General features: G+C 37.2%; 789 protein-coding genes, 18 tRNA genes, 1 rRNA gene, 3 other RNA genes, 13 pseudogenes, 6 riboswitches and 9 other annotated features. Of the genes and pseudogenes, 495 read left to right on the forward strand and 329 right to left on the reverse strand.

All coding sequences use genetic code 11. The features are described 5' to 3' along the window. The 14 genes from rrf to ACTQ5J_RS00070 all read left to right on the forward strand — a co-directional run. Window positions 1-105 (forward strand): 5S ribosomal RNA (gene rrf, locus ACTQ5J_RS00005); the annotation flags it as partial. 16 nt (window positions 106-121) lie between these two features. Further along, window positions 122-194, forward strand: a tRNA-Asn gene (locus ACTQ5J_RS00010). 15 nt (window positions 195-209) lie between these two features. Then, window positions 210-299, forward strand: a tRNA-Ser gene (locus tag ACTQ5J_RS00015). A 17-nt stretch (window positions 300-316) separates the two neighbouring features. Next, window positions 317-388, forward strand: a tRNA-Glu gene (locus tag ACTQ5J_RS00020). An 18-nt stretch (window positions 389-406) separates the two neighbouring features. Next, window positions 407-479: transfer RNA gene (locus ACTQ5J_RS00025), tRNA-Val, on the forward strand. A gap of 12 nt (window positions 480-491) precedes the next feature. After that, window positions 492-564, forward strand: a tRNA-Asp gene (locus tag ACTQ5J_RS00030). 3 nt (window positions 565-567) lie between these two features. Beyond that, window positions 568-640, forward strand: a tRNA-Phe gene (locus ACTQ5J_RS00035). A 3-nt stretch (window positions 641-643) separates the two neighbouring features. After that, window positions 644-724, forward strand: a tRNA-Tyr gene (locus ACTQ5J_RS00040). 43 nt (window positions 725-767) lie between these two features. Then, a tRNA-Trp gene (locus tag ACTQ5J_RS00045) sits at window positions 768-838 on the forward strand. Between the two features lie 27 nt (window positions 839-865). Further along, a tRNA-His gene (locus tag ACTQ5J_RS00050) sits at window positions 866-938 on the forward strand. Window positions 939-964: 26 nt separating this feature from the next. Beyond that, window positions 965-1,037: transfer RNA gene (locus ACTQ5J_RS00055), tRNA-Gln, on the forward strand. Between the two features lie 26 nt (window positions 1,038-1,063). After that, a tRNA-Cys gene (locus tag ACTQ5J_RS00060) sits at window positions 1,064-1,135 on the forward strand. A 24-nt stretch (window positions 1,136-1,159) separates the two neighbouring features. Continuing rightward, window positions 1,160-1,243, forward strand: a tRNA-Leu gene (locus tag ACTQ5J_RS00065). A 504-nt stretch (window positions 1,244-1,747) separates the two neighbouring features. Then, the gene (locus ACTQ5J_RS00070; RefSeq protein WP_441750746.1) at window positions 1,748-2,002 is read left to right on the forward strand and encodes an isochorismatase family protein; all 255 of its coding nucleotides are present in this window, start codon (window positions 1,748-1,750) and stop codon (window positions 2,000-2,002) included. 221 nt (window positions 2,003-2,223) lie between these two features. Here the strand turns inward: ACTQ5J_RS00070 and ACTQ5J_RS00075 are convergent, their stop codons facing one another. From ACTQ5J_RS00075 to ACTQ5J_RS00095, 5 genes are all read right to left on the reverse strand, one after another. Further along, window positions 2,224-2,481, reverse strand: coding sequence for a metal-sensitive transcriptional regulator (locus ACTQ5J_RS00075; RefSeq protein ID WP_441749915.1), 258 nt, complete (start codon window positions 2,479-2,481; stop codon window positions 2,224-2,226). Then, the gene (locus ACTQ5J_RS00080; RefSeq protein WP_441749916.1) at window positions 2,481-2,777 is read right to left on the reverse strand and encodes a rhodanese-like domain-containing protein; all 297 of its coding nucleotides are present in this window, start codon (window positions 2,775-2,777) and stop codon (window positions 2,481-2,483) included. The genes ACTQ5J_RS00075 and ACTQ5J_RS00080 overlap by 1 nt, the downstream gene beginning before the upstream one ends. Further along, on the reverse strand, window positions 2,764-4,425 hold the full coding sequence (locus ACTQ5J_RS00085; RefSeq protein ID WP_441749917.1) for an FAD-dependent oxidoreductase: 1,662 nt from the start codon (window positions 4,423-4,425) through the stop codon (window positions 2,764-2,766). The genes ACTQ5J_RS00080 and ACTQ5J_RS00085 overlap by 14 nt, the downstream gene beginning before the upstream one ends. A gap of 175 nt (window positions 4,426-4,600) precedes the next feature. Further along, a complete protein-coding gene (locus tag ACTQ5J_RS00090; protein WP_441749919.1) occupies window positions 4,601-4,981 on the reverse strand; it encodes a PH domain-containing protein in 381 nt (126 codons plus the stop codon). A gap of 73 nt (window positions 4,982-5,054) precedes the next feature. Next, a complete protein-coding gene (locus ACTQ5J_RS00095; protein ID WP_441749920.1) occupies window positions 5,055-5,552 on the reverse strand; it encodes a DUF1456 family protein in 498 nt (165 codons plus the stop codon). A gap of 100 nt (window positions 5,553-5,652) precedes the next feature. On the opposite strand from ACTQ5J_RS00095, the gene ACTQ5J_RS00100 reads away from it, so the two are divergent. From ACTQ5J_RS00100 to ACTQ5J_RS00145, 10 genes and pseudogenes are all read left to right on the forward strand, one after another. Next, window positions 5,653-6,525 (forward strand): RluA family pseudouridine synthase, encoded by an 873-nt coding sequence (locus ACTQ5J_RS00100; protein WP_441749922.1) that lies wholly within the window; start codon window positions 5,653-5,655, stop codon window positions 6,523-6,525. 278 nt (window positions 6,526-6,803) lie between these two features. After that, window positions 6,804-11,177, forward strand: a complete 4,374-nt coding sequence (locus ACTQ5J_RS00105) for an ABC transporter substrate-binding protein/permease (protein WP_441749923.1) — start codon at window positions 6,804-6,806, stop codon at window positions 11,175-11,177. 3 nt (window positions 11,178-11,180) lie between these two features. Further along, on the forward strand, window positions 11,181-11,909 hold the full coding sequence (locus tag ACTQ5J_RS00110; RefSeq protein WP_441749924.1) for an amino acid ABC transporter ATP-binding protein: 729 nt from the start codon (window positions 11,181-11,183) through the stop codon (window positions 11,907-11,909). Between the two features lie 464 nt (window positions 11,910-12,373). After that, window positions 12,374-12,637, forward strand: a pseudogene (locus ACTQ5J_RS00115) (transporter substrate-binding domain-containing protein). Next, window positions 12,634-13,641, forward strand: coding sequence for an ABC transporter substrate-binding protein/permease (locus tag ACTQ5J_RS00120; RefSeq protein ID WP_441749925.1), 1,008 nt, complete (start codon window positions 12,634-12,636; stop codon window positions 13,639-13,641). The pseudogene ACTQ5J_RS00115 and the gene ACTQ5J_RS00120 overlap by 4 nt, the downstream one beginning before the upstream one ends. Before the next feature lie 3 nt (window positions 13,642-13,644). Then, window positions 13,645-14,373: pseudogene (locus ACTQ5J_RS00125) on the forward strand (amino acid ABC transporter ATP-binding protein). A gap of 261 nt (window positions 14,374-14,634) precedes the next feature. Then, window positions 14,635-15,345: a hypothetical protein gene (locus ACTQ5J_RS00130; RefSeq protein WP_441749926.1), complete on the forward strand. Its 711-nt coding sequence runs from the start codon at window positions 14,635-14,637 to the stop codon at window positions 15,343-15,345. 73 nt (window positions 15,346-15,418) lie between these two features. Then, window positions 15,419-17,206: a serine hydrolase gene (locus ACTQ5J_RS00135; RefSeq protein WP_441749927.1), complete on the forward strand. Its 1,788-nt coding sequence runs from the start codon at window positions 15,419-15,421 to the stop codon at window positions 17,204-17,206. Window positions 17,207-17,572: 366 nt separating this feature from the next. Next, on the forward strand, window positions 17,573-18,061 hold the full coding sequence (locus ACTQ5J_RS00140) for an Lrp/AsnC family transcriptional regulator (RefSeq protein WP_441749928.1): 489 nt from the start codon (window positions 17,573-17,575) through the stop codon (window positions 18,059-18,061). Beyond that, window positions 18,058-19,245, forward strand: a complete 1,188-nt coding sequence (locus tag ACTQ5J_RS00145; protein ID WP_441749929.1) for a pyridoxal phosphate-dependent aminotransferase — start codon at window positions 18,058-18,060, stop codon at window positions 19,243-19,245. Before ACTQ5J_RS00140 ends, ACTQ5J_RS00145 begins: the two co-directional genes overlap by 4 nt. Before the next feature lie 175 nt (window positions 19,246-19,420). Here ACTQ5J_RS00145 and ACTQ5J_RS00150 read toward each other — a convergent pair whose 3' ends face one another. Continuing rightward, window positions 19,421-19,708, reverse strand: a complete 288-nt coding sequence (locus ACTQ5J_RS00150; RefSeq protein ID WP_441749930.1) for an ArsR/SmtB family transcription factor — start codon at window positions 19,706-19,708, stop codon at window positions 19,421-19,423. 288 nt (window positions 19,709-19,996) lie between these two features. Between ACTQ5J_RS00150 and pepF the strand changes: the two genes are divergently transcribed. The 10 genes from pepF (at window position 19,997) to ACTQ5J_RS00200 (ending at window position 32,448) form a co-directional block, all read left to right on the forward strand. Further along, complete coding sequence (gene pepF / locus ACTQ5J_RS00155) at window positions 19,997-21,802, forward strand: oligoendopeptidase F (RefSeq protein ID WP_441749932.1); 1,806 nt, start codon at window positions 19,997-19,999, stop codon at window positions 21,800-21,802. A gap of 245 nt (window positions 21,803-22,047) precedes the next feature. Beyond that, window positions 22,048-23,520 carry a 3D domain-containing protein gene (locus ACTQ5J_RS00160; protein ID WP_441749933.1) on the forward strand — a complete coding sequence of 491 codons (1,473 nt, stop codon included), beginning with the start codon at window positions 22,048-22,050 and terminating at the stop codon, window positions 23,518-23,520. 201 nt (window positions 23,521-23,721) lie between these two features. Then, entirely contained in the window at window positions 23,722-25,080 is a 1,359-nt protein-coding gene (locus ACTQ5J_RS00165; protein WP_441749934.1) for an MBL fold metallo-hydrolase, read from the forward strand. A gap of 16 nt (window positions 25,081-25,096) precedes the next feature. Continuing rightward, complete coding sequence (locus tag ACTQ5J_RS00170; protein WP_441749935.1) at window positions 25,097-26,653, forward strand: bifunctional metallophosphatase/5'-nucleotidase; 1,557 nt, start codon at window positions 25,097-25,099, stop codon at window positions 26,651-26,653. A 99-nt stretch (window positions 26,654-26,752) separates the two neighbouring features. Then, window positions 26,753-27,079: a DUF896 domain-containing protein gene (locus ACTQ5J_RS00175; RefSeq protein WP_441749936.1), complete on the forward strand. Its 327-nt coding sequence runs from the start codon at window positions 26,753-26,755 to the stop codon at window positions 27,077-27,079. A 226-nt stretch (window positions 27,080-27,305) separates the two neighbouring features. Continuing rightward, window positions 27,306-28,343 carry an ABC transporter ATP-binding protein gene (locus ACTQ5J_RS00180; RefSeq protein WP_441749937.1) on the forward strand — a complete coding sequence of 346 codons (1,038 nt, stop codon included), beginning with the start codon at window positions 27,306-27,308 and terminating at the stop codon, window positions 28,341-28,343. Continuing rightward, the gene (locus ACTQ5J_RS00185) at window positions 28,336-29,232 is read left to right on the forward strand and encodes a carbohydrate ABC transporter permease (RefSeq protein ID WP_441749938.1); all 897 of its coding nucleotides are present in this window, start codon (window positions 28,336-28,338) and stop codon (window positions 29,230-29,232) included. Before ACTQ5J_RS00180 ends, ACTQ5J_RS00185 begins: the two co-directional genes overlap by 8 nt. A gap of 6 nt (window positions 29,233-29,238) precedes the next feature. Further along, on the forward strand, window positions 29,239-30,060 hold the full coding sequence (locus ACTQ5J_RS00190) for a carbohydrate ABC transporter permease (protein ID WP_441749939.1): 822 nt from the start codon (window positions 29,239-29,241) through the stop codon (window positions 30,058-30,060). 43 nt (window positions 30,061-30,103) lie between these two features. Further along, a complete protein-coding gene (locus tag ACTQ5J_RS00195; RefSeq protein WP_441749940.1) occupies window positions 30,104-31,378 on the forward strand; it encodes an ABC transporter substrate-binding protein in 1,275 nt (424 codons plus the stop codon). A 650-nt stretch (window positions 31,379-32,028) separates the two neighbouring features. Beyond that, on the forward strand, window positions 32,029-32,448 hold the full coding sequence (locus ACTQ5J_RS00200; RefSeq protein ID WP_441749941.1) for a hypothetical protein: 420 nt from the start codon (window positions 32,029-32,031) through the stop codon (window positions 32,446-32,448). 95 nt (window positions 32,449-32,543) lie between these two features. On the opposite strand, the gene ACTQ5J_RS00205 is transcribed toward ACTQ5J_RS00200, so the two are convergent. The 3 genes from ACTQ5J_RS00205 to ACTQ5J_RS00215 form a co-directional block, all read right to left on the reverse strand. Beyond that, complete coding sequence (locus ACTQ5J_RS00205) at window positions 32,544-33,908, reverse strand: MFS transporter (protein WP_441749942.1); 1,365 nt, start codon at window positions 33,906-33,908, stop codon at window positions 32,544-32,546. Window positions 33,909-34,111: 203 nt separating this feature from the next. After that, entirely contained in the window at window positions 34,112-34,447 is a 336-nt protein-coding gene (locus tag ACTQ5J_RS00210; protein ID WP_441749943.1) for an iron-sulfur cluster biosynthesis family protein, read from the reverse strand. Between the two features lie 920 nt (window positions 34,448-35,367). Beyond that, a complete protein-coding gene (locus tag ACTQ5J_RS00215) occupies window positions 35,368-36,822 on the reverse strand; it encodes an NCS2 family permease (RefSeq protein WP_441749945.1) in 1,455 nt (484 codons plus the stop codon). A gap of 288 nt (window positions 36,823-37,110) precedes the next feature. Between ACTQ5J_RS00215 and ACTQ5J_RS00220 the strand changes: the two genes are divergently transcribed. The 7 genes from ACTQ5J_RS00220 to ACTQ5J_RS00250 all read left to right on the forward strand — a co-directional run bounded on the left by ACTQ5J_RS00220 (window position 37,111) and on the right by ACTQ5J_RS00250 (window position 44,992). Beyond that, window positions 37,111-37,845 (forward strand): metallophosphoesterase family protein, encoded by a 735-nt coding sequence (locus tag ACTQ5J_RS00220; RefSeq protein ID WP_441749947.1) that lies wholly within the window; start codon window positions 37,111-37,113, stop codon window positions 37,843-37,845. Between the two features lie 9 nt (window positions 37,846-37,854). Continuing rightward, the gene (locus ACTQ5J_RS00225; RefSeq protein ID WP_441749948.1) at window positions 37,855-40,041 is read left to right on the forward strand and encodes a Tex family protein; all 2,187 of its coding nucleotides are present in this window, start codon (window positions 37,855-37,857) and stop codon (window positions 40,039-40,041) included. 131 nt (window positions 40,042-40,172) lie between these two features. Next, the gene (locus ACTQ5J_RS00230) at window positions 40,173-40,547 is read left to right on the forward strand and encodes a MerR family transcriptional regulator (protein ID WP_441749949.1); all 375 of its coding nucleotides are present in this window, start codon (window positions 40,173-40,175) and stop codon (window positions 40,545-40,547) included. A gap of 45 nt (window positions 40,548-40,592) precedes the next feature. Further along, window positions 40,593-40,675: transfer RNA gene (locus ACTQ5J_RS00235), tRNA-Leu, on the forward strand. Between the two features lie 594 nt (window positions 40,676-41,269). Further along, window positions 41,270-42,865 (forward strand): hypothetical protein, encoded by a 1,596-nt coding sequence (locus ACTQ5J_RS00240; RefSeq protein ID WP_441749950.1) that lies wholly within the window; start codon window positions 41,270-41,272, stop codon window positions 42,863-42,865. Next, on the forward strand, window positions 42,858-43,559 hold the full coding sequence (locus ACTQ5J_RS00245) for a hypothetical protein (protein WP_441749951.1): 702 nt from the start codon (window positions 42,858-42,860) through the stop codon (window positions 43,557-43,559). The genes ACTQ5J_RS00240 and ACTQ5J_RS00245 overlap by 8 nt, the downstream gene beginning before the upstream one ends. A gap of 113 nt (window positions 43,560-43,672) precedes the next feature. Further along, a complete protein-coding gene (locus ACTQ5J_RS00250; RefSeq protein ID WP_441749952.1) occupies window positions 43,673-44,992 on the forward strand; it encodes a hypothetical protein in 1,320 nt (439 codons plus the stop codon). Window positions 44,993-45,539: 547 nt separating this feature from the next. Here ACTQ5J_RS00250 and ACTQ5J_RS00255 read toward each other — a convergent pair. Together ACTQ5J_RS00255 and ACTQ5J_RS00260 are read right to left on the reverse strand one after the other, a co-directional pair. Continuing rightward, window positions 45,540-45,725: a hypothetical protein gene (locus ACTQ5J_RS00255; RefSeq protein ID WP_441749953.1), complete on the reverse strand. Its 186-nt coding sequence runs from the start codon at window positions 45,723-45,725 to the stop codon at window positions 45,540-45,542. A 456-nt stretch (window positions 45,726-46,181) separates the two neighbouring features. Further along, window positions 46,182-46,751, reverse strand: coding sequence for a TetR/AcrR family transcriptional regulator (locus ACTQ5J_RS00260; protein WP_441749954.1), 570 nt, complete (start codon window positions 46,749-46,751; stop codon window positions 46,182-46,184). A 235-nt stretch (window positions 46,752-46,986) separates the two neighbouring features. Between ACTQ5J_RS00260 and ACTQ5J_RS00265 the strand changes: the two genes are divergently transcribed. The 4 genes from ACTQ5J_RS00265 to ACTQ5J_RS00280 all read left to right on the forward strand — a co-directional run bounded on the left by ACTQ5J_RS00265 (window position 46,987) and on the right by ACTQ5J_RS00280 (window position 55,356). Then, a complete protein-coding gene (locus tag ACTQ5J_RS00265) occupies window positions 46,987-48,186 on the forward strand; it encodes a class I SAM-dependent rRNA methyltransferase (RefSeq protein ID WP_441749956.1) in 1,200 nt (399 codons plus the stop codon). A 54-nt stretch (window positions 48,187-48,240) separates the two neighbouring features. After that, window positions 48,241-48,942, forward strand: coding sequence for an ABC transporter ATP-binding protein (locus ACTQ5J_RS00270; RefSeq protein ID WP_441749958.1), 702 nt, complete (start codon window positions 48,241-48,243; stop codon window positions 48,940-48,942). Window positions 48,943-48,967: 25 nt separating this feature from the next. After that, complete coding sequence (locus ACTQ5J_RS00275; protein WP_441749959.1) at window positions 48,968-53,212, forward strand: FtsX-like permease family protein; 4,245 nt, start codon at window positions 48,968-48,970, stop codon at window positions 53,210-53,212. A 212-nt stretch (window positions 53,213-53,424) separates the two neighbouring features. Continuing rightward, the gene (locus tag ACTQ5J_RS00280) at window positions 53,425-55,356 is read left to right on the forward strand and encodes a serine hydrolase (RefSeq protein WP_441749960.1); all 1,932 of its coding nucleotides are present in this window, start codon (window positions 53,425-53,427) and stop codon (window positions 55,354-55,356) included. 525 nt (window positions 55,357-55,881) lie between these two features. On the opposite strand, the gene ACTQ5J_RS00285 is transcribed toward ACTQ5J_RS00280, so the two are convergent. Further along, window positions 55,882-56,394: an FUSC family protein gene (locus ACTQ5J_RS00285; RefSeq protein ID WP_441749961.1), complete on the reverse strand. Its 513-nt coding sequence runs from the start codon at window positions 56,392-56,394 to the stop codon at window positions 55,882-55,884. Between the two features lie 239 nt (window positions 56,395-56,633). Here ACTQ5J_RS00285 and ACTQ5J_RS00290 point away from each other — a divergent pair, with 239 nt between their 5' ends. The 10 genes from ACTQ5J_RS00290 (at window position 56,634) to ACTQ5J_RS00335 (ending at window position 69,573) form a co-directional block, all read left to right on the forward strand. Continuing rightward, the gene (locus ACTQ5J_RS00290) at window positions 56,634-57,155 is read left to right on the forward strand and encodes a hypothetical protein (RefSeq protein ID WP_441749963.1); all 522 of its coding nucleotides are present in this window, start codon (window positions 56,634-56,636) and stop codon (window positions 57,153-57,155) included. Window positions 57,156-57,254: 99 nt separating this feature from the next. Next, window positions 57,255-57,974, forward strand: a complete 720-nt coding sequence (locus ACTQ5J_RS00295; protein WP_441749964.1) for a glycoside hydrolase family 73 protein — start codon at window positions 57,255-57,257, stop codon at window positions 57,972-57,974. A 130-nt stretch (window positions 57,975-58,104) separates the two neighbouring features. Next, complete coding sequence (locus ACTQ5J_RS00300; RefSeq protein ID WP_441749965.1) at window positions 58,105-59,241, forward strand: ATP-grasp domain-containing protein; 1,137 nt, start codon at window positions 58,105-58,107, stop codon at window positions 59,239-59,241. 390 nt (window positions 59,242-59,631) lie between these two features. Then, window positions 59,632-61,950 (forward strand): DNA helicase PcrA, encoded by a 2,319-nt coding sequence (gene pcrA, locus ACTQ5J_RS00305; RefSeq protein WP_441750748.1) that lies wholly within the window; start codon window positions 59,632-59,634, stop codon window positions 61,948-61,950. 142 nt (window positions 61,951-62,092) lie between these two features. Beyond that, window positions 62,093-64,129: an NAD-dependent DNA ligase LigA gene (ligA, locus tag ACTQ5J_RS00310; protein ID WP_441749966.1), complete on the forward strand. Its 2,037-nt coding sequence runs from the start codon at window positions 62,093-62,095 to the stop codon at window positions 64,127-64,129. Then, a complete protein-coding gene (locus ACTQ5J_RS00315) occupies window positions 64,126-65,361 on the forward strand; it encodes a CamS family sex pheromone protein (protein WP_441749967.1) in 1,236 nt (411 codons plus the stop codon). Before ligA ends, ACTQ5J_RS00315 begins: the two co-directional genes overlap by 4 nt. 57 nt (window positions 65,362-65,418) lie before the next feature. Next, window positions 65,419-65,718 carry an Asp-tRNA(Asn)/Glu-tRNA(Gln) amidotransferase subunit GatC gene (gene gatC, locus ACTQ5J_RS00320; protein ID WP_441749968.1) on the forward strand — a complete coding sequence of 100 codons (300 nt, stop codon included), beginning with the start codon at window positions 65,419-65,421 and terminating at the stop codon, window positions 65,716-65,718. 1 nt (window position 65,719) lies between these two features. Then, entirely contained in the window at window positions 65,720-67,183 is a 1,464-nt protein-coding gene (gatA, locus tag ACTQ5J_RS00325; protein ID WP_441749969.1) for an Asp-tRNA(Asn)/Glu-tRNA(Gln) amidotransferase subunit GatA, read from the forward strand. An 11-nt stretch (window positions 67,184-67,194) separates the two neighbouring features. Further along, the gene (gatB, locus tag ACTQ5J_RS00330; protein ID WP_441749970.1) at window positions 67,195-68,625 is read left to right on the forward strand and encodes an Asp-tRNA(Asn)/Glu-tRNA(Gln) amidotransferase subunit GatB; all 1,431 of its coding nucleotides are present in this window, start codon (window positions 67,195-67,197) and stop codon (window positions 68,623-68,625) included. Between the two features lie 321 nt (window positions 68,626-68,946). Then, a complete protein-coding gene (locus ACTQ5J_RS00335) occupies window positions 68,947-69,573 on the forward strand; it encodes a DUF1054 family protein (RefSeq protein WP_441749971.1) in 627 nt (208 codons plus the stop codon). A gap of 139 nt (window positions 69,574-69,712) precedes the next feature. Here ACTQ5J_RS00335 and uvrC read toward each other — a convergent pair whose 3' ends face one another. Both uvrC and ACTQ5J_RS00345 read right to left on the reverse strand, forming a co-directional pair. Further along, the gene (gene uvrC, locus ACTQ5J_RS00340) at window positions 69,713-71,629 is read right to left on the reverse strand and encodes an excinuclease ABC subunit UvrC (RefSeq protein WP_441749972.1); all 1,917 of its coding nucleotides are present in this window, start codon (window positions 71,627-71,629) and stop codon (window positions 69,713-69,715) included. A 65-nt stretch (window positions 71,630-71,694) separates the two neighbouring features. Further along, window positions 71,695-72,009, reverse strand: coding sequence for a hypothetical protein (locus ACTQ5J_RS00345; protein WP_441749974.1), 315 nt, complete (start codon window positions 72,007-72,009; stop codon window positions 71,695-71,697). A gap of 225 nt (window positions 72,010-72,234) precedes the next feature. Between ACTQ5J_RS00345 and ACTQ5J_RS00350 the strand changes: the two genes are divergently transcribed. The 13 genes from ACTQ5J_RS00350 (at window position 72,235) to ACTQ5J_RS00410 (ending at window position 86,354) form a co-directional block, all read left to right on the forward strand. Further along, window positions 72,235-73,941: a M3 family oligoendopeptidase gene (locus tag ACTQ5J_RS00350; RefSeq protein ID WP_441749975.1), complete on the forward strand. Its 1,707-nt coding sequence runs from the start codon at window positions 72,235-72,237 to the stop codon at window positions 73,939-73,941. A 213-nt stretch (window positions 73,942-74,154) separates the two neighbouring features. Further along, a complete protein-coding gene (locus tag ACTQ5J_RS00355; protein ID WP_441749976.1) occupies window positions 74,155-75,165 on the forward strand; it encodes a Gfo/Idh/MocA family protein in 1,011 nt (336 codons plus the stop codon). Between the two features lie 52 nt (window positions 75,166-75,217). Further along, on the forward strand, window positions 75,218-76,561 hold the full coding sequence (locus ACTQ5J_RS00360; protein WP_441749977.1) for a DEAD/DEAH box helicase: 1,344 nt from the start codon (window positions 75,218-75,220) through the stop codon (window positions 76,559-76,561). 151 nt (window positions 76,562-76,712) lie between these two features. Further along, the gene (locus ACTQ5J_RS00365; protein WP_441749978.1) at window positions 76,713-77,864 is read left to right on the forward strand and encodes a glycosyltransferase family 4 protein; all 1,152 of its coding nucleotides are present in this window, start codon (window positions 76,713-76,715) and stop codon (window positions 77,862-77,864) included. Window positions 77,865-78,005: 141 nt separating this feature from the next. Then, window positions 78,006-78,572, forward strand: coding sequence for a dihydrolipoamide dehydrogenase (locus tag ACTQ5J_RS00370; protein ID WP_441749979.1), 567 nt, complete (start codon window positions 78,006-78,008; stop codon window positions 78,570-78,572). A gap of 19 nt (window positions 78,573-78,591) precedes the next feature. Continuing rightward, a complete protein-coding gene (gene gorA / locus ACTQ5J_RS00375; RefSeq protein WP_441749980.1) occupies window positions 78,592-79,938 on the forward strand; it encodes a glutathione-disulfide reductase in 1,347 nt (448 codons plus the stop codon). 119 nt (window positions 79,939-80,057) lie between these two features. Then, on the forward strand, window positions 80,058-80,303 hold the full coding sequence (locus tag ACTQ5J_RS00380; RefSeq protein ID WP_441749981.1) for a GlsB/YeaQ/YmgE family stress response membrane protein: 246 nt from the start codon (window positions 80,058-80,060) through the stop codon (window positions 80,301-80,303). 183 nt (window positions 80,304-80,486) lie between these two features. Beyond that, window positions 80,487-81,293, forward strand: coding sequence for an acyl-[acyl-carrier-protein] thioesterase (locus ACTQ5J_RS00385; RefSeq protein WP_441749982.1), 807 nt, complete (start codon window positions 80,487-80,489; stop codon window positions 81,291-81,293). A gap of 32 nt (window positions 81,294-81,325) precedes the next feature. Continuing rightward, window positions 81,326-82,084, forward strand: a complete 759-nt coding sequence (gene map, locus ACTQ5J_RS00390) for a type I methionyl aminopeptidase (protein ID WP_441749983.1) — start codon at window positions 81,326-81,328, stop codon at window positions 82,082-82,084. A 477-nt stretch (window positions 82,085-82,561) separates the two neighbouring features. Next, a complete protein-coding gene (pyrR, locus tag ACTQ5J_RS00395) occupies window positions 82,562-83,068 on the forward strand; it encodes a bifunctional pyr operon transcriptional regulator/uracil phosphoribosyltransferase PyrR (RefSeq protein ID WP_441749984.1) in 507 nt (168 codons plus the stop codon). Window positions 83,069-83,185: 117 nt separating this feature from the next. Then, entirely contained in the window at window positions 83,186-84,097 is a 912-nt protein-coding gene (locus ACTQ5J_RS00400; RefSeq protein ID WP_441749985.1) for an aspartate carbamoyltransferase catalytic subunit, read from the forward strand. Beyond that, window positions 84,072-85,343: a dihydroorotase gene (locus ACTQ5J_RS00405; RefSeq protein ID WP_441749986.1), complete on the forward strand. Its 1,272-nt coding sequence runs from the start codon at window positions 84,072-84,074 to the stop codon at window positions 85,341-85,343. Before ACTQ5J_RS00400 ends, ACTQ5J_RS00405 begins: the two co-directional genes overlap by 26 nt. An 84-nt stretch (window positions 85,344-85,427) precedes the next feature. After that, window positions 85,428-86,354 carry a dihydroorotate dehydrogenase gene (locus ACTQ5J_RS00410; protein ID WP_441749987.1) on the forward strand — a complete coding sequence of 309 codons (927 nt, stop codon included), beginning with the start codon at window positions 85,428-85,430 and terminating at the stop codon, window positions 86,352-86,354. Between the two features lie 218 nt (window positions 86,355-86,572). Here ACTQ5J_RS00410 and galU read toward each other — a convergent pair whose 3' ends face one another. From galU to ACTQ5J_RS00435, 5 genes are read right to left on the reverse strand one after another with little or no spacing between them, the layout of a single operon-like run. Further along, window positions 86,573-87,529, reverse strand: a complete 957-nt coding sequence (gene galU / locus ACTQ5J_RS00415) for a UTP--glucose-1-phosphate uridylyltransferase GalU (RefSeq protein WP_441749988.1) — start codon at window positions 87,527-87,529, stop codon at window positions 86,573-86,575. A gap of 31 nt (window positions 87,530-87,560) precedes the next feature. Further along, window positions 87,561-88,685 carry a glycosyltransferase family 4 protein gene (locus ACTQ5J_RS00420; protein ID WP_441749989.1) on the reverse strand — a complete coding sequence of 375 codons (1,125 nt, stop codon included), beginning with the start codon at window positions 88,683-88,685 and terminating at the stop codon, window positions 87,561-87,563. A gap of 37 nt (window positions 88,686-88,722) precedes the next feature. Further along, window positions 88,723-89,001, reverse strand: coding sequence for a hypothetical protein (locus ACTQ5J_RS00425; RefSeq protein WP_441749990.1), 279 nt, complete (start codon window positions 88,999-89,001; stop codon window positions 88,723-88,725). Between the two features lie 34 nt (window positions 89,002-89,035). Next, complete coding sequence (locus ACTQ5J_RS00430; protein ID WP_441749991.1) at window positions 89,036-90,277, reverse strand: aminopeptidase; 1,242 nt, start codon at window positions 90,275-90,277, stop codon at window positions 89,036-89,038. A gap of 25 nt (window positions 90,278-90,302) precedes the next feature. Continuing rightward, window positions 90,303-90,755 (reverse strand): flavodoxin, encoded by a 453-nt coding sequence (locus tag ACTQ5J_RS00435; RefSeq protein ID WP_441749992.1) that lies wholly within the window; start codon window positions 90,753-90,755, stop codon window positions 90,303-90,305. Between the two features lie 253 nt (window positions 90,756-91,008). On the opposite strand from ACTQ5J_RS00435, the gene galE reads away from it, so the two are divergent. The 7 genes from galE to ACTQ5J_RS00470 all read left to right on the forward strand — a co-directional run bounded on the left by galE (window position 91,009) and on the right by ACTQ5J_RS00470 (window position 99,358). Next, window positions 91,009-92,028, forward strand: a complete 1,020-nt coding sequence (galE, locus tag ACTQ5J_RS00440; RefSeq protein ID WP_441749993.1) for a UDP-glucose 4-epimerase GalE — start codon at window positions 91,009-91,011, stop codon at window positions 92,026-92,028. A 21-nt stretch (window positions 92,029-92,049) separates the two neighbouring features. Next, a complete protein-coding gene (locus tag ACTQ5J_RS00445) occupies window positions 92,050-93,021 on the forward strand; it encodes an LCP family protein (RefSeq protein WP_441749994.1) in 972 nt (323 codons plus the stop codon). A 44-nt stretch (window positions 93,022-93,065) separates the two neighbouring features. Beyond that, window positions 93,066-94,484, forward strand: coding sequence for an LCP family glycopolymer transferase (locus ACTQ5J_RS00450; RefSeq protein WP_441749995.1), 1,419 nt, complete (start codon window positions 93,066-93,068; stop codon window positions 94,482-94,484). Window positions 94,485-94,710: 226 nt separating this feature from the next. After that, window positions 94,711-96,117, forward strand: a complete 1,407-nt coding sequence (locus ACTQ5J_RS00455; protein WP_441749996.1) for a lipopolysaccharide biosynthesis protein — start codon at window positions 94,711-94,713, stop codon at window positions 96,115-96,117. Window positions 96,118-96,142: 25 nt separating this feature from the next. After that, complete coding sequence (locus ACTQ5J_RS00460; protein ID WP_441749997.1) at window positions 96,143-97,492, forward strand: O-antigen ligase family protein; 1,350 nt, start codon at window positions 96,143-96,145, stop codon at window positions 97,490-97,492. Continuing rightward, window positions 97,489-98,562, forward strand: coding sequence for a hypothetical protein (locus tag ACTQ5J_RS00465; protein ID WP_441749998.1), 1,074 nt, complete (start codon window positions 97,489-97,491; stop codon window positions 98,560-98,562). Before ACTQ5J_RS00460 ends, ACTQ5J_RS00465 begins: the two co-directional genes overlap by 4 nt. A 28-nt stretch (window positions 98,563-98,590) precedes the next feature. Next, the gene (locus tag ACTQ5J_RS00470) at window positions 98,591-99,358 is read left to right on the forward strand and encodes a glycosyltransferase family 2 protein (RefSeq protein ID WP_441749999.1); all 768 of its coding nucleotides are present in this window, start codon (window positions 98,591-98,593) and stop codon (window positions 99,356-99,358) included. Window positions 99,359-99,902: 544 nt separating this feature from the next. Here the strand turns inward: ACTQ5J_RS00470 and ACTQ5J_RS00475 are convergent. Continuing rightward, window positions 99,903-101,285 carry a metallophosphoesterase gene (locus ACTQ5J_RS00475; protein ID WP_441750001.1) on the reverse strand — a complete coding sequence of 461 codons (1,383 nt, stop codon included), beginning with the start codon at window positions 101,283-101,285 and terminating at the stop codon, window positions 99,903-99,905. A gap of 168 nt (window positions 101,286-101,453) precedes the next feature. Here ACTQ5J_RS00475 and ACTQ5J_RS00480 point away from each other — a divergent pair, with 168 nt between their 5' ends. After that, on the forward strand, window positions 101,454-102,776 hold the full coding sequence (locus ACTQ5J_RS00480) for a nucleotide sugar dehydrogenase (RefSeq protein ID WP_441750003.1): 1,323 nt from the start codon (window positions 101,454-101,456) through the stop codon (window positions 102,774-102,776). A gap of 110 nt (window positions 102,777-102,886) precedes the next feature. On the opposite strand, the gene ACTQ5J_RS00485 is transcribed toward ACTQ5J_RS00480, so the two are convergent. From ACTQ5J_RS00485 to ACTQ5J_RS00500, 4 genes are read right to left on the reverse strand one after another with little or no spacing between them, the layout of a single operon-like run. Further along, on the reverse strand, window positions 102,887-103,573 hold the full coding sequence (locus ACTQ5J_RS00485) for a YjjG family noncanonical pyrimidine nucleotidase (protein WP_441750004.1): 687 nt from the start codon (window positions 103,571-103,573) through the stop codon (window positions 102,887-102,889). Window positions 103,574-103,630: 57 nt separating this feature from the next. Further along, window positions 103,631-103,870 carry a DUF1858 domain-containing protein gene (locus ACTQ5J_RS00490; RefSeq protein ID WP_441750005.1) on the reverse strand — a complete coding sequence of 80 codons (240 nt, stop codon included), beginning with the start codon at window positions 103,868-103,870 and terminating at the stop codon, window positions 103,631-103,633. 40 nt (window positions 103,871-103,910) lie between these two features. Next, window positions 103,911-104,363 (reverse strand): threonine/serine exporter family protein, encoded by a 453-nt coding sequence (locus ACTQ5J_RS00495; protein ID WP_441750006.1) that lies wholly within the window; start codon window positions 104,361-104,363, stop codon window positions 103,911-103,913. Window position 104,364: 1 nt separating this feature from the next. Continuing rightward, on the reverse strand, window positions 104,365-105,135 hold the full coding sequence (locus ACTQ5J_RS00500) for a threonine/serine ThrE exporter family protein (protein WP_441750007.1): 771 nt from the start codon (window positions 105,133-105,135) through the stop codon (window positions 104,365-104,367). 340 nt (window positions 105,136-105,475) lie between these two features. Here ACTQ5J_RS00500 and ACTQ5J_RS00505 point away from each other — a divergent pair, with 340 nt between their 5' ends. The 4 genes from ACTQ5J_RS00505 to ACTQ5J_RS00520 are packed head-to-tail and all read left to right on the forward strand — an operon-like array spanning window position 105,476 to window position 111,144. Further along, window positions 105,476-106,354: a RecX family transcriptional regulator gene (locus ACTQ5J_RS00505; protein WP_441750008.1), complete on the forward strand. Its 879-nt coding sequence runs from the start codon at window positions 105,476-105,478 to the stop codon at window positions 106,352-106,354. A gap of 28 nt (window positions 106,355-106,382) precedes the next feature. Then, window positions 106,383-107,594, forward strand: a complete 1,212-nt coding sequence (gene mutY / locus ACTQ5J_RS00510) for an A/G-specific adenine glycosylase (RefSeq protein WP_441750009.1) — start codon at window positions 106,383-106,385, stop codon at window positions 107,592-107,594. Between the two features lie 39 nt (window positions 107,595-107,633). Further along, window positions 107,634-109,391, forward strand: a complete 1,758-nt coding sequence (locus ACTQ5J_RS00515; protein WP_441750010.1) for an ABC transporter ATP-binding protein — start codon at window positions 107,634-107,636, stop codon at window positions 109,389-109,391. Window position 109,392: 1 nt separating this feature from the next. Continuing rightward, on the forward strand, window positions 109,393-111,144 hold the full coding sequence (locus tag ACTQ5J_RS00520) for an ABC transporter ATP-binding protein (protein WP_441750011.1): 1,752 nt from the start codon (window positions 109,393-109,395) through the stop codon (window positions 111,142-111,144). 79 nt (window positions 111,145-111,223) lie between these two features. Here ACTQ5J_RS00520 and ACTQ5J_RS00525 read toward each other — a convergent pair whose 3' ends face one another. Next, complete coding sequence (locus ACTQ5J_RS00525; protein ID WP_441750012.1) at window positions 111,224-111,667, reverse strand: DUF1307 domain-containing protein; 444 nt, start codon at window positions 111,665-111,667, stop codon at window positions 111,224-111,226. Between the two features lie 201 nt (window positions 111,668-111,868). On the opposite strand from ACTQ5J_RS00525, the gene ntdP reads away from it, so the two are divergent. From ntdP to glmS, 3 genes are all read left to right on the forward strand, one after another. Further along, window positions 111,869-112,423, forward strand: a complete 555-nt coding sequence (ntdP, locus tag ACTQ5J_RS00530) for a nucleoside tri-diphosphate phosphatase (RefSeq protein ID WP_441750013.1) — start codon at window positions 111,869-111,871, stop codon at window positions 112,421-112,423. A gap of 302 nt (window positions 112,424-112,725) precedes the next feature. After that, the gene (gene pulA, locus ACTQ5J_RS00535; RefSeq protein WP_441750015.1) at window positions 112,726-114,681 is read left to right on the forward strand and encodes a type I pullulanase; all 1,956 of its coding nucleotides are present in this window, start codon (window positions 112,726-112,728) and stop codon (window positions 114,679-114,681) included. A 322-nt stretch (window positions 114,682-115,003) separates the two neighbouring features. Then, complete coding sequence (gene glmS, locus ACTQ5J_RS00540) at window positions 115,004-116,812, forward strand: glutamine--fructose-6-phosphate transaminase (isomerizing) (protein WP_441750016.1); 1,809 nt, start codon at window positions 115,004-115,006, stop codon at window positions 116,810-116,812. Window positions 116,813-117,068: 256 nt separating this feature from the next. Here the strand turns inward: glmS and thiD are convergent, their stop codons facing one another. Continuing rightward, complete coding sequence (gene thiD / locus ACTQ5J_RS00545; protein WP_441750017.1) at window positions 117,069-117,884, reverse strand: bifunctional hydroxymethylpyrimidine kinase/phosphomethylpyrimidine kinase; 816 nt, start codon at window positions 117,882-117,884, stop codon at window positions 117,069-117,071. A 136-nt stretch (window positions 117,885-118,020) separates the two neighbouring features. Beyond that, window positions 118,021-120,066, reverse strand: a complete 2,046-nt coding sequence (locus ACTQ5J_RS00550; protein WP_441750018.1) for a DUF438 domain-containing protein — start codon at window positions 120,064-120,066, stop codon at window positions 118,021-118,023. Window positions 120,067-120,461: 395 nt separating this feature from the next. On the opposite strand from ACTQ5J_RS00550, the gene ACTQ5J_RS00555 reads away from it, so the two are divergent. Both ACTQ5J_RS00555 and ACTQ5J_RS00560 read left to right on the forward strand, forming a co-directional pair. Next, complete coding sequence (locus ACTQ5J_RS00555) at window positions 120,462-121,469, forward strand: bile acid:sodium symporter family protein (protein ID WP_441750019.1); 1,008 nt, start codon at window positions 120,462-120,464, stop codon at window positions 121,467-121,469. Between the two features lie 18 nt (window positions 121,470-121,487). Continuing rightward, window positions 121,488-122,555 carry an iron-containing alcohol dehydrogenase family protein gene (locus ACTQ5J_RS00560; RefSeq protein WP_441750020.1) on the forward strand — a complete coding sequence of 356 codons (1,068 nt, stop codon included), beginning with the start codon at window positions 121,488-121,490 and terminating at the stop codon, window positions 122,553-122,555. Window positions 122,556-122,640: 85 nt separating this feature from the next. On the opposite strand, the gene ACTQ5J_RS00565 is transcribed toward ACTQ5J_RS00560, so the two are convergent. Continuing rightward, the gene (locus tag ACTQ5J_RS00565; RefSeq protein WP_441750021.1) at window positions 122,641-123,576 is read right to left on the reverse strand and encodes a polysaccharide deacetylase family protein; all 936 of its coding nucleotides are present in this window, start codon (window positions 123,574-123,576) and stop codon (window positions 122,641-122,643) included. A 134-nt stretch (window positions 123,577-123,710) separates the two neighbouring features. Here ACTQ5J_RS00565 and ACTQ5J_RS00570 point away from each other — a divergent pair, with 134 nt between their 5' ends. The 3 genes from ACTQ5J_RS00570 (at window position 123,711) to ACTQ5J_RS00580 (ending at window position 124,834) form a co-directional block, all read left to right on the forward strand. Further along, on the forward strand, window positions 123,711-124,199 hold the full coding sequence (locus ACTQ5J_RS00570) for a redoxin family protein (protein WP_441750022.1): 489 nt from the start codon (window positions 123,711-123,713) through the stop codon (window positions 124,197-124,199). 84 nt (window positions 124,200-124,283) lie between these two features. Further along, entirely contained in the window at window positions 124,284-124,574 is a 291-nt protein-coding gene (locus tag ACTQ5J_RS00575; protein ID WP_441750024.1) for an ArsR/SmtB family transcription factor, read from the forward strand. Between the two features lie 56 nt (window positions 124,575-124,630). After that, on the forward strand, window positions 124,631-124,834 hold the full coding sequence (locus tag ACTQ5J_RS00580) for a hypothetical protein (protein ID WP_441750025.1): 204 nt from the start codon (window positions 124,631-124,633) through the stop codon (window positions 124,832-124,834). Between the two features lie 274 nt (window positions 124,835-125,108). Here the strand turns inward: ACTQ5J_RS00580 and ACTQ5J_RS00585 are convergent, their stop codons facing one another. Further along, window positions 125,109-125,987, reverse strand: coding sequence for a MurR/RpiR family transcriptional regulator (locus tag ACTQ5J_RS00585; RefSeq protein WP_441750027.1), 879 nt, complete (start codon window positions 125,985-125,987; stop codon window positions 125,109-125,111). Window positions 125,988-126,131: 144 nt separating this feature from the next. Here ACTQ5J_RS00585 and gnd point away from each other — a divergent pair, with 144 nt between their 5' ends. The 12 genes from gnd (at window position 126,132) to ACTQ5J_RS00645 (ending at window position 140,473) form a co-directional block, all read left to right on the forward strand. Beyond that, window positions 126,132-127,034: a phosphogluconate dehydrogenase (NAD(+)-dependent, decarboxylating) gene (gnd, locus tag ACTQ5J_RS00590; RefSeq protein ID WP_441750029.1), complete on the forward strand. Its 903-nt coding sequence runs from the start codon at window positions 126,132-126,134 to the stop codon at window positions 127,032-127,034. A 4-nt stretch (window positions 127,035-127,038) separates the two neighbouring features. Next, window positions 127,039-128,043 (forward strand): D-isomer specific 2-hydroxyacid dehydrogenase family protein, encoded by a 1,005-nt coding sequence (locus ACTQ5J_RS00595; RefSeq protein ID WP_441750030.1) that lies wholly within the window; start codon window positions 127,039-127,041, stop codon window positions 128,041-128,043. A gap of 12 nt (window positions 128,044-128,055) precedes the next feature. Continuing rightward, on the forward strand, window positions 128,056-129,168 hold the full coding sequence (locus ACTQ5J_RS00600) for an iron-containing alcohol dehydrogenase family protein (protein WP_441750031.1): 1,113 nt from the start codon (window positions 128,056-128,058) through the stop codon (window positions 129,166-129,168). Next, window positions 129,169-129,990 (forward strand): PTS mannose/fructose/sorbose/N-acetylgalactosamine transporter subunit IIC, encoded by an 822-nt coding sequence (locus ACTQ5J_RS00605; protein WP_441750032.1) that lies wholly within the window; start codon window positions 129,169-129,171, stop codon window positions 129,988-129,990. 28 nt (window positions 129,991-130,018) lie between these two features. Then, window positions 130,019-130,876 (forward strand): PTS system mannose/fructose/sorbose family transporter subunit IID, encoded by an 858-nt coding sequence (locus ACTQ5J_RS00610; protein WP_441750033.1) that lies wholly within the window; start codon window positions 130,019-130,021, stop codon window positions 130,874-130,876. 32 nt (window positions 130,877-130,908) lie between these two features. Next, window positions 130,909-131,415, forward strand: a complete 507-nt coding sequence (locus ACTQ5J_RS00615; protein WP_441750034.1) for a PTS system mannose/fructose/N-acetylgalactosamine-transporter subunit IIB — start codon at window positions 130,909-130,911, stop codon at window positions 131,413-131,415. A 20-nt stretch (window positions 131,416-131,435) separates the two neighbouring features. Next, complete coding sequence (locus ACTQ5J_RS00620; protein WP_153862227.1) at window positions 131,436-132,281, forward strand: hypothetical protein; 846 nt, start codon at window positions 131,436-131,438, stop codon at window positions 132,279-132,281. Further along, window positions 132,278-132,733: a PTS sugar transporter subunit IIA gene (locus ACTQ5J_RS00625; protein ID WP_153862228.1), complete on the forward strand. Its 456-nt coding sequence runs from the start codon at window positions 132,278-132,280 to the stop codon at window positions 132,731-132,733. Before ACTQ5J_RS00620 ends, ACTQ5J_RS00625 begins: the two co-directional genes overlap by 4 nt. A gap of 383 nt (window positions 132,734-133,116) precedes the next feature. Beyond that, on the forward strand, window positions 133,117-135,273 hold the full coding sequence (locus ACTQ5J_RS00630; protein WP_441750035.1) for an alpha-galactosidase: 2,157 nt from the start codon (window positions 133,117-133,119) through the stop codon (window positions 135,271-135,273). 25 nt (window positions 135,274-135,298) lie between these two features. After that, window positions 135,299-136,822 carry a UDP-glucose--hexose-1-phosphate uridylyltransferase gene (gene galT / locus ACTQ5J_RS00635; protein WP_441750036.1) on the forward strand — a complete coding sequence of 508 codons (1,524 nt, stop codon included), beginning with the start codon at window positions 135,299-135,301 and terminating at the stop codon, window positions 136,820-136,822. A 5-nt stretch (window positions 136,823-136,827) separates the two neighbouring features. Then, complete coding sequence (locus ACTQ5J_RS00640; protein ID WP_441750037.1) at window positions 136,828-137,406, forward strand: sugar O-acetyltransferase; 579 nt, start codon at window positions 136,828-136,830, stop codon at window positions 137,404-137,406. A gap of 58 nt (window positions 137,407-137,464) precedes the next feature. Beyond that, entirely contained in the window at window positions 137,465-140,473 is a 3,009-nt protein-coding gene (locus ACTQ5J_RS00645; RefSeq protein WP_441750038.1) for a glycoside hydrolase family 2 TIM barrel-domain containing protein, read from the forward strand. Between the two features lie 74 nt (window positions 140,474-140,547). On the opposite strand, the gene ACTQ5J_RS00650 is transcribed toward ACTQ5J_RS00645, so the two are convergent. Next, entirely contained in the window at window positions 140,548-141,387 is an 840-nt protein-coding gene (locus tag ACTQ5J_RS00650) for an AraC family transcriptional regulator (protein WP_441750039.1), read from the reverse strand. A gap of 120 nt (window positions 141,388-141,507) precedes the next feature. Here ACTQ5J_RS00650 and ACTQ5J_RS00655 point away from each other — a divergent pair, with 120 nt between their 5' ends. The 6 genes from ACTQ5J_RS00655 (at window position 141,508) to ACTQ5J_RS00680 (ending at window position 146,630) form a co-directional block, all read left to right on the forward strand. After that, window positions 141,508-142,776 (forward strand): ABC transporter substrate-binding protein, encoded by a 1,269-nt coding sequence (locus ACTQ5J_RS00655; RefSeq protein WP_441750040.1) that lies wholly within the window; start codon window positions 141,508-141,510, stop codon window positions 142,774-142,776. 117 nt (window positions 142,777-142,893) lie between these two features. Then, a complete protein-coding gene (locus ACTQ5J_RS00660) occupies window positions 142,894-143,766 on the forward strand; it encodes a carbohydrate ABC transporter permease (protein ID WP_441750749.1) in 873 nt (290 codons plus the stop codon). Next, on the forward strand, window positions 143,759-144,586 hold the full coding sequence (locus tag ACTQ5J_RS00665) for a carbohydrate ABC transporter permease (RefSeq protein ID WP_153862236.1): 828 nt from the start codon (window positions 143,759-143,761) through the stop codon (window positions 144,584-144,586). The genes ACTQ5J_RS00660 and ACTQ5J_RS00665 overlap by 8 nt, the downstream gene beginning before the upstream one ends. Window positions 144,587-144,785: 199 nt before the next feature. Next, window positions 144,786-144,959: a hypothetical protein gene (locus tag ACTQ5J_RS00670; RefSeq protein ID WP_441750041.1), complete on the forward strand. Its 174-nt coding sequence runs from the start codon at window positions 144,786-144,788 to the stop codon at window positions 144,957-144,959. Between the two features lie 553 nt (window positions 144,960-145,512). After that, on the forward strand, window positions 145,513-145,815 hold the full coding sequence (locus ACTQ5J_RS00675; RefSeq protein WP_441750750.1) for an alpha-L-fucosidase: 303 nt from the start codon (window positions 145,513-145,515) through the stop codon (window positions 145,813-145,815). Window positions 145,816-146,507: 692 nt separating this feature from the next. Further along, complete coding sequence (locus ACTQ5J_RS00680) at window positions 146,508-146,630, forward strand: hypothetical protein (protein ID WP_441750751.1); 123 nt, start codon at window positions 146,508-146,510, stop codon at window positions 146,628-146,630. 308 nt (window positions 146,631-146,938) lie between these two features. On the opposite strand, the gene ACTQ5J_RS00685 is transcribed toward ACTQ5J_RS00680, so the two are convergent. Next, on the reverse strand, window positions 146,939-147,982 hold the full coding sequence (locus tag ACTQ5J_RS00685; RefSeq protein ID WP_441750042.1) for an aldose epimerase family protein: 1,044 nt from the start codon (window positions 147,980-147,982) through the stop codon (window positions 146,939-146,941). 140 nt (window positions 147,983-148,122) lie between these two features. On the opposite strand from ACTQ5J_RS00685, the gene ACTQ5J_RS00690 reads away from it, so the two are divergent. After that, the gene (locus tag ACTQ5J_RS00690; RefSeq protein ID WP_441750043.1) at window positions 148,123-149,298 is read left to right on the forward strand and encodes a galactokinase; all 1,176 of its coding nucleotides are present in this window, start codon (window positions 148,123-148,125) and stop codon (window positions 149,296-149,298) included. Between the two features lie 74 nt (window positions 149,299-149,372). Here the strand turns inward: ACTQ5J_RS00690 and ACTQ5J_RS00695 are convergent, their stop codons facing one another. Continuing rightward, entirely contained in the window at window positions 149,373-149,816 is a 444-nt protein-coding gene (locus ACTQ5J_RS00695; RefSeq protein WP_441750044.1) for a MaoC family dehydratase, read from the reverse strand. 140 nt (window positions 149,817-149,956) lie between these two features. On the opposite strand from ACTQ5J_RS00695, the gene ACTQ5J_RS00700 reads away from it, so the two are divergent. The 16 genes and pseudogenes from ACTQ5J_RS00700 to ACTQ5J_RS00775 all read left to right on the forward strand — a co-directional run bounded on the left by ACTQ5J_RS00700 (window position 149,957) and on the right by ACTQ5J_RS00775 (window position 164,698). Then, the gene (locus ACTQ5J_RS00700) at window positions 149,957-150,508 is read left to right on the forward strand and encodes a GNAT family N-acetyltransferase (protein ID WP_441750045.1); all 552 of its coding nucleotides are present in this window, start codon (window positions 149,957-149,959) and stop codon (window positions 150,506-150,508) included. Next, window positions 150,505-151,287 carry an MBL fold metallo-hydrolase gene (locus tag ACTQ5J_RS00705; RefSeq protein ID WP_441750046.1) on the forward strand — a complete coding sequence of 261 codons (783 nt, stop codon included), beginning with the start codon at window positions 150,505-150,507 and terminating at the stop codon, window positions 151,285-151,287. Before ACTQ5J_RS00700 ends, ACTQ5J_RS00705 begins: the two co-directional genes overlap by 4 nt. A 39-nt stretch (window positions 151,288-151,326) precedes the next feature. Continuing rightward, window positions 151,327-152,292, forward strand: coding sequence for an ATP-dependent 6-phosphofructokinase (locus ACTQ5J_RS00710; protein WP_441750047.1), 966 nt, complete (start codon window positions 151,327-151,329; stop codon window positions 152,290-152,292). Window positions 152,293-152,316: 24 nt separating this feature from the next. Next, the gene (locus ACTQ5J_RS00715) at window positions 152,317-152,778 is read left to right on the forward strand and encodes a YaiI/YqxD family protein (RefSeq protein WP_441750048.1); all 462 of its coding nucleotides are present in this window, start codon (window positions 152,317-152,319) and stop codon (window positions 152,776-152,778) included. A 41-nt stretch (window positions 152,779-152,819) separates the two neighbouring features. After that, window positions 152,820-153,767 (forward strand): LacI family DNA-binding transcriptional regulator, encoded by a 948-nt coding sequence (locus ACTQ5J_RS00720; protein ID WP_441750753.1) that lies wholly within the window; start codon window positions 152,820-152,822, stop codon window positions 153,765-153,767. Between the two features lie 329 nt (window positions 153,768-154,096). Further along, window positions 154,097-155,338: an extracellular solute-binding protein gene (locus tag ACTQ5J_RS00725; protein ID WP_441750049.1), complete on the forward strand. Its 1,242-nt coding sequence runs from the start codon at window positions 154,097-154,099 to the stop codon at window positions 155,336-155,338. Between the two features lie 134 nt (window positions 155,339-155,472). Continuing rightward, on the forward strand, window positions 155,473-156,777 hold the full coding sequence (locus ACTQ5J_RS00730) for an ABC transporter permease subunit (RefSeq protein ID WP_441750050.1): 1,305 nt from the start codon (window positions 155,473-155,475) through the stop codon (window positions 156,775-156,777). Between the two features lies 1 nt (window position 156,778). Beyond that, a complete protein-coding gene (locus tag ACTQ5J_RS00735; protein ID WP_441750051.1) occupies window positions 156,779-157,630 on the forward strand; it encodes a sugar ABC transporter permease in 852 nt (283 codons plus the stop codon). Between the two features lie 107 nt (window positions 157,631-157,737). After that, window positions 157,738-158,583 (forward strand): hypothetical protein, encoded by an 846-nt coding sequence (locus ACTQ5J_RS00740; protein ID WP_441750052.1) that lies wholly within the window; start codon window positions 157,738-157,740, stop codon window positions 158,581-158,583. A gap of 167 nt (window positions 158,584-158,750) precedes the next feature. Further along, window positions 158,751-159,566, forward strand: a complete 816-nt coding sequence (locus ACTQ5J_RS00745; RefSeq protein WP_441750053.1) for a metallophosphoesterase — start codon at window positions 158,751-158,753, stop codon at window positions 159,564-159,566. 210 nt (window positions 159,567-159,776) lie between these two features. Beyond that, the gene (galT, locus tag ACTQ5J_RS00750; protein WP_441750054.1) at window positions 159,777-161,276 is read left to right on the forward strand and encodes a UDP-glucose--hexose-1-phosphate uridylyltransferase; all 1,500 of its coding nucleotides are present in this window, start codon (window positions 159,777-159,779) and stop codon (window positions 161,274-161,276) included. Between the two features lie 267 nt (window positions 161,277-161,543). Continuing rightward, a pseudogene (locus tag ACTQ5J_RS00755) lies at window positions 161,544-161,798 on the forward strand (ROK family protein); the annotation flags it as partial. Window positions 161,799-161,806: 8 nt separating this feature from the next. Continuing rightward, complete coding sequence (locus tag ACTQ5J_RS00760; protein ID WP_441750055.1) at window positions 161,807-162,076, forward strand: hypothetical protein; 270 nt, start codon at window positions 161,807-161,809, stop codon at window positions 162,074-162,076. Window positions 162,077-162,486: 410 nt separating this feature from the next. Then, window positions 162,487-163,206 carry an HAD family hydrolase gene (locus ACTQ5J_RS00765; protein ID WP_441750056.1) on the forward strand — a complete coding sequence of 240 codons (720 nt, stop codon included), beginning with the start codon at window positions 162,487-162,489 and terminating at the stop codon, window positions 163,204-163,206. A gap of 41 nt (window positions 163,207-163,247) precedes the next feature. Beyond that, window positions 163,248-164,222: a sugar-binding transcriptional regulator gene (locus ACTQ5J_RS00770; RefSeq protein WP_441750057.1), complete on the forward strand. Its 975-nt coding sequence runs from the start codon at window positions 163,248-163,250 to the stop codon at window positions 164,220-164,222. Between the two features lie 11 nt (window positions 164,223-164,233). Continuing rightward, window positions 164,234-164,698: an S-ribosylhomocysteine lyase gene (locus tag ACTQ5J_RS00775; protein ID WP_441750058.1), complete on the forward strand. Its 465-nt coding sequence runs from the start codon at window positions 164,234-164,236 to the stop codon at window positions 164,696-164,698. A 68-nt stretch (window positions 164,699-164,766) separates the two neighbouring features. Here ACTQ5J_RS00775 and ACTQ5J_RS00780 read toward each other — a convergent pair whose 3' ends face one another. Both ACTQ5J_RS00780 and malQ read right to left on the reverse strand, forming a co-directional pair. Beyond that, window positions 164,767-167,040: a glycogen/starch/alpha-glucan phosphorylase gene (locus ACTQ5J_RS00780; RefSeq protein WP_441750059.1), complete on the reverse strand. Its 2,274-nt coding sequence runs from the start codon at window positions 167,038-167,040 to the stop codon at window positions 164,767-164,769. A 116-nt stretch (window positions 167,041-167,156) separates the two neighbouring features. Next, window positions 167,157-168,719: a 4-alpha-glucanotransferase gene (gene malQ / locus ACTQ5J_RS00785; protein ID WP_441750060.1), complete on the reverse strand. Its 1,563-nt coding sequence runs from the start codon at window positions 168,717-168,719 to the stop codon at window positions 167,157-167,159. 235 nt (window positions 168,720-168,954) lie between these two features. On the opposite strand from malQ, the gene ACTQ5J_RS00790 reads away from it, so the two are divergent. Further along, complete coding sequence (locus tag ACTQ5J_RS00790; RefSeq protein ID WP_441750061.1) at window positions 168,955-169,953, forward strand: LacI family DNA-binding transcriptional regulator; 999 nt, start codon at window positions 168,955-168,957, stop codon at window positions 169,951-169,953. A 64-nt stretch (window positions 169,954-170,017) separates the two neighbouring features. Here ACTQ5J_RS00790 and ACTQ5J_RS00795 read toward each other — a convergent pair whose 3' ends face one another. Continuing rightward, complete coding sequence (locus ACTQ5J_RS00795; RefSeq protein WP_441750062.1) at window positions 170,018-170,848, reverse strand: DUF368 domain-containing protein; 831 nt, start codon at window positions 170,846-170,848, stop codon at window positions 170,018-170,020. A 264-nt stretch (window positions 170,849-171,112) separates the two neighbouring features. Here ACTQ5J_RS00795 and ACTQ5J_RS00800 point away from each other — a divergent pair, with 264 nt between their 5' ends. The 15 genes from ACTQ5J_RS00800 to ACTQ5J_RS00870 all read left to right on the forward strand — a co-directional run bounded on the left by ACTQ5J_RS00800 (window position 171,113) and on the right by ACTQ5J_RS00870 (window position 190,097). Beyond that, window positions 171,113-171,991, forward strand: a complete 879-nt coding sequence (locus ACTQ5J_RS00800; RefSeq protein WP_441750063.1) for a hypothetical protein — start codon at window positions 171,113-171,115, stop codon at window positions 171,989-171,991. Between the two features lie 108 nt (window positions 171,992-172,099). Next, window positions 172,100-173,560, forward strand: a complete 1,461-nt coding sequence (locus tag ACTQ5J_RS00805) for a hypothetical protein (protein ID WP_441750065.1) — start codon at window positions 172,100-172,102, stop codon at window positions 173,558-173,560. Between the two features lie 132 nt (window positions 173,561-173,692). After that, window positions 173,693-173,974 (forward strand): glutaredoxin, encoded by a 282-nt coding sequence (locus ACTQ5J_RS00810; RefSeq protein WP_441750066.1) that lies wholly within the window; start codon window positions 173,693-173,695, stop codon window positions 173,972-173,974. Window positions 173,975-174,004: 30 nt separating this feature from the next. Further along, window positions 174,005-174,412: a cytidine deaminase gene (gene cdd / locus ACTQ5J_RS00815; protein ID WP_441750067.1), complete on the forward strand. Its 408-nt coding sequence runs from the start codon at window positions 174,005-174,007 to the stop codon at window positions 174,410-174,412. Between the two features lie 85 nt (window positions 174,413-174,497). Further along, complete coding sequence (gene gloA, locus ACTQ5J_RS00820) at window positions 174,498-174,878, forward strand: lactoylglutathione lyase (RefSeq protein WP_441750068.1); 381 nt, start codon at window positions 174,498-174,500, stop codon at window positions 174,876-174,878. 659 nt (window positions 174,879-175,537) lie between these two features. Further along, window positions 175,538-177,445, forward strand: a complete 1,908-nt coding sequence (gene glgB / locus ACTQ5J_RS00825) for a 1,4-alpha-glucan branching protein GlgB (protein WP_441750070.1) — start codon at window positions 175,538-175,540, stop codon at window positions 177,443-177,445. A gap of 80 nt (window positions 177,446-177,525) precedes the next feature. Further along, window positions 177,526-178,677 carry a glucose-1-phosphate adenylyltransferase gene (locus tag ACTQ5J_RS00830; RefSeq protein WP_441750071.1) on the forward strand — a complete coding sequence of 384 codons (1,152 nt, stop codon included), beginning with the start codon at window positions 177,526-177,528 and terminating at the stop codon, window positions 178,675-178,677. Next, window positions 178,661-179,824, forward strand: a complete 1,164-nt coding sequence (gene glgD / locus ACTQ5J_RS00835) for a glucose-1-phosphate adenylyltransferase subunit GlgD (protein ID WP_441750072.1) — start codon at window positions 178,661-178,663, stop codon at window positions 179,822-179,824. Before ACTQ5J_RS00830 ends, glgD begins: the two co-directional genes overlap by 17 nt. Further along, on the forward strand, window positions 179,821-181,257 hold the full coding sequence (gene glgA / locus ACTQ5J_RS00840; protein WP_441750073.1) for a glycogen synthase GlgA: 1,437 nt from the start codon (window positions 179,821-179,823) through the stop codon (window positions 181,255-181,257). Before glgD ends, glgA begins: the two co-directional genes overlap by 4 nt. A gap of 218 nt (window positions 181,258-181,475) precedes the next feature. After that, window positions 181,476-183,611 (forward strand): transglycosylase domain-containing protein, encoded by a 2,136-nt coding sequence (locus ACTQ5J_RS00845; protein ID WP_441750075.1) that lies wholly within the window; start codon window positions 181,476-181,478, stop codon window positions 183,609-183,611. A 140-nt stretch (window positions 183,612-183,751) separates the two neighbouring features. Then, window positions 183,752-184,105 carry a YlbF family regulator gene (locus ACTQ5J_RS00850; protein ID WP_441750077.1) on the forward strand — a complete coding sequence of 118 codons (354 nt, stop codon included), beginning with the start codon at window positions 183,752-183,754 and terminating at the stop codon, window positions 184,103-184,105. 232 nt (window positions 184,106-184,337) lie between these two features. Next, the gene (locus tag ACTQ5J_RS00855; protein ID WP_441750079.1) at window positions 184,338-185,606 is read left to right on the forward strand and encodes a metallophosphoesterase family protein; all 1,269 of its coding nucleotides are present in this window, start codon (window positions 184,338-184,340) and stop codon (window positions 185,604-185,606) included. Then, window positions 185,596-188,487 carry an AAA family ATPase gene (locus ACTQ5J_RS00860; protein WP_441750080.1) on the forward strand — a complete coding sequence of 964 codons (2,892 nt, stop codon included), beginning with the start codon at window positions 185,596-185,598 and terminating at the stop codon, window positions 188,485-188,487. Before ACTQ5J_RS00855 ends, ACTQ5J_RS00860 begins: the two co-directional genes overlap by 11 nt. Then, window positions 188,487-189,431, forward strand: a complete 945-nt coding sequence (locus tag ACTQ5J_RS00865) for a 3'-5' exoribonuclease YhaM family protein (protein ID WP_441750082.1) — start codon at window positions 188,487-188,489, stop codon at window positions 189,429-189,431. Before ACTQ5J_RS00860 ends, ACTQ5J_RS00865 begins: the two co-directional genes overlap by 1 nt. 66 nt (window positions 189,432-189,497) lie before the next feature. Further along, complete coding sequence (locus ACTQ5J_RS00870) at window positions 189,498-190,097, forward strand: SRPBCC domain-containing protein (protein ID WP_441750084.1); 600 nt, start codon at window positions 189,498-189,500, stop codon at window positions 190,095-190,097. A gap of 143 nt (window positions 190,098-190,240) precedes the next feature. Here ACTQ5J_RS00870 and ACTQ5J_RS00875 read toward each other — a convergent pair whose 3' ends face one another. The 3 genes from ACTQ5J_RS00875 to ACTQ5J_RS00885 form a co-directional block, all read right to left on the reverse strand. Further along, window positions 190,241-191,245: a peptidylprolyl isomerase gene (locus ACTQ5J_RS00875; protein ID WP_441750085.1), complete on the reverse strand. Its 1,005-nt coding sequence runs from the start codon at window positions 191,243-191,245 to the stop codon at window positions 190,241-190,243. 125 nt (window positions 191,246-191,370) lie between these two features. Next, window positions 191,371-191,718, reverse strand: a complete 348-nt coding sequence (locus ACTQ5J_RS00880) for a YtxH domain-containing protein (protein ID WP_441750086.1) — start codon at window positions 191,716-191,718, stop codon at window positions 191,371-191,373. A gap of 22 nt (window positions 191,719-191,740) precedes the next feature. Further along, a complete protein-coding gene (locus ACTQ5J_RS00885) occupies window positions 191,741-192,166 on the reverse strand; it encodes an HIT family protein (protein ID WP_441750087.1) in 426 nt (141 codons plus the stop codon). A gap of 297 nt (window positions 192,167-192,463) precedes the next feature. On the opposite strand from ACTQ5J_RS00885, the gene ACTQ5J_RS00890 reads away from it, so the two are divergent. Continuing rightward, window positions 192,464-193,174, forward strand: coding sequence for a hypothetical protein (locus ACTQ5J_RS00890; protein ID WP_441750088.1), 711 nt, complete (start codon window positions 192,464-192,466; stop codon window positions 193,172-193,174). Window positions 193,175-193,223: 49 nt separating this feature from the next. Here the strand turns inward: ACTQ5J_RS00890 and ACTQ5J_RS00895 are convergent, their stop codons facing one another. Beyond that, window positions 193,224-193,787, reverse strand: coding sequence for a Gx transporter family protein (locus ACTQ5J_RS00895; RefSeq protein WP_441750090.1), 564 nt, complete (start codon window positions 193,785-193,787; stop codon window positions 193,224-193,226). 170 nt (window positions 193,788-193,957) lie between these two features. Beyond that, window positions 193,958-194,029: transfer RNA gene (locus ACTQ5J_RS00900), tRNA-Arg, on the reverse strand. Window positions 194,030-194,312: 283 nt separating this feature from the next. Here ACTQ5J_RS00900 and ACTQ5J_RS00905 point away from each other — a divergent pair. The 5 genes from ACTQ5J_RS00905 (at window position 194,313) to ACTQ5J_RS00925 (ending at window position 200,983) form a co-directional block, all read left to right on the forward strand. After that, complete coding sequence (locus ACTQ5J_RS00905; RefSeq protein ID WP_441750091.1) at window positions 194,313-196,193, forward strand: FAD-dependent oxidoreductase; 1,881 nt, start codon at window positions 194,313-194,315, stop codon at window positions 196,191-196,193. A 218-nt stretch (window positions 196,194-196,411) separates the two neighbouring features. Beyond that, window positions 196,412-197,389, forward strand: a complete 978-nt coding sequence (locus ACTQ5J_RS00910; protein WP_441750092.1) for a polyprenyl synthetase family protein — start codon at window positions 196,412-196,414, stop codon at window positions 197,387-197,389. Window positions 197,390-197,495: 106 nt separating this feature from the next. Then, on the forward strand, window positions 197,496-198,734 hold the full coding sequence (locus ACTQ5J_RS00915; protein ID WP_441750094.1) for an FMN-binding protein: 1,239 nt from the start codon (window positions 197,496-197,498) through the stop codon (window positions 198,732-198,734). Between the two features lie 178 nt (window positions 198,735-198,912). Beyond that, the gene (locus ACTQ5J_RS00920) at window positions 198,913-200,040 is read left to right on the forward strand and encodes an FAD:protein FMN transferase (RefSeq protein WP_441750096.1); all 1,128 of its coding nucleotides are present in this window, start codon (window positions 198,913-198,915) and stop codon (window positions 200,038-200,040) included. Continuing rightward, a complete protein-coding gene (locus ACTQ5J_RS00925; protein ID WP_441750097.1) occupies window positions 200,030-200,983 on the forward strand; it encodes a UbiA family prenyltransferase in 954 nt (317 codons plus the stop codon). Before ACTQ5J_RS00920 ends, ACTQ5J_RS00925 begins: the two co-directional genes overlap by 11 nt. On the opposite strand, the gene ACTQ5J_RS00930 is transcribed toward ACTQ5J_RS00925, so the two are convergent. Beyond that, a complete protein-coding gene (locus ACTQ5J_RS00930; RefSeq protein WP_441750098.1) occupies window positions 200,980-201,390 on the reverse strand; it encodes a NusG domain II-containing protein in 411 nt (136 codons plus the stop codon). The two genes, ACTQ5J_RS00925 and ACTQ5J_RS00930, sit on opposite strands and share 4 nt — an antisense overlap. Before the next feature lie 162 nt (window positions 201,391-201,552). Here ACTQ5J_RS00930 and ACTQ5J_RS00935 point away from each other — a divergent pair, with 162 nt between their 5' ends. The 4 genes from ACTQ5J_RS00935 to serS all read left to right on the forward strand — a co-directional run bounded on the left by ACTQ5J_RS00935 (window position 201,553) and on the right by serS (window position 205,701). Then, window positions 201,553-202,161 (forward strand): 50S ribosomal protein L25, encoded by a 609-nt coding sequence (locus tag ACTQ5J_RS00935; RefSeq protein WP_441750100.1) that lies wholly within the window; start codon window positions 201,553-201,555, stop codon window positions 202,159-202,161. Between the two features lie 225 nt (window positions 202,162-202,386). Further along, window positions 202,387-203,553, forward strand: coding sequence for a tRNA epoxyqueuosine(34) reductase QueG (queG, locus tag ACTQ5J_RS00940; RefSeq protein ID WP_441750101.1), 1,167 nt, complete (start codon window positions 202,387-202,389; stop codon window positions 203,551-203,553). Between the two features lie 29 nt (window positions 203,554-203,582). After that, window positions 203,583-204,110 carry a tRNA (cytidine(34)-2'-O)-methyltransferase gene (locus ACTQ5J_RS00945; protein ID WP_441750102.1) on the forward strand — a complete coding sequence of 176 codons (528 nt, stop codon included), beginning with the start codon at window positions 203,583-203,585 and terminating at the stop codon, window positions 204,108-204,110. A 33-nt stretch (window positions 204,111-204,143) separates the two neighbouring features. Further along, window positions 204,144-204,363 (forward strand) — a binding site (T-box leader). Between the two features lie 54 nt (window positions 204,364-204,417). Beyond that, window positions 204,418-205,701, forward strand: a complete 1,284-nt coding sequence (gene serS, locus ACTQ5J_RS00950) for a serine--tRNA ligase (RefSeq protein ID WP_441750103.1) — start codon at window positions 204,418-204,420, stop codon at window positions 205,699-205,701. A gap of 72 nt (window positions 205,702-205,773) precedes the next feature. Here the strand turns inward: serS and ACTQ5J_RS00955 are convergent, their stop codons facing one another. Continuing rightward, entirely contained in the window at window positions 205,774-206,610 is an 837-nt protein-coding gene (locus ACTQ5J_RS00955; protein ID WP_441750104.1) for an undecaprenyl-diphosphate phosphatase, read from the reverse strand. 334 nt (window positions 206,611-206,944) lie between these two features. Between ACTQ5J_RS00955 and ACTQ5J_RS00960 the strand changes: the two genes are divergently transcribed. Continuing rightward, the gene (locus tag ACTQ5J_RS00960) at window positions 206,945-207,448 is read left to right on the forward strand and encodes a PTS sugar transporter subunit IIA (protein WP_441750105.1); all 504 of its coding nucleotides are present in this window, start codon (window positions 206,945-206,947) and stop codon (window positions 207,446-207,448) included. A gap of 58 nt (window positions 207,449-207,506) precedes the next feature. Here the strand turns inward: ACTQ5J_RS00960 and ACTQ5J_RS00965 are convergent, their stop codons facing one another. Next, complete coding sequence (locus ACTQ5J_RS00965) at window positions 207,507-208,538, reverse strand: lactonase family protein (RefSeq protein WP_441750106.1); 1,032 nt, start codon at window positions 208,536-208,538, stop codon at window positions 207,507-207,509. Between the two features lie 146 nt (window positions 208,539-208,684). Here ACTQ5J_RS00965 and ACTQ5J_RS00970 point away from each other — a divergent pair, with 146 nt between their 5' ends. From ACTQ5J_RS00970 to ACTQ5J_RS00980, 3 genes are all read left to right on the forward strand, one after another. Continuing rightward, window positions 208,685-209,899 carry an AI-2E family transporter gene (locus ACTQ5J_RS00970; RefSeq protein ID WP_441750107.1) on the forward strand — a complete coding sequence of 405 codons (1,215 nt, stop codon included), beginning with the start codon at window positions 208,685-208,687 and terminating at the stop codon, window positions 209,897-209,899. A gap of 90 nt (window positions 209,900-209,989) precedes the next feature. After that, on the forward strand, window positions 209,990-211,534 hold the full coding sequence (locus ACTQ5J_RS00975) for a hypothetical protein (protein ID WP_441750108.1): 1,545 nt from the start codon (window positions 209,990-209,992) through the stop codon (window positions 211,532-211,534). A gap of 120 nt (window positions 211,535-211,654) precedes the next feature. Continuing rightward, window positions 211,655-212,332, forward strand: coding sequence for a DUF554 domain-containing protein (locus tag ACTQ5J_RS00980; RefSeq protein WP_441750109.1), 678 nt, complete (start codon window positions 211,655-211,657; stop codon window positions 212,330-212,332). Window positions 212,333-212,518: 186 nt separating this feature from the next. Here ACTQ5J_RS00980 and ACTQ5J_RS00985 read toward each other — a convergent pair whose 3' ends face one another. The 5 genes from ACTQ5J_RS00985 to ACTQ5J_RS01005 all read right to left on the reverse strand — a co-directional run bounded on the left by ACTQ5J_RS00985 (window position 212,519) and on the right by ACTQ5J_RS01005 (window position 216,105). After that, complete coding sequence (locus tag ACTQ5J_RS00985) at window positions 212,519-212,629, reverse strand: IS3 family transposase (RefSeq protein ID WP_441750110.1); 111 nt, start codon at window positions 212,627-212,629, stop codon at window positions 212,519-212,521. A gap of 38 nt (window positions 212,630-212,667) precedes the next feature. Further along, window positions 212,668-212,964: a DDE-type integrase/transposase/recombinase gene (locus ACTQ5J_RS00990; protein ID WP_441750111.1), complete on the reverse strand. Its 297-nt coding sequence runs from the start codon at window positions 212,962-212,964 to the stop codon at window positions 212,668-212,670. Between the two features lie 21 nt (window positions 212,965-212,985). Next, on the reverse strand, window positions 212,986-213,195 hold the full coding sequence (locus ACTQ5J_RS00995) for a transposase (protein ID WP_441750755.1): 210 nt from the start codon (window positions 213,193-213,195) through the stop codon (window positions 212,986-212,988). 858 nt (window positions 213,196-214,053) lie between these two features. Continuing rightward, the gene (locus ACTQ5J_RS01000) at window positions 214,054-214,710 is read right to left on the reverse strand and encodes a type 1 glutamine amidotransferase (protein WP_441750112.1); all 657 of its coding nucleotides are present in this window, start codon (window positions 214,708-214,710) and stop codon (window positions 214,054-214,056) included. A gap of 60 nt (window positions 214,711-214,770) precedes the next feature. Continuing rightward, complete coding sequence (locus ACTQ5J_RS01005) at window positions 214,771-216,105, reverse strand: MurT ligase domain-containing protein (protein ID WP_441750113.1); 1,335 nt, start codon at window positions 216,103-216,105, stop codon at window positions 214,771-214,773. 311 nt (window positions 216,106-216,416) lie between these two features. Between ACTQ5J_RS01005 and ACTQ5J_RS01010 the strand changes: the two genes are divergently transcribed. The 36 genes from ACTQ5J_RS01010 (at window position 216,417) to ileS (ending at window position 253,941) form a co-directional block, all read left to right on the forward strand. After that, the gene (locus ACTQ5J_RS01010; protein WP_441750114.1) at window positions 216,417-216,989 is read left to right on the forward strand and encodes a thymidine kinase; all 573 of its coding nucleotides are present in this window, start codon (window positions 216,417-216,419) and stop codon (window positions 216,987-216,989) included. Between the two features lie 44 nt (window positions 216,990-217,033). Further along, on the forward strand, window positions 217,034-218,113 hold the full coding sequence (gene prfA / locus ACTQ5J_RS01015; RefSeq protein ID WP_441750115.1) for a peptide chain release factor 1: 1,080 nt from the start codon (window positions 217,034-217,036) through the stop codon (window positions 218,111-218,113). Beyond that, complete coding sequence (gene prmC / locus ACTQ5J_RS01020) at window positions 218,097-218,951, forward strand: peptide chain release factor N(5)-glutamine methyltransferase (protein WP_441750116.1); 855 nt, start codon at window positions 218,097-218,099, stop codon at window positions 218,949-218,951. The genes prfA and prmC overlap by 17 nt, the downstream gene beginning before the upstream one ends. A 24-nt stretch (window positions 218,952-218,975) precedes the next feature. Continuing rightward, window positions 218,976-220,022, forward strand: a complete 1,047-nt coding sequence (locus tag ACTQ5J_RS01025; RefSeq protein WP_441750757.1) for an L-threonylcarbamoyladenylate synthase — start codon at window positions 218,976-218,978, stop codon at window positions 220,020-220,022. A 33-nt stretch (window positions 220,023-220,055) separates the two neighbouring features. Continuing rightward, window positions 220,056-221,279: a serine hydroxymethyltransferase gene (gene glyA, locus ACTQ5J_RS01030; protein WP_441750117.1), complete on the forward strand. Its 1,224-nt coding sequence runs from the start codon at window positions 220,056-220,058 to the stop codon at window positions 221,277-221,279. 37 nt (window positions 221,280-221,316) lie between these two features. Then, window positions 221,317-221,955, forward strand: coding sequence for a uracil phosphoribosyltransferase (gene upp, locus ACTQ5J_RS01035; protein WP_441750118.1), 639 nt, complete (start codon window positions 221,317-221,319; stop codon window positions 221,953-221,955). Window positions 221,956-222,095: 140 nt separating this feature from the next. Beyond that, window positions 222,096-223,391 (forward strand): hydroxymethylglutaryl-CoA reductase, degradative, encoded by a 1,296-nt coding sequence (locus tag ACTQ5J_RS01040; RefSeq protein ID WP_441750119.1) that lies wholly within the window; start codon window positions 222,096-222,098, stop codon window positions 223,389-223,391. A gap of 147 nt (window positions 223,392-223,538) precedes the next feature. Then, window positions 223,539-224,738, forward strand: a complete 1,200-nt coding sequence (locus ACTQ5J_RS01045) for a hydroxymethylglutaryl-CoA synthase (protein ID WP_441750120.1) — start codon at window positions 223,539-223,541, stop codon at window positions 224,736-224,738. Between the two features lie 459 nt (window positions 224,739-225,197). Continuing rightward, the gene (gene atpB, locus ACTQ5J_RS01050; RefSeq protein WP_441750121.1) at window positions 225,198-225,914 is read left to right on the forward strand and encodes a F0F1 ATP synthase subunit A; all 717 of its coding nucleotides are present in this window, start codon (window positions 225,198-225,200) and stop codon (window positions 225,912-225,914) included. 25 nt (window positions 225,915-225,939) lie between these two features. Further along, window positions 225,940-226,152, forward strand: coding sequence for a F0F1 ATP synthase subunit C (gene atpE / locus ACTQ5J_RS01055; RefSeq protein WP_441750123.1), 213 nt, complete (start codon window positions 225,940-225,942; stop codon window positions 226,150-226,152). 28 nt (window positions 226,153-226,180) lie between these two features. Next, window positions 226,181-226,687 carry a F0F1 ATP synthase subunit B gene (gene atpF / locus ACTQ5J_RS01060; protein ID WP_441750124.1) on the forward strand — a complete coding sequence of 169 codons (507 nt, stop codon included), beginning with the start codon at window positions 226,181-226,183 and terminating at the stop codon, window positions 226,685-226,687. Further along, window positions 226,687-227,121 carry a F0F1 ATP synthase subunit delta gene (locus ACTQ5J_RS01065; RefSeq protein ID WP_441750125.1) on the forward strand — a complete coding sequence of 145 codons (435 nt, stop codon included), beginning with the start codon at window positions 226,687-226,689 and terminating at the stop codon, window positions 227,119-227,121. Before atpF ends, ACTQ5J_RS01065 begins: the two co-directional genes overlap by 1 nt. Before the next feature lie 35 nt (window positions 227,122-227,156). Further along, on the forward strand, window positions 227,157-228,641 hold the full coding sequence (gene atpA / locus ACTQ5J_RS01070; protein WP_441750758.1) for a F0F1 ATP synthase subunit alpha: 1,485 nt from the start codon (window positions 227,157-227,159) through the stop codon (window positions 228,639-228,641). A gap of 18 nt (window positions 228,642-228,659) precedes the next feature. Continuing rightward, entirely contained in the window at window positions 228,660-229,598 is a 939-nt protein-coding gene (gene atpG / locus ACTQ5J_RS01075; RefSeq protein ID WP_441750126.1) for an ATP synthase F1 subunit gamma, read from the forward strand. 2 nt (window positions 229,599-229,600) lie between these two features. Beyond that, the gene (gene atpD / locus ACTQ5J_RS01080) at window positions 229,601-231,061 is read left to right on the forward strand and encodes a F0F1 ATP synthase subunit beta (protein ID WP_441750127.1); all 1,461 of its coding nucleotides are present in this window, start codon (window positions 229,601-229,603) and stop codon (window positions 231,059-231,061) included. Between the two features lie 13 nt (window positions 231,062-231,074). After that, the gene (atpC, locus tag ACTQ5J_RS01085; protein WP_441750128.1) at window positions 231,075-231,515 is read left to right on the forward strand and encodes an ATP synthase F1 subunit epsilon; all 441 of its coding nucleotides are present in this window, start codon (window positions 231,075-231,077) and stop codon (window positions 231,513-231,515) included. A 450-nt stretch (window positions 231,516-231,965) separates the two neighbouring features. Continuing rightward, a complete protein-coding gene (locus ACTQ5J_RS01090; RefSeq protein ID WP_441750760.1) occupies window positions 231,966-232,178 on the forward strand; it encodes a DUF1146 family protein in 213 nt (70 codons plus the stop codon). A 65-nt stretch (window positions 232,179-232,243) separates the two neighbouring features. Further along, window positions 232,244-233,551, forward strand: coding sequence for a UDP-N-acetylglucosamine 1-carboxyvinyltransferase (gene murA / locus ACTQ5J_RS01095; protein ID WP_441750129.1), 1,308 nt, complete (start codon window positions 232,244-232,246; stop codon window positions 233,549-233,551). 30 nt (window positions 233,552-233,581) lie between these two features. Beyond that, window positions 233,582-234,646, forward strand: coding sequence for a rod shape-determining protein (locus tag ACTQ5J_RS01100; RefSeq protein ID WP_441750131.1), 1,065 nt, complete (start codon window positions 233,582-233,584; stop codon window positions 234,644-234,646). A 25-nt stretch (window positions 234,647-234,671) separates the two neighbouring features. Beyond that, window positions 234,672-234,869 (forward strand): DNA-directed RNA polymerase subunit beta, encoded by a 198-nt coding sequence (locus ACTQ5J_RS01105; protein WP_441750133.1) that lies wholly within the window; start codon window positions 234,672-234,674, stop codon window positions 234,867-234,869. A gap of 108 nt (window positions 234,870-234,977) precedes the next feature. Next, window positions 234,978-235,355, forward strand: a complete 378-nt coding sequence (locus ACTQ5J_RS01110) for a hypothetical protein (RefSeq protein ID WP_441750134.1) — start codon at window positions 234,978-234,980, stop codon at window positions 235,353-235,355. A 520-nt stretch (window positions 235,356-235,875) separates the two neighbouring features. Continuing rightward, a complete protein-coding gene (mraZ, locus tag ACTQ5J_RS01115; RefSeq protein WP_441750135.1) occupies window positions 235,876-236,307 on the forward strand; it encodes a division/cell wall cluster transcriptional repressor MraZ in 432 nt (143 codons plus the stop codon). Window positions 236,308-236,324: 17 nt separating this feature from the next. Next, entirely contained in the window at window positions 236,325-237,278 is a 954-nt protein-coding gene (gene rsmH / locus ACTQ5J_RS01120) for a 16S rRNA (cytosine(1402)-N(4))-methyltransferase RsmH (RefSeq protein ID WP_441750136.1), read from the forward strand. Window positions 237,279-237,354: 76 nt separating this feature from the next. Then, entirely contained in the window at window positions 237,355-237,807 is a 453-nt protein-coding gene (locus ACTQ5J_RS01125; RefSeq protein WP_441750137.1) for a hypothetical protein, read from the forward strand. Further along, a complete protein-coding gene (locus ACTQ5J_RS01130; RefSeq protein ID WP_441750138.1) occupies window positions 237,804-239,516 on the forward strand; it encodes a peptidoglycan D,D-transpeptidase FtsI family protein in 1,713 nt (570 codons plus the stop codon). Before ACTQ5J_RS01125 ends, ACTQ5J_RS01130 begins: the two co-directional genes overlap by 4 nt. Window positions 239,517-239,530: 14 nt before the next feature. Continuing rightward, complete coding sequence (locus ACTQ5J_RS01135) at window positions 239,531-241,027, forward strand: UDP-N-acetylmuramoyl-L-alanyl-D-glutamate--2,6-diaminopimelate ligase (protein WP_441750139.1); 1,497 nt, start codon at window positions 239,531-239,533, stop codon at window positions 241,025-241,027. Window positions 241,028-241,069: 42 nt separating this feature from the next. Continuing rightward, window positions 241,070-242,029, forward strand: a complete 960-nt coding sequence (gene mraY / locus ACTQ5J_RS01140) for a phospho-N-acetylmuramoyl-pentapeptide-transferase (protein WP_441750140.1) — start codon at window positions 241,070-241,072, stop codon at window positions 242,027-242,029. An 18-nt stretch (window positions 242,030-242,047) separates the two neighbouring features. Further along, window positions 242,048-243,436, forward strand: a complete 1,389-nt coding sequence (gene murD, locus ACTQ5J_RS01145; protein WP_441750141.1) for a UDP-N-acetylmuramoyl-L-alanine--D-glutamate ligase — start codon at window positions 242,048-242,050, stop codon at window positions 243,434-243,436. Between the two features lie 18 nt (window positions 243,437-243,454). Continuing rightward, the gene (gene murG, locus ACTQ5J_RS01150; RefSeq protein WP_441750142.1) at window positions 243,455-244,576 is read left to right on the forward strand and encodes an undecaprenyldiphospho-muramoylpentapeptide beta-N-acetylglucosaminyltransferase; all 1,122 of its coding nucleotides are present in this window, start codon (window positions 243,455-243,457) and stop codon (window positions 244,574-244,576) included. Between the two features lie 44 nt (window positions 244,577-244,620). After that, window positions 244,621-245,814, forward strand: a complete 1,194-nt coding sequence (locus tag ACTQ5J_RS01155) for a cell division protein FtsQ/DivIB (protein ID WP_441750144.1) — start codon at window positions 244,621-244,623, stop codon at window positions 245,812-245,814. A gap of 147 nt (window positions 245,815-245,961) precedes the next feature. Beyond that, complete coding sequence (gene ftsA / locus ACTQ5J_RS01160; RefSeq protein ID WP_441750145.1) at window positions 245,962-247,479, forward strand: cell division protein FtsA; 1,518 nt, start codon at window positions 245,962-245,964, stop codon at window positions 247,477-247,479. Between the two features lie 35 nt (window positions 247,480-247,514). Then, complete coding sequence (ftsZ, locus tag ACTQ5J_RS01165) at window positions 247,515-248,804, forward strand: cell division protein FtsZ (protein ID WP_441750146.1); 1,290 nt, start codon at window positions 247,515-247,517, stop codon at window positions 248,802-248,804. A gap of 170 nt (window positions 248,805-248,974) precedes the next feature. Beyond that, complete coding sequence (locus ACTQ5J_RS01170) at window positions 248,975-249,241, forward strand: YggT family protein (protein WP_441750147.1); 267 nt, start codon at window positions 248,975-248,977, stop codon at window positions 249,239-249,241. 24 nt (window positions 249,242-249,265) lie between these two features. Beyond that, a complete protein-coding gene (locus ACTQ5J_RS01175; protein ID WP_441750148.1) occupies window positions 249,266-250,048 on the forward strand; it encodes an RNA-binding protein in 783 nt (260 codons plus the stop codon). Window positions 250,049-250,107: 59 nt separating this feature from the next. Beyond that, entirely contained in the window at window positions 250,108-250,869 is a 762-nt protein-coding gene (locus tag ACTQ5J_RS01180; RefSeq protein WP_441750149.1) for a DivIVA domain-containing protein, read from the forward strand. Between the two features lie 279 nt (window positions 250,870-251,148). Continuing rightward, window positions 251,149-253,941, forward strand: coding sequence for an isoleucine--tRNA ligase (gene ileS, locus ACTQ5J_RS01185; protein ID WP_441750151.1), 2,793 nt, complete (start codon window positions 251,149-251,151; stop codon window positions 253,939-253,941). A gap of 513 nt (window positions 253,942-254,454) precedes the next feature. Here the strand turns inward: ileS and ACTQ5J_RS01190 are convergent. Next, window positions 254,455-255,477, reverse strand: coding sequence for a LacI family DNA-binding transcriptional regulator (locus ACTQ5J_RS01190; RefSeq protein ID WP_441750152.1), 1,023 nt, complete (start codon window positions 255,475-255,477; stop codon window positions 254,455-254,457). Window positions 255,478-256,112: 635 nt separating this feature from the next. On the opposite strand from ACTQ5J_RS01190, the gene ACTQ5J_RS01195 reads away from it, so the two are divergent. Beyond that, on the forward strand, window positions 256,113-258,287 hold the full coding sequence (locus ACTQ5J_RS01195) for a PTS transporter subunit IIBC (protein ID WP_441750154.1): 2,175 nt from the start codon (window positions 256,113-256,115) through the stop codon (window positions 258,285-258,287). A 71-nt stretch (window positions 258,288-258,358) separates the two neighbouring features. Beyond that, a complete protein-coding gene (locus ACTQ5J_RS01200; RefSeq protein WP_441750155.1) occupies window positions 258,359-259,192 on the forward strand; it encodes an endonuclease/exonuclease/phosphatase family protein in 834 nt (277 codons plus the stop codon). 102 nt (window positions 259,193-259,294) lie between these two features. Here the strand turns inward: ACTQ5J_RS01200 and ACTQ5J_RS01205 are convergent, their stop codons facing one another. Together ACTQ5J_RS01205 and ACTQ5J_RS01210 are read right to left on the reverse strand one after the other, a co-directional pair. After that, entirely contained in the window at window positions 259,295-260,545 is a 1,251-nt protein-coding gene (locus ACTQ5J_RS01205) for a toxic anion resistance protein (protein WP_441750156.1), read from the reverse strand. A 15-nt stretch (window positions 260,546-260,560) separates the two neighbouring features. Next, complete coding sequence (locus ACTQ5J_RS01210; protein ID WP_441750157.1) at window positions 260,561-261,652, reverse strand: 5-bromo-4-chloroindolyl phosphate hydrolysis family protein; 1,092 nt, start codon at window positions 261,650-261,652, stop codon at window positions 260,561-260,563. Window positions 261,653-261,888: 236 nt separating this feature from the next. Between ACTQ5J_RS01210 and ACTQ5J_RS01215 the strand changes: the two genes are divergently transcribed. The 27 genes from ACTQ5J_RS01215 (at window position 261,889) to ACTQ5J_RS01345 (ending at window position 287,936) form a co-directional block, all read left to right on the forward strand. Then, window positions 261,889-262,461, forward strand: coding sequence for an NUDIX hydrolase (locus ACTQ5J_RS01215; protein ID WP_441750158.1), 573 nt, complete (start codon window positions 261,889-261,891; stop codon window positions 262,459-262,461). A 28-nt stretch (window positions 262,462-262,489) separates the two neighbouring features. Continuing rightward, window positions 262,490-263,023, forward strand: a complete 534-nt coding sequence (locus ACTQ5J_RS01220) for a hypothetical protein (RefSeq protein ID WP_441750159.1) — start codon at window positions 262,490-262,492, stop codon at window positions 263,021-263,023. A 22-nt stretch (window positions 263,024-263,045) separates the two neighbouring features. Next, window positions 263,046-263,762: a 5'-methylthioadenosine/adenosylhomocysteine nucleosidase gene (locus ACTQ5J_RS01225; RefSeq protein WP_441750160.1), complete on the forward strand. Its 717-nt coding sequence runs from the start codon at window positions 263,046-263,048 to the stop codon at window positions 263,760-263,762. A gap of 405 nt (window positions 263,763-264,167) precedes the next feature. Beyond that, on the forward strand, window positions 264,168-264,968 hold the full coding sequence (locus ACTQ5J_RS01230) for an amino acid ABC transporter substrate-binding protein (RefSeq protein ID WP_441750161.1): 801 nt from the start codon (window positions 264,168-264,170) through the stop codon (window positions 264,966-264,968). A gap of 36 nt (window positions 264,969-265,004) precedes the next feature. Continuing rightward, window positions 265,005-265,637 (forward strand): amino acid ABC transporter permease, encoded by a 633-nt coding sequence (locus tag ACTQ5J_RS01235; protein WP_441750162.1) that lies wholly within the window; start codon window positions 265,005-265,007, stop codon window positions 265,635-265,637. Window positions 265,638-265,651: 14 nt separating this feature from the next. Further along, complete coding sequence (locus tag ACTQ5J_RS01240; RefSeq protein WP_441750163.1) at window positions 265,652-266,317, forward strand: amino acid ABC transporter ATP-binding protein; 666 nt, start codon at window positions 265,652-265,654, stop codon at window positions 266,315-266,317. Between the two features lie 234 nt (window positions 266,318-266,551). Continuing rightward, window positions 266,552-267,160, forward strand: a complete 609-nt coding sequence (gene rpsD, locus ACTQ5J_RS01245; RefSeq protein WP_441750164.1) for a 30S ribosomal protein S4 — start codon at window positions 266,552-266,554, stop codon at window positions 267,158-267,160. 302 nt (window positions 267,161-267,462) lie between these two features. Next, entirely contained in the window at window positions 267,463-269,187 is a 1,725-nt protein-coding gene (locus ACTQ5J_RS01250; RefSeq protein WP_441750166.1) for a septation ring formation regulator EzrA, read from the forward strand. 178 nt (window positions 269,188-269,365) lie between these two features. Next, window positions 269,366-270,502, forward strand: coding sequence for a cysteine desulfurase family protein (locus ACTQ5J_RS01255; protein ID WP_441750167.1), 1,137 nt, complete (start codon window positions 269,366-269,368; stop codon window positions 270,500-270,502). Between the two features lie 14 nt (window positions 270,503-270,516). Continuing rightward, entirely contained in the window at window positions 270,517-271,731 is a 1,215-nt protein-coding gene (gene thiI, locus ACTQ5J_RS01260; protein ID WP_441750168.1) for a tRNA uracil 4-sulfurtransferase ThiI, read from the forward strand. 114 nt (window positions 271,732-271,845) lie between these two features. Then, complete coding sequence (locus tag ACTQ5J_RS01265; protein WP_441750170.1) at window positions 271,846-272,337, forward strand: thiol peroxidase; 492 nt, start codon at window positions 271,846-271,848, stop codon at window positions 272,335-272,337. Window positions 272,338-272,458: 121 nt separating this feature from the next. After that, window positions 272,459-273,190 carry an NAD-dependent protein deacylase gene (locus tag ACTQ5J_RS01270; protein ID WP_441750171.1) on the forward strand — a complete coding sequence of 244 codons (732 nt, stop codon included), beginning with the start codon at window positions 272,459-272,461 and terminating at the stop codon, window positions 273,188-273,190. 10 nt (window positions 273,191-273,200) lie between these two features. After that, window positions 273,201-273,833 carry a DNA-3-methyladenine glycosylase gene (locus ACTQ5J_RS01275; protein WP_441750172.1) on the forward strand — a complete coding sequence of 211 codons (633 nt, stop codon included), beginning with the start codon at window positions 273,201-273,203 and terminating at the stop codon, window positions 273,831-273,833. Between the two features lie 96 nt (window positions 273,834-273,929). Then, window positions 273,930-274,134, forward strand: a binding site (T-box leader). Window positions 274,135-274,229: 95 nt separating this feature from the next. Then, the gene (locus ACTQ5J_RS01280; protein ID WP_441750762.1) at window positions 274,230-276,869 is read left to right on the forward strand and encodes a valine--tRNA ligase; all 2,640 of its coding nucleotides are present in this window, start codon (window positions 274,230-274,232) and stop codon (window positions 276,867-276,869) included. Window positions 276,870-276,984: 115 nt separating this feature from the next. After that, window positions 276,985-278,349, forward strand: a complete 1,365-nt coding sequence (locus ACTQ5J_RS01285) for a bifunctional folylpolyglutamate synthase/dihydrofolate synthase (protein WP_441750173.1) — start codon at window positions 276,985-276,987, stop codon at window positions 278,347-278,349. Between the two features lie 61 nt (window positions 278,350-278,410). Continuing rightward, window positions 278,411-279,112 carry a RadC family protein gene (gene radC, locus ACTQ5J_RS01290; protein ID WP_441750175.1) on the forward strand — a complete coding sequence of 234 codons (702 nt, stop codon included), beginning with the start codon at window positions 278,411-278,413 and terminating at the stop codon, window positions 279,110-279,112. Window positions 279,113-279,424: 312 nt separating this feature from the next. After that, window positions 279,425-279,625 carry a cold-shock protein gene (locus tag ACTQ5J_RS01295; RefSeq protein ID WP_153832586.1) on the forward strand — a complete coding sequence of 67 codons (201 nt, stop codon included), beginning with the start codon at window positions 279,425-279,427 and terminating at the stop codon, window positions 279,623-279,625. Window positions 279,626-279,831: 206 nt separating this feature from the next. Then, entirely contained in the window at window positions 279,832-280,854 is a 1,023-nt protein-coding gene (locus tag ACTQ5J_RS01300; protein ID WP_441750177.1) for a rod shape-determining protein, read from the forward strand. Window positions 280,855-280,871: 17 nt separating this feature from the next. Further along, entirely contained in the window at window positions 280,872-281,723 is an 852-nt protein-coding gene (gene mreC / locus ACTQ5J_RS01305) for a rod shape-determining protein MreC (protein WP_441750178.1), read from the forward strand. After that, on the forward strand, window positions 281,713-282,255 hold the full coding sequence (gene mreD, locus ACTQ5J_RS01310; protein WP_441750179.1) for a rod shape-determining protein MreD: 543 nt from the start codon (window positions 281,713-281,715) through the stop codon (window positions 282,253-282,255). The genes mreC and mreD overlap by 11 nt, the downstream gene beginning before the upstream one ends. A 112-nt stretch (window positions 282,256-282,367) precedes the next feature. Further along, window positions 282,368-282,595, forward strand: a binding site (T-box leader). A 151-nt stretch (window positions 282,596-282,746) separates the two neighbouring features. Beyond that, window positions 282,747-283,556, forward strand: coding sequence for a transporter substrate-binding domain-containing protein (locus tag ACTQ5J_RS01315; protein WP_441750180.1), 810 nt, complete (start codon window positions 282,747-282,749; stop codon window positions 283,554-283,556). Window positions 283,557-283,577: 21 nt separating this feature from the next. Further along, on the forward strand, window positions 283,578-284,384 hold the full coding sequence (locus ACTQ5J_RS01320) for a transporter substrate-binding domain-containing protein (protein ID WP_441750181.1): 807 nt from the start codon (window positions 283,578-283,580) through the stop codon (window positions 284,382-284,384). A 91-nt stretch (window positions 284,385-284,475) separates the two neighbouring features. Next, window positions 284,476-285,351, forward strand: coding sequence for a transporter substrate-binding domain-containing protein (locus ACTQ5J_RS01325; RefSeq protein WP_441750182.1), 876 nt, complete (start codon window positions 284,476-284,478; stop codon window positions 285,349-285,351). A 151-nt stretch (window positions 285,352-285,502) separates the two neighbouring features. Then, window positions 285,503-285,578 (forward strand) — a sequence feature (ribosomal protein L21 leader region). A 38-nt stretch (window positions 285,579-285,616) separates the two neighbouring features. Further along, a complete protein-coding gene (gene rplU / locus ACTQ5J_RS01330) occupies window positions 285,617-285,925 on the forward strand; it encodes a 50S ribosomal protein L21 (protein ID WP_441750183.1) in 309 nt (102 codons plus the stop codon). A gap of 2 nt (window positions 285,926-285,927) precedes the next feature. Then, entirely contained in the window at window positions 285,928-286,269 is a 342-nt protein-coding gene (locus tag ACTQ5J_RS01335) for a ribosomal-processing cysteine protease Prp (protein ID WP_441750184.1), read from the forward strand. Between the two features lie 20 nt (window positions 286,270-286,289). Further along, window positions 286,290-286,580, forward strand: coding sequence for a 50S ribosomal protein L27 (rpmA, locus tag ACTQ5J_RS01340; protein ID WP_441750185.1), 291 nt, complete (start codon window positions 286,290-286,292; stop codon window positions 286,578-286,580). Window positions 286,581-286,811: 231 nt separating this feature from the next. Beyond that, window positions 286,812-287,936, forward strand: coding sequence for a baeRF6 domain-containing protein (locus tag ACTQ5J_RS01345; protein ID WP_441750186.1), 1,125 nt, complete (start codon window positions 286,812-286,814; stop codon window positions 287,934-287,936). Between the two features lie 206 nt (window positions 287,937-288,142). Here the strand turns inward: ACTQ5J_RS01345 and ACTQ5J_RS01350 are convergent, their stop codons facing one another. After that, complete coding sequence (locus ACTQ5J_RS01350) at window positions 288,143-288,577, reverse strand: DUF2188 domain-containing protein (RefSeq protein ID WP_441750187.1); 435 nt, start codon at window positions 288,575-288,577, stop codon at window positions 288,143-288,145. 190 nt (window positions 288,578-288,767) lie between these two features. Between ACTQ5J_RS01350 and ACTQ5J_RS01355 the strand changes: the two genes are divergently transcribed. The 4 genes from ACTQ5J_RS01355 (at window position 288,768) to pyrR (ACTQ5J_RS01370) (ending at window position 292,688) form a co-directional block, all read left to right on the forward strand. After that, window positions 288,768-289,472 carry an SDR family NAD(P)-dependent oxidoreductase gene (locus ACTQ5J_RS01355; protein ID WP_441750188.1) on the forward strand — a complete coding sequence of 235 codons (705 nt, stop codon included), beginning with the start codon at window positions 288,768-288,770 and terminating at the stop codon, window positions 289,470-289,472. Between the two features lie 164 nt (window positions 289,473-289,636). Beyond that, on the forward strand, window positions 289,637-290,827 hold the full coding sequence (locus tag ACTQ5J_RS01360) for an acetate/propionate family kinase (protein ID WP_441750189.1): 1,191 nt from the start codon (window positions 289,637-289,639) through the stop codon (window positions 290,825-290,827). A 123-nt stretch (window positions 290,828-290,950) separates the two neighbouring features. Beyond that, complete coding sequence (locus ACTQ5J_RS01365) at window positions 290,951-292,030, forward strand: chromate transporter (protein ID WP_441750190.1); 1,080 nt, start codon at window positions 290,951-290,953, stop codon at window positions 292,028-292,030. A gap of 121 nt (window positions 292,031-292,151) precedes the next feature. Beyond that, window positions 292,152-292,688 (forward strand): bifunctional pyr operon transcriptional regulator/uracil phosphoribosyltransferase PyrR, encoded by a 537-nt coding sequence (gene pyrR / locus ACTQ5J_RS01370; RefSeq protein WP_441750191.1) that lies wholly within the window; start codon window positions 292,152-292,154, stop codon window positions 292,686-292,688. 61 nt (window positions 292,689-292,749) lie between these two features. On the opposite strand, the gene ACTQ5J_RS01375 is transcribed toward pyrR (ACTQ5J_RS01370), so the two are convergent. The 3 genes from ACTQ5J_RS01375 to ACTQ5J_RS01385 all read right to left on the reverse strand — a co-directional run bounded on the left by ACTQ5J_RS01375 (window position 292,750) and on the right by ACTQ5J_RS01385 (window position 294,735). Beyond that, complete coding sequence (locus ACTQ5J_RS01375) at window positions 292,750-293,019, reverse strand: hypothetical protein (RefSeq protein WP_441750192.1); 270 nt, start codon at window positions 293,017-293,019, stop codon at window positions 292,750-292,752. Between the two features lie 144 nt (window positions 293,020-293,163). After that, window positions 293,164-293,354: non-coding RNA, 6S RNA (gene ssrS, locus ACTQ5J_RS01380), on the reverse strand. Between the two features lie 115 nt (window positions 293,355-293,469). Next, window positions 293,470-294,735: a replication-associated recombination protein A gene (locus ACTQ5J_RS01385; RefSeq protein ID WP_441750193.1), complete on the reverse strand. Its 1,266-nt coding sequence runs from the start codon at window positions 294,733-294,735 to the stop codon at window positions 293,470-293,472. Between the two features lie 347 nt (window positions 294,736-295,082). Between ACTQ5J_RS01385 and ACTQ5J_RS01390 the strand changes: the two genes are divergently transcribed. The 5 genes from ACTQ5J_RS01390 to mnmA all read left to right on the forward strand — a co-directional run bounded on the left by ACTQ5J_RS01390 (window position 295,083) and on the right by mnmA (window position 299,776). Continuing rightward, the gene (locus tag ACTQ5J_RS01390; protein WP_441750194.1) at window positions 295,083-296,264 is read left to right on the forward strand and encodes a DUF1576 domain-containing protein; all 1,182 of its coding nucleotides are present in this window, start codon (window positions 295,083-295,085) and stop codon (window positions 296,262-296,264) included. A gap of 19 nt (window positions 296,265-296,283) precedes the next feature. Continuing rightward, complete coding sequence (locus tag ACTQ5J_RS01395; RefSeq protein ID WP_441750195.1) at window positions 296,284-296,631, forward strand: hypothetical protein; 348 nt, start codon at window positions 296,284-296,286, stop codon at window positions 296,629-296,631. 422 nt (window positions 296,632-297,053) lie between these two features. After that, window positions 297,054-298,199 carry a cysteine desulfurase family protein gene (locus ACTQ5J_RS01400; protein ID WP_441750196.1) on the forward strand — a complete coding sequence of 382 codons (1,146 nt, stop codon included), beginning with the start codon at window positions 297,054-297,056 and terminating at the stop codon, window positions 298,197-298,199. Window positions 298,200-298,204: 5 nt separating this feature from the next. Further along, window positions 298,205-298,543 carry a cysteine desulfurase gene (locus ACTQ5J_RS01405; protein WP_441750197.1) on the forward strand — a complete coding sequence of 113 codons (339 nt, stop codon included), beginning with the start codon at window positions 298,205-298,207 and terminating at the stop codon, window positions 298,541-298,543. A gap of 108 nt (window positions 298,544-298,651) precedes the next feature. Further along, complete coding sequence (gene mnmA, locus ACTQ5J_RS01410; protein WP_441750198.1) at window positions 298,652-299,776, forward strand: tRNA 2-thiouridine(34) synthase MnmA; 1,125 nt, start codon at window positions 298,652-298,654, stop codon at window positions 299,774-299,776. Between the two features lie 88 nt (window positions 299,777-299,864). Here mnmA and ACTQ5J_RS01415 read toward each other — a convergent pair whose 3' ends face one another. Continuing rightward, window positions 299,865-300,245: a hypothetical protein gene (locus ACTQ5J_RS01415; RefSeq protein ID WP_441750199.1), complete on the reverse strand. Its 381-nt coding sequence runs from the start codon at window positions 300,243-300,245 to the stop codon at window positions 299,865-299,867. A 119-nt stretch (window positions 300,246-300,364) separates the two neighbouring features. On the opposite strand from ACTQ5J_RS01415, the gene recD2 reads away from it, so the two are divergent. Beyond that, window positions 300,365-302,962 (forward strand): SF1B family DNA helicase RecD2, encoded by a 2,598-nt coding sequence (gene recD2, locus ACTQ5J_RS01420; RefSeq protein ID WP_441750200.1) that lies wholly within the window; start codon window positions 300,365-300,367, stop codon window positions 302,960-302,962. 115 nt (window positions 302,963-303,077) lie between these two features. Here the strand turns inward: recD2 and ACTQ5J_RS01425 are convergent, their stop codons facing one another. Continuing rightward, window positions 303,078-304,016 (reverse strand): diacylglycerol/lipid kinase family protein, encoded by a 939-nt coding sequence (locus ACTQ5J_RS01425; protein ID WP_441750201.1) that lies wholly within the window; start codon window positions 304,014-304,016, stop codon window positions 303,078-303,080. Window positions 304,017-304,186: 170 nt separating this feature from the next. On the opposite strand from ACTQ5J_RS01425, the gene ACTQ5J_RS01430 reads away from it, so the two are divergent. Next, window positions 304,187-304,987, forward strand: coding sequence for a Cof-type HAD-IIB family hydrolase (locus ACTQ5J_RS01430; protein ID WP_441750202.1), 801 nt, complete (start codon window positions 304,187-304,189; stop codon window positions 304,985-304,987). On the opposite strand, the gene ACTQ5J_RS01435 is transcribed toward ACTQ5J_RS01430, so the two are convergent. Beyond that, window positions 304,984-305,784, reverse strand: coding sequence for a DUF92 domain-containing protein (locus ACTQ5J_RS01435; protein WP_441750203.1), 801 nt, complete (start codon window positions 305,782-305,784; stop codon window positions 304,984-304,986). The genes ACTQ5J_RS01430 and ACTQ5J_RS01435 overlap by 4 nt on opposite strands. Window positions 305,785-306,219: 435 nt before the next feature. Between ACTQ5J_RS01435 and alaS the strand changes: the two genes are divergently transcribed. The 12 genes from alaS (at window position 306,220) to ACTQ5J_RS01495 (ending at window position 316,640) form a co-directional block, all read left to right on the forward strand. After that, window positions 306,220-308,871, forward strand: coding sequence for an alanine--tRNA ligase (gene alaS / locus ACTQ5J_RS01440; protein WP_441750204.1), 2,652 nt, complete (start codon window positions 306,220-306,222; stop codon window positions 308,869-308,871). A gap of 90 nt (window positions 308,872-308,961) precedes the next feature. Beyond that, window positions 308,962-309,222: an IreB family regulatory phosphoprotein gene (locus ACTQ5J_RS01445; RefSeq protein WP_441750205.1), complete on the forward strand. Its 261-nt coding sequence runs from the start codon at window positions 308,962-308,964 to the stop codon at window positions 309,220-309,222. A 19-nt stretch (window positions 309,223-309,241) separates the two neighbouring features. Continuing rightward, entirely contained in the window at window positions 309,242-309,652 is a 411-nt protein-coding gene (gene ruvX / locus ACTQ5J_RS01450; protein WP_441750764.1) for a Holliday junction resolvase RuvX, read from the forward strand. Between the two features lie 24 nt (window positions 309,653-309,676). Further along, a complete protein-coding gene (locus tag ACTQ5J_RS01455) occupies window positions 309,677-309,970 on the forward strand; it encodes a DUF1292 domain-containing protein (RefSeq protein ID WP_441750206.1) in 294 nt (97 codons plus the stop codon). A 148-nt stretch (window positions 309,971-310,118) separates the two neighbouring features. Continuing rightward, the gene (mltG, locus tag ACTQ5J_RS01460) at window positions 310,119-311,348 is read left to right on the forward strand and encodes an endolytic transglycosylase MltG (RefSeq protein WP_441750207.1); all 1,230 of its coding nucleotides are present in this window, start codon (window positions 310,119-310,121) and stop codon (window positions 311,346-311,348) included. A 153-nt stretch (window positions 311,349-311,501) separates the two neighbouring features. Further along, window positions 311,502-312,128 carry a uridine kinase gene (udk, locus tag ACTQ5J_RS01465; RefSeq protein WP_441750208.1) on the forward strand — a complete coding sequence of 209 codons (627 nt, stop codon included), beginning with the start codon at window positions 311,502-311,504 and terminating at the stop codon, window positions 312,126-312,128. A 102-nt stretch (window positions 312,129-312,230) separates the two neighbouring features. After that, window positions 312,231-312,713 carry a transcription elongation factor GreA gene (greA, locus tag ACTQ5J_RS01470; protein ID WP_441750209.1) on the forward strand — a complete coding sequence of 161 codons (483 nt, stop codon included), beginning with the start codon at window positions 312,231-312,233 and terminating at the stop codon, window positions 312,711-312,713. A 390-nt stretch (window positions 312,714-313,103) separates the two neighbouring features. Further along, window positions 313,104-313,853, forward strand: coding sequence for a cell wall-active antibiotics response protein LiaF (gene liaF, locus ACTQ5J_RS01475; RefSeq protein ID WP_441750210.1), 750 nt, complete (start codon window positions 313,104-313,106; stop codon window positions 313,851-313,853). Beyond that, window positions 313,850-314,899: a sensor histidine kinase gene (locus ACTQ5J_RS01480; RefSeq protein WP_441750211.1), complete on the forward strand. Its 1,050-nt coding sequence runs from the start codon at window positions 313,850-313,852 to the stop codon at window positions 314,897-314,899. Before liaF ends, ACTQ5J_RS01480 begins: the two co-directional genes overlap by 4 nt. A gap of 33 nt (window positions 314,900-314,932) precedes the next feature. Continuing rightward, window positions 314,933-315,565: a response regulator gene (locus tag ACTQ5J_RS01485; protein ID WP_441750212.1), complete on the forward strand. Its 633-nt coding sequence runs from the start codon at window positions 314,933-314,935 to the stop codon at window positions 315,563-315,565. 129 nt (window positions 315,566-315,694) lie between these two features. Further along, a complete protein-coding gene (locus ACTQ5J_RS01490) occupies window positions 315,695-316,006 on the forward strand; it encodes a HesB/YadR/YfhF family protein (RefSeq protein WP_441750213.1) in 312 nt (103 codons plus the stop codon). Window positions 316,007-316,034: 28 nt separating this feature from the next. Then, window positions 316,035-316,640: an ECF transporter S component gene (locus tag ACTQ5J_RS01495; RefSeq protein ID WP_441750214.1), complete on the forward strand. Its 606-nt coding sequence runs from the start codon at window positions 316,035-316,037 to the stop codon at window positions 316,638-316,640. A 47-nt stretch (window positions 316,641-316,687) separates the two neighbouring features. Here ACTQ5J_RS01495 and ACTQ5J_RS01500 read toward each other — a convergent pair whose 3' ends face one another. Next, on the reverse strand, window positions 316,688-317,674 hold the full coding sequence (locus tag ACTQ5J_RS01500) for an aspartate-semialdehyde dehydrogenase (RefSeq protein WP_441750215.1): 987 nt from the start codon (window positions 317,672-317,674) through the stop codon (window positions 316,688-316,690). A gap of 220 nt (window positions 317,675-317,894) precedes the next feature. Further along, window positions 317,895-318,043: riboswitch (Lysine riboswitch) on the forward strand. A gap of 131 nt (window positions 318,044-318,174) precedes the next feature. Between ACTQ5J_RS01500 and lysA the strand changes: the two genes are divergently transcribed. From lysA to ssrA, 4 genes are all read left to right on the forward strand, one after another. Beyond that, on the forward strand, window positions 318,175-319,467 hold the full coding sequence (lysA, locus tag ACTQ5J_RS01505; RefSeq protein WP_441750216.1) for a diaminopimelate decarboxylase: 1,293 nt from the start codon (window positions 318,175-318,177) through the stop codon (window positions 319,465-319,467). A gap of 41 nt (window positions 319,468-319,508) precedes the next feature. Next, window positions 319,509-320,402 carry a 4-hydroxy-tetrahydrodipicolinate synthase gene (dapA, locus tag ACTQ5J_RS01510; RefSeq protein ID WP_441750217.1) on the forward strand — a complete coding sequence of 298 codons (894 nt, stop codon included), beginning with the start codon at window positions 319,509-319,511 and terminating at the stop codon, window positions 320,400-320,402. A gap of 24 nt (window positions 320,403-320,426) precedes the next feature. Next, a complete protein-coding gene (gene dapB, locus ACTQ5J_RS01515; protein WP_441750218.1) occupies window positions 320,427-321,200 on the forward strand; it encodes a 4-hydroxy-tetrahydrodipicolinate reductase in 774 nt (257 codons plus the stop codon). Between the two features lie 156 nt (window positions 321,201-321,356). After that, window positions 321,357-321,723: a transfer-messenger RNA gene (gene ssrA, locus ACTQ5J_RS01520) on the forward strand. A 225-nt stretch (window positions 321,724-321,948) separates the two neighbouring features. On the opposite strand, the gene ACTQ5J_RS01525 is transcribed toward ssrA, so the two are convergent. The 3 genes from ACTQ5J_RS01525 to ACTQ5J_RS01535 form a co-directional block, all read right to left on the reverse strand. Then, window positions 321,949-322,458, reverse strand: a complete 510-nt coding sequence (locus ACTQ5J_RS01525) for an NUDIX hydrolase (RefSeq protein WP_441750219.1) — start codon at window positions 322,456-322,458, stop codon at window positions 321,949-321,951. Between the two features lie 17 nt (window positions 322,459-322,475). After that, window positions 322,476-323,492: a tyrosine-type recombinase/integrase gene (locus ACTQ5J_RS01530; RefSeq protein ID WP_441750766.1), complete on the reverse strand. Its 1,017-nt coding sequence runs from the start codon at window positions 323,490-323,492 to the stop codon at window positions 322,476-322,478. 847 nt (window positions 323,493-324,339) lie between these two features. After that, complete coding sequence (locus tag ACTQ5J_RS01535; RefSeq protein ID WP_441750220.1) at window positions 324,340-324,723, reverse strand: MerR family transcriptional regulator; 384 nt, start codon at window positions 324,721-324,723, stop codon at window positions 324,340-324,342. Window positions 324,724-324,799: 76 nt separating this feature from the next. On the opposite strand from ACTQ5J_RS01535, the gene ACTQ5J_RS01540 reads away from it, so the two are divergent. The 3 genes from ACTQ5J_RS01540 to ACTQ5J_RS01550 all read left to right on the forward strand — a co-directional run bounded on the left by ACTQ5J_RS01540 (window position 324,800) and on the right by ACTQ5J_RS01550 (window position 326,537). Next, window positions 324,800-325,099 (forward strand): hypothetical protein, encoded by a 300-nt coding sequence (locus ACTQ5J_RS01540; RefSeq protein ID WP_441750221.1) that lies wholly within the window; start codon window positions 324,800-324,802, stop codon window positions 325,097-325,099. Between the two features lie 281 nt (window positions 325,100-325,380). Next, complete coding sequence (locus ACTQ5J_RS01545; protein ID WP_407090318.1) at window positions 325,381-325,869, forward strand: GNAT family N-acetyltransferase; 489 nt, start codon at window positions 325,381-325,383, stop codon at window positions 325,867-325,869. Window positions 325,870-325,949: 80 nt separating this feature from the next. Continuing rightward, window positions 325,950-326,537 (forward strand): 3'-5' exonuclease, encoded by a 588-nt coding sequence (locus ACTQ5J_RS01550; protein WP_441750223.1) that lies wholly within the window; start codon window positions 325,950-325,952, stop codon window positions 326,535-326,537. Between the two features lie 462 nt (window positions 326,538-326,999). Here the strand turns inward: ACTQ5J_RS01550 and ACTQ5J_RS01555 are convergent, their stop codons facing one another. Further along, window positions 327,000-327,776: a hypothetical protein gene (locus tag ACTQ5J_RS01555; RefSeq protein WP_441750225.1), complete on the reverse strand. Its 777-nt coding sequence runs from the start codon at window positions 327,774-327,776 to the stop codon at window positions 327,000-327,002. A gap of 421 nt (window positions 327,777-328,197) precedes the next feature. Here ACTQ5J_RS01555 and ACTQ5J_RS01560 point away from each other — a divergent pair, with 421 nt between their 5' ends. From ACTQ5J_RS01560 to ACTQ5J_RS01595, 8 genes are all read left to right on the forward strand, one after another. Continuing rightward, window positions 328,198-329,019: an aldo/keto reductase gene (locus tag ACTQ5J_RS01560; RefSeq protein ID WP_441750227.1), complete on the forward strand. Its 822-nt coding sequence runs from the start codon at window positions 328,198-328,200 to the stop codon at window positions 329,017-329,019. Window positions 329,020-329,152: 133 nt separating this feature from the next. Next, the gene (locus ACTQ5J_RS01565; RefSeq protein ID WP_441750229.1) at window positions 329,153-329,995 is read left to right on the forward strand and encodes an ROK family protein; all 843 of its coding nucleotides are present in this window, start codon (window positions 329,153-329,155) and stop codon (window positions 329,993-329,995) included. A gap of 505 nt (window positions 329,996-330,500) precedes the next feature. Further along, the gene (locus ACTQ5J_RS01570) at window positions 330,501-331,865 is read left to right on the forward strand and encodes a carbohydrate ABC transporter substrate-binding protein (RefSeq protein WP_441750231.1); all 1,365 of its coding nucleotides are present in this window, start codon (window positions 330,501-330,503) and stop codon (window positions 331,863-331,865) included. Between the two features lie 76 nt (window positions 331,866-331,941). Then, window positions 331,942-332,208, forward strand: a complete 267-nt coding sequence (locus tag ACTQ5J_RS01575; protein WP_253940803.1) for a hypothetical protein — start codon at window positions 331,942-331,944, stop codon at window positions 332,206-332,208. A gap of 29 nt (window positions 332,209-332,237) precedes the next feature. Further along, complete coding sequence (locus tag ACTQ5J_RS01580) at window positions 332,238-334,649, forward strand: carbohydrate binding domain-containing protein (protein WP_441750232.1); 2,412 nt, start codon at window positions 332,238-332,240, stop codon at window positions 334,647-334,649. Between the two features lie 38 nt (window positions 334,650-334,687). After that, a complete protein-coding gene (locus tag ACTQ5J_RS01585; protein ID WP_441750234.1) occupies window positions 334,688-335,011 on the forward strand; it encodes a hypothetical protein in 324 nt (107 codons plus the stop codon). Between the two features lie 721 nt (window positions 335,012-335,732). Continuing rightward, a complete protein-coding gene (locus ACTQ5J_RS01590; protein ID WP_441750235.1) occupies window positions 335,733-336,557 on the forward strand; it encodes an SMP-30/gluconolactonase/LRE family protein in 825 nt (274 codons plus the stop codon). A 764-nt stretch (window positions 336,558-337,321) separates the two neighbouring features. Beyond that, on the forward strand, window positions 337,322-337,909 hold the full coding sequence (locus tag ACTQ5J_RS01595; protein WP_441750236.1) for a 3'-5' exonuclease: 588 nt from the start codon (window positions 337,322-337,324) through the stop codon (window positions 337,907-337,909). 59 nt (window positions 337,910-337,968) lie between these two features. Here ACTQ5J_RS01595 and ACTQ5J_RS01600 read toward each other — a convergent pair whose 3' ends face one another. Further along, complete coding sequence (locus ACTQ5J_RS01600) at window positions 337,969-338,925, reverse strand: 2-hydroxyacid dehydrogenase (protein ID WP_441750237.1); 957 nt, start codon at window positions 338,923-338,925, stop codon at window positions 337,969-337,971. A gap of 185 nt (window positions 338,926-339,110) precedes the next feature. Between ACTQ5J_RS01600 and ACTQ5J_RS01605 the strand changes: the two genes are divergently transcribed. The 3 genes from ACTQ5J_RS01605 (at window position 339,111) to ACTQ5J_RS01615 (ending at window position 343,750) form a co-directional block, all read left to right on the forward strand. Continuing rightward, on the forward strand, window positions 339,111-339,929 hold the full coding sequence (locus ACTQ5J_RS01605; RefSeq protein WP_441750238.1) for an MBL fold metallo-hydrolase: 819 nt from the start codon (window positions 339,111-339,113) through the stop codon (window positions 339,927-339,929). Window positions 339,930-340,266: 337 nt separating this feature from the next. Then, the gene (locus ACTQ5J_RS01610) at window positions 340,267-342,009 is read left to right on the forward strand and encodes an ABC transporter ATP-binding protein (protein ID WP_441750239.1); all 1,743 of its coding nucleotides are present in this window, start codon (window positions 340,267-340,269) and stop codon (window positions 342,007-342,009) included. After that, on the forward strand, window positions 341,996-343,750 hold the full coding sequence (locus tag ACTQ5J_RS01615; protein WP_441750240.1) for an ABC transporter ATP-binding protein: 1,755 nt from the start codon (window positions 341,996-341,998) through the stop codon (window positions 343,748-343,750). The genes ACTQ5J_RS01610 and ACTQ5J_RS01615 overlap by 14 nt, the downstream gene beginning before the upstream one ends. 67 nt (window positions 343,751-343,817) lie before the next feature. Here the strand turns inward: ACTQ5J_RS01615 and ACTQ5J_RS01620 are convergent, their stop codons facing one another. Continuing rightward, window positions 343,818-344,513 carry a histidine phosphatase family protein gene (locus ACTQ5J_RS01620; RefSeq protein ID WP_441750241.1) on the reverse strand — a complete coding sequence of 232 codons (696 nt, stop codon included), beginning with the start codon at window positions 344,511-344,513 and terminating at the stop codon, window positions 343,818-343,820. A gap of 171 nt (window positions 344,514-344,684) precedes the next feature. Here ACTQ5J_RS01620 and ACTQ5J_RS01625 point away from each other — a divergent pair, with 171 nt between their 5' ends. The 3 genes from ACTQ5J_RS01625 (at window position 344,685) to ACTQ5J_RS01635 (ending at window position 347,410) form a co-directional block, all read left to right on the forward strand. Then, on the forward strand, window positions 344,685-345,686 hold the full coding sequence (locus ACTQ5J_RS01625; protein ID WP_441750242.1) for a YihY/virulence factor BrkB family protein: 1,002 nt from the start codon (window positions 344,685-344,687) through the stop codon (window positions 345,684-345,686). After that, the gene (locus tag ACTQ5J_RS01630) at window positions 345,687-346,895 is read left to right on the forward strand and encodes an FtsW/RodA/SpoVE family cell cycle protein (protein WP_441750243.1); all 1,209 of its coding nucleotides are present in this window, start codon (window positions 345,687-345,689) and stop codon (window positions 346,893-346,895) included. It abuts the gene before it with no gap. Window positions 346,896-347,071: 176 nt separating this feature from the next. Continuing rightward, window positions 347,072-347,410 (forward strand): glycine cleavage system protein H, encoded by a 339-nt coding sequence (locus ACTQ5J_RS01635; RefSeq protein ID WP_441750244.1) that lies wholly within the window; start codon window positions 347,072-347,074, stop codon window positions 347,408-347,410. Window positions 347,411-347,904: 494 nt separating this feature from the next. Here the strand turns inward: ACTQ5J_RS01635 and ACTQ5J_RS01640 are convergent, their stop codons facing one another. Beyond that, entirely contained in the window at window positions 347,905-348,645 is a 741-nt protein-coding gene (locus ACTQ5J_RS01640) for a gamma-glutamyl-gamma-aminobutyrate hydrolase family protein (protein ID WP_441750245.1), read from the reverse strand. A 187-nt stretch (window positions 348,646-348,832) separates the two neighbouring features. Between ACTQ5J_RS01640 and holA the strand changes: the two genes are divergently transcribed. Both holA and ACTQ5J_RS01650 read left to right on the forward strand, forming a co-directional pair. Further along, a complete protein-coding gene (gene holA, locus ACTQ5J_RS01645; protein WP_441750246.1) occupies window positions 348,833-349,852 on the forward strand; it encodes a DNA polymerase III subunit delta in 1,020 nt (339 codons plus the stop codon). 69 nt (window positions 349,853-349,921) lie between these two features. Then, entirely contained in the window at window positions 349,922-350,908 is a 987-nt protein-coding gene (locus tag ACTQ5J_RS01650; protein WP_441750247.1) for a diaminopimelate dehydrogenase, read from the forward strand. Window positions 350,909-350,968: 60 nt separating this feature from the next. On the opposite strand, the gene rpsT is transcribed toward ACTQ5J_RS01650, so the two are convergent. Then, the gene (gene rpsT / locus ACTQ5J_RS01655) at window positions 350,969-351,223 is read right to left on the reverse strand and encodes a 30S ribosomal protein S20 (protein ID WP_441750248.1); all 255 of its coding nucleotides are present in this window, start codon (window positions 351,221-351,223) and stop codon (window positions 350,969-350,971) included. 228 nt (window positions 351,224-351,451) lie between these two features. Between rpsT and uvrB the strand changes: the two genes are divergently transcribed. The 6 genes from uvrB to ACTQ5J_RS01685 all read left to right on the forward strand — a co-directional run bounded on the left by uvrB (window position 351,452) and on the right by ACTQ5J_RS01685 (window position 360,886). Further along, window positions 351,452-353,437 carry an excinuclease ABC subunit UvrB gene (gene uvrB / locus ACTQ5J_RS01660; protein WP_441750249.1) on the forward strand — a complete coding sequence of 662 codons (1,986 nt, stop codon included), beginning with the start codon at window positions 351,452-351,454 and terminating at the stop codon, window positions 353,435-353,437. A 193-nt stretch (window positions 353,438-353,630) separates the two neighbouring features. Beyond that, window positions 353,631-355,676, forward strand: coding sequence for an acyltransferase family protein (locus ACTQ5J_RS01665; protein WP_441750250.1), 2,046 nt, complete (start codon window positions 353,631-353,633; stop codon window positions 355,674-355,676). 152 nt (window positions 355,677-355,828) lie between these two features. Beyond that, on the forward strand, window positions 355,829-356,098 hold the full coding sequence (gene rpsO, locus ACTQ5J_RS01670) for a 30S ribosomal protein S15 (protein WP_441750251.1): 270 nt from the start codon (window positions 355,829-355,831) through the stop codon (window positions 356,096-356,098). 168 nt (window positions 356,099-356,266) lie between these two features. Continuing rightward, a complete protein-coding gene (gene pnp, locus ACTQ5J_RS01675) occupies window positions 356,267-358,366 on the forward strand; it encodes a polyribonucleotide nucleotidyltransferase (protein ID WP_441750252.1) in 2,100 nt (699 codons plus the stop codon). 218 nt (window positions 358,367-358,584) lie between these two features. Continuing rightward, the gene (locus tag ACTQ5J_RS01680) at window positions 358,585-360,273 is read left to right on the forward strand and encodes a ribonuclease J (RefSeq protein WP_441750253.1); all 1,689 of its coding nucleotides are present in this window, start codon (window positions 358,585-358,587) and stop codon (window positions 360,271-360,273) included. A 13-nt stretch (window positions 360,274-360,286) separates the two neighbouring features. Continuing rightward, entirely contained in the window at window positions 360,287-360,886 is a 600-nt protein-coding gene (locus tag ACTQ5J_RS01685; protein WP_441750254.1) for an energy-coupled thiamine transporter ThiT, read from the forward strand. A gap of 253 nt (window positions 360,887-361,139) precedes the next feature. Here the strand turns inward: ACTQ5J_RS01685 and ACTQ5J_RS01690 are convergent, their stop codons facing one another. Beyond that, the gene (locus ACTQ5J_RS01690; RefSeq protein WP_441750255.1) at window positions 361,140-361,499 is read right to left on the reverse strand and encodes a hypothetical protein; all 360 of its coding nucleotides are present in this window, start codon (window positions 361,497-361,499) and stop codon (window positions 361,140-361,142) included. A 359-nt stretch (window positions 361,500-361,858) separates the two neighbouring features. On the opposite strand from ACTQ5J_RS01690, the gene ACTQ5J_RS01695 reads away from it, so the two are divergent. The 21 genes from ACTQ5J_RS01695 to ACTQ5J_RS01795 all read left to right on the forward strand — a co-directional run bounded on the left by ACTQ5J_RS01695 (window position 361,859) and on the right by ACTQ5J_RS01795 (window position 383,810). Beyond that, window positions 361,859-362,182 (forward strand): hypothetical protein, encoded by a 324-nt coding sequence (locus tag ACTQ5J_RS01695; protein WP_441750256.1) that lies wholly within the window; start codon window positions 361,859-361,861, stop codon window positions 362,180-362,182. Next, window positions 362,172-364,178, forward strand: coding sequence for a V-type ATP synthase subunit I (locus ACTQ5J_RS01700; protein ID WP_441750257.1), 2,007 nt, complete (start codon window positions 362,172-362,174; stop codon window positions 364,176-364,178). Before ACTQ5J_RS01695 ends, ACTQ5J_RS01700 begins: the two co-directional genes overlap by 11 nt. A gap of 1 nt (window position 364,179) precedes the next feature. Next, a complete protein-coding gene (locus tag ACTQ5J_RS01705; protein WP_441750258.1) occupies window positions 364,180-364,656 on the forward strand; it encodes a V-type ATP synthase subunit K in 477 nt (158 codons plus the stop codon). Window positions 364,657-364,674: 18 nt separating this feature from the next. Further along, window positions 364,675-365,259, forward strand: a complete 585-nt coding sequence (locus ACTQ5J_RS01710; RefSeq protein WP_441750259.1) for a hypothetical protein — start codon at window positions 364,675-364,677, stop codon at window positions 365,257-365,259. A gap of 11 nt (window positions 365,260-365,270) precedes the next feature. Continuing rightward, on the forward strand, window positions 365,271-366,287 hold the full coding sequence (locus tag ACTQ5J_RS01715; RefSeq protein WP_441750260.1) for a V-type ATPase subunit: 1,017 nt from the start codon (window positions 365,271-365,273) through the stop codon (window positions 366,285-366,287). Beyond that, window positions 366,271-366,588, forward strand: coding sequence for a V-type ATP synthase subunit F (locus tag ACTQ5J_RS01720; RefSeq protein WP_441750262.1), 318 nt, complete (start codon window positions 366,271-366,273; stop codon window positions 366,586-366,588). The genes ACTQ5J_RS01715 and ACTQ5J_RS01720 overlap by 17 nt, the downstream gene beginning before the upstream one ends. Before the next feature lie 36 nt (window positions 366,589-366,624). Continuing rightward, window positions 366,625-368,403, forward strand: coding sequence for a V-type ATP synthase subunit A (locus ACTQ5J_RS01725; protein ID WP_441750263.1), 1,779 nt, complete (start codon window positions 366,625-366,627; stop codon window positions 368,401-368,403). Next, entirely contained in the window at window positions 368,403-369,791 is a 1,389-nt protein-coding gene (locus tag ACTQ5J_RS01730) for a V-type ATP synthase subunit B (RefSeq protein ID WP_441750264.1), read from the forward strand. Before ACTQ5J_RS01725 ends, ACTQ5J_RS01730 begins: the two co-directional genes overlap by 1 nt. 3 nt (window positions 369,792-369,794) lie before the next feature. After that, the gene (locus tag ACTQ5J_RS01735) at window positions 369,795-370,442 is read left to right on the forward strand and encodes a V-type ATP synthase subunit D (protein WP_441750265.1); all 648 of its coding nucleotides are present in this window, start codon (window positions 369,795-369,797) and stop codon (window positions 370,440-370,442) included. A gap of 258 nt (window positions 370,443-370,700) precedes the next feature. Next, window positions 370,701-371,699 (forward strand): LCP family glycopolymer transferase, encoded by a 999-nt coding sequence (locus ACTQ5J_RS01740; RefSeq protein WP_441750266.1) that lies wholly within the window; start codon window positions 370,701-370,703, stop codon window positions 371,697-371,699. 118 nt (window positions 371,700-371,817) lie between these two features. Next, complete coding sequence (gene gmk / locus ACTQ5J_RS01745; RefSeq protein ID WP_441750267.1) at window positions 371,818-372,459, forward strand: guanylate kinase; 642 nt, start codon at window positions 371,818-371,820, stop codon at window positions 372,457-372,459. Then, the gene (gene rpoZ, locus ACTQ5J_RS01750; protein ID WP_441750268.1) at window positions 372,456-372,650 is read left to right on the forward strand and encodes a DNA-directed RNA polymerase subunit omega; all 195 of its coding nucleotides are present in this window, start codon (window positions 372,456-372,458) and stop codon (window positions 372,648-372,650) included. Before gmk ends, rpoZ begins: the two co-directional genes overlap by 4 nt. A 108-nt stretch (window positions 372,651-372,758) precedes the next feature. Further along, entirely contained in the window at window positions 372,759-375,197 is a 2,439-nt protein-coding gene (gene priA / locus ACTQ5J_RS01755) for a primosomal protein N' (RefSeq protein WP_441750269.1), read from the forward strand. A 14-nt stretch (window positions 375,198-375,211) separates the two neighbouring features. Beyond that, window positions 375,212-376,177, forward strand: a complete 966-nt coding sequence (fmt, locus tag ACTQ5J_RS01760) for a methionyl-tRNA formyltransferase (protein WP_441750271.1) — start codon at window positions 375,212-375,214, stop codon at window positions 376,175-376,177. 20 nt (window positions 376,178-376,197) lie between these two features. Then, the gene (gene rsmB, locus ACTQ5J_RS01765; RefSeq protein WP_441750272.1) at window positions 376,198-377,559 is read left to right on the forward strand and encodes a 16S rRNA (cytosine(967)-C(5))-methyltransferase RsmB; all 1,362 of its coding nucleotides are present in this window, start codon (window positions 376,198-376,200) and stop codon (window positions 377,557-377,559) included. A gap of 20 nt (window positions 377,560-377,579) precedes the next feature. Further along, the gene (locus ACTQ5J_RS01770; protein ID WP_441750273.1) at window positions 377,580-378,338 is read left to right on the forward strand and encodes a Stp1/IreP family PP2C-type Ser/Thr phosphatase; all 759 of its coding nucleotides are present in this window, start codon (window positions 377,580-377,582) and stop codon (window positions 378,336-378,338) included. Further along, window positions 378,338-380,320, forward strand: coding sequence for a Stk1 family PASTA domain-containing Ser/Thr kinase (pknB, locus tag ACTQ5J_RS01775; RefSeq protein WP_441750275.1), 1,983 nt, complete (start codon window positions 378,338-378,340; stop codon window positions 380,318-380,320). Before ACTQ5J_RS01770 ends, pknB begins: the two co-directional genes overlap by 1 nt. A gap of 173 nt (window positions 380,321-380,493) precedes the next feature. Next, window positions 380,494-381,441, forward strand: a complete 948-nt coding sequence (gene rsgA / locus ACTQ5J_RS01780; RefSeq protein WP_441750277.1) for a ribosome small subunit-dependent GTPase A — start codon at window positions 380,494-380,496, stop codon at window positions 381,439-381,441. A 23-nt stretch (window positions 381,442-381,464) separates the two neighbouring features. Next, window positions 381,465-382,106: a ribulose-phosphate 3-epimerase gene (rpe, locus tag ACTQ5J_RS01785; RefSeq protein ID WP_441750278.1), complete on the forward strand. Its 642-nt coding sequence runs from the start codon at window positions 381,465-381,467 to the stop codon at window positions 382,104-382,106. 27 nt (window positions 382,107-382,133) lie between these two features. After that, window positions 382,134-382,826 (forward strand): thiamine diphosphokinase, encoded by a 693-nt coding sequence (locus ACTQ5J_RS01790; protein WP_441750280.1) that lies wholly within the window; start codon window positions 382,134-382,136, stop codon window positions 382,824-382,826. Between the two features lie 24 nt (window positions 382,827-382,850). After that, a complete protein-coding gene (locus tag ACTQ5J_RS01795) occupies window positions 382,851-383,810 on the forward strand; it encodes a phosphoglycerate dehydrogenase (protein WP_441750281.1) in 960 nt (319 codons plus the stop codon). A 158-nt stretch (window positions 383,811-383,968) separates the two neighbouring features. Here the strand turns inward: ACTQ5J_RS01795 and rpmB are convergent, their stop codons facing one another. After that, complete coding sequence (gene rpmB / locus ACTQ5J_RS01800; protein ID WP_441750282.1) at window positions 383,969-384,157, reverse strand: 50S ribosomal protein L28; 189 nt, start codon at window positions 384,155-384,157, stop codon at window positions 383,969-383,971. Between the two features lie 410 nt (window positions 384,158-384,567). Between rpmB and ACTQ5J_RS01805 the strand changes: the two genes are divergently transcribed. The 19 genes and pseudogenes from ACTQ5J_RS01805 to ACTQ5J_RS01895 all read left to right on the forward strand — a co-directional run bounded on the left by ACTQ5J_RS01805 (window position 384,568) and on the right by ACTQ5J_RS01895 (window position 406,529). Continuing rightward, complete coding sequence (locus ACTQ5J_RS01805; RefSeq protein WP_441750283.1) at window positions 384,568-384,927, forward strand: Asp23/Gls24 family envelope stress response protein; 360 nt, start codon at window positions 384,568-384,570, stop codon at window positions 384,925-384,927. Window positions 384,928-384,955: 28 nt separating this feature from the next. Then, window positions 384,956-386,635, forward strand: a complete 1,680-nt coding sequence (locus ACTQ5J_RS01810) for a DAK2 domain-containing protein (protein ID WP_441750284.1) — start codon at window positions 384,956-384,958, stop codon at window positions 386,633-386,635. Window positions 386,636-386,791: 156 nt separating this feature from the next. Continuing rightward, window positions 386,792-388,837: an ATP-dependent DNA helicase RecG gene (gene recG / locus ACTQ5J_RS01815; protein ID WP_441750285.1), complete on the forward strand. Its 2,046-nt coding sequence runs from the start codon at window positions 386,792-386,794 to the stop codon at window positions 388,835-388,837. Window positions 388,838-388,868: 31 nt separating this feature from the next. After that, window positions 388,869-389,864 carry a phosphate acyltransferase PlsX gene (plsX, locus tag ACTQ5J_RS01820; RefSeq protein WP_441750286.1) on the forward strand — a complete coding sequence of 332 codons (996 nt, stop codon included), beginning with the start codon at window positions 388,869-388,871 and terminating at the stop codon, window positions 389,862-389,864. Between the two features lie 180 nt (window positions 389,865-390,044). After that, complete coding sequence (gene acpP, locus ACTQ5J_RS01825) at window positions 390,045-390,287, forward strand: acyl carrier protein (RefSeq protein ID WP_441750288.1); 243 nt, start codon at window positions 390,045-390,047, stop codon at window positions 390,285-390,287. A gap of 79 nt (window positions 390,288-390,366) precedes the next feature. Then, on the forward strand, window positions 390,367-391,380 hold the full coding sequence (locus tag ACTQ5J_RS01830) for an ABC transporter ATP-binding protein (protein ID WP_441750290.1): 1,014 nt from the start codon (window positions 390,367-390,369) through the stop codon (window positions 391,378-391,380). Beyond that, the gene (locus ACTQ5J_RS01835; protein WP_441750291.1) at window positions 391,380-392,342 is read left to right on the forward strand and encodes an ATP-binding cassette domain-containing protein; all 963 of its coding nucleotides are present in this window, start codon (window positions 391,380-391,382) and stop codon (window positions 392,340-392,342) included. Before ACTQ5J_RS01830 ends, ACTQ5J_RS01835 begins: the two co-directional genes overlap by 1 nt. Before the next feature lie 2 nt (window positions 392,343-392,344). After that, the gene (gene opp4B, locus ACTQ5J_RS01840; protein ID WP_441750293.1) at window positions 392,345-393,307 is read left to right on the forward strand and encodes an oligopeptide ABC transporter permease; all 963 of its coding nucleotides are present in this window, start codon (window positions 392,345-392,347) and stop codon (window positions 393,305-393,307) included. A 14-nt stretch (window positions 393,308-393,321) separates the two neighbouring features. Beyond that, window positions 393,322-394,254, forward strand: coding sequence for an ABC transporter permease (locus tag ACTQ5J_RS01845; RefSeq protein ID WP_441750294.1), 933 nt, complete (start codon window positions 393,322-393,324; stop codon window positions 394,252-394,254). Between the two features lie 525 nt (window positions 394,255-394,779). After that, window positions 394,780-396,558, forward strand: a complete 1,779-nt coding sequence (locus tag ACTQ5J_RS01850) for an oligopeptide ABC transporter substrate-binding protein (protein WP_441750295.1) — start codon at window positions 394,780-394,782, stop codon at window positions 396,556-396,558. Between the two features lie 289 nt (window positions 396,559-396,847). After that, the gene (gene rnc / locus ACTQ5J_RS01855; protein ID WP_441750296.1) at window positions 396,848-397,561 is read left to right on the forward strand and encodes a ribonuclease III; all 714 of its coding nucleotides are present in this window, start codon (window positions 396,848-396,850) and stop codon (window positions 397,559-397,561) included. Further along, window positions 397,552-401,094 carry a chromosome segregation protein SMC gene (gene smc, locus ACTQ5J_RS01860; RefSeq protein WP_441750297.1) on the forward strand — a complete coding sequence of 1,181 codons (3,543 nt, stop codon included), beginning with the start codon at window positions 397,552-397,554 and terminating at the stop codon, window positions 401,092-401,094. The genes rnc and smc overlap by 10 nt, the downstream gene beginning before the upstream one ends. 106 nt (window positions 401,095-401,200) lie before the next feature. Further along, entirely contained in the window at window positions 401,201-402,010 is an 810-nt protein-coding gene (locus ACTQ5J_RS01865; protein ID WP_441750298.1) for a Cof-type HAD-IIB family hydrolase, read from the forward strand. A gap of 24 nt (window positions 402,011-402,034) precedes the next feature. Continuing rightward, a complete protein-coding gene (ftsY, locus tag ACTQ5J_RS01870; RefSeq protein WP_441750299.1) occupies window positions 402,035-403,054 on the forward strand; it encodes a signal recognition particle-docking protein FtsY in 1,020 nt (339 codons plus the stop codon). A 430-nt stretch (window positions 403,055-403,484) separates the two neighbouring features. Then, window positions 403,485-403,941, forward strand: a pseudogene (locus tag ACTQ5J_RS01875) (ABC transporter permease subunit); the annotation flags it as partial. A gap of 65 nt (window positions 403,942-404,006) precedes the next feature. After that, window positions 404,007-404,778: pseudogene (locus ACTQ5J_RS01880) on the forward strand (sugar ABC transporter permease). A 392-nt stretch (window positions 404,779-405,170) separates the two neighbouring features. Continuing rightward, on the forward strand, window positions 405,171-405,797 hold the full coding sequence (locus ACTQ5J_RS01885; RefSeq protein ID WP_441750300.1) for a phosphoribosyltransferase: 627 nt from the start codon (window positions 405,171-405,173) through the stop codon (window positions 405,795-405,797). Window positions 405,798-405,980: 183 nt separating this feature from the next. Continuing rightward, on the forward strand, window positions 405,981-406,205 hold the full coding sequence (locus ACTQ5J_RS01890) for a YdbC family protein (RefSeq protein WP_441750302.1): 225 nt from the start codon (window positions 405,981-405,983) through the stop codon (window positions 406,203-406,205). Continuing rightward, window positions 406,206-406,529, forward strand: coding sequence for a MazG nucleotide pyrophosphohydrolase domain-containing protein (locus ACTQ5J_RS01895; RefSeq protein ID WP_441750303.1), 324 nt, complete (start codon window positions 406,206-406,208; stop codon window positions 406,527-406,529). It begins immediately after the preceding gene. Window positions 406,530-406,586: 57 nt separating this feature from the next. Here the strand turns inward: ACTQ5J_RS01895 and ACTQ5J_RS01900 are convergent, their stop codons facing one another. From ACTQ5J_RS01900 to ACTQ5J_RS01920, 5 genes are all read right to left on the reverse strand, one after another. Then, window positions 406,587-406,793 carry a hypothetical protein gene (locus tag ACTQ5J_RS01900; RefSeq protein ID WP_441750305.1) on the reverse strand — a complete coding sequence of 69 codons (207 nt, stop codon included), beginning with the start codon at window positions 406,791-406,793 and terminating at the stop codon, window positions 406,587-406,589. 498 nt (window positions 406,794-407,291) lie between these two features. Beyond that, window positions 407,292-408,140, reverse strand: coding sequence for a metal ABC transporter permease (locus ACTQ5J_RS01905; protein WP_441750306.1), 849 nt, complete (start codon window positions 408,138-408,140; stop codon window positions 407,292-407,294). After that, a complete protein-coding gene (locus ACTQ5J_RS01910; protein ID WP_441750307.1) occupies window positions 408,137-409,024 on the reverse strand; it encodes a metal ABC transporter permease in 888 nt (295 codons plus the stop codon). Before ACTQ5J_RS01910 ends, ACTQ5J_RS01905 begins: the two co-directional genes overlap by 4 nt. Beyond that, window positions 409,017-409,805, reverse strand: a complete 789-nt coding sequence (locus ACTQ5J_RS01915; RefSeq protein ID WP_441750308.1) for a metal ABC transporter ATP-binding protein — start codon at window positions 409,803-409,805, stop codon at window positions 409,017-409,019. The genes ACTQ5J_RS01910 and ACTQ5J_RS01915 overlap by 8 nt, the downstream gene beginning before the upstream one ends. Before the next feature lie 25 nt (window positions 409,806-409,830). Continuing rightward, window positions 409,831-410,775, reverse strand: coding sequence for a metal ABC transporter solute-binding protein, Zn/Mn family (locus tag ACTQ5J_RS01920; protein ID WP_441750309.1), 945 nt, complete (start codon window positions 410,773-410,775; stop codon window positions 409,831-409,833). 186 nt (window positions 410,776-410,961) lie between these two features. On the opposite strand from ACTQ5J_RS01920, the gene ACTQ5J_RS01925 reads away from it, so the two are divergent. From ACTQ5J_RS01925 to ffh, 3 genes are read left to right on the forward strand one after another with little or no spacing between them, the layout of a single operon-like run. After that, window positions 410,962-411,369 (forward strand): metal-dependent transcriptional regulator, encoded by a 408-nt coding sequence (locus ACTQ5J_RS01925; protein WP_441750310.1) that lies wholly within the window; start codon window positions 410,962-410,964, stop codon window positions 411,367-411,369. Further along, window positions 411,356-411,685: a YlxM family DNA-binding protein gene (gene ylxM / locus ACTQ5J_RS01930; protein ID WP_441750311.1), complete on the forward strand. Its 330-nt coding sequence runs from the start codon at window positions 411,356-411,358 to the stop codon at window positions 411,683-411,685. The genes ACTQ5J_RS01925 and ylxM overlap by 14 nt, the downstream gene beginning before the upstream one ends. 43 nt (window positions 411,686-411,728) lie before the next feature. After that, window positions 411,729-413,213 (forward strand): signal recognition particle protein, encoded by a 1,485-nt coding sequence (ffh, locus tag ACTQ5J_RS01935; protein WP_441750312.1) that lies wholly within the window; start codon window positions 411,729-411,731, stop codon window positions 413,211-413,213. Window positions 413,214-413,797: 584 nt separating this feature from the next. On the opposite strand, the gene ACTQ5J_RS01940 is transcribed toward ffh, so the two are convergent. Then, entirely contained in the window at window positions 413,798-414,685 is an 888-nt protein-coding gene (locus ACTQ5J_RS01940) for an acetamidase/formamidase family protein (RefSeq protein WP_441750313.1), read from the reverse strand. 167 nt (window positions 414,686-414,852) lie between these two features. Here ACTQ5J_RS01940 and ACTQ5J_RS01945 point away from each other — a divergent pair, with 167 nt between their 5' ends. The 5 genes from ACTQ5J_RS01945 to ACTQ5J_RS01965 all read left to right on the forward strand — a co-directional run bounded on the left by ACTQ5J_RS01945 (window position 414,853) and on the right by ACTQ5J_RS01965 (window position 421,356). After that, window positions 414,853-415,623 (forward strand): MerR family transcriptional regulator, encoded by a 771-nt coding sequence (locus ACTQ5J_RS01945; protein ID WP_441750314.1) that lies wholly within the window; start codon window positions 414,853-414,855, stop codon window positions 415,621-415,623. 183 nt (window positions 415,624-415,806) lie between these two features. Continuing rightward, window positions 415,807-415,985, forward strand: a riboswitch (M-box (ykoK) riboswitch). 417 nt (window positions 415,986-416,402) lie between these two features. Continuing rightward, complete coding sequence (gene mgtA, locus ACTQ5J_RS01950) at window positions 416,403-419,054, forward strand: magnesium-translocating P-type ATPase (protein ID WP_441750315.1); 2,652 nt, start codon at window positions 416,403-416,405, stop codon at window positions 419,052-419,054. A gap of 207 nt (window positions 419,055-419,261) precedes the next feature. Continuing rightward, a complete protein-coding gene (gene rpsP, locus ACTQ5J_RS01955) occupies window positions 419,262-419,534 on the forward strand; it encodes a 30S ribosomal protein S16 (protein WP_441750316.1) in 273 nt (90 codons plus the stop codon). Between the two features lie 52 nt (window positions 419,535-419,586). Next, the gene (locus ACTQ5J_RS01960; RefSeq protein ID WP_441750317.1) at window positions 419,587-419,859 is read left to right on the forward strand and encodes a KH domain-containing protein; all 273 of its coding nucleotides are present in this window, start codon (window positions 419,587-419,589) and stop codon (window positions 419,857-419,859) included. Window positions 419,860-420,981: 1,122 nt separating this feature from the next. Beyond that, the gene (locus ACTQ5J_RS01965; protein WP_441750318.1) at window positions 420,982-421,356 is read left to right on the forward strand and encodes a hypothetical protein; all 375 of its coding nucleotides are present in this window, start codon (window positions 420,982-420,984) and stop codon (window positions 421,354-421,356) included. A gap of 415 nt (window positions 421,357-421,771) precedes the next feature. On the opposite strand, the gene ACTQ5J_RS01970 is transcribed toward ACTQ5J_RS01965, so the two are convergent. Then, window positions 421,772-422,425: an SDR family oxidoreductase gene (locus ACTQ5J_RS01970; protein ID WP_441750320.1), complete on the reverse strand. Its 654-nt coding sequence runs from the start codon at window positions 422,423-422,425 to the stop codon at window positions 421,772-421,774. 313 nt (window positions 422,426-422,738) lie between these two features. Between ACTQ5J_RS01970 and ACTQ5J_RS01975 the strand changes: the two genes are divergently transcribed. The 8 genes from ACTQ5J_RS01975 (at window position 422,739) to ACTQ5J_RS02010 (ending at window position 430,187) form a co-directional block, all read left to right on the forward strand. Next, window positions 422,739-423,416 (forward strand): hypothetical protein, encoded by a 678-nt coding sequence (locus ACTQ5J_RS01975; protein WP_441750321.1) that lies wholly within the window; start codon window positions 422,739-422,741, stop codon window positions 423,414-423,416. A gap of 619 nt (window positions 423,417-424,035) precedes the next feature. Beyond that, window positions 424,036-424,968: a homoserine O-succinyltransferase gene (locus tag ACTQ5J_RS01980; RefSeq protein ID WP_441750322.1), complete on the forward strand. Its 933-nt coding sequence runs from the start codon at window positions 424,036-424,038 to the stop codon at window positions 424,966-424,968. Window positions 424,969-424,978: 10 nt separating this feature from the next. Next, window positions 424,979-426,067 carry a PLP-dependent transferase gene (locus tag ACTQ5J_RS01985; RefSeq protein WP_441750323.1) on the forward strand — a complete coding sequence of 363 codons (1,089 nt, stop codon included), beginning with the start codon at window positions 424,979-424,981 and terminating at the stop codon, window positions 426,065-426,067. 91 nt (window positions 426,068-426,158) lie between these two features. Further along, a complete protein-coding gene (locus tag ACTQ5J_RS01990; protein ID WP_441750324.1) occupies window positions 426,159-427,343 on the forward strand; it encodes a MalY/PatB family protein in 1,185 nt (394 codons plus the stop codon). A 351-nt stretch (window positions 427,344-427,694) separates the two neighbouring features. Next, a complete protein-coding gene (locus ACTQ5J_RS01995) occupies window positions 427,695-429,083 on the forward strand; it encodes a L,D-transpeptidase family protein (protein WP_441750325.1) in 1,389 nt (462 codons plus the stop codon). Window positions 429,084-429,216: 133 nt separating this feature from the next. Beyond that, window positions 429,217-429,549, forward strand: a complete 333-nt coding sequence (locus ACTQ5J_RS02000; RefSeq protein ID WP_441750326.1) for a hypothetical protein — start codon at window positions 429,217-429,219, stop codon at window positions 429,547-429,549. Then, a complete protein-coding gene (locus tag ACTQ5J_RS02005) occupies window positions 429,546-429,998 on the forward strand; it encodes a 2-keto-4-pentenoate hydratase (protein WP_441750327.1) in 453 nt (150 codons plus the stop codon). The genes ACTQ5J_RS02000 and ACTQ5J_RS02005 overlap by 4 nt, the downstream gene beginning before the upstream one ends. 15 nt (window positions 429,999-430,013) lie before the next feature. Beyond that, entirely contained in the window at window positions 430,014-430,187 is a 174-nt protein-coding gene (locus tag ACTQ5J_RS02010) for a tautomerase family protein (RefSeq protein ID WP_441750328.1), read from the forward strand. A 64-nt stretch (window positions 430,188-430,251) separates the two neighbouring features. Here the strand turns inward: ACTQ5J_RS02010 and ACTQ5J_RS02015 are convergent, their stop codons facing one another. Continuing rightward, entirely contained in the window at window positions 430,252-431,295 is a 1,044-nt protein-coding gene (locus ACTQ5J_RS02015) for a superoxide dismutase family protein (protein WP_441750329.1), read from the reverse strand. A 185-nt stretch (window positions 431,296-431,480) separates the two neighbouring features. Between ACTQ5J_RS02015 and rimM the strand changes: the two genes are divergently transcribed. The 3 genes from rimM (at window position 431,481) to rplS (ending at window position 433,283) form a co-directional block, all read left to right on the forward strand. Next, window positions 431,481-432,008 carry a ribosome maturation factor RimM gene (gene rimM, locus ACTQ5J_RS02020; protein ID WP_441750330.1) on the forward strand — a complete coding sequence of 176 codons (528 nt, stop codon included), beginning with the start codon at window positions 431,481-431,483 and terminating at the stop codon, window positions 432,006-432,008. Continuing rightward, entirely contained in the window at window positions 431,998-432,738 is a 741-nt protein-coding gene (gene trmD / locus ACTQ5J_RS02025) for a tRNA (guanosine(37)-N1)-methyltransferase TrmD (RefSeq protein ID WP_441750768.1), read from the forward strand. Before rimM ends, trmD begins: the two co-directional genes overlap by 11 nt. Window positions 432,739-432,935: 197 nt before the next feature. Further along, window positions 432,936-433,283, forward strand: coding sequence for a 50S ribosomal protein L19 (rplS, locus tag ACTQ5J_RS02030; RefSeq protein WP_441750331.1), 348 nt, complete (start codon window positions 432,936-432,938; stop codon window positions 433,281-433,283). Between the two features lie 111 nt (window positions 433,284-433,394). Here rplS and ACTQ5J_RS02035 read toward each other — a convergent pair whose 3' ends face one another. The 6 genes from ACTQ5J_RS02035 to ACTQ5J_RS02060 form a co-directional block, all read right to left on the reverse strand. Continuing rightward, window positions 433,395-434,591, reverse strand: coding sequence for a tyrosine-type recombinase/integrase (locus ACTQ5J_RS02035; protein ID WP_441750332.1), 1,197 nt, complete (start codon window positions 434,589-434,591; stop codon window positions 433,395-433,397). A gap of 216 nt (window positions 434,592-434,807) precedes the next feature. Further along, window positions 434,808-435,776, reverse strand: coding sequence for a DUF3644 domain-containing protein (locus tag ACTQ5J_RS02040; RefSeq protein WP_441750333.1), 969 nt, complete (start codon window positions 435,774-435,776; stop codon window positions 434,808-434,810). A gap of 99 nt (window positions 435,777-435,875) precedes the next feature. After that, window positions 435,876-436,430 (reverse strand): hypothetical protein, encoded by a 555-nt coding sequence (locus ACTQ5J_RS02045; protein WP_441750334.1) that lies wholly within the window; start codon window positions 436,428-436,430, stop codon window positions 435,876-435,878. Window positions 436,431-436,479: 49 nt separating this feature from the next. After that, window positions 436,480-438,186 (reverse strand): GIY-YIG nuclease family protein, encoded by a 1,707-nt coding sequence (locus tag ACTQ5J_RS02050; RefSeq protein ID WP_441750335.1) that lies wholly within the window; start codon window positions 438,184-438,186, stop codon window positions 436,480-436,482. 45 nt (window positions 438,187-438,231) lie between these two features. Continuing rightward, on the reverse strand, window positions 438,232-438,663 hold the full coding sequence (locus tag ACTQ5J_RS02055) for an ImmA/IrrE family metallo-endopeptidase (protein WP_441750336.1): 432 nt from the start codon (window positions 438,661-438,663) through the stop codon (window positions 438,232-438,234). Window positions 438,664-438,671: 8 nt separating this feature from the next. Next, window positions 438,672-438,914 carry a helix-turn-helix domain-containing protein gene (locus ACTQ5J_RS02060; protein ID WP_441750337.1) on the reverse strand — a complete coding sequence of 81 codons (243 nt, stop codon included), beginning with the start codon at window positions 438,912-438,914 and terminating at the stop codon, window positions 438,672-438,674. 234 nt (window positions 438,915-439,148) lie between these two features. Here ACTQ5J_RS02060 and ACTQ5J_RS02065 point away from each other — a divergent pair, with 234 nt between their 5' ends. From ACTQ5J_RS02065 to ACTQ5J_RS02075, 3 genes are all read left to right on the forward strand, one after another. Continuing rightward, window positions 439,149-439,370 carry a helix-turn-helix transcriptional regulator gene (locus ACTQ5J_RS02065; RefSeq protein ID WP_441750338.1) on the forward strand — a complete coding sequence of 74 codons (222 nt, stop codon included), beginning with the start codon at window positions 439,149-439,151 and terminating at the stop codon, window positions 439,368-439,370. A 187-nt stretch (window positions 439,371-439,557) separates the two neighbouring features. Continuing rightward, window positions 439,558-439,845 (forward strand): RusA family crossover junction endodeoxyribonuclease, encoded by a 288-nt coding sequence (locus ACTQ5J_RS02070; RefSeq protein WP_441750340.1) that lies wholly within the window; start codon window positions 439,558-439,560, stop codon window positions 439,843-439,845. A 47-nt stretch (window positions 439,846-439,892) separates the two neighbouring features. Next, entirely contained in the window at window positions 439,893-440,105 is a 213-nt protein-coding gene (locus ACTQ5J_RS02075) for a hypothetical protein (RefSeq protein WP_441750341.1), read from the forward strand. Between the two features lie 649 nt (window positions 440,106-440,754). On the opposite strand, the gene ACTQ5J_RS02080 is transcribed toward ACTQ5J_RS02075, so the two are convergent. Continuing rightward, window positions 440,755-440,895 (reverse strand): zinc ribbon-containing protein, encoded by a 141-nt coding sequence (locus tag ACTQ5J_RS02080; RefSeq protein WP_441750342.1) that lies wholly within the window; start codon window positions 440,893-440,895, stop codon window positions 440,755-440,757. Between the two features lie 223 nt (window positions 440,896-441,118). After that, window positions 441,119-441,280 carry a YjzC family protein gene (locus tag ACTQ5J_RS02085; RefSeq protein ID WP_441750343.1) on the reverse strand — a complete coding sequence of 54 codons (162 nt, stop codon included), beginning with the start codon at window positions 441,278-441,280 and terminating at the stop codon, window positions 441,119-441,121. A gap of 1,278 nt (window positions 441,281-442,558) precedes the next feature. Here ACTQ5J_RS02085 and ACTQ5J_RS02090 point away from each other — a divergent pair. The 6 genes and pseudogenes from ACTQ5J_RS02090 to ACTQ5J_RS02115 all read left to right on the forward strand — a co-directional run bounded on the left by ACTQ5J_RS02090 (window position 442,559) and on the right by ACTQ5J_RS02115 (window position 447,369). Then, complete coding sequence (locus ACTQ5J_RS02090) at window positions 442,559-443,104, forward strand: hypothetical protein (protein WP_441750344.1); 546 nt, start codon at window positions 442,559-442,561, stop codon at window positions 443,102-443,104. Window positions 443,105-443,256: 152 nt separating this feature from the next. After that, entirely contained in the window at window positions 443,257-443,766 is a 510-nt protein-coding gene (locus ACTQ5J_RS02095; protein WP_441750345.1) for a hypothetical protein, read from the forward strand. Window positions 443,767-443,925: 159 nt separating this feature from the next. Further along, window positions 443,926-444,258: a hypothetical protein gene (locus ACTQ5J_RS02100; RefSeq protein WP_441750346.1), complete on the forward strand. Its 333-nt coding sequence runs from the start codon at window positions 443,926-443,928 to the stop codon at window positions 444,256-444,258. 57 nt (window positions 444,259-444,315) lie between these two features. Then, window positions 444,316-444,726 (forward strand): helix-turn-helix domain-containing protein, encoded by a 411-nt coding sequence (locus ACTQ5J_RS02105; protein WP_441750769.1) that lies wholly within the window; start codon window positions 444,316-444,318, stop codon window positions 444,724-444,726. A gap of 109 nt (window positions 444,727-444,835) precedes the next feature. After that, a complete protein-coding gene (terL, locus tag ACTQ5J_RS02110; RefSeq protein WP_441750347.1) occupies window positions 444,836-446,155 on the forward strand; it encodes a phage terminase large subunit in 1,320 nt (439 codons plus the stop codon). A 221-nt stretch (window positions 446,156-446,376) separates the two neighbouring features. Continuing rightward, window positions 446,377-447,369: pseudogene (locus ACTQ5J_RS02115) on the forward strand (IS30 family transposase). Between the two features lie 15 nt (window positions 447,370-447,384). Here ACTQ5J_RS02115 and ACTQ5J_RS02120 read toward each other — a convergent pair. Continuing rightward, on the reverse strand, window positions 447,385-447,921 hold the full coding sequence (locus ACTQ5J_RS02120) for a hypothetical protein (RefSeq protein WP_441750348.1): 537 nt from the start codon (window positions 447,919-447,921) through the stop codon (window positions 447,385-447,387). An 810-nt stretch (window positions 447,922-448,731) separates the two neighbouring features. Further along, a complete protein-coding gene (locus tag ACTQ5J_RS02125) occupies window positions 448,732-450,639 on the reverse strand; it encodes a fructose-1,6-bisphosphatase (protein ID WP_441750349.1) in 1,908 nt (635 codons plus the stop codon). A gap of 224 nt (window positions 450,640-450,863) precedes the next feature. On the opposite strand from ACTQ5J_RS02125, the gene ACTQ5J_RS02130 reads away from it, so the two are divergent. Both ACTQ5J_RS02130 and ACTQ5J_RS02135 read left to right on the forward strand, forming a co-directional pair. After that, on the forward strand, window positions 450,864-451,307 hold the full coding sequence (locus ACTQ5J_RS02130; RefSeq protein ID WP_441750350.1) for a hypothetical protein: 444 nt from the start codon (window positions 450,864-450,866) through the stop codon (window positions 451,305-451,307). A gap of 42 nt (window positions 451,308-451,349) precedes the next feature. Continuing rightward, window positions 451,350-452,300 (forward strand): YitT family protein, encoded by a 951-nt coding sequence (locus ACTQ5J_RS02135; protein ID WP_441750351.1) that lies wholly within the window; start codon window positions 451,350-451,352, stop codon window positions 452,298-452,300. A 62-nt stretch (window positions 452,301-452,362) separates the two neighbouring features. Here ACTQ5J_RS02135 and ACTQ5J_RS02140 read toward each other — a convergent pair whose 3' ends face one another. Further along, window positions 452,363-453,202 (reverse strand): Cof-type HAD-IIB family hydrolase, encoded by an 840-nt coding sequence (locus ACTQ5J_RS02140; RefSeq protein ID WP_441750352.1) that lies wholly within the window; start codon window positions 453,200-453,202, stop codon window positions 452,363-452,365. A gap of 131 nt (window positions 453,203-453,333) precedes the next feature. Here ACTQ5J_RS02140 and ACTQ5J_RS02145 point away from each other — a divergent pair, with 131 nt between their 5' ends. After that, entirely contained in the window at window positions 453,334-453,699 is a 366-nt protein-coding gene (locus ACTQ5J_RS02145; protein ID WP_441750354.1) for a metal-sulfur cluster assembly factor, read from the forward strand. 164 nt (window positions 453,700-453,863) lie between these two features. Further along, complete coding sequence (locus ACTQ5J_RS02150) at window positions 453,864-454,853, forward strand: nuclease-related domain-containing protein (RefSeq protein ID WP_441750355.1); 990 nt, start codon at window positions 453,864-453,866, stop codon at window positions 454,851-454,853. A 212-nt stretch (window positions 454,854-455,065) separates the two neighbouring features. Here the strand turns inward: ACTQ5J_RS02150 and recQ are convergent, their stop codons facing one another. Beyond that, window positions 455,066-456,841 carry a DNA helicase RecQ gene (recQ, locus tag ACTQ5J_RS02155; protein ID WP_441750356.1) on the reverse strand — a complete coding sequence of 592 codons (1,776 nt, stop codon included), beginning with the start codon at window positions 456,839-456,841 and terminating at the stop codon, window positions 455,066-455,068. 368 nt (window positions 456,842-457,209) lie between these two features. Between recQ and ACTQ5J_RS02160 the strand changes: the two genes are divergently transcribed. The 7 genes from ACTQ5J_RS02160 (at window position 457,210) to ACTQ5J_RS02190 (ending at window position 465,358) form a co-directional block, all read left to right on the forward strand. Then, complete coding sequence (locus ACTQ5J_RS02160; RefSeq protein WP_441750358.1) at window positions 457,210-457,632, forward strand: methylglyoxal synthase; 423 nt, start codon at window positions 457,210-457,212, stop codon at window positions 457,630-457,632. 167 nt (window positions 457,633-457,799) lie between these two features. After that, a complete protein-coding gene (gene clpB / locus ACTQ5J_RS02165; RefSeq protein ID WP_441750359.1) occupies window positions 457,800-460,421 on the forward strand; it encodes an ATP-dependent chaperone ClpB in 2,622 nt (873 codons plus the stop codon). Between the two features lie 175 nt (window positions 460,422-460,596). After that, complete coding sequence (locus ACTQ5J_RS02170) at window positions 460,597-461,724, forward strand: AI-2E family transporter (RefSeq protein ID WP_441750361.1); 1,128 nt, start codon at window positions 460,597-460,599, stop codon at window positions 461,722-461,724. 36 nt (window positions 461,725-461,760) lie between these two features. Beyond that, on the forward strand, window positions 461,761-462,966 hold the full coding sequence (locus tag ACTQ5J_RS02175) for an AI-2E family transporter (protein ID WP_441750363.1): 1,206 nt from the start codon (window positions 461,761-461,763) through the stop codon (window positions 462,964-462,966). Window positions 462,967-463,081: 115 nt separating this feature from the next. After that, the gene (locus ACTQ5J_RS02180) at window positions 463,082-463,678 is read left to right on the forward strand and encodes an NfeD family protein (RefSeq protein WP_441750364.1); all 597 of its coding nucleotides are present in this window, start codon (window positions 463,082-463,084) and stop codon (window positions 463,676-463,678) included. Window position 463,679: 1 nt separating this feature from the next. Continuing rightward, window positions 463,680-464,711, forward strand: a complete 1,032-nt coding sequence (gene floA / locus ACTQ5J_RS02185) for a flotillin-like protein FloA (RefSeq protein WP_441750365.1) — start codon at window positions 463,680-463,682, stop codon at window positions 464,709-464,711. A 2-nt stretch (window positions 464,712-464,713) separates the two neighbouring features. Further along, window positions 464,714-465,358 (forward strand): hypothetical protein, encoded by a 645-nt coding sequence (locus ACTQ5J_RS02190; RefSeq protein ID WP_441750366.1) that lies wholly within the window; start codon window positions 464,714-464,716, stop codon window positions 465,356-465,358. Window positions 465,359-465,415: 57 nt separating this feature from the next. Here the strand turns inward: ACTQ5J_RS02190 and ACTQ5J_RS02195 are convergent, their stop codons facing one another. Further along, window positions 465,416-466,690, reverse strand: a complete 1,275-nt coding sequence (locus ACTQ5J_RS02195; protein WP_441750368.1) for an Mbeg1-like protein — start codon at window positions 466,688-466,690, stop codon at window positions 465,416-465,418. 298 nt (window positions 466,691-466,988) lie between these two features. Between ACTQ5J_RS02195 and dhaK the strand changes: the two genes are divergently transcribed. From dhaK to ACTQ5J_RS02265, 14 genes are all read left to right on the forward strand, one after another. Continuing rightward, window positions 466,989-467,978: a dihydroxyacetone kinase subunit DhaK gene (dhaK, locus tag ACTQ5J_RS02200; RefSeq protein WP_441750369.1), complete on the forward strand. Its 990-nt coding sequence runs from the start codon at window positions 466,989-466,991 to the stop codon at window positions 467,976-467,978. Between the two features lie 12 nt (window positions 467,979-467,990). After that, complete coding sequence (gene dhaL, locus ACTQ5J_RS02205; protein ID WP_441750370.1) at window positions 467,991-468,569, forward strand: dihydroxyacetone kinase subunit DhaL; 579 nt, start codon at window positions 467,991-467,993, stop codon at window positions 468,567-468,569. After that, the gene (gene dhaM / locus ACTQ5J_RS02210) at window positions 468,569-468,943 is read left to right on the forward strand and encodes a dihydroxyacetone kinase phosphoryl donor subunit DhaM (protein ID WP_441750372.1); all 375 of its coding nucleotides are present in this window, start codon (window positions 468,569-468,571) and stop codon (window positions 468,941-468,943) included. Before dhaL ends, dhaM begins: the two co-directional genes overlap by 1 nt. A 151-nt stretch (window positions 468,944-469,094) precedes the next feature. Continuing rightward, window positions 469,095-469,808 (forward strand): MIP/aquaporin family protein, encoded by a 714-nt coding sequence (locus ACTQ5J_RS02215; RefSeq protein ID WP_441750374.1) that lies wholly within the window; start codon window positions 469,095-469,097, stop codon window positions 469,806-469,808. A gap of 121 nt (window positions 469,809-469,929) precedes the next feature. Then, a complete protein-coding gene (gene glpK, locus ACTQ5J_RS02220) occupies window positions 469,930-471,447 on the forward strand; it encodes a glycerol kinase GlpK (protein WP_441750376.1) in 1,518 nt (505 codons plus the stop codon). A gap of 75 nt (window positions 471,448-471,522) precedes the next feature. Continuing rightward, a complete protein-coding gene (glpO, locus tag ACTQ5J_RS02225; protein WP_441750378.1) occupies window positions 471,523-473,355 on the forward strand; it encodes a type 1 glycerol-3-phosphate oxidase in 1,833 nt (610 codons plus the stop codon). 252 nt (window positions 473,356-473,607) lie between these two features. Then, window positions 473,608-474,369 (forward strand): 30S ribosomal protein S2, encoded by a 762-nt coding sequence (gene rpsB / locus ACTQ5J_RS02230; RefSeq protein WP_441750380.1) that lies wholly within the window; start codon window positions 473,608-473,610, stop codon window positions 474,367-474,369. A 223-nt stretch (window positions 474,370-474,592) separates the two neighbouring features. After that, window positions 474,593-475,474, forward strand: coding sequence for a translation elongation factor Ts (gene tsf / locus ACTQ5J_RS02235; protein WP_441750382.1), 882 nt, complete (start codon window positions 474,593-474,595; stop codon window positions 475,472-475,474). 90 nt (window positions 475,475-475,564) lie between these two features. Then, window positions 475,565-476,290, forward strand: a complete 726-nt coding sequence (gene pyrH / locus ACTQ5J_RS02240; protein WP_441750383.1) for a UMP kinase — start codon at window positions 475,565-475,567, stop codon at window positions 476,288-476,290. Window positions 476,291-476,536: 246 nt separating this feature from the next. Continuing rightward, window positions 476,537-476,722, forward strand: coding sequence for a DUF1697 domain-containing protein (locus ACTQ5J_RS02245; protein WP_441750384.1), 186 nt, complete (start codon window positions 476,537-476,539; stop codon window positions 476,720-476,722). Between the two features lie 441 nt (window positions 476,723-477,163). Next, a complete protein-coding gene (frr, locus tag ACTQ5J_RS02250; RefSeq protein ID WP_441750385.1) occupies window positions 477,164-477,724 on the forward strand; it encodes a ribosome recycling factor in 561 nt (186 codons plus the stop codon). A gap of 164 nt (window positions 477,725-477,888) precedes the next feature. Then, window positions 477,889-478,635: an isoprenyl transferase gene (locus ACTQ5J_RS02255; RefSeq protein ID WP_441750386.1), complete on the forward strand. Its 747-nt coding sequence runs from the start codon at window positions 477,889-477,891 to the stop codon at window positions 478,633-478,635. A 114-nt stretch (window positions 478,636-478,749) separates the two neighbouring features. Next, on the forward strand, window positions 478,750-479,541 hold the full coding sequence (locus ACTQ5J_RS02260) for a phosphatidate cytidylyltransferase (RefSeq protein WP_441750387.1): 792 nt from the start codon (window positions 478,750-478,752) through the stop codon (window positions 479,539-479,541). A 162-nt stretch (window positions 479,542-479,703) separates the two neighbouring features. Next, complete coding sequence (locus ACTQ5J_RS02265) at window positions 479,704-481,221, forward strand: ATP-binding cassette domain-containing protein (RefSeq protein WP_441750388.1); 1,518 nt, start codon at window positions 479,704-479,706, stop codon at window positions 481,219-481,221. Here ACTQ5J_RS02265 and ACTQ5J_RS02270 read toward each other — a convergent pair. After that, on the reverse strand, window positions 481,136-481,735 hold the full coding sequence (locus ACTQ5J_RS02270; protein WP_441750389.1) for a LytR/AlgR family response regulator transcription factor: 600 nt from the start codon (window positions 481,733-481,735) through the stop codon (window positions 481,136-481,138). The genes ACTQ5J_RS02265 and ACTQ5J_RS02270 overlap by 86 nt on opposite strands. 254 nt (window positions 481,736-481,989) lie before the next feature. On the opposite strand from ACTQ5J_RS02270, the gene rseP reads away from it, so the two are divergent. From rseP to dnaJ, 16 genes are all read left to right on the forward strand, one after another. Next, window positions 481,990-483,255: an RIP metalloprotease RseP gene (rseP, locus tag ACTQ5J_RS02275; protein WP_441750390.1), complete on the forward strand. Its 1,266-nt coding sequence runs from the start codon at window positions 481,990-481,992 to the stop codon at window positions 483,253-483,255. A 128-nt stretch (window positions 483,256-483,383) separates the two neighbouring features. Next, complete coding sequence (locus tag ACTQ5J_RS02280; protein ID WP_441750391.1) at window positions 483,384-487,691, forward strand: PolC-type DNA polymerase III; 4,308 nt, start codon at window positions 483,384-483,386, stop codon at window positions 487,689-487,691. 340 nt (window positions 487,692-488,031) lie between these two features. Further along, window positions 488,032-488,580 carry an NADPH-dependent FMN reductase gene (locus tag ACTQ5J_RS02285; protein WP_441750392.1) on the forward strand — a complete coding sequence of 183 codons (549 nt, stop codon included), beginning with the start codon at window positions 488,032-488,034 and terminating at the stop codon, window positions 488,578-488,580. A gap of 455 nt (window positions 488,581-489,035) precedes the next feature. Continuing rightward, complete coding sequence (rimP, locus tag ACTQ5J_RS02290; RefSeq protein ID WP_441750393.1) at window positions 489,036-489,509, forward strand: ribosome maturation factor RimP; 474 nt, start codon at window positions 489,036-489,038, stop codon at window positions 489,507-489,509. A gap of 24 nt (window positions 489,510-489,533) precedes the next feature. Further along, entirely contained in the window at window positions 489,534-490,943 is a 1,410-nt protein-coding gene (gene nusA / locus ACTQ5J_RS02295; protein WP_441750394.1) for a transcription termination factor NusA, read from the forward strand. Window positions 490,944-490,970: 27 nt separating this feature from the next. Continuing rightward, a complete protein-coding gene (rnpM, locus tag ACTQ5J_RS02300; RefSeq protein ID WP_441750395.1) occupies window positions 490,971-491,270 on the forward strand; it encodes an RNase P modulator RnpM in 300 nt (99 codons plus the stop codon). Continuing rightward, window positions 491,267-491,584: a L7Ae/L30e/S12e/Gadd45 family ribosomal protein gene (locus ACTQ5J_RS02305; protein ID WP_441750396.1), complete on the forward strand. Its 318-nt coding sequence runs from the start codon at window positions 491,267-491,269 to the stop codon at window positions 491,582-491,584. The genes rnpM and ACTQ5J_RS02305 overlap by 4 nt, the downstream gene beginning before the upstream one ends. 32 nt (window positions 491,585-491,616) lie before the next feature. After that, the gene (gene infB / locus ACTQ5J_RS02310; protein ID WP_441750397.1) at window positions 491,617-493,911 is read left to right on the forward strand and encodes a translation initiation factor IF-2; all 2,295 of its coding nucleotides are present in this window, start codon (window positions 491,617-491,619) and stop codon (window positions 493,909-493,911) included. Window positions 493,912-493,938: 27 nt separating this feature from the next. Further along, entirely contained in the window at window positions 493,939-494,340 is a 402-nt protein-coding gene (gene rbfA, locus ACTQ5J_RS02315; RefSeq protein ID WP_441750398.1) for a 30S ribosome-binding factor RbfA, read from the forward strand. Between the two features lie 238 nt (window positions 494,341-494,578). Beyond that, window positions 494,579-495,493 (forward strand): tRNA pseudouridine(55) synthase TruB, encoded by a 915-nt coding sequence (truB, locus tag ACTQ5J_RS02320; RefSeq protein WP_441750399.1) that lies wholly within the window; start codon window positions 494,579-494,581, stop codon window positions 495,491-495,493. A 24-nt stretch (window positions 495,494-495,517) separates the two neighbouring features. Next, window positions 495,518-496,468: a riboflavin biosynthesis protein RibF gene (gene ribF / locus ACTQ5J_RS02325; protein WP_441750400.1), complete on the forward strand. Its 951-nt coding sequence runs from the start codon at window positions 495,518-495,520 to the stop codon at window positions 496,466-496,468. 59 nt (window positions 496,469-496,527) lie between these two features. Further along, entirely contained in the window at window positions 496,528-497,691 is a 1,164-nt protein-coding gene (hemW, locus tag ACTQ5J_RS02330) for a radical SAM family heme chaperone HemW (RefSeq protein WP_441750401.1), read from the forward strand. A gap of 180 nt (window positions 497,692-497,871) precedes the next feature. Further along, window positions 497,872-498,888 carry a heat-inducible transcriptional repressor HrcA gene (gene hrcA / locus ACTQ5J_RS02335; RefSeq protein ID WP_441750402.1) on the forward strand — a complete coding sequence of 339 codons (1,017 nt, stop codon included), beginning with the start codon at window positions 497,872-497,874 and terminating at the stop codon, window positions 498,886-498,888. Window positions 498,889-498,921: 33 nt separating this feature from the next. Next, window positions 498,922-499,515, forward strand: coding sequence for a nucleotide exchange factor GrpE (gene grpE, locus ACTQ5J_RS02340; RefSeq protein ID WP_441750403.1), 594 nt, complete (start codon window positions 498,922-498,924; stop codon window positions 499,513-499,515). Between the two features lie 41 nt (window positions 499,516-499,556). Further along, window positions 499,557-501,392 (forward strand): molecular chaperone DnaK, encoded by a 1,836-nt coding sequence (gene dnaK / locus ACTQ5J_RS02345; RefSeq protein ID WP_441750404.1) that lies wholly within the window; start codon window positions 499,557-499,559, stop codon window positions 501,390-501,392. A 119-nt stretch (window positions 501,393-501,511) separates the two neighbouring features. Next, on the forward strand, window positions 501,512-502,651 hold the full coding sequence (dnaJ, locus tag ACTQ5J_RS02350; RefSeq protein ID WP_441750405.1) for a molecular chaperone DnaJ: 1,140 nt from the start codon (window positions 501,512-501,514) through the stop codon (window positions 502,649-502,651). A gap of 377 nt (window positions 502,652-503,028) precedes the next feature. Here the strand turns inward: dnaJ and ACTQ5J_RS02355 are convergent, their stop codons facing one another. The 4 genes and pseudogenes from ACTQ5J_RS02355 to ACTQ5J_RS02370 form a co-directional block, all read right to left on the reverse strand. Next, window positions 503,029-503,352: a transposase gene (locus tag ACTQ5J_RS02355; protein ID WP_441750406.1), complete on the reverse strand. Its 324-nt coding sequence runs from the start codon at window positions 503,350-503,352 to the stop codon at window positions 503,029-503,031. Window positions 503,353-504,119: 767 nt separating this feature from the next. Next, window positions 504,120-505,283: pseudogene (locus tag ACTQ5J_RS02360) on the reverse strand (hypothetical protein); the annotation flags it as partial. A gap of 12 nt (window positions 505,284-505,295) precedes the next feature. Beyond that, window positions 505,296-505,628: an HTH domain-containing protein gene (locus ACTQ5J_RS02365; RefSeq protein WP_441750407.1), complete on the reverse strand. Its 333-nt coding sequence runs from the start codon at window positions 505,626-505,628 to the stop codon at window positions 505,296-505,298. Between the two features lie 311 nt (window positions 505,629-505,939). Further along, window positions 505,940-507,219 (reverse strand): annotated as a pseudogene (locus ACTQ5J_RS02370) (IS1380 family transposase). A gap of 862 nt (window positions 507,220-508,081) precedes the next feature. Here ACTQ5J_RS02370 and ACTQ5J_RS02375 point away from each other — a divergent pair. The 5 genes and pseudogenes from ACTQ5J_RS02375 (at window position 508,082) to ACTQ5J_RS02395 (ending at window position 512,220) form a co-directional block, all read left to right on the forward strand. Then, window positions 508,082-508,531, forward strand: coding sequence for an FAD-dependent oxidoreductase (locus ACTQ5J_RS02375; RefSeq protein ID WP_441750408.1), 450 nt, complete (start codon window positions 508,082-508,084; stop codon window positions 508,529-508,531). 232 nt (window positions 508,532-508,763) lie between these two features. Then, window positions 508,764-509,666 (forward strand): annotated as a pseudogene (locus ACTQ5J_RS02380) (FAD-dependent oxidoreductase); the annotation flags it as partial. Between the two features lie 9 nt (window positions 509,667-509,675). Continuing rightward, complete coding sequence (locus ACTQ5J_RS02385) at window positions 509,676-509,822, forward strand: hypothetical protein (protein WP_441750795.1); 147 nt, start codon at window positions 509,676-509,678, stop codon at window positions 509,820-509,822. 266 nt (window positions 509,823-510,088) lie between these two features. Further along, window positions 510,089-511,912, forward strand: a complete 1,824-nt coding sequence (gene lepA / locus ACTQ5J_RS02390) for a translation elongation factor 4 (RefSeq protein ID WP_441750409.1) — start codon at window positions 510,089-510,091, stop codon at window positions 511,910-511,912. A 77-nt stretch (window positions 511,913-511,989) separates the two neighbouring features. Beyond that, window positions 511,990-512,220 (forward strand): hypothetical protein, encoded by a 231-nt coding sequence (locus ACTQ5J_RS02395; protein WP_441750410.1) that lies wholly within the window; start codon window positions 511,990-511,992, stop codon window positions 512,218-512,220. Window positions 512,221-512,332: 112 nt separating this feature from the next. Here the strand turns inward: ACTQ5J_RS02395 and ACTQ5J_RS02400 are convergent, their stop codons facing one another. Then, window positions 512,333-513,166, reverse strand: coding sequence for a PRD domain-containing protein (locus tag ACTQ5J_RS02400; RefSeq protein WP_441750411.1), 834 nt, complete (start codon window positions 513,164-513,166; stop codon window positions 512,333-512,335). A 317-nt stretch (window positions 513,167-513,483) separates the two neighbouring features. Here ACTQ5J_RS02400 and ACTQ5J_RS02405 point away from each other — a divergent pair, with 317 nt between their 5' ends. From ACTQ5J_RS02405 to ACTQ5J_RS02440, 8 genes are all read left to right on the forward strand, one after another. Then, window positions 513,484-515,658 (forward strand): glucose PTS transporter subunit IIA, encoded by a 2,175-nt coding sequence (locus tag ACTQ5J_RS02405; RefSeq protein WP_441750412.1) that lies wholly within the window; start codon window positions 513,484-513,486, stop codon window positions 515,656-515,658. Between the two features lie 134 nt (window positions 515,659-515,792). Continuing rightward, window positions 515,793-516,446 carry an endonuclease III domain-containing protein gene (locus tag ACTQ5J_RS02410; protein ID WP_441750413.1) on the forward strand — a complete coding sequence of 218 codons (654 nt, stop codon included), beginning with the start codon at window positions 515,793-515,795 and terminating at the stop codon, window positions 516,444-516,446. 115 nt (window positions 516,447-516,561) lie between these two features. Next, window positions 516,562-516,825, forward strand: coding sequence for an ACT domain-containing protein (locus ACTQ5J_RS02415; RefSeq protein ID WP_441750414.1), 264 nt, complete (start codon window positions 516,562-516,564; stop codon window positions 516,823-516,825). Window positions 516,826-516,849: 24 nt separating this feature from the next. Then, window positions 516,850-518,205, forward strand: coding sequence for a PFL family protein (locus ACTQ5J_RS02420; RefSeq protein ID WP_441750771.1), 1,356 nt, complete (start codon window positions 516,850-516,852; stop codon window positions 518,203-518,205). 53 nt (window positions 518,206-518,258) lie between these two features. Beyond that, entirely contained in the window at window positions 518,259-519,938 is a 1,680-nt protein-coding gene (locus ACTQ5J_RS02425; RefSeq protein WP_441750415.1) for a formate--tetrahydrofolate ligase, read from the forward strand. Between the two features lie 131 nt (window positions 519,939-520,069). Continuing rightward, entirely contained in the window at window positions 520,070-521,797 is a 1,728-nt protein-coding gene (locus ACTQ5J_RS02430; protein ID WP_441750416.1) for an ABC transporter ATP-binding protein, read from the forward strand. After that, window positions 521,794-522,465 (forward strand): uracil-DNA glycosylase, encoded by a 672-nt coding sequence (locus ACTQ5J_RS02435; protein ID WP_441750417.1) that lies wholly within the window; start codon window positions 521,794-521,796, stop codon window positions 522,463-522,465. The genes ACTQ5J_RS02430 and ACTQ5J_RS02435 overlap by 4 nt, the downstream gene beginning before the upstream one ends. A 763-nt stretch (window positions 522,466-523,228) precedes the next feature. Then, the gene (locus ACTQ5J_RS02440) at window positions 523,229-524,263 is read left to right on the forward strand and encodes a nuclease-related domain-containing protein (protein ID WP_441750418.1); all 1,035 of its coding nucleotides are present in this window, start codon (window positions 523,229-523,231) and stop codon (window positions 524,261-524,263) included. Window positions 524,264-524,286: 23 nt separating this feature from the next. Here ACTQ5J_RS02440 and ACTQ5J_RS02445 read toward each other — a convergent pair whose 3' ends face one another. Beyond that, window positions 524,287-524,961, reverse strand: coding sequence for a CPBP family intramembrane glutamic endopeptidase (locus ACTQ5J_RS02445; RefSeq protein WP_441750419.1), 675 nt, complete (start codon window positions 524,959-524,961; stop codon window positions 524,287-524,289). Between the two features lie 131 nt (window positions 524,962-525,092). On the opposite strand from ACTQ5J_RS02445, the gene ACTQ5J_RS02450 reads away from it, so the two are divergent. From ACTQ5J_RS02450 to pip, 6 genes are all read left to right on the forward strand, one after another. After that, window positions 525,093-526,988 carry an ABC-F family ATP-binding cassette domain-containing protein gene (locus tag ACTQ5J_RS02450; protein WP_441750420.1) on the forward strand — a complete coding sequence of 632 codons (1,896 nt, stop codon included), beginning with the start codon at window positions 525,093-525,095 and terminating at the stop codon, window positions 526,986-526,988. Window positions 526,989-527,013: 25 nt separating this feature from the next. Beyond that, window positions 527,014-527,955 (forward strand): thymidylate synthase, encoded by a 942-nt coding sequence (locus ACTQ5J_RS02455; protein WP_441750421.1) that lies wholly within the window; start codon window positions 527,014-527,016, stop codon window positions 527,953-527,955. Window positions 527,956-527,982: 27 nt separating this feature from the next. Continuing rightward, on the forward strand, window positions 527,983-528,471 hold the full coding sequence (locus tag ACTQ5J_RS02460) for a dihydrofolate reductase (protein ID WP_441750422.1): 489 nt from the start codon (window positions 527,983-527,985) through the stop codon (window positions 528,469-528,471). Window positions 528,472-528,552: 81 nt separating this feature from the next. Continuing rightward, on the forward strand, window positions 528,553-529,851 hold the full coding sequence (gene purB / locus ACTQ5J_RS02465; protein ID WP_441750423.1) for an adenylosuccinate lyase: 1,299 nt from the start codon (window positions 528,553-528,555) through the stop codon (window positions 529,849-529,851). Window positions 529,852-529,866: 15 nt separating this feature from the next. Then, on the forward strand, window positions 529,867-530,688 hold the full coding sequence (proC, locus tag ACTQ5J_RS02470) for a pyrroline-5-carboxylate reductase (RefSeq protein ID WP_441750424.1): 822 nt from the start codon (window positions 529,867-529,869) through the stop codon (window positions 530,686-530,688). A gap of 62 nt (window positions 530,689-530,750) precedes the next feature. Continuing rightward, window positions 530,751-531,704: a prolyl aminopeptidase gene (gene pip / locus ACTQ5J_RS02475; RefSeq protein WP_441750425.1), complete on the forward strand. Its 954-nt coding sequence runs from the start codon at window positions 530,751-530,753 to the stop codon at window positions 531,702-531,704. 78 nt (window positions 531,705-531,782) lie between these two features. Here pip and trhA read toward each other — a convergent pair whose 3' ends face one another. After that, window positions 531,783-532,430 (reverse strand): PAQR family membrane homeostasis protein TrhA, encoded by a 648-nt coding sequence (trhA, locus tag ACTQ5J_RS02480; RefSeq protein ID WP_441750426.1) that lies wholly within the window; start codon window positions 532,428-532,430, stop codon window positions 531,783-531,785. 177 nt (window positions 532,431-532,607) lie between these two features. On the opposite strand from trhA, the gene ACTQ5J_RS02485 reads away from it, so the two are divergent. The 13 genes from ACTQ5J_RS02485 (at window position 532,608) to ACTQ5J_RS02545 (ending at window position 545,532) form a co-directional block, all read left to right on the forward strand. Next, on the forward strand, window positions 532,608-533,273 hold the full coding sequence (locus ACTQ5J_RS02485) for a DUF2140 family protein (RefSeq protein WP_441750427.1): 666 nt from the start codon (window positions 532,608-532,610) through the stop codon (window positions 533,271-533,273). A gap of 18 nt (window positions 533,274-533,291) precedes the next feature. Then, a complete protein-coding gene (locus tag ACTQ5J_RS02490; RefSeq protein ID WP_441750428.1) occupies window positions 533,292-533,507 on the forward strand; it encodes a YozE family protein in 216 nt (71 codons plus the stop codon). Between the two features lie 36 nt (window positions 533,508-533,543). After that, the gene (gene deoD, locus ACTQ5J_RS02495) at window positions 533,544-534,260 is read left to right on the forward strand and encodes a purine-nucleoside phosphorylase (protein WP_441750429.1); all 717 of its coding nucleotides are present in this window, start codon (window positions 533,544-533,546) and stop codon (window positions 534,258-534,260) included. Between the two features lie 39 nt (window positions 534,261-534,299). Continuing rightward, window positions 534,300-535,772: a S41 family peptidase gene (locus tag ACTQ5J_RS02500; RefSeq protein ID WP_441750430.1), complete on the forward strand. Its 1,473-nt coding sequence runs from the start codon at window positions 534,300-534,302 to the stop codon at window positions 535,770-535,772. Beyond that, window positions 535,765-536,358, forward strand: a complete 594-nt coding sequence (lepB, locus tag ACTQ5J_RS02505; RefSeq protein ID WP_441750431.1) for a signal peptidase I — start codon at window positions 535,765-535,767, stop codon at window positions 536,356-536,358. The genes ACTQ5J_RS02500 and lepB overlap by 8 nt, the downstream gene beginning before the upstream one ends. Before the next feature lie 311 nt (window positions 536,359-536,669). Continuing rightward, window positions 536,670-537,524 carry a ribosome biogenesis GTPase YlqF gene (gene ylqF, locus ACTQ5J_RS02510; protein WP_441750432.1) on the forward strand — a complete coding sequence of 285 codons (855 nt, stop codon included), beginning with the start codon at window positions 536,670-536,672 and terminating at the stop codon, window positions 537,522-537,524. Continuing rightward, on the forward strand, window positions 537,524-538,318 hold the full coding sequence (locus ACTQ5J_RS02515) for a ribonuclease HII (RefSeq protein WP_441750433.1): 795 nt from the start codon (window positions 537,524-537,526) through the stop codon (window positions 538,316-538,318). The genes ylqF and ACTQ5J_RS02515 overlap by 1 nt, the downstream gene beginning before the upstream one ends. Window positions 538,319-538,426: 108 nt before the next feature. Then, on the forward strand, window positions 538,427-539,356 hold the full coding sequence (dprA, locus tag ACTQ5J_RS02520) for a DNA-processing protein DprA (protein ID WP_441750434.1): 930 nt from the start codon (window positions 538,427-538,429) through the stop codon (window positions 539,354-539,356). A gap of 141 nt (window positions 539,357-539,497) precedes the next feature. Next, window positions 539,498-541,558, forward strand: a complete 2,061-nt coding sequence (topA, locus tag ACTQ5J_RS02525; RefSeq protein ID WP_441750435.1) for a type I DNA topoisomerase — start codon at window positions 539,498-539,500, stop codon at window positions 541,556-541,558. A gap of 98 nt (window positions 541,559-541,656) precedes the next feature. Then, on the forward strand, window positions 541,657-542,586 hold the full coding sequence (gene xerC, locus ACTQ5J_RS02530) for a tyrosine recombinase XerC (RefSeq protein ID WP_441750436.1): 930 nt from the start codon (window positions 541,657-541,659) through the stop codon (window positions 542,584-542,586). Between the two features lie 3 nt (window positions 542,587-542,589). Then, the gene (hslV, locus tag ACTQ5J_RS02535) at window positions 542,590-543,123 is read left to right on the forward strand and encodes an ATP-dependent protease subunit HslV (protein ID WP_441750437.1); all 534 of its coding nucleotides are present in this window, start codon (window positions 542,590-542,592) and stop codon (window positions 543,121-543,123) included. 75 nt (window positions 543,124-543,198) lie between these two features. Continuing rightward, window positions 543,199-544,611, forward strand: coding sequence for an ATP-dependent protease ATPase subunit HslU (gene hslU, locus ACTQ5J_RS02540; RefSeq protein WP_441750438.1), 1,413 nt, complete (start codon window positions 543,199-543,201; stop codon window positions 544,609-544,611). An 18-nt stretch (window positions 544,612-544,629) separates the two neighbouring features. Then, a complete protein-coding gene (locus ACTQ5J_RS02545) occupies window positions 544,630-545,532 on the forward strand; it encodes an aldose 1-epimerase family protein (protein WP_441750439.1) in 903 nt (300 codons plus the stop codon). Between the two features lie 129 nt (window positions 545,533-545,661). Here the strand turns inward: ACTQ5J_RS02545 and plsY are convergent, their stop codons facing one another. Further along, window positions 545,662-546,291: a glycerol-3-phosphate 1-O-acyltransferase PlsY gene (gene plsY / locus ACTQ5J_RS02550; RefSeq protein WP_441750440.1), complete on the reverse strand. Its 630-nt coding sequence runs from the start codon at window positions 546,289-546,291 to the stop codon at window positions 545,662-545,664. Between the two features lie 233 nt (window positions 546,292-546,524). Between plsY and parE the strand changes: the two genes are divergently transcribed. The 5 genes from parE (at window position 546,525) to ACTQ5J_RS02575 (ending at window position 555,603) form a co-directional block, all read left to right on the forward strand. Continuing rightward, the gene (gene parE / locus ACTQ5J_RS02555; RefSeq protein WP_441750441.1) at window positions 546,525-548,630 is read left to right on the forward strand and encodes a DNA topoisomerase IV subunit B; all 2,106 of its coding nucleotides are present in this window, start codon (window positions 546,525-546,527) and stop codon (window positions 548,628-548,630) included. A gap of 2 nt (window positions 548,631-548,632) precedes the next feature. Continuing rightward, entirely contained in the window at window positions 548,633-551,125 is a 2,493-nt protein-coding gene (gene parC, locus ACTQ5J_RS02560; protein ID WP_441750442.1) for a DNA topoisomerase IV subunit A, read from the forward strand. A 276-nt stretch (window positions 551,126-551,401) separates the two neighbouring features. Beyond that, window positions 551,402-553,630 (forward strand): formate C-acetyltransferase, encoded by a 2,229-nt coding sequence (pflB, locus tag ACTQ5J_RS02565; RefSeq protein WP_441750443.1) that lies wholly within the window; start codon window positions 551,402-551,404, stop codon window positions 553,628-553,630. Between the two features lie 73 nt (window positions 553,631-553,703). After that, window positions 553,704-554,474 carry a pyruvate formate-lyase-activating protein gene (pflA, locus tag ACTQ5J_RS02570; RefSeq protein WP_441750444.1) on the forward strand — a complete coding sequence of 257 codons (771 nt, stop codon included), beginning with the start codon at window positions 553,704-553,706 and terminating at the stop codon, window positions 554,472-554,474. 175 nt (window positions 554,475-554,649) lie between these two features. Beyond that, the gene (locus tag ACTQ5J_RS02575) at window positions 554,650-555,603 is read left to right on the forward strand and encodes a manganese-dependent inorganic pyrophosphatase (RefSeq protein ID WP_441750445.1); all 954 of its coding nucleotides are present in this window, start codon (window positions 554,650-554,652) and stop codon (window positions 555,601-555,603) included. A gap of 64 nt (window positions 555,604-555,667) precedes the next feature. On the opposite strand, the gene ACTQ5J_RS02580 is transcribed toward ACTQ5J_RS02575, so the two are convergent. Next, window positions 555,668-557,374, reverse strand: coding sequence for an Rqc2 family fibronectin-binding protein (locus ACTQ5J_RS02580; protein ID WP_441750446.1), 1,707 nt, complete (start codon window positions 557,372-557,374; stop codon window positions 555,668-555,670). Window positions 557,375-557,824: 450 nt separating this feature from the next. On the opposite strand from ACTQ5J_RS02580, the gene ACTQ5J_RS02585 reads away from it, so the two are divergent. The 5 genes from ACTQ5J_RS02585 to ACTQ5J_RS02605 all read left to right on the forward strand — a co-directional run bounded on the left by ACTQ5J_RS02585 (window position 557,825) and on the right by ACTQ5J_RS02605 (window position 561,779). Then, window positions 557,825-558,817, forward strand: coding sequence for an ABC transporter substrate binding protein (locus ACTQ5J_RS02585; protein ID WP_441750447.1), 993 nt, complete (start codon window positions 557,825-557,827; stop codon window positions 558,815-558,817). A 5-nt stretch (window positions 558,818-558,822) separates the two neighbouring features. Next, window positions 558,823-559,725: an ABC transporter permease gene (locus tag ACTQ5J_RS02590; protein ID WP_441750448.1), complete on the forward strand. Its 903-nt coding sequence runs from the start codon at window positions 558,823-558,825 to the stop codon at window positions 559,723-559,725. After that, complete coding sequence (locus ACTQ5J_RS02595) at window positions 559,725-560,516, forward strand: ABC transporter ATP-binding protein (RefSeq protein WP_441750449.1); 792 nt, start codon at window positions 559,725-559,727, stop codon at window positions 560,514-560,516. The genes ACTQ5J_RS02590 and ACTQ5J_RS02595 overlap by 1 nt, the downstream gene beginning before the upstream one ends. A gap of 428 nt (window positions 560,517-560,944) precedes the next feature. Continuing rightward, entirely contained in the window at window positions 560,945-561,172 is a 228-nt protein-coding gene (nrdH, locus tag ACTQ5J_RS02600) for a glutaredoxin-like protein NrdH (RefSeq protein WP_441750450.1), read from the forward strand. Between the two features lie 103 nt (window positions 561,173-561,275). After that, complete coding sequence (locus tag ACTQ5J_RS02605; RefSeq protein ID WP_441750451.1) at window positions 561,276-561,779, forward strand: nucleoside deaminase; 504 nt, start codon at window positions 561,276-561,278, stop codon at window positions 561,777-561,779. Between the two features lie 81 nt (window positions 561,780-561,860). Here ACTQ5J_RS02605 and ACTQ5J_RS02610 read toward each other — a convergent pair whose 3' ends face one another. Then, a complete protein-coding gene (locus tag ACTQ5J_RS02610) occupies window positions 561,861-563,024 on the reverse strand; it encodes a helix-turn-helix domain-containing protein (RefSeq protein WP_441750452.1) in 1,164 nt (387 codons plus the stop codon). Window positions 563,025-563,323: 299 nt separating this feature from the next. On the opposite strand from ACTQ5J_RS02610, the gene ACTQ5J_RS02615 reads away from it, so the two are divergent. The 10 genes from ACTQ5J_RS02615 to ACTQ5J_RS02660 all read left to right on the forward strand — a co-directional run bounded on the left by ACTQ5J_RS02615 (window position 563,324) and on the right by ACTQ5J_RS02660 (window position 574,909). After that, on the forward strand, window positions 563,324-563,476 hold the full coding sequence (locus ACTQ5J_RS02615; protein ID WP_441750773.1) for a PTS sugar transporter subunit IIB: 153 nt from the start codon (window positions 563,324-563,326) through the stop codon (window positions 563,474-563,476). After that, on the forward strand, window positions 563,473-563,775 hold the full coding sequence (locus ACTQ5J_RS02620) for a PTS sugar transporter subunit IIB (protein WP_441750774.1): 303 nt from the start codon (window positions 563,473-563,475) through the stop codon (window positions 563,773-563,775). Before ACTQ5J_RS02615 ends, ACTQ5J_RS02620 begins: the two co-directional genes overlap by 4 nt. 388 nt (window positions 563,776-564,163) lie before the next feature. Continuing rightward, window positions 564,164-564,856, forward strand: a complete 693-nt coding sequence (locus ACTQ5J_RS02625; RefSeq protein ID WP_441750453.1) for a thermonuclease family protein — start codon at window positions 564,164-564,166, stop codon at window positions 564,854-564,856. A gap of 19 nt (window positions 564,857-564,875) precedes the next feature. After that, window positions 564,876-568,373, forward strand: coding sequence for a pyruvate carboxylase (locus ACTQ5J_RS02630; RefSeq protein WP_441750454.1), 3,498 nt, complete (start codon window positions 564,876-564,878; stop codon window positions 568,371-568,373). 22 nt (window positions 568,374-568,395) lie between these two features. Continuing rightward, window positions 568,396-569,583 (forward strand): CapA family protein, encoded by a 1,188-nt coding sequence (locus tag ACTQ5J_RS02635; protein ID WP_441750455.1) that lies wholly within the window; start codon window positions 568,396-568,398, stop codon window positions 569,581-569,583. Window positions 569,584-569,667: 84 nt separating this feature from the next. After that, the gene (locus ACTQ5J_RS02640; protein WP_441750456.1) at window positions 569,668-571,371 is read left to right on the forward strand and encodes a hypothetical protein; all 1,704 of its coding nucleotides are present in this window, start codon (window positions 569,668-569,670) and stop codon (window positions 571,369-571,371) included. A 101-nt stretch (window positions 571,372-571,472) separates the two neighbouring features. Further along, window positions 571,473-571,829 carry a thiol reductase thioredoxin gene (locus ACTQ5J_RS02645; protein ID WP_441750457.1) on the forward strand — a complete coding sequence of 119 codons (357 nt, stop codon included), beginning with the start codon at window positions 571,473-571,475 and terminating at the stop codon, window positions 571,827-571,829. A 60-nt stretch (window positions 571,830-571,889) separates the two neighbouring features. Then, on the forward strand, window positions 571,890-572,483 hold the full coding sequence (locus ACTQ5J_RS02650; protein ID WP_441750458.1) for a hypothetical protein: 594 nt from the start codon (window positions 571,890-571,892) through the stop codon (window positions 572,481-572,483). A gap of 112 nt (window positions 572,484-572,595) precedes the next feature. Beyond that, window positions 572,596-572,810, forward strand: a binding site (T-box leader). 101 nt (window positions 572,811-572,911) lie between these two features. Further along, complete coding sequence (locus ACTQ5J_RS02655; RefSeq protein WP_441750459.1) at window positions 572,912-573,559, forward strand: amino acid ABC transporter permease; 648 nt, start codon at window positions 572,912-572,914, stop codon at window positions 573,557-573,559. Between the two features lie 177 nt (window positions 573,560-573,736). Beyond that, window positions 573,737-574,909: a pyridoxal phosphate-dependent aminotransferase gene (locus ACTQ5J_RS02660; RefSeq protein ID WP_441750460.1), complete on the forward strand. Its 1,173-nt coding sequence runs from the start codon at window positions 573,737-573,739 to the stop codon at window positions 574,907-574,909. A gap of 54 nt (window positions 574,910-574,963) precedes the next feature. Here ACTQ5J_RS02660 and ACTQ5J_RS02665 read toward each other — a convergent pair whose 3' ends face one another. Further along, window positions 574,964-575,479, reverse strand: coding sequence for a GNAT family N-acetyltransferase (locus tag ACTQ5J_RS02665; RefSeq protein WP_441750461.1), 516 nt, complete (start codon window positions 575,477-575,479; stop codon window positions 574,964-574,966). Window positions 575,480-575,664: 185 nt separating this feature from the next. Here ACTQ5J_RS02665 and adhE point away from each other — a divergent pair, with 185 nt between their 5' ends. The 8 genes from adhE to ACTQ5J_RS02705 all read left to right on the forward strand — a co-directional run bounded on the left by adhE (window position 575,665) and on the right by ACTQ5J_RS02705 (window position 585,997). Next, a complete protein-coding gene (gene adhE, locus ACTQ5J_RS02670; protein ID WP_441750462.1) occupies window positions 575,665-578,307 on the forward strand; it encodes a bifunctional acetaldehyde-CoA/alcohol dehydrogenase in 2,643 nt (880 codons plus the stop codon). Between the two features lie 256 nt (window positions 578,308-578,563). After that, window positions 578,564-579,802 (forward strand): serpin family protein, encoded by a 1,239-nt coding sequence (locus ACTQ5J_RS02675; protein ID WP_441750463.1) that lies wholly within the window; start codon window positions 578,564-578,566, stop codon window positions 579,800-579,802. A 278-nt stretch (window positions 579,803-580,080) separates the two neighbouring features. Beyond that, the gene (locus ACTQ5J_RS02680; RefSeq protein ID WP_441750464.1) at window positions 580,081-581,418 is read left to right on the forward strand and encodes a TrkH family potassium uptake protein; all 1,338 of its coding nucleotides are present in this window, start codon (window positions 580,081-580,083) and stop codon (window positions 581,416-581,418) included. Window positions 581,419-581,427: 9 nt separating this feature from the next. Then, a complete protein-coding gene (locus tag ACTQ5J_RS02685) occupies window positions 581,428-582,087 on the forward strand; it encodes a potassium channel family protein (protein ID WP_441750465.1) in 660 nt (219 codons plus the stop codon). A gap of 35 nt (window positions 582,088-582,122) precedes the next feature. Continuing rightward, complete coding sequence (locus ACTQ5J_RS02690; RefSeq protein ID WP_441750466.1) at window positions 582,123-582,608, forward strand: GyrI-like domain-containing protein; 486 nt, start codon at window positions 582,123-582,125, stop codon at window positions 582,606-582,608. A gap of 268 nt (window positions 582,609-582,876) precedes the next feature. Beyond that, window positions 582,877-584,112: a M20 metallopeptidase family protein gene (locus ACTQ5J_RS02695; RefSeq protein ID WP_441750467.1), complete on the forward strand. Its 1,236-nt coding sequence runs from the start codon at window positions 582,877-582,879 to the stop codon at window positions 584,110-584,112. Next, window positions 584,090-585,280, forward strand: a complete 1,191-nt coding sequence (locus ACTQ5J_RS02700; RefSeq protein ID WP_441750468.1) for a M20 metallopeptidase family protein — start codon at window positions 584,090-584,092, stop codon at window positions 585,278-585,280. Before ACTQ5J_RS02695 ends, ACTQ5J_RS02700 begins: the two co-directional genes overlap by 23 nt. 276 nt (window positions 585,281-585,556) lie before the next feature. Further along, window positions 585,557-585,997 (forward strand): hypothetical protein, encoded by a 441-nt coding sequence (locus tag ACTQ5J_RS02705; protein ID WP_441750469.1) that lies wholly within the window; start codon window positions 585,557-585,559, stop codon window positions 585,995-585,997. A 91-nt stretch (window positions 585,998-586,088) separates the two neighbouring features. Here the strand turns inward: ACTQ5J_RS02705 and pcp are convergent, their stop codons facing one another. Continuing rightward, window positions 586,089-586,733 carry a pyroglutamyl-peptidase I gene (gene pcp, locus ACTQ5J_RS02710; protein ID WP_441750776.1) on the reverse strand — a complete coding sequence of 215 codons (645 nt, stop codon included), beginning with the start codon at window positions 586,731-586,733 and terminating at the stop codon, window positions 586,089-586,091. Between the two features lie 152 nt (window positions 586,734-586,885). Between pcp and ACTQ5J_RS02715 the strand changes: the two genes are divergently transcribed. The 3 genes from ACTQ5J_RS02715 (at window position 586,886) to ACTQ5J_RS02725 (ending at window position 591,656) form a co-directional block, all read left to right on the forward strand. Continuing rightward, complete coding sequence (locus tag ACTQ5J_RS02715; RefSeq protein ID WP_441750470.1) at window positions 586,886-587,563, forward strand: hypothetical protein; 678 nt, start codon at window positions 586,886-586,888, stop codon at window positions 587,561-587,563. 40 nt (window positions 587,564-587,603) lie between these two features. Next, on the forward strand, window positions 587,604-588,623 hold the full coding sequence (locus ACTQ5J_RS02720; protein WP_441750471.1) for a YdcF family protein: 1,020 nt from the start codon (window positions 587,604-587,606) through the stop codon (window positions 588,621-588,623). Window positions 588,624-588,758: 135 nt separating this feature from the next. Beyond that, window positions 588,759-591,656, forward strand: coding sequence for an insulinase family protein (locus ACTQ5J_RS02725; protein ID WP_441750472.1), 2,898 nt, complete (start codon window positions 588,759-588,761; stop codon window positions 591,654-591,656). 198 nt (window positions 591,657-591,854) lie between these two features. Here the strand turns inward: ACTQ5J_RS02725 and ACTQ5J_RS02730 are convergent, their stop codons facing one another. Continuing rightward, window positions 591,855-592,415, reverse strand: a complete 561-nt coding sequence (locus ACTQ5J_RS02730) for a ClbS/DfsB family four-helix bundle protein (RefSeq protein ID WP_441750473.1) — start codon at window positions 592,413-592,415, stop codon at window positions 591,855-591,857. Between the two features lie 426 nt (window positions 592,416-592,841). Between ACTQ5J_RS02730 and ACTQ5J_RS02735 the strand changes: the two genes are divergently transcribed. Together ACTQ5J_RS02735 and ACTQ5J_RS02740 are read left to right on the forward strand one after the other, a co-directional pair. After that, window positions 592,842-593,030, forward strand: coding sequence for a hypothetical protein (locus ACTQ5J_RS02735; protein WP_441750474.1), 189 nt, complete (start codon window positions 592,842-592,844; stop codon window positions 593,028-593,030). 330 nt (window positions 593,031-593,360) lie between these two features. Next, entirely contained in the window at window positions 593,361-593,693 is a 333-nt protein-coding gene (locus ACTQ5J_RS02740; RefSeq protein WP_441750778.1) for a phosphotransferase, read from the forward strand. Window positions 593,694-593,786: 93 nt separating this feature from the next. Here the strand turns inward: ACTQ5J_RS02740 and ACTQ5J_RS02745 are convergent, their stop codons facing one another. From ACTQ5J_RS02745 to ACTQ5J_RS02755, 3 genes are all read right to left on the reverse strand, one after another. After that, window positions 593,787-593,939 carry a hypothetical protein gene (locus ACTQ5J_RS02745; protein ID WP_441750475.1) on the reverse strand — a complete coding sequence of 51 codons (153 nt, stop codon included), beginning with the start codon at window positions 593,937-593,939 and terminating at the stop codon, window positions 593,787-593,789. Between the two features lie 135 nt (window positions 593,940-594,074). Continuing rightward, window positions 594,075-594,719, reverse strand: a complete 645-nt coding sequence (locus ACTQ5J_RS02750) for a hypothetical protein (RefSeq protein WP_441750476.1) — start codon at window positions 594,717-594,719, stop codon at window positions 594,075-594,077. Next, window positions 594,716-594,898 (reverse strand): hypothetical protein, encoded by a 183-nt coding sequence (locus ACTQ5J_RS02755; RefSeq protein ID WP_441750477.1) that lies wholly within the window; start codon window positions 594,896-594,898, stop codon window positions 594,716-594,718. The genes ACTQ5J_RS02750 and ACTQ5J_RS02755 overlap by 4 nt, the downstream gene beginning before the upstream one ends. A 375-nt stretch (window positions 594,899-595,273) precedes the next feature. Here ACTQ5J_RS02755 and ACTQ5J_RS02760 point away from each other — a divergent pair, with 375 nt between their 5' ends. Next, window positions 595,274-595,519, forward strand: a complete 246-nt coding sequence (locus ACTQ5J_RS02760) for a hypothetical protein (RefSeq protein WP_441750478.1) — start codon at window positions 595,274-595,276, stop codon at window positions 595,517-595,519. A 159-nt stretch (window positions 595,520-595,678) separates the two neighbouring features. Next, entirely contained in the window at window positions 595,679-595,978 is a 300-nt protein-coding gene (locus ACTQ5J_RS02765; RefSeq protein ID WP_441750479.1) for a hypothetical protein, read from the forward strand. Between the two features lie 1,914 nt (window positions 595,979-597,892). Here the strand turns inward: ACTQ5J_RS02765 and ACTQ5J_RS02770 are convergent. From ACTQ5J_RS02770 to ACTQ5J_RS02790, 5 genes are all read right to left on the reverse strand, one after another. After that, entirely contained in the window at window positions 597,893-598,189 is a 297-nt protein-coding gene (locus ACTQ5J_RS02770) for a transposase (protein ID WP_441750480.1), read from the reverse strand. Between the two features lie 105 nt (window positions 598,190-598,294). Continuing rightward, window positions 598,295-598,876 (reverse strand): hypothetical protein, encoded by a 582-nt coding sequence (locus ACTQ5J_RS02775; RefSeq protein ID WP_441750481.1) that lies wholly within the window; start codon window positions 598,874-598,876, stop codon window positions 598,295-598,297. Window positions 598,877-599,451: 575 nt separating this feature from the next. Beyond that, window positions 599,452-600,189, reverse strand: a complete 738-nt coding sequence (locus ACTQ5J_RS02780) for a 16S rRNA pseudouridine(516) synthase (protein ID WP_441750482.1) — start codon at window positions 600,187-600,189, stop codon at window positions 599,452-599,454. Between the two features lie 392 nt (window positions 600,190-600,581). Beyond that, window positions 600,582-601,631 (reverse strand): PepSY domain-containing protein, encoded by a 1,050-nt coding sequence (locus ACTQ5J_RS02785; RefSeq protein ID WP_441750483.1) that lies wholly within the window; start codon window positions 601,629-601,631, stop codon window positions 600,582-600,584. 396 nt (window positions 601,632-602,027) lie between these two features. Then, entirely contained in the window at window positions 602,028-603,485 is a 1,458-nt protein-coding gene (locus ACTQ5J_RS02790) for a DEAD/DEAH box helicase (RefSeq protein ID WP_441750484.1), read from the reverse strand. 584 nt (window positions 603,486-604,069) lie between these two features. Between ACTQ5J_RS02790 and ACTQ5J_RS02795 the strand changes: the two genes are divergently transcribed. The 3 genes and pseudogenes from ACTQ5J_RS02795 (at window position 604,070) to ACTQ5J_RS02805 (ending at window position 608,365) form a co-directional block, all read left to right on the forward strand. Further along, window positions 604,070-605,044, forward strand: coding sequence for a tocopherol cyclase family protein (locus ACTQ5J_RS02795; RefSeq protein ID WP_441750485.1), 975 nt, complete (start codon window positions 604,070-604,072; stop codon window positions 605,042-605,044). Window positions 605,045-605,384: 340 nt separating this feature from the next. Beyond that, complete coding sequence (locus ACTQ5J_RS02800; protein WP_441750486.1) at window positions 605,385-606,611, forward strand: quaternary amine ABC transporter ATP-binding protein; 1,227 nt, start codon at window positions 605,385-605,387, stop codon at window positions 606,609-606,611. Next, window positions 606,604-608,365, forward strand: a pseudogene (locus tag ACTQ5J_RS02805) (ABC transporter permease/substrate binding protein). The gene ACTQ5J_RS02800 and the pseudogene ACTQ5J_RS02805 overlap by 8 nt, the downstream one beginning before the upstream one ends. 151 nt (window positions 608,366-608,516) lie before the next feature. Here ACTQ5J_RS02805 and ACTQ5J_RS02810 read toward each other — a convergent pair. The 3 genes from ACTQ5J_RS02810 to ACTQ5J_RS02820 all read right to left on the reverse strand — a co-directional run bounded on the left by ACTQ5J_RS02810 (window position 608,517) and on the right by ACTQ5J_RS02820 (window position 613,340). Then, a complete protein-coding gene (locus tag ACTQ5J_RS02810) occupies window positions 608,517-609,602 on the reverse strand; it encodes an alpha/beta hydrolase family protein (protein ID WP_441750487.1) in 1,086 nt (361 codons plus the stop codon). Between the two features lie 187 nt (window positions 609,603-609,789). Next, window positions 609,790-610,185, reverse strand: a complete 396-nt coding sequence (locus tag ACTQ5J_RS02815) for a universal stress protein (RefSeq protein WP_441750488.1) — start codon at window positions 610,183-610,185, stop codon at window positions 609,790-609,792. A gap of 626 nt (window positions 610,186-610,811) precedes the next feature. Next, window positions 610,812-613,340 (reverse strand): G5 domain-containing protein, encoded by a 2,529-nt coding sequence (locus ACTQ5J_RS02820; RefSeq protein ID WP_441750489.1) that lies wholly within the window; start codon window positions 613,338-613,340, stop codon window positions 610,812-610,814. 309 nt (window positions 613,341-613,649) lie between these two features. Between ACTQ5J_RS02820 and ACTQ5J_RS02825 the strand changes: the two genes are divergently transcribed. Next, window positions 613,650-613,946, forward strand: a complete 297-nt coding sequence (locus ACTQ5J_RS02825) for a hypothetical protein (RefSeq protein WP_441750490.1) — start codon at window positions 613,650-613,652, stop codon at window positions 613,944-613,946. Window positions 613,947-614,453: 507 nt separating this feature from the next. On the opposite strand, the pseudogene ACTQ5J_RS02830 reads toward ACTQ5J_RS02825, so the two are convergent. The 8 genes and pseudogenes from ACTQ5J_RS02830 to ACTQ5J_RS02865 all read right to left on the reverse strand — a co-directional run. Beyond that, window positions 614,454-614,672, reverse strand: a pseudogene (locus ACTQ5J_RS02830) (universal stress protein); the annotation flags it as partial. Window positions 614,673-615,153: 481 nt separating this feature from the next. Next, window positions 615,154-616,374, reverse strand: a complete 1,221-nt coding sequence (locus tag ACTQ5J_RS02835) for an aspartate aminotransferase family protein (protein ID WP_441750491.1) — start codon at window positions 616,372-616,374, stop codon at window positions 615,154-615,156. 22 nt (window positions 616,375-616,396) lie between these two features. Then, entirely contained in the window at window positions 616,397-617,605 is a 1,209-nt protein-coding gene (gene argJ / locus ACTQ5J_RS02840) for a bifunctional glutamate N-acetyltransferase/amino-acid acetyltransferase ArgJ (RefSeq protein WP_441750492.1), read from the reverse strand. 35 nt (window positions 617,606-617,640) lie between these two features. Continuing rightward, on the reverse strand, window positions 617,641-618,681 hold the full coding sequence (gene argC, locus ACTQ5J_RS02845; RefSeq protein ID WP_441750493.1) for an N-acetyl-gamma-glutamyl-phosphate reductase: 1,041 nt from the start codon (window positions 618,679-618,681) through the stop codon (window positions 617,641-617,643). 36 nt (window positions 618,682-618,717) lie between these two features. Continuing rightward, window positions 618,718-619,569: an acetylglutamate kinase gene (gene argB / locus ACTQ5J_RS02850; RefSeq protein ID WP_441750494.1), complete on the reverse strand. Its 852-nt coding sequence runs from the start codon at window positions 619,567-619,569 to the stop codon at window positions 618,718-618,720. A 59-nt stretch (window positions 619,570-619,628) separates the two neighbouring features. Then, window positions 619,629-619,837: a binding site (T-box leader), on the reverse strand. A gap of 89 nt (window positions 619,838-619,926) precedes the next feature. Then, window positions 619,927-620,147, reverse strand: a binding site (T-box leader). A 184-nt stretch (window positions 620,148-620,331) separates the two neighbouring features. Then, window positions 620,332-621,570, reverse strand: coding sequence for an ABC transporter permease (locus ACTQ5J_RS02855; protein ID WP_441750495.1), 1,239 nt, complete (start codon window positions 621,568-621,570; stop codon window positions 620,332-620,334). Then, window positions 621,557-622,372: an ABC transporter ATP-binding protein gene (locus tag ACTQ5J_RS02860; protein ID WP_441750496.1), complete on the reverse strand. Its 816-nt coding sequence runs from the start codon at window positions 622,370-622,372 to the stop codon at window positions 621,557-621,559. Before ACTQ5J_RS02860 ends, ACTQ5J_RS02855 begins: the two co-directional genes overlap by 14 nt. A 5-nt stretch (window positions 622,373-622,377) precedes the next feature. Further along, window positions 622,378-623,733: an efflux RND transporter periplasmic adaptor subunit gene (locus ACTQ5J_RS02865; protein WP_441750497.1), complete on the reverse strand. Its 1,356-nt coding sequence runs from the start codon at window positions 623,731-623,733 to the stop codon at window positions 622,378-622,380. 624 nt (window positions 623,734-624,357) lie between these two features. Between ACTQ5J_RS02865 and ACTQ5J_RS02870 the strand changes: the two genes are divergently transcribed. The 5 genes from ACTQ5J_RS02870 (at window position 624,358) to ACTQ5J_RS02890 (ending at window position 629,697) form a co-directional block, all read left to right on the forward strand. Further along, window positions 624,358-625,182, forward strand: a complete 825-nt coding sequence (locus ACTQ5J_RS02870) for an NCS2 family permease (RefSeq protein ID WP_441750498.1) — start codon at window positions 624,358-624,360, stop codon at window positions 625,180-625,182. A gap of 1 nt (window position 625,183) precedes the next feature. Next, window positions 625,184-625,723: a phosphoribosyltransferase family protein gene (locus ACTQ5J_RS02875; RefSeq protein WP_441750499.1), complete on the forward strand. Its 540-nt coding sequence runs from the start codon at window positions 625,184-625,186 to the stop codon at window positions 625,721-625,723. A gap of 724 nt (window positions 625,724-626,447) precedes the next feature. Further along, complete coding sequence (locus ACTQ5J_RS02880; protein WP_441750500.1) at window positions 626,448-627,629, forward strand: M20 metallopeptidase family protein; 1,182 nt, start codon at window positions 626,448-626,450, stop codon at window positions 627,627-627,629. A gap of 33 nt (window positions 627,630-627,662) precedes the next feature. After that, window positions 627,663-628,844, forward strand: a complete 1,182-nt coding sequence (locus tag ACTQ5J_RS02885) for a M20 metallopeptidase family protein (protein WP_441750501.1) — start codon at window positions 627,663-627,665, stop codon at window positions 628,842-628,844. 139 nt (window positions 628,845-628,983) lie between these two features. After that, window positions 628,984-629,697, forward strand: coding sequence for an alpha/beta fold hydrolase (locus ACTQ5J_RS02890; RefSeq protein ID WP_441750502.1), 714 nt, complete (start codon window positions 628,984-628,986; stop codon window positions 629,695-629,697). Between the two features lie 504 nt (window positions 629,698-630,201). On the opposite strand, the gene ACTQ5J_RS02895 is transcribed toward ACTQ5J_RS02890, so the two are convergent. Beyond that, a complete protein-coding gene (locus ACTQ5J_RS02895) occupies window positions 630,202-631,428 on the reverse strand; it encodes an MFS transporter (protein ID WP_441750503.1) in 1,227 nt (408 codons plus the stop codon). Between the two features lie 121 nt (window positions 631,429-631,549). Next, window positions 631,550-632,404 carry a C39 family peptidase gene (locus tag ACTQ5J_RS02900; RefSeq protein WP_441750504.1) on the reverse strand — a complete coding sequence of 285 codons (855 nt, stop codon included), beginning with the start codon at window positions 632,402-632,404 and terminating at the stop codon, window positions 631,550-631,552. A gap of 446 nt (window positions 632,405-632,850) precedes the next feature. Here ACTQ5J_RS02900 and ACTQ5J_RS02905 point away from each other — a divergent pair, with 446 nt between their 5' ends. Continuing rightward, on the forward strand, window positions 632,851-633,069 hold the full coding sequence (locus tag ACTQ5J_RS02905) for a hypothetical protein (RefSeq protein WP_441750505.1): 219 nt from the start codon (window positions 632,851-632,853) through the stop codon (window positions 633,067-633,069). A 514-nt stretch (window positions 633,070-633,583) separates the two neighbouring features. Here ACTQ5J_RS02905 and ACTQ5J_RS02910 read toward each other — a convergent pair. The 7 genes and pseudogenes from ACTQ5J_RS02910 to ACTQ5J_RS02940 all read right to left on the reverse strand — a co-directional run bounded on the left by ACTQ5J_RS02910 (window position 633,584) and on the right by ACTQ5J_RS02940 (window position 638,629). Further along, window positions 633,584-634,585: an MBL fold metallo-hydrolase gene (locus ACTQ5J_RS02910; RefSeq protein ID WP_441750506.1), complete on the reverse strand. Its 1,002-nt coding sequence runs from the start codon at window positions 634,583-634,585 to the stop codon at window positions 633,584-633,586. A 150-nt stretch (window positions 634,586-634,735) separates the two neighbouring features. Then, on the reverse strand, window positions 634,736-635,446 hold the full coding sequence (locus ACTQ5J_RS02915) for a DUF4097 family beta strand repeat-containing protein (RefSeq protein ID WP_441750507.1): 711 nt from the start codon (window positions 635,444-635,446) through the stop codon (window positions 634,736-634,738). A gap of 36 nt (window positions 635,447-635,482) precedes the next feature. Next, a complete protein-coding gene (locus ACTQ5J_RS02920; RefSeq protein ID WP_441750508.1) occupies window positions 635,483-636,193 on the reverse strand; it encodes a C39 family peptidase in 711 nt (236 codons plus the stop codon). A 321-nt stretch (window positions 636,194-636,514) separates the two neighbouring features. After that, on the reverse strand, window positions 636,515-636,874 hold the full coding sequence (locus tag ACTQ5J_RS02925; RefSeq protein ID WP_441750509.1) for a Spx/MgsR family RNA polymerase-binding regulatory protein: 360 nt from the start codon (window positions 636,872-636,874) through the stop codon (window positions 636,515-636,517). Between the two features lie 202 nt (window positions 636,875-637,076). Then, a pseudogene (locus tag ACTQ5J_RS02930) lies at window positions 637,077-637,298 on the reverse strand (PH domain-containing protein); the annotation flags it as partial. Between the two features lie 70 nt (window positions 637,299-637,368). After that, the gene (locus ACTQ5J_RS02935; RefSeq protein WP_441750510.1) at window positions 637,369-637,554 is read right to left on the reverse strand and encodes a hypothetical protein; all 186 of its coding nucleotides are present in this window, start codon (window positions 637,552-637,554) and stop codon (window positions 637,369-637,371) included. Between the two features lie 142 nt (window positions 637,555-637,696). Next, entirely contained in the window at window positions 637,697-638,629 is a 933-nt protein-coding gene (locus ACTQ5J_RS02940; protein WP_441750511.1) for a LysR family transcriptional regulator, read from the reverse strand. 120 nt (window positions 638,630-638,749) lie between these two features. On the opposite strand from ACTQ5J_RS02940, the gene ACTQ5J_RS02945 reads away from it, so the two are divergent. Beyond that, window positions 638,750-639,928, forward strand: a complete 1,179-nt coding sequence (locus ACTQ5J_RS02945; RefSeq protein WP_441750512.1) for a cobalamin-independent methionine synthase II family protein — start codon at window positions 638,750-638,752, stop codon at window positions 639,926-639,928. Window positions 639,929-640,301: 373 nt separating this feature from the next. Here ACTQ5J_RS02945 and ACTQ5J_RS02950 read toward each other — a convergent pair whose 3' ends face one another. From ACTQ5J_RS02950 to ACTQ5J_RS02970, 5 genes are all read right to left on the reverse strand, one after another. Further along, complete coding sequence (locus tag ACTQ5J_RS02950) at window positions 640,302-642,038, reverse strand: M3 family oligoendopeptidase (RefSeq protein WP_441750513.1); 1,737 nt, start codon at window positions 642,036-642,038, stop codon at window positions 640,302-640,304. A 100-nt stretch (window positions 642,039-642,138) separates the two neighbouring features. Beyond that, window positions 642,139-643,323, reverse strand: a complete 1,185-nt coding sequence (locus ACTQ5J_RS02955; protein ID WP_441750514.1) for an ABC transporter substrate-binding protein — start codon at window positions 643,321-643,323, stop codon at window positions 642,139-642,141. 41 nt (window positions 643,324-643,364) lie between these two features. Continuing rightward, window positions 643,365-644,114 (reverse strand): 2-keto-4-pentenoate hydratase, encoded by a 750-nt coding sequence (locus ACTQ5J_RS02960; protein WP_441750515.1) that lies wholly within the window; start codon window positions 644,112-644,114, stop codon window positions 643,365-643,367. Window positions 644,115-644,154: 40 nt separating this feature from the next. Further along, window positions 644,155-645,198, reverse strand: a complete 1,044-nt coding sequence (locus ACTQ5J_RS02965) for a branched-chain amino acid aminotransferase (RefSeq protein WP_441750516.1) — start codon at window positions 645,196-645,198, stop codon at window positions 644,155-644,157. A gap of 490 nt (window positions 645,199-645,688) precedes the next feature. Next, entirely contained in the window at window positions 645,689-646,672 is a 984-nt protein-coding gene (locus ACTQ5J_RS02970) for an aldo/keto reductase (RefSeq protein ID WP_441750517.1), read from the reverse strand. Between the two features lie 195 nt (window positions 646,673-646,867). Between ACTQ5J_RS02970 and ACTQ5J_RS02975 the strand changes: the two genes are divergently transcribed. Further along, the gene (locus ACTQ5J_RS02975) at window positions 646,868-646,993 is read left to right on the forward strand and encodes a hypothetical protein (RefSeq protein WP_441750518.1); all 126 of its coding nucleotides are present in this window, start codon (window positions 646,868-646,870) and stop codon (window positions 646,991-646,993) included. A 350-nt stretch (window positions 646,994-647,343) separates the two neighbouring features. On the opposite strand, the gene ACTQ5J_RS02980 is transcribed toward ACTQ5J_RS02975, so the two are convergent. Then, the gene (locus ACTQ5J_RS02980; protein WP_441750519.1) at window positions 647,344-649,014 is read right to left on the reverse strand and encodes a DUF1002 domain-containing protein; all 1,671 of its coding nucleotides are present in this window, start codon (window positions 649,012-649,014) and stop codon (window positions 647,344-647,346) included. A 247-nt stretch (window positions 649,015-649,261) separates the two neighbouring features. On the opposite strand from ACTQ5J_RS02980, the gene ACTQ5J_RS02985 reads away from it, so the two are divergent. Beyond that, a complete protein-coding gene (locus tag ACTQ5J_RS02985; protein WP_441750520.1) occupies window positions 649,262-649,675 on the forward strand; it encodes an OsmC family protein in 414 nt (137 codons plus the stop codon). Window positions 649,676-650,039: 364 nt separating this feature from the next. Here ACTQ5J_RS02985 and ACTQ5J_RS02990 read toward each other — a convergent pair whose 3' ends face one another. The 4 genes from ACTQ5J_RS02990 to ACTQ5J_RS03005 form a co-directional block, all read right to left on the reverse strand. Further along, window positions 650,040-650,798 carry an SIR2 family NAD-dependent protein deacylase gene (locus ACTQ5J_RS02990; protein WP_441750521.1) on the reverse strand — a complete coding sequence of 253 codons (759 nt, stop codon included), beginning with the start codon at window positions 650,796-650,798 and terminating at the stop codon, window positions 650,040-650,042. 39 nt (window positions 650,799-650,837) lie between these two features. Further along, window positions 650,838-651,524 carry a metal-dependent hydrolase gene (locus ACTQ5J_RS02995; protein ID WP_441750522.1) on the reverse strand — a complete coding sequence of 229 codons (687 nt, stop codon included), beginning with the start codon at window positions 651,522-651,524 and terminating at the stop codon, window positions 650,838-650,840. A gap of 76 nt (window positions 651,525-651,600) precedes the next feature. Continuing rightward, the gene (locus ACTQ5J_RS03000; protein WP_441750523.1) at window positions 651,601-652,143 is read right to left on the reverse strand and encodes a TIGR01440 family protein; all 543 of its coding nucleotides are present in this window, start codon (window positions 652,141-652,143) and stop codon (window positions 651,601-651,603) included. A 14-nt stretch (window positions 652,144-652,157) separates the two neighbouring features. Next, a complete protein-coding gene (locus ACTQ5J_RS03005; protein WP_441750524.1) occupies window positions 652,158-652,649 on the reverse strand; it encodes a ComE operon protein 2 in 492 nt (163 codons plus the stop codon). Window positions 652,650-652,822: 173 nt separating this feature from the next. Between ACTQ5J_RS03005 and nth the strand changes: the two genes are divergently transcribed. Then, entirely contained in the window at window positions 652,823-653,452 is a 630-nt protein-coding gene (gene nth / locus ACTQ5J_RS03010) for an endonuclease III (RefSeq protein WP_441750525.1), read from the forward strand. 73 nt (window positions 653,453-653,525) lie between these two features. On the opposite strand, the pseudogene ACTQ5J_RS03015 reads toward nth, so the two are convergent. The 10 genes and pseudogenes from ACTQ5J_RS03015 to lspA form a co-directional block, all read right to left on the reverse strand. After that, window positions 653,526-654,460, reverse strand: a pseudogene (locus ACTQ5J_RS03015) (2-keto-3-deoxygluconate permease). Window positions 654,461-654,574: 114 nt separating this feature from the next. Further along, a complete protein-coding gene (locus ACTQ5J_RS03020) occupies window positions 654,575-655,543 on the reverse strand; it encodes a magnesium transporter CorA family protein (protein ID WP_441750526.1) in 969 nt (322 codons plus the stop codon). Between the two features lie 2 nt (window positions 655,544-655,545). Further along, a complete protein-coding gene (locus tag ACTQ5J_RS03025) occupies window positions 655,546-655,836 on the reverse strand; it encodes a DUF503 domain-containing protein (protein WP_441750527.1) in 291 nt (96 codons plus the stop codon). A 133-nt stretch (window positions 655,837-655,969) separates the two neighbouring features. Beyond that, window positions 655,970-656,638 carry a deoxynucleoside kinase gene (locus ACTQ5J_RS03030; RefSeq protein WP_441750528.1) on the reverse strand — a complete coding sequence of 223 codons (669 nt, stop codon included), beginning with the start codon at window positions 656,636-656,638 and terminating at the stop codon, window positions 655,970-655,972. A 241-nt stretch (window positions 656,639-656,879) separates the two neighbouring features. Then, a complete protein-coding gene (locus ACTQ5J_RS03035) occupies window positions 656,880-657,317 on the reverse strand; it encodes a pyridoxamine 5'-phosphate oxidase family protein (RefSeq protein WP_441750529.1) in 438 nt (145 codons plus the stop codon). After that, window positions 657,280-657,933 (reverse strand): hypothetical protein, encoded by a 654-nt coding sequence (locus ACTQ5J_RS03040; protein WP_441750530.1) that lies wholly within the window; start codon window positions 657,931-657,933, stop codon window positions 657,280-657,282. Before ACTQ5J_RS03040 ends, ACTQ5J_RS03035 begins: the two co-directional genes overlap by 38 nt. A gap of 30 nt (window positions 657,934-657,963) precedes the next feature. Further along, on the reverse strand, window positions 657,964-659,484 hold the full coding sequence (locus tag ACTQ5J_RS03045) for a pyruvate kinase (protein ID WP_441750780.1): 1,521 nt from the start codon (window positions 659,482-659,484) through the stop codon (window positions 657,964-657,966). Between the two features lie 271 nt (window positions 659,485-659,755). Continuing rightward, entirely contained in the window at window positions 659,756-660,469 is a 714-nt protein-coding gene (locus ACTQ5J_RS03050; RefSeq protein WP_441750531.1) for a DUF2786 domain-containing protein, read from the reverse strand. 215 nt (window positions 660,470-660,684) lie between these two features. Beyond that, window positions 660,685-661,626, reverse strand: coding sequence for an RluA family pseudouridine synthase (locus ACTQ5J_RS03055; protein ID WP_441750532.1), 942 nt, complete (start codon window positions 661,624-661,626; stop codon window positions 660,685-660,687). After that, window positions 661,623-662,081: a signal peptidase II gene (lspA, locus tag ACTQ5J_RS03060; RefSeq protein WP_441750533.1), complete on the reverse strand. Its 459-nt coding sequence runs from the start codon at window positions 662,079-662,081 to the stop codon at window positions 661,623-661,625. Before lspA ends, ACTQ5J_RS03055 begins: the two co-directional genes overlap by 4 nt. 134 nt (window positions 662,082-662,215) lie before the next feature. On the opposite strand from lspA, the gene ACTQ5J_RS03065 reads away from it, so the two are divergent. Then, window positions 662,216-662,845: a YkyA family protein gene (locus ACTQ5J_RS03065; RefSeq protein ID WP_441750534.1), complete on the forward strand. Its 630-nt coding sequence runs from the start codon at window positions 662,216-662,218 to the stop codon at window positions 662,843-662,845. Between the two features lie 45 nt (window positions 662,846-662,890). Continuing rightward, window positions 662,891-664,276, forward strand: a complete 1,386-nt coding sequence (locus ACTQ5J_RS03070; RefSeq protein WP_441750535.1) for a putative glycoside hydrolase — start codon at window positions 662,891-662,893, stop codon at window positions 664,274-664,276. 135 nt (window positions 664,277-664,411) lie between these two features. Here ACTQ5J_RS03070 and addA read toward each other — a convergent pair whose 3' ends face one another. The 11 genes from addA to tig all read right to left on the reverse strand — a co-directional run bounded on the left by addA (window position 664,412) and on the right by tig (window position 682,656). After that, complete coding sequence (addA, locus tag ACTQ5J_RS03075) at window positions 664,412-668,338, reverse strand: helicase-exonuclease AddAB subunit AddA (protein WP_441750536.1); 3,927 nt, start codon at window positions 668,336-668,338, stop codon at window positions 664,412-664,414. After that, window positions 668,328-671,981 carry a PD-(D/E)XK nuclease family protein gene (locus ACTQ5J_RS03080; protein ID WP_441750537.1) on the reverse strand — a complete coding sequence of 1,218 codons (3,654 nt, stop codon included), beginning with the start codon at window positions 671,979-671,981 and terminating at the stop codon, window positions 668,328-668,330. Before ACTQ5J_RS03080 ends, addA begins: the two co-directional genes overlap by 11 nt. 43 nt (window positions 671,982-672,024) lie before the next feature. Further along, window positions 672,025-673,251, reverse strand: coding sequence for a peptidase T (pepT, locus tag ACTQ5J_RS03085; RefSeq protein ID WP_441750782.1), 1,227 nt, complete (start codon window positions 673,249-673,251; stop codon window positions 672,025-672,027). 23 nt (window positions 673,252-673,274) lie between these two features. Then, window positions 673,275-674,087 carry a Nif3-like dinuclear metal center hexameric protein gene (locus ACTQ5J_RS03090; protein ID WP_441750538.1) on the reverse strand — a complete coding sequence of 271 codons (813 nt, stop codon included), beginning with the start codon at window positions 674,085-674,087 and terminating at the stop codon, window positions 673,275-673,277. Further along, window positions 674,077-674,799, reverse strand: a complete 723-nt coding sequence (locus ACTQ5J_RS03095; RefSeq protein WP_441750539.1) for a tRNA (adenine(22)-N(1))-methyltransferase — start codon at window positions 674,797-674,799, stop codon at window positions 674,077-674,079. Before ACTQ5J_RS03095 ends, ACTQ5J_RS03090 begins: the two co-directional genes overlap by 11 nt. Window positions 674,800-674,980: 181 nt before the next feature. Next, the gene (gene rpoD / locus ACTQ5J_RS03100) at window positions 674,981-676,138 is read right to left on the reverse strand and encodes an RNA polymerase sigma factor RpoD (protein ID WP_441750540.1); all 1,158 of its coding nucleotides are present in this window, start codon (window positions 676,136-676,138) and stop codon (window positions 674,981-674,983) included. A gap of 15 nt (window positions 676,139-676,153) precedes the next feature. Continuing rightward, complete coding sequence (dnaG, locus tag ACTQ5J_RS03105; RefSeq protein WP_441750541.1) at window positions 676,154-678,073, reverse strand: DNA primase; 1,920 nt, start codon at window positions 678,071-678,073, stop codon at window positions 676,154-676,156. Between the two features lie 20 nt (window positions 678,074-678,093). Next, the gene (locus ACTQ5J_RS03110; protein ID WP_441750542.1) at window positions 678,094-679,353 is read right to left on the reverse strand and encodes an MFS transporter; all 1,260 of its coding nucleotides are present in this window, start codon (window positions 679,351-679,353) and stop codon (window positions 678,094-678,096) included. Window positions 679,354-679,384: 31 nt separating this feature from the next. Continuing rightward, a complete protein-coding gene (gene yihA / locus ACTQ5J_RS03115; protein ID WP_441750543.1) occupies window positions 679,385-679,972 on the reverse strand; it encodes a ribosome biogenesis GTP-binding protein YihA/YsxC in 588 nt (195 codons plus the stop codon). A gap of 17 nt (window positions 679,973-679,989) precedes the next feature. Continuing rightward, on the reverse strand, window positions 679,990-681,234 hold the full coding sequence (gene clpX / locus ACTQ5J_RS03120; RefSeq protein ID WP_441750544.1) for an ATP-dependent Clp protease ATP-binding subunit ClpX: 1,245 nt from the start codon (window positions 681,232-681,234) through the stop codon (window positions 679,990-679,992). Between the two features lie 141 nt (window positions 681,235-681,375). Continuing rightward, entirely contained in the window at window positions 681,376-682,656 is a 1,281-nt protein-coding gene (tig, locus tag ACTQ5J_RS03125) for a trigger factor (RefSeq protein WP_441750545.1), read from the reverse strand. Window positions 682,657-682,889: 233 nt separating this feature from the next. On the opposite strand from tig, the gene recU reads away from it, so the two are divergent. Both recU and ACTQ5J_RS03135 read left to right on the forward strand, forming a co-directional pair. Further along, entirely contained in the window at window positions 682,890-683,492 is a 603-nt protein-coding gene (gene recU / locus ACTQ5J_RS03130; protein ID WP_441750546.1) for a Holliday junction resolvase RecU, read from the forward strand. 29 nt (window positions 683,493-683,521) lie between these two features. Beyond that, a complete protein-coding gene (locus ACTQ5J_RS03135) occupies window positions 683,522-686,038 on the forward strand; it encodes a transglycosylase domain-containing protein (protein ID WP_441750547.1) in 2,517 nt (838 codons plus the stop codon). A gap of 128 nt (window positions 686,039-686,166) precedes the next feature. On the opposite strand, the gene ACTQ5J_RS03140 is transcribed toward ACTQ5J_RS03135, so the two are convergent. From ACTQ5J_RS03140 to ACTQ5J_RS03200, 13 genes are all read right to left on the reverse strand, one after another. Further along, window positions 686,167-687,738 (reverse strand): IS1634 family transposase, encoded by a 1,572-nt coding sequence (locus tag ACTQ5J_RS03140; RefSeq protein ID WP_441750548.1) that lies wholly within the window; start codon window positions 687,736-687,738, stop codon window positions 686,167-686,169. A 142-nt stretch (window positions 687,739-687,880) separates the two neighbouring features. After that, entirely contained in the window at window positions 687,881-688,621 is a 741-nt protein-coding gene (locus ACTQ5J_RS03145; protein ID WP_441750549.1) for a DnaD domain-containing protein, read from the reverse strand. Window positions 688,622-688,717: 96 nt separating this feature from the next. Beyond that, window positions 688,718-690,016 (reverse strand): asparagine--tRNA ligase, encoded by a 1,299-nt coding sequence (gene asnS / locus ACTQ5J_RS03150; RefSeq protein ID WP_441750550.1) that lies wholly within the window; start codon window positions 690,014-690,016, stop codon window positions 688,718-688,720. Window positions 690,017-690,037: 21 nt separating this feature from the next. Further along, complete coding sequence (locus tag ACTQ5J_RS03155) at window positions 690,038-690,514, reverse strand: PepSY domain-containing protein (protein WP_441750551.1); 477 nt, start codon at window positions 690,512-690,514, stop codon at window positions 690,038-690,040. A gap of 58 nt (window positions 690,515-690,572) precedes the next feature. Next, window positions 690,573-693,134 carry an exonuclease domain-containing protein gene (locus ACTQ5J_RS03160; RefSeq protein WP_441750552.1) on the reverse strand — a complete coding sequence of 854 codons (2,562 nt, stop codon included), beginning with the start codon at window positions 693,132-693,134 and terminating at the stop codon, window positions 690,573-690,575. A gap of 40 nt (window positions 693,135-693,174) precedes the next feature. Next, window positions 693,175-694,416, reverse strand: a complete 1,242-nt coding sequence (locus ACTQ5J_RS03165) for a CCA tRNA nucleotidyltransferase (protein ID WP_441750553.1) — start codon at window positions 694,414-694,416, stop codon at window positions 693,175-693,177. Beyond that, window positions 694,406-694,954, reverse strand: coding sequence for a YpiB family protein (locus ACTQ5J_RS03170; RefSeq protein WP_441750554.1), 549 nt, complete (start codon window positions 694,952-694,954; stop codon window positions 694,406-694,408). The genes ACTQ5J_RS03165 and ACTQ5J_RS03170 overlap by 11 nt, the downstream gene beginning before the upstream one ends. A 64-nt stretch (window positions 694,955-695,018) precedes the next feature. Further along, window positions 695,019-696,323 carry a tetratricopeptide repeat protein gene (locus tag ACTQ5J_RS03175; protein ID WP_441750555.1) on the reverse strand — a complete coding sequence of 435 codons (1,305 nt, stop codon included), beginning with the start codon at window positions 696,321-696,323 and terminating at the stop codon, window positions 695,019-695,021. Window positions 696,324-696,706: 383 nt separating this feature from the next. Beyond that, entirely contained in the window at window positions 696,707-697,036 is a 330-nt protein-coding gene (locus tag ACTQ5J_RS03180) for an HU family DNA-binding protein (RefSeq protein WP_441750784.1), read from the reverse strand. A gap of 105 nt (window positions 697,037-697,141) precedes the next feature. Beyond that, entirely contained in the window at window positions 697,142-698,455 is a 1,314-nt protein-coding gene (der, locus tag ACTQ5J_RS03185) for a ribosome biogenesis GTPase Der (RefSeq protein WP_441750556.1), read from the reverse strand. A gap of 111 nt (window positions 698,456-698,566) precedes the next feature. Then, entirely contained in the window at window positions 698,567-699,901 is a 1,335-nt protein-coding gene (gene rpsA / locus ACTQ5J_RS03190) for a 30S ribosomal protein S1 (RefSeq protein ID WP_441750557.1), read from the reverse strand. 155 nt (window positions 699,902-700,056) lie between these two features. Continuing rightward, window positions 700,057-700,725 (reverse strand): (d)CMP kinase, encoded by a 669-nt coding sequence (cmk, locus tag ACTQ5J_RS03195; protein WP_441750558.1) that lies wholly within the window; start codon window positions 700,723-700,725, stop codon window positions 700,057-700,059. A 105-nt stretch (window positions 700,726-700,830) separates the two neighbouring features. After that, window positions 700,831-701,472 (reverse strand): LysM peptidoglycan-binding domain-containing protein, encoded by a 642-nt coding sequence (locus ACTQ5J_RS03200; RefSeq protein ID WP_441750559.1) that lies wholly within the window; start codon window positions 701,470-701,472, stop codon window positions 700,831-700,833. A 183-nt stretch (window positions 701,473-701,655) separates the two neighbouring features. Between ACTQ5J_RS03200 and ACTQ5J_RS03205 the strand changes: the two genes are divergently transcribed. After that, entirely contained in the window at window positions 701,656-701,859 is a 204-nt protein-coding gene (locus ACTQ5J_RS03205; RefSeq protein WP_441750560.1) for a ferredoxin, read from the forward strand. Here the strand turns inward: ACTQ5J_RS03205 and ACTQ5J_RS03210 are convergent. The 12 genes from ACTQ5J_RS03210 to dnaE form a co-directional block, all read right to left on the reverse strand. Further along, a complete protein-coding gene (locus ACTQ5J_RS03210) occupies window positions 701,819-702,460 on the reverse strand; it encodes an ECF transporter S component (RefSeq protein ID WP_441750561.1) in 642 nt (213 codons plus the stop codon). The genes ACTQ5J_RS03205 and ACTQ5J_RS03210 overlap by 41 nt on opposite strands. Window positions 702,461-702,596: 136 nt before the next feature. Then, window positions 702,597-702,724, reverse strand: a riboswitch (FMN riboswitch). Between the two features lie 78 nt (window positions 702,725-702,802). Beyond that, a complete protein-coding gene (locus ACTQ5J_RS03215; RefSeq protein WP_441750562.1) occupies window positions 702,803-703,528 on the reverse strand; it encodes a pseudouridine synthase in 726 nt (241 codons plus the stop codon). A gap of 25 nt (window positions 703,529-703,553) precedes the next feature. Next, a complete protein-coding gene (scpB, locus tag ACTQ5J_RS03220; RefSeq protein WP_441750563.1) occupies window positions 703,554-704,144 on the reverse strand; it encodes an SMC-Scp complex subunit ScpB in 591 nt (196 codons plus the stop codon). Between the two features lie 4 nt (window positions 704,145-704,148). Continuing rightward, window positions 704,149-704,901 carry a segregation and condensation protein A gene (locus tag ACTQ5J_RS03225; protein ID WP_441750564.1) on the reverse strand — a complete coding sequence of 251 codons (753 nt, stop codon included), beginning with the start codon at window positions 704,899-704,901 and terminating at the stop codon, window positions 704,149-704,151. A 23-nt stretch (window positions 704,902-704,924) separates the two neighbouring features. Next, window positions 704,925-705,347: a hypothetical protein gene (locus ACTQ5J_RS03230; protein ID WP_441750565.1), complete on the reverse strand. Its 423-nt coding sequence runs from the start codon at window positions 705,345-705,347 to the stop codon at window positions 704,925-704,927. A gap of 82 nt (window positions 705,348-705,429) precedes the next feature. After that, window positions 705,430-706,230, reverse strand: a complete 801-nt coding sequence (locus ACTQ5J_RS03235; protein WP_441750566.1) for a purine-nucleoside phosphorylase — start codon at window positions 706,228-706,230, stop codon at window positions 705,430-705,432. A gap of 24 nt (window positions 706,231-706,254) precedes the next feature. Further along, window positions 706,255-707,424, reverse strand: a complete 1,170-nt coding sequence (gene deoB / locus ACTQ5J_RS03240) for a phosphopentomutase (RefSeq protein WP_441750567.1) — start codon at window positions 707,422-707,424, stop codon at window positions 706,255-706,257. Window positions 707,425-707,457: 33 nt separating this feature from the next. Beyond that, window positions 707,458-708,354, reverse strand: coding sequence for a site-specific tyrosine recombinase XerD (xerD, locus tag ACTQ5J_RS03245; RefSeq protein ID WP_441750568.1), 897 nt, complete (start codon window positions 708,352-708,354; stop codon window positions 707,458-707,460). Between the two features lie 6 nt (window positions 708,355-708,360). Further along, window positions 708,361-709,233 (reverse strand): CvfB family protein, encoded by an 873-nt coding sequence (locus ACTQ5J_RS03250; protein WP_441750569.1) that lies wholly within the window; start codon window positions 709,231-709,233, stop codon window positions 708,361-708,363. Window positions 709,234-709,410: 177 nt separating this feature from the next. After that, the gene (gene pyk / locus ACTQ5J_RS03255; RefSeq protein WP_441750570.1) at window positions 709,411-711,168 is read right to left on the reverse strand and encodes a pyruvate kinase; all 1,758 of its coding nucleotides are present in this window, start codon (window positions 711,166-711,168) and stop codon (window positions 709,411-709,413) included. Between the two features lie 17 nt (window positions 711,169-711,185). Further along, a complete protein-coding gene (gene pfkA / locus ACTQ5J_RS03260; protein WP_441750571.1) occupies window positions 711,186-712,163 on the reverse strand; it encodes a 6-phosphofructokinase in 978 nt (325 codons plus the stop codon). Window positions 712,164-712,341: 178 nt separating this feature from the next. Further along, complete coding sequence (dnaE, locus tag ACTQ5J_RS03265) at window positions 712,342-715,683, reverse strand: DNA polymerase III subunit alpha (protein WP_441750572.1); 3,342 nt, start codon at window positions 715,681-715,683, stop codon at window positions 712,342-712,344. Between the two features lie 149 nt (window positions 715,684-715,832). Here dnaE and ACTQ5J_RS03270 point away from each other — a divergent pair, with 149 nt between their 5' ends. Further along, entirely contained in the window at window positions 715,833-716,021 is a 189-nt protein-coding gene (locus ACTQ5J_RS03270) for a YjzD family protein (RefSeq protein WP_441750573.1), read from the forward strand. 73 nt (window positions 716,022-716,094) lie between these two features. Here the strand turns inward: ACTQ5J_RS03270 and queA are convergent, their stop codons facing one another. The 22 genes from queA to ACTQ5J_RS03380 all read right to left on the reverse strand — a co-directional run bounded on the left by queA (window position 716,095) and on the right by ACTQ5J_RS03380 (window position 746,311). Continuing rightward, the gene (queA, locus tag ACTQ5J_RS03275) at window positions 716,095-717,129 is read right to left on the reverse strand and encodes a tRNA preQ1(34) S-adenosylmethionine ribosyltransferase-isomerase QueA (RefSeq protein WP_441750574.1); all 1,035 of its coding nucleotides are present in this window, start codon (window positions 717,127-717,129) and stop codon (window positions 716,095-716,097) included. Beyond that, window positions 717,129-718,145 (reverse strand): Holliday junction branch migration DNA helicase RuvB, encoded by a 1,017-nt coding sequence (ruvB, locus tag ACTQ5J_RS03280; protein ID WP_441750575.1) that lies wholly within the window; start codon window positions 718,143-718,145, stop codon window positions 717,129-717,131. The genes queA and ruvB overlap by 1 nt, the downstream gene beginning before the upstream one ends. Window positions 718,146-718,171: 26 nt before the next feature. Next, window positions 718,172-718,768: a Holliday junction branch migration protein RuvA gene (gene ruvA / locus ACTQ5J_RS03285; protein ID WP_441750576.1), complete on the reverse strand. Its 597-nt coding sequence runs from the start codon at window positions 718,766-718,768 to the stop codon at window positions 718,172-718,174. Window positions 718,769-718,773: 5 nt separating this feature from the next. Further along, entirely contained in the window at window positions 718,774-719,211 is a 438-nt protein-coding gene (msrB, locus tag ACTQ5J_RS03290; protein ID WP_441750577.1) for a peptide-methionine (R)-S-oxide reductase MsrB, read from the reverse strand. Further along, window positions 719,208-721,145, reverse strand: a complete 1,938-nt coding sequence (mutL, locus tag ACTQ5J_RS03295; protein WP_441750578.1) for a DNA mismatch repair endonuclease MutL — start codon at window positions 721,143-721,145, stop codon at window positions 719,208-719,210. The genes msrB and mutL overlap by 4 nt, the downstream gene beginning before the upstream one ends. A 38-nt stretch (window positions 721,146-721,183) precedes the next feature. Further along, the gene (gene mutS / locus ACTQ5J_RS03300; RefSeq protein WP_441750579.1) at window positions 721,184-723,787 is read right to left on the reverse strand and encodes a DNA mismatch repair protein MutS; all 2,604 of its coding nucleotides are present in this window, start codon (window positions 723,785-723,787) and stop codon (window positions 721,184-721,186) included. Between the two features lie 30 nt (window positions 723,788-723,817). Continuing rightward, on the reverse strand, window positions 723,818-724,636 hold the full coding sequence (locus tag ACTQ5J_RS03305) for a TIGR00282 family metallophosphoesterase (RefSeq protein ID WP_441750580.1): 819 nt from the start codon (window positions 724,634-724,636) through the stop codon (window positions 723,818-723,820). 221 nt (window positions 724,637-724,857) lie between these two features. Continuing rightward, a complete protein-coding gene (locus tag ACTQ5J_RS03310) occupies window positions 724,858-725,847 on the reverse strand; it encodes an LLM class flavin-dependent oxidoreductase (protein WP_441750581.1) in 990 nt (329 codons plus the stop codon). A gap of 307 nt (window positions 725,848-726,154) precedes the next feature. After that, window positions 726,155-727,714 (reverse strand): ribonuclease Y, encoded by a 1,560-nt coding sequence (gene rny, locus ACTQ5J_RS03315; RefSeq protein WP_441750582.1) that lies wholly within the window; start codon window positions 727,712-727,714, stop codon window positions 726,155-726,157. A 227-nt stretch (window positions 727,715-727,941) separates the two neighbouring features. Further along, a complete protein-coding gene (gene recA, locus ACTQ5J_RS03320; RefSeq protein WP_441750583.1) occupies window positions 727,942-729,009 on the reverse strand; it encodes a recombinase RecA in 1,068 nt (355 codons plus the stop codon). A gap of 79 nt (window positions 729,010-729,088) precedes the next feature. Further along, complete coding sequence (locus ACTQ5J_RS03325; RefSeq protein WP_441750584.1) at window positions 729,089-730,357, reverse strand: competence/damage-inducible protein A; 1,269 nt, start codon at window positions 730,355-730,357, stop codon at window positions 729,089-729,091. A gap of 176 nt (window positions 730,358-730,533) precedes the next feature. Next, entirely contained in the window at window positions 730,534-731,118 is a 585-nt protein-coding gene (pgsA, locus tag ACTQ5J_RS03330) for a CDP-diacylglycerol--glycerol-3-phosphate 3-phosphatidyltransferase (protein ID WP_441750585.1), read from the reverse strand. Window positions 731,119-731,127: 9 nt separating this feature from the next. Next, on the reverse strand, window positions 731,128-732,183 hold the full coding sequence (locus ACTQ5J_RS03335; RefSeq protein WP_441750586.1) for a helix-turn-helix domain-containing protein: 1,056 nt from the start codon (window positions 732,181-732,183) through the stop codon (window positions 731,128-731,130). 75 nt (window positions 732,184-732,258) lie between these two features. Further along, the gene (gene yfmH, locus ACTQ5J_RS03340; protein WP_441750587.1) at window positions 732,259-733,545 is read right to left on the reverse strand and encodes an EF-P 5-aminopentanol modification-associated protein YfmH; all 1,287 of its coding nucleotides are present in this window, start codon (window positions 733,543-733,545) and stop codon (window positions 732,259-732,261) included. Next, window positions 733,538-734,815 (reverse strand): M16 family metallopeptidase, encoded by a 1,278-nt coding sequence (locus ACTQ5J_RS03345; RefSeq protein ID WP_441750588.1) that lies wholly within the window; start codon window positions 734,813-734,815, stop codon window positions 733,538-733,540. Before ACTQ5J_RS03345 ends, yfmH begins: the two co-directional genes overlap by 8 nt. Before the next feature lie 104 nt (window positions 734,816-734,919). After that, window positions 734,920-735,873 (reverse strand): ABC transporter permease, encoded by a 954-nt coding sequence (locus ACTQ5J_RS03350; RefSeq protein ID WP_441750589.1) that lies wholly within the window; start codon window positions 735,871-735,873, stop codon window positions 734,920-734,922. Beyond that, the gene (locus tag ACTQ5J_RS03355) at window positions 735,873-736,961 is read right to left on the reverse strand and encodes an ABC transporter permease (protein ID WP_441750590.1); all 1,089 of its coding nucleotides are present in this window, start codon (window positions 736,959-736,961) and stop codon (window positions 735,873-735,875) included. Before ACTQ5J_RS03355 ends, ACTQ5J_RS03350 begins: the two co-directional genes overlap by 1 nt. Before the next feature lie 3 nt (window positions 736,962-736,964). After that, complete coding sequence (locus ACTQ5J_RS03360) at window positions 736,965-738,584, reverse strand: ABC transporter ATP-binding protein (protein WP_441750591.1); 1,620 nt, start codon at window positions 738,582-738,584, stop codon at window positions 736,965-736,967. Between the two features lie 191 nt (window positions 738,585-738,775). Then, the gene (locus ACTQ5J_RS03365) at window positions 738,776-739,804 is read right to left on the reverse strand and encodes a BMP family lipoprotein (RefSeq protein WP_441750592.1); all 1,029 of its coding nucleotides are present in this window, start codon (window positions 739,802-739,804) and stop codon (window positions 738,776-738,778) included. A 173-nt stretch (window positions 739,805-739,977) separates the two neighbouring features. Continuing rightward, window positions 739,978-742,056, reverse strand: a complete 2,079-nt coding sequence (locus ACTQ5J_RS03370; RefSeq protein ID WP_441750593.1) for a LysM peptidoglycan-binding domain-containing protein — start codon at window positions 742,054-742,056, stop codon at window positions 739,978-739,980. Window positions 742,057-742,218: 162 nt separating this feature from the next. Next, window positions 742,219-743,247: a BMP family lipoprotein gene (locus ACTQ5J_RS03375; RefSeq protein ID WP_441750594.1), complete on the reverse strand. Its 1,029-nt coding sequence runs from the start codon at window positions 743,245-743,247 to the stop codon at window positions 742,219-742,221. A 295-nt stretch (window positions 743,248-743,542) separates the two neighbouring features. Next, the gene (locus tag ACTQ5J_RS03380) at window positions 743,543-746,311 is read right to left on the reverse strand and encodes a DNA translocase FtsK (RefSeq protein ID WP_441750595.1); all 2,769 of its coding nucleotides are present in this window, start codon (window positions 746,309-746,311) and stop codon (window positions 743,543-743,545) included. Window positions 746,312-746,454: 143 nt separating this feature from the next. On the opposite strand from ACTQ5J_RS03380, the gene ACTQ5J_RS03385 reads away from it, so the two are divergent. The 3 genes from ACTQ5J_RS03385 to ACTQ5J_RS03395 all read left to right on the forward strand — a co-directional run bounded on the left by ACTQ5J_RS03385 (window position 746,455) and on the right by ACTQ5J_RS03395 (window position 749,054). Next, the gene (locus ACTQ5J_RS03385) at window positions 746,455-746,730 is read left to right on the forward strand and encodes an acylphosphatase (RefSeq protein WP_441750596.1); all 276 of its coding nucleotides are present in this window, start codon (window positions 746,455-746,457) and stop codon (window positions 746,728-746,730) included. 102 nt (window positions 746,731-746,832) lie between these two features. Then, complete coding sequence (gene yidC / locus ACTQ5J_RS03390) at window positions 746,833-747,801, forward strand: membrane protein insertase YidC (RefSeq protein ID WP_441750597.1); 969 nt, start codon at window positions 746,833-746,835, stop codon at window positions 747,799-747,801. A gap of 119 nt (window positions 747,802-747,920) precedes the next feature. Next, a complete protein-coding gene (locus tag ACTQ5J_RS03395; protein WP_441750598.1) occupies window positions 747,921-749,054 on the forward strand; it encodes a M20 metallopeptidase family protein in 1,134 nt (377 codons plus the stop codon). 68 nt (window positions 749,055-749,122) lie between these two features. Here the strand turns inward: ACTQ5J_RS03395 and ACTQ5J_RS03400 are convergent, their stop codons facing one another. The 3 genes from ACTQ5J_RS03400 to gndA all read right to left on the reverse strand — a co-directional run bounded on the left by ACTQ5J_RS03400 (window position 749,123) and on the right by gndA (window position 752,952). Continuing rightward, window positions 749,123-750,610: a sensor histidine kinase gene (locus tag ACTQ5J_RS03400; RefSeq protein ID WP_441750599.1), complete on the reverse strand. Its 1,488-nt coding sequence runs from the start codon at window positions 750,608-750,610 to the stop codon at window positions 749,123-749,125. 3 nt (window positions 750,611-750,613) lie between these two features. Then, entirely contained in the window at window positions 750,614-751,315 is a 702-nt protein-coding gene (locus ACTQ5J_RS03405) for a response regulator transcription factor (protein ID WP_441750600.1), read from the reverse strand. Window positions 751,316-751,509: 194 nt separating this feature from the next. Next, a complete protein-coding gene (gndA, locus tag ACTQ5J_RS03410) occupies window positions 751,510-752,952 on the reverse strand; it encodes an NADP-dependent phosphogluconate dehydrogenase (RefSeq protein ID WP_441750601.1) in 1,443 nt (480 codons plus the stop codon). A gap of 142 nt (window positions 752,953-753,094) precedes the next feature. On the opposite strand from gndA, the gene ACTQ5J_RS03415 reads away from it, so the two are divergent. Then, the gene (locus ACTQ5J_RS03415; RefSeq protein ID WP_441750602.1) at window positions 753,095-753,238 is read left to right on the forward strand and encodes a DUF4044 domain-containing protein; all 144 of its coding nucleotides are present in this window, start codon (window positions 753,095-753,097) and stop codon (window positions 753,236-753,238) included. Between the two features lie 253 nt (window positions 753,239-753,491). On the opposite strand, the gene ACTQ5J_RS03420 is transcribed toward ACTQ5J_RS03415, so the two are convergent. The 4 genes from ACTQ5J_RS03420 to rpmG all read right to left on the reverse strand — a co-directional run bounded on the left by ACTQ5J_RS03420 (window position 753,492) and on the right by rpmG (window position 756,023). Then, a complete protein-coding gene (locus ACTQ5J_RS03420; RefSeq protein WP_441750603.1) occupies window positions 753,492-753,890 on the reverse strand; it encodes a rhodanese-like domain-containing protein in 399 nt (132 codons plus the stop codon). A gap of 12 nt (window positions 753,891-753,902) precedes the next feature. Continuing rightward, complete coding sequence (locus ACTQ5J_RS03425; protein ID WP_441750604.1) at window positions 753,903-754,877, reverse strand: ROK family glucokinase; 975 nt, start codon at window positions 754,875-754,877, stop codon at window positions 753,903-753,905. 14 nt (window positions 754,878-754,891) lie between these two features. Next, window positions 754,892-755,596 (reverse strand): rhomboid family intramembrane serine protease, encoded by a 705-nt coding sequence (locus ACTQ5J_RS03430; RefSeq protein WP_441750605.1) that lies wholly within the window; start codon window positions 755,594-755,596, stop codon window positions 754,892-754,894. A gap of 274 nt (window positions 755,597-755,870) precedes the next feature. Further along, window positions 755,871-756,023 (reverse strand): 50S ribosomal protein L33, encoded by a 153-nt coding sequence (rpmG, locus tag ACTQ5J_RS03435; protein WP_441750606.1) that lies wholly within the window; start codon window positions 756,021-756,023, stop codon window positions 755,871-755,873. A 419-nt stretch (window positions 756,024-756,442) separates the two neighbouring features. Here rpmG and ACTQ5J_RS03440 point away from each other — a divergent pair, with 419 nt between their 5' ends. Then, window positions 756,443-756,847 carry a hypothetical protein gene (locus ACTQ5J_RS03440; RefSeq protein WP_441750607.1) on the forward strand — a complete coding sequence of 135 codons (405 nt, stop codon included), beginning with the start codon at window positions 756,443-756,445 and terminating at the stop codon, window positions 756,845-756,847. Window positions 756,848-756,862: 15 nt separating this feature from the next. Next, complete coding sequence (locus tag ACTQ5J_RS03445; protein WP_441750608.1) at window positions 756,863-757,483, forward strand: endolytic transglycosylase MltG; 621 nt, start codon at window positions 756,863-756,865, stop codon at window positions 757,481-757,483. Between the two features lie 349 nt (window positions 757,484-757,832). Here the strand turns inward: ACTQ5J_RS03445 and ACTQ5J_RS03450 are convergent, their stop codons facing one another. Continuing rightward, on the reverse strand, window positions 757,833-759,950 hold the full coding sequence (locus ACTQ5J_RS03450) for a peptidoglycan D,D-transpeptidase FtsI family protein (protein WP_441750609.1): 2,118 nt from the start codon (window positions 759,948-759,950) through the stop codon (window positions 757,833-757,835). A 273-nt stretch (window positions 759,951-760,223) separates the two neighbouring features. Here ACTQ5J_RS03450 and ACTQ5J_RS03455 point away from each other — a divergent pair, with 273 nt between their 5' ends. Next, the gene (locus ACTQ5J_RS03455; protein ID WP_441750610.1) at window positions 760,224-762,872 is read left to right on the forward strand and encodes a YfhO family protein; all 2,649 of its coding nucleotides are present in this window, start codon (window positions 760,224-760,226) and stop codon (window positions 762,870-762,872) included. 71 nt (window positions 762,873-762,943) lie between these two features. Then, entirely contained in the window at window positions 762,944-763,807 is an 864-nt protein-coding gene (locus tag ACTQ5J_RS03460) for a DUF1189 family protein (protein ID WP_441750611.1), read from the forward strand. A gap of 37 nt (window positions 763,808-763,844) precedes the next feature. Here ACTQ5J_RS03460 and ACTQ5J_RS03465 read toward each other — a convergent pair whose 3' ends face one another. Beyond that, window positions 763,845-765,197 carry a DEAD/DEAH box helicase gene (locus ACTQ5J_RS03465; RefSeq protein WP_441750612.1) on the reverse strand — a complete coding sequence of 451 codons (1,353 nt, stop codon included), beginning with the start codon at window positions 765,195-765,197 and terminating at the stop codon, window positions 763,845-763,847. Between the two features lie 99 nt (window positions 765,198-765,296). Next, window positions 765,297-766,619 carry an FAD-dependent oxidoreductase gene (locus tag ACTQ5J_RS03470; RefSeq protein WP_441750613.1) on the reverse strand — a complete coding sequence of 441 codons (1,323 nt, stop codon included), beginning with the start codon at window positions 766,617-766,619 and terminating at the stop codon, window positions 765,297-765,299. Between the two features lie 233 nt (window positions 766,620-766,852). On the opposite strand from ACTQ5J_RS03470, the gene zwf reads away from it, so the two are divergent. Further along, the gene (zwf, locus tag ACTQ5J_RS03475; protein WP_441750614.1) at window positions 766,853-768,289 is read left to right on the forward strand and encodes a glucose-6-phosphate dehydrogenase; all 1,437 of its coding nucleotides are present in this window, start codon (window positions 766,853-766,855) and stop codon (window positions 768,287-768,289) included. Between the two features lie 132 nt (window positions 768,290-768,421). Here zwf and ACTQ5J_RS03480 read toward each other — a convergent pair whose 3' ends face one another. The 16 genes from ACTQ5J_RS03480 to ACTQ5J_RS03555 all read right to left on the reverse strand — a co-directional run bounded on the left by ACTQ5J_RS03480 (window position 768,422) and on the right by ACTQ5J_RS03555 (window position 788,365). Then, the gene (locus tag ACTQ5J_RS03480) at window positions 768,422-769,399 is read right to left on the reverse strand and encodes a DHH family phosphoesterase (protein ID WP_441750615.1); all 978 of its coding nucleotides are present in this window, start codon (window positions 769,397-769,399) and stop codon (window positions 768,422-768,424) included. Between the two features lie 13 nt (window positions 769,400-769,412). Beyond that, window positions 769,413-770,741 (reverse strand): DRTGG domain-containing protein, encoded by a 1,329-nt coding sequence (locus ACTQ5J_RS03485; RefSeq protein WP_441750616.1) that lies wholly within the window; start codon window positions 770,739-770,741, stop codon window positions 769,413-769,415. Window positions 770,742-770,889: 148 nt separating this feature from the next. Then, window positions 770,890-772,341: an aminomethyl-transferring glycine dehydrogenase subunit GcvPB gene (gene gcvPB / locus ACTQ5J_RS03490; RefSeq protein ID WP_441750786.1), complete on the reverse strand. Its 1,452-nt coding sequence runs from the start codon at window positions 772,339-772,341 to the stop codon at window positions 770,890-770,892. Between the two features lie 2 nt (window positions 772,342-772,343). Next, window positions 772,344-773,693 (reverse strand): aminomethyl-transferring glycine dehydrogenase subunit GcvPA, encoded by a 1,350-nt coding sequence (gene gcvPA / locus ACTQ5J_RS03495; protein WP_441750617.1) that lies wholly within the window; start codon window positions 773,691-773,693, stop codon window positions 772,344-772,346. Between the two features lie 53 nt (window positions 773,694-773,746). Beyond that, window positions 773,747-774,130 (reverse strand): glycine cleavage system protein GcvH, encoded by a 384-nt coding sequence (gene gcvH / locus ACTQ5J_RS03500; RefSeq protein ID WP_441750618.1) that lies wholly within the window; start codon window positions 774,128-774,130, stop codon window positions 773,747-773,749. A gap of 15 nt (window positions 774,131-774,145) precedes the next feature. Then, a complete protein-coding gene (gcvT, locus tag ACTQ5J_RS03505) occupies window positions 774,146-775,264 on the reverse strand; it encodes a glycine cleavage system aminomethyltransferase GcvT (RefSeq protein WP_441750619.1) in 1,119 nt (372 codons plus the stop codon). Window positions 775,265-775,735: 471 nt separating this feature from the next. Further along, window positions 775,736-776,596 carry a helix-turn-helix domain-containing protein gene (locus tag ACTQ5J_RS03510; RefSeq protein ID WP_441750620.1) on the reverse strand — a complete coding sequence of 287 codons (861 nt, stop codon included), beginning with the start codon at window positions 776,594-776,596 and terminating at the stop codon, window positions 775,736-775,738. Further along, window positions 776,586-777,467 carry a helix-turn-helix domain-containing protein gene (locus ACTQ5J_RS03515; RefSeq protein ID WP_441750621.1) on the reverse strand — a complete coding sequence of 294 codons (882 nt, stop codon included), beginning with the start codon at window positions 777,465-777,467 and terminating at the stop codon, window positions 776,586-776,588. The genes ACTQ5J_RS03510 and ACTQ5J_RS03515 overlap by 11 nt, the downstream gene beginning before the upstream one ends. Window positions 777,468-777,688: 221 nt before the next feature. Beyond that, window positions 777,689-778,504 (reverse strand): ZIP family metal transporter, encoded by an 816-nt coding sequence (locus ACTQ5J_RS03520; RefSeq protein WP_441750622.1) that lies wholly within the window; start codon window positions 778,502-778,504, stop codon window positions 777,689-777,691. A 4-nt stretch (window positions 778,505-778,508) separates the two neighbouring features. Next, window positions 778,509-779,624: a DNA polymerase IV gene (gene dinB, locus ACTQ5J_RS03525; RefSeq protein ID WP_441750623.1), complete on the reverse strand. Its 1,116-nt coding sequence runs from the start codon at window positions 779,622-779,624 to the stop codon at window positions 778,509-778,511. Window positions 779,625-779,707: 83 nt separating this feature from the next. Further along, a complete protein-coding gene (locus tag ACTQ5J_RS03530; RefSeq protein WP_441750624.1) occupies window positions 779,708-780,886 on the reverse strand; it encodes a cation:proton antiporter domain-containing protein in 1,179 nt (392 codons plus the stop codon). A 56-nt stretch (window positions 780,887-780,942) separates the two neighbouring features. Then, window positions 780,943-781,018: riboswitch (Fluoride riboswitch) on the reverse strand. Between the two features lie 40 nt (window positions 781,019-781,058). Next, on the reverse strand, window positions 781,059-783,890 hold the full coding sequence (locus tag ACTQ5J_RS03535) for a cation-translocating P-type ATPase (RefSeq protein WP_441750625.1): 2,832 nt from the start codon (window positions 783,888-783,890) through the stop codon (window positions 781,059-781,061). 628 nt (window positions 783,891-784,518) lie between these two features. Then, a complete protein-coding gene (locus ACTQ5J_RS03540; protein WP_441750626.1) occupies window positions 784,519-785,526 on the reverse strand; it encodes a YeiH family protein in 1,008 nt (335 codons plus the stop codon). A gap of 384 nt (window positions 785,527-785,910) precedes the next feature. Continuing rightward, window positions 785,911-786,261: a preprotein translocase subunit YajC gene (gene yajC / locus ACTQ5J_RS03545; protein WP_441750627.1), complete on the reverse strand. Its 351-nt coding sequence runs from the start codon at window positions 786,259-786,261 to the stop codon at window positions 785,911-785,913. 105 nt (window positions 786,262-786,366) lie between these two features. After that, window positions 786,367-787,512 (reverse strand): tRNA guanosine(34) transglycosylase Tgt, encoded by a 1,146-nt coding sequence (tgt, locus tag ACTQ5J_RS03550; RefSeq protein WP_441750628.1) that lies wholly within the window; start codon window positions 787,510-787,512, stop codon window positions 786,367-786,369. Window positions 787,513-787,564: 52 nt separating this feature from the next. Next, entirely contained in the window at window positions 787,565-788,365 is an 801-nt protein-coding gene (locus ACTQ5J_RS03555) for a glutaminyl-peptide cyclotransferase (RefSeq protein ID WP_441750629.1), read from the reverse strand. A 97-nt stretch (window positions 788,366-788,462) separates the two neighbouring features. Between ACTQ5J_RS03555 and ACTQ5J_RS03560 the strand changes: the two genes are divergently transcribed. Then, window positions 788,463-789,104, forward strand: a complete 642-nt coding sequence (locus ACTQ5J_RS03560) for a lysophospholipid acyltransferase family protein (RefSeq protein ID WP_441750630.1) — start codon at window positions 788,463-788,465, stop codon at window positions 789,102-789,104. A gap of 396 nt (window positions 789,105-789,500) precedes the next feature. Here ACTQ5J_RS03560 and ACTQ5J_RS03565 read toward each other — a convergent pair whose 3' ends face one another. From ACTQ5J_RS03565 to ACTQ5J_RS03580, 4 genes are all read right to left on the reverse strand, one after another. After that, the gene (locus tag ACTQ5J_RS03565) at window positions 789,501-791,288 is read right to left on the reverse strand and encodes an ABC transporter ATP-binding protein (protein ID WP_441750631.1); all 1,788 of its coding nucleotides are present in this window, start codon (window positions 791,286-791,288) and stop codon (window positions 789,501-789,503) included. Continuing rightward, complete coding sequence (locus tag ACTQ5J_RS03570) at window positions 791,288-793,042, reverse strand: ABC transporter ATP-binding protein (RefSeq protein ID WP_441750632.1); 1,755 nt, start codon at window positions 793,040-793,042, stop codon at window positions 791,288-791,290. Before ACTQ5J_RS03570 ends, ACTQ5J_RS03565 begins: the two co-directional genes overlap by 1 nt. Before the next feature lie 239 nt (window positions 793,043-793,281). Continuing rightward, window positions 793,282-793,494 (reverse strand): YneF family protein, encoded by a 213-nt coding sequence (locus ACTQ5J_RS03575; RefSeq protein ID WP_441750633.1) that lies wholly within the window; start codon window positions 793,492-793,494, stop codon window positions 793,282-793,284. Window positions 793,495-793,598: 104 nt separating this feature from the next. Beyond that, on the reverse strand, window positions 793,599-793,874 hold the full coding sequence (locus tag ACTQ5J_RS03580; protein ID WP_441750634.1) for a DUF896 family protein: 276 nt from the start codon (window positions 793,872-793,874) through the stop codon (window positions 793,599-793,601). A gap of 89 nt (window positions 793,875-793,963) precedes the next feature. Between ACTQ5J_RS03580 and lexA the strand changes: the two genes are divergently transcribed. Next, on the forward strand, window positions 793,964-794,578 hold the full coding sequence (gene lexA, locus ACTQ5J_RS03585) for a transcriptional repressor LexA (protein ID WP_441750635.1): 615 nt from the start codon (window positions 793,964-793,966) through the stop codon (window positions 794,576-794,578). 100 nt (window positions 794,579-794,678) lie between these two features. On the opposite strand, the gene ACTQ5J_RS03590 is transcribed toward lexA, so the two are convergent. The 20 genes from ACTQ5J_RS03590 to ACTQ5J_RS03685 all read right to left on the reverse strand — a co-directional run bounded on the left by ACTQ5J_RS03590 (window position 794,679) and on the right by ACTQ5J_RS03685 (window position 815,062). Continuing rightward, window positions 794,679-795,191 (reverse strand): adenine phosphoribosyltransferase, encoded by a 513-nt coding sequence (locus ACTQ5J_RS03590; protein WP_441750636.1) that lies wholly within the window; start codon window positions 795,189-795,191, stop codon window positions 794,679-794,681. Then, window positions 795,188-797,551, reverse strand: coding sequence for a single-stranded-DNA-specific exonuclease RecJ (recJ, locus tag ACTQ5J_RS03595; protein ID WP_441750637.1), 2,364 nt, complete (start codon window positions 797,549-797,551; stop codon window positions 795,188-795,190). Before recJ ends, ACTQ5J_RS03590 begins: the two co-directional genes overlap by 4 nt. Before the next feature lie 40 nt (window positions 797,552-797,591). Continuing rightward, window positions 797,592-797,888, reverse strand: a complete 297-nt coding sequence (locus ACTQ5J_RS03600; protein WP_441750638.1) for a LapA family protein — start codon at window positions 797,886-797,888, stop codon at window positions 797,592-797,594. After that, window positions 797,885-798,685, reverse strand: a complete 801-nt coding sequence (locus tag ACTQ5J_RS03605; RefSeq protein ID WP_441750639.1) for an SDR family NAD(P)-dependent oxidoreductase — start codon at window positions 798,683-798,685, stop codon at window positions 797,885-797,887. The genes ACTQ5J_RS03600 and ACTQ5J_RS03605 overlap by 4 nt, the downstream gene beginning before the upstream one ends. After that, window positions 798,669-799,631, reverse strand: coding sequence for a ribonuclease Z (rnz, locus tag ACTQ5J_RS03610; protein ID WP_441750640.1), 963 nt, complete (start codon window positions 799,629-799,631; stop codon window positions 798,669-798,671). Before rnz ends, ACTQ5J_RS03605 begins: the two co-directional genes overlap by 17 nt. 138 nt (window positions 799,632-799,769) lie before the next feature. Continuing rightward, window positions 799,770-801,623 carry an acyltransferase family protein gene (locus tag ACTQ5J_RS03615; RefSeq protein WP_441750641.1) on the reverse strand — a complete coding sequence of 618 codons (1,854 nt, stop codon included), beginning with the start codon at window positions 801,621-801,623 and terminating at the stop codon, window positions 799,770-799,772. A 9-nt stretch (window positions 801,624-801,632) separates the two neighbouring features. Then, entirely contained in the window at window positions 801,633-802,937 is a 1,305-nt protein-coding gene (gene obgE, locus ACTQ5J_RS03620) for a GTPase ObgE (protein WP_441750642.1), read from the reverse strand. A 35-nt stretch (window positions 802,938-802,972) separates the two neighbouring features. Continuing rightward, window positions 802,973-805,024 (reverse strand): glycine--tRNA ligase subunit beta, encoded by a 2,052-nt coding sequence (glyS, locus tag ACTQ5J_RS03625; protein ID WP_441750643.1) that lies wholly within the window; start codon window positions 805,022-805,024, stop codon window positions 802,973-802,975. A 12-nt stretch (window positions 805,025-805,036) separates the two neighbouring features. Beyond that, window positions 805,037-805,936, reverse strand: a complete 900-nt coding sequence (gene glyQ / locus ACTQ5J_RS03630; RefSeq protein ID WP_441750788.1) for a glycine--tRNA ligase subunit alpha — start codon at window positions 805,934-805,936, stop codon at window positions 805,037-805,039. Window positions 805,937-806,294: 358 nt separating this feature from the next. Further along, window positions 806,295-807,083: a DNA repair protein RecO gene (recO, locus tag ACTQ5J_RS03635; protein WP_441750644.1), complete on the reverse strand. Its 789-nt coding sequence runs from the start codon at window positions 807,081-807,083 to the stop codon at window positions 806,295-806,297. Window positions 807,084-807,106: 23 nt separating this feature from the next. Next, window positions 807,107-808,015, reverse strand: a complete 909-nt coding sequence (gene era / locus ACTQ5J_RS03640) for a GTPase Era (protein ID WP_441750645.1) — start codon at window positions 808,013-808,015, stop codon at window positions 807,107-807,109. Window positions 808,016-808,029: 14 nt separating this feature from the next. Further along, window positions 808,030-808,437, reverse strand: coding sequence for a diacylglycerol kinase family protein (locus tag ACTQ5J_RS03645; protein WP_441750646.1), 408 nt, complete (start codon window positions 808,435-808,437; stop codon window positions 808,030-808,032). Then, window positions 808,421-808,960 (reverse strand): rRNA maturation RNase YbeY, encoded by a 540-nt coding sequence (ybeY, locus tag ACTQ5J_RS03650; protein WP_441750647.1) that lies wholly within the window; start codon window positions 808,958-808,960, stop codon window positions 808,421-808,423. The genes ACTQ5J_RS03645 and ybeY overlap by 17 nt, the downstream gene beginning before the upstream one ends. Window positions 808,961-808,984: 24 nt before the next feature. Further along, window positions 808,985-811,231, reverse strand: coding sequence for an HD family phosphohydrolase (locus tag ACTQ5J_RS03655; RefSeq protein ID WP_441750648.1), 2,247 nt, complete (start codon window positions 811,229-811,231; stop codon window positions 808,985-808,987). Window positions 811,232-811,265: 34 nt separating this feature from the next. Beyond that, window positions 811,266-812,225, reverse strand: a complete 960-nt coding sequence (locus ACTQ5J_RS03660; RefSeq protein ID WP_441750649.1) for a PhoH family protein — start codon at window positions 812,223-812,225, stop codon at window positions 811,266-811,268. A gap of 241 nt (window positions 812,226-812,466) precedes the next feature. Beyond that, window positions 812,467-812,853 (reverse strand): hypothetical protein, encoded by a 387-nt coding sequence (locus ACTQ5J_RS03665; protein WP_441750650.1) that lies wholly within the window; start codon window positions 812,851-812,853, stop codon window positions 812,467-812,469. Then, window positions 812,853-813,098: a hypothetical protein gene (locus ACTQ5J_RS03670; protein WP_441750651.1), complete on the reverse strand. Its 246-nt coding sequence runs from the start codon at window positions 813,096-813,098 to the stop codon at window positions 812,853-812,855. Before ACTQ5J_RS03670 ends, ACTQ5J_RS03665 begins: the two co-directional genes overlap by 1 nt. Continuing rightward, complete coding sequence (locus ACTQ5J_RS03675; RefSeq protein WP_441750652.1) at window positions 813,086-813,235, reverse strand: hypothetical protein; 150 nt, start codon at window positions 813,233-813,235, stop codon at window positions 813,086-813,088. Before ACTQ5J_RS03675 ends, ACTQ5J_RS03670 begins: the two co-directional genes overlap by 13 nt. Window positions 813,236-814,198: 963 nt before the next feature. Next, entirely contained in the window at window positions 814,199-814,372 is a 174-nt protein-coding gene (rpsU, locus tag ACTQ5J_RS03680) for a 30S ribosomal protein S21 (protein WP_441750653.1), read from the reverse strand. A gap of 192 nt (window positions 814,373-814,564) precedes the next feature. Further along, the gene (locus ACTQ5J_RS03685; protein ID WP_441750654.1) at window positions 814,565-815,062 is read right to left on the reverse strand and encodes a Fur family transcriptional regulator; all 498 of its coding nucleotides are present in this window, start codon (window positions 815,060-815,062) and stop codon (window positions 814,565-814,567) included. A gap of 58 nt (window positions 815,063-815,120) precedes the next feature. Here ACTQ5J_RS03685 and ACTQ5J_RS03690 point away from each other — a divergent pair, with 58 nt between their 5' ends. Beyond that, window positions 815,121-815,948, forward strand: coding sequence for a pyruvate, water dikinase regulatory protein (locus ACTQ5J_RS03690; protein WP_441750655.1), 828 nt, complete (start codon window positions 815,121-815,123; stop codon window positions 815,946-815,948). A 53-nt stretch (window positions 815,949-816,001) separates the two neighbouring features. On the opposite strand, the gene ACTQ5J_RS03695 is transcribed toward ACTQ5J_RS03690, so the two are convergent. The 3 genes from ACTQ5J_RS03695 to hisS form a co-directional block, all read right to left on the reverse strand. Beyond that, the gene (locus tag ACTQ5J_RS03695) at window positions 816,002-816,892 is read right to left on the reverse strand and encodes a deoxyribonuclease IV (RefSeq protein WP_441750656.1); all 891 of its coding nucleotides are present in this window, start codon (window positions 816,890-816,892) and stop codon (window positions 816,002-816,004) included. 72 nt (window positions 816,893-816,964) lie between these two features. Next, the gene (gene aspS, locus ACTQ5J_RS03700) at window positions 816,965-818,746 is read right to left on the reverse strand and encodes an aspartate--tRNA ligase (protein ID WP_441750657.1); all 1,782 of its coding nucleotides are present in this window, start codon (window positions 818,744-818,746) and stop codon (window positions 816,965-816,967) included. Then, window positions 818,746-820,071 (reverse strand): histidine--tRNA ligase, encoded by a 1,326-nt coding sequence (gene hisS, locus ACTQ5J_RS03705; protein WP_441750658.1) that lies wholly within the window; start codon window positions 820,069-820,071, stop codon window positions 818,746-818,748. The genes aspS and hisS overlap by 1 nt, the downstream gene beginning before the upstream one ends. A gap of 45 nt (window positions 820,072-820,116) precedes the next feature. Further along, window positions 820,117-820,311: a binding site (T-box leader), on the reverse strand. Window positions 820,312-820,602: 291 nt separating this feature from the next. Between hisS and ACTQ5J_RS03710 the strand changes: the two genes are divergently transcribed. Further along, complete coding sequence (locus ACTQ5J_RS03710) at window positions 820,603-821,994, forward strand: N-acetylmuramoyl-L-alanine amidase (protein WP_441750659.1); 1,392 nt, start codon at window positions 820,603-820,605, stop codon at window positions 821,992-821,994. A gap of 150 nt (window positions 821,995-822,144) precedes the next feature. On the opposite strand, the gene dtd is transcribed toward ACTQ5J_RS03710, so the two are convergent. The 6 genes from dtd to ACTQ5J_RS03740 all read right to left on the reverse strand — a co-directional run bounded on the left by dtd (window position 822,145) and on the right by ACTQ5J_RS03740 (window position 827,992). Next, window positions 822,145-822,591, reverse strand: coding sequence for a D-aminoacyl-tRNA deacylase (gene dtd, locus ACTQ5J_RS03715; RefSeq protein WP_441750660.1), 447 nt, complete (start codon window positions 822,589-822,591; stop codon window positions 822,145-822,147). Between the two features lie 17 nt (window positions 822,592-822,608). Continuing rightward, entirely contained in the window at window positions 822,609-824,810 is a 2,202-nt protein-coding gene (locus tag ACTQ5J_RS03720; RefSeq protein WP_441750661.1) for a RelA/SpoT family protein, read from the reverse strand. A gap of 226 nt (window positions 824,811-825,036) precedes the next feature. Then, window positions 825,037-825,714 (reverse strand): deoxyribose-phosphate aldolase, encoded by a 678-nt coding sequence (deoC, locus tag ACTQ5J_RS03725; protein ID WP_441750662.1) that lies wholly within the window; start codon window positions 825,712-825,714, stop codon window positions 825,037-825,039. 32 nt (window positions 825,715-825,746) lie between these two features. Then, a complete protein-coding gene (locus ACTQ5J_RS03730; protein WP_441750663.1) occupies window positions 825,747-826,517 on the reverse strand; it encodes a 16S rRNA (uracil(1498)-N(3))-methyltransferase in 771 nt (256 codons plus the stop codon). Further along, window positions 826,517-827,467: a 50S ribosomal protein L11 methyltransferase gene (prmA, locus tag ACTQ5J_RS03735; protein ID WP_441750664.1), complete on the reverse strand. Its 951-nt coding sequence runs from the start codon at window positions 827,465-827,467 to the stop codon at window positions 826,517-826,519. Before prmA ends, ACTQ5J_RS03730 begins: the two co-directional genes overlap by 1 nt. A gap of 30 nt (window positions 827,468-827,497) precedes the next feature. Further along, window positions 827,498-827,992, reverse strand: a complete 495-nt coding sequence (locus ACTQ5J_RS03740) for a DUF3013 family protein (protein ID WP_441750665.1) — start codon at window positions 827,990-827,992, stop codon at window positions 827,498-827,500. 348 nt (window positions 827,993-828,340) lie between these two features. Here ACTQ5J_RS03740 and gpsB point away from each other — a divergent pair, with 348 nt between their 5' ends. From gpsB to ACTQ5J_RS03755, 3 genes are all read left to right on the forward strand, one after another. Beyond that, the gene (gpsB, locus tag ACTQ5J_RS03745; RefSeq protein ID WP_441750666.1) at window positions 828,341-828,697 is read left to right on the forward strand and encodes a cell division regulator GpsB; all 357 of its coding nucleotides are present in this window, start codon (window positions 828,341-828,343) and stop codon (window positions 828,695-828,697) included. A gap of 22 nt (window positions 828,698-828,719) precedes the next feature. Next, an RNA gene (gene rnpB / locus ACTQ5J_RS03750) (RNase P RNA component class B) lies at window positions 828,720-829,085 on the forward strand. Between the two features lie 111 nt (window positions 829,086-829,196). Next, window positions 829,197-830,336, forward strand: coding sequence for a THUMP domain-containing class I SAM-dependent RNA methyltransferase (locus tag ACTQ5J_RS03755; protein ID WP_441750667.1), 1,140 nt, complete (start codon window positions 829,197-829,199; stop codon window positions 830,334-830,336). A gap of 198 nt (window positions 830,337-830,534) precedes the next feature. Here ACTQ5J_RS03755 and ACTQ5J_RS03760 read toward each other — a convergent pair whose 3' ends face one another. From ACTQ5J_RS03760 to ACTQ5J_RS03780, 5 genes are all read right to left on the reverse strand, one after another. Next, on the reverse strand, window positions 830,535-831,287 hold the full coding sequence (locus tag ACTQ5J_RS03760) for an amino acid ABC transporter ATP-binding protein (protein ID WP_441750668.1): 753 nt from the start codon (window positions 831,285-831,287) through the stop codon (window positions 830,535-830,537). A gap of 24 nt (window positions 831,288-831,311) precedes the next feature. After that, window positions 831,312-834,590: an ABC transporter substrate-binding protein/permease gene (locus ACTQ5J_RS03765; protein ID WP_441750669.1), complete on the reverse strand. Its 3,279-nt coding sequence runs from the start codon at window positions 834,588-834,590 to the stop codon at window positions 831,312-831,314. A 332-nt stretch (window positions 834,591-834,922) separates the two neighbouring features. Further along, window positions 834,923-835,810, reverse strand: coding sequence for a prephenate dehydrogenase (locus tag ACTQ5J_RS03770; RefSeq protein WP_441750670.1), 888 nt, complete (start codon window positions 835,808-835,810; stop codon window positions 834,923-834,925). A gap of 28 nt (window positions 835,811-835,838) precedes the next feature. Continuing rightward, window positions 835,839-836,720 carry a prephenate dehydratase gene (locus ACTQ5J_RS03775; protein WP_441750671.1) on the reverse strand — a complete coding sequence of 294 codons (882 nt, stop codon included), beginning with the start codon at window positions 836,718-836,720 and terminating at the stop codon, window positions 835,839-835,841. 162 nt (window positions 836,721-836,882) lie between these two features. Then, window positions 836,883-837,305 (reverse strand): ribonuclease HI family protein, encoded by a 423-nt coding sequence (locus ACTQ5J_RS03780; RefSeq protein WP_441750672.1) that lies wholly within the window; start codon window positions 837,303-837,305, stop codon window positions 836,883-836,885. Window positions 837,306-837,387: 82 nt separating this feature from the next. Between ACTQ5J_RS03780 and ACTQ5J_RS03785 the strand changes: the two genes are divergently transcribed. Further along, window positions 837,388-838,368, forward strand: coding sequence for a hypothetical protein (locus ACTQ5J_RS03785; protein ID WP_441750673.1), 981 nt, complete (start codon window positions 837,388-837,390; stop codon window positions 838,366-838,368). Between the two features lie 118 nt (window positions 838,369-838,486). Here the strand turns inward: ACTQ5J_RS03785 and ACTQ5J_RS03790 are convergent, their stop codons facing one another. Both ACTQ5J_RS03790 and ACTQ5J_RS03795 read right to left on the reverse strand, forming a co-directional pair. After that, entirely contained in the window at window positions 838,487-838,930 is a 444-nt protein-coding gene (locus ACTQ5J_RS03790) for a DUF2187 domain-containing protein (RefSeq protein ID WP_441750674.1), read from the reverse strand. Window positions 838,931-839,019: 89 nt separating this feature from the next. Beyond that, complete coding sequence (locus ACTQ5J_RS03795) at window positions 839,020-839,919, reverse strand: diacylglycerol/lipid kinase family protein (RefSeq protein WP_441750675.1); 900 nt, start codon at window positions 839,917-839,919, stop codon at window positions 839,020-839,022. A gap of 127 nt (window positions 839,920-840,046) precedes the next feature. On the opposite strand from ACTQ5J_RS03795, the gene ACTQ5J_RS03800 reads away from it, so the two are divergent. Together ACTQ5J_RS03800 and ACTQ5J_RS03805 are read left to right on the forward strand one after the other, a co-directional pair. Beyond that, window positions 840,047-840,610, forward strand: coding sequence for a 5-formyltetrahydrofolate cyclo-ligase (locus tag ACTQ5J_RS03800; RefSeq protein ID WP_441750676.1), 564 nt, complete (start codon window positions 840,047-840,049; stop codon window positions 840,608-840,610). Window positions 840,611-840,653: 43 nt separating this feature from the next. Beyond that, window positions 840,654-840,756, forward strand: a riboswitch (THF riboswitch). 38 nt (window positions 840,757-840,794) lie between these two features. Further along, window positions 840,795-841,352, forward strand: coding sequence for a folate family ECF transporter S component (locus ACTQ5J_RS03805; RefSeq protein ID WP_441750677.1), 558 nt, complete (start codon window positions 840,795-840,797; stop codon window positions 841,350-841,352). Between the two features lie 87 nt (window positions 841,353-841,439). Here the strand turns inward: ACTQ5J_RS03805 and ACTQ5J_RS03810 are convergent, their stop codons facing one another. Next, window positions 841,440-842,810: an MATE family efflux transporter gene (locus ACTQ5J_RS03810; RefSeq protein ID WP_441750678.1), complete on the reverse strand. Its 1,371-nt coding sequence runs from the start codon at window positions 842,808-842,810 to the stop codon at window positions 841,440-841,442. A gap of 238 nt (window positions 842,811-843,048) precedes the next feature. Between ACTQ5J_RS03810 and trhO the strand changes: the two genes are divergently transcribed. Next, window positions 843,049-844,020 carry an oxygen-dependent tRNA uridine(34) hydroxylase TrhO gene (trhO, locus tag ACTQ5J_RS03815; protein WP_441750679.1) on the forward strand — a complete coding sequence of 324 codons (972 nt, stop codon included), beginning with the start codon at window positions 843,049-843,051 and terminating at the stop codon, window positions 844,018-844,020. A gap of 31 nt (window positions 844,021-844,051) precedes the next feature. Beyond that, window positions 844,052-849,064 (forward strand): transglycosylase domain-containing protein, encoded by a 5,013-nt coding sequence (locus tag ACTQ5J_RS03820; RefSeq protein WP_441750680.1) that lies wholly within the window; start codon window positions 844,052-844,054, stop codon window positions 849,062-849,064. A gap of 829 nt (window positions 849,065-849,893) precedes the next feature. Here the strand turns inward: ACTQ5J_RS03820 and ccpA are convergent. The 14 genes from ccpA to ACTQ5J_RS03890 form a co-directional block, all read right to left on the reverse strand. Continuing rightward, a complete protein-coding gene (ccpA, locus tag ACTQ5J_RS03825; RefSeq protein ID WP_441750681.1) occupies window positions 849,894-850,892 on the reverse strand; it encodes a catabolite control protein A in 999 nt (332 codons plus the stop codon). A 346-nt stretch (window positions 850,893-851,238) separates the two neighbouring features. Further along, a complete protein-coding gene (locus tag ACTQ5J_RS03830) occupies window positions 851,239-851,685 on the reverse strand; it encodes a YtxH domain-containing protein (protein WP_441750682.1) in 447 nt (148 codons plus the stop codon). A 21-nt stretch (window positions 851,686-851,706) separates the two neighbouring features. After that, complete coding sequence (locus ACTQ5J_RS03835) at window positions 851,707-852,249, reverse strand: DUF948 domain-containing protein (protein WP_441750683.1); 543 nt, start codon at window positions 852,247-852,249, stop codon at window positions 851,707-851,709. Window positions 852,250-852,425: 176 nt separating this feature from the next. After that, window positions 852,426-853,139 carry a GntR family transcriptional regulator gene (locus ACTQ5J_RS03840; RefSeq protein WP_441750684.1) on the reverse strand — a complete coding sequence of 238 codons (714 nt, stop codon included), beginning with the start codon at window positions 853,137-853,139 and terminating at the stop codon, window positions 852,426-852,428. A gap of 66 nt (window positions 853,140-853,205) precedes the next feature. After that, window positions 853,206-854,192, reverse strand: a complete 987-nt coding sequence (locus tag ACTQ5J_RS03845; RefSeq protein WP_441750685.1) for an acetylxylan esterase — start codon at window positions 854,190-854,192, stop codon at window positions 853,206-853,208. An 18-nt stretch (window positions 854,193-854,210) separates the two neighbouring features. Beyond that, window positions 854,211-855,614, reverse strand: coding sequence for a glycoside hydrolase family 1 protein (locus tag ACTQ5J_RS03850; RefSeq protein ID WP_441750686.1), 1,404 nt, complete (start codon window positions 855,612-855,614; stop codon window positions 854,211-854,213). Window positions 855,615-855,631: 17 nt separating this feature from the next. Next, window positions 855,632-856,195 (reverse strand): hypothetical protein, encoded by a 564-nt coding sequence (locus tag ACTQ5J_RS03855; RefSeq protein ID WP_441750687.1) that lies wholly within the window; start codon window positions 856,193-856,195, stop codon window positions 855,632-855,634. 5 nt (window positions 856,196-856,200) lie between these two features. Next, complete coding sequence (locus ACTQ5J_RS03860; RefSeq protein ID WP_441750688.1) at window positions 856,201-857,055, reverse strand: carbohydrate ABC transporter permease; 855 nt, start codon at window positions 857,053-857,055, stop codon at window positions 856,201-856,203. A gap of 4 nt (window positions 857,056-857,059) precedes the next feature. Then, the gene (locus tag ACTQ5J_RS03865) at window positions 857,060-857,932 is read right to left on the reverse strand and encodes a carbohydrate ABC transporter permease (RefSeq protein WP_441750689.1); all 873 of its coding nucleotides are present in this window, start codon (window positions 857,930-857,932) and stop codon (window positions 857,060-857,062) included. Window positions 857,933-858,005: 73 nt separating this feature from the next. Then, the gene (locus tag ACTQ5J_RS03870) at window positions 858,006-859,301 is read right to left on the reverse strand and encodes an ABC transporter substrate-binding protein (protein ID WP_441750690.1); all 1,296 of its coding nucleotides are present in this window, start codon (window positions 859,299-859,301) and stop codon (window positions 858,006-858,008) included. Between the two features lie 17 nt (window positions 859,302-859,318). Continuing rightward, window positions 859,319-860,254, reverse strand: a complete 936-nt coding sequence (locus ACTQ5J_RS03875; RefSeq protein WP_441750691.1) for a glycoside hydrolase family 113 — start codon at window positions 860,252-860,254, stop codon at window positions 859,319-859,321. 22 nt (window positions 860,255-860,276) lie between these two features. Continuing rightward, on the reverse strand, window positions 860,277-861,455 hold the full coding sequence (locus tag ACTQ5J_RS03880; RefSeq protein ID WP_441750692.1) for an AGE family epimerase/isomerase: 1,179 nt from the start codon (window positions 861,453-861,455) through the stop codon (window positions 860,277-860,279). 262 nt (window positions 861,456-861,717) lie between these two features. Further along, entirely contained in the window at window positions 861,718-862,593 is an 876-nt protein-coding gene (locus ACTQ5J_RS03885) for an ROK family protein (RefSeq protein WP_441750693.1), read from the reverse strand. Between the two features lie 12 nt (window positions 862,594-862,605). After that, on the reverse strand, window positions 862,606-864,855 hold the full coding sequence (locus ACTQ5J_RS03890) for an alpha-galactosidase (protein WP_441750789.1): 2,250 nt from the start codon (window positions 864,853-864,855) through the stop codon (window positions 862,606-862,608). 412 nt (window positions 864,856-865,267) lie between these two features. Between ACTQ5J_RS03890 and ACTQ5J_RS03895 the strand changes: the two genes are divergently transcribed. After that, window positions 865,268-866,113: a mechanosensitive ion channel family protein gene (locus ACTQ5J_RS03895; protein ID WP_441750694.1), complete on the forward strand. Its 846-nt coding sequence runs from the start codon at window positions 865,268-865,270 to the stop codon at window positions 866,111-866,113. A gap of 63 nt (window positions 866,114-866,176) precedes the next feature. Here ACTQ5J_RS03895 and cbpB read toward each other — a convergent pair whose 3' ends face one another. From cbpB to racE, 4 genes are read right to left on the reverse strand one after another with little or no spacing between them, the layout of a single operon-like run. Further along, window positions 866,177-866,677, reverse strand: coding sequence for a cyclic-di-AMP-binding protein CbpB (gene cbpB / locus ACTQ5J_RS03900; protein WP_441750695.1), 501 nt, complete (start codon window positions 866,675-866,677; stop codon window positions 866,177-866,179). Between the two features lie 14 nt (window positions 866,678-866,691). Beyond that, window positions 866,692-867,207, reverse strand: coding sequence for a YfcE family phosphodiesterase (locus ACTQ5J_RS03905; RefSeq protein WP_441750696.1), 516 nt, complete (start codon window positions 867,205-867,207; stop codon window positions 866,692-866,694). Then, complete coding sequence (locus ACTQ5J_RS03910; protein ID WP_441750791.1) at window positions 867,204-867,806, reverse strand: XTP/dITP diphosphatase; 603 nt, start codon at window positions 867,804-867,806, stop codon at window positions 867,204-867,206. The genes ACTQ5J_RS03905 and ACTQ5J_RS03910 overlap by 4 nt, the downstream gene beginning before the upstream one ends. After that, window positions 867,787-868,635, reverse strand: a complete 849-nt coding sequence (gene racE / locus ACTQ5J_RS03915; protein WP_441750697.1) for a glutamate racemase — start codon at window positions 868,633-868,635, stop codon at window positions 867,787-867,789. Before racE ends, ACTQ5J_RS03910 begins: the two co-directional genes overlap by 20 nt. A 222-nt stretch (window positions 868,636-868,857) precedes the next feature. On the opposite strand from racE, the gene ACTQ5J_RS03920 reads away from it, so the two are divergent. Beyond that, window positions 868,858-869,250, forward strand: a complete 393-nt coding sequence (locus ACTQ5J_RS03920; RefSeq protein WP_441750698.1) for a type II toxin-antitoxin system HicB family antitoxin — start codon at window positions 868,858-868,860, stop codon at window positions 869,248-869,250. Window positions 869,251-869,431: 181 nt separating this feature from the next. Here the strand turns inward: ACTQ5J_RS03920 and ACTQ5J_RS03925 are convergent, their stop codons facing one another. The 8 genes from ACTQ5J_RS03925 to ACTQ5J_RS03960 form a co-directional block, all read right to left on the reverse strand. Then, window positions 869,432-870,715, reverse strand: coding sequence for an ABC transporter permease (locus tag ACTQ5J_RS03925; RefSeq protein WP_441750699.1), 1,284 nt, complete (start codon window positions 870,713-870,715; stop codon window positions 869,432-869,434). After that, complete coding sequence (locus ACTQ5J_RS03930) at window positions 870,708-871,616, reverse strand: ABC transporter ATP-binding protein (protein WP_441750700.1); 909 nt, start codon at window positions 871,614-871,616, stop codon at window positions 870,708-870,710. Before ACTQ5J_RS03930 ends, ACTQ5J_RS03925 begins: the two co-directional genes overlap by 8 nt. A gap of 165 nt (window positions 871,617-871,781) precedes the next feature. Next, complete coding sequence (locus tag ACTQ5J_RS03935) at window positions 871,782-873,158, reverse strand: alanine/glycine:cation symporter family protein (protein ID WP_441750701.1); 1,377 nt, start codon at window positions 873,156-873,158, stop codon at window positions 871,782-871,784. Between the two features lie 269 nt (window positions 873,159-873,427). Then, window positions 873,428-874,123: a PspA/IM30 family protein gene (locus tag ACTQ5J_RS03940; RefSeq protein WP_441750702.1), complete on the reverse strand. Its 696-nt coding sequence runs from the start codon at window positions 874,121-874,123 to the stop codon at window positions 873,428-873,430. A 23-nt stretch (window positions 874,124-874,146) separates the two neighbouring features. Then, the gene (locus ACTQ5J_RS03945; RefSeq protein WP_441750703.1) at window positions 874,147-875,244 is read right to left on the reverse strand and encodes a hypothetical protein; all 1,098 of its coding nucleotides are present in this window, start codon (window positions 875,242-875,244) and stop codon (window positions 874,147-874,149) included. A gap of 213 nt (window positions 875,245-875,457) precedes the next feature. Then, window positions 875,458-877,119, reverse strand: a complete 1,662-nt coding sequence (locus tag ACTQ5J_RS03950) for a hypothetical protein (protein ID WP_441750704.1) — start codon at window positions 877,117-877,119, stop codon at window positions 875,458-875,460. A gap of 364 nt (window positions 877,120-877,483) precedes the next feature. Next, window positions 877,484-877,708 carry a hypothetical protein gene (locus ACTQ5J_RS03955; protein ID WP_441750705.1) on the reverse strand — a complete coding sequence of 75 codons (225 nt, stop codon included), beginning with the start codon at window positions 877,706-877,708 and terminating at the stop codon, window positions 877,484-877,486. Continuing rightward, window positions 877,695-877,859, reverse strand: coding sequence for a hypothetical protein (locus ACTQ5J_RS03960; RefSeq protein ID WP_441750706.1), 165 nt, complete (start codon window positions 877,857-877,859; stop codon window positions 877,695-877,697). The genes ACTQ5J_RS03955 and ACTQ5J_RS03960 overlap by 14 nt, the downstream gene beginning before the upstream one ends. A gap of 529 nt (window positions 877,860-878,388) precedes the next feature. On the opposite strand from ACTQ5J_RS03960, the gene ACTQ5J_RS03965 reads away from it, so the two are divergent. After that, complete coding sequence (locus ACTQ5J_RS03965) at window positions 878,389-878,856, forward strand: hypothetical protein (RefSeq protein ID WP_441750707.1); 468 nt, start codon at window positions 878,389-878,391, stop codon at window positions 878,854-878,856. A 619-nt stretch (window positions 878,857-879,475) separates the two neighbouring features. Here ACTQ5J_RS03965 and ACTQ5J_RS03970 read toward each other — a convergent pair. The 3 genes from ACTQ5J_RS03970 to ACTQ5J_RS03980 form a co-directional block, all read right to left on the reverse strand. After that, window positions 879,476-880,168: a hypothetical protein gene (locus ACTQ5J_RS03970; protein WP_441750708.1), complete on the reverse strand. Its 693-nt coding sequence runs from the start codon at window positions 880,166-880,168 to the stop codon at window positions 879,476-879,478. A 111-nt stretch (window positions 880,169-880,279) separates the two neighbouring features. After that, window positions 880,280-880,825 (reverse strand): ECF transporter S component, encoded by a 546-nt coding sequence (locus ACTQ5J_RS03975; RefSeq protein WP_441750709.1) that lies wholly within the window; start codon window positions 880,823-880,825, stop codon window positions 880,280-880,282. Between the two features lie 15 nt (window positions 880,826-880,840). Then, window positions 880,841-881,689, reverse strand: coding sequence for a PfkB family carbohydrate kinase (locus ACTQ5J_RS03980; protein WP_441750710.1), 849 nt, complete (start codon window positions 881,687-881,689; stop codon window positions 880,841-880,843). A gap of 152 nt (window positions 881,690-881,841) precedes the next feature. Here ACTQ5J_RS03980 and pdxR point away from each other — a divergent pair, with 152 nt between their 5' ends. Beyond that, the gene (gene pdxR / locus ACTQ5J_RS03985) at window positions 881,842-883,263 is read left to right on the forward strand and encodes a MocR-like pyridoxine biosynthesis transcription factor PdxR (protein ID WP_441750711.1); all 1,422 of its coding nucleotides are present in this window, start codon (window positions 881,842-881,844) and stop codon (window positions 883,261-883,263) included. Between the two features lie 79 nt (window positions 883,264-883,342). Here pdxR and ACTQ5J_RS03990 read toward each other — a convergent pair whose 3' ends face one another. The 17 genes from ACTQ5J_RS03990 to ACTQ5J_RS04070 all read right to left on the reverse strand — a co-directional run bounded on the left by ACTQ5J_RS03990 (window position 883,343) and on the right by ACTQ5J_RS04070 (window position 907,868). Further along, on the reverse strand, window positions 883,343-884,527 hold the full coding sequence (locus ACTQ5J_RS03990; protein WP_441750712.1) for a 3-phosphoglycerate dehydrogenase family protein: 1,185 nt from the start codon (window positions 884,525-884,527) through the stop codon (window positions 883,343-883,345). Next, window positions 884,527-885,618 carry a 3-phosphoserine/phosphohydroxythreonine transaminase gene (gene serC, locus ACTQ5J_RS03995; RefSeq protein ID WP_441750713.1) on the reverse strand — a complete coding sequence of 364 codons (1,092 nt, stop codon included), beginning with the start codon at window positions 885,616-885,618 and terminating at the stop codon, window positions 884,527-884,529. Before serC ends, ACTQ5J_RS03990 begins: the two co-directional genes overlap by 1 nt. A gap of 187 nt (window positions 885,619-885,805) precedes the next feature. Further along, window positions 885,806-886,513 carry an MgtC/SapB family protein gene (locus ACTQ5J_RS04000; RefSeq protein ID WP_441750714.1) on the reverse strand — a complete coding sequence of 236 codons (708 nt, stop codon included), beginning with the start codon at window positions 886,511-886,513 and terminating at the stop codon, window positions 885,806-885,808. A 360-nt stretch (window positions 886,514-886,873) separates the two neighbouring features. After that, window positions 886,874-887,983, reverse strand: a complete 1,110-nt coding sequence (gene ald, locus ACTQ5J_RS04005) for an alanine dehydrogenase (RefSeq protein WP_441750715.1) — start codon at window positions 887,981-887,983, stop codon at window positions 886,874-886,876. Between the two features lie 191 nt (window positions 887,984-888,174). Continuing rightward, window positions 888,175-888,486, reverse strand: a complete 312-nt coding sequence (trxA, locus tag ACTQ5J_RS04010) for a thioredoxin (RefSeq protein ID WP_441750716.1) — start codon at window positions 888,484-888,486, stop codon at window positions 888,175-888,177. Window positions 888,487-888,584: 98 nt separating this feature from the next. Then, window positions 888,585-890,939 carry an endonuclease MutS2 gene (locus ACTQ5J_RS04015; RefSeq protein WP_441750793.1) on the reverse strand — a complete coding sequence of 785 codons (2,355 nt, stop codon included), beginning with the start codon at window positions 890,937-890,939 and terminating at the stop codon, window positions 888,585-888,587. Between the two features lie 142 nt (window positions 890,940-891,081). Further along, on the reverse strand, window positions 891,082-891,633 hold the full coding sequence (locus tag ACTQ5J_RS04020; protein ID WP_441750717.1) for a CvpA family protein: 552 nt from the start codon (window positions 891,631-891,633) through the stop codon (window positions 891,082-891,084). Between the two features lie 10 nt (window positions 891,634-891,643). Continuing rightward, the gene (locus ACTQ5J_RS04025) at window positions 891,644-892,078 is read right to left on the reverse strand and encodes a cell division protein ZapA (protein WP_441750718.1); all 435 of its coding nucleotides are present in this window, start codon (window positions 892,076-892,078) and stop codon (window positions 891,644-891,646) included. A gap of 431 nt (window positions 892,079-892,509) precedes the next feature. Continuing rightward, window positions 892,510-894,933, reverse strand: coding sequence for a phenylalanine--tRNA ligase subunit beta (gene pheT / locus ACTQ5J_RS04030; protein WP_441750719.1), 2,424 nt, complete (start codon window positions 894,931-894,933; stop codon window positions 892,510-892,512). Then, entirely contained in the window at window positions 894,933-896,000 is a 1,068-nt protein-coding gene (gene pheS / locus ACTQ5J_RS04035) for a phenylalanine--tRNA ligase subunit alpha (RefSeq protein ID WP_441750720.1), read from the reverse strand. The genes pheT and pheS overlap by 1 nt, the downstream gene beginning before the upstream one ends. A 312-nt stretch (window positions 896,001-896,312) precedes the next feature. After that, window positions 896,313-896,882, reverse strand: coding sequence for an HD domain-containing protein (locus ACTQ5J_RS04040; protein ID WP_441750721.1), 570 nt, complete (start codon window positions 896,880-896,882; stop codon window positions 896,313-896,315). 340 nt (window positions 896,883-897,222) lie between these two features. Beyond that, a complete protein-coding gene (locus ACTQ5J_RS04045) occupies window positions 897,223-898,011 on the reverse strand; it encodes a TrmH family RNA methyltransferase (protein ID WP_441750722.1) in 789 nt (262 codons plus the stop codon). A 2-nt stretch (window positions 898,012-898,013) separates the two neighbouring features. Continuing rightward, on the reverse strand, window positions 898,014-899,417 hold the full coding sequence (gene pepV / locus ACTQ5J_RS04050) for a dipeptidase PepV (protein ID WP_441750724.1): 1,404 nt from the start codon (window positions 899,415-899,417) through the stop codon (window positions 898,014-898,016). Window positions 899,418-899,444: 27 nt separating this feature from the next. Next, complete coding sequence (locus ACTQ5J_RS04055) at window positions 899,445-900,170, reverse strand: pseudouridine synthase (RefSeq protein ID WP_441750726.1); 726 nt, start codon at window positions 900,168-900,170, stop codon at window positions 899,445-899,447. Between the two features lie 3 nt (window positions 900,171-900,173). Continuing rightward, window positions 900,174-903,161 carry an oligosaccharide flippase family protein gene (locus ACTQ5J_RS04060; RefSeq protein ID WP_441750728.1) on the reverse strand — a complete coding sequence of 996 codons (2,988 nt, stop codon included), beginning with the start codon at window positions 903,159-903,161 and terminating at the stop codon, window positions 900,174-900,176. Window positions 903,162-903,255: 94 nt separating this feature from the next. Further along, window positions 903,256-905,673, reverse strand: coding sequence for a leucine--tRNA ligase (gene leuS / locus ACTQ5J_RS04065; protein WP_441750730.1), 2,418 nt, complete (start codon window positions 905,671-905,673; stop codon window positions 903,256-903,258). 64 nt (window positions 905,674-905,737) lie between these two features. Further along, window positions 905,738-905,943 (reverse strand) — a binding site (T-box leader). A gap of 35 nt (window positions 905,944-905,978) precedes the next feature. Next, window positions 905,979-907,868, reverse strand: coding sequence for a LysM peptidoglycan-binding domain-containing protein (locus tag ACTQ5J_RS04070; RefSeq protein ID WP_441750732.1), 1,890 nt, complete (start codon window positions 907,866-907,868; stop codon window positions 905,979-905,981). Between the two features lie 266 nt (window positions 907,869-908,134). Here ACTQ5J_RS04070 and ACTQ5J_RS04075 point away from each other — a divergent pair, with 266 nt between their 5' ends. After that, window positions 908,135-908,701: a tRNA (mnm(5)s(2)U34)-methyltransferase gene (locus ACTQ5J_RS04075; RefSeq protein WP_441750734.1), complete on the forward strand. Its 567-nt coding sequence runs from the start codon at window positions 908,135-908,137 to the stop codon at window positions 908,699-908,701. A 52-nt stretch (window positions 908,702-908,753) separates the two neighbouring features. Here the strand turns inward: ACTQ5J_RS04075 and metK are convergent, their stop codons facing one another. Beyond that, window positions 908,754-909,941 (reverse strand): methionine adenosyltransferase, encoded by a 1,188-nt coding sequence (metK, locus tag ACTQ5J_RS04080; RefSeq protein WP_441750736.1) that lies wholly within the window; start codon window positions 909,939-909,941, stop codon window positions 908,754-908,756. After that, window positions 909,939-910,030: riboswitch (SMK box riboswitch) on the reverse strand. (Overlaps the previous gene by 3 nt.) A gap of 93 nt (window positions 910,031-910,123) precedes the next feature. Here metK and ACTQ5J_RS04085 point away from each other — a divergent pair. The 3 genes from ACTQ5J_RS04085 to ACTQ5J_RS04095 all read left to right on the forward strand — a co-directional run bounded on the left by ACTQ5J_RS04085 (window position 910,124) and on the right by ACTQ5J_RS04095 (window position 914,534). Next, complete coding sequence (locus ACTQ5J_RS04085; RefSeq protein ID WP_441750738.1) at window positions 910,124-910,924, forward strand: hypothetical protein; 801 nt, start codon at window positions 910,124-910,126, stop codon at window positions 910,922-910,924. A gap of 129 nt (window positions 910,925-911,053) precedes the next feature. Beyond that, complete coding sequence (locus ACTQ5J_RS04090) at window positions 911,054-913,654, forward strand: hypothetical protein (RefSeq protein ID WP_441750740.1); 2,601 nt, start codon at window positions 911,054-911,056, stop codon at window positions 913,652-913,654. A 19-nt stretch (window positions 913,655-913,673) separates the two neighbouring features. Beyond that, the gene (locus ACTQ5J_RS04095) at window positions 913,674-914,534 is read left to right on the forward strand and encodes an ABC transporter ATP-binding protein (protein WP_441750742.1); all 861 of its coding nucleotides are present in this window, start codon (window positions 913,674-913,676) and stop codon (window positions 914,532-914,534) included. A gap of 245 nt (window positions 914,535-914,779) precedes the next feature. On the opposite strand, the gene ACTQ5J_RS04100 is transcribed toward ACTQ5J_RS04095, so the two are convergent. The 5 genes from ACTQ5J_RS04100 to ACTQ5J_RS04120 all read right to left on the reverse strand — a co-directional run bounded on the left by ACTQ5J_RS04100 (window position 914,780) and on the right by ACTQ5J_RS04120 (window position 915,995). Next, window positions 914,780-915,367, reverse strand: coding sequence for an acetate uptake transporter (locus tag ACTQ5J_RS04100; protein ID WP_441750744.1), 588 nt, complete (start codon window positions 915,365-915,367; stop codon window positions 914,780-914,782). Window positions 915,368-915,628: 261 nt separating this feature from the next. Then, window positions 915,629-915,701, reverse strand: a tRNA-Asp gene (locus ACTQ5J_RS04105). A 2-nt stretch (window positions 915,702-915,703) separates the two neighbouring features. Beyond that, window positions 915,704-915,776: transfer RNA gene (locus ACTQ5J_RS04110), tRNA-Met, on the reverse strand. A gap of 29 nt (window positions 915,777-915,805) precedes the next feature. Beyond that, a tRNA-Ser gene (locus tag ACTQ5J_RS04115) sits at window positions 915,806-915,895 on the reverse strand. A gap of 28 nt (window positions 915,896-915,923) precedes the next feature. Continuing rightward, a tRNA-Glu gene (locus ACTQ5J_RS04120) sits at window positions 915,924-915,995 on the reverse strand. Window positions 915,996-916,019: the final 24 nt, after the last annotated feature.

Below are 916,019 nucleotides of genomic sequence, written 5' to 3' on the forward strand. Positions count from 1 at the left end.
AGGCAAGAAGGATACACCTGTTCCCATGCCGAACACAGCAGTTAAGCTTCTTAGCGCCGATGGTAGTTGGACCTTTGGTCCTGTGAGAGTAGGACGTTGCCACGCAAGTGTTGTATGTTATTCCGCAATAGCTCAGTTGGTAGAGCGCATGACTGTTAATCATGATGTCGTAGGTTCGAGCCCTACTTGCGGAGTGATTAAGGTTACTTGGAGAGTTGTCCGAGTTGGCCGAAGGAGCACGATTGGAAATCGTGTAGGCGAGTCAAATCGTCTCAAGGGTTCGAATCCCTTACTCTCCGTATCTAAAACTTAAAACGGCCCGTTGGTCAAGCGGTTAAGACACCGCCCTTTCACGGCGGTAACACGGGTTCGAATCCCGTACGGGTCATGACAATTAAATAACTATGGAGGATTAGCTCAGCTGGGAGAGCGTCTGCCTTACAAGCAGAATGTCGGCGGTTCGATCCCGTCATCCTCCATTGTACTAAACTGGTCCGGTGGTGTAGGGGTTAACATGCTTGCCTGTCACGCAGGAGATCGCGGGTTCAAATCCCGTCCGGACCGTTTGGCCTGATAGCTCAGTTGGTAGAGCACTTGATTGAAGCTCAAGGTGTCGGCGGTTCGAATCCGTCTCAGGCCATATGGTGGGGTAGCGAAGTGGCTAAACGCGGCGGACTGTAAATCCGCTCCTTCGGGTTCGGCAGTTCGAATCTGCCCCCCACCATTATTTGAATAGTAGGGAAAAATACTGTGTTCTTCTTACTACTAGGGACTTAGTTTAAAGGTAGAACAACGGTCTCCAAAACCGTTAGTGTGGGTTCGATTCCTACAGTCCCTGTTATCTATTCAAATAGGTAATGTCATGGCGATTGTGGCGAAGTGGTTAACGCATCGGTTTGTGGATCCGACATTCGTGGGTTCAATTCCCATCAGTCGCCTATATTTTATATAATTTAATGATTATTGGGGTATAGCCAAGCGGTAAGGCAACAGACTTTGACTCTGTCATCTCGTTGGTTCGAATCCAGCTACCCCAGTTTTTTTTGTTTTTAAGGATAATTTTGGCGGTGTAGCCAAGTGGTAAGGCACGGGTCTGCAAAACCCTTATTCGTCGGTTCAAATCCGATCACCGCCTTAGTTAGAAAAGCATATCATTAATGCCGGTGTGGCGGAATTGGCAGACGCGCTGGACTCAAAATCCTGTGCCCTCACGGGCGTGTCGGTTCGACCCCGACCATCGGTATCAGCCAAACAACACGTTTAAGCAGTTTCTCTTTCTTCGAGAAGCTGCTTTTTTGTTAGCTAATGTTCCCATTATATTGAAAGTGTTATTAGCTTCTAATTCAAAATAATTATGTGCTATAATGATTTCAACATGGTCGTAATGGTTATTTTCACGACTTTCTCAATCCTCAATGTAGATTAAATACCCTTGTCTTAGTCATTCACTTTGTTCGTTGAGTTAATGTTGACTTGGGTCTCGGCTTATAAAAACAGACAATAATTTGGTCAGTCGAGTTAATCGTTCAGATACTGAAGCTAGATAAATATATTTAAAAGAGAAGATTATGTTAATCAATCGCAACAATACTGCTTTGTTGGTTATTGATATACATGGTCCTTTGGCACGCACCGTTGAGGATGCCAACTAATTACATTCAAATTGGATTAAAATGATCCGTGTGGCTCGTTTGTTCGACTTTCCCATATAGTACTTGAACAATATGCCGAAGGGCTAGGGGAGACGATTCCAGAGCTTAGAGGCGAATTAAAAGACAATCATATTTTCCCTAAAAGAAGCTTTAGTTGGTATCAAGATCCGAATTTTAGAATGGTGCTAAAAGCATTAGATGTGAATAATTTATTAGTGATGGGCGGTGAAGCTCATGTCTGTTTGTTCCAAACAGGTTTAGTTATTTTAAAACATGAGGAATTATCACTCTATTTATTAGCAAACGGTGTTTCATCCGGAAAGGCTATCGACCGAGACTTAGCGATATAACGACTCGAGAAAGAGGGCGCAGTGATTAACACAATTGAAACGGCCGCCTTTGAATTAATGCAAGATAGTCGCGACACGAAGATTAAAGACTTCCTAAAAATAATCAAATAAGTAAAACAGCCCCAATCGCCTTGCTTCTATGGAGAACAAGAGGTTGGGGTTGTTTTTATATTAATGAAGCATTAGGCTAATGTGTAAAAAGTCTGGTTCTCATTGAGCTATTATTTACGAATAATCATTTGAACGGCTTGATCAATTTTCTGGTTTTGTACTTCTGGATTTTCATTTGGATTATTTAGACACTGTTTTAAGTTTTCAGCAACAATTAGCCCCATAATACGATCGATGCTTGAACGAACAGCGCTTAACTGCGTCACAATATCAACGCATTCTTTTTCTTCATCCATCATTTTCTGGATACCTCTTAACTGGCCTTCAGCTCGTTTGAGGCGATTAAGTAATTTTGGATCGCATTGCATTATCTAATCAAAGCTCCTTTCCAAGCGGCAATTCCGCCTTCCACATTAGTTACATTATAACCGAATTTATTAAGAAGTGTAGTCGCGACACTAGAGCGACCTCCGGATGCACAAATAATATAATAGTCCTCTTCTTTAGAGAGAGCTTTAGTATTAAGTGCTAATGTACTAAGGGGGAGATTAATTGATTTTGGGATGTGTCCTATAGCAAATTCATTTCTTTCACGTACATCAATTACATTAAGCACTTGTTGCTTACTGTTTTTATAAAATTGATCGTTATTAATTGTTTTCATGAATAATATCCTCCGGTTTAACGGTGTTGTATAGGTAGAAACCGCCATCTAGATTAGCAACAGTAAAGCCGTTTTGTTTTAAAATTCTTTCGGCAATATAACTACGAGCGCCACTTGCACAAGAGATAATATAAGGTTGGGTTCTATCTAATTCATTGAGCCGTTCTCTTAATTCATTTACAGGAATATTGATTGCATTAGGATATTGTCCATTAGCTAATTCATCTGGTGAGCGTACGTCTAAGACTTGTTTACCATCATTCAACTGTGTTTGTAATTCGTGCCAAGCAACAGAATCACTTAGTCCTTCAACAATATTACTTGCAACATAGCCAAGCATATTTACCGGGTCTTTTGCTGAACCGAAAGGAGGGGCGTAGGTAAATTCTAGTTCCATTAAATCAAAGATTGTTAAACCACCCTTAATGGCTGTTGCGATAACATCAATACGTTTATCGACACCTTTTTGTCCAATACCTTGTGCGCCTAAAATCTTTCCAGTTTCAGGATCAAAAACTAATTTTATGGTCAAACTAGTCGCACCTGGATAGTAGCCAGCATGATCCTTACCAGTTGTATGAATGGCGATATGATTTAAACCACTTAACTGAGCGACTCGTTCATTTAGTCCAGTTGAAGCGGCTGTGAGATTGAAAGCTCTAACAATTGCAGTTCCAATACTTCCTTGGTTTTTACGATTTAAACCAGCAATCACATCTGCTACTTGACGCCCTTGACGGTTGGCAGGCGAGGCTAGAGCAATCATGGTATCTTCACCTGTAATTTGTTGTTTAACAATAATTGCATCACCAACGGCGTAGATGTTAGGAATATTTGTTTGATAATTATTATCGACTAAGATCCCTCCTTGCCTACCTAATTTGATACCTGCTGCTTCTGCTAAGCTGTTTTCTGGTCGGACACCAACAGAAAGAATCGTTAAATCAGAAGGGATGATTTGTCCGTCTGTTAAGACAACTTCTTTCCCATTGTTTCTAAATTCATTTGCTGATTGGCTAGTAATCACACGAACACCATTACGTTTTAATTCTGCCTCTACAAAAGCAGCCATCTCCTCATCTAGTGGTGGGAGTACATGGGGTGCCATTTCTACTAAGGTAACATTTAAGCCGAATTTCTTAAGGTTTTCTGCCATTTCGACACCGATAAAGCCAGCACCGATGACAACTGCTTCTTTAACTTCATTCTCTTTCAATTGAGACATGATTTTATCTAAATCAGGCACATTACGTAGACTAAAAGCATTGGTGGCAGCGTCTAAGCCGGGAATAGAAGGGATAAATGGCTTGGCACCAGGAGATAGTATGAGTTCATCATACGTTTCAGTAAATACCTCGTCATTATGAAGTACTTCGATCGTTTTATTTTCTGGGTTAACTTTTGTCACTTCATGTTCAGAGCGTATATCTAATTTGAAGCGAGCTTGTAAAGCTTCTGGAGTTTGAACAATTAAATCAGAACGCTCTGCTATTTCTCCAGAGATATGATAGGGCAGTCCACAGTTGGCGAAAGAAACATAAGGACCTTTTTCCATAATGATAATTTCAGCATCATCCATTAAACGACGTAAACGTGTTGCAGCTGACATTCCACCAGCAACTCCACCTACAATCACTATCTTTTTCATTTTATCTTCCTCCAATTAAAATACTAATACCGGTATGGGTATATTAAACGACGAATCGCATACAATGTCAAGAGTTTATTTTACACGAAATGTAAAACATTATAGTAGCAATGTTTATAAGACTGAATTACCCCCAAGGGTAAAAAAAACCATCCCGAAAGGGATGGTGCTAAAATTAGTGTTTATTAAAAACAGAGCGTGCAATCAGAGTGTCGACTTCTTTAACATTGATTCCCTTTCGCAGTTGAATCTTTACATGGCCGACTTTAGTCCATAAGTCGACTTCACCATTGATGTCTAGAATACCTGACGTTTCGACAGACCACATATCAATCGAACGGTAAGGGATACTATAGTACTCTTTTTTAGTGCCAGTTACACCTTGCGTATCGACAATAATTAAACGATGATTCGTAAAGACAGCAGTGTCGCGTAAAGTAGAATAGGCGTGATCAGCCGTTTCGCCTTCAATTAATAAGTCTTGAATTTTTTTAGGTACCTCTCGTTTGGAGATAAAGGTAATATTTAGTAAGTCATTCAATTCATTTGTTGCCACGTCAATCACTCCTTTAATTTGTTAGGACTATTATAACATGATGTGCTGGAAAGATAATCTTAATACGTCTTTACTAACGGTAACGTAAAGCTAACCCTTTTAGGAAATTACGAATGTAGCGGTCACCACACGGTTTGTAATTTCGGTGTCCTTCACGTCTTAAAACAGCACTTAATTCACTATTAGAGATAACCACACCAGCCTCTTCAAGAATATCTAAGATGTCATCACTGGTTAGTTTAAGTGCAATTTTGATTTTCTTAAGCATTAAGTTATTCGCATTACCTGAATTCAATTCCAAGGCCGGTTCATTATCGTTTTTAGCGCCTCGTTGCGAAATAATTAAGCCATTCAAGAAACGTTCGAATTGCTCATCTGTACAAGTCATTTCATAGACATTCTCAGCTCTTTCGTCAGCTGCTTCAGTTGTTTCAGTTAGTTGTTTTTTAAGTAGGGCTTGTACTTCCTCTTTACTTAAAGTGACGCCACCCATGGCAAAAATTTCCACCATGTCTTCGTCTTTAATATCCAAGCCGTAGCGTAGTCGGGTCAGTCGATCATTATGATTCATTAAATTAGCCACCTTTCAATTCATATCGTTAATTATACCAAACATTTATCAGCTTTTCTGCTATACTCTAAAGACAATACTTAGAGGAAGTGGTGTTACCATGCGTCAAACCGAATATAAAGTTTTCGAAGCAGGTGAACTGTTTGATTTTTTAGTTGAAAAAATGCCGTCAGCAAGTCGTAAAACGATAAAAAATATGTTGACCCATTCGCAAGTGACAGTTGACGATAAAACTGTGACTCAATACAATACTAAACTGACTGAGGGTCAAGTGGTTGCGATTACTAAACAAAAGGTCAACAAGCATAAAGCAAATTTAAAAGGCGTAGAGATTTTGTTTGAAGATGACGCCATTATTGTGATTAATAAAGCGGCAGGAGTGCTTTCAATGGCCGGCAAGAATCCAAGTGAATTGACAGCTTATCGTCAATTAACCGACTATGTCAAAGAAATTCATCCGCGTCAACGCTTGTTTATTGTTCACCGTTTAGACCGGGATACCTCTGGGGTAATGGTTTTTGCAAAAACAGAAGCTGCCAAAGAGGCTTTGCAGAAAAATTGGCACAGTGATGTCAAAGAAAGAAAGTATACTGCGATGGTTGAAGGGGTTGTCAATGAGCGACCTGGAACGGTCTCTTCTTGGTTAACCGAAGGAAAGACGTTAAAAGTCTATTCCAGTCCGTTTGATAATGGCGGCAAGCATGCGATCACACATTACAAAAAGCTCCAAGGAAATCGTCATTTTTCTTTATTAGAAGTTCAACTAGAGACTGGAAGAAAGAATCAAATTCGTGTCCATATGCAAGAGCTTGGCCATTCAGTCGTAGGCGACAAAAAGTATGGTGCCCGTCAAAATCCGTTGAAGCGTCTAGGACTGCATGCAACCACCTTAGTCTTTAAGCATCCTATCAGTCAAGAAGTACTGCGCTTTAATGCCCCGGTCCCAGCAGCCTTTTTGAAACAAACGCGCTAATAGCCAGACTACTGATTTCAATTTTCAAGAGAAACGATCAGTTAAGAAGATATTAGTTAACAAGAGAATTATCAGATAATTTGTAGCACCGAGCAGAAATGTTGGGTGTTTTTGTCTTAAATGAGTAGGCTCTAATTGTTGTTAATCGTTACATAAGTTATGATACAAAGCTTTACACTTATGTTAGATAAGCTAACATGTCATGTTAAAACTGGATTGCGCTCATCAAACTTTAATTATATACTTAAGCACATAAAAATGTGTTTATGAGGTGACTTATGAAAAAAGGTAAATTAATGGCCTTTATGGTAACGCTACTGTCAATTTTTGGAATTATATTGACAGCTTCAGCGACTAATAACGTGCAAACAGTCGATGCACAGACAAAAGAGAAATATGTGATTGCGACCGATACAACTTTTGCTCCCTTTGAGTTCATAAATGAAGCAGGCGAGATGGTTGGGATTGATATGGATATTCTGGCAGCTATTGCTGAAAATCAAGGCTTCGAATATGAAGTACGAGCTCTAGGCTTTAATGCGGCTGTTCAAGCCTTGGAAAGTAAGCAAGTAGACGGTGTAATTGCTGGAATGAGTATTACGCCTGAAAGAGAAAAAGTCTTTACGTTTTCAGAAGCTTACTACCATAGTAGCTTGTCTTTTGCAGTCAAAGCCGATAGTGATATCCAAACATTGGATGACTTGAAGGGACAAAGAATTGCAGTTAAAACAGGAACTCAAGGGGCTGAACTCGCTGAGTCCTTACGAGAAGAGTATGACTTTGAGATTGTGACTTTTGAAGATTCTGTCAATATGTACCAAGAAGTAATGGTTGGTAATAGTGCGGCAGCGGTTGAGGATTTCCCTGTAATGGCTTATGCCATCAATGATGGCAAATTAGCTTTAAGACAGTTAGAAGAAACCTTTGATATTGGCTCTTATGGTTTTGCGACCAGTCCTGGTGAAAACCCAGACTTAGTTGCAGCTTTTAATGAAGGCTTAGCTAACATTCAAGCGTCGGGTCAATATGACGAAATTCTTGCCACTTATTTAGGTGACGCAGAAGTTGCTGATGATGCATCTAACATTGCTCAAGAAGAAGAATTGACTCATGACAAAAAATATGTGATTGCGACCGATACAACCTTTGCTCCCTTTGAGTTCGTAAATGAAGCAGGCGAGATGGTTGGGATAGATATGGATATTCTAGCAGCGATTGCTGAAGATCAAGGTTTCGAATATGAAGTACGAGCTCTAGGCTTTAATGCAGCTGTTCAAGCCTTGGAAAGTAAGCAAGTCGATGGTGTGATTGCTGGAATGAGTATTACGCCTGAGCGACAAGAGGCTTTTGATTTTTCGGAAGCTTACTATAATAGTAGTTTATCTTTTGCGGTCAAAGCAGATAGCGATGTCCAAACATTAGACGATTTAAAGGGACAAAGAATTGCAGTTAAAACAGGAACTCAAGGGTCTGAACTCGCTGAGTCCTTACGAGAAGAGTATGACTTTGAGATTGTGACTTTTGAAGATTCTGTCAACATGTATCAAGAGGTTATGGTTGGTAATAGCGCGGCAGCCGTTGAGGATTTTCCTGTAATGGCTTATGCGATCAACGATGGTAAATTGGCTTTAAGACAATTAGAAGAAACCTTTGATATTGGCTCTTATGGTTTTGCGACCAGTCCTGGTGAAAACCCAGACTTAGTTGCAGCTTTCAATGAAGGCTTAGCTAACATTCAAGCGTCGGGTCAATATGACGAAATTCTTGCCACTTATTTAGGTGACGCAGAAGTTGCTGATGATGCATCTAACATTGCTCAAGAAGAAGAATTGACTCATGACAAGAAATATGTGATTGCGACCGATACAACCTTTGCTCCATTTGAGTTCGTAAATGAAACGGGCGAGATGGTTGGGATAGATATGGATATTCTAGCAGCGATTGCTGAAGATCAAGGTTTCGACTATGAAGTGCGAGCTTTAGGCTTTAATGCGGCTGTTCAAGCCTTGGAAAGTAAGCAAGTTGACGGTGTGATTGCTGGAATGAGTATTACGCCTGAAAGAGAAAAAGCTTTTACGTTTTCAGAAGCTTACTATTTAAGTAGCTTGTCTTTTGCTGTGAAAGCAGATAGCGAAATTCAAACGCTTGACGATTTAAAGGGACAAAGAATTGCAGTTAAAACCGGGACACAAGGGGCTGAATTAGCCGAGTCATTACGAGAAGAGTATGACTTTGAAATTGTGACTTTTGAAGATTCTGTCAACATGTATCAAGAAGTTATGGTTGGTAATAGCGCGGCAGCCGTTGAGGATTTTCCTGTAATGGCTTATGCGATCAACGATGGTAAATTGGCTTTAAGACAACTAGAAGAAACCTTTGATATTGGCTCTTATGGTTTTGCGACCAGCCCTGGTGAAAACCCAGACTTAGTCGCAGCTTTTAATGAAGGTTTAGCAAACATTCAAGCGTCGGGTGAATATGACGAGATTCTCGCTACATATTTAGGTAACGCGGAGGTTGTTGATGATGCAACAAACCTTGCTCAAGAAGAAGAAGAAGAAGAAGTGACTCATGACAAGAAATATGTGATTGCGACCGATACAACCTTTGCTCCATTTGAGTTCGTAAATGAAGCGGGCGAGATGGTTGGGATAGATATGGATATTCTAGCAGCGATTGCTGAAGATCAAGGTTTCGAATATGAAGTGCGAGCACTAGGCTTTAATGCGGCTGTTCAAGCCTTGGAAAGTAAGCAAGTCGATGGTGTGATTGCTGGAATGAGTATTACACCTGAGCGACAAGAGGCTTTTGATTTTTCGGAAGCTTACTATTTAAGTAGCTTGTCTTTTGCTGTCAAAGCAGATAGCGAAATTCAAACGCTTGACGATTTAAAGGGACAAAGAATTGCAGTTAAAACCGGGACACAAGGGGCTGAATTAGCCGAGTCATTACGAGAAGAGTATGACTTTGAGATTGTGACCTTTGAAGATTCTGTCAATATGTACCAAGAGGTAATGGTTGGTAATAGCGCGGCAGCGGTTGAAGATTTTCCTGTAATGGCTTATGCAATCAATGATGGTAACTTAGATTTAAGACAGTTAGAAGAAACCTTTGATATTGGTTCTTACGGCTTTGCGACCAGTCCTGGTGAAAACCCTGACTTAGTGACTGCCTTTAACCGTGGTTTAGCAAACATCCAAGCCTCAGGTCAATATGACGAGATTCTGGCCACTTATTTAGGTAGTGATTCAGCTGAAGCACTGGAACATGATAAAACTTATATTATTGCGACTGACCAAACTTACGCTCCGTTTGAGTTTGTGGATGATGATGGTAATTTAGTCGGGATTGATATGGATTTAATGGCTGCGATTGCCGAGGATCAAGGCTTTGATTATGAGATGAAAGTCTTAGGTTTTAATGCTGCTGTTCAAGCGCTTGAAAGTGGTCAAGCTGATGGTGTAATTGCTGGGATGAGTATCACAGATGCTCGAAAAGAAAGCTTTGACTTTTCAGAGCCCTATTTTGATAGTCAATTGTCCTTTGCGGTTAAAGCCGATAGTGAGATTCAAACGTTGGCTGATTTAGAAGGTCTACGTGTGGCAGTGAAAACTGGGACACAAGGGGCGGATTTGGCGGATAGTTTGAAAGAGGAATATGGCTTTGAGATTGCGATTTTTGAAGACTCTGCCAATGTGATTGAAGATGTTTTAGCGGGGAATAGCGCGGCCTTAGTTGAGGATCATCCTGTAATGGCTTATACCATTAAGGAAGGGGACGTGGCTTTACGTCTGTTAGATGAAACCTTCACGGTGGGTTCTTATGGCTTTGCGGTAATGAAAGGTGAGAATGCTGATTTATTAACAGCCTTCAACCAAGGTTTAGCGAATTTAAGAGAATCTGGTGCTTATGACGAGATTTTAGCAACGTATACAAGTACTGATGGTGCAACTGAATCAGTTGCAAATGATGCGCTAGCTACAGAAGAAGCAGATGAAGAAGCAGCAAACGTATTTATTAGTCAAATCACTAAAAACTGGCGACCATTATTAAATGGTTTATGGACAACGGTTTGGGTGACACTTGTATCGATTCTAATCGCAATGATTATCGGGATTGCCTTAGGGATTATGAGTGCTGGCCAAAACCCAGTCTTAAAATTTATCGCTTTACTATACGTTGATATCATGCGAGGTATTCCGTTATTAGTATTATCATTCTTTATCTACTTTGGTGTGCCTCAGTTAACAGGCTTAACCTTCCCAGCTACCTTAGCAGGGATTGTTACCTTAAGTTTAAACGCAGCAGCTTATATCTCTGAGATTGTACGTGGGGGAATTAAAGCCGTACCAATCGGCCAGTCTGAAGCAGGACGAAGCTTAGGTTTACCTTACAATCAAACGTTGAGACACATTGTTCTACCGCAGGCGTTTAAAATTATGGTACCATCATTTATTAACCAATTTGTTATTACTTTGAAAGATACGTCAATTTTATCCGTAATAGGCTTGGTTGAATTAACTCAAACTGGTAAAATAATTATCGCACGTGATTTCCAATCAGGAAGTATGTGGTTAATTGTTGGTTTAATGTATATAATCATTATTACTGCATTAACTAGAGTATCGAAGAGACTAGAAAAGGAGAATTAAACTATGTCTAAAGTAATTGTCAAAGATTTGAAAAAAAGCTTTGGTTCGAACGAAGTTTTAAAATCAATTAATTTAACAGTAGCAGAAGGAGAGGTTGTTTGTATTATTGGGCCATCTGGTTCAGGTAAATCAACACTACTTCGCTGCTTGAACCATTTAGAAGAAATTAATGGCGGTCACGTGACAATCAATGGCTTTGATATTAGTTCAAAAGATGTTGATTTGAATAAAGCGCGTGAGAACATTGGTATGGTGTTCCAACACTTTAACTTATTCCCACACCTTAGTGTGAAAGAAAACATTACCTTAGCACCAACGCAATTAGGTGTCTTGAAAAACAAAGATGCAGATGCAAAAGCCCGTGAATTACTGGCACAAGTTGGTTTAGCTGATAAAGTAGATGCTTTCCCTAATTCCTTATCAGGTGGTCAAAAGCAACGTGTAGCAATCGCACGTGCTCTAGCAATGAATCCTGATATTATGTTGTTTGACGAGCCAACCTCTGCACTCGATCCAGAGATGGTAGGAGATGTTCTGTCAGTTATGCAACAATTAGCAAAAGATGGCATGACAATGGTTATTGTAACGCATGAGATGGGCTTTGCGCGTGAGGTAGCAGACCGCGTGATTTTCATGGACGGTGGTTATATTGTTGAAGAGGATGTACCAGAGAAAATCTTCTCGGCTCCTGCTCATGAAAGAACGAAAAACTTCTTAGATAAAGTATTATAAAAGTAAAAAAAGGCAGATGAGCAATCTGTAGAGACCCCCTAAATTCGAATACGGATTTAGGGGGTCTTTTTATTTTGAAGTAAGGAGACGGGGGCCGAAAGTTCAAGTGAATCTCCGGAATATCTTTTTTCGGACAAAAAACAAAGTTTTCACCTTGTTAAATAGGAATTTCAACATTTAACCAGTCACAATATATCATCTCCTATAATGCATATTATTTGAAAGAATACGTAAGCTTTTACATACTGTGTCATAGATTAAAATTTGAGGTGAAAAGAAAGTGAAAAAAGTAAAGACGAGTCGTTTAATCGTCATTTTTTTTTCTGGTTCTAGGTATTTTTGGATTAGGAAATGGAAGTTCGAACGTAGCAGAAGTAAAGGCGCAAGCAAATAAAAAGGTCTATACAATCGCAACTGATACGTCATATGCTCCTTTCGAGTTTCTTGATGGTGAAGGTAATTTAATCGGAATAGCTATTGATATTCTGGCTGCAATTGCCAAAGACCAAGGCTTTGAATATGAATGACGCTGCCGTTCAGTTTTTGGCTTACAAGCTTTAGAAAGTGGACAAGCAGATGGTATGATTGCTGGTATGGGAATTACAGAGGAAAGAGAAGCGTCGTTTGACTTTGCAAATCCATACTTTCAAGGTGGTTCAATGTTTGCAGTGGCTGCCAATAGTGAAATTGAAGCGATAGAAGACTATCAGGTCACAAGGTCGCTGTGAAAATTGGTACGACAGGTGAAGCAATTGCTAATGAATTATCGGGCGAATATGGCTTTGATACGACGACCTTTGAAGATTCAGTTAATATGTATCAAGACGTTGCCGCAGGCAACAGTCAAGCAGTGATTGGAGATGCGACAGTTATTCAATATGCCGTCAATACAGGAGCAGTCGATTTACGTTTAATCGCTGAAGAGAAGGCATCTATTCCGTTTGGTTTTGCTGTAAATAAAGGGAATCATCCAGAACTAGTTGACATGTTTAATGATGGCTTAGCTAATAGCCAAGCATCGGGTGAGTATGATGAAATACAGGCCACTTACTTAGGGGATGGAGCAAGCCAAGAATCTGTTCAAACTGGCTTCTTTGGTCAATTAAAACAAAACTGGCCCTCGCTAAGTTCTGGCTTAATCACGACCATTTGGGTAACGTTAGTATCCTTTGTGATTGCGATGATTATTGGTTTGTTGATTGGCTCAATGCGTAGTAGTCAATCGATGATTCTATCTGGAATTGGTTTAGTTTATGTCGATATTATGCGTGGTATCCCACTACTAGTATTAGCATTCTTTATCTACTTTGGTATGCCGCAAATGACAGGAATCAATATGAGCGCAAGTATCGCGGGTATTCTAACGCTGAGTTTAAATGCTGCTGCCTATGTTGCAGAAAATGTGCGTGGCGGTATTCAAGCAGTTGCTAAAGGACAGGCAGAAGCTGGTCGAAGTTTAGGTTTAAATTATGGAACGACAATGCGTCGAATCATTTTACCGCAAGCATTCAAAATTATGATTCCATCATTTATCAATCAATTTGTGATTACGTTGAAAGACACAGCAATCCTATCCGTTATTGGTTTAGTCGAGTTAACTCAGACTGGCCGAATTATTATCGCCCGTACTTATCAATCAGGGAGCATGTGGTTAATTATTGGACTGATGTACATTATTTTGATTACAATTTTAACGAAAATTTCAAATCGTCTAGAAAAGGAGTTAGTCTAATTTATGTCAACAGTTAAGGTAAAAGGCTTAAAGAAAAGCTTCGGAAAAAATGAAGTGCGAAAAGGCATCGATATGCAAGTCTCTTCAGGTGAAGTAGTGTGTATCATTGGTCCTTCTGGGTCAGGTAAATCAACTTTATTGAGATGTCTTAACCGATTAGAAGAAATTCAAGGTGGGTCGATTACAATTGCTGATAAAGATATTACAAGTTCGACAATTGATATCAATAAGGCTCGCGAAAATATCGGGATGGTTTTCCAACAGTTTAATTTATTTCCACATCTAACGGTAAAGGACAACATTACGTTAGCGCCTTTAGAATTGGGAAGAGTTTCAAAAGCGGAAGCGAATGATGTGGCGTTAAAGTTACTCGATCAAGTTGGTTTAAATAATAAGGCAGACGCCTATCCTAAATCACTATCGGGAGGACAACAACAGCGAGTAGCCATTGCATGAGCTTTAGCAATGAGTCCGGATATTATGTTGTTTGATGAACCAACTTCTGCCTTAGATCCCGAAATGGTCGGCGATGTATTAGAGGTTATGAAGCAATTAGCAGCCGATGGTATGACGATGGTGGTTGTGACACATGAGATGGGCTTCGCGCGTGAGGTGGGGGATCGTGTTGTGTTTATGGACGGAGGCTATATTGTTGAAGAAGGTCAACCAGAAGCAATCTTCGATAATCCTCAAGAAGACAGAACACAAGATTTACTAAATAAAGTATTATAAGAGTTTTATCACACCTTGTAGTGAGCTAGAATGCTCGCTGTAGGGTGTGTTTTTATTTCGTTAAGCATTGTGTCATTGAGAAATTACTTTCCTAGCTTGTGCTTGTATCGTCTAAAATGAGGGAAGTGCTCTAAAGGCATTTTGTCATTTGGTTAAGTGGTCTACTAAGTGATAGATTTTTATAAAATTGGGATATTTTGGCTTGTTAAAGGGGTTGAAATTCTTTAATATGATAGATGTTAGTTAGAAAGGGTGCAATTTATGAAAAGTATTGTTGAATATTATACGCCAACACATGAGATACCTGTTCCAGATCAGTATTTAGAAATTCCAATCGCATCATGGGACGATGTTATCCAACCGTTATTAGAAGAGGTCGCTAATCGTTATGGCGAGAGTTCAATCACGGATGAAATGGTGATTGATTTAGGTATTGCCAACGTATCAACTGTTCCAGCGTTTAAACGTTTTGCAAAAGAGTATTATCAAGATGAGTATATTTCTTATGCCTTTTATCACAAATTATTGCCATATTTATTAGCCTTTCATGGAGAAACCGCTGAAGTGGTCATTAATGCGGAAGAAAGAGAGCGTTATGTAGAAGAGTATCTTGAGCAAATTGAAGCTTTTGCTGAAGAAGAAGACTTGCCTGTTAATGATTACGCACAATTAAAATTAGGTTTACGTGGTGATATCGACACAATCTTAAAAGAGCGTGCCGTGGAAGATTATATCTTCAAGCTGATTGCCCATCACATTTTTAAAGAGAAGGGCCATGAGTTAGATGAATTAACTTATGAGCGTTTCATTCAACAGAATGTACTTCGTAGTGGAGCCGATGAAATTGATATGCGAGAGCGTTATCCTTACACTATTTTCCAAAAAATTATGCCAGAAATGTCATATAATACTGAACTGTTTGAATACTTCAAACCGAACTTCACATTTAAAGTGACTGGTGAAAATGCTTAATCAGACGGTCAAGCTATCTTATATGGTAAAAATTATAAATATTGAGATTGTGTGTGTGGAGGAGAACTAGAGCATGTCGAAAAAAACAGGGATTGTGGTTGGGCTTGGCTTAATGGTAGGCGTATTAGCTTATTTTCTATTGAGTCCTTTGTTCCAAACCGATATCAACCGAACCGTTAATTCCTTAGTAGATAAATATCAAAAGGCTGCTTTAATCGAGGAAACAAATTATTATGAGCAAACTCCGGTTTATCAAACTCAGCCAATTAATTTGGATCAATCAGCCAGTCTGTTAATTGAATCATTGCGTTTAGAAGGGCCAAACCTGTCGATTGGTAATCGAGATGGTCAGCCGTTAATGGAGGCTTTAGAAACCGAAGAAGAAGTCGTAGAGAATCTGCCTTGGTTTTACTTTAGTCCCAATGTAGCGATTGTGTCACCTACATCGGTTGTTCAAAGAAAGCAATTATTGAGAAAAGAAACTGTCAATGGCTTTGCTTGGTATTTGGTGGATAATGAGGAACGACTATTTCAATTTGGTGAACCTTACACAGGTTGGCATAGTACCTCCTTTGATGGTTGGTACTATTTTTCGGATGGGGTGCCTCAAGCTGATTTAATTATCTCGTCGGCTGAAGCCAATGACTTGATTCGTTACCGTAATCAGTTAACAGCTTTAGTACCGGTCGTGGATTATCAACCCTTCTTCATTGAACAGCCAGAAAAATACGAAGTCATGACCGAAAGTTATCCAGTGAATTATAGTATCCTTTACAAAGCAAGGGATCAAATGGTGCTTACTTCACCTCCTGGAACGTATGGTTCAACATTCTTAACCAACACAGCAAGTTTTGAAGATATGCCGATGGAAGTTGTTGAAGAAATATCGACACTTAGCGGGACTTGGTTACGCGTCATGATTGGCTATGAAGAGTTAGGTTGGATTAAAAAGGATGAACAGTTTAATGATTATGTACTGACTTTCTATAGTGAACAAGAGTTATTAGACACGATCGAATTAGTCTTATATGAAGAAATCGCCAATATTAGTGCTAATGCAGGGGCATCTTTTGTCAATAATGAGACGATGAGTCAGGTGAGTGTTAATAACCAGACCTTCTTCCCAGCAAGTACACAAAAAATCTATGTTTTAGCTGAGTTATATCATCAATATAGTAGGCAAATACTAGACCCGTATGAATATATTGAAATGGGTTGGGAAGATCAAGTGCCGGGCGCAGGTATTATTCAAAGTTACGCACCAGGCACGATGTTTACCTTAGATGAACTCGTCAATTTAGTAGCGATTTATAGTGATAATACAGCCGCAAACATGTTAATTGATGCGGTAGGTGGCGGGAGTGTGATAACCCCTCATATGCATCAGTTAGGTTTCTATGATACCTATGTTGATGGTAAGTATTATAATACACGTGAAGGTTACTTCCATACGACCCCTGGAGATGCTGCCCGTCTATTCGCCTTATTGTACAATAACCGTATTAATGGCGAACCTTGGGATGAAATGTATATCGATAAATTATTTTTAAACTCTCATAACTTTTTACGCCAGTTTATTCCTTATACAACAACCTCTTGGAATAAGTCTGGTTTGGGCGATCCAGAACAGAATGATGTCGCAACATTTGTGACGCCATATGGTTCTTATAGTTTAGCCGTTTATACAGAAACGCCGTGGGATTATGATGCGGTAGGAACACAGATGGGTTACTTGTCTTTAAGGATTCATGATGTGTTTAATGAATTAAGACAGCAGTTATGGGTCACCGTTGAAGATAGTGACAGTTATTTCGCGCCTGGAAGTGTTGAAGAATCGTATTATCAAGAAATAGTCGAATAATGTTCGGTTCATTGATTGAGCGTCCGCTCTTGCTTTTTTAAAAGCAGAGGCGGGCGCTTTTCATTTCTTAAAAAAGATGACAGACAGGTTACGATAGGAGTCTAAGGAAACTTGTTATTTGGTGATTAAAGGCTGTCAAGTTCTTTTGCTTTCAAGGAGACTTTAATGTATCAAAAGGAGATAGCTCTCTAAGGGCAAATAGGCGTCTATTGATTTTTGCCATTCGTGGATGGGTCATATTGTTCCCTGAATGGGGTTATGGTTTTTATGCGAAATGAGAATAGAATACATTTCAAGAAAGTATTTTTTAATGTGGATGGGTCTGATATAATGAAATTTAAATAACATATGAAAGAAGTGGTGAGAGTGGATCATTCAGAAGAAATCTTAAAGCTGCTTGAAACAGATAGCCGTTTAACGGTGAAGCAAGTCGCTATCTTATTAAATCTCGACGAAAAATTAGTCAGTGAGACGATTAAACATCTTGAAGATGAGAAAATTATCGCGGGCTACCATACACTGATTAATTGGGAGAAAACGGATGATCACTATGTCTCGGCGATGATTGAGGTGCGTGTAACACCTCAGCGGGGGCAAGGTTTTGATCGGATTGCGGAAAAAATCTATCAATTCCCCGAAGTGAAGGCGATGTATTTAATTTCGGGCGGTTATGACTACTTAGTGGAATTGAAGAAAGCACCGATGAGACAAATCGCAAACTTTGTATCGTCACGTTTGTCAGTGATTGAGGAAGTTCAATCGACTGCAACCCATGTTGTATTGAAGCGTTACAAAGACCACAATACGGTTCTTATGAAAGATGACGAAGATAAACGGATGGTGGTTAGTCCATGAGGTCTTTCATCAATCAAAAGGTCAAAGGGATTAAGCCATCTGGTATTCGCAAGTTTTTCGATATAGCCAATGAGATGGCGGATGTAATTTCTTTGGGGGTTGGGGAACCTGATTTTGATACGCCATGGCATATTCGCGATGAGGGAATTTATGCTTTGCAAAAGGGGCAAACTTTTTACACGTCAAATGCAGGTTTAATGGAGTTACGTCTTGCGATTGCTGAAACGATTGCTATCAAGTATGGCATGACATATAATCCCTCAAATGAAATCTTGGTAACGGTAGGAGGCAGTGAGGCGATTGATCTGGCTTTGCGTGCGACGCTTGAACCGGGCGACGAGGTAATTTTCACGGAGCCGAGTTACGTTTCATACTTGCCATGTATTCAATTAGCTGATGGGATACCTGTTGCGATTCCTTTGAAGGAAGAGAATGATTTTCGTCTGACAGCTCAAGAGCTCAGACAAGCCATTACCCCTCAGTCCAAAATATTAATTCTATCCTTTCCGAATAATCCTACGGGCGCTGTTATGGCGAAAGCTGATTTAGAAGCGATTGCGGAAGTTGTTTTGGAACATGATTTGATGGTCATTACGGACGAAATCTATGCGGAACTGACATACTTTGATAAAGAGGCACATGTGTCAATTGCTGCTTTACCTGGCATGCAAGAGCGCACAATTTATATCAATGGCTTCTCTAAAGCTTATGCGATGACGGGATGGCGTTTAGGCTATTGTTGTGGACCAGCTGAGATAATGGAACAAATGATTAAGATTCATCAATTTGCGATTATGGCGGCTCCCACGACTAGTCAATATGCGGGAATTACGGCTTTGCGAAATGGTGATGCAGATGTTGCAGTAATGCGAGAAAGTTATAATCAACGTCGTCGCTTTTTATTGTATGAGCTTGATCGAATAGGACTACCTTGTTTTGAGCCATTTGGCGCTTTCTATGTGTTTCCAAACATCTCTGAGTTTGGTTTGACTTCTGAAGAATTTGCGACTCAATTGATCTATAGTCAGAAAGTTGCGGTTGTACCTGGAACGGCATTTGGTGCTTCAGGAGAGGGCTTTATCCGAATATCTTATGCTTATTCAATTCAAGAATTGAAGGTTGCTTTTGAGAGGTTGGCACTTTTTGTTGAAGCTTTACGTGAAAATAAGGGCACACTTCTATAAGCAAAAGCTAGAGACTGTATAACTAAATTTAATAAATAAAGTTTCAATGTATAAAAAAGTATTGATAAAATAGTCAGAGTATTGATTATAATATATAATTAATCCTGGAGGGTAAATAAATAGCCTTGTTAATTGTAGTAATCACAATTAACAAGGCAATTATTAACACTAAATGTTACGCAGTAACATTTTTGATGATTTTGTTCGCTACTTCATTCGTTAATGAATAGAAGATTTTTGTGCCCTCACGCTCTGCTTCCACAATACCAGATTCACGCATTTTACTGATGTGTTGAGACACAGTCGATTGTGGTAAATCCAACGTTTCTTGGATTGCACCAACATTTAACACTCTGTTTTGATACAGTGTTAAAGCGATTGAGAATCTGATAGGGTGGGCTAGAAGTTTAAGGACATCAACGTATTCTTTAATTTCAGGAGATTTAACGTCAATTTTTTGCATAGAAAAGAGCCCCCTTCTTAATAAAATATTTTTGCTCTACTAGAAATACATTCTATCATACTTTCGAAATGAAATTAACTAAAAACCTTTAATATATGAAAATAATAATAATTATTGCCTTTTTCTTTAGAAAGAGAGAATGACCTGTATATTCAAACGTTGAACTTCGAGAAAATTTGTTTCGGTAGATTTTAAAATTATAAAGCATTAAGATAGTGAGGATAGTTATTTAGCCAGATTTATGCGATTAACTGAACGTCACAATTTACTTACAAGGAGAAAACACACATGACACAAGAATTACCATTAAGATCAGCGTTACCTTTAGAGTTAACTTGGCAACTTGAACTGCTATACGCAGATCAAGCAGCATATGAAACGGATTTAGCAGAATTTAAAGAGAAGGTTACAACTTTTTCTGAAAAGTACAATGGAAAGTTAGCGGATCAATCACTTTTACTAACTTCATTAGCGGATTATGCGCAGATTATTGAGCAGTTACACCGCCTTTCTGGTTATGCCTCATTAGGTTATGAGACGGATAAATTAAACGACGTCTTTGAAAGCAACATGAGTCGTTTAGAAGACTTATATGAGTGGCAAGGTCAACAATTAACTTTCTATGATAATCAATTAGCTTTGTTAGATCTTGAGTATTTAACAAGCATTAGCCAAACTGAAGAAGGACAGACTTATGAGTACTTCTTAAAAGAAGTCGTTCGACAGAAAGAAACACATCTTTCTCAAGAAGTAGAGGAAGTATTAAGCGGCTTGGATAACTCAATTAATAATCAATACCGTCAATACTTAACAATGAAATTACAAGATATGAGCTTTGATTCTTTCACTGTTGCCGATCAACACTATTCAAATAGTTTTAATGGCTTTGAAGGGGAGTATGAAGTTCATGCCAATCCTGAAGTCCGTGCAAAAGCTTGGAAATCGTTTCACGATGGCTTAGCACGCTATCAAAACAGTGCCGCGATTAATTACATCAACCATGTTCAAACTGAGAAAAAAATGGCTACTTTACGAGGCTTTGATTCTGTGTTTGATTATTTACTATTCAATCAAAAGGTTGATCGTGAAGCGTTCAATCGTCAAATTGATGTCATTATGACTGAGTTTTCACCTGTGATGCAACGTTATGCGCGTTTATTAGCAAAAGAACACGGTTATGAAAAAGTGAGTTTAGCGGATATCAAAATTTCATTTTCAACCGAGGAAGCTGCAACAATTTCCGTTGAGGAAAGTCGTGTGATGATTGAAGATGCCTTGTCAGTTTTAGGAGAAGACTATAGTAAGATTGTTAAACGTGCTTTTGATGAGCGTTGGATTGATTACCCGATGAATCAAACAAAATCCACAGGTGGTTTCTGTTCAACGTCTTATAATGGTCCATCTTATATCTTATTGAATTGGACAAGCTTATTGAGTGAAGTGCTAGTGTTGGCTCATGAATTAGGTCATGCCGGTCACTTCCAATTAACTTATCAAGAACAAAGCGTATTGACACCAGAAGCAAGTCTTTACTTTATTGAAGCGCCTTCGACTGCCAATGAAGTGATTATGTGTCAATATTTATTAAATCAACCGATTTCAGCCGAACAAAAACGTATTTTAATTGCAGAATTTATTTCAAGAACTTACTTCCATAATATGGTGACACATTTATTGGAAGCAGATTTCCAGCGAAAAGTTTATCAAGCAGTTGATCAAGGGGATGTCCTAAATGCTAAGCGTTTAAATACCTTTTTCAAAGAAACACTAGAAAACTTCTGGGGCGATGCAGTTGAAATCAATAAGGGTTCTGAATTAACTTGGATGCGTCAGCCACACTACTTTATGGGCTTATATTCCTATACATATTCAGCAGGTTTAACGATTGGCACTCAAATTGGTCAAAAAATTGCAGCTAAAGATGAAACTGCTATAGAAAACTGGTTGGAAGTATTAAAAGCAGGTGGAACATTAGGTCCCATTGAATCCGCTGAAAAAGCAGGTGTATCAATGACGGATGCTGCTGCTTTAAGAGAAGCGATTCATTTTGTTGATGGCTTATTAGATCAAATTGAGGAATTAAAAGAAGCTTAATATAACTTCGGCTAATAAAAGTAGCGTAGCTATATCATGTTGCAGTTGTGTAACAAATTTTTCAAAAAGTCATATTTGGGCTCATATTTTACATTAGTGTGACGGTTTCAAGCAATGGGATTAAAGCTAGTTAACAACTGGCATTTAATCCTGTTTTTTTATTTGAGGTGCGTTAAGATACTCTATGCAAACACTCGTTTGTCTTTTGCATTAATTAGACAACGAAAGTATGAGGAGAATATTTAATGAAAAAATCGCTTAAAATAGCTGTTGCAGCTATATCACTTTCTGCAACAATGGCACCATTATCAAATTTAAAAGTTGAAGCCATCGAAGCAGCCGCATTTACTTTAAACGCAGGTAGCTGGAGAAAACGTAGTTTAGAAGACGTACAAGCGTCTGTCAATGAAGTCGTTTCCTTAGGGAACCAAACATATATAGTTCAATGGGGAGATACTTTAGGAACAATTGCTGCAGCGACAGGCATTTCAGTCAATGACTTAGCAGCTATCAATCAAATTTCAAACCCTGACTTAATTATCTCAGGTTCTGTTATTTATTTTGATGCCGTTAATCATACCTTAACTTACACTGAACCAAGTGGAGAAGAAGTAACGGTAGCTGCTGAAGAAACTAACGTAGCAGAAGTCATTGAAGATACAACGATTGTGGAAGATACAACTGTTGTTGAAGATGGTTACTTAATTGATGAGATAGAAGAGTGGGATCTTGGTGAAGCAATGAACGCCAATCAAGACGAAAGTCCAGCAGAAGAAGTCGTAGTAGACGACTCAGCTCTGGAACAAGCTTTAGCTGAAGAAGAAGCTGCTCGTTTAGCCGAAGAAGAAGCTGCTCGTTTGGCTGAAGAAGAAGCCGCTCAATTAGCTGAAGAAGAAGCCGCTCGTTTAACTGAAGAAGAAGCCGCTCAATTAGCTGAAGAAGAAGCCGCTCAATTAGCTGAAGAAGAAGCTGCTCGTTTGGCTGAAGAAGAAGCTGCTCGTTTGGCTGAAGAAGAAGCTGCTCGTTTGGCTGAAGAAGAAGCCGCTCAATTAGCTGAAGAAGAAGCCGCTCGTTTAGCCGAAGAAGAAGCTGCTCAATTAACTGAAGAAGAAGCTGCTCGTTTGGCTGAAGAAGAAGAAGCCGCTCGTTTGGCTGAAGAAGAAGCTGCTCGTTTGGCTGAAGAAGAAGCTGCTCAATTAACTGAAGAAGAAGCTGCTCGTTTGGCTGAAGAAGAAGCTGCTCGTTTGGCTGAAGAAGAAGCTGCTCAATTAACTGAAGAAGAAGCCGCTCGTTTAGCCGAAGAAGAAGCCGCTCGTTTAGCCGAAGAAGAAGCTGCTCGTTTGGCTGACGAAGAAGCTGGTCGTTTGGCTGAAGAAGAAGCCGCTCAATTAGCTGAAGAAGAAGCTGCAAACTCAACTGATCCAACTGTTTATGGCACACCAATTGTAGTTGAAGCTACTGCATACTCGCGTAACGAAGCCGGTCTAGGAAACTTTACTGCAGATGGTACTGACTTACGTTTGGAACCAGCTGTTATCGCTGTTGACCCATCAGTCATTCCACTTGGAACAACGGTTTACATTCCTGGTTGGGGTTATTACCGTGCTGCTGACACAGGTGGCGCAATTGTAGGTAACAAAATTGATGTTCACTTTGAAAATGTCGCAGACACGTACCAATTCGGTCGTCAGTCGCTAACTATTTATATTGTTGACTAAGTAACTATAGAAAATCAGTGAGGCTAGGGTTAAACCTAGCTTCTTTTTTGTGTGTGTTGAGTTATTATTAAAGGGAAGACATTAATTTTGAAGTGAAAATTAACGTGTCGCATATTCAAACACTCAAGTAATTTTATTTCAAAAAATCATAATGAGTGCTAGAATTAAGCAGTGAAAATTTAATCAGAGGAGTTTTGTGAAATGAAAGATCAAACTAAAATAACATTCTGGGGTGGCCTAGATACAATCGGAGGCAACATCGTGAGTATCCAATTCAAAGACTACCGCATCATCACTGATTTCGGTGCATTAGCCGGAGTGAATATTATGGATTTACTTAGTAAGGAAACAACCCATTCTCATTTAGCATTAGGACAATTACCGGCAATTTCCGGCTTGTATCCCAAAGCAGCCATTGGTGATTTCGAACTGGAGAGTTTTGAGGAGTCAGCCTTAAATACAATTGTCTGTCTTTCACATTTACATCTAGATCATTTGGGTGCTTTTGGACAGTTGCCAGAAGAGCTACCTATTTATGCATTAGAAGAAGCTGTTGATTTTTATAAACAGTTAGAAAAAACAAGCTTACTGCCTAGTTATGCTGTTAATTGGCAAAAAGTGACTGCAGAAAGTACACTTCAACACGGACCTTTTGAGATTGTCTTTCATGAGAGTGATCATGATACAGTTGGCGCTGCAAGTATTTTTATTAAAACGCCAGATTTTAAAATTGTGTATTCAGGTGATTTCCGTTTATCGGGCTTCCATCCAGAAAAAGTCTTAAACTGGGCTCAAAAAGCACATGAGTTTGATGCGGACCTTTTCCTTGTTGAAGGAACAACATTTAGTCATTTTGCATCTGAGCCTAATCCAGTCGATGTAGCACTAGCGGAGGTGACACATTCGATTAATTCACCCAATGAAATCAAATTAATGAATTCAATTGAGGCCATCGCTCAAGAACACTCAGAGCAATTAATTGCTTTTAATGGTTACCCTCAAAATATTGAACGCTTATTAGTGTTAGCGGAATTATTCACCACTTTAGGCCGAACGCTCGTCATGGATCAGACCTATTTTGAATTAATGAAGCCTTATTTAACAGGTTATTTGAATGTAAAGTACTTACTTATAGATGGAAATGCGTCAATTGAGGTGACAGACGAAGCGGTTTCTTTGGAGATGCTTCGTGAGATGCCTCAACATTATATTCTTCAATTTGATTATGAACGTCACGAACATGTATTTACTTTACCTGCGGGTGTATATTTCCATTCGAACGGGATGCCACTTGGAAGTTACATGGCAGAATACGAACCTTATGTACGCCGTTTCGTTGAAGCTGGCTGGGAATTTTACCATGCGAATGTTTCAGGACATGCATCGCAAAGTGATTTATTATTAGTGAATTACTTGACCCAAGCTAAATTAGTCGTGCCATGGCATACATTTAAACCAGACTTTTATGGTCAAGCAATTGAAGAAATTGGTTTACAGACTTGGTTACCCGAATACCACGTTGAATACACGGCGGCTGAACTTTCAGATATGATTAAGTAAATTTAGGAGAGTAGATATGCAGAAAATTACGATTTTAATGACGAGTGACACACATGGTTACTGGATTGATGTGCCTAATCAACCAGACCAGTCATTATTAAATACAGCGGCGACACTGAAGCGTTTGAAGCAAGAGTCAACGCATCCAACCATCAGCATTGATTTAGGTGATTTCATTCAAGGATCAGCATTTGCGACTTATTGTAGTCAAATTGCTGAAAATGGGAGTGTATTTGCTAGAGCGATGAATGATCTTGCTTATGATGCACAGATTATTGGGAATCATGAGTTTAATTTTGGTCCTGAGTACCGTGAAAGTATTCTGAACCAAATCATGGCACCAATTATCTGTTCTAACATTGTCGATGCTCAAACAGGTCAACCTGTTTTAGGTCAACCTTATAAAGTAATTGAAGTTGAAGGAATTAAAGTCGGCATCATTGGAACGACGACTCATTACATCCCCAATTGGGAATTACCTAAACATTATGAAGGTTTAGCCTTCAAAGATGCATTCGAGACAACGAAGTTTTACGCTGAGCAGCTTCGCTCTCAAGTGGACGTTGTGGTGGTGGCTTATCACGGTGGCTATGAAAGAGATTTGGATACTGGCGAAGCATTAGAAGACTTAACAGGTGAAAACCAAGGGGCACGTATGTTACAAGAAATCCCTGAAATTGATGTCTTGTTAACGGGCCACCAACACCGTTTAATTAATCAACAAGTTAATAATGCTTGGACCGTTCAACCGGGTTATGCGGGTGAGTGTGTTGCGTCCATAACACTGACTTTAGACAATAAAGAAATTGTGCATATGACAGGAGAGCTTCATGATACAAGCCTGGACGCTGCAGATACTGCCATCAAAGACGTGGTTAATCCAGAACGTACAATAGGAGAGCAGTGGTTGAAACAAGTCTTAGGTACGGCGAAATTAGACGTGCCAGTTGCAGATGCTTTTGAAGCGCGTCTAACAGGGACACCTTTTGTTGAACTACTTAACCAACTACAATTAAAAGAAACAGGTGCCGACTTTAGTGCTGTCACATTAATCAACGAATCATTTGTGAAGTTTAAAGGACCGGTGACTAATGAAATTTTACTGGAAGTCTATCCTTACTATAATCGTATAGCGAAAGTTCAACTAAGCGGACAAGATCTATATGAGATCGTCGAATTCAACTTAGAATATTGGACTTTAAATGAAAAAGGTGAGGTCCAAGTCAACCCTGATTATATTGACCCTAAACCGCGTCATTATAATTATGACTTATTTACAGGTTTGACAACCATCGCAAACTTGAGCAAACCGCTAGGACAGCGTGTCGAGCAATTGCTTGATGAACGGACACAATTACCAATTGAAAGAGATCAAACTTATACAATTGCAGTGTCTCAATACCGTGCAGTTGGCGGCGGCGATTATAAAACCTACACCCCGGACAAAATAGTCTCGATTAGTGAGATTGATATCGCAACTCGTTTGCGTGAAGCCTTGGCAGACTTTACGTCTAAAAACTGGGCAGCGATTAATGCGAATTATCGACATGTTGAGTGGTTAACGCATTCCTAAGATGGTCATTCAAGCACCGATTTGACTAAAGCTGACATTTGCTGTATACTCTTCATATATTACGAAATCGTAATAACTTTTTGTAAAGGAGTGGTAAGCATGGATATGAAATTAATCATACAAGGTATCAATTATTATGCGAGAAAAGAAAAAATGTATGGGTTGGATGAAAGAGAAATAGCGTTACGACAAGAATTACGTGAAAGCTATATTAAACTCATTCGCTTATCATTTCAAGACCAAATCGAGCATGTAAAAGTAGTAGACATCGAAGGTAACGATTTAACTCCCGAATTCCTAAAAGGTATTCAACGTGGAAAACAAATACATGGTCGACACTTGGAACCTAAAAATGATTTGCCAACTAAGATGGAACAATTCTTAGCAGGAATCGAAGAATTCGATCCAGAAGAAGACGAGCAATAACAGTTTTTTTATTAAAAAAATTAATTTTATGAATAGCCTATTAAAGTCAGCTCGTCTGATTTTAGTAGGCTGTTTTGTTATATTGATGAGCGACGTCTAATGTAAAATGAGAACAACATGATAAAACGGTGATGTTAATATTAAATCGTTAAAAATTTACGAAAAATTTACAATAATCTGTTACTATTGATTCGAATGCTTTGAAAATTGAAGTTGAGGTGAAAGAATGCAAGTTAGATTTGAAAACGTGACAATGCAATTCGAAAATAAGAAAGTGTTGGACCAAATAAATTTTACTTTGCCTAGCAAAGAATTAATCTCTTTTTTAGGTCCTAGTGGTTGTGGTAAGTCAACGACCTTATACCTGATTTCTGGCCTATTGAATGCCACATCTGGAAAAATATTTTTCGGAGACAAAGATGTGACTAAACTTGATCCAGTAAAACGAAACGTTGGGTTAGTATTCCAAAATTATGCTTTATATCCCCATTTAACAGTTCGCGAGAATATTATGTTCCCACTAAAGATGGCTAAGCTATCTAAAAAGGAACGTAGCGAGCGTGCAGAAGAGATGGCATTATTGACGAAAATTGCTGATCAATTAGATAAATATCCACGCCAATTATCGGGTGGTCAACAACAAAGGGTCGCCATTAGTCGTGCTTTAGCAAAAGAACCAGAAATACTCTTAATGGATGAGCCATTAAGTAACTTGGATGCACGTTTGAGAATTGAAATGCGTGAAGAGATTCGTCGTATTCAACAAGAAACGGGTGTTACCACAGTATTTGTTACCCATGACCAAGAAGAAGCGTTGAGTATTGCGGATAATGTTATGGTACTTGAAAGTGGAGAAATCCAACAAATGACAGATCCAGTGACGCTTTACCGTAAACCAAGCAACTTGTTTGTTTCCAAATTTATCGGCTCACCTATTATTAACACCTTTACTAAAGACTCATTAGCTTTGAATCCAGAGTCAGCTTTAATACAAGAAAATTGGATGACTTTAGGCATTCGTTCAGAGCACTTTACGTTAGGAAATGAAGAAGATTACTTAATCCGTGCGGTCATTCAAAGAATCGAAACAATTGGTAAAGATATTACAATTCATTGTGAGTGGCAAGGTGAAAAATTTGTGGTGTCCGACTTAGAAACAGATTCAATTGTAGGAGATACACTTTACCTAAACGTTAGCCCAGACAACTTGTTATTATTCGATGAGAATGAACAACTAGTTGAAAGAAGGGTTGAGAATGAATAAGAAACCCACACTAAAAAGCACCTTACAGGCCTTATTGTATTTAGCTCCCATGTTGTTTTTTATTGGTGTGTTTACCGTCTATCCGATCATCAAGTCTTTCGATATGAGTTTTTATCTGAATTACAATATGTTAAGTGGCTCGATTGATGGGCGAGGTTTAGACAATTATCTTGAAATTTTCAACGATCCTAGCTTTTATACCGCATTAAAAAATACCGGTATTTTCATCATAGGTGTTGTACCGGCATCAATCGTCATTTCGGTTTTGATTGCCCTAATGTTAAATCAAATTCCAATTTTCAAAAGTTTCTTCCGAACGGTTTACTTCTTACCCTTTGTAACAAGTACGGTAGCCGTGTCGATTGTCTGGAGTTGGTTATATCACTCGCGTTACGGATTGATTAACTTTATTTTAGGCCTAGTCGGGATTGATGCAATTAATTGGTTGAATGATCCAAAAATGGCTTTACCAGCCGTGATTATCATGTCTATTTGGAAGGGCCTTGGCTTTAATATCCTACTGACTTTAGTTGGTTTAGGAAACATATCTGAAGACTACTATAAAGCCGCTAAGATTGATGGAGCGAATGCATGGAATAGGTTCTGGAATATTACGGTTCCCTTACTGCGTCCGACCTTATTCTTATTATCAATTGTTGGTATTATTAACGGTTCGAAAGTATTTGATGAAGTGTACTCATTATTTAATGGACGTCCAGGCCCAGCAGGCTCTGCGACCACTTTAGTCTATTACTTATTCCAAAAATTCTATGTGCAGTTTGAATACGGCGTAGCTGCTGCATCGGGCATTATTTTATTCGGAATTGTCCTGATTATAACCCTCATTCAATATGTTGGAAATTCCTATTTTGAAAAAAGAGGAGGATAATTCAGTATGAAAAACGTCTTTAAGTTAATTGCACTATATAGTATCTTGTTCCTAGGAAGTATCATCATGGTGTTACCTTTTTACTGGATGATTACGACGAGTTTAAAATCAGGTGGGGAAGCAATTCAAGTCCCACCCTCATGGTTGCCTGAAAACTGGCTTTTCTCGAATTACCAGAAAGCACTTGAAGCAGCCCCATTTGCCCGCTACTTTATCAACAGTGTGATTGTTACATTCACATCGACAGTGGGCGAGTTAATTACGAGCATTTTGGCAGCCTTTGCCTTTGCTAAACTAAAGTTTTGGGGTAAAGATATTCTGTTTTTATGTTTGTTAGCAACAATGATGGTGCCAGGTGAGTTAATGACCATCCCGAACTTCGTCACATTGGCGAGCTGGGGCATGATTAACACTTATTGGGCGCTAATTATTCCCTGGTTAGCAAGTGTATTCTCAATCTTTACGTTAAAACAATCCTTTCAATCAGTTCCTGATGAACTTTACTATGCAGCAAAAACTGATGGAGCAAGTGACTGGCGTTTCCTTTGGGAAATGATGGTACCACTTTCTAAATCTTCTATTGTGGCAGTAATGATTCTGAAAGTGATTGGAAGTTGGAATTCGTTCATGTGGCCATTAATTGTCACGAACGACACAGCACTACGTACTTTACCAGTAGGGTTACAAGCCTTTACGACCGAAGCCGGAACAAAGTTTGAATTGTTAATGGCTGCGTCGACATTGGTAGTTATTCCGATGGTTGTCATTTATTTATTGTTGCAAAAGCACATTATTCAAGGCATTTCTCGCTCAGGCTTGAAAGGCTAACGTTGTAGAATGCTCACATGATCTCTCAGGAGGGAAAATATTAATGAAAAAGATTAAATTAGTAGTTGCAGCTTTAGTTGCATTGGCAGTATCAAGCGTATTCGCACCTTTGGCATCTGCCCAAGAGAAAGTACAAGTTACTCTCTGGCATGCAATGAATGGTCCTCACCAAGAAATGATGACAACATTAGTAGAAGAATTTAACTCATCTCAAGATACAGTAGAAGTGGTTGAGCAAAACCAAGGTGACTATAGCACCTTACAACAATCAGTCATGGCATCTGCTGCATCTGGTGATTTACCAACAATGACTCAACTGACTTCATCAAACACACCAGACTACAAAAACCAAGGCTTATTGTTAGCTTTAGACGGTTTAATGACAGATGAAAACGGCTGGACTACTGAACTTAAAGACGGTATCTTCCCAGGATTCATCGACGGTGTAACTTACGATGGAGAAATTTTCGCTATTCCATTTTCTAAATCGGTTCGTTTAATGTATGTAAACGAAGACTTATTAGCTGAAGTTGGCGCAGAAGTACCAACAACTTGGCAAGAAGTTTTAGATTTAGGAGTGGCATTAGATGAAGCTGGAATTGATACACCAGCAATGGGTCTAGAAAATAGTATTTCTATGGAACTAGAAACAATGGCTCGTCAAAACGGCGCAACTTGGATTGCACCTGACTTATCAGCAGTAGAAATTGCTTCTGAAACAGCAACAGAGCCCGTTCAATTCATTTATGATTTAATTGCTGAGGGACACGCTCGTACAGCTGGTGAAGACGGCTTTATGTCAGGCCCATTCTCATCAGGTGAATCTGCATTATACATCGGTTCATCAGCTGGTTTATCTTATGTATTACCTGGTATTGAAGAATCTGGCATCACTTTAGGAACAGCTGAAATTCCAGTGTTTGGCGAAGGTGAGCCATTAACATTATTTGCAGGTAACGACTTAGGAATTTTCTCTTCTGCTACTGAAGAAGAACAAGCTGGCGCAGCACAATTTATGGCTTTCTTATTAGAAGCTGACAATACAGCTCGTTGGGCATCAGAAACAGGCTACTTACCAATTACAAGTCAAGGTACAGAATCTGACACATGGACAACATTCTTGGAAGAAAATCCATTAGTAGAAGCAGCTTCTACAGAATTAACTTACGGAATGTCTCAACCAGGTTATGTAGGCGCATCAGAAGTCTTTTCTGAAATCGAAATGGCAATTGAAAGAATTTTATTAAGTGACTCAGACAGCACAATGGAATTCCAAACAATTGAAGATTTAGTAAAAGGCCACTTAGGTTTAGAATAAACTTCATCCAACAACAATAAATAAATGACGAGAAACTAGGATACTTCGGTATGCTAGTTTTTTATTTAGGGAAAATAAGCCAAACACAAGCCACGCAGCCGCCACATCATGAAAAACGCCCCCCCTCTGGTTTCTTGGCACCTTACTAAAGTCTCCCATTACTCTGCCGTTCTAAATTGCTTTTCACTACTTCTAATTGTCCCCGTTAGCATCTAAGTGGCTGCGTTAGAATTAAACTGACAATAAGATTTTTATTTTAACAGGCTGACTGATAGGTTAAATCGACTTGTTCCCCACCTAACGTGCCCACTCATTTCTTTAGTTAAAACGTCAAAGATGATCGATTCTACTAACATCGAGCACAAAACGAATGAAGGTCATTTTTTGGTAAAAAGGGTGTGAAAATCGACTCAAGACTGGATATTCGTTAAAATAGACGAAAGAGTAGAAAGGGTGTGTCAGTCTGGTAAAGAGGTCTGAAGATTCAAAAAGGTTGCCAATAAAATAGCAGCGGATAGACTAGTTATGGTCAGAGGTGAAACATTAAGAAATGAGAAGGAAAAAAGCTGTCATAAGAAAGGCACTGAATAATTTCGCTAAACAATCGAAGCAATACTGCTTTAAATTTATAAAGAGGGAATGAAGATATAATGGATATGAATAAAGAACTTAAAGATGTGAAAGACCAAGCCGAAATCGTTCGAACCTTAATTGAGCAAGCTCTGGAGAAAATCGATAGTGCAAGAAATTGGGGGCTCTATGATATATTTGCAGGTGGCATGATTTCAAGCATGGTCAAAAGAGGGCGCATGAAAGAAAGTAATCAATTAATGGAAGAAATCGAACTGGCGTTGCAAAGATTACAAAAAGAGTACGGTGACATCAACTTGGAACTACCCGAGCAGTTAAATTTAGATTTTGCTTCTGAAATGTTTGATGTCTGGTTCGATAACATTTTTACAGACCTTTCCGTCCAGAGTAATTTAAAAAAACGCCGTGAACAATTAGTCTATCTCTATGACCAAGTCGACGAATTAGACAAGCTGATAACAATCGAATTAAACAAGTAAGAAAACTTAATAGCGCAAACACACACGCTAATCAGCCTTTGATGAAGGTTGATTAGCGTGTGTGTTATTTACTCCTATTTACAATAACGACCAAATCAGTCGTTTAATTCTAGACTCTTTTCTTCACCGTGTGCTACAAACTTCATGCAGATTAAAGCCACGATAAAACAAACTAAAGCAAAAACGAACAAGAGATGATCAGTTTGAAACACATCTTGCAACAAACCATAAAAAATTGGGCTTACAATGGAAGCTGAGAAAGAGAAGAGGTAATAGTAACCAGTAAAAGTCCCAATCGACGTAATCGAAGCGAACTCCAGCACCATCGGTAGGGAATTGATATTAATCAACGCCCAGAAAAAACCACCAATCATTAGGAGAAGCTGCAATAAATGTTGACTAGGTTGGGCGATAATCAAGACGAAAATTCCGATAAAGCCCACAATGCCAAACAAAATTGTTTTCTTACGTCCAAACTTGTGACCGAGGCGACCCGCCGGAATAGCAAACAACAAGAAAAATAATGAGAAACCTGCTAACATGACCGTCGCTTGCCCACCACTAATTCCATAAGTATTCGTCGCATACAAGGTAAAGAAGGTTTCAATCGCATTATTACCCATGAACCAAGCAAAAATTGCTAACAATAAAGCACCTAAACTTACTTTATATTGCGAAGGTAAAGCCATGAAGGTAGTCATACTCCCCGTCTTCGACTTAATCTTTGACAAACTCTCAAAGTCGGTAACTGATTGAGTCGACAGCTCGGCTTGATACAAGCTAAATTGGTCCCTAGCAGTTCGCGCCCAACGATTGGCAATCGTATCACGAATCGGTAACTGCTTTTCTTCTCTAAAGCTAATCGAATCCGGATCACGAACAAACAAATACAGAAAGATTAAGGCAAGCATCATAATCACCGATGCCATTAAGAAAGCATAAAACTTGTCCTCGCGAATATCCGACAACAGGCCACCATAATAAAACGCAATAATTGACCCAAGGCCCCCCATTAAATTAATAATTCCATTGGCTTCACTGCGCAAAGGCGACGGCGTCACATCCGGCATAATTGCTACCACAGGACTCCGCCACAAAGCCATTAATAGGTTAAAGGCAATAATAACGCCCATGAATTGCCAAAGAATCATCTGCAAAGGAATGAATGCAAACAGAAACGCGCAAATCGGAATAGCAAGCACAATCCATGGCAACCGTCGCCCTAAACGACTCCTAGTTTTATCACTCCAAGCACCAATCAAAGGCTGCAGAATAACCCCAAAAAAATTATCAATCGTCATAATCGTCCCAATCATCGTCCGACTCATACTGAACCGCTCATCCAAAATCAAAGGCACCTGAGCATTATAAACCGCCCAAGCCAAACTCGAGGCCATAAAGCCCACGCCAATCAGAGAAATTTGCCAATAATTCAACCTTAACCCCTTCTTAGAATTCATTTGCCACCCCTCCCTTAAAAGCAGACTTAGTTTGCATTATTATATAACAAAATAGGATTGATAGGAACACTGTTTCAAAAGGAAGTTTGTGAAAAAAATAAAGACGGCAGAAGAGAACGAACTTCAAAAAAGGTTGGCGCCCTCATAAGAAACAAAAGAGCGACACACTACAAAAGTAATGTGTCGCTCTCACTCAGTTATATTTAAACCGTTTCGTCAGCCTTAATCTCTAAACGCATATTTAAATTAAGGTAGCCGCGCTCGCTTTTTAAGACGAAGGCATTAGACCGTAATTTTAAATCAATTATGTTTTCTTGATCTAAATAAATTAATGCAGACTTTTGCGCTTTAATTGGCCCTAAATTACTTTCAATCGTCGTATCGTACACTTCTTGGGCATCATTGGCTCTTAGAATGAATACACCAGAATTTGCACAGGCACAGACCTCTGTGCCAGTATCATAAAAAAGACTCAGCTGATTGACTGCTGCTTTCTTTTCAAGAAATGTGCTTGCCTCTTGGGTAAATGTTAAATTCATCTAATCACTCCCTTTACTACTTCAATTATAACGCAACAGTCAGCTTTAGACCATAATATTACATTTAATATTTAGTAAAAGATGCAGATGAAGATGAAGATGAAGAGATGGCTGTTTGAAGTAGACTCCCAGGTGATGTAGCGATTTGTTATATCACTTCCAGGTGATGTAGCGATTTGTTATATCACTTCCAGGTGATGTAGCGATTTGTTATATCACTTCCAGATGATGTAGCAGTTTGTTATATCACTTCCAGGTGATGTAGCGCTTTGTTATATCACTTCCAGGTGATGTAGCGCTTTGTTATATCACTTCCAGGTGATGTAGCGATTTGTTATATCACTCCCAGGTGATGTAGCAGTTTGTTATATCACTTCCAGGTGATGTAGCGCTTTGTTATATCACTTCCAGGTGATGTAGCAGTTTGTTATATCACTCCCAGGTGATGTAGCGCTTTGTTATATCACTTCCAGGTGATGTAGCAGTTTGTTATATCACTTCCAGGTGATGTAGCGATTTGTTATATCACTTCCAGGTGATGTAGGGATTTGTTATATCACTTCCAGGTGATGTAGCGATTTGTTATATCACATCCAGGTGATGTAGCAGTTTGTTATATCACTTCCAGGTGATGTAGCAGTTTGTTATATCACTTCCAGGTGATGTAGCGATTTGTTATATCACTTCCAGGTGATGTAGCAGTTTGTTATATCACTTCCAGGTGATGTAGCGGTTTGTTTTATCACTTCCAGGTGATGTAGTGCTTTGTTATATCACTTCCAGGTGATGTAGCAGTTTGTTATATCACTAAACATTGATAATGCAGCTAACGACATCAATTTTATTAGGCGTTTCCAATCCAATATTCTTCAACAACTAACAAAAAAAGAGTCGACCAGATGGTCGACCCCTTAATTTATTTAAATAAAGGCCATCACAATGTAGTTTAAGATGAACAGTACAATGGATACCCAGATAAGAGGGTGAACGTCTTTTCCTTCACCTTTTACAGTTTTTACTAAACCGTATGTGATGAAACCAGCTGCAATACCATTTGAGATTGAGTAAGCAAGCCCCATAAAGATTGAAGCAAAGAATGCTGGAACAGCTTCAGAGAAATCAGACCAGTCCACATCGTTTAAAGAAGCAATCATCAAAATACCTACAATAATTAAAGCAGGAGCAGTTGCTTGCGTTGGCACAATGCCAATCACTGGTGAAAGGAACATCGCTAATAAGAAACAAATAGAAGTGACAACAGATGTCATACCTGTACGACCACCAGCGCCAATACCTGCAGCAGATTCAACATAAGTTGTTACGTTCGATGTACCAAACAATGCACCAACTAATGTACCAATTGAATCACCAAACAATGCTTTATCCATTTTTGAACTGAAACCTTTGCTGTCTTGAACCGCTTTTTCATCTTCTTCAGAGAAGATACCAGTACGACGACCAGTTCCAATAAATGTTCCGATTGTGTCAAAGATATCAGATAAACTGAATGAGAAAATAGTAATTAATACAATTGGTAATTTAGTGAGGTCTGAGAATAAAGACGGTAGGCCTGCAGGGGTGAAAATTACCAAGAATGTTTCACCTAAATCATCAAATGCACTTGCTAATGAATTGTCTACTAAATTAATGGTTGATAAATCGACTAAGCCCATTGGAATAGCTAATAAAGTTGTAGCAACAATTCCAATTAGAATCGCACCTTGAATATTTTTAAGCATTAAGACAACTGTAATCACTAAACCAATTAAAGCAAGTAACACACCTGGATCTGTGAAGTTAACTAAAGCAGGAAGTGCTCCACTGTTGGCAACAAGTGAGTCGATTCCGTTTGTAATTGGAGCTGTTGGGTCGCCACCGTTAATTGATAAGATGTTGTAGCCGTCCACCGTAAAGTTTAATAAACCAGCATTCTTAATTCCGATATAGCCAATGAAAATCCCAATACCTGCAGAAATCGCATGTTGCAATGAATCTGGGATAGCAATAATTAACATTTTACGAACTTTTGTGACTGTTATGACAATATTAACAACCCCACAAATAAATACCATTGCAAGTGCTTCTTGCCATGTAAAGCCTAAAGCAAAAACAACTGTATACGTAAAGAAGGCGTTTAGCCCCATACCTGGTGCAACTGCATAAGGCACGTTAGCAAATAATCCTAAAATTAAAGTTGCGATAGCAGAAGAAAAAATAGTTGCTAGAAATACAGCCTGACTAGGCATACCTGACAAAGCTAATAATGACGGGTTAACAAAAATAATGTATGACATTGCAAGGAAGGTCGTAATCCCAGCTGTAATTTCTGTACTTAATTTAGTACCGTTTTCTTCGAACTTAAAAAAATTTTCCACAAAAATCCTCCTAAAATAATGAACTCTTCATAATTACAAAAATGAGTATAGCATATTAAATTCCTTAAAAAAGCATAAAACAGAACTATTTAATTTTAAATAACATAAACGTTCGTGTTTATTTCGTTGAGCGCTTTTTTGTGAAATAAGCGTGATTTTATGGTCAATAACTATTACCGAATGATTACGGAATTTTATAAAACAGCCATTCCAGTTGCTCGTGAATGTTAGCGAAGGGGTAATATGGTATAATTATGGATGCTAAAGCAAAGAAAGGGGTGCATAGAGATGGAAGCATATATAGATGAGCGTTTTGAAGAAGCCTTTGTTATCGGTGATATTCATGGAATGAAGGAATCACTTGAAGACATGTTGAAAAATTGGAATCGTGATAAACAACAATTAATTTTTGTTGGCGATTATATTGATCGTGGGCCACAATCTGCTGATTCTTTGCTACTTGTACGAAAACTTCAGATGGAATACGGGGCAATTTGCTTGAGAGGGAATCACGAAGAAATGTTTTTAGCTTTTCTTCAAAATCCGATTAGTAAATGGACCCTCTATGAAAGAAATGGTGGTTTGAGCACTGTTTCGCAATTGTTAGGGGAATCGACACTAACCGTCAGTCAATATTCTCGTATTAAACTTGCGAGATTATTAAATGAACGCTATCCATGGTTGGAAAGCTGGCTACGCGATTTACCCTATTTTGTAGAATTTGGGAATTTTGTCGTTGTGCACGCCGGACTTAATTTGCGTTTAGATGATTGGCGACACACGAGCCCACATGATATGGTTTGGATTCGTCAGGACTTTCACGAAGCCGCCAACCAAACGGGCAAAACGATTGTCTTTGGACATACGCCCGTAATGAATTTGCACAATAACCGATCGGCCGTCCATGTTTGGCAAAAAGATGACAAATGGGGTATCGATGGCGGCGCAGTTTATGGTGGAAGTTTACTGGCTTTGCAGATGAATCGCCAAGAAGTAAAACAAATGTTTCAAGTAAAGAGTTAGGAGACGGACATGACAGAGGTATTAGAAGACAAGCAAGTAATTAAGCAAATTAGTAGTGAGGTTCAAGTTAAACCCACGCAAGTAGATTCGGTGTTAAAATTATTAGGAGAAGGCAATACCATTCCTTTTATTGCACGTTACCGTAAAGAAGTGACGGGTTCGTTAGATGAAGTTCAAATTCATTTGATTGAGCAAAAATATCAATACATGATGAATATGAGACAAAGAAAAGAAGAAGTGACGCGTTTGATTGGTGAGCAAGACAAGCTGACAGATGCCTTAAGTCAGCAAATTGAACAAGCAACGACTTTACAACAAATTGAAGATATTTATCGTCCATTTAAACAAAAACGTCGCACGAAGGCGATGACCGCAGAAGAAAATGGCTTATCACCTTTAGCGGATTGGTTGCAATCGAGCGCTGATCCACAAGTAACGCCTTTAGAAAAAGCAGCGGAATATATCAACGAGAAAGTTGAGACGGCTGAAGCTGCCTTAGCAGGTGCACATGAAATTATTGCACAAGAAGTCTCTGATAATGCGACTTACCGTGAATTTATCCGTAAGTATTCTCGATACAATGCGAAATTGACGACTAAATTAAAAGATGAAAGTTTAGACGAAACTAAAGTCTATCAAATGTATTATGATTTTTCAGAAGGCATTAACAAGTTGCCCGAACACCGTATTTTGGCAATCAATCGTGCTGAAAAAGAAGGAGTTCTATCCGCAAAACTTGTGATTGATGAAGTGCCTGTGATTCGCTATATGAGTCAACGAACGATTGCTTCTGCACTTCCAGAAGTTAGACGTGAGTTAATTCAAGCGGCTATCGAGGATAGCTACAAACGTTTCATTGGACCAGCGATTGAACGTGAGTTGAGAAATGAAGCAACAGAAAGAGCAGACAAACAAGCCATTCAAGTATTCGGTGATAACTTGCGTCACTTACTGTTACAACCGCCACTAAAAGGGCGTATCGTATTAGGATTAGACCCAGCTTACCGTACAGGATGTAAGTTAGCCGTTATTAATGAAACGGGACGTGTCTTGGATAAGGACGTTATTTACCCTCATAAACCTGCCAACGCTAAGCAAAGAGCCGCAGCGAGACCGGCATTAAAAGCAATGATTGAAAAACATCAAGTTGACGTAATTGCAATTGGTAACGGAACAGCCAGCCGCGAATCAGAAACCTTTGTAAACGAAATCGTTCAAGAATTAGACCGTAAAGTTCAGTTTATTGTCGTCAACGAAGCTGGCGCTTCCGTTTATAGTGCGAGTGAAATTGCCCGTCAAGAATTCCCAGATTATCAAGTGGAAGAACGAAGTGCGGTAAGTATTGCGCGTCGTTTACAGGATCCTTTAGCTGAGTTAATTAAAATCGATCCTAAATCGATGGGAGTCGGTCAATACCAACATGACGTGGCTCAGAATATGTTAACTGATCAGTTAGATTTCGTGGTAAACATCACGGTGAATCAGGTTGGTGTGGACATTAACACAGCCAGCGTCCCTTTATTACAACACGTTTCTGGTTTAACGACGACAACAGCTAAAAACATTATTGCTTTGCGTGATGAAATAGGACGCTTTGACAACCGTACGCAAATTAAAGATGTCAAACGTTTAGGACCTAAAACTTATGAGCAAGCGGTTGGTTTCTTACGTATTCTTGATGGGAAGAATCCATTAGACCAAACAAGTATTCACCCTGAAACTTATAAAGATGCTAAGAAGATTCTGAAGATGGCTGAAGTTGACTTATCAGAGTTGGGTACAGACGATGCGAATAAGAAATTAAAGACAATCGACGTTAAAACTTTAGCCCTTGATTCTGATTTAGGTGTGGAATCATTACAAGATATCATCGATGGCTTAATGAATCCTAGCGCAGATATTCGTGATGGCCAGGATGCACCTATCTTACGTGAAGACGTGTTAACGATGGATGATTTACATGAAGGTCTACAGTTACAAGGGGTGGTTCGTAACGTAGTAGACTTTGGTGCTTTCGTGGATATCGGCGTAAAAGAAGACGGCTTAATTCACATTTCTAAGTTATCTAGAAAATTCATTAAGCATCCTTCCGAAGCAGTTTCAGTTGGAGATATTGTTGAAGTAGAAGTGATTTCTGTTGATAAGGCGAAAAGTCGTATCGGTTTGAAACGTTTATTCCCTAAAATAAATAACTAATTCAGTATACTAGTGGTCATGATTTTTCAAGATCCACTAGTATTTTTTTTGGATTGTGAGGTGCAATCTGATAAGCAATGCGGTAAAATAGATTCAACTTAAATTCTGTGCTTTGAAAAGAGGAGAATTTTATGAAAACATCTGATATTGAACAAAAGTATGCCGTCTCGAGAGAGGCCTTGCGCTACTATATCGAACGTGGCTTGTTGAATCCTACCTGCATTAATGATTCCTTCGAATGGGAAGAAAAAGATGAAGTGACTTTGCAAAGCGTGTTGCAACTGAGAACAATGGGCTTAACTATCGACAGTATTGTTGAACTCAAACAGGATCATCAGGATAGTGTGGGGTTAAAAACAAAATTGCTGCGCCGGGTGGAAAAAGTCAAACAAGAGATTGAAGCAATCGATTCAGAACAAAGAGAACTGGCTTATCGCAAGCAGATATTAGAGACTGCCTTACATCAACTGAGTCAGCAAATTCGTTTATATGAAGAAAGTGATTGACAAAATAGGTCAGGATGCCCTACAATAATATTGTTGTTGAAAATTGCGGTCGTGGCGGAATGGCAGACGCGCCAGCTTGAGGGGCTGGTGTCCTAAAGGATGTGTGGGTTCAAATCCCATCGACCGCATATCATAACTACTAATCTAAACGTCCATGAAGATAAAGTTCTTCATGGGCGTTTTTTATTTCATTAGGAGTGATTGAACTAGTTGATAGGTCTCAAACTGAAGCCAACTATTCTTATTATTGAGCCAGGGGGCGACTCTTGGTTCAGAAAACGTAGTGCGTTTCGCGACGATGTAAGCTAAGTGATGACTAACTGTTTCATGTCTCTAGCAAACTTTATAATCGAATAAGACTGTATCGAGTATTCCCAAACCTAGAAATTTAACCCCTTATAGTGAAATGTGGCATACTAAAATCACCTTCTAATTGCTGTACATCCACCCACAAGAAGAAATTAGAGCATATTTTTAGAACTTACTCATAGTTTATCTTAAGGAGTAAATTAAGTGATTAGGCTTCAAATAAACGGCAAATATAGTTGGTTTTTAAAGAGTGATGAGTGTTTATTTTGACCGATTTACTTTTTGGGATAATATGGCGTGAGAATTTGTTTAAATATGCCTATTTAGAGGCTTATTTCTTGTTTTATACGTTCAGTTTTAAGTATATTTAATGTAAAGATACTTAGAGAAAGTGAATGAGAGAGGGTGGAAGGATGCTGAAACGTTCAATTATATTTATATTAATGTTGTGTTTTATTGGCTTGCCAAGAATATCAGGGCAAACTTTACCAAATGTGCTGATGGAGAATTATGAAGGAAAGGCAATCCCTCATACGTCGAGTGGGCTAACTAATCGATTGATTACTCAGGTGATGACGGAGTTTGATATAGAAGGCTCTAAGGAAATGTACCTTGATCAAAGGGATGGGGAAAGTCGTTTTCAAGTAGAAATACCATTGGGCGAGGACGGGCTTAGTGTTAGTTTTTATACCGGTAAAAGCACTCACGGCCAAGGTTTTTATATTTACCAAAAAGTGGCTTCTGAAAAAGTTGCTGATTTTGAAACGATTCACCGTTTGGTAAACTTAGTAGATGAGTCGCTTAGCGAAGAGGCTATTCAAGAGGCCTATGATCAGTGGTTAATGGATTTAAGTGGCACACAGAATTTTATTTTAGGCGGACATGCGGTGAATACCTATAATTATATAGAAGATGAAAAAGAATACCTTGCCTTTGAGGTCATGTATGAATACTTCGATACAGTTTTTGAAGACGAAAGTGTTCAAAACATTGTGACAACATTGTATGACGACTCAACGGAATTTCCTAATATTTATGCCAAAGATTATGCCGACAATCAAGAAGAAGTTTATGTTAATCGAGTGTTTATTAATCGAATTCTACATGAAATCAGTCAGACTTTTGGCTTTGAATTAGGTGAAGAACACCTAACTGCGATGGGAAATACGGTGTATTATTATCCTGAGGAGTTAGCTGAATTTGGTCGTTTAAATGAGTTCTATATTTTTTCTGGTCAGTCCGGTGCGGGCTCACGAATTGAGATTAGATTTACAATTGCTCATAATGACACACAAACACCCGCCATCAATAACCTCGAAGATCAGAGGCGAAGTTTCTTTTATTTCTTTGCGAAATTGTTGGATCCACTGTTGACAGATGTAGAGATTGAACAAGCCTTTTTGGATACGATTTATGAGGATCGTGGTGAGTATCGCTTAGGTCATATTTCAATACAAAAGGAAGGTTTTACGGACGAAACGATTAGTATGTATCGATTGTTAACTTTCGAAGAAATTGAAGCAGTCTTTCCTGACAGCATAAACACTGTGTCGAAGGAACAAGCAAGCGACATCTTACTTGCTGAAGATGAGTACCATATTGCTAGCGCTGAACAACTGGCCAATCCAGACAAAATATATGATAGTTATTTGCCTTATACGCGACTAGCAAGTGGAAGAGGTAATGCTAAGCTAGAGTTTGAAACGTTGACGCAAGAGTATTGGGAGATTCTTCCAAATTTTAAAGCCCCTTTGACTATTACTGGAAAAGTCATTGCAAGTAATGAACAAGAAAATTGGCTGGAAATCAAGCCAGACAATGCTTCCTTTTTTGAGAGTTATTATGTGTATACGCCCGGCATCACTTTAGAATTGTCTGGAATGGTTGAAGTAACAGGACAGAATTTAGGGGTGCAAGATGAAGGGCCTGAGAATTTAAGTATCCTAGCCCAGAGTATTAAACAGGCGGGAGAGCTGATCTATCAAGCGGGAGGTGATCAGAATGAATAAAAGCATGTTAGGTCTCTTCGGAGTTTATCTAGTAATTCTCGGTTTGTTTTTCTGGCAAGTTAGACAAGAATCAAATAAACCAGAGAACGGCTATCTTAATGAATCCTATATTGTGAAACTGAACTCCCTCGACGAAGAAGAACTCTATCGTTTACGTAAGACACAAAGTGACTCTTCTGATTCAGCCTATTTTATGAATTTATCTGAGCAACAATTAATTAAAAAATCTGCCTTAGAAGTACAAAATAATCTAGCAACAAGGGTTAATGAGAAATATGCTGCTGTTTTAAAAGCGAGAATTGATTTCAATAATCAGTTGGTGTCTTTTGCAGACGCTAGCTATGCTTTTGTTGAAAAATCGCACTCAGAGTATGCAATCGCAGAAGGGGAAGAGGCTAAAATCAGTAATGAAAACTTGACCTTGTTAGTTGAAAATGCCAAGAGCACTCAGCGAGAACGTAATCAAGAAATTTGGAATACTGCTTGGTTTGCAATAGGAATCTATGTGTTATTCGCCGTGATTGGTAGTGTGATTTTATTTAATCTAGAGACAATTTCTCATTGGTTGGTTAATTTATTTGTGCAAGATGCGACACCAGGACCGATTATTGCTTTCTTAATTGGTTTGTCAGCTTTAGGACTGATCGTCAGAGGTCTATTTATACTCTATCTTGCTTATTCAGCCATCACCTAATCATTAGAAGTCTCGTTAATAAATGAAGCGATTGCTTTTGAACTTCTTGTAAAATGCGAGTAAATTAGCTAGACTAAGAGAGAGGAAAATACGAGAAGAAGGGCGGTGTTTCAGTGCCGAGTAGAAAAATTTATTATTTACTGTTACTGGCATTAACCAGTCAAGCGGTTCTATTTAACCTTACAGTTGAAGCGATTAACGCAAAGACAGTTCATTCGCGATTGAATGATATTGAAGAAAGAGTTGACTCTCAAAGAGCCATTACGTCCGACTCAGTCAATGAAACTGAAAAGGACCTATCAAGTGAGGCGTATAGTGAGTCAGTTAGCGAGGACGAGCAGGCGACAATGGATTCAGAAATATCTGCTGAAGAAACACCAGTTGATGAAGCGCAGGCTAAGGCTTATCGAGATGAACAAAAAATTAATGATTTTGTGAAAGCTTTGAGCGGCTTAGAAACCATTGAACATTATCAAATCAATTACACACTAACGGATACTCAAACAGAAGAAATTGTTGCACAAGGTGATTATGTCGGAAATCAAACCGATGGGGATCTAATGGGAAGAATCACTTACCATTTTCCCAAAGCCGCCCCGAAGCAATATGATTTTGAGTTTATCAGTTACCGGCACTTTGATTTAGCCTACGTAAAAACGTTTGAATGGTTGGATTCGATGGCGTTTTTTAATCAACCTTATTTCAACCGAGCGATTCAAGAACAAGTAGCGGATTTACATGATGTGTTTGTGGCGATTGAAAGTTCCGAATTAAACCGTGTCAATCTACAAAGTGATCCGTTCAAAACACTCTTGATGTTGCCAGATTTAAATCGTTTGAGTCGCATCTCGGCTGATAGCCTATATCAGGTGAATGAACTTTATTTACTTTCACTAGAAAGACTTGAGATTCCAGAGTATCTCTTTAGAAGGTCGACCAATTTCGGTTTTGACTTTCACTTAGGAATGAAAGTTTTGCCAGCGACAGAAAATAGAACACATTTAGATTGGAATGTAACGAGTGAGCAGCGCTTTCAAATTTCAGAAAAAGATAACAGCTTGAATTTCAAAGTTGCCGTTGATTCTGAATTAAGTGACTTGATGTTGCCACAACTTCCTGAAGAAACCGTAAGAGTTAATGACAATTTTGCCCGTCAAATGAGCTTGGATAATAATGTGATGTTGGACAAACTAACGAAGGTAAATATGGCGTATAATAAGGCCACTCAAACTTATCGTATGACTTTAGTCGGAATCGTGGAACAGATTGAATTTAATATATTCAGTGATGAAACGGCCGGTTTAGAAACAACCGAGTACCGCTTGGATTATACTGTGAAGCCAATTGAACGAGAAATCCCCAGATTAGACGACATTAGAAAAATGACCGGAGCAGAAGCGGATTATATTCTTGAGGAGCTTTTAAGTCCTTAAAAAAACTTCATTGAAAAACTAATTATTAAATTAGACGGCTATAAACAAGAGCTCTACTCAATCATCTGAGTAAAGCTCTTGTTTATTTAGTCGTATCTTTTGACTTCGTAATGACTCGTGTTCTCTTTATACAGTGACCTCATAAAAGGAATGCCAATGAGAGAAATCACACCCACCCCTAGGCCAACATCAAATAGATAATTCATGCGAACCGAGGGTTCGCTTAAAATCACCCGATGGATATTCCTGAAAGCATACCAATAAAATTGATCGTAGCCATCGTCAGCTGTCCAAGCCCAAACCGCATGATTGCCTAAAAAACCATAAAAATGGTCAGAATAAAAACTAAAATCACGCCGACATTACTGACTTTCCCACCAGCGATTTGATAACTCTTGAATGCAAAGAACAAAGCCAAGATAGCCGCAACCCAAGCAAAATAGCCAAGTAAACCGATAAAGAACTACAACAAAGCACTTAGTGAAGCACCCATTAGGGCACCCACTAAACCAAGCAACATATTCTCTTTTTTGTTGGTAAATTGGGTCTATTGTTCCTTGACTTCTTCGAGCGTTAAATAATAATTCTCCTCGGATAAATACGTATAGTACTCATTAAATTGACTCAATTTGACCGAACCATCATTGATGCCTGTTTTAACATCGTCCGTCTCATAACCCAATTTGCGAAGTTTTTCTGGAAAAGTATCAAGAATATGACGAATCGTTTGCATCATTTTTGCTTCTTAAGGAGACTTTCCCAGTAATGATGATCGTAGCAGCTTGTTGTTCGATTGAATGGATGGTCGGTAATTGCTTGCAGTCTTCGAAAAAAGGCACAATATTAGCCACAGCTTCTCCTGGATGCGCACCGAGCATTATATAGTAAAGATTACTCTAAGGTTGAACAGAAATTAAAGTATAAACACCCTCGATCTGTCCATGAACGACTACTTTTTCAGCCGCTTTTAAAGCATACTCCTCAAGCAAAAATTTGGATCATGAATAAACCAATAAAACACCTCTTTCTCATGTCTAAAATGATTAAAAAAACTTAAGCTTGAAAGCTAAAGAAAAGTTTTCAAGTAAAAGCACCTTAAATGAATGACGGCATCTTCAGGATACACTCAACACATCAATATAACGGTAAAAAGTATCTAAATGGCAACATCTTTGAAGATACTTTAAAGTTAAATTGATGCTTTATTAGTATTAAAGACAATATGATTCACATCTGTCGATTGTTGCGTCGTAAAATTCATACATAAATCTGCCAATTCATTCGGCGAAATATCAAATTGATTATTGACCCATTCGGTCATCACATTAAAGGCCAGTCCAATCATACCACGCACATTATAACGCATACTTGCTTCACTGTAATCTTCAGAAAAAGCCGAGTTCAAATAATTAAGAACAAAATAGCTCTGCATTTCACTTCCCAAGACAAGCTTCACTTCGGCTTGGTTCTCGTAGAGGAAAGTAAACAGATGTAACCAAAACTGATACCAATCGCCTCCTAAGATGAAGGCTTCACCTTCAGCGAGGATTCGATAAAAGAGTTGATTGCAAATATCTTGAAAAATCGCCGTCATCGAATCATAGTTACGATAATAGGCCATTCTAGAAACACCGGCTCGTTTGGTTAATTCCGTGACAGAGAGTTGATCGATCGATTTATGATCGAGTAGTTGCATCATGGCGGTCATAATTGCCTCGCGGGTCAGTTGGTTGATTTCTTGATTGCTAGGGGATGCCATAGAATACTCCTTTCATCTGTTGGTGTAGGTGTAGCAAAAGTCCTTTGAGTGTCACATCTGAGGCTTTATCTATTGAAGTCCAAATTATCAGGTGTTACTATTGTAACATCGAATAGTTATAAGTGAAAGGCACTTGTATGTACTATAATGAGTAGCGCACGAAAATAATCAAAGACTTGATACATAGACACTGTAAGAACTAACAAATAATAAACAAAGAGATAGAGGGATACGTATGAAAAGATACCGTTTAAGACCACTAGCAACGAAAAGAATATTAGCAGGCGAGCGTTTAATCACAATTGATGACTTTGAACAAACAGAGCAAGCGGAACACTTAGAAGAAGGCATGGTAATTATGTTAAGCGACGCAGACCGTCGTTTAAATGCTAAAGCATTAGTGGGCCGTCAGAATAAAGGACTCGCTTGGGTATTTACGAATGAGCAAGACGAGTTTTGGGATGAAGAGTTGCTTACACAACGCTTAGAAGCAGCAATCGAAATCAGACAAAAATTTCTATCAGAAGACCAAAGTGTCACAACCGCTTTTCGTTTATTCAATGGAGAAGGTGACGGCATTGGCGGTGTAACGATTGATTGGTACGAAGCATACATTCAATTCAACTGGTATTCAAGAGGAATATATGAATACCGTGAGTGGTTTGTAGCGGCTTTACAAGAATTATTACCTAATATCAAAGGTATCTATGAAACAAAGCGCTTCAAATTATTCGATAATGAATCAGCAATTGCTCATACAAGTGGTGAAGCTGCTCCACAACCGTTAGTGATTAAAGAGAATTCAATTGATTACGCTGTATATTTAGGCGAGGATTGGATGACTGGCATCTTCCTAGATCAACGTGAAGTCCGTTCATTTGTACAAACGCAAGCACAAGATTTAAATGTCTTAAACTTATTTAGCTACACTGGCGCATTTTCAGTCGCAGCGGCTGTCGGAGGCGCAGCTAAAACGGTCAGCATCGATGTTGCTAATCGTAGTGTTGAAAAGACGAAAGAGCAATTTGCATTAAATGGCATTGATGCTCAACCACCTCAACATGAAGTTCGTGTGATGGACGTATTCGATTATGTGAATTATGCGAAAAGACATAACTTAACCTTCGATCTAGTCGTTTGTGATCCACCAAGTTTTGCCCGCACTAAAAAACGCCTGTTTAAAGCCGAAAAAGATTACGCACAATTAGCACAAGATTTATTTGACCTTACGGCACCTGGAGGCTTATGTATCTTAAGTACCAACCACAGTGGTTATAAAAAAGAAGCCTTTATTAATGAAATGTCGCAAGTCGGTCGTTCACATTCAGGACATTTTCAGATGATACAGTCTTATGGTCTACCATTTGATTTCCCAGCGAGTCTTGATGCAGAAAGCCACTACTTAAAAGTATTAGTCTTCTACCGCAATAATTAAGCAAACACAAGCGCTAACGTAATTAGATATTAGAAAGAAGGGGTTAACTAACACATGGCTTATATCGAATTAAAAGACGTCGTTAAAGAATATAGAACGGGTGATGTGGTAACCCGGGCCAATGACGGCATAAACTTTAAGATTGAAAAAGGTGAATTCGTTGTCATTCTTGGCCCATCTGGTGCAGGAAAGTCAACGACTTTAAATATACTAGGTGGCATGGACCAAGCCACTTCAGGCGATGTCCTCATTGACAAAGAAAACATTGCCACATATTCCACTAAAGAACTGACAACCTTCCGCCGTTATGGCGTCGGATTTGTCTTTCAAAATTATAACTTGGTTCCCAATCTGACAGCCAAAGAAAATGTCGAACTGATGATTCAAATTGCCGGTAGCAATGCCGACGCAGCACAAACCTTAATGGATTGTGGCCTCGGCCATCGCTTAAATAACTTCCCAGCCCAACTATCGGGCGGGGAACAACAAAGAGTATCGATTGCCAGAGCGATTGCAGGTAAACCTAAGTTGTTATTGTGTGACGAACCGACCGGTGCATTGGACTATGAAACAGGAAAACAAGTCTTGCAATTGCTCCAAGATACCTGTCACGAAACTAACACAACCGTGATTGTCATTACTCATAACCAAACCATCGCTCAAATGGCCAATCGAGTCATCAAAATACGCAATGGTAAAGTCAGCGAAATGACCTGTAACGACCATCCGAAAAAAGTAGATGATATCCAATGGTAACAGTGTTAGAAAGTGATGTGATACGATGAACTCAACAATCTGGAAAGACAACTTACGTGAAATCAAACAATCCTTCCCGAGATTTCTATCGATCTTTGCAATCATTAGTCTAGGCGTCGCCTTTTTTATTGGCATCAAAGCGACCGGACCCGCGATGACACAAACAGCCATCCAATACTTTGACAACTACCAACTACCCGACGGCACCATACTCTCGACCAGCGGCATCAACTCGAGCGACCTTGACATACTGGCCAAGCAACACGGCATCACCTGGCTACCGATGAAAAGTTTCGACTCGACATTAAAACCCGGCACCGAAACGGCCAAAATTTACACCCATAAGCCACAAGAACCCAAACATTTCTTTAACATTGTACAAGGTCATTTACCAGAAGCAAGTAAGGAAATCGCCTTGGACACACTACTTATGAAGCAGATGAACGAAGACGGTGACAGCATTCAATTAGGCGATGTGGTGACTTTAGAACAACCTAGCAACTACAATGAGACGTCCTTTGAAGAAGAAACCCTGGCAAGTTCCGGCTCCCACCAAGCAGAGTCCAACTCGTTGACAGTTGAAGCACCTCACTTACTAGAAACAGAATATACTGTGGTGGGCTTTGTTGAGACCCCTTTATATTTCGAACGGATTTCTCGTGGACCTGGTACCGTTTCAGCCTTTGCAGTAGTGCCTGAAGAAAATGTAGCTGGAGATATTTATAGTGAAGTCTACTACTGGGTAGATGAAGCTAGCGCCTATGATGCGTATTCCGACGAATATGATGCGATTGCCTTAGAGAGCAAACAATCAATCGAAGAAAGTTTGAATGGTCAACCTTTGGCACGCTTAAATGAAATGCGCCGTGACCTCAACCAATTACTTCGCGACGGACGCAAAGAAATCTCAGACGGCTATCTTGAAATAAGCAACGGCCATCGTTTACTTAGTGAGGGGCGCAAGGAATTAGACGGAGGCTGGTTTGAGTACCGTGAAGGCCAAGAAGAGCTTATAGAAGGTCAGCTTCAACTGTTTGAAGGTCGACAAGAACTCGAGGATAGTCAAGCGGCTTTACAAGCAGGTTGGTTGGAATTAAATGCTAACCAAAAACGACTACTCGAAAACGAAGGCGTTTATCAAGCAGGATTAGCAGAGTATTATGCAGGTCTGAGCGCATTTGAAGATGGCATCGCCTTAGCCGAAGCAGAATTAAAAGCCGGTGAAGTCGAACTGACTAGCGCCTATGCGGCACTTGAAGTTGGATGCTTAGAATTAATCGATGGCCAAAGACAAATCGATGAAGGCCGTGCAGAGTTAACAGCCGCTCGCCAACAATTAATTGATGAATTAACTCAACAAATTCCCGAAGGGTTTGAAGATCCAGAGGCGATTCTGGCTTACTTAGAAGAAATCGGCCTTTCGGTTGAATCGTTAGTCTCTCAATTGGAAGATGATTTAAGCGAATTGCCTCAGCAATTAGAAACTTTGGGTCAAGAATTAGCGGCGATTCAAGCAGAGATTTCTGAACTAGAAACGAGTCAAGAAACACTGCTTGCTCGCCAAACGGAATTAGAAACAAGTATCGAAACTCAAGAAGTAACTCTTGTAGCTTTACATGATAATTTAGTCACTCAAGAAAATACACTCAGTCCGTTACTAGAAGAGGTCGCTCGTATCCAGGCCTTACTCGAAGCAACACCGCCTACTATCCCAGGCGAACTTGATCCAGATACTGGTGAAGAAGGCGAGTCGATCGCCAATCCGGACTATCAATCTCTTCAAGCTCAACTAATGGAAGTTCAATCTCAAGCCCAACAGCAGAGTCAACTTGTCTCACAGGCACAAACTGAAGTGACAGCAGCCCAAAGCCAATTAACGGCTAATCAGACCGAATTAGCGGAGGTAAATGCTCAAATTGAAACCACTCAAGGGCAAATAGAGCGCTTAAGACAAAGCCAAATCGAGAAGGTGTCTGAAGTAGAATTGCTTCAAGAATTATGGGCAGATATTGACCAAGAAGCCATTCAACAGCAAATTGACGAATTGTTAGCCTCACAAACAGATATTGAGGCACAAATTCGACAGCTGATTGAAGCAATCGAGCAGATGCAAGCAGCTGAGGCACAACTCAATGCAGCCCAAACCAAATTGGATGCCGGCTGGGCTGAGTACGCTAGTGGTTTATCTCAATATGAAGCAGGTCTGAGCCAGTTAACTGCCGGTCGCATCCAATTAGATAACGAACGAATAAATGGCCAAAGTCAATTAGCACTTGCCAAAGCTGAATTAGATGAAGGGCGCATCGCCTTAGATGAAGGCTATACACAACTTGAAGAGGGGCGCAATGCCTTATTTGACGGACAGGCTCAACTATCACAAGGCCGCCTTGACCTTCAAGACGCGTGGCATGAATTACAACATGGTAAACGTTTAGCATATGAAGGTTACCGTGAACTTCGTGACGGAGAAGAAGACTATGCTAGCAATGAACTAACATTATTGGATGAAGCAACAGCTGGCTTAATTGAATTAGCAGAGGCAGAAGAAGAGTTGGCAACTGCAGAAGAAGAACTCGCCACTTTGGAAGGCCCAATTTATTATGTCAATGGTCGTGATACTTTACAGCCATATGAAAGTGTTTATGAAAATGCCGAGAAATTAAATATTATCAGTAATATATTTCCCGTATTCTTTTTTGCAATCGCAGTCTTAGTCACCTTTACGACGGTTAAAAGAATGGGTAGTGAACAAAGAAATTATATGGGAACGATGAAACAAATGGGTTACCCAACCTATGTCATTTTATCAAAATTTGTGACCTATGCTGGTTTAGCTAGTGTTGTAGGGGTGATTTTTGGAATTATTGTGGGCTATCGGGTGTTTCCGCCGGTTATTATGAATGCCTATAATATGATGTATTACTTGGAGGATCAAGTAGTAGTGACCTCGTATAGTGTGAATGTGCTGGTGGCTATCATTGCGCTAAGTTGTGCTCTGGTGCCAGCGATTGTCACTCCAATCAATATCTTAAAAACTCAACCGGCAATGCTACTTCAACCGGAACCCCCTAAATCAGGTAAGAAAATTATATTTGAAAGAATCACTTGGTTGTGGAATGTTCTAAGTTTTAAACGGAAGATGACCATTCGGAATCTCTTACGTTATAAAGGACGAAACATGATGACATTATTTGGAGTTGCAGGCTGTACGATGCTAATTGTTACTGGTTATGGAATTAGTGATACGATTTCAGGAATTGTAGATAAACAAATGACTGAAATTCAAACCTATAACGCTATGGTGTATTTAAACAGTCAACAAGAGTCTGATGATGTTGAAGCCTTTATGATGGAGCTGACTAACAATCCAGCGATTGAAGGTTTTGTACCAATTTATACCGAGCAACTTGAAACTAATCGTTCAGATAAAGTGAATCAAGCGATCTCTGTGGTTGTACCATTGGTTGATGATGATGCTTTGGCAGACTTTATTAGTTTACGACGTCGAAGTCAGCCAGATGAAACTCTTGCTTTAAGCACCGAAGGGGTCATTTTAACGGAAAGAATAGCTGAACATTTATCTTTTGATGAAGGAGAAGTCTTAGAATTAAAAGATGAAACTGAACAGTTATTTGAATTCCAAGTCTCAGCAATTACTGAACACTATATTGGACATAGTTTATACCTTTCGCCTCAAACGTATGAAAAACAATTTTTAAAAGAAGCACAAGCTAATGCTTTTTATATTCAGTATGCAAAGGGCATTGATAGTCGTCAGTTAGAAAAAGATTTTTCGAGCGATGATCGTATTTTAACTTTGCTTAATCTTGAAACAGTTGCTGATCAAGCAGGGCAGTCACTGGGAAGTTTAGATGTCATTACAATTGTTCTGATTATATCGGCGGCTGGTTTGGCTTTCGTTGTTTTATATAATTTAACGAATATAAATATCGCTGAACGAATGCGGGAATTATCAACTATCAAAGTGTTAGGCTTTTACAATCAAGAAGTTAGTATGTATATTTTTGAAGAAATACTTGTCTTAACTAGTATAGGTTCAATCCTTGGCCTGGGCTTAGGAAATCTATTAACGAGCTTTTTAATGAAGATGATGCAGCCAAATAATTTATTATTCCATCCAATTATTTATTGGGATAGTTATCTTGTATCTGCAGGTTTAACCTTCTTGTTTTCAAGTATCGTGATGCTGTTTATGCATCAGAAGTTAAGAAAAATAGATATGGTCGAAGCTTTGAAAGCCGTTGATTAACAAGCTTTTAGCTACTGGATTCAGAGAGTCCAGTAGCTTTTTTTATTGTTGTTGTGCGTCGCGAAAGGTTTAGCCTTATTTTGTCCTGAGGGGCTTTATGTTGAATGGCAAAGGAGGCTTAATCAGTTTGTAATTGTTTATGCGTCACTTTATATGCTACAATAAATGAGACTAATAACTGAAATAGATAAATATTCAGGAGGTACGTAAATATGAAATGTCCAAATTGTGATCGTAATGTAAGAAGTAAAACACAATGTGCTTATTGTGGTTACGATTTTAAAGCTGGGGACGTTGCTGCTGCAGAACCAAAACGTTCTGAGCGAACTGAACAAGCACCAGAAGTTGTCGGTAATGAGCGTGAACGTGGCGTTGAAGCGGCTGTTCCAGAAGTAACTGAGTTTAGAGATGCCGGTGATATTGGCTCGGGTGAAGTTTACGAAACACGTAGTGCTCGTGAACCACAAACTGTGCTTCCTAAGACGAAGCGTAAGGGTGGAAATGCCGTTTGGGGAATCATCAAGTTATTAATTGCTGTTGCTGTTGTTTTCCTATTGTTTTTATATGGACCACGTTTAGTGGGACAAGTAATGGATTACTTCAATTCAGAGGATAATTTCTTTGTCCAGACATTTGGATCAAAAGACGACTCGTCTGAAGAAACGAGTGATGTTGCGAGTGAAGAGACCGAAGTAGACGGCGAATCAACCGCTGATGGTGAATCAGTTGAAGAATTAGCGTCAGAAGAAACTGTCTCACAGAGTGCTTTAACGTTAACAAATCAATCAGTTGAGTTAGAAAACTATCCAACGATTGGTGTAACAATGGCATTTGAAGAGTCTTTAAGTTCAGTTGACCAAACGACCTTTAAATTCTTAGTAAGTGGTACTGGTGAAGAAATCGAATTATCAGAATACTCTTTATTTAAAGAAGGTAACAATCTTGTTTTAAGCTTTAATGATCCAACCTTAGAAGTGGTAGCAGCTACAGAACAAGAGCAAACACTTCGTTTAGTTTCCCAAGAGTTAAACATCGATGAAGCAGTCACTTATACATTGCCAGATGTTAATGTCGATCAAGAGCAAGCGAAACAATTTAATGATACTATCAACAATAATTTAACTGATTTAGGAAATGTTTCAGCTGTATTCTTCGAAGCAGGCGCCGATGTACCATTTGCTTATGATAATCAATCAATCGATGCTGATTCTTTAATCGCTTGGTTCGTCATTGAGCGTACTTTTGCAGGTTTATCGAATGGAGAATTTACCTTGGAGAGTTCAGTTGCAGTCAATGACAGTTTGAAGGCAGCAAATGATTCAGGCACAGTCGCAACAACTGAAGTGGACGCTACTTACACTTACGAGCAATTGCTAGAGTATGTTGTGCGTGAGCGTGACTTATCTGCCATGAACCACTTAATTCAAGAAACTGGCGGCTTAAATGAATTTAACTTATGGTTGAATGAATCTGGTTACTTCTCGACTCGCTTAACAGCTCCATTATCTTACAATGATGAAGGGGTAATTTCAGGAGCAATGACAAGTGCACAAGACTTGGGTAACTTATTAGATGCCTTAGCAAATGACAGTTTAGTGAACGAAACATCTGACGCTACTATTAAAGAAATGTTATTACAATCGCCATTTAGTGATAAGTATCCTGAAGATTTAGCAGGAGTTGTCACACGTTATGAATTAATGTCTGCCGACAATAATCCAAGTCGTCAATACTATGCAGGTGTGCTTGAAATGGAAGAAACATCTTACATCGTAGTGATGTTAGTTGCCAATGCGACAAATGCTGAAGAGGTAGTTCCAGCGATAGCAACAACAATTGAAGAGTTAACGGCTTATTTCACTGAAGGAGCTTTACCTTCTGAAGCAGCGGAGGAAGAAGAGACGGAGGAAGAAGTTGTCGTTGAATCGGAAACTGAGACAACTCAAGTTGAGATTGTAGAAGAAACGCCAGCTCAAGAAACACCAATTCAACCAACGACCCCGAATGAAGAGTTATCACCTTCTGGTGAACCAACGGGCGAATTGTTTGACGGCAAACCAACTGAAAATCTCTATTGGTTTGGCGATGAGTACCGTCAAGGAATTTGGTTCCAAGATGAAAGTGGCTCATGGAAATACCGCTAATTATCATTTAATTTACTTGTGGCTAGTAGCTGATTTACACAAATTGTGTGAGTCGGCTACTTTTTTTTGTGTTGTTGGCGTGGGAGGTGGACGGGATAGGTATGGACGTAGTTGACGATTGGCTGTGCTGCGATCGGAGTGTTCTTAAAAGGAGAAGCCGTGAGTGGAGTTTGGAGTGAGGATGTGGAATACAGTTTAGACTTTAGAATCCGACACTCGACTCGCGATGATGTGAGAGGAGTATTTTTTCTAAATACAGCCTGAAAACCATGGCTTTAGCATGCAACTTTGACTGAATAAGGATGATTTTCCAAATTCGACATCAACAATTGCTGCTCTAGCCATCGCCGAAATATTCCCCGAAGTGTCCGACTACGTACGGGTTGCCAATTCGCAATTATTGTTTGCGCTAATGGTTACTTCGATATTACTTGTGATCTTAATAGAAAGAAATACAAAGAAAATTAAATCAGAAAAAAACTGGTTTTAATAGACCAGTCTTTTCCGCCAATAGGACCATTTTACTTATGCTTTGTCTATAGAAGACACTTCCTTAAGATGAGGGCTTGGCAATAAATAATTCACGCTTAAGGCAATCACAGAACCAATAATAGTATCTAAAACTCTGTTCAAGCCGTAACTGATGACATTATCACCGTGCTCGCCCAGCAGCACCACTAGAAAAGCGACGGTTGCAGGGAATACCATCTTGTTAAAATTCAACGCATTACAAATTGTAATCACTAATAAGATACCAATGGCCGTACCAACCGAATGTGAGAAGAAGTCTGGGAACCAATTCCACACACGTAATTGTAGAATAAACATCGCACTAAACACTCCAATTGTATTACCAAAAATTCGGTTACGACCAAATGACAAGCTTTGCTCTGTGTCAGCTTGCAATGAATAGACCGCAGCCAAACAAGCCAACAAACCAGAACCTCTGTCGATCCAGCCGAATAATAGAATAGTCAAGCCGACAGAAATCGCCGTTTTACTCGTTCGCCAACCAATTTTGAACCTTCTCCAATTCATTATTTCCCCCCTCAAGCAAAGACATTACTAAATTATAGCCAAAATAGGGACAATCATCAATTAGAGTCACATAGGTAAAATGCACTTACTCTGTTTTTTTCTCAAAAAGATTACTTTTAAAAGGAAAGTAAATGTGTGATAGAACCTAATCATACACGTTGAGATGTATGTAATCCGTTTACAAATATCACCTTTTAGGTGTATAATAATTGTAAAATACACGTAAAGGGTGATGTTTTGTGAGTCCAGCACTTATAGCAATTGTTACTAACGCAATCCAAGAGAAGTATGTTAGCGAAAAGTCATTTTATTCTGAGCAATTAGGCATCTCGCCCCAGAGTTGGGATCGCTGGAAGAAAGGTGAACAGGGGTTGAAATACGAAAACATTCAAATTCTTTCCACATTATTCACTGATTATGAATGGATGCTTGTGCAAAAAGTTGTCCGTAATGCAGAAATTATGACCGATGTCATGAATGAACCGGTAAAAGAGTATTTATTTTTAAAATATCAAATCGCCAAAACATGGGTTCATCACGGGATGGTCCGCTTAGAGTGGCATCAAAGTGACGGCAACGAAGCAGAAAGTAACCGTAAATCGAATATGACTATTTTGCAGTTAATTGCCGACTACAATTTCTGGGGATATAATGATATTATAGAAATTAGATTACCAGGCGTTATTCGTCAGCAAATTGAAACAGATGAAGTAAAACTATTACAATGGTTTGATTCAGAAACTGAAAAATTGAAAGATTAAATTTCAGCCCCTAGCATGATGACGCGCAACTGAAATTGATCGATAATTAGACAGGTGGTCGTTTTCGCGCCACTATACATAAATAAGAGTGGTGATAACATGGCTAAAAGGCCAGTAAAGAGAAAAACAACAGCCAAAAAACGACCGCGACCAAAGAAGCCGCGTCGAACTAAAACTGCACGCCAAAAAAAGTTTGAAAAACTTAAAGCAAGCTTGTTACAGAAAATTGGTGGCGTCTCCTTGTTTATAATTGCTCTAGCAGTTTTAATGGGAGCTTTGATTTTCCGAATAATGTTTAGCAGTGATTCTTTAATTTTTAATCCTGGCTTTAATCAAGAACAAAGTATCCGACAAGATTTTGTAAGGGAAATTATTCCAACGGCACAAAAACTTCAACGTCAGTATGGTATTTTGGCGAGCATTTCTATGGCTCAAGCGATGGTAGAGTCAGATTTTGGGCAAAGCCAATTAGCTGCTGATTATTATAATTTATATGGTGTAAAAACAACGTCAGACGATCCAAATTCAGTCGACTTTGCGACCGCAGAGTATATCGATGACCAATGGATTGAAATTATTGATTATTTTAAAGTTTATCCTGATTGGGATGCTTCGATGACAGCTCATGCTGAATTAATTTATTATGGCGTGACTTGGGATGAAAATTATTATTCTGCTGTAATTGAAGGTAATTCTTATAAAGAACAAGCTTTTGGTTTGCAAAAATCAGGTTATGCGACTGATCCTGATTATGCACAAAAGTTAATAAATATGATTGAAGAATGGGATTTGAATCAATATGATCAACCACTAAACTAGAAAAAAATAGTCTAAACTAATCTCTTCATTTATGGTATGATGTAGGCGGTCTATGTATAGAAAACGCTTTAATATGCGCTTTTTACATTATAATAATATAGAATCTTACACATTAAAAGGAGATAAACGCATGCCAGAAAAACACTATCCAGGCGAAACAGTTGGCATTATTGGTTCGTCAATTGCTTCGGCTTTGTTAGCTCAAGCTGCTGGTAAATTGGGTTATCGCGTTGCAAGCTTAGTTTTAACAGATAATAATCCAGTTCGTCAATTTGCAAGCTGGCAGACGGTGACTACGAGTTATAATGAACAAGCTTTGCGCCATTTCGCTAGTCGAGTTGATGTTGTAACAAGTGAGACGGGTCTACTCTCTAACCGTGATTTCCAGGTCCTTGCAGAATTAACAGATTTAACTTTATCCGATGATTTAATTGCAATCACAACTGACCGTCTAATTGAAAAAGCATACATCGATTCTGCTAAATGTTTAGTGACACCATTCTCGATGATTACTGACTTAGCAGATGTCAAGGAGGCTGTTGAATATATTGGTTTCCCGTGTGTGTTAAAATCTACACAGCGCCATTTACCTGAATCACATAATCATGTAGTGCTTTATAGTGAAGAAGACTATCCAAATGCAGAAGCTAAAATATTTAACGGGACTTGCATCCTTGAAGCATGGATTCCAACTGAAAAAAAAGCGACACTGACTGTCGTGCGTAATGAACGTGGTGAATTATTAATCTATCCTGTCTTCGAATTGATTCAACAAGGACACCAACTTGGAACACAGGTACGATTTCCAGCAATGATTGATGAGATGGTTGAACTAGAAATAAACCGTTTGGGTCAGTTATTAGCGGAATCATTAAGCTTAGTAGGGTCATTAACAATCGAATTTTTCATTACATCTGCCGGCGTCGTTTATATTAATGAAGCGAGTATCGGTTTGTCAGTGGAAGCTATTTTCACGATAGGTTCGATGACTATGTCACATTTTGAAGCATCTGCTCGTGCGTTACTTGGCTTACCATTACCAAATTTATCGCCATTGAGTGCAGCTGCGATATCGTTACCGATTAGTCAATTAAATATTGAAGCAGTTAAGACACAATATATGTTGCGTACAGATTGGGGCTTTGCTTTATTTAACCCGATGGGAAATCAAAGTGAAGATATTATAGGACAAGTCATCGTCACAGGCGATTCATTAGCTAACTGTGAAAGACAAATTGATTTGACAGAACTTTACAAGAAAAATTAAAGAAAAGCGGTATGCTTTTGCTGTTAGCAAAAGACATGCCGCTTTTTTATATATATATCGGAAGGTGGGCGTGGATTACGGAAGAAGCTTATTTTTTTCACAAAAATACATTTCTAACTCAAGTAATATATCTTAGCTTCTTTTAGTCCTAGAAGTGTTGAAAGTGTTCGTAAGTAAGGCAAAGTCTATGGTTCGCCCTTGGGGAATGTTTAATTTATGACTTTTTCATAAAATTTGTGACTAAACCTCAAGTTACGAATGATTTTTTGCTATAATAGGAATCGGTGTATTAATAGAGAGCGAAGATGCTGAATTAGCATCATTGAAAGCTTAGTCTGTATCGGCTTGAGCGTACAGAACGAATGAACGGAGGAATTTTTGGTGTCATTAATGACCAATATTCAACAATTGAATGAAAAACAAAGAGAAGCGGTCCTTACTACAGAAGGCCCTTTATTAATTTCTGCAGGAGCAGGAAGTGGAAAAACACGGGTGTTGACACATCGTATTGCGTACTTGATAGAACAAAACAATGTAAATCCCTGGAACATTCTAGCAATTACTTTTACAAATAAAGCGGCAACAGAGATGCGTGAGAGGGTACAAAATTTAGTCGGTCCTGAAGCGGACTCAATTTGGGTATCAACCTTTCACTCAATGTGTGCACGTATACTCAGACGTGAGGCAGAAGCAGCTGGTTATGAAAAAAACTTTACGATCATTGATCAAGGTGAACAACAAACGTTAATGAAACAAGTTTTAAAAGAGTTGAATTTAGACTCAAACCAGTTTAGTTATAAAGATATGCTTTCAGTAATTGATGATGCGAAAAATAATAGCAAATCACCCGCACAATTTGAGCAAGAAGCGGAAGGGTATATGGGTGAGATTCAAGCAAAGTGCTATACGTTTTATCAAAAGAAATTAAAAACTGCGAATGCGATGGACTTTAATGATCTGTTATTAGTAACTGTTAAATTATTGGAAGAAAACGAGGCTATTCGTTTATTCTATCAGCATAAATTCCAGTATATCCATGTGGATGAGTACCAAGATACAAATATGACACAATATCGATTAGTTCAGTTATTAGCTGGATTGTTAAAGAATATTTGTGTTGTAGGTGATGCAGATCAAAGTATCTATGGTTGGCGTGGCGCAAATATGGAGAATATCATGAACTTCGAGAAAGATTATCCTAATGCGACAACAATTCTATTAGAACAAAATTATCGTTCCACTCAGAATATCTTAAAAGCTGCCAACAGTGTCATTACGAATAACCAGAATCGATTAGATAAAGCACTTTGGTCAGATAATGAAGCGGGCGAAAAAATCCGTTTCTATCGTGCAGAAACGGATCAAGAAGAAGCACGTTATGTTGTTCAACAGATTTATCAAGCTAAACAAGATTTTAAATTAGCAAATACTGATTTTGCTATTCTTTATCGTACCCAAGCGCAATCACGTGGACTCGAAGATTCATTGCTGAAAGCGAATATACCGTATAAGATCGTTGGAGGATTAAAATTCTATTCTAGAAAAGAAATCCAAGATACAATGGCTTACTTACGTCTAATCGATAATCCTTCGGATAACATTAGTTTTAATCGAATCGTTAACGTACCTAAACGCGGGATTGGTCCAACTTCAGTAGAAAAATTGGCCGATTATGCGGCTAGTCTGAACATGAATTGGTTAGAAGCAATTGAGTATATCGCAAATTCAAATATTCCAAAAGGAACTCAAACGAAATTCCAACGCTTTGCAGATATGATTGCTCGATTACGACAACAAGCAGAGTTTTTGAATATTACTGAATTAGTTGAACAAGTGTGGGAACAATCAGAATATACTGAAACATTAGTTAAAGCTGGAGATTTAGAGTCACAGAACCGTTTAGAAAACTTGGAGGAGTTCGCCTCTGTAACGAAGCAATTTGATGAAAGTGACCATGAGTTAACACAAGAAAGTGATCCAGATTATGCAATGCAAGATGCTAGCAATCAAGAAGAAGAAGCAGAAATGTCCTTACTTACTATATTTCTGACTGAATTATCCCTTCTGACAGATACGTCTAATGAAGAAGAGGTTGATCAAATTACATTAATGACGATGCATGCGGCTAAGGGCTTAGAATTTCCTTATGTCTTCATAGTAGGTATGGAGGAAGGGCTGTTTCCTTTAAGACGAGCAATGGAAAGTGATGATGAATTAGAAGAAGAGCGTCGTCTTGCTTATGTGGGGATGACTCGTGCCGAACAAGTTCTTTATTTAACAGCAGCGCGTAACCGACTATTATATGGACGTTACCAGTCAAACTTACCCAGTCGTTTTATCGATGAAATTGATCGTGAATTAATAGATTATGTGGGGCAATCTTTCCAAAGCCGTGTAACGAGCCAAAAAGATTATCGTTCATCATCAACTACTGGTCGTAGTTCTGCGAACAAGGTCGTTTTATCATCAAATCGTCCCTCTCGTACATCTACACGTTCTACTAGACCAACTCGTACGTTAGGAAAAAACACTAGTGCAGGAACGACAGAAAATTGGGCAGTTGGCGATCAAGTAGACCACAAAGCATGGGGAGTAGGAACAGTGGTCAAAGTGAAGCAAAGTAAGAATGATACTGTTTTAAGCGTAGCTTTTAAAGCGCAAGGCATAAAAGAGTTGCTTCCAAGCTTAGCACCAATAAAAAAAGTTTAGGTTGAGCTTATGATAAAGTTAACTCACTGGTATTAAGCAGTGTATTTGAGTAAACTCTTGATGCGACTAGATACCAGAAGTGTTATACTATTAAAATGAAATGAGTGTCGCTATTCGACGTGAAAATTGAGGAGTAGTGAAGATGGAACAAGCAACAACACAAGAAGCCTTACGTAAACGTTTGGATGAATTAAGACAACTGCTTAATGAATATGCCTATCAGTATTACGTATTAGATAAACCGACAGTTGCTGACAGTGAATATGACCGTTTATACCATGAACTTGAAACAATTGAAGGAGATTATCCAGAATGGATTAACCCAGAATCTCCCACTCAAAGAGTTGGAGACCAGTTGTTAGATGGTTTTGAAAAAGTTCGACATGCTGAAGCAATGTATAGTTTAGGGAATGCTTTTAGTGAAGAAGAAGTCGATGCTTTTATCGACCGAGTATTTAAACAAGCTGAGTCTGATCAGATTCAATTTATGTGTGAATGTAAAATAGATGGATTAGCAGTGGCTTTAACTTATGAAGAGGGACGATTTATTCGCGGAGCGACTCGTGGAGATGGAATAGTCGGTGAAGACATTACGACTAATCTGAGAACTATAAAATCTTTGCCACTCCAGTTACGACAACCAATTACGGCTGAAATTCGTGGCGAAGTGTATATGCCGAAAAAGAGTTTTCTAGCCTTGAATGAGGAAAGAGATGCATTAGGCTTAGTACCATTTGCCAACCCTCGTAATGCAGCTGCAGGTGGTTTACGACAAATTGACCCCAAAGCTGTTGCTAAACGAAATTTAAATTTATTCTTATATAGCGGTGTTTATACAGAATCATTTAGTCCAGTTTCTCAAGCGAACTTATTCGAAGCATTAGAAGCAGCCGGATTGAGGACGAATAGTTTGCGCCGATTATGTTCCACTAAGGAAGAAGTTCGTGATTTTTTAAGAACAATCAGTGATCAACGTCATGATTTATCTTATGAAATTGATGGAATCGTTATTAAAGTGAATGATGTGAGTACACAACAAGCTTTGGGCTTTACGGTTAAAGCACCACGCTGGGCAATTGCTTATAAATTCCCAGCTCAAGTTGAAACAACAACAGTTCGAGAAGTGGAATGGACCGTTGGTCGTACAGGCGTTGTCACTCCAACGGCGATAATGGATCCTATTGCATTAGCTGGAACAACTGTTCAAAGAGCTAGTCTACACAATATAGACTTTATTCAAGCCTTAGACTTGCGTTTGAATGACCAGATAACGGTGCATAAAGCGGGAGACATTATTCCAGAAGTAACCAGTGTATTAGTCGATAAGCGGACCGAAGATTCGGTGCCATTGGATATCCCTAGTCATTGCCCGGAATGTAAGGCAGAGTTAATTAGAGCTGAAGGGGAAGTTGCTTTACGATGCGTTAATCCCATTTGTCCAGCACAAAAATTAGCTCAGTTAAGTCATTTCGTTTCGAGAAATGCGATGAATATTATGGGCTTAGGTGTAAAAGTAATTGAGCAATTATTAACTAAAGGCTTCATCAAAGATCCAGCGGACTTATATTATTTAACTGAAGAAGATTTCTTACAGTTAGCTAATACAAAAGAAAAATCTGCCAAAAAATATTACACTGCCATTCAAGGCTCTAAAACAAATTCACTTGAACGCTTAATATTTGGCTTAGGTATCCGACATGTTGGAGCAAAAGCAGCACAATTACTTGCTCAAAGCTTTGAAACAATGGCAAACTTACAACTTGCAAGTAATGAGCAGATTGAAAGAATTGATGGTATAGGTGAGATGATTAGCCAATCAGTTGTTAGTTACTTTGGTCAAACTGAAAGTCTAGAGTTGATCAAACGTTTAATAGAAGCTGATGTTAATATGACTTATCAAGGCATAACATTAGCAGAACAAGCTGACACGGATAGTTACTGGGCTGGTAAAACTGTTGTTTTAACAGGAAGCATGGAAACTTATGGTCGTAGTGAAGCGAAAGTGATGCTCGAAACTTTAGGAGCCAAAGTGACTGGCAGTGTCTCTAAAAAAACAGACATTTTAGTCGCAGGAGAAGCAGCAGGTAGTAAGCTAAATAAGGCGCAAGATTTGGGAATTACCGTAATGAATGAGGAAGAATTTTTGCGTTCAATAGAAAAGAGTGAGAAAAGCGAATGAAAAGAAAACTAAGCAAAGTAGTCGGACTAATGTCCTTTGCGTTCTTGCTATCGGGTTGTTTAAATAATTTAGATGGTAAAGACCAAGAGGTAGAATTAGGGCCGGACGAAGTAGTTGTTCAAACAACAGCAAACCAATTGTCTAACGAATATTATCGTTCTGTTATTTTAGACAATCGTTACCAACTTAGTGCTTCAGCAAGTGCAGACAATAGCTTAAGTTCAGCTGGAAATATCTTTGCCTTTGAGGAAGGCCTATTGCGAATCAGTCAAGATATTTTTCCGACAGATCAATATTATATGCAAGAAGGTCAACTGATTGACGGCGATACGTTAACGAGTTGGGTTTCACGAGAATCTGAAGGTAATCCAGAAGGTTTAAATCCAGCATTACCAGTTAGTGGGACGCAAGAAGAAGCCATTGAAGAAACTGAATCAGTGGATCCATCAGACGATCCCGAAGCAATGGATGAAACTGGAGAAGAAACGGCTGAATCAAACCAAGTAATTGTGGACCTTGATTCAACTCCGATTTACTTGTCTCAAATCATGGAAAAGAACATCATGGTCGAAACCGATGAAGGATATGCTTTAGGTGGTATTGTTATTGGCTTGGCTATGAACAGTGTTTACCAGTATACTGATGCTGAGGGTGTCGTTTACGAACAAGAAATTTCATTAGGTGAAATGCGTGAGCGCGGTAAAGCCTATGCAAACATCATTGTCGGACGATTAAGAAATACAGAACAATTGCGTTCAGTGCCGATTGTCGTTGGTATTTTCCGTCAGGCACCTGACAATGAAAATGCGGGTGGTAACTATGTATTAGATGGTATCTCACGTGAAGGTAACTACGTTACGGATTGGACAGAACGCAATGAGTACCGTGTGTCATTACCAATTATTGATAATTCAGATGTAAGTGATCAATATATATTCTTTGATTCATTTAGAAATGATATCATTAGCTTTTTCCCACACTTAAATGGCATAAGTGGTGAAGCTCTTTATATCGAGAATGGTTTAGCTTCACTTGATATTGAAATTGTGACTCAGTTCTACCAGTTAACTGAGATTACTGCCTTAACTCAGCATGTGACAGACGTCGCTCAAAGTCGCTTGCCAGAGGGAATTGGCTTAGAAATTAAAATTGTTTCATCGGCCGGTACCGAAGCATTTGTTGGTCGACAACCAGGTGAGAATCAAATAAAATCTCACATTTTCCGTCAATAAAATATGATATAAACGACATAAAAGTAAAAAGAGTGTGTCAAGAAAAGGAAGGTATAAATGAAGATTACTCGTTTAGACGTTGAGCACGTTGCAAAACTTGCAAAATTACAATTTAATAGTGAAGAATTTGATGAATTCTCAAAAGATTTCCAAGACATCGTCAACATGGTAGAAACTTTAAGTGAAGTGGATACAGCCAATGTGAAACCTACTCACCATGGAAATGATATTGTCAACGCATTCCGTGAAGATGTGGCGATTGATAGTCAACATCAAGCGGCATTATTGGCAAACGCGCCAAGTTCAGAAGGTGGCTTTATTCAAGTGCCAGTCATTATAGAAAGTGAGGAAGCATAGGATGTCTAAATTCCCAACAACGATTACAGAATTAAAAGCTGGTTTAAAAGCTGGTGAGTTTACTGCTGTTGAGTTACTAGAGCATACTTACCAACAGATTGAATCATTAGAAAGTAAAGTGGAAGCATTTTTAGAAATCGAATCTCAAAAGGCTGTCGCTTTAGAAGCTGCTAAAGCGGCCGATGCAAGAGGATACGGCGATGACGCTCCATTATTGAACGGTATCCCAATTGCAGTTAAAGATAACATTGTGACTCAAAACTTACGTACAACGGCTGCTAGCAAGATGTTAGAGAATTTCGTACCAACTTATGATGCAACAACGGTAACTAAATTAAAAGATGCTGGTGCGGTCATCGTAGGTAAAGTCAATTTGGATGAATTTGCAATGGGCGGAAGTAATGAGAACTCTGCATTTAAAGTGACACGTAACCCTTGGAATTTAAATAAAGTTCCTGGTGGATCATCAGGTGCATCAGGTGCATCTGTAGCTGCACGTCAAGTTCCAGCATCATTAGGAACAGATACTGGAGGGAGTATCCGTCAACCAGCAGCCTTTAACGGCGTTGTAGGAATGAAACCAACTTATGGTTCCGTTTCTCGTTATGGTTTAATTGCTTTTGGTTCAAGTTTAGATTCAATTGGACCTATGACTTTAACTGTTGAAGATAATGCCTTAATTTTAGAAGTGATTTCAGGTCATGATGAAAAAGACTCAACAAGTCTTCCTTCAATCGATCAAAACTACTCTGCTAAAATTGGCAAGTCTTTAAAAGGGATGAAAATCGCCTTCCCTAAAGAATTCAAGTCAAAAGAAATCAATGCAGAAATCCGTCAAGCAATGGAAGAAGCAGCAGAATTTTACCGTAGTGAAGGCGCTATTGTTGAAGAAGTTTCTCTACCTCATTCTAAATATGGTGTAGATGTTTACTATATTATTGCATCAGCAGAAGCAGCTTCCAACTTACAAAGATTTGACGGGATCCGTTACGGTCACCGTTCAGAAGCAGCACATACTTTAGAAGACGTTTATGTTAAATCACGTTCTGAAGGTTTCGGAGTTGAAGTGAAGCGTCGTATTATGTTAGGAACATATAGTTTAAGTTCAGGTGCTTATGATGCCTTCTTCGATAAAGCAGCTCGCGTTCGTACATTGATCCGTCATGACTTTAATAAAGTTTTTGCTGAATATGATGTGATTATGGGACCTGTTACAACAAGTACGGCATTTGATATCGGTGGACGTGTGAATAATCCACTTGAAATGTACGTGGCTGATTTATTAACGATTCCAGTTAACTTGATAGGCTCACCAGCTATTTCAATTCCAGCTGGCTTTGATTCAGCTAACTTACCGATTGGTTTACAATTAATTGGTAAGCCACTTGACGAAGCAACACTTTATCAAGTTGCCCATGCATACGAAGTGAAACATAATTTCGTATCGCAAGCACCAGAATTATAGGAGGTAGTACATTGAATTTTGAAACTGTTATTGGATTAGAAGTTCACGTTGAACTTAAAACTGAATCTAAAATGTTTAGTCCTGCACCTGCTCACTTTGGTGCAGAGCCTAATAGCAACACGAATGAAATTGACTGGGGTTACCCAGGAGTATTACCGAAAGTTAACCGCCAAGCGATTGACTTTGGTATCCGTGCATCACTTGCATTAAACTGTGAAGTTGCCCGTGAAATGAAATTCGATCGTAAAAACTATTTTTATCCTGATAACCCGAAAGCTTACCAAATTTCTCAAATGGATCAACCAGTGGGCTCAAACGGTTATATTGATATCGAGGTAGAAGGTAAGACTCGTCGTATTCGTATTGAACGTGTTCACTTGGAAGAAGATGCTGGGAAAAACACTCACGGAACAGATGGTTTCTCTTATGTTGACTTAAACAGACAAGGAACACCTTTAATTGAAATCGTAACTGAAGCAGACGTTCGTTCGCCTCAAGAAGCTTATGCGTTTTTAGAAGCATTACGTGAGAAAATCATGTATACAGAAGTCTCTGATGTGAAGATGGAAGAAGGTTCATTACGTTGTGATGGTAACATTTCTTTACGTCCATACGGACAAGAAGAATTTGGAACAAAGACTGAAATTAAAAACTTGAACAGCTTTAACTTTGTTCGTAAAGGTCTTGAGTATGAAGAAAAACGTCAAGCAGAAGTATTACGATCTGGTGGAGTCGTTACTCAAGAAACTCGTCGTTACGATGAAGTAACTGGGCAAACAGTTTTAATGCGTTCGAAAGAAGGAGCGGCAGATTACCGTTACTTCCCAGAACCTGATTTACCACGTATCACAATTAGTGAAGAGTGGATTGAATCTGCACGTGCTTCAATTCCAGAAATGCCTGACCTACGTCGAAAACGTTACATTGAAGAATATGAGTTGCCAGAATATGATGCGATGGTCTTAACATTAAACAAAGACATGTCAGATTTCTTTAATGAAACGATTGAAGCTGGAGCAGATCCTAAGCAAGTATCAAACTGGTTAATGGGTGAGGTTTCTGCTCACTTAAACAGTGAACAAACAACATTAGCTGAAACTACCTTAACACCGCAAAACTTAGCTCAGATGATTAACTTAATTGCTGACGGCACAATCTCATCTAAAATCGCGAAGAAATTATTCAAAGTTCTAGTAACAGAAGGTGGCGACGCGAACGAAATCGTTCAATCACGTGGCATGGCACAATTAAGTGACCCAGCTGTTTTACAGCCAATGATTGACGAGATTATCGCTAAAAACGAACAATCAGTCATCGACTTTAAAAACGGTAAAAACCGTGCAGTTGGTTTCTTAGTAGGACAAATCATGAAAGCATCACGAGGAAGTGCAAATCCACAAGTACTTAACCAGTTATTAATGGAAACATTAAACAAGCTGTAAGCTAAAAAAAGCCTTTATAAGTTCGCCTGTTTATCCTTTGTGTATTAATGGAGAGATGGGCGAACTTTTTTTTAGAGTATAAGGGACGATAGGTTTACGCGGCTAACTAATTGGAAGGCCGTCTGAAATTAGAGGGGAATCGCTTCAAACATTCGATTTCTTAGCCAATTATGTTAACACTCATTCCGGTAAAATCAATTTAACGCATAAAGCCAATAAACTCTAAGGGAGCATAGCTTAAAGTTATTCCAATCGTTTATATAATACTAGTCAACGCCCCATTATTCAGCTAAGATAGGATTACAGGAAGGTGTGAGGCGCTTGAATTATCTCTTTGATCAATATGTATTTGACACATTTAAACTTGACTCAGTGGATGGTCGCATGGATGCCATACGTTCGCGCATTCAACCTCTATTCCATCATTATGCTCAGCAAGTAACTGACCAATTAGCTGACCATCACTTGCCAAATCTACCGATTCATGTCGCCAAACACCTTCGCCGAAAGGTTCATCCAGCTAAGAATACTTGGGTAGCAATAGGCGGGGACAAGCGAGGCTATAAAAAGTATCCACATTTTCAACTTGGAATTAATCCAGACTATGTTTTTATTGTGCTTGCAATAATTGAAAATCCTATCAATGAAAAAAATATCGCGAGGGCCTTTAGACAAAACCTTTCCCAGTTTGAGCGATTGCCGAATGACTTGATTATTATCCCTGACCACACGCAATTACCTTATATCCAGCAATCAGAAGCAGATTTTAACAAGCTCTTTGACCGCTTGGAGAATATCAAGAAAGCGGAGTTTATGCTTGGAAGACTCGCTAAAGTGGGCGAGTCTGTACTTGAAAATCAAGCAAGTACCAGCCAATGGATTCAAGAAACGATTTCAGATGTTTTACCTTTTTTTGAATTAGCCATTAATTCACCACGGGCCAAATAAGGCCAAATAGCTTACAATGAAATCTCAAGACTAAGTTTTAATCCTAATAGAAAAATAAAAACACGATCACACTGTCATCTCGAAGCAAGCGGGGCTTGTCGGCGATATAAGGATCGTGTTTTTTATTTGCATATGTGACCTAGTCACTGGTTAGTTTATTTACATGATTAGCAAGGATACCTTCAGCTTTGCTTGGCGTTTCTCTATCATTATCCCCTTCATTTAATACAGATAGAATCCGTTCGGCAGTAGGGCCAGGAATGCCTAATTTACGAAATTCTTCTAAATCAGCTGTTTTGATTCGAGCAATTGATTTAAAATGTTTCAATAATTTGTTACGCGTTTTCGGACCGACGCCTTCAATCTCATCTAATTTAGAGCCAAATTGAGTTTTACTTCGTACTTGGCGGTGGTAGCTAATCGCATAGCGGTGAACTTCATCTTGAACTCTTTGAATAAAATGAAAGGCTTGGCTACGATGGTCTATTTCAAGTACTGCTTCTGAGTAACCATCCATTAAGGCTGCCGTCTTATGCTTATCGTCTTTTACCATACCGGCTACTGGAATCGCAATCCCTAACTCATTCTCCAAAACATCGCGAGCGGCTCTTATTTGTATTTTGCCCCCATCCATTAGAATTAAATCGGGCAGCGTTTTTTGCTCACGTAACAAACGTGTGTAGCGGCGACGAATGACTTCTTGCGTGTGCGCAAACTCATTGGCACCTTCCACACTTTTAATTTTGAATTTACGATAACTTTTACGATCAGGTTTCCCATCTCGATAAACGACCATCCCTGAAACAGAGTGGGTTCCGGAAATGTTTGAGTGGTCAAAGGATTCGATATAGTCTGCTTGAGGAATTTGGAGAATTTCAGCAAGCTCAGCCACAGCCCCAATTGTTTTTTGTTCACTCATTGCGATCAGACGGAATTTTTCATCAAGTGACAACTTACTGTTCTTCTCGCATAGTTCTAATATACTTCGTTTTTTACCACGCAAGGGCGTTGAAACGCTGATTTCTAAGACCTCTTCTAAAAGTTTGGAATCCACATCACTTGGAGTTAATATGGCACGTGGTTTTATGTGTGGTTGTTCTTTGTAAAAGCGGGCAATGAAAGTAGTGACTTCTTCTTCGGGTTCACCATGTGAAGGAAAAATGGCGGCCTCACGTTTCAAGATACTTCCTTGTCTTAACATAAACACTTGAACAGAAATCCAACCTTTATCGAAGGTATAACCAAAGACATCCATATTGTCATAGTCTTGACTCATAACAACTTGCCGTTCAATGGTTGTTTCAATATAGTCTATTTGATCACGATAATCAGCAGCCTGTTCGAAATCAAGTTTTTCAGCAGCTGTAGCCATCTTGGCCTTTAAGTCTTGTTTAATTTCCGCCACATCACCATTTAAAAAACGTTTGATGTGAGCAATCTGCTCATTATAGGTATCACGGCTGACACTATGATCACAAGAGCCGATACATTGACCTAAATGATAGTAAAAGCAGGCACGCGTCTCATTCTTGTTACAACGACGTAGCGGGTAAACCTTATGTAATAATTGTTGAGTATTGGTAGCAGCATAAACGTTGGGAAAAGGGCCGAAATATTGCCCACCGTCTTTGACCACATGATTCGTAATCACTAGTTGAGGATTTCGTTCATTTGTAATTTTTAAGTAAGGGTACATGGTCCCTTCTTTTAATCGGATATTATAGATTGGTTTATATTCTTGGATTAAGTTAATTTCAAGAATCAAAGCTTCTTTATTACTATTAGTGACGATGGTTTCAAAATGATGAATTTCTGAGACCAGTTTCGTTGTCTTAGCATCATGAGCCCCGCGAAAATAGGAACGTACACGGTTCTTTAAATTCTTGGCTTTGCCTACATAGATAATGAGGTCATCGGCGTTTTTCATCAAATAACAACCAGGCAAGTCGGGTAGTAGTTTGAGTTTTTTTTCAATATTCGCTTGGATTTCAGCTTTTTCAGCTAGGGCAGCTTGTCTTTGTTGTTGAAGAATATCTTTTTTAGAAAATTCACTCATCAATGGACCTCCTTTTAATTTGTTTTGAATCATTAAATGACTTGAATTATGGGTGATTAATTGGATTAATTTTTTGAATAACGTTTTTGTTTAGGGTAATGTAGATGACCTTTTGCATCAGTATGGTCTAAATTTATTTTTTGCTTAAGTAAGTATTTTTCAATAATAAACTGTTTACGATGATTGTAATGACCGTAAATCGAAAGCAAATCGCCAACCTGTACCTCAAGCATAAAGGTCAAAGCGTGTCTGGCGAGAATCGCAACCATTTCACTTTCATCATCTAGGCGAAGTTTAATGAGTACCATTGTTGGGTTGTCTGCTTGAATAATTTTCTGTTGTATTATGTGTCCTTGAAAACGTTCGTGCGTCGTCTCCATGGTCATCCCCCTCTTAATATAATCACTTACTTCTATTATACATTATTTGTCAAATCACGCTTTCGAAAGTGCTTAATGACGTCACCTTATGCTATACTAAAGTGTGTGAACATCCTATTATAATTTACTGCAACCGTCATTAGACACCTTGTTTGTATCGATTAAGGACTTAGTCTTAGGATGTTTAGGTAAGAGTATAGAATTTAAGAAAAGGTTGTGTAATAAATGAAATTCAGCGAATTTGACTATCAAAGACCTAATTTAGAAGAAGTAAAGAATGGATTTCTTCTAAATATTGAGGCACTTAAAGAAGCCACTACTGCAAAAGCAGCACTTGAAGCTGTCAAGGCTATCCAAACAATTCAAAAAAGTTTAGAAACTCAAGGCAACATCGCTTCGATTCGAAATTCAATCGATACACGTGATGCTTTTTATGAAGAAGAAATGGCTTTCTGGGATGAAAATACGCCGGTTATCGAAGACTGGCAAAACGATTATTATAAAGCTGTACTTGCTTCAGATTTTAAAGTTCAACTGAGTGAACACCTTTCTGAACCTTTCATTAAAATGGCAGAAAACAGTTTAAAAGTATTTGATGCTAAAATTATTCCTTTATTACAAACTGAAAATAAATTATCGACAGAATATAGTAAATTACTTGCTTCAGCTCAAATCGATTACAAAGGCGAAGTTTACAACTTGGCTGGCTTAGCTGCTTTCCAACAATCAACTGATCGCGAAGAAAGAAAAACAGTGACGACTTTAATATCTAACTACATGAGTGAAAATCTTGAAACCTTAGATCGCATTTATGATGATTTAGTGAAGACACGTCATCAAATCGCTTTAGATCTAGGCTTTAAAGATTTCGTTGAAGTAGGTTACTTACGCATGAACCGTTTAGATTACGATCGCAAAGATGTTGAAGTATACCGTGAAGAAGTACTGAATTATGTAGTGCCTTTAGCGAATGATATTTTCAAACGTCAAGCGAATCGAATTGGCATCTCAGATATGAAACATTATGACTTGCCTTTAGAGTATGAAGACGGTAATGCAACACCAATTGGTACACCAGAAGAAATTTTACAAGCGGGTGTGAAGATGTATCATGAATTATCAACAGAAACCGGTGAGTTTATTGATTTCATGGTCGAAAAAAATCTGTTAGACTTGGTGACAAAACCAGGGAAATCTGGTGGGGGCTATTGTACGTATATCCCAGACTACAAAGCACCTTATATTTTCTCAAACTTTAATGGAACTTCTGGCGACGTTGATGTCTTAACACACGAAGCCGGGCATGCTTTCCAAGTTTACCAATCACGTTGGGTTGAAACACCAGAAGTGATCTGGCCAACTTACGAAAGCTGTGAAATCCACTCAATGAGTATGGAATTTATCGCATGGCCATGGATGGAATTATTCTTTGGTGATCAAACACCTAAATACAAATACAGCCACTTAGCAAGTAGCGTAACATTTTTACCATACGGGGTATTAGTGGACCATTTCCAGCATGAAGTTTATGAAAATCCAAATATGACACCTGTTGAACGTCGTCAAACTTGGCGCGAATTAGAGAAGCAATATAATCCTTGGAAAGATTACGACGGGGATGACTATTTTGAAAATGGTGGATTTTGGCTACGTCAAGGCCATATCTTTGGCTCACCTTTCTACTATATTGACTATACTTTGGCGCAAGTGTGTGCCTTCCAATTCTGGAAGAGAACGCAAGTTGATCATGATGACACCGCTTGGCAAGATTACTTAGAAATTTGTCAATTGGGGGGAACTCAGTCATTCTTAGAGATTGTTGAGACTGCCCACTTGAAATCTCCTTTTGAAAAAGGGAACTTAGAAGCAGTGATTGCTTCAATTCGTGATTACTTGGATAGCGTATCAGACGCCGATTTACAAACTAAATAAGCCAGCTAACACTCACTATCAGAAAATGCAGCACATTCATTGATGTCTCTTTCTGATAGTGAACTGGTTTATATCTGAATAGGATTACTTAGACTATGAGACTAGTTATTCCAAAAGTTAACGAGCCTTGTGGTTCGAAAATGGATTGACTAAACGAGACACTATAAGGATGACTGATCGAACTCAGCTATTTATTTAAGAGGGGGTAATAGTATGTTAAATTTAGGAACCATCGGAACATCTTGGATTACGGAGCAACTAATTGACGGCGCCCGTTTAACTCAGCAGTTCCATATTAAAGGCATTTACTCACGGGATGCAGCGAAAGGGAAGCAATTCGCTTCGAAAGTTAAAGCGGATTATTATACTGATTCAATTTATAATTTACTTTATGATCCAGAAATTGATGTCGTTTATATTGCGAGTCCAAATAGTATGCATTTCGAACAAGCAGTCCAAGCTATTAAAGCCGGCAAACATATTATTGTTGAAAAGCCAATGTTTGCTTCTGTTAGTCAGTGGCATGAGGCTCATAAATTGGCTCAAGAGCATGGTGTGCTAGTATTTGAAGCTGCTTTGCATTATCAAAACCGTAACTATAAACGCTTTAGACAATTAGTGATGAATAAACGTAATGAAATGGAGCAACCATTTTTAGGGGCAAATTTCAATATTGGTCAATATTCTTCCCGTTATATGGCTTTCCTAGATGCGGTTGAACATGATCAAACTGTTCCGAATATATTTAATCCGACTTTTGCCGGTGGCTCAATTATGGACATGGGGGTTTATCCTCTATATGTGGCGATGGATCTGTTTGGTTTACCCGAGAGCGTTCGCTACCATACAATTACTGGCGAGAATCATGTGGATTTATTTGGCACGATTATTCTAAGCTATGATAATCATTTAGTTTCAATTTTTGTCTCGAAGGGTGTTCACTCTGTGATGCCTAGTGAGATCTACTTAGACGATGAGACGGTTGTTATTAAAGATATTACACGTATGAATGATATCCAACTTGTAAGCCGTGCTGGTGATGAAGTGCAGATTATCGATTACCAACCAGCCAATCCAATGTACGATGAAATGTTAAACTTTGCTGAAGTCATTAATAAAAAAGACGACATGCATCAGAAAATAAAATATGAGAGCTGGAAACAACTGAGTTTACAAGTGGCACAAGTCATGGAAATGCTCAGAAAATCAGCCAATCTGATTTAATACCTCTGTGACATTTGATGAGGTTTATAAACAGAAAGAAAGGAATTTTCAAGTGATTAAAGAGACACTTGCTTTGCCACTGCAAAAATTGTGGCAGGATAAAAACTTTGAATCCGCCACGGTGATTCAAGAGAAAACATTTGACCCATTAGTAAAAGGAGAGTCATTTGTTGCGATATCACCGACTGGGACTGGTAAAACATTGGCATACTTATTGCCAATCCTTACTAAACTAGAGGCGAATAAAGAGTTACAAGCACTAGTTATTGCTCCGTCTCAAGAATTAGCGAAACAAATTGGAACGGTAGCTCAGGAGTGGGCGAACCCCTTAGGAATTAACGCTCAGATTATTCTAGGTGGCGCAAACTTTAAACGTCAACAAGAGGCACTCAAAGACAAACCAGAAATTATTATTGCTACGCCAGGCCGATTACTAGAAATTTCTTCTAAATCTAGTAAACTTAAATTACACAAAGTTAATACGGTTGTATTTGATGAGGCAGACTATATTTGGCACGAAGATAACCGAAAAGCAGCTTTAGAATTACAAGCAAAATTGATGAGAGATACGAATTATGTTTGGTTTAGTGCGACTTTAAGTGATGACATTCGTCAGATGATTGAAGCGAGTGAACAAACGATTCATTTAATTCAAACCGATACTAGTAATCAATCCCTAGATATCGATCATCATTATTTAATTACCAATAACCGACAAAAACTAGCTCAACTGAAGCGTTTAGCGCAAGTGGATGGGATGCACGCTTTAGTTTTCTTTGAACAAGTGAATGAGCTTGAATCAGTAGCGAGTCGATTATTGCACGATGGCATTAAAGTTGGTTTACTGCATGGTAAATTAAATAAAATGGAACGTCAAAAAGCACTAGAAGATTTTGCTCAAAGAAAATCAACGTTCTTATTAACGACAGATGTTGCAAGCCGAGGAATTGATATTGCAAACGTACCGTTTGTGATTCACTTTAACCGTGTCTATGATGAGAATTCATATTTTCACCGTTCTGGCCGTACAGGTCGGATGGGGGAATATGGTCAAGTGATTTCTTTAGTAAACGAGCAAGAATTACGTGACTTGGAAGAATTATTATCAGATAAGGAAGTTGAGTTAACTGAACGTTTTGTCTTTGCAGCACAGTTTGTAGATGCGGCGCAAAGAAATAAACTCGCGCTTGATGATCTCGAAATGAGCGATGACGACGAAGACGATAAAGACCATGAAGAACATTCGACAAAGGAAGTCGTTCGTGATAAAAAAAATACTCAAGCGACAAAAGCAGCGTACCATACGAAAGCTGCACCACAAGTTAAACAAGCGACAAGAAAGAAAAACCGCAAACGCGATACTAAAAACAAAGGGAAGCGTCGTAACCCTAAATAAGTCTGTAGATTTAATGTATGAATTTACACAGTCTTTACAATAATTACGCAGTAAATCAATGTTAGCTCGCTAAACTTATCCTATCACACCTAAACATCACCAGAATTGTAACAGGTAGAAATGAAGTGTCTTTTGATAAAGGAGTGTCATTATGCGTATTATGATCGTAACCGAAACGTTTGTCCCAGCAACTGACGGCATTTGTACTCGACTTGCAAACATGATTATTGAGTTGAAAAAATTAGGGCATGAGTTGATGATTGTGTCCCCAGACCTTGGATTAAGCGATTTTCATGGCGTACCGGTAGTCGGGATGGAGACCATTACTTTCCCCTTATACGGCTCTCGACCTTGGGGCTTGCCTTCAAGGAAGATCAAAAAAATTATGCTAGCGTTTAATCCCGATGTGGTGCATGCAGTCAATCCATTTTTAATGGTGACGTCAGCCGTCTATTACGCAAAAAAATTAAATATCCCTTTGTTGACGTCCTATCATACTCATATGCCAGATTACCTGGATCATTACCATATGCCTCTTTTAAAACCGATGCTATGGGAATATATAGGACATTGGCACAAAATGGCAGATATTAATATAACTGTTTCTCAGACGTTAAAAGAAGAATTAATGGAACAAGCGATTCCAACCTTAGGCGTCTTACCACGTGGCATTGATTTGGAGGCACGTCATCCAGACTACTTTGATCAAGACTTATATGACCACTTAACCTTTAATCAAGAAAAGCAACATTTATTGGTGTATGTTGGAAGACTTGCACAAGAAAAAGAGTTAGATCAATTGCGTCCAATCTTTAATCACCGAGAAGATATTTGTCTTGCCATTGTAGGTGATGGACCCGAAAGAAATCATTTGGAAGAAGTATTTGCAGGGACCAAAACAACCTTTCTAGGCTTTCTTCATGGTGATGACTTGTCCAGAGCATTTGCGACAGCCGATGGCTTTATTTTTCCGTCAGTTTCAGAAACCTTTGGTTTAGCTATTTCAGAAGCTATGGCATCTGGCTTGCCAGTGTTTGCCGCTAAAAATGGCCCGACTTTGGAACAAGTTGTCCCGAATGAAACGGGGTTTATCTTTGAACCGAATAATGAAGCGAGTTTAATGGAGGCTTTGAAGCAACTGGATCAGCCATTATTAATGAAGCAAGTCAGTTTACGAGCACGTCATGAAGCCCAGAAGTATTCATGGCCAGCTGCGACTCGCAGTTTAGTCGACTTTTATCAGGAAACGATCGCTAGTTGTCAATCTGAACAGTCACTTCAAAGGAAAAGCGCCTATTACTGAGTCCTTCTTTTGGATAGAATAGTCCTCCTCAGCCTAGTTGGCATGTGGAGGATTTCGTCTCTAGGCAGATAGGTTCTTAAACAGCTATATTTGTAGTAAACTAAAGTCTAAAGTCAATAGACTCATAAAGTAGGTTGAACGATGAAAAAAATAAAATGGCAAAATGATTATAATTTTAAAGAATACCCCAAAAAATGGACAGGCTTATCGTCCATTCACTTTACGATGTATCGTTCTTTTGTGAACCGGCTTAAGCCTGGTATGTGTGGAACGTATGTGAGTGCTGCTTTAATACATTATACGATTAAAGCAGAGCGTGACTATGAATTAGATATGCAGCAACTGTTGGCTGGACTAAGACCGAAAATTGAAGACCGACAAACCTATCGAGGAACATTTGCATGGGATTTAAAAGATGGACTCAATGAATTACTAGCTGATGATGGTAGTTATGAAGCCCGCTATCATTTAGTGAGTAATCCAATCGTCGTACGTGAATTGTCCAAAAGCAATCCCTTGCCAGTGATTGTGGGGACCACACGCTTATTCGGTAGTAAATATGGTAACCATTGGTTGCTAGTGTATGCGTTTGGTTACAATGATAAAGGGCAATTGTTTTACCGAGCGTATGATAATCATGGTCGAACGATGGCCGTTATACCAGCTAGCCAAACAATGGCTTGTGTCTGGTTAGAAAAAAAGAAGTAAGAAGAAAGTAGGAGACTGAATGAAGAAATTTGATTTAGTAACAATTGGTGGCGGTAGTGGTGGGATTGCTGCAGCTAACCGTGCAGCCGAATATGGTGCCAAGGTGGCAGTTATCGAAGAAGATCACCTAGGTGGAACATGTGTCAATCGAGGATGTGTCCCTAAAAAAATTTCCTGGTACGCTTCCAGAGTGAATGCCGCGATTCAACATTATGGACCAGGGTATGGCTTTAAAACTGAAAAGACAAGCTTTGATTATGCGGAATTTCTAAAAGCGCGTGATGGTTATGTAGAACGTTCGCGAAGCGGCTATACTAGTCGTTTTGAAAAGAATCATATCGAGCTCTTTGAAGGCCATGCTCGTTTAGTAAGTGATCACGAAATTGAAGTCAATGGTGAAATTATTTATGCAGAACATATAATACTTGCGACAGGCGGCCGTCCTAAAATGCCGGATGTTAAGGGGATTGAATTGACGGATGACTCAGATGCTTTCTTTAATTGGACAACTTTACCAGAATCAGTGGCCGTCGTTGGAGCAGGTTATATTGCTGTTGAATTAGCAGGGGTTCTAGATGGCTTAGGTGTGGACACTCATTTAGTGGTTCGTCACAACCGTCCTTTACGTAAATTTGATTCGATGTTAGCAGATGCTTTGATGGAAGCGATGGAACAAAACGGACCAACGCTTATGAAACATACAAATTTTGATGAGTATCGTGAAGAAGATGGAAAAATATCCTGTTATCAAAATGGTGAAAAATTATTAGTCGTTGAGCGCGTCATCATGGCGGTCGGTCGTCAGGCAAATACTGAAAATATTGGTTTAGAAACGGTGGATGTCGCAACAGACGAAGATGGCTTTATTCTAGTGAACGATCGTCATCAAACGAATACACCAAACATTTATGCGATTGGTGATGTGATTGGTAAAATTGATTTAACTCCAGTTGCTATTCGTGCGGGGCGTCAAATTTCAGAGTTTTTATTTAACAATGCTAAAACCTCCGAGATAGACTACACGAATGTTCCAACCGTTGTTTTTAGTCATCCTGCGATTGGTACAATCGGTTACTCGGAAGAAGAAGCAATAGAAAAATTTGGAGAAGACGATATTAAAATTTACCGCAATAAATTCTTCTCAATGTATGCCTCTGCTTCTTGGCATAGAGAACCTTGTTATTTTAAATTGATTTGCCAAGGACCTGAAGAAACCGTCATTGGTTTACATGGGATTGGTGAAGGCGTCGACGAAATGATTCAAGGCTTCGGTGTCGCAATGAAAATGCGTGCGACAAAAGAACAATTTGATTCAGTGGTCGCGATTCATCCGACTGGTTCTGAGGAATTTGTGACAATGCGATAAGTAATATCTGACTTCTCAAGGTATATTGTTAGTCATTTAGGCAAAGTTTAGATATAATATACTTAACAGGACAGGAACTAGTGTCTTGAAATAAAAATATTTTTTGAGAGGTGAAGAAAATGGGTTGGTTATGGTCACTAATTGTTGGTGGTGTTATCGGCTGGTTAGCAGGTATGGTTATGGGAAGAGATATCCCAGGCGGAGTTATTGGTAATATTATTGCTGGTTTCTTAGGCTCTTGGATTGGGAATATGATTTTTCCTACCATGGGACCGGTAGTTGCTGATTTTGCTATTATTCCATCACTTCTAGGAGCGGTTATTTTAATTTTTGTTGTATCATTTGTCTTAAAACAAAGATCTTAACAGCTAAATAATGTTAGTTTTTACTGCCTACCTAATCCAGCGGATTGGGTAGGTTTTTTATATAGCTTATAGTCCTATTGGGTCAAAGGTTAGGATTTATTTGCGAAAACTGGTCCCTTTCTTTCATCTTGGGCTGAAGTTCGATATAATTATATAGGTGTATTTAGGAAGGGGATTGTTTAGATGTCCAATATTAAAGAAGACAAGAGCTTAAAGTCTTTTACAACGAATTATTATGTGAATGAAGCGTATTTTCTGGATAAGTTAGGCAAACAAATTGATGTGACACGTTTGTTGTCAATTGCTTTAGAAACAGCCGGGCAACATGACCAACTAATCAGCACCTTTTTGGATGAACCTTTGTTGAAGGACAATGAATCATGGGTGATTACACAATCTAGTGTGGATATTCAACGTTGGCCAGTATTGAATGAACGCTTGAATGTAACGACTCGAGTGATTGAGGTGAATCGCTTTTTCGTTAAACGTCATTTCGAAATGCGAGTGGCCAATGAGGTATTATTGACCGTTGTCAGTCAGTATGCCATCATCAATCTTGAGACGCGTAAAATGGCCCGTGTGTCTGTCGATAGTTTAGAAAATGTTGATGCGGTTGATGGAAGTATCGATTATGCATTTGAACAATTGAGAGTGCCACAAGGGGATTCATCTGTTAGTCAACAGGATCGCGAAATTGTCGCGAGAGATATTGATTATAACCAACATGTGAACAATGAAGTGTATATTCGTTGGGCATATGAGATGTTACCTGAAAGTTACTTTACTCAATTCAAAGTGAAGAAGATTGAAGTTAAATATGGGAGTGAACTTCGTTATGATGAGGCGGCAGAGGTAGTTGCTTATTTACCAGATGCGTCTATAATTAAGGAAGGATTAGGCGGGGGCAGTGTGTTTCAGACCTACCAAACAATTAAAAACAAAATTAAACAAAAGGATGCGTGTTATATACGCATAACTTGGCAAGATTAATGAATTTTTTAAGGAGAATGAGGAGTAAATATATGATTACATTAAAATCCGCTAGAGAAATCGAAACGATGCATGAATCTGGTAAGTTGTTAGCAAGCATTCATATTCAATTGCGTGACTTTATTAAACCAGGGATTACAACATTAGCGATTGATAAATTTGTTCAAGATAAAATTGAATCAGCTGGTGCAGTTGCAGCGCAAATCGGTTATAACGGTTATGAATTTGCGACATGTATAAGTGTGAATGATGAAATTTGTCATGGCTTCCCTTCAGAACGCGTCTTAAAATCTGGCGACTTAGTTAAGGTTGATTTCTGTATCGACTTAAATGGTGGTTTATCAGATAGCTGCTGGTCTTATGCTGTTGGCGAATTATCAGCTGAGCATCAACAATTAATGGAAGATACTCATGAAGCGATGATGCGTGGAATCGAACAAGCGGTGATTGGTAACCGTATTGGTGACATTGGTCATGCGATTCAAACGTTTGCTGAGGCTAAAGGTTATGGCGTTGTCCGTGATTTTATTGGTCATGGCTTAGGCCCAACCATCCATGAAGAGCCCGCAGTTCCGCATTATGGAAAAGCAGGTAAAGGTTTGCGCTTGAAGGAAGGGATGACAATTACTATTGAGCCAATGATTACAACCGGAACTTGGCAAATGAATATGGACAGCAATGCTTGGACAGCCAGAACACGTGATGGTAGTTTCTGTGCACAATATGAACATACTTTAGCGATTACTAAAGATGGCCCACTCTTGTTAACAAACCAAGCTGATTTAGCATAGGAAAACATTCTTTTTCCAATAGGCACCAAAAGACGACTCACTAGCTGATGATTTTTCAGTGCTTGTGTTGAATTGGGAGGCTTCCAAAAGAAGAGGAATGTATAGAGGAGAGGGCTTGAGTTGCTAAAGTAAACGAGAGATACATTTACACTCAAAGCATCATGAAGGGTGTCGTTGGCACATTACGTGACGATGCTAAGAGAGCCTCTACGTTAAAAATAGTTTATCAAACAGTCTAAAGAGAAAAATGCCTGTTTGATACTCTACAAATACACGAACGAGATATAATTAGTGAAAGTTTATAAAAATAAATGATTGCTTTAAATTAAAAGTAAGATATAATTACGGTAATAAGAAACCTTTAACTTGCGTCCAGAGAGGCGAAGAAGGCATAGCTTTGGTCTGTTTTTGAGGACCTCTTCTTTTGCGAACAAGTAAAGGGAGAGGTCTTTTTTTGTACACTAAGGAGGGTTTACGATGGTAAAAGTGGTAATGAATGAAATGGAAATGAACCGTGCACTGACTCGATTAGCTTATGAAATTATTGAACGTAATCATGGCGTAGATAACATAATACTCGTTGGTATTGAAACACGTGGCGTGCCCCTTGCAAACCGATTGGCTGAAAAATTAACTCAACTAGAAGGACCAGTGGCAGTAGAAAGTTTAGATATTCGTGCTTACCGTGATGATGTGAAACTAAATTATCAAGCCCCTGAAGGTGCGACTGATTTTTCAGGTAAAAAAATAATCTTAGTAGATGATGTTTTGTATACAGGTCGTTCGATAAGAGCAGCAATGGATGCATGTATTGACCGAGGCAGACCAGCTGAAATTTCACTCGCAATTTTAGTAGATCGTGGACATAGAGAATTACCGATTCGTCCGGATTATATAGGTAAGAATATTCCAACAGCCAAAAGTGAACGTATCACTGTTCACGTGATGGAAGTAGATAGCGAAGATCAAGTATTAATACACTAATAACCATAATCATTTGTGATTTCACTTTAATTGGATCCGAGAGACCGAAAGCGAAAACACCTTCTTTAGGTGCGCTCAGTCTCTGGATTGAGCGTATTTTATTTTTAGGAGGATCGTATGAGACATTTTTTATCAGTCGAACAATTTACTAACGAACAATTTATGATGCTAGTTAAAAGGGCATTGGATTTTAAAAAAGGTCGAGACAGTTTTCGAAGTGATCGTTCCATCGTCAATATGTTTTTCGAAGACAGTACACGAACTAAGCATAGCTTTGAGATGGCGGAACATAAAATAGGCATGCATCAAGTGAATTTTGATCTGGGCAGTTCTTCAGTGAAAAAGGGAGAAACGCTTTACGATTCGGTCCTAACCATGCAGGCGATTGGTGTCGATGTCGCTGTCATACGTCACCCTGATAGAGATTATATGAACCAACTGATGAACTTAAATATTCAAATCGTCAATGCCGGAAGTGGGAGCGGTCAACATCCTTCTCAATCATTATTAGATATCATGACAATTTACGAAGAGTTTCGTCGCTTCACTGGCTTAAAAGTTGCCATAATAGGAGACATCCGCCATTCACGTGTCGCTATGAGTAATATGATGATGTTAAATAAGCTTGGTGCTGAAATTACTTTTGCCGGACCTTCGGATTATTTTGACCGTAGCTTTGAGCAGTACGGAACGTTAATGAGTGTAGATGATGCTGTTAAACAATCGGATGTTGTGATGATGTTGCGGGTGCAATTGGAAAGACACGGAGACGATAAACTCGTCTTTTCGAAAGAAGATTATCATCGTCGTTTTGGCTTAACCCGTGAACGGTTTTTAACAATGAAAGATGATGCGATTATAATGCATCCAGCACCGGTCAACCGCGATGTGGAATTAGCGGACGAGTTGGTTGAATGCGAAAAAAGTCGAATAGTGACTCAAATGAAGAATGGTGTTTTTGCAAGAATGGCAATCTTAGAATGGGTTTTGAAAGGGAGATATGATGAACTTAATACTGAAGAATGGTAAACGCTTAGTTGGAGAAAACCAGTTGGAATCAACGGATGTTCTTATCGAAGACGGAAAAATTATTAAAATCGGGCAAGCATTAGAAGGTACATTTGATCGAACGATTGATTTAAATGGACAATTAATTACGAGTGGTTTAACTGATATACATGTACATTTTCGTGAGCCTGGTTTTACAGAAAAAGAAACAATTCTGTCTGGATCAAAAGCAGCGGCACGCGGAGGTTTCACTACTGTGGCAGCTATGCCGAATACGAACCCCGTTCCAGATACAGTTGAAAAGTTTAATGAGATTCAAGATATAATTGAGCGTGACGCAGTCGTCAAAGTCTTACAGTATGCACCAATTACCACAGGGCTCAAAAGTGATGAATTAGTGGATATGGCTGGAATCAATGCTTTTGCCTATACAAACGATGGTGTAGGGGTCCAAACAGCAGGAGTCATGTACCAAGCAATGAAGTTGGCAGCAAGCTTAGATAAACCAATTGTGGCTCATACGGAAGACAATAGTTTGTTATATGGTGGTGTGATGCATGAAGGTCTGCGTAATCAAGAGCTCGGTTTACCCGGCATCTTGAGCATCGTTGAAAGTAGTCAGATTGCCAGAGATATTCATATTGCAGAAGCAACGGGTTGTCATTACCATGTCTGCCATGTGTCAGCAGAACAATCTGTTGCATCTATTCGAGAAGGGAAAAAACGTGGGGTTCGAGTGACTGGCGAAGTAACGCCGCATCACTTGATTTTAAGTGAACTCGATATCCTGGAAGATGATGCGACCTATAAAATGAATCCGCCTCTTAGGAGTGCCAAAGACCGTGAGGCCTTAATTGAAGCTTTGTTAGATGGTACCTTAGACTTTATCGCTACCGACCATGCGCCACATACAAACGAAGAAAAAAGCAACGGCTTTAAACAGTCACCTTTTGGTATTGTAGGAATCGAAACATCTTTTGCTTTAATGTATACTCATTTTGTTAAAACAGGTCGCATGAGTTTGGAATTCCTATTGAACCGCATGGGTCAAAAGCCAGCAGAACTCTTTAATTTACCTGTTGCACAATTGGCAGTAGGAGCCACCGCAGACTTAGCTGTCTTTGATTTAGACAGCGAGTATACAATTGATCCGGGTGACTACTTATCAAAATCAAGCAATACTCCCTTTAATGGACATCGCGTTTACGGCATGTGTTCACTGACTATTGTGAAAGGAGAGATTGTTTGGCAAGCGGACGTTAAGTAAGGGCATTCGCAACAATTAAATTAAACGCATTTTAAAACCACATAACTCATTCATACATGACATCATCCAAAGGAGACGAATTAAATGACAAAATTAGCCGTATCTCTACCAGGAATCGAATTAAAAAATCCAATCATGCCTGCTTCAGGGTGCTTTGGTTTCGGAGAACACTTTGCGACACATTATAATTTAGGATTATTAGGTGCTTTAATTATCAAGAGTACAACAGTTGAAGAACGACTAGGCAATCCTCAGCCACAGTATCATCACTCAGGTCATCGAATTCTTAATTCAGTCGGTTTGAAAAATCCTGGAGTAGCCACAGTATTGAGCGAGAAATTACCATTCTTAGCAAAATATGATGTGCCGATTATTGCCAGTGTTGCAGGAGCAAGCGAAGAAGATTATGTCGAAATGTGCCAGCGCATTTCAACAGCGCCTAACGTAAAAGCGATTGAGTTGAATATTTCATGTCCAAACGTAAAAGAAGGGGGCGTGGCTTTCGGAACAAATCCTGAAGTGGCCGCACGTTTAACACGCCTTTGTAAACAAGCAACAGGTTTACCGATCTATGTCAAATTAACACCGAATGTCACGGATATAGTGGCAATTGCGACAGCAGTTGAAGAAGCTGGAGCGGATGCAATTTCTATGATTAACACATTAACGGGAATGGCCTTCAATCTGGAAAGTCGTCAGGCTGTTCTGGGAGGGGTAACTGGTGGATTGTCAGGCTCAAGTTTAAAACACATTGCACTTCGAATGGTTCGACAAGTAGCCGAGGCAGTCACGATTCCAATTATTGGAATTGGTGGGATCGAAACGGTGGATGATGTGCTTGAGATGTTATTAGCTGGAGCTACAGCCGTTCAAATAGGTTCAGCAAACTATGCGAATCCAATGATTTGCCCAGAACTAATTAATGCTCTTCCACAAAGGATGGATGAATTAGGTATTGCATCCATTCGTGACTTTAACGAAGAAGTCAAACAATTAATCAAAAACAAGTAAGCCTTGCACCCAATATTAACTAAAATTTGCTGCTATAGGATTAGGAACCTGGTCGTTGCGGCGACTAGCAAAAACGCAACTGGTCGTCACGGCGAGTAGTAAAAACGCAGCTGGGCGTCACTAGCACCTTTAAAATTTGTGCTGATAACAACAAGCAAAAAGACTGACCGCGTGCTTTGATTCAAGCATGCGGTCAGTCTTATTTTGCCTTTGAAAAATTATTTCTTTTCTACTTCTATCTCAACTTTTTCAGTAGGCGTCTTATCTTGTGGCGTTTGAGTGACATTGGCAGCATCTTCTTTTTCAAGTTTCATGCCTAAATCAATGATGTAGTCGCGTAACTCATCACCGATTTGTGGATGCTTCAAGCCGTACTCAACGCTCATTTCTAGGAAGCCCAGTTTGTTTCCAATGTCATAACGCTTGCCGTCAAAGCGTGTAGCGAACACTCTTTGTGTTTTATTTAGTGTGTCGATGGCATCGGTTAATTGAACTTCGTTACCGGCGCCAGGTTCTTGATTTTCTAAAATGTCAAAAATTTCTGGAGTCAATAAGTAGCGACCAATGATGGCTAAATTACTTGGCGCATCTTCTGGTTTTGGTTTTTCCACAAACGTCTTAACATTATAGACGCCGTCACGAATTTCACGTTCTGGATCAACAATTCCGTATTTGGAAGTATCTTCATGAGGCACTTCCATTACAGCTAAGTTTGACGCATGGGTATCGTCATAAACGTCAATGAGTTGCTTAGTTAAAGGCACTTCACTACTCATGACATCATCACCTAGCATGACCACAAAAGGCTCATTGCCAACAAAAGCTTTTGCTTGAAGAACAGCATCACCTAAACCTTTTGGATAAGATTGACGAACGAAAAATAGATTTAAGTTTGTTGTTTCTTTGATTAGTTCAAGTAATTCCGTTTTTCCCTGATTGCGCAAGTGTTCTTCAAGTTCAATATTCGCGTCGAAGTGATCTTCAATCGGGCGTTTGCTTTTGCCAGTTACAATCAGAATATCTTCAATACCTGAAGCAATGGCCTCCTCGACGATAAATTGAATAGTTGGTTTATCGACAATCGGCAGCATTTCCTTAGCCATTGCTTTAGTGGCTGGTAAAAATCTTGTCCCGTAACCTGCTGCGGGTATAACAGCTTTCCTAACTTTAACCATTTACAATACAAGCTCCTTTTAGTTTAAAATTTTATTCTTTCCCAGAAAATCGAGCAAATACTTGATAAAGTATTTCATATTTATCATGTACAGCATCCCATCGGAAATTCTCAATACCAGCGAGGGCGTTGTGAACAAATTGAGGATAGTGTTTGATAATATATTCAACTGCTTCAGTAAAGCCAATTTCATCCGTCTTTTCAACACTCACTCCGACTTGATAGTTTTCAAAATAGCTATCAAAACCTTCTGATTGAGTATAAATGACAGGTAGGCCCTGACTCATTGCTTCAGGATAGACTAGACCAAAGGTTTCAGGATAAGAGAGTAGGGCAAAAATATCCATTTCTCGATATAATTGGCGCATTTCTTCTTTTGTTTTTGAACCATGATAAATGACTTTCTCGTAAGTCTTTAGCTGTTCCATAATCGCTTCATCCCAGTTGGGGCCCACAATATGTAATTCTGTATCGATCATGCGATTTAACTTCTCGACCATATCAGCTAACTGAACAAAGCGTTTACCACGATTCACCTTACCGGTAGTTATAATTTTTAAAGGACGATGAATTGTTGGAATTTTATCTTTATAAAGCGAATCGTGCCAAAAATCATCAATTCCATTGGCAATAATACTCGTCTTGCTCTTCAAGCGCTCTTTCAAAGCACTGGGAATATAGTCACGATACACTTCATTATAAGAGTTTTTGGAAATGAACACAATTTGACTCGCGTTTTCCATAATCTCTAAGCCCATTTTTCGCAACCAAGGCATCCGTCCAAAAAAAGTACGAACATCTGCATTACGAACGGCAACCACATAAGGGGTACCGAATCGTTTATGTAATTGCCAAGCAAGCCAACCGTTTGAAAAGAGGGAATGGGCATGCATTAATTCAAAGCGTGAAAAATCATAACGTCTCAGTAAATCTTTCAAAATCTTACGATGTTTATAATGGAATAACCAACGATCTAATTGATTATGATTACGACTCACTAACGTATAGTCACCGCTTGTCGCCAGGCGATCCTCAGGATACTGATGAGAGATTGGGACGTAAACGTCTATATCATGACCAGTCTTTACTTGACGGTCGTATAATTGTTTAAATAATCCAGATGTCTGGAAGTATGAATTAATATGTAATATTTTCACGAACTAGTTACTCCTTGCACGCACTTTAATACCATGGCTACTGCGACTGTGTACTTGTTAATTCAAGTGAAGATTCTAATTCGAAAATTCGTGATTCTAAATCTTCAATTCTGGATTCAACAGAAGCCTGTTCAGTAGATTGTTCTTCACTAGTTGGAATACGAAAAACTGTGACTGTTAAATAGACAAGTAGGAAGAAGATGACCAACACTCCTACTAGGTAAAACCATCCACTACGATCTAATCGACGATCGATTTGTTGGATTTGTTTGGAAATTTCTTGTTCTAGATTGTTGGTATTTTTAGAGTTCGACATGCTCTAGTCTCCTTTTTTACAAGTCAGTGGGAATTTAGAATGCCCACTCACCATTTCTAAATACTGGAACAACTTGGCCGTCTTTAGTGATTCCATCAATATTCATTTCGGCATTACCAACCATGAAGTCAACGTGGACGTTTGAACGATTTAGACCAGCTTCTTTTAGCTCATCTTGGCTCATTTTTGTCCCACCTTGAACAGAGGTTGCATACGCTTGACCAATTGCTAAGTGATTTGATGCATTTTCATCAAACAATGTATTAAAAAAAATAATACCAGATTGAGAAATAGGTGATTGATGTGGTACTAAAGCAACTTCACCCAGCGAACGTGAACCGTCATTGTCTTCAACTAATTTGCGTAGTGTTTCTTCACCTTGTTCAGCTTCAACTTTTGTAATTTGACCGTTCTCGAAGTAGAATGTCATACCGTCAATCACCGTCCCACCATAGCTAAGAGGTTTTGAACTTGAAATATGACCCTCAGCACGATTAGAATCAGGTGCCGTAAAGACTTCTTCAGTTGGCATGTTAGCGATAAATGCATCGCCTTTTTCGTTTAAGCTGCCAGCACTTTCCCAAATATGATTGTCAGGTAAACCTAACGTTAAATCAGTACCAGGTCCAGTGTAGTGTAATTTATCAAATTGAATCTCGTTTAAGAAATTAGCTTTTTCGTTTAATTTCGATTCGTGTTCGTCCCAAGCTTTAACTGGGTCCGCTTCGTAAACACGCGTTGTTTTGAAAATTTGATCCCATAGAGCGTCTAATTTCTCTTCGTTTGTTGCTAAGTCAGGGAAGACTAAATTAGCCCATTCTTGTCCAGCACCAGCAACAACCAACCAGCTCACAACATTGGCTTGAGTGGCAATTCTTTGTTCAACAAGTGCTTCAGAAACTGCACGTTGAGACGCACTGATTTTACTTGGATCCACACCTTTTAAAGCATTTGGATTACTTGAACGTAAAGCAATACGTTTAGCACGCTTTTCGATCCAATCTTTCGATTCATCAATTGTGTATTGAGGAATATCCGTTAACGTTTCAACTGACTGATTTTCATAACCAATACGCGTTATAATATCATCTGCCCAAGTGACTTTAACTTTTTTAGCACCCGCAGCGTAAGCCGTTTGAGCCAGTAAACGTACAAGGGGCGCTTGTTCAATATCAGCATTGATTAGTAAGTAATCGTCGTTTGAAACCTGGATACCTTTATGGATAATCACATCTGCATATTTTTGGAGTAATTGATCAAAATTTTCTAAAGTCATGAAATACCTCTTTCTGTTTTTAAAATTATAATTCTGCTGCTTTTTCAGCAATTGATGCAGCGAGTGCTTTTAGACGTTCAACGTCCTCTTCTTCTGCATTTAAGTTTATTTTAACACTCTCGCCACCTTGTGTGGCACCAGTGGTTTTAAACTGATCTTCAAAGAAATCAATAGCCGCACAGAATACTTCGTAAAAATCATCGCCGGAACCAAAGACACCGAAGACTTTCCCAGTTAAATCAAGTTCGCCTAATTCCTCGTGGAAATCAATCATTTCATCGGGAAGGACGCCGTCGACACCGTAAGTATAGCTACCAATTAAACAAATATCGTAATCAAGAAATTCTTCGACATCGGCTTGCATGACATCAAGGATCTCAACTTCTACATCGTGAGCCTCAAGTTCTGCTGCCACAATTTCCGCCATTTCCTCAGTATTACCTGTCAGACTAGCAAAAATAATTAATGCATTTGCCACAATTTTCCTCCTTTGTAATAAAATCATATGCCTTGTTGAATTTCACAGCATATTTTTTCACTTTAATCTTATCCATTATAACAAATTAAAACGTCTCTTACATTAGAATCCACTTTTATTCTCAGAAGCCTGTCATTTCTTAATTTTTTGCAAAATATGACATTTATATATCTAGAGCTAAAATCGTTTCTAAATTATGGTATACTACAACGTGAATCTTTAAAAACAAAAAAATTAACTTGGGGGAATAAGCATGGCGATATTAGTTACTGGAGGCGCGGGTTACATTGGTAGTCATACTGTCGTAGAATTACTTAATTTAGATCAAGAAGTTATTATTGTGGACAACTTCTATAATAGTAAAGCAGAAGTACTAGAGCGGATTAAAGAACTTACTAACAAAGAGTTTAAATTTTATGAAGCAGACATTCTAGATCGTTCAACAATGCGTCAAATTTTTGCTGAAAACTCAATAGAATCTGTGATTCATTTTGCTGGCTATAAAGCAGTAGGCGAATCAGTAGAGAAACCCTTAATGTATTATCATAATAACGTTGAAGGAACAGTAGCATTATTAGAAGAAATGACCGCAGCGAATGTGAAAAGTATTGTCTTCAGTTCATCAGCAACTGTATATGGAACAGATAACATCGCACCATTTGTTGAAGAAATGCCGACAGACACTTCCAATAACCCTTACGGTTATACGAAAGTTGTCATCGAGCACCTATTAAAAGATTTAACGGTCTCAGATCCAGAATGGTCTGTTACACTACTGCGTTACTTTAACCCAATTGGTGCACACGAGTCCGGTAGAATAGGTGAAGATCCACAAGGAATACCTAATAACTTGATGCCTTACGTGACACAAGTTGCGATTGGAAAACGCGACAAATTAAGCGTCTTCGGAGCGGATTATGATACTCACGACGGAACTGGCGTAAGAGACTATATTCATGTAGTGGATTTGGCTTTAGGTCATATCAAAGCATTAGAACATAATCAAACGACTAAAGGCGTAGGCGTCTTCAATTTAGGAACAGGAATAGGCTACAGTGTGCTCGATTTGGTCAAAGCTTTTGAAGAAGCGAATGCGATTGAAATTAAATATGAAATTGCAGACCGTCGTCCTGGAGATAACGATATCGCCTATGCAGATGCAAGCCATGCCAAGGAAACATTAGGATGGGTGGCTTCACGTAATCTAGTGGATATGTGCCGAGATTCTTGGAAGTGGCAGTCAAACAACCCTAATGGCTACGATGCTATATAGGAAAGGGTAGGTTACTAGACTGTGAAAAAAGAAGAAAAACACTCAAATTCATCCCTTACTACTATTAAGCAACACAAACCAAAACGATTTTTAACGAAACGAATTCTTACCTTATTTATTCTGATGATGATTGGTGTAGCAATTTTCTTCTATTTATTTACAATTTATCACGAGATAGGACAAGCTTACCGCACAGCTATTGAAGATCCGAGTTTACAAACAACACAGGCAATAGAAAAGTCACCGATTGACCAACATGAGACGGTGACTTTTCTCATTCTTGGTGTCGACTACGGTCATACGGGAAGACTTGAAGAAAAACGAGCAAATGTCATTACGACACTTACAATCAATCCATACACGAAAGAAAGTGTTCAAGTCAACCTATCAAGATTGTTGAAAGATAATGCTCAAGATGTTACACTAAGCCACGCTTATAATAATGGAGGTTTAAGGACAATCAAATCAGAAGTTGAATCGCTCTTAGAGATTTCAATTGATCACACTGTGATGATTGAATTATCTGAGTTACGACCACTTCTCGATCAGTTAGGTGGACTAAATTTAGAAATTAATGAAGCCATCACCTTAGGTGGCCAAGAATATTCAGCGAAGCAAACCGTTCACTTGAGTAGTCGTGAAGTGATGCTTTATTTACAAGCACAAACCGATGAATCGGAATGGGAACACAACAAACGCCAAGTTCAAGTGTTAGAACAAATCAGTATCATTCTATTTGATACGTTTTCAGAAATAAGACGCCTGCCGCAATTAAGTCACTATTTTACTGAAGCAGAAGGCTTACTAGTCACAGACGTGACTTATGAGACACTTGTAAATTTTGTGAGAAATAATTATATAAAACACCTAGTTAAACGGTCGATAATTAATTTACGTGGGGATTATCAAGCTGATAAAGAACCCTACGAGTTAATGAATGACCATCGATTAGAGCGAACACAACAAGCGTTAAATCAAGTAATTGGACAGTAGTCCGTGTGATCAGTTTGTGCTAGGTCAAGGATGTGAAGCACACTATGAAGAAATATTTTATAAATAAAAATGGTCGCTTGAGTTATTGGAAATTGTTTCGCAATGTCTTTATCCTATTAATTTTAGTGTCTGCTGCAGCTGCTGGAAAAGTGTTAAATGATATTAACCAAACCATCGAGAGCGTCTCGCAAGAAGTACAGATAAAAAATATACGACAAGATAAAGTAGATATCGCTGAAGGCGATCCGATTAATGTTCTACTGATTGGTACTGACGGTTCAAGCGAACGAACAGAAACTGACGGTGACGTGAGTCGATCCGATACAATGATTCTTGTGTCACTGAACCCCCAGACTAAAAGCACCAAATTATTAAGCATCCCACGTGATGCGATGGCTTTAATCGAAGGTGTTGACAGACCTGATAAGATTAATCATGCCTTTGCGTATGGTGGAGTAGAGTTGACGATTGATACAGTTCAAGAGTTTTTAGATGTTCCAATCGATTATTATGCTGTTATTAATATGGACGGTCTTGTTGAATTAATTGATGCAATTGGTGGCATCGAAGTCACAAGTCCATTAACCTTTGATTATCGAGGGACTGGCTTCGTTGAAGGAGAGAAACGTGAAGTCAATGGTCTTAAAGCGATGAACTTTGCAAGGATGCGTTATGATGATCCTGAAGGCGAAATTGGCCGCCAAAATCGTCAAAAGATTGTGATTAAAGCAGTGATTGATAAAGCTTTATCCGTAGATACTTTAACTACTTATCCAGAAATACTAAAAGTTGTGACTAAAAACGTTCAAACAAACTTGAATTTAACGACAGCTTTAGATATATCTCAAACTTATATGCCAGCCTTAGAGAATATCAGTTCTATTTCCTTTGAATCAATGGAGGATATGTACTTGGATGAAGTATTCTACTTTTACATTCCTTTGAATGCAAGAGTAAAGGCGGCTAATGAAATACGCCAGCATTCAATGCTAGCGCCGATCAGTTTGGCTGATTTAGTCGATCCAATCAGTGATGAGAGTAGTCACTATGCTAAAACCGCATCGATTATTGTCAATCAATACCCAAGTGGTTTAACGAGTGAACAATTAGCGCACCTTGAGGATTCCCAGAATTCTTTACAGACAATCAGAGAGAGTAATTACTATGAGCAAACAAATCCAACGTATCCTGCTCCTCATTATCCTGCGCCAAGTACGCCAGTCGTGCCACAAACACCAACCACACCGACGACGCCAAGCGAGCCAACTCAACCAACTGAACCTGAACCCCCGGTTACGCCAATTGAGCCTGAAGGTCCCACACCACCTGAAGAACCGGTTACGCCAGTCGAACCGCCAGAAACACAACAGCCGACTGAACCAGTGGAACCACCGGCGCCAACCCCGCCACCAGAATCATTACTACCACCGGTAGACTCTGTCCCACCAACAACTTCAGAGTGATAATTTGAATGTCTATTATATCCACTTTTTAGCACACGAGTTCGATTTGAGTGCTGAGAGTGGATATTTTGTCTAATTAGTTGACTTAAAATTGAAGGGAAAGTGGCTTACACCACTAATTGTGATATAATTTAACAGAATAAAAAGCTTGCGGCTTGCCAATGCAAGTGATGAATTGCCAAGAAGTGTTTGAACTTTCGGAAGCAATGGAAGACAGGAGATTTGCATGAAACATTTTTTAAAACGATTAATGGGCTTTAGTATGGGACCGGTTTTTGGCGCTGTCATTTCGCTAATTCAAATCCCAATTTTGACGATGTTACTGTCAGAAGCTGAATATGGTATCTCGACATTGTTTAGCACTTTGATTGTCAATATACCTAACTTTATATATATAGGTCTGGATCAAAGTTATACAAGAGAGTATAACCAAGCTAAAGACAAACGAAACTTAATGCAACAGGCGGCTTTACTGCCAATGATTGTTGGTATTCTAATGTTTATTGTCGCAATTATTTTTTCACAACCGATTTCCAATTGGCTGTTTGCTAGTCCGGATTATAGTTACATCGTTTGGCTAAGTGGCATCTGGGTATTAGCCACTGTATTAGAACGCTTCTTATTATTAACGATTCGAATGGAAGAAAAAGCGCTCGAATATTCTAAGTACACCTTGCTGTTAAAAATTAATGTGTTCCTTGTTTCAGTTGGTTTAATTTTAATTGGCATGCGTGATTTTAGAGTCGTTGTTTTCGGTTTAATATTTGGACAACTGATAGGAGATGCTTTTCTATTCTGGCGTTACCGAGTTTTTTTTGATATTAAAACATTTACACTTGAACCAAAATTAATAAAGACAATGATATTATTCGGTATTCCTTTAATGCTGTCAGCTTCATTGAATTCAGTTTTGAATTCAGTTGATACGACCATGTTAAGAAACTATAGTACCTTAAGTGAGTTAGGAATCTATGGTGGTGCAATGAAAATAGTCAATATTATCGGAATTCTAAAAACAGCTTTTGCTAGTTTTTGGGTACCCACTGCTTATCGTTGGTATGAAGAAAAAAAAGAAATGAAGCATTTTAAATTCATCAGTGATGCGTTGCTGTTTATTCTGACTGCTTTATTCTTTGGCCTACTATTATTTAGACCGTTTGTCATGTTATTCATTGGCTATGATGGGTCTAAGTATTTATTAGGGTTGTTGAGCTTCCCACATATTATGTATGCTTTATCTGAAACAACTACTTTAGGAATTGTCTTTTCACGTAAAACCTACTTGAATATTTTTGTAAGTGTGGCAGCATTAATTCCAAGTGTGTTAATTAACTATTTACTTACACCAGACTTGGGCGCAAGAGGAGCGGCTTTTGCATCATGTGGAGCTTATATTATCTTTTATTTAGCCCGAACATACTTTTCTAATCGAACGGGTTTTGGCTTTAGCCAACGTAAACAAATTTTGACTGTCTGTTTAATGACTGTTGCAGCAGGTTTGAATGCATTTGATATGTCTTATCGCACTCTGATTACATTGGCTATCGGTCTAATGTGTTTAGTGATCCAATGGTCAACTGTTAAAGATGCAATCGAAATTAAGCAAAATCCTGACAATTGGGATTTTTCATAACACCTTAGAAAGGACGGACCATTAAATGTATCTATATCTATTAATTCTGGTCTGCAGTATTTTCTTGGGAACAGAAATTTTAGCAATACCCACACCGGTCGCTCAGTTAACGATTTATCGATTGTTCGCTTTGTCGACCATCCCACTGTTAGTCTACCAAGTCACTCGAGCGCGTCAGCAGTTGAAAATCGCTACGGCTAATACAGCAACGAACGTTTTAGTTTGCTTCTTAATTTGGTGGTTCTTGGCCTTTTCATCTGTACTTTGGGCGACTAATTTAAAAGGGTGGTTCCAACATCTCTTTCTAATGTCGATTGGTATGTCGAGTATCATTGCCTTATATGCTTGGGTGAGTGATTTAAGAATGTGGAAGAGATTAATAACGGGTGCGTGGGTCAGTGTCACTGGCCTAGTCATCTGGGGTTATTTTGAAATTGTGACAAATATTTATTTATTTGCGAATGTCGCTAAACTAGATAAATACCGGACCTTTAGTTCGCAACCGATGACACGAATACCAATAACAACATTTGAAAATCAAAATGATTTTGCGACATTATTACTTGCTTATCTGGCCTTATGTTTAATCATGTATTATTTCAGCCAATCGAATTGGCACCGAATCCTTTATGCAACTAGTTTTTTAGCAGCAAGCTATCTTGTTTACCGAAGTGGTTCAAGGCTATCATTAATATGTTTATTACTGTTCTTAGGTTTACATACTTTAAGTTATATTCGTTTAGATTTAAAAGCAAAGCATTACGGGGCCGGTATCGCAATTGGCCTCGCTGGAGTATTTAGTCTTGTGATGATGCGACCTTCTTTAATTAATAAAGTAACCTCACTCTTTTATTTCGGAGGTCACCTGAATGAATTATCGGGTGACACGATTCGAATGAATTTATGGCGCAATGGACTGATTTTTCTAGGACAAACGGCTGGTTTTGGTGTAGGGCTAGGAAACATTGAACATTGGATGTTGGAGAATGCATTCTGGACAACCAACGGTCAACAACTAATTACCAATATGCACAACTGGTGGTTGGAGATTCTAGTTGGACATGGTTTGCTTGCATTTTTTGTCTATGTGCTAGCTTATAGCTTACTGCTGATTCGCTTGTTACAAATCGCTAATCAATCAAGTCATGCTGTTGGTAGAACTGCCCATGCATTATATAGTTTTATGGTGATTTTTATTTTTGCAAGTATTACAAGTGCAAACAATATGTTAATTGAGTGGCATTGGTTATTCTTTGGCTTAATTATTAGTTTCGTAAAAGTATGTGATGCTAGACAGAATCAGGCTAAGAAAAAAGCAAGGTTCAATAAGTCTAAGGACTCATTAAATTATTTGAAAGAGAAGGTATATCGATGAGCTTATTAACTATATTACAAGAATTATGGCGTTTTATTAAAGATTACAGTTTGAGAATTTTGCTAGGAGCCATTGCTGTTGCAATACTAGCTGTTGGCGGACGTTATTATTCAGCCAACATATTTGTTGAAGAAGGGCAAGAAGAAGCGACTCATTATTTAAGTGAGGTTTACGCACAAACACCAGCATCTTTAGAGATGATTGTGACGTTGGAAGATGGCACTGTCTATACAAATAGCCATATTTTTGATGAGTATTTCAGTAATGCTCAAGTAATTAAACAAGTAGAGGAAGCAACTGGCATCGAATTCCACCAATGGCGAGAATCAGAAATTGCCTTAAAATTATACAAAACAAGTGGCTTCCGAGGTGGTTTGGCTTCCATTCGTGATTCAAGTAGTAATATATTCACTTTACGATTTTTAGTGGGTAAAACATCAGAAGAAAACTTGGCAATTGCTCAAGCTTACGCGGATATCTTAACTTCTGGAGACATTCCCTTTTTAAGAAATAGCACGATTTCTATTATTACCGAACCAATTTCTAAGGAGTTACTTCCTTTTGAAATATATGAAACATTAGCTAATCCAGAAACGTTAAATCCATTTAAGAGTCCTAGTACACCCTCGTACATTGTGTATGCTATTGCTGGCTTAATTGTAGGTACCATTGCTACGATCGGTTTGAGTTTCTTATGGAGATTAAGTAAAAAGAAAATTACTTATGGCTTTGATTATGCTTGGTCTGTAGAAGATTATCATTTGTTATATCAAACAGACAATGACAATACCTCTACTTTACAAGAGTTTATCCGAGTGCCGGTAAAGAAAAATCGCGTGGTCTTATCTCAAACAAGTGCCGAGGCAATTTTACAACCGGTTTTAGTTGAAGAAGAGTATAAAGGCTTGCTAATCTTGAATACATTGCAAGAATTAGCAGAGATTGAGTCGAGACCCGAAGAAATCGTTATTTTAGTGCATAGCAATCATACAGATAAAGTATGGTACCGTGAGCAAGCAATTTTGGCAGGCTTATATAATGTACCAATAAAAATTATCCATATTATTTAAAGTCGATATAAGCGAAGGTAGTGTGAAGATGCAAGAAGAATTACAATTAGATTTAGTTTCAGTTGTCACACCGGTTTATAATGCAGAGCGTTTTATCGCTGAGACAATTGAAAGTGTCCTGAAACAAACTTACCAAAACTGGGAGTTATTATTAGTCAACGATTGTAGCCAAGATTCAAGTCAAGCGATAGTCGAAGAATATGTAAACAAAGATAAACGTATTAGATTAATTAATCTGAAAGAAAATAGCGGGGCGGCTGTTGCAAGAAATACAGGTCTTGAAGCTGCCAAAGGCCAATTCATCGCTTTTATTGACAGCGATGATTGCTGGAGCGAGACTAAATTAGCTGATCAATTGGATTTTATGAAAAGCCAAGCCGTTCACTTTAGCTATACAAACTTTGCTTTAGTGAATGAAACAGGCGAAATTTTAAAAGAAGCGGTCAAGTTGCCTTTAAAACTTACTTATTCAGGTCTATTAAAAAATACCGCAATTGCTTGTTCAACGGTTGTCATCGACCGATTGCACGTAGGAAGTTTCAATATGCCACTTGTGCGTAAGGGACAAGACACAGCTACTTGGTTGATGTTGATGCGTGAGCGCAATCTAACAGCTTATGGTTTGGACAAAGTCTTAAACTATTATCGTCAAGTAGAAGGGTCAATCTCTAGTGACCGAGTTGGCGCATTGAAACGTACGTGGAATACTTACTATAATTTAGAAGGCTTATCTTTAATCAAAGCCTCATACTACTTTGGACATTATGTCTTACAAGCTATCTTAAGACGCTTATAAAAAATACCGCTCTTCTTATTAGAACAGTTAATACGCTAGATAGTGTATTTGCTACTGATAAGAAAAGCGGTTTTTTTGTATTGGAACTGCTCATTGTATGAAGATTGTTTATTTATGCGTTGCACTCTTTTTGTCATTCAAAGGGTCGTATTGCAGCTGACAATCATTGCAATGTAACAGATCACTGATTCATTATTAACCCCTAATTCGAAAGTCGTCGTGTCACCTCATGACACGTGTTTCTCGAAGTCTTAAGGGAAGTGTCATCGAAAAGTCACGTCCTGTTTCCAATTGCCAACACTTTTAATTCAAAACAACAACTTCTATATTAAAATTCTAAAGTAAAAAGACATCTTTTGTTTGTTAATTAAAGCGATTAAAGTGAGTGGTTTAATAAGTTCAATTGTTCGACTTACAACAACTAACAATCATGATCGACGAAAGGCTAAGTAGAGCGATAAACAGTAAAAGCTATTAACAAATTTCAATTAGGTCTTCCAATTCTTCTATCATCAAGTGGTTGGAAGACTATTCTCAACGTGATTCACCAAGTGATATCTATTGTTTGGTGTTCTTCTTCTTGCAAGTTGATGATGTCTTGGAGGTAGGCATTAAAAAATTCGTTACCATAGTTACTTAGGTTACTGATCAACTCTTCGTGGGCTTTGATTAGAGTCGGCCACTGTGAATTTAGGTCGCCGCTAAAAGTGGCTTGATTCATTTGGCTGAACAATTCAATGACGGCCTCAGCTTCTTGTGGGCTGTAAGCATGGTGAGCGATGATTTCGCGCTCTGCCACGAGACGAGAGGAAGCGGTCAATAAGTTTTGCGAATAGGTATTGTAATTCAATAAGTTTGGGTCAGTCTGTTGAGTCTGTTGAACCCAGCTCGCCATGTCTAATTCGCTCGCGTGATAGTGAATGGATTGCTTACTGAGAGTGATGACACCGATCCGGTTAGGATAGAGACCGAAGGCACCCGTCGCGATATCTGTCAGGGTAAAATCGTCTGACAGAGTTTCTTGGGCAATATGCTGGGCATGAATGTGACCACTTAAAGTTATTGGCAGTTTAAATTTTTCTAACAGGGCTTGTAGATTGGTCGCATTATCAAGTGTGTAGCCTTGATTGAGTGATGGAAAATGTACCAGACTGTTATGGTGAACGACGACTAAGGCGTGTTTATCGCTGGCTTGATGAATATTTAATTCTTTATCCAGCCAATCGAGCGTTTTATTTGCCAACCGGCCGTGTGACTTGGGCGCGTATAGGCCTGAAGTGTTTGAGTAGACATTAGAATCCAGCATAAATAGCTGCCATTGATTTGATAATTCTGCCATGTAACTCAAGCTTGCTGAATCTTTCGATATTGCTTGCGAATAGCCGTAATTGGCAAAAAGTTGTCGAAAGTCATCTGGTAAAGTTTGCGCGACACGAATGGTATCCGCGCCTTTAAAACTTGATGCCCATGGGTTACTGATATCGTGATTGCCTGGAACTACAAAGACTTGCGTACCAGCTGTTTCAATTTTTTCAAAGGCTTCGGCTAATTCGAGCATACTTTGTAATTCACCGTTTAAAGTCAAATCACCAGTAACAAGTAAGACAGTTGGCGTCTCTTGTTCGACTTGCCTCACTAAAGCATTGAGCCTTTCGAGGCCATAGCGCAAGTCCAAACCGCCTGCGCTCGCTTGCATTTCTTCAAACTTACTACCATGATCAAAGAGTATCGGTGAGAAATGGTGAATATCAGTGATGACCCAAATAGTCGAGACAGCGTCACTCGTTTCAGCCTGAACAGGAATTACTTGTGGCTGCCAGCCTAAAAATACGGTCAAATAGGCAAACAAACCGATAACTTTAAGGCGTCCAAGTGAAGATAATTTACGTAAAATTTTATTTAGTTGCTTATGTATGTTTTTGGTCATTAAATCATCCTTTTTGATCATTAGATTCACGTGTTAATGACCTTGCGGAAGGTCAAGAAGTATCTGGATTTTATCACAAACTGAGCAATTTTGTCATTAAGCTATTTTCTGATATAATTCGATAGAGAGTTTATTAAGCGAAACCACGACCCTCAGAGGAGAATGATAATGAGTTTATATACAAGAATTTTAAACCGCGAAGCCAAATTATCAATAATTGGACTTGGCTATGTCGGTATGCCGATTGCTGTGGCTTTTGCTAAAGTCGTTGATACAATTGGTTTTGATAATAATGAAGCGAAAATTGATTTATATCATCAAGGGATTGACCCGACGATGGAAGTCGGCGATGATGCGATTAAAGAAACGACCCTTGATTTTACAAGTGACGCTAGTCGTTTGAAAGAAGCGCAGTTTCACATTGTGGCTGTGCCGACACCGATTAATCAAGATAAAACACCAAACTTAAATCCGGTTGAAAGTGCAACACGTACGATTGGAAAAAACTTGAGTAAAGGATCCATTGTTGTTTATGAATCTACGGTTTACCCCGGAGTGACTGAAGAAGTCTGTATTCCCATTCTTGAAGAAGAATCTGGGCTTAAACACGGAATCGACTTCTCTGTAGGTTACTCACCCGAACGGATTAATCCAGGAGATAAAGTACATACTTTAGAGAATATTACAAAAATAGTTTCAGCGACAACCCCGGAAGCTTTGGAAGATATTGCTAGAGTTTACGAGTTAGTCATTAATGCCGGTGTTCATAGAGCACCAAGTATTAAAGTAGCCGAAGCCGCTAAGGTAGTTGAGAATAGCCAACGTGATATCAACATTGCCTTTATGAATGAATTGGCTTTAGTCTTTGACCGTATGGGGATTGATTCTCAAGACGTGATTGACGCGATGAATACGAAGTGGAATGCACTCGGCTTTACACCAGGCTTAGTAGGCGGACATTGTATCGGCGTAGATCCATACTATTTCGTTTATGAAGCGGAAAACTTAGGGTATCATAGCCAAATTATCAAATCTGGTCGTCAAATTAATGACGATATGGGTGAGTTTATTGCGGATAAAATCATCAAAGGTCTGATTACAACGGGCAAGAAAGTGATTGATGCCAAAGTGGTGGTTCTTGGCTTAACATTTAAAGAGAACACCCCTGATACGCGTAACTCGAAAGTCAGCGACATCTTAAAACGCTTAGCCGAATATGATATTCAGCCGGAAATTGTGGACCCATGGGCATCCCATGATGACGCAATGAAAGAGTATGGCGTGACTTTATCGCAGTTCGATAAAATAAAAGATGTGGATTGTGTGGTCTTAGCAGTTGGACATGAGGAATTTAAAGCTTTGTCTGTTGAAGCGATTGAAGCCTTGTTCAACCCAGCTTTGCCAAATAAGGAACGTGTCTTAATTGATATTAAAAGCATTCTCGATAGCCAAGCATTTACTGAAAAAGGCTATCACTTCTGGAGATTATAAAAGATAAAAAAAACGTTACCCACTTATTTAGAGGAGTAACGTTTTTTTTCAAAATAGAACTTTAAATCTGCTGGTGTAACTGAGGCTCTTATGAATAACTTAGCTTTCTATCAATCGATAATGGGGTATAACTGCTCCAGGTTAGAAATTTCATAGTTAATTATCAATTCATTTGGAGCACTTAGACCTTTAGGATTAAACCAAACAGCTGGAATTTTAGCAGCATTCGCCCCTTTGATATCGGATGTCAAACTATCGCCAACCATTAGACTCGATTGTTTGGCTTGAGAACCGATGGCTTGAAAGGCATGATCGAAAAAGCCAATATGGGGTTTATTATAGCCAATCTTTTCAGAGATAAATAAATCATCAAAGTATTCGATTAAACCCGCTTGTTCCAAGCGGTTAATTTGCGTGTTATAAATACCGTTAGAGGCCGCGTAAATGTTACGACCAGTGGCTTTTAAGTCAATTAACAATTGACGAGCGCCAGGAATAATATGGCCACCATCAGCTAAGTAAGCGCGAAATTGCTCATCAATCTCACGGCCGGATAAATTGCTCAAGCCATAACGACTGAAAAATCCGGGAAAGCGTTGATCGATTAAATCCGCTTTACTTAAGGTGTTCTTTTCAATTTGTAACCAGAGGTCTTGATTGTATCGCTTATAATCATTTAATAAAGTTGGATTATAAGTCACCCCGAGAGTCTCTGCGACTTTCTGAAAGGCGAAGGTCTCACTGGCACCAAAGTCTAAAATTGTATCGTCAAGATCTAGTAAAATGTTCTGGTACATAGTCATCTCCTGTATTTTCTTATCACATTGCGGCAGTATTATATAAAGTCATGACAATTAGTTGGCTGAATCGTCTTTAATTGTGTAGCCATTCCATTCTAAATTCTTTTTGATTTCATCTAAAGAAAGACCGATTAATTTAGCCCCTTGTCTAATTGTGGTTGTACGTCCAATGGAATTTAACATCACTGGGTTTTTCAAAGGTTTGAAACCTAATTCAACTAACAAATCAATGACTTCAGGATTTGTCTTCACAACTTCATAGACTACTTGATTTAGATCTATTTCTTGCTTCAAATCGTTTTCTCCCTCTCATTTCGTTAATAATTGCTCATGTTTACTTTAATTTTTTTATGCTTGTTTTATTTTGTAAATAAGTTAGGATTTCCAAGAAGGAATCAACAAGGTAAATACCTAGTGCGATTGCACCGGCGGTTAAAATTGCTTGAACAAAGCTCATCGCTGCCAGATCGACATCATTATTAATGAAATGGAAGGCAGTCCGATACATTGCAGACCCAGGCACTAAGGGAAAGAAGGCTGGAATATAAAAGATAGTGACAGGTGCTTTGTAGTGTCGAGCGGATGCCTGTCCTAAAATTGCAATTAATAAACTGGCGAAAAATGTCGCTAAGACAGCACCGATACGATCAAGAGTTAGTAGGTAAATAACATAACCAGCAGCACCAGGAATCCCAGTTTTAAAGATTAAAGACTTAGGTGCTTCAACAGTGATGGCTGCTGTGATTGTGGCCACATAGGCACCAAGCACTTGAATAATGAAGCCCATCTTAGAACACCACCCTTGCTAAGTACAAGCCTAATGCGACCCCTAAGGCTAAACTCAAGGCGACCACTAAGGCATCTGCAATTCTGGCAACACCCGAGTTATAATCGCCTTTTAACATGTCACGAATTGCATTGGTAAAAGCTGTTCCAGGATATAAAGGCATCAAAGCTGCAATGATAATGACATCACTGGATAAATCGTAGGGAATCGATTGAATGATACTTGTAATGACAAAGGCAGTAATGGACGTAGAAAAAATACCATAGACAAACTCGTTCATACCAATCTGTTCTTTACCGATTCTAGATAGCGCAACGATAATACCAGCGATGACTGAAATGAGTGTCTCCCAAATGTTGCCACCAAGTAGAACTGTAAAGGCGACCACCAATAAAATGGTAGCCATATCCATACTGTAGACCGTATATTCTTCTTCATCGACAACCATGAGACGATTGCGAGCTTCTTCAAGGGTGATTTCATTTGTTGTTAGCTGACGCGAAATGTTATTAACGCGGTAAATTTTTCTCAAATGATTCCCTCTTTCACTTACACGGCGAACTAGAGTGATCGGTTCGACATCAGGTGAGGTATCATCTAAGGTGATGAATAAACCGGTGGTATAGGCAATCACTTCTGTAATATTTAAACCGCTTGTTTGCAATATTCGCCGAGTTGTATCTTCGACACGATAGCTCTCAGCATGAGACTCCAGCATAATTCTGCCAGCCAAGGCAGCGACTTCAGCTGTTTTTTTATATTCTCTCTTCAATTTAACACCTCAAATTGCATTATTTTCTAGTTGGGTTAGTTGCAAACTAATGGTAACATAATAGAGTACTTAGGACTAATGATTTTTAACTAAACCATTGCCAAGACAGCTGATTCAAGCAGAAAAAGATGACCTATAATAGAGAAGTCCAGAAAGTTAATTTAAACCGTTCCTGTCTTTTATTAATCAAGATGACTATGAAAGAATTAAAATAAATGCTCAAGTTATAAAAAAGATGTTCAGAGTCTTTACTCTGGATAAACCGTTGACTTTAACTTATCGTTTGTATAATAACAAGTATTCTAAACAAATATTTATCTTTTAAGAAAGGACATTAAGGATGATTATTTCAAAAATCGAAAGACAGAAGAAAGATAAGCAACGTTATTCACTATTCGTTGATGATCAGTTTTTATTAGGAATTGATGAAGCAGTATTAATTCATTTTTCCTTGCATAAAGGTCAAGAAGTATCAGAAGAATTACTGGCAGAAATAAGAGAAGCTGAATATCATCAGAAAGTCTATTCTAAAGCGATTCACTATATATCTTATGGTTTACGTACCATTAAAGAAATGCGGGATTATCTAGCCAAAATACCGGCTTTAAATGAAGAAGAATTACGCTCAGAAACCGGAAAAGAAGGTTTGGGAGAAGTCGCAACAATCGATGACTCACTCATTAGTGATATTATTGAACGTTTGCTAGGTCAACAATATTTAAATGACTTAGTTTATGGTCAAAGTTATGTGAGAACGAGTGCTTTAATTAATCGTAAAGGCCCCTCAACCATTTATCAAGAGTTGATTCGAAAAGGCTTAACGGAACAAGAAATACTGCAAGCTTTAGAAGAATATCCAATGGATCAACAGATCGAAAACATTCAGCATCTAGCACAGAAATATATTCGTACCAAAAAGAATGTGCCATTTAAGATGTTGAAGAATAAATTGTTTGAACATTTACTGATTAAGGGATTTGATAGTGATCTAATTAAACAAGAAATGGACCAATTAGACTTTGATTATTCGCAGGATCATCAAGACGATTTATTAAATAAAACAGCAGAAAAATTAGTGAGAACTCGCCAGAAAAAATATTCGGGCTATGATTTACGTAATAAAGTAAAAGAAGGCCTGTACCGTAAAGGTTTTGATTTTGAAGCTATTAATTATTGGCTGGAAGATCACGCTGAATTGTGGGAGAAGTCAGGTAAATAAGCAAGTTAGACTAGAAAGAGTGAATATTTTGACGTATATACAAGGAGACCCAGCACTGTATCCTATTGACTGGTCACCAGACAAAATTCAAGAATTTAAACAAACATTATTAAGTTGGTATGATGCGACTAAACGTGACTTACCATGGCGTAATACCAATGATCCTTATAAAATTTGGGTAAGTGAAATTATGTTGCAACAAACACAAGTAATCACGGTCATTCCATATTATGAACGCTTTATTGAGACTTTACCAACTATTCAAGACTTAGCGCAAGCGGATGAGGACGTATTATTAAGTCTCTGGCAAGGGTTAGGTTACTACTCACGTGTCCGTAATATGCAAGTTGCTGCTAAACAAGTTATGGAAAACTTCCATGGCGAAATGCCACGTACTATGAAAGAATTATTGACTTTAAAAGGAATCGGACCTTATACAGCAGCTGCAATCGGAAGTATCGCCTTTGGTTTAGTTGAACCAGCGATTGATGGTAACTTGATGCGAGTCACTGCACGACTATTTGAATTAGAAGCTGACATTGCGCAAGTAAAATCACGCAAGTTGTTTGCGGCAATTCTCTATCAATTAATCGATTCAAACAGACCTGGAGATTTTAATCAAGCTTTGATGGATTTAGGTGCAACAATTATGACGCCAGCTAATCTAACTCCAGAAGCGAATCCTTTAAAAGCATTTGATCAATCTTATCAAAATGGGACGGCTCATCTTTATCCAGTAAAAAAGAAAAAAACGAAAGCGACTCAACATCAATTGTTGGCCTATATCGTACAGGACAGCCAAGGAGATTGGCTTGTGCGTAAGCATGAAGAGGGCGAATTGTTGACGGGCTTATGGCATTTTCCAATGATTGAACAAACTCTTGTGATGGAAGCTGCTTCGGCTGAAGAACTAGTCGAACCTTTTAAAGATTGGTGGAGTGAGCAATTAGACGCAACTGATGTGGAAAAAACGATTGATTTAGAAGAAACAGGGTTTGCAATTAACCAGCAACTGATGCCTTTTGGAGATGTCGAAGGTACAACACTTCTACCTATCGTCAAGCATGTATTCAGTCATCGAATTTGGCATTTACAATTGGTCCCCATTATTATGACAGGTATTGAAACATTGCCTTTTGATTCTGAATTGATGCGTTGGCAAAAGCCAAAGGAAATCCGCGATTTACCAGTTTCAACACTGCAACAAAAATTACTACTAGCTTTAGAAAATTATTTATGAGGAAATGGTACTTATCAAAAAAATATAAGAGGTTGAATTATGAAAAGACTACTAAAGTATTTCAAAGATTATCGATTATCGAGTTTCTTTGGTCCCTTCTTCAAGCTAATCGAAGCATTACTTGAACTAACAGTCCCGATGTTTGTGGCTATCATCATAGATGAGGCAATTCCTTCAGGAGAAGTGAGCCAAATTTTACGTTATATTGCGATTATGTTTGGTGTTGGCCTTACTGGCTTTGTGTTCTCCATTACGGCTCAGTATCATTCCGCACGAGCTGCGATTGGAATCACACGCAATATAGGCAACGACCTATTCAAGCATATTATGCATTTACCCAAAGCTGAACGCGATGATTTGACACCAGCTAGTTTGGTAACGCGCATGACCAGTGATTTATTTCAAATTCAATCGGCCATTAATATTTTCTTCCGTTTATTCTTAAGGTCGCCTTTTATCGTATTAGGTTCTTTAATTATGGCCATGCAAATCGATTTAAGAATGACAGGTTATTTTGTGGCAATGATTTTGTTATTGACAATCGTTGTTGGTGGTTCTATTTATATTACAACGCCAATTCATTCGAAAATCCGTCGAGAATTGGACCGTTTGGTGACTTTAACGCGTGAACAAATTCAAGGTATCCGCGTGATACGTGCTTTTAGACAAGAAGAAAGAGAACAAGCTCAATTTCAAACCCAAAACGATGTGTTAACTAGCGATCAAATTAGAGTTGGGAAGCTATCAAACTTTACGAACCCCTTAACTTATGTCGTTGTTAATAGTGTGTTGATATTAGTCATTTGGCAAGGGGGTCACTTTGTTAATGAAGGAACCTTGCAACAAGGACAACTAGTCGCTCTCGTAAACTATTTATTGGCGATTTTAATTGAATTGGTCAAAATAGCGATGTTTGTCTTACAGATTAACCGCGGTTTGACGAGTGCCAATCGAGTGGTTGATGTTTTAGAGCGTTCGGTAGAATCGCCAAGCTTTGACAATCCGATTCTTACAGCTTCAGACATTAAAAACAATCCAGATGTTAAAGCCACAAAGGAGAGCTCAGTCGTCTTTAATGATGTTTCATTTAAGTATCCCGATGCAGCTGAAGCCTCTTTACAAGGAGTCAATGTGAGCTTTTCTCAAGGTGAATTTATCGGTATAACAGGCAGTACTGGTTCGGGTAAGTCTACTTTACTAAGTTTATTGACTAAAACGTACGACCCAACTAAAGGACAAGTGAGTTTTAATCCTGATCAATTTGCTACGACCAGTCGACAGTCCATTCGTAAGCAAATTAGTGTGGTGCCACAATCAGCTACTTTGTTTCAAGGGACCATTCGTTCAAACTTACTTCAAGCTCACCCAACAGCGAGCGATGACGAATTATGGCAGGCTTTAGACGATGCTCAAGCTAGTGACTTTGTCAAGGCAAAACAAGGTGGATTGGATGCAGTAGTGGAAGCGTTTGGTCGCAACTTCTCAGGAGGTCAACGCCAACGTCTAACGATTGCACGTGCGTTAATTAAACCTGCCAAAATTTTAGTGCTGGATGCAGCAACTTCAGCCTTAGATTATGTGACAGAAGCAAACTTTCAGAAAGTGTTGCGTGAAAAATATCAAGAAATGACGATAATCATGGTGTCTGAAAGAACGCACAGTATTAAAGAAGCAGACCGAATTATTGTGCTTGATCAAGGACGTCAAATCGGTGCAGCCAGTCATGGCGATTTATTAGAAAGCAATCCAGTTTATCGCGAGATTCATGAATCTCAACAAGTATTGGAGGTGAACTAAGATGTCACAAGTAACGAAAAAAAGTGAGACGCTCTTAAGGCTTGTCAAACAATTAATCACTAAAAAACATCTGTTAGTCATTGCAATTATTGGAGCAATTATTCAAGTAGCATTGACGGTTTACTTGCCGGTTTTGATTGGGAATGCTATTAACCAGGTACTAGCTGAAGGTCAAGTTGATTTTTTTCAGTTAGAACCTATCTTATGGCGAATGGCGATTATCATTGCATTGAATGCCTTTATTCAATGGCTGAATCCATTGTTATATAATAAAGTAACTTACGAAACGGTAAGAGACTTAAGACAAGCAGTCATTAATAAGATACACAAGGTACCATTAAATTATATCGATACTAAGTCGACGGGGGACTTGGTGAGTCGTATTTCAACAGATGCTGAGCAACTGAGTGATGGAATTAATATGATTTTCAGTCAGTTTTTAGTCGGAGTACTGACTATTTTAGTAACCATTATAACGATGGGGCAGTTGGATTTATTAATGATGGGGCTAGTGGTTTGTTTAACGCCACTATCTTTGTTATTTGCTCGATTTATTGCGAATCGAAGTTATAAATACTTCCAACAACAGACAGTGACTCGCGGAGTTCAAAGTCAAGTAGTTGAAGAAAGTGTTCAACAAGGTGAGTTAATTCGTTTATTTAATACGCAAGATAGGATGATTGATACATTTAAAGTGGCGAATGATACTTATATGGAAAACTCGCAAAAGGCTATTTTTTATTCTTCGATCAGTCCACCCACGACTCGTTTTGTGAACGCGATGATTTATGCTGTGATTACTTTTGTAGGAGCCGTTAGAATTTTAAATGGAAACTTTAGCGTAGGGGAACTCACGACCTTCTTGAATTATGCGAATCAATACACGAAGCCATTCAACGATATTTCAAGTGTACTATCTGAATTACAAAGTGCATTGGCTTGTGCGGATCGCTTGTTTGATATTATCGATCAACCAGATGAAGCTGAGACTGGCAAGGCAATAGTTAATGAGGAGGCAATTGAAGGGAAAATTAATTTCAATCGCGCCTCTTTCCGCTATGTCGCCGATCGTCCATTAATTGAAGACTTAACGCTTTCAGTTAAACCAGGTATGAGAGTAGCGATTGTGGGGCCAACTGGAGCAGGTAAATCGACTTTAATTAATTTACTGATGCGTTTTTACGATTTAACGCAAGGGCAAATCTTAATTGATAATCAGCCGATTACGGACTTTACGCGTGAATCAGTTCGTGGACAGTTTGGTATGGTTTTACAAGAAACCTGGTTGAAAACAGGCACGATTCATACGAATATTGCTTATGGTTATCCAAATGCAACGCGTGAATTAGTCATAGAAGCTGCTAAAGCCGCACACGCGGATTACTTTATCCGTCAACTACCACAAGGATATGACACTACAGTAACGGATGGTGGAGACTCCTTAGCTCAAGGTCAAAGGCAATTACTAGCTATCGCAAGAATTTTTGTTAGGATTCCCCATATGTTGATTTTAGATGAAGCCACTTCATCGATTGATACAAGAACTGAGATTTTAATTCAAGAAGCCTTTAATCGTTTGATGGAAGGGCGTACGAGCTTTGTCATTGCGCATCGTCTATCAACGATTCAGACATCAGACTTAATTTTAGTGATGGATGCCGGTCAAATTATTGAGCAAGGTAACCACCATGAACTGATGCAGATGAAAGGTTTCTATTACACCATGCAACAAACAAGACAGTCAGCTGAGTAACCTTATGAACAAACGATAACTACACAAAAGCTCGTGTACTCTCAAAAAGATGAGGTACGCGAGCTTTTATTATGGTTAGTTAAGGTTCAACCGTTTTAAACCCTTGCTGGAACAAAGCTTGTTCTAATTGGCCAAAACTTATGACACCATTCGTGAAGTTAGCCAAATTTGGTTCATCTGCTAATTCATGGGCATTCATTTCTTCAAACACTAGTTGCTGAGTGGTTACGACCGAATTGTCTAAGATTTCAGTTTCCATCGTGACCCCTGAAAAACCTTCAAACTGGGCTTCAGCCGTTTGGGCAAAGTGAACCATTTCGTCATATTGCTCATCTTCAAATTGAATGTTCGTAATGGCTGTATAGTGAATCAGTTTATTGGCTTGATGCTCAATGGCTAATTCCACCGTAAGTGTATCTTGTTCTAAAATGTAATGACTTTCCTTTAATTGACGAGCATTCCAAAGTGTATAAAGTGCTGTGAGTGTGATTAGTGCAAGGAAGAGATAAATGATTTTTTTCATGTAATACCTCCGATCATATTTTATTAAACTTATTTTTTTATTATCCTATGAATACTTAGTGACTTCAAGTGCAACATCTGATGTTAAAAGACTTGCAAAATCGACACATCTCAGAAAATCTATGATATAATGACAAAGTATGAGTTATCGGTCATTAAATTGACTATATCGTAAACACACAAACAGAAAGAGGGTCGGGTGATGAAACAACCTAAAGAAGGTGAATTCATCACTATTAAAAGTTATAAACATGACGGTTCTTTACATCGAACATGGCGTGATACAATGGTTTTAAAAACCAGTGATCAATCCATTATTGGCTGTAATGACCATACTTTAGTAACTGAGTCTGATGGACGTCGATGGGTTACACGCGAAGCGGCGCTTTTGTATTATCATAAGCATTATTGGTTCAATATTGTGGCCATGATCCGTAAACGAGGTGTGACTTATTATTGTAACTTGGCTTCTCCCTATCTAATTGATAATGAGGCGCTAAAATATATCGATTATGACTTAGATATTAAGGTCTTTCCTGATGGTGAAAAACGTTTGCTTGACTTAGATGAATATGAAATTCATGGTCGGAGATACCAGTATCCTCCAGAAATTGACCGCATTCTTAAATATAATATCCAAGAACTTGTTCATTGGATTGAAGAGAAGAAAGGTCCTTTTTCTCCGGAATTTATCGATATTTGGTATGAAAGATATTGTCAACTTACTCACAGTAAAAATCAACCAATAACTAAATAGTAGTGAATTCGCTGTTTGTAATATCTAGTAAAGGTATTCAGGTTATCGAGTAACAAGTATAAATACTAGTGAGTTCGCGGTAAGGAGATTAAGGTTGGATAAGGGAGAGAAATGGGACCCTCATTTAACCTATCGTCCATTTACTGTGACGAGCTAGTGGAAGTAGTGAGTATTACCAGATTATTGTTTTGAAACTAAGCTGATTAAGATTAGCATGCGTTTAAAATGATTTTTACGGTAATGCTCGCTTTTTTTCTATATTAGATTTGAATAGTGAATCAACGTATTAGGAAGTGATAAAAATGAAGCGGATAAACAAAGAAATGACTCGCGAAGTAAACAACAAACAAACAGAGATAAAAGAATTATTAAAGCAATATGGACACGATTCTTTGATTATGGCTATGCGAAATTATGGAGGGCCATTGGGTGCTTTATATACCGCACAGCGGACTGAGTTTCGTTTATGGGCGCCTTTTGCCTCACAAGTCGAAGTTATCATATTTGATGGTTATTATGGCAGACCTATTAAGAGTATTAAAATGAATCGCAGTGAAGATTTCAAGTACTTTTACAAAGTCCTTGAAGGCGATCAACACGGTTTAACTTATCGTTACCGTTTAACTTTCCTTGATATGACTGTGACTGAATCAGTCGATCCATACTCAAAAGCCGTAACAGTCAATGGTCAACGCTCAGTAGTTGTTGATTTAAGCCAAACGAATCCAGAAGGTTGGGGTGAAAGAATGCCCGCCTTTGCATCTGCAAGTGAAGCCGTCATTTATGAGATGCATATTCGAGACTTTACGGTTGCTAGCAATAGTGGAATCCAACATAAAGGAAAGTTCTTAGGCGTAGCCGAACCAGGAAGGATTAATCCAAACGGATCGAGTACAGGCATTGACTACTTAAAAGAACTGGGTGTCACTCATGTGGAGTTGCTACCAATTTTTGACTTCCAGACGGTTGATGAGACAAATGAGAAACCTAAACAGTACAATTGGGGCTATGACCCGTTGAACTTCAATGCACCGGAAGGCTCTTATGCGACGGATCCTTATGATCCATTCTGTCGTATTATTGAATTGAAAAAAATGATTCAGTCATTACATGATGCGGGTATCCGCGTCATAATGGACGTTGTCTTTAATCATGTCTACGAAGTAGAATCGCATAGTTTTCATAAAACTGTACCAGGTTATTTCTTCCGTTACAATGAAAAAGGAGAATTTACCTCTGGAACAGGAGTAGGAAACGACACAGCATCTGAACGATTTATGATGCGTAAATATATTATTGATAGTGTGAAATATTGGACGGAAGAATACCATATCGATGGCTATCGATTTGATTTGATGGGTATCCATGATATTACGACAATGAACAGTATTCGTGCGATGTTAGATGAAATAGATCCATCTATTTTACTATTTGGTGAAGGCTGGGATTTATATACTCCGCTAAGCCATCATGAAGTAGCTAACCACAATAATGCCGCTTTCATGCCAAGAATTGGTCAATTTAACGATGGGCTAAGAGAGGCATTGAAAGGCAACGACTTTGATGCTAGTGCTAGAGGGTTTATCAATGGTGCTTGGCACATGGAAAGTAAATTAGCTCGTAACTTTATGGGCGGGGTAGATTTTGGTACTTATAATGACCCTTTACAATTAATTCAATATGTTGAAGCGCATGATAATTACACACTATACGATCGCTTAATTAAAGCGGACCCTTATTTGGATGAAGAAACGATTGTTCGTCGTCACGAGTTGGCATCAAGTATTATCTTATTATCACAAGGAGTGCCATTTATTCATTCTGGACAAGAATTTCTACGTAGTAAACAAGGCGTTCGCGACAGTTATAATAAACCAGATAATATCAATCAAATTGATTGGTTACGCCGTGATAAGTTCGCTCATTCAGTAGAGTTAATTAAAGGGTTAATTAATTTACGTAAAAGTGAACCTTTATTTAGACTACCTACTTATGAAGCAATTCGTGAAAGTATGAGTGTCATCAGGCAAGACTATCAGATACTATCCTTTGAATATCGTTGTCCTGAGTATAAGTTATATGTGGTGTTTAGCGCACAGAACAACGTTTTGAATTATCGTTTACCTAAAGGGAATTACATCGTTAAATTGGCAAATGGGCAAGTGAATCTTTCAGATGATGTGATGACTGGTGAAATTGAATCTTATCCTGTTGAACGGTATACTGCCTTAGTATTGAAAAAATTAACGAACAAATAATATGTCTCAATACCGCCTCCTAAGCTTTTACGCTAAGGGGGTTTTTATTTTTATAAAAATAGTTTTGACATCGAAAAGAAATTAGTGTATTTTTAAATAGCTTTTAGAAAATATATTAAAACGGAGGCAAGATGTTTGAAGAAGGATAGCGCCAGGCCTTAATTAATTAAGGTGACGAGGATTGGGTTTATCGAAGAGTTCGGCGGATGACCCAAGGTTGTGCAGTCTAAAGAATTTGTTTAAAAATCGCATGAAAGTGTGCAACAAAGACAAATTCAGCACCTAGAAGCTAAAATATAATAGCGAAAAGAGGAAGACTGACATGTGTGGAATTGTTGGGTTTATTGGGCATGGAAATGTTCAAGATGTATTGATGAATGGTTTAGAGAAATTAGAATACCGAGGTTATGACTCGGCAGGGATTTATTTAGCAGAGGGTGGGCAGACAGGACATTTATTTAAAGAAGTCGGTCGAATTGCTAATTTAAAGGAAACCGTTGACTTTGACTTACCAGCAGTAGTAGGAATTGGTCATACGCGTTGGGCAACTCATGGGATGGCGACAAAAGCGAATGCTCATCCTCATCAATCAATGAATCAAAGATATTCATTGGTTCATAATGGAGTCATTGAAAACTATCAAGCACTTAAAACAGAGTACTTAAAGAATATCCAATTAAACTCAGAAACAGATACAGAAATCGTTGTGGCTTTAATTGAATGGTTCGCCAATAATGAAAGCTTATCAACTAAAGATGCATTTAAACGTACACTAGAAGTGATTGAAGGAAGTTATGCATTAGGTTTAATCGACAAAGAAAACCCTGAAGTTTTATATGCGGCTAAAAATAAAAGTCCTTTATTAATCGGTTTAGGGCAAGATTTTAATGTGATTGTATCGGATGCAATGGCGACGATTGATGTAACTAATGAATATTTGGAAATTAAGGATAAAGAGCTGATAACTTTAACAAAAGATGCAGTAACGATTGAGAAATTTACCGGAGAAGTGGTGCAACGTGAGAGCTATATAGCAGAATTGGATGCAAGTGACTTAGAAAAAGGTACTTATCCTTTTTATATGTTAAAAGAAATTGATGAGCAACCAACAGTATTGCGTCGCCTGATTCAATCTTATCAAGATGAACAAGGACAAGCAGTTTTTGAAGCAGATTTATTGAAAGCTGTCTCAGCGGCAGACCGTATTTATATCATTGCTTGTGGTACGAGTTATAATGCTGGTTGGATTGGACGTTCGCTATTAGAAAAAATCGCCCATATTCCTACCGAAGTTCATTTAGCAAGCGAATTTGCTTATGAGTTACCATTGTTAAGTCAGCAGCCATTGTTTATATTCTTAACTCAAAGTGGAGAAACTGCAGATAGTCGCCAAGCCTTAGTGAAAGTGAATGAGCTAGGTTTACCTTCTCTAACGATTACTAATGTTAAAGGATCCACCTTATCACGTGAAGCAAGTTATACATTGTTGTTACATGCAGGACCTGAGATTGCGGTGGCTTCCACTAAAGCTTATACTGCCCAGATTACTGTTATGGCATTATTAGCTGACGCCATTCGAGCAAGTAAAGGAATCGAAGCAAGCTTTAATATGGAAAGAGAATTGAGTTTAGTAGCTTCTGTTATGGAATCGATCTTAGCTGAGAAAGCAGCAATCCAAACTTGGGTTGAAGATAGCCTAATGGAAACTCGTAATGCTTTTTATATCGGACGAACGTTAGACTATTATGTTTCGATGGAAGCAGCATTAAAGTTAAAAGAAATATCTTATATTCAAACAGAATCTTTCGCAGCTGGCGAATTAAAACACGGCACAATCGCCTTGATTGAAGAGGGAACACCTGTCATTGCATTGATTACAGAAGAAATTGTTGGAGCTCACACTCGAGGAAATGTGGAGGAAGTTAGAGCACGCGGGGCGAATGCGATTGTCATTAGTATGCAAGAGGTAGCACGAGTTGATGATCAATTCGTAATACCTACTGTTACGACAGCACTGGCACCTCTTGTGATGGTTGTTGTTACACAGTTATTGGCTTATTACACAGCTCTTGGTCGCGGTTTAGACGTCGATAAACCAAGAAACTTAGCTAAAAGTGTCACTGTTGAATAATAGCTAGACTCATTTTCTAGAAATCATAAAGAACCGACCATTTGCTCAATGCAAGTGGTCGGTTCTTTTATGATTGTTAATCACAGGTGAGAGTAAGACGTGCAAATGGTGTGTGATTTAGACTAGCTTTCAGCTCAGCTCAGCTCAGTTCAGTTCAGTTAGGATGGCTGCGATCGAAAGCCAAGCCTTTCAACATTAACCTTAGACTATCTAGCCAGATTACAAGGGACCTCGGTCAGTAATGGTTAAAGATTGCTTATGAATTTACTCGATCAGCACTATGGTAGATAGAACCTACGTATTGATTATAAGCAAAGCCAGACTCAATCGCAGCCGTTACAAAGTCTTTAGCTTTATATATAGCCTCCTTGACTGTTAAGCCATTGGCCAAGCCAGCGGTAATAGCAGCGGCAAAGGTACAGCCTGCACCATGAGTATATCCGTGGTGTATTATACCAGAGGTAAGTAGTTCGAATTCTTTTCCATCGTAATAAACATCAATCGCTTGGTTTTCATCGAGTGATTTCCCCCCTTTTATTACCACATGCTTAGCCCCTGACTGATGGATGATTACAGCTGCTGCTTTAATGTCCTCAATCGTTTTGAGTGGAGGCATTTGAGCAAGTACAGCTGCTTCAAATAAATTGGGAGTCACCACATCCGCTAAGGGGACTAAGTCCTCGCGTAAAGCATCAGCCGTTTCAGGATTCAAGACTTCGTCCTCGCCTTTACAAACCAATACTGGATCAATAACGACATTGTCCAACTGATGGTCACGAATTGTTCGCGAGACGAGTTTAACTAAATTAACCGTCCCAATCATGCCAGTTTTTACAGCCGCGAGTGGTTTATCGCTGGCTAAAACAGTTGTGAGTTGTTGTTGAACGACTGATAACTCAATCGGAAATACATGATGAGTCCAGCCGTTTTCTGGATCCATTGAAACAAGCGTAGTCACCGCTACTTGTCCAAAACATCCGTATTCTGTAAAAGTTTTTAAATCAGCCGCTAACCCAGCGCCTCCTGAAGAATCATTACCGGCAATCGTTAATGTGCGTTTTATATCAGTCATCATTCGTACTCCTTATATCAAATTTACTCATCTATACTAGCACGAAAATGAAATGAGTGAAAGCATTCAAATCCGTTAGTTTGATAAAAAAACATGCTGCCATCTTTATTCTAGCGGCAACATGTTCGGATCGTTTTTATTTGTTTTTAGATAAAAATGGTTGAATGTCGAGAACGGTTTCCACGATTCCAGTAAAGTTTCCAGCCAAATCGTAGGTCGCTTGATACAAGATATAGATGTATTCATTATTGGCTGTTGGATACCACAATTCTTCGAAGTGACGCTGACGCTCCCGGAAAGATTGAATTAACTCCTTAATCGTTGGCCACAAATAAGGTGGGTGGCATAATTCCAAATCACGTTTCACTTGAGCTGGCGTTCTAACAAAGATCATGTCTTTATAAGGCACGATATTATTGAAGTATTGAAAAATATCTTGATCATCAACAAAAGTAATTTCAAACGGGACAGCATTCATTAAACGTGTTAATTGCTGCAAAGTTAAAGCACCATTGCGTAAATGAATCGGGCACTCTTGATCAATGGCCGCATTAAGATCCGGAGGCATGTTTTTGTTTTCCCAAGTTAAGGTTAAATCGCCCTCAGCAAATTTCAACTTACGTGAGTCCAAATTGACGGCCTCTGATTGTGGGAGGGGAGGGGCACTTGCTTTCGTCTGGTTATTTTCGAAGGCTTGAAAGTCCGAGACAAAGACATCATGTGAATGATAAGCTTCTACCGGTGTCAATTCACGTTTCACGCGCGTATTCACTCGGTCAAAATAATCTAAGCGCATTGCCAATTCGATATAACCTTCGTAATTTCCTTTAATATCGAAAAGAGGAATAATATCTAACTTAACCATGCCGTGTGGGCCTTGATACCTGACAGTTTGCTTGTCAGCAGCTGTTTTAGCTGATTTAAATTGTTCAACCCACTGCAACATCTGATCTTTTAGTGAACGTTGATAAATTGTTTCAACTGAACGACCAAGTGTATTGTAATCCCGACTATAAAAGTGACGCTTCGGCCATGCGTCATTAAAGTTGCTGAAAATCACTAAATCATTCGCATTAACTACCGTTAACTCAATGGGTAAATAATCCAAGACAAGATTTATTTGATCACGGTTTAAGTAACCATCGCCGACCTTCAGTTCAGTCGAACGGTTTAAAAGGTTTGGATTAGTCAATTGAGGACGAGAATCAGGTTCAAAGGTTACCGTTAAATAGCCACCATCAATTGCAAGTCGTTTTGTTTCAAGCCTCTTGGCTTCACTCGTAGTCACTGGTAAAGAAACGACTTGCTGGCTTTGAGAAGATACAGTCGTAGCTTTCGAAGCCGCCTTGTCACCAACTAGGTTGCTAACATCACTTGCCTCATCGTCACTAGCATACAAATGCTTGGGTACCCATTCCTCTGACGGACGAATGATCGCGTAACCATAAGCGTCACTTTCCTGAGCGATTTGATACCAATCATCTACAGTCAAAGCCTCAAGGAGAATATTAATTAAAATAGCTTCTTCCTTGAAAATCATTTCATTGAACTCATATTCAAACTCTGCAAAAGCGTTTTTTACCTCAATCATGTCAATCTCTGGAAACTGCTCCATTTTCTGATAGGCGGCCTTAAATTGTTCTCTGATTTCGTCATCCTTGGCCCACATCACTTTCGGCGGGGCATCATGACCGTAATGTTCCATCAATGGGAAAAACAATTTTTCCTTACGCTCATAATGAACGTCAAATTGACCTAGTAAATCAAACTGACGACGTAAACCACGCAACATCCCAGCTTCTAATTCCTCGCTCGCTAAATCACCTAAAACGTTTAATAAATTATTAATGCGCATTAAAGCGGCACGAAAAGCATGGTTCTCATCTTTAAAGACTTGAACAGGGTGCCCAGCTTGATCAGCATCCGGCGTGTCTCCATCCATAACAGCATGTTTAAATAAATTCGCATGAACATTACATAATTTCAGTACATCTTCGAAGGTAATTACACTATCACCATTCATTAATTGATGTTCCATCATCGAAATTTCAATCGCACTGACACCTGTAAAGTGTTCATTAAATACTTCCTGAACTTCTTCAGGTGGCGTTCCATTATGTAGACGCAGTAAAATCCCTTCAAGAATATCAATTCTTTCTTGCGGTTGTTGGTTAGTTGACATCATTTCATCTCCCAGCACTTAGTCATTAATAAAGCCTTACGTGCCTAAATTTTACCATGATTCGATAGATAATGCTTGTGAAAAAATAAACCACTTATCAAAAGAATCGATATATTTTACAAAATATGATACTAATACTTGCAATGAAAGAAAATACATGTTAAATTATAAAATAATTAGAAAGCAATTAGAAAGAGGCGAGGTTTATGTACACTTCCAACTCAGCAATCATTATTATTATTAAGACCAGGACTTCCAGGGTGTAGAGAAATTCTATATCAGGTAGTCCTATTCGTGATTGATGAATGGGATGTACCATCTGAGGTCTTCCCATTTAGTAGTGGGAAGGCCTTTTTTGTTAGTTTTTAATAAAAAAATTAGGAGAGTGAAGTAAAATGAAATTAGTCAATAGGGTAAATCAAATGTTTAAGGATTATCTGTCGTGGATTGTATTGTTGACAGCTGGCGCGTCTTTAGTATTTCCGTCAGGTTTCGCATGGTTAGCTGTATGGATCACTTTAATGCTCCAATTCATTATGTTTACAATGGGGGCGACAATGAAAACGTCAGATTTCTCAGAAGTGTTTAAACAGCCAGTTCGTGTATTAGTGGTAGTTGCCACGCAATATTTATTTATGCCATTGTCAGCGTATGTACTTGCCAAATTATTCCAATTACCGGCAGAAATAGCTTTAGGATTAATTCTTGTTGGAGCAGTTCCAGGCGGAACCTCCTCTAACGTGATTACCTATTTAGCCAAAGGTGATGTGCCATTATCCATTACCGCAACATCAATTTCAACATTATTATCGCCTTTATTCACGCCTTTGGCCTTATCTTTTTACGGGGGAGCCTTTATTGAAATTGCATTCTGGCCAATGTCCTTATCGATTGTCCAAGTCGTCCTTGTTCCAATTTTTTTCGGGCTTCTTGTAAACCGTTTGTTTGGCACTCATACCGAAAAAGTCGAAAGTTTCCTACCTACTCTATCATCGATTGCGGTATTGATCGTCTTAGCAGGTACAGTTGCAGTCAACCGTGACAACTTAGTATCAACCGGTTGGGTCATTTTTTTAGTCGTCTTTTTACATAATTTATCAGGATATGGTTCAGGATACCTTGTTAGCCGTTTGTTAGGCTATTCTAAAGAATCGACGCGTGCGATTGCCATTGAAGTAAGTATCCAAAACACTGGATTAGCGGCTAGTTTGGGACTTGCCCATTTTACACCGATGGCTGCTTTAGCAGGAGCGACAGGGGCCATGGTTCATACTTTATTAGGTAGTATTTATGCCAACCTTTGCGTCAAATATGATGAACGCCAAGCTCAAACAACGGCTAAAACGGCCAAAGCAAAAGAAGCAAGCACTGAAACAGCATTCGTTCAACCAGTCAACTATTAATAGAAAGAGGTAAAGTCAATGAGATTAAGTCAAGTAGTACGTCCAGGAACAGGTCAGTTTATATGTGAAAGTGGGGCCTTAGCTTTCTTAGATGAGAAATTGAGTTTATTCAAAGCGCCTGTCGTAATAACGGGTGAAAAGTCCTATCAAGCGTTTATGAAACACTATCCCGGCGAGCAGAACTTCCCCGTGTTTCGTTATGATGGGACGGCTTCAAATGAAGATATGGCAAGACTCGCTTCTCAACTACCAGCCGAAACGGATTGTGTACTGGGAATCGGTGGGGGGACCGTCTTAGATACAGCTAAAGGAACCGCTGATGTATTGGGAGTGGATGTTATTACAATCCCGACAGTTTTAGGGACTTGCGCGGCTTATACACCTTTATCGGCAGTTTATCACCCAGACCATACCTTCAAAACAGTCGACTACTACGAAAGAGCGGTTCACTTATGTTTGATGGATCTTAATCTACTGGCTGAATCACCTAAGCAGTATTTGCTGGGGGGCATTGGCGATACACTCGCAAAGTGGTATGAAGCTAAAGGGATCACCGAACATGTTGAAGGTGATTTACCAGTCATGGCAGAAGTTGGCATACAAACAGCCAAAGTAACTCAAGAAGTTTTATTACGAGATACGAAAGAAGCGATTGCTAGTCTGGAAAGAAAAGAAGTCACATCAGCCTTCAAAAGAGTCGCCGAAGTGATTGTTGCAGTCGCCGGAACCGTGGGTGGTTTTGCGGGCGAATATGGCCGAATGGCGGGTGCTCATGCGGTTCACAACGGTATGTCGCTCCTTGAAGAAGCACATGCCTTTGAACACGGCGTTAAAGTTGCCTTCGGCGTACTGGTTCAATTGGTCGCAAGCAATAAAATGGCTGACGTGACGGTCTTATTGCCTTTTTATCAAGCCAATGGCTTTCCTCATAAACTGTCAGCCTTTAACGTTACACAAGATCTCGAAACTAAAATTCATCAAGTGGCGGAGTTCGCTGCTTCAAAGCAGGAAACCTTTAATTTAGCTCTACCTGGTGTCACAAGTGAACAAGTCGTTGCCGCGATGAACTACTTAGAAACGCTATAATACACAAAAAAAACACGATGCCATAAAAGCATCGTGTTTATTTGTTATGAGACACAATAGGGCTGTAAGCCACCGACCTAAAGAATTATTCCAATGGATCTGTACTATTAACTTGGTGCTTAATTAAATATGGGTCTACAATATGGTAACCTTGAGAACGGTAACCTTCTATCATGCTAGCTAAGGCTTGGGAAGTCCATGGCAGGTCATGCATTAAAATATTTGCGCCACTTCTTAAATACTCATTATCTAATGAAACGCTCGCTAGTAACTGACCATCCTGATACTCCTCCATCCAATCATACCCAAAATCCCAAGTGATTAATTGCATGCCAAGTTCATTACAAATGTTAATGGTATCTAAGTTAAACAAGCCATAGGGTGGTCTGAACCAACGAACTAGAGCACCGTCAGTCACTTCGCTAATCAAATCATTCGTATGTTTCAGTTCTTCGTATTGCTCCTCATAACTTAATTCACGCATATTTGGGTGATAGAAAGTGTGATTTCCAAGTTCAAAGCCCATCTCATGTATTTGACGGGCAATTTGTTTGCCTTCTTCACTTTCCAAATACATGCCATTCACTAAGAATATGGCGTTTACATCATAAGCTTTCAGTGTATTGGCAATTTCTAGCGCGTTAGAATCGGGTAAATTGGGTGCGTCATCAAACGTAAATAATAGAATGTCTTCACTTTGAAGTTCATTTATTGGAGAAATTGCTGAGGAAATATCAGGATCATTATGAATATAGTAAGCAATTCCTTCCGCATCCGGTTGGGCGTAGTGATCGTATTGAGTCCATGCTTTACGAAGACTACCAGGAGCGCCTTGGTTTTCAGTAATCACTTTATGTTCATGTTTAGAATGGTTAACCACTTTTACGACAATCTCTGAGTCACTTTCAGAAGCCGGTGCTTCAGTATTTAAACGTGCATTCTCATCAGTCGGTTCACTTGCTGTTGTCCCACACGCAGTTAATAAACAGGTAGAAAGTAGCAACAATATTAATTTATACATAATTCACCTCAAAGTTATATTTTGATATCAATCATATTTATATAACGATAAACGTGATTTGTCAACACGGTTAATCAACTAGGTCGAAATTTTTGGCAGAGTAGAGTAAACTATTATCAGGAGGCGAATTTTAAATGCAAATAAAAAGAGATAAGCAAATCATTAATATCGTCGGGGAAGTGTTAAAAGTGGGTGACACTTTAGCTGATGTTGAATTAGTCGACCGCCAACACCAACCTGTTAACTTGTTTAATTTTATTGACGGTTTAACAGTGATCAGCATTGTGCCTGATATCAATACTAAGACCTGTGACATCCAAACGAATCAATTCGCAAGTCTTGCCAAAGAAAAGAATTATCCGATTATTACAATTAGTACCAATTCACCCGATGACATTCAACATTGGTGCCAAGCATCTAATGTAGACATGCTTTATCTTTCAGATATTAATCGACACTTTAGCAAAGCAGCTGGTCTATTGATGGCAGAGTACGATAAATTAGCTAGAACAGTCTTAGTCGTTGATGAAAATAAAGTCGTCCAGTATATAGAAATAGTGGCAGATATGAGAGACGAACCGGATTATCAACGTGTATTAGCAGCAGCTGACCAATTAAATTAGTACAAGTAATTCTTATGCCTTGACGTGTTACTCTCGTTAAGGTATATTTCAAATCGAAAAAGACACCTTAAGGTGTCTTTTAACATGGTGAAATGTGGTGAAGAAATGGAAGCGAAGCAAGATGTGTTTATGGCAATTGCTGATCAAAGTAGACGAGAAATACTGCAATTACTTATGAAACATAAAGAGCTCGCTCTTCATGAGTTATTGCCACATTTTGAAATAAGTCGAACGGCAATTTCAAAGCATTTGGCAATTCTGAAAACGGCAGATCTCGTTCAGAGTCAAAAGGTTGGTAGAGAAACACGCTATCGACTTAATGCGAAGCCTTTAAAAGAAGTCAATCAATGGCTTGGACAGTATGAAAACCTTTAGAATGAGCGTTTAACAACGCTAGCAGAAGTATTGAAAAAGAAACCGGAGGAAAAATAATGGCTGAGGTGATGTTGGATTTTAAATATGACCATTCAATAGAAGAGGTCTTGGAAGCAATGATGAACTCATCAATATTAGAAGAGTGGATTATGCCAAATAATTTTAACGCAGTAGAAGGTCATGCTTTTGAATTTCAAGGCGCCGTTTCTAGTTGGTCTGCCTTTGCTTATCGTTTGAAAAAAGTGCTAGCAACAAAATAAACATATTCATTAAAGAAGCCATTATATCCGCGATATAATGGCTTTTTATAGTATAAGAGAAAAAAATCAAATTTAAATCATAAAAGGAGCTTAAATTTGCTTCGTTTGGTGTATGTTTCAAAACCGTTTGGTTGGATGGTTTAAGCAAAAGTGTCAATGCTCCAATTAGGATAAAGCGGCTATGAACCACTTGACGAAGCAATTGCAAGCGAAGGGACCTTAAACATAAATAAAGAGCTGCCTCAAGCGGGACAGCTCTTTAGTGTGATAAATGTTATGGTAAATCTTCACGGTAACGAGTCACAGATAAAGCACGTCTAATATCTAATAAGGCCTTACGGTTTTGTTGTTCATCGTCATACATAACAGCCGTGTAAATAATATCGATTATCGTTAAGTAGACAAGTCTTGAGGTTAATGTCTCAGAGCGGAAGGCTGATTCTTTAGATAGCACAACGAAGGCAGCAGATGAGAGCTTAACTAAATCGGAACTCGGATCACCTGTTAAGACAATAATTTTTACACCATTCTCATAAAGGATCCTAGCTACTTCAATCGTTTCCTTAGTGTTACCAGAATGTGAGAATAGAATCGCACAATCATTTGGCCCTAATTTTGTCGCGTAAGTTAGTTGTATATGATAATCCTGTGTATACTGACAATGAAATTTAGTTCTTAGGAATTTATGGTAACTATCGTAAGCTACTATAGAAGAAGCACCTTGCCCAAAGAAATTAATGGTATCAGATGAATTGATTAACTCAATGGCTGATTCTAATAATTCTTCATCTAAGGTCCCAATGAGATTTTCAAGCAATTCTATATTCGTATTCACAAGTTTTTGAGCAATCACGAAGGGCGAATCTGATTCACTAATATCTGAGAAGACAATCATCTCATTACTTCTTTCTTCAAATGTTCGAAAATTTGAAGCAACAGAAATTTTAAAGTTTTGGAAACCTGAGAAACCTATTTTTTTAACAAATTTAAATATTGTCGCTTCAGATAGCCCAGTTTCTTCTGATAAATTCGCTAACGTCTTGTTGACTACATCATTGCCGAGCGCAATCATATGTGTCGCTATAATGGATTCTGTTTTATTAAGTGACTTCTGATAAGGGCGAATCAAAGTTTCTAGATAATTATATGCCATTATATCCCTCCTTTTATATTGATATAAAATCTAACAGATATCTTACCTCTATATCATAAAAAATAAAATTTACTTTTGCAACCCTTTACAAATAAAAAATATTTGTTACAATGAAATAGAAATAAAAAAAAGGAGGTCTTGTAATTGAAAATTGGGGTCGTAGGACTTGGCAAGATGGGCCTGAATATTGCACTTAACTTACTAGATCATAAAGAGAATGTAGTAGGTTTTGATGTATTTGAAGGTGCACGTCAAGCAGCAAGTGAGCAACAGGTTCCAGTCGTGCAGTCACTTGAGGATTTAGTAAATAATCTAGATGAACAAAAGGTCGTTTTATTAAGTGTTCCATCGGGAGATATTACTAATGATTTAGTCGCAACGTTAGTCGAATCATTAAATGAAGGCGATATTATCGTTGATGCTGGAAACTCTAACTATAAACACAGTTTAAACAATTATGCTTTAGCTAAAGCTAAAGGAATCGGATTCTTAGATTGCGGTACATCTGGAGGCATGGAAGGCGCTCGTGAGGGTGCGTGTCTAATGATTGGTGGAGATGAAGAAGTCTTCAAGCAAGTAGAATTCATCTTTGAAAACCTGGCAATTGAAAACGGTTATTTATATACTGGAAAAGCTGGGAGTGGTCATTACCTTAAAATGATTCATAATGGAATTGAGTACGGTATGATGCAAGCAATGGGTGAAGGATTTGATATCTTACACGCAAGCCAGTATGACTTCGATTACGAGAAAGTTGCTAAAGTTTGGAATAACGGTTCAGTCATCCGATCGTGGTTGATGGAATTAGTTGAGAAGAGCTTCGCACAAGATCCTCAATTAGATGACATTCGAGGAGTTGTCGATGCAAGTGGAGAAGGTAAATGGACAGTACTGGAAGCGTTAGAATTAAATATTCCGGTACCTGTAATTACTGAATCACTTTACGCACGTAGCGCTTCTAAAATTGATGATAGCTTCTCGGCAAAAGTTGTTGCAACGATGCGTAACCAATTTGGCGGACATGCTGTAGTTGGAAAAGGAGAATAGAATCATGAGTAATAAAAATAAAATTGCTATCGTAAATTCTAGTAGCTTTGGAAAAATATTTCCAGACCATTTAGAACGCTTAAATAAATTGGGAGAAGTAAAAAACTTTTCAGTTGATAGCGAAATCGATGGTAAGACTCTTGCGGAAACCTTACATGGCTATAATATTATTATATCTAGTGTGACACCGTTTTTTACGAAGGAATTCTTTGACCATAAGGATGAGCTAAAACTCATCTCTCGTCACGGTATTGGTTACAACAATATCAACTTAGACGCCGCAAAAGCACATAACACCATTGTATCGATTGTTGCACCTTTAGTTGAAAGAGACGCAGTCGCTGAGAATAATGTGACTAACTTATTAAGTGTGATGCGTCAAACGGTGCCAGCAGCCCAGCGTGTTTTAGATGATAAATGGGAAGAAAGAGCTCAATTCGTTGGTCATGGACTTAGTGGTAAGACGGTCGGAGTGATTGGTGTTGGTAACATAGGAAGTCGCGTTGTTGAAATATTACACTATGGTTTCCGTTGTGATGTATTAGCATATGATCCATATAAATCTGCACTAGAATTAGAACAATTTGGCGCAAGAAAAGTGGATGAACTAGATGAACTATTGGTAAACTCAGACGTTATTGCATTATGTGCAAGCTTAAATGAAGGGAATTATCATATGTTATCCGAAGAAGAATTTTCTAAGATGAAAGATAACGTTTACCTATCCAATACTGCACGTGGTGCACTAATTAAAGAAGAAGCATTGGTTTCTGCTTTAGACAGCGGTAAGGTCGCTGGTTTTGCGACTGATGTGCTTGAAGAAGAACCTGGCCGTGCTAACCATCCATACTTAGCTTTTGAGAACGTCTTAATGACACCACATACATCAGCCTACACGATGGAATGTTTAGAAGGTATGGGAGACAAATGTGTTTCAGACTGTGAAGCAATCGTTTTAGGAAAATTACCTAACACAGTTGTTCAATCACAGAGTCACTACATAAAGTAAGGAGATGTTTTAATGATAGAGGCAATAAACGTTAAAGTAGGACCTCAGTTTTATCGTTATAGTGAAGGCGCATTTGATTTGATACCAGAATTACTAAACGAGTTTCAAGCGCAACGTATCATGGTCGTTCATGGAACTGTATCTTGGCAGAAAGCACAACCGTATTTGTCTTCATTACTAAATCACGAAGCAGTTGTTCATTATGAACAATATAGTGGAGAGTGTAGTTATAATGAAGGAAATAGAATTGCCACATTGGTAGCAGAAAAAGATATTGATTTTGTTATCGGTGTTGGTGGTGGGAAATTAGCAGATTTAGTATTATATGCAGCGCATTTAGCAAACGTACAATTTGGAGTGATTCCAACGCTAGCAAGTAATTGTGCAGCTTGGACGCCATTATCTGTGATGTATAAGGATAATGGTATGGCCGAAGGCAAATCTGAACATGTTAAACGACAAGCCGCATTTTTACTAATGGAACCAAGGCTTTTAATCGATGCTCCCATTGAATATTTCATTGCGGGTGTCGCTGATACTATGGCTAAGTGGTATGAATCAGATATGATTCTAGAGCAAGAAGAGTTTAGCAAAGAATCATTTCCAATGATGGCTCGACATGCTGCTAGAATGTGTAAGGAAGTTATTCTAGAAGAGTCGACCAAAGCTATCGAGGATATGAAAAATGGTCAAGTGACACCAGAATTTATTCATGTGTCTGAGATCATTGTCGCTGTTGCTGGTTTGGTTGGTGGTTTAGGGGACAAATTCGCACGTAACACAGCAGCTCATGCACTTCATGATGCAATCTCAGCGTACTTACCTGAAGTACACAAGTTTTTACATGGAGAGAAAGTTGCTTATGGTATTTTTTATCAGTTGGCACTAGAAGGAAAATGGTCAGTCATTGATGATTTGATTCCTTTTTACCAACAATTAAATTTACCTATGTCACTCACACAGATGGGGGTCTACCCAATGTTAGAAGCTACGCTTTCAGATATCATTGGGCTAGTCCATAGCAAACAAAAGGTTCATTTACTTCCAATGGAAATAAATGAGGACATTTTGACAAAAGCACTGATTGATTTAGAAAGTTATTTAGATAATAAGGAGGTAATTTAATTGGCTACATTAACAGTATTACAAAGTTTAATCATCGCCCTTTGGGTAGCAGCCGTAATGTCGCGTTCATTTTTAGGGGGAGCAACTCTTACTTTACGTTTTTCACCCTTGATGACAGGTTTAGTTGTCGGAATCGTGATGGGTGACGTCGCACAAGCAATGATCGTTACAGCATCGATTCAACTGATTTATATGGGGGTATTCTCACCAGGTGGGACAATGCCTTCAGAACCATCGATTGCTGCAGCGATTGCAGTATCCGTTGCTCTATTAGGTAACTTAGCTCCTGAAGCAGCAATTGCAGTTGCCGTACCAGTTGGTTTATTGGGATCATATTTATACCAATTCCGTTTCTTCTTAAACACATTTATCGGTAAACGGACAGATACTGCTGTTGAAAACTTAGATCACGCTGGAATTACACGTTCAGTTATCTGGTACCCAACATTAGCTTCATTCCTATTATTCGTCCCATTAGTATTCGTAGCATTATACTGGGGAGCTCCAGTGATTGCTGACGTCATTGCAACACTTGAAGGTACTGTTGTCATTCATATTCTAGAAGTAGTTGGTGGCGGTTTAGCTGCAATTGGTATTGCAACAACTATTTACGTAATTGGACGTAAAGAATACTTGATTTTCTTCTTATTAGCTTATTTCTTGAGTGTTATCTTTGCAAGCTTAGGCGTAACAATGGTTACTTATGCTATCTTAGGAACACTTATTGCTGCAATGTTTGTACTTGCAACATCTCACTCAAACAATACTTCTGCTGCAACAACCGGAAGTGTTGATTATGATGATGACGATGATGACTTCTAATTAGACGAAACGAAAGGAGATATATAAAATGACAGAAAATAATTTAGATCCAAAATTAGCTCCGGAAGAGATTACAGTTAAAGACGTTTCAAGTGCTTATTTAAGATGGCACTTTGCAAACGAGATTCCTCACTCTTTTGAACGTTACTTGGCACCATCATTATTATGGGCCTTAATGCCAATCTTACGTAAATTGTACAAAGACGATGATCGTCTACGTGCAGCTTATGAAAGACAATTATTATTCTTCAACACTCAATTAACATGGGGTGGAGGGGTTATTACAGGTTTAATGTCTTCAATGGAACAAGAACGTGCTCGTCAAGAGTATAATGATGAAGAAATTACCATGTCTGATGACCTAATGTATAACACTAAAGCTGGTTTAATGGGGGCTTTAGCTGGTATTGGTGACTCAATTGACTCAGGTACTGTACAGTACATCTTTATTGCGATTGCAGTGCCTTGGGCACAACAAGGTAACCCAATGGGTGCTTTATTCCCATTCATCGGTTTCGCATTGTATCAAGTATTAATTGGTTTATTCTTTGCACGTCAAGGTTTCACTATGGGACGTAACGCAACTGGTTTAATGCAAAGTTCAGGCGTTAAAAACATCATCGAATTATTATCCATTCTTGGTATGTTCATGATGGGTGTACTTGCTGGAAACTATGTAAAAGTTTCTTCAAGTTTAGCATTTGATATTTCAGGTCGACCATTCGTATTACAAGACACATTAGATACTATAATGCCAGGACTTTTACCATTAGCGGTTGTACTAGGGGTATATTACTATTACACTAAGAAAGGGCTTAAAGTTACTCGTGCTTTAGTTGGTTTAACAGTGATTTTAGCTGTTCTAGCTGGAGTAGGTATCTTATAATAGTAATTTTCTAATAAGAAAGGTGAGTTAAAATGGGAGTAGTAAACTTAGCACGTGTTGATGAGAGGTTAATTCATGGACAAGTAATGATGACATTATCGAAACGTAATGGAGTCGATTCAATTTTCGTGGTAGATGATGTAGTAGCAAAAGATAAATTTATGAAAGATCTATACAAGAGTGCAGGAAGTCGAACTGGACAAAAAACAATCGTAATGACACTAGATAAATGTAAATACTATTGGGATGAGTTTGAATTCAAAGATTATAGCGCAATCGTGATTGCTAAAACAGTCAATCATTTTTATGAACTAGTTAAACATGGTGTACCAATTAAAGAATTAAACATTGGTGGAATTGCTCAGAAAGACCAAGAGAAAGATGTCTTAGTAACTAAATCTGTTTACTTAAATAAAGAAGACGCACTTAAATTGAAAGAAATGAACGAGCAATACGGCGTGGAGAATATTTACTTCCAAGCAACACCCTCTGCTCCAAGTACTAGTCTTAAAGACGTATTAGCTAAATTTGGCTTATAATTAAAGTGAGGAATGATAGAATGGATCAACAACAATTAATAAAAGATTGGTACATTCGGTATCATTCAATCTTTAAAAGCCGTTATACACTTGCGCAGAAAAATAAATTTTTGAAAAGTTTAGAAGCTGATATTAAACAATTTCGTGACGATATTAAACTTGATCACTTTAAGTTCTATGAAAAGAATGCCGCTGAATACCGTAATCTTTATGTCGGTAATATTAAAAATGCGAAAGTTATTTTCAGTACTTATTATGATACACCTAGTAAACATATTGAAGCGTATGAGTTTTTCAATATTGAAGAGCGTAAACGTAAAAAAACCAAATTAATTTTATTGTCATCTGTTCTTTATCTCTTAATAGGGCTTGCGATAACGTGGTTTATCGCAATGCCTATATTTCAGAATTTTGAAACATTTACATGGCAATTTATTTCGATGGTGATTGGTATGATTGTATACTTTTTCTTTTTCGGACAACTTGCACAAGGCTGGCCAAATCGTCAAAATTTAGTTCAAAATACCTCTTCAATATTAGTATTATTATTAGCCATTAGTAAGTTAAGAAAAAACAAACGAGTAGCTTATGCTTTTCTAGACGCTGGTAGCTTGAATGAAGGTGGACTCGATCGCTTGAGAGAAGAAACTTCAGCTAAAATTTATCATCTTGATAGTATTGGCTCTAAACAAGAGCTACATTTATTATCGAGTGATAACAATCTGTCTCACTTAATTAGTGCTCAGAAGGTAGATAATAGCTATCAACTGTCTTTAGAAGACTTACGGTCGCTTCAATTGAACGAAACCAATATGAATCAAGCATTAGCTATTATCGAAAAAGTATCCAAGGAGGTCTCAAAATGATTGGGATTATTATTGCAACACACGGAAAAATGAGTGACGGTATTAAAGATGCAGCTGAATTAATTATGGGTGGAACAGATTCGATTGAAACATTAAATCTTTTTCATGGAGACGATGTTTCAGAATTAGGCAACCAATTGACTGAAGCAATCAATAAAGTCGATGAAGGCAATGGTACAATTATTTTTGCTGACTTATTTGGAGCAAGTCCATATAATCAATCAATGATTGCAATTAACGGTTTACCAGAAGATAAGAAAGATAAAGTTTATGTAATCACAGGTGTTAACTTACCGATGATTTTAGTGGCATTAACTCAGAATATGGTTGGAGCGAGCATCGAAGATGCCGTTGCTGCTATTCTAGAAGAAGCTTCAAACAGTATGGTTGTTTGGCCAACAAACGACGATTCAGATGAAGGCGATACCGATGATGACGAGGATGATTTCTAATTATCCAACGCTTCACGAACATATAAAAATGAAGCTAGCTATACAAAAGATGAGTCTTTTGTGTGACTAGCTTTTTTTGTATTTAATCATCATCTCTTGATATAAACGTTATGATGACTCTAATCATGAGGATAGTCACAAGCTGCCGTCTTTTCATCAAATAAACTTCTGGCCTTCTGTCACTCTGTTTTTATGAACGTTTTACGTCAAAACTTTAATTCCTTATTCTTTTCGATGGGAGGTTAATCGTCTTATTTGAAGCGAAGCATGGAGATTTAATATCGTATGTCAAAATGTTGCATAAAATCTTCAGAAGTGTTCACATTAATCCATTTAGAAACAGAACTGAATGCGTTATCATTATATTGAAAGGGGACGAGTAGATGAAGATAATTAAAGAAGGACCATTATTTTACTTACATTCAAAGAATATGACAATGATTATTGAAGAACACTCTGGCTATTTATTCATGAAATACATCGGACGTCAAGTAAAGCAGTACCATCAATCGAATGCAGTAGTGATGAAGGATCATGCCTTTTCGGGAAATCCATACCCTGAATGCAGAGAATTTTCTTTAGATACACAAAGAATGTTGATCGGCCAACATGGCTTAGGGGATTTCCGGCAACCGTCTGTGCGGATTCAACACGGCAATAATGATGTAACTGATTTTAGATATGTTTCCCATGAAATCAAAGCAGGAGTTCTTGTTTCACAGGGGTTACCGTCACCTTATTCGAAAGCTGAGGAAGCGACCACTTTATCGATTACCTTAGCAGACACGGTCGCTGAGTTAGAATTAATGATACATTTTACCGTTTATGGAACAAGTGATGCAATTACGACTTTTACAGAAGTGAGAAACGTCGGCAAAGAACGAGCCGTCATTCATCAATTACAAAGTGTGATGTTAGACCTACCTAAGGAAGATTACGATTTAATCACTTTCCAAGGAGCCTATGCCCGTGAAAAAACGGTTAGACGTCATACGTTGGATCAAGGCATTTTTAGGGTTTCTTCTAATCGGGGAGCATCCGGTCATGCTCAGACACCAGCCGCCATTTTAACACATCCTACAACAACGGATGATTATGGTGAAGCTTTAGCAATTCAATTGATTTATAGTGGAAACTTTGAATTAATTTGCCAGCAAAGTCAGTTAAATGATGTGCGTTTAAGTTTAGGCATTAATCATGAAAACTTTGAGTGGACGCTTGAAGCTGGGCAACAGTTCAACAGTCCAGTGGCTTTAATCAATTATTCAAGCAAGGGACTCAATGACTTAAGCCAGACAAGTCATGAGTTTATCACTCAGCACATCATACCAGAACAATTTGCTAAGACAGCGCGTCCAATACTAGTAAATAATTGGGAAGCGACTTACTTTGATTTCAACCGTGATAAATTATTGGACATTGCCGAGCGTGCGAGTGAGTTAGGCATAGAACTATTTGTTTTAGATGATGGCTGGTTTGGTCAGCGAAAGGATGATAATTCATCTCTAGGTGATTGGCAAGTCAATGAGGAGAAAATCCAAGGAACTTTAGCAGAATTAATTGCTCAAGTTAAAGGCAAAGGACTACAATTTGGCCTGTGGTTTGAACCAGAAATGATTTCTGAAGATAGTGACTTGTACCGTACGCATCCCGAATGGGCGATTCAATTACCTGAGCGTCCTCACACGTATTCACGTAATCAACTAGTCTTGAATTTTGCGAACCCAGAAGTGGTTAACTATATGAAGAAATTGCTAGATGATTTACTCTCTCGCCACGAGATTGATTACGTCAAATGGGATATGAACCGCAATATAACTAATATTGGGAATGGTCAAGATTACGCTGGCAGCATGATGCAAACTCACCAATACATGTTAGGCCTATATTCCTTAGTGGAGTATCTGACAACGAAGCATGACCACATTCTATTTGAAAGTTGTTCAGGTGGTGGTGGCCGTAATGATTTAGGAATGATGCGTTACTTCCCACAAGTTTGGTCGAGTGACAATACAGATGCAATAAGTCGACTGCAAATTCAACACGGTAGTAGTTACTTACATCCAGTTATTTCGATGGGGGCTCACGTTTCAGCAGTTCCTAACCATCAAATGAATCGAATCACTGATTTAAAAACACGTGCAGATGTGGCGATGATGGGGAATTTAGGTTACGAGCTCGATTTAAACTTATTAACTGACGAAGAAAAGCAAGCAGTAAAAGAACAAGTCACTCGTTACAAAATACTGCGACCAATCGTTCAATTTGGTCAACAGTATCGCCTGATGCATACGGCGAATGAAACAGCCGTTCAATTTACATATGAACAACGAGTGCTCTTAACCTATGTCAAAGTCTTATCAACCTATGAAGACATGGAAACAACAGTCAAATTAAAAGGCCTTGAAGAAGACAGTTTATATTGTTTAGAAGAAACAGATCAACTGTATTCAGGCGCAGAATTAATGTATGCTGGCTTAACGATGGATACGCCGCGTGGCGACTTCCAAAGTCTGCAACTGTTGTTGACTAAAGTATAGTCCAAATGAAATGAAGTGAACAACTATGACAAGTATTTCTAAATTAATCAAACAATTTACACAACAAGCAATTGAGCTGAATTTAATTAGTGAGGTCGACCGTTACTATATCCAAAACCGTTTGTTAGCTCTTGTGAAAGTAGATGAACTAACCAGTGAATCATTGTCAGATGGTAATTTACCAGAGTTATTAAACAGCCTAGATGCCATCAGACACTATGCTCAAACACAAGGTTTACTAAGCACAGTGAGCCATGAGGTCGAACAATTTGAAGCGGAAATCATGGATTTAGTGACACCGACTCCTTCAGTTTTAAACCAAACGTTCTGGTCGCTATATAAAGAAAATCCAGAACAGGCCACGGACTATTTTTATCAATTATCTCAAGCGAATGATTATATTAAAACGCGTCAAATCGCTAAAAACATTGCGTTTAAAAGCCCTAGTGACTATGGCGATTTAGATATTACCATCAATTTATCTAAGCCAGAAAAAGACCCTAAAGACATTGCTTTAGCTAAAAGTGCACCGGCATCTGCTTATCCGGCTTGTCTATTATGCATGCAAAACGAGGGCTATCAGGGAAGAAGCAATCACCCAGCCAGAGCAAATCACCGCTTAGTGCGACTGGAACTAAGTGGAGAAAACTATGGGATGCAATATTCACCTTATGTGTATTATAACGAACATAGTATTTTTCTAAGTGAAAGCCATCGTCCGATGGCAATTGACCGTGCTTGTTTTGAACATTTATTAGATGTCGTCAGTGTTTTGCCACATTATTTTGCTGGCTCGAATGCTGACTTACCAATTGTAGGTGGTTCAATCCTGGCGCATGATCATTATCAAGGGGGCGCCTATGAATTTGCAATGGATCGAGCCACGGTTCTTGAAAGTTTTTCGCTTGCTTCCTATGAGGCTGTGTCAATCGAACTGCTGAAATGGCCAATGAGTGTCTTGAGAATACGCAGTTTAAACCGTCAGAATTTAGCAGATTTAGCTGAAAGAATTCACGAAATCTGGATGATTTATAGTGATCCAGCCGTAGACATTCATTCACATACAAATGGCGAAAGACATAATACGATTACGCCGATTGCCAGAAGACGAGGCGAACATTATGAAATGGATTTAGTCTTACGTAATAATCGAACTTCCTCGGAGTATCCAGAGGGGATTTTCCATCCTCATCGAGACGTACAACACATTAAAAAGGAAAACATTGGTTTAATCGAAGTGATGGGCTTGGCGATCTTACCGCCACGTTTGCTGAGTGAACTAGATGGAATCAAACGATACTTATTAAATGAAACAACGTTAGATGCTGTAGCCCACCCCCATCAAACATGGGCGCAAGACTTGAGACAAGCACATCCATCATTTGATCGCCATACGATTGACCGTTTCATTGAGTGTGAAGTTGGTGCGAAATTCAGCCGGATTTTAGAAGATGCGGGGGTCTATAAGCAAACAGACACAGGCTTAACTGCCTTTAAAAAATTTATCAACTATCTGATCGATACGACTGATAAAGAAAGGGGATACTAAACACAATGGAAATTTTTAATAAAATGAAATCGGGTGAAATATATAACTCGGCTGATGATGAGTTACTAACGATTCAAGCAAGAGCTAATCAAATGGTCTTTGATTATAATCACACACCGCTTTATGAAAAAGAGAAACGTCAAAGCCTAATCAAAGAAATTTTTGCTTCAGTAGGTGAGAATGTGACGATTGAAACACCTTTCAATGCTAACTGGGGACTAAACACAAGTTTAGGAAAGAATTTTTATTCAAACTTCAATATGACTTTAGTAGATGACGCAGACATTATTATTGGAGATTACGTTAAGTTCGGGCCTAACTGTGTGTTAACAACGGCGAGTCATCCAATAGAACCTAGCTTACGTAGACAAGCATATCAATTCAACCGTCCAATCGTAATCGCAGATAATGTCTGGCTAGGGTCAAATGTGGTTGTTTTTGGTGGCGTGAGTATTGGTGAGAATAGTGTCATTGGCGCAGGAAGTATTGTAACAAAAGATGTACCAGCGAATGTGGTTGCTTATGGTAACCCATGTAAAGTCATTCGGACAGTAAATGATGACGAGTTTTATGATGAAGTGTAAGAAAACGGATGAAATAACAATATGGCAAAAGAGCCGATTTAATATGAGGAGATGACTTATGATAATTCCAAACTATTTCGAAGATTTGAACAGATTGAGTGTTAACACAATGCCACGCCGTAACTATTATGTACCTTACTCAACAGCTGAAGCTGCAAAGACGTCCTTAAATCGACGCGAATCAGACTTATATGTTGATTTAAACGGGACGTGGGATTTCCACTATTTTGATAATGTTCGCTTGATCGATCAAGAATATTGGTTAGCGTCAAATACAAGTAAATTAGACTATGATTCGATTCCAGTACCAAGTTGCTGGCAATTACATGGCTATGGTCAGATTCAATACACGAACACTGAGTACCCAATTCCTTATGACCCGCCTTTTGTACCTTATGACAACCCCGCAGGCTTATACAAGCGTACACTAGACTTTCAAACGCTAGAAGCAGGTGAATCTGTTCATTTGAACTTTGAAGGGGTAGACTCAGCCTTTTATGTTTGGGTCAATGACCGCTTTATCGGTTACTCGCAAATATCCCATGCTAATCAAGAGTTTGATATTACCGAAGCACTACACACAGGCAGCAACCAACTATCAGTATTAGTGGTTCAATGGAGCGATGGAACATATTATGAAGACCAAGACAAGTTCCGTTATAGTGGAATTTTTAGAGATGTCTTTTTATTAAAACGACAAGCAAAGCGCATTAATCACTTTAAAGTAACACCAGATGTGACGGAGGATTTACAGACCGCAACTGTGTCTCTCGATATTCTAGATGCGCTTGGAACTGAACAAGTAACAGTCAGTTTATTCACACCAAGTGGTGAATTACTTGAAGAAAGAAGCATTAACATTTCTGAGCAAGCAAACTTTAAAATAGCTCAGCCAGACTTATGGGACGCAGAGCATCCTAATTTATACTTACTAGTATTAAACGTTGCTGGCGAATACTACCGTCAAGAAGTTGGGCTAAGGCGCGTTGAAATTAAGGATAAACAATTATTTGTTAACCATCAATCGATTAAATTAGTGGGTGTTAACCATCATGATACACATCCAAATACGGGAGCGAGCGTGACGGTTGAAAATCAAATTCATGATTTAGAACAAATGAAACTGTATAATTTTAACTCCGTTCGTACCGCCCACTATCCTAAGACTGCAGAATTCTATGAATTAACCGATCGAATGGGCTTTTATGTCATGAGTGAAGCAGATGTGGAAACACACGGCGTGGTTGATCTATACGGAGTGGGTGGAAACGACAACTATAACTTAATGGCGGATGATCCAGAATTTTCTAAGGCTTTTGTTGATCGGATGGACGCAAGTATTGTACCATTTATCAACTATTCTTCGATTATTATGTGGTCAGCCGGTAACGAATCAGGTTATGGTATTGGGATTGAAGATGCCTTACGTCATGCTAGACAACTCGATCCAATTCGTCCATTACACTATGAAGCTTATTGGTACCGTGACCGCTCAATTGACTTCAATGACGAGTTTATTGATATGTATAGTCGTATGTATCCATCAGTGACTGAAATCGAAGAGTTATACTTCAAAGATGGCATCGACCGTCCATTCATTCTCTGTGAGTATATCCATGCGATGGGGAACGGTCCAGGTGATATTAAAGAGTATTATGATTACATGATGACTAAAGCAGAATTTATCGGTGCTTTTGTTTGGGAATGGGCAGACCATTCGGTTAACTTAACAAGAGGAACAGATGAAGAGCCAGTTTACCGTTATGGTGGCGACCATGGTGAGTATCCACATGCGGGTAACTTCTGTATGGATGGCTTAGTTTATCCAGACCGTACGCCACATACAGCCGTTCTAGAACACCGTCAAATTTTCAGAAGAATTCTATTAACCGAAGCAGACAAGACGAATTTAAGCTTCACCTTTAAGAACTTATATGACTTTAGTTACTCAAGTGAAAAAGTGTCTTTTGCGGTTGAATATTATGATGTGAAAGGCAAGTTGCTTGAAACGAAATTAATAACGGATTTCGACATTGCACCACAAGCTGAAGCGACCCTAGCATTAGACGTACCAGCAACTATTAAAGAAGCGCTAGGAAGCGTACGCTTTGTGACGTCGATTGCCAATGACCCAGACTTTGACGGTCATGAGTTGGGCTTTGATCAAGTCATTCTAAAAGAATATGAGTCAGATTTAATCCCAGTTCCTTCTGTTAAAGCGATCCAAGTAACGGAAACTCTAGCGGACTTTGTAGTGACAATAGGTTTAGATGTTGTAAAATTCAGTAAACGCAATGGCGCAATTAGCCAAATAACCCGTAATGAACGAGACCTATTGGTTAGCCCAGGAGAATGGACGATTTGGAGAGCGCCAATTGATAACGACCGTAATATTAAGAAAGAATGGTATGCAGCCAACTACGACCGTGCTCAAACAAGAGTTCATGAATTTGATTACGTCGAAAACGCTGAAGCGCACATCTTTACTTTCCGCGGTGTGATCAACTCAGTTGCCCGTCAAGAGATTATTAAATTTGAAATCAAGTGGTTTGTGAATCAAAACGGCTCGATTTATCTAGATATGGACGCTGAAAAGAATCCATTAATGCCATTCTTACCACGGTTTGCTTTACACTTACCAATGATTTCGCAAATGGATAAGGTATCTTATTACGGTAACGGGCCATACGAAAGCTACCAAGATAAACACTATGCGAGCTATTTGGGGACATTTGAAGGCAGAGTATCTGATTTCTACGAACCGTATGTGACCCCACAAGAAAACGGCAGTCACAATTTCGTCAAAGATTTAATGTTGTCAAGTGAGAAGGAGCGTTTAGGCTTTACAAGTGAAATACCATTCTCATTCAACGTGTCAAACTACTCAACTAAACAGTTAACGGACGTTATGCACCGTGACTTATTAGAGATAGAAGATGTAACATATTTACATCTAGATGTTAAACAAAGTGGCTTAGGAAGTAATGCATGTGGACCAGTCTTACATGAAGATTTTCAATTTAATGATCCACAATTCACATTTGGCTTAGGTATTTTCTTACTATAGAAAGAATAAAAAGTCTTCCCCTCCAATCTCAAAGAAAGGGCGGAAGACTTTTTTTTATTTTAGAATAGGACTGTTCAACTGTCGTGTGTATCTTCGGCCATCTCGCGGTACATACTTGGACTCATACCAAATTCTTTTTTAAAGTTTTTCGAAAAGAGTAATTGATTATCGTAACCAATTTCATAAGCTACTTCGTTAATGGTTTTATTAGTTGTGTGTAACAATTTCTTTGCTGTTTTTAACCTTTTTTCCTGTAAGAATTCTTGAGGGGACATCTCATACTTATGTTTAAATAAGCGGTAAAGGTAACTACGACTAATGCCGATATAATTGGCAACGTCCGTAATTGTCATGCGTTTACTATAATTTGATTGAATATAATCAAAAGCTACTTCCTCATAACTACGCTGTGGCAATTCTAAAGAATACTCTTTATCTCGAAACTCATTCGATAAAGTCCATAATAATTCATAGACTTTAAATTTATACCAAACCGTATTATTTGTTGAATCTTGATTATTTTTGGTGAACAAGCAAATCTCTTTCAAGACCTTCGCAGCTTGGCTGTCTGAAGTAAAGCGAATGATTGATTCATTTTTTAAGGTCGTTAATTTTAAGTAACTTTTTAAATGACGACCATTGATACCTACCCAATAATATTTCCAAGGATGTTCTTTATCTCCATAGTAGGTTACTTTTGTTCCTCGTCTGACGATAAAACCGTCACCAGCAGATAATTCATAAGATTGTTGATTAACCTCGTAAATACCACTGCCAGACTCAATGTAATGGATGACAAAGTTTTGATAACTATTGTAAGCATAAGCTTGATTCGGGAAGAATTGTTGAATCCCACATTCGTCGATACTGATATCATGATCATTTTTTTCAAAGTACTTCCAAAGTTCTTTCATAAGGTTCCTCATTTCTAATGAAACATTTTGATATAGACTGTCCTCATTATAACATATAAGTAAGCGGTTTTAAGGACTATGATTATAATTAATAAAACGCTTACAGAAAGGAATGTTAAAATGAAAAAGGTCGTTAAATTTTTCGCACTGTTTGCTTTACTTTTAAATGTTGGAGGTTTCACAGCATCTAAGGTACAAGCTCAAGAAGAGGTTACTGTATGGGCTTGGGATCCTGCCTTTAATATTCGCGCGTTAGAAGTTGCTAGAGACATTTACTTAGAGGAGAATCCTGATTTCAATTTATCAATCGTAGAAAGTGCACAAGATGATATTGTTTCACGATTAAATACATCACTAAGCTCTGGGGTTACTACTGGATTACCAAATATCGTTTTAATTGAAGACTATCGTGCACAAAGTTTCTTACAATCATATCCAGATGCCTTCTTCCCAATGACCGATTACTTCAATGTTGATGATTTTGCAGAATATAAAGTTACAGCCACATCACTAGATGGTGTAAGCTACGGGATACCTTTTGATACTGGTGTAACTGGATTATACGTTCGTGTCGATTTATTAGAAGAAGCTGGCTATACATTAGAAGATGTAACTGATATTACTTGGACACAGTTACAAGAAGTGGGTCAAGCGATTTATGAGACAACAGGTGTTAAATTATTATCAATGGACTTAAATGACTTAGGTCTTTTACGTGCAATGATAAACGCAAGTGGTGCTTGGTATACTGAAGATGACGGCTTAACACCAAACATTACAAACAATGACGCTTTAAAAGAAGCATTTGTGACCTTCAAGTCAATGTATGATGCAGATTTAGTAAACGTTCATAATGACTGGGCGCAAATGTTACAAGCTTTTAACTCAGGTATTGTAGCGACAGTTCCACAAGGTAACTGGATTACACCATCAATCGTAGCAGCTGAAGATCAAGCAGGACAATGGGCAGTTGTGCCATGGCCTAAACAAGACATCGAAGGTTCAGTGAACGCTTCTAACTTGGGTGGATCATCATTCTACGTATTAAATATTGAAGGTGCAGAAGAAGCAGCAGCCTTTATTGGAGCAACAGTAGGTGGAAATGAAACATTCTATCGTACTATCATGAATGAAATTGGCGCATTAGGCACTTACTTACCATTATTAGAATCAGATGCTTACGAAACTGAAGTAGAATTCTTTGGTGGTCAACATATCTATGCTGATTTTGCTGAATGGTCAGGAGAAATCCCTTCAACTAACTATGGTTCACATACTTACGCAATTGAAGATATCATGAAAAATGCGTTACAACAATACTTATCTGGCGGAGACATCGATGAAGTGTTCGAAGCAGCCCAACAACAAGCTGAAAATCAACTACAATAATTTATCAGTTTAGTTAGAAGTTTACATTGATTGTAACCAAATATTTCTGGACGGGACTATTCTTCAGTGATATTTGGTTACTTTCTTTATTTAAAAAAGGGGGCATTTACAATGCACATGACTAACACGAGAAGAAACAAAGTGATGGGCTTACTATTTATTTCTATTCCCACTCTGTTAATTATATTATTCTATTTCTATCCAATGGTTCGTTCATTCTTGCTTTCAATGCAAAGTGGGATGGGGGTCAATTTAAACTGGGTGGGAATTGCCAATTATCGTCGTCTACTGGCAGATCCAGTATTTAAGCAAGCTTTTAGTAACACGCTAATTTTCTTGATTTTTCAAGTACCAATCATGGTGATACTTGCAATGTTCTTTGCAGTACTACTAAATCAGAAAACCATAAAATTACGAGGCTTATTTAGAACAATCGTTTACTTACCGTCGGTAACTTCTTTAGTTGCCTATTCACTAGTTTTTAAATACTTGTTCTCTAATACTGGTATTATCAATCAGTTCCTATTGTCCTTATCAATTATTGATGCACCAATTTTATGGTTATCCGATCCAGTATTAGCCAAAGTCGTGATAATTATTGCGATTACTTGGCGTTGGACAGGTTATAATATGATTTTCTTTTTATCAGCATTGCAGAATATTGATCCAGGAATTTATGAGGCAGCTGATATTGATGGAGCGAATAAAGTCGATCAATTCTTCAAGATTACAGCTCCATTATTGAAACCTGTTATTCTTTTTACAACAGTGACTTCAACCATTGGAACTTTACAGCTATTTGACGAGACAATGAACATTACACAGGGTGGTCCAGGAAATGCCACTTTAACCGTTTCGCAGTATATTTATGATTTGAGTTTCAAATATACACCAGACTTCGGTTATGCATCCGCAGTGTCCTTTGTCATTGCAGTTGTCATTATTGTTCTTTCAGCGCTTCAAATGAAAGTGGGGAATCGAAATGACTAAAAAATCCAATAAAGTATTAACGTATCTATTCTTAATTATGATGTCGATCATCTTTGCTTTTCCATTCTACTTTTTAATTGTAAGTGCGACTAACACAAGTGTCGATGTGACTAGTGGGCGCATGATGCCAGGATCAGCCATTTTAGATAACTGGAAAGCATTGGCAGAGCGTACTGATTTGTTAAATGCCTTTAAAAATTCAACAATTATTGCCTTTGGACAAACGACTCTCGCATTATTAATCGGTTCTATGGCAGGTTATGGTTTTGAAATTTATCGTACGAAAACCACAGACTTTATATTCAATTTCTTGTTAACATCCATGATGATTCCATTTGCAGCGATTATTATACCTTTATTCCAATTATTTGGTGTATTCAGTAGTGTCACTCCTTCTATTGGGATAAACTCATATGTCTCAGCATTTCTCCCGTACATTTCTACTGCCTTTCTAATATTCTTTTTCCGCCAAAACACCAAAATGTTTTCGCGTGAGTTATTGGAGGCCGGAAGAATTGATGGCTTAAGCGAATTTGGCTTATTCCTTCGAATTTATATGCCAACAATGAAAAACTCTTTTGCTGCCGCAGCTATTATTACCTTTATGAACAGTTGGAATAATTACTTGTGGCCATTGGTTACATTGCTGTCTCCGGATAAGCAAACGGTCCCATTGTTGCTGTCGAATTTAGGTTCAAGTTATGCACCAGATTACGGTATGATGATGTTAGCCATCTTAATTTCAATGGTTCCGACACTAGTTATTTTCTTCATGCTACAGAAATACTTCGTAGCAGGTATGCTAGGATCGGTTAAATAATTTCTAACTATAGCTTATTTGATGTTTAGATTGTTAAACATCAAATAGCTTTTTTCAATATATAAAATCATTCAATGTCAACAATCGCCTAGGCCTGTCTTACGCTGAGGCAGTTGCAGTTGATTGAGAAAGTAAGATCGAAGAAGGAATACAAGTTAAAAGTGGGATTCCTTTTGACAGACAGTAGAGGTGCGTGTTAATGACTATCCATACAGCAGCGAATGTAAAACCAAGAAGTCATCAGCTTAAGTGGCAGGGCTTAGAATTTTATGGCTTCATTCATTTCGGTATTAATACTATGACAAACAGTGAATGGGGAAAGGGACATGAGGATTTAAGCGGCTTTAATCCGGAGAGTTTAGATACTAAGTAGTGGATAAACCCATTGAAATCAGCAGGGATGAAAGGCGCAATTTTAACGTGTAAGCATCATGATGACTGTTGCTTATGACCTAGTAAATACACAAAGCATTCAATTGCAGCCACACCGTGGAAAAATGGGCAAGGTGATATTGTAAAAGAATTTTACGGCGCATGTAAAGATTAGGATATGAAATTTGGTTTGATTTATCAACTTGGGATGTGACAGAAGGAACGTATGGTTTTGGAAAGAATATGATGATTTCTTCGTTGCCCAACTAGAAGAATAATTAACTCAATACAAAGAGCTGTTTGAAGTGTGATTTGATGGCGCAAATGGAGAAGGGCCAAATGGTAAACGTCAATATTATGATTGAGAACGTTATTATGCAACGATTCGTCATTTTCAATCAGAGACTGTAATTGCTATATGTGGTCCAGATGTTAGATGGATTGGTAATGAGGGAGGACATATTCGAGAAAATGAATGGAGTGTTGTCCCAGAAAGGCTTAGGGATGCGGAAAAAATAGCAGAAATATCGCAACAATCAGCTGATGATCCATTTATTATGAATTTAAAGTCGACTAATCAGGATTTAGGAAGTCGAGAAACGCTATCGACTTATAAAGGGAATTTGATTTGGTATCCAGCGGAAGTGGATGTTTCTATTCGTCCAGGATGGTTTTATCATCCAGAAGAAAATAGTGCTGTTAAACCAGCTGACGAACTATTTGAACTATATAAGCAAGCAGTTGGCGGAAATGCTACTTTACTATTAAATATACCACCTAATCGTGATGGCTTAATTGATCCGATTGACGTGGCAACATTAAAAGAACTGGAGGCTAAACTGAAGAAAATTGGATGATGTCAATCTGTTAGACGGAGCTGGAATGGCTGATTCTTCAATAAAAACAAACGGTCGATATAAATTTACTGATGGATTCTTCGTTAGATTCGGTCTACTGGAGTCCAGAAGAAACTGATGTTCAATCTTGGCTTGAAATTACATTTGAACAGGAAAAATGCTCAATACGATTATACTTGGCGAAGCCATTCAACAAGGACAACATCTTGAAATGATAGAAATCAATGGGCTAATTCATGGTGACTGGAAAATAAATAACAAAAGTTGGTTCAAACGGTTATAAAAAGATTATCGCGATCGGAAATAGGACCTTAACTGAAATTAAATTCAAGTTTAGTCAGTTTAGAAAGCAAGTCACTGTTAATCATATAAAATTACTGAATATTGATAATTAACAGTGTAATCAAGCACGAAGAGACTACATGAAGCAAATCATTTGTTCGGTCGAATTTGTTAGTTATGTACTACTAAACTTTGAAGATTGCAAAGACATAACAACTCTGACGGAATAGATGAAGATTTATTTTGGGTCATTCTTCTGACTGAATATTTACAACATTATCTATTTGTTTTGCAGGAGTAGAGGATGTAGCAGACCATCATGTCATTTGAGTGACCACCGGGCAGATTGTACTCAACTTGATTAGAATCATAAGAAAAACCAGAAAGTATTAAAGGGCGTTGGTCATTAAATCAACGGTTTAACGGCGAAAGATGCATTAGTTATTCAAACCATTTCTCAAAACGTTACATTTGAAGCCAAGCAAGGCTATCGTGTGTCCTTTACGTATGAAGCGAGTTTGGATGATACCTAGCCTTCTTTAATTAGAGAGGGGGCTTATGATGCGCACTGTGACTGAAAGTATGTCACTCTTAAAAAGACTTGGAAGAATAACGAAACGGCAATGCTAGTTTCCTTTGATGTGACTGGATCGACACCGGGTCAAAGGTGGATAAGAATTTATTTGGACAGACGAACTAAAATTCTTTGCTTATAACGGTAGATAATTCGCCACAAACCGATAATTAATAAAGGAAAAAAGAAGCCTGTCTATGCCGTGGCATGTACATGCTTCCTTTGTTATTTCAGTTAAAAATGTAACTAGTAGGTCTAACATCGTGATTAAAATGACAAATGATAGCAAGTTGTGCTTTCAAAGGTATCCCCTTTTTCTAAAAGAATTGAACCAAATTGCGGGCGATTAATTGCATCTGGGGCAGCCTGAGTTTCAATGGTAATTCCAGCATATGGGGTGATAGCATGACCCCAAACTTTGGTATCTACAGGCACAGCACTATGTGTATAAATGACAATGACAGGTCGATCAGTATTAACAACGATTGAACGTTGATTATCAGGGTGAAGCAATCTCATTGCGTAGGCTGAATCCTTGTCTAAAACAAAGGGATGGTCAAAGCCATCAACTATTTTGAATTGTGGATGCTCACTAGTAAATAAATCCCCAAATACGGTGGGGGTTCTCAAATCGAAAGGTGTATTTTCAACACTTTCAATCTCACCCGTTGGAATGGCATCTTCTTTGATAGGTAAAAATTTCGATGCTTTAACATCCAGAATATGATTTTTAATGGACGCATGCTCGCTACCATTTAGGTTGAAGTAGACATGGTTCGTTGGATTAAAAATTGTCATGTCATCACTCTTTGCAAAGTAGTTAATCGTCCAGTTATTATCGTTATCAAATGTATGAGTCACACGGTTATGAATCGTTGCAGGGAAGCCACTGGTTCCGTCTTGTTCAGTGTATTTAAATATAACACTGACTTGATTATCGCCCTCGACCACGTCATAAGCCCATTTTTGAATGTCATATCCATCTTGACCACCATGTAAATGATGATCATTATTATTAATATTTAACTCATGGACTTTGTCTTTTAAACGGAATGTACCGTTTTTTATCCGACCAGCAATCCTACCGATTGTAGCGCCATAATAGTAGGTGCGAGCAACAAGTGCATGTTCGGCATTATCGTAACCTAAGATAATGTCATCTAATTGACCAGTATCAGTTGGTACTTGCCAACGATTTATGCGTGCGCCTAAATCCGAAAAACTAACAATAACTCCGTGTTTATTCTCAATAAATATTTCATCAAATGCTTGGTCATCTAATTGACCAAAAGGCTTAATATATACTTTCATAAAATGCTCCTTTTTCATTAAATTTCAATGCTAGAACCTTTTATCGGTTGCTAACAAGACAAGAATATTATACCATATTATGGTAAGGCTTTCATGAATAAGGATTATAAAAAATGTAACAGCAGAGGAGAAATGTACGAATGAATTCAATTGTTGCAATGCTAACAGACAAATATAAAGAAATTTTTTCAACAGATAAAGAGCTAAGAGCATTTTTTTCACCAGGTCGTGTGAATTTAATTGGTGAACATACCGATTATAATGGTGGGCATGTGTTCCCAAGTTCCATTACTCAAGGTACTTATGGGATTGCTAAAAAGCGTGAAGATCGTGAGATTCACTGTTATTCAATGAACTTTGAAGAAGGTGGCGTGATTGTTTTTAACTTAGACGACTTGTCATTTGTTGAGTCAGACAGTTGGGCAAATTTTGTTAAAGGCATGCTGAATTATTTAATTGAAGCAGGTCATCAAATTGATACGGGCTTTAACGTGCTAATTTACGGGAATATCCCCAACGGTGCAGGACTGTCTTCATCTGCTTCTTTGGAATTATTAATCGGAGTGCTCGCAGAAAAATTGTATAATTTGACTTTAGAAAGATTAGATTTAATCAAAATAGGACAGAAAACAGAGAACCAATTTATGGGAGTCAATTCAGGGATTATGGATCAATTTGCGATTGGTATGGGTAGTAAAGATATGGCGATTTTCTTGAATACCAATACATTAGATTACGACTTAGTACCTGCTGAATTTGGTGATAATGTCATTTTGATTATGAATACGAATAAGCGAAGAGAATTAGCAGATTCTAAATATAATCAAAGACGCAGTGAGTGTGAAGAAGCACTCAGACGCTTGCAGACAGAATTACCAATCAATAGTCTAGGCGAATTGACTGAAGAGAGCTTTGAAGCTAACCGCTCTTTAATTAATGATGAGGTATTAGAACGCCGGGCTAAGCATGCTGTTTACGAAAATGTCCGAACCTTATTGGCCAAAGACGTGCTAACTAAAGGCAAGCTCAAAGAGTTTGGTGAATTGCTGAATCAATCACATATTAGCTTACGAGATGATTACGAAGTTACTGGGCTTGAACTAGATACATTGGTCGAAGCTGCTTGGCAACAAGCAGGCGTACTTGGTGCGAGAATGACAGGTGCTGGAATGGGTGGTTGTGCGATTGCTCTCGTAAATTCAGAAAAAGTTGAAGAAGTGAAGGCAGCTGTTCAATCGGCCTATAAGGAAAAAATAGGATATGCTGCGGATTTTTATGTCGCACAAATTGGTGATGGAGCAAAAGAATTAGTTTAGATTTCAAGCCATCATATATTAAAAGAGCCTTGAGGGGTTGACTACAGACATTAGTCAATCTCAAGGCTCTTATTTTATTTTTTAAAGGCCAATACTCTGGCGTTTGTAACTTGGCGAATATCGCCATGTTGGTTCTTCGTGATTGTTTCGTATGAGACAATGCCCTGTTGGGGTTTCGATTTTGAGGGTTTTATATCGGTGATTGTAATGGTAACTGACAAAAGATCACCAGCCCGAGTAGGGCTAGGCCATTTTAGGTCGACGCCTGCACCAATTAAGCCATCCGCTAAGGGGAGGAAAAGGACTGTTAATCTCATACTAACTGCAGCCGTTAACCAACCACTTCCAGCTAGGCCTTGAAAAAACGTTTCTTTTGCTTCTTCTACCTCTAAATGAAAAACTTGTGGGTCATACTGTTTAGCAAATGAAATAATCTCCTCTTCAGTTATTTCATAGTCTTGACTACTTTCAAAAACATCTCCGACGGTTAAATCATCTAAATATAATTTTGCATTCAATTTGTTGACTCCTTTATTCATGATGTTAGCGTTATCTTAATCAATTGCGTTATTCTTCGCAAGCTTTCTGCTTTTTAGGGTCAGTTTTTAATATGGAAGTTACCGGTAACATGGTATAATAAGGCTATGGAGGATTAACTATGGATATAAAATTAATTAGCCAAGAGAGGGCTGAAGATTTAAATATGCCAAATGAAGCTTTTGAGTTGTTTGGTAAGTTGAATGTTCAGCGATTAGATCAACAATGGGACTATTCTATTCATTACTTTGAAGAAAGTAGATGGGATGTTTTTCCTGATGAGTCCTATGATTGGCAGCAAGTAATGGCTCAAGGCTTTGCCTTGGGGGCGTATGTTGATGAGCGATTGCTTGGCTTAGCAATCTTCCAAGATGATTGGAAAAAATTCATGTACTTGCATGATTTAAAAGTGACGCAAGCCTACCGTAATAATGGTGTGGCTGCTGAACTAATTAAAAAAGGTCATGAGTTAGCCTTAGAAAGAGGTTACCGTGGCATCTACACGATAGGCCAAGATAATAATCTTGCGGCTTGTCGCTTTTATTTAAAACAAGGCTTTTTGATTGGTGGCTTTAATGACTGGGATTACCGTTATACTCAACAAGCCAATAAAGCGGATATTTATTTTTATTTGGATCAAGCAGCAACAAAGCCAAAGGAGCGGACAGTATGATCGATCATGACTGGTTTAGTGTCCGTCAATTAGCTGAAAAGACGTATGCAATAAGTGAGTGGGGCCATTGGGAAAAGGTCCATTCATTTTTGTTAATTGGTCAAGATAAAGCGGCCTTGATAGATACCGGCTTAGGCATTGCGACTATCAAAGAAGTGACGGACCAGCTGACTGATTTGCCAATCTGTGTCTTAACAAGTCATGTCCATACGGATCATATTGGTTCCCATGCTGCATTTGACGATATTTATGTTCATGCAGCCGATGAGGCTTGGTTAAAGAATGGTATTCAGGGGCGGACTTTGGAGCAAATTAGGTTCGACTTAACTCGGGATTTAACAAGCGACCTGCCGGCCTATTTTGACCTGGAGGGCTTTGTGCCTTTTATGGGTGAAGCGAGTGGGCTCTTAAGGGATGGTCAGCTGCTTGACTTAGGTCAGAGGTTGGTGGAAATCATTCATACTCCGGGGCATTCGCCGGGACATGTCGCTTTCTTGGATCACCAGACGCAATTTTTATTTACGGGCGATGTTTTGTACACACAAACGCCGGTTTATGCGTTTTATCCCTCAACGAGTCCAGAAGATTTAGTGACTTCTTGGGAGAAATTGAGTCGTTTGCCCAAAATCGCAAAAGTTTTTGGTTCGCATAATCAGCTCGGTATCGAACCGAGTATTCTGGATGAGGCTGGCCGAGCAGCGGCTTTTTTGCGACAACATGAGCTTGTTCATTGGGGCAGTGGCCTACATGAATTCGGGCAATTGAGTGTGAAATTTTAGAACAATTGAAGAATAATTTTATCAAGTAAAGGAGACGCTATGAAAAAAATTGGTATTTTAACGAGTGGTGGCGACGCACCAGGGATGAATGCGGTCATTAATGGAGTAGTTACTGCTGCTAAAGCAATGGATATTGAGGTAGTTGGTTTTATGAATGGCTTTGATGGGCTAATTAATAACGAAACTATGGCTTTACCAATCGCTTTTGTGAAGCAGATTAATGCTTTAGGTGGGACTGTCTTAGGGACTGCTCGCTCTGAGGCTTTCATGGATCCACAGGTACGTGAAAAAACGATTCAACGCTTAAAGGATGATGGCTTTAGTGGCCTGGTTGTCATCGGTGGTGATGGTAGTTATAAAGGTGCTCAAGCGATTATCAAGTTAGGTTTTCCGGTTGTTGCTTTGCCAGGCACGATTGATAATGATATTCCATTGACCGATTCAACGATTGGCTTTAGAACCGCACTCAATAATGTGATGGATTCTGTCGACCGGATTGTCACGTCAGCGGCGAGTCATGGTCATAACTTTGCGATTGAAGTGATGGGACGTCGTGCGGGAGATATCGCCTTGTGGTCTGGTATCGCCTTAGATGCGGATGTGATTATTACTCAAAAAGAAGAATTCAATAGTGAGTACGTGATTGCTGCCTTAGAAGCCTCGAAAGCTTCTGGTAAAAAATATCGTTTGGTGATCATTGCTGAAGGGGCAATGACTGCAGAAGAATTTAAAACGACTATCGAAAGTGAGTCTACATTTAAAATTCATCCGCTCTTACTAGGACATATCCAAAGAGGTGGTATGGCGTCACTAGATGATCGAATTGTTGGTAAAATTTATGGTGAAAAAGCGGTAGATTATTTAGCAAATGGTGGGACTGGCTGTTGTATGGGAATTCGCGAGCAAGAAATTGTCAGCCAAGATATTGATGACGTCTTGTCAGCCTCAAAGGAAATGATCTTACCTTTTTCATATGCAGCAAACAGCTACCGTTACCATATTTAACTAATGAATAAAGGGGTATAAACCATGCAATTATTTATTGACGGAGATGCCTCGCCAGTTAAGCAGGATGTGATTGACTTGGCAGAAAGATTTGGGCTCACAGTGCAAATTGTCACCAGTGTCGACCACTATACGACGCGTGAATATCCGGCTTTTGTTAGCATGACTTATGTGGACAAGGGACAGGACATGGCGGATTTCAAAATCGTCTCCATGCTTCATAAAGGAGACATTCTAGTCACGCAAGATTATGGCTTGGCCTCTTTAATCCTGCCGAAGGCACGGGTCTTACATCATACAGGCTGGGAATATACAGCGACGAATATAGATCAACTCTTAGCCAGTCGTTATCACAGCAGTCAATTAAGAAAAGCTGGCCATCGAACCAAAGGACCGCGCCCCTTTTCACAGGAGCAGCGCCAAGCCTTTCGAGAGTTACTCGAACGCATGATTAAAGAAGAGCTAGCCAAACATCAAAAGCAGTAAAGCTGCTAGAATAATCAACCAATACAAAGGGGGAGAAGGCTATCGCAACATTAAAAGATGTCGCTCAAAAAGCGAACGTATCAAAGATGACTGTTTCGAGAGTCATCAATCAGCCCGAATTAGTCACGGAAGAATTAAAAAATCTTGTTTTTCAGGCCATGGAAGAACTCAATTACCGTCCCAATACAGCGGCTAAAGCATTAGCCCGCAATCGAACGATGGTAGTTAAGGTCTTAATTTTAGAAAAAATGGACATCACAGAACCTTATTACATGAATCTTTTAAATGGTATTGCTCAGGAGTTAGATAAACATAGTTATGCCTTACAATTGATGACAGAAAATTCGGTCGACTTAGGAAATTGTGATGGCTATATTATTACTGGCACCCGCAAATCTGACTTTGAATGGATTCCTCAACTAGATAAACCAGTCGTTTTGTTTGGTGAAAATGCGAATAACATTCCATTTGTCGACTCGGATAATCAAGCTGGCATTGAGACTGCCACGCAATACGCGATTGATCAAGGCTATGAGCACGTGATTTTTATGGGAATAGATGTACCGGAATTATTTGAAGCATCACGTGAGAATGGCTATCTATCAGTGATGGCGCGCTATCCAGAAAAGGATGTAGCGATCCATCGAATGAAAAACAGTTCTTCCTTGGCCGCTCGGCTCACAATGGAAGAGATAAAATTTAAGCCAAACACTTGTTTTATTTGTGCCTCGGACCGAATCGCGATTGGCGTTGAAAGAGGGTTGCAAGAGTTGAATCTGACGATACCAGATGATTATGGCATTATCGGCTTTGACGGCGTTTTTCTGGATCAAATTGCTTCGCCGAAATTGACCACAATGAAACAAGATATCGTTGGCATGGGCCGCGCTTGCGTCAAGCAACTGATGCATCAAATTGATAAAAAGAAATTAAAAACACCGAATGAAATATTTGACGCCACCCTGATTGTTCGTGGGACAACTAAATAAGAGTTAGCCAGCAATAAGACCTCAGCAAATCGAGGTCTTATTTTATTTTCTCAGCTAGTTTAAAATCCGAAGGCAAAATAGGAATAATAAATTTGTGGTTAAATTAACATATCAATAAGATGATATCTTTCTTAATCAAATAGATATAATAATGACATTGGAAGTAATCGTGACTTTGTGAAGACAAGAAGAATGTCGCCAAATTTTTATGTTTTGAAAGATGTTAACGGTAACAAATGAAAACGCTTGAAAATATGAAAGCGGTATAGCATAATGTGATTAGGGAATAAAAGGTTGCGCGAGTAACCAAAAAACAAGGAGGGCCCTAAATGAAATTAAATTGGAAGAAATTAGCTCTAGCATCAGTTTCAGCATTAGCCGCTTTATCAACTGTAGCAGGTACTATTACTCAAGTAAAAGCTCAAGAAGGCGAAACATTAATCGTTTCGGCAGCTGGTGTTTATGATTATGTAAGTGCACATATTGCTGAGTTTGAAGAAGAGTACGGCGTAACTGTCGAAGTGTTAGATGCAGACATGTTTGAAATGTTAGACGGAATTGCTTTAGATGGACCTGCAGGGACAGGTGCGGATGTATATATTTCACCATATGACCGTATCGGATCTCTAGGAATGACAGGACAACTAGCCCCTGTAACATTAATTGATGAAGCTGGATACGACGAAACAGATATCCAACAAGTCTCAGCAAACGGCCAAATATTTGGTGCTCCAAGTGTTATCGAAACATTGGTAATGTTCTATAATACTGAATTACTAGATGCAGCTCCAACAACTTTCGAAGAATTAGAAGCAATTTCTCAAGATGAGGCTTATGCTTTTGAAAATGAAGAAGGTAAAAACGTTGGTTTCTTAGCTAAATGGACTGACTTCTACTTCTCATACGGATTAATCGCTGGTTACGGTGGTTACGTATTCGGATCTGAAGGTACTGACTTTAATGATGTTGGTTTAAACACACCAGAAGCAGTAGCAGGTATTGAATATGCAGTTGACTGGTTCCAAAACGTTTGGCCACAAGGTATGCAAGATGTAACGGCTTCAGGCGACTTCATGAACCAATCATTCTTAAACGGTGATACTGCAGCAATCATTAGTGGGCCTTGGGATGCAGCAGCCTTTGCAGAAGCTGGCTTACCATTCGGCGTCGCTAAAATTCCTACATTACCAAACGGTGAAGAATATACACCATTTGGTGGAGGAAAAGGTTGGGTAATCTCTAACTATTCTGAGAAAAAAGAATTAGCACAACAATTTATTGACTGGGTATCAACAGAAGAACAACAAAATCACTTATACAATGAATTAAATGAAGTTCCAGCTAACCATGCATCACGTGATGCGGCAGTAGCAGCGGGAAATGAATTAACAACTGCGGTTATCGAAGTGTATGCAAACGCAGAACCAATGCCAAATATCCCACAAATGGCAGAAGTTTGGGTTGGCGCTGAGAACTTAATGTTTGATGCTGCTTCAGGTAACAAAACTGCACAAGAATCAGCAGATGCAGCGGTAGAGTTAATCACTCAAACAATTGAACAAAAATACTAAAACGATTAAATAATAGACTGTCTGGTGGGCTAACTAAATGCTCACCAGCTTTTTATTCGAGGTCATACATTAATTTAGAAAGAAATACGCAAGTTTATTTTTTAGTGGCATGCGTATCAAGGAGGTTTTATTGCATGGAACAAACAGCCAAACCAAATCATAGTCCTCATACAGCGAGACTGCTCTCAATTATTCCAGGCTTTGGGCAATTATATAATCGACAACTTATTAAAGGACTACTCTTTCTAGTGGTAGGCGCTTTATTCATTTATGAAATGTACACTTATGGGATTTCAGCTTTTGCTGGCTTGATTAGTTTAGGAAGCGTGGCGGGTGAAGATCATTCACTGTTCTTAATGATTCAAGGGACCATTCAAATTTTGGTGACGATTATTTTCGTCTTCTTCTATGTTTTTAATATATATGATGCGGGAAAAGTTGCTAAAAGTAGAAAACTTGGTTTAAAAGTCAATCAGACAATCAGTGAATTATTAAATAACGTTTACCTAAATGGTTTCCCTTATTTATTAATCGTACCTGCTTACCTATTCATGATTTTTGCGATTGTTTTCCCAGTGCTAGTTACTATATTTATGGCATTTATGGATTATGATTTCATGACTACTCCGCCATTCAACTTGATTAGTTGGGTTGGATTTGAAAACTTCGCAGATATTTTCTTACTCAGTACTTTTAGAGATGCCTTCTTCTCAGTATTTAGTTGGACAGTTATCTGGACTGCGTGTGCGACAACTCTTCAAATATTCTTAGGAATTTTAACTGCAGTTGTAGCCAATCAGAAATTCATTAAAGGAAAACGTCTCTTTGGTGTTATTTTCTTGTTACCGTGGGCTGTTCCAGCGTTCATTACGATCATGACTTTCTCGAATATGTTTAACGATTCAATTGGTGCTATTAACACGCAAGTCATTCCATTTATTAACAACTTACCATTCGTCAATATTGGTTTAATTGCTTGGAAGACTAATCCATTCTGGACAAAGATTGCGATTATTATGATCCAAGGTTGGTTAGGTTTCCCATATATTTATGTAATGGTTACAAGTATTTTACAATCAATTTCTGAAGACTTATATGAAGCCGCTCGAATTGATGGAGCGAATGCGATTGACCAATTCAAGAGCATCACTTTACCAGTTATACTGTCCGTCGCAGCACCAATATTTGTTACTCAATATACCGGAAACTTTAATAACTTCTCGATGATCTACCTCTTTAACGATGGAGGTCCCGGAAGTGCTGGTGGAGGAGCCGGTCAGACAGATATTCTAATTTCATGGATTTATAAGTTGACAACAAGTGGAACACCACAATATTCTATGGCAGCCGCGCTAACATTAATCGTGTCTTTAGTGGTGATTACAGTATCACTGATTGTCTTCAAGCGTACAAATGCCTTTAATATGGAGGATATTTAATATGAAAAATATTGGAAGTTCAGCTAAACTTAATAAGTTTTTAGTTAGATTTTTCACTTATCTATTCTTAATAGTGTTATCAATTATTATTGTGTATCCATTAGCAATTACGGTAACATCAGCATTTCAACCGGGTAACACAACGGCCTTTGCTTTAAGATTAGATACTCAGTGGACACTTGAAAACTTTAGACGTCTTTTCGAAGAAACACGCTACTTACAATGGTATAAGAACACATTAATCGTTGCGATTACAACAATGGTGGCTCAAGTATTTATTGTAACGATTGCTGGTTACGCATACTCACGGTACAACTTTATTGGGCGAAAACAAAGCTTACTTTTCTTCTTGGTCATTCAAATGGTACCTACGACGGCTGCTCTAACGGCATTCTTCGTAATGGCGCTGTTATTAGATGCAATTAACGAATCATGGTTCTTATCTTTCCTATACATTGGGGGAGGCATTCCAATGAATACTTGGTTGATGAAAGGCTATTTCGATACGGTACCTTATGACTTAGACGAATCCGCTAAGCTAGATGGGGCAGGTCACTTCAGAATTTTCGGTCAAATTGTTTTACCGTTAGTTCGCCCGATGATCGCTGTTCAAGCTTTGTGGGCCTTTATGGGACCATTCGGTGACTACATGCTATCGAAATTTATTTTACGTAATCAAGAATACTATACGGTTGCAGTTGGTCTACAAACCTTCTTAAACGATACACGAAATCAACGTGTTGCATTATTTGCGGCAGGCGCAATATTAATCGCCTTACCTATCTCAATTTTATTCTTCATGCTACAGAAAAACTTTGTTTCTGGTTTAGTTGCAGGTGGTACAAAAGGGTAATGAGTTAAATAGTACAAGGCATCGTGTTTTCTACCAGGAAAGCGATGCCTTTTTGTTTGTAATTTATGTTACACTTTTATTAGTTCAAATGAATGGAGAGTCACATTATGGAAATTTTCCCTTTAAACTATATCAAATATAGTTTTTCACCTATTTTAAGTTTTACCAAACGTCAGTATTTAAAAATTTGGCAGATGATTGTAATCATATTTGTTTTAACTGGTTGTTTATTAATGCCGATGTCCTTTAGTCTAGGGCGTATTAAAGAAGTGAGTTTAAATGACTTTGTGCCACAGGCAATGTCAGTGATTACATCTGATTTTGTAGAAGAAGTACAAAACTTAACACCCACAGCAGGAGGCTTTGAGATTACAACAGATACGATAATCTTAGATGAAAACTCAACTATTCTTGCTTTATATTCTGAAGAAGCAGATGGACTAAAGGCTATCGAGAATAAAACAGGGGTTATTTTGACCTCAACTTCCTTTCTAATAAAAGAAGCTGATCGTCCGTTGATTCAACAAACTTATCTAACAAACTCGACTTTAACTTCAGAGGAGTCAGAAGAAGCTATGATTAGTGAATTATCACGCCAATGGTTTGAAGTCAACCGGATGTCTGTTGTGTTAACCAATTTTATTAATGTTTGGCTATTAATGTTATTAAGTTCTTTATTTGTAATTTTAGGTTCGAGCTTATTCCTATCATTTATGCGCTTAAGCAACCTTTATAGCATACAATCCTACCGTGAAGCCTTACATATCTGTTTACATGCCTTTTTACTTCCAACCTTTCTTGCCACATTACTTGGCTTTTTCACTCAGGATCCAATTCTGATGTTGACTTTCCAAGGAATTGGATTTGTTTTAGTTCTATTATGGATGTATTGGAAGACTCATTTCCAAGATAAATATGTTGCTAAGCAACAAGCAGCTGAAGTACCCAAATAATGAAACAGCCAAAGTAGACTAAGCCTAATCGTGTATCACATTTAAGAAGCCAAATGGTGAAACCGCTTGGCTTCTTTTTAATCTAATTGAGTAACTATGGTACAATAGTGAAAATAAACCGCTTGAATGCTAAAGAGACTTACATGGCAATCAGAAAGGGGGAAAACATGAAGAAAATAGGTTTTATTTCCGATTTGCATATCGACTCTAGTCCAAAGTATCAGCCAGAAGATTTCTTGAGCACGCTCGCTCATCTGATCCATGATCGTTATATCGACACTTTAATTATTGGCGGCGATATTTCTAACCATCATAGTACGACCACTCGCTTTGTCGAGAGGCTCCAACAGATTACGGGTGTGCCAATCTATTTCATCCCAGGCAACCATGATTATTGGGAAATGGAAGAGGCCGTGAAACATACTAAGCAAGTACATGAAATATTTAAAAGTCATCCTCAATCTTTAATGAATGCGCCCTTGGTATTAAATGAACAATACGGCATTGTTGGTAGCCCAGGTTGGTATAATCATACTTATCACGACCCAAGGTTTTCAAAAGAAGAATTGGAAATTGGTAAATATCGAATGGCAACTTGGCAAGATAAAGTGCACTCGAAATGGCCTGTGAACGATGGTGAATTATCTAAGTATTTTAGTGATGAAGCTAGAAAACATATTGTTCAAGTAAATCGCCCAAAGATCATCTTAGTCACGCATGTCATTACCATTCCTGAATTTACGATTCCAATGCCGAATAAAATATTTGATTTCTTTAACGCTTATATCGCAACCAATGATTTTGATGATATATATCAGGAGTTTAGTATCGACTACAGCGTAATGGGGCATGTACATTATCGAGGGGAAATTCAACGAGATGGAACGAAATTTATTACCAATTCTTTGGGTTATCAAAAGCAATGGCGGACGAAGGAATTGTATCGAGAATTAACTGATTCTTTATGGGTCTTTAAACCATGAGTTCGAATGAAAAGGGCTTGTTTCGCCAGCAGTTTTAATTTGTGTTGATCCAAAGATCAATGATTCTTGTTGTTTTATTATGGACTCTTGCTCTTAGATACAAGGGGCTGGAAGAAAGAATCGAAAAACTTTTATAATAATGTTGAGTTATTGAGTTTGAATTGAGATAATGACTTCAATAGTTTCCAATTGCGATTAAAGGAGTATGTTATGCATATTAGTAATGTTATCATCGAATTTGTTAAAAGAGTTATTCAATATAACGATCAATTTGAAGAGATGGACCATAATTATCTTTGTAATCAAGTATTAGCTTTGCTTGGTGAGGAAGATTTTTCAGCTGTTCCAGAAGAAATAAGTGTTTTAAAGGCAGACACATTAGTATTGTTGGATGCCATGGTAGATCAAGCAGTTGTCAATCAAGTCGTTGAGGATTTTCAATCGACCCGAGAAATTTTAGAAAGTCGCTTAATGGACTTTATGTCGCCTGCCCCCTCACAAGTGAATCACAAATTTCATGAATTACGCCAACAGTCGCCTGAAAGGGCAACGGATTATTTTTATGAATTAAGCCGTCGAAATGATTATATTAAAACAAGAGCGATTGCTCAAAATATTGAATTTTCAACGGAGACTCAATATGGACCATTGGAAATTACGATTAATTTATCTAAACCAGAGAAGAATGCTAAGCAAATATTAGCAGAAAGCCAAGCTAAATCAGTCAAATATCCCCAGTGTCAGTTATGTATGGAAAATGAAGGCTATTTAGGGAAAGTCAATTACCCAGCGCGTTCAACTCACCGGGTTATTCGAGTAGATTTAAAAGGTGATGCTTGGGGCTTTCAATATTCGCCGTATGCTTATTTCCCAGAACATGCAATTTTCTTAGCAGAAGAACATCGTCCAATGTCGATTACTAAGCAGACTTTTGCTAATTTATTATATTTAATTGAACAATTTCCACATTATTTTATTGGCTCAAATTCTGATTTGCCTATTTCAGGAGGGTCAATTTTATCGCATGATCATTACCAAGGGGGCCATTATGATTTCCCAATGGCTAAAGCAGCAATCAATTATCATTTCCCTTTAAAGCAATGGCCAAGTATTTCGGCTGGAATTGTTAATTGGCCAATGTCAGTCATTCGTTTACAGAGTAAAGAAATCGAAGACTTAGTCGAAGCAGCTGACTTTATTTATGAAGCGTGGAAAGCCTATTCGAACGACGCCTTGTCAATTCGGTCCTATACAGAAGATGGAGTGCGTCATCATACCTTAACGCCGATTGCACGTCATAATGGGGAAGCTTATGAATTAGATATTGTTTTACGTGATAATAACACATCCGATGAGTTTCCAGATGGGATTTTTCATCCTCATCCTGAAGTTCAACATATTAAGCAAGAGAATATTGGCTTAATTGAAGTGATGGGCTTAGCGATTTTACCGCCTCGTTTAAAAACAGAGTTAGCTGAAGTTAAAGCCTTTTTATTAAATAATGACCACCAATTAGAAGAAAAGCATCTTGATTGGGCAGAAATGATTAAAGAAACACATGATATTACTGAAGAAAACGTTGATGACATAATTAAAGCAGAAGTCGGACATCGTTTTGCGACAATTTTAGAGCATGCTGGTGTCTTCAAACATGATGAAATTGGAGTGGAAGCCTTTAGAGCTTTTGTTGATGGCTTGACTCTCAAATAAGACGCGTACATAAAATGAAGCGAAAAGAGTTTGCATTAAGTATTGATATTGGTGGAACAAAGATAGCCTTCGCTTTGGTTGAGCGGTAGGGCCACTTAAAACTTTGTATACGAGTCTAAGTAATTCACAAGATGCCCAAGCATTATTCCAAAGCATCTTAAGTAGAATTCAAAAAAATTTAAAAACAAGTAATCGAAAGTTAAGTGAACTTGCAGGGATTTGAATTGCTTTATCAGGGAAAGTAGAACATAAAAATGGTGTGAAAATTTTCCAGTTGCTGAACCTCTAAGAGACACTTTAGAGGTAAAGCTACCCATTGCAATTAATCATGAGGTTAAAGTGGCAGCTTACGCCGAACATCATACAGAAGCAATGGCTGCAGATGAACTATTTATCTGTGTGACAATCTCGACTGGGATTGCCAACGCTCATAATATCAATCATCAAATGATTCCTGGCTCAGTCTTTTCATGCGAAATGGTCTTTTTACCGATTTCGTACGGGAAAAGACTGAAACGTTAGAGAATATTGTGGATGGAGCGGCAATCGAAAAAGCTAGACGACTTGTTTATATTGATGATTCGATTAAGACGCGTGAGGTATTTGAAAAACATATTCTTGCTGATAAGAAAGCTATTAAAATTATCGAAAATTGTGCAAAGAGTTTTGTATTAGGTTTATTTGTGGTGATTTGCGTTTTAGAACCTGCTCATATTACGTTGGGCGGTAACGTGGCTTATCATAATCCTCGTTTAGTGGCTGCAATCAAAGATCAGCTTACTTACTGGACTCGTTCATAAAGACCCTGATCACATCCTAGAGCGTTTGACGGTATCAACGATTGGTGCGGGTTTACTTAGTGTTAATCACGATATTTAACTGAATCAGTTATAGAGGACCCTTTTATTCCAGTCATATTCAGACGGGAATGAAGGGGGCCTTTTTATGTTCTAATTCATAATTCTGACATATTTTGTTGGCGGTGCTTTTTACGGTTACTCAAGGGTGTTTGTTCATACTGTTTTTTGGGATTTTAGAGAAAAATAGGTAGTTTCCACTACTGTAGAAGTGATACAGTGGAAGGAACAGAAGATTACCAGCAGCTAACTTGAATGATAGAAAGCATCGATATGAATCAGCAAGAAAGTAAGAATAGTGTTATAATACTGCCATGCGTTACGAAAGAATAATTTGATAAGGAAGGTTACAGATGCCAAAAAAAGAATTGTTCATTTTTGATATGGATGGCTTAATGTTTGATACAGAACGACTTGTTTATGAGTGCTACTTTGAAACAGCTAAAGTACATGGCTTCGAATTAAAACCCATTGTCTTCTCACACGTCCTAGGCAAAACACAAGCGGACATCGTGAAAACCTTACAGACTATTTATCAAGAAGATGAAGCGGTTGTCAAATGGCGAGAAGATATTACTAATTTAAAATATCAACTCATAGAAGAACGTCGGACCGTTCAAAAGAAACTCGGGCTAGTTGAAATTCTAGAATTTGCGAAAAGTAATCAAAGCCAAATAGCAGTTGCCTCTTCATCTAAGCGACAGGTGGTTGACCTTTATTTAAAATTAGAAGGTGTGAGCGATTACTTTGATATCAAAGTGGCGGGGGATGAAGTCAGTAAAGGCAAACCCAATCCAGAGATATTTTTAACCGCTTGTAAAAAAGCTGGTGTACATCCAGACAACGCTATTGTGATGGAAGACTCACCCGCTGGTGTAAAAGCAGCGAATCGAGCGAACATTACGTCATTCCATGTGAAGGACGACTTATCGGATCTACCATCTTATCCAGGGAAAATAAAGATTGCGACAGACCTATCGACGCTTAAGCTACCGCCTATCCAAGCAGATTATTCAGTGAATAATTTACTTGAAGTGCGTGATTTTATTCAAAAACATGCATTCAACCTCTAAGATAGACTAACGAATGGCATGAAAGAAAGGAATAAAGTTTATTGGAGAAACTAAATGATAAAGAAATTGTTAAAATTGCTTCGATGTATTACGAAGAAGGTCTGACACAAGCAGAAATCGCTCGTCAAAGAGGTGTGTCACGTTCGTTAATTTCCAAAATATTGATGGACGCCAAAAATGAAGGTATCGTTGAAATTATTATTAATAGTGAAAATGCTTATACAGCAAGCATTGAGCGAAAGTTAGAGAAGCAATTTAATTTAAAAAATGCGATTATCATTGATTCATTTAACTTAAGTCACGATGAAATAAAGAAAATGGCAAGTCAACAAGCAGCCTTATATTTGAAAAGTATTGTTGAAGATTACCGCAGTATCGGTATTTCTTGGGGGAATTCATTAAGAGGGCTGGTGGATCACTTTCCATTTATTAATCATCCAGATGTGAGCGTACTGCCTCTCATTGGTGGCTTGAGTGATGATTATTTCGATATTCAGTCGAATCAATTATGTTACGATTTAGCACGAAAAATGCGAGGAAAGGCCAAGTATTTATATGCGCCTGCCTTGGTATCTAATCAAGTATTACACGAGGAACTGAGTAACAACCGTGCAATCCAAAGTGTACTTGAAGAAGGACGTTTTGTGGAATTAGCTTTGGTCGGAATCTCGAGTTTAGACCAAGAAACTAATATGAGACGGATTGGCTATTTAAGTGTCGAAGATGTCAGCGAATTAGCGGAGAAGGAAGTCGTTGGTGTGATAAATTCACGTTTCTTTGATAAAACGGGAACTGAAGTGAAGGCTGATATTAATCAAAACGTATTGGGCGTAAGTCTAACGGACCTAGCGGATATCCCATTAGTGATGACCGTAGTTTATGGTGATCGTAAAGCTGAAGCAGTCAAAACTGCTTTGGATAATCGACTGATTAATGTTCTTGTGACAACCGATACCCTAGCTGAAAAAATAGTCGATCAAACAATTGAAGAAGAGAATGAAGCGAATATAAAATAAAGGAGATAACAATGGCGAAAGTAGAAAGTTTTTCATTAGATCATAATGTTGTTCAAGCACCTTATGTAAGGTTAGCGGGACAAGAAATACACTCAACAGGTGCAAGTCTTCAAAAATACGATTTGCGCTTTTTACAACCAAATCAAGAAGCGTTAACGACTTCTGCGATGCACACATTAGAGCATTTTTTAGCCATTCATATGCGAGATGAGTTGCCAGGATTAATTGATATCTCACCAATGGGCTGTCGAACAGGTTTTTACCTCGTTATTTGGGACAATCATACAACAGAAGAGATAGCCAAGGCATTAAAGAACGTACTAAAGGTTGTGCTAGACGCTACTGCAATTGAAGCAACAACTGCCAAAGAATGTGGAAACTATAAGGACCATTCTTTATTTAGTGCGCAAGAATATGCTAAACAAGTATTAGAACAGGGGATTAGTATTGATCCATTTGTACGAAAAACGATTTAGCTTTAACAACAAAAAAATCGCTAGTTAGACTTCTTAGAGAAGCCAACTAGCGATTTTTTGTTATGAAATTAGTTGTTGTGTGGTGTTAAATGCCAAATTTCATTGTTGTATTGTCTAATTGTTCTGTCAGAAGAGAAGAAGCCAGCTTTTGCAATGTTAACAATCGCTTTTTCAGTCCATGCAGTATGGTCTTCGTAATCTTTCAACATTTTTTCTTTTACTTCAATATATTCTTCTAAGTCAAGTAAGGCCATGAACCAGTCTTTTGATTTAATATCATTGTATAGACGGTTTAATCGAGTGCTATCACCTATGGCAAGTAACTCGTCACTTACGATGAAGTCAACAATCGGTTTGATCGTCTCACGCTCGTAAAACTCATGTGAGCGGTAACCGTTAGTGTTGTATAAATCAATAACATACTGACTTGATTTACCGAAAGTGTAAATGTTATCGTCGCCTACTAAACCGTGAATCTCAACGTTTGCTCCATCCATAGTACCAAGAGTTAACGCACCGTTTAACATGAACTTCATGTTACCAGTACCACTTGCTTCTTTAGAGGCTAATGAGATTTGTTCTGAAATATCAGCAGCAGGAATCAAGTACTGAGCATGTGCTACGTTGTAGTTCTCAACCATCACTAATTGTAAATGCGGACTTACTTCTGGATCGTTAGCGATTAATTCAGATAAAGTAAGGATTAAATGAATTATGTCACGCGCGATTGTATAAGCATTAGCTGCTTTACCACCGAATAATACAGTGATTGGTGTAGTTGGAATATTACCAGCTTTGATGTCGAAATATTTATGGATAACGTACATCGCATTCATTTGTTGACGCTTGTATTCATGTAGACGTTTGATTTGAACGTCGATAATTGAATGTTCGTTAATATCAACACCCATTGTATCTTGTAAACGTTTCTTCAAGCGTAACTTGTTGTTGAATTTAATTGCACGTAATTTTTCGATTACTTCAACATCTTCCTTGAAATCAAGTAAAGTTTCTAAGTTTTCAGTTTGTCGCCAGTCTTCACCGATTAATTGATCTAAGTAATCAGCTAATCCTTTGTTAGCATCCATAATCCAACGACGGAATGTGATACCGTTTGTTTTGTTTGAGAATTTTTCTGGGTAAATTGCAAAGAAATCTTTTAATGTTTCAGCTTTTAGAATATCACTATGTAAAGCAGCAACACCGTTTACACTATAACCAAAGTGAATGGCGATGTTTGCCATGTGTACATTACCATGGACGTCAATGATTTCAACTGCTGTGTTGCCAGGGAACTCATTTTTCTTAAGTTTGTCAAGTTGACGAATAATAGCAACGATTTCTGGCATGACTTCTTCAAGTTCATTGATTGGCCATTTTTCTAATGCTTCAGCTAGAATAGTGTGGTTCGTGAAAGCTGTCATAGATTGAACAATTTGCACTGCTTCGTGGAATTCAATACCGCGAGCCGTTAATAAACGAATCATTTCTGGAATGACGAAAGCAGGGTGAGTATCGTTAATTTGAATAACAGCAAAATCTGCTAAGTCATGTAAGTTGCTTCCTTTTTCAATGGCTTCATCGATAATTAATTGTGCACCATTTGAAACCATGAAATATTGTTGGTAAATACGTAATAATTCACCTTCACGGTCAGAATCATCTGGATATAAGAATAAAGTTAAGTTTTCTAAGATCTTTGTCTTATCAAAATGAATTGTACCATCTTCGATAATGTCAGCATTAACACTGTCGATATCAAATAATCTTAGACGGTTACGTTTTTCTTGGTTGTAGCCTAAAACGTCAATGTCATAAAGAGTTGATTTTAAAGTGAATTTTTTGAAAGGTACTTCATAAGTACGTTCGCTTTTGATTAACCAGTCATCACCAGTGATCCAAGGGTCTTTAATCGCATGTTGTTGATTGTCTTTAAAAACTTGCTTAAACAAACCAAAGTGATAGTTTAAGCCAACACCGTCACCGTTTAAACCTAAAGTAGTGATTGAGTCTACGAAACAAGCTGCTAAACGGCCTAAACCACCATTACCTAATGAAGGTTCAAACTCTGCTTGTTCAATATCCATGATGTTTTTCCCGTTAGCAATCAACTCGTTATTTACTTCATCGTAAATTCCTAAATTTAATAAGTTGTTTGATAATAACTTTCCAATCAAAAATTCAGCAGAGAAGTAGTATAATTTCTTTTTATCTTCATGTGTAGGTAGATCTTGTGAGGAATCACGAATTAAATCTAATAGTACTTTGTACAATTCTTGAGAAGTACACTCTCTAATAGGCTTATTAAATAAATCTAAGGTATATTGTTCTAATTTAGTCATTGTTTTCTCCTTTTTTGCTCCTAGTAACAGTTAAATAACAGTCCTTGTTAATAGAATTCAGCATGTTGTAGCTTTATATTGTGTGTGTAATGTTTGTATGTGTGTATTAAAAAAAATTATTGCTTTTCTAACTTTTCTTCAGTGGATTCCAATAATAGATCATCAGCAATTACTTTATCAGCTGGAAGGTTTTTATGATTTAATCGGAAGTAAATTTCACTTAATTCATAAAGCTCTTCACTTAAAGCATCAGTTATCGCATTATCTGTCATTCTCCATTTCCAGTTAATCCCTATGGTAGATGGAGTGTTCATACGTGCATCATTATCTAAATTCAATAAGTCTTGCATTGTATATACCGCTAAGTAACTTGGTGAAGCTGCGATACCTCGATTCAATGCGTGAGAAATTGTTTCGTCTTCCTTGCGATGTAAGTAACGATTCGCTTGCTCTTGAATCTCAGGAGACGCAGAATCTTTAAACCAACCTAAGGCAGTTTCATTATCATGAGTCCCTACATAAGTAACTGAGTTTTCAACATAACGGTGTGGTAGGTCGATACTATCTACCGTACTAAATCCAAATTGTAAAATACGCATACCAGGGTAACCTGTGCCTTCGCGCATGTCGATAACTTCTTGCGTCATAAATCCTAGATCTTCTGCAATAATTTTAACGTTACCTAAGCGCTCTTTAATAGTATCAAACAAAGCGATACCTGGCCCTTTAGCCCACTTACCTGATGCGGATGTTTTGGCATCGGCTGGGACTTCCCAATAAGATTCAAAGCCACGGAAGTGGTCGATTCTAACAACATCGTATAGTTTAAAGCTCTCTTCCATACGAGTTACCCACCAATCGAAATTATGACGCTTCATGTATTCCCAATCATAAATTGGATTACCCCAGAATTGTCCGTCTTCTGAAAAGTTATCTGGAGGAGTTCCTGCAATAACTGTTGGACGTTTTTTCGAATCAACTTTGAAAAATTGTGGTGTGGACCACATTTCAACACTATCACCAGCAACATAAATTGGCATATCGCCAATGATTTGAATGTTGTTCTTGTTAGCATAAGTTTTTAATTCATTCCATTGTTTAAAGAATAAAAATTGAGTGATCCGGTGGTAATTCATTTCGTCTGCCAACATTAGTCGATATTTCTCTAATGTTGATTCATCACGGTAGCGAATATCTTCATCCCATTGTTCCCAAGAAACTAAATTGAAGTGTTCTTTAATTGCCATATACTCAGCGAATGGTTCTAGCCAAGCTTCATTCTTTTCTACGAAGAATTTGAATTCAAATATTGCTTCGCTTTTCAAAAAGTTTTTAACAGCTTTTTCTAGAATAGGGCGGCGATTATTAAAAATAAGTCCATAGTCGATATTCTCTGAATCTGAGCCAAAATCTACCTGTTCAAAGTCAGCCTCTTCTAAAAAGCCATCTTTAACAAGTAAATCAAAATCTATAAAATGCGTATTTCCAGCAAAAGCTGAAAAAGATTGATATGGAGAATCGCCATAACTAGTTGTTGTTAAAGGTAAAATTTGCCAGTAAGTTTGACCTGATTTTACAAGAAAATCAACAAAATCATATGCAGATTGTCCGAAAGACCCGATACCAAATTTATTTGGTAATGAGGAAATATGCAATAGCACACCACTCGATCTTTCCATAGGGAATCCCCTCCTTAAAGTTTTATCAAATTCATTATAATGAATCTTTCCATCAAACGCAAACGTTTTCGTTAAATTAGTGTAAAACTAATGATATTCTTAAAAATACCTTTTTAGATAACATTACCATTGCAAGACTTAAACCGTTTTCGTATAATGGAATGGCTAGTGCCAACGTTTGCGTAATAAAATATAATGATGTGCAAAACGATTGATTATTCAGGAGGTTGAAGTCTTGGCTGTAACAATAAAAGACGTTGCATTTAGAGCAGGAGTTGCTCCGTCGACAGTTTCGCGAGTGATTCAAAATAATCCCTCGATTAGTGACGCAACAAAAGAAAAAGTAAGATTAGCAATGAAAGAGTTAAAGTATTATCCAAATTTAAATGCTAGAAGTTTAGTGAGTAGAAAATCATTTGTCGTTGGGCTGGTTCTACCAGATGCAACCGATGCGTTCTACCAGAATCCATTTTTCCCAACTGTATTAAGAGGGATTAATGATGAAGCATCAAAATCTGGTTATGCCTTACTCTTAGCAACAGGACAAACAAGTCTACATCGTCAAAGTAATGTAGAAAAAATGGTTCATGGTCGACAAGTAGATGGATTAATCTTCTTATATTCATCTGACGAGGATCCTACCTTTAATTTAGTACAAGAAATGGATTTTCCTTATGTAGTGATTGGAACACCATCATCAAAGTACGTTAACTTTGTAGATAACGATAATCAAGCAAGTTCATATGAAGGAACGAAACACTTAATTGAAAATGGCGCTAAGAACATTGCCTTTATAGGGGGAGATGTGAATCGAAGATTTATTCGCGATCGATTGGAAGGATTCAAACAGGCTTTAAAAGAAGCCAAACTACCTATTAAAGAAGAGTGGATTTTTAATGACGTTAAATTTATTGCTGAAGATGGCTTTAGATTTGTGGAAGCAATAAGTGAATTTTCAGAAGTTGATGCGGTTGTGATTGCTGACCAATTGGTTACAAAAGGCTTTAAAGCTGGCTGGCGAATGAAAGAGAAGAAGAGAATACCAGCATTGACCTTCAAGGCCTATGACTCTAGCGATGTGTTAATGACTCATGAGGATGCTTTTATTGATATACAAGCACAGCAACTAGGACAAGTAGCTTTTCAGATGATGATGGATGTGTTGAATGATGAACATACAAAACCAAGACGATTCGCCCACGAATTTATTCCTCACGTGCTCGTTAATCGCTAAGAAGACAGTAAGAAAAAACTAAGCGGTTGGCCACAAAAATGAGTGGGTCAACCGCTTAGTTTTTTTATTTGTATTTTTCTTCTAAAGTAGCCATCCATTTGCCAAGTAATGTACCCATAATGAGCATTACAGCACATAACAAGTATTCAATGACTGTAAAACCTACGTAATTAACAGGGATAATCATTAGTGTCGAAGCAAGAACAATCCCTACTATAAAATGGAAGAAGTAACTATAATAGCGTTCGAAAATTAATTCGATTGCTTTCGATAGTAGTAACACGGTTACTAAGCCACCAATACCTATTGGAATGATGACAGAAAAGTCGAGTGTTTTAAAACCGTCTGCCATTGCTGTATAAAGTCCCATATAAACGATAAAGTTTGAAGGGCTTAATCCAGGTACTAGAATACCCAGTGCAATTAAAGCGCCCGAAATAAACCATGCGATAAAACTAGGTTCGATAGCACCAGAAAAAGATTGCTTCCCTAGGTATAATAAAACTAAACCAAGCAGAAAAGACACGCCTAAAATAAGATAGTCTTTTTGAGAACGACCTTGCTTACCAGCTTCTTTCCATAAAGATGGAGCAGTTCCGACAATACACCCAACAAAGAACCAAAGAATGATGGTTTCGAAATTACCCAAAAGGAAACTGACGCCGAAAGATAGAATAACAATACCAGTTAAAGCACCTAAACCTACAGGTATAAAAAATAAGACATCATCTTTAAAGTTTTTAGTAATATTTGCTAAAAAGCGAATGATTCTTTCGTAAATTCCAAAAATGGCTGCTAATGCACCACCACTTACGCCAGGCAATATAAAACCTGAACCTATAAACATCCCTTTTACAAATCTTAGAATCCAATTCTGTGACGTTGATTCTTTCATAATTTCCTCCATTGCATCTAAATAATTTATGTTAGTTCTTTGTTATTCTAGCTCAAATTGAGTCATTCAGCAATCAAACTTAACTATTATAAAGTGTTTGTCCTATAAAGAACTGTATGTTTTGGAGCGTTACTAGTAGTCTATTTGCCTTTATAACTGTATCGTTTGATGCTTATTACTCGAAAAAACTCAAGTTTTCCGTATACTTAAGATAATGATACTATTAGTCAATTGTGGAAAGAACCTTAATGGAGGGAAATTAATATGAAATTCAAAAATTTAATAACAGCTGCCTTGGCATTAGGACTGATTGCATCAGCTCGTCCGACGCATCAATTACTAGCCCAAGAGGAAAGCGAATCAGAAGTTTCAACTGAAGTAAGTGAAACGTCCGAAAGCGAAATGGAAAGTACTGAAGAAGAAACTAGCGAGGCGTCATCTGAACAATCTAGCGAAGAAACCAAAAAAGAATTAACTGAAGAGGAAGTCGCGAAGTTGGCTGTTTACTTAGAACCAGGGAATGACTTCGACAGTAGTAAGAACTTAACGCATGATGAAATTAACGAAAAATATGAGTTGCTTATCGAAGAAGGACAAACAAATAACGAATTAACTGTTGAAGACGTTATTAAACTATTTGGAGAGCCAGGATACGAAAGTTCCTATGGAGACAGTGAGTTTCTACACTACTTAGCAATTGATGACGAGTCAGCTATCCAAGTGAAAATTCAATTTTATGAAGGAGAAGGTTTATATCAAGTAATCAAAGAAATTAGAGATAGTGAAGTGTTTGATGTATTAGATATGACGCCTGAAGAAGCATTGGACTACCATGAAAATAATGGAGTAACATATGATGAACTTGTGGAAAAATTAGGTGACCCATCACAAGTTGGTTATTACTTCAATTCAGGAAATCGCGAAGCAATATGGGTAACACGTGCAGAGGACGCAGGTGAAGTACAGTATGTAGCAGTTGATTATAGCGAACCGGCTGAAGAAATCTTAAGTTTCTACTCAGACAGTAGTTATGATGCCTTAAATCCTTCAGATGATACCCAAGATGAAGCAGAGTCTGAAGACGAGAATGCATCAGATGGGCTGGAATCATCACAAGAATCAGAGGAAAGTTCTGAAGAATAAAAAAATTAGAGGTGTTGCAAATTAAACTTGTAACACCTTTTTTTATCATGTTGCTGTGTATGTTTGATGTGAAAATAAGGACTAATTTATAGAAGGAGACTCTTTGTTATGAAGAAAATTTACGAAAGGCGCATTATAAAAATAGTCGCTGCTCTATTTTTGATAAGTAATGTCATTGCGGCTGGTAATGTTTTTGCAAATGCAACGCAGGATGTTAGTGAGTTGGCTACATCTGAGATATTGAACAGTTTGAGTATGGAAGAAGCATTTCCAGTTTATGAAGAAGCGATTAAAACGTTAGAATTTCATCAATTAGGTAGTGCTGAATGGACTGGAGCTAGTCTTGAAGAGGTACGAGACAGTGTTAAAGCAGAGGTAGAACCATATGAGGCAACCATCGATGGAGCCCTTGAATTTAAAATGCTACTCTATCCATATGGTACAGGCGCCTTAGATTCAGCAGAAATTGGCTTTCTCTTTGCAGAGGATCATTTAGTATTCGCTGCATTAGGTAATTTGATGGTTTCTTTAGATGGGGAAAACTTGCTTGCTGAAGAGGTTGCTGACGCACTTAGTCACGAGGGAGTAACACTAGCCGAAATATCGGAAGAAAATCCGAAAGTAAAGGCCTTCGGACATGTCTCAGTGGATGGTTTAGGGCGAGATATGCTTGCGATTGATGTGGGTGAAGAAGCAACAAATGGAGCCACTTACTTTTTATTTGTAGAAGAGGGGAAAGTTAAAAAAGCAGAGACAATGAATTTATTCTCTGCTATGCAAGGGACTCAAACAATAATGTTTGATAAATTAGCCCTTCATTATGCCAATGGGCAAATAGGACTCGCTTCGAATAATGTGACAAGTCATGGACTGGAATCATTAAACGTCGAGTCAGAATTGGACGTTGATCCAATGAAAACATTAATGACCAAAACAACTCTCACGAATCCTAAGTATGTAGAAGCTTGGCATGGTTACCAGCAAGTACTAGCTGAGTTATCCTTTAGGGACTTAGCATCGGAAGAGTTAATCGGGTCAAAAATCGAGGATATCGAAAAGGCGTTTGATGTTGGTGTCGAACCAAGACGTGTTGATTTTTCGGATTCACCTATTTCTTTATTAGTTTACACATACGAAGCAACTGAAATAAACCCTGCAACTGGTCAACCGGATATTGGAGAAATGGCCTTATACTTTGTTGATGAATTACTGGCTTATGCTAGTGTAGCAAGTCGTAGTTTTGTCATTGAAGCGGATAGGGTATTCAATAATGAAGAGGTAACTGCTATTGTCACAGAGCAACTTTCAATTGAAGATTTGGCGCATTTAAATCCACAAATTGTCGCAATGGGTTACATGTTCCAAAATGAAGAGCCACGCTCAGTTGTTGCTTTACAAAGTGGAGATACTGATGCAAATAGACAAGTGTCATTTATCTTCATCCGTAACGAAGTTGTTCGTGGAGAGGAAACCTATGCGCTAGAAGACGTGGTACAAGATATTCAAACTAATATGTTTTTTAGTTTAGGTGATTTTTTCGTAAACGAAGCCAATCAAGTAGAGGAATAGTCGGTTCGAATGAAAAAGTGAATGAATCGGCTATAAAAGCGACATAAAAAGAGTTATGTCGCTTTTTTTTGTTTCTGTATTCGCTTTAATTTGCTATAATTGCATAACAGAATGAATGATGGAGGAGATAAGATGGAAAAACATACACTGTATTATAGTGATAAATGTCCTGAGACAAAAGCTTTTGTAGAGGAGCTTAATCGTCAAGGCTACGAATATGATTCGATAAATATTACAGATTCTATGAAAAATTTAAAACAATTTTTGAAACTACGCGACAGCAGACCTCAATTTGAAGAAAGAAAATTATGGAACATGGTCGGCGTCCCGGTCTTACATTTGAAGAACAATAATTTTATATTTGAATTAAATGACTTGAAAGGTGTTTCATGTACCTTGACTGAAACACAGTAAGTAATAAATCAATCAGAAAGTAGGAAGAACATGGAAGAGACTCAAATTCAGTCATTAATGAAAGACGCGCGAGATGTTTTAAAACATTCTTATAGTCCTTATTCTCATTTTCCAGTAGGTGCCGCTCTATTAACAGAGGATGATCAAGTTTTTACTGGTGTTAATATAGAAAATGTTTCTTTTGGTGTGACCAATTGTGCAGAACGTAGTGCTATTTTTACAGCTGTATCAATGGGATATAGACCTGGCTTTATTAAAGCGATAGCAGTTGCAGGCGATACAGAAACGTTCCTTTCACCTTGTAGCGTTTGTCGTCAAGTAATGGTTGAATTTTGTAAGCCAGAAACTCCCGTTTATCTGACGCGTAATGATGGAGAAATTTTAACAACAACTGTGACGGAGTTAGTTCCTTACGCTTTTGAGAAATTGGATATGTAACTTTAATAGAAATAAGGTTTGCTTAGTTGGCTCCTATCACTGAAATTTGATATATTAAACTTAAACAACAAAGAGGAGAGATAAAATGGCACAAACATTTTTACACGCTTGTTATCGCGTACATGATTTAGAAGCATCAATGAAATTCTATACTGAGGTATTTGATTTTAAAGTGACTCGTGAAAGAAAATTCCCAGAGCACGGTTTTGACTTAGTTTACTTAGTAGTTCCTGGCAGTGATTTCGAGTTAGAACTAACTTATAACTATGACGCTGATCCATACACTATTGGAAACGGCTTTAGTCATTTGGCATTAGGGGTAGATGATTTAGAAAGCATCCATGCCAAATGTTTAGAATCAGGTTATGAAACAACAGAAATGAAAGGACTCCCTGGTAGCAAACCCTCTTATTTCTTTGTGTCAGATCCAGACGGTTACCGTCTTGAAGTGATGAGAAACAACTAGAAATCCATTGGATAGTTTAGAAAACGTGGGTTTGAGCTAGGTTAGTCAGATGACTTACGGTGGAGCGTTCCATTCTTGTGTTTATTCATTTCAAACATAAGAATGGATTTAACGTTGATAAACACTTGTTAAATACGAAAAGCTATGTTAAGATACTTTCTATGCGATGAGTCGAATAACAATCAGATTAGATTGTGAAGGCAAGGTATCAGAGTTTTTAACTCAGCCAGGATGGTGATACAAGTATTCGTTGCTGTGAACAATGCATACTAATTATTTTATAATAATTTTGCCGCTCGAAGAGTGGTTACCACTCAACAATCCTTAAACCAAATTGGTTTAAGGGTTTTTTTTATTTTGGTAGCCAAAAACGTATAATATCTGTTATTATATAATTAAGGTTTTATTAAAATGAAATTATAATTCGCTAAACATATTGATAATGACTAGCTAATGAAACTTTATGTTGATAAGTGATTTTTTTGTCAAAGGACGATTTTATTAAAAAAAAGACCAGAAAGTAATGTTAATGATTTTTTATTATTTCACTGAGTATTCATTTGTTTTCATGGAAAAAGATAGTAAAAAAAGGCAATTCCTCATGAAAATAAAACGCTTACATGATATAATGATTTTAATAAAGAAAGGAGCAGTTACTTATGAAACAACTTGTTGTTACTTTGCCAAATTTTGAAGAAAATATCTATTTTTTTAATCAAGGTAATCATGTTGAAGCTTATCGTTTCTTAGGTAGCAAATCTCATATACATGATGGAATAGAAGGCTATCAATTTAGTGTATGGGCGCCGAATGCTTATAAAGTTTATTTACTTGGAGATTTTAACCAATGGACTAATCAGAATATGAATTTATTTGATGGGGGTGTTTGGACTCTATTTATTCCGAATGCTCAAAAGGGTCAATGTTATAAATACGGCATTGATCATGGTAATGGTCATATTGAGTATAAAATTGATCCATTTAGTAATCGTTTCGAATTAGCACCAAAAGATGCGAGCATCGTATGGGATGTTTATGATTTTGAGTGGCAAGATGCTGATTGGTTACGTAGGCGAGCGCGTCGTGATAAATTTAGTACACCACTTCAAATTTATGAGATGCATGGTACTTCATGGAAGCAACATGAAGATGGGAGTTACTATAGCTTTGCCGAATTAGCCGATGAATTGATTCCGTATGTGAAAAAGATGGGCTACACTCACATAGAATTTTTACCTTTAATGGATCATCCATTAGAAGCGTCGTGGGGTTATCAAATTACAGGTTATTTTTCAGTTGGTGGTCGCTTTGGCACGAATGAAGACTTTAAAGAGTTTGTTAACCGAGCGCATCAAGAAAATATTGGCGTCATTATGGATTGGGTGCCCGGGCATTATTGTCGTAATGCTAACGCATTAGCTTACTATGATGGGACACCTACTTACGAGTATCAAGATATAAACAAAGCGAACAATGTTGGTTGGGGTACACTCAATTTTGATTTAGGAAAAACACAAGTTCAAAGTTTCTTAATATCAAGTGCTTATTTCTGGCTTGAGGAATTCCATTTAGATGGCCTGAGAGTCGATGCAGTATCTAACATGTTGTATTTAGATTTTGACCAAGGACCATGGACGCCAAATGAAGATGGAACGAATGAAAATAAAGAAGGCGTTAAATTCCTTCAAAAGATGAACCAAACAATTCATGAGGCGCTACCAGATGTACTAATGATTGCTGAGGAAAGTACAAGTCGAGAGAAAATCACGCATCCTGTCAGTGAAGGCGGCTTAGGCTTTGATTATAAATGGAATATGGGTTGGATGAATGACACATTGAAGTTTTTCGAGATGGATCCAATCTATCGACCAGAAAATTTAACTTTAATTACATTTGTTTTCATGTACCAATACAAAGAACGCTATGTCTTGCCATATTCACATGATGAAGTAGTCCATGGAAAAAGCTCAATGCTAGGTAAAGTTCCAGGCGATCGTTTTAATCAATTTGCAAACCTAAGAGTGATTCACGGTTATATGCTTGCTCAACCAGGTAAAATTTTACATTTTATGGGTAATGAGATTGGTCAATATTTAGAATGGCGATTTTATTCTGGTTTGGAATGGAATGATTTACAAAGACCCTTTAATCGTGAGTATCAACATTACATGCAAACGATTAATAAGTTAGGTCTGAAAGAAAAAGCATTTTTTGAACAAGATCACGAGCCAAGTGGTTTAACGGTACTTGATGCTGACAACTATGATGAAGGAGTGTTAACTTTTATTCGTCATGGCAAACATCCACGTGACTTTATTATTGTTATCTGTAACTTTGTGCCCGTGCAACGTGACTCTGTCAGAATTGGTGTCCCCTATCGTGGACAGTATGAAGTGCTTTTAAATTCTGATGCAAAAGAATTTGGTGGTAAGTGGACAAACGAAAAAGAAGTATTCAAAACAGAAGAGATTGAGTTTAATAATCAACCTCATTCTATAGAAGTAACAATACCTGCTTTATCAGTAATGTATATTCGACCGAAAAGAGTTTATGGCGTCAAAAAGTAAGGGAAGGGGATAGAATATGAATAGAGTTTAAAAAACTTTATTCCGTCTAGCCAACGTATAAAATATTCTGATAAATCTTTATGAAACAAGAAATAATTTCTATGATTCTAGCTGGAGGACAAGGGACTCGCCTTGGCGTTTTAACTAAGCAAACTGCAAAACCAGCTGTACCATTTGGTGGTAAATACCGAATTATTGACTTTGCGTTAAGCAACTGTGCGAATTCTGGTATTCGAAATGTTGGAGTGGTTACTCAATATCAACCACTAGAACTAAATGAACATATTGGAAACGGGAGTGCATGGGGTTTAAACGGCCGTGAAAGTGGCGCGACGATTTTACAACCTTACTCCAGTTCTGATGGAGAAAAGTGGTTCAAAGGAACAGCGAATGCTATTTATCAAAACATTGATTATATCGATTCTTTAGATCCAGAATATGTCTTAGTTTTATCAGGGGACCATATTTATAAAATGGATTATAGTGAGATGTTAGAGTCTCATAAAACTAATAATGCGAGTTTAACAGTCGGCGTGATTCCCGTCCCAATGAAAGAAGCATCGCGTTTCGGAATTATGAATACTGACCATTCCGACCGTATTATTGAGTTTGAAGAAAAGCCAGAAGAACCTAAAAGTAATTTAGCATCTATGGGGATTTACATCTTCAATTGGTCAACTTTACGTCGTTATTTAATTGATGACCAAGCTAAAGCTAGAGAGATGGAAGACTTTGGTAAAAATGTTATTCCTACTTATTTAGAAAATGGTGAAAATTGTTTTGCTTTTGCTTTTGAAGGGTATTGGAAAGATGTTGGGACAATTGAAAGTTTATGGGAAGCAAACATGGAGTTCTTAGACCCAAATCATCCATTGAATATCAGCGAAAAAGATTGGCGTATCTATACCTCTAATCGTTTAACACCACCTCAATATATTACTGAAGGAGCCCAAGTTAAAAACTCCTTAGTAGATGATGGATGTTATGTAGCCGGAGAAATTACTCATTCACTCTTGTCGCAAGATGTAAAAGTAGGACCTCATTCAATCGTCAAAGATTCAGTGATTATGTCTAGCGTCACAATTGGGAAAGATTGCCAAATTGAATACGCGATTATCGGAGAAAAAGCAGTAATCCCGGATGGCGCAAGTGTAATCGGAACCAAAGACAATATTGCAGTAATAGGTTATGCAGAAATAGTAGGAGGGCCAAAACATGATGGCGAAGAATAAATTAGCAGCAATTATAAACTTGACAGAAGATAATGAAGCCTTTAAACCTTTAACTAATACTCGTCCAATTGCAGCTTTACCTTTTGCAGGGCGTTATCGAATCATTGATTTTTTACTTTCTAGTATTTCGCATGCCGGCATAACTTCCGCAGCATTATTTATCGGAGAATCAGGACGAGCAATTTATGATCATATTCGTTCAGGGGAAGCATGGGATTTTGATTCTCATACTCAAGGCGGAATCTTTACTTTCTCACAACAAAACTGGAAATTAAATCATCATGAAGATAATGAACATGAAGATTTTTACTTTAATCACCGCATCTATATGACTCGTTCACGTGCGAAATATGTCTTTGTATCGGGCAGTAAAATTATTGCTAATATTGATATTAAAGCCATTCAAAAACAACATGTTGAAAGTGGAAAAGATTTGACGGTTGTTTATAAAGTCTTGAAACGAGAATCAATTGGCAAATCGCATCCATTTGAACGTTCACTTGTTTTTGATGATCAACGTGAAATTGTTGGTTTAAAAGAAAACGATCAATTGACCGATGAGTTAAATGTTAATCAAAGTTTGAATATGTACTTACTAAGTGTTGATAAGATGAATGAGATTATTGATCAAGCTATTGATGATGGCTTATATACGAGTTTAGACCAAGTCATCCAACATTACTTATTAGCCAATAGTGTTAACGCATATGAGTATACAGGTTATATAGCGAATATCAACACAATCGATAATTATTATCAGGCGAATATGGATATGTTAAAGCGTCAGAATTTCTCGGCTTTATTCCATAGTAGTTTGCCTATATTAACGAAGAGTAAGAATGGAAGCCCGACTTATTACTGTAAGAATTCTGAGGTTTCATCAGCCATTATCGCAACAGGTTCAGCAATTTACGGAACTGTTAAAGATTCAGTTATTCATCGAGGCGTAACCGTTGAAAAAGAGGCTGTCGTGAAAAACAGTGTGATTATACAAGGGACCAAAATTGGTGCGGGTGCACACATCGAGTATGCGATTATTGATAAAGGCTGTGTCATTGAGCCAGGAGCGAAAGTAATCGGAACGCGAGATAATTTAGCTGTTATTGGTAAAAATACCATTATTGAGGCAGCGGAGGCGCAATTATGAAAGTCTTATTCGCATCAGGAGAAGCAGCTCCCTTTTTCAAAACGGGAGGCTTAGGAGATGTTGCCTACGCATTACCAAAGGAAATGGTGAAGCAAGGGATCGATGTGAGAGTTGTATTACCGAATTATTCTCAAATGCCCGAGAAGTTTAAAAAGCAATTAACCGAGATTAGTCATTTTAGATTTCAGTTAGGACCCAAAAATGTTTATTGTGGAATTCAAACACTAACATTAGAAGGTGTCATTTATTATTTTATAGATAATTTAAGTTACTTTGATAGGGCATCTTTATATGGTGAATGGGATGATGGTGAACGATTTGGTTACTTTTCGACAGCGATTATTGAAATGCTTGAAGTGATTGATTGGATACCAGACATTATTCATAGTAATGATTGGCATACAGCGATGGTTCCAGTTCTACTAGTTGATCGTTATCATTGGAAAGAAAGATTAAGTCATATAAGAAAAGTGTTAACGATTCATAATTTACGTTTTCAAGGCGTGTTTGAGCCGAGAATTTTATCAGATGTTTTTGGTACGGGCTATAACACTTACACAGAAGATGGGTTAAAATATTATGACCGAGTAAACTTTCTAAAAGGTGCGATTAATTTTTCGGACCGAATAACAACAGTTAGTCCGACATATGCTGACGAAATAACGACTCCGGAATTTGGCGAACAACTTGATAGTGTATTGCGCTATAATAGTTGGAAATTATCTGGGATTATTAATGGGATTGACTATGATTTGAACAATCCGAGTGATGACCCAATGATACCATACCATTTTGATGAGAAGGATTTAAAAGGGAAGGCCTTGAACAAAGCAGAATTACAAGCTCAAGCAGGTTTACCAGTTCGCGACGATGTTCCCTTAATTGGTATAGTCAGTCGTTTAACAGATCAAAAAGGCTTCCACTTAATCGAGGAAATTTTGGACGGCTTATTACAACAAGAACTTCAAATTGTCTTATTGGGAACAGGTGATCCACACTTCGAACAGTCATTTAATTACTTTGCTTCGAAATATCCAGATAAGATGAGCAGTCTCATCACTTTTGATATTAAACTAGCGCAATTAATTTATGCAGGAAGTGATTTATTTTTAATGCCAAGTGCATTTGAACCGTGTGGTTTATCCCAAATGATGTCAATGCGTTATGGAACATTACCGATTGTCCATGAAACAGGAGGCTTGAAAGATACTGTAGAACCATTCAATGTATACACAGGCACAGGTACTGGCTTTAGTTTTAATGGATTTAGTGCACATAATTTGTGGCATACGATTGAACTTGCATTAGATGTTTATAACAATAATCCCTTAGCTTGGGAACGATTAGTTGAACAAGCTATGTCGCGTGATTTTAGTTGGGAAAAACCAGCTAAAAGTTATATCGATTTATATACTACCCTTATTAAAGAGTAATCTTTTGACTGTGAGCTTAGGCTTGCAGTCTATTTTTTGGACTTCTAGTATTAAAAATGCTTTAAATATTTATATCATTACACAAGAGAATGCACGCTTTTTATAATTATCGGTTATAATGAGAAGGCAAGTTCTATATATCAGTCGAGAGAATGATGCGGAGCTTGACTGACTATGTCACAATATTGATAACTTAATTTAGAAAGTGAGGCATAGCGATGAGTGATCATTACTATAATCCACATGAAGCGTCTTGGTGGAAAAAATTATGGCAAGGTTTTAAAAATTTATGGGTTTATTATCGCGGCTGGAAGATGCTGATTTTTATTGGCATGTCGCTAGGCCTATTGTTATCGACGTATTTAGTCCTTATAGCTAAGACAACAGACGTAGATACATTACAAGAAGGTTTAATGAACCAAACAACAGTTTACGATGTCTATGATGAAAAAGCTGGCACCCTCTGGGCACAAAAAGGGACTTACGTTACATTGGATCAAATTTCACCGCAAATGCGTGAAACTTTAGTGAGTACTGAAGATAAACGATTTTATGAACATAATGGCTTTGACACCATCGGTATAGGTAGAGCTTTGGTTAGTTTAGTTTTTAACCGCGATTTATCAGGGGGTGGAGGAAGTACCATTACCCAACAATTAACTAAGAATGCTTTTTTAACTTTAGATCAGACCTTTGAACGTAAGTTAAAAGAATTGTTTTTGGCTTTAGAAGTAGAAAAGCACTATACAAAAGATGAAATTTTAGAGATGTATTTAAATAATTCTTATTTTGGTAATGGCGTTTGGGGGGTCGAAGATGCTTCAATGAAATATTTTGGACATTCAGCTGCCTCACTTGATTGGAATGAGAGTATGGTCTTGACTGCGACATTGAATGGTCCATCGATATTTAATCCGATTGATGATTACGACCTATCCATTGATCGTCGAAATGCGATTGCAGAATATTTAGGAAGTGAGGGTATCATTAATCCAGATGATGCAGCTTACATCCAGAATAGCCCGATTTACTTATATGATGCATATCTCTCAAGTGAACAGGGACAAGAATATCCTTCCTATTTTGATGCGGTAATTAATGAAGCTGTTTCTCTAACCAGTATTCCAGAGTCCGATTTATTGTCGAAGGGGTATCAAATTTATACGAATTTAGAACCTTCTGCACAACAAATATTGAATGCTTCTTATGATACAAGTGCTTGGGTATTTGGTGATGACGGTACCGGCACACCTTTAGTCCAAAGCGCAAGTGCCGTTGTCGATCCGCATAACGGAGGTGTGATGGCTGTCTATGGTGGACGTGGCGATTATGTTTACCGTGGCTTCAACCGTGCGACGGATATGTATCGTGCACCTGGGTCTACAATTAAGCCACTCGCTGTTTATGTGGCTGCTTTAGAGTCGGGCTATAATATACATTCAATGGTTGAAGATGTTGTGAAAGGATATGGTAGAGATAATTATGCACCTGTGAACTATGATTTATATACGGATCCTGACGGTGAAGTGCCTTTGTATTATGCGTTAGCTCAAAGTAAGAATACATCAGCTGTTTATTTAATGAACGAACTAGGGATTAATCGCTCTGTTCAAAAATTAAAGCAGTTTGGCATTAACATTCCTCAAGATGATCAAACATTAGGTTTAGCTTTAGGTGGTTTAAAAACTGGTGTGACGCCACTGCAATTAGCCAATGCTTACGCAACATTTGCTAATGATGGCGTGCGTATTGAAAGTTATTTTATTCGTCGAATTGAAGATTCAACGGGAAAAGTTGTTTATAACAATGAAAAACCAGCACGACATATGGTCATGACGAAAAACATTGCATCCGATATGACAAGTATGATGCTGGATACTTATAGTGGCTATGGTACTGGTTATGGAGCAGGGCCTGATTGGGGACAAATAGCGGGTAAAACAGGTAGTACCGAAGTGTCTGAAGAAAATATGAACACACGTGATAAATGGATGGTTGGCTATACACCAGACTTCAGTATTGTTACTTGGGTTGGACTTGATGAAGAAGGAGACGTTCCATTAGATGATTTGATGCCTTCTGGTATGGGCTCTTTATTCAATATCCAAACGACGAACTTAATGTCAATATCTAATCAAACACCCTTTGACGTTACCTACGCATCACAAATGTCTGAATCAACCAACCATTTACCAACAGCAAGTTGGTCAGACGATTGGCAAGAGGCATTTTCTGAAAATTGGTTAAAAGTTCAAGAGAAAACTGGGGAGCTATGGCAAGCGACCAAAGAAGTTGCAAAAGACTTTATGCATGATGCGTCACTATGGCTAGAGACGGTAGAACTTCCATTTTAGTTACCAAATGTAGAGCTTTTTAATGAACTATTTTGATATGAAAATGTTTTTAGAAAAAAAGAAATATAGCGTCGTGTTTTATTGAAAAGTGACCTGTATATTTGATATGATAGAGATTGAGAAGAAAGGGTGTATGACAAATGACAACAAATAATATTTATGATACAGCAAATCAATTAGAAAAAGATATTCGTGAATTACCAGTATTTAAGCAATTACAAGAGGCTTATGCTGAAATACAAGCTGATGAGGCTTCAAGTGAGTTATTCAATCAATTTAGAGAAACATCACAAGACCTTCAAATGAAACAAGTTCAAAATCAAGAAATCAGTGAAGAAGAAGTGTCATCACTTCAAGAATTATTCATGAAGGTTTCAAATAATCAAACCATTTCAAAATTAATGGATAGCGAACAACAACTTAGTCAAGTAATTGAAGACATCAACAAAGTGATTGTTAAACCATTAAATGAATTGTACCAATCTGGAAATTAAGGATAGGACACTGTAGTCTTTTTAGTATCAGCTGGAAGTCAATCGATTTCATTCGATTCAACTTTCAGTTGATTTTTTCAATTAAGATTACTTCTTTGCCTCATTGTTCGATAAATGATTCGAATAATTGAGAAATCATAGGGGGGAATAAGTGCTCTGAACGGGTGAGGTTAGATTTTTGCTTTTATTAATTAAGAAAATAGACATTATGAGAGAAAGGAGAAAATGAATCATGAAAATTATGCATGTTGCTGACTTACACTTGGATAGTCCATTTAGAGGGATGGAGCGACATCAACAAAGCATCCAAAAATATTTAATTCAATCGCCGTATCAAGCTTTTGAACGTTGTGTCTCGATAGCTATTAACCAAAATATCGATGTATTTGTGATTGTTGGAGATGTTTATGATGCAGAGCGACAAACAATTTACGCTCAAAATTTCTTTATGAAGCAATTAATTCGACTAGATAAAGCAAACATTCAAGTCATACTGACTCACGGAAATCATGATTTCTTGAAGCCAGATAAAAAGAGACCGCAGTATCCAGAACGGGTTTATGTCTTTAACACTGAAGAAGTGAAGCATTATGACGTTACTTTATCTGATCAAACGACCGTACGTTTTTATGGCTTTAGCTATTTACAACGCTGGGTAAAAGAGAGAATGATTCAAAGGTTTCCTAAAAATCCACGCGTTACTGACTTTACTGTGGGATTATTACATGGTTCTGCCGAAGGCATCGCATCGACTGAAGGAAACTATGCCCCTTTTTCAACAAAAGAATTATTGAGTAAACAGTATGATTATTGGGCTCTAGGTCATATTCACCAAGCGCAAGTACTCCATGAGAGTCCCCTTATTCAATACTCTGGGACAATACAAGGGCGCCATCGCAATGAAATAGGGGACAAGGGTGCCTTTATTATTGAGATAAATAAAAATAAACCAGTAATAAGTGAATTTATATCATTGGCACCAATTGTTTGGCAAAATCCACACATTGATTGTTCAGAAGATTGGCAATCAACCGAAGTTGTCACTCAAATTGAACAGGTCATCCAAAATTACCAAAGTGAAGCAGAAGCTTCCTTGCAATCACAAATTCTTACATTGACTTTAACGAATGCTCAACGATTAAATCAAGAATTACAACGACAAATCGAAAAAGGTGAATTAGCATTCGCTTTGGAAAGTAGCCATACAGACTTACCTTTTGTTCATGTTGCTGGTATTCGTTTAACTTCTAATATTGCTTTAGACGCTTTTCAATATGACGAAGCTTTGAACCAAAGCTTCCATGAGGCAAGTGAAGGATTAGAAAAAGGTCAAGCATATGAAGAGATTATGTCAGATGTTTTCCAGCACACAATCATCCAAAAATGGTTACCGGAGTTGGCAGAAGATTTATCATTGAAAGATGATATTATAAAATCCTCTCAACAATTAATGATTCAAACGATTGGATTTGAGGCCAAGGAGGTGACCCATGAAGATTAAAACATTAGATATTTATGGTTATGGTAAGTGGGTTAATCAAAAGTTTGATATCGATGACGGATTACAACTATTCTATGGTCAAAATGAGGCAGGTAAATCAACCTTACAATCTTTTATACGGAGTATATTGTTTGGTTTCCCAACTAAACGTAGACGTGTTAATCAGTTGAATCGATACGAACCACGTCATGGAGAAGTTTATGGTGGACGTATCCTACTAACAGACACAGCTTATCAAGATGTATGGATTGAACGCACAAGCAAAATATTTACTGTGACAACTGAAAATGGTGAGAGACTTGCAGATGATACGCTTGAGAAAATACTCGGTGGCTTGGACGAAACGTTGTTTGATAACTTCTATGCCTTTAATTTGCAAAACCTGCAAGAATTAGCAACAATCGACGCTGAAAAAATTAGTGATTATTTCTTAAGTATTGGAACATTGGGGAGTGATAAATTTTTAGAAATTGCCAAACAATATGAAAAAGAAACGGACGCAATGTATCGTAAACAAGCTCAGAATCGTCCGCTAAATCAGTTGCTAGTTGAATATGAAGCAATGGCAGAAAATGTCTATCATATGGAATTAAATATGTCTCGTTATGATTCTCTGATAGAACAACAAACTCAACAAGAACAGATTATTAATCAATTAAATCAAGAAATTGACCATTTAGATAAAGAACTTCGTGTAAAAGACAAATTGTTGGGGCGCTATGATATCTATTTAAAGGATAGATTAGCCAAAAGAGAATTAGAACAACTCGTTTATACACACATACCCGATAAAGCGGTCGAGATTCTTGAGAATAATTTGAAAGCTATTAAAGAAAGTCAGACATTAATTATCCAACATGAAGAAAGATTGCGCAATTTATCCGGTGAATTAGGAACATTGACACGTCTAAATTGGGCGAATAACCACGAGGATGACAGACGTCTCTGGATTGCTGAAACACAGAAAACAAAAGAAGTTCAGGCTAAATATGAACGAACCATCGAACGAATTCAAGAACAAAATGAGACGATGTTGCAATTAGCACGTCGAGGGCAATTTTATCCTGAGAAAGTGTTTCAAAATTTAGAGTATGACGAAAAAGTTGAAGAAGGTTTAGGAATTCAATCTCAACTGGATGATTTGCTTAAACAACATGATTCAATTAAAGCAGAACGCAAAGTATATATTGATCAACGTAAAGAACAACAAAACTTTAGTGCGATTGTTCGACAACAAGTGGCTAAATTAGAAAATCAACGGCTTAACGAAGAAGCACAATTAACTCAATCAACGAGTCTAAATCATTACTTCTTAGGTTTAATATTCTTAATTGTTGGTGTCGTGATTGTGGCCATTAACTTCTTTTCTGCTGAAGGTGGTCCGTCATTATATGGCTGGTTAGGATTAGCAATTGCTTTACTTGGACTTTTAAGTGTAGTTTATATATTTATTGAGCATCGTAAGCATCATAAAACATTTAAGAACAGCCCAATTATTGAGAAGATAACCGAGTTACGTCAAAAAGAACAGCAGTATGGCGAACAAAGTAAAGCATTAGGAATTGAAATTAATGAAAGAGAGTCTGCTTTAGAAGCAATTAGTGCTGAATTAGAATCTGTTTCAAGCCAACAAAAGCGCTGGTTAGTAGCAATTGGATTTTATCCAACTGCTGATCCAGAAATTATACTTAAGACAAATCCAGTGAAACATTATTTTGAAGCTAAGGCACAAAGAACACAATTTGAAGAAGAAAAAGAGACTCTGAATAAAAAGATTGTAGAATGGCGAGCAAAAATCCAACCATTACTTGAACGATTCCCTCTGATAGATGAAGGAACAAGACCCTTGATACGACATGTGGAAGAGGTTGAAGTTGCTTTGACGCGCTCCCAAGAAAGAGGAAAAGCAATCGAAGAAAGAATGGAAAATTCTAAGCAAATCATTGAATCTAATAGAACTTTGATAAAAGAGAGCGAGGAAGCTATTAAACAACTCTTTGAAGCAACAGATAGTGAAAATGAACTTATTTTCCGACAAAAAGTCGATACCAATCAATTAATTGAAGAGTTAACAGCTAAACGCAGCTTATATCAAGAACAGATGATTGGCTTCGAAGCGGCATTAGAAGCTGTTTCAACCAAACAAGCCTTATCTGAAGAGTTCCAAAGTTTAGAACATCAACTGATGCTAACGAAAGAAAGATTAACACCACATCATAACGAACGAGCAAGTCTTTTGGTGGAAATTAACCACCTAGAACAAGACGGCTCTTATCAAGACTTACTTCAATTGTTAGAAAACAAAAAAGAAGAAGTTAAAGCAATGGTTTTCGAATGGGGCCGTATGCGTGTTGCGATGGAACTAATTTATCAAACGTTACGTCAAGGGATGGAAAGCCCTGTTCCAGAAATGAACCAGTTGGCTAATGAGATTTTTTCAACATTAACTTATGGGCGCTATACGCAAATTAAATTGAATAAAAAAGGCTTGAAGGTTAAGCAATTTAGTGACATTCTTTTTGAACCACATGAGTTGTCCCAAGGGACATTAGAACAGCTATATGTGGCTTTACGATTATCGTTTGTTAAAAACGCCTTGCAAATGATTAATATGCCAATTTTAATTGACGATGCATTTGTTAATTTTGACGAGATTAGAAAAACAAGTATGTATCAAGTATTAGAAAAATTTGCAGAAGATCATCAGATTCTGTTCTTTACTTTTGACTTACAAGCCAAGGAGTCCTTTGCTGAGACACAAAGAATTGACTTAGACGAAACAGAAAAAAGTGAAGAAATTGTTACAGAAGAAGAGATAACTGAAGTAGAAGTATCAATTGAACCAACTAATATAGATGAAACAGAAGAAGGAGGTATTTAATGTCACAGTTGTATGATTTACAAAACGGAGAAGAATTTAGTTTGTTTGTGTTAATTAAATCTGCTGATGTTCGTATTGCACGAAATGGTAAACCTTTTATCGCATTTAGTTTTCAAGATCGTTCAGGTTCGATGGACGGAATGTATTGGTCAGCGACAGAAGAAGAAATTGCTCGTTATCAAGCAGGCCATGTTGCCTATTTAAGAGGGGAACGAGATACTTATCAAGGATCTCCCCAAGTAAGAATTAAAGCGTTACGTTTAGCAGAAGAAGGGGAACCAAATGATCCTACTTTATATGTTGAACGTGTTGCAATCAAAAAAGACGAACTGAATGAGGAATTAAAAGAAGCCTTATTCTTAATTTTGGAACCAAACATCGCAAGAATTGTTCGCAAAATACTCCATCAAGTAGATGAAGATTTTTATACATATCCGGCTGCTAAACGTCATCACCATGCCTTGGCTGGTGGTTTAAGCTACCATACAATCTGTATGGTTAGGGTAGCGCGTGCTATGTTGAAGATTTATCCTCAATTAAATGCCAGTTTATTAATTGGCGGTATAATCTTACATGATATTGGTAAGACCATTGAATTAAGTGGTCCGATTTCTACTGAATATACCTTAAGAGGTAAATTAATGGGACATATCGTTATAATGAGTGAAATGATTGATCGAGCTTGTGTGGAAATCGGAATCGATCAAGAAAATGAAGCGGTATTGTTATTAAAACACGTTATACTAGCTCATCATGGTAAACAAGAATATGGAAGTCCGGTTGTGCCACAATTATTGGAGGCTGAAGTTATTCATCAAATTGATAATATGGATGCCACAATTAACATGATTACAACAGCTTTAGATAAAGTTGAAGTAGGAAATTTCAGTGAGCCAATCTATCCGCTTGATCGCCGTCAAATTTTTAAGCCAAAGTTTAAATAATTAATGTCAATTATTAATATTGATGCTTAAGTTTTAGACTAATTTTCCAAATGGAGGAATTTTATTATGCATAACAAAGAAACTCATGACCACTCTTGTGGTGGACATGACCACTCTTGTGGTGGACATGACCACTCTTGTGGTGGACATGACCATCATCATCATTCAAGTCCATTGGATGATTTAACGGTAGATCAAGGCTTAACAATTGAATTTCAAGGGGTTTTTAAAGCTAGAATTGAAGATGTTTGGGATATGTTAACCAATAACGAAAAAATAAACTTATGGTTCCCAGAGTTAGAGTTTGTTTCATTAAAGTCAGGTGGCGTCCTTAGATTTAATCATCTGGACGGTGAATCAGAAGAGATGCTGGTATTAGATGTTGAAGAACCCAATTATTTATCATTCACTTGGGATCTTAATACTGTAACCTTTGAATTGAAGGCAGTAGAAAATAATACTCAAACAGAAGTCAACTTTACTGAATGGTTGGCTGAAGTAACAGACCATAGTCCACGAGATGTAACTGGTTGGATGGTATGTTTGAATGTTATTGCGAATATATTTGATGGTAAAGAGCCATTCGATCGTGAAGATAAATGGCATGAACTATATCCGAGCATTAAAGAAATGCTTGAACAACAATCAGAATTTGAATTTGAATAAACTTGTGTATATTATAAGAGAAGTGGAGCAAGTAGCTTTATCCTTATCTTACTGAAAATACTCAATTCTAACAAAAAAAAGATGTAGGTTACTCAACGGTGAGTTGAGTTAGCCTACATCTTTTTTTATATTATAGAAAGAAATTATTCAGCGTCTTCTGTCGATTCTGCTTCTTCTTCTTCAGTAACTTCTTCTTCAGGAGTTTCTTCGGTTGTTTCCTCTGTATCTTCCGCTTCAACTGGTTGGTTTGCAAGATCAATCAAATCTTGAATTGCTAATTTTAGATCTTCATCATTGATTTGAACGTTTGCTTGTTCTAGTAACTTACCAATAATAGTATAAGAGAAGTTTGAATCAGCGAACTTACTTTCTTTATAAAGGTTTGTAACTTCTTCTTTGATTTCATCTAATGGTGCTTTTTCACCATTATTCAACGTCTTAATAATATGGAAACCATATTGTGACTGAACTGGTGTTTGTGTTACATCCCCAGCTGCTTGACTTTTAACTGCTTCTTCAAATTCTGGAACCATTTGTCCTGTTGTAAAGGGACTTAATAATCCACCATTTGCAGCAGAAGAATCTAATGATAATTCCTGAGCAACAACATCAAATTCTTCCCCAGCATTAATTCTTTCGATCGCAGCAATCGCTTCGTCTTCCGTTTCAACTAGGATATGTTGGGCTTCCATAGTAGGAGCATACTCATTATCGTAATAAGATTGGATTGCTTCATCCGAAGTATCTACTTCACGAGCAACTACTTCTTGTAGCATATTACTTACATAAATTTGATGAGTAAAATCTTCGACGCTACCTAATTGCTGATAAGCAAGCAGTTGTTCAAAAACTTCTGCGCCTCCGGCTTGTTCGATTTGAGTGTTAACCTCTTCTTGTGCACCGGTTAAAATAGCTTCAGCATTGTCGACGTTTTGCTCTAATACAGTTTCTAATAACATCGTACGTAGAGTAGCGTTACCGTAAAAAGCTTTCATTTCTTGATAGAAATCTTCTTTGGTAATTTCTTGCTCACCAACTGTAGCGATAATATCTTCATCCTGTGCTAAAACAGTCAGTTGAATTGGACTAGCTAATAAAATAGTAAGTGCCGCTGCAGATGTTGCAACTTTTAATAAAGTTTTTTTCATGTGGACTTTCCATCTCCTAAATCAAAATTTAGCTATTAGTAAATTGTAATAGCTTTAATACTTATAGAATACTATAGCATATTCTAAGTTGTGAATGTAAAAAAAAGTAAAAATACAAACAAAAGTCAAAGGTTTGAAGTTTTTGTCATATTTTCTAAATTTTCAGCTAATGTGTTAGCACTTTCCTGAACTCTTCGTATTCTTGGTTGTGTTTCTTCATTAAAATGTTGAAGAGTAGTCTGTAGTTCCTCACTGATTATTTTAGAACTTCTAACACTTTCGTTTTGTAAACGTTGAATAGCCACTTTTAGATTATCAACTTTAAAACGCACATCATTGACATCATCTGTGGTTTGATCAATTACATTCTTCAATTTAAGACGAGTTTCTTTACCACTACGAGGAGCATTCATTAAGCCAGCAAGGCCACCAAAGAAAACACCCCAAAATAAGCCAGATTTAAAATTAGACATAATTATCAATCCTCTTTTCTATTTAATTTAAATTATCAGCAATTCTTTTAGCACGGTCAGCATATTCTTCAGGCGTATACTGTTCTTGATTATTGTCAAAATGCATTGCAAAACCTTCAGATGCTTCATAGCGAGGAATTAAGTGAACATGAGCATGAAAAACTGTTTGGTACGCTATTTCTCGGTTGTTATTTACTATGTTCAAGCCTTTCATTTCAGGAAATGCTGCTTCTATTGCTAAAGCAATTTTAGGAATCCTTGCAAATAAATCACTTGCAGTCTCAGAGTCCATCTCAAAAATATCTTGAACATGATGTTTAGGAATGACGAGTGTATGTCCAGGAGTTACTTGAGACATGTCTAGGAAGGCGAATACTTTATCATCCTCATAAACTTTTGCACTAGGAATTTCATTTTTCATTATTTTACAGAAAATACAATTTGTCATAATAGACGCTCCTCTTTATATTAAAAATAGTTATGTAAGTTCTTTCATTCTATGCTAGAATAACATATTAAAGGGTGAACTTAAATCATAAACCACTTCCAAGCTGGAAGTGGAAAGAGAGAATTCATAAAAAAAACATAAAAGATTCATAAACTATCAGTTTTTTGCGTATAAATTCAAAAATATTTCCACTAAAACTCACTTTAGACGCGAAACTATTATGTTATAATAATCATGAGAAAAGAAATATGTCAGAAATAAATTAGACATATCATCTTAGAGAAGGAGGGACAATTTTTGCGAAAAATAACATCTTTATTAAAGATAGATAAATTATCAAAAGTTGGACTATTTATGATCATCTGCCATTTAGTGGTCTTAGTGCCAGTAAATCAAGTGAATGCACAAGAAACTACTGATGAGAATATAGAATTAAGTGAAAACAACAAAACAGTGACGTTTTCTGAGTTTGTACCTTATGCTCAATTTTTAAACTATCAATATCAAGGGGATGGCGCTGAATTTGCTTCACAAGATATTATTATGGAATATACGCCGGATGCTAATGGTATCTTTCAAGTAGCTGCGTTCACTGAATCTAAAGCTGTTGCTTATGTTTATCAAATTCGTAGTTCAGGTCTTTATGAGTTAGCATTTTATGATAACTACTATAACGTTCAGGACTTGAGATACTCAGAGCTTGCCAATGATGGAAACGAGTCTTTAATATTATCAAGTGATTTAAGTGTCGGTTCTTCATTTTATTCAGGATATCAAAATGAAAAGATTCGAACAGTAATTGATGTAATCGACTATTACGTTTCAGGAAATACCCCTTATGAAAATGTTGTGATTATTTCTGAAAGCAATAATGTGAATGGTCATAATGTCCAGCTGAATTATTACTTTGCGCCTTATTACGGTATTGTATCTGTTGAGCAAACTTACAGTGATGGCGGGGTAGCACGTATACTTGAACTTGTTGGGACACAAGGTTTTCTAAATTAACGGATCAAAAAAAGCATTCCACCTCAAGACGAGGAGGAATGCTTTTTGGTTACTGATTTAACCAATTTGCTTGGTTAGAATTTGAGACAAGCTCTTGATGATAAATTCTTAAACGAGACACTTTATTCAATAAATAATTACCAACAAAACCAACTGCGAAACCAGCTAGAATACCGCTTATCGCTAATACAGGCATGTAATTGAAAACTGACCATGATTGAGCAAACAAAGCAGCAACCGACAATTGACCGAAGTTATGCATGACGCCACCCATTGTCGAAATTCCGATAATACTTACACGTTTTGGTCCAAGAAGCTTAACAAACAGCATTGAAAAATAACTTAAGAATGCTCCTACAACACTATACATGAAGGTTGATAAAGTTCCTCCTACTAACATAGTAACAACTACCCTGATAGTAATGACTTGGATGGACTGCTTCCAAGGAAGAGTAAAAATAGCGATTATCGAGATCAAATTAGCTAGGCCTAACTTTGCACCGGGTGCAAAAGCAAAAGGAGAGGGGATGACTCTTTCTAATATACTTATCACAACAGCTTGTGCGGCTAGCATAGCAATGTAAACCATGATTTGATATTTACTTTGACGCATGTGTTTCATCCTTCCTAAAACTTACTTTATCATAGAAGGTACATATATTTCACACATTTATTAGTATAAAATTGTGTAAAATGATTTAATAACTAAAGTAAAGCAAAAACAGTAAAACGCATTAAATCATTCCTAATTTCAGCTATGACAAACGATGATTTGTTATAAAATGCCTCCGAAGGGAATCGAACCCCCATTTCAAGAACCGGAATCTTGCGTGATATCCATTACACTACGAAGACCTAACTATTCAATAATACACAGATTTGAGTTTTTTTGCAAGATAAGCCTCATAAATAGTGATTAGTTCGAATTAAGATTAATAAAATTGCAACTGTTTGTACAGAACCTCACATTGTGAGGTCGATAGGATGCATTAATTATAAATCTTTTACTTTGCTAAAAAATCTATGAATAAAGTCTAGTTCTTAAACATAATTAAAAAAATGTTAAAAATAAGTTGTCATTTTTGCTTGTGAAAGGTATACTTAATGAGGATAAATTTTGAAGGGGGAAGTGGAGATTTTGGCAAAAGAAATAGTTATTGTCGGGGCTGGGTATGCAGGTATTGCTGCTGCTCGAAAATTAGGTAAGAAGTTTAAGAAAGATGAATCAGTAAACATTACATTAATTGATAGACATTCATATATGACCTATATGACTGAATTACATGAGGTCGCAGCAGCGCGAGTAGAACCTGATGCAATTAAGTATGATTTACAACGCATCTTCAAGAAGTTGAAGAAAGTAGATTTGGTTACAGATTCAATCACGAATATCGATTACGATAAACAAGAACTAGTTGGTGAACAACGCAATTATAAATACGATTATTTAGTTCTTGCGATCGGTGGAGAAGCCAATGACTTTGGTGTTGAGGGCGTTAAAGAACATGGCTTTACTTTATGGTCAATTGAAGCAGCAGAAGAAATACGCAAACATGTAGAAGAAACAGTTTATGCTGCATCTCGTGAGCACGATGACGTTAAACGTCGCGCTATGTTATCATTTGTAGTCTGTGGGGCAGGCTTTACAGGTGTTGAAATGGTCGGCGAGTTAAACGAATGGTTACCTAAATTAGCAAAAGAATATAAAATCAAACAGAGCGAAATTTCAGTACATAACGTTGAAGCAGCACCTTCAATTTTAAATACTGTAACTGAAGTTGAACAAGAGCGTTCATTAAACTTCATGCGAAAAGAAGGCATTCAAGTATCTTTAGGTGACGGGATTGTAAAAGTTGCTGAAGATCATATTGAATTGGCTTCTGGACGTAAAATTCCATCATATACAACAATTTGGACTGCTGGTGTTCAAGCGAATCAAGAAGCTGCAGAATGGGGCTTTGAAAGAGCAAGAGCTGGTCGTTTAGTTGCTGACGAGTATATGAAAGCTAAGGGACACGATAATATCTGGTTAGCAGGAGATGTAGTTTACTATGAAGAACCAGAAACAGGTCGTCCTACGCCACAAATTGTACAAGCAGCAGAACAAACGGGTGATACTGCAGCACACAACTTAATTGCGGCAATCACTGGTGAAGAAAAAGAAGCATACAAAGGTAAGTACGACGGAAACATGGTTTCTATCGGATCTCGCTATGGTGTAGCTTTATTGTATGATAAATATCACTTACAAGGCTTTTTAGCTATGTTTGTAAAACATGCAAGTAACATTATTTACTTCTTAAGTATCAGAAGTTTCTATTATGCATTCATGTATGTTAAACATGAGTTCTTTGATGTAAAAGACCAACGTAATATTTTCCGTGGCCATACATCAAGAAAAGGTAACGTATTATGGACAGTTCCATTACGTATCTTCTATGGTGCAATGTGGACCGTTGAAGGGCTGAAGAAAACATTTGGTATGTTTGGTGGTTCTTCTTGGTTCGGAGATAATGTAGTATTCCCATTCCCATGGCTACAAGAAGTAGTGTCTGGTGCATCTGATGCGACTTCATCTGCTTCAACAGCTGCAACAGAAGTTGCTGAAACAGTATTTAGCTTGAACTACGTTTACGGCGAAGAGCCAATGCTAGTGTTTGACTCAATGCCCGGTTGGTTCGCTTCAATTATGGAATTCATGATGCCTAATCAGGATGTTGCCTTGTTTATGCAAAAAATGATGTCATTAGTAGAATTAGGAATCGGTTTAGCTCTTATGGCTGGATTATTCACCTGGATTATCAGTGCAGTAACAGTAGGTTTAGTAGCAATGTTCTGTTTATCAGGAATGTTCGTTTGGGTAAACATGTGGTTTATTCCAGTTGCGATCGCACTTATGAATGGTTCTGGTCATGCATTTGGTCTAGATCATTGGGTAATGCCTTGGTTAGGTAAATTATTAGACAAGTGGGTTTATGGTACGCCTAAGCATATCTATAAACCAGGAATCGATAACTAATCGAACATTTTAATTAAAAAGATATAACTAACAAATACTGTTAGGAGCTGTAGATGAGAAAGGTTAGCAAATGATGCGTCATAGCTGATTCTCGCATTAAACAAGCTACTAGCAGTATTTTTTTGTATAGTAGTGGAAATTTAAACTTATAAAGCGAAATAATTCGACTAATATAGTATAATTAAACAATCAAAAAATAAGAACGGAGAAAGATAGCCTTGGTACATGCTATTTGGCAAGATTACCCTGAAATCGAAGCAGCATTAAGAGAAGTAAAAGAGATAATTCATCAAGAGCTTGCGATTAGTTCTCCTTCAATCAGAGACATCATACGTGACTATATCGATGCATCGGGGAAGTATATACGAGCTGGGCTTTGTATAATGTTTGCGAAGTTAAATTATGGAAGCATTCCTCGTGAAATACTCTATTCTGCTGCAGCTATCGAAATGTTACATCTAGCAACACTCATTCATGATGATGTGATAGATGAAGCGGATAGTCGACGTGGAGTGAAAGCAATACATAAACAGCATTCGAATCGAATTGCGATATATGCTGGAGACTATTTACTCGCATATTCAGCAAGGCTGTTTAAGGAAGCTCATAAATTATATGAATCTACTTCAATGGATGACTGGGTGATTGAGAGAATTTTAGATGGAGAAATCAGTCAGCTTGAAAATCAATTTGAACAATCTATTTCTATCTATCAGTATTTGAGACAAATCCGAGGTAAAACAGCAATGCTATTTGCTTTGTCTGTTTTTTCAGGTTCAACCCGCCCAGAATTAAATCGATTTAAAAGTCGACAAGCATTTTATATTGGACTTGAAATTGGAATGGCTTTTCAATTATCTGATGATTTAATCGATTATCAAATTGATCAGAGAGCTTCAGGTAAACCACAATTACAAGATGTTCAGAATGGAATTTATACGGCACCATTGATTTTAGCAATGGAAGAAGAGACGTTCAATAAACAATTGATTCACTCGCGCGGGCATAAGTGGACAGAGAATGAATTGACAGCTTTAGTTAATGAGATGGAAAAATTTAATGTGTTTAATCGAACGAATGAACTGGTTGATTCGTATTTAAAAAAATCTTTGAAGAAATTAGATAAATTATCTTCACAACAAAGTAAAGATGAAATAAGACAATTATTGAATGCTGTTATGAAACGAAATTTTTAGCTTGAAATTGGCACTTTACTAGACAAAATCAGTAAATTGATTTAGTATTAAAGTAAGATTTACAAGAAATCTATACTATTAGATGTAGCAAAAGGAGAGAAATAACATGGAAATGAAAAAGATTTTTCTTAAGAGTACATTATTATTAGGATCGGTATTCGTATTAGCTGCTTGTGGAAGCGATGAGCCTCAAACTGAATCAACACCAGAGGAAACTTCAAGTGTTGTCGAGTCAGATTCTGAAGAAACTGTAGAGGAAACAGTTGAAGAAGAAACAACTGAAGAAGAAACATCAGAAGAAGAGTCAACTGAAGAAGAAACATCAGAAGAAGAGACATCAGAAGAAGAGTCAACTGAAGAAGAAACATCAGAAGAAGAGTCAACTGAAGAAGAAACATCAGAAGAAGAGTCAACTGAAGAAGAAACATCAGAAGAAGAGTCAACTGAAGAAGAGACATCAGAAGAAGAGTCAACTGAAGAAGAAACATCAGAAGAAGAGTCAACTGAAGAAGAGACATCAGAAGAAGAGTCGACAGAAGCAGAAACATCAGAAGAAGAGTCAACTGAAGAAGTAACATCAGAAGAAGAGTCGACTGAGGAAACTGCAGAAGGTTTAGTAGATGGTGAATATACTGCTGTATCTAATGAAGACGAGAATGGTTGGTCAATTTTACATGTAATTACTGTAAAAGATGGCGAAGTGACAGATTCAAACTTTGATTATACTAATGCTGACGGTGATTTAAAATCAGAAGACGAAGAGTATAATAAAATGATGGAAGAAAATGCAGGCGTTTCTGCAGCAGATGCAATGGAAGAATTAAACACTGCATTAGTAGAAACACAATCAGCTGATGTAGATGTTGTTTCAGGTGCTACTAGCACTTCTGAATCATTCGTAAAATCTACTGAAGCATTATTAGCTGCAGCCGCAGAAGGCAACACTGATGAAATCAATATTGATGAATTAGGTGGAGACTTACAAGACGGTGAATATACACTAACAACTGAAGCTGACGAACGTGGCTGGGCTCACCAATTTACATTAGTAGTTAAAGATGGCGCAATTGCTGAATCTAACTATGACATGGTAAATGAAGCTGGCGACTTAAAATCAGAAGATGAAGAGTACAATGCTAACATGGAAGATGGAACTGGAACTTCATTCGCAACTGCAGTAGAGGAATTAAACGCTGCATTAGTTGAAAACCAATCTGTTGAAGAAATTGAAGTAGTTTCAGGTGCTTCAAGTACATCTAATGCATTCTTAGCTTACGCACAACAATTATTAGATGCTGCAGCAGAAGGAAATACAGATCCAATTGAAGCTGAGTTAGTAGAATAGTAGTTAAGTTTAAAAAACTTATGGATGGAGAAGAAATCTTAAAGATTTCTTCTCTTTTTTTATATCATAAAGACAGGAAGAACTTGGAAGGAATCTACTCCTAGTCTATACGCATGCCATATCAATATGTTAAACTATTAACTATAGATAGTTTATTTATGAGGAGAGAATGATGACCATGTCATACACTAATAAAGCTAAAATTGGAGTGCTCTTAGCAAGTTCTTTAATGCTCTGGGGCTGCCAAGATGAAGAGGTTACTAAAAATAACGAAGTAGAGGTTGTCACGCAAGCGTCTCCGACAACAGAAGAATATACTGGTGAAGAGCTAAAAGTTTCAAAGACTCCAGTCTCTAGAACAGAAACGTTGTTACATACTGCTGTTCAAATTCAAATTTTTCATGAAGGTGAATCTGTTGATAAAGCAATGGATGAAGTTTATAGATACATGGAAGAAATGGAATTACAATTTAGTACTAATTTAGAAGGATCCGATGTTTATCGAATAAATCAAGCAGCGGGAGAAGAAGCTGTAGAAGTTGATGAGGAAACTTTTGCAGTGATTAAACATGCCTTGAGTATCGCTGAGCAAAGTGAAGGGAAATTTGATGTGACGATCGGTGCTGTAACAAACTTATGGCAAATTGGTTCTGAAGATGCTCGTAAACCCAGCGATGAAGAAATTGAAGAAGCGCTTGAGTTAATTGACTATCGTAAAGTCACATTAGACGAAGAAAAGCTTACAGTTAAACTGGAAGAAAAAGGAATGGTTATTGAACTAGGTGGAATTTCTAAAGGCTATATTGGTGGAAGAGTCAAAGATATATTAGCGAGTTATGGTGTGACAACTGCAATAATCAATTTAGGTGGAAATGTTGTTGTGATGGGGACATCACCTGGAAATGATGAAGGATGGAATGTAGGAGTCCAAGATCCAGATGAAAGCCGTGGGCAAGTTGTTGGTACGCAAAGAATGACTGATAGCGCTATTGTGACATCAGGAATATACGAACGTTTTCTAGAAGTAGATGGTGTTAAATATCATCATATCTTAGATCCTAAAACGGGGTATCCATTAGATAATGAATTGTCTGGTGTGACGGTTTTTGCTCAAAGTTCATTTGAAGGAGATTCTTATTCAACTGCACTTTTCTTGTTTGGTATAGAAGAAGGTATAGAATTTGTTGAAACAATTGATGGTCTAGAGGCTGTCTTTATTGATAAAGATCATGGTGTTCATTTGACTTCGGGATTAAAAGATTCTTTCGAATTAACTAATGAGGAGTATCATTTAGATGAACAATAAAAACTTAACAATATTTTTGGAGTTTGTGGAAATCAGAACGAAAATAGCGAGTATTTTCCCGATGATAATTGGTTTTTTATGGACCGCGTATCATTATCAACAATTTAACTGGTTAAACTCATTCATTTTTGCAATTGCAGTGATTTCTTTTGATATGTGTACGACAGCGATCAATAATACGATTGATTTTCATAAAGCTATCGATTTGGAATATAAAAATCAAGAAAACGTTATTGGGAAAAACAATTTAAGTCTTAAAAAGATGGTATATATTGTCTTGGCTTTACTATTGTTTGCTTTCGCGTTTGCTATTTCATTGGTGTTTTTAACGGACTTTCTTCTGTTAATTTTAGGCGGTCTGTGTTTTTTATTAGGTATTATTTATACATTTGGTCCAACACCTATTTCAAGAAGTCCTTATGGGGAAGTAATGTCAGGAGTCACAATGGGTTTTGGAATATTCTTTTTGGCTATTTACATGACAATGTATGAAAGTATTCTATCAAGCGTACACACAGTTGGGAATATTATGATTAATTTTAATTGGTTTGAAACTGTTAAGATTTTTATGATGAGTATTCCTTTGATATGTTTTATAGCTAATATCATGCTAGCAAACAATACAAGAGATTTAGAAACTGATGTCGTTAACGAACGAAAAACGCTGGTTTATTTCATCGGAAAAAGGAATGCAGTCATCCTTTATCAAATCTTGAGTATAATCCCTTGGCTTGTTTGGCTGTTATATATAATTAGTGGCATTCTTCCAGTATGGGCTTCGTTAGGTTTAAGCGTGATTCCAATACAATATAAAAGCGTATTAAGATACAAAGAAAAGCAAACAAGAGAAACTTTTCCGGAATCAATCAAAAGTTTCACCTTGTTTGCGAGTATGTATCTTATTATATTGTTAATTGCTAATGTCATTCAATTTTTCAGCTAGAGAGGTAAAATTAATTCGTCTTCAGCCATTGTGCCCAGAATTTCGATAATCAGTCCATGTGGCAGACAAATAACAGTCTGACCTGGACGACTTATCCAACCAGTCTTTACACCGACTTGATCAGGACTGTTGTCTTCCTTGATACGTATTTGCTTGCCGTTTTTTTCGATGATATTGTACTGGCCAGGATTAGGGTGATACGTTTTAATTTCTTGTTCAGAACCTTCCTCTAATTCAAAACGATCCACTTCTTGTCCATTAATTTTGACTATAGCGACAAGAGTTTGATTACTAGATTGGTTACCATAAACATAAGCGGTTAAAATGTTTGGTGTTAAAGATAAAAGAATAGAAAGGCCGATTATGACAAAGTCATAAGGGCGAAATTGTTTCAAAATAGCTCTCATAAGCTCACCTCAGATTCGTTTCTTAGCAAATTTTGTGTCACAACTAGTATTGTAGTAGAAAAATGATGATTTTTCTAGCTTTTATACCAATTTTTTGGTATTATACATGATGTGCGAAAATACATATAGGCATTAACTAAGTAAAAAGGAGAAATAAATACTATGGCAATTAAAGCAGAATTAAGAACAAAAACTGGTACTAGTGCGTCACGCAAAGCTCGTCAAGAAGGTTTGATTCCTGTTTCATTATATGGAACTGATTTTGATGCATTATCATTAACAATCAACCGCCGTGAGTTTGAAGCATTATTGAAAAAAGAAGGGGCTAACGCAGTATTCGATTTAGCATTTGACGGAAAAACTCAAAAAGTTTGGATCAAATCATTCGCAAAAGCTTCTTTACAAGATACTTTCTATAGCTTAGATTTAGAAGCAATTTCAGCTAACCAAAAATTAACGGTTGAAGTTCCATTATATCTTGTTAACGAAGAAACTGTTCAAGAAGGTATTGTTGAATTAATCGCTAACACGATTCAAGTAGAAACAACACCAGATAACATTCCTTCAAGTTTCGAAATCGATGTTAAAGGTGCTGTAATTGGTGACGTTAAAACTGTTAGTGATTTAGTTGTACCAGAAAACGTTACTGTTTTAGATGAAGCTGATCGTACGATCGTTTCTGTATCTGCTCCAACTGAAGAACCAGTTGAATCAGATGAAGAAGTTGCTGAACCAGAAGTAATTGGATCAGAAACTAAAGAAGAAGAGTAATCAACAATAAGATTATTAACCAACATTAACGGATAACGTTAATGTTGGTTTTTTTATTCGTTAAGCGACATATTCGCTTTGTTTTAATAGTGATAAAGGTATCGTGTGGATAGAGATAGAAGCTGAAAACAGCATATACAGTGGTAATATTTAGGAAGGCACAAATTTTAGTGATGATTTCTTAGATTTTTGATACAATAATAGGGAGCGGAAGAGGTGATTATTATGAGTCATACACTACTAAAAGAGAAGATTAGATTGGCTGCTAAAGAAATTGGAATAGATAAAATTGGCTTTGCAACAGCTGAACCTTTTGACCATTTAAAGGAATCACTTGAAGAACAGCAAGCTGCTGGACATTCCACTGGTTTTGAACATAAGGTATTAGAAGAACGTTTGTATCCAGATAAAATATTTAATAAACCGAAAACTATAATTTCGATTGCATTAGCCTACCCAAGTAAACTGAATGAGCCACACCCACAAGACAAAGATAATCGACGTGGAACCTTTGCCAGAGCCTCTTGGGGTGTCGATTATCATGATATATTACGCGATCGTATGGAAAAACTCATTGATTATATCAAAACTGAAGCGTCAACAGCCACGTTTAAGCCTATGGTTGATACAGGTGAGCTTATTGATGTTGCAACAGCTGAGAGGGCAGGTTTAGGCTTTATCGGACGTAATGGCTTGTTGATTACAAAGGAATTTGGCTCCTATGTTTATTTAGGTGAAATAATTACCGATTTAGAGCTTTCACCGGATGAGCGTGTCCCTTTTGGATGTGGTGATTGTATGCGATGTATTACTGCTTGTCCACCGAGTGCCTTATTAGGAGATGGTCGAATTAATGGTCGAATTTGTCTGTCTTATCAAACTCAGACTAAGGGCTATATGCCAGAGCAATATCGCCGTCAAATATCTCACGTTATTTACGGTTGTGATATTTGTCAACTGGTTTGTCCTTATAATCAAGGGATTGATTCTCATATTCACCCTGAAATGGAGCCGGATCCAGATGCAGTACAACCTGCTTTAAAGCCACTGTTAACCATTTCAAACAAAGAATTTAAAGCACAATTTGGTCATATGGCTGGTTCTTGGCGAGGTAAGAAACCCTTGCAACGAAACGCAATTATTGCTTTAGCAAATTATCGAGATCAGACTGCATTACCTCAGTTAATTGAAGTGATGGAAGAAGATCCAAGACCGATGATTCGTGGGACTGCCGCTTGGGCAATTGCTCAAATTCAACGTTATCGTAATGACGTATTAACTGAATGTGTTGCTGACCAGTTAGCTAAGGAAACAGATGAAGAAACAATTGAAGAGATGACCAAAGCATTAAAGACTTTAGAAAATAAAAAATTACCGCGATCAATGCGGTAAAATAAACCTCAAAGAAACTAGGAGATATTGTGAAAAATCATATTGCGTTATTTGAACCATTAATGCCAGCCAACACTGGAAATATAGCAAGAACTTGTGCGGGTACAAATAGTAGTTTACATCTTATCGAGCCTTTAGGTTTTGATACTTCAGATAAAATGTTGAAAAGAGCAGGCTTAGACTATTGGCATAATGTTGATATTACTTATCATGCTAATTTAGAAGCGTTTATTGAATATGTAGGTCAGCGTTCATTATATTTAATTACCAAATTTGCACCAAGAGTTTATAGTGAAGCCAACTTGGCAAAAAACCAGACTGGAGAACAATTTTTCTTGTTTGGTAAAGAAACAACTGGTTTGCCGGTTGAATTGATGGAAAGTCATAAAGCAGATAGCTTAAGAATACCAATGAATGATGAGCATGTGCGTTCATTGAATTTGTCGAATTCTGCAAATATTGTTATCTTTGAAGCGCTAAGGCAACAAAGGTTTGCAGGTCTTGAAGCAATTCATCATTATGATGACACTGAGAAAGCTTTAGAATTAAACTGGTAGGCTACTTGACTTTTTGAGTAGCTGATTTATAATAAAGTAAATATGAAACGAATAGTAACTATTAAGTTTGTTCAGAGAAGCGACGGTTGGTGAGAGTCGTTCAAGCGAGATAGTGAATCCACGTTTTTAATAGCCTATGAAAACTTTTGATTAAGTAGTGCCGGTGTTCGCCGTTATCGATTTAGAGTGCATGACGAGACTAGACTCGTTATGAATACGGGTGGTACCGCGAGTTTAGACCTTCGTCCCAGATTTATTTGACGAAGGTCTTTTTGCATACAAATTTATATTTCTGGGAGGAAACATCATGTTAGATCGAAAATTATTACGTGACCATTTTGAAGAGGCAACAGAATTATTAACGAAGCGAGGTATTTCTCGTGAAACGCTTGAAACGTACCGTGAATTAGATGAGAAAAGATTAGCTTTATTAACAGAAGTAGAACAACAAAAACAAACTCGTAATCAAGTGACTCAGGAAATTGCAACACTTAAGAGAAATAAAGAAAATGCCGATGCTAAGATTGCCCAAATGCAAGAAATTGGTAAAGCAATCAAAGCGAACGACGATGAATTAGAATTTTTAGCAGGTAAATTAGAAAAAATTGAACATACTTTGCCTAACGTTCCACACGCATCTGTACCTGTAGGTGAAGATGAAGACGATAACGAAGAAGTTCGTCGTTGGGGAGAGTTACCAAACTTTGACTTTGACCCCTTAAACCACTGGGATATTGCTGAAAAACTCGATATTCTTGATTTTGAACGAGGGGCTAAAGTTGCTGGAAGTCGATTTGTATATTACAAAGGTTTAGGAGCGCGTTTAGAACGTGCTATTTACAACTTTATGTTAGACCAGCATACCCTGCACAACGGCTATACTGAGATGATACCTCCTTATATTGTTAATGAAAAAGCAATGTTTGGAACTGGTCAATATCCGAAATTTGTAGAGGATACGTTCCAATTAAATGACGATCGTCATTTTACTTTGATTCCGACGGCAGAAGTACCTTTAACTAACTATTATGCAAATGAAATTTTAGATGAAGAAGCATTACCAATTAAATTTACTGCTTTAGCACCATCATTTAGATCAGAAGCAGGAAGTGCTGGGCGCGATACACGTGGATTAATTCGTATGCATCAATTTAATAAGGTAGAATTAGTTAAATTCTCACATCCGGATCACTCATATGATGAGTTAGAGTCAATGACCTTAGACGCTGAAGGCATCCTTAAAGCGTTGAAATTACCCTATCGTACAATTGTTTTATGTACTGGAGACATGGGTTTTTCGGCTGCGAAAACTTATGATATAGAAGTATGGGTTCCGGCTCAAAATACTTACCGTGAAATTAGTTCTTGTTCAAACTGTGAAGCTTTCCAAGCCAGACGTGCGAAAATCAGATACCGTAGTTTCGAAGGTAAGGTTGAGCAAGTACATACTTTAAACGGCTCAGGTTTAGCAGTTGGACGTACAGTCGTTGCGATATTAGAAAATTACCAACGTGCTGACGGAAGTGTAGAAATTCCAGAAGTATTAATTCCTTATATGGGTGGCGTGAAGGAAATCACTGTGTCAAAATAATTTGCAAAAATAGTAAAAAAATCACCACACTCTCAAATGAGTTGTGGTGATTTTTCTCTTGAAAATGATAAATTATGAGTTGAATAAGAAATATAGAATGACAAGAGAACCTAAAATGATTCGGTAATAACCAAATACTTTGAAGTCGTTGCGTCTAATATAACTCAATAAGAATTTAATAGCGATAAGTGAGACAACAAAAGCAATCAACATACCAGATAGCAAGTAAACTAACTCTGCACTTGTGAAGTTAAAACCGAATTTCACAAGTTTTAAAAAGCTAGCACCAAACATAATTGGAATACTCATATAGAATGAAAACTCAGTTGCTACACTACGGTCCATCCCTAGAAGTAAACCACCAATAATGGTTGAGCCTGAACGAGACGTCCCCGGGATAATCGACAGTGATTGGAATAGACCAATTTTAAATGCATCTAAATAAGAAATATGGCTTAACTCATCAATTGAATGAGAATGCTTGCCTTGATGCTTATTTTCAATCCAAATAAATACAAAACCATAAGCAATTAATGCGATTGACACGACCCATGGGTTATAGAAGTACTCATCCATATAATCATTAAGGATAAAACCGAAAATCCCAGCTGGTACACTGGCAACCACTACTTTAAACCAAACAATCCATGTTGCTTTTTGATCTTCTTTTGATTTTTTGGGCGAAAAAGGATTAAGCTTATTAAAGTAGATAACAATCACTGCAAAAATTGATCCTAATTGGACTAAAACCAAAAACATTTCCGTGAACTCTGGACGGATACTTAATTGAATGAATTCATCAATCAAAATCATATGACCAGTACTGCTGACCGGAAGCCATTCTGTAATACCTTGAACAATACTTAAAATGAATATCTTTATTAATTCAATAATTTCTAAATTTTCCAAAACTTGAACCTCGTTTCTCTTTTTACTAAATGCATTATACACTAAATTCATAGAAAGTGTACATCAGACTCCTGAAGCACTTGAGTGAGCTCTTCTTTAAAGAGTGAAAATGACTTAAAAAGTTTAATTAACCATAATTTTAAACTTTTTTTCTGTTTCAGAAGCTTTTCCTACCTGTTTTCATAGGATTCGTTTATAATAGAGTTAACAATGTTAATTATGAATGAAACACACCATTCATCAAATAAGGTTAGTTGACTAGACAAAAGGCGAAAACTGATGATATATTTACATTGGGAACACCATAAAATTTTATTGAGTGAGGAGTGAAAAAATGTTTGGATTATTTAAGAAAAAAGATAAACAAGAAGACATCGTCAAAGAACTAGATGTTTATGCTGTTGCAGACGGAGATTTAATTAATATCGAGAATGTTAACGATTTAGTATTTGCTCAAAAGATGATGGGTGATGGCTATGCTGTTGTGCCAGATAATGGTGTAATCACTTCACCAGTAGCAGGGAAAGTTGGCACAATATTCCCAACAAAACATGCCATTGGTTTTGAAGCACATGGCTTAGAAGTTCTGCTTCATATGGGAATTGATACTGTATCATTAGATGGCGGACCCTTTCAATCTACTGTAAGCGAAAATGAACAAGTAACAAATGAATCAGTGGTTTCAAATGTTGATTTAGAGAAGCTAACAGAAGCTGATAAAGATAATGTTATGATTGTAATTTTTACAAATGGTAATGATGTAATTGAAAGTTTTAACATTACAGCAACGGGTCGCGTATCAAAAGGACAAGTTATCGGAAATATTCGTTTAAAATAAAAGTAATAAAAAAGCGACCCCCATGATTCATTGGGGTCGCTATTATTTTTAACAATGATTAGGCAGAAGCGATACACACACATTCTGGTGCAAATGTTTCGTTGTTTACGAACTTCAGCTCACCAGTTTCAGTGTTGCGAGAAAAAACTGTAATGTAATCACTATCTTGATGTGCCACAAGAACAAATTGATCTGTCATGTCTAAGATAAAATCTCTAGGGATTTGACCAACAGTATCAATTTCCTGAACTTTCTCTAATGTTCCATCTTCAGAAGCAATAGAGTAGGCGGTTAATACATTGTGGAAACGAGTTGACGTATACAAGAATTTACCATCTTTAGTTATGCGGATGGCTGCTCCTGCGGATTCTTCTATTTGATCATTTGGAATGTTGGTAACAGTCTGAATTTCTGAAAGCGAACCGTCTTTAGCTACTTCTAAAACGATTGTTGTACTATTTAATTCACCAATGGCATAAACAAGCGGTTTAGCAGGGTGAAATACTAAATGACGTGGTCCAGTTCCAGGAGTAAGTTTTAATTCACTCGCTAGTGAGAGTTGGCCAACATCATCGATGGAATAAGTTGATATAATATCAGTACCTAAATCGCAAACGTATAAGAGCGTTTGATCAGCGTTCATATCTGCGAAGTGTACATGAGAAGATTGTTGGTTCTTATGAACACTCGAGCCTTCATGTTGAACAACTTGGACGTGATTTAGTGTATCGTTGTCGTCTAATTGATAAACGTCCACAGTACCACCATGATAATTTGAAACATATATTGTACGACTAGTTTCTCGAAAGCTTACATGACAGCCTGGAATGTCGCTACCAAAAGAACGAGCAATTTCATTCCATTGCCCATCTTGTGAAAGACGGTAAGCAACGATCCCCCCTTTATTATCTTGCTTATGAATCGCACATAATAAATCCTTGTCCTCTGAAAGTGCTACGAATGTAGGGCCGTCTAACTCACTAATTAAACTGGAAGAACCAAAAGTGCCTGTTTCAGGATTAAATTCAATTGAATGAATCCCTTTGTTTTTGCGTTTTGTATAGCCACCTAATATGTAATTCTGTATCATATACAACTCTCCTTCGTTACCAAAATATAATAAAAGTATAACATAAAATTATAAAATAATCTTATTCAAGCCTTTAGACTGATGTAATATAACTGACATTAATCTATGATAAAATAATCTAATAATGAGCGTCAGGAGGAAGATATATGCGTCGCAATGGTAATATGAATAGTTCAATTAGGAACACTTGGTTTTTCCAACGATTTTTGAATAATAAGGCTGTGACAAGTTTATTAATCATATTGCTAAGTTTACTTATCATTAAGTTATTTACTCAAATTGCCTATTTATTTAGTCCAATCTCACAATTTTTTAATTTTATTGCCTTTCCAATCATAGCAACTATTATTTTATTTTACTTAGTTTCTCCAATTATTAATAAGTTAGACCAAAGAGGAATAAATAAGCGGGTATCAATTTTTGGTTTATTCATCGTTATTGTTTTATTAATTGTTTGGGGAGTTTCATATTTGGTACCAATTCTTCAAAATCAAACAAAAACTTTCATGGACAATTTACCAGGATATATGGAAACAATCGATAGAATGATAACCGAATCTCCCTTTATACCTAACGCAGAGGCTGTATTTCCTAATATAAGTTCATATATTGAGAACTTTGATTTAGCTGTTATTACTGAACAAATTAATCCAATTCTTACTTCTACCTTTGGAAGTTTAGGAAGTGTGATTGGAACAATCACACAGCTTGCTACAGGTTTTGTGATGATTCCTATTTTGTTATATTATATTTTAGTTGAAGGAGATAAGATATCTCAACAAATATTACATCACATACCTACAAAGTATAGACCGACCACTAGACGGATCATGTACCGAGGAAATTACCAAGTCTCCCAATATATCCGTGGTCAAATTCTTGTGGCTTTAATCGTCGGTATTATGTTTGGTGTTGGTTACGCCATCATCGGCTTAGACTATGGAGTCACGTTAGCCGTTATCTCCGGATTATTGAATGTGATCCCTTACTTAGGCTCCTTTATAGCGGTTGTACCTGCTTTAATTATTGGTTTATTAACATCACCGCTAATGTTTGTAAAAGTAATTCTCGTTTTAGTGATAGAACAAACGATTGAAGGACGAATCGTTTCACCTCAGATTTTAGGAAATAGTATGAAAATTCATCCTGTCACGATTTTATTGATCTTAGTTGGTGCGGGTCATATTTTTGGTTTAATGGGAGTTATTCTTGGAGTGCCTGGATATGCCGTTATCAAAGTGATAATATCTGAATTGTATGGTGTTTTTCGTGAGCAATCGGGCTTATACGATGAGGATGAAGCGCCTATTCCTTTGATTATTGAAGAAAATGAAGGAACAGCAGAGAATTCTGATGATTAGAAAGTTATGAACAAGAAGAAATTAATAGCGAATATGCTTGACGATTAAATCAAAGCATTCGCTTATATTGAGAAAGAAAGTTGGACAATTATGAATAAGCAATACAATCCCATTAGAAGAAAGGTTTTAGTTAAAAGTTCCATGTTATTATTTAGTGCATTCTTTCTAGTGGGTTGCGATTCATTTGGCAATACCTATGATGATTTTATTCAAAATAGCGCAAGCGAAATTGAGCAGTCTAGTCAGCTAACACAAATTAGAAGTGATGAGTTAGTAGAATCCGAAGTAGAAGCAGGCGTAGATGAGTTTGTCGATACGCGTTTAGTGCCAGAACAAAGCATGGTAGAAAGTGCGCTTTTATCAAGAGAAGATATAAGCTTTGGAGAACCTATCTTTTCAATACAGGAGAGATTCGTACAAAAGCAACAAACATTTGAAGTGTCGATTGATAGTTTTCAGATGTTTGCAGTCGAAGATTATGATGCGACACTTGAAAATGAATTTAATTTTGATAATAATGACGCATCTATTATTTTAATGCACGCGACAATAACGAACACATCCAATGAAACCTTTTATTTCCCAATTGAAGAGTTAAGATTGTCCTATCCTTCCGCAACGATTCACACCTATCCAAGCGCTGCTCTTTATCCTATGGAAAGTGGGAATTTGGCAGATATTTTACTGGCTAATTCTGGGGAGATGGCACCACAAACGGCTGTAGAAGGTTTCTTAGTTTATGGTGTGGGTGGCGAAGCAACTAAAGACATTATGGATTTAGAAAGTTTCTACTTAACAGTAGTTCCTCCACGTCAAAACTTAAGTCAAATTGTTGGCTTAGGTTCTAATCCTTTAGGAGAAGAGCTGCCTTTATATTTGCCTACTACTGGGGAAACGGCAGAACAACTATTATTGAATATGACTTATATTCAAGATCGCATTACCACAGAAATGTGGGGAACGAAGGAAATTGTGGCAGCTCAACAATTGGATAAGACTGAAAGGATTGATGAAGGAATTAGCGTCACATTGAAACGGATCGAAGTATCAGAGTTTGAACCCGATGAAGAGTACGAAGAAGCCTTTCAATACTTTATGTATGGCCAAATGATTGTGTCAATCGAATATGAAGTGACAAACGAGTCTGACTACGATATTTTGCCAATTGATGGCTCTGCGAGTTTAGTCATTAATGGTGATGAGATTAGAGATGACTATATATTAATCAACGAGTTGTATGGCAAGTCATTGAAGCCAGGACAAAGCTACACAGTTGTGAAATCATTTGCTTTAGATAAAATGAGCTATGCTGAAAATTGGCAAGGAAATGATTATTATATTAGTGTAACAATTCCTATTGATGACACTTCAGCTGATAGTCGTCTAGAAGCGAGTGATTTGATAAAGGAAGACGAAGATCCAACCTTGGAAGCTGATGAAGCGAGTGATTTTATGGAAACTGCTCTAACAGAATTTTTCTTTGAATTTACTTGGACGCCTGAACTAACAGCCTTTATAGATGATGAAATGAATTTAATTAGCCAAGAAGAGTGGCAAAAGATACAAGCTACTAATGAAGAATCATCTGAGGAAGAAACGCCTGACGAGTCAATTGAAAGCTCTGAAGAAGAGTAACATTAAAAATAAGTGATCATTCAGTCAAAATACTGGAAATTAGAGACGTAAACTCTAGTTTTCAGTATTTTGTTATTGTATAGTTATTGATATCAAATATTAAGATAGGGAGGTTAACAGATGGGGGCAATTGTTAACGCGCTAGCGATTGTGGTTTGTGGCTTAATTGGTTTGTTTTTTAATGCAGGAATACCTGAACGGTTTCATGAGAGGTTGATGCAGGGGATTGCTTTGTGTGTGGTTACTTTAGGAATAAATGGTGCAATCCAAGGAAAAGAAACGATTATTATGATTTTATCGATTGTAATTGGCATTTTGATAGGTGAAGGCTTAGACTTTGATCGTAAATTAACGAAGGGTGTCCAAAAATTAGAAGCTAAAGTTCAACATTTGGACCATTTTAAAAATTTAGGCCAAGGTTTTATAAGTGCTTCTTTAATTTTCTGTGTCGGATCAATGGCGATTTTAGGCTCGCTTGAAAGTGGTTTAACTGGTGATAATACAACGCTTTATACAAAGAGTATTCTGGATGGAATCACGTCAATTTTATTAGCCTCTTCGTTAGGAGCGGGCGTTTTGTTATCGAGTTTGCCTGTTTTGATAATCCAAGGAAGTATTACACTTTTTGCTTTTGTATTAGAACCATTATTACCAACAGCGGTTATTATAGAAGTAATCTGTGTAGGCTCAATTCTTCTAATTGGTCTAGGATTGAATATGATTGGTTTAACCAAATTAAAAATCCTTAATTTTACACCAGCAATCTTTCTACCAATTCTATTTATGATGTTTATCTAAGAGTAAAAGCTTCTATTTGCTCTTGTTAATTTTCACTATCTTTACAATAAATCATGACTACATAAAAAACACCCTCAACGATATGTCGCTGAACTACTCCCTGTCAAGTAGACAGATAATTAAACAAAACATTTGTGCCATGTATGCTGTCTTATCATACATGGTATTTTTTTATACCGGTATCTTTCATCCCATGCTCAGTGTGACTCGCTTGCTGTTGTAGAAGTCAATATAATCTTTGATATCAGACTCTAACTGTTCAAAAGTCTCATAACCATTCAAAAGTCTCATAATCATTCAAAAGTCTCATAACCATTCAAAAGTCTCATAACCATTCAAAAGACACATTTGCCCACTCTCGACATACTCTGAATAACTTGATGTTCATCCGCGAAATGTTTGAAGCTGTGTGACGGATATTGAAAGCCACGATTACTATGGATGAGTGTTTTAGTTACTTTAATTCTATCCTCAATTTGACTGACTGACTCTCGAACTAATTCATTATTATTATGTTTAGAGAGTTTGAATGTCACAATTTTCTTTTCGCCATAATCTAGGATGACACTTAGATAAACTTTTGCTTGAGTCCCGTACTTAAACTCTGTGACACCTGTTAATAGGACTTCCATCGGCTGATAGTCTTTTTGGTATTATCTATTCAGTCTGTTTTCAGCCACATGGGATGGAGAATGAGGTTTATAATTGTAACGTTTGCGAGGGATGACAACTTTTAATCCCAATAGATGCATCAATCGTTGAACACATTTAAGGTTGAATTTAGCGTTAAGAAAATGATTTAAATAGATCGTTATACTACGGTATCCATAAATACCTTTCTGCTCTTCATAAACTTTAATAATCTATTTAATCAGCTGTCTTAGACGATTTTCAGAGGCGGTTGGTTTTCGTTTTAGCCATTTATAGTCACTCGAACGGCTGATGCCTAAGATTTCACATAAATGCGCTACTTTGTATCCTTCTTTTTTGAGTTTTTTTGACCGTTTGATAGTCTGCTTCATACCGCGTTTGCGTAACATCAACTCTCTTTCCATTTCTTTTAACTTTTTTAGCGCAGCATTCTCTGTTTCTAGGTACTCATTTCGTGCTTTTAATGCGGCATTTTCAGCGTGTATTCTTTCAGTTTCAGTTTGAATAGCATCTGGTTTCCCACGACCTCGTCCATCAATCCGTCTGTCAGGGCTATGTTTCTTGTACTTCTGTCTCCATGAATAGACTTTATTGTAAGAACTTGATACTTTTCAGCCGTTTTTTTTATAAGATAAGTCGTTGGCAAGACAGTCTTTAAAGCTCTCAATTTTTTCTGCTTGTGTTATTTTTTATCTTTCATGGTATACGCCACGGGTTTCGGAGCATAATTCCTCATTTCTTCCCCTCTAGTATACTTCAGTATCCAAATTCTAACAGTTGCATGAGATGGAATGTAATATAGTCGAGCCAAGTGTTTGATAGGAATCCCTTTAATAATGTGTTCATTCACGACCGTTAGTATAAAGTCTTTACTATAGTGAGTGTTCTTTAATTTTGATTGATTCTCTTGGTGTCTATGGGTCTGGTACCTTAAGACCATTTCGCGAAACTTTGACTTACCCAATATTAATCCATAATGTTTACTATTTGAACGCATAAAAACTCCCCCTAAAGTAGTTTTACTTTTTCAAGTGTCTACTTTAGGGGGAGCATATCAGCTGAGGGGATTCTTATTTTGCTTCGATTTGTTTTATAACCAAATCGATTAAATGCTGTGCAAGCCATTTGTTACGAACCAGCAATGGTCCGTGAAAATAAGAACCATAGACATTTTTATAATGAAGACCTTCAGTTTGGTCTTTACCATTGTTACCATTTCCTTTAATCACACGACCTAAGGGTTTTAAGGAACCGTCAAGGTAAGTGACACCGTTATGGTTCTCAAAACCAACATAGGTTTGCTGGTTTTCTTCATCATAAATTTCAATGTCACCGATAAAACGATGATTTATTTGTCTTTCGGTATAATGTGGTAGCGCGCCTAAACCTGTAATTTTTTCGCCAGCGGCATTAACATAGTAACGACCTAGTAATTGATAACCACCACAAATTGCTAACATCACACCGTCGTTTTCTATATAGTCTGAAATAGCTTCTTTCATTTTATGGATATCATTAGCGATAATTTTCTGTTCAAAATCTTGACCGCCACCAAAGAATACAATGTCAAAGTCATCGGCATTGAAGCTATCCTCTAGACTAACTAATGTCGTCTCAACTTCATAACCTTTTTCTTTGGCATAATATTGAATCATTAATAGGTTGCCGTTATCACCGTAAGTATTTAGTAGATTTCCATATAAATGACAAATACGTATTGTTTTCATTGGGTATACCTCGTTTTCTTAACATTATTTATGTTAGTAAGTTCTATTGATTAGTACTATTTATAAGTAGCCTTTATCTTTCAATTTTGTACGCAAATCCAACATCGCAGTATAAGTAGCAAGAATATGTACATAGTCTTGAGATGAATGTTCTATTAAGTTAATAATCTCATCTAAGGATGAAGATTGTGTGATTTTTTCTTCGGGAATACCAGCCACAGTTAATCTTAACGTCATTTCGTCAGCTTTCATACCACCTACGACGACATCTTGAACAGGATAATCAACGACTTGTTCATAATGACCGTCCCAAATCCAACTGACATCAGTTCCATCAGCATAGTGGTTGTTCAATATTGATACAAGCATAAATGGGTTTTTATCGAGTCCGATTAATTCTAATACTTGGTTTAACCCAACTGGATTTTTGACTAAGTTTAATAAAACTTGTTTGCCATTAATATCAATCATTTCTTGTCGGCCAAAGACTCTTTCTGCTTTTGAAAAACCTTTTTCAATTTGTTCAGCATCTGCTCCTAAATATCGTGCCACGCTATAAGCTGCTAAAGCATTATAGATGTTATACAAACCCGCTACTGGAATCGTAAAGGAAAAACCATCGATTTCAAAAGAAGAATGAGTTAATGACAGTTCTTTCACTTGGTTAATAGCGTAATCTAATTCTGGTCGTTTGAAGTCACAATGGCCACAATAGTATTTACCAAGATTCGCATAGGTTAATTGATGATACTTCAAAATATTATGACAATTAGGACAGAGTATTCCGTCTGTATTATAGTGTGGTTCAACGTCGTGATCACTTTGATGATTGAAGCCAAAAAACAGTTGCTTGTTCGGTAAAGAAACAGAATTGAATAATGGAGAATCAGCATTTGCTAATACAGTAGCAGACGGAACTGCTTTAGCTGCATCGGCCATGAGTTCGTAGATTGAATAGATTTCTCCGTAACGATCCATTTGATCACGGAAAACATTCGTGTGTACAAACAGTTCAGGTTTTAACGCTTTAACTACATGCTTTAGTGACCCTTCATCAACTTCAAGCACGGCGACACCTCTTTCACCCGCTTTAAGTTTAGGTGCTGTAAGAAATGTGCTTACAATTCCTTGTTGCATATTAGAACCGGTCGGGTTTGTCAGTACTTGTGGGTACTTTTCCTGTAAAGCATGAACGGTTAGGGCAGTTGTTAATGTTTTTCCATTGGTTCCTGTAATCACGACAACATCGTAATTCTGTGCCAGAGAGTCGAGTATATTGGGATCAATCATTGTAGCAATTTTACCAGGTAAACTACTGCCACCACGAGTGAAGGTTGTTAAGCCCCAACGAACGAAACGGCCAACATTGCTTGCTAATTTACTTTTTAATGTCATTATATATTGCTCCTTTTAAAGAGTGAGGCTTGTGTCAGCCACAGTCTAAGATTTACCATAAATATCTTTATGCAGTAATAGTATTTTAGCAAGCAATCGAATCAATTGAAAGCACAAGAAAGCACTGTTAAGAAAATGTCAGAAAAAATCACAGAGGATGTTCGCTTTTATTCAAAGAGCAAATGACCTTATATAAGGTTAATCAAAAAATAATAAGAGTATCATTGACTAAAATCATCAATTATTCTAATATGGATAGTTGAGTAAGTCTACTTAAAGTAGAAAAATTAAAGTTAGGAGCACAATGTTTTATGGCACAATTTTATTTTAAATATGGCGCAATGAATAGTGGTAAATCAATAGAAATACTCAAGGTTGCCCATAATTATGAAGAACAAAACAAAGCAGTTCAAATCTTTACTAGTGCGATAGATGTGCGTTCTGGCGTAGGGATGGTTGCAAGCCGCATTGGCTTTGAAAGAGAAGCTATTGCGATAACAGAAGATATGAACGTGTATGATACAATTGCCCAATTAAAGACGCCTTTATATTGTATTCTAATTGATGAGGCACAATTCTTAACAAAAGAACATGTGTTGCAATTAGCAAGAGTTGTCGATGAATTGAACATTCCGGTAATGGCATTTGGTTTAAAAAATGATTTTGTCAACGATTTGTTTGAAGGGACGAAATACCTTTTACTCTATGCAGACAAGATTGAAGAAATCAAAACAATCTGTTGGTTTTGTCATAAAAAGGCGACAATGAATTTACGCTTTTCAAATGGACAGCCTGTTTATGAAGGTGAGCAGATTCAAATAGGTGGTAACGAGTCTTACGTACCTGTTTGTCGTAAATGTTATAAGAACCCTGGAACGATTTAACTATTTTATTGTAAACCACTGAATTTTGAAAAGGAGTGATATTGATGTTTGAACAATTAGATACCTTAATTTTTCGATTTGATGAGATTCATGAGCTATTGAGTGATCCTGAGGTAATATCAAATACGAATCGATTGCGTGAATTGACAATCGAAGAAGCGGATTTACGACCTAAAGTCGAAAAAATCAAAAACTATAAGAGTGTTAACCAAGGAATTGCGGATACAGAAGAGATGTTGAATGAGGGCCTTGATAGTGAAATGGCAGAATTAGCTAAGATGGAATTAGCTGATTTAAAAGAACAACGTATCGTACTAGAAGAAGAAATCAAAGTGATGATGTTACCCGAAGACCCTAATGATGGTAAAAACATTATTATGGAAATTCGTGGTGCAGCAGGTGGAGATGAAGCTCAGCTGTTTGCAGGTGATTTATTAAATATGTATACACACTATGCTGATGCACAAGGGTGGAGAGTAGAAGTTTTGGATGCTAATATTACTGGAATTGGTGGTTACAAAGAAGTCACCCTAATGATTACTGGTAGTAAAGTGTATTCTAAATTGAAGTATGAAAACGGTGCTCACCGAGTTCAACGAGTACCTGAAACAGAATCTCAAGGACGCGTGCATACATCAACTGCTACAGTGGTTGTTATGCCAGAAGCAGAAGAGATTGATTTTAATTTAGATGACAATGACATCCGTGTAGATATTTATCATGCCAGTGGGGCAGGCGGACAACACGTTAACAAGACTGCGTCAGCGGTCCGTTTAACGCATATCCCTACAAACACAGTTGTTGCTATGCAGGATGAGCGTTCACAGCTAAAAAACCGCGAGAAAGCGATGAAGATTTTACTTGCACGCGTTTATGACAAAGTTCACTCAGCAGCTCAAGCAGAGTTTGATGCGAGCCGTAAACTTGCCGTAGGGACTGGGGATCGTTCAGAAAGAATCCGAACATATAATTTCCCTCAAAACCGAGTGACCGATCACCGTATCGGTTTAACGATCCAACAATTAGACTCTATTTTAGGTGGTAAATTAGATGAGATTGTAGATGCTTTAGTGTTATATGATCAGACTCAAAAGTTGGAGGAATTGAATGGACCGCAAGTCTAGTCTAACCTTGATTGAAGCTCAGAAAAGAGCTTCAATTTTTTTGGAAGCAAACGGCTTTGATGGGCAACTGGCTCGTTTCTACTGGCTTTCATTGTTTGATTGGAGTTTAACGGACTATATACTTAAACTTCATCAACCAATCCTAAAATCCGAAGAAGAAAAGTATCAAAAGGCTTTAAACAGGGTTGTCCAACATGAGCCTATTCAATATATAGCCGGCTATGCTGAGTTTATGAATGAACGATTTAAAGTCACGATGGATACACTTATTCCTCGTGAAGATACAGCTGGTTTAGTTGAACTGGCCTATGTTTTTTTAAATAATCAGCCAACAGCGAGTGTTTTGGACATCGGGACAGGAACAGGCATTATTCCTATAATGTTAGCCAAAAAATACCCTGATGCTGATATCATGGCGTGTGATATTAGTCCGTCTGCCTTACAAATTGCAGAAATCAACCGGGAACAGCATCAAGTATCTATCGAATTTTTAGAAAGTGATTTATTTGCACAAATAAACACCGAGCAAACATTTGATTTGATACTGTCTAATCCACCTTATATTTCTGAAGAGGAGCTTGACTGGATGGATGAAAGCGTGAAGCGGTTTGAACCGACCTCCGCTTTGTTCGCTGAAAACAAGGGTTTAGCCATTTATCAAAGGATAGCAGTTGAGTGCCAACCTTTTATTCACGAAAAAAGCCTTATTATCTTAGAGGTAGGATTTCGTCAAGCTGAAACGGTAAGCCAGATATTTAAGCAACACTTTCCAAACGCAACAGTTACCATTAATCAAGATTTTAATTTACACAATCGTTACGTTAGTATTCAACTTTGAAAGAGGGGTGGTAAAGTGGACAATATGCAAATGGAAGATTCTAATTGTGGACAGGACACGCAAATCTTTGACCTTCATAATCTGAAGGCTGCTGCAGCTTTACTTAAGGCGGGGGAATTGGTTGCTTTTCCAACAGAAACTGTCTTTGGTTTAGGTGCGATAGCAAACAATGAACAAGCCGTGAGTAAAGTCTTTAAAGCTAAAGGTAGACCGAGTGATAATCCTTTAATTGTGCATGTTAGTCAAATAAGTCAAGTTCATGACACCGTTTCTGAAGTAAATGAGTTGTCGAAACGTTTAATGGAGGAATTCTGGCCGGGGCCATTGACCATAATTTTCCCTCTAAAAGATAAAGTGTTCGCACCAAGTGTTACACCCGGTAAGCAGACTGTCGCAATGAGAATGCCTCGTCAACTTGAAACGTTATTGCTGATTGATATGGTAGGTTTTCCTTTAGTTGGACCTAGTGCTAACTTATCTGGAAAGCCCAGTCCAACGACTGCCGAGCATGTTTTGCATGATTTTAATGGGAAAATTGCAGGAGTCATTAAAAGTCGAACAACTACTGCAGAAATAGGCGTTGAATCAACCGTTGTACTGGCTGAGGAGAATCGAATTGTCATCCTAAGACCTGGAGCTGTGACCCGAAACATGCTTGAGAAAATTGCCCCCGTTATAGAAATGACTGCAAGTCAACAACTTGAAAATCAGAAGATTCAATCACCGGGCGTGAAATATTTGCATTACAGTCCACAGCAACCAGTCTATCTTTTGCCACATACTTATTCAGATCAAGATTGGATGATGGAAATCAATAAACGTAGTGAACGTATTGGCCTATTGGCAGATAATGATATATTAGCTTGCTGTCAAAAAAATAAAAGTGTTTATAGTTCGTATTCTTTAGGAGAGAGTGGAGATATTGCTTCTGCAACCCGTCAACTCTATGCTGGACTACGTTTTCTCGAACAATCAAATTGCGACATTATATTCGCCCAAGCTTTCTCAGATGCAGATGATAGTCACGCTTACATGAATCGTCTCACAAAAGCCTCGAATTATATGCTATAATAATTAAAATTTGAATAAGGGGGCAACGTCTCTATGCCAAGCAAACAGGATCTAATTTTTGATGTTATTCAACAAGAAGAAGTACGCCAAACTGAAGGAATTGAATTAATCGCTTCAGAAAATTTTGTCTCACCCGCCGTTCTAAAAGCTCAAGGAAGTGTATTAACCAATAAATACGCTGAAGGTTACCCTGGTCGCCGTTACTACGGTGGTTGTGAATTTGTGGATATTATTGAACAAGAAGCAATCGACAGAGCTAAGAAATTATTTGGTGCTGAATTTGCCAATGTTCAACCTCACTCGGGTTCTTCTGCAAACCTAGCAGTTTATCGAGCCTTTCTTGAAGTGGGTGACCGAGTATTAGGGATGGATTTATCACAAGGTGGTCATTTAACACACGGTTCACCTGTAAACTTTAGTGGTCAATCTTATGAAATGTACAGTTATGGTCTTGACCCTGAAACTCAGTTAATTGATTACGATCAGTTAGAACGATTAGCTCAAGAGTGTCAACCTAAAATGATTATTGCTGGAGCTAGCGCTTATTCAAGAGCAATCGATTTTGAACGAATTGGTGAAATTGCCAAAAAAGTAAATGCAATCTACTTCGTTGATATGGCTCATATTGCTGGTTTAGTAGCTGCCGGTGAACACCAGAATCCAGTTGCGTACGCCGATGTTGTCACAACGACTACTCATAAAACACTTCGCGGACCACGCGGAGGAATTATCTTAGCTAAAAAAGAACATGCTAAGAAAATCAATAGTGCCGTTTTCCCTGGCATTCAAGGGGGACCTTTGGAGCATGTTATTGCAGCAAAAGCTGTTGCCTTAGGTGAGGCTTTGGAAGATAGTTTTAAAGACTATGCCAAACAAGTCATAAAAAACGCCCAAGCGATGGTTGAGGTGTTTTTAGAAAGTCCAGTAAACATCATTTCTGGTGGAACTGATAATCATCTATTTTTATTAGATGTCACACCTTTAAATATTACTGGAAAATGGGCTCAAGAACGATTAGATCAAGTAAGTATGACTGTTAATAAAAACTCTATTCCTGGAGACAAACTTTCATTTATTGAAACTAGTGGGATTAGAATTGGTACGCCAGCGATTACAACGCGCGGATTGAAAGAAGAAGACGCGCGTCAAGTAGCTAAACTTATTTTAAAAGCATTACAAGCAGAAGAAAGTGAATTACCAGAAATAAAAGCACAAGCACAAAAACTTGTTGCTGGTAAGCCACTTCATGCTGAGTAAAAGAAATGATTAATACAAATATCAAGGAGGAATTTTAATGGCAAATTTTACGGTAGTTAACCATCCATTAATTCAACATAAACTGACAATCATTCGTGACAAACACACTTCAACGAAAGCATTTCGTGAGGCTACAAATGAGATAGGAATGTTGATGGCTTATGAAATCACTCGTGATTTACCACTAGAAGACGTAGTGATCGAAACACCACTAGTTGAAAGTACTCAAAAACAATTAGCAGGGAAAAAATTAGCTATCGTTCCAATTCTACGTGCTGGTTTGGGAATGGTTGATGGAATTTTAGATTTAATTCCGTCAGCGCGTGTAGGGCATATTGGCCTTTACCGTGAGCATGATACTTTAGAAATTGTGGAGTATTTTGTTAAAATGCCTCAAGATATTACAGATAGACGCATTTTCGTAGTTGACCCAATGTTAGCAACAGGTGGTTCAGCAATTGCTGCAATCGATGTTTTGATTAATAAACATAATTGTAAAGCTGAAAACATCACATTTGTCTGCGTGGTTGCAGCACCGGAAGGTATTAAAGCATTACAAGCTGCTCATCCTGGTGTAGCTATTTTTACCGCTGCTCTTGATGAAAGATTAAATGAACAAGGGTATATTTTACCAGGTTTAGGCGATGCTGGAGATCGTATTTTCGGCACAAAATAATATTTTCTAACAAAAACAAGCGAGCAAACTGTGGATTATATATCAGCTTTGTTCGCTTTTTTTATTATCTATGGCATAATATAAAGTGATAAATTATGAGATTATAATTTTAAATATTCTGACAGTAGAGGGGGCTTACAATGAATCAAATATTTGATGGTTTTTATAAAAAAACAGCAGCAGAAAGATTGGAGATTCTTCATGGTTTAGGTTGGTCTAAAATCCGTTTGAATGAAGACGATAATACTGGAATTGAGGAAGTGACAACAGTAGAAGGCGTTCAATTACCAGGAGTGATTGCTAATCAAATGATAGAAAACTATTTATTTAATTATCAATTACCATTAGGCGTCGCAGTGAACTTCATCGTAAATGACATTCCATATTCCGTTCCAATGGTTATTGAAGAACCAAGTGTCATTGCCGCAGCAAGTAATGGTGCAAAAAAACTGGGAAATATTCAAACTGTGATGGAAAAACGTGATGTAATTGGGCAAGTTGTTTTAGCTAATGTGATTGATACAAGAAAAATCGAACAGATTATCATGAGTCATCAAGACGAGTTGTTAAAAGTTGCTCGTTCAGCAAGTCAGAATATGGTCAAACGTGGTGGAGGACCTAGAAACATTTGGACTAAGTCCTATAGCTCACAAGAGACAAATTTTACTACCATTTATTTAAGTTTTAATCCGTGTGAAGCGATGGGAGCGAATGCTCTGAATACGGTTCTTGAGGCAATAACACCCGTTATCGAACGTCTCACTGGACATGACGGCTTAATGAGTATCTTATCGAATTACGCTACAGAAGCAGTTGTAAAAGCCCGCTGTGAGGTACCAATCATTAGTTTACACGCTGATGTGATTGAAGCAGACACAATCGCAAGAAAAATTACGCTAGCTAGTGACTATGCTCAACTTGATCCTTATCGAGCAACCACCCAAAATAAAGGTATAATGAACGGTATTGATGCCGTATTAATCGCCACAGGCAATGACTGGCGAGCGGTAGAAGCTGGCGTACATGCGTATGCAAGTAAATCAGGCCAATATCGCTCCCTTACCCGATGGTTTATAGATCAGGAAACTAATGAGCTAATAGGGGAAATTGAACTACCCTTACAACTTGCTACAGTAGGTGGGACAATATCTGTACATCCAACTGCTCAATGGGCTTTAGGTTTAATGCATCATCCAACAGCAAATGAATTAGCTGAAGTTGTTGCTGCAGTTGGTTTAGCTCAGAACTTTGCAGCAATCCGTGCTTTAGTGACAGAGGGTATTCAAAAAGGGCATATGGCATTGCAAGCACGTAGCTTGGCATTACAAGTAGGAGCAGAACTTACGGAAATTGATGAAGTCGTTCGTCAATTAGGTCATAGTGACATTATGAATAGTACAACTGCCAAGAAAATCTTAGAGGATCTGAGAAAATAATACTTAAACAAGCATTAAACTTTTATTAAAATGAAAGAATTTAACAAATAAACAATGAATTTTATTCTTTAAGTGGTAAAATATTTAATGCGAGCCGCTCATATCATTTGATCGGCATTTAAACTGTAAGTTAGATGGAGGAATGTAATGGATACGAAAGTCGGAATAGATAAATTAAGTGTCTATCTACCACACTTTTATCTTGAAATGGATGAATTAGCGAAAGCGCGTGGAGCTGAGGTTGAAAAATATACGATTGGAATAGGACAGAATAAGATGGCTGTTCCAACGATTCAAGAAGATATTATTGCTTTAGGAGCGAATGCTGCTAGTTTAATTCTTGATGACGAGGATAAGACAACAATCGATCAAGTGATATTTGCTACTGAATCAAGTTTTGATTTTTCAAAAGCTGCCAGTACTTATATTCACGAGTTATTAGAGATTCAACCTTTTGCAAAATCATTTGAAGTAAAAGAAGCTTGTTATGCTGCGACGGCAGCACTTCAAATGGCTTGTGATTATGTAAGATTGAGACCTGATCGTAAGGTATTAGTTATTTCGGCTGATGAATCTCGTTATGGTTTAGGAACTGCTGGAGAACCAACTCAAGGAGCGGGTGCCATTGCGATGTTGATCAGTGCAAATCCTCAAATCTTTGCTATTGATATGGATAGTATTAGTATTACGGATAATCAATTTGATTTTTGGCGACCAAGTTATTCGGAGTTTGCCATGGTAGAGGGGAGTTTCTCAACGGAGTTATATCAAGATATATTCAAACGAGTGATGTCACAATTAGAAGAGACCGATCCCGAAAAATTGAGTCAAATTAAAGCGATGACTTTCCATTTACCATTTACAAAAATGGGTCGAAAAGCATTGAGTAGCTATGAGTCTCAAGAGAAATCAGTCTTTACAAAAGAAGATAAAACAGAATTGTTAAAACAGTGGAATGGTCATTTTGAAAACAGTGCGCGATTAAACCGAGAAGTGGGTAATATTTACACTGGCTCACTATTTTTGAGCTTCCTTTCATTATTATTATTCTCTGAAGATATTCAAAGTGGCGATAAAGTAGGTCTGTTTAGTTATGGATCAGGAGCCGTAGCTGAATTATTAACTGGAACGATTCAAGAGCACTACTTAACAGCTTTGAAAAAAGAGTCAGTGATTCAACAGTTTAATCAAAGAGAAGCTATAACAATTGATCAGTATGAGCAATTCTATAATGAATTGCTTCCAGCAGACGATAAAAAACACATCATTGCTGATTCTACAAAAGAAGAAGGCTTCTACTTGTCAGAAGTAGACGCTCATCGTCGCTATTATAAATATCGCAATTAATGACATAGAACCAAAAAACTCACTTTGTGATACCTACGGTATTTTCAAAGTGAGTTTTTTTTAGCACTCTCAAGATAATCTTTGAGCAATTGTTTATGTTTAATTGTCAGAATATGTCAAAAAATTGAAAAATAAAAGTAGTTTATCAATTATTAATAATATTAAAAAATATAAAAACTCGCTTATTTATTCACTGATAAGTATTGCATGATTAAGTTAAAGTAGCTGTTTTTAGCGTGTTGATAAAAATGAAAGTAATAAAAATATTTACGGAACAATATCGTTGGTTTTCTCAAAAAAATATTTTTTTTGAAACTGAAAGCGATAACGAAATTTGAATTGGCTTTAGCAAAGTGCTAGAATGAATATCGCAAGTCAGTGGCTAAGAATTTAAGTTAACTAGTTCATTATCTAACTAATAATGCTTAACCATAAATAAAGATGAAAGAAGGTTTAAATGTGGAAGAAACACGCATAATTAATGTGTTGGGCTTGTCAATCGGCATGAACACATTCATTGCATTAGTAGCCACGATTATTTTGATTTGGGTCTTCTGTTTTGTAAGTACGCGAAACTTATCAGTAGACAATCCAAGTAAGGCACAACTATTGCTAGAGTGGGTGCTGGATTTCGTTCGTGGACTCGTAGGTGGTGCGATTACCGATTCGAAAGTACAAATGTACAACTTACTTGGTATGACGTTGCTTTTATTCGTCTTCGTATCAAATATGATTGGTCTTGGGTTTATTCTTACAGTGGATCACTATTCATTGTGGAAAAGTCCGACAGCAGATCCTATCGTTTGTTTGGCCTTAGCTTTAATCATGATTATCATGTCACACTTTTTGGGTGTGGATAAACTTGGTTTTAAGAAATACGTAGTCATAGGTTATATGCAACCCTCACCGATAATGTTCCCTATTAAAATAATTGAAGAGTTTACTAACACATTGACGTTAGCACTTCGTTTATACGGAAATATTTTCGCTGGAGAAGTTTTATTAGGATTAATTGCACAAATGGGAGGCATTTTCTTCCCGGTCACTTGGGTCATTGGTGTGCCATTACAAATGGTATGGCAAGGGTTTTCGTTGTTTATTGGTGCGATTCAAGCATACATCTTCGTTACTCTTACAATGGTTTATTTATCACACAAAGTTGAAACTGAACATTAATTATTAAGAAAAGGGGTATTTATTTATGGATTCAATCGCCGCAGCAATCGCTGTTTCAATCGCCGCTCTAGGAGCATCAATTGGTAACGGGATGGTAATTTCAAAAACTATCGAGTCTATCGCACGACAACCTGAATTAGAAGGTAAATTAAGAATGACAATGTTCCTTGGTGTAGGTTTAATTGAAGCTATTCCAATTATGGCAGTCGTTATCGCTTTTATTTTGGTCTTTAGATAATAATAAATAAATTGAAGGAGCGATAAGCATGTCGTTTTTAATATTAAATAGTGGCAATACAGCTTTAGGACATACACTGATGACAGTGATTTCATTTATCGTTCTGCTTTTAATTATTCGAAAAGTAGCTTGGGTACCCTTATTGAACATCTTAGAAGAACGTTCAAAGAAAATCCATGACGATATTACGAAGGCAGAAAGTGAAAAAGCAGATAGTTCAGAAGCCAATAGATTGGCTCAAGAAGAATTAAGAAAAGCCAAAGCACAAGCAAGTCAAATCATTTTACAAGCTAAAAAGCAGAGTGTGTTAATTCAAGATTCAATGTTAAACGAAGCGAAAGTAGAAGTTGAACGTTTACATGAAACATCTAAACGTGAAATCGAACTAGAGCGTCGTCGAATCATGCATGAAATGCGTGACGAGATAACAAGCATTTCAATTGAAATGGCTGAAAAGGTATTGAATCGTGAAATTAAGGAAGCTGATCATAGACGATTGGTTGATGATTTTATTCAAAGAATGGATGATTTATAATGATCGAGGATAAAACTGAAGTAACTTCAAGTGACTCATCATCAACGAATTCCAGTTCAATGAGTGAACGAATAGTTGTGAGAGCTAAGTCTCATGAGGATGAATTGTTAAGAAAATTATCATCTGAAAATAGTGCAAGTTCATTGAACAATTTTGGCTTGTTTTCTTCGAATTCACTTGAAGCCTCAGAATCATTAATGATTACGAGTGCTATTGAATTAACAGATGATGAGAAAGAAAGAATCGTTCGCAAGTTCATTAAAACGACTCATAAGCCTTTAAAACGTATAACTACAGTAGTTGACTCAAAAATGCTGTCAGGAATTCGTCTGCAAAGCGAGTCTTTTTATTATGAAATTAGTGGACAGAAAACATTACGTGAATTACAGAGTTATATAGATAAAAGTTGGGTACAGGAGGAGGAGTTGAATTGAAATCTGAAAGATTAGAACAACAACTACGACAACATATTCGACAATTCCAAAATGATGAACATTTTCAAGAAATCGGAACCGTCACATACATTGGTGACGGTATTGCTCGTGCTATAGGTTTAGAGAATGTCATGTCAGGGGAAATGGTAGAATTTGCCAATGGGTCAATTGGTATGGTTCAAAACCTTGAAACTGATGATGTCGGAATTATAATTTTTGGTGAATATATCAATATTCACGAAGGTGACCTAGTTCGTCGTTTAGATAGAATTATGGAGGTTCCTGTTGGCCCAGCTTTACTTGGTCGTGTAGTAAACCCTTTGGGTGAACCAGTCGATGGGTTAGGTGAGTTAGGTTCGACAAAAACTCGTCCGATTGAAGCAGAAGCACCTAGTATTATGGACCGTCAATCCGTTTCTGAACCAATGCAAACAGGGATTAAAGCAATTGATGCTTTAGTACCCATCGGTAGAGGACAACGTGAACTTATTATTGGTGACCGTAAAACAGGGAAAACAACCTTAGCGATTGATACTATAATCAATCAACAAGGCAAAGATGTCATTTGTATTTATGTAGCTATTGGTCAAAAAGAGTCAACGGTTAAAAATATTGTGACGACTTTAGAACAGCATAATGCGATGGATTACACTGTTGTAATGACTGCGAGTGCGTCACAACCAGCACCCTTATTATACTTAGCACCCTATGCAGCTACTGCAATTGGTGAAGAGTTTATGTACAACGGCAAGCATGTCTTAGTTATTTATGACGATTTATCTAAGCAAGCTGCTGCATACCGTGAGATGAGTTTATTATTAAAAAGACCACCAGGCCGTGAAGCCTATCCTGGGGATGTCTTCTATTTACATTCACGTTTGTTAGAACGTTCAGCCAAATTGAATGATGCATTAGGTGGGGGATCGTTGACCTCTTTACCAATCGTTGAAACTCAAGCGGGTGATATTTCAGCTTATATTCCAACGAACGTTATTTCGATAACTGACGGTCAAATCTTCTTAGAAAGTGATTTGTTCTTCGCTGGAGTAAGACCAGCAATTAACGCTGGATTATCAGTTTCACGTGTAGGTGGATCTGCTCAAATTAAACCGATGAAGAAAGTTTCAGGAACCTTGCGTATTGATTTAGCTAGCTACCGAGAATTAGAAGCCTTTTCTCAGTTTGGATCTGATTTAGATCCTCAAACACAAAGGAAATTAAACAGAGGGCGTAGAACAGTGGAAGTACTTAAGCAACCCTTGCATAAGCCAGTAAACGTCGCGCATCAAGTGATTATTTTCTTTGCTTTGACACATGGTTTTTTAGATGCAGTTCCTGTGGATAAAATCAAAGATTATGAACGTGAATTATACCAATTCATGAGCGATCAATATGATGTTGTCTTGAAAGAAATTGTGACCCAACAAATTCTACCCGACGAAGAATTGTTGGAGAGAATCTTAACGGACTTTACTCAACAATTTAATCCAAATACTAGTCGTGCAAACAGCTCACATTAATTAGGAGGAGGGCTATCGATGTCACTCAATGAATTGAAGAAACGAATAGATTCTACAAGCAAAACAGCCCAAATTACTAAAGCAATGCAAATGGTTTCTGCGTCTAAGTACAATCGGATGGTTCAAAATAGTAAAAACTATGATATCTACGCAGATAAAGTTAAACGTATGGTTGCCCATGTGGGTAAACAACAGTTTGATCTGCTTGACAATGGGATGCCGATTGAGGATGATCTTACGAATTATGTTGATTTTCATGATATGTTGTTAACTAGGCCCGTCAAAAAAGTGGGATATTTGATAATTGCTTCGGATAAAGGACTTGCTGGAAGTTATAATTCCTCAGTCCTGAGATCAGTGGAAAGTATGTTGAAACAAGATCATGAAAATCCAGAAGAAGTTGTTGTTTTAGCGATTGGAGAACCAATTGTCCGATTTTGTAAAGAAAATCATTATGAAGTTGTGCATGAGCTACACCATTTATCAGACAGTCCAAGTTTCACTGATGTACAAAAGTTGGTGAGAACGGCTGTGGATTTATTTAAAAAACAAGTATTCGATGCCTTGTATGTCTGTTACAACCATCACTTAAGTCCTTTGTCTTTCCAGTTTCGAGCAGATCAAATACTTCCCGTTTCGGAATTGGAATTGGCAGATGCAGTCGAAGCGGCTGAAACTCAAATTGAGTATTTAATTGAACCAGATGAGTCGGCTGTTTTAGATAGACTTCTGCCGCAATACGCTGAAAGTCAAATATACGGAGCGATTTTAGACGCGAAAACAACAGAACACGCGAGTCGTATGAATGCAATGCGTAGTGCAACGGATAACGCACAAGACATGATTGAGGAATTGCAACAACAATTCCATCAAATGCGACAAGTGAAGGTAACGAATGAAATTTTAGAAATTATAAATGGCGCGAATGCCTTAGATCAGAATAAGGAGGGCAAATAATAATGCGCGTAGGACTAATACAACAAGTTATCGGTCCAGTCGTCGATGTAGCTTTTCCATTGGAAAATGGTCAGCCAAATATTCACGATGCACTGATTGTAGTGCGTCAAGATGATGTTGACACTGAAACAGATATAAAGGATATAAATTTAGATAAAAGCATTACGTTAGAAGTAGCGCTTGATATCGGTGGCGGAATTGTTCGTTCGATTGCGATGCAGTCGACTGAAGGTTTGAGACGTGGAATGAAAGTGATTGATACAAGTCAACCAATTTCTGTTCCAGTAGGTGAAGTCACTCTAGGAAGAGTCTTTAATGTGCTAGGTCAACCAATTGATGAGATGGGTGCAATAACTGAGGACTTTGAGGTTAAGAGCATTCACCGTGACGCACCAAAATATGAAGATTTAAGTAGTAACTTTGAAATTCTGGAAACAGGTATTAAAGTAATCGACCTACTGGCACCTTATATTAAAGGTGGAAAAATTGGACTTTTTGGTGGGGCCGGTGTTGGTAAGACTGTTCTAATTCAAGAATTGATTCATAATATCGCAGAAAAATTAGGCGGTATTTCAGTCTTTGCCGGTGTAGGTGAGAGAACCCGTGAGGGGAATGATTTAGTTTTTGAGATGAGAGAGTCTGGCGTTAACAAGAAAACTGCAATGGTCTTTGGACAAATGAATGAACCGCCTGGTGCAAGAATGCGCGTAGTGTTAACAGGATTAACGATGGCGGAATACTTCCGTGATGAACTAAAACAAGATGTGTTATTATTTATTGATAATATTTATCGTTTTACTCAAGCGGGTTCTGAAGTGTCAGCACTTTTAGGTAGAATGCCATCGGCGGTTGGTTACCAACCGACTTTAGCAAGTGAGATGGGCTCAATGCAAGAACGTATTACATCGACGTACAACGGCTCTATTACGTCAATCCAAGCCGTTTATGTGCCAGCAGATGACTATACTGACCCCGCACCTGCCACTACGTTTGCCCATTTAGACGCAACGACTAACTTGGAAAGACGCATGGCAGAACAAGGGATTTACCCAGCGGTAGATCCACTTGCTTCTTCATCAAGTGCTTTATCAGAAGATATTGTCGGACAGCGTCATTATGACATCGCAAGACAAGTTCAAACCACTTTGCAAAGATATCGTGATTTACAAGATATTATTGCAATTCTAGGTATTGAAGAGCTTAGCGCTGATGAGAAAATAATCGTTAAACGTGCGCGTCGCATTCAAAACTTCTTATCGCAAAACTTCCATGTCGCTGAAGCATTTACTGGCATACCAGGAGCTTTTGTTACAGTAGAAGAAACCTTACATGGTTTCGAAGGTTTATTGAATGGTAGATATGATGCGCTCCCAGAAGATGCTTTCCGAAATGTTGGTAGTATCAAACAAGCAATCGAAAAAGCAAGAGATATGGGAACGCAATTGCCACCGGATCTAGATTGATTGGAGGCAACTAATGACAAACCAAGCAAATAAACAGTTAACGGTGCGTATCATCTCCCCTCAGGGAATAGTGTATGATCATCATGCGTACGCTTGTACGGTAAAAGCGTTAGATGGCGGGATGACTATTCTCCCAAATCATGCACCGATTATGGCTGCGTTAGATATATCAGCAGTTAGAGTCAGAAGAGTAACTGAGGATGAGGAGCAAGATTTCATCGCAATTAATGGTGGGATTCTTGAGATGCGTGACAACCATTGTGAGATCGTCACAAGTTATGGTGTTAGAGCTCGTGATATCGATGCTGCGACGGTTCAATTAGAAAAACAAGAAGCAGAAGCAGAGATGAAAGCGGCCATTACTAATAAAGATACGCAAGCGTTCAGAAGAGCGAAAGTTGCGCTTGAACGAGCGATTAATATGATAACAGTTAGTCAGAAACGTCGTAATTAGTAATCTTACTATGTATGGTAATAAGCCATTATTTAGGAACTTTCTAAATGATGGCTATTTTTTTTTGAATAATTATATTAATAAACAAAAGACTATAAGAGCGTATTTATGAGATGTACAGGTATCTGATAGATAAAACCAGCAAATTTACTCGAATAAAACTAATATAAATAGTCTATTGAATTCAGTTGATAGCAAAATCGATACTTAAAACATTTATGAAAAATTAAGAATTGATTATTATGAAATAAAAATTGACGCCATTCATTGACAAATAACTCTTTTATATGACAAAACAATCGTACTTTTAATTGGATTGACATAGTAAATGACAAAACTGACACTTTCGAGACAATTTCTTAATAAATAATATTTCATTCTATCGAGAATTTATGCTATTATAAGTCTGGACTAGAAGGGGAGATTTGAATGTCAGCAATCATAAACGGTATGGCAGTACTCGTAATTCGCATTCTTTTCATCTTTGTCAGCTACTATATTTTACGCAAACTCGATTGGCGAAAGCTTTTTACACAGCGTAATTTTTACATAGCGCGTTATTTGTGTATTTTAACGAGCGTAGCTTTAGGACACCTAGCTGGTTCTTTTTTTATTACGATCATTGAATTACTACAAAACCTTTTGTTGAGTAGTTTTCTATAAAAAAGATTTTTGAGCTTGTCGTCTACTCCAAAACGACAAGATAATTTAAAGGGGATTAATTAGAGATGGAAGAGATTATTGTACAAGGCGGCAATCGATTAGAAGGAACAGTTAAAGTAGAAGGTGCTAAGAATGCAGTATTACCTATATTAGCAGCAGCTTTATTAGCTGAAACAGGGAAAGTGCATTTAGAAAATGTTCCAATATTATCAGATGTTCATACGATGAACGAACTGTTAAGTAATTTAAACGTCTTAAATACATTTGATGAAGCTACTAATGAAATGTTCATCGACGCCACTGGTGAAGTATCTACAAAAGCAGATTACGATTTTGTCAGTAAAATGCGTGCCTCAATCGTTGTAATGGGCCCAATGCTAGCGCGTTACGGTCATGCTAAAGTTGCTATGCCAGGTGGTTGTGCAATTGGTACTCGTCCGATTGATTTGCATCTTAAAGGATTTGAAGCAATGGGTGCTAAAATTACGAGTACAGCTGGTTACGTTGAAGCAAAAGTAGATAAATTAAAGGGTGCTAAAATTTATTTAGATTTCCCTAGTGTTGGTGCAACTCAAAATATTATGATGGCTGCGGTACTAGCAGAAGGTGTGACAATTTTAGAAAACGTTGCACGTGAACCTGAAATAGTTGACTTAGCAAACTTCTTAAACAAGATGGGGGCGAAAGTGGTTGGTGCCGGTACTGAAACGATTAAAATTACTGGTGTTGACACATTGCATGGAACAAACCATACTGTGATTTCAGATCGAATCGAAGCTGGAACATTTATGATTGCTGCAGCAGTGACTAACGGAAATGTGTTTATTGAAGGAGCAATTCCTCAACACAATAAACCATTAATTAGTAAATTATCTGAGATGGGCGTGGAATTCGAAGAATATACAACGGGCTTAAGAGTTATTGGACCTAAGGAATTAAAACCTACAGATGTAAAAACTTTACCTTATCCTGGTTTCCCAACAGATATGCAAGCGCAGATGTCTATTGCTCAATTATTAGCACCAGGTAGCAGTGCATTAACTGAAACTGTGTTTGAAAATCGTTTCATGCATTTCGAAGAATTACGCCGTATGAGTGCTAAATTTACAATTGAAAGACAAACAATTGTAATGTACGGGCCAACTGAGTTCAGTGGAGCGTCAGTAAAAGCGACGGATTTACGTGCAGCAGCAGCACTTATTATTGCTGGTTTAGTAGCTAAAGGTTTAACACGCGTTTCTGAATTAAAATATTTAGATCGTGGTTATTACCGTTTCCATGAGAAATTAGCAAATTTAGGTGCTAACATCGAACGAGTAAATATCCAACCGATTGAATCACAAGAAAAAGCTGTTTCTTCAACTTTAGTTTAAGTCATAGCAAACTGATAGAGGGATAAACCAATGAGCAGAGATATCGGAATTGATTTAGGTACTGCAAATGTTTTAATCCATCTTAAGGGTCGCGGCATTATTCTGAATGAGCCGGCGGTGGTGGCTGTTGATAGTCAAACATATGAAGTGATAGCTATCGGGCGTGAGGCATATGAAATGATTGGTCGAACGCCTCCCTCAATTGAAATAATTCATCCGTTAAAAGGTGGAGTGATTGATGATTATGATATGACCGAAGCACTTTTGATATTGTTTTTGGAGAAAATGAACTCTCGCAGTTGGTTTTCTAAACCCAACATATTGATCTGTGCGCCGTCTAATATCAGTGAAATTGAAAGAGTATCTTTAGTCGAAGCTACCGAAAAAGCGGGTGGCGGAAGAATATATATTGAAGAAGAACCGAAAGTAGCCGGAATTGGTGCTGGTATTGATATACTCGATCCTTCGGGAAGTATGGTTATCGATATTGGTGGTGGTACTAGTGATATTGCTGTTATCTCATCCGGTGAAATAATTACGAGTGATTCAATAAAAGTTGCAGGCGATGAATTTGACTCTGCGATTATTCAGTATTTCAAAGATAATTTTCAACTATTAATAGGGGAACGTTCAGCAGAACAAATCAAGATGACGTTAGCAACCGCTCAACCTTTAGATGAGAACGAACTACAGACTCATGATTTGAAAGGACGAGATTTGGTTTCTGGTTTGCCGAAATCAATCAATGTTAATTCAAATCACATACATGACGCAATTAAAGACCAAGTGATTGTAATTGCAAGAGCTGCCAAACGTATATTGGAAGATACACCACCAGAAGTAGCCGCTGATATTATAGAAAAAGGCATCATACTCACCGGTGGTGGGGCGATGATTTATCATATGGATACATATTTAACGGAGTATTTAAACGTAAGTGTGTTGAAAGCAGAACAACCTATGAATTGTGTAGCCATCGGGACAGGATTGATGTTAGAGCTAATTACTAGTGGTAAATTAGAGCGGACGAATCCAACTCGTAAACAAAAGCTCGCTCGATTTTTCAAGAGGCTCAAACGCCGCTTGATTGGCTAATCTATTCTTAACTGGAGATGATGAATTGGAACCACGTAACTTAAAAGACTCAATTTTTCTTAATGTGTTAAAAACAATAGCAAAAATATTGTTTTACTTGGTGCTCGTGATTCTCTTTTTCTTAGCTGGTATTTTTATAGGATATGCCGTCATTGGAGACGGGAATTTCTGGGAAGCGTTGAATCGTGACACTTGGCAACATATTATTGATTTTATTAGTTAAGAACGAGAACTCATGCTTACCATTTGTGGGCATGGGTTTTTATTCAATTAAACGAATGATAACTTACTGTTTCATTGACGAATTATACCAAGTTGAAAGGATAAGTTTATGGCAAGTAAATTTCAATGGGTAGAAATACTATTATTTATAACGCCAGTTGTAGTGGTGTATATGTCTCATAAATATTTCCGATCTTATCTGAATTATTTTAAAGGCTGGCCACTGTCTTTGGCTATAATATTATTACCTTTATGGTTAGTTATGATTCATGAATTTGGTTGGCTTATTTTTGATTATAATTTAGTACCTTATATCCTTTTTATTACCGCATTTATGTTAGGGTGCCAATTATATGATTTTGTCAGACGGGTTGATGAGTTCTTTTACCGCGATTATTATCGACCAGCAGGTCAATTGGTTTTTATGTCATTTTCGTCTTTTCTTACTGGTTTAATTATATTGCGATTCATTACATACTTTATTTAAACGATTCTTTCTTTTCTAGAAGGAATCGTTTTTTTTTGTACCATTTTTTGTGTTGAGTCCTGAGAAACCATCGATAATTGGAATCATGACAGTAATTAATGCGGGAATCACCACTCTTACCCACTGGTTGTTAATAAAAATACAAAATAAATTTATAATATCCTAAATACTTATTTTATTATCCAAATAGTAAAATAGTAAGCTTAATTTCATCAATTCTCTAGCTGTTTTATCCTGGTTTTTATAATAATAATTATAAGAAATATTGTTATTGTTTATAAGTCGATAGACCTCTTAAGTTTAGAATTCATTGCGTGTTTTATTGTTTTTATTTTAGTCCTTTGAATCTATGGGAAATCCCCCCACTTTCTAAATAGCGTGAAAAACCTTGTTAAACAAACGTTTTCAAATGAATAAAATATGACATGGGCTTATATTGTAAAAAAAATGGTAAATGTGTGGTAGAAAGTGGAGGGTTGTGGTAGACTAAGAATAACTTAGAAAGGGGAGGTGTATCGTCGTGCTAATTGGAGAATTTAATCATAATATTGATACCAAAGGCCGACTGATTATGCCCGCTAAGTTTCGTCCTGAATTAGGCCAACAATTTGTTATTACGCGTGGTTTAGATGGATGTTTGTTTGGTTATCCGATGGAAAGTTGGACAGCTTTACAAGAAAAATTGAAGCAATTACCCTTAGCTAAAAAAGATGCCCGTAAGTTTACTCGTTTCTTCTATTCGGCTGCCACTGAAGTAGAAATTGATAAACAGGGACGTATAAATATACCGCAGAATTTAATTGAGTTCGCAAAGATCGATAAGGAATGTCGCGTGATCGGCGTATCTGACCGTATTGAGATTTGGAGTAGCGACTTATGGGATTCATTTGCAGAAGAAGCAGAAGAAGATTTCGAGTCAATTGCAGAAGAGATGATTGATTTTGGATTTTAAATGGAGAGGTGAACGAGGTGCAGTTTGAGCATGAAACAGTATTATTAAGAGAGACCATAGATGGATTAGAAGTAAATCCAAATGGTGTATATGTCGATTGTACTCTTGGGGGTGCCGGTCATGCTCGCTATATATTGTCACAATTAAGCGACCGTGGTCGATTGTATGCATTTGATCAAGATATCAATGCAATTAACAATGCACAAGTGACGTTAAAAGAGGAATACGAAAAAGGAAAAGTTGTCTTTATTCATAGTAATTTTCGTAACTTACAAGAAGAGTTAGCTAAACATGATGTTCGTTATGTCGATGGTATTTATTATGATTTAGGTGTATCGTCTCCGCAGTTAGACCAAGCGGATAGAGGATTCAGTTATCATCAAGAAGCCCGTCTCGATATGAGAATGGACCAGTCACAAGAACTATCAGCTTATGAAGTGGTCAATCATTGGACCTTTGAACAATTAGTAAAAGCTGTTTACCGTTATGGTGAAGAAAAATTTGCTAAAAGAATTGTCCGTTCGATTGAGCAGACTAGAGAAAAACATCCTATTGAATCAACCACTGAGCTTGCTGAAATTGTTAAATATGCCATACCAGCAGCTACTAGAAGAACTGGCGGACATCCGGCTAAACGTACATTTCAAGCGATAAGAATTGCTGTAAACGATGAATTAGGAGCGATTGAAACATCGCTTGAGCAAGCTTTATCATTATTAAAAGTGGAAGGTCGCTTATCTGTAATTTCTTTCCACTCACTAGAAGACCGTTTGGTAAAGCAATTATTTAAACAAATGAGTACACCACCGGAAACACCAAGTAATTTACCGTTATTACCAGAACAAATGCAAGCGGAGTACCGTTTGATTAACCGTAAACCAATATTGGCTTCGGACGAAGAACTTGAACATAACAATCGTTCACGAAGTGCAAAACTTAGAATAATTGAGAGACTAACCATTAAAGATTAATCATCCATATAGAAATGAAACATAGCATTTACTAGTTAGTAACATAAGTAAGTTATGATTGTGAGGAGGGAACCGAGTGGCAGAAAGAGCAGGCTATTATGAGCAAGATGACTTGAGGTATAGTAATCGTCGTTCATCAACAGAAAGAAAAGTGAATAACCCCTATGACGAGGATATACTTAAAAGTGGTCAACCTGAATTTGTGGATGAGTTAGCTCATAATGTTGAGACTTCCACTCGAACATCTGTCTCCACTCAAGGACTGACTAAGGTAGAGAAAAGCTATCTAGCAGTCATTGGTGCCCTAGTAATCGGATTGACTATTTGGAATTTAGTGATACAGTATAAAGACAATCAATTGGCACAAGCAACGTTTGAATATCAAGCAAAAACGTCTGAAGTTCAAAATCAAACCGATTTGATTTTAAACGAACTAGCATCGAAATACGATTATAATACTATTAAGCAAGTTGCCAATGAAAATGGCATGATTTTGAAAAAATCACAAGTAAGGAATGTTGGTGAATGAGAAAGGTTAACTCTAACCCAGATACCCACAGAAACGTAAGTATGCTTGCTATCTTAACATTGGTAGTCGGGCTTTTATTAATCATACGTTTTGGCCAACTTACGATAAACAAAACTGTTAATAATGTTGACTTAGTTGAATATGGTCAAGATAATGAAAATAGAAGTAGTATTACAGAAGCAAGGCGAGGGACCATTTTCGATCGAAATGGCCAGCCGATAGCTATGGATACTACTTCTTATTCTATGTATGCAGTTTTAAATAGTAGTTGGGATAATAATGTTGTCGAAGATCCAGATTATACAGCGAGTGTTTTAAGTCAAATAATTGAATTGAGTCAGGATCAACTATTAGATATTTTACTGACTCAGGACGTTAATCAAGTGGAATTTGGAAATGCAGGCCGCAATCTAACACCAGAAATAAAAGCAATGATTGATCAACAGCAATTGCCTGGTATCCAATTTGAAAGTCAAACCGTCCGTCAATACGTGAACGATCATTTTGCATCACACCTTATTGGCTATGCAACACCAGAAATGAATGAAAATTTTCAAATGAATTTACTGACGGGGCAAATAGGTATTGAAAAAAGCTTCAATAATATTTTGAGTGGTGAAAAGCAGTATCAAACAAACTTAGAAAATAATATAACAGCTGATTATTTGGCTGGTGATGATATTTACTTAACGTTAGACGCCAGATTACAAAACTTTATGGAAGAATCACTCAGTCGTTCTTATGAGCGTTATCAACCGGAAGAAATAAGTGCTTATCTAGTCGAAGTAGATAGTGGTAAATTGATTACTGCTGCCCAAAGACCAACGTTTAATTTAAATACACGTGAAGGTATTGAAGATAAATGGACCAATATGTTGGTCGAAGAAGCCTTTGAACCCGGCTCAACCATCAAAATATTAACAATGGCTCTTTCCTATGATATGAATCTTTATCAGATGGGGGAAACGTTTATGTCTGGAGCCATTGAAGTGTATGATCAAATTGTTAAGGACTATAATCTTGTAGGTTGGGGCGAAATAACATTTGATGAAGGTTTATCCCGCTCAAGTAACGTTGCCATGGTCGAACTTGTTCAAAGAATGGGTGAAGATCAGTGGATCGAACAGTTGTCTAGGTTAGGCTTTGGTCACTCGACAGAATCTGGCTTACCTAATGAAACGATTGGGAGTCTTCAATTTGATAACCCGGTATCAAAAATAATGTCCGGCTTCGGACAAGGATTTGCAGCTAGTCCTATTCAATTACTTCAAGCATATTCTGCGATTGGTAATGAAGGAAAACAAATGAAGATACAATATGTGAATGGAATTGGAACGAATGCAGACTCCGCTTATGAAAGTGAAATGTTAGGGCAGCCTATTTCAGCCGAAGCAGCGAACCATGTACTGCAATTAATGGTTAATACCGTAGAAGAAAGTTACGGAACTGCTCAAGATTTTAAAAATAATAATATTAATATCGCGGCGAAAACGGGTACTGCACAAATTGCAGATCCTGACGGTTTAGGTTATTTAACCGGACCTTATGATTATTATTTTTCAGTCGTATCCTTTTTCCCAGCCGAGGCTCCACAATATATGTTGTATTTAAGTATGAAACGACCACAGAATCCACAAGGTCGGACTGGGTCTCAAATTTTAGCAGAAATATTTCTACCATTTGTAGAAAATGTAATGATTAATCATTAGAAAGAAGGCGAACAATGGAAGTAAAAGAATTAGTGAGTGTCTTATCTGACACTCAAGTGTTGGGTAAGGATTATTCAACTCTTGAGTTATCATCCATTGTCAATGACACACGTAAAGTTAAAGAGAATAGTTGTTTTATTGCAATTAAAGGTGAACAGTTTGATGGACATCAAGCATTAGCATCCGTCGTTAAAGAAGGTGCTAAATTACTGATTGTCGAAGATATTCCAGACAATTGGCAAGAAATGGATGCAATGATTGTTAAAGTAACCTCTACTTATCGAGCGCAAGCTATACTAGCGAATAAATTTTATAATATGCCATCTCAACAATTGAATTTAGTGGCTGTCACAGGAACGAATGGTAAGACTACAACAAGCACCATGATTAGTGATTTATTAATGGCGCTTGGACGTAAGACTGGCTTAGTAGGCACGATTCATTATAAAGTTGATCAAACGTATTATCCTGCGGTAAATACAACACCCAATGCTCTGGAACTTCAAAGTTTATATGCTGAAATGCTTTCAGCTGGCTGCAAGGATGCAATTATCGAAGCATCTTCACACGCCTTGTCATTAGGTCGTATTTGGTATAGTGATGTTGACTGTGCCATATTCACTAATTTAACTCGTGAGCATTTAGACTTTCATAAAACAATGGAACACTATGCCTATGCTAAAAGCTTACTGTTCGCTCAAATGGGGCAACAGTTTCATTCAGGTAAACCAAGGATCGCGATTATTAACTTAGAGGATCCTTATCATGAAGTCATGATAGCTGCTACAGCCGCTGATATTGTTACTTATAGTTTGTCGGATACTAAAGCCACTGCTTATGTAAGTGATATCGAAAGCCAACGTGGCACAACGACTTTTGTGCTACATTATGCAGGCAAAGCCCATACTGTTAAATTACCGATGCTAGGTGAATACAACATCTCAAATTATTTAGCTGCATTTCTAACAATGACCATTTATTATGGTTTTCCTGTTGAGGATGTTTTAATAGCAACTAGTGAATTCCGTGGCGTGACAGGCAGAATGCAGTCAATCGATGAAGGACAAGATTTTACAGCCATTGTTGATTTTGCTCATACCTCCGATGCGTTGGAGCGAGTGTTACAAGAACTATCGAGCCGTAAAACTAGAAAATTAATTGCCTTAACTGGACACAGTGGTGGAAACCGCGATAGTGGTGCGCGTCCTGAACTAGGCGATTTATTATTTAAGTATGCAGATGAGATAGTGTTCACTGCTGATAATCCACGATTTGAAGGTGTGGACAAAATCGTGAGTGAGCTTGTCCAACAACATACTGAAAAACCATATGTTGTGATTGAAAAGCGTGAGGAAGCAATTGAATATGCTATTACACATGCTGGAACGGATGATATTATTTTATTCGCTGGTAAAGGTGGAGAAGCGTATCAAATTATTAAAGATGAGTATATCCCTTACGATGAGGTCGCTGTCGTACGCAACACGTTAAAAAAACAGTTAACAAAATAAACCCAAGATAGCTTAATTAGATAATTGACAAGGAGAACATTTATGGAACTTTTAATACCTTTTTCAGTAAGTTTCGCACTTACTGTTACCATTATGCCATTTTTTATTGGCTATTTTAATTATAAAAAAATAGGTCAGACGACTCGTGAGGAAGGGCCTTTGTGGCATGAAGCTAAAACAGGAACACCAACAATGGGTGGGACGGTTTTCGTCATTTCGATTTTAGTTACTTTGTTAGTTTCAGCTTGGTTACTCAATATGTTGGATTCAAGTGTTTGGATGATTTTATTAACCTTTTTATTTTTCGGTGGGATTGGTTTTATGGACGATTTCATTAGTATTTTTAAAAAGCAAAACGAAGGTTTAACTTCTAAACAAAAATTTATTGCGCAATTGATTTTTTCAGTATTGATTATCGGCTTAGGCTATCTACTAGGCGCCAAATTCTCACTTCCATTTCTTTCAATGACCGTGATAAATCCTTTAATCGTCACACTATTTAGTGTCTTCTGGATTACTGGTTTTTCAAATGCAGTAAATATTTCCGATGGTTTAGATGGATTAGCCGGCGGCTTGAATATTATTGCTTATGGTGCTTATTTTTACTTAGCGATGCAAACCGGTCAAGAGTCAATAGCTCTCGTTTGTTTAGTAGTAATTGGTGCATTATTAGGCTTTTTATTCTATAATAAGAAGCCTGCAAAAATATTCATGGGCGATGTTGGATCTTTAGCTCTAGGAGCAGGGTTAGCCGTCATCTCATTAGCACTAAACCACCCTTGGAGTTTAGTAATTATCGGCTTAGTGTTTGTTTTGGAGACAGCAAGTGTCATCATTCAAGTGGCTGTGTTTAAGCGAACGAAAAAACGAGTATTCAAGATGAGTCCAGTACATCACCACTTTGAAATGAGCGGATGGTCAGAAACTAAAGTTGTATTTGTTTTCTGGGCTGTAGGGATTATCGCGGCCTTATCATACTTTACTTTAGCTGGCTTACTTTAATTAGAAGAGGAATAAATTATGCTAAAGAATATTGAATTTAACAAGCACAAAGTTCTAATAATTGGCTATGCAATGACTGGCAAAAGCGTTGCAGAATTTTTATTAGAACAAGGTGCAAGTATTACTATCAATGACCGAGGGGATCTTAGCCAAGACCCGTCGGTTAATTTACTTTTATCGCAAGGTGCCAAAGTTGTCACAGGTGGACACCCTGTAGAATTATTAGAAGAGTCTTTTGATTATATTGTGAAAAACCCTGGAATACCTTACTCAATCCCAATCATAAAAAGAGCAATAGAATTGAAACTGCCAATTTATACGGATGTAGAATTAGCCTCTTGGATCAGTGAAGCTGCTCTTATTGGTGTGACAGGTAGTAACGGTAAAACAACGACAACAAGTTTAATTCATCAGTTTTTATCCTATCGAAAAGAGGGCCAAGCTTATTTGGCCGGCAATATTGGTGTTCCTAGTTTAGAAGTCGCCAAACTAGCTAAAGCTGAAGATGATATGATTATTGAACTATCTAGTTTTCAGTTGATGGGAACAGAGAAATTATGCCCCAATATTGCAGTGATTTGCAATGTTTACGAAGCACATTTAGATTACCATGGTACTCGAGACGCTTATATAAAGGCGAAACTAAATTTAGTTTCCAATGTATCGGCAAATGAGTCTGTTGTATATAATTATGATCAACATGAACTCAGAGAGTGGTTGGAAGATAATATCGCCCAGAAAGTACCGTTTTCTGTTAACGCAGTCGATGACTTCGTAAGAACAGAAGGTGCTTATCTGGAAGACGAGACGTTATGCTTTAAAGGTGAAGCTGTTGCATCCCTAACAGACATCCAGATACCGGGATCTCATAATGTAGAGAATGTTCTAGCCGCTTTAGCGGTTGCGAAATTAAAAGGCATTTCGAATTCTAATATTCAAGAGGCTTTACATCGTTTTAACGGTGTCGCGCACAGAATTCAACCAATTGGCCAATTTAAAGAACGTCATTTTTATAACGATTCTAAAGCAACGAATATGACAGCAACTATTACAGCTTTAAAAAGCTTTAATACACCAATTGTTTATATTGGTGGTGGCTTGGATCGTGGGAATGAATTTGATGAATTAATCCCTTACTTGAGTCATGTAAAAGCGGCTTTCCTTTATGGAGAGACTAAAGAAAAAATGGCAAAAGCATTTTTGGAAGCTGAAACAGCGCAAATTAATATCAAAGAAAATCTAACGGAAGCAACAGAAGCAGCATACAAAGCGGCAAAAAAAGGTGACACAGTGCTATTATCACCTAGTTGTGCTAGTTGGGATCAATTTAAAACCTATGAGGTTCGTGGTCAATTATTTGTGGATGTGATTCAAAACTTAATAAAAGAAGAGCCATACCAAGATTAAATTAAGGAGTGAAAGCAATTGAAAGAAATCAAGCGAATTGTTCTTTCTGGTGGTGGAACTGGTGGGCACATTTATCCAGCTCTGGCATTATATCGCGAAATCCAAGCAAAGTATCCGAATGTTGAGTGTCTGTATATCGGTACTGAAAAAGGGTTAGAAGCATCAATCGTACCAAAAGCGGGCTTAGCCTTTAAAAGTATTGATATCCAAGGGTTAAAGAGAAGCTTATCTCCTGAAAATATTAAAGCCGTATGGTTGATGATGACAAGCACTAAAAAAGCCAAAAAATTATTAGCAGAATTTAAACCTGATGTCGTCATTGGGACGGGAGGCTATGTTTGTGCACCAGTTTTATATGCAGCTGCTTCAATGAAGATTCCATCGATGATTCACGAGCAAAATAGTGTCGCTGGAATCACGAATAAATTCTTGAGTAGATCAGTTGATATAATTGCAACATGTTTTCCAGAAGTTGAGAAAGACTTCACTAAATATGCCGATAAAATACGTTATACAGGTAACCCAAGAGGTCAAGAAGTGATCCAATCGAAAATGGATGCTACTATTTTAAAAAATCAATTTGGCTTAAGTCCCAGTTTATCAACAGTCCTAGTATTTGGAGGGAGTCGAGGGGCACCTGCAATTAACGAGGCCGCATTTACTGCAATTGACAACTGGTCGGATAAAAATTATCAAGTCATTATCGCAACTGGTACGATTCATTATGAGGATTTTTTAAAGACATTAGCCGATAAGAAGCTAACACTTCCTAATAACATAAAAGTTGTCCCTTATATAGACAATATGCCGGCCGTTTTCCAAGCAATTGATTTAGTTATCTGTAGAAGTGGAGCAACCACTCTAACTGAATTGACAGCATTAGGCTTACCAAGTATATTAATACCAAGTCCTTTTGTGACAAATAATCATCAAGAGGCTAACGCTTTATCATTAGTCAATAATGGTGCAGCTAAAATGATCAAACAAGCAGATTTAACTGGTGACAGTTTATTTAACTTTGTCGACGAAATCATTAAAAACCCCAATCAATTAGCGTCAATGAAACAAGCTGCCCTTGAATTAGGCATTATAGATGCGTCAGATCGTCTCATTAAAGAAATTGAAACGCTTATCTCATAAAGAGTTGACTGGAGTCATATTTCAATAGTGAAGGAGGTGACAACATGGCAAACTACCGAATAGGCGCAGAGGATCTTCAAAAGAATTATCAACGTCAAAGGAAGACATTAAGTGAAAGAAGTGACCAACCAACGACTGTACCGATGGGGAATTATCGCATTGATCAGGAAGGAAATCCGATGTTGCCTCAAGCAAGTATCCCTGTTCAATCATCCGCTCCTTTAGAGGATTTGGATTATTTTAACCAAATGGCTGAAGCCGAAGAAATAGCGACACCTTACCGCGAAAATGTTTATGATCTAGCTGATTATCGGCAAACCTCAACAGATCACAATGAAGCTTATCAGAAAAATTCAACTTTAAATGCAGAGCGAGTGTTTAGAGAACCAACATTTGAAGGGAATCATCGTCTGGATACTCGATCGAACTGGGAAAAACTTAATCAAAAACTACAAACAATTATTAATCCTGCAGGCAATAATACAAGTATTCAAAAGTTGCCTAGAGGCTTAATTAAATTATCATCGATATTCTTTTTCATTTATTTGTTGATGTTAATCGCTGGCTGGCAATTATTGCCATTTAACAAAGTGAACCAAGTTGTTGTCACCGGAAATAACTATGTCGAAAGCGAAGCGATAGAGCTTTCCTCTCGTATTAGAGACACGGATGCAGTTGATGATGTTATCAGCCAAAGACAAGCAATTGAAGCTAAAATAATCGAAGAGAATCCTATTATTGAGAGTATTGTCTTCACACGCGATAATTGGATGCAATTGCAAATGAAGGTAACGGAACATCAAGTGGTTGCGAAAGTAGAAATAAACGGTCACTATGTCCCTATTCTGACTAATGGTGAAATGCTAGATGACCAAATAACGATTTCAACGATTACAGATGAAGCGCTCAATAACTTGCCAACTTTGTCTGGATTTTCTCAAAAAGGAAAATTAATCGAATTGACCACGATTCTAAGACAGGTAGAACAGGCAGTTTTGACAAAGATTGATACTATTCAATTAATGAATGATCCTCAAAAACCAAATGGCATTCATGTAGAAATGAAAGACGGGAATAAGGTGCGTGCAATAATTTCAACATTTGCTCAAAAAGTCAACTTTTACCCTGAAATGGTCCAACAAATTGATGGTCAAATTGGTACAATAAATCTTGAAGTTGGAGCTTACTTTACACCAGATAGCGAAAATGCTAATAGTGTGAACCTTGGCACTAATTAAGATAAACATATGTTACTAATTGATAAAGAACTATGATTTTTCTTCTTTTAAAATCAAGTTTGTGCTACTATATTATTTGAGACATAAGTAGAAATTATTAAATGCTCCTTATTCAATTAACAAATCAAGAAGGGGGTTAAAACCTGAATGAGAAACCAAGAAATTTTTGTGAGTTTAGATATCGGGACAACTTCCATTAAAGTCGTTGTAGCGGAATACATAAACGGAAACGTCAATATTATTGGCGTTGGAAATGAAAAATCACGTGGATTAAGCCGCGGCGTAATTGTAGATATTGATGAAACAGTTTATTCAATTCAACAAGCTATCTCTCAAGCCGAACGTAAGGCAGGGGTTAAGATAAATGAAGTGGTGGTAGGAATACCAAGTAATAAATTAGCCATAGAATCCTGTCATGGCATGATTGCTGTAGCGAGTGAAAACAGAGAAATTACATCGAAAGATGTAGATAATGTTATTTCTGCAGCAAAAGTACGTTCTGTTCCACCAGAGCGTGAAGTCATCAGTATTATACCTGAAGAGTTTATAGTTGATGGATTTACAGGAATTCGTGATCCAAGAGGTATGATTGGTGTGAGACTTGAATTGTACGCAAGTTTACTAACAGGTCCACGCACGATTATTCATAACATTAAACGCTGTGTCGAAAAAGCAGGTTTAAAAATAAATGAATTAGTACTTCAACCACAAGCAATCGCAACTGTGGCACTTTCTCAAGACGAACGAGAATTTGGTACGGTAATTATTGACATGGGCGGAGGCCAAACGAGTGCTTCAATCATGTACGATGACCAATTAAAATATTCGTTTGTAGATCAAGAGGGCGGAGATTTCGTAAGTAAAGATATTTCAGTTATCTTGAATACATCGTTAGACTCAGCAGAAAGAATTAAACGAGAGTACGGATATGCAGTATCTAGTCAAACTTCTTCAGAAGAATATTTCCCTGTTGAAACTGTGGGGCAGAAAGAACCTGTTCGAGTAGATGAAAAATACTTATCTGAAATCATTGAAGCGCGTCTTGTTCAAATATTTGAGACGATTCATGAAGATTTAACAGCAGTAGATGCATTAGATTTACCGGGTGGTTTTGTACTCACTGGTGGAGCAGCTTCATTACCGGGTGTACTTGAGTTAGCTCAACAGTATTTTGGAGAACAAGTTCGAATTTATATTCCAACTCAAATGGGTATGAGAAATCCTATTTATACAACAAGTATGGGAATGATTGATTATGTTGCTGGGCTAGATGATATTCATCGTATCGCTCAAGGAACTTATGCAAGCATCAGCCCATCCACACAAGCTTCTCCAGATTTTTCTAGAGAAAGACAGAATGTTCAACCAAGACCTGGAACTCAAACATCTAATCCACAATATTCAAACAAAGATTCTAAAGCAAGCGCATCTCGAGAGGTCTCTCAAGGATACTCCGACAGAAAAGCTCGCGCACAAGATTATGAATATGATTCTTTTAAACAAACAAATCAATCAGCTAATCTTGATGAATCAATGTATTATGAGGATTATCAAGCGGATCGTACTCAAGAAACAGAACAAACTGTTTCTTACCAAGAAGACGAGCCAAATCCAAATAGTCTTATTGGCAAAATACGATCATTTTTCGCTACATTTTTTGGTTAATAACGACCTAACAAAACACAGGAGGAATTCACATAATGGAATTATCATTTGATTCAACAACCAATACAGAAGGTGCAGTAATTAAAGTTATTGGAGTCGGCGGAGCCGGTGGGAACGCCGTAAATCGCATGATCACAGAAGATGTGCAAGGTGTTGAATTCATTTCAGCTAACACAGACACACAAGCGTTAAATGGTTCCAACGCAGAAGTGAAAATTCAATTAGGACCTAAAGTTACTAAAGGTTTAGGAGCAGGATCATTACCAGAAATTGGTGAGAAAGCTGCAGAAGAAAGTGAAGAGCAAATCAGACAAGCTTTAGAAGGTGCTGATTTAATTTTCATTACCGCGGGGATGGGTGGAGGTACCGGTACAGGTGCTGCACCAGTAGTAGCTAGAATTGCTAAAGAGTTAGGCGCTTTGACAATTGGTGTTGTCACTAGACCCTTTACTTTTGAAGGACCAAAACGCGGACGCTATGCAGCTGAAGGGTTACAAAAGTTAAAAGAAAATGTTGATACTTTAGTAACAATCGCAAATAACCGTTTATTAGAAATTGTTGATCGTAAGACACCAATGCTTGAAGCTTTCAGCGAAGCAGACAATGTATTACGTCAAGGCGTTCAAGGTATCTCTGATTTAATTACATCTCCAGGTTACGTAAACTTGGACTTTGCTGACGTTAAAACAGTTATGAAAGACCAAGGTACAGCATTAATGGGTATTGGTACTGCATCTGGTGAAAACCGTACAGCAGAAGCAACTAAAAAAGCGATTTCTTCACCATTATTAGAAGTGTCGATTGACGGCGCAGAACAAATTATCTTGAATATTACGGGTGGAGCAGACTTAAGCTTATACGAAGCTCAAGATGCAAGTGAAGTGATTGCAGCAGCATCAAGCAGTGACGTAAACATTCTATTAGGAACTTCTATCAATGAAGCCTTAGGAGATGAAGTTCATGTTACAGTGATTGCGACAGGAATTTCAACAGAAAAAAATGAAAAAGCAAAGGCTGCACCTCGTCAGCCACGCTCTAATTTTAATCACACAAATGAATCGGTAGTGAAATCTAATCCAGTTCAAACAGAACCTACACAAGAGACTTCACAAAGACAAGTTCGTGAACCAGAACGCGATTTGTTCAGCAATTGGGACATTAAACGTGAAGACAACCAACGTGATGTGGCAAATGTAGATAGTGAAAAACCACAACGTACGTTCCAGAGACCATCAAGCGAAGTTCCGAATCGTCAAACAGAAGGTTCAAGTGAAAATGACGAATTAGATACACCACCTTTTTTCCGTAAAAGAAACCGTAACTAGTCCTTAACGATGTCATCTAAGTTAAGTATAATTAACAATTGGGAGGAGACCATTTTCGGTTTCCTCTTTTTCAATATTTGTAGTAAAATAGTAGAGTACAGTTATTGTTAAAATAATGATTAGATTTAGAAAAGATATGAAGACATGCACTTATTAGATTGGAGTGACAAATGGGTATTTTATTATTTAATTTAGTTAAATCTTTTTTTAGCTTGTATAGTATGTTGCTAGTTATTTATGCGTTATTATCTTGGTTACCAGGTGGTTATGAAAGCCAGTTAGGTAAAATTGTTATAAAATTAAGCAGACCCTATCTAGACTTTTTTGATCGATACATACCACCAGTTGGTGGCATTAGCATCAATGTCATGATTGCTATTTTTGTGTTGCAATTGATACGTAATGGGTTGCTAGGGTTATTGATTAGACTATTCTAAACAAAGGGTTTAGGAGGTTATACAATGAATGAAGAAGTGTATCAACATTATCGAAAAGAAGAACAAACATTTATAGACCAGGTGTTTGGTTGGATGCAACAAGTTGAAAATCGTTATGCACCTTATCTGAGTGTCTTCCTTACACCACGTGAAGCGATGATTGTCACGCGATTAATTGGTAACAGCGATACAATCTTACTAAAAATGTTTGGTGGTTATGAAGGGGCAGAAAGAAAAAGAGCCTTACTCTATCCAGCTTATTATGAACCTCAAAATGAAGACTTTGAAGCTGCTGCGTTAAACATTATTTTTCCAGTAAAGTTTGCTAATATTAGTCACGGTAAAATTTTAGGTACATTAATATCTACTGGAATTGACCGAGAAAGAATTGGCGATATCATTACTGATGGTGAAAACTGGCATGCAATAGTTGATTATAATGTTAAAGAGTATTTCAAACTGCATGTAACAAAAATTGGTAACGTTGGCGTGAGGTTAGAAGATATTGCTTTTGAAAATTTACTAGAATCTAGTGAAAGTTGGGAAACTAAAACAATCATAGCAAGTTCACTTCGACTTGACACTCTGCTTGCAAAAGTCTATAATTTCTCAAGACAGCGTGCGAAAGATTCAGTTTCTTCAGGCATGGTAAAGGTTAACTTTATGGAGATGGATCGTAGTGACGTGACAATAGGTGAGAATGATATTGTATCACTTCGTAGATCAGGTCGATTCTGGATAGACACTATTGATGGAACGACAAAGAAGGATAACTATCGTTTGACTATTAATGTGTTAAAAGTGTAATAAGCATTTTGAATTAACGAAAATTATCGCAACAAAGATAAATGGAAGGACGTGTAATTGTGGGCTTAACACCAAATGAAATCCTTAGTAAAGAATTTGAATCTAAATTCAGGGGTTATGATATTGATCAAGTAAATGATTTTCTTGACGTAGTCCGTGTCGATTATGAGAAAGCTTTAGATGAAAATGAAATTTTCAAACGAAAGTTAGCTGATTCTGAAGAAAAACTGGAGTACTTTGCTCAACTGCAAGACTCTTTAAATAGCTCAATAATGGTTGCACAAGACGCGGCTGAGCGATTAAAACAGAACGCACGTAAAGAAGCCGAATTGATTCTATTCGAAGCTGAAAGAGAAGCGGATCGTGTGATCAACGAAGCATCGGAGCAAGCTAAACGTATTTATAATGAGAATGAAGAATTAAAACGTAATAGTGGTATTTACCGTCAACGTTTAACACAAATCATCGAATCTCATCTATCGATGATCCAAGATAAAGAGTTTGTCGAGTTATTTGATAGTGAATTTGCGGATTCGTTTGTTTATCCTAAAGCGATTGAAAAAGATCAAGACATTTCAACAGAAGAAGTTCTTGAAACTGAAGAAGAACCTTCAGTTCAAGAAGATGTCAATTTACAGGATACGTTAGAATTCAAAGATTCCCTTCCTTTAAGCCAAGAGGAGTTAGAACACTTAACTCAACACACACAAACGAGTGTATTAGAGGAAGAAGCAGAAGAAGATATCCAAGTCGAAAAAGCGCCTGAAACTCCAATGGAGAGTGTCTTAGGACAGACTATCCGCATCGATTTACCGAAATAAGGTACAGAACATATTGATTTAATTATATTCAAAGCGAGTCAAGGTCGGTGTAAGCTTGACAGTCACTAATTAAATTAAGATCCTCTGTATACATGCACAATGAACTAAAGTAGTTGTAGCCGCTTAAAGAGCGTTATCATGAAAGAGTGATGATTTATTTCAATAAATCATAAGCTGGGTGGTACCACGTTCTGACGTCCCTTCATTATGAGGGGCGTTTTTTATTGTATTTTATTATTTTTAATTAATTAAAGTTTTAATGAAGAATAGGGGAAAAAAATGAAACTGAAAGAAACATTAAATTTAGGTCAAACAAATTTCGCTATGAGAGCGAATTTACCGACTAAAGAAGCCGCCATGCAAGTAGAGTGGGATGAAGCTGGTTTATACAAGCAAATTCAAGAAAAAAATATGGGGCGTCCGACGTATATTCTCCATGATGGTCCTCCATATGCCAATGGAGCGTTACACATGGGACACGCTTTAAATAAAGTTACCAAGGACTTTATTGTTCGTTATAAATCTATGTCTGGTTTCCGTGCACCTTATGTTCCGGGTTGGGATACACATGGATTACCAATTGAATCAGCTTTAACTAAAAACGAAGGCGTTGATCGCAAGCAATTCTCAGTAGCTGATTTTCGACGTATGTGTGAAGAATACGCACTACGTCAAGTAGAAGGCCAAAAGAAATCATTCAAACGTTTAGGAGTTACTGGTGAATGGGATAATCCCTATTTAACATTAAGTCCAGAATATGAAGCGGCCCAAATTAGAGTGTTTGGTCAAATGGCCGAAAAAGGCTTTATTTATAAAGGGTTAAAACCAATTTATTGGTCACCATCAAGTGAATCATCTTTAGCTGAAGCCGAGGTTGAATACCATGATATTACGTCGCCATCGGTTTACGTCGCATTTAAAGTAAAGAACGGTAAAGATGTTGTGGCGGATAATGTAGAATTCGTAATCTGGACAACAACTCCTTGGACATTAGCTGCTAATTTAGGGATTTCAGTCGATCCAAATGCTAAGTATGTTGAAGTATTAGTTAACGACCGTCATTTTATCGTGGCAGAGGACTTATTATCGCATGTGGCGAAAGAAGTTGAATGGGAAAACTATGAAGTGGTTAAAGAGTATCAAGGAGAACAGTTCGATCGGTTAACGGCACAGCATCCATTCTATGAGCGTGAATCGTTATTAATGGTAGGTGATCACGTAACGATGGAAACAGGTACTGGTTTAGTTCATACAGCACCAGGACACGGTGAAGATGACTATTTAATCGGTTTAGATTATGGATTAGAAATCTTGTCACCAATCGATAACCGTGGTCACTTTACAGCACAAGCGCCAGAACTTGAAGGGATGTTCTACTTAAAGGGTAATAAAGTCATTATTGAAAAATTAACTGAGAGTGGACATTTATTAGCTCAAGATAAAATTAAACATAGTTACCCTCACGACTGGAGAACCAAACAGCCTGTTATTTATCGTGCAACTCCCCAATGGTTTGCTTCAATAGATAAATTCCGTAAAGAGTTGTTAGAGTCAGTTGAAAATGAGGTGACTTGGTACCATCCATCTGGCGAGAGACGTATCTTTAATATGATTCGTGATCGTGGTGACTGGGTTATCTCACGTCAAAGAGTATGGGGCGTTCCACTACCAATTTTCTATGCTGAAAATGGTGAACCAATCCTCTCAAGCGAAACAATTGATTATGTAGCAGATCTATTTGAAACGCATGGTTCAAATGTATGGTTTGAACGTGAAGCTAAAGATTTATTACCTGAGGGTTATACTCATCCAGGAAGTCCGAACGGCGAATTTACAAAAGAAAATGACATTATGGATGTATGGTTCGACTCTGGAACATCTCACGCAGGTGTATTGAAACAACGCGACGACTTATCTTTCCCAGCTGATTTATATCTTGAAGGATCAGACCAATACCGTGGATGGTTCAACTCAAGTTTTACTACATCAATTGCTGTAAATGGCGTACCACCATACAAAGGTGTCTTATCACAAGGTTTTGTAATGGATGGAAAAGGTCAGAAGATGAGTAAATCTGTAGGGAACGTTATTCTTCCAGAGGAAATTATGGAAGATTTAGGAGCGGATATCATTCGTTTATGGGTGTCTAGTGTCGACTACGAAAATGATGTGAGAGTATCCAAAGATATTCTGAAACAAGTTTCCGAATCATACCGTAAAATCCGAAATACAATTCGTTTCATGCTTTCAAATGTCTCAGATATTGATCCAAGTACAGGGTTAATTTCTGAAAGTGATTTACGTCCAGTTGATCAATATATGTTAGCTAAATTCAGAATTCTAACAAAAGATATTCTGGCAGCGTATGAAGCTTTTGACTACTCAACTGTTTATAAAAAAGTAATTAACTTTATTACGGTTGACCTATCAGCTTTCTACTTAGATTTTGCTAAAGATGTTCTATACATTGAAGCAAAAGAATCTTACGAAAGACGTGCAATGCAAACTGTAATTTATACAATTCTACGTGATTTAATTCCATTGTTAACACCAATTTTATTGCATACTATGGAAGAAGCTTGGCATGTATTGCCTGGAGTTGAAGCTTATGTGCAACTAGTTGACATGCCTAAAGCGACAGACACACCTGAAGATGTCGAAACACTAGCAAAATGGAGTACTTTCTTCGACGTGAGAGATGCTGTCAATAAGGCTTTAGAAGAAGCAAAAAATAATGACACACAGCCAATTAAAAAATCATTTGAAGCTAGTGTTACATTATATGCTTCAGAAGCAGTTCAAGCAGAATTGACTAGCTTATCTGATCATTTAAATCAATTATTAATCGTTTCGAAATTTGAAATGGAAGCGACATCTGAAAAACCAGAGAATGCTTTAGTAGTTGATGAAGTAGCTGTTTTAGTTCAACCAGCGCCTGGACATGTTTGCGATCGTTGTCGAGCTGTAAAAGTCGAAGTTGGAACAATCGAGAACGCACCAGAATTATGTTCAAGATGTTATAATATTGTGATGGACAATTTCCCAGAATACTTTGAACAAAACGAAGCTTAATATGTCAAGTTTGAGTCGTATCAAATGATTTCAAAGAAACTCTAAAGACTCAATGAATATCTTAAAAGCACCAGAAAGTCGCTAAGGCGATTCTCTGGTGCTTTTTTTAGTATAAAATTTGCTAAGTTTATGATGCCAAGTGTTTGCAAGTTCGTCGAAGTATAGAGCGAAATTCGCTTCAAACGGCTAGCTTATAAACCTATTTATTAGTTTTAACACATGAACTCATCCTTAGAGTCGATACGTTAAACTAAGTTTATCTCCCATAGCAGTCATAGGAATTAAATCATAAAGATGCACTGCATATATTCAATTCATCAAGTCTTTCAAGCTTAGCTAATCATAGTAAAAAACAGCCATTAAGGAAAATCCATGCTGGTTGCTTAAATGTAATATGAGATACCTACTGTTGGGAACAGAGCTAAATAGTAATGGTAACTTGCATTTATTAGTATGTTAGTAAACTAAAAAGACAAGAAAGAATTGTTAATCCTTATATTAACAAGCGGTATCTCAATTGTTAATTAATTTTCGTACTGTTTCGCGTTCGATCAATTCATGAGGGATAACGATTCGAACGCCAGTAGTTAACTCATTTTTATTGTTTAGCTGATCGATGAGTGTTTGAGTCCCGCGTCGACCTAGTTCTTGGATTGTAATATCAATACTCGTCAGATAAGGGTGCATAAGTGTAGCGAAAATCGAATTGTTAAAGCTAATTAAAGACAAATCATCCGGAACTTTATAATGATGTAATTGAGCTAGCTGTAAGACTCGCAAGGCAAAGATATCATCGATTACGACGACTGCTGTAGCTTTTGTTTCGGTTAAACTTTCACCAAAGTGCATATAATCATCTGGGCCATGAAGTTTTATCGCTGGAAAAGTATCATAACCAGCCAACATTAAAGCTTTTTGATAACCGAAGTATCGCTCGAAATATATAATTTCATCCGTTGTATTGGTTACAAATAGAATACGTTTATGCCCATTCTTTATTAGAAATTCTGTAGCGTGTTTGCCTAATAGCTGATTGTCATTATCAACATAAGAAATTTCATCTTCATATCGGTAAGGTTGACCAACCAAAGTAAACTTAATTTTATGAGTCGTTAAAAACTCAATAATTGGATCAGAACGATCCGAATATAATAAGATAAATCCATCAACCTGTCTTTGCCTATGCATTTGTTGGACGTTATGAAGTAAACTATCGAAATTTCGAGCAGAAGCAATTGCAGTTGCTAGACCATGCTTGCGTGATTCCTCGTTGATTGCTTCAATAATTTCAAGGTAGAAAGGGTTCCCTAATCGTTCCTTTGAATCTAAAGGAGGAAGGATTACCCCAATGGCATTAGAGGCGCCTTTACCCAAGTTTTGTGCGTTTTTGTTAGGCACATAGCCCATTTCTTCCATGACTTTGCGTACTTTTTTCTTGGTGGCGGGTGATATACTGGGGTGATCATTTATCACTCGTGACACAGTAGAAGTAGCAACGTTGGCTTTTTTAGCGACATCTTTTACAGTAACGGACATATTATTCCTCCTCTACTTATTTGACATAGTTTATCATACTACTAGAATAACCTTTTGTCTTGTTCAAATTATTAAAAGCGATATTAAGAGGATGTTATCCTTAGGAGCTTAATTGTAAAGACTAAGAGAAAATTTCCTTTTAATTTATTATTTTCATTAGACTCAAGTTTAGCGAAAAGGATAAAAATAGCACTTGATCTGTTTAAAAATAACACACGATAAAGAGAAAATTAAAAAATTACCTAAAAATCATTTGATCTTTTCTTGCAATTTACCAGCTGATATTTTCTATAAGAAATATTCAATATTTAGAAAAAGATGTGGGAAAATATTAATAATGACAAGTGCCATGCTGTATTTATCAATGGCCTTAAATTGAGAGCGCAAACTTTCTTAATTTTATAGGGGATTTACCAATATTATCAAGATTAATGTATTTAAGGACAAATATTTCGGATAAACAAACTATACCAACGCAACCGATTGCACAATTGAACGATTGGTTATATTCTTATAAAGTGAGAATTATCATGGTGTAAAATGTCATAAAAAGGTTTACAAATTGTTAGAGAGAGACTATAATATAATTTATCGAAACCGCTTGCGTTACTAACTGAATCTTTAGGAGGAATAATATGAAAAAAATATTTAATTTCGAATTTTGGCAAAAGTTCGGGAAAGCTTTAATGGTTGTTATTGCTGTTATGCCAGCAGCAGGACTTATGATTAGTATTGGAAAAACTCTTCCGCTAATTAATGCAGACTTAGCAGTGCTTGTGACAGTTTCAAGTGTCATTGAGAATATTGGTTGGGCAATTATTGGAAACTTGCATTTATTGTTTGCCTTAGCAATTGGGGGAAGTTGGGCTAAAGACAAAGCGGGTGGAGCATTCGCTGCTGGTCTTGCATTTGTGTTAATTAATCGAATTACTGGCTCAGTATTTGGTGTAACTGGAGATATGTTAAATGATCCAGAAGCATTTACTCATACTGTGTTTGGCACGAAAATTATGATAAACGGATTCTTTACGAGCGTATTAGAAGCACCAGCGCTAAACATGGGCGTGTTTGTAGGGATTATTGCAGGTTTCGTTGGTGCGATGGCATTTAATAAATACTATAACTTCCGTAAATTACCTGAAGCTTTATCATTCTTTAATGGTAAACGCTTTGTACCATTCGTAGTTATCTTATGGTCGACACTTATCTCACTCGTTTTAGTTATGGTTTGGCCATATATTCAAGCAGGAATTAACAATTTTGGTTTATGGATTGCTCAATCGCAAGATACTGCGCCAGTATTAGCCCCATTCTTGTATGGAACGTTAGAACGATTGTTATTGCCATTTGGTTTACACCATATGTTAACTATTCCTATTAACTATACACAATTAGGTGGAACATATACGATTCTTTCAGGTGCACAAGCAGGAACTCAAGTGTTTGGTCAAGATCCACTTTGGCTAGCATGGGCAACTGACTTAGTAAACCTACGTGAGGTTGATGTCTCACAATACGAATATATACTAAATGGTTGGGTACCTGCTCGTTTCAAAGTGGGGCAAATGATTGGAGCATCAGGTATCTTGATGGGCTTAGGATATGCAATGTATAAAAACGTTGATATGGATAAGCGTACAGATTACAAATCCATGTATCTATCGGCAGCATTAGCTGTCTTTCTAACGGGAGTTACTGAACCATTAGAATTTATGTTCATGTTTGCGGCAGTACCATTATATGTAGTCTATGCTATTATTCAAGGGACAGCATTTGCGATGGCAGATATTCTACCATTGCGTCTTCATTCCTTTGGTAACATTGAATTACTTACTCGAACACCATTAGCTTTTAAAGCAGGTTTGGGTGCAGATTTAATTTACTTTGTAATTGTTGTCATCATTTATGCAGTACTTACTTACTTTATAGCTAACTTTATGATTCGCAAATTTAACTTTGCAACGCCAGGACGTAACGGTAACTATGAATCTGATAGCAGCGAAACGACAACGACAGAACCAGGTTCAGTTGATAAACAAGTTGCGTCAATTGTTGGTTTACTAGGTGGAAAAGCTAATATTGTAGATGTTGATGCTTGTATGACACGCTTACGTGTAACTGTTAAAGACAGTGCAGCAGTTGCGCCGGAGAAAGAATGGAAGAGATTTGGTGCAATGGGCTTACTTGTGAGAGACAAAGGAGTCCAAGCAGTTTACGGACCAAAAGCTGATGTGTTAAAGTCAGACATTCAAGATTTATTAGATTCAGGTGTCGAAATTCCAGCTTACACAGCAGTTGATACACATGATGAATCACTAGTTGTAGAAAAGGGTGTAACGCCAAATTTCGGATCAGCTAAAGTTGATCTATTAAGTGTAGCAAAAGGCTATGTTATACCAATCAATCAAGTCAATGACCCAGTATTCGCCGAAAAAATGATGGGTGATGGATTTGCTGTAGAACCAACGGACGGTAAAGTGTACTCACCAGTTTCTGGTAAAGTATTATCAATATTCCCTACAAAACATGCGATTAGTCTCCAAACAGATACAGGAATAGACGTGTTAGTTCATATGGGCTTGAACACAGTTGAAATGAAACACAATGCGTTCAACTTGCAGGTAACTGAAGGACAGACAATTGAAGCGGGGGACCTATTAGCAAAGATGGATTTAGAAGCTGTTAAGGCTGAAGGAAAAGAAACAACAATTGTTGTAGTATTCACAAATAGTGACACAGTTAAATCTTATCAATTAACTGAAACTGGATTGAAAGATGCGAAAGCACTAATTGGTCAAGTTGAAAACTAAGCGAATAGAACACCGTAGAAAACTAGGAATTTATTCCTGGTTTTTTATGTCAGAATAGGAAGGGGACTAACATGGCGAAAATCATGACTTTAAATACTCACAGTTGGATGGAAGAAGAAGCAGAGAAAAAACGCCAGCAACTTGTTGAGCACTTAGTAGAAGCGGATTATGAAATTATCGCATTACAAGAGGTCAATCAACTGCTTAACTCTGAAACAGCTATAACGGATGCCTACTTTCAGCCATTAGCCGATCAATCGGATATTCACCAGGACAACTTTGCATATATGTTGGTAGAAGAGCTGAAAGAAAATGGTATAAATTATTACTGGACTTGGACGGCAAGTCATATAGGTTATGGTCGTTATGCGGAAGGAGCAGCTATTTTATCCAAACATAAAATTGAACCAGCTAGTTTCTTAGTTTCATTAGAAGATGACTTTTCCGATTATCACACGCGTCAAATTCTGCTTGCTAAGACTCAATTACTAGGCAAAGAAGTTAGGGTCTTGAGTGGTCACTATTCTTGGTGGAATCCAGCCAGAACATCAGGGTTTTCCTATGAATGGGACAAAACCTTAGGTTTTCTAAGTCAAGAGGAGACTCCAATCATATTAATGGGAGATTTAAACAATGCCGCTGATGTTAAGGGTGAAGGCTATGACTACGTTCAAGAAACCGCTCCTTTCTTGTTAGATACTTACAAGATAGCAGAAGAGGTCGTTGGCCGTTATACCGTAGAAAAGAGTATTGACGGTTGGGAAGGGAATCAACAGAAATTACGCATTGATTATATCCTGATTTCTAAACCGTTTAGTGTGGCACGTTATCAAGTGATATTTGATAATGTTTCAAGTCCAATTGTAAGTGATCATTATGGTGTAGAAGCCGAACTATTTATCTAAACGCAATAAACCAATAACCCCTTAGGTCTTTTCAGGCTTAAGGGGTTATTTATGTTGAATGACTATAAAAAAGCATGCCACTTTTAGATGGCATGCTTACTGTTAGTGTTGATTCATATGCATTTCTTTTTGTTGATCAGAAATTTCTAATAACTTATCACGCAATTGATTTTCCATACTTTCTAATTCTAATTGAGCAGTCGCTCTTTGTTGGCGGCCCTCTTGTTGAATTTTAAGCGTTTCTTCAATCGTTTGAATTAAGTTACTTTGTGTTTTCTGTAAAGTTACTAAATCAATAACACCGCGTTCAGATTCACGAGCTGTATCAATGGCACTTTGTTTCAACATCTCTGAGTTTTTAGTTAACAAGGTGTTCGTAGTTTCAGAAACTTGTCTTTGTGAGACAGCAGCATTTTGCTGACGTAATAGAGTTAAAGCAATTGTAATTTGGTTTTCCCATAAAGGAATTGCAGTGTGAACGGAGACTTGGATTTTTTCTGCCAAGGCTTGGTTCGTATTCTGAATCATTCGAATCTGTGGTGCTTGTTGAATTGTCATTTGGCGAGTTAAACGCAAATCATGAGTTCGTTTGTCTAAACGGTCTAAAAATTGATTCAAGTCACTAACCACTTGGACATCCATTTGACTATTACTTTCACGGGCTTTTGTTATTGCTTTTGGAATAACTTCTTCCTGCATTTCTTGCATTTTTAATTCTCCAGCGGCAATATAAATGTTCAAGGCTTCAAAATAGTCTTTATTTTTCTGATAAAGTTGTTCTAACATCATGTTGTCATTTAATAACTCGTTTTTTTCACGTTCTAAGCGAATGACAACTTTATCAATTTGACTACCAATTTGCTGATACTTCATTTGAGTTTCAGTAATCGATGCTTTCACTTTACCAAATAGGCGTTTAAAAACATTAGGTTCTGCTGAAAGGTCTTTAGGGTTTGATGTTTCTAATGTTTGCATCAAGTCTGTTAAGACATCTCCGATTTCGCCGGTATCTTTCATTTGCACAGTTGCTAGCATGTTATGTGAGAACTCACTCAATTTTTTCTGAGCATTCGATCCATACGCTATAACTGCGGACATATTTGTTTCATCAATTTGTCCAGCTAAGTCACGGGCTTGCTTCTTGCGATGTTCTGGTAAACGCTCAATCAGTTTTTCAGTTGTCACAGCTCTTTGTGCCATCATAGTTGCATCGGCTAACTCAGTTTGAACGGCACTTGCACGGTCCGTTGATTCTTCGTTGAAGGGATTTGATAATAGATCATTAAACTCCGGACTCATTTGAGCATCTAATTCGTCAAAAATATCGATTGTTTGCTTCTTATCTTCAGTCATAATATCCTCCTTTATTTACTCATCTGCTTGATCAGCTAACCAATCATTGCTTTCCTTTAGTATAGCATCAACAGAATCGGTCATGTTATCAATATCCTCTTGCTCAGAAGACATTTGTTGTCTGGCTGCTTTACGAGATAAATTACGATTAGCTAATTTGATTTCATCCTGCATTTCATTGTAAGTGTCTTGGTGGAACAAGACATATTCATCAGTAATTTGTTCACAGATTTGTTCAATTGTTTGAGCACTTTTTTCTAAAATTAAATAAGTCTGCTTGTTCTTCGCAACGTGTCCATTAATTTCATTATACTTTAAGATCAAATCTTCTAAAGAAGGTAAGAACTTGTATAAGAATTGACTCGCTTGAGTAAAGCGGGTAGGGTCTTCAACAATATCTTTAAAAAAGTTTTGTGCGACTTCAATTGTATTGTATCTCACTTCAATCGCTCTTAATTTAGCTGTTTTTGCAATACCAGTTTCTACCGATTTGATTTGGTCACGCGCAATAGCCATTTGAGATCGGAAGTACTCAATCTCTGTCTCCGTTAGTCCCTCATTATAGTAATGTTGAATTTTATCTTTATTAGTAAAATTCATTTGAGTGGTGGTTGATGAATAACCTTTGCTACGCGTACTCAAGAACAATCTGGCAAACAAACATAATAACCAAACGAAGAATGATGAGCCTAGAACGAAACTAGCCACCACCGCACTTGTCTCAAAGGCACCTTCATAAATAGAGTACGAATTTGTAATCAGTATTGATGTCATAAACACACAGAAGATACCAATGTAATAAATAGCTTTTAACCAAGAAAAGTTAAAACTTACTTCCAATTTGCTAAAGATTACGGTTAATAGAATAGTGTTAACGATAATACTTATGACCACAGATAGAGTGTATCTAGAGAAAAAGGCTAATTGTCCAAAGACCCCACCAGAAACTAACAGCGCAATACCGACAAAAATTAACACACCGATACGGCTCTTGAGTTGCGTTTTTTCAGCTGAAGATAAATTCTTACCTGCTACTAAGTTGTAAATATTTATACATAAAATGATAAATATTAAAAAGCAGAAAATTATATACCCCATAAAAATCATTATTGTTTCCTCCTTTAAATTCCTAATAATTCTTTACACTATTAGATTACCATAAGTCTTGTTTGGACTTATCGGACTTGAGGCTTATCTATGGACAATTCTATCTATTATCTTAAATAATCATGACATTTCATAAAAAGAATCGAGACTAAAGATGGATTAAGCTATAATAAGAGTGTGTTTAAATGTTAAATGAAGTTAACATAAAATAATGAAAGTATCAGAGGTGGAAACAGATGAAAGTAGAGAACAAAGATATCAATTTTTTACAAGATCCACGCCTAGTATCTAGTGAGATGATTTTTGACGGTGCGATTTTACGGTTATATCTGAACCAAATTAAATTGGATAGTCAGCAAATTGTCTCGAGAGAATTATTACATCATCAACCAGCAGCGGCTATATTAGCAGTTACAAAGGAAGATAAGGTACTATTAGTTAAACAATATCGACCAGCAATAGTTGAAGAAATTTATGAAGTACCTGCGGGGATCCTAGATTATTTAGATACAGGAACCGAAGAGGCTGAAGTAGGTGCAATAAGAGAGCTTGAAGAAGAAACAGGTTATCGTGCCAACCAAATAGAACGATTAGCAAGTTTTTATGTCACTCCAGGCTATTTAAATGAAGAAATTATTTTGTTTTCTGCCACAGATTTAGTCAAAGTCGATCACCCCTTACCTCAAGATGAGGATGAAAATGTAACAGTCCATGAATTTTCTCGCTCAGAAATCCAAGCCATGTTAAAGGTTGGAGAAATTAAAGATTTAAAAACACTATATGCCTTACAGATTTGGTTAAATAATTAAGACACTAAAGTAGAAAGGGAAGTGTTTTATGAAATTTCGCACTAAAAAAAATCAAAAGAGTCATAAATACGATGAGTATTTAGCTTACGACGAGTCGAAGCATGGACCTGCGAGTGAATCATTGGATGTTGATAGTAATCAAGAGCCTGACCAAATAGAAGGTCCGCTTTATGATCCACAAGCTCTTAACCAAGCTGTAGATGACAATTATCAATATCCGCAAGGAGAATTAAACCCATATGCTTATGATTATCATGAGATGGCAAATGAACTAGAGGAGTATCGTGAAGAGGTGACTGAGTCCTATGACACGCCAAATACTTTCTATAATAATGAGACGCTACCAGAAGAAGGGTATCCTTCAAGGCAAGCTTATCTACAAGCCCAAAAAGCTTATGAAGCCGAAGTGAAATCTATTCAAGAGGTCTATGAAGATGATAATGAGCAAGGCAATGTACGTCGTGCTAAATACAGTGCAAAGGTCGATCGTTTTTTAACTAATGGTTTAATCGTAGTCGGTGTTTTATTAATTGCCGTCTTATTGATTGCATTTTTAGTATGATATTAAAAGGAGAAAACATTAAATGAAAATTGGTATTATTGGCGCAATGGAAGAAGAAATTCGTTATTTAAAAAAAGTAATAAAAAATCAAGAAACAATCCATCATTATAATTTTGAATTTACAAAAGGACAGCTTGGTCAACATGATGTTGTTTTAGTCCTTTCTGGCATAGGTAAAGTAAACGCTACTGTCAGTGCTTTGTTATTAAAAGAAAAATTTGATGTGGATGTTATGATTAATACTGGATCGGCAGGAGCAATTGACCCAGTTTTAGAAGTAGGCGACATTGTTATCGCACATTCTTTAACGCATCATGATGTCGATGTGACAGGCTTTGGCTATGAGCCGGGACAAATGGCAGGGATGCCAAACGTTTATTACCCGAATACTCAATTAATGAGAATCGCTCAAGAGGTATGTCGCACGATGGACATGGAACCTATTATTGGACAGATCGCCAGTGGAGACCAGTTTATTAATAGTGGTGATAAAATCAAAGCAATTGCTACAACATTTCCAACTGTACGCGCAGCTGAAATGGAATCAGCAGCCATAGCGCAGACGGCTTATGTTTTAGGCGTACCCTTTGTAATCATCAGAGCAATTTCTGATCGTGCCGATGATGAAGCGAGCATGTCCTTTGATCAATTCATTTTATTTGCTGGAAAAGTATCCGCAACAATTGTGACGAAGCTAGTTGAGGCCATTCCAGAAACTATAAAAGTCACAGATGATTAAAATTAGATTAAAAAGGTTGACAAAAAAGACTTGATATCTTATTATTATCTTAAATAATAAAGCGAAACCTATTTGGTTTTAATTTAAGACAAAGAGATAGGAACTATTTTGTAAGAGAGTTTGCGGTAGCTGAAAAGCAAATCCTAATAGCCTGTTTCAACACAGCTTAAATTCAAATGATTTTTGCCGTTTGCCACGATATAGCTTCAGTTACTCTGTTAACTGTATGAGATGAAAACTGTGAGGTTTTCATGAATAAAGGTGGAACCACGTTATGACGTCCTTTAATCCCTAGTTGGATTAACGGACGTTTTTTTTAGGTAGTGAAGCCTTGGACTGTCGCGCAGGTCAAATTTGTTGTTGCTACACAATGTTGAATAATAAAATTAAAGTGGGGGAATTGTTATGAAAAAAATGGTGAAGTTAGTATTAAGTTTATTAGTAGTGTTCTCAATCGCTCCAAGTACTGCATTTGCACAAAGTGGTAAAACAATTGATCGAGAGGCCGGAGTAGTGATTGGTTTTGACGATACGTTTGCTCCGTTTGGCTTTAAGAATGAAGCAGGAGACCATGTAGGATTTGATTTGGATTTAGCAGCTGAAATACTCGGTCGTATGGAAGTTGACTATTCGTTCCAACCAATTGATTGGAGTATGAAAGAAACTGAATTGAATACTGGTAATATCGATATGATTTGGAATGGTTATTCCATTACACCTGAAAGAGAAGAAGTCGTTTTATTCTCAGAACCTTATATTGAAAACCGTCAAATTATTATTGTGCCAGTTGATAGTGACGTGAAGTCTAAAGCGGATTTAGCTGGTAAGGTTTTAGCGACTCAAGAGCAATCCGCATCATTAGAAGCTATCCTTGCTGATGAGGAGTTTGTCGCTACTTTAGGTAGTGATCCAGTCACTTATGCAACTTTTGTAGAAGTTTTTAGTGATTTGAATAATGGGCGTGTGGATGCAATTGTTGTAGATGAAACGCTAGCTAGCTACTTCTTAGAACAAAATGATTCAGCGGCAGATTATAGAACGTTAGAAGATAACTTCGGAGAAGAAGAATATGGCGTTGGTTTCAGAAAATCAGATGACGCCTTTGTGGAAGAATTTAATGCTACATTAGCTGAAATCATTGAAGACGGTAAATTTGATGAAATCAAAGCGAATTGGTTCACTGCAATTGAAGCAGAACAGGAATAATCACTCAATATAAATAGTAGAAGGAAGTGCTAGACGATGGAATCACTCACGATGTTTGAACCACTAATGGAAGGATTTAAAACAACTTTACAATTTTTTATGCTGACACTGATAGGCAGTATACCTTTAGGGTTGTTGTTAGCCTTAATTGAACAGAAACTACCGAAGTGGTTGGGAAGCATTATTCGTGTTTACGTCTATCTGTTTCGAGGTACGCCACTTTTACTTCAAATGATGTTTGTTTTTTTCGGTTTACCTTTTGTCGGAATTGTTTTGGGGCGCTTTGAATCTGCTTTGTTTACATTGATCATCAATTATGCGGCTTATTTTGTAGAGATTTTTAGAGGTGGCTTAAATGCGATACCTTCTGGTCAGTATGAAGCGTTGAAGGTGTTGTCGATTAATCGTTTGACCGGTTTATATCGTGTCATTTTGCCTCAGTTATGGCAAATTGTTATGCCATCAGTGGGGAATGAAGTAATAAGTCTGATTAAAGATACCTCGCTCATTTATATTCTGGGGCTAGATGAGTTGTTAAAAACAGGACGGACCCTAGCCAACCAGAGTGCGAGTCTTTTACCATTTGTGTATGTTGGTATTATCTACTTACTGTTCACAGGAATCACCACTTTAATTCTAAATAAAATAGAACAGAAAATTGCAGATTAGGAGGCGTTAATCAAATGAGTTTAATTGCTACAGGTATATCAAAAAGTTTTGGATCAAACGTCATTATTGATCAGTATGATTTTACTGTCACACCAGATCGCTTGACGATTGTTCTGGGAGAATCAGGAAGTGGAAAGACGACTTTATTAAGGATGATTAATCACCTTGAATCAGTAGATAAAGGTTCTATTTCACTTGATGGTATTCCATTAGTGATAGAAGGTGTCTATCAATCGAATGACAATATAAAACAATACCAACACAAAATTGGTTTGGTGTTTCAGGATTATCAGTTGTTTCCTAATCTTACAGTCCTAGAGAATCTACTATTAGCACCTTTATCTAATAAAATGGGGGATCGCGAGCAATTAATCATTCAAGCTAAAGATTTACTAGAACAAATGGGACTGCCTGGAAAAGAAGACATGAAGCCCCGCCAATTATCAGGTGGACAAAAACAAAGAGTCTCTATCGCAAGAGCAATGATGATGAAACCAAGTATGCTATGTTTCGATGAACCAACTTCTGCATTAGATGAACATACTGTTTCTAAAGTTGCAGAACTAATTTTACAATTGAAAAATCAAGGGATGATGATTCTTATCATTACTCATGATCGGACATTAGTTGAAAAACTAAGCGATCAAGCGAATGTAATCGAATCAACAAGCTTTATTTAAATAAAACAACTTAATAAAAGTGCTTGTATTAGATTATGTTTTCTGTATAATGATAGGAGTGTAAAATAATGCAGCGAAAAAAAAGAAAGCGCGTCAACAGTCTAACGCCTTGTCAATTAGAGAAGGTCAGCGAGTAACTGCGGCTGCTAATGCGAAAGTTGAAGTTAAACTGCACGCATTCGGTTTTTTTATCAAGTTATTTTACTCCATAAAACTTTTATTGGAGGAATTTAAATGTCAAGATATACAGGTCCATCATGGAAATTATCACGTCGTCTAGGTGTGTCATTAACAGAAACAGGTAAGGAATTAGCAAAACGCCCATTCCCACCAGGACAACATGGTAATGCACGTAAAAAACTTTCTGAGTATGCTTTACAATTACAAGAAAAACAAAAATTACGTCATATGTACGGAATGAACGAACGTCAATTCGCGACTTTGTTCAACAAAGCAGGTAAAATCAAAGAAGGTAAACACGGTGAGAACTTCATGGTTATCCTTGAAACTCGCTTAGATAACTTAGTATACCGTTTAGGTTTTGCTTCAACTCGTCGTCAAGCTCGTCAATTAGTTAACCACGGTCACATTACTGTAGATGGTAAACGTGTGGATATCCCTTCATACTTAGTTCAACCGGAACAAGTTATCGGCTTACGTGAATCATCACGTGATGTTGCAGTAGTTAAAGAAGCATTAGAAAACATGGTAACTCGTTTAGAGTACGTTTCTTATGACGAAACTGCAATGGAAGGTAAAATGACTCGCTTGCCTCTAAGAAGTGAATTAAACGCTGAAGTAGATGAAGCTCTAGTCGTTGAATACTACAACAAATTAGGCTAATCGCTAAATTATTGCTAATGAAGCAGGTAGGAATCGCTAGGTTCTTACCTGTTTTCTTATGATTTTATGAGGGGGATAAACCGCTTAAAACTCTGAGATTAACAATTAATTTAGTTGTGGGTCTAATGCTCATCAGTTGTTGGGTGAATGATCTACTCAGTAAAAATAAAATCTTATGAATATTACTGGGTTTCGCTTTAATTAACACATTTATAATGCTATAATATAGAGTGATTAATTACGGAGAAAATTCATCTACTGCCAATAAAGATAATTACGATGGAACAGAGGAGCGAACTAGAATGCAATTGAGATTTACTGACATACTATTTATTATAGTCGTCATTGTCCTGGTTGTTTACGGAGTTATTTATTATTTTCGTACCCAGCGCAATAAAGACATAAGAGACTTGGAAGAGCGAAAAGAGAAGATGATGGCAATCTCGATTGCTGATCAATTATATACGTTAAAAAACATGAATTTATCAGGGCAAACTAAGCGTAAATATGAAAGCTTAGTAGCAACTTGGCAGACCATCACAAACTTTCAATTTACAGAAATTGAATCAGCTTTAGTTGGTTCTGAACAATTCCTTGAACAAATGAATTTAGTAAAAGCTCAAAAAGCTGTCAATCAAGCACGTGAAATTCTTGACGAGACAGAAATTCAAGTGAATGAATTGCATGAACAATTAACAGACTTACTTTCAGTTGATACTGAAAACCATGAACGTAACGAACAATTATTGGAGCGTTACAACACGGCTCGTAAAAGTATCATGAATCAAAGTTTTGATTATGGTCCTGCAATTGAAACCTTAGAAAAGAATATACAATACTTAGAATTGAATTTCACTAAATACAACGAACATACAACAAATGGCGATCACTTAGAAGCACAAGACATGTTAAGCACAATTGATGCTGATATGACTAGTTTAGAAGAAATTCTAGAAAAGATTCCAGCAATGTATGACAAAATTAAGAATGACTACGAAGACTCATTAACAGATTTACGTGAAGGTTATCAACGAATGATTGACAGCCGTTATAATTTCGAAAACATCAATATTCCAGAAGAAATTGATGAGATTCAAGAGCAATTAAACAATGCCAAAAAAGAAATTAAAAACGCCGATTTATCAGACGCTAAAACTTTAATGGATAAGGCTGATCGTGAAATTAACTCTTTATATGATTTATTAGAATCAGAAATTGCAGCAAAAGAGTATGTTAATAAGAATGTGAACCAATTACGTGACCAGATTAAACAAGTGGTTGAAAATAACCGCTATGCTGGTATCGAAGTGGATCGTATCGCTCAGAGTTATATTCTGCATAACAGCGAATTAGATCAAGTGAATGAATTGACAGAACAAATTCGTATGGAACAGAATAAGTTCCGAGACATTACAAAAGAAATTAATGAACATAATGCTATCTTTACTAAAATTGAAGCATCTGTTAAGAAACTAAAAAAACGTTTCGATGATATTGATGACAAGCAGCGCAAATTAGTAGAGAACTTGTCTGGTTTAACAATCAGAGAAAAAGAAATTAAAAGCAATCTTGATTTGTATGAATTAGACTTGCGTAACATTAAACGTAAAGTTGAAAAACATCATTTACCTGGTTTGAGCGAAGATTATTTCACTAAGTTTTATCAAGTCACTGATGAGATTGAGAGCTTATCTAAACAATTAAACCGTGTTCGTATCGATATGACTGAGATTGAACTGACTGCTAGTCAGTTAGAAGAGCACCTTGATCAACTTGAAAGTTTAACTGAAGAGATTATCGATAGTGCGATGTTAACTGAATACATGATTCAACATAGTAATCGATTCCGTTATGATTATCCAGATATGGATCAAGCAATTAAAGAAGCGCAATATCTATTCCACCGTGAACATCGTTATCAAGACGCTTTAGCTGTAATTGAAAAAGCGTTACGTCGGATTGATCAAGAAGGGCCTACCCAAGTAAGACGTATGTATCACCAAGAAAAACAAACAAGAATTTATTAATTGTAGTTATGAGACAGAATCGACTTAGGTCATTCTGTCTTTTCTTTTGTATTAGAGGATAGTGCTAAAGATTTAGACTTAAATGTTCTTCTATAGACAATAGCAAATCGGTTTCGTTATAATAATTAGTGCAATAATTTAGACAAGTAGACAATAGCTAAGAAAAAGGAGTTTGAGGATGTTTTATTTTGACCATAGTGCAACCACTCAACCGAGTCATGAAATCATGAAAGTCGTTCAGGAAGTGGCTGTAAATTTTTATGCCAATCCGTCCAGTATTCATCAAATGGGAGAAAAATCAAAAGCATTGATGAAACAAGCAAGACAACAGATCGCCACTATTCTAAAGTTTAATAGAGACGAGATATACTTTGCATCAAGTGGAACTGAGGTAAACAATTGGGTTTTTCAAGCAATTCTACCTGCCTTACAGGCACTTCATCCAGAGAGAAAGCGCGTCATTATATCGAGTGTTGAACACCCATCAATAACCGCCCAAATTGCAGTGTTAGAGCAACAGGGCTTCATTGTTGACTTAGCACCTGTTAATGGCGATGGACTATTGGATATGGCCGCTTTAGAAGCGTTACTCGCTCAGGATGTTCTCCTTGTTTCAACAATGGCTGTTAATAATGAAGTAGGCAGCATTCAACCTATCGAGGGTATTGCCAAACGATTAGCGTCCTTTCCTCAAATCGTTTGGCATGTTGATGGTATCCAAGCGGTAACCACTCAAATGGAGTCCTTATTAAATTCTAGAATAGATTTAATTAGTTTATCTAGTCATAAGTTTCACTCCATTCGTGGAGCGGGGATTTTGGCCAAAAGAAATAAAGTTCACTCACACCCTTTTCTATATGGTGGAGGTCAAGAATCTGGCCTTCGTAGTAGCACGGAGAACTTACCAGCGATTGTTGCAACGGCTAAAGCTTTAAGACTAGCTTATGAACAACAAGACAGCGTTAAAAAAATGCTTGCTCAATATCGAATGACTATTATTGAATCGTTAATAGAGAAGCAATGGCACGTATTTGCTGAAGATACAGCAAGTGAACATATTATATGTGCTGCTTATCCAGGAGTCCCTGGAGAAGTGCTTGTCCACGCGTTTGAAGAACAACAAGTCATTATATCGACAACGAGCGCTTGTTCAAGTCGTAAGCATCAAACGCACCATACATTAAAAGCGATGAGTGTTGCAGAGGACCTATCCACTTCAGCTATTCGAATCAGTATGTCTCAAACCACAACGGCTCAAGAAGTGGCTGGCTTGATTAAAGCAATCAACGTCGTAACAAATAAATTTTCTAAATAATGGAAGGAACTATTATGACACATAAACAAATTTTAATTCACTACGGTGAGCTATCAACTAAGGGTAAAAACCGCAGAATGTTTCAAAACAAAATGGCAGAACATATTCGTCATAAAACAAAGGAATTAGAGAAAGTAAAAATCTTACCTCATCATGATTTTATGCATGTTAAATGGGAAGAAGCGAGTTATGAAGAAATGATTGAAGTTTTAAAAGATGTTCCAGGTATTTCTCGTTTCGAACCGACTTATCGAGTTGAAAAAACAATGGAAGCAATTTATGAAAAAGGGATTGAGTTGTTTAAAGAATTGACATTTGAGAGTAATGATTCATTCAAGGTCGTTGCTAAACGCTCAGATCGTTCGTTTGAATTTGATTCTATGAAGATTCAGCGAGAAGTTGGTCATGTGATAGGTGAAGCTTTTCCAGAGCTGCATGTTGAAATGAAAAAAGCAACTTATAAATTAACTGTGAGTATTCAACAGGATGCGGCATACTTAAGCCTGATTTCAGTCCAAGGTATGGGAGGTTTACCATATGGTTCGAGCGGTAAAGGAATGCTGATGTTATCTGGAGGATTTGACTCTCCGATAGCCGGCTATCAAATGTTAAAACGTGGTTTAGAAATCGAAGCCGTTCACTTCAGTAGTCCGCCTTATACAAGTCCTCAAGCCTTGGAAAAAGCGAAAAAATTAACCGCTGTTTTAGCTCGTTACTCCACGCCAATGAAATTCCATAATGTTCCCTTTGCGCGTATTCAAGAAGAGATAAAAGAACATATTCATGAAGATTTTTCGATGACGGTTATGCGACGAATCATGTTGAGGATTATGGATCAACTGTTACTTAAAAACAAAGCAATGGCGATTGTTAATGGTGAGTCATTAGGTCAAGTAGCCTCTCAAACATTACAAAGCATGAGTGTTATCAATGAAGTGACAACGACACCGATTCTAAGACCTTTAATTGCAGTCGATAAAAATGAAATTATTAGTATTGCAGAAAAAATAGGAACGTATGATATTTCGAATGAACCCTACGAAGATTGTTGTACTGTATTTGCACCGAAGAAGCCTAAAACAAAACCTAAATTGCATACGATTCAAGAAATGGAAGCCGCACTGGATATTCCTGCTCTAATTCAAGAAGCAGTTGAAAAAACAGAAGTGATGACGATTGATGAACATTACCTAACGGAGCAATATGCAAACTTTACAGAACTACTGTAGGATTTGAGTCAACTCTTTTATTAGGGAAGATTGCGAGGACTCATAAGTCTTTCGGTTAGAACTTATATTCTGACAATGTTATACTGAACATATAAGAGAAAGGATGATGTGAGTATGCAAGTTAAATTTGATGGTTCACCATTAGAAGTAAAAGGAACACAACCTACTGTTGGAGACAAAGCACCTAACGCTAATTTAGTGAATGATAAAGGTGAGACAGTTGCATTAAATGATTTGTTTGGAAAAGTAACGATTTTAAGTGTAGTACCTAATGTTTTAACAAGAACTTGTGAATTACAAACAAAGCGTTTTGATGAAGTCACTTCTGATAAAGACATCCAATATGTGACAATTGGTCGTAATACGGTTGAAGAATTCAATCAATGGAATACTGAGAATGAATTAACTGTCGATACATTAACAGATTCAACGGGGGATTTCGGTAAAGCTTATGGTTTAGATATTGAGCTTGATGGAAACGACTTACTAACTCGTGCGGTTTTCGTCGTTGATACTGATGGTACAATTAAATACGTGGAAATTGTTGACGAAGTAGTTAATGAGCCAAACTACGAGGCGGCCTTAGAAGTTGCTGAAAAGTTATAAGCACATTCTTTTACAATACAGAACAATCAGCGGTGCTTAGGCATACGCTGATTTTTTATATTTCTCCGGTAGAGTGTTACCGGCTTGTTAGCAACTTTGCATACTAAATGGAGGAAGATTTATGGAGAATAAAATAGAGCAGTTTCAAAAAAAATTAACAGATAGCAAAAAAATTGTCTTTTTTGGTGGAGCGGGCGTATCGACAGCAAGTGGCATACCAGATTTTCGCTCAGCGACAGGTTTGTTCATGCAAGCAACAGGCAAGAATTTTTCTGCAGAAGAAATTATATCGCGTAGTTTCTTCGAGAGATACCCGGAAGAATTTTTTGAATTCTATTTTGATAAATTGATTTATCCTGAAGCGAAACCAAATTTAGCGCATGAATTTTTAGTTGAGCTTGAAAGACAAGGCAAGGACATTACAATCGTCACACAAAATATTGATGGTTTGCATCAATTAGCTGGGAGTCAGAAAGTATTAGAACTACATGGTACGGTATTAGAGAATTACTGTTTACACTGTCATAAACACTATCGATTGGAAGAATTGACGCGTGATGACAAGGGGATTCCGCGCTGTAAAGAAGATCATGGAATTGTGAGACCAGATATCGTTTTATATGAAGAAGGACTTAATCAACAGACAATTCAAGAGACAATTTCTGCTATTGAGGAGGCTGATATGTTAATTGTTGCCGGAACTTCATTGATTGTTTATCCTGCCGCTGGACTAATCAATTATTTCAAAGGTGAACATTTCGTTGTGATTAACAAAACACCCATCCATACCTATTTACCGAATGCAGTGGTTTTTGAAGACACGCTAAATGAGGTTTTTTCTCGAATGGAGTGAAAGAGAAGACATGATTAACTTAGAGGACTATTATCAAGGGACAATAAGCGGTTTTAAAACGGAAGAAATAGCTCAGGCTCTGTTAGGATGTCTTCTTGTCAATGAGACGAAAGAAGGCCGCACGGCTGGTTTTATTGTCGAAACAGAAGCCTATGTGGGTGTTATAGATGAAGCGGCTCATAGCTTTAATGGGCGCAATACCAAACGAATCCAAGCAATGTTTGAAAGAGCCGGCAGCTTATATGTCCATCAAATGCATAGCCATGTGTTAGTGAATATTGTGACTCAAGAAGTAGGCGAACCGGAAGGTGTGTTAATCCGAGCACTCGAACCAGTCGAAGGCATTTCAATAATGGAAATGCGTCGAAAAAGGACAGGGCGCGAGTTAACGAATGGTCCAGGAAAGTTAAGCCAAGCTCTAGGAATTACAATGGCATATAATTTAGAACATATTCAAGAGTCAAATTTATCACTTGAAATGGACAACCGAAAAACACCTGGAAAAATCCTTAAATCAGGACGAATTGGTATCAATAATAAGGGCAGTTGGACAGATGCTCCGCTGCGTTTTTATGTGAAAGGAAATCCTTATGTCTCCAGGTTTAGAGGGGAAGTATCAGAGAATTTGGGTTGGCGAGAATAATGAGTGTAAATTCAAAATAAATTAATTATTAGCTACTTGTCTAATGGGCGATGTTTTGCTAAACTGTGATTAATATGTCGGCTAAAGCTGACCCTATATTAAGCAATGAAGAGAAGAGTAGTTAATTAAAGACAGAGAGAAAGTAATCGCTGAAAGCTTTCACAATTGACGAAAGTAGCTTGGAGCTTGAAGTGTGAACGTTAAGTAGTACTTCACGGAGGAAATCTTCGTTAACAATAAACGAGCGGAAATGTTATTATTTCTTAAATTAGGTGGTACCACGTCAACCAACGTCCTATGTAAAGCATAGGGCGTTTTAAATTGGGAAGAATTAATACATTCAGTTCTATTAATTGATAGTGACTACTAATAAATTTGCGAGTGAAAGGAAGCGGGATATTGAATAGAGAAGAAATGCCAACGAAATATAATCCTCAAAGTATTGAAGAGGGGCGTTATGAACAATGGATTGAAGCGGGAGTGTTCAAGCCTTCAGAAAATCCTGAAGCAGAACCTTACTCAATTGTTATTCCACCACCAAATGTGACAGGGAAATTACACTTAGGTCATGCGTGGGATGTAACATTACAAGATATGGTGATTCGTCAAAAACGAATGCAAGGATTCGATACATTGTGGTTACCTGGTATGGACCATGCGGGGATTGCTACTCAAGCAAAAGTTGAAGAAAAATTAGCGACACAAGGTATCAGTCGTCATGATTTGGGACGAGAAGAATTTGTGCAACAAATTTGGGATTGGAAAGAAGAATACGCTGGAACAATCCGTTCACAATGGTCTAAAATGGGAATATCTGTTGATTACTCACGTGAGCGATTTACATTAGATGCTGGTTTGAATAAAGCAGTAAATAAAGTCTTTGTTGATTTATATAACAAAGGACTTATCTATCGTGGTGAATACATCATTAACTGGGATCCAAAAGCACAAACGGCATTATCAGATATTGAAGTAATCCATAAGGATGTTAAGGGTGCGTTTTACCACATTAAATATCCCATTGTTGGTTCAGATGAATTTGTTGAAATTGCAACGACTCGCCCTGAAACAATGTTAGGTGATACTGCGATTGCCGTTCATCCTGAAGATGAAAGATACCAACATCTAATTGGCCAGAAAGTATTATTACCATTAATGAATCGCGAGATTCCAGTGGTGGCTGATGAGTATGTTGAACGTGAATTTGGAACGGGCGTAGTAAAAATTACTCCAGCTCATGATCCTAATGACTTTGAAGTGGGTAATCGTCACGATTTACCACGCTTAAATGTTATGAATTTAGATGGATCGATGAACGAAAATGCTGGTGAGTATGCTAAACTTGATCGTTTTGAAGCTAGAAAGCAAGTAGTAGTTGATTTAAAAACACAAGGGTATCTAGTGAAAATTGAAGAACTAGAACATAGTGTAGGGCATTCAGAACGTAGTGGTGCAGTTGTTGAACCTTACTTATCTACACAATGGTTTGTTAAGATGCAACCATTAGCTGAGAAAACAATTCAAAACCAAAAGAGTGATGATGCGGTTGAATTTTATCCTCCACGTTTTAACCAAACATTCTTAACTTGGATGGAGAATATTCATGACTGGGTTATTTCGCGCCAATTATGGTGGGGACATCAAATTCCAGCCTGGTATCATAAGGAAACTGGTGAAGTTTACGTAGGTGAAACAGCTCCAAATAATGAGACTGAATGGGAAAGAGATAAAGATGTTTTAGATACCTGGTTCTCTTCTGCATTATGGCCATTTTCAACAATGGGTTGGCCGGAAGAATCCACTGATTATGATCGTTACTTCCCAACAAGTACTTTGGTAACTGGTTACGATATTTTAACATTCTGGGTAAGCCGTATGATTTTCCAAAGTTTAGAATTTACAGGTCAACGTCCATTTAAAAACGTCTTAATTCATGGTTTGATTCGTGATGCCGACGGTCGTAAAATGAGTAAGTCGCTAGGTAACGGAATTGATCCAATGGATGTAATCGATGAATTTGGTGTGGATGCTTTAAGATGGTTCCTAGCCAATGGTTCAACACCAGGTCAAGATGTTCGTTATAGTGAAGAGAAATTAAGCTCATCATGGAACTTTATTAATAAGATTTGGAACGCAAGTCGTTATGTTTTAATGAACGTAGGCGACTTGACAATCGACCAAATCGAAATTGGTAAGGATCAAACAGTTGCTGATAAATGGATTTTATCTCGTTTACAAACAACGATTGAAGCTGTTACTCGTTTATTTGATAAATTTGAATTTGGTGAAGCTGGACGAATTCTGTATCACTTTATTTGGGATGATTACTGTGATTGGTATATCGAAATGACTAAGGAAAGTCTACAAGATGACTCATCAGATAATAAGACAACGAAAAGTATTCTAATCTATGTATTAGACCAATTCCTACGCTTATTACACCCAATTATGCCTTTTGTTACTGAAGAAATTTGGCAACAATTATTAAGTGAAAAATCTTCAATTGTCGTAGCCGATTACCCAACAGTTAATGCAGCTTATATTAATGAAGAGGCTGTCACTGCTATGAATCAGTTAATCGAAGTAATTCGTGGTGTACGTACGATTCGTAATGAAATGAATACACCGTTATCAAAAGCAGTTGATATTTTCATTAAAGTGAATTCTAAACAAGTTGCAGAATTACTAGAGGAGAACAAAGCGTATATTGAGCGTTTCTGTCACCCAGAATCACTAGTTATCTCAGAAAATCCTGAAACACCTAATGAAGTAGTCTCACAAACCTTATCTTTCGCACAAATTTTAATGCCTCTCGAAGGTTTAATAAAAATTGAAGACGAAATAAAGCGTCTATCTCAAGAACAAGAAAAATTAAATAAAGAAGTAGAACGGATCGACAAGAAACTTGCGAACGAAGGTTTCGTAAGCAAGGCTCCTGAAAAAGTTGTGGAGGAAGAGCGCATCAAACGAGCTGATTATGTTAATCAACTGGATGCTGTTACGGAGAGAATCAACCAACTCGAAACGCTTTTATAATATTAAAAACTTAACCTCAAAGTGCTCATGATTTTGAGGTTTGCAATGGAAACTTTTTGCATTAAACACGTTAAGTGTATTATATCTGTGGTAACACAAAGGAGAACGAAGTTAGTTGAAATTTAGAAATGTTAATGAAGCCATCGCTTGGCTCGATACTCAGAAAAATATTGTTCCTAACATTAATGGAAGCGGCGTAGAGAAAGTTAAATTAGCGCTTGCTTTTATTGGCAACCCACATCATGGTATTCCAGCAATTCACATTACTGGAACCAATGGTAAGGGATCTACGACTGCATTTTTACGCGAATTATTACTTAGCCAAGGGTTACAAGTAGGGACGTTCACTTCGCCTCATATTATGACCTTTAAAGAAAGATTTACTTTTAACGGTGAGTTAATCGCAGATGAAGATTTAATAACCATTATTGAAGAAATGGTTCAAATAAACGATTATATGGAACAAACTGAGTTTGGTCGTTTAGTCTTTTTTGAATTATATACTGTAATGATGGCTATCTATTTCAAAATGAAAAAACCGGATGTTTGTTTAATTGAAGTTGGTATTGGAGGACGTCGTGACTGTACAAGCGTTATTGACGGACAAATTGCAATCATTACGACAATCGGTCTGGACCATTCAGATAAATTGGGTAATACGGTTGAAGAAGTTGCAGCTGAAAAAGCTGGTTTAATTAAACAAAATACCCAAGTTGTAACTGGTTTAATTGAAGAAGGTCCATTGAAAGTCATTGAAGCTTATGCTGCTGAAATGAATTCTGAAATCTATCGTTATCAAACAGATTTCGGAATGGCCGATGTTTTAAACCATCTGGATCAAGGTTCTACCTTCAACTTCTGGCAAGCTATGTCTGACCCAAATGAAACGCAACAAAATAATTTTGCGATCGGTATGTTAGGTTTACATCAGATTCAAAATGCGACTGTTGCAATTCAAGCATTCAATTTATGGATGAACTTTATTGAACAGCCAATTGATTGGGTAGTAGCAAAACCTGGTCTACAACAGACGAATTGGATTGCTCGAATGGAAAGAATTAATGAGGATCCTTTTGTATATATTGATGGTGCACATAACGTGGCTGGTTTAAATGCCTTAAAGGGTTTAGTTGAAGAATATTTCCCGCATAAAGCGATTCGAATTCTTTATGCTGGTTTAGATTCCAAAAATCAATTAGAACAACTTCCTTTGTTGTCTACGTTTAATAGTATTAGTTTAACAGTCACTGAGTTTGGTCATCCACATGCAATGACTTTGGCGCAGTTTCAAGAGGTCGTTCAACAAGTACCAGAGAAATTGGAACAAGCGATTCAATATGTGGCAGATTGGAAGCCTTATGTTACGGAGTTCATTAATCACAAAGATAGCGATGAAATGCTGTTAATAACAGGTTCACTCTATTTTGTTTCTGATGTTCGACAGTTCATTGTTAAAGAATTTCAAAAGATTTCAAATTAAAAAGTATATTTAGCCTCCTTTTTACGTATTTATATATAAATACTAAAAGGAGGCTGTTTTTATGCCTATTAAAATGTCGTCGTTCATTCAAGAAGTTCCCAAGGATGCTCAACCGCGAGAAAGACTTGTTAATTTTGGTGAGAAAGCACTGGCTACACACGAACTTCTAGCCATTATCTTCCGCACAGGTACAAGGGAGGAAAATGTTCTACAACTGTCTGCTCGTTTTATGCAAACATTTGAAAGCCTTTATGATTTAAGGCAAGCAAGCATAGATGAATTTCAATTAGTGAAAGGGATTGGTCCCATTAAAGCAATAGAACTTAAGGCAGCGATTGAACTAGGTGCACGTATCAGTTCGAGTGATATGCCTAAATTTGGTCATATTACTTCCACTCGTTCAGCAGGGCAGTGGTTGATACAAGAAATGTCTGATTTACAACAAGAACATTTGATGGTCTTATTTTTAAATACCAAAAATGAAATTATAAAGAAAAAGACAATATTTATGGGGACTGTTAATAGTTCTGTCGCACATCCGCGAGAAATCTTTAAAGAGGCTGTAAAATATCCAACAGCCAGATTAATCATCGCACACAATCATCCTTCAGGAGATACAGAACCATCGCATGCCGATTTATATTTTACACGTCGTATGATAGCGTGTGGAGAATTAATGGGCATAGAAATTTTGGATCATTTGATTATTGGACAAAATCAATACCTAAGTTTACGAGAAAGTTCGGATGTCTTTGATGAATAATTAAGAGCTAAATTTAATTATATAATTTGAAAAAACTTAAGAAATAAGCGTTGCTAAAGTTAAAATAAGCGTATTGTGATAGCTTTTAGCCTTGGGAATGAATACCGCTTCCATTGCCTATGATAATGAATAAAAGCGCTCTTTTAAATAGAAACAACGATGAAACATGTTGCAATTTCCATAGAGTATGTTATGATATAGTTATGTTTTTGTAAGAGGTAAGAAAGATTGTTTTTGTAACATCCGCTTCGTACCAGTTAGCAAGAATATAATAAAAAATAGTGCTTTACGGCACGAGGAGGATTTTCATTCATGGAACAAGGAACAGTAAAATGGTTTAACTCAGAAAAAGGTTTTGGATTTATCGAGCGCGAAGGCGAAGCAGACGTATTCGTACACTTCTCAGCTATTCAAGGTGACGGCTTCAAGACTTTAGAAGAAGGTCAAGCAGTAACTTTCGAAGTTGAAGATGGCGCACGTGGCCCACAAGCTGCAAACGTAGAAAAAGCTTAATCTTTTTAAATTAAACTTTTAGTCGGGGGATTTTTTCTCCGGCTTTTTTTGTGCCTAAGGCAATAGCACACATTTTATTGACCTTTGTAATATTGGAATTTCATAAAGAACAATTCTACAGGTAGCTTTTTACCTGAGACTTTTGCTATAATATTTTAACGTAGTGTATTTTACACAATATAATTTGTAAAGGAGTTCGAAGTGTAGTGGGTTTGTTTAGTAAACAACGTTTAGGTATTGACTTAGGAACCGCGAATACCATTATCTATATCGACAATAAGGGAATTGCACTTCGAGAACCTTCGATTGTGGCTAGAAATATTAAAACGGGTGAAGTCGTTGCATATGGAAAAGAAGCAGCTAAGTTAGTAGGACGAACGTCGGATAACATTGAAACGATTCGACCAATGAGAGACGGTGTAATTGCTGATTTTTCTTTAACGAAGCAAATGCTCTCACATTTTATCAAGCAAGCCGTCCATCGTTCGATTTCACGACCAGAAGTTGTAATCTGTGTTCCAAGTAGTATTTCAAAAGTCGAGAGAAGGGCTGTAATCGATGCGATTAAGGATTTAGGCATCCATCGAGCTATGATTATAGAAGAACCATTTGCGGCTGCTCTAGGCGCTAATTTAGCGATAGAAGAGCCACGTGGGAAGATGGTAGTTGATATTGGTGGAGGAACGACAAATATTGCAACAATTTCTTATGGAGAAATTGTACAAGGCTTAAGTACACGCGCAGGCGGTAGCTTAATGAATGAAACAATAATGACGTATGTTCGTAATCATTATCAACTAGCGGTCGGAGATTATACGGCTGAAACCATAAAAATTGTTTTAGGAAATGCAAAATTTTCCGAGCTTGATACATCTGACAAACTAAAAGTAAGAGGTCGTAATATTGCGACAGGTGTGCCAGATGAAGCGTATGTTGAAGCGAGTATCGTAGCAGAGGCTGTTGATGAAGTGGTCCAATTAATTGTAACGAGTATCAAGCAAGTATTAGAACTAACACCTCCAGAATTATCAGCAGATATTATCGAAAATGGAATAGTATTGACTGGTGGAGGAGCGTTATTGAAGAGATTACCAGAGCGCTTATTTGATGAGATTGGTATTCCAGTTCATTTATCAAATGTTCCGCTGGATTGTGTAGCGATTGGTGCTGGTAAAATGTTAAAACAGCTAGATGTTCAATCAAAAATTGCTGAGAAAAAAGCTCGTTAATAGAAAGAGGATTATGAATGTTTAATAATAAAAAGTTAATTGGTATTTTAATTGCGAGCATTGCCATTGTGTCGTTAATCTCGTATTCATTATTTAGTAGCACGTCTAATGTTGTCACAACCTCGGTAAATGAGGCCTCATCTTGGGCAGGACGTATTTTTTCAGAGCCGGTCAATATGGTGGTGCGTTTCGTTAATTCGGTTGATAATTTAGTTAATACATTTGAAGAAAATCAATATTTAAAGTCAAGAATTGATCAAGTCAATGAATTTCAAGTGAGAATTGCTGATTTAGAAGTTGAAAACGAAAAAATGCGTCAAGAATTGAATTTAACGGAAACATTAAGTAATTTCGAACCTTTAAGCGCGACTGTTATTTCGCGTAGCCCAGATCAATGGATGGAAACGTTAGTAATTAACGTAGGGTCAAATGATGGCGTGCGTAAAGATATGTCAGTGATGTCAGGAAATGGTCTAATTGGACGCATTATTGAAGTGACACCGAATAGTTCGAAAGTTTTGCTATTAACCTCAGAACAATCTAACGAAGGGGTCGTATCAGCGAGAGTTCAAACTAAAAATGGGGCATCAGCAAATGGTATCGTTAGTGACTATGATCCAAAAGCTAAGCATTATATTATGACTCAAGTCAATCCAGATGCCCAGATTCAACCAGGAGATATGGTTATTACGTCCGGTTTAGGTGGCGTCACACCAAGCACTTTACTAATCGGTGAAGTAGCGTCCGCTCAAATGGATGATTATGGTTTATTCCAAACTGTGAATATCATACCTGCTGGAGAGATGACTGATATACGTTTTGTCACAGTTATCTTAGTTGGGGATCGGAGTGAAGCAAGTGAAGACTAGCCGCGATCGTAAAGCGAAATGGCTCGTGCCATTTCTACTTTTTGTAGGGATTATCATCGATGCTGCATTGCCAGCAATTTTTCCTGGCGCGTTTATTGGCACAAGTCAAATAATTATTTCTCATTTGGTGCTTTACTATATTGTGACCTTTAGTTTTTATTTACGCGATACAAACATTTTGTTTTATGCGTTTATATTTGGTTTGTTATATGAGTCTTATATAGCCACTTTACTTGGCTTATATGCAACATTATATTTTTTACTTGCTTATTTAATCATCAAATTACGCAAGTTTTTCCCTAAAAAAGCCTTCATCCACTTTATGCTATTTATTGTGGCAGTGACAATTGTGGATTTCATTGTTTTTGTCTTTTACTTTGAACTGGGCTTAACCAACGTGACGATTACGACATTTTTAGTGGACCGTTTAGGTCCAACTTTGATATTTAATGTCGTTCTTGCTTTCTTGCTTTACTTGCCGACGAAACAAATACTGAATTGGTTAGGGTTTGAAGAGTATATCATCTTCTAACTAATAAGAAAACAATGAGAGAAAATGCGTTTAAATCAATAATTCTAATTAATTTATTAAAAAGTGTTGACATTAGATCTAGTTCTGGTGTAAACTCATGTCAAGTTAATAAATCAAGTCGATGATTAAGAAAGTAAATTATTAATTCGCTCACAGCGAGGTAGGACAGAGTGGAAGCCTACTGAGGAATTATGATTGAAACGCACTTATGAGACTAGTCAGTGAACTTAGTAGCTGACTTCGCTGTCTGAGCGTTAGCAAAAAGAGTGGATGAAGCCTTTAATGTGATATTAGAGGCGGAGTTAACTAGAGTGGTACCGCGGATTAACCCGTCTCTATGTTCTTAGGAGCATAGAGACGGGTTTTTTTATCACTATTTTTACAAATGCAAAGCTGAAAATTAACGAATGGCATGTCATGAGTCGCTGTCGATAAACACTATTAATATATTTTATCATGCACTTGATGTGCATAGACCTGGAGGAATTATTATGAAAAAATTCAACATGTTGTTGCTTGCCTTATTAGCTGCCATTAGTCTGTCACTACCAAAACTAAGCGTTGCCGCAAAATCATTGGATGAGATAAAAGAAGCCGGGGAGATTGTATTAGGCACGAACGCCGAGTATCCGCCTTTTGAATGGGTGGAAATGAAAGATGGCGAACAAGTTTATCTTGGGATTGATTTTGATCTAGCCCATTTAATTGCTGAGAAAATTGGTGTTGAACTGGTTGTCAGTGACCAAGCCTTCAATGCATTAATTCCTTCTTTACAAGCAGGAAAAATTGATATGGCCATTGCTAGTATGTCTTACACGGAAGAAAGAGCTGAACAAGTTGAGTTTTCCGAGATCTATTTTGAAACGAAAAACTTATTTGCAGTACCTACTGGTAAGGAGGCTGACTATCAAAGCATTGATGATTTTTCAAATGTTAAAATTGGTGTCTTGAAAGCTTCGGTCCAAGAGCAAATGATCAAAGAGCTGTTTCCAGATGGGGACATCGTCTCAATGAATAAAAACGGAGATCTCATTGAAAGTTTAAAATCAGGTCGTGTGGATGTCGTCTTAATGGATAATGTAGTGATTTATCAGTACGAAACCTTAAATTCAGATTCAATTGTTGTATTGGATGAATTTTCATTAGAAGATGGGTCATTTGGTAATGCTGTGGCGATGGAAAAAGGCAACAGTGAGTTAAAAGCCATTGTCGATCAAGTTATTCTAGAAGCTATCGAGTCAGGCGAGCTAGATGAGATTGTTGCAAAAAATATCGACTTATCCTCTCAATCACAGGACTAAACCATCAAAGGAGGCACCACGATGGAAAAGATACTGTTAACACTTTCTTTACTAGTCACTTGTTTCTGGCTCATTAGCCCAAGTTCACACGTGTCAGCGAATTCCTTAGAGGAAATCAAGGCAGCAGGAAAACTTGTGATGGGAACCAATGCTGAATACCCACCTTTTGAATGGGTCAAGATGGAGAAGGGGGAACAACAATTTGTTGGCATTGATTTCGACTTAGCTCATAAGATAGCCGATGAAATTGGCGTTGACTTAGAAGTGAGTGAACATGCCTTTAATGCACTGATACCAACTCTTCAAAGTGGCAAGGTAGATCTTGTGATAGCGGGGATGTCCTATACCGATGAAAGAGCTGAACAAATCGATTTTTCTTCGACTTACTATTCGACGGTGAATCAATTCGTCGTTTCAGCCGAAGCCGTCAATCAGTTCAATAGCCTAGAAGACTTTTCCAAGGTCAAAATAGGCGTCTTAAAAGCTTCAGTCCAAGAACAGCTGATTGCTAAGCAATATCCAGAAGCGGATTATGTCGCGATGAATAAGAATGGGGACTTAATTGAGGCCTTAAAAGCAGGTAAACTTGATGCGGTCTTTATGGATAACATAGTCATTGCTGATTTTATTTATCAAAACGCAGGCCTAATTGCTGCGGTCGAAGAGCTTGAGTTGGAGGGAGGTTCGTTTGATAAGGCCGTCGCACTCGCGAAAGGAAATAGCGAATTGCTAGAGGTCGTTAACAAAGTCATTGATGAGGCAGTGGCTTCCGGTGAAATGGAAGAAATTGTTCAAGCTAATATTGCTTTAGTTCGTGAAGGAAATTAAAGAAAAATTCAAATAAATCTGATTGCTTGTTAATTTTAAATTCGATATGATAAGCAATAAGAATAGACAATAGAGAAAGAGGTTAGTTAAAATGAAAAAATTATTATTAAAATTAACGCTAGTAGTCACTTTATTAGCAATGTTTGTACCAGCTGGTTTAGCATCAGCAAAAACAGTTGATGAGATTAAAGAGTCCGGTCAATTGGTTGTTGGAACGAGTGCTGATTATCCACCATTTGAATGGGTTGTTTTAGAAAGTAATGGCGATTCTAAAATTGTCGGGATTGATGTTGACTTAGCACAATTAATTGCCGATGAGTTGGGTGTCGAATTAGTCATGGAAGATATGCCATTTGATTCATTAATTCCGTCAGTAATTTCTGGAAGAATTGATATGACGATTGCGGGAATGACTTATACTGAAGAACGTGCCGAACAAGTAGATTTTTCAGAACAATATCACCAATCAGTAAGTAATTTCGTTGTCTTAGCAGGAGAAGAAGGTAAGTATGAGACAGTTGAAGATTTTGATGGGCTAAAAATTGGTGTTCAAAAAGGCACTGTACAAGAGCAAATGGTGACTGAAAACTTGGCGAATGCAGAGATTGTCTCAATGCAGAAAACTGGTTTGCTCATCGAAGCGTTAAAAACTAAAAAAGTGGATGCTATCTTTATTGATGATATTGTGACGATTGAATTCGTAGCAGTTAACGAAGGACAAATTGCAGTGGTCTCTGATGTGGTATTCGAAAACCCAGAACAAGGTAAAGCAGTTGCCCTTGCTAAAGGTAATGAAGAATTATTAGAACTTATCAATAAAGTTGTTTTAGAAGCTGTTGAATCAGGTAAGATCACTGAATTCATTGAAGCAAACGTAACACTACAAGCTGAATCCGCAGATGAAGAAGTTGCTGAAGAGGATTCACAAGAAGACGCAGCAGAAGAATCTGAAGAAGATTCAGAATAATCATGGCTTTCAAATCCGTTAGACTGTTAGGGTCTATCGGATTTTTTTGTCGGCAATAATGGGTAAGTTTATTGAGTATAATAATATTTGAAAAAAAGTTTGACGTCGGCTGGTATATTTGGTACTATACTATTGTTGTATTTGTGTAGCACCACGTCTACAACCGCGCATTTTAAGAACTAAGAATTGCTTGGCAATCTCTTAACGTGGCGAGTCTAAGTGTAGAGTTCATCGAACTCGCAAATCTAATATAGGAGGTGCTTGAATGTACGCAATTATTAAAACAGGCGGAAAACAAGTAAAAGTTGAAGTAGGTCAAACAATCTTTGTTGAGAAACTAGACGTCGAAGCTGGCGAAAAAGTTACTTTTGACGAAGTTGTCTTAGTAGGTGGCGAAGAAACTAAAGTGGGTACTCCACTAGTTGAAGGCGCAACTGTTGAAGCAACTGTTGAAAAACAAGGACGCGAAAAGAAAGTCGTGACGTTTAGATACAGACGTCGTAAAGACTCTCATCGTAAACAAGGTCACCGTCAACCATATACTAAATTAACAATTGATGCTATTAACGCATAATTATGATTAAGATTACGGTTTACAAAGATGCACAAGATACGATTCAACAACTAAAAATGATAGGGCATGCGCAATACGCAGATCCAGGGTACGACATTGTTTGTGCGGCTGTATCAAGTCAGGTCATTTCAGTTGAAAACTCTTTACAACAGTTGCTTAAAATTGCAGTTGAAACAAAAGTAGATGAAGTCGAAGGTGGCTTTTTACATTTGAAGATGCCGGCAATTACACAGAAACGGTTAAGAAGTGATAGCCAACTATTGTTAAATCATTTAGTCTTTGCATTACAAGTTCTCGCTGAGAACTACCCTGAATTTATTAAAATTCAAGAATCAACTATTTAACCTTAAGGAGGTGCTTGTCAATGTTGAAATTAAATTTACAATTATTTGCAACGAAAAAAGGTGGAGGTTCGACTCAAAACGGTCGTGACTCAATCTCTAAACGTCTAGGCGCTAAATCAGCTGACGGCGAAACAATTCACGCAGGTACTATCATTTACCGTCAACGTGGAACTAAAATTCACGCTGGTAATAACGTAGGCCGCGGTGGAGATGACACATTGTTTGCATTAGTAGACGGTGTTGTTCGTTTCGAACGTAAAGGTAAAGGCAAGAAACAAGTTTCTGTCTATCCAGCAGCTTTAGAAGCTTAATAAGAAAACATTTTCGGGACTCTCTGATTCGTCAGTGAGTCTTTTTTTTATACCCATCATTAGACTCGTCTGAATATGATGTCTAAAGCCTAGAGAGTATATGTTCCTATTCTGCAAAGGAAGACCTTCTGTTATTTTTTAAAATTTAATCTGAGTTTTGAAGCGAAATAATTTTACAAGCGGCTGAGATATTGATACTCTTAAGGTAGTATATAAGAAAGGGGTTTCAATATGATAAAATTAAATGCCTTTCCAGCACCAGAGCTGGAGAAAGATGATGAACTCTTTGTGACGGTTGCCTTAGAATTACATTCAACGTCTGTTAGTTCCGACCAAGATCGAATTCAATTGAATAATCTGTTAGATGACGCTAAGAAAAGGATTAAAGATGAGTGTGATAAGGATTTAGCTAAAAAGTTAATCGCTCAAGTAGATAAAGCTAAGAAACATGATATTGAATTAGTTACTTACCGTGGAGGCCTCGCGCTTTATATTACGCAAGATGATATTTTTTATTACCATTTAGGTATTCCAGTAGCTAATTTATTGAATGTATCTAATGGCCCTAACTTGACACCTTTAATTGAAAACTACCAATTTACAAATCAATATTTCGTATTAGTGTTAAATAGAGAAGATATTCGACTGTTCGAAGGGGATTCGACTTCTGTTAAGGAAATCAAACTCGAGGGAGAAGATGTGCCTAAGACTTTAGAGGCGGCTCTTGGAACTGAAAAAACTGGCGACAGTTCTGCAAGTGGTGCTGGCGGTGGAGGTGGTGGAGAGAGCGCTTTGCACGGCCATACAGAAACTAGTAAAGAAAAGGATATCGACCGTGAAAATTACTTTAGAATTGTAGATCGCTATATTCAAGAGCATTATACATCTGAACGTGAGTTACCATTGATTTTATACGCACTACCAGAAAATCAAGCGGTATTTCGTAAATTATCAAAAAACAATCATCTGTTAGAGGATGGGATTGAAGAGTCAGGTGCAAACGTAAGCTTTAATACGGTCCAGGAAAAAGCTTTAGCCAAAAACATCGAAGTTGTTAAGAAGCAGCAAGAAAAAATGTTTAATCGCTTTAGAGAAACGTCTATGAAGTTTCGTGTTGATAATCAATTAAATGATTTAGCGATAAGTGCAACGCAAGGGCGTGTAGAAGAATTATTGGTTAACAAAGGGTACCGTCAAAGAGGTATCATTACGCCAGAAGGTGAATTTGAAGAAGTCGATCACGATTTCGTCAAACGATTAATTACTCGTGTTGTCGCAACAAAAGGTAAAGTCTTTGTAGTCAACCAAGACGATATGCCAGTGGGAATTAATTTATCTGCGCGATTGAGATATTAAATATTAAAGAAGCCTCCAAACGATTAGGTTAGATCGTTTGGAGGCTTCTGCGTATCTTATCCCTTAAATGCTGTCAGATTGTTTTGTTAAAACTGGAGTGAGTGGTTGGTTCAATGCTAAGGAATCTACTGCACGTACGAGTATGTGAGTTAATCGTCATACTGCTGTAGCTGTGGCACACAAGTATGTCTTAGTTACCATTCATGCTATCGCGTTTGTTTATTACCTTCTTTAGTATAAGTAACGACTTTTGTGCCCTTATTCTTAGCAATCTCTTTTGCACGTTCTATAGCGGTTTCTTTAGTTGTAAAAGTATCACTTGCACGTTCAGCTTTGACGGTTTTAACATGCCATTCATCATTTTTATAAAACACTTCAACATTTTCATCGAGTAAGTCGGGATTTGAGCTTTGGTCATGTGTATCATTTTTCTTAGGATTTGGCTCCTGTTCAAAAGCCTCTTTTTCTTGTGTACTCGCATTGTCATACCATTCTTTGCCTTGTGAGATTGCAATAGGAATTGCTTGATTATCATCGTATCCATTGGCTAACAAAGCGTTTGCGATATCGATGATTTTCTTACGTAGTAAGTTGTCAAAGTTCTTTAATGAAGCAGGATAATCATTCATGTTCCATGGCATTTCATTCACTCTCCTTTGATAGAATATGTCACATCATAATGTGAGTATGCTGAAAATTTAGTAATAATTCAATTGAAAAGCCTTTGATAAGGCAGTCAATACGATATAATAAGCTATAACGATATCGTATAATACAATTACAAGCAGCGTGGTGAGTTAAAAACCGATCAGAGTAGAAAAGAGGGATTCAATGTTCAAGGATAAAGTGGTCGTTATTACAGGCGGTGCCCAGGGGATTGGTGAAGCCTTAAGTAAAGAATTTACTAAATTAGGAGCACACGTATGTATCATTGATCAACAAAGCAATCATTATTTTCAAGGCGATTTGGCAGATGGTCAAGTGATTCAACAATTTGCGGCCAAAGTAATTGAAGATTATGGCGGGCTGGACTTACTAATAAATAATGCAGCGCCTTTATTTAAAGGGTTGACAGAGTGTAGTTATGAGGAATTTAACTTAGCGCTAAGTGTGGGAGTGACCGCTCCTTTTATGCTGACGAAATTATTTGCAGACTACTTCAAGCCAGGTGCTTCAATCATCAATATTTCGTCAACGCGCGATAGAATGAGCCAAGCACACTCAGAAAGTTATTCTGCTGCTAAGGGCGGAATTTCAGCTCTCACGCGTAGTTTGGCCGTCACACTGGCAGGGAAAGTACGGGTCAATTCAATTTCGCCAGGTTGGATTGATACGACTAATACTAAAGCTTCACCTAGCGATGACTTGCAACATCTAGTCCATCGAATCGGCCAAGTCGAAGACGTTGTGCATGCGGTTAAATTTCTAGCGTCACCAGAAGCTGGTTTTATTACGGGAGAAGACTTGACATTGGATGGTGGTATGTCGAAATTAATGATTTATCATGACGATGCCGGATGGACTTATCACCCTTAGTAAACAGAGAATAGAGAGCGTGTTCTTCTATAAGCAAAAGTTATGGTTTGTAGTTGATTTTATGATGTACTTCTAACCATATATTGGATTTAATTATTATCAATAATCAGCAAACGTGTTATACTTAGGATATTAATTAATATATGAAATGGGGAAATGGATTAATGTCTAAGATTATGGCGATCAACGCTGGTAGCTCAAGTTTAAAATTCCAAATTATCGTTATGCCGGAAGAGGAAGTTCTTTCTATCGGTTTAGTGGAGCGTATTGGTTTAGCAGGCTCACGTTTGGAAATTGAATACGGTGAAGGTCAAGAATTTGAATTAGTAGAAGATATTCCAAACCACGACCGTGCGGTTGAATTATTATTCGAACACTTAAGTTCATTAAAAGTAATTGAAAACTTCGATGAAATTGCAGGAGTTGGTCACCGTGTAGTTGCTGGGGGAGAACTCTTTAAAGAATCAGCTTTAGTAACTGACGAAGTAATCCAACAAGTTGATGATTTAGGCGAATTTGCACCATTACATAACTATGCTGAAGCAACAGTTATGCGTGCTTTCAAAGAGCGTTTACCTGAAGTACCAATGGCAGCGATTTTCGATACTTCATTCCATACAACAATGCCAGCTGTTAACTACGTATACAGCTTACCATATGAGTACTACGAAGATTTCGCGGCTCGTAAATATGGCGCACACGGTACTAGCCACCGTTACGTTGCAAACCGTGCAGCTGAAATGTTAGGTAAACCAGTTGAAGATTTAAAAATCATTACTTGTCATTTAGGTAATGGTGGTTCAATTACTGCTGTTGAATACGGCAAGTCAATTGACACTTCAATGGGCTTCACGCCATTAGCAGGTATTACAATGGGAACTCGTACAGGTGACATTGATGCCTCATTAATTCCATTCTTAATGGAAAAACTAAATATCACTGATGTTCAAGAAATTATCGATATCTTCAACAAGAAATCTGGTTTATTAGGAATTTCAGGCGTATCAAGTGATATGCGTGACGTTGAAGGTGCAGCAGCAGAAGGTAACGAGCGTGCACAATTAGCATTAGATATTTTCTATAACCGTGTTCAAAAATATATCGGTCAATACGTAGCATTAATGAATGGTGTTGACGCAATTGTCTTTACTGCAGGTATTGGCGAAAACTCAGGTATCACTCGTAAAATTATCATGGATGGCTTAACATTCTTTGGTGGTACAATTGACGATGCTAAAAACGATACGCGCAAAGAAGCGATTATTTCTACAGATGACTCAACAGTAGCAATTTTAAACGTTCCAACGAACGAAGAAGTAGAAATTGCCCGTGAAGTAATCCGTTTATCTAAATAATTTTTTAAAACCTACATATTTATTTTATGTAGGTTCTTTTTATGCATACTAATCAATAGATCAACCGACATTGAAGTGGAACGTTTCCTTTCTATCGATTGATCGAATCAAAGGAGATCCCTGATGAGTTCATTACATAAAAATATTGTCATTGTTTTTCTTAAACTAGGTCTATTTGCATTTGGAGGACCAGCGGCGCATATTGCGATGATGGAGGAAGAATTAGTAACCAAAAGAAAATGGATGAAAAGACAAGAGTTTTTAGATTTGCTTGGTTTCACTAATTTAATCCCCGGCCCTAACTCAACGGAATTAGCCATATTAATCGGCTATTCTCAAGGCGGAGTTTTAGGGTTGTTTTTAGCGGGAATTTCATTTATTTTACCGGCGATGATTTTAGTGTTAATCATCGGCTACCTGTATGTCACTTATGGTGAAATGCCACAAATTCAAGCAGTTTTTAATTTTATCCAACCAGTCGTTGTTGCAATTATAGTCAAAGCCTTAGTTAAGTTAGGTAAAACTGCTATCTCTAATATTCAAACATTTATGATTTTTATATTATCCTTTGTTTTAATAACGTATGGTTTAAGTGAAATAACTGTCTTACTCATTGCTGGAGCGATGATGTTTACGTTTAAACAGCTAACACAATATAAAGCAAATAATCTTAGTCTAGAACCGATTTCACTCATGACTTTGTTTTTAACCTTTTTGAAAATCGGCTCTGTTTTGTATGGGAGTGGCTATGTCTTACTAGCTTTTATCCAAGCAGAGTTTGTAGATCGCCTTGGCGTGCTGACGCAAAGTCAAATGATGGATGCCATTGCCGTTGGAGAAGTGACACCAGGTCCAGTTTTTACAACCGCAACCTTTGTGGGGTATATCTTACATGACTTATCCGGCGGGATTGTCGCTACCATTGGGATTTTCTTACCTTCTTTTTTATTAATTTTGATTTTAGCGCCAGTCTTTAACCGATTGAAACATTCTGAAGTCTTTTCTAATATCTTATTAGGTGTAAACGTCGCAGCTTTAGCTTTAATGGCAAGTGTCACATTTCAATTAGGAGCCGCCATATTAATTCAGTGGCACTATTTACTAGTGTTTATCATCAGTTTGCTCGGACTTATGTATTTTAAGTTGAATTCTGTTTACTTTATTATTGGCGCCATTGCGCTAGGTTTAGTTACAGTTATTTAGTCACTTTAATAAGAGGAAAGAAAGCTTTTGATTTCAAACTCAAAAATAAAATCGCATATTTTGAAAAGAAAAAATGTTTGATACAATGAATAAGTAAAGAGAAATTAGGAGGAGACTAAGTATGATCAAAAGAGTCATTATGGATGAACAAGCAATCAGAAGAACCTTGAAACGAATTGCTCATGAAATTGTCGAACGTAATCATGAAACTGATCAAGTCGTATTAATAGGGATTAAAACGCGTGGAGAATTTTTAGCGAATCGCTTAGCTGAAAAGATATATGAGATAGAAGGAGTGAATGTTCCAACGGAGGTGCTTGATATTACGTTTTACCGAGACGATTTATCTCCAAAAGATCAATTGACAGAACCGAAACTAGAACGCCCGAATTTCACAACAGATTTGGAAAATAAGATTGTCGTCATTGTGGATGATGTATTCTACACAGGACGTACGGTCAGAGCGGCGATGGATGCCATATTGGTTGAGGGTCGACCTGCCAACATTCAATTAGCTATTTTAATTGATCGTGGTCACCGTGAACTGCCGATTCGCGCGGATTTTGTAGGAAAGAATATACCTACCGCTAAGTCAGAAAGAATTGCTGTAAAATTACAGGAAGTTGATCAAGAAGAAGTAGTTGAAATTGTTAATTAGCACTTAGCGAATCGTAGGAAAACAGCCAGCTGAATTTTCAGCTGGCTGTTTGTGTCAACATTTATTTTAATAGTGAGTACATCATAAACGAAAGAAGGGCGGTCAGTATTAAAGAGATAACCATCCAGATATAAACAAATTTCATGACTGCGACTAAATTTAAGACAAACCCTAAGAGTCCCATCAATAAAAAGGTTAAGGCAAATAATTTAATTAAGCGAGGATTTGTTAGATTCAGTATTTCAATTAAACTAGCTCGATAGATGTATAAGTAGGCTGCGATAATTATCATCATCGAAGGGAAAGCGTACATCAAAACTTGTAATATCATAAAATCCCTCCCGTTTTGATTTTCTTAATGTTATCATAACATAATTTTAATAATTAGTGGAAGCAAAGCTCTTTAAAATCAGATGACATTTAAGTCTCATTTATTTTAAGGCACAAAAAAATGCTGGCGTATAGCCAGCAAAAAAAGATATCCGATGGTGCCGTCTTAGTATATATTTTGCTTGAACCCGCAGTATAAGCAGGTGGGCTCCACAACAGTGTTTTCTGACTTCCAAATGAAAAGGCTTGTCATAGTCACTAATTGACAGGATCCCGATATATAAATAAAAATGTTCGGTCAACACAGTGCATATACAACGAACACCTCAGATATATTTTCCTTATACAAAGTATAGCACATCTTCTCTTGATTGCAAGTATTATGAAGTTTTGTTTTTATAAAAGACTACTAGACGTGCCTTGGTAAGGCTACCGCAATTTAAAACTATCACTATTTGCTTCGAATATTCTGATAGAATTGGTTCAAAGCCGCTTCGAATTTTCCAGTAGGTTCAGCTTGGAAGTACTCACGGTTTTTTAAATTATTGGGTAGGTATTGTTGTTTTACCCAATGACCTGGGAAGCTGTGTGGGTATTGATAGTCGACGCCTCGATTAAGTTTTGCTGCACCAGAATAATGACTATCTTTTAAGTGATCCGGCACAGGACCGCCTTTACCTGTACGAACGTCTTGCATCGCGGCATTAAAAGCTCGGTAGCTTGTGTTTGATTTAGGGCTGAGGGCTAATTCAGTGACGGCATAAGCTAAAGGAATAGAAGCTTCAGGCAAACCTACTTTTTCCGCAGCTTGAACAGCAGCGACTGTTCTTTCAGTTGCTCCCGGATTACCTAAACCGATATCTTCATAAGCGATGATAAGTAAACGACGACAAGCAATGACAATTTCACCGGCTTCCATTAAAATGGCTAAATAATATAGCGCCGCATTAACGTCACTACCGCGAATCGATTTTTGTAAAGCTGAAATCACATCATAGTGTGCATCGCCATCTTTATCATGGGTGAGTCTTTTTCTCTGAAGACATTCTTCGGCAATTGCTTTTGTAATGATGACTTGCCCCTTTTCATTTGCTTGGGTCGAAAGGACTGCTAGTTCCAACGCGTTGAGTGCACTGCGAATATCACCATTGGTTACGTTGGCGAAATGATTGATTACATCATCTGCTATTTGAACTGAATATTTACCAAGTCCATTTTTTTCGTCAGCAATTGCTCTTTCGAGACCTAACCTCATATCTTCAGGTGCTAAAGGCTTTACTTCGAAAATTTGCACACGACTACGAATAGCAGGGCTAATCGAAATATAAGGATTTTCTGTCGTAGCTCCGATAAGAATGATGCGTCCATTTTCTAGATGGGGCAAAAGGTAGTCCTGTTTGATTTTATTTAAGCGGTGAACCTCATCTAATAGTAAAATGACAGTACCAGACATTTTGGCTTCTTCTACAACGATTTCTAAATCTTTCTTAGAGTCTGTTGCAGCATTTAATATACGAAAGGCATACTTGGTACTACCGGCAATCGCGCTAGCAATACTTGTTTTACCTGTTCCAGGTGGGCCATATAAAATCATCGAGGCTAGACGTTTAGCGTCAACCATTCGACGTATAATTTTACCAACTCCGACTAGGTGTTCTTGTCCTAATACATCTTCTATATTATTTGGGCGCATTCGAAATGCAAGTGGTTGTTGCATAATGACCCCTCCTCTTATAATTAAACTACACTCATAATACTAAAGAATGACTAGTAAGACAAACAGATGTTCCAAAAATAAAATTGAACAATATTAATGAGTAAAAAATCTGTATTTCTCTAATAGCTTAGCGTATAATTAGACTATAAAACATTGGATGTAAGATTAATGTCTATTAAACTTATTACAATGTTTGTTTAGTGAAGAGTGAGTTCTTTATATTAATAGTCAATACAAAGAGGGGTGGATACAGTATCAAGTTCATACGTACTTCAAGCATCGATGCTTGGTTTAGGAGAAATATAATATTATTTTTTAGCATACTTACTTTAGGATATGCTTTGCTAATGCCAGATGCGCAAACAATTTTAAGTGATTACATCAATTTATTAACTCATCAGACCTATTTAATGCACGATTTTTTTGAAATAGGGGGGATTGCGGCTACCTTTTTAAATGTTAGTTTGCATTTTTTAGTGGCTTTTTATTTAATGCGCGATCGCGAATCGTTTCGTTTTAACGGTTTACAAATGGGAGCGATGGGAATCTTTATTGGGCATTCATTTTTCGGAACACATCCTGTTAATTTTTTGCCGATTATTTTCGGGATTTGGCTGTACACAAAATACACTGAACAGAAATTTTCAAGAAATGCATCGATTTGTTTATTTGCTGCTTCAAATGGACCCATTGTGTCTTTTATTCTTTTTAGAGAAGGCTTAAGTGTGCAAGCAATTCTACTTGCTTTAGTTTTTGCAATTGTTGTGGGCTTCATTGCGGTCCCTTTAGCTGAACATGTCATTAAATTTCACCAAGGATTCACCTTATACAACTTTGGTTTCACCGCAGGTATTATCGCTATGTTTGCAATGATATTTTTTAAAATGCTAGATTTTGAAATAAAAACTGTTTCATACTTGAGTGACCATGCTCATAACTATGCCTTGATATTTATATTACTGATCTTAGGCTTTCTAATATTGTTGGCGTTTCTTGGTAAGAAAAGTACACCCAATTACCGAGAAGAGTATACACGACTCATCGATAGTTCTGGTAGAGTGCCAGCAGATTTTGTGACACGTTTTGGTTATGGTGTCTCAGCGATGAATATGTTTTTTAATGGTCTTATCTTTTTAGGAATCGTCTTGATAACGGGCTATCCAATTAATGGTTCAGTAATGGGAGGAATTATCTCAGTCATCGGTTTTAGTGCTTTTGGCAAGCATCCACGTAATTCTATTCCAATAGCTGTAGGTGTGACTATCGCTACATTGATTGCTGGCGAGAGTTTCCAATCACAAAGCTTTTTACTGCCTGTATTGTTCGGAACGAGTTTAGCACCAATTGGCGGTTATTTTGGTTTTGGGTATGGCATAATAGCTGGTTTTCTCCACTATCATTTAGTTAACAGTGTATTTGTGCTACACTTAGGAATGAACTTATACAATAATGGCTTTTCTAGTGGTTTTGTTGCCGCCTTCTTAGTGCCATTATTGGAAATTTTACCTGATTCATGGGTACGTAAATGATCATTAAAGGAGTAATGGTATGAAAAAGATTGACGAGCAGGATAAAGCGAAACGTATTTTGAAAGAGCTAGCAGGTTACTTTTTCGATAATAAAATTTATGAATTCGATTTAAATGTTCAATTCAATACAGAGGCTTTGACAATCACTATCTCAGGAGAAGTGAATGCAGAGCCTAAAACTTTTAGATCTTTGATGAAGGATTTGTCTTTACCACGTCAGATGGATATTGACGAGTATTACAATGCACTATTAGGTAGCCATACTCATTATCATGATGATTACAGTTTATTGGGTGAAGCGATTGATGTTGTTGAAGGTAAGTTTGAAGACGGTCGCTTGTCAATTAAATTAGTCAGAAATCAGTAGACCTGGAGTTAACCAAATAAATGATCATGCACGATGAGTTTAATTGATCTTACTTAGACATACTCGAAAGAGAAAGTCTCAGGACAGATTAGATAATTAAACTCGTCGTTTTTTTTTATAGATAATCACAAGATATGACTTAAATAAGTTGCTGCATCAATTGATTAACCAGCAAACTTAAGGAGCGATGGCACCCTCGACACTTTGGCATCATTATATAATAGGATGAATGGTTATTTAATATTTTATTAAGATTTATTTTATGTCGATAGCCTCTGTCAAAATAATCAAATGAATGTTATAATGACTGAGTTGTAAACTTAAAGAAAAAGATAGTCAGGTAAATTAACGAAAGTTTACATACAATGTGGCATAAATCATGTATAATAATACAATGTAATTAAGTTTTGAAGGAGGATGCAATGATTTATTTAGACTATGCGGCAACGACACCTGTAAGGGAAGAAGTTGTCCAGACGATCCAAGAGGCTTTAATTAATTCATTTGGAAATCCTTCAAGTACCTATCGTATTGGTAAAGCAAGTAAACATCAGTTGACTTTGGCTAGGGCAGAACTTGCTCGTATATTAGGTGTTCACGAAAGCGAGATCTTCTTTACGAGCGGTGCTACCGAAAGTAATAACTGGGCCTTGCGTTCTCAAGCGGAACAAGCTTTCAAATTAGGTAAAGGAAATCATATTGTCTCGAGTGCAATTGAGCATCCGTCAGTGATGGAAGTTTTAGAGTACTTGGCGATGAGTGGTTTTGATATTACTTATGTTCAGCCAACTGCTGAAGGTGAAATTACTACAGAAGCTTACTTAGCGGCTACAACCGATCAGACCATTGGTTGGGTGGCTATGGCAGTCAATAACGAAGTCGGCTCACTTTTGCCGATTCAAGCCTTGGGAGAACTAGCTAAAGCAAAAGATATTTGGTTCCATGTCGACACTGTCCAAGCAATTGGCCATTTAGCGTGGGATTTTTCTCAGATTTCTTGTACAAGTTTTGTAGGCACTGGCCACAAGTTTTATGCGCCTAAAGGGATCGGCTTTTTAGTCTATCGCCCTTGGTCAAACGACATGCGATTGCAAGCTTTGCTTCATGGAGGCGGACAGGAAGCTGATAAACGTTCAGGTACTGAAAACTTGCCTTATATTTTAGGGATGGTTAAAGGTTTAACATTATTAGCCAACGAAGCAGCAGATAATTTAGAAAGGCATCAAGCTTTACAAGCGTATTTTTACGCTGAATTATCAGCAAATGGTATTGCTTATGAAGTTAACGGACATCCCGACGAGAGAGTGCCTTATATTAATAATATTTGGTTAAAAGATTGCTTAGCTAGTCAGTTATTAATCATGATGGATTTAGCTGGCGTTTATATCTCAGCTGGAAGTGCTTGTTCTGCAGGAAGTTTGACTGAAAGTAATGTTCTGAAAGCATATTATCCAGGACAAAGTGATCGTTGGAAGCAAAGTCTCCGAATATCTTTTGGTAAAGATACGATGAAAGCGGATATTGATACATTTATAAAACATATAAAACAGTTTGTAGAGAGGAAATGATTGTCATGGCATTTGGAAAAGAAGCAACTTTAAAAGGTTTTAATCGTAAATTTAGTGTGAGCCCGGAATGTAAACCTTACACCTTACGCGATAATGGTTTCTCAGAGACTAAAGGTGGCAACTTTCAATATAGACGAGCGTTAGATACTGAACATCGCAATGGCTTAGTTTTAAAAGTAACCGTTGATAAAGCAATTCAAGGCGTAAAAATATCAACTGTAAACAACAACGGCTTATCAGCAGTTGATGTAACTAAACTAGCGAATAATGCGATGGTAGTAGAAAAAATCAACTTTATCTTTGATGGATTTGTTGATCGCAATGTTTTGATTGAACACAAATAGTCAACAGTTATTTGAGAAACGAACATTTTTGAGTATGTCTAATGAAGACTGACGCTCAATTTGTTCGTTTTTCAACTCTAGTAAGCAGGTTAATAGAAAGGAAGCAAGATGACTGATAATAGTAAAACAAGAGTAGTAATCGGTATGAGTGGTGGGGTAGACTCATCAGTAGCGGCTTTGCTCTTGAAAGAACAAGGATATGATGTAGTAGGTCTCTTTATGAAAAATTGGGACGATACGGATGAAAATGGTTACTGTACAGCAACCGAAGATTATAAAGATGTGGCACTCGTAGCAGAACAAATTGGTATTCCTTATTATTCCGTTAACTTCGAAAAAGAATATTGGGACCGTGTGTTCGAATACTTTTTGGATGAGTATAAAAAAGGCCGTACACCTAATCCAGATGTTATGTGTAATAAAGAAGTGAAATTTAAAGCCTTCTTAGATTATGCGATGGATTTAGGTGCGGATTATGTTGCGATGGGGCATTACGCGCGTGTCAAAAGAGATGTGGATGGTACTGTCCACTTATTACGTGGTGTCGATGAGAATAAAGATCAAACGTATTTTCTAAACCAACTGTCTCAAGCACAATTACAAAAAAGCTTATTCCCACTAGGGGATATGCAAAAAAGTGAAGTGCGTGAGATTGCAGAAAAAGCAGGCCTTGCAACAGCTAAAAAGAAAGATTCCACAGGTATTTGTTTTATCGGTGAAAAGAACTTTAGTGAGTTTTTATCAAACTACTTACCAAACCGTCCAGGACGAATGGTGACACTTGATGGTGAAGACAAAGGGTCACACGCTGGCTTAATGTATTACACAATCGGCCAACGTCAAGGCCTAGGGATTGGTGGAGGGGGCGATTCAAATGACCCTTGGTTCGTGATTGGAAAAGACATCGAAACTCAAACACTATATGTAGGACAAGGTTTCCACCATCCAGACTTATATGCGGATTACTTAGAGGCTTCAGATGTGCATTTTACTGGGGACTTACCAATGCCACGTGAATTTACATGTACGGCTAAATTCCGTTACCGCCAAAAGGATACAGAAGTTAAAGTGGTTTTAGATGAAACAGGTACGAAAGCGACTGTCTACTTTGCCGAACCAGTGCGTGCGATTACACCTGGGCAAGCAGTGGTCTTTTACGATGGTGCTGAGTGTTTAGGAGGCGGCTTAATTGACGCTGCTTATTCCGATTCTAAAAAGAGACAATACGTTTAATCATTACCCAATATGACGAACACCGCAGGTGGCGATATCATTCATAAAATAAGAACCTCGCCATCCGGCGAGGTTCTATTTTTATTGACTAAAGGTGGCGAAAAACACGGGTTACTCGGTTTTCAATCGCTTCTTCGATTGCTAAATCGGAAAGGGTCATCGCTTGAATTAATTTATTCAAACGAGTGTAAGCAGGGTGACCTGGTTTAAATTTTCTCATCGCTTTTTCAGATTTATGAATGAGCGAATGAATAGGTGCTTGTGCAGCTTGTAATTCTTCTTTTGAATAAACAGGGCTGTTTGGCTTATCATGGAGTAAACTTTGTGCGATTTCTAATGCTTTAATACGATTGGTCAAAAGTGTGTGTTGCGAGCTACCTTCAGTAAATTTTGGCATTACTTTCACACAACCTGCGATGGTTGACTCAATGACTGCTAGCGTTGCCATCATTTCTCTTTTTTCTGTCATGCAAATCACCTTCCTTGAGTCATTATGCCACATTCCTTTAATAACTTTCAATCATCTCTTCGTCTGTAATACTCAGCTAGTAAGTCTTATGTTATAATATGTTTCAATGAATGTTGGAGGTGGAGACAATCGAAAGAAATCAACAAGCTGAGGAAGTAGTTGTAGGACAAGTGTCAGCTATTTTCTTTGAGAATCCGTCAAATTTTTATAAAGTGATGCAAGTTCAAGTCGATCAGACGGAGACCAGTCTCTTGATTGATGATGAAATCGTCTGTACCGGACAATTTATGGCGATTCATTTAGATACGCCTTATGAATTTTTTGGAAAATTAACGAGCCATCCTAAATACGGCGAACAATTTACAGTCACTCGTTATCAACAAAAAGCACCAACGAGTGAAAATGGTTTAGTCGACTATTTGTCGAGCGACCGATTCAAAGGCATCGGGAAAGTAATCGCACGTAGAATCGTCGACACACTCGGACTCGAAGCCATTGATGTGATTATTTCAGATGCCAATAGTTTGAAGAAAGTTGAAGGCATGACTCAAACTAAACGAGAGAGTCTAAGAAACACCTTGTTGCAACATCAAGGAACCGAACGTGTTTTTATGCAATTAACGGACTGGGGCTTTGGACCAAAACTAGCGGAAAGAATCTATAAAGTGTTTAAAAGTGACGCAATAGAGCGAATCAAAGCAAATCCTTATGAGTTGATTGAAAAAGTTGCAGGAATTGGCTTTCAAAAGGCCGATCAATTAGCTGAGCAATTAGGTTTTGAAGCTTTAGCAATTGAACGCTTGACAGCTGGGATTGTGATGGCAGTAACTGAACAATGCATGAGTAATGGCGATACTTATATTACGGAAGCAGAGGCTCTAAAAAAAGCGCAACAATTACTTGAGAGCAGTCGTCGTCAGTTAATTGAAAATGACTTATTAATTGAAGCACTGGATAAAGCGTTACTTGAAAAGACGCTCTTTCGTGTAGATACCGGTTTGATGGTTCCTAGCTTATATCAAGCAGAATTTGGAATAGTTGCACGAATTAAACAATATTTATCGACAGAATTAGTGGAACGTTTTGAAAGTGAAGAAATTGACGAAAAGATTGAACAGGTCATCGAGATTACAGGCATTCAGTATGATGAGACTCAGCGAGCGGCCTTAAAACTTGCGATTGCGTCACCAATGTCGATTGTGACGGGGGGACCTGGTACCGGGAAAACTACCTTAGTCAAAGGATTAATCCACCTACATGCCTTATTGCACGATTACAAATTAGAAGATATTACAAAGCATTCTGATTTAGATCCGATTGCTTTAGCAGCCCCAACCGGACGAGCCGCTAAACGGATGCAAGAAATGACCGGCTTAGAGGCTTCCACGATTCACCGTTTAATTGGATATACACGCGATAGTTCCGTTGATGATTTTTATGCCAATGAAATTGATGCGAGTCTTTTAATTGTTGATGAGATGTCGATGGTCGATACTTGGCTAATGAACTGGCTGATGCAAGCAATTCCTAATCATATGCAAATTATTTTTGTGGGCGATAAAGATCAATTACCATCAGTCGGTCCAGGAAAAGTATTTAGTGATTTAATTGAATCTGGCGTTTTTCCGACGATTTCTTTGACCAAAATATACCGACAAGGGCAAGATAGTTCGATTATTCAGCTGGCGCATAGCATTCGAGAAGGTGGCTTACCCGCTAACTTTTTAGAAAAACAAGCGGACCGCTCTTTTATACCATGTTCAACTAACCAAGTAACCGATGTCATTAGACAAATCGTCAGCAATGCGATTCAAAAGGGCTTCGACGGCAGTACCTTACAAGTCTTAGCACCGATGTACAAAGGACCAGCCGGAATTAACGCTTTGAATTCGATGTTACAAGAGTTAATGAATCCGCCGACTGCTAAAAAGCGCGAAGTAAATCATTTTGAAAAGAAATTACGTGTTGGCGATAAGGTCTTACAATTGGTCAATAATGCTGAAGAAGGCGTCTATAATGGAGACATTGGAAAAGTAGAAGGCATCTATTACGCTAAAGAAACAGAATCGAAGTCTGATGAGATTGTGATTAGTTTCGAAGATGATAAAGAACTCGTTTACAAAAAGAATGAACTAGATCAAGTGACTTTAGCCTATTGTTGCTCCATCCATAAATCACAAGGGAGTGAATATCCTCTAGTTATTTTACCGCTTGTTGATACATTTTCACGTATGTTAAGAAAAGACTTGTTATATACCGCAATTACGCGTGCACAGAAAAGTTTAGTGATGATAGGCAATCCCGCCAGTTTTAATTTGGCAGTCACTCAAAACCAAACGGAAAGACAGACTTTCTTAAGCGATATTCTAATTACCACGCTTGGCAAAATGAGTAGTCAAGAGGAGACAGGAAATTCAAACGCTGAAGCTATTGATGTTAGCGAAACTAAGTCAGAAGCTGACAGAGAGTTATCGTCGCCAAAGCAGACGAAATCAAAATCAACAGATACGGCTCAAAGTGTTAATAGTCATGACGCCGACAACTCAGCTAATACAACTCATTCAGTTGCAGTTTCATCAGTAACTAGTACAAAGGCTACTCTGTGGGAACTTGATACTATTGAAGAGGAAAGACCGCAATTTTTAACGGTAACGAATCTCTGGCAAGTGGATCCGATGATTGGTATGGACGGCATTTCACCTTATGATTTCATGTAGGTACTTATGATTTTCATGATTCAAGTCAACTAGACAACAAACACAGCGAAACAAAGAACAGCCTGGACAGTCTCTTAGTAAAGAGAGAGTCCTGGCTGTTCCTATTGTCCTAGGTTTATAAATAAAATGGAAAATCGCTCACACTCAACGTTAAATCAGCTTGAATCAAAGATAAGTCTTCTCCATCAACTTGACCACGAACCGCTTTATTCAGCTTGATTTGCATGCTTTGACCGGTATAGCGACTGGAGTATTCGGATTCATGTTGAGTTTGAGTCATTAAGACACGAGGTAATAAATCAAAGACCCCTTTTAAATTGACATTATGAAAGGCAATCACAGACAATTCAGCTTTGTCTGCTTGAACAAGATTGTCTAACTTAATACCGCCTCCCATAAAAGGATTGTTCATAATAGATAATAAGTTACATTGCTTGATTTCAATTTCTTTACCATCGATGGTTAAGTTGGCCTCGAAATTTTTAATTTTATTCAAGCATGAAAAGACACCTAGTAAATAATTTAAATGACCCATTTTTAATGTATTCAAGAGGTTTCCAAATGGAACTTTTGAAGCGGCATAATTAGCTTCCGCATCAAAGCCAAAACCCATGCTGTTTAAAATGACTCCTTTAGAGTCTGTCACAGCTTCTTCGTATGTAAAAATAGGGATGCGAACCGCTTCACGTGCGTATAACATCGTCTCGACGATTTGGCGAATCGATTTGTCCTTTTGCCATACACGATTAAAATCATTACCTGTTCCAGCAGCAACATAAGTCACTGGAATATCTAGTTGGTTTTGGTGAAGGGCATTAATCACTTCATGCAAAGTTCCGTCTCCACCAATCACCAGTAATTTATGTGAATAAGGCTTATGACCACGCATTACGATTCCTTGGGTCAGTACGTAAGCATGGGTGGCATAATTCGTATAATAAGTTAAATAATCGATGTTGAAATTTGTCAGTTCCTTTTGAACTTCAAGCAGGACCTTCTTACCATTTCCTGCGCCCGCTTCGCGGTGGCAAATAATATGTACTCTCTCTGTCATAATTTTCCTCAATCTATGTCATAAATAATCTTCTTTTTGTCATTATACTGAAACTTGCTTGTTTATGAAAGGGCATCTTTCTTTTAGGGAAAGATAAGATGCAATTGCTAAAAAAAGGCAGCTCTTCTATAATAATCATATTGATTTGATTAAAAGGAGACAAACACTTAATGACTTATAAAATGCTCGTACTCGATATTGATGACACGCTTTTAAATAGCCAACACGAAATATCTGAAAAAACATTTAAACGTTTAATTGAATTTCAAGCAGCAGGTAATCACTTGGTTTTAGCGAGTGGTAGACCAACGGCTTCAATGTTTCAAACAGCCCATGAATTAAAATTAGATCAGTATGATTCCCATATGATTTCATTCAACGGTGCCGTTGTGACCGACTTAGCTAAGCACGACGAATTATTCAGCCAACGAATGAATGTAAAAGAACAACAAAAAGTGGTTCAGTATATTCGCGATAATGATTTAGTAATTGTCGGGTATACACCAGAGGGAATCAAAGTAGATCGTGAAAATGAGTACAGTCATGTTGAAGGAGAATTGACAGGCTTACCAGTTGATTATGATTATGAGCATTTCAATCACTTAGAAACACCGCAATTAAAATTAATGGGCGTAGGAGATCCAGCCATTGTTAAACGTCTTGAAAACGAGTTAGACCGTTCGTTTGGTGAAGAAACTAATGCGGTAACGTCTAAACCTTATTTCCTAGAATTCATGCATCGATTATCATCTAAAGGGAGCTCATTATTAAGGCTTTGCAATCATTTAGGCATCGATATATCTGAAGTGGTTGCTTGTGGAGATGGAAACAATGACTTGACAATGATTCAAACAGCAGGCTTAGGTGTCGCTATGGCTAACGCTACCGACGCACTAAAAGACGCTGCAGATTACATTACAGCGTCTAACGATGAAGATGGTATTGTGCAAGTAATCGACAAGTTTTTCTAAAGCAGGCGAAAAATCATCCAGCTGATTATAACAATCAGGCAATCACTTATAATATTGACCATGCTGTTATCAATACCCGGCAAGCCTTTGATTCGACTGTAACGTTGGGAATCAGCGTTTATTGGAAGTGCTTCATATTCCTGATTCGTTTCTAAGTCTATGTAAACTTCTTGAATACTCAGACCTAATAGACTATCAATGATAGAACAGAAGCCCCCAAGCATCGTCAGGAGTATAAAGTCAGACGCGCTCACTGCTTGAGTGAACATAACCGCAAGACTGATAATAAAAGCCGCGCCTAAAAAACTCGCAATTAAACCTAAACGTGTTACGCCTCCTGATTTTCCGGGAGGCATTTTTTTACCACTAATCATCGAGCGTGGAATCTCTTGACTCAAGATGCCTATTTCTGACGCCCATGTGTCAGCCGTCGAACCCGCAATGGCAATCACCATCAAATGAAAATAGAGTGTATCTTGGCTTTTCCAGTAAACTAACAAGCAACTAAGAGCCAATAAACTATTAGCCAAAACTTGTAACGCAGAGCGCCCATCTTTTTCTTCACTTGGAGAAGAGAGACGACGAGGAGATTTCAAGCGAAATAAAACGCTCGCTTTCTCGATAAAACTGGAAGAAACTAATAACATAATTAACAATACCCAACTAACAAAACCTCCAATAATCATAAATAAAGATCCCACAAGGAAAGCAGCCACCGTGCCGGAACGGGATAAACTTTTAACCGCGTAGGCTAAAGAAACAGCGAGACCATTAATTAAAAAACTAAATATGAACATAAAGCACCTCGTAAAAGTTTGTATAAAGCATTATATCAGAAAGCTAGCTCCCATTCTTAAAAGTATAAAAGAATTTGTAAGTAAACAAAGAACCACAATGAGGCAAAGGAATCATAAACGTTCATTTTTTTAAGAATATGACTAAAGTTTATCTGGTGGATGTTGACTTTTAGGGGCTTAATTCTTTATAATGATTAATGATTGAGGCCAAATCTAAACTATTTAGAGACAATTCCACCTGGTGAAAGGAATTGATGTGACAGATGCTCCCTCAAATATGTATTAATCGAAAGATTAGCGTACCATCGGCGTTAACGATATGATAAGAAATAAGGACAAGAGTCGTTATATGTAAGGTGGTACCGCGTAAGTCGCCCTTACTTATGACGGCTCTTTTATGTTGTTTTTTAATTGATTATAGAGGAGAAGATTTAAATGAAAAAATTAACCAGTTCTCAAGTTAGGCAGATGTGGTTAGATTTCTTTGAGGAGAAAGAACACTTAGTGTTGCCAAGTGCGTCTTTAGTCCCTGTAAACGATCCAACACTACTATGGATTAACTCAGGTGTTGCAACATTAAAAAAATATTTTGATGGAACAGAAGTACCCGAAAATCCACGCTTAACTAACGCTCAAAAGAGTATTCGTACGAATGATATCGAGAATGTTGGCTATACAGCTCGCCATCATACGATGTTCGAAATGTTAGGGAATTTCTCGATTGGTGATTACACTAAAACTGAAGCAATTCCAATGGCTTGGGAATTTTTAACAAGTGATAAATGGCTAGACTTTGATCCGGAAAAATTATACGTTACTTACTATCCTGAAGATACAGAAACGAAAGAACTTTGGGAAGCAATTGAAACATTTGATTCGACTCATTTAGTAGCAGAAGAAGGTAACTTCTGGGATATCGGGGCTGGCCCATGTGGACCAAACACAGAAATTTTCTATGACCGTGGTGAAGCTTATAATGATTTGCCAGAAGGTGATCCAGAAAATTATCCTGGTGGAGAAAATGAACGCTGGTTAGAAATTTGGAACCTTGTGTTCTCAGAATTTAATCACTTACCAGATGATACTTACCAACCATTACCTCATAAAAACGTCGATACTGGTATGGGCTTTGAACGATTAGTTTCTGTTATTCAAGATACACCCACGAACTTTGAAACTGATTTGTTTATGCCAATCATTAAAGCAATCGAACATTTTGCTGACGGTGCTAAATATGAAGATAATGAAGACTTAAAAGTTAGCTTTAAAGTAATAGCTGACCATGTACGTGCGGTTTCTTTTGCAATTAGTGATGGAGCTTTACCTTCAAACGAAGGTCGAGGTTATATTCTACGACGTTTAATTCGTCGTAGTGTGATGCATGGACGTAAATTAGGGATTAAAGGTACTTTCATGAGTCAATTAGTGCCTGTGATTGCAGATGTTATGGGCGATTACTACAGTGAATTGCGTCTCAATATTACTTTTGTACAACAAGTTATTTTAAATGAAGAAGATCGTTTCCATGAGACGATTGAAGCGGGTGAAACTCACTTGATGTCAATCATTGAGCAGTTGCGTTCAGAAGATAAAACTGTAATCAATGGAAGCCAAGCGTTTCAATTATATGATACATTTGGTTTTCCTTTAGAATTAACAGAAGAAATTGCTCAGGATAATCAATTTACTGTCGATAAAGAAGGCTTTGAAGTCGAAATGGAAGCACAACGTAACCGTGCACGTTCGGCTCGTTCTCAAGAAGCTAGCATGTCTGTTCAATCAGCTGTCTTACAGAGTATTGAATCACCCTTTGAATTTGTTGGTTATGACCAATTGTCAACGAATGGAACAATCAAAGCGATTGTGATTAGCGACGAGCTACACCAGCAAGTACCAGCTCATTCACAAGCATGGGTATTCTTTAACCGAAGCACTTTCTATGCAGAAATGGGTGGACAAGTAGCTGACAACGGTGCTGTTTTTGATGGTGAAGAGATGTTGGCAGAAGTATTAGATGTCAAAAAAGCGCCAAATGGTCAATTTATGCATAAATTGCGTACCTTAGAAATGCCGTTAACTATAGAACAGTCTTATACACTAACTGTTGACCGTCAAGCACGTATTAAAACAAACCAAAACCATACAGCGACACACTTACTACATAAAGCACTTAAAGTAGTATTAGGCGAGCACGCGAACCAAGCTGGCTCTTATGTCGGACCAGATCGTTTACGTTTTGACTTTTCTCATTTTGGTAAAGTAACGAATGATGAATTAAAACAAATCGCGAATATCGTTAATTATTACATTGAAAACGCAGAAGATGTAAACATTTCTGAAATGTCAATTGATGCGGCAAAAGCAATGGGTGCGATGGCGTTATTTGGCGAGAAATATGGTGATAACGTTCGCGTCGTTAACATTGCGAATGAATCCATCGAATTATGTGGGGGCACACACGTCTCAAACACCAATGAAATTGGTACGTTCAAATTAATCAGTGAAGCAGGTATTGGTGCGGGTATTCGTCGAATTGAAGCTTTAACTGGCCAAGCAGCTATTGCAGATTACCAAGAAAAAGAAAATTTATTAACCACTATCCAAACACAATTAAAAGTACAACAATTAGACCAATTAACACATAGAGTTGAGCAACTACAAGAAGAGTTAAAAACAGCAAACTCTAAAGTTGACTCATTATCTGCTAAGTTAATGCAACAAGAATCAAATAATTTATTTAATGATGTTAAGACAGTGAATGACGTCACTTTTGTTGGCTTGAAACTTGAAAACCAAACAATGGATGACTTACGTAATCTAGGGGATGTTTGGCGTCAAAAAGCTATTTCTAACGTTCTTGTTTTAGCTTCGGCTCTAGGTGATAAAGCAAACTTAATGGTTTTAGTGGATGACGAAACAATTGCCAAAGGCTTAAAAGCTGGCGATTTAATCAAACCCCTAGCTAATTTAGTAGGCGGAGGTGGTGGTGGACGACCACAAATGGCTCAAGCTGGTGGGAAAAATCCAGCAGGCATTGATAATATGTTGACTGCAATAGAAGCGAAAATCGCTGAATGCTTAAGTTAAGATGGATGATTTTTAGTTTTCTACCGATATAAGTTTCATTTCTTGGTCAACTAATGTAAAATGTGACTATAAGAAAGGTTCGGTGAAAAAATGCAATCATTAGATGAAACAATATTATTCAAATTAGATGATTTAAATAAACGTACTGTAAGAGAAACTTTAGAGATTGTTTACTCAGCACTCGAAGAAAAAGGTTATGATCCGATTAACCAAATAGTAGGTTACTTATTATCTGGTGATCCAGCCTATATACCGCGCCATAATGATGCGCGTAACTTAATACGACGTCATGAAAGAGATGAAATTGTAGAAAAATTAGTAGAGTACTACTTAACTCAGAAAGAGAGCTAATGTGAATTATCAACGTACAATGGGGTTAGATGTTGGTTCGAAAACTGTAGGAGTCGCTGTCAGTGACTTGATGGGATGGACTGCGCAAGGAGTAGAAACTATCCGCATCGATGAGGAAGTTAAAGATTTTGGTTATGAGCGTTTGCTCGAATTGATAAAAGAACATTCAGTCAATAAGGTAGTGATTGGTTTACCTAAGAATATGAATAATTCGATTGGCCCAAGAGCTGAAGCGTCATATACTTACGGAGAAGGTCTACTTAAATTATTGCCTGAGATGGAAATTACCTATCAAGACGAGCGCCTGACGACCTCTCAAGCAGAAAGAATGCTAATTACCGAAGGGAATGTTTCACGCAAAAAACGTAAACAAGTCATCGATAAGTTAGCGGCCGTTATTATTTTACAAAACTATTTAGATACTAAATAAAGGGAAATTAGAGGAGGCAATACTATGGTTCAAAATCACGAGCATAATCACGATCACGAATACATTACAATTTTAGATGAAGAGGGCAACGAGTCTTTATATGAGATTTTATTTACCTTTGAATCGGAAGATTTTAAAAAGAGTTATGTTTTAGTATACCCAGCTGGAACAATTGAAGACGAAGACGTGGAATTACAAGCTTATTCTTACACTGAATCAGAAGAAGGTAATGCTGGTGCGTTACAACCTATCGAATCTGATGAAGAGTGGGATATGGTTGAAGAAGTCTTAAATACATTCTTAGCAGACGAAGATTAATTATTAGCACAGTTACATCCTACTTTTAAATCACACTTTTGCGTAATACGCGAAAGTGTGATGTTTTTGTAACATGGTTAATCTAGCCAGCATAGATGAAGTCTGATATAATGCTAACATTATTAGTCTGTTAGTTAAAGGAGGAGTTATGGCTAGTTTTGATTGGAAAACGATTCGTGAACAGGCGAAATCGAAAGAGACTTACCAAGTCAAAGAGAAAATGTGGACAAATAGAATCGTTAAAATCATCATTATTACCATTCTTACAATCATGATTGCAGGTGGCTTAGGTGGTTACTTTTATGTTAGACATACATTAAGCTCCGTTGATTCATCCAATGATGAAACAGTTGAAGTGACTGTGCCGATTGGAAGTTCTACGAAAGACATTGCATCGATATTAAAAGACAAGAATATTATACATAATGATTATATTTTTGATATTTATTTAAGGCTTCAAAACGTTGGAGACCTTCAAGCAGGTCATTTTGAATTTAATCAATCGATGGATGCTGGTGACATTGTTGCAACATTGCAAAAAGGGGGCGAACCGATCTTTGAAGACATTGACACAACGATCACTGTCATTGAAGGAACGAACCTAGAAGAAATTTCTGAGTTAATTGAAGATAAAACCCCCTTTACTGCGGAAGAATTTATGGAACTGGTTAACGATGAAGCCTATATTGCCAGTCTAAGTCAGCAATTCCCAACATTATTGGGTGACTTGACAGAAGTGGAAGGGTTAAGATATCCTCTAGAAGGGTATTTGTTCCCAGCTACTTACGATTACATCGGCGGGATGACCCTCGAAGATTTAGTAACTCAGATGGTTTCAACCATGAACTTAGAGTTTCAAGCAATTCGTGAAGATCTAGATCAAACATGGATGACGTTCCACCAAGTTTTAACTTTAGCTTCAATTGTGGAACGAGAAGGTATTACAGATGAGGATCGTGCGATGATAGCAGGCGTATTCTTAAACCGTATAGAAGTGGGTATGCCACTTCAAAGTGATATTACCATTTTATATGCTTTAGGTGAACATAAGGAACTGGTTACCTTAACAGATTTGGAAGTTGAATCACCCTATAACTTATATATGTATACTGGATTAGCACCAGGACCTTACAATAGTCCAAGCATGTCTTCGATTATGGCAACAATTTATCCAACTTATACTGATTATTATTATTTTGTGGCCGATTTAGATACGCAAGAAATATACTATTCAACAAATATTGATGATCATAATGCTTTGGTTGAACAATACGTTAATCCGTATTTCGAAGAAGACGAAGAAGCGGTTGATGAAGAAGCTACAGGGGAAGATGTAGAGGAAGTTACCGAAGAAATCATTGGAGAAGATGTAGAATAAAAGAATCTATCAAAATGAGTTGGCTTGAAAAGGTAAACCTTCAGATAATCTGAAGTGGCCGTTTTTAAGCCTGCTTCAATTTGTATTATGTAGCACCAAGGAATAAAAACTAATAGTTAATCAGGCGAAAGCCTAAGTATAGGAAGTGGAAAAGTGACAAAGAAACCTATTATCATAGGAGTGACAGGTGGGTCCGGTAGCGGGAAGACCAGTGTAAGTAATAAAATTTTAAAACATTTCGGTACTGGTAATGTTATGTTAATTCAGCAAGATTACTATTACAAAGACCAATCGCATTTAACGTTTGAAGAGCGTCTTAATACAAATTATGATCATCCATTAGCGTTTGATACAGAACTGTTTTATCAACATATTAATGAATTGTTAGCTGGTAAATCAATCAATAAACCGGTTTATGATTATACAAAACACACACGAAGTGCTGAAACAATTTGTCAAGACCCTCGTGCTGTAATCATTATTGAAGGGATTCTAATTTTAGAAGACAAACGCTTGCGAGATTTAATGGATATCAAAGTATACGTAGACACCGATGATGATATTCGCTTGGCGCGTCGTATTCAACGTGATGTAATTGAACGAGGCCGTTCGGTGGAATCAGTAATAGACCAGTATGTGAACGTTGTTAAACCAATGTTCCATCAGTTTATCGAACCAACAAAACGTTATGCAGATATTATTGTTCCAGAAGGTGGATACAATCAAGTAGCCATTGATTTGCTGACTACCAAAATTGGGACCATTCTATTAAACGATTAAATATTGTTGTTTTGTAATGATATATAAAAATATATTGAAATCCTTGCATTAAAATGATATGTTAATTTTGTTATTTTATTTAGAGGAGATAAGGAGAAAATTATGGAAGAAAAAGTATATCCAATGACTTTAAAAGGCAAAGCTAAATTAGAAGCTGAACTTGAAGAGTTAAAAGTTAATAAAAGAAAAGAAATTGTAGAACGCATCAAAGTTGCTCGTAGTTTTGGAGATTTATCTGAGAACTCAGAATACGAATCTGCAAAAGACGAACAAGCATTTGTTGAAGGTCGTATTTCTACACTAGAAACAATGATTCGTTTTGCTGAAATTATTAATGATTCAGAAATAGATGAAAACATTGTATCGTTAGGTCGTAAAATCACTTTTGTTGAATTACCTGATGGAGACGAAGAAACTTATACAATCGTTGGTAGCGCAGAAGCAGATCCATTAGACGCAAAAATTTCTAATGATTCACCAATTGCTAAAGCGTTACTAAAAAAATCAGTTGGCGATGTTGTCTCTATTGTTACACCAGGTGGTTCTTTCGACGTAAAAATTACAAAAGTTGAAAAGGTTAATTAAAATTGTACTCTCATGTTTAGTTAGTCTAAATATGAGAGTTATTTTTATGGGTTCGTAACCGAACTTAATTTCATAGAAGAGTGAAATTAAGTTGAGATTAACTAAACGTTTAGTGGCTTATGTCTCTTTAAGACAGTTGATCTGGATAGAAAGTCATTACGATCTAAATGAAAGATCAACGTCTAATGCAAAACTTCAAAAATGTCGAACTTTGCTTAGGCTCTGAAAGATTTAAGCCGGTCGAAACGCTTCGCTGATTATCAAGGTTTCTTATCATCTGTCAATTTATGTGCTTGACTCCTTTAAAAATAATTTTAGGACTTTTGATGGTTGCGCACACATTCAAGCAATGACATGATATAATTAGACAAATTGAAATGAGGGACGCAAATGCTAAGTTTTTTTAAGAATAATATATTTATTGTTATTGGTATTAGCTTGATTTTAATTGCATTTGAAATTTTAACTTCAATCGAGAATACTGCTATTATTGGTCTAGGTATATTGACTATCGTTGGTTCAGCATTTGTCAAGAATTTATCTGTCAAACGCATATTATTGGGCTTAGGCTTCTTCTTAATACTGCTGGCAGTTTTTCTGACACGCTCTATATGGATGATGGTGTTAACAATGGTATTATTAATTTTTTTATATCGAACGCCTGAAGGTAACGAGTTTTTCTTTTTCGGTGAATCGATGTTGCATCCTTTTCAAATGAAAGAACAATATCATGGTATCCAATTGGTACGCCCTCAAAGCGGTCAAAGATCATTATTAAAAAGTCAGTCCATGTTTGATTCGCGTGACGAGAATAAGAATATATATGAGTGGGATGATATTAATCTAGTTTATTTTGGTGGAAACTCTATTATTGATTTAGGTAATACTATTCTCCCCAGTGGAGAAAACATTGTGATGATTCGTAAAGTATTTGGACGGACACGAGTGATTATTCCAAAAGGTTTGGGCTTACGCTTAAATGTCAGTGCAATATCCGGTCAAGTAGCTTTTGAATCACAACAGTATCCCTTGCGAGGAGACAATTTCCAATGGACTAGCCCTGGTTATTCTGAAACAGATCGAAAATTAAAAGTTTTAATCACATTAGTGACGGGTGATATTGAGGTGATTTTACTGTGAATTTACGTTTATGGTTTCGTTTATTTCTGAACCAATTAGTGATTGGTTTATCATTGGTTGTCGTCATTATTTCATTAATCGTATTTAGTTTTGAAGTCATCCCTTTAACGGACTTGTTGATGAGAAAAGTTTACAATTTACCATTCTTTATAATTTTACTGGCTTTAATTATATCAGCCGCTGCTGTCTATTCAGCCTATATTGCTTTTTCACTTAATGAACCTTATGAACAAATACGGGCAAAAATTAATTGGCTCTTATTAGGAAAGTATAAACATAGTATTTTTAGTCAAGAAACCACACAAAGAAGTTGGTATGATAATGATAAAATATTGTCAAATGATTTAAACAGAATCCGCGAACGTCTTGCACAATTATCGACTGACTTACAAGAATTTACGGCAGCACCCGTTTTTGTTGGTGATGATACTAAAGAAGAAATTATCGAACAAGAACGTTCTAGAATTGCACGAGAATTACATGATTCTGTCAGTCAACAGTTATTTGCCGCTATGATGATGCTATCAGCGATTAATGAAACGATCGATGGTCAACTATCAGCGCAGTATAAAAAACAATTACTAAAAGTAGAAGAAGTGATTGGTAATGCTCAAACAGAAATGAGAGCCCTATTACTTCACTTAAGACCGATAGCACTCGAGGACCGTTCATTAAAACAAGGTATTACGAGTTTACTCGAGGAATTATATTCCAAAGTGTCATTGACGTTGAAGTGGGAATTGATGGAAACGTGTTTAGATAGTGGAATTGAAGATCATTTGTTTAGAATCGTTCAAGAAGCAGTTTCGAATACACTCAGACATGCACATGCAAGTAAGTTGGAAGTATATTTACATCAGACAGAAGATAGCGTCACTTTAAAAATTATTGATGACGGAGTTGGTTTTGATACAAATCAGCCAGATAAAGTAGGTAGTTATGGTTTGCGCAATATGCGGGAAAGAGTCACAGGTTTAGGCGGTACATTTAAGACAGTCAGTATCAAAAATCAAGGGACCATTATTGATATAAGTATCCCAGTTTAGAAAGAATTGACCACTAAAGATAGGATGTAAGATATGATAAAAGTTTTATTAGTTGATGATCATGAAATGGTAAGATTAGGCGTTTCTTCTTATTTGATGGTTCAATCAGATATTGAAGTAATTGATGAAGCAGAGAATGGTTTACAAGGGTATACGAAGGCAATGGATCTAAGACCTGATATCATTTTAATGGATCTTGTGATGGATGTGATGGATGGAATTGAAGCAACACAGAAAATCATGTCAGAATGGCCTGAGGCAAAAATAATTATTGTGACATCATTCTTAGACGATGAAAAAGTTTACCCAGCCATTGAAGCGGGTGCTTCAAGCTATATCTTGAAGACCTCCTCTGCTAAGGAAATAGCGGATGCGATCCGTTCAACACATGCTGGGGATAATGTGATTGTTCCAGAAGTGACAGATAAAATTTTAGCGCGTGATGCCAAAGAAAGTCAACATCATTTACATGATGACTTAACGAGTCGAGAGTTAGAAGTATTATTACTTATTGCTAAAGGTTATTCAAACCAAGAAATTGCAGATGAGTTATTCATTACCTTAAAAACGGTGAAGACTCATGTATCAAATATTCTGTCGAAATTAGAAGTTGTCGACCGAACACAAGCAACTATTTATGCTTTTCAAAATGAGTTAATTAAATAATCCCCCCATAAATGCTTAATTTAAACATAAAGAAAAGTGACAGTTAATTGTTTTCAATAAGCCTAAATTTTCTTTTTAGTTGGATTAAGGTATAATGATTGAGAAACCTTTATTGAAAGGAGTATATTAATGAAACTAACTGTTGATGAAAAAGCTGCAAATTGGTTTAAAGATGAGGTGGGAATTCGTGAAGGTGCGGGAATCCGTATTAAAGCTAAAATTTATGGAGGTAGTCCGGTAAGAGAAGGCTTTGGTTTGGCCATTGATCCAGTTGAACCGATGACTCCGATAGCTACTTTTGAAGCTGATAACGGTGTACTATTCTTTATTGAAGATACTGATGAGTGGTTTTTCGATGAACATGATTTAATGATTACTTTAAATGAAAAATTGAAAGAACCATATTATATTTATTCTAAGAACGGCATCGCCATTAATTAAGCGATGACCAGTTGCCGGAGGGAAGATTATGACAAGTTATTCAAATAATAAAACGAAAGAAATGGTGAGAATCAGTTTATTTGCTGCAATCATCATTCTTCAATCCTGGGTGCCATTTTTAGGCAATATCACTATTCCCCTTTACCCCTTAGCGATTACATTTATACACGTGACCGTTATAGTAGCCACATTATATTTAGGTACAAAAGCTGGTGTAATTGTTGGTGGAGTTTGGGGTATTAATAGTTTGATTAGAGCGTACGTCATGCCTACGTCACCAATGTACTTGTATGTTTTTAACTCACCTTTTGTGACGATTTTGCCACGATTATTAATGCCTTTATTGGTGGGATTAATCTCACATTACATCTTAAATAAAACGACTTCATTTAAAGTAAATGCAGCGATCTCAGGAGTTTTAGGTAGTCTTTTTAATACTATCCTTGTCTTAGGTGCGATTGTCGTGTTTAGACGCAACGAGTATTTAACAATACAAGACGCTTCAATGGAAACGTTATGGAATATTCTAGGAGGCATTGTCTTAGCAAATGGTGTGCCTGAAATGATTCTTGCGGGGCTTTTAGTGCCGATAATCCTAACAGCTTTAAAACGGCCACAAGGCTTAAAAAAATAATCATATAAAAACGCGTGTCAGTTTTTTTAGCTGACGCGCGTTTTTGTTTATACTAAGTTGTTTTTAATGAGTGTTTCTGCAATTTGTACAGAGTTTGTTGCCGCTCCTTTGCGGATGTTATCGGCTACTACCCAAATATTAAGGCCATTTTCTAAGGAGTCATCACGGCGAATGCGACCAATAAAGACTTCGTCTTTGTCATTAGCTTCGCTTTGAAGAGGATAACGTAAGTTGGCCGTGTCATCGACAACTACCAAGCCACTGTGATTGGCGAATTCAGTTTTGACTTGCTCTAAATCAAAGGCGTTTTCGAGTTCAATATTAATGCTAACACCGTGAGAATTTTTAATTGGCACACGAACGGTTGTTGCAGTAACTCGTAAGTCGGGTAACTCTAATATTTTGCGAGTTTCTTCAATCATCTTAACTTCTTCTTTGGTATAACCGTTATCTAAAAACACATCGATTTGTGGTATAACAGAATCGTTAATTGAATAAGGAAAGTTATTCGTTGTATTGTTTTCTAAGTCTGCAATGCCTTTTTGACCAGCACCCGAAACAGCTTGATAAGTACTATATACGACACGTTTAATACCATAAGGTTTAAGTACAGCCAAGGGTACGACGGATTGAATAGTTGAACAGTTGGGGTTAGCGATAATCTTAGAGCCGCTGTTTAACGCATTTGGGTTTACCTCGGGTACCACAAGCGGCACCTTAGGATCCATACGCCAAGCTGAACTGTTATCAATAACAATGACTCCATTATCTGCAGCAAAGGGGGCATAGTGTTTAGATGCATCTCCACCAGCTGAAAAAATCGCAATATCAATCGGGGCTTTTAACGAGTCTTCTGTCAATTCTTGGATCGTCACCGGTTCACCTTTAAAATCAATGGTTTGACCAGCTGATCTTGCTGATGCAAAAAGGCTAAGATTTGCGACAGGAAAATCACGTTCTTCTAATACTTCTATCACTTTACGTCCCACAACACCGGTGGCGCCACACACCGCTAAATTATATTGTTTTTTCAATGTTGGAAACTCCTTTCAAATTCAAGTTGTTATCGTTAACCCTAAAGATTTAGAGGATAAATGTCAAGCAAATATTTCATTGTAAATTAATAAAAATAAGCATAAGCACGGAAACGTTGTGTTAGCGTTGTTTTTAAATGTGAATATTATGAGAGTTCGAAGGAAGTGCGTTGACAAACTTTTGAATGCTTGTTATGCTAGGTTCAGTTAAATATAAAAGGTTTTTGGGCGAGGCGCGATTGACAAGAGTACAGATGAATTTCTGGAAAGGGGATATCGCCGAAACGAGTAATCGTTGGGGGCTAACCATAATAGGTTGACCACTGTTGTAATTAACTGCCCAGTTAATTACGAAGAGCAAGCAAATACCGGGCAAAAGGAAAGTTAACTCCAAGAAATAAAGTGGCCTGTTAAAAGCCAAGTGTGAGTGAGACCGTCGAACCTTTTGTTCGTGGTCTCTTTTTGTATTTATAAATAAATAGAAGGGTGAGGAGTAGCGAATGCGATTAGAAAAGTACCAGAGTATTATAGGGGGGCGCTTGAAACATTCGGGCCATGATTATGTTGAGTTGGCGAACCAATATGGAACGCCATTATATATTTTTGATGAAGCAAGCTTTCGTGAGCGTATTTTGGCTTATCGAGAGGCAGTAAAATCTACTTATTTTGAAACGGATGTACTTTTTGCATCTAAGGCCTTGTTAACTAAAGCGGTTGCTCGTATTATTGCCGAATTAGATATAGGACAAGATGTCGTGAGTGCCGGTGAAATTTATACTGGAGTGCGTCATGGCGTTGATCCAAAACGTATGTATTTTCACGGTAATAATAAGCTCAATAAAGAAATTCGTTATGCGATTGATAATCGTGTGGGAACGATAGTAGTGGATAACCGAATGGAAGTTGAACGTATTAGTAAAATTGCTGCGGAGTTTGAAACTAAACAACGCGTATTACTTCGTTTGAATCCTGGTGTTGAAGCGCATACGCATGAATACATCATGACAGCAAATTTAGATTCTAAGTTTGGAGAAAGTGTCTTTGACCCTGAGATTTATAATATTATCCAGTCAATGGTTGTTTCGCCGCATTTAGAATTTGCTGGTTTCCATAGTCATATTGGCAGCCAAATTTTTGAAGCAGATTCGTTCTACAAAGCCGCCAGTGAATTATTAACTTTTTCAGCTGAGGTTCAAAAACGTTTAGGTATTTTAATTTCAGAAATTAACTTTGGTGGCGGTTTTGGTGTGTATTATACACAAGAAGATCAACCATTTGATGTGATTGATTTTCTTCCTGATTTTATGGAATATGTTCATCAAGAAGCACAAGCTTTGGCGATTGATTTAAAAAAAGTAACGATTGAACCCGGTCGTTCCTTGGTCAATGCCTCTGGTAGTACTCTTTATGAAGTGGGAGATTTGAAGCACACGGCAAGTGGTAAAGATTACGCTTTTGTCGATGGCAGTATGAATGATAATATTCGTCCAGCACTTTATCAGGCTAAATACGAGGCGCTAGCTGTTAATAAAGCGGATAAACCGCAAGAAAAAGTTTATACAATTGCGGGTAAAGCCTGTGAGAGTGGCGATAAAATTATTGAAGAGATTAAATTACCGATATTGGAAACAGGGGATTTATTATTAGTGAATGGAACTGGTGCTTATAATTATTCAATGGCAAGTAACTATAACCGAATTCCTAGGCCAGCGATGATTCACGTGAATGATGAAAAGCATTATTTGACAGTCAAACGTGAAAGTTTTGAAGAAATGTCGTTAAGAGAAATTTAAACCAATTGTCAGTAGCTTAAGTATTTAAAGGAGGAAAAATTATGTTAATTTATGAAGGGTCGGCTGTAGCGATTGTGACACCATTTGATGAGAGAACGAATGAAATTGACTGGCAAGCGTTTGAAGGTTTGCTTGATTTTCATTTAGAAAACGAGACGGATGCTCTCGTAATTACGGGAACAACTGGTGAAAGTTCAACTTTATCAGATGGTGAACAAATTGAATTGATTAAATTTGCAGTTGACCACGTCGCTGGTCGTTTACCAATTATTGCCGGAACTGGAATCAACGATACGGCGCATGCGATTATGTTGAGTCAACAAGCAGAGAGGGTTGGAGCGAATGCTTTACTAATCGTAACACCTTACTATAATAAGACATCTACACGCGGCATGTTAATTCATTTTAAAACCATTGCAGATTCAGTGAACATACCAATTATTCTTTATCACGTACCCGGACGAACTGCCGCGACTTTAACCGTTGAACAAGTGGTTGAATTATCAGCGCATCCAAACATTGTAGCGATTAAAGATGCTACAGGTGACTTAGAGTATACCAAAGCCTTAAGAGAGCAATTACCGGCTGATTTTGCGATTTACTCAGGTAATGATGATATTAACTTAGATATCCTTAAATTAGGAGGCGATGGCTTCATTTCAGTAACTGCTAACGTATTACCAAGAGAATTACACGCTCAATACCAGTTGTTTGCTGAAGGGAAAATTGAAGAGGCAGAAGCATTAACGGAAAAATTAGCTGGTATCAATCAGGCTCTCTTTATTGAGAGTAATCCAATTCCAGTTAAATACGTTGTCCATAAGCTAGGGTACTTACAGAATAGTTACCGATTACCTCTTGTTGAGCCAAGTGATGAAACCAAAGCTACCCTTTCTCAATATGACGAGTTAGTGGCTAGCTACCGTAAAAACTAAGCAAATACATTTGGAGGGTTTAAAATGAATATATTATTAGTAGGCGCGAGTGGGGCGATGGGACAAGCTGTCATCCAGTACGTCGCTCATACGAGTGATCAGGTGACCGTTGTCTTGCAAGATAAGCCTAATGATCAAGCAGATTATCAAGTGTTTACTTCCTTTGAAGCGATGGGAGCATACCTCACTGAAAATCGCAGTCTAGTAGATGTCATGATTGATTTTTCGACACCTAAGATTACGGATCAAGTAGTAGCTTTTGCCAAGGAACATCGATTACCTCTGATGTTGGCAACGACGGGTCAAACAGAAGAACAAGAAGCTTTAATTAAAGCAGCAAGCCAGCAAGTAGCCATTGTGGATACGCACAATACAAGTATTGGTGTCAATGTCATGGAAGCACTGGTGGCTCAAATGACAAAAATTCTTTATCCTTTAGGTTACGATATAGAAATAATCGAGAAGCATCACCGCTATAAAAAAGATTCTCCAAGTGGCACGGCTAAAATGATTCTTGACGCCGTGCAAGACACTATCGATGAAAATACATCTGTCCTTGGTGGTCGACAAGGTCTTGAATATGCTAGACCTCATTCTGAGATAGGCGTACATGCCATTCGTGGAGGAGATATTGTGGGAGAACATACCATTCTTTTTGCCAACAACCAAGAGACTCTTGAGTTGACACATCGAGCAGGCACTAAGGATTTATTTGTGCGGGGCGCAATACAAGCAGCTCACTTCTTGATGACTGTGGAGCCAGGTTTGTATGATATGAAAGACGTTATTGAGTTATAATATTGAACAAAATAGGATAGAAATAGGCTCTGACTTGCTTTTCGTAAGTTAGGGCTAATTTGAAAACATAGTGTTAGAATTAGATATTAATGGAGTTTGACCTTACCTGACTATATTTGACATAGTTTTTATGACATGATATACTATAAGTCCTACGGGGATGTCATGGTTTCGACAGGTATTGTCGAGCTGTTGATGCGCCAGCAAGGCAGCGACTTGCTAAAAACGCTAACAGTTAAATATAACTGCAAAAACAACAAACAACAATTTCGCTTTAGCAGCCTAAGAACTGCGAGTGAAGATCAGTCCGGCATCGCCCATGTGCTCGGGTCCTGGTCTCAAATTAAGTGGGTTACGATTTAACTTTCCGTCTGCAAGTTAAGTAAGAGATTACCAGACTCGCGATAATTGATGCCAGTTTTTCGGCTAAATTAGAGCTAAACTTTAAATAGAAAAACTATTGGCGTAGAATTGATAGTGGCGAGATATTTGGACAGGGGTTCGACTCCCCTCATCTCCATTATAGCTTTACTAAGGTTTTCCACCAGCTTCTAAAGGCTGGTGGGAAGCCTTTTTTAATTTCTAAACATTGCTTACGATTGCTATAAACCATTACCAACCATTACCATTTCCATTACTGCTCGAAAAATGGTAATGGTTTTTTTATTATTCACAACATATTGATTACTTCAAAAAAATTAAATACAAATTTCTTTAATAATCTGTTTCATTTTATAAGATTTCAGGTTTATTTGTGCTCTGGTAATTTTTTTAACCACTGCTCATCCCACTGAAAATATGGATTGTTTTTTTCGTCGTATATAAATAAATCTTTAGGGTAGGGAAGTGCTAGTTCTGGCATACTACTTGGACTAAAAAATTGTAATTTTTTAGTTTCATTATCATTGGGATTAAGCTGTCCTTTCTGAATCGCACTTTCAAATAAGAAGATGTTATATTCCACTTTATTCCCATTGGGGTATTGATAGCGATATTCCTTCCCGCCAAAAACACCTAATAACTTTTTGGGGATGACAGATAGACCCGTTTCTTCCCATACTTCACGAACAATGGCTTCAGCCGGAGCTTCTCCAGGCTCAATTGCACCAGCAGGTAAGCTCCAGTGTTCACCATTTCCTTTATTTTGCAGTAAAATTTCTCCATGATCATTTCGTATAATTGTTGCCACACTTGGAATGAAAATTAACTCGTTACCAACTTTTTTTCGAAGCCTTTTATAAAAATTTGACATTCCCATAGTCCTAATTACCCCTTTTAGTTTTCCATAAACTTTGCAAATTTATCTGCTGTGTCTTTCTTTTCTTCTTTTGTAACGTGAGCATAGATATTCATAGTTGTTTGAATATCCGTGTGTCCTAGGCGAGCCTGTACATCTTTTATTGAAGCGCCCATAGAGAAGAGGATACTACAATGCGTGTGTCGCAACCTATGAACAGTAATTCTCTTGAGTCCATTACGCTTTTGAACATTTCTCATGCGGTCATTCGGCACATTAATAGAGTAGAAATTGTTTCTAGAATTTGAAAATACAAGCTGATCGGGTGAATTAGTATTATAGCCGAGTTTCAGCATGAATTGAGCCTGATGCATCTTCCATTGCTTTAAAAGTTTCATTGAGTCATTATCCATATCAATAACTCTTCTACCGTTCACTGTCTTGGTAGGTTGTATGATAATCTTGTTATTTAAGCCCCTAGTAAGTGTTTTGTTGATGTTGAGGGTAGATGTTTCAAAATCAATGTCCGACCATTTAAGAGCCAGTAGTTCTGATTTTCGAGCACCGCTATACGCTAATAGCCTGAAATACGTATACCAATTAAGGTCTAAATCTACTTTAATGTATTCTAAGAACTCGTTTAATTCTTCTTTGGTATAGAAATTCTCAAATTCACTTTCGTCAATCGTCTCAATCCGTTTCGGTACAGTAACTTTATCAAAAGGATTGCTATCGATCATATCCATTCTTAAAGCATAATCAAACACACGATTTGCATAATTCTTGATACGTCTGTAATTGACTAGCTTATCACGCCACTTGTTTAACTCTGTTTGACAATGATTAGGTTTAATTTCACGAATATTCATACCATCAAAAAAGGGAATAATGTGATTTCTAAAATCACGGGTTGTATTATTCAAGGTTGATTCTTGCACATTGTCTTCATATTCAGATTCCAACCAGAGTTCATAGACCTCGTTAAATGTACTTCTTTTCCTCTCAGATGGAAAACCATGCTCATTAAACTCATTGATTAATCTTGCTTTAGCAATCTCTGCTTGTTTTTTGTTTTAAAGCCTCTTCGTTTACGGTAGACTTCTTTATCTGTCACTGGATCTAGTCCAATGTAGGAATGAAACATGTATCGAGTTTCGCAATTTTTTAATTTATATTTCTTTATCATTATTATCTTTTCCTTTCATTCACGCACACGCCTATGCTTTATGAAATCAAGGAACAATAAACATAAATTTTCATTGTGTTCAAATTCATAATGTTATTTTCAGTTAGCTAATATTTTTTAATTTCCTTTAAGGAATTCTATAACTTCTTCTTCAGTAGGGCTATTTCCCAACTTAGCTAATCTTGCCAAATTTTTAGGATCGGTTAGCATAGGACCAAAAGCTTGAAACATCATTTCATTTAACTTGTCACTTTCATTTGATTTTCTTTCTACTTTTGATATATACCCAAGGTTTGAAGCGCGTAAGTATGATTATGAACTTGAACAGATTGCTAAGTCTATTGAAGAAAATAAAAAATAGTAACAAAGTTATAAGTAGCGCGGGTAAATATGACTCGGTTCGTTATTTAGGATTATTTTGAAACGAAATAAAAAATCATACATAAAACATGGGCGTATGCGTGAAAATTTAGTACAACCATTACTAAAACCATTACTACATTACTGAAAACGTTGATGCGAGGGGGATTAGATGAGCCCCCTCATCTCCATACTAAACTATTGAAACAATAATTGTTCAATAACAATCTCAAAAGAGTATATTTAAACCTTTCAAAACTCAACTACTATTTACATAGCTGAGTTTTGAAAGGTTTTTATTATGGCCATAATTAAAGCTGTGTTATAAAATTAGTAATCTTTTACTAAATATTAGTTCATCTGTCATTATTTATGCTTTTAATTTTTTCTTGCATAACTTTTAGCCTAGCCAAGCCAGCTTCAATCATCTTAGATTTTTCTTCTAAGTAGTTTACTTTTTTATCTAATAGTTGGATGATTTCTTGATAATCATCATGTGTCATTGAGTAGATTTCATCAATTGATTGATATTTTTCATCAATATCAACAAGCAACTTTATTTCAGAAAGCGTAAAGTCTAAACCTTTTAATTGTTTAATTTGTTCTATTCTTTCTAAATCATCATCTGCATATTCTCTGGAATAACTTTCCCTATTAGGTTTCACAAGTCCTAATTTTTCATAAAACCTAATTGTATCTTTTGATAAACCAGATAACTTAGTAATATCTTTTGTTTTCATTTTGATTACCTTTCTCTTGACATAGACCTTACTCCATCTTTTAAGATAAGTATATCAAATAGTAAAGGAGAATTTCATGATTTTATTTAGAATATTTATTTTTTTGTATGGTTTACTTACTGTAATTGCTGTTGGGGAAGAAGTTAAGGTTGAACAATTCAATTGGTCGCATCCAATCTATATTTTGTTAAGTCTTTGCTTAATGATATTTGCGGTAAAAACTGATCCAGAATGGCTATTGTATTTTGGATTGATTGCTCTTATCATTTTTGCAGTATTCATGGGAGTGACAACAAACTCTTTTCACTGGATACATCTGATTGTCAGATTAATCATTTCAATTACGCTTATATTCGTATGGAATTGGTTGAAATAAGATAACTAATGATTGTTGATTAAATCAATTGTTAGAAGTTATCTTAACTAAATTATGAAAAGTTTCTAAAAACTCAGGTAAAACACTAATTTAACAGTGTTTTACCTGATTTCTTGTTATTTTCAGTTTCTTGCTATTGCTTGCGTTATATGTAACTATTATAAAATAAATGCTTATTACAGGGAAAGTATTAACCACTTAAAGTATCTTTTTCAATAATTCAAAAGAACGTTTGAGTTCCATTTTTTTTGTAATATAATCCAAATAAAAGGAGACATGGATTGAAACATTACACTATAAAGCAAGTGAATGCACTTGAATATCAAATTTTACAAAAGTTTCTTTATGAGGCATTATTTCAACCGGATCCCAAGAATCTCTTTCCATTTTCGATTGTCGAGACAGCAGAACTCAATAAATACATTGATAAATTTGGCCAATTGATAGGCGATTATGCCATTGCAAGTTATGATGGAGAAAATCCAATTGGCTTAGTTTGGGTACGACTTGTTGAAGGCTATGGGCATGTGGATAGTAAAACTCCAGAATTGAATATCTCTATCCTATCCCCATATCGTGGTAAGGGGATAGGGCGTACATTATTACAGAGTATGTTCCAATTACTAAAAGACAAAGACTACAAACAAGTATCGTTATCTGTGCAAAAGGCTAACCGAGCTTTGACGTTGTATCTAGCGCTAGGCTTCGAAATTTATACCGAGGATGAAGAAACGTTTACAATGATTTATTCATTGATTAATAATGATTAAGTAGACTACCTCGAGTCCAGTTTGCTTTTCGTTTATAAGAAGTTTAAAATGAGTAGATAATTAAGAAAAGAGGTAGTTGTATGCATGATTTTGTCGCCTTAGACGTTGAAACGGCCAATCAGAATCGTTATACGATTTGTTCCATCGGGATGGTACGTTTCAAATATGGGGAAATACTGGACAGTTATTACCAACTGATTAATCCAGATGAAAGTTTCTCATTGGCGAATATTCATGTTCATGGTATTCAAGAGCATGAGGTCATTTCTTCGCCGAGATTTTATGATATAACTAAACAAATTGAAGATTTTATTGGAGGACGACCGGTTGTTGCTCATAATGCAACGTTTGATATGGGCGCTTTGAAAGATAATTTTAATCGCTATGGTTTAGAAATACCTGCCTTTAAATATGCTTGTTCATATCAACTTGCAAGGGCAGTGCGAAAGAACTTTTATAACTATAAATTAAGTACGATTGCGAATTATTATGGCATACCTTTAACGCATCACGACGCTTTATCGGATGCTAAAGCTGCAGGTCTCATTGTATCTAAGTTTGTGCATGAAAATCGGTTTTCAAACTTAGATCAATTAGTTAGATTTGCAGGATATCAAAATTACGGTATGTTAGGTGGCACGGGCTTTAGAAAAGGTCGCATTCGTTAAACATTATAATGAGTCAGTCAGCAATAAGCTGGGTGGCTTTTTTTATAATATAAGGGTTTATAAGTTTTATATTGATTTATCCAGCTTTGTACTTTGTTCAAAATCAGAGAAAGCTATGACAATTGACCTGTTTACGGCCTTGCAAACCAGAACGGTAAGCAAGGCGCAATGGATATGGAATGAGCACTATAAATTCTTATAGTTTAAAAAAACGAACTCCGAGAGTTCGTCTTACTAATTTGATACTTACTTCACAATGCATTTAGATTTACCAACTACCTATGAGCTTTATAAGTAGACGGATATATTAATGAGTGAAATAAGAATATTTTTTCATATAGCAGTTGGAGCATCTGCGCCAGCTACTATTACTTTTAGAGCAATGAGTAAATTTTTCGAGTAAAGTATTTAATACTCTAAACTTGATTTTAATATTATGGTAAAAATTTTAGTGGTTAATCACTAACTTTCAAAATTAATAGAATGAAGTAATTCGATGTAATGAATTAACTTATAAAAGTCTATAATTTTTAAATCGCTAGGTGGACTGTAACCGTGTAGAACTGAATTTCTATTAATGAATTTATTTTTTTCAAAGTTATTTTTAAAGAAATATTCAGTTGTAGCAATTACCAAGCTTTTTAAATTTAGTTCATTCTCAGAGGACGAATCCTCATTAAAAAGTTTGTTTTGTCTATTTGCAATCCTCTTAATATTCCAAATGTCTACATGTATATTTTTAACTTTTTGGAATTTATTTATAAATAAAGCTTCAGAATAAGAATACAATGGATACATTAAAAGCATAAAGGTTGACGAAATATTATTTTCTTTAATTAAATTTAAAATATTCGTAAATAAGCTATTCCATCCAACTAAAGCTTCTTTTTGGATATCTTCTAAGACTATAGTTAGGTATTGATGATATCCTGGGTCACTATGGAGATAATTATAATATGCAATTTCCATAGTGGTATTTTTAGCTGCATCAAATAAATCATTATAATGAGATGCGTCACAACCACTAGGTAAAATATAACCTTTTCTCAATGTGTCAACGATAGTCTTTTTATATAGTTCAATACTTACTTTATTAAATTCTTTAGATGCATCTAATATTAACTTCGCTATTTTTAAGTCACTTAAATTTTCGTAAATAGCTTCACTTGAATTTTCTAATAAGTAGAAAGCTGTACTTTTATTAAATGCCATAAGAATTTCATCGTTAGAGTAAATCATATTTTAATACCTCCTTTTATAAAACAACAGATGGAATCATTAGTGTGTCATAAAACACAAGTATTCTAAGGTAGCCTCGAATATACATTGCAAACTAATTTGACATAAGAATTAATAACAGCCTATTTCCTTAGTTGGAGATAGGTTCATGTTTTGATGTGAGATTTCGAAGTCTTTATACATCAGAGTTTTAAGTTCGCCCCTTTATTTCAAAACGATTCAATTCTTTGTCTATTGAGTCTTTCCATTCAATATAATTATTTGTTTGTTTTGCATAATTTAAAAGTACACTCAATAAATCATACAAACAATCAATGGTACCATTGTTTGAGTATAAATACCTTATAACGTTGCTATATTGTTTTATAGTAAGCGGGACTACTATAATTATAAGTAGTAATCAATGTTAGGAGGATACACAATGACAATTTTAGAGGAAACTTTTACACTGCATAATGGTGTTAAAATTCCAAAATTAGGATTAGGGACATGGCAATCAGCGCCCGAAGATGCTTATAATGCAACGTTATTTGCTTTAAAAAATGGATATAGCCATGTTGATACTGCGATTGTTTATGGTAATGAAACAGAGGTTGGCCGAGCAGTTAGAGATTCAGGTCTAAAACGTGAGAATGTTTTTGTAACCACTAAAGTGCCGGCGGAACGTAAAACTTATCAAGAAGCCAAAGAGAGCATTGAACAAGCTTTAAGAGAATTAGATTTAGAGTATATTGACTTAATGTTAATTCATGCCCCACGTCCATGGGCAATCATGCATGAAAATCCGGAAAATTTGAAATATTTTGAAGAAAACCGTGAAGTGTGGCGTGCATTAGAAGAAGCTTATGAGGCAGGAAGTATCAAAGCGATTGGCGTATCAAACTTTGATGTTAAAGATTTAGAAAATATTATGGAAGCTTGTAAAGTAAAACCAATGGTCAACCAAATTATATATCATATCGGAAAAACCAACCCTGAAGTGTTAGAGTTTTGTAAAGCCAATGATATTTTAGTTGAAGGTTATTCACCGATTGCTACTGGGCGACTATTAGGCAATGAACAAATTGAAAAGATGGCCTCTAAATATGATAAATCAATTCCGCAAATTTGCATTCGCTATTTATTAGAAAAAGACATTTTACCTCTACCAAAATCTGTTCATGAAAAATATATTATTGAGAATGCGAAATTAGATTTTGAAATTGAATTAGATGATATGGAATATTTAGACTCAATTCAATAAAATGCAAATTATTGGTAAGTTTTGATAAAAAATATAGGATATAAGAAAGCGCTCTATTCACCTGAACGCAAAAATGATAAACTAATCTTCAAAGAGAGAAGGTTAGTTTATTTTGATGAAAGTGGGAAGAAAAATGAAAATACTCTGTTTTGATATGGGAGGAACAGCTGTCAAATATGGTGTTTGGGATGACGACAAGATAACGAATACTGGATCGTTTAAAACTCCAACAACTTGGGATGAAATGAAACAACAAATGGAACAAGTGGCAACTAAATTCGCTGATGTTGAAGGGGTCGGTATTAGCTCGCCAGGTTCTGTCGATTCAAAATTAGGGGTGATCAGAGGCATTAGTGCCATTCCTTATATCCATAATTTTGAAATTGTTAAAGAATTGACAGAGTTATTCAATAAACAAGTAACCATTGAAAATGATGCGAATTCAGCGGCTTTAGCAGAACTTTATTATGGCAGAGCAAAAGACTTAAACAATGTCGTTTTTTATATTATTGGTTCGGGAATTGGTGGAGCTGTTAGTATCAATAAACAACTTGTTAAAGGGGCGAATCTATTTGGTGGCGAAATAGGGTATATGTTAATGGATGATAAAAAAACATTGAGTCAAATTGCTAGTCCGGTAGAAACAGCTAAACGCTATCATTTAGAATCAGGCAAAGACTTATTTGACTTAGCAGCTAAAGGGAATGAACAAGCGAAGGTAGGTGCTGAGGAAGTCCATGATACTTTGGCTAGAAGTATGTATAATGTGGCTTTAATGCTAGACCCTGAACTCATTTTAATTGGAGGGGGTATCTCACAAAGAAATGATTTTGTATCCCCCATCCAAGTAAAGCTTGACCACTATTTAAAAGCAAACGGTGCAGGTGATTTGAAGATTAAGATTGATCGTTGTGAATTTCTGCAAAATGCGAACTTAATTGGTGCGGCGGTTAATTATCAAAATACAACAGATTAGAGCAATAATTGAGATAAATGGAAGATAGCTTACGAATTTAAATTTTAAGTGACTAGATTCATTTATGGATTAACTAATATTAATCAATTTCAATTTATTTTTATTGGACGGCATTAGAAATGAAAAATTAATTTATCTTCTAATGTCTTTTTTTGTACCTGTTTGATGATAAAAATGTCGTTTTTATGCGGTTTTATTGCTATAATGATAAAATATCAACATTATTAAGAATAAAATATAAAACATTAATGTTTGCGGAAATACAGGTAAAATACTGTTTTAACGGTGTTTATATAATGTTTCTAATAAACATTATAATTTGAATATTTTGAGATTATTTTAAAATTATATATTTTTTGATAATGTAAGCGGATACTTTAATGTTATTAATATGCTATTTTAGTCAGAAACATAGTAACCACTGTCATAAAATATTGATATGATAAAGACATCAAATGACATTAAGTAATTAATGGCAATAATTAGGAGGGGTTTGAGGGGTTTTATGAGAAAATTGTTGGCGAAAAGTTGTTTAGCATTGACACTTAGTTCAGTTTTATTATCGTCTGCAGCATCATTAGTTAAGGTAAATGCTGAAGAAGGTAAAGTAATTAATATTTATTCATGGAATAATGAATTTCGTGACCGTGTAACGGCAGTTTATTCTAAAGTAGAAAGTACATCTGAAGATGGAACCGTAACAAAATTAACAGATGGTACTGAGATTCACTGGATTGTAAATCCTAATCAAGATGGTGTATATCAACAAAAATTAGACGAGGTATTATTAAGACAAGCAGACGCTAGTGCCGATGAAAAAGTAGATGTTTTCTTATCTGAAACTGACTATGTTAATAAATACGTTGACGAAGCAGTTGATGTGGCAATGCCACTAATGGATTTAGGCATTGATCCAGAAAAAGACTTAGCGGATCAATTTGACTTCGCTAAAGCAACACCTTCTGATCAAAGTGGCGTTCAAAGAGGATCTACTTGGCAAGGAACACCAGGGCTATTAGTGTATCGTCGTGATATCGCTAAAGAAGTATTCGGAACCGATGACCCAGCAGAAATTGCTAAAAAGACTGAAAATTGGGATGTATTAAAACAAACAGCAGAGGAATTAAAAGATAAAGGTTATCATGTTTTCTCTTCTTATGCTGATACTTTCCGTTTATATGGTAATGCGATTGAACATCCATGGGTTGAGAAAGATTCAACTGTTATAAATGTCGATCAAAAAATTCTTGATTGGATAAATGATTCTAAAGAATGGAAAGACGCAGGCTATTTTGATGAGACAGTAAAAGCGCAATGGAATGATGATTGGAATAAAGCGATGAGTTCAGAATCTAGATCATTTGCTTTCTTATTACCAGCTTGGGGTATTGACTTCGTATTAAAACCGAACTGGAATGGCGAAGCAAATTCTTGGGCAGTAACTACACCTCCTCAAGAATTTAATTGGGGTGGTTCTTACATTCATGCAGCTGCTGGAACAGATAATGTCGAACATGCAAAAGAAATCATCATGGAATTAACAGCAAATAAAGATAACTTAATGAAGATTTCTAAAGAGTACTTAGACTTTACCAATACTAAAAGCGGTATGAAAGAAGTAAGTGAAGATGATACCTTCTCACATGAATTCTTAGGTGGACAAAATCCATTTACTTACTTTACACCTGTTGCCGAAAATATTAAAGTAGCACGATTATCAGCTTATGACCAAGCGTGTGTGGAAGAAATTCAAAATACATTTGGCGATTACTTCCAAGAACAAGTTACATTTGATGAAGCAAAAGCAAACTTTGAAACTGCGATTAAAGAACGCCATCCAGAAATTACTGAAATTAAATGGCCAGAATAATCAAGTAAAATAATATTTAATAAGGCGAAGTAAGCAGTCGATAACTTGCTTTACTTCGCTTTATTTCTTGGAGGGAATGAAGCCAGCGATTGCGGTTCAATCCATTTTCGTTTTCGTAGGAGCATGGAATAATTACTTTATTCCAGCATTGATTATTGACTCAAAAGACAAAATGACTGTGCCAGTTTTAATTGCGACTTTACGTGGAGCGGACTTTATGAACTTCGATATGGCGAAGGTTTATATGATGATTGTGGTTGCTATCATTCCTATTGTGATTGTTTATCTGTTGTTATCTAAGTACATCATTGCTGGTGTTACTTTAGGAAGTGTGAAGGAATAAAAATATATAGAGAAAGAGGTTCGTTATAGATGAAAAAAAGTTCAAAGAAATGGTTGTCTTTATTATCGATTATGGCATTAGGTAATTTAACACCGATTAATATCTTAGCAGAGGATTCAACAAGTGTGGAAGAAACATCGATTGAAACACAAGAAGTTAAATCAGACGATTCAACAACGACAGAAAGCTCAAATGAAGGAACATCTAAAGTGGAATACGCTAGTGAGTACCTTGAAAAATACCAAGAGCAAGGAGTTAACTTTGAAGAGTATGGCTTTGTATGGGGCGATGAATTTGAGGGAGATCAACTAAATCGTGATGATTGGAATGTTGAATTGCATGAGCCTGGTTGGGTAAATGAAGAGTGGCAAGAATATATTGATGATGAAAAAGTTTTACAAGTAAATGATGGAAAATTAGTAATTCAACCAGTAAAAGAGTCAGTTGATGGTCAAGACCTGTATTATTCTGGTCGTGTTAATACACAAAACAAACAAAATTTTAAATATGGTTTTTTTGAAGCGAAAGTAAGAGTCCCTAAAGGGCAAGGCTATTTACCTGCATTTTGGTTGATGTCTGCAGATGAAAATGTCTATGGACAATGGCCGCGTGCTGGTGAAATTGATATCATGGAAATACATGGTAGTGATACGACTAAAAGTTATGGAACAATCCATTACGGTAATCCACATCGTGAAAGTCAAGGCGAAATGCAATTGACTAAAGGCGATTTTAACGAAGAGTATCATATATTTGCACTCGAATGGTTACCTGGAAAAATCAATTGGTTTGTCGATGGCCAATTGATTCATTCTGAAAGCGAATGGTATTCAAAGACAGAAGGACAAGGTGAAATTACCTACCCTGCGCCATTTGATTCAGAATTTTACGTGACTTTAAACTTAGCGGTAGGTGGTAGTTGGATTGGCTATCCAGATGATTCAACTGAATTTGAAGGACAATCCTTTGATATTGATTATGTCAGAGTTTATCAAAAAGAAACTTATGATGAAAATGTTAAAAAACCTTTACAAGAATTTACTGCACGTGAAGCCGATGAATCAGGCAACTACATTGTTAATGGTGATTTTTCAGAAAGCGAAGAATTATTGGATGAAGACAATTGGGTTTTCTTGACCACGCAAGGTGGCGAGGCAGAAGCGAGTATTGCAGATAATCAGTTATCGATTAATACCACTTCTGCGGGCGAGGTGGATTATAGTGTGCAGTTAGTTCAAGCTAATTTGCCAATGGAACAAAATTATCAATATCAAGTTAGCTTCACGGCTTGGAGTGACCAAGAACGTTTGGTTAAAGTGAATCTGACCGGTCCAGATAATGGTTATATTCGTTATTTTGAGGAACAAGAACTTGAATTAACCTCAGAACCACAAATGTTTGAGTTTGAATTTACAATGAATGAAGCTTCAGATGAAAATGGACGATTAGAGTTTAATCTAGGAGCCTACGATGAAGCCTCTCCATTTTACTTAAAAGGCGTCAGTGTGAAGCGTTTAGAAAAAACTGAAGCTTCTGATACGGCCGAAAGTAAAACCGTATTATCAGATGGTAATTATGTTTATAATGGTAAATTCCAAGAGGGTGACTATCATATTGGTTTTTGGCAATGGGACGGTGGTTCAATTGAAGAAGCTATTTCTCCGTTGGAAGACGGTCGCCGTTTAATTATTGCTGGAGGTAAGGAGAGTACCTTAATGCAAGAGCAGCTACCATTAGATGCTGGGGTAGAGTATGAATTTTCCCTAGATATTGAAGCTGAAGAAGACTTTACACTTAAAGGTAAGATTGGTGAATCTACATTCGAGTTACCTGTAGAAAAAGGGTTAAATCCTTATCGTTATAGCTTTACTTTAGAGGAGAATCAGATCGATAATACCGATCTAATTCTAAACTTTGATAATGTGAATGAAGTCAGAGTCGATAATGTAAAAGTGCAAGAAAATCGTTTAATTAAAAATGGAAGCTTTGATGCGGGCTTAACGGGTTATAATGCATTTATGGATGCTTCTGCTAATGCAACGGTTGTGGTGGATAGCTTGAATGAGGACAATGCAGCTGATTTTACGATATATAATACAGGAGACCAAGCTTGGAAAATTCAATTGATTCAAGAACAAGTTCCTTTAATAAAAGGGAAGACTTATCGCTTAACCTTTAAGGCCAAAAGTAGTGTGGATCGTAGTATTATGTATGCTTTGCAACGAGATGGGAAATCTGATGATGTTTGGACGACTTATTTGCCAGAACAGATTGTTCCTTTAAAGGCTGACTATCAAGAGTATAGTTATGAATTTGCGATGGAAGAACCAGATGATTTGCAAGCGATGTTGAGTATTTCGTTAGGTGCTGTGGAAGATAAAGTTATCGAACAAGAACATCGCGTAGTGATTGACGATATCGAACTAGAAGAAGTAAACTAAAGAAAAGACAATAAATGGAATGAAGTTGAGGTGTTAAAATGAATCCGTTGAATGATAAATGGATTATGAATTCCGATTTAGAACAAATCGGGATAAAGCACCGCAAATTATCGGAAGAGTATTTATTTTATAAAGCGGTAGCAGACGGCAATTTGGGTGCGATAGATAAAAATTTACGAGCAAATAAATTTATTGAAGCGGTAAAAACTGATCCAGAATGGCTATTGTATTTTGGATTGATTGCTCTTATCATTTTTGCAGTATTCATGGGAGTGACAACAAACTCTTTTCACTGGATACATCTGATTGTCCGATTAATCACTTCAATTACGCTTATATTCGTATGGAATTGGTTGAAATAAGATAACTAATGATTGTTGAATAAATCAATTGTTAGATGTTATCTTACCTTAATTTTGAAAAGTTTCTAAAAATTCAGGTAAAACACTAATTTAACAGTGTTTTACCTGATTTCTTGTTATTTTCAGTTTCTTACTATTGCTTGCGTTATATGTAACTATTATAAAATAAATGCTTATTACAGGGAAAGTATTAACCACTTAAAGTATCTTTTTCAATAATTATTGGTTCATCCACTACCACAAGAAATTCAAGGAGAAATTAAAGCTTATTTAGATACTATGCTAATTTCACTAATTAAACAAAATAAGGATATCGTTCTAGATTATTCTTTCTGGTCGGTAGGTAGCAGATGAGAGTACCTTCAATTATTAAAACAGTTTGGGATTAAAGCACTTATTTTATATATTGAGACACCTAAAGAGATTGTCCTGGAACGCCTTCGCCTAAGGACTGGTAAGCATCCAAATGATATTATTTTAAGCAAGGAAACAACTTCTCAGTATTATGACCAGTTTCAAAAGCCCAGTCTTGAGGAAGCAGAAGTCATAGTAGTTAAAGGCTATTAATCGTTTTTGTAAGCGCTTTTTTAAGAACTCACTACTCACTCGAAATTATAGAATACCTAACTAGGCATTCTTACTTCAGGCTGTATCATTGGAGTGTGCGTTCTTTTATATGTATAGTATAAGTAGACACTAGAACTTGAAAGGATTGAAATGTATGACTCAAAATCTAACACCAGAACTAGTCTATTATGCTGGCAATCAATTATTAGAAGGTCCACACTGGGATGAAGAGAACAATTTACTATATTTCGTATCGATTGAAGATCAGATGATTTATCAATTTAATGAAAAAACAACTGAGATACAGACTTATCCAACTAGTGGCCCGGTAGGAGCCGCTGTACTGACAGAAGGTGGCTATATTCTTTCAGCTGAAAAGGATGGCTTATATTCCATTGATCCTGATACTAAGAAAAGAACCTTTCTAATGCAACCGAACACGGATGACCGTTTACGTTATAATGATGGGAAATTGGATCCAAAGGGGCGTTTCCTAATCGGCACCATGGGTTATGGTGAAACGCTTGAAGGAGCAGCCAGTTTGTTTGTGATTGATAATGGACACTTTAAAGAAATTCTGACAGATTTAACATTATCAAATGGACTCGGTTGGTCTGCGGATGGCAGGACTTTCTATCACATCGATACACCGACGAATAAAATTCATAAATATGATTATGATTTAATGACTGCCGATCTCTCGAACAAGCAAATGGTTGTGGAGATTACAGATGGTGGTTCACCGGATGGCATGTGTGTCGATTTAGATGGGAATTTATGGGTGGCAGAATACGGTGGTAAGAGAATTTGTAAATGGGATAGCCAAACGGGTGAACAATTAATTGAAATCCCAATGCCAGTTTCTAACATCACGTCTTGTTGTTTAGGCGGTAGTGAGCAAGAATTTCTCTATATCACGACTGCTAAACAAGATGGCGAAGCTTTATCAGGCGGTTTATTCAAAGTGAAAATCAGATAATTTAAACACGGCTGTTCCTTATAATAAGGAGCAGTTTTTTATTTTTGGATAGGAGTGAGAGAGTTAGTCTCCTTCCGATGGTTAGTGCAGGATTAGCAGTTGGGGAACTTAAATACTATCAACTATTTTTGATAAAAAGCGTACTAAATGATAATCTTTCATGATATAGTAAACTGGATATAGCCAACAAGGATTGATTCAAGGTCATCTGGATAATACTATTAAAGAAATCAAACATATTGAGCAGGGTTTCTTAGAACAGTTTCTTTATGAAGCATTTTTTTCAAACCAGATGCCATTTTCAGCAAATGAAGGACCTGATTTAAGTAAGTATTCCTCTAAGTTTGGTCAACTGCCATAGATGATGCCATTGGGACGTTCGATGGAGCCGAAATTGTTGTTTTGGTGTGGGGCGACTCGTTGAAGGGTATGGCCCTATCGACAAAAACACAACAGAATTAAATACTACCTTATTAGAAGGGCATCGGGACAAGTAATCCGGACAATCTGATTAAGCAGGCGTCAAAAGGCTATCAACAGGTATCATTATCCATTCAAAAAGCTAACAGAGCTGTCCATCTTTATCATGCACTTGGTTTCGGGGTTCATTCTGAAGATGAAGAGACAAAAAAGATGGGCTATTTTCTTTAATACTTCGTCAGCTTATGAGGTCGCATAGATGAAGAGTAGCCCTATCGTGTTCGTGATATTGCAATGGATAATTGTTTAGTTTATTATTTAGTGTCAATGAAAGGGGAGATTAGATGCATGATTTCGTCGCTTTGGACGTGGAGACGGCCAATCGCAATCGTTATAGCATTTGTTCCATCGGGATGGTTAAGTTTAAAGATGGAGATATTTTAGATACTTATTATAAATTAATTAATCCGGATGAGAGTTTTTCGTTAGAGAATATTAGAATTCATGGAATCCAGGAGCATGAGGTGATTACGGCGCCACGTTTTTATAATTTGTCATACGAAATAGAGCGGTTTATCGGTGGTCGACCGGTCGTGGCTCATAATGCGACGTTTGATATGGGGGCTTTGAAAGATAATTATAATCGTTATGGCTTGGATATTGCGCCTTTAAAGTATGCGTGTTCTTATCAGTTAGCAAGAGCGGTGCGTAAGAATTTTTACAACTATAAATTAAGTACGATTTCTAATTATTATGGAATTCCTTTAACGCATCATGATGCCTTATCGGATGCTAGGGCTGCCGGGCTGATTACCTCTAATTTTATTCATGAAAATCGTTTTGTAAATTTAGATCAATTAGTGCGTTTTGCAGGCTATCCCAACTATGGCGTCTTGGGTGGCAATGGTTTTAAAAAAGGGCGTAGTCGTTAGAATGAGCATAAAAAACCCACTTTGGAATCAGATCCAGTGGGTTTTTTTTTGCTTGTAGTTTAATTAACGATATTTGTTGGCTTTCCATCTAAGAATGCTAAGGTATTGTCAAAGGCAATATGGGCACGTAAGACCATGGCTTCATCGGTAAGATAAGCAACATGAGGGGTCAAAACGGCGTTTTTAGCTTTCAATAAGGGATAGTCTGCTGGTATTGGAGGTTCCATATCAAAAACATCAATACCTGCTCCAGCAATTTTATCAGCATTTAATAATTCGGCTAGCGCATCGTTATCAATGATTGGGCCGCGCGCACAGTTAATTAAAATAGCAGATTCTTTCATTAGTTCAAGTTTTTCTCGTGAAATAGTGCCACGAGTCGAATCGCTGAGAGGTAAATGAATTGAGACGATATCACTTTGCGCCATTAATTCATCAAGACTTACGTATTCAATACCTAAGTCGATTGCTTCTTGTTTTTCGCTACGATTATAGCCAATTAATTTAGCGCCAAAAGCTTTAAATAACTGAGCTGTCATTAAACCGATTTTGCCGGTACCGACAATCCCGACTGTTTTACCTTTAATTTCACGACCTTGGATTAAGCCAGGAAAAGCGTCTGCTTTACGAATGTCTGCGTCGCCTGCAGTCAGCGAGCGGTAAACATCAAGGGTTAAACCAATCACTAATTCAGCAACGGCTTGGTTAGAATAGCCGGCTGCATTTGAAATCGCGATGCTTTTCGCTTTAGCAGCGGGGCCGTCTACGTGGTCGACGCCAGTAAAGGCAACGTTAATTAGTTTAAGGTCGTCTAATTTATCAATCACTTCAGCAGGGTAAGGGTTATTAGCAATCATGACGATGTCAGCGCCTTGACTACGTGTGTATAATTCCTCAGGATCAGTCGTTTTATCTGTATAGTATTTAAATTCGTGTCCACGAACCTTAATTGCTTGACCTAATTCTTCAATTAATGCATCTGGAACGCGCAATGGTTCTATTAGTTTCACTTTCATTGTTAGCTTCCTTCCTACAATACATATTTAAGCAAGATTGGCGAAAGTCCGAGAAAAGAGTATACTAATCAGGTAAACTGCCAATTTGCGTTATTACCATTATATCAGATAATCCATTATAGGATGGCTTAATAGTGGTAAAGGTAACAGCTGAATTGGACAAAGACTAATTTGGAGAGAGAAACATGGTATTATTTAAAGCTGAAAAAGTAACAGAGGCGATTACGAGAATTGTGATGCCTTATGTCTGTGCTTATTTAATAGAAGGAAAGGACCGAGCCGTCTTAGTGGACACTGGCTTTGGTTATGGCGATTTAAAAGCCTTTGTCGAAGAATTGACTCAGTTGCCATATGACGTTCTATTAACGCATGCTCACCCTGATCATGCCGGAGGGAGCGCTCAGTTCGAGAAGGTGTATTTAAACCCAAGAGAATTTATTGCGGCACAAAGAGATTGTTCGATTGAGAATCGACGGGCCATTCGTCAATATGTCACACGTAAATCTGGCGTGTTGGAAGACAAAGTCGAATTATGGCAGCCACAAAGACAAGCAGATTTTACGCCTTTAGAAGAAGAGGATGTGTTTGATCTAGGTGGGCTGAGTTTGTTGCCGGTCTTAGTGCCGGGACATTCTCAAGGGATTATGTGTTTTATTATTAAGGAAGAGCGGGTGGCTATTTTTGGTGATGCGTGTTCGGATCCCACTTTATTGAATTTAGATGCAAGCACCTCCATTAGAGAACATTTGAAAGGTCTATTGCATTTAAGAAGCTTTGAGGGGCTGTTCGACCATGTCTTAATCAATCACACTGACTTTCACATTGCTAAAGAGGTACTGGCGAATAATATATTACTAGCTCAGAATATTATTCACGGAGTGGATGATAAAATTCGGATTCGTATGTCAGGTAAAGTGTCTTATTCAGCCCGACCGAATCGACTGAAGAATAAGTATCAAATGGTTCCTGTGGGAAATATTATATATACAGAAGAAAAGTTATGATTTACTTAACTTTTTGTTTACTTTTATCTAATGTTGTAGTAGATTTAAAACTGTAATATAAATTACTATATTTAGAAAGGAGAATTATTGATGTACAATTTATTACTAGGCAACACTCAAATGAAATTGAATAGTCGAACTCCTTTCGTGGTTAATGAAATCTAGCCTTGCTGGACTGTAGGTAGCTAAATTTTTGTTAACATTATTTTCTGCAACTATGTCTATTAACCTAGGCCTACGCAAAAGGAAGAGTTTACTTCTGGATGTGTAGGCCTTTTTGTGCAGAAAAATAATGGCCACGAGAGAAAAAGCAGTAAGAAAGAGAGGCAGTTTATAGATGTTATTAGCTTTATGGCAGTATGTAAAAAAACATCCGATAGTTTATACTTTGGGCGGATCTTTGGCGATCATTTCAAGTCTTTTATACTTGATCCCCAATTATTTAATCCAATTATTTGTGGATGCGATCGTCCAAAGTACGTTAACGATACCGGATTTAACGACGTATTTATTAATTTATGCAATCACGATGGTTTTAATTTATTTAACCGAAGCAGGCTGGGTGATTTTAATTTTTGGCCAGTCAATGAAATATCAAAAAGAATTAAGAACAAGTATGTTTCGTCACCTTCTAACGCTAAGAGCGCCGTTTTATGAACGACTTCGTTCTGGTGACTTAATGACGCGTATGACGACAGATATTGATTTTATGGGGCAATCGATCGGCTATGGTTTCATGTTAATCGTGGCAGACGGCGCGTTGATGCTCGGTGTGTTAGCAATGATGATCGCGACGATTTCTTGGCAAGCGACTTTATTGAGTTCGATTCCCTTGGTGGTCTTTGGTTTTATTGTCTATCGTTTGGGGATGGAAGTAGACAAACGCTATGAGAAAAGTCGAGATGAAGTTGCCCAATTAAGTAACGAAGTCTTAGAAGTAGTAGATGGGGTACGTGTCATGCGTGCCTATGGTAAAAAGGAATTAGAGCAAGCACGTTTTCAAGAAAAAACCGAAAAAGTGATGGGTAAAGCAAATGATTTAATTTGGATTAATGGTGCCTTTCGTCAAGTAGCCCGCGTCTTTTCCGGCTTATCCATTGCGATTGGTTTATTATATGGCGGTTACTTAGTGGGTGAGGGGCAAATGACAATTGGTGAATTAGTGACCTTTCAAATTTACTTGAGTTATTTAAATGGCTCTATTTGGGGGATGTCTGATTTAGTGGCAGTCTACCAACAAGGGAAAGTTTCATACCGTAAAATTCATGAATTAGAAACAGCAGATGATTTAGTCGAAAAGGATGGCGAACTTGCGATCAGCCAAATCGATAGTATTCAATTTGAAAATTATCTGTTTGCTTACCCCGACGATTTGAATGCAACCTTAGCCGATGTGTCCTTTACTTTAAATAGAGGAGAAACGCTAGGTATCGTAGGTAAAACGGGGAGTGGCAAGTCGACGTTGATTAAACAATTATTGAGGCAGTATCCAATTAGTCAACAAGGGTCTATCTTAATTAATCAAGAAGCCATTAGACAATATAAAGTGGCAGATTTAGAACAGTTAATCGGCTATGTCCCACAAGAACATATTTTATTCTCAAAAACAGTGCGCCATAATATTGAGTTTGGTAATGCTGAAGCTGACGAATCAGGGTTTAACGCTGCCATTCAAACGGCGGACTTCGAAAAAGATATTAAGAATATGAGTGAAGGTCTTGAAACTTTAATTGGAGAAAAAGGTGTGGCAATTTCTGGAGGTCAAAAACAAAGAGTATCTATGGCTCGTGCGATGATACGTGAACCAGAGTTACTTATCTTAGATGATTCATTATCAGCGGTTGATGCAAAGACTGAACAAGCGATTATCGCAAATATTCAGAAAGTGCGTAATAATAAAACGACGATTATTGTGACTCACCGTTTATCTGCTGTATCGCATGCGGATCATATTCTTGTCATTGAAGAGGGTCGTATTACTGAATCAGGGACACCACAAGAACTGCTTGCCTCTAAAGGTTGGTTTTACAAACAACATGAAAAACAACAAATGGAGGTGGTAGATTATGACAACATTTAATCGCTTATTAACGTATGTACGTTATCGAAAAGTGAGTTACAGTATTGGAATCGTTTTATTATTAATATCGGCCGGCTTGTCGATTTATGCACCTATTTTGGGAAGTCAGTTAATTAACTATGTCTCTGAGCAAACACAAGCAAAAGCTGTAATCGAATGGCCAGTGTTAGTTCAATTATTTTCGTATTATTTGGCTTTCGTTTTTACGAGTGCAGCTATCGGCTATGCAAGCTATATCATTTTAGCTTATGCATCCAATGATATTGGACGAATCATTCGGAACCAAGTTCATGAACATATGCAAGAATTGCCTATTTCATATTTTGATGATAAACCCGCCGCGAAAATTTCTGCACGGATTGTAAACGATACGGAAGTTTTAAGAGAGAATTTTTATCAAAACTTTTCAACCCAAGTGTTACTCAATGGTGTTCAAGTGGTTGGAACGTATATTGCTTTATTCTTAGTAAGTAAGCCAATAGGCTTAGCGATGTTAGGTTTAATTCCGATTTTTATTATTTGGCAGTTAGCTTATATGAAATTGGTTCAGCCACTCAACCATCGTTGGCGAGAGTCGGTTAGTGAAATGAATAGTCAAACGGCTGAAATTGTACAGGGAGCTTCAATTGTTCAATTGTTTCACCGTCAACAATCAATGGAAGATGAATTTGAAAAAACAAATCAAGAGTGGTTGGAATCGCGTAAAAAAACAAACTATATTGATTCAACTTTAACGTGGAATATCTCAGGCTTATTGAAGCATCTTGTGACTTTATTTGTGATGATGTACCTTGGTACGCGTTTTTCGAATGGAGTATTAGGTTATTCAACGGGTATTTTATTTATATTGATTGACTATGTGTCACGTATATTTGATCCTATAAGTATGATTGTTCGTTTAATGACGATGCTCCAACAAGCGCTTGTGGCTGGTCATCGAGTGTTTGAACTGCTAGATACACCGGTTGAAGTAGATAGCCAAGCGACTTTAGCCGTCGGTGAAGGTGTAGTGAGCTTTGAGCATGTCAACTTTGGCTATAAAGAAAACCATCAAGTGTTGAAAGATATCAATTTCACTGTCAAGAAAGGACAAACAGTTGGTTTAGTTGGTCATACAGGCTCAGGAAAGAGTTCGATTATTAACTTACTGTTTCGTTTCTATGATCCACAAAGTGGACAAGTACTCATTGATGGTCAGAATATTTATGACTATAGTCGTGAAAGTGTTCGAGATAAAATGGGGATTGTTTTGCAAGAACCTTATTTATTTACTGGGACAATCGCGAGTAATATTAGTATGAATGATGAAACAATTACTGAAGAGACTATCCTTAATGCGATTGATAAAGTCGGAGCAAGACCAATGATTGATAAATTGGAAAAAGGGATTTATACCGAAGTTGTTGAAAAAGGGCAATCATTGTCGTCTGGAGAAAGGCAATTGATTTCTTTTGCACGTACATTGGCCAGTGATCCTAAAATTCTAATCCTTGATGAAGCCACTTCTCATATCGACTCACAAACAGAAGAAGTGATTCAACATGCGATGAATGTCGTAAAAGAAGGGCGTACAACATTTATTATCGCCCATCGATTATCAACGATTCAAAATGCTGATCAAATAATTCTACTTGATCAAGGCGTGATTCGCGAACAGGGTAATCACCACGAACTACTGACGTTGAATGGCCAGTATGCCGAAATGTTCCGAATGCAAGGGAAAGTTTCAACCGTTATTTAATAAAAAGAAGCCAAACTGTTTGCTTTTATTAGCAAACAATTTGGCTTTTCTGATTTTAATGATGTAGTTATTGGTCGTCAGCTTCTTCAGCAATATCAGCGAAATGATGCGTTTGATTATAAGCTAGTATTTGGAAATGTCCGTCACTATATTTAACGATCGAAACGGATGCGTTATTAAGTGGGTCGTTTTCTGAAAAATCAGCAACTAAACCATGAAGTAAGTTACGAATAGTCATGCCGTGGCAGACAACCAGAATGTTCTGGTCAGTTCCAGCATGCTTGTTTAATAATTGTAACAAACCATTCTCTACTCGGTTCCAAAATTCTGCATAATTTTCAGCGTGTTTATATGGGTCGAGTTCTTTGACTGCGTTTAATGCAGCTTCCACTTGTAAATCATTTCCAGCTGGTAGGCCATGTTTTAAACGAACGTTGTTTTGAACGTCGTCCCAAACTTGACGAGCATCTAAACCTTCAAAAAATCCAAAATGAACCTCGCGAAATTCTTTCATTGGAACAATTTTTAAATGATCAGCCTGTTGATTTTCTTTTAAAATAATTTGCGCGGTTTCAATGGTACGCATTAAATCACTTGAATAAACAGCATCGAACGTGACGTTGGTTAAGCCTTTGCCACTTCTGTGAACATCCGTGATGCCTCGATCCGTTAATGGGGCATTTGCCCAGCCTTGCATACGACCATAAAGATTAAGATATGTTTCACCATGACGCATAAAATAAAAAGTTACACCTTTCGACATTAAAAAAAACCTCCTACAATAGTGTTCTCCCTTATTATAGCCTTTGTATTGTTACATGTCTAAGCAAAGACAAATTTATCAATTTTACTTTAAATCGCACGGCTTCGAGTGCATTTTAAAGTGGAATATGGTAATCTGAAAGAGTTATAAAAGTGTGAAGGAGATGAGACAATGGAAGTCGAACAACCTACACTAGGGGATCGCCTGCTTAAAACATTTCAAGTCAATAAGCAGCAGTTGCAGTTTGGAACGTATGCAGCAGAGTTATCATTCTATATAATTTGGGCAATTGTACCGATTATGCTAGCACTTGCTAACGTCATCGCTATACTACCTTTATCTGAGCAAGACATCATCTTTTACATTGAAAGAGCCTTGCCATCAGAAGTTGAGACTGTATTAATGCCAATTTTGGAAAGTTATCTAGATAACACCAGTACTGGGGTATTTTCTTTGGGGTTGGTTATATCCCTATGGCCAGCATCTAATGTGTTTAATACATTGCAAAGAGTGCTCAATACGATTTATAAAGCGGAGCCTCGTAAGAACTTTTTCTTAGCACGTGGTTTTGCTTACGCCTTTACCTTGGCCATCGTGGTCGTGTCTGCGGCTTTGTCATTCTTGATGATTTTTGGTGAAACAGTGATTGAGATGTTACAAAGTGTCTTTCATCTGGATTTATTCTTTTGGAATTTTTTCATTGAACAAGGGAGTATCATTGCGCTATTAGTCTTTTTCTTAATGCTGACAGTTATTTATTATTTTATCCCAAATGTTAATTGGAAGTTTAAATATGCACTACCAGGTGCCTTGTTTTCTGTGATTGGCTTTATATTAGTGTCACAACTATTCAATTTATATTTAACTTTTGCTAGCAATGCAGCCACAAGTAATAGTACAATTGGAGTTCTAATAGTTGTGATTATTTGGCTCTATTTTAATGCGATGGTTATATGTATCGGTGCCTATATCAACGTCTTCTACCGTGACTTTAAAGAAAAAAGTTATTGGCATTTGGTTGAAGAAACGACAAAATACAAATCATTCAACTCTTATAGTTCAAATTTTCAACACTATAGTGGCGCAATGCCTGGACTTAAACATGAAATTATTAAGAATTTACCAACATCAGTGATTGATCGATCTGATGACGAAAGGAGAACGAGATCTTAGATGACAACTAGACATCAATCTCGACGATTATCCAAATCGAGTGATTCACGTATCGATTATGGAATTATATTAAACGTATTAATTTTAGCTATTATAGGTTTGCTAAGTGTTTATGCGACAACAACTATGATAGAAGGTAGTAATATTACACCGACGCTTTTACATGCTTTATGGTATGCGGTAGGTGCACTTATCGTGATAGTAGTCATTCAATTTGATAGTGAACAATACTGGAAATTGTCTGCTTTCTTATATGGAGGCGGCTTGCTCTTGTTAGTGTTGGTCTTGTTCCTTTATGACCGCCAAATGGAATCGTTAACCGGTGCGAAAAGTTGGTTTATTATTGGGCCATTTTCATTCCAGCCTTCAGAGTTATTTAAGCCTGCTTTTATTGTTTTCTTAGCGAGAGTCGTTACCGAACATAATAGTAAAAATATTCAACGTACTTTGAAAACTGACTGGGTACTATTAGGGAAAGTAGCTCTGTTTTCATTACCACCCGTTATTTTGATTCAACTACAAAATGACTTGGGAACCAACTTAGTTGTTTTAAGTATTATTGCCGGTACAGTCTTAATGTCTGGCGTTTCTTGGAAAATACTTGTTCCATCACTTTCTGTCGTTGTAATCTTTGGTGGAGGTTTGATTGCCTTAGCAGCTTTTTACCCAAATATTTTACTGGATTCTGGCATATTCCAACCCTACCAATTAGAACGTATTAATAGTTGGTTGAATCCATTTGGGGATGCTCAGGGTAATAGTTACCAACTTGCTCAGAGTATTATGGCAGTAGGCTCAGGACAATTAGCAGGTAAAGGATTCGGAATCTCAGAAGTCTCTGTACCTGTTCGTGAGTCAGACTTTATCTTTACGACGATTGCCGAAAGTTATGGCTTCCTTGGTGGATCGGTTTTGCTATTCATTTATTTCTTACTTATTTATCAAATGGTTCAAACATGTTTTGAAACGAAAAATGAATTCTACACCTATATTGCAACAGGTGTTATATCAATGATTCTTTTCCATATTGTTGAAAACATTGGAATGACTATTGGTTTATTACCTATTACCGGGATTCCTTTACCATTCGTTTCACAAGGGGGATCAGCCTTACTAAGTAATATGATTGGTATAGGATTGATTCTATCTATGCGTTACCACCATAGAAGTTATATGTTTTCAAATAATGATCAATTTAATTACGATTAATGACAAACCAAACAGATTGAAACAGCTTCCCAAAGTGTTGCAATTTCTGTTTGGTTTTTTGTATGCAATTCATCGATTGACGGTAATATTTACTAAAGGTATAATGGTTTTAAGGATAAGCGACGATATAACAGAGCTTATGGACTGTTGTAATTAAGAAAGGGTGGAGGATAGATATGATAAAAGAAATCAATCAATTATGGGTTCAAGCGGGTGACAAGATAGATGGAGAAGTAATCTATACAATCGGTTTATCTAGTCAATTACAAGATGAGGTCGGTGATATCAGTTTTGCTAGTATTGCAGATTTAGGGGCAATTGAAGCCGACGAGACTTTATTGAATGTAGAAGCTTCAAAAGCAGCAATTGAAATTCCCGCACCATTCTCAGGGACAATTATTGAACGTCACGAAACCGCTGAAGAAACGACTAGTTTATTAGACTCGCCTGATCAAACTTCAAACTGGCTAGTTCGCATGACAGCAAGTGAAGCAAATGCATTTGCTTCACTATAAGTAACTAAATATAGTTAGAAATAAATAATGACTTCACACAGATTGATGGGTGTGAAGTTTTGTCCTAGTATAAGGGATTATAAAATATAGGTGGACTTATCATGCTTCAGGATACTTGTCTTGGTAGGAAGTAAATTTAAAAGAAAACCTTGTCTCACTAAGGAAATTCGCCGTGTTGCCAATACGACACATGCTTTCGGGCATCTTCAACGCCGTGTCACCAATAGACACGTGCGCCAGAGTGCTAATCAGACACAGTACTTATATAAAAACCTGACAGAAAAAGGTGTCCATTGTCACGTCGAAGGACGATTAAAGCTTGGTGCTACTATTAAATTATTGTCAAAATCATTGTAGCAGCCACCTTTCATCTGTTCTAAAGTATCGTAAACAAGATGCAAGAGCTAATTCGGTCGCTAAACAACTAGGGTCTCTTTAAGGCCTAATGAAAAAACACGCTCACTTTATTGAAAAGTTGGGCGTGTTTTAATGTTTTACATGGACGATTTCGAACTAATGGAACGCTTAATTAAATCCTTGAAAATCGATAAACTCTCATGATTTTCTAGAAATGTTAATTCTGGATGCCATTGGATGCCGATAATGCTCTGGTTATCATCAACTACTTCAATTGCTTCAATGACATTATCAGGACTCCAAGCGGAGACTGTTAAGCCTTTACCTAATTCTTTGATTGCTTGATGATGAATTGAATTGACATAGCTGTTATTGTCAATGATTTCAGCAATATGCGTGCCAGATTTTACTTTAATCGAGTGAGTGGAAAACTCTGGTTGAGATCGTTGAACGTGTTGAATCGTAATTGATTCATCTTCGGATAAGTCTTGTAGTAAGCTTCCTCCTAAAACCACATTTATTAACTGTAAGCCACGACAGATACCTAAAATTGGTTTTTTCTGGCGAATCGCTTCTTTGACTAAAGCGACTTCACATTTGTCTCGTTCAGGTGAAGTTGGTCCAATTACTTTTCTAGGTTCTTCACCATACAACATTGGGGTCACATCTTGTCCGCCAGTCAGTAAGAGCCCATCAATTAATTGGATATATTCTTTAGCAAAAGTAGCCTCATTAATGGGAATAATAATGGGTGTGCCTCCTGCCAGACTGATAGCAGTTGAGAAGCCAGTAGAAGAGTAATTAATTTTGAATGCTTCAAAATCATCGTTTTTAAAAGCAGATGTATTGCCTGTAATACCTATAATGGGGTGTGTCAATCAAATGCTCCTTTCTGTAAGTAGTTATAAACCTATTATAGCCTAAGAAGAGTGAAAATTAAACATAAAATTAAAACTTGATGAGAAATAAAGGGGTGTTTTTCCTTTTTTGTAAAAAAGTGACGGTGCTTTTAGTAATTTACTGTGAATTAAGTTATAATGTTTCAATGAAGCAAGGAGTGATGGCGTGGATTACCAAAAAGCGATACAAGATGTCAAAAAAGGAAATTTGAAGGCAGTTTATACGATTTTCGGGTCAGAATTGTTTCTACAACAGGAATTTCTGCAGATTTTATTGAATCAATTCGGCGAGGCTGACAATTTAGATATGGCAAAAATTGATTTAAGCGAGCAATCACTTGATGCTGCATTAGATGAAGCAGAGATGTTTTCTTTTTTTGCCGAATATCGACTTATAATTGTAGAGAACGTCCAGTTTTTGAATGCAAATTCGAGTCAAAAGTTATCAACGAGTGAAGAAAAACGTTTGTTAGATTATATCAATAATCCGAACGAAGCCTCTGTGATTGTGTTTGTTATACCTTTTGATCAAGTGGATAAACGAAAAAAATTAACAAAAGCTTTTCAAAAGCAAACTGCTTTTATTGAAGTGAATCCTCTGAAAGAACAAGAGGTTAGCCGCTATATCCAACGTTATATTGAAGGGGAACAGTTAAACATCACCCGAGAAGCCAGTCAAGAATTGCTTGTGAGAGTGAATTATCAATTAACAGAAGCGATGGGGGAAATTTCAAAACTGAAAAGTTTTAGTTTAACAGGCCAGCCAATTACAATCGATGTTGTGAGAACCTTGGTGCCACGAACGCTTGAGTCCAATGTATTTGAATTAACAGATGCTGTCATGAAGAAAAGAGTGGATAAAGCCGTTCAGATTTATCAAGATTTAATTTTAATGAAACACGAGCCAATTGCCTTACATGCCTTGATAATTTCTCAGTTTAGATTAATTATTCAAAGCAAATTACTGAATCAGCAAGGTTATTTAGAAGCAGATATTGCAAAAGAATTGAGTGTCCATCCTTATCGAGTTAAGTTGGCACTACAATCTGGCCGTCGTTCAAACTTGAAGCAGTTGGCTGAATTTTATGATGAATTAATTGAAGTCGATTATCATATGAAAACAGGTGTTGGTATTAAAGAAACACACTTTTACTTGCTATTAACCAAACTGGTTTCGTTAGCATAATTTTTTTGATGCTTGCAAGGAAACCGAACTTAAACCAGAAAATGAAAGCTTTGAAAAGGAGAAACACGTATGAGTCAAACAATTAGAATCGGTATTTGTGGTTATGGCAATCTTGGTAGAGGAGTCGAACGCTCGATTTCTCAACAAGCCGATATGTCATTAGTCGCAATATTTTCAAGAAGAGGCAAGGCTGGGGTTGAACCGCTTAATCCTTTGACGACGGTAGAACATTTAGATCAAATGATTCATTATCAAGATAAAATTGATGTGATGATTTTATGTGGTGGATCAGCAACCGATTTGCCAGAACAAACACCAATGATTGCGCAATATTTCAATACGATTGATAGTTTTGATACTCATGCAAAAATACCAGAGCACTTTGCTGCTGTTGATAAAATTGCTCAAAAGCATCAGCATGTGAGTATTATTTCAGTCGGTTGGGATCCGGGCTTGTTCTCCATCAATCGAGTCTTAGCTGAGGCGGTGCTACCTGTAGGGGAGAGCTATACCTTTTGGGGCAAAGGCCTGAGCCAGGGACATTCCGATGCCGTTAGACGCATTGAAGGCGTCAAGCACGCTGTACAATATACGATCCCTTCACAAGATGCTATGAACAGAGTTCGCCAAGGCGAACAACCTCAGCTGTCGACAGGAGACAAACACAGCCGTGAGTGTTTCGTCGTTTTAGAAGAGGGAGCAGATGCTGCGAGAATTGAGCAGGCGATTAAAACAATGCCAGATTACTTCGTAGATTATGAGACAAGTGTGCAATTTATTTCTGAAGCAAACTTCATGCAAGAGTATCAGGAGATGCCGCATGGCGGTGTGGTCATTCGAAGTGGTCAAACAGGCGAACAAACGCAACAAACTTACGAATTTAAGCTGAATTTAGGCTCGAATCCTGAATTTACCGGTAGTGTCTTGGTGGCTTATGCCCGAGCAGCTCACAAAATGAAGCAAGCCGGCCAAGTCGGAGCCAAAACTGTTTTTGATGTGACACTAGGCGATTTATCCGCTAAATCGGCCCAGGACTTAAGAAAATTTTATTTATAGGCAACAAAAAAAAGCGTTGAAGCCAACTCAAATGAGTGCTTCGACGCTTTTAAATTAGAATTATTTAGATAATAATCCGCTTAAACGAGATTTGTCACGCGCAGCTTTATTCTTGTGAATAAGACCTTTGTTTGCTGTGCTATCAATTTCTTTAACGGCTAATTTAAATAAATCTGCTGCGTTTCCTTCGCCAGTTTCCACTGCATTACGGAAGTTTTTAATTGCTGTACGCATTCCAGCAACGTGAGCACGGTTTACTTCAGATTTACGTACGTCTTGACGAATACGTTTGATTGCTGATTTGTTATTTGCCATGCTAGTCACCTCTTTCCTGTTTATTTGCTATTTAAGTCTGAGACTTAGTCAACAAGAAACATTATACATGAAAACACTACCTATGTGCAATATTAAAAAATCATTTTTGAACAAAATATTAATAATAGTCATTTGATAAAATCAGAAAGATAGGTAGATATTGACGAAAGTGTTATAATAAAGGAGTAGTAAACCTACCTAAATGAAGCATAAGAGAGGAAGGTCGAGATGGTGGATTTTAAAGTCGTATCACCTTATGAACCTGGCGGAGATCAACCGCAAGCAATTAAAGAATTAGTTGCTGGATTAAATGCCGGTAAAAAAGAACAAGTCTTACTTGGAGCGACAGGGACAGGTAAAACCTTTACTGTTGCCAATGTTATCCAAGAAGTAAATAAACCAACCTTGGTACTGGCCCACAACAAAACACTAGCTGGTCAATTATATAGTGAATTGCTAGAATTTTTTCCTGAGAATTCAGTTGAATATTTCGTTTCTTATTATGATTATTATCAACCAGAAGCATATGTCCCTTCATCCGACGCTTACATAGAGAAAGAATCGAGCGTCAATGATGAAATCGACAAGTTACGTCACTCGGCATCTAGCGCTTTATTAGAAAGAAGAGATGTCATTGTAGTAGCTTCTGTTTCCTGTATTTATGGACTTGTTAATCCGGAAAACTACCGGGAACATGTATTGTCTTTAAGACAAGGTCAAGAAGTGAGTCGCAATGATGTACTCAGTCGATTAATTGAGATGCAATTTGTTCGTAATGATATCGATTTTCAAAGAGGAACTTTCCGAGTTCGCGGGGATGTATTAGAAATATTTATGGCTTCTCGCGACAAAGAAGTGATCCGTGTTGAATTTTTCGGAGATGAAATTGAAAGAATCCGAACAGTGGATGTCTTAACGGGTGAAATTAAAAGTGATGTGGAACATTACCCCATTTACCCTGCGACTCACTTTGTTGCTAATGATGAACAAACACTTTCAGCTGTTGAATCTATTCGAGCTGAATTAGAAGAAAGATTAATTGAATTACGTGAAGAAAATAAATTATTAGAAGCCCAACGTTTAGAACAACGGACGAATTATGATATTGAGATGCTACTTGAGATGGGATATTGTAGTGGAATTGAAAACTACTCTCGTCATATGGACGGTCGAAAACCAGGAGAGGCACCTTATACCTTAATTGATTTCTTTCCGGATGATTTCTTAATCGTAGTTGATGAATCTCACATGACGATGCCACAAATTCGTGGGATGTATAACGGAGACCGTGCTCGTAAAGAAGTTCTTGTAGATTATGGCTTTAGATTACCTAGTGCTGTGGATAACCGACCTTTAAGACTGGAAGAGTTTGAAGCGAAAGTAAATCAAATCCTATATATTTCAGCTACCCCAGGACCTTATGAGTTAGAACATACAGGCGGCAAATTTATCGAACAAATTATTCGTCCGACCGGTCTATTGGATCCAATTATCGAAGTTCGTCCGATTGATGGACAAATTGATGATTTAGTGAAGGAAATTAGCTTACGTTCGGAGCGTAATGAAAGAGTCTTTATTACGACATTAACGAAGAAGATGTCAGAAGATTTAACAGACTATCTTAAAGAACTAGATATTAAAGTGAAATACTTACATAGTGATATTAAAACGCTTGAACGAACAGAAATTATCCGAGACTTACGTCTAGGTATTTTTGATGTTCTAGTAGGGATTAACTTATTACGAGAAGGCTTAGATGTTCCAGAAGTGTCATTAGTCGCAATCCTGGATGCAGATAAAGAAGGTTTTCTACGTAGTGAACGAGCACTCGTTCAAACGATTGGTCGTGCTGCCCGAAATGAAAATGGACGCGTGATTATGTATGCCAATAGAATTACTAAATCAATGGATTATGCTTTAGCGGAAACTGAGCGTCGTCGTGGGATTCAACAAGCCTATAATGAGAAACACGGCATTGTGCCTAAGACGATTAAGAAAGGCGTCCGTGATTTAATCCGAATCAGTCACGATATCGATTCTGAAGAACGAGAAGAGAATATCTTAAAACAATTTAAAGCTTTATCTCGTTTACAGCGTGAAGAAGAATTGGAACGCTTAACACTAGAGATGAAACAACATGCTAAGGACTTGAACTTTGAGGCAGCAGCAGATCTTAGGGATATCATTATGGAATTACGTGCATCATTCAAATAAGCACTCACATGAAACCAACATTATATAGATAAGTATTCATTTAGGAATGTCTATAGTAATGTTGGTTTTTGCTATTTTAGATAAGTAAATTTTTAATTAAGATACATAAATGAAGTGAGCTTTCTTCCTTCTTAGTTATTTTTACTCTATAATTAGGAATCAAGATAACAAATCTTAGAGAAAGGGGATGAATATGAGTAAAATGCAACGTATACCGAGTTTTGATGGCTTAAAAGGTTTAGCGATTGTTTCAATTATTGCCTATCATTTATTTCCATCAGTGATACCTGGGGGCTTCCTCATGGTGAATACATTTCTTGTGATTTCCGGATATTTTTTTGCAAGAAAGATGGAACAAATCCCTGATATTAATTACAAAATAAATTGGTCACGGGTATGGCAATATTTAAAGAAAACAGTCGAACGTTTATTTATACCCGTGTTTTGGATGATTTTATTAGTAGTGGTGGGATTATTGCTTTTCTATCCACAAGAACTCAAGCACATTCAATCGGATGTATTTTCAGGCTTATTTTTTTATAATAATATTTTTCAAATATCTGCTGAACGTTCCTATTTTGTCCAGATGACAAATGCCTCGCCTTTTACGCACCTTTGGTACAATGCATTATACTTACAGTCATTTTTAGTGAGTATTCCCTTAATTTTATTGACTCGTCAGTTGAAATTATCCGTCCAAAGTAAAGCCGTTTTCTGGCTAGTACTTGTCTTGCTGAGTCATTTAATGGTGTGGTATTTATATTCCCCAGGGGAAGATCCTTCACGCGTCTATTATGGTTTAAGTACCCGTTTGTCATCATTTGCGATTGGGATTGCAGCTGCTTATGTCACGCCTTATATACTTAAACTGATTTCGGTCATCAAAGAAAAAAGAGTTTTCTATAATATTATTGGCGTGTTGACGGCTATTGATATGTTGTTCTTGATTTTGATTACAAAGGATCAAGCTGATATTACGTATCATTTGTGGTTACCGGCCTTTAATATCTTTAGTATGATATTAGTTTTCTTAATTAGTGTTAGAACTCAAAGTCTCTCAGTTTGGCTATCTTTACCACCTTTGACTGCAATCGGAAAAAGATCCTACGCTTACTATTTATGGTATTACCCGATTATCGTCTTTATGATGAGCCAATTCCGTATATTTAATGGCAATATGACTTGGATTAATCTAGCTTCTATAGTAGCGATTGCTATAGTGGGTGAATTGTTCTATCGTTTAATCGAACGTCAAGGAATTTATTTCTGGTTTGGATCAAGTTTTAACTTTAAAGAAGATGCCGCAGACCTGAAAAGGATGTTTAAAGAATCTGAGTTTAATAAAAAGAAACTTCTCGCTTTCATTGCTTATATGATTCTGTTGCTGTTATTTGCAATTGGTTTACTCCAAACAGCTAATAATAAGCGATTGACTCAGTTTCAACTAGAATATCAGGCTTTTCAAACAGCTACGAACATCCAAGGCGATCCTTATCCTTTAGAAGAGGGGATGATCGAAACCAAAGAACGACTACTAAATGTTGATGATGTTTTAGACACCCATTTATTAGCGGAACGTCCACTTCGTGATTTCCATGAGGAATTAATGAAGATAACAGATGAAGCTCAAGCAGTGAGTGCAGAAGCGCAAAGAATTTACTCAGAAAATCAAGCCGTTTTCAATCAAATCGAAGCAAGTAGTCCATTGACTTTTGAGTTGCTCCCACCTGAAGTCTTACTTTTTGCAAGTGAAGTACCTGTGACTTTCTTCGGAGACTCATTAGTTTTCTTAAGTGGGCCCCAAGCCATGGATGTTTTCTTGAATGGTAATCATTTTGGGCAAGCGAATCTTCAAATTTGGGATGCAGTAGACATCATGATTGATTTAATCAACCAAGGTTTCGTTAAAGAAAATGTCGTGATAGTATTAGGAACTAACGCTGGCTTAGATGAAGATGGGATGACTCAACTAATTGAAGCAGCAGGTGAACGTCAATTGTTTTTTGTTAATACAAATTCACGCGTGATGCATATCGATGAAGTGAATACAATGATTAAAGAATTTACAAAAGCTTATTCTAATGTGCATGAAGTCGATTGGTATAATGCTCAACAGGGACACCCAGAATGGTATGACGGTGATGATATTCATCATAGTCCTGAAGTGGGTAGAGCGAATTTCAATGCCTTAGTTGCGGAAAAGATGTTTGAAGTGCTAGAAAGCGCCAATAATAATTAACCTAAAAATAAATCATTTAATGGTTGCTTTTTGAATGGATTTCATGTAAATTAATTGAGTGTGATAATCACACTGACCCGTGCTCAGTTTTACGAATCACCAACGTATTACTTAGCGTGAGGCATATTAAATAAAGGAAGAGGTGGAATGAGATGGCAATATCAAAAGAACGCAAGAATGAGATTATGAAAGAGTACGCAACTCATGAAGGAGACACTGGATCTCCAGAAGTACAAATCGCCGTATTAACAGCAGATATTAACTCTTTAAACGGACACATTGGTACTCACAAGAAAGATTTCCATTCATACCGTGGCTTAATGAAAAAAATTGGTCACCGTCGTAACTTATTAGCTTACTTACGTAAGAAGGATGTTTCACGTTACCGTGAATTAATCCAACGTTTAGGTTTACGTCGTTAATTCAATCAATTAAGGATGGCCTAACCGCCATCCTTTTTGTGTATATAGAATACAATCGGATGCAGTCTACTATTCAAGTATGAGTTAGTTGTTTAATAATTAATTGATATTTGTATAGTAGTGCAATTTGCTCCGAAATCAGAAATTAAATTATAGAGGAGAGTTAATATGTCAGAAAAAAGAATTTTTAGTACAACTCTTGGTGGACGCCCCTTATCTGTTGAAGTTGGACAAATGGCTAAACAAGCCAATGGTTCAGTATTAGTACGTTATGGTGATACAGTTGTTTTATCAGCTGCTGTTGCTTCTAAGCGTCCATCAATGGGAGACTTCTTCCCCTTAACAGTCCATTACATTGAAAAAATGTATGCTGTAGGTAAAGTGCCAGGAGGATTCATCAAAAGAGAAGGTCGTCCTACAGAAAATGCGACATTAACTAGTCGTTTAATTGACCGACCAATTCGTCCGATGTTCCCAGAAGGTGTTCGTACTGAAATTCAAATCACTAACACTGTTTTATCTGTCGATCAAGACTGTACCCCAGAAATGGCAGCAATGCTAGGCGCATCTTTATCATTAGCAGTTTCAGACATTCCTTTTGACGGCCCAATCGCTGGTGTTAACGTTGGTCGAGTGAATGGCGAATTCGTCATTAACCCAACAACAGCTCAAGTTGAAGAGACTGATATTGAGCTAACAGTTGCTGGTACAGACACTGCAATAAACATGGTGGAAAGCTCTGCAAAAGAAGTTTCAGAAGCAGATATGTTAGAAGCATTACTATTTGGACATGAGACAATTAAAGAATTAGTTGCCTTCCAAAAAGAAATTGCTGCTGAAGTTGGTAAAGCGAAGTTTGAATTCGATATTGCACAAGTTAGCCCAGTTGTTTCAGAGCCTTTAAACTTATTATTTAAAGAACGCATGATTAATGCCATTCAAACTGAAGAGAAAAAAGCACGTGAAGCTGCAATTGCTGAAGTAATGGATTCTGCTAAAGTTTACTTTACTGAAAAATTTGCTGATGAAGCTAATTACGATGCTTTAATGAAAGATGTTAACACAGCATTACATGATTTAGAAAAAGATGAAGTACGTCGTTTAATTACCCATGAAAGAATTCGTCCTGATGGCCGTAAAATTGATGAAATTCGTTCATTAGCATCTGAAGTAGGTTTATTACCTCGAGTACACGGTTCTGGTTTATTCACACGTGGACAAACTCAAGCACTTACCGCGGCGACTCTGGCACCATTAGGAGAGCACCAAATTATCGATGGTTTAGGCACAGAAGAAGCTAAACGCTTTATTCATCACTACAATTTCCCTAACTTCTCAGTGGGTGAAACAGGTCGTGTGGGTAGTCCGGGACGTCGTGAAATTGGTCATGGTGCTTTAGGTGAACGAGCGTTATATCAAGTGATTCCGACAGTTGAAGAGTTTCCATACATGATTCGTTTAGTATCTGAAGTTTTAGAGTCTAATGGATCATCTTCTCAAGCAAGTATCTGTGCAGGCACTTTAGCTTTAATGGATGCAGGTGTTCCTATTAAAGCGCCGGTTGCTGGTATTGCAATGGGCTTGGTAATGGACGGAGACAATTATTCAGTTTTAACGGATATTCAAGGTCTAGAAGATCACTTAGGAGATATGGACTTTAAAGTTGCTGGAACTGCTACTGGTATTACTGCTTTACAAATGGATATCAAAATCCAAGGAATCACGAAAGAGATTTTAGAAGAAGCCTTAATACAAGCTCAAAAAGCTCGTTTAGAAATTTTAGATGAATTAGTGAGCACAATTGCTGAACCACGTGCAGAATTAAGTCAATATGCACCAAAAATTGATTTAATTACAATCAAGCCAGACAAAATCAAAATTGTTATCGGTAAAGGTGGAGAAACAATTAACTCAATTATCGATGAAACTGGCGTTAAGATTGATATCGATCAATCTGGTACAGTCAGCATCGCTTCAGCTGATCAAGCAATGATTAATAAAGCAAAAGAAATGATTGAACTATTAGTCAAAGAAGTAAAAGTTGACGAAGTCTATGAAGGAACAGTAAAACGTATCGAAAAATTCGGTGCTTTTGTTGAAATTCTTCCCGGTAAAGATGGTTTAGTCCATATTTCTGAATTAGAACACCGCCGAGTGAATAATGTAGAAGATGTATTAACATTAGGCCAAAAAATTCAAGTGAAAGTGATTGAAATTGATGATCGCGGTCGTATCAACTTATCACGTAAAGTTTTATTAGAAAAATAACAAATCCTTAATTAAGTAGATGGCTAGTTTAAGTAGCCATCTACTTTTTTTTTCATTTACATTGAAGTATGCTATAATATTCAAGAACATACGAAGTGGCATGTATTTATCTTTTAATTATATAAAGGTTGATTTTCTCATAAAGGCAAGTAAAAGTCGACGCTATCTTTATTTAATAACATGTAATGAAAATGTAAATTAGAACAATGAGGTGCAAAATGAGTAATATTAAAATCATTCCTTTAGGCGGAGTCCGAGAGGAAGGGAAAAATATATATGTAGTAGAAGTAAATCAATCAATCTTTATTTTAGACTGTGGTTTAGTTTATCCGGAAGATGAATTGTTAGGAATTGACGCTGTCATACCAGACTTTACATACTTAGAAGAAAACGCTGATCGAATTGTAGGGATTTTCCTAACGCATGGTCATGCAGATGCGATGGGAGCTTTACCTTATTTATTAGGCACAGTTGATGCTCCAGTGTTTGGAACAGAATTGACGATTGAATTAGCAAGTATATCAGCTAAAGCGCAAGGCATAGAAGACAGATTAGAGAATTTCTTTAAAATTGATGAAGAAACAGAAATTGAATTTGATGATGCAACGATAAGTTTCTTTAGGACAACACATACAATTCCAGATTCTGTGGGAATCGTTGTATCAACAGATCAAGGTTCAATTGTATATACAGGTGACTTTAAGTTTGATGCAAGTGCATCGCCTCAATATAAGACCGCTTTTGGTCGCTTAACAGACATAGGTGAATCAGGCGTTTTAGCGTTATTAAGTGATTCTGCTGAAGCAGAAAGTTCTGTTGAAAACGCTAGTGACCTCGTCATTGCGGAAGATATTACAGAAACATTTCGTAATGCGGATGGTCGTGTGATTGTCGCAAGTATTGGTAGCAATATTGCTCGAATTCAACAAGTATTAGATGCAGCTTATCAATCCAAACGTACAATTTTTATGCCGGGTTCAGATATGTATGAAATTGTAGACGTTGCGATTAAACTAGACAAAATTCAAATTCCAAGTGTAAGCGTGATTGGGCAAACTAAGCAATTAGAAAAAACACCAGATCACCAAATCGTTATTCTTGAAACGGGTGGAACTGGTGAGCCGATTAAGACATTACAATCGATGGCTCAAGGTCGACATCCTGATGTAAACATTAAAGAGGGAGACTTAGTTTATCTAGCAACCACACCGTCTATTAAGATGGAAACTGTTCTTGCCAGAACCAAAGATATGATTTACCGTGCAGGCGCTAGTGTAAAAGAAGTAACCGATAATTTTAAAACATCAGGACACGGCGGTCCAAATGACTTGAAAATGATGATCAACTATATGAATCCTAAGTATTTAGTTCCAATTAATGGTGAGTTTAGAATGCTTTCAGCTCACGCTAGGTTGGCTAATCAACTAGGCATCGATGATAGTAGAATATTTATACCAGCTTTAGGAGACGTCATCGAATTTGACGGAAAAAATGTTGTCATGAACAAACAAGTTCCAGCTGGAAATGTATTGGTTGACGGCATCGGTGTTGGAGATATTGGAAATGTCGTACTTAGAGACCGTCGTATTTTAAGCGAGGATGGTATTTTTGTTGTTGTTGCGACTATTTCAAGACGCTTAAAACGCATCTTAGTAGGACCACAAATTACTTCACGTGGCTTTGTTTATATGAAAACAAGTACAGATTTGATTGAAGCCTGTTCTGATATGACTTTAGATGTATTGGAAGAGCATATTGCGAGCGATGATTTCGATTGGAGCGAATTAAAAGGGGACTTGCGTGAAAAATTAGGCAAATTCTTATTTAAAGAAACCAAACGTCGTCCAGTTATTCTTCCAATAATTATGGAAGCTTCAAACTATCAACCTCAAAATAATAAAAACTGAGAGGGGTCACCAGATGAATAAACGATCGATTCGAGTAGTGATTGATATGCTAATTGCCATAGCAATTGGTGTTTCTGCTCATCAACTATTAGGTATGTTATTAGCCACTTTTAATGGATATATTTTCCCAATTATTTTAATTCCATTAATTTGGTTAGCACTTAGACACGGTGCATCAACTGCGATTGTCGCTGCAGCGATTGCTGGCTTAATTAATGGTTTAATCGAATTTCATTTTACAGAATGGATCAATATCATCTTATATGATATTTTACCTTTATTAGCAAGTGGTCTAGCAGGTTTCTTTGCGAAATACACACAGAAAACTCTAAATAATCGTCGCTTAAATTCGACATATCTAAACATTACCACTGCTAGCTTATTGGTAATATTAGGATACTTCGTATTGAAATTTTTCATTGTTCCAATGGGAACAGGCGGTTTAACGGAATTAGATATTATGGGAAGTGGCTTTTGGATTAGTTTTGGTATTACGACGATTTTAGCTGCTGTCATTCTATGTACCATTGCTAAAACCATGCCTCGATGGCTTATTCCAGCCCGTAGTAAATACTTATCAAGAAAAGAGACATCATCTTTATTAAATGACTAATTATTTAAAAACAATAAAATAGAAATATGTTTGACCATTACCATTAATTTCGGTAATGGTCATTTTTATATGAAAAATTAATATGTTCTAACAACTTTAAAAAATATAAGGAATATTATAAGTGAATAGCATAAAAAAACTACCTGTCATTTCATCAAGATTGATGATAGCGGGTAGTTATTTGGAGCGGAAATACAACTCCGGTGATAAATTAACTTATAAGGGGATAACAAATAAGTTAATATCGAAGCTTCTAACCAATGTTGGCAGACACGGTTAGAATTCGCTCTAAATCTAAGATTAAGCTTCGATTTTGATTTAGCTCATTTAATATAATTCGACGATCTGGTCGAACTGTAGATTGGACTGTAACTAATGTAGTCCTTTGGTTAATTTTATGATTGCTATCATAATATTCATACGTTATAAAAAGAGGTTGCATGGATACGTAGTGGTCGTGTAATTTATTTTCTACAAGATATAAAGGCATAATAAAAGTATCATGATTGAACTGTGTCGTTTCTCTTAAAAAAGGCGCAAACACCGTCTCTGTATATTGGTGTAATTGTTTGACTAATTTGTTAGCTGGTGCAAAAGAAATAGGTAATTCCATCGCAATACCTCCTAGGCTTGTGTTTTATTGAATGTTAAATATAAACAGATGAAAAAAAGAGTTGGATTGTGATTAGTTAACTGTGTTAATAATTAGTTAACATCTATCTGCTAAAATAAAAATCTGGATAAAGGATTGATACAATCGATTTCTCACTCTGGAAAACGAACGTCTGTTTGTATTTATATTATACGAACAGGCGTTCTGAAAGTCAACAGTTATTTTTAGTAATGTGAAAAGTAATGTTTTTTAGAAAACGATTACCAAATAAAAAAAGTATTAAAAACCTGTAAACATCAGTGCTTTTTGTTATAATTAAAATGTACGTTATAAATAGTCTAATTATAGGGGGTGGTTGTATGCCGAAAACAACTTTACAAGTTATTCAAGCAATTGAAGATGAAGCAAGAAAAATAAAGCTTATCTATGATGAAAAAATTGCAGAGTCTCGGCTTGAGATTGAGGATAAGTTGGCAGAAGACGAAGTGATTTTTGATCATGAAACTGAAGTAATGTTGTCTAATTTACGCGAGAAACAGGAACAAGAATTGAATGAAGCAGAATTAAAGTTGAATAGAACAATTGAGACTAATAAACAAAAACGAGAACAAGCGTTAACAAATCGTAAAAATGATCTTGTTCAACAAATTGTTCAGGAGGTGGTGAGTAGATATGGCGATTAGTCCAATGAATAAAGTGACGTTGCTTGCTCCTGAGACGGAATTGGATGCTGTCTTAAAAGTAGTTCAGGAGTTACAACAAGTACAGATCATCAATCTTAACGAATTAAAAGATTGGAAAACTGTTAATAATGAAACACTAGAATTAATAGACGATTATGACCAAACGAACGAAAAACCCTTAACTGACCAAGAAATACTGCAAGAGTTGACAAAAAGACGACAAAGAATTGAAAGAGCGATTCTTCAGATCGAAGATTATATAACGCAGCCATCTTTTTTCGAAAAATTGAAACAAGCAAAGCCCTCTGTTACTTTTAATGAAATTGAAATGAGTGGCTCAACATTTGATGAATACCATATTGTTGATCGCGTCAATCATTTAACTGAAACCTATAACGATTTAGGAGAAAAAATCATTTCGACTAAAAATCAATTAGAAGGCTTGAGAAAATGGAAACCCTTAACAGTTACCCCTAATGAATTAAATCGATTTCAATACGTTCGAGCATTAGTTGGGACGATACCTAGTACGAATGAAGACCAATTTATCAATTATATTCGTGAAAATGTCGATTTGGAACATGAGACAGTGTTTATTGATGAACATGATTATGGAGTTATTATCTTTTTAAAAGATTACGAAGATAAAGCAATTATTCAGGATTTAAAAGATTATCAATTTACACCGTTTGAATATACCTCTAATAAATTACCAGCGGAAAAAATTATTGAATTGGAAGAGAGTATTAAGCGTAATAAAAAGAATCGGGAGGATATTCTCAACGAATTAAAAAATTCACACAGCTTACTTGCAGAGTTGAAATTGCAATATGAATATGTTGCTAATCTAAGTTTTAGAGAACAAGCAAAATTACAAATTGCTAGAACTCAACACTTAGTTTCTGTACAGGGCTGGCTAGAAGTTGAAAATACAGAAGGTTTTCTTTCTTTACTCAAACGAAATTTTGGAGAAAAGATTGTCGTAAAAGTAGCTGACATCTCTGATGCAGATTTGGACAGTGTACCGACTAAACTTAAAAACAATGGTTTAATCGAGCCTTTCGAAATGTTAACGACAATGTATGGTCTACCTAATTATCGAGAAATAGATCCAACTCCATTAGTAATGCCTTTCTTTTTCATCTTTTTTGGCATGATGGTGGCAGATTTTGGTTATGGCCTCTTACTAGCAACAGTCACCGCAATCCCCTTAAAGTTATTAAAATTAAATCGTTCTCAAAAAAACACCGTAAAATTAGTCCATATACTTTCTTGGTCCATTATTCTATGGGGCTTAATATATGGTTCATTCTTTGGTTTTACGATGCCATTCCAGTTAATTGATATTAATAATGATATAACCATTGTAATGATATTGTCCATCGGCATTGGCTTCGTCCATCTACTTATTGCATTCGGACTCAATGTTTACTTGAAAGCACAGGATAGGAAATTTGCTATAGCTTTTACTGAAGGTTTAGCCTGGATACTTATTATATTGGGAATCATTATGCTAATAATAGGGAATTTCTTTCCAGCATTATCAGCGTTATCCACTGTAGGTGGAGTTATTGCAGGATTAAGTCTCATTGGTATTTTCATTGGAAGCATTATAGATGCCGGTAGTATCACTGGTATCGGTGGTGGATTACTTGGCTTGATTAATGGGGTCAGTTACTTTGGTGATGTCATTAGTTATTCAAGATTGATGGCCTTAGGACTTTCAGGTGTGAGTATCGCAGCTGCATTTAATATGATTGTTGCTTATTTACCCCCAGTGGGACGATTTACTATAGGTGCAGTTATTTTTATGGCTTTACATATTTTCAATTTATTCTTATCAATGCTAACCGCAGCTGTTCACAGTCTAAGGTTAATTTTCGTAGAATTTTTCGGGAAATTTTACACTGGAAATGGTAATCCATTTAAGCCCTTAAAAACAGAAGAAAAATACGTAGATTTACAACAAAATACTAACAGTACGGAGGAATTTTAATATGGAATATATTTCAAGTTATTTTAGTCAATACGGTGGTGCTTTTTTTGCCGGATTGGGAGTCTTTTTAGCTGTCACTTTATGTGGCGTTTCATCCGCTAGAGGATTAGGTCTAGTCGGACAGTCAGCAGCAGCTTTGTTGAAAGAAGAGCCAGAAAAATTTGCGCAAGCTTTAATTTTACAGTTAATGCCGGCATCACAAGGTCTTTACGGTTTCGTAATTGGTTTCTTAATTTTGACAAACATCACGACAGATATGGCATTGAGTACAGGCGTTAGCTATTTTGTAGCTGCATTGCCGATTGCGGTCGTGGGCTATTATTCAGCAGGTAACCAAGCTGACGTTGCTGTGTCATCAATGGGCATTTTAGCTAAGAGACCAGAAGAGAATAGCCGTGGGATAATCTTGTGTTCTATGGTTGAAATGTACGCTATCTTAGCCTTCGTAATTTCATTTATCTTACAATCCAATGTTTAATTAGAGAGGACGTATTATATGAGCGAATTAACTCAATTAAAAGATTCTGTCCTAACCCAAGCGAATGAAAAGGGCCAACTAAAACTTGAGAGAGCTCAGCAAGAACATATCAAAGAATACGAACATAAACGAGAGCAATTGTTACATGATAAAGAAGTACTTAGACGACTTAAAATTAATGAATTAAAAGGCGAACATATGCGGAAAATGCAACAAATATCCAATCAACAGCGCCTGACTTCATTAAATAGTAAGCAACAAGTTTTAGGTACTTTATTTAATGGAGCAGTTGACATGCTAACTGCGTGGTCTAGTCAGGAACACCTGTCGTTTATGCAAAAAGTTCTTACTAAGTATGAAGATGCTGATTTAACTTTAAAATTTGGGAATCTCACAAGAGAAGTGCTAACAGATGAGGACTTAACCCATTTCTCTGAGCAATTTCCAAATGTGAAAATTTCGGAAGAAACCTATCCTAGAGAAGGTGGATTTGTATTAACAGAAGATCGAATTGACTATAACTATTTATATACAGAATTAGTTGACGATACTCGTAAAGCTATAAACCTAAGCGTAGCAAAAGAAGTATTTGGTGAAGAATAGGGGGAGTGTTTGTGGACGCTGAACAATTTACAGAACTTAATACACTTATTAGCGTTAAAGAATCAACCCTGCTATCCAAAATAGATATTGAAAAATTAATAAACGCTGTTGACGAAGAAAGTTTACATTTACTTTTACAGAATACGGATTATCGATTTAGTTTGAGTGATTTATCTGACACTTCAAGAATTGAAAATCGACTAATGAACGAGTTAATCAATGAATTTCAGTTCGCTTATGAAGAGTCACCAATTCCAGAAGTGGTTGATATTTTTGCATTGAAATTTATTTATCATAATTTGAAGATGTTACTCTTGATGCGGGCCACAGACAAGGATTTAAACCACTTGTTGATTCCGATTGGTCGCTTCTCGATGAGTGAATTGCGACACGTTGTTCAAACCTTAGAATCATCTGTGTTGGATCCATCAGTCGTGAAAGAAATTGAAAGTACCTGGAAGAGCTATGGCCATTATCAAGTAGTGGAAGCCTTGGACATAGGTATGGATAATGCCTACTTTAAACATTTACGGCAAATTGAACACACTCTTAATCACCCAGACATTACTAATTTAGTCAATGTTTTGATTGATTTTTACAATGTCATTTCGGTTAGAAGAGGTTTAGACCATGATTCAGCAATGAGTGATTTAATCGAAATTATGTCTGACGATGGATCGTATGATTCGAGAACGTTTGTTCAAATGGTTGAAAATTCACAATTACACGTTTGGTTTGATTCAATTAATCAATTACCCTTTGATAAATCGTTTGCATTTTATCAAGATAAAATGAGAGACGGCTCCATTCAAAGTTTTGAGCTAGAAGAGCTCCAAAGTATTTATACTCATAGCTTTTTACATGAAAAGAGACGTGAAACGACAGGACCAATGCCAGTTTTAAGGTTTTTGTACGGTAAGCAAATGGAAGTGAAAAATTTGAGACTTATTTTGGCAGGTCGAGTCAATCAATTATCTAATGAACAAATTAAAGAGAGGATGAAACCGATTTATGGCGAAACAATATAAAATTGCTGTCGTAGGAAATGGTGATGCGATATTACCTTTTCAAATCATCGGTTTTGATACATATCCTGTCAATGAAGCTCAAGAAGCAGAGAAATTAATCAAACAGCTAGCTAAAAGTAATTATGGCATTATTTATTTAACTGAAAATATTGCAGAACTGCTTCCAGAACTGATTAGTTATTATGATACACAAGTCACACCAGCAATAATACTAATACCGACACATAAAGGGCGTTTAGGAATTGGAGCTGCAAGAATTCAAGAAAATGTCAAAAAAGCTGTCGGGCAGGATATTTTATAGATTATGAAAAAAATACAAACACAAGGAGGGAATGTATTGAGTCAAGGTAAAGTGATAAAAGTTTCAGGACCACTTGTTGTTGCCTCAGGTATGCAAGATGCAAATATTCAAGATATTTGTCGAGTGGGTAAATTGGGACTCATTGGCGAAATCATTGAAATGAGAAGAGATAAGGCCTCCATACAAGTATATGAGGAAACATCAGGTATTGGACCCGGCGAACCAGTTATTACGACAGGTAGCCCATTATCAGTAGAATTAGGTCCAGGTTTAATTACTAATATGTTTGATGGAATCCAACGTCCATTAAAAGCTTTTATGGAAACCACTAAAAGTGATTATTTAATTCGTGGTGAGGAAATTGATGTCTTGGACCGTGAACAAAAGTGGCAATTTGTCTCAAGAAAAAATGAAGGTGACTATGTCCAAGCTGGCGATATATTAGGGGTCATTCAAGAAACTAAAGTTATTGAACACCGTATTATGGTTCCAGTTGGCAAATCAGGCACTATCAAGCACATAAGTTCTGGAGATTACACAATTAAAGATATCGTTTATGTCTTGAATTTAGACAACGGAGAGGAATTCGAAGGAACTATGATGCAAAAGTGGCCTGTTCGTAAAGGTCGCCCTTTCAAAAAGAAACTAATCCCAACAGAACCACTGGTTACTGGGCAAAGAGTTATTGATACTTTCTTCCCGGTTGCAAAGGGTGGAGCAGCAGCTGTCCCTGGTCCATTTGGAGCCGGTAAAACGGTTGTTCAGCATCAAATTGCCAAGTTTTCAAATGTTGATATTGTCGTTTATGTGGGCTGTGGTGAACGCGGTAACGAAATGACAGATGTACTTAATGAATTCCCTGAGCTAATTGATCCCAATACTGGAGAGTCAATTATGGAACGAACAATATTAATTGCGAATACGTCAAACATGCCAGTAGCTGCTCGTGAAGCGTCTATTTACACAGGAATAACGATTGCTGAGTACTTCAGAGATATGGGCTATTCAGTAGCGATTATGGCTGATTCAACTTCACGTTGGGCAGAAGCTTTACGTGAGATGTCTGGACGTTTGGAAGAAATGCCAGGTGACGAAGGCTATCCAGCTTATCTAGGAAGTCGAATCGCGGAATATTATGAGCGAGCTGGACGCATTGAAACGATTGGGTCTGAATCCAGAGAAGGGACTATCACGGCGATTGGAGCCGTTTCTCCACCCGGCGGCGATACGTCTGAACCTGTCACTCAAAATACGTTACGTATCGTCAAAGTTTTCTGGGGATTAGACGCTTCATTAGCTCAAAGAAGACACTTCCCTTCGGTTCATTGGTTAAATTCATATTCTTTATATTCCGATGACATCGGTCAGTACTTAAACAAAGAGTACGGTATCAAATGGAGTGAAAAAGTGACTCGGGCGATGAATTTGCTTCAAAGAGAAGATGAGCTGAATGAAATTGTACGTCTAGTTGGCGTGGAAGCTCTATCGGACCGCGACCGTTTAACACTTAATACAGCGAAAATGATTCGTGAAGACTATTTGCAACAAAATGCATTTGATGATGTTGATACATATACATCCTTTAAAAAACAAATAGCAATGTTAACGAATATTCTAACCTTCGACCATGAAGCTAATGAAGCAATTGATTTAGGATCTTATTATCAAGATATTATGAATGGAACCGAAGATTTACGTGATCGTATTGCCCGAAGTAAATTTATAAATGAAGAAAGAATCAGTGAAATAGAAGCCTTAAACCGAGAAATAGAATTAACAATTCGTCAAGTCATCCAAAGTGGAGGTGAGGACTGATGGCAAGAATAAAAGAATATCGTACAGCTAAAGAAGTCGTTGGTCCCCTAATGATTGTTGAAGGCGTCGAAGGCGTCAAGTTTAATGAACAAGTAGAAGTACAAATGCAGGATGGAGAAGTAAGACAAGGTCAAGTTCTTGAGGTTGACGAAGATAAGGCAATGGTTCAGCTGTTCGAAGGCTCAGCTGGCATTAACTTAGAAAGTTCAAAAATTCGCTTCTCTGGTCGTTCTTTACATTTACCAGTGTCTGAAGATATGATTGGTCGTGTCTTTGACGGAATGGGAAAAATTATGGATGATGGACCAGAAATCATTGCAGAAAAGCATCTTGATATTGATGGACAAGCGATTAACCCAGTCGCTCGTGACTTTCCAGACGAATTTATTCAGACTGGAATATCAGCGATTGACCATTTAAATACGCTCGTTCGTGGGCAAAAATTACCGGTTTTCTCTGGATCTGGTTTGCCCCATCAGGAATTAGCTGCTCAAATTGCAAGACAAGCAACTGTCTTAAATTCTGATGAAAATTTCGCAGTGGTTTTTGCTGCAATGGGAACTACTTTTGAGGAAGCAGAGTTTTTCGTGAATGATTTACGTAAAACAGGAGCGATTGATCGTTCAGTTTTATTTATAAATTTAGCAAATGACCCTGCAATTGAAAGAATTGCGACACCTAAAATTGCCTTAACCACAGCTGAATATCTGGCTTATGAAAAAGGTATGCATGTCTTAGTAATTATGACGGATATGACCAATTACTGTGAGGCTCTACGAGAAGTATCGGCTGCCCGTCGCGAAGTGCCAGGTCGTCGTGGTTATCCAGGCTATCTGTATACTAACTTATCAAGTTTATATGAAAGAGCTGGGCGGTTAGTTGGTAAAACTGGATCAGTGACACAGATCCCAATACTTTCTATGCCGGAAGATGACATTACGCATCCGATTCCTGATTTAACTGGCTATATCACAGAAGGTCAAATTATTCTCGATCGTGACCTATATAATAGTGGCTATCGACCACCAATTAATGTATTGCCTTCACTTTCACGACTGAAAGATAAAGGTTCCGGTGAAGGGAAAACACGTAAAGATCATGCGGCCACTATGAACCAGCTGTTTGCTGCTTATGCGACAGGAAAAGAAGCGAAAGAGCTTGAAGCAATTCTTGGTGAAGCTGCTTTATCTGCAACAGATCGTAAGTACGTTGAATTTACAGAGCGATTTGAAGAAGAATATATTAACCAAGGTTTTTATACCAATCGCTCAATTGAAGAGACACTTGATTTAGCTTGGGACTTATTATCATTGCTCCCTAGAACTGAGTTGAAACGAATTAAGGATGATATGATTGACGAATATCTTAGCGAAAAAGAGGGTGAATAACTCTTGGCCAAGTTAAATGTAAAGCCTACTCGTATGGAATTGCGGCGTTTAAAAAGTCAATTAGTCACTGCAACTAGCGGACATAAGTTATTGAAAGACAAACAAGATGAATTAATGCGCCAGTTTATCAAACTAATTCGTCAAAATAATGAGCTGCGCGAAAAAGTAGAGAATAGTCTGGTGGGAAGTATGCAAGACTTTGTTCTGGCTAAGTCATTAGAAAACGATCAAATGGTTCAAGGCTTATTTGCTGTTCCGACAAAAGAAATCAGCTTGAGAATACGTATTGATTCAATAATGAGTGTTAGAGTACCTAAAATGCACACGGATGTCTATGAACATGGACAAACCGATAGAGCGTATTATAGTTATTCAAATTCAAATAGTGGAATGGATGAGGCAATTGATGAAATCTCTGCTTCGCTCGATGATTTGTTGACGTTAGCTGAGATCGAGAAAACCTGTCAGTTGATGGCAGATGAAATCGAGAAAACACGTCGAAGGGTAAATAGTTTAGAGTTTCGTACAATCCCACAACTTGAAGAAACAATTTACTTTATCGAAATGAAACTTGAGGAAACTGAGCGAGCAAATGTCACTCGTATGATGAAAGTCAAGGATATGGATAAGGACAATGATGAAGAGGATTGAGGCTCTTAGAGCATAAATTGAACGGAAGACGTTTAGAAAATTAATTAATATTTGAAACTGTTGCTAGGAGTTACACTTCCTTGTAACAGTTTTTTTATAAAACAGCGAGTCAGAATCTTTAATCTTAGTCATTGACCCGAAACTTTAAAGTATTTTTCACAAAATAGTATTGGTCTTATCATAAAAGTTTGATATTATAAATAAGAAACTTTTTCGAATTATTTTGTAGCGATAAGAATCGCTTGAGGAGGCATTTGTTTGTCAAATGTAAATGAAAATATGAGGACTAGATCATCAAGAAATCGTCGACGTAAACCAAAACGAAGACACAAACGTCGTATTGGATGTTTTGGAGTCATCGTTATAATTTTACTAATAGCCATTGCAGTTGCTGGTTTTTATGCGTTTAGTATTTACCGTAATGTAGAAGAAACAACGGAAGTCTTGTATACTGAACGACCAGCTGAACAGGTGGCTGTTCGTGAGGAAGTGATTGACATAAAGAATGAAGCACAGCCTTTCTCTGTTCTTTTGTTAGGTATTGATACAGGAGATATGGGGCGCGTAGATGCAGGGCGTTCTGACGTTATGATGGTCGCAACGGTCAATCCAACTACTAATCGCACGACGATTACTAGTATTCCCCGTGATAGTCTAACAAATATTGCTGGCTATGGAACTGAAGATAAAATTAACCATGCGTATGCTTTTGGTGGTGTAGCGATGTCAGTCAATACAGTCCAAGAGTTACTAGGGATTCCTATTGATTTTACAGTATCGGTTAATATGCAAGGATTTGCGGATATTGTGGATTCAGTAGGAGGCATTACAATTGCTCCGACGGATACTTTTAGTCAAGATAGTTACCAGTTTTATGAAGGACAAGCAACCTATATGGATGGTAAAATGGCCTTAGCTTATTCAAGAAATCGCTACGATACAGGTGGAGACTACGGAAGGCAAGCTAGACAGCGGCAATTAATTGATGGTATCTTGCATGCGGCGTTAAATATATCAACATTATGGAATTACAATGATATATTAGCTTCTTTACAAGGTAATGTACAAACGGATGTAACTTTTGAAGATATGATCACTATTTTTAACGGGTATCGTGGCGCGATAAATACGATTGAAAACTTCCAATTAAGTGGAAGTGGCAGTATGATAAATGGAGTCTATTATGAAATCTTAGATCCATCATCTTTACAGAACATCAGTGCGCAATTAAAAAATGAATTAGAAATTAATCATTAGAATCGAATGAATTTTCATGAATCTTCATTATTTTAGACACTCAGCTTTAAAGGTGACAGATTTTATGATAAGATAATCTTCATAACTAAATTAGCAGAAAACATATTGGAGGGGTAGCATGGCATCAACGAGAGGATTGTTAATTGTATTATCAGGTCCGTCCGGTGTAGGAAAAGGAACTGTTAGAGCAGCAATCTTTAAAAAGAATATATTCAATTATGTTTATTCTGTATCGGCAACGACTCGTGTTAAAAGACCAGGCGAACAAGATGGTGTTGATTACTATTTTGTTTCGAAGGAAGAATTCGAAAAATTAATTGAACAGGATGCTTTATTGGAACACGCTGAATACGTAGGGAATTATTATGGAACTCCTATTCAAAAGATAGAAGAGAACTTAGCCGCTGGTAATGATGTCTTTTTAGAAATCGAAGTACAGGGTGCTTTAAAAGTTCGTCAGAAAATGCCTGAAGGAATATTCATTTTCTTAGCTCCTCCTAACTTACAAGAGCTTAAATCTCGTATAACAGGACGTGGAACGGATGGCGCAGCAATTATCTATGAACGAATGCAAAAAGCACGAGAAGAAATTGAACTGATGCAACATTATGACTACGTAGTGGTGAATGACGTAGTAGAAACAGCTGTTGAAAAAATCAACTCAATTATTCAAAGTGAGCATTTGAAAGTAGAACGCGTTGTCGACAAAATAAGAGCAGATATTCATAAATATTTTCAAAAAGGGGATGAATCATTATGATGTTATATCCGTCAATTGATAGTTTGTTGGAAAAAGTTCCTTCAAAATATAGCTTAATCATCTTAGCAAGTAAAAGAGCGCATGAAATGCGCCTTTACGATAATATGCAATTGGATACATACCAATCAATTAAACCAGTTGGTAAAGCGCTAGAAGAAGTTGTAAATGGCGTTTTAGATATTCAACAATAATAAGTTGTCACATTAGAGACTGCTACGGAAAGTTATATATTAATAACTTTTCTAGTAGTCTTTTTTAGTGTAGGATAAAGGATGCAGAGTAAATGGAGGTGAGAGTTTGTGATTGTTCAAGTTATCGTGGATATACCTGCAGCACAAGTTAATCGAACATTTGATTATCATGTTCCAGAGCAATGGCATGCGATCATTCAATTAGGGATACGCGTTCAAGTTCCGTTCGGCAGACGACAATTATTAGGCTTCGTAGTTGGTATTAGTGAGGATACGGAGTTTAGTGGGAAATTAAAAGCAATTACTGGCGTATTTGATTATGTGTCATTTTTAAGTCCAGAGTTGCTTCAATTGAGTGAACATCTCGCTCAGAATCTACATGCATTTCGCATTTCAATTTTGCAAGCTATGTTACCCAACATGTTAAAAGTCAAGTATGAAAATGTGTTTGTTATACATAATTTAGAAAAGTTTAGAAAGTTGAGTCAAACTTATACGGATGAGTTTTCTGCAAATGAACAAGAAGAATATGAAAAGCATATATTAGAAGAGAAATTACCGAGTCAGTTACTCAAAGAGCTTATTCAGACTCAAACAATTGAACTTGAGTATCGTGTGTTAAACCAAACGACTCAGAAAAAGATTGCTCATGTTCGTCCATTAATTTCTCGTGAAGAGATGATCACTATTCGTGAAGGTTTGGATAAACGAAGCATTAAACAAGCTCAGTTATTAAGTTATTATATAGAAGAAAAGGATGTTAATCAGGATAGTATTCCTTTGAATGATGTGGCTCGCTTGGCTTCGGTTAGTACAGCCACAATTCGTACGATGATTGATAAAGGATGGTTTGAGCGGATTGATAAGAAGGTTTATCGCAATCCTTTAGAAAATAACCACGTAGTAGCAACGAATGCGCGTGAGTTATTACCAGAACAAGCCACAGCATTCAATGCAATTCAAACCGCAATTACGGAAGAAAAAAATCAGACGTTCTTACTCGAGGGAGTGACTGGTAGTGGGAAAACAGAAGTTTATTTACAACTGATGGCTCATGCCAGGGATAGGGGAGAGGCAGCTATTCTACTAGTGCCTGAAATTTCCTTAACGCCACAAATGGTTGCAAGAGTGACCGAACGGTTTTCATCAGGGGTAGCGGTATTACACTCCGGTCTATCAACGAGTGAGAAGTACGACGAATGGCGCCGCATAATTAAAGGTGAAGCGACCATTGTTGTAGGAGCTCGTTCTTCAATTTTTGCACCATTAAATAATCTTGGAATTATCATTATAGATGAGGAACACGAGACAACATACAAACAAGCCGATAATCCTCGTTACCATGCACGAGATGTCGCTTTATGGCGTAGTGAGTTTCATCATTGTCCTCTAGTTCTCGGTAGTGCAACACCTTCTTTGGAAAGTCGTTCGCGTGCTGAGGTGGGACGCTATACTTTAATAAAAATGGCCAACAGAGTGAATCAAGCACCTTTACCGCCAGTAGAAATAATTGATATGACACAGGTTATGCTACGAGAAACAACCAATGAAATCTCGCCTATATTAAAAGAAAAGATAGCTGATCGCTTAGCCAAAAAAGAACAAATCGTACTATTACTGAATCGACGTGGTTATGCCTCATATATCTTATGCCGCGAATGTGGTCATGTGTTAGAGTGCCCAAGATGTGATATTTCATTGACTTACCATAAACATGATAGACGAATGAAATGCCATTACTGTGATTATCAACAAGGAGTTCCGACTCAATGTTCACAGTGTCAAAGTACTCACTTAAGAACATTTGGATTAGGAACGCAAAAAGTTGCCGAAACGATTCAAGAGATGTTTCCTGAATCGAGAATTATTCGAATGGATAATGATACAACCAGACGTAAAGGACAGCATGAAAAATTATTAAAACAATTCGCAGATCACGATGCAGACATTTTACTGGGGACACAAATGATTGCCAAAGGCTTGGATTTTGAAAAAGTCACCTTGGTAGGCGTGATCAACGCTGATACATCGCTCAATCTGCCTGATTTTAGAGCAGGGGAGAAGACATTTCAACTACTGACACAAGTAGCCGGTAGAACCGGTAGAGGGCAATATTTAGGTGAAGTAGTCATTCAAACATATAATCCAGATCATTATGTCATGCAATTTGCACAAAGTCATGATTTTGAAAGATTCTTCTACTATGAAATGAAAAGACGTCATATAGGGAATTATCCACCTTACTATTTTACTACTCTAATATCAGTATCTAGTAAGAGACAATCGCAAGCACAAGAGAAGATATATGAATTGAAGGCTGCTTTATATAATAAAGAGAAAGAGACCAATCGTAGCCTTTTAATTTTAGGACCTAGTCGAGGCCCGGTTGCTAGAATTAATGAGTATTATTATTTCCAACTGATGTTAAAGTATAAGGATAAAGAAATGCTTCAAACTCAATTGAACGACATCTTAATGACTTCTCAAAAAGAATTACAACATGGCTTACGAGTGAATATTGATCACGAGCCTTTATATTTTATTTAGCAAGGATGGTTTTTATGGATAACAAGAAAATTATTTTTATGGGAACACCAGATTTTTCAGTCAAAGTCTTGCAAGGTTTAATCGATAGTCAGCATGACGTGATAGCAGTTGTTACACAACCCGATCGACCAGTAGGGCGTAAGCGTGTCTTAACTGCCCCCCCTGTCAAACAGCTGGCCGTTGAACATAATATTGAAGTTTATCAACCTGAAAAAATTAGTCACTCACTAGAGTTAGAAGCCCTTATTCATTTAAAGGCCGATTTAATTGTAACAGCTGCTTATGGTCAATTTGTCCCCACACGTTTATTGGAAGCACCAACATTTGGTGCAATCAATGTTCATGCCTCATTATTGCCTAAGTACCGTGGCGGAGCACCGATTCACTATGCTATTTGGAAAGGTGAACAAGAAACAGGTGTTTCAATTATGTATATGGTTAAGAAAATGGATGCTGGAGATGTTTTATCTCAAAAGTCAATTCCTATCGGAAAAACGGATGATGTTGGGATTATGTTTGAGAAGCTAGCGATTGTAGGCCGAGACTTATTGCTTGATACTTTGCCGAAGTTATTTGCGGGTGAGATCCAAGCGGTCCCCCAAGATGAGAATGCTGTTAGTTTTTCTCCAACCATTACTAAGGAACAAGAACAATTAAATTGGGCTGAGACAGCAAGTGAAGTTGATCGCCACGTGAGAGGATTTCGACCATTTCCATCAACTTATACCTGGTTAGATGGACAACGAGTAAAAATCTGGATGGGTGAAGAGATTGAATTTACCAATGCGACTAAAGATGCGGTGACAGGAAGCATTGTAGCAGTAAAAGAGGGCCGTTTAATTGTTCAATGTGGAGGCAATTCGTATTATGCGATTTCAGAATGGCAAGAGAGTGGAAAGAAACGTATGACAATTCAAACGTTCTTAATAGGTAACCCAGCAGAAAGTGTTATAGGAAAACAATTCGAGGTAAAGCATTAATTAATAGAAAGTAGAAGATAATGAAAACTAGACAGAAAAGTGAACAGAAATTTGCCGACAATTTACGTTGGCATGCGTTAAAGTTGCTAGATCAAATTGAACATCGTCATCAGTATTCGAATATTATTGTCGATCGTTTTCTGAAAGATTCTCAATTGTCTGATCAAGATAATCGTTTATTGGTAAAAATTGTCTACGGTGTGATTCAAAGAAGGTACACGTTAAATTATTATTTAAAACCTTACATTAAACATAGAAAAGTAGACAAATGGGTAGAAAGTTTGTTGAGATTATCCGTTTATCAATTGGTGTATTTAGATCGAATCCCTTCACATGCAGTGGTGAATGAAGCAGTATCAATTGCCAAAACAAATGGCCACCAAGGTTTAGGTAATTTTGTGAATGGTGTATTGCGTTCTTTTATACGTTCTGAGCGACCGTCATTTGTGGATATCACAGATGTTTCAGAAAGATTATCTATCCAGTATAGTATTGAGAAGTGGATCGTGGACAAATTACTTGAAATGAAAAACTTTGAAGAAACAGAAGCGATATTAGCCAGTTTAATTGAGGAACCCTTTGTTTCAGCTCGAATTAATTTACCTGTCGACAAACGAAGTCAATTGATGGATGACTTGAAAGCAGAAGGTTTTGACGTAGAAGAAAGTCCCTTATCACCATTTGGTATTCGTTGTCTAAAAGGTAATTTGATTTATTCGCAAGCGTTTGCTGATGGTCTTTTAACGATTCAAGATGAATCTTCAATGCTTGTTGCACCAGTTGGTAACTTAAAAGGCAATGAGCAGGTACTAGATGCCTGTTCAGCTCCGGGTGGCAAGGCAACGCATATCGCTAGTTTCTTAAACGAAGGTCATTTAACAGCATTGGATATCTCTGAAAGTAAACTTAAGAAAGTCTCAGAACATTTACACCGTATGGATTTAAAAGAAAAAGTTACATTGCATGTCAGTGATGCAACGAAATTTAATCCTAAAAATGACCGATTGTATGATATTATATACCTAGACGCTCCTTGCTCTGGTTTAGGTTTGATGCGTCGTAAACCAGAAATTAAATATCAAAAAACACAGGATGATGTTTTAGGTCTAGCTCAGATTCAATCAGAGTTACTCGAACATATGGCGAGCCTACTGAAAGTTGGAGGGACGCTTGTTTATAGTACATGTACAGTGACTGTAGAAGAAAACGAGCAAACTTTAATAGAATTCATTCAACGCCATCCTAATTTTAGTATCGACAAATTTAATGAAGAGGATAATGTACCATCTGATATCGTGACTAACGAAGGTCAAATTAGAATCTGGCCAAATCAGTATCATACTGATGGTTTCTTTATTTCGCGATTAATTAAAAACAATTAAGTAACATTCGAGGTGAAAGTATGAAAATTTCAGTCCATTCCAATATTGGAAAGAGACGTACATCTAATCAAGACTATGCTGACTATTATACTTCTAAGGCCGACCAGAATCTATTCATACTCTGTGATGGAGTAGGCGGTCATCAAGCAGGCGATGTAGCAAGTCGAATGACAACAAACTATCTAGGAGAGAAGTTCGAGAGTATCGAAACAGCCTTCACGATAGAAAGCCTTCAAAATTGGATGCTGGAAGCAATCCAAGATGTGAACCAATTTATTTATAAGAAGTCTGTTGAACATGCCGAATTAGTCGGAATGGGAACCACATTAGTTATGGCAGCTTCTGTAGATAATCATTTTGTGATTGCCCACGTAGGAGATAGTCGTGCTTACACATATTATCGAGGCGATTTAACCCAAATTACTGAAGACCATTCTTTAGTCAATGAATTAATCCGTTCAGGAGAAATTACTGAAGAAGAAGCGAATCATCACCCAAGAAGAAACGTCGTGACACAATCCATTGGTGGAACCGAAACGGTTTCAGCAGAATTAAACACAGTTTCTTTATCTGAAATTGAAATGCTATTATTATGTTCAGATGGATTAACCAATATGGTTAGTCGTGAAGGCTTAATCAACTTATTTAATCAGCACCGATTTGAAGATAAATTTGGTGAAATGTTGATTAGGGCAGCAAATGATGCGGGTGGAATGGATAATATTACACTCATCCTAGTTTCGCAGGATTCTACGTCGGCGGACGGAGGCGAACACTAATGGAAATAGGAGAAAAACTATCAGGTCGTTATTTATTGACCGACACAGTCGGACAAGGCGGTATGGCAAATGTTTTCCTTGCGCACGATTTGATTTTAGACCGTGATGTCGCGGTAAAAGTTCTAAGATATGACTTCCAAGACAACAAAGATGCGATTCGCCGTTTTCAAAGAGAAGCGATGTCCGCTAGTCAGTTACTTCATCATAATATTGTTGAAGTGTATGACGTTGATGAAGAAGAAAATCAACAATATATTGTTATGGAATTTGTAAAAGGAACGGATTTAAAAACTTATATCCATCAGAATGCACCAATTTCTTTAGAATTGGTTGTATCAGTGATGAGTCAAATTCTTTCTGGTATTGATGTTGCCCATAAACATCGAATTATTCACCGAGATATTAAACCACAGAATATTTTGATTACAGGACAAAATGAAGTCAAGATTACAGACTTTGGTATTGCCATTGCTTTATCTGACACGTCAATCACTCAAACAAATACTTTACTTGGATCTGTTCATTATTTATCACCTGAACAAGCACGAGGAAGTAATGCGACAACTAAATCTGACATTTATGCTTTAGGTGTTGTTCTATATGAATTAATCACTGGGTCGGTTCCTTTCGATGGAGAATCGGCAGTTTCGATTGCTTTGAAGCATTTCCAAGAACCATTTCCAAGAATTAGAGAGAATTTAAATTATATACCTCAAAGTTTGGAGAACGTTGTTTTAAAAGCGACCGCTAAAGAACCGAAGGATCGTTATAACTCTGTTCAAGAGATGTTGCAAGACTTAAGTACAAGTTTGAGTGCCAATCGAATGAATGAAGCAATGTTTCAGCCTTCTGATAATTTAGAAGAAACGATGATTGTTAAACCAATTAAGTCGATTACTAGTGCTAGCAAAGCACTTGCAGAACAGATCACTGCTCCTGAACCATTAGATGAGGCGGTGTATCCTAGTTATGATGAAGTGGCGCCCATCTCTGCACCTAAACACAAAAGAGGATTTTTAGGTTTGATATTTGCAGCCATAATCCTGTTATTAATGGCTGGTGGAGGCTATTATGTATACTCGCAGATGATGCGGTATGTGAACGTACCAGACGTCACTGAAATGTCACAGAGCGAAGCTCTAGAGATATTGTCAGAGTTTGATTTAACTGTAAGTACTGTGACACAAGCGTGGCACAATACGATTGAAGCGGGTCATGTGATTTCGACAACACCAAGTAGTAATGAGAGAGTTGAAAGAAATAGCGACATTGAACTTGTAATGAGTAACGGGAAGGAACAAGTAGAAATTGGTAACTATATTGGCCAGATGTATGAACCGATACGTAGTCAATTAAGAGAAGCAAACTTTATTGTTGAACGAAGAGATTTAGCTTCTGGACCTGAAGATGAAGGGAAAATACTTGATCAAAGTATTGAGCCAGGTTCAAAAGTTGTCCCAGAAAACACAACAATCACATTAATTGTGGGTAGTTACTCTGAATCATTTACTATGCAAGATTTTTATAATTTATCTTACGATATGGTTGAAAACTTTGCAGCCGCTTATGGTGTAACTGTTGAAACAGAATATGAATACAGTGACTTCATACCAGAAGGCCAGATTATTAGTCAATCACCAAGTAATGGTACACCTTTAGTACCAGGAGATGTTATTGCAGTAGTCGTGTCTGCTGGGCCAGAAGAAGAGGAAGTCGTCACAACAACACAAAACGTTGAGATTGAATATGTTCCCACTTATGAAGAAGATGATGTCGAACAATTAGAGCCTTTACCTAATACAATTGAAATTTACATTGGGGACTCTAAAAATAACATTAATAATCTGCATACTGAGTTAAGTTTAGATGAAACAAAAACGATTAAAATACTGATGTACATTTCAAGTAATGGAACGGGTCAATACCGAATTTTACGTAATGGCGAAGTGTATTCCGAGAATTTATCAGTTTATCCAGATTAGTAAGCCATACGAAACTAGCCACAATTTTGTACTTGTGACTAGTTTTTTTGGTTTTATTAGGCTATCAGCTAGATGAGTCTGGCTTGTAAATTCAACATAAAAAAGCTATTGTATTAATAGCGACTATGCAAAAAGAACACATTATTTTAGTGATTTAACATAAGGAGGTTTTCATGAAAAAAACTACAGAACAATCATCTATAGTGGTAAAATCGGGTATCATCTACCAAGCAATTAGTGGCTTTTACTATGTTTGGAGTGAAGGAGAGTCTTATGCTACAAAGCCTAGAGGGAATTTTAGACATCAACAAACGAAACCACTAGTAGGCGATATTGTCAAATTCGAAGTTGATGAAGTAGACGATAATTCGAACAGTCGATTAATTGAAATCCAAGAACGATATAACGAACTTGTCCGACCAACAGTGGCAAATGTGGATTATGCCTTTGTGGTGACATCTCTTATTGAACCAGATTTTTCTTACAATTTATTGGATTATTTTTTAGTGTCAGTAGAAGCTAATAATATCCAGCCGCTTGTCTTATTAACTAAATATGATTTATTAGTTAAACAAAAAGGACAAGTAGAAGCAAAGGCCTTTGTAAGAAAAATATCCAAAGTTTATGAAGCGATTGGCTACACAGTGATTACTCTTGATAATAGTGAAGAAAGTATTGAGAAATTAACTGGCCAAATTGAAGCAGGATTATACGTGATAATGGGTCAGTCTGGGGTTGGCAAATCAACGTTATTGAACCGTCTATTACCGGAGGCTAAAATTGAAACTGCTGCAATCAGTGATGCTTTGAATCGAGGGCGACACACGACTCGAGAAGTGACCTTATACCGATTTAATAAAGGGATGCTTGCTGACACACCTGGCTTTAGCGCGATAGAATTTGCAACGCTAGAAAAAGAAGAACTTGCGTCTTGTTTCCCAGAAATTGCTGATGCAAGTGAGGGATGTAAATTCAGATCGTGTTTACATATTAACGAACCAGATTGTCATGTTAAACAGCTATTGACAGAGGGAAAGATTGCAGAATCTCGTTACAAAAATTACTTACAAATTTTTGAGCGAATCGAACAACGTAAACCGATTTATCGTAAGAAAGATTAATAAATCACTTGGGGGAAATTATTATGAAAATTGCACCATCGATGTTAAGCGCTAATTTTGCAACATTAGCAGATGAAATTAAGAATATTGAAGCAGCAGGAGCTGATTACTTACATATTGACGTAATGGATGGGATGTTTGTACCGAATATTTCTTTTGGTCCGATGGTATTCGGAGCACTTAGACCAATGACAAGCTTAATTTTTGATTGTCATTTAATGGTTCAAGACCCAGAACGATATATTGAAGCGACTGCTTTGGCAGGTGCAGATATTATTACTGTTCATTATGAAGCAACGAAGCATATTCATCGTGTGATTCAACAAATTAAGGCTCTTGGTAAAAAAGCGGGAGTTGTTATCAATCCTGGTACACCAGTTGCGGCGTTAAATGCTGTCTTATCAGAAGTTGATTTAGTATTGGTTATGACGGTCAATCCAGGTTTTGGTGGTCAAGTGTTTATTGAAAGTACCTTAAAGAAAGTATCAAAATTAAAAGATTTAAGGACAGAACACGGCTATCATTATGAAATCGAAGTTGACGGCGGAGTGAATGCTGAAACTGCTCGCCAATGTATTGAAGCAGGCGCTGATGTGTTAGTTTCCGGATCATATATTTTTAATCAAACAGATCGAAAAGCTGCGATTGATTCTTTACGAATTTAACAGAGATAAGGTGAAAGGAAAGAATTTATGTTAGTTAAATCACCTAAAGCTACTCAATGTGTCATTTTATGTGGGGGAGCAGATGCGCCAGATTTAAAGCGAGTCGCCCAACTGATTTCAATCTATTCGTCAACCTTTTTAGTGGGTGTCGACCGGGGTGGTTTGGCATTAATTAAAGCAGGTTATTCTTTAGACTATGCTTTTGGTGACTTTGATTCTGTAACGCCAGACGAGTTGGAGATAATCCGAGAACACAGTCATAAGCTTCAACAATACTCGCCAATAAAAGACGATACTGATATGGAATTAGCGTTAAGTATCTCAATCGAACGGTATTCAGAAGCAGACTATTATGTATTTGGTGGTATAGGAGAGCAGCAGGGTCGTTTAGATCACATGTTTGCCAACATATGGCTAGTCTATCAGCCACGATTTCAAGCAGTTATTCATCGATTACAGTTTATTGAGTCGAACCACGTGATAAAGTTTTATAAGCCAGGTAGCTATCAAATTCAAGCGAATAAACAGACGGATTACCTTTCACTGATTTCAATGACAGCGCTCAAGCAATTATCTATCCAATATGCCAAGTATGAATTGGATCCAGTTGACATTGCTTATCCTCGAGCGCTCATTAGTAATGAGTTTATCGATCAGCAACCAGTTCAAATTTCTTTTGAAGAAGGCATTATAATGGTAATGTGGGTAGAAGAAGAGTAAGACTTTTAGCATAGGAGAGATTGAATGGATAAAGCAATCATTTTATTAAATACAAAATTTAAACACCTTCAAATTGAAGAAATTGAAAGAATTGCTTCAGATTATCAAATTAAGTTTCAAGATGAGGTAAGTAAAGCGGATTTTGAAAAAGTGGAAATAATGTATGGTTGGAATAAAGCTTATACTCCAAAGGATTTAACAAAGTTTACACAGTTAAAATGGATTCAAGCCGCTTCCGCAGGTGTAGATTATTTACCAAAGGAAATTACACAAAACCCTCAAGTACAGATTACTAATATGAGTGGCGTGCATGCTGTTCCAATTACAGAATCTGTATTTGGCTATTTATTAGCTACTGGACGCCAATTATTTACCAGTCAAATGAACCAAGCAACGTTTCAATGGATTCGTCCAGCACATGAATCGTATTTTTCTTTAAAAGAAAAAACACTTCTTATATATGGAACTGGGAATATTGGACAAGAAATCGCTCGAATTGGACAAGCGTTCAACATGAAAACAATTGGAATCAATACGAATGGACGATCAATTGAATATTTTGAGGAAAGTTTATCAATGTCTGATTCACTGGCTGCGGTTGAAAAGGCTGATTTTATTGTAAGTACCTTACCAGCAACAGATCAAACACACCATTACTTTAATATAGAATGGTTTAGTCATTTAAAAAGTACGGCTTTATTCGTCAATATTGGCCGTGGCCAAACTGTTGATGAAGAAGCAATCGCCTCTGCTTTAACAAAGGGGCAATTTGCGGGAGCGTACTTAGATGTTTTCCACACAGAGCCTTTGCCTGAAACGTCAAAATTATGGCAGATAGATAACTTATTGATTACACCTCATATCACAGGGCATATCGCACACTTTGCGAACGAAACGTTCCCAATATTTAAGCAGAATCTAGAAAGTTATATCAATACAGGTAAGTTAAGTCGAAATATCGTAGCGAAAAATAAAGGTTACTAATAATAGACTAACAAGAGCAATACACTATAATGGTAAGCGAATAAGCTATTGAAAACTTAATACAAAAAAAGCCAGTGAGCTGAGAAAATTCTCAGTATTCACTGGCTTTTACTTGTTTGGACTGTTAAACAATCCCTTACTCATTTAATCAATTAAAATTAAACACGTTCAACTTTTCCGCTTTTCAATGCGCGTGCAGAAACCCAAACTCTTTTAGGCTCTCCATCAACTAGGATGCGGACTTTTTGTAAGTTAGCACCGAAACTACGTTTCGAAGCGTTCATAGCGTGAGAACGTTGGTTACCTGATCTTGCTTTACGTCCTGAAAAATAACATACTTTAGCCATTGTTTATTCCTCCTTTTTCTTGCAGGAGCATTAACCTCTGCATTTCATACCAAAATAATTTACCATATTATAGACAGCAAATCAAGGTTGGAATCAAAAAAAGTTAATACCTTTCAATATAACGCTGATAATACAGCATTATTAATGAAATTTTAAAAAAGAACTTTGTGCTCATACCTATTTATAATCTAGTAGGATAACTTAAGAGTTTACTAAGATAAAGCAATTTGACATAACAAAAGAAGAGTAATTTAAAAATTACTAGGCTAATAGAGTCTTTTATGGTAAGTTATATGATGTTTGTGAATCCAAATAGTTTAAGAATATCTCAGTATTTGCTATTATTGATGCGTGGAAGGCACTTTTGTGCTAAAATAATGAAGATATAAAACTTTATAGGAGGACTTTAAATGGCTATAAATATTCAAACACCTAATGGACATATCTCGCTGACGACAGACGTTATTGCGACTGTTGTGGGAGCTGCCGTAACCGATAACTATGGTGTTGTTGGAATGGTAAGTAAAAGTTTCATCCGAGATAATATTACTGAAATTCTTAAAAAAGATAACTATGCAAAAGGTGTCGTTATTTCTCAAGAAGCAAATGAAGAAGTAATGGTCGATGTTTACATAGTAGTAACATATGGTACGAAGATCTCTGTTATTTGTCAGAATATTCAACAAACCGTGAAATATAACGTAGAACAATTACTTGGTTTTGAATTAAGTTATGTAAATGTTCACGTACAAGGAGTAAAGGTTGATTAATTAATCGACCAATCAAGGAGGACAAAAGTTGGAATTAGAAAAGTTAACCGCATCTCATTTTCAGGCGATGGTCATTGCCGGAGCGGAACGCTTAAGTGAAAACGTAGAATTAATTAATTCTCTAAACGTTTTCCCCGTGCCAGACGGCGATACAGGAACGAACATGAATATGTCATTTCAATCAGGGGTAGAGAACTTAAGGCAAACAAAGACTGAGCATGTTGGTGAATTATCACAAGCTCTAGCTAAAGGATTATTAATGGGAGCTCGAGGGAACTCTGGCGTTATTTTATCTCAAATTTTTCGAGGGTTTTCTCAAGCAATTAAAGACAAAAAAACTCTAAACTCAGATGAGTTTATGGCTGCTTTTGTCGGCGGAGTTGAATCAGCATATAAAGCTGTTATGAAACCAGTTGAAGGTACTATCCTAACAGTTGCTCGTGAATCTGCGATTCGAGGCGAAAAGAAAGCTAAAAAATCTCAGGATATTATTGAAGTGATGAGTTCTATTGTTAGAGGAGCTAGTCAATCCTTAGATAGAACACCAGATCTACTACCTGTTTTAAAACAAGTTGGAGTGGTTGATAGTGGTGGTAAAGGATTGCTCTGTATTTATGAAGGTTTCTTAGCCGCTTTAACAGGTGAAGTGATTATTGAAACATCAGATAATGTATCAAAATCAGAACACTCACATGCGATTTTTGAAGCTGATAACGATATTCCATTATCAATGGATGATATCACTTATGGTTACTGTACAGAAATCATGGTACGCATCGGTGAAGGTCCAACTGTGAAGAAATCATTTGATTATGATGAATTCCGTAATCTACTTAACACTAAAGGTGATTCTCTATTAGTTGTGAATGATGATGAAATTGTTAAAGTTCACGTACATACTGAAAATCCTGGTGAAATTATGCAATTAGGCCAAGAGTTTGGCGAGTTAATCAAAATCAAAGTGGATAATATGCGTGAACAAGTTCGTGGTCTAGAAGCTGAAGATAAAGCGATGCAAGTTGATAAGTCGGCTCTTGTACCAACTGAACTTAAACCATTTGCTGTAATTGCCGTAGCGGCAGGTGAAGGCATGATGGAATTGTTCAAATCAATTGGTGTAAATGAAGTGTTATCTGGAGGGCAAACGATGAACCCTTCTACAGAAGATTTTATTAAATTAATTGATCGAGTGTCAGCAGAGAATATCATAATTTTACCAAATAATAAGAATATTATTATGGCTGCTGAACAAGCAGCTGAAGTCACTGATAAACCGACAGTAGTTATTCCAACAACTACAATTCCTCAAGGAATTGCATCGATGTTAGCATATAACCCAACTCATTCTATTGAAGAAAACAAAGCGTTGATGACAGAATCTAGTCAAACAGTTGTAAGTGGTCAAATCACTTACTCAATTCGAGACACTGAAATCGATGGCGTATCAATCAAAAAAGATGATTACATGGGCTTAATCGATGGGAAAATCATATTGTCACAACCAAACATCGAAGCTGCTTTACTTCAGACAATCGAGCATATCATAAATGATGATATGGAATTAATTACCATTATTATTGGAGAAGATGGCGATAATGAATTAGCAGAATCGGTTGCAGAAAGAATAGAAGCGAGCAATCCAGATGTTGAGATTGAGTTCGTTCTAGGTGGCCAGCCAGTTTATCATTATATTTTATCAGCAGAATAATAATGTAAGAAGACGTTTATACCTGTAAAGCATTGTGTGTCATCTTGTAAATTTTAATGATTTTGTTAATTTACACCTTAGACTCTGCTGAAAGACACAGGTATAGGCGTTTTTTTCTATTTATCAGAGGAAGCGACATAAAAGGCGGTGAAGTGAGTGTCTCAAACGAAAAGTTGGTTAGACTCGTTAGTTGAACTAAAGGGCATAGGGCCGGTTAAGGTTCAACAATTTCAACAAATTGGTATTTATAATATAAGAGATTTGTTTTTCCATTTTCCCTTTAGGTATGAAGATATTCAGATTCGTGACATAGAAACTATTCTTGATCAAGAAAAAGTAACTTTAAAAGGAAAAATCGTTTCAGAACCAGTTGTTCAGTATTTTGGACGCAATAAAAGTCGTTTAAATTTTCGATTTGCAGTAACAGATCACGATATTATTTCGGTCACTTTTTTTAATCAGCCTTACTTAAAAAACAGCATTCATTTAGGCGAAACAAGAGCAGTATATGGTAAATGGCAAAGCAATCAGCAGAATCTGATGGGAATGAAAATGATTAAACAAGCTGAAAATGATCAAGAATTCGCACCGATTTATCATACAACAAAAGGTTTAAGACAACCTCAGATTATCCAAGCGATTAAACAAGCATTCGAAGATTATTCAACTTTTATTCCAGAAATTATCCCCTCTTATTTAAATGATAAATACCAAATGCTGCCATTGGATCAGGCGTTATACCAAATGCATTTTCCAACAAACAAACAACAATCGAAACAAGCTCAACGGAAGATCATTTTTCAGGAGTTCTTTTTGTTCCAATGGCGGCTACAATTAGCCACACAAAGACAACATCAACTGAGTGGCACACGGATTCATTATGAAGTGGAAGAATTAAAAGAAGTGATTAAATCTCTACCTTATGATTTAACAAATGCTCAGAAAAAAGCAGTTAATGAAATATGTTTTGACTTAATGGCTAATTATCCAATGCGACGCATGCTTCAAGGAGATGTTGGTAGTGGTAAGACTTTAGTTGCTTTTCTTGCGATGATTGCGTCAGTTATTGCCGGCTATCAGACGTCCTTACTTGTACCGACGGAGATATTGGCCAAACAACATGTCAAAAGTTTTAACCGTATGTTTGAAATGACTGGTTTAAGAGCCGAGTTATTTGTTAGTGTGATGAACACAGTAGAAAAAAAGCAAATCATCGAGGGCTTAGCCAGCGGGCGTATTAGAATAGTCATAGGAACTCACGCTTTAATTCAAGAAAGCATTCATTTTAAAAATTTAGGTTTAGCAATTATTGATGAACAACATCGTTTCGGTGTAGGGCAAAGACAAGCAATGCTTAACAAAGGGCAAAGCGAACACTCAGTCAATTTGCTTCAAATGACTGCTACACCCATTCCAAGGTCACTCGCTTTATCTTTATATGGAGAATTAAGTGTGTCTACGATCGATGAACTACCGAATGGCCGAAAAGCGATAACGACTGTTCTAGCAGATGAAAAGAACATTGAATCTGTTTATGAAGCAGTAGAAGCAGAATTAGATAAAGGTCATCAAGTGTATTATGTTTTACCATTGATCGAGAGTTCAGAACATATGGAAGAAATTGAAAATGTACTTGAAGTGGCAGAGAAACTGACGCAACGATTCTTTAACTATCAAGTCGATGTGCTACACGGCCAATTAGATAAAGGTCAGCAGCAATTAGTCATGGAACAATTTAGTCGTAATGAAACACAAATTCTTGTTGCCACCACAATGGTTGAAGTTGGTGTGGATGTTGCAAATGCTACTGTGATTGTTATCCAGTCAGCAGAACGTTTCGGACTTGCACAATTACACCAGCTAAGAGGTCGAGTAGGACGGAGTGACTTACCGAGTTACTGCTTCTTAATTGCCAAGCCAACAACAGAGCAAGGGAAAGCTCGGATGAAAATCATTGTCCAGCATCAAGATGGTTTCTTAATTAGTCAAGAAGATATGAAAATAAGAGGAATGGGTGATGTATTGGGGCGTAATCAAAGTGGTTTGCCACAATTTCGTTATGCAAACTTGTTTGAAGATCAGCACATCTTGACTGTTGCACGTGAAGAAGTTAATGAGTTATTGAAACATCCAGAAAAACTTCTGGAGAGTGAACATAAAGCACTCGATCAATGGGTGGAGACCCAATTAATCGAAGCATGATAATAGGTTTGACTTATAGAGGAGGATATAAATGGTAACAATCGCAATCGATGCAATGGGTGGAGATAATGCTCCAGCTGCAATTGTCAATGGTGTTAATTTAGCCGTTCGTACTTATGAAGATATCCAAATAAAATTATTTGGTGATGAGGCACGTATCAATGAATATCTTGAAGCTCATGATAGAGTTGAAGTGATTCATACCACTGAAATTATTTCAGGTGAGGATGAACCAGTTATTGCAGTACGTCGTAAAAAAGAATCTTCGATGGTAAGAGCAGCTAAAGCCGTTAAAGAGGGTGAAGCGGACGTTTTACTTTCTGCAGGAAGTACAGGTGCCTTGTTAGCGAGTGGGCTACTGATCGTCGGACGAATAAAAAATATTGACCGACCAGGCTTAATGCCAGTCATTCCGACGATATCTAAAGAACACCCTCAATTTATTTTGATGGATGCAGGTGCTAATGCAGATTCTAAGCCGATTAATCTATTACAACACGCTATTCTAGCTTCTCAGTATGCCCGTGAAGTGTTAGAAATAGCTAAACCACGTGTTGGTCTGTTAAATAACGGGACTGAAGCAGGTAAAGGAAATGAACTAACTAAAGCTGCCTATGACTTGCTTGCAAACGAAGAGAGTATTCATTTTATTGGTAATGTGGAAGCGAAAGAACTATTAACAGGTTCATTAGATATTGCAGTAACGGATGGATTTACAGGCAATGCAGTGTTAAAAACTCTTGAAGGAACCTCTAAAAGTGTTTTCAGAGCAATTAAAGGGGCATTTACCGAAGGTAATATAAAAACTAAATTAGGGGCATTAATGATTAAAGAGGCGTTAGCTGATTTAAAAGATAATTTCGATGACACTAAAGCAGGTGGAGCTGTAATGCTTGGAGTAAAGGGTGCGGTTATTAAAGCGCACGGCTCATCTAATGAAGAAGCAATTTACAATGCGATTCGTCAAGCAAGAAAAGTGACACAAACTGGTGTCATTCAAAAAACGATTGATTTTTTTGAGGCTTAATATTATTTGTAATTCATAGATTTCTTGCTATAATGGTGAAAGGCTTTATTCAGATGAGATAAAAACTTATCCATTTGCAATAAAAATTTAAAAAACATAGACAATTTTCACTATTGACTGTAAAATGTGTAAGTATATTGAAAATGATTAATACACGTGGAGAGTATGGGAGGTGTTGTTATGACCCAAGAACAAACTATATTAGAAAAAGTAAAAGAAATGATTGTCGATCGTTTCGGCGTACAAGAAGATAAAGTTACTACTACGATGACCTTTGATGACTTAGGTGCTGATTCTCTAGATGTTGTTGAATTGGTTATGGAGTTAGAGGATACATTTAATATTCAATTTGAAGATGATAAAATTGAACAGTTATCCAATATTGGGGATGCTGTAGATTATATCGAAGAACTAAAAAAATAAGTAACTTATAGATAAACTGTCATAACTTGTCACAAGTGAAGTCATGATAGTGTCAGTACAAACGAAACGGAGGTACGAAATGGAGAACAATAAAGTTCTATTAGAAGTCAAAGACTTACATACTGGCTTTAGAATTAAAGATTCATATTTTGATGCTGTAGACGGCATTTCGTTCACTTTATCAAAGAATGAGAAATTAGCGATAGTTGGTGAATCAGGCTGTGGTAAAAGTACATTAGCAACAAGTATTGTAGGATTACACAACCGCCTAAACACACGCATCACTGGAGAAATCATTTATAATAATGATAACCTAGTGGATTATGATGAAACGCAATACAATCAAATTAGAGGCAATGATATAGGGATGATCTTTCAAGATCCATTAGCCTCATTAAACCCACTAATGACGATTGAAGCTCAAATTGATGAGGCTTTATACTACCATACAAAATTAAATAAAAAACAACGTCAAGATCGTGTATTAGAGTTGTTAGATCAAGTAGGGATAGCTAATCCTGTAAGAATGGCAGCGCAATATCCGCATGAATTATCAGGTGGGATGAGACAACGTGTTATCATCGCCATTGCTTTGGCATGTAAACCGCCGATTATCATTGCAGATGAACCTACGACAGCGCTAGATGTCACTATCCAAGCACAGATTCTAGACTTATTGAATGACATTCAAGATGAAACTGAATCTGGAATTATTTTGATTACACATGACTTGGGTGTAGTAGCTGAAACGGCTGATCGTGTTGCGGTAATGTATGCGGGACAGTTCGTTGAGATTGCTCCTGTTGATTTAATCTTTAACAACCCAAAACATCCATATACTCGTTCATTGCTACGTTCAATACCTCAGTCTAATGAAATGGCTGATGATGCGAGTGGCGAATTACACGTTATTCAAGGAGTAGTACCACCTTTAACACGCTTACCACGTAAAGGTTGTCGTTTTGCTTCACGTATCCCATGGATTCCTGCAGAACATCACGAAGAAAACCCTACTTTGCATGAAGTGGAACCAGGACACTGGGTACGTTGTACTTGTCATGAACACTTCCATTTCGAAGAGGAGGGACATTAATGTCAGAATTTATTAGAATAGAAAACTTAAAAGTTCATTATCCTATTCGTAGTGGCTTCCTTAATCGTGTAACCGATCAAGTAAGAGCGGTAGATGATGTGAGTTTAGTTTTTGAAGAAGGAAAAACTTACGGTTTAGTTGGTGAATCTGGATCAGGTAAATCAACAATTGGTAAAGCGATTATTGGGTTAGAAAAAATTACCTCAGGTAATATTTATTACAATGGTGAGGAAGTCTCTAAACAAGCACGTAACCGTCGATCAGAGTATCGTCGCAACGTTCAAATGATTTTCCAAGATGCTTTATCAAGTTTTAACCCGAAGCGTCGTATTAGCGATGTATTAGCAGAACCTATGCGTAACTTTTCAAACTGGACACCAGAAGAAGAACGTCGCCGCAGTATCGAATTATTAGAAATTGTTGGTTTGACTGAAGATGCATTAAACAAATATCCACATGAATTCTCAGGTGGACAACGTCAGCGTATTGGAGTTGCACGTGCAGTAGCTATCAACCCTAAATTAGTGATTGCTGATGAGCCGGTTTCAGCCTTAGACTTATCCGTTCAAGCACAGGTTTTAAACTTTATGAAACGTATCCAAGATGAATACAATATTAGCTATTTATTTATTTCTCATGACTTGGGTGTTGTTAAACATATGTGTGATGAATTAGCGATTATGTATCGTGGTCGCTTTACAGAGTATGGTAAACGAGCAGATATTTATGAAAATCCGCAACATATTTATACTAGACGTCTCTTATCAGCTATTCCGCAAATCGACCCAACAAACCGTGAATCCCATAAATTGGATCGCTTACGTGTTGAAAAAGAATATCAACAGAATGCAGCTAAATATTATTCTGAAGAGGGTCGAGTTTACGATTTGAAAGAAATTTCAGATTCCCATAAGGTCGCTTTGAAAGATGTTAGCTCTTTAACAGAAGGAGGCGTGCGTTAATTATGTGGAAAACAATACTTCGTCGAATCGTTTTAATGATTCCACAAATTTTCATTTTAAGTATTCTTGTATTCGTTCTGGGTTCGCTTATGCCAGGGGATGCCTTAACAGGTTTAATCGATCCAACGATTTCAGCAGAACAAGTTGAAGCAATGCGCGAAAAGTTAGGTTTAAACAAACCAATGCCAGAACGCTATGTAGACTGGATAACGAATGCGTTACAAGGGGATTTTGGACGTAGTTGGCAACATCGTCAACCGGTTCTATCAATTATTGGACAAAGAATTTGGCCAACATTATGGTTATCATTATTAACAGTCATTTTAACTTATGCACTTGCTTTACCTTTAGGTTTATTAGCAGGTCGCTACCAAAACACGTGGTTAGATAAAGGGGTTAACCTGTATAACTTTATTAGCTATTCAGTCCCATCATTTGTTTTAGGTCTTTTAATGTTATGGTTATTTGGTTATACATTAGGCTGGTTCCCAACACGTGGAACGGTAGGATCAAGTGTTTCACCTGGAACGGTGGACTATATCTTCTCACGCTTTAACCACATGATTTTACCAGCAGTAACATTAGCACTTCTAAGTACAACAGGTACAATTCAGTATTTACGTACTGGGGTAGTCGATGCTAAGACTCAAGATTATGTTCGTACTGCTCGTGCAAAAGGTGTACCGGAATCTAAAGTATACACTCGTCATATTTTCCGTAACTCTATGTTACCAATTGCCGCATTCATGGGTTATACGATTACTGGATTAATTTCAGGATCTGTCATTACTGAAACAATCTTTACTTACCAAGGGATGGGCTTACTGTTTATTAGTTCTATTAATAACCGTGACTTCTCAGTCATGACAGCGCTAGTTCTATTATTCGGTATGATGTCATTATTGGGTACGTTATTGTCAGATATCATTATGGTGTTTGTCGATCCACGTATTAGAATAAACTAGGAGGAGGCGATAAAATGGTATTAAATAAACAAGAAGTAGATGCTCAAACAACAGAAGTCGTACTTGAAGAGAACCATGAAGGCGCTCCTCCAGTCGGTTTTGAAATCATTCGTCGTGAGTTTGCTAAAGATAAAGTCGCACTAACTGCTTTTTTAATTCTTTTAGTAATCGTTTTAGGGGTAATCTTTGCATCGTTATTTATAGATTTAGATAAAGCAACGACTGTTAATATCTTTAATCGTTTTACACCACCAGGTGAGGATGGTTATTGGTTAGGAACTGACGAGGGTGGACGAGATGTATTTGCACTCCTAGTTGTAGGAGCGAGAAATTCCTTATTCATCGGTTGGACTATTACAATTTTTACTGCCATCATCGGAATTATGACCGGAATTATTTCTGGATATTATGGCGGTATTGTTGATGATATCATGATGCGAATTGTTGACTTTATCATGGTGTTACCACAACTAATGATTATTATCGTTGTTGTAACAATTGTTCGTTCATTCAACGTATGGACTTTAATTTGGGTACTAACAGCTTTTGGTTGGGTTAGTCAGACACGTCTATTTAGAACCGCAACATTAAGTGAAGGATCTAAAGATTATATCAGTGCTTCTAAAACATTAGGAACACGCGATTGGAAAATCATGTTTATCGAGTTATTACCAAACTTGAGCTCATTGATTATCACTAACTTAACACTAAGTTTCGCAGCAAACATCGGGATTGAAACAGGGCTAAGTTTCTTAGGTTTTGGTTTACCGGTAGGTACACCAAGTTTGGGTACTTTAATCGGTTACGCTAATAACCCAGATGTTATTGAGAATAAGACATGGGTATGGTTACCAGCGGTCATTCTTATGCTAGTACTGATGTTATGTATTAACTACATTGGTCAAGCGATGCAAAGAGCTGCTGACAGTAAACAACGTAGAGGTTAATCTAAACTAAACACCCAAAAGGGGCAGAAAAGGGCAACTGTAATAAGTTGTTTACCTTTTCTGTCTCTTTTTTTGGGGGAACGAAAGATGTCATACGAAGTGATAATTCTATCCTTAAAATTATTCACTACTTTCGACTGAAAGGATTGGCCATATGAATTATTAAAAAAACAGGTCAATATTGTAAGAATATAATGACGAACTATTAACTAGTTGTGAGTTAACATCGTTTTAGAAAATCTTTTAACATATTTAAATACTTATAAAATAGCCATATGCAAATTAATTCACAATGAAAACCAAGCAAATACATAGTCCCAAAGCCTATTCCAATAAATATAACCTGGAAAAAGGCTGTATAAATTATGATAATTGGAATCGCTTAAATAAGAATTGCACTCATTTAATTATCATAAAAATGAATGTTTTTTTAATAAAACTCTTGATAATCACTTAAGAAAACGTTATGATATATTTATGTAATGGCATTCACGCCAGAACGTTTAATTTATTTGGAGGGATATTATGAAAAAAGCATTAAGAAAACACTTTTCACTAGCAGCAACAGCCTTTACTCTAGGTTCTGTTCTAGTTGCACCAACATCAACTTTTGTATCTGCACAAGAAGATGGTGAAGAAGGCGTATTAAACTTTGAGACTGCTGTCACTCATGAAGGCGAAGCGATTGAAGGTGGAACGTTACGTTACGCATTAGTTGGAGATCCATTTGCAGGCGTGTTAAATAACATGCTTTATACAGGTAATCCAGATGCGAGCATCATCGGTTTCTTTAACGATGGGTTATACGGTTACGACTCAAGTTTCGCAATCGACAACTCAGGTTTTGCTGATATCGAATTTGATGTGGATAACAAACAAGTAACAATCTCAATTCCAGAAGGTACTTCTTGGGATGATGGTGAGCCACTAACGATTGATGACGTAATCTTCCCTTATTATGTAGTAGGACACCCAGATTATACTGGTGTACGTTACGGAGAAGACTTCCAAAACGTTGTAGGTATGACAGAATATAACGCAGGTGAAGCAGAAGAAATTTCTGGTTTAGAGCGTATTGATGACTATACATTAAGAGTAACATACATTAACTTTAACAACTCTATGTTACAAGCTGGTGGTGGAGTTTCTTCTTATATTGAACCTGAGCATATCTTAGGTGAAGTTCCAGTTGCTGAATTAGAAGATCACGAAGCAGTTCGTACGAATCCAGTTGGTTTCGGACCATTCCGTGTCACTTCAATCACTCCTGGTGAAGCTGTAAGCTTTGAAGCTAACGAATACTATTACTTAGGCCAACCTGAAATTGACAACTTAGTCATTGAAGTTGTTAACGCAACATCAATTGTTGCTGAGTTAAAAGCTGGTAATTACGACTTAGCGACATTACCTGCTGACCAATACGATACTTATAAAGATGCGACTAACTTCTCAGTAATTGGTCAAATCTCTAATGCTTATACATACATCGGATTCAAGCAAGGTTCATGGGATGCTGAAGCTGGAGAAGTGGTTCCAGACGACTCTAAAGTAACGTCAAGCAAAGCATTACGTCAAGCAATGGCATATGCGATTGACAACGATGCAGTTGGTGCAGAATTCTATTCTGGTTTACGTCAAAACGCTAACTCATTAATTACACCTAACTTTGAAGCTTACCATAACTTCGATCAAGAAGCTTATACATATGACCCAGAGAAAGCTAAAGAAATCTTAGCTGAAGCTGGCTTTGTGGATGGCGATGGCGATGGTTTTGTTGAAGACTTAAATGGCGAGCCATTTACTTTAGGTTTCGCTTCAATGTCAGGTGGAGAAGTTGCTGAGCCATTAGCACAATACTACATCCAAATGTGGGGTGAAATTGGCGTATCTGTCGAATTAGTTGATGGCCAATTAATGGAATTTAACTCATTCTATGACCGTGTTGAAGCGGATGATCCTGCAATTGATATCTACCAAGGTGCTTGGGGAACTGGTGGAGATCCAAACCCAACTGGTTTATACGGACGTACATCTGCCTTTAACTACCCTCGTTTCGCATCGGAAGAGCATGACGCTTTATTAGAAGCCATTAACTCAGATGACTCATTTGATGACGAATTCCGTGAGAACGCATTTAACGAGTGGCAAGCATACGTACACGAAGAATTGCCAGTAGTACCTACTTTATTCCGTTATGAATTAGTAGCTGTTAATAATCGTGTTTCTCAATACGATTCTGAAATTGGTTCAGACTTAGATTGGACACAAATCTCATTAACTGCTGACTCTCCAGTAGCTGAGTAATTTAATGTAACTTTAAACGAAGAGCCTCCTTGTGGGGCTCTTTTCATTTATTATTGGATAAAGCTTTTTAACCGAGTCGTTTTTAGGTATACTAATAAGTGCTAAATGTCAGTCTTTTAATCCGTTTAACCGAATAAGACGGAATGTTTTATGGTGAAGAATGAAGCTTATAAAAGTTTAATAAATACAATTGGAATTGGATAGGAAGATTTTATTTACTGAGCTACTTATAGTCATATACTGGTCAAAATGTATCTTGTTGTGAAAGAAAAAAGTGAAGAGGGTAAATATGAAACTAGCGTTAACAAAATTAATTGAAAAGAATACGGGGATTCATTTTAAGAATGCCCTGCTACTTGAGACAGCCTTTCAACATACGTCATTTGTTAATGAAAGAGCATCAAGGAAATTGGAACATAATGAACGCTTGGAATTTTTAGGCGATGCGGTCTTAGAAGTGATTGTGAGCGATTATTTGTATCATGAGTATCCAAGCGAGCCAGAAGGTCAATTGACACGTATGCGTGCACAGCTCGTACGTGAGGAGAGTCTAGCTTTTCTTGCTAAGCAATATAATTTTAATCGTTACATTCGTTTAGGAAAAGGCGAATTAGCGAGTGGTGGTAGTGAAAGGGATTCTATCTTAGCTGACTGTTTTGAAGCTTTTTTAGGAGCGGTGTATTTAGACCAGGGGATGGAAATGGCTAGAGAATGGTTAAACCGTGCTTTATTAGAACCACATCGTGTGATTTTAACAAAAGTGAATCTTGATTATAAGACACTTTTCCAGGAAAAAGCTCAACAAAAGGGTGCCGTTTTAATTCGGTACGAATTATTAGAACAATCGGGCCCAGCCCATAATCAAGACTTTACAATGGGACTTTATTTAAACGAACAACTAATCGCAAAAGGTTCAGGTAAAAGTAAAAAGCAAGCAGAAATGCAAGCGGCCGAACATGCTTTTGCTTTAGTGGATGAGAAAGGTAATATTAAATGCATTTAGAAAGAATTGAAATGACTGGATTTAAATCCTTTGCGGATAAAACAGTTATCGAATTTGACACAGGTTTAACGGCTGTCGTCGGACCAAATGGAAGTGGTAAGAGTAATCTTTCGGAAGCGATTCGTTGGGTATTAGGGGAACAATCAGCCAAAAGTTTACGTGGTAATCGCATGGAAGATGTCATATTTAATGGGACGCAAGAACGTAAGCCTGTAAATTTAGCAAAAGTAACATTGGTCTTAAACAACGAAGATCGATATTTGGATTATGATTTTAGTGAGATTAGTATTACGCGAAGTTATAATCGAAATGGTGATAGCCAATACTTTATCAATAAAGAAGTCGTCCGTCTAAAAGACATTGTGGATCTATTATTAGATTCCGGTCTAGGGAAGAACAGTTTTTCAATTATCTCTCAAGGTAAAGTGGAATCCATTTTCTTAAGTAAGCCCGAAGAGCGTCGAACTATCTTTGAAGAAGCAGCAGGCGTCCAAAAATATCAATATCGAAAAGTTGAGGCTGAAAGAAAGCTCGTCAGATCAAGTGATCATTTAAGTCGAGTGAAAGATATTATTCATGAATTAGAAGGCCAATTAAAGCCATTAGCCAAACAAAGAGAAGATGCTCTACGTTATCAAGAAAAACATGAAGCGTTACGCCGCTTAGAGATTTCTTTATATAGTTATCAAATCGCACAGTACCGCGATGACTGGAATAAAGCTGAAGATGCGTTAAAGACTTTGAATTCAGAAATTGAACAATTAGAACAAGAAAACAATCAGTTAAGTCGAACGCTGGAAAACGAGACACTAGAGCTCGATCAAATTACTCAAACACTTGATGTTAACTCTGAAGAATATCAAGTGAAAGGTCAACAATTAGAACGATTAAAAGCGCGTCAACAAATGACGGAGCAACAAATTCGTTTTAATCAAACCTCACTTAATGACAAACAATCTGCTTATCAACAACAGGTTGAACGTCACAGTAAACTTTCAGTTGAATATGATACCTTGTTGACACAGCAGACTGACTTTGGTGAGCAATTGACTAGGATGAAGCAAAAACTGAAGCAATACGAACAGAAACGCTCGATTTTAACAGGGGACGATCAAGCACAAATTGAGGAGATACGTGGACAGCTGATTGATTTTTATCAATTAGAAACGACAGCTCGTAATCAAATCACTCAGTTTAATGCAACGGTTACCCAACAAGGTGAACGTAACAAACACTTAACTTTACAACTAGAACAAGTAGCGACTTCTCTAGAATTGGCTGAAACAGAGTTTGCTAAGCATATTGAAGGTCAAGCTGAACATCAAGCCAATCAACAGAGTTTGCGACAGCAGTTTAACCGTTTATTAGAAGAAAACCAATTAACGCAGCAAAAGCGTCAACAAATGCAACAAACTTTATTTCAGCATGAACGCCATACGCAGCAAATTGATTCCAAGGTGTCGAATTTAAAGCATATGCAAGAAGACTATGCAGGTTATTTCGCAGGGGTTCGTGCTGTCATGAAGCAAGCCAGTCGTATGCGTGGCGTTGAAGGTACAGTGGCGGATTTGATTAATGTTCCTCAAGCCTATCAGTTAGCGATTGATACTGCCTTAGGGGGGAGTTTACAACATATTGTGGTGACAGATGATCAGTCTGCAAAGGAAGCTATTCATTATTTGAAACAACAAAAGGCTGGTCGTGCGACATTCTTACCGCGTACGAATATTAAACCGCGCATGTTGAACAATAAGCAATTAGAACAAGCTCAACAACACGTAGGCTTTGTGGGAATCGCGAATCAATTGGTGGAGTATGCAAGTCAAAATAACAATATTATCGCGAATTTATTAGGTACAACGATCATTATGTCTGGTATTGAAGAGGCACAACAATTAGCACGCCGCTTGAATCACTCGGTAAAAATTGTGACTTTAGAAGGTGACGTCTTAATGCCAGGAGGATCGATTTCTGGTGGACAAGCACGTAAACAACAGAATTCAATGTTAGCTCGTCAAAATGAATTAAAAATTGCTGAAGAGCAGTTACAAGTAGCTCAACAAACCTTAAAACAATTAGAAGATGACTGGCTTAAAGTTCAATCGAAAGAGCAACATTTGCATGAACAAGTGGAGAATAACCGTGAGGTGTTAAACCAAGCTGAAATTCAGTCGCAACAGCTACAACAAACCACTCATCAACTACAACAAACAATTAAGCAATTTCAAAATCAACAATTAATTTTAAAGGATGAATTAACGCAAGCAGAAGAAGTTGTCAGTGAGGCTGAAAAACAGTTATTGCTTGCAGAAAAAAACTTAGCAAAAGCGAGTCAAGGTATTGCTGACACCAATGAGACATTAGAACAGCATAGTTTAAGTCAAGAAGACCGCCAAAAGCAATTACAGCAATTGGAAGTTGAGTATAACGAATGTAAAACTCAACAAGCCGTGAAGCAAACGCAAGCTAGTCAATTACAACAACAAGTTGAAACGTTGACAGAGCAGTTAGCTGAAGTGACCGTATTCATTGAAAGTTATCAATTGAGTCAGCATCAAGATGAAACTGACCTAGACGAATTAGAAGCCGTGCTTGAACAAACGATTGTTGATATCAAAGAGATGACAGCAATCTTAGAACAACACAAAGCAGAACTTGCAAACTTGCGTGAACGTCGACACGTCTTGAGTGAAACCTCTCGTGCTAACGAACAAAAACAACGCGAAATAATTCAAATGACGCAACAATCTTATCAAAAACAAGCGAAACTTGAAGCTCAGATTGAAAAGTTCCAAGCTTTTATTGATAATCAGCTGGAATATTTAAGTGAAGAATACCAATTATCCTATGAGGCAGCTAGTAGCATGGCTGAGCCAATCGATACGATTGCCAAAGTAAATCAAGAAGTTAAGAACTTGAAACGAGAAATTGAACGTTTAGGTCCGATTAACTTAGCATCGATTGAAGATTATGATGTACTAAATGAGCGTTTTAAACATTTAGTAGAACAACAGGATGATTTATTAACTGCCATGTCTCAATTGAAAGAAACGATGGCTGAGATGGATAGTGAAGTCATTAAGCGTTTTGGAGAGACTTTCAGTGTCATCAACCAACAGTTTCAAAAGACATTTCGTAAACTATTTGGTGGAGGAAATGCAGCTTTACAATTAACTGATCCTAGTGATTTACTAGCAACTGGTGTCGATATCGTGGCCCAACCTCCTGGTAAGAAAAAACAAAACTTAGCTTTATTATCCGGTGGCGAGCGAGCTTTAACGGCGATTGCTTTATTATTCGCTATATTGGAAGTTAAGCCTGTTCCGTTTTGTGTACTGGACGAAGTAGAAGCGGCTTTAGATGATGCCAACGTTTATCGCTATGGTGAATATCTACAAGATTTTACAGAGAATACACAATTTATCGTGATTACTCACCGTAAAGGTACGATGGAACATGCCGACGTCTTATACGGCGTGACAATGGAACGTTCTGGAATTTCGAAACTGGCCTCCGTTAAATTAAGTGACTAAATTGTTTTATCTTTGTAGGTATAGCTCGTGGCTCTAGAATATGACTTTAACTATCGAAAAGTGTTATGATTATAGTACAGAGTAAGCTTTGAAGGGAAACTAATAAATGATTAAATTAATTGCAATTGATTTAGATGATACATTATTGACTGACGATAAAGTGATTACGGACCGTAATAAAGAAGCGTTACATTATGCACACAAAAAAGGAATCAAGGTGGTTCTTTGTACAGGTCGTCCATATTTAGCCATGAAAGACTTAGTAACTGAAATTGGACTGACTTCAGCGGATGATTATATTATTACGTATAACGGTGCTCAAGTAAGACGAGCAGCATCTGGTGAAGTAGTTGTAGAAAATATACTGACTAAAGCAGATGTTGTTGCATGGTATGAAGTGTTAATGGCAATTAATTTACCATTGGATGCAATCGATGCGCGGTATATTTTAGAACCGGTCAACTATCCAGAAGGTTATCCTTCTTTTTATTCAGAAAGAGTGAGTAATCTAGAAACCCAGACAGTGGATTTTGCTAGTTTAGCAGACGATCATAAAATCAATAAAATGGTCATTTGCATAGAACCAGAGCATTTAGATCGTCAGTTAGCTTTAATCGATCCGAACTTTATGTCAAAGTATTCAACGTTTAAATCGCGTACGTTTTTATTCGAAATTGTAGCTAAAGGCGTGAATAAAGGGAATACATTAAAACGTTTAGGTGAAGAATTGACAATTGCACCAAAAGAAATGTTAACCATTGGTGATCAAGAAAATGATTTAGCCATGATTGAATTAGCGGGAATAGGCGTGGCGATGGGAAATGCAGTGGATTCAGTCAAAAACGCAGCAGATTATATTACAGCTGATAACAATTCAAGTGGTGTTGCTCAAGCAATTTACCACTTTTTAAAATAAATTATTCTGTAGGGAGTGAGTTAAATGGGATTATTTGATCGAATAAAACGTGCCTTTACTGGTGAAGATAAGGTTGTTAAAGAAGAGATTCAAAAAGAAAGTTCCCCCGTCGTTTTCGACAGTTATGATAAGGGAATGGAAAAAACTCGTACGAACTTTACGAGTCTATTAACTGATTTATTTACAGGCTTTAAAGAAGTGGATGAAGATTTTTATGAAGACTTAGAAGAAACCTTCATCGGGGCAGATGTCGGATTTAATATGACATTGGCACTAACGGACGCTATACGCGATGAAATTGAATCACGTAATGTACATAAGCCCGAAGATGTAAAACGTGTGACATTAGAAAAAATGGTACAACTTTACGAACGCGAGGGTGGAGATGACTTAATCACTCTAAAAGAAAACCCAGATGGTCCAACGGTAATCTTATTCGTGGGAGTGAACGGGGTAGGTAAGACGACTTCTGTTGGTAAAATTGGTTATCAATTAAAACAAGAGGGGCATAAAGTTTTAATGGCTGCTGCTGATACTTTCCGTGCGGGAGCTGTGGAACAATTGAACGTATGGGGCCAGAGACTGGATATTCCAGTTGTTACAGGTCAAGACCAAGGGGACCCAGCTTCTGTCGTTTACGACGCTGTTAAACGTGCAAATGAAGAAGCATTCGACTATTTATTAGTTGATACTGCGGGTCGTTTGCAAACGAAGATCAATTTAATGGATGAATTAGCTAAAATTAAACGTATCATTGAGCGTGAAAATCCAAATGGTATTCAAGAAGTATTATTAGTTCTCGATGCAACGACCGGTCAAAACGCTCTAATTCAAGCGAAGCAGTTCAATGATGCTACGGAGATTACTGGACTTGTGTTAACTAAACTAGATGGAACGGCTAAAGGTGGCGTAGTCCTTTCGATCCGTTATGATTTAGATATACCAGTAAAATATATTGGTTTAGGAGAACAAGCGACTGACCTTCAAGTCTTTGATTCTGAACAATATATGTACAATTTAGTTAAAGGTGCTATTGAAGGATAACTATGACTCTACTTAGTCGAAACTCTAATGAGCGTTTCGACTTTTTTGTTTGCCCAACATGGGCAAACTTTAACGGGTGCAAGTCCCGAATGCGAGTTGCAGTGGTACGCATATAGTTGAAGACAAGGGTGTCCACTGTTAGGTGGAAACTGAAGGAAGTCTTAGATGCAACTCTGTTATGACGTACAAAAATCACACAAGAGGCGTGCTGCGCGGATAAGGCTGTAAAGGAAGCTGAAGTACTATTACTGCACAAGTTCAGCGCGTAGATGTGAATAAGCTATACTAAGTTAGACAGTATAGTTAAGTTAAGGTCCAGTAGAATGAAACCTAAGCACTTGAAACGGAGAGAATCTACCATGACTGAAAAAAGAGTACCCAGAATGTTTACTCCAGAATTAAAAAAACAAATAGTACGACGTTATAAAAGTGGAAAACAGATTCTTTCTGGACGAAGACAGCGCTAATTCTGATTCGAGGTTGGCTGGGCTTTGCTTATATCTATATCATGCTGACAAGTATCTTGCAAGCCAATCTAGAAGACCTTTACGAAGCAGCGAAAATTGGTGGGACAATTGCGATTCAACGCTTCAAAACCTCACATTGCCTTCTATTTTCCAGGTAGCTGCGCCGACATTCATTACGCAGTACACGAGTAATTTAATCATTTCTCGATGATATATTTATTTAATGAAGGCAGTCCGGGAAGTATTGAGAGTAATGCAGGGTCAACGGATATTCTGATATCTTGGATGTATATATTGACGACAGGTGGTTCACCGCAGTATTCAGTCGTTGCTGCAGTGGCACTCATGATTTCAGGGATTGTGACTGTTGTCTCGGTGGTCTCTTTCAAGAAAACCAATGCTTTTGATATGGAGAATTAATGATTAGAAGATGAAGTTCAGAGAAAAACAAGCAATTGTTAAGCAAGATTTTCACTTATCTCTTCATGATAACTGTTGCAGTGATTGTTATTTATCCTTTATTGACTACTGTGGCTTCTGCATTTAAAGCAGGTAACATGATTGCTTTCAAATTAGACCTCTCAACCACATGGACGCTAGAAAAATTCTGTCGTCTGTTTAAAAAGACACTCTATCTGACTTGGTACAAGAACACTTTATTTGTCGCCATATGCACGATGTTGATTCAAGTCACAGTGATTGTTTTATCAGGCTTCGCCTACAGTCATTACCGTTTCGTAGGGCGCAAGCAAAGTTTGATGTTATTTTGATTATTCAAATAGGCCTGACGATGGTTGCTTTGACGGCCTTCTATGTCATGGCTTTGTTATCCGGTGGTTTAGATCCATTTTAGTTTATCCCCTTGCTGTACATGGGCCAAGGAATACCGATGAACACCTAGTTAATGAGAATCTATTCTGATACAGTTCCAAGGGCTTTTGATGAATCGGATAAACTGGATGGTGCAGGTCACTTTAGAAGTGAAAACATTAGTTCGAGCAATGATTTCTGTCTAAGCATTATGGGCGTTTATGGGGTTTTTTGGTGATCACATGTTAGCTCGTTTTCTATTACGTTCGTCAGATAAAATAACCATTGCTGTCGGCTTACAAAGCATTATTTAATGATTCAAGAAATCAGATAGTCACTCTATTTGCTGCCGGTGCGATTCTAATGGCTTTACCGATTGTGCTATTATTCTTTTTCTTACAGAAGATTATTGCTTCGGACTTAACTTCCGGAGGGACGAAAGGATAGTTCGCAATCGACAAATTCCTATTGAGTTTTTTAAAACAATATTTTTGTTAAATAATTCATTGCTAAACGTGTTTTGGTTAATTCTGACATAACTGAAAGCTGACATTCAAGAGCAAGTGATTTTGTTCTAAGGAGACATAATTGTAAACAAATACCTAATAAAAGGTACCTTCTGTAGTAAATCAAAAAATGTAATATTTAACTGTGCACTAGATTCTGTTTCCGCAGACCTAGTGTTTTTTTCTTTGCCGTCAAGGATTTGTTCCATTTATAGTTTAAACTCATACAAGGCAAAGAGATAACTCGTCTTAAAGTTTAACGAAAGGATTATTTGCAGTATGATGAAGTTAGGAGCAGGTTCGATTTATATTCTGTAAAAAGGAGGAAATAGCGTGTTTAAAGATCGGGAAGACGCAGGCAGGCAATTAGCTTTAGTAGTTGCGATAACAAGGCCAAAGGAGACCGTAGTGTTAGGCTTACCTCGAGGTGGTGTTCCACTAGCTGTTGAAGTGTCACAATATCATCAGACAGCGCTAGATATCATATCGGCCAAAAAGATTGGTCATCCACTGAATCCAGAATTTGCAATCGGAGCAGTAGCAGAAGGTGGTCGTCCCATTTATAAACAATCGGAAGTGGCACAGGTGGATAATGACTGGTTAGAACAACGATTGGAAAGTATTCATTCTGAGATGGCAAAGCGACGCAAACAATATGATGCGATAATCAAAGGGAAAATTTTGGAAAATCAGGATGTTATCATTGTTGATGATGGTATAGCGACTGGACAGACGATGATTGCGGCAATCGAAGCCGTTAAAGAAAGAAACCCCCGTAGCTTAGCAGTAGCTGTTCCAGTCATTGCGAGTGATACCTATCGAGCTTTAATAGAGTTAGTGGATGACGTTTATGCTGTCATGGTAACCGATCATTTTCTAGGCTCAGTCGGTGCATATTATCAGACTTTTCCACAAGTTAGCGACCAATTAGTAGAAGCCTTACTTAAAGAATATGGCTAAGAAGAGTGATGTTAGCCAGTAAAATGTAGTGTTTAATAAACCCTTGTGGCACATAAGTCGGACGATTTATGCTGGCTTGGTAAGTGATTAGAAAGTTGTTTATTTGGAACATGTTTCTGCTTGCATTGGCCGTGCCCTTGCTATAAAGTTATAATAATAAAGACGTAGAATGGAGGAGTTATAATGGCAGATTTTAAATTTGAGATTCAAGAGCATTTAGCGCAATTATCAACCAATGCTAAAGGTTGGTCAAAGGAACTTACATCGGTAAGTTGGAATGAGCGAGACGCGAAGTATGATATCCGCGAGTGGAGTGAAGATTATTCTAAAATGAGTAAAGGCTTGACCTTTACAGCTGAGGAATTGCGTTTATTGCGCGACGCTTTAAACAAGATTGAGTTAGACTAGATGACTGAATTTAATCTGAAGGATTTTCAAGCTTATTTAAGCGATAAATATCAAACAACTACGAGTTCGACAGGGCTTTTTATGAAATTAGTGGAAGAGATTGGCGAGGTAGCTGAGGCGTTGAATCAGTTAGAAGGACGTAAGCCAGCGGTAGAAGACAGTTCTTTAGCGTATGAGCTAGCTGACGTGCTGCATTATGTCGTCGCGATTGCCAGTGTTCATCAGATTGATTTAAGCCACACGATTCTTGAAAAAGATCAACTGGCAGTAATTAAATATCAACACCCAATCAATTTAAAAGAGTATCTATCAAGCAGCAATTAATAAAAGACTTCCCACCTTTCAAATACTGAAAGAAGTGTGAAGTCTTTTAATTTAAGTTTAAATAGCGCTAGTTTGTTTTTGAGCGTCTTGCTTCGTATGTAGAATAAATAAAACTTGACGAGCGATAGGTTGTGCGATTAAGGATTCAACTGCAAAGGCAATCGCAAAATTACGCGGCCATTTGTGGAAGAATGAATAAATTGGGCCCATTGAAATTAATCTTTGTCCAATCCATGATCCAATAACTGTTAATAGAACTGACATTCGTAAAACATTACACAGAATATTGATTGTGATTTTAGAATTAAAACTATCATCTTTAGCGACAATTTTGCTGATAATTTATCGGCAGGAGCGTGACTCAACAAGACTGGAATAACGACTGCTACCCAAATAAAAAGGAGAGTTGTTAAAGTTTGAACCCAGTTTTGGAATGAGAAACCAATCTCAAACATCGTAATTAATGGGGCGATAATAAGGAATGAAAGTACTGAAACAATAGCTAGAAACAAAAGAAAACTTTCGTTGATCTAGGTAAACGCATGTGAAAATCCATTTTCTCCTCCATTACGGCAAAAAAAACCAACAATCCCCCATTAGAAAGAGGGGTTGCTGATCAATTATACGCAAATTATTTTTTTACTGAATTTTAAAAGTCCAAAAAGTCTACCACATTAAAAAAATATTTCTAAAGTTATTTTTAAAAGTGTAATATTTCTTGTTTTAAAGCAACAGACAGACCACTTGACTAAATTGGTAGTACTAAATATAGCGTGATTGCTGCGTCAGGAAAACATTTTTAATAATAAAGACAATCATGAAACTAATAAAGGACACAACAGCCACCATCGAAGAGATAGAAGTATTGAAATAAAGTCCGATAAAGTAGCCAATGCAACTGTTAATTATGGCAATGATGACCGAGGTTAGAAGTAATTTTGGGAAAGACTCCACCAACAAACGAGCAGTCATGGCAGGTGCTGCCATTAAGGCAATCACAAGGATTGCCCCGATGCTTTCAAAGGATGTGACTGCCGTTAAAGAAACTAAAGTCATTAAGATGAAATCTAGCAAGTTAACTCGGATTCCAATTGTCTGAGCGTAAATCCGGTCAAACAAGCGTATTTTAAGCGATTGGTAGGTAAGTAAAATAAAACCTGAATTGAGTAATAAAACAAAAGCCCCTTGAATAAAAGCAGTCGGTAATTTTACACCTAGCAATTCAGTGCGTTTTAAAGGCGACAACTCCACTTGACCTAATAAAACCATGTCGATGTCTAAATGAACATTTGTATAATATTTTGAAATAATCAAAACAGCAATGGCGAAGAAAAATGGGAAAACTAAACCAATGGCTGCATCGTTAGCGACGCGTCCGGTTTTAACTAACAATTCGATAGATACAACTGTTATCACTCCGAATAATGTGGCACCTACAATTAACCAAGGGGAGGACAGATCACCGACAAAATAATAAGCAACCACAATCCCTAATAATATCGTATGAGAAATGGCATCCGCCACCATTAGACTCTCCCTTTGAAGTAATAGGCTTCCCATTAAACTACAAGATGCTGCAACAACACAGAGCACATATAAGATTTGAATCATGAGACAACCTCCTGTGATTTTTTATATAAATGTTCCATCAGAATGCCTTTTGGCCCGACTATTAATGAGAAGAGGGCAATGATCGTCAACACAACAACAATCATTGGACCTGTTGCGATATTAGTAATGACGGTACTCAATAATGTACCAAGAAAAGCCGCTATAGTTCCGAACAGACCAGACAGCCAAATCATACGAGGGTAGGCGTTGGTCCATTGTTGGGCAGCAATCGCTGGTGCAATGAGCATACTACTAATCAATTTGGCTCCGACTGCTTGGAGGCCGACTGAAATCACCAGTAAGCCCATGAGTAAGAGTAAATGACTAATCCAACTGGTATTAATACCAATCGTTTCTGCAAATACTCGGTCAAACAGCGTGATTTTTATTTTAGGATAAAATAACCAAAAGACACTTAAGACTAAGACAGTGACCATCAGAATTAATTCTACATCCGAACGCATCAAAAAGGCAGCTTGTCCCATAATATAAGTATTTAAGCCAGCGAAATTGACCGTTTGATAACGAGGATTCGTCTGAACAATATTATAAAGTAATAGACCTAAACTAAATAATGATGATAAAACCAAAGCGAGTATACTCTCATATGGGAATTGACTATATTTACGAATAAAGCCGATCAGCCAGAAGGCAATTAAGCCAAAAACGATGGCACCTAAGAGTAAGACGCTCGTTTGACGCGTTTGAAAAATCATAAAAGCAAGAATAACGCCAGGATAAACCGCATGACCAATTGCATCTCCCAACTGGCTTTGTTTTTCTAGTACAAAGGTCGTACCAACAATGCCAGACACTAAACCAAGTGCCATACTCCCGAGTGCGACCACCCAGAAAAAGTAATCGAAAGTAAAATTACTAACCATGATGAACACTTCCTTTTTTCTCCATGTGATTATCTGAATAGAATTCACGACTGGTCGTGATGCCGTGATAAGTTGTATGGATGTTTTCAGGTGTAAAGATATCTTGGATAGAACCACTAGCAATCAATTGACGATTAATCAGAATGACCGAATCAAAGTATTCCGGTACGGTATTCAAATCATGGTGAACTGTGATACTTGTTTTACCACCTTGTTGAAAAGCAATCAGTTGATCCATTATCATCTGTTCACTTTTAAAATCAACACCCGCTAGTGGTTCATCTAAGAAATATAGATCAGCATTCTGGGCAATGGCCCGTGCAATAAAGACACGTTGTTTTTGTCCACCGGATAGCTGATTAATTTGACGTGCTTTTAAATCGGTTAGTTGCATTTTTTCTAAGGCTTCGTCGACCACTTGTTTTTGTGTTTGTGTAATGCGTTGGAAGGCCCAACGCTTTGATGTGACACCCATTAACACCACGTCATAAACTGTAGTTGGGAATTGCCAATTTACATCGGAAGTTTGCGGAACATAAGCAATCCGGTGGCGTACTTTAGCTAAAGGTTCGTCAAACAAGTGGATGCTTTTACTGTTGGCATTGACTAAGCCAAGAATCGCTTTAATAAGAGTCGATTTACCAGCTCCATTGGGCCCGACAATGGCTGTGCGAACATTGTAAGGTAAGGTAAGAGAAACGTTATCTAAAGCGCGTGTTTGTTGGTAATGTACGTTTAAATCTTCTATTGTCAGAATGTTCTTTTGCTTTGCTTGATGCATGATAAAATCCCCCTAGAGACAGTGTTTATTTCGTCAAATGCTTGACGATTAAAGAAACGTTGTGTTTGTACATGTCGATGTAATTGTCATTTGCTTGGCCACTCGCAGCTAAAGAATCTGAATACAAGGTGTTCCCCTCACTACCAACGACAATCACTTCACCACCTAATTGACTTACGCCTTCTTGAAGTTTCTCCATCGCCTGTGGGTTAGATGTAGTGTCTAAGAAGATAGCCGGTATTTGATGTTCAATGATAAACTCAACCGTTTGAATGATAGCTTCGTTAGACACTTCAGCTTCAGTACTAATGCCTTGTGGTGCATAGACCGTGAAGTTATTCATTTGGGCAAAATACTCAAAGGCATCATGGGGAGTGACTAAAATTCGTTCGTCAACGGCAAGTAAGGCGATTTGCTCATCAATCCATTCACCTAATGCGTCGAGTTCTGATATGTATTCAGCGGTGTTCCTTGTATATAAGTCGGCATGTTCAGGAAAGGTATTCATTAAATGATCACGTGCTGCTATGACGGATTGTTTATATAAGTCCAAGTTGAACCAATAATGTGGGTCAATTTCGTTAGAGTCTTCTGCGACAAAAATTAGCTGTTCTTTGGGAAAGTTGTCTGTGACAGAAAAACCATAATCTTCCAGAGCGGTTGCCATTTGTGCTTCAAAATTTAACCCGTGATAAAGTAATAGATCTGCTTCAAGTATTTTGGGTAAGTCACGAGCAGACGCGTTATACAGATGTGGGTCACCACCTGCCGGGATAATCAGTGAAATATCAACTGTATCTTCTGCGATGCGTCTCACAATATCTTCAAGGAAACTGGTTGTGACAGTGACTTTAAGTAAAGACTCCTCCTGTGCCTTGATTGGTAAGGTTGTTGACCTCAGTGCGCAAGTAAACAAAAGTAGTAGAACAATGATTGGGCGAATGAATAAGAATTTTGTTTTGATAAACATTTGAAAGCTCCTTTTAATAAAGTCTAGCGAATGTTTTAGGTGCACCTAAAACTTATCTAGTGACATTATAACTTGAGCAACTTTTAAAATCAATAGGCGCGCCTAAAAAAAGAGATTGATTTGTTTCACAATAAAAAACATGATAGAATAAAGGTTGCATTGAATGAATCAAGAAGGGGTGAGGGCTTGTCACAAAGTCGAGAAGATTATGTGAAATTTATTTATGAACATTCCTCAGGCGATTCGGTATCGAATAAGATGATTGCCCGAGGCCTTCAGGTTTCGCCGCCTTCTGTTAGTGAGATGATTCATAAGTTAGCCAATGAAGGTTTAGTCAACTACCGACCTTATTATGGTGCCAAACTTACTGAAGCGGGTGAGAATATGGCGAGAGAATTGATTCGAAAGCATGAGATTTGGGAATATTTTCTTGAGCATAAGTTAAATTATACAAAGGAAGAAGTTCATGATCTGGCTGAAATTTTAGAACATTCCACGCCGCTAGACCTGGCCGATCGTTTGGCTGAATTCATAGAGTATCCCAGTTTTTCGCAGGTTCCACTTGAAAGGGAGTTAGACGATGGCTATCCATAAAACCTTACGTATGAATCAATTGTTTGATTTTTACCAAGCTCTGTTAACCGAGAAACAACAACAAATGTTGGAGTTATACTATGAAGAGGATTTGTCACTAGCTGAAATTGCGGAACACTATGACATTAGTCGACAAGCGGTTCATGATAATATTAGACGCGGTGAAAATGCACTCGAAGATTATGAAGCAAAGCTTGAATTATTAGGACGGCGAACAGCGCGTATGACGATTTTTTCGCAATTAGATGTATTAGAGGACGTGCCTGAGGCTGTTTGTACTTTATTAAATCAATTAAAAGCAATTGACCTCACTTAAAACGAGGCAAATAAAAGATTATCCAAGTTAAAGGGGAAATAACATGGCATTTGAAGGATTATCCGAAAGACTTCAGTCAGCGATCAGCCAAGTCGGAACTGGCGGTACTATCACAGAAGCTGACTTAAAACAGATGATGCGCGAGATTCGTCTCGCATTACTAGAAGCTGACGTCAACTTTCAAGTTGTAAAGACTTTTGTTAAAAGCGTTAATGAGCGTGCTTTAGGGTCTGACGTTTTAACGTCACTATCACCAGCACAACAAGTACTAAAAATTGTAGATGAAGAGTTAACAGCTTTAATGGGCGGCGAAAGAGAACCGTTAAACTTCTCGAAGATGCCACCAACGGTCATTATGATGGCTGGTTTACAAGGGGCTGGTAAAACAACAACGGTTGGTAAATTAGCGAAATATGTGAGCGAAAACGGCAAGAAGAAACCTTTATTAGTTGCGGCTGACGTTTATCGTCCTGCAGCGATTGATCAATTAGAAACGATTGGTCGTCAATTAGGTTTTGAGGTATTTAGTCGTGGTACTGAGGCGAATCCAGTGGATATTGCATCTGAAGCGGTCAGTCAAGCACGTATGAATGGTAACGAAGTGGTTATTATTGATACGGCCGGTCGTTTACATATCAACGAAGAATTAATGGATGAGTTAAGTAATATTAAACAAGCCGTTAGCCCGGATGAAATTTTATTAACGGTTGATGCGATGACAGGCCAAGATGCCGTCAATGTTGCTCAATCATTTAATGAAATATTGGATATAACTGGGGTTGTTATTACGAAGTTAGATGGTGACACTCGTGGGGGTGCTGCTTTATCCATCCGTTCAATTACAAACAAGCCGATTAAATTTACGGGTCAAGGAGAAAAACTTGATGCTTTAGAACCATTCTATCCAGAACGTATGTCAAGCCGTATCTTAGGTATGGGTGACATGATGACTTTAATTGAGAAAGCTCAAAAGGACTTCGACGAAGAGCGAGCGGCTGAAATGGCCGATAAGATTAAAGATGCGAGCTTTGACTTTAACGACTTCATCGAACAGATGGAACAAGTGACTAAGATGGGATCAATTAAAGATATTCTAAAAATGATTCCTGGTATGAGTAAAGTTCCAGGAATTGACGAATTAAGTGTAGACGATAAAGACATCGGTCGTGTAAAAGCGATTGTCATGTCGATGACTCCAGAAGAACGTCAAAATCCCGACATCATTTCACAAAGTCGCCGTCGCCGTATTGCAAAAGGGTGTGGTCAAACATTAGCAGAAGTTAACCAAATGATCAAACAATTTAACCAGTCACGTGACATGATGAGTCAAATGTCGAATGGTAAGACAGGCGGCATGAAGAAAATGATGCGTCAAATGCAACAAATGGGCGGCGGCGGTGCCATGCCTGGAATGCCAGGTATGCCAAGCATGAATGACCGCGACTTCATGACACCAGAACAGCTTCAAGCTGAAAACGAACAGAAGAAATTACAACGTATGTTGAAAAAGAAAAAGAAAAAACGCTAAATTTAACAGCCACCTGCTTGTCTTGAAAATGACGAGCAGGTGGCTGATTTTTGTAATATAAGGGCTTATAAGTTTTATGTTGATTTACTAAGCTGTGTACTTCACTCAACTTATTGTTTTCAAAGGCAGAGGTCGCTTTCAAAGCCTCACTAATGTTCGTGCTTTTCCGATTGAATCGAAAAAGCTTTCGAAAACAAGTCGCTGAGCTAGATTGAGTATTCCAACAAAAGTGACGCTGTATTATCTAGTCAAGAATGCTGAAGTTCTTGGAATTATCCGAGGTTTTCTGACGTTCCGTTAGGCATCCAATGACATGTGGCTCCTACCATGACGTTCCGTTAGGCGTCCAACGGCACGTGGCTCCTACCATGACGTTCCGTTAGGCATCCAATGGCACGTGGCTCTCTCCATGACATTCCGTTAGGCGTCCAACGGCACGTGGCTCTCTCCATGACATTCCGTTAGGCGTCCAACGGCACGTGGCTCTCTCCATGACGTTCCGTTAGGCGTCCACTGGCACGTGGCTCCCACCATGACGTTCCGTTAGGCGTCCAACGGCACGTGGCTCTTTCCATGACGTTCCGTTAGGCATCCAGTGGTGAGTTTAATAATGTTTTAGCTAATTCCATCCGAACGGTGACGTTTGGATTAACGATTTGTGAAGTATGCAAATCACCGGCTAAGGATAGTAACATACCTGCTTGATTTAGTGTCAAATGGCTAATTTGAGTGACTAAGTCTGTCATATGGTCAATCGCCAATTGGCTTGCGGCTTCCAATGTTTCGCGTGATCCAAGTGTAATCCATAGATCATCAGTTTCTATTAAAGGTAAAGGCAGTGTGAAATCTTTAAGTACTTCGACTTTAACTGTGACTTCGCCGGCAATTTCTAAACCAGCTCCCATTATCTCGCCGTCTCCCATCGTGGCATGTAGATCACCCAAGGCTAAAAGTGCCCCTTCAACATTAACAGGTAAGTAGAGTATACTGCCTTCTGTCATTCGTGTCGTATCAAGATTTCCGCCGTGATCATGAGGCGTTCCTGTATTAATTCCTTCACCAGCTGGAGCAGTGCCGATGACTCCAATCATTTTACGCAAAGGTATTTGAATACCTTTGTAGTCAACGTGTGTGTCTGAGACTGGACAAATAATGGTTTCTTCAGCTTCTATGCGATGTGCTAAACGACCAAGGCCAGGGGCGGTGACAATCGCTCCTTTATCGGCAAGGCTAATTTTTTCAATCGTTACTTTTAAAACATCACCAACTTCTGCACCTTGAATAAACAAGGGTCCGGTAGCTGGATTTACCTGACTAAAATCAATCGAACTCACTAAATCATCTTCAGTTAACACAGTATTCGAAAAACAATCTAAGGTTTCAAAAATTACAGTTTCACCATTATCAGCGGTTATAGCGGGGGCATTATGACGATCCATTGTAAAAATTACATGTTCACTCGAAATTTTCATTAAGTTTCCTCCTTGATTTGACTATAACTATTAGTATGGTTAGCTGTTAGGCAAAAGTCAAAGTTAATGGTCACAGAAATGGTAAACTAAACTTAAAGAAAAAATGCTAATTAAGGCTTGACCTTAACGTAACGTGAAGGTTTATGCTATAGAAGAGAGGTGAGGTAATGGAATATTCAATTAGTCAGTTAGCAAGAATTTCAGGAGTGAGTGCACGCACTCTGAGGTATTATGATGAAATAGCGTTGTTGTGGCCCAAACGAATTAACTCAAGTGGTTACCGAATTTATGGAGCGAAGGAAGTCAATTTGTTGCAACAAATACTATTCTATCGTGAAATTGGAATTAATCTAGAAGAAATTAAGGCGATAATTTATGCAGAGGATTTCAATCTTCAGGAGGCTTTAGAAAATCATTTACTTCAACTATCTCAAGAAAAGAAGCGGATTGAACGTTTAATGAGTACTGTGAATGACTCAATTCAAGCGCTAAAAGGAGAGAGAACAATGACAGATAATGAAAAATTTGCGGCTTTTAAACAAGAACTCATTGACGATAATGAACAGAACTATGGTCAAGAAATTAGAGCAAAATATGGAGAAAAAACAGTTAATGCTTCAAATGCTAAAATGGCGAACATGACCGAAGAGCAATGGTTGGAGTTTCAACATTTAGGTGAATCAATCAATCAGAAGTTGGCGATTGCGATATCGGATGGTAATCCAGCTAGTGAATTAGCTCAAGAAGTCTGTGAACTACATCGACAATGGTTACTATTTTCGTGGCCGGAAGGGCATTATAGTCCTGAAAAACATTATAATTTAAGTTTGATGTATGTGCATGATGAAAGGTTTAAGGCTTATTATGATGGGATAACACCAGGTGCAGCTGAATTTTTACATAAAGCGATTGGTATTTATACTGCTATGGAAAATTAGGTGGCTGTTTGGTCAAGAAGACAGGAATGTCATTCGATGATGATCTATAAACGAAAAGAACCGTAAACAATCCTAATACCTTCGTGTTTAAAATAGGACACTTCTTTACTTAAAAAAATTCCGAGTTGACAATAATATTTACTGCTGTATACTGTTGAGTTGTAAAGTAATTACATAAAATTTTAAATGATTTGTTAGGCGAGGCTCCGCTACAAACACAGGCTACTGCCCAAAAACGTCGAGAGACACCAATGGGTATAACAGGAATTGTCGATATAAGGCTCTTCTTAACGTAGCTAAAAATAAACAACTGTTTATTTTTTACGTTGTAACGTGCTAAAGCTCCACGAAGAAATCACAGAAGCTTTTTTTGTGCACTTTTGAGCCCTCACTAACGATTAGTGGGGGATTTTTTGTTTTTATTTTATAGTTTATGAATGTTTGATGGGAGGGAACAATATGGTAAAAAGTTGGATCTAATAAACAATCTATTAAGTTGTCGTTTAGGTTACTTACGAGCAGTCGCTCAAGCATTAAAAGGAGGTTGAAAACAAATGGATGATAATAGTCGAAAGAATCGCAGCTTTAGGCGGAAAATGAATCAAAAGAATATAAACAAGTTATTATCTATTTGTTTGTAACCACCTGAAAATTAACTGCCTGAAGCCCAAACATAGAAGGAGGCAAACACATGTTATTACTAATAATTGAGTTGGTTGTTTTTATTGGTATTGCACTGTTGTTACTAAATCACTTCTGGGGAAAGAAGGTAAAATAATATGACAAAAATGAATAATAACCGTAAAGTGGACTACAACCACTTTGCAGAAATGAACATAGCTGAAATTATGCAAGAATTTAAAACAACGATGCAAGGTTTCAGCGAAGAAACAGCAGCAGAAATTAGAAAAGAATTTGGTAATAATGAAATTGAGTATGGTGAGAAAACACCATTGTGGTTAACAGTACTAAAAGCCTATTTCACACCATTTACCTTAATTTTATTAGCATTAGCTGCAATCTCATTTGTGACTGAGTTTATCTTAGCAGATGCAGGTGATAAAAGTTTGGTAACTGTATTGTTAATTGTAGTGTTAGTTGTGATTAGCGGTACGATGAGCTTGATCCAATCGGTTAAGGCAAATGATGCAGCGGAAGAATTACAACAAATGGTAAAAGTTACCACGGCAGTAAAGCGTGATGGTCAGTACCAAGAAATTCCATTACAAGATATTGTCATGGGTGACTTAATCAAGTTATCCGCGGGAGACATGATTCCAGCTGATTTACGAATCATTCAATCAAAGGACTTATTCGTATCACAAGCTTCACTAACAGGGGAGAGTTATCCTGTTGAAAAGAAAGCAGAATTAGGCACAGAAGCTTCCGATAGCCCAACAAACTTAGAAACCTTAGCATTTATGGGGAGTAACGTTATCAGTGGTAGCGCTGAAGGAATGGTAATTGCAACTGGCAATCAAACAATGTTTGGTCAAGTTGCAAAAGAAGTTACGGCAGACGCACCTAAGACAAGTTTTGAAATCGGCATCGAAAAAACATCGCATTTATTAATTCGTTTCATGTTGATTATGGCACCCTTAGTTGTGTTAATTAATGGTGTAACGAAAGGTGACTGGTTACAAGCGTTACTATTCGGTTTATCTGTAGCCGTTGGTCTAACACCGGAAATGCTACCAATGATTGTAACAACGAACCTAATTAAAGGTTCTAATGCAATGGCTAAGGAAGGTACTATCATTAAGAATATCAATTCAATCCAAAACTTTGGTGCGATTGATGTGCTATGTACAGATAAAACAGGAACCCTCACACAGGACAAAATAGTACTTGAATACCACTTGAACTTAGAAGGGCAAGAAGATGAAAGAGTACTGCGTCATGCTTACTTAAACAGCTACTATCAAACTGGTTTAAAAAACTTGATGGATGTTGCAATTATTGAGGCAGCCAATGAAGAACTGAACACTAATGCAATCATTTACGAAAAAGTTGATGAAATTCCATTTGATTTTGCACGTCGTCGTATGAGTGTCGTCGTTGAAGATACGAATGGTAAAACTCAAATGATTACCAAAGGTGCGATTGAAGAAATGCTCGCAATCTCTGACTACGTGGATTACGCAGGTCAAGTATCGCCTTTAACCCAAGAAGCTAAAGAGATGGTGTTAGAAAATGTGCGTCGTTTAAATAATGATGGTTTCCGTGTAGTAGGGGTCGCTCAGAAGACAAACCCAAGTGTTGTTGATGAGTTCTCAATTAGAGATGAAGCCAATATGGTGTTAATTGGGTATCTAGCTTTCTTAGATCCACCGAAAGAAACAACGAAAGCAGCGCTTGAAGCTTTAAAAGCCCATCAAGTTGAAGTGAAAGTGTTAACCGGAGATAATGCACTTGTAACTCAAGCAGTTTGTAAACAAGTAGGAATTGATGCGTCTAAATACATTACTGGTGAAGAAGTAGCTCTTTTAAGTGAAGAAGAATTATCAGTTGTGATAGAAGAGCATTCAATTTTTGTCAAACTAAATCCAAGTCAAAAAGCGACGATTACGCGTTTATTAAGAGAAAATGGTCATGTCGTTGGTTTCCTTGGTGATGGAATTAATGATGCACCCGCAATGCGTGCAGCGGATGTTGGAATTTCCGTCGATACAGCAGTTGATATCGCTAAAGAGTCCGCAGATGTGATTTTATTGGAAAAAGACTTAATGGTTTTAGAAAGAGGTATAGTATCAGGGCGTAAGATTTTTGGGAATATCATGAAGTATATTAAAGCGACGACAAGCTCAAACTTTGGGAACATGTTCTCTGTGTTGATTGCAAGTATTTTCTTACCGTTCTTACCAATGATGCCGATTCACTTATTATTCTTAGGCTTAATTTATGATGTATCATGTATCGCAATTCCTTGGGACAAAATGGACGCAGAATACTTAGAAGAGCCTAAGAAATGGGATTCAAATAGTATAGGCAAATTTATGTTCTGGTTTGGTCCAACAAGTTCAATCTTTGATATTACAACTTTCGCCTTATTATTCTTTGTAATGGCGCCTCAAGTATTAGGTGGAAATTACGGAAGTTTAAATGAAGATGGCCAAGAGTTATTTATGGCTTTGTTCCATGCAGGTTGGTTTGTGATGTCATTATGGTCTCAAACAATGGTATTATATGCGTTAAGAACGGAAAAGTTACCATTTATTCAAAGTAACCCATCCGTACCATTTTTCTTAGTAACGATGTTAGGAATCGTAGTAGGGACTATTGTACCGTTTACTGAGCTTGGTACTTCGATTGGTTTAGCAAGTTTGCCAGGCAACTATTGGATTGGATTAGCCATTACGTTAGTGGCATACATCGCACTCGTAACGGTTGTAAAAAACTGGTATGTAAAATCGCATGGTAATCTATTATAAGCATTAAGACAAGAAACAGCTGTCATAAAAAGCAGCTGTTTTCATTATTTTGACTTGCGTCGTACGTATAAAACTGTATAATAATTAAGGCATTGCACATATTTTAAAAAATATTTTAATCTGTAAAGGAAAAAAGCTTTACAGCTTAAAAATAATCTGCTAAAATATGTAATTGTGATCGATATTAACCGGAGGTGAATTAAAACAATGGCAGTAAAAATTCGTTTAAAACGTATGGGTGCTAAGAAAACTCCTTTCTACAGAATCGTAGTTGCTGATGCGCGCGCTCCACGTGATGGCCGTATCATCGAGAAAATTGGTACTTACAACCCGTTAACTAATCCTGTAACTTTAGAATTAGAAGAAGAATTAGCATTAAAATGGTTAGCAGATGGTGCACAACCAACTGATACAGTTCGTGACTTATTATCTTCTAAAGGTATTATGAAAAAATTCCATGAATCAAAACAATCTAAATAGTAAGGCTTAAAGCAAATGTTATCTTAGTCAACAAACAAAGGATGATATTATAATGCCAAATATAGAAGCTTTAATAAGATCAATTGTTGAACCTTTAGTGGAAAACCCTGAAGAGTTTACAATTGAAATCGTTGATACAGAGGACTTCACTGAGTATCACTTACTATTACATCCTGATGATATCGGGCGTGTAATTGGTAAAAAAGGCCGTGTGGTTCGCGCTATTCGTACAATTGTTTACAGTGTACGCATCCGCAATCAAAAACGTGCTCGTATCGTGATTGCCAATGAAGCTGAATCACTCGACGATTCTGATGATGAATAGATATTTTTACAACCTGTCCTAGTGGCAGGTTTTTTTGTTATCTAAAAATAAATAACGCCATCCTTAATATAGACGATAAAGAGTCATTCACTTCGTTTCGCACGTTTGATTAAGGGGGAGATTTGCTGGAATTTTACTTAGTTTAGATTGTTAAAAAGTCAGAATGACGACTCGCTCGGATTTTTGTATGTACTAACACTCAGAATTTTAGCGCTCTGGTTAATTGCAGGCTTAGTTCGGGGCTTCCAGTGGTGATTTGAATTGGTAATCTAGTGATGCTGCGTGACGTGAAACTTAGGTTATACTGGTGTCTCAAATTGCGAGTTGACATGTTAAACCTTGCATAACACGTCTAAGGTGATAATTTATCTGGAAATTACGCAAAATAAGGTGTGATTTCACCCAACTTGTCTAGTATATGAGTAGTTTTTATTTTAACGTGTTAACTCGTGAAGTGAGTTGACACATTAAACCCTTTAACATGTCAACTCAAATTGCGAGTTGACATGTTAAACCTTGCATAACACGTCTAGGGTGATAATTTATCTGGAAATTACGCAAAATAAGGTGTGATTTCACCCAACTTGTCTAGTATATGAGTAGTTTTTATTTTAACGTGTTAACTCGTGAAGTGAGTTGACATGTTAAAAGCTAATGTCGTTCCCGAATTTAGCCATGGTGAGAAGGCACTTCAAGTGAACGAGTTCTATCATTTAATCATCTATTAGATATATCCATTTTTAATGAGCCTACTCGTGATTTGAGTGGGCTCATTAAAAGTTTAACAGGCTTACTCAATTTTTGGTGGGCTCCCCGTCAAGTGGAGAGTGAATAAAGAGGTAGTTTTCAATCAGGGATAATTTTGTCAAATATGTCATAAATATATTTTGAACGGATATGTTTGAGGATGTTGTTTCATCAGTACGTACGAGAATTAGTTATCATTATTTAAAATCAGAAAAAGAGGGCGAATGATTGAGTTTGATTAGATGGTTTACATATGGGATTTCAGGGACATTATTAAAGCTCACATGAAAAACATAGACTTTCCTCGCTGCTGGTACGGCAATCTTTTACTTGGTTATAAAATTTGGTAAACTATTTAAGTAAGGAGGCGGAATGATGAAATTGACCTTTAGTAAAGAAGACTTAGAAAGTAACCGTGAGATATATGCAGATCAGACTGCAGTTGTAGGGTATACTCAAAAAGCGCGCTATTTAAAGGTGATACCACCAACTTATTACGTGCTAGTTATAGACGATCAACAAATCACGATTATTCAACAGAATTGGAAATTAGATGAGATCGGCGTCACCCAGATCAAATTAAGGGAAATCGAACAACTAAAAATCAGTAAAGTGTTATTGGTTCATCATGTGAGGATACAGACACGCGATAAGAAATATAAACTACATGTCTATCCATTATATTGGCGGCTAGGCGTTTATCAGACAGATTTAGTTAATCGCTTAAAACAATTGGCCACAAATAAATAATATGCTGAAAAAACTAAACGATTTTATGAGAAGGTTTAATGGTGCTTAATTTAAATAGGTCAAAGGCTAAATATTAAGCTTTTATTATGATTACCATTTTGACAACATTTCAAAACTAAACATGTTATAATGTTAATACATGAAAAATATTTTTATGCGAGATTTTAATTTGTTTTAATGAAATTTATTCAAACTGGCGTAACATAGGGTTACAAGGATGCATTAGAGGTTGGGAATGTATCGTTTAAATGAGAAAAAATTAATGTTTAGTAATAGTTAGACCCGCTTTAAGATAAATAATATTAAGTAATTAGGTAGCCTTCTCTACAAAGAGAGGGCTATTGTCCATTCTGGGGATAAAAAAAACACGTTTTCCACTCAATTAGACTGGAAAACGTGTTTTTACATTTTGCCATTACGTTAAGCTATGGATTGCTTCTTCAACTGTGGACTGACCAGCTAACAGTTCAAATTCTTGATGGATGGTCTGATCATTTAATAAAACTGCCACTAATGCTCGTGCAACATCCTCACGAGGAATTTCATTGATTTCCATGTCCATGCCGACTTTGACTTGATTCTTTCCGGGTGTATCAACGAGAATTCCAGGGTGGACAATCGTCCAGGCTAAAGTCGTACGGTTTTTCAACCATTCATCGGCGTAATGTTTGGCGATAGTGTAAATTTGTAAGGCGTTTTCTTTCGCAATTTCTGCGCGGCCCGTACGGAATGTACTGACCATCACAAAACGGTTAACTTTAGCCTGTTCAGCAGCCATCATAGCTTTAATCGCACCATCTAAATCAATTTTCACTGTTTTATCCAGACCTTTTCCTCCGGCACCTGCACTAAAGAGGACGGCATCAACACCGGTCATTGCATGAGCGAGTTCATAAATTGACGCTTTTTCAAGATCCAATAGGACAGTCTCAATTCGCCTTTCTTCGAAAAATGGGAGCTGATCTGGATTACGAATCATTGCAACCTCCTCAATTGCTGGCGTTTCTGTAATAATATCCGCCACGTACTTAGCCACTTTACCATGGGCGCCAATAACTAATACTTTCATATGTATCATTCCTTCCAAATGTCTTCTAGCTTCAACTTAACACATCTAGTGACTACTCGCAACGAAGTCCGTTCAGCGATAAACCTCAGCATGTTAATACGCTTCAATTTTTCCGCCCGACGATGCCTTTACTAATTAATCGAGCTAATATTACTGAATTTGCTAGTGTCTAGAATATTAGGAAGGTGTTTATATAAAAGTATCAAGTTCAGTACCCACAAGTACGAAAATAGATTATAATGATATTGAACGATAAAAAAATTAAAATTAAATCAGGAAGCAGGATCAAAAATCGAAAAGGAGTGGTGACGTAATGTTTGAACAATGGTATTTGATGGAGAAGTTTTATTATGATGACTTAGGAACAATTGTGGCAATTTTTATTATTCTGAGTATTCTTTCAATTTCCACCTTGAGTCATTTAAGACATTTATTTCCTAAAATCGTCAACGGACTCTTCTTGGTTTTCCTCCTGCTAGCCGGCAGTTTCATCTATCAAAATTATCAGGTGCATGGAGATTTGATGGCACGAGCAAAGCATGTTAATCCAGCTATACGTGATTTTAAAAGGAGTTTTTACCGTGACCAAATTTATACGAATTATGAGAAAAACCTTTATCGCAATGACTACATGGGGAATTATTTCAAAGCCATCGGTTTATATGGCGAACTCGATCAGGTTGAAGAGGTCACATTTTTAGGGCGTGATACCTTTGATTATTTATATTTCAAAATTGATGATAAGGTTTATTTGACGATTGAAAAATGGGTTCAGTTTTCTGATCAAACAAGTGACACGAGTCGAGTGGGCGTTCATTACGAACTGCTGGATCCACAATTAGTTGAGCTCGGCTTTGTTCCCAAGTCACGAGTGTTTTTCCAACACTTTACTGTCCCGACTTCGTTAGAGACGTTAGAATATCAAGCTGCACCAAATGTTAAAGTGCTTCAGCATCGCGATATTGTCTCTAAATGGGTGTCACCTAGCTAGAGCAAAGCTAAATTACCAAAAAATTTAGGAGCCATTCAATCGGCGATCAACGGAATTCATTTTCCTTGATGGCTTATTTTGGCTGGAATATTTATCAAAGTTACCTAAATAAACGGATAACACACAACAGCTGCAAATACCAAATCCAAGCATCACCTATAAACTGAAGCCTAAGCGGGAAAAGTTCGATTGTCGAACCAAGCTTTTTAATAAGTAGCATTTTAAAGAATAAGAATTGACTTCTTCATTTTAAAAGGGTATATTATAATCAATAACCAACTTATCTAATCTAATTATAATTAAAAGATGAATAAATAATTAATGCTATGATGAGAAGAGTAACGACTTAAGCAACATATCAGAGAACCCGGATGGTGAGAAAGGGATTGTTCAATAGTCGTGAAGATGAGCTCTGAGTATTTAAGTGGTTCACGCCATTTGAACGTCCGCTCTCGATAACGAGCTAGGCAACTGATAATCTGTTTACAGGTGCTAATAAGGTGTAAAGCGTCAGCTTTGCACGAATTTGGGTGGTAACACGATAAAACGTCCCTTTGCGAATCAATGTGATTTGCGAAGGGACGTTTTTTATTTATTATGTGAAAAGGAGGGCTTAAACGTGCCAATAAAAATTATTGAAGGCCTACCAGTCCGCAAACATTTAAAAGAAGAACAGGTTTACACGATAGAACATGCTCGCGCTATCAAACAGGATATTCGACCGCTTCGGATTTTGATTGTAAATCTAATGCCTAACAAGGAAGCGACAGAACTCCATTTATTGAGACTTTTAGGCAATACTGCCCTGCAAATTGATGTTGACTTTCTTTATACTAAAACTCACACCAGTCAACATACGTCGACCAGCTATTTACGGCAATTCTATAAACATTTCGCTGAGGTTCAGGAGGAGTATTATGATGGCATGATTGTGACAGGCGCGCCGGTTGAGCACCTTGAATATCAGGCGATTGATTATATTAAAGAACTTGATGATATCATGCGCTGGTCACAAACGCATGTCTACTCGCGACTTTTCATCTGCTGGGCAGCTCTTTATGCACTGAATTATGACCATAAGATTGATCGAATACGGCTCGAAAATAAACTCTTTGGCGTCTTTGATTACCAGACGATTCAAGCGGATCATCCTTATTTGCGGGGCTTCGATGATACGTATGCGGTTCCGCAATCTAGGCACGTATCAGTCGATTGGGACACAATTAAGCAAAGAAGTGAAATAAGAGTTCTAACCGCTCATGAGACGTTTGGCCCTGATATTCTAACGACGAGTGATCAACGGGATTTATACGCTTTAGGGCATTTGGAATATGACCGTCAAACATTAAAACAAGAGTATGATCGCGATATTAGTCGGGGACTCGAGCAAGCAATCCCAAATGGTTATTATCCAGAGGATGATCCAGAAAAACAACCGATTAATAGCTGGAAAAGTCATGGTTATTTACTTTATAACAATTGGTTGAATGAAACATACCAACATACATTATATGATTTGAGTGGCTTAGCCCAACTCGATAGAAAACTTTAGGAGGCATTTCATGACACATTTATCAACCGACTTAGCTCAATTAGGTAACCGACAAGACGCCGCAACAGGCGCAATTAGTTTACCGATTCACCTTTCGACAACGTATGCTCACCCAGGCCTTGGATCTAGTACGGGCTTTGATTATACACGCACGAAGAACCCGACTCGCGCAGTCCTTGAAGCAGGTTTAGCCAAATTAGAAGGTGGTAGTCATGCATTTGCGACAAGTTCCGGGATGAGTGCCATTCAATTAGTTTTTCAGTTATTTGATCCAGGTAGTACGTTTTTAGTTTCACGCGATTTATATGGTGGCACTTATCGTTATTTCACGGAATTAGAAAGACTGGGAGTCGCAAAATTTATATATTATACTGATTTGGAAAATTTGAAGATTCAGCTAACTAATTCTGTGACAGCAGTCTTCATTGAAACTCCGACTAATCCCTTGATGCAAGAAGTCGATCTAAAAGAAATAGGCGGGTGGACGCAACAAATCAAGGCAACATTAATTGTAGACAATACATTATTGACACCTCTGAGACAAAGACCCTTAGATGACGGGGCACAAATTGTTATTCACTCAGGCACGAAATACTTAACGGGGCATAATGATATTCTGGCGGGAGTCGTAGTGACAAATGTCCCGGAATTAGGTGAACGTTTAGAATGGTTGGCCAATACAACCGGCCCAACTTTATCCCCCTTTGATAGTTGGTTGTTTATACGAAGCCTAAAGACACTACCTTTAAGAGTTGATCGTCAAGAAGAAACAGCCTTTAAAGTTGTGACCGCTTTACGTGAGCATTCAGCGGTTAAAGATGTTCTATTTGCTGGCAAAGGGTCGATGATTAGTATTCGCTTGCAATCTGAAGCGGCGGTCGGCCCCTTTCTAGAAGCCTTGGAATTATTCACTTATGCTGAAAGTTTGGGTGGAGTAGAGAGTTTAATAACTTATCCAACCACTCAAACGCATGCGGATATCCCTAAAGAGTTACGTGAAGCGTATGGCTTAACTCCAGATTTACTTCGCCTATCCATCGGTCTAGAAGAGGCAGAGGATTTAATCACGGATTTAAATCAAGCGCTAAAGCTTATTTAATGAATAATGGAAACGCATAGCTGACTTTGCTGATTGACATCTGGTAGGCTATAATTGAGAAAATGATAATTTATCAGGAGGAGACGTGACTATGGATACAGCAACTTTTATTGAACGTTATTATACCGATCGTAAAGGAACGAACTCTTTGAAATGGGACTTAGTCGACCAACGGTTTGAAGGTGAAAATTTACTTCCTTTATGGGTCGCAGACATGGATTTCAAAGTGGCGGATGCGATTACTGAAGCCTTTAAAGAACGTTTAGATCATGGGGTTTATGGTTATTCATTAGTTCCAGATTCATATTTTGTTGCCTACAGTAGTTGGATGAAAAAGCGCTTTAATTTTGAAATTGATCAAGAATGGCTTCGATTTACACCCGGGATTGTACAAGCTTTATACTACTTTATGCATGTTTATACTAAGCCAAATGATGCAGTAGTTATTTTAACGCCCGTATACTATCCTTTCCACAATGCCGTTCGTGATACGGGGCGACAATTAATTACTGTCGATTTAGTGAATGAAGAAAATGTCTTTAGTATTGATTTTGATGCTTTTGAAGAAGCAATTATCGCAAACGATGCAAAAGTATTTATCCATTGTTCACCGCACAATCCAACCGGCCGTGTCTGGAGTGAAGACGAACAAATGCGTTTGTTTGAAATTTGCGAAAAACACGACGTTCTAATTATCTCTGATGAAATTCATCAAGACTTCACCTATGATGATAGTCGTCATATCCCATCGGCGAGAGTTGCAGACGGGAAGTACAGTGATCGAATCATTACCGCAAACTCGGCCTCTAAATCCTTTAATTTAGCTGCTTTAGGCCATTCAAACATTCTGATTCCTAATGCAGACTTAAGACAAGCATATGATTCCTTTGCAGCCACGATGATTCAAACTGAGGCTAATCTATTCGGCGTGATCGCTACTGAGGCAGTTTATACAGATGGTGCTGAATGGCTGGAGTCAGTTAAGGAGATTATTTCGGACAATTATATACAAGCTAAAATGAAGTTACAGGCAGCCTTTCCGGAAATAACTATCAGTCCATTGCAAGGGACTTACTTGATGTTTATTGACTTAAATCCGATTCTCAAAGGTAACGATATTATCGATTTTATGCAGAATAGTTGTGGTGTTGCGATTGATTACGGCGAATGGTTTGGCCAGGGCTATGAAGGCTATATTCGCATGAATTTAGCAACTAAGTTTGAGCTTGTAGAACAAGCGGTCGATGCGATTATACGTGAAGCGAAGAAATTATAGGTAGTTGGTCAAGCGGCTATAATATATTCTCGGTGCTGCCACTCATGTTGGTATCATCGAGTTTGTTTATATTATGAGTGGGAATTCCCAATCCATTCCTGACTACCATTCTGATTTTATTGGTAAGCGTTAGCTTGATGTTGTACTCTTTTTAGCTCACGTGGATGTCGATTGCTTCACTTTGCTAACAGGTCGAAGGATATCTTATCCTTCGAAAATTTGCGGCAATTGTCGATGAACCTATTTATTTACTTTTTACCTAAAACTCTTATATATTTCCATCAATCTTAATTATTTCTTCATAATTACTTGATAAACTAATCTAAAAGAATGAATAGGAGGCCTTTGCTTATGAAGCGATTTAAGAAACCACTCATGATAGCTCTAAGTTTAATTGGATTAGTATATTTAATAGGTATGATTTTTTATAGTGGTCGTTTCCAGGCGAATACGCTCTATGCAGGTAGCAATATTAGTCATATGACCCTAGCAGATGCTAAACAACATATTCAAAAGGAATTGTCGAAGAATCGCCTAATTCTGTTAGAAAATGACACTGAATTTGGACAAATCGAGTTGAGTAAATTATATCCCGATTTTGATCCTTCAGTCGAATTAGATCATGCATTATCTGAACAAGATGCCTTTATGTGGAGCAGAGGCTTGGTTCAGCAGAACATGATTTTAAGTGACAAACTAAATGACATGCCTATTGACCAAGAGGTTTTGGAAAATGAGCTAGAAATTATTGGAATTAATCAAGAAAATCGAAGCTCAAGCCAGAATGCTTCGGTCGAATATAATGACGAACAAGGCTACTATCTTCAAGAGGAAGTTGTTGGGACACAACTCGATATGAATGCTTTAAAACAAGGTATCATCGACGCAGTTCAGAATAAAGAATCAAGTCTTGAATTGAGTCAGTATTATATTCAACCCGAAATAACTCAGGCTAACGAAGCAATCGTCAATAAAATAACACAAATCAAACAACTTTCTGATACACAAATCACTTATACTATGTCAGGTGAAGAGGTCACGATTCCTCAAACTGAAATTGAAAAATGGATATATTTTGACGAAGCTGGCGAAGCGCTTTTAGATGAAGCGAGTGTTTGGACTTACATCTCAGAATTGGATGCAGAATATGCTTCTTTGCATCAATACCGCGATTTCCAATCGACTTTACAAGGTGTCGTCACAATTGATCCGCAAATTTACGGTTGGACCTTTGATTTTGAAACGGAGGTAGCCGCTTTAATCGCTGAAATCTATGCCGGTGAGACAGTCAAACGTGAACCACATTATACAGGCAATATTTACACAAATGATATTAAAGAAAAAGATGATATTGGGAATAGTCATGTGGAAATCGATCTTGATCATCAAATGTTGTATGTCTACTTGGACGGTGAATTGGCTTTATCAACTGAGGTTGTGACCGGTTTGCCACCGTTGATGGAAACTATTCCAGGCGCTTGGAATATACTTTACAAAGAGACAGACGCCGTTTTGAAAGGTTACAATCCGCAACGTGATAAAGACTATGCGACTCCGGTTAATTACTGGGTTCCGTTTGACTGGGAAGGCATGGGGATTCATGATGCGTCTTGGCAAGGCACTTTCGGCGGTGACGTTTGGACTTATGCAGGTTCGAACGGCTGTATTAATATTCCAACCTCTGTAATGCCAAATCTGTTTGATTTAGTCGATACAGGAATGCCGGTGATTATCTTTTAATGAGTTTGTTGTGACTGGTGGAACAAGTCGTTCTTCTCTGAGCAACGTTAGGGGTTATTTTTCAATAAATGCGTATAATAGATAGTGTCTTGTTGGCTAAAATTTGATTGAAGAGATAGAGAGTAGGCATAATATGGATTCAATGAGGTTTAAAGATGCAGCTCGGTATGTTTATGACGGCGAGAAATTTAAGCGCGAGATTGTGAAGTTAACGGAAGAAATATGGCCTGATTTAACGGTTGATGAGGCGTATTTGATTCAAAAAGAAGTTTTAAGATTACGTGAGGCAGATGGTCAATCACTTTACGCACCGAAAATGGGTTTGACTTCAAAAGCGAAGTGGGATCAAATGGGCGTCGATTCGCCGATTGTCGGTTACATTTTTGGCGATATGTTGGAAAAAAAAGGACGATTAGTTTATCGGATTATATTCATCCGAAAATTGAACCAGAAATTGCGTTTGTGATGAAGCAGGAATTATCAGGTGACGTCACTGTTGAGGATGTTTTAAAGAATACAGACTATGTCTTAAGTTGTGCGGAAGTCATTGATAGTCGGTATTTGAATTTTGATTTTACACTAACTGATGTGATTGCAGATAATACATCGGCGAGTGGTGCGATTTTTGGGATTGAAAAATTTTCAGTCGATCAATTAGATTTAGTAACAGAAAAGGTCGCCATCAAGGTCAATGGCAAGCTTGCGGTTGAAGGCAGTGGCAGAGACGTCCTCGGCCATCCAGCTTTAGCGATTGTTGAACTGGCGAAACATCTGGCTAAAGTAGGCAAACCAGTCCCAACTGGTGTACCCATTATGACTGGTGGCATGTCCTCGGCAGTTTTACTTGAAGTAGGCGATGACGTAGAGATTGTGTATTCAACTTTAGAAACGATTCAGTTTAAAGTAATTGATTAAAAGGAGATAAATAGTATGCCATATGTAAGAATCCAATTAAAAGCTGGCCGCACAGAAGAACAAAAGGCGAAGTTAGCTAAAGAAATTATTGATTTAATGGAAGACAGCGAATTTGCGGACCGTCAAGCAATTCGTGTGATTTTTGAAGATATGTTGCCAGAGGATTTCTATTCCGGTCAACATTTTTAATTTAACACTAAAAGGGACCTCGTCTAAAAACGAAGTCCCTTTTATTTTATCCAAAATATGACACTTATTCCTCGGAGTTAGACTCCGATTCAGTTGCCTCGTCAACCGAACTTGTGTTTGAAGACTCGGTGTCTGTATTGTCTGTTTCAGAACTTTCAGAGTCTGTCGCTGCTTCAGACTCTGATTCTGCATTCGAACTTTCTTCGTCAGAAACCTCGCTCGTTTCATCATCTGTTGCGGGCGACTCTTCACTCATTGGTGCAAAAATGACACCACCAATCATACCGTAACCAGCAGTTCCAATTGGCTGAGTTTCATAATCATCGGCACCTTCATGAATAATTAAGGATGTACCATTCTCCGTTCTTAATGTATAAGGTGCTTCAGGATCTAATGAAACATTTGATACAACTAAGACGATGTTAACTTTGCCATCTTTGCCAACGATTAAGTTAGGGAAGTCGCCAATGTGCGGACCGCCTTCAGCATGAATGCCGTGACTGGTTCCTGTTGGATTGAAATGTCCCAGTGCATCCATAAATGTTGGCGCTGTTGCTTTTCCGTATTCATGAATATGGAAGCCGTATTCGCCTTCTTCTAGACCTTCCAGTTCCAAGCTTAAAATAACGCCATTTGCTGCTTCTTCAAACGTAGCCGTTCCCATTGAGTCGCCGTCTTGGTTAATCATTTCCACGACAACTGGGGCAATCTCAACTGTCGCGTCTTCAACTGCTTCGTCTGAAACGTCTGCCTCATCAGATTCAGTGCTTTCTTCGTCATCCGCTACTTCTGATTCCGTACTTTCAACATCGTCTGAAGCTGCCGATTGGTCATCACCCACTTCGTCGCTAGTTGCTTCATTTGAATCGCTCGACTCTGAGTTATCTTCTGACGCGACTTCAGATTCTGCGTCTGACGATTCACTATTTGCATCCTCTGCTAAACTTTCTTCTTCCTCAACCGATTCGACCGATTCAACCGATTCTTCGACAAGTTCTGTCGTTTCTGCAGAACTCACTTCCGTTGTAGGTTCTTCTTGTGGATCCATACATGCAACCATTAAGAGAGTGACACCTGACAGTAATAAAACTTTTAAGCTTTTTTTCATAGGCAATTTACCTCTTTCTTAGTTTATAGGCTAAGTTTACCAAAAAAAGAAAGCGCATTCAATTGAATGGACCTTTTAAAATCAATACAAAAGTCAAGCAATCGTCCTACTAGAAGACTAGCAGTGTGAAATGCGATAAAATTTTGGTATACTAGAAAAGAATTTGAGAAAAGTGAGGCAGAATAATGACGGATATAAAGATTGCGCGCATTGTAAATACATTTGGCGTGCGTGGCCAAATAAAAGTAATTTCAGAAACAGATTTCGAAGATGAGCGATTTAAAGTGGGGCAGAAGCTGAAAGTCATGAAGGATGACCAGATAATTGCTGAAGTTACGGTGTCATCTTCACATATAAATAAAGGTACTTATTCAATTGGGTTTGATGAATATGATAATATCAACCAGATTGAACATTTCAAGAATGGTTGGTTAGTCATTGATGCATCTGAGCAAGGTGAATTACCTGAAGATGAATTTTATCAACATCAAATTATTGGTTTAACTGTTAAGACGACGGATGGACGCGAGTTAGGGGTAATCAAAGAGATTTTAGCCCTAGGATCGAACGATGTCTGGGTAGTCAAACATCAAAATTCTAAGAAAAAAGATATTCTATTACCGTATATTGAAGACGTAATTAAATCAGTTAACCTTGAAACCGGCGAAGTATTGGTTGAACTAATGGATGGCTTAGTTGATGATGAAGATTGATGTTTTAACGCTTTTTCCAGAGATGTTCGGTCCGATGAGTCAATCCTTGATGGGTTCAGCACAAGAAAAGGGTATCATTGAATTTAAGACCCATGATTTCAGACAATTCGCTGTCAACAAACATGGCCATGTCGATGATTATCCGTATGGTGGGGGCGCTGGTATGTTGCTACAAGTTCCACCGATTGTGGAAACCTTAGAGTCGATTCAACCAGCCGATGATGCGCGGATTATTTTAATGGATCCAACAGGTGTACCGTTCTCGCAAGAAATTGCCCAAGAATGGTCCACTGCCTCACAACTTGTCTTTATTTGTGGCCACTATGAGGGCTTTGATGAAAGAGTGAGAAACTACGTGACCGACGAGGTATCATTAGGCGATTACGTGCTGACCAATGGCGAATTACCAACGATGGTTATGGTTGATGCGACGGTCAGATTAATCCCAGAAGTGGTCGGAAATGCGGAATCGATTGTCAATGAATCGCATCAGAATAATCTATTGGAGCACCCTCAATATACACGCCCGCGAGAATTTCGTGGTCAAGAAGTTCCGGAAATCCTCTTAAGTGGGCATCACGGCAACATTGAACTGTGGCAACGTAAGGAAGCGATTCGTCGTACGTTTGAACGTCGACCTGATTTACTTGAGCAGGCCGATTTATCGCCACAAGAAATAGCTTGGTTAGAAGAATTTAAACAAAATAAGAATTCCACTGACCAAATATAACTGACAGTCCTGTAGTAATCAGCAGAAGAATTATTTTTGGAAGTATTCTGGTGAAAAAATTTACTAAATCAAGTAAAAAGCCTTTACAAGTTGTTTTATTCTAGTATAATAGAAAAAGTGGTCGAGAGACCTTAACTAACGATATTCCGCTAAGTAGCTTATCTATTTAAGAATGTTTGTTGAAAGGAGATAAAAACATGAGTAAATTAATTGAAACAATTACTTCAACTCAGTTACGTAACGATGTTCCTGATTTCCGCCCTGGAGATACTGTTCGTGTACACGCAATGATCGTGGAAGGCGAACGTGAACGTATCCAATTATTCGAAGGTTTAGTAATTAAACGTCGTGGTGCTGGTATCAGCGAGTCTTATACTGTTCGTAAAATTTCTAACGGTGTTGGTGTAGAACGTACATTCCCTGTACATACTCCACGTGTAGCTAAATTAGAAGTTATTCGTAAAGGTAAAGTTCGTCGTGCTAAATTATACTACATTCGTGCTCTATCTGGTAAAGCTGCCAGAATTAAAGAACGCGGAAGATAATTCGACTATAAATAAAGCTAGGAAAAGCTCTCAGGAGCCGATCCTAGCTTTTTTATTTGTTCGTATTAAAATTTAAAAGTCACTCAATATGCTTACGGGTGACTCTTTTGGCTATTGAAGATCAATAATAATTAAACAGAAAACCTCTACCTTTTCTATAGAAGGGCAGAGGTTTTTAACAGTCACATGAGCATAGATGTTCTTTGTCGTTGCGATTTCTTTGTGACCAAGACGTTCTTGGACTACTTGGATTGGAGTATCTATCTCAAAGAGCAAACTGGCATGTGTATGACGAAAGCCATGCACTGTAATTCGTTTTAGTTGACCGCTTGGTATAATATCATCTAAAACTATGTTTGGCGCAGGAGGGTGGAATAACTCGTTTCTAACGTTCGTAAAAATGTGCTGGTTGGATTTATTAACAATGATACCACTTTGGAGAAAGTATCGCGCTTGGTTGATTTTCCATTTCTGCAGATGGTGCAGAGTATTAGGGTCTGCGCTAATAATCCGAATTGAAGATTCTGTTTTGGGTGTTGAAATAAATGTTTGTCTGTTTTCATCTAGCGTGACACCTTTTGTGATATTAATTGTTTTTTCTTTAAAATCAATATCATTCCAGCACAAAGCAAGTGCCTCACCTTTTCGCATACCTGTCATTGCGAGCAATCTAAAGAATGTCTCCCAAAGCTCATCACCGTGTTCATTTGCTGCTTTAAAGAATAGCTGCAACTCTTCTTTATCATAAAATTTACCGGTATCATTATTTAATACTAGTTTTTTAGGCATCTTGATGATCCGCATCGGATTTTCCTTAATCAACTTCAGCAGGATGGCATGGTCAAATATTTGTTGAGTCACAATTTTCATAAGACTAGCGCTTTCATATTTCTTTGCCCAAGCACTCACCACATCGCGGCACATCACAGCGTCGATTTTATCGATGTAAAAATCACCAAAAATCGGAAGGATATGGATTCTTGCACGATTTAAAGTGTGATTGAATGAAGAAATTTTAACATGCTCCTTATACTCCTCAATCCACGAATCATAGACATCTTTAAACTTATACTTTCCCTCATTTAGCTTTTCTTCTTCTAAGCTTGCTAAAAGTCTGCTTTCCGCTATTCTAGCTTCCTTATAAGTTTCAAAACCTCGTCTAGTAGTACGTTTTTGTTTTCCAGTTGCTGGGTCTGTTCCTAGGTAGGCAACAAACATATAGGCAGTAATGCCATTCTTTTTAGTATATTTTTTTATCATTTTTATTGTCCTTTCTTTGCCCGCCAGCGTGAAAGGGTGAATTGGCATCACCTCCTTAGTTTGTTATAATAGGGTATAGCAAATACCGCTATTAAAGCGTTGTTTGTTCGTTGTTCCACACTTTCGCTTTGGCCGGGGAGAGTGTGGAATTCTTTACTTTATACAAGTTTAGTTGTATAATATACATAAGATAACTTGAGAAGGACTAGCTCTGGGTTCCCGAATGGGAGTAGGCGAAAGCTTAGAATTCCTATGACCCTGGGGTTATCTTTTTTTGTTTTTTATATGCGTTATTACATCCGGGTTTTGTTGGATTATTCGAACAATTTCATTAACTAATTGTTGGGAATATCCCCTTGAGTGACCAAAAGTGTAGACATAATTATCGTGCAATTTATAGAAATACATTATTTCTGTCAAGGTGTGTTCATTAAACATAGATTCCCCTTTACCAGAAACATAGTTAAATTTAATATTCCTAGCATTAAGTTGTTTATTCACACCCGTTATTACATTCTTTCTAGTTAAGGAGTATTTATCCTTAGGATCTATTTCTGTTTTTATGACACGAACGTTTTCATCTGAATTATTATCGATTGCATAAATAATATCGGCCTTATCTTTATTTTTTGTACTAAAAAACTCAATTCGTAGAGGTATAAACAAATCATTAGAACTATTTGTTCTTTTTACCTCTTCTAGATGTTCTTTCCTAGATAGATATTTTTTTGCAGTTTCTAAAGAATATTTCGCTGTTATCTCCTCATCACTCAAAACATTAATATCAATTGAAAGAGTTAAAAAGTTTTGTGGAATATAATCAGTTATTTCAATTCCGTGGAATCGTTTGATTTGCTCACCAAAGCTCAAGATATTAGATTGAAAAAAAGGTGCGTAAAGAATCTCGTCATCTTCGGTAATATAATGAGTTGCTGTATTTCTAAGTTTATTAATTTCTTCTATGTTTATCCTTAAAGGCTGCTTTACATCAGTATAAACCTTGCTGATGGCATCAGTTAGAGAAATCGTACGCTCTTTGTCATTAGAAAAGTATATTGAACTCTCGCCATCTCTATTAATTAGATGGGCTTTTAACATCAACTCCCAAGCGTTACATATAAAAAATGCAAAACCCTCAATTCTATATTTAATTGTTGGTTTATTATGAAGTTCTAAACTCATAATAAACGCTTCTATACTTTTATTTACTAGCCGTTCTGAAACGTTTTCCATGTACTTCCTCCATCCTATGTTATAATAGTATAAAGGCATTTTTATATGTCTTTGTCCGTCCCACTCCTCACCGTCCAAAGTAGGGGAGTGGGGCTTTTTTTAAATTTCGCTTGTCATGATATCTAATGTGGCTAGTGTTTCCCTTGCGGATTCTAATTGAGCTTTATACTCCTTAGATTGTTTTTTCATTTTCTTATCAATAAATGAAATCTTATAATATCCCTTGTTTTTACCACCAATTGTTAAAGCAATATGCATATCAGTAACGATGTCCTTGCTCTTCCGTTTCCCTGTAACTCCTCCCATGATCATACCAGCAGGTCCCATAATTACATTACCAGCAACCGCTCTACCAATTGATAATCCGCCTGATGTAATTGATTGTCCATCCTCGTTTAGTTCATACTTTATTAAATCCTTGTAACTAAATATCTTATAATTATTTCCCTTAATTTTAAATAACTGGTTGTTTTCATCCATAATAATGTCACCTGCGGAACGAGTGCGTTTAAAGGTAGTGCGAACTGGCGTATTGGGGGCGGATGTGGCGGACGACTGTCTGGACGGTTCATAGGATTCGTGTGCCGGTTTATTACGTACATAAAGCTTGTAAAGGACATAGACTGCAATAACAATAAGTATTAATTCACTCATTTATAAATACCTCAGCTTTCTTATTTAAGTTTCAGGGGTGGGATTTTTGTTATGAAGCTACAGTATCAATCGTTTGTTTCTCCAGTGCTATTGTTTGTTTATATTCTAAAGCTAAAATTGTTTCGTTGAACTCTGCGGTAGGGTCTAATTCTTCAACGAGTGCTTCTAATTCGATAAGTGAAGTTCTAAAAAACTCTTTTCTAAAATTAACTTTGTTAACCCTTGATTCATTAAGTTTTTGATGAAGCTCATATTCCAAACCAACCGCGTCTTCGCTGAAAACAAATGCATGGACATCAAATCTGAAGGGCACAGAGGCGCTCCCTAATTCATCTACTCGATCTTGTGGTTCAAGTCTTCTTGTCATACCTATTTTAAAAACCTCATTTCCAAACGAACCAACATTAGAAATAATGTACACATAGCCAGCTTTACCATTGGCTAAAGTAGCAATGCTTTCTTTCCTTTCTTCAATACTATTCATTTGTTGTTCAAGTTCCATTATACGGCTTTTTAATTGATTGAGCTTAGTTTCATCTTTTTCGTTAATTAACATTTCGTTTGTTCTGTCTAGTTCGGTTTTAAATTTAGCTTCTTCACGATCAAGTTTCACTTGTTCCTCTTTTAAAATCTTACGCTCTGCAGCTTCTTGCTTCATCTGTTCTCTTAACAAACGTTGCTCTTCCTTTTCTTGTTCTCTTTTTGAGTAATATCGATACTCTATGTTCACGAGTTCTTTATAATATTCTTGCATGGTTGATAAGAATCGGGTGACGGTTGATAATATCGATTGATTACCTTTACTGCTGATAAGTAAGTATTTTTCAATCAACTGATTAACTTTGGCCAGAGACTCATCCAGTGTTTCGTAAGATAAGTTGACGAGAATTAATTGAATTTCGGATTGCAACCCAATAACCATTAAGTTATACATTGATTTTATCGTTTTTGTTTGATATCTATTTAAAAATTTTTCTAATGTTTTTTCAATTTCCTTCTTAGTCGCAGTTGAGAGACTTCTAAGAGTTCTAGAATGGTCTGAATGTAAGTACAGTGTACTAACGGTTTTTAAGAGTTCATTATCTGACAACGTTTTGATTGTGCCTAGCGTCACATCATATACGTCCTCGAATTTAGAAGAATATACATCTTTGTAACTGACACTTATAGACCCAATGTTTTCTTGTATATATTTAAGACCGAGCGCTTCCGACCGGAACTTTCTAGCTTGTCGAATATATTTTTTCACTTCTTTTTCGAGCTGTTCCAACTCATCGCTGTTATTACTAATACTTTCTCGCTGAACTTCAATCCTTTCGTTCAAAAAGCTGAGTTCTTCTGTAGCATCATGCAGTACTAATTCTCGACGATTCTCAATTTCCTGCTCATCTGAGGTCAGCTTGACCTCTTTTTTATTCAATTCTTTTTCTTTTTCAGCAAGTTTTTTTATCAGAGTTTTATTTGCCTTTTCTGCTTCGGTTTCAGCAACGCTAACTATCTCGCTAGCTTTAAGATTAGCTTCAGTCATTGCATCATCTTTTATCTTTGTAATAATAGCATTTTTTTGACTGATTTCTTCATCTAGATTTTCAATAGTGTTTAGCTTATCTAAATCAGTTTTTATCATTTTATAAAATTTATTTTGTTTTGATATTAAGAACAACCCCAATATAAAAGGAATTATAAAAAACCAAAAAGCAAAACACAAAGCAATAATCGGTGTCGAAAACCACCAAGTTTTCTTTGTAAAAATCACATTACCACTCCTTGAATTTAAATTTTTGCATTGTGAAATGTCCATTTACTGAATAAGCAGATTGGATGAGTATTTACTTATATGTAACCTTCCAATACGATATATATTTATGGCTTCCTCTACGATATCATCTGGAACACCGAATTCTTCAGCCAGTTCGTACCGATGGATACTTTCACCAGTATTGATCAGCTCTTTCAATTGATCATAGGGGATCAGCTTACGATAACTACATTTTCTACCCAACGATTCATACTTCCTATTCAAAACAATTGATTGGTCGATAATATCACCTTCAATAGTTTCATAATGTCCAATCTCTTCCGCTAAATTTGAGTAAAGGCGATCAAACGGTTCGTTAGCGTTTACATAAATGTTGTTATTACTTATCAAACCTCCCAGCCCATCGGGCATATCTTTCTTAAAATAAAAGCTTAAATTTCCATACTCTTCTATTAAAGCTTCTATACGAATCAAAACGACACCTACTTATTTTGACTCTTGATAAAGTCTATGTATTTTAGAATATCATCCATCTGATCTTCAGTAACGTCGTCGTCGATATGAGCGGCGAGTAATTCGGATTTGTAGCCTCTCTTATCGCTTTTTTTAGTTGGTGGAAATAAGTCATTAATACTTATTTCGAAAGCTTTTGCTAATTTAAATAGCATGTCTTGCTCGGGCTCATTAGTACCAGACTCATAAAAAGATATAGTATTATGGGCCATCCCAACCTTTCACCTAAATCTTTTTGAGTCATTTTCCTTTCAGAACGATACTGCTTTATTTTTGATGCTACGTATTTACTAACGTCCACAATACACTCACTCTCTTTGAATTATTGTAACTTCATTATATAGGAAATATTTTCTAATCAAGACATATTTTTCATGCTTTATCAAATAAATTGTTGACTCTACAATTAACCTCATGTAATACGAAGTCATGAAAGGAGGTATTTAATGCAACTAAATTTGAAACGAGAACGCTTAATGCGAGTGGAAACGCAGGAAGACATTGCGAAACTTATTAATGTAGATGTTAGAACTTATAACAGCAAGGAAAACGGGGTGTTTCAGTTTAAACAGAATGACATGTTTGCAATTGCACGCCACTTCTATAAATACATAGTAGATATTTTCTTAACAACAAACTTCATGATTCATAAAGTCAGGCGGATTTAAAATAAAAAAAATAAAAACGTAGAAAGGATGAACAAAATGAGTAGATATACAAAAATAATTGAAGTTTTGAAGCAATTGGTATAAGTCATTCAACTGAACTACTGAATGTAGTTTTGTAGGAGGTTGAAGACAGTTTCGAAAAAGATATGGCTAAGATTAAAGACTTAAAAGATGAAGAACTAAGTAAATGTCCGTCAAAGGGAAGCCAATATTTTATGAACCAGACGATCTAAAACAAGCGCGCAGCATGTTGAAGAGTCATTTAGCTGCTCACGTACCAAATAAGAAATATGAAGGACCATTACAGTGTACAGTAAAGTGGTTCTTCCATAACGATAAGAAAACAGATGGTGAATGGAGACACACAAAGCCAGACACGCACAATCTGAATAAGCTGCTGTTCAATGTCATGTCAGATTTAGGTTACTGGGTAGATGATGCACGTGTGGTGAGTGAGCATATCCAAAAGTTTTAGGTGAATGGTTCGCCACCAGAAATATTCATTAGAATCGAGAAGTTAACATGAAATGGGCAAGAATTAAAGTAGGCTATGACGCTTTTTATAATGAACGTTTGAAGAATCAACATGAAATCCAGTCTAAATTTGAATCATTGGATGAATTTAAAACAGGATTTCTAAAACGTTTTGGAAATATATGGATGACGAATAAAGCTGAAAAAGAACGTAAAAATACTAAGAAGATTACCTATAATGCAAGAAATATCCTCGAGTGAGAGGACGCAATTAATGCGCAGCCCAGATAAGAGTAGCAGTGAGAATTGAGGATCAGGCATGAATCAGTTCTACGCAGACTTACCCAATTGGGTTAGAAGCATTGATGAGAAAAGTCGCTAATTTACAAATGAAGATTGGTGGATTTATATCATGGCGTCAGTGAAGGAAATGCAATGACGGTACCCGAACGAACTATATAAGAACGTCATAGCAGTACATGTAAATTATTTAAGGAATCAGAATCCGGATGGATTACTTTTTTAGGACTTGAACCGATGAAATTAAGATTTGATACTTGCTTAATGACCGATACTTGGAAGATTAAAACACAAACTCTTAAACGGAGTCCCAGATATCGTAGTACGACAGCCAGACGATTTATACAGTTACCAAGACATGCTACATATAGTCCGGACTGCTCATTACATCGAACGCTCGCAATATGGGTGGAGTGTCCAATTTACAAAAGGTGGACAAAACAAAGAAGTATTCCTGCGCGGTCGTCACATCGATAAGACGAATGAAACGACTAGCGCAAAACAGTCGATATTTAAATGGCTGGAGTTTTTATACGATACGGAAATTACATTGTTTTAAGAGGGAATAGCAAAAAAAGCAAGTGCGTGAACACTTGCCTATAAAAGAAAACTATTTTGTGAACTCTGTTTCATCACAACTTGGGCATGGTGGAAGCGTGTCGGTATGGTCGTCAAGAACAACGCGTTGTCCACATTTATCACATACATATACGCTTTTACCTGGCTTTTCACCTGTTGTATGTTTACTCATTTTGTCACCTCGTTTCTAAAAATGAAAGGAATCATGATATGAAAATAACAATCAAAAACATTACCCTAACCACTATCGGACTATTAATGGGATGAGCAAGTAAAAAATTTAAACATTACCAAACTCATTATGAAGAAGATGGTATTGAAAAAATCGAGTCTTGGATTCAAGTGGATCTATTTGATAAGTGTTATTGCTTCTCAAATAAAATCCATAAATTTAATTACTTTTTCCAGCCTCTACCAGGCTTTTGAGTAGGTGGTAATCTGTCACCTTTTCCTATATTGACGGTTTTACCATTCTTTAGCTTTTCGCCATTCACGCCAGTTTCGTGATACTTTCCGGCTGGTTTGTTGTCAGTACCAGGTTTTATGTGATCTGCCATATATTTTACCTCGCTTTATTATGTATTTTGTTAACAATAACCGATTTTACGAACTTGCCACACCTGCAAACTCGATGATTTCGTGAGATTAATCATTAATATATTCAGTATAAACTATAATAGTTTGAAACGCAACATGTTGTGTCGTTTTTAAAATTAACACACAGAATATTGTGGTTAGATAATGGGTAAGGAAAAATTAAAGCAAATAATTATACAGTCAGAAAAAGCATCAACGCTATCCAGGTCGAAGCAGATATGAAAGCTGGCGCTTTGTATAGATTATTGAGTTGAAAACATAAGGATGTAACTTTAACAACTGCATTTAAATTAGCAGACGTGTTAGGCGTCGACATAAACGAGTTTAGAGAGGAGTAATATCATGAAATTAACAATTAAAGATCATAACCATTTTGACACTCTGACTATTTTATTAATTGATTTAATCAGCGAAACTGAGCAAGAGATTTTGAAATTAGAGCATGAGCTTGCTTTTTGACATATCAATCAAAAGCAGTGCAAGTTGAAAATATTGAATACTATTCTGAGGGAGCAGGTGGCGGAGTGACAATTTATGCTGTGAGAGTTAATAATAAAGTTATAAATAGCTTCTGATTGAACCGTTTTGGAGAAATAACGATCTATTATTCTAAGCCAAACGAGGGTTGTTTTTGGACGAAAGACAAGGATTTTGCTTTAAAAATTGCTAGTTTATTGGGTGGAGAAATACAAGAGGTGTCACCATGACCCGAAAGTTTGAAAAAGGCGACAAATGCAGCACAATAGTCACCGTCACAAAAGTTAAAAAGGATGTGCCGACCGTCATAGAGGTGGACAGTCCTAGATACATCCTGGAACACAAACGTCAGAGGTCTAAAAATCCTGTGGAGGCAGTGGAATGATTGATAATGACGAAATAAAAAAAACAAAGATTTTATCCATTGAGTTGAAGAAAGAATTTACCAAGATGACTAGGAGAAAGCATTTCCACAGCCAGAATGGATCGAGTGGATGACCTCGATAGCAAGTAGTTATATAAGTAAATTTGAAGTCGCACTAAAGAGGATTGAAGAAGTAGCGAAAGAGGTGGCGGAATGAATAACATCAGCTTAAGTAGTGACACGACTCATCAACATTATTGGAAAAATGTCGATAAAAAGCACGACAGCATCAAGCGGGCACATAGCTCAGAAAGCGAAAGCTACATCACTAGCAAATGCGAGTGTGGGACCGTAAAACAATCTTACAATAAAAATACCATACAGGAGGGGAAAGCCAGTGAGATATCAAGTTATTGGTAAGTCTGGTGAAGTCTATGGTACTTTCCCCACCAAACCATTAGCATACCAATTCATCAACAGTACATTTCTAGTATACAAATATGCTTACCGCGAGGACAGTGGTCAGAAAGAGTCGATGATTACGCAAGTACTGCCGGATATTATTAGCGTGGTGCCGGCCAAGCGACCGAGGCCAACGAAAGCTAAGGTCAAATCTTACTGGGAGTTGCTGATTGAATTAACTGTGGCAAGCGCTGAGGATACAGAAGAGATTAAACAATTGCGCAAGAAGCTGCTGAAGAAAACAAGCGAGAAAATAAAAACAGCAGCTAAAGGACGCAATAATGGCCAAGAATTATTCGCAAAATTAGAGAACGGCAACGTCATATCGTTTCCGACCTATACACAAGCTGGCAGTTATTTTAATGCCTCAGTAACTTCAATCAGCGCACGAGTTTATGAAGGGACGATAGCGTCTGAAGGTAAATTAAAAAGGATTTTTTTTACATCGAGGAGTGATAAAGCATGGAATTTAAAACGATGACGGACCTTAATAAGTGGTTCAGGGAAAATGTTATGTATATCAATGACTTGTTTCAATTCAAAAAAATATCACAGATTGATTTTAATTATCATATCAATAAATTAACAAAGCAATGGGATAAGTATTATAAACAATTGACCAGGGGTGATTAAGTGTCAGATAAATTACCAAGAGAATTGCTTGCAATAATTACCGAGCAAGCGATTAAGTCACACGAGCAACAGAAAGTTAAAGAAAAGACACAACAACGTGACTATAGGTTGCGTAACGCAACGCTACTACTAAAGAATTACCATAAGTTGAAAGTACACTGCAAAGCAATATCGAATGATATAAAAGATTATGAAGATATGGTTTACGATCCTGACGAGCTAAACTTGTACACTTTAATGAAATATAAGGCACGAACTGCACAAATGTTAAATTACTTTGATAGGATATTTAGAGCCTATGGCGAGTTATCTAAAAGACAAGGTGAAGCTGCTGAACGTCGTTATCGGATTTGTCAGAGAATGTATATCGATGAACAGAATGGGACAGCAGGTGAGTTGTCAGACTATTATAACATCGATAGAAGTACGGTCTTCAGGGACATTAACAAAGCGATTGAAGACTTATCTATCATGTTATGGGGGATTGACAGCTTCGATGATTTGAAGTGATGCGACAAACCCGCACCATCGTGCGACTATTCCTGTGGTAATATGTAAGTGTGGATAAGTGAAGTTATCCGGCAGAATTAAATCATCTCCTTATTTATTTTCCACCTCGCTAGTCGGGGTGGTTTTTGGTATAGTTATATCAAAAAGGGGGTTACGATTATGGGCAATCCTATCAATAATTTGGGCGACTATGGATGGGTCACAACGGCTGCTAAAGAAGCGGGTGGAGTGGACATGCTAATCCAAAACATTGAAGATACAGCTGTTGAACTAGCAAAAAGCGGTCTTGTTAATAGGGGAAGGGTAGAAGGTGCCGCAGTATCTATTGGGGCTTTAGCATGTTTAAATTTAATAAATAAAGCTATAGTTAAACATAAGAGAAATAAAAAAATAAAAAATAATGAACTAAAAGCAGAGATGCAAGTGTATAAAGACGAATTGAAAGAAATTGTTGAAGAAGAAATTGATATAGAAAACAAAATAATTGATTAAACTTGACCTCTCACGAGGTCTTTTTTCATACACAAATAATAAAAGGTGGTGAGTACCATAGCTAAGTATGATTACTGGATAACTGACGAAGGATTAATAAAGATTGAAGGGTGGGCTAGAGATGGGCTCACCGATGAACAAATATCAAGTAACATCGGCATTTCTAGGTCAACGTTGAATGTATGGAAGAAGAAGTACCCGGACATTTCGGACACCTTAAAAAGAGGCAAGGATTTCGTTGACAGGCAGGTCGAGAATGCCCTACTCAATAACGCTTTAGGATTTCATTACAAAGAGCAGATGGTCACAAATAAAGGTTCGGTTGTTGAAGTTGAGAAGTTTCAATCACCCAACACAACCGCTCAAATATTTTGGTTAAAGAACCGCAAACCTAGTGAGTGGAGAGATAAACAAGAGCAGAATGTAGAGTTAACAGGAAATATGAATGTAAACAATCCATACGATTAACTCACAGCTGATGAGCTGAAGGAGTTGATACGGGTTGCTGAAGAATAAGATTAACGTCCAGAAAGCCAAGTAAATATTGGCGAGTAAGGACTTTTTTAGTTTTTGCAGCATGATGACACCAAAGTTCTATAAACTGAATCGACAATATTTAATTGACCCCGCTAATGATATGCAGACGTTTTTAACGGACGACAACGACGTGTTAGTAGTCAACCTTCCGCCTCGTGATGGTAAGTCACTAACAGCAACCAAATTCCCTCAATGGGTATTGGGTATTGATCCAACGATTCGAATCATGACAGGTTCTTATAACGAACGCCTATCAACCAGTTTCTCTAAGACCGTTCGTAACTCGATACAGGAACAAAAGGCACAAGAAGAAACGATTGTTTATAATGATGTGTTCCTTAGCACTCGAATCAAGTATGGAGACGCCAGCGTGGGGTTATGGTCGTTAGGCGGCAGTTATACAAACAACTACCTAGCAACATCACCTACAGGAACGGCGACCGGATTTTGTGCTGATTTGATTATCATAGATGACTTAATAAAAAATGCTGAAGAAGCTAACAATGCTTTAGTCTTAGATAAACATTGGGATTGGTTCACGGACACCATGCTATCTCGTCTGGAGTCAGGCGGTAAAATCATGCTGATTATGACGCGTTGGAGCTCTAAAGACTTAGCGGGTAGAGCGATTGAAGAATTGCCTAATAATGGATATAAAGTTAAGCATATCAACCTTAAAGCAAAATTGAAGGACGGCACTATGTTATGTGATGACGTTCTTTCATTAAGAGAATTCAATCGTAAGACTAAAACAATGTCACCTGAGATTGCTAGTGCTAACTACCAGCAAGAGCCGATTGATTTGAAGGGTGTGTTGTATGGTGAGTTCAAAACATATGCAAGGTATCCGAAGTTCAAAATTATTCAGAGCTACACCGATACGGTTGATACGGGTAGTGATTACCTAGCAACATTTATTTACGGAGTCACATTTGATAATGAAGCCTATATCCTAGATGTTAATTACACCAAAGAACCTATGGAAGTTACCGAACCATTACTAGCTAAAAAGTTATACCAACGAAAGGTAAACAAAGCAGTGATTGAGTCAAATAACGGAGATCGAGGTTTTGGTCGTAGTGTGGATAGGATATTAAAACAAGAATATAAAATGAACTACACCGTGATTGTCCCTTTAACTCAATCAAAGAAGAAAGAGGCTCGTATTTTGACGAACGCCACTTGGGTAATGGAACATATATTTTTTCCAGAAGGATGGGAAAACAAATGGCCTGGATTATATAAAAACCTTAAAACATACCAACGTGAAGGTAAAAATAAAAACAATGATGCCCAAGATGCGTTGACGGGTGTGGCAGAGAAGACACAATTCGCACGAAAAGTAAATAAGCTACTGTGATATTGTCAATTCTCTGCAAATTAAAAGGTGATTGATAATACATAAAAATCATAGTATATTAATATAAGCTCTACTAGCTAAAAAGCCTATTCTCTTAAATGAGAGTAGGCTTATTTTTGTCTCTTGAATTTACAATTTAAGTGCAACACCAAAAGAGACTCATTGCTTCAAACCTAGTAGAATAGTGTTTACGAAGACAACTATTGAAAGGGTTGATAACGATGAGCCTCTACAAACATCTTACCATAGATGAACGAGAACAGATATTTCTTCTTTTCCATCAAGGATACTCGATTAGATTCATTGCGAAAACATTAAAAAGAAGTCCTTCTACAATTAGCCGAGATTTGGCTAGAAATAAAGATCTGCCAACTTATTCTCCTTCAGTTGCTCAGGAAAACTATACGAAAAAAAAGCTAAGTGTGGTCGAAAATGTTTGTTAGACAATCCTGAATTAAACACGCTAGTTAAAACGCTCTTTTTAAATGATCAATGGTCGCCAGAACAAATTGCCAATCGCATTCAGTTAGAGAACTCAGTTTTGACTATTAGCTTTAATACGATTTATCGAGCTATTTATCGGGGGGATTTTGAATGAGGCAAATTTAAGTCACGGACATCGTGGAGCAGTTAGAAAATTAAGACATAAGGGAAAAACACGCCATACAAAAAATCATATTGAAAAGCGTGGAAAGATTTCCGTGACGCATACGATTCATGAAAAACCTGTTGCAGCGAATAATCGTTCATCAGTCGGTCATTGGGAAGCAGATACAGTAGCGGGTAAAACCGGAAAGGCCTGTTTAGTAACGCTTACTGACCGAAAAACACGCTTTTTACTGGCGGAGAAAATAGATAAAAAGGTTTCGACCCACGTGCGTGATTCCGTCATTAATTTACTAGCTGCTCTACCGAATAGTAAAAGAAAATCCATTACTTCAGACCGTGGAAAAGAATTTTCAAAGCATCGAGAAGTCACTCAATATTTAGATAACATCCGTTTTTATTTCGCAGACCCTCATGGCTCTTGGAAAAGAGGAACAAATGAAAATACAAATGGACTACTAAGAGAGTACTTTTCAAAAACAGAAGATCTAACAAGCTGTTCAACAGATTACATCAATACTTGTATTGAAAAACTAAATAAACGTCCGCGTAAGTGCTTAGGTTGGAAAACACCTTATGAGCTCTTCTTTGACAAGGTGTTGCGTTAAATTTGACAATTCAAGCTAGAAACTAAAACCGTAGTCGGTGTTTATGATAGACATCATTTCACTAGCCGTTTTGTTAATGGATTCGTTATCTTTATTTAGGAATTTAAAGCTTTTAACTGCATCAATTATTTCCAGGCAAAACTCATGAATGTCAATATTCAAATTCGTTTCATTTGTTCCGCCATTGTTAATTGAATAGTTATTATGGAGGAATATATTACCTGAAGTAGAATAGGTTAATACAAATTTATTTATTAATTCTCTTGCTCTCTGCTCTTCAATATTTGTAGTGCTGTTATGAAGAATTGCACATCTTAATGCATAAAAATCAGAAGCTTTTACAAACCCTTGATCATATGAGTGAATAGGCAGAAAATAATCTTCTATAAATTTTGTATAGAGCTTTTTGCTTGTTTGACCACCATTTTGTAACGAGGCACAAACATCAGGTAAAGAGAGAGCGACTGTTAGAGCAGCATAGTGATTTTTATTTTCTAAACTAATTTTTACTGATGTAATTAATGGGTTTAATTTCTCCTCTAGTATCGACATTATTTATTCTCCAATTCTCCACAACCATCATAACTTGTAGTAAATGGTAATCCTGTTTAGATACTATAGTAAAACTTCGGCTATAGAATCTAAAACAGCTTCTATTTCGTCATCATTTTTTTGGTGAAGTAATGATACCACATCTAGTTTAAATTAATGGCTGATATTCTTTTAAATCCAAAGAGGCCACTCCATTAGGTTGATATAATAGTTAATGAAGTAGGTAGTAATGAAAGTACATTCGCCAGCACAAATCTCAAGTATATATTACCATAAAAGTATTAGTGTTAAGCTGGTTTTATTTATTCGTTTGCAAACAGAAACGCACGTTGTTATAATTACTAAGAGGTGGCACAGTTAAATAATTAATAAAACCGCCACTAAAAAGCGACGGATCAGTTTCACGCTGGCGATTTTTGAATACACAATTCAAATATAATTGGTTCTGTTTAGTAATCTCACATAAGTAAAAAACCTCTGTAAAGACTAATTTAACAGTGATTAGTCGAGATTAGCATAAAGAACGCGGAAGATAATTCGACTATAAATAAAGCTAGGAAAAGCTCTCATGAGCCAATCCTAGCTTTTTTATTTGTCCAGTATTTAAACTTAAAGGTCACTCAAAAAGTCCTAAGTGGATGAAAAAGTGGATTTTTCTTTTAAAAGATAATTACCGCACATTGTAAAAGGGCGTGTTTAATGAAAAGAGTCACTCAATATGCTTGCGGGTGAAACTTTAGGCTATTGAAGATCAATAATAATTAAACAGAAAACCTCTACCTTTTCTATAGAAGGGCGGAGGTTTTTAAATTAATCTATTTCAATCTCAGGTCTTTCATCGTGCCCCCATGAAAAGCGGAGTCGATTCGCTTGTTGACCTAAACCTTTGCCAATATCTGTATTAAGAACTTTTGCGCGTTTATCACGTTTCGCCACTATTTCTTGAGTTGGGAGAATATCGCGGTAGTTCGCAATCGCATCTTCTTTAGTCGTGAAAGGTTGGTGAGCGACCAGATAAACTTCGTGGGAATTATCGACTAAGGTATAGCCAGCAATTCCAGTTTCTTTCTGGTAGGGTTTGGCTAAACCTCCATCAATTACAAGCATTTTACCACTGGCTTTGATTGGTAATTCCCCTTTAATTGTTTTAACTGGCGTGTGCCCATTAATAATGTAGCCGTCAGCAGTTAAGCCAAACTCTTGCAGCAATTTAATACAGAAGGCTTCATCAGAACGTAACTTATAATAAGCGTTTTTAGCCTCATAATGTAACTCTTTATCGCTAGAGAAATAGCGTTCAAAAGTTTTCATGGTTTTCTTGCCAAATAGATTGGATGCCTCACCACACCAAAGATACCAGACAAGATCAGTCGCATAATCATCATAAACAGTCGGTTGATCGTATGCTTTATGAATCGCTTCAGTGAAATAATCCATTAGGGCGCGACCTTTATACTGTTGGCCTTCGAAAGTAGCTTCCAGAAATTCGCCTTCAGGCGTACAAGGGATACAACCGTGAAAGAGTAAATTCTCATTATAAGTTAAATACAAGGTGCCTTCACGGACTAGAAAGTCGATATGTTGTTTTAAGTTTTCAGAACTTTGGAACTGATGCAGCAAGTCGCGTAAAACCAATTCTTCACCCAAGGTCAGTTCATAAGGATCTTCTTCATAAACTTTCTGAAAACATGTATTATCTAATGGGTAATCTTTGCCATTGACGGTCAGCGTTTGACGATCAGCAGACAATTTATCGAATAGTAAACGGCTTTCCATATTAAATTCAGGGCGACGTTTAATGATTTCGCCTTCAATTTTAAATTGCATGATCGAAATCGCTTGATGCATCCGGGTAATGTCGAGAGTTTCATCCTCAGTTAAATGTAACGTATCGCCTTTGGGACGAAAAGCCGGGTTATCCACGTAATAGCGTTCTCCGTATTTAGCCAGCCTTGATAAATCAATGCCGTATTTATCCATTAACTCTGTATGACCGTAACGCAAAGTGATTCGCAACACATTACATAAACAAGCAATCGATCCACTATATGCACCAATCCAAATGACATCATGGTTACCTAATTGGATGTCTAAAGAAGGGACGTCCATTAACTTATCCATAATTTTATCAGGATCCGGCCCACGGTCGTAGATATCTCCCAAGACATGTAAGTGGTCCACGACAAAACGTTGAATTAGATTAGCCAGCACAATCGCAAAATTATTCGCTAAATCAAGATCGACGATTGTTACGTAAATCGACTTATAATATTCTTCTTTATTATCCGTCTCGTCATATTGGTATAATAATTCTTCTAAAATATAGGCATATGCTTGAGGCAAAGCTTTACGTACTTTAGACCGTGTATACTTTGTTGAGACAAAGCGGGTAACTTGAACCAAATGGTCGAGTAATTGATACCACTCGGCATTGCTTTTTTCAACAGTGGCTAATAAATCTTCAGGGTAATATATGTAAAAACAAAGTTCCTTTTGTTCTGCTTCAGTCAGTTGATTATCAAATAATTCATTTACTTTTAAACTAATGACGCCTGAGCAGTTACGTAATATATGGTCAAAGGCTTCAAATTCACCGTGTAAATCACTGATGAAGTGTTCAGTAGCTTTCGGTAATTGTTGGATGGCTTCAAGGTTAATGATTTCGATTAAAGCATCCATCCGCTGGTCCTGACTAGAAGTTGCTTGGGCTTGTGTCATTTTTAAAACGCTCCTTTATCTTCGCGATTAAATCTGTTTCTCATCATATTTTCATTATGACAATCATACCATATAAAGATGTTACCGGTAACATCTCTTTCTTATAAAAACACTAAAAATTCCATATAGCACAATTTTTGAGTTTGGTTTTATTATAGTGCTTTATTTGTTATACTTATAAAGGATGTATTTTGTCCAAAATATGTTGAAAATGGGGTTTTAGCATGTCACAATTTAAACAAGAGTTTGAAGCTTTATTGAATGAAAAGAAATTACCATCTTCTTATAAAGAAATTGAGAATGGACATCATCTCTATCGTTTTCAATTTAGAGTAACAAAAGAGACCGCGTTAATCGTAGAAGTGATTATTCAGAATACTGATAAATCGTATAGTGATGCTCAAATTATTTACCGTCACATACACATGTTGCGCGATTATAATGCACGTGGCAAGGCATTAGAGGTTATTAATGATTTAAATGAAATGAAAACAGGTTATTATGGTTTATTCCTTGCGGGAGATGGAGAAGTTTTCTTGCGCTCATTACTGCGTATTGGCACGGATCCAAGACCCCTATATGATACAATTGTCTTAGGTTCTGCGATTGCAAAAGGCTTACAGCCTCAATTAGTAGCAGAATTAGGTGAATCAGCAAAGAGAAATTAACCTCCAATCTAAGACTTAAATTGATATAGAGGAGAAGGTGTCGTGTTAAATCGGTTAATATCAGAAAAACCATGGGCGAATACAGTTCTACAATTAGTAGTGGTCGTCTTCGCATCAATCAGTTATGGTTTTGCATTAAATGTTTTTTTAATTCCAGGGAATATCTATAGTAGTGGTGTGACTGGAATCGCACAATTAATTAGCTATTATACAAATAAGACTGCTTTTGCGACTCTTTTGACCACTGGTAACTTAAACTTTCTTCTAAATATACCATTGATTATCTTAAGTTATTATCGTTTAGGAAGAACGTTTACAATCATGTCACTATTAGTCGTTGTAGGGACAACAATTTCCGCAAATACTCTGCCAATTGCTGGTATATCTGAGAATCCGTTATTAAATGCGATAATGGGTGGCGTGATTTCTGGACTCGGTGGGGGCTTAACTATTAAGGTCGGTATGTCTTCAGGAGGTATGGATATTGTTTCTGTACTTATTTCAAGAATGACCGGAATGAATGTCGGCTCCTTATCTTTCATTATTAATCTCTTTGTCATGGGAGCAGCGGGGCTTTTATTTGGTTGGGAGTTTGCCCTATATACGTTAATTTCGATTTATGTGGGTTCACGTGTCGTCGATACGATTCATACAAACGAACAGGTATTGACTGCCTTTATCGTGACGAACCGAACCGACGAAGTGATTGCTTCCATCTTTAAGCGCATTGTGCGTGGGGCAACAATCTTAGAAGGCCAAGGTGGTTATTCTAAAGATAAGCGTGATGTCGTAATGGTTGTTGTTAACCGTTATGAAATTCATGATTTACAAATAGCGGTGACTGAAGCAGATCCAAGTGCCTTCATCAATATGATTCAGTCGACAAAAGTTTCAGGTCGTTTTTTATCTCGCGATCAACAAAAGTCTTTGCGTAAAGAAGTTGCATTGATTGACCATGAAGCCGAAAAAACAGAAGTGATTGAGACAGTATAAATAAAAAAGAATAGGTCTGACTGTGGAGCATGCTCTACAGTCAGACCTATTTTGAACGGTGATTACTTTTCGACGATTGCTTCAACAGGAATGTCTAATGAAAATCGTTCAATCAAGTGACGGGCTAAGCCGTCCTCATCATTAGTATATTCTGTTTCTTCGTTCGATACTGCTTTGACAGTTGAACGACCATTTTTCATTGCGACACCCACTCCAGCAAATTGCAACATTTCTAAGTCGTTTTCCTCATCGCCGAAAGCGATGATTTTTGCTTGAGGAATTCGGTAAAACTCTGCAATTCGTTGGACACCAATTGCTTTGTTAATGCCTTTATGAACCACTTCCAATACAGGAAGTTCGCCTCCCCATGTACGCACAGACACGTAATCGCCATAGGCTTGATTAATATTCTGTTCGATGGTCTTTTGCTTTTCTTCAGCTGAAAATATAGTCAAAGCTGTCGGGTTAAAAGTCAATGATTCGCGTGATAGTTTATCGACGTTTGCTAAATCAACCGGATAGTAGGGACTATCTGGTAATTGAAGTGAAGTTGTATATAATCTGTCGCGACCTTCAGCCATCAATAATTCAATTTCCAACTTCTCTTGATTGGCAAACAGTTCAAATGCAATCTCACGATCCAAGTCTTGATGATAGTATGGCAGCCAGTTGGGCTGTCCAGGGAAATGACAGAGGGCGCCATTAAAGTTGACCATCGGAGCCTGAATATTCAGTTGGCGGTATAAATCGGAACTATTACGAAAAGGTCGTCCAGTCACAATCGAAATTAGATGTCCTTGCTCGCTTAACAGTCGTAATGTTCGAATCGTTAAGCGACTTAATTGTGATTTATCATTTAGTGTGGTGCCATCTAAATCGATAGCGATGAGTTGTTGCTGCATAATCAATCTCCTTTTGTTATATTCTTTACGATTATAACAGAATCTTAGGTTTCGAACCAATTTATCCCTCTATCCCTATGCCTTCTTTTGTGATAAAGTAAACAGGAGACTATTTTGAGAGGAGTATTCTGATGACTGATTTACCAGAGAGCACACCAGAATCAAGTGATGATTTTAATCTGAGTGCTGAGCAAGAGATGAAACAACGGATTATTGAACAACTGGAATTAGTGATTGATCCAGAATTAGGAATAGATATTGTCAACTTAGGTTTAGTTTATGATGTGGAATATCGTGAAAATAATGTAGCTTATGTCTTGATGACACTGACAACACCGGCTTGTCCATTGGCAGATGTGATTTTTGATGAAGTTGATCGTACTGTAAAGGCATTGGCCGAAGTGGACGAGGTTAAGTTAGAATTATCATTTTATCCACCTTGGCAACCAGACCGTATGAGTCGATATGCAAGAATAGCGCTTGGCTTTTCTGGTTAGATAAACTAATAATATGTTTGATTTTAAAGAAACAGGCTACTGATTGTCAGTGGCCTGTTTCTTAATATTTTCTAAAGATTGGTCTGACAAAAACATATTTGACATTAATTTACGTATTTAATAGTAGTAAGTTAATATGGGAGGTTAAATTAATGTGTGTGAAGATGTCGCAACAACATATGTGGTTGTCAGAACTCAATAATAGAGAGGCTTTGTTAGAGCAAGAGGCAAAAGACTATTATTGGAAAGAATGTGGACATGAAGGGGAAGTGAAGTTTTCACAAATTTCCCAAAGAGAGTCAGCGGCTAGTTGGGAGTGGGTGTTTGATTTACGTCTGCAAACAAAAGCGGGTGAGATTCAACTGGATGCTGTATTAATTTGTGAAGTTGGTTGGATTTGTTTTGAAGTTAAGAATTATCGAGCAGCCTATCAATTTTCGGACAAGAAGCTAACTGTTAATGGAATTGTACAATTTCATGATGTCTTTAAGCAAGTTGAACGAAGCAGGAGTATTTTTGAGCAAGTGGCAAGACAATGTTCAGCTTTAAGAGAATTGCAGTACTATGTTGTGTCTATTAATGAGGAAGATACAGTTAACATTGAGGAAGGCGTCTCAGACATTCCCTATCTAAAAAATGCCAAGCTCCTGCAATTTTATCGTGACTTACGGTTTGAATGTGAAAGACTCGCTAATCTTCAAGCTGTTTTTAATCGTGATTTTAGAGATGAAGCCATGAAATTACGGGCAATGCATAAAATTGATAACCGTCGGTATTCCCTATCGGAAGAGCGATTTATAAACTTAAAGAAAGGACTTTACTGTGAGCGTTGTCGAGAGTTTAATTTAGAAGTGACACGTTATTATATCATTTGTAAGGAGTGTGGTTTTTGTGAAGGGAAGGAGAAAGCAACATTGCGACTAATATGTGCGCTAGGGATTCTGTTGCCTTATGAGGGGCTGAATCCGTATAAGGCCTGGCAACTGTCTGGAGGTATGTTAAACGTCTATTCAATAATAAAAGTAATGAATAAACACTTCATCCGTAATTCAACAAAACATTCATACAAAAACAATAATTTATCTTTTAAGGATCAATTCAGTCACAATATTTTTCACTACAAAGATAAAGATTCACCGCATAAAATACGATGACTCAATATTTGCCCTTGGCCGTGACGGCGAATACCATATTTGCCCCTGGCCGTGACGGCGAGTAGCATTTTTGCCCCTGGCCGTAACGGCGAATACCAATTTTGCCCCTGGCCGTGACGGCGAGTTCAGCTTTTGTAGCTTCAACCCGATTCACACGCGAAAAAAACTATCAACCAAAAACCATCAAACCAAAAAGCAGAAAAAGCCAAGTGCTAAGACTTGGCTTCGTATTTTTTAATTAAATCTGTGAAAACTTTCCAATAATTATCAGCCTTAACAGAACCGACGCCATCAACTTCTAAGAAGGCTTGATAAGTCGTGGGTTTTTTATTTGCCATATCCACTAAACTTTTGTTATTGAAGATGATATAAGAAGGCATACCTGCTTCGCTTGCAAGGTCATTGCGTAAAACACGTAGTGCTTCATATAAATCAGGATCTTCTGCTGAGATAGTGACAAAAACATTACGTCTCGAACTGTTGCGTGCAGAATCAACTTGTTCTTTCATCATCAACTGTTCGTCGCCTTTTAACAAAGCTTGTGCTCGACTAGTGAGCTCAAGCCCTTTATGTTGGTTTAAATTTAAGTAATGATTGGCCAGCAGAAGGGAAATAACATTTTTTACGAAAGACTCTGATTTATGTTTGAGAAGACCATAAGTGGATAATTCATCAAAATCCCAATCTAGTAATTTCTTTTCCTTACTCCCTCGCAAGACATTCGTAATCATTGTCATACCGAAACTATGTTTCATACGTACGATACAAGACAATACCATTTGGGCTTCTCTAGTGACTTCGACCGTAGTAAATTCACTTAAGCAACTAGAGCAGTTCAAACAATCGACTTGCCTATTCTCCCCGAAATAATTCAAAATAAAGCGGCGTAAGCAAGAGGTATGGTTAGCGTATTGAATCATCGTATCTAAACGTGAAATACTTGTAGGGTCCTGACTGTTTTCAATTAAAAACTTACTTGAAACAATATCTTGCTTTCCAAATAATAGAATTGCTTCAGATTCTAAACCATCACGTCCAGCACGTCCGGCTTCTTGATAGTAGCCCTCTAAATCAGTTGGCATATTATAATGAATCACCTTTCGCACGTCAGTCTTATCGATTCCCATCCCAAAAGCATTGGTTGCGATCATAATTTTCGCACGATCGTAAATGAAATCATCTTGAGCATTTGCACGCACTTGTGCTGATAAACCAGCATGATATTTGGCGACCGAATGGCCACTTTTCAATAAATGCTCGTGAATTTGATCGACATTTTTACGAGTTTGAGCATAGATAATCGTGGAATCTTCTGCATCTTTCAAATAATCTTTTAACTCTTGCATTTTATTTGAAGGCTCTTTAACTGTAAACTTAATGTTAGGCCGATCAAAAGAATTGATGAATACGTTTGGTTCAGTTAATTGTAACTGTTCAATTATATCGCCTCTCACCAATTCGGTAGCTGTAGCCGTAAAAGCTGCTATGGTAGGACGATGAGGCAATGCGTCTATGAAAGAGCTGATTTGGCGATAGCTTTGACGGAAATCATGCCCCCATTGAGACACGCAGTGTGCTTCGTCAACAGCGATCATCGATATTGGTAATCTAGAAATTTCATTAACAAAAAATTGGTTTTCTAAACGTTCAGGCGCGATATATAACAGTTTCACCCCCCCTTGACGCAAGCGGTAACGAATTTCAGAATATTCTTGTTGAGTTAGAGAAGAATTAATGAAATCAGCTGAAATACCATGTTGTTTCAAAGAATCAATTTGATCATGCATTAAGGAGATCAAAGGGGAGATTACAATTGTTAAACCAGCTTTCAATATAGCAGGTAATTGATAACAAACGGATTTTCCTCCACCAGTCGGTAAGACGCCAAGAACATCTTGATCTTGCATCAAAGCAGAAATGATATCCTCTTGTCCCGGTCTAAAAGTCGAATAACCGAAGTTTCTTTCTAATGCTACTGTTAAAGTCAAAATACTACCTCCCATATTATCCGTTTTATTTTAACAGAATACGAATAAAAACACGAATTTTCTAAAAAACATTTTAGTTAATAATCAATTAATAAATCTTTGTTATAGTTCCTTTAACCTCATAGTAGCGCATACTAACCACCACATAATTTAGTATGATTCACAACCTCTTTTTAGTCTACTAGTTAATGAATTCAGTCCATTATTTGCTGCTATGACCGGTAAAACCACCAAGCCCTGAAACTTTCAGCCCAAAGACAGCGCTTGGTGTTTTTTTCTGTTCATATTTGAAAGCCTATACAAAAAGATTGCAGGAGACAACAATATGTGGTTAGATTGAAGTAACAAAGTCAATGAAGAGGTGTAGAATGAATATTGCTTTAATTGCACATGATAAAAAGAAAGACGATATAGTTAATTTAGCGATTGCATACCGTGAAGTACTAGCAGAACATACCTTGTTTGCGACAGGAACCACTGGTCAAAGAATCATCGAGGCGACTGACTTAAAAGTTCACCGTTTTAAATCAGGACCATTAGGCGGGGACCAACAGATAGGTGCTTATATTTCTGACAATAAAATTGATTTGGTTTGTTTTATCCGAGATCCATTAACGCCGCAAGCACATGAACCAGATATATCTGCTTTATTGCGACTGTCGGATGTCTATGAAATTCCATTGGCCACAAATGTTAGTACAGCAGAAGCCCTGTTGCGCGCATTAGACGCAGGTTTTCTAGATTGGCGTAAAGTTGCTAAAACTAAAGAACGAGACCATCTCAATTTTTAAAACGAAGACCTTATTTCCCCAGGAAGTAAGGTCTCATTTTTTCAAAAAAGGACTAAAATATGCATTGACCTTTCCTGACCAAGGGTATATACTATAGGTAGCTCGTAAAGAGCTTACTTTTTGGTCAAAACTAATTGACCAATTTTGACTAATGACTAAACGGATAAATGAAAGGTTGTGAAACTGTGATTGATAAATTTACAACAACAATGCAAACTGCGATAGGTGAAGCACAGCAAATCGCAATAACACGTCAGCAACAACAAATTGACATACCGCATTTGTGGCTTGTCTTTTTGCAACCGGATCATTTTGCTTATAATTTATATGAAGAGTTAAATGTGCCGCTGAGCGAATTCAAAACATTGGTAGAAAACGAAATTGATCAATTACCTACTGTGTCAGGAGCAAATGTTCAATATGGACAACAGTTTAGCCAAAGATTTCAGCAGCTATTATCTGAAGCAAATAAAATAGCCAGTGAATTTCAAGATGAGTATTTGGCGACAGAAGTATTTATGTTAGCTTTATTTGAACAGAAAAATAATCCATTAACGAAGTTTTTACTAGAAAATGGGTTAACTAAGAATAAATTAAATGAAAGAATTAAAGAATTGAGAGGGGGAGACCGTGTGACTTCAGCAAACCAAGAAGAAACTTACGAGTCTTTAGCTAAATATGCCATTAATTTAAATGAAGCAGTTAAACAGAATAAATTAGATCCCGTCATTGGACGTGACGAAGAAATTCGCGATGTTATCCGCATTCTCTCACGTAAATCTAAAAACAACCCAGTTCTAATAGGGGAGCCCGGAGTGGGTAAAACTGCTATTGTTGAAGGGTTAGCCCACCGAATCGTACGTAAAGATGTGCCAGAGAACCTAAAAGATAAAGAAATTTATAGTTTGGATATGGGCTCTCTTATCGCTGGAGCGAAATACCGTGGAGAATTTGAAGAACGTCTAAAAGCTGTTCTTAAAGAAGTGAAACAATCACAAGGACGTATCTTATTATTCATTGATGAAATTCATACTATTGTGGGCGCTGGAAAAACAGAAGGTTCAATGGATGCAGGGAATATTCTGAAACCTATGCTTGCAAGAGGAGAGTTACATTGTATCGGTGCCACCACTCTAGATGAGTACCGCGAAAATATTGAAAAAGATAAAGCATTAGAGCGTCGATTCCAACGTGTCATCGTTCAAGAACCGACAGTGGAAGATACGATTAGTATTTTACGAGGGTTGAAAGAACGCTATGAAATTCACCACGGGGTGAATATCCATGACAATGCTTTGGTTGCGGCGGCTACACTTTCTGATCGCTATATTACAGATCGTTTTTTACCGGATAAAGCCATTGATTTAGTTGATGAGGCATGTGCAACTATCAGAGTTGAAATGAACTCGATGCCAACTGAAATGGATACAGTGACGCGTCGTTTAATGCAACTCGAAATCGAAGAAGCTGCTTTGAAAAAAGAAAACGATGATGCGAGTAAAAAACGATTAGAACTTATCCAAGAGGAATTGGCCGAGTTACGCGAAGAAGCGAATAATTTGAAATTACGTTGGGAAGTTGAAAAAGAATCCATGAATGCTATTCGTGATAAACGTCAAGCTTTGGAAGAGGCTCGTCGTACATTAGAAGAAGCAGAAGCAGATTATAATTTAGAAAAAGCTGCAGAAATGCGTCATGGTCGAATCCCACAACTAGAAAAGGAATTAAAAGAAATAGAAGCTTCTGAAGAAGCCAAAGAAGTCACTCGTCTCACCCAAGAACGTGTGACTGACGAAGAAATTGCGAAAGTTGTTGGAAGATTAACTGGAATTCCAGTGACTCGTTTAGTTGAAGGTGAAAGAGACAAGTTACTACGCCTAGATGAAACCTTACATAAACGTGTGATTGGTCAAGATGAAGCAGTTGAGAAAGTAACAGAAGCCGTCTTACGTTCACGTGCTGGACTCCAAAATCCGAATAGACCGATAGGATCCTTCTTATTCTTAGGTCCAACCGGGGTCGGAAAAACTGAACTAGCCAAATCTTTAGCGGAAGTTTTATTCGATGATGAAAATCATATGGTGAGAATTGATATGTCTGAGTATATGGAGAAACACAATGTGTCTCGTTTAATTGGAGCACCTCCTGGTTACATTGGATATGAAGAAGGTGGACAATTAACTGAAGCTGTTAGACGTAACCCTTATTCGATTGTACTTTTAGATGAAGTTGAAAAAGCCCATCCAGATGTATTTAATGTCTTATTACAGGTGTTAGACGATGGTCGTTTAACCGACTCTAAAGGGCGTGTTGTTGATTTCAAAAATACTGTGCTGATTATGACAAGTAACATTGGTTCACATTTACTATTAGAAGGTGTGAATGATGAAGGGCATATCGAAGAAAATACTCAAAATCAAGTAAGAGCGTTATTGAGACAACACTTTAAACCAGAATTCTTAAACAGAGTCGATGATATCGTGATGTTTACACCACTTTCACGTCAACATATGGGACAGATTGTTTACAAGATGTTAGGTCAATTGCAGACTCGCTTAGGCTATCAAGATATTCAATTGACATTAGACGAAGACGCTGCTCTATGGCTCGCTGAAAATGGCTATGATCCAATTTACGGTGCAAGACCATTAATGAGATTCATTACTAGAGAAGTTGAAACGCCATTGGCTAAATTAATTATCAAAGGTAGTATCCTTCCGAATTCATTGGTTCACGTATCTTTAGTAAATGATCAGTTGAACTTCGTTTCAGAAGTAATCGAAGCATAATATCCCCAAATACACACGCGAGGCTTTGATGCCTTTACGTGTGTATTTGTCTTGTAATATAATGCAAGCAATAATTTTTTATATATTAGTGAAAAATCTTCATTAGCTAATAAGAGTTGCTAGGCTAATCCGGCAAAATGTGATATATTTTAAACAAATCAAAAGGAGGTGCATGATGCAAAAATTAGATAGATTGGTGATTAAATACATTCTATTTATTGCACTCGTAGTGTTAATTGTATCCAATTATGAACAAGCAATTAGCTATATGTTTCACTTTCTAAGAATACTCTCGCCAGTTATCGTTGGTATTATAATGGCCTATATCTTGAACATCTTAATGATAAAATTTGAAAACATTTGGTTTCCTAACAAGAATAACCAATGGGTGAATAAAACACGCAGACCTTTGAGCATTCTGTTTGCGATGTTAACGATTAGCTTCGTATTATTTATTGTGTTAGGTTTAGTGGTTCCGCAAGTGTTAGTTGTTTTGACAACTTTAATCGAAGCCATTCCGGTAGCAATTAACCAAATACAGACTTGGTTCACGAATTCTGAACAAAGATTCCCGGAACTAGCAGTTATACTTGATCAATTTGAAGTTAATTGGTCACAAATTGTTCAAGATGCAGTCGCCTTTTTTAATGGTGTAACAACACGAATTGTTGAAACAACTTTATCGACTATAGGCTCCATTGCGTCAATCGTTATTAACCTTTTCTTATCTTTAATTATCTCGATTTACATTTTAATGTCTAAAGAAAAAATAATGAGTCAGGGAAACCGAATGATCAAAGCATACTTCACTAAGAAGCAATACGATAAAATCCGTTATGTTTTGTCAGTCGTAGATGCATCTTTTAGTCACTTCATTACCGGAGAAGTATTAGAAGCTTTTATACTAGGCGTAATGGTAACGGCGGGGATGTGGATTTTCAGATTCCCTTATGCCACAATGTTAGGTGCTTTAGCAGGAATTATGGCATTAATCCCTATGTTAGGCGCATGGATATCAGGCACGATTGGCTTTGTTTTAATTGGTGTGCAATCGCCGATTCAAGGATTAGCCTTTTTAATATTTATCATTATAATCCAGCAACTTGAAGGTAATATCATTTATCCGAAAATCGTTGGAGATAAGATAGGCTTGCCAGGTATGTGGGTCTTGATTGCAGTAACAATTGGTGCGGGGCTTGCAGGTATACCAGGTATGCTTTTAAGTGTACCGATATCATCGGTAATCTATAAACTCCTTAAACAAGATGTTACGACACGAGAAAGAATAGACGTAATGTCTTAAAGCAACACATTAACTAAAAAATTCGGAGGTGTTTATTTGCGAAAATTAGATAAACTGCTGATTAAGTATATCTTATTTATTGCAGCCGTTGTTTTGATCGTGTTTAATTATGAACAAGTTTTAAGTTGGCTAAAAACGATTTGGTTAATTTTATCGCCAGTAATTATTGGTGGCGTAATGGCTTATATATTAAACATATTGATGGTCAAATTTGAAACGTTGTATTTTCCAAAAAGTCAGAAGAAAATTGTTGTTAAATCCCGCCGGCCAGTGAGTATTTTACTTGCTATGGCAACGATTGTGCTAGTGGTTTTACTAGTAGTTGGTTTAGTCGTACCACAAGTTATTTCTGTGGTAGCTAAATTAATTGAAAACATTCCGACAATCTTCGAAAGAATTCAAGCATGGTTAACGGATTATGAGCAATTATTCCCGGAAGCGGCGACTTTGATGGACCAGTTTGATATTGATTGGAGTCAAATGGTTAGAAATGCAGTCAGTTTCGTTAACAATTTAACAACAAGTATATTAGAAACGACTTTATCTACCGTAGGGTCATTAGCAGGAATTATTATTAATCTCGTTTTATCATTCATTGTTTCAATCTATATTTTGATGTCAAAAGAAAAGTTAGCGAGTCAATTTGATCGCATGTTGAAAGTCTATTTAAACGAGAAAAATTATCGAAAATATCATTACGTGCTAACACAATTTGATGAGTCATTTAGACACTATATTACGGGTGTCGTGGTTGAAGCGTTGATTTTAGGAGCTATGGTCACTGTGGGAATGTGGATTTTTCGTTTCCCCTACGCAGCTATGATCGGTGCACTCACAGGCTTTTTAGCGATTATACCGATGCTAGGTGCTTATTTATCAGGTGCCGTTGGCGCCTTGTTAATCTCAGTCGAGTCCCCCGTTCAAGCAATGTTCTTTATTCTCTTTACAATTATCGTGCAACAAATTGAAGGGAACATCATATATCCTAAAGTTGTAGGCAGCTCCATAGGTTTACCAGGACTTTTTGTATTAATTGCGGTGACAATTGGTGGTGGCTTAATGGGAATACCAGGAATGATTATATCAGTTCCTTTGGCATCTGCTTTATTTAAACTTCTTAAGAATGATGTCAAAAACCGCGAGGCTATGAGACAATACAGGAATGAGACTGTTGAGCAAACAGGCAATTTAGATTATGTTAAACAGTACATTCAAGAGGTAAGCAAAAACATAAATACTTAGATTTATCATTTAAATGAACACACAATTTTTTGAGACCGCTCATAAAATTGTGTGTTTTCGTTTTGGATTGGTCTATAAGAATGATATAATAAAAATAAGAAAGGGGGACGAACAAATGTGGATTTTGCTATTACTTGGTGTAGCTTTTTTATCAACAGCTTTATTTTTAAATCCTAAGTTATTTTATATTGGTGCATCACTTATAAGCTTTGGCGTTTATTTTGGTGTAGCCAATGTTGATTTCAGTATATTTCTGATGTTCTTGCTTGGGGTTGGACTTTTAATTGTAGAGTTTTATGTTCCTGATTTTGGGGTCATTGGCGTTGTTGGTTTTTTAGCCATGACGATAGCGATTTACTTAAAAACGGGTAACTTTACAGAATTAGTCTATTTAGTTCTTGCTTGTTTAGCTGTGGCTTTCGTTGTAGTTATCTATTTCTTAAAAAGCGGAAAAGAGTTAAATATTAGTCCGGCTTTTATTTTAAATGAATCAATGACTTCAGATAAAGGCTATTCTAGTGAAAAAGATTACAGTTTTCTTCTCAATGCAAATGGAACAGTCGTCTCAGATTTAAGGCCAGTCGGTCGTGCAAAAATTGGTGAAGAAACGTATGAAGTCATTAGTACGGCAGAAATGATTTCTACTGGAGAAGCAATTATAGTCACTCGTGTTCAAGGTGCAAAAGTATATGTGAAGAGAGGAGCAATTTAAATTGGATTTTTTTAATTTATTTGATGGGAATCCCTATAACAATCCAGAGGGGTCAACTTTTACCGTCGTACTAATTTTAGTTATCGCAATTATCTTACTTGCGTTATTCTTTAGATTCGTACCCGTAGGCTTGTGGATTACAGCCTATTTCTCTGGAGCTAAAGTAAGTATTGGTGATTTAGTGGGTATGAGATTAAGAAGGGTTGTTCCTTCAAATATCGTTAATCCACTGATTAAAGCAACTAAAGCAGGGATTGATATTAACACGAATCAACTCGAAGCTCACTACTTAGCTGGTGGTAATATCAACCTGGTAGTCGATGCGTTAATTGCAGCTCAAAGAGCGAATATTGATTTAGAGTTTGAACAAGCAGCTGCGATTGATTTAGCTGGTCGTGATGTTTTTGAAGCGGTCCAAGTATCTGTAAACCCTAAAGTGATCGAAACGCCAATCGTTGCCGCAGTGGCGATGAATGGGATTGAAATCAAGGCCAAAGCCAAAGTGACTGTTCGTGCCAATATCGAGCGTTTAGTCGGGGGTGCTGGTGAAGAAACCATTATTGCCCGTGTTGGTGAAGGGATTGTTACAACTGTTGGTAGTTCGAAGTTTCACTCAGATGTTTTAGAAAATCCTGATTCAATTTCACAGACCATTCTGCGTAAAGGTTTAGATTCAGGAACGGCCTTTGAAATTCTATCGATTGATATCGCGGATGTGGATGTCGGCCGAAACATTGGTGCGAAACTACAAACAGATCAAGCAATGGCAGATAAGAAAATTGCTCAAGCAAAAGCCGAAGAACGTCGTGCCTTTGCCGTGGCTCAAGAGCAAGAAATGATTGCTGAAGTTCAGAAAATGCGTGCCCGAGTTGTGGAAGCCGAAGCAGAAGTTCCATTAGCCTTGGCCGAAGCATTCCGTAAAGGAAACTTAGGTGTCATGGATTACTATAATATGAAAAATGTTCAGTCTGACACAGCCATGAGAGATTCTATAGCAAGGACCAATCCAAGCGATAACGAAAATGGTGAATAAACATGGAATTTATTGGAGGATTCATCTGGTTAATATGGGTTGTCGGATTTTTCTTCATTAAAAAAAGTGCCAAGCAGAGAAATCGCCAACAACGCTTTGAGCAAGCAAAAGCTAATCAAACTAAGAGAAGTAATCAGTTTACAAAACAAGTGTCGAACGTGCCCTCCGAATTAGAAAAGCACAAAGCGAGAGAGGCGATGTTTAAAAGAAACCAAAAGACACATCAATCCGCTCGTTTACATCAAGATAGTTTAAAGAAGAGAAATGTAGGAGTGCAACAACGTAAGCAAACATCTATCAAAGGTTTTGTTGAAGGTATACAGAAATTTCAACATAATAGTGACAGTATGGAGGCTTATCTGAATGAAGAATATCATGATTTAGAAATGGATCCTTATCAAGAAAGCTTAAACGACGCTTATTCACTTGATAGTGACCAAGATGATATTGATTGGGAAAGTTATGAAACTGATTTATTCGATGATTCTGATTGGAACGATGATGAAGAAATTTTGAAAGAAGTCAAAACAGGCACTGCTGATACACATAATGTGCCAAAAACTAAGCCAATCACTTTAAATGCAAGTAATATCAAACAGGGAATTATTTTAAGTGAAATCTTAGCTAAACCTAAGAGTCAACGCTAAAATATTCCACAGTACTAAAGAGCCACTCGAGAGATTTATTCTCTTTGAGTGGCTCTTTTAATTTGATGATTCATCGTTTTCTGTTTGAGATTCATCGCTAGATTCTTTTGATTTGAAATGCTGCTTAATGCTTTTCAGTAGGGAACTTTCGACAGTCAATTTTTGAGTAATAGACAAGTCAGTAATCCATTGATTAATAGTTAACGACATTTGGTGGTAATGATCACGGCGTTGTTCTAGCAAATGAGAACGCAAGATAGTGAAAAATGCCGAAAGATTGTCATCTAAGAAAGCTCTTAACTCGGGGTCAACTAAGTGTAAATGATTTAAGAACATGCGTCCAAACTGAAGTGGGTTTTTCCTAATTTCAATGACTGATTGTATACCTGTCTCAAAGATTAAATTAAAACTAGCATTAAAGACTTTTTCTAACTCACTTTCGGTACGATCAATCGCCCATTCTTTAAGGCTAGCATCCACTAAATAGCTAAAATCAGACCGCTTCTCAATGCGGTGAAGCATGTCTTCATCTATACACCAGTTAGTGACAATATGATGTGAAAAACCAAGCCGTCTACTCTTAATTACGATTGGGGCCTGGCTATGAAAAAGCATCATTCCGACTATAGCATCCTCCGGAACATAGTGGTGAATTTTATCTTGAATCTTTTTATAGCCGTCACTGTCTAAGGTTGCTTGATGAAAGCCAGGACCATCAAAACTCAAAATTAATTGAATAGACTGCTGGACTGCCTCTGCTTGAAAGGCGGCTGCGTAAATTGCCAGATTTCCGCCTTTAGAGTGGCCACTCACATATAATTTAGCTCCCTTTACTAAAGGGAAAATCCGCGATAAATAATGAGCGGCTAAAGGTTGGGAAGGGATCAGCGTTTGGTAAGCCATCTTACAATCTTCTTTCCATCCAATTAACGTATCATCTGTCCCTCGATAAGAAATAAGCACCTCTTTAGTCGGGAGTTTTAAAGACAAAGCGGCAAACTGAAATTCATCGATTCGTTCAAGTTCGCTTTCAAATCCGAAAAGGTATATATCGCGATAACGCTTCGTTTGATAAATCATTTTTAATAGTTTAATACGAGCAGCAGAAGTTAGCACCCAATTCTCTTTCATTAAAAGCGGTAAACGTGGTTCGATTAACAAATAGAAGTCTTCGAGACGAATTCCATCAGATGAATCTTCTTGCACTTGAACGAATTGCTCAATTGGAAAATAAACGAGTTCATTTAAAATGAGAATATCGACTTCAGTCAATGCTTTCTCACTTAAACTAAAGTCTTTATTTCTCTGTGCGTATTGATACACACTAGTCATCGACACACCTCCTTGTTTTCACTTTAAATATAGCAAAGAAACACCCAAAGGAACAAGCCCACTTTTGACAAAAATAGCCAATGGTTCATATTGTCTTTGGGAAAAATTCACTTCTATGTGTGGCTAAAAACATAATGTTAGTCATTTAAGTCATTTAAACTAACAATATAAAGTCAAATTTCTTGAAATTATAAAAGAATTTATAAGTTTCTTAAATTGGAATCGTTTTCTTTGATGAATACTTAGGGAAGTATTAAGATGAAGGTGAAGAATAAAAATTTAGAAGGAGTGATTATTGTTGAAAAAAATTATGAACGATCCCACTCACATTGTTGATGAAATGTTGAAAGGAATGATTTTCTGTCATTCAGATTTAATTAAGCGTTTAGATGGGTTTGAAGTGATTCAACGAACTGCAGAAAAGACTGGAAAAGTAGCGATTGTATCAGGCGGCGGAAGTGGTCATGAACCCTCTCATGCTGGATTTGTTGGTAAAGGTATGCTGTCTGCGGCTGTTTGTGGACCTGTTTTTACCTCACCAACACCAGATCAAATTCTAGAAGCGATTAAGGCGGCAGACGAAGGAGCGGGAGTGTTTCTTGTTGTCAAAAATTATTCCGGTGATGTAATGAACTTTGAGATGGCACAAGAAATGGCAGAAATGGAAGATATTAAAGTAGACCATGTAATCGTGGATGATGATATTGCAGTAGAAGATAGTCTGTATACTCAAGGAAAACGCGGAGTCGCTGGGACTGTGCTTGTTCATAAAGTATTAGGACATGCGGCTGAGAGTGGGAAGTCATTAGAAGAAATCAAAGAAATTGCAGATGCTTTTGTTCCGAATATCAAATCGATTGGTTTGGCTTTAACAGGAGCAACGACGCCCGAAGGAGGTCGACCAAGTTTTTCACTTGATGACGAACAAATCGAATATGGAGTAGGGATTCATGGAGAACCAGGTTATCGTACTGAAAAATTACAAGCCTCAAAAGATTTAGCCATTGAGTTAGGTGAAAAATTATTGAAAGAGTTTGATGCTAAAGCAGGTGAACAATATGCTTTACTAATTAATGGAATGGGTGGCACACCTTTAATGGAGCAATATGTCTTTGCTAACGATGTGGCGAACTATTTGGATGAACATGATTTGCTTGTTAAGTTTCATAAATTAGGTAACTATATGACTTCGATTGAGATGCAGGGCTTATCCTTAACGTTAGTAAAACTAACAGATGCCGACTGGTTGGAAGCTCTGAATGCTCCAGTTGAGACAATTGCTTGGTAAGGAGCGAATAGAATGGATGTAAAAACAGGTTTAAAATGGATGGAACTTTTCAATGAAAAAATTCAAGCCAATAAGGCATTATTGATTGAATTAGATACGCCAATTGGTGATAGCGATCACGGCAGTAATATGGCTCGTGGAATGCAACATGTGACGGAAGCCTTAGAAGCCAAGGAACCTGAAAGCGTCCCTGATTTATTCAAAACAGTTGCGATGCAATTACTGAGTAAAGTAGGTGGTGCATCTGGTCCACTCTATGGTTCAGCATTTTTAGGATTATCTAAAGCTGCTCAACAAGACGCAAACATCGCTGATCAAGTGAAAGAAGGACTTGTCGGCATTCAAAAACGTGGAAAAGCAGCTGTTGGCGAGAAAACGATGGTGGATGTCTGGGCTGCTGTAGCAGATGCTTTAGCCGAACATTCACTCACAAGCGAGAGTGTTAAAGAGTTTGTCGAAGCAAGTAAAGACATTAAAGCGACTAAAGGACGTGCTTCGTATGTAGGTGAACGTTCAATCGGACATATTGACCCTGGCTCTTATTCATCCGGCTTACTCTTTGAAGCGATGCTAGAAGCAGGTGTGGAATAATGAGTGAATATGGAATTGTCATTGTGTCTCACTCGTCACAGATTGCCCAAGGCATTTATGACTTGATTCAAGAAGTTGCAAAAGATGTTTCGATTACTTATGTTGGTGGCGATGAGGAAGGAGGAATTGGAACAAATTTTGAAAGCGCCTCCAAAACGATGAAAAGTAACACAGCAGATAAGCTATTAGCGTTCTATGATTTAGGCAGTGCAAAGATGAATTTAGAGGTCGCAAGCGAGCTATCGTCAAAGGAAATTGAGATTTATGATGTACCTGTCGTAGAAGGTTCTTATACTGCTGCCGCCCTGTTACAAGCTGGCGTAGATATAGAAGTAGTTAAGTCACAATTAGCCGAAATGAACCTTAATAAGTAAGTTTTAGTTGTATGAACAACGAGAGATAACAACTTCCTTAACGATAGACTGTTCGATAGAAAAAGTTATTGTGTCAAAAGTAAGTTGTTTTTACCGAGTCCTACTATAGAATTTTTACCCATTAAAAAGAATGATTGAGGAGAGTGACAGAATGGTTGAGTTGTTTGGTGAAGCGATCGGGACATTTATACTTGTATTGCTAGGTAACGGTGTTGTTGCGGGGAATATTTTAAATAAGACTAAAGGCGAGAACAGTGGCTGGTTGATGATTACTTTAGGTTGGGGCTTGGCTGTTACCATTGCGGTTTATACGTCAGGGATTATGGGGCCAGCTCATTTAAATCCGGCGGTGACTATTGCAATGGCAGCACTTGGTCAATTAGCTTGGTCAAATGTCCCAGGCTATATTATTGCGCAAATGTTGGGTGCTATGGTAGCCTCAATTTTCGTTTGGGCGCATTACTATCCACATTGGGAAGCGACAGAGGATGCGGATACAATTTTAGCTACATTTGCTACTGGCCCAGCAATTAGACATACTCCTTCGAACGTTATTGGTGAAGTGATTGGTACTGCTGTTTTAATTATGGTTGTTATGGCATTAGGTCCAAACAACATGGCTTCTGGTTTTAATCCAATGGTCGTTGGTTTCGTCGTGACTTCAGTCGGTTTATCACTTGGCGGAACGACAGGTTATGCAATTAATCCTGCCAGAGACTTAGGACCACGTATTATGCATGCAATTTTACCGATTGCTAACAAAGGTGACTCTGACTGGAGTTACGCATGGATTCCGATTGTAGGACCTATTCTAGGTGCAGTGGTTGGAGCATTATTATACAACATGGCTTTAGCGTTAATTTAGTCTCGTTGTTTCAGTTGTTAGTTTGAGTGATGGAAATATTGTATCACTTAATGCCTGATGCTCAGTCATTTGAAGAAAATTAATTAGTCGATTCATTATAAGTATGAGGAGGAATTTATTTATGTCAGAAGAGAAATATATTATGTCAATAGACCAAGGAACAACGAGTTCCCGTGCCATTATCGTTAACCATGATGGTGAAATTATTGCCAGTCACCAAGCGGAATTTCCACAGATTTATCCAAAAGCTGGTTGGGTGGAGCATGATGCGAATAAAATCTGGAATAATGTGCAATCTGTTATTGCGGGTGCCTTTATTGATGGCGGGTTGAAACCACACCAAATTTCAGCGATTGGGATTACGAACCAACGTGAAACGACAGTTATTTGGGATAAAGAAACTGGCGTGCCGATTTATAATGCAATTGTTTGGCAATCGCGTCAAACAGCTGATATTGCGGACCAATTAAAAGAAAACGGCCATACTCAATTAATTAAAGATAAGACTGGTTTAGTGATTGATGCTTACTTCTCGGCAACTAAAGTTCGTTGGATTTTAGACCATGTGGATGGAGCGCAAGAACGAGCAGAAAAAGGCGAGCTATTATTCGGAACGATTGATTCTTGGTTAGTGTACAAATTAACTGGCGGAGATGAACACGTAACGGATTATACGAATGCTGCCAGAACAATGCTATTTAACATTCATGATTTAAAATGGGATGAAGATATTCTATCAATCCTTAACATTCCCAAGGTTATGTTACCTGAAGTAAAATCAAACTCAGAAGAATATGGTTATACGAAGAGCTATCACTTCTTCAATCAAGAAATTCCAATTACGGGTATGGCCGGTGACCAACAGGCTGCTTTATTCGGTCAATTAGCTTTTGAGCCTGGTATGGTTAAGAGTACTTATGGTACCGGTTCATTCATTATTATGAATACGGGTGAAGAAGCCCGAGTATCGGACAATAATTTGTTAACAACGATTGGCTATTCGATTAATGGCAAAGTTTATTATGCATTGGAAGGTTCAATTTTCGTAGCAGGTAGTGCGGTTCAGTGGTTACGTGATGGCTTGGATATGTTTAATGACTCGGCTGAAACTGAGCAATTAGCCTATGAATCAACAAGTGAGGATGAAGTGTACATTGTTCCGGCCTTTACAGGTTTAGGGGCTCCTTATTGGAACTCAGCCGCACGTGGATCAGCATTTGGTATTACGCGTGGCACAACCAAAGCCGATTTCGTTAAAGCAACACTTCAATCAATTGCGTATCAAGTACGTGATGTTGTTGATACAATGATGATTGACTCAGGCATTGATATTAAACTATTGAAGGCAGATGGCGGAGCTGCATTGAATAAATACTTAATGCAATTCCAGTCAGACATTACAGGAATCGATATCGCTAGAGCCAAAGACTTAGAAACAACAGCCTTAGGTGCAGCATATTTAGCTGGGTTAGCGGTTGGTTATTGGGAAGACATGGAAGAATTACAACGCTTAGTAGGTGTTGGTGAAACATTCAGCCCAAATATGGACGAAGAGAAGAAAGAACGTTTATATCGCAGTTGGAAACAAGCCGTTAAAGCGACTGAAGTGTTCGCGGAGTTAGCCAAAGAAGACAGATAGATCAGACGTTGACTAGAGAAAAGCACTACTATAATGAAGTAGTGCTTTTTATCTTATGAGATAGGAGGCGATAGAATGGTTAAATTTTCTCATCAAGCCCGTCAAGTCTATATTCAACGCTTAAAAGAAGAAACTTTTGATGTCGTTATTATCGGTGGTGGTATTACAGGTGCAGGCATTGCGATGCAAGCAGCAGCAAGTGGAATGAAGGCAGCCTTAATCGAAATGCAAGATTTTGCTGAAGGAACGAGTAGTCGCTCGACTAAATTAGTCCATGGTGGGATTCGCTATTTGAAACAGTTTGATGTTGAAGTAGTTGCTGAAACGGTGTCGGAACGGGCTGTTGTTCAACATATTGCACCGCATATTCCTAAACCTGATCCAATGTTGTTACCCCTGTATGATGAACCAGGAGCTTCTTATTCTATATTTGAATTAGAGGTGGCAATGGATTTATATGATTCTTTAGCAAATATTACAGATGGGCCCTATGCTAACAAGATGTTAACAACCGAAGAAGTGCTCCAACGCCAACCGAATTTATTACAAGACAAGTTGATTGGTGGCGGTTCTTATCTAGATTTTAATAATAATGACTCGCGTTTGGTGATTGAGAATATTAAACAAGCCCAAACAGATGGTGCAGTGCCAGTCAACCGATTAAAAGCCATTGGCTTCACTTACAATGAAGATAAACAGCTTACTGGTGTAACCGTTGAAGATATGTTAGGTGATGAACAATTTTCAATCGAAACAAAACTGATAGTCAATGCGACAGGCCCGTGGGTGGATACTGTGAGAGAACTGGATACTAAAGTAGAAGACGTGCCAATGATGCGTCCGACCAAAGGTGTTCATTTAGTCATTGATCGAGACAAGCTATCGGTGAGTCAACCTGTTTACTTTGACTCAGGAGATAATGATAAGCGGATGATTTTTGTCTTGCCACGTTTTGGAAAGACCTATTTTGGCACGACTGATACGGACTACGACGGAGAATTAGCGAAACCTAAAGTTGATCGAGCAGACGTAGACTATCTAATAAAAGCCGTTAATCATCGTTTTCCAGATGCAAATTTGACTTTAGCTGACATCGAAAGTAGTTGGGCTGGTTTACGCCCATTAATTTTAAGTCATGCAAGTTCGGATTATAATGGAGGCAATAAACAAGGGCTTTCAGACGAAGTGTTTAAGCAACTAGTGACACTATTCGACGATTATCGTGACGATAAGGTTTCACGCTTGACAGTCGAAAAAGAGATGAAAGAACTGTTGGACTCAAGTTCTAATTCAGAAGCATCACCTTCCAGTGTCTCTAGAGGAAGCGAGTTACTGGTAGATGATTCAGGTTTAATTACGATAGCTGGAGGGAAAATCACTGACTATCGTAAGATGGCAGAGGCCGTCATGCAAGAGGTTAACACGCAATTAAGTGATAGGGGAAAGATCTTTTCACTGGTAGATTCCGCTAACTATAAAATATCTGGCGGACAGTTTGCTGTTGAAGAATATGATCAAGTCATGTTGAGTTTAACTAAATTAGCTATGGATAAGGGGATAACAGAAGAAGCTAGTCATCAATTAGCGACACTTTATGGTACGAATTTACCTCAAGTGTTAGAAGGCTTCAGTTCAGCGGCTAGGTATGCTGACAAGTATGAAGTACCAATGGAAGTTGCTGTGAGTTTAGTTTATGCTTTGGACTATGAAATGACTTATACTGCAATCGACTTTTTCTTAAGACGAACCAATTATATGTTGTTTGATATTAAGGCTCTCGATCAATTAGTAGAACCAACTTTATTGATTATTAAAGAACATTTAGACTTGTCTGATGAAGAATATGAAACACAAGTTCAACTGCTCAAACAAGAAATTGATGAACACAGTCTTGCTTATTTAAAATAATACTAAGCCGCTAGTGATAGGTAGAAACTAGTGGCTTTATGTTTTTGTGGCTTGTTTCAAACGGAAAATTTCAAATCAGATAAAAAGATATCATTTATAGTTGCAATCTTAAGATTTATATCGTAGAATAGATAACGGTGTAAAAACCGAATTCACACGAACGTTGATAACCCGGAGGGTGCTTTCTCACAGGAGTCTACGAGTTACAGGATGCGTTCGGAGGAAAAAAAAACCAAATGGAGGAATTTTATTATGGCAGTAATTTCTATGAAACAATTATTAGAAGCTGGTGTACACTTTGGACACCAAACACGTCGTTGGAACCCAAAAATGAAACGTTATATCTTTACAGAGCGTAATGGTATCTACATCATTGACTTACAAAAAACAGTTAAGTTAATGGATGATGCATACAACTACATGCGTGATGTAACAGCAAATGGTGGCGTTGCATTATTCGTAGGTACGAAAAAACAAGCTCAACAATCAGTTGAAGAGCAAGCTAAACGTGCTGGTCAATATTTCATTAACCATCGTTGGTTAGGTGGATTATTAACTAACTGGGATACAATTCAAGGACGTATCAAACGCCTTAAAGAGATTGAAAAAATGGAAGCTGACGGAATCTTCGAATTGCTTCCTAAAAAAGAAGTTATCGAAATTCGTAAAGAGTGGGATCGTTTAGAAAAATTCTTAGGTGGTATTAAAGATATGCCAAGAATTCCAGACGTAATCTTCATCGTAGACCCTCGTAAAGAGCGTATTGCGGTTCAAGAAGCTCACAAATTAAACATTCCAATCGTTGCTATGGTTGACACTAACTGTGATCCAGACGAAATTGACTACGTAATTCCATCAAACGATGATGCAATTCGTGCAATTAAATTAATTACAACTGCTTTAGCAGATGCAATTATCGAAAGTAACCAAGGAAACATCGAAGAAGATGTTGAAGAAGTATCAGATAAAGATTTCTTTGACAACTTATTTGAAACTAACGAAGAAGCTAAATAATTTTTTTAATTAAGAGTTATTAAGACAAGCTGTCTAAATCAGGAGTATCCCAACAGGCGCTGAGCTTTGGACCTGTTTAGACAGCTTTTTTATTAAGCAAAACTAATGGTCTGCAAATTTATAGAGAATTCCTTTTAGTTATGCAACATAGTTTGCTATACTGTTATAGGAAACATTTATTAATTTATTAGATTGAACTATTTTGAAGGAGGATTTTTAATAAATGACTAAGATTACAGCTAAACAAGTTAAAGAACTACGCGACATGACAGGTGTAGGTATGATGGATGCTAAGAAAGCATTAGTTGAAGTTGAAGGAGATATGGACAAAGCGGTAGACTTTTTACGTGAAAAAGGTTTATCATCTGCAGCTAAAAAAGCTGACCGTATTGCTGCTGAAGGTATGACAGCAACTTACGTTGATGGCAATACTGCAGCAATTATTGAAATCAACGCTGAAACTGACTTCGTTGCTAAAAACGAAAAATTCCAAGTTTTAGTTGATACTGTAGCTAAAGCTGTTGTAGCTGGTAAACCAACTAATATGGAAGAAGCTAACGCAATTGAAGTAGATGGTAAAACAATTGCTGATTTAATTGTTGATGCTACAAATGTTATCGGTGAGAAAATTTCTTTCCGTCGTTTCGAATTATTAACTAAAACAGATGCAGATGCATTTGGTGGCTACGTACATGCTGGCGGACGTATCTCAGTGCTTACTCTAGTTGAAGGATCAACGGACGAAGAAGTAGCTAAAGACGTTTCAATGCACGTTGCAGCAATTAACCCTAAATATATTTCTCGTGAAGATGTATCTGAAGAAGAATACAAACACGAAGAAAAAATCCAAACTGAAATTGCCTTAAATGAAGGTAAGCCAGCTAACATCGTTGAGAAAATGATTGCTGGACGCATGAACAAATACTTAGCTGAAATCAGCTTGAACGACCAACCATTTGTTAAAGATGGCGACCAAAAAGTATCTGATTATGTTGCTTCTAAAGGTGGAAAAGTTGCTAATTTTGTACGCTTCGAAGTTGGTGAAGGTCTTGAAAAACGTCAAGAAAACTTCGCTGATGAAGTAGCAGCACAAATGGGTAACTAATTTTAGATTGACGCATTAGCCCCAGTCCGCTGGGGCTTTTTTAAAGGAATAGATTATAAGATATTTTCGAAAGTGAGAGGTGGAACAACTATGAAAGAACCTAAATATAAACGTATTGTCCTAAAACTTAGCGGGGAAGCAATCGCTGGATCAGCTGGATTTGGAATTGACCCTTCAACGATTAATGACATGGTTTCTGAAATTAAAGAAGTACACGATTTAGGTATTGAAATAGCAATTGTTGTTGGTGGCGGTAATATTTGGCGTGGAAACATCGGTGCTGAAATGGGGATGGAACGCGCACAAGCTGACTACATGGGCATGCTTGCAACTGTCATGAATGCTCTGGCCTTACAAGACGTGCTAGAAAATAATGGTGTTCCGACTCGTGTTCAAACATCTATTGACATGCGTCAAATCGCGGAACCATATATTCGTCGTCGCGCTGAAAGACATTTAGAAAAAGGTCGCGTTGTAATTTTTGCAGGTGGTACAGGTAACCCTTACTTCACTACAGATACAACAGCTGCTTTACGAGCTGCTGAAATTAGTGCAGATGTTATCTTGATGGCTAAAAACAACGTTGATGGTGTTTATAATGCAGATCCAAAATTGGATGCATCAGCTACTAAGTTTGAAAACTTGACTCACTTAGAGATTATTTCTAAGGGCTTAAAAGTAATGGATTCAACAGCAAGTTCATTGAGTATGGATAATAACATTCCGTTAGTCGTTTTCAATTTAAACCAACCTGGTAATATCCGTCGTGTTGTAATGGGTGAAAACATCGGAACAACTGTACAAGTTGACAACTAGGACTTAACATATTAATTTTTTTAGTCAGAGAAAGTAGCGAAAGCTATTTCCCTGACTTTTTTTATTGGAAATTATCAATTGAATCCATTATAAGCGGCCATATGACTAGTGAAATATAGTTGACCCTTTTAAATTAATTGATCTTGCGAACCATTAGCTTGAAAACTATGCGTATAAATAACAAACCATTCCCTTTTTTTTTTCAAAATTCGATCACTATGATAAAGTGTCATAAACCAATCAGATATGAAAGAAAGTGAGCTATTGAATTATATTGTGTTGTTAAGAGGTATGAATGTCGGTGGGAAAAGAAAAGTAAGTATGTTTAAAATGAAAGCTCAATTACCAGAAGTGGTTTTTGACAAAGTGACGTCTTATATAAATAGTGGCAATACTCTAATGACTTCTAAATTTAGCCATGAAAAGACGTAGAGGTTATAGATACGGTTTTCAAACTTCATTATGACTTTGATGTTTCTTTTGTAGCTTTAACATACAATGAATTTCAAGAGCAATATGCAAATTTACCTGCTTGGTGGTTTAATGAACCTGCCTATAGACGAAATGTATTATTCTATTTGAAGAAGATGCTTTAAAAAAAATCTATCAAAGCAAGGCTGCGATTTATTGGACTATTATGGACGCTGAGCGTTATTTGCGTAGGCAATATCAAAAACTAGCGAAATCTCCAATCTATTCACAGGTCACCATTCGTAATGCGAATACTCTAAAGAAATTATATGAGCTGACCCAAAATGATTAAATTGAACTATTTACAATTATTGGCAGATTGTATGGATAGAATATTAACAAATTGCCTCTGAATATGTTACAATGATACTAATAACATGTTTAATTACAGGAGGACTTATTATGTCTACAGATAATTTAATTAGAGACACGAAAGAAAGAATGAATAAATCAATTGAGTCTTACCAACGCGAACTAGGATCGATTCGTGCTGGTGTTGCTAACGCCAGTATTTTGGACCGCGTCAATGTTGTTTACTACGGTGTACCTACACCTTTAAACCAGTTGGCAAGTATTACCATTCCAGAAGCTAGAATGTTATTAGTTTCTCCATACGATAAGAGTAGTATTGTCGATGTAGAAAAAGCGATTCTTCAAAGTGATGTTGGTATTATGCCAAACAGTGATGGCGAAGTGATTCGTTTAGTCATCCCAGCATTAACAAAAGAACGCCGTGTTGAACTTGCTAAAGTCGTTGGAAAAGAACAAGAAGGCGCTAAAGTTTCAGTACGTAACATACGTCGTGATGCCATTGATACTGCTAAGAAAATGGAAAAGAATAACGAAATCACTGAAGACGATGTGAAAGATTACGAAAAAGACATTCAGAAATTAACGGACGATTCAACCAAACGAATTGACGAGTTAACTGCTGAAAAAGAAAAAGAAATTATGGAAGGCTAATACCTCCTGATTTTACCTTTAAAACAATGAGCAAACGAATGTTAGCTCATTGTTTTTTCTGTATGTAGACAACTCTATATAATTGCGAGCTTTCAGTATTGAGATTTTATTGGGATTTTTGTTATAATATATAAGAATGTACGACTTTTTTAGAGGAGTAATTTATGAGTAATCAAACATTAAAAATTCCAGAACACGTTGCCATTATTATGGATGGTAATGGTCGCTGGGCTAAAAAACGATTTATGCCACGTGTTGCAGGACATAAAAAGGGTGTAGAAACGATCAAAGCAATTTCAATTCGTGCCAACGAATTAGGGGTTAAATTATTAACGGTTTATGCTTTTTCAACTGAAAACTGGGGACGCCCATCAGATGAAGTGAACTTTCTGATGAAGCTACCTTCTTTATTTTTCAAAAGTTTTTTACCACAATTGATTGAAAATAACGTTCGAGTAGACTTTATTGGTGATGCGACTGCATTACCAGAAGAAACTCAAAAGATACTTTATAATGCCTTAGAGCAAACGGCTCATTGTACCGGTATGGTATTGAATTTCGCCTTGAATTACGGTGGTCAACAGGATATCTTAGATGCTGTTAAACATATTGCTATGGCTGTGAAAAATAATGAAATTGAACCAGAGGCGATTGAATTCTCTACACTTGAGGCTGCTTTAAGCACAGGCGATTATCTTGAATTAGCCAACCCAGATTTAATTATTCGAACCAGTGGTGAGTTACGATTAAGTAATTTCTTAACCTGGCAATCAGCTTATTCAGAGTTTTATTTTACAGATGTTTTATGGCCGGATTTTAGTGCTAAAGATTTTGATTTAGCGATTGAAGATTACAGTCACCGCCATCGTCGGTTTGGGAAAGTGGATTCACAAATAAGCGAAGTCAAATAAACTATCCGCAAAGAACTGGCAAGTGTTTTCGAACTAGTCAAACAAGTGCTTCTATGCTACAATGTTGCGTAATGGCTTTAAGCAGTATTAATTATTTAAAAAGGATGGTATGAAATGAAAATAAGGATACTTGGCGCATTGGCTGCCATTGCTATTTTTGTACCATTTTTAGTCGCTGGTGGTGCATGGTTCGCTTATTTCACACTTATCTTAGGTGTGATAGGCGTTTATGAATTAGCGAAGATGAAAGGGATTGACTTCCTTGGTAGTATTGGCGTTATCACGTCATTCGCCTTAGCATCAATCCTATTACCAGAAAATTATGTACAGATACTGGTGCCGATGGAAGCACCACAATTTATCTTCTATATATGTGGAATTATTTTGCTCACCATGACGGTTTATAAACACAAATCATTCAATTTTGTTGATGCAGCAGTCTTAATGTTTGGCGCATTATATGTTGGCTTTGGTTTCCGCTTTCTTATCACGATGCGGGATATGGGCTTAGCGACATTAATGTATCAATTGTTAGTTATCTGGTCGACGGACACCGGCGCTTATTTTACAGGGCGTTTTTTTGGTAAAACTCCATTAGCACCTGAGGTTAGTCCTAATAAAACAATTGAAGGCAGCATAGGTGGCGTTGTTTTAGCCCTGATTGTTTCATCAATTTACATTCATCTTTTTAATCCTATCGTTGGACAAGTGAACCATATTTGGTTATTAACCATCATTATGTCGATTGTCGGACAATATGGTGATTTAGTTGAATCAGCTTACAAGCGTTATTTCGGTGTGAAAGATTCAGGAAATTTAATACCAGGTCATGGCGGTGTCTTAGATCGATTCGATAGTATGATTTTTGCTAGTTTTACTTTTATGATTTGGCTTAATTTATTTTAACATATACGTGTATCGGCAGAAGCATTTTAATGTTTCTGCTATTTTTTTGGTCAAAACTGACCATTCGTTGAAAGATTGTGACCATTCGTTAAAAAAATCCTGAATCAAGCGATTGTTTAGGTAGACTATATTCAGTGATAAAGTTTATGAGAGGTGCAGCATATGGAAAAAGTTAAAAATAAATGGCGAAATTTTAAACTACTCTGGCAATTAGTTCATGAGTATAAGAAAACAATGCTACTATGGATTTTAGTTAAAATATTTGTGTCATCATTCGTGCCGTTTGTTCAATTGTTAACCATGGCGAAAGTTATTCAGTGGCTAGGCGATGGAATGTCAGTGAAACAATTTATTCAAAATTTAATGCTCTGGATGTTAGCTGTGATAGTGCTAACTACCTTAGAAGTATTCTTAAACAATACATTCGATTATTTTTCAGAAACGTTTAGGATTCAATTAATTCCTTCTATTACTTACCAACAATTGTCTTTGGACTACCCGTTGACGACGGGTAAAGATGGAAGTCGTAAGTTTTGGGATGCCATGATGTTGTTGGATCACCGTGGCACGTCATTAGGACGAGTTTTGGATGAATGGTTAGCCATTGGAATAGCGGTTTTATCTGTAGGTATATATTTAATGACTCTTTTCAGATTGGAGAAGAATTTTTTACTTGTAATTTTAGTTACTTTATTAGGTTTAAGTTTACTGAAAAGAAGGCAAGAGATTTTAAAGGAAAAACAACGGCCAGCTTTATTGAAGAATTGGCGACAATTTAATTATTTAGAGAAGATTATTGGTGATCATCGAGTTGCTAAAGATTTGCGATTATATCATATGAAGGATTGGTTTCAATCGATAAAAGAAGAGTTGAGTGGAGAGTATCGAAAGATTACTAAAGATTTACGCTGGCATAAAATGATAGAGAATATATTTGTTACGCTTGCGCTTGTCTTGTTATCTTTAGGCGCTTACTTGAGAAGCATCGATTTGATTATCCAAGAGGCTTTACCTGTTTCGGAATTTGTAGTGTATGTGGGCGTGGTTACTTTAATTACACAAGCACTCATGAATTTCGTCAGCCAAGTCACTGCATTGAATGTTAGCTTGTTAGAGATGGATGCGTATGCTGAATTTATGAAACAAGAGCCAGTATTCAATCACCAAAAGGGTCTTTATGTACCAAATGATATTAATGATATTACGTTTCGTAATGTCTCTTATACGTATCCGAATAATCAAGACGCTAGTATTAAGCAACTGAATGTCACCTTTAAGGGGAATGAAACAATTGCAATCGTGGGTTCAAACGGAGCGGGTAAGACCACGCTTATCAAGCTTTTGCTAGGCTTGTTAAAACCAGATACTGGAGAGATTTTAATTAACGGTCGCCTACAAGCTGACTATAATATACATGAGCTGTACGATTTATTCTCACCTGTTTTTCAAGAATATATTGCCTTTACTTTTACAATACGAGAAGCAATCATTCAAGGGTATCCTTTTGACGAAGTAAAGTACATGAAAGTGCTTAAGGAAAGTGGGCTGGATGAAATCATTGCTAATTTGCCAGATGGAGATGAGAGTCGTTATGTTAAGGAAGTTCATTTTGATGCGGTTCAGTTGTCCGGTGGACAAGCTCAAAAATTAAAATTGGCTCAGGCTTTGTATTCATGTTAAGCGTTAATGTTTCTTCATTACAAAGGGTTAAAACAGTTTGATGTTTTGCTGCTTCAATATAAACAATGTCTTGAAGATTTAACTTGTGTGGGTAGCCTTGATAGTCAACCAACAGATAATTCATTTCTTGAGGCCGTTGAGCTAAGTAGCGCTTAAAAACTTGAGTCATCTTTTCCTGAGTAATCGGTTTGAGAGCATAATCTAAAGCGTTAACTCCGTAACTTTCCAAAGCGTACTCAGCAAAAGCAGTTACAAAAATTAAAGTAACCGTTTGATTGCTTTCTCTTACTTTCTGGGCAGCCTTTAGACCGTTCAATCCCTTCATTTGAATATCTAGAAAGGCAATCACCAACTCAGGCAAATCCTCGAGGGAAAAGAGGAAGGCTTCACCACTGTCAAAAAAATGTACCTGGATATTTAATGCTAACTCCTTAGCCGTAGTCTGGAGTAGCGTGTCCATAAAACGTTGTTGTAATATATCATCATCAACGACCGCAATTTGGATTTTCTTCAACGAAATCACCACCTAACTATATCCATTAGTTTAATAAATTTACTCTTAAGATTACAGTTTTTGGTGCAAAAGAAAACTTATCAATCAAAGCATTGAAAAACTATGCTAAACAATTCACTTTAATAAAAAAATTACTTGTGTTTAGTGCTAGCCTTATTTTACATTTCTAGTTAAATAGGCTAAAATTACATAATGTTGGGAAACTTATAAGTACGAGATAAAGACAAATAACTAGATAGAGGATTGAAGAAACTATGCAAACTTTGCAAACTATTATCGTATTTTTGATTATCTTTTCAATCATCGTAGTGATTCATGAATTTGGTCATTACTTTTTTGCCAAAAGAGCAGGCATTCTTGTTCGTGAGTTTGCGATCGGAATGGGACCAAAACTTTTTGCTAAGCAAGGAAAAGATGGCACAACATATACTTTAAGAATGCTACCTTTAGGGGGATATGTTCGTTTAGCTGGTCTGAATGAAGAAGAAGCCATCCAGCCAGGTATGCAAGTCGGCTTACAATTAGACGCACAAGATCAAGTGAATGTGATTAACACGACTGAGCGTACGGAAATCGATGAGTTACCCGTGCAAATAGATCAACTTGATTTATCGAATGACATGTATATTCAAGCGATTCCGGTCGGGCAAGTTGACCCGGTTCGTTATAATGTTTCTAAAACTGCTCAAATAATTGAAGCAGATGGTACTCGGGTACAAGTTGCTCCATTAGAGTCGCGTTACGAGGCAGCAACTGTTGGGCAGAAAATAATGACCAACTTCGCTGGGCCTATGAATAACTTTATTCTTTCTATTATAACATTTGCTATTGTGGGGCTTTTAATGCCTGCGGTACCCAATAATAGTTCAGAGATTGGAGCGGTCGTTGAGAATAATCCTGCGGCTGAAGCGGGCATGCTAGCTGGTGATAAAATCATTGAGATTAATCAACAAAGTGTTTCGACTTGGAGTGAAGTTGTTTCGATGATTCAAGCATTACCAGGTCAAACTGTTCCGGTTGTTGTGGAACGTAGTGGGGAAGAAATCCCCCTAACAATTGCGGTCAGTGGTGAACCTGATGGCGAAGCTGTAGGGCAAATTGGGATTTATGCCGCTCAAAAAACGGGTTTAATGGACCGCTTGCTTTATGGATTCACCGCGACTTGGGGCGTTATTGCGAGAGTGCTGAGTGTCATTGGTGGCATGTTCTCCAAAGGCTTTGATATTAATATGTTTGGCGGCCCAGTCGCAATGGCCGAAGCCACTAGTGAAGTCGTGGATCAAGGCTATACAACGATTCTATATTTTATGGCTTTTTTAAGTACTAACTTAGGAATTGTCAATTTACTACCGATTCCAGCTTTAGATGGTGGAAAGATTGTCTTGAACTTGATTGAAGCTGTTAGAGGAAAGCCACTGAGCCAAGAAAAAGAAGGCATCATTACAATCATTGGTGTTATTTTCTTATTCATCTTAATGATCGCTGTGACATGGAATGATATTAGTCGGGTCTTTTTCTAACAGAGTGATTTATTACACCTCTATGTGATTTTATTTATTTGAAGGCACGAGAGGTTACAATAGTATTAGTGAAGTAGTCCGTCGGTATCTTGATACTTACGGACTATTATTAACGAAAGGAGCATTGTATGAATGACAATCGTCAATTGTTCGAATTATTAATCGAGCAAATTCAGATCAATGATGCGGATATACTCGCAGCAATCAAAGCGGTGGAAATTGACCGTGTGGATGTTTATCCAGAATCTCGCTTATGGCATTTTTATTTAACAAGTCCACATAGAATTCATCCAGACGCTTTTAGAATATTTACTCACTATGTCAAAGCAGCATTTAGTGAAATCGCTGATATCGATATTTGGTGGGATTTTGAAGAGGATTCAATTAATAGCCGAGTGATCCTTGACTATTGGCAAGCTATTCAAGCGGTGTTTGGAACAGAGCGTCCATTCTTGAAAAACTGCTTGAGCCAGGCAAGTACTCGCATTGAAAATGACCAATTAGTGATTGGCTTATCGAGTCAACTACAAGTCGATATGTTAGAAAACCAATATAATGATATTCTGCAATTGCGCTTTAAACAAGTCGGTATCGAAGATGTGAAGTTAAAGTACTATGTTGACCATGAATTAAATGAACAAGAAAAAAATGATGTCATTCAAAGACAAAGTGATGAAGATGAACGTAGTTTAGTCGAAGCACTAGAAGCAATGGAGAATAACGAAAGAAAGCAAGTTAAAGTCATTGAATCAACGGGAGACCTTGCCCCGATCGGTAAGGATATTCCTAACGTCATTCCAACTCCGCTAATTGATTTACTTGATAATCAATACCGTCAAGTAATTGAAGGGTATGTCTTTAATAAGGATATAATTTCGCTTAAGAGTGGAAATGAACTGATGATTCTTAAAATTACTGACTACACGAGTTCTGTAGCAGTAAAAGTGATGTCTGGTCGTAATATAAAAAAAGAACAATTACACCAATACGGTAAGGGTGACTGGTTGAGATTAGAAGGAGACATGATCCCGGATAACTATTCTGGTGAGATGGACTTTAGACCGCGTAGTATTCGAAAAATTAAAAAAGCGGTCCGTCTGGATAATGCCCCTGAAGATGGTAAACGCGTTGAATTACATATGCATAGTAATATGAGTATGATGGATGCTTCTAACTCAGTATCAGATTTGATTGCGCAAGCTGCTGCGTGGGGACATAAGGCTGTGGCGATTACAGATCATGCCGGTGCGCAAGCTTTCCCTGATGCCTTTTCTGCAGCGAATAAACATGGCATCAAAGTATTATATGGAATTGAAGCCAACGTCGTTAATGATGGGGAACTCGTTGCTTACAATCCGCACCACATTGCGTTAGATGATGCCACTTATGTGGTCTTTGACGTGGAGACAACAGGTCTTTCGTCTGTTTACGATTCGATTATAGAATTAGCCGGTGTAAAGATGCATGAAGGCAATGTTATTGATACTTTTGAAGCCTTTATTAATCCCGGTCACCCTTTGTCAGCATTTACAACCGAATTGACGGGTATTACAGATGCTATGCTAGCCGATGCACCTGATGCTGCACCTGTTTTACGTCGCTTTAAGGAATTCTGTGAAGGCAGTATTCTAGTTGCGCATAACGCGTCATTTGATATTGGTTTCATTAATAAAGGGTATGAAAAGATTGGTGAAGAACATACGTCACTACCGGTTATTGATACATTAGAATTATCGCGTTTAGTTAACCAACACTTGAAATCTCACGGGTTAAACCGTCTAGCACGACACTATGGTGTTCTTTTAGAACAACATCACCGTGCGATTTATGACTCGGAAACGACCGGGCAAATAATGCTGAAGTTATTAGAACAAGCTAAAGACCAATACAGTATGATTTACCATGATGAGTTGAATAATCAAATGGGTAAAGGGGAATCTTATAAACAGGCCAGACCTTTCCATGCGACGATTCTAGCTAAAAACCAACAAGGTTTGAAAGATTTATTTAAATTGATATCTGCTTCAAACGTGGAATATTATTACCGTGAGCCTAGAGTGCCGCGTAGCTTATTAAATAAATACCGTGAAAATTTATTAATTGGGACAGCATGTAGTAGTGGTGAAGTCTTTACTGCTATGATGCAGAAAGGTTATGATGAAGCGAATCAATTGGTCGATTTTTATGACTATATTGAAATTCAACCAAAATCTGTCTATGAAGTCTTAATCGAACAAGAATTAATTCGCTCTGAAGAGGATCTCGAACATATCATGAAAGAAATGGTACGTTTAGGTAGAGAAAACGATAAAATTGTTGTCGCAACAGGCAATGTGCATTATTTAGAAGAAAAAGATTCGATCTATCGAGAAATTTTAATCCGTTCGAAGAAGATTAATGCGAACCGTCAAATGTTCTTCCCGCCTCTACATTTTAGAACAACTGAAGAAATGTTAGCGGAATTCGCCTTCTTAGGTGAAGAACTAGCATACGAACTCGTTGTGACCAATTCAAATCTAATAGCAGATTCCATTGATGAAGTTGAAGTAATTAAATCGAAACTTTACACTCCGAACATCGAAGGTTCGAATGAACAGATTCGTGAGCTAAGTTACAATAAAGCCCATGAGCTTTATGGAGAAAATTTGCCTGAAATTGTCGAAAAGCGGATTGAGAAAGAATTAAACAGTATTATTTCCAATGGATTTGCCGTAATCTATCTAATTTCTCAAAAGCTGGTTCACAAGAGTATGGAGGACGGATATTTAGTAGGTTCGCGTGGGTCTGTTGGATCCAGTTTAGTGGCAACATTGACGGGGATTACAGAAGTTAACCCATTAGCCCCTCATTACTATTGTCAAAATTGTTATTTTTCAGAGTTTTATACGGATGGTTCAGTCGGTTCGGGTTATGACTTACCAGAACGTGGTTGTCCTGATTGTGGACAAAGGTTATCTAAAGAAGGCCAAGATATTCCGTTTGAGACTTTCCTAGGATTCTATGGGGATAAAGTTCCCGATATCGATTTGAACTTCTCAGGTGCTTATCAATCACGTGCCCATGCTTATACCAAAGAGTTGTTTGGGGAAGAGTATGTTTACAAAGCCGGAACCATTGGGACTGTTGCTGAGAAAACCGCCTTTGGATATGTCCGCGGCTATTTAGAAATTGAACAGAAACACTTACCTCAAGCCGAAAAAGAAAGATTAGCCAAAGGCATTGAAGGCGTTAAGCGAACAACTGGCCAGCATCCGGGCGGGATTATTGTTATACCGGATTATATGGACGTGTATGATTTCACGCCGATTCAATTCCCAGCCGATCAAGTCTTAGCTGAATGGAAAACGACTCATTTTGACTTCCATTCAATTCACGATAACGTCTTGAAATTAGATATTCTGGGACACGATGATCCGACCATGATTCGTTTCCTACAAGACCTAAGTGGAATTGATCCGTTAACCATCCCACCAACCGATCCTGACGTTATGTCTTTATTTAGTAGTCCAGATATTTTAGGGGTGACACCTGAACAAATCTTTTCTAAAACGGGAACACTGGGTGTTCCAGAATTTGGAACGGGCTTCGTGCGTGGGATGTTAGAAGAAACGAAACCGGATACCTTTGCAGAGTTACTTCAGATTTCAGGCTTATCTCATGGAACCGACGTTTGGTTAGGAAACGCCCAAGAGTTAATTCGTAAGAAGGTCGTACCACTAGCTAAAGTAATCGGCTGTCGTGATGATATCATGGTGGCTTTAATTCAGTATGGTATGGAAGATGGACTGGCCTTTAAAATTATGGAGAACGTACGTAAAGGTAAAGGCATCCCAGATGACTGGCAAGAAGAAATGCGTGCCAACAATGTGCCCGAATGGTACATTGACTCTTGCTTGAAGATTAAATATATGTTCCCGAAAGCCCATGCGGCCGCTTACATCCTAATGGCGCTACGCGTGGCATATTTTAAAGTTCACCACCCAATATTCTATTATTCGGCCTACTTCTCAGTACGTGCCACTGACTTTGACATCATCGCCATGCACCAAGGAAAAGAAATGGTCAAACGCCGAATTCGCGAAATTAACGACAAAGGTTTCGACAAGACAGCCAAAGACAACAACTTACTAACTGTCCTTGAAATCGCCAATGAAATGCTTGAACGAGGTTTCAGCTTCCAAATGGTCAACTTAGAAAAATCGCATTCCGACGAATTTATTATCGAAGGCGACACACTGATCCCACCATTTAGAGCAGTCCCAGGACTAGGCGCTAACGTCGCCAAACAAATCATTGCTGCCCGTGAAGAAGCTAGTTTCTTATCGAAAGAAGACTTGGCCAAACGTGGAAAAGTTTCAAAGACTATTATGGAATACCTATCAGAACACGGTGTTCTAGACGGCATGCCTGAAGAAGACCAATTAAGTCTCTTTTAATATTAAAAAATAGGGCACTAAAAATGTGTTGTAACATATGTAGCATAAACTATAAGGTCACCTGACTCTCAGCTAAAGTCTGCTGGGAGTTTTTCGTTGTATAAGGGATCATAAAGTACAGCTTGATTGACCATGCTTCAGTATACTGAACATTATTATAAATTGTCACCACACGGTTTTATAAGAAGAGCAGGTGGTTAGCTTTGTTTTCTGGTCATTAGTCACATGTTTAACTAAAACATTCAAGTTATCTTTTGAATAATGCTTGATTTATTTCGAATTCGAGGTTATACTAAGATAGAAGTAAATGATACTATTAAAATTCGAAAGGATGTTTAGCATGACGAAGATTGGTGTAGTAGTAGGTACGTTACGTAAAGAATCATTTTCACGCAAATGGGCAAAGAATATTGTTGAATTATTACCAGAAGGTTACGAAGTTGAGTTTTTAGAGATTGACAACTTACCCTTATATAACGAAGAATATGATGAGAACAGTCCGGCTGAATATACAGCGTTTCGTGAGTCTGTCGCTCGTCAAGATGCGATTATTTTTGCGACAGGTGAGTATAACCGCTCTATTCCTGGTGCATTAAAGAATGCTCTAGACGTTGCTTCTCGTCCATGGGGACAAAGTGTTTGGTCAGGAAAGCCGGCTTTAGTCGTTTCTCATTCAATTTCAAATGTTTCGGGATCGCTCGCACAATTCCACTTACGTCAAATTTTAGCATTCTTAGATATGCCTGTATTGGGTCAACCAGAAGTGATGTTAGCCAACTCTCAAAATTTAATTGGTGAAGATGGGAAAGTTAATAATCAAGGAACGGTAGACTTCTTACAGACAGTTGTGGATGCGTATGTGGCATTTATCGAGAAGCATAAAGCATAATTTAATAGTGACACGTTACAGACAGCCTCAAAAAATAGAGGCTGTCTTGTTTTTATGGATGACTGGTTTTGAACTAAGCAATCACTGAAAAGGGCTGCGATAGCTTAGTTCATCAAGGGTTTGAAGCAAAGCAAAATTTACTATGTGTAAACTTATGAATCATTCGTTGCTAAGTTTAAAATTAAATTAAGTAATTCTTATGAAGATTATATAACTTTTACTTTTGGCGTCTCTATGTCCTGATAATCAGTCGTTATTGGGCTGGTTTAGGCATAAAGACGCCATTTACTTGATATAAGGGAATGTTTGTGATATTATAATAAAGTAGAAAAACGTAGGAGAGGAGTGAGCGGCAACGCTCGCTTTTTTCATGCAGTTGGAAGCGTTAAAGAAACGTGTGAACAATTGGACTATGAGGTGCAGACAGAATTTTGAAGAATTTAAGAGGTGAATAAATGAGTGCTATTTTAGATAAAGTTAAGCCAATAATCGAGCCAATCGTAAGTGATATGGGTTGTTCTTTGGTGGATGTAGAGTATTTAAAAGAAGGTAGAAACTGGTTCTTACGTGTTTATGCGGATAAAGAAGGTGGCATCGATTTAGACGATTGTGCTGCAATTAGCGAACAGCTTAGCGAGGCATTTGACCAAATTCATCCTGACCCTTTCCCAGATGCTTATTTTCTAGAAGTATCGTCACCAGGTGCTGAACGACCTTTAAAAACGGAAGCAGATATCTTAGCGGCTATCGGTGAATATGTGCATTTTGATTATTATTTCCCACAATATGGTGAAAAACAACATGAAGGCACTTTATTAGAAGTATCTGACGAACATTATTTACTTGAAGTTCGAATTAAAACCGCGACGAGAAAATTTGAAATTGAGAAAAAAGCAGTTTCTAAAGCCCGTTTAGCGATTAAATTTTAAATGAAAGTTAAGTGAGGGAAAATAATGAGTAAAGAATTAGTTGCAGCAATGCAAGTGTTAGAAGAAGAAAAAGGTATTTCACGAACTGTCATTAAAGAAGCATTAGAATCAGCTTTAGTGTTAGCTTATAAGAAAAATTATGACCAAGCGCAAAACGTTGACGTGGTTTTCGATGAAAACAATGGTAAGATTGCTGTTTATTCAGTAAAAGAAGTTGTCGAAACGAACTATGACAGTACGTTAGAAATCAGTTTAGAAGAAGCTTTAAAAATTAATCGTGCCTATGAAATTGGCGACAAGATTAAATTTGAAGTCACGCCAAAAGACTTCGGTCGTATCGCGACACAAACGGCTAAGCATGTTATTATGCAAAGAATTCGTGAAGCTGAACGTGAGATTATCTTTGAAGAGTATAGCCAATACCAAGATGAGATTTTAACAGGTACAGTTGAACGTCAAGATAATCGCAACGTGTACGTTAACTTAGGTAAAATCGAAGCGATTATGCCAATTAATGAACAAATTCCCAATGAAGAGTTTACAATGGACGAGCGTATCAAAGTGTATGTCTCTAAAGTAGATAAAACACCTAAAGGACCTCAAGTCATTGTTTCTCGCGCACACCAAGATTTCTTACGTCGTTTATTTGAACAGGAAGTACCAGAAATTTATGATGGTGTTGTAGAAATTATGAGCGTTGCACGTGAAGCGGGCGATCGTTCGAAAGTAGCGGTTCGTTCACGTGACAAAAATATTGACCCTGTTGGAACGTGTGTCGGTCAACGCGGCCAACGTGTTCAAACTATTGTTAACGAATTGAATGGCGAGAATATGGATATTATTGAGTGGGCTGAAACGCCTCAAGAGTTTATTCGTAACGCCATGAACCCAGCAGATGTTATTGACGTGATTTTCGATGAAGCGAATCACTCATGTATCGTGGTTGTTCCTGATTACCAATTATCATTAGCAATCGGTAAAAAAGGTCAGAACGCTCGTTTAGCTGCACGCTTAACAACTTATAAAATTGATATTAAGTCAGAAACAGCTTATGCTGAATATCAAGACGAACAAGCTGCCTTAACTTTTAAAGAAGAGGAAGATGCGCTAGATTATGGTCATGATGTTGACTTATCAAACGTTGACGGTGATTATTTAGCCTCAGAAGATGTGATTACTGATGAAACAGTTGATTACGATGCTGAAGCAGCAGATTTAAACGAAAGCTTGTACGGTGAGACAACAGAGGAAACGTTTGAAGCAACTGGCGATGTTGACGCTTTACGCGAAGAACAAGATAAAGCAGAGCAAAACTACGACGCTGAAGATGTGGAAACTTTAATCGCTGATGCTGAAATTGATCCTGAGCAATCTTACGATGAATTAGTTGAAGAAACTGATTTTATTGAAGAAGTATCAGAAGAAGAATTATAATTTAATCTTACTTAGGGAGGGATACATTTGAAAAACAATCAAGCCAAACGTAAAGTTCCTTTGAGAAAATGTATCGTATCACAAGAAATGTACCCGAAAAAAGAATTGGTACGTGTGGTAAAAAATAAAGAAGGCGAAGTTTTCTTAGATCCATCTGGTCGACAAAATGGACGAGGAGCTTATATTGCCTTAGAGCCCAAATTAGCCTTAAAAGCTAAAGAAAAGCGAGTGTTTGATCGTGCCTTTAGTATGAAAGTAAGCGATGAGTTTTATGATGAACTGTATGCTTATGTAGATCATCAAAAAGCACGGAAAGAACTACTATGAGCCCGGAACAAAAACAATTAAACTTACTAGGTTTAGCGAATCGAGCGCGTAGTTTAGTATCAGGCGACGAGTTTGTTGAGAAGTCGATCAAAAGCAAACAAGTCTATGTTGTCATCTGTGCATCTGATGTCAGTGAAGCAACACGTGAACGTTATATAGGTTTGTGTGAGCGTGCAAATGTTCCTTTAAACCTGACTTTTACAAGAGAAGAAATTAGCCATGCGATTGGTAAAACGCGTTCAATTTGCGCCTTGAACAATCCGGGCATGTCAAAGAAATTTTTATCATATGTGACAGGAGAAAAAACAACATGAGATAAATAACTGAATATTAGGAAGGTGATATTATGTCAGCAATTCGCGTCTATGAATTTGCAAAGAAATTTGATTTAAGTAGTAAAGAACTACTTGATATTGCAAAAACAAATGGAATGAATTTCAATAGTCATATGTCGTCAATGGACGATAAACAACAAACGCAATTAACTAACGCTATCAAGAAACCAAAGGCGAAAGCCCAACCAACCAATCAAGCAAATCACAATAGAAAGAATGCCGAACAAACTGCTCCCACGAGCACGCCGGCAAAAGGTACATCCATGACTGAAAAATCTAACAAAACTACTCATACTCAAACGACTCAAGGCCAAGCGACTAACAACACGTCAAACACTACTCCTAAAGCGAATGCTAAACCAGTTGCACCGAAGCAGCCTGTTAAACAACAGACGAAAGCATCGATTGCAGCAGAAAAAGCAGCTAAAGAGTTTGGTAACAGACGTCATTCACGTGGCGGACGCCGTAATCGTCGAGGCGGCAGATATAATCAGCCGAAAACAGAATCTAAAGGTCTAACAGCACGTAAACATAAAGATTTGCCTGAAAAATTGGTTTATAGCGAAGGTATGAATATTCAAGAAATAGCGAAACAATTCCACCGTGATGCTTCAGAAATCATCAAAAAATTACTTATGTTAGGCGTAATGGCTAACCAGAACCAAGCATTATCAAAAGAAGTGATTGAATTAATCTGTATGGAATATGGTGTTGAACCCGAGCAAAAAGAAGTAGTCAACGTTTCTGATTTAAATTACTACTTCGAGAATGCTCGCGAAAATAGATCTGAAGAAGACTTAGCAACTCGTCCACCAGTTGTTACAATTATGGGACACGTTGACCACGGTAAAACTACTTTACTTGACCAACTACGTCATACACGTGTTACTGAAGGTGAAGCCGGCGGTATTACACAACATATTGGTGCTTACCAAGTTGTAGCTGACGGTAAAACAATCACATTCTTGGATACTCCAGGACATGCGGCCTTTACAACCATGCGTGCACGTGGTGCAGATGTTACCGATATTACCATTATTGTTGTAGCTGCTGATGATGGTGTAATGCCTCAAACAGTTGAAGCAATTAACCATGCAAAAGCTGCTGGCGTTCCAATCATTGTAGCAATCAATAAAATTGATAAACCAACTGCTAATCCAGACCGTGTCAAACAAGAATTAACTGAGCACGGAATTATCCCTGAAGCCTGGGGTGGAGAGCATATCTTCGTTGAAATTTCGGCGAAAATGAACATGAATATTGACGAATTATTAGAAATGGTTCTTTTAGTTTCTGAAGTTGAAGAATTAAAAGCAGAACCAAATCGTTTAGCTTTAGGGACTGTTATTGAAGCGCGTTTGGATAAATCACAAGGTGCAACTGCAACGTTACTTGTACAAGAAGGTACATTAAATGTTGGTGATCCAATCGTAGTTGGTAATACATACGGTAAAGTTAGAACGATGTTAAACGATAATGGTCGTCGTATCAAATCAGCTGGCCCAGCAACTCCTGTTGAAATCACTGGTTTAAACGATGCTCCTCAAGCGGGTGACTTATTCGTAGTCTTCGAAGATGAAAAATCTGCTCGTCAAGCAGGTGAAGAACGTGCGAGTCGTGCATTAGAATTACAAAGAGATAGCAAGAAAAAAGTAACTCTTGAAAACTTATTTGATAGTATTCAAGAAGGTGAAATGAAGTCTGTTAACGTTATTATTAAAGGTGACGTTCAAGGTTCAGTTGAAGCTTTATCTGCTAGCTTGCAAAAAATCGAAGTGGAAGGTGTTAAAGTTAACATCGTTCATCAGGCTGTTGGAGCAATCAACGAAAGTGATATTACCTTAGCTTCTGCATCAGGTGCAATTGTTATTGGCTTTAACGTTCGCCCAACACCACAAGCTCGTACACAAGCGCAAGAAGAAGAAATCGAAATTCGATCACATCGTATTATTTACGACGCGATCGAAGAGATTGAAACTGCTATGCAAGGGATGTTAGATCCTGAGTACGTTGAAGAAATCACAGGACAAGTTGTGGTTCGTGAAACGTATACAGTTTCTAAAGTTGGAACAATTGCGGGTGCTTATGTATTAGACGGCTTTATTCAAAACTCAAGTAGTATTCGCTTAATTCGTGATAACATTGTTATCTTCGAAGGTGAATTAGCAAGCTTGAAACGCTTTAAAGATGATGCTAAAGAAGTTGCTAAAGGCTTCGAATGTGGTATTATGATTGAAAACTACAACGATATTGAAGTAGACGATATCATTGAACCATACCGTATGGTAGAAGTTAAACGCAAATAATATTTAAAACAAAGGGGAGGCCCCACTATGGCGAAATTTCGCGCAGGTCGTATCCGTCAAGAGATATTAAAAGAAGTCTCAGACATCTTAATGCGTGGTGTTAAAGATCCACGTGTTGATGGTGTAACGATAACGGATGTTGAAGTGACTGGTGATTTACAACAAGCCACAATTTATTATAGTACTTTGTCAGACTTAGCTGGTGAACGCCAGAAAACTGAAGCAGGACTTAATGCTGCTAAAGGTAAAGTACGTAGTGAATTAGGCAGACGATTGACTGTTTATAAAACACCTGAAATCACATTTGAACGTGATCATTCAGTTGATTATGGTAGTCGTATTGATACTTTGCTTAATCAGATTAAGTCGACTGACGTGACATCTGAAGATGTTGAAGAGTTTGAAGACGACATTGACACTAAAGAATAATTAAATGAATCAATTACCAAAAGCACTCAACGATTGTTTCGGCAATCATTGCGTGCTTTTTTTTATTTGTGTACATGAAGTTTTGTGTGAACGGTAAGTTTTCGGCTAGCTTCTAGCCTAAATATAATTCTTAGAGTGATTAAGGAATGCATAGAAATATGGTGTAAGCACTATAATTTTGTTATAATCTAGAGTGATGAAATAAATGCTTGAATGTAATTATAGGGAGTGTCGTAGAATGTTTAATGGTATTTTACCAGTATGGAAAGAAAAGGGTATGACGAGTCACGATGTCGTCTTCAAGTTACGTCGTATATTAAAGATGAAAAGAATAGGACATACTGGAACGCTCGATCCTGAAGTGGAAGGCGTATTATTGGTTTGTCTAGGTCAAGCGACTAAACTAGTTGAGTATTTAATGGACGGAGAGAAAGTCTATCAAGGTGAAATTACCTTAGGTTATTCGACTGAAACTGAAGACGCTCATGGTGAAATTGTCGATCAGAAACCGGTTGAAACACCAATCTCACTTGAAGTAATCGATCAAGCTATGAGTTCTTTTGAAGGAGACATCACACAAATCCCTCCTTATTATTCAGCTGTCAAAGTCAATGGGCGTCGGTTATATGAATATGCTAGAGCAGGCGAGACGGTTGAACGGCCACAGCGTAAGGCAAGAATCGATTATTTCAAACGATTGACCGAGGGAACTTACGACTCAGTAAAACGCCAACAGACATGGGAGTTTGAAGTGAAATGTGGCAAAGGGACTTATGTTAGAACCTTGGCCGTTGATTTAGGCAGTAAATTTGGCTTTCCAAGTCATATGTCCCAGCTAACACGACATGCAACTGGTGGGTTTGATGCCAGTCAAACACATACGCTAGCTGATATTCAAGCGAAGATGGATGCTCAACAAATAGAAGAGATTATTTATCCGATTGAAATGGGTTTAACACAGTTTCCACAATTAGATATGACTGAGGAACAATTTGCTGATGTCAAAAATGGCAAGGTGCTTGATGAATCATATTTTGGCCAAGTGTTAAAAGAGTCCACTGTCTTAAATCTAAAGGGACAAGTCAAAGCAATTTATCGACCACATCCAGAACAAGAGGGATTAATTAAACCAGAAAAAATGTTTTTATCGTAAATTAATTGTGAAAGCGAGAATCTTATGGAAATTATAGAGTTAAGTCATCCGTATAATGATGAAGAAATCATTCACGAACCAATTGTATTAGCACTTGGTTTTTTCGATGGTGTCCATTTGGGCCATCAGGCAGTTATTAGAGCTGCTAAAGAAGAAGCAGTTAAACGTGGAATTAAATTGGCAGTCATGACGTTTAATCAGCATCCAAAAATTGTTTATTCGAAACTTGATGAAAAATCAATGTTTTATCTGTCAACAAACGAGCGTAAAGCAGACTTATTAACGGGGCTAGGAGTTGATATTCTTTATCTAGTGGATTATACATGGGCTTTCGGCTCACAAGCGCCACAGACTTTCGTTGATCGTTATATTGTCGACTTGAATGCGAAAGTGGTAGTCGCAGGTTTCGACTATACTTATGGTAAGAAAGATGTCGCCAACATGCAGACATTGTCTAAACACGCTTCAGAGCGCTTTGAAATTGTTGAAGTTGATCAATTTTCAATCAATCAGCACAAGATAGCGTCGACAAACATTCGCGAACAAATAGAAAATGGCCAAATTGAAGTCGCGAATAAGGAACTAGGATATTTATACCAAACATCAGGTACTGTCGTTCATGGTGAAAAACGCGGGAGCGCCTTGCTTGGTTACCCAACAGCTAATGTTGAAACAACAAGTAAAGAGCTTCTTCCGGGCATTGGTGTTTATATAGTAGAATTCTTTGTTTCAGAAAAGTGGCACCAAGGGATGGCCTCTGTTGGTTATAATGTAACATTCGGCGAAAATCGTCCAGTAACGTGTGAGGTCTTTATATTAGACTTTGACCAAATGATTTACGGTGAAAATGTTAAAGTCCGTTGGCACCATTACTTACGTGGGGAAATTAAATTCGATGGCCTTGATGGTCTAATTAAACAACTTGATCAAGATTTAGTGGATACCCGTGAATACTTTGCTGAATTAAATCAATAGCTCAATAAGTTAAGCGTTAAAGTCAAGGACCGAGCGTCAAATAGGATAGGAGAGAATTCATGGTAACGACCAAGCAAGCAGATGCGGTTTATATTCACATTCCTTTTTGTAAAAAGATTTGTCATTATTGTGCATTTAATAAGTACTTTTACGACGGACAACCAGTAGGTCGTTACTTGGATGGTTTAGAACAGGAAATGTCTCTTTATTCTTTAAAGCAAGATGAGGCTTTGGACACCGTCTATATCGGTGGCGGAACTCCAAGTTGCTTAAGTATGCAAGAATTAGATCAATTGATGCAAAGCGTCCATAGACATATGAGGTTAGATAAGCAAACAGAGTTTACCTTTGAAATAAACCCAGGTGAATTGTCACTAGAAAAATGTCAGTTGCTTTATGATTATGGAGTGAACCGAATTAGTATGGGAGTTCAAACCTTTAATGATAATTTATTACGTCGTATTGGCCGCAATCATCGTGTCAGACATGTTTATCAATCGATTGACTGGTTGCGTCAATCGGGTTTTAAAGCATTAAGCATTGATTTAATCTTCCGATTGCCTGGTCAGACACTTGAGGATTTTAATGAGAGTTTAAAAAAAGCGCTCGAATTGCAATTGCCGCATTATTCCTTGTATTCTCTGATTATTGAACAACAAACACTTTTTCAACAATTAATGCGCGAAGGGAAACTACCGATTCCTAATGAAGATACGGATGCTGATATGTTCGAACTCGCCATTAAACAGTTGAGTGAGCATCAGATTAATCAATATGAAATTAGTAACTTTGCAATGAAAGGCTATGAATCACGACATAATCTAAAATACTGGCAGTATCAACCATACTTTGGTTTTGGCGCCGGTGCCCACGGTTTTGTCGATGGCGTACGCTATTATAATCATGGACCAGTGCACCACTATTTGAAACAAACGCAACAACAGTCGAAGCCAATCATCAATCAATTAACACTAAATCAAAACGATCAGATGGAAGAATACATATTCTTAGCGCTGAGGACGAATCGAGGATTTAGTTTACAAGAGTTTGAAAGCAAATTTTATTATTCAGCGCTTGAATTATTTGGGGAGTTTTTTAATAAGCAAGTAGCGCAAGAATTAATGATAATTGAAAGAGAGACTGTTCGTTTAACTAATCGTGGGTTGTTTCTCGCAGATACCGTATTTCGCGAACTCATCGGCTGGTTAAACGTTGTAAAATGAACTGATATAAAATAAATGTATCTATTGATCCAGCGGACTAGCACTCTTTATGTAAGAGTGCTAGTTTTTTGTATTTTTTGAAGAAAAAGCCTTGACATGCCCCAGAATAGCGTGTAATATAATAGATGTTAGCACTCCTATAATTTAAGTGCTAAACCAAAGTGAGGTGAGCGAATCTACATGTTAACACCGAGGCAAAGGCAAGTTCTTTACTTAATCGTTAGATTATATAGTGAGTTTGAAGAACCCGTTGGTTCTAAAACTTTATTAAGAGAGAGTCTTCTAAACGTCAGTCCAGCAACCATTCGAAATGATATGGTCGTTTTGGAAAGAGAAGGATTGCTGAGGAAAGCACACACTTCAAGTGGTCGAATTCCATCTTTCAGTGGCTATCGTTATTATGTTGACCGCTTAATCCATCACGAAGATGAGATGAAAGTCTTAGAAGAAGATGATCATGCAATTGCCGAATTATTTCATGAACGCCAAGCAGATGATTTACAGTTAGCTCAAATGGCTGCCGATATTCTGGTTTCTTTAACAGGTTATACAGCTGTTGTCTTAGGACAGAGCAATGACTCCCATCATCTGAAAGAGTTTAAGCTTGTTTATCTAAATGAGAAGAACTTAATTGCTATTATGATTACAGACGGAGGCCGTGTCGAAACTCAATTGTTCGTCACGCTTTATCCAGTAACTAAAGAAATGGTGATGAAGGCTTCAGAAATAGTCAACAATGAGTTAATAGGAACAAGTATTGAAGATGTTTACCATCGCTTAAAACTGACGATACCATTACTAACTCAACGAGCAGTTTCATATCAATTTGATTTTTCTCCCTTAGCTGAGAAAACTCTTCATAGTTTGAAAGGGCGCCAATATCATATTGGTGGTAAAAACAATTTATTTGATTTTATAGAGCCCCAAACAGACTCAGAAGATTTAAAGAAATTATTTACGATGGTGGATGGTTCTGCCAGTATGTATGATATGCTTGAAAATCGGAATCAAGGAATTGAAGTTCTTTTCGGAGCGGATATGTCGCCCTATGGGATAGCAAATCTTAGTATGGTAACAGGGAAGTTTCAACAACAAAATCAAGAAATCACATTGGGTCTGATTGGCCCCACAACCATGCCTTATCACCGTATTATCGGCTTAATGGAGAAAATGATTACAGAATTATCCAATTACTAGTTAAACGACTATATAAAATGAGGAGGTAGAAAATTGACAGAAGAAAACAAACATGTCGAGGACTCTACTGTAAAAGATGAGACACTATTTGAAACAGATAGCATCGAATCAGAAGAGGAAATTGCAAATGAAACGACTGAAACAATTACAACAGAAGATGATACAGATGCTAAAAAAGATGACTTAGCTGAACTTACTGCAGCAAATGAAGCTCTAGAAGACAGAGTATTACGTCTACAAGCTGAAATTTCAAATATGCAACGTACGAATACACGTGAGCGTCAAAACGCAGCGAAGTATCGTTCGCAAAGTTTAGCTACAAATCTACTGGAAGTTGTCGATAACTTTGAACGTGCTCTAGCAACGGAAGTAACAAGTGAAGATGCTTTAACACTAAAAAAAGGAATCGAAATGGTTCATGGGCAACTAATTACTGCGCTAGAACGTGAAAAAGTGACTGTAATCGATCCGTTGAATGAAGCGTTTGATCCAAACTTCCACCAAGCAGTCAGCACGATGCCGGCAGAAGAAGGGCAAGCAAGCGATGTTGTCGTGAATGTATTACAAAAAGGTTATTTACTAGATGACCGTGTCATTCGTCCGGCTATGGTCATTGTATCAGCGTAAACGTATATAAATAAACAATTTAAGAAAAGAGGAAACAAATTATGGCAAAAATTATTGGTATTGACTTAGGTACAACTAACTCTGCGGTTGCTGTTTTAGAGGGTGGAGAGGCAAAAATTATTCCAAACCCAGAAGGTAACCGTACGACACCTTCAGTTGTCGCTTTTAAAAATGACGAAATTCAAATTGGTGAAGTAGCTAAGCGTCAAGCAGTGACTAATCCACATACAGTAAGCTCAATTAAACGTCACATTGGTGAGGGCAACTACAAAGCTGAAATGGATGGCAAAGACTACACACCACAAGAAATTTCAGCAATGATCTTGCAACACTTAAAGAGCTACGCAGAAGATTATTTAGGTGAAAAAGTAGAAAAAGCTGTTATCACTGTTCCAGCTTATTTTAACGATGCACAACGTCAAGCAACTAAAGATGCTGGTCGTATTGCAGGTTTAGAAGTAGAACGTATTGTTAACGAGCCAACGGCTGCCGCTTTAGCTTACGGTTTAGATAAAACTGATGCTGAAGAAAGAATCTTAGTATTCGACTTAGGTGGTGGTACATTTGACGTGTCAATCCTTGAATTAGGTGACGGAGTCTTTGATGTATTATCAACTGCTGGTGATAATAAATTAGGTGGAGATGACTTCGACGAGAAAATCATCGACTACTTAGTAGCAGAATTCAAAAAAGAAAACGGCGTTGACTTATCTAATGATAAAATGGCTTTACAACGTCTAAAAGACGCAGCTGAAAAAGCTAAAAAAGACCTATCAGGTGTATCAAGCACTCAAATCAGCTTACCATTCATCACTGCTTCAGATGCTGGTCCATTACACTTAGAAATTTCATTAACTCGTGCTAAATTTGATGAATTAACACATGATTTAGTTGAAAGAACTAAAGGGCCAGTTCGTCAAGCATTAAAAGATGCTGGTTTATCACAATCAGAAATTAACGAAGTTATTTTAGTTGGTGGTTCAACACGTATTCCTGCAGTTGTTGATGCAGTACGTAAAGAAACAGGTAAAGAACCAAATAAATCAGTGAACCCTGACGAAGTAGTTGCAATGGGTGCAGCAATCCAAGGTGGAGTAATCTCTGGAGATGTGAAAGATATCGTATTACTTGATGTTACACCATTATCATTAGGTATCGAAACAATGGGTGGCGTGTTTACTAAATTAATTGACCGTAACACGACAATTCCAACAAGTAAATCACAAGTGTTCTCAACAGCAGCTGATAACCAACCAGCAGTAGATGTTCATGTATTGCAAGGTGAGCGTCAAATGGCAGCTGACAACAAAACTTTAGGTCGCTTCCAATTAACGGATATCCCATCTGCACCGCGTGGTGTGCCACAAATCGAAGTAACATTCGACATTGACAAAAACGGTATCGTTAACGTAAGTGCCAAAGACTTAGGTACTAAGAAAGAACAAACAATTACAATCAAATCTTCATCAGGTTTAACAGACGAAGAAATCGAACGTATGGTTAAAGATGCAGAAGCAAACGCTGAAGCAGATAAAGCTCGTCGTGAAGAAGCTGACCTACGTAATGAAGTAGATCAATTAATCTTTACAACTGATAAAACGTTAGGCGAATTAAAAGATAAAGTATCTGAAGAAGAAATCACACAAGCTGAAGCTGCACGTGATGATTTAAAAGCTGCGGTTGAAGCAAATGATTTAGAAGATATGAAAGTTAAACGTGATGCATTAAATGAGGTTGTTCAAAACTTAACTATTAAGTTATACGAACAAGCTGCTCAAGAAGCACAAGCTGCTGAAGGAGCTGAAGATGCAACTAACGCAACAGGTTCAGCTGATGATGTTGTAGATGCTGACTTTGAAGAAGTTGACGAAGACTAATTTTATGTTAACTAGCGTCTTTGCTATTAAAGCCAAGGGTGAAAGACGCCCTTGGCTTTTCTATCAAAGGTGATTATGCATAAAGTATGCAATGAATTACTTATACGAGGGGGTAGAGTATGGCGAATAAAAGAGATTATTATGACGTCCTAGGTGTCTCACGTGATGCCTCAGATGTTGAAATAAAAAAAGCCTACCGAAAATTATCAAAAAAATACCATCCTGATATTAATAAAGCAGCGGATGCAGATGCTAAGTTTAAAGAAGTGACTGAAGCTTATGAAATGTTAAGTGATGCTCAAAAACGTGCAGCTTATGACCAGTATGGTCATGCAGCCAATGATCCAAACTTTGGAGCTGGCTTTGGGGGCGCAGGCTTCGGCGGTGGTGGAGCAGGCGGCTTTGGTTTCGAAGATATCTTTGAAAGTTTCTTCGGTGGACAAAGTGGTGGCTCTAGACGACCAAACGCTCCACAAAGAGGGAACGATTTACAATATCGGGTTGATATCAGCTTTGAAGAAGCAATTTTTGGTAAAGAAACAACGATCAAATATAAACGAAAAGAAGAATGTCACACCTGTCATGGTTCAGGTGCTAAAGAAGGTACAGAGCCGGTTACGTGTTCTAAATGTCATGGTGCAGGTGCGGTACAAGTCGAAAGAAATACACCATTTGGTCGTGTAATGACTCAAGCTACTTGTGATGTGTGTCAGGGTACTGGTAAAGAAATCAAAGAAAAGTGTACAACATGTGCAGGTTCAGGTAGTGAAACTGTAGATCATTCTGTTAAAGTCACAGTGCCAGCTGGTATTGAAGATGATCAACAAATGCGTCTAAGCGGACAAGGAGAAGCCGGTAAAAACGGGGGTCCTTACGGAGACCTTTATGTAGTCTTCAGAGTACGACCAAGCGATAAGTTCACTCGTGAAGGAAGTGAAATATACTTTAATCTTCCGTTATCATTCAGTCAAGCAGCACTAGGTGATGAAATTAAAGTACCAACTGTTCATGGTGCGGTGAAATTGAAAGTACCTGCAGGAACCCAAACGGGCACTACTTTCCGACTAAAAGGAAAAGGTGCACCAAGTGTACGTTCAGGTTACCAAGGTGATCAACACGTTACCGTTAACATTGTTACACCTAAGAAATTAACAGATAAACAAAGGGAATTATTAAAACAATTCGCTAAAGAATCTGGTGAAGAAATCAAAGGGAATGATCCTGGTTTCTTCAATAAAGTAAAAGACTTATTTGATTAATACTAAAGGGTTTAAAAATTTGAGTGTCGGTGAGGAAATCCTCGCTGATACTTTTTTTGTTTTAGGTTTTGAATTGGCAAATTAAATGCAACACCTTGTCAAAGAAGAGCTCATAAGGCGTTTCTAACCTTAGCACTTACGCTTATTTAGTTTATCAAGTAATCTGTTCAATAGCTTGTTAAAGCTTCTGTTTTTGGAAAGTACTCTCTTAGTAGTCCAGTTGTATTTTAATTTATTCCTTTTTGCCAAGGGGCATGAGGGTCTGCGAAATAAAACGAGATGTGATCTAAATATTGAGTGACTTCTCGATGTTTCGAAAAGTCTTTTCCACGGTCTGGAGTAATGGATTTTCTTTTACTATTCGCTAGAGCAGCTAGTCAATTAATGACGGCATCACGCACGTTGTTCGCTATAATGGACGGTTCGGTTATGCCAAAGACATTCGCCGTATCTTTATAGGAAGCACTGGTGTCTTGTTTAAATCTTAATACATCTAGTTTGAAATTCAAAGGATACTTTTTGTTAGTCTTCTTTCTTTTAAGACCATCCTTCCCAAATGTTTTGTACTGATTAACCCATTTTCCAATTAGAGCAGAGTCAGATATGGCATGTTTTTTAGTGAGTAAAGTATATCCCAATGTGCCATTTAAATACTCTTGAACAACATTTAATTTAAATTCATATGAGTACTTTTTTGACATGAAAATAACCCCCGTAAAGTTAGATTTTTAACTCTAACTTTTGGGGGCACATCACATTTTTGAATTCGAATAGTCTTTTTTTGTTCAATAATCTTGGGTACTGGTGAGGAAAACCTCTAAGAACCTAAAATTCAGCTCTCCTAACGAAGCTGGATTTTTATCAGTTCAAAATTTTTTAGTGTCGATAGCTATAGAAAGTCAGAATGATTCGTAACTTCGGCTTTTTTTGCGGCATAATTTAGTCGAGTATTGAAAAGCGTTAATCAGCAGTCTCTTCACCTGAAAAGAGTAGCAGTCTAATAGTTTTGTTAGGTTTGGCCTGTAAGTTTTGACAAAGGAATACACAAGCCCTTATATTATCTAAATTTGTGTAGCCAAATCCACTGCGTTAAATCGTCTTGATCTTGTTGTTAGTTTCTTCCACCATTCTGTTCGATAAAGTATGGGTTAAGCTGCTCTCAATGGCTTCGAGGTAATGAAATAAGGGGGTAAAGGTCGTTCGGAAATGACTTGAAACGGTATGCTTTCGAATGATAGATAAAACAGTTTATAGTTGTGATTCATGATATCGGCTTTTAGATCGTTAATCAACGCGTACTCTAATCGGAGTCTTGGATCGATGGATAGAGTGTAATCAATCATACTTTTTTCAGTGACGAGCCCTCAAACAAGCGATGGCTATGGTAGTCTTAAAAGTTTAATTCCTCTCGATACTTTAAGGGCAACTTCCATAAACGATTCAGTTTAGTATAGCGCAATATGAATTCTTATAGTGCTGAAATGCTCCTAAGATGATCATTATTTCGATCGATTAGAACTGAACTAATAGCTGATTTAATGTTATCTAAATCTATGCTGGTTGGGAAGTCATGGATAACGACCACTTTTTTAGTAGTAGTGGTTGATATCATAAAATTGCTAACGATAATATCGTAGTTTAAGTTTTCAATGATAGAATCTGATATCTTTATTTTAGAGTAAACATCTATCGCCACCTTGCGTGGCAATTCGAGCTCCAAAAAATCTTTAATCATATTTGAGTGAGTATAATGGCGGTCACTTAGAATTACTACGGATACTTGTTTTTTCTTATGAATATAGTTGCTAATTAAACCATCCCAATAAGTAACCAAAGTAAACAATAGGTAATTGATTACAAGGTCTTCAGTCGCTATACTTAATTTCACACAAAAGTTATGAATTATGATGTGGATGGCCTGATAAAGTTCTGGGAAATTTGATTTGAATTTCATTGCAAAGTACTTATAACGGTCAAAAAAAATTAAATCTGAATTTAAAAGATCTTTGGCGTTCACTGCAGTCCCATGAACGACAAAAAGAACAAAATCTACATTAAGTGGCAGTTGCCATTTGTCGGATAAATCTAAAAGGGATTCTTCCAGAAAACGCAGCGCTTCACCATGACAATTTAATTGCTTTTTTGCTTTTCGCAATTGTTTTATATTTCTTGGAAGGTTTTTACGAATATAGGGAGAAAAAACTTGATAAAATGATTCTTTATTAATTTGCATGGAAGAAACTAAGCCTAAAGGTTGAACAATGTACTTATATATTTTTAAAAAGACATTTAGCAATTCAATTTCTCCATCGCTTGTATCAATAAGGTGGTGATGATCATAGCGAATTTTATTAACCAGGACGACTAAATTGATATCTTCATAGTAGGCGAAGTCTATTGGCATGTCCGTCACCATGAATGAAAGTATTTGGTCAAAATTATGATTGATTTCTTTTTCATTGATCCCCCTGAATGGCCAGCCCAAAAGAGTGTTTTTCTCTGCAAAATAAGTTCGGTAGAACAAACGAATATTCTGTTCGTTACCGATTAAACGACAAGGATTAGTTTCGACATAACATTGAAGACTATCTCTAGAATAGTCATTTATTTGAGTGATTGTTCGGTAAACCGTTGAATGACTGACCTAAAATTTCTCTGCTAAATCCTCAATTGATAAGGTTTCATCGGAGAATATTTCTTCTAAAATTTGAAAAACAAGAGTTTCACTGAGAAGTTTGCTATATACGGCTTGAACTCCAAAATCTGACTCTTTAGTCAATCGAATACCTAGATAACCTGCATCAAACTGGAGTTCGGTCATCAGTTTCCTTAATTCTGAAAAATCGGCTTTAATAATACGGGTGGAGCAATTAAACATTACCGCAAGTTCTGAGTTAGTCGTCCAACCATCCGTTTCCAGTAAATACTCAACGATTTGTAGTTGACGGAGTTCTTTAGATTTTAATAAGGACCTCATAGTAATTCCTCCTAATGTTTGATGATTGTAACGTTCAAAATTTACTATAAATATTTATATTACATGAATCATCATTTTAATAAATGTATGTTTAACCTGAATTATTCATACTTTTTTTAAATGACTCAGAACGCGAAAATAATTGAGCCTGGCTTAAAACGTTGTTAATAAATTGAGAATTCTTACTGAAACTACAATTTAATGATAGATTATATTTGTTATTCCCCTGATTGTGCATAAAAATGGGCGCACTACTCCTCCTAGCTGTCACAGTTTTTTTAAAATTATGCGTCTGATTATTACTGAATCAGCTATAGCTGGAATCGCATATGTTGAATGTGTGTCAACGTCTCCCAAAACAAGTTGTCATAGACGTTTGCGGAAGTTAATCGTAACTGAATCTTTCTGACACGGCGCGTGATTTTCCCTCCGATTCTAAACAAACGGTTCCGAATGGTTGCGGCGTTTCGTGTGTGTTCTTTTTCTGGGAGCCCCCATTGTTTAAAAATTTGAAATTGATTGTAGGTAATCGCACTCAAAAGCATTCTGGCGCGATTGGCGATAAATGAGGTGCTGTCTGTTTTATCAAACGCAAACCCTTGTGTAATTTCTTTGATATGATTTTCCATCTGACCACGCTGCTGGTACAAACGATAGAGCCACTGTGGCGATAGTTTCTTGTCGTGACGAGAAATTCATGACGATATAATAAGGCTCCCGCAGACCGCGTCGATTTAATAATGACTCGCAAGGGTTTATCCCATGTGTTCGCTTGATAGAGGCAATCATAGTAATGACACTCTGCCAGTGTGAAATCAGTTTCATCACCGTAAAGAATCCGTGACTCGGCCAAACGGGTTAATCGGGCATTTATTTTGAGGCGTATGAGTAAATTTGTCCGATTACCATCGCATAAGTTGTAAACTTTTGGCGTCGCAAAGCCACTATCGCCTCGGATGAGACAGGTCTGCTGCTCTTTGTAGCGGTCAATGATAGGGCGCTGGAAATCGCTCATGCCATTCGACGTGTAGACATTTCCAGGGCGCAGCTCTGCATCAAATACGAGGCCAGAAACGACTTCGGTCGCTAACAACGGATGATAGTCCGTCGTGCGATAATGCGGATTATAATCCGTCTTTTCTTGGCGACCAAAGGTATCCGAATGGGTAGAGTCAATATCAATGATAAGACTATCGCGGACCTGTTCTTGAATCGAGCGTTCAGCTAATGTTTGGATAAGCTGAAGCAGTTGATTATTATCTGCCTGAGTGAGTCCATTTAAGAAACGTGATTGAGACGGCTGAGAGGCTCATTGAACAGACGTCACCGGTTGACCAAAGAATGGATCAAGTCTCAGGCGCGTAGCAGCATCGTCAGTGGCATACCCTAAGACTAGCTGACGTAACATCTGGCTCATTTGAGCTTGCTCAGGATAGGTATAATAAGCACGCTGATCACTCAACTTAAGTTGTGAGGAAAGGAATGGCTGGAAATTTAGATGATGAAGAAATTCTTCAAACAAAATCATTCCTGAATTCGATGAAATATCGCCGCCGTCGTTAGAAACAGTTAATTGCGTATTGAAATTTATTGTTTTTTTTCTGTAAAGTTACTATTTGGAGCCCCTCTTAGGTGTTTGGTGATTGTTTTGGTAACTTTACACTAACATATGGAGGGATCTTTTTGCACCTAAAAGGTGCAAAAAGAATATGAATTAAACCTGACTAGGGTAGGACTTAGCGTACTAATCAGCAATACTATGAATAATTCAGATTTATAATACTTTAAAAATAGTGCTAAATCAAACACCTGAAACCGTTTGATTTAGTATAACTATCTTGTCATGAGACTTTTTCGACTGTCTCATGTACTTAACAGAATCTTTTCTTGTGATTTTGAGCCGTAAACCAGTGAGGAGAGTTATTTTTGTTGATAGACCCAGAATAAACGCGCCCACAAACTAAAATGGGCGCAAAATCCCTAAGTCATTTAAATGTGTGTGTGTTATGGCAGTTGCCCCTGTTTAGTGTCGCTGAGCTAACGTGAGGATTGTGGGTGCTCGACTAAAGTAGCGACTTAACTTGAAGACGGTTTGTCTTGCTGAAGTTACCATTTTACTACTGAAGAGCCGTGACTGGTTTGGCCAATTAATCTGAGAAAGTTGTCAGTCAATGAAATTTACGTGAGAGTCAAAGTATTGGTACTAAACTTACCAGACGGTAGCCGCTCAGAATCTAAATCATGTGTCAATTCACTATGATATTGTTCACAAATCGCATGTTTGTGGTAAAGCAGGATGATGGTCGAGACTCGTCCAATAGTGTTCAACGTCAATGTCTGGTAGGAGATAGATAGCCCCTTTCGTATCACTCCAACGTTGAGTGACACGAATTGCTGAACGATAGTCCTTTTCTTCCGTAAAGAATTCATAAACATATCATCCTTCACGTTCAATGACCGAAAACTTAGACGTAGTTTCTGGTACGTCACTCTCATCTGGAGGACTATTTGTTGCATTAGATGCAGCTCGAGAGGCATCGGGAGCTGATATTGATGCTTTAAAAAATCAAGAAACAACGGTAGTTGCTGAAGTCGATGAAACAATAGTAGACTCAACAACTGACGTCGTCATTGTTGGTGGAGGTGGGGCTGGTTTAGCTGCAGCAGTGAGTGCTCATCAGAATGGTGCAAAAGTTATTTTAATCGAGAAAACGCCTCGTATAGGCGGGAATACTATTATTTCTGGTGCTGCCTATAACGCTGCTGATCCTGAACGTCAAGCAATGCTTGAAATGACTGATAATGAGGAAGAGACAATTGAAACGATATTAATTGAAGAACAAGAAGATTCACTAGTTCAAGAGTGGCAAGCAACTTTACAACTAGAATGGGAAGCTTATTAAACTTCAGGTGAACAATCCTATTCGATTCACCGTCATTGCATAAATTACAAACTAATAATAGTGGAGATAAAAAAGGAGTCCACTTCTAATCAGTCAACTAGGTGATCAGGCTTATGAGTCGATCGAATGGTTAGAAGGATTGTGAATGGAATACAATGATGATATCTTTACTGTATTAGGTGGTTTATGATCTCGTGCTCATCAACCCTCAGAACCATTGGGAAGTGGCTATGTGAATACCTTGTCGGGTTACTTTGAAAAAAATTCTGATGAGATGCAAATGTTCATCAATACTGAGGTCACTCATTTAATCATAGAAGAGGGTCATGTAGTCGGCGTTGAGGCTGTCTATAATGGCGAAACAATAGAAGTAATGGCGGAACTTGGAGTGGTAATTGCAATCGGTGGCCTTGGTGCAAACGTAGAAATGCGTGATGAGTATAACAAAAGTTGGCCAACTTTAACGGATTTAGGGGCCACGAACCAGACTGGGGCAACCGGTGATGGGATTATATTAGCTAAAGATGTTGATGCGTCATTAATCGGCATAGAAGATATTCAATTATTACCAATGGGTGATCCTGAAACAGGGTGTTTTCTTGGAAATATTGAGCAAGGCGTCCAATATCGAATCTTTGTTAATATGGAAGGGAATCGTTTGGTTGACGAAGGTGCTCGTCGTGATGTTATGACTAAAGGTTTAATGGATCAAACTGATTCATTAATGTGGACAATAATAGATAAAAATTCATGCCCAACAGGCGGTGTCAAAAACAACTTTAATGAATCGATTGATCAACTCGTTGAAGAAGGGCGTGCCTTCAAAGCAGAAACACTTTAAAAGCTTGCAGAACAAATCAGTGTTGACCCCACGAACTTGGTAGCAGCGGTTGATGAGTTTAATCAAGCAGTTGATGGGAGTATTGAAGACCCGTTTGGACGAACGCTCTTTGAATATAAATTGGATTCTGCACCGTACTATGCGGCTGCCAGTATGCCGACTTTTCACCACACAATGGGTGGCTTAGAAATCAATGCAGCAGCATAAGTTCTAGATAATGCAAGTGACATCATTCCTGGTTTATTTGCAGCAGGAGAAATTACTGGTGGAATTCATGGAACAAACCGCTTAGGTGGTAACGCATTGGCAGATATCATAGTATATGGTCGCATTGCCGGAGCTAATGTTGTTAATTCAGTAGTAGAGCCTAGATCAGAAGCTAATGACATAGAGGAAACAGAAATGTCACAAGACACAGAAGAGTCTGATGTAGAAGACGCAGACGAATAAACAAGCAGAGTTAATGTGAGCCACCCACTGATTTTTTCAGTATAAATCAGTGGGGATTTTTTCATATTTTGTCATAAAGTGTATGGTTTTTTTCGGATTAAATCAATTTTCTTTGCGTCTTTTTGTATAAATTTGACGTATTCAAACGCTTATTGTCCTTTTGCGAGTTTTTCCTTCAGAAGACTACCTTTTAATGTTTTTTTTTGATATGATGATAGGTGTGCAATTTGTAGGCATGTGCCTCATTTAAAGGAAGTGAGAATTAAATGGATTTAGATAAACTAAAACAAAGACAAGAAAAAATTCGTAATTTTTCAATTATTGCTCATATCGACCATGGTAAATCAACGTTAGCTGACAGAATTTTACAACATACTGATACGGTGGCAGACCGTGATATGCAAGAACAGCTTTTAGATTCAATGGATCTTGAGCGTGAGCGTGGCATTACGATTAAATTGAATGCGGTAGAATTAACATACACTGCTAGAGATGGCGAAGATTATATTTTCCACTTAATCGATACACCCGGACACGTGGACTTTACATATGAAGTTTCGCGTTCATTAGCTGCCTGTGAAGGTGCTTTATTGGTTGTTGATGCGGCTCAAGGGATTGAAGCACAAACATTAGCAAACGTTTATTTGGCGTTAGATAACGATTTGGAAATTCTACCCGTCATCAATAAAATTGATTTGCCTGCAGCAGACCCTGAAAAAGTAGCTTTAGAGATTGAAGAAATCATCGGAATTGATGCAAGCGAAGCAGTTCACGCTAGTGCGAAATCTGGGATTGGGATTGAAGATATATTGGAACAAATCGTTGAGAAAGTTCCAGCACCACAAGGGGATATCGAAGCACCCTTACAAGCCTTAATCTTTGACTCGGCTTATGACAGCTTCCGAGGTGTTGTTTTAAACGTTCGTATTGTTAACGGAACTGTTAAACCCGGCGACAGAATTCGTCTGATGTCTAACGGTAAAGAATTCGAAGTCAACGAAGTTGGGGTGTTTTCTCCAAAAGCATTACAACGTGGCATGCTTTCGGTTGGAGATGTTGGTTATTTAACAGCCGGTATCAAAACAATCCAAGATACACACGTAGGGGATACTGTGACTTGGGCTAATAATCCAGCACCCGAAGCTTTAGAAGGATACCGTAAATTAAATCCAATGGTGTTTGCTGGTTTATATCCAGTGGATTCGAATGATTATAACGATTTACGTGATGCTTTAGAAAGACTACAATTAAACGATGCAGCGTTAGAATTCGAACCTGAAACATCACAAGCCTTAGGCTTTGGTTTCCGTACAGGTTTCTTAGGCTTATTACATATGGATGTTATTCAAGAACGTTTAGAACGTGAGTTTAATATTGATTTAATTATGACTGCACCGTCAGTTATTTATCACGTTGTGAAAACTAACGGAGATAAAGTCATCGTTGATAATCCATCTGCTTTACCTGATGCAACTGAAATTGAAGAGATTTTAGAGCCGTACGTAAAAGCTACGATTATGGTACCTAATGAATATGTTGGGGCTGTTATGGACTTAGGTCAACGTAAACGCGGAACCTTTATTACAATGGATTACTTGGACGCGAACCGAGTGAACGTTGTGTATGAAATTCCAACTGCTGAAATCATTTTTGATTTCTTTGACAAATTGAAATCAACGACTAAAGGTTATGCTTCTTTAGACTATGAAATGATTGGCTACCGTGCATCTAAATTAGTAAAATTAGATATTCTTCTGAATGGCGATCCTATTGATGCGTTCAGTACAATCGTTCACAAGGATTTTGCGACAAATCGAGGCAAATCATTGGTTGAGAAATTAAAGAAAACTATTCCTCGCCAAATGTTCGAAGTGCCTGTTCAAGCAGCAATTGGTCATAAAATCATTTCTCGTTCGACAATTAAAGCGTTACGTAAAGATGTAACTGCTAAATTGTATGGTGGGGATGTGTCTCGTCGTAAGAAATTATTAGAGAAACAAAAACAAGGTAAAAAACGTATGAAGCAAGTTGGTAGCGTTGAAGTTCCACAAGAAGCCTTCATGTCGATTTTACAAATGGATGAAGATTAACTTTTAACTAATAATAAAACCTCGACTTTGGCTTGGCCTTTGTCGAGGTTTTATTAAGTACTATTGAGGTGAAGGATATGTATTTAACCATTGAACAGACCGCAGAGTTTTTAGAAGTGCCTGTGAGTGAAATTTACCGTCTCATAAGGGAAAAACAAGTTCGCTATTTAACAGTAGATGATCAAGTGTTGTTGTATCAGGAACAATTCAATTTGTTTTTGAAAGAACGTGACCAACAACAAGTCGCTTACGAAGAATACTTAAACACACCAATACCTGAAGATAAGGATATTAAGGATGAAGATTAATAAAAGACATCTCGTCTGGGAATGGAATCCTTTTGATTCACAAACCTTGAATGAGATGCTTTTTTATTTATACCATTTTTTAGCGTGGCGATTATCGTCCCTTTGCTTGGGATTAGACATCTGTTAGCAGACGGTTGATGTGAATGGTTAAGAACGTCACTTCGTCGTCAGCAATATCAAATTGGAATGTTTTTTTTATATAATTTTGGATGGTTAAGGAAATGTCGTGCTCATTAGGGAATTGGATTCTAATCGCCTCGTTTAAGCTTACATTTTTTGCTGAATTTTCTTTACGTGCAATAATTCTTTGAGCGAGTGCAAGTAGGTGGCGCATAAAACGTTCATAGGCTAACGAAGATTCGCTGATTCGTTTTCCCGTTTTTATTTCAATAATATGAAAACAAGTGCTAAGTAGGCTAGTGATTTCGTCTGTATGTGACATATTGCCATCTAACTGAGCATTAATTAAATGCATCGAGATATGAGCTGCCTCATCTTCAGGCATATGGATTGCTAGGTGTTCTTCAATGACGGTTAGGGCGAACAGCCCCACTTCATATTCCTTAGGAAACATCTTTTTGATCCATAATTTAAAATCATTTTTTAATGGAATACCTTTAGTAAAGCGTTCGACTGCGAAATCAATGTGGTCGGTTAATGTAAGGATAACGTTTTTATTCAATTCAGTGTCTAAGGTTTCAAGAGCGAATTGAACAATTTTTGAACTGATTTCAACCGACGACATATCAACTTCCAAAAATAATTTTTTCATTTTTTCAGAAGAGGTCACCGTATCCATTCGGAAGATTTTCTCAATTTTACTTTCATCTACTGGATCGCCAGTTTTCATTTTCCAACCTAAGCCCTTGCCCATGATGACTATTTCATGGCCAGCTTGATCGGTACTACTGATGAAATTATTATTTAATATTTTATTGGCAAACATCCGAAGAAACTCCCATCTCGTAAATTTATTGCGGAAAACTCAGTTAAAACAGTATGTCGATATTACCACGCTATGATAAAAGGTGCAAGTTAGATATAAAGGAATGTTAAATAAAGAGTCAAAAAAAGCTTGCGTTTCCATTGAGGCCTGTGCTATGATTACTAGGAATTGAAAACAGAGGGCTTGTTACGTTTAGTCGGCAATACCCAAATCAATCTAAGGGGCATACTGTACCCATTTTAGGTTGGTTTGGGTATTTTTTATGCTTATAAATAAGTTTTGAGTCACTCTGAATGATAAATTAGGAGGAAACAAAAATGAAAGACCAATTATTTGGTGTTTTACAAAGAGTCGGGCGCTCTTTTATGTTACCGATAGCGATTTTACCGGTAGCGGGATTATTCTTAGGGATTGGCGGTTCGTTTACGAATCCAACGACTCTAGAAACGTACGGCTTAACAAGTGTGATGGGGGAAGGAACATTCCTACACCATATTTTACTAGTAATGAATGCAGCAGGTGGGATTGTTTTTGATAACTTACCCTTAATTTTCGCAATCGGTTGTGCGATTGGTATGGCCAAGTCTGAGAAAGCAACGGCTGCTTTAGCAGCGTCAATTGCATTCTTAGTGATGCACGCATCGATTGGGGCAATGATTCAAGTAGCTGGTGGTTCAGAAGCTTACTTAGATGGATCAGTTGCTAATGTGTTAGGAATCGAGTCCCTACAAATGGGTGTTTTCGGTGGTATGATCGTCGGCCTAGGTGTGGCTGCTTTACATAACCGTTTTTACAAAATACAATTACCAACGGCCTTGTCGTTTTTTGAAGGAACGCGTTTTATTCCAATCATTTCATCAATTGTATTCTTAGTAGTAGGTATCTTAATGAGTTATGTGTGGCCACCAATACAAGAAGGAATTTATGCAGTTGGTGAATTAGTTCAAGGTTCAGGTTATGCTGGTACTTGGTTATACGGTTTCATGGAAAGATTATTAATTCCATTCGGATTACATCATGTATTCTACTTACCATTCTGGCAAACAGCCGTTGGTGGAACTTTAGAAGTAAGTGGTCAATTAATTGAAGGGGCTCAAAATATTTTCTTTGCCCAATTATCAGATCCAACAGTAAGTAAATTTAGTGTAGAAGCCACTCGTTTTATGTCTGGTAAATTCCCATTAATGATCTTTGGTTTACCGGGTGCAGCTTTAGCAATGTACCGTACAGCTAAACCAGAAAACCGTAAAGTTACGGGCGGTTTATTATTATCTGCAGCGTTAACTTCAATGTTAACAGGTATTACAGAACCGCTTGAATTTACATTCTTATTCGTCGCAATGCCATTATATGCTATTCACTGTGTATTAGCAGGTGCTGCGTATATGTTAATGCATATCTTCCAAGTAGGTGTTGGTATGACATTCTCAGGTGGATTCATTGATATGTTCTTATACGGAATTTTACAAGGTAACGCAAAAACAAACTGGATTTGGATTGTTATCGTTGGAGTGGTATACTTTGCCATTTATTACTTCCTATTCAGTTTCTTAATCAAGAAATTTAATTATAAAACTCCAGGTCGTGACGACAATGCGAGCGAAATTAAATTATATACACGTGCTGATATGAACGGTAAGCAAGCTGATAGCACAGACACAGCAAACTTAATTGAAAACGAATCAGATGCTTTATCTGCATCAATCATTTACGGCTTAGGTGGACATAGTAACATTGTTGACATCGATAGTTGTGCGACTCGATTAAGAACAACTGTTGCCAATGGCGACTTAGTAGATATTGACATTTTAAATGCTTCTGGTGCGGCAGGCGTTATGCACAAAGGTAAAGGCGTTCAAGTCATTTACGGACCAAGAGTATCAAACATCAAATCAAACTTAGAAGAATTTATTGAAAAAGGTAAAGCGGCTAAACTGCCTTCTAAAGAAGTGTTTTATGCAACTGATCAAAATTCTGTAACAAACGAAAGTGCGACAGATTCAATAGTGACTGAAGCAGAAGATACACAGAACTTACCAATTATTGCGACCATCCAGTCTCCAATGAGCGGTCTTGTAATGCCGTTGTCAGACGTTCCGGATGGAGCATTCGCAAGTGGTGCTTTAGGAGATGGCTTTGGTATCGAACCTAATGATGGTAAAGTGACATCGCCTATTAATGGCCAAGTCATGATGGTTTTTGAAACTAAGCATGCCGTTGGTTTAGTATCTGATGAAGGGGTCGAAGTAATGATTCACGTTGGTTTAGACACTGTGACGATGAAAGGTGAAGGTTTCACTGCTCACGTTAAAGCTGGCGATCACGTTAAAGTTGGCGACCTCCTATTAGATGTTGATTTAGAAGCAGTTAAAGCTGCGGGACATCCGACAGTAACACCAGTTGTCGTTACGAATACAATGAATTATAAAGCTGTAGAAGTTACAAAACTTGGTGATATTTCACACGCAGAAGATATTTTAGTAATTAAATAATATTAATAGCTCTACCAACTTTAATTGTTGGTGGAGTTTTTTTGTTCAAATAAGAGATGTTTGGAGATTATCCTTCTTTATTATAGATGTTTTTTGTTACACTAGTTTTTATGAAGGCTAGGAGGAGACGAGCAATGAAAAAAACCTTAACACATGAAGGACTTTATTATTTATTACAGACACATCAAGGAAATGTTGGCCACTGGCCGGCAGAATCGCCATGGGAAATAATGTTAGGCGCTTTTCTGGTTCAGAACACCACGTGGCACAATACAGAGATATCTTTAGCAAAGTTAGGTCAAGCAACAGATTTTGATCCCCTAATTATTAGTCAACTAACAGCGGACGAATTATTACCATTAATCTACTCTAGTGGCTTTCACAAAAGTAAAACTCATTTAATCATGACTTGGTTCCAATGGTTAAAAAGTTATGATTTTGACCGTGCCCAAATAGTGTCAGATTTTCCTTCGACTGAAGCACTCAGACAACAATTATTGAGTTTTCGAGGGATTGGGAATGAAACAGCGGATGTCTTATTATTATATGTCTTCGATCAATCAGCTTTTATTGCTGATAATTATGCCCGGAAACTATTTACTGGCTTGGGCAGTCCAGCCGCTAAACACTATATGACATTAAAAGAACATGTTGAACAAACAACTTCGCTCTCTTTATTGGAATGGAAAGATTTCCATGGTCAAATTTTAGAATATGGAAAGAACAATCTAGTTGGCAAAGGACCACATGCGACTCATTTATTTTCGACTTATTATTTAGATAGTTAGCAAGATAAAGTCTAAAGCGAACTATTCATGATTGTCTATTAAATTACACTGATTTTTGATGTTGGAAAATGAGAGATATGCTATGATTAAATTATAAAAAATTGAGGTGAACAGAATGAGAGCAGTGATTACCGTGAATGGCGTCGATAGAGTCGGAATTTTAGCACGTGTAGCGACAGGGTGTATGAATGCCAATGCTAATATTGTTGATGTATCCCAAACTGTAATGGATGGTTTCTTTACAATGACGATGTTAGTTAAAATTGATGACATCAATTCTAGCTTTGAAGCAATGAAGGAAACGATGGAACAAACTGTACCAGACATGCAAATACGTGTCATGCATGAGGATATATTCAATTCAATGCATCGTATTTAAAAACGAGGAGGTGGTTATTAAATGATAAACATGAAGGATATTCTGGAAACGTTGAATATGATTGAGAATGAAAACTTAGACATTCGAACAATTACTATGGGGATTTCCTTAGTTGATTGTGCCGATGGTGATATTGAGCGTTCATGTGAAAAAGTCTATCAGAAAATCACTCGCAGTGCTAAAGATTTAGTCAAAACGGGTGAACAAATTGAACGTAAATATGGGATTCCGATAGTGAATAAACGAATTTCTGTGACACCTATTTCTCAATTAGTCGCTGCTTCGGGTGGAAACCCTGTCAAATATGCACAGACGCTAGATCGAGCAGCCGCAGCAGTAGGTGTTAACTTTATTGGGGGCTATTCAGCGCTCGTTCATAAGGGGATGTCAGCAGGTGACTTGGCATTAATAAAATCCATACCTCAAGCATTAGCTGAAACCACTCATGTGTGTAGTTCGGTCAATATTGGTTCAACAAGAGCTGGCATCAATATGAATGCAGTTAAACTAATGGGGAATATCGTGAGAGAGTGTGCGATCTTAACGAAAGCTGACATGTGCGTTGGGGCAACTAAACTTGTCGTATTCTGTAATGCTGTGGAAGATAATCCGTTTATGGCAGGTGCTTTCCATGGTGTAGGCGAACCTGATGTTGTTATCAACGTTGGTGTATCTGGACCTGGCGTCGTTAGAGCTGCTTTGGCTAAATTACCAAAAGGTGCTTCCTTAGAAATAGTCGCCGAAGAAATCAAACGAACGGCTTTTAAAATTACTCGCATGGGCCAATTGGTCGGAACGGAAGCCGCCCAAACGCTTAATGTTCCTTTTGGTATTGTAGATATCTCACTAGCTCCTACTCCAGCCGTTGGGGATTCAGTTGCTCATATCCTTGAAGAGATTGGCCTCGAACAAGTGGGGGCTTATGGCACGATTGCGACACTTGCGATGCTAAACGATGCAGTCAAAAAAGGGGGCGTGATGGCGTCATCGAGTGTGGGTGGTTTATCAGGAGCTTTTATTCCTGTCAGTGAAGATGCCGGAATGATTGCGGCAGTCGAAGCAGGGAATTTAAACATAGAAATGTTAACCGCCATGACTGCCGTTTGTTCGGTAGGGCTTGATATGATCGTTGTCCCAGGCGATACGACTGCTGCAGTGATTTCAGCAATTATAGCGGATGAAGCAGCGATTGGTATGATTAATTCAAAAACAACGGCTGTTCGCTTAATTCCAGCGATTGACGTCCCAGACGACGGTGAGCTTGACTGGGGTGGCTTGTTTGGTAAAGCACGTGTGATGCCTTTAAATGTTACGAAACCCGATGTGTTTATTAATCGTGGAGGGCGAATTCCCGCACCCATTCAAAGTTTAAAGAACTAATGTTAAAACTGATTATTTAATCTAGTTTTTCATAATTGAAAGGAAGTGTTTGTGTGTCAAGTTATTTAACAGATATTGATATTGCGAAACAAGTCACATTGGAGCCAATCGACAAGATTGCAGACAGAGCAGGAATTGATCAAGAGAGTTTATCCTTTTATGGGAAATATAAAGCTAAGGTAGATCTTAAACAATTAGACGTCTTAGCGGATAAAAAAGACGGGAAATTAATTCTAGTTACTGCGATTAGTCCAACGCCTGCAGGTGAAGGGAAAACAACGACGTCTGTTGGCTTAGCTGATGGTTTATCGGCCATCGGAGAAAAAGCGATTCTAGCATTACGTGAACCTTCATTAGGTCCTGTTTTTGGAATGAAAGGTGGCGCGGCTGGTGGAGGCTATGCACAAGTTGTTCCGATGGAAGATATCAACTTACATTTCACAGGCGACTTCCATGCAATAAGTGCAGCCAACAATTTACTTGCTGCAATGCTTGATAACCATATACATCATGGGAATGCTTTGGCTATCGACTCTAGACGAATTACATGGAAACGGGCGGTCGATATGAATGACCGTCAACTTCGTTATATTGTCGATGGGTTAAATGGTCGTACAAATGGTGTACCACGTGAAGATGGCTTTGAGATTACTGTAGCCTCAGAGATTATGGCAATTCTTTGTTTAGCACAAAACATTACCGATTTAAAAGAACGTCTAGGTCGTATCATTGTCGCCTATAATTTTGATAATCAACCGGTTACCGCAAATGACTTAAAAGCAGCTGGCGCAATGACAGCTTTATTAAAAGAAGCATTGAATCCAAACTTGGTTCAAACGCTTGAACATACTCCTGCTTTTGTTCATGGTGGTCCATTCGCAAATATTGCACACGGCTGTAACAGTGTTTTAGCAACCAAGATGGCTTTGAAACACGCTGACTATGTTGTGACTGAGGCAGGCTTTGGTGCAGACTTAGGAGCAGAAAAGTTCTTAGACATTAAATGTCGATTAGCTGATCTAAAACCTTCAGCTGTTGTGGTGGTCGCGACGATTCGTGCTTTAAAAATGCATGGTGGAGTGTCTAAGAAGGCGCTCGAAACTGAAAATGTTGAAGCGGTACTAAACGGTTTACCAAACTTGGAACGTCATTTATTCAATATTCAAGAGACCTTCAATTTACCAGCTGTGGTTGCGATTAATAAGTTTCCTACGGATACAAAAGCAGAACTTGAAGCGGTAAGGAAAGCGTGTGAAGCTCGCGGAGTCGAAGTGTCTATCTCAGATGTTTGGGCAAATGGCGGAGCAGGTGCTGAGGATTTAGCTCATAAAGTAGTGGCTATGACTAAAGAAGAAAGTGAACTAACTTATGCCTATGAACTGGATGTTCCAATTCAAGATAAATTAGATCATATTGTTCAAAAAGTATATGGTGGGACAAAAGCTATCCTAACACCAGCCGCTCGTCGAGAAGGAAAACAACTAGAAGCACTTGGCTTTGGTAAACTACCTATTTGTATGGCTAAAACACAATATTCTTTCTCTGATAATCCTAAGTTAATAGGAGCGCCCCAAGGCTTTGAAGTGACCATTCGTAACTTAAAAGTTTCAGCAGGTGCTGGTTTTATCGTTGCTTTAACGGGTGATATTATGACGATGCCTGGTCTACCCAAAGTACCTTCTGCTGAGTCAATTGATGTTGCGGCTGATGGCACGATTACAGGTCTATTCTAAATAATTAACTAGCAGCCGGAATATAGCCGGCTGTTTTTTCTTTGTAGGATAAGAGGGGTTGTCTGACTTGTATAAGAGTCTGCTTTTAACTAGAATAGTAAAGGAACCATTATAAGTGAAAAGGAGTCAATATGTTAAAACATTTTTTTAGCTATTATAAACCGTATAAACGGTTATTTTTAATTGATTTTTGTTGTGCCATTATTTCTGCCATTCTTGAACTTGTTTTTCCGATTGCGGTTAACCGAGTGATAGATGAAGTATTACCTGATGGGAATTTAAAAATCATTTTAATGTTCTCAGTCATCCTATTTACAATGTACCTATTTAATACTTGGTTGAATTATATTGTGGTTGCTGTTGGACATGAATTTGGGATTAACGTCGAAACGGATATGCGACGTGACCTCTTCAATCATTTTCAAAAACAGTCTTATCATTATTTTGATAATGTGAAGACAGGGGAGCTATTAAGTCGAGTAACAACAGACTTGTTCGATATTAGTGAAGTGGCTCATCATGGTCCAGAAGATGTTTTTATTACTTTAATGACCTTGATTGGTGCCTTTCTTTTAATGTTAGATGCACATGTACCTTTAGCTGTAATCACTGTTATTCTATTACCTTTGATGGCGATTGGCTTAGCTTTCTTTAATAAGCGAATGACACAAGTAAATTCACGAATTTTCTCAAACGTCGCGAAATTTACAGCCGGAATCGAAAACTCGCTGAGTGGTATTCGGGTCGTTAAAGCATTCGCTAACGAAAAGTATGAGCGTGGTGTGTTTGAAAAGTATAATCAAGGTTTCCGTACAAATAAGTTAGCTTTTTATCGTACAATGGCATTAAGTAGTTCCTTTAACTATATGCTTGTTCGTTTAATTAATCTGTTTGCTTTTCTTGCAGGTTCTTATTTCACGGTGATAGGCGAATTAAGCCTAGGTGAATTAGTCGGATTTATATTATTGGCGAACGTTTTTGTTCGACCATTAGAACGAATTAATGCAATGATAGAATTGTATCCCAAAGGTTATGCAGGTTTTAAACGTTTTCGTGAAGAGTTGATGCGAGAAGCAGATATTCTTGATCGAGACGACGCTTATCAAGCTCCCGCTTTTAAAGGGAATATCCGTTACGACAATGTCAACTTCTCGTACGAAGATGGCAGAAAAATATTGTCTGATGTTAATTTATCAGTAAATGCAGGCGAAACGGTCGCATTTGTTGGTCCAAGTGGAGCCGGGAAAACAACGTTAGTTAATTTATTACCTCGTTTTTACGAAATAGATTCTGGAGCAATTACTATTGATGGCCATGACATTCAAGCCGTTACGATGGAATCGTTACGTAAGCAAATTGGTATCGTTCAACAGGATGTTTTCCTGTTCACGGGAACCGTTCGTGAAAATGTCTTATACGGACGTCTAGATGCAACGCCAGAAGAAGTTGAAGCTGCCATTGATGCTGCTCAATTGCGAGAAGTTATTGCTGACTTACCTGAAGGCTTGGAAACTGAAATTGGTGAGCGTGGTGTGCGTTTATCTGGCGGCCAAAAACAAAGACTATCTATTGCTAGAATATTCTTAAAGAATCCAGCTATATTAATTCTTGACGAAGCGACGAGTGCATTAGATACTCAAACAGAACAATTCATCCAAGCCTCATTAGATACACTAGCCACAGGCAGAACAACCTTGATTATTGCTCACCGACTTGCAACAATTCGTCATGCTGATCGAATTGTTGTGGTCACAACAGATGGGCTTGTAGAAAATGGCAGTCATGATGAATTACTTTCATTGGATGGACATTATGCAACTTTATATTATGCTCAATATGGTAGAGGTGATAAAACATGAAACCTAACATCGGGAATGATTGGGAGTTAGTGTTAAAGGACTATTTTGTCCGGGAAGATTTTATTAAATTGACGCGTTTTTTAGAGCGAGCTTATCAGACACAAACAATTTATCCAGCAGCAGATGAAGTGTTTACTGCCTTGAAGTTGACCCCTTATTCAAATGTTAAGGTTGTTATTTTTGGGCAAGATCCCTATCACGGACCTAATCAAGCGCATGGGCTGGCTTTTTCTGTAGATAAGCAAGCAAAAATCCCTCCGTCATTGCGTAATATTTATAAAGAACTCGTCGATGACTTAAGTGTGTCGATACCGTCACAGGGTAATTTATCCAACTGGGCAAAACAGGGGGTACTTTTATTAAATACTGTTTTAACAGTAGAAGCAGGACAGGCGAATTCTCATCACAATCTTGGCTGGGAAGGCTTGACTGAAGAAATAATACGTCAGTTGAATTTACATTCTGAACCGATTGTATTTATTCTATGGGGCGCTTCAGCTCGTAGGTTTAAGAAATTAATTGATTTACAAAAACACGCGACAATTGAAGCACCGCATCCTAGTCCTTTGTCTGCTTATCGTGGTTTCTTTGGTTCTAAACCATTTAGTCAAGCGAATCAACAACTTATCGCTTGGGGACGCGAGCCGATTGATTGGGAAGTTACCTAAAGAACTTACGAACACTCTTGTCTTTGAATGAGATGAGGGTGTTTTTCTTTTGCATACGTCGTGTCATAGTGTGACACGCGTTTTCACCCTAGGTAAAGGACGTGTCATTTATGTGACAGGTCCTATTTAACGTTTATTGGATAAAAGTGCACACACGTGGGCAGTTAAAGTGGCAAATTTTGCCTCAATCGTGCTTATTTTAATTGCATACGTCGTGTCATAGTGTGACACGCGTTTTCACTCTAGGTAAAGGACGTGTCATTTATGTGACAGGTCCTATTTAACGTTTATTGGATAACAGACCACACATGTGGGCAGTTAAAGTGGCAAATTTTGCCTCAATGGTGCTTATTTTAATTGCAAACGTCGTGTCATAGTGTGACAGGCGTTTTCGCCCTAGGTAAAGGACGTGTCATTTATGTGACAGGTCCTATTTAACGTTTATTGGATAAAAGACCACACACGTGGGCAGTTAAAGTGGCAAATTTTGCCTCAATGGTGCTTATTTTAATTGCAAACGTCGTGTCATAGTGTGACACGCGTTTTCACTCTAGGTAAAGGACGTGTCATTTATGTGACAGGTCCTGTTTAGGGTTTATTGGGTAAAAGACCTTAATTATGGGCGGTTAAACTGTCAAAATATAGCCCCAAAAAGCGTGTCAAAAAAAAGAACAATTTATTTTCAGATTAAAAAGCATATTACGCTAAAAAATGTGTATTTATATATGAGACTAAAAATAATAGTTTCAGAAAGGAAATGATGATGAATATAATACCAAGTAAAATCTATCAAGTGGATAGTAATCGTAGAGTTTTAAACAAGCCAACCGAGTTACAACAGTTAGAGGTGTTAGAAAAACGGGGAGGTTTAGCGTCAGAAGCCAAGAGAAAACTTTGGATACACCGAACAGGTTTCCAAGGTGAACAAACATTTTATGATTTTATGTTTCGAATGGCAAAGTCACATTGGAGAATATTACATAGAACTTGGCTAAATATCAAAGGGCGCGTTGAATGTGATTTTATTGTAATAACTCGTGTGGGGATATATTTTTTTGAAATCAAAAATTATAACGGCAATTTAGTTTATGAATACAATCAACAGACAGTTAACTACCGTACGATTAGCGGGGATATTATGGGGCAGTTTAAGAACATGCAAGAGCGGACAATTGATATGTGTCGCCAAATGAATTATTCGGGTGGCGTTTTTCACCAATTGGTTTATATTAACCCGTATTATCAAGCGACCCTTCCTCATGAGTGGTTGAAAAGTCTTTTACACTACAATCAATTGACAGATTATATTGAGCAGATGATTCGAGAGGAGGCGACATTACTTCCGGCGAATTTTAGTCCTGACGAAGCGGTCGATTCTATAGAGAGTTCATTCGCGTGCACGGAACCTTATCCTCCAAACGTGCTCTCGCCAGAAGAACTGAAGCAGTTGAAGCATGGGATTGCATGCTCACATTGCGGTAGTTTTCATACTATCTGTACACGCTATAAACTAATATGTGTACACTGCAGGCAGAATGAGCCTAAGGAGCGTGCAGCTCTGAGGCTCATTGGTGATTACTCGGTGTTGACTCCTTTTAACCCCTTGCAAGCTGCCGATATTGTGAAGATAGCCGGAGAAAGTTTTCGAAGAGACTACATAAACAAAATACTTAGACGCTATTACCAATTAGCCAAAGTCGAAAAAACAGGCCAATATATTAATCCATCGCAAAATTTTGAACACACTTATCCTCATTTAAGTTTCAAATTAAAAAACTCGCGAACCCCTCTTCAATAAATAGACTAAAAAAGCCGGCAACCCTAAACAGGTAGCTGGCTTTCTACTGCAAATAAGACATACATCATTGCTAAGGCAATCGCATTGTTTAAGAAGTGAAAAAGAATTGAAGGAACAATATTGCGATCGTATTCCCAATAAATTTGAGTCAAAACGACTGTAATCGGTAAGTATAATACAAAGTCCGCCCACTGGAATGAATGCATATACGTGAAAAGGAACATTGAAAATATCGTTGAAACAATAATCATGACACGTTTATCTTTAGCCCAAGGTCCGATAATGGCTTGACGAAAGACAAGTTCTTCGACAATGGGTGCATAAATGGTTAATAGAAGAACGTTGGCAAGCACGTTCATATTCTCTGCAGCGTCATTGAGGATCTCCTGATTTTGTCCTAGGGTGGATGTGTCCATGAACAAATCAAGTAGCCAAATTCCTGCGATTCTCAACAAGAGCATTAGCAAATAATAGCCGAATAATTTACCGGAAAAACGTAATAAACTGGGAGTATCCGCCCGGAAGCGATGCCACTCTGCCATTAAATGATCCTTAAATAAAAATAAAGCTAAGACAAGTAGAATCATTGATACAATAAAACTAGCATAAACAATGTCCGTGAATTGCATAAGAAGACTCGAACCTACAATCATAATTCCAAAATATCCCAAAAATAATATTGCTGATTTTTTTACCATACGTCACCTCACTATAGTTTACATTATTGTAACACATATCTTAAAATTTCATAAAGTATTAAAACTTAGAAGAATGAAAACTTACTGAACGATATGGTATAATTGACTGAGATTTGGATGGGGGCAAAGAGATGAAAGAATTAACGATAGAGAATTTACATAAAACATACGGTACGAAAACTTTATTGGAAGGGATAAACTTTGCGATACGCACTGGGGACCGCGTGGGCTTAATTGGGCCGAACGGAACCGGAAAGAGTTCATTATTAAAAGTAATCGCTGGTTTGGATAATTATGATGATGGAAAATTATCCCACCCGAACCAATATTCAATTGCTTACTTAGATCAACACCCAACATTTGATGAGCAAAAAACCATCTTAGAAACAGTTTACGACAGTAAAGCACCATTGATTCAATTATTATTACATTATGAAAACACTCGTTTGGCTTTAGAAGCCGATGCGATGAATGAAAGACTACAAACAGAATTCACCCGTGTAACGGATGAAATGAATGCTAAAGACGGTTGGGATGTAGAAGTAAGAGCTCGCACGATTCTCTCTCAACTAGGACTGAACGATTTGTCTCGTCTACTAGCAACTTGTTCAGGAGGAGAGCGCAAGCGAGTCGGTTTGGCACAAGTTTTAATTGCAGATCCTGATTTGTTGATTTTGGATGAGCCAACTAACCACTTAGATGTTCAATCAATCCAATGGCTAGAAAGATATTTAGCTAACTACCAAGGAGCTTTGTTCCTAGTAACTCATGACCGTTATTTCCTAGAACGTGTTGTTAACCGGATTATTGAATTAAAATACGGTCATATTACAGAATATGAAGGAAACTACGAGACTTACTTGGAGAAAAAAGCGAACTTAGAAGCTCAATCGGCAAGAAACCAAGAAAAACAAGACAGTTTATTTAAAGCAGAATTGGCTTGGATGAGAAAAGGTGCCAAAGCGAGAACAACTAAACAACAAGCAAGAATTGATCGTTTTCAAGATTTAAAGCAGACGATTCAAGGGCGAGATGTTGAAGCGGATGGTTTCCAATTTGAATTTGAACAACAAAGAATCGGAAATCGCATTATGGAATTAGAAGATGTGTCAGTCGAAATTGGCAATGTTAATGTCATTGAAAGTTTTACCAAAACCTTTGTTAAAGGCGAAAGAATGGGAATTATTGGTGAGAACGGAGTAGGTAAATCAACGTTGATGAACACCCTTGTAGGACAACATCCCATCGCTAGTGGAACTTACGAAATGGGTCAAACCGTTCGTTTAGCATACTATCGACAATTGGATCAAGACTTGCCCGGTGATACAAGAGTTTTAAGTTATTTGACTAAGATTGCGGATGATTTTGAGATGCCGGATGGCTCGAAGGCTAATGCTTCTCAGTTGTTGGAACAATTCAATTTCCCCCGTGTGACACATGGTCAAGAAATAAAACACTTATCCGGTGGTGAACGTCGTCGCTTGTACTTACTTACTTTGTTAGTACAACAACCGAATGTATTAATTCTAGATGAGCCAACGAATGACCTCGATATAGACACATTGACGGTTTTGGAAGACTACATTGAACAATTTGAAGGCGTCGTATTAATTGTTTCGCATGATCGTTACTTCCTTGATAAAACTGTCGATCAATTATTAGTCATCCAAGGAAATGGTGCCTTTGATTTAATCTGGGGAAGTTATTCGCAGTACTTAGACGAACAAGCCAAGAAACCTAATCCTAAAACAATGACTTCAACCGAAGTTAGCAAAAAAGAAGTGCTAGAAAAACCGACTGCTGCAAAACCGAAACGGATGTCTTATCAAGAAAAAAGAGAATGGGCAACCATATTAGAAGATATCGAGCAAGCTGAGAATCGAACCGATGCAATCAAAAAAGAAATGAATACAATAACAAGTGACGCTGCTCGTTTAATTGTTTTGCAAGAAGAGCTAGATGAAACAGATGAAAAATTACTTAACTATTATGAACGTTACGAGTATTTAAGTGAGTTGTCAGAATAAATAGTTTTTAGAAGGTGAGATGAACATGAAAGCATATCAAGATTTAGTGAGAGCTGTTTTAGAGACGGGACATAAAAAAGAAGATCGCACCGGAGTGGGGACAATCAGTTTGTTCGGTTATCAAATGCGTTTTGATTTAAAAGAAGGGTTTCCTTTATTAACAAGTAAACGGGTCCCTTTTGGTTTGATAAAGAGTGAATTATTGTGGTTTTTAAAAGGAGATACCAACATTCGCTATTTATTAGAACATAATAATCATATTTGGGATGAATGGGCTTTTGAAAGATACATAAAAAGTTCAAGTTACACTGGTCCAGATATGACTGATTTTGGTCTGAGAGCACCAAAAGACCCAATTTTTAACGAGAGCTATCAAATCGAAATGAAGAAATTTCAAGACCGTGTTCTCACTGACCCAATCTTTGCAGAAGAATTTGGAAATCTCGGTGATGTTTACGGCAAACAATGGCGTTCCTGGGAAATGCGTAATGGGGACACGTTAGATCAAATTGCCAATGTGATTGAGCAAATTAAACAGACACCAGATTCTAGACGTTTACTTGTCTCAGCATGGAATCCGGAAGATATTCCTAATATGGCTTTACCACCGTGTCATACATTATTCCAATTTTATGTTCAAGATAATAAATTAAGTTGTCAATTATACCAAAGAAGTGCAGATATCTTCTTAGGTGTGCCATTTAATATTGCCAGTTACGCACTGTTAACACATTTAATAGCGCGTGAAACTGGGTTAGAAGTGGGCGAGTTTGTGCACACGTTAGGAGATGCTCATTTATACTTAAATCACCAAGAAGCAGCTGACACACTATTAAGCCGTGAGCCAAAAGCATTACCACAATTAGTTATCGAAAGTGATGCTGCCATCGATCAGATTGCTAGCGATTCAATCAGGGTGGAAGGGTATCAACCACATCCATCTATTAAAGCACCAATTGCAGTCTAAAGGATTTTTTAACAAGGAGTGGATAGAATGATTTCATTTGTATACGCACAAGAAAGAAACGGTGGAATAGGTTACAAAGGGGATTTACCTTGGAGTTTACCAAGTGATTTACAGTTCTTCAAGAAAACAACCATGGGACATACTATGTTAATGGGGCGTAAAACTTTTGAAGCGATGAATCAACGCTTGTTACCTGGAAGAAAAACAGTTGTAATGACGACACAAAGTACTTATGGTGCTGACATCGAAGGATTAGAAGTTGTCAGCAGTATCAATGACGTTTTGGAATTAGCTCGTAACCAACATTTAATGGTGATTGGTGGAGCAGAGATTTTTAAATTAGTCTGGCCTCATGCGGATGAAATTATTCGAACAGTCATTGATGAAGATTTTCCAGCGGATGTATATATGCCAGAAATTGATGAAACTTACTGGGAATGTTATCAAATAGTCGAAGGTGAATTAGATGAAGAGAATGTTCATCCGCACCAATATGAATGGTGGCGTCGTAAATAGTGATTAAACACACTATTCTAATGACTGTTTTCCATTAACAATAAATAAAGAAATGCGCTTGATAAAGTAAGGAGAATTTAAATGACAATTGCACGCTATACTCGACCTGAAATGGAAAAAATTTGGTCAGATGAAACGAAATACGACACTTGGTTACAAGTAGAAATCGAAGCTTGTCAAGCTTGGGCCAATTTAGGTATGATTCCCTCTGCAGACGTAGAGGCTCTTCGTAGAAATGCTACGTTTACTGTTGAACGAATTTTAGAAATTGAACAAGAAACGCGTCATGACGTAGTTGCGTTTACAAGAGCTGTCAGTGAGAGTCTTGGAGAGGAAAGAAAATGGGTACATTATGGTTTAACAAGTACTGATGTTGTAGATACTGCTTATGGTTATCAGTTAAAACAAGTGAATGAAATTTTACGACGTGACATCGAACGTGTCCTTGAAGTGACGGCTAAAAGAGCGCGCGAACATAAATATACTATCCAAATGGGACGAACTCACGGTGTTCATGCTGAACCGACGACCTTTGGTTTAAAATTAGTAGGTTTTTACTCAGAAATGAAGCGTAACTTAAATCGTTTTAACGCGTCGGCTGAAGGAGTAGAAGCTGGGAAAATTAGTGGAGCAGTGGGAACGTTTGCCAATACACCACCAGAAGTGGAAGAGTTTGTGTGTCAAACACTGGGTATTCGTGCTCAAGATATATCGACTCAAGTTTTGCCTCGTGACTTACATGCTGATTATGTTGCGACACTCGCTTTAATCGCAACTAGTGTCGAACGTTTTGCAACTGAAATCCGTGGCTTGCAAAAATCAGAAACAAGGGAAGTAGAAGAATTTTTTGCCAAAGGCCAAAAAGGATCTTCGGCAATGCCTCACAAACGTAATCCAATTGCGAGTGAGAACGTTACTGGATTAGCCCGTATTATGCGTGGTTATATCACCCCTGCCTACGAGAACGTGACGTTATGGCATGAACGTGATATTTCTCATTCATCAGCTGAACGTATCATGTTACCTAGTATTACGACGCTATTGAACTATCAATTAAATCGCTTTGCGAACCTAATTGAAAAATTAACCGTCTACCCAGACAATATGCTACGCAATATTGACCGCACGTATGGGTTAATTTTCTCTCAAAGAGTCTTATTGACACTGATTGATAAAGGGATGAGCCGAGAGACAGCTTATGATACGGTTCAACCCTTAACACAAAAAGCATGGGATGAGCAATTACAATTCAAAGAGCTTGTATACCAAGAAGCAGCAATTACCGAGAAGTTAACGATTGAGGAAATTGAAACATTATTTGATCCAAGTTACCACTTGTCTCAAGTAGATGCGATTTTCAGTCGGGTCGGCTTAGATTAGAAAAGGAGCTGTGGCATGGAAGTAAAGGGGATTGGAATGATTGGTGTGGGGAATATGGCTTCTGCGATTGCTAAGGCAATTGTGAAGGCTGTACCCGAAGAAACGTTATATCTGGCTAACCGAACAGCCAACAAAATAGAAAATCTAGTTGAAGAACTTCAAGCTAAACAGGTCTTGATGGAATCAGTCGCTTCAGACATGCTTCAACACTGTAATATGATATTTATTGGCGTTAAACCAAAAGACATTACTGACTTGTTCACATCTTTTGCAGATAGTCTGGATACGTCACACTCAATCACTTGGATTAGTATGGCATCAAACGTTTCTTTGGCTGAATTAGCGCGCTTGACGCCTGAGCATCACCGTTGGATTCGCATCATGCCTAATACGCCTGTTGAAGTGGGGGAAGGCTTTACGAGTTATTGTTTTGATGCGCCAAATTTCTCGGAAACAATACTTGAGCGATTTACGAAATTAATGAGTGCATCAGGCACACTTTCTCAGGTACCGGAGTCTTTATTCGATACAGCTAGTGGCCTTGCCGGTTGTAGTCCAGCTTTTATTTTTCAATTAATTGAGGCTATGAGCGACGCTGGAGTGGCCTATGGCTTAGGACGTGACCAGAGTATCCAAATGGCTGCACAAGCTGTTAAAGGGGCTGCAGCGATGGTTTTAGAAACGGAACGTCATCCCGCTCAATTAAAAGATGCGGTGACGAGTCCTGGTGGAACGACCATTGCCGGCGTGACTACATTAGAGGCTGAAGGTTTTCGTTCAGCAATTATTAAAGGGATTTCGGCTTCAATAGAAAAGACACGTGAATTACAACAATAAAAAAAAGAACTCCTGCTTATTCGGTAGGAGTTTTACTTTTATAGACCAATAGGAGGACTTTTATGAAAACGTTAGGCTACTTTAATACACCAGTTAACGCAACCTATCAACTAGTTGTTGATGATGTGCATACTCTTTATATCGAAGAATGTGGTAAACCTGATGGGCAGCCGGTGTTATTTTTACATGGTGGACCAGGGGGTGCGATTAGTGAAACCTCGAGACGATTTTTTGACCCTGCATATTATCGCATCATATTATTTGATCAAAGGGGCAGTGGTAAAAGTACACCTTTTTTAAGTTTGAAAAACAATACGATTTTATACAGTGTTCGAGACATTGAAAAAATTCGCGAATATCTAGACATTGACTCTTGGTTTGTCTTCGGAGGCAGCTATGGTTCTACACTGGCTTTAGCGTATGCAATCGACTATCCACAAAGAGTGAAGCATTTAATTTTACGAGGAATTTTCTTGGGCCGTCAAGAAGATGTGGATTGGCTATTCCAGTTTGGAGCGAGTGAGTTTTATCCAGAAGAGTTCTCACAGTTTAAGCAACACGTGCCGGTCAATCAACAAGATGATCTAGTTGCAGCCTATTATGATTTGATGACCTCAGGGGATCAAATAAAGCGGCAAGCAGCCTGTAAAGCATGGAGTGATTGGGAAGGGGGGATTGTGACAATGGTTAAACCAGCCATTAAAAACAATCAGATTGAGCCGTCCGATTTATCACTTGGTTTATTAGAGGCGCATTATTTTGCTAATCAAATGTTTTGGAAAGAAGATAACTATATTTTAAACCGCGTGAAACGCTTAGAGAAAATCCCAATGGCGATTTTCCACGGTCGCTACGATGTCGATTGTCGCGTGAGTGGAGCCTATGATCTAAAACAAGCCTGTTCACATGCAGACTTATCGATTGTTGAATTAGCCGCTCATTCACCAAATGAAGGACCATTATTCGAAGCTTTAGTCACATATATGGATGAATTAAAAGAAGAAGTGTCAAGTTAGCAAAGCGTCACAGAAGATATTTAAGGACAATATGATAAAAAGAAAGCTCATCTCGCATAAGGCAAGATGAGCTTTTGTTTAGACGTAATTGTAAATACTGATGAACATAAAAAATGCACCGCCGATAACGAACAAATGCCAGATGACATGCATCCATTTATTAGCTTTCATACGGTAGAAGATGGTGCCTAATGAATACACAATCCCGCCGAATGCCAGTAAGAAAAGACCATTGATTTCAATGTTATGGTAAAGCGGGTAGATGATAATCACACCTAACCAGCCCAGCCCTAAATACATGTAAGTACTCAGTTTAGGGTATTTGTCTGTAGCAACTACTTCGAAAACGATGCCTGCGATAGCCAGACTCCAAATCAAAGCCAGTAATAAATATCCAAGTGTTCCTCCAATTGAAATCATCAGATAAGGTGTATAAGTTCCAGCAATTAAGAGATAAATTGAACCGTGATCTAGTTTTTGAAAGATTGCTTTATATTTGCTAAAACTAAAGCTGTGGTATAAGGTTGAATTTAAGAAAAGGGTAAAAAGACTAACGCCGTAGATGATGTAGGCTGTAATAGCGATGGGCGAAGAAACTTCAAAGCCTTTCATGACCAATAACACAATAGCGACGATGCTTAAAATCGCTGCTACACCATGGGTAATTGCATTGAACACTTCTGCTGTAATTTCTTGCTTCTTAGATATAGAATTTGTTTGAGTCATATCATCATTCCCTTTTGTATTAATACTATTATTGTACAACAATTAAAAATAAATGATAGTTTTTTTACTTTGCAATTCGATTACTTGTTAGTGAGTTGTCATAGTTTTATAATCGTTATATAGGAAAAAGAGTGATATAATAACAAGAGCAAAATTCGCAGAAATGAGGAAGTTTAAATGACAGATTCTAGATCGCAATTACCGAGGAAACGATCGTTTTTAGCTGGTTGTTTGAGTCATCTTGTCTTTTCAGTACTAGTCATTGGGCTATTAGTGGGTGGAGGCTATGTTTATTTGCAAAATTACTTACAACAGTACATTGGTGAAATCCCTACTGGCACTGTTACACAAGTCGATACTAGCCAAAAACAATCAATCAAGGTGGCTGTTAATCGAGAGACAACCAATTTGATGTTAAGTCGTTTTATTGGTCAAACTCCAGAAATTGACTTTTCAATTAAATGGGAAGAAGATTACTTATTAGGTGAAACTACGGTTCATTATAACGGTATGAATTTACCGGTGGAAATTAAGGCTGATTTAATCGTCGCCGAAGGCGGTTTTTTCCAAATTGTCATCGATTCAGTAAAGTTAGCCGAGATTCCTTTGCCTTCTGAAACGGCATATGAATTAGTGGCTAGTCAGCTGGTCCTACCTGAGTGGCTCATTTTTAATAATGATCAGCCGGTAATTGATGTTGATTTGAATCGAATTCCAATTGAACAAAGTAATATTCTATTAACTGCAGCAAAGGCTGACTTGGCTAATGATGAGATTACGCTAGAAGTTCATTATGATGCGGAAAATTTTGATTTATTGAGTAGCCTGCAATTTGGGCAATAGATGAGGGAGGTTGACTGAGTGAAACCAACATTTTATGAGTATATCCGACGCTATGTCGATCATGATGCTAAAGATCCAATGAGTCGTTTGGCTAATGCTATCCACAAGGATATCGCTTTTCCAAAACAGAGTAAAAGCTTTGATGAGGTATCAACTTATTTGGAGCAAAGTATCGAATATACGAAACTCTTGGTTATTTTTGACGAAGCATGGCATAATTATACATATGAGTAATAGATAAAATATATTCTGGAAGGAAGTAGATTATAAATGAGTACACATATTAACGCAGAACAAGGTGCAATTGCTAAAACGGTTTTATTTCCTGGAGATCCATTACGTGCCAAATATATCGCAGAAACATTCTTAGAAGATGTGACACAATATAATACAGTTCGCAACATGTTTGGATTCACAGGTACCTATAAAGGCGTTCCAATCTCAGTTCAGGGGTCAGGTATGGGAATACCTTCGGCAATGATTTATGCTGAAGAATTATATCAATTCTATAATGTTGAAACCATTATACGTGTCGGAACAGCAGGCGCTTTAAAAGAAGAGGTAAAAGTACGTGATATTGTTTTTGGTTTAGGAGCGACCACTGATTCAAGCGTGTTAAGAAATATTTTTGCAGGTGAAGTATCTTTTTCTGCAATTGCTAGCTTTAATGTGCTAGATACTGCTTACCACATTGCCAAAGACCATGATAAAGCAGCGATTCACGTAGGTAACATTCTTTCAAGTGACCGTTTCTACAATGAAGAGATGGATAAAGCGAAATTAGCTCGTTATGGTATCTTAGCTGTTGAAATGGAAGCAGCAGGTCTCTATTCAGTTGCAGCGAAACATAACCGCCAAGCGCTTGCTATGTGTACAATTAGTGATCATATTCTCACAGGCGAAGAAACAACCGCTGAAGAAAGACAAACAAGCTTTACTGATATGATGATTGTTGCACTAGAAACAGCGGTAGCATTAGAACAATAAAATTAATCGCTAGAGTCAAATCAGTCAGGAGATGAGTAGATGCATAAGATAAACGCTCGAAACAATCAGAAGAAAAATGTGATTATTTCCATAATCACTTTTATAGTTCTAATGACCGGCTCAGTCGTGACTCGGCCAGCTTATCACGCCCAGTTCGATTGGTTATTTGATCAAGAAAGTTTAATTACTGAAGAAAACCGCATAACTGATGAAGATCTTAAAGCTCTTGAAGATGTTTATAATTCAATTCAAGTGAACTACGTTGAAGAAGTCGATAAAATAGATTTATTAACCGGGGCTTTAAAAGGAATGGTGGATGCCATTGGTGATCCATATTCTGAGTATTTAAACGCAGAAGAATCCACTTCATTTGAAGAAGATTTTCAGGATTCCTTCGAAGGAATTGGCGTTCAGTTCATGATGGAAAACGGTCGTGTAACTGTCATTTCGCCGATTGATGGCACTCCAGCAGGAGAAGCTGGACTCTTACCAAATGATATCATTCTGGAAGCAGATGACGTCGAATTAAGCGATATGAATACAAACGAAGTCGTTAAATTAATCCGTGGGCCTAAGGGTTCCGATGTAAAGTTACTGATTCAAAGAAATAACTCAACATTTGACGTCGTTCTTACTCGCGATACGATTCCTAATATTACTGTAACAGGAGAAATCGATGCCAGCCAAGCGAGTATTGGTCATGTTAAAATATCACAATTTGCTGACAATACGTATAATGAATTAGTGGATGTGGTGCATGACTTACGTAGTCAAGGCGCAACAAGTCTGATCGTTGACTTGAGAATGAACCCGGGTGGCTTGTTAGATTCTGCCTTAGATATCGGGAATATGTTCTTAGAAGATGGCGATATGATTATGCAAATTAGCGAAAAAAACTCTGATGAAAATGCAGAGTTTGTAGCTAATGAGCGCGCCTATGGTTCTTTCAAAATAACCGAGCCGTATACAGTGTTAATCGACGAAGGAAGCGCAAGTGCTAGTGAAATACTAGCAGCTGCTGTTCAAGAGAATACTGATTCGAAATTAATTGGTCAAACAAGTTTTGGTAAAGGAACTGTTCAAACAATTTTAAATCAAAGTGAGATAGGTGAGTTAAAATTAACTTCTGCCAAATGGTTAACCCCTTCTGGAAATTGGATTCATGATGTTGGTATTGAACCGGATATTCTTGTAGAAGATTCCCCAGTTGCTTCATCACTATTGATGAATTCTAACGAAACACTTGAAGTGGGAGTTAGTAATGAGTTTGTTGAAAGTTTATCATTAATGTTAAATGCTTTAGGTTATGAAGTTTCCTCAGAAAGTTATTTTGATGAAACAGTTGAAGAGGCAGTTAAAGCCTTTCAAACTGACAATGAACTTGAAGCAGATGGAAAAGTCACGGGGGATACTGCTCATACTTTAAACCGATTAATCCGTGAACACTTAAAAGAAAATGATCCACAATATGATACGGCTATTGAACTATTACTAGAGGCCACGAATGATTAATTTTCTCAAAACAGTCATTATTGAAACGGTCAATGTCGTTTTTGCAGTCTTATTTGCTGTGATTATTTTTCTAGTGATGCGTGCTTTTGTGGTTCAACCATTTCAAGTAGAAGGTACATCCATGAATAACACTCTAGAAAATGGTCAACAGATGTTGATGTTCAAGATGACTGAATTGGAGCGTTTTGACATTGTCGTATTCCCTGATCCCAGAGGTTCACAGGATTCTTATGTAAAACGTATTATTGGTCTACCGGGGGATACGTTATATTATGAAGAGGATCAATTGATTTTAAATAATCAAATCGTAGATGAACCTTACCTAGAACCTTTAAAAGAGGCTAGTCAAGAGAATTTCACCCAAAATTTTAATCTTTGGGACAATTTAGGAGTGACAAGTGTTCCGGAAGGTTATTACTTCGTATTAGGTGATAATCGACCTTATTCTGGAGATAGTCGTCAGTTCGGTTTTGTTCCAATTGACTCTGTGATTGGAGAAGCAAATTTTGTCTATTTTCCCTTTAATGAATTTGGACTTTTACCATCCTATACATTAAATGATGTCGGTCAATTAGTAACAGATTAGATGCATACAAACAGATAATATTATGAAGCAATACGCTTATTTTTTTAATCACGCTGAAGATTTTCCTGACTAAACAGTTATTATGAGGTTAAGCCTCCATTATAACTGTTTAAACAAGAGGATAATTTGAGGCTGTGAAGTAAAAATAAGCGTGTTTTATTTATCAAGGATCATTTTAAGCGCTAAAATCGCACTAATCATTTTTACAAATTGAAAAATCTGTTATAATAACGAAGAATTGATTTCATGGCGTGCTTAAATAAAGTACAACTATAGATTATATCCATTCCATACTAAAAGGAGATGAAAACATGAAGAACATACAGTGGTTTCCTGGCCATATGGCTAAAGCTCGACGAGAAGCTACAGAAAAACTAAATTTAGTCGATGTTGTTATTGAGCTTGTTGATGCAAGACTTCCTGAATCTAGTCGAAATCCAATGATTCAAGAAATTATTGGTCAAAAACCAAGTGTTATTGTGTTAAACAAAGCGGATATCGCTGATCATAAAGTAACTAATGCTTGGTTAGAACATTACCGTTCTCAGAATCTTTCGGCCTTAGCAATTGATGCTCAACATCAAAAAGGCTTGAAAGCTCTAGAACAAGAATGTAAAAAAATTATGGCGCCTTATTTCGAAAAACAGAAAACAAAAGGTGTTAAACCTCGTCCGATTCGTTTGATGATCTTAGGGATTCCTAACGTAGGTAAGTCGACGTTAATTAACCGTTTTGTTGGTAAAAACCAAGCCCAAACGGGTAATAAACCTGGGGTAACTAAAGCGCAGAGATGGTTAAAAATGGGGCGTGAATTTGAACTGTTAGACACACCAGGAATATTATGGCCTAAGTTTGAAGACCCAGCAGTAGGGCAAAGATTGGCGATTAGTGGCGCGATTAAAGACTCGCTTCTTCATATGGACGACTTAGCGTTGAATTTAATTGCTATTCTAAGAGAGCGTTATCCTGAGGTTTTAAAGAAACAATTTCATATAAATGATGAATTATTACAAGATTCAACGAACGTAGAGTTGCTTCTGGCGATCACTAAATCAATAGGTTTAAAAGAAGATTATGATGAAGCCAGTCAACGTTTGATTCATCAATATCGTCAGAATAAATTAGGGAATATTAGTTTAGATATTCCAATAGAAAGTTTGGTTTAATGGATATTGAAACAAAGTTAACAGTTGCACAAATCAAGTCCAAACTTGACGTTATGAGTGAAAATAACCTTCAATTATTGGATAAATTAAAAGATGACCCACGTAAAAGTGTACATAAACTTGTCGAAAACAAAAAGAAACTCATCGAAAAAGGCAAGTTGTTATTAAAAGATCATGAAGAACGATTGTCTATTGAAAGAATGCTAAAAAAAAATCCAACGATTCAATATATAGCAGGAATTGATGAAGTAGGTCGTGGACCATTAGCGGGGCCAGTCGTGGCGGCTGCCGTTATCTTGCCAGAAGATTGTTCTCGTTTGATAGGGGTAAACGATTCGAAACAATTATCCTTTGCTAAACGTAAAGAATTTGATCAATTAATTCGTGAAGTTGCAGTAGAATATACGATTGCTGTCGTTGATAGCCAAGCGATTGACCGCTTGAATATATATGAAGCGACAAGGCATGCGATGTTAGAATCTGTTCGCCAATTAAATGTGACACCCGATTTTTTACTGTTAGATGCAATGAAAATAAATAGTGAGGTTGCTCAGAAAAGCATCATCAAGGGAGACCAAAAATCCTTATCGATTGCAGCCGCGAGTATTATCGCTAAGGTTTATCGTGATGAAATGATGATGGCTTATGCGCAGATGTATCCTGAATTTGGTTTCGATAAGCATATGGGGTATGGAACAAAACAACACTTAGAAGCCTTAAAAACTTATGGTTTTACGCCCATTCATCGTCAATCTTTTTCACCAGTTACGAATACATTAAAAGAATATAAATAAAATTTCTTAAACAGTTGGTTAAATGCTAATTGTTTTTTTTTGTATTTTTTCAAAATAAAAAGCATTTTCTGGCTTAAAATGTGTATTTATATAAAAGGAGGTTTTTATATGAATACATTTATGAATCCCAAGATGACTTGGAAAGAAAGTATTATATTTTTAAAATCACAAAGTTGCTCTTATCATTTTGTCTTTGAATATTTCAAATTAGGGGTTACGAAACATCTTACACAGGTTGAAATTGATGAACAAACGCTCCGGCTGCTACTTGAAGAACTCATCTCACAAGTGGAGGGTAGACGGATAAAACTACCAAACCTTAACCGATTATTGACTAACTATGACAATTCTTTAATGATGACCAAAACATTATCTAAGCAATCATTTATGATTGGTGATTCAATCTATCCTCATAATTGGCTACAACTGCCTCAACCACCTATACTAGTATTTTATGAAGGAGAGCTTGCTTGTTTAACTAAACCTACAATATCTGTTATTGGTACAAGGGCTATGAGCGCGTATGGAAGAGAAATCGTGACACAATTAGTCAGTGAATTTGTCACAAATAATTGGATTAGCGTTTCAGGTATGGCTAAAGGCGTCGATACTGCCGTTCACCTAACGGCATGTCAATTAAAGAAGGGCTCTAGTATTGGTATTCTTGCTAACGGCTTTCAATATGTTTATCCTTACGAGAATATGAGTTTGCAAGCCGAAATGTCTATGAATCACTTACTACTGAGTGAATACTTACCAAATGTGAAGGCGCGCCCTCATCACTTTGTTATGCGGAATCGATTAATCGCTGGTTTAAGTTTGGCGACGATTGTGATCGAAGCTGCTAAAAAAAGTGGGAGTTTAATCACCGCAAACTACGCTTTGCAATGCAATCGAGAAGTATTCGTATTACCTGGACGCATTAATGACCCCCAAGCATACGGCTGTAATTCTTTAATTCATCATGGAGCAATTCCCATCGTTTCTATAGAGGAATGTGTAGAAGAACTAGCCAATCTTTTTATCAAATTGGTGTAAATTGACGCTTTATATAGTAGGTAAAAATATCTTATGTTTGACAGATGCAAAACTTTAGCATAAGATTGTAACGATTTTAACTAACGAAATCTGATAGATAATATATAACGAAGACCACATGAAAGGACGTAGAATGATTATATGGCATATAAATATTTAGTTATCGTCGAATCACCTACAAAAGCTAAAACCATTGATAAATATTTAGGTAGAAATTATAAAGTAGTCGCTAGTAAGGGACACTTACGAGATTTACCCAAAAGTAAAATGGGTGTTGATATTGAAAACAGTTTCGAACCTCATTACATCAGTATTAGAGGTCGAGGCGATACAATTAAAGAATTAAGAAAATTAGCGAAAAAAGCAGAAAAAGTTTTTCTCGCAGCTGACCCGGACCGTGAAGGGGAAGCGATTGCTTGGCATTTAGGGTTCTTATTAAACTTAGACCCAGATGCTGAAAATCGTGTTGTATTTAATGAAATTACTAAAGAATCAGTCAAAGAAGCATTTAAAACACCGCGAAAAATTGATAAAGATTTAGTTGATGCTCAACAAGCTAGACGTATTTTAGACCGTATTGTGGGTTACTCAATTTCACCATTGTTATGGAAAAAAATAAAAAAAGGGCTAAGTGCTGGTCGCGTTCAATCAACGTCTTTAAAAATGATTATTGATCGCGAAAATGAAATTCGCAACTTTAAACCGGAAGAGTATTGGTCAATTCCTACAAAATTTAAAAAAGGTCGTTCTTCTTTTGAAGCTGCTTTTTATGGGATTGATGGGAAGAAAACAGAATTAAAAAACGAAGTTGATGTCAAAGCAGTGATGGCTCGTTTAGATCAAGAAAAAACGTTTGAAGTTGTTGATATTGAAGAAAAAGAAAGACGCAGAAAGCCACTTTCGCCGTTTACCACGAGTACATTGCAACAAGAAGCTTCGAATCGTCTGAATTTCCGAACCAGTAAAACCATGATGGTCGCTCAACAATTATATGAAGGAATTGCCATTGGTCGTAATACAATTGGTTTAATCACTTATATGCGTACTGACTCAACACGAATTGCACCTAGTGCAAAAAATGCAGCCGCTGATTTTATAGAGACAGAATATGGGAAAGAGTATTTAGGAGCGGGGCGTAAGATTGTTAATACTGCTGGTGCTCAAGATGCACATGAGGCTATTCGTCCATCTAATGCGAGTATGACACCTGAAAGTATAAAAGATTCACTTTCACGTGATCAATTCCGTTTATATGCCTTGATTTGGGCTCGTTTTATGGCTAGCCAAATGTCAGATGCGATATTCGATACGATTCGTGCTGATATTAATCAAAATGATGTCATGTTTAGAGCCAATGGTTCTCGAATTAAATTTGATGGTTTCTTAAAGGTTTATCCAAACAACAGCTCGAAAGATAATTATCTACCAGCTCTTACAGTTGGAGACGCAGTAAATGCTACTGAAATTGAACCGACTCAACACTTTACACAGCCACCTGCTCGATATAATGAAGCAAGTCTAGTGAAAGTATTAGAAGAAAAAGGGATTGGACGCCCATCAACTTATTCACCAACAATTGAAACCCTACGACGTCGCTATTATGTGAAGCTAGTAGCTAAGCGATTTGAACCGACTGATTTAGGTGAAATCGTCAATGAAGTGATGAATGAATTTTTCCCTCAGATTGTAAATACAGATTTTACTGCTGGAATGGAAATGAATCTTGACGAAATTGAAGAAGGTAAACGTGAATGGGTGGCTGTTCTTGAACAATTCTATAGTACTTTTGGTGAAGATTTAGAAAAAGCCGAAAAAGATATGGAAAAAATTGAAATTAAAGATGAACCTGCTGGCTTTGACTGTCCAGAATGTGGCAACGCGATGGTTATTAAAATTGGTCGGTATGGAAAATTCTATGCATGTAGTAATTTCCCAGAGTGTCGTCATACAGAAGCAATTGTTCATAAAATTGGTGTGACATGTCCAACATGTAAACAAGGCGATGTTATTGAACGTAAGTCTAAGAAAAATCGTCTGTTCTACGGATGTAATCGATACCCAGAATGTGAGTTTGTTTCTTGGGATAAACCAGTTGCACGTGATTGTCCTAAGTGTGAACACTACTTAATTGAAAAAGTGTCACGTAAAGGAAAGCAAGTCAAATGTAGTAACTGTGATTACGAAGAAGCTCTTGAAAGTTAATCTATAATTCACATTAAAGCGGTAAAATAAGACCTTAGTTCAATGAAACTGAGGTCTTATTCTGTTATGCTATAATAGCGATTATTGGGAGGGATTTTGTGGACGCTAAAGTGTCAGCTTTTATCCGTTATTTATTGAACGAAAGACGTTATTCTGATTTAACCATCCAAGCTTATCAGCGAGATTTAAACGAATTTGAAGGTTTTTTACTAAGTTCTGGTGGCGTGTCTTTTAATGAGATTGCTTACCAAGATGTTCGGTTATATTTAGCTTTTTTAACAGAGAAAGAATTGTCTCGAACGACAATCGCTCGAAAGCTATCCACTTTACGCTCTTTTTTTAAGTATGCAGTGCAACAACAGTGGACGGAAATTAACCCGATGGAGTTAATTCAATACAATTCAAAGAAACAACGTTTGCCTGATTTTTTCTATGAAAGCGAAATAAATTCAATTATTGAAGCAGCCAAACGCGACGATCATCCATCAGCTACACGTAACGTTGCAATACTAGAATTGCTTTATGCAACTGGGATGCGTGTTAGTGAATGCTGTCAGCTAAAAGTATCGCAAGTTGATTTCAATATACAAATGATACGTGTTATTGGAAAAGGTAATAAAGAACGCATTATACCCGTTGGTGATCAAGCAATCGCAGCAGTATTAGATTACCAAAAAAATTTACGTGATCAATTAATCGCTAACATACCGAATTCACCTTATCGGGACTTCCTTTTTCTGTCTGATAAGGGAAAACCTTTAACCGCTGCGCAAGTGAGAACAATTCTTAATCGAATTGTCGACCAGCACGGATTAAACTTAAAGATACACCCTCATAAATTAAGGCATACTTTTGCGACCCATTTGTTAAATAATGGGGCGGACATGCGGAGTGTGCAAGAATTATTAGGACATGTGGATTTGAGTTCAACACAAATCTATACTCATGTGACTAAAGATAAGTTAAGACAAACTTACTTACAGGTTCATCCTAGAGCTAAAAGACAAACAAAAACTGAGGAGGATTAATTTATGACAACAATATGTGCAGTAAAAAAAGATAATCAACTAGCAATGGCTGGTGACGGACAAATCACGATGGGCGAATCTGTCATTATGAAAGGCAGCGCACGTAAATTAAGACGTATTTATAATAATCAAGTCGTTGTTGGTTTCGCTGGCGGAGTGGCAGATGCGATTACATTATCAGAAATGTTTGAAGAAAAACTACAGACTCATCAAGGTCAATTGACTCGTGCAGCTGTGGAAGTAGCTAAACAGTGGAGAACAGACCGTTCTTTACAAAAGCTGGAAGCATTACTGATTGTTATGAACCATGAGACAATTTTATTAGTAAGCGGAACGGGTGAAGTGATTGAGCCTGACGATGGGATATTAACAATTGGATCAGGTGGCAATTATGCTCTGGCAGCTGGTAGAGCAATGCTTAGAAATGCAGAGACTTTATCTGCACGTGACATTGCGGAACAATCGTTAAAAATAGCTAGTGAAATTGACGTCTTTACAAATGACCAAATTATTGTCGAAGAAATAACTAAAAGTTAACGTTTGATAAGGGACAAACATATTAATGTTTAACTAATAAACAATAAACTATTAATCATTCAAGGAGTTGTTATGATGAAAGAATTAACACCACGTAAGGTAGTCGCTGAATTAGATAAATATATTATTGGACAAGATGATGCCAAACGAGCAATTGCCATTGCATTAAGAAACCGCTTAAGACGCTTACGTTTAGATGGCGATATGAAACAAGAAGTTAAACCAAAGAACTTACTAATGATTGGACCAACAGGTGTTGGTAAAACGGAAATTGCTAGACGTCTTGCTGATATTTCACAATCGCCTTTTGTTAAAGTAGAAGCAACAAAATATACAGAAGTCGGTTACGTCGGTCGAGATGTTGAATCGATGGTACGTGATTTAGTTGAAGATAGTATCCGATTAGTTAAAAAACAACAACATCTTGACGTTCACGATGAAGCCCAAGCAAAGGCAGTTGATCGCATTGCGAAAGCTTTACGTCCAGGACAAAAAGTTAAAAAAGAAGAGCCTACTAGCCAACCAGCTGGAATGGGGAACATTATGGATATGTTTAAGCAATTTACACCTCAAGCGGCCGACGTAGAAGAGGAAGAAGAAGAAATTGTTACAGATGAAGTGGCTTCTTCACGCCGTCAAATTCGCCAACAAATCCGAGAAGGTTTACTCGACAATCATGAAGTAACGGTTAAAATTGAAGAGAAAAAATTGCAATTAAACAACATGAATCCTGCGATGGAACAAATGATGGAAATGCAAGAAAGTCTAACAGCTATGCGTCCGAAAAAGAAAATCGAGCGGACACTAACTGTAAAAGAAGCAGTAGAATTGCTGACAGAAGAAGAAGCAGATCGTTTAGTTAACCAAGAAGATATTAATCAAAAAGCTCTTAAGTTAGCAGAAGAAAGCGGGATTATTTTCATTGATGAGATGGATAAAATCGCTACTAAAAATCAAAATGCTGGAGAAGTGAGTCGTCAAGGCGTTCAGCGAGATATTTTACCGATTGTTGAAGGGAGTCAAATTCAAACGAAGTATGGTGTCATTGCAACGGATCACATCTTGTTTATTGGTAGTGGTGCCTTCCATATGTCTAAACCATCTGATTTAATTCCTGAATTACAGGGGCGTTTCCCAATTCGTGTAAACCTTAATGACTTAACAAGAGACGATTTTGTTCGCATTCTGATTGAACCTAAGAATGCCTTAGTTAAACAATACCAAGCTTTATTAGCGACTGAAGGCGTCGAAGTCGACTTTACTGAAGAAGCGATTGCCAAGATGGCTGAATATGCGGTACACTTAAATGAGAATACAGATAATATTGGTGCACGTCGTCTTCATACAATTCTAGAAACTTTATTAGAAGAATTACTCTTTGAATCTGCCGAGATGCAAATGGGGCATATTGATATTACGGAACAATATGTTGAGCAGAAATTAGAAAAAATTGTTGAAAACAGAGACTTGAGCCACTATATTCTATAATATAGGAGTGTGATTGCGATGATTACTTTATCAAACGATGCATTAACTATTACTATTAATGAATTAGGTGCGGAATTAACTTCTGTCATCGATAATAAAACTGGTTATGAATTTCTGTGGCAAGGTGATTCGAATTTTTGGAATCGTCAAGCACCTGTTTTATTCCCGAATATTGGTGTATTTAAAGATGATACGTATCAATATCAAGAAAAAGACTATACTTTAGGACGTCATGGCTTTGCTCGCGATAAAAATTTCGTTGCACAGAATGTTACAGCAAATTCTGCGAGTTTTTATATTAAAAGTGATGAAGAAACTTTGGCACATTATCCATTTGAATTCAGTTTCCAAATTACATATATTCTATTTACGAACCGAATCACAGTCACTTACGAAATACTGAACACATCTGCTGTTGATAAAATGTATTATAACGTCGGTGGGCATCCTGGATTCAATGTTAGCCATACCAACACTAAAACTGGTAGGCCTGAATTTGATGATATTAGTTTTCATTTTGAACCAAGTGGCCAATATTTACATATCCCCTTTTATGAAGGTGGCTTAACTGAGCGAAAGAAAGCTAAATATACACTAGTCGATAATATTCCTTTATTACATCGATCATTCAAGAAAGATGCCTTAGTTTACCAAATAAGTGAACACACAGAGGCTGTACTGAATGACCCTAACAATGAGGTGCAAATTCGCTTAAAGCCCAATCGCATGAATTTCATGGGGATTTGGTCGCCTTATCCTGCTAAAGCAAGTTTTATTAGTTTAGAACCCTGGGCTGGTTTGTCAGATGACGTGTCTGCTACTGGTGATTTAACTGAAAAATATGGTGTGTTTGAATTATTACCAAATCAAATCATGACACATGACTACACGATGACCTTTAATAAAGGACCATTAGACTAAATGTTGTTTTAACTATATAATAATCTAGAAAATACAGCAGACTCTAAAAAATGAGTTTGCTGTATTTTCTAGATTATGACCATTTGATAAAAAAGATACTTCGAGCAAGCTCGAAGTATCTTAGACAATTTATTTTTTTGACTTGTTCAAACCAAAGCTCAAACGACTTTCCTCACCTTTGATAATTCGGTGAATATTCGTTCGATGGCGATACATCATGAATAGAGCAATCAATAAAAATCCAATGCCGTAGATTAACGACGATGATTTGATGAAGATGTAAATGGCGATAATTGCATAACTTAACATCGCTGATAAACTGACCATACTCGTAATAAAAACTAATAAAACTAGTAAGCCCACTTGAACTAAAGCAATGTTAAACCAGAAACCTAGTAATACGCCAATTGAAGTAGCCACAACTTTTCCTCCACGGAAGCTAGCCCATAATGGGTATGCATGACCCAAGATAGAAGCTAGCCCAGTTAACATGATAGCCCAGTCCAAAGATGGGAAAAAGTGTTTAGTTAACAATATTGGTAGCCAACCTTTCAAAACATCCACCGCAATAACCAAAATTGCGGCAAGAGCTCCAAAGTTACGCCCAACGTTTGTACCCCCACTATTACCACTACCTAATTCACGTACGTCTATTTTATGTACGAATTTTGAATACCAGACACCAGAGGGAATTGAGCCGGCTAAATAAGCCAGGAAAATAAACAGTATTGGCATCCAAATAGTTACGTTTTGTTCCATAATAAACCTCCCTTTGACTTTTCTATTTTACCACGAAAAATATCGAATACAATAAACATTTACTCTAAAAGTGTGAGTGTAAGCCAAACAAGCGTTCTTATTGGTGGGATTTATGGTATACTTAATAGTGGTGTGCTTTTCAATAGCTGTAAAGCGTTGGATTATTGCAATTCTGAATGTAAATCTGATATGATAGCACAGTTGAAAGTTTGAGAAGTTAAAGAGGTGAGTACATGACTCAAGAAAAAGTATCGTTAACAAATTATAATGATGATGCCATACAAATTTTAGAAGGTTTGGATGCCGTAAGAAAGCGTCCAGGAATGTACATTGGTTCAACTGACCAAAAAGGTTTACATCATCTAGTTTATGAAATTGTTGACAACTCAGTCGATGAAGCCTTATCTGGTTTCGCTTCTGAAATTAAAGTTGAGATATTAAAAGATGGTAGTGTCCGTGTAACCGATAATGGGAGAGGGATGCCTACGGGGAAACACTCAAGTGGCGTACCTAGTATCCAAGTTATTTTTACCGTACTTCATGCAGGTGGTAAGTTTGGTCAAGGTGGTTATAAATCAGCTGGTGGACTCCATGGTGTGGGGGCAAGCGTGGTTAATGCGTTATCTAGTTGGTTAGAAGTCAATGTTATTCGAGATGGTAATCTCTATACCATGCACTTTGAAAACGGAGGGCATCCGGTAGGTAAATTAACTAAAAGTAAATACAAAAATAAAACGGCTCATGGGACTAGCGTACACTTCATGCCAGATGAGACGATCTTTGGTAATGCTACAATTAATTATGACATCATCGCTGAAAGATTAAGAGAATCTGCCTTCCTTTTAAAGGGCTTAAACATTAAATTAATCGATGAGCGTGATGAACAAGAGAGTGAATTCCATTATGAGAATGGATTGAAGGATTTTATTCAGTATTTAAACGAAGAGAAAGATACATTAGGTGAAGTAGCTGCATTTTCAGGAGAAGTCGAGAATTTCGAAATCGATTTTGCCTTGCAATACAATGATGGTTATTCAGAAACAATTTTATCTTTTGCTAATAACGTAAGAACAACCGGTGGTGGGTCTCATGAGGTAGGTATGAAAACTGCTATCACAAAAGCGTTTAATGAGTATGGTCGTAAAGTGGGCTTATTGAAAGATAAAGATAAAAACTTAGAGGGTAGTGATGTTCGAGAAGGAGCATCGATGGTAATCTCATTAAGAATTCCAGAACAATACTTGCAGTTTGAAGGTCAGACGAAAAGTAAACTAGGAACACCTAAAGCAAGAAGTATTGTGGACAACTTTGTCTTTGAACATATGTCTGCTTATTTAAATGAGAATGGTAACTTTAGCCAAATGATTCTAAAAAAATCGATCAATGCCCGTGAAACGCGTGAAGCAGCAAGAAAAGCACGTGATGCAGCTCGTACAGGTGTGAAACGTCAACAACAAGAACGTTTAATTTCAGGAAAGCTAACTAAAGCACAATCGAAAGACGCGAGTAAAAACGAACTCTATTTAGTCGAGGGTAATTCTGCGGGTGGTTCTGCTAAACTTGGACGCGATCGTAAGTATCAAGCGATATTACCTTTACGTGGTAAAGTTATCAATACAGAAAAAGCATCAATGACTGACATTATGAAAAACGAAGAAATTAATACGATGATTTATACCATTGGTGGTGGTGTCGGGGCAGATTTCGATATTAGTAATATTAATTACGACAAAGTGATTATTATGACCGATGCGGATACCGATGGTGCCCATATCCAAGTCTTATTATTAACATTCTTCTATCGTTATATGAAACCTTTACTTGATGCTGGACATGTTTATTTAGCAATGCCTCCTTTATATAAAGTGTCTAAAGGCAAGGGTGCAAAAGAAGTCATAGAATATGCATGGACTGATGAGGAGTTACAAAGTGTCACCAACAAGGTCGGGAAGGGTTATATCTTACAACGATATAAAGGTTTAGGTGAAATGAACGCTGACCAACTATGGGATACAACTATGAATCCAGACAGTCGCATATTAATCAGAGTGACCATTGATGATGCCACACAAGCTGAACGTCGTTTAACGACTTTAATGGGAAATAAAGTGGAACCGCGTCGTAAATGGATTGAAAAAAACGTCCAATTTACAATGGAAATGGAAGATACTCTATTAAATGATAATGTACCTTCAAGCTCATCAGCCACAAAAGACTTTACAAACGATGAAGTGATTGAAGCTAATCCTAAAAGCAATCTATCAGGTGGTCAAAATAGTGCGAGTCCGGCTCTAACCAATGATGAGCAAAATCATTCATTTGATAAAGGAGTTGAGTGATAATGAATAATTTGCCAGGAATTCAAGAACTAGAATTTGCAGATGTAATTGGTGATCGTTTTGGTCGCTATTCGAAGTATATTATTCAAGATCGTGCGCTGCCAGACATTCGTGATGGTTTAAAGCCAGTTCAAAGGCGTATCCTTTTTGCCATGTACCAAGAGCGCAATACAGCCGATAATCCTTACCGTAAGTCAGCCAAAACGGTCGGTAACGTTATCGGTAATTATCACCCTCACGGGGATACCTCTGTTTATGACGCTATGGTCCGTATGTCGCAAGACTGGAAGTTACGTGAGCCACTCATTGATATGCACGGAAACAACGGTAGCATGGATGGGGATATGGCTGCTGCCATGCGTTATACTGAAGCACGAATGTCCAAATATGCCAATGAGTTATTGCGTGATATTGATAGTGAAACAATTGATTATGCGTTAAACTTTGATGATACATTAGAAGAACCGCTTGTTTTACCCTCACGTGTACCTAATTTATTAATTAATGGGTCGACCGGAATTTCATCCGGCTATGCAACTGAAATTCCTCCACATAACTTAGGTGAGGTCATCGATGCAGTGATCTATATGTTATCTCATAAGACATACACACTAGATACATTGATGAAGTTTATTCAAGCACCAGACTTTCCGACCGGAGGGATTATTCAAGGAGCTGATGGTATCCGTAAAGCTTACAGCAATGGTCAAGGGAAAATTTTGGTGCGTGCCAAAACTCATATTGAAAAACTTAAGGGCAATAAAAGCCAAATTGTCGCTACTGAGTTGCCTTATGAAGTAAACAAAGCTAAATTGATTCAGAAGATGGATGATGTTCGTATACTGAAGAAAATAGAAGGGATTGATGATGTTAGGGATGAATCAGACCGTACGGGTTTGCGTGTGGTTATCGAATTGAAACGTGATGTCAATCCAGATAGCGTCTTAAACTATCTTTTAGTGAATACTGATTTACAAGTGAATTATCACTTAAATATGGTTGCTATCCATGACAGTCATCCCAAAATTGTCAATCTTCAACAAATATTAGAAGCCTACGTTTCTCACCAGCAAGACGTTATTACACGTCGTACGAATTTTAATTTAGCTGCTGATCAAAAACGCCAACATATTGTGGATGGTTTGATACGTGTGGTTTCTATTCTCGATGAGGTAATCGCGACGATTCGCGCAAGTGAAAATAAAGCGGATGCTAAGAGAAATCTTGTAACTACTTATGAATTTAGTGATACACAAGCCGAATCGATTGTTAACTTACAATTATACCGTTTAACTAATACGGACGTTGTATCACTTCAGAACGAACGTTTAGAGTTAAATGAGCGCATCCATATGTACCGTAACATCTTATCAAATAAAGAAACACTCAACAAAGTCTTGATTAATGAATTAAAAGATGTCAAAAAACGACTACAAACACCTCGTAAATCTCTGGTTGAAGCTGAAATTCAAGAAATTAGTGTTGAAACGACCTTGCTAATTCCAGAAGAAAAAGTGTATGTGTCTGTGACTAAAGAAGGCTATCTGAAACGTACTAGTCTGCGCTCCTTCTCTGCTTCAGATTCATTAGATCTCGGTAGTCGTGACCACGATTATCCATTATTTGTGCAAGAATTAAGCACACATGATGCAATTATCCTTGTAACGAATAAAGGGAATTATATTCACTTGCCGGTCCATGAAATGCCAGATATTCGATGGAAAGAAATCGGCATTCATTTATCCCAAAACTATCAATTAGCTAGCGGAGAACAAATTATCAGCGTCTTTTCATCAATCAAAGGCGGCGTGCAAACCCAATCGGCTACGCAAACACAAGATGAGTCTGATAATATTGTGTTAATCACTCGTAACGGACGTATTAAGCAAACGAGTTTGTCTTTATTCACGACTTACAGAAGTTACAAGTCGAGAACAGCAGTAGCAATGACAATGAAGGATGCTGATGATGAATTACTTGCAGCAATTAGGGCCAAACAGGGCAGTGAATACCAAGTGGTTCTGCTGACGGCTAAAAGTTATAGTTTACGTTATGACTTAGAAGAAGTGTCGCAAACTGGTCTGAAAACTCAAGGAGTCATCTCCATTAACTTGAAAGATGATGACAATGTCGCAGCAGGAATGTTGTTTGACCAATCAATGAATCGTCCACAAGCTTTAGTTTTAACACAAAGAGGACATTTAAAACGCTTTGATATTGATATTATTAATCAAGCGGGGCGTGGTAGTCGTGGAATCTTATTACTGAAAGAATTAAAAACGAATCCACATAGGATTTTAACAAGTATTCCGTTGTCGCATGGCAGTATTCCAGTCGTTCTTTACGGCGATACAGGTTATGTCTATGAATTTAATACAACGGACATCCCGTTAACTGAAAGGCTGGCGAATGGTTCGGCTATTTCTGAGATAGATCAATTAGGAAAAGTCCTTACGATGCATCCAGCACGTCTAAAAATGTTAGACGACAACTAAAAACAGATTGAGAACTGTGCCACAAACTATCTTGTTATAGTTTTATTGGTACAGTTTTTTTCTGTCTTAAAACAGATTGGAATAATTTAGCAAAAATGAGATTACTATAATAAAGCCTTTGTAAGCGTGTATAAGAAATTGATTAAAATGCAGAAAAATACAAAATTATGTAAAAAGCCTATTGCTTTGTTTGTGAATCATGATACAATAAGGGTGAAATGTTGAACAAGTCGTTTGTCATATTTTAATCGGAAAGTATAACAAGGAGGATTTATTATGAAACAGTGGCAAGGGTTTAAAGGAAAAAAATGGCAAGAACAAGTAGACGTGCGTGAGTTTATTCAAGCTAACTTTAAAGAATATACAGCGGGGGATGAATTTTTAGCAGGACCTACAGAAGCAACCGTAGAACTATGGGACGAAGTCATGGAATTAACTAAACAAGAACGCGACAACGGTGGCGTACTTGATATGGATAATAAGATTGTTTCGACAATTACTTCTCATGAAGCAGGTTACATCGATAAGGAGTTAGAAAAGATTGTTGGTTTCCAAACAGATAAACCATTAAAGCGTAGCTTCCAGCCATTCGGTGGGATTCGAGTGTCAGAAAACTCATTGGAAGCCTATGGTTACGAAGTTGATCCAGAAAACCATAAAATTTTTACTGAATATCGTAAAACACATAATCAAGGTGTCTTCGATGCTTATACACCAGACATGCGTTCTGCACGTAAATCGGGTGTCATTACTGGACTACCAGATGCTTATGGACGTGGACGTATTATCGGTGACTACCGCCGTGTTGCTTTATATGGGGTAGATTTCTTGATGGCTGAAAAACAAAAAGATTTCGACAATATTGGCTATGGTACGATGTCAGATGACATCATTCAATTGCGTGAAGAAGTTAGCGAACAATATCGTGCTCTGAAAGATCTTAAAAAACTAGGTCAAATCTATGGCTTTGATATTTCAGTCCCTGCCGAAAGTGCTCAAGAAGCTTTCCAATGGACGTATTTAGCATATTTAGCTGCCATTAAACAACAAAACGGTGCCGCAATGTCACTTGGCCGTGTCTCTACATTCTTAGATATCTATGTAGAACGTGATTTAGCCAACGGTACATTAACAGAAGTTGAAGCACAAGAATTAGTCGATCATTTCGTTATGAAATTACGCTTAGTTAAATTTGCCCGTACGCCAGACTATAATGACTTATTCTCAGGTGATCCAACTTGGGTAACTGAATCTATTGGGGGGATGGGTAATGACGGACGTTCATTAGTCACTAAAAGTTCATTCCGTTTCTTACACACACTTTCAAACTTAGGTCCAGCACCTGAACCAAACTTAACAATTCTATGGTCAACACGCTTACCAGAACCTTTCAAAAGATTTGCTGCTAAGATGTCAATCGTATCATCTGCTATCCAATATGAGAACGACGATATTATGCGTCCAACATATGGTGATGACTATGGGATCGCTTGTTGTGTGTCTGCAATGGAAATTGGTAAACAAATGCAATTCTTTGGCGCTCGTGCCAACGTTGCAAAAGCACTTCTTTATTCAATCAATGGTGGGGTAGATGAGAAGCTAAAAGCACAAATCGGACCGAAATACCAAGCAATTACGTCAGAGTATTTAGATTATGACGAGGTTATGGAAAGATTTGATGACATGTTAGAATGGTTAGCTGGCCTATACGTCAATACATTAAACATTATTCATTATATGCATGATAAGTATAGTTATGAAAGTATCGAAATGGCATTACATGATACAAAAATTAAACGTACAATGGCAACTGGTATTGCTGGTTTCTCAGTGACAATCGATTCATTATCTGCCATTAAACATACAAAAGTTAAAACGATTCGTGATGAAAATGGCCTAGTGGTTGATTATGAAATTGAGGGAGACTATCCTAAATATGGTAATAACGATGACCGTGCCGATCAAATAGGTATCGACTTACTTAAATCATTCATGACAAAAGTTAGAAAACATCCAACTTACCGTAATTCTATTCATACAACATCAATTTTAACAATTACTTCAAACGTGGTTTATGGTAAGAAAACAGGTAACACGCCAGATGGACGTCGTGCAGGAGCACCATTTGCACCAGGTGCCAACCCAATGCATGGTCGTGATACTCACGGCGCACTTGCTAGTTTAATGTCAGTAGCTAAAATGCCTTATGAATATTCAATGGATGGTATTTCAAATACCTTCTCAATCATTCCAAAAGCGTTAGGTAAAGAAGATGCTGTTCAACAAGAAAACTTATCAAGTATGTTAGATGGGTACGTTGCACAAGGGGGACACCACCTGAACGTTAACGTCTTTAATCGTGAAACTTTAATGGACGCAATGGAACATCCCGAGAATTACCCACAATTAACCATTCGTGTGTCTGGATATGCCGTTAACTTTATAAAATTAACACGAGAACAACAATTAGATGTAATTAACCGTACAATGCATAGTTCAATGTAAGGTCCTAATATTTCTTACAAGCTTGCTAGTTTTAGCTAGTAAGCTTGTCATTTTAGTGAAAGGAGCTGGCGGAATGACTGAAGTAGCTACGCCAATTATCGGCCATGTGCACTCGACCGAAAGTTTCGGTTCAGTAGATGGTCCAGGTATTCGATTTATAACATTTATGCAAGGTTGTCGTATGCGATGTGAGTTTTGCCATAATCCTGACACTTGGAATATGAAAGGCGGCCATCCATATACCCCTCAACAATTATTTGATGAAGCTATCCAATATCGAGCTTTTTGGGGTAGTAAAGGGGGCGTAACGATTAGTGGTGGGGAACCTTTACTACAAATCGATTTCTTGATTGAGTATTTTAAGATTTGTAAAGAAAATGGTATTCATACAACAATTGATACATGCGGGCAACCGTTCACTTTTAAAGAACCTTTTTTTGGACGCTTTCAAGAATTGCTTAAATATACTGATTTATTTTTATTTGATATTAAGCATATTGATACAGAAGGGCATCGCCGTTTAACTGGTCATCCTAATAATGGCATTCTGGATATGTCTCGTTATCTTTCTGATATCAATCATCCAGTCTGGATTCGTCATGTCTTAGTCCCAGAACGCACAGATTATGACGAGTTTCTTTTACGTTTAGGTGACTATGTGGCAAGTTTAGATAATGTATTAAAATTCGAGATTTTACCTTATCATAAGATGGGGGTTTATAAATACGAAGCGATGGGGATTAAATACCGCTTAGAAGGAATTGATCCGCCAACACCTGAAAGAGTAGAAAATGCTCGCCGTTTATTGAGAACAGACGATTACAAAAACTACCTAAATTATTAAACTACATTTGCTAGTTAATAAAAATCAAAGCTCTTTAAAAGAGGGCTTTGATTTTTTTATTTTTGAACAGATAGTTTATCTACTAAAGTACGCAAATGTATCAGATTTAATTCATTTTTTTGTAAACTAGTGGTAAACTATTAGAGTAAGCATAACTAAGGAGGATTATACTTTTATGACGAAATATTTAGTGTTTGGACACAAAAATCCTGATACAGATACGATAGCTTCAGCAATCGCAATGAGCTATTTTCTTGAGAAACAAGGGCAAGAGGCTGAGCCAGTTGCTTTAGGTGAAATAAATGAAGAAACTGCCTTTGCGTTAAATCATTTTAATGTGTCGGTTCCACGAATTGTAACAACTGTTGCAAATGAAGTGAAAAACGTAGCATTAGTTGACCATAATGAGCCAATTCAATCGGTTGATGATTTAAAAGAGGTATCTATTGATTACGTTGTGGACCACCACAGAATCAATGCCTTTGAGACTGCGCATCCATTATATTACCGTGCAGAACCGATTGGATCTACTGCAACGATTCTTTATAAAATGTTTGTAGAACATGATTACGATATCCCTAAATCAATTGCAGGATTAATGTTATCCGCGATTATTTCTGATACTTTATTATTTAAATCACCTACAACCACAAACCAAGACGAAAATGCTGCTCATGAATTAGCAAAAATCGCTGATGTCAACTTAGAGGTATATGGCATGGACTTATTAAAATCTGGAACTAATTTAGATAGTAAATCTGAGACAGAATTATTAAATTCAGACGCCAAAAACTTTGATATGAATGGTAAACAAGTGCGTATTGGTCAAGTGAACGTTGTAGATTTCTCAGATGTATTATCACGTAAAGACGCTTTATTAGAGCAAATGAAAGCAGAATTTGATGCAGCGAGCACTTTAGATTTATCTGTTTTAATTGTGACAGATATTCTTGAAAGCAATTCAATCGGTTTTGTAGTCGGGAACGACTTCACAGCAGTTGAAAAAGCGTTTAAAACGCCTGTTGTTGAAAGCCAACTGAATTTACCGGGAGTAGTTTCTCGTAAGAAACAAGTTGTCCCTCAATTAACAGATAGTTTTACAGTTAAAAGCATAAAAAACGGAGTCTAGCCATTGCTAACTCCGTTTTTTTTTGCTTTATTTACCCATTAAAAACAAGCTTTTCATTTAATGGTTAATCTTCGATAGCCATTGCTGAAATTTTGCTTTCTACTGGGGTTACATAGAGGGTTTGTTGTCCTTCATAAATTACAAAACCAGGTTTTGCCCCATTAGGTTTATGTAGTTGTTTCACTTGAACGGTATCTACTGGCACATTGGCAGACTGTTGAAATTTTGAAAAATAGGCGGCAATTTCAGCAGCTTCCTGCATTGTCTGCTCACTAGGCTTATCAGACTCCACGATGACATGGGCTCCAGGAATATCCTTAGTATGGAACCACCAGTGATTTTTAGCTGCCTTACGCAGGCTTAATTCATCGTTTTGTTGATTATTACGCCCAACATAGATGATGATACCATCACTTGAGCGATAACGTCGCGGTTTAGATTTTGATTTAGCCCGTTTTTTCACTGAACCTTTTCTTTGACTGACATAACCTTCATCTGTTAGTTCTTGTTTGATCATTTCAATGTCTTCTAAATCTGCCTGAGATAATTGAACAAGGACTCCCTCTAGATAATCATTCTCTTCTAAAGCCAGTGTTTCTTGTTGATCAATATATTTTAGCGAATCACGGTATTTAGTATATTTCTTAAAATATTGCTGGCTATTTTCGATAGGTGTTTTCCTAGGGTCCAATTCAACCGTCAACAATTGGTTTTCATCATAATAATTTTCTAAGTGTGCTTCACTTATTCCTTTTTGAAGTTGATATGCGTAAGCGTTTAGTAACTCACCTTTTATACGATAATTATCTGCCGCTCCAGCAATAGCTCTTTCTTTTGCAAGTTTTGTTAATTTACTATTGTTTCGATCAATGATGTGTTTTATTTTTTGGATCATATCACCAGATAATTGTTTCACTCGATCCAAATGGACCTTCTGTTGGAAGAATAACTCTAGTAAATCTGACAATAAAGACACCGATTGACGTTTCCCCTGTAAATTTGGTAAATCAAAAGCATAGAATTTTAAATTCTCTTTACTTTCAAAAAGGGTAGGCTTTGGGGCTTTTAACTGTTCAAGAATAAAGTGAATAGCAGCAAGTGGTGTGTGACTTTCATTAACAATTAAATCTTGGATTGTTTCAGCAACCATCTTGCTTAAGCCTTGAATCACACGGTGGCCTTGACCAGTGGTCAACTCCTCGGCATGAGTCTCTACCCATTCACTCAAGTCAGCAGAATTCATTTCGAGAATATTTTGTTGATTAGGATTCTTTGGTGGGCGAATGTAAGCTGCACCTGGTTGAAGTGAGCGATAACTATTAAATGCAGGTGACACATGCTTAATACAATCGATAATCGTTTGTGTTTTAGTATTTACTAAAATAATATTACTGTGGCGGCCCATTAACTCAAAAATTAATAAATAAGTTTGTAAATCACCTAGTTCATCACGACCACTTAGCTCAAATTCAATGATTCGATCATTTTCTATTTGTCGAATGTCTAATATACTTGCATTTTCTAAATGTTTTCTAAGTAACATACAAAACATTGGCGCATGACTTGGATTACTCGGGCGTTCCTCTGTTAACAAAAGACGATAATAAGTAGGGTGAATTGAAGCAGATAAACGTTGGTTCTTTCTATTGGCACGAATGACAAATTGTAACTCTTGTTCGAATGGTTGATATATTTTATGAACTCTTCCGTTCAATAGTTGTTCTTTCAGTTCAGCAACTAGGCCGTGGGTAAACAAACCATCAAAAGACATATTAAAACCTCCTTGTGTCTAATTAATAGACTACTTTATCATTTTACTATTTTTTACAGAAAAAAACGAATGTTTATTTAAAATATATACGTAATGATGCTCAATCCAAGATTCGTGAGAAAATGATGTGAAAATAATTAAAAAACTCTTGACACTTTTAGAAATGAAGCGTAAGATAAATATAAATTATCGAGAGGAGCTAAGAATATGTTACATATCAACAATACTATTTTTAATAGCTGGCAAAGCTGGCATAGATAAGGTTGTAGACTTGGACATATTCCATGGATACAGCCCAGTTTGTACTGAAGTTGTATCTATGTGGCGAATCATCCAGTTTACCACGTAGATGTTTATTAAACATACTATGTGGTTTTTTTGCGTAACGCGGACACACATAGTATGTGGTCGGCGTTTTTTAGTGTATTCACATAAAAGGAGAGTATAAAAATGAAAAATTTCAAACAAATGATAGTAGCAGTCACTTTATTAGCCTCAATTCTTGTCTCTGGTTTCACTCAATTTAATGTTAAAGCTCACGCAGAAGATTCATTAGATATTGCGATTGTACAATTTGTCAGTCACCCATCTTTAGACCAAATCGTTCAAGGGATTAAAGATGAATTGGCTGCCAATGATTATGTCGAAGGAGAGAACCTAACGATTGAGTTTCATAATGCTGAGGCAGATATCAATTTATTAGGGACGATTGCTGAGCAAGTGGTCTCTCAGGAACCTGATTTAATTTTCGCTGTAACGACACCAGTCTCACAAGCTTTCCAAAATCAAACGAGCGACATCCCAATTATTATGGCGGGAGTGACTGATCCAGTTTCTGCTGGCTTAGTTGAAAACGTAGAAAAACCTGGCGAAAATATCACTGGAACGAGTGATGCTTTTCCTTTAGAAAAACACTTTGATTTAATGTTACAAATTGATCCTGACATTAAAAAAATTGGGATGATTTATACATCAAGTGAAGATAATGCTCAAGCAGAAATAGAATCGGCGAAAGAAGTGGCTGAAGGTATGGGCTTAGAGGTGGTTATTGAAGGAATCGCGACAACTCTTGATATGCAAATGGTTGCTGAAAACTTAAGTTCACAAGTAGATGCAATTTATGTAGGCTCTGATAATACCATTGCTTCGGCATTTGAAACTTTATTAGATGCCACTGATCGTATGGATATCGCCGTTTATCCAAGTGTAGATAATATGGTTGAACAGGGTGGTTTAGCGGCGGTAGCCATTAACCAAGCTGATTTAGGGATTGAGGCTGCGAGAATTGCGATTCAAGTCCTTAACGGTACATCTATCGGAGATATTCCCATTCATTTTGTTGAGAACTTAAGATTAGTTTATAATTCGGATACAGCTGAACGATTAAATGTCGAAATTTCTGTTGATTTAGTAAGTACATTAGAAGATTTAGGTGGGGAATAGTTAATATGGCAATTTATTTTAGTGCGGTCGCTCAAGGGATATTATGGAGTATCATGGGTTTAGGCTTATATATTAGTTTTAGAATTTTACGTTTTGCGGATTTAACAAGTGAAGCATCGTTTACCATGGGAGCAGCTACGGCTGCTACCTTGGCAACGAATGGAATCCATCCTGTTATAGCAACAATAGCCGCAATTGCAGCCGGCATGCTCGCCGGTTTAATTACTGGCTTTCTAACTACTTATTTTGAAATACCTGCTTTATTAGCAAGTATTATTACACTAACAGGTTTATATTCGATTAATTTACGTATTATGGGAAATCCCAATTTAAGTTTCCGTGGAACAGAGACTGTATTTGATTTAATAGGAAATCTATTTGATACAGTGCTTTATGCTCGCTTAGCTATTGGTATTATATTTGTGATTATTTGTATCTTAATGATGGTTTTTTTCTTTAAAACAGATATTGGGCAAGCAGTCATTGCTACAGGAGACAACGAAATTATGGCGAATTCATTAGGGATTAATACGCCACACATGATTCGAGTGGCTTTAATGTTTGCTAACGGCTTAATCGCACTTAGTGGGGCTCTTGTCGCGCAGGATAATGGGTTTTCAGATATTCAAATGGGGTCTGGTACCGTAGTTGTTGCGATGTCATCCATCGTCATTGGAGAGGTATTGCTTAAAAACGAGCTGACTTTAACTAAGCGTCTAGTTTCAATCATTATTGGGGCAGTTATCTATCGTTTAATCTTAGTGTTCGTTTTACGATTAGGCTTTAATTCGAATGATTTCCGTTTGATATCAGCGACGGTTTTAGCGATGTTCTTAGCCTTCCCATCTGTTAAGGCCAAGTTGTCTCCAAAAATAAATACAATTGGAAATAAAGGAGGGCGAGCATAATGGCCCATATTGAATTAGTCGATGTAACCAAACGTTTTAATCGTGGAAAAGGAGATCTCGTTTCCGGCCTAGATAAAGTAAATTTAAAAATTGAAAAAGGGGAAGTTATTGGCGTCATTGGAACTAACGGTGCTGGTAAATCAACTTTGTTCAATTGTCTATCTGGCCAAATAAAAATAGATGAAGGGCAAATATTTTTAGGCGATCATGAAATTTCTGAATTAAAACCGATGGACATTTCTCGTAAAATCGGCCGTGTTTTTCAAGATCCAAGAATGGGGACAGCTCCCAGAATGACAGTGTTTGAAAATTTAATGTTAGCTCGTAAAAGAGGAGAGAAGCGACTGTTTGGTCGTTCTCTAACCGAAAAAAATTATGAAGAAATGATTGAATACCTTAAACCTTTTCGTCTGGATTTAGAAAAAAGATTAGATGTTCCAATTGAAAATCTATCTGGTGGACAACGCCAAACAATTTCTTTAGTAATGGCAACCTTACAAGAACCACAATTGTTATTATTAGATGAACATACGGCTGCATTGGATCCTAGAACGGCTAAGCAAGTGATGGCGATGACTCAAGACATTGTTCGTCAACTGAATTTAACTACGCTAATGATTACTCATCACTTACAAGATGCACTTACCTATAGTGATCGTATAATTGTAATGCATCAAGGACAGATTAGTAAGATTTTTTCTAAAGAGGATATTTCTCAATTGACCGCGGCTGACTTATTTAGCACGATCGAACGCTTATCTGGTTTTGTTAATGGTGTGGAAATCGTTTAGGCACGAACTGTAAGTTAACAAGTCGGATTAGAAGCAGTTGGATTATCGGCTAGATTTTTCAGATATAAATTTTGGCAGAGTAGCCTTTACCGTTTTTTTGACATTAGTTTAGAAAAACCTAACACTAACTTAGACAGTTTTGCTAAGTGTTACGCGAAACAGTCAAACTTAGTTGTCTATCAGAGTACTTTAGGACATCACTAGCCAGTTTATCCTTTTAGAATCCAAAAACTAATAAGCTCTATTGATATATTATAGTAATTAATCCAGGAACTAAGTGAATTTGATTGCGTCTTACAATACAGTAACAACTTATCTAAAATACAATATTCGGTGTTATGATTAATAAACAACACAACATATAGTTGTTTATTACCTTGTAATTGAGTATGATAGAGTTACTTTGATAAAAAGAAAGAGTGACTATTATGAAAAAAATTATTGTTTATTCAAAACCTAATTGTATGCAATGTTCATTTACTAAAAAGTATCTTGATGAAAAATCCATCAGATACACTGCTTATGATGTTTATGAAAATGAACAAGCTTTAAAAACTGTAGAAGATTTCGGTTTTAAAAGCTTACCAGTTGTTGTTATTGAAGGTGAAACGCCATTCTTTGGTTTTAGACCTGATTTACTAGAAGTTTTAGCATAGTCATAGACTCATTAAAATGATTACATCGCTCTATCAATTGACTTGATAGAGTGTTTTTTAGGTAAGAATTCATTTTGGTTATACTATGGGTAGGCATATATATGTGAAAGTAGGGATAATGTTGATTAGTGAAAAAGATTTAGCTTACCTTAAACGTGCTGTGGCCCTTGCTAGACAAGCTTTAAAAGAAGGAGATGAACCATTTGGTTCGCTTCTTGTTTCTCACGAAGGCCTTGTATTGTTTGAGGATTATAATCATGTTTCTGGCGGAGATCATACGCGTCACCCAGAATTTGAAATTTCTCGATGGGCAGCTAAAAATATGACACCAGAAAATCGTAAGCTTGCAACTGTATATACGTCCGGTGAACACTGTCCAATGTGTGCCGCTGCTCATGGATGGGTAGGCTTGGGCCGTATTGTTTATGCTTGTTCATCTCAACAATTGAATGAATGGAGTTATGCCTTTGATTGGCCAGAGTCTCCGATTGAACCGTTACCTATTCAAGCAATCATTCGTCATGTTGAAGTCGACGGTCCAGCGGAAAGTTTAATTGAAGAAGTTAAACAGATGCATATTGAAAATTTTCAAAGAAAAAATACATGATTAATTAAATATCTAAAGTGTAACCATAGTAGAAAAACAGCTGCTTACTCCAATTTTTAAGGAGTAGGCAGCTGTTCATTATTATTTAATTATTGATTTTGCATAACTAGAAGGACTCATACCAAATTCTCGACTAAACGCACGGGAAAAATATTGAATGGAACCATAACCAAGTTCACTAGCTATTTCAGATAAACTCATTTTTGATTCACGAATGAGCACTTTACTTCGTTGAAGTCTGAGTTGATTGATATAAGCTTTAGGGGATGTATTCGCATACTTCTTAAATAACATCTGCAAAGTCGAGCGCGAGAGGGCGAAATGATCGACTAAATCATTTACTTGATTCTGTTCCTCGACGTTTTGATGCAAATAATCAGCGATGGCTTGAAATAGCTCATTCTCATAATTTTCTCGCATAGAGGTGGTAGGTTCTTCGATTGTATCTGCTTGTCCTTGGATAAGACTCATTAATAAGTTTTTAAAACTTAAAAATATTTCATCACTAGTATAATACGATGTCGGATTAGTCGATAATTTCACCATTCTATCCACAAGACTTGAGTGTTTACTTGTTAAATGATAAATTTTTTGACTCATCTCATCCTCTAAACCTTTCGCTTTGAACATGATAGTTAAATAGGTTGTCACTCCTTCTTTGTGAACTGTTTGTGAATAATCTTCACCAGGAAATAAAAGTATACATTCATGTTGGCCTAATATTAATTCATTCCCATTGATTTGATGGTTTATTTCTCCTTGATCAACAATAATTAATTCGCAGTAGTCCCGATTTTGATGAGTTAAAGCAAAGGGAGCGGTTTTTACTTGATATACAATACTAAAAATGGATTCAATTTGAATTAATGGCTGATTATTCTTTACTTTAAATTGCTGCGCAACACTGATCAAAATAGGTTCATCTGATAACTGAGGCTCTAAAAAGATACTACATTGATCAGTCACAGTTAAAGTATTGAAGTAAACATTACTCTCTAATGTAATGCTTCCTTGCAATATATACTCTTCATAACTCGATGGGTCATGCGGGTCGGCAGTAACAACTAATAAAGCAATGCCATTATTAGCAGTTAACGTAACCGGCTTTTTAAATTGAAAGAAAGTGTCACTATAATTTTTCTGAATAGTCATCATGCGATTGCGTGGTTTCTTCTTAACGTCTTGGATTGTCGACAATTGTTCGAACAAGGAACTATTCGCCATTGCTGTGGTTTTCGTATACATAATATGTCCTTTCTTATATAATTGATCATTTAGATAATAAGTACACATTTAGTATACACTAAAAAAGAAACAATCTCTATCAATTCAGGCGTTTTAGTTGATTGAGTTACATTGTGTCTTTTTTGATAAATGTTTAAGATAAGCACTTTGCCAAAAAAGACAAAACAGAGTGCAGTTAATACATATAAAAGATTTTTGCTTTCCGTAGATTTTAACTATAATTGTTTGCATTACATTAAAACCATCCTGTTTAATTAGGATATTTGAAAGGAAAGAATGGGATAATATCTATTATAAAGATGGCTCACATTGATAATCATATAATTCATGGTCAAGACGCTACGCGATGGTGTGAGGCGCTAGATGCTAATCTGATTATTGTTGTAAATGATGAGTTAGCTTCAAATAAAATGCGCCAAGTTCTTCTGGATAGGGCAGTTCCCGATAAATAAATTCTCCATACTATAAAGCAGAAAAAGCAATGAGTCATCTGCCGACTATATCGAGCGAAAAACGAATTATGCTAATTACAGATTCTATTAAAGACATCAAACGACTCATTAATTCAGGTATCAATATCCTATTAGTGAATTTAGGTAGCTTAGCGATAGAGCCAGGACAACGATATATCACGAGTTCACTTATAATGAACGAAAACGATTTTGATATGTTAAAGCAATTGATTATCAAAGGAATTCAGATTGATTCAAGAGTTAATTCTGAAGGTGAGTCCAACAACTCATTTCTATAATTGGCCTTTTAAACTAAATAAGAAGGTTTAATGAGACTACGCGTGGATCAATTAAAGACAGGCCTACATAAGTCCTTCATTTAGTATTATAAAAACAAAGGGAGGATTGATGGGTAAGCTGTAGATTATTTATTAAGCTTTTATTAATAGCTATTATAAAATTAAACACATGCCCTTTAAATTGTCGCATCTGTCTTTTAAATTCTAAATATTAATTATCTAAACTGTGGGAAACCTCTTTTGTCACCATGATAATTTTATTGAAAGCCATGTTTTTTTTTAGTGTTTTAAATGCTATACTTTATTAAAACAATCTCATCAAGCTATCATTTATGATCTTTGGTGATGTTTTTTAGATAGGATGCACATTAAATAGTGAGGTGTTTACTTGAATAATAAACAAATGAATAAACTAAGAAAGGTAGTATCGGCCGGTCCAAGTGGTGGTCGATATGGCATAATTAAATGGATTATCGCTTTAGTCTTCATACTTCTTGCTGGCGGAGGCATTGGTGGTGTCTTCAATCAAGAAAATGATTCTTCACTTTCTACTGTAAGTCAAAGTAATTCCAACATAGAAGATGCTCTTCAAGCATTTGATGGTAATAACTTTGAACATTTACCAAAAATGGTTAAATTACCCGTCATTTACGATAGAGTGGTTGATGGAGATACACAAATCGTCACATTAAATGGTCACGATATTCGTGTGCGACATTTAATGATTGATACTCCTGAGTCCGTCAAAGAAGGAACTTCTGTTCAACCTTTTGGCAAAGAATCATCTCAAAGGAACGACGAGTTATTGAGTCAGGCTGAAACACTCTATATGATGTTGGATGTTGGTCCAGCAACCGATCAATACAATCGTGTCTTAGCTTATATATACGCAGACAACATTTTAGTTGCCGAACAATTATTAAAGGAAGGCTTGGCAAGCGTTCGATATGTCAAAGCGCCTAATAATTCCTTTGAGGATGAATTTAAAGCCGCTCAACAACAGGCAATAGAAGCCGAATTAAATATTTGGAGTATTGAAAATTATGTTGAATCCAATGGGTATTTCAACCAAGTTGACTAAAGGAAGCGAGGAACAATAAATGTATAAGAAAATTGAAAAATTATTAATTGCTAACCGTGGTGAAATTGCCATAAGAATTATGCGTGCTTGTAAAGAAGTCGGGATAAGCACCGTTGCCATTTATTCTAAAGAGGACATCGGTGGTTTACACAGACAACGTGCCGATGAATCCTACTTAGTTGGTAAAGATCTAGGTCCAATAGAAGCCTATTTAGATATAGAAGGTATCATTAAACTTGCTAAAGAAAAGAACGTTGACGCCATTCATCCAGGTTATGGTTTCTTAAGTGAAAACATTGACTTCGCTAGACGCTGTGAGGAAGAAGGGATTATTTTTATTGGTCCTGAACTTGCCCACTTAGATATGTTTGGAAATAAAACACGTGCTCGTGAAACGGCTGTTTCAGCAGGTTTACCAGTTATTCCAGGGACTGATGGAGCGATTGATGACTTATCCCAAGCTGAAGCATTCGGAAAAGCGCATGGTTATCCTTTAATGATTAAGGCAGTAAGTGGTGGTGGTGGAAAAGGCATGCGTATTGTAAATAACGCAGACGAAATCGCCGAAGCATACCAAAGAGCTAAGTCAGAAGCGCGTACTTCTTTCGGAGATGACAGTATCTATGTCGAAAAATACGTTGCAAACCCTAAACATATAGAAGTACAAATTTTAGGTGATAAACACGGCAACGTCATTCATTTATATGAAAGAGATTGTTCGATTCAACGTCGACATCAAAAAGTGGTTGAAGTAGCACCATCATTTAATCTATCTGAGCAGATGCGTAAAAAACTCACAGATGCTTCTATTCAGTTAATGGAAAAAGTTGGCTATGTAAACGCGGGAACAGTCGAATTCCTTGTGTCTAATGACGAGTTTTACTTTATTGAAGTGAATCCACGTATCCAAGTAGAACATACAATTACAGAATTAGTAACAGGAATTGACATTATAAAAGCTCAAATAAAAATTGCAGAAGGCTTAGCTCTATTCTCTGATGAAATGGGAATTCCGCAACAAGAAGACATTCGCCTATTAGGTTACGCTATCCAAGGAAGAGTGACGTCCGAGGATCCATTAAATGACTTTTCCCCTGATTCTGGTCGCATCATTGGTTACCAATCACCAGGTGGTATTGGTGTAAGACTAGACGGTGGTGGTGCTTTTACAGGAGCTGAAATCACTCCGTATTACGATTCATTACTAGTAAAAATATCTACGTTTGCTTTACAGCCACGTTGGGCCATTGAAAAAATGGAACGCGCCTTAAGCGAAATGAAAATTAATGGAATCAAAACAAATATTAAGTTTTTACAGAATATCGTCTCTCATCCACGGTTTGTCGAAGGAAGTTACGATACAAGTTTCATCAATGATCATCCTGAATTATTTGAATTTATCCCATCACGTGATCGTGGAAATAAACTACTAAAATATATTGCGAATATTTCGGTAAATGGTTTCCCAGGTATCGGACAAACTGCCAAACCGTCTTTTGAGAAAAGAGAAATTCCTAGAATCAAAGGAACTAACCAAACGATTGCGATTCAATCTGGAGATAAACTAGGGCGTATCTTAGATTTACCAAAAGAGCCTAAAGCAAGCTTTAAACATCTTCTTGATACAAAAGGACCTGAAGCAGTAGCACAAGCCGTTCTAAAAGAGAGGAATGTGCTCTTAACAGACACGTCATTAAGAGATGCTCACCAATCGTCCCTTACTACTCGAGTGAGAACAACAGACATGTTAAAAATCGCTCCTTTTATGAATGAAAGCATGCGTGATTACTTCTCTCTTGAAATGTGGGGTGGGGCAACATTTGATGTCGCTTATAACTTCTTAAAAGAAAGCCCTTGGGATCGATTAGAACAATTAAGAAAAGCAATTCCAGATATACCTTTCCAAATGCTGCTTCGCGCTTCAAATGCGGTTGGCTATCAGAACTATCCGGATAATGTCGTTCGTAAATTTATTCAAACAAGTGCGCGTGAAGGGATTGATGTCTTCAGAATATTTGATTCATTGAACTGGTTAGAGTCGATGAAACTACCTATTGAAATCGCATTAAAAACTGGTAAATTTGTTGAAGGGACAATCTGTTATACAGGAGACATTACAGATCCACACCGATCTAAAGTTTATACGTTAGATTACTATGTACAATTAGCCAAAGAAATCGAACGTTTAGGGGTTCATTCTCTAGCAATAAAAGACATGTCTGGTGTCTTAAAGCCTGAAGCTGCTTTCCAATTGATTTCAGCTTTAAAATCTGAATTAAAGATTCCGTTACACTTACATACGCATGACACCAGTGGCAATGGCTTGTTAACCTATTCAAGAGCGATTGACGCGGGCGTCGATATCGTCGATACAGCTAATCAGTCTTTAGCTGGGCAAAATTCACAACCAAGTGATAACTCATTGTATTACGCACGCCAAGGCACACAACGTCAAGTTTTATTGAATTCAGAAGGCAATGATATGATTGCAGACTTCTGGAAGGTAACTAGAAAATATTATTCACCGTTTGAAACTGATTTAACTAACTCTTGGACGAAAGTATATGAGTATGAAATGCCTGGAGGACAGTACAGTAACTTAAGAATGCAAGCTCAGTCCATGGGCTTAGGTGAGCGATATCATGACGTGTTAGCGATGTATCGTCGAGTGAACTTCTTATTTGGTGATATTGTTAAAGTGACACCTTCTTCGAAAGTAGTCGGGGATATGGCTTTGTTTATGGTGCAAAACGAATTAGATGAAACAAGCGTGATTGAAAATGGAATGCAATTGGACTTCCCACAATCGGTCGTTTCTTTCTTCAAAGGAGAAATTGGTCAGCCAGCAGGTGGTATGAACACAGAGCTTCAGAAAGTGGTTCTTAAAGACGAAATTGCCTATACTGATCGTCCGGGTAACAGAATGGAAGCTTATGATTTCGATGAAGCCAAATCTGTGATTGGCAGTCGAATTTTTGAAGAAATTGATGAGAAATTGTTACTAAGTTATGCTTTATATCCAAAAGTCTTTACGGAGTTCCTTGATTTCGTCGCTGAAAGTGGCATGGTTGATATGTTAGATTCACCAACTTTCTTCTACGGTATGCGACCCCACGAAACAATTGCGGTTGACTTGGAACCAGGAAAAATGATGCTTGTAGAACTGACAAGTATTGGTTCTGTTAAAGAAAATGGGACTAGAACCGTCTTCTTTAATCTTAACGGTATGTCTCACTTCGTGGTTGTCCAAGACTTAAATGCGAAAGTAACGGTTGCCGTTAATAAAAAAACAGACAAACAAAATCCAAATCATGTGGGCGCTCAAATGCCGGGTACTGTATTCTCGATTGATGTAAAAGTCGGCGACTCAGTAAAACAAAACGATGTGTTAATTATTACTGAAGCGATGAAAATGGAGACTGCCATTCGCGCACCAAAAGATGGTACAATAAAAGCAATTCACTGCTCAACACAAGATATTGTTGCCGCTGGTGATTTACTAGTAGAATTTGAATAAGGATGACGAGGAGTATTGATGCATGAAAACAAAGCAATTTTGCAGTAGTCAATTAAGTAAGGTTTCTAAATTTGGTTTTTTCATCATATTACTGATGATTTTATCAGCATGTGGAACAGGTCAACAACAAACAGACAATGGTGAATCAGAAAATGTTTCTAACGAGCAGATAGAGTCAGATGTTTCTGACGAAAACACCTTGACAGATGAAGCGTCTGGAGAAACTATAACAATTCGTTCAATTGGAGATATTCTGATTCATGACACTGTGTATTATGATGCTGCAACAGAGAATGGTTATGATTTCTCCGACATGTTCGAGCCAGTTCGCGAATATATTGGCAATGCAGACATCACTACAGCAAACTTAGAAACATTGGCTGCCGCAAGCGAGCTAGGTATTTCGAACTATCCGTTATTCAATGCACCAGAAGAAATTATTGATGAGTTGAAAGACTTAGGTGTCGATATTGTAAATAATGCGACTAATCATACAATGGATTTTGGTGCTGCAGGTGCCCATGCATCAATAGATGCCTTACAAGCACGTGATATGATGTATGTCGGTAGTTATGACAGTTGGCAAGACTACAACACACCACGCATCATAGAAGTAAATGGGATTAAAGTAGGCTTTTTATCTTATTCATATGGAGCCAATGGTAATTACATTCCAGAAGATGAATCTTACTTATTAAGCTTAATCGATACAGAATTAATACCACTTGAAATTGAATTGTTAAACAGCCAAGTAGATGTATCAGTGGTTATGTTTCATAATGGAATTGATTCTGTTCTACCTACGGAAGATCAGTTAAGTGTGATGCAAATTGCTCGAGAGGCAGGCGCTAATTTCGTATTAGGTGGACACCCACATGTACTCCAACCGTTTGTTTACTATAACGAATCACAAGCAGGAGTCTTCTCACATGGAAACTTTTTATCTGGTCAGTATTTACTAGAAGAAAAGCTTGGTGGGATTGTCGAGTATACATTTAGAAAAACTGCTTCGGGCGAAGTTACATTAGATGGCATGCGTTTTATGCCAACCTATAACTTTGGTTTGCCAGAACAAGCGAATTATTTAGTGATTCCTTTAGCTGATGGTGCCGATTATGGTTTAGCTGATGCCGAGTATTTATATGACATGATTTCAGAAAGAATGAGCTATTTCACGAATAATGTGGAAATCGTCGAACATCTCGATTGATTATAAAAAAGAAATAAGTGAAAACCCCAAACTTAAAAGTGAGTTTGGGGTCTTTTTTGCGTATTTATAGATGGAGGTGTTTTTATGAAAAGAAATAAATCATTTATCGCTACGATTCTTTTGTTTTTAAGTTTAAGTTGCTCATATCAAAAAACTGTACAGGTGAATGCTCAAACAAACATTGTCGACCCATTTATAGTCACTCAATCTATTAATCAAGAAGTCATAGACAAAGATCAATGTTATAGCTTAATACGTACTCACGCAACGGCTGAAGATACCTCATCTGATGAATCCCAATTAATTTTAGCTGATATCGATTTGCTTCAAGAAAACATGGAAGCCACTAATCTATTCTATCAAAGCTTAAATGAAGAAATTTCCATATTAGAAAGCGCAGATGTCGACTCACTACTTTATGCAAATCAACAATTAGAACAAGTCATTGAGTTAATCTATTTTGATCTTTTTGAAAATGACCCTGAATTTCAATCACTCTCAGAAGAAGAACAACTACAACTAATCAGTCAACATGAAATAGTGATTGAATGGCAAACTTATATCAATCAACTTCAACAATTAATTAATGAAAAAGTCGTTGCTCGTGACGAACAAGAAACACTCTATTACCAATTGGCTTATGAATTAGAAAACCAAAGTCGCTTGCTAGAAGAAGAAAAATGGACGCAGTCTCAGTTAAATCAATGTTTACTTTATCCTTATTCGACGACCTTTCTATCGGTAGAACGCTTATTACTCAATGCTCAAAACAGTCAATTAGACAGTTTTTTATTAGAGCTAGACAGTTACTTACAAAAGCTGGTTCCAAATGCTTTTCGCAAAATAGCCTATTATGACATTTATCGTTTTTTTACCTTACCGTCTAACGATGAAACTCAAACGATTGAACTATTAAATAATAAAGAAGCAACCACTGTGGATGAAAGTGGCTTAGACAAATATAGTTACGCAAAAGAATTGAATCTCTATGATTTAGAGGTGTTGGGAAACTATGCTAAAAGCGCCTATCTTAAATATGCAAACATCGACGCCTTAACTGATCGGTATCTTGAAGCCTTGAACTTGAAAGAAGCTCAGTTCAATTATTTCTACAGTATTAACTTTGAAGTCTTTACTGAATTATCAACACAACTAGCAAATTATTTGAACGCCCATCAATTTATCGATACAAACAGTCTGGAGAAAATTCAAACTCTACACAATCGTTACCAAATAAAATTAGTTTTTTATGATGATGTGACACAAACTTGGAATGTCAATAGTACAGATACTTCTGGCTATTATTCTCTCTATCAAGATTTATCCCTAAGCAATGTTCAGGAGGTAGACTCTAAAACTGGAAATCCGATTGAAAGTGGCGCAGAGTCCTCATCAGCTACTCATGACAGTTCACAAGATCCAACGAATAACTCATCAGACAATCACTCTTCTTGGTCTTTTGATATATCTTTACCTGATGAAACCAATAGTCCGCCTAATAATAACAACGGACTCGATTATTTAAAAGATAAGTTAACCAATGGCCAATCATCCAATGTGAAGTCACCAGACTTACCAAAACCAAATGAGTTGTCTAAACAGTCAAATAACTCTCATTCAAAACCGTCTTCATCTTCATCAAAGCTTTCCTTACCCAATACGGGTGATACAACTCGTTGGACCTTAATAGGGAGTGTTTTATTGATTATTGGTTTGGTATTGCTGTTAATCAATCAAATCATCAAACGGAAACGACGAGAAAAACTTGAAGAAATTGAATTAGATTAAAGCTACCTATCCATTTGAACCACAATGTTTCGTCATCTGCTTTAATTTGAGGTATAATATGAACTATAACTAGATTAGTCATTTACTGGAGGTAAATAAATATGTCAGAAATTGAAATTTATTTAGAAGAAGTTAAAGCATTTGAAGCAATCACACCAATGGAAGCAGAAACGTTAATTGAAGCAAAGTCCGGTCACATTGTATATATTGGACGCGAAACCTGTCCTTATTGTCGCCGTTTCGTTGCAAAACTAAGTAAAATAGCTAAAGAAAAACACTTAACGATCCATTATGTACACGCTCAACATCCTGAATACACGCAAGAAATTCTCGCTTTCCGTAACAAATACGAGATTGCGTCAGTACCAGGTTTTCTTTATTCAGATGAAGTCGGTATTAAAGTGAAATGCGATAGCTCAATGACGCCAGAGGACATTTTAACTTTCGTTAACGCGTAACTCTAGCTAATCTTAACAGAGCTATTGATTATCAATCTATTAAGTATGGGAGGCAACTCTATGAAAAAAACTCTTTTAGCTTTTGCTTTAATCAGTATCTTAGTATTAACTGGCTGTACAACGAACGAAGCTAATATAGCTGAAACGACTGCTGATTCATTTAATGAAACACCGGTAATTACCGAAGAAGTGATAGAAGAAAGCCAAATAACCCCCGTCATTTCTTCGAGCGAATCAGAAGCAACATCACAAGCAGAATTGTCTGTAGATGAGGTAACTAGTGAGAGCAGTTCATCAGAAAGTAGCGAAGAGATAAACGAAGAAGAAATAACACTTGTAGAAGAAGTTACGCATGATGATTCCCTTGAACTTGACATCGTCCCAATTCCTGAAGGGCTTTATACGAATTATGAATTAGAAGGCCAACTGATAGAGGATGAACGTATTGACAGTGCAATCAATGCTGTCGTGACTTACTTAAAAGAGAATAATCATTATTTTGATTCAGCAGAATATCATTTTAAAATTGTTCAATTAGCAAATGATGATTTGATTGAACTGACGATTGCAGAACAATATTCAGACGGAGAAATCATCAGAGGTGTCTTTGATTATAATCTTGCAGAGCGCAGCATCGAAAAGGTTCACAAGTAATCGCATAACTGTAACAACCGATAAATTAACCAATTTTTAGAATAGAAGGCTTTCATTAAAATTGAAGGTTGACAATCGATTTAATCTAGCATACTATTAATCACAAGTTAATATTCAATCGTGGATTAGGAGAGTAAGTAGTATAACATTCCAAGCGAGATAGAGTTGCTGAGAGTCTATCAATGTTATACTACCCAAACGCACCTAGGAGATAAAAGAGTGAAAGCAACTGTTGTTAGCTCTTTTCGCATTATGGCGTTACATAATAAGTGAATTGCTTTTTAGAGCAATTAATTAGAGTGGTACCGCGGATATTTCGTCTCTATTTCCCAAGGAATGGGAAATAGAGGCTTTTTTATTGCAATTATTCAGATTGTTCAACGTATTCAGTGCATTTAAACAGTGTTATATAGAAAGGAACATGTAATATGGAAATTATTCAAGAATACTTACCCTTGTTTATGAGAGGGGCACAGTACACCTTACTGTTATCATTTACAGTCGTTGTTTTATCACTACCTTTTGGAGCTTTACTTGCCTTAGCAAGAATTTCATCTAATAAAGTCCTTAGTTCATTAGCGCGCGTCTATACAGAAATTATTCGAGGTACACCCTTACTTGTACAAGTTTACTTAGTTTACTTTGGCTTACCAATGCTTGGAATCTACCTAGATGACTTCCCATCAGCGGTACTAGCTGTTACGATCAACTCAGTCGCTTACATGAGTGAAATTATGCGTTCTGGTATTCAATCCGTTGATAACGGTCAAGCAGAAGCAGCGCGTGCATTAGGCTTACCAAAATGGGTAACCTTTAGAAAAGTCATTATGCCACAAGCCGTCAAAAATATTTTACCGGCCATTGGTAATGAGTTTGCAGTCTTAATTAAAGAAACGTCGATCGTTTCCGTCTTAGGAATCAAAGATTTGATGTTTGCCTCAGACACAGTCCGTGGCGCAACCTACACGACATTCACGCCATTATTATTCACGGCTCTCGTTTACTTCGTGATGGTATTTACAATTTCAACCCTAATGAACTTGCTAGAGAGAAAACTCGCTAAAGCAGATCGTTAAACACCACCTCCTCTTTGATAAAAAGAGGTTTTTTTACAAAAGAGGGCAAAACGTCCGACGGTCATAAAAGAACAGCTTGCAACTTAAATAAATGGGCAAAAGGCAATTGCTCTTGCAAGAAGTCTGCTGACAGTCTAGAATAGAATGAACATTAAAATTTCGTGAGAAGGGTGAACTATGACATTATTAGATAATCGTTTTAATAGAAATGTCCATAAAATTGCAACTTCTGCAATTCGTGATTTTGACCAGAAGGTTTCCTCAGTAGAAGGAATCATAAAATTAACCTTAGGCGAACCAGATTTCGCAACACCTGAGCATGTTAAGCAAGCAGGGATTGAAGCCATTCAGAATAATCGCACGACTTATGCTCCAACTCCTGGCATTCCTGAATTACTCCAGGCTGCGGCTCGTTTTATGGAAAACAAATACGATTTGCATTACGACCAAGATGAAGTAATCGCAACAATTGGCGCGACTGAGGCTTTATCAACAGCCTTGCAGACTGTTTTAAATCCGGGTGATAAAGTTCTCGTTCCAAACCCAATGTTTTCACTCTATGAATCAATGATTCTAGTCAACGGTGGCGAACCCGTTCATATCAACACAGCTGATAATGGTTTTGTGCTTGCTCCTGAAATGATTGAAGAAGCCTTAGAGACACATGGTGAGAACGTTAAAGCGATTATTCTAAACTATCCAACAAATCCTACAGGGGTGATGTGGACTGAAGAAGACGCCAAAAAAATAGCAGATGTCCTAAGAGGCAAACCTATATTTGTTATCAGTGACGAGATTTATAGTGAATTAGTCTTTGATAGACCTCATGTTTCGATTGCAAGTTATTTGCGTGAACAAACGTTTGTGATTAATGGCGTCTCTAAGTCACATTCCATGACCGGTTGGAGGCTTGGTTTACTGTTTGCGCCACGTCAAATCATGAAAGAAGCAGTCAAAGTGCATCAGAATATGGTGACTTGTGCGACAACAATTTCCCAAGTGGCTGCTACTGAAGCCTTAGTCAACGGCGCAGATGATGCTGTCCCAATGAGAGAAGAATATATTAAGCGACGTGACTTTATCTATGAAGCGATGACAGATTTAGGTTTTAAAATCATTAAACCTAGTGGAGCTTTTTATATTTTTGCAGAGATTCCTGCTGATTTAGATCAAGATAGTTTCCAATTTTGTCTGGATTTAGCCTTAAATAACGCGGTGGCCTTTATTCCTGGTAATGCTTTCGGCATCGGTGGGGAAAATTATGTCCGTTTGAGTTACGCTGCCAGTATGGCTAATCTCCAAGAAGCGATGACACGTCTAAAACAATATGTAGATACTCAAAGAGCTTAAATAAAGAACGACCTGCTCTCTCATAACTACTATGAGAGAGCAGGTCGTTCTTTATTAGTTTTCAAGTCTTGCTGGATTGATTGTTTTCATCATCCATACGACATCATGCCATTGATCAAATTTATAGCCAATATTAGGAATCTGTCCAGCTTTTGTAAAACCACGTCTTTCAAAGAATAATAAACTGTTCGTATTAGAAGCTGTAATACAAGAAATCAATTGGACAATGCCTCGTTTTTTTAATATTTCCTCCATCTTTTGGTATAGCTGACTCCCCACGCCTAAACCTTTAGCCGATTCATCGATATACAGACTCATTTCACAGGAGTATTCATAAGCTTTTCGAGGAGAAAAGGGGACAGAATAAGCATAGCCAACAATTTGCTTGTCAATTGTAGCAACTAAGAAAGGATAGTTGCTTGAATAATTAATAATCCGTTGAGCCATCTCATCCTCAGAGGGAACTTCAATTTCAAAACTAATCGCAGTATTCAAAACATAAGGGCGATAAATGGCTAGAATTTCTTCTGCATCTTCAATTTGTGCATTTTTCACGTGAATTTCTTTCATAAAGCACTCCAATCAAAAAAAGTTATAAATAAATAATAGTACAGAAAAGATTGTTTTACAAACAATGAAAGCGTTGTTATAATTTAATTTTTTTAAGACTAAAAAAATAGTCCTTTACAAATCTTTGTGAAGGAGGTAACATGTAGTTGTAATCAAAACAACGCAAATACAGGGAGGACATTAAAATGGTTGAAACTGTTGTTAACACTCAAGAAGTTAATGCTGTAGAAACAATTAGTACATTAGTAGAAAAAGGGCAAGGGGCTTTAAAAGAGTTTATTATGCTCAATCAATCACAAATTGATTATATCGTTTCTAAAGCATCGGTTGCTGCACTTGATGCTCACGGAATTTTAGCAAAACATGCTGTAGAAGAAACAGGTCGAGGCGTTTTTGAAGACAAGGCAACGAAAAACTTATTCGCTTGTGAGCATGTAACAAATCACATGCGTCATTTAAAAACAGTCGGTGTCATCGAAGACAATGAAGTAACAGGTCTTACATTGATCGCGGAACCCGTAGGGGTCGTAGCTGGTATTACACCTGTTACAAACCCAACATCAACTGCCATCTTTAAATCATTAATTGCCTTAAAAACACGTAACCCTATCATATTCGCATTCCACCCAGGAGCGCAAGAAAGTTCTGCTCATGCAGCAAGAGTTGTTTATGAAGCAGCTGTTAAAGCGGGGGCACCTGAAAATTGTATTCAGTGGGTCGAACAACCATCAATGGAAATGACAGCTGCCTTAATGAACAACGACGGCATTGCAACGATCCTTGCTACAGGTGGTAACAGCATGGTTAAAGCTGCTTACTCATGTGGTAAGCCAGCCTTAGGTGTGGGTGCAGGTAATGTGCCAGCATATGTTGAAAAATCTGCAGACGTTCAACAAGCAGCACACGATATTGTGATGAGTAAAGCATTTGATAACGGTATGGTCTGTGCGTCTGAACAAGCAGCGATTATTGATAAAGAAATTTACGACGAGTTCGTTAACGAATTAAAATCTTACCATGTATACTTTGTAAACAAAAAGGAAAAAGCACTATTAGAAGAATTCTGTTTCGGAGCTAAAGCCAATAGTAAAAACTGTGCAAACGCAAGTTTAAATAGCGCAATTGTTGGTAAGCCAGTTCAATGGATTGCGGAACAAGCTGGTTTCACTGTTCCTGACAACGCCTCAATTATAGCAGCTGAAGTAAGTGGCGTTGGTGAACATGAGCCATTGACACGTGAAAAACTTTCTCCAATTTTAGCAGTAATGAAAGCTGAGAATACTGAAGACGGTTTAACAAAAGCCTCTCAAATGGTGGAATTTAACGGTTTAGGTCACTCTGCAGCGATCCATACTCGCGATGCTGACTTAAGTAAAGAATTTGGACGCCGTGTTAAAGCGATTCGTGTCATTTGGAATGCACCATCAACCTTTGGTGGTATCGGAGATGTTTATAACGCCTTTATCCCATCATTAACATTAGGATGTGGATCATACGGTAAAAACTCTGTCGGGGATAATGTAAGTGCGATGAACTTACTTAATATCAAAAAAGTGGGGAGACGTCGAAACAATATGCAATGGTTTAAAGTACCTTCAAAAATCTATTTTGAGCGCGATTCAATTCAATACTTACGTTCAATGAAAGATGTAGAACGCGTCATGATTATCGCAGATAAATCGATCACAAAATTAGGTTTTGTAAACCGAGTAATCGATCAATTAAATCTACGTAGTAACCCAGTTACTTATCAAGTCTTTGATGCGGTTGAACCCGATCCAGATATTACAACAGTTGAAAAAGGTGCAGAACAATTACGTCTCTTCCAACCAGATACCATCATTGCAATTGGTGGGGGATCAGTAATGGATGCGGCTAAAGTAATGTGGTTATTCTATGAGCAACCTGAAGTTGACTTTAAAGACCTAGTACAGAAATTCATGGATATCCGTAAGCGTGCCTTCCGCTTCCCAGAATTAGGCGAAAAAGCTAAGTATGTTGGTATTCCAACAACATCAGGTACGGGGGCAGAAGTGACACCATTCGCAGTTATTTCTGACAAGAAAAACAACCGTAAGTACCCATTAGCGGACTATGCTTTGACACCAACCATCGCAATCATTGACCCAGCATTAGTCGAAACAGTGCCTGGTTTCGTCGCAGCTGATACAGGGATGGACGTCTTAACTCATGCGGTTGAAGCTTATACTTCATGTTTAGCTAATGACTATACTGACGGTTTAGCCTTACAGGCCATTAAATTAGTCTTTGAATACTTAGAAAAATCAGTTATCTTGTCAGATTCTGAAGCACGTGAAAAAGTCCATAACGCTTCAACAATGGCTGGTATGGCTTTCGCCAATGCATTCTTAGGAATGTCTCACTCAATGGCTCATAAAATTGGGGGAATCTTCCATACCGTTCACGGCCGTACCAATGCGATTTTATTACCCTATGTCATCCGTTACAATGGAACAAGACCGTCAAAAACATCAACTTGGCCTAAATATAACAAATTTGTTGCTGACGTGAGATTCCAAGATATTGCAAGAACGTTAGGTTTACCAGCAGCAACACCTGAAGAAGCTGTGAATTCTTTTGCAGAAGCAGTCTTCGACTTAGGTGAACGCGTTGGAATCAAAATGAACTTTAAAGATCAAGGTGTTGACGAAAAAGAATGGTTAGCAAGTGCTGAAGAAATAGCTTTATTAGCTTACGAAGACCAATGTTCACCAGCAAACCCTCGTTTACCTTTAGTAAAAGATATGCAAGAAATTTTAGAAGATGCTTACTACGGTTATAGAGACCAACCGGGACGTATCAAGTAGTTATATCAAGAACAATCAGCCTAATGAATGATTGTTTATCGTCAGCTATCTTCTCAAAGCCATCACTGGACTTCTTCCAATGATGGCTTTTTAGTTATATCAAGAATTTATGTGATTTATCTAATCTCGATTATTAATGAAAATAAATCATCCTATAGGAATGAACTATATTCACCTATCAATTATAATTCATATCCTTTGTATGCCTTTGCAAGTGTCCATTATAATAGGGGAGAAGAATAGGAAGGAGATTTTTATGCTTAATCAAAGAAAACTTGGCGGCTTGTTTTTAGCGCTCGCACTTTTATTCTCAGTGTTCCCGCAGCAAATACTTTATGCAGAAACCGTGAATGAGACAGATACAACTGACTATACTGTCATTGCCGAGCAATTGAAACAGTTTTCGACGGAACTGAGACCCTTAGTACTTGCAGAAGAGGACAATATCATTTTTTCACCATTTTCTTACTATCTGGCTCTATTGTTACTTGAGCCCGGTGTAAGCGGTGAGCAGAAAGAACTTTTAGACACAGTTCTTTTACCAGATGACTTAGACCGTGACGAATATTTTTCAATTCTTGAAAGCTTTCTAAATGAATCGATGACAAAAGAACACGTAGCCTTTCAAACACAAACCTATCTGTTAGGTGGTTTGGATAAAACATGGTCTGATGATTTCCAAACAAGTGTCAAGGACTTGGCAACAGTTTTAAAACTAGTAGATTTTAAGGTTCCAGCAACTTACGAAGCGCTCAATGGAGATATCGCTGAATTTACTAAGGGTTTAATCGATCCCTTTTATAGCGACGAACGCATCAGCGAATTAACCCAAATAGATCAACTTCATTTACTTGTCTTAAATATGCTTTATTTCAAAGGTGAGTGGAAAGCGACGTTCAACGAAACATTAACTAGTCAAGAAAGCTTCTATGGCAAGTCAGAAGAAAGTACAGTTGACATGATGGCGCAAACGAAACAGTTCAATTATCTAGAAACAGAGGACTTTCAAGCCCTTCAGATGAAATATACAAATGGCGCTGATTTTTTAATTGTACTACCAAAAGAAACTGATGAGCCTTTAACTAATGAAATGATGTGGCAATACTATGATAAAGCTCTGGGTGAAGCAAATAACTGGAAAAAAACTAAAGTTCAACTTGCTTTGCCTAAATGGCAAGAGAGTGCGTCACTTGATTTAACAAAATCACTTGATTTATTAGGCTTAGAAAGTTTCAAAGATGAATTAACCGCTACAAGTTATTTCTCTGAAGAAGCCGATATTTTCTTAAGTCAAATTTCGCAACGTGTTGAGTTTAAATTAGACGAAATAGGAACCGAAGCAGCGGCAGTAACAGAAATCATCATGGAAACGACTTCTGCTAATATCGATGAAGAAGAGCCAATTGAAATGATTGTCAATCGACCATTTATTTACCGTATCGCTTTTTCTGATTTCTCATTATTTGAAGGTGTTGTCCAAAACTTAAATCATTAACACTTAATCGTTAACCACACAAAACAAATAACACTTTATGATATAACTAAACAAACAACTTATCAGAGGCGCCTCTTGTTGATGTTTTAAACTGGATGTTCTTCTGGTTTTCTATATGTTATAATCAATTTTTATTACGATTTTTTTGTAAATAATATTCTCAAAAGAATTGTATTTTATTAATGGGAAGACTATAATTCTTTCAGAACTAATTGAGTCAAAAACCATTAGTTGGGTTGATTATTACAACCTAATATATTTAGTCAGGAGCATATTGAATGACAGAGCGGCTGTTTAGAAAGATGTCGGTGCCTCAAATTATTGTGAGTGTCTACGTGTTTCTTATTTTTATTGGTGGCTTTTTATTATCACTACCCATCGCTTCCGCTACGGGAACATGGACCAGTTTTATAGATGCCTTATTTACTGCAACATCTGCGGTTTGTGTAACGGGGCAAGTAACACTGAACACTGCGACACATTGGAGTCCCTTTGGAAAAACCATTATTATTCTATTAATTGAGATTGGTGGCTTAGGCTTTATCACTATTTGGATGATTTTCTTTATGATGCGGGGCTTGAAAGCTAATATCAAACAAAGGAACGTTTTATTGGAGTCATTAAACTTATCGGCTGATTTCGAAGTAAAAGAAATTGTGTTTTATATTGTTAAATTTACACTCCTTGCACAATTAATCGGTGCCTTTCTATTAAGTTGGGCCTTTATCCCTCGTTTAGGATGGTTAACTGGTAGCTTATACGCATTATTCCATAGTATTTCAGCTTTTAATAACGCGGGCTTCGACTTATTTGGAGATAGTCTAATAGGCTTTCAAGACAATAGTTTTGTACTATTAGTCGTTGCAACTTTAATTATTGCTGGAGGATTAGGTTTTCTGGTTTGGCGAGATTTATTGACTTATTATCGCAACCGTCGCTTGCTTAGATATACAAAACTAACACTGATTGGAACATCGGCTTTGATTGTAATTGGCTTTGTGTTATTTGCTATATCCGAAACCAAGCAAGGAACTTTTAAGCACTTGAGTTTCGGTGATTCACTCAGTAACTTATTGTTCCTGAGCGTTACTCCCAGAACTGCTGGTTATGCGAATGTCGATTATAGTCAATTGTCACATTTAGGCATTTTTACCACCTTATTGTTAATGTTTATCGGAGGATCCTCCGGATCAATTGCAGGCGGTGTTAAAGTCTCCACCATGATTATTGCAATAATGTTTCTCGTTCGGTATTTTTCTAGGAAACCTTTTACCATATTATCTCGAACCATTAAAATTGCGACGATTCGACGAGCACTCTTTATTATTGCGAGTGCCTTATTGATGATGATGACTGCAACGGTTTTACTATTGATGACAGAAACACTCCCTCCCGGGGTAGGAATTGAATATGTCTTAATGGAAGTTATTTCATGTATGAGTACGGTCGGCTTAACAATGGGCTTAACACCTGATTTAACCTTAGCCGGCAAGTCCATCCTTGTTGTTTTAATGTTAATGGGTCGTGTGGGCTTGATGACTTTCTTATGGTCAATTGGTCATCAAAAAAATCAAAGTCAAATTAATTACCCTGAAATGAACATCATGATTGGTTAGGAGAGTACAATGAAAAAGAAAATTTATGCTGTATTAGGACTCGGTCTATTTGGCGCCTCTTTAGCTCGTACATTAGCTAAAGAAGGTCAAGACGTTATTGCAATCGATAAGAATATGAATCACGTTGAAGAAGTGGCTGATGTCGTAGACAGTAGTATCCAAGCAGACTTTACTAAATTAGATCAATTGAAAGAATCAGGCGTTGGTGCAAGTGATGTGGCCGTTGTCGCGACTTCACAGCAATTAGAAGATACAATCGTTGCCATTCTAAACTTAAAAGAATTGCAAGTGCCGCATATTATCGTCAAATCAAAAAGCCGAGCCTACGAAGATGTTTTACTGAAAGTTGGCGCAGACCGCGTCATTCTTCCAGAAATCGATACAGGAATTAGAATCGGTAAGGAGCTAGCTAGTCGTCATGTTAATGACCTTGTTGATTTAGGCAGTCGAAACCATATTAGTGCTTTTCCAGTTAAAGATGAATGGGTAGGGAAGGATTTAGCAACCATTAATTTCCGTTCTTTATATGGTATCAATATTATTGCGGTCAAAAGCTTAAACGAACCTTATAAAGTTGATTTAGATGGCGATTACCAATTACAGGCCCATGATGAATTACTGGGTATTTCCAGTGATGATACGTTAAAACAACTATTTAAAGATAAGTAATCGATTCATCATATAAGTTTAGGAGAGAGTGATAAATGAAAACACGAATTGTTAATAAAGAAGCATTCAAAGTAGCTGGCATCAAAGGGGATGGAATCCAAACCCATGAATGCTCCTCTATCTGGGATAAACTATACGAGTATGGCTCATTTATTGAACTAGAACTTCTTGGTAATGGACAGAGTATGGGATTATGTTATGGCGACACGCTCGACGATACCATTAATTATATGGCAGCCTATAATGTATCTAACGAAAATTTAGCTAAAGCACAAGCAATGGGGCTAGAACTGTTGGATGTGAACTCGGCAGTGTATTTCGTTGCCACATTAAAAGGTTCAGTACCTCAAAGTATTAAAAACGGCTGGCGTTATATTATGGAAGAATACTTCCCAGTCTACGGCTATGAACACGCAGGCAGCCCTGATTTTGAACTCTATAGCCAAGGAAACATGACAAGCGATGATTATGTAATGGAACTGTGGGTTCCTTTTACTAAAAGCAGTCAATCGATCACTTAATCCAAGAATAATGCCATGTTAAAATCTCTTGTCACAATAGTTGATGAGGGATTTTTTTGTACAAATTCCGTTCCGATCATGAAATAAGCCTCCTTTATACTAGGTATTTGCTAGCAAAAACATAGCTCAACTCTAAAGATAATGTCACAAAATGTGACATCACATCATAAAAAAGCAGAAATAATGTTTATTTTAAGTTAAATCAGTTGTTTTTCTAATAAAACTCTAATATAATTCTTGTTAAACCTTTAGAAAGTGAAGTGATTCGATGGATATTGAACGCATTTTTAAGAATATAGAAGAAACATATGCCGAAAGTCAGCACATTTTTCGGCATTTACATCAACATCCCGAATTATCATTTCAAGAAGTGGACACACGAGCTTTTATTATTGAACAGCTACGCGATTATGGCTACCAAGATATTAAACAAAACGTCGGTGGTGGTGGAGTCATTACGCGTTTAGAAAGTGGTCGCCCTGGTCCAACGATCGCTTTTCGAGCCGATATAGATGCACTAGCAATTACTGAAGCGACAAATTTATCTTATCAATCAGTTAATCCAGGTGTTATGCATGCTTGTGGACATGATGCGCATACGACGATTCTATTGTCCGCTGCTAAACACCTATTGACTTGTCGTGATCAATTGACGGGAACGATTGTCTTTATTTTCCAACATGCTGAAGAGATGCATCCTGGGGGTGCTAGAGGCATTATGGAATCTGGAGAATTAGATGACGTTGATTTTATTTATGGCATCCATACTAAAGGCGATAGACCTTACGACGGCACAATTGAATGCAGACCTGGCTTTGCGATGGCTGCTTCTGATTCTTTCACAATCAAAGTCCAAGGAAAAGGAGGGCACGCAGCGACTCCTCATTTAACGGTTGATTCGACTGTCGTGGCTGCTTTTATTATTCAACAACTACAAACGTTAGTTAGTCGACATAAAAACCCAATGGATTCCGGCGTCATAACGATTGCGACATTCCACTCTGGTCAACAAGTAGGTAACATCATAGCACATTCAGCAAAAATGATGGGAACCATGCGAACATTTAATGCAAAGTTAAGGACACAATTAAAACATCGTATTCAAACAATGGTCGATCAAATCTGTCAAGCTCATGGCGCTCAAGGTGAAGTCGAATTCTCTAATGGCTATCCCGCCTTGTTTAATCACCATGAACAAACTGAATTGATTCGCCAGTTATTTACTAACCAACTAAAGAATAATCGCGTCATCCAAACTGGACCACGAATGGGCGGTGAAGATTTTGCCTATTATTTACAGAAAATTCCAGGCTCTTTCTATTATATTCGTGCCGGCATCACTAATGGTCGAAATTTCCCGCATCATCACCCAAAATTCCAATTGGACGAACGTTGCTTAATAGATGGAGCGAAATCGATTATAACCATTGTTAATCATTACAGCGCGGTAAAAGACAGCAAAGAGAAAGAAGGGAAGAGTCATGCGAAGCGATTGGCTAAATGATGCGCAATGGATTGAAGCGGATGTTATTCGAATGCGTCGCCACCTTCACCAGCATCCCGAATTATCTTTCCAAGAGGAAGAAACCTCAATTTACATTTATAATAAGCTCGTTTCCTATGGTCTGACAGATATCCAACGTAACGTCGGTAATGGTTATGGTATTGTCGCAACTATTCAAGGTCAAACAGGAGAAGGGCCAGTGATAGCTTTAAGAGCAGACATGGATGCCTTACCAGTTGAAGAGGAAGCAGATTATTCATTTCCTTCAAAGAAATCAGGTATCATGCATGCTTGTGGTCACGATGGTCATACAGCTATTCTGCTAGGCGTTGCGCACTTAGTTCAAAGAAAAAGAGCGGAATTTCGTGGCACTGTGATGTTTATATTTCAACATGGCGAGGAAGTGAAGCCAGGTGGTGCTAAAAGTATCATAGCCACCGGCCTCTTAGATAATGTCGATGAGATTTATGGCCTTCATGTCGATCCACAACTAACTGTTGGTCAAATGAGTTACTCAATGGACTATGGTTCTGCCGCTTCAGATACAATCAAGATAGATGTTCAAGGCAAGAGTGGTCATGCCTCGCGCCCACAAGAAGCCATCGATGCGATTATTATCGCCTCTGAAATCATTACTAACTTACAAACTTTAGTTAGTCGCACTGTCGATCCGTTTAAACCAGCTGTATTAACCTTTGGTAGCGTTCAAGCCGGTGGAACAGCTAAGAACATCATTGCAGATCAAGCCTTGATACACGGTACAATTAGGACGTTTTCAGAAGAGGTTCGCTTACATTTAAAACGTAAACTAATCCAAATGACTGAAGCAATTGTTGGCATGAATGATGGCGAAGTTGTGATCACTTACCAAGATGGCTATCCGGCTTTACTTAACACAGCCGAACTTGTCAAAGAATCAGTTAAAGTTATAAAGAATAAGCAAGTTTTTGACCGTGTCTTTGAATTAAGTCCTACTTTAATCGGAGAAGACTTTGCTTACTACTTACAAGATATTCCAGGTGCTTTTTTTCATTTAGGTATCAGCGATAAAGGGAGTAAGAATAACTATCCCTTACACCACCCGAAGTTTTCTATGAATGAAGGGTGTTTATTAAAAGGGGTTCAACTTTTCTTGGCAATTTTACTGAATAAACTAGAAGAAGCTTAACTCAACAGGCAAGTCTTCCATTGTAAGACAGAATAGATAAACTCTGAAATCCTTTATCATACTTTAGAAAGTATTGATAGTAAACTATAACCATAATACCGATGACACTATTGGCTAATTGCACTAAAACTGCTTATTCTAAAGAGTCTCTTATAGATTAGGTTTAGCAAAATACTCACTATTTGACAGACTATTCTAACGAATCATATGATTTTACTTTTAACTAGAGAAGACGTAAACTAGTTATCAATCAACTTAATAAGGAGGATGATCAATTTGTCACAGACAGTCTATACGAATTATTGGGTCAATCGTCGAGCGAATCTAAAGAAAGAACACGGAAGTTACCTTACTGAAGAAGAAGCGTTACAAGGAATCAAAATCTGGTGGGAAATCCATAAAGAAAAACATCATGATGTCCAACAAACGCGCACTAATTCCGGTGCCTTAGAAATTACCTATGGTGATGAGAACTATTTTTACCGAATTGAAAAAAGAGAAATCACTGATAAGTTACCTTCTCGGAAGTATAAATTGAGGTCTAAAGGGGAAATCGAATCATTACGATTTAAACACCGCTTAAACGACGAAAGTTTCTTTTATGAAGAATTAGCTGAGCCTTACCGCGACCGACTAATGGTAGTGATGGCAGATGCCCAGAAATTACGTGAATACGTTTATGATGAAAAGGGTCGTCCTATTAAAAAATATGTATAATATAAATTAACGCCACACGCGAAGAAAGGCAATTTTCTTCGCGTGTGGCGTTTGCTTCATTATTGATTAAATTTAACTGTTCAAAAAGATATTAGTGTAAACTGCCACCGATAATTCTATCATCTACTTGATTATGATAAGAAACGATCGTGGCTAAGGCAATTTCTAAACCTTCTACAATCATATCCAGACTCATTGAAGGCGCAGGTCTCTTAAGTGTCTGTTCCGGTAAATATGGCACATGTATAAAGCCACTTTGTATATTAGGGTATTGTTTTTGACATAGATACAATGTTTGATACATGATGTGATTACAAACGAAGGTGCCTGCTGAATTGGATACACTGGCAGGAATCGTATGTTCATTCAAGGATTCAACGATAGCTTTAATTGGTAACTGGCTAAAATACGCTGCTTGTCCATCGGCTTTTATTATCCGATCAATAGGCTGTTGCCCGGCATTATCTGGAATACGTGCATCATCCAAATTGATGGCGACTCGTTCTGGTGTTATGCCAAATCGTCCACCAGCTTGCCCAATATGAACTACGATATCAGGAAATTCCTGTTCAATCACCTTTGCCACAACATCGGCTGATTGATTGAAAACAGTCGGGATTTCTAGTTTGATTATTTCTGCATCATTAATTGTATCTTTGAGCAAATGAACGGCTTCTAATGCAGGGTTTTTAGTGTCCTGACCAAAGGGATTAAAAGCGGTAACGAGTAGCTTCAACATGTTATGACCTCCAAAATAGGGAATGATAGATAAATATTGCTATAAATTTTCAGTATTATATAATGAAAAGGTATAATAATACCGATTATATCACACGTATACATTTGTGAAAAATTTAGTACTTTTAAAAACTAGAGAGTAGGTCATCAATGTTTGAACAATGGGTTGCAATGGAAGATTTTTTTTATTCATCAATGATTATTGAAATTGCGATAGCAGTAGTATTTGGTATTGTTGCGATTGCTACGATTTTTAATTTAAAGAATAAACGGTCGCGTATTTTATTTGGTATCAGTGGCTTGATCGTGGCAGTTATGGCTGCCTTGATATTTACTGGTTTAAATAAGCATCAAGACTTTATAGATAAGACACGCTTTGAGAATGCAGCAGTTAGACGATACACCGTTGCACCTTTCAATAAATTTCGTTACTCTAATACCGAGACCTCCATTTATAGAGTCGGTTATATGGTCGAAACGTTTAAGGATATTGGACTATACAACGCCTTTCCAATCGACCAAGAAATTGAGTATTTGGGAAGTGACAATAGCTTTATGTATTTTCAGATTGCTAGTACGACCGTATATGCTAATCCTCGTTATGTTGAGTTTACCGATGAAGTGGACAAAGCCAAACGTGTGGGCATTCAATTTTCTTTAATTGAACCAGAATTTGAAGAACTTGGTTTCTTCTTAGAGTCAAATGAATTCTTTGAACAGTATCTCGTTCCCAAGACTTTAGAAGACAAGGTCGTTGATCCTAAAGTCGCTGATAAGGCCGTTTATCAGCATACTGAAGATACAATAGCCGGTTGGGTTGTTCACTAATATCAATGCAGTAAAATAACAATCGAAGAAGGTGAAGTATATGTTTGGATTTTTAACAATGGCTTGTTTGATGGTAGGGATGGCATTCGCAGTCATCTATTTAAAAGAACCAAGAACTTTATGGTTAGGTAGTAGTTTCCTGGCAATGGTCATGACTTTAGGTATCACACTTGCCACTTTCTTAATTACGCGAGGGCAGGTGACGCCTGTGCTGATCCTTGCCATAATAGTTGGTCTATTACTGTTTTTTCTACCAACCTTTATCATCATCGTATTCTTATCCAGTGGAGTAACAGTTATCCGACGAGAAGGTTTACGTTTAACCAACATATTGGCCTTTGGTGCCGGATTAATGACGATTGCTTACTTAACCATTTGGCCATGGGTAGGGGATATGACCCAGCATAATGTGATGAGTATTCTTTATGCCTATATTTCGTCTCTAGCGCTTTATTTTATTGTTCTGCTAAATTTATATACTCTAACGACCGCCTTGAACCTAATTCATTTCAATATACCTCAGTTAGATTATTTAGTGGTCTTAGGTGCAGGTTTAAACGGTGATAAAGTAACGCCATTATTAGCAAGTCGTATCGACAAAGCCATTCAGTTATATCATCGACAACCATCTGTTCAATTAATTATGACCGGCGGCCAAGGGGATGATGAGTTAATAGCTGAAGGCTTAGCGATGGCAAACTATGCTTTGGCCAAAGACCTTCCGTCAGAAGCAGTTATTATTGAAGACCGAGCGGTAAACACCGAAGAAAACATTGCCTTCTCCCAGCAGTTAATGACTAAGGAAAAGGCTAAATTTGCGGTAGTTAGTAACAACTATCATGTATTTAGAGCGTTATTACTTGCTAGAGAACAAGGCTTAAAATGTATCGGTTTCGGTGCAAAAACGAAATGGTATTTTGCGATTAACGCCTTTATACGCGAATTCATTGGTTACCTCTATTTAAAACGGAAATTTCATTTAATAGTTATCACCATCTTTACGATAGGCTTTACGTTATTACAAGCCTTAATTATTTATATCAACCAATACATAGATTAGTGTTTATCTAAACAGTTGCTTAACCTTTTTAATATGGTTAATGGCGACTGTTTTTTAATATGTTGATTAAGTTTATTAGCTGTTTATTAACATATAGGTTAAAATATAATGAAACCGATAGAAAAGGAGAATTACATGACATTTAAATTGCTCGAAACAAAACAGTTACACGATATTCAATCAGAAGGTCGCATTTATGAGCATGAAGAAACAGGGGCTAAAGTATTACGTTTAGCCAATGACGATCCAAATAAGGCCTTTACCATTGCATTCAAAACGCCGGCATATAGCGATAACGGCATTGCACATATTCTTGAACATTCTGTTTTAAATGGTTCGAAGAAGTATCCATCTAAAGAACCATTTGTTGAACTAATTAAAGGTTCTTTGAACACCTTCGTCAACGCAATGACTTTTTCTGATAAAACAATTTATCCAGTCGCATCCACAAATCAACAAGACTTTGAAAACTTAATGGGAGTTTATCTTGATGCGGTTTTCCAACCAAACTTCCGAGAGAACCCTCAAATTCTTGAGCAAGAGGGCTGGCATTATCATTTAGAATCAGCTGAAGAAGATTTAATTTATAAAGGTGTCGTTTATAACGAAATGAAGGGAGCAAACGCCTCGCCTGATCGTCAGTTATCCATGTTTATGAGACGTAACCTCTATCCTAATACGCCCTATGCCTTTGATTCAGGTGGTAATTCACCAGATATTACGTCTTTAACTCAAGATGAATTTATTGCTTTTCACGAGCGTTATTATCATCCATCTAACTCATTGACTATTTTATACGGAGACCTAGACGAAAACGCTGCTTTTGAAGATTTAGCAGAATATTTCAGTGGGATGGGGCAATTAGATGAAGCGATAGAATTAGCTTTCGAGAGTCAAATTCCAGAAGTAACAGATGTTGAAGAGACGTATTCATTAGCGGATGGAGACGATCCTAAAGAAAAAGATTACTTAGCCCTAGCTTGGCATACAAATACTGTCGATAAAACATTAGATTATTTCGGCTTTAGCATTTTAACGGATATTCTTTTCGATAATAATGAGTCGCCTTTGAAGAAAGCCTTATTAGATGCTGAAATCGGGGGCGATATTGACGCAGATTTCTCGCAAATTGGATATGTTGAAGCCTTTTCAATTGTGGCGAAATTCTCGCAAAGTGATCGCATGGACGATTTCAAACGCATCGTTAAAGACGTCTTAAGTCAATTGGTAAAAGAAGGAATCCCAGGTGAATTAGTGGAAGCCTCACTGAATAAACACCTTTTCCATCTGAAAGAAGCGGCCATTTCTGAAAGTAATCCTCGTGGTGTTATTTATGCGATTGGTGCTTTAAATAGCTGGTTATATGGTAATTCACCATTCGAACGGATTGAGTTTTCTGATGCTTTAGCTCAATTAAAAGTGTTAGCAAAGGAAAGATACTTCGAGGAGTTAATTGAACGTAAATTATTGGATAACCCACATAGAGTGGCATTGACACTTAAAGCAGACCCTGGTAAAAGCGACCGCCAAGAAGCTAAAACCTTAGCCGACTTAAAGGCTTACCAAGAAAGCCTTAGTACAGAAGAGGTTCAAGCATTAGTGGACAATACACAAGCATTAATACAAAAACAAGAGCAAGCGGATAAACCAGAAGATTTAGATAAAATTCCTCGTTTAACACGTGAGGATTTAACGACTGAGACATCTGTCAAGGAAATCAACGTATCAGAGCTATTTGAAGGTACTATCTTTAACCATGCGGATGAATTTACATCTGGTATTGATTACTTAAATCTGTATTTTGACATTTCTGATTTCAAACAAGCTGATTACGAAGCACTCGGTTTCTTAAGTAATTTATTAGGCAGCTTACCAACAGAACGTTATTCTGTAGCGGAACTTCAAACTCAAATCGACCTTAATACAGGTGGGATTCATGCGAATGTTGTCGTTTACGATGATCCAAAAACAAAAGAAACAAAGCCATATTTGGTAATTAGTGGAAAAACACTTGAAGAATCATTAGATGCCTTATTGGTCTTAATGCAAGAAGTATTATGTCAGACGAAGTGGAACGCGACCGAAGATATCTTGAAGTTAACACAAAGCTACCTTTCAGATTTCGATCGTCAAATCGATTTCAGCTCACATGCGCTGGCTGCTTCTCGTGCGATGAGCCAAGTGAAAATCGCAAGTAAATTGAATGAACAGACATCTGGTTTAGATCAATACCAATACTTACTGAAAACTCGTGATCAGCTGAAAAACAAGGAGGGCGCACAGTTAACTAAAACGTTAGAGACATTAGCTAAACAGTTGATGAATCAACAAAGAATGCATGCCCTTTATGTTGGGGATGCCAGTCGTGTTGAACAAGTAAAAGCTCGCATTAAAACAGTCTTTAAACAAGTTCCAAGTGAAACGCTTGCTAAAAAAACAGTCCTAGCAACCGGATTTAAGCAAAAAGAAGCCTTCATTACGGCACAAGACGTTAACTATGTTGCCCAAGCAGCTAACGCATTAGATGCTTTACCGTATTCGGGTCCAGCAAATGTTTTAACGACAATGTTACGTTTCGATTATTTATGGAATAACATTCGTGTTAAAGGCGGTGCTTATGGGGCGATTATGCAGATGACACGTTCAGGTGGTTTAGCCTTTGTGTCTTATCGTGATCCAAACATCATGAAGACAATCGAAACTTACCAAGGTTTGCCAGCCTATATTGCGGAAATGTCAGTTGATGAGGCTGAACTATTTAAAGCAATTATTGGTACAATGAGTAATTTAGATCAACCACTTTCTGCTTACCACCGTGGGTTGAAGTCCTTTACAATGTTACAAACAAGCTACTGCGAAGCAGATATTATACGTCTGAAAGAAGAAATATTAGCAACGACATTAGAGGATTTAAAGTCAATGCATGCAGCCTTTGACACTTTATTAACTAATCCAGCAACTGTTGTGATTGGTAATAAAGCACAAATTGATGCAGTAAAGGATCAATTCGACGTTATTAAAGAGCTTTACTAACCGATCAAAATAATAACATCAAGCGTCTGGTCAAATGACTCGGTGCTTGGTGTTATTTATTTGCTTTTAAAAAGCTTAAAACTAGACGATTAATCAATTTGACTATTTTATTGTAATGTACTTCATTTCTTAAGTTATATAAACACGCTTTCTATAGAGCAGCGACAGAAAGCTAATAAACTATGTGGAAAAGGGTGATTAGTTTTTCGTTTTAGATGAATTTAACTCTCTCTTATGACGTTTATTTTTTTTAATCGCCCAGTCATAATGACTAGAGGTAGCTGAAATCCAATAACTTGCTAAGGTTGAATTTCCAGTCCAAGTTAAATACCCCTTAGTAAACAATTCCTCATCAGAGAAAGGTTCAACTAACCCCATAAGCTGAGAATGACTCTCTTTAAAAGCATGAATACTTTCATTTAGGGTGGTCTGTTGATGATTCTCCCAGATTTTTTCATTTAATCCTGAATAGTTTCTCCAATTATATGGTTCGGGTAGAAACGCTTTATTTATCCCCGATTTTTGGTTTTTAGCCCATTTTATCAGCAATTGATGCCATTCGTACAAATGAACAATAACATCTCTTACATTTTTATCACGTTTCCAATGATTGGCTTTTTGTTTATCCAGAAAGTCCTCTGGGAACATAAATGGTGTGTTTAGTTCATACGTTGACATGTTTTCTAACGTGTTAATTAGCTCTGAAAATTTCAGCTCTGATAACTCCATAAGATCTATTTTATTTGTTGGTCGTGGCATTTCAAACAATCCTTCCTTTTACGGGTCAACTTACTGTTTACCTTGTCATTATTGATAGGTTACTACTTAATGTTTCACTGCAGCAAGAGCCTTTAAATAGTTCAAATAAAAATGGCCGATGCTTTAACCATGATTTTATCTCAGTATAAATCATAAATAACCTTTATAAAAGCTACAACAGAGCTTCATACACTTAACAATTTAAAGAACCATTCTAGCCTTAGGAGAAGGGGACAATGGTAATTTGATGACATACTAGGTAGAGTGTATTAGAATTGATATACAATTAAGTTAAAAAGGTGGAATGAAAATGACAAGAATTATCATTGGACTTATCGTAGTAGCCGTCATCGCTTATACTTTATATACACAAAATAAATTCTATAAAAGAAATGATAATCAAAAGGATAAATAAGGAGACTAGTAATGCCTTTAGAATTAACAGCAATTTCAAGTAATTATGAAATAGGTGTAATCAGACGTATTAAATTTTTAACACAAGGAAAATCTACAAAAACGTGGAAAATAGAAACAGAAAATGAAGCCTACATTATGAAAACGCTACCAATAAAAGAGTCGGCAAATTTCGCTTACAATATCAGTTTACATATTTAACAAACATATCCTAATTTAACGAGCGAATTTTTGTTAAGCAAAAATAATACACCGTATTTGTTAATGAATGACACATACTATAGTGTTCAGTCATTTATTACACATAAAGACTCAACGATTCAGTTAGAGGATGTATTAAGCGATTATAATCTATTAAGAAACAAGCTAGCAAGTTTCTCATCGGAATTCGAACCCAATAATCGATTTACATTAAGTAAACTATGGACGGAATCCAGCCTTTATTTATTAAACACTCATCTTAATCTTTACAAACACGTTTCTAAAGACCTAGAGACGCTCTTAGAGCTTGATTCAAAGCGAGATACATAGATACACGGTGATCTAGGCTCCTGGAACATGCTACAAAGACCGAATGGTTCAATAAGCTTTATTGATTTTGATGAAGCAAGAGTTAGTCCAAAATATTTGGATTTAGCTGCGATTTACAGTTCCTTTATAAAGAATGACGAACAAAGATACTTACAAGGATATACAGAAGCTTTCTTAGAGCCGATGTCTGAGGAAACCAACCAGAAGGAATTATTAATGACCATCAAGTTATGGATACTAAAAGGTCTATTAACGTCTGCAAAGACCAACAATCAGGCAGTAAAGCATTTTTATCACATATATCAATTCATAGACTCTTTCAATTCAAAATAATATAATATATATTATGTAAACCCAAATTTGTAAATTAAATTAGCGAATTAAGTTTACGAAAGTTCATAACTTAATTCGCTCTCTTCTCTCTTTTTAACTGAACATGCCTAAGTATCTTTCAAAGTCTTCGATCGTCACTAAATTATGATTGATAGCATAAATATTTTCTCTGTAAAAGCCAGTGTCCGAATCCTTACTTTCATAATAGTTCTTTGTTGTTGTTTGAAATTCAAATTCATCATCCATTAAACTACCTACTAATTTAACCTTTTTATCTTCATCATGAATGTTATTCGGTATCGATATGGTCACATTGCTTAGTGGTATCGGATAATAATCACTATGTTCATTACTCTGTGAGTCAATTGAGGAATCATCCGCTTAAATCGATACATACAATTCACGATAAGTATTTATTTTTGACTGAAGATCTTCTTGCTGCATGTTCTGTAACTTATTGAAAAAGTCAGCGCTAAATTCCTTTTCTTTTGAAGTCTCACACGCACTAACTAAATAATCTATATCCATTTCAAAGTTTATGGCTAATTGAATCAACCACGGAACATCATCCGTATTAAAATACAAAATACTTCTGACTCGATCAATAAAAATCTCCTCTACAGAGTTTACTCTAAAAGTAAAGCCAAGCTCTGTTTCAAATTTTTTGACAGATTCATAGTTTCCAGCATAAGGACCTGTTAGAAACTCAATTGCTAGATCAAGTTCTTCATGATACCAATGGCGCGCATCTACTTTTACAAACTTTAATAATCCCAGTACTTCATTCATTATTTGATTTTCAGTAATAATGATATCAATATCTTTTGTCATATAATCACTATCTGTCCAAAATTCTAAACTCAAACCGCCAACAACTACGAAATACTCATCTGTATAATTCAATTTTTCGTTGCATTTTTGTTGATAGAAATTAAAAATTATCCCTACAACTTCGATTGCTCTTTCCAATCTGTGAAGGGATTTTACTTTATCTAATAAATTAGTATAGTCTTTTATAGTGTTCATTTGTCTAAAATATCCAATGTTTTTTTCTCAGCATCTGTTCTGGGTCGCTTATTTTCAGATGAGAAGTCATATTTTTTAGCTAACTCTTTAGTAACTTCTAAAATCATTTTTTTCTCATACACTACGTTTGTTTGTCTTTTTTTGCGAACTTGTTTAATGATGTTTTTCGTTGATTCCATCCGACTTCCCTCCTCTTGTTTATGTCACCCTTATTATAGCAAGAATCTAATGGAATTTATAGTATACCGAGCCTTCTTTAATTAGATGGTGTGACGAATATAATAATAGAAGACATTTACTTGGCCGATTATTAACTAATTACTCATCTCATATAGTTTGTCATGATTTTTACGCTTAAATGCATTATATGAGCACGTCATAAGAATTTTACTGCTTTATGATGGAATATAGAAAAAGTGTATACATGACAAAAAAGTAGCTTACAAGAACTAAGCACATATTTTTCTCACCAGTGAAGATTTTTTCGAAATTTGTGACAAAATTTACGCGATTCATGAACAGAAAATTATTAAGCTTTCGATGGAGGGACACCTATGAGTTATGTCACTTATTTAATGAAACTAAGTTTTAAAAATAAGCTGAACTTTTTCCCCATAGTCTTGCCAATTATTATCATTGGATTTTTTGCCATTATGAATACTAGTGCTAGTGAAAACACCAGTTATATCAATTCGATTGGTAAAGAAGTTCAAATTATGAATGATTTGCATGTTGGCTATCTGAAGATTTTAAAAGTATGTCATTCGCAACTTCATCTTTGGAAAACAACACAGCGTTAAGTAAGGGAGCTATTGAGTACGCTAAGCAAGGCAATTGGTCTGATTCTTTAGAGATCCAACCTAGTTTACTCGAAAAGAATGTATTAGCTAGTATAGAGAACGGTATGACAACTCCTAACGAATCTTATGTAAGAGCTATGTACAATCGTAAGGCTTCCTATGAAATTTTATCTGCGTGAATTTTCAGGGATTGAAATTAAAGGCTTTACCTTCACTTACAGAATGATGGATATACTCTTTCCAGCGATCTTTACGATTTGTTTAATTGCGCTACTCAGCAATATATTTGGTGTAAACCTGGTAGAGCGCATGGGTTTTGAAGATATGTTTCCTGTGAAGCAAGTTAAATGGCAATTGAAGAAAACTATTTTGATTTTTTTAATTAGTTTGTTTCTATGCTTGCTTTGGTATAGTTTCTACGTTAATGAATGGCAGTGGCTCTCTCCTCTACCCTATTAATCTATTTACAGACTCGTATTTAGAAACTATACCTTTAGCACAATTATTGGTAAAGTAGCCATATTACAAAGCTTTGGCATCTTGTTTTTAGTCTCAACCGTCTATCTAGTTTCCTTACTTGTTAAAAATCAGATGACAAGCTTGTTCATTTCGGCATTTATGATTATTGGGCCTATTCTTTTAACTGGCAATGCAGCTCCGTTAGGTAAGCTGTTGCATTTATTATCGACTACCTATTTCAATGCAACACGAGTGATTACTCATCAACTTGCAGTAGAAAATGATAATTTAAACATTTCGTTTGTAACGGGGATCTATGTACTGTTGGTGTCTTCATGCCTGATTATTTGTATTATTGTGTTCTTAAAGAAACAGCATGAAATCAAACAACTTTTCCATAAAACCAAGTGACTTTAACTTATTACAATTTATGAATCGTCATGAGTTACTACTTTTCAATTTGGAGGCTTTGGTTTTTAATAACATTCCCCTCCCCCTACACAGATTCTACTGGTAGAGGGAGGGGAATATATTAAATGAATATTTTTTTACTTTTGCTTGTCACCTGCATAAATTCATTTGTTTAAGGAGAAATTCTAAAACAAATGAATTTATTCGCATGCTTGTTTTCACGCGACGTTTTATTTTGTAATTATTATACAATAATTACACAGTTAACTAAAAAGACTCAACAACATTCAGACAACTTCACTTGATATAGGTATCTATGCAAGATTTTAATTCATCCGATAGTTAAATTGTTTTCGTTTGTCTAATATATCCGTTTTTCTCCTCAGCATCTGTTCTAGATTGCTTATTTTCAGATGAGAAGTCATATTTTTAGCTAACTCTTTAGTAACATTTAAAATCATTTTTTTCTCATATACAATATTTTTCTGTCTTTTTTACGCACTTGTTTTATACTGTCTCTTGTTAACTCCATCTGAGTTTCCTCCACTTTGGTCATAAAATGAGTATATAAAAATGTGAGAAAGCCGACAGTTTTACTTTGCCCTTTCATACATCATATAGTTGTCTAGTTCTCCTTTACTAATAATAATGAGGCACCTTTTAAATTACAAAATAATACGCAAAAGAATAAAATAGGAATTCAAAATTTACGTGAATTTATTAAAAAACTTTGTGTGTCTGTTAGAAATGTAATTTTATTGACACGAGTTGAAAAGGTATATAAAATCACAATAGAAGGTCGATAAAATATGACATTACAGAAAGGATATGTTTTATGTTTAAAAAATTTATTATCACTTATAGAAACTTGCTAATATTTTTAGGAGGACTTGTTTTAGGTCTGTTTTTAAGAACCTTTGTAAGCTTTTTCTTCTAAAAATTGTCCGATAGGTCACACTAGCTTCTGTTTGTAGCAATAGTCTGTATTTTCCGTTGCAATCTTATGTATAACTGACTTGCAAAACACACCCCAGACAAAGCTAGAATTTACCTAACTTTGTCTCGAGCTTTTTAATTATTATTTAATAAATAGTAATAATGTAACCGTCAAGTACAAATCGACAAATGGGCATGCGGACAATATCTTAGACCGAATTGTTCATAACTCCTTTAAAATATTACTCGATGGGGATATATCCATGCGAGAACGTCATGGTTTGGTGCCCTAAAATTAACGAAAGGAAATGGATCAATCTTTTTCTCTATCCTGTAAATTGCGTTTCTCGGTCTATACGAAACTTAACTAGCAATAATTGTTGTTTCTAATTTAGCATAAATAACAATATTCACAAGTCGGCCATCTTTTTAGTAATCTTTCTCTTCTGCCAGGCAATGTTGTGTGATCTCGATGCGTTATCGTTGCGTTGTTTTGCGTCCTTTAGTCATCGAGGATCTTCCTTTACGAGTGGATTTGAGTGCCTTACCATTAGTATACTGGTTTAGCTACAGCCTTAAAACAGATTCGTCGGAAATACCATAACGTTGACTGCACCCAGCAAAACTAGATGGTCCATCTTGAACCGCCTCTAACTTTAGCTCAGTAGGATAACGCTTCCACATTCTGGATTCCTTCAAGCCATCGAAACCTTCTACTTTATATTTTCTTACCCAGGTCTTCAGAGTTGTTCTACTCGTCTCATAGTTCTTCGCCACCCACTGTATACTTTGATTCTGGTCAATGACTTGTCGAACAGCTTGGTCTCGTTCTTCTAACGAATGTTTACTTCCTCTTTTATACATAGAAATAGCCCCTAATAAAGCAATCAGAGTTTTTTGGTTTCTCTTTCTACTTTATTGGGAGCATATCACTATGACATAAAGTATTTTTTTAGATTAGTAAGCTACTCAATTACTTTCGCTAAATGTATAATCGTATACTTCTTCCAAAAACGACTGTTCATCTATTTCACTAATAATAAAAACTGTTTTACCCCATAATTTAATTACCCATTTTCCATCCGAATTCTTTTGGTAATGAGGATTTTTAATAATATATTCCTCAGGAAAATCGATTTCTTCAAATTCAATTTCTGGTAAATAATCGCTAACGAGTTGATTAATCATCTCTTGGTTCATCTCAGGCGTTATCTGATCAGCGACTTCTTTGTAGATAGCAGCATAATCAATGTTAAAATGCTTTAAATAGTCAACTGCAGGATTAGTCGGATTTATTTTTTCAGAAATAGCTTTCTCCTCGAAATTCCTCATATCTACGTTAAACTGGCTCGTCTTCACAACGTCCTCTGCATCAAGGTTCATTAATATTTTAATAGATGACTCATTAAATTCAATTGTTTTTACAGCTAATGAACTATCAGCATTTTCAAAAAATCCTTGATATGGAAAAATCTCTTCAGCGCTGGCAGTACTGTTGAAACCTACAAAAGAAAATAAAAACAAATTTAGTAAAAGAATATATTTTTTCATACCAATCCTCCTAATTATAGTAGTTAATTACTAATAATAAATATCAATTAAGGTGGGAATAATATAATACAAGAAACTCTTATTTCATACTCAACAAATTGTAAATCGTTCCTTCACGATTTCAATTTAGTTATATCGGAATATAGAGAAGTTTAATCATTCGATTGCTATTATATTCACAAATGTATTTTGGACTTAAGCTCAAGCTCGACGTTTTTTCACAGCATCCCCCTTTACAGTTGAATAATTGTAATAGTACAGAATTAAATTAAATATTTATAAAACAAACCTTTAGTTTATTCGTAAATTTTTATTGATGCTATTCAACGACCATCTTAACATTTAAACCTCAACATGAAAACATTGATATAGTCAACACTTTAGATTTTGAAAAAATTTTAGCATATTCGGGTCTTTTACAGTTTCACCCCTCAAAAAGTCTCACTAAACCTATTGGAGGCTGCTGAAAAAGCACCGTTTTTAACAAAATGTAGTTAATTACTGGGTTCATGAAACTCATCTACTTTACGCATTAAATGGAAAGTAGATTTTCTATAATTAAAATAAGAGGATTTTTAGCTATTAGTCGATTTATACCTAAAATATGGAGCCAAAGAGAGTAACTCGTTCAATGTTAAGTCTCTATACTCGCCTAGTTGGAGACTGCTTTCTAGTTTTAAGGGTCCCATTTCAATTCGTTTTAAATAGATTACTTTTTTACCTTGTGCCAAGAACATTTTTTTCACTTGATGAAATTTTCCTTCTTGAATCGTAAGCTGAACCTTGCTAGTTCCTTGATTGGTAGATAAAACCTTTAGTTTAGCTGGCAGACATTTTACACCGCCAATGAAGACAATTCCTTTTCTAAAAGCTAGCACATCCTCATGGGTAACATCTTCGTTAATAATCGCCTCGTAAGTTTTCGAAACTTTTTTATTAGGTATCAGTAGCTGATAGCCTAATGGTCCGTTATCAGTAATCAACAATAAGCCCTCAGTATCTCGATCTAAGCGACCAACTGGATACAATTTGTCGTTTAGATCCTCTGGTCTTAATAAATCGATAACTGTCTGGCAATCACGGTCTTTTCTAGCAGTCACAACCCCTGCCGGTTTATTCATTAAATAGTAACGATGCGACGGAATGGGTATTTCTCTTTCTTTAACTGTGAGCGTATGTATTTGACTCTCGACATTAAAACTGCCATTAATAATTATTCTATCGTTAATTTTTACTAATCGCCGTTGAAATAAGCGTTTAATATCCTTTTTAGAACCCATTTGATGTTGAGCTAGCACTTCGTCAATCCGCATGGTTACACTCACTTTCTCGCATTATCTAAATTTTACTAAAGCTAAGTTTACTATAACTTGCTAGCGCTTGTAAATTTGATTAATGAGAAAAAGGGAGCTATAACCTATTATCTCTAGTAAACCTTTGCTTCTTCTATTTTTTTCTTACAAACATAGTCTTATAGCAACCAGTAGATATTCAAGTTTTCCGTTTTGATTGTTTTGATACCACTAGGTGTATTCGGCCAAAATGGAATATCCTTTAAAAGAAAAGAAAAGTGCGCATCATCTTTAATGACACGCACTCCTTGAAACCTATATTATTTGTAATTGACTGCTACAACATATGAAGACAAACCTTGTTCTACGGTGCAATATTTCTAGTTTAATATTCTGAAAAATAAAGGTTCGACTTATTCGGATGACTCTTCGCTGGTTGATTCAGTATCAGATGAATTTTCAATACTTTCAGGTGTATCAATATCTTCTAAATTGATAATATCACCAGTGACTGCGTCGATACGGATTTCACTATCCTCTTGATCTTCTTCAGTATTATTTTCAATATCGATGGTCCAGATTGGATTTTCATAACCATCTTCCCAGAACTCATACCAATCAGGATCGTCCACCGTTAAGTTCCATTGTGTAATCTCGCCTACTCCAAACTCTGCCGTTGCAATTTCAACCGCTTCATCTAGAGAAATTAATACTTCTAAATCAAGTCCACGTCTTTCTTGCGTCTCATTAGTATCGTCGGTTTCTTCGTCGACTAAAGTATCTCCTTCAACCGATTCCTCGGACATTGATTCAGAAGTACCTTCTTCTACACTGGTTTCAGTATCAGTAGCAGTTGTATCTGTTGAGTCAGAAGCGTCTGTATTAAATAGCCCTTCATTAAAAGCTTGTTCGCGGATGTCGCCGTTGACCCACTCAATTTCTAATTCGAAACTATTATCTTCGGCATCAAATCCATTAATCGTTATTTGATAGACATCTTCTGTTTCTGTTGTCTCTTCATCTTCATCAGCATCATCATCATCTCTGTCCAACTCTACATCAATCTCTTCAATTTCTGCATCAGGATATTCCTGTTGGAAAATATTGAGTGCTTCTTCCACACCTTGTTGAACAAGACTCGCTTCTATTTCAGCTACTTCTTCGCTTACTTCTGTTGAGGTATCTTCAGTTGTCGACTCAGTCGTTTCTTCGACTGACTCTTCAGATCTTTCCTCTGTACTTTCCTCAGAGCTTTCATCTGTATTCTCCTCCGACGATTCTTCCGTCGACGTTTCAGAACTTTCTTCTGTTGACTCTTCCGGTAATTCTTCGCTTGGATCCTCCACTTGCTCACTCGACTCCGACGTATCATCTTGAGCCCACACAACAGGCGCGACAGCTACACTTGCTAATAAGGTCGTACTCAAACCAACTAAAACCATTTGACGTAATGACTTCTTCATAATATATCTCTCCTCCTGATTTTCTAAAAATTCAATTACCTTACTTACTCACAGTTTAATAATCATTAAATCACTTGAAAAACATAATGCATCGATTTATCTTAAGAGCGCGCAAGTTTAAATAATAATTAACTTTAATCTATAAGAATCTTAAACTAAGTATTTTCTTGTTTTGATTTTTCTATAAAGGTGGATTAACGGTAATGAATTAACATGTCCTTCTTAGCATTGATGTTAAGCATTTCCTGTCTATCGTTATGCACCTAACTTATGACGACAAAAAACACTAAATATTATCACTCAAACGAATGAATATCTAGTGTTTTTTAGTCTGCTGGTTGATACTAATTGTTTAATATTCTGTTACATTGACTTACGTTTTGAAGGAGTAGTTTATTAATCTTTAGCTTTATGGACTTTAAGTTTTTTACCTTTAACTGTACGATTCTGCATTTCAAAAACGACATAAGGTCCTTTTCCATTTAATATTTCAATATAGGTGACATTTTCTTGAATCGTGATGATTCCGATGTCGTCAGCTGAAACATCTTTAATACTAGTGAGTGTTCCTACGAAGTCAACGGCACGTAATTTTTTCTTCTTACCACCGTTAAAGTAAACTTTGGTAATATCTTTATCTAGTTCTTTCGCACGATTATTTTTCCGCACAATACGCGTTTGAATTTTCTTTTCAAAAGCTTCTTTCGCACGAGTCACAGTACGTTCATTAGGTGCATAAATTTCTGTCGCTTGCTGATCACCCTCAAAAGCGTAATCGCTAATTTCTTCCCAACGTCTTTGATCGTAATCATTAATCATCGTCAAAGCAATACCTGTCTTACCGGCACGTCCTGTTCGGCCTGTACGGTGAGTAAAACTCTCTTTTTCAAACGGTACGTCGTAATTTATAACATGCGTGACATTTTCAATATCAATTCCACGAGCTGCAACATCTGTCGCTATCAAGTAACGTAATTTTCCTGAACGAAACTCATCCATCACGGCTAAACGGTCATCTTGATCCATGCCACCATGTAACTTATCAATCGGTAGGCTAGCTTTATATAAGAAGGCATCCACCGAATCGACAACATCCTTTGTATTACAGAAAATGATACAAGCATCCGGATTTTCTATTGTTAATAAATCTAACAATAATTGCTCCTTATTTGCTTCACGTACTTTAATGTAAGAATGATTAATTTTAGGTGTGTTAGCTTCTGTTGGAGCCATTTTAACTGCCTGACGGTCTGCTTTCATATAAAAAGTTGCTAAGCGTTCGACTTCAGCTGGCATAGTCGCTGAAAATAACATTGTTTGACGTTCTTTTGGTAAGTAACTGATAATATCTTCCACTTGATCAATGAAGCCCATATTAAGCATCTCATCTGCTTCATCTAGGACTAAGCTTTGAACTTTATCTACGACTAATGTTCCTTCTTTTAAATGATCTAAAATTCGGCCAGGCGTACCAACCACGATATGACTTTTCTGTTTTAATTCAGATTTTTGAGTTTTAAAGGGAGATTTACCATAAACTGCCGTTACTTTAATTCGTTTTAATCGACCCACGTTCATGATTTCAGACTTAATCTGTAAGGCTAATTCACGTGTAGGCACTAAAATTAAGGCTTGTGGTCGATTTTCTTCCCATACTGCTTGTTCACATAATGGGATACCAAATGCAACGGTCTTCCCGCTCCCTGTTTGAGATTCCACGATAATGTCCTGATTATCTAGCGCCAAAGGTATGACCGCTTCTTGGACCGCTGTTGGGTTAAAATAACGTAAGCTCGTTAATGCTTTTGTGATGTCGGAACTAATTCCGAATGATTCAAATGATATATTTTTCATAATTTCCTGCTTTCTTTTTCTTCGCTGAATCATTATATCAGAATAAGAGGAAGATTACTGTTAAAATCGGACATTTTAAAGATAATTATTGCTTAAATTTACTATTTATGTCTAATATCGATAGGGCCTATAATAATATATGAACCGTTTAAGTATCAAAACATTATTTTGACTATCATAATATCAACTATATAATTTATATTGAAAGCGCACACTTTGCTTAGTTCTAATTCAGGTGGAAACTGAGTTTTGTGAAGCAGTTTGAAATCTTTGAGCCACTTTACAGCACTCAATGGTCCAATTATCATCCCAATGGGATATCGATTAGAGTGATTCTTGAACGTTTTGGAAAATTTAATTAGCTAATGAAACTGACGGACATGTGATTGTAATCAGATTTGATGTACCCGATGGTGCCATCTTCCAAATTAAAAAGGTATCCTCCATCTTTGAAAGTCTATTAGCGAATTCTAAAATTGGGTGATATTTTTTGGGGGGCTTAGTTTTGTGGCTAAGTGTATTGTTATTCTCTCGTTAATGCTTATGTTATGAATATATCAATTATATTTATTAGGAGTGGTGAGATGCCAACTAACTTAAGAAATCCCCTACTCTTTCAAGGGGATTTAAAGAAATCCAATTATTTTGAAGGTTGGTATTACAAACAAGTCTCTCAAGACCAAAAAACAAGCTTGAGCTTTATTCCAGGCATCAGTTTAAACAAGTCGGATGAGCACAGTTTTATTCAATATATACTAGTACAAGCCGATGATACTGGCCAAACCTCAACCTTAACCGGCTATATTCGTTATCCCTTAGCTTCATTTAATTTTGAAAATAATCCTTTTGAAGTTCAGATTGGTAACTCTGTGTTTAGAGAAGATAACATCGCTGTTGATTTAAAAGATGAACACATTGAAATTAATGGTCAACTTAACTTAGGTTCTTTCTTACCCATTGAAAGTTCTCTTCTTATGCCCAATATTATGGGAATCTTTGCTTACACTCCTAAAATGGAATGCTATCACGGTGTCATCAGTATGGATCACACTCTGGAAGGTCAATTAACAATCAACCAAAAAACGATTCAATTTTTGGATGGCAAAGGATATATCGAAAAGGATTGGGGGACTTCATTTCCTAAACGTTATATCTGGCTTCAAAGTAATCACTTTGAAGAGTCGTCGACCAGCATATTTTTCTCGATTGCTCATATCCCCTTTCATTTCACTGAATTTGAAGGCTTTATTTGTAATCTGGTTCATCATGGAATCGAATATCGTTTTGCGACTTACAATTTAAGTTGCTGTTCTATAGAAGAGGTTTCTTCCAACCAAGTCCGTTTACGACTGGAAAACCGGAAGGCATCCTTAGAAATTGTGGCTGAGGTAACAGATCGTGCAGAATTAATTGCTCCTGTTAAAGGCATTATGCAGAAGACTATCAAAGAAGGTATAAGTGGCGTCTTAGCTATCCGTCTTGAAAATAAACAGACGGGTGAAGTATTTAAAGATATTGGCCGTCATGCTGGGGTTGAAATTGTCGATTATCACGTTTAATTTTCTTTGCTATATAGATGCAAAAAACTAGCCAGTCTTTTGGCTAGTTTTTTTATTTGGGGAATCAGAGGCTTGCTTGTTTCATTTAAGAGATAGTTGCGATTTTTTCATCTAATCCTTCGTGTGTATGATTTAAGTGACTATCACCCTTATCGCCTTATGAGAGTTTCTCATCTAATCATTACCATATTCTTAGAATTATATGAGCTTAGCAATTGTAAACGGCAACATGTACTAAAGCTTGTGAAATTTGTGAATCCTTGTTTTACAGGGCTTTCTATCTATGTTAAGCTACAAAACAGTCAATATTACAAATTAATTACAAGAAACGAGGCAAATTGTGACTAAATTAAGAGTCGAAAATTTAACGAAAATATTTGGTAAACAAGATAAAGAAGCTTTGAATTTGATGAATCAAGGGCAAAGTAAAGAAGAAATTTTGAATGCTACGGGTGCGACAATTGGTGTCAATCAGGCGTCTTTTGATGTTCAAGAAGGTGAAATCTTTGTTATCATGGGCTTGTCGGGTAGTGGTAAGTCCACGTTGGTGAGAATGTTAAATCGTTTGATTGAACCGACGAGTGGTAACATTTTTATTGATGAGACGAATATCTCTACTATGAATAAGAAGAATTTACGTAATGTGCGTCGTAAGAAAATTAGTATGGTTTTCCAAAACTTCGGTCTTTTCCCCCATCGTACGATTCTCGAGAATACAGAGTATGGTCTTGAAGTTCAGGGTGTGGATGCGAAAGTTCGCCGCAACAAAGCTGAGAAGGCTTTGGAGAATGCTGGTTTACTTGCTTATAAAGATCAGTTTCCGGATCAATTATCTGGTGGGATGCAACAGCGTGTCGGGCTAGCTAGAGCGCTCGCAAATGATCCTGATATTCTGTTAATGGATGAGGCTTTCTCTGCCTTAGATCCTTTAATTCGTCGCGATATGCAGGATGAATTGCTTGAGATGCAGAAAACAATGAATAAAACGATTATTTTCATTACGCATGATTTGAACGAGTCCTTGAGATTGGGTAATCGGATTGCAATTATGAAAGATGGCGAGGTTGTTCAAATTGGTACGGGGCAAGAGATTTTGTCTAATCCCGCCAATGAGTATGTGACGCGTTTTGTCGAGGACATTGATCGTACGAAAGTTTATACAGCCGAACATATTATGGAAGAACCAACGGCCGTTTCTAAAGAGATGGATACGCCTGCGGTTGCTTTAAAAATGATGGAAGATGAAGGGATGAATAATATTCTTGTCGTTGATGATAAGCAGCAATTAGTTGGTTATGTCACACATGAGGAAGTTGAGAAGTTATTGAAATTGGATCATACGACGATTTCTAGTGCGATTCAAAGTGATGTCCCTGAAGTTGCTTCTGGCGTGTTAATCGACCATCTTTTTGATGTCATTCATGATTCAGAAACACCGGTTGCCGTCACAGATAAAGACGGAAAAATCGAAGGTGTCATTGTCAGAAGTAATGTTATCGGTGCGATGACGACGGATTATGATCTCAATGATACACAAGACAGAAAGGAGTCGGCGACCGATGAGTAGTTTATTAGATTTTTTCCCCCACTTACCTGTCTCACAGTGGATGACGCAGTTAATTGAATGGTTAACGGTTCACTTGAGTTTTATTTTTGATAGTATTAAAGAGTTTGGGACAAGCTTGATGGAAGGTACGACTCAAGTGCTGTTATTCATTCCCCCGCTTGTATTTATAGTGATCGTTATGTTTATTGCTTACTGGGTGACTGGTAAGAAGTTTGGTTTAGCTGTTTTTGCTGGTATTGGTTTATGGTATATCCATAACCAAAACCTCTGGACAAATATGTTAAACACCTTAACTTTAATCATTGCGGCAAGTTTAATTTCCATCATTATTGGTGTACCCCTAGGTATTGTGATGGCTAAGAGTAAGTTTTTAGAGCGTATTTTACAGCCTGCTTTAGACTTTATGCAAACAATGCCAGCCTTTGTTTATTTAATACCGGCTGTGTCATTCTTTGGAACTGGTGTCGTACCTGGTGTATTTGCGTCTGTGATTTTCGCTTTACCACCAATTGTCAGATTTACGAATTTAGGTATCCGTCAAGTGCCTGAAGAACTTGTTGAAGCTGCTGAATCTTTCGGTAGTACAGGTTGGCAAAAATTAGTGAAGGTGGAATTGCCAAATGCTAAATCAACGATTATGGCTGGTGCTAACCAAACGGTTCTGCTTGCCCTATCGATGGTTGTTACAGCCTCAATGATTGGTGCGCCTGGTTTAGGAACCGATGTTTTAACTGCCTTACAACGTGGCCATGTTGGTTCAGGTTTCGTGTCAGGCTTTGCTTTAGTGGTGATGGCAATATTAATTGACCGTATCTTGCAAAGTATTAACAGAAAAAACGCTCAATAAGCAGAAAGGATTAAATCACATGAAAAAATTATCTATAAGTAAAATCCTTGGCTTATTGTTAGTTCTGTTGATGGTTAGCGAATTAGCCTATAGTCTGACTCAAACAGAATTTACAAGTAAACAACAAGGTGAAACTATTCAACTCGTTCATAATCCTTGGGATACTGAAGTAGCATCAACTAACGTGATTGCTTTGGTTTTAGAAGAAGCAGGTTATAATGTGCGATTGGTTTCTGTCGACAATGCGATTATGTTTGAATCGGTTGCTTCAGGTGAGTCAGATGCGTTAACTGCTGCTTGGTTACCAACGACCCATGGCTCAATTTTTTCTAGTTACGAGGATCAAGTCGTCGATCTTGGCCCTAACTTAGATGGAGCCAGAAGCGGATTAGTAGTTCCTAGTTACATGGACATTGATTCAATTGATGAATTGGATCAAGAAGCCGCTAAGAATATTGTTGGAATTGAGCCAGGTGCCGGGATTATGATACAAACGGAACTGGTTATGCAAGAGTATGACAATTTAAGCGATTGGACGTTAGAGTCCCCTTCTACTGGTGCTATGTTAGCATTATTAAAAGATGCTTTAAACAATGAAGAAGACATTGTGTTGACTGGTTGGACACCTCATTGGAAGTTCCAGCGTTATGACTTGAAATTCTTAGAGGATCCGTTAAATGTTTACGGTGAATCAGAACAAATTCATACACTTGTGCGCCATGGTCTCAAAGAAGATATGCCAGAAGCTTACCAAATTCTTGATAACTTCTTCTGGACAGTTGAAGATATGGAAAGCGTCACATTAGAAATGGAAAATGGTGTGACGGAAAGACAAGCTGCTCAAAACTGGCTTGACCAAAATCGTGATAAAGTTGACCAATGGTTAGCTGAGTTACCTGAAAATTAATATACAAAGCTCCCCTCTGCGCAAATTATCTTGTGGCAGCGGGGAGCTTTTATGCTTTATAATGACTAACGGTTCCGGTGGCTTGTAGGGGTATATCGATTCTGTCGATTTTTTCCGTAAGGAATTCTTGTTGATGTAACAGCTTAGTCACTTAGTATTCTAAATTCTCTAAAAAGTTCAAACTAGCCTGATTAATTTCAGCCAATTTTTCATAGGCTGGCTTCGTATTTAGCCCACCATCTAATAAGTTTGTCACCGTAGGAGTCACCAGCGATAAATCGGTTAAGCCAATATGACCACTTCCAGCGATGTGAACATTCACGAATTTGGCTGATTGACTGTTAATTAGGCGCTGATTCATCTCATAAGTTGTAATCTCATCGAGCCTACCCCAGAGCGCATCCGAATAAAAATGTAGGACTGGTAATGGGTATTCCTCCGTTACAAAAAGATACTCATCGCCCTCAATCCCTTGAATATCACCAAAGAACGGTGCCTCTAATGAAATGACGCCAATCAGTTCATCTGCTCTTTCCCGACCAACTTCCAAAGCAGCCGAGCCACCTAATGAATGTCCAGCTAATAGAATCGCTTGCGGATTAATTCTTTCTAAATACGTTTGATTGATCTCGTCTTGAAGAATACTATCCAACACAAAATTTATATCTTCCACCCGAATCTCTTGCCAGTCGACAAAACGTTCTAAAGTTCCTTGTAAATCCTCTGATCCTTGTGAGTTAATGACACTTTGAAAAAAACTAGAATCTACTAAAATTGTTTGACCATCTGATAAAGTACTCGCAAACGAATGATAAGGATGATCTAAGCTTGCAATCGCATAGCCGTGAGAAGCTAATTCTAAAAACAATGATTCGTTTGATTCTGCAACACCAAAGGAACCATGAGAGAATATAATCAGTGGATATTGCTCGTTTTCAGACTGTGAAGGCAACCATAATTTTACTGGAATTTCCCTTTGACTTTCATTTGTTGCATAGTCTGGAAATGCTGTTTCGTGTTTGAAGTATAAGGTTTCAGTTATAACAGTCAGTTGGCCAGATGTTTTTAAAGGTTCATGAAATGGAAAGAGAAGTTGAAAACTAACGAAGCCGATGCCTAGCAATACAAGCAACAAGCTCAAATTTTTCTTCCACCAAGGTCTAATTTTACGAGTAATTACCAGTATAAATGCACTTGCCAGTAGAATGATTAAGACTAACCAGATAAAAGCTTCCATCGATGACCTCCAATTGTTTTATACTTAAACTATAAATTAATCCAGTTAAACTTACTAGTTACATTTGTCATCCTGTCGGTGATTAATGTTATCTGTTCTCCAGAAATTACGAGATAAAGCAGGTGTTTAATCTGCTGTTTATCAGCAAAATTAAACACCCGCATCATATTGACTCTTCTCACTTATCTTAACGAACAATCAAGACATCACACCGAGCATGCCGGATTACATAGTCTGTCGTTGATCCAATCACCATTCTTCCAACTCTTCCTTTGCCAGTTGCTCCCATAATGATTAAATCAATCGACCATTCATCGACTAAAATTGTCGCAATTTGGCTTCGAGCCTCTCCATACACTAATAATTTATTGACGGTTACACCATGATTCTCCGCATACTCACTTAAGGATTTTAAGAATGACTCCCTCTCAGGTTTCGGAAGGTTCTCATGTCCCTCTTTGAGAACTTGTACGAGATAAACACTGCTATTCACCTCAGAAGCATATTCAATGCCTCGTTTAAACGCATCAATTGACTGTTGTGACCCATCTACCGGTAACATAATGTTTTTTACTTTTGACATGTTGACTACCGCCTTTCTTTTGTAAGCGCAAACAACCTTTCATTCTAAGTATAATTCAACCGAACCCTAATTCACAACATCTTGTCAAATTTATCGATAAATAACACCCGAAAACTAAGTTTAAATCAACTTTAGCTTTGCAAAGTTTTTCCTCCCCGTTTATTGATAAAGTCTTGCCCTCTCCACAATCGTGGCTAGACCATTTCCTCATGCAAAATGGTTTAGAGGACAAAGAAGTTAACAGGAATCCAATATTGATTCATTATTATGATATGGCGAACGATGAATTACAGTGCTTACTGTATCGTTAAATGATGACAGCCACCCAAGTTGTAAAGTTCTGCTAAAGTTTTCTGCCATAACTAAATTTCTCTTAACAGTTTGACGGCACCTTAAAAATGAAACTAAACGATATCCAATTGAGTTCAGTTAGTTCACTTATGAGATTAAAAATCGAAAATCAGCTGTCAATAAAGGATAACGAGTTGTATATAAATTACAAAACCGTTTTTTTATTTTTAAGAACCACTAATAGATTCAGAACGCCAACTTCCTAAAAACATTTTTATGAATAGAATAAAAAAACTAGGAAAGCACATGGCTTAGACCTAGTTTAAGGTAGTACTTTACTTAACGCTGTCATCTGTGACAGTGACAGAACCTTCAATTGTTGATGTAGTTTCTAGTACTGCAATAGCTTCTATAGGAATAACTTCAGATACAGTATCACTCACTTCTGGAGTAGATTCTGCGCTATCTGATTCAAACGCTTCTTCTACCTGGTCTGATGATTTAGTATCGTTATTTTCCTCAATTATGTCAGTAGATTCCTCTGTTTTCAGATCAGTTTCTAATATAAAGTCTGCTTGTTCCACAAAAGAGTCTAAAGTACTATCATCATCATTTAAATCTGATATTAATGAAACTTCTTCAGTATCTAAGTTTAAGGTTTGCATTGTATTGTTGGTTTCTTTCCATCTTGCATAAAAGGTGTATGATCCGGTGTAATCATAGTCATTTACTATGTTGCCATTTCCAAATTGAACACCATCACTATTATACCATCCATCGAAACGATGGCCTTCTCTTTCTGGAGTAGGGAATTCTAAAAAATCGCCATCTATATGGTCCGGAATAGTCAACAATTTTTCTTCCCCTAAGTCAAAAATAATATTCATGTACTTGCCCAAAGCGGGGTAAAGTGTGGTATTCGATTCAACGGTAATTTGATTTGAAGCGTAGTCTTTATCCATAAAATCTGTTGCCCAGCCGTAAAATTTATATCCTTCTCTATAATAATCAGGCAAGTCAATAGTCTCCCCTCGCTCAGCTACATACACAACGGGTGCTTTGGGCACTTGATTATTAAATTCACTGTAACCATAATCGAGGAATAAGTAAACTTCATCTTTTCCAGCAGGTGGTAAAGGTTCTGCATCCTTAACCCAATTAGGATGTAGTCTTTGTTCTTGATATCCCACATTTTCTACAAGAGAATTATCAGTAATATGAGAACTGACTCTATCAATTAGTGCATGCCAACCCCATAATTCAAAGCCTTCAACTTTTGGCATTAGAGGAAATTCACCTTGAAATGTTTGGCCCTCCAACAAAATAATAGGTTCAGTAGCGAAAGAATTAATATATTCCATATAATCTTCACCGTAATATCCATTCCTTTGGTCTTCTGGGGTCATTAAAAGATAGCTGACTTTATATTTATTTAACCATTGAGGGTATAAAGTTATATCTTCTGTAATTGGTGTATTACTATCATAATGCGTGCCTTTCTCACCATAATACTTCATGTCAATTTTATCTTTATCAGCCCAACCTACAAAAACGGCTCCCTGAGTTTCACTCATAGTTGGTAAAATTAATGTATCCCCTTTTTTTACTTTAATGGATTCAATCATCTCTTCAGAAAATTGAAAAGAGGTATTAAAACTTACTGTTACATATTCAACAACAGCTTCTTTTGTTCCATTTTCAATTATCTGATTAACAGGATCCGAGGTAACTTCTTCCTTAACCAATTTACGAGAAATTTCTTTTCCATTGTGATAGGTTACTTCATAGACTTTAGTCTTGACTCCTTGTTTTCCTACTTGTACGACAATGCTTTCACCAATTTCAAGGTCTGCATTCTCTCGTGTAATTGTTTCGAAGGACATACTTTCATTCAGTGTGACATTTTCATAAGTGACTTTAATTGTTTCTTGCTCTCCAGGGTCTACTTCCTTATCTGGGTCCTCAGGATTTACTTCACCCGGTGTTTCTGATTCATTTGACGTGTCTGACTCGTCTGGGGTGTCTGACTCATCTGGTGTTTCTGACTCGTCTGGGGTGTCTGATTCATCTGGGGTGTCTGATTCGTCTGGATTCTCCGATTCGTCTGGATTCTCCGATTCATCTGGTGTGTCTGAATCGTCTGGATTCTCTGATTCACCTGGTGTGTCTGACTCGTCTGGATTCTCTGATTCACCTGGTGTGTCTGACTCGTCTGGATTCTCTGATTCTTCTGGGTTGTCTGATTCGTCTGGTGTGTCTGACTCGTCTGGATTTTCTGATTCAACAGGTTTTACTGGTGTTGCTGGTTTAACCGTCTCAACTGTTGCTACCGGTGTGGCTTGCTCAGATGATTGTACTTGGCCTTGTTTTACACTGAAATTTACCTCGATAACATTGATCAAGATATCGCCTGTCAATACAAAGTTCTTATTGTCAATCCCATTTGCATCCGCCAACTCTTGTACGTCTTTATTTACTGCCTCTGAGATTACACCTAATGTGTCTCCCCATTGGAATACATATGCTTCTAAGCCTAAATCTTGTTGACGTGCGATTTCTGCTTTTACTTGCTCCAATGTGTTTTGTTCCCAATTAGTAGTTACGCCATCTAATGCGTTTAATGTCTCTGCTTTAATTAACTCTAAACCAGCTAATTCTGCCTTACCTTCAAACTTTGTAGATGCATCCGATGTTAATACATACTTAACTGCTGACTCACTTGTTTCTGCTGATGCTTGTGCTGGTGTAGAAATTAGACCTACGCTGCCGATTAGAGATACCGATACCCAGATTCTTTTTACTTTACGCATTACCTTATGTACCTTAAGGTCTCTATGGTACTCTCGCCTTGTTATGTGTGTCAAACATGATTCCCCCTTTTAAATGTATATATATAAGATTGTAATTACCCGTCAAATATAGCATAATCCTGTTTGTTTTTGTCAAACCGTTGCATAACTGCACAATAATCACAATGTATATTGTACATATACTCTATATGTACCTGTCAACCTCGTCCGCTTACTGTCTTAGTGGGTCTGTGTGATAAATAATATCGTTATAAACTACCTGAAAACAGGTATGGAGCGCTGACGTCTTGTGAAAAAAGGTTCCACTCTCATTAAAATGCTTGTGAATTAGTCTGGTTAATGTAAAGCCTGTATAAGGTGGGTATGATTAACGTTAATAACTCAGAAGAAATATCCCCTAAGGTCAGAAGGATTGTTCTTGCGGATAAAACAAGGTTTACTGAAACCCTCAGTTTTTTGGACAGATTTGAAAATCCCGAAATTGGTAAATGGTCTTATTTTGGTTGGCGCAACTCTGTATATGGTGATGACATTGTATCTAAAAGAAACCCTAAGTCTGTTGGTTTAAGTCAAATTGTCCATTTTGATGAGATGTCTTTTGGCTTAAGGATGCAATACTTAAATATGAGCAACCCTCATTGTTGTTTCCACCATTACTAAAGATGTTGACAGTATGGTAAAGTTTTCGTCACTCTTTTATTACTAAAAAGGGACACGAAGCCGACACTATGGGAAACTTAATAATATTCCGTGATACGGTAACTTGATAACGACTACAAAAATTTAAAGGTTATGTAGATACTAGTAACTCTGACCTTTAATTCTTCTGCGTTTTCTTAGTACGATTTATAGCATCACTTTTAAGACATTATATTTATTTTTTATCAACAGCAAGTGTAACAAATTCAATAACATCAATAGAAACTATAATAAATTCTAGAGGCAATATATGGGTATCAAATTTGTTGATCTTTCGCAGGAGAGTTGACTATGGTTTACAGGAAAATAGCTAGATAGATTTCGAATTAGAATGATTAAAGCTAATCATATTATATGGCTCCAATTACTTCTTGATTAACTGTCTGTCGCTTGCCCAAGCATAACTAAATAAAACGAGTATTTAACTAGCTGAATTTCAGCTGGATTAAATACTCGTTCTTTTATTCATTATTGACGGACAACTAGAACGTCACATTTGGCGTGGCGTATCACAAAGTCTGTCGTTGATCCAATCAACATCTTTTCGATTCTTCCTTTTCCAGTGGCTCCCATTATGATTAAATCAAAGGACCATTTCTCGACTAAGTCTGAAGTAATTTGAGTACGAGCTTCTCCATAAATTAATGATTTAGTTACTCTGACACCCTGTTTCTCAGTAAATTCAGCTAAGGATTTTAAAAAGGACTCTTTTTCGTGTTTCGGAAGATCTTCTTACCTTTAATTAAATACCTGTACGAGATAAGTCTACTGTTCAACTCAGAAGCATAGCCAATTCCCCGTTTAAATGAACCAATTGACTGTTGAGAGCCATCTACCGGTAACATATTTTTTTTTGTTATTGACATTTTGGACACCGCCTTTATTTCTTTGTAAGCGCGAACATTTAGTTAGTCTAAATATCAAACATCTGGACCATAAAGCAAAACATCTTGTCAAATTTCAATCAAAATAATCCCTGCAAACTATGTGTTAATCACTTTAGCTTGCAGGGATTATAGAGTGTTTTAGCTAGATAGTTTGCGAATCTCAATAGTTGCGATACTATCATCCGTTACTGGCCCTTGCAGACAAGAGTTTTTATCCGACAATATTGAGACGGCGGCTCTATATTAAGTCTCTGAGTCATTGGCCTGCTTTCACAATATCACTAAAATTGCCTAGCCTTTTCAGACAACTTTTCCAAAACAGATTTAAAAATGGTTAAGAAATAGTCCATTTCTCGTTTGGTCACGGTTAATGGTGGCAGGATTCGGAGAACATTATGTTTAGAACTTGTCACTAATAAGCCTTGTTCGTAAGCTAAGCGAATAACCTCAGTCACTGGCACATCTAATTCAATCCCGATTAATAAGCCTTTCCCTCTGATTTCTTTGATTACAGGAAAACTCTGCTGTAAACTAGTCAGTTTTTCAACTAAATAGCGACTTTGTTGTTGGACATTGGCTAACAAGTCACGTTCTTTAATCGCCTTGACAATGTACAGGCCAGCCGCTGTTGCGAGTGGATTGCCTCCAAAGGTTGATCCGTGGGCACTTAGTCCGAAATGTCTAGCCGTCGCTTCAGTCGCGAGTACTGCGCCAATTGGGACACCTCCGCCCAAGCCCTTGGCTAATGTGATTATATCTGGTTGCAAACTTGTTTGTTGAAAGGCAAACATTGAACCGGTTCTCCCCATTCCTGTTTGTATTTCATCGATCAAAATCAAAACGTTGGCTTCCTTTTGAATTTGGTTGACCGTTTCAATGAACGCATCACTCATCAGATTAATCCCACCTTCTCCTTGAATCACTTCTAAGAGGATGGCACATGTATTGGAGGTAAGCGCATGTTTCAACGCTTGAGCGTCATTAAAAGGCACATAGTTGAACCCAGGTACTACCGGTCCAAAGCCATGATGCATTTCTTTTTGACCAGTAGCTGTTAAGGACGCAATCGTTCGACCATGGAAGGATTGCTGCATCGTGATTATTTCAACAGCAGACTCGCCTTTGGCTTCCAAACCCCATTTACGGGCTAATTTAATTGCTCCCTCATTGGCTTCGGTTCCGGAATTGGCGAAGAAGACTTTTGCTAATCCTGAGACTTCAACGAGTGCTTCAGCAAGCTCGATTCCAGGAAGTGTCCAGTATAAATTTGATGTGTGAATGAGCTGCTTTGCTTGTTGAGTGATCGCCTCGACGAGTCCTTCATCTGCATGTCCTAGAACATTTGTCGCAATGCCTGAAACAAAATCTAAGTAGTCTTTGCCGTCATCAGCTGTTACCCAAGCCTGTTTGCCGCTGACTAGCAATTTTTCATCACGTTTATAGGTATTCATCAAGACAGCTTCGCCACGTTTTACGATTGCTTCTTTACTAATGTTCTCCATCACAATTTCCTCCTATCTTGTTTTAACTGCGATAATCGGCATTGATTTTAATATAATCCACTGTCATATCACACGTCCAAACTTCCGCTTGAAAATTTCCAATACCTAAATCAATCAGAATGCTCAGCTCTTTTTCTGACATGATCTCAGCTGCTGACTCTTCATCAAAAGTTAAGCCGATCCCCTGAGAACAAAGCGCAACTTGTCCCTTTTTAGAGGCAATCGCAATATCAATTTTAGTCGGATCCAGTTCATCTGGTTGACATTGACCTATTGCAGAAATGATTCTGCCCCAGTTAGCATCTTGACCAAAAATAGCAGTTTTTACCAGGCTGGATGTCGCGACTTCTTTGGCAATTTTCACTGCGTCTGTTTGATTCTGTCCGCCTTTAACGAGTACTTCAACGTATTTCGTTGCGCCTTCGCCATCGGCAGCCATCATCTTCGCTAAGTCTTGGCACAACTGTTCCAAGCTTTGATAAAATGTGGCCAGTTTTTCTTCATTCCATTCAATTTTAAGTTCACCTGTTGAAGCTAAGAATACTGTGTCATTAGGACTAGTATCGCCATCGACTGTTAAGCGATTAAAGCTATTATCAACTACTTTTGACAACATTATGTTTAGTTCTGCTTGATCAAGCGCCACATCGGTCACTAAATAGGATAACATAGTCCCTAAATTAGGGTGAATCATGCCAGACCCCTTAGTAATGCCTGCGATTTTAATCGACTGTTGATCGATTTTAAATTCATATGCTAATTGCTTAGGATGTGTATCGGTTGTCATCATCGCCTCGACGGCGGTGATTGAGTCTTGATCCGTTAGTTGACTGGTCAATTGTTGAACCTTCTCATCAAAATTGTTCAATGTCAGCGGGACGCCAATTACACCTGTTGAACAGATTAAGACTTCCGTTACCTTGATATTTAAGTCATCTGCTAAGGTTTGGGCCATTTTTTGAACAGCCATGTCGCCTCGAACGCCATTACACGTATTGGCGTTTCCGCTATTAGTCAGAATTGCTTTAACAATCGAATGTTGTTCGAGTAAGTGGCGATCATACACAATATGATGGGATTGAATCGCATTTTTGGTATACACTCCAGCCACTGTGGCACCCTTGGGAAAGTAAATCAAGCCAAGATCTTTTTTATTCGCCTTTAAGCCTGCATGAATGCCCGATGCGAAAACTGAATTAATGGCACACAAGCCACCCGCTATTTTTTTCATTTAATTTCCTGCTTTCCATTCATATTTGGTTATCATTAAGGAACTAGGGGCATTAAGTTCAAACCTTTTGTTTCAGTTAAACCAAACATTATGTTCATATTCTGAACGGCTTGGCCAGAGGCACCTTTGACCAAATTATCGAGAATGACTAGAATGATCAAACGATTCGTCCGTTCGTCTACCTGAATTTGTAACTGGCAATTGTTGGTCCCACGGATCGATTTCAATTCAGGTAATTGACCGATTGGTAAGACTTGAATAAAAGCTTCCTCGCTATACTTTTCTTGGAACATTTGGTGAAGGGCCGCTTCGTTAACTTTTTCTGTCAAATTGACATAGATAGTGGTGAAAATGCCGCGTTCAATCGGCAATAAGTGAGGGGTAAATTGAATTTGAACCGGCTGTTTCGTTTGAGCTTGGAGTTCTTGTTCAATTTCTGGAATGTGACGATGTTTCAGCACATTATACGCTTTAAAATTACCTTGCAATTCAGCTAATAAAGTGGCAGTATTCGCACTTTTCCCTGCACCGCTTGCTCCTGATTTGGCATCAATGATGATCGACTGAGTATCAATGAGCGTCGAGTTGATAATCGGTAGCAAGCCTAACAAGGCACTTGTGACAAAACAACCTGGATTCGCAATGAGTCGGGCATCTTTTATCCGTTCGCGATTGATTTCAGGCAAACCATAGACCGCAGTCTCTAGAAACTCTGGCGCCGTCTGTTTAACTTGGTAGTACTCTTCATAAACCGCTCTATCTTTGATTCTAAAATCCGGGCTCAAATCAATCAATTTGACCGGATAATTTTGCGCTTCTTTAACCAGATTCATCGCATGTCCATGAGGTAAACAGACAAAGACGACGTCACTTTCACCTAAGACACTTTCTGATTGATAGTCGCTAAACGTTAGATCAATCAATCCACTTAAATGAGGGTAATACGTTGCCACTGACTGCCCAGCTAATCGGGTCGAAGTTAAATAATTGAATTCAATATCATCTCTAAGAATCAACAAGCGAATCAGTTCACTCCCCGTGTAACCAGTAGCTCCTATAATACTCACTTTAATCATCATCAGTTCTCCTTTTCTTTGCCTAAATAGAATGAATCAATGCGTAATCATTGTCCCAATGCCTTGCTTAGTGAATAACTCAAGTATAAGCGAATGCTTAATTGTGCCATTAATAATGTGACAACGTTGGACGCCGCCTTCGAGGGCTACTAAGCAACACTCTAATTTTGGAATCATACCGCCGCTAATAATCCCCTCTTCGATGGCCGAGCGCATACCTTGAATATCTAATCGACTAATCAAGGTCGACGGATCGTTAAAGTCACGGTAGACTCCCGCCACATCAGTTAATAGAATTAGTTTTTCAGCCTCAAGCGCTTTAGCAATCTGACTCGCGGCTTCATCGGAGTTTATATTTAAACTGAGTCCGTCTGGCCCATAGGCAATTGGTGAAATTACAGGTAGAAAGCCGCCTTCGATGACATGATTTAGATAGCTCGTATTAACCTTCGTTATTTCACCGACTAACCCCAGTTCATCTGATTTTAATTCCGCTTCAAGTATTTTATTATCTTTGCCGCTGACGCTGACCGTAGGAATACCGTTCGCATTGAAAAGTGTCGTTAAAGAGGGAGACACACTGCCCGTCAAAACCATTTCAATATTCTGCATGATTTCAGGCGTTGTAACACGCAACCCATCGATGAAGCGTGTTTCAATTCCCTTAACTTTCAGGAGTTGATTGATTTCAGGCCCGCCACCGTGCACGATCACCGGCTTCATTCCGACATACTTTAACCAGACAATATCACTAATCACTTGCTCACGAATCTCAGGTGATATCATCGCGTGGCCACCATATTTGATTACAACGACTTTATTGTGAAAATTCTTAATGTACTCCAAACTTTCGATTAATATTTCTGCTTTTTCATTGTCATTTTTCATAATAACTCCCTACTTTCATTTAACTCAAATACCCCATCTCAATGCTTGGGTTTCACAAACATAGAGACGAGGCTAACCCGCGGTACCACTCTAATTAATCAGTCATCTTACTTACTGATTCACTTTAAAATCATAACGTTGATTCTACGTCTCGCTTTTATGCGAGAAATCTCCAAAGTGCGATTCAGTTACTTCGATCAGTAGACTCTCATCGTCTCCACCTCGCTGTCGATCCTCCATAACTTACTAGCTTTATCCTAGATTGTCTGTAAAATTAAATTCCTTTGACGACTTAACCGCATGAAAGGCGATAAAAACCTGGAAAGCGAAAAAGCCCGTCTCAAATGCTCATTGAACATTTGAGACGGACTTATCCGCGGTACCACTCTAATTAATCTAGTTTCCTAGATTCACTTTAATTGTTAACGCTGAACAGTTTCAGCGAAGCCAGCTATATCCAATCTCAATTCACTGGTTTTCTCGTAAGTGCGCTTCAAACATCAATCGGCAGTAGGCTTCCACCGTCCCTACTTCGCTGTGGCCTCATGATGATTTACTCTCTTACTCATCGAATTCCTTATTAAGTTATCAGCATCTTATCACCGAAATAACTCAAAGTCAACCGTAATATTAATTTTAGATTAGAATCCCTTCGTAAAATTAGTTTTTATTCATTTAGTGATTCAGAATTAGACAGTGTTTATCATAAAACTTGTACTCTCTTGTATCTTTTTCAAGTGAATTTCTCTTAAGAATCTGAAACTAACGTAATATTTCAACCACATTTTTACGTGATGCTGCCCTGGCAGGAAACACACTGAAGACTAAACCAATTAAAATGGACACTCCGACACTAACCATGGCTGTTTGAACATCGACAATCGCTGAGAATGGTAAAAATCTACTGACTGAAAAAGCTAAGCCTATCCCAGCAAAATAGCCGACTAAGCCACCTAGGGTGGTAATCGCAATACCTTCTAAAAGAAATTGCCATTGGATACTCTTGCGCGTAGCACCTAATGAACGACGAATCCCGATTTCTTTGGTGCGTTCGGATACAGAAATATACATCATGTTCATTACGCCGACACCTGCAATAAATAACGAGATACTCGCAACTGCTGAAATAAACAGTGTAATCATACTGAGTGTATTGCCAATTTGTTCCATCATTTCTGAACTATCATAATAAGTGTAGCTGCCATCTTCAGCGGCAGACCCATTCTGTGTTAAGTAATCTGAAATCTGTTGACTAATGGTTTTCATATTAACGCCTGCTTCAAAGAAGACAGTAATTTCCCAATTATAAAAGTTTTGGGGATTATAGTACTGAAAGGTCTCATAAGGTATTTCTACCTGGCTCATCACGGTGTACATGCCGCCCATGTCACCAAAGCCCATCCCATCATCTTCATTAGTAAAAGCAGCTTGACTATCATAGACACCAACAACAGTATAGTCGCTGCCATCGAGATCAAGTGATTTGTGTAAGGCTTTTTCAGGATCGCCAAATAGTTCACTTGCCGCAAAACTATCGATGATCGCATATTTCTGACGGTATTGAGAATCGGCGATCGTTAGATTACGTCCGACAAGCAATGTATAATTACTTTCTTCGACCAGCGCCACATCATAGGAGTTGGTAATGTTTCGAAAAGTTGCCGACATGTAGGTCGCTTGCTGGGGAATATCTTCGGCCGTTCGTACTTCATCGACACCTGGAATCAGGTCGATCGCTGCTAAGTCGCTATTTTTGAAAGGCTGAAAACTACTAAAGTCAATGTCCATATTGGTTGGGTTATAATAAAAAGCCTGACTTGATCTTCCTAGCTCATCTTGAGCTAATTCATCCAGAGTTTGTTTTTGGAAGCCATTGCCTAAACTCATAATCGTGATTACTGCCGCTATACCGATGACAATCCCAATCATCGTCAGAAACGTCCGTCGCCCATTCATCCGCAAAGTCGCCAAGGATGACTTGAGTATTTCACTTAAGCGCATCATTCACCCTGCTTTCTTTGCCTGTTAGATCAATCGTAGTCAGTCGGTCCCCTGGTAGGTAGCCTAACTGGTTTTGATCGTAATCTTGTGAAGCTGCTTGAACTACTCCGTCGACAATTGTAATATGACGTGAGGCAAATTGACGGCTTCTTGGATCATGGGTGACCATAATAATTGTCACCCCTTGTTCTTTGTGTAAGTTAGTTAAGATAGCCATGATGGCAGCAGATGTTTTAGTATCTAGGGCTCCTGTCGGTTCGTCAGCAATAATAAACTGTGGTTGATTAATTAAGGCTCTAGCAATCGCCACGCGCTGTTTCTGTCCGCCGGATAGTTCGGACGGTTTTTGTTTTAATTTATCTGCTAAACCAACTTTATCTAAGGCGTCTTTCACCCGGTCCTTTGTCTGTCTAGCGGACAAGCCATTATATAAAAGAGGCAAACGGACATTTTCTTCAACCGTCATATTTGCGATTAAATTAAAGTCTTGAAACACAAAGCCGACGCGTTTGTTTCTAAGGGCTGAAATCTGTTGGTCCGTTCTATGTTCGAGTGCCTTGCCTTCAAACAGATAGTCTCCTTCAAAGTCATTGTCCAAGAAACCTAAGACATTAATCAGGGTAGATTTACCCGATCCAGAAGGTCCCATGATTGAGACAAAATCATTCTTGTAGATTGTTAATTCCACATTTTTGAGTACATGTAATAACTGGTCGCCCATTTGATAATATTTGTTAAGTTGTTTAATTTGAATCAAGGGGCTATTAGATGCTAAGAGTTTTTCTGCTTCCTGCTGATTCATTACACTCACCAACTATCTTCCAAATTTTCTGGTAAGCCGTCGAACTCAGTGTTCAATCCCATCAGATCAATATCTGTCATAATGCTTTGACCATCTTGTAAGTCGTAAGGATGCAGGACTAGTGCCTCTCCACTTGTTAACTCACGGAGAACCACCCGGTTAGTCCCTTGTTGTTCAATCGTGACTGCCCGTTTTTCAACCCTGCCATCTTGATAAACAAAGACAAAACTTTGGCCGGCCTCTTCGGTAATCGCTTCGGTCGGGATCACAACGCCTGGTAATTGAATCCCTATTTTCACAGAGAAGCCTGGTTGAATAAATGTTTCTGGTTGAATTGTAAAATTAAATTGGCTACTGCTTGAGCTTGAACCGATCATCTGATTGACCGCCTGCCCCGAATCACTAGCTGTACTAGCGGCGGGAATTTGATCGAAAGCGGTGATTTCACCTGCGACCTCGCGGTCCTCTGCATTCACGTAAAGATTGACTGGTCGCCCTTCTGCTAGTGTATAATACTCATATTCAGTCACCGAGCCGACGACCGATACCTGATCACTAATGATGCGCACAAAGGGGACTTGTGAGTTGTCCTTGCCTGCTTCATTTAAGATGACCATGCCCTCAGACTTGGCGAGGATTCGGCCATATTGTTGTTCCTTGAGGCGGATCAATTTGATTTCGATATCCTCTATCTGTTGATTCAGCAGGCGGATTTGTTCCTTGAGTGCGTCTACACCAGAGGCTATCTCTTCCTCGACTTGCGAGGGACTTTCAGTACTAGCTGAGTCACCAATTTCTTCCTCGATATAATACGCTTGTTTGCCAGAATAATCCCAATGGCTAGAAATCTTGTCGCCTTGATAATTATAATCAGCACCTGACAGCTGAGTGAGTTCTAGAAGTAAGTTTTCCCGCTGATTATATAATCGAGTTTGGTCTTTAAGTGTATCCTCAAGGTCATATTGCGTCTGTTGACTGTCAACTTCATATGCAAATAGGAGATCGTTTTTCTTCACATGTTGCCCGTCTCTAACTTGGACGCTGGTAATATTTCCCATCTCAGCATTATAGAAATACGGTTGATCTGTTTGCAGATGTGCGATTCCACTGACCGATACCGGATCTTGTTGATACAGTCTAAAGGTTGAATAAACCATCGAATCTGCTGTTTGGCCAGCTAATAATGGCTTCCCGTCCAATATTTCTGTCGAATTCACCATTTCAGGTCCGGTTTGAGCGACTTGCATCTGATTTCCCTGTGCGCTGCCACTAAAGAAAAGCGAGCGAAGTACATAGCCCAAAGCCAGCAACAACACTAATAGGCCTACCGAAATCTCAATCATAACTTTGTGTTGCTTCATAATTTCCTCATTTCCATTACAAAATATTTAAATTAACCTAATATTATTTTATTATACTGTTTGGCTATTAAACCTACAAGTGAATCCCTTAACTAAATACTTAAAATCCAAACTAAATTTTAAGTATTTCGATGTGGATAGAATTCTTTGGCGAGAGTGAGTGATTCGTCGTTTTATAGTCGACTGTTAATCGAATAGCGGAAATTAAATGAACGGACTTGTGGACTATTGTGTGTGTTTCAATCCCCAACTAGGCCAAAAGGCGAACGTTAACAGTAAAATTTTATCCAATATTAACAAATATTTTAAATCTGTTCCTTATTTAATTTATAGTATGAGTAGAAAAACAGACAGGATGGAGTGTTTGATTAGTGGATTTTATTCAAGATTTATTGGCAGCAATTGGAGTTGTTATTAATGGCATCCCTCAAGGGATTCTAGCGTTATCGTTCGGTTTTGCGGCCTTTCCGACAGGGCTCGGCTTTGCTTTTGCTGCGATTGCGAATGTTCTAACGGGATCGGTTGCACCGGTCTCATTTCAAGTCGAAACTATAACCGTTGCCGGAACTATGGGTGATAACAAGCGTGAAAGGGTCTCCTTAATTTTTTTATGCTGCAATTATTATGACAGTCATTGGCTTATTTGGCTTGATGGAACAATTAGTCGACTTTATCGGTGTAGAAATTACCGCGGGTATGATGGCTGGTGTAGGTCTAATCCTTGTTAAAGCTGCGATCGATATGGCAAAGAGTAATCCTTGCGTTGGTATTATTTCCTTTGTAACTGCCTTGGTAGTCTACATTTTCACACATGACTTAGTCTATACGATTGTTTCTTCAGTCGTGCTCGCCACCCTCTATTCTGCCGTCTATAAGAAACAGTTCTTTCACTTACCTGAAGATGTGACGCAGAAAAAGTTATCCTTCATAAAACCACAAGCTTTAAATTTGAAGATTGCCCGAGGCGCCTTAGCACTAGCGTGTTTGAACATCGGTTCTAATATTTCCTTTGGGATGATTACGGGCAGTATGACCGGAGCAGAAACTAATCCAGTCAATGTTGATACGCTAACCGTGGTCAGTTCCGTTGCAGACTTTGTCACCAGTCTCTTTGGAGGCGCCCCACTTGAATCGATTATTTCTGCAACCGGAAGTGCCCCCAATCCTGTGCTATCTGGCGTTTTAATGATGACAATCATGGCATTGATTTTATTCTTTGGTATTCTGCCTAAACTCGGAAAGTTTGTGCCGATGGAATCGATTGCTGGCTTCTTATTTGTACTAGGCGCAGTGGTCACGACACCCTCAAATTTCTCAGCCGGTTCAGCCATTGACCCTATGACAACGGGCATCACCATGATTGTGAGTTACTTCTTCGATCCATTCTTCGGGATGATTGCCGGCATGATTGTCAAGTTCTTACTACCACTATTAGGAGTGACTTTATAAAATGAAAACTTATAACTTATCGATTGTTGGCTTAACTCGCCAATTACCCATTGTTCGTTTATCCGATAATCTATCGATAGCCTCTTTCGTCCTTCTGGGCGATACCGAGCTCGCACGGCTGGGCGCACAAGCCTTAGCTGAAAAAATAACCCTTCCTTTTGATTTTTTTCTCACAGCCGAGGCCAAGGGCATTCCACTTGTTCAATGTATTGCTCAGGAGTTTAACCACCCGAAATTTTATGTGGCTCGTAAAACAGTCAAAGCTTACATGGAACAACCACTGACGACAGAAGTTTATAGCATAACGACCCAGGCGGTTCAAACGCTCGTTTTAGATGGCCGCGATGTTCTAGAACTCAAAGGCAAACGCGTTGTCTTAATCGATGATGTGATTAGCACTGGCGATTCTTTAGCTGCCCTGAAGAATTTGGCCGAAGATGCAGGCGCTGTGGTTATCGACCAAATTGCCCTGCTTGCCGAAGGTCCAGCTAGCGAACGGACCGACATCAAATTTTTAGAAAAGTTACCACTATTTAAGTAAGAGACCCTTCTGTCCATAATGCGCCCCCATTTACTGCCGCCTCATGATAGGTTGTAATTGATGGGGGCTTTTTATTTCATACTAGATGACCTTGTGAATTATACTCAGCCATTCAGGTGGCGAAAAAAGAGCCACACCGGAAACGAGGGCCATCCGGTGTCACCCCAATTTAAAAACCGGAAATTGCGTCGCTTGAGTCGTATTACTGTCTTCGAGAAGATACCTTCTGTTTCGATTCTTGTAGTCTCAGTTAAGCTCACGCTTTTCACGTATAGAAAGATCAAAAGGTGTGCTGGCGAGCAAACACGATGTAAAGTCTGTGCATTTTTATCAAATCGTCGTGAAACGAAGTGAAGGACACTTTTGTATTTTCAAGCAGTCTGTAGGTTCTTGTTCGAGTAAATTACTGGTCGCTAAATTCAAATAAATATGTTTTTTGATGCGTGGCTAAGCGAGCCACGATGTGAAACAGTCCTCAGAATACGTGGATCAAGTAGCCATAATCTGCACAGAGTTTACCTGATTCCGATAAATAATAGAGAGAAGCTGCTGGGTCATACTCTGGCAGTGAAAATTTGATCTTTACGATTGATTTGCGTTCTTTAATACAAGTCCAAATAATGGCCTATATCACCACAAGTTTTAATTAGTTTCTTTGCCGAAGCGTATCATTTATAGTATTCTTAGCTTTGACTATCATCTAAAATTATTTAAGGAGAATTTTATGAATCCAAAAATAAAAGATTTTATCCTAACTCACGAATCAGAAATAATCAACATGCGCCGTCAGTTACATCAAACACCAGAATTGTCCTTTGAGGAATTTGAAACGACTCAATACATTGTGCGGCTCTTGGAACAATTAGGCGTCCCCTACCGTTTAATGGAGCCAACCGGTTTAATCGCCGAGATTAAAGGTCCCCAGTCTGGAAAAACGGTCTTATTACGGGCAGATATGGACGCTTTGTCGATTGATGAGTTAAACGATCAGCTGGCTTATCGATCAAATCACCCAGGTAAAATGCATGCTTGTGGACACGATGCCCATATCGCCATGTTGTTGATAGCCTTAAAAGCTTTATTAACTGTCCAGGAGCAAATCAAAGGTACTGTGCGTTTTATCTTTCAGCCGGCCGAAGAAATTGCGGCGGGTGCTAAGAAAATGATTGAACAAGGGGTGCTAGACGGCGTGGATAATGCATTTGGCATTCATATTTGGTCAGTTAATGAGACGGGTTTAATCGCCTGTGACCCAGGTCCCGCTTTTGCAGGCGCCGATCATTTCAAAATCCATTTTCAAGGCCAAGGCGGCCATGCGGCCCAACCTCACATGACGCATGATGCGGTGGTGATGGCGGCCGAGTATATTAATAATATTCAAAGCATCGTGTCCCGAGCCGTTGATCCAATGGAAGCGGCCGTGCTGACCGTTGGCCGTTTCGAGTCAGGCGATCAATTTAACATTATTGCGGAGAATGCCCACTTAGAAGGAACTGTCCGGACTTTCAGTCAGGAAACTCGCGATCTGGTGGAAACTCAAATGAAGCATTATGCGGAACAAATTGCTGCCATGTATCACGGAACGGTCGACTTTGACTATCGTCATATGACGGAAGCTGTCGTTAATCATGAGTTGAGTGCCAAACTTGTTCAGAGCGTGACCGAAAAGGCTTTTGGCAATCACCATGTCTACCACGATGTCCCAACAATGGGCGCAGAAGATTTCGGTTACTACCTGACTCAAATCCCCGGTGCTCTCGCTACTCTGGGTTGCCGTAACACAGTCAAGGCAACAGACTATCCGCATCATCATGCGCGTTTTAATGTCGATGAAGATGCCTTGAAGTATGGTGCTGAATTATACGCACAGTATGCCTTGAGTTATTTAGACCAAGACGAGTTTTAAGCCAATTTAATCACGAAAGGATACTATGCAACTATGAATCAGATGATTAAAGATTATATCGAAGCCCATCAAGCAGAGATGATTGCTATGCGCCAACACCTCCATCAACATCCCGAACTCGCTTTTGAGGAGTTCGAAACGACTAAATTCATTGCAAAAACATTAGATGACTTAGGCCTAGACTACCGCTTAATGGAACCTACAGGCGTGATGACGGAAATTCGCGGTGACCACCCTGGTAAAACTGTTTTACTGCGAGCAGATATGGATGCCTTGCCAATCCAAGAACTCAATCATCATTTAAACTACGCATCGCAAAACGCAGGCAAGATGCACGCTTGTGGACATGACGGTCATGTTTCAATGCTCATGATGGCTCTCAAAGCCTTATTGGCTAACCGCGAACAAATTAAAGGAAAGGTCCGTTTTATTTTTCAGCCGGCCGAAGAGATTGGTCAAGGAGCGAAAGAGATGATCAAGCAAGGGGTCCTCGAAGGAGTCGATAATGCTTTCGGAATTCATATTTGGACAGTTGATGAGGCAGGTCTAGTCAACTGTATTCCTGGAGCTTGTTTTGCGGCGACTGATCGCTTTCAGATTCATTTTCAAGGTTCCGGCGGCCACGCTGCCCAACCCCATCTAACCAATGATGCGGTCGTGATGGTCTCACAATATATTGCGCACATTCAAACCATTATTTCCAGAGCGACTGACCCACTTGAGGCAGCCGTTTTGACAGTTGGTAAGGTCGATGCCGGTGACCGTTTTAATATCATTGCTGAGAATGCTAAAATTGAAGGAACCGTTCGAACCTTTGACCCAGCCACACGTAATATCGTTGAAAGCGAAATGAAGCGCTATGCCGAAAGAACGGCCGCTATCTACGGTGGAACAGTTAAATTTGACTATCAGCGGGTCTTAGATCCTGTGATCAATGAGCGCCGCAGCGCGCAATTAGTTCAATCCATTGCTCGAGCCGCCTTTGGCGAACAATCGGTAGGTCATTTACCTCCGACTATGGGTGGCGAGGATTTCGGAGAGTACACCAATTATGTTCCGGGAGCTTTTGCGACGGTTGGTACACGCAATGAGTCGAAAGGCTCGGATTTCGCTCATCACCATGCACGTTTCAATATTGATGAAGACACATTAATCGTTGGCGCAGAATTGTATGCCCAATATGCCTTGGCTTATTTAAAGCAAGAGGATTTTTAAAATTATTGCCCAAAATATGACACTTATAAACCCTATTTTGGGAACCTTTATAAGTGATAGTGAGTCAGAGAAATTGTTGGTTTTTTAAAGAATATGATATACTTGGCTGAAATATAACTCAAGACTTGGAAGTGACGATTTGAAAAAATGGTTGAAATATGTACTGGGAATACTCGCTTTTATTACGGTTATTTCTGTAGTCGGGATTCGACAACTAACTTATGCCCCTACGCCAGCTGCCGAACTGGCCGCTCAAAAGGCTGTAACTGAAAACTATGTCAGTATCTTTGAAGCTGAACAGGACGATTCACCTGCAATTGTCCTTTATCAAGGTGGCTTCGTTGAACAAAATGCCTACGCCCCACTTGCCAGTCAGTTGGCTGAAGCGGGTTTCACCGTCTATTTAATCGACACCCCCTTGAACTTACCGGTTTTAGCTGAACAACGTGGCTTGGCTGTGGTTGAAGACTATCAATTAACAGACGTGACTTTCATGGGCCATTCTTTAGGTGGCGTGATCGCAGCAAATAACGCCGCAGCTTTAGTCGATTCTGGTAAAGTGGCTGGCTTAGTCTTATTGGCGAGTTATCTGGCTGGCTCGACTGACTTAAGTGAGGTGACTTTCCCAGTTTTGTCGGTGACTGCTTCTGAGGATAAAGTCTTAAATTGGGAAGCTTTTGAGGCGGCAACTAAATTATTGCCGCCTGATACGACTTACGACGAAATCGAAGGTGGCAATCATAGTGGCTTCGGCGACTACGGCCGGCAAGAAAAAGACGGTCAAGCGACCATTTCGTCTGCTGAACAAAGAGAACTGATTGTAGATTTAGTGGTTAAAAATTTTCCATATTAATCTCATTAGCTATTTCCAATACAAATAAACACTCTAGCACCATTCATTTTATCTGAATGGTGCTAGAGTGTTTATTTCGTTATTTTTAACATATACTATTGCTTGACAGTTTTTTCGATTATAGAATCCGGTCTTTAAAATCCAAACCCTTTAATCCAAACATCGTCAGCCTGAATATGTGCCACGCTGATCCTTTTTCTAAAGTTGACCGATAGCTCTCCTAAGTGCAATAACAATCGTTCCATTGACATTACCATATTCAACTATCAAATAACTATGATAATCTGAGGTTCTGTTCATCCTTTGCTTATAGATCATGAGCAGAATAATGATAATTCTTCGGATAGGTTTTATCTGAAGCAAGTCCTTATTAAGAAAACCTAGCACTTGGTTTATGGCCTTTAGATTGGTTATTCTTACACGCATCTCTAGCCGAACTTCTGATTATATCGGCAAAAAAAAACGCTGAATCCTAAAAAAGGTCAGCGATATTTTATATTGGAGCTATACTTTAGTTAATGAAGGAGCGCGGTGCGCCAATTTTTGGGTAGTGCTTGCTAATAAATTGAGCCTTTCGGTACTAGATAATAAAATTATCGCATAGATAACTAAGAATATTGGTAAAACATTAACCGAAAAACGCGAAGCAACAAGGCCGAATAATGGCGGTAATAATAATGCACCTGTGTTACCGGCAGCTAGTTGAAGGCCCATGACATATTGGGAATTTTCAGTCCCAAAACGGGTAGGTGTTTCGTGCAACATGCTTGGGTAGACTGGTGCACAGCCCAGACCAATTAGAATAAGTCCGATTAACATAAATATATTCGGTAGCGGGAGCAACAGGACGAGTGTGCCCATTAGCACAATTGCTTGACCGAGACGTAACATTTGTTTGTTCGATAATTTGAAAGAGATAAAGCCGGACAGGACACGGCCAATCGTTATGCCTAAGAAATAGAAGGATAACCATTCAGCTGCTGTTGCTGGATCAATGCCTTTTGAATCGACTAAAAATGTACTCCCCCACAGATTGACCGTTTGTTCGATTCCTGTGTAGAAGACGAAAGTTAGTAAGGCCCATTTAACGCCTGGAATGCTGAAAATGTTCGGTTTCTTGGCGGTGGATCCTTGTTCCTGATTCAGTCCTTCAGGCGCGTCTTGTGTGACTGGCCCTTCGCCTGCAACTTTTTTCCAAAGGGGTAAGGTGATTAACAGGATCAGAACTAAAACAAATTGAAAAGCGGCAATAATTAAATAACTATTACGCCAAGAATAGCCTCTCGAAATGATTTGCGAAAGGACTAAGGGCCCGATGGTCGCACCGACACCCCAGAAAGCATGTAACCAATTCATATGATGCGCTTTATAGTTAATCGCGACATAATCGTTTAAACCAGCATCAACTGCCCCAGCACCCAAACCTAATGGCAGGGTAAAAAATAACAGCCAGTAAATTGACTCCGCATAGTTAAATCCTAGTAAGCCAATCGCCGTCAGCATCACACTGACAACCGTCACTCGACCTGTTCCATATTTCTTCAATAGAGTTCCGCTAAATAAACTTGAAATAACCGTGCCGACTGAGATCATCCCAAATAATAAACCAGCTGCCTCTAAGGGAGCGTTCAGTTCTCCTTGCATGATCGGCCAAGCAGCACCTAAAACCGCGTCCGGTAAACCCAAACTAATAAATGCAATATAAATAATTAATATTAAAAAAGTTGCCAACAAACTTCCCCCTATCATGGTCAAATTCACATGTATAATCATAGTTCATTCACTTCAATATTTCCACAAAAAAAATCGTTCAAGCGCAAGAGCGTTGAACAATTTCTTATTAAAAATACTATTATTTGGAAAAAGACCAATAAGCGATGCCATCTTGTATCATGTATTCTTCGTCATGACCGACTAAACTCGCTTGGCTTGTCGCATCATCATTAGGATCATTGATATAAACCATTCCGTCCTCATAACCTCGAATCACCATGACGTGACCAATCGAAGAGAAATAACCAGGATTAATCCCAACAACTACTGGATTACCCGCTTCGACTTCTTCCATCGCTTCATAGAAATCGTAGAACTCTTTGACTTCGTAGCCTCTTTCTTTACCAAAAGCTTCATAAATCGTAAAGGCTGTTCCCGCATAAGTCACATAATGGTCTAAACCAGCCCAGCTTGCAACTTCGCCTGGATCGACTGTTTCATTTTGAAAATAGCTGTCAACCATTGCTAGAGAAACGACGGCACAGCCGTTCGCCGCAATAATGCTCCCACTATCATCGCCATATGTATCAAACGCCCAACGGAAATCTTTTTGATTCATCAACGGGACATTGATTTGTTCAACACCCTTCAATAGAATATTTTCAGCTGGTTTCATATTATAAATAAACAAGGGAATAAAGCCAGTCTGCTTATATTGGTTAATGCCTTTATAAAGTGCCATTCTATCTAAATCATCTCTTGCTTGAATATCCACCCTCGTTGAAGTGGCTAAAGTGGCTTCTTCTGTCATTGACTCCTCACTTACAGGCAACTGTTCAACAACGTCATCAATCACATTCAAACGGTCTGTCACTAAACCATCACTAACTAATCGCCATACGCCTAGTATTAAAACCATAAAGAGAAGCAAGACGACCGCTACCGAACTGATTGTTTTGTATTTATTCTTTCTTGGTTTTCTATCTTTGTTCATTTAGATCTCCTTCTGGATTTATCATTTCATCCATCACCACAATTTTATACGCCTCATTCTTAAATAGCAATCAATTATAAAAAAAATAATGTTTTAATTTGGAGACGCCACCGTGGCTAGACACATTCTAACACTTTTATTACAAGCCAAAATACTTCTCTTTGGTCTACTTGTCTTTTATTCGTATAATAGTCTATAGCATATTCACAAAAATAAGGCTGATGAAACGCTTATTAGCGTGTTAATTTAAGTTGATTCCGCTGTAATTCTATATTAGGTAGCAGTCCATAAAATGTAGTGATTACCATATAATTTATTGTTGGAGGCGATTTTTAGAGACTAACGAAGATCCGTTCATTAAAGAAATAACTTATAGTCATTACGCCTCACTTTCACCTGATTTACCCTCTCATCCTTTTAGATGGGAGACGGCGGCTTTAGCTTTATTGAATCTTACGGAAGAGCGATCGATTGCTTCGGTCTTGGACACAATAAGTGTGGCGCATCAAATTGTCTACTTGTTTAAGGCCGAACGTATTCTCTACCAATGGACGAATATTACTGAAGAGACTTTAGCATTTATTGAAGAAAATTCCATCTCCGGCATTCGTTCTGTTGTTAGCACACTCATTCCTACAATTTCCAGTAGTCCAGCTAAACAATAATATACATTTAGATAAAATATAATCATTATCACTATAATATTAGAGGGGTATTTATCATTAAATAATTGAAACGTTCAGAAAGGAAAATAGAATGAAAGAAAAAATACTCGCTTATCGTTTTTACTTAGTCATAATCGCTCTAATGGCGTTCTTAATTAATGTTACTTTAGTCCCCTTAAATTTAAGAGAATTTGTATTCACTGGTATCATGGTCGTGATTTTTGCTTATAATTTGTTATGTTCTTTAATCAGATACTATCAAGAAGAAAATTCTTTTCATCTTTTGTCAGCTATTCTACAAGTGATCATTTTAGTAATGTATTTATCCGCATACTTTTAATTATAAATTTTAACTAAATGTAGTAGGCCACTATGTGACGATTATTTGCTAACTTACTATCAAAACCATGAGAGTAAGCTCCTGTACTGTATGCTCAATGGCATATTTGAGCAGATGGGTTAAAATTAAACACACACCCTGTCATATTTGCGTCAGGGTGTGTGTTTGTTCGCCTTAGAAGGCTTTGATTTTATTTTGTAATTTCGTAAAATAGAGTGTGCCATCGGCGTCTTGAGTCATTTCGACGCAGTGTGTGTGCCAGAGGTGCTCTAAGTGTGCCATTGTTTCGCCAGCTGCAAATATTTTTTGCGATTTCGGGAAGTCGTCCCAGTTGTCGGCTTTGATCCGCCAGCTAATCACGGCTGAAAGGTCACGGACTGTGTAGCCTTTGTCCTGTGTCATAGCGTCCAGTATCTCTTGCAAGCGCTCGTTATGATGCTCGATGAGTTCGCTCATGCGCTCATGAGGGTTGTGGATGATTTTACGATGTGTTGGTAAAATGACTTGAATATTCAATTGCTTTAATTTTTGGAGCGTGCCAACATAACTGCCTAGAATATCGACATGGTCAAAGCCCCAGAATGTGATATTGGGCGTGATGGGATCAAGGACTGTATCTGCACTTAACAGAACACCACTTGCTTCGTCATAAAAGCCAATGTGTCCTGGCGTGTGCCCAATTAGATCCAGCACTTTAAACTGATAATCGCCGATAATAAACTCATCGCCTGGTGTCAACGCTGTGAATTTAAAGGGTTCTGATGGCTGATTTAAAAAGCCTGGATTGTCATTATTGTCAATCTGGTCAGCTTGTAGGCCATAGAGATCTAACAAGTTATTGATTTGTTCCCAGTAATTGCCACTTATCATGTCATTCGTGTAATCACCATCTAGTTGGCTAGCATAAATTTTGCAGCCTGCTCGTGAAAACAGATGCACAAGGCCTGTATGGTCCGAATGTAAATGAGTTAAAACAACTTCCACGTTCTTAAGTTCGATATCTAGTTCTTTTAAACCAGCGAGCAGTTCCCTTTCTGACTGCGGATTATTGAAGCCAGTATCAAACAAGACGGCACGATTTTTGTCTTTTACAACATAAGCATTAATCAATCTTAATGGACTGTTTGGTAAAGTGACCCCAAACGAGTAAATATTCTTTGCAACTTCTTGAATCAAATTTTCCACCCCTATAGTATACGCTTTCATAAAGTGTAGTAGAGTTACGTTTGAAAGTAAATACTCCTGACATTACAATAACTACCGTTAAGTATTAACTAATCTTATAGAAAAAGCAGCCCGCTTAATAGACAGGCTGCTCTTATTTATTCAGTCGGCTTCTCTTAGAATAACTTTCCCATTCACGGCGTCGATTTGGATGGCATCTTTTCCATCTCCGAGCGTCTTTTTGAAATCAGAGAAAGTTGCGGACATTGTATCTCCTAGTACCTCAAAGCGACCATTTACGAATTCGAAATCTAACTCAGCATTAAATGTTTCGAAGATCAATTCGATTTCCCCATTGATAAAGTCAACCGCCATTGGATAGGTTTCCTCGCCACTTAAAAAGAGTTTAACATTGGGTCCATCAAATTCGAATTTAGTGAGCGTTCCTTTTGCTTTTATTTCACCATTCACTAAGTCAACATTAACAGATAATTTTTCGGTTTCGGGTACCGTCACAACCACTCGCGAAGTTAAGGTTGTAAAGAAAGATTTAAAATTATTTTTCCAGTCTTTCTCATTTAATACGACTTGTTTCTTGTCAGTGGACAAGTTGAAAACATCATCAAATTTTAAGTCTTCTTGTGAAACATAAACTTCTAGCTTGTAGGTGTTTCCTTCTTGAATTTCGATATAAGAGGACACTAAGTCAATTTTTAGCTCGGCGAAAGCCTCTAAATCTCCGCTTTCATATAGTAAATTTGTAGGTAAGTCATCAGTTGCGGAATCATTGACTGCTTGTGCATCGACATGAATCATAGGTATAAATATGGTAAATAAGCTCAGTATGATTAATAACTTTGATATAAATTTCATATAGATCACCCTTTCTTTCCTGATGTGTCATTATATTTATTGATACACCCAGTAATTAATTGATTCCGTAAGTAACAGCTCGTCTGAAAACGTTTGGGCATAGTGATTCTTTTCTGGTGAGTCATCAGGATCAAATACAACAATCTCACCGCTGTCATCTGTCATTAAGACCATTATGTGGCCGACATCTGTGAAGTAGCCAGGTTTAACTGAAACTAAAACAGGATAGCCTAATGTTATATAATGCTTGGCCGTTGCGAAATCATTACCTAAATCTTGTGCGGTCAAACCAATCGCATGAGCATAATCTGAGAAAATACTCCACATGGTTCCTTGTCCAGGCAAATAATAATAATTTTGAGCCCAGCCGAGTATTTCCACAGGTTCAATCAAACGGTCCTGCCAATATGAACCCACCATCGCCAATGATGCGAGTGCGCATCCATTGATTCCTAAAAAATTATCTCTTTCATCCGTCCCATATGACTCATAATACCAACGTTCATCCGTTTGTAAAATCAAAGGCATTGGTTGCTGACTAGCTTCTAAATATTGATTAGCTTCTTCGACAAATTCTTCTGTGACTACAAAGGGCTGATGCTTTAACCGAGTCAACGGTGATACTGTCAACCAGTTACGGTTACTTCCTAACCAACATGCAACAATTCCTAATAAAACAAACAAGTAAGCAATATAATGTCTTCCTTGTTTGTTCGAACGGTTGGAGTGCCTCCTTTTTCTAAACATAGCTTTCCTCTTTTCCCACACTGTCATCTTTCCTCCACAATACCATCTCTATCTGATAAGAGAATCCTTCTTAGGTTCTAATAATTTAGTTCTAATCGAATGCTACTAAAAAAGGTGTCATTCACTAGCGTTTCGAACGATTTACAAGAGCGGATGCTGTAATAAATTCGTCTCGAAGCGCAGCCAACGACACCGGTTTGTTATGCCTTTAAGCATGACAAGCATTTGGTTATCTAAAATGAGGTGAATAAGCCTTATACATATAAGCTCTTATAGTAAAAAATAGAAGCAGAAGAAGCCTCTGTTACCTCAAAACTTAAGTTAACTTAACCAAGCATCTATTAATATGCTTTCTTTTGCACTAACAGTTGCTTTTTGACCATTGGTAATCAAAGGCCTTTTTATTAACATGCCGTTTTCATGTAACAAGGACACTACTTCATCATTACTCATCTCAGCTAGTTTGTCTTTCAATTCCATTTCACGATACAAGTTTCCTGACGTATTGATAATCTTTTTCACTAGTCCGCCATTGGCATCAACCGCCAATTGTATGACCTCTTTTGCTGGAGGCGTCTCACGAATATCAATAATATCTCCCATTGCAATGCCTTCTGCCTTCAAATAGTTAGCTGCTTTTTTGGTGGTTGAACAGTGACCCAAACCATAAATCTTTAACATATTATTTGTCTCCTTTTTATATCTGTCTTCAGTAATGATTATAATCTATCCATAGTAAACATGAAGTGCACTAAACAAAGACAAGTACCCAGTCTAAGTTCCCTAGTGTACCTTAACGTGAATCACTCACATTAAAATTTTAATTGAAACAATCCTTTTCTAAAACTCCCAACAAAGTAAGCTTGTTTATTTATAAATCAATCTATAATCTAACACATCGTTTGTTTAAGTCATGGATCAATTCTTTTTTGTTTTCAGGTGATACTTTCACACTCCCTAAAAAAGAATTAGTATAAACAATTTCAAGCTCATCTCTTGACGACACTATTTTATATCCGGTAAAAATTTCTTTTGACCTTAATATCTTTGTGATATTCTCAAATGGAATTCGGCTTTTAAAAGGACCACCTTTTACAAATAAATGATCGTGTTCAAAAACATTTAATTGAAAAAGAAGCCCATAAGACTAAAGCAATCGTAATGATAAAGAGCGCTTACCATATGAATACTGTGATTAAATCATTTTTAAAGCTTTCAAAGTATAAGGGGAGAATGGCTAAAGCTACAATAATTAATACCTCTAACACTGTCGATGTTACGTAGAATATATCTACTTTTGCTTTAAATATCATACTTTCCTTACGTTGGAAAATCACTAAAACTGGATTACTCCATCTCATAAAGTTAAATCCTCACAATTTAGTATAGTACAAACCCAACACACTATCAAAATACTGCTCCAAATCAATTGTGAAAAACACTTGTTCCAAAGGCAAAGCATTAGAGCATTCACAGCGTCTATACACTTTCTTAAAGGCTTACTCAAACTCGGTCAATCGGACTGTCATTTACGGCCACTTTTAAGCATTGTTTTAATAAAACTAAATATTCTTCTGCAATCGGTCGTAAACGATGCAGATTGCTCGTGATAAAGCCGAGCTCAATTTCTTCACTCGACACTAACGGTCTCGCAATAATCGTCTCCCCATTTAAATCAGCATTAATGATTCCAGAACTAATGGTATAACCATTTAAGCCAATGGCTAAATTAAATAAGGTCGCTCGATCACTGACTGTAATTGTTTTAGGCGAAGCATGATCCGCCAATACTTCTTCCCAGAAATAAAAGGAATTATTAGTTCCTTGTTCATAACTGAGTTTTGGATAAGGTAACAAATCCTCTAATTCAATAGAAGCATAAGTTGCCAAAGGATGATTTTTATAGATAAACACATGTGGCTTCACTTTAATCAATGAAGTAAAGGTCAATTGATGTTTCTTCAATTCTGCATTGATCACTTGATGATTATAGTGACTGCGATAAATTATACCAATCTCACTTTTTAAATTGGCAACATCTTCAATCACTTCATAAGTACGCAGTTCCTTAAGAGAGGCTTGATAGTCCTGATGATCAAAGGCCTTTAACAAACGGACAAAAGCATCAACAACAAAGGCATAGTGTTGACCTGCCACACTAAATATTTGTTGGGGTGTTTCATCTTCTTTAAAACGTCGATTCAAGAGATTTATCTGCTCTAATATTTGGCGAGCATAAGATAAAAACTCCTCTCCTTGAGCAGTTAGAGCTACCCCCTTTTGACTGCGATTCAATAAAATCACATTCATTTCCTCTTCTAATTCTTTAATGGCGTGTGATAAAGACGGCTGAGAAATATATAATTCACTGGCTGCTTGAGTAATAGACGTTGATTCTGCAACCTTAACCAAATACTCTAATTGTCTAATCCGCATAAAACTCCCCCTTTTTAGTCCATAGTTAAAAACTATGAAAGTTGACTTAAAATAGATATTGTTAATAAGTCTATTTTTATTCTACACTATGAGAAACAAATTAAAAAGGGGTTAACTTTCATGACTGAAACTAAACAAAGAAGCACTCGATTTTTAACGGTAGGCTCACTCCTACGTCCAGATGATTTATTGGCTTATAAAGCACAAATTGAACATCGTGATGATATTCACTATCCCTTCTATCAGGAATTCGCTGGTTATAAAGAAACGGAAGATCAAGCAGTAGCAGCTGTCGTCGATCAACAAGTCAAATTGGAATTTCCAGAAATAACGGATGGTGAATTTTCTAAATCACTTTGGCATTTAGACTTTGTCTGGGGCTTAAAGGGCGTTCGTCGCTACATCGCAGATAAAGGTTACTTTTTTAGAGACCTTGACGAAACTGCTCATTATGAAACGCGTAAAGATATCGGAATCGAAATTCAAGACAATTTAAGCGGTCATAAACACACCTTTATCGATCATTTTAATCGCTTGAAAGAACAGGCACCAGAAAGTGCCAAACTTAAGCAGTGTATCCCTTCTCCTTCGCATATTTATGGTGAGTTGAGCATGCGTGAAGGCATTATTGGTGGACAAGTCTATGACACAGATGAAGCCTTTAGACAGGATATCGTCAAAGCCTACAAAGAATTTTTAGATGAATTCGCCGCAACTGGCGGAACAATTATTCAATTTGATGACTGCTTGTGGGAATTGTTCGCAGAAGATAATCCAAATAGTCCTTTCAATGGTCAAGAGATTGACCAGTCTGCCATGGTTGGTTTGGCGCAAAAATTTATTGATTTAAACAATGAGGTCATTGCTCATGGCCATTCACTTGGCTTAAAAGTTTATACGCATAATTGTCGAGGGAATTACGACTCACGTAACATGGGCGCTGGGAGCTACAGTGCGATTGCTCATTTGTTTTTAGAAAAACAAGATTACGATCGATTCTATTTAGAATGGGATGACGAACGAGCAGGTGATTTGAGTGCTTTGGAAGTCTTTAAGCATAAACCAGAAACTGAAGTGGTAATTGGTCTACTCTCAAGTAAAACAAACACGCTGGAAAACGAAGAAAAAATCAAAGCACAATTAGAAGAAGCAACCCAATATATTTCTAAAGACAAACTCTTCTTGTCACATCAATGTGGTTTCGCTTCATGTGATGGTGGTAATGAATTAAGCATTAATGATCAATGGGATAAAATTAAACAAGGACAAGCGATTGCCTTTGATTTTTGGGGCGAATAACATTAGACTATCCATCGAGTGAGCGACGCTTACTCGATGGATTTTTGTAAGATAAAGGATCATACATTTTACGAAAAATCGCTTCCAGCTCTATTTCGTCCATCGAATGGATACAATGCATAACGGACCAGATGATTCTCTAGTTACATTCCATTCTAATTGTCTAAGATAGAAGTAATATACTGAACAGAAAAATTTATACAGGCTGAAAATGCATCGTTATATATGATTCACTCACCCAATAGTACTAGCTAATAAACGCTTAACTCATCGATTTTGTTTAAAGTGTTGGCTCAAGTCAAAAATACACCACCAGAAAGAGAGTTTTCATTCTCTTTCTGGTGGTGTTTTATATTCAATTTATAACACTCGTTTAATGACTTGTTAATTCAATAAATTGATCCACATAATCATCAATTCCCTGAAGAGCCATTCTCCAGAAATCAACGTTCGTCACATCAATATCCATGACCGCTGCTGTTTCTTCAACGGATGCGACTGTCGTTTTAGTTAACAATTCACCATATTGCTCGACAAAATTTTCAGGTTCTCGTAAATAACGCTCATATAAGCCACGTGAGAACAAGCCTCCGAAAGCGTAAGGGAAGTTGTAAAAACTTAAGCCAGATGAATAATAATGAGACTTATTAATCCACATATAAGGATGCAAGGTGTTTTCATCTAAGCCATCACCATAAGCTTCTTTTTGAGCGTTTAACATTAAATCTGCCAATTGTGGTGCAAACATAAAGCTTGCTTGACGCTTATCGAAGACAGCCGTTTCAAACAAGTAACGTGAATAAATATCCACGATAATTTGTGTCACATCTTGTAGGTATTGTTCAATGACCGCTACTTTTTCATCATCAGTAGCCGCTTCAGCTAGTAAATGATTGATCAGGATCGCTTCATTAAACGTTGAGGCTGTTTCTGCCACTGGCATTGAATAACTCCAGTTTAACGGACGATGTGATTGGATTTTAGTTCCGTGATAAGCATGCCCTAACTCGTGAGCGATTGTTAAGACGTTATTTAATGTACCGTCAAAGTTTAACATGATTCTTGATTGACTAATAAACGGTAGATTAGCACAAAAAGCACCACCACGTTTACCTTTACGAGGATAGAAATCCATGTAGTTTTTTTCATAGAATGCTGCGGTCATTTCTGCTAAATCAGGCGCGAATTGAGAGAACTTATCCACTAAATAAGTTTTCGTTTCTTCAACCGTAAAAGTTTGACTTGATTCGCCCATTGGTGCGAATAAATCGTAAAATGGCAGACCATCTTTATGTCCTAACACACGCGCTTTATGTTTAAGGTAACGGCGGAAAGTTGGTAAAGATTCTTTAATCGCCGTTAATAATGCATCTAACGTTTCTTCGCTCATTCGCGATTGAATTAATGTCTGCTCTAATGGACTCGAATAACCACGCATTTCACTGACATCTAACACTTGTGATTTTATATTATTCAATGAGAAAGCTATAGGATCTTTCAATTGATCATATAAAGCCAATTCCACCTGATACGCTTCACGTCTGACGTCTGCTTCTTTTGCATAAGCCAAGTTACGTAATTCACTTAAGGTTTTATTTTCGCCACGAAAGTCCGTTTCAGCTTGAGACGTTAAAAAACCTTGCAAACTTGACCAAGCTTGCCCAGCTGAACGTCCTATTTTTGAAAGAGCTTCTTCAACTTCGTCACTTAATAAGTATTGGTGATGTTTCTTCATTTCTTTCAGATAAAAATCATAGTCTGCTAATTCAGGGTCCTGACTGGTATCAACAGTTATATCACCTAAAAAGCGATTCGTTTGTGCTTGTAATTTCGTTAACTGATTTAAGCGATTCGAAAGAACATTCTGGTAGTTAGTACTTTCTTCATCGGTTGCCTTGGTTGATAAATTTAAAGAAATGAAAGCTGATAAACGACGTGCCGTAATATACAATCTTTCTTTAACATCAATTACAGCTTTGACTGACTCTATCGTATCTTCCAAAGTTAAAACTGCCATCTCATCTTTAAAACCAGCTAACGAAGCTAAATCTTGTTGAAATGCCTCACTTTCATAGCTAGAATATAAATCATCTAATTGCCATTCGTACATTAAACCGCTCCTTTAAACATAATACCTTCTATTATAATCCTGTTCATGCAAAAATACAAAGTACACCTCTCTTGTGAAAGGTGCACTTGTTAAGTAACGCTTATTCTACCACGACTTCTTGGGCATTAACGACTGCGCCTGCTTCTAAAGTTACCATGATAGCTGGTTTGACTGGGTTGTGCTCCTCATTGATTGAGAAGGTTCCTGTGACACCTACGAAATCAACCGTTTCAGCTAAAGCTTGACTGATTGCTTCTGGATCGGTAGATCCTGCTCTTTCAATTCCATCTACAAGGAAAGAAATCGCATCATAACCTAAGGCTGCAAATGTATCCGGGGCTTTACCAAATTTTTCCTCGTAAGCTTCAGCAAAGGCTACTGACGCTTCGTTTTCTAAAGAGGCATCATAATGTGTTGTATAATGAACATCGTAGGTATTCTCTGCACCTGCTAATTCAACAAAAGTATCACTTGCATAACCATCTGCTCCAACTACTGGTTGAGTAATGCCTAATTCACGGAAAGCTTTTACAAGTAAGCCAGTCTCAGTATAATAACCAGGCATGTAGATTGCATCGTACTCATAACTTAATGCTTTCGTTGCTAATGCTGTGAAATCTGTATCTCCTGAAGAATAAGCTTCTGTTGCCACCACTTCTCCGCCTAAACTTTCATATTGCTTAACAAAGGCATCGGCTAATCCTTGTGAATAATCTAAGGCATTATCAACGACTAACAATGTCTTCTTAGCCTCTAAAGTATCATGTACATAAACCGCCCCTGCTGTTCCTTGATAAGAATCTTCATAAGCTGTTCTAAATAAGTTCGTAACCGCCACACCATCCGCGTTAAGCGTTAAACCATCTCCAGTTGTTGCGGGTAAAACCGTTGGTTTACTGGATGTTTCGATTACAGGCTTAGCTGCATTGACTACACCAGATGCGTTGGGACCTAAGTTTGCGACAACCCTATCGTCATCCGCTAAACGTGTTTGTAAAGAGACGCCTTCTGTTGTGTCAGTTTTATTGTCCAAGACTAACAATTCTAAGGGACGACCATCAAGAACGCCTCCTGAAGCATTGACTTGTTCAACGAATAATTCAAAAGCTTCAACAGCTGGGACACTATAAGGAGCTGCTGCACCCGTTAACTCTAAGTTCACACCTAATAATAATGACTCGCCAGTTGCCTCTTGAGCTGAAACGCTCCCGGATAATGGTGCCAAAACTGTCCCTGCAAGGGCTAAACTGGTTAATAATAATGTTTTTAATTTAGAATGTTTCATAATAATTTCTCCTTTTTATGTATGTATAGTTGTTTAGTAACTTACGGTTTGACTACTAAAGTGACGTCACCTAGACCAGTGTATTTAGCTGTATACGTTCCGGCTACTAAGCGTTCTGGTAAAACAAATGTTCCAGAAGAAACAAAACGACCTGCTGTTAACTTTTCTCCATTAGCTTCTAGTGCTTGGGCTAACCATTGGACTGAATTAACAGGATGTCCTAGCACTTCTGATGAATGCCCGCGTTTTACTTCTTTTCCATCCAAATACAAAACACCTTCCACGTCTGCCAATTGCTCATAGCTATACTTTTCTGCTTCTCCCCATGCTAGTGCACCATTGACCGCACCATCTGCGATAACTTCGTAAAAAGTCGTCTTGGGGAACCAATCATCATAACGACCATCTGGAACTTCTAAACCTGGTGCAACACGACATTTGTTCATTACTTCTTCTTTTGAATCGGATCCGTTAACTGTTTCATCCACTAAAAAAACTAACTCCACTTCAACAAGCGGTTCATTGTAATCGCTCAATGATAAAGACTGTTTGAACGTCACGTCGGTCATTTGGCCATATAATGGCGTATCACTTTTAAATAAATCTTGTGTTTCTTGACTCGTTAAACTAATTTTATAACCTTGATGTTGCTCACCATTGGCCTCTTTTAAAGCTAAAACCTCGTTTTGGACTTGGTAAGCATGTTCACGACTTGTGAGCGTTAAAGAACCTTTTTCTAGTGGTTGGTTATTCTGATAAGCTTTGAATAATTTTTCTGCTGGATTTGTCATGGAATCTTCCTTTCTGCTGAACTTTAGTTGTTACGTCTAATTAATTATCTAATGGAACTTTTTGGATCCAACCTTCTGGTGCAGGCTTATCACCAAATTGAATGCCCACTAATTCTTCATATAAAGCTTTCGTTAATGGCCCAGTCTGTGTTTCAGAGTGGAAGACATGTTTTTGATTATTATAAGTAATACTTCCTACCGGTGTGATGACTGCTGCTGTCCCCATCGCGCCTGCTTCTTTAAATTGGTCTAACTGATTTAAGTAAACATCCCCTTCTAATGTGCCAAGTCCTAAGCGTTCTTTGGCTAAGTAAAGTAGAGAGTACTTGGTAATACTTGGTAAAATTGAAGGTGACTTTGGTGTCACAAAAACATTGTCATGCGTAATTCCAAAGAAGTTTGCTGAACCAACTTCTTCAATCTTTGTATGAGTAGCTGGATCTAGAAAAATAGCATCCGCAAATTGCTTAGCACGCGCTTCTTTTCCTGCTTGAAAACTTGAGGCGTAATTTCCACCGACTTTAGCGGCGCCTGTTCCTCTTGGTGCGGCTCGGTCATAATCACTGACCATAAAGTTTGCCGGTTGTAAGCCTCCTTTGAAGTAAGGTCCAACTGGTGTCACATAAATACCAAAAACGGCCTCTGGACCTGGACCTACTCCGACTACAGCACCACTACCAAACAAGAAAGGTCTTAAATATAACGTAGCGCCCGTTGCGTAAGGTGGTACCCATTCTTCATTAGCTTGTACAACAGCTTTAGCGGCAGCCACAAAATCTTCGACCGGATAAGGCGGTAACATCACTTGGTCGGCTGAACGCATCATTCGCTCACCATTTTGATCAGGTCTAAACAGCTGAACACTTCCATCTTTCGTACGATACGCTTTTAAACCTTCAAAACATTGCTGACCTAAATGTAAAGCAGGTGATGCGTGACTAATTGTCACTGTATTCTCCGTCGTAATCTCTCCTGCGCTCCATTGACCCTCTTTGAAGTGGGCTCGAAATGCTTTTCCTGTTTCTATATAGTCAAAGCCTAAAGTTTCCCAATTTAAATCTGCCGGTGTTAATCTACTTGTCATTGTCTGTCATCCTCCATTTCAAAATAAAAAAAGCCTATTTAGATTAAAGAAAATAATCTAAACAGGCTTAAAAAAAACCGTATATTAAAAGAGAGCTGCACGCTACCCGTTTAGATTATTAGTCTATACGAGCAACACAAAATCTTAGCACGTATAGATACAAACTGAAAAGTTTTTTCGTGTTTGTATCTATACTGCGGATACAAACACTATCTAATAATGCTAATAATAATTGTTACATATTGAACTGTGTTTGAATTAAATTGTGTCATGTTCATCGCTCCAAATCTCTTTGATAAAAACATCTTAACAAGCAACAAATTAAAAGTCAACACAATCCTCTAATTATTTTTTAATTAATCGCACATTTCATAAAAAAAGCACCTGATAAAACAACCTTTCAGCGACCTAGATGTGTTATTGCTCCTATTTGGTCAACTAATTTTTTATTAAATGAGTGTCTGTTAAGTAAATGTGTATTTTCTAATATTTATTGTGGTCCCATGACTTGATGTGGCACGTAAGGTTCTTCAAGGTAGGCTATGTCATCGATTGTTAATTTAAAATCAATGGCTGCAACTGCATCATCCAAATAAGTCGTTTTTGTTGCACCCACGATTGGAGCGGCTACTTCTGGTTTATTTAATAACCAAGCAAGCGAAACAGTTGCTGGTGCAATTTGATAATTGTTAGCCAGTTCATTCACACGTTTAACGATTTCATTATCAGTTTCCATAGTCGTGTCATATTTGGCACGAGCGATAAAATCAGTTTGATAACGTGGCGTTTCAGCATTTAACGTACGGGCAAGCCGACCAGCTGCTAAAGGACTATAAGGGGTGACAGCGATTTTAGCATCGGCGCAATATGGTAACATTTCCCGCTCTTCTTCACGGTAAAGTAAATTCAAGTGATTCTGCATCGAAACAAAGGAAGTGCACCCATTCTGACTTGCAACATGGTTGGCTTTTTGAAATTGCCAAGCATACATTGCAGATGCACCAATATAGCGAACTTTACCCATTCTCACTAAATCGTCAAGCACTTGCATGGTTTCTTCAATCGGCGTCTGGTAATCCCAGCGGTGAATAATATAGAGATCGATATAATCTGTTTCTAAACGACGTAGACTATTATCGATTTCTGTAAGAATTGCTTTACGCGATAGGCCCGCGCGATTAGGTTTATTAGCCATCGGGTTAAAGACTTTCGTGGCTAACACAATTTCATCACGTTTAGCATAGGCTTTTAAAGCACGACCTAGAAACTCCTCGCTACTACCATTCGTGTAGACATTGGCGGTATCGAAAAAATTGATGCCTAAATCAAGTGCATGTTTAACAATTTGCTTTGATTTAGTTTCATCGAGGACCCATTGGTGAATCCATTCTCCTTTGTCCTTCCCAAAGCCCATAGTGCCTAAACAAATTGGCGAAATATCTAAACCAGTGTGACCTAACTTTTTATATTCCATTGTTCCACCCCTATTTGATTTTTTTTAAGTATAGCACGTCTATTCCTTAAATGATTTCATTAACACTTGTAACAAGCCAGTCTTAATTGAAGTTTTCCACATAGCGCAACAAGATGTGCTTTCTCATAAATATAATGTATGCGCTACCAACTGGCGTGTGTTATTCTACAGTTAGATAAACAAGGAGTGAGCGCAATGAAAGAAAATACGATACTAAAAAAAATGAATGCCCAACAACAAGTCGTTGGAACCTTCTTCGAGACAAATGGGACGTCCATTGTAGAATGTGTGAGAATTGCCGGTTTAGTTTTTTATTGTTGATTTTGAGCATAGTATCTTTACAGCGGAATCACTTTTAGAAATTGTTCACCCTCTTTTTACAGAAGCCTTCCCTCGTATTTACAAAGCTTGTCGCGCACATGATAAAACCACTTTTATTTTTGGAGCGAATACTCAGCAGGCGCGTACTTATAAAGAATATGGCTTTGATGCGATTACTTGTAGTATGGATGCTTCTTTAATGATTCAAGCTTTTAAAGATATGTTAGAAACAGTTAAAGAAGACTCATTCTGAATGTATCGATAAAACAAGAAAAAAAACGTGCCAAAGTAAACTGATGAATCAGCTCACTCTGGCACGTTTATTTGTTTTACTGTTTGTTTTCTAAGTCTTATTGATTCACAATCGATTCAAAGCCAGCTTGTAACTCCATATTTTCTGTTGGGGAAAAATGGATTAAACCGTCTGGCATTCCTTGGTTTTGTTGACTATTTAAAACGACGGCCGCCCCATCTACTATGGCAAAAAGATAAAAGTGTGCACCAGCCGGTGCATTTGGATTGGCTTCATAGAAGTGTGTGACATCATTGTAAGCTGCGACAATAACATATTCGCCAGCTTGGCTCGCTTCACCTGTAGGCGACCAGTTAGCCGCAACAGCTGTGTCATTCACTCCAAGAATAGGTAACACATCGGTTGGAAAAGCGACTCCATACATGTCGCCTGGCGAATCAGGTGTAAAACTTTCATAGGTCTGTTCCATGCCATCCCCCCAAGTTACCATAAGGTCTGCTAATTGTGACGCTTTGCTTTCGTCCCATAGAGCTTGTCCTATTGCTTCATCTTCTGGTTCTTCTACTAGGTCTTCTTCGTTACTAGCATCCACATCCGACTCGTCTTCAGTTACTGAACTATCTTGAAGAATTTCAAAAGTTGATGTATCAACACGGTAGTCTACCATCGGTACATCTGGATAAGCCTCTTCACCTTCATATACCGTTATTAAGACACCTTCTGGTGTTTTTTCAAATCTTAAGAAGCGCTCGCCGCCTTCATTATCAAGTTGGCTTAAGACTATGACAGACTCTTCATTTTCGACTTCTTGCCATTGATCACGTTCATAATGTTCTAAATTGGTGTCATCTGCTGATGGACCATCGATAAAGGTCGCTTCCCAAAAGTCAATTGCTTGTTCTAACGTCCAAGTGAAGCCAGTTGAAGCATCAATTTGTGCTGTCGTTCCTTCATTTTTAGCTGTTTCTATTGCGGCATATTCAGTAACAAACGTTATAAATTGCGTCGCTAATTCTTCTGTTAATTCTATGTCATGTTCAGCTGCAAATTCCTCTAACACCGCTAAAGTTAAGTCATTGAATACCGCTTCAGTAGGTTTTTCTTCCGCTTGGAAAGCCTCGTTAACAGCTAACTTTAAGGCTGTTTGTAATTGGCTAATCTGTTCAATTGTTAAATGGCTTGTCTCTTCTATCTCTGTTACTAGTTTAATTTCTTTCTGGGCTACTTGAACAGCCTCGGGATTGAGGGCTAAGTCATTCTCATCATAAATGGCATAGACACCCGCTAAGGCACCTTCACCGGTCACAGCTTCCACTGCGGCAATCTTAATCAATACATCCATGGCTCCTGCAGTAATGGCTGCTTGTTGATAAGTTTGTGCTGCAACCGACGTAATGGTATCCGGTGTTACAATCTGTACTTGGACTCCATACCCTTCTTCACGTGGTTCAATAACTGCACTTGAAAAGACTTGCGTTTCTACTGTCGACCCATCGGCTAAATATTGATTGATTAACGCCCCATCAATGGACATCATCTGTTGATTAGATGTATCACTCGCTCGTAGTAAAGAGAGTGTATTCTGTCTTTGTTCATCATTTAATGATGCTCCTAAAGCAACTTCGCTCTGGCTCAAGCGTTCATTAAGCCCCTCGGCTTGTTCTTCTTGGGCATAAATAATTGCAGCAGTTGACAAGGGTGCTACCATCGTTCCAATTCCTAAAGTCGTCGCTAATAATAAAACGGACTGTTTTCTTCGCTTCTTCATTAAAAAAATCCCCTTCCTCAATCTAACTTCCACCAACAGTTTTACTCTAATTTCATCCTACAAAGCGAGCCTTTCAAAGTCTAACTAAATGCCTTATCTTCATAAACAATCAAATATTTCATCATTGTTTATTCACATAAACACAAGATTTTCTTAAGTTTTCATCTATCTAAAACTTCTCAATCATTGGTCAAATAATGACTACATGGTACAATGAAATTAAATAATCTGTGGAAGGAATGAATGTATGAGTAAGAAAACTGTGTCCGCAACACTGGAAGACGCTTATGTGGTAAAATCCGAAACGGAAGGCTTCACTTATGTCATGGACTATGCTGAACGCAACCCCGTTGGCGAAAGTCAAGGCACAAGCCCTACTGGACTTTTATTAACTGCTTTATCTGGTTGTCATGCAATGACTGCCCGTTCTTTTCTCGCCGGAAAAAGGATTCCATTTAGTAAATTAGAAGTCGTGGTGGAAGGCAATTTTGAAAATGGTAAACAAAGTTGGCACCTAAGTGCCAACGTTATCATAAAAACAGATGCTCAATTGGATGATCGTCAAAGAGAAACGATGGAGCGCTTCATTGCTCGCAACTGTACGGTTTCCAGCATCCTTCAATCTGGTAATGAAATAAACTGTTCAATCGAACTCGAATAAAAGACAAAAAGCCATCTTAATGATGGCTTTTCTAATGGACTGAAAAAAATCTTCAATCGTCGCACACACGACTGAAGAAATCTTCGTTCGTCACACCCACGACTGAAGAAATCTTCGTTCGTCACACCCACGACTGAAGAAATCTTCGCTCGTCGCACACACGACTGAAGAAATCTTCGTTCGTCGCACCCACGACTGAAGAAATCTTCGTTCGTCGCACACACGACTGAAGAAATCTTCAATCGTCGCACCCACGACTGAATGATTGACTACCTCGTCAAGATTGTCTATTTTATCGGAAACCCTCGTCATAAGTGTCCGTTCTATAGGGTCCACTTGATTCTGACTATTAAAACAGACCTGTCTAAAGGATACCTGGTTGCATCTCATTTAACTTGGCAAAAACCTGCCCAACTTCGCCTTGAATATAAGCAGCCACTTCCAACTTCTGTAGATCAAGCGGTTCTCTGTTAATGACGATGACTCGCTTCCCCTCGAAATGATAAATCAAATTTTTGGCTGGATAGACTGTTAGTGACGTTCCAGCAATTATTAAGACATCCGCCTTTTGGATAGTCTCAATACTACGATTAATATCCACCGATTGAGGATTTTCTCCAAAGAATATGACACTAGGTCTAACGATTCCTTGATCGACATAGCAACGTGGGATATTCTGCTCATCGCGAGGGGCTTCATTCGGCAAATAAACGCGCCCACACTCCATACAATGCCAAGTCCGACCGTTTCCATGTAATTCAACAACAAAGCGATGCCCGGCCTTCTGGTGAAGCCCATCGACATTTTGGGTAATGATGCGAACGTCTTTACCCGCTTGTTCCCATTCAGCTAGCACCAAATGCGCCGCATTGGGCTCAATCAGTTGTGGACGATCTGTCTGTGGACGATTAAAAAACTTTTCAGGATGCGTCATAATATATCGTTTATTCATGATTTTTCTGGGATCTTCTTGAGCTGCTTCCATTTTAGAATACTGTCCGTCACGAGAACGGTAATCTTTCAAGCCACTTTCAGTTGAAACCCCTGCGCCTCCAAAGAAAGCAATTAACTTAGCTTCTGCAAGCCATTCTTTGACTAGTTTTAACGTTTCTAAATTTGTCATTTAGCCACTTCCCTTTTTTCACTTTGATGTTTAATCTTCTTAAAGTTCAAAAAATTCGCCTAATTTCGGCACATAGCCTACTCCTTCTGGCAAACGATTAATAAAAGCATATGGGTCTTGTTCGATAAGTGGGAAAGTATTGTAATGAATCGGTACCACACGTTTAGCTTGAAGCCATTCAGTTGCCAGGATAGCATCTTCTAGCCCCATCGTAAAATTATCACCAATCGGAACAAAAGCCAAATCTATTGCTTCTCTATTGCCAATTAGTTGCATATCTGAATACAAAGCGGTATCTCCTAAATGATAAACCGTTTGATTATCCGCCGTTAATAAAATCCCAGCGGCTAAACCTAACTCATAAGGTTTACCGTTTTCTAAAGTAATTGAAGAACCATGAATCGCTGGTGTAAATTTAATTCGCCCAAATGGGAAGTTATGGGCTCCACCCGGTTGCATTCCGTGCACATTATTTAGACCTTGGCTACTTAAATAAGACACAATTTCAACGGTAGAAATCACGTGAGCGCCCGTTCGTTTAGCTAATTCAATTGTATCACCTAAGTGATCAGCATGTGCATGGGTGACTAATATAACATCTACTTCAACCTTCGATAAATTTAAGTCGCATTGTTCATGTCCTGTAATGAAAGGATCGAATAATAGTTTCGTACCACCATGTGTGACAACAGAAACAACTGCATGACCGTGAAAGGCTACTTTCATATTACTTCCTCCTTGTAGTATCGGTTTATTCTACACATTTATTTGCTTTTGACCATTTACTTGACTCAAACTGCTTTTAATACACAGCTCTTGGACCACCGATGTATTTACCACGCGAATTAGCGGCCGTCACATGTGCTTGACCGATCTGTTTCGTTTTCAAACGAATAGGCACTTGAACATGTTTAACATGCATTCCAATTAAAGTGTCTCCAATATCTAAGCCAGCGTTTGCCTGAATGAATTCTACCATGACAGGATCTTCTGCTAACTGATAAGCAGCAACACAAGCTGCCCCTCCAGCCTGTAAACTAGGCTTAACATTAACAATTTCAAGACCATGTTCAATCGCATACGCTCTTTCAACGACCAATGACCGATTGAGATGTTCGCAGGCTTGTTGAGCTAAATAGATCTGCTTAGGCTTTAACTCTTTAAGTAGCGTTTCAATTATTCTATACCCGATTTCTTTATTGGAAGCTTGCCCAATAGTCTCGCCTACAACTTCACTCGTACTTGCTCCAACGACGAGTAAATCCCCAGCTTGTAAATCCAGAAGTTCCAGCAATTCTCTAATCGCTGCTTGGACTTCTTTTTGAATAGTGTCTAGCATCTCCATTCACCTCACTGATCTTATTCTGCTTCTTTACTTAAATTACGATTGTTTAACTGAGTCATTTGAATAAAGAAATCATCAGGGATTTCACCTTTAATCGTTTCAACACCAGCTTGCCTTAGTAGTTGCTTGGCGTATGGATGATTATGATAATCATGTAAATAATAGATTTTATGAATGCCTGCTTGAATAATCGATTGTGTACATTTTAAACAGGGAAAATGCGTCACGAAAATTTCTGCACCGTCTGTTTGTACCCCGAATTTCGCACATTGTAACAGAGCATTCATTTCTGCATGGACCGTTCTGACACAGCGACCCTCTTCTAACAAGCAGCCAACGTCAATACAATGGTCCTCTCCACTAACAGAGCCATTATAGCCACCTGCGATGACGCGCTTATTACGAACGATAACGGCTCCCACCATTAAGCGTTCACAAGTGCTACGTAATGATAAAACTAAACTTTGAGATAAAAAGTATTGATCCCAAGGGATTCTTTGAGTCATTTACAGTCCTCCTAGTATGTATTCGTGCTTTTATTTTATCATACTTTGAAATATACACGACATTATTCACTGAATTACCTCCATACTAAAACAAAGTCGTCTAATTGAACTTACCATAAATGAGTATTCAATGTGGTATACTTGATTTAACGAAAAATAATATAGGTGATTAAATGTTAACTAAAGAATGTGCAAGAAAAGTTATAGAAGAAATTATGGCGCTTTACCCTGATGTCGAAACGATTTTAAATTATCGTAATAATTATGAATTATTAGTAGCCGTCATGTTGAGTGCACAAACAACTGATATTGCCGTTAATAAAGCAACCGTGGCTTTATTTGAACGATTCCCTAATCCAGCAACAGTTGTTCAAGCTTCTCCAGCCGAGATTGAGCCTTATATTCAATCGATTGGCTTATATCGAAATAAAGCCAAGTATCTCTTCCAGTGTTGCCAGCAACTCGTTGAGAGATTTAATGGCGAAGTGCCTAGTAATAGAAAAGACTTAGAGTCATTAGCTGGTATTGGTAGAAAAACAGCTAACGTAGTCTTAAGTGTCGGGTTTAATATTCCAGCTTTTGCAGTCGATACTCACGTTTCAAGAGTCTGTAAACATCATGATTTAGTCCCAGAAAATGCAACGCCTAGACAAATTGAAGATTATATTGTATCTATTTTACCAGCAGATCAACTAACTCAAGCCCACCAGTCTATTATCTTTTTCGGGCGAAACATTTGTCATCCTCGTCATCCTGCCTGCGAAAATTATCCACAACTTTATTCTTGTCAGGAACATATCTAGAATCAGTAACAAAAAAAACTAATCAAAACAGACGAACTGGTCTCTTTTGAATAGTTTTATTTATTTCGTTAAATTAATGAACGGTTGAATTCTTTTCAACTTCTTCACTTTTAGCCAAGTAATTCACCAGAATAGGAGTGATGATACATGTTATGACGGTTACAGTTACAATTTGAGTGGCCGCAACTTCTGCATAGGGGACGACTTCAGGATAACTGGCTGCGACTAAAGCAGGTGATACTGCAGATGCTCCAGCGACAGTTACTAAAGATAAGCCGATAATTCCATTCTTCTTTAATAATTTGTCCACTCCGAGTAAAACAGGAATAGTCAAACTATAAAACACAATAGAAAGTAAAATCCCTGCAAAACCAGCTGCAAAGGCTGCTTTAAAATCAATCCCTTGTCCAATATTCCAACCCAATAATGGTAAAAGTACAATAGGCAATTGTCCAAAGATACCTCGCCATGCTGGATCTAAATTCCCAAGAGTCATCCCCACAAATAAGGGTAATAAAATCGAAAATATTGGCATTAAATCCACATCGCCACCAGCAGATACCGCATAGATAATTAAGGGAAAGGCTGGAATACTGAACACCCCTGCCAAACTGAAGGCTAATGAGTCATGTTCTGTTCCAAAATCTTTCACCAATCCTAAATAAATTGCAGGATTAATTGAAGCAATCGCTACTACAAAAGCCACGGTGCTTATACCAAATAAACCTTGGGGTTCAAGTTGAGTAATGGCTAAATAGCCAAACAGCAAAGCCAATCCAATCTTAGCTAAAAAAGCACGCCATGGTGTTTAAAAATTGAACCTACTTTTCTAATATCCAACATAATTCCCGAACTAAAAGTCAGAGCCCCAACAATAAACGTCATTCCCCCGCCTGAGAAAAAGACTTCTGGAACCCCTCCAATATCGAATAAAGTAGGCGCAAATGTATTGAACAAAGCACTTACAAGCATGGGCACAATAAATGTCCCTGCTGGAATTTTCTGCATAAATTTTATCACTTAAAATCTCCTTTTAATGTGATGCTTAACTAAAGAGTTAAGTAAATTCTATCTAAACCCAAACGGAAAAGTGTTAGAGACTTGTAATCGAGCAACTTCTATTTAAAAATAATCATTTTTCTTTAACCAAATGATTGTTAGGATGCTTAGTATGACTGATACAAGAATAAGAATTGCAAAACCGAAAGGATTATTTTCCCAAGGTAAGCTAACATTTATCCCCCAAAGTGAACTAATTAATTGTGGGATTGTTAAAACAAGTGTTAATGCAGTCAAGAATTTCATAATCGAATTCATATTATTAGATATAACACTCGAAAAGACTTGACTCAAATGTGTTATCATTTCCTCTGATTCATGTACTAGAACGGATGCTTGTAGAGAAACCACTTCAATGTCATGTAATAGCTCATTGCTAAGCATTTCTTCTCCAACGATATTTTCTTCTTTCAAGGCTTCGATGCGCTCGTGATTTTTACTAATGGCAGTATTAAAGAAAACTAGACTTTTGTGAACTGAAATCAACTTATCGAACATCGCATTTTTAGTTGATCCATGAATGTTTTCTTCCATTTCATCAATTTGCTGATTAATTTCCCCAATATCTTCAATAAATTCATTAGTCACACGCCATAAAACCCGTAGTACTAAATGACTTTCAATTAAGTCTCCATGCATTAAAAATTTTTCCATCTTGGAATTTTCATTTCTAGCTATTTTCCGGATATATCCCGGTGTTTTTTCTGTAATGGTCAACACTTTGTTAGGCATAATAATCATTGCAAACGGTTTGGTACAGTATTCAATTCCACTAGAATCAGAATGTTCTCGTTCAGGAGTTAAAACAACAAGTAACTGAATCTTTTCTCCTTCTTCATTTTCAAACACTTCATATCTCGGTATTTCATAGGGAGATACTCCAGAAGTTACAAAATCTTTCGGGATTTGATATTTGGTTTGTAACACATCTATCTCTGCTACTGTTGGCTGCTCTAGGTGTATCCAATCCGCTTCTAGTTCATCTTGCGTTTCTTGATAATGTTTGTCTTCATTGAAAAAATAGAACATCATGACTAAATTCCCCTCCCATCAATCCATTCGACTTCAGTGACTTCGATTAAATAGTTGTTTTCAATAAAATCAAGGCATTTTTGTAGCACACTTTCACCATGTCGTTGATTATTAGTCACAAGCGCTAAACCAATCACACCATTATATATATTATCTTGCTGTGAGACTTCAGCTATACTCACTTTAAATTTTTGCTGACATTTTTGTATCATACTTTTTAATATTCTGCGTTTATCTTTTAGAGAATTTGCTTCTTCAATTCTAAACTTTAATAGGGTTGCTACAATATACATCTAAAACACCTACTTTCCATTAACAGAATGTTCAAATGTTCTTGCGAATATAATATTAGTATACATTTTCTCCTGATAAAATGCATTTAAAGTGAATAGAAAAACAGCAAACCAAAGTCTGCTGTTTGTCCTATTAATATACTGTAGTTGTGATGTTCATTTCTGCTAATTTAGACTGAACTAAGTGAATTAAACGCTCAGCGTCTTCTGGATTATTAACGACATCAAATTCATCAATATTAATCTCTAAAACTTGTGACGCATTATAATGGTTTTCTACCCAATCATCGTAACCAGACCATAGAGTATGATAATAATTCATTAGGCCTTCATCTTGTTCAAACTCACGCCCGCGTAAGCCTATTCGGTGAATAATCGTATCAAATGACCCCGTCAAATAGACCATTAAGTCAGGTGATTTTTTCGGTAACTCTTCCAATTCTTCCATCATATTATTTAATAATTTTTCATAAATTCTAAATTCTGTGTCAGAAATACGACCTAATTCATTATTAATTTTACAAAAATACCAATCTTCATAAATTGAACGGTCTAATACGTTGTTTTGATTAATTAATGCATCTTTAATGTTTTTAAAACGGCTGCTTAAAAATTCAAGCTGTAGTAAAAATGGGTAACGTTTTGCCTCTTGTTCCTCTTCACTTGCTGTGTAGAATAAAGGCAGAATATCATTATCATCAACATTCTCATAAAAAACTTCTGTTCCCAAAGCATTTGCTACTAACTCAGCTACACTTGTTTTTCCAGCACCAATCATACCACCTATTACTATTATTGCCATCTTCCCCTCTCCCAATCTCAACGTCTTCTTTATCTATTTTGTCCTTGTATGTTAGTGATGAGCCATCGCTCAACACAACATGTGGCGTTTAATAGAATATCATCAATCAACATCTGGGACAAGTACAATTATTAATAAACTCGTATAACTAATAATGACCTTTGACAATTATTCACTAAAAAGACTACCGATAAATGGTAGTCTCATCTACTTTCTATATAGTTACACCACTGTGTCAAATTTAGCCATTAGTTGATTCAAAGGTGAAGTCTTCATTAAATCGCTTTTGTAAGTGCATGTAATTTCCAGTCCCTTTAAACACTTGGAATACTTGAGCGTCTTTTCTTTTCTCTTCATCAGGATAAACATCTTTTACATAAGGATTATCTTTTAATACTTCCTCTAATTTTTCTTGTCCTAACACTCGGACTTCTCCCTTAATACGAATGACTTCCATCTCACCACCTGCTTTGGCCATTCCCGTAATTGAAACAAAGGGATGATTCATTAATTGTGAATAAAACTTACTTGTAGGACTCGTCATAAAAAAGACACCTTGATCATTTGCCACCCCGATATTAATATACCGTGAATCCGGCTTTTGATCTTCATTCACCGTACCAAACACTGCAACACCGACTTTATCTTGCAAAATTGCTAAATATTTCTCTGCGCTCATCTTTGACTCCTCTATACTGATTATTTGTTAATATTAAAACTTCATCTGTAAAGTTTTTTTCCAGCTGTACTGCTATTTTTCTGTTTATGTCAAAAAAACCGAACATTTCTAAATGGGCATAATAAGCTGGCATTGGAAAGTAAATAATTAATGTGATTTCTCTTGGGTACATTTCGATTGATGAAATAATGTTATCTAACACTTTTTTAAAAATAGTACCCGAAAATGGATTAAAAAAGTAAAAAACATTCATATGTTTCGCTATCTCATAATTTTCCGCAAAATCATTTACCAATTTAATTGGGTTAGTACTAGGAAACTTACTCAAATAGTTTTGTTTGTTAGTACTTAATGATTGAAATACAGTGGAACTTAATTCAATTCCAGTAACGGGTATTTGAGCATGGTGATGGACATAAAACAGAACCCGACCTTTCCCACTACCGAAATCGATTAAATGATCGGTTGGTTTAAAATTAAATTCTTTAAATAATTGATCAAGAACATAGTAACTCGTCGATTCTGTTCGATTATAGTGAGCATGATTCCATTCATTTAATTCATACATGCCACTTGTTTTTATATTTAATTCACGGTCTCTTTGAAACTCGTTCAATCAGCCAACTCCTTTATATTAATTGTTCAATTAATTTTTGTGATCATTATTTTTGGCAATACTTAGTGCTCTGAGTTTGGGGGTCTTCTTAAATTGATGTTCCTTCATCATATGGAGAATTTCGTCTAACATCTCGACTGTATCAACAATGTAATCCCCTTTGTTTAGCATCACACAGTCAGAACGCCCGCCTTCAGCTGCATCTGTTACTTCTGCCCTACTTGGTATTCCAGTATCAATCATATTAGCCAGTACCTCAGTCCCCCAAACGACTGGAACATCTGCGGCTTCACAAATCCACATGATTTGTTGCTGAACTTCTGCCAAACGAATATAACCTGTTTCAACAGCTAAATCCCCTCGCGCAATCATGACACTAAACGGATTATGACTTGCTGCGGCTAAAATAATTTGAGTTAAGTTTTGAACGGCTTGGACGGTTTCAATCTTCACCATCAACGGTATATCTTTAGCCTTTTTACCAAGTAAGCTATGCAATTCAGATTGAATTGACTTAATGTCGTTAACATCTCGAACAAAAGAGCAACCAATAATATCTGCATGTTCCGCTGCAAATGCAATCGCTTCCTTATCTTCTTGTGTGAGGATATCGATCGCAAAATAGAGTCCAGGAAAGTTTAATCCTTTGTCTGCTTTGATACGGATACTCTTGCCTTTGATTTTGTGAACTTCTAATTTGGCGTAATCATGACTAACATCAATGACTTTGGTTTCTACAGTTCCGTCATCAATTAAAACAGCATCACCTACAGATAGCTGTTCAAATATTTGTGGGATGCTGCAGCCTGCAGTTACCTTAGCCTCATTATTTTTCGGTAAATGATTGTAATCTTTCGTCAAATAAATCGTATCACCTAAGGATACTTTAGGTTTCTTATGAGTGGTAAATATCCAATCTATCCGTATTTTAGGTCCAGCAATATCCATCAGTATACGGACATCTTTATTAAGTTCGTTTGATACCTGACGTATATTCCCAATAATTTGCATCCAGATATCTTCTGTATCATGAGCGCAATTAATACGTGCTACATTCATGCCTTTATTAATTAAATCTCGGACTAATTGAATATTACCTGCTGCTTGTGTCGGCATTGTAACCATAATTCGTGTGTTTCGGTTATTCGGTTTCTCACCCAAAATCAAAGCGGTATTAAAGGCTAATCTTTCTTCACCAAGATTAAACGCATCAAAGGGAGGCGTTTGCTCGCTTACTTGTTCACCCACAATAGCAGTTAAGGCGTGAATGACCGCTTCTAGAGTACTTAACGTTTTTGATTCTAGACGACCTAAAGAAGATAAGCCCCATGGAACAAGGTCGCGTTGAATTCCACGTATATCTCTTTGCCTTAAAGCTAAATAATAACTTAAATTGCGTGCGCTCTCATTAAATTCTGGTCGAATAATATCCGCTTCCCATTTTTCGAAGATGGCATCGCCTTCAGTGACAACTAACTGATATAACTCAGAAATTTCTTTTAACAAATCCTTAGCATTTGTAACTTTGTAAGCCTCATCAAAATCCAACATAATCACCCTCGCTCTCCTTAGTCGATCTAATGTCATTATAACATTAGTCTTCCAGACTCACCAATACGGCAATTGACTATCGTTTATTTTAAACAGGTTACTTTTTAATGGCTTTATGACAAGTTAATATGACTATCTGCCTAAGTCTTAGTCATATTTACTTGCTATATCTAAAACAATAACCATCACAAGGATTTAACATCCCAATGATGGTTATTTGCAAGTTTTACTTCCTGACATTCATGAACTTATTTATTCATTTGTTAAATACTTAATTTTCTAAATATTTATTTGATAAAGATATATTCGAGCCCTTATCATAGCCTTCAGTATACGCCTCATTCTCTTTACTTAACTCAGGTTGTTTAAAAGCAAGATGACCTTGAATCTCTTCATTAAACTTATCCAGGACATCTTGAGGTGTTTTAATCATCAAGGCATACTTTTCATTTTCATCTATCATTTGATCACGTTGTAATTTAAATTTATGACTCAAACCATCCATGAATCCTTGGTAATAAGATTTCCTTAAAGCTCCCTGTGACTTTTTATCTTTAGCCTCTTGACTCTCTAAAAACTCTTTAATATGTAATGTTGCATAATGTTTCATCGCTTCTGCTGCTAAATGAAACATCTCAAAAGCAAAGTCTACATCTTCAGGATATCCCATCAAAACAAGTTTTCTTTGAACGGTTGTTTGATGTGGCAAGCGATTACTTTGCATATAAAACATTACTCGGAAATTATCAGCAATTATTTTAACTAATACTTTTTCCCACCAGTAAATCCGCTTATAAACAGATAACGAACGAATAACAATTTTCTGTTCGCCACCAAGATTGAGTTCATTTTGAGAAATTTTATGTTTCAACATCAACTTTTGAGCCATCAGTAAGGCTGTTTGACTCTCTTCGTCATTACCACCATCCTCAGCAAGGCTAAGTAGGTTTCTAATCTTTTCTAATATTTTATCGTTAACAGACAATTACTCACCATTGCCGTAAATCTAATTAAATCTAGCTTGCTATTGTTCATAAAACAATCAATTTTACTAGATTAATGAGATTACTAGATTTAGGCATTCCTTTCTCTATTGTTTTGTATAAAAATCTCTTCTATTTTTATAACAGCTCACACTTATCGAATGAATAGTCAATTTAAGCATTAATTTCTTTTAAGAAAAGCTATCATCTTATTATCTTATATTTTCTCTAATGTGTCCAATACTTCTGTGAAATATTTGGGCAGTTCACTCGTAAATTCGACCAGTTCATTAGTGCGTGGATGATTGAAATGTATTGATTGAGCATGCAATAACTGACCGTCTTTTAATTTAGCTAAAGAGGTTCTAAAATTATTCATGCCTTGACGGTAAATTGAATCCCCAACGATTGGATGACCTATATGTTCCATGTGGACTCTAATTTGATGTGTTCTTCCCGTTTTAAGTTCTAATTGTAACAAAGTACTATCTGTAAATCGAGTATGAACTTCAAATGTCGTAAGGGCATACTTGCCCTCTCTATCAGCATGCCAACGCATACGACTACTTGGATCTCGTCGAATTGGAATTTCAATTGTAGCATCATTGGGCTCAATTGTCCCAAGGACTAACGCTACGTATTGACGTCCCATAGTATGAGCAATCAATTGTTCACTCAATTTCTGATGAGCGTAATTATTTTTTGCCACCACTAAAAGTCCTGACGTATCTTTATCAATACGATGAACAATTCCGGGACGAATCATTTCAGATGTTTCTGATAAGTTATTACCTAAATAATAAAGTAAAGCATTGACTAAGGTTCCATTACGATGTCCTTTTGATGGATGGACAACCATACCAACTGGTTTATTGATTACGAGAAGATCTTCATCTTCAAACACAATGTCTAACGGAATATTCTCCGCTACAAGTTCTAATGGTTCTTCTGCAGGAAACGTTACTTGAATTGTTTCAGTTCCTTCAAGCTTGTAGTTCGCTTTTTCGTTCTTTTCATCAACTGTTACCCATTGATCCTTAATTAATTTTTGAATTGTTGAACGACTTTCTTTAGGGAATTCACTAGTTAAGACTTTATCCAGTCGTCCTGTTTGTCCCGTAAGTTTAATAATATATGTGTTTTCGTTTAAATTATTCATAAGACTCCTTCTGTGTCTTGAGTAAACAAGACTTGTATAATGAGAAAAAATATACCCAGTGACAATGCAGTATCGGCTATATTAAAAATCGGAAAATTTATAAAAGACAGACGGAACATATCAATAACAAAACCTAACATGACTCTGTCTATAAAATTCCCAATTGCCCCGCCAAGCAATAATCCATAAGTAAATTTCAACCAAACGCTGGATTGACGGTGTTTGTAAATTAAATAAATAAGATAAGCAATGATTATAAGTGTGACAATATAGAAAAACCACATTTGCCCTTGCAGTATTCCCCAACCAGCACCTTCATTACGTATGTAATAGAAGTCAAACACGCCTTCAATTCCGGCTTTGGACTCATGTAATTGTAATGAATGAGTCGTCCATTTTTTAACAATTTGGTCAATAACAGTGATTAAAAATGCAACAATAAAAGCTAGCGTCATCATTACCTCCTTGTGTTCTTGATTCGAAGTTTGTTATAATGTTTGTGTTTATAATACTTATTATTATATACTAGTTTGAGTGATAATAAAATTGAAATTATAAATACGTAAAATAAAAAGCTAAGGAGTCCTTTATGAAGAAAACTTTTCAACTATTTCTCCTTACATTTTCTGTTATCCTTCTAGCCGCGTGTGATAATTCTTTACAACGCGCTGACAGAGCTATAGGGTTGATCCAAGAGAATGTTACACAAATAGTAAATGAACTAAACGAAGTGCAGGTTCTCGAGAATAACTTGCAAAGTGATTTTGAAACAATGCTTCAAAGTAGTGAAGACTTAGGAATCTTTAATGCTAGTGACAGTCTTGTTCAAATAAATATTCAAAATCGAAAAGACCATTTAACAAGTATAACGGAAAGCATCAGTAAATTAAATGAACTTATTGCTGAGCTTGAAAATGTTAAGAAAAGTGATGCTATTCCTACCGCACAAATTGATCAAGTCATTACACATTTAAAAGATCTTTCGACAGATTTAAATGTTTACATTACTGATTATCACGACAATTTGACCGAAGAATCAATCACGTTTAAATCGATTGCAAATCCAGAAACAGATTACAATACATTTTTCGGTGTCTTTGATAATGTCAACACACTATCTACAGAAAATCATATCAATTTAGATAAAATACTTGTTCATTTCGAACCATTGACCAGTCTACTAATCAATTTAAAAGTCTTTTTAGTAGATGCTCAGTAACAAATCAATAATTTGTGTTTTTCACGAATTTTAAAGAGGTGTAAAATGAACGTAAAAAAAATAAACAAGCGATTACTAACGTATCATAAAGGCTTATCCGTCTTCATATTAGTCTTTTTTGTCTGCATACTAACTGCTTGTGGTAATCAACAGGCAACTGAAACTTTAAGTACTCACTATAATCTTCCGAATGTAGCGAATAAATACTCAGAAGAAGACATTCTCAATTTTACAAGTCGTGTCAATCGCGGTCAAACGAACCGTTATGAAGGGTTAGTCATCCGAGAGACGCCTTTGCTACAAAGACCCGCTGAATTACCCAGTGCCCTCTTCTATGATAGTGGCGTTGATATTCCCTATCCAGCAGAGGGTGTTAAGGGTTTATACTTAACGACGGATAATTTACTAGATGATGACTACTTTAACTACATCATTGATTATATCGATCAAACAGCACTTAATGCAGTCGTTATTGACTTTAAAGACGATTATGGTCAAATTATTCCATGGTTAGAAACTGACGATCCTTTGATTCAAGAAAACTCATTAGGTCTAGTAGACTTACAAGACAAACTAAAGATTTTTGAAGAAAAAGGAATATATCCGATAGCACGTATTGTAACCTTTAAAGATTACATGCTCTCTAATAGTCGTCCAGATTTATCATTCCATGACATCAATACAGGTGAAATTTGGCAAGATGATAATGGTGCTCAATTTATCAACCCATTCTCAAAAGAAGTATGGGATTATAATATTCAAATTTCGATTGAAGCTGCAAAGATGGGCTTTAAAGATATTCAATTTGACTACGTACGCTTCCCAGAAGGTTTTAATGAGTTTGCTGACACATTGGACTATGACATTGGTAATTACAGTAGTTATATTACTGAGGATGCCGAAACTGAAGGTGGCGAACGCATCATGGCTATAAATGATTTCTTAGAATATGCCCGTGATCAATTAGCACCTTACGGTGTAAAAATTAGTGCCGATATCTTTGGTTATACTGCAGTAGCAGGTGATGCACCCGATGTACGGGGTATTGGTCAAAACTTTGCGCAAATGGCTGAACATGTCGATGCCGTTTCATCAATGATTTACCCTTCTCACTGGGACGATGGATTTTTCGGTATTGATTATCCTGATTTAAATCCATTTGAATCTATCGATGAATACATGTACTCTGAAGCGATAGCCTTATCAGATGTATCCAATCCAATTATCACTCGTCCTTGGCTACAGGATTTTACTGCCTGGTATAAAATCCCCGGAACGTTCCAAGAATATGGTACTCAACAAGTTCAAGAACAGATTGTTGCCTTACAACAACATGGCGTTTACGAGTACTTATTATGGAATGCTGCCGGCGATTACAGCGAAGGTGTAGATTATGCACCTGAACTTACCGGTAATCAATTTTATTATTAATTCAATCTAAATGAAAACACCCAATTTCGGAACTTTTAATGGTCGTTCCTTAGTTGGGTGTTTTTTGATTTTTCTATCTATTCACAAGCCACTCTAATTAATCAGAACTGTCTGGTTAATTAATCCTATCTTTGTTTAATTAAAGTCATACAAATCCTCTACTTTGACAGTCTCACCAAAGTCTAAAAGTACTAAATAAGCAGCCGTTACTTTATGTTCCTTGGCTTTGCCAAGTGCTTGGGCATATAAACTAACTTGAAACTTGTACTTTTTGATAATTAGAGCAATCTGATCATCTTTACTCAATTTTAAATCCGAACGAAAGCGGTCAGTTTTATAATCAATTAATACAAGACCAGCTTCTGTTTGAATATAATTGTCAATCACTCCATGAACGAGCAATTGATCGTCCTCAAGTTTTTCTAAAGTTATCTCGTCTAATCTTGCTTGTAGTAGTTGATTAGCCGGTAGTAAAAATGAGAAAGCTTGTTCTTTCTTGAGACGTGAAGCATTCTGAATAACAAATTGACCGATGGAACCCAATAAAAACTTTATAATCGCATCCATTTGGATCACTGATAATTGGTCACTGTCAATGTAATTATCTTCCAGCATTCGTTTGGCTTCCTCATTTAGGATTTTTACATACATTGTTTGATCTTCCTCGTCAAACAAAGAGAAGTTCAATTGTTGTAAGAAAAAGTGTGTAATCGTTCCTATTTGTGCATAATCCATTTGCTTATTTTCGATAAAACGAGGGGGTTCAAAAGTATCCTGTGTATATCGTATACTTTGGATAGCCTCCGTCCCCTCTTCAAACTGTGGAAGATTCTCTTGAATTTGCTGAGTGGATGCTCTTCGGTCTTGAAAGACTTCTAACTTTTCAATTCTTGGCTCTTCATACATCCGTTTTAATTCAGATACTGATTGGTAACTTGAGGTATGCGTAGATAATTCATGAACATAAGGCTCTCTCATCAAACGATCGATTCTTTCAACTACTGGATGAGCTGAATCTTCGACTTGTTTAATCGTCTGATTAAATTGAGTGACCCATTGTTCTGGTGTAATGAAAAAAGATGCTTCAATATCAACAAATTGCTTGTCCTTAATCATCGCATCATTAATAAACTCAATCTTAACTTGTTCACGTTTAAAATGAGTGACAGATTTCTGTTGTGTTTGATCTAGTGCTAATGCTTGTCTAATCCAATCGAGCCAAGTCGATGCATTTTGTCTTTCTTGTGTATCTGCTAAGATTGACGCTCTACTTGCTAATTGACGTGTCTTATCAGATTTCTCTTCCCAATCATCCGCATTTTTTATCGAACCAACTATAATAAGTTTTTGCTCACAACGGGTTAAAGCAACATATAATTTACGCATTTCCTCTGCTTTAGACTGACTCTCTTGTTGAATTCTTAATGCTTGTTTTGAAAGAGATGGATATTGTAGCAAGTCTTCATAATCATAAAAGTCTGTTGCAATACCATAATCTTTCGATGCAATATATCGTTTATGAGTGATGTCTCTTAAGTTAAATTTTTTCCCAGTGTTAATTAAGTAAACAATAGGAAATTCTAAGCCTTTACTTGCATGGACTGTCATCGTTCGAATAACATTTTGATCCTCGGCTAAAATCACTGGTTCCGCCAAATCGTTTTCTGTTTGCATCACTTTTTCTATATAATTTACAAAACCAAACAAGCCTTTGAAACTACTATCTTCAAATTCAGCCGCCTTTTGATAAAAAGCATGTAAATTGGCTTGTCTTTGTGGACCATTACTCAAACCTGATACGTAATCTAAGAAGTTTGTCTCTTGATAGATGGTCCAGATTAGTTCAACTAAAGAAACTTCACTAGCAATAGAACGCCAATGTTTCAATTGGGCAAAGAAACGTGTTAACTGTTGTTGAATGAGAGGGTCCGCTTGTTTATTTTCCTTTGACTGATAATGCGCACATGCGGTATAGAATAATCCACTCGGCTGCTCGATTCGAATTTTACTCAACATTTCATCACTTAAACCAACAAAAAACGACTTCAAAATTGCGACGAGTGGAATATCCTGTAAAGGATTATCAATTAACTTGAGTAGCGCAATCATTAAACGTATTTCTTGTCTCTGAAAATAATTCTCCACTTTTTGTGTTAAAACTGGCAGATGATAGTGTTCAAATACTTGTTGAATAGGCAAAAATGGGCTTCGCGTAGAACTCAGCAACACAATATCTTTAAATGTGGCTAAACGCATTTGTTTTGACTGCTTGTCATATACTTCAAAACCGTCTGCAATTTTTTTCTGAATGTCTTGAGCCACAAGATGTACCTCAGCTTCGAGTGAAGATTCGTAGTTTAGTAAGTCTTCTTCTAAAGCAGATTCATTGGCATCATCATCCATTTCTTTTTGATATAGAAGTAAGTCGATATCAAACATCGAATCACCAGCTGGCGGTAAAAACGAAAGATTCCCTGTCTTTAGAGATTCTTGAACCCCGTAATCCATCTCACCGAATTCAGTATCCATGATACGTTCAAATAAATAGTTGGTAAACTGTAAGACTTCATCTCGCGAGCGATAGTTCTTATCAAGAACTATTAGATCTCCACCTTCTCCTCGATCATACGCACGATATTTTTTTAAGAATAAACTAGGCTCTGCCATACGGAAACCGTAAATAGATTGTTTGACATCCCCTACCATAAACATATTTCCTAATAAATCTGTTCGATAATCATGAGCGAGCCAACTGAGAATAGTTGCTTGGATATCATTGATGTCTTGATATTCGTCCACCATGACCTCTTTAAATTGATTCTGAAAATACAATGCTGCAGGACTGGCTTCACGTCTTTTACTGTCCGGATGATAAGGTGCTAGAATATCAAGCGTTAGGTGTTCCAAGTCATTATAATCAATAATATTTAGTTGTCTCTTGTGACGCATTAGATATTCCGAAAATAACAATGTAAGTGTGCTTAATTGTTGGATAATTGGTGAGATATGTTCCTCAATTTTGACAGTATCTTCATAACTAAAATGAAATAGCGTCGCTAGTCGATCAGACATAATTTTCTTAGCGTCATCACGAAAGCCTTTCATTAAGCTGACTATATCAAAGTCATCGTCCGTTTTTTTCGTCGACGGCCAACGTTCAAACTTTAAATGCCCCATTAAATGCATAATGCTTTCTAAATCATCTGAGTAATTGGCTTCAAGTAATGTCACAATAAATTGGCGATCTGATTCCAAAACAGCTGCATATTTATCAATGGTTTCTTGACTCGTTCCTTGTACTAAATCAAACGCTCTATCTAAAAGGCGGTGTGCAGCTAAAGCATTCCTTTCAATATAACGTTTTAAGAAGTCTTGGTATAAATCTGAGGTTTTAAACACTTCAAAATCTGCCGTTAACTGATGAATTGTTGCTAGCCATATGCTTGGTTCTGTATGAGAACTTGAGAACAAGTACAAATCCAGAACCATATCGAACAAAGCTTGGTCGCTACGTGCATCTGCAAATCGATTCATCAACTCTCCTAAAGACTCTTTGGTTAAATGATGGGACTCGCTAGTCGTTTTTTCTTCAAGAATATCTGACAAAACATTCTGCCATACCTCCTGATAGATTAATGTTTTCTGAGTTTCGTCCGTTAATAATTGAAAGCTTGGATTAAAATCGATCACATAGAAAAATTGTTGAATAATTTGTAAACAAAAACTATGTAAGGTTCGAATGTGTGCAGTTGGCAAGAGATTGATTTGATGTAATAAGTGTCGCTGATGAATCGGGTCACTCGTTTTTGAGACAGCTTTTTTAAGACTGACTTCCATTCTCTCTTTCATTTCCTTTGCAGCAGATTCTGTAAAGGTCACCACTAGTAATTCATCTAATTCAGCATAATTGTTCCCCAAATGAGTTAAAATCCGCTCAATTAATACTGTTGTTTTACCGGACCCAGCACTAGCTGCTACTAGAATATTTGAGCCTTTTTGATGTATTGCTTGCCACTGCTCATCATTAAATTGGACATTAGCAGGTTTAATTTCAAATGTCATCAATCGTCTCCTCCTCTCCATCAATTGCTTCTAATTCTTTTTTCATCATTTGAATAACTTCATTTTTCTTTATTGTTTTATGACGATAAGTTGAATAGGACTGTGTCGCATCAAAACCTGTAATCACTCTAAATTGCGCTTGTAACGCCGGTGTAAAACGTTCGTGCAAGAATGGTTGAAGTTCTATTTTTCCGGCTTGGATTTGCTCTGCAGCGCGTTTAAACATGTAATGCGTATATCGGAGCAGAATCTTTAACTCATTTTCATCAAAAGCCACGCTATAAGCATTGTAGTTCCCATCTTTTTTTAATGCGACAGGATAAATTAAGCTCTTGCTTGAACTTTCAATCGATGGTTCGACTTCTGCCATGACCGTTGGGTCGACAGTGACAAAGCCATTTAAACGGTTTTTAGTTAAGTGTAGTTCAGAGGTTTTATTTTGACCGTCTTGGCTGTCCAATAATTCATTTGTTGCTTTTTGATAACTATGAATGATTGGCTGATAAAAAGCGCCGAGTGACAAATGATCAGCATAATTTTTCAGTGCAACCGATAAATACGTTAATACTTGTAAATCCAAACCGTAATAGGCATCAATTAGGTCAAATGTTTTATTGCCAGATTTATAATCAATGATTTGCAGATAATTTTGTTGTTTAACATTCACACGATCAATTCGATCAATCTTTCCACTTATCGAAAGTTGCCCTCCACTCGAAAGTGGATAAACAAAACCATCTAAACCTTGTTGTTTCAAATTCAAACCAAAAATCGCTTCAGTTTGTAACGTTTCTATATTACTTAAGCTTTGTTGCTTTTTAATAAATGCTAAAAATTCGTGAAGACGTCGATCCATTTGTGACTTAATGGCAGTTAATCGTGGTTGACTATCAAATAAATTAAAACGTGGATCTTCACTGATGGTCCATAAAGTTTGAGTAAATAGTTGGTCAAACTGTTCACGGTCCAATTCATTAACCGATAAGTTTTGTAAAATTAACTCTTGCATAAAACGGTCCAAGAATTCATGGAAATAATCACCAGTTTTTGCAGGATTTAGTTCGAATAACTGACGCTCTTGTAATTTTAGACCATGTAATAAGAAGTGACTATATGGGTCTTGGTAATATTGTTCAATTTTTGAAACTGAAAGATTTAAGTTTTTACCAAATAATTCTAACGCAATGTTAGCATCTATATCCTCTGGCAATTGATTAAATTTAAACGTGGCTTCTATTAATTCAGTTAACGGTCTAACATTCAAGACCGGAAAGTCTGATTGATAATTCAACATATGTTTAACTAAAGATAAAAACTCTATAGAAACAGCGGATTGACTTTCGAAATGATGACGTACTTTCTGTAAGATTGGTGTTATTTGCATTGGGAAACGTCCGAAATGAGACATACTCAACTTCGAGGCCTCATTCGTTGCAAGTAAACTGGTATACGTTTGAACCGGCAGAGAAAGACCTTTAATCAGTTGTTCAAAATATGGAGACCATTTGACGTGCTGAGAACCAACATTGACAGCATAAGATATATATAAGCGTTCCGTAGCATTAAGTAGTAATTGATATGCCAAGAATACTTCTTGATTGCTGTGTAAGGCATTATGATTCATCAAATATTGATGTGGCAAAAGGTGTTCCGAGATAGTCTGTCTATTCTCCTGTGTTAATAAAGACTGATGGGCTATCTTTTGTGGTAGGGAAATATCATCTGCACCTAGTACAAAACATATTTTAAAAGGTTGTGCTTGAGGACTCACTACGTTTGAAAAAGTGATTTGATCAATTGTAGGTGGAATAATATGATAACTTCCCTCTTTTAAGCCAGCAAATAAAATATCTAAGAAATGATGATAATCGACTGTTTGCGTTTCATAAAGTGTATAAAATTCATCTAGGGTCTCACTAAAGACTTGCCAGACTTGTTCATGACGTCTTGAGGCATCAATGTCTCCTTTAGCAATCGCAGCGTCTCGTAAACGGATCAATTGTTGTCGGACTCCAGTCTGGTCGACGAGTTGATATAACCAACTCGCAGCTTCAGCACCCGTCATATCTTTGCGCCATTTTTCTAAAGGTGAATGAATCTTTTGTACAGTCCATTCTCTTAAACGATTGGCTAAAGAAAATAACGTTCTCCCTTCTGTTAATCCTAAGGAGTTTTGATAGAATTGTTCTCCTTGAGGAAACAACCAATCAAATGTTAAATTAAAGAATCGAAAACCAAAATATCCATTTGCTAGAAGAATATTCTCTAATTGACTGATTTGATAGAGATGTTCACTAATCAAATGTTCCCATTCATCTGGTGAATACGTATCAAAACTCGCATGAGCAACTGGATCCATTAAAAACAATTCGCTTTTAAGCACAAGCATTAAATCATCATAGCGCCAGTTATATTTTTTTAAATTCAATAAGCCTTCTAACCAAAGCATAAAAGGATGCTGAGACATACTCGCCGCATGGTCATAGAATAAAGGAATCTGATTCATTGCAAAAAAAGGCTCAACTAATGGTTGATACCGATCTAAGTCTCTGGCCACAATTAAAATGTCCCGGTAGCGATAACCTTCTTCCGTAACCAATGCATGAATACTATTGCTGACATGGCGAAGCTCTGTTTGAATTGAATCAAATTCAAGGAAATGATGCGTCGAAGGTAGGCTAGTTAAAGCTTGGGAACTTAGTCTAATTTGACTATCCTGGGCCTGATTATGATAAAAGTATTCAGCGACTTGCTTGATACTTTCGTTAAAATTATACATAGAATGATTAATTTCCCAATCTTTATTGATAGGTAGTTGCAAGGAGTGACATAATTGTCGAATTTGTTGATAAGTCTCTCTTTGAGTTTGCACTAAGGGATGCCACATTTGAGAAGCAGCTTGAGAACTACTTATGGGTAAAGCGATCCAAACTTGTTGGAATACTCTAATTAAATCTAATAATAATTTTAATTGTTGTGCATTAAAATAATAATGATGGTCCACAATTAAATAATGCTCGTTAAAATCTTCTCCTGAAGTCAAAAACTGACTTAAAGCATCGAAATTTTGGTAGCTAGCAAGCTGCCTATCCTTTACAGCCTCAACATAAGCACTATATAATAATTGAAGCTCAGCTAATCGCTGTGCTTCAATATTAGGTACCTCTTGATTAAATTCTTCAACAACTATTTCTTTACCAATGGATGTGCCTAAATCCTCTGGTTCAATATTACCTTCAAATAACTCATCAAATAAACTGACTAGTTTTTCTACAAACCCTTGGTAGTGTATCTGTCCGCGATAAACGATTAATTGGTCTGATTTCTCTAGAAGTATTTGACGAACCAACATGCTTAAACCAATTGTCGATAGATTTTGAGCGCTCTTTAAGTTAGCCGGTAGCATAAACCAAGCTAATCTTGTAAAACTCACTACTTGAATATCTATCATAGCTGCTTGATCCGTCTGACGTATTTCTTGAAGTTCTTTTAACAGATAGGATTCCATATCAAACTTCAAATGTTCTGGAACTAAATAATATATAATCGCCTCAGGATTCTGAGCCTTTATTTTTACTATTTGTTCTATAATGATTCTTTTTTTATTAACCGACAACTCACCTGTAATAAATTGAAGCGGCATGGGCTCACAATCCTTTCATTGGTGTCAACGTTAAAACAATCGTTTATTGTGCGTTTAATTCGATAATTCGAATAACGACTTCTGTCGCTTTAACCATCGATTCAACTGCGACAAATTCAAATCGTCCATGCATGTTTTCCCCGCCAGCGAAAATATTTGGTGTAGGTATTCCCATGAAACTGATTTTCGATCCATCTGTCCCCCCACGAATTGGATGAATAAGTGGTTTAATATCTAAGTCTTCCATCGCTTTTTTGGCTAATTCTACGGATGTCATATCTTTTTCAATCACTTCAGCCATATTGTAATATTGATCAAATAATTCAAGTTTAATTGGGCGGCTAGGATACTTCTCATTGATTTTTGCAACCGCATCTTCAACGAATGTTTTACGTTGATTAAATAACTCACGATCATGATCACGAATAATCATACTTAATTTAGCTTCATCAACTGTCCCCGTTACATCAGCAACATGATAAAATCCTTCTAAACCTTCAGTTTGTTCAGGCACTTCATTTTCAGGTAGTAATTGCATAAAATCATTCATAACAGTGATTGCATTCACCATTTTCCCCTTAGCCGTACCAGGATGAATGTTTTTCCCCGTAATCGTTAATGTAGCTCCAGCAGCATTAAAACTTTCATATTCTAATTCTCCAACTGGTCCGCCATCCAATGTATAAGCAAAATCAGTAGCAAAGCCTTCAGCATCGAAGTGATCGGCTCCACGTCCAATCTCTTCATCTGGACCAAATGCCACACGTACTTTTCCATGCTTGATTTCAGGATTTTGAATGAGATATTCCATAGCAGTGATAATTTCAGCTATTCCCGCTTTATCATCTGCACCTAAGAGCGTCGTTCCATCTGTTGTGATTAATGTTTGCCCTTTGTACTTCAATAAATTTGAAAAATAAGCCGTCGTCATTACGATGTTCTGTTCTTTATTCAATACGATATCTTCAAGATTATAATTTTCGACAATCTGAGGAGACACATTAACTGAATTAAAGTCAGCTGTATCAACGTGAGCAATAAAACCAATTGTTGGAACATCTTTATCAATAGTTGATGGTAATGTTGCTGTTACAAAAGCATTGTTAGGATCTAATATTACTTCCGTCATCCCGATTTCTTTCAGTTCATCTACCAATAAATTCAATAAATCGAACTGAATTGACGTTGATGGAATAGTTGGACTATTCACATCTGAACGCGTATTGATTTTTGCATATTTAATTAAACGATTTTGAGTTTTTGTAAAAATTGACATTAAAACACTCCATTCTATTATTCGTAAGAAAAAGGATTGGTATTCATTTGACTAGCTGTGACTGTGATATTCCAATGACGTTCATTAACCAGTGCTTGCAAATCCTTAGTTAAGCCTGGGACAAAGATTGATTCTATATAATGACCTGCATCTATCGTCATAAAACCTGTCTCATAAAAATCATGGCCCTGGTGATAAGAGACGTCCCCAGTAATGAAGACATCCACATTATTTGCCAGAGCTTCATGCATAAAGCTAGATCCAGCTCCGCCAACAATGCCGATTACCTGATAATTTTCTTTTGGTTCTTTCTCAATAACTACTAGTTGTTGGCGCTGATACTTCTCTTTTAAGAAAACCAGCAACTCCTCTCGAGTCATTGCTTCTTTCAAACGTCCTACTCGACCAATTCCTGGATTCTCAGGTTCTTCATGAGTGACTAACGATTGTATATCCACTAACTCTAGCTGCTGCGCTAACCAGTCATTCATTCCATTATGGGCTGCATCAAAATTTGTATGCATTGCAAAGACATTGATGTCATGTTTTATCAAGTCAGCGTACATTGCAATATCAGGTTTATTTAAATCAAATCTTTGAATAGCCTTAAAAAGCGGCGGGTGATGCACAATAATCGTGTCAATCCCTTTATTAATTGCTTCTTCTACAACATTTGGTCTGATATCTAAACTAACCATCACATTATTAACGCTAGCATCTAAACGCCCAAAGTGTAAACCGTTTTGATCCCAGTTTTCTGCAAGGAATTCTGGATATACAGCGTTTAATTCATTGGTTAAATCTTGTAACTGGATAATATTATTTGACACGGACTAACTCCTCCCTAATCATCTGAATATGGTTTTCCATTTCAATTAGTTTAGTATTCGTCGCATCTCCTAATCCTTGTTTCATCGAGGCATAAATTTTCTTTTGACTTTTTAATTCACGCTCCCACTTTTCAACAAAAGAAGGACTTGTTTCTTTTAAGTTAAAGGGTCCAAAGATTCGTTGACGGCGGCTTAGTATTTGTTGTTGCCCAGAAACAAATTCTGCAACTATAATTTCATACATACGGTCATTATCCTCGACAACCTTCTCATCTCGAATAATAAAATGATGTCTACTTAACCATTCTCTTAATTGAGGTTCAGCCATGTTCGGTTGCAGTACAAGGATTGTATTTTCTTTGATAACTTCTAAGCCAGCTTCAAGAATATTACGAATTAATATCCCTCCCATCCCACAAATTGCAACGACATTAATTTGATCTTCAACACTAACCACTTCAAGACCATTGCCTTTTCTAACCTCAATTGTTTCTGTTAAACTTTGTTGCTGAACTTCTTTAATGGCAGATTGATAAGGCCCTTGCACAACTTCACCTGCTACTGCAAAAGAAATTACATCATTTAATGCCAAATGACAGGGTAAATAAGCATGGTCACTTCCTATATCTGCTAAACGGATTGGTTCAGTTCCATACTGTTTAATAAAATGCGCGACATGTTCTAAGCGCGGCGATAATTTTTCAGAATTCATTGTCTCACCTCATTACATTATGTTAGTTAATTTATCAAAAAAAACCGAACATATCTAAGAAGAGCATACTTCTCAATTCAAATAAATTGTTAACATCACTCTTTAGCGTGAGTAACTGCTAACCTTTTGAATTCAGTCGTTACATGCAACGCTTCTTTTGAAATGTTCGGTTAATCATTTTTTATTCTAAAAAGTCTTTTAATTGTTTAGAACGGCTTGGGTGGCGTAATTTACGTAACGCTTTTGCTTCGATTTGACGAATACGTTCGCGAGTTACTCCGAATACTTTGCCGACTTGTTCTAAAGTGCGGATATTCCCATCATCTAAACCAAAACGTAGACGCAATACGTTCTCTTCACGATCTGTTAAAGTATCTAAAACATCTTCTAATTGCTCACGCAATAAAGCAGAAGAAGTAAATGTTTCTGGACTCATTGCTGCTTCATCCTCAATGAAATCACCTAAATGAGAATCATCTTCTTCACCAATTGGTGTTTCAAGAGATACAGGTTCTTGGGCAATTTTAAGGATTTCACGAACTTTTTCAGTCGGTAAATCCATTTCCGCTCCGATTTCTTCAGGCGTAGGTTCTCTTCCTAAATCTTGAAGCAATTGACGTTGTACCCTAACTAATTTATTGATTGTTTCCACCATATGAACTGGGATACGAATCGTACGCGCTTGGTCAGCAATTGCACGGGTGATTGCTTGACGAATCCACCAAGTAGCGTAAGTTGAGAATTTGAATCCTTTCGTATGGTCAAATTTCTCAACTGCTTTCATTAAGCCCATATTGCCTTCTTGAATTAAATCCAAGAATTGCATACCACGGCCAACATAACGTTTAGCAATTGACACTACCAACCTCAAGTTAGCTTCAGCTAATTCTTGCTTAGCTAAGTCATCATTTTCTTGAATTCTAATCGCAAGTGCAACTTCTTCTTCTGCATTTAAAAGAGGCACACGTCCAATTTCTTTCAAGTACATTCTTACTGGATCACTAACTTTTACTTTGGATGCAGCCGCTTTTGAAGCAGCACTCATCTCTTCTTTTTTAGACTCTTTAACATCCTCAGCACGAACCATTTGTTGTTTCGTCGGACCACCATCGTCACCGACAACTGAAATCCCACTATCTTCAATCTCTTGAATAAGTAAGTCAATTCCTTCTGATTTAAGTGCATAAGGACTTGCGATTTTTTCAGTTAATTCATCATAATGAATTTGACCCAGTACTTTCTTATCAGCAATTAATTTCTTCGTTGCTTGTTTCACTGTTAGTTGTAATGCTTGTTTTTTAGTATCTGATACTTTAGCTTTATTTTTTTCTTCAGACATTAAAAATCCCCCTTTTTAACGTTTTTTCAACTGTCGATTTAAACTCATAATACGATTAATCACTTCGTTATTTTCAGTATACTTCTGTTCTTTACGGTATTGTTCTGATTTTTGTCTTAACTCTTTAATTTCTAAGTGTATAAACTCTTCATTAATCACACGTAAACAATCTTCAATAATTTCATCTGCATAACCTAAGGGATCACTTTCCCAAATTAAAGTTGTCAGAAAATGATTGAGTTCCGTATCTTGAATTTTATCTACAATCCCAGTTAAAGGCATTTTATTCCCTTGATAATAATAATCTTGTAATTCAAAGTAAACAGCTTGAGCCGTTTCGTGAAACATGATAATCGTTTGATTTTGACTATTTAAATAATCCCAGGCTTCTTGATAATAAATTAAGCACGCAATTAAATGTTTTTCACTTTGGTATGCTCTTGCAGATTTTACTTTGAGTACGGTTGGCGCTGAAGATAAACTATCTACTTCATAATTCGATTCAAACTCTTCCTCCGGTGGAGGTGCCCCCCAAAAATCAGGCGAAGCTAATTCCGTTTCTGTTTCAATAGGTTTTGGCTTATATGTAGATTGTTCATTAACCGGCTTATCCAATTGATTATGTCGTGCTCGAGCAAGTTGTTCTAACAGTATGCTCTCACTTAAATGATATTGTTCAACAATATCACGAATCCTTAATTGTTGTTCAATAGGTGATTTAATTTCGGAAATTAATTGAATAAGTCGTTCGATATAAGCGGCTAGTTGTTGATCATCACTCACATCAAACTCTTGTTTTAAGTATGTGCGGTAAAACTCAAATCGTGTATCTGCTTGATTAATTAATGTTTGAAAGCTAGCCGCTCCCTTTTGCTTAATCCAATCATCTGGATCAAGTTTATTTGGAATATGGATACTTTTAAACAATTGTTTGTATTTATTGGAAAGATCGAAAGCTCTTGCCGTTGCTTTCTGTCCAGCTTCATCACCATCAAATACAAAGATGATTTCGTTAGCTAATTTACCTAATTGTTTGATATGGGCATCTGTCAAACTCGTTCCCATTGTAGCAACTGAGTGAATATAGCCTGCTTGATTTAAAGCAATAACATCCATATATCCTTCGCATACAATGACCTGATTTAATTGTCTAATTTTAGGTCTTGCAACATCTAAATTATATACTAAATCAGTTTTATGGAAAATATCTGTTTCAGGTGAATTTAAATATTTAGCTGGTGAGGAATTTGTTAACGTATCATCGTAAACACGTCCTGAGAAACCAACTACTTCTGCTCTTGCATTTCTTAAAGGGAAAATAATTCTCCCACGAAAACGATCCACAAGACTCCCTTGACTATTCTCATAAAAGATTCCACTGGAAACGAGTTGTTCTTTCGTATAATTCTCTTGTGATAAGTATTGTAAAAGCACATCGGAATTTAATGGTGCCACACCCAGTTGAAAAGTATCTAATGTGGCTTCTGTCATATCTCGATCAGTTAAATAATTAAGTGCTTTTTCACCATTAGTGGTGTTTAATAAATAATAATGATAAAAGTCATTCACTTTTTTATGGATATCATAAAGAAGTTGATGTTCTTTTGAATGACCACCTGCATCGCTGTTAAGAGTGTAACGTTCATCGAGTGTTACATTAGAAAATTCTGCAGCTTTTTGAACAGCGGCAACAAAATTAATTCCTTCTATTTCTTGTAAAAAACCATAAACATTTCCACCGCGACCACAACTAAAACACTTGTAGATTTGCTTGCCTGGATGGACTGAAAACGACGGATTACGGTCTTCATGAAAAGGACAAGAAGCTGAATAATTTGTCCCCTTTTTGGTTAATTGAACATATTGATTAATTACATCAACAATATCTGTTTTCTGACGTATGTCTTGGATGACTTCTTCAGGAATATAACTCATTGAAATCACCTTTTCTAAATTTATACTGCCTCTTTTGTGACTGGAGGCTTAGCAATGAATAATAAAATGGCTCCGATGATAAATTGTACAATAAGTGCAAATACACCTTTCAACGAATCATCCGTTAATTGAGCCACAATACCAAGTGCTGTTGTCCCTAGAACCGAACTAAATTTTCCGAAGATATTGTAAAACCCAAAAAATTGATTCGTATTCTGACTAGGAATCATTTGTCCGAAGTATGATCGACTTAATGATTGAATTCCCCCTTGGGCAGTTCCAACTAGGATCGCTAAGAAAAGAAAATCATTAAACGTGTCTAAACCTAACGCAATAACACAAATGACCATATAAGTGGCGATACCAACAAACAACATACTCCGTGTTCCAAATTTTTTGGCTAACACGCCGTATAAAATAGTACACGGAAATGCAACAACTTGAACGATTAATAACATAATAATCAGTTGGTCTGCCGATAAGCCTATATCTGTACCAACAGACGTAGCCATCTTGATGATGGTACCTACTCCGTCAATATAGAAAAAATAAGCGATTAAAAATAATGAAATATGTTTATACTTTTTAATTTCACTTAAGGTTGAGCGAATCGACTGAATCGTTGATTGAAATAAATTGCCGTCTTTTTCAGAATAGGACTTTTGTTCAACATTCATCCAATAAGGAATTGTGAAGCCAAACCACCAGACAGCTGTTAACATAAATCCAATATTAACAGTCGTTCTAGCGTCAAAAAAGCCACCTAACTGAAACACCATAAAGATTAAGAAAGGAATCACACTTCCAATATATCCAAAGCCGAAACCAGCGGAACTAACTTGATCTAAGCGGTCACGACTTGTGACGTCCATCAAAGACCCATCATAAAAAATATTTGCCATTCCAAAACCAATGGCTGATACAGCATATAATAAGAGTAAGCTCATCCATCCACTACTTGATACAAACATCATACTAAACACAGCCATTATTCCTAACATCGTACCTATTGTGAATAAAGGCTTCCTAACTTTAGGATAATCTGCGATAGTTCCTAAAAGTGGAGCCAGTAACCCAATTAAGACGGTGGCTGTTGAATTGGCGTAGCCAAGATATGCGGTAGAATCAGAGGCCCCTATACCTGCAGCGTCTGTAACAGATTTATAGAATATTGGAAATACAGCTGTGGTAATCATTAACGAATAAACCGAGTTAGCCCAATCTTGAAATATCCAACTCCACTCAGTTTTGGTAAACTTTTTAGATATCGTTTTTATCATTTAAAGTCTCCTTTTAGATAGTTAAATGAATCTAATCAGCAAGTTGATCTTCAATAATGTCCCATATATCTTCCGAACCTTCTCCGGTTTCAGACGAAATATAGAATAAAGCATCTATAGAAGGCAAATCCAATGCATTTTTATACATTGAGAGTTGCTTATTTAATTGGCTTTTTTTTATTTTATCTAATTTAGTTAAAACAATGGCATAAGGTATTTCAGCATCATCCGCAAAATCTTTCATTGCTTTATCCAAATCAGTTGGCTCGTGGCGAATATCCATTAATAGTAATAACAAACGAATATTATCTCTATTCAGAATGTAATGCTCAATCATTGAACCCCATTTAACTCGTTCAGTTTTTGATACTCTGGCGTAACCATAACCAGGTACATCGACAAAACGAAACTTATTGTTAATATTGTAAAAATTTAAAGTTTGAGTTTTTCCAGGTTGTCCAGACGTACGAGCTAATCCGATTCTTTCAATCATTCGATTAATAAAAGAAGACTTGCCAACATTTGAACGTCCAGCTAGTGCTATTTCCGGTACGGAATCAACAGGGTACTGATCAGGTCGAACAGCACTAATTACTAGTTCTGCGTGTGTTACTTTCATAAAACTCACCTCTTAGTTTAAGAAATCTTTCGGTTCTCTTCATTGTAATAATTGGGTTCACTTTCCCCAATGACATTCTCGCGCGTGATAACAATCTTCTTAACATCATCACGATTTGGCACTTCGAACATCACATCTAGCATAACTGCTTCAATAATAGATCTTAAGCCACGCGCGCCAGTTTCGCGACGAATTGCTTTTTTAGCAATTTCAACTAATGCACCCTCTTCAAACTCTAATTGTACATCTTCTAATTCAAGAAGACGTTGGTATTGTTTAACCAATGCATTTTTAGGTTTAGTTAGAATATTAATTAAATCATCTTCAGTCAATTCTTCTAATGAAGCCATTACAGGTAGACGTCCAATAAATTCTGGTATTAAACCAAACTTCAGTAAGTCTTCCGGTGTAATTTGTTGCATATATGATTTAGTATTATCCACTTGACTGTTTGTGCTTCCAAAACCGATTACTTTGCTCCCAAATCTTTCTTTAACAATCGTTTCGATGCCATCAAAAGCACCACCAACAATAAATAGAATCTGACTTGTATCTAATTTTAGGAAATCTTGGTTAGGATGCTTTCTTCCACCTTTAGGTGGAATATTAGCTTCTGTCCCTTCTAATATCTTCAAGAGAGCTTGTTGGACACCTTCACCACTTACGTCACGTGTAATTGAAGTGTTTTCTCCTTTTCGAGAAATTTTATCAATTTCATCAATGTAAATAATGCCTTTTTCTGCTCTTTCTAAATCATAATCAGCTGCTTGAACTAATTTTAATAGAATATTCTCAACGTCTTCACCTACATAACCTGCTTCGGTTAGGGTGGTAGCATCTGCAATTGCAAAGGGAACATTCAGAATTCTAGCTAAACTTTGTGCTAGGTAAGTCTTACCAGAACCAGTTGGTCCTACCAAACAGATATTACTTTTGTGTAATTCAATATCATCTTCAAAATCCACATCATGGTTCACACGTTTATAGTGATTATAAACCGCTACTGAAAGAGTTTTCTTCGCTTCTTTTTGCCCAATCACATATTGGTCTAAAGTCGCCATGATTTCGCTAGGCTTTAAGATATTAATTGGCTGCTCTTGTTTATCATGCTTCAATTCTTCATCAATGATGCTTTTACATAATTCAACACACTCATCACAGATAAATACATCTGGACCAGCGATAATTTTATTTACTTCTTCTTGTGATTTACCACAAAATGAGCAAAAATAGTCATTTATTCTAGGCGTTTTCTTAGCCATACGACTACTCCTTTCTAATAATTATCACTTGTGACTTCTCATCACAAATGATAAAAAAGGGATGCAATTAGCCCGTGCCTTCACATGTGACTTTTGCATTCCCTCTTATAGTATTATAATTAGTATTTGAACCTAATTATCTTATTTTTCTTCAACTGAGTCAACAATTAAGCTCATTGCTTTTTTCAATCGAACATCTGCTTCTAACATATCTGTAGATACAAATCCACGGACTTGTTCAACTTCCATGTTGTATTGTGCAGCTAATGATTCTACTTCAGCATTGATCTCATCTTCAGAAATTTCAATAGCTTCTGCTTCTACGATAGCTTCAAGAACTAAGTTAGTTTTTGTACGTAATTCAGCTTCCTCAGCATATTGAGCTTTTAAATCATCTTTAGATTGACCTGAGATTTGGTAGAACATTTCTTCGTTGATTCCTTGACGTTGTAAGTTGTTTAAGAAATATGACATTTGACGTTCAATTTCTTGATCAACCATTGCTTGTGGCAATTCAACGATTTCAGCGTTCTCAACAGCTTGACGTAAAGCTAAATCTTCAACCGCTTCTTTAGCGTTTGCTTCTTTTTCTTCTGTTAATTGAACACGAATTTTATTTTCTAATTCTGATAATGATTCAACTTCTTCATCAGCGTCTTTAGCAAATTCATCATCTAAAGCAGGTACTTCTTTTGCTTTAACTTCGTGAACTTTAACTTTAAACACTGCTTCTTTGCCAGCTAAATCTTCAGAATGATATTCTTCAGGGAAAGTTACAACTACGTCTTTTTCATCTTCAGCTTTTGTTCCGACTAATTGTTCTTCGAAACCTGGGATGAATGAGTTAGAACCTAATTCTAATGAATGGTTATCGCCTTTTCCACCTTCAAAAGCTTCTTCGCCAACGAAACCTTCGTAGTCAATGACAACTGTATCGCCAGAAACTGCTTCAGAGTCTTTAATAACTAATTCAGCTAAAGCTTGACGTTTAGTTTCGATTGCTTCGTTAACTTCTTCGTCAGAAACTTCACGGTCTTGTTTCTCAACAGTTAACTCTTTGTATTGACCTAATTTTACTTCTGGTTTAGTAATGACGTGAGCATGTAATACCCAAGCTTCACCTTTTTCCATTTTTTCGATATGTACTTCTGGTTCGATAACTGGTTCAACACCAGACTCTTCAATTGCTTTTCTAAAAGCATCTTGTAATAGAAGATTTAATGTATCTTCATATAATGCTTCTTCACCGTAAACGTTGTTAAAAATTTGGCGTGGTACTTTACCTTTACGGAAACCTGGTACAGAAATAGATTTTTGTACTTTTTTAAATGTTTTGTCTAAACCTTTTTTTACTTCTTCTAATGGGATTTCAAAAGTTAATAATCCCTCATTTGTTGCGTTTTTTTCGAATTTTACTGACATGTGTCTTAACCCTCCAACACTAAATATAGTTTACATACTAGTATAGTTTACCGAATTTATCATGTTTTGTAAATGATTTTAGTGAATTATTGTGATATCCGATGTTTTTTTCAATAATTTGCTTTGAATTAGCTTATTTTAGCGTATACTTAAGAGTAATTCACACAATAGTAACAAATTGTTCATTTTTTATTCAATAATAATTCTGTATAATGGATGAGAGGAGTGAATTTATGTTGAACTATCCTGCTGGTCAAACACCTGGCCGTACTTTTCAGCCAAGTGCTCGTCCAAAGAAGAAAAATAAAAACTATGCAAGCCGCGGAATGTCTCTGGAGGATAAATTGAATCAGAGTAACGAGTTTTATTTACATAACGAACTTGCCGTCATACATAAGAAGCCTACTCCTATTCAAGTAGTTAAAGTCAATTACCCTCATAGAAGCGCTGCTAGAATAACTGAGGCTTACTACAGAAATGCTTCCACTACAGATTACAATGGTGTTTATAAGAATCATTACATTGATTTTGAAGCTAAGGAAACAACAAATAAAACCAGTTTCCCATTAGCTAACTTACCAGAACATCAGCGAGTGCATATGCGCCAGTGTATAAAACAGGGAGGACTTTCTTTTTTGATTGTATCATTCAAAGTTCACCAAGAAGTATATTTATTACCTTTTCAGAAAGTTGATGAATTTTTACAATCTTCTGATAAGCAAAGTCTTACCCATCAGTGGATTAAAGAAAATGGCTACCAATGCAATATTGGTCTATTCCCACTAATTGATTATTTACCCGCAATCGATGCCTATATTAAAGATAGAATATGTTAAACCATCGATTGTTTGAAAGGAAGAGATGAATGGTTACAGGAAGTCGAGTTGAACGTAAAAAATATCAGAATAACAATAAACGTTCTTCTAACAGGAACCCAAAGAAAAAAAATAATAAACATACGGCCAGAAAATGGATAAAGCGAGTGGTTATTCTGCTTATTACCCTTTTCTTTTTAGCTTTAATGGCTGGAGGTGGATTGTTTGCTTATTACGCAATGAATGCTCCAGATATCACTGAATCCGACTTGCGTGGTCAGATTTCAAGTAAAATATTTGATCGTGACGGTGAATTAGTTAAGGAACTCGGCGGTCAGAATAGGGACTTGATGGCTCCAGAAGAAATTCCAGAGCTATTAAAAGATGCGGTGTTAGCAATTGAAGATGCTCGCTTTTATAGTCATAAAGGAGTAGATCCAATCCGAATCGTAGGGTCAGCCCTTGCAAACTTACAAGCTGGTGAAATTACTCAAGGCGGGAGTACAATTACTCAACAACTCGTCAAACTCTCAGTTTTCTCTACGGATTTCCAAGATCAAACACTTGAGCGTAAAGCACAAGAAGCATGGTTATCCCTTGGCTTAGAACAAGAGTACTCTAAAGATGAGATTCTCACGATGTATTTAAACAAAATGTTCTATTCAAACAATACATACGGTGTAAAAACGGCCGCTAAAAATTTCTTTGGTAAAGAAATTAAAGAAATCAACTTAGCAGAAGCTGCCCTTCTTGCTGGTATTCCACAAGCACCAAGTGACTATGATCCATACAGTTTCCCAGAAGATGCCAAAGAAAGACGTGATTTAGTCTTATCGGTGATGTTAGATCGAAAATTAATTAACCAAGAACAGCACGATGAAGCGTTAAATACATCGATTGATTCAATGCTAGTACCTCTTAACACGGACTCACTGGCTCAATATGATTTAACAATCGATTCTTACATTGACATGGTCAGTCAAGAAGTTCAAGAAAAAATGAATTTAAATATATTTACTGATGGTGTCGAAGTTTATACGAATTTAGACATGTCTGCTCAGAAAAAATTATATGAAACAGTAAATGATAATTCTGCCGTTATTTTTCCAAACGACCGCGTTCAAACTGCTGTCTCAATTATAGATGTTGAAACCGGACAATTAGTTGCAGTAATCGGTGGACGTAATCAAGAAGTTGCCTTCGGATTAAACCGTGCGAACACGGATAACCGTAGTGTCGGTTCAACAATTAAACCTTTAATTGATTATGGTCCTGCTTTTGAATACTTGAATCATTCAACTGCTACAACAATCGTCGATGAACCTTATACTTATAGTGAAGGCATACCACTTTATAATTTCGACTTTGATTATAAAGGTCAAATGACTTTAAGGGAAGCACTCGCAGGTTCACGTAATATTCCTGCATTGAAGCTGTTACAGGAAGTTGGCATGGATAATGCTTACGCTTTTTTACAAAAGTTAAATATTAATATTACTAATGATAAAAACAATCGTGAATTAGTGGAATCTAACTCGATAGGTGGCGAAATGACACCAATTCAATTATCTGCCGCTTATGCAGCGATAGCTAATCAAGGTGAATTTATTGCACCCTATACTGTCAATCGAGTAGTGACAGCAGCTGGAACTGTACAGGAATTCACTTCTACACCCAGACAAGCTATGAAAGATTCAACAGCCTATATGTTGGTTGATATCTTGAAAGGCGTTCCTGGACCATTTGCTGCTGCTGCTCAAATCGAAGGCTTACATCATGCTGGTAAAACAGGCACAACAGATTATGGTAGCACAGAACTTGAAACATTAGGTTTAGATAACGGTACGTATGCTGCACGCGATGGTTGGTATGCTGGTATAACACCCAAGTACTCCATCGCCACTTGGATTGGTTATGACGATCCTATGGTTCAAGGCAATCAATTAACCTTAGAAGACACGAGAATTCCACAGGAAATTTATGCAGAAATGATGTCCTTTATGATGCAAAGCTCGCCTAATATTGACTGGGTAAAACCAGATAGTGTCGTTGCAGTAGAAATTGAGAAATACTCAAGTCCACTTCAATTACCAGGTCCGTATACGCCTGCTGAAATGCGTTCAACTGAACTGTTTGTTAAAGGCTCTGAACCAACACAACAATCCTTATATTATGGTCGATACATGAATCCTCCCTCTTGGTTCGATGCGAATTACGATGAAGAAACTAAGAGTATCATTGCCCAATGGGGTGCTTTAACTGATAATGGCGCTTTTGAGTTAAGTTTAAATGGAGTGGTTATTTACACTGGTAGCGGTACAACATTCTCAGTCCCAGTTGAAGGTGACGGTGAGTATGTTCTACGCTTAAGAATTGTCGATGGTAATAGTTCTTCTGATACATTGGTAGTGACTTTAACACTAACAACTAACTCAGAAGAAACAGACTCTTCCGAATCAGAATCGGAAGAATTACCACCGGATGAAACAGAGTCGACACCAACAGATCCAAATGAGTCGCTTCCTCCGGAATCATCCGAACCTGTCGAGACGGCCCCCCCTGCCTAAGCGATTACACCATCTAATTAAAAATAGAACAGACTAGTTAAAGGCTATAAAATGCCTTTATATCCTAAATTCCCGTGAAATTATAGTATACAAATAAGCCACCGAGGCAGATGCTTCGGTGGCTTATTTTAATTGAAGACGGTCGCGTCTATAGTGAGAGCGTTTAAAATTGTTTTCTGGGTACTTGTTAGAGGCAGCATGTGAGTGGTGCCGTCTTTTAATTGAAGTTGTTGAATTTTCTCCAACTCACGAATCACTTTCTTCATCGTCAGGCGTTCTGTTGCTTCATTTTCTTTGATGGCCTGCATGAACACAGTTCGCATAATAAGACCTAGAAAGGCGACGAATAGCTTACCTTCAGTTGTTTTGGTGTAATGAGTGCGCATCCGGTGATAATCCATTCCGTTTTTCAACTGATCAAAACTTTTCTCTATCACATCTTTTTGGCGGTAAGTACTTAATGCTTGCTCCGCACTGAGGGCTTTGTCAGTTGAAATGAGGGCGAAGTAGCCTAACTGAGCTTTTAACTCATCGATTTTATCGTAGTCAATGCGGTAGCTAAGCTCTTTTTCACCGGTCTCTTCTACCTCAAAGTATTTCTTCAAAGAAGGTTTCAGTTTCTTTTGTTTGGCTAATACCTTTAGCTGCTTCTCATGACGTCCAACTTCGTCAAATAAGGCATTCTCGCTGAGTAAAGCCTTTTGTTGGTCGAAATATAGATGCACCATGACTGGGACACCGTCAAACTCTCTCTCGATCGATCGCGCATAGATCCCCTGCGTATTAAGCCGCTCACGCGATGAAAAAGGGTGTTGGATGACGTCAGCGAGTAACTCTTTGTACATTTTTAAATTCTTCGGAATTAAACTGAGCGCTGTGTGCTGTCTGTGGGACATTAACGTTAGATTATCCCGGGTCATAAATCCTTGATCCATGACAAATCTCACATGATTCATTCCAATCGTCTCCGCCAAAGCCATCATAAACGGTAAGTACGTTTTGTCTACAATACTGCCTGAATACATCGAATAATAAAGAGGTAGTTTGGTGGTTTCACCAAAAAACATCCCCAAATTAATCTGAGCTAAGTTCTCTTTATCGCGGTTGTATCCCCGTTCAACCCACGCAATTTCCTCGCTATAGGATGAAATAGAGGTCACGTCATAAGCGATATACTCTTGTTCTTGCGCTTTCGTCAGCCATTGTCGAAAGAAACCCAATTGTTTAGCGTTGTCTAAGTCAGCGAAAAACTCGCTCAACTTTTGGGAGGTCATGGCCTGTACTTTAGGATGTGACGTGGAGTCTGCCCAGTCTGGATAATCCATCATGACATTTCCGTGGCCCATCATAAAGGCGGCAATCGCGAGTAGTTTCTCACTATCCCTTCCAAAATTATGTGTCAGCGTTTGGGTCAAGCCAATGGACTCAGCTAAGCGACTAAAGACTTCAAAGTAACCCACTGATCGAACCGTTTCCGGATGGTCTTTGCGTTCGCTTGGGAATAGGTCAAAGTAATTTTTGTTCGGGATCAGCTGACCGGTGGCTTCATCTAATTTACCAATGCTTTTTTCATCGGATGTTGGTTTCCCTTGAGCATTGCGGTAGCTACGAACGGTATAATACACATATTTAGTGCCATTAGGACCGTTTTTATACGTGATACGTTTGGTAGGCAAGTCCACTAATTGTCTTGATTTCATCCCTTCACTCCTTCGCCCTTGTATACTATGATATTCACGGAGTTCAGGTGATACTAGTCTGTTTTTACTTTATACGCCTCTTTTCTAGAGAGCCCCCTTCAAAATAGGGTCGGTTGTATACTTAAATAATGATATAACAAAGTTAATTATCTGGTTTCCAATCATAGAGTGGGATTTCAAAATGATCATAGCGATTGTCCTTTTTAGGGGGCATCGCTTTACTCTGTTGTTTCTGTTGGAATCGTTCACTTTCTTGTTGAGCCTCGTTAACTGTGCGAATATTTTTCTTTTCCCACGTCAATAAGATACGGTCGATATATTTCAAGCTGAGAGCTTGATGAATAACGGCCTCTTTAAGTGCATATTTAATCAACGCTGGCTGATAATTATCTTGAGATACCCAGGTATTTAAAGTTTCGAGTTCCAATGGCGTTAACATACGACCAAATTCATTTTCAAAGGCCATCACTAAAGATTCTGTTTCCTTAAATGTTTCATCTTCTGTTTGTTTCGCTTTTGAAATTTGAGCAGTCGTTTGTTGCCCAGCCTTCTGAAAATACTTCTCGTCAAGTTGTTCGAAAAATGGTCTTAAACTATAATGATCTGTTTGTTTACCATTTCTATCTGGTACTAATTCGATGGATAAATAATTTTTATCCATTAATTGATTTAGTTCACCGAATAACTTGCCGCTTGTCCAACCTAATTGATTGGCAATTTTTGTAGTTTCTTCAATCGATTGACTTTGGTTCATTTGAGATAATAAATAAAGCACTAATAACATTTCGTCTGAAGTCAGGTTTAACTGATGGAATCGATTAAAAAGTATGTTCGGGACCATCGTAAAACCTTCTTTCATCCAATCGTAAGCAGATGATTTCATGGTAAGCTCCTTTCAGTCGGTTTGAAGTGTCTAAAAAAACAATTGGCTGACGAAGCAGACAATTGTTTTTTAGACACTCTCGTTTGTAATTTTATGTTATGGGTATAAACGGTTTAATAGACGTGGGAATGGCGCTGTTTCACGAATATGTTCAATTCCTGTTAACCAAGCAACTGCACGCTCTAACCCAATTCCGAAACCTGAGTGAGGTACTGGACCGTATTTAGATAAATCAGCATACCATGAGTAAGCTTCTGGATCTAAGCCATAATTTTCGATGTTTTTAATAATGTGATCGTAGTCAGCAATTCTTTCTGAACCACCAATAATTTCCCCATAGCCTTCTGGTGCGATCATATCCGCACATAAGACCGTTCTTGGGTCTTCAGGGTTTTCTTTCATATAGAAAGGTTTAATGTCTTTTGGATAGTGTAGGATAAAGATAGGCTGTTCATATTGGCTTGCAATGAATGTTTCGTGTGGAGAACCAAAGTCATCGCCCCATTTAATATCATCAAAACCATTAGCATTCAATAATTCAATGGCTGCTGTATATTCAATTCGTGGGTATGGTGTTTGAGTATATTTTTCTAATAATTCTACATCACGCTCAAGAGTTTTTAATGCGATTGGACAGTTATCAATAACGTTACGTACAACAAATGCAACGTATTTCTCTTGTACTTCTAAACTCTCAGCATGCTCAACGAATGCCATTTCTGGCTCCATCATCCAAAATTCGATTAAGTGACGTCTTGTTTTTGATTTTTCAGCACGGAAAGTTGGTCCGAATGAGAATACTTTTCCAAATGCCATAGCAGCTGCTTCTAAATAAAGTTGACCACTTTGCGATAAGAAAGCATCTTCATCAAAATATTTCGTGTGGAACAACTCAGTTGTTCCTTCTGGAGAACTTCCAGTTAGGATTGGTGGATCTACTTTAATAAAGCCGTTAATATTCATGAATTCATACGTCGCACGTATAATTTCATTACGTACTTGCATAATGGCATGTTGTTTTGAAGAACGTAACCAGAGGTGACGATGATCCATTAAGAAATCAGTTCCGTGTTCTTTTGGAGTGATTGGATAATTTTCACTTTCCCCAAGTAATTCGATTCCCTCAACCAATAATTCATAACCTAAAACTGATCGTGAATCCGCTTGGACAGTACCTTGTATACGAACGCTTGATTCTTGATGCAATGATTTTGCTAATTCGAAAATATCCTCAGGCACTTGACTTTTTAATACTACCCCTTGGAAATAAGCTGAACCATCACGTAGTTGTAAAAAGGCAATCTTTCCACTGCTTCGTTTGTTGGTTACCCATGAGTTAATCATAACTTTTTGATCCACATATTGTGCTGCTTGTGACATTGTAATTGTTTCCATAAGTCCTCCTTGAAAATAAAATTAAATATTTGATATTGTTTTAACCCAACGACCAGTTGACGCATCGATGTAAAAATACGTTAATGTATTATTCTCATTTTTTAACGTCACTTCCCAAACTGGCTTATTTTCTAATAAACCTAAGCGCGTTTGGATAATGTTCATCAACGATGTTTCATTCATTGCGATGTCACTGGCGTCTTGTTCAGAGATGATTTCATTTTCAGCATAATACTGAATATCGCCACCCTCTTGCCCAACAATTGCAAAATGTTGTACGCCCTCTTCATCAATAAAATCTAAACTAAAATAAGTATTATCAGTTGTCATCCAATAAAACTTATTTATTTTATCTACTGCATAATCAAATTCAACTAAGCTGATAGTTTCTTCTTCTGCTTGATTCACACGGGCTTGGCTCTGCATAAAGACACCAAGAATGCTCATCAGCAAGATTAGAAAAATCGCTGTTAAAACTGAGACTGTTTTTCGATTCAACAGCTAACCTCCTCTATCGTATTGTCGTTCCTTATCATACCATATTTTTTAGGTCGATTTACTGACTAATTTCAAAATTTACTAAAACTTCTAATTGTTCACGAACTTGTTGTGAATAATATTTCGTATAAACTCTCTCATCAAATAAATAGGCTGTATTGATTTCAAAAGAATCTCTCAAATAGTTCGTAAGGACTTTAAAATCTTGAATCATTTGCGGTAATAACACTTCATGAAAGTCAGTTTCATCTGTTTCTTTTAAATACTCACTCATCGCAAGCATCAAAGAGTTCTTAGGAGAATTAAAAGGTAAGCTACTGATTAGAATATCAAATGTCTCATTAGGAATCCTCCATTGTTCTGTCAGTAAGGCGTTCCAACTTAACGCAACAATTGATGGTTTCATTTCTTGAGCACGCCTTTTAATCTTTTTTAAACTACCACTAACACCTTGTGCATGTAAAGAAAAATGAGTCTTAATCACTTCAGATTTAGACAGAATACGATAGGTCTCTTGCGCAGCCGCCTTACTATTAACAATGATCAATAGATAGTCGGCTAAAGAATCAATATTTTCTTCGATAAATTGACAGTGTAATTTTTCGAATTTCTGTGTAGCTATTGACTCGTCTGATTCTTGAATAAATTCGATTGGTACTTTTATGTTTAATGGGGCAAGTTGTGATACTTTCGGTAAGGAATAAAAGTAAAAATTATGTAACTGCAGCCATTCGTATGTACCATTATTTTGTAAATAATGTAAGTCACCCGGACTCAAAAAGAGCAATTGCTCAAATTTTCGCAAGTAATTGATATGACTTTCTTCAAGCACCAGTCTTTCTTTAATTAATTCTACATGGAAAAACTGTCCTTGAATATATTCAGCTTTGATTAACCAATAACTCGCTCCATAAGCGTTCGCTATATTATGTCGCAAGGAATGTTTAAGTAATCTAAAGTGATACAACCAATTGGGATCCACTTCTGAAATAGTGTTTTTCAACCGATGATTATCTAATTCAACCAATCTCTCTAAGTCAGAATAAATCGCTTGAATTGTTGCGATTACTTGGCTGAAATACTGACTAGCCGTATCTTTCGTTGAAATGAAGTGTTCAACCTTCGTTTTCTTCAACTTATTCTTAGGTAAACCTTTTAGTAGAAATTGACAATAATTAAAGAGTTCATTGAAGGCTTCGGTAAATTCTTGAAGTTTTTTTAAAAAATGGGATGAGCTAGTTGTTTCCAAGGAATGATATGTTAGTTGATCTATCAGTAAACGGGTGCGAGTAAACCATTCGCTAATTGAAAATTTATCTTGATAAGTCTGTCTAACACGCTTTGTGTAAAAACTTAAATTATCTATTAATAAAGTGCGTTTGAATAGTGCTTGATTCACTTGGTCATAATAACGTGTTAATTCAGATAAGAAACGATGATCCATTAAAATCACTCGCGCCAAGTAGCTTTTTTCTATCATATTTTGATAAAATTGATGGCTTCTGTTCGATAAATATCTTTCAGTGTATTTACTTAACAAAGCTTGTGTACATAATTCTTGATTAAGTTCATCATAGTCACCGTTTTTCGTAAACGATAACCAATTAATAGTAGCAGCGATAATGATAAGTTCTTGCTGATTACTCAATGGCGACGGTTGGTAAATTTCTAATAAACGTTTAAATGCACCGACATGAATAAAATGCCGGGCGTTTTTTAACACAAGGATGTCTTCAGCTGACACTTGATCTTTCAAGAATGATAGCCAATCTTTTAAACGATTAGAACGAGTAACGGCTAAAGCAAAGGCTTGATTCTGATTAAGTAATTCACTAATAAGACTTTGTACTAATTCTTCATTGATTGGTTGTAGGGCATCTTCAACCACTATTTGTTTTTTTTCGTTAGTTTTTTCAAGAATTAATTGAGCAAATTGTTGATTACTATGCCCCACTTTACCTTCGTTTGCAATTGATTTTCTGATGAATGGTGCCTCACTAATCGCATCCTGATTCAATGTAAATAAAGAAGGTTGATCAAACAATTCGATTTCTTCATTCGGTAAAGCTTCGACGAAAGGACGCATATTGAGTAACACACCCTTAGGTAGATCTTGAACTCTCATCGCTAAGTGATGCAGTAATTGAGTTGTCAACTGAGCGTCAGCTAAAGCGTCATGCGCATTTTCGAAAAACAAATTGAAATGTTTACTCAAATCATTAAGGTTAAAGCCTGGTGCTTGTGGAATTAGAATTTTAGCTAATTTCACTGTGTCTAACGCTATAGGTTCGAAACTCTCATAACCATGAAGCCTAAAGTTCTCTTGCAGAAAGTTTAAATCCAACGCTAGGTTATGAGCAACAAAAACACAGTCGCGTAAACGTTCATACCACAAGCCCGCTACTTGTTTAAAGGTTGGTGCTTTTAAAACCACTTCTTGATTGATTCCTGTTAGCTGAGAAATATGAAAAGGGATCTCTATTTCAGGATTAATTAGCATATTATGCTCTTGTATAATATGTCCCTCTTCAATAATCACAGCTGCGATTTGAATGATTTGATCGCCCTCTTCTATTCGAGGTCCTGTTGTTTCAATATCAACAATTGCGATTTTTGTCATAGTTTATATCCCTCAATTTCTTGCTAAGCAGTATCGTTGTCTATTTAGATTCTTGGCCATAGTGTTTGATGACATATTCAATCAAAATTCGTTCTTGGTTCACGAGCTGCTTAGTGACGACGAACTGTTCGACGTCACTTAATATTTTGCCTACTAATGGGCCACCTTTTTTCATGCTTAATGCTGTCATGATTCGGCGTCCGTCCAATTGTAATTCATTTCGTTGCTTAATCGGTAATGCATGGTAAATCGTCATTAATTGCTCTGACAAAGCATGCTGATGAACAATTAAAAATTCATAAACTCTTTGAATAATATCGTCAGGATATTGGTAAACAGTCCACGGTTCTAAAGACTGACGGTCGATTGCTTTAAGTAATGACATGCTCGCTTGTACGTCCTTGATGAACTGTTTGCTATGCGTCCATTTTTGTAACAAGTTTTTTATTCTCGTTTCACTTTTAATTCCTGCATGATATAAAAACAAGGTCCAAACAAAACTCTCGTCTCTAGCAATTCCATTTTCAATCATAGGTTTAACAGCCATTTTGAGCCCTTCAACCCCTTCTTCCACTGGAAGTCCGGCAAAGGGTTCAATGTACTCGCAAAGACCTGTCAATGGCAATAATTGACCATTTAAGTGGAAGTAAGCACCTTGGAAAAACTTACTAACTTCGATTCGAATTCTTTCAATTGAAACATTCTCAATTAATGGAGCAAGTTGTTGCAAAGCTAAAAAAGTTTCGCTCTCAATTTTAAAGCCTAATTGACTGGCAAATCGAATGGCACGCAACATTCTTAAAGCATCTTCATTAAAACGCTCGTTTGCTTGCCCCACCGCCCGAATCACTCTTGCGTTTAAATCTTTTAAGCCCTGATGGTAATCATATAATTGGCCGTGACGATCAAAAGCAAGAGCATTAATCGTGAAATCTCGTCTTAAAGTATCTTCCTCAAGATTACGCACAAAGTGCACTTCGTCTGGCCTTCTAAAGTCGCTATAAGTCCCTTCAGTTCTAAAGGTTGTAACTTCATAAGGAACCTCTTGGTAAAGTACTACAATCGTTCCATGCTCTTTACCTACATCAAAAGTGTGTTTGAATATACTCTGAATTTCATCAGGTGTGGCATTACTTGCGATATCTATATCGTGAATCGGTAAGTTTAATAACGTATCGCGAACACACCCACCAACAAAATAAGCCTCATAACCATGAGACTCAATCGTACTTAAAACCGGTAAAGCCGTCTGAAACAGCTGATCGGATAACTCAATTTTCATCTAGCTCACCTCTAAGTTGCTCTATTTGCTTTAAATAATAGCTGACCTGTTCAAATTGATGTTTATCAAGGGCACCATCTAATTTCTTACTTAATTGTTTAATAGTCGCTTCAATACTTAATCGTTCCAAATGTGCGTTAGTTTTTAAGACTAACTCATCATCTTGCGGCATAAATGGGTTTTCTTCAAAGATATCTAAATGGTAAAGCTGCTGAAAATAATCAGGCGTATTGAATTCTAGATAAAATTTTTGCTGTTCAAATTTAGTACTTAAACGGATGTCATGAAAAGCTTGCTCACACAAAGTGTAGCTCAACTGATCTTTATAATAAACAAAAGGAACCTGTGTATTTTGTTGATATGAAATATAAATCCCTCGGGGAGTATATTTCACATTTTCAGTAAACACAACAGAATTAATGATGTTTGGCTGTGTTTTTAAAAAATTGAGCAAATAAGTGACCGTCGGATTAACATGATGATACTTTTGTAGAATATAGTCAATAAATTGACGCTTGCGTTGGTTATGATTAATCATGTTTTTCCCTACTTTCTATTGATACTTAGTAGACTGGATACAGTGAGCTGGTTTTTAATGAGTCCTAATAGTCTTGTGAGAGTGTCTTTCTCATTTGAGTTCTTAAACTCTTCAACTGCGCTGTGTCATAGATAGAATGTTTATATTTTTCTGCCACTTCAAAAGCTCTCTTAATATCGCCTATTGTTTGGTAGAATTTGACAATGTTAGAAACTAACTCTGATTCTGGTGCCATTTGTTCTAAAGCCAACAGATAAAACTTTTCGACATATTCCATCATGTTTAATTTTTCATAAGTAATCGCAAATAAATAACTCAACACTAGTTCATCTTCGAAAGCACCTGCTAACGTTTTAAGATAGTGTAAAGCATCTTGTGGTTTATCTGTTGCGATTTTATAGCGAACAAGATAACTAATAATTTTATACTGTTCCTCTGCATCATCTGTATACTCACAGTAATCAATCATCTTATTAATCAGTACTTGCGGAAACTCTTGAATTTTATTAGCCGCATCAGCCACTTCTAAAATCGTTTCATGGTAAGATGGTAACGCATTTGCTAACAAATGAATAATATCTTTTAATCCTTCTTTTTGTCCTGTCTCAACGTACAGTTCCATTAAGAGTAAACGTGCATCTAGGAAATCATAATCCATCGCAATAGCTTCAGCAGCATACGTGATCGCTTGTTGAAATTGAAAAGCTCTCTTATAGGCAAGTGCTAGAATAAACGCTTCTTCAGAATTTTCAACTGGTAAAGCTTCTGATAGCATTAGTTTTTCAATTTTTTCAATATCAATGACTTCTTTTGAAATTTCTATCTCGACTAGTTTTAGTCGAATTGTACGTCCATCTACTTGATCTTTAAAATAATCAAATGCTGTTTGATAAAAATACTCTGCTTTATCATAAATGTGATTTGTTAGGTATAACTCCGCTAACTCAACATAAGCTTGTGGCTTTGTCGGAAATTTCTTCACGTTCGCAAGCAATAAATCTTTCGCCTGGTTCATATCTCCTAGCTCAATTAAAATGCGAGCTTCTAAAAGAGACGTTTTATTACGTAAAGGGCCATCTAAACGCTTAATCCAAGCATATGCCTCCTCAAATTGGGCATATTCATAATACGCTTTTGAAATTAAATAAATTATGTTCGAATTTAGTTTAATCTCATATAAAACAGTTAAAATTTCAATTTGCATATCGCGGTAGCCAGTTTGTGCATAGTACTCGGCTACATTTATCAGCTCATTATAAATAATCGGATCAGTCTCTGCTTCAATATAATACTCTTCAAGCACAATCGACAATTGTTCCATATTCTCTAGCTGAGATAAATCTTTCATCATTTGATCAAACAATGACATATGACGCCTCCTTTTTTCAGGTCTGTATTATTATAACATGAACTCGAAGGCTTAAAAAGTTACATAGTCAAAATAATGAGCTTATCTCTATTTTGATAGATTTTGAATTAAATTAGGAAGTACTGACCTCTCAATTTTTTTAGTTTACCAGTAGATTTGTATTTTCTATATTGCTAATTAAAAACTTGGTCACATTTTTTGGGGGGCTAAGTATAAATAACTAGTTAGTTCGATTAAATTTATATCATAAGGAAAATAATATGGATATTTCGCGTTTAAGCAGAAGATTCGTTTAAGCCTACCGTCCCTTTTGTCCCCATTCTCATAAATACCCAAAATAAAAACCCCTAAGGCCTTCCGGCTCTAGGGGTTTTAATCTTAAATTATTTTACAGCGTCTTTTAAAGCTTTACCAGCTTTGAAGCCTGGAACTTTGCTAGCTGCGATTTCAATTTCTTCACCTGTTTGAGGGTTGCGACCTTTTCTTGCTGCACGGTCACGAACTTCAAAAGTACCGAAGCCAATTACTTGTACTTTCTCGCCTTCAGCAAGAACGTCTTGAATTGTTTCAAATAACGCTTCAACTGTTGCTGTAACGTCCTTCTTAGTTAAATTTGTTTTTGCTGCTACTCTTTCTACTAATTCTGCTTTGTTTGCCATCTTAGTATATCCTCCTTTAAAATAGTGCTCTTTTTGAGCAACTTTCTTTTTAATGAAATAAACCCGTGGGTATAATCATCTTGGTTATTTCTTTAATAGAATATCACATAAAACTTGCTATTACAATGTTTTACTATGATAACTAGTAATTTAACCAGATTATTTCCGTTCTCTTACGAGAAGTTTTAGAGGTGTTCCGTCGAAATAAAATGCATGACGCAATTGATTTTCTAAGAAACGTTCATAACTAAAATGCATCAATTCAACGTCATTGACAAAGACAACGAAAGTTGGTGGATTGACCGCGACTTGTGTCATGTAATAGATTTTTAGGCGACGGCCTTTGTCTGTCGGTGTAGGGTTCATTGCGACTGCATCACTTACTACATCGTTTAACACTGAAGATTGTACACGTCGATTACGGTTATCGTAAATCATCTCTAATAATTCAGGCAACTTATTTAGTCTTTGACCTGTTAATGCACTAACAAATAGAATCGGTGCAAAAGATAAATATTGAAATTCAGCCCGAATATCTTTAGTAAATTCTTCGAACTTTTTATCTGATTTATCCACAGCATCCCATTTATTTACAACGAGAATAATCCCTTTACCTGCGTCATATGCGTAACCGGCAACTCTTTTATCTTGTTCACGAATACCAGTTTCAGCATCAATTACAACACAGACAATATCACTACGATCAATCGCAGACATTGCTCTTAACACACTATACTTTTCAGTATGTTCGTACACTTTTCCACGTTTACGAATACCCGCTGTATCAATCATCGTAAATTCACGCCCATTTTCACTAGTAAATTTAGTATCTACGGCTTCTCGTGTTGTTCCCTCAATGTTAGAAACGATCACACGCTCTTCCTTTAAAATACTGTTTACTAAACTAGATTTACCAACGTTAGGTCGTCCGATAAAGCTAAATTTGATAGAGGTATCCTCTTCTGTTTCATCGCTGTCTGATGGCGCTTGAACCATAATTTCATCAAGTAAATCACCAAAACCAGTTCCGTGTGATCCAGAAACCGGGAATGGATCGCCATGACCTAATGCATAGAAATCATAAATCGCTTGTCTTTGCTCTGGGTTATCTGTTTTATTTACTGCTAAGATAACAGGTTTTTTCGTGCGATGTAATTGGTGACCAATTTCTTCATCAGCATCTGTCAAACCCTCTTGTGCACTAACGAGAAAAATAATAATGTCCGCTTCATCCATCGCGATTTCAGCTTGAAAACGCACTTGATCCATTAATGGCTCATCACTCATTTCAATCCCGCCTGTATCAATCAAACGAAACTCTTTGCCTAGCCATTCACCTGTGCCATAAATTCTGTCACGAGTCACACCTGGATAGTCTGCAACGATCGAAACACGCTCACCGATTAAACGGTTAAATACAGTCGATTTACCAACGTTTGGTCTTCCGACCAATGCTATAGTTGGAATACTCATTCTTCACTCACCTCCGTGATTTTCTTGTTAAATTCTAGAATTAGACAAAACAAGAGACTGACCAAGAATTAGTCAGTCTCCATGCCTTTAAATCCAATTCAAATACTTAAATTAGTCTTGTTCTGACTCTTCTGAGCTTAGTGCGTCAAAAGCATCACCTAACATATCAGCTAATGTGAAACTACCTTCTGATGATGTATCAGAATATGTTTCAGTTGCTGGTTTTTGTTTAGCTCTTGGTTTGCGTTGTCTTGGTGCAGATTCTCTCGCTGCTGGAGCTTCGCCTTCTTCTTGAGCAGGCTTGTCTAACAATGCTTTAATTGATAATGATAAACGTTGAGCTTCTGGATCAGCACTCAATACTTTCACTTCAATTTCTTGACCCTCTTGTAATTTTTCGTGAGGTGTCGCAATGTGTTCGTGAGCAATTTGAGAAATATGTACTAAACCTTCAACAGCTGGGAATACTTCAACGAAAGCACCAAAGCTTGTTAAGCGTTTAACAGTACCTGTTAATACAGATCCTTCTGGAGCTTTTTCTTCGATATTATCCCAAGGTCCAGCTAAAGTATCTTTAATTGATAATGACACTCTACCTTTTTCTTTATCTACAGATAAAACCTTAACATTAACTTTGTCGCCAATTGTTAAAACATCACTTGGTTTAGCAATGTGCTCGTGAGCAATGCGGCTGATATGAACTAATCCATCAACGCCACCTAAATCAACGAAAGCACCAAAGTTAGTTAAACGAGCTACTGTACCTTCAACTACTGAATCTTCTACTAATTCGTCCATTAAAGACTCACGTTTAGCTTCACGTTCTTTACGTGCAATTTCTTTATGAGATAAGATTAAACGGTTTTCGCTTGGCTCAATCTCAATAATAGCAAATTCTAAAGTTTTACCTTTATAAGAAGAAAAGTCTTCTACGAAGTGATCTTCAACCATTGATGCAGGTACGAATCCACGTACACCAGCGTCAACAACTAAACCACCTTTTACAACATCTTTAACAGGTGCTGTAATAGTTTCGCCTTTATCTGCTTTTTCTTGGATTTCAACCCAAACTTTTTTAGCGTCTACACGTTTTTTAGATAATAAGAAGTTTCCATTCTCTTTATCTTTAATAGGCTTCAACACTACTAATTCAATTTCATCACCAATGTTAACAATATCTGTTAACTCTTCGTAAGGTGCAGCTGATAATTCGTTTGGTGGGATTACACCCTCCAGGCCGCCACTTTCTTTAATTGCAACACGTACTTGATTGTCATCAAAAGCTAACACATCACCTTTAACAGTGTCGCCAACTTTAATATCTAAGACGCTTTCTAAAGCATCTTCCATTGAAGTCATTGTTGCTTCAACCTTTTCAGCTGATTCAACCTCTTCAGCTGATTCAACTTCTTCATTTAATTCATTATTCTCTACAAACTCTGACATCTACCAGTTCCTCCTAAGCGATTACCTAAAAATTGTTGCTTGTATAACTAGTATACAAACCACCTAATAATAATTGTAACAAATAAATCAACATTAGTCTAGTCGCTATTGTTATTAATTATTCCTTTAGATTTAATTTGATTTTAATTTAAAAATTATTCTGCTTTATTTAGATAGCTCAGAACAATTTCAATGTTCTCTTCAATCGATCCTTGTCCTGTATCTAGTGTAATTGCATCTTCCGCTTGTTTTAACGGACTATGCTCTCTAGTTGAATCATATTCATCACGGCGAATAATATCCGCTTTTAATTCTTCAAAGCTTTGACTTGTAATCCCTCTTGCTATATTCTCATCATACCTTCTTTGAGCTCTGATTTCTGGACTAGCAATAAAGAAAAATTTATAATCAGCTTCCGGCAACACGACGGTTCCAATATCACGACCATCCATAACTACCGAGTGTTCTTTTGCCATTGTTCTTTGACGCGCTACTAAATCTTCTCTAACAAAATCAAGAGCAGATACAGCAGAGACATTCTGAGAAACCTCAACACTACGAATAGCCTCTTCAACATCCTCATTATTTAAAAACAAATGTTGAACCCCATCGACAAATTCAAAAGATAGATCAATCTCTTTTAAAATGGTTTCTATTCGTTCGATATTATCAACTGCTACCTTTTGACGAAGGACGGCCAGAGTCACTCCTCTATACATAGCGCCAGTATCAATATATGTGATACTTAATCGTTTCGCAATTTGTTTCGCGATTGTACTTTTACCTGATGCTGCTGGACCATCAATTGCAATTGTTATACTCATGTCATTACTCCTTTATATTCGAAAACATCGTTGTAAACATAGAAAATCACGTTTCTCTACGCTAAGTGCACGAATTGAGAAACGTGATTTAAGAATTTATAAGAACTATGGAATAACTATTGTGTCACCTGGATAAATTGCTGTATCAATCGTTGCACCGTTAGCTTGTGCTAATTGATAAACATCCACTCCATAAGCTGTAGCAATACCATACCAAGAGTCTCCTGCTTGAATCACATAAAAACTTCCAGCTGGTTCTGGTGCTGGTGTTGGTGTCTCTTCCACTGGCGGAGTTGTTTCCACTGGTGGCGTTGACTCAACTACTGATGATTCTGGTGCTGTACTCTCATCAATTTCTCGTGAACTGATTGATTCAGATTCACTTGACGATTCAGATTCAGATTCACTTGAAACTGTCGATTCGCTAGACGCTATTGAGCTTTGGTCAATTTGAATCTGCGAAGTAGTTCTTTGCGGAATTTGGTTTTCCGATCTTTGAGCACTTACAAACCAATACAATAAAAAAGGTGATAACAACGTAATTACTAATAAGAATAACAATACTTTTGACAAAGTAGTTGCTTCCTTAACAGGTTGATTACGTGCAGCGCGTGAGTATTGTCTGGTTTTCAAATTCTCATCTTCACCGAATTTTTTATTCCAAGGCGCTTTAAATTTACTTTCTTGTTTTGGTTGTTGCTCATCTTGATGTTCTTGATTTTCATTTAGTTCGTTATCTTTTGCCATCAAAATTCCTCCTACATATGTTATACTATTAATAACATATTTATTCTAGAATAGCTAGTCAGACTATTCGTAATAGCATACTATCATCATACTTTATTTTAAAAAAATAGAAAATATACAAAGCCTTTTAATACCGAAAAGATACGGTATTGTAATTACATTGTAACAAATGGCGGTGAGAAAGTGAACAAATTACACATAATCCCTGAAAAATGCATCGCTTGCGGTTTATGTTACTTACATTATCCGGAAGTTTTTGACTGCAACGATGAAGGAATAGCCTTCATAAAAAAAGAGAGTACCACTCGCCAACAAGACGAGAGTACTCCAGCAGTTTATAGATGCCCTACCCGTGCGATTGAGATAGTCGACCATCAGTTGAATTAATTGAACTTTTTTCAAAGGAATATGCTTCGTAAAGCATATTTCTTTTTTTCATAATTGGAACTAATGTTTTAAACACAGCCAATTGACCAAATACTAAGAACACACCTTTGATTAAGTTAAACGGGATAATAATGGATACGACGTAAACAAAAAGATCTGGTATTGGGAAATTCAATACGGCTACATACCATGGCAAAGCCACATAGTAGTTGAAAATTGCCATTGATATTACTAAAAATGTGACTAAAGAAGTACTCATCAAAACATATTTAAATTTAATAGATAGTTGTTTCAAATTAGATAAAATATAGTGAGTTGGTAAAAACATTGCCATCGATGCAATAAAACTCATAATCACACCAATTGGTAGACCCGCTTGTCCTCCACCCATTATATAATTTAATAAATCTCGTGTACCTGCTACAACAATTGCCCCAATTGGACCATTTGCTAGTAAACCAATCAAAACCATCAAGTCACTGAAATCAATTTTTAAAAACGGAGCTGCCGGCAGAATAGGAAAATCAAATGTCCTCAATACAATTGCCCATGCCCCCAAAATTGCTAAAAAAACCAAACGCGATAACTTCATGTTTTTCATTACTTTTTCTCCTTCCACGTCTATGGAATAGAAAGCAAATCAACCACTATGAGTTGATAATGCCTACAAAAATACACCGAATCTGCCTCAAAAAAACTCTTCGGCAAATACGGTGTAGTAAATAAGCATAATCATGCAATCTCTTCTACTATCAGACTTTACTGTCGGTACTGGAATTACACCAGTTCATCTAAGCAATGAAATCATTGCAAAGTCGTGGACTATACCACCGGTCGGGAATTTCACCCTGCCCCGAAGACGTATTGTTTTATTTGTTAAAAGTATAACATGTTTTTTATGACATAACAAGCATAAAATAAATTTATTCTTATACTAATTTGATTATTTAGAACTTTTTGCTAATTTTAGCAATTTATCTACTTCAAAGGCTGTTAAATCGCGCCATTGACCAACATGTAAATTATAAATATCTAAAAATGCGAATCTTTCGCGTTTAAGTTTCATAACCGGATGACCGACCGATTCAAACATTCTTTTTACCTGGTGGTTCCAACCTTCGTGAATAGTCAATTCAACAATAGCCGTCCCATTAGTTGGATTTGATGTTAATAAATTAGCTTTTGCTTTAGCTGTCTTTTTCCCATCTAAAACAACGCCTCTTTCTAACTTATTTAATGAAGCTTGTGTAGGAATCCCTTGAACTTTTGCTACATATACTTTATCAATCTGATATTTAGGATGCATCAATAAATTGGCAAATTCACCATCATTCGTCAAAACAATTAAACCCGTTGTATCATAATCTAAACGGCCAACTGGATAAATTCTCTCAGTGACCCCTTCAATTAGATCCAAAACAACTTTACGTCCTTTATCATCACTGACCGCACTGATCACTGAACGTGGTTTATTCAGTAAAATATAACGTGGTTCTTCTTTATAAATAGGCACTTGATCAACTTCGATTCGATCAGTCGCATTAACCTTTACGCCTAATTCTCGAACAACTTCTCCATTAACTTTAACGCGACCATCCAATATTAATTGTTCGCATTTTCGACGACTGTCTACACCTGCATGCGCCATTACTTTTTGCAATCTTTCCATCTATCTACACCTCTTGTTCTTTCGATTAGTTCTCTAATTCATCATATAATTCAATCTGCCAATTTTTAGTAGAAAATAATTCTTCTACTGCGGATTCGGAATTTAATTCCAATGGTTCGACTTCCGGTAAATCTTCTAAAGACTGTAAGCCAAAATAATCCATAAAGTAATTTGTTATACCGTATAGGACAGGTCTTCCTGGCGCTTCGACTCGCCCTACCTCTTTAACTAAGTCTCGACCTATCAGCTTTTGAATCATACTTGCTGAAGAGACTCCTCTTACTTCATCTACTGCCAGACGTGTAATTGGTTGTCGATAAGCAATGATTGCTAACGTTTCGATCGCAGCACGTGTCAACGTGTTTTTATAAGGTGACTGAGCATAAGTTTCAACATCCTGTGCTACCTCTTTTTTGGTAACAAGTACATAGTGTTGATTGAAATTGACTAATTCAATTGGAGAGTCTTCATCTGAATATAAATTCAATTTTAATTGCTGTAATGCTGCGTCAATCGCTTTAACATTTTCATTCAATGAATTCGATAAATGTTCTCGGCTGACACCTTCTTGTCCTGAGACAAACAGAATCGCATGCACTCGTTTAATTAAATTCATTCTTCTAAGCCTCTCCCTTTGCTTTAAGTATTTCAATTGGCTGTAATGCTTCATTTTGATTGAATATAATTGCTTTTTTTCTAACTAACTCTAGCATAGCCATAAAAGTTGTAATTACTTCATGACGACTATTATGGTGAATTAGATCATTAAAATGAATCGAATCGTTTGCATCCAAGCCATTCAAAACTGATAAAATATCATCCATTCTTTGCGAAACAGTTAATGGATCATGAATTATTTCTTTTTGTTTTGGTGCTCTTTCTAACTCTCTTTGTAAAGCCAAAGACATCGCTTCGCTTAATTGTTGAAGCGTGATATCCCCCTCATCTAAAGGAACAAATTGTTGCAGTAAAGACAAGTCTTCGCTGGGCCGTGTATAAAGCTTTGCACGTTCAATTTGTTTTAATTCTAGAGCGGTCGCAACATCTTGAAATTGTTGATACAACAGTAATTGTTGAACTAAAACCTGACGAGGATCCTCTGATTCATAGTCCCCTTCAAATTCTGGATCGGGTTCAATTGGCAACAAAAGGCGACTTTTTATTTCTAGCAAAGTCGCCGCCATAACCAAATAATCTCCAGCAACATCGAGTTGAAACTCTTGAATCGAATGAAGATAGCTTAAGTATTGTGAGGTTATCTCACTCATTGGAATATCATTGATATCCACTTTCATTTGCTTAATCAAATGCAATAGTAAATCAAAGGGACCCTGAAATGCCTCCAACTCCAATTTTAATTCAGTATTTGACATATCTACCCTCATTCTCCACTAAATCATTTAGACTGTGCATCGTTATATTGTTGTGCCCATTTTGAAACTAAATCAATCGTTTTATTCGTTGTTGTTCCTATAATTGTCGCATTCGGATGTGAATGACGTAAATCATTATAAATCTTATAGCCGATGCCTTCATTTCTAAAAGAAGGTATCACTGCTACTCGTTGAACCATGATATTCTCTCGAATTGAAATTTCATCCTCACTATTGGTAACCGAGGATTGATTATGTTCAACAGCCATAACGCCGACATAATTTCCAGAAGAATCATCTTTGTATAGATAAATCTCACGATTATCGTCATTACGATAATTCTCTAACAGTTCTTTTAAAACTTCAGTTTTAACATTGTCATCATATGTATAAGATAATAACCCTAACACAATTTTTTCGTTTTTATTTTTAGAACGTATTAGCATATTCATCCTCCTTCCTTAGCTCCACTTTTGAGATAATAGCATTCAAAACATGAAATTTCAACTATCAAGCCGTAAAGTAGTCTTATGCGCGTTTCACTAAATCTTTAATTAATTTCTTAAAGCGTGGTTTAACAACAGTCGTTACATCAACTACTTCATCATGGTTTAGCGAAGCTTGCATACCTGCTGCTAAGTTAGTAATACATGAAATACCAAACACTTCCATTCCACAATGTTTTCCAACAATCGCTTCTGGTACGGTTGACATACCTACAGCGTCCGCTCCGATTGTACGAGCAAATCTAATTTCTGCTGGAGTTTCATAGGTAGGTCCCGTAAACCAAGCATATACACCTTGTTGTAAGTGCAATTGGTTATCTTTCGCGATTTCAATTAATAGGTTCTGACCACGTTTACTATATGTTTCTGTCATATCAACGAATCGTGGTCCATGCGCGTCAATATTCTCACCGATCAATGGATTTTCACCGGTTAGGTTAATTTGATCAGTAATAATCATTAAATCACCAGGTACGAATGACGTGTTTACACCACCTGCAGCATTCGTTACCACTAATTTACTTACTCCAAGCTCTTTAAAAACTCTTACTGGATAAGTCACTGTTTGTAAGTCATAACCTTCGTAGTAGTGGAAACGGCCTTGTAAAGCAATCACTTTACGACCAGACAATGTTCCATAAACTAATTGACCAGCATGACCTTTAACAGTTGAAACTGGAAAATTTGGAATATCTTCGTAAGGAATTTTCACAGCATCTTCAATATCGTCTGCTAATTCCCCTAGACCTGACCCTAAAATCAAGCCAATTTCTGGTTCAATGATTCCTTTTGAAACTAAGTAATCTTTTGTATCTTTAAACATATACATTTCCTCGCTTTATAATTTTTAGATTAATTGTGATAAGAACGACGTTCCGTTTTCAGTCTGTTTAACACCAAAGTTTTCTGAAATAGTTGCCGCAATATCACTAAAATACCTTGCCTTCAATTCTTTTGCTTGAGTAAATTTCGGGCTGTAAATTAAAATTGGCACATACTCTCTTGTATGATCCGTTCCTGGATAAGTCGGGTCATTACCATGGTCCGCCGTTAAAATAAGTAAGTCGTTTTCTTTTAAGTTAGCGTAGATTTCTGGTAAACGGCCATCGAACTCTTCTAGCGCTTCTGCATAGCCTTCAACATTACGACGATGACCGTAAACTGCATCAAAATCAACAAGATTTGTAAAGCTTAGGCCTTTGAAATCTTCTCCTAATTTAGCAATTAACTTATCAACACCATCCATATTATCAGTCGTACGAATTGCTTCAGTTAGTCCTTGTCCATTAAAAATGTCATTAATCTTACCAATTGAAATGACATCTAAAGCCGCTTCTTTTAAGTAATCTAATGTAGTTTCTCCAAACGGACTTAGAGCATAATCGTGACGATTACTTGTACGCTTAAAGTTACCAGGCGCTCCTAAGTATGGACGCGCAATAATGCGACCTAACATATAGGGTTCTTCTAATGTAATCTCACGACAGAATTCACAGATACGGTATAATTCTTCTAAAGGGATAATTTCTTCATGGGCTGCAATTTGTAAAACGGAATCTGCAGATGTATACACGATTAAGTCTCTCGTTTTCATCTGGTATTCTCCTAATTCGTCTAAAATCTCTGTTCCTGATGCTGGTTTGTTCCCAACAATCTTTCTACCTGAAAACTCTTCAATTTGGTCAAGTAACTCTTTGGGAAAACCATCCGGAAACACTCTAAATGGCTTTTCAATTTTTAAGCCCATAATTTCCCAGTGTCCCGTCATCGTATCTTTACCAACTGACACTTCTTCTAACTTTGTCCAATAACCCTTCGTTGTTTCTTGAGCTTCTAGTCCTTCCAAAGCCTCAATATTCGCTAGGCCAAGTTCTACCATATTAGGAACTTTTAACCCTGCATTTTTAGCAATGTTTCCTAAAGTATGGGAATTTAAATCATTAAACTCAGCTGCATCTGGTGCCTCTCCTATACCGACTGAATCTAGTACTACTAAATGAATTCGATCAAAACTCATCAAAAAACCTCCTATTAATATTGTTTGATTATTTTATGCTCTTGGAAAATATTGCCGATAGACTTTCTGCAATCTTTGTTTAGAGATATGTGTATAAATCTGCGTCGTGGAGATATCTGAATGCCCCAACAACTCTTGAACCATACGTAAATCTGCTCCATTTTCCAGTAAATGTGTTGCGAATGAATGCCTTAGCATATGTGGTGACACGTCTTGATCCACATTAGCTAATGCAACATATTTTTTGAGGTTTTTCCAAATACCTTGTCTGGTAAATTGTTTGCCTCTTTCTGTTAAGAAAACAGAGTGTGTTGCAGTTGTTCCTTTCAAAGCAAAGCTTGGTCTGACTAAATCCAAATAGCGTTGTAACCAATACTCAGCTTCTTCTCCTAAAGGAACTAACCGCTCCTTATCACCCTTACCTACTGTTTGAATAAAACCTAAATCTAGATGTAATTCATCCAAGCTCAATTGAGTTAATTCAGTCACACGTAAGCCTGTCGCATACATTACTTCTAATATCGTACGATCTCTTAATCCCCATAGAGTTGAGGTATCTGGTGCTTGAATCAGCGCTTCTACTTCTTTCATCGTCAAGACTTTTGGAAGCCTTTGAGCTTTTTTAGGCCCTTGAATTAAAGTTAATGGATTCTGTTTAATCATGCTTTCTTTCATTAAGTAAATGAAGAATTGCTTTAAGGATGAAATCATTCGACTCGTTGTACTATTAGCATAACCTGCTTGTCTTAAGTGTGCTAGAAAAAGTTGTATGGTTTGTTGATCCACTTCAATTATTTCCGTCAAATCTTGTTCTTCCAAAAAAAGAATGAATTTGTTTAAATCAAGCTGGTAACTTTTAATCGTATTCTCTGATTTACCTTGATCAATCAGAAGATAGCGTTTAAACTCCTCAATAAGCTCTTCAAACATTAGTCATTATTCCGAATCGTTTTTAAGCAAATAAATTCCGTCACCTTTAACTTGCTTAATCATAGAATTCTTCATTAAGTTTCCAACGGCTCGCTTGAATTGGGCTTTACTTATCCCCAATTGTTGTTTAATTTCGTCTGGCGCTGACTTATCATGTAATGGTAAGTGCTCATTTGGCATTTTCTGTAAAACTGCAATCAACATTTTAGCATCATCATCAATTGCTTCGTGGGCACGAGGATTTAGGGATATATTGATTCCACCATCCGTGCGGACTCCAACAACACGTCCTTGTAGCACTTGTCCTAAACGAGGCTCGTTTTGTCTTTCACTCTCATGCAAGAAGGCTGAAAATCCTTCTTCAGTGATTGCTAAGGAACCTGCCATTTTTAATTGATAAACAGTTGCTGTAATGTCTTGATTTTTTAATCTCATAGGTGCTTTGATGAAGAGCTCTGCCATTTTTTCAGCATCTGCCATATGTCCCCAGAATCTATTACGATCATCGACTGAGTAAGTCAGGTACAAGCGATCGCCTTTTTTGGGCCATAAATGATTAAGTAATGGTAAATCATCTAGTGAAACAACGACTTCCTTATTCAATAAACCTACATCAACGAAAACGCCTAAGTCTTTACGGCTAGAAACCACTGTTCCCCAGCCATAATAATTTGGACGAATATCAGGTAAATCTACTTGAATGACTTTCTTACCGGTTTGTGTTTCGTAAACCATTCCTTCAACTTCTTCACCATTGTTTAATGCTTCCTCAACGTCTGTTTTTGCTAAAGCAAACGTGACCCCTTGACTCTGTACGAAATATTCTTTCTCGTTTTCATCGGTTACAACTGCCGTTACTATCTCACCATATTTAATCATTGTGATTCACTACCTCTCATTTATCTACTTTCGGAATATCGTCTTGACTATTATAGCATTTATTCCAAAAGAAAAGACGAACCTTCCCTTGTGTCATAGTTAGTTTTAGTGGTATCGATTTCGCCAACTAAAAAACCAACATGCCCTAGGGAAGATTTCGTCTAAATATACTTATTCTTAAATACTAATTGTTGCACCACGGTAGATTATGCCACGTCGTGCATCTACTGTAATTAATTCATTATTCTTAATTTTTTCTAATGCGCCTTCTGCACTTACAATTACTGGAATTCCTCTTTCTAAACCAATAACTGATGCGTGAGAAGTGATTCCGCCTTGCTCAACAATGATTGCGCCAACTTTTTCTAATGCAGGAGCATACTCTTTATCCGTTGATTTAACAACTAATACAGAGCCTACAACAGCGTTATCGTTTGCAGTTTTAGCATCTTGGGCTAATACAGCTTTACCGATAAAGTTTCCGCTACCAACACCTTGACCTTTAACTAATTGTGTACCAATTAATTGAATTTTCATGATGTTTGTTGTTCCTGCTTCACCTACTGGTACACCAGCCGTAATGATAATTAAATCACCTTCGTTAGCATAACCTTTTTCTTGAGATAATGCAGTTGCAGAATCTAACATCTCATCAGTAGAACCTGGTTTTTCGATGACATAAGCTTCTACACCCCAAGTTAATGCTAATGGACGAGCTGAGATTTCATCAAAAGTAGCTGCAAGAATATGAGCTTGTGGACGGTATTTAGCAATCATGTTAGCAGTATGACCTGAAGAAGTCGCTGCAACAATTGTTTTAATCCCTAAGTTACGCGCTGTATGTCCAACTGCTTGACCAATTGCTTCAGTTAAATCATCATTGCCGTAGCTTTTCAATGTGTAAGCATCTTGACCAACAAAAGCTTCTTCTGTACGTGAACAAATACTTGCCATCGTTCTAACTGCTTCAACTGGATAATCTCCAGCAGCTGTTTCACCAGAAAGCATTACCGCATCGGTACCATCAAAGATAGCGTTCGCTACGTCTCCTGCTTCAGCACGTGTAGGACGTGGATTCTTTTGCATTGAGTCTAACATTTGAGTTGCTGTTATAACTGGTTTACCAGCTTGGTTACATTTCTTGATGATTTGTTTTTGAACAATCGGAACATCTTCCGTTGGAATTTCAACTCCCAAGTCACCACGAGCAACCATGATTGCGTCAGAAACTTGTAAGATTTCATCGATATTCTGTACGCCTTCTTCGTTCTCAATTTTAGAAACGATTTTAATATGGCCAAAGCCTTCGTCTTCTAAAACAGCACGAATTTCCATTACATCACTCGCTCTACGAACGAAACTTGCTGCAACAAAGTCAATTCCTTGCTGTGCGCCAAAGCGAATATCTGATTCGTCTTTTTCAGTGATCGCAGGTAGGTTCAATTTCGCTCCAGGTACGTTGATACCTTTTTTAGTTTTAATTGTTCCTGTATTTTGTACTTCAGTGACAATTTCATTGTTTTCACGGTCAATTTTAGTCACATTTAATTCAATCAAACCATCATCAATTAAAATTTTAGTTCCAAGTTCAACATCGTTGATTAATTCTGGGTATGAAACAGAGAACTTTTCAGCATTTCCGACGATTTCTTCCATCGCAATACGGACTGTTGAGCCTTTAACAAGTTCTGCTTGATTGTTTTCAATTTCGTGTGTACGAATTTCTGGCCCTTTAGTATCTAATAAAATAGCCACTAATTTTCCAGTTTCCTCACGAGCAGCTTTCAGTTTATTGAAACGCTCTAAATGTTCTTCGTGAGATCCATGTGAGAAGTTAAAACGTGCAACGTTCATCCCTTCATTAATTAACTGTGTTAAGATTTCCTTTGTGTCTGAAGCAGGTCCTAATGTACATACAATTTTAGTTTTTTTCATTGATTGAAGCTCCTTTTTTAGTCTATTACGCGATCAGTTAGCTCTAAGTTTAATTCATATAAATCTTCCCGTACTTTATGTTTAGTTTTTTCAAGTGTTTCAACAATATCAAAGACTGCTAATTCCTCGTTGATAATCCCAACATAAATACCTGATTGTGCATGAATTAGTAAATCTACTGCTTTAGCTCCCATTAATGTAGCAAATACACGATCTCGTCCAGTTGGATTTCCACCACGTTGAATATGTGACAATGTTACCCCACGTACACTTTGCCCAGGTGCTACTTCACTATACTGCTTAACGAATGCCTCAACACCCATTACACCTTCTGCTAAAACAATCATAGAATAATCTTTACCAGCTGCACGACCTGCTGTAACGCGTCTAGCCACATCCACTAGGTCATACTCTTCTTCTGGAATAATAATGGCGTCTGCACCGGCAGCAATACCTGCCCAAATAGCAATATCTCCAGCGTGACGTCCCATAACTTCAACAACAAAGGTTCGGTTATGTGATGCAGCTGTATCTGAAATATTATCAATCGCTTCTAAAGCGACAGTCATCGCTGAGTCAAAACCAATTGTATACTCCGTACCTGGAATATCGTTATCAATCGTTCCTGGAATTCCAATTGCTGGGAATCCGTGTCTTGTAAGAGCTAGCGCACCCCCAAATGAGCCGTCTCCTCCAATAACGATTAAACCATCAATTTCATGCTTTTTAAGTTGTTCAATTGCTGCTAGTTGCGTTGCTTCTTCTTTAAATTCCGGATAACGAGCGGTATAAAGCATCGTTCCTCCGCGCTTTACTTGATGATGGACATCCGCAACTGTTAAAGGAATGAACTCTCCCTCAACCAGTCCTTTGTACCCAAACTTCACACCTAGTACTTCAATACCATGGTGCAAGCCTTGTTCAACTACCGCACGAATGGCAGCGTTCATACCAGGGGCGTCTCCACCACTTGTTAATACTGCAATGCGTTTCATCTATTCACCTCAAAATAAAAAATTTAATAATAATTACACACACACGGCCTATTCTACCACTAATTGTAAGAGTTGTCATATTTTTTCAGTAAAGTTAACGAGGTTTATATAAAGTAAGAATCACATGAGAAAGACTTCATCAAAAAATGGGCTAACTTTCATTTTCACGCTTTAAAATTTACTTAAATACCACTCGTTCATTCCCAAAAATTTCTTTAACTTCATTTTGTACTCTTTGACTATAACTAATTGTATAAGGAGAATTAAATTGCCAAGTCTGTCTTAGATCATTAACTAATATTATGATCGCCGGGCCAGGGTTTTCTATCGCCAAATCTTTTAATTTTTGTATTTGATCAGTTGCAGTCTTAAAATCAGGTATCTTCACGTAACATTTAGTAATTTCTTTACGTTCGAACGTTAAATCTAGTTTATTGGCAACTTTTAAATCATTGATAATGACTTGTTTTTCATCTCGTTTATTCAGACTAATCGTTCCATCAAGAAACACTATTTGTTGCTCCACTAAAAGTGATGAAAAACGTTGATACTGTTGTGGAAAGACTATGAGTTCCGCTTCAGAATCCGCATCATTGACACTAACAAAAGCCATCAAATCATTATTTTTCGTTCGAATCACACGAATCCCTTTGATATAAGCAATTGCTTTAAAGCGTTGTTTAGCTTTCATGTCATGTATTGAAGCTAAAGGACTCAATTCCGGATGATTCTCAATATACTCTTGATACTCATCAATAGGATGTCCCGCTAAAGTAAAGCCTAGCACTTCTTGTTCTCTGTCAAGTTGTTCTGTTAAACTCCACTCTTTTACCCAGGTCACTTTTGGTTCAATTTCTGCAAATAAATTTATATTTTGACCACTAAATTCAACACTTTGAATCATTGTGGATAAATTGTGTGTCAAAGTTGCACGGTTATAACCAAAACTATCAAAGGCCCCACCATCGATTAATGGTTGGACAATCTCATCTTTTAAAAAATTATTAGGGAGTCGTCTTAGAAAATTCAATAAATCCGTGTAAGGTCCTAATAAATTTCGATTATCGATAATATGTTGAATTAAGTCCTTACGCATGCCTTTAACCGAATCAAAGCCAACCTGAAGCTGTTTTTTATAAATCGAAAAACCTGCTAAGCTGAAATTGATGTCTAGCCCGCCCACTTTCTTCAAACGTTTCTTAGCTTCTTGAAAGTACTGATTAGCAGTTGTGCTGTTTGAACGTCCATTATTCAGTAAAGCTTGGTAAAATTCTAAAGGATAATGTACTTTTAAATAGGCTAATTGATAAGCCAGTGTTGAATAAACAACAGCATGTGCACGGTTAAATCCATAGTTAGCAAATTCATAAATATATTGATACACACGTTCAGCTGTTTGTCTGTCAATCTGATTTTCAAGAGAGCCTTGGATGAAATGTGTTCTTTCGCGTTCCATAATATCCACTTGTTTTTTTCCCATAGCTCTTCTAAGGATATCCGCTTGACCTAAACTAAATCCAGCCATTTGTTGACAAATTTGCATAACTTGTTCTTGATAAACAATGATTCCATAAGTATTAGACAGTGTTTTTTCTAACAATGGATGTAAATACTCGATTTTTTCTTCACCGTGTTTCCGTCTGACAAAGCGATCAATTTGCTTCATTGGCCCTGGCCTAAACAAGGCATTCACCGCGACAATATCTTCAAATGAAGCTGGCTGTAACTTCCTCAATACATTACGAATACCATCTGATTCAAATTGAAACACCCCCGCTGTCGTTGCTTTGCGGAAAAGTTCGAGTGTTCTCGAGTCATTCATATCAATTGTTGCAATATCAATTTCTTCTTCTTGGGATAGCTTTATATTATTCAACACATCATCCAGTAATTTTAAGTTTCGTAGTCCTAAAAAGTCCATTTTTAGAAGTCCCATACGTTCGACATCTGCCATTGCATACTGTGTAATTAACATTTGATCTTGACGATCGAAAACAGGCACTTGTTCTTCTAACGGAAAATCACTGATAACAACTGCTGCCGCATGTGTCGAAATATGACGTGGTAAGCCTTCTAAAGTCAAAGCAACTTGAAACAATTGTTGATTCAAGTCTGAACTTTCAACAATCTGTCTTAATTCACCAGATTTAATAAACGCACTTTCGAGCGTAATATCTAATTCACGTGGTATAGCATTTGACCACTTTTTCAATTCTTGAGCGTCAGCTCCTAAGACTCGTAATGTATCGCGAATGGCCTGCTTGGCACCAAACGTCCCAAAGGTACAAATCTGAGCAACTTGCTCATAACCATAATGCGTTTCTATAAAACGTAGAACTTGTTCACGTTTATTATCAGGAATATCGATATCAATATCCGGCATATTAAACCGCTCTGGATTCAAAAATCTTTCGAAAAGTAAATCATATTCAATCGGATCAACTAAAGTAATCTTCAATAAATAACTAACCAATGAACCAGCGGCTGAGCCACGTCCTGGTCCTACTCTGATTTTCTTATCGTGACAGTAAGAAATAATGTCCCAAACAATTAGAAAATAATCACTAAACCCCATTTGTCTAATGACCGTTAATTCATGTTCTAATCGTTCAGTATAGGCCCTTTGATCTAATAAATTCAGTGAGCTAAGGCGTTCAAAGGTCAGTTGTTTCAAATAATCATCAGAACTTAACTGATTAGGCACTTGATATTTGGGCAACAAGTGCTGATCCAAAGGAATGACTACATTTAATTCATTCGCTAAAATTTGTGTGTGTTGGATACATTCATTAAGTTTTGCCTCCTCATAAAGTGACTCCATTTGCCTTGCAGAATAAAGGTAGTGTCCACCACGTATATTCCGTAATGAGATATCTAATTGTTCATTCGCCGCAATAGCTTGCATCACTTTCAAACTAAAAGCATCTTCTTGATTAATGGTGTCAACCAGCTGATTACTGACCATTGGTATTTGAGATTGTTGGGCGAATTCAACTAAATTCGCGATTTCTAAAGGATTATAAGGATAAATTGGAACACCCAAGTAAACATTTCCACTGCCAAAATAGGACCGCCACAAACTTAACACTTGCTTGGCCCATTCTTGATCATCATGAATAAGGGCTTGTTCAATCTCGCCATTTCTTCCACCACTAATGAGGATTAAATGCTTTTCTTGATTAGAAATTAATTGCCAAATTTGTTGATTAGCTATTTGGGGTTGATTAGCTAATCGCGATAGTTTTAATAGGACTAAATAGCCCTCATAATCTTTTGCATAAATAATTAAGGGATAACGAGTCTCTTGTCTAACGAGACCTGGTATTTCTAGCGTCATTCCCATTAAAGCTTTTATTCCTATTTTTTGACAAGCTTGATAAAATTCAAGTGCACCATGTAAAACGTTATGATCTGCGATTCCAATCGCTTGATAGCCTAATTCTTTCGCTTTTTTCACATAGTCTTGAATGTTAACCGTGCTATTTAATAACGAGTAAGCGGTTCTAACATTTAATAACACTGCGCAAAACCTCCTGTATACACTTTAACAAACAAACGTTTTATTTAAGATAATCATATCATTCTTTACTACGTTTTGTTTAACTCTAAACAAATAGAATTGTATTTTTTTTCCTTTATTGATAAACTGATTATGAAAGAAGGGATTATATGAAGTATATCGTTACTTTATTTTGGAGTTTTATTCTAGGTCATGTTGCTTATTATCTAGGCAGCTCATTGACGAGTGTAAGCTATGATTTCAATAGCGCTTCTCTCTTAGGTTTAATTGTGGCCATAGGAGTCGTTATTATCGCTAATGTTTTGAAAAATTCAATCGAACCAACTACAGACGCTTAAAATTTAAAGCGAGCTAACAGTCAGTAATCTGACGCTAGCTCGCTTTTTTATATTTTTAAGTAGAGTGCTTAATTTAAATTAGTAACATGGCATCGCCAAAACTAAAGAAACGATACTTCTGCGCCACTGCATGTTCATAAGCTGCTATAACTGCTTCACGATTATAAAAAGCACTTACTAACATAACGAGTGTTGAAGCTGGCAAATGAAAATTGGTAATTAATGCATCTACAGCTTTAAATGTATAACCTGGAGAAATAAATATTGATGTCCAGCCTGAACTTGCAAGCAATTTACCGTTATTCTCGCACGCAATTGTTTCGAGGGTTCTGACACTCGTGGTGCCAACAGCTACAACTCGACCACCATTAGCTTTCACCTGATTAATTTTCAAGGCAGATTCTTCACTTAATTGGTAAAATTCCGCATGCATTTCATGATCTTCTAAATTGTCTACTGAAACGGGTCGGAACGTTCCCAAGCCAACGTGTAGTACTAGCGGAATAAGTTCTATGCCTTTTTTCTTCACTTGTTCCAATAATTCTGGAGTGAAATGCAAGCCAGCAGTTGGAGCCGCAGCTGAGCCATTATGTTTCGCATAAACAGTTTGATAACGGTCTGGATCATCCAAACGTTCTTTAATATACGGAGGTAAGGGCATTTCGCCTAATGATTCTAGCACCTCTAAAAACACACCTTCATATGAAAACTCAATGATCCGGCCACCGTGCGTTAACTCTTTAACAACTGTCGCCTTTAATCGAGCATCCTCACCAAAATGAATGACTGTTCCAACTTTTGCTCGTTTAGAGTGTTTTACAAGACACTCCCATTGGTTGCCATGCGTATTGGTTAACAGTAACACTTCCAAATGCCCTCCGGTATCCGGTTTTACTCCAAATATCCGTGCTGGAATAACTCTAGTCTCATTTACCACTAAAGCATCGCCTGTTTGTAAGTAATCTAAAACATGATCAAACGTCGTATCAGTCAATTCATCCGTTTGACGATTAACCACTAACAAACTCGATGAACTTCGGTTTTCTAGGGGTGTTTGCGCAATTAATTCTTCAGGTAAATCATATTCAAAATCTTTAGTCGTTAACATTAAAATTCCTCTTTCATTCTATCTGGATAGCGAATACCTAAATGTTCATACGCATATGGTGTTACCACACGCCCGCGAGGTGTTCGTTTAAGAAAACCATTTTGTAACAAATAAGGTTCATACATATCTTCAACAGTTTCAATTTCTTCGCCTATATTTACGGCAATCGTATTTATCCCTACCGGTCCACCATTATAATGTTCAATCATTGTTATCAATAAACGACGGTCGATAGTATCTAATCCTTTTTCATCTATTGCTAATATGTCTAAAGCCGCTTCGGTAATTTCTTTAGTTATGATTCCATCACTCTTTACTTGCGCGTAATCTCTAACGCGTCTCAAAATTCTGTTTGCAATACGAGGTGTCCCTCTACTTCGCAAAGCAACCTCCGTCGCACCGGTTTCGTCAATTTGAGTATCAAAAACAACGGCACTACGTTCCACTATTAATTTCAAGTCAGCGGGTTGATAGTACTCCATATGAGCAATGATTCCAAACCGATCCCTTAAAGGTTGAGACAACATCCCAGCTCTTGTAGTTGCTCCAATTAATGTGAATGGTGGTAATTCGAAATGCACAGGATGAGCTGATGGACCTTGTCCCACAATGATATCTACAAAATAGTCCTCCATAGCAGAATATAATACTTCTTCTACCACTCGTGGCAGGCGATGAATCTCATCAATAAATAGTATATCGCCTGGGCTTAGCTCATTGAGAATTGCTAACAAGTCCCCTGGGCGATCAATTGCTGGACCACTGGTCGTTTGAATACCAACATTTAATTCATTGGCAATTACCATGGCTAATGTGGTCTTTCCAAGTCCAGGAGGGCCATACAACAGAACATGATCCAATGCTTCTTGTCTTTGTTGAGCTGCTTGAATATAGATACTTAGCTCATTTTTAATTTTACCTTGACCAATATACTCAGCTAATCTTTGCGGACGTAAACTTAATACTTCAACTTCGTCCGCTAACAATTCTGCGCTAGTTATTCGTTCTTCGCTCATTTTCACCCTCCTCTCATCACTTGTTTTTATTTAATTAATAATTTAAACGCAACACTTAACGCCGCTTGAGTATTCTCAAAGTTTTGTTCACCAAGTGGTTTTTCAATGCGCTTAATTTCTCTTTGTGAGTAACCTAAACCTAATAAAGCTTCGTAGACTTCTTCTAAGAGCTGTTGTTGTTGAACCTCTTGAGCGTCCTTAGGGTCGTTGGTGAAATCAGCTGCAAAATCTAGTGACCCTTGTAAGTCTAAAATCATTTGCTGAGCTGTTTTCTTGCCGACACCTGGAAACTTCATTAAATACTTACTGTCGCTTGCATCAATGGCTTGAATTAAGCCTTGATGGTCATCCAATGCTAAAATTGACATTGCACTCTTAGGACCAATTCCAGAAACTTTATTCAGAGTTAAGAATAATTTCTTTTCACTTAAATCTTTAAAGCCATATAGAGTCATTGAATCCTCTCGAACCACTAATTCAACATAAATTTTTGCTGTTTGCATTAGTAAATCTTGCCAACGATAAGGATTAGCACAATATATCTGAAAACCCATCCCATTGGCTTGAAGTACTAAATAGGTAGGATAGATATGAAGTAATGTTCCTTCAATAAATTCATACATATTGCTTACTCCACGTGCTTCTTATAATCACTATAGCCTGCGTCGTCCATTTCAGCTAGCGGAACAAATTTTAATGATGCAGAGTTAATACAGTAACGTAGTCCGCCCATATCTTCGGGTCCATCTTCAAAGACATGCCCTAGGTGAGAATCTGCTTGTGAACTTCTAACTTCAATCCGTGTTCTTGCAAGTGAGTTATCAATTTCTTCTTTTAAACTACTACCTGGAATTGGAGTAGAAAAAGATGGCCAGCCACAGCCAGCATCATATTTACTTGTACTAGAAAATAACGGTTCTCCACTCACAATATCTACATAGATACCTTTTTCATAAAAATCATCATATTCTCCTGAAAATGGACGTTCTGTAAATTCCTCTTGAGTAACCTTGTATTGTAATTCTGTTAAGTTTTCAATTGTTTCTTTAAAATTTTCCTTTGTCATCTAAAATGACCTCCTTCATGTGGATCTTGAATTCGTTTAAATAGTTTCTCTAACGTATTCTGATTAAATTCAATAAAAACCGGTCGGCCATGGGGGCAATGGTAAGGATCTTCTAACTCCGCCATGCTCTCAATCAATGCTTTTGCCTGTCTTTCGTCTAAATAGTGATTGGCTTTAATAGCGCCTCGACAACTTTTCATAATGATAGTCTTTTCTTTTATTTGAGCGATTGTTAAATCTGGCTGATCGCTTAATAATTCGACTAAATCATACACCATTTGTTCCACTTCATCTTGCAATAACCAATTAGGATAACTCTCTAACTGAAAACTTGTAGGCCCAAAAGCGTCTAAAAATATCCCCAAGCGTTCAAAAGGTTCCTGCATCTGTTCAATCTGCAATACTTCCGCTTGGGTAAAATTAAAAACAATCGGAAATAACAACTGTTGCTGCAATAAGACATTAGGATCATAACGCATAAATGCTTCATAACGACTTCTCTCTTGAGCAGCATGTTGATCAATCAAATAGAAGCCTACTTCACTTTCTGCAATCAAATAAGTACCATGAATTTGTCCAACATATCGTAACTGTTTAAAGTCAATCAGATGTGCTGTTTTCTCAATTGCTTGTTGCGAATCTTTGGTGAGTTTGTTTTCATTAGTTTCTGCCTCAACTTGATTCTGTTGGACTGCATCATACTCACCGACGGGGGCTTCAACTTTAAAGATATCCGAAGATGAAGACTCGTTAGATGCCTTATTTATGGCTGTTTCTGGTTGAGTGACTATTTTTTTATCAGTTTTTTCGGTCATTGTCGGCCCGTCAAATGAAGTTTGCTTTTCTATCTGTCTAAACTCAAATGGTAACGTTTCAACACGAGGCTTCTGCTTTGGTAGATTAGGAATGTCTTTTAGATCAACTTCCGGCACTGGGTTGATACTACTAAGCTTTTCTTGAACTGTTTGTGTTAATAGTTTAGCGAGTTCTTCCTCTTTACTTAAACGAATCGTTTGTTTAGTCGGATGAACATTGACATCAACCAATCGTGGGTCTAAATTCACTCGAATAATCGCCACTGGAAAGCGTCCAATCATCAATCTTCTTCCATAGGCTCTGATAAGTATATTATTCAAAGCGTAGCTTCTAATCGCTCGTCCATTCACAATCCAATGAATATATTGGCGATTCGTACGTGTTAACTGTGGTGGTGAAATAAAGCCTGACAATTCAAAGTCATTATCACTTGCTTCTATCTCAAGTAATTGTCTGGCTAAAGCGGGTTGATACACGTTAGCAATTGTTTGTCTCAACTGCCCAGTTCCAAAAGAAGTGAATAATTTATGTTCGTCATTACTTAATGTAAAGCGTATTTCTGGAAAAGAAAGGGCAATCTCTTGAACAAAATTAAGTATATGCCTTAATTCCGTCTTAATGCTACTTAAATGCTTTAAGCGAGCGGGTGTATTATAGAAAAGACTATCTACTGTAATAATTGTCCCTTTTCTTGGTTTTGATATACCACGTTCAACAATTCTTGAACCCGAAACTTGTACAAAATGACCTGTCGCATCATCTTCATCACTCACTTGACTAGATTCAAGTCTCACTTTAGCTACAGAGGCGATACTAGCCAAAGCTTCTCCTCTAAAACCTAAGGTATGAATACTGAACAAATCATGCACTGAGTAAATTTTACTTGTCGCATGTGCTTGGAATGCCAATCCAATATCTTCCTCGTCCATTCCATCACCGTCATCAATGACACGAATTCTTTGAATCCCCGCTTCGAGTAGTTCAACAACTATATCTGTTGCATTCGCATCAATCGCATTTTCAACTAATTCTTTCACAACAGAAGCGGGCCTTTCGACCACTTCTCCTGCAGCAATCTGATTAGCTAATGCCTCTGACATTTGTTTAATTCTCCCCATAAAATCCTCCTTCCAGACATTGTATGTTTACTATTGGGTTATTTCAACTGCTGTTGCCAGTCGAGTAGTTTTTGCATTGCTTCAAAAGGTGTCATTAAATTAATATTAGCGTCTTCAATCTCTTTTAACACCTGCTTAATCTCACTAGATATTGCACTCGCAGGACTTTCTAGTTTATCATCTGATGGTTTAATTGTTTCATCAAACAAACTCATTTGGACTGCGCCAGGGTGACGTAATTGGTGGGCTTTAGCTTCTAATTCCGTCAACGTCTTTTGACTTTGAATTAATAAGGATTGAGGTAAACCAGCTAATTTAGCTACATGAATCCCATAACTTTTATCAGCAGGTCCATCGATAATTTTGTGTAAAAAGACAACTTCTCCTTCATGCTCAGTTGCTCCAACATGAACATTCTTTAACGTTGATATTTTCTCATCGAGTTCAGTTAATTCATGGAAATGCGTTGAAAAAACCGTCGCAGCATTCACTTTTTCAGCAATATAGTATAAAATCGCTTCTGCTAAGGCTATACCATCAAAGGTAGCTGTCCCACGACCTAATTCATCGAATAATAATAAACTACGTTCTGTTGCTTGAGAAATCGCATAATTAGTTTCCATCATTTCAACCATAAATGTACTTTGTCCACTCGAAATATCATCAGAACTTCCGATACGGGTGAAAATCTGATCAATTAACGGTAAGCGCGCTTCTTTTGCAGGAACGAAACAACCAATTTGGTTCATAATAACGCAAAAAGCAATTTGACGCATATAAGTACTCTTACCAGACATATTGGGCCCAGTAAGTAGCAAGAGCGATTGTTCTGGTGTAATAACTAAATCATTCGGTACGAATGCCGCTTGGCCTATTAGTTTTTCGACAGCTGGATGACGGCTATCTTTTAAAATCATGTCTTTGTTATCCGTCGTTAAATCCGCTCTCACGTAGCCTTCTGTTTCACTTACTGTTGCAAAGTTACATAGAACGTCCAGTTCAGCGACTTGACTCGCTAAAAATTGAAGTGGGCTGATGGATTCGTTAATTTTTGCTCGTAGTTCTAAAAATAAGCGATACTCTAAATCTACAGCTTTTTCTTGAGCACTTAAAATTGTTGTTTCCATTTCTTTCAATTCTTCAGTGATATAACGTTCGTTATTCGCCAAAGTCTGCTTACGAATATAGCGATCATCCTTCAATTGTGCAGCCTGTAAGCGACTAATTTCAATATAATAGCCAAAGACTTTATTATAACCAACCTTTAATGTTTTTAAGCCTGTTAGCTCACGTTCTCTTAACTGTAACTGCGCTAACCATTGTTGTCCATTTTCTAACGCATCATGATAACGGTCCAATTCCTCATGATAACCTGTCTTTATGATATGACCATCCGTTATCGATATGGGTGGCTCATCAACTAAGACCTCTTCAATATGCTGATATAAATCAGAAAATGTTGGTAATAAATCGAACACCTCGACAGAAAGACCATTGAGTTCCTGATTAATTTGAGTTAGGAGGTGATTAATTACCGGTATTTGACTCAATGAATAACGTAACTGATCAACATCACGAGCATTCGCTGTTCCTAGACTTATCTTTGTTACAAGACGTTCTAAATCATATATTTTGCCCAGACAAGTCATCAAATCGACTCTTTCGAAATAATGATTCATCAACTGCTCCACTTTTTGATGACGTTTCACTAATGGTTCCATTCTTAATAAGGGCTTTTCTAGCCATTGATGTAATAAACGTCCACCCATGGCAGTTTTTGTACGATCAATCAGCCATAATAGACTTCCTTTACGCTTTTGAGTTCGCAAAGAACGCGTCAATTCTAATTGTACCTTGGCATAATGATTCATTTGTAAATATTGACTCAATTCATAGCGCTGAACCGGTTTAACATGGTGCAATGCTTGCTTTTGAATACTGAATAAATATTCGAAAAGAACGTTTAATAAATAAGCTTCCTCTTTAGTTGCCTGATCTAACTGCCATCCAATTTCACCTTTAGTATCCTCAGGTAATTGGTAATAAGTGTAATGAGCTTTAACAGCTTCATGGATCTTTATCGCTTCTGCTGTTTCTTTGTGCAAGCTTTCCATCACAATCTCAGTTGGATGAATTGCTTGAATTTCATTGACATATTGTACCCAGTCATCTGTATGCGTTAATTGAATCTCTCCGGTTGAAATATCGATAAAACTTACATAATAGTGTTGTCCACTAAAATAGCAAGCTGCTAAGTAATTGTTTTCTTTATTAGGAATGGCATCCTCTTCCAAAATAGTACCTGGAGTCACAACGCGAACAACCTCACGCTTGACCATCCCTTTGGTTAATTTAGGATCTTCCATTTGTTCACAAATCGCTACTTTGCGACCTGCTTCTACCAATCTTTTTATATAGTCAGTTGCTGAATGATGTGGTACACCACACATTGGCACAGGATTCTCTGCTTTTTTATTTCGCGAGGTTAGTGTAATTTCTAAAATATTTGCTGCTTCAATTGCATCTTCATTAAACATTTCATAAAAATCACCCAACCTAAAAAATAGGATGGCATCTGGATATTGTGCCTTCATTTCATTATACTGTTCCATCATTGGCGTTACTTTTGCTTTACTTGACACACTTACACCTCATTCTAATTCACATAACTCTTAATCAAATTTTCGTTTACTGACCGATGACATATTACTATTGCTCAAGCGAATCGGTTCTATTTTTTTAGCTAAGCCTGTTTGGGAATCTGTTTCAATAAACACTCCACTTAACACAAATGGTCCTTCTGTTTCTGGAGTGAGGCGTTGTGGTAAGTGAGTTGTAAACCTGTGTAGAGCGTCGCTTGGTCTAAAACCAATAATACTATTCAAAGCGCCAGTCATCCCTACATCACTCATATAGCCAGTTCCTTTAGGCAGAATTCGCGCATCGTTCGTTTGAACATGCGTATGTGTACCCACTACTGCAGATACTTGACCGTCAAATAACCACCCTGTTGCTTGCTTTTCGCTTGTAGTTTCAGCATGCATGTCAATCAGAATATGAGGCGTTCTTTCTCTGACTTCCTTAATCACATCAGGCAATACTTGGAAAGGATCGATACACGGTCCCATAAAGACACTCCCTAAAGCATTAATAATGGCTACTTCTTCTTGGTTAACCTTCACATAATGTACACCTTTACCTGGTGTCCCTTTGGGTAAGTTAACCGGTCGCACTAAGCAGTTTGCTGAGTCAATAAATTCGTATATGTCTCTGTTATCCCAAGCGTGGTTGCCTAACGTTACCACATCTACCCCTTGATTTAACAACCATTTATATAATTTTTCAGTGATACCTTTTCCATTTTCTGCAATATTCTCACCATTAACAATCGTTAATTGTGGTCGAAAACGTTGTTTTAATTCTGGTAAATATTGACTGAGTGCTTCTTGCCCTCTTGCAGCGACGACATCGCCTATAAATAATATTTTCATGAAAGTCCTCTTTCTAATCTTGACATCTAATCTATTTTATCAATCATTATGATAAAAATAAAGTATCAGGCAATTAGGCACTGATACTTTACTATACAAAAAAGTTGCATATTTCATTTTCGACTAGCAAATGCTGCGTCTGCTGGTTTTTAAATCAAAATTGGCACTCATTGGAGTCTGATATCACTTTTTTGTTGTGGCAAGTGAGTATACAGTTCTATTTATTTATCATTTAAAACGACCTCTGCAATTATTCCATAAGATGTTTCTAATTGCTCTAATGTCGGCAAGTAAGAAACTACAATAATTTCATCTGCTTGATAAGTGTCTGATAACTCTTGCCATTGCTTGGTGATCGTTTCTTTACTACCTTTTAAGCTAATACCCATTCTAGAGTCGATAAATAATTTTTCCGCTGACGTTAATTGATCACGGAAATTCTCATCCGGTTGTTTGTAATGCCCTTGTTCTCCTCTGATTAAATCTAATGTTACTTTTTGATTAATCATATAGAGCCTATCAGCTTCTTCATCTGTTTGTGCACCGTAACCTAAGACACCCATTATAACATATGGTTGCGCTAGTTGTTTTGATGGTTTAAATCGAGAACGATAAATCTCTAACGCTTCAGACATTTGTTGAGGAGCAAAGTGAGAAGCAAAAGAATACGGTAAGCCAAACTCCGCTGCGACGTAGGCTGAACTAATAGAACTTCCTAAGATATATAAAGGTACTTCTAAACCGATTCCTGGATTAGCAATCACTTCTTCTTGGATTTCCTCTGGACCGAAGTAACGTTGCAACTCTAGAATCGAACGCGCAAAGCCTCCCTCACTTGAATCTCCCCTATAAATCAATCGTGCTGTTGCTTGGTCAGTCCCTGGTGCGCGTCCTAAACCTAAATCGATACGATCAGGATATAACGTCGCTAAAGTACCAAATCTTTCCGCTACTTGTAGAGTGGTATGGTTAGGTATCATAACGCCTCCCGCACCTAAGCGAATCGTTGATGAATTAGCTAATAAATGTTGCATGATTAAATCTGTGGCTGAACTCAAGACCCCTTTGAAATTATGATGCTCTGCAACCCAATAACGAGTGTATCCTTGTTTTTCAACAATTGACACTAAACCTGTTGCTCGATCAATGGCTTCTTTTTCAGTTTCACCTTCGAAATGTGGCACCAAATTTAAAACAGAAACTTTTGTCATAGTACATCCTCCTATTAAAAGTGTTCTAATATTTCTATATGTGTGAAAGCACTAAATGTATTGGCATACTCCTATTATAACAAACATCCGTTTGAATGAAAGGTAAAGCAAAACGCAGGATGTTTTCTCTGCAACTAAGTTTTTCTTCAAAAATAGGCAGTTCAATCAGATAGATTAACCATTTAACCCTTTAAGCTTAATCAAAATACAGTTGATATCAAACATTGTAAATAAAGTCAGTAAAAATAAATAAAAGCAGGTTAACAACTTAATGTTGTCAACCTGCTGGTAATTTTGTTATTTTCTGTTATTTCGCGTACTCAATCGCTCTTGTCTCGCGAATTACTGTTACTTTAATATTGCCTGGATAGTTCATTTCTTCTTCAATACGTTTCTTGATGTCTCTAGCGATACGAATAGATTGCGCATCGTTCACTTCATTTGGTTTTACCATTACGCGTATCTCACGTCCTGCTTGAATAGCATAACTTTGTGAAACTCCGGTAAAACTATTTGAAATTTCTTCGAGTTTTTCCAAACGACGAATATAATTTTCTAATGATTCGCTTCTTGCACCAGGTCTTGCGGCAGATAATGCGTCTGCTGCAGCAACTAGTACGGCGGTTGTTGAAGTAGGCAATGTATCCCCATGGTGAGAGGCAATTGAATTAATAACAATTTCCGGTTCATTATACTTATTAGCAATTTCTGCACCGATTTCAACGTGGGAACCTTCAATTTCATGATCAAGCGCTTTTCCAATATCATGCAATAAACCTGCACGCTTAGCCATGCTAATATCTTCTCCAAGTTCTCCAGCCATTACTCCAGCCAATTTTGCAACTTCAATACTATGTTTTAAGACATTCTGTCCATAACTAGTACGATAAGATAAACGTCCTAAAATTTTAATTAAATCTGGATGTAACGAATGCACACCCACATCAAAAGTTGCTTCTTCTCCAATTTCACGTATCTTCTCATCAATTTCTTTACGAGCGCGATCCACCATTTCCTCAATACGAGCTGGATGGATACGGCCATCTTGAATTAATTTCTCTAATGCTAACTTAGCAATTTGACGACGGATTGGATCAAAACCACTGATAACGACCGCTTCCGGTGTATCATCAATAATTAAATCAATCCCTGTTAAACTTTCAAGTGTTCGAATATTACGACCCTCACGTCCGATAATTCTACCTTTCATATCATCATTAGGTAGATGAACGATTGTGACAGTGTTTTCTGTAACAATATCCGATGCACTACGTTGAATAGCCTGAAGGATTATATTTTTAGCGTTTCGATCTGCTTCATCGGTAGCTTTTTGATCAGCATCTCGAATCATTAGCGCAATATCGTGCGATAACTCTTGCTCGGTTTCATCCATGATGATTTTTCTTGCATCATCACGTGAAAGCATTGAAACTCTTTCCAGTTCAGTCTTTTGGGCATCAATTAATGATTGAATTCTAGTTTCTTCATTAACTAAATCATCTCGACGTTTGAAGAAATCTTCTTCCTTAGCTTCTAAATTTAGTTCGCGTTTATCTAAATTATTGCTTTTGATTTCTAGATTTTCTTCTTTTTGAATTAGCCGCTTCTCTGTACGATTAGCTTCACTACGACGTTCTTTTAACTCTTGCTCAACCTCATTACGGTACTTAATATTTTCTTCCTTCGCTTCGAAAAGCGCTTCTCGTTTTAAGATTTGAGCTTGTTTAATTGCATCATCAATGATTGCTTCAGCGTTAGCTTTAGCACCAGCTACATTCTTTTCGTCGGATTTTTTACGAATATAAAAACCGATTCCTGTCCCTAAAATTAAAGTAACGATCGCGAAGGCGTATGACATAAAGTCCATTTGAGTCACCTCCGAATCTATTATAATTTATTCATTTTAAAAATTTTTTGACATAAAACAAATAATGTGTTGCCACATAACATTATAATACGTTTAAATTCGTAAACTGTCAATGAACTAAACCGCTTACGTTAGATAGATTCATTACAAAAAAAGATCAATTAACGTAACAAAATACCATTTTACTGGGCTTTTGCTATCTATTAATTGATCTTATAACTCTCTTTTTAATCTAATGGAAGTTCTGTTACTTCTTTTTCTTTAGAGGCTGATTCTTCCATTGCAGCCAATTCTTCTGCTGTTCCAATGTTATAATGCTTACGCACTTGTAATTCAACAACTTGACGAATTTCAGGATTATCCTCAAGGTATTGTTTCGCATTCTCGCGTCCTTGTCCGATTCGGGTATCTCCATACGAGTACCAAGATCCTGCTTTATTAATCACATCAATGTCTGATGCCATATCGACTAATTCTCCTGTTTGAGAGATACCTAGCCCATACATAATATCAACAATAGCCTCTTTAAACGGAGGAGCAACCTTATTCTTCACAACTTTAATACGCGTACGGTTACCAATCATTGTCCCGCCATCTTTAATTGTTTCAGTACGTCTTACTTCTAGACGAACGGTTGAATAGAATTTTAATGCACGACCACCAGGTGTCGTTTCTGGGTTCCCAAACATAATACCAATCTTTTCACGAATTTGGTTAATGAAGAAACATATCGTTTTTGTTTTGTTTACTGAACCAGATAGTTTACGTAAAGCTTGTGACATTAAACGAGCTTGTAGACCCATGTGTGAGTCTCCCATCTCTCCTTCAATCTCTGCACGAGGTACTAGAGCAGCTACCGAGTCAATTACAACAATATCAATCGCTCCAGAAGCAACTAAAGCATCTGCGATTTCTAATCCTTGTTCTCCTGTATCAGGTTGTGACAATAATAACTCATCAACGTTTACACCCAATTTGGCAGCATAATCTGGATCAAGCGCATGTTCTGCATCAATAAATGCCGCCATACCACCACGTTTTTGAACTTCTGCGATTGCATGTAAAGCAACTGTTGTTTTACCTGACGATTCCGGTCCATAACATTCAATAATACGACCGCGCGGGTAACCACCAACACCTAATGCTACATCAAGTGCTAATGAGCCAGTAGGAATTGTTTGAATCTTAGTATCCCCTTTTTCTCCCATCTTCATGATGGCACCTTTACCGTAATTTTTCTCAATTGTTTTCATTGCCATTTCTAAGGCTTTTTGACGTTCTTTTTTATCTACCATGAAAATCCTCCATTCCATAACTTCTTTTACAGTTTATCTAATAATTTGAAAGAATGCAAGCGAAAAACGAACAAACGTTCTATTTTTCTGTTAAATATTTCCTTAGTAAATTTAAAGCTTCATATTTTGCTATTTCTCGCACAATTTCTCGAGGTTTATCATCAATCATTAATTCTTTTATTTGTGTTGATTCATTTTTTATGGCTAGGGCAATAAAAACTCGACCAGCAGGTTGTTCCCCTAAAGGTCCAGGCCCCGCCACCCCCGTCAAACTTAACGCGAAATCAGATTTACAACGACTTAAACACTGTTCTGCCATATCTTGAGCAACTTGTTCACTCACCACACTGTATTCTTCTATGAGGTCATGATTGACGCCTAATAGAGTTTCCTTCATCGCTGTTTGATAAGTTACAAAGCCACCTTTGAGTACATCTGATGAGCCAGGAACTGCCGTCAAACTCGTCATCACTAATCCACCCGTGAGGCTTTCTGCTACGCTTAGCGTTTTCTGACCTTCCTTTAACATCGTTAAAATGTAAGCCTCGAAGGACAGATGTTCCCCACTACCAATATAATAGTCAAGCATTCTAACTTTTATTTGTTTAGCCATTTGACTATTCATTGAATGCGCTGTTTCTTTGTCTAGCGCACTAGCTGTGATACGAATAGTCGTTAAACGAGGACGTGCATAAATTGCCACCGTAGGATTTGTCTGAGAAAGGATTAAATCATCAATTGCTTGGGCAACCCTTGCTTCTCCCAGTCCATAAAAGTTTAGATACATCGATTCAATTTCAATCTTTTCTTCACGATGTTTACTCAAATAGGGCTTCACATAATGTTCCATCATATGTTTCATTTCATATGGCGGTCCTGGTAAAACGATATAATGTTGGTGTCTTCCAGCCATAAGGCAAGAGCCTCGTTGGTAACCAAGCCCACAAGCTAAGCCGACTTCGTTAAAAAGTGTTTCCCCATTTTCTATAGTCAACGCTTGACGATAATCCCCCTCTGTCATTTTACGATTGTTTCGTTTGTAATTTGCCTCGACTTTTGCCAATTGAGCTTGATCGTAGACTAGTGGTTCGTCTAAAAATTCTGCCAATATAATTTTTGTCACATCATCTCGAGTCGGTCCCAATCCACCTGAAAGAATAATGAGGTCTGACCGTTCTGACGCTAAAGTTAGTGCCTCTTTTAAACGAATTGGATTATCACCTACTACCTGTTGATAATACGTTCCGATGCCGATATCCAATAAACTCTGTGCAATATCACTTGTGTTAGTGTTTACTATGTAGCCCATTAATAATTCTGTTCCTACTGCGATAATTTCTGCTTTCATAAAACCCCTCTATCTTAAATACGTATTTAATCCGCAAATATGCGTCGAACTTCCCATTTAGTTAATAAAGACACCAAATAAATTAATAAAGATACATGCCCCCTTATTAAAATAACCCTCTAAGCAAATAAAGACGAATGAACTCAATCATTCGCCTCTAATTTTAGTTTATAGTCTTATTCCACTGTATCCATAAAGACAAATCGTCCTTGGTAAAAGTACTCTATGCCCGAATAAAGCGTAAAGAACAAGCAAATATATAATAAAATATCCGCCATTGGAATGTTTAGCATAACAAAGCCTGCGTCATTAAATAGATAGAAAATTATTGAAAACATTTGAGAAAATGTTTTAATTTTCCCAGGCATTGCTGCTGCCATAACTTTTCCATCATGCTGAGCAAGTAAAACTCTCAAACCAGTTACTAGCAATTCACGACTAATAATAATAATCGCTATCCAAGCAGGTATAACATTAGCAGTGACTAACATGATTAACGCTGCCAAAACAAGTAATTTATCTGCCATGGGATCTGCAAATGCACCAAAAGATGTCACTAAGTTATATTTACGAGCCAAATAGCCATCTAAATAATCAGTAAAACTAGCCATCGCAAAGATGATGCCTGCGACTAATTGATGAACCGGGATAACTGCCCCCATCCAAGTGACTTGTCCCCAGTCAAGTGGTAAAGTTAACAATATAATAAATACTGGAATCATTACAATTCGTGCTAGCGTCAATTTATTTGCTATATTCATAATAAATCACTACTCATTTCCGGTGTTAGTACCTGGGTCTAAAACAGCGGGTCCTTGATATTCTTCTGTTGTTTCTTCTGCTGTTTCTTCGCCAGTTTCTTCAGTTTCATCAGACGGTATGTCTAATTCAATTGTTTCGTTCGATTCCACTTGGTTAGTATTCTCCGTTTCATCACCTAACACAAACACTACGGTATCTGCGAAGAATGGATTATCAATTGGTAATTGTGTTCCATTAACTAAGAGTAAACCACCTTCTGGATAGCCAAAACGAATTCTAAAGCTAGTCGTACCTTCTGATACACCAGCAAATTCAAAGGTATCTCCTTCGGCAATCGACTCATCAACAACCATCATCTCATCTTCATACATACCTACCCAAACAAAACCAAGTCCTTCTACTTCAAATGTATAATCAGAGAAAGAACCACTAATCTCGTAAGTCGTTTCTTCCCCCTCAGCTGAAACTAAAGTAAGTACTTGATCACCTACTTGAATTTGATTATCTGCCAACTCTGCCTCAGAGTCCAAACTTTCAACAGAGGATTCATCTTCTGTAGGTAATGCAACTGAATCAGGTTCAACTGAGCTAACGATGCTAGTCGATGATGATTCCGTCACATTTGTATTTTTTTCGACATTTCCTATACGATTAATTGCTATAATTAATGTCAACATAATCAAAACAATAATAGCCACTAAAAAAACAACTGGTAAATAAGAAAACACTGACTCCCAGGCAGTTTTTTCATTATTATTTTGTCTTTGAGATAGTCGGCTAGGTATGACTGTTTCAGTCGGTACTACGGTTTCATCAATCTCATCTGATTGAGTTTCAAGCTCTTCTTGATATTCTTCAAGCAACTCGTCACCATTCAAACCTACCATATCTGCGTATTGTTTAACAAATGCTCTGACATAAAAAGTGCCTGGCACTTCTTCATATTGTCCCTCTTCAATTGCTTGTAAATATTTCTTTTGAATCTTAGTCATTTGTTGCAATGTATTTAATGTGTAGCCTTTTTCAACACGGGCTTCTCTTAAACGTGTACCTAATTCACTCATCCAGGTTGCTCCCTTACATCTTTCTAAACACAAAGATATTATAGCACAGAATAATGTCCGAATGATTAATTCTTTTTAAGCAATCGGTAAAATAACTGCACGGCTTAGTTCCGCAGTTGTCCAATATTTTTTTCCATATGCGATAACATCAGATAGTGTCATATCTTTTAAATATTTCAAAGTATTAAAATACTCATAGTCATCAAACTCACTTTCAATAATAGCATACGCTATATTTTCTAGCGAATTATGCATTTGCAGTAAGTCTCCAATTCTTCCTTTTATCACTTGTTCAAAATGAATCTGATTTAAATCAAAAGAATTCTCCCAATCTTTGAGCACATTTTCCCATTCTAATAAGATGTCCTGGGGATAGTCAGTTGAAACGCTTAAATATAAATAATGCATAGGATTTTTTGAAGAAATCATCCAATCAAAACTATTATCAATCCATTTCTTCTCATACCAAGCTTGAGAGACAGACGCCGTTGGACCAAATAATAAATCTATCAGAACAGCGCTTTGAAGTGTTAATCGATGCAACTGGTCATTACTCGCGTTAATCTCCCCCAAACGAGCGCCTAATGCTACTAAGGGTTGACTGACTTCCATTCTAACTGTTTGCTTATCCACAACAGAGCTTTCCAAAAGGACTGGTTTTGATTGATAAACTAACTCTGGAAATTTTTTCTTAGATTGATTGACTTCTATCAAGGGAATTACTTTCTCAGGGCTAATATTCCCAACCAGAATCAAACTCATTCGAGAGGGATGGTAAAAAGCATTATAAGCGTTCGTAAGATCCGCATAGGTCGTTGCATTAACACTTGCTACACTTCCAGCAATATCAATAGCTGCAGGATGATTAGGATACAGTCCTTCTAATAATAACTGATGAATTCGCCAATGAGGGCTATCAAGATAAGATATAATTTCTTGTTCAATAATTCCCTTTTCTTTTTCGATCCCATCCTTTGTAAAATAAGGTGTTTGAACAAAGTCTAGTAAAGTTTCAATATTTTTTTCGATTTGAAAAGAAGTAGAGAATAAATAACTTGTTTGGAAATTCGTAGTAAAAGCATTGGCCTGTGCACCTTGTCTCATGAATTTGACGAAAGCATCTTCACCATTTTGACCTTCAAACATCTTATGTTCCAGAAAATGAGCGGCACCGGCTGGTATTGGAATCACTTCACCAGTTTGTACATTCTCAATAGCCACGTCTAATGAACCAAAATTGGTGGTCAAAATACCATATACACGATGATAATCTTCTTTGGGAATCAATGTCACACTCAACCCATTTTTAAGTTTGGTCTGAATCATTGTTTCGTCTACATCCTTAAAAAATTGCTTATGCATCCAATTCCCTTCCTTTCAATACAAAACTCGTAATAGCCTTTAACTCATTGAGTAATACCAACAAATCTTCCTCTTGAACATCTTCAACATAATCACGATAAACGTTGGCATCTCTAGGAAAAGTTGGCTGCAAAAATTGATTAATTTGCAAATACAACTCTGTCTCTTGATAATCTCTAGATTGGATATGATCACTGATTAATGTAAACTTAACCTCCGCTAAAAAACTTTTATCGGCAACTTTTTCTTTCACTAATTCCAACAGATTATTCACTTCATTCATTACATGACCAACCTTTTCACCATCAACTGAAGCAAAAACCAGCAATAAGCTCCGTGAAAAATCAACAGATGAATAAATAGAATAAGCCAAACTTTGACTCTCGCGAATCTCCATGAACAACAATGAATTCGGCAATCCACCAAATATTGCATTCAACAGTTGCATTTGTACTCGCCCACGTAACGTACTGATAAAGGGGAAATGATACGCCATTGCCAAATGGCTTTGTTTGCCATCAACTTCTTTAGTAAATAGTTGGTATGATGTTTCGGGCGCAATAATTTGATTATTACTGTAGTTATAATCAATAACTCGAGAGGATAATGGCCACTTTCTTACCGTAGTCATTAACTTTTCTTCGCTAAATTCACCATGAACGCCAATCAATACCAGAGACTCATCTAATAGTTTTCGATACTCCTGCGCTAAATCTGCTAACGTTAATTCTCTCAATATTGAATCGCTACCTAGACCATCCAAATATTTAGTTGTATCATTCTGGTAAATTTTCTCCAGTAGATTTTGGGCTACTAAATTCGTTTTAACATCTTTTCGACGTTTGATTCTTGTCAATAATAATTGCTTTTCTCGTTTAAAACGCGCCAAAATAAATTCATTTGAGTCATCAAAACTTTGCTCGAACAGCAGTGAGTAGATCAATGAAAACCACTCACTCAATAAATTCGGTGCTAAATCTTTTATAAGTGACGGTCGTACTAAAGTAGAACTTAGTGTAAATTCAAGAAAATTACCGTTTCTTTGGACTGAAACGCCTAAGCTTGATCCATATAAGTTGGCCAATTTTTGTTCTAATATTCCCTTGTTTTTAATTGATATAGACCCATCTTCAATCATTCTAGCAATTAATGATCGTTTAGAAGCAGAAGCTACTGAATATGGCGTTATAAATTTAACGACTATCATATTCGATTTGTATTTTTTCGATAATTTGGTATCTAGATATATCCCTTGATATAGTTCTTTCACACTCTGTCTCCTCATTTAACAAATAATAAAAATAACCGAAATAGCGACCTACGCTTCATAAGCTAGTCACTACTTCGGTCATAAAACTCAGTCTTTTCGTTGTTCTATTTAGTCTTCACATAAGTTGTACCGTTGGCAGCAGGTCCTCTTGAGTTCCCAACAAATCCAACTAATACAATAATTGTAATGATATAAGGTGCAATTTGCAAGAACACGGACGGAATTGCACTAATAAATGGAATTTGTCCTCCAATAACAGCCAAACTTTGAGCAAAACCAAAGAATAATGCTGCCCCCATCGCTCCTAATGGATTCCATTTACCAAAAATCATTGCTGCCATCGCCATGAAACCTTGACCAGCTACAGTCGAGATAGAGAAATCTAATGAAATAGATTGAGCTAAAACCGCTCCACCCATACCTCCAAAGAAACCGGATAATAAGACACCTGCATAACGCATCAGATAAACATTAATTCCTAACGTATCGGCTGCTTGAGGGTGCTCACCTACTGAACGTAATCTTAAACCAAAACTTGTTTTAAAGACCACAAACCAGGCAATGACGGCTAATAAGATACCAACATAAGCAGCTAAGGACGTTCTAGTAAAGAAAATTTGCCCAATAACTGGAATTTTACTGATGATAGGGAAGTTAAAGTAACCAAACGATTCTCGAATAATATCAGTTTGGCCTTTACCATCAAACATTACACGAACTAAGAAAATACCTAGAGCAGGCGCCACTAAGTTTAACACTGTACCAGAAATAATATGATCTGCTCTTAAATTAACTGTTGCAACTGCATGAATTAAAGAGAACAGTATCCCAATGAAACCACCAAACAACATCCCAAACCAAGGAGTCCAGTCCCCTAAAGTCGGTGCCATTGCAAGGTTGAAAATAATGGAACTGAACGCCCCCATTACCATGATACCTTCCAAACCAACGTTTACAACACCACTTCGCTCAGAAAATACGCCTCCAAGCGCGGTATAGATAAGTGGCGCAGAGTAAACAAGTGATGAGGATACGATTAAGGCTAAAGTTTGTACCATTATTCATCGCCTCCTTCAGTTTGAGTAATTACTTCTTTATTTGCCATAGCAGGTTTTTTTCTTTTATCTAGGAAGTAAGTAATGATATAACTTGAACCTACAAAGAAAATAATTGAGCCAGTAACAATTGATACAACTTCTTGAGGTACTTTTGCCGCTAATGGCATTAAGTTCCCACCAGTTTTTAGGCCACCAAATAAGAAAGCAGAGAATAATACCCCAATTGGGTTATTTGCACCAAGTAAAGCAACAGCCATACCATCAAAACCAATCGCTGGTGCGACCCCGTTTTGCATGAATATATTACCAAATTCACCCAAACCACTCATTACTCCACCTAATCCAGCTAAACCACCTGAGATAACCATGGCTAAAATGATATTCTTCTTAGCATTCATTCCTGCGTAATTAGCTGCATGTCGGTTTAAGCCTACAGCTTCAAATTCAAAACCAACAGTCGTCCGTTTCATCATAATATATACAATAACCACTCCGATAATTGCTAAGAAAATTCCACCATGAATTGTGGAACCCTTGGTTAAATCAGTTAACCATTGAATGTCTAACGATGCATTGTCTCCAACAAACGGTGACCGGTCCATACGGTCCGTCATCACATTTCTAACGACATAATCACTAATATAAACAGCAACATAGTTCAACATAATCGTCACGATAACTTCACTCGTATTAAAGTATGCCTTTAAAAAGCCAGCAATTGCAGCCCATAAAGCACCTGCAGCCATCCCACCTAGTATAGCTAATGGTAAAGCAATTAGTTTTGGTGCATCTGGTAATGATACTCCAATCCAAACAGACACCAGCCAACCAGCTAAGGCTTGACCAGAAAGTCCGATGTTGAAAAAACCAGCAGTTGATGCCACTGCAAATCCTAGACCAGTGAAAATTAATGGTGTTGCTGCTCGAATTGTCTGTCCAGTAGCAAAAGGCGTTCCTAATGCTCCCTCATACAAGGCTTTGTAACCAGCAATCGGATCATAATTAAAGACTAACATAACCAACGCACCAAAAATCAAACCAATAATAACTGTCAAAATAGGTACTAAAACACCTCGAAATTTTTGCATGGCCTATACACTTCCCTTCACATGAGTCGTTCCAGCTTCAGAAAGTTCTGATGAATTAACTTCACTGACCGTTTTATCAGTTGTTCGACTAGCTAGAACTTCTTCAAAAGTTGTCCCTGCCATTAGTAGTCCTATTTCCTGTTCATTTGTCTCATTCGCAGGCATATCTGCTACTACTTTTCCATCATACATGACTAAAATTCTGTCTGAAACATTCATGATTTCTTCTAATTCAAAACTCATCAGTAAGACTGCTTTATTTTTATCACGTTCATTAATTAACTCTTTGTGAATAAATTCAATCGCACCTACATCGAGTCCACGTGTTGGGTTCGCTGCAATTAATAGATCAGGATTGCCTTCAACTTCACGTGCAATAATTGCTTTTTGTTGGTTTCCACCTGACAGTGAACGAGCGGCTACTTTTTCTGAAACAGTTCTTACATCAAACTTTTTAATAAGTTCTTTTGCACGAGTTTCTATTGCTTTAAAGTTTAAGAAAACAGAATTTGAGTATGGGCTCTTAAAATAGTCTTTAAGGACAATATTACTTTCTACAGCCATATCTAGAATCAAACCGTGTTTATGACGGTCTTCTGGAATATGACCTACACCTATTTGGTGAATTTGACGTGGATTTAATTTGTTTAATTCTTGACCATTTAGGGCCGCATGACCTTCTTCAATTGGTAAGAGACCAGTTAAAGCAAGAATTAATTCTGTCTGACCATTACCATCGATACCAGCAATACCAACTACCTCACCATGTTTTACATTAAAACTTAAATTATCAACTGCCATTATACCTCGTTCATTTTTGACAACTAAATTTTTAACTTCTAAGGCTACATCAGTTGGTGAAGCTACTGACTTTTCAGTTTTAAAGGAAACAGATCGTCCCACCATCATATCTGCCAGTTCTTTTGATGATGTATCTGCGACTTCTACTGTTCCGATTGACTCGCCACGTCGAATGACGGTACAACGATCAGCTACTTGTTTAATTTCGTCTAATTTATGCGTAATAATGATAATTGACTTACCTTCTTTAGTTAATGATCGAAGCGTCAACATTAAATCATCAATTTCTTGAGGTGTTAATGATGCCGTGGGCTCATCGAAAATTAAAATGTCTGCACCTCGATATAAAGTTTTTAATATTTCTACACGCTGTTGCATACCGACACTTATATTTTCTATTTTGGCATCTGGATTTACTGCCATACCATATTTCTTAGAGATTTCTAAAATCGCTTCCTTGGCAGCGACACGATCCAACATGATACCTTTCTTAGGCTCAGTCCCTAAAATAATATTCTCAACGACAGTAAAATCTTCTATCAACATAAAATGTTGATGGACCATGCCGATCCCTCGTTCGTTCGCAACAGATGGTGAATTTATCACCACTGGCTCACCATTCATCAGAATCTGCCCATCAGTTGGCTCAAGTAAGCCCGATAGGATATTCATTAATGTAGACTTACCGGCACCGTTTTCGCCGAGTAAGGCATGGATTTCTCCTTTACGAAGTTCCAGATTGATATTTTTATTTGCGAAAAACTCACCAAATTGCTTTGATATATTTCGCATCTCTATTACGGGGAATTGTTTTGTTTCCATACGTAATCCTCTCATTCATAGTTAGTATTTCAAACGCTTACTTCCACTATTTTATATTATAACAATTTACAAAAGAATTTGCAGTTCAATTTTGGTAGTTTAGCTATGAAATAGACATATTCCGAAAAAAATAAGACTGACATTGTCAGCCTTATTATTGTAAGTTATGTTGCTTATATATTCAAGCGAATTTAGTTTTCTGGAGTTTCTGGAATTTCAACTTCTCCAGCGATAATTTTCTCTTCGTACTCTTTAACTAATTCGTAAGTTTCTTCAGAGATGTTACCTTCAGTGATACCCACACCACCGTCAGCTAAACCATAAGTTGTATTACCAGCCACAAAGCCATCTGTTTGAGTTTTCTCAATAAATAACTTCACTGACTCTCCTACTTGTTTAAGTGTAGAAGTCAATGTTAAATGACGCTCTTCTCCGTCAACTTCAATAACACCTTCAGCTCCTTGATCCATATCTACACCAACCACCCAAATGTTTAATGAAGGGTCGTTCGCTACTAAGTCTTTAGCTTCTGAGAATACACCGTTTCCTGATTCACCAGCAGCTTGGAAGATAATGTCTGCTCCGTTTGAGTATATTGCAGCTGCTAATTGACGTCCGCGTGGAGCATCGGCAAAACTTCCCACATATTCAACTGAAACTTGGATTTCTGGATTAACGGCTTGTGCCCCAGCGATATATCCGGCTTCAAAACGGTCAATTACAACACCTTCTACTCCTCCGATAAATCCGATATGTCCTGTTTCTGAGGTAGCTGCTGCAGCTACACCAGCTAAGAATGCTGCTTCGTGATCTTTAAAGTTTAAAGATGCAACGTTTGGTTGTTCTACAAATGAGTCAACAATTGCGAAATGCTTGTCTGGGAATTGTTGAGCTACATCATTAATTGCAGTTTCTAGTTTGAATCCAATTCCAAATGTAATATCAAAATTAGCTTGTACAGCTGAATTTAAGTTTGTTACATAGTCAGAGTCGCTATTTGATTGTAAGTAATCATATCCACCTACACCACGTTCTTTGCTATTGTCATTGCCCCATGCTTCAATCCCTTCCCAAGCACTTTGGTTAAATGATTTATCATCTACACCACCTTGGTCAGTAATCATGATTACTGAGAAATCTTCTTGTGCAGATACCACTGCTGGTGCAGTAAATCCTGCTAATAATAAAGACGCTGAAGCTAAAGCTAATGATTTTTTCATTTTGTTTTCTTCCTCCAAAAAAATAGTTTTATTGAATCTCTAGAATTCATTACTATCATATTCTAAATAAATGCTTCCCGCAACAAAATGCGCATGTTACCCTTCTTTAAAATCCTAACGTTCGTATTTTTAAATTAGAATCAACCGTTTAAAGCATTAAACAATTTATCTGCTTAACTCATTACAGCCGTAAAAATCTTTTTGGCCAGTGTTGCAATTGAACTATCAGACCAATAATCTGTCAGAACAGTTAATACATAAGGTCGCTTACTGTCTACAATCGCAGTCGAATGATTATAATATGGCCACCAGGCGCCAATTTTTTGGAATACGTTTGCTGAAACAGTATCTAATTTAGTGTGATCATAGTTAGTTTTATCTAAAGCGCTCATCGCATACTGCTGAGGGTGTTCATGAATATAGCGCATAACTTTGTTCACTTCTCGAGGTGTCATTGTCCTTGAGTAACTTGTAGCACCATATACTTCTTGGGTGAAGCGATTAAAATCTGTTTTATCACGATAACCAACATAATGAAGCAACATATTACTAGCTAAATTATCCGAATGGGCAATGGTACGATAAACGATATCTTTTAATGTATAAGATTTATTCTGGTAGTTTTCATACTGAATTGTTCCACTACCACCCCAGGCGTACGATTCTGAATGATTATAGATAGCTGAGTTATATTTCAATGGTGTGTCCCAGGACAAGTTCTCTTTTTCTATCTGGTCTAACGTATAAGCTATCAGAACAACTTTAGGTACTGACGCGCCGTACATCGCTACATCGCCACTTAATGAAGCTGTACGTAAATCGTCTTCCAATAAACTTTCATAAAACACATGAATTGGAGAGTTTTTATACTGATTTAATACTGCTTGAACTGCTTGATGGGTCCCTGTTAAAGAATCGCTGGGAATAGTTGGTTGTTGTTCTGTTTTGTTTGGCTCTGTTACAACTAATCGATCCCCTGAGTAAATATAATTTGAAGTAAGCTTATTCCAAGTCTTCAATTGATTGACAGTTATGCCGTTTTGAGTTGCAATTAACCATAAGTAATCTCCTGATTTTACTGTATAATACTTTACTGAGGTTTTGTCTTTATCTTCAGAACCAGTTTCAGGCTCTTTTTCATTACCTTTGTCTGGTTCAGGTGACTCAGTTTCTGGCTTACCAGTTTCAACTTGTTTAGATGGATCGCTAACTGCCAATCGATCACCTGAATAGATATAATTTGAGCTTAATTTATTCCATTCTTTTAATTGGCTTAATGTGATGCCATGCTGAGTAGCAATTTTCCATAAATAATCTCCTCGTGTGACTGTATAATAAGCAACTGTAGGCTTAGGTTCTGGTTTGGGCTGTGGTTTCGGTTCGGGTTTCGGTTCGGGTTTCGGTTCGGGTTTCGGTTCGGGTTTCGGTTCGGGTTTCGGTTCTATTGGTGTTGGCGTCACGATTTTAGGATTAGATACTAAGAAACGATCCCCTGAGTAAATATAATTAGACGTCAGATTATTCCAACTCTTTAACTGATTGACAGTAATTCCGTGATCTGTGGCAATTTTCCATAAATAATCCCCTGCTCTAACTGTGTAATATTTGCCCGTTTCCGAAACCGGTGTTTTCTCCGCTTCTGTTTCTTCTGGTTTTGGTTGGTTAACCGCGGGACCGGATATTAACAATTGATCTCCTGAGTAAATATAATTCGAAGTTAAATTATTCCATTCTTTTAATTGTTGTACTGTTACACCATAATTTTGACCAATTAAATATAGATACTCCCCTGACTTTACAGTATGAGTCTGAGTTTTAGCCAAAGACATTGTAGTAGCTATAGCTATTGTTGGCTCATTTACAGTCATTCCACTCTCATCCTTAGGCTCATCCAATCGATCCTCATTATCTTTGCTGCTTTCTTCCACTAACTTATCTTGTTCAACTTCTGAATCAATTACCGTTTCCTCTACTGTCTCTTCTTTTTCAAGTGACTGATTTTCTAAAGAGTCTATTATTGGTAACTCTTCACTTTTGATGCTTTGTTCTTTTACAATATTTGATAATTGCGTGTCTGAGCGTTGTGAGGTTTCTGAGTCAACGATCAGCAATTCTGATTCCAGTTCAGTTGGTATATCAACTGAGTGACCAAGCTTTTCTGCACTGACTGTTTGTAGCGATAAGGACATTGCTGCAGTGCTTAGTCCAACGATAACCCATTTGCCTTTTGACTTTCGCATAATCTTCTTCAATAATAAACCCTCCATATAATCTCATTAATAGAAATTGTAACTTACGTGTCAAACCATTACCCTTTAAAGAAGGCGCTCTCATCATAAATCTGTTTTTCAAAACCATAAATATATTCGTCAAAAAGAGCCATGTTTTCACATGACTCTTCCTGCCTTATTCAATTATTCAGCGGGTGCTTCTGGCACTTCAATTTCACCGTTGATAATTTGTTGTCTGTACTCTTCGATAGTTTCTAAATGTTCTTCAGCAATATTACCTTCAGAGATTTCTACACCACCGTCGGCTAAACCGTACACATGATTTCCGCCTTCAAAGTTATCTGCTTGAGCAAGTTCAGTAAATTGTTTGACAGCTTCACCAACACCTTTAAGCGTTGAAGTTAATGTTAAATGACGCTCTTCGCCGTCAATTTCAACGATTCCTTCTGCCTCTTGGTCTAAGTCGACACCGATAACCCAAAGGTTACGTTCTGGATCGTTAGCAACAATGTCTTTTGCTTCTGAGAACAAACCGTTACCAGTAGCTCCTGATGCGTGGAAAATTACGTCCGCACCGTTTGAGTACATAGCAGCTGCAATTTGACGTCCTTTAGGCGCGTCAGCAAAGCTTCCTGCATACTCGATAGAAATTTCAATGTCTGGATCAACTGCTTGAACACCTGCAACGAAACCAGCTTCAAAACGTCCGATTACAACGCCTTCAACTCCTCCAATGAAGCCAACATGGCCAGTTTCTGAAGTTAATGCTGCAGCAACACCTGCTAAGAATGAAGCTTCGTGATCTTTAAACGTTAACGATGCAACGTTTGGTTGGTCAACTACAGAGTCAACGATTGCGAAATGACGATCAGGGAATTGTTGAGCAATGTCATTGATTGCAGTTTCTAATTTGAAACCGATACCAAATGTGATATCAAAATTAGATTGTACAGCTGTATTTAAGTTTGTAACATAGTCAGAATCACTATTTGACTGAATGTACTCAAAACCGTCTATGCCTTGTTCTTTACCTTGCTCTTCTCCCCATGCAGTTAAGCCTTCCCAAGCACTCTGGTTAAATGATTTGTCATCCACGCCACCAATATCTGTAACAATTACTGCAGAAAAATCATCTTGAGCAGCCACCATCGTTGGTGCCGCCACCCCTACCACTGATAAGACTGATGCAGCTAAAGTAATAATTTTTTTCATATAATACCTCCTTGTTATTTGGATACGCTTTCCAACTTCATTATATTAAACTTTTGCAAATATTTCAATATGAAAACAAAAATTATTTTCATACACGTATATTGCTAACCACAAGTATCACACTTCTAGGAACTACTCTCCATTCTGGCTCTATGATGATTCTATCAGATGATTGGTTTGATTTCGCTGGCAACATTAGATTTTAATGTGTTATTTAATGTTGTTTATCATAAAGTTGACATGAAAATATCCTCTATGTAATTAAAATCGTTACATAGAGGAATATTCTTAACAATTACACATCTAATGGTTGATCGCCAATCAGTACTTGACGTGGTTTACTACCATCTTGAGCGCCTACATAGCCAATTGCTTCTAAATCATCAATCAATCTGGCCGCTCGGTTGTATCCGATTCGGAACTTTCGCTGTAAGTGAGAAATACTGACTGTCTCAGCTCCTTTTATGAGTTCTACTGCGTCTTCGAAGTATTCATCTTCTGATAGTTGAGCACTATCCGATGTGTCTTCTTCTAACACCATAATGGTCTCGTCGTATTCTGCATCTTGTTGATCTTTAATAAATTCAGTAATTCTTTCAACTTCGCTATCTGAGATATAGGCGCCTTGCACACGCACTGGTTTATTCTTACCCATTGGTTGGAAAAGCATATCCCCGCGGCCTAATAACTTCTCGGCACCATTACTATCCAGTATAGTTCTCGAATCTGTTCCACTTGATACAGCAAAAGCCAGTCGTGATGGAACATTCGCCTTGATAATCCCTGTTATAACATCAACAGATGGTCTTTGAGTAGCGATGATCATATGTATTCCTGCTGCTCTGGCCATTTGTGCAAGTCGAATAATCGCATTTTCAACTTCGTTACTCGCAACCATCATTAAATCAGCTAACTCGTCAATAAAGACAACAATCTTAGGTAAGCGTTCGTAGCCAGTTCCTTCTTCAGCATTGTATGTATCAATCTGTTCATTATAACTATCAACATTTCGCACACCCGTAGCTGCAAAAAGCTCATAACGTCTTTCCATCTCTTGGACGATATTATTCAATGCTTTAGCTGCCTTACGCGGATTAGTAACGACGGGCGATAATAAATGAGGAATACCATCGTACATTGTGAGTTCTACTTTTTTAGGGTCAATCATTAAAAATTTCACTTCATCTGGTTTAGCTTTCATTAACAATGACACGATGATAACATTCATTCCAACCGATTTACCACTTCCCGTTGCACCAGCCATAAGTAAATGGGGCATTTTGCTTAAATCAGCAAGACAGACTGTTCCAGAAATATCCCGACCTAAAGGAACTTCCAGAATATTCGGACTTTCCAGACCAGCTTCAATGATTTCTGCAAAAGAAACGGGACTTACTTGATTGTTCGGGACTTCAATTCCAATTAAAGACTTGCCTGGAATTGGTGCTTCCATTCGTATGTCTCGTGCCGCCAATGCTAAGGCGATATCATCAGAAAGAGAAACAATTTTACTGACTTTCACACCGATAGCAGGCTCGATTTCGTATTTAGTAACGGAAGGTCCTAAATTCGCTTTAACAACGACGGCTTTAACACCAAAACTTTCAAAAGTCTTCTCAAGTTTATCAATATTAATATTAATTCGTTCATATTCTTCTGATTGATCAACTGGAGCAATTTTATTTAACAATTTCTTGCTTGGAAGTTGATAAGCTTTTGAGCGTTTAGGCTTCTTAACTTCTTGCTTTTGTTTAGAAGCAGCTTCACTTTCAGATAAAACGACGTCTAAATCATCCTGAGTTAAGTCTTGTTTTTTATTTGATCCTTCTTGCCAATGAGCCGCTGCCATATTATTTAATGTTTCTGTTGTTTGACCGGTAGCAGGCATCTCTTCCGGAAGTTCTAGAACTGTTGCGTTTGTTAAACTTTCTTCTGGAGGCGGCGAAGTATTCAATGATTCAGCTTGTACAATTGGTATTTGCCTTTGCTTAGTTTCTTCGCTTGATTCCTGACTTCCTTTAACTCTCGAAGTCATATTAGTCATTTCATCGAAATAATCTAAGTCTAAGACAAGTGTTTTTCTTTCACTGGCTGCAGTACTAGCTAATGTGTCTCTTGCTGTATAGGGTTGCCAGTTCGTCTTTGTTTCTCTTTCAATCGACGGCTGATAGCTAGATTCAAAAGTAGCTGATTTAACTTTCGGATCAGCATAATTCGCTACCTTATTTGGCTTAAATAGTTTCTCAAAGAATGGCGATTTCTGTTCAGTATTTGTCTTTAGCACCTCAATTTCTTCTAACTTATCTTGATTTACCTGTTGAGACGTCACAATTTGAGCTTTCTTTTTCTCAATTGCTGGTACGTAATCTTTATCAGTCACTTCCACACGATTAAATACATGCTTAATTTGCTCAAAGTTAGGGAATAAAGCGTTAAAACTTGCGAATAGGCCGTTCACTAATTGTCGACCGGCTGAAAGTAATTGCTCAATCGAACAATCAACGACCATAAACAAACCAGCAAAAAACAACATAAATACAAGTAAATAAGTTCCCCACTGACCAAATAAATAACCAAAGCCTGCATAGAAGGTAGCACCTAACATACCTCCACCTAAACTTTGGTAATTTTGACTAGTCAGTAACTCATTTCGAAAAATATCGAATGTTAGACTGAAAATAGTATTAGCTGTTGCACCTTCACTAAAAAATGTATTGAAATGCAGTAAAGTAGTAATTGATGCCATAACTAAAACACCACCAATCAGTTGTTTACCTCTAATAATTATGAGTCGCCCTTTGATAATAAGTACAAACGAAAAAATTGTAATCAGCGATAATAATAATGTATAAGCTTCTCCTACAAATAAACGGAATGTATTGGCGAACATTAGTCCAAAAAATCCCCAATTAAAAAGTGCGACCACACTAAAGAAAAAAATGGCTAAACCAAGCAATAGGTACATGGGTTTATAAGCTTGATTATCCTTTTTAGTAGTTGGCTTGCGTTTTTTAACAGTTGTCTTATTTGTTTCGATCTTCTTCGTTGTTTGATTAGTTGCCAACTCTACATCCTCCTAATCCTTATATAATAAATGTTTTTTTTGATATAATAGTAGCATCTAGCATTATAACATTACTTTCTTCATTTTTCGAACCTTGTCTTAAAACTAATGCGTCAAAGCTAAACAAGAAGGGGACTAAATTTATGAAAACATATCAAATCATTGTAAACGGTCGTGTACAAGGTGTTGGTTATCGTGCTCACATCCATAATTTGGCAAGTTCAAAAAAATTAAAGGGTAATGTTAGGAATTTATCTGATGGTTCAGTCAAAATCATTCTCCAAGGAGATGACCTGGATCTAGATACGATGGATAAAATTATTTATAAAAAAGCGCATCCTTTTATGAATGTCACTGAATCTAAAGTGGAAGAAAGGCCTAATACAAAGACTTATAAAGATTTCAAGATTGTATACTAAATAATATTTAGTTAACATGGTTACTTATTTCATAATTCTTATTGAAAAAGCTTCCGTTATTCGCTATAGTATTGAAGTATGAATTTTACAAGGAGTGTGAAAATGAGAAAACTTTCTATAAATAAACAAAAAATCCAAATGATTGGCTTACTTGTATTAGTGGTATTAGTTGCGTCAGGTTGTGTTTCTTATGACACGGCTGGTAATCCTTCTGGCTGGGTTTATGAATACTTAGGACGTCCTGCTTCCTTTTTCTTAGACTGGTTAGCAAATGTATTTGGTGGTAGTTATGGTATTGCGATTATTATCGTAACAATCATTACTCGTTTACTGATGATGCCCTCTTCTATCAATATGACGAAGAATTCAATGATTAGTCAAGCGAAAATGAAAATTGCTCAACCGGAAATCGATGAAATTAAAGCGGAGATTGAAGCAACGAGTGATGCACAAGAACAAACAGCGTTAAATCAAGAATTAATGGCTGTTTACAAAAAGTATGATATTGATATGTTTGGTGGTTTATCCGGATGTTTACCTTTAGTCATCCAAATGCCAATCATCTCTGCCGTTTATGCAGCTATTCGCTCATCACAAGAAATTCGCACCTCTAGTTTCTTAGGTATTAACCTAGGTGAGCAAAGCATTCCATTAGTGGTCATCGTTGTAATTGTAACCGCCCTTCAAGGTTGGGCAATGCAAAAGAACACGCCTCAGACTGATAATCCTCAAGCAAATCAAACGGGACGTACGATGATGTTAATGAATCCATTAATGATCGGGTGGATTTCTTGGATTTCTGCTGCAGGTCTTGGTTTATACTTCTTAGCAGGTGGTATTTTCGCTCTAGTGCAACAACTTTATACTAATAAAATTGTTCGTCCAAAAATCAAAGCGATTGTTGCTGAAGAAGAAGAAAAACTAAAACGTTCACCGCGTAAGCCACGTAAGGCTCGTCCAATACAAACACAAACCAAAAGTGATGGCAAAAGCCAACGCTTAGTACCAACAAAAAATGATCCAACAGTTAACACGGGTAATCGACGGAATGCTGGAAAACAAAAGCGTTAATCATTACAAGATGTTATTAAGTCAAGACCTTTAAAAGTCTTGGCTTTTTATTTTATTCACTTGCTTAAAATTATAATCAAGTTATAATTATCTCATTCGATTTCTAAGGAGATTTCAATATGAGCGAAACAAAAATAGATGAGCACTTGATAAAACTTACTCGCAACTTACGCAAAGAACTTCATTCTATACCTGAATTATCTGGGCAAGAATTTAAAACAAGAGAGCATTTAATTTTATTTTTAAAAAATTATACTTCAGTTGAAATTCATGATTTTGGTACTTGGTTCTACGCAGTCCATCGGGTAGTTAACCCTATAGAAACAGTTGTATTTCGAGCAGATCATGACGCAATATTACATCCCGATGGTCACCCATTTCATGGTTGTGGCCATGACGGACATTCAGCTATACTAGCTGGCTTAGCCTTACTCCTAGAAAATGCAAATCTCTCAAAGACGATTATCTATCTTTTTCAACCGTCTGAAGAAAACGGACTGGGCGCTAAAGAGTGTTTAAGACTTTTTACACTCGAGAACGTTGATCGAATCTATGGGATGCATAATTTCCCTGGCTTCGAACTAGGTCAAATTTTAACGCGTTCAGGTACATTCATGTGCGCTTCAGTAGGAATGTCTATTACATTTACTGGAAGACAGACCCACGCCGCCACTCCCGAACAGGGATTAAACCCTGCATATGCTATTGCTAGACTTATATCATCTCTGGCTCCCTTGTCAGAATTTAAGGGCTATCACCCTATTACTTGGCAGAATATTACTTTTTCGAGTATGGTTTTAGCAACTATTATTAGTACTCAAATTGGTCATACAAATCATTTTGGAATCTCTCCGGACAATGGAAACTTGCAACTTACTCTAAGAGCAGAGAATCATCGAGATCTTCAAACGTTAATTCAAGCAATCGAAGAGCAAGTTAAATCATTAGTGTTAGAGTCAAATTTGACTTTTACAATTGCTTTTATTGATGATTTTGTTGAAACTGCTAATGATGAAGGTAGTGTGAACGATTTTTTAAACCTAATGACCATTGCGGATTTATCTGTCGCTAGACTAGCCGAACCTTTCAGACCATCAGAAGATTTTGGTCATTACTTAATTTCAAAACCAGGTGTTTTTTTTGGAATTGGGGGTGGTGTAACAACTGCACCATTACATGACATTAGCTATGAATTTCCAGATGACATTATACCTTACGCCATGCGTGCTTTTTACTCTTTAGCTTTAAACTAATAAAATGAAAAAAGTTCGTCTACCATTTTAAGGCAGACGAACTTTTTATTCTATTATCTAACGTTATATTAGATATTCTTATGTTCAGCAATTTGTTTTAATTTATAGACTTGACGCGTATCAGTTAAAATTGGAAATTCAATATAGAAAATTGACCCATGATTCAAGACACTTTCTACTCGAATATCGCCTTTATAGCCCTCTACAAGTTGTTTAGCGATACTTAAACCTAAACCATTCCCGCCTTTATTTCTAGAACGTGCTTTATCTACACGATAAAACCGCCCAAACACTCGCTCTTTGTCATCATCAGTCATTCCTTCTCCAAAGTCTTGTACTGCAATTTCAACTTTTGTGAGTGATTGACTGACTGAAACATGAACTTCTTGACGATTACGGCTGTATTTAACCGCATTATCTAAGAGTATAATCAGAACTTGTTCAAAGTGATTACGGAAAATCCTTACATAAAGCTCGTCCCCATCCTTTTCACCGTCTAAATAAAATTGGAAGTCAGGATACAAAATAACAAAATTGTTAAAGACTTGACGTGTTGTAGAATTTACATCTGTAATTTCATCTTTGTAATCAATATCCACATGATCGGCACGTGACAGATCAAGCATTTCTTGAACAAGCCCTTTCATTCTCGTGATCTCTTGTAAGGAAGCAGATATTGATTCTTCTAGAATTTCAGGATCTTCTTTTCCCCAACGATTAAGCATTTTCAAATGTCCCTCAACAATAGCAACAGGTGTTCTTAATTCATGGGAAACATCTTCCACAAATTGTTTTTGATTGCGAACATATAAGTCGATTTTATCGAGTAAACGATTGACATGAATACTCAAGTCGCTCCATTCATCATTACTAGAGGGTTTGCGTACTCTAAGTTCTGACAAGTTCTCTTCTTCTACTAAATCTAAACTATTATTTAAATAAGTTAACGGTCGTAGGAAACGATTAGAAATTAATACGGAAAAAATCATCGCTGTAGCAAGTAAAATTAGTACTACCCAGAGAAAATGTGAATGTTGGACCCTTTCCATCTTACGAATAACTTCAGGCGAAACTAAAAACTGAAGTGTTCCTAACATCTGTTCATTATCTTTAGATAGAATTGGCGTATTACCTACATAGGTTTCTGTGCCTTCAATAATTATTGCCGTTAGTTCTTGAGATGAATCAGTTTTTGGAACAGTTATGCGACGCGTTTCAAAAATCAACTGACTCTCGTTGTTAAAAAGTCTGACTACTATATCTTCGTTTTCAAGATAACTTAAATAGTCGTTAATCATCTCATTACCTGTTAAGCTGTCTTCTTCAAAGTCAGCTTTTTGGAAAGGTTCATCCAAACCAGCTAACATATTTTCAATTATATTAAACCTCTGTTGGCTAAAAGAACGTAAATGATCATAACGACTAGACATCGTTTGTTGATGATAAAGAGTCACGCCTAGCAAGCTTACGCTAAGAAAGCTAATTAATAACAAAATCCCCCATTTCCATTTTAAGGAAAGGGGTTGTTTTGTATCTAAAAGTTGTGGTAATTTCATAGATTACGTTCTCATTACGTAGCCTGTACCACGAACAGTTTGAATGTAACTATCTTGTCCAGCAACATCGATTTTATTACGTAGATAACGAATATACACATCAACTACGTTAGTCTCAACTTCTGATTTATATCCCCATACTTTATCTAGTAATACTTCACGGGACATCACCATATTTAAGTTTTCCATTAAGAATAACAATAACTCATACTCACGTTTCGTTAAGTCAATGACTACGTCATTACGTCTAACGATACGATTTGCTTTCTCGATGACTAAATCACGATATTTAACCGTTGGTTGTTGTTGAGATCTTTGTTCATCTTCCGTTTCAATACGTCTGAATAAAGCGCGTAAACGCGCCAATAATTCTTCAATAGCAAACGGCTTAACAATATAGTCATCTGCTCCCTGGTCTAAACCAGAAACACGATCGATAACAGAATCTCTCGCAGTCATGATGATGATTGGAGTATCTTTAACTGGACGAATTCGACGACAAACTTCTAATCCATTCAACTCTGGTAACATTAAGTCCAGAAGAATAACATCCCAATCTTCGTTCAGCGCAGTTTCAAGACCACTTCGCCCATCCATGCAAATAGCAGTTTCATAACCTTCATGTTGTAATTCTAGGTCTACAAATCGTGCTAAGTTTTTCTCATCTTCAATAATTAATATACGTTGCTTCTCTTTTTCTGTCATAAAAGGAATCTCCTCCTTATTGATATTTTATCTACTTTATTAATTTTACACAATTAGTTAGCATATTGCTATAGATTTATCTTAGTTTTCTAATAATAACCTAATGTATTTCTACTTTTTCACCATTTTAAGCACAAATAACCTCTCACTGCTCGCTAGTGATTAGCTAAACAGTGAGAGGAATGATGAAAAAACTAATCTTCTAATTTTTCCTCTTTGCCTTCATTCCATAAGAAGTGGAATGTACCTGGTTTATCTACACGATTATAAGTATGTGCACCAAATAAATCACGTTGCGCTTGAATCAAGTTTGCAGGTAAAACTGCTGAACGGTAAGAATCGTAATAACTAATAGCACTTGAGAAAGTTGGTACTGGAATTCCAGCTGCAATTGCAGTTGATACCACATGACGAACTGCCTCATGATTATTAGAAACAATGTCTAAGAAATAGTCATCTAACATTAAGTTTTGTAAATTCCCATCTTTGGCATAAGCATCTGTAATTTTTTGTAAGAATTTAGCACGAATAATACAGCCTTCGCGGAAAATACTTGCAATCTCTCCATATGGTAAATTCCAGTTGTATTCTTCACTTGCAGCATTCATTTGAGCAAATCCTTGAGCATAACTCATAATTTTACTAAAATATAGAGCGTTGCGTAAAGAATCTATGAATTCTGATTTTGCAGAATCATCTAAATCTAATTGAGCATCAACATTAGGTATAATCTTACTTGCAGCCACACGTTGATCTTTTTGAGAAGAGATAAAGCGAGCAAAAACTGATTCTGTAATTAACGACAGTGGCTCACCTAAGTCTAAAGCACTTTGAGATGTCCATTTTCCTGTCCCTTTATTACCCGCACGGTCCATAATTACCTCTACCATTGGTTTACCAGTTTCAGGATCGTAAGTTTGTAGAATTTGAGCAGATATTTCCATTAAGAAACTATCTAATTCACCATTGTTCCACTCTTCAAAGATTTTACCTATTTCTTCTGCTGGCAAGCCTAGTCCACGATGCAATAGGTCGTACGACTCAGCAATCAATTGCATGTCACCGTATTCAATTCCATTGTGAACCATTTTTACATAATGACCGGATCCGTTTTCACCGATATACGTCACACACGGTTTGCCATCTTCAGCTTTTGCAGCAATTTTTTCAAAGATCGGTGCTACTAAATCATAAGCTTCTCTTTGACCACCTGGCATAATCGCTGGTCCTAATAAAGCACCTTCTTCTCCACCAGAAACACCTGTACCGATAAAGTTAATACCTGATTCAGCTAAATATTCACTACGACGAATTGTATCTTTATAGTATGTATTTCCACCATCTATCAGAATATCGCCTTTGTCCAAATGTGGTAATAAGTTTTCAATTGTTGCATCTGTACCTGCACCTGCTTGAACCATTAACATGATTTTACGTGGTGTTTCTAAACTCGCTACAAACTCTTCGATCGAATAAGTTGCTTTAAGATTTTTGTCTTGATTTTCACCTAACACTTCAGTAGTTTTTGATCCTGTTCTATTATACAAGGCAACTGAATAGCCACGACTCTCAATATTTAATGCAATATTGCGTCCCATAACAGCCATACCAACTACACCAATTTGTTGTTTACTCATAATTTTCCTCCTCAAACTTTTAACTCAATTCTATTTTAACAAATTTTAATGATAGTTTAAAGTTTCTCTTCCTTTTCCCAATTGAATTGCTTCTTAATTTCCAGTAAACTATAGATATAGTATGTTATTAAAGGAGCTTTCAATGACTCAACAGTTTAATCAATACCCTAAAAAGAAAAAAAGTAAAATGGAAAAGATAATTAAAATTACTGCCATAATTATGGTTGTAGCAATGGTATCTTCTCTTCTAATTAGTTTGGTCATGAGTTTAAACGTCTTTATTTGATTTTTTTAAATTGGCCTAACTTTAAATAACTTTCGTTTATCATTGACGAAGAATTTTAGTGTAACATCAGCTTTTTCGTCAGATGAATCCTACTCATATAGAATCTTATTGACAAGCTTGCCGTTGCAGCATCAATTTTTCAATATGAGTCACGCACTTTAATCATACCTCACGGATTAAAGTGTGTGTTTATTATAGAAAGATACATAAAAAAACTGTCTCCTTAATTCATTAAGAAGACAGTTTTTTTATTTTATTTAATATTAGACTTGATTTTACCCGTCCAGTTCGAAAAACCACCTTTAAGGATATGAATCTCTTGATAGCCGTTTTTACGTAGGATGTTTGCTGCACGCGATGTGTAGTTTAATGAATCATCGTACAAATAAATCTTTTGATCACGACGAATTTCATTAAAACGAGCTTTAAATTGAGATATGGGGATATTACGTGCACCCAACACATGATTCGCATCGAACTCTGCTGGTTCACGAACATCGATAACTTGGACTCTACGAATATTCTCATTCATTTCGACCGAGTCTACCATCGTTGCTGAAAGTTTACGCATTACCCATAACCATAAATAATAGATACCGTAAAGTGCAGCAATAAATAACAGTGTAAATAAAATCATTTCAACTAACGTCATAGCAACTAACCCTTACCCTTCTTTTGTCTGTAAACGAACTAATTGAGCCGCTCCCATAATTCCAGCATCATTACCTAATTGAGCTAAAACTAACGTCTCTTTGTTACGAATTTGCGGGAAACAATACTCAATAAATTGTTCGTTTACTTTATCAAGTAGAAATTCACCGGCTTGAGCAACACCACCAGCTAAAACAATCTTCGATGGATTTAAACTGTTCGCTAAATGTGAACAGGCTAATCCTAAGTAATGAGCAAAGCGATCCACTACTTGTAGGCCAAAATAATCGCCTTCTTTAGCTGCATCAAAAATATCTTTCGATGTTACTTCCGATCCATCATCAATACGTGCTTTTACAATAGAGTCTCCAACGTACTCTAAAGCGAAATGACGAGCTAGGTGCATAATACCTGTTGCTGATGCAACGGTTTCTAAACACCCTTTTTTCCCACAAGTACAATCAAATTGTCCTTGTGTATCAATTGTTAAATGGCCAATCTCACCAGCAGTTCCTGTCGCACCACGAACTAGCTGACCATTGACAACCACTCCTCCACCAACACCGGTTCCTAAAGTAACTGTCACACAGTCTAAAGCTCCTTCGCCTGCGCCTTTCCATTGTTCTCCTAATGCTGCGATATTCGCATCATTTTCAATGTAGAACGGAATATCGAAAGCTTTCTCAAACGCTTTACCTATCTCTTGCAAAGTACTCCAGTTTAGATTGTATGCGCCAATAACTGTTTTAGTATCAGCATCTACTTTACCAGGTGACCCCATGCCGATTCCAAGGAAATCTGCAGCAGACATCTTGTAAAGTTCAATTCTTTCTTCCAAAGATTCTATCAGGTTTGGCACAATATGTATCCCATCTTCAAGAATATTTGTACTTACAGTCCATTTTTCTAAGATTTCTCCTTTTAATGATATAATCGCCATTTTTGCTGACGTTCCACCTAAATCAATTCCGATTATTTTATCTTTCATTAATAATTGCTCCTTTAAGAATATTGATGAATACCATACATGATTAATAATACAGTCAAAATGACTCCGATTACAAGTGCTAAAAGACGTTCTTTTTTGGATGTTTCGTTTTTTATTGCTAAACCAACAACCAAAGTGGCAATTGCGCCATAAATGGCCCCACCGAAATGGCCCCAATTATCTATACCAGGCATTATCAAGCCATTAAAAACGTTCAACACAATTAAAATAGTGTAAGTAGATGCTCTTTGCTTTAAAGCATGGACTCGAGGATACATCTTCGATAAAACGATAATTGAAGCAAACATGCCAAATAATGCAGTGCTCGCTCCAGCAGACACACTATCACTAAAGGCAAAAGAAAAAACATTTCCTCCGATAGCCGCGATGAAATAAACCAACGTAAAGCGCCAATGTCCCATTATTCTTTCCAATTCTTGCCCAAGAAAATAAAGTGTAATACCATTCATAATTAAGTGTTGGATACCAATGTGAAGAAAGGCTGCACTCAGCAAGCGCCACCATTGTTGTTCAGCGATAATTAAAGGACTAAACTTTGCTCCCATTAATAGCAAAACGTAGGTGTTTTCTGTCGTACCGAAACGCCAAAGCGTGATTAAATAAACAATTATGTTTAAACTTAAAAATAAATAGGTCATAAAAGGTCCATCTGAGTGAAAGACTCTCTTCTGGTTAAACAGTCGATAGTTTTTTTGCATTAAACCCCTCTTTTCTGCTCATTTATTTAATAATGAATCTTTAACTGACATATCACTGTAAATGCTCGCCTAATAACTATACATTCAACTTTTTTTGAAAATAAGTTTTGATTTTAGTCTGTTACTTGAATATTTTACCATTAAGATACTGTCTTGTCATGATTTTAGGGTTAATGAGTATTTTATTAATAAGCAGAGCGGTTATATAAACATTTAGACAAAAACAGTTAGCAACGTTGTGGCTGCTAACTGTTTTATATCATACAAATATGAATTATTTCTTAACTTCACGGTGAAGTGTTGCTTTACGCTCACGTGGACAATATTTTTTAGATTCTAAACGATCAGGGCTATTACGTTTACTTTTGCTAGTTAAGTAGTTACGTTCGCCACATTCTGTACATTCTAGGTTGATGTTTACGCGCATTGATATCCCTCCAAACATTATTAGTATTTGTAATATTATTGATTTCTTCAAACAATACTAAAGCATTATATCATTAATCTTTGAGTTTGGCTATGTTTTTTTTGAAAACCACTTGATTTTCAAAAGAAACGATAGCTGTAAACATTTAGTATTTTTTTCGAATATCATTTTACATCGTACTCAAGTTTTAGTTGAATAACAAGTCATTTTTTCAACAAATTTAACTTATAATTTTAGTTTATCTACTTTAGGCGATTTTTATATTAGGAATCTAAGGATAGAATATGATATAATGATTAAGCATTTTAGAAGATAGCATATAAAATTAACTAGACTGTAATGAGCAAATAGTTGAAACTTTTATTGCGTCTGATAAAATTAAAGAATGAACAGGTAAATTAAATAGATGAGGTGAAACCATGGATATATGGATTTTAGTAATTGCCCTACTAGTCATTGCTATTATTTTATTTGTAATTTCAATGTCTGGTAAAGACTCTAGTAATGTTGAGGAACAACTAAGCGAGTACACAGTACAACAATCTCAAGAGTTGTATACGATTAAAAGTCGTCTATCTGAGTTAGAACGCGAGCAACGTCAACCGTCGCTAAGCCCTACTGATGACTATGACCATACAACTGAAGATGCAACTGATTTTGCTGAAGGTGATGAAACTTACCCTGAAGCCGTCTCTGATATGACTCGCGAAGAAGTCATTCGTTTATACTCTCAAGGATACACAATGCATGAAATCGCGCATGAAGTTAAACTTAATCCACAAGTTGTTCAACATGTGATTGATGATTATATCGAAAATCGTTAAGAAAGGATCGAGCTTATGAATAAAAGTAGTTTACGTTCGCTAGCACTTGGATTCTTAGCTTCCGGTATTATTACAGGAGCCTATGCGATTTTCTTTCAAGGACATGTACCTGTACAAGGTATCACTGTTCCTACTGTCTTAACTTCTAATTCTGTTGCTCATGAAGAAGAGTTGGCAAAGTATCGTGAAGAAATGAGTTCTCTTATTACTGAACGCGATGCTTTAGAAGAAGATCTAGGCACTAAAGACGAAGAAATCGCATCTTTAACTCAAAAAAATACTGGTCTAGAAAGTCAAGTTGCTGAATTGCAATTAGAAAACCGCTCAGTTGCTGGTGAGGATACTGATAGTGAAGATGAAACAACAGAAGCCAATTCTGAAGAAACATCCGAAGATGAATCAGAAAATACAGCTGCTGAGGGCAGTTTCGTTATCGCTCAAGGTGAAACGTCTGTTGACATCGCAAGCAACCTAGAAGCAGCTGGTTTTGTTGAATCAGCCTCTGAATTCCAAGCTTTACTTGATGAATGGGGATTAAGTTCCATCATCCAAGCTGGTACTTATGAATTAACCGCCGACATGTCAATCCATGACATTGCCAATGAATTAACTCATGGTGCTTATTATTACTATTAACACTCTACCACTCCTTCTGGAGTGGTTTTTTCTTATGGTAAATGATTAATACTATGCAATATTATCAATCATTCACTCGTATTGCTCCCTCTTACACTTCATAAACGAATAAATCCATGGCATAAGATCGGCTAATTCTTTAGCGTTCCCTAATTTACTATTGAATACCACTTTTTCCCTTTGCTTGAATAATTTTAACAATGTACTTTTAAAGCGGCCGAGATAACAGACGAATGTCTTTTACAATATTGAGTATACACCCAAGCTTGCCCTTTCCTCTCCTATACTTTCTTTGTGAAAATCAAAAACCCTTGAAACAATTTTCACTGTCTCAAGGGTTATAAGTAAATTATTCTGAAGGTGGAACGAAGGTCTTCATGTAGTTTTCGATGATTTCACGTGTTTCTTCTTTCTGCATAAAATACGCATTCATCACTTCATGAGCAACTTTTGTACTTTCGCGTCCCCATGCTTCTTCTTCTAGATAAGGGACCACTACAGTAATCGCAATTTCCGGATTATCAAATGGTGCATAACCAGCATATGTTGCATTGGTTACAGGCTCATTAGCCGCATGTTGAATCGGTCCAGAATAAAAGGCCTCTGTTGTTCCTGTTTTTGAACCAACTTCAATTGGATAATTTTGGAAATAGTATCGAGCTGTACCATCTGAAGTATGCGACACTTGTCTCATACCTTCTTGAATTCTTTTCATTGCATTGGGATCAATATCGATTACATTCATAACTTTCGGTTTAATCGTTGTCTTAACAGCTCCTAATTCACCGTCATAATCAGTACCTCTTATCTCTTTTACGATACGCGGAGAGTAACGAGTACCACCGTTAGCAATTGTCGCTGCGTATTGAGCCATTTGTAATGGTGTATATAAGTCAAACTGTCCATAGGACAAATCTAAAGCACTCACTAATTGATCACTAGATGGCGTATAACCAGATGATTCATTCGGTAAATCTATTCCTGTTTGTGTTCCTAAACCAAATTCTGAAAAATAATCTCTTAAAATATTTATCGTATTATAATCAATATTCAAACGACCATCTTCTTGATAATCTGTTTGTCCACCAATTCTCATCGCTAATTTAATCATATAAATGTTTGATGACATTTGTAAAGCTTGGATATCATCTATTGGCATTGAACCAGTACGGTTAAATACAGATGATTTCTCTTGAGATGCTTGGAATTTTAATGGTTCATCGACAATGACATTATCATCGAGATTGATTACACCTTCCATATATCCCATAGCAACCATGGCTGGCTTAATACTAGACCCCATACCATAACTTGTATTAATCGCTCCTAAAGCATCATCAACAATGACATCATAATTATACGAATCCGTCGCTGCATCATATTCAAATCGTTTACCTGCAATTCCTAATATGTCGCCAGTTGATGGTTCTTGAGCAACGATATAAATACGGTCATTCAATCCTCGGTTAGTCATATTCTGGAGTGCATTTTCAGCAATCTCATCAAGTTTAGCTTGAAACTCAGTATCAATTGTTAAAATTAAGTTATCTCCTTTGGCCCCTTCAAATAGAAGCTCATTCTCAAGGATATCATCGGCTGAGTCTGTTACAATATTATAAATTGATTTTGACCCACGTAACGCATCTTCGTATTGTTGTTCCAAATAACTGATGCCCACTCGGTCATTCATCGCATAGCCTCGACTCAATAACAAATCGGCACTTTCACTTGGTAGCCCTCTTTGTTCAGTTGAGACATGTCCAAGAATCGACCGCAACATTTCTCCTTGCGGATAGACTCTTTGCCAGTCTGTTCCGATTTCAATTCCCGGTAAACTACCTAACTGTTCACTTACTCGAGCCACTTCTGCTTCAGTTACGTTTTTATTCTTCACTGTTACAGTAGATAATTCGAAAGCACTGTTCATTTTTTTGAATAGTGCGATAATTTTCAACTCACCTTGAGAGAAATTTAAATCTTCAGTAGTGACTGTGGCTAATTGAGCTTCATATGCCTCAGAACCACTTAATAAGCGTTGTTCGGCTGTTAAGCGACTATTCACTTCATTTAAGTTGACGACAATGAAATAATCCTTCTTATCCCGTTCTGTCAAATCTTGGACCGGAATATCTATAAGTGATGCTAGTTCGCGCGCTACATCAACAATATCAATCGGAGCTACTCGAGAAGCTCGATCACGCGTATATAAAATTGCAAGTTCTGGCTGATTTCCAACCAACACTCTTCCTTGACTATCATAAATTACACCACGTGGAACAGAGCCAGTCGATAAAGTCGATTCTGTTCGTTGAACCATGTTAGTAATTGTTTCCCCTTGATATAATTGCAAATAACCTAGACGCACAAACAAAGCCGTAAATGCTAAAAAGGTTATAAAAAATAGCAAATTCAATCGTCGTGGGATATGTGAACGATTTTTTTTGTTTTTAATTTTATATTTCGCCATATATACACTCGATTCTATAGTTTTATTACAGTTACGTTAGCTATTATATCAAATAAGTCGCCATCGACCAAACTCTTTTACAAACTTAACGAAATATTCATGATTTATTCGTTAAAAATACTTAGTGCTTTAGGATGAAGATTTAAGAATGTTTTGCTATGATATTCTATGAGTTCTAAAAATACACTTTTTTCTCAATTGATGACGATTCAAAAACCCTACATATTTAGTAATTTTACTTGAAAGTGTATATAGAAAAGGAGTTTTAAACTAATGTGGTCAAAAAGCAAACCTTATTTATTAAATTTAGCCCTATCCAGTAGTATATTTATTGCCATCGCCCTAATTATAGGCTTTATTCCTTTTGGTGAAGACACTATGTTAACGATTGATTTAGGGCAACAATATATCGATTTTTATAGTCTATTTCGTGACACAGTCTTTAATGATACAAGTCAATTGTTTTATAGTTTTGAAAAAGCAATTGGTGGTGAAATGATTGGGCTTTGGGCTTACTATTTACTCAGTCCCTTTAACATCATCTTCCTATTTTTTGCTGAGGCTGATTTGGCCCTGGCAGTCACTTTAATTACTTATCTGAAATTGATGGCGGCTAGCACAACATTTATGTTCTTAGTCCGACGCAAGTATCAACTAGAAACCATCCCAGCTATACTCTTTAGCCAAACATATGCTTTTATGAGTTATTCTATGGTTTACCTATTAAATATCATGTGGTTAGATGGTTTAGTTCTACTTCCTCTGATTGCCCTTGGTTTAGATCATATACTAAACAGAAAGAATAATAAGTTATACATCTTCAGTCTAGCTTTGTTGTTAATGGCTAATTATTATATTGGCTATATGGTTTGTTTATTTTTAGCATTCTATTCTCTTTATTCAATTATCGAAAACCAACAAAAATTTAACCTTAAAGGACTAATGATTGATTATTTTAGTTTTATCAAGCACTCCATTATTGCTGTACTAATCGCTGGTATCATTCTACTTCCGACTTTTTATTCATTAACACAAAATAAAGGCAGTTACATGAGTTTTGAGTTTAGCTGGGATACTGTGCATACACTCAAAGATGTTACTTCTAAATTTTTTATTGGTAGTTTTATTTTTGATGAAATGTCATCTGGTTCACCAAATCTTTACGCTGGCATGATTGTCTTACTACTAGTATTTCTTTATTGGTTTAATAGGAAAATTAAACTTTCAGAAAAAATAGTAAGCCTAGGGATATTCTCAATGTTTTTCGCATCCTTTCATTATGAAATCATTGATAAAATTTGGCATGGTGGCCAATTTCCAATTTGGTACCATTTTCGATTTTCATTTGTCGCTAGCTTCTTTTTAATTATGCTGGCCGTAAAAGCATTTAAAGCTCAGCCGAAATATTACCCTACTTATCACCTTGTACTGGCAACCTTAGTGATTGTTGCTTTCAGTATGTACTATTATGTTTACAATGAATATGATTTTCTGAATTCAATTAACATATTTGTTACACTTATTGTTTTCTTAGGCTTACTTATTGTCCTACAACTAGACTTTTTAGATAATAACTTCCGTTATATCTTATTATTGGCTATTGTTACTGTTGAATTAACAGCTAACGCGAGTTTAATTCTATCTGATTTAAATTATGTCGCTGAGTCAAAATTTAAAGACTATGTCGCAACATTAGATGAAGCCGTCACTGACATCCGACAGGATCAATCTGATTTTTATCGTATTAATAAAACCTATCAACGCACTAAAGACGAAGCGATGTTTACTCATTACAACGGCTTAGATCATTTCGGATCGACGATTGAAGCTCATGTACCCGAATTATTCGGTTATCTAGGTTTACCAGATGGTAATGGTTTTGTCACTTATACTAATGGAACGTTATTTACTGATGACTTCTTTAATGTCCGTTATCATTTAGAACCAACTGAACAGTCGTCTGATCATACGCTCGAACATGAGTATGTTCTTTATCCGAGAGCAACAGATTTAGATAACCAAGCTTACTCAATCATACAAGAAGCAGACCGATACCTGATTCGAGAAAACGAGGAGCGCCTGGCTTTAGCAATCGAAGTTTCAGATGAAATCGCTGATGGCTCACATTCTTTCATTCAACACCAACCAATTTATAATCAAGAACTGTTATTAGATTTAATTGATTTTCAAGGTTCTGGTGAACCTTACTTTACAGAACATGCAATGGATGAAGCGTCTTACCACAATATAGAAGTATCGAATGTCGGTGACGGTGATTACTATACATATAATAAGATAGTCACCGAATCGGATGATGAAGCCTATTTTGAAATAAATTTCGCAACAGAAAGCGAAAATCCTTACTATTTCACTCTGCCAAGTCAGTATGATGATGAAACTGTTGCTTTATCCTTGAATGGTCAACAGTATCGTTTTTATACTCCTTACCGTCGACGTCAAGTGACCAATGCCAGTTATCTGACTATTAGGCCTGACCAAATTTTTAAAGTTAAGATGCTAGAAGACAGCCTAAGCGCCAATTTAATCTCTTTATATGAGTTTGACCAAGCACGATTTGACGAGATGATAGCAACTAAGCAAGAGGGACAGTTTAAAATTTCACATTTCAAACAGAATTACATCGAAGGTCATGTCACGATTCAACAAGATCAAGGTTACTTGTTATTCACCATTCCTTTTGATACACAATGGAAAATTACTATAGATGGACAAAGTGTTGAACCTGAAGCCGTTTTAAATGAGACACTTATGGCAATTCCGATCACATCTGGTAATCACGAGATCACCTTACATTATTTACCACGTTCTATATGGTTCGGAATTTCAGCCTCTCTGCTTGGTTTAGGCTTATTGGTAATTAATGACCGTTGGGTATCTGATTTTTCGAAGAAAAGAGTTTGAAATTTTACTCAAACTTCGCTATGATGGTTAAATTAGGTATGTACTAACATACAAAGTAAAGGAAGTTGAAATTGAAATATACTCTTAAAATTCTTAAATTAGGCTTGAAAAATCCTCGTTTTTATATTGAGGCTTTTAATTTGAAGTGGCGTTATCTATTTATTATCAGTTTTATGGCTATGGTGGCTCTAGCTGCAAATATAGCCACTCAAGCTTTACCTTTTGTTAATTCTGTTTCTAACGATGTGACTGCTTCAATAGAATATATTCCTGAATTTTATTTTGCCGAAGGTAATTTACAACTGGCTGAAGGCGAAAAACCTCTTTACTATCAATCAAATACCTTCCAATTAATCGTTGATGATACGTTAAAGAGTCGAGGAATTCAGAACTTTATTCCAATTGCAAATGATAAAGTTGATTCAATCTCAACCAACACACTATTCAACTTATTGATTTTGCAAGATCAATCAATTGCAGTAATAATGGGGAATATGTATAGAATTCCTGAATCATCACAATTGTTCAGTAATCATACTGCATTAAATCGTCTATTGCTGTCGATTGACAGCCAGAAACCCATGATGTTAATCAGCATTTTCTTGACAGCTTTAGTCTTTGGCTTTTTCATCTACTGGTTACAAATGCTATTGATTGCTTCGGTAGCTGGCTGGTTTAATACTCGCTTAACGCAAGTGATTCCATATAAACTGCGACTCAAACTTAGTATAATGGCATCTTTCATTCCATTAGTCTTATTACAAATAATGGATGCCTTTCTGCCTTTCTTTAGAGCAAATTATATTCTGTTACTGTTCATTACGCTCTATATTATTTATTTAGCATTTAAGAACCATACTGAATTTGTTCAAGAGCTAATGAAAAAAATTAATAAAAATGAATTAGATAAAAGAGAAGAAGAATCCCAACGTTAAACGTTAGGATTCTTCTTTTTGTTGATTTCAATTATTATTATTTTCGTTTGTTACTGCTTCTTTCAGTTCGTCTTTGTTGACGGCCTGTTTTTTTAGCTTCATTGCGTCGATGCTGTTTGATTTCATTGTCTAATTTACGTTTATAACCTGGTTTAACTTTACGTTTTTTGTTTCGCATAATCATCCCCTTAACAACTGGATCATCTGAGTCTCGTTTTGAATCTTCACGTTCACGACGTGCATGACGGGATTTAACTTCTTTCAGTTCACCTTTAACAATTTCTACTGGTGTAAATTCAATGCCTTTTTTTTCTAATTCAGCAATTGAACGATCATCATCAGGTGTAACAAAAGTATAAGCAGTCCCTGCTAATTGGTTACGTCCTGTACGACCTACACGATGCACGAAAAATTCCAATTCTTTAGGTACCTCAGTGTTAATTACCATTGAAATTCCAGGTATATCAATACCACGAGCTGCTAAATCAGATGCAACCACGTATTGATACTCTAAGTCTCTAATCTGGCGCATCAAACGTTTTCTTTCTCTAGGCTGAACACCACCATGAATCGTTGCAACTTTCATCCCTTGATCTTTTAAGTATTCACTTACTTGATCAGCATATTGACGAGTGTTACAGAAAATTAAAGCTAAGTAAGGATGTCCCATTGTTAGAAGCTGGTGAACTAATTCTTCACGTTTACGTCCATGCGTATTAATTAAATAGTTATCAATTTTTTCTGCTAAGACTGTTTTAGGTTCAATTGTAATCACTTTTGGTGCGACCATATATTTATTTAAGAATACTTCTAATTGTTGTGGAATAGTCGCTGAGAAGACCATCATTTGTAAGTTTTCTGGCATACGTGATGCGATTTCATCAACTGTTTGTAAAAAACCTAAGTCCATTGTCATATCAGCTTCATCAACAATAAATGTTTGAGCTGTTTGTACCCATAAAGCATTTTCTGACATTAAATCAAAAATACGCCCTGGTGTACCAATAACGATTTGTGGTTGTCCAACATTTTTAATACGATCCAATTGTTTCGTCTTATCAGTACCACCGATGTAATTTACAATTGAAATTTCTTCTTCTGAAAAATCTGCAATTTGTTTAGCAAAATCAAATAATTGAGTAGCTAACTCACGACTTGGTGCGGTAATAACAACTTGAACTTCCTTTTTACTTATGTCTAGTTTGTTAAGTAGTGGGATTAAGAAACTATGCGTTTTCCCAGAACCAGTTTGCGATTGAACAATTAAATTGTCGCCTGCTAGAGCTGGCGGAATCACTTCGTTTTGAACGGGTGTTAATGTCTCGAAACCTATCTCTGCAATGGCCTTTTGAATAAAAGGCTTTAATGTTAATTCTTTATATAATGTCATGTTTTTCTCCTAAATTTCGGCATATAGTAACGTTAGCTATTCACGTAATTCAATGAGTGAATAGGCACTGTTTATCCGTCACTCATGCAAAAGTTTCATTTACTTCAGCAATCTTTTCTCATAACTACGAAGAGCTGCAAGATAAATTATCGGCTGTGTTGAGGTAATTCTCGGGTAATATAAACGATCCTGGAAGGCCAATTCTTGGTCCGTTAAATCGTTAGCAATGGCAAGTGCCATCGTATCAGCCATTGAGAGAATATCTTGTTCCGAACGGATTTGTGCTCCTAGTATTCTACCTGTTTCGCGCTCAGTAATCAATTTTAATTTTACTGGTTCATGAATTGTAATAGAATAAGGCGCTTCAACATAGGTAGTTTCTATCTCATGTCTCTTGCTTGCTTCCACTTCTGTTTGTCCTACACTTGTTATGTATTGACTAAACACGCGAGAGCCTATCAAACGATAAGACTGTTGGTGCTTGATTCTTTGTTCAAATAAGTTAAATGCGGCGATTTGTCCCGAACGCACCGCATTATTAACTAAAGCAATAAAAGTAGCACCCTGATTGAAAGATGGCGTTTGAACTAAGTCGCCAATGGCAAAAATATTTTCATCTGTTGTTTCTAAATAGTCATTGACAAGAATCGTCCCATCTTCATTTATTGCGAGTTTGTCTGCGACCATTTGACTTTGAGGGCTTAAATTTACCCCTAAGATTACCGCATCAGGGTGAATCGTTTGCATGTCAGTTTGTATCTCTATTGGATTGCCACTTATATCAATCACTTTTTCTGAAAGATGAATATCGACACCAACCATTTCAATCGCTTCTTGAATCGAATCAACGAAATCTTGGTCAAAATATCTTGACAATAAAGAAGTTCCAGCTTCAATCAAGGTCACTTGTTTGTTAGCATTCACTAAAGCTTCAGTTACTTCAATTCCTATTTGGCCACCACCAACCACAGCAATGTGTTGTGCTTTATCCAATAAAGCAAAGCCGTTAGCAGCATTTTGAAGTTCCTTTGTCGTGACTATTTGTGGATGTGTCCAATCTTTTAAGATATTTGATTGTTGACGAGACCCCATGGCTAAAACTAATTTATCGTATTGAATGATATTTTCTTCTTGACGCACTTCATCATAATAGGTGATTTCTTGCTCTTTCGGATGAACAGCAGTCACTTCTGAATCAAGATGTAATTTTATGTTCGCTCGACGCACATCTTTTTCCGTCGCAAAATATGCTTGTGTGATATCTTCAATTTCCTCATTTAATGTTAAATTTAAACCACTCGGGATAAAACCAATTGTGGATTGTTTTTCAAAAATATAAATATTCGCCTTTGGATGTAGTCTGCGAGTCTGCATCGCACAACTAATTCCTGCAAATGATCCTCCAATAATAACAATATTCATTTTTTTACTCCTCTGCCCTGTTTTAATAAAGCTTTTCATCTATCAGTATACAAGTTTTTTTCAAAGACAACAATTTGTTTCGTCTTTTCACAGTGATAAAACAATAGTTTATTGTCGTGTTCAGGGGATATGGATATAATTTTATTTGATAATTTTTTTCTCATTTAAATTTAATCAATTGTTATCTGATTTCAAATCGTATATAATAAACGTTGTGAAAACGGAGGGATCCTATGAATAGAAATAGTTTAATTATTACATTGTTTGGGGCATCAGGAGACTTAGCAGCAAGAAAATTATATCCTGCTTTTTATCGTCTTTATAAGAACCAACAACTTTCAACGCACTTTGCTTTAATAGGTACAGCACGGCGTGAATGGTCAGATGACTATTTTCGAGAAAAAGTTTTGGAGAGTATTCAATCCGAAATTGAAGATCCAAAACATGCTGAAGAATTTGTCTCACATTTTTATTATCAAGCACATGATGTCAATGATGCAGAACATTATGTAAAATTAAAACGTTTAGCTGATACTTTAGATAAAGAATACGACGCATGTGGTAATCGTATTTTCTATATTTCACTATCACCATCGCTCTTCCCTATCATTACGGGCCATTTAAAAAGCGAAAATTTACTCACAGACAACGGATATAACCGTCTAATCATTGAAAAACCATTTGGAAATGACTTTGACTCTGCTCAAGAATTACAAGCACAATTAGAGAAAGCTTTTGATGAAGAGCAAATTTATCGTATTGACCACTATTTAGGTAAAGGTATTGTGCATTCGATTTACAACCTACGCTTCGATAACATGTTAATGAAATACGTTTGGAATAAAGATGCAATCGACAACATTCAAATTTCTTTATCAGAAGAAGTTGGAGTGGAAGATCGTGGCGAATATTACGAGAGTTTTGGTGTTGCTAAAGATATGATTCAAAATCATGCTTTACAATTACTAGCCTTAGTCGCTATGGAAAAACCTTCAAGTAATAATCCAGAAGCAATTCGTCAAGAGAAAATAAAAGTACTTCAAAATCTACGTCATTTCACATCTGTTGAGGACGTGAGAGAAAATGTCGTCCGTGGGCAGTACGCAAGTAGTGAAGACAACCACTTAGTGGCATACCGCGATGAAAGTAGCGTAGCTAATGATTCAATAACAGCGACTTTTTTTGCTGCTAAAGTTGAAGTGAACCTTCCACAATGGGAAGGCGTGCCCTTCTATATTCGCTCAGGTAAAAGGATGGCAGAAAAGCACACTGAAATCAACATTCTTTTTAAAGCAACTAGTCCAGACTTACCACCCAATCGCTTTAAAATTGAAATCGGACCAAATCCAGCTTATAGAATTTATATCAATCAAAAGCAAGTGGGTTATAATTTGGAGTCTGAGTTAGTGCCATTAAGTTATTATTATAATAAAGAACAGCTCAACGAAATGCCGGCAGATTATGAGCGTCTTATTTTTGAATGTATTCAAGGCAACGTCAGCAACTTCACTCACTGGTTAGAAGTAGCGAATGCTTGGAAATATGTCGACAATATTATCGACTTGTGGGAACAATTCCCAGCACCTGATTTCCCGAATTATTTAGCTAATTCAATGGGACCTAAGGCATCTGATGAATTATTAAAACGAAACAACACTCACTGGGTATAGTTTAAAGTCATTCAGCACACTTCTAGTTAACAGGAAGTGTGCTTTTGTGTATAGCTCTAGACAAATATAAAAAGCCCCCATACTAGAAGCAATGATATGCTTCTTCTATGGAAGGCAATTTTTTCAGTTATACTATTCGTTTTCATTACGATAGGACAAACTTACGACCTTTAATTCTTCAATAATTTCTTCAACTTCAGCAAGACTGTAAGCTTTTGCCCCACTGGCTTTGGGATGTCCACCACCGTAATGATTGGCAGCAATTTCGTTAATTGCTGGTCCTTTTGATCTAATCCGGCAACGATAGGTGTCGTTATTTCCTTCTTGTTCCACAAAAATAATCCAGGTTAGCACACCCTCTATTTGTCCAGGGAGTCCCACAGCACTATTAGTATCTTCCTCGGTAATCCCGAATGTGCTAAGATCTTCGCGACTGATCATAATATCCGCTACGCCTTCTTGGCTTATTCTTAATTTTTCTAACAAATAGCCCTGAAATTTCGCAACTTTGCTCGTCATGATCTGGAAACGATCGCTTATTTCGTATGCGTTAAAGTCAAAAGTCAATAATCGTGCAGCAGCATTGAACGTAATAGGTGTAGTTGAATTAAATAGAAAACGACCTGTGTCACCAACAATTCCAGCGTATAAAACCCGTGCTGCTCGATCATTCATGGGTAATCGTTCACCTAAGTAATGGCTTAATTCAACAATCATTTCGCTACAAGAACTTGCCTCTGTGTGAACAATTTGTAAGTCGCCAAAAAAGTCAACGGCTGGATGATGATCAATTTTTACTAACTTAGCCCCAAGATGGTATAATTTCCCATCAATTCTTGGAACATTTGCTGTATCAACGACAATAACTAAAGCATCTTCATAATCCTTTTCAGAAACTATTTCTGTTTCGGCTAGCCAACTTAATCCTTGTGATACTGTCCCGGCTGCTTTTACTGTTTTATCAGGAAATGATGCTTCTATTAAGTACTTTAAACCATACTGAGAGCCTAAGGCATCAGGATCAGGACGAACATGACGGTGAATAATAATAGAATTACTTTCTTTAATTAGTTCATAAAGTGTTTCAATTTGTTCTGGATGTAAATACATACTTGCCTACTTTCTATTTTGTATAATTGCGACCAATAATTTGACTTGTCACCATGGCTCTTGCCACAATTGAATTCTCATGAAAGATATCAACTTGGCTCAAAGCCGAGCGACGATTTTGATGAACTATCTCGACATTGAACTGGATTTCATTCCCCATTTGAACCAAATTAAAATAATTTAAATTGAGTGATTCAATAATATTATTCAAGCCTGTCGTTTCCAATATACGTCGATAAGCTACTTGAGTAATTAATTCACATAGCACACCATAGGATATGGTCCCTAAGTTATTAATCATTTGTGGCTGAACATTTAATGCATATTGATAGCGAGTATCGTCCACTTCCGATTGATATTCTTCCAGATGAACAACAACGTCATCCTCATATGTATTGACAATTTGAGGTTGTTGTTGCACGGTCTGAATAGCTTTCATAATATCTTGACGCGTCACAACGCCTAGCAACTGTAGATTATCAGCAACAACAGGAATCATTTCAATATCTTCCCACACCATTCGATGTGAAACGTTAGCGATACTCATATGGGTTTTAACTGTTACCGTATCCTTTGTCATGACTCGCTCGATTGGTACCGATTCACTTTTTCCAATTAAATCTTTCGCAGTCACGACACCTGTTAATCGATTATTATAAACAACGGGAAAACGGGATAACCCTGTTTCATTTGATAAATCATGGAACACCTTAATCGTATCCTGTGGACTGATTGATTTAGTTTGTTCGATTGGGGTATAAATATCTTTAATTGTCATAATTTCTTTTTTTATCAATTGTTCTGTCATTGACCGGTTAATAATTGTCGCTACTGTGAATGTATCATGAGTTGTTGAAATAATCGGCAATTCTTTCTCATTTGCTAGTTTGATAACTTCAGGACTTATTTTAAATCCACCTGTGACTAATACAGCAATACCATTATTTAATGCTAATTTTTGAACATCTTCTCGGTTTCCGACAATGATTAACGTATTCTTGGCAAAATAGCGCTCCATGGCATCTACCGTCATAGCTCCGATAATAAATTTAGATAATGGATGATCCAAACCATTGTCCCCACCTAGAATTTCTCCATCGGTTACACGAGCAACTTCGCGAAACGTTAGCATATCAGGGATATATTCCATTTTCTTTTCTATACGAATTGTGCCAACACGTTCAATCGTTGAGACTAAACCATTCACTTCAGCGTCTTTAATTGCACGATAGGCTGTACCTTCACTCATATTTAATTGTTTAGCGATGCCTCGAACAGATATTTTCTCTCCAACTGGTAATGTTTCAATATATTGAATAATTTGTTCGTGTTTCGTTGCCACTTTTTTCACCTCTTATATACTTTTTCAAAATATATACAAAAAAACTAAAACTGTTACACTAAATAGTATAACAGTTTTAGTTAGCTTATACTATGCAACGTTAAGCTATTTCTGCTCATTTTTATGCAAGATAAAAATGATGTTTTAACTAATATTTCACGACAGGTTTTCTTGCCGCTAGCGTTTCATCAAGCCGTTTAACAGGTGTTTGATGTGGCGCGTTATTCAACAATTTCGGATTATTTTCTGCAGTTTTTGCAATTTCAATCATTGCATCTGCGAATTCATCCAACGTTTCTTTAGCTTCTGTTTCAGTCGGTTCAATCATCAAAGCTTCTGCCACAATTAATGGGAAGTAAACAGTTGGTGCATAGAAGCCATAATCCAATAATCGTTTTGCTATGTCTTTTGTATTAGCTCCCTGCTTCTTCTGACGATTACCACTTAACACAAATTCATGTTTACAGACTTGTGGATATGGCGTGTCGTAATAAGGCTCTAAGCGCGCTTTAAGGTAGTTAGCATTTAAAATCGCATCCTCAGACACTTGACGTAAACCATCTGGTCCCATTGCTCGAATATAAGCATAGGCACGTACATTAACGCCAAAGTTTCCGAAGTAACCTTTTACTCTTCCGATTGAATCCGGGTAGTCAGAATTCAAGATATAGTGATCACCCATCTTTTCTACTTGTGGGACCGGCAAATAAGGTTTCAAGAAATCTTTAACGGCAACTGGTCCTGATCCAGGGCCACCACCACCGTGTGGTGTACTGAATGTTTTATGTAAATTAAAATGAACCGCATCGAAGCCCATTTCACTTGGTTGTGTTAAGCCTAAGATAGCATTTGAATTTGCACCATCACAATACATTAATCCCCCAGCATCGTGGATAATATCTGAAATTTCTTTGATGTTGTTCTCAAATAAGCCTAATGTATTTGGGTTCGTCATCATCATTCCAGCAGTATCTGGACCAACCACTTCTTTTAGTGCATCCACACTAACCGTCCCATCTTCATTTGATTTAATTTCAATAATATCAAAGCCACATATTGCAGCCGTTGCTGGATTCGTGCCATGAGCAGAGTCTGGGATTAATATTTTCCTTCTTGTTTGCCCGTCACCATTTTTTTCATGGTATTTTTTAAATATGAGTAAGGCAGTCCATTCCCCTTGTGCCCCTGCTGCAGGTTGTAATGAAACTTCATCCATACCTGAGATAGCTTTTAAATAATTTTGTAATTCATACATTAATTCTAGAGCACCTTGAGTGGTAGTTGGCTCTTGATATGGATGGATCGCTGCAAAACCTGGATAACGCGCAATATCCTCATTCACTTTTGGATTATACTTCATCGTACAAGAGCCTAATGGATAAAAGCCAGTTTCTAAACCAAAGTTTTTATTCGATAAAGCAGTATAATGTCTCATGAGTTGTAATTCAGAAACCTCTGGCAATTCAGCAGTTTTTTTGCGAACTAAATGTGCTGGGATAACTTCTTTTACATCAACATAATCGACATCATTAGACGGTAAATCAAACGCTCGTCTGCCTGAGCGAGATTTTTCAAATATTAATTGATTTTGTTGTATCATCATTATTGAGCCACCTCCGTTAATACCGTCACTAATTTATCCATTTCTGACTTGCTACGCTTTTCAGTCACACACAACAGCATGGCATTAGAAACCCCTAATCGCTTGGATACATCTAAACCACCAATAATATCATTTGTTAACAATCTCTCATTAACCTCACTGATTGGTTCCTTTAATTGAATAACAAATTCATTAAAGAAGTCTGGTTGACTTAACACATTAATACCAGCCTCGGCCAAAGCTGTGGATAAATAGTGAGCTTTTGAAATGTTCTGTTGTGCCATTTCACGGATGCCCTCTTTGCCCATAGCGCTCATAAACACTGCTGAAGCCAAGGCAAACAACGCTTGGTTAGAACTCATATTACTTGTCGCTTTTTCACGACGAATATGTTGTTCACGCGTTTGTAATGTCATCACAAAGCCACGTTTGCCGTCGGCATCTACTGTCTGACCGACAATACGACTTGGTAACTTTCGCATATATGCTTTTTTCGCAGCAAAGTAACCACAATGAGGTCCACCGTAAGACATGGAAATCCCTAGTGGTTGCATATCCCCGACGACAATATCGGCTCCTAATTCTCCTGGTGCTTCTAAAAGAGCTAAAGCTAACGGATTTGCCACTACAATCAGTAAGGTTTTCCGTCCTTCTAACAAGTTTTTTATGGCTTGTAAATCTTCCACAGTTCCAAAAAAGTTAGGATATTGAACAACAACAGCAGCCGTTTCATCATCAATCGCTTGCTCTAATAAAGTTATATCGGTCGCGTGATTGCTTAGAGCGATGGCTTCCACACCATATTCCATGCCGTAAGCATAGGTAGACAACACTTCTCGTGCTTGAGGATGTACCGCTTCAGATACGAGCACACGTTTTTTCTTGGTTGTCCCAACTGCTAAGTTACACGCTTCTCCTAAAGACGTAAAAGCATCATATAGACTCGAGTTGGCAACAGCCATCCCTGTTAATTCACACACCATTGATTGAAATTCGAATAACGCTTGTAATTCACCTTGACTAGCCTCAGGTTGATAAGGAACATAAGCAGTCATAAATTCCGAACGTAATAGCACATGGTTAACTACACTAGGGATAAAGTGATCATAAGTTCCAGCACCTAAAAATAAAGCCGCTTCATTGGCTGATTTATTCTTCATTGCTAATTGAGTCATATGTCTCGTTAATTCTAATTCACTTAATGCTTCTGGGATTCTTAAGGCTTCCTTAAGTCGCAGTTGACTTGGAATATCTTTTAATAAATCCTCCATCTCGTTGACGCCAATTTGAGCTAACATTTCGTGTCGATCTGCTAGTGTTAATGGTAAATAACGATGCTGTTTAGTCAAAAACTTCACTCCTCATGATTTAAATTACTCAAATAGTTTTGTTTTAATATGAATTATTCTTCAATGAATTTTTCGTAATCCGCTAAAGAGAGTAAGCCAGATGTATCGACAACGTCTTTTGTTTTCATTTCGACTAGCCAACCTGTTTCAAGTGGTGATTCATTCAATACCTCTGGCTCGTCTTCTAATAGTGCATTTGTATTTGAAATAACACCTGCAATTGGCGCATAAATTCCTGACGTTGATTTTACTGATTCAACTGTCGCAAATTCTTCTTCCAAAGCTAACTCATCTTCAACGTCGGGTAATTCAACGTAAACGATGTCTCCCAATTGATCTACCGCAAATTCCGTAATACCGATACGAATTGTATGTTCATCTAAAACTGCTACCCATTCATGCTCTTGTGTATAAAACAATTCGTTTTTGTTTACCATTTAAATCACTCCTGTTTATTTTCTTTTTAACCAATCTTTTTTGGTAATGATTGCTGGTATTCTTTTCTTACGTACTTGAACGTATACCTCTTGACCTAAAGCAGCCTCATGTTTATTCAACAACATAAAACCGATGGCTTTTTTTAAGCTTGGTGATTGGGTTCCTGATGTAACAATGCCAATTTCTTCATCTTTGTCGTTGTAAACAGGATAGCCCTGCCGCGCAATCCCTTTACCAAGCATTTCAAAACCTCTTGAGATTCGTTGCGTGCTAGTTTCTTTGAGCGCTTGTAAACTATCCTGACCAATGAAGTGCGGGTCTTTATTTAATTTAACCGCAAAAGAAATGCCTGCTTCTAAAGGATTAATATTTTCATCTAATTCTTGACCATATAAAGACATACCCGCTTCTAAGCGCAAGGTATCTCGCGATCCTAAACCACATTCAGTGATTGCAAAATCTTCTCCCGCTTTTAATAATTCAAGCCATAAAGCCTCTGTTTGGTCCCATTGACAATATAATTCAAAGCCATCTTCGCCTGTATAACCTGTTCTTGATAAGAACACATCAGGAATTGATGAAACGATGACTTTTTCAATAAAATGAAATGGTTTTAAAACAGATAAGTCTTCTTTGACTAATTTTTGCATGACATCCACTGCACGAGGACCTTGAACAGCGACTAAGCCCATCTTGTGCGAAACATCTTCGATCGTCACTTGATAGTCTAATTGGTGTTTTTCTAACCATTCTACTATCTTTTCTGTATTTGAAGCGTTGGGAGTAAATAAAAATCGTTCGCTATTTAATTTATAGATAATCAAATCATCTAAAGTTCCACCTGATTCATCAACAATTGCAGTATATTGAGCCTGGTTATTATCAACCTTACGAATATCATTTGTAATAATGTGGTTAATAAACAACTCTGCGTCCGGACCAGACACGAAAACTTCACCCATATGTGATGTTTCAAAAAGACCTACATTTTGACGGACTGCCTCATGTTCAGTCTGAATTTTGCTAAATTGAATCGGTAACGCCCATCCATGAAAATCTGCTAATTTAAGCCCTTGTGTTTGATAGTAATCATACAACGGTGTTCGTTTCAATACAGAGCCATCTTGTGACATTGAATCCCCCCTCATTTAAGAACTTAAGATAAGTTTAACATGAAAGGTTAAAATTTAATAGCTGTTTGAAAGGGTTTACAACCTAAATAACACGAACATATTCAAGGTGTTACATTATAATGAACACATCTTTAACACGCCAGAAGTTCACGCTTTCAAACGCATTAGATAGCCATTTGCTCTGTTTGTATCCCCTTAATTAAAAACATTCACAATAGAGAGATATTCTAACTGAACATTCGTTTTTAATCTCAGAAAGCCTTATGCGACCCAGTTGAATTCAACTATAATCTTTTAAAAATGAGAAAACACGAACATTAACTTTTAAAAGGGGTTTTTTTATGGTTATTTAGCTTTTATTTATCAAACATTTCTAAATAACCCACAATTAAAAGGGTAAATCACGAATGATTCACCCTTTTTGAAGAATATCAGTCTTTAATAATCTTCATTATCTTTAAACTTCCAATGCTACCAATTCAATTTAGCTAAATTATGAATGACCTGCAATTCATCATAACGATGTCTCAATCGCAGGGCTAGAAAATCCATTTTAATGTCATTAAAGCGCTTATACAAGCGTAGAACACGTGTGTAATCGTCTTCTTCCCCCCCAAAAACGACAGCATGTAACGCTCGATTAATCGCATAAAAAGCTTGGAGTGTTTCATAACTTTCAATTAAAAGCAAAGCTGCCAATTTGTCAGAAATATCTTTTGCGTAATGCTTTTGCGAACGTTTGATAAATTCATAATAAGCCACATCCAACAGGTAAATTAATACCATATTTTGTTCTAAATAGATCGGATTAGCTGCTTCTTGGTAAATACGATTAACAAAGGACATAATGACGGAACTACGATGCTGATAGAGAATTAATGTGTACAGCTGAATCTCTTTTGAACTCCATTCTTGGATTTGAAAGATATAATTTTTAATGTTTTGAAGTTGCTGAGCTTCGTCCGTCCCACCCATCTTCAGACGAATCTGAATAGCCATCATTCCATAATGATCGTAGCGCAACGTCGATTGTCGATCGAAAGAGGCAGCTTGCTGCTTCATTTCTTCAAGATCTTGGCGTTGAATGACTTTTGCCATTCTCAAAACATCTTCAGATTCTGTCGATTTGACATAATCAAACATACTTAATTCATGCTCATTTATATCCAAACGACTTAGAAGATACAAGAACTTGTCCACAGATAAGGCTTGGCCTTTATTAATAAAACGAGAGTAAGTCGAATGGGAAATATAATCACCACAAAGTTGCTTGACCGACAAGCCACGTTTCAAACGCAAAGACTCCACTAGATACTTATAATCAATCGGCACCTTTTCCCCCCCCTTTCATGGTTGACACACCTAAATTTTCCATCAAGTCTTTAAGCTTTTTGCTTCGTTGATTTAAATTTAAATCTTCATAAAATATCAACAAGTCCTCGATCATTTGAAAAGCTACTTCGTCCTCTCCTTTGATAAATAATCGCAATGCATCCAATTGTCGAACTGTTAATTTACCACTTAAATCGGTAGGTAAAGCAAACAACTCTTTGTACGAAGTAAAATACTCCTGCGCATGTTTAAATTCTCCTTTTCGAATTCTTTCGATTATCATTTGTGCACACAGTTCCAAGAGCTGTTTAGATACGACTGGATCTTGCTTATAATCGCTAAGAGCCAGAGCCGTTTGAAATAAGCTCTCAGCATCATCCAGACTGATATACTTAAATATTAACTGAAGTGCTCGCAAATCATTACTGGAGTAGTATTTTATCTGACGAAGTTGACGCAGCACCTCAGCAAATTTCGGCTCAACACCACTTATTGGATGCGCAATGGCTTCGAAAGTAACTAATAGTGTCAAAAATAATTGATCACTTGAATACCAATATTTTCCTAACTTCTTTTGCTCATAATTCTCGATTAAAGATACTAAAATTGAGAAATCAGCCGTCTCCTGAGCATGATGTAACACGACATAATCATACGACAGCTGAAAAAACACCAAATATTCTTGAAGGAACACCCCAAATGATATATCTAATTTAGAAATAAGCGCTAGAAATGAGTCTGCTGATAAAAGAGTCTTCCCTCTAATGAAACGTGAATACGTCGAAGGAGCCACAATTCCATCGCACACCTCAGCAATCGACCGACTTTGATTTTGACGAATCGCCTCAATTACCCGGCCTATATTATCCATAACTTGTCCTCCTAAAACATTTCATCATTAAACACATTATAAAATGCTTTTATTACTATGTTAGAAGACAGTGCACAAACGCACAAAACAAGACTGACTGAAGGCAACAGGCATTAATATTAATCATTCATTCCTCTTCGAAAACCTATTCATCTGCGTGGAAAGGTGCTATTATTCTGAACAAGAGTAAAAAAAAAGAGCCATAAAGGCTCAAAAAAAACTTATCCTAAAGCAACATCTAAAATCATCATGACACAAAAACCAACCATTAAAGCCATCGTGGCTTCATCTGTATGATTAGAAGTTTGCGACTGTGGAATTAAATCTTCAACCACCACAAATATCATCGCTCCAGCTGCAAAAGCCAGCGCATAAGGCAATATAGCTGTAATCGATAAGACGGCAACTGCTCCAACAACCGCTGCAATTGGTTCAACTAATGCAGAAGACTGGCCTAACATAAAGGCATATTTATGGCTTTTTCCTTCTGCTCGGATTGGCATTGATAAGGCTGACCCTTCTGGAATGTTCTGAATACCAATGCCAATCGTTAAAGCCAACGCACTGGCTATTGTCGCTCCATTTAAATCTAAAAATGCCGCTGCATAAGCAACTCCTATCGACAGACCTTCTGGAATATTATGAATCGTTACGGCTAAATATAGCATGGTCGAACGCGATAAACTGTTTTCTTTTGGATCTGTATCGCCGTGATCACTTGCTGTGTGAATATGCGGTACGACAAGGTCTAGTAAGCGTAGGAAAACCCCACCTGCTAAAAAACCAATCGTGACAGCTAACCAAGCCGGTATTCTTGAATCGCTCAACTCTGCAAAATCCAACGCTGGAGCTAAAAGGGACCAAAAGGAGGCGGCAATCATTACGCCTGCTGCAAAACCTTGCATAACGGCAAGTAAACGCTCATTAACTTCTTTCGTTAAGAAGACAGCAGCTGAACCAAATACCGTACATAACCAAGTAAATATGCCTCCTAATAATGCTTGAAAAACAGGATGAAGAGTTTCGAAATATTCCATTTAATCACTCCAATTCTAATTGTATTGATGAAAATTCTAAATCTTCAAATTTAGAAACAGAGACACCAAGCAAACGAACTGTGCGGTCCAAATTACCATGAGTTTGCCATAAGTGCTTGACCACACGGATACACTCTTCAAATTGATCAGATGGTGTCGATAATTGCATTTGTCTCGTGAACGTTTCAAAATCATCATACCTAATTTTAATTGTTATTGTTTGAGCTTTCAAGCCTTTTTCCTGTAGTTTATTCGCAACCTTTTGGGTTAAACGGTCAAATATCGTCAATACATCTGCATCCGTCTCTAGAAACTTACTAAAGGTTGTCTCTGTTCCGATCGACTTACGTTCGCGATGACTTTTAACTGGGGCATTATGAATTCCCCTGACTTTAAAAAATAAAGAATAACCCATTTTTCCAAATTGCTTAATCAAGTCATCAAGTTTCCATTTAAATAGATCTTCACCTTTAAAAATTTCATGATGATGAAAAGTTGGCACTGATTTTCGGCCTACACCGTAAAAATCCTCAATCGGTAATTGCTTTAAAAACTCTACTGCCTCATCTGGTTTAACCAAAGTCATGCCAAAGGGTTTATGATAATCAGAAGCCACTTTTGCGATAAATTTATTATAAGATACTCCAATTGAGCATGTTAAACCTATATCTTCTAATATTTGTTGTTGAATCATCCGGGCAATTTTTATGGCACTTTTCAATCCTTTTTTATTTTCTGTTACATCTAAATAAGCTTCATCCAGAGATAAGGGTTCGACTTGGTCAGTATATTGATAGAAGATTTGTCGAATCTGTGCAGATACTTCGACATAATGTTGCATATTACCATGAATAAACACTGCATGCGGACAACGTTTATAAGCTTCTAAAGAAGACATTGCCGAATGGACGCCATATTGTCTCGCCATGTAGTTACAAGTTGAGACAATTCCACGCCCTTCTGTTAAATTAGGATGCTTTGCAATCACGACTGGTTTATTCGCCAATTTCGGATTATCGCGCATCTCAATACTAGCATAAAAAGCATCCATATCAACATGTAAAATCTTCCTCGACGTATCAGGCTTTGGCTCTTCAAACCTTAATATACCGTATTGCATTGTCTCACCCCCTACTTAATTATACAAACGTTCGTTCGCTTTATCAAGCGGTTGTTGCCGTAATGTTCTTTAATAGACTGAGATTATTCTTTGTCTAGTAATTTTGAATAAGTCTGGTCAATTCCAATCGCACCAAGTGGTGCTGTCACAAGAATTGCAAGGACAGCGACTGTTAGTATTAATTTTCCAGCACCTACATTAGCTGCTAAAGGTAACCCTCCGATTGCTGCTTGTACCGTTGCCTTAGGTAAATAAGCAATCGCACAAAAGATTCTTTCTTTAATCGTTAACTGTGTTTTCATTAATGACATAAACACGCCAACACTTCGAAAAATCAAAGCCAAGAGGATTAAAAGGATCGCTAATAAGCCTGCATTTGCCACATAAACCAAATCAACAGACGCCCCTACTAAAATAAACAGCATTAATTCAGCTGCAATCCAGATTTTCGAAAATCGTTCTGAAAGTCTTTTAGCTAAAGTGCCATATTGTTGTAAGAGAGTGATACCCAAAACCATAACTGCTAACAAGCCCGACATCGGCAACCAAGCTTGGACTGATCTTTCTAAAGCTACTAAAGCAAGTGCCAGCGCGAGAATAATTAATATTTTGATAGTGTCTCGTATGTCTACTCTTTTAAACAGTTTGACAAGTATACTGCCTACTAAGAAGCCAAATAGACTACCGACCACGATCGCAATCGGAACCGTTAACAATAAACACACAGAAAAATGGCCACTTTGATAAATTTCCATAAAAGTTGAAAACCAGACAATTACGTAAATATCATCAACCGAAGCGCCTGCCAAAATTAATTGTGGTACTCCTGCTTTTCTACCGTAACCTTTTTCAAGCAACTTCAGCATTTGTGGCACAACCACTGCTGGAGAAACCGCTCCTAACACTGTTCCAAGAATCGCTGCTTCAGTATATGATATATCAAACACTAAAGGTGCAACCACTATCGTCAAGATTATTTCAAAAGTCGCCGGAAGAAAACTCATGAAAAAGGCGGGACGCCCTACTTTCTTTAGGTCACCAACATCCAATGCTAAGCCTGCTCGCATCAGAATAATGATTAAGGCAATTTGTCTTAAATCAGATGATATCGATAAAATTGTTGGACTGATTAAATTTAAAACGGAAGGTCCTAATAACCCCCCTGTAAACAACATACCTATCAGAGGCGGCATATTTACTCGTTCCATCAGACGACTCAGACACAAACCAACTAAAATCATTAAAGCCAAACTATATAACATAACGATTCTCCTTTGTCGCGAGAATGAAAAAAAAGCCGACACTCCCGCAATTAAAATTAATTGCAGAAGTCATCAGCTTAACAAGCGGTTCGGCTAAACTTAGCCAGGGAGAACTTCATTCCCTTTTATTAATCATAGTTTAGCATATTGTTCAGTCGTTAGCAATCTTCTTTTAGTCCTTTGTCAATGGATGTTTCTTATCTGATTCTTTGTTCCATTTTAACATCAATTGTTTTGAAAAATGTACGACTACCGTTGCAGCTATCGCAACTGAAAGAATAATCCCCCATGCAGTCAGACTCAAGGCTTCTGTACCAAATACTTGTTGCAACCAAGGAAGATATACGACCATCACTTGAAGGACAGCTGAAAAGATGATTGCTCCAATTAAATACTTATTTTCCAATAAGCTTTTATCTAAGCCAAACGATTGCTCGTGTCGCACATTTAAAATGTGCAGTAACTGGGCAAACGCCATAAAGGTAAATGTAGCTGTTTGAGCGTAAGCAAGTGATTCTTCTGAAAAATGATGGAACACATTGAAAACTCCAAAGGCAGTCAACCCTAGAATAACGCCATTAATTGTGATTCTGCTGAGGAAAGCCTTATTTACTAGCCCACTCTTATTATCACGAGGCGGGTGCTTCATGACGTCATCTTCAGCAGGTTCAAAGGCTAAGGTAATTGCTGGACCAATATCGATCAATAGGTTTAGGAATAAAACGTGGAGTGGACGAATTGGCACGGGGAGTAAAAATAGAATCGTCATTAAAATGGTGATGATTTCAACCATATTGCAGGCAAACAAGAAAGATACATACTTCTTGATATTTGCAAAAATGATTCGCCCTTCTCGAACTGCATCTACTATCGAAGAAAATCGATCATCGGTTAGAATCATATCAGAAGCATCTTTGGCAACTTCTGTTCCTCTAATGCCCATGGCAATTCCAATATCTGCTCCATTTAAAGCAGGCGCATCATTCACTCCGTCACCAGTCATCGCAACGACGTCACCGTCTCCTCTGAGTGCATCAATGATTTGAAGTTTATTCTCCGGTGAGACACGGGCAAAGACAGCTACTCTTCTAATGCGATCTAAGAAGTCGTCTGCATTAACCGCTTCATCGATTTCTTTACCAGTCATTGTTCTTTCTGCATTGTTCAGACCAATTTGCGACGCTATGACCGATGCTGTTTTTGGATGATCTCCTGTGATCATTTTAACATCGATTCCCGCGGATTGTGTTATTTCAATCGCTTCTTTAACATCTTGTCGCGGTGGATCAATAATACCAAAGAGTCCCATGATTTTAAAACTATCGATGTTGTCCTCTAGTATCGATTCTAATTCTTTATCACTTTGTGCCTCCACGCCTTCTACTTGTTCAACTGGAACTTCGGCAATGGCAATGACGCGCATCCCTTCGCCAGCTAGTTGTTCATTTTTTTCTCTCCAGTAGTCAACGCTTGCCTTAGTTTCGTTTGCTAAGGCAACAAGTACATCGACAGCACCTTTAATAATAATTTTTGGTGTCGGTCCATTATATAGTACCGCCATATATTTATTACTTGAATCGAAAGGCATCTCATTCGTTTTCTCCCAATTTTCCTCTCGTAGCTGCCGACGAGTTAAATCAATTTTTCTGGCTAGGACAACTAACGCTCCATCTGTGGGATCGCCTAACACTTCATATTCACCTTTTGTTTTGTTAGATGAATCATCCTTCTTTGTTTGATCTGTTGATTGCTCAGCTTTACCGTTTGACTCGCTGTCATCGGTTGATTCACTACCTTGACGCAGCTTAGCATTGCTACTCATCAGTCCGTTGCGAATCATTTTTAGCAACAGTTCATGTTCATCGGCCTGATTACTATCCTCTACTGACAATTCAAGGACTTCATCAGCCATTTCAATTTTACCTTGAGGTTCATAACCTTTTCCTGTGATTGTATACTCACGGTCTTCATCCAACACTACTCGAGCCACCATCATTTGATTTTCGGTTAAGGTCCCCGTTTTATCACTCGCAATCACTGACGTTGAACCTAAGGTTTCAACAGCCGATAAACTTTTAACAAGGGCTTTATACTCGGACATCGTCTTCATGCCACGCGACAAAGTAATTGTTTGGACTGCTGGCATCGCTTCTGGTATAGCAGCAACTGCCAATATAATGGCAATATGTAACATTTCAGTCCACTCTTGGCCCGTCATTAAGCCAATAACTAAAACCGCTGCGGCAGCAAGAAATGCTACGATAATGAGGGCGGTACCTAATTGATCTATTTCTTTATCTAATGGTGTTGTATCATCACTATCTCCACTCATTAAGTCAGAAATTTTCCCGACTTCGGTTTCCATTCCCGTTCCAGTTACAATAACTGTGGCTTTGCCTCGCGTGACTGCTGTTCCAGAAAAGACCATATTTGATCTGTCTCCTAATGGCACATCATCCGCTTCAATGTCTTCGGCGTTTTTATCGACTGCCTCTGATTCACCAGTCAATGCTGATTCGATGACCGCAAAATTATTCGCCTCTACTATCCTACCATCCGCTGCAATAGCATCGCCTTCTTCTAATAACATAATATCACCAGGTAACAGCTCTCCCGATTCAATTTCATCAGTGGTTCCATTTCTCAAAACTTTTGTTTTGGTGTAAATCATTTTTTGTAAAGAATTGACAGATTTTTGAGCACGCAACTCTACTACAAAGCCAGTTAATACAGCTAATACAACCGCTAATAAAACTGCCACCGCTTCAATATAATCCCCCATAATAAATGATAATAAAGCAGCTCCGCCTAATAAATAAACAATAATATTATTTATGTTTTCTAATAGAATAATCCAAGCATTCTTTTGATCATCTTGTTCTAATTCATTCGCTCCATACTTTTCTCGTCTTTTTTCGACCTCTTCTTGAGTTAACCCTTTGTTGATGGAAGTTTCAAATTCTTTTTCAACTCGATCAACGGATTGATAAAAATATTCTGACATAATATATCCCCTTCCTTCAATTACATTCTGTCTTTACGAACAAAACTACTATTTAATTTCTATATAAATAATATAACACACACTCAATTTCAGCTATATTATTTAGCTCATGCATGCCTAATTTTAATAAAAATATTCCCGAACTTATTATTAGCTATCTGTTGATTATTGCCTTAATCACCTCTGAGACGCAATTGAAAGTCATTCGAATTTTGATTAAGCTAGTAAAAAATTGATGAATATATAATTGTTACTTTTAAGTAGGATTATCAAGTTTAACTTGTATCGTAATTTGAATTAAGAATAGCAAAACAACACGTAGTATCTAGAATCACGATGTGAGACACTCTGCAGAATCCGTCGCTCATGACGCCACGATGTGAGATGGCCGATTCAGGGCTTTTCTGACGAAAATACAGACAAACGACTAGTATTTGCAGGCAAAACAGTGTTTATTTACGTTTCCACATCGTGGTGATTAGAGCCACGATGTGAAACACTCTGTAGAATCCGTCGCTCTTAACGTCACGATGTGAGACGGGAATATTGATGAGTTTTTTTAAGTGTGTTGGCGAATTCTCCATAAATAAAAGACGTCAGCAGCTTTCCTACCGACGTCTTTTATCGCTTAATACATTACCATAATTAGCCCCACACTGATTGTCACAACAGCTAACCAGCAAGCTGCCCCTAGAATGACAGGTTTGATGCCTGCCTTTTGAATCTGCTTAATATGGACACCGAGCCCAATCGTAATCAAAGCGATTGTCATAAAAATTTTACTGATTTGACTAATAACACTTGTTAATGTTGCAGGTAACGACACTAAACTTGCTACGATGACTGCCGCTACAAAAAACACCACAAACATTGGAATCGTACTTTGAATTTGCTTCCAATCAATCCTTAACTTACTTGTGCCATTTTCCTTTGCTTCTTTAGCCGTTTGTAAATATTTGTAGTGAATCATCCCGACAGTCACCGGTACAATAAATAATGTACGTACCAGTTTGACAACCGTCGCAATATTCCCTGCTTCTAGGTGCCAATCAAAGGCAGTCGCTACTACGGACGCTGTGTCATTGACAGCGACTCCAGCTAAAATGCCGTATAGTTGGTTACTAAAGCTGAACATGACACCCAAGGTCGGTAAAAGGAATAAAGCGAGCATTGAAAAGATGAACATTGTGGTAATCGATACCGCAATATCATCATCTTCTACTTCAATAATTGGGGCGGCTGCTATGATGGCAGATCCTCCACAAATCGAGGTCCCAATTCCAATCAGCAAGGCGAGTTTATTATCGACTTTTAGCCCCTTATTGACTAAGACGCTGGTTAGAATTGACACGATAATCACCGCTGCAATAATGACTAAAATATTGAGGCCGACTTCGTTTAAGATCCTTAGAGATAAGGTAAAACCTAATAAGACAATTCCCGTCTTCAATAAATAGGACGAGACGAACTTTGTCACCGCCTTATCTAATAGATCAAATAGCGGTGTATGTCGGATAATGGCACCTATTAAAATAGCTGAAATAGAGCTCCCGAGTAATGGAATTTGTTTTCCAATAAACAGGGCTAGCCATGTTACAATTGCTAGAGAAATAATTGTCAGTATTCTATTTTTCATAATAATTCCTTCCTAAGTCAAGACTAAATTAATAATCAATGACAGACCACACGATATATTCGCTAAAAAGCGTGTTAGCCGGCTAATTTTTTTCTAATTAATCAAAAACAATATGCTTTTGTTTTAGTTTATATTTCTTTAATTATAATGGATATCTTCTGATTATACGTTTGCTTAGTGAATATTTCAATATAATGATGGCAACTAAAGAAGATTCTGCAGAAAGCTTTAGCATGCGACTCGCGTTTTATATTTCGCTTTTGATTGGTCGCTTTTAACTTTCTCATTCGCCATGTTATCGAATATAACTATTAGAAAACTTTTCCCCACAAAAAGCACTGGTTTGACCATTAAAAAAAGCGCCCATAAGGACGCTATCGATTTTTAGTTTGTGCCTTCTTCGGCAAATTCGTCTGAGTCAGTATACTCAGCATCTGCTTGTAGGTCTTCAACTGTTGTTTCGTTTGTTGGTGTGCTCGCTTTTACTGTTGCGATTGCACTTAGTTCAAATGTTAAATAAATGCCTTCACAATCTAAAACGACAGTACGGTTTGCTTGATTGACTTCATCAATGATACCGTGTAATCCACCGATTGTTACTACTCCGTCGCCGTGTTTCATCGCGTCGATCATTTGACGTTTTTTATCCGCTTGCTTCTTCTGTGGACGAATCATTAAAAAGTACATCACCGCAAAAAGTACGACCATGGGTAATAAACTTACTAAAAGTTCCATTATTTCACCTACCTTCAAAAAAAATGCTTCCTAAATTAGTCTAACAAAAAAAGGCATTACATGCTATTGTTTAATTGAAAATTCGTTTAAAATTTACTCAATATATTAAAAACTTTTAGCATTTTCTTTATTATAGCCATAGCGTTCGAAGAAATCTTCTCTAAATTCCAATAATGAATCGTTTTTAATATTCTCACGAACATCTTTCATTAATTTCAATAGAAAGTGAACATTATGAATCGATGTTAGGCGCATACCAAAAATTTCATCCGTTTTAATTAAGTGACGGATATAAGCTCTTGTATAATTGCGACATGTGTAGCAATCACAATGCTCGTCGATGGGTCTAAAGTCACGGGCGTACTTCGCATTTTTAACGACTAAACGGCCATATGTGGTCATACAAGTGCCATTTCTTGCAATTCTTGTGGCTAAGACACAATCAAACATGTCAACGCCTCGAATCACTCCGTCAATTAATGCGTCGGGTGAGCCAACACCCATTAAGTAACGTGGCTTATCTTTTGGCATCACAGGCGTTAAGTAATCCAGTACTTCATTCATTTCTTCTTTCGTTTCACCAACTGATAGGCCTCCAATTGAGTAACCAGGAAAGTTCATTGACGCTAAGTCGCGTGCATGTTGTAAACGTAGGTCTTTGTAGCCTGCCCCTTGCATAATACCAAAAAGCGCTTGTGTCGATGGGTTTTTATGTGCTTCCATCCCACGTTCAGCCCAGCGTGTCGTACGTTCGATTGATTTTTTTACATAGTCGTATGTTTGGTCGAATGGCGGGCACTCGTCAAAACTCATAATAATATCTGCACCTAGTGCATTTTCAATTTGAATTGCCTTTTCAGGTGATAAGAATAATTTAGCTCCATTAATATGGTTTCTAAAGTGTACCCCCTCTTCTTCAATGCGACGCATGTCACTTAAGGAGAAAACTTGAAAACCACCGGAATCTGTTAGAATGCCTCGATCCCAGTTCATAAATTTATGTAAGCCACCTGCCTCCTCGACAATGTCTTCACCTGGGCGTAACCATAAGTGATATGTATTGCTCAGAACAATTTCTGCTCCCATGTCTTTTAATTCTTCAGGCGAAAGACCTTTAACGGTTGCTAATGTCCCAACTGGCATATAGATGGGTGTTTCAAAACTACCTTGTGGTGTATGTAAGATGCCTAAACGGGCACCCGTATTTTTTTCTTCTTTAATTAATTCATAACGAATTGCTGATTCTGTCATAATGCTTCCTTTCTGTCTAAAACAATGTACTCAACACATAATTATAGTAAACTTAGCGTGGTAATTCAACTTCTAATACATAGGGATATTGTTTGCCAGTTAAATAAAAGACATTGTTTTCTTTATGGGCAATCCCATTTAAGACGTCCATGTTAGCAACTTCTTCTGCTGAAAATTTTTGATTGACTTGTTCAATTAAGGCTTTTAAATCATAGATCTGTTCGATCTGTCCATTTTCTGGATTAATGGCAACAATTTGGTCTGTTAACCAAATATTTGCATAAATCATGTCGTTGGCGAATTCTAATTCATTTAGATTGCCGATTGATTGTTGTTTATAAGTTACTTCTAGTGTGTCTAATAAGTCAAAACTATCTGGGTCTCTCAGACTTAATTGACTAGTCCCGTCTGACATCCATAGGACTTGGCGTTTCTCATCGTATGCCAGCCCCCAGCCCTGTCCTGTATAGTTTGCTGTCTCCAAGACTTCAAAACTGTTTAAGGCTCGCTTAAAGGCCGTTCCTTCTTTCCAAGTCAATTGCCAAATAGCATTTTCAGTAAGTGTTAAGCCCTCTGCGAAATATTGTTTATCTAAAGTTTCTATTATTTGATAGTCGCCTGTTTCGAGATCCAGAATTCCTATACTAGACTCACCATACAGCCCTGTTCCGAGTAACAACTGTTGTGGCTCAAGTTCTGGATGGACTTCAAATCCTTGCGTGAAAGCTGTTTGATCACTAGGATAAAGCGCCAGTAAATTAATCGATTCTTGGGCATTGACGTAGGTTTCTCCCAATACTGAAATCAACAGCCCATACAATAGGCACAATGTGACTCGTCGTTTGCTTGTCATTTTCGCATCTCCTAACTATTATTATTCGTTTATCTATTGGCTATTCACTGAATAATTGGTAAAATTAAACTAATGTAACAACGAAAGGAATAAACGAATGACATTCTATGATATTGCAATTGTAATCGTCCGTGCGGTTATGTATCTTTTTAATGGTAAACCTCACTACGAGGGCCTTGAGAACGTTCCGAAGGACAAAGTGGTGGTATTTGCAGGCACACACCGCTCATTATTAGACCCTTTATATTTAGCCTTTGCGATATACCCTCTTGGTAAAAAAGTGGCTTTTATGGGCAAAGATACGCTATTTAATAATAAACTGATGGCTTATGTTCTACCAAAGTTAAATGTATTTCCGGTTAACCGTGAAAAAACGTCGCCACGTACCATTAAACACGCTGTAAAAGTAATGAATGAAGATCATCTGAACCTAGGGATTTTCCCTTCAGGTACACGCTATTCAACTGAAATTAAAGGTGGAACAGCTTTCATTCAACGGTTAAGCAAAAATGATATTGTCCCCGTTGCGATTCAACCGACTCTGAATACCGCTGATTTTTTCAAACGTAAAAAAATTAAGTTAGCTTTCGGCGAACCGATTGCTTATGACGAAACGGTGAAGTATGATAAAACTAAATTAGCTGACGTGGACAACTTAATTGCGATTCGTTTTGATCAATTGGATCAACAACTAACACCTAATTACAAGTATATACCACCCGTTAAAAAAGATAAATAAAAGCTCGATTATTTACACTTTTATTGAATGAATGACAGTAAAAACTGCAGTGAAATCCATTTGAGATTTCACTGCGGTTTTTTGGTTAGTTTGAAATCCTTTCTAAAAGGTTAACAAATAATACTTAATAAAGAACCATGGAAAACTTGGTGAATTGCATACAATCCGTACTTGTTTGTGCTTTAATGTGTTTGAGTGGCAGAATAATTTTAATCGATCGATTGGTAAATTGAATTAACATGTTAACAAAATCAATCTAAAAAATCGGGCGGTCGAGGCGATTCCCCTCAATTTTGGACGGAGTTCCAGTTAGTTAGCTCTTTAAACTTATGGTCTCTTATGTAAATAAAAATAACCTAGTAATTCGCCTTCTTGGCCAACCACTAGGTCTATTCTTTAATTCATACTTTGCAGACGGTACATCTGGAAGTAGGTACCGCCTAATTCAATCAGTTCATCATGCGTTCCTTTTTCAATGATGCGCCCTTTATCGAGGACGATGATTTGGTTGGCATCACGAATGGTACTTAAACGGTGAGCAATCGCAATCGTGGTACGATTCTTACGCATCTTCTGAAGACTATTCTGAATATATTCTTCGGTTTCAGTATCAATATTCGCTGTTGCTTCATCTAAAATTAATATCTTCGGTTCACGTGCCATAGTTCTGGCAAAGGATATCAATTGTTTCTGACCACTTGAATAACTAGCACCACGCTCAATGACACGTTTTTTATAGCCAGCTGGATCTGCTTCAATAAAGGTATCCGCATTAACGAAGCGTGCAGCGTCTCTTACTGTATAATCTGAAATACCTCGCTCGAGTAGACGGATGTTTCTTGAAACATCCCCGTAGAACAAGAAGCTATCTTGTAAAACCAAACCAACTTGTTCACGTAAAGCTTCGTAAGGAAATTCACGAATACTATGCCCATCAATCAAGACATCACCTGATTTAAACTCATAAAATCGCATCAAGACATTGATAATCGAACTTTTCCCACTACCAGTATGTCCGACTAATGCAACTGTCTCGCCGGGATTCACAGTAAAACTAATGTTACTTAACACATCTTGTTCACCGTCATAGGAGAAGGTTAAGTCTTTGAATTCAATCTTTGCATCTGTGATGCTTGCAGCTGGATTGATTAGTTGTTCTGGTACATGTTCTTCATGATCTAACACACGCAAAATTCGCGAACTAGACACGACACCGTCTTGTAAGAAGGACAAATTATCCATCATCATTCCCATCGGTCTGAAGAAGTTTGCTGAATATTGAGTAAAGGCATAGACAATCCCCACTTCAATCAAACCATCAAAATATTGATTACCAAGAATATAAAAGACTAAGGCAATTGATAAGCCTTCAAAAAGGTTAATAACCGAATTTAAAAGCAAAGCATTCATACGAACCATTGCTAGATGTCCTTTATATTGGTTTTCATTTTGCTCTTCGAATTCAGCCATTGTCCGTTTTTCTTGTCTTAAATGCTGAATAACTGACATCCCTAAAATTGATTCATTAATCTTAGTATTTAAACGACTTAAGTTTTCACGTAATTGACGATAGATTCGTGTACTATAATTTTGGTAGAGCCAAATTGCAAAAACCATTAATGGTACAAATAATAAGAAATATAAAGCCATCGTTTGATTCAGACTCCACATACCGATAAAGACAGCAATAATCGTTGCAAAGCCTTCAAAGATTGCAAAGAATACATTCCAAAACTGTTTGATCGTCTCTGTATCATTCGTCACTCGCGAGACAATTGAGCCGCCCGGTGTTTGGTCAAAATAGCGCATCCCTAAATGAACGACTTTATCAAAAATAACATTACGAATATTTTCAACCGTTTTTTCAGAGGCCATACTAAAGATATATGTAGAAAAATAGTTTGAAATCCCTTGTATGACTAGTAAAAATGCGTACAGGGCAGTAAATAATATGGCGGTTTGCGTGGTTGCTGAGGATGTTGACAAGTATTGGTCAATATAGGATTGAATCACTCGCGGCATGAAAACAGTCGCCACAATTTGACCTGCAGAAAAAACGAGCGCTAATAAAAATTCTTTCCAGTAAGGTTTGGCAAACTGCATAATTCTCTTGGTTACCTGATACTGGTCACGCATTGTCATTTTCTTAGTCCATGCGGATTGAAAATCTTTTGCTTGTGCCATTACTGTGCGCCTCCTTCATTTAATAATGCTTCTAATTGTTGTTTTTCATACATTTGTTTGTACCAACCATCCTGTTGTAACAGCTCATAGTGGGTGCCTCTTTCAACAATTTCACCTTTATCTAAAACGATAATCTCATTGGCATGCATTACACTACTGATACGGTGAGCTGAAATAATCGTCGTTTTATTCTGTCGATTGGTCTTAATCGAACTTAATATCGCTTCTTCCGTTTTTGCATCAACTGCAGATAAAGAATCATCTAAAATTAATAAGGATGGTGAATTAATGATCGCTCGCGCCATCGATATTCTTTGTTTTTGACCACCTGATAAAGCCACGCCACGCTCTCCTACTAAGGTATCATACCCTTCAGGAAAGCCGATAATATCTTCGTGTACACTCGTTAATCGAGCAGCTGTTTCCACACGCTCTTGAGAGGCAGTTGGATCAGCAAAGCGAATATTATCTCTGATTGTCGTTGAAAATAAAAAGTTATCTTGTGGAACATAACCAATCGATCCCAGTAAAACATCTAAGGCATATGCTTTCATATCAATCCCATTGAAACGAATAGTTCCTTTGTATTGATCATAGTCTCGCATAAGTAATTTGAATATTGTCGTTTTCCCTGAACCTGTTTTACCTACTATGCCTAAAGTATGTCCTTGAGGAATAGTAAAGTGCACATCTTTCAGCATAGGTTCTTTTGTTTGAGGATAAGTAAAACGTTCGACAGCAAAATTTAGATCACCATCAATCGGAGAAGTCACAGGATCGGCTGCTTCCACAACATTTGTTTCCTCTTTTAATAATTCCATAATACGGTCATAACTGGCTGAGCCACGTTCGATAATATTAAACAACCGCCCGATTGCCACCATTGGCCAAGACATGCGGGTAATGTAGTTTAGAAAAGCCACTAATAAACCAACAGTGATTTGCCCTTGTGTTACTAAAAAACCACCATAAAACAAGCCGATAATCGTACAAACACCCATAATTAATTGAATCGTTGGGCGGAACAATGCATCATAAAAATAAACTGATTTATTTTTAGCTACTACGGTTGCGGTCATATTTTTAAAATCGATACTGTCCAATTCTTCTTCACCAAATGTTTTAATTACTTTTATACCAGTAACACTTTCTTGTACTTTATCATTCAAAGAAGAGAAGGCTTCTTGAGCACGTCTAAAGTGATAATGCATTTTCTTACCAATTAAACGTATTGAAATAGCTAAAATCGGTAAAGGAATGATAACCATTAAACTCAATTGCCAATCAATGGCCCAAAACATCATAAATAGCGTAATAATACCTTGTGTCAATGAATCGACCATCGTTAAGATTCCACCACCAGCAACCATGCGAATGGCGCCTAAGTCATTCGTTGCATGAGCCATCAAGTCTCCTGTTCGGTACTTTTGATAAAAAATGGAATCCATCTTTGTAAAATGATTGAATAATCGCTGACGTAAAATTTTTTCTAATTTTGCTGACGTACCAAAAATATTAATTCGCCACACGTAACGCATTGCATATTGTAGTATTGAGATGACAATGATTGCCACTACCCAAAAAAATAAGACAGTCGGCGTTAAGCTACCGTCAGTCATTCCATCAATTACTGTCGCTATAATCATTGGCACAATCCCGGCTAACAATCCTACTAAAACTAACATCGAGGCTCCTGTTATATAAGCCCATTTTTCTTGCTTAAAAAACCAAGCTAACCTAGAAAATATATCCAAACTATCCACCCTTTCTGATTTATATGATTTAATTATTAATTAAATAGTCCATGAATAAGTTTATCACTCTTTTTGTGAGTAAACAAAGCAATCAGCTTATAAATACGCGATACCTCTCCTAAGCAAATTGTTCTTTAACTCTACCTTTTAAACAGACTAAATATCATCTATCTCTCAAATTTTATAAAAAGAAAACAGGAGTTAATCCGAACAAACGGACAACCCCTGCAAAACTTTAATTACTGCTGTTTCATTGAACGCATAATTTGTTCAACTTTCTTTTTAGATGGCTTTTGACCCATCTGAGCCATCATTTGAGAAATCATTCTTTCGTCAATTGGTGGGTTTTCTTTAAAATACTTCATCATATAACGACGAGCTAAAAAGAATCCTCCCACTGCACCAGCTACTAAAGCTAGTAAAACAATAAAAATCCAAGCGATTGTTGGCATATATAAACCTCACTTTCTAAATATCATGTAGTTATAGTTTACTAAAGTTCATCTGTTTTTCATAGTATATTTTCACAAGAAGCAGACGATAAACTAAATTTATTTTACTTTTTATTCTTCTTATCGAAGAAGTGTTGAAGGTGACGGCCATGAAGTTTTTTAGCTTTTTGGATTTCTTTCACTTTATCAGGAGTTAAATCAGTTCCATCTTCATCGACGACCTTGATTCCTTCGATATGATTACGCATACCGAAACGTAAATTTTCGATATATTCTTCTCTTAGCACTTTTTGTTCAGCTAATTCAGCTTCATTTAAACCTTCAGCTTTTTTCTTGCGGGCTAATTCATTAATTCTCTCCATTTTATCTTTCTCTAACATGTAAATCCTCCTTTTTACGAACGTTTGTTTGTCATTGAAAAACGTTTCTGATATAATAATAATAACAAAAATGAAATGAGTTGATTCCAATGGCTAAATTGTCAACGAAACAAATGACAATCCTACAATGTATTTATGATAACATTGAGGAAAATGGTTATCCACCTACTGTTCGCGAAATTGGTTCGTCAGTTGGCTTATCCTCAACTTCGACAGTACACGGACATCTATCTAGATTAGAAAAAGCTGGCTATTTAATTAAAGATTCTAGTAAAACACGCGCTCTTGAATTAACACAAGCTTCAATTGATTTGCTTGGCGTTGGACCTGTACAAGTTCCTTTATTAGGAAGAGTTGCTGCTGGTGCGCCAATTCTTGCAGTTGAAGATGCGGTTGCCTTCTATCCAATACCACCAGAGTTACCTTATGATCCAAGCGAATTATTTATGCTTGAAATAAAAGGCGAAAGTATGGTTAATGCGGGTATTATGGACGGCGATATCATAACTGTTAGACGCCAAACGTCTGCCAACAATGGTGAAATCGTCATTGCTATGACAGAAGAAGAAGAAGTTACTTGTAAGACATTCTTTAAAAAAACCGATCATTACGTCTTAAGACCAGAAAATGATTATATGGATGACATTATTTTAAATTCAGTTACCGTATTAGGTAAAGTTGTCAGCCTGTTTCGACGCTTCTAGATTATTAGTTGAGTATCTTTACAAATAAGCGAACAAGGCATATAGAGGAAGCAAATTGCTTCAGCTCTACACGCTTTGTTCGTTTTTTTTTGTGTGTAGTTTAGTAAGTCATTAGTGTTTTAATGTCGTAACCAGAAATTTTATCACGGCCATTTAATTCTTCTAATTCAATTAAGAATGCACAGCCAACGACAACTCCACCTAATTTTTCAACTAAATCGATCGTTGCTTTGATTGTACCACCTGTTGCTAATAAATCATCAGTAATTAATACTTTTTGACCTGGTTGCAGAGCATCTTTATGCATTGTCAAAGTATTGCTACCATACTCTAATGAATAATCAACCTCAATGACTTCTCTTGGTAATTTGCCTTTCTTACGCACAGGTACAAATCCAATCTCTAAAGCATAGGCTACAGGACAACCTACAATGAATCCACGAGCTTCTGGCCCAACAACTACGTCAGCACCTAACTCTTTAGCATAATTAACAATTTGTTGTGTCGCTTCTTTAAAAGCATCTCCATCAGCCATTAATGGTGTGATGTCACGGAAAATTATTCCTTCTTCTGGATAATTTTCAACTTTTGCAATATAGTCTTTTAAATTCATGATCTTTTTTCATTCTCCTCGAAATATCTTTTAATATCTGATAAAGTCTGGTAATTCATTATTGCTTCGACTTGCATTTCTTGTCGGTAACGCTCGAATGCCGGCATAGTAAACAAATCAACAGCCTCTTTCGAGTGTTCTCTATTAAATGCAACAAAGCCATCTTTTATTGTAACAAATTCCGCTTCAAAAAACACAACAATCATCAATTTTAATCTAGTTATGGATATTTTTAATAGTTCACTCATTTTAGAGAGGTTTTGTCGCAAATGAAATGCCGTTTGCTTGCTTAACCAACGGTATAAAACAGCAAATTCTTCACGTGTCGGCTCTCCAGCAGTATACTTAGATTCTTGAATAAATGATCCTAAATAAATATGAGACCAATCCTTTTGCTTTAACAAAATCAGTAACGTTTCTAGACTTTGCGGTGGTTCCATAATGACTAGTTTTTTATAACTCACGTCATTGACTAACTCATTTAGCAATTCTTCGTTGATGTTGGCATATAGTTCGACACGGCTATTCTTAGGTAAAGATTCTTTATAACACTCAGCTAACTTAGAGTGTTTAAATAAATAAATCGCCCCATTAACTTTTAAAAGTTGAGGATCTATTTTACTTGATCGATAATCTAGCCACTGTGACTGATTGACGCCCATATCTGTTACCATCAATTGGGGATTAACCAAATGACGCCATTCATTAATGGATAAGGTGCCTACAATTGAAATGATTGAATTAGCTTCAACACCTTCAAATTGTGTCGCTTTTGAAAAAGCCACACAATTTAAAGCGGATTCTTTACTATCTTTCTCAGCAATAGAGAGTTTAACATGTGTTTTATCAGCACCAATTAAACGTTTTTCTTGAACCGTTACATCCTCGAATTCGAATACAGGTTTAGCATTATCCATTCCAAAAGGTCCTAATAATTCAATTTCTTCGATAAATTTGACAGTGGCTTCCGATGGTTTTATTACCATATCGACTTTTAGTTCCTCTGGTTGACGAATCAAGGCTTCATTCTGATTAGCTAATGAAGCCAGTGCCGATTTAAAATTCAACCATTCAGAAGAATTGACTGTAAGTCCAGCGGCTTGACTATGACCGCCATAATAAGCAATCGTCTCTTTAACTTCCGTTAACCAAGCAAAAATATTAACACTATTAACGCTTCGCCCACTCCCTTTATACACTTGCTTATCTTCTAGATATTGGAATAGAATGGTCGGTCGGTTATATTTTTCTTTCAATCGACTCGCTACAATTCCCAATACCCCCGCTTGCCAAGAAGCATCCGCTTCAACAATTACATCAGGAATCTCTTCATACTGTTCCATTCTTTCCTCAACTTGAGTTTGAATATCTTTAACCATCGCTTGGCGCTGAGAGTTTTTATCATTAATTAACAGAACAAGTCGGTCAGCTTCGGTCTCATCGAACGTTTTTAATAATTCTAAAGCAGGCGTTGGATCACCTAAACGTCCTATCGCATTCAAACGAGGTCCTATAACAAAGCCCACTGTATCAACGTCTACTTTAGTTAAATCAACTTTTTGATCTTCTAAGAGCATTTTTAAGCCTAAACGATGAGTGTCCGCTACTAATTGTAAACCACCTAAAACAATTGTTCGATTCTCGTCTGTCAACGACACCATGTCACACAACGTCCCAATGGCAGCTAATTCTACCGCTTCCGGAGCAATTTCGTCTAGTAGTGCATGTGAAATTTTTAAGGCGACTCCAGCCCCACTTAATTCGCCAAAAGGATATTGACCTTGCGGATGTTTAGGGTGTATGACCGCATACGCATTAGGTAAAGTTTCTTGAATCTCATGGTGATCGGAAACTATGACGTCTACTCCAAGTTCATTAGCTAAATCAATCGCGTCATGCCCTGCGACACCATTATCACACGTTAGTATTAATTGTATACCCGCTTCGATAAATTCTCGATAACGCTCACTGTTGGGACCATAACCATCTGTCAAACGATTAGGCAAATAATACTCGACATGAGCACCAATCATTTCAAGCGTTTCATAAAGTATTAGAGTACTTGTGATACCATCCGCATCATAATCACCGTAAATGAGTATTCGTTCTTCATTTTCGACGGCAGTCTGTAGCCTCTTCACAGCAAGCTCCATTTGATATAATTCAAATGGATTATGATAGAGTTGAGGCGTTTGGTTTATCGCTTGTTCAATCTGTTCTGGACTTTTTAAGCCACGATTTAAACATAAACGCAAAAAAGCAGGCGAATATTTCAAGCCTGCTGCTTGTAATGCATGTATTTCTTCTTCTAGTTCACCGGAAGAACTTGTCATCTTCCAGTCATATTTTGCTAAATTCATATTAAGACCTCAATTTACTTTGTCTTTTCTTAAGTGATAGTCACCCTTCAACAACTGACTCCGTAGATATTTCTTTAGTTGCTTGTTCACTTGTCAAACTAGCAACTGTTTGCTCTAATGCTTTAATTTTCTTTCGAGTTCTACTAACTGAAGCAATAGAGACCAATAGGCCTACAATTACACCAATAATAAGCGTAATCAAAATGACCATAACAAGTGGGACAGTAATATTAATGAAGAATAGATTAACGGTCACATTCGCAGTATTTTGAACTGCAAAAATGACCACAAAAATTAAACTAAATAAAGATAGTAGTATTCTCCAAGGTTCTCTCATGATATTTCCTCCTTGAAATTAAACAGGTGTTCCTTTAGAAAGTCACTAATATGTGGGACTAAAGGTGATACAAAGGCTGCCATTTTTAAAGCAAAAGGTATCGTTATTTCTCTTGCATTATGGGTCATCGCTTGGATTACTTTGTTCGCTACGTAATCTGTTTCTAAAGCAAATTGTTCAATGCGTTGATAATAACTTCCTAATTCATCTGAATGAGAAAAGAAGGGTGTTTTGACTGGGCCAGGATTAATCGTCGTAATCCCTATGCCAAATCGTCTTAATTCCAATCTAAGCGAGTCAGCATAACCGATTATAGCAGATTTAGTAGCTGAATACACACTTGATGAAGGCGTCGACAACTTTCCTGATATTGAAGATATGAAAACAATTTGACCTTCTCTTTGTTCAATCATCACTTGTGCGACTAATTGACTCAAATACATCATAGCAAATGTATTTATTTTAAACATGGCTTCGATCTCACCATAAGTAAATTCTAAGGCAGGTTTAAATTCTCCAAAACCTGCAGAATTTACTAAATAATCTATTCTGCCACAATGTTGCTTCGTCTTGGCGACTACTCGTTCAATTTGTGTCGATTGACTTAAATCAGCACAAATCATCAGAATATTTACATTATAATCTTTTTTTATTTCATCAGCCAATTCTCTCAACTGTTCTTTACGACGAGCTACGATAACTAAATTTGCACCTTCACGCGCAGCTTGATGAGCAGTTTCGCGACCAATCCCACTCGATGCTCCTGTGATTAAAACAACTTTATTCAGCAGTTTCATTCATTATCTCCTCAGAATTCACATAATTTAAATTATATTCTTCCAAGTCGAATACAATCTTAGTTGCTTTGAAATAATGTTTAGCTTCCATTTCCAATTCTCTAATATCTTGTCCCATATATCGCGCACTTATGTGGTTTAAATATAATTGTTTAACGTTAGCTTTTGCGGCAACTTTCGCTGCTTGAACATTTGTGGAATGGTAATAATCATGCGCCATTTGAGCTTCTTTACTTTCATGGGTCGCTTCATGTACTAAGACATCAGCACCTTGCGCCAGAAGTGGAATATTAGTACATTGTCGTGTGTCGCCTAAAATCGTCACAATTTTCCCTTTACGATCAGGAGCAACAAAGTCTTTACCATTTATAACAGTACCATCAGCTAAGGTCACTTCTTCTCCACGCTTTATCTTACCAAAAATTGGCCCATTGGGAATTTGATAAGGGGCCAATAAATCTACCAGTAACTCACCAACAGAATCAGGTTCAGTCACACGATAGCCAAAAGAAAGCACACCATGTTCTAAAGGTAAATAATCAACTGTCCACCCCTTATTCAAATTAAGGGTTCCACCATTAGGATCTAACTCAATGATTTTCAAACTATATAATAATTTTGTTTTTGATAGTTTTAATGTCGTTTGAATAAATTGACGAATGCCCGGCGGGCCATAAATAGTTAACGGACCATCGCCGCCTTGAAAAGATCGACTACTTAGAAAGCCTGGCAAACCATAAATATGATCACCGTGCATATGTGTAATAAAAACTTTCGTAATTTTACGTGGCTTAATTGTCGTTTTTAAAATTTGATGTTGAGTTGCTTCGCCACAATCAAATAACCAAATCTCATTCAATTCATCAAGTAACTTTAAAACTAAGGCACTAACGTTTCTAATTCTTCCCGGAACTCCTGCTCCAGTACCTAAAAATTGTAATTTCATCTTTTTAACACTTCCTAACAATTCATCCATTTTTAATTGAAAATTAAATCCGGACCCTTTAAGTAATAGACAGGTCGAAAAAACGCGAGTCTACTTACTATAAAAGTCCGGATTAATCATCACCCTTAACTATTAATTTTATCGTTGGCGATAAATTTCTTTCGCGATTAACTTCGCTAATTCCAAACCACCCACATCATTAGGATGAATACCAGCATCTGCATACCATTCCGGATGATCATTAGCGTATCCTGCCCAATCAATTAATTTTACATTCCCATAACGTTGAGCGGCTGCATAAATTTGTCTATTTGCGTCATCAGTCCATGCTCTATTTACATGTACCGTTAAGATATAATGATCTCTATCTGTTCCAACCGCCTCAATATAGTCATTAAGCTGCGCGGTTGTGAACGTTCCGTTGGAACCTAACATTGTAACGACCGTTGGTTTGAGTAAGTCGTTTTGTTTCATAGACTCTAATACAGAAAAACTATTATATAATTGGCGTCCTACTTCTCCATCTACAACAGCTTTTGGAAACACACTTTGGATTTCTGATGTACTAGCTAACAAGACCGAATCACCAATAAAACTAATATCTAGGCCATTGGCAAACAGTAGTTCTTGTTGGGTCAAGCCTTCAATATTATTTACCACTTTAACTGTTTCAGTATCTAACGTTTGAGTTTGCTGGGCAACCGTTTGATTAGCTTCAATGACATCTTGAAGGTTCTGTGCCGTCTGGCTACGTTCTTCGGGAGAAGCTATAACCCCTACTAATCCCATTATCAACACAAAAACATAACTACCAGTTGCTATCTTAATACCCGTTAAACTATTCGGATTATTTCTTAAATAGTTGAATTGATATCTTGATTTTTTCAAGTTAAAATCTTGTCCAATGGGTAAGCTCCATTGTTTAATTTCAAATAAGCGATAAGTTACTTCACTTAGAATCATAATAACTAAAAATTGCACTAAAAAATTTAAATAGATATTTGTGTTAAAGAACGATAAATGCCTAGAAACAATTAAATATACTGGATAAAACCATAAGTAGTATGAAAAACTTCTTTTACCAAAAAATGTAAAGATTCCTAAACTGAAAAACTTATTCCAAATTGTTGCTGGATGAATTGATGACATAACCAAGATTGCACTGACCAATGTGAATAAAGTCATTCCGAATTGGTAGGCAAAAGCATGAGTACCGTACATAAATTTCACCATAAAGAAAGCTAACACAAATGCCACTAAACCTAAGCAGTTAAATAGAACTTTGACTTTAGCATTCATTGGTTTAGGTACCAACTTCACGGGATACAACAAGCCTACAGCTCCACCAAAAGTAAATGCAGACGCTCTCGTTAATAATCCATAATAAATTCTTGTTGGATCCTGTCCTTCTTTATACAAATAGCCAAGTAAGACTGCCGATAATACTGAAATGATTAACAGAATATTTGCAGTTGTTCCTGGTTTTTTATGCCAAGAGTAAAACAATTTTATCATGATAGGAACTAAAAGTATTAATTGACCATAAAGTGCTACGTACCATAGATGTGTGAAGGGACTTGGATTTGCTGCTTGTACAAAATAAGATTGATTATTAATAATTTGATAATAGTTATTGAAGAAAAACAAAGCCGAGACGGCCATGTTTCTAATATTAAATAAATAATCTCTTGCAAACAACAGAATATAAGTTATCGTCACAGCAATCATGGATAACATTGGATAAAAAAGACGGCCAAAGCGTAATCGGTAAAAATTTAAAACATTTAAACTTTCACCTCTCACATTTGCTGAATATAAACTTCTGAAATTAAAGAATCCTGCAATAAATAAGAATAAATTAACAGCAAGGAATCCACCTGGAACGATATGTTCAAAGAAATAATAACCAATAATGGTCAAAATTGACACACCTTTTAATCCGTCAAATATAGCTAATCTTTTGACTGGCGCATTAACTTGTTTGTGATCCATAGCTTTCACCTAATCCATAAACTCGAAGTAGAAATCTGATAGTTGAATAGTATCTCCATTCTGTGCCCCTAAACGACGTAATTCATCGTCAATTCCCATTCCACGCATTTGGCGTGCAAAGCGAGCGATACTTTCATCATGAGCCATGTTAGTCATCGCATAAAGTTTTTCAATCTTGCGTCCAGTAATTAGCCAGTGTCCTGGTTCAAGTTCTTCAATTTCAAAGGCATCGTCGTCATCCAATGTGTAATGTACTTTCTCTTCTACTTCATTTTCTAAAGAGATAAAATCAGAAGTTTGTACTAATTGGTAAGTTCTTTGCAATAATGGTTGAAGACCTTTGTTTTGCCAAGCACTAATTTCGAAAATTTCTGGCATTTCTTGATTTAATTCAGCATAATGCTCAGCTAATTTTTCTTTAAATGTTACTAGGTTTTCAGCAGAAATCGCCTCATCCATCTTATTCGCCACAATGATCATTGGGCGTAACAATAATTTTTCATTATAGTTAGATAATTCATGCATGATGTCTAAGAAATCTTGGAAAACATCACGGCCGTGAGTTTCTGACACATCTAAAACATGTATAAGGACTTTGGTTCGCTCAATATGACGTAAAAAGTTTATTCCAAGACCAACACCTTCAGATGCTCCCTCAATTAAACCAGGCATATCAGCCACAACAAATTCTTGATCCACTTTTAATTTAACAACACCTAAATTAGGTACTAATGTCGTAAATTGGTAATCTGCTACTTTAGGTTTAGCATTACTAATAACAGAAAGTAAGGTAGATTTACCTACACTTGGATAGCCGATTAATCCAACATCAGCAAGAACTTTTAACTCTAGTTCTAATTCAAACTCTTCACCTGGTTCTCCGTTTTCAGCAATAGATGGCGCCGGGTTCTTATGAGTCGCGAACTTGATATTCCCTCGACCTCCACGACCTCCTCTAGCGACTATTAATTCTTGAGCATTTTCTACTAAATCCCCTAGAATCTCTTGAGTTTCACTATTTCTGATAATTGTACCTGGCGGGATCTTAACAACTAAATCTTCGGCATTTGCTCCGTATTTACTTTTACTCATCCCATTCTGTCCATTTTCACCTTTAAAATGACGATTATATCGAAAATCCATCAAGGTTCTTAAACCTTCATCAACACGAAAGATAATACTTCCGCCTTTTCCACCGTCACCGCCGGCTGGTCCACCATCTGGCACATATTTCTCGCGTCTAAAGGCTACCATTCCGTCTCCGCCTTTACCGGCTCTAACATTTACTTTTGCACGATCTAAAAATGTAGACATACACTTCACTCCTTCCGTTCATATTATTATAATATTTAATCAAATTTACTAATTAATTCTCTTGGATCTACCATTTGCATAATGAACTGAGTTAAACATTTCATTGTTGCTTGACGATTTTTTTTCAATTGTTCATCTTCAGCATTTACCATATTATGCTCAAAGTAGTCGTTTATTTTCTCAACTAAACTTGAAAATTGAGCTAATATCTCTTTGGGACTCGTTGCTGTTAACGTTTGTAGTTGTTTAAGTAAGTTAGTTTCCGAAACTGTTTCAGCTAAGTTCAGATTTACTTCCGTCATTTCTTTAACTTTCGACCCTAAATTAACCACACGCGTCATTGCTTCTACCATTGATCGATAGTCACTAGCTTGTGTATTTTTTAAAGATTGCAACTGGTGTGCACTCTCTACTATATAGTATACATTTAAATGGGATACTTTTGAAACAGCTTGAATGATATCATGGTCAATTTGATCAGTTTCAAGATGTTGTTGTACTCTACCTTTAATAAAGTTGACTAATTTATCTTTAAAAATAATCCAGTCTTCAGATTGATTTTCGACACTCACTTTATTAAGTAATTCAATTATATCAAAATTCCATGCTTGATCTAGAATGATTTCAACAATCCCAAGCGCTTTACGTCTTAAGGCATATGGGTCATTCGAACCAGTAGGAATTAATTCAATACTAAAATAATTTGCTAGTGTATCTAACTTATCAATAAGGGCTAGCATTGCTCCGGCAGTCGTATCTGGAAGCTTTCCGCCACTAGTTACTGGTAAATACTGACTACCAATAGCCGCCGCTACTGCTTCACTCTCTCCAAAATAAGTTGCATAGATTTTTCCTAATTGTCCTTGCAGCTCATCAAATTCCCCAACAGTTTGAGTTAATAAATCAAACTTATAGATAAGTGCCGCACGAGCACTCGTAGCAATCGTTTCTGATGAAATATTACTTGATTCAAGAATTTCACCAAGTATTTCAATCCCTTTTTTTACCCGCGCTTGCTTTTGAGCAAAAGAACCAATTTTAACGTGTTCATTCACTGTAGAGAGTTTTTCAAGGTAGTATGTTAAATCATGACTTAAGTCTTCTTGATAGAAGAACAATGCGTCTTCTAATCGAGCTTTAAGAACTTTACGGTTCCCTTTGATAACATTTTCAATATGTTCTGCATTACCATTACGAACTGAAATAAACACTGGCAATAAACGTCCAGTTTCTTTTGATATAGCATAGAAGTAACGTTGGTGATCTTTCATCGCTGTAATTAGCACACTTTCTGGTACAGCTAGATATTCTTCTTCAAATTCACCATAAAATGCTGTCGGCCATTCAACAATAGCAGTCACTTCCTCTAAAAGAGCGTCATCTATTGGAACATCCCACGAGTTTGCATCGGCAATCGCTTCTACTTGTTCACGTATTAGTGTACGTCTTTCATCAAAGTCTGCTAACACAAATTGTTCTTTAAGACTTGCTAAATAGTCACTTGGTTGATTGATTGTGACATCGTGTCCTAAAAATCGGTGACCTTTAGTAACATTACTTGCTTTAACACCAACAAATTCAAATGGAATCACTTGAGTATCTAACAGTGACACCATCCAATGAATTGGACGGATAAATGGAGTAGGAACATTACTCCAGTGCATCGCAACAGGGAATGTCATATTCTTTAATACAGAATCAACGTTTGTTAGAACACTCTCAACTGATGCACCTGCTACAAATTTATCGATGTAGACATAATCACCCTCGATAACCAAGTCATCTAGTGTTGCTTTTTGGCCACGTGTAAAGCCTTGTGCTGCTTTTGACCACGCACCTGTGTCATCTTTAGCTAGTTTAATTGAAGGTCCTTTAACACGTTCATTTAAGTCTGCTTGCTTTTCAGCTATATTCTCTACAATAACTGCTAGACGTCTTGGTGTCGCATAGCTATTGATATGACTAAAAGAAATTCTTTCTTCTGTCAAGAATGTTGCCAAACGTTCTTTTAATTGCTCACTTAAACTTAACAAGAAACGAGCAGGGACTTCTTCTAATCCAATTTCTAGTAAATATTGTTTTGCCATCTCATTTCCTCCTTATTCAACAACCGATTGGTTCTCATGTAATAATGGGAAACCAAGTGCTTCTCTTTCTTCAACAAATGTTTTCGCAATATTACGAGCCATCTTACGAATGCGACCAAGATAACCTGGTCGATCTGAAACAGATATATAGCCACGAGCATCAAGTAAATTAAATGTATGAGAACATTTCAGGATGTAATCATAGGCAGGATGAACTAAACGTAATTCAATCAACTTTAGTGCTTCTTCTTCATACGCTTCAAATTGTTTAAATAACATCTCTGTATTACTGTGCTCAAAAGAATAAGTAGAATGTTCACGCTCAGGTTGTAGGAATATATCACCATATTTAACGCCATCAATCCAATCAAGATCATAAACATTTTCAACATCAAGAATGTACATTGCTAATCTTTCAAGACCATAAGTAAGTTCACTTGTCACTGGATCACATTTTAATCCACCAACTTGTTGGAAATAAGTAAATTGAGTAATTTCCATACCATCAATCCATACTTCCCAACCCAATCCAGCACAACCTAATGAAGGGTTTTCCCAGTTATCTTCAACGAAACGAATATCGTGTGCCAAAGGATCAATACCAATGGCGACTAAGCTTTCTAAGTAAAGTTCTTGAATATTTAATGGTGAAGGCTTCATAACCACTTGAAATTGATGATGTTGGTATAAACGGTTCGGATTTTCTCCATAACGTCCGTCCGCTGGCCTTCTTGACGGCTCAACGTAAGCTGCATTCCAAGGTTCAGGACCAACAGCACGTAAAAACGTATAAGGACTCATTGTCCCTGCACCCTTTTCAGTGTCATAACTTTGTAAAATTAAGCAACCTTGTTCTGACCAAAACTGCTGCAAAGTTAAAATAATTGATTGAACGGTTCTCTTTTGCATAATAATCTTTCTCCTCACTCTTATACTGTTATACAAGTGCTATCCACTTTCTTAAAGTACATTTACCCACAAAAAATCCCTATGATTAATAGATAAGCGATTATCTGTTAATCATAGGGACGAATTGAATTCGCGGTTCCACCCTAATTCTAGTAAACACTAGCACTTTATTGATAGATTAAATTGTTCCAAAACAGCCATCGAAATTGCTCTAGCTTGCACTGTCCTAGAGTCGCTGAACTTTCTTTACTATATGTTTTGGATGTGATACTTATTTTACTAACTTCACTTTCAAATGTCAATGAAACTAAAGTTAAAGTTTCGAATGTCAAGTTTAACAGTCAGTAATTACAAAAATGCCTCATAATGGCTTTTGACGCTTTTCTAATAAACTCACCATCGATTGATTAACTTCTAACATTTGATCTAAGTAACTTTTGCTTTTTAATCTCAATCCAACGAATTCTTGATAAATTTCATCCATAAGTCGTTTAATGTTTGTCAGAGTTTCTGAAGAAACATTCACTGATTGAATTTGAGTTAATTCGGCTTTTGCCAAAACACTTGCTACATACATCGCTCTGGGTGAGATTCTTAGTCGAAAATCATCTTCATGAAAATGCTTTTCACACAAGACTCCTTGCCTTCTTATACTAAAATCAAATGGTTGTTGCGTGGATCCGCAGATCACGCATTGATGCCATTGGATATGCGTGCCAAATTCAGGCAATAGATAGATTTCTATGAAAGCTGTAATCACTTCTGGTGACTTATCCAGATTCATCTGTTGTAGAGCTAATTTGAATACTTCATATAATTTTCTATGTGGCACATTATCGTCAACCGCTGCATCTACCAGCTGTGAAACATAAGCAGCGTAAGCTTGAGTCATGAAATTCTCTTGGACTTTGCGATTAAACTCTAACGTAGACGCCTCTCTTAAAAATGAAAGTCCATCTAGATTAATCGTGCCGATATAATCATTAATTGTTAAAGGAATCAATTGACTAGCTAAAGGATGATTAGGTTTCTCTAAGCGTTTAACGAAAAACATACGGGTCCCAAAATCATTAGTAAAAATTTTGACTAAAGCATCATGTTCGCGATGCTTTCGTTTAAACAATACAATCCCCTCAAAACGCTCATTCATCCCTTCACTCCTTTGTCCTAAGATTAATAATTATCTGGTCTGTAGCCGTAATCCATAAGGTTTGACTGACGATCACGCCAATTCTTTTGAATTTTAACCCATAAGTCTAGATAGACTTTATCATCCAACAACGTCTCAATATCACGACGTGCTAATTGGCCAATTTTTTTAATCATACTTCCTTGAGCGCCAATGATAATCCCTTTTTGACTTTTACGTTCTACAATTATAGTTGCTTGAACTTCAATTTTCCCGTCTTCATTACGTTGCATGCTCTGAACCTGAACAGCTACCGAGTGAGGGATTTCTTCACGAGTTAACATTAAAATCTTTTCACGAATAAATTCCGCCACAACGAAATATTCTGGGTGATCCATTACTTGATCGGCAGGATAATATTGTGGCCCTTCTGGAATAATATTCTTCAAATTATTTACTAACTCAGGAACATTGCTACCTTCCTTGGCACTGATAGGGAAAATTTCATCAAAGTCATGCTCATTTTTGAATGAATCAATAATCGCAAATAACTCATCAGGATGTACTAAGTCAATTTTGTTAATTAATAAGTAAACTGGTACTGGACTATGTTTAGCTTTTTCTATAACTAATCGATCTCCAGGTCCAATTTTCTCTGTTGCATTCACAACGACTAAAACCGCATCAACCCCTTTTAAGGCGCTATATGCCGTTTTTAGCATAAAATCTCCTAATGCATGCTTCGGCTTGTGAATTCCTGGTGTATCAATAAAAATAATTTGTGAATCATCATCAGTGAAGACACCTTGAATTTTATTTCTTGTAGTTTGTGCTTTATCAGACATAATGGCAATTTTTTGTCCTACGATACGGTTAAGTAATGTAGATTTCCCTACGTTTGGACGACCTATAATTGCGACGAAACCTGATTTAAATGCTTGCTTTTCTTTCATAATTACTCCTATTCTTATAAAAAACTGATAAATAATTGCCAAATATATGGCAGGAATACGACAAATCCAATAACAACGGCTAAGAGTGCAGATAAAACTACTGCAGCGGCCGAAACATCTTTAGCAATTCTAGCGAGTTCATGGTATGTACTTCCTACAATTAAATCAACCGTTGTCTCAATGGCAGTATTGACTAACTCTGCTGCCATAACAAGACTAATGCATAAAATAACTACTAGCCATTCCATTTTATTGATATTAAGAACAAAACCTGCCGTAACGACTAAAAGTGTCACGACAGTGTGAATTCGAAAATTACGCTCATTATTAAACGTATAGTTTAAACCTGCAAAAGCATCTTTAAAAGACGTGGCTAAGGAGCGACTTTTATCTCTTATAAATTGTTTATCGGGTGAGACCATGCTGACTTAGCACCTCTTCTTGAATACCAAACATGGCGGCTTCTTCTTCTTTTGTCTGATGATCAAATCCATTTAAATGTAGAAAGCCGTGAACTGCCAGAAAAGCAAGCTCTCTTTCAAATGAATGTTGATATTCAACCGCTTGCTCGTGCGCTTTAGGGTAAGAGATGATGATGTCACCTAAATGTCTTGGCATAGCTTGTTCAAGTGATTGATCATCGTCGAGTAAAACTTCTTTCTCATCTTCAGTAAACTCTGAGTCTAATGTGAATGAGCTGAAATCTGTGATATCAAACTCACTACTCACTTCTTCTAAAGCAAAACTTAGAACATCTGTTGGACGATCGATTTGTCGATACTCTAAATTTAATTGATGTATTTCCTCATTCGACACAATCGAAATATCCACTTCAATTTCCCCAGTCATCTTTAAGTATTTAGCTGTTAATTCAACTACCTCTTGAATCAATGTGACTTGTTCGGTTGTTAAATATCTCTCATCATCAATAATATCGATAATCATCTAAAATTCTCCATTCATTGCGTTTTATTTCGGATACTCTACTCGAGTATGGTACATGCCGGCTACTCCTGATATTAACGAGCGTCTAGCAATTTTTAAATCATTTACTGTTAAATCACAATCAGAAAATTGATCATCATTTATTTTATCATCAATGATATTATCTATTAAAGTTTCTATTGATTTTTGATTGTATTCTTTTAATGAACGCGACGCTGCCTCAACCGAATCTGCAATCATTACAATTGCTGCTTCCTTTGTTTGAGGTTTTGGTCCTGGATATCTAAAATCACATTCATTAACAGTTGGATTATCTTTTCTAGCTTGGTAATAAAAATACTTCACCAATGTCGTTCCATGATGCTGCATACAAATATCAATAATACTTTTTGGCATTGAACTCTCCTCTAGGATCTTTGTCCCTTCAGTTACATGTCCCATAATAATTGCCGCACTTTCTTGTGAAGCAATCATTTGGTGTGGTGATTCCATGCCTGAATTGACATTTTCTGTAAAAAAGCGAGGATGAACTGTTTTTCCAATATCATGGTAATAGGCCGCTACTCTCGTCAATAATGAATCGCCTCCGATAGCTTCCACCGCATTCGCGCTTAAATTAGCAACTAGAATACTATGATGGTAGGTACCTGGAGAATTTTCAATCAGACGCTTGAGTAATGGATGATTTAAGTTTCCAAGTTGATTTAATGTTAAAGCTGCTTTATCAACTAACAACTGTTCCCAATACGGTGTCACAAAAAATAAAATCATATTGACAAAAAGTACATTCGTTACCATTAACAAAATGATACTTGTTCCTTGTTCCGAGAATACATTGACATTTAAACTCAGTAACAAAGGTACCGCAATAGCTAAATGCCATAAAAACAAAGGTAAAAAGAATTCATAGAAATTGTAACGATAGCTTCCTTTTTTTAATACAAACATCATTCCTAAAATGCTACTGAAAAAATAATACAGTGTCGTTAATGTGATAACTGTTAAATTATCATATCCGTTTACTACAAATAAGGCGAGTATATTAAAAAATAACACAGATAGAATGCCAATTCTTGGATTGGTTCGTGGTGTTATCATAAAGGGAATCAAAAACACTGGTACGACTAATGTTGCATACGTTAAGCCACTTGATTGCATTAAATGGAAGCCTTTTAACAAAGCAAAACCAAATAACATCACCAATGTATAAGCTGTAGCTTCCATATTTTGCTTGGCTAAATCGATTTCTGACCACTTAAAGCGTTTCGTAAAGACAATTATCATTACGATACCATGGAAGATGACTGTGCTATAAAATGCGTAAGCCAATGTATTTTGAGAGGCCTGATCTAAGAAACCATAAATTTCTAATTGGCGCATCGTATCGTCACCAATGATGTGTCCTTCTTGAATGATTACTTGTCCTTGTAGGATATAGCTAGGTTGTACTGCATTAGCCACTTCTTCACGGCGTCTTTCAGTTTCGCTTTCACTATAAGTCATCGTGGGTATAATCAAACCGTTAAGAAAATCAGTTAAAGCGAGTCTCGCGTCTAAACTGTAAGAAGCATTGCTAATGTTTTGTTCACCTATATTAATATGACCTTCAATATTATTTGCTTGAATCTCTTCAGCTAAAGTTTTAGCTACCAGTTCAGTCAAAGTTGATTGAAAGGCAGATAATGTTTCAGAATCGATTGACAGTATATGACTCAAAGTTGACGTACTAATGTTATTGCCTAAGTATTTTATACCATCTACTTGATCGGATAATTTAATTTCATAAACTAATAGTTGCTCGACCGCATCCAATTGCATAAAAGTAACAGTCTGTCCTTGTGGTCGATTGACATTAGCAAATTGATTTAATAATGTTCGCTCGATAACGCCAGACTCAATTAATTGAGCATTATCCTCTATTAGCGCTTGAATTGATTCTTTTGAATGAGATTCATTCTTTAACTGGCGAATAAAACTAAAATATTGTTCGATAATCATTAGCTGTTGCGTTCGAATATCTTCTTGATATAAATAGACATCATTCACAGCATCTTTCGCCCTTTGTCTATTCAACTCAGTCTGTTCGACATCCTCAGTAGTGACAGGAGCTAAGATTGTATCTTGAGCGACTTGATTAAGTTGAAAATTATACTCAATAGGTTGTACATTTGAATAGCCTAAGAGAATAATTGAAAGTGACAAAATGAAACTCATGAGTGGAATATAATAATGTCCGAGTAACGCTTGAAAACGTTGTAATCTACGGTTCATCCAATTCCTCCATTCTTTAATGACAGAAAACTAATTATTCATTGTAAGCTCTTATTATATCCGCGACCACCGGATGACGCACCACATCGAACTCATCGAATTGCACGAAAGAAATTCGTCGTACATTATTTAATTTATGTTCTGCATCAATCAAACCTGATTTCACTCCGTTTGGCAAGTCAATTTGAGTCTTATCGCCGTTAATAATCATTTTAGATCCAAAACCTAAACGGGTTAAAAACATTTTCATTTGTGCAATTGTTGTGTTTTGAGCTTCATCCAGGATAACATAAGCATCGTCTAATGTTCGTCCACGCATGTAAGCTAGAGGGGCTATTTCAATAATGCCTCTTTCCATTAAGCGATTGGTCTGCTCTGTCCCATATATAGTATATAAGGCATCATAAATCGGTCTTAAATACGGATCGACTTTTTCTTTCAAATCCCCAGGTAAAAAGCCAAGGCTTTCTCCAGCTTCAACGGCCGGTCTTGTTAATATAATTTTTTTAACGGTGCCTTCTCGTAATGCTTGTACGGCAAGAACAACTGCTAGAAATGTTTTACCAGTTCCGGCTGGTCCTATTCCAAAAACGACATCGTGTGTTTCGACAGCTTTAACATATTGTAATTGTCCAAAGTTTTTCACTCGAATTGCTTTACCGTCTGCAGCTCGCCCTACTACTTCGTCATATAAATTTAAAAAATAATCTAAGGTGTTATTCTGAGTCATTTTAATGGCGGTCATGACATCCATCGTCCGTGGTGTAATGTTTCGTTCCATTAATTGTAGTAAATTTAATAAGAGTTGACGGACTTGTTCGACTTCTTGTTCGTTTTCGCCCGACAGATTAATCATTTCGCCTCGATTTGCAATGGTGACTGCAAAGTTATCTTCTATTAAATTAACGTACTTATCCTGTGTGCCCAATAAAGCAATTAGCCAATTGGGGTTAGTGACAATCAGTTGACTCGAAAAATTATTAGTTTCACTCAAATAGTTGTCTCCTTTTCAGTTTGAATAATCTAACAATATCACAACTGAGCGGAAATTTGAACAAATTAAATCGATTAGTTTAGCCATCGTGAAGCTTGAGTAGCTTCTTTTGATTCCTCCACAGATCGATTAGCCATACTCGGAAAAATAAGGGGCTTCCTTTTGAAGAGTTTGTTTAATAATGGCAACAAAAAAACTAGTATCAACAGTAATAAACTGTTCATACTAGTTTGTGTTGAATTTATATAAAAGCTAACACTAAACTTAAAATGATAATCGCTGCTGCAGGTGGATCAATATGTGATCGAACTCTAGCGTTAATGTGTATGCCGATAAAGTCACAAAGCAAATTGGCCATCACACCAAATACTCCAGCCAGCCAAACATTATCGAAAGTTAACATCGCAATGTCTGCGATTAAAGCGATATGATGTACCATAGGTATATTGATACCGGCTGCAATAAAGATTAGGACGAATGCCCCTAAAACAAAGCCGAATAGCGGGATTTGAATGACATCAATCACACCACCGATGATAACCGCTAAAGCAAAGCTCCAAATCATATTGAACATTAGTGGTTTCGTTAATAATTCAACTTTACTAACGTCAGCTGGTAGTTGACTCACTAAACTTCGCCAAATAATAATCTAGCTAAGATGTTTGTCCCTACACCCCCTACTGCAATATTATCTGCTAGGAAACCTGATCCATTTAATAATGAAGTTATTGTGTAACCTAAAACACCAAATACTCCTGCGACTAGTAATACGCCCACATTATTTGTGGTTACTAATGGAGCAAAAATATTAGAGCCATCGAAAATTTCTGCCGTTGAATCTAATTTCTCTTTCTCTCGTGTCACCTTGCCCAATAAGCAGCTGCTGCAACTGCCCCAGCAAATGATATTTCAGAACTAATGATAGGACTTAAGACCACTGTATTTAAAAACACATCTGACCCTGTCGAAACGATTAAGCCAATTCCAATCAGACCAAAAAAACCAAACATTATAAATACGGTTGCTCCTCCAAAAACAGCGTCGAAAATACCACCGAAAAATGCAAGTATATAAGGGATTAATTGTTCAATATAGAAAGCTCCTTTTAATTTATCATTATGCTTAACAACCTAGTTGTTAAGTATGCCTTCGTAATTGGTAACGCGAAAGTAACTTTTCTAATCAATTCTCTATTCAACTTGAATAGCCCCCAATAGCTACCGATTGTAAACGCCGCCAAACGACTGCAATACAACTCTATATTATATTATTGTGATAAGATAGTTGAACTTTATTCACAGTGCTCCTGGATGCAACAACTTGACACGACAGATATAAACTTACCGATCAATTTCATAGCAATAGGCTTTCTTTAGTCTATTAGGACAGGTTGAGTGCTTAATATTCGTTGAGTTAAGTTCACTTTTTATTTTAAATGACTACTTATAGACATTGTTAACAAGTTATTTATGCCTTAATTTGCTGTTTCGAGAACAGTTAGTTGAGTATTTAATTTTAAGTACAGAAAAAGCGTCCCATTAAAAAATGAGACGCTTAATTTTTAAAGCAGCATCTAGCGCTATAGTGATCGCGTTATGCATTTCACCATAATTCCATCTGCTTGACCTTTAAGTTTAGGCATCGTTTTACTAGAACTTTAACAAATTCTAAAAAGATTTTGTTAAAAGTTCATTCGACGATGGGTATTTCATGGAGAATTTAACCCGAAAATCCTAGAGACTAAACGGATTAAATTCAGCTAAAGTATCGTTTGGCTGCTTTCTTTCGCGTGCAATTGCGGTTATCTCCTGATCGGTTGATACGGAATCAGATTAGTTAATCTGCTCATTTTGCAGTGCTGCTTTCAGCATCCGAATGATTTTTAGGGTTCTTAGTCTTTAGTTTTCATCGCTTGCTTAACGTTCATGATAAGATTGACCATAATTAACCTTACAATCAGCCTTTACCAGATACTAAAACTTTCTTTTACGAGCTGCTTCAGATTTCAATTTTCGTTTAACACTTGGTTTTTCATAATACTCGCGTTTACGAGCCTCTCTTAAAGTACCTGTTTTTGAAACGTTACGCTTGAAGCGACGAAGAGCGTCATCCAATGATTCGTTATCGCGAATAACTGTTTTTGACATATGGTTCCCCTCCCTCCGAGCTTTTAGTAACCCTTCATTAGAAATAAAGTTTCTAAATAAAGTCCTTCTAACATTATAGCAAAAACCGAATCATTTTCAAGCTATTTTCCAAATGAATATGACGAATTTTAATATTTTTTTTAACTTTATTTGATAAATAGACTTGTTTTATTAAAAAATATAGTTTTCCCCTTATGGTACTGCATGATTTGCCGAAAGTTTGCTTGCACATTCTCGGCATAATCCAAACACTTCAAATCGATGTGATTCAATCACAACTCCAGTTAAATCAGTCGTCACTTGTTGCATCGGACAAGCATCTAATAATAGCGTTAAGCCACACTCACGACAAATAAAATGGTGATGATGATGATTTTCTACTTTCTTTTCATTTAATAAATAGCAGTCAAAACGGAAAAGTTGTTCTTGATTATATTCAGTTGATTCTAATAAACCAATTTCCACGAAGTCATAAATATTACGATACGTCGTATTATAACTCATCGTTGGATAACGTTCACTCATTTCTTGATGAATGTGAGTTGCACTTAAATAGCGTTGAGTTTGTGCGAACAGTTCGATGATTTCTTGTCGCTTTTTGGTTAATTTAAAGCCAGCTGCTTTTAATTGTTTGATACCGGCAGTTACAAGTTCACTTGTTTGTGAAATTTGCTTGCTTTTTTCTTTCATCATCATTGCTCCTTTTTCATTTTATGCTATGATGTGAGAATAGAAGAGGAGGATTTGCATGGATAAAAAAAATCAAACCTTACACTATTTTATTCTCTCAGATTCGATTGGTGAAACAGCACAGAAAGTAGCCAGAGCTGCCCTTGTGCATTTCCCATCAGCAAAAACAGTATTACACAAATATACTTTTATTTCAAATATTGAAAAAATCGATGAAATCACTCATGATGCGTTGAAATATGATGGTTTATTATTTATGACAATTGCGAATTCGGAATTGGCTAAATACGTCGAACAAAAGTGTATTGAAACGGGATTGATTTGCTACAATCTCATTCAACCATTCACGTTAGAAATACAACGTCGTTTAGGTATCGAAGCAACGTCTTTAGCTGGTGCTCAACATGAACTGTCTGACGAGTATTTTGACCGTATTGAAGCAATGGAGTTTTGTATGAAATATGATGATGGAAAAGATCCTAAAGGGATTGGTGAAGCTGAAATCGTCTTGTTAGGCATTTCAAGAACCGGTAAAACACCGCTCAGTATGTACTTAGCGACTCTAGGATATAAAGTATGTAATTTACCTTTAATACCTGAAAATGAATTGCCAGATATTCTTTTTGAAATTAACAAGTCGAAAATCATCGGCTTGACAAATAATGTTTCCGTAGTGAATAAACACAGAGAAATAAGAATGTTAGAATACGGTATTCCTGAAGGCTCTCGTTATGCTTCTTCTGAAAGAGTTCAACAGGAATTAGCTTATGCAGATGAAGTTTACCGTACATTAGGCTGTCCAGTCATCAACGTGGCAGATCGAAGTATTGAAGAATCAGCGCATATTATTTCAGAGATTATGAAACTTGTTCCCCTTTCCTTTTAAACCCAAATTAAAATCCCCTCAGTACTCAAATTGAGTACTGAGGGGATTTTATATTATTGTTCGATGATGTCAGTCATCAAGTTTGGATTGTAGGTCTGTGACTTAAGCATTTGAATTTCATGACGATAAGGCGCTACTTTCTTCTTTTCATTTAAAGGTAGCCAAGGGGTTTCTAATATTTTCGGAATATGAGTTAATTGCGGATGATGGACAATACGATTTAAAGTTTCAAAACCAATGCTTCCTTGCCCAATGTTAGCATGACGATCTTTATGACTCTTAAAAGGATTCTTCGAGTCATTGATATGTAAAACTTTCAAACGATTTAAACCAATTATCTTATCAAAATCATTTAATACGCCGTCTAAGTCATTGACAATGTCATAACCCGCATCATAGACATGGCAAGTATCCAGCGTGATGGATAATTTTTCATTATAGGTCACTCCATCAATGATACATGCTAATTCTTCAAAATTACGGCCAATTTCAGTACCTTTACCTGCCATGGTTTCTAAAGCGATTTGTGGTGTTTGCTCTGGGGTCAAAACTTCATTAAGTCCCCGAACAATTTGTGCAATACCACTATCTACTCCTTGTCCCACATGAGCACCAGGATGCATGGTAATCTGCTTCGCCCCGATATACTCTACTCTTTCAATTTCTTGTCGTAAAAAATCTGTAGCAAATTCGAAATAACCTTCCTTAACTGTATTGCCTAAATTGATGATATAAGGAGCGTGAACCGTACAGAACTTAATGCCATGTTCAGCCATGAAAGCCTTCGCTTCTTCTAACCGGAACAACGAGACGTCTTTACGGCGCGTATTTTGCGGTGCTCCTGTATAAATCATGAAAAGATTGGAGCCATATGACGCAGCTTCTTTAGCTGAACCTAACAACATTTCTTTTCCACTCATTGAAACATGGGAACCTAATAACATGAATGCATTCTCCTTTTAACTATTATTCTAAATAATTTAACCCAACTAGACTATGCCAGTTGGGTAGTGTGTTTAGTCTTTTTGACTACGAATATTTAGGTGTAATTCATTCAATTGACTGTTTTCTACATAACCAGGTGCACTTGATAATAGATCAACACCACGGCCTGTTTTAGGAAAAGCAATCACTTCACGAATGTTCGGTTCATTTGCAAGTAACATTACTAAACGGTCCAAACCAAGAGCGAGTCCACCGTGCGGAGGGAAGCCGTATTCTAATGCATTTAATAAGAAGCCAAATTGCTCTTCTGCTTGTTGGCGAGTAAAGCCTACTAAGTCAAAGATTTGTTCTTGCATTTCAAGGGTGTGGATACGGATACTTCCGCCACCAATTTCATAACCATTCAAGACGATGTCATAAGCTTGAGCTAATGCTTCTGCTGGTTTTGCTTTCACAGCTGCTGGATCATCGTGTTGTGGTGCAGTAAACATATGGTGCATTGCGACATAGCGCCCTTCTTCTTCGTCATATTCAAACATTGGCCAGTCTGTAACCCATAAAAATTCTAAAGCATTCGGATCAAACAGCTGATGTTTTTTTGCTAAGTGAACACGTAACTCACCTAATGAAGCGGCCACTACCTCTGCTTTGTCTGCTACGAAAAATAGAATATCACCCACTGACGCATTCAGACGGTCAGTGATTAATTTACTTTCTTCTTCTCCCGCAAAGAACTTAGCAATTGGTCCGTTAAAGCCTTCTTCAGTGACTTTTAACCAAGCTAAACCTTTCGCTCCGTATGGTTTAACAATATCAATTAACCCATCTGCTGTCTTACGAGTATAGGCATCGGCTTGTCCTTTTAAGTTAATTGCTTTGACCTGACCGCCACTCTGTGCGACCGATTTAAAGACACCAAATTCTGATGTTTCTGCCATATCTGTAAAATCAACCAATTTCATTTCAAAACGAATATCTGGTTTATCCACTCCGTACTCAGCCATGGCTTTCTCGTATGTCATCGTTGGGAAGGCTTCTATCAGTTCGATTCCTTTAGTTGCTTTAACAACTTCTTTTAACATTTCTTCTGTTAAGCTTTGAATCTCAGCTTGAGATAAGAAACTTGTTTCTAAATCGACTTGAGTAAACTCTGGTTGACGATCTCCACGTAAATCTTCGTCACGGAAACAACGAACGATTTGATAGTAACGGTCAAATCCTGCACCCATTAATAATTGTTTAAATAATTGTGGCGATTGTGGTAAGGCGTAAAACTTGCCTGCTTCACGGCGAGTTGGCACTAAATAGTCACGTGCACCCTCTGGGGTTGATTTTGTTAAGTAAGGTGTTTCTACATCAATAAAGTCTAATTGATCTAAGTAGTTACGAATCGCACGCGTTACTTGATGTCTTAGTTTTAAATTGTTATACATTTTCGGACGTCGTAAATCTAATACACGATTACGTAAACGTACTTCTTCGTCAGCATCTAAATCATCTTCGATATATATAGGTGGTGTTTTAGATTTGGCTAATAAAGTCAGTTCTTCCGCGAACAATTCATAATGTCCTGTTGGAATTTTAGGGTTGATTTGAGTTGCTTCACGTTCTTTAAGTGTACCTGTTACTTCAATTACATATTCACTACGTAATTTATCAGCTGTTTCCATCTCGTCGCTGCTTAAATATTCAGCATTAAAGACTACTTGACAAAAGCCTTCACGATCACGTAAATCCGCAAATATTACACCACCAAGGTCACGACGCTTTTGAACCCAACCTTTTAACGTAATCGTTTGACCGACTAAAGATGGTTCGATTAATCCACAGTATACTGTTCTTTGCTTACTCATTATAATTCTCCTCTAAAATATTTATCTATTTCACTCGTGTCAACTGTCGCACGGCGGTAAACCCCTGAGAAATCTTTTAATATTTCATCCAGTTTCACAGTCGATTGTTTACCATTTTCTTGATTTTTTAATTGAACAACTTGTTGTTCCACTTCATTATCTCCGACAGTCATTACCAATTTAGCTTGAAGCTTTGCAGCAGTTTTAAATTGTGACTTCATGCTACGTCCTAAGTAGTCACGTTCTGCTAACAGACCTTCTGTTCTAGCTGCTTGCACAAGTTGTAAAGCCATCACATTACTTGCTTCGCCTAAGCCCATTACGTAAACATCTAATGGTTCTTCAGTAGGAATGTCAACTTCTTGTTCTTCCAATAGAAGCATTAAGCGTTCAACACCCATTGCAAAACCAAAGCCTGGTGCAGATGGTCCACCTAATTGTTCGACTAATCCGTCGTAACGTCCACCACCACAGACTGTTGATTGTGATCCAATCGTATCGTCTTCGACAACAATTTCAAAAATTGTATCTTGATAATAGTCCAAACCCCTAACGATTAACGGATTGATTTCAAATGGAATATCCAGTGCCTTCAACATGGTTTGCACTTGGCTAAAGTGTGTTTGACTCTCTTCACTTAAAAACTCTAAAATCACAGGTGCGTCTGCTACTAACTCTTTATCTTTAGGATCTTTACTGTCTAAAATTCTTAATGGATTATCAGATAATCTACGTTGTGAGTCCGCACTTAATTGATCTTGTATTGGTGTGAAATAAGCAACAAGTGCTTCACGGTATGCCGCTCTTGCTTCTGGCTTACCTAATGAGTTCAATTGAATTGATAATTTTTCAATACCTAACTCTTGGAAGTAATCCCATGCTAAAGCAATACTTTCAGCATCAGTTGCAGGATTTCTACTACCAAATACTTCTACACCAATTTGGTTAAATTGACGTTGACGTCCTGCTTGGGGTCTTTCGTAACGGAACATTGGCCCCATATAGTAAACTTTTAAAGGTTGTGGATGCTCTGGTCCAAATAACTTGTGTTCAACATAAGCCCTTACTACAGGAGCAGTACCTTCTGGTCTTAAAGCTAAGCGACGATCTCCTTTATCCATAAAATCATACATTTCTTTAGAAACAATATCCGATGTATCCCCAACAGTACGACTAAATAAGTCGAAAGCTTCAAACATCGGTGTACGAATTTCTCTAAATTGGTAAGTGTCAAATACAGCTCTTGCTGAATCTTCAACGAATTGCCATTTATAAGAGTTTTGAGGCAGAATATCTTCTGTCCCTTTCATTTTTTGAATTAACATAATTTTCCTCCTGAATATAAAAAAAGCGCCTATGACGAATAATTGTCATAGGACGCGGAAATTTGCGTGGTACCACCTAAATTTGTAATGTATCATTACCTCTAACCTTAACGCGGTGAACGGAGTAACTTTTAACTACTCTTCTCCGTAGTGTCTTCATTAAGTCTCGCACCCTTGCAGCCTTCGGGGATTGCTCTCTAAAATTTCGCCTTAATTACTTATCTACTTCATCGAATAAACTATGATTTACTATAGGTTACTGATTTTAGTCCATAAAGTCAAGTAATTTTCTTAGTAAAATTTAATTATTCATTCGACTTACCATTTATCTTTCTCGCTGTCAGATTATTATTCCTATTTTGTTGGACAGATTAGCCATCGTTTGAAAGCGGTTTATATCATCTGCTTGTCAGTTGTGTTACCGTTAAATGACAGATGAAGAGGATGTTTGAATTCAACGCTATAAGTTTATATAATAAGCTTATGTTTTTAATAAGGTTTTCATGAAAAGGAGGGATTTACATCCAACTGATGCGTCAGTTTTTTAAAATTGTGTTCTCTCGCAACTATTTCCCTCCATTGCTAACAGTCACTATTTTTCTAATCAGTGCATTGAGTATTTCAGTCCTGCTATCGAACACCGCATTAATTATCGAACGTGACAATGTAATTGTAAGAACGGAGCCGGCAACAAACTCTCAAGCCTTGTTGCAATTGGAAAGTAATACCGAAGTGAATATTCTAACCAATCGCAATGGCTGGTACAAAGTTCGTGTTGATGGAAGAACGGAAGGCTGGATACCTCAATGGTTATTAGAGTCCACTTCTTTAGAATCAGATCAAAATATGGCGGCACAAATTTTGATTAATACCCCTATTTATTCTAGTCAAGACGAAACGACCGAACAAATCATAACAGTTGAAACTGGCACTTATCTATTTGTTCAAAACGAAGCGAATGGTTGGTTACTTGTATCCTTTGAAAATCAATACGGTTATATCCCCACTCGTCTCGTTAATCTTGTACCTGCTGAATCAGTAATAGATGAAGAGGATGCGCTTGATGTTGTTGAAACGCAACCGGTGTACAACCGTGATGAGTTGGAAAAGCAAAGGGCTCAAGCTGAAAAAGCTGTAGTTATTCGTTCAAATGAAGAACCTCTATTAACTGAAGCCGCTGTTGATTCAGAAATCATTTATTATGCACTATATAATCAGATGTTTACACTGATTGAGACAATCGAAGATGCAAATGGTAATGAATTTTATTTAGTTGAAGATGATGATGGTATTCGAGGATATCTTGATTCTATCCGTGTGTCAGTTTCAAGTTACTCACTTGGACACGTGGATTGGCCTATTGCAAACAGCTTAGCACAAGCCACGATTATGTTGGATCCTGGTCATGGCGGGGAGGATTCTGGCGCAACCAATGCTAACAGTACTGCTTATGAAAAATCTGCCACATTTGATACGGCTATGGCTTTGAAAGCTCAGCTTGAAGCTGAGGGAGCAACTGTGATGTTGACACGACCGACCGATGTCTTTGTTGACTTAGAAGAGCGTGCTGAGGCAAGTAACTTGAATCAAGTCGATGCTTTTATTAGCCTGCATTACGATGGGTCTGAAGATCCTACTTGGAGCGGAACAACAACCTATTATTACCACGAAGCAGACGAAAGTTTAGCACAAGCAATTAATCAAAGTATCACACCATTACCTTTAGAAAATGTTGGGGTAATGTTTGGTAACTACCATGTTTTACGTGAAAATACTCGTCCAAGTATCCTTTTAGAATTAGGATATATGAGTAATCAAAATGACTTACAATATATTTTCAGCGAGAACTACCATGAATTAGTTGCTTCAGCAATTACGGACGGTTTGCTTAATTACTTCGAGCAAGTCCAAGCTTTAAGATAGTCTATCCATTTTATCAGACATTAGACGATGAGTCTGACTCAATAACGCCACTTAGATCAAGTAGCTCTTCTGTTGACTCATCGATTTATTGAAATCTAGCAAACAAATAAACCTTCATCCGGAGTATTTACTCTGGATGAAGGTTTATTTTTATGGCTTTTTTGAATCGATTAAAACAGTGACTGGCCCATCGTTTAGAATGGATACTTGCATCATTGCTCCGAAACGTCCAGTTTCAACTTTGAAGCCTTGATTTTTTAATTGGTCATTGAAATAATCATAAAGCGCTTCTGCTTGTTCTGGTCTTGCTGAATCGGTAAAGCTTGGTCGATTACCTTTACGTGTATTCGCAAATAAGGTGAATTGACTAATTGATAAGATTTCGCCACCTACCTGGCTTAATGATAAATTCATCTTGTCATCTTCGTCTTCGAAAATACGCATTTTAGCAATTTTACGAGCACAATATTCTGCATCTTCTTCAGTATCTTCATGGGTTACTCCCACTAATAAAACAAAGCCTTTTTCGATTTGACCTGTAATTTCTTGATCAATCGTTACCGAACTTTGCAAACTTTTCTGGATTACAACTCTCATAGAAACGCCCTTTCAGTTTAAGATTTAATACGTGATACGTCGTAAACGTCCGGAATGCTTCTTAATTTAGACATTAAATTATCTAATTGATCCGTATTTGAAATAGCAACCTTAATCACCACGACTGCTGTGCTATTGGCATCCACTTTTCCGTTAACATTACGTAGGTTTTTGACGGTATGATTGACCACATGCAGAATGTCATTAATCATACCCGAACGGTCGAAACCAGTGATTGATAATTCTGTTTCATACTCTGTCGAAAGTTCTTCTTGTGTTTCCCACTCGACATGAATGGTACGTTGCTTTAGATCAGGTTCACTCTGTAAGTTTGTACAGTCTTTGCGGTGAACGGAAATCCCTCGACCGCGTGTAATATAACCGACAATTTCATCACCAGGTACAGGACTACAGCAACGGCTGAGACGAATCATTAGATTAGCGACGCCTTCAACTACAACGCCACTTTCGTGTACAGTACGGCTACCACTTGAGTTTGCTGGGTTTTCTTTTGAAATAGCAGCCGTTTGTTGCTTGTCATTTTCTCTTTCCGGTGTAATTCCTAAGAAGTTTAAAACGGTTGTCGCAGATAATTCACCCAAACCGACAGCTGCATATAAATCAGTTAAACTATTAAAGTTGAATCGTTCTAATAAATTTTTCTCATTTTGCTTCTTGGTAATTAATTTAATACTCGCATTATTATCTTTTAAATCTTTTTCTAGTGTTTGTTGTCCTCGTTCTGCGTTTTGATCACGGTCTTTTAGTTTAAAGAAACGCTTGATTCTGTTACGCGCTTTACTTGTTTGCGTAAAACTTAACCAATCGCGACTTGGACCATTTGAACTTGGATTCGTTAAAATTTCAACAATATCCCCATTTTTTAATTTATAATTTAAGGGTGCAATGTTTCCATTAATTTTTGCTCCAATTGTTTTGTTACCAATTTCCGAGTGAATATGGTAGGCAAAATCAATCGGACCCGCACCGTTAGGTAATTCAAACACGTCCCCTTTTGGAGTAAAAATATACACTTGATCCTTGAAGATATCTTCTTTTACAAAGTTCATAAATTCGCTAGCGTCTTGAGCTTCATCTTGAAGTTCTACAAGGTCTCTAAACCAATTTAATTGTTTTTGAATGTTATCTTTGCTTTGAATCTTTTCAGTTTTACCCTCTTTATAAGCCCAGTGAGCAGCAACCCCGTACTCAGCGACCTCGTGCATCTGGAAGGTTCTTATTTGAATCTCTACTGGTTTACCGTATGGACCAATAACTGTCGTATGAATCGATTGGTACATATTGGCTTTAGGCATTGCAATATAATCTTTGAAACGTCCGGGCATTGGCTTCCATTTCGTATGAATCGCACCTAAAACAGCATAGCAATCCTTAATCGTGTTAACTAATACTCGAATCGCAAGTAAATCATAGATATGATCAAAGTCTTTATTTTGGTCGACCATTTTACGGTAGATTGAATGAATATGCTTCGGACGGCCATAAACTTCTGCTGAAATTTCTAACTCTTCCACTGCTTCATCAATATCTACGATCGCTTCTCGGATATATTTCTCTCTTTCGTCACGTTTACTGTCCATCAAACGGACAATTCGATAATACTCACTTGGATTAATATAGCGCAAAGCGATATCTTCTAATTCCCACTTAATTAAATTCATACCAATACGATCAGCTAAAGGCGCATAAATCTCAATGGCTTCTTGCGATTTTTCGATTTGTTTACTTTCTTTTTGGAACTTTAATGTTCGCATATTGTGTAAACGGTCAGCGAGCTTTACCATGACAATTCGAATATCTTTAGCCATGGCTAACAGCATTTTACGGTGATTTTCAGCTAGCGCTTCTTCTTTGCTTTGAAACTTGAATTTACCTAATTTAGTTACTCCGTCGACTAAAAGTGCAACAGTTTCAGAAAACTCTCGTTTAATATCTTCTAAAGTATATTCCGTATCTTCCACCACATCATGAAGAAAACCAGTTGCTACAGTATCAGGATCCATTTGGAGTTGCGCCAAAATACCAGCCACTTGAATTGGATGGATAATATACTCCTCACCTGATAAACGTACTTGCCCTTCATGTGCATTCGTAGCAAAGTCGAGTGCTTTCTTTACATATTTTGTATTTTTTTCATTCATATAACCTGCACAAATATCTATAACCTCTTGTGCCGTTAATTCTTGATTACGAGCCATTAGCTTTCATCCTTTACTACAATGTAATTACCAGTTATTATACACTACAATGCTTTTTAAATACAAACATTGTTTCACCAGTCTTTTAAGGACTCCCGATGATAGATAAACAACCTTGGGTATTTATTGTTAAACATTCAAAAAACTGACTGCATCACTCTTAAATAGAGTCTGACACAGCCAGTTCGTCATATTATAATTAAAATAATATTTTTTTATCAACTAATTAGTAGTTATCGTCGCCCGTTAGGTCAGCTGGTTTTTGTGTCACAATGGCAATACCTTTAGAAGCGCCAATACGGGTAGCTCCAGCTTCAATCATCGCTATCGCTTCTGCATAGTTAGATACACCACCACTTGCTTTCACGCCTAAGTCTGCTCCTACAGCTTTACGCATTAACGCAACATCTTCAAGTGTCGCTCCACCCGTCGAAAATCCTGTTGACGTTTTAACAAAGTCAGTACCAGCGCGTTGAGCAGCTTGTGATGCTAGTGTTTTCTCTTCATCATTTAGTAATGATGTTTCAATAATTACTTTAACGATCACATGGTCAGGCATTGCTTCAACAACCGCGCGAACATCACTCTCTACAGTCTTCCAGTCACCTGCTTTTGCAGCACCAATATTGATAACCATGTCAACTTCAGTCGCTCCAGCTTCTACTGCTTGTTTAGCTTCGAAAACTTTAACGGCCGTAGTATTCGCTCCTAGAGGAAAGCCAATTACCGTACAAATCTTCACATCACTGTTGCCTAAAGCCATTTTAGCCACTGGAATGTGAACTGGATTGATACAGACTGACATGAAGTTATAGTCAACTGCCTCTTGACATAATGTTTCAATTTGGGCAACCGTCGCATCTGCTTTTAACAATGTGTGGTCAATATATTTACTTAGTTCCATTTTAATACCTCTTCCATTTAATTAATCTATTTCTAGTATACTTTATCTAATTCAAGAGCAAAACTCAAGGCACTTAAAAAATAGATTGGCGCTGTTTCGGCTCGTAATATTCTTGGCCCTAAACTACACGCTATAAAACCTGCTGCTTCCAATCGTTCAACTTCTTGGGGCTCCAAACCGCCTTCAGACCCAAATACAATCAAGATATTCTGATTGCTTTTGATGCTGTTGATTATCTGTACTAATTGCGAGTGTTGCCCTTCTTTTGCTGTTTCTTCATAAGCAATGAGCTTGATATCATAATCTGAACTCGCTTGAAGCAATTGTTCCATCGTGTGTAATGACGTAATTTTAGGAACCATTAATCGATGACTTTGCTCGGCAGCTCCTTTAGCAATTTTGGCTAAACGATCAATCTTAGCGTCGGCCTTTTTGCCGTTCCATTTTACAACATCCCTTTTCAAAGCCAGTGGCATAAACTCGCTCATACCACATTCTGTTGCCTTTTGAACAATCATTTCAATCTTATCATTTTTAGACAAACCACACGCAATCGTCACTTTCACTGGCAATTCAACTGAATTAAAAGTATCTTTTTCGATTCTTATGATTGAAAGTGTGGCTTGTCCATCCATGTTATCAACCAATTCAGCCAGGTAACTTAAGCCATCTTCACTTACTACTGTTATTTTAGTGCCTAATTGAGCGCGCATGACATTCAGAAAATGATGACTATCCTCTTGACTTAAAGTGACCAGTTCACCAATGTCAACTTGTAACCTATTTAGAAAATAATGTTGCATCAAACTTCACGTTCCTTTTGAGTAACATAGCCTAACCAGCCTTTTAACCAAGTTTTCTGAATTATCATCCAACCTTTTTCTTTTAAAACCTTTTCTAATTTTTCGCCTTGTTCTTCAAGAATACCTCCTAAAATTAAGTAGCCCTCATCTGTCAATAATACTTTTGCATCGTCTAACATATTGACTAATATATGTGGCAGAATATTTGCAACAATGACATCCGCTTCATCTTTGACACCAACTAAAAGGTCATTCACACTAAAGCTTAATGGACTTAAGTCGGCTGTTTTTTGGTAGGCCATATTCTGTACGGCGCTTTCTATCGCTTGTGGATCTAAATCATAACCTTTAACCATTGAGGCACCGAACGCTAATGCCACAAATGCTAAGATACCAGAACCCGTTCCTACATCAAGCACACGGTCTCCACTACGCATAAACATCTCGAGGCCTTGAACACCTAATTGTGTCGTTGGGTGGTTGCCTGTTCCAAATGCTAAGCCTGGATCCAGTCGAATCACTCGCTCATCCGCTAGACCTTCATACTCTTGCCACATAGGCACTATTTTAACAAAACGACTGACATCTTGGACTTCATAATGTTGCATCCAATTTTGTTGCCAGTTTTCATTTTCAATTTCTGATAACTTAATACGATAAAGAACTGATTGAACAGCCTCTTTCACTGCCAGTTCGAATGCCTCTAAATCGATCATACGTTCTTGAGAAAAATATCCCACCACTTCAGTATCACGATTCAACAATTCCTCAGGAATCTCTTGAGGAATTTCACCAAATAAATCTGGATGATTTTCTAAATAGCCAAATGCATAATTAACCTCTGTACCTTCTGCTTCAATTTCTAATAATAAATAACTCAACCAATCAATCAGTTGGGTATCAAGTGAAGCAACTGTGACAGTTAGTTTCTGCCAACTCTTATTTGTCAATTAAAATTCTCCTTCTCTTAGTCAATAGGTTCAATTTGTTTTCGGAAAGAACACTTGACTTTCACTATAACGTGATGTGTTGATTAAACTTTCTCTTAATTTATTGAATTCATCTTCATTCCAAAAAACATTAAAGCGCGTTTCTTCTGTTTGTCTCATAAATTCACGCCATTTAAGTGGGACTTCAGCTGTTAAAATTTTCAAATACTTTATAATCGCAATTAATTCTCCATACATAATGCCTCTATCGGAATTAACTGGGACGGTTGTTATATAATGTTTCGCTTCAACTTTTACTAAATCTTCATCGTAGATAAGGACCCTCACTTCAAAAGGCACCTCATCATTTTTATAAACATTCTGGTAGACATCTTGTAAAACAAACTGATTAGAGTTATCTAATTGAAATTGGAAAATAATTTCTAGATAGTGGCGCTGTTCTTGCCATTCTATGCCCCATTCGCAATGAAAATAATTTTCTTGAATTAACTTATCGACGACCATTAAAATGTTGTTACGTTCCATTTTATTTCACCTACTTTGCATTAATATTATGAATGACTAAACCATAAAATTCAATCAGAAACTCCCATTTTCTTCTATACTTCACGACTTCTATTGATAATACGAGCTTTCACTTGCAAATAAGAACAGATATTCGCTTTTAAAATAATATTACGCATGTCATAATGAATAATACAGAGCTAAATCTTAAAAAGCTTTAAATACTTACATTTTCTTTTGATAATTGGGAAGAATAATAGTAAACTGTAATAGTTGCTAATTAGCATCCTTTACAGGAAGCTAAATTAGATTGAAATAGAGGTTTGATGTTTCATATAATTCATGACAAAAACTTACGAGGTGACTGAAATGGCTGAAAAAAACTTAACAGCAAAAGATATATTACAAAAAGAATTTACCAAAACCATGCGTGGTTATAATACTGCAGAAGTTGATGAGTATTTAGATAATATTATTCGCGACTACGATTCATACCAAAAAGATGTTGTTTACTTAAAAAATGAAAACGAACGTTTAATCAGTAAAGTGGATGAATTAACGAAACAATTAGCACTGGCTAAGAAAAATGTTCCAAATACACCTGGTAGTGGCGTGACTAACTTTGATATCTTAAAACGTTTATCTAATTTAGAAAAACATGTTTTTGGTTCAAAGATTAATAACACTGATAACACCATTGATTACTCAGAAGTAACAAAGTATTAAGCTAATAATTAAATAATTAGTGAGTTTCAGATAATCGCGGTTAAACTAGATTTAGCTGAGGAAAGTCCATGCTCGCACAAGCTGAGATGCTTGTAGTGTTCGTGCTCAGCGAAACAATAAGCTGAGGTAGTACAATTGTGCTAACGGCGAAGAAACCATCTAAGGCGAAAGCTATGATGCAGTACTTCCTAAGGTGCCACAGAGACGATACTTATTGGAAACAGTAAGTTTGGAACGGGTAAACCCCTCGAGCGAGCAACCCAAACATTTGGTAGGGGCACTTTTTCAACGGAATTAAACGGAGAAAGAGACAAGAAATTGTAGATAGATGATTATCCTTTTGTTACGACGCCTATTCGTAACAATTGACAAAACATGGCTTATCGAAACTCACTATTAGGCATTAAAAGACTCTGTTTCAGAGTCTTTTTTATTGGATTTTTCACAAGTTTTTAAGCATACTATTCCTAAAAATAACACATTATGAAAGGAGTCTTTTATGAAGACTTATTCGCTTATCGCAACAGTTGCTGCAGGTATTGAATCACTTGTTGCAAATGAATTAAAAGAACATGGCTACAAAACAGAAACTGAAAACGGACGCGTCCGTTTTGAAGGAAACGCTCGTGACATCGCATTCACTAACTTATGGTTAAGAACAGCAGACCGTATTAAAATTTCTTATGGAGAATTTACTGCCAAATCGTTCGAAACACTATTTGATCAAACGTACGCCCTACCTTGGGAAGATATTCTTCCACTGGATGCAGAATTTCCAGTTAGTGGTAAATCAGTTAAGTCGACACTTTTCAGTGTGCCAAACTGTCAACGTATCGTTAAAAAAGCAATCTCAAAACGTTTGATGGACTACTACCACCGTCGTCAACATTTACCTGAAACGGGTGCTCTATACCCGATCGAAGTATCGATTTTAAAAGATCATGTTATTTTAAGTTTAGATACTACTGGTTCAAGTTTATTTAAACGTGGTTACCGTATGGACAAAGGCGGCGCGCCACTAAAAGAAAATATGGCAGCCGCTTTAGTAAAATTAACTACATGGCGTCCGGATCGTCCTTTATATGACCCTACTTGTGGATCTGGAACCATCTTGATTGAGGCTGCATTAATCGGTCACAACATCGCTCCAGGTTTAAATCGCGAATTTTCTGCTGAACAATGGACAATGTTGAATCCAGACGTTTGGCCAATTGTCCGTCAAGAAGCTCGTGAAGCCATTGATCATGATATCGAATTAGATATTTACGGGACAGATATTGATCACCGAATGATTGAAATTGCCAAAGCTAATGCCAAAAAGGCTGGTGTTGGTGACAGTATCCACTTCAAACAAATGCAATTAAAAGACTTTACAACTGAAAAGGAATTTGGCATTTTAATTTCTAATCCACCTTACGGTGACCGACTACTCGATGAAGAAGAAGCTCACGAAATTTACCGACAAATGGGCGACATCTACCGCGCCATGCCGACATGGAGTAAATATATTTTAACAAGTGATGAGACCTTTGAACAACATTATGGTGCCCGCGCAACTAAGAAACGTAAATTATATAATGGTGCTTTAAAAGTTGATTATTACCAATATTGGGGAATTAGAAAGAAACGAAACGACTAATGCTAGCCCGCTTGACCAAATCTTATGTGTAACAGAAGTCAATTGAATAAACGCGATAAGTGAATTATCCTATTTTGCCCCTTTTCTTTGATTAGGGGTTTTTTGTTTTACTTACGAATAGCGGACTTTTTTCCTGCCTCAGGCATTCCTCCCATAAGTAAAAGCCCAGTCCTTTTGAACTGAGCTTTCTCCTATTGATTAACTTATACTCGCATTCGTCGCTTCAAAACCACGAATAAATTGACGCGTCCGTTCATTTTGTGGATTCTCAAAAATCTGAGTTGGACTTCCTTCCTCCGCAATTCTTCCTTGATCTAAAAAGATAATATGGTCAGACACTTGTTTGGCAAAATTCATTTCGTGAGTGACAAGTAACATTGTCGTTTTCTCATGTGCGACTTGCATAATCAAATCTAAAATACCGCCCACTAACTCAGGATCCAAGGCTGACGTCGGCTCATCAAATAAAATCACTTCAGGTTCAATCGCTAAGGCTCTAGCAATCCCAACCCTCTGTTGTTGCCCTCCGGATAACTTATTCGGATAATAGTTCATGCGACTCTTCATCCCAACAATTTCTAAATAGTGTTCAGCGATCGGTTTGGCCTCGGCCAAGGTCATCTTTTTGACCATCAATAAGTTTTCCATCACGTTTTCTAAAGCGGTTTTCTTAGAAAATAACGCATAGTTTTGAAAGACCATCGCAGTTTGCCGTCTCAAAGCTAAAATCTCCTGTTGGCTAATTTGCTCGACCTGCTTAACGGTTTCACCAATTTGAATCAACCCTTTATCGGCTGGCTCAAGAAAGTTTACTGTTCGTAATAAAGTGGATTTACCAGACCCACTCGAGCCAATGATCGTTAAGACATCTCCCGTCGCAACTTCTAAATTGATATTTTTTAAGACTTCATTTTTATTAAATGATTTGGACCAATTCTCTAATTTTAACATGTTATTCTCCTTTGGCTCATTCTCTTAAGGGCGTTCTGGCAATGAGTCGATCTCCAACTCATCTTCCTCATGTTCAACAGCGAGGTGCTGATCAACATTCAGTCGGCGCTCTAGACGACGAACTAACTGTTCAATCAGAATACAAATAATCCAGTAAATGATGGCGACAGCAATATAGGCCTCGAAAAAGCGTAAATTAGAACCAGCAATAATTCGAGCTTGTCCCATAATATCAATCACTGTTACTGTAAACGCAAGCGACGTTCCCTTCAATAAACTAATCAGACTATTCCCTAAGTTAGGAATCGCAACAATTAATGCAGACGGTAAAATGATGCGACGCATTGTCTGACCATTTGTTAAACCGATTGACTTAGCTGCTTCAATTTCAATCTTATTGACCGATAGAATAGCTGCACGGAAAGTTTCAGAGTTATAAGCGGCTTCGTTTAGACCAAGCGCCACAAACACATACAACAAGGCAGGAATACCATTGACATCAATGCCCCAGCCCATTTGAGCATTTAACCAACGGACGACTAGCGGGAAACCATAGAAAGCTAAGAATAATTGAACCAGTTGCGGCGTCCCTCTCATAAAGGACACAAAAACACTCAAGACTTGGGACAAAATAGGAACCTGTTTTATCTTGACTAAAGCAATCAAGAATCCTAGGGTCAAGCCGATGAAAGCTGACACCAGTGTCATCAATAAAGTGACCGGCAATTTTTCTAGAATTGATGGAATAATTTGAGGAATGACTTCAGGCGCAAAAATCTTCCCATCTGATGAACGATTAGTTGAAGCTGGCAAAGAGTCGTCCGCTGAACTTGGTAATTCTTTCAATCTGTCAGCTTCAATCGCATCATTTTTGGCAATGATCTCATCCGATAACTGTGTATCATCTTGGCCAAAATATTTAGTACTGATAGCTGCTAAAAAGCCATCCTCTCGCATCTCAGCTAGCACCCCATCAATCGCTTGACGCAATTCAAGACTGTCAGCATCTTCTCGATATAAAACATAGGCGCCTGGTGGTTGAATCGCATCTTCATTTTCGATGGGATGACCTAGCAAATCAATACCAAACGTATTTTCAACATCAGTTAAATAAGTTGTCGAATAAATCGTCGCATCATAACGACCCGAGGCCACCTCTCGAATAATCATTGACGCATCCGCATCAATGTACTCTAAATTAACTTGGGCATCTGGAGTATCCTGATTATATTGTTCCATAAAAATTGCTTGCGCGGAACCGGCTACCAAGCCCATCTTCTTACCGGCTAAATCAGCCAAGGTGATTGCCTCCCCCTCATCCGGTCGAGTAATCAACACATTATGAGTCATCACGTAAGGGTATAATGAGAACACATACTTCTCCCGGCGATCAGGTTTCTCACCAATATTATTCGTAATTAGGTCAAAAGTCCCCGCATCCAAGCCGGCGAATAAAGAAGCAAATTCAGTCGTACTATAGTCAAATGTATAGTGCTCAAGCCGCTGATCTAACTCTTCAAGTAATTCAATTTCAAAACCTGTTAATTGATTATCTTCATCAAAGTAATTGTAGGGCTTTGATTGAGCGGAAATGCCCACCGAAACAGTTTCAAGGCTAGCCTCATCAGCCGTCTCCGTTCTGTCTGCTTCAATCGCATCGTTTTTAGCAACGATTGCCTCTGTTAATTGCGTATCATCTTGGCCCAAATACTTCATGCTAATCTCCGCTAGACTGCCATCTTCTCTCATCTGAGCGATGACCTCGTCCATTCTATCGCGTAATTTTGCATCATCATTCCGATAGATAAAATAAGAACCTGGAGGTCTAATCACATCTTCATTATCAATCGGATGAGCTTTTAAGGAAATGCCAAACGTTTCTTCAACATCGTACAGATAAGTCGTGGCATAAATGGTTGCATCAAAGCGCCCATTATGAACATCTCTGATGATGGTTGACGGATCAGAGTCAACATATTCAATTTTAACAGCTGAGCCTGGATTTTCTTCATTCCAAGCTTCTAAGAATAGCGATTGCGGTGAAGCAGGCACCACACCAAAGCTTTGTCCTGCAAAATCTTCAATGCCTAAATCATCGGTCACATCTTCTGACGTAATGATAACATTATGAGTCACGACGTATGGATATAATGAGAAAAGAAACCGATTACGACGATCGCCACCTTCTCCTAAATTGTTGGCGATTAAATCAAAATTTCCTGAATCCAAGCCAGCAAATAGAGAAGCAAATTCTGTCAGTTCAAAACTAAAGGAGACATCATCTAAACGTCGATCAATCTCTTGAATAATTTCGACTTCCAAGCCGACTAATTCATTCTTATCATCGAAATAGTTTAAAGGTTTCGTTTGACCCGACGTTCCAACTATCACTACTGAATCATTTGTGTCGCTCGGCTCCAAACTCGCTTCGCCAGTCCGCATGCTTTCAATTTCGTCATTTTTCGTCATTAAAGCTTGGTTTAACTGAGTATCATCTTGCCCAAAATATTTAAGACTTAACGCTGCTAGAAAACCATCTTGTCGCATTTGGGAGAATACCTGATCAATCGCGAGTCTTAACTCTTGGCCTTTTGTATCATTGCGATATAAAGCGTAAGCTCCAGGTGGTTGAATGGCATCCTCGTTTTCAATCACATGCCCCACTAATTCAATACCAAACGTATCTTGAACATCTTTTAAATAGGTCGTGGAATAAATGGTCGCATCATAACGACCTGACGCTACTTCTCTAATTATTGTGGAAGCATCCGCGTCAATATACTCTAAATTTACTGTTGCATCAGGGTGGTCAACATTGTATTGTTCCATAAAGATTGCTTGTGATGAGCCTGCAACAATCCCCATGGTCTTGCCCGCTAAATCGGTCAGCGTCACTTGTTCACCTTCATCTGGACGTGTGATCAACACATTATGAGTAACGACATAAGGATACAATGAAAACAAATACTTTTCTCTTCGATCTGAATTTTCACCAATATTATTTGTAATCACATCAAAGGTTCCTGCGTCTAAACCAGCAAAAAGTGACGCAAATTCTGTTGTGCGGTAAGTGAATTCATAAGCTTCCAAGCGTTGGTCCACTTCCTCCAATAATTCAATTTCAAAGCCAGTTAATTCGTTAGCTTCGTCGTAGTAATTATATGGTTTTGATTGTGCTGATATTCCGACGGTCACTTTCTCTTGTGCATGAACCTCTATTGGCTGTTTTTTTATACCAAGCAAGGTCATTAACGCTACAACCAGTGCCAATAAATATTTTTTCCTTTGTCTACTGTGTCTCATTGTCATCCTTCTTTCCTATTATAATAACGTGATAGCTTGTCGATTTATCCAAACAAAAAGAGCCGATTAGCAATTAAACTAATCGACTCTAACTTAAATGTCAGTCAAGCCGCTTAGATTGCTAAAACTAATCTATGCGGCGAACACAAATTACTGCCCTCATAGATACAAACCAGTGTTTGTATCTAGAGTGATACAAACATTATCTATAAAAGCTGTAAAAATATATCATTGTTTGTAGCATTTGTGTTCTCATACACTGACCACCCCTTCATGTTTAACCAAATTTTAATAGTTACTCCTGGGAAAGTCAAGGATTTCTCACCGTTTTATCATTTTCCTCGTTCATTTGCGTGACTGTGAGCTAAATCTGTTGTTTCTAACTCTAATCTTCGCTTCGTTGATTCTACGAACTCTCTTTCCAAAGCTTTCTGATTCTGAGCCAAGATAGCTTCCTTAATCGTAGACAATTTGTCTTCAAACGCATCGAAAACCTGTAAGAGTGCTTCTCGATTATTCAGCATCAATTCAGACCACAATGACTCATTCATTTTCGCAATGCGCGTCAGTTCACGGAAACTGTCTCCAATAAAATCGACGGTTGCATGCTCAGATTGATCACTATTAATTAATGCTGCTGCAATGATATGCGTTAACTGACTAGTATAGGCAATCATTTCGTCGTGTAATTGAGGAGTAGCCACAGTTAAGCGTCCAAAGCCAAGTCCCTTAATAAACTCAGAAAATTTATCCAATGCCTCTGTCGTATTATCTTTATGAGGCGTCAGAATATAATTTGCGTGTAGAAAAACCCGTTCATCAGAGAAGGCAAAGCCTTGGCTTTCTCGACCCGCCATCGGATGACCAAAAATAAATTCAACTTGCTTAGGCACGACTGGCAAAATTTCAGCCATAATTGCTTGCTTAATTCCGGAAGCTTCTGTGATTATCGCGCCATCCTTGAAGTCTGCATGATGATCTTGAATAAACTGTTTCACTAAATTAGGATAAAGCGCAATAATGACTAAATCAGCTTGTTGCAGAATTGTGTGGTTTTGAATCTCTCCTCTTTGTATCACACCTAATGAGAGGGCCTCATCAATTGCCTTTTGATCAATATCAATGGCCGATACATGATACTGTTTAGGAAATCTATGGTGAATCGCTTTTGCAAAAGACCCACCAATGATGCCCAATCCAACTATTGCTATATGTTCCATACGTCTCCCCTTACTATCTTACTCATTCCTATTTATTAGATGGTCGCTGAACGGCTTTAAATTGTCCGATCAGTTGAACATACTCCGCGACATGTTCTAAGGTTTTTATTAAAATATCATTCGAGACCGTCATCTTATCAGCCAAGAGTTCTAAAAAGAAACCATAAGTAAAGGCTTGATTTTTTATCGGTCGAGCCGTTAAACTTAACAAGTTTCCATTGTAGATATCAAAGACTTGTAGCACTTTTAATAAGGCGCCTGCCTCGTGTCTCGTCTCAATATAAAACGAAAGTACCTCGCCTGAATAGTCTTTGTTAGTATGCTTCTTTTCGACGACATAAAATCGTGTCATATTATTCGATTCATCCTGAACATCTTCTAGTAAAGGGATTAAGTCGTATAATTCACCTGCACGCCCGCTAGAAATAGCTGCCACATCTGGTCGATTGAGTTCTTTTACGTACAAGCTCGCTTTAGCTGTATCATCGTGAGCTTTTGCTTCAATGTGTGGGTAACGAGCAAAAAAATTCGAGCATTGTGACAAAGCCTCTGGATGAGAGTAGACTGTCTTAATCTGCATTAAATCACTACCCTTTGCTGCCCATAAATTGTGGCTGACCGGCTGATAAGCCTCAGCAATACTTATGACTGGTTTATATCGAAGTTGATCGAGTAATTTAGTGATTGCTCCAGTTGTTGAGTTTTCCACGGGCACAACGATTAAATCGACTAATTCATTAAGCAAGGCATCCGTCGTTTCTTGAAAACTAGAATGTTCAACCACTTCATAGCTTCTATTTGCTTGAGTATTCGGTGTGCGCCCAATGTTTTCATTTTCTAGGCGGTTAATATAATCGCGCGCAGTCATCTCACTATATGAACCTGCAATTCCTTGAATCCCAATTTTCATTACAACACTCCATTTCCATTAGAATCTTCAATCTATTATGAGAATTTAATTAACTCCAATACTGTATCATGCTTTCAATGAGATTCCTAGCCTGAAACAGCCAACAAAATCAGAAGATGATTGACCTTTTCCTACTGAAAAAGCTAGTTCAATAAAATATTTCTATTCGTCTATAAAAGTGAACAACTTTCCTTGTTGATGCAAAGCCTGTTTGGCTAACACATCCGCCCCTTTATTCTCTTTTTCTGGCAGCCATTGAATAAATGCTAAGGGTGATAATCGAAACCGACAAAGTATACTTTCTAAAAGAACCCGATATTGAGTCTCTTTAACGTATTCTTTTTCTACCGATTGCACAACAATTTTGCTGTCCGAATAGAAGAATAAACTTTCACCCAGTAAATTTTCAGTTTCAAGTATTCTTAAGGCTTGATCTAATGCCATAAACTCCGCTTGATGATTATCAAATACTTTAGCTATATGAATTTTATACTGTTTCTGTTGTCCATGTCTTTGGATGATAATCGCTAAGCCAGCTGCTTGAGTTTTCATTTGATACGCGCCGTCTGTATAAATTTTTATCAATCTTCTCTCCTCCTAAGGCTAGTAAATATGTTAAGATAAGGCGTAACGCAGTTTAAAATTTTATCCAAGAGGAGGCCTCTCGATGACCGATGTGTTTGAAATGCCTAACAATGCGGAAAACTATTATCGAAAAGCACTGAACCTAATTGAAGCGAAGCGCTACATAGAAGCTGCAGAATTGTTGAAAAAAAGTTTTCTAATCGAACCAAATTTCCATGTCTTTGAAGAATTAGTCCAAATTTACCTATCTTTCGCTTTAAACGAAGAATTAAAAGACATTTGGGAAATACTTGATTTAGATACTGACCAGATCCTAGAAGATAGTGCCTTGACTCAACTATATGGTCTCTGCGTTCCGATACTTTTTGATCAGCAATTAGCTATAATTGAATTATATCGTATTAAAGAAGTATCACATAGCCGACAATGGCCCACTGAACATCTTAGTCGCTCCATCGCAGAATTAAATGATCAACATCTTTTTGAAAAAACTCTGTCAAAAGCGAGCACACCCGAAGCAATCCAGCAACTGATAGACCAACTTGTCAAGAAAGGCAGTCATGAACTTTCCTTACGGATTAAACAACTCATTCAAATGCCTTTAGAAGTCACTGACACTTTGCTGAGAGCATTACTGGTTCATCCTGAAATTTTTCAATACCTAAAATCCAATATTCTACATAATTTAATTAAACAAGAGGTTACGGGCACTTATCTGCTATCTTGGTTCGGTGAAACAAGCTCTGTTACAATTGTAGAATTAAAACAGTTTGACCAATATCCAATTTATGATCAGACAATAAGCTGTATCCAAGAATATTGTGACAGTAATAATCCACACCTTTTCGAGCAGATTTGCCAGCAATTTGTCATGCACTCCATGATCTACTTTCCTTATTTGGAAAATGTTATCACCAGTGGACAAGCATGGCTAGATATTTTCTTAGTCCAAAATGGTCTTGAAGATGAACGTAACGCGTCGAGCCTGAATCAAGAATTACTTACTTACTACAGTGTCGCCAACGACGAATTGTTGAAACTCTATTCTGGTCGACAAAATTAGCACAGTTGCTCAGTCCACACTATGTGGCCATAGAAATAAAGATTAAGAGCTAAGCAACCCTCAACCATTTATTCAATGAGTGAGGGTTGCTTAGCTCTTTTAACTATCATAAACCTTATTATTTAGATTCTTTGGTATCTTCTTTGTCTGCTGCTTCATCCTCTTCTTCGAAATCACTCACTGTTGGTTGTGAATCTAAGATAAGTCCTTCGTCTTCATCTTGAGGTGGTAAAGTAACAAAATCTATAATATCTTTAAAATTGACGATTGTTCTTTCTTCAATAATATCGTGCAAAGTTTTATCGGATTTATCCCAATAAATCTCAACTACGGCACTATTCATCAACAACTTTACAATAATACCAGTCATATCCATTCCGCGGAAAGTAAAAGTAATTTTATCGCCAATGTCTGGTCGAATTGAGGCTTTAACTTTCTCAATCATTTCCAACCCCTCGTCATATTCAACGTTCAATAAGGTTGCAATTCTTGATTTACTCGTTCCACGTCTTAATTCTTTCTCGATTAAGGCACGCTCATCTTTAGACAGCTTTGTTGCCATCGCTACCCCTCTTTTCTGTTGGCTAATATGCTACATACAATATTATACCATACTTCCAATATTTGGGTTAAGAAAACACTCTATTCAAGCTAAGCAGGTACAATTGCTTGTAAGCGATGTTTTAAAACTTTAATTTTTAATGGCAGGTTAGGACCTTGGTCGCCATCCACATTACTTTCAACCCTGTCGTGTGATGGACACGTAATCGTAATTTCTGAGTCAGATAAAACAAACATACTATCCGTTTCTTCTGGATGAATGCCGCCTTCAAATAGAGTTTGTATCGTTGACTTAGCAATCGCTCCTTTAGGTGCTATCAAGTGAGCAAGTCCGTCATCATAAGAAGCATGCGGAATCATCACTTCAATACCGGCGACACTATTTGTCAGAGCTACAATTGCTAAATTTGTTTCAATCTCTCTGATTTCACCATTGGCATTCTTTATTTCAAGAAGGTATTTATCTTGATTAAAGTAGGCTTTCACACCATCTCTTAAATAAGCCAATACGCCTAATTTGTTTTTGTCATCGGAATCTGTATGCATTACTGATTCTGGTACGGCACCAATTGCGATTACATTAATAAAGTGGCTTTCACCATTAATTTGACCAATGTCTAAAGGAACAGTTTTTATGTCTCGATATTGTTCAATGGCCTTATCGGGATTCATATCGTATCCAAGGACACGTGCTAAGTCATTGACCGTACCTAAAGGCACAAAGCCAAAATAGGGAACTTCATCATTTTGTAATAAACCGTCCACTGTTTCATTGACAGTCCCGTCTCCTCCTAAACAAATTACCGTATCAAAGCCATCTTCTAAAGCGGTTGAACTCCATTGTTTTGCATCGCCAACATCAGTAGTTGGACGAACCTCAACTGTCGCTTGATAAGTTTCCTCTAAAACTTGACCTAATTTATTGCCATAGCCGACTGCTTTACCTTTTCCAGATCCTGGGTTAGGTATAATTAATACATTCTTCAGCAATATGATACCTCCTAATCATCTTATTTGACTATATATTAGCATATTTTTAATTCGAAAGGGAGATTTTGATTTTTATATTAGAAAAGGCTATGATGGACGTACCATTTAATAAGAGGAGGTTTGATTATTGAATAAAAAGACCTTGCGCCAAAGTATTTTTGAAAAAAGACAGCAGCTTTCACCTGATTATTATCTGAAGGCGAACGCTGCCATCGTAGATAAGGTGTTGTCTACAGAGGTCTTTCAAAAAGCAGCAAATATTTTTATATACCATGGAGTCGGAAAAGAATTAGACACGAGTAAAATTATTTCCGAAGCATTTAAGCAAGGTAAACTAGTTGCTCTGCCTCGCGTCCACGGCAAGGGAGATATGCGTGCCCATTACTTTCAACACGGTGATCAATTGGCCGTCAGTTCGTTTGGTATACCTGAACCTTTAGCCAATAGTCCTGAGATGATGCCTAAAGACATTGACTTAATCATTATGCCGTGTGTCACATGTAATACGAGGGGGCATCGCTTAGGGTATGGTGGAGGTTTCTATGACCGTTTCTTAACTAAGACTGATGCCTTTACCTTACTGCCATATTTTGACGAACTTCTAGTTGAAGAGATTCCGATTCAGGAGCATGATCAAGTGATGGATTGTGTGTTAACCGAAACGAGTGACTATCCCATCCAAATTGACTAGTTTCTATCGGAGATAAGGGTTATAATTATAAAAAATAATAATTGACAGAGTAAATAATCTGCGTCAAGTGTTGCTAGATGGAATGTTGCTAGCAAACGAAAAGCCCATTCATTGGAGACTTGCGATAGATTATTGCATTCGCTGCATATTAATGTAGCTCTCATGTCTTAAGGAGAGTATAAAAATGAATAAAAAACACAGTCAACAACCGATTAGATACACCAAGGCTGGCAAGTTACAAACACAACAAATCACCCTCTTAGCTATCGTTTTAGCTGGTAGAATTGTTTTAAGTTATGTTCCTTCGCTGAGTTTTGGTACCTATGCTGAAATTGGGTTTGGCTTTATTGGGACTGCCTTCAGCGGCATTCTCTTCGGTCCTTGGTATGCTTTAATTGTTTCCGTCGCAAACGATTTGATTACTTCTTTGTTGCATGGTAAAAATTTCTTCTTGGGCTTCGTTATAAGTGCTGCTCTCGGAGGGTTTATTTACGGGAAATTACTTTGGCGCCAACCATTTTCTTGGTTAAGAGCCTTTCTAACTGTGTTGCTCGTGACTGTCGTTATCAACCTAGGTCTTAATTCTCTTTGGATAAAAATGATGTTCGACGAGGCATGGGTCGCTTTCATGCCCCTTAGAATTGGCAAAAACTTGGTATCTTTACCACTGAATACTTTAATGTTAGGACTCGTCTTCAAAAATCCTACCATTCAGCGATTAATCAAACAATATGAATTCTAAGCCATTTCCACCGCCAATAGTTATTGGCGGTTTTTTCACGGTTCAGTGATTGTTCCTATTTTGGCCTTCAAAAAAAGCCTAAACTCTTTACGAGTCTAGACTTACTGTTTGAGCTTGTTGTTGCACATCTAATTTATTTTTCCGTTTGTGGTAAGCATAACCTAATGGGACAACCGCTCCGATCCATGCCAAAGGGCTAGCTAATACAATGCCAATGAAACCTAGATATTCACTCAGTACAAAGGCAGCAATTACGCGCATAATTAATTCCATGATGCCCGCAATCGTTGGTATCAAACTGTCTCCTAGACCTTGCAAAGTATAGCGGTAGATAAATAATAAACTTAATATCCAATAAAAAGGCGCCATATAAGCAAAATACATCCTACCATAGGTAAAGATATCGGCTTGTGAGCTACTGTCTGCGAAGATTGTCACAACATGTCCGCCGAAGAAAGCTAAAATAACCCCTGCAATAATAGCGACACCCAAGGTTAAAAAGGTTACTGAACGAACACCTTGTTTAATTCGTTCAAATTTTCTAGCTCCGTAGTTTTGGCCAACATATGTTGCCATCGCGACACCGAATGACATTAAAATTAGATTCACTACTTGATCAATTTTCTGTGAAGCTGTAAAACCCGCTACCGCTAAGGGACCAAGTTTATTTAACGCGAAAGTGACTGATAATGAGCCAATAGCGATTATTGATGATTGAAATGCCATAGGTAAAGCGATTTTCCAGTGTTGGAAAAGCTCGTCTTTTTTGGCTTTCAAATATTTAAAATCAAATTGCAATAACGGCCATCTTTTCTGAATCGTCCATAATAACAGTATAACTGCTACTGTTTGAGAGATGATTGTCGCAAAACCTGCGCCAAATGTTCCCATACGTAAATGAACAATGAAGACATAGTCTAAAATAATATTGGTGACCATCGCAATGACCAAGAAATATAAGGGTGTTCGGCTATCACCTAAGGCACGCATAAGATTACTCAGCATGTTATAAAGTATGGTCATCATCATCCCACCAAAGATGATTTTCAAATAATCATAGGTATAATCAATAATTTCTGTTGGTGTATTCATCAATATGAGTATATCTCTTAAGTAATAGACACTGAGCAGCGTTAAAATTAAACCAACAACTAATGAAGACAGCCAGTTGATCACCACGCTACGCTTCAAGCGCGTGTAATCTTCTGCGCCAAAGGCCTGAGCAGTTGGTATGGCGAGTCCAGACGTAAAACCTGTTGAAAAACCAATAATAAAAAACATTAAACTGCCTGATGCACCTAGACCAGCTAGCGCATGAACCCCTAACGTTCTTCCTACTATGAAAGAATCGACCATATTATATAAGAGCTGAAAAAAATTCCCAATAATTAAAGGCACTGAGAACAAAACAATATTTTTTAATGGTGATCCGCTAGTCATCCCTTTCAATTTTAGCACCTCTTCCTTTTGTTAACACTGAATAGTATAGTCCAATAAGTCTCTAATATCAATCTTGTGGGGCTGCTTATTCACTTAATTTTGGTTATAAGATTATTATATTAACGGAAGATGTAGCGATGTTTAAATTTTAATGAAAAAAGGCCAACTATTGTGACTTTTACGCTTTTTAAGTATAATATTAGAGTTAGATTTTATATTAATTTGTAGCATGCAACTACAAGGAGGAAGAATTATTATGTCAAAACCATTTAGAGTATTACTGTATTACAAATATACGCCAATCGCTGATCCAGAAGCTTTTTCGAAAGAGCATTTAGCTAATTGTAAACGCATTGGTGTGAAAGGCCGTATTTTAGTCGGTGAAGAAGGTTTTAACGGGACTGTTTCAGGTACGGTTGAACAAACAGAAGCTTATAAAGCTTATGTTCATTCATTACCAGGCTTTGAAGATGTTTGGTTTAAAGAAGATGAAGAAGACGTGATGGCATTTAGAAAAATATTCGTTCGTCCTCGTGAAGAAATAGTCAGCTTAGAGCTTGAAGAAGACATCAACCCATTAGAATTAACTGGTGAATACTTAGATCCCAAATCATTTAAAGATGCTTTACTTGATGAGGATACTATTGTATTGGATACACGTAATGACTATGAATATGACTTAGGTCATTTCCGTGGTGCCGTTCGTCCTGACATTCGTAACTTCCGTGAGTTACCACAATGGGTTATTGATAACAAAGAGAAATTCATGGAGAAACGTGTTGTTGTTTACTGTACTGGTGGCATTCGCTGTGAAAAATTCTCTGGTTGGTTAGTGCGTGAAGGTTTCAAAGATGTTGGTCAATTACATGGTGGTATCGCTTCTTATGGTAAAGATCCAGAAGTTCAAGGCGAACTATGGGATGGAAAAATGTATGTGTTTGATGATCGTATCGCAGTGGACATTAACCAGGTTAACCCTACAATCGTTGGTAAAGATTGGTTTGATGGTTCAGCTTGCGAACGTTACGTAAACTGTGGTAACCCAGAATGTAACGCTCAAATCCTAACTTCACAAGAAAACGAAGCTAAATATGTGAGAGGTTGTTCACCACAATGTCGTCGTCACCCAAGAAATAGATATATCTCAGAAAATAAATTGACGACTGAAGAATGGGAAACACGTTTAAGAAACATTGGTGAATCATTAACAGATGTTGAAACTGCATAATTATAACTTACGCGACTAAGGAGGTGAATGAATGACTAAGAAATATACTTCAAAAGATTTTAATAAACAAGATGAATTTCATGATGATCAAGATGATTCTTTTTATGACGTTTCCTTTGATCTGCCCATCGATGAAGACACTGATCGTCATTCATCGCCCAAAAATGAGTCAGCTTTAGAGGACTCAACCAATAAAGATAGCCCATCAAAATGGGATGGGTTTTACGATAATTTTAAGGAAAAACAAGAAGCGAGCTTCGAACAAGCTAAACAGGAGCAAGTCGAAATCGATGAAAAACTTCGCCTAACACCAGAAAGTGATGAGTCTCCAAGGGAGTCTCTCCTTCCTGTGGATGATAATCGTGAAAGCGACGATTTTATTCAACAAGATGCGGCAAAATCTTCAGTTATGCTTGATCGCTCGATTCGCAAGGTCAGATCTTTATTTGCTGATTTTGACAACTACGAGCCGCCTGTTGCTAATCCCTATAAATCTGAAGTCAATGAAATATTGAAGCAACGTGGTGCTACTTTTAAGAAAGAAGACACGACTCATGCACAAGCAACTGTCCCTTCACTTGATGAGGGCGTAGCGTCTGATTCACAAGAGACGACTCCCAAATGGTTTAAACGTTTCCGTCAAAGTACAACTGACCATGGTGAAACGTTTGATGGAATCAAGAGTCAGCATGATATCGAAGAAGGTCGTCCGGCTGATGAACCACAAGCAACTGACTCCTTGATAAGTCAAGCGGATTCAGATAACTCACGCAGTGTCACAGGTGTCAGCTTGTTTAAGAAACTATTCAAAGCAAATACAGGAGAAGACTCACCTTTCGAAAAAGACACTACTACCACTGCTGATGGATTAGACCGTTTCAATACTGACCCAGACTTTGAAACGATTCAACATGAGCCTAACGAAAAGGAATCTTCATTATTTAATCCAACTGTGAATGAGACAGCCGAAATAGATGAGCCTGTGGATGTTCCACTGTCTCCTACTGCTTCAGCTTCAGATGAAACAGATCAACCAACTAGTTGGTATCAACGCTTCAGTCCTTTCAAAAAGACTTCTAGCGAAAATGATCTAACTGATCAATCCTTGTTAGATTCACATGGGCTTTCCTTAGAATCACCTTCTTCGAAGCTAGAAAATTATACGACTGAAGGTATACGAGATTTTTCAAAAGAAGACGCTACAAGCAATAAAGAGTCTTTCATTAAGAAACGAGTTGAGAACGAACTTACTTTAGATAAAGATTATTTTGATTCTCAAAAGCCAGTTATTGAAAAAGATCAAGAGTCTTACTCTCCTTTAAGTCACTCTGAGAAGGCACCTATACAAGAATATGTTTCTAACACAATTTCGTCTGATTCTCCTGCTCATCAGTTTAAAGAAGCACAAACACGTCGACGTTTATCAAGTGACCTCCCATCTCCAGAAGAGATAAGAAAAGAACGCGAAAGACGCCGTCGTTTAAGAGTTCAAGAATTAGAACAAATGACTAGCTCTGAGGAAGTTGAAAAAACGTATAAGCAAAGCTACACTGAGTGGCTAAAGGACTACAATAAAAAAACTATTGAAAAAGACACATCAACACCCGGTAAAGATAAATCCGTGGATTCATCTTCCACGCTTGTAGCCTCTAATTTAGGCAGAGAAGATACTGTTCAAGCTGCTGATGCAGTTCTTGATGAAGCAAGTCAACACCCTGATGCTTTTAATGCTGACAATTCTATCAAGTCATTGGAAAGCACTTCTTCTGAATCCGAAGAAACTATTAATTTAGATAAAAACTTTAATCATTTTGAATCATCTGATGAAATCGTTCAGGAGATTTCAGAACATGAGTTTGAAGAGGCTCTGCTTGAAACGCCTGTTGAATCAGAAAGTTTTTATGAAGTCGAAGACATAACAGATAATCAGATGTTGGATGAGTTTGAGTTGGAAGTCGATTCAAATACAAGTTTAGAAAAGCAATCCACTCCAAACACACCATCCATTAAAACTAAAGATTTAGAAACCGAAGAAGCTACTGTGATTCCAAAAGTCTATCTTGAGGACGAGGTAATTGACGTCACTCTTACTGAACAGTCATTGACTGAAGACGAGTGGTCTAACACAATCCTTGCACCAATAGCTGCAGAAGTTGATGATAATATTGAAGTAAATTCGTTTATTGATGATGACGCATTAGTCTTTAACGAAGAGCATCAGAATTTCACCAACGAAACCGATGGCTCTGTTGATGAATTAGCAGAAGGACTTGAAACTGATGATCACAACAAGCAAAGCAAGCTAGTGACCGGATCTTTGCTTGTATCAGATAAGATAGCTAACAGCTCTAAAGGTTCAACACTTGATTTAACTGAAGTGAGCGTTGAAGCTGCTGAATCAGAGGATACACATTTTACAGTTATCCATGAACCTGTCAATTCAACGAAAATTGACAAAGAATTAGCTGCTGAAGTTGAAGCAAATTTATTGTCTGAATCAATCCCTATTTATAAACGAAAAGATAAAAAAATAAAAAAAGAAATTTATTCACTTGCTAGTTTATCTACTAAAGAAAGAATTTTCTTTGGTATTAATATTGCCTTTAACGTTATTAAACGAATCGGTTTATATATTATTCTAATCGGTATTTTAGGTGGTGCCATGGCAGGTGGAGTAGGTTTTGGTTATTTTGCTAATCTCGTTTCTAAAACGCCCCCTCCTTCTTCTGAAGAGATGGCGACAGCAATCAATCGTCTCGAACAACAAAGTACCTTATATTATGCGAATGGTGAACCTATCGCAAATATCCGTGCAGATGTTGTTAGAACGATTACGAATATCGATGAGATTTCACCTTATATCATAGACGGTTTGATTGCGACTGAGGATGAAGATTTTTATAATCACCCTGGCGTTATGCCTAAAGCAATTTTTCGAGCGGTCATTGAATCCATTTTGACCGATGATGGTTCCGGTGGTTCTACTCTTACCCAACAATTGGTTAAACAGCAACTCTTAAGCCCGGATGTAACCTTCTTCCGTAAAGCTAACGAAATATTATTAGCCCTACGATTAGAGAATTACTTTACTAAGGATCAAATTTTGATGGCTTACCTTAACGTTTCACCATTTGGACGCAATAATAATGGAGACAACGTGGCTGGTATTATGAAAGCTGCTGAGGGTATATTTGGAGTGAAACCAACTGATGTCACGTTAAATCAGGCGGCATTTTTAGTTGGCTTACCTCAAGACCCCTATAATTACACACCTTACGATCAATTAGGCGCTCTAGTTGATGATTTCGAATCCGGTATCAATCGAATGCAAGAAGTGCTCTACCGCATGTATCGTGAGGAAAAGATCAGCAAAGAAGAATATGACAGTGCAATTGCGTATGACATTACTCAAGACTTCTTGCCGCAAGAAACACGCGATGAGCAAAGACAATCTTACTTATACCAAGCAATGATGAATGGTGCGATTGAACAGTTAATGTTACTTAACATTAGAGAAGATGGTTACGATTGGAAAACTATTTATGAAGACGTTGACTGGTATAACGAATATTATTTTGCTGCAGAGGAACAATTGAGAACTGGTGGTTATAAAGTGTATACAACCATCGACAAAGAAATCTACGATCATTTACAAGTATCCGCTGCAGCCTATGATGACCAATTAGGAGCAACCTATGATGGTATCTTCATAGATCCCGAAACAGGAGCGGAAACATACTATATCGAAAGTGTTCAAACAGGAATTGTTGTCATCGATAATAAGACTGGTAAGGTACTTGGTTTTGTTTCTGGTACAGACTTTGAGAATAATCAAATTGATCATGCATTCAATATGCGACGTTCTCCTGGCTCAACAATCAAACCACTTGCTGTTTATGGACCAGCGATTGAAGAAAATTTAATTAACCCTTCAACGATTATCCCTGATACAGAGTTTGTTCAGACACTAAGCGATGGGAGTGAATACCGTCCTACCAACTATGGCGAAGTGATTAGTGGAACTTATTATTCTGCTCGAACTGCCTTAATGAAATCGGACAACATTCCTACCATTCGAATTTATGATCAATTAATCAACCGTAAAGTGCCGATTATTAATTATTTAGAAAAAATGGGCTTCAATACCGTTGATTCTTATACTGAAACAGAAACTCAATACCTATCGTTCGCCTTAGGTGGAGTGGGTACTGGACCGACTGTTTTTGAACAAACACGTGCATTTTCAACTTTCGCTAATAACGGTCAATATGTCGATGGTTACTTCATCGAACGTATTGAAGATACTTTTGGAAATGTTGTCTTCCAACAAAATGAACAATCTGTTCAAGTGTTTTCTGAAGATTCGAACTACTTAATGGTCGATATGTTAAGAGATACAATGGATGGTGGTTCTGGGCAAACAGCTGGTGGTGTTAAAAACTTTGGTGGGGATTGGATTTCTAAATCCGGTATCAGTGAAAACTCCAAAGATATTTGGTTTATTGGATCAACACCGGCGATTACAATTGGTTCATGGATTGGTTACGATAATCAATATGCAGAGTATGTCTTTGATTTAAATGACGGTTTTGACCGTGAAGCTGTTCGTAGCCAAACTTATTGGGGCAATGTCGTTAATGAACTTTATGCCTTGCGTCCTGATATATTCGGCATTGAGCAAAGCTTTACACAGCCTGATTCGGTACAAAGTCAAGCAGTCTTAGAGACTACTGGAACTCTATCAGGCAGTGTTCAGATAAATAACCGAACTTATCAAGTGACTTCACCAACCTATGAAGATTTATTTAAAAAATCGAATCCGGCTCCAACTCTAAGCTTTAACTTTATGTTTAATGCGGCAGATACGGATCATCAAACATTCTGGGCACAATACGCTCAAGTGGCTGATCAACAAAGACAACAACAGCAACAACAAAGCTCATCTAGTTCAAGCTCTAGTGAAGCCGAAGAGAATTCTGGTGATGAAACAAGTGAAACGCCACCTGAAGAATCATCCCCTGAGGAAACGCCTCCTGCTGAATAACTGTTTTCTTGCGAGTAATGTAAAGAGTTAACAAATTTTATAGTTAAACGAGCGTCACTGTCAAAACTAAAGTTTTGACAGTGACGCTCGTTTTTATACTCTCTAGTTCTTTAAATTACCCAATAATATTCTCCTACTCTATTTAATCTGAGCAGCTTTATTCGGATGTGCCTTAATGCTCCTAAAACACTAGAATGCTCGCCAATTGTATTGACTCTTCTGCCTATTCTATTTCACAGTATATGCTCCTATGGTTTCATTCTTTTGGATTAAATGAATGAACCTACGGCTTCTTTAGCTATTGCAACCACTATGTCGTATTGAAGCACCTCAAATTCACTATAAATAGTGCCTAAGCTCTTCAGTAAAACAAAACACCCTACAGCTCCATTATGTACAAAGTCTGCTCATATTGCCTATCCAGCGATTAAAAGACATCTCTCAACCTAAGTTATCAATTATTAAACTTAATTTTTTCTTTTTCCTATTTTGGAGTAGGATTTTTTGATTTCCTCTTTCCCCCATCGTTTAATCATTTGCTTTTTATAAATTAGACGATTTATTTGAAGTCATCGACACCTTAGAGACATCCATTCAAATAATCCATAATCACCCTATGCAGTTCATCTAGATAAATCACTTGAAAAAATATCAGTTCAAAAAAAGCCAGCCACTTATACAAGTGACTGACTTGATATCATAATGTTAGTTATCATGAGTTTGACGTTGAAGTGACTTCACTAATTGAAAAGCTTGGTATAGTATTACGGCAAGGGAAAAATATACTTGCAGTTTTCTTAAAGAGTTTTTCAATGTTATCGCATCCTTCTTATTTTGTCGTTCCTCGTTTAAGAACTTTATGAGGTAAAATAATTTGTTTTTCATCAATGTCTTCACTGTTCATAATTTTAGTTAATAGTCGCATTGCAACCGCACCAACATCATAAAGCGGGAATTGAATACTTGTTAATTCAGGACGAACATATTGAGTGATTGGTGAGTTATTACTTGCTACCACTTCAAATTCCTCAGGAACTTTAATTCCGCGGTCTTGTAAAGCATTTAATATGCCTACTGCCACTTCATCTTGTGAAACAAAAGCTGCTGTAGCATCTGCATCTAATAACTGATCAACAATTTTTTCGCCATCTTTATATGAATAAGATTTTTGGAAAAGTAACTCTTCGTCTAAATCTAAACCATGTTTCTTTAATGCTTCTAGGTAACCTACATTACGGAAACTACGGTTAATCACATCTTCATTAGGTCCTGTTACTAAAGCAACGCGACTTCTGCGCTCTAGAAGGTCTTCAACAACCTCTTTTGCAGCTTCACGGTAATCAATATTAACTGTAAAGAAATCATCCTCTAATAAAACAGTCCCTGCAAAAACAACAGGTGTATTCGTTCTTTGAACTTCTTTTTTTATGCTATCACTAATATTGTTCCCCATGTAGATAATGCCATCAACTTGCTTAGATAAAAGTGTATTAAACACTTGTAGCTCTTTCTCTGAGTTTTCATCAGAGTTAGCTAAAATGATGTTATATTTATACATTGAGGCAATATCATCGATACCTCTGGCCAATGATGAAAAGAATAAGTTTGTTACGTTAGGTATAATAACTCCAACTGTAGTAGTTTTTTTACTTGCTAATCCACGTGCAACAGCGTTAGGTCGATAATCTAATCGATCGATTACCTCTGACACTTTTTTGCGTGTGCTTGGCTTCACATTTGGGTTACCATTCACTACACGTGAGACAGTTGCCATAGAAACGCCAGCTTCTCTTGCAACATCATAAATTGTGATGGTTTGCTTCTCCATAAAAAAATCCTCGCTTTCAGAAAATCATATATTCACACATAATCTATCATAGCGATTTACATTTTGCAAGCGTTTTAATTACATTTAAACATTTTATTACCAACGATTGTTTGAAAAAGAGTATTTTCAAAGTCTTTATGCAATTTTAAAAAGTATGATAAATATTTTAATAGAAAAAGATAGTTTTTTGTTATTAACACACACACTATCATTTGGTGAATCTCTCACTCTGGTATTTGTGAAGAGTTGTTCATTCAAGAATTTTTCATGAAATCGTACTCAACGGATAAAAAATGATTAATCGCTGAAAAACCTGCCTTCAACGATTAATCATAAGAGTTCTATATTACGCTTTATCTTTTACTTCGTCAACTGCATCTTTAGTTTCTTCAGCTAAATGTGTCGCTTCATCAGCTACAGTATCAGCTAAATTACCAGCATCGTCTTTAATTTTATGTTTAGATTGCTCTAGTTCGCTTTTTACTTTACTCCACTCTTGAGACGCTTCTTTAGATAAATCGTTCACTTGAGTTTTAAACTGATTCGCTGAATCTTTCAAATTAACTTTGATATCTTCAGTTGCTTCTGCTGCTGCGTCATACATTTCTACACCACGTTCAACTGCATAATCAGAATACTCTGAGGCACGATCTAGTAATTGGTCTAACTCATCTTGTATGTCATCTCTTAATTCTTTACCTGATTTTGGTGCGTATAAAAGCGCGGTTGCTCCTGCAATGGCTGCTCCAAAAAGTGCTCCTAAGAAAAATCCACTATTGTTATCTTTTCTCACTTTCAACATTCCTTTCTATAACTACTTTAGATTAATTTCACCAGCTGTTGAAGATGGCTTTGTTTTTGTTAATGATACAAGTTCTGATTCAGAATCTACTTCTGAAAGATTGACTGTAGTTTCTGCAAATGACTGATTGGGCGTTGCTACTTTCGTCTGCGCTTTTGGCTTAGATCGCGTCGACTTAATAAAACGTTCCAGTGGTGAGGTTTTCTTTTTACTTGCGCCACTCAGTAAATTAGAGGTCAACTGTTTGGTTGAACTATTTACATCTGAAACAGTGACACCTAAATCACCAATTGCTGTAAACAATGGGTCAGTCTTACTCAGTTTACCATTTACGTCGTCTACCAATGTGTTAGCCTTGTTTAGAAGTCCTTCAACCTCAATCGATAAATTATCTACATCTTTTGTTACAATATCGATGGTTGAATTCAATCTTTGGACAGTATCACGAATTTCTTTCATAATCGTGGACAGCCTCGAAAGATTAATACTAATAAACCCAACTAAAACAGCAAACGCAAGCGCCGCAATCAAGCCTGCAATTTCTCCGATACTCATGCTAGAAAATCACTCCTTTACTGTTTTCATGTTATAAATATACCATTTTAATTAAATTATCACAAACATTATCGCTCTATTGACAAAAGTATATTGCTGTAAATAAAATTAATAACAAAATACCTCGCGACACATTTCCGTGAAACGAGGTAGCTTACTAGGTGTTCGAAAATTCATCAAGCTCTAGTTAAAACAAATTCAACTTGAAATTCGTCATACTTATGAGTAGAAATGGAATATTCAAACAGTTCTCCCGTATTTAAATAACCAGTTTGTTCGACGATCGCAACTGGATCTCCCTGTTCAAGGGCAAGTTCTTCCGCTTCAAAATCATTTGACTTTCTAACCGTTATTTTGCGGTGTGCGCTTTGAATACTGGCATTAAGAGTAGATTCAATATACTCATAGATTGAACCGTTGACATTCTCTAGCTTTAAACCTGGGATCACATCAATCGGCATATAAGTCTTTTCAATGGCCAGTGGCTTTCCGTTCAGAAATCTGACCCGATGAATATGGTAGACAAAACTATCTTTTTCAATATTTAAGCTATTCGAAACATGTTCAGTAGCGACATCCACGGTGAAGTTAAGAACCTTACTATGAACTGCTCCCTCTTCATACAAAGCAGAGGTCCCCATAAACTGACGCGACATCATTAAACGTTGAATCTCAACTTGGCTAAGGTCTTTAACAAAAGTACCATAACCTCTTCGCTTGATAATTAGTCCCTCACTCACAAGAATGTCTAATGCTTTCTTCATGGTCATTTTACTAACTTCGAATCGTTCACACAATTCTTTTTCCAGAGGGAGTTGTTGATTTGGTACATATTCCCCAGATAATATTTGTTTTCTTAGTTCATTCGCAATATACGTATACTTAGGCATAAATACCCTCCCTTTTATCTTAATAACAAAATTTCTTGCGAGCTAACACTTCTACTTTAGCATAATTTAAGCCTGTTCGCTTGGTTTTTTCTCGTTAAGTGATAAGTATATATCTTTTCTCATGAAATCTGAGAAATCAGGTATATATTCATGGCCGAACTCTGGGAAAAACAACAGTTCTTTATCAGTCGTAATCTTGTTATAGACGCCGAATTGTAATTTGGGGTGACAAACTCGGTCTTCAAGTCCAATCCCCCACAATACATTTGCTTTTAAATCTGAGACGAAAAATTGTAAGTCTATATAGTCAAGCGTATTGAAAAAATATTCTTCATGCTTATGCTGTGGGTCATTGAATCGAAACCAGTAAGCTAACTCTTCATAAGCTGATTGTTCAACATCTAAACGATAAGCTTCACGAAAGTTACTTAAGAAGGGATAGAGTGTAAAGACCGTTTGAATTCTTTTTTCAAAGTAACTAGAGATTAATGCTAAAGCACCACCTTGTGAAGCACCATAAGCATATAAATTATCAGTATCCACCATTGGCATGTGTGTGACAATTCTAGTTAGTTGATAGATGTCTAAGTAAACTTGACGGAAGAAGAGATTATCAGGTCCTTCCTTAAGCCCACGAATAATGTGACCCTTTAAAGAATTTCCGCGACTAACTGTCGTGTCTTCAGAAGGCCCACCCTGACCCCTAACATTTAAAGTAACAGTTAAGATGCCTTCGGCAGCATAGGCGATTTTATCGCCCCAATCGCCAGCATTACTATGGTAACCATGGAATTGAAATAATACAGGCATTTTCTTTTGAATATTCTTTGGCCGAACTATCTGGGCATGTATCCTAGCCCCATTGACACCTTCAAAGTAAAGATCAAAGCCTTCGGCAATGCTGGAATATATCTCGTGCTGAACTAGTTGATAGTTTACTCCTAAATCTTCTACCTCTTTTTTCCCCTTTTTCCAGAATTCATCAAAGTCTGCTGGTTTTAAATCACTGGACTGATAGTCTCCCCAATTTTCTAATGCGACTGTTTTTAACATGCTATCCCTCTTCTTTTACTAGTTATCTAATGTCAGACAATTATTATCGGCAACAGTCTTGAACCAATGACCTGACTTCTTAATTGTTTTTACTTGAGTATGAATGTTAGTCGAAATAAAGCCGTAGCGGTTTTTATAAGCATTTGACCATGACCAACAATCGATTGGTGTCCATAAATGGTAACCTACACAGTTAGAGCCTTCTTCTATTCCTCTATGTAACTCTAGCAAATGTTCCTTAATAAAGTTAATACGGTAATCATCTTGAACAACACCTTGTTCATCTTGAAACAGCTCTTCATTCGAGACACCCATGCCGTTTTCAGCAACGAACCACGTAATATTGCCATAATTATCTTTGATATTCTTAGCAATATCATACAAGGCTTTAGGATAAATTTCCCAACCACGATCAATATTCATACGACGTCCCGGCATATCAAAATCCTCATAATACTTATTAGGCATCCAATTAAATCTTAAGCTATCTGGTGACACATCTGGTTGCTTTACTCGGTGAGGATGATAGAAATTAACACCTAATATATCAACGGTATTGTGTTTTATAATAGCCAGTTCCTCATCTGTAGCGTCAAAAAGCACATCGTCATTACTTAATAGTTCTAATAGTTCAGCTGGATAAGCTCCTAAAACAGAAGGATCTAAGAACAGTTGATTAATCCATAAGTTCGCAATTCTTGATGCCTCTTGGTCTGCTTCATCTTCGCTCGCTGCATAAGATGGCGTTAGATTCAGGATGATACCAATCTGTCCTTCAGGATTTTTATTAACTTCTTTAAATTTAGCAACTGCTTTTGAAGAAGCTAATTGTAGGTTATAAGCAACTTGAACTGCTTTTTTACCATCCACTACTTTAGGATAGTGGAATTGATATAAATATTGACCGTCAACGACAACCATCGGTTCATTATGAGTAAACCATTCACTCACACGATCACCAAATAGTTTGAAACATTGTTCTGCAAATTTTACAAATAATTCTACAACATGTTTTGATTCCCAACCGCCATACTTATCATATAATTCAACTGGCAAATCAAAATGATGTAAGTTGATAAAAGGTTTAATACCATTTGCGATCAGCTCATCAATCACATTATTATAGAAATCTACACCATCTTGATTCAAAGAAGCTGTTTCAAAATCGTCTATTAAGCGAGTCCACTGAATTGATGTTCGGACACTATTTAAACCGGTTTGTTTCATCAATTGAATATCTTCTTTATAACTATTATAAAAATTTGAGGCTGTATCTGGACCTACTTGATTGTGGAAACTTTCTGGTTCAATTTCATACCAATAATCGAAGACATTCGCATGTTGTTTATTAAAGCGACCTTCACTTTGTGGGCCAGATGTGGCTGCGCCCCAATAAAAATTCTTCGGAAATTCTAAATTCATAATATACCCCTCTATGTTTAATTTTTTAATTGTAACTGAGCGTCTTGTATCAACTCTTGGTAACGAGACATCATCAATTGACTCAACTTAACGTACAAGCCCGGCAATAAGCATACTAATATAATTAGATTGCTATAGCCTATGATAATCGCCACGATAATGAAAAGAGAAAAACTCAATGAAGTGGTCCAATAACGGACAGAGCTATAAAAAGCTGTTAGCAAAGCTTCCTCTTCGGTCGAAACATCACTGATCACTTGAACATAACTCAGCCAACTAGTAAATACTGTACACACAATAAAAACTAATAATATGATATAGCTAAAAAAGTTTATCAAAGGATGGTTGAGTTTCATGTATAGCGTGCTCGCTAGAAAAAGATTGATAAAAAGTAACAACCAAACAACTGATAAAGCTTGCTGATAACGTGTCTTTTTGACCACCTTCTCTGGATAATCTTCTTCATAAAAGCCAATTAACGTTTGGACAATTCCTTTCGTGAAAATTCTGATCCAAAAATGCCCCGAATGACTAATCATCTGATAAATATAATTTATCCACTTTACCATATTTGCTTTCATTGAGACTATCCTTTCACTGAACCTGAGACACCATTATAAATATGCTTTTGTAAAAATAAGAATAAAACTAAAATTGGTACAATTACAATCACTACTCCAGCTAATATAACCGGCCAATTTGTGCCATAAGGTCCTTTAAAAGCAAATAATGCAGTCGAAATCACCTTAAGTTCGCGACTTGGCATGTACAGGAAAGGATTATAAAAGTCATTATAGATAGCCACACCACTGATGACTAAAATCGTTACCATCGGTGCTTTTAAATTCGGCAAAATGACGCGTCTGAACACTGTAAAGTAGGATGCACCATCAATAATAGCTGACTCATCTAACGAAATAGATATTTCATCTAAATATTGTAAAAAAATGTAAATTGAGATAACATCCGTTCCTAAACTCAAAATAATCACTGACCACATCGTATTGAAGAGACCAAGTGAGTTGATGATTTGAAAAGTGGCCACTTGACTTGTAATTCCTGGGATTAACATCGCAGCCATATATAAAGCCATGATCACTTTTTTCAATTTAAAATCAAAACGATGAATCGCATACGCAAACATGGCCCCTAAAAGCAATTTTCCAATCATACTTATAATGAAAATAATCAACGTGTTTTTGAAACCTACTAACATGTCACCTTCGACAAAGGCCCGTGTATAATTTTCGATGGTCCAAGTTTCTGGCAAAGCTAGGACACCACTGTTTAAAAATTCATCATTTGTTTTGAACGAACCAATGAAAACTACCAACACAGGCAGAATAGCTACAATAGCTCCAATTATTAAAACACCATATTTAAAAATCGTTCCCAAATACAATTTTTCTATTATCGATTCTTTACTGACAGCTTGTTCCATTTTCTCACCCTTTCTCACGTAGGAACCATCTTTGGACGATTGTCACAAATAAGACAATAAACAATAGGATAACCGCCATTGCAGAAGCTAAACCTACACGATTGTATTCGAAGGCTGTTTCAATTGTTTGAATAACAAAGGTCGAAGTCCCGTTTGATCCTCCGGTCATAATATATGGGATATCAAAGACGCTAAGTGAGCCTGAGATACCTAGAATGATATTTAAAAAGACAATATTTTTGATACTTGGCAAAATAATAAATCTAAATTTATGCCAATTGTTGGCGCCGTCAATTTCAGCTGCTTCATAAATTTCTGGATTAATGGATTGAATTGACCCCAAGAATATCAGAAAGTTGAAGCCTGTATAACGCCAAACCGACGTAAATGCAAGGGATATATTGTTAATTGCCCGATTCCCTAGCCATAACTGAATTTGGTCTTCCAGGCCAATCATAGTTAAGATTGTATCGAGAGTCCCCCCACCTTTATAGAAATAAAGGAAGATAAATCCAATAGCAACCCCATTTAACAGATATGGGAAGAATAAGATACCTTTCCAAAAATTTGCAAACTTCACTTTAAATGATAAAAGTGTCGCAAACAACAAAGCAATGCCTAGTTGGAAAAAAGTGGCAAAGAAATAATAAAGGCTAGTTTTAAAAACAGAGAAATAACGTGGATTCGTTAGAACCGTCTTATAATTATCTAGACCCACAAATTTTTGATTAGGACTGTAACCATTCCAGTCAGTTAAACTATATTGAAACATTTTAACAAGTGGAAAATATGAAAACAGCACCAATAAAACTAGGGGTATGATTGTAAAAGTAAAGATCAGTATTTTTTTTTCGGCATTAGCATTAAATTTTTTCATGAGCTACTCCTTTTATTAATAGTAGCGCTCGTTTAGGAGCGCTACACAATTCTACCTTTTTACCAGACCTATATTATTGGTTAGCTTCGATAGCTTCAGCCCAGCGCTCATTGAATTCAGCCATCATGTCCTCAAATGTTTCGCTTGTATTGCCAATCGCAGCATCGATGATGCGTTGTTTTTCATTATCAGTTGAACCTACACCTAATTGTGAGTAATCATTAATTTGACTAAATAACGCTTCTTTTCCAGGTTCAGCAGGATTTTCTTCTAATAAAATAACTCCTGATTCTTCAGCACTTGCTAGAGAGGCTGGCATTTCAGCACCGATCACTGGTGAAATTCCGCCATTTTCTTCTGCATAGTTAGAGTCTTGAATTAACCAATCTAAGAAAGCACGTGCAGCTTCTTTATTTTCACTATGAACATTGATAGCTAAGTTATAGTCGCCACCCACTGCTAAATATTGGTTGCCATCCTCAGCTGTCATTGGGAATGGGAAGAAAGCGATGTGTTCAGCATTTTCTGGATTTGCATCTTGTACTTGAGGAACTGCCCAGCTACCTAAAACCATAATACCTATTTTGCCATTAGCTAAGTCTACTTTAGATTGTTCCCAGTCTGTCGTTGTTGGATCTGCTTCAATTAATCCTTGGTTCGCAACGTCATATAATAAACGGTAAATTTCGTTCATTGTTTTACCATCTTCGAAAGGTGCTGTATCTGTAGTCATTTCATTTGTGAAATCTGGGTTACCTGAAACACCTGAGCGAGCAAAATCCCAGTTTGATAGCGTCCATCCAGCTGCATAGTTAGTATATAACGGTGTCACTTCTGGATTGTTTTCTTTGATTGTTTTTAAGGCTTCAATAAATTCTTCTGTTGTCTTAGGAAATTCAGTAATCCCTGCGTCTTCAAATACTTTACGATTGACAACCATTCCTGTTGCATTTAATTGTGTCGGGATACCGTATTGAACACCATCAAATGAACGGTCATTTAATCCTAAATATGTGTCGGATAAAGCTTCTTTTTCGCCCAATGATTCAAAGAAATAGTGGAAATCTTCTGGGTTAATGTCCGCTGGAAGCATTAGCACGTCACCGTATTGTTCAGTGTTCATACGTGTTTTAATTTGACCTGCATAATCCGTAATTGTTTCGATTTTTACTTCAACATCTGGATACAACTCATTAAATTCAGCAATATACTCATCCCATTTACCATTTCCCTCCCAGTCAGTTTTGTGGTTGATAAATGTAATTGTACCTTCCTGTGCTTGTACAGTAGTTGTCTGAGTTAATACGCCAACGGCTGCTAAGGTTAGTGCTGAACCTAGAACTAAAGTAGCTTTTTTGAATAATTTCATTATAATTTTTTTCCTCTCTATTTTGAACTTTTAGCATAATATGCTTGAATGATTGTTTCTGCTTTTTTTCCATAAACGGCATAATCATCATTTTCATTTGCTGATACAATCGGGTATAGCACGGTTTTCCAATCCCACAGCCCAAATCCTTGAACCCAGGATCTTTTATCTGTCGCTTCAAACATCGCCTGATACCAGTCCGCTTGAGCGGTTGGATCACTCGCTCCTTCTTTAGTCCAATCATTAGGCAAATATTGACTACCTGAACGACTTGGACATCCCGCTTCACAAAAGAAAAATGGTTTTTCATATTTTTTTACGACTGTTTCTATTCTATCGAGTTGCTGGTCCCATTGATCGATCGGATAATAACCAGAACTTGAAATAACATCTAATGCATCCCACCATTGAAGGTGATCTTCTTGATATTTATCGCAATTATAAGTCACTAAACCATTGTACTCTCGCCTAACTAACTCAATTAATTCACGCCATTCTTGGCTTCGTCGGGTAGCATTCACCAACTCACAGCCAATCACAAGCATCTCACACTGAGTCTCTTCAGCAAGTTTCGCATAATGCACAATGTAATCATTATAATTTTTAAACCAATCTGACCATTTGGGCTCACATGGAATATCCATATCGAAAAAATTGATATGAGCGCGCCAAGTCCCATCACTTACATTCACCATTGGCTTCAAAATCACTCTCAGGCCTTGTGCTTTAACAAAAGCAATCATATCCTTGACTTCTTCATCGCTCAGTACAGTGTCAGCCTGCCAGTTAATCATAGTAGATTGGGCAGTCTCTTGTTCGACAACAAGTGCTAAAATGATTGTATCAGCGTCAAGTCGCTCTTTTAATAACAAGAGTGATTCTTTCGCTTCTGGTTTTTCAAAATCACCTCGACGACTCATAAAACCAAAAGTCATCCCTTTAATAAAATCCAACTGCTTCCTCCTTTCCTTTTTTTTATGATAAACGCCCTAACATTTCAACATATATTCTGACTGTATGATATGGGCCTTTCCACCCATCTGATAAACTTGTTGATTTAGTCTCGACAACTTGCCCACTTTCATCAACGTGAGGCAACCATTCACTCAATTGCCCTGGTATCATTAAATGTGCTTGGATAAATTCCCAGTGGCTTTGTGCTAATCGTTTAAATTGAACTTCTTTAGTACGGCTAAAGGCATCATAAAAACCAATCACACTTTCAGCCAAACTCCACCATTGTTTAATTTGACTCTTTTGACCTGAATGATAATGATCAAGAATAATTCCTTGATCATCCAGTCCTTCCTCAAGCACGGATTGAACGATTCGTTGAACGAGTGCCACATAGTCAGAGTCATTCGTTTTTTCCAAGACCTCCAGGCTACGATAAAGTAACCAAGCAGTTTCGATATCATGGGCATAAGATATGTCTGAATTTAAGGGAGTCCAATCACGATGAAATTCTGTGTAACAATGCCCCTCTTCTGACACAATATACTCTTTAAACAAAGCCAAAAGATGTGTGATTCGCTTGGATAAACGAGAGTCTGGATAGACCTGATATAGATTGGTATAAGCTTCCAATAAATGCAATAAAGCATTGGTTGAATAATATGTTGCCTCACCCTTAGGCCCCATCAGTGTCGCTGAATGTGGCTGCCAGTCGCTTGTGAATTCTTCATGATACCCACTATCGTCCGCTAAATAAGCTTTTGATTCGATTAAATTAAATAAGTCAATCGCCAATTTTAAACTACTTTCTTTCTGGGAAACTTTGTAATACTCGCTGAAAGCATAAATCGCAAAACTTTGGACATAAATATGCTTCTGAGTGACTTTCGCTTGACCATCATAAGTGACAGACCAGAACAAACCTTGCTGATCTTCATCAAGTAAATAATCGACAATGAATTGGTAGACCTGATCAGCAGCCTCTAACAAGCCCTTAGTCTCTGACACGGGGTAAGCCGCAGATAATGCCCATAAATACCGTGTCATTAAAATTGCGCTCTTATCCGCCTGCTTATCAATCGATAAATCGCCAGCTACCTTCGCGTAAAATCCACCCTGTGCTTTATCCTCAAGACTCAACCAAAAAGGTAAAATACTTTCATCCAATTGCTTTTGAACTGTTTCTTTCGTCAATTCCATTTTTCAACCAACTCCTCGTGCGTATACAAAAATTAAAAGATAGCCTCACCCTTTCAATTTCATTCATTCGGAAAACGATTACAAATAGATAATAACACATCATTTTAATAAAGTATATACTTTTGATTAAATTATATATACTTCATCAAACTTTAATCTTCTCTAATCAAACACAGGTACAATAAGACACTGACTTTTCCAAATGAAAAACGCCCTCCTACAGCCTTTATAGACTCGCAAGAAAGCGTCGCTTCAAATTCCGCTATGATAAAAAAGTTCGTTCAAAATGGACGGCTGCACCAATTAAATTGGCATCGTTAAAGAATTGACATACCTGAATATTGGGTTTAATGTCGGCAGCACCTTGTCTGTCTAACAACTGAGAGACGCGCTCAGTTAATACGCGTGTAATTTCTGGTCTGACAGAAATACCGCCACCTATCGCTACTAATTCAGGATCGATGATCAAGGATAAATTATAAATGCCTCTGGCAAGCGAATCATAGATTTCATTGACCATCGCTTTGGCAGCTGGATCGTCTACCTCAGCTAAAGAGAATAATTCCAAACCATTTGCGATAGGCTGCTCAGGATGGGCTGCATTATGACGGTTAATCTGAAGTAAGCTACTTGATAAGTTACTTAATGTATTCTCATGATCAAGCAACATATAACCTAATTCACCTGCAAATAAATGCTGACCCTTCACTAATTCGCCATTAATCGCAATGGCACCACCTATGCCAGAGCCTATTATCATAAATGCAACATTTTTGTAGTCTTTCGCAATTCCGTAATCTAATTCTGCTAAGGCAGCAGCATTCGCATCATTTTCAATCGAAACCGGTAATTCAAATAATTCTTGCCACGCCTTTACAATCTCAAATTCATGGAGGTACTGAACCGCACTAATTCCATGAATCACACCTGCTTGACTATCAACACTACCGGGACTACTAATGGCAACACCCGTAATCTCATGTTTTTCTTGCGCAATAACAAGGACTTCTTTCATTGCTAACTTTAAACTATCCCAATTGGCTGGGGTCGCAAAAGATCCTTTATCCAGCAAACTAGACTCATGCCAAATTGCATGTTTAACTCCTTGACCACCGATATCAAATACTAATAAACTCATAAGCACCCTCACTTATCCTTTTTTGGTTTTAAGATAAAAGACACGACTGTGATACTCGCCGGCTTTTTCACGCCCCCAATACTCATCGGCACGTCCCGTAAAGTTTTCATTTAATATCAAACCAATTGCCATTAAATCATCCCCATAACGGACCGGAATATCCTTACTTTCATGGTCCAATTCAAGCAATTCATAGGCTTGATCACTCGCTAAACCAGCTAATTGAATCCGCTCATAAGCTGGATTTGCGCTTGCTTGACTTTGATAAACTCCGACAATCGCTTCTGACTGATCCTTACTCACTACCATCCAAGCTGTTAAGCCTGCTTCGAAGGGACTATTCAAGCGGTAAAAATCACCATGATGTAACAAACTTTGATATTGATTAAATTGATTGATTTGCTGACGAACTTCTTCGCGGTCTGCATCACTCAACTTCATGATGTCTAATTCATAACCAAACGTTCCAAAAAGTGCCACATCTTTACGCATCTTCAAGCTTGTTATTCGTCCTACTTGATGATTCGGTATTTCAGACACATGGCTCCCCATCGTAGAAATAGGATACACCATCGATGCTCCATACTGAATTTTCAATCGTTCTATCGCATCCGTGTCATCACTGATCCAATTTTGGTTTGCATAGAAAAGCATCGCAGGATCATAACGTCCCCCACCTCCCGCACATGTTTCAATAAAGACGGCTGGAAAGGCCTTACGAATACTATCGAGTAAGTCATAAACGCCTAGAATATAACGGTGAAATAATTCACCTTGTTGATGTTTCTTTAAGAAATTAGAAAATGGTTCTGAAATATAACGATTCATATCCCATTTAATATAATCTATTTCAGCTGAGCCAAGAATCTGAGACATTTGCTCAAAAATATTCGCTACAACGTCCGGATTGGAGAAATCTAAGACGAATTGATTACGCCCGTGAGAAATATTCTTATTAGGGTGCCCAATAATCCACTCTGGATGGGCTTGATAAACAGGTGTATCTACAGATAACATTTCTGGCTCAAACCACAGACCAAAATGAATCCCCATCGCTTGAATATTGCTTGCTAACGAACGAATACCTTGTGGTATTTTATCTAAATCAGTTGTCCAATTACCCAGCGATCCATTGTCTGAATCGCGTTTTCCAAACCAACCGTCATCTAAAACAAACAAATCAAAACCAAGATCCTTAGCCAATTGAGCTTGTTCTAATAATTTCTCTTCGTCAAAATCAAAGTAATTTGCTTCCCAACTATTTAACAAAACAGGTGCCTTCTCAAAAGGTGTTTCATTGTGTAAGAGTTGTTGACGATAAATATCGTGGAACTGTTGACTCATCCCGTTCAAGCCCTTAGAACTATAAGCCATGACAACTTCTGGTGACTCAAAACTCTCACCAGTATCTAAATGCCAGTCAAATTGGAAAGGATTAATCCCCATTGATACACGCGTTACATGATAAGTATCCACTTCTATTTGGCTCAAAAAGTTTCCACTATAAACTAAACTGAAGCCAAAAGCTTCCCCTTGGTGCTCACTTGTATTTGGCGCAACTAAAGCCAAGAATGGATTATGGGCATGACTACTTGCTCCACGCGTACTTGAAAAATTTTGCACACCTTTTATCAGAGGTTTGCGCTCCAAGTGTGTTTCACGAGCCCATGCGCCATATAAATGAAGCAGCTCAAAATCATCATGCGGAAAGTCTATCGACATACTCAAAAGACGCTTTAAGCGTAAACTCTCTTCCCCATGATTGTGAACAACCACCCGTCTGACAATAACAGCTTGCTCCCGATAAATCGTATAATGTAAATCGATGGCCGCCTGGGAGTAGTTATCTTTTAAATGAATAATTAATGTAGCGGCATCTTCTTCTCCTGCTCGTAACATCGGCTGAAGATTCGACGCATGCTTACCCGACAGTTGGGTATAACCGACATAACTCAGATGTGAAATATGATCCCCATCAGGATAAGCAATTTCGATTGCTGGGTAACGAAAATCTGTTGTCCCATAAACAGGAAATTCTTGTTTAATATGTTCAAAAGACGTAGTATGCGTGTCCTGGTATAAATTATTCGAAGGGCGCACTTCCCTTTCAATTAAATAATCATAATTATCTCTAGGCTTGATGGCAGCCCCATAGTACAACTGTTCCAACGTTTGAGTACTTTCTAATACATGGAAAATATAACTAAGCTTACCGTTAGTTAAGTGGAAACTTGGATAGTGACCTTCATTTATAAAAATCATTTGCGACATATACTCTCTCCTCTAATCAATGATTAAATTTATAGACTACCGCTAAATGCAGTTGTAATCGCCATTACGGTACATTTTAAGCATGAAAGCAAGCTAATAATCTAGTTTATTACTTCGTTTCAGATTTCCAAGCCTGAATTTAAATAACATTCGAACAACTGTAATCGTTTTCCTAAAACATTCTATAATCTAATCCTAGGTAAGTCAACCAAGAATAATAGTGTCTTCACTTTCAAAATTAGACATTCAAGGCAAAATAGGAAGCCTCGCCGCCTTGAACAGCACTAATTTTCTTGAAAATCGTAAGAAAATTCTGAATTATTAGCGATTAAACGGATTAACTTGAAAAGAAGGGGTAATTTACTTTAAACTAAAACTTGAAAACATAAAAGGGGGTAATAGTTTGAAACAATGGATTAATCAATTTCTCAGACAAGAATGGGATGAATTAGCAGTCGATGGTTTATCATTTTTCTTGAGTTTTATATTTATGACAGCATTATTTATTTTAGCAAGTAAATTACTTGACCTGATCTTTGATAACCGCTTTAATTCAAGATTGAAGGTAATTACTAAAAATAGTTCACCTCAAAGAATGAAAACAATCAATAATTTATTACGCAATGCAGCCAATTACGCTTTATATTTCATCTATGCTTACGCAATTTTAAAACTGTTTGGCTTTCCAATCGAAACTTTAGTAGCCAGTGCTGGGATTGCTGGTGTTGCTTTTGGTTTGGGTGCTCAAAATTTTGTAAAAGATGTAATTAATGGATTCTTTATCATTTTAGAACACCAATTTGAAGTTGGGGACCTCGTGGAAATTCCGCAAGAAGGGATTACAGGCACTATCATTAGCACCGGGATTCGAACAACCACGCTCAAAGCTGCCACCGGCGATACCTACTTCGTACCGAATAGTTATATTGCAATTGTCAATAATCAAAGTCGACAAGCAATGCGTATCGTTATCGATTTACCTTTAGACGACGATATGGATTTGTCTTTATTTAAATCCGTCGTACAAAAGACAACCGATGATATTCAGAAAGATTTTAGTGATTCTCTGACGCAAGAACCCGCGATAACAGGTATGATCCGGGGCGAACATCAAACTTTTTTATATCGCATCACTTTTTACGTGCTAAATGGCGAACAATATCAACTCAATAGTGAGTTTTATGAACGATACTTTTTGGCTTTACAAGAAAACGATATTCAATTCCCAATCAGTACTTTTACACCTTAAACCTATTAAATCGAAAAAAAGACCACCAAGAATTCTGTCAAGAATGCCTGGTGGTCTTTTTGTCTAATTAATCAAGACATGTTGTAGTGTTTCAATTTGTTTCGTTATTTCAGAGTTGCCGGAAATTCTATGAATGAAATGATTGAATCGTTTTAGAATTTCTCGTCGTGTAATCAGACCCAGAAATTTATTGTCACGTTCTGGATCAATGACACATACAAAGTTATGATCGATTAATTCTCTAAAAATAAACTCAAATGGTGTATCTGGATGGATTGTCGTTACATCTGTGCGCATAACATCCTCTATCTTTAATTGGTCCAATTGATTGATATCTATTGAGTCTAAAGTAACAGCTGCATTAATAATTAAAGGCATACTGATTAGACCGACCAATTGTGATTTCGGAGACAAAACAGGTATCAGTGAATACTTCACTTGAGACAAAACCAGTAAACCATGATTCAAAGTATGTGTTGAAATGACACTCGCTACATTGTCAGCCGGTATCATCAATTGTTCCATATCAGAACAGATAAAACGTTCAATTGTTGGATGTATCATTTTGCATCTACTTTCTAGCGAGTAAAGCTTTGACTTAAACGCGTTAATTTAGTTAAGTTATCATCATAAAATTCAACCAATATTTCTTCAGGAGATAAACTCACGACAGCAAAAGTTTTTTCAGGAACTGGTCCTCGAGATTGATTTAAACTCCCAGGATTTAATAACAAAACGTCATCTTTAACTTCAGCATATAAGCGGTGAGTATGGCCATGAAAGACAAATTTCGCCCCTATTTCATTTGCCAATTCTAACACTTGTTGGTTAGAATGATTGACACCGTGACGATGTCCATGTAACACAAGTACTTTTCCCTCATCCGTCGTTAAATTACCAATTTTTCGATATTGTGGATCGTAATCCATATTACCAGAAACAACCAGTGCAACAGATTCCCAGATTGGATCATCCGATGGAAATTCTGAATCTCCACAGTGGAAAATATAATCCACATCATCTTTAAATGCATCAATCACTTCTTGCACTTTCTGCCATCGTCCATGATTATCACTCATGACTAAAAACCTCATAATTGCTTCAACTCCTCTAACCAACTTGGTAATAAGTCTAATAACTGTGCCGTAGCATTGGCACGGTGACTAATCTTATTTTTTATAGATAAAGGAATTTCTGCAAAGGTGCTATCTTCTGATGCTACGTAGAACAATGGATCATAACCAAAGCCTTCAACACCACGTAATTCTTCTAGAATTTCTCCGTGGGCACGTCCTTCGACGACTAAACTTTCCATATTTGGATGAGCCACGACGATACATGAAACAAAATAAGCGGAACGATCGCTTGCATTTACCTCAGCTAAACGGGCCAATAATTTTTGATTATTGCGATGATCATCCTTCGGCTCTCCAGAGTAGCGAGCACTATAAATACCTGGTTCACCATTTAATGCGGGGACAACAAGACCAGAATCATCTGCTAAGGCAATACAGTTTAATTCTTTCGCAATCTGTTCTGCTTTTAATCGAGCATTTGCTTCAAACGTCGTACCTGTTTCTTCAACTTCCGCTAACTCTGGAAAATCCAATAATGATTGGACTTCCATTGCTAAAGGAGCAAACATTTCTTTAAATTCCTTGATTTTTCCTGCATTATGACTGGCTATAATCACTTTCAACTACAATCTCTCCTTTTATAACAGCACTTTTGATATTAGGTTGAGCCTCTTCTAACCATTGGCTAGCAATTGTCTTGAAGGGTTCCACTTCACCTGTAGTGTAATAGACTTGTGTCGCTGGTTCAGCAATTGCATCCTCAGCCGACCGACTTAAATTAAAATAATCTAACAAAGTACTCACTTCATTGATGGTTTCTTTCCCAGAATCGATTAGGTGAACCTGAGGGCCAATTGCTGTTTGGATTGCCTCTTTCAACAAAGGATAATGTGTACAGCCAAGAACTAATGTATCGATTTGAGTGCCCTCAAAGGCGCTCATTCGCTTTGAAACGATTTCATCAATTTCAGCTTGACTATATACTGTACTTTCAGCAATCTCCACAAATTCAGGACAAGCGACACTCGTCACATCTAAGTGTTCTACTTTTTCAGTTAATACTGTTTCATACAATTCACTGTTAATTGTCCCTTGGGTTCCAATAATGCCAATCCGATTATTAGTCGTTTGCTTTATGGCCGCGCGACTTCCAGGATGAATGACACCTACAACGGGGATCGCTAAAGTGGCTCGGATATCATCTAGAGCAGCTGCTGTGCCAGTATTACAGGCTATAACTAACATTTTTATGCCTTTTTCTCTCAAGAAATTTGTTAATTGCCAGATATAACGTTTGACTTCTTCAAGTGGTCTTGGTCCATAAGGACAACGAGCATTATCTCCTAAATAAATAATTGATTCATTAGGGAGTTGTCGTAAACTCTGCTTAACGACCGTTAAGCCACCAACTCCTGAATCAACAAAACCTATGGGTAAATTTTTCATTAAAAAACCTCACTTATTCATAATTTAATTCTATCATATTATACTTAGAAAAAGTTGCCATCCTTACAATTTTACCGAATTCTCACTTAAATTAGAACCAATACACACTTAAATCTCAATAAATATTCTTTAAGAATTGGCTATCAAGATTTTACTAATTTTGATAGAATTAGAGATGAGTAGATATTGTCTGTTTAATCAATCGATGAAAGGAGTTTTCTGATGACACAACCAGAAGTTTTTTACCCTGCAATTTTCTTTAAAGATAAAGAAGGTGCTTATACTGTTCAATTTCTAGATATACCTGGAGCTGTTACATTTGGTAATAATTTATCTGAGGCTTTCCAATATGCTCAAAACACTCTCGGCAACGCGCTTTATGACCAAACGAACTTACCTGAACCAACGCTTGATTTCACCCACGTAGATCTCAAACCAACGGATCGAATCGTCTTAGTGAGCATCAACTTAATGGAATTTCGTTCTCGCATGAATCATAAAAAAATTAAGAAAAATACTTATATCCCAGAGTATCTTGCGCTACTTGCTGAAAAGAAAAAAATTAATTTTTCGGCAACTTTGGCCGATGCTTTAGAAGAAAAACTATTCCCATAAACAAACAATTTATGAGAGTTTGTTAAGCTTTTTTTTAATTTAGTGAGAGCACAACTTTTTAAAATTGGATCCAATCGCTAATCATTCGTAGTGCCCCTTTAAGCACTCTCCTCAAAAAAAATAACATACCAGCACCAAGCTCATTACGAGCAAGCGGGTGTTGGTATGTTTTTTTATTGAACTATGACGCTTCTCTTTCTGATTTCCAAAGTGCGAATGATCGTTTAAAGGTGTTAATTATCCCTTTGTCGCTATAAACTAGCACATTACTCTTGTAAAAGACGGCCGAGAACCATAGGCAAAGAATCATGAAAATAATCGATAGGATAAAGGATAACACAATTTCTCCGTTACCAACCGTTTCAGCTGCGATTCTAAAAGGCATAACAAAAGGTGTAAACAAAGGGATTTGTGAACCAATTCGAACAATGGGATTATTAGTCGACACATTGGCGTATAAACCAATATAAAAACCAGCTAATGCTGTAAAGATAATCGGTGTAATCATCTTGCTAACATCTTCCGTTGTTGAAACAAGTGAGCCTAGGAAGCCAGCTATACTTGTATAAATCAAAATCCCGATAATAGCGTAAAGTGCTCCTAGTGCTAAAACATTACCACTATTACTTAAGTAGTAACCGATATCTAACTCATCTAAGAAATTAAAGAAGTCCATTTGTTGAACTACTAATCGAACTAAAAAGAAAATAACGACATAGGCTGCTAATTGTGTCAAAATAACTAAACCAACGCCAATCATCTTACCTAAGAAATGAGTCGTAGCTGATATACTTGAGAGAATAATCTCCATAATACGTGACCCTTTTTCAGCAGCAATTTCTTGAGAAATGATGCCGACGTAAGTCATAATAAACATGAAGACGATAAAACTCACACCATAAGCAACCCCTTGACGCACTAACACCGTAGGATCTTGTGAAGAGGTCTCTGTTGTCGTCCCATCATCGCCAGTTTGTAAAATTATCGTGTCGATTCCAACTGTACTGGATTGAATTTGGAGCAACTGCTCTTGGCTCATCCCCATACTTTCGGCCACATTATTTAAATGAAAATTTCCCAAAGCCTGTTGGATTAAACTCATATTTATATCCTTACTTGTTGGTTTACGGTAGTAAATTCCATTTAGAGTTTCTTCTGTTTGATCGACCACTAAGTAGCCATCGATTTCATCGGCAGTCAAGGCTTGATTGGCCTCTTCTTCTGTTAAAGTAAAAATGACATTATGTTGGCCACCACTTTCAGAAATAACTTCCTGAACTTCACTGTCAGCATTTACAACCGCAATCTCACCCACACTTGATGACATTTGATCTTGAGCAATTAGATAACCAATTCCCCCAAAAATCGCAATCATAAAGATTGGACTCATCACCATAAAGAAAAATGACCAAGACAGCACATTTTTACGATACACTTCTTTAATAACAATCCATGCTTTATTCATGAGTCGCTTCCCCCGCTTTCATCTTAAAGATCTCCTCTAGCGTCGGCGGTTGCTGACTAAAGGTTCTAATGTATTGTCCTTGAGTCACTTGTTTAAATAATACCTCTCCATAAGAATCATCTTCTAAAGTTAATAAGAAACTATCAGTATCACGCTGTTTCACACTCGCAACGCCTTCCAAAACTGATAAGCTATCCACGTTCCATTGATTTGTATCCAGAAATAGCTTCGTGCGACCAAAACTCTCACGAACCTGCGAAACCGTTCCATAGAGTACTCGTTTTCCATTATGAACCATCACTAACTTATCACATAACTCTTCAACATTATTCATATTGTGACTTGAAAATATAATACTGCTCCCCTTAGCTTTCAAATCCAAAATCCCTTGCATCAATAAATCAGAATTGACCGGATCTAAGCCACTAAAAGGTTCATCAAGAATGACCAACTTAGGTTCATGAATTAAAGTCGAAATAAGCTGCACCTTCTGTTGATTCCCTTTTGACAAAGTTTTTACTTTATCCGAACGTTTCCCTTTAACAGCAAACCTTTCCATCCAAAAATCAATTTTATCCAGAATATCTTGAGCATCCATTCCTCTTAAACGAGCAAAATACATAATTTGCTGCTCCACTGTCAGCTTTTCATAAAGCCCACGTTCTTCCGGTAAATAGCCAACAATATTATATAACTCCTTGCCCATTTCTTGACCATTCCAAAGCACACGGCCATTTTCTTCTGGTGTTAAAAAATCTAATATCATCCGAAAAATAGTCGTCTTACCTGAACCATTCTGACCAATAATCCCAATAATAGAACCAGATTCAATACTGAAGGATACATCATCCACAGCTCTCAAATCACCAAAAGTTTTAACTAAATTTGTTACTTCCAGCATAACTAACCTCCTATAAAAAACTTTACCTCTATCGTTATAGTGAACAAAAACACGTATAAAGTCAACTAATTACAACAACTATCGAGGTCTAAATAAGACCAATAAAAAAAGTTTCTTTAAGGAAATGGTAAGCACCCCTTAAAGAAACTGAATCTATCGTTATAATTAGTGATGATTATACAAACGCTCCATTGCAGGCTTTTCATAATCTTCTGATAACGCCACGACCACTTTGGTTAAAACAAATAGGCTGATGATATTCGGTATCACCATCAAACCATTAAATAAATCAGCTAAAGCCCACACCAATTCTACTTGTAAACTACAGCCTACTACAACAAATAAAGAAACTAAAACGCTATAGAGTGGAACAGCTTTGGCTCCAAACATATACTTAACATTCGCCTCGCCAAAGAAATACCAGCCAACGATTGTCGCAAATGCGAAAAAGAACACAGAGACGGCCACTACAGAATAACCTACTTGACCAAAAACTTGCGCAAATGCAAATTGAGTTAATTCAATCCCCGTACGGCTACCATCTAATGACTGAGTCACTAAAATTACTAAAACCGTCAAAGGTAATAAAACAATCGTATCAATAAAGACACCCATCATTGCTACTAACCCTTGATCTCCTGGATGCTTTACACGAGCTAAGGCATGAGCATGTGGCGTCGAACCCATCCCTGCTTCATGAGTAAAAAGTCCTCTGGCAACACCAAATCGAATCGCTTGCTGAACTGATACACCTAAGACACCTCCCAAGACAGCTTCTGGACTAAAAGCCCCCACAAAAATTGAGACGAATGCAGCAGGAACACGGTCAATATGAATTGCAATCACAATAATTGACGCTATCGTAAAGAACAAAGCCATCAAAGGAACTAGTTTTTCAGTGACAGCCGCAATTCGACCAATCCCTCCCATGAATACAATCAAGGTTAAAACGCCCATTATACTACCGGTTATCCATGGATTCACCCCAAAAGCAGTCTGCATCGCTTGTCCAACTGAATTGGCTTGAACCATATTCCCCATAAAACCTAAAGCAAAAATTAGTAAGACAGCAAAGACACTCGCCAAACTTTTACCCAAACGGCCTTTAAATGCGGCACGAATATAATAAACTGGCCCACCGACCAAATGACCTTCGACCGTTGTGCGGTAGTGCTGTGCAAGAATTGCTTCTGCATAAATAATCGCCATTCCTAAAATCGCGCTCATCCACATCCAGAAAACCGCTCCTGGACCTCCTGACACCATCGCCGTTGCTACTCCCGCTAAGTTCCCCGTACCAAGTTGGGCAGATATCGATGTGACTAAAGATTGAAAGGATGTCATTCCCTCTTCTTGACTAGCCTTAGTCCCTTTTAAAGATATTGATCCGAACGTTTTACGGAAACTATCCGGGAAAAGACGAAACTGTACAAATTTTAACTTAAAAGACAAATACAAGCCCATGCCAGACAGTAATCCAATTAACAAGACATCCCATAACCAGCTATTCAGAACTTCGACCAAACTCATTAGTTGACTCATTTAGTCACTCCTAATTTCATTAATTTTTTATATTAATCACAATTATTATTAAAATAAAGTTATAATGCAATATTTATTCACACTATCAATTAATATTACTGCTCTTGTTCGTGTTTTTTGGTGTAAAGCAGTAGTGAAGAACGACTTAACAACTCATGTATCTATCAGTCAGTCAGCTGTTTATCGTCTGTATATATTTTGCTAAATTAAAAACCTCAGATTATAGTCTGAGGTTTACCACAAGGTATGTCATCCAATTAGCGTAAACGTTAATTGGGATTATTTTCGTCTAAGCCCATTTCAGTTTTCATGCGAGCAAGCTCATCTTCAACAGATGCTGTTGATTTGGATGCATATTTAGCTTCTAAGTCTTTAGCTTTATCAATTGGTTCGGTATTTAATTCAGACATCGCATTCGCTTCATCAAGCATGCGGTTGGCTTTATCTTCCATCCGCTCGAAGTTACTCATCGCACCTTCTGAATTAGAAATTGATTGGGTCGCTTCATTCACTTTGGATTGAGCTTCAGCTACTGATAACTTTCCTTTAATCATTGCACGACGTCTACGTAAGGTTTCGATATCTGTGGCTAATTTATCATGCATTTGACGCATCTTAGCCGCATTCTCATGGGCTGATGCGTAAGTGGTCGCTAAGCCTGCTCCCACATTTTCAAGTTCTTGTTTTTTACTTAAGAAAATACGCGCATCATCTTCATTACTTGCTTCTAATGCTTTTTTTGCTAATTGTGCATATTTTTGAACTTCGGCTTCATTTTCATCAACTCTGCGTTTAGCACGCGTTTCTTCAGCCATCACTCCTGCGGTACTTTCTTTTACTTCAGCCAAATCTTCCATCATATCACGTAAGTATTGATCAATCATTTTGTCAGGATTTTCCATCCGATCAATCATTGAATTGACATTTGCACTGATAATTTTACTAAAACGGTTTAATATTGACATATTATTTTCCTCCTAATAATTAGCTATTCCTCTGGTTTTATGTCCGAATATTTTTTCTCTAGTTCATCTGCTTGTGAGGCTTGTCCAAATGTATCAAGTGGTTTATTGAGCATATCTTCAGTTCGTTTGGCTTCAAGTGCCCGTTGTTTTTGACGAGATCTCCACCAAACAAACAAGATTGATACTAAAAGGATGCCTCCACCTACCAGCATAACTGGTATCCAAGGAGAGGTTGTGACTTCCATGATTCGATCGGCTGCTTCCTTAAAAGAATTACTAAAGAACTGTTCTTCACTCAAACTACTATCATAATAGTTACGATCGATATAATCTAAGAGTATATCGCCTGCCTCAGTATCAATGACTTGCTTTGCTTGTGTCCCTGCGACGTAATAAGAAATATATTGATCACCATAAGGTCCTATTGCTTCAAAGGGTTCATAAAACAATAGTAATAAATGGGCTTCATCTGTAAATAACTCTTCATAAAGTTGATTCGCATAATTCTCAATATCGTCCATATTAACTGTATCAATTCCTGGAAGTCTGTCCGTAATGTAGACATAAGGTTGAATCCCAGTTTCTTGATAGAAATAGCGTAAACCATCTGTCATTTGAGTGCGATTACCAATCCAGTTGACTTCATCTGTAAAATACTCAGTTTCATTGACTGATCCTGAAGGAAGTGGTTCTCGCTCAACCGTTGACACCGTGATATTATTTGGGCCGCCGGACGATTGATTATTTCCAGAACTGCCTAGTACTGACCATAAGATGAGAACAACAACTACAATGAGTACCAAAATACCTAATGTTTTGCCGCACCCTCTGTTTTGACTGCTCCCCGGGCCACCAAAGCCATAGCCGCCACCACCGCCATAATTTCTGTAGGTTGGGCCCGTACGTATTATTGGTCCAATACGTGGTGAACGATTTCCCCAGCTACTTCCACTTGAACTCTTACCGCGACTTCCGCGACTTCCGCTACTACCACTACTTCCAAATGAACCACGTCCGCGACTTCCGCCGCCTATTCGACCGCCGCCACCTCGACTTCCACCAAAGGATCCGCCGCCGCCTCTTGAACTGCCTCCACCACGACTTCCACCACCTCTTGCCATTAAATCACCTCGCTTTCACTAAAGCTTGCTGTCATGTGTGTTATACCTTTTATAGTGTAAATATAGCATTCCATTTGATTTTGTGTCAATTTATTCCCCTTATTGGGGGGCAGTCCAAATGTTTGTGGCTTAACTCAAGCAGTTTAGCTGCCTATTTTGGGAAAAAACAGATTGCAGAAACCTTAAATTAGGTAGTGCAATCTGTTAGTAAGTTTATTCAAATTCAAGCTCACGAACGACGCCGTTTTCTGTCGCTGTAAATTGAACTTCTTGGCCCGCTTCCACAAAAGGTAATTGTTCGCTCAAGCTGATGTTAGCAGTGTAAACTGATCCATCGACCATGAAGTAGTAGATCGTGTTTCCCTCTACTACAACGGCTTGTATATCTTCAATTTGACCATTGATTGAGGCGAGTTCTTCTTCTGTCTCAATTTCATCAACATTTATTGGATTATCTTCTGCGTAACTTAGCATCAGACGTTCGACACTAGACTCCACATAAACATTTTGGTAATTCTGTACATCAATCAGTGCATATTCCTTAATTAGACCTGAACTATCTTTTAAGCTGAGAATATACATTGGACGTCCTTCAATACTGATAAGTAATGGGAATGTGGCAACATAGCCTGTTTCTTGAACACTACCTTCAGCCGACTGCATGGCTGAGAATTCTTCCGCAGCATTGAGTGGGTAAAAGCGCGTATCTTTCGTTCGCATATTGACTAGTACAAATCCTATATTCGATTCATCAGAAACAACCGATGTGATACCGGTATATAAATATAAGTCGTCGTCGATCGGTAAGTAATTATAGCCTGCCGTTGGTTCAGTAACACCTTGTTTTGAAAATATTGAGTTCCAGTAGCCGCCTTGATATCTTCCGTTCATTTCTAACTGGTGCAGAATTAATTCTGAACTATGCACACGGTCAACCCAACTTGGAATTTCTTCTAATTTATAGGTTGTTGTTTCACCTGTCATCGCATTTAAAGTGATTAACCCATTGGCTTCTGGCTCACGTAAGAAAAAGTTACGTGTATAAGTTGTGGCAATATAGTAAGGTCTTCCTTCATCATCCACTTCGAAATTGGGTGATTCAAATAAGGTAAATGGATTACTGAAACGTAATTTACGCATCACATCTCGGTTGAACATGTCTGAATAACTATACTTAATGGGTTGTTCAGGAGTTTCTACCGTTACTGCCCCTGTGACGTTATCGACTTTAAAGTAATGAGGAATTCCTTCTCTAAAATTATTTAACCATTTAAAGAAACCAGCATACTCAAGAGGTGTCACTCGGTATGGATAGCTTTCAATATTGATTTGTGTGTAATCGTCTGCTGCTTCAAACTGAGAAACTAGATTAGTTAAGGCTCCAAGATGACGATTACCTAATCGTGTCGCAGTATCACGGTCGATTAAAGTGATTTGGTTCAAGTCAGTTTGCGGAAATTCTGTCGCAAAATCAGCTTGTTCAATGTCAATCATTGTAGAATAGCCTTCTGAAAAAAAGAATGGTGAAAACACTAAATTACCAATCATTGCTACTAACCATAAAATAGGTAGTGGTAAAATCAATAATAAGTATTTCTTTGGCACTGAGCGCCATTTGACATTTTTAACATCGCCAGATTTTAATTCTGATATAAAGCTAGAACTATCGGCTAAGACTTCAATCACTACGATTCCTATTATCGCTAGTAATACAAAGAACCAAAAGTCAATTGCCGCATAATGGATTGCTGGTAAAGTCACATAGTAATAAATAAACAACGCGATAGCTAACAGAATATATAGTGATCGAATTCGTTTACCGCCCGTTTTTTGTTTTTTCGCTTTCTCTTTAGCTGTACCTGTTACGTCTTTCATAAAAAACCTCCTAAGTTTTGTTCACAATGAACACCTTACTTTAATTGTAAGCATTTTTACATCAATTAGCAATTGGGACTTTAGCCCTATCTTCTAAACCTCTATATCATGGTAAATTAAGGGCAGAATATGAATAAGGGATGAGTAAGATAAACGACAATAAGGCTTGAGAAAACTAAAGCACCCTGACATCGAAAAAAAGATGCCAGGATGGGATATGGCATTTATTGGTTAATCACTTTATAAATAAGTGTAGTGAAAAATCAAATTTGTATGTAAATTTTGAATATACGATAAGACAATTCACCAAACTATCTTATAAAATCATCAAATGATATCCAGTTCACCATTCCAATAACTGGCATCATACTGGCTCCCAATAACCGCCCCACGTATTTGTAGAGGTTTTCAATTTTCTTCTATGCAATTTACCATTAATCATTTTAAAGTGCCATTCATAAACATCTGACAAAAGCTTCACTGCGTAAGCGTTACCAAACTCATCGGTCTGCGCTTTGATTGCTCTTTCTTTTGGAAACACAAAACTTAATAGAATAAAGTCTACAAGTAATAATTTAATTTTTTTCATCTATAATCCCATTCTTTAACTCAAATTTTGGTATATTAGTAAACGATTCATGAGATACATCTGTTACTATCTGAAGAAACTGATTATTAACATATAGTTCGTATTTATTATGCTCATTTAAAAGAAAATAGGCATTTCCCTCATTAATCATAAAGCCCTCCTTGCACTTAGAGCTATTTACATAATAAGGTTCAATAGCAATTGCTGTTGACATATAAAAGAAAAAGAAAAAAATAAAGACCATAAACATTAGAATTCAGTTAACGAGTGACCTCAAAAAAAACCACATTTCACTTATACTTCATCGCTCATTATATATATGGTCAACTACTAATGTACCCTTCAGAATATTCGAATGTTGAACACATCATTATCTTTCAAGAAGAGGTTAATAGTTTTCGTTGCATCATTTATCACTATATATTTTTAATTACAACCGATACATTATTACGTTTCGCTGACATTATGAAACATCATCGCTTTGTCACTTGCATTTTGTTTCTTATGTCATTAAGAGAAGGGATGAATTATGAAGAAATTATATAGACCGGACAGAGTTTACAGAGGTTATCTGTATCGTGAGGGTCATCCCTATCCAATTCCAGCTAGAAAGGAGGTTTATGATGACTAAATAATCGACGTTTTCTCGATATATTTGCTTAATTTGGTTAATGCTAACTTTGGCATTACCTAAAAATGTGAACGCAAACGAAGCTTTCTATGGCCATTATGTTCCAAGCGAAGCCAGCATTATTAAGGAACAGATTATAGAACAAAACACATTCCAAATTGTCCTAAATAACTATTCAGATACAATAGCTTCCGATGGCAATTATCAGAGAATAATGGATATCAGAAACTATCTTAAAAATATTGATTCTTATACATTAACTGTTGATTCTAGTGAAGAGAATGTCAATGAAGCTTCTCTTAAGCCCAATTCTCAAAAAGTTGTTATAGAATTCTGGGATGGTGAGGTTTTCCCAATGTTTGCTGTTAACATTTATAATCCAAAGTATTACTTTGCTGATGATTATTTGACAATCACTTTTCCAGATAAAAGTACATGGTCATTTGAATTAGATGTTGAACAGAATTCGCTTGAAGATCACCAAAACACGACTTATGTTAGAAGTGAGGAACCTTAAGCTGTTATTTTTTTAACTAATAAGCCCAAGCCATATCAAGTAATTAGCGCTTCACAATTCAGAACTGTAAATTATATATGATAAAACTGGATTGTCCTAAATCGACCAGCCCTAAAAAACGCTATAAACGCTGTTAAAACAGCGTTTATAGCGTTTTTCGTGTAGTAATCGTGTAAAGTTATCTTCTTCAAAAAGATTTGTCAAAATTTATCCTAACATTATGTTAAATAAAAATAAAGTATTTATATCAGAGAACACCATGCAGCTCATAGTATTAGTGGATTAACTTTACTTGTGACAATCATCTGTTTATAGAATTATTTAACTCCAAAAGTGCCACTTACCAGGCAGATAATTAACGTATTTCTTGGACAAAGGTTTGAAGAATACGTTAATTTTTAATAGTTAATTGCCTAATTGATGATAATCTTTAGATTGTTGGAGCCAAGCTTTTCCCAGGTACTATCAAGTATTACCTTGAATGCTTTACCTAAGAAACTCTTAATTTCATATCCTATTATTAGTAAAATTTTGGCATGAGTTTTACATTTACTACACTTTCTACAGTAATCAACACAAAAACTGCCTCTACTTTACATAGCGGCAGCAAACTCTCTAATTATTCAAAATCCGTTGGCCAAACATAAGTTGGCCCTTTAAGTGTATCGAGACTTGTTGTGACTGGATAATCGTCATCATTTTCAGTGAAGATAAATTCATCCATTATGTGGCCAATATTCGGTGCATAATAAAATCTTTGTTCGCCACCTTCAGGATGATTAACTGGCTCAACCACAATCACATTGTAATAGGTTGCCCCTTCTAATTCGAAAGTTGCCAATAAATCCACGACACGATAAGTTTCCTCTTTACGATAACCACGCTTAAACTCCGTGCCTACAGATAAGGTCGCTGGGAAAACTAGTGATTTTTGTGAATCAGTCGCATCCGCATGATTACGTAAATCCGTGTCTTCATAATTTTCTGGGTAATATGCTAACTCATAGACGCCCTCTTTTGATAATTGATAGACGAAGACGATACTTGTTCCCGCGGTACTCACACTGAACTGATAAATACCTTGATCATTTGGTGGATACTGTAAATTTACTACCTGGCTGGCATACTCGTTACCGTCCCCAAGATAGTCATAAACTTGATAAAACACGTTTGGTGCATAACTTAACCCTTTGACTTCAGTTTGAGCATTCGCATCACGCCCACCTGCTAAAAACGTCATTAGAAGTAGGCATAAAACCAACACATAACGATCTCTCTCTTTATAAATTTCTCCTGCTTGCTTGTTTCTCATATCGTACGCCTCCTCAAAAATTTACTGCCTTTTCATATCATAATATAAGTATACTCTATCTTTGACTTTTCTGCAGATTTTGCGCATTATTGAGGCTAGAAACACACACATTTATTGGTTGATTGGGTGAAATCTTTCAAACACTTTTTTCATTGGATAATAAAGCATTGGCACTAAAACTGCCGTCACCACACCTGTAATAAAAGAAGCTGGCATCTTTGATAAAGCTAAAGTTAAAGCCGTTGCTAGTGTACTACCTAACATTAATTGTGTCAGCGTATGTTTGATAAAAATCGCCACAATTTTTGTCACAGCCCCTAAAATCCCCAGACTAACAATCGACAGAAAATAATCTTCTCGCTTAAAGGCCACACGATAAATCCCTTCTATTACTAGTAAAACTAAAAAGTTTTCTAATAAAGTAAACGGCACCGATGTGATATAACCGGCCGTTGCATCAAAGATAAACAATCCAAGCATCGCTGCCATCACACCTCTTCGAAAGCCCATCAGTAATACGGCCAGAATTACCAAAGCATTCCCCGGATGTACAAAGGCCGTCGGCATCGGAATTCGGACAAAATATATCGCCACAACAATTAAGGCTGCATACATACTCACTTCTATCATTTGAAACACATCTGATTGTTTTTTCATAAAGAATCCTCTTTTCTATCGAATGGCTTGAATCACTTGCATTAACTCAACTAACATTGGTTCAAATCTTAAACCAGCTTCCTTTGGACGATTAGCTTTTAAAGTACTTTCAATCGCCGATTCCATCAAGCGGCCCGTCATTTCCAAAGCTTCTACAATCGGCACCCCCGCCACATATAATACCGTCAATAAACTAATCGCCAGGTCCCCAGTGCCATAAAGTAACTGATCGTAACGTTTATGAACAATTAATTCCGCAACCACATCAGGTCTAATTAAGAGAAAACCAATCGATTCCAACTGAACCGCACTCGGTGACACGCCTGAAATAATTACATGTTTAGCACCAGTTTCCAATAACTTATGACCAATTATTTCTAATTCAGCAATTGAAAAATCAGGACGGTAAGGCGTATTAGTTAATAAGCAGGCCTCCGTAATATTTGGCATAATCACGTCAGCATATTGAATTAATTCAAGCATCGTATCAGAAATACTTTGGTCAAAGCCTTTATAATACTTACCTAAATCCCCCATTGTTGGATCAATGATCAATTTAATGGCCTGTGTTTGTTGCTCAACATAAGCTTTAATGGCTAAAACTTGTTGACTGTTACCGAAGTAGCCAGTTAATATGGTTGAAAATTTAACTTCAAGTTCTTGCCAATGCTCTAACATTGCTTGAAAATCATCAGCCAAACAATGTCGAATCACCTGTCCTTTGCCACTAGCAAAAGTCGACAGTAAAAGCGTTGGCAAAATTGAAACTTCCAACTGCCCTGCTGACAATACTGGTATATTGATGTTGCCGGCTACTTTCCCCACACCAGGCAAGTCATTGACGACAAGTATGTTATCTTCCAAAAAGCCACTCCCGTTCTCTCATCTTATCTTAACTCTCTTCACTTTTGTTTCCATATACTTATTCTAAATAAGAACTGGTTCCATTGAAAGGTCCAGTTTTTTACATTATGATGGTATCAGATTTAAACTCTAAGACTAGAAAGGAGCTTACTATGCAATTAAAATTAGACAGCTCTATAGATCAACCACTTTATTTTCAAATCTATACACAATTGAAGCAGTTGATCCAAACTGGAGAACTCGCTGCTGGTATGAAACTGGTCAGTAAGCGACAATTAGCCTTGATCAATGGCATCAGCCAGAATACGGTAATGAATGCCTACAACCAACTGCTAACTGAAGGTTATATTTATTCCATCGAACGTTCTGGCTATTTCGTTGCCGATGTCGAACTATTATTTAAGTCACGTGAGACAGCAGTTACGTCTAATCATAATGACGCAAAACAACTAACTACCGCTCCAGCCAAAATAGATTACCTATATAATTTTACCGATTCAATTCCCGATCAACAGCTCTTTCCTTTCAAAGCCATAAAAAAAATCTATCAAAAATTGCTCGATTCGGAAAATTCTACTTATCTACATGCCACTGAGCACCAAGGCTTATATGAACTCCGCTCGACCTTGCAACAATATTTGAGTCAATCTCGCGGTGTGCCTTGTCAGGCTGATCAGATAATCCTGGGACCTAGTTCCCAATACTTAATTCAATTGTTGCTTCAGCTATTACCAGAAGTCTCAAACATTGGCATGGAGTCTCCTGGCTATCTCGGTGCAAATCAATTACTTTCTCACTTAAAGATTGAGATTCAGCCGATTCCCTTGGATGAAAGTGGTGCCAAACCTGAGGCTTTAGAAGATGCTAGGTTGCAATTACTCTACAGCACGCCCAATCATCAATTCCCGACTGGCAGTATTATGCCACTTGAAAGACGTCAGTCTTTGCTAGAATGGGCCAATAGTTCAAGCGAACGATTTATTATTGAAGATGATTATGATAGTGAGTTCAAATATTCTGGTCGACCGATTCCGCCTTTAAAACAACTCGATACGCAGGATAAAGTCATTTATATGGGTAGTTTTTCCCGCTCAATTTCACCTGGTATTCGCATAAGTTTTATGGTGTTACCTCATTATCTATTAGATAAATATCGCATCGGCTTCAATCAACTGACTAGCAGTCTGAACACGTTGAATCAGTGGCTGGTTTATGATTTCATGGCCAGTGGACAATTTGAACGTCATTTGAACCATTCACGCAGTTTCTATAAAAAGAAACGCGATGCCTTGATTAAAAGTATTCGACAACTGGACCCTAACGCCCATATTCTGGGGGCAGATGCAGGTCTCTATATCCTATTGAGTCCTTCACTTGATTATCAGCCCGAGCAATTTAAACAATTAGCCCAAGCGAACAGTATTAAAATCAGAACTCTTTCTGACTACTCTTTCGGTAAAATCCCCCAAGATAAGCAGACGCTTTTCTTAAGCTTCTCATCGATTCCCGAGGAAGACGTTGATCAAGCCATTCGCTTACTTTATGACTTATTAGACCAGAGCCGCTTGAGCTGATTTTCTAGTAGAAAGCTTCAACAATAAAATAAGCAGCAGCAACCCTACTGGTCCCTGCCGCTTATTTTATTCACTATTTTTAATAAGTTGTCGTTGGTTGTGGGATTACACGAACGCGGACGACTTCTTCTAAATCATGTAGCGATTGTGCTACTTTATTTATTTTTTCAAGATTAATTTCGTTAACGTCAACTAAAGTATAGGCATAATCGCCACGTCCACGATTAATCATGTTGTCAATATTAATACCACCTGTCGCAATTTTTGTTGAAACCTGCCCCAGAACATTTGGCACATTTCGGTTAACCACTGTGATTCGATAAGGCGAGTTGAAGCCCATTTCAACAGTTGGAAAATTAACAGAATTCTTAATGATCCCAGTTTCTAAGTAGCGTTTTAAGTTACGAGCGGCCATTTTGGCACAATTAATTTCTGCCTCTTCAGTTGAAGCGCCTAGATGTGGAAGCACCGTAATATTCGGAATCTGTAGTAATTTCTCTTCGGCAAAATCTGTCGTGTAGCCTGCGATACGATTTTCCTTGATAGCTGCTAAGACCGCATCAGAATTGACAATTTCACCGCGAGCAAAGTTGAATAATTTTGCCGAAGCTTTCATCATAGATAATTCGTGCGCACCCACAAAGTCACAAGTTTCTTCTGTTAATGGCACGTGAATACTGATAAAATCACAATTTTTAAAAATTTCATCGCTATCCAACACTCGTTGAACACGGCGTGAGATGCTCCAAGCGGTATCAACTGAAACATAAGGATCATACCCCATTACTTCCATTCCTAAACGATAGGCATCATTTGCGACCATCGCTCCAACAGAGCCTAGACCAATAACACCGAGTTTTTTCCCTACCAATTCATTCCCAGCAAATTGCTTTTTATTCGCTTCTACTTGTTTTTCAATATCTGAACCCGTCAACTCTTGAACCCAAGCAGCTCCTTGAATCACAGGACGCACACTCGTTAATAGACTCGCTAAGACTAATTCTTTAACCGCATTTGCGTTACCCCCCGGTGTATTAAAGACTACCACACCATTTTCTGTACAATGCTTGACTGGGATATTATTTGTCCCAGCACCGGCTCTAGCAATCGCTAAAAGTGATTCAGGCAACTCATAATTGTGTAAGTCTTGACTTCTTAGAATGATGCCGTCTGGTTGTTCTGATTCATTAATGGCATATTTATCTTTGCTAAAACGTGACATTCCTTCGGCAGCAATTGCATTAAATGTTTTAATTTGATACATTATTTCGCTCCATTTCCATATTCGAGTTCAAAGTTATTCATAAATTCAACAAGTGCCTGTATCCCTTCAAGAGGAAAGGCATTATAGATACTTGCTCTCATACCGCCAACTGAACGGTGACCTTTCAGGTTTTCAAAGCCAACTGCTTCTGCTTTGGCTATGAACTGCTTATCCAATACCGCATCACCTGTAATAAATGGAATATTAGTAAGCGAACGGTCTTCTTTCGATACTGGACTTTTAAACAGTGTAGAGCTATCGATTGTATCATATAATAACTTAGCTTTAACTTGAGCTAGACGATACGATTCTCTTTGTCCTCCCATATCTTTTAACCACTCAAATACCAATTTAGCAATGTAAATGCTATAGGTTGCTGGAGTATTGTATAAAGAATCATTATCTGCTTGCACACGGTAGTCTAACATCGGTGCAAAAACAGGCTTATTATTTAATAAATCTTCACGAATGATCACTAAAGTTAAACCAGCAGCTCCTATGTTCTTTTGAGCACCTGCATAAATGACGCCAAAGTCTTCAACCCGGTAATCATTGGCTAAAATATTTGATGACATATCCGCAACAATCGGAACCTCTCCTGCATCTGGTAAATTTTGATAGGTAATTCCACCAATCGTTTCGTTGGTGGTAATGTGTAAATAAGCGGCTGTTTGATCAATCATATCTTTAGTGACTGTAGGGATGTATGTAAAGTTTTTATCTTCACTTGAAGCAATGACTTCTACTTCTACACCTGGAACTTGTTTAGCTGCTGAAATCGCCTTTTTGGCCCATGCGCCTGTATTTACAAAAAGTGCTTTTTTTCCAATTGCTAAATTTAAAGGTAACATGCTAAATTGTAGACTAGCGCCACCTTGCAAAAATAACACTTTATAATTATCTGGAATTCCCATTAAGTTACGTAATAAAGCCTCGGCTTCTTTTATAATGTCGTCATAAAGGGAGGACCGATGACTCAACTCCATTACAGACATTTCGCTACCGCGGTAGTCTAGAAATTCGTTTTGAGCTTGCTTGAGTACTTTTTTAGGTAAAACGGCTGGTCCAGCCGAAAAATTATACACTGTCATTCGATTTGCTCCCTTATTGTTTTTATTGTTAAACACCCAATTAAATTAGAATTAGATTAACAAACTCTATTATACATAAGTTTTTGAGAAATGAAAGCTAATCTTTTCACAATCTGATATAATTTTGTCTTAAGACTTTCATACATAAGCCAATAGACTTGTTCGTTAGAACAAGTCATCGTCTGTTTTATTGTCTTATTTTTTTAACAAAGAGAATGCCTTCACGTTTTTCTAAGTATTCCATAAAATAGTCCATTTGATCATTATGGTTTAATTGGAAAGTTATTTCATAAATATGATGTGGGGCATCGAAATCACTATGTTCTGATTCAATCTCTATAATTTTCCAAGCTTGCTTTGCTGTGTGCTTTAATAAATTATGAAAATCAGTAGCAGACTCAAAAATAATATAACAATCAATCGTCCGTGTTCGATCTTCTATCAATATTTTGACTTTTTCAAATAAAGTTAGAATAAATAAGACGGTGATTCCACCAAGAACTGCGCCTGTATAGAAGCCAATTCCGATTGCTAAGCCTAAACAAGCTGCTACCCATAAGCCTGCTGCAGTAGTTAACCCTCTTATTTGATTTCGATGAGTCACTAATATCGTTCCGGCACCTAAAAAACCAATCCCACTAACAACTTGTGCTCCCATTCGGGTCGGATCGCCACTACCAAAAGTATCATAAATATACTGATTCGTCATCATGACCATCGCTGATCCTAAGCAGACTAGCATATAGGTACGAAAGCCAGCAGATTTACTTTTGATACCTCTTTCTAAACCAATAATGCCTCCTACTACAAGTGATAACAAGATTCTGAGAAAAATTGTGTAAAAATGTAGTTCATGAAAATCAAACTGTCTAATATCTAAAAAATTAAAATTCATTCTGTTCCCTCTTTCATCCACGCAATTCATTACTAAGCGATAACCCCATATAGTTACTCTCTAATAGCTCTTATTACTTCTTTAAAGGTTTTATACTTTATTATAAGCTAAATCTCTTAAATTCGATATACAAACGCCTTCATTTCTAAGGTCTGATGTTACTATTATATAAATCAATTGTTTCTTCATCTATCTATTTATGCCCATAGTTATTCAGTCATTCTCAACGATTGCATCAATAAAAAAAACTCTCATCAGATTCAATCTGATAAGAGTTTAATATCTGCTTGTTTTAGTTAGTGTTTATTACGTGATACGTTTATTCAAAACTAGCTTATGCACAGTTTCAAAAATATGACGTTAAATTAAATCACTAATATCAGTATACTTACGCTCTTGTGATTGAGCGACTCCTTTTTGAGTCAACTTCCCTTTGTAAGTATTGATTCCTGTTAAAATAGTATGGTTGTTTAATGCGGCTGAACGTACGCCTTGCTTGGCAATAAGTTGCGCATAACGTAAAGTGACGTTGGTTAATCCATAAGTTGCTGTACGCGGAACAGCTCCAGGCACGTTTGCTACTGCATAGTGAACAACACCATGTTTAACATAAGTAGGATCAGCATGACTGGTTGCATGAGTGGTTGTTTCAAAGTTCCCACCTTGGTCAACTGCTATATCAACGATAACTGAACCTTCTGACATTTGTTTAACCATATCTTCCGTTACTAAAACGGGTGCTTTCATACCTGGTATTAATACAGAACCAATAACTAAATCTGCATCAACGACTGATTTCTCAATATTTTCAGCATTAGACATTAAAGTCTCTACTTGGTCGCCTAAAATATCTTCTAATTCAGCTAAACGAATTGGGTTTAAGTCTAAGATGGTGACTTGAGACCCCATACCTAATGCCATCTTCGCTGCATTAAACCCTACGGTTCCTCCACCAATAATAACGACTTTACCACTTGATACTCCTGGAATCCCGCCAAGTAATATGCCTTTACCACCGTTGGGTTGTTCTAATAGGTTTGCACCAATTTGAATTGCCATACGTCCTGCAACCTCACTCATAGGTGTTAGTAATGGTAAGGTTCCTTGGTATTCCATGGTTTCATAAGCAATAGCAGTGACACCATTTTCTAATAAAGCTTCAGTTAAACCATTCTCAGGTGCAAGGTGTAAGTAAGCAAATAGGATTAACCCTTCACGGAAAAATTGGTACTCTTCCTTTAAAGGTTCTTTAACTTTAATCACCATTTCTGCTGACCATACATCTGCAATATCTTCTTTAATTTCAGCACCGGCTTCTGCATATTCCTCATTAGTAAAGTTCGAGCCGATTCCGGCATCCTTTTCTACGAACACTTTATGTCCTTCTTCAACTAAAGTAGCAACATTACCTGGTGTTAAGCCTACTCTATTCTCACTAGCTTTTATTTCTCTAGGTACTCCGATTATCAAAATATAATCCTCCTTGATTAGTTGTGACTTTGTGGCTATCTATAAGTATAGCATGTTTTCCACTAAATTTAAAAATGATATGCCTTTTTAAAGCTTTTTTAAAATGAAAAAACTCCAAATAATCAACCTTTTACTGGAGTAAAAGCGATTTATTTGGAGTTAAAACTTCTATAAAACAATCATGAAAAAAATTAGATATGACGATTTAAAACTTCTTGCAGACGATTTTTATCGTGGAAACCAACTAATTTTTCTACAACTTCACCGTCTTTTTTAACTAGCAATGTTGGGATTGACATAATGCCAAATCCTTGTGCAGTTTTAGGCTCATCATCTACGTTCATTTTAAAAACTGACACTTGGCCTTCCATCTCTTCTGCTAACTCATCAACAATCGGTGATTGCATACGACATGGTCCACACCAAGGTGCCCAAAAGTCTACTAAAGTGACGCCTTCTGCTGTCTTTGTTTCGAAATCTGTATCAGTTAAAATATTTGCCATTCTACATAACCCTTTCTATTTCTAATATATTTTTATTTTATCATGGTTCATTAAAGCTTACCACCATTCAGCTCAAACAATCAAGTGATCATTTGAATCTATTTGAAGTATACCACAGTCGATCCATCTCCGCCAGCATTAGCTGCTGAATATTCGAATCGTGCGACTTGTGGGTGTTTTTTCAGTGTATCTTTCACACCCTCTCGTAATGCACCCGTTCCTTTACCATGGATGATCGTCACCATGGAGTGGTTTGATAGCAAGGCAGAATCTAAATACTGGCTTAAACGATGAATTGCTTGCTCATATCGTTCACCTCTTAAATCTAAGCTCGTTTGTACTTTAGGCCCCGCACTTCTTTGAACATGTACCTTTGTTTTATTCTCTACTTTGTTAAGCGGTGTTAAATCTTTACCTTCAATCTTCATTTTGAGAATCCCCATTTGAACAACGTACTCATCCTTGCCTGATTTTTCAACGATTGTTCCTCTTTGTCCATAAGATAAGACTTCAACATCATCGCCCGCCTTAAGCGTTTGTTGAAATTTAGCACGTTTTAGTACTTTATTTTTCTTTAAGTTTTCGGGAACTTTTAATTGATCGAAAGCATTTTTCTTATCGATTAAAACGTGTTCCTTAATGGTTTGACTCTGTCCTTGTTCAAGTTGAAGTTCACGAATCTCTTGAATTAATTTACTTGCTTCAGCTTGTGCTTCATTAATTTTTTCGTTAGCTTCACGTTTAGCTTTCTCAACAATGTCATTTTTCTGTTCTAACCAACGATTATATTCGGTTCTTAAATCTTGATGCAACTGTTCTGCCGCTTCCAGTTGTTCCATCGCTTCTAAATGGTTTAACTCAGCTTCTCGACGTTCTCTCTCCAAGTTTGCAACCATCTCATTCACAGATTGTGTATCTTGAGAAATACCTTGTCTTGCTTCAGTTAATATATCTGTACGCAAACCTAATCGTTGGGAGATATCTAGCGCATTACTTCTTCCTGGTATACCAATGAGTAAGCGATAAGTCGGCGATAAACTATTGCTGTCAAATTCCATACTGGCATTAATCGTATTTGGTGCATCATGGGCATATACTTTTAACTCTGGATAGTGAGTCGTCGCCATTACGGTTGAGCCAACTTTATTAATATAGTTTAAAATTGCCATTGCTAAGGCTGCCCCTTCTTGTGGGTCAGTCCCTGAACCTAATTCATCAAATAACAGTAATGATTCGTAGGTCATGTTTTCTAAAATTCTGACAGTATTAGTCATATGACTTGAGAATGTACTCAAACTTTGTTCAATCGACTGTTCATCGCCGATATCAGCAAACACTTGATCGAAAATACCTAACTGGCTACCTCGATCACATGGAATATGTAAACCTGATTGCCCCATTAACTGAATCAAACCTAAGGCTTTTAATAGAATGGTCTTACCACCTGTGTTAGGTCCGGTAATAATTAGAGCTTGATAGTTTTCTCCAAGGATAATGTCATTCGCCACGACTTCATTTGAGTCTAATAATGGATGGCGAGCTTGCCACATGGCGACATGGCGATCCTGCGAGAATATTGGTTTAGTGCTTTCAGTTTCTCTCGCATATTCAGCACGTGCTTGAATAAAGTCTAATTGAGCAATGACTAGTTGATTTTTCTCAATATCTTGGTAATGAGGCATTAATGTTTGCGAGATTTCTAACAGAATGCGTTCAATTTCTTTTCTTTCTTCAACTTGTAATTCTGCTAATTTATTATTTAACTGCAGCACAGTTTGAGGTTCAATAAATAAAGTTTGACCTGTACTACTTTGGTCGTGAATTGTTCCTCCGAATTGATGGCGATATTCTGCTTTTACTGGAAGGACATAACGACCATTTCTAACAGTAATTAAACTGTCTGATAATTGATTTGCCTTACTCTTTAATAATTGATTCAACTGATTACGTATTTGTTGCTCACTTTGTTGTTGACCGCGACGTATCCCAGATAATTTAGCTGAAGCGTTACTCAGTACAGAGCCTTCTTCAGAGACAGATTGATCAATCAATTTAACTAAATCGGGCAAACTAATTGCTTGCTCCACCCAACGATTTAATGCTGGGAAGTCTTTTTCTTCCTCAGATAATTGAGAGAAGAATTGGATTAATTGGTGAGTTGTTGATAATAGCTTCCCAATTTGTGCGATTTCTAACCCGTTTAAACCAGCTCCCAGTTCTAATCTTTTTAAAGCATTGCTTAAGTTTTGTAGACGAGGAATGGGTATTTGTTTCTTCTGAGTTAACAATGTGAGGGATTGCTCGGTTTCAGCTTGTAGTTGCTCTAAGGTCTTACGATTTGAGCTAGGTCTCATTTCTTTAATTAGATCTTTGGCTAATTCAGTTTGTGCATGAGCTTGAACTTTCTGCAAAACTTTGCCAAACTCTAATGTTTCAAAAATTTTCTCGTTCATCATTTAGAGATGACATCCCTTCTTATATATTAACCTGACTAATTCTAAGCCAAGGTTTTTAAAGTCATATTTTGACACACAGTTTATTATAACAAAAGAAACGTCACCATGCTCACAATGATGACGTTTCTTACCATAAATATTAACTTGTAGGGTTCACTTGCATCCACATCTCTTTGGCGAAATCTGCAAAGAACGGTGTTCGATCCACAATCCAAAAAGCAAGAGGATTATCAACAAACTGTTGTTGGATAAACTCAATGGGGATCAGTGATAGAATGTATAGTAAAATAAAAACGATGACATAAGTCACTAATGCATTAATTAGCCCACCACCAATATAATTAACATATTTCATCACGTCATAATATGTGACACGTGTGAAAAACATTGCCAAGAAATTCGTTATTAACCAACCCACAATACCAATCAATAGAAAGGTAATCGCATTATAAAAAGCTTGGTCAAGCATAAAACTTTCTGACTCCGTATAGATGGCTAAATGACTCCCCTGTTGGACAGCCGGAAATGGAATAAGCATCTCAACATATGTAGCAATCACATCATAATACTTCGTGGCTAAAATAAAGGTCACGATATAACCGATTAAACGAATCGCTTGCATAATTAAACCGCGACGATAACCGGTATAAAAACCTATTGCTAAAGCGATAACAATCAAAATAGTTAACATGGCAAACTCCTTACTTACGCTTAAACGGAAACTCTGTGCTCTCCGTTTTAGCTTCATGTGTTAAATTAGATTTTGCTTGTGATTCCAAGCTTTGATTTATATTTGTATGGTCCGCAATCATTCCTTTTGTTGAACGGCCATTAATTGTCGGTCTTTCATCAGCCTGTTTTGACTGAGTTTTCGGTGTAGGCTTCTCTTGAAGTTGTGCTAGTTGAGCTTCTAATGCTATAATCCTTTTTTCTTTAACCAGCTGATCTGATACAGCATTTACTGCCATTAGAACGCAACGGTCCGCATTTGATAACTCCGGCGCAAGCTCGGTTAATTGATCTATTTGTTGATTCACCAAGTCAACCACTGTATTCAAATGTGTTGCAGATAAAGACCCTAGGATTGTATAATCCTTGCCTGCTATCTTTGCTTTAAATCTTTTCTTTCCGTCCATTGCTTCCCCCACTCTCATCAATAAAATTTGATTTATTTTCATATAGTTTACCAAATAATCAATAGTAATGCACCTTTTGGTCAAATTTAGCTTTAATTTTTCATAGATAATTCATATTACTGAGAGCGTGACTATCCTTCGAAACAGAGCCAATAGACTGAATTAATTCGAGTTAAAATTAACTAAAGCCACTGTTGTCTCAACTATCATTTTATTTTTCTAGAATTCTTTTTACTTAACTAATGGACGATTGATCCATTCCACAAGGCAAAAGAGCTTGATTTTAGCCGTGTAAGGTTAAAACACATAATTTAATTCCTCAATGTTAAATTCTAGACGATCAATTAGCAACTTTCGGTATTAAAATCATCCTTCTCACAATGTAAAAGGTGTCAGTGAGCACTTAACTCACCAACACCTTTTAAAAATGATTATCTAATTTCTAAACCATCGATACTTAATAAAGCAGTCGTTACACGTTCCATCGCCTCATTAACTTCTATATCTGTTAATGTTGCATCAGGATTCTGGAAGACTAAATGGTATGCAAGTGATTGTTTATCTTCCGCAATATTCTTGCCTTTATATAAGTCGAATAAAGATACTTTCTTCAAATATTGGCCAGCATTATCAGTAATTAAATTAACTAACACGTCATGTGTTTGATCGACAGATACTAATAAAGCTAGGTCACGTGAAGTTTCAGGGAATTTAGAAATGCTTAATTGAACTAAAGCCTCACGACTGATGGATACAACATAGCTTAAATCAATTTCAGCATAAAAACTTGCAGTATCCAAATCATAGTCGTTTGTTATATTAGGGTGTACTTGGCCTAAGAAACCAACTTTTTGGTCACCTAAATAAATGTTTGCGGTACGTCCAGGGTGCATCACATCAATATCCGACACTGCTTCAAATCTCACCATATGATCTAAACGAATCGCTTCAAAGTACCCTTCAACCATCCCTTTTAATGTAAAGAAATCATATTGACGTTGTGGAGCATACCAGGAGGCTGCTTCTGCTTGTCCTGAAATCAGAATTGCATAACGCTCTTCTTCAAGAGGTAAAGCGGTATCCACTTGTCCATAGAATACTTTACCAGTTTCGTAAAAAGCTAGCGGTTTATTCTGATGGGCATTGTTATATTTAGCGATTTCCATCATCGCAGGAAACATACTTTGTCGTAAAACAGAACGTTCTTCGCTCATAGGCAACGTTAACTTAACAAACGGGTGAGAGTCTGATTTAATCAGTTCTGCCTCTTTGGGTGACGTTAAAACGTAGCTAATCACTTGATTTAACCCAAACCCTTCGCTAATCGCACGAGTTTGACGAATTAAACGCTGACGTTCTGTTAACTTGCCTGGCGTACTTGGCACTGTCGGTAAAGTAGTCGGAATGCGATCATATCCATACATTCGCGCAATCTCCTCAAGAACATCTGCCTCGATTAAAATATCCCAGCGGCGTGGCGGAACGGTTACTGTAAAATAATTATCATTAAAAGTGATAGAAAAACCAAGACGTCTCATAATTTCACTTAAGTCATCTTCTGTCATTTGAATTCCTAACTTACGCTCGATGACTTCAAAGGCAAGTGTGACTTCAGTCGCAAGAACGTCGAGTGTATTTTTTTCGACTTTCCCTTTTACAACTTTGCCTTGTCCTAAGGTAGCGATCATCGCAGCAGTCTGTTCACTTGCTTCATCAACCGTTGCAGGGTTAATGCCTTTTTCAAATCGTGAACTTGATTCTGAACGTAGATTAAATTTGTTAGATGTTATGCGAACTCTTTGAGGATCAAAGACAGCAGCTTCTAACAACACATTTTTCGTTGAATCTGAAACTTCTGAATCTAAACCTCCCATTACGCCTGCTAACGCAATTGGAACATCTCCACCCCAGATTAGGATGTCAGCAGATGTTAATGTGCGTTCAGTTCCATCTAAGGTTGTAAATTTAGAGCCTTCATCTGCTTCTTTAACTTTTACATTAGATGCAGTCAATGTGTCGAAATCAAACGCATGGAATGGTTGCCCATACAATAACATGAAATAGTTAGTTAAATCGACAACATTATTTATTGGTCGCATATTTGCCTTCATTAACCGCATTTGTAACCACACAGGACTTTCCTTAATTTCAATGTCTTTAATCAAACGTAATTGATAATGTGGGGACAACTCCGGCATCGCCACTTCTACTGAAACAGAATCTAATAATGCTTGATCTTCGATTACTGAGTAATCAGAAGTTAGCGAAAATCTAGGTGCTTGGCCAATGATTGCGCCTATTTCATGAGCCGAACCACGCATACTTAAAGCATCTGCTCGGTTAGGTGTAATTGATAATTCGAGAATTGGATCATCAAGCTTTAAATAGTCAACCACATCCGCACCAACAGGTGCATCGCTAGGCAATATATAAATACCATCAGCATATTTTTTAGGTACAACGTTGTCTGGGAAACCTAATTCTTGTAATGCACATAACATCCCATTAGATTCATAACCACGCATTTTTGCCTTTTTTATTTTAAACCCGCCAGGTAATACAGCTCCTGGTACTGCTACTATTACTTTTGCTCCTTGATGTACATTAGGCGCACCACATACAATCTGCGTCAACTCACCTTGTCCAATATCAACTTGTGTAATACTCAAATGATCGCTATCAGGCATTTTTTCCATCTGAACAACTTCACCAATGACCAAGTTGGAAAGCTGGGCACCAATATTTTCGATACCTTCAATTTCAATTCCAGTACGTGACATTCTATCAGCAATATCGTCCGCTGACCATTCTTTTAAATCTAGAAAATCATTCAGCCATTCATAAGATAAATACATTAATTTTGGCCTCCTTTAAATTGTGTAATGAATCGTAAATCATTTTGATAGAAGTGACGGATGTCATCAATATTGTATTTCAACATTGCCACTCGATCTGGTCCTAGTCCGAATGCGAAGCCGCTATATTTACTTGAGTCAATTCCCGACATTTCTAATACATTCGGATGAACAATTCCAGCACCTAATATTTCAATCCAACCCGTTTGCTTGCAGACATTGCAACCATCTCCACTACATTTGAAGCAGCTAACGTCTACTTCTACTGATGGTTCTGTAAATGGGAAGTAGCTTGGTCGTAATCGAATTTCACGTTCTGCGCCAAACAAAGTTTGAGCAAATTGTAGTAAAGTTCCCTTTAAATCAGCTAATGTAATATGTTGATCGATCACTAAGCCCTCAATTTGATGGAACTGATGAGAGTGAGTCGCATCATCGCTATCACGGCGGTAAACTTTACCAGGACTAATCATTTTCAATGGTCCTTTATTTTCGAAATCATGTTGTTCCATAGTCCGCGCTTGAACGGGTGAGGTATGAGTTCTTAATAGAACCTCATCCGTCACGTAAAACGTATCTTGCATATCACGTGCTGGATGATTTTTTGGTAAATTCATTTTTTCAAAGTTATATGAGTCAAGTTCTACTTCTGGACCTTCAATAATTTGATAGCCCATTCCTAAAAATAAATCTTCTATTTCTTCCATTGTTTGTGTAATAATATGGCGTGAACCTACTGGTACACTACGCCCTGGTAAAGAAATATCGATTGTTTCAGCAGTCAATTTAGCTTGTAATTCTTGCGTTGCCAAAAGCGTTTTTTTGTCCTCGAATGCTTGGTTGAAAGCACTATGGAATTCTTTAATAAGCTCTCCTAGTTTTGGTTTATCTTCAGCTGATAAATGACGCATTTCTTTCGATATGTTAGCTAAAGCACCTTTCTTACCGGTAAACTTCACACGTACGTCATTTAATTCCTTTGTAGAATTAGCTGCTTGAATATCCGTTTGTGCTTGTTTAATAATTGATTCAATTGATGATTGTAAATCTGTTATTGAAACAGTCATTGTCATACTCCTTTGATTTATAATTTTAAATACAAAAAAAACGCCCCCTATAATAAGGGACGAATCATCGTGGTACCACCCTCGTTCTTAGAAAAACTAATGATATTCTAAGCACTCAGAGCCTATAACCGTGGCCGGCGGTACCTTTTTCGAAAATAAATTTTCTTAACAGATCGACTCCGAAATTGAATTTAATAAATGTCTGACATAATTTAGTCTCAGTCTTGCTAAATTTCCCTGTAGATTGCATTTATTAAGGATTTCATCCTAGTCTTTTATGAATGATTATTGTATTGAAGCTTAAGTATACCTTTAGATTTCACGTTCGTCAACGCCTTGATAGGTCAAATAAGATTGATAGTTGTGTTGCATTGCGATCAATTGATAAGCATAATCTTTGGTTTCACTAAACTTTTTAGCTAAAAAGGTTCTCACGCCGCCTGCACATTCTACCACGGCACACTGTTTATCCATCAACGTTACAATTAAACTTTCTGGATATTTAGGAATATCGCGTGTAGTGCCTGCCATATGTTTTAAAATGATGTCTTTTTCTAAATCAGATAATTCTGTAATTTTAAGTGCGTTTTCTAACGCAATACGTGGGTGTTCATAATTATGTCCACGACCACCTACAGTGTTTTTCGTCTCGGACTCATAGAAAAACAAATCATGTAGCAAGCCTGCTCTTGCAATGGCGCGAGTATTTAATCTTAATCTTCTGGCCCAACAGAAACTACTATAAGACACAGATATCGAGTGTGCTAATCGATTAGTAACCTTATGGTGGACATATTTCTCAAGATTTTTCACATCTTCATGTTCAATTAAATCTTTAATTAATTCAAGATATTCTGTATCTCTTTGCCATTTCATTGTCATTATATTGAATTCCCCCAAATAAGTTTTACTTCATAATCATTGTGTTTTATTGTAAATACGTTCTAACGTTATTATAAATTTTTTTATATAACTGTTTTCATTTAAGCGTTTGGTCTAACTGTTCCTTATATTAACATACTCACTCTTTATAAAAAGGAATAATTTCGCATTTTAAAGCATTTTTAACAAATCCTTTGAAACTTTAAAGCATCTGAAATTACTGAGCGTATATTTTATTTTATGATATGAAGCTCTTCCACTATCAGACAAGAGCAACAAATATAATGACAGGCAAAATAAGGAAGTAACCAAATTAATTGAGTTACTTCCTGTATATGATTTATTTAGCAAATTGGAACATAAGCAAACCGGCTGCAATCGCAACATTTAAAGATTCTGCTTGACCAAACATCGGAATATAAATAGCATGATCCGCTTGTTCAATCCATTCAGCCGCAACGCCTTGCCCTTCATTCCCCATAACGATTGCCACTTTATCCCTGTCTGGTACTGCTTGATAAGCAATAGCCTCTTGATGAAGTGCTGTGGCATAAATAGTTATATTAGCTTCACGTAAAGCTTGATAAGCATGGGCTAAGTCGGTTGTCACAATTTCTAAGTGCCAGACAGATCCTTGTGTGGCTCTTAACACTTTATCATTGTATAAATCGACTGTTCCATTCCCCATTACAACACCATCAAAACCAGCAGCATCTGCCGTTCGAATCATTGTGCCTAAATTACCTGGATCTTGAACTTTATCAAGTAATAAATACTTCTTACCAGAGGGTGCCCACGTTGTTGTTTTTTCTGGTAAAGATAAAACAGCAAGTATGCCTTGGTTCGTTTCTGTAGCACTAATCGTTTGTGCAACGTCTGGCGCTATCAAAATAGGTGAAACACTCCTTGGCATGAGGGATTCAATCATTTGCCACTCTGCAGAGGCTAAATAATCTGGAGTTACCATTACTTCAAGGACTGTCTGCTTATGCTGTAAAGCTTCTTGAACTAAATGCGTTCCTTCTATTAAATACTGTTCTTGTTGTTTTCTGCCTTTTGCTGTGTGGAGCTTACGCCAATTTTTGACTTTCACATTCTGACGTGACGAAATGAGTTCTTGTTTAGCCATCATTAACGAGTTAAGCGATAAATTGCTTCAGCATATATAGCAGTTGCACGAACCAAATCACGAACTGATAGAAATTCATTTGCTTGATGCATTGTATCTGTTGAATCTGGGAATAAAGCGCCATAAGCCACTCCGCGAGGCATTAGTCGTCCATAAGTTCCGCCACCAATAGTCATTTCAGTCCCTTTTTCACCCGTTTGATTTTCATAAACTTCTAGAAGTGTTTTTACGAGTGGGTCATCGGCGGGGACATAATGAGGTTCTTTACCTTCATCAGTTGTAACTGCCACTTCATAATCTGTTACATGGCGTTTAATCGTCGCTAGAATTGTTTCAGGATTTGTTCCGACTGGGAAACGGAAGTTTGCATCAATAGATGCCCCTTCAGTCATTGAGTAATTGGCAATACCAACGTTCATTGATAACTCGCCCATTACTTCATGTGTCACGTTAACTCCAATTTTCTCCCCAACAAAATCTTCATGTAGTTTATCACCTAAGATAGTTAAGAAATCTTGAGCAGACACATTATCGTACGATAAATCTTTTAAGAAGTTAGCTAAATAAGTAGCTGCATTAACACCTTTTTCCGGTGTTGAACCATGAGCGGCTTTTCCTACTAATTCTAATTCTAATTGATTATCCATTGTCACAACCGAACCTTTTAGTTGGTTTTCTTGAGCAAAAGCTTTAAAGCTTTCAACAATTGACTCTAGGTTAGTCCCTTTTATAATGGCACTTGCATCTTGTGGCACCATATTCGAGCGCAAACCAGCATTAAAACTAATTAGGCGGTAGTCAGCTTGTGTAAATTCTTTAACATCAAAGCTAAATGTGGCAGATACATTTCCTTTTTCGCCATTAATAATTGGGAAAACAGCATCAGGAGAAAAACCATAGTCCGGCATTTCAGCATGCGCAAAGTAGTAATCCATACATTGCCAGCCACTTTCTTCATCTGTTCCGACAATTAAATGAACTCTTTGATTAAATTCGATACCCAATTCCCGCAATAATTTTATAGCGAAATAAGCTGCTACAGTAGGTCCTTTGTCATCACTAGATCCTCTTGCGAAGATTTTATTGTCAATAATTACTGGTTTAAATGGATCGGTATCCCAGCCAGAGCCTACTGGTACTACATCTACGTGACCAAGAATTCCTAATAACTCGTCTCCTTGACCTATTTCAATTCGCCCAGCCCAAGGTCCAAACTGTTCAGTTTTGAAGCCATCTTCTTCAGCCATTTTCATAAATTCTTCTAAAGCTGCTAAAGGTCCTGGTCCAACAGGCGCTTCCGGTGTTGCTAAGTGGTCTTCTCTAACAGATGGAACACTTAGTAAACGAAATAAGTCCATTAGTAAAGTTTCTTTTCTTTGTTCTACTTCTGCAAGCCAATTTACCATATAATATCTTCCCCCTATGCTTTTTTCTTACTCATATCCGAATGGAACTAAAGCGTTTCTTTCCTCTTCAGTCAATTCACGCCACATACCTTCTTCTAAGTCTTCTTCTAACTCAAGTGGCCCCATCGATTTTCTTTTAAGCGTGAGTACTTTTTTGCCCACCTTTTCAAACATACGTTTAACTTGATGGAATTTTCCTTCCCAAATCTCAACTTCTATACATGAACGATTTGACTCTTCATCTGTTGAATGAACAAGTAATTGAGCTGGTTGAGAAATGAAATCCTCCAAATCTAACCCTTGAGAAAAAGCTTCAATATCTTCTTCAGTCACTATTCCTAATATTTCCGCTTCATATCGTTTTGACACTTTTTTCTTAGGTGATAATAACTGATGAGCCAATTGTCCATTGTTCGATAACAATAACAATCCTGTTGTATCAATATCTAAACGTCCTACTGGAAATAACTCCATGTAACTAAAATCTGGGCCGAGCCAGTCAATAACCGTTTCATGATAGTTATCCTCAGTCGCACTGATGATACCAGCAGGCTTATTTAGAATATAATAGTAGTATTCTTGGTAAAAAACGGGTTGATTCATGACTGTTACAACATCTGAATCGATTTTTACCGCTTGGCCAATTTTCTTACATATTTCATCATTAATTCTTACAACACCACTTGTAATCAGTTGTTTAACTTCTTTTCTAGTGCCATAGCCTGTATGAGCGAGTAATTTGTCTAATCGCATGTCTTAAAACATCCTCATTTTTTCTTGTAAATCTTGTTTTTTGTCACCTAATAATATAGATAATTGACCTAAAAGTCCCATGACACCACCATATACAAAGATACCCATTCCAACACCAAGCATTACTTTAACAAAGGTTAAGAAACGTCCCACTTCGCCCATTAATAAATCTAGTAATGAATTCCATTGAGAAACTGCAATCCCCATAATGACAGTACCTATAATGATTTTAAAGACTGATTTAAAGAGTCTTTCCATATCAGGTTCTACCTCACGTTGGATTTTAATCCACATTAATACGGATGAAACTGCAAAGGCAATGGTTGTGGCAATCATTGCACCATGTGCATGTAGAAATGCCACAAGTGGTACTTGTAGAATGATTTTAACTAATAAACCAACTACCAAAAACCTCACCGCTAAACGACGGAAGTTCATCGATTGTAAAACGGTTGATAAAACGGTATATAAGCCAAGTGAGATACTCATAATGGATCCAGTAATTAATAAAGACGGTCCACTCGTATGACCTTGTGGATAGAACATTGTGTATAGATTGTTTGAAACTCCGATCATACCAATAGCAGCAGGTAACATCACAAAACTAAATACTTCAACAATCTGCTCGATTAGAGAGCTTGTCGCTTTAATATCACGTGCAGCAAATTTGCTTGTAATCAATGGTACCACTGAGGAAGCTAAGGCTACTGCTAATGAAACGACAATCATCACTAATTTGTTCACGTCTAAACTCATCGCACCGTACAATTCACTAATTTCTCTTAACAGCATAACAGTTGTTGGTAACAAAATTTGTTTGAATGTGTACGTATCAATCACCTGCGCAAGGATAATCCCTGATCCCAATAGGATAAAAGGTACACTATCCATGAACATAATATGAATACTTTCTTTGAAATCTATTTCGATTAAATCTAATGAGCGTTCTTTTAGTTTATTGATCATTGGTAGACGCTTAAAGTATAGAATAGCTAAGTATCCTAAAGCTGCCAAAGCACCAATGAAAGCAGCAAAAGTTGAATGAACAACAGCTTGCGTAACCTCACCACGATAAACCATCATGATAGCATACGTCGCAGCTAACAAGTAAAACACTCGAGCAATCTGCTCAATAATTTGAGAGATGGCAGAGGGCACCATGTCATTAAAGCCTTGGAAATACCCTCTTAAGATACTCATTAAAGGCAATATCAGTAAAGCAGGTACTAATGAACGAATCACTAGTGTCGCTCCAAGTGGATTATCTGTTGAAGTAATCGATGCTAGAGACGGTGCTAATAAGTACAATAACGCGCCTGAAAATAAACCACTAATCAACATTAAGACAATACTATTCTTAAACAATTTATCTGCTACACGATACTCTTTTTTGGAATGATAAAAAGCCATTTGTTTAGCAATGGCACTCGGGAACCCTGCTGTGGCTATTGCTAAAAATAAAGAATAAGGCGTGTAGCCCGCACTGTAGAGTGTATTCGCTTGTGTATATTCCGCCCCTAGCCAAGTACTCCAAGGAATGATATACAGTGCACCTAAAATTCTTGAAAATACACTTCCGATTGTTAGCCATGCAGCGCCTTTAACAAAACTCTCTGATTGGTGATCAAGTTCATCATCAATCGTGATATCATCAGAACCAAGTACTTCTTCAAGCACTTGATCTGTCAAAATAGGCTCTGAAAAACGTTGAGTTTCTTGACTAACTTTTTCACTATACAAATCAGCTGCCGCTTCTTCGTCTACATCTGAATCACTCGCTTTGTTTACCTCTTTATCGACAGTGGCTAATGATTCATTGTCTTCGCTTAAAGTATCGGACTCTTTTATTGAATTTTTCGGAAGTTTTTCTACTTCATGAACGTCTGTAAATTCAAGAGTATCTTCACTAGATTTTTTTTCTGAAGGGAACTCTTCGTCAAAAACAGGATCAATTATTTCATTCGCTGATTCCTGAGAACCTAGTCCCATTGTCATCGTTTCTTCTTTAGATAACACTTCTTTAATTTCATTTTCGATGTCATCTGATTTCCTTTGAAGAGGGTCCTTGTGTTCTATATCTGATGCTAGTTCCTGTTCAACTGAGCGACTTAAGCGAGATTCTATCGCAGTTTTTGCACGATTAAAAAAATTTTTATCATTCTTGATAGATGCATCTACAAACTGTTTAGACTGTTTAGACCGCTTAGATGCACTGTCTGTCGATTGTTGAGTTTCTTGAATATACTCATCTATTTCAACGGCATCTTGACCATTTAGCAATGACTTAACTTTATCCACAATATTCTTCCCAATGTCTGGTTTGTTCATAAAGTCTTCATCATCAGTCACAATAGCTTCGTCATCAGCCTTTACTTTCTTAAAGGTTTTATTCCTTGAATCTGACTGCTCATCCGTCGATTGATTAAACTTCCATAATGGTCGTTTATTATCTGAGCGTGTACGACTCATACGCTCTTTAGCCAGGTTATCTTCTTCTACTCTCTCTGTTTCACCGGTATGATTCCAAAATTCCATTTCAGATTTTTCATATTCATCCCAATATTCAATGTCTTCTTTTGCTTTTTCTTGCTCAATTTCTTGTTCAAATCGAGCTTTAATTGGGCTCTTATAGTGAAACTCGCTATCTTCTGGTGCAGTAATGATTTGTTTTTGACTTGGTGCCGGTGGACCTTTAATATCTATAAATTCAATTGAATTTTGTTCAGACTCTCCCTCGCTTAATTCGTCATGGTTAAACGGATTTTCTTCCCCATCATTAAGTTCAGATTCATTACCAGTTCTTTGAGAGTTGGCACCTGAATGATTAGCGAAATAGTCACCGTCCAATGGTTGATTATTTGGTTGTCGTATTTTTCTTAATTCTTCTTCTGTAAATTGAATCGTCTCAAATAAAGATTCATCCATCGGCTTATATGAGCGACGTTTATTTAAATTATCGTTCTCACCTTTTGAATCAAAATTATTACGCATTTTCTCAACTCCTTTATGCTTCTTTAGCATTCTCGAGACATAGACTTATTATAACTTATTTCAAGAAAGATGCTAAACAAGAGCAGTGGCTTCTTTAATTTGCCACGATATTGACCAGACGATTCGCAATAGCAATCACTTTACGGACTGTTTTACCTTCAATCTCAGATTGAATTGTTTCATCAGCCAATGCAAGTTTTTCCATTTCCTCTTTCGCCAAGTCTAATTCGATTTCAAGTTTTACTTTCACTTTTCCATTTACTTGAATAACGATTTCTACGGTACTTTCTACGGTTAATTCCTCTTGGAAGGTTGGCCATGATGCTTCTGAAAGACTTTCTGTGTGCCCTAACATCTCCCAGAGTTCTTCCATCAAATGCGGCGCCAATGGTGAAAGTAATTTAACATACCCTTCAACATATTCACGTGGTAACACACTTTGATCTTTGGCTGCATTTAGAAAAATCATCAGTTGTGAAATAGCAGTGTTGAAATGTAAATTATCAAAGTCTTCTGTTACTTTTTTAACAGTTTGATGATACACACGAGTCAATTCTTTGTTTTCACTATCTTGAATCGCTGCACTGATCTCGTTTTTTTCTTCGTTAACTAGTAAGCGCCACACACGATCTAAGAATCGACGGCTACCCTCTAAGCCATTTTCGCTCCATGCAATTGAAGCATCCAATGGTCCCATAAACATCTCATAAACTCGTAATGTATCAGCGCCATACTCTTTTACAACGTCATCAGGATTCACAACATTCCCTTTAGATTTAGACATTTTCTCGTTATTTTCACCTAGGATCATTCCTTGATTAAATAACTTTTGGAATGGCTCTTTAGTAGGGACAACGCCTAAATCATACAAAAATTTATGCCAGAAACGCGCATATAATAAGTGAAGAACGGCATGTTCTGCTCCACCAATATACAGATCGACTGGAAGCCATTTGGCTAATTTTTCTGGATCTGCGATTTGAGTTTCATTATGAGGATCGATGAAACGTAAGAAGTACCAAGAACTACCCGCCCATTGAGGCATTGTATGTGTCTCACGTTTACCTTTCATTCCAGTAATTGGATCAACGACGTTAACCCACTCTTCAATTTTTGCTAATGGTGATTCACCTGTCCCACTAGGTTTAATTTCAGTTGCTTCTGGCAGTCTAACTGGTAATTCTTCTTCTGGAACTAAAGTTGTCGTACCATCTTCCCAATGGATGACTGGAATAGGTTCTCCCCAATAACGTTGACGTGAGAACAACCAATCGCGTAAACGATAGTTTACTTGATGTTCACCTTTATTATTGTCTGTTAACCATTCAATCATTTTTGCGATTGCATCATCATTATTCATACCATTGATGAAATCTGAATTAAAATGATTACCGTCTCCAGTATATGCACCAGAACCTTCGGTTTCTCCTTCAATCACTTTGATGATTGGTAATTCATGGGATGTTGCAAATTCAAAATCACGTTCATCATGAGCAGGCACTGCCATTACTGCACCTGTTCCATAAGATGAAAGAACATAGTCCGCAATCCAAATTGGCAATGCTTCGCCAGTAATTGGATGTTCTACATATCCTCCAGTAAATACACCAGACTTCTCTTTGTTTAACGATGTTCTCTCAAGCTCACTTTTTGTTGCAACGGATTTAACATATGCTTCAACTGCTTCTTGCTGCTGGGCTGTTGTCACTTCTTTTACAAGTTCATGTTCTGGTGCTAATACAACATAGCTTGCACCAAATAAGGTATCTGGACGCGTTGTATAAGATTGAACCGATGCATCGTGCCCAATAATTTGGAAGTTAACTAAAGCACCTTCTGATTTACCAATCCAATTTCTTTGCATGGCTTTTAGACTTTCTGGCCAATCTAAATCTTCCAAATCGTCTAATAGTCGTTCCGCATAAGCTGTAATTCTTAGGACCCACTGACGCATCGGACGACGATAAACCGGATGTCCACCACGTTCACTTACACCATCTACAACTTCCTCATTCGAAAGAACCGTTCCTAAGGCCGGACACCAGTTAACAGCAACTTCTTCTTCATAAGCTAAGCCTTTCTCATACATTTTCGAGAAAATCCATTGAGTCCACTTGTAAAATTCTGGATCAGTTGTATTAATTTCTCGGTCCCAATCATAGCTAAAACCAAGCTCTTTAATTTGACGCTTAAAGTTTGCTACGTTTGTCGCAGTAAATTCTGCAGGTGCATTACCCGTATCTAAAGCATATTGCTCTGCTGGTAGACCAAATGCATCCCATCCCATTGGATGTAATACATCATAACCTTGAGCACGCTTCATACGTGCAATTGCATCAGTTGCAGTGTAGCCTTCTGGGTGACCAACGTGTAATCCTTGTCCAGATGGATAAGGGAACATATCTAAAGCATAGAATTTTGGATTCCCTTCTCTTTCTTTAGTTTTAAATGTTTTATTTTCATCCCAATAAGCCTGCCACTTTTTCTCTATTATTCGATGTTGATAAGTCACTATAAAAGCCTCCAGTTAATTTTTTTCAAAACAAAAGCCCTATATCATTTAGCATAACTAAACAATATAGGGCGAATTTTTTCGCGGTACCACCTAAATTTATTATTGTATAAACAATAACCTTAGTACTTTAACGCAGTAAGACGTCTCACTCTACTATTAATTTCAAGTAAGAAACAAGTTAGACGAGTTCAAGATAGATATCTGACTTATTTTCACCAACCATAAGCTCTCTAAACAGATTCTAATTTTACTATTCCTAACGAAGTCATTTATTATATGACTAATATAACAAATTTACTCCCTTAATTCAAGCTGATAACTTGTCCAACTAAGATGTTATTACCGCCATTAATTGCGATTAGTTTATGAACATCTACACCATGTTTTTGAGCGATAGCATATAGTGTTTCGCCTGCTTGAACAACATGTGTCCCTACACTAGATGTATTTTCACTTGGTGCACTTTCGACCGGTGCTGTCTCAACTGGTGTTGTTACTTCAACTTCAGGTGTAGCTACTGGAGTTTCTTGAGTTTCAACTATAGTTTCAACTGGTGTTTGTACAGCAGCTGTTCCAGATACACTCAATACTTGACCAGGATGAATTAAATATCCAGATAAGCCGTTTAGTGATTGTAACTGACTTAATGACATACCATGTTTAGTTGCAATTGCGTATAATGAGTCTCCACGTTGAACTGTATACGTTCCTGAACTTGTAACTGGCGTGCTAGTTTCAGGTGTTGATGGAGTCGTTGGAACAGATGTTTCTGGTGTACTTACCTCAAGTGCAGCTGTTGACGGAGTTGTTGTCGCTCCACTTACTTTCAATGACTGACCTGGATAAATTAAACTACCAGATAAATTATTTAATTCTCTAAGTTGGCTTAATGTCATCCCATGTTTTGATGCAATGGCATAAAGACTGTCGCCAGCTTTAACTGAATAAGCCCCAGATGTAGAGGGTGTTGTCGGTGGTGTGACCGTTCCATTTTCTACGTTACCAGGTGTTGTTGCTTCTGGTACATTTGTTTCTGGTGTTGTTGAACTTCCTGTTCCAGGCACTTTCAACGATTGACCAGGGTGAATTAAAAAGCTTGTTGTACCGTTTAATTTTTGTAAATCAGCAATTGAAACACCATATTTACTTGCAATAGCCCAATAGCTGTCGCCAGCTTTAACTACATAAGATCCACCTGCTGCTGGAGCAGAAGGATGAGTTGTCACTGGATTATCAATTTCAGGCTTAGTACTTTCTTCAGGTGCAGTATCAGCCGCTTCATTATCTGTTGTTCCACCAGGAATGACTAGCTTTTGATTCGGCGCAATAAAGTAAGAAGTTAATGAATTAGCTTCCATCAATTGCGTTAATGAAATACCATGATTTGCGGCAATTCTATATAATGAATCTCCCGCTTTGACTGTGTAACTACCAACAGAAGTTGATGGTAAATCTGGCGTTGATGGTGTTTCTGAAATTTCCGGATTTGCTGAAACTTCTTCAACTGGTGTTTCAGGCGCTACCGGATTACCATTCATATCGAATTCAGCTAAACCATATTGTTCAATAATTTTATTTAACTTTGTTGCGTATGAAGTGTCTGTTGCATAACGTCCAGTTAAATATTGAGTGGCATCTTGATACGATTCAGTATTACTGTAACGCGTACCAGAATAGAACTCATAACGCCAACTAGATGGGTCATTGTCACCGGTTAAAAGTGACGCATAGTCCCCTAATGATTGATCATAATTTTCGTACTTACGGAAATCATCCGTAATAGTATAATAATTACCTGAACCATCATCTTCTAATGTTTCTACATGGATTGAATTTCCATTATAGTCGCCTTTAATTCCAAACAAGTTATAGTTTGGTGATTGAGCTAAAGTACTATTACCCCAAGCAGATTCTAAAGCTGCTTGCGCAATCATTACAGAAGCATACAAATCATTTTTTGCTGCAATATCTTTAGCGTAACCAGATATGTTCTTAAGAAATTCTGACGGACTTAGTCTATTACTTTGTGCATAAACAGTAGTTGACTGTGTTTCAGGAGTCAACTGGTTTAATACAGCACTTGCTGAAAACAATACAAGTCCTGTATTGATTCTAATAATGAGTTTTTTTGATGAGTCTAAACGTTTCATTGCTTTTTTACGTTCTATGACTGATTGTCTCGTTTTAATCACTCATTTTACCTCCCAGTTTCCAAATTAATTCTGTAAAAATATTCCAAAATTGTAACTACACTCGTTATTATAGTCAACATTCACACAAAAAACTTGAATAAATCAGTCTTTTTGTTTAGTCTTAATAAATGTAACAATAACGTAACATAGTGCACAAGCTGAATTATTTTCTTTACCACAATAAAAGAATAGTATCTTCATCCTTATGCTAAGATTAACATTACATAAAACATTACTAAAATCCATAAAATTTAAAGGAGATTTCAATGTTAAAAGCCTTACACTACAGCAAAGAGCTTCTACGTACACTCGTTTCTCAGTTTCCAAACGGTACATTTATTGATGCTACCCTTGGCAAAGGAAATGACCTAATATCAGTATTAACCCACCCTCATTTCACAGGAAAAGTGATAGGTTTTGATATTCAAGAAGCTGCCATACAAACGACTCAAGAAAGAATTTATACGCATGGTATTGAAGGGGAATACCAACTTATTCAAAATTCCCATGCCAAACTAGCAGATTATTTAGAAAGTGACGAACAAATCCATGGTGCTATATTTAATTTAGGCTACTTACCTGGAGGCGATCATTCTATTACAACACAAGCAAATTCTACCCTTTTAGCCATTGAAGAGATGGGAAGTCGCCTTGTCACAAAAGGCCAAATTATCATCGTGGTTTATTCTGGTCATCCAGCTGGACAAGCTGAGAAGGAATCCCTTTTTCAAGCACTGAGCACGTGGCCACAAGAAAACTTTCAAGTTTTACAATATGAATTCATCAATCAGAGAAATAATCCTCCTATGGTTATAATCATAGAGAAAAGATAATTTTCTCAATACAAAAAAGCTTTTCAGAATTAACTGAAAAGCTTTATTTTTATTAAGCATTAAAAGCAGCTTTTAATGCTTCTACTTTATCTGTACGTTCCCACGTAAATTCATGGTCTAATCGTCCAAAATGACCATAAGCAGCTGTATTTGCGTAAACTGGTTGACGTAAATTGAGCATATTAATAATACCATTTGGAGTTAACGTAAAGATTTTGCGAATTGCTGCTACTAATTCAGCTTCAGAGACTGTGCCTGTTCCAAAAGTTTCAGCGGCAATTGATAATGGTTCTGCCACACCAATTGCGTAAGATAATTGAATCTCACATCTTTTAGCTAATCCTGCTGCAACAATGTTCTTGGCAATATATCTAGCAGCATAGCTGGCAGAACGGTCAACTTTAGTTGCGTCTTTACCACTAAACGCTCCTCCACCATGTCGTGAAAAACCACCATAGGTATCCACAATGATTTTACGTCCGGTTAATCCAGAATCTCCTACTGGACCACCAATGACAAACTTACCTGTTGGGTTAATATACATAATCGTATCGTCGTCTAACCATTCGCTAGGTATAATGGGTTTAACAACATGTTCAATCACATCCGCACGTAACTGTTCTAACTCAATACCTTCATCATGTTGAGTACTGATAACAAGTGTATCTAAACGTTTAATAGATTCATCGTCATTATATTCAACAGTAATTTGTGTTTTTCCGTCTGGACCTAAGTAAGGAACAATTCCTTCTTTACGTACATCTGTTAATCGTTTAGCCAACTGGTGACTTAAAGAAATTGGTAATGGCATCATTTCCGCTGTTTCATCGTTGGCATAGCCAAACATTAACCCTTGATCGCCTGCGCCTATTTCTTTTTGAGTTACATCTGTTCCTCTAGTTTCAATAGCATCGTCCACTCCTTGGGCAATATCTGGTGATTGTTCGTCTAAAGAGACAAGCACCGCAACATTATCAGCATCGAAACCATATTTACGGCCTACATAACCAATCTCAGCGATTTTCTTTCTTACAATTTGTTGGATATCGACGTACGCTGTAGTAGTCACCTCTCCAAATACTAAAACTAACCCCGTGTTAACGGCAGTTTCACAAGCCACACGTGCAAAAGGATCTTGTTCTAGGATTGCATCTAAGATTGCGTCACTAATTTGATCGGCAATTTTATCTGGATGCCCTTCAGTTACTGACTCAGATGTAAATAGTTTTTTCTCTTTCATTTCTTTTCCCCCATATTAAATTTTGGTTACAAGGCAATTTCACTTGATAGACAAGTGAACCCTATCGGGAACTTTTGGTTGTAACGTTCTTAATTATACATTAATATAGTCAATATAGGTAGTTTTATTGAAGAAATCCTTGGTGATTTTAAACAAGGTTTCAAACGAAAGGTATAAATAGCATGAAACAATTTATTAAACTTTTACAACATCCCCTGCTTAAAATCTTATTATCACCTCTAGCCTTTATTGGATTTGGATTGATTACAGGGTTAACGATGACCAGTCAGCCCCAGTGGCTAAATATTGTGTTACTTTATCTTATCGTTGCGATGGCCCATTTAATTGATCACTTTTTCTTTTTGAAATATTCACGTAAGAGAGATGACGCGACACCGATGGTATTGCTCTACTTATGTGAAGTGGTCATGGTTGTAAGTGCAGTCATATTTTTTATGCAGCAACATATAATCATCAGTTTGTTGCTGACGATGTACTTAATTTTTATTCATCTTCAATGGTTCCCCTATAAAATGACTGGAACATTCTATCATTATTTACTTAATGTCTTTTTCCATTCTTTTATTTTAAATGTTATTGCCTTTTATACCCAGACTAATGGTATTACACCAGAAATATTAATTGCTTTAATTCCTGTTGTACTCTTTGTAGCAGGTAATCAATTGGAAACCACACGATTAAAACAATTACTGGGAAAAGCAAAGATAGCCTTTTGGTTGAAAGGCAGTACCATTCTTTCAGTCATTTTTTCTTTCATTGCCCTTGGCCTAGGAGTCTACTTCTGTCTACCAAGTAGTACTTTTTACATGGTCCAAAGCATTTTCTTCTTAATTACGACAGTTAGTATTCTGCCAACTCTAGTCGTGACCAAACAAGCTAAACAAGCACAGAATAAAATAAACTATTACAGTAGCATCAGTCTAATTTTTAGTATCTTTTATGGCTTGAGCTATGTCTTTTAAATCATTAGCCTTTGACTTAGTCAACGGCTTTTTTTTATACAATTTAATAGTAAACCGTTTGCATATTCATTATGACAGTGATAACATCAACTCAATATATTTATAATCCAATCAATAAAGGGGATGTCTATGAAAGCTCTCTACTTTGAACTTAAAAAAATTCAGAATAAGCAACTCATTATTTTATTGTTTTTAGTTCCCATTATCGTAACAGCCGGTTTGTATACTTACCGTTCTAATTCATCTATAGATTTCAGACGCCAAGAGCAACAAACTGCTAATAGACTACTTAGTGATTTAAGTTGGAGACTCGCTGAATATAATGATCAAAGAGGTTATTATGGCCCTAGTCAAAACCAAGCAAATAATCCTGACGAGCTTACTGAACATCAGCAATACATCTATGATTTATTGGATGCATCTGAGCGTGAAAGATTTCATTACAGCGTCGCAGCGTATCATGAAAACTGGGCTGACTTAAATCAATCAAAACAGAAAATTTGGCTTAATTTACTTAAGGTTATCGACGCCGGTGAAAATTTAAGATCTTTAAATCATGATGAACTAATCGCTGACACCTATAAGTTAGATTGGTTAATCGAGCACAATATTGATCATTTAGATTTTGAAACAGATAACCATTCTGCTTTCGTTTTGTTTAACAGTTTCCAGCTCCTTTTAGGACTTCCAGCGATTGTTATGATTATCTATCTATTCGGATTAGAATCCTTCTTAGAAGCTAAACGTGAGCAGTTTAATTTCTCTAGAGTGCTACCTATCCCGTATGCAAAAGTCTTATTTACAAAGTTAAAACTTTTTATTTCAATGCTCGTTATTTATCTCGTCATGAGTCTATTGACTCTTGGTATGTTTAGTCTTCTATTAGATGAGAACCCTTTAACTACTCAGTTAAATTATCCCATCGTTTCCACTCTCACTGAATCCGTTATAGTGAAACCATTATGGGAGGTTTTTACTTATCAAATCATCGGTTTTATTCTACTAAGTTTGCTTAGTTTGATACTCATTAGCATTCTCGCCTTTATTTTTGGCAATGAGCTATTCGTCTCTTTTCTTTTTGCTACTTTTTTTACAACAGGTATTCAAATCAATCAACTTTATAACAAAGACTCTCAGTTCTACAATCCATTTGCTTGGTTCAATAGCAATTACCATATTATACATAATTCACGGTTACACTTAGTATTAACAGCTAGTTTGCTTGTCATATTTATTTTAATATTATTTTTCTTTGTCTTTTTAAAAGGTGCTTATCTACGGCCATGGTCGTTTAAAGATACTTATAAGCAAAAACACTCATTAAATAAATTATTTTTTGTTAAGTTTGAATGGCTCAAAATACGCCGACAAAACTTCTTGTTTTATAGTCTCGCAATAGTGTTTTCTTTTGTATTGACACTCGCTATTTCTCAATTTCAACAATACACTAATGACTTAAGTACACTAGTGGAAAGAAATGAAGCAGCAGTGGCAGACCAAGCGCGTACAAAACAATTATTTGAAGAGTCTATTACTTCTATCGAGTTAATATTAGCTGATGAAGAACTGCAGAATTTTGACCGACGTCAATATGAAGAACAATTGGAGTATCTGAGAGAAAGTTACTCTGATACACTGGCAAATCATGCCATAATAAATCAACAACTTATCGACATTAAAGCCAATGATTATCGATTATTTAATCAAGAAGCAACAGATAGTCTCGAACAAGATTATCATTTCGTTATGGGGAAAGCTGAGGTTCAATTTTCTAGAAGAATTCCTTTGCGACATCATATTTTCGTTCCGAATGCTTATATCAACTATGAACTTAGCCAATGGAAGCAAAAACACTCGATTGACTTCGTTCCATTAGGTGGGCCTTTCCATACATTATTTATTCCTGAGTACGAAGAAACCCCACGCAGTGGAGAGAATCAACCTCCTTTAAGTATTGATCAAGCTGTTTTTGAAAATTATTTAACAACCGTTTCAAAACCACATCAATATATTAGTGGACTAAATTTATCTGCTTCACTTTTAACTGACTCGATATACCTAATACTACTTATCACAATCATTGTATTCTTCGCGACAAGCTACGCGACAGAATTAGATAATCGCCAAACGATTCGTTACTTAGTCACTCAACCTAAGACGCTCGAACAAATTATTTCGACTAAACTAAAAGTAACATACGCAATGACTTTTCTATTTATTTTATTAAGTTTACTTATCACATTTACAATCGGTAGTTTATTCAATGGCCCAGGACAAATGGATTTTCCTTTTATCCAATACATTGCTAAAAGTATCGGAGATTCCAATGAGTTTAGCTATTTTAACATTCCATCTTTCAATGAGTACTTTCAAATATTACCGTTATGGAAATTAGTGCTGATGGGGCTAGCTCTTCTACTATCAAATGCATTTGTCGCAATCAATTTATCTTACTTCATTTCAACAGCTATCAAAAACAGATGGCTTGTTGCTACAACAAGTATCTTATTTTTAGGAATCGGTATGGTATTTTTCTATTACATACCTAACCAACTGCAACAATTTTCACCTTTTGCTTACTTAAATATTGCAGATGTTCTATCAGGTGAATCATCTATTACGCATAACTATCAGTATTTCAATTGGATAACAGGTGTATCTTCACAATTCGTATTTGGCCTAATACTCAGCCTATTAACTTTCTTACGCGTTCGTAAAAAGGCTAATTAAAAAGGAGACCTCAGACTATATGATATCCGCACAAAAAATAACAAAAACATATCACAATAAAACAGTACTCAATCAAATCAGTTTTGAACTAAATTATGGTGACATGGTGGGCCTAGTCGGCCCAAATGGGGTTGGTAAAACTACCCTTCTATCGTCAATGATGGGACTGATACCTTTAGATAATGGAAAAGTCGTAATGGCAGACACTTCGTTTAGTGAAACTGACATGTATCGTAAAGTAGGATTTATGCAAGATAACAGTGTCTTGTACCCCTATTTAACTGGATATGACCACTTAGCATACGTTGCTTATGCGCAAAACATTAAGGCATCTGATATTGAAAAAATTTCTAGAAGAGTTGGTAATTTTGATTACTTACATAAAAAAGTTGGTGAGTATTCTTTAGGTATGAAGCAACATCTTTTGTTTGCCTCTGCTATATTACATAATCCTAAAGTTCTTTTATTAGATGAGCCTTTCAATGGTCTTGATCCGACGAGTTTAATTCGTATCCGCGAATTAATAGAAGAACTCTCTGATAATAAAACGACAGTCATTCTGTCCTCTCATAACTTGGATGAAATCGACAGAATGACTCGCAACATTTTTTTCTTAAAAGATGGAGATATTTTATATCGCAACCTTGCCAAGTATAATATCTATTCTTATTTAATCACAGTTTCTCAACTTCCAGATAAAGAGACACTAAGAAAAATGTCTGTCGAAGAAAGGATAAATAATCAGTTACTTGTTTCTAAAGAACAATTAAATCCATTAATTTATGAATTAAACCAACAAGCTATTGAGATTTTAGATATCGAAAGAACACAGTTTGGTAGTGAAAATCTCTATCGAGAACTATATCATCAGGCACAGTGAAGCACAGTCATCTTAAGCTGCTAGAGTTTAAAAAGGATTGCTTATTATCTGAAGAAAGCAAATTTTCTACAATGTAATGATTTGAACCAAGCATTCGTCACCATATTCAACATCACTGATCACATAGTAAAGAATCAAGCCTCGTTATGTTGGCTATCAACTTTTGTAATAATCCCTTATAATAAAAAACATCCTTTCTTACGCAAATATACTCGCGCGAGAAAGGATGTTTGTTATTTTATATTTTAGTGAGCTGATAGTTCGCCAATTGGTAATACAGTCTTACCATAAGTTTCGTTAATTACTTGTGCCATAGCGGCATAAATTGCTGAAAAACCACAGATAATACCTTCATAACCTGCAATAGTCAAAATTAAAGTAGATCCTGTAAAATTGCCAATTGCTAATAAGAAGAACAATAAAGTTAATGTTCCAAACACTACCTGAAGTGCTTTACTGATACGTAAAGTTGCAATAAACATAAAAAATGTAAAAAATCCCCACATAAACAAGAAAGCTGCCATTGATAATGAATCAGCTGCTTCACCTAAACCCATTACCGGTAAGATGTTTAGGGCAACTAATGATAACCAGAAAAAACCATATGAAGTGAATGCAGTAGTACCAAAAGTGTTATTCTTTTTAAACTCCATAATTCCTGCAACAACTTGAGCCATACCACCAAAGAAAATTCCCATTGCTAATATCATTGCATCTAACGGGAAAAAACCTGCGTTATGAATATTCAATAAAATCGTTGTCATCCCAAACCCCATCAATCCTAACGGTGCTGGATTCGCAGTGATTTCTGTAACTAATACCTTCTTTTCCATTTTCAATCTCCATTCAATATAATTTACACAACGATTTACATTATACCCATGCATGCATTGAAGAGTCAATCAAAATTGATAACAAAATATAACGAAAGCGTTTTATTGATGTTTTATTCTATAAAAATATATATCGAAATATTATATAAATTGAAGCAAAAAAATAATAGCAAATAGTAGTGTAGTTAATAAATAATAGTCAATATCAAATGGTTCATATAGTTGTACACAAAAAAAGACCTACCTAAGTAAGTCTAAAAACGGTCCGGACGGGATTTGAACCCGCGATCTCCTGCGTGACAGGCAAGCATGTTAACCCCTACACCACCGGACCAATTGCGGAGGTAGGACTCGAACCTACGACCTTCGGGTTATGAGCCCGACGAGATGCCAACTTCTCCACTCCGCGATAATTTAAATGACTAAGTAAACTTAGTAAGGAGGATAAGAGATTCGAACTCTTGCACGCTTTTACACGTCTGACGGTTTTCAAGACCGTTCCCTTCAGCCGGACTTGGGTAATCCTCCATATTGACTGAGCTATTCTATTCAATCATGACCCGTACGGGATTCGAACCCGTGTTACCGCCGTGAAAGGGCGGTGTCTTAACCGCTTGACCAACGGGCCTTGTGTTTATTAATGCTGTCTAGC

It is taken from the genome of Fundicoccus sp. Sow4_F4 (assembly GCF_052116145.1).
Classification (GTDB): domain Bacteria; phylum Bacillota; class Bacilli; order Lactobacillales; family Aerococcaceae; genus Fundicoccus.

What these genes read in the sequence shown, in the direction of transcription:
- ACTQ5J_RS01830 (WP_441750290.1), top strand. Translation starts at nt 390,367, where the DNA reads ATGGAGAACAATAAAGTTCTATTAGAAGTCAAAGACTTACATACTGGC.
- infB (WP_441750397.1), top strand. Translation starts at nt 491,617, where the DNA reads ATGTCAGCAATTCGCGTCTATGAATTTGCAAAGAAATTTGATTTAAGT.
- lexA (WP_441750635.1), top strand. Translation starts at nt 793,964, where the DNA reads ATGGCTAAATTGTCAACGAAACAAATGACAATCCTACAATGTATTTAT.
- der (WP_441750556.1), bottom strand. Translation starts at nt 698,455, where the DNA reads ATGAGTATTCCAACTATAGCATTGGTCGGAAGACCAAACGTTGGTAAA.
- ACTQ5J_RS03605 (WP_441750639.1), bottom strand. Translation starts at nt 798,685, where the DNA reads ATGAAACTGCTGAATAAAGTTGTTTTAATCACAGGAGCATCGAGTGGG.
- ACTQ5J_RS03540 (WP_441750626.1), bottom strand. Translation starts at nt 785,526, where the DNA reads ATGAAAAATAGAATACTGACAATTATTTCTCTAGCAATTGTAACATGG.
- ACTQ5J_RS01970 (WP_441750320.1), bottom strand. Translation starts at nt 422,425, where the DNA reads ATGAAAGTATTAGTTATTGGCGCCCATGGTAAAGTGGCTAAGTACGTG.
- rpsT (WP_441750248.1), bottom strand. Translation starts at nt 351,223, where the DNA reads ATGGCAAATAACAAATCAGCAATCAAACGTATTCGTCAAGACGTACGT.
- rsgA (WP_441750277.1), top strand. Translation starts at nt 380,494, where the DNA reads ATGAAAAAAACTACAGAACAATCATCTATAGTGGTAAAATCGGGTATC.
- ACTQ5J_RS02590 (WP_441750448.1), top strand. Translation starts at nt 558,823, where the DNA reads ATGGCAATTTATTTTAGTGCGGTCGCTCAAGGGATATTATGGAGTATC.
- ACTQ5J_RS04075 (WP_441750734.1), top strand. Translation starts at nt 908,135, where the DNA reads ATGTTAAAAGCCTTACACTACAGCAAAGAGCTTCTACGTACACTCGTT.
- ACTQ5J_RS00990 (WP_441750111.1), bottom strand. Translation starts at nt 212,964, where the DNA reads ATGGAAGTCCTATTAACAGGTGTCACAGAGTTTAAGTACGGGACTCAA.
- ACTQ5J_RS00930 (WP_441750098.1), bottom strand. Translation starts at nt 201,390, where the DNA reads ATGAGAGCTATTTTGAAACAATTTCGCCCTTATGACTTTGTCATAATC.
- ACTQ5J_RS03615 (WP_441750641.1), bottom strand. Translation starts at nt 801,623, where the DNA reads ATGGATCACAAACAAGTTAATGCGCCAGTCAAAAGATTAGCTATATTT.
- ACTQ5J_RS03955 (WP_441750705.1), bottom strand. Translation starts at nt 877,708, where the DNA reads ATGAAAAAAATTAAATTATTACTTGTAGACTTTATTCTATTAAGTTTT.
- ACTQ5J_RS01585 (WP_441750234.1), top strand. Translation starts at nt 334,688, where the DNA reads ATGAATCCGTTGAATGATAAATGGATTATGAATTCCGATTTAGAACAA.
- rbfA (WP_441750398.1), top strand. Translation starts at nt 493,939, where the DNA reads ATGGCGAAATTTCGCGCAGGTCGTATCCGTCAAGAGATATTAAAAGAA.
- ACTQ5J_RS00640 (WP_441750037.1), top strand. Translation starts at nt 136,828, where the DNA reads ATGGAAATTTTTAATAAAATGAAATCGGGTGAAATATATAACTCGGCT.
- ACTQ5J_RS01695 (WP_441750256.1), top strand. Translation starts at nt 361,859, where the DNA reads ATGCCGAAAACAACTTTACAAGTTATTCAAGCAATTGAAGATGAAGCA.
- ACTQ5J_RS00315 (WP_441749967.1), top strand. Translation starts at nt 64,126, where the DNA reads ATGAAAAGAAAACTAAGCAAAGTAGTCGGACTAATGTCCTTTGCGTTC.
- ylxM (WP_441750311.1), top strand. Translation starts at nt 411,356, where the DNA reads ATGGCTATCCATAAAACCTTACGTATGAATCAATTGTTTGATTTTTAC.
- ACTQ5J_RS01805 (WP_441750283.1), top strand. Translation starts at nt 384,568, where the DNA reads ATGGCTATAAATATTCAAACACCTAATGGACATATCTCGCTGACGACA.
- ACTQ5J_RS03580 (WP_441750634.1), bottom strand. Translation starts at nt 793,874, where the DNA reads ATGTTAGAGAAAGATAAAATGGAGAGAATTAATGAATTAGCCCGCAAG.
- dnaJ (WP_441750405.1), top strand. Translation starts at nt 501,512, where the DNA reads ATGGCGAATAAAAGAGATTATTATGACGTCCTAGGTGTCTCACGTGAT.
- ACTQ5J_RS03845 (WP_441750685.1), bottom strand. Translation starts at nt 854,192, where the DNA reads ATGTTAAAAACAGTCGCATTAGAAAATTGGGGAGACTATCAGTCCAGT.
- ACTQ5J_RS03110 (WP_441750542.1), bottom strand. Translation starts at nt 679,353, where the DNA reads ATGATAAAAACGATATCTAAAAAGTTTACCAAAACTGAGTGGAGTTGG.
- ACTQ5J_RS02435 (WP_441750417.1), top strand. Translation starts at nt 521,794, where the DNA reads ATGAAACCTAACATCGGGAATGATTGGGAGTTAGTGTTAAAGGACTAT.
- atpF (WP_441750124.1), top strand. Translation starts at nt 226,181, where the DNA reads ATGTCGTTTTTAATATTAAATAGTGGCAATACAGCTTTAGGACATACA.
- ACTQ5J_RS01610 (WP_441750239.1), top strand. Translation starts at nt 340,267, where the DNA reads ATGTTATTAGCTTTATGGCAGTATGTAAAAAAACATCCGATAGTTTAT.
- ACTQ5J_RS02060 (WP_441750337.1), bottom strand. Translation starts at nt 438,914, where the DNA reads ATGGCCCATAATACTATATCTTTTTATGAGTCTGGTACTAATGAGCCC.
- ACTQ5J_RS01615 (WP_441750240.1), top strand. Translation starts at nt 341,996, where the DNA reads ATGACAACATTTAATCGCTTATTAACGTATGTACGTTATCGAAAAGTG.
- ACTQ5J_RS00745 (WP_441750053.1), top strand. Translation starts at nt 158,751, where the DNA reads ATGAAGAAAATAGGTTTTATTTCCGATTTGCATATCGACTCTAGTCCA.
- ACTQ5J_RS00585 (WP_441750027.1), bottom strand. Translation starts at nt 125,987, where the DNA reads ATGGCATATAATTATCTAGAAACTTTGATTCGCCCTTATCAGAAGTCA.
- ACTQ5J_RS02745 (WP_441750475.1), bottom strand. Translation starts at nt 593,939, where the DNA reads ATGGATGATGAATTTGAATTTCAAACAACAACAAAGAACTATTATGAA.
- ACTQ5J_RS01220 (WP_441750159.1), top strand. Translation starts at nt 262,490, where the DNA reads ATGAAATTTCGCACTAAAAAAAATCAAAAGAGTCATAAATACGATGAG.
- yihA (WP_441750543.1), bottom strand. Translation starts at nt 679,972, where the DNA reads ATGAAAGTAACACACGCAGAACTAGTAATTAGTGCTGTTCGACCTGAT.
- ACTQ5J_RS01550 (WP_441750223.1), top strand. Translation starts at nt 325,950, where the DNA reads ATGCATGATTTTGTCGCCTTAGACGTTGAAACGGCCAATCAGAATCGT.
- recJ (WP_441750637.1), bottom strand. Translation starts at nt 797,551, where the DNA reads ATGAATTTAGCAAAATATGACTGGAAGATGACAAGTTCTTCCGGTGAA.
- trhO (WP_441750679.1), top strand. Translation starts at nt 843,049, where the DNA reads ATGTCAAAACCATTTAGAGTATTACTGTATTACAAATATACGCCAATC.
- ACTQ5J_RS02285 (WP_441750392.1), top strand. Translation starts at nt 488,032, where the DNA reads ATGACGAAGATTGGTGTAGTAGTAGGTACGTTACGTAAAGAATCATTT.
- rplU (WP_441750183.1), top strand. Translation starts at nt 285,617, where the DNA reads ATGTACGCAATTATTAAAACAGGCGGAAAACAAGTAAAAGTTGAAGTA.
- ACTQ5J_RS01990 (WP_441750324.1), top strand. Translation starts at nt 426,159, where the DNA reads ATGGATACAGCAACTTTTATTGAACGTTATTATACCGATCGTAAAGGA.
- ACTQ5J_RS00365 (WP_441749978.1), top strand. Translation starts at nt 76,713, where the DNA reads ATGCGTATTATGATCGTAACCGAAACGTTTGTCCCAGCAACTGACGGC.
- ACTQ5J_RS00220 (WP_441749947.1), top strand. Translation starts at nt 37,111, where the DNA reads ATGGAAGCATATATAGATGAGCGTTTTGAAGAAGCCTTTGTTATCGGT.
- ACTQ5J_RS01575 (WP_253940803.1), top strand. Translation starts at nt 331,942, where the DNA reads ATGAAGCCAGCGATTGCGGTTCAATCCATTTTCGTTTTCGTAGGAGCA.
- ACTQ5J_RS03935 (WP_441750701.1), bottom strand. Translation starts at nt 873,158, where the DNA reads ATGAGTCAACTAATGAGTTTGGTCGAAGTTCTGAATAGCTGGTTATGG.
- ACTQ5J_RS03415 (WP_441750602.1), top strand. Translation starts at nt 753,095, where the DNA reads ATGACTCAACAGTTTAATCAATACCCTAAAAAGAAAAAAAGTAAAATG.
- ACTQ5J_RS03470 (WP_441750613.1), bottom strand. Translation starts at nt 766,619, where the DNA reads ATGAATATTGTTATTATTGGAGGATCATTTGCAGGAATTAGTTGTGCG.
- ACTQ5J_RS02720 (WP_441750471.1), top strand. Translation starts at nt 587,604, where the DNA reads ATGTTTGGATTTTTAACAATGGCTTGTTTGATGGTAGGGATGGCATTC.
- ACTQ5J_RS03560 (WP_441750630.1), top strand. Translation starts at nt 788,463, where the DNA reads ATGACATTCTATGATATTGCAATTGTAATCGTCCGTGCGGTTATGTAT.
- ACTQ5J_RS03000 (WP_441750523.1), bottom strand. Translation starts at nt 652,143, where the DNA reads ATGGAGATGCTAGACACTATTCAAAAAGAAGTCCAAGCAGCGATTAGA.
- ACTQ5J_RS02755 (WP_441750477.1), bottom strand. Translation starts at nt 594,898, where the DNA reads ATGGAATCAACGAAAAACATCATTAAACAAGTTCGCAAAAAAAGACAA.
- ACTQ5J_RS01700 (WP_441750257.1), top strand. Translation starts at nt 362,172, where the DNA reads ATGGCGATTAGTCCAATGAATAAAGTGACGTTGCTTGCTCCTGAGACG.
- ACTQ5J_RS00690 (WP_441750043.1), top strand. Translation starts at nt 148,123, where the DNA reads ATGAATTCAATTGTTGCAATGCTAACAGACAAATATAAAGAAATTTTT.
- ACTQ5J_RS03860 (WP_441750688.1), bottom strand. Translation starts at nt 857,055, where the DNA reads ATGGAACAAGCTGTCAGTAAAGAATCGATAATAGAAAAATTGTATTTG.
- prmC (WP_441750116.1), top strand. Translation starts at nt 218,097, where the DNA reads ATGGACCGCAAGTCTAGTCTAACCTTGATTGAAGCTCAGAAAAGAGCT.
- ACTQ5J_RS00295 (WP_441749964.1), top strand. Translation starts at nt 57,255, where the DNA reads ATGGCTAAAAGGCCAGTAAAGAGAAAAACAACAGCCAAAAAACGACCG.
- ACTQ5J_RS02795 (WP_441750485.1), top strand. Translation starts at nt 604,070, where the DNA reads ATGCCAACTAACTTAAGAAATCCCCTACTCTTTCAAGGGGATTTAAAG.
- ACTQ5J_RS01850 (WP_441750295.1), top strand. Translation starts at nt 394,780, where the DNA reads ATGAAAAAAGCATTAAGAAAACACTTTTCACTAGCAGCAACAGCCTTT.
- ACTQ5J_RS03055 (WP_441750532.1), bottom strand. Translation starts at nt 661,626, where the DNA reads ATGAATAATTTAAACGAAAACACATATATTATTAAACTTACGGGACAA.
- ACTQ5J_RS00565 (WP_441750021.1), bottom strand. Translation starts at nt 123,576, where the DNA reads ATGTATAAATTAATATTGTTGCTACTTTCTACCTGTTTATTAACTGCG.
- ACTQ5J_RS01555 (WP_441750225.1), bottom strand. Translation starts at nt 327,776, where the DNA reads ATGATTTACTCTAACGATGAAATTCTTATGGCATTTAATAAAAGTACA.
- glgD (WP_441750072.1), top strand. Translation starts at nt 178,661, where the DNA reads ATGATGGCGAAGAATAAATTAGCAGCAATTATAAACTTGACAGAAGAT.
- ACTQ5J_RS02925 (WP_441750509.1), bottom strand. Translation starts at nt 636,874, where the DNA reads ATGTTAAAGATTTATGGTTTGGGTCACTGTTCAACCACCAAAAAAGCA.
- ACTQ5J_RS02145 (WP_441750354.1), top strand. Translation starts at nt 453,334, where the DNA reads ATGACTGATTTACCAGAGAGCACACCAGAATCAAGTGATGATTTTAAT.
- ACTQ5J_RS00780 (WP_441750059.1), bottom strand. Translation starts at nt 167,040, where the DNA reads ATGACTAAATTAGAACAATATACCTTAGATTTATTTAATAAGCCTATT.
- ACTQ5J_RS03920 (WP_441750698.1), top strand. Translation starts at nt 868,858, where the DNA reads ATGACACAACCAGAAGTTTTTTACCCTGCAATTTTCTTTAAAGATAAA.
- ACTQ5J_RS00205 (WP_441749942.1), bottom strand. Translation starts at nt 33,908, where the DNA reads ATGAATTCTAAGAAGGGGTTAAGGTTGAATTATTGGCAAATTTCTCTG.
- rpsP (WP_441750316.1), top strand. Translation starts at nt 419,262, where the DNA reads ATGGCAGTAAAAATTCGTTTAAAACGTATGGGTGCTAAGAAAACTCCT.
- ACTQ5J_RS00275 (WP_441749959.1), top strand. Translation starts at nt 48,968, where the DNA reads ATGAACTCAACAATCTGGAAAGACAACTTACGTGAAATCAAACAATCC.
- recA (WP_441750583.1), bottom strand. Translation starts at nt 729,009, where the DNA reads ATGGTAGATAAAAAAGAACGTCAAAAAGCCTTAGAAATGGCAATGAAA.
- ACTQ5J_RS03720 (WP_441750661.1), bottom strand. Translation starts at nt 824,810, where the DNA reads ATGGCTCGTAATCAAGAATTAACGGCACAAGAGGTTATAGATATTTGT.
- ACTQ5J_RS00670 (WP_441750041.1), top strand. Translation starts at nt 144,786, where the DNA reads ATGACTATCCATACAGCAGCGAATGTAAAACCAAGAAGTCATCAGCTT.
- upp (WP_441750118.1), top strand. Translation starts at nt 221,317, where the DNA reads ATGGCAAATTTTACGGTAGTTAACCATCCATTAATTCAACATAAACTG.
- pcrA (WP_441750748.1), top strand. Translation starts at nt 59,632, where the DNA reads ATGACCAATATTCAACAATTGAATGAAAAACAAAGAGAAGCGGTCCTT.
- ACTQ5J_RS03855 (WP_441750687.1), bottom strand. Translation starts at nt 856,195, where the DNA reads ATGAAAGCAAATATGGTAAAGTGGATAAATTATATTTATCAGATGATT.
- ACTQ5J_RS04040 (WP_441750721.1), bottom strand. Translation starts at nt 896,882, where the DNA reads ATGACAATGAAATGGCAAAGAGATACAGAATATCTTGAATTAATTAAA.
- ybeY (WP_441750647.1), bottom strand. Translation starts at nt 808,960, where the DNA reads ATGATTATCGATATTATTGATGATGAGAGATATTTAACAACCGAACAA.
- dhaL (WP_441750370.1), top strand. Translation starts at nt 467,991, where the DNA reads ATGGATGTAAAAACAGGTTTAAAATGGATGGAACTTTTCAATGAAAAA.
- ACTQ5J_RS01965 (WP_441750318.1), top strand. Translation starts at nt 420,982, where the DNA reads ATGAAATTGACCTTTAGTAAAGAAGACTTAGAAAGTAACCGTGAGATA.
- ligA (WP_441749966.1), top strand. Translation starts at nt 62,093, where the DNA reads ATGGAACAAGCAACAACACAAGAAGCCTTACGTAAACGTTTGGATGAA.
- ileS (WP_441750151.1), top strand. Translation starts at nt 251,149, where the DNA reads ATGAAACTGAAAGAAACATTAAATTTAGGTCAAACAAATTTCGCTATG.
- ACTQ5J_RS00080 (WP_441749916.1), bottom strand. Translation starts at nt 2,777, where the DNA reads ATGAAAACAATTAATAACGATCAATTTTATAAAAACAGTAAGCAACAA.
- dprA (WP_441750434.1), top strand. Translation starts at nt 538,427, where the DNA reads ATGAATACATTTATGAATCCCAAGATGACTTGGAAAGAAAGTATTATA.
- ACTQ5J_RS03655 (WP_441750648.1), bottom strand. Translation starts at nt 811,231, where the DNA reads ATGAACCGTAGATTACAACGTTTTCAAGCGTTACTCGGACATTATTAT.
- ACTQ5J_RS00425 (WP_441749990.1), bottom strand. Translation starts at nt 89,001, where the DNA reads ATGTCGAACTCTAAAAATACCAACAATCTAGAACAAGAAATTTCCAAA.
- ACTQ5J_RS03765 (WP_441750669.1), bottom strand. Translation starts at nt 834,590, where the DNA reads ATGAGACACAGTAGACAAAGGAAAAAATATTTATTGGCACTGGTTGTA.
- ACTQ5J_RS02545 (WP_441750439.1), top strand. Translation starts at nt 544,630, where the DNA reads ATGATTACTTTATCAAACGATGCATTAACTATTACTATTAATGAATTA.
- trmD (WP_441750768.1), top strand. Translation starts at nt 431,998, where the DNA reads ATGAAGATTGATGTTTTAACGCTTTTTCCAGAGATGTTCGGTCCGATG.
- asnS (WP_441750550.1), bottom strand. Translation starts at nt 690,016, where the DNA reads ATGGAAACAATTACAATGTCACAAGCAGCACAATATGTGGATCAAAAA.
- rpe (WP_441750278.1), top strand. Translation starts at nt 381,465, where the DNA reads ATGAAAATTGCACCATCGATGTTAAGCGCTAATTTTGCAACATTAGCA.
- ACTQ5J_RS01985 (WP_441750323.1), top strand. Translation starts at nt 424,979, where the DNA reads ATGACACATTTATCAACCGACTTAGCTCAATTAGGTAACCGACAAGAC.
- ACTQ5J_RS02970 (WP_441750517.1), bottom strand. Translation starts at nt 646,672, where the DNA reads ATGGAATATAAAAAGTTAGGTCACACTGGTTTAGATATTTCGCCAATT.
- ACTQ5J_RS01360 (WP_441750189.1), top strand. Translation starts at nt 289,637, where the DNA reads ATGTCTAAGATTATGGCGATCAACGCTGGTAGCTCAAGTTTAAAATTC.
- ACTQ5J_RS00985 (WP_441750110.1), bottom strand. Translation starts at nt 212,629, where the DNA reads ATGATTATGAGACTTTTGAATGGTTATGAGACTTTTGAACAGTTAGAG.
- ACTQ5J_RS02675 (WP_441750463.1), top strand. Translation starts at nt 578,564, where the DNA reads ATGCTTAATCAAAGAAAACTTGGCGGCTTGTTTTTAGCGCTCGCACTT.
- galT (WP_441750036.1), top strand. Translation starts at nt 135,299, where the DNA reads ATGACAAGTATTTCTAAATTAATCAAACAATTTACACAACAAGCAATT.
- ACTQ5J_RS01205 (WP_441750156.1), bottom strand. Translation starts at nt 260,545, where the DNA reads ATGACTGAAGATAAGAAGCAAACAATCGATATTTTTGACGAATTAGAT.
- topA (WP_441750435.1), top strand. Translation starts at nt 539,498, where the DNA reads ATGGCATATAAATATTTAGTTATCGTCGAATCACCTACAAAAGCTAAA.
- ACTQ5J_RS00185 (WP_441749938.1), top strand. Translation starts at nt 28,336, where the DNA reads ATGAATAAGAAACCCACACTAAAAAGCACCTTACAGGCCTTATTGTAT.
- ACTQ5J_RS02690 (WP_441750466.1), top strand. Translation starts at nt 582,123, where the DNA reads ATGAAAACACGAATTGTTAATAAAGAAGCATTCAAAGTAGCTGGCATC.
- ACTQ5J_RS01915 (WP_441750308.1), bottom strand. Translation starts at nt 409,805, where the DNA reads ATGCATCAAGCAAAGCAAAAGAACATTCTGACAATAGAAGATTTAAAC.
- ACTQ5J_RS02940 (WP_441750511.1), bottom strand. Translation starts at nt 638,629, where the DNA reads ATGCGGATTAGACAATTAGAGTATTTGGTTAAGGTTGCAGAATCAACG.
- ACTQ5J_RS00560 (WP_441750020.1), top strand. Translation starts at nt 121,488, where the DNA reads ATGAGATTAAGTCAAGTAGTACGTCCAGGAACAGGTCAGTTTATATGT.
- ACTQ5J_RS00705 (WP_441750046.1), top strand. Translation starts at nt 150,505, where the DNA reads ATGATCGATCATGACTGGTTTAGTGTCCGTCAATTAGCTGAAAAGACG.
- dnaG (WP_441750541.1), bottom strand. Translation starts at nt 678,073, where the DNA reads ATGAGTTATATTCCTGAAGAAGTCATCCAAGACATACGTCAGAAAACA.
- gmk (WP_441750267.1), top strand. Translation starts at nt 371,818, where the DNA reads ATGGCATCAACGAGAGGATTGTTAATTGTATTATCAGGTCCGTCCGGT.
- ACTQ5J_RS00105 (WP_441749923.1), top strand. Translation starts at nt 6,804, where the DNA reads ATGAAAAAAGGTAAATTAATGGCCTTTATGGTAACGCTACTGTCAATT.
- ACTQ5J_RS02415 (WP_441750414.1), top strand. Translation starts at nt 516,562, where the DNA reads ATGAGAGCAGTGATTACCGTGAATGGCGTCGATAGAGTCGGAATTTTA.
- ACTQ5J_RS03425 (WP_441750604.1), bottom strand. Translation starts at nt 754,877, where the DNA reads ATGAAAGATAAAATAATCGGAATTGATTTAGGTGGAACGTCAGCAAAA.
- ACTQ5J_RS01355 (WP_441750188.1), top strand. Translation starts at nt 288,768, where the DNA reads ATGTTCAAGGATAAAGTGGTCGTTATTACAGGCGGTGCCCAGGGGATT.
- ACTQ5J_RS03820 (WP_441750680.1), top strand. Translation starts at nt 844,052, where the DNA reads ATGACTAAGAAATATACTTCAAAAGATTTTAATAAACAAGATGAATTT.
- rpsB (WP_441750380.1), top strand. Translation starts at nt 473,608, where the DNA reads ATGGCAGTAATTTCTATGAAACAATTATTAGAAGCTGGTGTACACTTT.
- ACTQ5J_RS02665 (WP_441750461.1), bottom strand. Translation starts at nt 575,479, where the DNA reads ATGAAAGAAATTCACGTGAAAAATGCACAAATTGAAGATGCAGAAGAA.
- rimP (WP_441750393.1), top strand. Translation starts at nt 489,036, where the DNA reads ATGAGTGCTATTTTAGATAAAGTTAAGCCAATAATCGAGCCAATCGTA.
- ACTQ5J_RS00485 (WP_441750004.1), bottom strand. Translation starts at nt 103,573, where the DNA reads ATGTACCAGAACATTTTACTAGATCTTGACGATACAATTTTAGACTTT.
- ACTQ5J_RS03520 (WP_441750622.1), bottom strand. Translation starts at nt 778,504, where the DNA reads ATGGAATATTTCGAAACTCTTCATCCTGTTTTTCAAGCATTATTAGGA.
- deoD (WP_441750429.1), top strand. Translation starts at nt 533,544, where the DNA reads ATGAGTACACATATTAACGCAGAACAAGGTGCAATTGCTAAAACGGTT.
- proC (WP_441750424.1), top strand. Translation starts at nt 529,867, where the DNA reads ATGGAAGTAAAGGGGATTGGAATGATTGGTGTGGGGAATATGGCTTCT.
- ACTQ5J_RS02880 (WP_441750500.1), top strand. Translation starts at nt 626,448, where the DNA reads ATGAATCCAAAAATAAAAGATTTTATCCTAACTCACGAATCAGAAATA.
- ACTQ5J_RS03405 (WP_441750600.1), bottom strand. Translation starts at nt 751,315, where the DNA reads ATGACAGAAAAAGAGAAGCAACGTATATTAATTATTGAAGATGAGAAA.
- ACTQ5J_RS00595 (WP_441750030.1), top strand. Translation starts at nt 127,039, where the DNA reads ATGAGTAATAAAAATAAAATTGCTATCGTAAATTCTAGTAGCTTTGGA.
- ACTQ5J_RS00725 (WP_441750049.1), top strand. Translation starts at nt 154,097, where the DNA reads ATGAAATTAAATTGGAAGAAATTAGCTCTAGCATCAGTTTCAGCATTA.
- ACTQ5J_RS00520 (WP_441750011.1), top strand. Translation starts at nt 109,393, where the DNA reads ATGTCACAAGTAACGAAAAAAAGTGAGACGCTCTTAAGGCTTGTCAAA.
- ACTQ5J_RS00075 (WP_441749915.1), bottom strand. Translation starts at nt 2,481, where the DNA reads ATGCAATGCGATCCAAAATTACTTAATCGCCTCAAACGAGCTGAAGGC.
- yfmH (WP_441750587.1), bottom strand. Translation starts at nt 733,545, where the DNA reads ATGCATAAGCAATTTTTTAAGGATGTAGACGAAACAATGATTCAGACC.
- ACTQ5J_RS00145 (WP_441749929.1), top strand. Translation starts at nt 18,058, where the DNA reads ATGAGGTCTTTCATCAATCAAAAGGTCAAAGGGATTAAGCCATCTGGT.
- ACTQ5J_RS00385 (WP_441749982.1), top strand. Translation starts at nt 80,487, where the DNA reads ATGTCCAATATTAAAGAAGACAAGAGCTTAAAGTCTTTTACAACGAAT.
- ACTQ5J_RS01000 (WP_441750112.1), bottom strand. Translation starts at nt 214,710, where the DNA reads ATGAAAACAATACGTATTTGTCATTTATATGGAAATCTACTAAATACT.
- ACTQ5J_RS02460 (WP_441750422.1), top strand. Translation starts at nt 527,983, where the DNA reads ATGATTTCATTTGTATACGCACAAGAAAGAAACGGTGGAATAGGTTAC.
- rpmB (WP_441750282.1), bottom strand. Translation starts at nt 384,157, where the DNA reads ATGGCTAAAGTATGTTATTTTTCAGGACGTAAAGCAAGATCAGGTAAC.
- ACTQ5J_RS03360 (WP_441750591.1), bottom strand. Translation starts at nt 738,584, where the DNA reads ATGGAAACAAAACAATTCCCCGTAATAGAGATGCGAAATATATCAAAG.
- ACTQ5J_RS03530 (WP_441750624.1), bottom strand. Translation starts at nt 780,886, where the DNA reads ATGTTATATAGTTTGGCTTTAATGATTTTAGTTGGTTTGTGTCTGAGT.
- ACTQ5J_RS02975 (WP_441750518.1), top strand. Translation starts at nt 646,868, where the DNA reads ATGAAAGAAAATACGATACTAAAAAAAATGAATGCCCAACAACAAGTC.
- ACTQ5J_RS01720 (WP_441750262.1), top strand. Translation starts at nt 366,271, where the DNA reads ATGGCGAAACAATATAAAATTGCTGTCGTAGGAAATGGTGATGCGATA.
- ACTQ5J_RS03590 (WP_441750636.1), bottom strand. Translation starts at nt 795,191, where the DNA reads ATGAATTTAAAAGACTATATTGCAAAAGTTGAAAATTATCCAGAAGAA.
- gpsB (WP_441750666.1), top strand. Translation starts at nt 828,341, where the DNA reads ATGGCTGAAAAAAACTTAACAGCAAAAGATATATTACAAAAAGAATTT.
- ACTQ5J_RS02725 (WP_441750472.1), top strand. Translation starts at nt 588,759, where the DNA reads ATGACATTTAAATTGCTCGAAACAAAACAGTTACACGATATTCAATCA.
- ACTQ5J_RS03770 (WP_441750670.1), bottom strand. Translation starts at nt 835,810, where the DNA reads ATGGAACATATAGCAATAGTTGGATTGGGCATCATTGGTGGGTCTTTT.
- ACTQ5J_RS01385 (WP_441750193.1), bottom strand. Translation starts at nt 294,735, where the DNA reads ATGCAACAACCACTTGCATTTCGAATGCGCCCAAATAATATAGAAGAT.
- ntdP (WP_441750013.1), top strand. Translation starts at nt 111,869, where the DNA reads ATGAAACAACCTAAAGAAGGTGAATTCATCACTATTAAAAGTTATAAA.
- ACTQ5J_RS01600 (WP_441750237.1), bottom strand. Translation starts at nt 338,925, where the DNA reads ATGAAAGTGAAACTAATAGAACCATTGCGCGTTCCAGATGCATTAATT.
- ACTQ5J_RS01905 (WP_441750306.1), bottom strand. Translation starts at nt 408,140, where the DNA reads ATGATTCAAATCTTATATGTGCTCTGTGTTGTTGCAGCATCTTGTAGT.
- ACTQ5J_RS02730 (WP_441750473.1), bottom strand. Translation starts at nt 592,415, where the DNA reads ATGCCACGACCAACAAATAAAATAGATCTTATGGAGTTATCAGAGCTG.
- ACTQ5J_RS03850 (WP_441750686.1), bottom strand. Translation starts at nt 855,614, where the DNA reads ATGAATTTAGAATTTCCGAAGAATTTTTATTGGGGCGCAGCCACATCT.
- ACTQ5J_RS03310 (WP_441750581.1), bottom strand. Translation starts at nt 725,847, where the DNA reads ATGACAAAAGTTTCTGTTTTAAATTTGGTGCCACATTTCGAAGGTGAA.
- ACTQ5J_RS03565 (WP_441750631.1), bottom strand. Translation starts at nt 791,288, where the DNA reads ATGGCACAAGCAAAAGATTTTCAATCCGCATGGACTAAGAAAATGACA.
- lspA (WP_441750533.1), bottom strand. Translation starts at nt 662,081, where the DNA reads ATGACGCTAGCTTTTATTGTTGCATTTTTAATCACTGTTATTGACCAA.
- ACTQ5J_RS00300 (WP_441749965.1), top strand. Translation starts at nt 58,105, where the DNA reads ATGCCAGAAAAACACTATCCAGGCGAAACAGTTGGCATTATTGGTTCG.
- ACTQ5J_RS00920 (WP_441750096.1), top strand. Translation starts at nt 198,913, where the DNA reads ATGTCATACACTAATAAAGCTAAAATTGGAGTGCTCTTAGCAAGTTCT.
- rpmG (WP_441750606.1), bottom strand. Translation starts at nt 756,023, where the DNA reads ATGCGCGTAAACATCAACCTAGAATGTACAGAATGTGGCGAACGTAAC.
- ACTQ5J_RS01065 (WP_441750125.1), top strand. Translation starts at nt 226,687, where the DNA reads ATGATCGAGGATAAAACTGAAGTAACTTCAAGTGACTCATCATCAACG.
- ACTQ5J_RS04020 (WP_441750717.1), bottom strand. Translation starts at nt 891,633, where the DNA reads ATGTTAACTATTTTGATTGTTATCGCTTTAGCAATAGGTTTTTATACC.
- ACTQ5J_RS00765 (WP_441750056.1), top strand. Translation starts at nt 162,487, where the DNA reads ATGCCAAAAAAAGAATTGTTCATTTTTGATATGGATGGCTTAATGTTT.
- ACTQ5J_RS03945 (WP_441750703.1), bottom strand. Translation starts at nt 875,244, where the DNA reads ATGGCAAGAGGTGGTGGAAGTCGTGGTGGAGGCAGTTCAAGAGGCGGC.
- ACTQ5J_RS03025 (WP_441750527.1), bottom strand. Translation starts at nt 655,836, where the DNA reads ATGTATATTGTAGCAACCCTATTAAAGTTTAGAATTGAAGAAGCAAAT.
- ACTQ5J_RS01045 (WP_441750120.1), top strand. Translation starts at nt 223,539, where the DNA reads ATGGATACGAAAGTCGGAATAGATAAATTAAGTGTCTATCTACCACAC.
- ACTQ5J_RS02615 (WP_441750773.1), top strand. Translation starts at nt 563,324, where the DNA reads ATGGCTCACATTGATAATCATATAATTCATGGTCAAGACGCTACGCGA.
- ACTQ5J_RS04000 (WP_441750714.1), bottom strand. Translation starts at nt 886,513, where the DNA reads ATGAATTTTAATTTTTTAGATATTAGACAGTTTGATTTTCATGAACTA.
- ACTQ5J_RS00470 (WP_441749999.1), top strand. Translation starts at nt 98,591, where the DNA reads ATGCAAGAAGAATTACAATTAGATTTAGTTTCAGTTGTCACACCGGTT.
- ACTQ5J_RS03420 (WP_441750603.1), bottom strand. Translation starts at nt 753,890, where the DNA reads ATGACGTTAGTTGAAATGATTTTATTTACACTGTTATTTATTGCTGCA.
- ribF (WP_441750400.1), top strand. Translation starts at nt 495,518, where the DNA reads ATGGAAATTATAGAGTTAAGTCATCCGTATAATGATGAAGAAATCATT.
- ACTQ5J_RS00455 (WP_441749996.1), top strand. Translation starts at nt 94,711, where the DNA reads ATGAAACATTTTTTAAAACGATTAATGGGCTTTAGTATGGGACCGGTT.
- ACTQ5J_RS02950 (WP_441750513.1), bottom strand. Translation starts at nt 642,038, where the DNA reads ATGTACGAATGGCAATTAGATGATTTATATTCTAGCTATGAAAGTGAG.
- lysA (WP_441750216.1), top strand. Translation starts at nt 318,175, where the DNA reads ATGCGATTAGAAAAGTACCAGAGTATTATAGGGGGGCGCTTGAAACAT.
- ACTQ5J_RS02045 (WP_441750334.1), bottom strand. Translation starts at nt 436,430, where the DNA reads ATGAGTGAATTAATACTTATTGTTATTGCAGTCTATGTCCTTTACAAG.
- ACTQ5J_RS01390 (WP_441750194.1), top strand. Translation starts at nt 295,083, where the DNA reads ATGCCAGATGCGCAAACAATTTTAAGTGATTACATCAATTTATTAACT.
- ACTQ5J_RS00175 (WP_441749936.1), top strand. Translation starts at nt 26,753, where the DNA reads ATGGATATGAAATTAATCATACAAGGTATCAATTATTATGCGAGAAAA.
- rsmB (WP_441750272.1), top strand. Translation starts at nt 376,198, where the DNA reads ATGAAAACTAGACAGAAAAGTGAACAGAAATTTGCCGACAATTTACGT.
- ACTQ5J_RS00665 (WP_153862236.1), top strand. Translation starts at nt 143,759, where the DNA reads ATGACTAAAAAATCCAATAAAGTATTAACGTATCTATTCTTAATTATG.
- tsf (WP_441750382.1), top strand. Translation starts at nt 474,593, where the DNA reads ATGACTAAGATTACAGCTAAACAAGTTAAAGAACTACGCGACATGACA.
- pgsA (WP_441750585.1), bottom strand. Translation starts at nt 731,118, where the DNA reads ATGAATATAGCAAATAAATTGACGCTAGCACGAATTGTAATGATTCCA.
- msrB (WP_441750577.1), bottom strand. Translation starts at nt 719,211, where the DNA reads ATGACAAAGGAAAATTTTAAAGAAACAATTGAAAACTTAACAGAATTA.
- ACTQ5J_RS00525 (WP_441750012.1), bottom strand. Translation starts at nt 111,667, where the DNA reads ATGAAAAAAATCATTTATCTCTTCCTTGCACTAATCACACTCACAGCA.
- murA (WP_441750129.1), top strand. Translation starts at nt 232,244, where the DNA reads ATGGAAGAGATTATTGTACAAGGCGGCAATCGATTAGAAGGAACAGTT.
- queA (WP_441750574.1), bottom strand. Translation starts at nt 717,129, where the DNA reads ATGTTAACGACTAAAGATTTTGAATATGATTTACCTGAAGAATTAATT.
- ACTQ5J_RS00160 (WP_441749933.1), top strand. Translation starts at nt 22,048, where the DNA reads ATGAAAAAATCGCTTAAAATAGCTGTTGCAGCTATATCACTTTCTGCA.
- ACTQ5J_RS00685 (WP_441750042.1), bottom strand. Translation starts at nt 147,982, where the DNA reads ATGAAAGTATATATTAAGCCTTTTGGTCAATTAGATGACCAAGCATTT.
- ACTQ5J_RS02860 (WP_441750496.1), bottom strand. Translation starts at nt 622,372, where the DNA reads ATGAATCAGCAGGAAGCAGAAAAACTCTTAGCATCTAATAGCCCCTTG.
- ACTQ5J_RS00935 (WP_441750100.1), top strand. Translation starts at nt 201,553, where the DNA reads ATGGCAATTAAAGCAGAATTAAGAACAAAAACTGGTACTAGTGCGTCA.
- ruvA (WP_441750576.1), bottom strand. Translation starts at nt 718,768, where the DNA reads ATGTATGAATTTATTGAAGGAACATTACTTCATATCTATCCTACCTAT.
- ACTQ5J_RS02395 (WP_441750410.1), top strand. Translation starts at nt 511,990, where the DNA reads ATGTATTTAACCATTGAACAGACCGCAGAGTTTTTAGAAGTGCCTGTG.
- ACTQ5J_RS02875 (WP_441750499.1), top strand. Translation starts at nt 625,184, where the DNA reads ATGAAAACTTATAACTTATCGATTGTTGGCTTAACTCGCCAATTACCC.
- ACTQ5J_RS03070 (WP_441750535.1), top strand. Translation starts at nt 662,891, where the DNA reads ATGAACGTAAAAAAAATAAACAAGCGATTACTAACGTATCATAAAGGC.
- murD (WP_441750141.1), top strand. Translation starts at nt 242,048, where the DNA reads ATGCTAAAGAATATTGAATTTAACAAGCACAAAGTTCTAATAATTGGC.
- ACTQ5J_RS02170 (WP_441750361.1), top strand. Translation starts at nt 460,597, where the DNA reads ATGCAAAAATTAGATAGATTGGTGATTAAATACATTCTATTTATTGCA.
- ACTQ5J_RS04015 (WP_441750793.1), bottom strand. Translation starts at nt 890,939, where the DNA reads ATGAACGAGAAAATTTTTGAAACATTAGAGTTTGGCAAAGTTTTGCAG.
- map (WP_441749983.1), top strand. Translation starts at nt 81,326, where the DNA reads ATGATTACATTAAAATCCGCTAGAGAAATCGAAACGATGCATGAATCT.
- ACTQ5J_RS03160 (WP_441750552.1), bottom strand. Translation starts at nt 693,134, where the DNA reads ATGACAAAAATCGCAATTGTTGATATTGAAACAACAGGACCTCGAATA.
- ACTQ5J_RS01200 (WP_441750155.1), top strand. Translation starts at nt 258,359, where the DNA reads ATGGCGAAAATCATGACTTTAAATACTCACAGTTGGATGGAAGAAGAA.
- ACTQ5J_RS03975 (WP_441750709.1), bottom strand. Translation starts at nt 880,825, where the DNA reads ATGAAAAAACAATCAGATGTGTTTCAAATGATAGAAGTGAGTATGTAT.
- ACTQ5J_RS01910 (WP_441750307.1), bottom strand. Translation starts at nt 409,024, where the DNA reads ATGGTTAGTAATTTTACTTTCGATTACTTTTTCTGGGTGGTCGCACTC.
- ACTQ5J_RS01565 (WP_441750229.1), top strand. Translation starts at nt 329,153, where the DNA reads ATGAAAATACTCTGTTTTGATATGGGAGGAACAGCTGTCAAATATGGT.
- ruvX (WP_441750764.1), top strand. Translation starts at nt 309,242, where the DNA reads ATGGGGTTAGATGTTGGTTCGAAAACTGTAGGAGTCGCTGTCAGTGAC.
- rny (WP_441750582.1), bottom strand. Translation starts at nt 727,714, where the DNA reads ATGGACTTTATGTCATACGCCTTCGCGATCGTTACTTTAATTTTAGGG.
- ACTQ5J_RS02125 (WP_441750349.1), bottom strand. Translation starts at nt 450,639, where the DNA reads ATGACACAAGCCCAAGCAACTTCTAGTCAGGACCAGCGGATGGATGCT.
- ACTQ5J_RS00830 (WP_441750071.1), top strand. Translation starts at nt 177,526, where the DNA reads ATGAAACAAGAAATAATTTCTATGATTCTAGCTGGAGGACAAGGGACT.
- xerD (WP_441750568.1), bottom strand. Translation starts at nt 708,354, where the DNA reads ATGTTTGAAGAGCTTATTGAGGAGTTTAAACGCTATCTTCTGATTGAT.
- ACTQ5J_RS01685 (WP_441750254.1), top strand. Translation starts at nt 360,287, where the DNA reads ATGAATAAACGATCGATTCGAGTAGTGATTGATATGCTAATTGCCATA.
- tig (WP_441750545.1), bottom strand. Translation starts at nt 682,656, where the DNA reads ATGTCAGTAAAATTCGAAAAAAACGCAACAAATGAGGGATTATTAACT.
- glmS (WP_441750016.1), top strand. Translation starts at nt 115,004, where the DNA reads ATGTGTGGAATTGTTGGGTTTATTGGGCATGGAAATGTTCAAGATGTA.
- ACTQ5J_RS04025 (WP_441750718.1), bottom strand. Translation starts at nt 892,078, where the DNA reads ATGGACGGAAAGAAAAGATTTAAAGCAAAGATAGCAGGCAAGGATTAT.
- uvrC (WP_441749972.1), bottom strand. Translation starts at nt 71,629, where the DNA reads ATGAGTGAATTTTCTAAAAAAGATATTCTTCAACAACAAAGACAAGCT.
- ACTQ5J_RS00810 (WP_441750066.1), top strand. Translation starts at nt 173,693, where the DNA reads ATGGAAAAACATACACTGTATTATAGTGATAAATGTCCTGAGACAAAA.
- ACTQ5J_RS00255 (WP_441749953.1), bottom strand. Translation starts at nt 45,725, where the DNA reads ATGCAAACGATTCGTCATATTCTTGATACTTTTCCAGAAAAACTTCGC.
- ACTQ5J_RS00775 (WP_441750058.1), top strand. Translation starts at nt 164,234, where the DNA reads ATGGCGAAAGTAGAAAGTTTTTCATTAGATCATAATGTTGTTCAAGCA.
- ACTQ5J_RS02635 (WP_441750455.1), top strand. Translation starts at nt 568,396, where the DNA reads ATGAAAACAAAGCAATTTTGCAGTAGTCAATTAAGTAAGGTTTCTAAA.
- ACTQ5J_RS01195 (WP_441750154.1), top strand. Translation starts at nt 256,113, where the DNA reads ATGAAAAAAATATTTAATTTCGAATTTTGGCAAAAGTTCGGGAAAGCT.
- pdxR (WP_441750711.1), top strand. Translation starts at nt 881,842, where the DNA reads ATGCAATTAAAATTAGACAGCTCTATAGATCAACCACTTTATTTTCAA.
- adhE (WP_441750462.1), top strand. Translation starts at nt 575,665, where the DNA reads ATGGTTGAAACTGTTGTTAACACTCAAGAAGTTAATGCTGTAGAAACA.
- ACTQ5J_RS01335 (WP_441750184.1), top strand. Translation starts at nt 285,928, where the DNA reads ATGATTAAGATTACGGTTTACAAAGATGCACAAGATACGATTCAACAA.
- ACTQ5J_RS01175 (WP_441750148.1), top strand. Translation starts at nt 249,266, where the DNA reads ATGAATGAAGAAGTGTATCAACATTATCGAAAAGAAGAACAAACATTT.
- mraY (WP_441750140.1), top strand. Translation starts at nt 241,070, where the DNA reads ATGGAACTTTTAATACCTTTTTCAGTAAGTTTCGCACTTACTGTTACC.
- aspS (WP_441750657.1), bottom strand. Translation starts at nt 818,746, where the DNA reads ATGAGTAAGCAAAGAACAGTATACTGTGGATTAATCGAACCATCTTTA.
- trhA (WP_441750426.1), bottom strand. Translation starts at nt 532,430, where the DNA reads ATGACTCAAACAAATTCTATATCTAAGAAGCAAGAAATTACAGCAGAA.
- purB (WP_441750423.1), top strand. Translation starts at nt 528,553, where the DNA reads ATGACAATTGCACGCTATACTCGACCTGAAATGGAAAAAATTTGGTCA.
- ACTQ5J_RS01900 (WP_441750305.1), bottom strand. Translation starts at nt 406,793, where the DNA reads ATGTCAGTTCTATTAACAGTTATTGGATCATGGATTGGACAAAGATTA.
- liaF (WP_441750210.1), top strand. Translation starts at nt 313,104, where the DNA reads ATGCTAAGTTTTTTTAAGAATAATATATTTATTGTTATTGGTATTAGC.
- ACTQ5J_RS00165 (WP_441749934.1), top strand. Translation starts at nt 23,722, where the DNA reads ATGAAAGATCAAACTAAAATAACATTCTGGGGTGGCCTAGATACAATC.
- ACTQ5J_RS02405 (WP_441750412.1), top strand. Translation starts at nt 513,484, where the DNA reads ATGAAAGACCAATTATTTGGTGTTTTACAAAGAGTCGGGCGCTCTTTT.
- greA (WP_441750209.1), top strand. Translation starts at nt 312,231, where the DNA reads ATGGAAGAAAAAGTATATCCAATGACTTTAAAAGGCAAAGCTAAATTA.
- ACTQ5J_RS00865 (WP_441750082.1), top strand. Translation starts at nt 188,487, where the DNA reads ATGTCACAGTTGTATGATTTACAAAACGGAGAAGAATTTAGTTTGTTT.
- ACTQ5J_RS01635 (WP_441750244.1), top strand. Translation starts at nt 347,072, where the DNA reads ATGATAAAAGAAATCAATCAATTATGGGTTCAAGCGGGTGACAAGATA.
- ACTQ5J_RS00260 (WP_441749954.1), bottom strand. Translation starts at nt 46,751, where the DNA reads ATGGCATCCCCTAGCAATCAAGAAATCAACCAACTGACCCGCGAGGCA.
- ACTQ5J_RS00190 (WP_441749939.1), top strand. Translation starts at nt 29,239, where the DNA reads ATGAAAAACGTCTTTAAGTTAATTGCACTATATAGTATCTTGTTCCTA.
- ACTQ5J_RS00710 (WP_441750047.1), top strand. Translation starts at nt 151,327, where the DNA reads ATGAAAAAAATTGGTATTTTAACGAGTGGTGGCGACGCACCAGGGATG.
- ftsY (WP_441750299.1), top strand. Translation starts at nt 402,035, where the DNA reads ATGGGATTATTTGATCGAATAAAACGTGCCTTTACTGGTGAAGATAAG.
- atpC (WP_441750128.1), top strand. Translation starts at nt 231,075, where the DNA reads ATGACAAACCAAGCAAATAAACAGTTAACGGTGCGTATCATCTCCCCT.
- ACTQ5J_RS02935 (WP_441750510.1), bottom strand. Translation starts at nt 637,554, where the DNA reads ATGAGATGGAGTAATCCAGTTTTAGTGATTTTCCAACGTAAGGAAAGT.
- ACTQ5J_RS03165 (WP_441750553.1), bottom strand. Translation starts at nt 694,416, where the DNA reads ATGAAAATTGAGTTATCCGATCAGCTGTTTCAGACGGCTTTACCGGTT.
- era (WP_441750645.1), bottom strand. Translation starts at nt 808,015, where the DNA reads ATGAAAGAAAAGCAAGCATTTAAATCAGGTTTCGTCGCAATTATAGGT.
- ACTQ5J_RS02645 (WP_441750457.1), top strand. Translation starts at nt 571,473, where the DNA reads ATGTCAGAAATTGAAATTTATTTAGAAGAAGTTAAAGCATTTGAAGCA.
- ACTQ5J_RS00610 (WP_441750033.1), top strand. Translation starts at nt 130,019, where the DNA reads ATGACAGAAAATAATTTAGATCCAAAATTAGCTCCGGAAGAGATTACA.
- ACTQ5J_RS01445 (WP_441750205.1), top strand. Translation starts at nt 308,962, where the DNA reads ATGCAATCATTAGATGAAACAATATTATTCAAATTAGATGATTTAAAT.
- ACTQ5J_RS01325 (WP_441750182.1), top strand. Translation starts at nt 284,476, where the DNA reads ATGAAAAAATTATTATTAAAATTAACGCTAGTAGTCACTTTATTAGCA.
- ACTQ5J_RS01620 (WP_441750241.1), bottom strand. Translation starts at nt 344,513, where the DNA reads ATGTCGAAAGGTGTAACTTTTTATTTTATGCGTCATGGTGAAACATAT.
- ACTQ5J_RS01415 (WP_441750199.1), bottom strand. Translation starts at nt 300,245, where the DNA reads ATGACAGAAAAAAGAGAAATGATGGCAACGCTAGCAGTCATTGAGTCA.
- ACTQ5J_RS02375 (WP_441750408.1), top strand. Translation starts at nt 508,082, where the DNA reads ATGACCGAAAACTTAGACGTAGTTTCTGGTACGTCACTCTCATCTGGA.
- ACTQ5J_RS02120 (WP_441750348.1), bottom strand. Translation starts at nt 447,921, where the DNA reads ATGTCGATACTAGAGGAGAAATTAAACCCATTAATTACATCAGTAAAA.
- ACTQ5J_RS00570 (WP_441750022.1), top strand. Translation starts at nt 123,711, where the DNA reads ATGCAAATAAAAAGAGATAAGCAAATCATTAATATCGTCGGGGAAGTG.
- ACTQ5J_RS04055 (WP_441750726.1), bottom strand. Translation starts at nt 900,170, where the DNA reads ATGCGATTAGACAAATTACTCGCTCATACAGGCTATGGCACTAGAAAA.
- argB (WP_441750494.1), bottom strand. Translation starts at nt 619,569, where the DNA reads ATGAAAAATGACAATGAAAAAGCAGAAATATTAATCGAAAGTTTGGAG.
- ACTQ5J_RS02195 (WP_441750368.1), bottom strand. Translation starts at nt 466,690, where the DNA reads ATGACTAGTGTGTATCAATACGCACAGAGAAATAAAGACTTTAGTTTA.
- ACTQ5J_RS00515 (WP_441750010.1), top strand. Translation starts at nt 107,634, where the DNA reads ATGAAAAGACTACTAAAGTATTTCAAAGATTATCGATTATCGAGTTTC.
- ACTQ5J_RS02695 (WP_441750467.1), top strand. Translation starts at nt 582,877, where the DNA reads ATGGATATTGAACGCATTTTTAAGAATATAGAAGAAACATATGCCGAA.
- ACTQ5J_RS02410 (WP_441750413.1), top strand. Translation starts at nt 515,793, where the DNA reads ATGAAAAAAACCTTAACACATGAAGGACTTTATTATTTATTACAGACA.
- ACTQ5J_RS02815 (WP_441750488.1), bottom strand. Translation starts at nt 610,185, where the DNA reads ATGTCAAAAGTAAAAAACATTATGTTACCGGTAGATGGGTCACAACAG.
- queG (WP_441750101.1), top strand. Translation starts at nt 202,387, where the DNA reads ATGAGTCATACACTACTAAAAGAGAAGATTAGATTGGCTGCTAAAGAA.
- ACTQ5J_RS03170 (WP_441750554.1), bottom strand. Translation starts at nt 694,954, where the DNA reads ATGATTAATCATAACCAACGCAAGCGTCAATTTATTGACTATATTCTA.
- ACTQ5J_RS03465 (WP_441750612.1), bottom strand. Translation starts at nt 765,197, where the DNA reads ATGACATTATATAAAGAATTAACATTAAAGCCTTTTATTCAAAAGGCC.
- ACTQ5J_RS00850 (WP_441750077.1), top strand. Translation starts at nt 183,752, where the DNA reads ATGACAACAAATAATATTTATGATACAGCAAATCAATTAGAAAAAGAT.
- ACTQ5J_RS03440 (WP_441750607.1), top strand. Translation starts at nt 756,443, where the DNA reads ATGGATATATGGATTTTAGTAATTGCCCTACTAGTCATTGCTATTATT.
- pyk (WP_441750570.1), bottom strand. Translation starts at nt 711,168, where the DNA reads ATGAAAAAAACTAAAATTGTATGTACATTAGGACCTGCTTCAGACACA.
- hrcA (WP_441750402.1), top strand. Translation starts at nt 497,872, where the DNA reads ATGTTAACACCGAGGCAAAGGCAAGTTCTTTACTTAATCGTTAGATTA.
- ACTQ5J_RS02985 (WP_441750520.1), top strand. Translation starts at nt 649,262, where the DNA reads ATGAGTAAGAAAACTGTGTCCGCAACACTGGAAGACGCTTATGTGGTA.
- ACTQ5J_RS01320 (WP_441750181.1), top strand. Translation starts at nt 283,578, where the DNA reads ATGGAAAAGATACTGTTAACACTTTCTTTACTAGTCACTTGTTTCTGG.
- ACTQ5J_RS01100 (WP_441750131.1), top strand. Translation starts at nt 233,582, where the DNA reads ATGAGCAGAGATATCGGAATTGATTTAGGTACTGCAAATGTTTTAATC.
- ylqF (WP_441750432.1), top strand. Translation starts at nt 536,670, where the DNA reads ATGAAGAACATACAGTGGTTTCCTGGCCATATGGCTAAAGCTCGACGA.
- ACTQ5J_RS01770 (WP_441750273.1), top strand. Translation starts at nt 377,580, where the DNA reads ATGAAAATTTCAGTCCATTCCAATATTGGAAAGAGACGTACATCTAAT.
- ftsA (WP_441750145.1), top strand. Translation starts at nt 245,962, where the DNA reads ATGAGAAACCAAGAAATTTTTGTGAGTTTAGATATCGGGACAACTTCC.
- racE (WP_441750697.1), bottom strand. Translation starts at nt 868,635, where the DNA reads ATGAAAAATTTACCCATAGGTTTTGTTGATTCAGGAGTTGGTGGCTTA.
- ACTQ5J_RS02995 (WP_441750522.1), bottom strand. Translation starts at nt 651,524, where the DNA reads ATGAAAGTAGCCTTTCACGGTCATGCAGTTGTTTCTGTTGTCACACAT.
- ACTQ5J_RS01005 (WP_441750113.1), bottom strand. Translation starts at nt 216,105, where the DNA reads ATGACATTAAAAAGTAAATTAGCAAGCAATGTTGGCCGTTTCGTTCGT.
- ACTQ5J_RS02485 (WP_441750427.1), top strand. Translation starts at nt 532,608, where the DNA reads ATGACAGATTCTAGATCGCAATTACCGAGGAAACGATCGTTTTTAGCT.
- ACTQ5J_RS02965 (WP_441750516.1), bottom strand. Translation starts at nt 645,198, where the DNA reads ATGACAAGTAGATTAACACCGGCAGATTTAAATTGGGAAACTTTAGGC.
- ACTQ5J_RS00860 (WP_441750080.1), top strand. Translation starts at nt 185,596, where the DNA reads ATGAAGATTAAAACATTAGATATTTATGGTTATGGTAAGTGGGTTAAT.
- ACTQ5J_RS03035 (WP_441750529.1), bottom strand. Translation starts at nt 657,317, where the DNA reads ATGAGCGCAGAGAAATATTTAGCAATTTTGCAAGATAAAGTCGGTGTT.
- ACTQ5J_RS01705 (WP_441750258.1), top strand. Translation starts at nt 364,180, where the DNA reads ATGGAATATATTTCAAGTTATTTTAGTCAATACGGTGGTGCTTTTTTT.
- ACTQ5J_RS01865 (WP_441750298.1), top strand. Translation starts at nt 401,201, where the DNA reads ATGATTAAATTAATTGCAATTGATTTAGATGATACATTATTGACTGAC.
- ACTQ5J_RS03840 (WP_441750684.1), bottom strand. Translation starts at nt 853,139, where the DNA reads ATGCCTAAGTATACGTATATTGCGAATGAACTAAGAAAACAAATATTA.
- rseP (WP_441750390.1), top strand. Translation starts at nt 481,990, where the DNA reads ATGCAAACTTTGCAAACTATTATCGTATTTTTGATTATCTTTTCAATC.
- ACTQ5J_RS00735 (WP_441750051.1), top strand. Translation starts at nt 156,779, where the DNA reads ATGAAAAATATTGGAAGTTCAGCTAAACTTAATAAGTTTTTAGTTAGA.
- ACTQ5J_RS02065 (WP_441750338.1), top strand. Translation starts at nt 439,149, where the DNA reads ATGCAACTAAATTTGAAACGAGAACGCTTAATGCGAGTGGAAACGCAG.
- ACTQ5J_RS03175 (WP_441750555.1), bottom strand. Translation starts at nt 696,323, where the DNA reads ATGTCATTGTTTGATCAAATGATGAAAGATTTATCTCAGCTAGAGAAT.
- pfkA (WP_441750571.1), bottom strand. Translation starts at nt 712,163, where the DNA reads ATGAAACGCATTGCAGTATTAACAAGTGGTGGAGACGCCCCTGGTATG.
- ACTQ5J_RS03140 (WP_441750548.1), bottom strand. Translation starts at nt 687,738, where the DNA reads ATGAAATCAAGACAATTAGTGGACTTGCCTACCAAACGTATCACGTAT.
- ACTQ5J_RS00555 (WP_441750019.1), top strand. Translation starts at nt 120,462, where the DNA reads ATGAAATTAGTCAATAGGGTAAATCAAATGTTTAAGGATTATCTGTCG.
- ACTQ5J_RS00230 (WP_441749949.1), top strand. Translation starts at nt 40,173, where the DNA reads ATGAAAACATCTGATATTGAACAAAAGTATGCCGTCTCGAGAGAGGCC.
- scpB (WP_441750563.1), bottom strand. Translation starts at nt 704,144, where the DNA reads ATGAATTTAATTAAACGAGTGCATGCGATTCTGTTTGTCTCAGGACAA.
- ACTQ5J_RS01225 (WP_441750160.1), top strand. Translation starts at nt 263,046, where the DNA reads ATGAAAATTGGTATTATTGGCGCAATGGAAGAAGAAATTCGTTATTTA.
- ACTQ5J_RS00855 (WP_441750079.1), top strand. Translation starts at nt 184,338, where the DNA reads ATGAAAATTATGCATGTTGCTGACTTACACTTGGATAGTCCATTTAGA.
- ACTQ5J_RS01090 (WP_441750760.1), top strand. Translation starts at nt 231,966, where the DNA reads ATGGCAGTACTCGTAATTCGCATTCTTTTCATCTTTGTCAGCTACTAT.
- ACTQ5J_RS01400 (WP_441750196.1), top strand. Translation starts at nt 297,054, where the DNA reads ATGATTTATTTAGACTATGCGGCAACGACACCTGTAAGGGAAGAAGTT.
- ACTQ5J_RS01605 (WP_441750238.1), top strand. Translation starts at nt 339,111, where the DNA reads ATGGTATTATTTAAAGCTGAAAAAGTAACAGAGGCGATTACGAGAATT.
- dapA (WP_441750217.1), top strand. Translation starts at nt 319,509, where the DNA reads ATGTTAATTTATGAAGGGTCGGCTGTAGCGATTGTGACACCATTTGAT.
- ACTQ5J_RS03335 (WP_441750586.1), bottom strand. Translation starts at nt 732,183, where the DNA reads ATGAGTGAATTAGGTACACGTTTAAGAGAAGCCCGTGTTGAAAAAGGC.
- ACTQ5J_RS03030 (WP_441750528.1), bottom strand. Translation starts at nt 656,638, where the DNA reads ATGGCAATAATAGTAATAGGTGGTATGATTGGTGCTGGAAAAACAAGT.
- pyrR (WP_441749984.1), top strand. Translation starts at nt 82,562, where the DNA reads ATGGTAAAAGTGGTAATGAATGAAATGGAAATGAACCGTGCACTGACT.
- ACTQ5J_RS01940 (WP_441750313.1), bottom strand. Translation starts at nt 414,685, where the DNA reads ATGAAAATTTCGAGTGAACATGTAATTTTTACAATGGATCGTCATAAT.
- glyS (WP_441750643.1), bottom strand. Translation starts at nt 805,024, where the DNA reads ATGGCAAAACAATATTTACTAGAAATTGGATTAGAAGAAGTCCCTGCT.
- ACTQ5J_RS00960 (WP_441750105.1), top strand. Translation starts at nt 206,945, where the DNA reads ATGTTTGGATTATTTAAGAAAAAAGATAAACAAGAAGACATCGTCAAA.
- ACTQ5J_RS03600 (WP_441750638.1), bottom strand. Translation starts at nt 797,888, where the DNA reads ATGAGAGAACCTTGGAGAATACTACTATCTTTATTTAGTTTAATTTTT.
- dtd (WP_441750660.1), bottom strand. Translation starts at nt 822,591, where the DNA reads ATGAGAGTTGTAATCCAGAAAAGTTTGCAAAGTTCGGTAACGATTGAT.
- ACTQ5J_RS01490 (WP_441750213.1), top strand. Translation starts at nt 315,695, where the DNA reads ATGAAACTAACTGTTGATGAAAAAGCTGCAAATTGGTTTAAAGATGAG.
- ACTQ5J_RS01255 (WP_441750167.1), top strand. Translation starts at nt 269,366, where the DNA reads ATGTTTTATTTTGACCATAGTGCAACCACTCAACCGAGTCATGAAATC.
- ACTQ5J_RS03575 (WP_441750633.1), bottom strand. Translation starts at nt 793,494, where the DNA reads ATGCCAACAATCGCTTGGATTTTTATTGTTTTACTAGCTTTAGTAGCT.
- ACTQ5J_RS02265 (WP_441750388.1), top strand. Translation starts at nt 479,704, where the DNA reads ATGGAAAAAGTTAAAAATAAATGGCGAAATTTTAAACTACTCTGGCAA.
- ACTQ5J_RS03925 (WP_441750699.1), bottom strand. Translation starts at nt 870,715, where the DNA reads ATGAATAAAGCATGGATTGTTATTAAAGAAGTGTATCGTAAAAATGTG.
- ACTQ5J_RS04095 (WP_441750742.1), top strand. Translation starts at nt 913,674, where the DNA reads ATGATATCCGCACAAAAAATAACAAAAACATATCACAATAAAACAGTA.
- ACTQ5J_RS02010 (WP_441750328.1), top strand. Translation starts at nt 430,014, where the DNA reads ATGCCATATGTAAGAATCCAATTAAAAGCTGGCCGCACAGAAGAACAA.
- ACTQ5J_RS00475 (WP_441750001.1), bottom strand. Translation starts at nt 101,285, where the DNA reads ATGACCAAAAACATACATAAGCAACTAAATAAAATTTTACGTAAATTA.
- ACTQ5J_RS00085 (WP_441749917.1), bottom strand. Translation starts at nt 4,425, where the DNA reads ATGAAAAAGATAGTGATTGTAGGTGGAGTTGCTGGTGGAATGTCAGCT.
- ACTQ5J_RS01525 (WP_441750219.1), bottom strand. Translation starts at nt 322,458, where the DNA reads ATGGGAATGTCAAATTTTTATAAAAGGCTTCGAAAAAAAGTTGGTAAC.
- ACTQ5J_RS00180 (WP_441749937.1), top strand. Translation starts at nt 27,306, where the DNA reads ATGCAAGTTAGATTTGAAAACGTGACAATGCAATTCGAAAATAAGAAA.
- ACTQ5J_RS03685 (WP_441750654.1), bottom strand. Translation starts at nt 815,062, where the DNA reads ATGAAAGAAAAAAGCAAGCAAATTTCACAAACAAGTGAACTTGTAACT.
- ACTQ5J_RS02130 (WP_441750350.1), top strand. Translation starts at nt 450,864, where the DNA reads ATGTCACAATTTAAACAAGAGTTTGAAGCTTTATTGAATGAAAAGAAA.
- cdd (WP_441750067.1), top strand. Translation starts at nt 174,005, where the DNA reads ATGGAAGAGACTCAAATTCAGTCATTAATGAAAGACGCGCGAGATGTT.
- ACTQ5J_RS01495 (WP_441750214.1), top strand. Translation starts at nt 316,035, where the DNA reads ATGACAAGTTATTCAAATAATAAAACGAAAGAAATGGTGAGAATCAGT.
- ACTQ5J_RS01945 (WP_441750314.1), top strand. Translation starts at nt 414,853, where the DNA reads ATGGAATATTCAATTAGTCAGTTAGCAAGAATTTCAGGAGTGAGTGCA.
- ACTQ5J_RS01580 (WP_441750232.1), top strand. Translation starts at nt 332,238, where the DNA reads ATGAAAAAAAGTTCAAAGAAATGGTTGTCTTTATTATCGATTATGGCA.
- ACTQ5J_RS03890 (WP_441750789.1), bottom strand. Translation starts at nt 864,855, where the DNA reads ATGATTTTTATAAATGAAGGTCACTATCCAAGTTTCCACTTAACTAAC.
- ACTQ5J_RS00550 (WP_441750018.1), bottom strand. Translation starts at nt 120,066, where the DNA reads ATGTCAACTAACCAACAACCGCAAGAAAGAATTGATATTCTTGAAGGG.
- atpD (WP_441750127.1), top strand. Translation starts at nt 229,601, where the DNA reads ATGCGCGTAGGACTAATACAACAAGTTATCGGTCCAGTCGTCGATGTA.
- trxA (WP_441750716.1), bottom strand. Translation starts at nt 888,486, where the DNA reads ATGGCAAATATTTTAACTGATACAGATTTCGAAACAAAGACAGCAGAA.
- ACTQ5J_RS01350 (WP_441750187.1), bottom strand. Translation starts at nt 288,577, where the DNA reads ATGCCATGGAACATGAATGATTATCCTGCTTCATTAAAGAACTTTGAC.
- pheS (WP_441750720.1), bottom strand. Translation starts at nt 896,000, where the DNA reads ATGACTGTTTCAATAACAGATTTACAATCATCAATTGAATCAATTATT.
- ACTQ5J_RS03395 (WP_441750598.1), top strand. Translation starts at nt 747,921, where the DNA reads ATGAGCGAAACAAAAATAGATGAGCACTTGATAAAACTTACTCGCAAC.
- ACTQ5J_RS00240 (WP_441749950.1), top strand. Translation starts at nt 41,270, where the DNA reads ATGCTGAAACGTTCAATTATATTTATATTAATGTTGTGTTTTATTGGC.
- ACTQ5J_RS01595 (WP_441750236.1), top strand. Translation starts at nt 337,322, where the DNA reads ATGCATGATTTCGTCGCTTTGGACGTGGAGACGGCCAATCGCAATCGT.
- ACTQ5J_RS03710 (WP_441750659.1), top strand. Translation starts at nt 820,603, where the DNA reads ATGCGTCAGTTTTTTAAAATTGTGTTCTCTCGCAACTATTTCCCTCCA.
- ACTQ5J_RS04060 (WP_441750728.1), bottom strand. Translation starts at nt 903,161, where the DNA reads ATGCGTAATAATTTTGATTCAAAAGGTGAGAACGATAATTTAAATAAA.
- ACTQ5J_RS00630 (WP_441750035.1), top strand. Translation starts at nt 133,117, where the DNA reads ATGAAGATAATTAAAGAAGGACCATTATTTTACTTACATTCAAAGAAT.
- deoB (WP_441750567.1), bottom strand. Translation starts at nt 707,424, where the DNA reads ATGAGTTTTGATCGAATTCATTTAGTAGTACTAGATTCAGTCGGTATA.
- ACTQ5J_RS03690 (WP_441750655.1), top strand. Translation starts at nt 815,121, where the DNA reads ATGGATAAAAAAAATCAAACCTTACACTATTTTATTCTCTCAGATTCG.
- zwf (WP_441750614.1), top strand. Translation starts at nt 766,853, where the DNA reads ATGAATAGAAATAGTTTAATTATTACATTGTTTGGGGCATCAGGAGAC.
- ACTQ5J_RS01425 (WP_441750201.1), bottom strand. Translation starts at nt 304,016, where the DNA reads ATGACAGAGAGAGTACATATTATTTGCCACCGCGAAGCGGGCGCAGGA.
- ACTQ5J_RS01455 (WP_441750206.1), top strand. Translation starts at nt 309,677, where the DNA reads ATGGTTCAAAATCACGAGCATAATCACGATCACGAATACATTACAATT.
- ACTQ5J_RS03235 (WP_441750566.1), bottom strand. Translation starts at nt 706,230, where the DNA reads ATGTTTAAAGATACAAAAGATTACTTAGTTTCAAAAGGAATCATTGAA.
- ACTQ5J_RS00700 (WP_441750045.1), top strand. Translation starts at nt 149,957, where the DNA reads ATGGATATAAAATTAATTAGCCAAGAGAGGGCTGAAGATTTAAATATG.
- hisS (WP_441750658.1), bottom strand. Translation starts at nt 820,071, where the DNA reads ATGTTAATTCAAAAAATGAAAGGGACAGAAGATATTCTGCCTCAAAAC.
- ACTQ5J_RS00580 (WP_441750025.1), top strand. Translation starts at nt 124,631, where the DNA reads ATGGCTGAGGTGATGTTGGATTTTAAATATGACCATTCAATAGAAGAG.
- pflA (WP_441750444.1), top strand. Translation starts at nt 553,704, where the DNA reads ATGACTGAAGTAGCTACGCCAATTATCGGCCATGTGCACTCGACCGAA.
- ACTQ5J_RS00200 (WP_441749941.1), top strand. Translation starts at nt 32,029, where the DNA reads ATGGATATGAATAAAGAACTTAAAGATGTGAAAGACCAAGCCGAAATC.
- ACTQ5J_RS01210 (WP_441750157.1), bottom strand. Translation starts at nt 261,652, where the DNA reads ATGATTTTTATGGGGTATATAATTTTCTGCTTTTTAATATTTATCATT.
- ACTQ5J_RS02960 (WP_441750515.1), bottom strand. Translation starts at nt 644,114, where the DNA reads ATGACAAATCCAGCAGAAAAATTATTCAAAGCTTATCAGAATAACCAA.
- ACTQ5J_RS00170 (WP_441749935.1), top strand. Translation starts at nt 25,097, where the DNA reads ATGCAGAAAATTACGATTTTAATGACGAGTGACACACATGGTTACTGG.
- galT (WP_441750054.1), top strand. Translation starts at nt 159,777, where the DNA reads ATGCATATTAGTAATGTTATCATCGAATTTGTTAAAAGAGTTATTCAA.
- ACTQ5J_RS03225 (WP_441750564.1), bottom strand. Translation starts at nt 704,901, where the DNA reads ATGTCAAATACTGAATTAAAATTGGAGTTGGAGGCATTTCAGGGTCCC.
- ACTQ5J_RS01270 (WP_441750171.1), top strand. Translation starts at nt 272,459, where the DNA reads ATGGAGAATAAAATAGAGCAGTTTCAAAAAAAATTAACAGATAGCAAA.
- ACTQ5J_RS02980 (WP_441750519.1), bottom strand. Translation starts at nt 649,014, where the DNA reads ATGAAGAAGCGAAGAAAACAGTCCGTTTTATTATTAGCGACGACTTTA.
- opp4B (WP_441750293.1), top strand. Translation starts at nt 392,345, where the DNA reads ATGTGGAAAACAATACTTCGTCGAATCGTTTTAATGATTCCACAAATT.
- rimM (WP_441750330.1), top strand. Translation starts at nt 431,481, where the DNA reads ATGACGGATATAAAGATTGCGCGCATTGTAAATACATTTGGCGTGCGT.
- ACTQ5J_RS01975 (WP_441750321.1), top strand. Translation starts at nt 422,739, where the DNA reads ATGTTTGAACAATGGTATTTGATGGAGAAGTTTTATTATGATGACTTA.
- pepF (WP_441749932.1), top strand. Translation starts at nt 19,997, where the DNA reads ATGACACAAGAATTACCATTAAGATCAGCGTTACCTTTAGAGTTAACT.
- ACTQ5J_RS02990 (WP_441750521.1), bottom strand. Translation starts at nt 650,798, where the DNA reads ATGACAAATTTAGAAACGTTAAAACTAGTCAAAGAATGGCTTGCAGAA.
- pheT (WP_441750719.1), bottom strand. Translation starts at nt 894,933, where the DNA reads ATGTATTTATCTTATGAATGGCTGAATGATTTTCTAGATTTAAAAGAA.
- ACTQ5J_RS01680 (WP_441750253.1), top strand. Translation starts at nt 358,585, where the DNA reads ATGAGTAATATTAAAATCATTCCTTTAGGCGGAGTCCGAGAGGAAGGG.
- ACTQ5J_RS02855 (WP_441750495.1), bottom strand. Translation starts at nt 621,570, where the DNA reads ATGCGCTTAAGTGAAATACTCAAGTCATCCTTGGCGACTTTGCGGATG.
- argJ (WP_441750492.1), bottom strand. Translation starts at nt 617,605, where the DNA reads ATGAAAAAAATAGCGGGTGGCTTGTGTGCCATTAATTCAGTTTTCGCA.
- ACTQ5J_RS02455 (WP_441750421.1), top strand. Translation starts at nt 527,014, where the DNA reads ATGAAAGCATATCAAGATTTAGTGAGAGCTGTTTTAGAGACGGGACAT.
- ACTQ5J_RS01405 (WP_441750197.1), top strand. Translation starts at nt 298,205, where the DNA reads ATGGCATTTGGAAAAGAAGCAACTTTAAAAGGTTTTAATCGTAAATTT.
- ACTQ5J_RS00355 (WP_441749976.1), top strand. Translation starts at nt 74,155, where the DNA reads ATGTTAAATTTAGGAACCATCGGAACATCTTGGATTACGGAGCAACTA.
- rplS (WP_441750331.1), top strand. Translation starts at nt 432,936, where the DNA reads ATGAGTAAATTAATTGAAACAATTACTTCAACTCAGTTACGTAACGAT.
- ACTQ5J_RS02040 (WP_441750333.1), bottom strand. Translation starts at nt 435,776, where the DNA reads ATGGAAAACGTTTCAGAACGGCTAGTAAATAAAAGTATAGAAGCGTTT.
- parE (WP_441750441.1), top strand. Translation starts at nt 546,525, where the DNA reads ATGACTCAAGAAAAAGTATCGTTAACAAATTATAATGATGATGCCATA.
- ACTQ5J_RS02760 (WP_441750478.1), top strand. Translation starts at nt 595,274, where the DNA reads ATGAGTTATGTCACTTATTTAATGAAACTAAGTTTTAAAAATAAGCTG.
- ACTQ5J_RS02595 (WP_441750449.1), top strand. Translation starts at nt 559,725, where the DNA reads ATGGCCCATATTGAATTAGTCGATGTAACCAAACGTTTTAATCGTGGA.
- ACTQ5J_RS03960 (WP_441750706.1), bottom strand. Translation starts at nt 877,859, where the DNA reads ATGATTAATGAGGGAAATGCCTATTTTCTTTTAAATGAGCATAATAAA.
- ACTQ5J_RS00885 (WP_441750087.1), bottom strand. Translation starts at nt 192,166, where the DNA reads ATGACAAATTGTATTTTCTGTAAAATAATGAAAAATGAAATTCCTAGT.
- ACTQ5J_RS03145 (WP_441750549.1), bottom strand. Translation starts at nt 688,621, where the DNA reads ATGAAATCATCTGCTTACGATTGGATGAAAGAAGGTTTTACGATGGTC.
- uvrB (WP_441750249.1), top strand. Translation starts at nt 351,452, where the DNA reads ATGGTGGATTTTAAAGTCGTATCACCTTATGAACCTGGCGGAGATCAA.
- dhaM (WP_441750372.1), top strand. Translation starts at nt 468,569, where the DNA reads ATGAGTGAATATGGAATTGTCATTGTGTCTCACTCGTCACAGATTGCC.
- gndA (WP_441750601.1), bottom strand. Translation starts at nt 752,952, where the DNA reads ATGAGTAAACAACAAATTGGTGTAGTTGGTATGGCTGTTATGGGACGC.
- ACTQ5J_RS02685 (WP_441750465.1), top strand. Translation starts at nt 581,428, where the DNA reads ATGAAAAAGAAAATTTATGCTGTATTAGGACTCGGTCTATTTGGCGCC.
- ACTQ5J_RS03880 (WP_441750692.1), bottom strand. Translation starts at nt 861,455, where the DNA reads ATGGAATTGACGAAAGAAACAGTTCAAAAGCAATTGGATGAAAGTATT.
- ACTQ5J_RS03990 (WP_441750712.1), bottom strand. Translation starts at nt 884,527, where the DNA reads ATGTATCAAATTAAAACATTTAATGCAATTGCTGCCGAAGGAATGTCA.
- ACTQ5J_RS02885 (WP_441750501.1), top strand. Translation starts at nt 627,663, where the DNA reads ATGAATCAGATGATTAAAGATTATATCGAAGCCCATCAAGCAGAGATG.
- glgB (WP_441750070.1), top strand. Translation starts at nt 175,538, where the DNA reads ATGAAACAACTTGTTGTTACTTTGCCAAATTTTGAAGAAAATATCTAT.
- ACTQ5J_RS02000 (WP_441750326.1), top strand. Translation starts at nt 429,217, where the DNA reads ATGGATTCAATGAGGTTTAAAGATGCAGCTCGGTATGTTTATGACGGC.
- ACTQ5J_RS00460 (WP_441749997.1), top strand. Translation starts at nt 96,143, where the DNA reads ATGTATCTATATCTATTAATTCTGGTCTGCAGTATTTTCTTGGGAACA.
- ACTQ5J_RS02400 (WP_441750411.1), bottom strand. Translation starts at nt 513,166, where the DNA reads ATGTTTGCCAATAAAATATTAAATAATAATTTCATCAGTAGTACCGAT.
- hslV (WP_441750437.1), top strand. Translation starts at nt 542,590, where the DNA reads ATGACAACAATATGTGCAGTAAAAAAAGATAATCAACTAGCAATGGCT.
- atpE (WP_441750123.1), top strand. Translation starts at nt 225,940, where the DNA reads ATGGATTCAATCGCCGCAGCAATCGCTGTTTCAATCGCCGCTCTAGGA.
- ACTQ5J_RS02585 (WP_441750447.1), top strand. Translation starts at nt 557,825, where the DNA reads ATGAAAAATTTCAAACAAATGATAGTAGCAGTCACTTTATTAGCCTCA.
- gcvPB (WP_441750786.1), bottom strand. Translation starts at nt 772,341, where the DNA reads ATGATACAACAAAATCAATTAATATTTGAAAAATCTCGCTCAGGCAGA.
- pip (WP_441750425.1), top strand. Translation starts at nt 530,751, where the DNA reads ATGAAAACGTTAGGCTACTTTAATACACCAGTTAACGCAACCTATCAA.
- rpsO (WP_441750251.1), top strand. Translation starts at nt 355,829, where the DNA reads ATGGCAATATCAAAAGAACGCAAGAATGAGATTATGAAAGAGTACGCA.
- ACTQ5J_RS00285 (WP_441749961.1), bottom strand. Translation starts at nt 56,394, where the DNA reads ATGAATTGGAGAAGGTTCAAAATTGGTTGGCGAACGAGTAAAACGGCG.
- galU (WP_441749988.1), bottom strand. Translation starts at nt 87,529, where the DNA reads ATGGTTAAAGTTAGGAAAGCTGTTATACCCGCAGCAGGTTACGGGACA.
- ACTQ5J_RS01040 (WP_441750119.1), top strand. Translation starts at nt 222,096, where the DNA reads ATGAATCAAATATTTGATGGTTTTTATAAAAAAACAGCAGCAGAAAGA.
- ACTQ5J_RS01135 (WP_441750139.1), top strand. Translation starts at nt 239,531, where the DNA reads ATGGAAGTAAAAGAATTAGTGAGTGTCTTATCTGACACTCAAGTGTTG.
- ACTQ5J_RS00505 (WP_441750008.1), top strand. Translation starts at nt 105,476, where the DNA reads ATGATTATTTCAAAAATCGAAAGACAGAAGAAAGATAAGCAACGTTAT.
- pulA (WP_441750015.1), top strand. Translation starts at nt 112,726, where the DNA reads ATGAAGCGGATAAACAAAGAAATGACTCGCGAAGTAAACAACAAACAA.
- mltG (WP_441750207.1), top strand. Translation starts at nt 310,119, where the DNA reads ATGGCTAGTTTTGATTGGAAAACGATTCGTGAACAGGCGAAATCGAAA.
- ACTQ5J_RS02215 (WP_441750374.1), top strand. Translation starts at nt 469,095, where the DNA reads ATGGTTGAGTTGTTTGGTGAAGCGATCGGGACATTTATACTTGTATTG.
- serC (WP_441750713.1), bottom strand. Translation starts at nt 885,618, where the DNA reads ATGACAGTGTATAATTTTTCGGCTGGACCAGCCGTTTTACCTAAAAAA.
- clpX (WP_441750544.1), bottom strand. Translation starts at nt 681,234, where the DNA reads ATGGCTAAGAAAACGCCTAGAATAAATGACTATTTTTGCTCATTTTGT.
- ACTQ5J_RS00805 (WP_441750065.1), top strand. Translation starts at nt 172,100, where the DNA reads ATGAAGAAAATTTACGAAAGGCGCATTATAAAAATAGTCGCTGCTCTA.
- ACTQ5J_RS01895 (WP_441750303.1), top strand. Translation starts at nt 406,206, where the DNA reads ATGACTGAATTTAATCTGAAGGATTTTCAAGCTTATTTAAGCGATAAA.
- fmt (WP_441750271.1), top strand. Translation starts at nt 375,212, where the DNA reads ATGGATAACAAGAAAATTATTTTTATGGGAACACCAGATTTTTCAGTC.
- ACTQ5J_RS03865 (WP_441750689.1), bottom strand. Translation starts at nt 857,932, where the DNA reads ATGAAAAAATTTAATGCTAATGCCGAAAAAAAAATACTGATCTTTACT.
- ACTQ5J_RS00430 (WP_441749991.1), bottom strand. Translation starts at nt 90,277, where the DNA reads ATGACTTTAGAAAATTTTGATCAATTACTCCAAAAATATGCAGATGTG.
- rpoZ (WP_441750268.1), top strand. Translation starts at nt 372,456, where the DNA reads ATGATGTTATATCCGTCAATTGATAGTTTGTTGGAAAAAGTTCCTTCA.
- ACTQ5J_RS00150 (WP_441749930.1), bottom strand. Translation starts at nt 19,708, where the DNA reads ATGCAAAAAATTGACGTTAAATCTCCTGAAATTAAAGAATACGTTGAT.
- ACTQ5J_RS02750 (WP_441750476.1), bottom strand. Translation starts at nt 594,719, where the DNA reads ATGAACACTATAAAAGACTATACTAATTTATTAGATAAAGTAAAATCC.
- ACTQ5J_RS02180 (WP_441750364.1), top strand. Translation starts at nt 463,082, where the DNA reads ATGTGGATTTTGCTATTACTTGGTGTAGCTTTTTTATCAACAGCTTTA.
- ACTQ5J_RS00655 (WP_441750040.1), top strand. Translation starts at nt 141,508, where the DNA reads ATGAAAAAGGTCGTTAAATTTTTCGCACTGTTTGCTTTACTTTTAAAT.
- ACTQ5J_RS03905 (WP_441750696.1), bottom strand. Translation starts at nt 867,207, where the DNA reads ATGAGGTTTTTAGTCATGAGTGATAATCATGGACGATGGCAGAAAGTG.
- ACTQ5J_RS02100 (WP_441750346.1), top strand. Translation starts at nt 443,926, where the DNA reads ATGGGCAATCCTATCAATAATTTGGGCGACTATGGATGGGTCACAACG.
- ACTQ5J_RS00495 (WP_441750006.1), bottom strand. Translation starts at nt 104,363, where the DNA reads ATGGGCTTCATTATTCAAGTGCTTGGTGCCTATGTGGCCACAATCACA.
- glpO (WP_441750378.1), top strand. Translation starts at nt 471,523, where the DNA reads ATGGTTAAATTTTCTCATCAAGCCCGTCAAGTCTATATTCAACGCTTA.
- mnmA (WP_441750198.1), top strand. Translation starts at nt 298,652, where the DNA reads ATGACTGATAATAGTAAAACAAGAGTAGTAATCGGTATGAGTGGTGGG.
- ACTQ5J_RS03020 (WP_441750526.1), bottom strand. Translation starts at nt 655,543, where the DNA reads ATGATGTTCTATTTTTTCAATGAAGACAAACATTATCAAGAAACGCAA.
- ACTQ5J_RS04090 (WP_441750740.1), top strand. Translation starts at nt 911,054, where the DNA reads ATGAAAGCTCTCTACTTTGAACTTAAAAAAATTCAGAATAAGCAACTC.
- nth (WP_441750525.1), top strand. Translation starts at nt 652,823, where the DNA reads ATGTTAACTAAAGAATGTGCAAGAAAAGTTATAGAAGAAATTATGGCG.
- ACTQ5J_RS00410 (WP_441749987.1), top strand. Translation starts at nt 85,428, where the DNA reads ATGACAAAATTAGCCGTATCTCTACCAGGAATCGAATTAAAAAATCCA.
- ACTQ5J_RS00265 (WP_441749956.1), top strand. Translation starts at nt 46,987, where the DNA reads ATGAAAAGATACCGTTTAAGACCACTAGCAACGAAAAGAATATTAGCA.
- ACTQ5J_RS01560 (WP_441750227.1), top strand. Translation starts at nt 328,198, where the DNA reads ATGACAATTTTAGAGGAAACTTTTACACTGCATAATGGTGTTAAAATT.
- pyrH (WP_441750383.1), top strand. Translation starts at nt 475,565, where the DNA reads ATGAAAGAACCTAAATATAAACGTATTGTCCTAAAACTTAGCGGGGAA.
- mreC (WP_441750178.1), top strand. Translation starts at nt 280,872, where the DNA reads ATGTTTAATAATAAAAAGTTAATTGGTATTTTAATTGCGAGCATTGCC.
- thiI (WP_441750168.1), top strand. Translation starts at nt 270,517, where the DNA reads ATGACACATAAACAAATTTTAATTCACTACGGTGAGCTATCAACTAAG.
- ACTQ5J_RS03445 (WP_441750608.1), top strand. Translation starts at nt 756,863, where the DNA reads ATGAATAAAAGTAGTTTACGTTCGCTAGCACTTGGATTCTTAGCTTCC.
- pflB (WP_441750443.1), top strand. Translation starts at nt 551,402, where the DNA reads ATGAAACAGTGGCAAGGGTTTAAAGGAAAAAAATGGCAAGAACAAGTA.
- ACTQ5J_RS01890 (WP_441750302.1), top strand. Translation starts at nt 405,981, where the DNA reads ATGGCAGATTTTAAATTTGAGATTCAAGAGCATTTAGCGCAATTATCA.
- ACTQ5J_RS00575 (WP_441750024.1), top strand. Translation starts at nt 124,284, where the DNA reads ATGGTGAAATGTGGTGAAGAAATGGAAGCGAAGCAAGATGTGTTTATG.
- pnp (WP_441750252.1), top strand. Translation starts at nt 356,267, where the DNA reads ATGTCAGAAAAAAGAATTTTTAGTACAACTCTTGGTGGACGCCCCTTA.
- ACTQ5J_RS02075 (WP_441750341.1), top strand. Translation starts at nt 439,893, where the DNA reads ATGAAATGGGCAAGAATTAAAGTAGGCTATGACGCTTTTTATAATGAA.
- acpP (WP_441750288.1), top strand. Translation starts at nt 390,045, where the DNA reads ATGACCCAAGAACAAACTATATTAGAAAAAGTAAAAGAAATGATTGTC.
- ACTQ5J_RS03970 (WP_441750708.1), bottom strand. Translation starts at nt 880,168, where the DNA reads ATGAGAAACAAGCAAGCAGGAGAAATTTATAAAGAGAGAGATCGTTAT.
- ACTQ5J_RS01960 (WP_441750317.1), top strand. Translation starts at nt 419,587, where the DNA reads ATGCCAAATATAGAAGCTTTAATAAGATCAATTGTTGAACCTTTAGTG.
- ACTQ5J_RS01170 (WP_441750147.1), top strand. Translation starts at nt 248,975, where the DNA reads ATGGGTATTTTATTATTTAATTTAGTTAAATCTTTTTTTAGCTTGTAT.
- ACTQ5J_RS02515 (WP_441750433.1), top strand. Translation starts at nt 537,524, where the DNA reads ATGGATATTGAAACAAAGTTAACAGTTGCACAAATCAAGTCCAAACTT.
- dinB (WP_441750623.1), bottom strand. Translation starts at nt 779,624, where the DNA reads ATGCAATACGGTATATTAAGGTTTGAAGAGCCAAAGCCTGATACGTCG.
- ACTQ5J_RS00480 (WP_441750003.1), top strand. Translation starts at nt 101,454, where the DNA reads ATGAGTTTATATACAAGAATTTTAAACCGCGAAGCCAAATTATCAATA.
- rpsA (WP_441750557.1), bottom strand. Translation starts at nt 699,901, where the DNA reads ATGTCAGAGTTTGTAGAGAATAATGAATTAAATGAAGAAGTTGAATCA.
- ACTQ5J_RS01995 (WP_441750325.1), top strand. Translation starts at nt 427,695, where the DNA reads ATGAAGCGATTTAAGAAACCACTCATGATAGCTCTAAGTTTAATTGGA.
- ACTQ5J_RS01730 (WP_441750264.1), top strand. Translation starts at nt 368,403, where the DNA reads ATGGCAAGAATAAAAGAATATCGTACAGCTAAAGAAGTCGTTGGTCCC.
- nrdH (WP_441750450.1), top strand. Translation starts at nt 560,945, where the DNA reads ATGAAAAAAATTATTGTTTATTCAAAACCTAATTGTATGCAATGTTCA.
- rnz (WP_441750640.1), bottom strand. Translation starts at nt 799,631, where the DNA reads ATGAAATTACAATTTTTAGGTACTGGAGCAGGAGTTCCGGGAAGAATT.
- ACTQ5J_RS02500 (WP_441750430.1), top strand. Translation starts at nt 534,300, where the DNA reads ATGCATAAGATAAACGCTCGAAACAATCAGAAGAAAAATGTGATTATT.
- ruvB (WP_441750575.1), bottom strand. Translation starts at nt 718,145, where the DNA reads ATGAGCGAAGAACGAATAACTAGCGCAGAATTGTTAGCGGACGAAGTT.
- metK (WP_441750736.1), bottom strand. Translation starts at nt 909,941, where the DNA reads ATGAAAGAGAAAAAACTATTTACATCTGAGTCAGTAACTGAAGGGCAT.
- ACTQ5J_RS02900 (WP_441750504.1), bottom strand. Translation starts at nt 632,404, where the DNA reads ATGAACAAAGATAGAAAACCAAGAAAGAATAAATACAAAACAATCAGT.
- ACTQ5J_RS00845 (WP_441750075.1), top strand. Translation starts at nt 181,476, where the DNA reads ATGAGTGATCATTACTATAATCCACATGAAGCGTCTTGGTGGAAAAAA.
- ACTQ5J_RS00280 (WP_441749960.1), top strand. Translation starts at nt 53,425, where the DNA reads ATGAAATGTCCAAATTGTGATCGTAATGTAAGAAGTAAAACACAATGT.
- ACTQ5J_RS03740 (WP_441750665.1), bottom strand. Translation starts at nt 827,992, where the DNA reads ATGGAACGTAACAACATTTTAATGGTCGTCGATAAGTTAATTCAAGAA.
- deoC (WP_441750662.1), bottom strand. Translation starts at nt 825,714, where the DNA reads ATGGAACTAAGTAAATATATTGACCACACATTGTTAAAAGCAGATGCG.
- ACTQ5J_RS00110 (WP_441749924.1), top strand. Translation starts at nt 11,181, where the DNA reads ATGTCTAAAGTAATTGTCAAAGATTTGAAAAAAAGCTTTGGTTCGAAC.
- ACTQ5J_RS02450 (WP_441750420.1), top strand. Translation starts at nt 525,093, where the DNA reads ATGAAAGAATTAACGATAGAGAATTTACATAAAACATACGGTACGAAA.
- ACTQ5J_RS01025 (WP_441750757.1), top strand. Translation starts at nt 218,976, where the DNA reads ATGCAAATGGAAGATTCTAATTGTGGACAGGACACGCAAATCTTTGAC.
- ACTQ5J_RS04100 (WP_441750744.1), bottom strand. Translation starts at nt 915,367, where the DNA reads ATGGAAAAGAAGGTATTAGTTACAGAAATCACTGCGAATCCAGCACCG.
- ACTQ5J_RS01130 (WP_441750138.1), top strand. Translation starts at nt 237,804, where the DNA reads ATGAGAAAGGTTAACTCTAACCCAGATACCCACAGAAACGTAAGTATG.
- ACTQ5J_RS00100 (WP_441749922.1), top strand. Translation starts at nt 5,653, where the DNA reads ATGCGTCAAACCGAATATAAAGTTTTCGAAGCAGGTGAACTGTTTGAT.
- ACTQ5J_RS03515 (WP_441750621.1), bottom strand. Translation starts at nt 777,467, where the DNA reads ATGGATAATATAGGCCGGGTAATTGAGGCGATTCGTCAAAATCAAAGT.
- ACTQ5J_RS00730 (WP_441750050.1), top strand. Translation starts at nt 155,473, where the DNA reads ATGGAACAAACAGCCAAACCAAATCATAGTCCTCATACAGCGAGACTG.
- ACTQ5J_RS02715 (WP_441750470.1), top strand. Translation starts at nt 586,886, where the DNA reads ATGTTTGAACAATGGGTTGCAATGGAAGATTTTTTTTATTCATCAATG.
- ACTQ5J_RS03455 (WP_441750610.1), top strand. Translation starts at nt 760,224, where the DNA reads ATGTGGTCAAAAAGCAAACCTTATTTATTAAATTTAGCCCTATCCAGT.
- ACTQ5J_RS00625 (WP_153862228.1), top strand. Translation starts at nt 132,278, where the DNA reads ATGATTGGGATTATTATTGCAACACACGGAAAAATGAGTGACGGTATT.
- gcvH (WP_441750618.1), bottom strand. Translation starts at nt 774,130, where the DNA reads ATGGTAAACAAAAACGAATTGTTTTATACACAAGAGCATGAATGGGTA.
- ACTQ5J_RS01230 (WP_441750161.1), top strand. Translation starts at nt 264,168, where the DNA reads ATGAAAAAAATGGTGAAGTTAGTATTAAGTTTATTAGTAGTGTTCTCA.
- ACTQ5J_RS02640 (WP_441750456.1), top strand. Translation starts at nt 569,668, where the DNA reads ATGAAAAGAAATAAATCATTTATCGCTACGATTCTTTTGTTTTTAAGT.
- ACTQ5J_RS00980 (WP_441750109.1), top strand. Translation starts at nt 211,655, where the DNA reads ATGGGGGCAATTGTTAACGCGCTAGCGATTGTGGTTTGTGGCTTAATT.
- dnaK (WP_441750404.1), top strand. Translation starts at nt 499,557, where the DNA reads ATGGCAAAAATTATTGGTATTGACTTAGGTACAACTAACTCTGCGGTT.
- ACTQ5J_RS03270 (WP_441750573.1), top strand. Translation starts at nt 715,833, where the DNA reads ATGAAGTATATCGTTACTTTATTTTGGAGTTTTATTCTAGGTCATGTT.
- ACTQ5J_RS02255 (WP_441750386.1), top strand. Translation starts at nt 477,889, where the DNA reads ATGAGTAATCAAACATTAAAAATTCCAGAACACGTTGCCATTATTATG.
- ACTQ5J_RS00795 (WP_441750062.1), bottom strand. Translation starts at nt 170,848, where the DNA reads ATGAAAGAATCAACGTCACAGAATTGGATTCTAAGATTTGTAAAAGGG.
- ACTQ5J_RS01010 (WP_441750114.1), top strand. Translation starts at nt 216,417, where the DNA reads ATGGCACAATTTTATTTTAAATATGGCGCAATGAATAGTGGTAAATCA.
- argC (WP_441750493.1), bottom strand. Translation starts at nt 618,681, where the DNA reads ATGATTAAAGTGAGTATTATAGGAGCTACTGGTTACACGGGGAGTGAA.
- ACTQ5J_RS02770 (WP_441750480.1), bottom strand. Translation starts at nt 598,189, where the DNA reads ATGTATAAAAGAGGAAGTAAACATTCGTTAGAAGAACGAGACCAAGCT.
- ACTQ5J_RS02735 (WP_441750474.1), top strand. Translation starts at nt 592,842, where the DNA reads ATGCCTTTAGAATTAACAGCAATTTCAAGTAATTATGAAATAGGTGTA.
- ACTQ5J_RS01710 (WP_441750259.1), top strand. Translation starts at nt 364,675, where the DNA reads ATGAGCGAATTAACTCAATTAAAAGATTCTGTCCTAACCCAAGCGAAT.
- ACTQ5J_RS01485 (WP_441750212.1), top strand. Translation starts at nt 314,933, where the DNA reads ATGATAAAAGTTTTATTAGTTGATGATCATGAAATGGTAAGATTAGGC.
- ACTQ5J_RS02630 (WP_441750454.1), top strand. Translation starts at nt 564,876, where the DNA reads ATGTATAAGAAAATTGAAAAATTATTAATTGCTAACCGTGGTGAAATT.
- ACTQ5J_RS03385 (WP_441750596.1), top strand. Translation starts at nt 746,455, where the DNA reads ATGAAAACATATCAAATCATTGTAAACGGTCGTGTACAAGGTGTTGGT.
- ACTQ5J_RS01535 (WP_441750220.1), bottom strand. Translation starts at nt 324,723, where the DNA reads ATGAAAACAAAAGATATTACTAAGTTATCTGGTTTATCAAAAGATACA.
- ACTQ5J_RS01920 (WP_441750309.1), bottom strand. Translation starts at nt 410,775, where the DNA reads ATGTTTATCAAAACAAAATTCTTATTCATTCGCCCAATCATTGTTCTA.
- ACTQ5J_RS01590 (WP_441750235.1), top strand. Translation starts at nt 335,733, where the DNA reads ATGACTCAAAATCTAACACCAGAACTAGTCTATTATGCTGGCAATCAA.
- ACTQ5J_RS03325 (WP_441750584.1), bottom strand. Translation starts at nt 730,357, where the DNA reads ATGAAAGCAGAAATTATCGCAGTAGGAACAGAATTATTAATGGGCTAC.
- ACTQ5J_RS01790 (WP_441750280.1), top strand. Translation starts at nt 382,134, where the DNA reads ATGTTAGTTAAATCACCTAAAGCTACTCAATGTGTCATTTTATGTGGG.
- ACTQ5J_RS01570 (WP_441750231.1), top strand. Translation starts at nt 330,501, where the DNA reads ATGAGAAAATTGTTGGCGAAAAGTTGTTTAGCATTGACACTTAGTTCA.
- ACTQ5J_RS03200 (WP_441750559.1), bottom strand. Translation starts at nt 701,472, where the DNA reads ATGGCAAAAGATAACGAACTAAATGAAAATCAAGAACATCAAGATGAG.
- parC (WP_441750442.1), top strand. Translation starts at nt 548,633, where the DNA reads ATGAATAATTTGCCAGGAATTCAAGAACTAGAATTTGCAGATGTAATT.
- ACTQ5J_RS03835 (WP_441750683.1), bottom strand. Translation starts at nt 852,249, where the DNA reads ATGAGTATCGGAGAAATTGCAGGCTTGATTGCGGCGCTTGCGTTTGCT.
- ACTQ5J_RS00210 (WP_441749943.1), bottom strand. Translation starts at nt 34,447, where the DNA reads ATGAATTTAACATTTACCCAAGAGGCAAGCACATTTCTTGAAAAGAAA.
- ACTQ5J_RS00095 (WP_441749920.1), bottom strand. Translation starts at nt 5,552, where the DNA reads ATGAATCATAATGATCGACTGACCCGACTACGCTACGGCTTGGATATT.
- ACTQ5J_RS01650 (WP_441750247.1), top strand. Translation starts at nt 349,922, where the DNA reads ATGAGTCAAACAATTAGAATCGGTATTTGTGGTTATGGCAATCTTGGT.
- ACTQ5J_RS02915 (WP_441750507.1), bottom strand. Translation starts at nt 635,446, where the DNA reads ATGAAATTTATATCAAAGTTATTAATCATACTGAGCTTATTTACCATA.
- malQ (WP_441750060.1), bottom strand. Translation starts at nt 168,719, where the DNA reads ATGGAAAGATCGAGTGGTGTGCTATTGCATATTTCCTCATTACCAAAT.
- clpB (WP_441750359.1), top strand. Translation starts at nt 457,800, where the DNA reads ATGAAAGGTTGTGAAACTGTGATTGATAAATTTACAACAACAATGCAA.
- ACTQ5J_RS02580 (WP_441750446.1), bottom strand. Translation starts at nt 557,374, where the DNA reads ATGTCTTTTGATGGTTTGTTTACCCACGGCCTAGTTGCTGAACTGAAA.
- ACTQ5J_RS02765 (WP_441750479.1), top strand. Translation starts at nt 595,679, where the DNA reads ATGAAATTTTATCTGCGTGAATTTTCAGGGATTGAAATTAAAGGCTTT.
- prfA (WP_441750115.1), top strand. Translation starts at nt 217,034, where the DNA reads ATGTTTGAACAATTAGATACCTTAATTTTTCGATTTGATGAGATTCAT.
- ACTQ5J_RS02700 (WP_441750468.1), top strand. Translation starts at nt 584,090, where the DNA reads ATGCGAAGCGATTGGCTAAATGATGCGCAATGGATTGAAGCGGATGTT.
- ACTQ5J_RS02825 (WP_441750490.1), top strand. Translation starts at nt 613,650, where the DNA reads ATGATTAACGTTAATAACTCAGAAGAAATATCCCCTAAGGTCAGAAGG.
- ffh (WP_441750312.1), top strand. Translation starts at nt 411,729, where the DNA reads ATGGCATTTGAAGGATTATCCGAAAGACTTCAGTCAGCGATCAGCCAA.
- ACTQ5J_RS00600 (WP_441750031.1), top strand. Translation starts at nt 128,056, where the DNA reads ATGATAGAGGCAATAAACGTTAAAGTAGGACCTCAGTTTTATCGTTAT.
- ACTQ5J_RS01235 (WP_441750162.1), top strand. Translation starts at nt 265,005, where the DNA reads ATGGAATCACTCACGATGTTTGAACCACTAATGGAAGGATTTAAAACA.
- serS (WP_441750103.1), top strand. Translation starts at nt 204,418, where the DNA reads ATGTTAGATCGAAAATTATTACGTGACCATTTTGAAGAGGCAACAGAA.
- atpG (WP_441750126.1), top strand. Translation starts at nt 228,660, where the DNA reads ATGTCACTCAATGAATTGAAGAAACGAATAGATTCTACAAGCAAAACA.
- ACTQ5J_RS02945 (WP_441750512.1), top strand. Translation starts at nt 638,750, where the DNA reads ATGACTGAAACTAAACAAAGAAGCACTCGATTTTTAACGGTAGGCTCA.
- ACTQ5J_RS00915 (WP_441750094.1), top strand. Translation starts at nt 197,496, where the DNA reads ATGGAAATGAAAAAGATTTTTCTTAAGAGTACATTATTATTAGGATCG.
- ACTQ5J_RS03930 (WP_441750700.1), bottom strand. Translation starts at nt 871,616, where the DNA reads ATGCTGGAAGTAACAAATTTAGTTAAAACTTTTGGTGATTTGAGAGCT.
- ACTQ5J_RS02870 (WP_441750498.1), top strand. Translation starts at nt 624,358, where the DNA reads ATGACAGTCATTGGCTTATTTGGCTTGATGGAACAATTAGTCGACTTT.
- truB (WP_441750399.1), top strand. Translation starts at nt 494,579, where the DNA reads ATGTTTAATGGTATTTTACCAGTATGGAAAGAAAAGGGTATGACGAGT.
- ACTQ5J_RS02650 (WP_441750458.1), top strand. Translation starts at nt 571,890, where the DNA reads ATGAAAAAAACTCTTTTAGCTTTTGCTTTAATCAGTATCTTAGTATTA.
- ACTQ5J_RS01190 (WP_441750152.1), bottom strand. Translation starts at nt 255,477, where the DNA reads ATGTCCGTTACTGTAAAAGATGTCGCTAAAAAAGCCAACGTTGCTACT.
- ACTQ5J_RS02365 (WP_441750407.1), bottom strand. Translation starts at nt 505,628, where the DNA reads ATGAGGTCCTTATTAAAATCTAAAGAACTCCGTCAACTACAAATCGTT.
- rnc (WP_441750296.1), top strand. Translation starts at nt 396,848, where the DNA reads ATGAAACTAGCGTTAACAAAATTAATTGAAAAGAATACGGGGATTCAT.
- recO (WP_441750644.1), bottom strand. Translation starts at nt 807,083, where the DNA reads ATGAATGAGCGTTTTGAGGGGATTGTATTGTTTAAACGAAAGCATCGC.
- gloA (WP_441750068.1), top strand. Translation starts at nt 174,498, where the DNA reads ATGGCACAAACATTTTTACACGCTTGTTATCGCGTACATGATTTAGAA.
- ACTQ5J_RS00350 (WP_441749975.1), top strand. Translation starts at nt 72,235, where the DNA reads ATGAAATTCAGCGAATTTGACTATCAAAGACCTAATTTAGAAGAAGTA.
- rpmA (WP_441750185.1), top strand. Translation starts at nt 286,290, where the DNA reads ATGTTGAAATTAAATTTACAATTATTTGCAACGAAAAAAGGTGGAGGT.
- thiD (WP_441750017.1), bottom strand. Translation starts at nt 117,884, where the DNA reads ATGACTGATATAAAACGCACATTAACGATTGCCGGTAATGATTCTTCA.
- mutL (WP_441750578.1), bottom strand. Translation starts at nt 721,145, where the DNA reads ATGGGGAGAATTAAACAAATGTCAGAGGCATTAGCTAATCAGATTGCT.
- ACTQ5J_RS00965 (WP_441750106.1), bottom strand. Translation starts at nt 208,538, where the DNA reads ATGATACAGAATTACATATTAGGTGGCTATACAAAACGCAAAAACAAA.
- ACTQ5J_RS02190 (WP_441750366.1), top strand. Translation starts at nt 464,714, where the DNA reads ATGGAATTTATTGGAGGATTCATCTGGTTAATATGGGTTGTCGGATTT.
- ACTQ5J_RS02865 (WP_441750497.1), bottom strand. Translation starts at nt 623,733, where the DNA reads ATGAAGCAACACAAAGTTATGATTGAGATTTCGGTAGGCCTATTAGTG.
- ACTQ5J_RS00660 (WP_441750749.1), top strand. Translation starts at nt 142,894, where the DNA reads ATGACTAACACGAGAAGAAACAAAGTGATGGGCTTACTATTTATTTCT.
- lepA (WP_441750409.1), top strand. Translation starts at nt 510,089, where the DNA reads ATGGATTTAGATAAACTAAAACAAAGACAAGAAAAAATTCGTAATTTT.
- ccpA (WP_441750681.1), bottom strand. Translation starts at nt 850,892, where the DNA reads ATGGAGAAGCAAACCATCACAATTTATGATGTTGCAAGAGAAGCTGGC.
- ACTQ5J_RS00400 (WP_441749985.1), top strand. Translation starts at nt 83,186, where the DNA reads ATGAGACATTTTTTATCAGTCGAACAATTTACTAACGAACAATTTATG.
- ACTQ5J_RS03645 (WP_441750646.1), bottom strand. Translation starts at nt 808,437, where the DNA reads ATGGTCTCACCCGATAAACAATTTATAAGAGATAAAAGTCGCTCCTTA.
- ftsZ (WP_441750146.1), top strand. Translation starts at nt 247,515, where the DNA reads ATGGAATTATCATTTGATTCAACAACCAATACAGAAGGTGCAGTAATT.
- ACTQ5J_RS03430 (WP_441750605.1), bottom strand. Translation starts at nt 755,596, where the DNA reads ATGCAAAAAAACTATCGACTGTTTAACCAGAAGAGAGTCTTTCACTCA.
- ACTQ5J_RS01630 (WP_441750243.1), top strand. Translation starts at nt 345,687, where the DNA reads ATGACAACTAGACATCAATCTCGACGATTATCCAAATCGAGTGATTCA.
- dapB (WP_441750218.1), top strand. Translation starts at nt 320,427, where the DNA reads ATGAATATATTATTAGTAGGCGCGAGTGGGGCGATGGGACAAGCTGTC.
- ACTQ5J_RS02140 (WP_441750352.1), bottom strand. Translation starts at nt 453,202, where the DNA reads ATGCAGCAACAACTCATCGCTATCGATTTAGATGGCACCACACTAAAT.
- ACTQ5J_RS00620 (WP_153862227.1), top strand. Translation starts at nt 131,436, where the DNA reads ATGGATCAACAACAATTAATAAAAGATTGGTACATTCGGTATCATTCA.
- ACTQ5J_RS02085 (WP_441750343.1), bottom strand. Translation starts at nt 441,280, where the DNA reads ATGGCAGATCACATAAAACCTGGTACTGACAACAAACCAGCCGGAAAG.
- ACTQ5J_RS02955 (WP_441750514.1), bottom strand. Translation starts at nt 643,323, where the DNA reads ATGAAACATTCTAAATTAAAAACATTATTATTAACCAGTTTAGCCCTT.
- ACTQ5J_RS02160 (WP_441750358.1), top strand. Translation starts at nt 457,210, where the DNA reads ATGAATATTGCTTTAATTGCACATGATAAAAAGAAAGACGATATAGTT.
- ACTQ5J_RS01275 (WP_441750172.1), top strand. Translation starts at nt 273,201, where the DNA reads ATGATTAACTTAGAGGACTATTATCAAGGGACAATAAGCGGTTTTAAA.
- ACTQ5J_RS03950 (WP_441750704.1), bottom strand. Translation starts at nt 877,119, where the DNA reads ATGAAAGACGTAACAGGTACAGCTAAAGAGAAAGCGAAAAAACAAAAA.
- ACTQ5J_RS03675 (WP_441750652.1), bottom strand. Translation starts at nt 813,235, where the DNA reads ATGTTTGGTTTTTTTGGTCTGATTGGAATTGGCTTAATCGTTTCGACA.
- ACTQ5J_RS03790 (WP_441750674.1), bottom strand. Translation starts at nt 838,930, where the DNA reads ATGGCAACAAAGCTGTCTAAAGATGAGCGTGCCTTAATCGAGAAAGAA.
- ACTQ5J_RS02245 (WP_441750384.1), top strand. Translation starts at nt 476,537, where the DNA reads ATGAAAGAAAGTGAGCTATTGAATTATATTGTGTTGTTAAGAGGTATG.
- ACTQ5J_RS03095 (WP_441750539.1), bottom strand. Translation starts at nt 674,799, where the DNA reads ATGAATTCTGAAAAATTATCGCCGCGCTTAGAACATGTCGCGCATTTT.
- addA (WP_441750536.1), bottom strand. Translation starts at nt 668,338, where the DNA reads ATGACATTTGAAATTAAACCTGCTAATGTCCAATTTAATGATGAGCAG.
- ACTQ5J_RS02655 (WP_441750459.1), top strand. Translation starts at nt 572,912, where the DNA reads ATGGAAATTATTCAAGAATACTTACCCTTGTTTATGAGAGGGGCACAG.
- ACTQ5J_RS02775 (WP_441750481.1), bottom strand. Translation starts at nt 598,876, where the DNA reads ATGAAAAAATATATTCTTTTACTAAATTTGTTTTTATTTTCTTTTGTA.
- ACTQ5J_RS01345 (WP_441750186.1), top strand. Translation starts at nt 286,812, where the DNA reads ATGATAAAATTAAATGCCTTTCCAGCACCAGAGCTGGAGAAAGATGAT.
- ACTQ5J_RS04085 (WP_441750738.1), top strand. Translation starts at nt 910,124, where the DNA reads ATGAAACAATTTATTAAACTTTTACAACATCCCCTGCTTAAAATCTTA.
- ACTQ5J_RS02660 (WP_441750460.1), top strand. Translation starts at nt 573,737, where the DNA reads ATGACATTATTAGATAATCGTTTTAATAGAAATGTCCATAAAATTGCA.
- frr (WP_441750385.1), top strand. Translation starts at nt 477,164, where the DNA reads ATGTCTACAGATAATTTAATTAGAGACACGAAAGAAAGAATGAATAAA.
- ACTQ5J_RS01625 (WP_441750242.1), top strand. Translation starts at nt 344,685, where the DNA reads ATGGAAGTCGAACAACCTACACTAGGGGATCGCCTGCTTAAAACATTT.
- ACTQ5J_RS02355 (WP_441750406.1), bottom strand. Translation starts at nt 503,352, where the DNA reads ATGTCAAAAAAGTACTCATATGAATTTAAATTAAATGTTGTTCAAGAG.
- gatA (WP_441749969.1), top strand. Translation starts at nt 65,720, where the DNA reads ATGTCTAAATTCCCAACAACGATTACAGAATTAAAAGCTGGTTTAAAA.
- ACTQ5J_RS00895 (WP_441750090.1), bottom strand. Translation starts at nt 193,787, where the DNA reads ATGCGTCAAAGTAAATATCAAATCATGGTTTACATTGCTATGCTAGCC.
- rpsD (WP_441750164.1), top strand. Translation starts at nt 266,552, where the DNA reads ATGTCAAGATATACAGGTCCATCATGGAAATTATCACGTCGTCTAGGT.
- ACTQ5J_RS00345 (WP_441749974.1), bottom strand. Translation starts at nt 72,009, where the DNA reads ATGGAGACGACGCACGAACGTTTTCAAGGACACATAATACAACAGAAA.
- obgE (WP_441750642.1), bottom strand. Translation starts at nt 802,937, where the DNA reads ATGTCTACATTTTTAGATCGTGCAAAAGTAAATGTTAGAGCCGGTAAA.
- ACTQ5J_RS03760 (WP_441750668.1), bottom strand. Translation starts at nt 831,287, where the DNA reads ATGTTAAAATTAGAGAATTGGTCCAAATCATTTAATAAAAATGAAGTC.
- ACTQ5J_RS03045 (WP_441750780.1), bottom strand. Translation starts at nt 659,484, where the DNA reads ATGTTGGATTTTGATGAGGCTTACAAAGTTACAAATGCTAAGGATTTG.
- ACTQ5J_RS03210 (WP_441750561.1), bottom strand. Translation starts at nt 702,460, where the DNA reads ATGAAAAACATGAAGTTATCGCGTTTGGTTTTTTTAGCAATTTTGGGG.
- ACTQ5J_RS00875 (WP_441750085.1), bottom strand. Translation starts at nt 191,245, where the DNA reads ATGAAAAAAACTTTATTAAAAGTTGCAACATCTGCAGCGGCACTTACT.
- ACTQ5J_RS00645 (WP_441750038.1), top strand. Translation starts at nt 137,465, where the DNA reads ATGATAATTCCAAACTATTTCGAAGATTTGAACAGATTGAGTGTTAAC.
- ACTQ5J_RS02920 (WP_441750508.1), bottom strand. Translation starts at nt 636,193, where the DNA reads ATGTTTAGAAAAAGGAGGCACTCCAACCGTTCGAACAAACAAGGAAGA.
- terL (WP_441750347.1), top strand. Translation starts at nt 444,836, where the DNA reads ATGATGACACCAAAGTTCTATAAACTGAATCGACAATATTTAATTGAC.
- ACTQ5J_RS02445 (WP_441750419.1), bottom strand. Translation starts at nt 524,961, where the DNA reads ATGGTAAAAAAATCAGCAATATTATTTTTGGGATATTTTGGAATTATG.
- ACTQ5J_RS00880 (WP_441750086.1), bottom strand. Translation starts at nt 191,718, where the DNA reads ATGTCTAATTTTAAATCTGGCTTATTTTGGGGTGTTTTCTTTGGTGGC.
- ACTQ5J_RS00465 (WP_441749998.1), top strand. Translation starts at nt 97,489, where the DNA reads ATGAGCTTATTAACTATATTACAAGAATTATGGCGTTTTATTAAAGAT.
- ACTQ5J_RS00245 (WP_441749951.1), top strand. Translation starts at nt 42,858, where the DNA reads ATGAATAAAAGCATGTTAGGTCTCTTCGGAGTTTATCTAGTAATTCTC.
- ACTQ5J_RS01795 (WP_441750281.1), top strand. Translation starts at nt 382,851, where the DNA reads ATGGATAAAGCAATCATTTTATTAAATACAAAATTTAAACACCTTCAA.
- ACTQ5J_RS01365 (WP_441750190.1), top strand. Translation starts at nt 290,951, where the DNA reads ATGAGTTCATTACATAAAAATATTGTCATTGTTTTTCTTAAACTAGGT.
- ACTQ5J_RS00380 (WP_441749981.1), top strand. Translation starts at nt 80,058, where the DNA reads ATGGGTTGGTTATGGTCACTAATTGTTGGTGGTGTTATCGGCTGGTTA.
- ACTQ5J_RS03730 (WP_441750663.1), bottom strand. Translation starts at nt 826,517, where the DNA reads ATGCAACATTATTTTCTAAATAGGTTACAAGTTGACATTGGTGAACTG.
- ACTQ5J_RS03305 (WP_441750580.1), bottom strand. Translation starts at nt 724,636, where the DNA reads ATGAAAATATTATTTATAGGCGATGTCGTCGCTGCAAGAGGGCAAGAA.
- pyrR (WP_441750191.1), top strand. Translation starts at nt 292,152, where the DNA reads ATGATCAAAAGAGTCATTATGGATGAACAAGCAATCAGAAGAACCTTG.
- ACTQ5J_RS03870 (WP_441750690.1), bottom strand. Translation starts at nt 859,301, where the DNA reads ATGAAATTATTCAAAAAAGCTACTTTAGTTCTAGGTTCAGCACTAACC.
- ACTQ5J_RS02080 (WP_441750342.1), bottom strand. Translation starts at nt 440,895, where the DNA reads ATGAGTAAACATACAACAGGTGAAAAGCCAGGTAAAAGCGTATATGTA.
- ACTQ5J_RS03535 (WP_441750625.1), bottom strand. Translation starts at nt 783,890, where the DNA reads ATGTCAGAATATTTTTATCAATCCGTTGATCGAGTTGAAAAAGAATTT.
- ACTQ5J_RS02035 (WP_441750332.1), bottom strand. Translation starts at nt 434,591, where the DNA reads ATGCCAATTCACCCTTTCACGCTGGCGGGCAAAGAAAGGACAATAAAA.
- gorA (WP_441749980.1), top strand. Translation starts at nt 78,592, where the DNA reads ATGAAGAAATTTGATTTAGTAACAATTGGTGGCGGTAGTGGTGGGATT.
- ACTQ5J_RS01665 (WP_441750250.1), top strand. Translation starts at nt 353,631, where the DNA reads ATGAGTAAAATGCAACGTATACCGAGTTTTGATGGCTTAAAAGGTTTA.
- ACTQ5J_RS00405 (WP_441749986.1), top strand. Translation starts at nt 84,072, where the DNA reads ATGAACTTAATACTGAAGAATGGTAAACGCTTAGTTGGAGAAAACCAG.
- ACTQ5J_RS02790 (WP_441750484.1), bottom strand. Translation starts at nt 603,485, where the DNA reads ATGAAAAATATATCATTTGAATCATTCGGAATTAGTTCCGACATCACA.
- ACTQ5J_RS04045 (WP_441750722.1), bottom strand. Translation starts at nt 898,011, where the DNA reads ATGGCTAAACAAGAACTCATTTCGTCACGTCAGAATGTGAAAGTCAAA.
- ACTQ5J_RS01110 (WP_441750134.1), top strand. Translation starts at nt 234,978, where the DNA reads ATGGCAAGTAAATTTCAATGGGTAGAAATACTATTATTTATAACGCCA.
- ACTQ5J_RS03250 (WP_441750569.1), bottom strand. Translation starts at nt 709,233, where the DNA reads ATGATTAAATATGGTGAGATAGTAACGGCAGTTGTAACCGATGAAAAC.
- ACTQ5J_RS01315 (WP_441750180.1), top strand. Translation starts at nt 282,747, where the DNA reads ATGAAAAAATTCAACATGTTGTTGCTTGCCTTATTAGCTGCCATTAGT.
- ACTQ5J_RS03785 (WP_441750673.1), top strand. Translation starts at nt 837,388, where the DNA reads ATGACCGATGTGTTTGAAATGCCTAACAATGCGGAAAACTATTATCGA.
- ACTQ5J_RS00615 (WP_441750034.1), top strand. Translation starts at nt 130,909, where the DNA reads ATGGGAGTAGTAAACTTAGCACGTGTTGATGAGAGGTTAATTCATGGA.
- ACTQ5J_RS02430 (WP_441750416.1), top strand. Translation starts at nt 520,070, where the DNA reads ATGTTAAAACATTTTTTTAGCTATTATAAACCGTATAAACGGTTATTT.
- ACTQ5J_RS00870 (WP_441750084.1), top strand. Translation starts at nt 189,498, where the DNA reads ATGCATAACAAAGAAACTCATGACCACTCTTGTGGTGGACATGACCAC.
- ACTQ5J_RS03450 (WP_441750609.1), bottom strand. Translation starts at nt 759,950, where the DNA reads ATGGCGAAATATAAAATTAAAAACAAAAAAAATCGTTCACATATCCCA.
- radC (WP_441750175.1), top strand. Translation starts at nt 278,411, where the DNA reads ATGCCTATTAAAATGTCGTCGTTCATTCAAGAAGTTCCCAAGGATGCT.
- galE (WP_441749993.1), top strand. Translation starts at nt 91,009, where the DNA reads ATGGCGATATTAGTTACTGGAGGCGCGGGTTACATTGGTAGTCATACT.
- alaS (WP_441750204.1), top strand. Translation starts at nt 306,220, where the DNA reads ATGAAAAAATTAACCAGTTCTCAAGTTAGGCAGATGTGGTTAGATTTC.
- ACTQ5J_RS01845 (WP_441750294.1), top strand. Translation starts at nt 393,322, where the DNA reads ATGGTATTAAATAAACAAGAAGTAGATGCTCAAACAACAGAAGTCGTA.
- pepV (WP_441750724.1), bottom strand. Translation starts at nt 899,417, where the DNA reads ATGGTAAATTGGCTTGCAGAAGTAGAACAAAGAAAAGAAACTTTACTA.
- ACTQ5J_RS03215 (WP_441750562.1), bottom strand. Translation starts at nt 703,528, where the DNA reads ATGGAAAGATTGCAAAAAGTAATGGCGCATGCAGGTGTAGACAGTCGT.
- plsY (WP_441750440.1), bottom strand. Translation starts at nt 546,291, where the DNA reads ATGGAACAAAACGTAACTATTTGGATGCCAATACTGTTTATTTTCCTG.
- ACTQ5J_RS00650 (WP_441750039.1), bottom strand. Translation starts at nt 141,387, where the DNA reads ATGAAAGAACTTTGGAAGTACTTTGAAAAAAATGATCATGATATCAGT.
- ACTQ5J_RS02610 (WP_441750452.1), bottom strand. Translation starts at nt 563,024, where the DNA reads ATGTATACGAAAACCACAGCAATGGCGAATAGTTCCTTGTTCGAACAA.
- ACTQ5J_RS00135 (WP_441749927.1), top strand. Translation starts at nt 15,419, where the DNA reads ATGTCGAAAAAAACAGGGATTGTGGTTGGGCTTGGCTTAATGGTAGGC.
- smc (WP_441750297.1), top strand. Translation starts at nt 397,552, where the DNA reads ATGCATTTAGAAAGAATTGAAATGACTGGATTTAAATCCTTTGCGGAT.
- lepB (WP_441750431.1), top strand. Translation starts at nt 535,765, where the DNA reads ATGATTAATTTTCTCAAAACAGTCATTATTGAAACGGTCAATGTCGTT.
- ACTQ5J_RS02785 (WP_441750483.1), bottom strand. Translation starts at nt 601,631, where the DNA reads ATGAAGAAGTCATTACGTCAAATGGTTTTAGTTGGTTTGAGTACGACC.
- ACTQ5J_RS03065 (WP_441750534.1), top strand. Translation starts at nt 662,216, where the DNA reads ATGAAGAAAACTTTTCAACTATTTCTCCTTACATTTTCTGTTATCCTT.
- ACTQ5J_RS03940 (WP_441750702.1), bottom strand. Translation starts at nt 874,123, where the DNA reads ATGTCAATATTAAACCGTTTTAGTAAAATTATCAGTGCAAATGTCAAT.
- cbpB (WP_441750695.1), bottom strand. Translation starts at nt 866,677, where the DNA reads ATGATACATCCAACAATTGAACGTTTTATCTGTTCTGATATGGAACAA.
- ACTQ5J_RS01240 (WP_441750163.1), top strand. Translation starts at nt 265,652, where the DNA reads ATGAGTTTAATTGCTACAGGTATATCAAAAAGTTTTGGATCAAACGTC.
- ACTQ5J_RS02680 (WP_441750464.1), top strand. Translation starts at nt 580,081, where the DNA reads ATGACAGAGCGGCTGTTTAGAAAGATGTCGGTGCCTCAAATTATTGTG.
- ACTQ5J_RS00970 (WP_441750107.1), top strand. Translation starts at nt 208,685, where the DNA reads ATGCGTCGCAATGGTAATATGAATAGTTCAATTAGGAACACTTGGTTT.
- ACTQ5J_RS01375 (WP_441750192.1), bottom strand. Translation starts at nt 293,019, where the DNA reads ATGATATTACAAGTTTTGATGTACGCTTTCCCTTCGATGATGATAATT.
- ACTQ5J_RS01435 (WP_441750203.1), bottom strand. Translation starts at nt 305,784, where the DNA reads ATGTTCATATTTAGTTTTTTAATTAATGGTCTCGCTGTTTCTTTAGCC.
- rpoD (WP_441750540.1), bottom strand. Translation starts at nt 676,138, where the DNA reads ATGTCTGAAGAAAAAAATAAAGCTAAAGTATCAGATACTAAAAAACAA.
- hemW (WP_441750401.1), top strand. Translation starts at nt 496,528, where the DNA reads ATGGTAACGACCAAGCAAGCAGATGCGGTTTATATTCACATTCCTTTT.
- ACTQ5J_RS00225 (WP_441749948.1), top strand. Translation starts at nt 37,855, where the DNA reads ATGACAGAGGTATTAGAAGACAAGCAAGTAATTAAGCAAATTAGTAGT.
- ACTQ5J_RS02305 (WP_441750396.1), top strand. Translation starts at nt 491,267, where the DNA reads ATGAGCCCGGAACAAAAACAATTAAACTTACTAGGTTTAGCGAATCGA.
- ACTQ5J_RS00370 (WP_441749979.1), top strand. Translation starts at nt 78,006, where the DNA reads ATGAAAAAAATAAAATGGCAAAATGATTATAATTTTAAAGAATACCCC.
- ACTQ5J_RS03805 (WP_441750677.1), top strand. Translation starts at nt 840,795, where the DNA reads ATGAATAAAAAACACAGTCAACAACCGATTAGATACACCAAGGCTGGC.
- ACTQ5J_RS00740 (WP_441750052.1), top strand. Translation starts at nt 157,738, where the DNA reads ATGGAAATTTTCCCTTTAAACTATATCAAATATAGTTTTTCACCTATT.
- yidC (WP_441750597.1), top strand. Translation starts at nt 746,833, where the DNA reads ATGAGAAAACTTTCTATAAATAAACAAAAAATCCAAATGATTGGCTTA.
- ACTQ5J_RS01835 (WP_441750291.1), top strand. Translation starts at nt 391,380, where the DNA reads ATGTCAGAATTTATTAGAATAGAAAACTTAAAAGTTCATTATCCTATT.
- ACTQ5J_RS03775 (WP_441750671.1), bottom strand. Translation starts at nt 836,720, where the DNA reads ATGAAAATTGGGATTCAAGGAATTGCAGGTTCATATAGTGAGATGACT.
- ACTQ5J_RS03365 (WP_441750592.1), bottom strand. Translation starts at nt 739,804, where the DNA reads ATGAAAAAATCATTAGCTTTAGCTTCAGCGTCTTTATTATTAGCAGGA.
- ACTQ5J_RS03695 (WP_441750656.1), bottom strand. Translation starts at nt 816,892, where the DNA reads ATGTTATTAGGTTCCCATGTTTCAATGAGTGGAAAAGAAATGTTGTTA.
- ACTQ5J_RS00450 (WP_441749995.1), top strand. Translation starts at nt 93,066, where the DNA reads ATGAAGAAATATTTTATAAATAAAAATGGTCGCTTGAGTTATTGGAAA.
- nusA (WP_441750394.1), top strand. Translation starts at nt 489,534, where the DNA reads ATGAGTAAAGAATTAGTTGCAGCAATGCAAGTGTTAGAAGAAGAAAAA.
- gatC (WP_441749968.1), top strand. Translation starts at nt 65,419, where the DNA reads ATGAAGATTACTCGTTTAGACGTTGAGCACGTTGCAAAACTTGCAAAA.
- ACTQ5J_RS03555 (WP_441750629.1), bottom strand. Translation starts at nt 788,365, where the DNA reads ATGACAAGCAAACGACGAGTCACATTGTGCCTATTGTATGGGCTGTTG.
- ACTQ5J_RS03005 (WP_441750524.1), bottom strand. Translation starts at nt 652,649, where the DNA reads ATGACTCAAAGAATCCCTTGGGATCAATACTTTTTATCTCAAAGTTTA.
- ACTQ5J_RS01250 (WP_441750166.1), top strand. Translation starts at nt 267,463, where the DNA reads ATGCAATTGAGATTTACTGACATACTATTTATTATAGTCGTCATTGTC.
- ACTQ5J_RS02835 (WP_441750491.1), bottom strand. Translation starts at nt 616,374, where the DNA reads ATGGAGAACATTAGTAAAGAAGCAATCGTAAAACGTGGCGAAGCTGTC.
- ACTQ5J_RS01540 (WP_441750221.1), top strand. Translation starts at nt 324,800, where the DNA reads ATGATTTTATTTAGAATATTTATTTTTTTGTATGGTTTACTTACTGTA.
- ACTQ5J_RS02070 (WP_441750340.1), top strand. Translation starts at nt 439,558, where the DNA reads ATGTCCGTCAAAGGGAAGCCAATATTTTATGAACCAGACGATCTAAAA.
- ACTQ5J_RS00975 (WP_441750108.1), top strand. Translation starts at nt 209,990, where the DNA reads ATGAATAAGCAATACAATCCCATTAGAAGAAAGGTTTTAGTTAAAAGT.
- ACTQ5J_RS03400 (WP_441750599.1), bottom strand. Translation starts at nt 750,610, where the DNA reads ATGAAATTACCACAACTTTTAGATACAAAACAACCCCTTTCCTTAAAA.
- ACTQ5J_RS01690 (WP_441750255.1), bottom strand. Translation starts at nt 361,499, where the DNA reads ATGGAATTACCTATTTCTTTTGCACCAGCTAACAAATTAGTCAAACAA.
- glpK (WP_441750376.1), top strand. Translation starts at nt 469,930, where the DNA reads ATGTCAGAAGAGAAATATATTATGTCAATAGACCAAGGAACAACGAGT.
- ACTQ5J_RS01295 (WP_153832586.1), top strand. Translation starts at nt 279,425, where the DNA reads ATGGAACAAGGAACAGTAAAATGGTTTAACTCAGAAAAAGGTTTTGGA.
- ACTQ5J_RS00925 (WP_441750097.1), top strand. Translation starts at nt 200,030, where the DNA reads ATGAACAATAAAAACTTAACAATATTTTTGGAGTTTGTGGAAATCAGA.
- mgtA (WP_441750315.1), top strand. Translation starts at nt 416,403, where the DNA reads ATGACAAAAATGAATAATAACCGTAAAGTGGACTACAACCACTTTGCA.
- ACTQ5J_RS02150 (WP_441750355.1), top strand. Translation starts at nt 453,864, where the DNA reads ATGTCGCAACAACATATGTGGTTGTCAGAACTCAATAATAGAGAGGCT.
- pknB (WP_441750275.1), top strand. Translation starts at nt 378,338, where the DNA reads ATGGAAATAGGAGAAAAACTATCAGGTCGTTATTTATTGACCGACACA.
- glyA (WP_441750117.1), top strand. Translation starts at nt 220,056, where the DNA reads ATGCCAAGCAAACAGGATCTAATTTTTGATGTTATTCAACAAGAAGAA.
- ACTQ5J_RS03080 (WP_441750537.1), bottom strand. Translation starts at nt 671,981, where the DNA reads ATGCCGCTTCAATTTATTACAGGTGAGTTGTCGGTTAATAAAAAAAGA.
- cmk (WP_441750558.1), bottom strand. Translation starts at nt 700,725, where the DNA reads ATGAGTATAACAATTGCAATTGATGGTCCAGCAGCATCAGGTAAAAGT.
- ACTQ5J_RS03135 (WP_441750547.1), top strand. Translation starts at nt 683,522, where the DNA reads ATGGTTACAGGAAGTCGAGTTGAACGTAAAAAATATCAGAATAACAAT.
- ACTQ5J_RS02575 (WP_441750445.1), top strand. Translation starts at nt 554,650, where the DNA reads ATGACGAAATATTTAGTGTTTGGACACAAAAATCCTGATACAGATACG.
- ACTQ5J_RS03480 (WP_441750615.1), bottom strand. Translation starts at nt 769,399, where the DNA reads ATGTATTTACATCCAGAACAAATTGAAACACTTTATGAACTAATTAAA.
- ACTQ5J_RS00195 (WP_441749940.1), top strand. Translation starts at nt 30,104, where the DNA reads ATGAAAAAGATTAAATTAGTAGTTGCAGCTTTAGTTGCATTGGCAGTA.
- ACTQ5J_RS02780 (WP_441750482.1), bottom strand. Translation starts at nt 600,189, where the DNA reads ATGCGGATTGACGAAGTGCTAGCTCAACATCAAATGGGTTCTAAAAAG.
- ACTQ5J_RS02810 (WP_441750487.1), bottom strand. Translation starts at nt 609,602, where the DNA reads ATGGAAGCTTTTATCTGGTTAGTCTTAATCATTCTACTGGCAAGTGCA.
- ACTQ5J_RS01215 (WP_441750158.1), top strand. Translation starts at nt 261,889, where the DNA reads ATGAAAGTAGAGAACAAAGATATCAATTTTTTACAAGATCCACGCCTA.
- tgt (WP_441750628.1), bottom strand. Translation starts at nt 787,512, where the DNA reads ATGACAGAATCAGCAATTCGTTATGAATTAATTAAAGAAGAAAAAAAT.
- ACTQ5J_RS02015 (WP_441750329.1), bottom strand. Translation starts at nt 431,295, where the DNA reads ATGAAAAAAAGCTTAAAAGTTTTATTACTGTCAGGTGTCACTCTCTTA.
- recU (WP_441750546.1), top strand. Translation starts at nt 682,890, where the DNA reads ATGTTGAACTATCCTGCTGGTCAAACACCTGGCCGTACTTTTCAGCCA.
- ACTQ5J_RS01265 (WP_441750170.1), top strand. Translation starts at nt 271,846, where the DNA reads ATGCAAGTTAAATTTGATGGTTCACCATTAGAAGTAAAAGGAACACAA.
- plsX (WP_441750286.1), top strand. Translation starts at nt 388,869, where the DNA reads ATGGTAACAATCGCAATCGATGCAATGGGTGGAGATAATGCTCCAGCT.
- ACTQ5J_RS03230 (WP_441750565.1), bottom strand. Translation starts at nt 705,347, where the DNA reads ATGCTAATACGTTCTAAAAATAAAAACGAAAAAATTGTGTTAGGGTTA.
- ACTQ5J_RS03375 (WP_441750594.1), bottom strand. Translation starts at nt 743,247, where the DNA reads ATGAAAAAAATTATTACTTTAGCTGCATCAGTCTTATCAGTGGTAGGG.
- ACTQ5J_RS00800 (WP_441750063.1), top strand. Translation starts at nt 171,113, where the DNA reads ATGAAATTCAAAAATTTAATAACAGCTGCCTTGGCATTAGGACTGATT.
- rpsU (WP_441750653.1), bottom strand. Translation starts at nt 814,372, where the DNA reads ATGTCAAAAACAGTTATTCGCGATAACGAATCATTGGATGACGCTCTT.
- gcvT (WP_441750619.1), bottom strand. Translation starts at nt 775,264, where the DNA reads ATGTCACAAGATGGCTCTGTATTGAAACGAACACCGTTGTATGATTAC.
- ACTQ5J_RS01430 (WP_441750202.1), top strand. Translation starts at nt 304,187, where the DNA reads ATGACTTATAAAATGCTCGTACTCGATATTGATGACACGCTTTTAAAT.
- ACTQ5J_RS00715 (WP_441750048.1), top strand. Translation starts at nt 152,317, where the DNA reads ATGCAATTATTTATTGACGGAGATGCCTCGCCAGTTAAGCAGGATGTG.
- ACTQ5J_RS01155 (WP_441750144.1), top strand. Translation starts at nt 244,621, where the DNA reads ATGGCAAACTACCGAATAGGCGCAGAGGATCTTCAAAAGAATTATCAA.
- hslU (WP_441750438.1), top strand. Translation starts at nt 543,199, where the DNA reads ATGAAAGAATTAACACCACGTAAGGTAGTCGCTGAATTAGATAAATAT.
- ACTQ5J_RS03885 (WP_441750693.1), bottom strand. Translation starts at nt 862,593, where the DNA reads ATGAGTTTATTAGTATTTGATATCGGTGGTCAAGGAGTTAAACATGCA.
- ACTQ5J_RS00130 (WP_441749926.1), top strand. Translation starts at nt 14,635, where the DNA reads ATGAAAAGTATTGTTGAATATTATACGCCAACACATGAGATACCTGTT.
- ACTQ5J_RS03350 (WP_441750589.1), bottom strand. Translation starts at nt 735,873, where the DNA reads ATGGTACAAACTTTAGCCTTAATCGTATCCTCATCACTTGTTTACTCT.
- ACTQ5J_RS02260 (WP_441750387.1), top strand. Translation starts at nt 478,750, where the DNA reads ATGAAAATAAGGATACTTGGCGCATTGGCTGCCATTGCTATTTTTGTA.
- ACTQ5J_RS01395 (WP_441750195.1), top strand. Translation starts at nt 296,284, where the DNA reads ATGAAAAAGATTGACGAGCAGGATAAAGCGAAACGTATTTTGAAAGAG.
- ACTQ5J_RS03755 (WP_441750667.1), top strand. Translation starts at nt 829,197, where the DNA reads ATGAAGACTTATTCGCTTATCGCAACAGTTGCTGCAGGTATTGAATCA.
- yajC (WP_441750627.1), bottom strand. Translation starts at nt 786,261, where the DNA reads ATGGAACTTTTAGTAAGTTTATTACCCATGGTCGTACTTTTTGCGGTG.
- ACTQ5J_RS02280 (WP_441750391.1), top strand. Translation starts at nt 483,384, where the DNA reads ATGAATGACAATCGTCAATTGTTCGAATTATTAATCGAGCAAATTCAG.
- glgA (WP_441750073.1), top strand. Translation starts at nt 179,821, where the DNA reads ATGAAAGTCTTATTCGCATCAGGAGAAGCAGCTCCCTTTTTCAAAACG.
- ACTQ5J_RS00270 (WP_441749958.1), top strand. Translation starts at nt 48,241, where the DNA reads ATGGCTTATATCGAATTAAAAGACGTCGTTAAAGAATATAGAACGGGT.
- ACTQ5J_RS02440 (WP_441750418.1), top strand. Translation starts at nt 523,229, where the DNA reads ATGAATATAATACCAAGTAAAATCTATCAAGTGGATAGTAATCGTAGA.
- ACTQ5J_RS03355 (WP_441750590.1), bottom strand. Translation starts at nt 736,961, where the DNA reads ATGCAAAAATTTCGAGGTGTTTTAGTACCTATTTTGACAGTTATTATT.